812 protein-coding genes, 12 tRNA genes, 3 rRNA genes, 2 other RNA genes, 5 pseudogenes and 1 riboswitch (2 of these 835 running past the window's edge) are annotated in these 922,746 nt (G+C 43.6%); of the genes and pseudogenes, 552 read left to right on the forward strand and 282 right to left on the reverse strand.

Features of this window, described 5'->3' with window-relative positions; genetic code table 11:
• Both KKOR_RS02845 and KKOR_RS02850 read right to left on the reverse strand, forming a co-directional pair.
• A protein-coding gene (locus tag KKOR_RS02845; protein ID WP_012800501.1) for a type II secretion system F family protein crosses the window boundary here: on the reverse strand, nucleotides 1-888 show its 5' portion. 96 nt of this gene lie to the left of the window's left edge; the window shows 888 of its 984 coding nt (coding positions 1-888); it begins with the start codon at nucleotides 886-888; its stop codon lies beyond the left edge, outside the window.
• Nucleotides 875-1,384 carry a hypothetical protein gene (locus KKOR_RS02850; protein WP_012800502.1) on the reverse strand — a complete coding sequence of 170 codons (510 nt, stop codon included), beginning with the start codon at nucleotides 1,382-1,384 and terminating at the stop codon, nucleotides 875-877. Before KKOR_RS02850 ends, KKOR_RS02845 begins: the two co-directional genes overlap by 14 nt.
• A gap of 191 nt (nucleotides 1,385-1,575) precedes the next feature.
• Here KKOR_RS02850 and rpsF point away from each other — a divergent pair, with 191 nt between their 5' ends.
• The 3 genes from rpsF to rplI are packed head-to-tail and all read left to right on the forward strand — an operon-like array spanning nucleotide 1,576 to nucleotide 2,703.
• Nucleotides 1,576-1,980, forward strand: a complete 405-nt coding sequence (rpsF, locus tag KKOR_RS02855) for a 30S ribosomal protein S6 (protein WP_012800503.1) — start codon at nucleotides 1,576-1,578, stop codon at nucleotides 1,978-1,980.
• Between the two features lie 14 nt (nucleotides 1,981-1,994).
• Nucleotides 1,995-2,222, forward strand: coding sequence for a 30S ribosomal protein S18 (gene rpsR / locus KKOR_RS02860; RefSeq protein WP_012800504.1), 228 nt, complete (start codon nucleotides 1,995-1,997; stop codon nucleotides 2,220-2,222).
• Nucleotides 2,223-2,247: 25 nt separating this feature from the next.
• On the forward strand, nucleotides 2,248-2,703 hold the full coding sequence (rplI, locus tag KKOR_RS02865) for a 50S ribosomal protein L9 (protein WP_012800505.1): 456 nt from the start codon (nucleotides 2,248-2,250) through the stop codon (nucleotides 2,701-2,703).
• Between the two features lie 211 nt (nucleotides 2,704-2,914).
• On the opposite strand, the gene KKOR_RS02870 is transcribed toward rplI, so the two are convergent.
• From KKOR_RS02870 to KKOR_RS02895, 6 genes are all read right to left on the reverse strand, one after another.
• Nucleotides 2,915-3,313, reverse strand: coding sequence for a GFA family protein (locus KKOR_RS02870; RefSeq protein ID WP_012800506.1), 399 nt, complete (start codon nucleotides 3,311-3,313; stop codon nucleotides 2,915-2,917).
• 49 nt (nucleotides 3,314-3,362) lie between these two features.
• The gene (locus KKOR_RS02875) at nucleotides 3,363-3,785 is read right to left on the reverse strand and encodes a hypothetical protein (RefSeq protein ID WP_012800507.1); all 423 of its coding nucleotides are present in this window, start codon (nucleotides 3,783-3,785) and stop codon (nucleotides 3,363-3,365) included.
• Entirely contained in the window at nucleotides 3,782-4,180 is a 399-nt protein-coding gene (locus KKOR_RS02880) for a thiol-disulfide oxidoreductase DCC family protein (RefSeq protein ID WP_012800508.1), read from the reverse strand. The genes KKOR_RS02875 and KKOR_RS02880 overlap by 4 nt, the downstream gene beginning before the upstream one ends.
• 22 nt (nucleotides 4,181-4,202) lie before the next feature.
• Nucleotides 4,203-4,973: a hypothetical protein gene (locus KKOR_RS02885; RefSeq protein ID WP_012800509.1), complete on the reverse strand. Its 771-nt coding sequence runs from the start codon at nucleotides 4,971-4,973 to the stop codon at nucleotides 4,203-4,205.
• 77 nt (nucleotides 4,974-5,050) lie between these two features.
• On the reverse strand, nucleotides 5,051-5,299 hold the full coding sequence (locus KKOR_RS02890; RefSeq protein WP_012800510.1) for a hypothetical protein: 249 nt from the start codon (nucleotides 5,297-5,299) through the stop codon (nucleotides 5,051-5,053).
• A gap of 93 nt (nucleotides 5,300-5,392) precedes the next feature.
• Nucleotides 5,393-5,692 carry a 4-fold beta flower protein gene (locus KKOR_RS02895; protein ID WP_012800511.1) on the reverse strand — a complete coding sequence of 100 codons (300 nt, stop codon included), beginning with the start codon at nucleotides 5,690-5,692 and terminating at the stop codon, nucleotides 5,393-5,395.
• A gap of 444 nt (nucleotides 5,693-6,136) precedes the next feature.
• Here KKOR_RS02895 and dnaB point away from each other — a divergent pair, with 444 nt between their 5' ends.
• The 5 genes from dnaB to htpX all read left to right on the forward strand — a co-directional run bounded on the left by dnaB (nucleotide 6,137) and on the right by htpX (nucleotide 10,928).
• The gene (dnaB, locus tag KKOR_RS02900; protein WP_012800512.1) at nucleotides 6,137-7,522 is read left to right on the forward strand and encodes a replicative DNA helicase; all 1,386 of its coding nucleotides are present in this window, start codon (nucleotides 6,137-6,139) and stop codon (nucleotides 7,520-7,522) included.
• A gap of 15 nt (nucleotides 7,523-7,537) precedes the next feature.
• The gene (gene alr, locus KKOR_RS02905) at nucleotides 7,538-8,632 is read left to right on the forward strand and encodes an alanine racemase (RefSeq protein WP_012800513.1); all 1,095 of its coding nucleotides are present in this window, start codon (nucleotides 7,538-7,540) and stop codon (nucleotides 8,630-8,632) included.
• Between the two features lies 1 nt (nucleotide 8,633).
• On the forward strand, nucleotides 8,634-9,047 hold the full coding sequence (locus KKOR_RS02910) for a secondary thiamine-phosphate synthase enzyme YjbQ (protein ID WP_012800514.1): 414 nt from the start codon (nucleotides 8,634-8,636) through the stop codon (nucleotides 9,045-9,047).
• 25 nt (nucleotides 9,048-9,072) lie between these two features.
• Nucleotides 9,073-9,789 (forward strand): PepSY domain-containing protein, encoded by a 717-nt coding sequence (locus tag KKOR_RS02915; protein ID WP_012800515.1) that lies wholly within the window; start codon nucleotides 9,073-9,075, stop codon nucleotides 9,787-9,789.
• A gap of 242 nt (nucleotides 9,790-10,031) precedes the next feature.
• Entirely contained in the window at nucleotides 10,032-10,928 is an 897-nt protein-coding gene (gene htpX / locus KKOR_RS02920) for a protease HtpX (protein WP_012800516.1), read from the forward strand.
• A gap of 55 nt (nucleotides 10,929-10,983) precedes the next feature.
• Here the strand turns inward: htpX and KKOR_RS02925 are convergent, their stop codons facing one another.
• Entirely contained in the window at nucleotides 10,984-11,526 is a 543-nt protein-coding gene (locus KKOR_RS02925; RefSeq protein WP_012800517.1) for a DUF2799 domain-containing protein, read from the reverse strand.
• 196 nt (nucleotides 11,527-11,722) lie between these two features.
• Here KKOR_RS02925 and dusA point away from each other — a divergent pair, with 196 nt between their 5' ends.
• From dusA to KKOR_RS02950, 5 genes are all read left to right on the forward strand, one after another.
• Nucleotides 11,723-12,676: a tRNA dihydrouridine(20/20a) synthase DusA gene (gene dusA / locus KKOR_RS02930; RefSeq protein WP_041295995.1), complete on the forward strand. Its 954-nt coding sequence runs from the start codon at nucleotides 11,723-11,725 to the stop codon at nucleotides 12,674-12,676.
• On the forward strand, nucleotides 12,648-13,646 hold the full coding sequence (locus KKOR_RS02935) for a hypothetical protein (protein WP_012800519.1): 999 nt from the start codon (nucleotides 12,648-12,650) through the stop codon (nucleotides 13,644-13,646). The genes dusA and KKOR_RS02935 overlap by 29 nt, the downstream gene beginning before the upstream one ends.
• Before the next feature lie 63 nt (nucleotides 13,647-13,709).
• Nucleotides 13,710-14,657, forward strand: a complete 948-nt coding sequence (locus KKOR_RS02940) for a hypothetical protein (protein ID WP_228638729.1) — start codon at nucleotides 13,710-13,712, stop codon at nucleotides 14,655-14,657.
• Nucleotides 14,658-14,766: 109 nt separating this feature from the next.
• Entirely contained in the window at nucleotides 14,767-15,306 is a 540-nt protein-coding gene (locus KKOR_RS02945; RefSeq protein WP_012800521.1) for an SRPBCC family protein, read from the forward strand.
• A gap of 142 nt (nucleotides 15,307-15,448) precedes the next feature.
• On the forward strand, nucleotides 15,449-16,633 hold the full coding sequence (locus KKOR_RS02950; RefSeq protein WP_012800522.1) for a phospholipase A: 1,185 nt from the start codon (nucleotides 15,449-15,451) through the stop codon (nucleotides 16,631-16,633).
• A 44-nt stretch (nucleotides 16,634-16,677) separates the two neighbouring features.
• Here KKOR_RS02950 and KKOR_RS02955 read toward each other — a convergent pair whose 3' ends face one another.
• Nucleotides 16,678-18,105, reverse strand: coding sequence for a M20 family metallopeptidase (locus KKOR_RS02955; protein ID WP_012800523.1), 1,428 nt, complete (start codon nucleotides 18,103-18,105; stop codon nucleotides 16,678-16,680).
• 98 nt (nucleotides 18,106-18,203) lie between these two features.
• On the opposite strand from KKOR_RS02955, the gene KKOR_RS02960 reads away from it, so the two are divergent.
• A complete protein-coding gene (locus KKOR_RS02960; RefSeq protein WP_228638741.1) occupies nucleotides 18,204-19,112 on the forward strand; it encodes an MBL fold metallo-hydrolase in 909 nt (302 codons plus the stop codon).
• A gap of 337 nt (nucleotides 19,113-19,449) precedes the next feature.
• Here the strand turns inward: KKOR_RS02960 and KKOR_RS02965 are convergent, their stop codons facing one another.
• Nucleotides 19,450-20,184, reverse strand: coding sequence for a fumarylacetoacetate hydrolase family protein (locus KKOR_RS02965; RefSeq protein ID WP_012800525.1), 735 nt, complete (start codon nucleotides 20,182-20,184; stop codon nucleotides 19,450-19,452).
• A gap of 77 nt (nucleotides 20,185-20,261) precedes the next feature.
• Between KKOR_RS02965 and KKOR_RS02970 the strand changes: the two genes are divergently transcribed.
• The 4 genes from KKOR_RS02970 (at nucleotide 20,262) to KKOR_RS02985 (ending at nucleotide 23,489) form a co-directional block, all read left to right on the forward strand.
• Nucleotides 20,262-20,693 carry a copper chaperone PCu(A)C gene (locus KKOR_RS02970; protein WP_012800526.1) on the forward strand — a complete coding sequence of 144 codons (432 nt, stop codon included), beginning with the start codon at nucleotides 20,262-20,264 and terminating at the stop codon, nucleotides 20,691-20,693.
• A gap of 41 nt (nucleotides 20,694-20,734) precedes the next feature.
• Nucleotides 20,735-21,757 carry a DUF2333 family protein gene (locus KKOR_RS02975; RefSeq protein ID WP_012800527.1) on the forward strand — a complete coding sequence of 341 codons (1,023 nt, stop codon included), beginning with the start codon at nucleotides 20,735-20,737 and terminating at the stop codon, nucleotides 21,755-21,757.
• Nucleotides 21,758-22,337: 580 nt separating this feature from the next.
• Complete coding sequence (locus tag KKOR_RS02980) at nucleotides 22,338-22,886, forward strand: RNA polymerase sigma factor (protein WP_012800528.1); 549 nt, start codon at nucleotides 22,338-22,340, stop codon at nucleotides 22,884-22,886.
• A gap of 39 nt (nucleotides 22,887-22,925) precedes the next feature.
• On the forward strand, nucleotides 22,926-23,489 hold the full coding sequence (locus KKOR_RS02985) for a hypothetical protein (protein ID WP_012800529.1): 564 nt from the start codon (nucleotides 22,926-22,928) through the stop codon (nucleotides 23,487-23,489).
• A 63-nt stretch (nucleotides 23,490-23,552) separates the two neighbouring features.
• Here KKOR_RS02985 and ppa read toward each other — a convergent pair whose 3' ends face one another.
• Nucleotides 23,553-24,083, reverse strand: coding sequence for an inorganic diphosphatase (ppa, locus tag KKOR_RS02990; protein WP_012800530.1), 531 nt, complete (start codon nucleotides 24,081-24,083; stop codon nucleotides 23,553-23,555).
• A 248-nt stretch (nucleotides 24,084-24,331) separates the two neighbouring features.
• On the opposite strand from ppa, the gene KKOR_RS02995 reads away from it, so the two are divergent.
• Both KKOR_RS02995 and KKOR_RS03000 read left to right on the forward strand, forming a co-directional pair.
• Nucleotides 24,332-26,335 (forward strand): sodium-translocating pyrophosphatase, encoded by a 2,004-nt coding sequence (locus tag KKOR_RS02995; RefSeq protein WP_012800531.1) that lies wholly within the window; start codon nucleotides 24,332-24,334, stop codon nucleotides 26,333-26,335.
• 709 nt (nucleotides 26,336-27,044) lie between these two features.
• Nucleotides 27,045-28,490: a B-box zinc finger protein gene (locus tag KKOR_RS03000; protein WP_012800532.1), complete on the forward strand. Its 1,446-nt coding sequence runs from the start codon at nucleotides 27,045-27,047 to the stop codon at nucleotides 28,488-28,490.
• 28 nt (nucleotides 28,491-28,518) lie between these two features.
• Here KKOR_RS03000 and KKOR_RS03005 read toward each other — a convergent pair whose 3' ends face one another.
• Nucleotides 28,519-30,006 carry a rhomboid family intramembrane serine protease gene (locus KKOR_RS03005; protein ID WP_012800533.1) on the reverse strand — a complete coding sequence of 496 codons (1,488 nt, stop codon included), beginning with the start codon at nucleotides 30,004-30,006 and terminating at the stop codon, nucleotides 28,519-28,521.
• Nucleotides 30,007-30,145: 139 nt separating this feature from the next.
• Here KKOR_RS03005 and KKOR_RS03010 point away from each other — a divergent pair, with 139 nt between their 5' ends.
• Nucleotides 30,146-30,757 (forward strand): energy transducer TonB, encoded by a 612-nt coding sequence (locus tag KKOR_RS03010; RefSeq protein WP_012800534.1) that lies wholly within the window; start codon nucleotides 30,146-30,148, stop codon nucleotides 30,755-30,757.
• Nucleotides 30,758-31,188: 431 nt separating this feature from the next.
• On the opposite strand, the gene KKOR_RS03015 is transcribed toward KKOR_RS03010, so the two are convergent.
• A complete protein-coding gene (locus KKOR_RS03015) occupies nucleotides 31,189-32,454 on the reverse strand; it encodes a 6-phosphofructokinase (protein ID WP_012800535.1) in 1,266 nt (421 codons plus the stop codon).
• A 162-nt stretch (nucleotides 32,455-32,616) separates the two neighbouring features.
• On the opposite strand from KKOR_RS03015, the gene mpl reads away from it, so the two are divergent.
• The 6 genes from mpl to KKOR_RS03045 all read left to right on the forward strand — a co-directional run bounded on the left by mpl (nucleotide 32,617) and on the right by KKOR_RS03045 (nucleotide 37,600).
• On the forward strand, nucleotides 32,617-33,972 hold the full coding sequence (mpl, locus tag KKOR_RS03020) for a UDP-N-acetylmuramate:L-alanyl-gamma-D-glutamyl-meso-diaminopimelate ligase (protein ID WP_012800536.1): 1,356 nt from the start codon (nucleotides 32,617-32,619) through the stop codon (nucleotides 33,970-33,972).
• On the forward strand, nucleotides 33,969-34,619 hold the full coding sequence (locus KKOR_RS03025) for a flavin prenyltransferase UbiX (protein WP_012800537.1): 651 nt from the start codon (nucleotides 33,969-33,971) through the stop codon (nucleotides 34,617-34,619). The genes mpl and KKOR_RS03025 overlap by 4 nt, the downstream gene beginning before the upstream one ends.
• A gap of 87 nt (nucleotides 34,620-34,706) precedes the next feature.
• Nucleotides 34,707-35,639 carry an ABC transporter ATP-binding protein gene (locus KKOR_RS03030; RefSeq protein ID WP_012800538.1) on the forward strand — a complete coding sequence of 311 codons (933 nt, stop codon included), beginning with the start codon at nucleotides 34,707-34,709 and terminating at the stop codon, nucleotides 35,637-35,639.
• On the forward strand, nucleotides 35,636-36,397 hold the full coding sequence (locus tag KKOR_RS03035; RefSeq protein WP_012800539.1) for an ABC transporter permease: 762 nt from the start codon (nucleotides 35,636-35,638) through the stop codon (nucleotides 36,395-36,397). Before KKOR_RS03030 ends, KKOR_RS03035 begins: the two co-directional genes overlap by 4 nt.
• On the forward strand, nucleotides 36,390-36,983 hold the full coding sequence (locus KKOR_RS03040; protein ID WP_012800540.1) for an LON peptidase substrate-binding domain-containing protein: 594 nt from the start codon (nucleotides 36,390-36,392) through the stop codon (nucleotides 36,981-36,983). The genes KKOR_RS03035 and KKOR_RS03040 overlap by 8 nt, the downstream gene beginning before the upstream one ends.
• Before the next feature lie 68 nt (nucleotides 36,984-37,051).
• Nucleotides 37,052-37,600, forward strand: a complete 549-nt coding sequence (locus tag KKOR_RS03045; RefSeq protein ID WP_012800541.1) for a DUF3313 family protein — start codon at nucleotides 37,052-37,054, stop codon at nucleotides 37,598-37,600.
• 732 nt (nucleotides 37,601-38,332) lie between these two features.
• On the opposite strand, the gene KKOR_RS03055 is transcribed toward KKOR_RS03045, so the two are convergent.
• Both KKOR_RS03055 and fabV read right to left on the reverse strand, forming a co-directional pair.
• Nucleotides 38,333-38,863: a hypothetical protein gene (locus KKOR_RS03055; RefSeq protein WP_012800543.1), complete on the reverse strand. Its 531-nt coding sequence runs from the start codon at nucleotides 38,861-38,863 to the stop codon at nucleotides 38,333-38,335.
• A 270-nt stretch (nucleotides 38,864-39,133) separates the two neighbouring features.
• Entirely contained in the window at nucleotides 39,134-40,315 is a 1,182-nt protein-coding gene (gene fabV / locus KKOR_RS03060; RefSeq protein WP_012800544.1) for an enoyl-ACP reductase FabV, read from the reverse strand.
• A 174-nt stretch (nucleotides 40,316-40,489) separates the two neighbouring features.
• On the opposite strand from fabV, the gene KKOR_RS03065 reads away from it, so the two are divergent.
• Nucleotides 40,490-42,289: a DUF3592 domain-containing protein gene (locus KKOR_RS03065; RefSeq protein ID WP_012800545.1), complete on the forward strand. Its 1,800-nt coding sequence runs from the start codon at nucleotides 40,490-40,492 to the stop codon at nucleotides 42,287-42,289.
• Between the two features lie 63 nt (nucleotides 42,290-42,352).
• Here KKOR_RS03065 and KKOR_RS03070 read toward each other — a convergent pair whose 3' ends face one another.
• On the reverse strand, nucleotides 42,353-44,272 hold the full coding sequence (locus KKOR_RS03070) for an LTA synthase family protein (RefSeq protein ID WP_012800546.1): 1,920 nt from the start codon (nucleotides 44,270-44,272) through the stop codon (nucleotides 42,353-42,355).
• Nucleotides 44,273-44,438: 166 nt separating this feature from the next.
• Between KKOR_RS03070 and KKOR_RS03075 the strand changes: the two genes are divergently transcribed.
• Nucleotides 44,439-44,939, forward strand: coding sequence for a helix-turn-helix transcriptional regulator (locus KKOR_RS03075; protein WP_012800547.1), 501 nt, complete (start codon nucleotides 44,439-44,441; stop codon nucleotides 44,937-44,939).
• A 141-nt stretch (nucleotides 44,940-45,080) separates the two neighbouring features.
• Here the strand turns inward: KKOR_RS03075 and KKOR_RS03080 are convergent, their stop codons facing one another.
• Nucleotides 45,081-47,957, reverse strand: a complete 2,877-nt coding sequence (locus tag KKOR_RS03080) for a vWA domain-containing protein (RefSeq protein ID WP_012800548.1) — start codon at nucleotides 47,955-47,957, stop codon at nucleotides 45,081-45,083.
• A gap of 242 nt (nucleotides 47,958-48,199) precedes the next feature.
• On the reverse strand, nucleotides 48,200-49,366 hold the full coding sequence (cfa, locus tag KKOR_RS03085; RefSeq protein WP_012800549.1) for a cyclopropane fatty acyl phospholipid synthase: 1,167 nt from the start codon (nucleotides 49,364-49,366) through the stop codon (nucleotides 48,200-48,202).
• 515 nt (nucleotides 49,367-49,881) lie between these two features.
• Here cfa and KKOR_RS03090 point away from each other — a divergent pair.
• Together KKOR_RS03090 and dbpA are read left to right on the forward strand one after the other, a co-directional pair.
• Entirely contained in the window at nucleotides 49,882-50,928 is a 1,047-nt protein-coding gene (locus tag KKOR_RS03090) for an NAD(P)-dependent alcohol dehydrogenase (RefSeq protein ID WP_012800550.1), read from the forward strand.
• A 589-nt stretch (nucleotides 50,929-51,517) separates the two neighbouring features.
• Nucleotides 51,518-52,900: an ATP-dependent RNA helicase DbpA gene (gene dbpA, locus KKOR_RS03095; protein WP_012800551.1), complete on the forward strand. Its 1,383-nt coding sequence runs from the start codon at nucleotides 51,518-51,520 to the stop codon at nucleotides 52,898-52,900.
• A 204-nt stretch (nucleotides 52,901-53,104) separates the two neighbouring features.
• On the opposite strand, the gene KKOR_RS03100 is transcribed toward dbpA, so the two are convergent.
• Both KKOR_RS03100 and KKOR_RS03105 read right to left on the reverse strand, forming a co-directional pair.
• The gene (locus KKOR_RS03100) at nucleotides 53,105-53,515 is read right to left on the reverse strand and encodes a hypothetical protein (protein ID WP_012800552.1); all 411 of its coding nucleotides are present in this window, start codon (nucleotides 53,513-53,515) and stop codon (nucleotides 53,105-53,107) included.
• A gap of 18 nt (nucleotides 53,516-53,533) precedes the next feature.
• The gene (locus KKOR_RS03105) at nucleotides 53,534-54,244 is read right to left on the reverse strand and encodes a hypothetical protein (RefSeq protein ID WP_012800553.1); all 711 of its coding nucleotides are present in this window, start codon (nucleotides 54,242-54,244) and stop codon (nucleotides 53,534-53,536) included.
• 456 nt (nucleotides 54,245-54,700) lie between these two features.
• On the opposite strand from KKOR_RS03105, the gene KKOR_RS03110 reads away from it, so the two are divergent.
• Together KKOR_RS03110 and KKOR_RS03115 are read left to right on the forward strand one after the other, a co-directional pair.
• The gene (locus KKOR_RS03110; RefSeq protein ID WP_012800554.1) at nucleotides 54,701-55,969 is read left to right on the forward strand and encodes an AAA family ATPase; all 1,269 of its coding nucleotides are present in this window, start codon (nucleotides 54,701-54,703) and stop codon (nucleotides 55,967-55,969) included.
• A gap of 5 nt (nucleotides 55,970-55,974) precedes the next feature.
• Nucleotides 55,975-56,691, forward strand: a complete 717-nt coding sequence (locus KKOR_RS03115) for an RloB family protein (RefSeq protein WP_012800555.1) — start codon at nucleotides 55,975-55,977, stop codon at nucleotides 56,689-56,691.
• A 70-nt stretch (nucleotides 56,692-56,761) separates the two neighbouring features.
• Here the strand turns inward: KKOR_RS03115 and KKOR_RS13540 are convergent.
• The 11 genes from KKOR_RS13540 to KKOR_RS03165 form a co-directional block, all read right to left on the reverse strand.
• Nucleotides 56,762-56,860: transfer RNA gene (locus tag KKOR_RS13540), tRNA-Asn, on the reverse strand.
• Between the two features lie 281 nt (nucleotides 56,861-57,141).
• On the reverse strand, nucleotides 57,142-57,765 hold the full coding sequence (locus tag KKOR_RS03120; protein ID WP_012800556.1) for a hypothetical protein: 624 nt from the start codon (nucleotides 57,763-57,765) through the stop codon (nucleotides 57,142-57,144).
• 223 nt (nucleotides 57,766-57,988) lie between these two features.
• A tRNA-Met gene (locus tag KKOR_RS03125) sits at nucleotides 57,989-58,065 on the reverse strand.
• Between the two features lie 299 nt (nucleotides 58,066-58,364).
• Nucleotides 58,365-59,456 (reverse strand): redox-regulated ATPase YchF, encoded by a 1,092-nt coding sequence (ychF, locus tag KKOR_RS03130; protein WP_012800557.1) that lies wholly within the window; start codon nucleotides 59,454-59,456, stop codon nucleotides 58,365-58,367.
• Nucleotides 59,457-59,486: 30 nt separating this feature from the next.
• Nucleotides 59,487-60,080, reverse strand: a complete 594-nt coding sequence (gene pth, locus KKOR_RS03135; RefSeq protein WP_012800558.1) for an aminoacyl-tRNA hydrolase — start codon at nucleotides 60,078-60,080, stop codon at nucleotides 59,487-59,489.
• Between the two features lie 129 nt (nucleotides 60,081-60,209).
• Nucleotides 60,210-60,899, reverse strand: coding sequence for a 50S ribosomal protein L25/general stress protein Ctc (locus KKOR_RS03140; RefSeq protein ID WP_012800559.1), 690 nt, complete (start codon nucleotides 60,897-60,899; stop codon nucleotides 60,210-60,212).
• A 691-nt stretch (nucleotides 60,900-61,590) separates the two neighbouring features.
• Complete coding sequence (locus KKOR_RS03145) at nucleotides 61,591-62,541, reverse strand: ribose-phosphate pyrophosphokinase (RefSeq protein WP_012800560.1); 951 nt, start codon at nucleotides 62,539-62,541, stop codon at nucleotides 61,591-61,593.
• Nucleotides 62,542-62,605: 64 nt separating this feature from the next.
• Nucleotides 62,606-62,680, reverse strand: a tRNA-Gln gene (locus KKOR_RS03150).
• Nucleotides 62,681-62,688: 8 nt separating this feature from the next.
• Entirely contained in the window at nucleotides 62,689-63,576 is an 888-nt protein-coding gene (gene ispE / locus KKOR_RS03155; protein WP_012800561.1) for a 4-(cytidine 5'-diphospho)-2-C-methyl-D-erythritol kinase, read from the reverse strand.
• The gene (gene lolB / locus KKOR_RS03160) at nucleotides 63,573-64,199 is read right to left on the reverse strand and encodes a lipoprotein insertase outer membrane protein LolB (protein ID WP_012800562.1); all 627 of its coding nucleotides are present in this window, start codon (nucleotides 64,197-64,199) and stop codon (nucleotides 63,573-63,575) included. The genes ispE and lolB overlap by 4 nt, the downstream gene beginning before the upstream one ends.
• A 319-nt stretch (nucleotides 64,200-64,518) precedes the next feature.
• Complete coding sequence (locus KKOR_RS03165) at nucleotides 64,519-66,489, reverse strand: tetratricopeptide repeat protein (RefSeq protein WP_012800563.1); 1,971 nt, start codon at nucleotides 66,487-66,489, stop codon at nucleotides 64,519-64,521.
• Nucleotides 66,490-66,691: 202 nt separating this feature from the next.
• Between KKOR_RS03165 and hemA the strand changes: the two genes are divergently transcribed.
• From hemA to tldD, 11 genes are all read left to right on the forward strand, one after another.
• Nucleotides 66,692-67,954: a glutamyl-tRNA reductase gene (gene hemA, locus KKOR_RS03170; protein ID WP_012800564.1), complete on the forward strand. Its 1,263-nt coding sequence runs from the start codon at nucleotides 66,692-66,694 to the stop codon at nucleotides 67,952-67,954.
• A gap of 53 nt (nucleotides 67,955-68,007) precedes the next feature.
• Nucleotides 68,008-69,102: a peptide chain release factor 1 gene (prfA, locus tag KKOR_RS03175; RefSeq protein ID WP_012800565.1), complete on the forward strand. Its 1,095-nt coding sequence runs from the start codon at nucleotides 68,008-68,010 to the stop codon at nucleotides 69,100-69,102.
• A gap of 5 nt (nucleotides 69,103-69,107) precedes the next feature.
• Entirely contained in the window at nucleotides 69,108-69,968 is an 861-nt protein-coding gene (gene prmC, locus KKOR_RS03180) for a peptide chain release factor N(5)-glutamine methyltransferase (protein ID WP_012800566.1), read from the forward strand.
• Nucleotides 69,969-70,320: 352 nt separating this feature from the next.
• Nucleotides 70,321-71,364 (forward strand): rod shape-determining protein, encoded by a 1,044-nt coding sequence (locus KKOR_RS03185; protein WP_012800567.1) that lies wholly within the window; start codon nucleotides 70,321-70,323, stop codon nucleotides 71,362-71,364.
• A 72-nt stretch (nucleotides 71,365-71,436) separates the two neighbouring features.
• Nucleotides 71,437-72,300 carry a rod shape-determining protein MreC gene (mreC, locus tag KKOR_RS03190; RefSeq protein ID WP_041295997.1) on the forward strand — a complete coding sequence of 288 codons (864 nt, stop codon included), beginning with the start codon at nucleotides 71,437-71,439 and terminating at the stop codon, nucleotides 72,298-72,300.
• 4 nt (nucleotides 72,301-72,304) lie between these two features.
• The gene (gene mreD, locus KKOR_RS03195; RefSeq protein WP_012800569.1) at nucleotides 72,305-72,802 is read left to right on the forward strand and encodes a rod shape-determining protein MreD; all 498 of its coding nucleotides are present in this window, start codon (nucleotides 72,305-72,307) and stop codon (nucleotides 72,800-72,802) included.
• A 22-nt stretch (nucleotides 72,803-72,824) separates the two neighbouring features.
• Nucleotides 72,825-73,442: a Maf family protein gene (locus tag KKOR_RS03200; RefSeq protein WP_012800570.1), complete on the forward strand. Its 618-nt coding sequence runs from the start codon at nucleotides 72,825-72,827 to the stop codon at nucleotides 73,440-73,442.
• A gap of 15 nt (nucleotides 73,443-73,457) precedes the next feature.
• Nucleotides 73,458-74,954, forward strand: a complete 1,497-nt coding sequence (gene rng / locus KKOR_RS03205; RefSeq protein WP_012800571.1) for a ribonuclease G — start codon at nucleotides 73,458-73,460, stop codon at nucleotides 74,952-74,954.
• Nucleotides 74,955-74,966: 12 nt separating this feature from the next.
• On the forward strand, nucleotides 74,967-78,926 hold the full coding sequence (locus KKOR_RS03210) for a YhdP family protein (RefSeq protein WP_012800572.1): 3,960 nt from the start codon (nucleotides 74,967-74,969) through the stop codon (nucleotides 78,924-78,926).
• Nucleotides 78,916-79,737, forward strand: coding sequence for a carbon-nitrogen hydrolase family protein (locus KKOR_RS03215; protein ID WP_012800573.1), 822 nt, complete (start codon nucleotides 78,916-78,918; stop codon nucleotides 79,735-79,737). The genes KKOR_RS03210 and KKOR_RS03215 overlap by 11 nt, the downstream gene beginning before the upstream one ends.
• Before the next feature lie 4 nt (nucleotides 79,738-79,741).
• Nucleotides 79,742-81,178 (forward strand): metalloprotease TldD, encoded by a 1,437-nt coding sequence (tldD, locus tag KKOR_RS03220; RefSeq protein WP_012800574.1) that lies wholly within the window; start codon nucleotides 79,742-79,744, stop codon nucleotides 81,176-81,178.
• A gap of 3 nt (nucleotides 81,179-81,181) precedes the next feature.
• Here the strand turns inward: tldD and yjgA are convergent, their stop codons facing one another.
• Nucleotides 81,182-81,697, reverse strand: a complete 516-nt coding sequence (gene yjgA, locus KKOR_RS03225) for a ribosome biogenesis factor YjgA (protein ID WP_012800575.1) — start codon at nucleotides 81,695-81,697, stop codon at nucleotides 81,182-81,184.
• A gap of 53 nt (nucleotides 81,698-81,750) precedes the next feature.
• The gene (locus tag KKOR_RS03230; protein WP_012800576.1) at nucleotides 81,751-83,859 is read right to left on the reverse strand and encodes a TonB-dependent receptor plug domain-containing protein; all 2,109 of its coding nucleotides are present in this window, start codon (nucleotides 83,857-83,859) and stop codon (nucleotides 81,751-81,753) included.
• A gap of 121 nt (nucleotides 83,860-83,980) precedes the next feature.
• On the opposite strand from KKOR_RS03230, the gene pmbA reads away from it, so the two are divergent.
• Complete coding sequence (gene pmbA / locus KKOR_RS03235) at nucleotides 83,981-85,345, forward strand: metalloprotease PmbA (RefSeq protein ID WP_012800577.1); 1,365 nt, start codon at nucleotides 83,981-83,983, stop codon at nucleotides 85,343-85,345.
• Between the two features lie 29 nt (nucleotides 85,346-85,374).
• On the opposite strand, the gene mgtE is transcribed toward pmbA, so the two are convergent.
• The 11 genes from mgtE to KKOR_RS03290 all read right to left on the reverse strand — a co-directional run bounded on the left by mgtE (nucleotide 85,375) and on the right by KKOR_RS03290 (nucleotide 94,775).
• Nucleotides 85,375-86,754: a magnesium transporter gene (mgtE, locus tag KKOR_RS03240; protein ID WP_012800578.1), complete on the reverse strand. Its 1,380-nt coding sequence runs from the start codon at nucleotides 86,752-86,754 to the stop codon at nucleotides 85,375-85,377.
• 75 nt (nucleotides 86,755-86,829) lie between these two features.
• Nucleotides 86,830-87,681 (reverse strand): RNase adapter RapZ, encoded by an 852-nt coding sequence (rapZ, locus tag KKOR_RS03245; RefSeq protein ID WP_012800579.1) that lies wholly within the window; start codon nucleotides 87,679-87,681, stop codon nucleotides 86,830-86,832.
• Nucleotides 87,678-88,187, reverse strand: coding sequence for a PTS sugar transporter subunit IIA (locus tag KKOR_RS03250; RefSeq protein WP_012800580.1), 510 nt, complete (start codon nucleotides 88,185-88,187; stop codon nucleotides 87,678-87,680). The genes rapZ and KKOR_RS03250 overlap by 4 nt, the downstream gene beginning before the upstream one ends.
• A 4-nt stretch (nucleotides 88,188-88,191) precedes the next feature.
• Complete coding sequence (hpf, locus tag KKOR_RS03255) at nucleotides 88,192-88,479, reverse strand: ribosome hibernation promoting factor (protein ID WP_012800581.1); 288 nt, start codon at nucleotides 88,477-88,479, stop codon at nucleotides 88,192-88,194.
• A 26-nt stretch (nucleotides 88,480-88,505) separates the two neighbouring features.
• Nucleotides 88,506-89,993: an RNA polymerase factor sigma-54 gene (gene rpoN / locus KKOR_RS03260; RefSeq protein WP_012800582.1), complete on the reverse strand. Its 1,488-nt coding sequence runs from the start codon at nucleotides 89,991-89,993 to the stop codon at nucleotides 88,506-88,508.
• 144 nt (nucleotides 89,994-90,137) lie between these two features.
• Nucleotides 90,138-90,863 carry an LPS export ABC transporter ATP-binding protein gene (gene lptB, locus KKOR_RS03265; protein ID WP_012800583.1) on the reverse strand — a complete coding sequence of 242 codons (726 nt, stop codon included), beginning with the start codon at nucleotides 90,861-90,863 and terminating at the stop codon, nucleotides 90,138-90,140.
• Nucleotides 90,863-91,642, reverse strand: coding sequence for an LptA/OstA family protein (locus KKOR_RS03270; RefSeq protein ID WP_012800584.1), 780 nt, complete (start codon nucleotides 91,640-91,642; stop codon nucleotides 90,863-90,865). Before KKOR_RS03270 ends, lptB begins: the two co-directional genes overlap by 1 nt.
• Nucleotides 91,639-92,196 (reverse strand): LPS export ABC transporter periplasmic protein LptC, encoded by a 558-nt coding sequence (lptC, locus tag KKOR_RS03275; protein WP_012800585.1) that lies wholly within the window; start codon nucleotides 92,194-92,196, stop codon nucleotides 91,639-91,641. Before lptC ends, KKOR_RS03270 begins: the two co-directional genes overlap by 4 nt.
• Nucleotides 92,193-92,774, reverse strand: coding sequence for a 3-deoxy-manno-octulosonate-8-phosphatase KdsC (kdsC, locus tag KKOR_RS03280; protein WP_012800586.1), 582 nt, complete (start codon nucleotides 92,772-92,774; stop codon nucleotides 92,193-92,195). Before kdsC ends, lptC begins: the two co-directional genes overlap by 4 nt.
• On the reverse strand, nucleotides 92,774-93,754 hold the full coding sequence (locus KKOR_RS03285; RefSeq protein ID WP_012800587.1) for a KpsF/GutQ family sugar-phosphate isomerase: 981 nt from the start codon (nucleotides 93,752-93,754) through the stop codon (nucleotides 92,774-92,776). Before KKOR_RS03285 ends, kdsC begins: the two co-directional genes overlap by 1 nt.
• Before the next feature lie 37 nt (nucleotides 93,755-93,791).
• Nucleotides 93,792-94,775 (reverse strand): calcium/sodium antiporter, encoded by a 984-nt coding sequence (locus tag KKOR_RS03290; protein WP_012800588.1) that lies wholly within the window; start codon nucleotides 94,773-94,775, stop codon nucleotides 93,792-93,794.
• Nucleotides 94,776-95,089: 314 nt separating this feature from the next.
• Here KKOR_RS03290 and KKOR_RS03295 point away from each other — a divergent pair, with 314 nt between their 5' ends.
• Complete coding sequence (locus KKOR_RS03295) at nucleotides 95,090-95,335, forward strand: BolA family protein (RefSeq protein WP_012800589.1); 246 nt, start codon at nucleotides 95,090-95,092, stop codon at nucleotides 95,333-95,335.
• A gap of 17 nt (nucleotides 95,336-95,352) precedes the next feature.
• Nucleotides 95,353-96,612, forward strand: a complete 1,260-nt coding sequence (murA, locus tag KKOR_RS03300) for a UDP-N-acetylglucosamine 1-carboxyvinyltransferase (RefSeq protein ID WP_012800590.1) — start codon at nucleotides 95,353-95,355, stop codon at nucleotides 96,610-96,612.
• An 88-nt stretch (nucleotides 96,613-96,700) separates the two neighbouring features.
• Here the strand turns inward: murA and KKOR_RS03305 are convergent, their stop codons facing one another.
• Together KKOR_RS03305 and KKOR_RS03310 are read right to left on the reverse strand one after the other, a co-directional pair.
• Nucleotides 96,701-97,867 (reverse strand): S1C family serine protease, encoded by a 1,167-nt coding sequence (locus tag KKOR_RS03305; protein ID WP_012800591.1) that lies wholly within the window; start codon nucleotides 97,865-97,867, stop codon nucleotides 96,701-96,703.
• A 39-nt stretch (nucleotides 97,868-97,906) separates the two neighbouring features.
• Nucleotides 97,907-98,488: a ZapG family protein gene (locus KKOR_RS03310; RefSeq protein ID WP_012800592.1), complete on the reverse strand. Its 582-nt coding sequence runs from the start codon at nucleotides 98,486-98,488 to the stop codon at nucleotides 97,907-97,909.
• Nucleotides 98,489-98,594: 106 nt separating this feature from the next.
• On the opposite strand from KKOR_RS03310, the gene KKOR_RS03315 reads away from it, so the two are divergent.
• From KKOR_RS03315 to zapE, 4 genes are all read left to right on the forward strand, one after another.
• Nucleotides 98,595-99,281, forward strand: a complete 687-nt coding sequence (locus KKOR_RS03315) for a DUF2238 domain-containing protein (RefSeq protein ID WP_012800593.1) — start codon at nucleotides 98,595-98,597, stop codon at nucleotides 99,279-99,281.
• A 114-nt stretch (nucleotides 99,282-99,395) separates the two neighbouring features.
• Nucleotides 99,396-99,749 carry a hypothetical protein gene (locus KKOR_RS03320; protein ID WP_012800594.1) on the forward strand — a complete coding sequence of 118 codons (354 nt, stop codon included), beginning with the start codon at nucleotides 99,396-99,398 and terminating at the stop codon, nucleotides 99,747-99,749.
• 170 nt (nucleotides 99,750-99,919) lie between these two features.
• The gene (locus KKOR_RS03325; protein WP_012800595.1) at nucleotides 99,920-100,558 is read left to right on the forward strand and encodes an alpha/beta hydrolase; all 639 of its coding nucleotides are present in this window, start codon (nucleotides 99,920-99,922) and stop codon (nucleotides 100,556-100,558) included.
• Nucleotides 100,559-100,569: 11 nt separating this feature from the next.
• A complete protein-coding gene (gene zapE, locus KKOR_RS03330) occupies nucleotides 100,570-101,673 on the forward strand; it encodes a cell division protein ZapE (protein WP_012800596.1) in 1,104 nt (367 codons plus the stop codon).
• Between the two features lie 26 nt (nucleotides 101,674-101,699).
• On the opposite strand, the gene KKOR_RS03335 is transcribed toward zapE, so the two are convergent.
• Nucleotides 101,700-102,308: a hypothetical protein gene (locus KKOR_RS03335; RefSeq protein WP_012800597.1), complete on the reverse strand. Its 609-nt coding sequence runs from the start codon at nucleotides 102,306-102,308 to the stop codon at nucleotides 101,700-101,702.
• A gap of 69 nt (nucleotides 102,309-102,377) precedes the next feature.
• A complete protein-coding gene (locus KKOR_RS03340) occupies nucleotides 102,378-102,719 on the reverse strand; it encodes an HU family DNA-binding protein (RefSeq protein WP_012800598.1) in 342 nt (113 codons plus the stop codon).
• Nucleotides 102,720-103,015: 296 nt separating this feature from the next.
• Here KKOR_RS03340 and rplM point away from each other — a divergent pair, with 296 nt between their 5' ends.
• From rplM to KKOR_RS03375, 7 genes are all read left to right on the forward strand, one after another.
• Nucleotides 103,016-103,444, forward strand: coding sequence for a 50S ribosomal protein L13 (rplM, locus tag KKOR_RS03345; protein WP_012800599.1), 429 nt, complete (start codon nucleotides 103,016-103,018; stop codon nucleotides 103,442-103,444).
• A 10-nt stretch (nucleotides 103,445-103,454) separates the two neighbouring features.
• Nucleotides 103,455-103,844: a 30S ribosomal protein S9 gene (rpsI, locus tag KKOR_RS03350; RefSeq protein ID WP_012800600.1), complete on the forward strand. Its 390-nt coding sequence runs from the start codon at nucleotides 103,455-103,457 to the stop codon at nucleotides 103,842-103,844.
• A 311-nt stretch (nucleotides 103,845-104,155) separates the two neighbouring features.
• Nucleotides 104,156-104,743: a ubiquinol-cytochrome c reductase iron-sulfur subunit gene (petA, locus tag KKOR_RS03355; protein ID WP_012800601.1), complete on the forward strand. Its 588-nt coding sequence runs from the start codon at nucleotides 104,156-104,158 to the stop codon at nucleotides 104,741-104,743.
• Nucleotides 104,743-105,954, forward strand: coding sequence for a cytochrome b (locus tag KKOR_RS03360; RefSeq protein ID WP_012800602.1), 1,212 nt, complete (start codon nucleotides 104,743-104,745; stop codon nucleotides 105,952-105,954). The genes petA (KKOR_RS03355) and KKOR_RS03360 overlap by 1 nt, the downstream gene beginning before the upstream one ends.
• Nucleotides 105,951-106,796, forward strand: coding sequence for a cytochrome c1 (locus tag KKOR_RS03365; protein ID WP_012800603.1), 846 nt, complete (start codon nucleotides 105,951-105,953; stop codon nucleotides 106,794-106,796). Before KKOR_RS03360 ends, KKOR_RS03365 begins: the two co-directional genes overlap by 4 nt.
• 64 nt (nucleotides 106,797-106,860) lie before the next feature.
• Nucleotides 106,861-107,493: a stringent starvation protein SspA gene (gene sspA, locus KKOR_RS03370; RefSeq protein WP_012800604.1), complete on the forward strand. Its 633-nt coding sequence runs from the start codon at nucleotides 106,861-106,863 to the stop codon at nucleotides 107,491-107,493.
• Nucleotides 107,493-107,960 (forward strand): ClpXP protease specificity-enhancing factor, encoded by a 468-nt coding sequence (locus KKOR_RS03375; protein WP_012800605.1) that lies wholly within the window; start codon nucleotides 107,493-107,495, stop codon nucleotides 107,958-107,960. The genes sspA and KKOR_RS03375 overlap by 1 nt, the downstream gene beginning before the upstream one ends.
• A gap of 79 nt (nucleotides 107,961-108,039) precedes the next feature.
• Here KKOR_RS03375 and KKOR_RS03380 read toward each other — a convergent pair whose 3' ends face one another.
• Genes KKOR_RS03380 through KKOR_RS03395 form a run of 4 tightly spaced genes read right to left on the reverse strand, consistent with a single transcriptional unit; the run spans nucleotide 108,040 to nucleotide 111,431 of the window.
• Nucleotides 108,040-108,567, reverse strand: a complete 528-nt coding sequence (locus tag KKOR_RS03380; RefSeq protein WP_012800606.1) for a BON domain-containing protein — start codon at nucleotides 108,565-108,567, stop codon at nucleotides 108,040-108,042.
• A 2-nt stretch (nucleotides 108,568-108,569) separates the two neighbouring features.
• On the reverse strand, nucleotides 108,570-109,157 hold the full coding sequence (locus tag KKOR_RS03385) for a phosphoheptose isomerase (RefSeq protein ID WP_012800607.1): 588 nt from the start codon (nucleotides 109,155-109,157) through the stop codon (nucleotides 108,570-108,572).
• Between the two features lie 31 nt (nucleotides 109,158-109,188).
• Nucleotides 109,189-109,557, reverse strand: coding sequence for a YraN family protein (locus tag KKOR_RS03390; RefSeq protein WP_012800608.1), 369 nt, complete (start codon nucleotides 109,555-109,557; stop codon nucleotides 109,189-109,191).
• A gap of 35 nt (nucleotides 109,558-109,592) precedes the next feature.
• Nucleotides 109,593-111,431 carry a penicillin-binding protein activator gene (locus KKOR_RS03395; RefSeq protein ID WP_012800609.1) on the reverse strand — a complete coding sequence of 613 codons (1,839 nt, stop codon included), beginning with the start codon at nucleotides 111,429-111,431 and terminating at the stop codon, nucleotides 109,593-109,595.
• Nucleotides 111,432-111,496: 65 nt separating this feature from the next.
• Between KKOR_RS03395 and rsmI the strand changes: the two genes are divergently transcribed.
• The 4 genes from rsmI (at nucleotide 111,497) to KKOR_RS03410 (ending at nucleotide 114,190) form a co-directional block, all read left to right on the forward strand.
• A complete protein-coding gene (gene rsmI, locus KKOR_RS03400; RefSeq protein WP_012800610.1) occupies nucleotides 111,497-112,363 on the forward strand; it encodes a 16S rRNA (cytidine(1402)-2'-O)-methyltransferase in 867 nt (288 codons plus the stop codon).
• 92 nt (nucleotides 112,364-112,455) lie between these two features.
• A complete protein-coding gene (locus KKOR_RS03405) occupies nucleotides 112,456-112,950 on the forward strand; it encodes a DUF3016 domain-containing protein (RefSeq protein ID WP_012800611.1) in 495 nt (164 codons plus the stop codon).
• A 93-nt stretch (nucleotides 112,951-113,043) separates the two neighbouring features.
• Nucleotides 113,044-113,400, forward strand: an RNA gene (rnpB, locus tag KKOR_RS13380) — RNase P RNA component class A.
• 379 nt (nucleotides 113,401-113,779) lie between these two features.
• Nucleotides 113,780-114,190 (forward strand): DUF2784 domain-containing protein, encoded by a 411-nt coding sequence (locus tag KKOR_RS03410; protein ID WP_012800612.1) that lies wholly within the window; start codon nucleotides 113,780-113,782, stop codon nucleotides 114,188-114,190.
• Nucleotides 114,191-114,204: 14 nt separating this feature from the next.
• On the opposite strand, the gene KKOR_RS03415 is transcribed toward KKOR_RS03410, so the two are convergent.
• Nucleotides 114,205-115,155 (reverse strand): glutaminase, encoded by a 951-nt coding sequence (locus tag KKOR_RS03415; RefSeq protein WP_012800613.1) that lies wholly within the window; start codon nucleotides 115,153-115,155, stop codon nucleotides 114,205-114,207.
• 514 nt (nucleotides 115,156-115,669) lie between these two features.
• On the opposite strand from KKOR_RS03415, the gene mraZ reads away from it, so the two are divergent.
• From mraZ to lpxC, 16 genes are all read left to right on the forward strand, one after another.
• Entirely contained in the window at nucleotides 115,670-116,125 is a 456-nt protein-coding gene (gene mraZ / locus KKOR_RS03420; RefSeq protein WP_012800614.1) for a division/cell wall cluster transcriptional repressor MraZ, read from the forward strand.
• Nucleotides 116,126-116,127: 2 nt separating this feature from the next.
• Nucleotides 116,128-117,063 (forward strand): 16S rRNA (cytosine(1402)-N(4))-methyltransferase RsmH, encoded by a 936-nt coding sequence (gene rsmH, locus KKOR_RS03425; protein WP_012800615.1) that lies wholly within the window; start codon nucleotides 116,128-116,130, stop codon nucleotides 117,061-117,063.
• Nucleotides 117,060-117,419 carry a cell division protein FtsL gene (gene ftsL, locus KKOR_RS03430; protein ID WP_012800616.1) on the forward strand — a complete coding sequence of 120 codons (360 nt, stop codon included), beginning with the start codon at nucleotides 117,060-117,062 and terminating at the stop codon, nucleotides 117,417-117,419. Before rsmH ends, ftsL begins: the two co-directional genes overlap by 4 nt.
• Nucleotides 117,416-119,176 (forward strand): peptidoglycan glycosyltransferase FtsI, encoded by a 1,761-nt coding sequence (locus KKOR_RS03435; RefSeq protein ID WP_012800617.1) that lies wholly within the window; start codon nucleotides 117,416-117,418, stop codon nucleotides 119,174-119,176. Before ftsL ends, KKOR_RS03435 begins: the two co-directional genes overlap by 4 nt.
• A complete protein-coding gene (locus tag KKOR_RS03440) occupies nucleotides 119,169-120,770 on the forward strand; it encodes a UDP-N-acetylmuramoyl-L-alanyl-D-glutamate--2,6-diaminopimelate ligase (RefSeq protein WP_012800618.1) in 1,602 nt (533 codons plus the stop codon). The genes KKOR_RS03435 and KKOR_RS03440 overlap by 8 nt, the downstream gene beginning before the upstream one ends.
• Nucleotides 120,767-122,164: a UDP-N-acetylmuramoyl-tripeptide--D-alanyl-D-alanine ligase gene (locus KKOR_RS03445; RefSeq protein WP_012800619.1), complete on the forward strand. Its 1,398-nt coding sequence runs from the start codon at nucleotides 120,767-120,769 to the stop codon at nucleotides 122,162-122,164. The genes KKOR_RS03440 and KKOR_RS03445 overlap by 4 nt, the downstream gene beginning before the upstream one ends.
• Nucleotides 122,164-123,243, forward strand: coding sequence for a phospho-N-acetylmuramoyl-pentapeptide-transferase (gene mraY / locus KKOR_RS03450; protein ID WP_012800620.1), 1,080 nt, complete (start codon nucleotides 122,164-122,166; stop codon nucleotides 123,241-123,243). The genes KKOR_RS03445 and mraY overlap by 1 nt, the downstream gene beginning before the upstream one ends.
• A gap of 24 nt (nucleotides 123,244-123,267) precedes the next feature.
• On the forward strand, nucleotides 123,268-124,602 hold the full coding sequence (murD, locus tag KKOR_RS03455) for a UDP-N-acetylmuramoyl-L-alanine--D-glutamate ligase (RefSeq protein WP_012800621.1): 1,335 nt from the start codon (nucleotides 123,268-123,270) through the stop codon (nucleotides 124,600-124,602).
• Nucleotides 124,599-125,825: a putative lipid II flippase FtsW gene (gene ftsW, locus KKOR_RS03460; RefSeq protein WP_012800622.1), complete on the forward strand. Its 1,227-nt coding sequence runs from the start codon at nucleotides 124,599-124,601 to the stop codon at nucleotides 125,823-125,825. The genes murD and ftsW overlap by 4 nt, the downstream gene beginning before the upstream one ends.
• Complete coding sequence (gene murG, locus KKOR_RS03465) at nucleotides 125,818-126,936, forward strand: undecaprenyldiphospho-muramoylpentapeptide beta-N-acetylglucosaminyltransferase (protein ID WP_012800623.1); 1,119 nt, start codon at nucleotides 125,818-125,820, stop codon at nucleotides 126,934-126,936. Before ftsW ends, murG begins: the two co-directional genes overlap by 8 nt.
• Nucleotides 126,933-128,402 (forward strand): UDP-N-acetylmuramate--L-alanine ligase, encoded by a 1,470-nt coding sequence (gene murC / locus KKOR_RS03470; RefSeq protein ID WP_012800624.1) that lies wholly within the window; start codon nucleotides 126,933-126,935, stop codon nucleotides 128,400-128,402. The genes murG and murC overlap by 4 nt, the downstream gene beginning before the upstream one ends.
• A complete protein-coding gene (locus tag KKOR_RS03475) occupies nucleotides 128,399-129,337 on the forward strand; it encodes a D-alanine--D-alanine ligase (protein ID WP_012800625.1) in 939 nt (312 codons plus the stop codon). Before murC ends, KKOR_RS03475 begins: the two co-directional genes overlap by 4 nt.
• Nucleotides 129,338-129,358: 21 nt before the next feature.
• Nucleotides 129,359-130,147 carry a cell division protein FtsQ/DivIB gene (locus KKOR_RS03480; RefSeq protein WP_012800626.1) on the forward strand — a complete coding sequence of 263 codons (789 nt, stop codon included), beginning with the start codon at nucleotides 129,359-129,361 and terminating at the stop codon, nucleotides 130,145-130,147.
• 4 nt (nucleotides 130,148-130,151) lie between these two features.
• Nucleotides 130,152-131,378, forward strand: coding sequence for a cell division protein FtsA (gene ftsA / locus KKOR_RS03485; RefSeq protein WP_012800627.1), 1,227 nt, complete (start codon nucleotides 130,152-130,154; stop codon nucleotides 131,376-131,378).
• A gap of 110 nt (nucleotides 131,379-131,488) precedes the next feature.
• Complete coding sequence (ftsZ, locus tag KKOR_RS03490; protein WP_012800628.1) at nucleotides 131,489-132,664, forward strand: cell division protein FtsZ; 1,176 nt, start codon at nucleotides 131,489-131,491, stop codon at nucleotides 132,662-132,664.
• Between the two features lie 406 nt (nucleotides 132,665-133,070).
• Nucleotides 133,071-133,985, forward strand: a complete 915-nt coding sequence (gene lpxC, locus KKOR_RS03495; RefSeq protein WP_012800629.1) for a UDP-3-O-acyl-N-acetylglucosamine deacetylase — start codon at nucleotides 133,071-133,073, stop codon at nucleotides 133,983-133,985.
• A 159-nt stretch (nucleotides 133,986-134,144) separates the two neighbouring features.
• On the opposite strand, the gene KKOR_RS03500 is transcribed toward lpxC, so the two are convergent.
• Nucleotides 134,145-134,465, reverse strand: a complete 321-nt coding sequence (locus KKOR_RS03500; RefSeq protein WP_012800630.1) for a DUF721 domain-containing protein — start codon at nucleotides 134,463-134,465, stop codon at nucleotides 134,145-134,147.
• A gap of 112 nt (nucleotides 134,466-134,577) precedes the next feature.
• On the opposite strand from KKOR_RS03500, the gene KKOR_RS03505 reads away from it, so the two are divergent.
• The 3 genes from KKOR_RS03505 to mutT all read left to right on the forward strand — a co-directional run bounded on the left by KKOR_RS03505 (nucleotide 134,578) and on the right by mutT (nucleotide 138,912).
• Nucleotides 134,578-135,498: a M23 family metallopeptidase gene (locus KKOR_RS03505; protein ID WP_012800631.1), complete on the forward strand. Its 921-nt coding sequence runs from the start codon at nucleotides 134,578-134,580 to the stop codon at nucleotides 135,496-135,498.
• A gap of 263 nt (nucleotides 135,499-135,761) precedes the next feature.
• Nucleotides 135,762-138,473 (forward strand): preprotein translocase subunit SecA, encoded by a 2,712-nt coding sequence (gene secA / locus KKOR_RS03510; protein ID WP_012800632.1) that lies wholly within the window; start codon nucleotides 135,762-135,764, stop codon nucleotides 138,471-138,473.
• 37 nt (nucleotides 138,474-138,510) lie between these two features.
• A complete protein-coding gene (mutT, locus tag KKOR_RS03515; protein WP_012800633.1) occupies nucleotides 138,511-138,912 on the forward strand; it encodes an 8-oxo-dGTP diphosphatase MutT in 402 nt (133 codons plus the stop codon).
• A gap of 2 nt (nucleotides 138,913-138,914) precedes the next feature.
• On the opposite strand, the gene yacG is transcribed toward mutT, so the two are convergent.
• Nucleotides 138,915-139,112, reverse strand: a complete 198-nt coding sequence (gene yacG, locus KKOR_RS03520) for a DNA gyrase inhibitor YacG (protein WP_012800634.1) — start codon at nucleotides 139,110-139,112, stop codon at nucleotides 138,915-138,917.
• 163 nt (nucleotides 139,113-139,275) lie between these two features.
• Here yacG and ampD point away from each other — a divergent pair, with 163 nt between their 5' ends.
• From ampD to lpdA, 14 genes are all read left to right on the forward strand, one after another.
• A complete protein-coding gene (gene ampD, locus KKOR_RS03525; RefSeq protein WP_041296120.1) occupies nucleotides 139,276-139,821 on the forward strand; it encodes a 1,6-anhydro-N-acetylmuramyl-L-alanine amidase AmpD in 546 nt (181 codons plus the stop codon).
• 123 nt (nucleotides 139,822-139,944) lie between these two features.
• Complete coding sequence (nadC, locus tag KKOR_RS03530; protein ID WP_012800636.1) at nucleotides 139,945-140,820, forward strand: carboxylating nicotinate-nucleotide diphosphorylase; 876 nt, start codon at nucleotides 139,945-139,947, stop codon at nucleotides 140,818-140,820.
• Between the two features lie 126 nt (nucleotides 140,821-140,946).
• The gene (locus KKOR_RS03535) at nucleotides 140,947-141,252 is read left to right on the forward strand and encodes a GIY-YIG nuclease family protein (RefSeq protein ID WP_012800637.1); all 306 of its coding nucleotides are present in this window, start codon (nucleotides 140,947-140,949) and stop codon (nucleotides 141,250-141,252) included.
• Between the two features lie 446 nt (nucleotides 141,253-141,698).
• Nucleotides 141,699-142,145 (forward strand): pilin, encoded by a 447-nt coding sequence (locus KKOR_RS13710; protein ID WP_012800638.1) that lies wholly within the window; start codon nucleotides 141,699-141,701, stop codon nucleotides 142,143-142,145.
• Nucleotides 142,146-142,215: 70 nt separating this feature from the next.
• Nucleotides 142,216-143,925, forward strand: a complete 1,710-nt coding sequence (locus KKOR_RS03545; RefSeq protein ID WP_012800639.1) for a PglL family O-oligosaccharyltransferase — start codon at nucleotides 142,216-142,218, stop codon at nucleotides 143,923-143,925.
• A gap of 92 nt (nucleotides 143,926-144,017) precedes the next feature.
• A complete protein-coding gene (gene pilB, locus KKOR_RS03550) occupies nucleotides 144,018-145,730 on the forward strand; it encodes a type IV-A pilus assembly ATPase PilB (protein ID WP_012800640.1) in 1,713 nt (570 codons plus the stop codon).
• Between the two features lie 123 nt (nucleotides 145,731-145,853).
• Nucleotides 145,854-147,098, forward strand: a complete 1,245-nt coding sequence (locus KKOR_RS03555) for a type II secretion system F family protein (RefSeq protein WP_012800641.1) — start codon at nucleotides 145,854-145,856, stop codon at nucleotides 147,096-147,098.
• 42 nt (nucleotides 147,099-147,140) lie between these two features.
• Nucleotides 147,141-148,049, forward strand: coding sequence for a prepilin peptidase (locus tag KKOR_RS03560; RefSeq protein WP_012800642.1), 909 nt, complete (start codon nucleotides 147,141-147,143; stop codon nucleotides 148,047-148,049).
• A gap of 52 nt (nucleotides 148,050-148,101) precedes the next feature.
• Nucleotides 148,102-148,701: a dephospho-CoA kinase gene (gene coaE, locus KKOR_RS03565; RefSeq protein WP_012800643.1), complete on the forward strand. Its 600-nt coding sequence runs from the start codon at nucleotides 148,102-148,104 to the stop codon at nucleotides 148,699-148,701.
• Between the two features lie 7 nt (nucleotides 148,702-148,708).
• Nucleotides 148,709-149,476 (forward strand): cell division protein ZapD, encoded by a 768-nt coding sequence (zapD, locus tag KKOR_RS03570; RefSeq protein ID WP_012800644.1) that lies wholly within the window; start codon nucleotides 148,709-148,711, stop codon nucleotides 149,474-149,476.
• 103 nt (nucleotides 149,477-149,579) lie between these two features.
• A complete protein-coding gene (gene ampE / locus KKOR_RS03575; protein ID WP_012800645.1) occupies nucleotides 149,580-150,449 on the forward strand; it encodes a regulatory signaling modulator protein AmpE in 870 nt (289 codons plus the stop codon).
• A 233-nt stretch (nucleotides 150,450-150,682) separates the two neighbouring features.
• Complete coding sequence (gene aceE / locus KKOR_RS03580) at nucleotides 150,683-153,364, forward strand: pyruvate dehydrogenase (acetyl-transferring), homodimeric type (protein WP_049756751.1); 2,682 nt, start codon at nucleotides 150,683-150,685, stop codon at nucleotides 153,362-153,364.
• Between the two features lie 15 nt (nucleotides 153,365-153,379).
• On the forward strand, nucleotides 153,380-155,059 hold the full coding sequence (gene aceF, locus KKOR_RS03585; RefSeq protein WP_012800647.1) for a dihydrolipoyllysine-residue acetyltransferase: 1,680 nt from the start codon (nucleotides 153,380-153,382) through the stop codon (nucleotides 155,057-155,059).
• A 138-nt stretch (nucleotides 155,060-155,197) separates the two neighbouring features.
• Nucleotides 155,198-156,616 (forward strand): dihydrolipoyl dehydrogenase, encoded by a 1,419-nt coding sequence (gene lpdA / locus KKOR_RS03590; RefSeq protein WP_012800648.1) that lies wholly within the window; start codon nucleotides 155,198-155,200, stop codon nucleotides 156,614-156,616.
• A gap of 206 nt (nucleotides 156,617-156,822) precedes the next feature.
• On the opposite strand, the gene KKOR_RS03595 is transcribed toward lpdA, so the two are convergent.
• On the reverse strand, nucleotides 156,823-157,764 hold the full coding sequence (locus tag KKOR_RS03595; RefSeq protein WP_012800649.1) for a DMT family transporter: 942 nt from the start codon (nucleotides 157,762-157,764) through the stop codon (nucleotides 156,823-156,825).
• Between the two features lie 148 nt (nucleotides 157,765-157,912).
• On the opposite strand from KKOR_RS03595, the gene KKOR_RS03600 reads away from it, so the two are divergent.
• Both KKOR_RS03600 and KKOR_RS03605 read left to right on the forward strand, forming a co-directional pair.
• Nucleotides 157,913-160,171, forward strand: a complete 2,259-nt coding sequence (locus KKOR_RS03600) for a S9 family peptidase (RefSeq protein WP_083777368.1) — start codon at nucleotides 157,913-157,915, stop codon at nucleotides 160,169-160,171.
• 145 nt (nucleotides 160,172-160,316) lie between these two features.
• The gene (locus KKOR_RS03605; RefSeq protein ID WP_012800651.1) at nucleotides 160,317-161,411 is read left to right on the forward strand and encodes a PQQ-dependent sugar dehydrogenase; all 1,095 of its coding nucleotides are present in this window, start codon (nucleotides 160,317-160,319) and stop codon (nucleotides 161,409-161,411) included.
• A 133-nt stretch (nucleotides 161,412-161,544) separates the two neighbouring features.
• Here the strand turns inward: KKOR_RS03605 and KKOR_RS03610 are convergent, their stop codons facing one another.
• The 3 genes from KKOR_RS03610 to ttcA form a co-directional block, all read right to left on the reverse strand.
• Nucleotides 161,545-163,638: a M13 family metallopeptidase gene (locus KKOR_RS03610; protein ID WP_012800652.1), complete on the reverse strand. Its 2,094-nt coding sequence runs from the start codon at nucleotides 163,636-163,638 to the stop codon at nucleotides 161,545-161,547.
• Between the two features lie 255 nt (nucleotides 163,639-163,893).
• The gene (locus KKOR_RS03615) at nucleotides 163,894-164,349 is read right to left on the reverse strand and encodes an acyl-CoA thioesterase (RefSeq protein WP_012800653.1); all 456 of its coding nucleotides are present in this window, start codon (nucleotides 164,347-164,349) and stop codon (nucleotides 163,894-163,896) included.
• The gene (gene ttcA / locus KKOR_RS03620) at nucleotides 164,349-165,266 is read right to left on the reverse strand and encodes a tRNA 2-thiocytidine(32) synthetase TtcA (RefSeq protein ID WP_012800654.1); all 918 of its coding nucleotides are present in this window, start codon (nucleotides 165,264-165,266) and stop codon (nucleotides 164,349-164,351) included. The genes KKOR_RS03615 and ttcA overlap by 1 nt, the downstream gene beginning before the upstream one ends.
• 206 nt (nucleotides 165,267-165,472) lie before the next feature.
• Between ttcA and KKOR_RS03625 the strand changes: the two genes are divergently transcribed.
• Nucleotides 165,473-166,702 (forward strand): nucleoside recognition domain-containing protein, encoded by a 1,230-nt coding sequence (locus tag KKOR_RS03625; protein WP_012800655.1) that lies wholly within the window; start codon nucleotides 165,473-165,475, stop codon nucleotides 166,700-166,702.
• 455 nt (nucleotides 166,703-167,157) lie between these two features.
• Here the strand turns inward: KKOR_RS03625 and KKOR_RS03630 are convergent, their stop codons facing one another.
• Nucleotides 167,158-167,751, reverse strand: a complete 594-nt coding sequence (locus KKOR_RS03630; RefSeq protein ID WP_012800656.1) for a class I SAM-dependent methyltransferase — start codon at nucleotides 167,749-167,751, stop codon at nucleotides 167,158-167,160.
• A gap of 606 nt (nucleotides 167,752-168,357) precedes the next feature.
• Between KKOR_RS03630 and rlmM the strand changes: the two genes are divergently transcribed.
• The 6 genes from rlmM (at nucleotide 168,358) to cysG (ending at nucleotide 176,391) form a co-directional block, all read left to right on the forward strand.
• Complete coding sequence (gene rlmM / locus KKOR_RS03635) at nucleotides 168,358-169,434, forward strand: 23S rRNA (cytidine(2498)-2'-O)-methyltransferase RlmM (RefSeq protein ID WP_012800658.1); 1,077 nt, start codon at nucleotides 168,358-168,360, stop codon at nucleotides 169,432-169,434.
• Nucleotides 169,435-169,438: 4 nt separating this feature from the next.
• A complete protein-coding gene (gene queF / locus KKOR_RS03640) occupies nucleotides 169,439-170,275 on the forward strand; it encodes an NADPH-dependent 7-cyano-7-deazaguanine reductase QueF (protein WP_012800659.1) in 837 nt (278 codons plus the stop codon).
• A gap of 164 nt (nucleotides 170,276-170,439) precedes the next feature.
• Complete coding sequence (locus tag KKOR_RS03645) at nucleotides 170,440-172,314, forward strand: assimilatory sulfite reductase (NADPH) flavoprotein subunit (RefSeq protein WP_012800660.1); 1,875 nt, start codon at nucleotides 170,440-170,442, stop codon at nucleotides 172,312-172,314.
• A complete protein-coding gene (locus KKOR_RS03650; protein WP_012800661.1) occupies nucleotides 172,314-174,020 on the forward strand; it encodes an assimilatory sulfite reductase (NADPH) hemoprotein subunit in 1,707 nt (568 codons plus the stop codon). Before KKOR_RS03645 ends, KKOR_RS03650 begins: the two co-directional genes overlap by 1 nt.
• A 29-nt stretch (nucleotides 174,021-174,049) precedes the next feature.
• The gene (locus tag KKOR_RS03655; protein WP_012800662.1) at nucleotides 174,050-174,763 is read left to right on the forward strand and encodes a phosphoadenylyl-sulfate reductase; all 714 of its coding nucleotides are present in this window, start codon (nucleotides 174,050-174,052) and stop codon (nucleotides 174,761-174,763) included.
• Between the two features lie 173 nt (nucleotides 174,764-174,936).
• Complete coding sequence (gene cysG / locus KKOR_RS03660; protein ID WP_012800663.1) at nucleotides 174,937-176,391, forward strand: siroheme synthase CysG; 1,455 nt, start codon at nucleotides 174,937-174,939, stop codon at nucleotides 176,389-176,391.
• Between the two features lie 78 nt (nucleotides 176,392-176,469).
• Here cysG and KKOR_RS03665 read toward each other — a convergent pair whose 3' ends face one another.
• On the reverse strand, nucleotides 176,470-178,197 hold the full coding sequence (locus tag KKOR_RS03665) for a peptide MFS transporter (RefSeq protein ID WP_012800664.1): 1,728 nt from the start codon (nucleotides 178,195-178,197) through the stop codon (nucleotides 176,470-176,472).
• Nucleotides 178,198-178,384: 187 nt separating this feature from the next.
• Between KKOR_RS03665 and KKOR_RS03670 the strand changes: the two genes are divergently transcribed.
• Genes KKOR_RS03670 through KKOR_RS03690 form a run of 5 tightly spaced genes read left to right on the forward strand, consistent with a single transcriptional unit; the run spans nucleotide 178,385 to nucleotide 186,788 of the window.
• Nucleotides 178,385-179,008, forward strand: a complete 624-nt coding sequence (locus tag KKOR_RS03670; protein WP_012800665.1) for an alpha-ketoglutarate-dependent dioxygenase AlkB family protein — start codon at nucleotides 178,385-178,387, stop codon at nucleotides 179,006-179,008.
• 12 nt (nucleotides 179,009-179,020) lie between these two features.
• On the forward strand, nucleotides 179,021-180,055 hold the full coding sequence (locus KKOR_RS03675; RefSeq protein ID WP_012800666.1) for a YhdH/YhfP family quinone oxidoreductase: 1,035 nt from the start codon (nucleotides 179,021-179,023) through the stop codon (nucleotides 180,053-180,055).
• 34 nt (nucleotides 180,056-180,089) lie between these two features.
• On the forward strand, nucleotides 180,090-182,831 hold the full coding sequence (locus tag KKOR_RS03680) for a PD-(D/E)XK nuclease family protein (protein ID WP_012800667.1): 2,742 nt from the start codon (nucleotides 180,090-180,092) through the stop codon (nucleotides 182,829-182,831).
• Nucleotides 182,828-186,244 carry a UvrD-helicase domain-containing protein gene (locus KKOR_RS03685; protein WP_012800668.1) on the forward strand — a complete coding sequence of 1,139 codons (3,417 nt, stop codon included), beginning with the start codon at nucleotides 182,828-182,830 and terminating at the stop codon, nucleotides 186,242-186,244. Before KKOR_RS03680 ends, KKOR_RS03685 begins: the two co-directional genes overlap by 4 nt.
• Nucleotide 186,245: 1 nt before the next feature.
• Nucleotides 186,246-186,788, forward strand: a complete 543-nt coding sequence (locus tag KKOR_RS03690; RefSeq protein WP_012800669.1) for a GNAT family N-acetyltransferase — start codon at nucleotides 186,246-186,248, stop codon at nucleotides 186,786-186,788.
• Nucleotides 186,789-186,843: 55 nt separating this feature from the next.
• On the opposite strand, the gene KKOR_RS03695 is transcribed toward KKOR_RS03690, so the two are convergent.
• Nucleotides 186,844-188,694: a DUF885 domain-containing protein gene (locus tag KKOR_RS03695; protein WP_012800670.1), complete on the reverse strand. Its 1,851-nt coding sequence runs from the start codon at nucleotides 188,692-188,694 to the stop codon at nucleotides 186,844-186,846.
• A 146-nt stretch (nucleotides 188,695-188,840) separates the two neighbouring features.
• Between KKOR_RS03695 and KKOR_RS03700 the strand changes: the two genes are divergently transcribed.
• The 6 genes from KKOR_RS03700 to KKOR_RS03725 all read left to right on the forward strand — a co-directional run bounded on the left by KKOR_RS03700 (nucleotide 188,841) and on the right by KKOR_RS03725 (nucleotide 195,635).
• A complete protein-coding gene (locus KKOR_RS03700) occupies nucleotides 188,841-189,332 on the forward strand; it encodes a DUF4442 domain-containing protein (protein WP_041296124.1) in 492 nt (163 codons plus the stop codon).
• A 171-nt stretch (nucleotides 189,333-189,503) separates the two neighbouring features.
• A protein-coding gene (gene prfB / locus KKOR_RS03705) for a peptide chain release factor 2 (protein WP_012800672.1) occupies nucleotides 189,504-190,602 on the forward strand; the annotation gives its coding sequence in 2 pieces (ribosomal slippage) (nucleotides 189,504-189,578 and nucleotides 189,580-190,602; 1,098 coding nt in all).
• A gap of 397 nt (nucleotides 190,603-190,999) precedes the next feature.
• Nucleotides 191,000-192,499 (forward strand): lysine--tRNA ligase, encoded by a 1,500-nt coding sequence (gene lysS, locus KKOR_RS03710; RefSeq protein WP_012800673.1) that lies wholly within the window; start codon nucleotides 191,000-191,002, stop codon nucleotides 192,497-192,499.
• Nucleotides 192,500-192,611: 112 nt separating this feature from the next.
• A complete protein-coding gene (locus KKOR_RS03715) occupies nucleotides 192,612-192,887 on the forward strand; it encodes a DUF3081 family protein (RefSeq protein ID WP_012800674.1) in 276 nt (91 codons plus the stop codon).
• 120 nt (nucleotides 192,888-193,007) lie between these two features.
• Nucleotides 193,008-194,855 carry a DUF885 domain-containing protein gene (locus KKOR_RS03720; RefSeq protein WP_012800675.1) on the forward strand — a complete coding sequence of 616 codons (1,848 nt, stop codon included), beginning with the start codon at nucleotides 193,008-193,010 and terminating at the stop codon, nucleotides 194,853-194,855.
• Nucleotides 194,856-194,990: 135 nt separating this feature from the next.
• On the forward strand, nucleotides 194,991-195,635 hold the full coding sequence (locus KKOR_RS03725) for a peroxiredoxin-like family protein (RefSeq protein ID WP_012800676.1): 645 nt from the start codon (nucleotides 194,991-194,993) through the stop codon (nucleotides 195,633-195,635).
• A 45-nt stretch (nucleotides 195,636-195,680) separates the two neighbouring features.
• Here KKOR_RS03725 and ygfZ read toward each other — a convergent pair whose 3' ends face one another.
• Nucleotides 195,681-196,595 carry a CAF17-like 4Fe-4S cluster assembly/insertion protein YgfZ gene (gene ygfZ, locus KKOR_RS03730; RefSeq protein WP_228638750.1) on the reverse strand — a complete coding sequence of 305 codons (915 nt, stop codon included), beginning with the start codon at nucleotides 196,593-196,595 and terminating at the stop codon, nucleotides 195,681-195,683.
• A 107-nt stretch (nucleotides 196,596-196,702) separates the two neighbouring features.
• Here ygfZ and KKOR_RS03735 point away from each other — a divergent pair, with 107 nt between their 5' ends.
• Both KKOR_RS03735 and KKOR_RS03740 read left to right on the forward strand, forming a co-directional pair.
• On the forward strand, nucleotides 196,703-196,957 hold the full coding sequence (locus KKOR_RS03735) for an FAD assembly factor SdhE (protein WP_012800678.1): 255 nt from the start codon (nucleotides 196,703-196,705) through the stop codon (nucleotides 196,955-196,957).
• Between the two features lie 39 nt (nucleotides 196,958-196,996).
• The gene (locus KKOR_RS03740; protein ID WP_041296003.1) at nucleotides 196,997-197,512 is read left to right on the forward strand and encodes a protein YgfX; all 516 of its coding nucleotides are present in this window, start codon (nucleotides 196,997-196,999) and stop codon (nucleotides 197,510-197,512) included.
• Here KKOR_RS03740 and nadB read toward each other — a convergent pair.
• Entirely contained in the window at nucleotides 197,509-199,113 is a 1,605-nt protein-coding gene (nadB, locus tag KKOR_RS03745; RefSeq protein ID WP_041296125.1) for an L-aspartate oxidase, read from the reverse strand. The two genes, KKOR_RS03740 and nadB, sit on opposite strands and share 4 nt — an antisense overlap.
• 252 nt (nucleotides 199,114-199,365) lie before the next feature.
• On the opposite strand from nadB, the gene rpoE reads away from it, so the two are divergent.
• From rpoE to KKOR_RS03810, 13 genes are all read left to right on the forward strand, one after another.
• A complete protein-coding gene (gene rpoE, locus KKOR_RS03750; RefSeq protein WP_012800681.1) occupies nucleotides 199,366-199,956 on the forward strand; it encodes an RNA polymerase sigma factor RpoE in 591 nt (196 codons plus the stop codon).
• Between the two features lie 351 nt (nucleotides 199,957-200,307).
• Nucleotides 200,308-201,006, forward strand: coding sequence for a sigma-E factor negative regulatory protein (locus KKOR_RS03755; protein ID WP_012800682.1), 699 nt, complete (start codon nucleotides 200,308-200,310; stop codon nucleotides 201,004-201,006).
• A gap of 176 nt (nucleotides 201,007-201,182) precedes the next feature.
• The gene (locus KKOR_RS03760) at nucleotides 201,183-201,659 is read left to right on the forward strand and encodes a SoxR reducing system RseC family protein (protein ID WP_228638753.1); all 477 of its coding nucleotides are present in this window, start codon (nucleotides 201,183-201,185) and stop codon (nucleotides 201,657-201,659) included.
• A gap of 147 nt (nucleotides 201,660-201,806) precedes the next feature.
• Nucleotides 201,807-203,105 carry a trypsin-like peptidase domain-containing protein gene (locus KKOR_RS03765; RefSeq protein WP_012800685.1) on the forward strand — a complete coding sequence of 433 codons (1,299 nt, stop codon included), beginning with the start codon at nucleotides 201,807-201,809 and terminating at the stop codon, nucleotides 203,103-203,105.
• A 193-nt stretch (nucleotides 203,106-203,298) separates the two neighbouring features.
• Nucleotides 203,299-205,107, forward strand: coding sequence for a translation elongation factor 4 (lepA, locus tag KKOR_RS03770; RefSeq protein WP_012800686.1), 1,809 nt, complete (start codon nucleotides 203,299-203,301; stop codon nucleotides 205,105-205,107).
• Between the two features lie 15 nt (nucleotides 205,108-205,122).
• Nucleotides 205,123-205,995 (forward strand): signal peptidase I, encoded by an 873-nt coding sequence (lepB, locus tag KKOR_RS03775; protein ID WP_012800687.1) that lies wholly within the window; start codon nucleotides 205,123-205,125, stop codon nucleotides 205,993-205,995.
• A gap of 75 nt (nucleotides 205,996-206,070) precedes the next feature.
• Nucleotides 206,071-206,436: a DUF4845 domain-containing protein gene (locus KKOR_RS03780; protein WP_012800688.1), complete on the forward strand. Its 366-nt coding sequence runs from the start codon at nucleotides 206,071-206,073 to the stop codon at nucleotides 206,434-206,436.
• 47 nt (nucleotides 206,437-206,483) lie between these two features.
• Nucleotides 206,484-207,173: a ribonuclease III gene (rnc, locus tag KKOR_RS03785; RefSeq protein WP_012800689.1), complete on the forward strand. Its 690-nt coding sequence runs from the start codon at nucleotides 206,484-206,486 to the stop codon at nucleotides 207,171-207,173.
• 2 nt (nucleotides 207,174-207,175) lie between these two features.
• Entirely contained in the window at nucleotides 207,176-208,075 is a 900-nt protein-coding gene (gene era, locus KKOR_RS03790) for a GTPase Era (RefSeq protein WP_012800690.1), read from the forward strand.
• Complete coding sequence (gene recO / locus KKOR_RS03795; RefSeq protein ID WP_012800691.1) at nucleotides 208,075-208,794, forward strand: DNA repair protein RecO; 720 nt, start codon at nucleotides 208,075-208,077, stop codon at nucleotides 208,792-208,794. The genes era and recO overlap by 1 nt, the downstream gene beginning before the upstream one ends.
• Nucleotides 208,795-208,912: 118 nt before the next feature.
• Complete coding sequence (gene pdxJ, locus KKOR_RS03800; RefSeq protein ID WP_012800692.1) at nucleotides 208,913-209,662, forward strand: pyridoxine 5'-phosphate synthase; 750 nt, start codon at nucleotides 208,913-208,915, stop codon at nucleotides 209,660-209,662.
• A gap of 9 nt (nucleotides 209,663-209,671) precedes the next feature.
• Nucleotides 209,672-210,055: a holo-ACP synthase gene (acpS, locus tag KKOR_RS03805; protein ID WP_012800693.1), complete on the forward strand. Its 384-nt coding sequence runs from the start codon at nucleotides 209,672-209,674 to the stop codon at nucleotides 210,053-210,055.
• 119 nt (nucleotides 210,056-210,174) lie between these two features.
• Nucleotides 210,175-210,684, forward strand: coding sequence for a porin family protein (locus KKOR_RS03810; protein ID WP_012800694.1), 510 nt, complete (start codon nucleotides 210,175-210,177; stop codon nucleotides 210,682-210,684).
• Between the two features lie 59 nt (nucleotides 210,685-210,743).
• Here KKOR_RS03810 and KKOR_RS03815 read toward each other — a convergent pair whose 3' ends face one another.
• Nucleotides 210,744-211,574 (reverse strand): SDR family oxidoreductase, encoded by an 831-nt coding sequence (locus KKOR_RS03815; protein ID WP_012800695.1) that lies wholly within the window; start codon nucleotides 211,572-211,574, stop codon nucleotides 210,744-210,746.
• Entirely contained in the window at nucleotides 211,567-212,052 is a 486-nt protein-coding gene (locus KKOR_RS03820; protein ID WP_012800696.1) for a glutathione peroxidase, read from the reverse strand. The genes KKOR_RS03815 and KKOR_RS03820 overlap by 8 nt, the downstream gene beginning before the upstream one ends.
• Nucleotides 212,053-212,183: 131 nt before the next feature.
• Here KKOR_RS03820 and KKOR_RS03825 point away from each other — a divergent pair, with 131 nt between their 5' ends.
• The 10 genes from KKOR_RS03825 to KKOR_RS03870 all read left to right on the forward strand — a co-directional run bounded on the left by KKOR_RS03825 (nucleotide 212,184) and on the right by KKOR_RS03870 (nucleotide 221,374).
• Nucleotides 212,184-213,578 carry a M28 family peptidase gene (locus tag KKOR_RS03825; protein ID WP_012800697.1) on the forward strand — a complete coding sequence of 465 codons (1,395 nt, stop codon included), beginning with the start codon at nucleotides 212,184-212,186 and terminating at the stop codon, nucleotides 213,576-213,578.
• A 294-nt stretch (nucleotides 213,579-213,872) separates the two neighbouring features.
• On the forward strand, nucleotides 213,873-214,358 hold the full coding sequence (locus KKOR_RS03830; protein ID WP_012800698.1) for a Na+/H+ antiporter subunit E: 486 nt from the start codon (nucleotides 213,873-213,875) through the stop codon (nucleotides 214,356-214,358).
• A complete protein-coding gene (locus KKOR_RS03835) occupies nucleotides 214,358-214,633 on the forward strand; it encodes a monovalent cation/H+ antiporter complex subunit F (RefSeq protein WP_012800699.1) in 276 nt (91 codons plus the stop codon). Before KKOR_RS03830 ends, KKOR_RS03835 begins: the two co-directional genes overlap by 1 nt.
• A complete protein-coding gene (mnhG, locus tag KKOR_RS03840) occupies nucleotides 214,630-215,004 on the forward strand; it encodes a monovalent cation/H(+) antiporter subunit G (protein WP_012800700.1) in 375 nt (124 codons plus the stop codon). The genes KKOR_RS03835 and mnhG overlap by 4 nt, the downstream gene beginning before the upstream one ends.
• 44 nt (nucleotides 215,005-215,048) lie before the next feature.
• Complete coding sequence (locus KKOR_RS03845) at nucleotides 215,049-216,014, forward strand: DUF4040 domain-containing protein (protein ID WP_012800701.1); 966 nt, start codon at nucleotides 215,049-215,051, stop codon at nucleotides 216,012-216,014.
• Nucleotides 216,011-216,376 carry a cation:proton antiporter subunit C gene (locus tag KKOR_RS03850; RefSeq protein ID WP_012800702.1) on the forward strand — a complete coding sequence of 122 codons (366 nt, stop codon included), beginning with the start codon at nucleotides 216,011-216,013 and terminating at the stop codon, nucleotides 216,374-216,376. The genes KKOR_RS03845 and KKOR_RS03850 overlap by 4 nt, the downstream gene beginning before the upstream one ends.
• The gene (locus KKOR_RS03855) at nucleotides 216,376-217,854 is read left to right on the forward strand and encodes a monovalent cation/H+ antiporter subunit D family protein (protein WP_012800703.1); all 1,479 of its coding nucleotides are present in this window, start codon (nucleotides 216,376-216,378) and stop codon (nucleotides 217,852-217,854) included. Before KKOR_RS03850 ends, KKOR_RS03855 begins: the two co-directional genes overlap by 1 nt.
• A complete protein-coding gene (locus tag KKOR_RS03860) occupies nucleotides 217,851-219,371 on the forward strand; it encodes a monovalent cation/H+ antiporter subunit D family protein (RefSeq protein WP_012800704.1) in 1,521 nt (506 codons plus the stop codon). The genes KKOR_RS03855 and KKOR_RS03860 overlap by 4 nt, the downstream gene beginning before the upstream one ends.
• Nucleotides 219,364-219,696, forward strand: coding sequence for a hypothetical protein (locus KKOR_RS03865; RefSeq protein WP_012800705.1), 333 nt, complete (start codon nucleotides 219,364-219,366; stop codon nucleotides 219,694-219,696). The genes KKOR_RS03860 and KKOR_RS03865 overlap by 8 nt, the downstream gene beginning before the upstream one ends.
• The gene (locus tag KKOR_RS03870) at nucleotides 219,683-221,374 is read left to right on the forward strand and encodes a Na(+)/H(+) antiporter subunit D (protein ID WP_012800706.1); all 1,692 of its coding nucleotides are present in this window, start codon (nucleotides 219,683-219,685) and stop codon (nucleotides 221,372-221,374) included. The genes KKOR_RS03865 and KKOR_RS03870 overlap by 14 nt, the downstream gene beginning before the upstream one ends.
• Before the next feature lie 83 nt (nucleotides 221,375-221,457).
• Here KKOR_RS03870 and KKOR_RS03875 read toward each other — a convergent pair whose 3' ends face one another.
• Entirely contained in the window at nucleotides 221,458-223,539 is a 2,082-nt protein-coding gene (locus KKOR_RS03875; protein ID WP_012800707.1) for a hypothetical protein, read from the reverse strand.
• 201 nt (nucleotides 223,540-223,740) lie between these two features.
• On the opposite strand from KKOR_RS03875, the gene KKOR_RS03880 reads away from it, so the two are divergent.
• Nucleotides 223,741-225,966, forward strand: coding sequence for a winged helix-turn-helix domain-containing protein (locus KKOR_RS03880; protein ID WP_012800708.1), 2,226 nt, complete (start codon nucleotides 223,741-223,743; stop codon nucleotides 225,964-225,966).
• 32 nt (nucleotides 225,967-225,998) lie between these two features.
• Here the strand turns inward: KKOR_RS03880 and KKOR_RS03885 are convergent, their stop codons facing one another.
• Nucleotides 225,999-226,196 (reverse strand): hypothetical protein, encoded by a 198-nt coding sequence (locus KKOR_RS03885; RefSeq protein WP_012800709.1) that lies wholly within the window; start codon nucleotides 226,194-226,196, stop codon nucleotides 225,999-226,001.
• 395 nt (nucleotides 226,197-226,591) lie between these two features.
• Between KKOR_RS03885 and fadR the strand changes: the two genes are divergently transcribed.
• The 5 genes from fadR (at nucleotide 226,592) to KKOR_RS03910 (ending at nucleotide 233,503) form a co-directional block, all read left to right on the forward strand.
• The gene (gene fadR / locus KKOR_RS03890) at nucleotides 226,592-227,314 is read left to right on the forward strand and encodes a fatty acid metabolism transcriptional regulator FadR (RefSeq protein ID WP_012800710.1); all 723 of its coding nucleotides are present in this window, start codon (nucleotides 226,592-226,594) and stop codon (nucleotides 227,312-227,314) included.
• 118 nt (nucleotides 227,315-227,432) lie between these two features.
• Entirely contained in the window at nucleotides 227,433-229,577 is a 2,145-nt protein-coding gene (locus KKOR_RS03895; RefSeq protein WP_012800711.1) for a hypothetical protein, read from the forward strand.
• Between the two features lie 201 nt (nucleotides 229,578-229,778).
• Nucleotides 229,779-230,933 carry a protease SohB gene (gene sohB / locus KKOR_RS03900; RefSeq protein WP_012800712.1) on the forward strand — a complete coding sequence of 385 codons (1,155 nt, stop codon included), beginning with the start codon at nucleotides 229,779-229,781 and terminating at the stop codon, nucleotides 230,931-230,933.
• A 15-nt stretch (nucleotides 230,934-230,948) separates the two neighbouring features.
• Nucleotides 230,949-231,611 (forward strand): thiopurine S-methyltransferase, encoded by a 663-nt coding sequence (gene tmpT / locus KKOR_RS03905; protein ID WP_012800713.1) that lies wholly within the window; start codon nucleotides 230,949-230,951, stop codon nucleotides 231,609-231,611.
• A 2-nt stretch (nucleotides 231,612-231,613) separates the two neighbouring features.
• Nucleotides 231,614-233,503 carry a S9 family peptidase gene (locus KKOR_RS03910; protein ID WP_012800714.1) on the forward strand — a complete coding sequence of 630 codons (1,890 nt, stop codon included), beginning with the start codon at nucleotides 231,614-231,616 and terminating at the stop codon, nucleotides 233,501-233,503.
• Between the two features lie 8 nt (nucleotides 233,504-233,511).
• Here KKOR_RS03910 and KKOR_RS03915 read toward each other — a convergent pair whose 3' ends face one another.
• Both KKOR_RS03915 and KKOR_RS03920 read right to left on the reverse strand, forming a co-directional pair.
• Nucleotides 233,512-234,063, reverse strand: coding sequence for a hypothetical protein (locus tag KKOR_RS03915; protein ID WP_012800715.1), 552 nt, complete (start codon nucleotides 234,061-234,063; stop codon nucleotides 233,512-233,514).
• A gap of 83 nt (nucleotides 234,064-234,146) precedes the next feature.
• Nucleotides 234,147-235,457 (reverse strand): dicarboxylate/amino acid:cation symporter, encoded by a 1,311-nt coding sequence (locus KKOR_RS03920; protein ID WP_012800716.1) that lies wholly within the window; start codon nucleotides 235,455-235,457, stop codon nucleotides 234,147-234,149.
• Between the two features lie 165 nt (nucleotides 235,458-235,622).
• Here KKOR_RS03920 and KKOR_RS03925 point away from each other — a divergent pair, with 165 nt between their 5' ends.
• A complete protein-coding gene (locus KKOR_RS03925; protein ID WP_012800717.1) occupies nucleotides 235,623-236,000 on the forward strand; it encodes a BlaI/MecI/CopY family transcriptional regulator in 378 nt (125 codons plus the stop codon).
• Entirely contained in the window at nucleotides 235,990-238,005 is a 2,016-nt protein-coding gene (locus KKOR_RS03930; RefSeq protein ID WP_012800718.1) for a TonB family protein, read from the forward strand. The genes KKOR_RS03925 and KKOR_RS03930 overlap by 11 nt, the downstream gene beginning before the upstream one ends.
• 59 nt (nucleotides 238,006-238,064) lie before the next feature.
• Here the strand turns inward: KKOR_RS03930 and astB are convergent, their stop codons facing one another.
• From astB to astA, 3 genes are read right to left on the reverse strand one after another with little or no spacing between them, the layout of a single operon-like run.
• Nucleotides 238,065-239,435, reverse strand: coding sequence for an N-succinylarginine dihydrolase (gene astB, locus KKOR_RS03935; RefSeq protein ID WP_012800719.1), 1,371 nt, complete (start codon nucleotides 239,433-239,435; stop codon nucleotides 238,065-238,067).
• Complete coding sequence (astD, locus tag KKOR_RS03940; RefSeq protein WP_012800720.1) at nucleotides 239,435-240,910, reverse strand: succinylglutamate-semialdehyde dehydrogenase; 1,476 nt, start codon at nucleotides 240,908-240,910, stop codon at nucleotides 239,435-239,437. Before astD ends, astB begins: the two co-directional genes overlap by 1 nt.
• Before the next feature lie 26 nt (nucleotides 240,911-240,936).
• Nucleotides 240,937-241,959 carry an arginine N-succinyltransferase gene (gene astA / locus KKOR_RS03945; RefSeq protein WP_012800721.1) on the reverse strand — a complete coding sequence of 341 codons (1,023 nt, stop codon included), beginning with the start codon at nucleotides 241,957-241,959 and terminating at the stop codon, nucleotides 240,937-240,939.
• 260 nt (nucleotides 241,960-242,219) lie between these two features.
• Here astA and KKOR_RS03950 point away from each other — a divergent pair, with 260 nt between their 5' ends.
• Both KKOR_RS03950 and KKOR_RS03955 read left to right on the forward strand, forming a co-directional pair.
• Nucleotides 242,220-243,440, forward strand: coding sequence for an aspartate aminotransferase family protein (locus KKOR_RS03950; RefSeq protein WP_012800722.1), 1,221 nt, complete (start codon nucleotides 242,220-242,222; stop codon nucleotides 243,438-243,440).
• Between the two features lie 183 nt (nucleotides 243,441-243,623).
• A complete protein-coding gene (locus KKOR_RS03955) occupies nucleotides 243,624-244,298 on the forward strand; it encodes an OmpW/AlkL family protein (RefSeq protein ID WP_012800723.1) in 675 nt (224 codons plus the stop codon).
• 59 nt (nucleotides 244,299-244,357) lie between these two features.
• Here KKOR_RS03955 and KKOR_RS03960 read toward each other — a convergent pair whose 3' ends face one another.
• Nucleotides 244,358-244,993: an arylesterase gene (locus tag KKOR_RS03960; protein ID WP_012800724.1), complete on the reverse strand. Its 636-nt coding sequence runs from the start codon at nucleotides 244,991-244,993 to the stop codon at nucleotides 244,358-244,360.
• Between the two features lie 60 nt (nucleotides 244,994-245,053).
• Here KKOR_RS03960 and KKOR_RS03965 point away from each other — a divergent pair, with 60 nt between their 5' ends.
• The 5 genes from KKOR_RS03965 (at nucleotide 245,054) to rlmKL (ending at nucleotide 254,453) form a co-directional block, all read left to right on the forward strand.
• Complete coding sequence (locus KKOR_RS03965) at nucleotides 245,054-245,788, forward strand: ABC transporter ATP-binding protein (protein ID WP_012800725.1); 735 nt, start codon at nucleotides 245,054-245,056, stop codon at nucleotides 245,786-245,788.
• Nucleotides 245,789-245,796: 8 nt separating this feature from the next.
• Nucleotides 245,797-248,286, forward strand: coding sequence for an ABC transporter permease (locus KKOR_RS03970; protein WP_228638760.1), 2,490 nt, complete (start codon nucleotides 245,797-245,799; stop codon nucleotides 248,284-248,286).
• Nucleotides 248,287-248,450: 164 nt separating this feature from the next.
• Nucleotides 248,451-251,081 carry a type I DNA topoisomerase gene (gene topA, locus KKOR_RS03975; RefSeq protein ID WP_012800727.1) on the forward strand — a complete coding sequence of 877 codons (2,631 nt, stop codon included), beginning with the start codon at nucleotides 248,451-248,453 and terminating at the stop codon, nucleotides 251,079-251,081.
• 116 nt (nucleotides 251,082-251,197) lie between these two features.
• On the forward strand, nucleotides 251,198-252,226 hold the full coding sequence (locus tag KKOR_RS03980) for a quinone-dependent dihydroorotate dehydrogenase (protein WP_012800728.1): 1,029 nt from the start codon (nucleotides 251,198-251,200) through the stop codon (nucleotides 252,224-252,226).
• A gap of 70 nt (nucleotides 252,227-252,296) precedes the next feature.
• Nucleotides 252,297-254,453, forward strand: coding sequence for a bifunctional 23S rRNA (guanine(2069)-N(7))-methyltransferase RlmK/23S rRNA (guanine(2445)-N(2))-methyltransferase RlmL (rlmKL, locus tag KKOR_RS03985; protein WP_012800729.1), 2,157 nt, complete (start codon nucleotides 252,297-252,299; stop codon nucleotides 254,451-254,453).
• A gap of 77 nt (nucleotides 254,454-254,530) precedes the next feature.
• Here rlmKL and KKOR_RS03990 read toward each other — a convergent pair whose 3' ends face one another.
• Nucleotides 254,531-255,247 carry a hypothetical protein gene (locus tag KKOR_RS03990; protein WP_012800730.1) on the reverse strand — a complete coding sequence of 239 codons (717 nt, stop codon included), beginning with the start codon at nucleotides 255,245-255,247 and terminating at the stop codon, nucleotides 254,531-254,533.
• Nucleotides 255,248-255,380: 133 nt separating this feature from the next.
• On the opposite strand from KKOR_RS03990, the gene KKOR_RS03995 reads away from it, so the two are divergent.
• From KKOR_RS03995 to rimI, 6 genes and pseudogenes are all read left to right on the forward strand, one after another.
• The gene (locus KKOR_RS03995; protein WP_012800731.1) at nucleotides 255,381-255,647 is read left to right on the forward strand and encodes a glutaredoxin family protein; all 267 of its coding nucleotides are present in this window, start codon (nucleotides 255,381-255,383) and stop codon (nucleotides 255,645-255,647) included.
• A 296-nt stretch (nucleotides 255,648-255,943) separates the two neighbouring features.
• Nucleotides 255,944-256,573, forward strand: coding sequence for a TetR/AcrR family transcriptional regulator (locus tag KKOR_RS04000; RefSeq protein ID WP_012800732.1), 630 nt, complete (start codon nucleotides 255,944-255,946; stop codon nucleotides 256,571-256,573).
• 32 nt (nucleotides 256,574-256,605) lie between these two features.
• A complete protein-coding gene (locus tag KKOR_RS04005) occupies nucleotides 256,606-259,074 on the forward strand; it encodes an acyl-CoA dehydrogenase (protein WP_187287332.1) in 2,469 nt (822 codons plus the stop codon).
• A 211-nt stretch (nucleotides 259,075-259,285) separates the two neighbouring features.
• Nucleotides 259,286-260,431 (forward strand): annotated as a pseudogene (locus KKOR_RS04010) (2-isopropylmalate synthase); the annotation flags it as partial.
• 25 nt (nucleotides 260,432-260,456) lie between these two features.
• Complete coding sequence (locus KKOR_RS04015) at nucleotides 260,457-260,948, forward strand: hypothetical protein (protein WP_012800735.1); 492 nt, start codon at nucleotides 260,457-260,459, stop codon at nucleotides 260,946-260,948.
• A 53-nt stretch (nucleotides 260,949-261,001) separates the two neighbouring features.
• Nucleotides 261,002-261,460 carry a ribosomal protein S18-alanine N-acetyltransferase gene (gene rimI / locus KKOR_RS04020; RefSeq protein ID WP_012800736.1) on the forward strand — a complete coding sequence of 153 codons (459 nt, stop codon included), beginning with the start codon at nucleotides 261,002-261,004 and terminating at the stop codon, nucleotides 261,458-261,460.
• A gap of 5 nt (nucleotides 261,461-261,465) precedes the next feature.
• Here rimI and KKOR_RS04025 read toward each other — a convergent pair whose 3' ends face one another.
• Complete coding sequence (locus KKOR_RS04025) at nucleotides 261,466-264,852, reverse strand: EAL domain-containing protein (RefSeq protein ID WP_012800737.1); 3,387 nt, start codon at nucleotides 264,850-264,852, stop codon at nucleotides 261,466-261,468.
• Between the two features lie 283 nt (nucleotides 264,853-265,135).
• Between KKOR_RS04025 and KKOR_RS04030 the strand changes: the two genes are divergently transcribed.
• The 5 genes from KKOR_RS04030 to KKOR_RS04050 all read left to right on the forward strand — a co-directional run bounded on the left by KKOR_RS04030 (nucleotide 265,136) and on the right by KKOR_RS04050 (nucleotide 273,912).
• The gene (locus KKOR_RS04030; RefSeq protein WP_012800738.1) at nucleotides 265,136-266,440 is read left to right on the forward strand and encodes a mechanosensitive ion channel family protein; all 1,305 of its coding nucleotides are present in this window, start codon (nucleotides 265,136-265,138) and stop codon (nucleotides 266,438-266,440) included.
• Nucleotides 266,441-266,551: 111 nt separating this feature from the next.
• Nucleotides 266,552-268,120, forward strand: a complete 1,569-nt coding sequence (gene prfC / locus KKOR_RS04035) for a peptide chain release factor 3 (protein ID WP_187287333.1) — start codon at nucleotides 266,552-266,554, stop codon at nucleotides 268,118-268,120.
• 52 nt (nucleotides 268,121-268,172) lie between these two features.
• Nucleotides 268,173-268,970, forward strand: coding sequence for a TatD family hydrolase (locus KKOR_RS04040; RefSeq protein ID WP_012800740.1), 798 nt, complete (start codon nucleotides 268,173-268,175; stop codon nucleotides 268,968-268,970).
• Between the two features lie 153 nt (nucleotides 268,971-269,123).
• The gene (locus KKOR_RS04045; RefSeq protein ID WP_012800741.1) at nucleotides 269,124-272,021 is read left to right on the forward strand and encodes a TonB-dependent receptor domain-containing protein; all 2,898 of its coding nucleotides are present in this window, start codon (nucleotides 269,124-269,126) and stop codon (nucleotides 272,019-272,021) included.
• A gap of 127 nt (nucleotides 272,022-272,148) precedes the next feature.
• Nucleotides 272,149-273,912, forward strand: a complete 1,764-nt coding sequence (locus KKOR_RS04050) for a GspE/PulE family protein (protein WP_012800742.1) — start codon at nucleotides 272,149-272,151, stop codon at nucleotides 273,910-273,912.
• Between the two features lie 75 nt (nucleotides 273,913-273,987).
• Here KKOR_RS04050 and mltF read toward each other — a convergent pair whose 3' ends face one another.
• Complete coding sequence (gene mltF, locus KKOR_RS04055; protein WP_012800743.1) at nucleotides 273,988-275,478, reverse strand: membrane-bound lytic murein transglycosylase MltF; 1,491 nt, start codon at nucleotides 275,476-275,478, stop codon at nucleotides 273,988-273,990.
• A gap of 165 nt (nucleotides 275,479-275,643) precedes the next feature.
• Here mltF and purL point away from each other — a divergent pair, with 165 nt between their 5' ends.
• Complete coding sequence (gene purL / locus KKOR_RS04060; RefSeq protein ID WP_012800744.1) at nucleotides 275,644-279,540, forward strand: phosphoribosylformylglycinamidine synthase; 3,897 nt, start codon at nucleotides 275,644-275,646, stop codon at nucleotides 279,538-279,540.
• Between the two features lie 169 nt (nucleotides 279,541-279,709).
• On the opposite strand, the gene KKOR_RS04065 is transcribed toward purL, so the two are convergent.
• The 5 genes from KKOR_RS04065 to KKOR_RS04085 form a co-directional block, all read right to left on the reverse strand.
• Nucleotides 279,710-280,300, reverse strand: coding sequence for a hypothetical protein (locus tag KKOR_RS04065; protein WP_012800745.1), 591 nt, complete (start codon nucleotides 280,298-280,300; stop codon nucleotides 279,710-279,712).
• 127 nt (nucleotides 280,301-280,427) lie between these two features.
• A complete protein-coding gene (locus KKOR_RS04070; RefSeq protein ID WP_143715035.1) occupies nucleotides 280,428-281,162 on the reverse strand; it encodes a hypothetical protein in 735 nt (244 codons plus the stop codon).
• A 308-nt stretch (nucleotides 281,163-281,470) separates the two neighbouring features.
• Nucleotides 281,471-281,833 carry a hypothetical protein gene (locus KKOR_RS04075; RefSeq protein ID WP_012800747.1) on the reverse strand — a complete coding sequence of 121 codons (363 nt, stop codon included), beginning with the start codon at nucleotides 281,831-281,833 and terminating at the stop codon, nucleotides 281,471-281,473.
• A 65-nt stretch (nucleotides 281,834-281,898) separates the two neighbouring features.
• Nucleotides 281,899-282,228, reverse strand: coding sequence for a hypothetical protein (locus tag KKOR_RS04080; protein ID WP_012800748.1), 330 nt, complete (start codon nucleotides 282,226-282,228; stop codon nucleotides 281,899-281,901).
• Nucleotides 282,229-282,273: 45 nt separating this feature from the next.
• Entirely contained in the window at nucleotides 282,274-283,032 is a 759-nt protein-coding gene (locus tag KKOR_RS04085; RefSeq protein ID WP_012800749.1) for an EAL domain-containing protein, read from the reverse strand.
• A gap of 164 nt (nucleotides 283,033-283,196) precedes the next feature.
• Between KKOR_RS04085 and gshA the strand changes: the two genes are divergently transcribed.
• From gshA to purT, 4 genes are all read left to right on the forward strand, one after another.
• The gene (gshA, locus tag KKOR_RS04090) at nucleotides 283,197-284,765 is read left to right on the forward strand and encodes a glutamate--cysteine ligase (RefSeq protein ID WP_012800750.1); all 1,569 of its coding nucleotides are present in this window, start codon (nucleotides 283,197-283,199) and stop codon (nucleotides 284,763-284,765) included.
• Nucleotides 284,766-284,808: 43 nt separating this feature from the next.
• Nucleotides 284,809-286,398 (forward strand): sodium/proline symporter PutP, encoded by a 1,590-nt coding sequence (gene putP / locus KKOR_RS04095; RefSeq protein WP_012800751.1) that lies wholly within the window; start codon nucleotides 284,809-284,811, stop codon nucleotides 286,396-286,398.
• A complete protein-coding gene (locus KKOR_RS04100; RefSeq protein WP_041296005.1) occupies nucleotides 286,398-286,877 on the forward strand; it encodes a GNAT family N-acetyltransferase in 480 nt (159 codons plus the stop codon). The genes putP and KKOR_RS04100 overlap by 1 nt, the downstream gene beginning before the upstream one ends.
• Nucleotides 286,878-287,009: 132 nt before the next feature.
• Entirely contained in the window at nucleotides 287,010-288,191 is a 1,182-nt protein-coding gene (gene purT, locus KKOR_RS04105; protein ID WP_012800753.1) for a formate-dependent phosphoribosylglycinamide formyltransferase, read from the forward strand.
• Nucleotides 288,192-288,294: 103 nt separating this feature from the next.
• Here the strand turns inward: purT and KKOR_RS04110 are convergent, their stop codons facing one another.
• Nucleotides 288,295-288,717, reverse strand: coding sequence for an Hsp20/alpha crystallin family protein (locus tag KKOR_RS04110; protein ID WP_012800754.1), 423 nt, complete (start codon nucleotides 288,715-288,717; stop codon nucleotides 288,295-288,297).
• 146 nt (nucleotides 288,718-288,863) lie between these two features.
• On the opposite strand from KKOR_RS04110, the gene KKOR_RS04115 reads away from it, so the two are divergent.
• Nucleotides 288,864-289,319, forward strand: coding sequence for a universal stress protein (locus KKOR_RS04115; RefSeq protein ID WP_012800755.1), 456 nt, complete (start codon nucleotides 288,864-288,866; stop codon nucleotides 289,317-289,319).
• Nucleotides 289,320-289,389: 70 nt separating this feature from the next.
• Here KKOR_RS04115 and KKOR_RS04120 read toward each other — a convergent pair whose 3' ends face one another.
• From KKOR_RS04120 to KKOR_RS04130, 3 genes are read right to left on the reverse strand one after another with little or no spacing between them, the layout of a single operon-like run.
• The gene (locus KKOR_RS04120; protein WP_012800756.1) at nucleotides 289,390-291,882 is read right to left on the reverse strand and encodes an efflux RND transporter permease subunit; all 2,493 of its coding nucleotides are present in this window, start codon (nucleotides 291,880-291,882) and stop codon (nucleotides 289,390-289,392) included.
• 15 nt (nucleotides 291,883-291,897) lie between these two features.
• On the reverse strand, nucleotides 291,898-293,178 hold the full coding sequence (locus tag KKOR_RS04125; RefSeq protein WP_012800757.1) for an HlyC/CorC family transporter: 1,281 nt from the start codon (nucleotides 293,176-293,178) through the stop codon (nucleotides 291,898-291,900).
• Between the two features lie 3 nt (nucleotides 293,179-293,181).
• Entirely contained in the window at nucleotides 293,182-293,973 is a 792-nt protein-coding gene (locus tag KKOR_RS04130) for a cytochrome C assembly family protein (protein WP_012800758.1), read from the reverse strand.
• A gap of 163 nt (nucleotides 293,974-294,136) precedes the next feature.
• On the opposite strand from KKOR_RS04130, the gene ffh reads away from it, so the two are divergent.
• Nucleotides 294,137-295,537: a signal recognition particle protein gene (gene ffh / locus KKOR_RS04135; RefSeq protein WP_012800759.1), complete on the forward strand. Its 1,401-nt coding sequence runs from the start codon at nucleotides 294,137-294,139 to the stop codon at nucleotides 295,535-295,537.
• Nucleotides 295,538-295,796: 259 nt separating this feature from the next.
• On the opposite strand, the gene KKOR_RS04140 is transcribed toward ffh, so the two are convergent.
• Entirely contained in the window at nucleotides 295,797-296,495 is a 699-nt protein-coding gene (locus KKOR_RS04140; RefSeq protein ID WP_012800760.1) for a tetratricopeptide repeat protein, read from the reverse strand.
• Between the two features lie 193 nt (nucleotides 296,496-296,688).
• Nucleotides 296,689-297,006 (reverse strand): TFIIB-type zinc ribbon-containing protein, encoded by a 318-nt coding sequence (locus KKOR_RS04145; RefSeq protein WP_012800761.1) that lies wholly within the window; start codon nucleotides 297,004-297,006, stop codon nucleotides 296,689-296,691.
• 363 nt (nucleotides 297,007-297,369) lie between these two features.
• Here KKOR_RS04145 and rpsP point away from each other — a divergent pair, with 363 nt between their 5' ends.
• The 6 genes from rpsP to KKOR_RS04175 all read left to right on the forward strand — a co-directional run bounded on the left by rpsP (nucleotide 297,370) and on the right by KKOR_RS04175 (nucleotide 301,280).
• Nucleotides 297,370-297,615, forward strand: coding sequence for a 30S ribosomal protein S16 (gene rpsP, locus KKOR_RS04150; RefSeq protein ID WP_012800762.1), 246 nt, complete (start codon nucleotides 297,370-297,372; stop codon nucleotides 297,613-297,615).
• Nucleotides 297,616-297,653: 38 nt separating this feature from the next.
• Nucleotides 297,654-298,175: a ribosome maturation factor RimM gene (gene rimM / locus KKOR_RS04155; RefSeq protein WP_012800763.1), complete on the forward strand. Its 522-nt coding sequence runs from the start codon at nucleotides 297,654-297,656 to the stop codon at nucleotides 298,173-298,175.
• 19 nt (nucleotides 298,176-298,194) lie between these two features.
• Nucleotides 298,195-298,962, forward strand: coding sequence for a tRNA (guanosine(37)-N1)-methyltransferase TrmD (gene trmD / locus KKOR_RS04160; protein WP_012800764.1), 768 nt, complete (start codon nucleotides 298,195-298,197; stop codon nucleotides 298,960-298,962).
• Between the two features lie 54 nt (nucleotides 298,963-299,016).
• Nucleotides 299,017-299,373 (forward strand): 50S ribosomal protein L19, encoded by a 357-nt coding sequence (gene rplS, locus KKOR_RS04165; protein WP_012800765.1) that lies wholly within the window; start codon nucleotides 299,017-299,019, stop codon nucleotides 299,371-299,373.
• A 104-nt stretch (nucleotides 299,374-299,477) separates the two neighbouring features.
• Nucleotides 299,478-300,365: a site-specific tyrosine recombinase XerD gene (gene xerD / locus KKOR_RS04170; RefSeq protein WP_012800766.1), complete on the forward strand. Its 888-nt coding sequence runs from the start codon at nucleotides 299,478-299,480 to the stop codon at nucleotides 300,363-300,365.
• 156 nt (nucleotides 300,366-300,521) lie between these two features.
• A complete protein-coding gene (locus KKOR_RS04175) occupies nucleotides 300,522-301,280 on the forward strand; it encodes a thioredoxin fold domain-containing protein (protein WP_012800767.1) in 759 nt (252 codons plus the stop codon).
• Between the two features lie 73 nt (nucleotides 301,281-301,353).
• Here the strand turns inward: KKOR_RS04175 and KKOR_RS04180 are convergent, their stop codons facing one another.
• Nucleotides 301,354-301,722 carry an Mth938-like domain-containing protein gene (locus KKOR_RS04180; protein ID WP_041296006.1) on the reverse strand — a complete coding sequence of 123 codons (369 nt, stop codon included), beginning with the start codon at nucleotides 301,720-301,722 and terminating at the stop codon, nucleotides 301,354-301,356.
• A gap of 91 nt (nucleotides 301,723-301,813) precedes the next feature.
• Here KKOR_RS04180 and recJ point away from each other — a divergent pair, with 91 nt between their 5' ends.
• Entirely contained in the window at nucleotides 301,814-303,541 is a 1,728-nt protein-coding gene (recJ, locus tag KKOR_RS04185; protein ID WP_041296007.1) for a single-stranded-DNA-specific exonuclease RecJ, read from the forward strand.
• 34 nt (nucleotides 303,542-303,575) lie between these two features.
• On the opposite strand, the gene KKOR_RS04190 is transcribed toward recJ, so the two are convergent.
• The gene (locus tag KKOR_RS04190; RefSeq protein ID WP_012800770.1) at nucleotides 303,576-303,986 is read right to left on the reverse strand and encodes a hypothetical protein; all 411 of its coding nucleotides are present in this window, start codon (nucleotides 303,984-303,986) and stop codon (nucleotides 303,576-303,578) included.
• Between the two features lie 188 nt (nucleotides 303,987-304,174).
• On the opposite strand from KKOR_RS04190, the gene KKOR_RS04195 reads away from it, so the two are divergent.
• Both KKOR_RS04195 and mtaB read left to right on the forward strand, forming a co-directional pair.
• The gene (locus tag KKOR_RS04195) at nucleotides 304,175-305,014 is read left to right on the forward strand and encodes a mechanosensitive ion channel family protein (RefSeq protein WP_012800771.1); all 840 of its coding nucleotides are present in this window, start codon (nucleotides 304,175-304,177) and stop codon (nucleotides 305,012-305,014) included.
• 171 nt (nucleotides 305,015-305,185) lie between these two features.
• Nucleotides 305,186-306,529, forward strand: coding sequence for a tRNA (N(6)-L-threonylcarbamoyladenosine(37)-C(2))-methylthiotransferase MtaB (mtaB, locus tag KKOR_RS04200; protein WP_012800772.1), 1,344 nt, complete (start codon nucleotides 305,186-305,188; stop codon nucleotides 306,527-306,529).
• A 62-nt stretch (nucleotides 306,530-306,591) separates the two neighbouring features.
• Here the strand turns inward: mtaB and barA are convergent, their stop codons facing one another.
• Nucleotides 306,592-309,444: a two-component sensor histidine kinase BarA gene (barA, locus tag KKOR_RS04205; protein ID WP_012800773.1), complete on the reverse strand. Its 2,853-nt coding sequence runs from the start codon at nucleotides 309,442-309,444 to the stop codon at nucleotides 306,592-306,594.
• On the reverse strand, nucleotides 309,445-310,431 hold the full coding sequence (locus KKOR_RS04210; RefSeq protein ID WP_228638763.1) for a type 1 periplasmic-binding domain-containing protein: 987 nt from the start codon (nucleotides 310,429-310,431) through the stop codon (nucleotides 309,445-309,447).
• Nucleotides 310,432-310,576: 145 nt separating this feature from the next.
• Between KKOR_RS04210 and KKOR_RS04215 the strand changes: the two genes are divergently transcribed.
• Nucleotides 310,577-311,344 carry a 3'-5' exonuclease gene (locus KKOR_RS04215; RefSeq protein ID WP_012800775.1) on the forward strand — a complete coding sequence of 256 codons (768 nt, stop codon included), beginning with the start codon at nucleotides 310,577-310,579 and terminating at the stop codon, nucleotides 311,342-311,344.
• A gap of 65 nt (nucleotides 311,345-311,409) precedes the next feature.
• Nucleotides 311,410-312,756 (forward strand): 23S rRNA (uracil(1939)-C(5))-methyltransferase RlmD, encoded by a 1,347-nt coding sequence (rlmD, locus tag KKOR_RS04220; protein WP_012800776.1) that lies wholly within the window; start codon nucleotides 311,410-311,412, stop codon nucleotides 312,754-312,756.
• A 249-nt stretch (nucleotides 312,757-313,005) separates the two neighbouring features.
• On the opposite strand, the gene KKOR_RS04225 is transcribed toward rlmD, so the two are convergent.
• Together KKOR_RS04225 and KKOR_RS04230 are read right to left on the reverse strand one after the other, a co-directional pair.
• On the reverse strand, nucleotides 313,006-313,767 hold the full coding sequence (locus KKOR_RS04225; protein WP_012800777.1) for a hypothetical protein: 762 nt from the start codon (nucleotides 313,765-313,767) through the stop codon (nucleotides 313,006-313,008).
• Nucleotides 313,768-313,828: 61 nt separating this feature from the next.
• Entirely contained in the window at nucleotides 313,829-314,557 is a 729-nt protein-coding gene (locus tag KKOR_RS04230; protein ID WP_012800778.1) for a ZIP family metal transporter, read from the reverse strand.
• A 254-nt stretch (nucleotides 314,558-314,811) separates the two neighbouring features.
• Between KKOR_RS04230 and relA the strand changes: the two genes are divergently transcribed.
• From relA to KKOR_RS04245, 3 genes are all read left to right on the forward strand, one after another.
• A complete protein-coding gene (gene relA / locus KKOR_RS04235) occupies nucleotides 314,812-317,022 on the forward strand; it encodes a GTP diphosphokinase (RefSeq protein ID WP_012800779.1) in 2,211 nt (736 codons plus the stop codon).
• A gap of 9 nt (nucleotides 317,023-317,031) precedes the next feature.
• Nucleotides 317,032-317,832: a nucleoside triphosphate pyrophosphohydrolase gene (mazG, locus tag KKOR_RS04240; protein WP_012800780.1), complete on the forward strand. Its 801-nt coding sequence runs from the start codon at nucleotides 317,032-317,034 to the stop codon at nucleotides 317,830-317,832.
• Between the two features lie 108 nt (nucleotides 317,833-317,940).
• Nucleotides 317,941-318,282 (forward strand): DUF5362 family protein, encoded by a 342-nt coding sequence (locus tag KKOR_RS04245; RefSeq protein ID WP_012800781.1) that lies wholly within the window; start codon nucleotides 317,941-317,943, stop codon nucleotides 318,280-318,282.
• 113 nt (nucleotides 318,283-318,395) lie between these two features.
• On the opposite strand, the gene KKOR_RS04250 is transcribed toward KKOR_RS04245, so the two are convergent.
• Nucleotides 318,396-318,839 carry a YaiI/YqxD family protein gene (locus KKOR_RS04250; protein WP_012800782.1) on the reverse strand — a complete coding sequence of 148 codons (444 nt, stop codon included), beginning with the start codon at nucleotides 318,837-318,839 and terminating at the stop codon, nucleotides 318,396-318,398.
• A 346-nt stretch (nucleotides 318,840-319,185) separates the two neighbouring features.
• Here KKOR_RS04250 and KKOR_RS04260 point away from each other — a divergent pair, with 346 nt between their 5' ends.
• From KKOR_RS04260 to KKOR_RS04345, 18 genes are all read left to right on the forward strand, one after another.
• Nucleotides 319,186-320,823 (forward strand): CTP synthase, encoded by a 1,638-nt coding sequence (locus KKOR_RS04260; protein ID WP_012800783.1) that lies wholly within the window; start codon nucleotides 319,186-319,188, stop codon nucleotides 320,821-320,823.
• A 42-nt stretch (nucleotides 320,824-320,865) separates the two neighbouring features.
• Nucleotides 320,866-321,726: a 3-deoxy-8-phosphooctulonate synthase gene (kdsA, locus tag KKOR_RS04265; protein WP_012800784.1), complete on the forward strand. Its 861-nt coding sequence runs from the start codon at nucleotides 320,866-320,868 to the stop codon at nucleotides 321,724-321,726.
• Nucleotides 321,727-321,844: 118 nt separating this feature from the next.
• Nucleotides 321,845-323,119, forward strand: coding sequence for a phosphopyruvate hydratase (eno, locus tag KKOR_RS04270; protein WP_012800785.1), 1,275 nt, complete (start codon nucleotides 321,845-321,847; stop codon nucleotides 323,117-323,119).
• A gap of 70 nt (nucleotides 323,120-323,189) precedes the next feature.
• The gene (ftsB, locus tag KKOR_RS04275) at nucleotides 323,190-323,513 is read left to right on the forward strand and encodes a cell division protein FtsB (protein ID WP_012800786.1); all 324 of its coding nucleotides are present in this window, start codon (nucleotides 323,190-323,192) and stop codon (nucleotides 323,511-323,513) included.
• Between the two features lie 32 nt (nucleotides 323,514-323,545).
• Complete coding sequence (ispD, locus tag KKOR_RS04280) at nucleotides 323,546-324,244, forward strand: 2-C-methyl-D-erythritol 4-phosphate cytidylyltransferase (RefSeq protein ID WP_012800787.1); 699 nt, start codon at nucleotides 323,546-323,548, stop codon at nucleotides 324,242-324,244.
• 903 nt (nucleotides 324,245-325,147) lie between these two features.
• Nucleotides 325,148-325,996 (forward strand): ATP phosphoribosyltransferase, encoded by an 849-nt coding sequence (hisG, locus tag KKOR_RS04285; RefSeq protein ID WP_012800788.1) that lies wholly within the window; start codon nucleotides 325,148-325,150, stop codon nucleotides 325,994-325,996.
• A gap of 24 nt (nucleotides 325,997-326,020) precedes the next feature.
• Complete coding sequence (locus KKOR_RS04290; RefSeq protein ID WP_012800789.1) at nucleotides 326,021-327,703, forward strand: aminotransferase class I/II-fold pyridoxal phosphate-dependent enzyme; 1,683 nt, start codon at nucleotides 326,021-326,023, stop codon at nucleotides 327,701-327,703.
• Entirely contained in the window at nucleotides 327,700-328,296 is a 597-nt protein-coding gene (gene hisB / locus KKOR_RS04295; RefSeq protein WP_012800790.1) for an imidazoleglycerol-phosphate dehydratase HisB, read from the forward strand. The genes KKOR_RS04290 and hisB overlap by 4 nt, the downstream gene beginning before the upstream one ends.
• A complete protein-coding gene (hisH, locus tag KKOR_RS04300) occupies nucleotides 328,293-328,901 on the forward strand; it encodes an imidazole glycerol phosphate synthase subunit HisH (RefSeq protein ID WP_012800791.1) in 609 nt (202 codons plus the stop codon). The genes hisB and hisH overlap by 4 nt, the downstream gene beginning before the upstream one ends.
• The gene (hisF, locus tag KKOR_RS04305) at nucleotides 328,889-329,725 is read left to right on the forward strand and encodes an imidazole glycerol phosphate synthase subunit HisF (protein WP_143715036.1); all 837 of its coding nucleotides are present in this window, start codon (nucleotides 328,889-328,891) and stop codon (nucleotides 329,723-329,725) included. The genes hisH and hisF overlap by 13 nt, the downstream gene beginning before the upstream one ends.
• A gap of 12 nt (nucleotides 329,726-329,737) precedes the next feature.
• Nucleotides 329,738-330,976 (forward strand): phosphoribosyl-AMP cyclohydrolase, encoded by a 1,239-nt coding sequence (hisI, locus tag KKOR_RS04310; RefSeq protein WP_012800793.1) that lies wholly within the window; start codon nucleotides 329,738-329,740, stop codon nucleotides 330,974-330,976.
• Nucleotides 330,966-332,183 carry a histidinol dehydrogenase gene (gene hisD / locus KKOR_RS04315; RefSeq protein WP_012800794.1) on the forward strand — a complete coding sequence of 406 codons (1,218 nt, stop codon included), beginning with the start codon at nucleotides 330,966-330,968 and terminating at the stop codon, nucleotides 332,181-332,183. Before hisI ends, hisD begins: the two co-directional genes overlap by 11 nt.
• A gap of 39 nt (nucleotides 332,184-332,222) precedes the next feature.
• Complete coding sequence (gene ispF / locus KKOR_RS04320; protein ID WP_012800795.1) at nucleotides 332,223-332,711, forward strand: 2-C-methyl-D-erythritol 2,4-cyclodiphosphate synthase; 489 nt, start codon at nucleotides 332,223-332,225, stop codon at nucleotides 332,709-332,711.
• Between the two features lies 1 nt (nucleotide 332,712).
• Nucleotides 332,713-333,768 (forward strand): tRNA pseudouridine(13) synthase TruD, encoded by a 1,056-nt coding sequence (gene truD / locus KKOR_RS04325; RefSeq protein ID WP_012800796.1) that lies wholly within the window; start codon nucleotides 332,713-332,715, stop codon nucleotides 333,766-333,768.
• 22 nt (nucleotides 333,769-333,790) lie between these two features.
• The gene (gene surE, locus KKOR_RS04330) at nucleotides 333,791-334,561 is read left to right on the forward strand and encodes a 5'/3'-nucleotidase SurE (RefSeq protein WP_012800797.1); all 771 of its coding nucleotides are present in this window, start codon (nucleotides 333,791-333,793) and stop codon (nucleotides 334,559-334,561) included.
• Nucleotides 334,562-334,660: 99 nt separating this feature from the next.
• The gene (locus tag KKOR_RS04335) at nucleotides 334,661-335,329 is read left to right on the forward strand and encodes a protein-L-isoaspartate(D-aspartate) O-methyltransferase (protein WP_012800798.1); all 669 of its coding nucleotides are present in this window, start codon (nucleotides 334,661-334,663) and stop codon (nucleotides 335,327-335,329) included.
• Nucleotides 335,326-335,910, forward strand: a complete 585-nt coding sequence (locus KKOR_RS04340) for a YqaA family protein (RefSeq protein ID WP_012800799.1) — start codon at nucleotides 335,326-335,328, stop codon at nucleotides 335,908-335,910. Before KKOR_RS04335 ends, KKOR_RS04340 begins: the two co-directional genes overlap by 4 nt.
• 49 nt (nucleotides 335,911-335,959) lie before the next feature.
• Nucleotides 335,960-336,964 carry a peptidoglycan DD-metalloendopeptidase family protein gene (locus KKOR_RS04345; protein WP_012800800.1) on the forward strand — a complete coding sequence of 335 codons (1,005 nt, stop codon included), beginning with the start codon at nucleotides 335,960-335,962 and terminating at the stop codon, nucleotides 336,962-336,964.
• A 367-nt stretch (nucleotides 336,965-337,331) separates the two neighbouring features.
• On the opposite strand, the gene KKOR_RS04355 is transcribed toward KKOR_RS04345, so the two are convergent.
• The 3 genes from KKOR_RS04355 to KKOR_RS13325 are packed head-to-tail and all read right to left on the reverse strand — an operon-like array spanning nucleotide 337,332 to nucleotide 338,512.
• Entirely contained in the window at nucleotides 337,332-337,595 is a 264-nt protein-coding gene (locus KKOR_RS04355) for a BolA family protein (protein WP_012800802.1), read from the reverse strand.
• A gap of 26 nt (nucleotides 337,596-337,621) precedes the next feature.
• A complete protein-coding gene (locus KKOR_RS04360) occupies nucleotides 337,622-337,921 on the reverse strand; it encodes a YciI family protein (protein WP_012800803.1) in 300 nt (99 codons plus the stop codon).
• 3 nt (nucleotides 337,922-337,924) lie between these two features.
• Nucleotides 337,925-338,512, reverse strand: a complete 588-nt coding sequence (locus KKOR_RS13325; protein ID WP_187287326.1) for an inner membrane-spanning protein YciB — start codon at nucleotides 338,510-338,512, stop codon at nucleotides 337,925-337,927.
• Between the two features lie 100 nt (nucleotides 338,513-338,612).
• Here KKOR_RS13325 and KKOR_RS04370 point away from each other — a divergent pair, with 100 nt between their 5' ends.
• Together KKOR_RS04370 and KKOR_RS04375 are read left to right on the forward strand one after the other, a co-directional pair.
• Nucleotides 338,613-339,443 carry a PHP domain-containing protein gene (locus tag KKOR_RS04370; RefSeq protein WP_012800805.1) on the forward strand — a complete coding sequence of 277 codons (831 nt, stop codon included), beginning with the start codon at nucleotides 338,613-338,615 and terminating at the stop codon, nucleotides 339,441-339,443.
• Nucleotides 339,444-339,466: 23 nt separating this feature from the next.
• On the forward strand, nucleotides 339,467-340,090 hold the full coding sequence (locus KKOR_RS04375; protein WP_012800806.1) for an L-threonylcarbamoyladenylate synthase: 624 nt from the start codon (nucleotides 339,467-339,469) through the stop codon (nucleotides 340,088-340,090).
• A gap of 24 nt (nucleotides 340,091-340,114) precedes the next feature.
• On the opposite strand, the gene KKOR_RS04380 is transcribed toward KKOR_RS04375, so the two are convergent.
• Genes KKOR_RS04380 through KKOR_RS04400 form a run of 5 tightly spaced genes read right to left on the reverse strand, consistent with a single transcriptional unit; the run spans nucleotide 340,115 to nucleotide 342,410 of the window.
• Complete coding sequence (locus KKOR_RS04380) at nucleotides 340,115-340,489, reverse strand: VOC family protein (RefSeq protein WP_012800807.1); 375 nt, start codon at nucleotides 340,487-340,489, stop codon at nucleotides 340,115-340,117.
• Between the two features lie 3 nt (nucleotides 340,490-340,492).
• On the reverse strand, nucleotides 340,493-340,969 hold the full coding sequence (locus KKOR_RS04385; RefSeq protein WP_012800808.1) for a VOC family protein: 477 nt from the start codon (nucleotides 340,967-340,969) through the stop codon (nucleotides 340,493-340,495).
• Nucleotides 340,970-341,000: 31 nt separating this feature from the next.
• Nucleotides 341,001-341,360: a DUF1428 domain-containing protein gene (locus tag KKOR_RS04390; protein ID WP_012800809.1), complete on the reverse strand. Its 360-nt coding sequence runs from the start codon at nucleotides 341,358-341,360 to the stop codon at nucleotides 341,001-341,003.
• A 10-nt stretch (nucleotides 341,361-341,370) separates the two neighbouring features.
• Nucleotides 341,371-341,988, reverse strand: a complete 618-nt coding sequence (locus tag KKOR_RS04395; RefSeq protein WP_012800810.1) for a glutathione S-transferase family protein — start codon at nucleotides 341,986-341,988, stop codon at nucleotides 341,371-341,373.
• Between the two features lie 2 nt (nucleotides 341,989-341,990).
• Complete coding sequence (locus KKOR_RS04400; RefSeq protein WP_187287327.1) at nucleotides 341,991-342,410, reverse strand: MarR family winged helix-turn-helix transcriptional regulator; 420 nt, start codon at nucleotides 342,408-342,410, stop codon at nucleotides 341,991-341,993.
• A 158-nt stretch (nucleotides 342,411-342,568) separates the two neighbouring features.
• On the opposite strand from KKOR_RS04400, the gene KKOR_RS04405 reads away from it, so the two are divergent.
• The 6 genes from KKOR_RS04405 (at nucleotide 342,569) to ppk1 (ending at nucleotide 349,913) form a co-directional block, all read left to right on the forward strand.
• Entirely contained in the window at nucleotides 342,569-343,786 is a 1,218-nt protein-coding gene (locus KKOR_RS04405) for a tryptophan--tRNA ligase (protein WP_222831903.1), read from the forward strand.
• A gap of 31 nt (nucleotides 343,787-343,817) precedes the next feature.
• Nucleotides 343,818-344,735: a segregation and condensation protein A gene (locus KKOR_RS04410; protein WP_012800813.1), complete on the forward strand. Its 918-nt coding sequence runs from the start codon at nucleotides 343,818-343,820 to the stop codon at nucleotides 344,733-344,735.
• Between the two features lie 21 nt (nucleotides 344,736-344,756).
• Complete coding sequence (gene scpB, locus KKOR_RS04415; RefSeq protein ID WP_012800814.1) at nucleotides 344,757-345,695, forward strand: SMC-Scp complex subunit ScpB; 939 nt, start codon at nucleotides 344,757-344,759, stop codon at nucleotides 345,693-345,695.
• Between the two features lie 117 nt (nucleotides 345,696-345,812).
• Nucleotides 345,813-346,382, forward strand: a complete 570-nt coding sequence (locus tag KKOR_RS04420; RefSeq protein WP_012800815.1) for a response regulator — start codon at nucleotides 345,813-345,815, stop codon at nucleotides 346,380-346,382.
• Nucleotides 346,383-346,827: 445 nt separating this feature from the next.
• A complete protein-coding gene (gene rluB, locus KKOR_RS04425) occupies nucleotides 346,828-347,631 on the forward strand; it encodes a 23S rRNA pseudouridine(2605) synthase RluB (protein WP_012800816.1) in 804 nt (267 codons plus the stop codon).
• Nucleotides 347,632-347,777: 146 nt separating this feature from the next.
• Nucleotides 347,778-349,913, forward strand: coding sequence for a polyphosphate kinase 1 (ppk1, locus tag KKOR_RS04430; RefSeq protein WP_012800817.1), 2,136 nt, complete (start codon nucleotides 347,778-347,780; stop codon nucleotides 349,911-349,913).
• Nucleotides 349,914-349,920: 7 nt separating this feature from the next.
• Here the strand turns inward: ppk1 and KKOR_RS04435 are convergent, their stop codons facing one another.
• Nucleotides 349,921-351,477, reverse strand: a complete 1,557-nt coding sequence (locus KKOR_RS04435) for a Ppx/GppA phosphatase family protein (RefSeq protein ID WP_012800818.1) — start codon at nucleotides 351,475-351,477, stop codon at nucleotides 349,921-349,923.
• A 19-nt stretch (nucleotides 351,478-351,496) separates the two neighbouring features.
• Nucleotides 351,497-352,246: a YciK family oxidoreductase gene (locus KKOR_RS04440; protein ID WP_012800819.1), complete on the reverse strand. Its 750-nt coding sequence runs from the start codon at nucleotides 352,244-352,246 to the stop codon at nucleotides 351,497-351,499.
• A 105-nt stretch (nucleotides 352,247-352,351) separates the two neighbouring features.
• On the opposite strand from KKOR_RS04440, the gene pdsR reads away from it, so the two are divergent.
• Genes pdsR through KKOR_RS04455 form a run of 3 tightly spaced genes read left to right on the forward strand, consistent with a single transcriptional unit; the run spans nucleotide 352,352 to nucleotide 358,123 of the window.
• Nucleotides 352,352-353,044: a proteobacterial dedicated sortase system response regulator gene (gene pdsR / locus KKOR_RS04445; RefSeq protein WP_012800820.1), complete on the forward strand. Its 693-nt coding sequence runs from the start codon at nucleotides 352,352-352,354 to the stop codon at nucleotides 353,042-353,044.
• Complete coding sequence (locus tag KKOR_RS04450; RefSeq protein ID WP_012800821.1) at nucleotides 353,044-355,056, forward strand: ATP-binding protein; 2,013 nt, start codon at nucleotides 353,044-353,046, stop codon at nucleotides 355,054-355,056. The genes pdsR and KKOR_RS04450 overlap by 1 nt, the downstream gene beginning before the upstream one ends.
• Nucleotides 355,057-355,084: 28 nt before the next feature.
• The gene (locus KKOR_RS04455) at nucleotides 355,085-358,123 is read left to right on the forward strand and encodes an EAL domain-containing protein (RefSeq protein WP_012800822.1); all 3,039 of its coding nucleotides are present in this window, start codon (nucleotides 355,085-355,087) and stop codon (nucleotides 358,121-358,123) included.
• Here the strand turns inward: KKOR_RS04455 and KKOR_RS04460 are convergent.
• The 3 genes from KKOR_RS04460 to KKOR_RS04470 are packed head-to-tail and all read right to left on the reverse strand — an operon-like array spanning nucleotide 358,113 to nucleotide 360,849.
• On the reverse strand, nucleotides 358,113-358,778 hold the full coding sequence (locus tag KKOR_RS04460; RefSeq protein WP_012800823.1) for an HAD family hydrolase: 666 nt from the start codon (nucleotides 358,776-358,778) through the stop codon (nucleotides 358,113-358,115). The genes KKOR_RS04455 and KKOR_RS04460 overlap by 11 nt on opposite strands.
• A gap of 14 nt (nucleotides 358,779-358,792) precedes the next feature.
• A complete protein-coding gene (gene ubiG / locus KKOR_RS04465) occupies nucleotides 358,793-359,512 on the reverse strand; it encodes a bifunctional 2-polyprenyl-6-hydroxyphenol methylase/3-demethylubiquinol 3-O-methyltransferase UbiG (protein ID WP_012800824.1) in 720 nt (239 codons plus the stop codon).
• Nucleotides 359,513-359,514: 2 nt separating this feature from the next.
• A complete protein-coding gene (locus tag KKOR_RS04470) occupies nucleotides 359,515-360,849 on the reverse strand; it encodes a TRZ/ATZ family hydrolase (RefSeq protein WP_012800825.1) in 1,335 nt (444 codons plus the stop codon).
• A gap of 260 nt (nucleotides 360,850-361,109) precedes the next feature.
• Here KKOR_RS04470 and gyrA point away from each other — a divergent pair, with 260 nt between their 5' ends.
• Together gyrA and serC are read left to right on the forward strand one after the other, a co-directional pair.
• Nucleotides 361,110-363,749: a DNA gyrase subunit A gene (gene gyrA / locus KKOR_RS04475; RefSeq protein ID WP_012800826.1), complete on the forward strand. Its 2,640-nt coding sequence runs from the start codon at nucleotides 361,110-361,112 to the stop codon at nucleotides 363,747-363,749.
• Between the two features lie 66 nt (nucleotides 363,750-363,815).
• A complete protein-coding gene (serC, locus tag KKOR_RS04480) occupies nucleotides 363,816-364,901 on the forward strand; it encodes a 3-phosphoserine/phosphohydroxythreonine transaminase (RefSeq protein ID WP_012800827.1) in 1,086 nt (361 codons plus the stop codon).
• 71 nt (nucleotides 364,902-364,972) lie between these two features.
• Here serC and KKOR_RS13765 read toward each other — a convergent pair whose 3' ends face one another.
• Complete coding sequence (locus KKOR_RS13765) at nucleotides 364,973-365,281, reverse strand: DUF1272 domain-containing protein (protein ID WP_012800828.1); 309 nt, start codon at nucleotides 365,279-365,281, stop codon at nucleotides 364,973-364,975.
• 49 nt (nucleotides 365,282-365,330) lie between these two features.
• Nucleotides 365,331-367,526 (reverse strand): S9 family peptidase, encoded by a 2,196-nt coding sequence (locus KKOR_RS04485; RefSeq protein ID WP_012800829.1) that lies wholly within the window; start codon nucleotides 367,524-367,526, stop codon nucleotides 365,331-365,333.
• A gap of 219 nt (nucleotides 367,527-367,745) precedes the next feature.
• Here KKOR_RS04485 and hisC point away from each other — a divergent pair, with 219 nt between their 5' ends.
• The 8 genes from hisC to KKOR_RS04525 all read left to right on the forward strand — a co-directional run bounded on the left by hisC (nucleotide 367,746) and on the right by KKOR_RS04525 (nucleotide 374,438).
• A complete protein-coding gene (gene hisC / locus KKOR_RS04490; protein ID WP_012800830.1) occupies nucleotides 367,746-368,846 on the forward strand; it encodes a histidinol-phosphate transaminase in 1,101 nt (366 codons plus the stop codon).
• Nucleotides 368,847-368,852: 6 nt separating this feature from the next.
• Entirely contained in the window at nucleotides 368,853-369,539 is a 687-nt protein-coding gene (gene cmk, locus KKOR_RS04495) for a (d)CMP kinase (protein ID WP_012800831.1), read from the forward strand.
• Between the two features lie 144 nt (nucleotides 369,540-369,683).
• Nucleotides 369,684-371,351, forward strand: a complete 1,668-nt coding sequence (gene rpsA / locus KKOR_RS04500) for a 30S ribosomal protein S1 (protein ID WP_012800832.1) — start codon at nucleotides 369,684-369,686, stop codon at nucleotides 371,349-371,351.
• A 174-nt stretch (nucleotides 371,352-371,525) separates the two neighbouring features.
• A complete protein-coding gene (ihfB, locus tag KKOR_RS04505) occupies nucleotides 371,526-371,828 on the forward strand; it encodes an integration host factor subunit beta (RefSeq protein ID WP_012800833.1) in 303 nt (100 codons plus the stop codon).
• A 42-nt stretch (nucleotides 371,829-371,870) separates the two neighbouring features.
• Entirely contained in the window at nucleotides 371,871-372,164 is a 294-nt protein-coding gene (locus tag KKOR_RS04510; RefSeq protein ID WP_012800834.1) for a LapA family protein, read from the forward strand.
• 1 nt (nucleotide 372,165) lies between these two features.
• A complete protein-coding gene (gene lapB, locus KKOR_RS04515; RefSeq protein WP_012800835.1) occupies nucleotides 372,166-373,341 on the forward strand; it encodes a lipopolysaccharide assembly protein LapB in 1,176 nt (391 codons plus the stop codon).
• 4 nt (nucleotides 373,342-373,345) lie between these two features.
• Nucleotides 373,346-374,041: an orotidine-5'-phosphate decarboxylase gene (pyrF, locus tag KKOR_RS04520; protein ID WP_012800836.1), complete on the forward strand. Its 696-nt coding sequence runs from the start codon at nucleotides 373,346-373,348 to the stop codon at nucleotides 374,039-374,041.
• 82 nt (nucleotides 374,042-374,123) lie between these two features.
• The gene (locus tag KKOR_RS04525; protein WP_012800837.1) at nucleotides 374,124-374,438 is read left to right on the forward strand and encodes a ComEA family DNA-binding protein; all 315 of its coding nucleotides are present in this window, start codon (nucleotides 374,124-374,126) and stop codon (nucleotides 374,436-374,438) included.
• A gap of 123 nt (nucleotides 374,439-374,561) precedes the next feature.
• Here the strand turns inward: KKOR_RS04525 and rrtA are convergent, their stop codons facing one another.
• Entirely contained in the window at nucleotides 374,562-375,182 is a 621-nt protein-coding gene (gene rrtA, locus KKOR_RS04530; protein ID WP_012800838.1) for a rhombosortase, read from the reverse strand.
• A gap of 224 nt (nucleotides 375,183-375,406) precedes the next feature.
• Here rrtA and KKOR_RS13555 point away from each other — a divergent pair, with 224 nt between their 5' ends.
• Together KKOR_RS13555 and KKOR_RS04535 are read left to right on the forward strand one after the other, a co-directional pair.
• Complete coding sequence (locus KKOR_RS13555; RefSeq protein ID WP_012800839.1) at nucleotides 375,407-375,562, forward strand: hypothetical protein; 156 nt, start codon at nucleotides 375,407-375,409, stop codon at nucleotides 375,560-375,562.
• 486 nt (nucleotides 375,563-376,048) lie between these two features.
• Entirely contained in the window at nucleotides 376,049-376,441 is a 393-nt protein-coding gene (locus KKOR_RS04535; RefSeq protein WP_012800840.1) for a hypothetical protein, read from the forward strand.
• Between the two features lie 108 nt (nucleotides 376,442-376,549).
• Here KKOR_RS04535 and KKOR_RS04540 read toward each other — a convergent pair whose 3' ends face one another.
• Nucleotides 376,550-376,939, reverse strand: a complete 390-nt coding sequence (locus KKOR_RS04540; RefSeq protein ID WP_012800841.1) for a helix-turn-helix domain-containing protein — start codon at nucleotides 376,937-376,939, stop codon at nucleotides 376,550-376,552.
• Nucleotides 376,940-377,582: 643 nt separating this feature from the next.
• Between KKOR_RS04540 and KKOR_RS04545 the strand changes: the two genes are divergently transcribed.
• A complete protein-coding gene (locus KKOR_RS04545; protein ID WP_012800842.1) occupies nucleotides 377,583-379,073 on the forward strand; it encodes a SulP family inorganic anion transporter in 1,491 nt (496 codons plus the stop codon).
• Nucleotides 379,074-379,096: 23 nt separating this feature from the next.
• The gene (locus tag KKOR_RS04550; RefSeq protein ID WP_012800843.1) at nucleotides 379,097-379,948 is read left to right on the forward strand and encodes a universal stress protein; all 852 of its coding nucleotides are present in this window, start codon (nucleotides 379,097-379,099) and stop codon (nucleotides 379,946-379,948) included.
• 190 nt (nucleotides 379,949-380,138) lie between these two features.
• On the opposite strand, the gene KKOR_RS04555 is transcribed toward KKOR_RS04550, so the two are convergent.
• A tRNA-Asn gene (locus tag KKOR_RS04555) sits at nucleotides 380,139-380,214 on the reverse strand.
• Between the two features lie 92 nt (nucleotides 380,215-380,306).
• Complete coding sequence (locus KKOR_RS04560) at nucleotides 380,307-381,485, reverse strand: pyridoxal phosphate-dependent aminotransferase (protein WP_012800844.1); 1,179 nt, start codon at nucleotides 381,483-381,485, stop codon at nucleotides 380,307-380,309.
• Nucleotides 381,486-381,608: 123 nt separating this feature from the next.
• Between KKOR_RS04560 and uvrB the strand changes: the two genes are divergently transcribed.
• From uvrB to KKOR_RS04695, 27 genes are all read left to right on the forward strand, one after another.
• Nucleotides 381,609-383,597 (forward strand): excinuclease ABC subunit UvrB, encoded by a 1,989-nt coding sequence (gene uvrB / locus KKOR_RS04565; protein ID WP_012800845.1) that lies wholly within the window; start codon nucleotides 381,609-381,611, stop codon nucleotides 383,595-383,597.
• A 253-nt stretch (nucleotides 383,598-383,850) separates the two neighbouring features.
• Nucleotides 383,851-384,492 (forward strand): MlaC/ttg2D family ABC transporter substrate-binding protein, encoded by a 642-nt coding sequence (locus KKOR_RS04570; protein WP_012800846.1) that lies wholly within the window; start codon nucleotides 383,851-383,853, stop codon nucleotides 384,490-384,492.
• 23 nt (nucleotides 384,493-384,515) lie between these two features.
• On the forward strand, nucleotides 384,516-384,992 hold the full coding sequence (rfaH, locus tag KKOR_RS04575) for a transcription/translation regulatory transformer protein RfaH (protein ID WP_267195228.1): 477 nt from the start codon (nucleotides 384,516-384,518) through the stop codon (nucleotides 384,990-384,992).
• A gap of 216 nt (nucleotides 384,993-385,208) precedes the next feature.
• Nucleotides 385,209-386,012, forward strand: coding sequence for a 3'(2'),5'-bisphosphate nucleotidase CysQ (gene cysQ, locus KKOR_RS04580; RefSeq protein WP_012800848.1), 804 nt, complete (start codon nucleotides 385,209-385,211; stop codon nucleotides 386,010-386,012).
• Nucleotides 386,005-388,740: an SLBB domain-containing protein gene (locus tag KKOR_RS04585; protein ID WP_012800849.1), complete on the forward strand. Its 2,736-nt coding sequence runs from the start codon at nucleotides 386,005-386,007 to the stop codon at nucleotides 388,738-388,740. Before cysQ ends, KKOR_RS04585 begins: the two co-directional genes overlap by 8 nt.
• Nucleotides 388,741-388,867: 127 nt before the next feature.
• Nucleotides 388,868-390,322 (forward strand): capsule assembly Wzi family protein, encoded by a 1,455-nt coding sequence (locus KKOR_RS04590; protein WP_012800850.1) that lies wholly within the window; start codon nucleotides 388,868-388,870, stop codon nucleotides 390,320-390,322.
• A 97-nt stretch (nucleotides 390,323-390,419) separates the two neighbouring features.
• Nucleotides 390,420-391,406, forward strand: coding sequence for a Wzz/FepE/Etk N-terminal domain-containing protein (locus KKOR_RS04595; RefSeq protein WP_012800851.1), 987 nt, complete (start codon nucleotides 390,420-390,422; stop codon nucleotides 391,404-391,406).
• A 3-nt stretch (nucleotides 391,407-391,409) separates the two neighbouring features.
• Complete coding sequence (locus tag KKOR_RS04600) at nucleotides 391,410-392,426, forward strand: undecaprenyl-phosphate alpha-N-acetylglucosaminyl 1-phosphate transferase (protein ID WP_012800852.1); 1,017 nt, start codon at nucleotides 391,410-391,412, stop codon at nucleotides 392,424-392,426.
• Between the two features lie 8 nt (nucleotides 392,427-392,434).
• Nucleotides 392,435-393,550: a non-hydrolyzing UDP-N-acetylglucosamine 2-epimerase gene (wecB, locus tag KKOR_RS04605; protein WP_012800853.1), complete on the forward strand. Its 1,116-nt coding sequence runs from the start codon at nucleotides 392,435-392,437 to the stop codon at nucleotides 393,548-393,550.
• A 23-nt stretch (nucleotides 393,551-393,573) separates the two neighbouring features.
• A complete protein-coding gene (gene wecC, locus KKOR_RS04610; protein WP_012800854.1) occupies nucleotides 393,574-394,827 on the forward strand; it encodes a UDP-N-acetyl-D-mannosamine dehydrogenase in 1,254 nt (417 codons plus the stop codon).
• Nucleotides 394,828-395,097: 270 nt separating this feature from the next.
• Nucleotides 395,098-395,589: an acyltransferase gene (locus tag KKOR_RS04615; RefSeq protein ID WP_012800855.1), complete on the forward strand. Its 492-nt coding sequence runs from the start codon at nucleotides 395,098-395,100 to the stop codon at nucleotides 395,587-395,589.
• Nucleotides 395,590-395,777: 188 nt separating this feature from the next.
• Nucleotides 395,778-396,731 carry a sulfotransferase family protein gene (locus KKOR_RS04620; protein WP_012800856.1) on the forward strand — a complete coding sequence of 318 codons (954 nt, stop codon included), beginning with the start codon at nucleotides 395,778-395,780 and terminating at the stop codon, nucleotides 396,729-396,731.
• The gene (locus tag KKOR_RS04625) at nucleotides 396,731-398,029 is read left to right on the forward strand and encodes an oligosaccharide flippase family protein (RefSeq protein ID WP_012800857.1); all 1,299 of its coding nucleotides are present in this window, start codon (nucleotides 396,731-396,733) and stop codon (nucleotides 398,027-398,029) included. Before KKOR_RS04620 ends, KKOR_RS04625 begins: the two co-directional genes overlap by 1 nt.
• A complete protein-coding gene (locus KKOR_RS04630; RefSeq protein ID WP_012800858.1) occupies nucleotides 398,026-398,862 on the forward strand; it encodes a sulfotransferase domain-containing protein in 837 nt (278 codons plus the stop codon). Before KKOR_RS04625 ends, KKOR_RS04630 begins: the two co-directional genes overlap by 4 nt.
• Entirely contained in the window at nucleotides 398,837-399,580 is a 744-nt protein-coding gene (locus KKOR_RS04635) for a polysaccharide deacetylase family protein (RefSeq protein ID WP_083777355.1), read from the forward strand. Before KKOR_RS04630 ends, KKOR_RS04635 begins: the two co-directional genes overlap by 26 nt.
• A gap of 96 nt (nucleotides 399,581-399,676) precedes the next feature.
• Nucleotides 399,677-400,858 carry an O-antigen ligase family protein gene (locus KKOR_RS04640; RefSeq protein ID WP_187287328.1) on the forward strand — a complete coding sequence of 394 codons (1,182 nt, stop codon included), beginning with the start codon at nucleotides 399,677-399,679 and terminating at the stop codon, nucleotides 400,856-400,858.
• Complete coding sequence (locus tag KKOR_RS04645) at nucleotides 400,855-401,817, forward strand: sulfotransferase family protein (protein WP_012800861.1); 963 nt, start codon at nucleotides 400,855-400,857, stop codon at nucleotides 401,815-401,817. The genes KKOR_RS04640 and KKOR_RS04645 overlap by 4 nt, the downstream gene beginning before the upstream one ends.
• Nucleotide 401,818: 1 nt before the next feature.
• Nucleotides 401,819-402,877 (forward strand): glycosyltransferase family 4 protein, encoded by a 1,059-nt coding sequence (locus tag KKOR_RS04650; protein ID WP_012800862.1) that lies wholly within the window; start codon nucleotides 401,819-401,821, stop codon nucleotides 402,875-402,877.
• The gene (locus tag KKOR_RS04655) at nucleotides 402,861-403,379 is read left to right on the forward strand and encodes an acyltransferase (RefSeq protein ID WP_012800863.1); all 519 of its coding nucleotides are present in this window, start codon (nucleotides 402,861-402,863) and stop codon (nucleotides 403,377-403,379) included. Before KKOR_RS04650 ends, KKOR_RS04655 begins: the two co-directional genes overlap by 17 nt.
• Nucleotides 403,372-404,244: a sulfotransferase gene (locus KKOR_RS04660; protein WP_012800864.1), complete on the forward strand. Its 873-nt coding sequence runs from the start codon at nucleotides 403,372-403,374 to the stop codon at nucleotides 404,242-404,244. The genes KKOR_RS04655 and KKOR_RS04660 overlap by 8 nt, the downstream gene beginning before the upstream one ends.
• Complete coding sequence (locus tag KKOR_RS04665) at nucleotides 404,241-405,227, forward strand: polysaccharide deacetylase family protein (protein ID WP_012800865.1); 987 nt, start codon at nucleotides 404,241-404,243, stop codon at nucleotides 405,225-405,227. Before KKOR_RS04660 ends, KKOR_RS04665 begins: the two co-directional genes overlap by 4 nt.
• A complete protein-coding gene (locus tag KKOR_RS04670) occupies nucleotides 405,224-405,946 on the forward strand; it encodes a WecB/TagA/CpsF family glycosyltransferase (protein WP_012800866.1) in 723 nt (240 codons plus the stop codon). The genes KKOR_RS04665 and KKOR_RS04670 overlap by 4 nt, the downstream gene beginning before the upstream one ends.
• Nucleotides 405,947-406,023: 77 nt before the next feature.
• Nucleotides 406,024-406,932, forward strand: a complete 909-nt coding sequence (gene cysD / locus KKOR_RS04675; protein ID WP_012800867.1) for a sulfate adenylyltransferase subunit CysD — start codon at nucleotides 406,024-406,026, stop codon at nucleotides 406,930-406,932.
• Nucleotides 406,932-408,353: a sulfate adenylyltransferase subunit CysN gene (cysN, locus tag KKOR_RS04680; protein ID WP_012800868.1), complete on the forward strand. Its 1,422-nt coding sequence runs from the start codon at nucleotides 406,932-406,934 to the stop codon at nucleotides 408,351-408,353. The genes cysD and cysN overlap by 1 nt, the downstream gene beginning before the upstream one ends.
• Before the next feature lie 17 nt (nucleotides 408,354-408,370).
• Nucleotides 408,371-410,119 carry an SLC13 family permease gene (locus KKOR_RS04685; RefSeq protein ID WP_012800869.1) on the forward strand — a complete coding sequence of 583 codons (1,749 nt, stop codon included), beginning with the start codon at nucleotides 408,371-408,373 and terminating at the stop codon, nucleotides 410,117-410,119.
• A gap of 18 nt (nucleotides 410,120-410,137) precedes the next feature.
• Complete coding sequence (gene cysC / locus KKOR_RS04690) at nucleotides 410,138-410,734, forward strand: adenylyl-sulfate kinase (RefSeq protein ID WP_012800870.1); 597 nt, start codon at nucleotides 410,138-410,140, stop codon at nucleotides 410,732-410,734.
• A gap of 52 nt (nucleotides 410,735-410,786) precedes the next feature.
• Nucleotides 410,787-410,863 (forward strand) — tRNA-Val (locus KKOR_RS04695).
• Nucleotides 410,864-410,909: 46 nt separating this feature from the next.
• Here KKOR_RS04695 and nth read toward each other — a convergent pair.
• The 8 genes from nth to KKOR_RS04735 all read right to left on the reverse strand — a co-directional run bounded on the left by nth (nucleotide 410,910) and on the right by KKOR_RS04735 (nucleotide 417,525).
• Nucleotides 410,910-411,545, reverse strand: coding sequence for an endonuclease III (gene nth / locus KKOR_RS04700; protein ID WP_012800871.1), 636 nt, complete (start codon nucleotides 411,543-411,545; stop codon nucleotides 410,910-410,912).
• The gene (locus tag KKOR_RS04705; protein WP_012800872.1) at nucleotides 411,538-412,239 is read right to left on the reverse strand and encodes an electron transport complex subunit E; all 702 of its coding nucleotides are present in this window, start codon (nucleotides 412,237-412,239) and stop codon (nucleotides 411,538-411,540) included. The genes nth and KKOR_RS04705 overlap by 8 nt, the downstream gene beginning before the upstream one ends.
• Nucleotides 412,232-412,873: an electron transport complex subunit RsxG gene (gene rsxG, locus KKOR_RS04710; RefSeq protein ID WP_012800873.1), complete on the reverse strand. Its 642-nt coding sequence runs from the start codon at nucleotides 412,871-412,873 to the stop codon at nucleotides 412,232-412,234. Before rsxG ends, KKOR_RS04705 begins: the two co-directional genes overlap by 8 nt.
• The gene (gene rsxD, locus KKOR_RS04715) at nucleotides 412,863-413,939 is read right to left on the reverse strand and encodes an electron transport complex subunit RsxD (RefSeq protein WP_012800874.1); all 1,077 of its coding nucleotides are present in this window, start codon (nucleotides 413,937-413,939) and stop codon (nucleotides 412,863-412,865) included. The genes rsxG and rsxD overlap by 11 nt, the downstream gene beginning before the upstream one ends.
• Nucleotides 413,936-415,555 (reverse strand): electron transport complex subunit RsxC, encoded by a 1,620-nt coding sequence (rsxC, locus tag KKOR_RS04720; RefSeq protein WP_012800875.1) that lies wholly within the window; start codon nucleotides 415,553-415,555, stop codon nucleotides 413,936-413,938. The genes rsxD and rsxC overlap by 4 nt, the downstream gene beginning before the upstream one ends.
• Nucleotides 415,555-416,142 (reverse strand): electron transport complex subunit RsxB, encoded by a 588-nt coding sequence (gene rsxB / locus KKOR_RS04725; protein ID WP_012800876.1) that lies wholly within the window; start codon nucleotides 416,140-416,142, stop codon nucleotides 415,555-415,557. The genes rsxC and rsxB overlap by 1 nt, the downstream gene beginning before the upstream one ends.
• 8 nt (nucleotides 416,143-416,150) lie before the next feature.
• Nucleotides 416,151-416,732, reverse strand: coding sequence for an electron transport complex subunit RsxA (gene rsxA / locus KKOR_RS04730; RefSeq protein WP_012800877.1), 582 nt, complete (start codon nucleotides 416,730-416,732; stop codon nucleotides 416,151-416,153).
• Between the two features lie 256 nt (nucleotides 416,733-416,988).
• Nucleotides 416,989-417,525, reverse strand: a complete 537-nt coding sequence (locus KKOR_RS04735) for a hypothetical protein (protein WP_012800878.1) — start codon at nucleotides 417,523-417,525, stop codon at nucleotides 416,989-416,991.
• Nucleotides 417,526-417,630: 105 nt separating this feature from the next.
• On the opposite strand from KKOR_RS04735, the gene uvrY reads away from it, so the two are divergent.
• The 9 genes from uvrY to KKOR_RS04780 all read left to right on the forward strand — a co-directional run bounded on the left by uvrY (nucleotide 417,631) and on the right by KKOR_RS04780 (nucleotide 427,312).
• Entirely contained in the window at nucleotides 417,631-418,269 is a 639-nt protein-coding gene (gene uvrY / locus KKOR_RS04740; protein WP_012800879.1) for a UvrY/SirA/GacA family response regulator transcription factor, read from the forward strand.
• A gap of 22 nt (nucleotides 418,270-418,291) precedes the next feature.
• Complete coding sequence (gene uvrC / locus KKOR_RS04745) at nucleotides 418,292-420,130, forward strand: excinuclease ABC subunit UvrC (RefSeq protein ID WP_012800880.1); 1,839 nt, start codon at nucleotides 418,292-418,294, stop codon at nucleotides 420,128-420,130.
• A gap of 71 nt (nucleotides 420,131-420,201) precedes the next feature.
• Entirely contained in the window at nucleotides 420,202-420,768 is a 567-nt protein-coding gene (gene pgsA, locus KKOR_RS04750; RefSeq protein WP_012800881.1) for a CDP-diacylglycerol--glycerol-3-phosphate 3-phosphatidyltransferase, read from the forward strand.
• Nucleotides 420,769-420,917: 149 nt separating this feature from the next.
• Nucleotides 420,918-420,993: transfer RNA gene (locus KKOR_RS04755), tRNA-Gly, on the forward strand.
• Nucleotides 420,994-421,057: 64 nt separating this feature from the next.
• Nucleotides 421,058-421,131, forward strand: a tRNA-Cys gene (locus KKOR_RS04760).
• Nucleotides 421,132-421,175: 44 nt separating this feature from the next.
• Nucleotides 421,176-421,262: transfer RNA gene (locus KKOR_RS04765), tRNA-Leu, on the forward strand.
• A gap of 171 nt (nucleotides 421,263-421,433) precedes the next feature.
• The gene (locus tag KKOR_RS04770) at nucleotides 421,434-423,254 is read left to right on the forward strand and encodes a M61 family metallopeptidase (protein ID WP_012800882.1); all 1,821 of its coding nucleotides are present in this window, start codon (nucleotides 421,434-421,436) and stop codon (nucleotides 423,252-423,254) included.
• A 56-nt stretch (nucleotides 423,255-423,310) separates the two neighbouring features.
• The gene (gene xthA, locus KKOR_RS04775; RefSeq protein ID WP_012800883.1) at nucleotides 423,311-424,126 is read left to right on the forward strand and encodes an exodeoxyribonuclease III; all 816 of its coding nucleotides are present in this window, start codon (nucleotides 423,311-423,313) and stop codon (nucleotides 424,124-424,126) included.
• Nucleotides 424,127-424,174: 48 nt separating this feature from the next.
• On the forward strand, nucleotides 424,175-427,312 hold the full coding sequence (locus KKOR_RS04780; RefSeq protein ID WP_012800884.1) for an AsmA family protein: 3,138 nt from the start codon (nucleotides 424,175-424,177) through the stop codon (nucleotides 427,310-427,312).
• 18 nt (nucleotides 427,313-427,330) lie between these two features.
• Here the strand turns inward: KKOR_RS04780 and KKOR_RS04785 are convergent, their stop codons facing one another.
• Nucleotides 427,331-428,182: a 6-pyruvoyl trahydropterin synthase family protein gene (locus tag KKOR_RS04785; protein WP_012800885.1), complete on the reverse strand. Its 852-nt coding sequence runs from the start codon at nucleotides 428,180-428,182 to the stop codon at nucleotides 427,331-427,333.
• 94 nt (nucleotides 428,183-428,276) lie between these two features.
• Between KKOR_RS04785 and KKOR_RS04790 the strand changes: the two genes are divergently transcribed.
• From KKOR_RS04790 to KKOR_RS04835, 10 genes are all read left to right on the forward strand, one after another.
• Nucleotides 428,277-429,284: an adenosine kinase gene (locus tag KKOR_RS04790; protein WP_012800886.1), complete on the forward strand. Its 1,008-nt coding sequence runs from the start codon at nucleotides 428,277-428,279 to the stop codon at nucleotides 429,282-429,284.
• A gap of 10 nt (nucleotides 429,285-429,294) precedes the next feature.
• Nucleotides 429,295-429,753: a phosphohistidine phosphatase SixA gene (gene sixA / locus KKOR_RS04795; RefSeq protein WP_012800887.1), complete on the forward strand. Its 459-nt coding sequence runs from the start codon at nucleotides 429,295-429,297 to the stop codon at nucleotides 429,751-429,753.
• 255 nt (nucleotides 429,754-430,008) lie between these two features.
• Nucleotides 430,009-430,641, forward strand: a complete 633-nt coding sequence (locus KKOR_RS04800) for a lysophospholipid acyltransferase family protein (RefSeq protein WP_228638778.1) — start codon at nucleotides 430,009-430,011, stop codon at nucleotides 430,639-430,641.
• Complete coding sequence (gene prmB / locus KKOR_RS04805) at nucleotides 430,638-431,552, forward strand: 50S ribosomal protein L3 N(5)-glutamine methyltransferase (protein WP_012800889.1); 915 nt, start codon at nucleotides 430,638-430,640, stop codon at nucleotides 431,550-431,552. The genes KKOR_RS04800 and prmB overlap by 4 nt, the downstream gene beginning before the upstream one ends.
• A gap of 38 nt (nucleotides 431,553-431,590) precedes the next feature.
• Nucleotides 431,591-432,136 carry an elongation factor P hydroxylase gene (locus KKOR_RS04810; protein WP_012800890.1) on the forward strand — a complete coding sequence of 182 codons (546 nt, stop codon included), beginning with the start codon at nucleotides 431,591-431,593 and terminating at the stop codon, nucleotides 432,134-432,136.
• Nucleotides 432,124-433,245, forward strand: a complete 1,122-nt coding sequence (locus KKOR_RS04815; RefSeq protein ID WP_012800891.1) for an ATP-NAD kinase family protein — start codon at nucleotides 432,124-432,126, stop codon at nucleotides 433,243-433,245. The genes KKOR_RS04810 and KKOR_RS04815 overlap by 13 nt, the downstream gene beginning before the upstream one ends.
• 460 nt (nucleotides 433,246-433,705) lie before the next feature.
• On the forward strand, nucleotides 433,706-434,269 hold the full coding sequence (locus KKOR_RS04820; protein ID WP_012800892.1) for an NAD(P)H-dependent oxidoreductase: 564 nt from the start codon (nucleotides 433,706-433,708) through the stop codon (nucleotides 434,267-434,269).
• Nucleotides 434,269-436,161 (forward strand): monovalent cation:proton antiporter-2 (CPA2) family protein, encoded by a 1,893-nt coding sequence (locus KKOR_RS04825; RefSeq protein ID WP_012800893.1) that lies wholly within the window; start codon nucleotides 434,269-434,271, stop codon nucleotides 436,159-436,161. The genes KKOR_RS04820 and KKOR_RS04825 overlap by 1 nt, the downstream gene beginning before the upstream one ends.
• Before the next feature lie 2 nt (nucleotides 436,162-436,163).
• Nucleotides 436,164-436,880: an ABC transporter permease gene (locus tag KKOR_RS04830; protein ID WP_012800894.1), complete on the forward strand. Its 717-nt coding sequence runs from the start codon at nucleotides 436,164-436,166 to the stop codon at nucleotides 436,878-436,880.
• Nucleotides 436,881-436,974: 94 nt separating this feature from the next.
• Nucleotides 436,975-437,847 (forward strand): pirin family protein, encoded by an 873-nt coding sequence (locus KKOR_RS04835; protein ID WP_012800895.1) that lies wholly within the window; start codon nucleotides 436,975-436,977, stop codon nucleotides 437,845-437,847.
• 137 nt (nucleotides 437,848-437,984) lie between these two features.
• Here KKOR_RS04835 and KKOR_RS04840 read toward each other — a convergent pair whose 3' ends face one another.
• Nucleotides 437,985-438,239: a DUF5676 family membrane protein gene (locus KKOR_RS04840; RefSeq protein ID WP_012800896.1), complete on the reverse strand. Its 255-nt coding sequence runs from the start codon at nucleotides 438,237-438,239 to the stop codon at nucleotides 437,985-437,987.
• A gap of 310 nt (nucleotides 438,240-438,549) precedes the next feature.
• Here KKOR_RS04840 and KKOR_RS04845 point away from each other — a divergent pair, with 310 nt between their 5' ends.
• A complete protein-coding gene (locus KKOR_RS04845) occupies nucleotides 438,550-439,347 on the forward strand; it encodes a putative porin (protein ID WP_012800897.1) in 798 nt (265 codons plus the stop codon).
• Between the two features lie 70 nt (nucleotides 439,348-439,417).
• Here the strand turns inward: KKOR_RS04845 and mnmD are convergent, their stop codons facing one another.
• Nucleotides 439,418-441,325, reverse strand: a complete 1,908-nt coding sequence (mnmD, locus tag KKOR_RS04850) for a tRNA (5-methylaminomethyl-2-thiouridine)(34)-methyltransferase MnmD (protein ID WP_012800898.1) — start codon at nucleotides 441,323-441,325, stop codon at nucleotides 439,418-439,420.
• 9 nt (nucleotides 441,326-441,334) lie between these two features.
• Nucleotides 441,335-441,892 carry a GTP cyclohydrolase I FolE gene (gene folE, locus KKOR_RS04855; RefSeq protein WP_012800899.1) on the reverse strand — a complete coding sequence of 186 codons (558 nt, stop codon included), beginning with the start codon at nucleotides 441,890-441,892 and terminating at the stop codon, nucleotides 441,335-441,337.
• Nucleotides 441,893-441,989: 97 nt separating this feature from the next.
• On the opposite strand from folE, the gene KKOR_RS04860 reads away from it, so the two are divergent.
• The 3 genes from KKOR_RS04860 to KKOR_RS04870 all read left to right on the forward strand — a co-directional run bounded on the left by KKOR_RS04860 (nucleotide 441,990) and on the right by KKOR_RS04870 (nucleotide 443,748).
• Entirely contained in the window at nucleotides 441,990-443,075 is a 1,086-nt protein-coding gene (locus tag KKOR_RS04860; RefSeq protein WP_012800900.1) for a 4-phosphoerythronate dehydrogenase, read from the forward strand.
• Entirely contained in the window at nucleotides 443,072-443,308 is a 237-nt protein-coding gene (locus tag KKOR_RS04865; protein ID WP_012800901.1) for a hypothetical protein, read from the forward strand. The genes KKOR_RS04860 and KKOR_RS04865 overlap by 4 nt, the downstream gene beginning before the upstream one ends.
• Nucleotides 443,309-443,538: 230 nt before the next feature.
• Nucleotides 443,539-443,748, forward strand: a complete 210-nt coding sequence (locus KKOR_RS04870; protein WP_012800902.1) for a cold-shock protein — start codon at nucleotides 443,539-443,541, stop codon at nucleotides 443,746-443,748.
• An 82-nt stretch (nucleotides 443,749-443,830) separates the two neighbouring features.
• Here KKOR_RS04870 and KKOR_RS04875 read toward each other — a convergent pair whose 3' ends face one another.
• The gene (locus KKOR_RS04875) at nucleotides 443,831-445,207 is read right to left on the reverse strand and encodes a DEAD/DEAH box helicase (protein WP_012800903.1); all 1,377 of its coding nucleotides are present in this window, start codon (nucleotides 445,205-445,207) and stop codon (nucleotides 443,831-443,833) included.
• A 62-nt stretch (nucleotides 445,208-445,269) separates the two neighbouring features.
• Entirely contained in the window at nucleotides 445,270-445,521 is a 252-nt protein-coding gene (locus KKOR_RS04880; RefSeq protein WP_012800904.1) for a DUF3820 family protein, read from the reverse strand.
• 86 nt (nucleotides 445,522-445,607) lie between these two features.
• On the opposite strand from KKOR_RS04880, the gene KKOR_RS04885 reads away from it, so the two are divergent.
• Both KKOR_RS04885 and KKOR_RS04890 read left to right on the forward strand, forming a co-directional pair.
• A complete protein-coding gene (locus KKOR_RS04885) occupies nucleotides 445,608-446,876 on the forward strand; it encodes a dipeptidase (protein WP_012800905.1) in 1,269 nt (422 codons plus the stop codon).
• Between the two features lie 70 nt (nucleotides 446,877-446,946).
• A complete protein-coding gene (locus tag KKOR_RS04890; protein WP_012800906.1) occupies nucleotides 446,947-447,150 on the forward strand; it encodes a DUF3185 family protein in 204 nt (67 codons plus the stop codon).
• A gap of 40 nt (nucleotides 447,151-447,190) precedes the next feature.
• On the opposite strand, the gene KKOR_RS04895 is transcribed toward KKOR_RS04890, so the two are convergent.
• Nucleotides 447,191-447,706 carry an SRPBCC family protein gene (locus KKOR_RS04895; protein WP_012800907.1) on the reverse strand — a complete coding sequence of 172 codons (516 nt, stop codon included), beginning with the start codon at nucleotides 447,704-447,706 and terminating at the stop codon, nucleotides 447,191-447,193.
• A 30-nt stretch (nucleotides 447,707-447,736) separates the two neighbouring features.
• A complete protein-coding gene (locus KKOR_RS04900) occupies nucleotides 447,737-448,603 on the reverse strand; it encodes a LysR family transcriptional regulator (RefSeq protein ID WP_012800908.1) in 867 nt (288 codons plus the stop codon).
• Nucleotides 448,604-448,789: 186 nt separating this feature from the next.
• Here KKOR_RS04900 and leuC point away from each other — a divergent pair, with 186 nt between their 5' ends.
• The 18 genes from leuC to KKOR_RS04990 all read left to right on the forward strand — a co-directional run bounded on the left by leuC (nucleotide 448,790) and on the right by KKOR_RS04990 (nucleotide 464,609).
• Entirely contained in the window at nucleotides 448,790-450,223 is a 1,434-nt protein-coding gene (gene leuC, locus KKOR_RS04905) for a 3-isopropylmalate dehydratase large subunit (protein WP_012800909.1), read from the forward strand.
• Nucleotides 450,223-450,864 (forward strand): 3-isopropylmalate dehydratase small subunit, encoded by a 642-nt coding sequence (leuD, locus tag KKOR_RS04910; protein ID WP_012800910.1) that lies wholly within the window; start codon nucleotides 450,223-450,225, stop codon nucleotides 450,862-450,864. Before leuC ends, leuD begins: the two co-directional genes overlap by 1 nt.
• Before the next feature lie 82 nt (nucleotides 450,865-450,946).
• Nucleotides 450,947-452,023, forward strand: coding sequence for a 3-isopropylmalate dehydrogenase (gene leuB, locus KKOR_RS04915; protein ID WP_012800911.1), 1,077 nt, complete (start codon nucleotides 450,947-450,949; stop codon nucleotides 452,021-452,023).
• Between the two features lie 23 nt (nucleotides 452,024-452,046).
• Nucleotides 452,047-452,673: a heme ABC exporter ATP-binding protein CcmA gene (gene ccmA, locus KKOR_RS04920; RefSeq protein WP_012800912.1), complete on the forward strand. Its 627-nt coding sequence runs from the start codon at nucleotides 452,047-452,049 to the stop codon at nucleotides 452,671-452,673.
• Complete coding sequence (gene ccmB, locus KKOR_RS04925) at nucleotides 452,673-453,344, forward strand: heme exporter protein CcmB (protein WP_012800913.1); 672 nt, start codon at nucleotides 452,673-452,675, stop codon at nucleotides 453,342-453,344. The genes ccmA and ccmB overlap by 1 nt, the downstream gene beginning before the upstream one ends.
• A 59-nt stretch (nucleotides 453,345-453,403) precedes the next feature.
• Nucleotides 453,404-454,159 (forward strand): heme ABC transporter permease CcmC, encoded by a 756-nt coding sequence (ccmC, locus tag KKOR_RS04930; protein WP_012800914.1) that lies wholly within the window; start codon nucleotides 453,404-453,406, stop codon nucleotides 454,157-454,159.
• Nucleotides 454,160-454,168: 9 nt separating this feature from the next.
• Entirely contained in the window at nucleotides 454,169-454,393 is a 225-nt protein-coding gene (gene ccmD / locus KKOR_RS04935) for a heme exporter protein CcmD (RefSeq protein WP_012800915.1), read from the forward strand.
• A gap of 7 nt (nucleotides 454,394-454,400) precedes the next feature.
• Nucleotides 454,401-454,892 (forward strand): cytochrome c maturation protein CcmE, encoded by a 492-nt coding sequence (ccmE, locus tag KKOR_RS04940; protein WP_012800916.1) that lies wholly within the window; start codon nucleotides 454,401-454,403, stop codon nucleotides 454,890-454,892.
• Nucleotides 454,893-454,903: 11 nt separating this feature from the next.
• A complete protein-coding gene (locus KKOR_RS04945) occupies nucleotides 454,904-456,892 on the forward strand; it encodes a heme lyase CcmF/NrfE family subunit (protein WP_012800917.1) in 1,989 nt (662 codons plus the stop codon).
• Complete coding sequence (locus KKOR_RS04950) at nucleotides 456,882-457,448, forward strand: DsbE family thiol:disulfide interchange protein (protein ID WP_012800918.1); 567 nt, start codon at nucleotides 456,882-456,884, stop codon at nucleotides 457,446-457,448. The genes KKOR_RS04945 and KKOR_RS04950 overlap by 11 nt, the downstream gene beginning before the upstream one ends.
• Nucleotides 457,445-457,891 carry a cytochrome c-type biogenesis protein gene (locus tag KKOR_RS04955; RefSeq protein WP_012800919.1) on the forward strand — a complete coding sequence of 149 codons (447 nt, stop codon included), beginning with the start codon at nucleotides 457,445-457,447 and terminating at the stop codon, nucleotides 457,889-457,891. Before KKOR_RS04950 ends, KKOR_RS04955 begins: the two co-directional genes overlap by 4 nt.
• A gap of 3 nt (nucleotides 457,892-457,894) precedes the next feature.
• Nucleotides 457,895-458,920, forward strand: coding sequence for a tetratricopeptide repeat protein (locus tag KKOR_RS04960; protein ID WP_012800920.1), 1,026 nt, complete (start codon nucleotides 457,895-457,897; stop codon nucleotides 458,918-458,920).
• A gap of 152 nt (nucleotides 458,921-459,072) precedes the next feature.
• On the forward strand, nucleotides 459,073-459,453 hold the full coding sequence (locus tag KKOR_RS04965) for an HvfA family oxazolone/thioamide-modified RiPP metallophore (RefSeq protein WP_012800921.1): 381 nt from the start codon (nucleotides 459,073-459,075) through the stop codon (nucleotides 459,451-459,453).
• A 78-nt stretch (nucleotides 459,454-459,531) separates the two neighbouring features.
• On the forward strand, nucleotides 459,532-460,377 hold the full coding sequence (locus tag KKOR_RS04970) for an HvfB family MNIO-type RiPP peptide maturase (RefSeq protein ID WP_012800922.1): 846 nt from the start codon (nucleotides 459,532-459,534) through the stop codon (nucleotides 460,375-460,377).
• Between the two features lie 13 nt (nucleotides 460,378-460,390).
• Nucleotides 460,391-461,176 (forward strand): HvfC family RiPP maturation protein, encoded by a 786-nt coding sequence (locus tag KKOR_RS04975; protein ID WP_012800923.1) that lies wholly within the window; start codon nucleotides 460,391-460,393, stop codon nucleotides 461,174-461,176.
• Nucleotides 461,177-461,265: 89 nt separating this feature from the next.
• The gene (locus tag KKOR_RS04980; protein ID WP_012800924.1) at nucleotides 461,266-461,994 is read left to right on the forward strand and encodes an MlaA family lipoprotein; all 729 of its coding nucleotides are present in this window, start codon (nucleotides 461,266-461,268) and stop codon (nucleotides 461,992-461,994) included.
• 35 nt (nucleotides 461,995-462,029) lie between these two features.
• A complete protein-coding gene (locus KKOR_RS04985) occupies nucleotides 462,030-462,932 on the forward strand; it encodes a 5'-nucleotidase (RefSeq protein WP_012800925.1) in 903 nt (300 codons plus the stop codon).
• A 93-nt stretch (nucleotides 462,933-463,025) separates the two neighbouring features.
• Nucleotides 463,026-464,609, forward strand: coding sequence for an amidohydrolase family protein (locus tag KKOR_RS04990; RefSeq protein ID WP_012800926.1), 1,584 nt, complete (start codon nucleotides 463,026-463,028; stop codon nucleotides 464,607-464,609).
• Nucleotides 464,610-464,651: 42 nt separating this feature from the next.
• Here the strand turns inward: KKOR_RS04990 and KKOR_RS04995 are convergent, their stop codons facing one another.
• From KKOR_RS04995 to pabB, 4 genes are all read right to left on the reverse strand, one after another.
• Nucleotides 464,652-465,548, reverse strand: coding sequence for a TIGR01777 family oxidoreductase (locus KKOR_RS04995; RefSeq protein ID WP_012800927.1), 897 nt, complete (start codon nucleotides 465,546-465,548; stop codon nucleotides 464,652-464,654).
• A gap of 164 nt (nucleotides 465,549-465,712) precedes the next feature.
• Nucleotides 465,713-467,086: an L-serine ammonia-lyase gene (locus KKOR_RS05000; RefSeq protein WP_012800928.1), complete on the reverse strand. Its 1,374-nt coding sequence runs from the start codon at nucleotides 467,084-467,086 to the stop codon at nucleotides 465,713-465,715.
• A 144-nt stretch (nucleotides 467,087-467,230) separates the two neighbouring features.
• The gene (locus KKOR_RS05005; RefSeq protein WP_012800929.1) at nucleotides 467,231-467,794 is read right to left on the reverse strand and encodes a CoA pyrophosphatase; all 564 of its coding nucleotides are present in this window, start codon (nucleotides 467,792-467,794) and stop codon (nucleotides 467,231-467,233) included.
• Complete coding sequence (gene pabB, locus KKOR_RS05010; protein WP_012800930.1) at nucleotides 467,787-469,205, reverse strand: aminodeoxychorismate synthase component I; 1,419 nt, start codon at nucleotides 469,203-469,205, stop codon at nucleotides 467,787-467,789. The genes KKOR_RS05005 and pabB overlap by 8 nt, the downstream gene beginning before the upstream one ends.
• Nucleotides 469,206-469,380: 175 nt before the next feature.
• On the opposite strand from pabB, the gene KKOR_RS05015 reads away from it, so the two are divergent.
• From KKOR_RS05015 to KKOR_RS05065, 11 genes are all read left to right on the forward strand, one after another.
• Nucleotides 469,381-470,886 carry a fumarate hydratase gene (locus KKOR_RS05015; RefSeq protein ID WP_012800931.1) on the forward strand — a complete coding sequence of 502 codons (1,506 nt, stop codon included), beginning with the start codon at nucleotides 469,381-469,383 and terminating at the stop codon, nucleotides 470,884-470,886.
• A 183-nt stretch (nucleotides 470,887-471,069) separates the two neighbouring features.
• Nucleotides 471,070-471,954, forward strand: coding sequence for a methylisocitrate lyase (gene prpB / locus KKOR_RS05020; protein WP_012800932.1), 885 nt, complete (start codon nucleotides 471,070-471,072; stop codon nucleotides 471,952-471,954).
• A gap of 20 nt (nucleotides 471,955-471,974) precedes the next feature.
• Nucleotides 471,975-473,114, forward strand: coding sequence for a bifunctional 2-methylcitrate synthase/citrate synthase (gene prpC / locus KKOR_RS05025; RefSeq protein WP_012800933.1), 1,140 nt, complete (start codon nucleotides 471,975-471,977; stop codon nucleotides 473,112-473,114).
• 405 nt (nucleotides 473,115-473,519) lie between these two features.
• Nucleotides 473,520-476,111, forward strand: a complete 2,592-nt coding sequence (gene acnD / locus KKOR_RS05030) for a Fe/S-dependent 2-methylisocitrate dehydratase AcnD (protein ID WP_012800934.1) — start codon at nucleotides 473,520-473,522, stop codon at nucleotides 476,109-476,111.
• 309 nt (nucleotides 476,112-476,420) lie between these two features.
• Nucleotides 476,421-477,605 carry a 2-methylaconitate cis-trans isomerase PrpF gene (gene prpF / locus KKOR_RS05035; RefSeq protein ID WP_012800936.1) on the forward strand — a complete coding sequence of 395 codons (1,185 nt, stop codon included), beginning with the start codon at nucleotides 476,421-476,423 and terminating at the stop codon, nucleotides 477,603-477,605.
• Between the two features lie 33 nt (nucleotides 477,606-477,638).
• Entirely contained in the window at nucleotides 477,639-478,130 is a 492-nt protein-coding gene (locus KKOR_RS05040) for a DUF3592 domain-containing protein (protein ID WP_012800937.1), read from the forward strand.
• Nucleotides 478,131-478,304: 174 nt separating this feature from the next.
• On the forward strand, nucleotides 478,305-479,006 hold the full coding sequence (locus KKOR_RS05045; RefSeq protein ID WP_012800938.1) for a hypothetical protein: 702 nt from the start codon (nucleotides 478,305-478,307) through the stop codon (nucleotides 479,004-479,006).
• A 204-nt stretch (nucleotides 479,007-479,210) separates the two neighbouring features.
• Nucleotides 479,211-480,254, forward strand: a complete 1,044-nt coding sequence (locus KKOR_RS05050) for a Vgb family protein (protein WP_012800939.1) — start codon at nucleotides 479,211-479,213, stop codon at nucleotides 480,252-480,254.
• Nucleotides 480,255-480,780: 526 nt separating this feature from the next.
• Nucleotides 480,781-482,307 (forward strand): hypothetical protein, encoded by a 1,527-nt coding sequence (locus tag KKOR_RS05055; protein ID WP_012800940.1) that lies wholly within the window; start codon nucleotides 480,781-480,783, stop codon nucleotides 482,305-482,307.
• Nucleotides 482,308-482,485: 178 nt separating this feature from the next.
• The gene (locus KKOR_RS05060) at nucleotides 482,486-483,370 is read left to right on the forward strand and encodes a DUF5694 domain-containing protein (RefSeq protein WP_012800941.1); all 885 of its coding nucleotides are present in this window, start codon (nucleotides 482,486-482,488) and stop codon (nucleotides 483,368-483,370) included.
• A 339-nt stretch (nucleotides 483,371-483,709) separates the two neighbouring features.
• The gene (locus KKOR_RS05065) at nucleotides 483,710-486,208 is read left to right on the forward strand and encodes a multicopper oxidase family protein (protein WP_012800942.1); all 2,499 of its coding nucleotides are present in this window, start codon (nucleotides 483,710-483,712) and stop codon (nucleotides 486,206-486,208) included.
• 61 nt (nucleotides 486,209-486,269) lie between these two features.
• Here the strand turns inward: KKOR_RS05065 and KKOR_RS05070 are convergent, their stop codons facing one another.
• Nucleotides 486,270-487,553, reverse strand: coding sequence for an NAD(P)/FAD-dependent oxidoreductase (locus tag KKOR_RS05070; protein ID WP_012800943.1), 1,284 nt, complete (start codon nucleotides 487,551-487,553; stop codon nucleotides 486,270-486,272).
• A 195-nt stretch (nucleotides 487,554-487,748) separates the two neighbouring features.
• Here KKOR_RS05070 and KKOR_RS05075 point away from each other — a divergent pair, with 195 nt between their 5' ends.
• A complete protein-coding gene (locus KKOR_RS05075) occupies nucleotides 487,749-489,194 on the forward strand; it encodes a bifunctional 2-methylcitrate dehydratase/aconitate hydratase (protein WP_012800944.1) in 1,446 nt (481 codons plus the stop codon).
• Between the two features lie 83 nt (nucleotides 489,195-489,277).
• Here the strand turns inward: KKOR_RS05075 and KKOR_RS05080 are convergent, their stop codons facing one another.
• The gene (locus KKOR_RS05080; RefSeq protein WP_012800945.1) at nucleotides 489,278-489,736 is read right to left on the reverse strand and encodes a MarR family winged helix-turn-helix transcriptional regulator; all 459 of its coding nucleotides are present in this window, start codon (nucleotides 489,734-489,736) and stop codon (nucleotides 489,278-489,280) included.
• 135 nt (nucleotides 489,737-489,871) lie between these two features.
• Here KKOR_RS05080 and KKOR_RS05085 point away from each other — a divergent pair, with 135 nt between their 5' ends.
• Nucleotides 489,872-491,038, forward strand: coding sequence for a dipeptidase (locus KKOR_RS05085; RefSeq protein ID WP_012800946.1), 1,167 nt, complete (start codon nucleotides 489,872-489,874; stop codon nucleotides 491,036-491,038).
• Nucleotides 491,039-491,122: 84 nt separating this feature from the next.
• On the opposite strand, the gene KKOR_RS05090 is transcribed toward KKOR_RS05085, so the two are convergent.
• Together KKOR_RS05090 and KKOR_RS05095 are read right to left on the reverse strand one after the other, a co-directional pair.
• A complete protein-coding gene (locus tag KKOR_RS05090) occupies nucleotides 491,123-491,392 on the reverse strand; it encodes a DksA/TraR family C4-type zinc finger protein (RefSeq protein WP_012800947.1) in 270 nt (89 codons plus the stop codon).
• 50 nt (nucleotides 491,393-491,442) lie between these two features.
• Nucleotides 491,443-492,240, reverse strand: a complete 798-nt coding sequence (locus KKOR_RS05095) for a pseudouridine synthase (protein ID WP_049756753.1) — start codon at nucleotides 492,238-492,240, stop codon at nucleotides 491,443-491,445.
• A 468-nt stretch (nucleotides 492,241-492,708) separates the two neighbouring features.
• Here KKOR_RS05095 and KKOR_RS05100 point away from each other — a divergent pair, with 468 nt between their 5' ends.
• Nucleotides 492,709-495,201, forward strand: a complete 2,493-nt coding sequence (locus KKOR_RS05100) for an Ig-like domain-containing protein (protein WP_012800949.1) — start codon at nucleotides 492,709-492,711, stop codon at nucleotides 495,199-495,201.
• 180 nt (nucleotides 495,202-495,381) lie between these two features.
• On the opposite strand, the gene KKOR_RS05105 is transcribed toward KKOR_RS05100, so the two are convergent.
• Both KKOR_RS05105 and KKOR_RS05110 read right to left on the reverse strand, forming a co-directional pair.
• Nucleotides 495,382-495,918, reverse strand: coding sequence for a hypothetical protein (locus tag KKOR_RS05105; RefSeq protein ID WP_012800950.1), 537 nt, complete (start codon nucleotides 495,916-495,918; stop codon nucleotides 495,382-495,384).
• 68 nt (nucleotides 495,919-495,986) lie between these two features.
• The gene (locus KKOR_RS05110) at nucleotides 495,987-496,742 is read right to left on the reverse strand and encodes an SDR family NAD(P)-dependent oxidoreductase (protein ID WP_012800951.1); all 756 of its coding nucleotides are present in this window, start codon (nucleotides 496,740-496,742) and stop codon (nucleotides 495,987-495,989) included.
• A 65-nt stretch (nucleotides 496,743-496,807) separates the two neighbouring features.
• On the opposite strand from KKOR_RS05110, the gene KKOR_RS05115 reads away from it, so the two are divergent.
• Both KKOR_RS05115 and KKOR_RS05120 read left to right on the forward strand, forming a co-directional pair.
• Nucleotides 496,808-497,308, forward strand: a complete 501-nt coding sequence (locus KKOR_RS05115; protein WP_012800952.1) for a GNAT family N-acetyltransferase — start codon at nucleotides 496,808-496,810, stop codon at nucleotides 497,306-497,308.
• A 66-nt stretch (nucleotides 497,309-497,374) separates the two neighbouring features.
• Nucleotides 497,375-497,674: a DUF6694 family lipoprotein gene (locus tag KKOR_RS05120; RefSeq protein ID WP_012800953.1), complete on the forward strand. Its 300-nt coding sequence runs from the start codon at nucleotides 497,375-497,377 to the stop codon at nucleotides 497,672-497,674.
• A 102-nt stretch (nucleotides 497,675-497,776) separates the two neighbouring features.
• On the opposite strand, the gene KKOR_RS05125 is transcribed toward KKOR_RS05120, so the two are convergent.
• Together KKOR_RS05125 and rimK are read right to left on the reverse strand one after the other, a co-directional pair.
• Nucleotides 497,777-498,205, reverse strand: a complete 429-nt coding sequence (locus KKOR_RS05125) for an ATP-dependent zinc protease family protein (protein ID WP_012800954.1) — start codon at nucleotides 498,203-498,205, stop codon at nucleotides 497,777-497,779.
• Between the two features lie 14 nt (nucleotides 498,206-498,219).
• A complete protein-coding gene (gene rimK, locus KKOR_RS05130; RefSeq protein WP_012800955.1) occupies nucleotides 498,220-499,134 on the reverse strand; it encodes a 30S ribosomal protein S6--L-glutamate ligase in 915 nt (304 codons plus the stop codon).
• A gap of 222 nt (nucleotides 499,135-499,356) precedes the next feature.
• Between rimK and ffs the strand changes: the two genes are divergently transcribed.
• Nucleotides 499,357-499,453: signal recognition particle sRNA small type (ffs, locus tag KKOR_RS13370), an RNA gene on the forward strand.
• Between the two features lie 108 nt (nucleotides 499,454-499,561).
• On the opposite strand, the gene KKOR_RS05135 is transcribed toward ffs, so the two are convergent.
• The gene (locus KKOR_RS05135; protein WP_012800956.1) at nucleotides 499,562-500,053 is read right to left on the reverse strand and encodes a hypothetical protein; all 492 of its coding nucleotides are present in this window, start codon (nucleotides 500,051-500,053) and stop codon (nucleotides 499,562-499,564) included.
• A 291-nt stretch (nucleotides 500,054-500,344) separates the two neighbouring features.
• Between KKOR_RS05135 and dnaX the strand changes: the two genes are divergently transcribed.
• From dnaX to KKOR_RS05240, 20 genes are all read left to right on the forward strand, one after another.
• Nucleotides 500,345-502,666, forward strand: coding sequence for a DNA polymerase III subunit gamma/tau (dnaX, locus tag KKOR_RS05140; protein ID WP_012800957.1), 2,322 nt, complete (start codon nucleotides 500,345-500,347; stop codon nucleotides 502,664-502,666).
• 24 nt (nucleotides 502,667-502,690) lie between these two features.
• On the forward strand, nucleotides 502,691-503,020 hold the full coding sequence (locus KKOR_RS05145) for a YbaB/EbfC family nucleoid-associated protein (RefSeq protein WP_012800958.1): 330 nt from the start codon (nucleotides 502,691-502,693) through the stop codon (nucleotides 503,018-503,020).
• Nucleotides 503,021-503,242: 222 nt separating this feature from the next.
• Nucleotides 503,243-503,842 (forward strand): recombination mediator RecR, encoded by a 600-nt coding sequence (recR, locus tag KKOR_RS05150; protein WP_012800959.1) that lies wholly within the window; start codon nucleotides 503,243-503,245, stop codon nucleotides 503,840-503,842.
• A gap of 31 nt (nucleotides 503,843-503,873) precedes the next feature.
• The gene (locus KKOR_RS05155; protein WP_012800960.1) at nucleotides 503,874-504,506 is read left to right on the forward strand and encodes an O-methyltransferase; all 633 of its coding nucleotides are present in this window, start codon (nucleotides 503,874-503,876) and stop codon (nucleotides 504,504-504,506) included.
• 130 nt (nucleotides 504,507-504,636) lie between these two features.
• The gene (locus KKOR_RS05160) at nucleotides 504,637-506,247 is read left to right on the forward strand and encodes a S41 family peptidase (protein WP_012800961.1); all 1,611 of its coding nucleotides are present in this window, start codon (nucleotides 504,637-504,639) and stop codon (nucleotides 506,245-506,247) included.
• 2 nt (nucleotides 506,248-506,249) lie between these two features.
• Nucleotides 506,250-506,633 (forward strand): hypothetical protein, encoded by a 384-nt coding sequence (locus KKOR_RS05165; RefSeq protein ID WP_012800962.1) that lies wholly within the window; start codon nucleotides 506,250-506,252, stop codon nucleotides 506,631-506,633.
• A gap of 105 nt (nucleotides 506,634-506,738) precedes the next feature.
• Nucleotides 506,739-508,643, forward strand: a complete 1,905-nt coding sequence (gene htpG, locus KKOR_RS05170; RefSeq protein ID WP_012800963.1) for a molecular chaperone HtpG — start codon at nucleotides 506,739-506,741, stop codon at nucleotides 508,641-508,643.
• A gap of 320 nt (nucleotides 508,644-508,963) precedes the next feature.
• A complete protein-coding gene (locus KKOR_RS05180) occupies nucleotides 508,964-509,338 on the forward strand; it encodes a hypothetical protein (protein WP_012800964.1) in 375 nt (124 codons plus the stop codon).
• An 81-nt stretch (nucleotides 509,339-509,419) separates the two neighbouring features.
• Nucleotides 509,420-509,719 carry a hypothetical protein gene (locus tag KKOR_RS05185; RefSeq protein WP_012800965.1) on the forward strand — a complete coding sequence of 100 codons (300 nt, stop codon included), beginning with the start codon at nucleotides 509,420-509,422 and terminating at the stop codon, nucleotides 509,717-509,719.
• Nucleotides 509,720-509,808: 89 nt separating this feature from the next.
• Nucleotides 509,809-510,606, forward strand: a complete 798-nt coding sequence (locus KKOR_RS05190) for a trypsin-like serine protease (RefSeq protein ID WP_012800966.1) — start codon at nucleotides 509,809-509,811, stop codon at nucleotides 510,604-510,606.
• A gap of 468 nt (nucleotides 510,607-511,074) precedes the next feature.
• Nucleotides 511,075-511,854, forward strand: a complete 780-nt coding sequence (locus tag KKOR_RS05195) for a ceramidase domain-containing protein (RefSeq protein ID WP_012800967.1) — start codon at nucleotides 511,075-511,077, stop codon at nucleotides 511,852-511,854.
• A gap of 137 nt (nucleotides 511,855-511,991) precedes the next feature.
• Nucleotides 511,992-512,213, forward strand: coding sequence for a hypothetical protein (locus KKOR_RS05200; RefSeq protein WP_012800968.1), 222 nt, complete (start codon nucleotides 511,992-511,994; stop codon nucleotides 512,211-512,213).
• A gap of 69 nt (nucleotides 512,214-512,282) precedes the next feature.
• Nucleotides 512,283-512,843: a hypothetical protein gene (locus tag KKOR_RS05205; protein WP_012800969.1), complete on the forward strand. Its 561-nt coding sequence runs from the start codon at nucleotides 512,283-512,285 to the stop codon at nucleotides 512,841-512,843.
• 164 nt (nucleotides 512,844-513,007) lie between these two features.
• Nucleotides 513,008-513,382, forward strand: a complete 375-nt coding sequence (locus KKOR_RS05210; RefSeq protein WP_012800970.1) for a VanZ family protein — start codon at nucleotides 513,008-513,010, stop codon at nucleotides 513,380-513,382.
• Between the two features lie 142 nt (nucleotides 513,383-513,524).
• Nucleotides 513,525-515,735 (forward strand): hypothetical protein, encoded by a 2,211-nt coding sequence (locus KKOR_RS05215; protein ID WP_012800971.1) that lies wholly within the window; start codon nucleotides 513,525-513,527, stop codon nucleotides 515,733-515,735.
• A gap of 307 nt (nucleotides 515,736-516,042) precedes the next feature.
• Nucleotides 516,043-516,699 carry an adenylate kinase gene (gene adk / locus KKOR_RS05220; RefSeq protein ID WP_012800972.1) on the forward strand — a complete coding sequence of 219 codons (657 nt, stop codon included), beginning with the start codon at nucleotides 516,043-516,045 and terminating at the stop codon, nucleotides 516,697-516,699.
• A gap of 40 nt (nucleotides 516,700-516,739) precedes the next feature.
• Complete coding sequence (gene hemH / locus KKOR_RS05225; protein WP_012800973.1) at nucleotides 516,740-517,732, forward strand: ferrochelatase; 993 nt, start codon at nucleotides 516,740-516,742, stop codon at nucleotides 517,730-517,732.
• A gap of 39 nt (nucleotides 517,733-517,771) precedes the next feature.
• Complete coding sequence (locus KKOR_RS05230; protein WP_012800974.1) at nucleotides 517,772-519,733, forward strand: ATP-dependent DNA helicase; 1,962 nt, start codon at nucleotides 517,772-517,774, stop codon at nucleotides 519,731-519,733.
• 8 nt (nucleotides 519,734-519,741) lie between these two features.
• Nucleotides 519,742-520,449: a tRNA (adenosine(37)-N6)-threonylcarbamoyltransferase complex dimerization subunit type 1 TsaB gene (gene tsaB / locus KKOR_RS05235; protein WP_012800975.1), complete on the forward strand. Its 708-nt coding sequence runs from the start codon at nucleotides 519,742-519,744 to the stop codon at nucleotides 520,447-520,449.
• Between the two features lie 120 nt (nucleotides 520,450-520,569).
• On the forward strand, nucleotides 520,570-521,295 hold the full coding sequence (locus tag KKOR_RS05240) for a Slp family lipoprotein (protein WP_012800976.1): 726 nt from the start codon (nucleotides 520,570-520,572) through the stop codon (nucleotides 521,293-521,295).
• Between the two features lie 143 nt (nucleotides 521,296-521,438).
• On the opposite strand, the gene KKOR_RS05245 is transcribed toward KKOR_RS05240, so the two are convergent.
• The 3 genes from KKOR_RS05245 to purB form a co-directional block, all read right to left on the reverse strand.
• Nucleotides 521,439-522,842 (reverse strand): MATE family efflux transporter, encoded by a 1,404-nt coding sequence (locus KKOR_RS05245; protein ID WP_012800977.1) that lies wholly within the window; start codon nucleotides 522,840-522,842, stop codon nucleotides 521,439-521,441.
• Between the two features lie 74 nt (nucleotides 522,843-522,916).
• On the reverse strand, nucleotides 522,917-524,089 hold the full coding sequence (locus tag KKOR_RS05250; RefSeq protein WP_012800978.1) for a cupin domain-containing protein: 1,173 nt from the start codon (nucleotides 524,087-524,089) through the stop codon (nucleotides 522,917-522,919).
• A 17-nt stretch (nucleotides 524,090-524,106) separates the two neighbouring features.
• A complete protein-coding gene (gene purB / locus KKOR_RS05255; RefSeq protein ID WP_012800979.1) occupies nucleotides 524,107-525,471 on the reverse strand; it encodes an adenylosuccinate lyase in 1,365 nt (454 codons plus the stop codon).
• Between the two features lie 327 nt (nucleotides 525,472-525,798).
• On the opposite strand from purB, the gene KKOR_RS05260 reads away from it, so the two are divergent.
• The gene (locus KKOR_RS05260; RefSeq protein WP_012800980.1) at nucleotides 525,799-526,200 is read left to right on the forward strand and encodes a hypothetical protein; all 402 of its coding nucleotides are present in this window, start codon (nucleotides 525,799-525,801) and stop codon (nucleotides 526,198-526,200) included.
• A gap of 67 nt (nucleotides 526,201-526,267) precedes the next feature.
• Here the strand turns inward: KKOR_RS05260 and KKOR_RS05265 are convergent, their stop codons facing one another.
• Nucleotides 526,268-526,729, reverse strand: a complete 462-nt coding sequence (locus KKOR_RS05265; protein WP_228638781.1) for a hypothetical protein — start codon at nucleotides 526,727-526,729, stop codon at nucleotides 526,268-526,270.
• A 224-nt stretch (nucleotides 526,730-526,953) separates the two neighbouring features.
• On the opposite strand from KKOR_RS05265, the gene acnB reads away from it, so the two are divergent.
• On the forward strand, nucleotides 526,954-529,566 hold the full coding sequence (gene acnB, locus KKOR_RS05270; RefSeq protein WP_012800982.1) for a bifunctional aconitate hydratase 2/2-methylisocitrate dehydratase: 2,613 nt from the start codon (nucleotides 526,954-526,956) through the stop codon (nucleotides 529,564-529,566).
• A gap of 112 nt (nucleotides 529,567-529,678) precedes the next feature.
• Nucleotides 529,679-530,077, forward strand: a complete 399-nt coding sequence (locus tag KKOR_RS05275) for an MAPEG family protein (RefSeq protein ID WP_012800983.1) — start codon at nucleotides 529,679-529,681, stop codon at nucleotides 530,075-530,077.
• A 116-nt stretch (nucleotides 530,078-530,193) separates the two neighbouring features.
• On the opposite strand, the gene KKOR_RS05280 is transcribed toward KKOR_RS05275, so the two are convergent.
• From KKOR_RS05280 to KKOR_RS05335, 12 genes are all read right to left on the reverse strand, one after another.
• Complete coding sequence (locus KKOR_RS05280; protein WP_228638784.1) at nucleotides 530,194-532,833, reverse strand: EAL domain-containing protein; 2,640 nt, start codon at nucleotides 532,831-532,833, stop codon at nucleotides 530,194-530,196.
• Between the two features lie 111 nt (nucleotides 532,834-532,944).
• Entirely contained in the window at nucleotides 532,945-535,104 is a 2,160-nt protein-coding gene (locus KKOR_RS05285; protein ID WP_012800985.1) for a S46 family peptidase, read from the reverse strand.
• Between the two features lie 159 nt (nucleotides 535,105-535,263).
• Nucleotides 535,264-535,920: a CoA transferase subunit B gene (locus KKOR_RS05290; protein WP_012800986.1), complete on the reverse strand. Its 657-nt coding sequence runs from the start codon at nucleotides 535,918-535,920 to the stop codon at nucleotides 535,264-535,266.
• 10 nt (nucleotides 535,921-535,930) lie between these two features.
• Nucleotides 535,931-536,647 carry a CoA transferase subunit A gene (locus KKOR_RS05295; RefSeq protein ID WP_012800987.1) on the reverse strand — a complete coding sequence of 239 codons (717 nt, stop codon included), beginning with the start codon at nucleotides 536,645-536,647 and terminating at the stop codon, nucleotides 535,931-535,933.
• Nucleotides 536,648-536,684: 37 nt separating this feature from the next.
• A complete protein-coding gene (locus KKOR_RS05300; protein WP_012800988.1) occupies nucleotides 536,685-537,623 on the reverse strand; it encodes a hydroxymethylglutaryl-CoA lyase in 939 nt (312 codons plus the stop codon).
• On the reverse strand, nucleotides 537,623-539,632 hold the full coding sequence (locus KKOR_RS05305; protein WP_012800989.1) for an acetyl/propionyl/methylcrotonyl-CoA carboxylase subunit alpha: 2,010 nt from the start codon (nucleotides 539,630-539,632) through the stop codon (nucleotides 537,623-537,625). Before KKOR_RS05305 ends, KKOR_RS05300 begins: the two co-directional genes overlap by 1 nt.
• A gap of 21 nt (nucleotides 539,633-539,653) precedes the next feature.
• On the reverse strand, nucleotides 539,654-540,508 hold the full coding sequence (locus KKOR_RS05310) for an enoyl-CoA hydratase/isomerase family protein (RefSeq protein ID WP_012800990.1): 855 nt from the start codon (nucleotides 540,506-540,508) through the stop codon (nucleotides 539,654-539,656).
• Between the two features lie 15 nt (nucleotides 540,509-540,523).
• Nucleotides 540,524-542,134: a carboxyl transferase domain-containing protein gene (locus tag KKOR_RS05315; protein ID WP_012800991.1), complete on the reverse strand. Its 1,611-nt coding sequence runs from the start codon at nucleotides 542,132-542,134 to the stop codon at nucleotides 540,524-540,526.
• Between the two features lie 15 nt (nucleotides 542,135-542,149).
• Nucleotides 542,150-543,298: an acyl-CoA dehydrogenase family protein gene (locus KKOR_RS05320; protein ID WP_012800992.1), complete on the reverse strand. Its 1,149-nt coding sequence runs from the start codon at nucleotides 543,296-543,298 to the stop codon at nucleotides 542,150-542,152.
• A gap of 37 nt (nucleotides 543,299-543,335) precedes the next feature.
• Nucleotides 543,336-544,514 (reverse strand): thiolase family protein, encoded by a 1,179-nt coding sequence (locus KKOR_RS05325; protein WP_012800993.1) that lies wholly within the window; start codon nucleotides 544,512-544,514, stop codon nucleotides 543,336-543,338.
• Nucleotides 544,515-544,859: 345 nt separating this feature from the next.
• Nucleotides 544,860-546,020, reverse strand: a complete 1,161-nt coding sequence (locus tag KKOR_RS05330; RefSeq protein WP_012800994.1) for an isovaleryl-CoA dehydrogenase — start codon at nucleotides 546,018-546,020, stop codon at nucleotides 544,860-544,862.
• A 45-nt stretch (nucleotides 546,021-546,065) separates the two neighbouring features.
• Nucleotides 546,066-546,449, reverse strand: coding sequence for a MerR family transcriptional regulator (locus KKOR_RS05335; protein ID WP_012800995.1), 384 nt, complete (start codon nucleotides 546,447-546,449; stop codon nucleotides 546,066-546,068).
• A gap of 442 nt (nucleotides 546,450-546,891) precedes the next feature.
• On the opposite strand from KKOR_RS05335, the gene rmf reads away from it, so the two are divergent.
• From rmf to KKOR_RS05390, 11 genes are all read left to right on the forward strand, one after another.
• A complete protein-coding gene (gene rmf / locus KKOR_RS05340) occupies nucleotides 546,892-547,074 on the forward strand; it encodes a ribosome modulation factor (protein ID WP_012800996.1) in 183 nt (60 codons plus the stop codon).
• A gap of 150 nt (nucleotides 547,075-547,224) precedes the next feature.
• A complete protein-coding gene (locus KKOR_RS05345; RefSeq protein WP_012800997.1) occupies nucleotides 547,225-548,571 on the forward strand; it encodes a TonB family protein in 1,347 nt (448 codons plus the stop codon).
• A gap of 262 nt (nucleotides 548,572-548,833) precedes the next feature.
• Entirely contained in the window at nucleotides 548,834-553,771 is a 4,938-nt protein-coding gene (locus KKOR_RS05350; RefSeq protein WP_012800998.1) for an alpha-2-macroglobulin family protein, read from the forward strand.
• Between the two features lie 11 nt (nucleotides 553,772-553,782).
• Nucleotides 553,783-556,146, forward strand: a complete 2,364-nt coding sequence (gene pbpC, locus KKOR_RS05355) for a penicillin-binding protein 1C (protein ID WP_012800999.1) — start codon at nucleotides 553,783-553,785, stop codon at nucleotides 556,144-556,146.
• A 114-nt stretch (nucleotides 556,147-556,260) separates the two neighbouring features.
• Complete coding sequence (gene queA / locus KKOR_RS05360) at nucleotides 556,261-557,358, forward strand: tRNA preQ1(34) S-adenosylmethionine ribosyltransferase-isomerase QueA (protein ID WP_012801000.1); 1,098 nt, start codon at nucleotides 556,261-556,263, stop codon at nucleotides 557,356-557,358.
• Nucleotides 557,348-558,469, forward strand: a complete 1,122-nt coding sequence (gene tgt / locus KKOR_RS05365; RefSeq protein WP_012801001.1) for a tRNA guanosine(34) transglycosylase Tgt — start codon at nucleotides 557,348-557,350, stop codon at nucleotides 558,467-558,469. Before queA ends, tgt begins: the two co-directional genes overlap by 11 nt.
• A 40-nt stretch (nucleotides 558,470-558,509) precedes the next feature.
• Nucleotides 558,510-558,824, forward strand: a complete 315-nt coding sequence (gene yajC, locus KKOR_RS05370) for a preprotein translocase subunit YajC (RefSeq protein WP_012801002.1) — start codon at nucleotides 558,510-558,512, stop codon at nucleotides 558,822-558,824.
• Between the two features lie 65 nt (nucleotides 558,825-558,889).
• Nucleotides 558,890-560,809, forward strand: coding sequence for a protein translocase subunit SecD (gene secD, locus KKOR_RS05375; RefSeq protein WP_012801003.1), 1,920 nt, complete (start codon nucleotides 558,890-558,892; stop codon nucleotides 560,807-560,809).
• A 13-nt stretch (nucleotides 560,810-560,822) separates the two neighbouring features.
• The gene (gene secF / locus KKOR_RS05380; protein WP_012801004.1) at nucleotides 560,823-561,761 is read left to right on the forward strand and encodes a protein translocase subunit SecF; all 939 of its coding nucleotides are present in this window, start codon (nucleotides 560,823-560,825) and stop codon (nucleotides 561,759-561,761) included.
• 84 nt (nucleotides 561,762-561,845) lie between these two features.
• Complete coding sequence (locus KKOR_RS05385) at nucleotides 561,846-563,000, forward strand: mechanosensitive ion channel family protein (RefSeq protein WP_012801005.1); 1,155 nt, start codon at nucleotides 561,846-561,848, stop codon at nucleotides 562,998-563,000.
• A complete protein-coding gene (locus KKOR_RS05390; protein ID WP_012801006.1) occupies nucleotides 562,987-563,565 on the forward strand; it encodes a CAP domain-containing protein in 579 nt (192 codons plus the stop codon). The genes KKOR_RS05385 and KKOR_RS05390 overlap by 14 nt, the downstream gene beginning before the upstream one ends.
• A gap of 56 nt (nucleotides 563,566-563,621) precedes the next feature.
• Here KKOR_RS05390 and rimO read toward each other — a convergent pair whose 3' ends face one another.
• From rimO to KKOR_RS05415, 5 genes are all read right to left on the reverse strand, one after another.
• On the reverse strand, nucleotides 563,622-564,989 hold the full coding sequence (gene rimO / locus KKOR_RS05395) for a 30S ribosomal protein S12 methylthiotransferase RimO (RefSeq protein ID WP_012801007.1): 1,368 nt from the start codon (nucleotides 564,987-564,989) through the stop codon (nucleotides 563,622-563,624).
• A gap of 138 nt (nucleotides 564,990-565,127) precedes the next feature.
• Nucleotides 565,128-566,510, reverse strand: coding sequence for a nucleotide 5'-monophosphate nucleosidase PpnN (ppnN, locus tag KKOR_RS05400; protein ID WP_012801008.1), 1,383 nt, complete (start codon nucleotides 566,508-566,510; stop codon nucleotides 565,128-565,130).
• 115 nt (nucleotides 566,511-566,625) lie between these two features.
• A complete protein-coding gene (locus tag KKOR_RS05405; protein WP_012801009.1) occupies nucleotides 566,626-567,168 on the reverse strand; it encodes a GspH/FimT family pseudopilin in 543 nt (180 codons plus the stop codon).
• A gap of 115 nt (nucleotides 567,169-567,283) precedes the next feature.
• Nucleotides 567,284-568,612: a sigma-54-dependent transcriptional regulator gene (locus tag KKOR_RS05410; RefSeq protein WP_012801010.1), complete on the reverse strand. Its 1,329-nt coding sequence runs from the start codon at nucleotides 568,610-568,612 to the stop codon at nucleotides 567,284-567,286.
• Nucleotides 568,613-568,634: 22 nt separating this feature from the next.
• The gene (locus KKOR_RS05415; RefSeq protein ID WP_012801011.1) at nucleotides 568,635-570,296 is read right to left on the reverse strand and encodes a sensor histidine kinase; all 1,662 of its coding nucleotides are present in this window, start codon (nucleotides 570,294-570,296) and stop codon (nucleotides 568,635-568,637) included.
• Nucleotides 570,297-570,421: 125 nt separating this feature from the next.
• Between KKOR_RS05415 and KKOR_RS05420 the strand changes: the two genes are divergently transcribed.
• Together KKOR_RS05420 and KKOR_RS05425 are read left to right on the forward strand one after the other, a co-directional pair.
• Nucleotides 570,422-572,053, forward strand: a complete 1,632-nt coding sequence (locus KKOR_RS05420; protein ID WP_041296143.1) for an NAD+ synthase — start codon at nucleotides 570,422-570,424, stop codon at nucleotides 572,051-572,053.
• A gap of 29 nt (nucleotides 572,054-572,082) precedes the next feature.
• Nucleotides 572,083-572,421 (forward strand): P-II family nitrogen regulator, encoded by a 339-nt coding sequence (locus KKOR_RS05425; RefSeq protein WP_012801013.1) that lies wholly within the window; start codon nucleotides 572,083-572,085, stop codon nucleotides 572,419-572,421.
• Between the two features lie 77 nt (nucleotides 572,422-572,498).
• On the opposite strand, the gene KKOR_RS05430 is transcribed toward KKOR_RS05425, so the two are convergent.
• Nucleotides 572,499-573,269: an outer membrane protein assembly factor BamD gene (locus tag KKOR_RS05430; RefSeq protein WP_041296017.1), complete on the reverse strand. Its 771-nt coding sequence runs from the start codon at nucleotides 573,267-573,269 to the stop codon at nucleotides 572,499-572,501.
• 93 nt (nucleotides 573,270-573,362) lie between these two features.
• On the opposite strand from KKOR_RS05430, the gene rluD reads away from it, so the two are divergent.
• The 4 genes from rluD to clpB all read left to right on the forward strand — a co-directional run bounded on the left by rluD (nucleotide 573,363) and on the right by clpB (nucleotide 578,627).
• Entirely contained in the window at nucleotides 573,363-574,337 is a 975-nt protein-coding gene (gene rluD, locus KKOR_RS05435) for a 23S rRNA pseudouridine(1911/1915/1917) synthase RluD (RefSeq protein WP_012801015.1), read from the forward strand.
• On the forward strand, nucleotides 574,334-575,059 hold the full coding sequence (gene pgeF, locus KKOR_RS05440) for a peptidoglycan editing factor PgeF (protein ID WP_012801016.1): 726 nt from the start codon (nucleotides 574,334-574,336) through the stop codon (nucleotides 575,057-575,059). The genes rluD and pgeF overlap by 4 nt, the downstream gene beginning before the upstream one ends.
• Nucleotides 575,060-575,085: 26 nt before the next feature.
• The gene (locus KKOR_RS05445) at nucleotides 575,086-575,832 is read left to right on the forward strand and encodes a lysophospholipid acyltransferase family protein (RefSeq protein ID WP_012801017.1); all 747 of its coding nucleotides are present in this window, start codon (nucleotides 575,086-575,088) and stop codon (nucleotides 575,830-575,832) included.
• 206 nt (nucleotides 575,833-576,038) lie between these two features.
• Nucleotides 576,039-578,627, forward strand: coding sequence for an ATP-dependent chaperone ClpB (gene clpB, locus KKOR_RS05450; RefSeq protein WP_012801018.1), 2,589 nt, complete (start codon nucleotides 576,039-576,041; stop codon nucleotides 578,625-578,627).
• A gap of 65 nt (nucleotides 578,628-578,692) precedes the next feature.
• On the opposite strand, the gene KKOR_RS05455 is transcribed toward clpB, so the two are convergent.
• Nucleotides 578,693-579,892, reverse strand: a complete 1,200-nt coding sequence (locus tag KKOR_RS05455; protein WP_012801019.1) for an NnrS family protein — start codon at nucleotides 579,890-579,892, stop codon at nucleotides 578,693-578,695.
• Between the two features lie 144 nt (nucleotides 579,893-580,036).
• On the opposite strand from KKOR_RS05455, the gene KKOR_RS05460 reads away from it, so the two are divergent.
• From KKOR_RS05460 to KKOR_RS05470, 3 genes are all read left to right on the forward strand, one after another.
• Nucleotides 580,037-580,483 (forward strand): hypothetical protein, encoded by a 447-nt coding sequence (locus tag KKOR_RS05460; RefSeq protein ID WP_012801020.1) that lies wholly within the window; start codon nucleotides 580,037-580,039, stop codon nucleotides 580,481-580,483.
• Between the two features lie 108 nt (nucleotides 580,484-580,591).
• On the forward strand, nucleotides 580,592-581,281 hold the full coding sequence (locus tag KKOR_RS05465) for a hypothetical protein (protein WP_143715041.1): 690 nt from the start codon (nucleotides 580,592-580,594) through the stop codon (nucleotides 581,279-581,281).
• A 13-nt stretch (nucleotides 581,282-581,294) separates the two neighbouring features.
• Nucleotides 581,295-581,876: a hypothetical protein gene (locus tag KKOR_RS05470; RefSeq protein WP_012801022.1), complete on the forward strand. Its 582-nt coding sequence runs from the start codon at nucleotides 581,295-581,297 to the stop codon at nucleotides 581,874-581,876.
• An 80-nt stretch (nucleotides 581,877-581,956) separates the two neighbouring features.
• Here the strand turns inward: KKOR_RS05470 and KKOR_RS05475 are convergent, their stop codons facing one another.
• Both KKOR_RS05475 and KKOR_RS05480 read right to left on the reverse strand, forming a co-directional pair.
• Nucleotides 581,957-582,427: a DUF4124 domain-containing protein gene (locus tag KKOR_RS05475; protein WP_012801023.1), complete on the reverse strand. Its 471-nt coding sequence runs from the start codon at nucleotides 582,425-582,427 to the stop codon at nucleotides 581,957-581,959.
• A gap of 57 nt (nucleotides 582,428-582,484) precedes the next feature.
• On the reverse strand, nucleotides 582,485-582,766 hold the full coding sequence (locus KKOR_RS05480; RefSeq protein WP_012801024.1) for a DUF3579 domain-containing protein: 282 nt from the start codon (nucleotides 582,764-582,766) through the stop codon (nucleotides 582,485-582,487).
• A 183-nt stretch (nucleotides 582,767-582,949) separates the two neighbouring features.
• Between KKOR_RS05480 and pssA the strand changes: the two genes are divergently transcribed.
• The 9 genes from pssA (at nucleotide 582,950) to KKOR_RS05525 (ending at nucleotide 592,233) form a co-directional block, all read left to right on the forward strand.
• Nucleotides 582,950-583,750, forward strand: a complete 801-nt coding sequence (pssA, locus tag KKOR_RS05485; protein WP_012801025.1) for a CDP-diacylglycerol--serine O-phosphatidyltransferase — start codon at nucleotides 582,950-582,952, stop codon at nucleotides 583,748-583,750.
• Between the two features lie 678 nt (nucleotides 583,751-584,428).
• Nucleotides 584,429-585,967 (forward strand): 16S ribosomal RNA (locus KKOR_RS05490).
• Between the two features lie 105 nt (nucleotides 585,968-586,072).
• Nucleotides 586,073-586,149: transfer RNA gene (locus tag KKOR_RS05495), tRNA-Ile, on the forward strand.
• 88 nt (nucleotides 586,150-586,237) lie between these two features.
• Nucleotides 586,238-586,313 (forward strand) — tRNA-Ala (locus KKOR_RS05500).
• Nucleotides 586,314-586,538: 225 nt separating this feature from the next.
• A 23S ribosomal RNA gene (locus KKOR_RS05505) occupies nucleotides 586,539-589,432 on the forward strand.
• A 142-nt stretch (nucleotides 589,433-589,574) separates the two neighbouring features.
• Nucleotides 589,575-589,690, forward strand: a 5S ribosomal RNA gene (gene rrf, locus KKOR_RS05510).
• The 16S, 23S and 5S rRNA genes sit together here with 2 tRNA genes alongside, the layout of an rRNA operon.
• 570 nt (nucleotides 589,691-590,260) lie before the next feature.
• Complete coding sequence (locus KKOR_RS05515; protein WP_012801026.1) at nucleotides 590,261-590,827, forward strand: RNA polymerase sigma factor; 567 nt, start codon at nucleotides 590,261-590,263, stop codon at nucleotides 590,825-590,827.
• Nucleotides 590,820-591,356 carry a hypothetical protein gene (locus tag KKOR_RS05520; RefSeq protein WP_012801027.1) on the forward strand — a complete coding sequence of 179 codons (537 nt, stop codon included), beginning with the start codon at nucleotides 590,820-590,822 and terminating at the stop codon, nucleotides 591,354-591,356. The genes KKOR_RS05515 and KKOR_RS05520 overlap by 8 nt, the downstream gene beginning before the upstream one ends.
• Nucleotides 591,357-591,366: 10 nt before the next feature.
• Nucleotides 591,367-592,233: a PDZ domain-containing protein gene (locus KKOR_RS05525; protein WP_012801028.1), complete on the forward strand. Its 867-nt coding sequence runs from the start codon at nucleotides 591,367-591,369 to the stop codon at nucleotides 592,231-592,233.
• Nucleotides 592,234-592,267: 34 nt separating this feature from the next.
• On the opposite strand, the gene hflD is transcribed toward KKOR_RS05525, so the two are convergent.
• The 4 genes from hflD to KKOR_RS05545 are packed head-to-tail and all read right to left on the reverse strand — an operon-like array spanning nucleotide 592,268 to nucleotide 595,155.
• Nucleotides 592,268-592,882: a high frequency lysogenization protein HflD gene (gene hflD / locus KKOR_RS05530; RefSeq protein ID WP_012801029.1), complete on the reverse strand. Its 615-nt coding sequence runs from the start codon at nucleotides 592,880-592,882 to the stop codon at nucleotides 592,268-592,270.
• A 1-nt stretch (nucleotide 592,883) separates the two neighbouring features.
• Nucleotides 592,884-593,987 carry a tRNA 2-thiouridine(34) synthase MnmA gene (gene mnmA, locus KKOR_RS05535; protein WP_012801030.1) on the reverse strand — a complete coding sequence of 368 codons (1,104 nt, stop codon included), beginning with the start codon at nucleotides 593,985-593,987 and terminating at the stop codon, nucleotides 592,884-592,886.
• Nucleotides 593,988-593,994: 7 nt separating this feature from the next.
• The gene (locus KKOR_RS05540) at nucleotides 593,995-594,498 is read right to left on the reverse strand and encodes an NUDIX hydrolase (RefSeq protein ID WP_012801031.1); all 504 of its coding nucleotides are present in this window, start codon (nucleotides 594,496-594,498) and stop codon (nucleotides 593,995-593,997) included.
• Between the two features lie 45 nt (nucleotides 594,499-594,543).
• Entirely contained in the window at nucleotides 594,544-595,155 is a 612-nt protein-coding gene (locus KKOR_RS05545; protein WP_012801032.1) for a pseudouridine synthase, read from the reverse strand.
• Between the two features lie 262 nt (nucleotides 595,156-595,417).
• On the opposite strand from KKOR_RS05545, the gene KKOR_RS05550 reads away from it, so the two are divergent.
• The 5 genes from KKOR_RS05550 to KKOR_RS05570 all read left to right on the forward strand — a co-directional run bounded on the left by KKOR_RS05550 (nucleotide 595,418) and on the right by KKOR_RS05570 (nucleotide 605,049).
• Entirely contained in the window at nucleotides 595,418-597,640 is a 2,223-nt protein-coding gene (locus tag KKOR_RS05550) for an NADP-dependent isocitrate dehydrogenase (protein ID WP_012801033.1), read from the forward strand.
• Between the two features lie 311 nt (nucleotides 597,641-597,951).
• A complete protein-coding gene (locus KKOR_RS05555) occupies nucleotides 597,952-600,912 on the forward strand; it encodes a TonB-dependent receptor domain-containing protein (RefSeq protein WP_012801034.1) in 2,961 nt (986 codons plus the stop codon).
• Nucleotides 600,913-601,001: 89 nt separating this feature from the next.
• Entirely contained in the window at nucleotides 601,002-601,796 is a 795-nt protein-coding gene (locus tag KKOR_RS05560; RefSeq protein ID WP_012801035.1) for a hypothetical protein, read from the forward strand.
• Entirely contained in the window at nucleotides 601,797-603,428 is a 1,632-nt protein-coding gene (locus tag KKOR_RS05565) for a tryptophan halogenase family protein (protein ID WP_012801036.1), read from the forward strand.
• 4 nt (nucleotides 603,429-603,432) lie between these two features.
• Entirely contained in the window at nucleotides 603,433-605,049 is a 1,617-nt protein-coding gene (locus KKOR_RS05570) for a tryptophan halogenase family protein (protein ID WP_012801037.1), read from the forward strand.
• A gap of 24 nt (nucleotides 605,050-605,073) precedes the next feature.
• On the opposite strand, the gene KKOR_RS05575 is transcribed toward KKOR_RS05570, so the two are convergent.
• Both KKOR_RS05575 and KKOR_RS05580 read right to left on the reverse strand, forming a co-directional pair.
• Nucleotides 605,074-606,342, reverse strand: a complete 1,269-nt coding sequence (locus KKOR_RS05575) for a Y-family DNA polymerase (protein WP_012801038.1) — start codon at nucleotides 606,340-606,342, stop codon at nucleotides 605,074-605,076.
• Nucleotides 606,342-606,764, reverse strand: coding sequence for a LexA family protein (locus tag KKOR_RS05580; protein WP_012801039.1), 423 nt, complete (start codon nucleotides 606,762-606,764; stop codon nucleotides 606,342-606,344). The genes KKOR_RS05575 and KKOR_RS05580 overlap by 1 nt, the downstream gene beginning before the upstream one ends.
• A gap of 220 nt (nucleotides 606,765-606,984) precedes the next feature.
• Here KKOR_RS05580 and KKOR_RS05585 point away from each other — a divergent pair, with 220 nt between their 5' ends.
• Nucleotides 606,985-607,797: an oxygen-binding di-iron domain-containing protein gene (locus tag KKOR_RS05585; protein WP_012801040.1), complete on the forward strand. Its 813-nt coding sequence runs from the start codon at nucleotides 606,985-606,987 to the stop codon at nucleotides 607,795-607,797.
• 115 nt (nucleotides 607,798-607,912) lie between these two features.
• Nucleotides 607,913-608,920, forward strand: a complete 1,008-nt coding sequence (gene ltaE / locus KKOR_RS05590; RefSeq protein ID WP_012801041.1) for a low-specificity L-threonine aldolase — start codon at nucleotides 607,913-607,915, stop codon at nucleotides 608,918-608,920.
• A 38-nt stretch (nucleotides 608,921-608,958) separates the two neighbouring features.
• Here the strand turns inward: ltaE and fabR are convergent, their stop codons facing one another.
• Nucleotides 608,959-609,567, reverse strand: coding sequence for an HTH-type transcriptional repressor FabR (gene fabR, locus KKOR_RS05595; RefSeq protein WP_012801042.1), 609 nt, complete (start codon nucleotides 609,565-609,567; stop codon nucleotides 608,959-608,961).
• A gap of 148 nt (nucleotides 609,568-609,715) precedes the next feature.
• Here fabR and KKOR_RS05600 point away from each other — a divergent pair, with 148 nt between their 5' ends.
• Entirely contained in the window at nucleotides 609,716-610,852 is a 1,137-nt protein-coding gene (locus tag KKOR_RS05600; protein ID WP_012801043.1) for an acyl-CoA desaturase, read from the forward strand.
• Between the two features lie 89 nt (nucleotides 610,853-610,941).
• On the opposite strand, the gene trxB is transcribed toward KKOR_RS05600, so the two are convergent.
• Complete coding sequence (gene trxB, locus KKOR_RS05605) at nucleotides 610,942-611,889, reverse strand: thioredoxin-disulfide reductase (RefSeq protein WP_012801044.1); 948 nt, start codon at nucleotides 611,887-611,889, stop codon at nucleotides 610,942-610,944.
• A gap of 210 nt (nucleotides 611,890-612,099) precedes the next feature.
• Between trxB and KKOR_RS13560 the strand changes: the two genes are divergently transcribed.
• Nucleotides 612,100-612,270: a hypothetical protein gene (locus tag KKOR_RS13560; RefSeq protein WP_012801045.1), complete on the forward strand. Its 171-nt coding sequence runs from the start codon at nucleotides 612,100-612,102 to the stop codon at nucleotides 612,268-612,270.
• On the opposite strand, the gene KKOR_RS05610 is transcribed toward KKOR_RS13560, so the two are convergent.
• Nucleotides 612,267-612,695, reverse strand: coding sequence for a DUF1801 domain-containing protein (locus tag KKOR_RS05610; protein ID WP_012801046.1), 429 nt, complete (start codon nucleotides 612,693-612,695; stop codon nucleotides 612,267-612,269). The genes KKOR_RS13560 and KKOR_RS05610 overlap by 4 nt on opposite strands.
• 341 nt (nucleotides 612,696-613,036) lie before the next feature.
• Here KKOR_RS05610 and cspE point away from each other — a divergent pair, with 341 nt between their 5' ends.
• The 3 genes from cspE (at nucleotide 613,037) to KKOR_RS05625 (ending at nucleotide 615,470) form a co-directional block, all read left to right on the forward strand.
• A complete protein-coding gene (gene cspE / locus KKOR_RS05615; RefSeq protein ID WP_012801047.1) occupies nucleotides 613,037-613,243 on the forward strand; it encodes a transcription antiterminator/RNA stability regulator CspE in 207 nt (68 codons plus the stop codon).
• Nucleotides 613,244-613,347: 104 nt separating this feature from the next.
• Nucleotides 613,348-613,701 (forward strand): putative signal transducing protein, encoded by a 354-nt coding sequence (locus KKOR_RS05620; RefSeq protein WP_012801048.1) that lies wholly within the window; start codon nucleotides 613,348-613,350, stop codon nucleotides 613,699-613,701.
• 248 nt (nucleotides 613,702-613,949) lie between these two features.
• Nucleotides 613,950-615,470, forward strand: coding sequence for a M23 family metallopeptidase (locus tag KKOR_RS05625; protein WP_012801049.1), 1,521 nt, complete (start codon nucleotides 613,950-613,952; stop codon nucleotides 615,468-615,470).
• A 66-nt stretch (nucleotides 615,471-615,536) separates the two neighbouring features.
• Here KKOR_RS05625 and ald read toward each other — a convergent pair whose 3' ends face one another.
• Nucleotides 615,537-616,670 carry an alanine dehydrogenase gene (gene ald, locus KKOR_RS05630; RefSeq protein WP_012801050.1) on the reverse strand — a complete coding sequence of 378 codons (1,134 nt, stop codon included), beginning with the start codon at nucleotides 616,668-616,670 and terminating at the stop codon, nucleotides 615,537-615,539.
• Between the two features lie 140 nt (nucleotides 616,671-616,810).
• Between ald and lrp the strand changes: the two genes are divergently transcribed.
• From lrp to KKOR_RS05675, 9 genes are all read left to right on the forward strand, one after another.
• Nucleotides 616,811-617,308 carry a leucine-responsive transcriptional regulator Lrp gene (gene lrp, locus KKOR_RS05635; RefSeq protein ID WP_012801051.1) on the forward strand — a complete coding sequence of 166 codons (498 nt, stop codon included), beginning with the start codon at nucleotides 616,811-616,813 and terminating at the stop codon, nucleotides 617,306-617,308.
• A gap of 93 nt (nucleotides 617,309-617,401) precedes the next feature.
• Complete coding sequence (locus KKOR_RS13650; RefSeq protein ID WP_012801052.1) at nucleotides 617,402-619,738, forward strand: DNA translocase FtsK; 2,337 nt, start codon at nucleotides 617,402-617,404, stop codon at nucleotides 619,736-619,738.
• A gap of 338 nt (nucleotides 619,739-620,076) precedes the next feature.
• Nucleotides 620,077-620,760, forward strand: a complete 684-nt coding sequence (gene lolA / locus KKOR_RS05645) for an outer membrane lipoprotein chaperone LolA (protein ID WP_012801053.1) — start codon at nucleotides 620,077-620,079, stop codon at nucleotides 620,758-620,760.
• Between the two features lie 6 nt (nucleotides 620,761-620,766).
• Nucleotides 620,767-622,122 (forward strand): replication-associated recombination protein A, encoded by a 1,356-nt coding sequence (locus KKOR_RS05650; protein WP_012801054.1) that lies wholly within the window; start codon nucleotides 620,767-620,769, stop codon nucleotides 622,120-622,122.
• Nucleotides 622,119-622,502 (forward strand): fluoride efflux transporter CrcB, encoded by a 384-nt coding sequence (gene crcB / locus KKOR_RS05655; protein WP_012801055.1) that lies wholly within the window; start codon nucleotides 622,119-622,121, stop codon nucleotides 622,500-622,502. Before KKOR_RS05650 ends, crcB begins: the two co-directional genes overlap by 4 nt.
• A 37-nt stretch (nucleotides 622,503-622,539) precedes the next feature.
• Nucleotides 622,540-623,808 carry a serine--tRNA ligase gene (serS, locus tag KKOR_RS05660; RefSeq protein WP_012801056.1) on the forward strand — a complete coding sequence of 423 codons (1,269 nt, stop codon included), beginning with the start codon at nucleotides 622,540-622,542 and terminating at the stop codon, nucleotides 623,806-623,808.
• Nucleotides 623,809-623,823: 15 nt separating this feature from the next.
• Nucleotides 623,824-623,900 (forward strand) — tRNA-Arg (locus KKOR_RS05665).
• A 71-nt stretch (nucleotides 623,901-623,971) separates the two neighbouring features.
• Nucleotides 623,972-624,652 (forward strand): rhodanese-like domain-containing protein, encoded by a 681-nt coding sequence (locus KKOR_RS05670; protein WP_012801057.1) that lies wholly within the window; start codon nucleotides 623,972-623,974, stop codon nucleotides 624,650-624,652.
• A gap of 2 nt (nucleotides 624,653-624,654) precedes the next feature.
• A complete protein-coding gene (locus KKOR_RS05675; RefSeq protein ID WP_012801058.1) occupies nucleotides 624,655-625,038 on the forward strand; it encodes a VOC family protein in 384 nt (127 codons plus the stop codon).
• A gap of 90 nt (nucleotides 625,039-625,128) precedes the next feature.
• Here the strand turns inward: KKOR_RS05675 and aguB are convergent, their stop codons facing one another.
• The 5 genes from aguB to speD form a co-directional block, all read right to left on the reverse strand.
• Entirely contained in the window at nucleotides 625,129-625,986 is an 858-nt protein-coding gene (aguB, locus tag KKOR_RS05680) for an N-carbamoylputrescine amidase (RefSeq protein WP_012801059.1), read from the reverse strand.
• Nucleotides 625,987-626,024: 38 nt separating this feature from the next.
• On the reverse strand, nucleotides 626,025-627,008 hold the full coding sequence (locus KKOR_RS05685; protein ID WP_012801060.1) for an agmatine deiminase family protein: 984 nt from the start codon (nucleotides 627,006-627,008) through the stop codon (nucleotides 626,025-626,027).
• Nucleotides 627,009-627,015: 7 nt separating this feature from the next.
• Nucleotides 627,016-628,950: a biosynthetic arginine decarboxylase gene (gene speA / locus KKOR_RS05690; protein ID WP_012801061.1), complete on the reverse strand. Its 1,935-nt coding sequence runs from the start codon at nucleotides 628,948-628,950 to the stop codon at nucleotides 627,016-627,018.
• A 151-nt stretch (nucleotides 628,951-629,101) separates the two neighbouring features.
• Complete coding sequence (gene speE / locus KKOR_RS05695; protein WP_012801062.1) at nucleotides 629,102-629,965, reverse strand: polyamine aminopropyltransferase; 864 nt, start codon at nucleotides 629,963-629,965, stop codon at nucleotides 629,102-629,104.
• 21 nt (nucleotides 629,966-629,986) lie between these two features.
• The gene (gene speD, locus KKOR_RS05700; RefSeq protein WP_012801063.1) at nucleotides 629,987-630,460 is read right to left on the reverse strand and encodes an adenosylmethionine decarboxylase; all 474 of its coding nucleotides are present in this window, start codon (nucleotides 630,458-630,460) and stop codon (nucleotides 629,987-629,989) included.
• A gap of 325 nt (nucleotides 630,461-630,785) precedes the next feature.
• Here speD and KKOR_RS05705 point away from each other — a divergent pair, with 325 nt between their 5' ends.
• Entirely contained in the window at nucleotides 630,786-631,658 is an 873-nt protein-coding gene (locus tag KKOR_RS05705) for a DMT family transporter (RefSeq protein ID WP_012801064.1), read from the forward strand.
• 324 nt (nucleotides 631,659-631,982) lie between these two features.
• Nucleotides 631,983-633,209 (forward strand): hypothetical protein, encoded by a 1,227-nt coding sequence (locus KKOR_RS05710; RefSeq protein WP_012801065.1) that lies wholly within the window; start codon nucleotides 631,983-631,985, stop codon nucleotides 633,207-633,209.
• Nucleotides 633,210-633,305: 96 nt separating this feature from the next.
• Here the strand turns inward: KKOR_RS05710 and KKOR_RS05715 are convergent, their stop codons facing one another.
• The 7 genes from KKOR_RS05715 to mfd form a co-directional block, all read right to left on the reverse strand.
• Nucleotides 633,306-634,343, reverse strand: coding sequence for a Glu/Leu/Phe/Val family dehydrogenase (locus tag KKOR_RS05715; RefSeq protein ID WP_012801066.1), 1,038 nt, complete (start codon nucleotides 634,341-634,343; stop codon nucleotides 633,306-633,308).
• Nucleotides 634,344-634,411: 68 nt separating this feature from the next.
• Nucleotides 634,412-635,932, reverse strand: coding sequence for an L-piperidine-6-carboxylate dehydrogenase (gene amaB / locus KKOR_RS05720; protein WP_012801067.1), 1,521 nt, complete (start codon nucleotides 635,930-635,932; stop codon nucleotides 634,412-634,414).
• 286 nt (nucleotides 635,933-636,218) lie between these two features.
• Nucleotides 636,219-636,458 carry an EF-hand domain-containing protein gene (locus KKOR_RS05725; RefSeq protein WP_012801068.1) on the reverse strand — a complete coding sequence of 80 codons (240 nt, stop codon included), beginning with the start codon at nucleotides 636,456-636,458 and terminating at the stop codon, nucleotides 636,219-636,221.
• A 34-nt stretch (nucleotides 636,459-636,492) separates the two neighbouring features.
• A complete protein-coding gene (locus tag KKOR_RS05730) occupies nucleotides 636,493-637,068 on the reverse strand; it encodes a plasmid pRiA4b ORF-3 family protein (protein WP_012801069.1) in 576 nt (191 codons plus the stop codon).
• A gap of 33 nt (nucleotides 637,069-637,101) precedes the next feature.
• The gene (locus tag KKOR_RS05735) at nucleotides 637,102-638,244 is read right to left on the reverse strand and encodes a saccharopine dehydrogenase C-terminal domain-containing protein (protein ID WP_012801070.1); all 1,143 of its coding nucleotides are present in this window, start codon (nucleotides 638,242-638,244) and stop codon (nucleotides 637,102-637,104) included.
• 39 nt (nucleotides 638,245-638,283) lie between these two features.
• Nucleotides 638,284-639,021, reverse strand: coding sequence for a CsiV family protein (locus KKOR_RS05740; protein WP_012801071.1), 738 nt, complete (start codon nucleotides 639,019-639,021; stop codon nucleotides 638,284-638,286).
• 94 nt (nucleotides 639,022-639,115) lie between these two features.
• On the reverse strand, nucleotides 639,116-642,538 hold the full coding sequence (gene mfd, locus KKOR_RS05745; protein WP_012801072.1) for a transcription-repair coupling factor: 3,423 nt from the start codon (nucleotides 642,536-642,538) through the stop codon (nucleotides 639,116-639,118).
• A gap of 188 nt (nucleotides 642,539-642,726) precedes the next feature.
• On the opposite strand from mfd, the gene KKOR_RS05750 reads away from it, so the two are divergent.
• From KKOR_RS05750 to KKOR_RS05760, 3 genes are all read left to right on the forward strand, one after another.
• On the forward strand, nucleotides 642,727-644,055 hold the full coding sequence (locus KKOR_RS05750; RefSeq protein WP_012801073.1) for a hypothetical protein: 1,329 nt from the start codon (nucleotides 642,727-642,729) through the stop codon (nucleotides 644,053-644,055).
• Nucleotides 644,056-644,066: 11 nt separating this feature from the next.
• Nucleotides 644,067-644,471 (forward strand): hypothetical protein, encoded by a 405-nt coding sequence (locus KKOR_RS05755; protein ID WP_012801074.1) that lies wholly within the window; start codon nucleotides 644,067-644,069, stop codon nucleotides 644,469-644,471.
• Between the two features lie 120 nt (nucleotides 644,472-644,591).
• Nucleotides 644,592-646,565, forward strand: coding sequence for a tetratricopeptide repeat-containing diguanylate cyclase (locus tag KKOR_RS05760; RefSeq protein WP_012801075.1), 1,974 nt, complete (start codon nucleotides 644,592-644,594; stop codon nucleotides 646,563-646,565).
• Between the two features lie 98 nt (nucleotides 646,566-646,663).
• On the opposite strand, the gene KKOR_RS05765 is transcribed toward KKOR_RS05760, so the two are convergent.
• Nucleotides 646,664-648,535: a cation:proton antiporter gene (locus KKOR_RS05765; RefSeq protein WP_012801076.1), complete on the reverse strand. Its 1,872-nt coding sequence runs from the start codon at nucleotides 648,533-648,535 to the stop codon at nucleotides 646,664-646,666.
• 417 nt (nucleotides 648,536-648,952) lie between these two features.
• On the reverse strand, nucleotides 648,953-650,170 hold the full coding sequence (locus tag KKOR_RS05770; protein WP_012801077.1) for an HD-GYP domain-containing protein: 1,218 nt from the start codon (nucleotides 650,168-650,170) through the stop codon (nucleotides 648,953-648,955).
• Between the two features lie 278 nt (nucleotides 650,171-650,448).
• On the opposite strand from KKOR_RS05770, the gene KKOR_RS05775 reads away from it, so the two are divergent.
• The 3 genes from KKOR_RS05775 to KKOR_RS05785 all read left to right on the forward strand — a co-directional run bounded on the left by KKOR_RS05775 (nucleotide 650,449) and on the right by KKOR_RS05785 (nucleotide 653,063).
• Nucleotides 650,449-651,249 (forward strand): ion transporter, encoded by an 801-nt coding sequence (locus KKOR_RS05775; protein WP_012801078.1) that lies wholly within the window; start codon nucleotides 650,449-650,451, stop codon nucleotides 651,247-651,249.
• 144 nt (nucleotides 651,250-651,393) lie between these two features.
• Nucleotides 651,394-651,753 carry a YeaC family protein gene (locus KKOR_RS05780; protein WP_012801079.1) on the forward strand — a complete coding sequence of 120 codons (360 nt, stop codon included), beginning with the start codon at nucleotides 651,394-651,396 and terminating at the stop codon, nucleotides 651,751-651,753.
• Nucleotides 651,754-651,803: 50 nt separating this feature from the next.
• On the forward strand, nucleotides 651,804-653,063 hold the full coding sequence (locus KKOR_RS05785; protein ID WP_012801080.1) for a bifunctional lysine ketoglutarate reductase /saccharopine dehydrogenase family protein: 1,260 nt from the start codon (nucleotides 651,804-651,806) through the stop codon (nucleotides 653,061-653,063).
• A gap of 274 nt (nucleotides 653,064-653,337) precedes the next feature.
• Here KKOR_RS05785 and ansA read toward each other — a convergent pair whose 3' ends face one another.
• The gene (ansA, locus tag KKOR_RS05790; RefSeq protein WP_012801082.1) at nucleotides 653,338-654,357 is read right to left on the reverse strand and encodes an asparaginase; all 1,020 of its coding nucleotides are present in this window, start codon (nucleotides 654,355-654,357) and stop codon (nucleotides 653,338-653,340) included.
• Between the two features lie 264 nt (nucleotides 654,358-654,621).
• Between ansA and KKOR_RS13505 the strand changes: the two genes are divergently transcribed.
• The 8 genes from KKOR_RS13505 (at nucleotide 654,622) to KKOR_RS05825 (ending at nucleotide 661,884) form a co-directional block, all read left to right on the forward strand.
• Nucleotides 654,622-654,771, forward strand: a complete 150-nt coding sequence (locus KKOR_RS13505; protein WP_012801083.1) for a hypothetical protein — start codon at nucleotides 654,622-654,624, stop codon at nucleotides 654,769-654,771.
• A 106-nt stretch (nucleotides 654,772-654,877) separates the two neighbouring features.
• Nucleotides 654,878-655,498: a DUF5343 domain-containing protein gene (locus KKOR_RS05795; protein ID WP_012801084.1), complete on the forward strand. Its 621-nt coding sequence runs from the start codon at nucleotides 654,878-654,880 to the stop codon at nucleotides 655,496-655,498.
• Nucleotides 655,491-656,075, forward strand: a complete 585-nt coding sequence (locus KKOR_RS05800; RefSeq protein ID WP_222831904.1) for a Swt1 family HEPN domain-containing protein — start codon at nucleotides 655,491-655,493, stop codon at nucleotides 656,073-656,075. The genes KKOR_RS05795 and KKOR_RS05800 overlap by 8 nt, the downstream gene beginning before the upstream one ends.
• 58 nt (nucleotides 656,076-656,133) lie before the next feature.
• The gene (locus KKOR_RS05805) at nucleotides 656,134-657,537 is read left to right on the forward strand and encodes a PIN-like domain-containing protein (RefSeq protein WP_012801086.1); all 1,404 of its coding nucleotides are present in this window, start codon (nucleotides 656,134-656,136) and stop codon (nucleotides 657,535-657,537) included.
• A gap of 145 nt (nucleotides 657,538-657,682) precedes the next feature.
• Nucleotides 657,683-657,812, forward strand: a riboswitch (TPP riboswitch).
• Between the two features lie 158 nt (nucleotides 657,813-657,970).
• Nucleotides 657,971-660,163, forward strand: coding sequence for a TonB-dependent receptor (locus KKOR_RS05810; protein WP_012801087.1), 2,193 nt, complete (start codon nucleotides 657,971-657,973; stop codon nucleotides 660,161-660,163).
• Between the two features lie 16 nt (nucleotides 660,164-660,179).
• On the forward strand, nucleotides 660,180-660,434 hold the full coding sequence (locus KKOR_RS05815; protein ID WP_228638787.1) for a thiamine-binding protein: 255 nt from the start codon (nucleotides 660,180-660,182) through the stop codon (nucleotides 660,432-660,434).
• An 18-nt stretch (nucleotides 660,435-660,452) separates the two neighbouring features.
• Nucleotides 660,453-661,064, forward strand: a complete 612-nt coding sequence (pnuC, locus tag KKOR_RS05820; protein WP_012801089.1) for a nicotinamide riboside transporter PnuC — start codon at nucleotides 660,453-660,455, stop codon at nucleotides 661,062-661,064.
• Entirely contained in the window at nucleotides 661,042-661,884 is an 843-nt protein-coding gene (locus tag KKOR_RS05825) for a phosphotransferase (protein WP_012801090.1), read from the forward strand. The genes pnuC and KKOR_RS05825 overlap by 23 nt, the downstream gene beginning before the upstream one ends.
• A 294-nt stretch (nucleotides 661,885-662,178) precedes the next feature.
• Here the strand turns inward: KKOR_RS05825 and KKOR_RS05830 are convergent, their stop codons facing one another.
• Nucleotides 662,179-663,486 (reverse strand): amidohydrolase, encoded by a 1,308-nt coding sequence (locus KKOR_RS05830; RefSeq protein WP_041296020.1) that lies wholly within the window; start codon nucleotides 663,484-663,486, stop codon nucleotides 662,179-662,181.
• A 278-nt stretch (nucleotides 663,487-663,764) separates the two neighbouring features.
• Nucleotides 663,765-666,185 (reverse strand): acyl-CoA dehydrogenase, encoded by a 2,421-nt coding sequence (locus KKOR_RS05835; RefSeq protein ID WP_012801092.1) that lies wholly within the window; start codon nucleotides 666,183-666,185, stop codon nucleotides 663,765-663,767.
• Nucleotides 666,186-666,389: 204 nt separating this feature from the next.
• Here KKOR_RS05835 and KKOR_RS05840 point away from each other — a divergent pair, with 204 nt between their 5' ends.
• Complete coding sequence (locus KKOR_RS05840; protein WP_012801093.1) at nucleotides 666,390-667,226, forward strand: hypothetical protein; 837 nt, start codon at nucleotides 666,390-666,392, stop codon at nucleotides 667,224-667,226.
• A 127-nt stretch (nucleotides 667,227-667,353) separates the two neighbouring features.
• Nucleotides 667,354-671,289 (forward strand): ATP-dependent RNA helicase HrpA, encoded by a 3,936-nt coding sequence (gene hrpA / locus KKOR_RS05845; RefSeq protein WP_012801094.1) that lies wholly within the window; start codon nucleotides 667,354-667,356, stop codon nucleotides 671,287-671,289.
• A 42-nt stretch (nucleotides 671,290-671,331) separates the two neighbouring features.
• Here the strand turns inward: hrpA and KKOR_RS05850 are convergent, their stop codons facing one another.
• Nucleotides 671,332-672,612 (reverse strand): GGDEF domain-containing response regulator, encoded by a 1,281-nt coding sequence (locus KKOR_RS05850; RefSeq protein ID WP_012801095.1) that lies wholly within the window; start codon nucleotides 672,610-672,612, stop codon nucleotides 671,332-671,334.
• 664 nt (nucleotides 672,613-673,276) lie between these two features.
• Between KKOR_RS05850 and KKOR_RS13725 the strand changes: the two genes are divergently transcribed.
• Entirely contained in the window at nucleotides 673,277-675,220 is a 1,944-nt protein-coding gene (locus KKOR_RS13725; RefSeq protein WP_012801096.1) for a collagen-like protein, read from the forward strand.
• Nucleotides 675,221-675,300: 80 nt separating this feature from the next.
• Here the strand turns inward: KKOR_RS13725 and cysZ are convergent, their stop codons facing one another.
• Entirely contained in the window at nucleotides 675,301-676,104 is an 804-nt protein-coding gene (cysZ, locus tag KKOR_RS05860) for a sulfate transporter CysZ (RefSeq protein ID WP_012801097.1), read from the reverse strand.
• Between the two features lie 172 nt (nucleotides 676,105-676,276).
• On the opposite strand from cysZ, the gene smc reads away from it, so the two are divergent.
• The 4 genes from smc to KKOR_RS05880 are packed head-to-tail and all read left to right on the forward strand — an operon-like array spanning nucleotide 676,277 to nucleotide 683,417.
• Nucleotides 676,277-679,774 (forward strand): chromosome segregation protein SMC, encoded by a 3,498-nt coding sequence (gene smc, locus KKOR_RS05865; RefSeq protein WP_012801098.1) that lies wholly within the window; start codon nucleotides 676,277-676,279, stop codon nucleotides 679,772-679,774.
• A gap of 32 nt (nucleotides 679,775-679,806) precedes the next feature.
• Nucleotides 679,807-680,775 carry a cell division protein ZipA gene (gene zipA / locus KKOR_RS05870; RefSeq protein ID WP_012801099.1) on the forward strand — a complete coding sequence of 323 codons (969 nt, stop codon included), beginning with the start codon at nucleotides 679,807-679,809 and terminating at the stop codon, nucleotides 680,773-680,775.
• 57 nt (nucleotides 680,776-680,832) lie between these two features.
• The gene (gene ligA, locus KKOR_RS05875; RefSeq protein ID WP_012801100.1) at nucleotides 680,833-682,836 is read left to right on the forward strand and encodes an NAD-dependent DNA ligase LigA; all 2,004 of its coding nucleotides are present in this window, start codon (nucleotides 680,833-680,835) and stop codon (nucleotides 682,834-682,836) included.
• A gap of 8 nt (nucleotides 682,837-682,844) precedes the next feature.
• Nucleotides 682,845-683,417, forward strand: a complete 573-nt coding sequence (locus tag KKOR_RS05880) for a phosphoglycerate mutase family protein (protein ID WP_012801101.1) — start codon at nucleotides 682,845-682,847, stop codon at nucleotides 683,415-683,417.
• A gap of 97 nt (nucleotides 683,418-683,514) precedes the next feature.
• Here KKOR_RS05880 and rne read toward each other — a convergent pair whose 3' ends face one another.
• Nucleotides 683,515-686,370: a ribonuclease E gene (gene rne / locus KKOR_RS05885; protein ID WP_012801102.1), complete on the reverse strand. Its 2,856-nt coding sequence runs from the start codon at nucleotides 686,368-686,370 to the stop codon at nucleotides 683,515-683,517.
• Nucleotides 686,371-686,963: 593 nt separating this feature from the next.
• On the opposite strand from rne, the gene rluC reads away from it, so the two are divergent.
• The 6 genes from rluC (at nucleotide 686,964) to pgaD (ending at nucleotide 694,915) form a co-directional block, all read left to right on the forward strand.
• Nucleotides 686,964-687,914 carry a 23S rRNA pseudouridine(955/2504/2580) synthase RluC gene (rluC, locus tag KKOR_RS05890; RefSeq protein ID WP_012801103.1) on the forward strand — a complete coding sequence of 317 codons (951 nt, stop codon included), beginning with the start codon at nucleotides 686,964-686,966 and terminating at the stop codon, nucleotides 687,912-687,914.
• A complete protein-coding gene (locus KKOR_RS05895) occupies nucleotides 687,911-688,552 on the forward strand; it encodes an HAD-IA family hydrolase (protein ID WP_012801104.1) in 642 nt (213 codons plus the stop codon). Before rluC ends, KKOR_RS05895 begins: the two co-directional genes overlap by 4 nt.
• 146 nt (nucleotides 688,553-688,698) lie before the next feature.
• Complete coding sequence (gene pgaA, locus KKOR_RS05900) at nucleotides 688,699-691,245, forward strand: poly-beta-1,6 N-acetyl-D-glucosamine export porin PgaA (protein ID WP_012801105.1); 2,547 nt, start codon at nucleotides 688,699-688,701, stop codon at nucleotides 691,243-691,245.
• Nucleotides 691,242-693,212 carry a poly-beta-1,6-N-acetyl-D-glucosamine N-deacetylase PgaB gene (gene pgaB, locus KKOR_RS05905; protein ID WP_012801106.1) on the forward strand — a complete coding sequence of 657 codons (1,971 nt, stop codon included), beginning with the start codon at nucleotides 691,242-691,244 and terminating at the stop codon, nucleotides 693,210-693,212. The genes pgaA and pgaB overlap by 4 nt, the downstream gene beginning before the upstream one ends.
• Entirely contained in the window at nucleotides 693,205-694,458 is a 1,254-nt protein-coding gene (pgaC, locus tag KKOR_RS05910; protein ID WP_012801107.1) for a poly-beta-1,6-N-acetyl-D-glucosamine synthase, read from the forward strand. The genes pgaB and pgaC overlap by 8 nt, the downstream gene beginning before the upstream one ends.
• 1 nt (nucleotide 694,459) lies before the next feature.
• Nucleotides 694,460-694,915, forward strand: a complete 456-nt coding sequence (gene pgaD / locus KKOR_RS05915; protein ID WP_012801108.1) for a poly-beta-1,6-N-acetyl-D-glucosamine biosynthesis protein PgaD — start codon at nucleotides 694,460-694,462, stop codon at nucleotides 694,913-694,915.
• An 8-nt stretch (nucleotides 694,916-694,923) separates the two neighbouring features.
• Here pgaD and KKOR_RS05920 read toward each other — a convergent pair whose 3' ends face one another.
• Complete coding sequence (locus KKOR_RS05920; protein ID WP_228638790.1) at nucleotides 694,924-695,448, reverse strand: peroxiredoxin; 525 nt, start codon at nucleotides 695,446-695,448, stop codon at nucleotides 694,924-694,926.
• Between the two features lie 80 nt (nucleotides 695,449-695,528).
• Between KKOR_RS05920 and KKOR_RS05925 the strand changes: the two genes are divergently transcribed.
• From KKOR_RS05925 to KKOR_RS05945, 4 genes are all read left to right on the forward strand, one after another.
• Entirely contained in the window at nucleotides 695,529-696,083 is a 555-nt protein-coding gene (locus KKOR_RS05925; RefSeq protein ID WP_012801110.1) for a GNAT family N-acetyltransferase, read from the forward strand.
• A 31-nt stretch (nucleotides 696,084-696,114) separates the two neighbouring features.
• On the forward strand, nucleotides 696,115-696,633 hold the full coding sequence (locus tag KKOR_RS05930; RefSeq protein WP_012801111.1) for an O-acetyl-ADP-ribose deacetylase: 519 nt from the start codon (nucleotides 696,115-696,117) through the stop codon (nucleotides 696,631-696,633).
• 23 nt (nucleotides 696,634-696,656) lie between these two features.
• Entirely contained in the window at nucleotides 696,657-697,412 is a 756-nt protein-coding gene (locus KKOR_RS05935) for a fructosamine kinase family protein (protein WP_012801112.1), read from the forward strand.
• Between the two features lie 625 nt (nucleotides 697,413-698,037).
• Nucleotides 698,038-698,346, forward strand: a complete 309-nt coding sequence (locus KKOR_RS05945) for a hypothetical protein (RefSeq protein ID WP_012801114.1) — start codon at nucleotides 698,038-698,040, stop codon at nucleotides 698,344-698,346.
• A 60-nt stretch (nucleotides 698,347-698,406) separates the two neighbouring features.
• Here the strand turns inward: KKOR_RS05945 and KKOR_RS05950 are convergent, their stop codons facing one another.
• Complete coding sequence (locus KKOR_RS05950) at nucleotides 698,407-698,997, reverse strand: Maf family protein (RefSeq protein WP_187287335.1); 591 nt, start codon at nucleotides 698,995-698,997, stop codon at nucleotides 698,407-698,409.
• Between the two features lie 154 nt (nucleotides 698,998-699,151).
• On the opposite strand from KKOR_RS05950, the gene KKOR_RS05955 reads away from it, so the two are divergent.
• From KKOR_RS05955 to KKOR_RS06095, 29 genes are all read left to right on the forward strand, one after another.
• A complete protein-coding gene (locus KKOR_RS05955; RefSeq protein WP_012801116.1) occupies nucleotides 699,152-699,676 on the forward strand; it encodes a YceD family protein in 525 nt (174 codons plus the stop codon).
• A 14-nt stretch (nucleotides 699,677-699,690) separates the two neighbouring features.
• Nucleotides 699,691-699,855 (forward strand): 50S ribosomal protein L32, encoded by a 165-nt coding sequence (gene rpmF / locus KKOR_RS05960; RefSeq protein WP_012801117.1) that lies wholly within the window; start codon nucleotides 699,691-699,693, stop codon nucleotides 699,853-699,855.
• 143 nt (nucleotides 699,856-699,998) lie between these two features.
• The gene (gene plsX / locus KKOR_RS05965) at nucleotides 699,999-701,036 is read left to right on the forward strand and encodes a phosphate acyltransferase PlsX (RefSeq protein ID WP_012801118.1); all 1,038 of its coding nucleotides are present in this window, start codon (nucleotides 699,999-700,001) and stop codon (nucleotides 701,034-701,036) included.
• Nucleotides 701,037-701,157: 121 nt separating this feature from the next.
• Entirely contained in the window at nucleotides 701,158-702,120 is a 963-nt protein-coding gene (locus KKOR_RS05970) for a beta-ketoacyl-ACP synthase III (protein ID WP_012801119.1), read from the forward strand.
• 305 nt (nucleotides 702,121-702,425) lie between these two features.
• Nucleotides 702,426-703,355 (forward strand): ACP S-malonyltransferase, encoded by a 930-nt coding sequence (gene fabD, locus KKOR_RS05975; protein ID WP_012801120.1) that lies wholly within the window; start codon nucleotides 702,426-702,428, stop codon nucleotides 703,353-703,355.
• A gap of 53 nt (nucleotides 703,356-703,408) precedes the next feature.
• Nucleotides 703,409-704,155 carry a 3-oxoacyl-ACP reductase FabG gene (gene fabG / locus KKOR_RS05980; RefSeq protein ID WP_012801121.1) on the forward strand — a complete coding sequence of 249 codons (747 nt, stop codon included), beginning with the start codon at nucleotides 703,409-703,411 and terminating at the stop codon, nucleotides 704,153-704,155.
• Between the two features lie 221 nt (nucleotides 704,156-704,376).
• A complete protein-coding gene (gene acpP / locus KKOR_RS05985) occupies nucleotides 704,377-704,616 on the forward strand; it encodes an acyl carrier protein (protein WP_012801122.1) in 240 nt (79 codons plus the stop codon).
• A gap of 202 nt (nucleotides 704,617-704,818) precedes the next feature.
• Nucleotides 704,819-706,057, forward strand: coding sequence for a beta-ketoacyl-ACP synthase II (fabF, locus tag KKOR_RS05990; RefSeq protein WP_012801123.1), 1,239 nt, complete (start codon nucleotides 704,819-704,821; stop codon nucleotides 706,055-706,057).
• 116 nt (nucleotides 706,058-706,173) lie between these two features.
• Entirely contained in the window at nucleotides 706,174-707,019 is an 846-nt protein-coding gene (gene pabC / locus KKOR_RS05995; protein WP_012801124.1) for an aminodeoxychorismate lyase, read from the forward strand.
• 43 nt (nucleotides 707,020-707,062) lie between these two features.
• Nucleotides 707,063-708,067: an endolytic transglycosylase MltG gene (gene mltG / locus KKOR_RS06000; RefSeq protein WP_012801125.1), complete on the forward strand. Its 1,005-nt coding sequence runs from the start codon at nucleotides 707,063-707,065 to the stop codon at nucleotides 708,065-708,067.
• A gap of 12 nt (nucleotides 708,068-708,079) precedes the next feature.
• Nucleotides 708,080-708,730: a dTMP kinase gene (gene tmk, locus KKOR_RS06005; RefSeq protein WP_012801126.1), complete on the forward strand. Its 651-nt coding sequence runs from the start codon at nucleotides 708,080-708,082 to the stop codon at nucleotides 708,728-708,730.
• Complete coding sequence (holB, locus tag KKOR_RS06010) at nucleotides 708,727-709,725, forward strand: DNA polymerase III subunit delta' (protein ID WP_012801127.1); 999 nt, start codon at nucleotides 708,727-708,729, stop codon at nucleotides 709,723-709,725. The genes tmk and holB overlap by 4 nt, the downstream gene beginning before the upstream one ends.
• 57 nt (nucleotides 709,726-709,782) lie before the next feature.
• Nucleotides 709,783-710,133 (forward strand): PilZ domain-containing protein, encoded by a 351-nt coding sequence (locus KKOR_RS06015; RefSeq protein ID WP_012801128.1) that lies wholly within the window; start codon nucleotides 709,783-709,785, stop codon nucleotides 710,131-710,133.
• Nucleotides 710,134-710,156: 23 nt separating this feature from the next.
• Nucleotides 710,157-710,951: a TatD family hydrolase gene (locus KKOR_RS06020; protein WP_012801129.1), complete on the forward strand. Its 795-nt coding sequence runs from the start codon at nucleotides 710,157-710,159 to the stop codon at nucleotides 710,949-710,951.
• Between the two features lie 48 nt (nucleotides 710,952-710,999).
• Entirely contained in the window at nucleotides 711,000-713,852 is a 2,853-nt protein-coding gene (locus KKOR_RS06025; protein WP_012801130.1) for a M16 family metallopeptidase, read from the forward strand.
• Nucleotides 713,853-714,031: 179 nt separating this feature from the next.
• Entirely contained in the window at nucleotides 714,032-716,092 is a 2,061-nt protein-coding gene (locus KKOR_RS06030; RefSeq protein ID WP_012801131.1) for a S8 family serine peptidase, read from the forward strand.
• Nucleotides 716,093-716,291: 199 nt separating this feature from the next.
• The gene (locus tag KKOR_RS06035) at nucleotides 716,292-718,757 is read left to right on the forward strand and encodes a S8 family peptidase (protein ID WP_012801132.1); all 2,466 of its coding nucleotides are present in this window, start codon (nucleotides 716,292-716,294) and stop codon (nucleotides 718,755-718,757) included.
• Nucleotides 718,758-718,963: 206 nt separating this feature from the next.
• The gene (locus KKOR_RS06040; RefSeq protein WP_143715045.1) at nucleotides 718,964-719,797 is read left to right on the forward strand and encodes a DUF6689 family protein; all 834 of its coding nucleotides are present in this window, start codon (nucleotides 718,964-718,966) and stop codon (nucleotides 719,795-719,797) included.
• 14 nt (nucleotides 719,798-719,811) lie between these two features.
• Nucleotides 719,812-720,708 (forward strand): FHA domain-containing protein, encoded by an 897-nt coding sequence (locus tag KKOR_RS06045; protein WP_012801134.1) that lies wholly within the window; start codon nucleotides 719,812-719,814, stop codon nucleotides 720,706-720,708.
• A 20-nt stretch (nucleotides 720,709-720,728) separates the two neighbouring features.
• Nucleotides 720,729-724,094, forward strand: a complete 3,366-nt coding sequence (locus KKOR_RS06050) for a serine/threonine-protein kinase (RefSeq protein WP_012801135.1) — start codon at nucleotides 720,729-720,731, stop codon at nucleotides 724,092-724,094.
• Nucleotides 724,087-724,830 (forward strand): sensor histidine kinase, encoded by a 744-nt coding sequence (locus KKOR_RS06055; protein ID WP_012801136.1) that lies wholly within the window; start codon nucleotides 724,087-724,089, stop codon nucleotides 724,828-724,830. Before KKOR_RS06050 ends, KKOR_RS06055 begins: the two co-directional genes overlap by 8 nt.
• A complete protein-coding gene (locus KKOR_RS06060; protein ID WP_012801137.1) occupies nucleotides 724,827-725,465 on the forward strand; it encodes a response regulator transcription factor in 639 nt (212 codons plus the stop codon). Before KKOR_RS06055 ends, KKOR_RS06060 begins: the two co-directional genes overlap by 4 nt.
• Before the next feature lie 3 nt (nucleotides 725,466-725,468).
• A complete protein-coding gene (locus KKOR_RS06065; RefSeq protein WP_012801138.1) occupies nucleotides 725,469-725,867 on the forward strand; it encodes a hypothetical protein in 399 nt (132 codons plus the stop codon).
• Nucleotides 725,868-725,987: 120 nt separating this feature from the next.
• Nucleotides 725,988-728,468: a S8 family serine peptidase gene (locus KKOR_RS06070; RefSeq protein ID WP_012801139.1), complete on the forward strand. Its 2,481-nt coding sequence runs from the start codon at nucleotides 725,988-725,990 to the stop codon at nucleotides 728,466-728,468.
• A 156-nt stretch (nucleotides 728,469-728,624) separates the two neighbouring features.
• Entirely contained in the window at nucleotides 728,625-729,803 is a 1,179-nt protein-coding gene (locus KKOR_RS06075; protein WP_012801140.1) for an acyl-CoA dehydrogenase, read from the forward strand.
• A gap of 175 nt (nucleotides 729,804-729,978) precedes the next feature.
• Nucleotides 729,979-730,275: a hypothetical protein gene (locus tag KKOR_RS06080; protein WP_012801141.1), complete on the forward strand. Its 297-nt coding sequence runs from the start codon at nucleotides 729,979-729,981 to the stop codon at nucleotides 730,273-730,275.
• A gap of 129 nt (nucleotides 730,276-730,404) precedes the next feature.
• Nucleotides 730,405-732,588 (forward strand): carboxy terminal-processing peptidase, encoded by a 2,184-nt coding sequence (locus KKOR_RS06085; RefSeq protein WP_012801142.1) that lies wholly within the window; start codon nucleotides 730,405-730,407, stop codon nucleotides 732,586-732,588.
• A gap of 144 nt (nucleotides 732,589-732,732) precedes the next feature.
• On the forward strand, nucleotides 732,733-733,683 hold the full coding sequence (locus KKOR_RS06090) for a mechanosensitive ion channel family protein (protein ID WP_228638793.1): 951 nt from the start codon (nucleotides 732,733-732,735) through the stop codon (nucleotides 733,681-733,683).
• A gap of 13 nt (nucleotides 733,684-733,696) precedes the next feature.
• Entirely contained in the window at nucleotides 733,697-734,668 is a 972-nt protein-coding gene (locus tag KKOR_RS06095; RefSeq protein WP_012801144.1) for a zinc transporter ZntB, read from the forward strand.
• Nucleotides 734,669-734,817: 149 nt separating this feature from the next.
• Here the strand turns inward: KKOR_RS06095 and KKOR_RS06100 are convergent, their stop codons facing one another.
• The 3 genes from KKOR_RS06100 to KKOR_RS06110 form a co-directional block, all read right to left on the reverse strand.
• Nucleotides 734,818-736,797 carry a pyridoxal phosphate-dependent decarboxylase family protein gene (locus tag KKOR_RS06100; RefSeq protein WP_012801145.1) on the reverse strand — a complete coding sequence of 660 codons (1,980 nt, stop codon included), beginning with the start codon at nucleotides 736,795-736,797 and terminating at the stop codon, nucleotides 734,818-734,820.
• 144 nt (nucleotides 736,798-736,941) lie between these two features.
• Nucleotides 736,942-737,559 carry a TatD family nuclease-associated radical SAM protein gene (locus KKOR_RS06105; protein ID WP_012801146.1) on the reverse strand — a complete coding sequence of 206 codons (618 nt, stop codon included), beginning with the start codon at nucleotides 737,557-737,559 and terminating at the stop codon, nucleotides 736,942-736,944.
• Nucleotides 737,549-737,935 (reverse strand): putative zinc-binding protein, encoded by a 387-nt coding sequence (locus KKOR_RS06110; RefSeq protein ID WP_012801147.1) that lies wholly within the window; start codon nucleotides 737,933-737,935, stop codon nucleotides 737,549-737,551. The genes KKOR_RS06105 and KKOR_RS06110 overlap by 11 nt, the downstream gene beginning before the upstream one ends.
• A 227-nt stretch (nucleotides 737,936-738,162) precedes the next feature.
• Here KKOR_RS06110 and KKOR_RS06115 point away from each other — a divergent pair, with 227 nt between their 5' ends.
• From KKOR_RS06115 to KKOR_RS06125, 3 genes are all read left to right on the forward strand, one after another.
• Nucleotides 738,163-740,202 carry a ribonucleoside triphosphate reductase gene (locus KKOR_RS06115; RefSeq protein ID WP_012801148.1) on the forward strand — a complete coding sequence of 680 codons (2,040 nt, stop codon included), beginning with the start codon at nucleotides 738,163-738,165 and terminating at the stop codon, nucleotides 740,200-740,202.
• A 104-nt stretch (nucleotides 740,203-740,306) separates the two neighbouring features.
• Complete coding sequence (nrdD, locus tag KKOR_RS06120; RefSeq protein WP_041296156.1) at nucleotides 740,307-740,447, forward strand: anaerobic ribonucleoside-triphosphate reductase; 141 nt, start codon at nucleotides 740,307-740,309, stop codon at nucleotides 740,445-740,447.
• Nucleotides 740,447-741,196 carry an anaerobic ribonucleoside-triphosphate reductase activating protein gene (locus KKOR_RS06125; protein ID WP_012801150.1) on the forward strand — a complete coding sequence of 250 codons (750 nt, stop codon included), beginning with the start codon at nucleotides 740,447-740,449 and terminating at the stop codon, nucleotides 741,194-741,196. Before nrdD ends, KKOR_RS06125 begins: the two co-directional genes overlap by 1 nt.
• A gap of 420 nt (nucleotides 741,197-741,616) precedes the next feature.
• Here KKOR_RS06125 and KKOR_RS06130 read toward each other — a convergent pair whose 3' ends face one another.
• The 9 genes from KKOR_RS06130 to KKOR_RS06170 all read right to left on the reverse strand — a co-directional run bounded on the left by KKOR_RS06130 (nucleotide 741,617) and on the right by KKOR_RS06170 (nucleotide 749,996).
• Nucleotides 741,617-742,339 carry a Crp/Fnr family transcriptional regulator gene (locus KKOR_RS06130; RefSeq protein WP_012801151.1) on the reverse strand — a complete coding sequence of 241 codons (723 nt, stop codon included), beginning with the start codon at nucleotides 742,337-742,339 and terminating at the stop codon, nucleotides 741,617-741,619.
• Between the two features lie 56 nt (nucleotides 742,340-742,395).
• The gene (locus KKOR_RS06135; protein ID WP_012801152.1) at nucleotides 742,396-743,610 is read right to left on the reverse strand and encodes an alginate export family protein; all 1,215 of its coding nucleotides are present in this window, start codon (nucleotides 743,608-743,610) and stop codon (nucleotides 742,396-742,398) included.
• Nucleotides 743,611-743,745: 135 nt separating this feature from the next.
• A complete protein-coding gene (gene trhP, locus KKOR_RS06140) occupies nucleotides 743,746-745,062 on the reverse strand; it encodes a prephenate-dependent tRNA uridine(34) hydroxylase TrhP (protein ID WP_012801153.1) in 1,317 nt (438 codons plus the stop codon).
• A gap of 21 nt (nucleotides 745,063-745,083) precedes the next feature.
• Complete coding sequence (phhA, locus tag KKOR_RS06145; protein WP_012801154.1) at nucleotides 745,084-745,908, reverse strand: phenylalanine 4-monooxygenase; 825 nt, start codon at nucleotides 745,906-745,908, stop codon at nucleotides 745,084-745,086.
• 4 nt (nucleotides 745,909-745,912) lie between these two features.
• Nucleotides 745,913-746,458, reverse strand: a complete 546-nt coding sequence (locus KKOR_RS06150; RefSeq protein WP_012801155.1) for a VOC family protein — start codon at nucleotides 746,456-746,458, stop codon at nucleotides 745,913-745,915.
• Nucleotides 746,459-746,480: 22 nt separating this feature from the next.
• Nucleotides 746,481-747,551, reverse strand: coding sequence for a 4-hydroxyphenylpyruvate dioxygenase (gene hppD, locus KKOR_RS06155; RefSeq protein ID WP_012801156.1), 1,071 nt, complete (start codon nucleotides 747,549-747,551; stop codon nucleotides 746,481-746,483).
• Nucleotides 747,552-747,762: 211 nt separating this feature from the next.
• Nucleotides 747,763-748,506: a HesA/MoeB/ThiF family protein gene (locus tag KKOR_RS06160; RefSeq protein WP_012801157.1), complete on the reverse strand. Its 744-nt coding sequence runs from the start codon at nucleotides 748,504-748,506 to the stop codon at nucleotides 747,763-747,765.
• A gap of 83 nt (nucleotides 748,507-748,589) precedes the next feature.
• Complete coding sequence (locus KKOR_RS06165) at nucleotides 748,590-749,045, reverse strand: MgtC/SapB family protein (protein WP_012801158.1); 456 nt, start codon at nucleotides 749,043-749,045, stop codon at nucleotides 748,590-748,592.
• Between the two features lie 36 nt (nucleotides 749,046-749,081).
• The gene (locus KKOR_RS06170) at nucleotides 749,082-749,996 is read right to left on the reverse strand and encodes a pirin family protein (protein WP_012801159.1); all 915 of its coding nucleotides are present in this window, start codon (nucleotides 749,994-749,996) and stop codon (nucleotides 749,082-749,084) included.
• A gap of 155 nt (nucleotides 749,997-750,151) precedes the next feature.
• On the opposite strand from KKOR_RS06170, the gene KKOR_RS06175 reads away from it, so the two are divergent.
• The 11 genes from KKOR_RS06175 to KKOR_RS06225 all read left to right on the forward strand — a co-directional run bounded on the left by KKOR_RS06175 (nucleotide 750,152) and on the right by KKOR_RS06225 (nucleotide 759,658).
• On the forward strand, nucleotides 750,152-750,907 hold the full coding sequence (locus KKOR_RS06175; RefSeq protein WP_012801160.1) for an SDR family NAD(P)-dependent oxidoreductase: 756 nt from the start codon (nucleotides 750,152-750,154) through the stop codon (nucleotides 750,905-750,907).
• A gap of 194 nt (nucleotides 750,908-751,101) precedes the next feature.
• A complete protein-coding gene (locus KKOR_RS06180) occupies nucleotides 751,102-751,422 on the forward strand; it encodes a hypothetical protein (RefSeq protein WP_012801161.1) in 321 nt (106 codons plus the stop codon).
• A 72-nt stretch (nucleotides 751,423-751,494) separates the two neighbouring features.
• On the forward strand, nucleotides 751,495-752,487 hold the full coding sequence (locus KKOR_RS06185; protein WP_012801162.1) for a Kelch repeat-containing protein: 993 nt from the start codon (nucleotides 751,495-751,497) through the stop codon (nucleotides 752,485-752,487).
• 17 nt (nucleotides 752,488-752,504) lie between these two features.
• On the forward strand, nucleotides 752,505-752,885 hold the full coding sequence (locus tag KKOR_RS06190; RefSeq protein WP_012801163.1) for a VOC family protein: 381 nt from the start codon (nucleotides 752,505-752,507) through the stop codon (nucleotides 752,883-752,885).
• Between the two features lie 51 nt (nucleotides 752,886-752,936).
• A complete protein-coding gene (locus KKOR_RS06195) occupies nucleotides 752,937-754,262 on the forward strand; it encodes an APC family permease (protein ID WP_012801164.1) in 1,326 nt (441 codons plus the stop codon).
• A 68-nt stretch (nucleotides 754,263-754,330) separates the two neighbouring features.
• On the forward strand, nucleotides 754,331-755,140 hold the full coding sequence (locus KKOR_RS06200; RefSeq protein ID WP_012801165.1) for a PhzF family phenazine biosynthesis protein: 810 nt from the start codon (nucleotides 754,331-754,333) through the stop codon (nucleotides 755,138-755,140).
• A complete protein-coding gene (gene egtB, locus KKOR_RS06205) occupies nucleotides 755,133-756,458 on the forward strand; it encodes an ergothioneine biosynthesis protein EgtB (protein ID WP_012801166.1) in 1,326 nt (441 codons plus the stop codon). Before KKOR_RS06200 ends, egtB begins: the two co-directional genes overlap by 8 nt.
• Nucleotides 756,459-756,485: 27 nt before the next feature.
• Nucleotides 756,486-757,427 (forward strand): L-histidine N(alpha)-methyltransferase, encoded by a 942-nt coding sequence (gene egtD, locus KKOR_RS06210; protein WP_012801167.1) that lies wholly within the window; start codon nucleotides 756,486-756,488, stop codon nucleotides 757,425-757,427.
• A gap of 13 nt (nucleotides 757,428-757,440) precedes the next feature.
• The gene (locus tag KKOR_RS06215; protein WP_012801168.1) at nucleotides 757,441-757,731 is read left to right on the forward strand and encodes a hypothetical protein; all 291 of its coding nucleotides are present in this window, start codon (nucleotides 757,441-757,443) and stop codon (nucleotides 757,729-757,731) included.
• A gap of 6 nt (nucleotides 757,732-757,737) precedes the next feature.
• Nucleotides 757,738-758,172 carry a YqaA family protein gene (locus KKOR_RS06220; protein ID WP_012801169.1) on the forward strand — a complete coding sequence of 145 codons (435 nt, stop codon included), beginning with the start codon at nucleotides 757,738-757,740 and terminating at the stop codon, nucleotides 758,170-758,172.
• Nucleotides 758,173-758,251: 79 nt separating this feature from the next.
• Nucleotides 758,252-759,658 carry an amidohydrolase family protein gene (locus KKOR_RS06225; RefSeq protein WP_012801170.1) on the forward strand — a complete coding sequence of 469 codons (1,407 nt, stop codon included), beginning with the start codon at nucleotides 758,252-758,254 and terminating at the stop codon, nucleotides 759,656-759,658.
• 50 nt (nucleotides 759,659-759,708) lie between these two features.
• Here KKOR_RS06225 and KKOR_RS06230 read toward each other — a convergent pair whose 3' ends face one another.
• On the reverse strand, nucleotides 759,709-760,152 hold the full coding sequence (locus KKOR_RS06230; protein WP_012801171.1) for a DoxX family protein: 444 nt from the start codon (nucleotides 760,150-760,152) through the stop codon (nucleotides 759,709-759,711).
• Between the two features lie 123 nt (nucleotides 760,153-760,275).
• Between KKOR_RS06230 and KKOR_RS06235 the strand changes: the two genes are divergently transcribed.
• The 8 genes from KKOR_RS06235 to KKOR_RS06270 all read left to right on the forward strand — a co-directional run bounded on the left by KKOR_RS06235 (nucleotide 760,276) and on the right by KKOR_RS06270 (nucleotide 767,447).
• The gene (locus tag KKOR_RS06235; protein WP_012801172.1) at nucleotides 760,276-761,184 is read left to right on the forward strand and encodes a LysR family transcriptional regulator; all 909 of its coding nucleotides are present in this window, start codon (nucleotides 760,276-760,278) and stop codon (nucleotides 761,182-761,184) included.
• Between the two features lie 85 nt (nucleotides 761,185-761,269).
• The gene (locus KKOR_RS06240; protein WP_012801173.1) at nucleotides 761,270-762,709 is read left to right on the forward strand and encodes a serine hydrolase; all 1,440 of its coding nucleotides are present in this window, start codon (nucleotides 761,270-761,272) and stop codon (nucleotides 762,707-762,709) included.
• Between the two features lie 6 nt (nucleotides 762,710-762,715).
• The gene (locus KKOR_RS06245) at nucleotides 762,716-763,096 is read left to right on the forward strand and encodes a DUF6249 domain-containing protein (RefSeq protein ID WP_012801174.1); all 381 of its coding nucleotides are present in this window, start codon (nucleotides 762,716-762,718) and stop codon (nucleotides 763,094-763,096) included.
• A 5-nt stretch (nucleotides 763,097-763,101) separates the two neighbouring features.
• On the forward strand, nucleotides 763,102-763,629 hold the full coding sequence (locus KKOR_RS06250; protein ID WP_012801175.1) for an RNA polymerase sigma factor: 528 nt from the start codon (nucleotides 763,102-763,104) through the stop codon (nucleotides 763,627-763,629).
• A complete protein-coding gene (locus KKOR_RS06255) occupies nucleotides 763,619-763,846 on the forward strand; it encodes a hypothetical protein (RefSeq protein WP_012801176.1) in 228 nt (75 codons plus the stop codon). Before KKOR_RS06250 ends, KKOR_RS06255 begins: the two co-directional genes overlap by 11 nt.
• A gap of 149 nt (nucleotides 763,847-763,995) precedes the next feature.
• The gene (locus KKOR_RS06260) at nucleotides 763,996-764,271 is read left to right on the forward strand and encodes an OadG family protein (RefSeq protein WP_012801177.1); all 276 of its coding nucleotides are present in this window, start codon (nucleotides 763,996-763,998) and stop codon (nucleotides 764,269-764,271) included.
• Between the two features lie 38 nt (nucleotides 764,272-764,309).
• A complete protein-coding gene (oadA, locus tag KKOR_RS06265) occupies nucleotides 764,310-766,115 on the forward strand; it encodes a sodium-extruding oxaloacetate decarboxylase subunit alpha (RefSeq protein ID WP_012801178.1) in 1,806 nt (601 codons plus the stop codon).
• A gap of 33 nt (nucleotides 766,116-766,148) precedes the next feature.
• Nucleotides 766,149-767,447 carry a sodium ion-translocating decarboxylase subunit beta gene (locus KKOR_RS06270; RefSeq protein WP_012801179.1) on the forward strand — a complete coding sequence of 433 codons (1,299 nt, stop codon included), beginning with the start codon at nucleotides 766,149-766,151 and terminating at the stop codon, nucleotides 767,445-767,447.
• Nucleotides 767,448-767,462: 15 nt separating this feature from the next.
• On the opposite strand, the gene KKOR_RS06275 is transcribed toward KKOR_RS06270, so the two are convergent.
• The 3 genes from KKOR_RS06275 to KKOR_RS06285 form a co-directional block, all read right to left on the reverse strand.
• On the reverse strand, nucleotides 767,463-768,989 hold the full coding sequence (locus tag KKOR_RS06275; protein WP_012801180.1) for an amidohydrolase family protein: 1,527 nt from the start codon (nucleotides 768,987-768,989) through the stop codon (nucleotides 767,463-767,465).
• Nucleotides 768,990-769,119: 130 nt separating this feature from the next.
• Complete coding sequence (locus tag KKOR_RS06280; RefSeq protein WP_012801181.1) at nucleotides 769,120-770,232, reverse strand: helix-turn-helix domain-containing protein; 1,113 nt, start codon at nucleotides 770,230-770,232, stop codon at nucleotides 769,120-769,122.
• Between the two features lie 101 nt (nucleotides 770,233-770,333).
• Nucleotides 770,334-770,966: a LysE family translocator gene (locus KKOR_RS06285; RefSeq protein WP_041296023.1), complete on the reverse strand. Its 633-nt coding sequence runs from the start codon at nucleotides 770,964-770,966 to the stop codon at nucleotides 770,334-770,336.
• A gap of 474 nt (nucleotides 770,967-771,440) precedes the next feature.
• Here KKOR_RS06285 and KKOR_RS13330 point away from each other — a divergent pair, with 474 nt between their 5' ends.
• The 4 genes from KKOR_RS13330 to KKOR_RS06305 all read left to right on the forward strand — a co-directional run bounded on the left by KKOR_RS13330 (nucleotide 771,441) and on the right by KKOR_RS06305 (nucleotide 774,691).
• Nucleotides 771,441-772,286 carry a hypothetical protein gene (locus KKOR_RS13330; protein ID WP_012801183.1) on the forward strand — a complete coding sequence of 282 codons (846 nt, stop codon included), beginning with the start codon at nucleotides 771,441-771,443 and terminating at the stop codon, nucleotides 772,284-772,286.
• Nucleotides 772,287-772,365: 79 nt separating this feature from the next.
• On the forward strand, nucleotides 772,366-772,890 hold the full coding sequence (locus KKOR_RS06295; RefSeq protein ID WP_012801184.1) for a hypothetical protein: 525 nt from the start codon (nucleotides 772,366-772,368) through the stop codon (nucleotides 772,888-772,890).
• Nucleotides 772,891-773,086: 196 nt separating this feature from the next.
• Nucleotides 773,087-773,860, forward strand: coding sequence for a type IV toxin-antitoxin system AbiEi family antitoxin (locus tag KKOR_RS06300; RefSeq protein WP_012801185.1), 774 nt, complete (start codon nucleotides 773,087-773,089; stop codon nucleotides 773,858-773,860).
• 543 nt (nucleotides 773,861-774,403) lie between these two features.
• Entirely contained in the window at nucleotides 774,404-774,691 is a 288-nt protein-coding gene (locus tag KKOR_RS06305) for a cyclic-phosphate processing receiver domain-containing protein (RefSeq protein WP_012801186.1), read from the forward strand.
• 257 nt (nucleotides 774,692-774,948) lie between these two features.
• On the opposite strand, the gene KKOR_RS06310 is transcribed toward KKOR_RS06305, so the two are convergent.
• Genes KKOR_RS06310 through KKOR_RS06325 form a run of 4 tightly spaced genes read right to left on the reverse strand, consistent with a single transcriptional unit; the run spans nucleotide 774,949 to nucleotide 779,966 of the window.
• Nucleotides 774,949-776,385, reverse strand: coding sequence for a hypothetical protein (locus KKOR_RS06310; RefSeq protein ID WP_012801187.1), 1,437 nt, complete (start codon nucleotides 776,383-776,385; stop codon nucleotides 774,949-774,951).
• Nucleotide 776,386: 1 nt separating this feature from the next.
• The gene (locus tag KKOR_RS06315) at nucleotides 776,387-777,382 is read right to left on the reverse strand and encodes an ATP-binding protein (RefSeq protein ID WP_012801188.1); all 996 of its coding nucleotides are present in this window, start codon (nucleotides 777,380-777,382) and stop codon (nucleotides 776,387-776,389) included.
• Nucleotides 777,383-777,405: 23 nt separating this feature from the next.
• Nucleotides 777,406-779,286, reverse strand: coding sequence for a hypothetical protein (locus KKOR_RS06320; RefSeq protein WP_012801189.1), 1,881 nt, complete (start codon nucleotides 779,284-779,286; stop codon nucleotides 777,406-777,408).
• On the reverse strand, nucleotides 779,283-779,966 hold the full coding sequence (locus tag KKOR_RS06325; protein WP_012801190.1) for a hypothetical protein: 684 nt from the start codon (nucleotides 779,964-779,966) through the stop codon (nucleotides 779,283-779,285). The genes KKOR_RS06320 and KKOR_RS06325 overlap by 4 nt, the downstream gene beginning before the upstream one ends.
• Nucleotides 779,967-780,135: 169 nt before the next feature.
• Here KKOR_RS06325 and KKOR_RS06330 point away from each other — a divergent pair, with 169 nt between their 5' ends.
• Entirely contained in the window at nucleotides 780,136-780,564 is a 429-nt protein-coding gene (locus KKOR_RS06330; RefSeq protein WP_012801191.1) for a hypothetical protein, read from the forward strand.
• Nucleotides 780,565-780,601: 37 nt separating this feature from the next.
• Here the strand turns inward: KKOR_RS06330 and KKOR_RS06335 are convergent, their stop codons facing one another.
• Nucleotides 780,602-781,543: a site-specific integrase gene (locus KKOR_RS06335; RefSeq protein WP_012801192.1), complete on the reverse strand. Its 942-nt coding sequence runs from the start codon at nucleotides 781,541-781,543 to the stop codon at nucleotides 780,602-780,604.
• Nucleotides 781,544-781,719: 176 nt separating this feature from the next.
• Here KKOR_RS06335 and KKOR_RS06340 point away from each other — a divergent pair, with 176 nt between their 5' ends.
• The 5 genes from KKOR_RS06340 (at nucleotide 781,720) to KKOR_RS06355 (ending at nucleotide 789,024) form a co-directional block, all read left to right on the forward strand.
• Nucleotides 781,720-782,652, forward strand: a complete 933-nt coding sequence (locus KKOR_RS06340; RefSeq protein ID WP_012801193.1) for a DNA-binding protein — start codon at nucleotides 781,720-781,722, stop codon at nucleotides 782,650-782,652.
• 137 nt (nucleotides 782,653-782,789) lie between these two features.
• Nucleotides 782,790-783,155, forward strand: a complete 366-nt coding sequence (locus tag KKOR_RS13510; protein ID WP_012801194.1) for a hypothetical protein — start codon at nucleotides 782,790-782,792, stop codon at nucleotides 783,153-783,155.
• 98 nt (nucleotides 783,156-783,253) lie between these two features.
• A complete protein-coding gene (locus tag KKOR_RS06345; RefSeq protein WP_012801195.1) occupies nucleotides 783,254-784,486 on the forward strand; it encodes a TolC family protein in 1,233 nt (410 codons plus the stop codon).
• Between the two features lie 16 nt (nucleotides 784,487-784,502).
• Nucleotides 784,503-785,813 carry an efflux RND transporter periplasmic adaptor subunit gene (locus KKOR_RS06350; RefSeq protein ID WP_012801196.1) on the forward strand — a complete coding sequence of 437 codons (1,311 nt, stop codon included), beginning with the start codon at nucleotides 784,503-784,505 and terminating at the stop codon, nucleotides 785,811-785,813.
• 16 nt (nucleotides 785,814-785,829) lie between these two features.
• Nucleotides 785,830-789,024, forward strand: a complete 3,195-nt coding sequence (locus tag KKOR_RS06355; protein ID WP_012801197.1) for an efflux RND transporter permease subunit — start codon at nucleotides 785,830-785,832, stop codon at nucleotides 789,022-789,024.
• Between the two features lie 85 nt (nucleotides 789,025-789,109).
• Here the strand turns inward: KKOR_RS06355 and cadR are convergent, their stop codons facing one another.
• On the reverse strand, nucleotides 789,110-789,517 hold the full coding sequence (gene cadR, locus KKOR_RS13405) for a Cd(II)/Pb(II)-responsive transcriptional regulator (RefSeq protein WP_012801198.1): 408 nt from the start codon (nucleotides 789,515-789,517) through the stop codon (nucleotides 789,110-789,112).
• Between the two features lie 75 nt (nucleotides 789,518-789,592).
• On the opposite strand from cadR, the gene KKOR_RS06360 reads away from it, so the two are divergent.
• From KKOR_RS06360 to KKOR_RS13770, 3 genes are all read left to right on the forward strand, one after another.
• Entirely contained in the window at nucleotides 789,593-790,495 is a 903-nt protein-coding gene (locus tag KKOR_RS06360) for a cation transporter (RefSeq protein WP_012801199.1), read from the forward strand.
• Between the two features lie 34 nt (nucleotides 790,496-790,529).
• Entirely contained in the window at nucleotides 790,530-791,417 is an 888-nt protein-coding gene (locus tag KKOR_RS06365) for a cation diffusion facilitator family transporter (RefSeq protein WP_012801200.1), read from the forward strand.
• Between the two features lie 311 nt (nucleotides 791,418-791,728).
• Nucleotides 791,729-792,019, forward strand: a complete 291-nt coding sequence (locus tag KKOR_RS13770; RefSeq protein ID WP_197047990.1) for a bile acid:sodium symporter — start codon at nucleotides 791,729-791,731, stop codon at nucleotides 792,017-792,019.
• Nucleotides 792,020-792,397: 378 nt separating this feature from the next.
• Here KKOR_RS13770 and merA read toward each other — a convergent pair whose 3' ends face one another.
• The 5 genes and pseudogenes from merA to merR form a co-directional block, all read right to left on the reverse strand.
• A complete protein-coding gene (merA, locus tag KKOR_RS06370; protein WP_012801201.1) occupies nucleotides 792,398-794,035 on the reverse strand; it encodes a mercury(II) reductase in 1,638 nt (545 codons plus the stop codon).
• Nucleotides 794,036-794,045: 10 nt separating this feature from the next.
• Nucleotides 794,046-794,491, reverse strand: a pseudogene (gene merC / locus KKOR_RS06375) (organomercurial transporter MerC).
• 13 nt (nucleotides 794,492-794,504) lie between these two features.
• Nucleotides 794,505-794,780 (reverse strand): mercury resistance system periplasmic binding protein MerP, encoded by a 276-nt coding sequence (gene merP / locus KKOR_RS06380; protein WP_012801202.1) that lies wholly within the window; start codon nucleotides 794,778-794,780, stop codon nucleotides 794,505-794,507.
• A 34-nt stretch (nucleotides 794,781-794,814) separates the two neighbouring features.
• Nucleotides 794,815-795,162: a mercuric transporter MerT family protein gene (locus KKOR_RS06385; protein ID WP_012801203.1), complete on the reverse strand. Its 348-nt coding sequence runs from the start codon at nucleotides 795,160-795,162 to the stop codon at nucleotides 794,815-794,817.
• An 84-nt stretch (nucleotides 795,163-795,246) separates the two neighbouring features.
• Nucleotides 795,247-795,639: an Hg(II)-responsive transcriptional regulator gene (gene merR / locus KKOR_RS06390; RefSeq protein ID WP_012801204.1), complete on the reverse strand. Its 393-nt coding sequence runs from the start codon at nucleotides 795,637-795,639 to the stop codon at nucleotides 795,247-795,249.
• 395 nt (nucleotides 795,640-796,034) lie between these two features.
• On the opposite strand from merR, the gene KKOR_RS06395 reads away from it, so the two are divergent.
• The 15 genes from KKOR_RS06395 (at nucleotide 796,035) to KKOR_RS06460 (ending at nucleotide 812,363) form a co-directional block, all read left to right on the forward strand.
• A complete protein-coding gene (locus KKOR_RS06395; RefSeq protein WP_012801205.1) occupies nucleotides 796,035-796,412 on the forward strand; it encodes a BlaI/MecI/CopY family transcriptional regulator in 378 nt (125 codons plus the stop codon).
• Between the two features lie 8 nt (nucleotides 796,413-796,420).
• Nucleotides 796,421-797,398, forward strand: a complete 978-nt coding sequence (locus tag KKOR_RS06400) for a M56 family metallopeptidase (RefSeq protein ID WP_012801206.1) — start codon at nucleotides 796,421-796,423, stop codon at nucleotides 797,396-797,398.
• Between the two features lie 114 nt (nucleotides 797,399-797,512).
• A complete protein-coding gene (locus KKOR_RS06405) occupies nucleotides 797,513-798,733 on the forward strand; it encodes a TolC family protein (RefSeq protein ID WP_049756755.1) in 1,221 nt (406 codons plus the stop codon).
• A gap of 2 nt (nucleotides 798,734-798,735) precedes the next feature.
• On the forward strand, nucleotides 798,736-799,974 hold the full coding sequence (locus tag KKOR_RS06410; protein ID WP_012801208.1) for an efflux RND transporter periplasmic adaptor subunit: 1,239 nt from the start codon (nucleotides 798,736-798,738) through the stop codon (nucleotides 799,972-799,974).
• A 9-nt stretch (nucleotides 799,975-799,983) separates the two neighbouring features.
• Nucleotides 799,984-803,112 (forward strand): efflux RND transporter permease subunit, encoded by a 3,129-nt coding sequence (locus tag KKOR_RS06415; RefSeq protein ID WP_012801209.1) that lies wholly within the window; start codon nucleotides 799,984-799,986, stop codon nucleotides 803,110-803,112.
• A complete protein-coding gene (locus KKOR_RS06420) occupies nucleotides 803,105-803,800 on the forward strand; it encodes a HupE/UreJ family protein (RefSeq protein ID WP_012801210.1) in 696 nt (231 codons plus the stop codon). The genes KKOR_RS06415 and KKOR_RS06420 overlap by 8 nt, the downstream gene beginning before the upstream one ends.
• A gap of 18 nt (nucleotides 803,801-803,818) precedes the next feature.
• Nucleotides 803,819-804,352, forward strand: a complete 534-nt coding sequence (locus tag KKOR_RS06425; RefSeq protein WP_012801211.1) for a hypothetical protein — start codon at nucleotides 803,819-803,821, stop codon at nucleotides 804,350-804,352.
• Between the two features lie 13 nt (nucleotides 804,353-804,365).
• Nucleotides 804,366-804,707, forward strand: coding sequence for a DUF6488 family protein (locus tag KKOR_RS06430; RefSeq protein WP_012801212.1), 342 nt, complete (start codon nucleotides 804,366-804,368; stop codon nucleotides 804,705-804,707).
• Nucleotide 804,708: 1 nt separating this feature from the next.
• A complete protein-coding gene (locus KKOR_RS13470; protein WP_012801213.1) occupies nucleotides 804,709-805,764 on the forward strand; it encodes a DUF2231 domain-containing protein in 1,056 nt (351 codons plus the stop codon).
• A 128-nt stretch (nucleotides 805,765-805,892) separates the two neighbouring features.
• The gene (locus KKOR_RS13565) at nucleotides 805,893-806,039 is read left to right on the forward strand and encodes a hypothetical protein (RefSeq protein ID WP_012801214.1); all 147 of its coding nucleotides are present in this window, start codon (nucleotides 805,893-805,895) and stop codon (nucleotides 806,037-806,039) included.
• Between the two features lie 217 nt (nucleotides 806,040-806,256).
• Nucleotides 806,257-806,406: a transposase gene (locus KKOR_RS13415; RefSeq protein ID WP_083777357.1), complete on the forward strand. Its 150-nt coding sequence runs from the start codon at nucleotides 806,257-806,259 to the stop codon at nucleotides 806,404-806,406.
• Between the two features lie 1,949 nt (nucleotides 806,407-808,355).
• A complete protein-coding gene (locus KKOR_RS06445; RefSeq protein ID WP_012801217.1) occupies nucleotides 808,356-809,489 on the forward strand; it encodes a phosphate porin in 1,134 nt (377 codons plus the stop codon).
• Between the two features lie 11 nt (nucleotides 809,490-809,500).
• The gene (locus tag KKOR_RS06450) at nucleotides 809,501-810,025 is read left to right on the forward strand and encodes a c-type cytochrome (protein ID WP_012801218.1); all 525 of its coding nucleotides are present in this window, start codon (nucleotides 809,501-809,503) and stop codon (nucleotides 810,023-810,025) included.
• Between the two features lie 220 nt (nucleotides 810,026-810,245).
• Nucleotides 810,246-810,827: a ubiquinol-cytochrome c reductase iron-sulfur subunit gene (gene petA, locus KKOR_RS06455; RefSeq protein ID WP_012801219.1), complete on the forward strand. Its 582-nt coding sequence runs from the start codon at nucleotides 810,246-810,248 to the stop codon at nucleotides 810,825-810,827.
• A gap of 267 nt (nucleotides 810,828-811,094) precedes the next feature.
• Entirely contained in the window at nucleotides 811,095-812,363 is a 1,269-nt protein-coding gene (locus tag KKOR_RS06460) for a cation:proton antiporter (protein WP_012801220.1), read from the forward strand.
• Nucleotides 812,364-812,419: 56 nt separating this feature from the next.
• Here KKOR_RS06460 and KKOR_RS06465 read toward each other — a convergent pair whose 3' ends face one another.
• On the reverse strand, nucleotides 812,420-813,832 hold the full coding sequence (locus tag KKOR_RS06465) for a heavy metal sensor histidine kinase (RefSeq protein ID WP_228638797.1): 1,413 nt from the start codon (nucleotides 813,830-813,832) through the stop codon (nucleotides 812,420-812,422).
• Nucleotides 813,804-814,496, reverse strand: coding sequence for a heavy metal response regulator transcription factor (locus KKOR_RS06470; protein ID WP_012801222.1), 693 nt, complete (start codon nucleotides 814,494-814,496; stop codon nucleotides 813,804-813,806). Before KKOR_RS06470 ends, KKOR_RS06465 begins: the two co-directional genes overlap by 29 nt.
• Nucleotides 814,497-814,692: 196 nt before the next feature.
• Here KKOR_RS06470 and KKOR_RS06475 point away from each other — a divergent pair, with 196 nt between their 5' ends.
• From KKOR_RS06475 to KKOR_RS06590, 23 genes are all read left to right on the forward strand, one after another.
• Nucleotides 814,693-814,983, forward strand: coding sequence for a hypothetical protein (locus KKOR_RS06475; protein ID WP_012801223.1), 291 nt, complete (start codon nucleotides 814,693-814,695; stop codon nucleotides 814,981-814,983).
• Nucleotides 814,984-815,015: 32 nt separating this feature from the next.
• The gene (locus KKOR_RS06480) at nucleotides 815,016-815,564 is read left to right on the forward strand and encodes a c-type cytochrome (protein ID WP_012801224.1); all 549 of its coding nucleotides are present in this window, start codon (nucleotides 815,016-815,018) and stop codon (nucleotides 815,562-815,564) included.
• A gap of 77 nt (nucleotides 815,565-815,641) precedes the next feature.
• Nucleotides 815,642-817,417, forward strand: a complete 1,776-nt coding sequence (locus KKOR_RS06485) for a copper resistance system multicopper oxidase (protein ID WP_012801225.1) — start codon at nucleotides 815,642-815,644, stop codon at nucleotides 817,415-817,417.
• 9 nt (nucleotides 817,418-817,426) lie between these two features.
• The gene (locus tag KKOR_RS06490) at nucleotides 817,427-818,176 is read left to right on the forward strand and encodes a copper resistance protein B (RefSeq protein ID WP_012801226.1); all 750 of its coding nucleotides are present in this window, start codon (nucleotides 817,427-817,429) and stop codon (nucleotides 818,174-818,176) included.
• A gap of 45 nt (nucleotides 818,177-818,221) precedes the next feature.
• The gene (locus KKOR_RS06495) at nucleotides 818,222-819,553 is read left to right on the forward strand and encodes an APC family permease (protein ID WP_012801227.1); all 1,332 of its coding nucleotides are present in this window, start codon (nucleotides 818,222-818,224) and stop codon (nucleotides 819,551-819,553) included.
• A 680-nt stretch (nucleotides 819,554-820,233) separates the two neighbouring features.
• Nucleotides 820,234-820,776: a DUF411 domain-containing protein gene (locus tag KKOR_RS06500; RefSeq protein WP_012801229.1), complete on the forward strand. Its 543-nt coding sequence runs from the start codon at nucleotides 820,234-820,236 to the stop codon at nucleotides 820,774-820,776.
• Entirely contained in the window at nucleotides 820,773-822,095 is a 1,323-nt protein-coding gene (locus tag KKOR_RS06505) for a TolC family protein (protein ID WP_012801230.1), read from the forward strand. The genes KKOR_RS06500 and KKOR_RS06505 overlap by 4 nt, the downstream gene beginning before the upstream one ends.
• An 11-nt stretch (nucleotides 822,096-822,106) precedes the next feature.
• Nucleotides 822,107-823,726: an efflux RND transporter periplasmic adaptor subunit gene (locus KKOR_RS06510; RefSeq protein ID WP_012801231.1), complete on the forward strand. Its 1,620-nt coding sequence runs from the start codon at nucleotides 822,107-822,109 to the stop codon at nucleotides 823,724-823,726.
• Complete coding sequence (locus tag KKOR_RS06515; RefSeq protein WP_012801232.1) at nucleotides 823,719-826,841, forward strand: efflux RND transporter permease subunit; 3,123 nt, start codon at nucleotides 823,719-823,721, stop codon at nucleotides 826,839-826,841. Before KKOR_RS06510 ends, KKOR_RS06515 begins: the two co-directional genes overlap by 8 nt.
• Nucleotides 826,842-827,115: 274 nt before the next feature.
• Entirely contained in the window at nucleotides 827,116-827,544 is a 429-nt protein-coding gene (locus KKOR_RS06520; protein ID WP_012801233.1) for a MerR family transcriptional regulator, read from the forward strand.
• A 71-nt stretch (nucleotides 827,545-827,615) separates the two neighbouring features.
• Complete coding sequence (locus KKOR_RS06525; protein ID WP_407635485.1) at nucleotides 827,616-829,841, forward strand: heavy metal translocating P-type ATPase; 2,226 nt, start codon at nucleotides 827,616-827,618, stop codon at nucleotides 829,839-829,841.
• Nucleotides 829,842-829,865: 24 nt separating this feature from the next.
• The gene (locus KKOR_RS06530) at nucleotides 829,866-830,219 is read left to right on the forward strand and encodes a cupredoxin domain-containing protein (RefSeq protein WP_012801235.1); all 354 of its coding nucleotides are present in this window, start codon (nucleotides 829,866-829,868) and stop codon (nucleotides 830,217-830,219) included.
• 293 nt (nucleotides 830,220-830,512) lie between these two features.
• Nucleotides 830,513-830,797: a DUF2933 domain-containing protein gene (locus KKOR_RS06540; RefSeq protein ID WP_012801237.1), complete on the forward strand. Its 285-nt coding sequence runs from the start codon at nucleotides 830,513-830,515 to the stop codon at nucleotides 830,795-830,797.
• A 26-nt stretch (nucleotides 830,798-830,823) separates the two neighbouring features.
• Nucleotides 830,824-831,465 (forward strand): methyltransferase family protein, encoded by a 642-nt coding sequence (locus KKOR_RS06545; protein ID WP_012801238.1) that lies wholly within the window; start codon nucleotides 830,824-830,826, stop codon nucleotides 831,463-831,465.
• 93 nt (nucleotides 831,466-831,558) lie between these two features.
• The gene (locus KKOR_RS06550; RefSeq protein WP_012801239.1) at nucleotides 831,559-831,930 is read left to right on the forward strand and encodes a hypothetical protein; all 372 of its coding nucleotides are present in this window, start codon (nucleotides 831,559-831,561) and stop codon (nucleotides 831,928-831,930) included.
• A complete protein-coding gene (locus KKOR_RS06555; protein WP_012801240.1) occupies nucleotides 831,927-833,459 on the forward strand; it encodes a thymidine phosphorylase family protein in 1,533 nt (510 codons plus the stop codon). Before KKOR_RS06550 ends, KKOR_RS06555 begins: the two co-directional genes overlap by 4 nt.
• Nucleotides 833,456-834,367 carry a ribose-phosphate diphosphokinase gene (locus KKOR_RS06560; RefSeq protein ID WP_012801241.1) on the forward strand — a complete coding sequence of 304 codons (912 nt, stop codon included), beginning with the start codon at nucleotides 833,456-833,458 and terminating at the stop codon, nucleotides 834,365-834,367. Before KKOR_RS06555 ends, KKOR_RS06560 begins: the two co-directional genes overlap by 4 nt.
• Nucleotides 834,364-835,719: an MBL fold metallo-hydrolase RNA specificity domain-containing protein gene (locus KKOR_RS06565; RefSeq protein WP_012801242.1), complete on the forward strand. Its 1,356-nt coding sequence runs from the start codon at nucleotides 834,364-834,366 to the stop codon at nucleotides 835,717-835,719. The genes KKOR_RS06560 and KKOR_RS06565 overlap by 4 nt, the downstream gene beginning before the upstream one ends.
• Nucleotides 835,720-835,738: 19 nt before the next feature.
• Nucleotides 835,739-836,197, forward strand: coding sequence for a hypothetical protein (locus KKOR_RS06570; protein ID WP_012801243.1), 459 nt, complete (start codon nucleotides 835,739-835,741; stop codon nucleotides 836,195-836,197).
• 59 nt (nucleotides 836,198-836,256) lie between these two features.
• A complete protein-coding gene (locus KKOR_RS06575; protein ID WP_012801244.1) occupies nucleotides 836,257-836,511 on the forward strand; it encodes a DUF5676 family membrane protein in 255 nt (84 codons plus the stop codon).
• A 29-nt stretch (nucleotides 836,512-836,540) separates the two neighbouring features.
• Nucleotides 836,541-837,668: an acetate and butyrate kinase gene (locus KKOR_RS06580; RefSeq protein WP_012801245.1), complete on the forward strand. Its 1,128-nt coding sequence runs from the start codon at nucleotides 836,541-836,543 to the stop codon at nucleotides 837,666-837,668.
• 14 nt (nucleotides 837,669-837,682) lie between these two features.
• Complete coding sequence (locus KKOR_RS06585; protein ID WP_012801246.1) at nucleotides 837,683-840,049, forward strand: phosphoketolase family protein; 2,367 nt, start codon at nucleotides 837,683-837,685, stop codon at nucleotides 840,047-840,049.
• A gap of 78 nt (nucleotides 840,050-840,127) precedes the next feature.
• Complete coding sequence (locus KKOR_RS06590; RefSeq protein ID WP_012801247.1) at nucleotides 840,128-841,261, forward strand: phospholipase D-like domain-containing protein; 1,134 nt, start codon at nucleotides 840,128-840,130, stop codon at nucleotides 841,259-841,261.
• A 60-nt stretch (nucleotides 841,262-841,321) separates the two neighbouring features.
• Here KKOR_RS06590 and KKOR_RS06595 read toward each other — a convergent pair whose 3' ends face one another.
• The gene (locus KKOR_RS06595; RefSeq protein WP_323740319.1) at nucleotides 841,322-842,242 is read right to left on the reverse strand and encodes a DMT family transporter; all 921 of its coding nucleotides are present in this window, start codon (nucleotides 842,240-842,242) and stop codon (nucleotides 841,322-841,324) included.
• A gap of 740 nt (nucleotides 842,243-842,982) precedes the next feature.
• Between KKOR_RS06595 and KKOR_RS06600 the strand changes: the two genes are divergently transcribed.
• Nucleotides 842,983-843,300, forward strand: coding sequence for a hypothetical protein (locus tag KKOR_RS06600; protein ID WP_012801249.1), 318 nt, complete (start codon nucleotides 842,983-842,985; stop codon nucleotides 843,298-843,300).
• 123 nt (nucleotides 843,301-843,423) lie between these two features.
• Here KKOR_RS06600 and KKOR_RS13775 read toward each other — a convergent pair.
• The 5 genes and pseudogenes from KKOR_RS13775 to KKOR_RS06620 all read right to left on the reverse strand — a co-directional run.
• A pseudogene (locus KKOR_RS13775) lies at nucleotides 843,424-843,546 on the reverse strand (heavy metal-responsive transcriptional regulator); the annotation flags it as partial.
• Between the two features lie 119 nt (nucleotides 843,547-843,665).
• The gene (locus KKOR_RS06605) at nucleotides 843,666-843,941 is read right to left on the reverse strand and encodes a thioredoxin family protein (protein WP_012801250.1); all 276 of its coding nucleotides are present in this window, start codon (nucleotides 843,939-843,941) and stop codon (nucleotides 843,666-843,668) included.
• Between the two features lie 157 nt (nucleotides 843,942-844,098).
• A complete protein-coding gene (locus KKOR_RS06610) occupies nucleotides 844,099-844,497 on the reverse strand; it encodes a hypothetical protein (protein ID WP_012801251.1) in 399 nt (132 codons plus the stop codon).
• A gap of 58 nt (nucleotides 844,498-844,555) precedes the next feature.
• Nucleotides 844,556-844,855, reverse strand: coding sequence for a heavy-metal-associated domain-containing protein (locus tag KKOR_RS06615; protein WP_012801252.1), 300 nt, complete (start codon nucleotides 844,853-844,855; stop codon nucleotides 844,556-844,558).
• A 47-nt stretch (nucleotides 844,856-844,902) separates the two neighbouring features.
• Nucleotides 844,903-845,697 (reverse strand): transporter, encoded by a 795-nt coding sequence (locus KKOR_RS06620; protein ID WP_012801253.1) that lies wholly within the window; start codon nucleotides 845,695-845,697, stop codon nucleotides 844,903-844,905.
• Nucleotides 845,698-846,421: 724 nt separating this feature from the next.
• Here KKOR_RS06620 and KKOR_RS06630 point away from each other — a divergent pair.
• Both KKOR_RS06630 and KKOR_RS13780 read left to right on the forward strand, forming a co-directional pair.
• Entirely contained in the window at nucleotides 846,422-847,111 is a 690-nt protein-coding gene (locus KKOR_RS06630; RefSeq protein ID WP_012801255.1) for a replication initiation protein, read from the forward strand.
• Nucleotides 847,112-847,303: 192 nt separating this feature from the next.
• Nucleotides 847,304-847,456, forward strand: a pseudogene (locus KKOR_RS13780) (glutaredoxin); the annotation flags it as partial.
• 312 nt (nucleotides 847,457-847,768) lie between these two features.
• Here the strand turns inward: KKOR_RS13780 and KKOR_RS06635 are convergent.
• Nucleotides 847,769-848,272, reverse strand: coding sequence for a hypothetical protein (locus KKOR_RS06635; protein WP_012801256.1), 504 nt, complete (start codon nucleotides 848,270-848,272; stop codon nucleotides 847,769-847,771).
• Nucleotides 848,273-848,446: 174 nt separating this feature from the next.
• Complete coding sequence (locus KKOR_RS06640) at nucleotides 848,447-848,827, reverse strand: hypothetical protein (protein WP_012801257.1); 381 nt, start codon at nucleotides 848,825-848,827, stop codon at nucleotides 848,447-848,449.
• A gap of 172 nt (nucleotides 848,828-848,999) precedes the next feature.
• Here KKOR_RS06640 and moaC point away from each other — a divergent pair, with 172 nt between their 5' ends.
• The 3 genes from moaC to KKOR_RS06655 are packed head-to-tail and all read left to right on the forward strand — an operon-like array spanning nucleotide 849,000 to nucleotide 850,236.
• Entirely contained in the window at nucleotides 849,000-849,488 is a 489-nt protein-coding gene (gene moaC, locus KKOR_RS06645; RefSeq protein WP_012801258.1) for a cyclic pyranopterin monophosphate synthase MoaC, read from the forward strand.
• A 5-nt stretch (nucleotides 849,489-849,493) separates the two neighbouring features.
• Nucleotides 849,494-849,739, forward strand: coding sequence for a molybdopterin synthase sulfur carrier subunit (gene moaD, locus KKOR_RS06650; RefSeq protein ID WP_012801259.1), 246 nt, complete (start codon nucleotides 849,494-849,496; stop codon nucleotides 849,737-849,739).
• Between the two features lie 2 nt (nucleotides 849,740-849,741).
• Nucleotides 849,742-850,236 (forward strand): molybdenum cofactor biosynthesis protein MoaE, encoded by a 495-nt coding sequence (locus KKOR_RS06655; RefSeq protein ID WP_012801260.1) that lies wholly within the window; start codon nucleotides 849,742-849,744, stop codon nucleotides 850,234-850,236.
• On the opposite strand, the gene mobA is transcribed toward KKOR_RS06655, so the two are convergent.
• From mobA to KKOR_RS06715, 12 genes are all read right to left on the reverse strand, one after another.
• On the reverse strand, nucleotides 850,202-850,801 hold the full coding sequence (gene mobA, locus KKOR_RS06660) for a molybdenum cofactor guanylyltransferase MobA (RefSeq protein WP_012801261.1): 600 nt from the start codon (nucleotides 850,799-850,801) through the stop codon (nucleotides 850,202-850,204). The genes KKOR_RS06655 and mobA overlap by 35 nt on opposite strands.
• 16 nt (nucleotides 850,802-850,817) lie before the next feature.
• Nucleotides 850,818-851,900: a molybdenum ABC transporter ATP-binding protein gene (modC, locus tag KKOR_RS06665; RefSeq protein WP_012801262.1), complete on the reverse strand. Its 1,083-nt coding sequence runs from the start codon at nucleotides 851,898-851,900 to the stop codon at nucleotides 850,818-850,820.
• Nucleotides 851,897-852,577 carry a molybdate ABC transporter permease subunit gene (gene modB, locus KKOR_RS06670; RefSeq protein WP_012801263.1) on the reverse strand — a complete coding sequence of 227 codons (681 nt, stop codon included), beginning with the start codon at nucleotides 852,575-852,577 and terminating at the stop codon, nucleotides 851,897-851,899. Before modB ends, modC begins: the two co-directional genes overlap by 4 nt.
• A 12-nt stretch (nucleotides 852,578-852,589) precedes the next feature.
• The gene (modA, locus tag KKOR_RS06675) at nucleotides 852,590-853,309 is read right to left on the reverse strand and encodes a molybdate ABC transporter substrate-binding protein (RefSeq protein WP_012801264.1); all 720 of its coding nucleotides are present in this window, start codon (nucleotides 853,307-853,309) and stop codon (nucleotides 852,590-852,592) included.
• Nucleotides 853,310-854,308, reverse strand: a complete 999-nt coding sequence (gene moaA / locus KKOR_RS06680) for a GTP 3',8-cyclase MoaA (protein WP_012801265.1) — start codon at nucleotides 854,306-854,308, stop codon at nucleotides 853,310-853,312. It abuts the gene before it with no gap.
• A gap of 18 nt (nucleotides 854,309-854,326) precedes the next feature.
• A complete protein-coding gene (locus KKOR_RS06685) occupies nucleotides 854,327-855,145 on the reverse strand; it encodes a peptidylprolyl isomerase (RefSeq protein ID WP_012801266.1) in 819 nt (272 codons plus the stop codon).
• Nucleotides 855,146-855,219: 74 nt separating this feature from the next.
• Entirely contained in the window at nucleotides 855,220-855,897 is a 678-nt protein-coding gene (gene narI / locus KKOR_RS06690) for a respiratory nitrate reductase subunit gamma (protein WP_012801267.1), read from the reverse strand.
• A 16-nt stretch (nucleotides 855,898-855,913) separates the two neighbouring features.
• Nucleotides 855,914-856,645 (reverse strand): nitrate reductase molybdenum cofactor assembly chaperone, encoded by a 732-nt coding sequence (gene narJ / locus KKOR_RS06695; protein WP_012801268.1) that lies wholly within the window; start codon nucleotides 856,643-856,645, stop codon nucleotides 855,914-855,916.
• Nucleotides 856,642-858,198, reverse strand: a complete 1,557-nt coding sequence (gene narH, locus KKOR_RS06700) for a nitrate reductase subunit beta (protein WP_012801269.1) — start codon at nucleotides 858,196-858,198, stop codon at nucleotides 856,642-856,644. The genes narJ and narH overlap by 4 nt, the downstream gene beginning before the upstream one ends.
• Before the next feature lie 9 nt (nucleotides 858,199-858,207).
• Nucleotides 858,208-861,960 carry a nitrate reductase subunit alpha gene (locus tag KKOR_RS06705; protein ID WP_012801270.1) on the reverse strand — a complete coding sequence of 1,251 codons (3,753 nt, stop codon included), beginning with the start codon at nucleotides 861,958-861,960 and terminating at the stop codon, nucleotides 858,208-858,210.
• A gap of 68 nt (nucleotides 861,961-862,028) precedes the next feature.
• The gene (locus tag KKOR_RS06710) at nucleotides 862,029-863,642 is read right to left on the reverse strand and encodes an MFS transporter (protein WP_012801271.1); all 1,614 of its coding nucleotides are present in this window, start codon (nucleotides 863,640-863,642) and stop codon (nucleotides 862,029-862,031) included.
• 66 nt (nucleotides 863,643-863,708) lie between these two features.
• Nucleotides 863,709-864,956 carry an MFS transporter gene (locus tag KKOR_RS06715; RefSeq protein ID WP_012801272.1) on the reverse strand — a complete coding sequence of 416 codons (1,248 nt, stop codon included), beginning with the start codon at nucleotides 864,954-864,956 and terminating at the stop codon, nucleotides 863,709-863,711.
• A gap of 314 nt (nucleotides 864,957-865,270) precedes the next feature.
• Between KKOR_RS06715 and KKOR_RS06720 the strand changes: the two genes are divergently transcribed.
• On the forward strand, nucleotides 865,271-867,025 hold the full coding sequence (locus tag KKOR_RS06720; protein WP_012801273.1) for an ATP-binding protein: 1,755 nt from the start codon (nucleotides 865,271-865,273) through the stop codon (nucleotides 867,023-867,025).
• Nucleotides 867,022-867,666 (forward strand): two-component system response regulator NarL, encoded by a 645-nt coding sequence (narL, locus tag KKOR_RS06725; RefSeq protein ID WP_012801274.1) that lies wholly within the window; start codon nucleotides 867,022-867,024, stop codon nucleotides 867,664-867,666. Before KKOR_RS06720 ends, narL begins: the two co-directional genes overlap by 4 nt.
• A 69-nt stretch (nucleotides 867,667-867,735) precedes the next feature.
• Here narL and moeA read toward each other — a convergent pair whose 3' ends face one another.
• Together moeA and moaB are read right to left on the reverse strand one after the other, a co-directional pair.
• Nucleotides 867,736-868,962 carry a molybdopterin molybdotransferase MoeA gene (gene moeA / locus KKOR_RS06730; RefSeq protein WP_012801275.1) on the reverse strand — a complete coding sequence of 409 codons (1,227 nt, stop codon included), beginning with the start codon at nucleotides 868,960-868,962 and terminating at the stop codon, nucleotides 867,736-867,738.
• Nucleotides 868,959-869,528, reverse strand: coding sequence for a molybdenum cofactor biosynthesis protein B (moaB, locus tag KKOR_RS06735; protein WP_012801276.1), 570 nt, complete (start codon nucleotides 869,526-869,528; stop codon nucleotides 868,959-868,961). Before moaB ends, moeA begins: the two co-directional genes overlap by 4 nt.
• 185 nt (nucleotides 869,529-869,713) lie before the next feature.
• On the opposite strand from moaB, the gene KKOR_RS06740 reads away from it, so the two are divergent.
• Nucleotides 869,714-870,457: a HesA/MoeB/ThiF family protein gene (locus tag KKOR_RS06740; RefSeq protein WP_012801277.1), complete on the forward strand. Its 744-nt coding sequence runs from the start codon at nucleotides 869,714-869,716 to the stop codon at nucleotides 870,455-870,457.
• Between the two features lie 49 nt (nucleotides 870,458-870,506).
• Here KKOR_RS06740 and nhaD read toward each other — a convergent pair whose 3' ends face one another.
• Nucleotides 870,507-871,910 (reverse strand): sodium:proton antiporter NhaD, encoded by a 1,404-nt coding sequence (nhaD, locus tag KKOR_RS06745; RefSeq protein WP_012801278.1) that lies wholly within the window; start codon nucleotides 871,908-871,910, stop codon nucleotides 870,507-870,509.
• A gap of 229 nt (nucleotides 871,911-872,139) precedes the next feature.
• Between nhaD and KKOR_RS06750 the strand changes: the two genes are divergently transcribed.
• Nucleotides 872,140-873,246 carry a hypothetical protein gene (locus tag KKOR_RS06750; RefSeq protein WP_012801279.1) on the forward strand — a complete coding sequence of 369 codons (1,107 nt, stop codon included), beginning with the start codon at nucleotides 872,140-872,142 and terminating at the stop codon, nucleotides 873,244-873,246.
• Nucleotides 873,247-873,267: 21 nt separating this feature from the next.
• Entirely contained in the window at nucleotides 873,268-874,875 is a 1,608-nt protein-coding gene (locus tag KKOR_RS06755; RefSeq protein WP_012801280.1) for a BCCT family transporter, read from the forward strand.
• A 132-nt stretch (nucleotides 874,876-875,007) separates the two neighbouring features.
• Here KKOR_RS06755 and KKOR_RS06760 read toward each other — a convergent pair whose 3' ends face one another.
• Complete coding sequence (locus tag KKOR_RS06760) at nucleotides 875,008-875,370, reverse strand: cupredoxin domain-containing protein (RefSeq protein WP_012801282.1); 363 nt, start codon at nucleotides 875,368-875,370, stop codon at nucleotides 875,008-875,010.
• A 16-nt stretch (nucleotides 875,371-875,386) separates the two neighbouring features.
• On the reverse strand, nucleotides 875,387-877,639 hold the full coding sequence (locus KKOR_RS06765) for a heavy metal translocating P-type ATPase (protein WP_012801283.1): 2,253 nt from the start codon (nucleotides 877,637-877,639) through the stop codon (nucleotides 875,387-875,389).
• Nucleotides 877,640-877,942: 303 nt separating this feature from the next.
• Between KKOR_RS06765 and KKOR_RS06775 the strand changes: the two genes are divergently transcribed.
• The 10 genes from KKOR_RS06775 to KKOR_RS06820 all read left to right on the forward strand — a co-directional run bounded on the left by KKOR_RS06775 (nucleotide 877,943) and on the right by KKOR_RS06820 (nucleotide 887,337).
• Nucleotides 877,943-878,323 carry a MerR family transcriptional regulator gene (locus KKOR_RS06775; protein WP_012801285.1) on the forward strand — a complete coding sequence of 127 codons (381 nt, stop codon included), beginning with the start codon at nucleotides 877,943-877,945 and terminating at the stop codon, nucleotides 878,321-878,323.
• A 187-nt stretch (nucleotides 878,324-878,510) separates the two neighbouring features.
• Nucleotides 878,511-878,852, forward strand: coding sequence for a metalloregulator ArsR/SmtB family transcription factor (locus KKOR_RS06780; protein WP_012801286.1), 342 nt, complete (start codon nucleotides 878,511-878,513; stop codon nucleotides 878,850-878,852).
• Nucleotides 878,853-878,914: 62 nt separating this feature from the next.
• Entirely contained in the window at nucleotides 878,915-879,388 is a 474-nt protein-coding gene (locus KKOR_RS06785; protein WP_012801287.1) for an arsenate reductase ArsC, read from the forward strand.
• Nucleotides 879,388-880,407 carry an ACR3 family arsenite efflux transporter gene (gene arsB, locus KKOR_RS06790; RefSeq protein WP_012801288.1) on the forward strand — a complete coding sequence of 340 codons (1,020 nt, stop codon included), beginning with the start codon at nucleotides 879,388-879,390 and terminating at the stop codon, nucleotides 880,405-880,407. The genes KKOR_RS06785 and arsB overlap by 1 nt, the downstream gene beginning before the upstream one ends.
• A gap of 458 nt (nucleotides 880,408-880,865) precedes the next feature.
• Nucleotides 880,866-881,156, forward strand: a complete 291-nt coding sequence (locus KKOR_RS06795) for a hypothetical protein (RefSeq protein ID WP_012801289.1) — start codon at nucleotides 880,866-880,868, stop codon at nucleotides 881,154-881,156.
• Between the two features lie 27 nt (nucleotides 881,157-881,183).
• Complete coding sequence (locus tag KKOR_RS06800; RefSeq protein ID WP_012801290.1) at nucleotides 881,184-881,930, forward strand: endonuclease/exonuclease/phosphatase family protein; 747 nt, start codon at nucleotides 881,184-881,186, stop codon at nucleotides 881,928-881,930.
• Between the two features lie 19 nt (nucleotides 881,931-881,949).
• On the forward strand, nucleotides 881,950-883,464 hold the full coding sequence (locus KKOR_RS06805; RefSeq protein WP_012801291.1) for a thymidine phosphorylase family protein: 1,515 nt from the start codon (nucleotides 881,950-881,952) through the stop codon (nucleotides 883,462-883,464).
• Nucleotides 883,461-884,345, forward strand: coding sequence for a ribose-phosphate diphosphokinase (locus tag KKOR_RS06810; protein ID WP_012801292.1), 885 nt, complete (start codon nucleotides 883,461-883,463; stop codon nucleotides 884,343-884,345). Before KKOR_RS06805 ends, KKOR_RS06810 begins: the two co-directional genes overlap by 4 nt.
• 18 nt (nucleotides 884,346-884,363) lie before the next feature.
• Entirely contained in the window at nucleotides 884,364-885,959 is a 1,596-nt protein-coding gene (locus KKOR_RS06815) for a Na/Pi cotransporter family protein (RefSeq protein WP_012801293.1), read from the forward strand.
• Nucleotides 885,949-887,337 carry an MBL fold metallo-hydrolase RNA specificity domain-containing protein gene (locus KKOR_RS06820; RefSeq protein ID WP_012801294.1) on the forward strand — a complete coding sequence of 463 codons (1,389 nt, stop codon included), beginning with the start codon at nucleotides 885,949-885,951 and terminating at the stop codon, nucleotides 887,335-887,337. The genes KKOR_RS06815 and KKOR_RS06820 overlap by 11 nt, the downstream gene beginning before the upstream one ends.
• A 39-nt stretch (nucleotides 887,338-887,376) precedes the next feature.
• Here KKOR_RS06820 and KKOR_RS06825 read toward each other — a convergent pair whose 3' ends face one another.
• From KKOR_RS06825 to KKOR_RS06890, 14 genes are all read right to left on the reverse strand, one after another.
• Entirely contained in the window at nucleotides 887,377-888,159 is a 783-nt protein-coding gene (locus KKOR_RS06825; RefSeq protein WP_012801295.1) for a class I SAM-dependent methyltransferase, read from the reverse strand.
• Between the two features lie 115 nt (nucleotides 888,160-888,274).
• Nucleotides 888,275-889,708 (reverse strand): NAD-dependent succinate-semialdehyde dehydrogenase, encoded by a 1,434-nt coding sequence (locus KKOR_RS06830; protein ID WP_012801296.1) that lies wholly within the window; start codon nucleotides 889,706-889,708, stop codon nucleotides 888,275-888,277.
• Between the two features lie 133 nt (nucleotides 889,709-889,841).
• Nucleotides 889,842-891,608, reverse strand: coding sequence for an arginine--tRNA ligase (gene argS, locus KKOR_RS06835; protein ID WP_012801297.1), 1,767 nt, complete (start codon nucleotides 891,606-891,608; stop codon nucleotides 889,842-889,844).
• Nucleotides 891,609-891,703: 95 nt separating this feature from the next.
• Nucleotides 891,704-892,192 (reverse strand): low molecular weight protein-tyrosine-phosphatase, encoded by a 489-nt coding sequence (locus KKOR_RS06840; protein WP_012801298.1) that lies wholly within the window; start codon nucleotides 892,190-892,192, stop codon nucleotides 891,704-891,706.
• Between the two features lie 29 nt (nucleotides 892,193-892,221).
• Complete coding sequence (kdsB, locus tag KKOR_RS06845) at nucleotides 892,222-892,992, reverse strand: 3-deoxy-manno-octulosonate cytidylyltransferase (protein WP_012801299.1); 771 nt, start codon at nucleotides 892,990-892,992, stop codon at nucleotides 892,222-892,224.
• Nucleotides 892,982-893,167, reverse strand: coding sequence for a Trm112 family protein (locus tag KKOR_RS06850; RefSeq protein ID WP_012801300.1), 186 nt, complete (start codon nucleotides 893,165-893,167; stop codon nucleotides 892,982-892,984). Before KKOR_RS06850 ends, kdsB begins: the two co-directional genes overlap by 11 nt.
• Complete coding sequence (gene lpxK / locus KKOR_RS06855; RefSeq protein ID WP_012801301.1) at nucleotides 893,157-894,122, reverse strand: tetraacyldisaccharide 4'-kinase; 966 nt, start codon at nucleotides 894,120-894,122, stop codon at nucleotides 893,157-893,159. Before lpxK ends, KKOR_RS06850 begins: the two co-directional genes overlap by 11 nt.
• A 23-nt stretch (nucleotides 894,123-894,145) precedes the next feature.
• Nucleotides 894,146-895,894 (reverse strand): lipid A export permease/ATP-binding protein MsbA, encoded by a 1,749-nt coding sequence (gene msbA / locus KKOR_RS06860; protein WP_012801302.1) that lies wholly within the window; start codon nucleotides 895,892-895,894, stop codon nucleotides 894,146-894,148.
• Between the two features lie 7 nt (nucleotides 895,895-895,901).
• Entirely contained in the window at nucleotides 895,902-896,324 is a 423-nt protein-coding gene (locus tag KKOR_RS06865; protein WP_012801303.1) for an ExbD/TolR family protein, read from the reverse strand.
• A 30-nt stretch (nucleotides 896,325-896,354) separates the two neighbouring features.
• Nucleotides 896,355-897,008, reverse strand: coding sequence for a MotA/TolQ/ExbB proton channel family protein (locus KKOR_RS06870; RefSeq protein ID WP_012801304.1), 654 nt, complete (start codon nucleotides 897,006-897,008; stop codon nucleotides 896,355-896,357).
• A gap of 513 nt (nucleotides 897,009-897,521) precedes the next feature.
• Nucleotides 897,522-898,001: an Sbal_3080 family lipoprotein gene (locus tag KKOR_RS06875; RefSeq protein WP_012801305.1), complete on the reverse strand. Its 480-nt coding sequence runs from the start codon at nucleotides 897,999-898,001 to the stop codon at nucleotides 897,522-897,524.
• Nucleotides 898,002-898,156: 155 nt separating this feature from the next.
• A complete protein-coding gene (locus tag KKOR_RS06880) occupies nucleotides 898,157-898,570 on the reverse strand; it encodes a hypothetical protein (RefSeq protein WP_012801306.1) in 414 nt (137 codons plus the stop codon).
• Nucleotides 898,571-898,879: 309 nt separating this feature from the next.
• Complete coding sequence (locus KKOR_RS06885; RefSeq protein WP_012801307.1) at nucleotides 898,880-899,506, reverse strand: hypothetical protein; 627 nt, start codon at nucleotides 899,504-899,506, stop codon at nucleotides 898,880-898,882.
• 95 nt (nucleotides 899,507-899,601) lie between these two features.
• Nucleotides 899,602-901,944 (reverse strand): DNA internalization-related competence protein ComEC/Rec2, encoded by a 2,343-nt coding sequence (locus tag KKOR_RS06890; protein ID WP_012801308.1) that lies wholly within the window; start codon nucleotides 901,942-901,944, stop codon nucleotides 899,602-899,604.
• 50 nt (nucleotides 901,945-901,994) lie between these two features.
• Between KKOR_RS06890 and KKOR_RS06895 the strand changes: the two are divergent.
• Nucleotides 901,995-902,504: pseudogene (locus tag KKOR_RS06895) on the forward strand (DUF2062 domain-containing protein); the annotation flags it as partial.
• Between the two features lie 442 nt (nucleotides 902,505-902,946).
• Here KKOR_RS06895 and lolD read toward each other — a convergent pair.
• Both lolD and KKOR_RS06905 read right to left on the reverse strand, forming a co-directional pair.
• On the reverse strand, nucleotides 902,947-903,633 hold the full coding sequence (lolD, locus tag KKOR_RS06900; protein WP_012801310.1) for a lipoprotein-releasing ABC transporter ATP-binding protein LolD: 687 nt from the start codon (nucleotides 903,631-903,633) through the stop codon (nucleotides 902,947-902,949).
• Nucleotides 903,626-904,870 (reverse strand): lipoprotein-releasing ABC transporter permease subunit, encoded by a 1,245-nt coding sequence (locus KKOR_RS06905; RefSeq protein WP_012801311.1) that lies wholly within the window; start codon nucleotides 904,868-904,870, stop codon nucleotides 903,626-903,628. The genes lolD and KKOR_RS06905 overlap by 8 nt, the downstream gene beginning before the upstream one ends.
• Nucleotides 904,871-905,007: 137 nt before the next feature.
• Between KKOR_RS06905 and KKOR_RS06910 the strand changes: the two genes are divergently transcribed.
• On the forward strand, nucleotides 905,008-905,298 hold the full coding sequence (locus KKOR_RS06910) for a hypothetical protein (protein WP_012801312.1): 291 nt from the start codon (nucleotides 905,008-905,010) through the stop codon (nucleotides 905,296-905,298).
• Nucleotides 905,299-905,427: 129 nt separating this feature from the next.
• On the opposite strand, the gene KKOR_RS06915 is transcribed toward KKOR_RS06910, so the two are convergent.
• Together KKOR_RS06915 and nagZ are read right to left on the reverse strand one after the other, a co-directional pair.
• Nucleotides 905,428-905,787 (reverse strand): DUF2288 domain-containing protein, encoded by a 360-nt coding sequence (locus KKOR_RS06915; RefSeq protein WP_012801313.1) that lies wholly within the window; start codon nucleotides 905,785-905,787, stop codon nucleotides 905,428-905,430.
• Nucleotides 905,788-905,812: 25 nt separating this feature from the next.
• On the reverse strand, nucleotides 905,813-906,817 hold the full coding sequence (gene nagZ, locus KKOR_RS06920) for a beta-N-acetylhexosaminidase (RefSeq protein ID WP_407635486.1): 1,005 nt from the start codon (nucleotides 906,815-906,817) through the stop codon (nucleotides 905,813-905,815).
• A gap of 217 nt (nucleotides 906,818-907,034) precedes the next feature.
• Between nagZ and KKOR_RS06925 the strand changes: the two genes are divergently transcribed.
• A complete protein-coding gene (locus KKOR_RS06925) occupies nucleotides 907,035-908,909 on the forward strand; it encodes a M2 family metallopeptidase (protein WP_012801315.1) in 1,875 nt (624 codons plus the stop codon).
• Nucleotides 908,910-908,984: 75 nt separating this feature from the next.
• On the opposite strand, the gene KKOR_RS06930 is transcribed toward KKOR_RS06925, so the two are convergent.
• The 4 genes from KKOR_RS06930 to KKOR_RS06945 all read right to left on the reverse strand — a co-directional run bounded on the left by KKOR_RS06930 (nucleotide 908,985) and on the right by KKOR_RS06945 (nucleotide 915,576).
• On the reverse strand, nucleotides 908,985-910,445 hold the full coding sequence (locus KKOR_RS06930; protein ID WP_012801316.1) for a sensor domain-containing diguanylate cyclase: 1,461 nt from the start codon (nucleotides 910,443-910,445) through the stop codon (nucleotides 908,985-908,987).
• 92 nt (nucleotides 910,446-910,537) lie between these two features.
• The gene (gene trhA, locus KKOR_RS06935) at nucleotides 910,538-911,233 is read right to left on the reverse strand and encodes a PAQR family membrane homeostasis protein TrhA (protein ID WP_012801317.1); all 696 of its coding nucleotides are present in this window, start codon (nucleotides 911,231-911,233) and stop codon (nucleotides 910,538-910,540) included.
• A gap of 108 nt (nucleotides 911,234-911,341) precedes the next feature.
• Nucleotides 911,342-913,231 (reverse strand): putative bifunctional diguanylate cyclase/phosphodiesterase, encoded by a 1,890-nt coding sequence (locus KKOR_RS06940; protein ID WP_012801318.1) that lies wholly within the window; start codon nucleotides 913,229-913,231, stop codon nucleotides 911,342-911,344.
• 323 nt (nucleotides 913,232-913,554) lie between these two features.
• Nucleotides 913,555-915,576 (reverse strand): NADPH-dependent 2,4-dienoyl-CoA reductase, encoded by a 2,022-nt coding sequence (locus KKOR_RS06945; RefSeq protein ID WP_012801320.1) that lies wholly within the window; start codon nucleotides 915,574-915,576, stop codon nucleotides 913,555-913,557.
• A gap of 235 nt (nucleotides 915,577-915,811) precedes the next feature.
• Here KKOR_RS06945 and sppA point away from each other — a divergent pair, with 235 nt between their 5' ends.
• The 3 genes from sppA (at nucleotide 915,812) to KKOR_RS06955 (ending at nucleotide 918,306) form a co-directional block, all read left to right on the forward strand.
• Nucleotides 915,812-917,689: a signal peptide peptidase SppA gene (gene sppA / locus KKOR_RS06950; RefSeq protein ID WP_228638539.1), complete on the forward strand. Its 1,878-nt coding sequence runs from the start codon at nucleotides 915,812-915,814 to the stop codon at nucleotides 917,687-917,689.
• 172 nt (nucleotides 917,690-917,861) lie between these two features.
• Nucleotides 917,862-918,038, forward strand: a complete 177-nt coding sequence (locus KKOR_RS13570; protein ID WP_187287318.1) for a hypothetical protein — start codon at nucleotides 917,862-917,864, stop codon at nucleotides 918,036-918,038.
• Nucleotides 918,028-918,306, forward strand: a complete 279-nt coding sequence (locus KKOR_RS06955) for a DUF4440 domain-containing protein (RefSeq protein WP_041296026.1) — start codon at nucleotides 918,028-918,030, stop codon at nucleotides 918,304-918,306. Before KKOR_RS13570 ends, KKOR_RS06955 begins: the two co-directional genes overlap by 11 nt.
• A gap of 553 nt (nucleotides 918,307-918,859) precedes the next feature.
• Here KKOR_RS06955 and KKOR_RS06960 read toward each other — a convergent pair.
• The 5 genes from KKOR_RS06960 to fadD form a co-directional block, all read right to left on the reverse strand.
• Nucleotides 918,860-918,936, reverse strand: a tRNA-Asp gene (locus tag KKOR_RS06960).
• Between the two features lie 167 nt (nucleotides 918,937-919,103).
• Nucleotides 919,104-919,556: a YcgN family cysteine cluster protein gene (locus KKOR_RS06965; RefSeq protein WP_012801322.1), complete on the reverse strand. Its 453-nt coding sequence runs from the start codon at nucleotides 919,554-919,556 to the stop codon at nucleotides 919,104-919,106.
• Nucleotides 919,557-919,558: 2 nt separating this feature from the next.
• Nucleotides 919,559-919,825: a YcgL domain-containing protein gene (locus KKOR_RS06970; RefSeq protein ID WP_012801323.1), complete on the reverse strand. Its 267-nt coding sequence runs from the start codon at nucleotides 919,823-919,825 to the stop codon at nucleotides 919,559-919,561.
• 89 nt (nucleotides 919,826-919,914) lie between these two features.
• Complete coding sequence (gene rnd / locus KKOR_RS06975; RefSeq protein WP_012801324.1) at nucleotides 919,915-921,069, reverse strand: ribonuclease D; 1,155 nt, start codon at nucleotides 921,067-921,069, stop codon at nucleotides 919,915-919,917.
• 69 nt (nucleotides 921,070-921,138) lie between these two features.
• Nucleotides 921,139-922,746, reverse strand: the 3' portion of a protein-coding gene (gene fadD, locus KKOR_RS06980; RefSeq protein WP_012801325.1) for a long-chain-fatty-acid--CoA ligase FadD. The gene runs 51 nt beyond the window's last position; the window shows 1,608 of its 1,659 coding nt (coding positions 52-1,659); the start codon falls outside the window, past its right edge — the gene reads right to left on this strand; the stop codon is at nucleotides 921,139-921,141.

Raw genomic sequence — 922,746 nt, forward strand, 5'->3', positions numbered from 1 at the left:
GATCCCAGTCTTCTGATGAACCGACTCAATGGCCTGAGTTTCAACTGAGCTTAATAAGTTGGGGCTTTCCTGCTCAAAGGTTTGTAACGCAAACAGTGCAAGCAGTTGCTCTTTCTCTTGTGGGGTGAACAACTTGTCAAAAGTGAAACGCTCCGAGTTACTAAAGAAAGGCGAGTTTAGGGCACTTAATCGCTCAGCTTTATTTTCCGGTAATCCTTGGTGGAATGCTTTGAGATTATGGACAAAGTGAATACGGCTCAGTTGGAACATAATCCCTTTCATAATAGGGAGTTTCGTTAAGAACTTGCCCTGAGTGAAGGATTCCGCCGACTTGAAACTGGCTAGTGCAAACAGTGCAATAATTATGGCGGGAGGCAAATATAGTAGCAGTGACCACCAGGACTGCATGCGCAATACATCCATGCGAGCAACAAAACCACTGGAATGCAGCTGTCCATCGAGCAGCACAGAACTATAGATCGGTGATAGATAGAGATTGAAAGTAGTCAGAACCACTAAAGCAATAACACTCAACAAAGCGCAGTAACTCAGAATTCGCAGTAAGCGACTCTTGATGATTTGTGCAATTTGCAGTTCGCTGTTATTGGCATCGACACAATTTTGCAGCACCTCAACTTCAGGCAGTCCTAGTTCTTTTCCCCGCCTAAGTTGCTCGGTGATCGGCGAAGCACTTTTTATACTTAATTTTTCAAAGGCTCTTTCCAGACTTTGGGTCGCTTCGTAAATGGTATGCGCCTGTTGCCAGCTTTCCAGTTGGCTTTTGGGAACCTCGTTGACCAGAATATTAAAGGCTGTACGTGGCTCTTCGCCTTTTGCTAATAAATGCACAAACTGGCGTAAATAGAAAAGTTGATTATCGTTTTTCATAATAGTTTAACTTGCACATATAAGGCATGAGATGAAAAGTTTCATTGTGCTCTATCTGACAGATAGGGCGAATGACTGAATTATTAGTATCGTCCAGTGTAATGGTTAATTTGCTTTCGGGGTATTGATAAAATGGCTCCATCACCATCACCGTTTTACCTTGAGTGCTGATGAGCTCTTTAAATTTTGGGAGTTGCGCTGCGTTAACAAGGGGCTTATTGGTATATTGAGTATCTTCAAAGTGACCATGCCAGGCGTAATATTCTTGCTGACGCTCCCTCGATTCTAGTAAATGATTAGTGAGTCCCTCAACAAACGCTACTTTATAAAAGTAATCAGGTAAAGTCTTGAGTGACACAAAGGTCAAAATGCCAATAATAGCCAGCGCAGAGATAATATCCAAAGACAGCCAGGAATGGGTTCGGAAAAAGCTCTTGCCGAGCAGGAAAGGGTATTTGTTGCGCAAAGAATCCAAAGCGATTGTTCTAATCTCCATATTTCGGGTGATACTAATACAGTCGTCAGCTAAGGTCAATTTACCTTGACCAAAACCTCTAAAATCCTTAAAATACGCGCCCTTAGTGGCTATCCACTAATTTTTTGACAATCTGGTTTACTCCTTGTTGCCTTTAACTTCTTAAATAAATCAAAGAGTTATTGGTGGCTGGAAACCGAAAGGAGACTTTAATGAGACACTACGAAATCGTATTCCTAGTGCACCCTGACCAATCTGATCAGGTGCCTGGCATGATCGAACGTTACACAAAGATGATCACAGACGGCGCTGGCACAGTTCACCGCTTAGAAGACTGGGGTCGTCGTCAACTAGCCTACCCAATCAACAAACTTCATAAAGCGCACTACGTTTTAATGAACGTTGAAACTACTGGCGAAATTATCGAAGAGCTTGAAGATGCATTCCGCTTCAATGACGCAATCTTGCGTAACATGGTAATGCGTCGTAAAGAAGCTGTTACCGAAGCCTCTCCTATGGCTGCTGCTAAGAAAGACGAGAGAGATGAAAAACCTCGCCGTGAAGCAGAAGTTAAAGAAGAGAAATCTGAATCAACTGAAGAAGCTTCGGCTGAGTAATAAGGAGACATATCATGGCACGTTTTAATCGTCGTCGTAAGTTCTGCCGTTTCTCGGCTGAAGGTGTTGTTGAGATCGATTACAAAGATACCGCAACATTGAAAAACTACATCACTGAAACAGGCAAGATCGTACCTAGCCGTATCACAGGCACAAGCGCAAAATACCAACGTCAATTGGCGTCTGCTGTTAAACGCGCTCGTTTCTTGGCTTTATTGCCTTACACTGACAGCCACGAATAAGCGGCATTTTTAAGAGGAAATAACGATGAACGTCATTCTACTTGAAAAAATCCGCAATCTTGGTGACTTAGGTGATAGCGTATCCGTAGCAGCTGGCTATGGTCGTAACTTCCTGATTCCACAAGGTAAAGCGGTTCCTGCAACTAAGGATAACCTTAAACATTTCGAAGAGCGTCGTGCTGAACTACAAGCCGCTGCTGATGAGAAATTCGCTAAAGCACAAGCGCGTGCAGACCAACTAGCTGGCCTAACTGTGACTATCACAGCAAACGCTGGTGATGAAGGTAAATTGTTCGGTTCTGTTGGCACAGCTGACATCGCTGACGCAGTTACAGCACAAGGCGTTGAACTTCAGAAGAAAGAAGTTCGTATGCCAGAAGGCGCGATTCGTCAAACTGGCGAATTCACTTTTGAAGTGCACTTGCACCCAGAAGTTGAAGCTAACATCAAAGTTGTTGTTGTTGGTGAAGCGCAAGCTTAAGCTCGTAAGTAATATAAGAAAGGCACCTTCGGGTGCCTTTTCTTTTTCTGGCGTTTGATCGTCGCCAATGCTTTGTTAAAACTCTTCTCGAAATGCTCATGGACCCAAAAGTCCATTCCTCTTTCTCAAATCATTTTGCCTCGCCTTGGCTTAGCTCAAACGCCATAAAATACAATATAAACTTAGACTTATTATTCGTACTAAATCACTATTATTCAGGCAGACCAGGAAATCGTTTGATATTTTCTAACGCATCTTCCCAGCTTGCCCTGTCGTCACAAAAGATATGAGCAGTAGGATTAATAGTTGGAGAGGTATCCAAGCTTCCAGCTGGAACGATGACAAGCTTATCCTTGATTTCGGTGGGCACTGGTGAGCCGCACTCTGTGCAAAAGCTTTTGGTGAAACGAGTGTTTGGTAAATTAAATGTTTTTACCATCTCCTTCCCACTGAGCCAGTTTATAGTAGCATTGGTAGCGAATAGATTTGCCCCATGAACAGTTCCAGTTGCTTTTCGACATCTGGAGCAATGGCAAAGATAAAAGCTGTTAAAATTATCGCTGATATCAAATTGTACCTTGCCGCAAAGACATGAACCTGTAATTTGCATAGTAACCTCTAAAGCTGTTTAACCCAATTTAGTATCTGGCAATAAACCTCTAAGATGTTTTAGCACGAAAGTGATACTTTGCAAGAAACAAAGGAAGTAAAAATAGAATTAAAACTCCCCCATTCAGATACAGATGCGCAAAAACATTATTGGCGATGGAGAAGGCTGTGTCTAATACTGCCCAGACAAGAGCTGCAGAAACTAATAGCCACCAATCTTTTCGTGTCTGACTCTCAAAAGCCTTTCCGATAGCGTAGAAAAATAACAAACCCCAGCTGGCGACAGTTGGCCCGAAGACTCCAATTAAGAATCTTAGCGACTCTGGGTTGCTGTCAGGGAAAACGGTTTGAAGGTGATCGAAGTAGGGTGTAGCTAGCGGGGTATAAATCATGAGGGGTAACAGCAAGCCACCAACGATATGGATCATAGCTAAGATCTGTAACCAGCGTTTGGCCAGTGAAATACTCATCATAAAAATCGATCCATAATCTCTTTACTCGGAAGCATACAGTAGTTGTGTTTACCAAAAAGCTTGTAGCGATTAAGCGCAATGCGGTCGTAACACCAATCACGAAAGGCTAATGGGAATATACGCAATACACCAAGCCAGGGCCACGGCTTTTTGAGTCGACTTATAATCTTAAAGAAAGCTTCCGAACGGAAATAGGCTTTGTCATCCTCAATCAGAACCATTGTCTCAAAATTGTCGGTATCAAGACCTAGCTCAGTTAGAAGCTCCTGACCTTTGGGCGACTGAACCGAGCAGAATTTAAAAACAGCATCAGGATCACGCTTGATTACAAACGGCACCCAAGCAGAGCAGAGCTTGCATTCACCGTCGAAGAGTATGGTTGGGTGGGTTGGCATTAATTAATTTACTCTGACCTCATTAGTTCTCGTCATGCGGTACAGCCACATGGGCTTCAAAGTGCTTCATGGGCATTACCATGAGCTCTTCGGTTTTATATTTTTCTTTTAAAAAGCCAAGCACCGCATTCTTATCACGACGGTCGATAGGTGCATCAACGATAAAAGCGATACCGTCTTCTTCCTGAGCCAATGGATCGCATAATCCCTGCTTGAAGTTGACGGATAATGATGAGGACTTCAACGCTAGATACCTTGGAGAGTGGTTGTTTAGACACATTTGCACTTCTGAGTTACGACAAGACACAATTACTGCATCAATATCGTTTCTATACTTAAAGAACTGGCTTTCATTAAAATAATAACAAGTTCCCGAAAATGCTTCTTTATTGCCCCAATCAACGACTGTTTCTGAACCATAAATTCCGGATAGAATTTGGTCTTTGGTTGCGGAATAAGCCAAGCCAATACAATGTACCCAAACTATTCTGAAAGTATTATCATCTTCGACAAATGAATCAATTTGGCGCTTTCCCGAGCGAACGATATTAGCCAAAGTGGTTTTAGGTTCAATAGACTGGGCAATCTCGTAAAGCTCTCCGTTTGATAGAGCCTCCTCACACCCTTGGGCTATGTCAGGATTGCTTTCTTTTTCTTTAACTTCAATTAGATATTTTCCTTCCCCATCATGGGCAAAGAAGTCTGGTGTTTTTTGCTCACACTCAGGAATTTTTTCCACTTGAAGGCCAAAATTCTCCTCAAGAACTTTCTTGATTAGTTCTTCTGTGCTCATGGACTTTCCTCAAGAAATGTCACGCCTAACACAGCGGCGGCAGGTAAGCCGTAGCGACCGATGCTTCTTGTTATATTTTAATCGCACCAGCGCTCCCTAAGTATTACTTCTCCACTATTATCATATTTAATAACTTCATAGCTGGTATTATGTGGGGAATTTAAATCTGTGGTTTCATTGTATTGAACACGACCAACTTTATTTCCATCTTTATCCAAGATGTCATATCTATGCTTTTCTTTTTGCCCTAATGAACCAGCTGCAAAAGTTTCTACAAACTCTAACTCTTCACCTGGATTTAAGTTTATACGATTTTTGAACGACATTTTATCTCCTTATAAATATAATGCCCGCCACAAAAACGAGCAACTTGTAGCGAGTCGAGCCGCAAAGCGGCGTTTTGATGGCGATTGTTAGCTTTAACTACCAAATAGCACTCCTGATACATCGGGAAAACCGTAATTGCGCGAACCACGATTGCCTGGATTTCCCGGATTACCAGCATTCCCTGGATTTCCAGGGTTTCCGATATTTCCTAAGTTCCCCATCCGTTTATTCAGAATCATCTGCTCGTGAAGTTCGCCAACATATTGGCCAGACAATTTATGGACGTGAGTTCCATTGAGCTGACCAACTGCTTTGCCATTCATTGCATGGATGTACTTACCACGGATATAGCCCACAGCATTTCCGCGTGAGTTATATATGTAATCAGTCATTCCGTAACCTCGTAGTTGTAGTGAATGCTAACATTTTATTTTACGAATTGATTCGTAAGACTTTATTATCATTGGTCTATTGATACAAGTGTCGATTATGTGGGTGGTCATTAGTTATAAAGAGTAGAGCGGTGCGCCAAGGGGGGAGGCCCTGCCTAGGGTACGGAAGTTTATGTTTGGATAAATAGACTTCACCTTTTATTTAACGAGATTGCACCATGGGCATTTCCTACGGTCACCACGGCAAAGGCCTCGCAATGACAAGTTTTTCATCACAGCACTTATCCACAACTTATCCTCAAGTCATCCATAGGTTTATTGTATTGCTGTTGACTGCATAAGAGTTAAAATGGCTTACGTGGTAAACTCTTGTGGTTTATGAATGGGTTTGTGTTCAGTGTTTTGAATGCGACCGAAACTTATTGTTAACGCTAGAACCTAAAAATGCTTACAGCCAATCAATCAGATAATAAAATCAAAGACTTAAAGATTCCTCCGCATTCTATCGAGGCCGAGCAGTCGGTGCTGGGTGGTGTCATGCTGGATAATGAAGTGTGGGAGATGGTGTCTGAGATGCTCTTGTCCACTGACTTTTATGTGAAAAACCATCGTGAGATTTTCAAGGCGATGGAGGAGTTGGCCAATACGGCGAAGCCGATGGATGTGATTACGCTGTCGGAGCATCTGGAACATAAAGGCGACACTGATATTAGCATGGCATTTCTGGGTGATTTAGCTCAAAACACGCCAAGTATCGCTAATATTCGCGCTTATGCTGAGATCGTGCGTGAAAAAGCGATTATGCGCCAATTGATTTCGGCGTCGAATGAAATTGCTGATGCCAGCTTTAATCCAAAAGGGCGTGGCCTTGCTGAATTGATGGATATGGCTGAGCGCAAGGTATTCGCCATTTCGCAGGCTCGCGAAGCCAGCGGCGAAGGGCCGAGCAAAGTCGAAGACATTCTGAAAAGCACGATTCAACGGATTGAGACCATTCAAAAGACCAAGGGCGGTATTACCGGTCTGGCTACCGGGTTCTCTGATCTGGATAAGATGACCTCCGGTTTGCAGGCGGGTGATCTGGTGATTGTGGCGGCACGTCCGTCGATGGGTAAAACCACTTTTGCCATGAACATCGTTGAGAATGTGGCCTTGAATCAGGAAAAGCCGGTTTTAGTGTTTAGTCTTGAGATGCCGAGTGAGTCGATCATTATGCGTTCGATTTCATCGTTGGGTCGTCTTGAGCAGAATAAGATTCGTTCTGGTCAGATTCAATCGAGTGAAGACTGGGACAAATTTAATAGTGGCGTTTTACAGCTAAAAAACCATACTAAATTGTTAATTGATGACGCGGGTGGTTTGTCGCCGGCTGAGATGCGTTCACGTTCGCGTCGGGTGGCTCGCGAATACGGCAGCGTGGGCTTGATTATGGTCGACTATCTGCAGCTAATGACGGTGCCGGGCATGAGCGATAACCGTACCCTTGAGGTCAGTGAAATTTCTCGTTCATTGAAAGCGCTGGCTAAAGAACTGGAAGTTCCAGTGATTGCGTTATCACAGCTTAACCGCTCCCTGGAGCAGCGAAGCGACCGTCGCCCGGTGATGTCGGATTTGCGTGAGTCGGGCGCGATTGAGCAGGATGCGGATTTGATTCTGTTTATTTATCGAGATGAGGTTTACCATCCGGAAACCGAGCGCAAAGGTATTGCGGAAATTAAAATTGGTAAACAGCGTAACGGACCTATTGGAAGCGTTGAACTCAGTTTCCAGGGCCAATTCTGTCGATTTGATAACCTCGCGCATCAAGATTACGAAGCGCAAGGTTATTAGGAGATAGGCATATTTATGCGCTCAACCAAAGCGATTATCGATCTGGCGGCATTACGCCATAACCTGAATACGATTAAAACGATTGCTAATGGTAGTCGTGTGATGGCGGTGGTCAAAGCCGACGCTTATGGGCATGGCCTGGTACAAGTTGCTAAGGCACTTACTGATGGTGCTGACATGTTTGCGGTAGCAACCGTACAGGAAGCTCTGTCGCTGCGCAAAGCCGAGATTAAGACACCGATTCTGTTACTCGAAGGCATATTCAATGCTAAAGATTTAGAGTTGGTGGTGGAGCATGATTTACAAGTTGTGTTGCATCATTGGCCTCAAATAGAAGCGCTACAAAACTTCAACACTGACAAAAAAATTCAAGTCTGGGTCAAGCTGGATTCAGGCATGAATCGCCTGGGTTTTGCTTTGCAGGATTTGGCGTTAATTGAGTCAACTTTATCCAAGATTCCTTCACTCGCTAACCCGATTCGATTAATGTCGCATTTTGCTTCGGCGGACGATCCAGAAGATGAATTTTCGAGCACGCAGTTGGAAGCTTTTGATCAAGCCACTAAGAATATCACCACCGAAAAATCGATGGCCAATTCTGCCGGTATATTAACGCAGAAAGGCGCCCATTATGACTGGGTGCGTCCGGGCTTGTTGTTATACGGCTGTTCGCCCTTAGTTGGCAGCGAAGCATCCGATTATGATCTGAAGCCTGTCATGTCACTGGAGTCGCAAGTTCTCGCGATTAAGCCAATAAAGAAAGGTGAGTCCACAGGTTATGGCCGCCATTGGTTTGCAGATCGAGACACCAATTTAGGACTTGTAGCAATTGGCTACGGTGATGGTTATCCGCGTCATGCCAGAAACAGTACACCAGTTTGGTTAAATGGTCGTATTGTCCCTTTGGTGGGGCGAGTGTCGATGGATATGATGGCGGTGGATTTGGGGCCAGATTGTCAGGATGCTGTGGGTGATCGTGTTGTGCTTTGGGGTAAAGAATTACCCGCTGAAAGCGTTGCACCCTTTGCCGATACCATTCCCTATACTCTATTTTGCGGGGTAACGCGACGAGTGCGCTTTTACTACAAAAACAAATCAAACGAAATGTAATATGAGTTTTTCAGAAACCTTAATTGTTAAAACACAGGGGCAGGCTCTGCATGAGTTCACTTCTGAATTGGAGCAACTGGTTAGTAAATCCAGAAAGACAATTGGTATCTGCCATATTTTCGTGCGCCATACTTCATGCAGTTTGCTTATTCAGGAAAATGCTGACCCCAGTGCTAAGCGGGATTTAGAACAGTGGCTTAATCGATTGGTGCCTGAAAATGATCCACTTTATACTCACATCTACGAAGGCGCGGATGATATGCCTGCGCATATCAAAGCTGCACTGACAGCAACCACTCTAAGTATTCCGATTGTGGATGGGCGATTAGCGCTCGGCACCTGGCAAGGTACTTATCTTTGGGAACACAGACACGGTAGTCATAATCGACAGCTGGTTATCCATATCAGTGATTAAATTCCTTCTTTAAAAGTGATTCATTATGAAGCCGATTGTTTTCTTCCGTAAATTCCACAAATGGCTTGGCTTGATTATTGGTATCCAGGTGTTGTTCTGGGCCGCCGGCGGTTTCGTCATGACATTTTTCGATATCGAAGAAGTTCGTGGTGAACATACTATGGCTCAGCCGGTAGCTTTCAGTCTCGACGACGGACAAGTTTCAATTACTGCCAATCAGGCACTACAACAAATAGATTTTGCGCCTGAAAGTATCACTTTAAAAGGGTTGTTGGGGAAACCGGTGTGGGTTGCAACAAATAAAGAACAACAAGCTATTGTAGACGCAACCACGGGAAAGAAACTCTCGCCGCTGGATAAGTCTCTGGCACGACAGGTTGCTCTAGCTGACTTTAGCGGTCAGGGGGAATTGGCGGAGCTTACCTTATTATCTGAAGAGTTGGGTGAGGTTCGTGGTAAAGGCTTACCCATCTGGCAAGCGCAATTCAATGACAGCGACAATACCCGTGTTTATATTTCACCATACAATGGAGAAGTGGTTGCGCGACGTAACGATACCTGGCGTGTGTTTGATTTCTTCTGGATGCTGCACATTATGGATTACAAAAATCGCACTGACTTCAACCATCCGTTGGTAGTTTTTGCCGCATTTTTGGCGCTGTTTATGACCTTAAGCGGGCTGTATCTGGTCATTAAAGTAGTGTTTTTAAAGCGAAAACGAACCAGTACTCCCAAAACCTAAAGGAAAGCGTGGCAAAACTTAAACCAAACAGTAAACTGATTATGATAATTATTGTCATAGCTTTAGGCCTCTATTGGCTGATTAAGTTGTTGATATTTAATTACTTATTATAGGCTTATACTTGGTTACAAATTTAATGGTTTGCTGGCCCCAAATTGACTTGTAGATTGGCACATAACCCCAATATATTAGTCAGTAGTGTACGCTCATCGTGAGCGGTTATTTCTTTAACGGAGAAAGACATGTTAAGAATTGGTTTGTTTTTATTAACCAACGTAGCGATTTTAATCCTGGCTGGTACGGTTCTAAACCTTATCGGCTTTAATGGCATCATGGAAGAAAATGGCGTTGATTTAAATCTAAATGCCTTACTTATCTTCTGTGCCATTTTTGGTTTCGGCGGTTCATTTATTTCACTGTTGATTTCAAAATGGATGGCCAAGCGTTCCATGCATGTGCAGGTGATTGATAAGCCTCGCAATGAAACTGAACAGTGGCTGGTAAACACTGTGGCGGACTTGGCGCGTGACGCTAAAGTCGGTATGCCGGAAGTGGGTATTTTTCCGTCTCCGCAGTCAAATGCTTTTGCTACTGGTTGGAACAAAAATAAAGCCTTGGTTGCAGTCAGTCAGGGTTTGATGCAACGCATGAACCGTGATGAAGTGCGAGCGGTGTTAGCGCATGAGATTGGCCACGTAGCTAATGGTGACATGGTGACACTGACTCTGATTCAAGGTGTGGTGAATACCTTTGTTTTATTCTTCTCACGAGTGATTGGTCATTTTGTTGACCGCGTCATTCTTAAGAACGAACGTGGTTTTGGTATTGGCTATTTCGTATCGGTGATGGTGGCACAAATTATTCTGACCATTTTGGCCAGCACCATTGTGATGTGGTTCTCGCGCCGTCGGGAGTTTCGAGCGGATGAAGCTGGTGCGCAACTGGCAGGCTCAGGTGCTATGATTTCAGCGCTAGAAAAGCTTAAAGTTGAATATGATATGCCATCGGATATGGGTGAAACTTTCACTGCATTTGGTTTGAAGAATGGTCGTACCGGTTCGTTCCAGGAAAAGTTCGGTAGTTTATTTTTATCACACCCTCCATTGGATAAGCGAATCGAAGCATTACGTAACCGTTAATCATATGCGGTAAAAAAACGGGGCTTTTGCCCCGTTTTTTTATGACAAATTGGTCTTACCGATACATATCCAATAAGTAATTCACTCGGCTGATTTGACTCTTGGTGTCATTGATCTGTTCATCGATGTCATCCAACTCTAGATTCAAACGTTCTTTTTCTTTTTCATCTTCGATGCGACGAATGGCCTGGCGAAGTATTTCATGTTCGCGCATTAGTTCGTCAAGGTGAACTTGTAAGTTTTCGTGGCGTGAAAAGAGTCCATCTTTGTAGCTTGCTAAGTATTCTGGGAAGGCGACAGTGCAGTTCTGATTAGCTTGGCTGGCCTTAACGCCGTGCTGGAATCCATTATGTCCGGTGCAGTAAACTTCTAATCCTTTTTGGCGACCTTGCTCATACTGGTCACGATTAAGGCGAACGCCATACTCAATACAGGCTGATTCATGATTAAGCACATAGTCGGAATCACGGCCAAATTTACCGTCCTGATAGCCGACTTGATACCAGTTGCCTGAAGCGCACTCTGTTTCGGACAGTGTGGCACAGCCATTAAGAACGATGGCTAAAATGCCAAATGCTAGTAATCGAATTGTTGTCATCGTTTTATCTCCCGCACCCAAACTACTGAGCGCCTTCTCATTCAATAGTTAACCCCGATCCAATAAGCCCCAAGAAATGGCACTGAAAACTGGGGTCTTATCGCAAAGGATCATATAATAACGCCCCAAAGCACAAACGCCTAATAGTAATCGAATCGTGGAAAAAGCATTAGATCGAAAAATTTGTATCGCACCCATGCTGGACTGGACCGATCGTCATCAGCGACGATTTATGCGTCTGATCACAAAACATGCGGTGCTTTATACCGAAATGATTACTACAGGTGCCATTATTCATGGCGGGGCTGAACGTCACCTGAAATTTAATCAGGAAGAGCATCCGGTCGCCGTACAGTTGGGGGGTAGCGACCCAAAGGATTTAGCACATTGCGCGAAAATCTGCGAAGATTTTGGTTACGATGAAATTAATCTGAACGTCGGTTGCCCCAGTGACCGTGTGCAAAATGGTCGTTTTGGGGCCTGTCTTATGGCAGAACCGGAGCTGGTGGCTGAGTGCATGTCAGCGATGGCCAATGTCGTGGATGTGCCGGTAACGGTTAAAAGTCGCATCGGCATTGATGAACTGGATTCTTATGAACATCTGCATCATTTTATCAATACGGTACAATCTGCCGGAGTAAAAACCTTCATCATCCATGCTCGAAAAGCCTGGCTCAGCGGATTAAGTCCTAAACAAAATCGCGAAATCCCACCTCTAAGATATGACATCGCTTATCAAGTTAAAAAAGACTTCCCTGAGCTGGAAATCATCGTCAATGGTGGCGTCAATACACTCGACCAAGCTGAAGACCATATGAAGCACGCTGATGGTGTCATGATTGGCCGCGAGGCATACCATAACCCCTATTTCTTGGCAGAGGTCGACAATCGGTTTTATGGTAAGGATTATGATATCCCGTCACGTATTGAAATAGCCCGTGAATACATGGTCTATATACAAAGTCAGCTAGATCAAGATGTTTATCTAGGCCATATGACCCGCCATATCCTCGGCCTGTTTTTTGCCCAGCCTAAAGGAAAATTGTGGCGCCGATATCTTAGTGAAAACGCCTACCAAAAAGGCGCAGGATTAGAAGTGCTTGAAGGAGCTTTAGCAATTTATGAAGAAGATATTAATACTGTTAGTTAGTCTGCTAGTTATTGGTTCAATAATCTATTGGATGCAAGGATCTGAAACAGAGCAATCTCGAAAGAATGAAGAAACAAGTCAGGAGCCTGAACAAGAAATCACACAGGAAGTTGCAAGTACCAGTGATTTAACAGTCTCGGTAGAGAAAGGTACTGCTAAAAAAGAAGAGCCAGTAGCGGAGAAGAGTCAGGTGGCAAATATTTATCCAGCTTTCAGGGATTGCGCTGATAAGGTCGATCAAAAATATCCAGGAATGGATATTGAGTTATATAAAGTCACTTCTGAGCTTTATGCCGATGGCGAAATGGCTGCCGGTATTAGTCCCTATCAAACCATGCCAACAGCGAGTTTAAAGTCTCTGGCGGAAGCCGATGACGTTGATGCCTTGTTTGTACTTGGTATTGAAACAGTGTGGTTAGCGACAACCGGTTTAATGATTAACCAGCACAGCGACTTACCCAAGTTAAGTGGAGAAGAAAGAAGTGAGATAGCGAAAAGTCATAAGCTTGATCTCGAGCTTTTGGAACAAGGCGAAGAGTACTTATTTCGTGTCGCCACTCTTGGAAAAGTAGGAGGCTTGGGTGAGTATGCGTCCTTGGCCAGCTTAGGCATGAAGCGATTAAGTGAAGATACTGATGAACAGAAGGTACAGGAACTTATCGCAAAAATTCTGGCCTACTCTGAACTGGCTCACGAAGTTCACCGTGAAGATGGAATCATGCAAGAAATCATGAAAAGCCAACTGAAATCTGTGCAACGAAAAGCTTTTGAACCCTTTGTTGAAAGGGATGACTTCAAAACGTTTAAGGCCAATGTTCAGGAAAGAGCTGATTACGAGTTTGAAGAGTTATTTAGTCGCTGGAAAGAGCGACGTGAATATTATGGTTTACCAACCCATCCAAAATTCATCACGGATGATTTGGTTGAATATAGTGAAGCAATGGAAGCCTGTCATAAGCTATTGAATTAATGGGCAGGTAAAATAGCGAAAGTTAGAACTGTTATGAAGAAGACGTTGATATTCTCACTTGCTTTGTTAGTTGTTATTTTTATTTTGCTGTTCCAGGCGAAAGAAGACTCTGATATCCCAAAAGAGAATTTAATTGAAGCTTCTCAATACTCAAATGATCAATCATCTGAAGTTGTTGTAACTGAAGATAAGAGAAACGGAGAAGTTATTTCAGTTAAAGAAGAAAATGTGGTGTCTAAGGAGTCTAAAGAGCAGGTTCCTTCAAATCTATGTAAAGAGCAGCTCGCAGAACAGTATCCGGAGCTGGATAAGCAGTTTAATCAAACGATTCAGGTCTTTTACCTTAGTGAAGATGAGCTTGCAGGAGAGGGTGTGTACCAAGGAATGCCTTTTGAAACATTGAAATCTCTTGCTGATTCAAATGATGCCAAGGCTATGATCATTTATGGTTCAGAGAAAATTTGGTTTTCGGCTTTAGGGGTTAGACTCTCAGGACCTGACAGTCGCTATCGCAGTTCGGATCAAACCAAAGATATTGTGAATCACCATAAAGTTGATCTTGATGGTATTAATGAAGGTGAGAGTTACCTTTATAACGCTGCTATTTTTGGAAAGGTTGGGGCAATTTTTGAAATGACTTTGTTGCTTGATATGGCGGCAAAGAGATTAGATGCAAAGTCTGGTGACGAGGTTGTTATTCAAGAGCTGATTGCAAAAAGCTTAGCTTATGAAAAGTTGCAGGTTGATATTCATCAAAGTGATCCGGCTTTAAAAGGCATGTTTTTGGATTCTGTAGGTTGGAGAGATAGCATTCAAAGACTCTACGCTGACCGTGAAGATTATGCTGATATAAAAAACAGAATCGAGGCTGGTGCTGAGATCCTATATCAAGATCTCAAACAGCGCTGGGAGCATGATAGAGAGTATTATGGCTTCGATATTTATCCTGATTATTTACAGGGTGACTTGGAAGTGTATGGCAATGCTTATTTGGAGTGCCATCTGCCCTAACTCTAACTAGCGCACAGCTGTGCGCTAAAGCGTGAACCACGTCACTAAATTTGCATATTTGCATTAGTTTAAGCTAAAGTAGTAACTCTCCCTGAATGTTGGAGGTTCTATGAAGTTCCTTAAATGGTTACTAATCATTATCGCGGTTCTTGCCGCTGCTCTGGTTGTGGTTGGTTTCCTCTTACCTCAAACGCGACACATCGAGCGCTCTATTACTGTAGAAGCAACCAAAGATACGGTATTCAATCAAGTTAACAATCTGCAAAACTTCAATAACTGGTCTCCATGGGCTGAAATTGATCCCAACGCTACTTATACTTTCACTGGTCCGCAAAGCGGAATGGGCGCGACTATGGCCTGGGATAGTCAGATGAAAGAAGTGGGCTCTGGTACTTATAAGATTATAGAGAGTAACTATCCAAACATGGTTAAGTTCGAAATGAAGTTTGGCCAGGAGCAAATGCCAGCTGAAAGCTCATTTGTCCTTGATGAGGTTTCTTATGATCAGACTCGCGTGACATGGACCCTCGATGCTGACTTCGGAAATGATTTAATCGGTCGCTATATGGGCTTTTTCATGATGGAACGGGCGGTAGCTCCTCAGTATGAAAAAGGTCTGCAAAACCTCAAAGGGATTGTGGAGGGGTAGTCGGTGAGTTAGACAGGTAACCTCTTTTGAGGTTGCCTGTTTGGCTTATTGTCATTGTTCCCACTTATCACAACTATTCATGTCGGCTTCATTTTAATCTGCTACAATTTTCTGCAATCTAACTCTACTACATTGTGGTGCTATGAAGTCTAAGACTTTATTTTTAGTTTGCGCGATATTCTTAATATTAAGTCCTGTTGCTGGCTTTGCTGCAAATGAGCAAGAGCAGCAGGATCTCAATTCTGAAGAAAAAGAAGTGGCGGCTAAAGACAAAAAGGACATTTTCGATCATTCCAAAGAAACCTTGCAGGGTGTGAAAGAGGATTATGATCGATGTATCTTGCAAGAATTTGACAAGCGCGATAAAGAAACTCCGATATCGGAAATTCAGGCGTATTGTTCTAAAGACAGCAATTTAGCTATTTATCGTCCCAGCAAAGAGTTGCTTCCTGATGATAGTTTCACACAAGGAAGTCAAGACGACTCAGGAAAACCTGAAACAGAAGACTCTGATGTCATTAAGAAACGATTACGACTGGAGTACCGCGCCAGTGATAATCGTTTTGCAATCTTGCCCCATAAACCAAACTATTTGTTGCCAGTGACGTTTAATAATAGGCCTAACCAAGCCAGTTTGGATGCAATTGGGGAAGATCGAGAAGTCGATAATATCGAGGTGAAGTTTCAGGTAAGTTTTAAAACTCCTATTTGGGAAGAGGCATTTGGTGAGAATAGTGCACTCTTCTTTGCTTATACCGGCCAGTCTTACTGGCAAGCATACAATTCTGATGTGTCCAGCCCATTTCGCGAAACTAATCATGAGCCGGAAGTATTTGCTTCCTGGGCTACCGATTGGAAGGTTGGAGGCTGGCAAATTCCAATATTCTCAACAGGTGTCTCGCATCAGTCTAATGGTCAAAGCGGATTAAAATCACGTAGCTGGAATCGACTGTATGCGCGAATAGCTTTTGAAAAAGACCGCTGGGTTGTACTGTTTAATCCTTGGTGGCGAATTCCGGAAGAGCGTAAAGATGACCCCTTACAACCTGATGGCGATGACAACCCTGATATAGACGATTACATGGGCTACTTCGAGCTGTATACCGCTTATAAATGGGATGAGCAAAACTTTGGAGTTATGATTAGAAATAACCTGCGCAGTGATAACAAAGGTGCTGTACAGTTAGACTGGACTTTTCCGCTAGATGACGATGGTAAGCTGCGTGGTTACGTTCAGTATTTCAATGGGTATGGAGAGAGCTTGATCGATTACAACCGTCATGTGAACCGCTTGGGTGTTGGGTTTGTGCTGACGGATTGGCTGTAAATGCAGCAAAAAAAGGCGCTTTTAAGCGCCTTTTTTGGTAGGTTCTATTTGCGATTGAAGTGATCAACTATCACTTGCGAGACACAGGTGGTGAGCTTTTTGGCGAATGGTATGTGCAGAAACTCATTTGGACCATGGGCATTTGAATTTGGGCCTAATACTCCGGTAATCATGAATTGTGCTTCAGGGAATTTTTCGCCTAACATTCCCATGAAAGGAATGGTGCCGCCTTCGCCCATGTACATGGCTGGTTTGCCATAAACCTTTTCAGAACCGCGTTCTAGTGATTCCGCTAACCAGGGTGCAACATCTGGTGCGTTCCAACCATTGCCATCCTGATCCGATTCAAAGCTAACTTTGGCTCCGCTCGGTGGGTTCTCTGTTAAAATTTTGGTTAATGCTTCCGTGGCCTTTTTGCTGTTGGCTGTTGGTGGCAGACGCAACGATAGTTTTATCGAGGTGGTTGGACGCAAAACATTACCAGCATTTTCAATTTCTGGCATTCCTGCAATACCGGTATAAGACAGCGCTGGGCGCCAATTGCGGTTGAGTAAACGCTCAAAGTTATTCTCTGCCATGGGTTCAACGCCTTCGACAAAGGGGTAGGCTTCGACAATGCCATCACCTAACACTTCGGCAACTTTAAGGGTCTGCTCTAAACGTTGATGTGGGATATCCGCATAAAATTCTTTGGGCAAAAGACGGCCGCTTTTATCATCTTCCAGTCGGTTTAGAAGCTGGCGAATAATTCTAAACGAGGAAGGGACAACACCGCTGCCCATGCCTGAGTGAATGCCTTCTCTGAGTACATCGACTTTTAAAGTGCCGCTGGTCATGCCACGCAAACTCATGGTGCACCATAACTGCTCATAATTACCGGCGCCAGAATCCAGACAGATGACTAATGATGGTTCTCCAATTCGGTCACGAAGTTGATCGATGTAATAGGGCAAATCGTAACTTCCCGACTCTTCACAGGCTTCAATAATGACCACGGTTCGAGCGTGCGGTAGTCCCTGTTTCTGGATTGCCATCAAGGCGGTTAAGGATGCATAAGCAGCATAACCATCGTCCGCACCGCCACGACCATACAATTTGTCATCGCGTATAACCGGAATCCATGGGCCTAAACCTTCTTCCCAGCCAGACATCTCAGGTTGCTTATCCAAGTGGCCATACATCAGGATGGTGTCATCTTCTGGGTTATTAGTGCCATCGCTGGCAGCAATCTCCATAAAAATAATTGGGGTTCTGCCCTCTATACGCACAATTTCTAGTGTCTTGTTTGGAATATCCTGCGCATCGCACCATTTGGCGATCTGCTGCACCGCCTGCTCCATGTAACCGTGCTCATCCCATTTAGGATCAAAGTGAGGGGATTTGTTGGGGATTTTGATGTACTCAACCAATTCGGGAACAATCTCGTCGTCCCATTTTTTATCGATGAACTCTTGTGCCTGCTGGGTATTCATAAAAGTCTCTTAGTGTTTGTTGGGCCTATTCACAATTATTTTACATAAGTTTCGGTTAAACTGTAGCACTTCAATGCACACAAATATGGGGTAAGACTTTGTTTAAAAAAACATATGCAGCACTAACAGCCACCGCGTTGAGCTTAATGCTGGCGTTCAATGGTCAGGCTTTTGCACATGCTGACAGTCGTCCAGAAGTAGAAATCAAAGCGCAGAAGTTAACAGACGGTATTTATGTCCTATTTGGACAGGGTGGCAATATTGGCCTGTCGGTGGGTAACGATGGCGTCTATATGATTGATGATCAGTTCGCACCACTTTCAGACAAAATTAAAGCAACTGTTGCTGAGATTACCGACCAGCCTGTGAGCTATTTAATCAATACTCATTGGCACGGTGACCATGTAGGCGGCAATGAAAACTTCGCCAAAGGCGGTACGGTAATTGTTGCCCATGACAATGTCAGACAACGCATGAGTACAGGTCTGGAAATGTCATCGCTTGGTCGTAAAGTCGAACCATCTCCAGAAGCGGCTTTACCGGTGATTACTTTTGATAGCGAATTAAGCTTGCATCTAAATGGTGATGAGATGCGTGTTTATCACGTCGCTAAAGCACACACCGATGGGGATGCGATTATTTATTTTGCTAAAGACAATGTACTGCATATGGGCGACACCTATTTTAATATTGGTTATCCCTTTATCGATGTCAGCAGTGGCGGCACCGTGGACGGATACATTGCAGCGGTTGAAAAAGGATTGTCATTAGCCAATGACGACACGCAAATTATTCCTGGGCATGGACCCATGTCGAATAAGAAAGAACTTGCTGAATTTGGTGTCATGCTGAAAGACTTGCGTAGCTCTGTCGCAAAGTTGAAAGACAAAGGCATGAGCCTGGAAGATGTTCTCGCAGCCAAGCCAAGCGCCAAATATGATGAAGAAAATGGCAAGAACTTTATCAAACCCGATCAGATTGTGACCTTTATTTATAAGACGTTGTGAGTTGTAGGTTGGAAAAGGCTAAGTTTTGCTTAGCCGTCTTCCAACAACCATAAGATATATTTACCTTTCATTGAAGCATATTGCTAGATAGCTGGTGAATTTTAAGAGCAGATTCTGACTTTCGTCAGAATGACAAACCTCTGGGCTGGCGCCATATCTTTGGGTGTAAATCCAAATACCGTTCTTGCTTTGAAAGTACCCGGATAATTACAAGTTAGAAAACTATAAAAGACATGTCATTCTGACGAAAGTCAGAATCTGCTCTTAGTCTTTTCAGAAACAAAAAAGGGCGGTTCATGAACCGCCCTTACAAAAGAATCTGACTACTGTTAACTCATCAAACAATCGTAAATGCCAGTTTCAAGCGATTCAGCATTTCCGCTTGCACTAACTGACCTTTCTGGATTGGGCCAACGCCTTCGGGTGTTCCGGTAAATATCAAATCACCAGGTTGCAGTGCTATGTGTTTTGACAGTTCGCTGATGATTTCTGAAGCCGACCAAATCATATCGCTGATATCCGCAGACTGCTTCACTTCATTGTCAACGGATAAGGATATTTTGCCAGAGGTAATTAACCCTAACTCATCTTTTAGAATAATGGAGCTTATCGGAGCGCTGCGATCAAATCCTTTGGCTAACTCCCACGGAAGTCCTTTCTTCTTGGCTTCTGTCTGTAAATCACGTTTGGTCAGGTCAATGCCTAATGCATAACCCAAAATGCACTGTTCAGCCTGCTCGACGGTTACCGATTCTGCAGGCTCGCCAATGGCAACAACCAGTTCCACTTCGTGATGTAAATCATTGGTCATTTTAGGATAGGGCAGTCTTTTAGGATTCACTACAATCGAGTCTGCAGGTTTGCTGAAGAAAAAAGGTGGCTCTCTGTCATCAAAACCCATTTCGCGTGCATGAGCGGCGTAATTGCGGCCAACGCAATAGATTCGTCTTACAGGAAATTGACTGTCATAAATCGGCTCTGAACCAGTAGAGAAGCCCTCATCGTTGTCTGAATCAATAACATTGATCACTGGAATCATCGGAATTGGAGCGGGCTCGATAATGTTCTTCATAAGTTGGTCATAGAGTTAGAAAGAGTTTGTCAGTACAATACTCGTATCGCGTCAAATTTTCCAATTTAAGCAGCATTATGAATTCTTTAAAGATCCTATCGTTATTAGCATTGCTCACTCTCGCCATCTTATCTGGCTGTTCGCCTAAGCCTGATATAGAAATACAGGACCCATGGCTGCGCCTGATGCCGGAAGGTGTTAAAAGCACCGCTGGGTTTGTGACCATTAAAAACAATACGAACTCGCCGATTGTGTTAGAAGATGTGTCCTTAGACTGGGCCAGGCATGCCATGCTACACGAGTCTAAAGTGGTCGATGGTATGGCTAAAATGCAGCATCTGGACGAGCTAGTGATTGAGGATAAGCTGATTTTTCAGCCTGGCGCCAAACACATCATGATTATGGGTGTAAAAGAACCGCTGGTTGACGGCGAAAGCTATAATATTCGTTTACATTTTAAGGATAGGGAGCCTCTTGAGGTTGCCTTTAAAGTTCGTCAAGCTAATTAAATAAGCGGTAGCATCGATTAATTGATAGGGAAAGATTAAGCATGAGTGAATCTAATATTGAGCTGGATGAAGTAACGGGTAACGGGCGCGGTCGCAAAAAATGGTCGGCGGTTTTGGCCACCATTATCGTGCTACTTGTGCTGATGTTGGTGTTTATTTTTGTCTGGAGCTCTGAACCTGAGCCCGTAGATATTAATACTATACAGCAAAGTTACTCAGGAGAGGCTCCCCGTGGCTATGTGACGGTTGAAACGACTGCGCAAATTGTTGAAAATCTACTGAATAAAAGCGGTGGTTTTTTAAGTAATGACATCATGCCGCCGAGTGTCTTTATGGATAATATGCCAGCTTTTGAGTTTGGTGCTCTGGTACAGATTCGTGATATAGCTCAAGTGCTTCGCAACGATATTAGCCGCTCTCAATCACAGTCGCTAGAAGATGAAGCCCTAAAATTTGCCGAACCAGCTTTTAATATTGATCACAGAAAGTGGATGTTTCCCCGTGCGGAACGCGAATATCGCAAAGGTGTTAAGTTGTTAAGAGAGTACCGTGATCGTCTGGCTGATCCGCAGGACTCCAATACTCAGTTTTACGCTCGCTCTGATAACCTCCGCTCCTGGCTATATCTGGTCAGTAAAAGATTGGGTGGATTGTCGCAAAGACTGAGTGCCAGTGTAGGCCGTTCCAGAATCAATACCGATTTGGCCAATGATGCCTCAGCAGAGCAATCCACACCGTCCAGCTCGATTGTTACGGTGACAACGCCGTGGATGGAGATTGACGATGTGTTCTGGGAAGCGCGTGGTGCGACCTGGGCGCAGATTCAATTACTCAAAGCAATCGAGAAAGACTTTGCCCATGTACTGGAAGACAAGAATGCTCGCACTAGTTTCCAGCAAATCATCATGGAACTGGAAGCGACTCAGGAGCCTATCTGGAGCCCAATGATTCTGAATGGTGATGAGTTTGGCTTCTTTTCGAATCATTCACTGGTGATGTCTTCGTATATTTCTCGTGCTAATGCTGCAACCATCGATTTGATTGACCTATTGAAAGGTGGTTAGAGATAGGTTTAAGCTATAGATTATAGTTTAAACCTATTAGATGTATAAAGACTATCAATTTTATTAATTACCTCTAAAGCCGCATAATAACTCCTGAAACGAGCAAATACAGGTTGTTTCAGGAGTTACCCTCCTAACACTTCCGAATCTGTTTGTATTGCTCAGCTTTTACCCCTGTAGAAAGTAAGTCACTCTCTTATTTCTTCACTAATAAGAGAATATGACATCCCCATTTAGGCCCTTCCCCAAGGGCCTTTTTTTCTTTCAGCGCTTAGCTTTTCTTTATACTGTGTTGTACTTGCTTAGTGTAGACAAACTACACTTGGCGCAAGTACGCCTTGTCTAAAGGAAAGCTAAGCGGCTGAAAGCAGTATCATGACGGCTTAGACTGATGAGTTACACTGACGTTGCACCCAGAGGGCAGGCTCCGCTCGGTCTGTACTCTTGGGTGCCCCCATCCTATATTTGAAGCAATACGACTTAGATATCCTTCTAAATAGCGCAAAAGATTAATAGTCCATGACTAAACCCTTTTGCTAAACTGGGCGTCTAATGATTAAAGACAGCGATAATCATAACCTTGCAAGCACAACCTATAGAACAACAGGACGCAGATAACCAAGCTCAGCTGGTCGCTTTAGCGAAGCAGGGCGATATGCAGGCGTTTGAGAGTTTATATCGGTTGTTCAGTCATAAGATTTATTTGCTGTGTGTGCGGATGACGGGACGTCCGGCTTTAGCTGAAGAGCATATGCAAGATGCGTTTATCAAAGCCTGGCAGGCGCTGCCAAGTTTTGAAGGCAACAGTAAATTCAGCACCTGGGTTTACCGCATTGCCGTCAATGTGGTGCTAAACGAACAGCGCAAGAACCATATTGAGATATATGCGGACCAGGACTGGCAACAGGCTTTTGAAGATGAGCTGTCGCAAACGCATCATCCGCAACAGATTGATTTAGAAAAGGCGATTGTTAAATTGCCGGCGCAAGCCAGAAATGTGTTATTGCTGCATGATCTTATGGGCATGACCCACGAAGAAGTGGGGGACACATTAGGCATCGCCAGCGGAACCTGCAAGGCGCATTTAAGCCGTGCACGAGTATTGCTCAAAGAACAGTTAGAACGATAGTTAAACGTAATTGAAAAGGTAACCTGAATAGGTAATGGTATGACAGAGAAACAATTAACAGAGCAAGAGACTAAAGCGCTTGTAGAGCGCTTGCAGCAATTGCCTGATGCCATTAAAGCGCCTGATCGTTGGAGTCAGATCAGAGCAAAGCTAGAAGCAGAAGCTATTGAGCAGTCTTCAACAAATATCGACAATCATCAGGCAAAGCAAACAACGCATCGCAAGTTCTGGCAACCGATGGCGGTTGCGGCAGCTTTAGTGTTAGCAGTAACTTTCTATACCATTTCGCCATGGCAATCATCTAATACTTTATCCATTGAGCAAGGCGCGGTGGTGACGGCTGACAGCGCTAATAGCTTCAATATGACCATCGCTAGCCTGGAATTAGCCAGCAGCCAATATTACGCTAAATTGGGTTATCAATTAGACCAATCACAAGCTGGACTAAACCCAGGCGTGAGACAATCCTTAAAAGATTTGCGTAGTGCGCAAAATCAGTACGCAATGGCGCTTGAGCAACAACCGAATAATTTAAAACTGCAACAGCAACTCATCGAGATGTACCAGAAAGAAAGACAGCTACTGCAAAAAATCATTGTTTGATTAATTCCCCAGAAATAAAAAAGCCTGCATAAAGCAGGCTTTTTAATGGAACTTGAAAACGATTTAGCTGTTTTTATAAGCTTCAATCCCTTCAAGGATTTCTTGCTTGGCGGCTTCTGAACCTGCCCAGCCATCAATCTTGACCCATTTTCCTGGCTCAAGATCTTTGTAATGTTCGAAGAAGTGTTCTATCTGGTTGCGCAACAATTCTGGAATCTCTTCAATTTCATGAATGCCTTGATACATTGAGCTTAGCTTGCCCGTTGGAATTGCAACAAGTTTGGCATCTTCACCAGATTCGTCACTCATCTTCAAAACGCCTACTGGGCGACATGAGATCACACAACCTGGAAGCAATGGGAAAGGTGTTGGTACCAATACGTCAACTGGGTCGCCATCTTTAGATAATGTTTTGTTTACATAACCGTAGTTGGTCGGATAGTGCATACAAGTTGCCATGAAGCGGTCAACAAACAAAGCGCCGGTTTCTTTATCGACTTCGTATTTGATCGGGTCGCTGTGTGCTGGAATTTCGATAATGACGTTAATTTCATCCGGAGCGTTTTTACCCGGGCCTACATTGTCCAAGCTCATTGTATTACCTTTCAGTGTTAGGAGTTTTACCCAAAAGAACGATGCGCCAAAGTGGCATTCAGACCGTTCAATGTTCGAAGGGCGCGTATTATAACGGCCTTTGTTCACAAAATAAATTGAATAATCGGTGAACATTTTGCGTAAAAATTGTACAAACCGAAAAACTGCTATAGACTGAATTCGAGGTTTGTAAAAAACTGATAACAATCAAAGATATAAACAGCAATCAATACACGCATGGGGGATGTATGACAGACAACATGATATTGCCACCACTATTAGGCCTAATAGGTTTGGCTTTTGCTTTTATCATTTATTTCGTCGTTAAAAGATATCCAGAAGGTGACGACAAGATTAAGAAAATCGGTAACGCCATTCACTCTGGCGCCATGGTTTTCATGCACCGAGAATACCGAATGCTCGCACTGTTTGCGGGCATTTTGTTTATTATACTGTGGCTTTCTCCGCTAGGAGGTAATACTGCACTAGCCTTTGCCGTGGGTGCTGTATCATCGGCACTGGCAGGTTATATTGGTATGTATACCGCCACTAAAGCCAACGTTAGAACCACTACCGCGGCACACACCAAAGGCGCTGCTGAAGCATTAAGCGTAGCCTTCTTCGGTGGTTCCATTATGGGGCTGTGCGTAGCTTCGCTGGGTTTGATGGGCTTAGGTGGTCTTTACTGGTATTTCGGTGGCGATCCGGAAACTGCTCACTATATTCATGGCTTTGGTATGGGCGCTTCGTCCGTAGCGCTGTTTAGTCGTGTTGGTGGTGGTATCTTCACTAAGTCAGCCGATGTTGGCGCAGACCTGGTGGGAAAAATTGAAGCCGGTATCCCAGAGGATGACCCGCGTAATCCAGGTGTTATTGCTGACAATGTGGGTGATAACGTGGGTGATGTCGCCGGTATGGGCTCGGATATTTTCGAATCCTACTGTGGTGCTATGATCGCGTCGATCGCGATTGCAGCGACTATGGCGACTTCTGATCTGGGCGCGCAAAATGTGTTAATGGCAGCGCCGTTGGCATTAGCGTCAGTTGGTTTAATTTGTTCTATTTTAGGGATCATGTTAGTCAAGTTAATGTCCAGCAACAAACCTGAAGTAGCACTTCGAGTCGGTACGATAGGAGCCGCATTATTATTTGTTATCGCTGCCTATTTCCTACTGCACAACATGGAAATCTCGAATAATGTTTGGCTGGCAGTACTTTGTGGAGCCGTGGGCGGAATCATTATTGGTCTGGTCACCGAGTATTACACGTCAGGCGCACCAATTCGCCATATCGCTAAATCAGGCGAAACCGGCCCTGCTACTGTTATGATTTCAGGTCTAGCAGTAGGTATGCAGTCTGTCGTCATCCCTGTATTAACGTTGGCAGCCATCATTTTTATCTCCACTGAGCTGGCCGGTGTCTATGGTGTCGGTATTGCTGCAGTTGGTATGTTGGCAACGGTTGGGATTACCATGGCCATTGATGCCTACGGACCCGTAGCTGATAACGCAGGCGGTATTGCTGAAATGGGTGGCTTAGGTAAAGAAACCCGTGATATCACGGATTCTTTAGATGAGTTGGGTAACACCACAGCAGCAATCGGTAAAGGCTTTGCCATTGGCGCAGCAGCACTGGCGGCTCTGGCGATTATCGTAGCATTCGTTGAAACCGTGAACGCCAAATACGGTGCAGAAGACTTTGTCCTACACTTAGGTGATCCACAGGTTCTGATGGGCTTATTTATTGGTGGCTTGATACCATTCCTGATAGCGTCCATTACCATGACCGCAGTGGGTGATGCAGCCTTTGAGATGATTCATGAAATCCGCAGGCAGTTCAGAGAAATCACCGGTCTGCTGGAAGGCAAAGCAGAGCCAGACACCGAAAAATGTGTCGCCATCGCAACCGATGCCGCTCTCAAGAAAATGATTCTACCGGGTGTTATCGCCGTAGCAGCCCCGCCATTAGTAGGCTTTTTATTAGGTGCCGAAGCACTAGGCGGAATGTTGGGCGGAGCTTTGGTTAGTGCAGTCCTATTAGCATTAATGATGGCAAACGCCGGTGGTGCATGGGACAACGCCAAGAAATATGTGGAAAAAGGTAACCTTGGCGGCAAAGGATCAGATGTTCACTCAGCAACAGTGGTCGGTGATACCGTAGGCGATCCCTTCAAGGATACCTCAGGACCATCGATGAACATCCTTATTAATGTTATGGCGATCGTGTCTTTAGTCATCGCCCCATTGCTATAAACTAAAATGGTTAAATAGCCCAATTACTTTGTTAAAAACCTCAGCGAGCTTGGTCATTTAGTATTTCTAAACTCCCAAGCTCGCTTCACTTTTTGCCGCGTACTTGAGCTATTTCCCACATTTTAGGGTGAGTGCATAGCGCTCGCTAATTTTCGTCATTCACTACGTGTGAACTCCTTAATTAACCAGCCCATTTGCCGCGCCAGAGGACGAATTTATCTCACTTCTCCAGCTCGTGCTTTAACTTAAGAAGTTGTTAAAAACCTCAGCGAGCTTGGTCATTTAGTATTTCTAAAATCCCAAGCTCGCTTCATTTTTTGCCGCGTACTTGAGCTATTTCCCACATTTTAGGGTGAGTCTCTTGCTCGTAGTAAAAGGCTCGGTAGGAGCAGACCGATGTGTCTGCCCGATTCTATTTGAAATACTCAGAATCTTAATCCACAGATCCTCGAAGTCCCTTCTAGGCTACAGTTATTCTCCTCATGAAGGCTGGATCAGGCGAAGCCGCCATCCAACAAAAACAATGACTTGATATAAACGGTAAGGGCGAGTTGTGCCCGCCCCAATGTTGGAAGGCCCATTCTAACTACAATTAGATACACGCAGAAAATTCATATTTGGCTAAACCTTTGCTAAAGTGCTAAACGCTTCTCTAAAAATAATCATAAAAAACCAATTATTCTTATAAATTGATGTTCAAGGAATAGGTATGAACTGTAAATATCATCTACATAAAAAAGCTTTGTGGCATTGTAATCACTGCGATACTCCTTTCTGCATCGACTGTTGCGATGTTGAACCTGGCATGCATGCTCCACGCTGTTTATTGTGCCGCAACCACATGGATTCTTATGGAATTAGCGATCATGTCGAGCCGTTCTGGAATAAGTTAAGCCTATTTAATGGTTACCCATTCCAAAAAAATGCACTGAGTTTTCTAGGCATTTTTATGGCAATTGCCTTTGTTGTGGGGATTATTAATAGCTTTATTCCTGTCTGGTTAATCAATGTAATACTCAAGGTGATGTTGTTTTCTGTGGGTATTACTTATGTATTCAGTGTGTTAACTAAAGTGGCCAGAGGAGAGTTTGATGCACCGAGTAATGATGAGGTTGCACTTAATAATTCGAATGATATGACAGGAAAAGTCATAGGCCTTTATTTAGTGCTCATTGGTATGGGTTTTCTGATAACTCTTTCTGCAGGCGGTATGGGGCTGCTAATCTTTGGGTTAGCAATAGGTTTCTTCTTCCCGGCTATGATGATCAACCTGGGAATGATAAAAGATATTGGTGCGGCAATTAATCCATCCGATCTTCTTAGAACCGTCACTGGAATCGGCTGGCCCTATTTGTTGCTAGTCTTATTTGTGTATTTAATTGGTTTGGGTCTACAGTTTGCACAAAACACTATTTATTTCTGGCTTCCCGAATTCGTTTCATACCCACTTATATATGGTGCTTTGGCATTCTTTTATATCATGATGTTTAGTATGTTTGGTTATGTGGTTTACCAGTACCACGCAGAGCTTGGTTATGGTATTGATGCAGAACAAATTATGAATAATGAGAATGTACAGCAAGTTGAAGAGCTAAGAAAATTAGCCCATTCCGATGTTTATATACAGGAAGGGCGTTTTGAGGATGCTGAAGCTGTACTATATGAGACTGCCAAAAATCCTCAATACAGCTCATTGGCGCTAGAGCGCTTAATAAAATTGAATATGGCGCGTAATAACCCGGTGGCAACCGTTAAAGCTGCTCGTGCTTATTATGATCAGAAAGATTTGTTCAGGCATGCACCTAAGGCTTTGGCCTTGTATCAGGAAATTGATTCTTTTGAACCACGCTTCAAGCCGATGAATGCCAATGCCAGAGCGGTATTAATTGGAGCGATTCGTAATCCAAAGTTATTACCAGTGGTTGAAAAATTAACTACCGATATGCAGGATAAGCTTGAGCAGGATCCTGCTTTGGCTCAAGCGCTCTCAGCAGAAGCCAAGTTTTATGCCGAAGTGATGAATGATGATGATAAGGCGATTGATTTGCTGAAAAATTTACTGGCAAAATTCCCACACGGCAGTCATAAAATCGAAGCTGAAAGGTTATTAGGTATCTGCATGAATATGAAGCAGTCGTTTAAACCTAACGCATAGATTGCTAAACAGTGAAAGCGTTACAGGATTAACTCTCCTGTAGCGCTTTTTTTGCTTCTTGCCCGGCAAAAGTATCGGGGTATTTCTTACTTAAAAAACTGAGCACTTTTTGCTTACCTTGCCAGTCACCATTTTGACCTGATGCAAAAGCAAAATGCAGCAGAAGATCGGGCAACTTTTCCAAGTCACAATAGTGCTGAACCAACAAGGAGATAATGGGTTTAATTGGCTCAGTTTTTTTATGGCGAACCTGCTTGCGGGAAAAATCCAACAGTATATTGGCTGGGATGGGTTTAAAGCCGATACCATTATGTTTTAGGTCGTTTAAACATTGCTCGGCAAGTGGCATGAGTGAGTCGTTGTGCACCGAAGCTTGCAAAATATCAGCGCATAAAGTGGCATAGCGAGAAGACTCTGGAGATGCTTTCTCTAAATTATAAAGGCGGCCTAATACATCTTTGTTGTGCGGCTGTTCGTGCAAAATGGTATAGAAGTGAGTTTTAGCTAGTTCAAAGTTTAAGCCCTGTGTGGCAGCAAGCGCTTGTTTATAGTGATTATCCATTCGCGATGCTAAATCATCTTGTTTTGGCTCGTCACTATCCATATCCGGATTATCTTGAGTGCTTACTGCGGTAGTTGCCTGAGGATTTAGCTTGATTAGTTTCAATAACCAGACACATATAGCTCCGCCAAGTAACCCGCCAAAGTGAGCCATATAGGCAACATTGTCACTGCTCATACTATCTTGTACTAATTCTTTTGCCAGCCAATAAAACAACACTAATGCCGCAGGCAGGCGAACATAATTAAAGATCACAAAAACCCAGTAGAAATAGCGGATACTTCGCAATCCATACCAGGCAGCAAAGCCTCCCATCAGTCCAGCAATAGCACCGGAGGCACCCACCAATGGAACGAACTTGTCATCCGTGGTGATAGCGAAGAAGGTTACCGCTGCTAATCCTGACAGGATATAAGTGGTGAACATTTTTGTGCGACCCATTAATAATTCGAGGTTATAGCCGAACAAAAACAGGAAGATCATATTGCCAATCAGGTGGCCAATATCGCCATGCATAAACATATGGGTAAAGGCAGTAAATATGCTGGGATCGGAGGGGAAGAATGCGTATTGGAAAAGAGATGCTTCACTTAAAATGGATTCTAGTTTATCTCGCTTTTTACGCCATTCGACCGAGTAATCTGAACGAGACTTAACATATTTTGCAAATTTCTGATCGAGCAAAATATGCTGTACTAAATATTCATTAGGAATGTTTGGATTAGTCAAGGCGTCATACAAGTCACCTCGTTCTTCAAAAGAGTAGTCCTCGAGCGCTTTTTGCTCAAGGTTAAGCATGCCTTCCTCGATATAAAAATCTATACCTTGGTAAAAAATATCATCGTCATTCGACTGTAATGAAAAAAACGCAATAACGTTTGCGAGAATGATAAGTATCGTCAAAATCGGCGGATTTTGTTTAGAAATTCGATTTTCGGCTGGTATCAGTAGCATTGTTTATAATTATGTATATCCCTCAAAGGACTTACTCTAACTGATTTTGTAAACATTGTTAAAAATAAATTAACCCTTTTCCTCAAAACAGTCGTTTGTATTAGTGAACAATAAAGCTAAAAAGGTAAAGGAGAAGGGTATGAAAATATTAAGTTCCAGTTTCATAGGTTTGATTGTGACAGTGGTGCTTCTGCTGTTGATGAGTCAATTGATTCACAGTGAATATGAAGAACCGGAGAAGCAAGAGCTGATTAAGTTAGTTGATACGCCATTACCCCCTGAAAAACAAACAACTACTAAGAGGCCGCCTGAGCCACAACCACCAGCGGTTGCTCCATCTGCCGGTGATGCCGTTCCATTACGAGCTTCAATCATTGATACGCCAGATATTCCCACCGTGGACTTTGAGCCTGTGGATGTTTCTTTCCCAGCACAAGTTGTGGGTGCTCCTACTCCGCACGAGTTATTGGACAGTCGAAGTGCTTTACCGCTGTTTCAGGCGCAACCAAACTATCCGGTTATTGCGGCCAGTCAGGGCATTGAAGGTTGGGTCTTGTTGCAATATGACGTGGATACCAGTGGTACCTTATCCAATATTAAGGTGGTTGATGCTGAGCCACGGCGTACCTTTGACCGAGAAGCCGTTGCTGCATTAAGGAAATGGAAGTTCAGACCGGCGATGGATAATGGGCAACCGATGTCGGTTAAAGCCCAGACGGTTAAAATTGAGTTTAATTTAGAGCAGGAGTGAGGGTTTGGAGTGTTGGGTTACGAGGCTTCGCCTCTAACCCAACCTATAAGGACCTAACGGTTTGATTATGTCATAGAGGGATGTCATTCCCGCGAAGGCGGGAATCCATGGATTATATTAAACCATTCCTATAGTTAACTTTTCGCCACTCGGCGAGTCCCTTTTCTTTACTTGTCTAAAGAAAAGGGACGAAAAGAAAGGACACCCCGTGATTGAGGTTTCGCTACGCTCAACTCCCTTCGTCTCCGCCAAGCCACTTAACGCACCGTAAAATACGTTCCATCCCTGGCCCGAATTTTACTATTCAAAACGTCCTGTTTTGAATTGCTATGTCTTGACTACTACTCAGCTCAATCAAAGGGGGTATTGGAGCAAGATTGAAAGGTATGTACTTACTACTAAGCAACTTATAAACCTATTGAGCTGGAAACCTAAATCTTAAACTTGGTTTTAAGCTTCTTCTTCACCAATTCGTTTTTAAGTTCAACATACTGCGGCAGACCATTTTTGTATGGCGGGTATGATTCACCTTGAATCAATGGCTGCAGGTATTGGCGGCACTCTTCGGTGATACCAAAACCATCGCGTGTGATATAGCTGCGTGGCATCATCTTTTCCACATTGGCAACATCGGCTAGTTTAGCTTCACCAACTGTCCAGCTGTATTTTTTGGTGTTCTTGCGAACTATGGTAGGCATCACAGCATTCTTACCGGCATCGGCAAATTCAACGGCGGCTTTACCCATAGCATAGGCCTGGTCAACGTCCGTTGCTGAGGCGATATGACGCGCAGCGCGTTGCAAATAATCAGAAACGGCCCAGTGATATTTATAGCCAAGTTCATCTTTAATCATATTGGCGACTTCAGGTGCGACACCACCGAGTTGCTTATGACCAAAGGCGTCAACTGTGCCTGCATCGGCCAGGAAAGTTCCGTCTTTATAAGCTGTACCTTCTGAAACAACAATCGCACAATAGCCGAACTTCTTAACAGTGCGATCCACTTTCTTGAGGAATTTTTCTTTATTGAAAGCAATTTCCGGAAACAGGATGATATGTGGCGCGTCGCCTTCTTTTTCGCAAGCTAAACCACCAGCCGCTGCAATCCAGCCTGCGTGACGGCCCATCACTTCCATGACGAAGACTTTGGTTGATGTTTCTGCCATCGATTTAACATCGAAAGCTGCTTCGCGAATCGAAACTGCGACATACTTGGCTACTGAGCCAAAGCCTGGGCAGTTATCGGTAATGGGTAAATCGTTATCAACAGTTTTAGGAATACCGATACAGGTTATCGGATAACCCATGGTTTCACTTAATTGAGAAACTTTGTGTGCGGTATCCTGCGAATCACCGCCACCATTGTAGAAGAAATAACGAATATCATGCGCCTTGAACACTTCGATCAGACGCTCGTACTCAGCTTTGTTTTCTTCAATACTTTTTAACTTATGGCGACAGGAACCGAAAGCACCAGACGGCGTGAACTTAAGACCAGCAATATCTTTTTTTGATTCTTTGCTGGTATCAATCAACTCTTCGCGTAAAGCGCCGATAATACCGTTCTTACCAGCATACACCTTGCCAATGTTCTTTGACGCGCGCGCTGTTTCAATCACACCACACGCAGTTGCATTGATTACTGCCGTTACGCCACCGGATTGGGCATAAAAAGCGTTGTATTTTTTCTTAGCCATTGTGTTTCCTCGTAAAGCTTGTGCCATTGGGCTTCTAATTCGATATTGAGCCGCAAAATTGACGCGATTTTACCTTATTTCGAGAATTATCGCTTCAATAGATGACGGATTTTTCTGCTTCGCTTATGATTATCCCCACATCTTAGAAACAACATCGATAACATGCATATTCATATTCTTGGCATTTGCGGTACTTTCATGGGCGGGATTGCTCTGCTGGCCAAACAGCGCGGTATTTCAGTCAGTGGCAGCGATCAGAATGTCTATCCGCCGATGAGTACACAGCTGGAAGAGCAGGGGATTGAGCTAATTCAGGGTTTTGACCCGAAGCATATCCCCGAGCATACCGATTGTGTGGTGGTGGGTAATGCCATGTCGCGTGGCAATCCTTCGGTGGAATATGTGCTGGAGCAGGGCTTAACCTACCGCTCAGGTCCACAATGGCTGGCTGAGAATATTATCCACGATAAATGGGTATTGGCCGCCGCGGGTACTCATGGCAAAACCACTACGGCCAGTATGCTGGCCTGGATTTTGCAATATGCCAATCTTGAGCCGGGCTTCTTAATCGGTGGGGTGCCGGAAAACTTCGGTTTATCTGCGCGGGTCACCGAATCGCCATTCTTTGTGGTCGAGGCGGATGAATACGATACTGCCTTTTTCGACAAGCGCTCCAAGTTTGTTCACTATCGTCCGCGTACCCTGATCATGAACAATCTCGAATATGATCACGCCGATATCTTCCCCAATCTTGAAGCGATTAAAACTCAATTCCATCACCTGTTACGTATCGTACCGGGCAATGGTTTGGTTATTTACCCGAAAGACGATGCCAATTTACAGAATGTGGTTGAGCGCGGTTTGTGGTCGGACAAAGAGCTGATTGGTGATGAACACGGCTGGCAATATAAGTTGCTAGAAGAAGATGGTAGCCATTTTGAAGTCTTGTTTGCGGGGCAAAAACAGGGCGAAGTGAACTGGCCTTTGATTGGATTGCACAACGTGAACAACGCCTTGGCCGCGATTGCCGCAGCACGTCATGCGGGTGTTCCAGCCAGCCATTGCTGTGATGCGCTGGCCGAGTTTAAAAACGTTAAACGTCGTATGGAACTGAAAGGCGAGGCCAGTGGCGTTAAAGTCTATGATGACTTCGCCCATCATCCGACTGCGGTAAAGACGACACTTGATGGATTCCGCGCAAAAGTAGGTGAGCAGCGCGTGATTGCCATTGTCGACCTGCGCTCAGCAACCATGCGCTCTGGTATCCATAAAGATACTTTATTGGCGTCGCTGAAAGGTGCCGACTGTGTGATTATCCATAAGCCCGCCGAGTTTGACTGGCAATTTCCGATAGAGCAGGTCAATCAGTTTGATAATCTGAAAATATTACCGGATGTGGATTCCATACTGAATTCACTCAAGGAAATGGTACAATCGGGCGACAACATTCTCGTGATGAGCAATGGCGGTTTTGGTGCCATCCATCAGAAACTACTGCAACAACTGGCGGCTGAATGAGCGAAACTTCTCTGAAGAACACAGGTTTAAAGCAAACAGGTAAAACGATTACTCTGGCGGTGACCGGAGCTTCCGGCGCGCCCTATGCGTTGCGTTTGCTGGAACAATTGTCCCAGCATTATGACACTGTTTACTTGATGCTATCGAGCGCAGCCCGTGTGGTGTTTGCGACTGAGGTCGAGGTGCAGGTTAGCAAGGCACCAAGTGTTATTGAGAAAGAACTGTCTGAACATTTAGGCATTGCCGAAGGTAAAATTAAGGCATTTTCCAGCGATAACTGGATGGCGCCAGTGGCCAGTGGTTCCAGCGCACCTAAGCAAATGATTATTTGCCCTTGCAGCACCGGCACCTTGAGTGCGATTGCTCATGGCGCATCAGACAACTTGATTGAGCGTGCTGCTGACGTGGTGCTGAAAGAACGTGGACAATTGCTATTAGTGCCGCGCGAAATGCCATACAACACGATTCACTTGCAGAATATGACTAAGCTGTCGGAAATGGGCGTGACCATTATGCCGGCCTCGCCTGGTTTCTATAATGAGCCTAAGACTATTGATGACCTGGTCGACTTTGTGGTCGCGCGGATCCTTGATCATTTGGATATTGACCACACCTTAGGTCATAGATGGGGCTATTCTGGGAATTAGCTTTGAACAACTAATCAGGGCGGACAGTCTTCTATTCAATAAAAGGTGTGCCTGAGCGCACTGAACAAACAAAAATACGGTAATCAAATGACAAAAGCATTATCCATTTCGAATTTAAGCAAAACCTATAAAAACGGTGTGCAGGCCTTGAAGGGGATTGACCTGGAAGTTGAGAAGGGTGATTTCTTTGCTTTGCTTGGGCCGAACGGTGCCGGTAAATCCACCACTATCGGTATTATCAGCTCGCTGATCAATAAGACTGGCGGTAAGGTCGAAGTGTTTGGGCACGACATTGATAAAGACTTAACCAACGCTAAAAAAATGTTAGGTCTTGTTCCGCAGGAGTTTAACTTCAATATTTTTGAAGGTGTCGAGCAAATTATCTGGCAGCAAGCCGGTTATTACGGCATTGGTCGTAAAGAAGCGAAAAAGCGCGCCCAGCCTTTGCTTGAACAACTGGGTTTATGGGACAAGCGAAAAAGCCCGGCCAGAGAATTGTCGGGTGGTATGAAGCGCCGCTTGATGATTGCACGTGGTTTGATTCATGATCCTAAGCTGTTAATTCTTGATGAGCCAACTGCCGGCGTTGATATTGAGATTCGTCGCTCAATGTGGGACTTCATGCAGGACCTGAATGAAAAAGGCACGACCATTGTTTTGACTACTCACTATCTTGAAGAAGCAGAAAGTCTTTGCCGCAATATTGCGATTATTAATCATGGTGAGATCGTTGAAAACACCAATATGAAATCCCTGCTTGCTAAATTAGATATGGAAACTTTCGTATTGGACACCACAGGTTTACCAGAACAGTTGCCGCAAATTGATGGCTACGAAGTGCGCCGTCGCGACGATACGACCCTTGAAGTGGATGTACATAAAGGCGCTGGCGTGAATGGCGTTTTTTCAGCACTCAGCCAACAGGAAATTACCGTACTCAGTATGCGCAATAAAGCCAACCGCCTAGAGGAGTTGTTTGTGAGACTGACTGAAGATAAAGCGGGAGGGCAGCAGTCATGAATTTAGTAGCCTTCCAAACCATTGTCACCAAAGAGATTATCCGCTGGACTCGCATCTGGTCACAAACTTTGCTTCCACCAGCGATTACCATGACTCTTTATTTTGTCATTTTCGGAAACCTGATCGGCTCACGCGTCGGTGAAATGGGTGGTTTCGGTTATATGGAATATATTGTTCCTGGCCTGATTATGATGTCGGTCATTACCAGTTCATACGGCAACGTGGTGTCATCATTTTTTAGCGCTAAGTATCAGCGTTCGATCGAAGAGATGATGGTCTCGCCTGTATCTAATTGGGTGATTCTGTATGGCTTTGTCGGCGGCGGTGTTTTACGCGGTTTATTGACCGGTCTTATCGTCACCATCATTGCTTCATTCTTTGTGGAGTTAAAAGTCTATAATGCTTTTGTAGTCGTCAGCGTGGTCTTTTTGACTTCGGTCTTGTTCGCGATTGGTGGTTTTCTTAATGCACTATTTGCACGTAAGTTTGATGACGTTGCCATTGTTCCGACCTTTATTCTGACGCCATTAACTTATCTGGGTGGTGTATTTTACTCAATCAGTTTGTTGCCGGAGTTCTGGCAGGGCGTATCGAAAGCTAACCCGATAATTTATATGGTCAATGCTTTCCGTTATGGTTTCCTGGGCGCCTCGGATATTGATATCACCGTAGCCTTCGTTCTCATCCTGGCATTCATTGTCGCGCTGACCAGCCTATCGATCTATCTGCTGAATCGAGGTACTGGACTTCGTGCCTAAGTCGGAAGCCAATCAAGTCATTCCCATTTTCCCGCTGCAGCGGGTCGTTTTTCCGGACAGCGTGCTCAGATTACAAATATTTGAGCAACGCTATCTGGACATGATTGCCAAGCAACTATCGCAACAACAAGGCTTCGGCGTTACCTTGATAAAAAAAGGCAACGAAGCAGGCATTCCTGCAACCCCCTTTGAATTTGGTACCTATGTCGAAATCGTCGACTTCGACCAGAAAGATAACGGCTTATTGCTCATCACCTGCGTTGGCCAAAAGCGATTTCGTATCAATAGCCAAACCGTGATGCCCGACAAACTCATCACCGCCAACGTCTCCTGGCTAGACCCGTTAAAGCAACGGGCAATGACAGACGATCAATCAGAGCTACTTCATTTGCTCAGCGATCTATCCAAGCATCCGCAAGTGGATATTCTGGATGTGCCTGAGCGCTGGACCGAACTTGGCTTTGTTTTAGAGCGATTAACTGAATACATGCCCATTACCGAAAAACAAAAACAGGCGGTATTAGAGGAATCTGATCTGGATACCCGTATCGCAATGCTGTACCAGATGTTGGGTTGGTTATCTTAATATTGTCAAATTTCTAATATTCTGAGAGAATCCCAAGGTTTTTTATAACTAATAAACCGAGGGAACTTATGAAGACAATAAGAAATTTACTACTTATCTCAATGATAATTACGCTAAGCGCTTGTGCTACAAGGTTAACAAAACCAGAGGGCCCAGCAGAGGCACCTGAAACTGCATTTAGAGCCTACGAAAGAGTTATTCTAACTCCAATCACTATTGCTCCAGACTTTGCTGAACATAGCTCAAACCAATCAGCGAGAGATAAAATGGATAATTATTTGAAGCAATTAATGTCGTCTACATTTAAAGACGTAGAGTTTGAAATGGTGGATGATGCTTCTCAAGTTGTGCCAAATGGAAAAAGAACATTGGTTATCCAGCCGCACATAAAAGAAATCAAGTTCGTTAATACAGCAGCCAGAATTTTTGCTGGAGCAATGGCTGGTGGGTCGGCGGTTTTAATGGAAGTATCCATGAATGACATTAATGCTAGTAAGTCGATTGGCAATCCTGAGTTTTATGCTGATGCCAGTGCTTGGGCTGGTTGGGGTGCTGACAATCAGGTGCTCAATAAAGTGATTGAAGATATTAACTTTTACTTTAGAACCAATTATTAATAAGTACACAAGGAAGAGCCTGCATTATTATGCAGGCTTTTTTTTCTTGATGATTGGGACAAACATAAAACAATATAAGAAACCGTCAAAATCTTTTACAAAAAATGCTTTAACGATAAAAAAAACGGATCGACCAGTTAACATTTCTCAACTAAATCAAATAGATAAAAATTTTGGCACGGTTTATGCTTATTACATAGATGAACACAGCAATTGTGTTTTATCCCCAGCTAAATTCTATTGAGACTAGCATTCCGCTAGAAGCTGAATAGAAAGCAGCTTATCAATGCGCAAGCCATTAGCCCACCTCACGGTGGGCTCTTTTTTTGTCTGAAAGAAATCTTCTGATGCTGGAAAATCATTGTGATATTCATCTCGGTGGGCCAAGGTCAGGTCTAAAGGCGTCACCATCTATTGTACGGACAACTCATGAGTTGTCCCTACGCACAGGTTGTAACACATGCACTGTTCTTACCAATTATATCTGTCATCCGAGGTCACAGCCGCGGGATGACAGTACTTGAAGAAAGTGCACACCACAAAAGCATGTCATTCTGAATTGAATTCAGACGACCGGAGGAAGTACCTTTAGGTGATCTGCCTTTGATCTTTTGGGCAGGCACATGGGCACTGCTTCTACCAAGGGCTAATAAAGCTCCAACAAAAACAAAAAAAAGCCGCTCACGGGTAAGTGAGCGGCTTTGGTTTCTATCTAAAATAACCGCCAGGTTATTACTGAACGCCACCACGCATGCTATTCAATTCCTGAATCCATGTTTGAACTTTAGGTTCTTTTTCTGTCATCGCAGCGATTAAGCTTGATTGGTAGTCCTGCTGTTTTTTCTGTAATTCGGGATCATTCATGATCGCTGTGCGCGCTTGAATGAACTCTTTCTGGTATTGAGCTAACTGTTGTTGCATCTTCTTGGCTTCTTCTGAAGCTGGGTCAGTTTTTTGTAACTTCTGCTGAAGCGCAACAAACTTCTCTTCCTTTTCTTTAGGGAAGCCTGCTTCTGCGGCTGCATCGTTAAAGCTTGCCTGAAGTGCTTCTTGTTGTTGTTTAAGCTCTGAGTTTTCTTCAATAACCTGTTTTTGAACATTAGCTAGCTTGGTCTGTATCTCCATGACCTTTTGTTGTGACTGGACCTGTGCAGGCTGTGGGGTCGCTGGTGTTTGATTAGCAGGCGGCTGGTTCGCTTGAACCGATGCGACAGCAAATAGGGTAGCTAATGGCAGTACCAAAAGTTTTGTTTTAATACTCATAAATCTCCTCACGGTGTTAAAAATAATAATTAAAGCTTAATATTTTGGGCAAAACGCGCCCTCATCTTGTCCGACAGGTATGAGTTTAAGAGTTCAAACTTTCTTAAAAAAATGAGGGGCAGAACGAGCTTATTGATTAGGCTGAAAGCAACGCCTTTGCTATAGGCTACGCATGATGGGCGTTATAGAAGAGTATGCGTATATAGAATGAGGTATAAAAAAACCGGCAAGATTGCCGGTTTTTTAAACAGTAGAATTATAAAGGTCGTGTTAGATGCGAGGATCAACATCCGCATCATAATCTACGCCATCCACTTCAAACCCAAACAGTTTGAAGAATTCATGCTGATAGCCTTTATAGTCTGAAATCTCATCAATATTTTCAGTGTTGGCAATCTGCCATAACTCTTCAACTTTTTGCTGAATCGAATCATCCAGTTCTTTTAAGTCCAAACGATAGCGACGTGTATCATCATAAATCGCATCATCACCATACATCTGGTCCATGATTAAGCCTTTAATCTGATGAATCGGATCTTCGTGAACACCATTTTCCTTCATCACTTTATAGAGCAATGAAATGTATAAAGGCATCACAGGAATAGCAGAACTCGCTTGAGTGACAACCGCTTTTAGAACTGAAACATTCGCTGTGCCGTTGTATTTTTCTTGCAGTTTGCTGTGGATTGCATGAGACGCACGATCAAGATCTTCTTTGGCTTTACCAATAGTGGCATGACCATAGATAGGCCAGGTCAATTTCTTACCGATGTAAGTGTAAGCAACCGTCTTAACGCCATCGGCTAAAACGCCGGCTTCATCAAGAGCCTTCATCCATAGTTCCCAATCTTCGCCGCCCATCACTTTGATGGTGTTCTGAATATCATCTTCGGTGGCAGGGTCAATGCTGATGTCGTGAACAATACCTTTATCTGTGTTCAAGGTTTTTTCAGTAACCGCTTCGCCGATAGGCTTTAATACTGATTTATAGACCTCGCCCGTTTCTGGGTCCTGGCGACGAGGAGAAGCCAACGAGTAAACCACCATATCGATTTTACCCATTTCTTCTTTGATGATTTTGATGGCGTCTTCTTTGGCTTGATTCGAGAAAGCATCACCATTGATACTTTTGTTCCATAAGCCAGCCTTGTCGGCGGCGATTTCAAAACCACGATTGTTATACCAGCCTGCAGTACCTGTCTTAGACTCAGTAGGTTCTTTTTCGAAGAACAAACCTAAGGTTTTCGCGCCATAACCAAAGGCCGACACGATACGTGAAGCAAGGCCGTAACCCGTTGAAGAACCAATGACTAAAACGTTTTTCGGGCCAGTATCAGTATTGGCTGGCATATTATTCTTAACGTATTCAATTTGTTCATTAACATGGGCAACGCAGCCATACGGGTGTGCTGTGGTACAAACGAAACCACGAACTTTAGGCTTAATAACCATAAAAACTAATCTCCGGACAAAAATATGGCGGTATTGTACCGTTTTTTGCGGCCAAAGAGGTACTACCAAAGCGAACGGGATTTGCTTAATATAAGACAAAGTTCAAATCTATGCTATTCTTCGATAACTCATTGAATTCATGACTAAAAAATTATAAATAATTGGGGTTTCACAATGACAGATGGAAGACAAACGATAAAAAAGGGCGCCAATAAAGCTGGCGCAGGCTGTTTGACCGCTTTTGGGGCGATATTTTTCTTTGCTGGGGTGGGTATCTTCCTATGGGGCCTGGTCTCTATTTATGACGCTTATGAAGCCCGCGGTTGGCAACCAGTCGAAGCAACCATAACCCATGTTGAACAGGTCATCTCTCGTGGCGACGACAGTACCACTTATGGCGTCAACGGCAGCTTCCAATATCAATATCAAGGGCAGTCCTACACGTCGAGCCAACTCAATTTCTACACTGGCACCGATAATATAGGCAGTTATCAACAAGACTTTTATTACAAACTGTCTAGAGTCAAAGATAATCAAAAAACCATAACTGCCTATGTTAACCCCGATAACCCCAATGAAGCGGTCATCGACAAGTCTATCCGCTGGGGCATGCTGGGATTCCAGTCGATATTCCTGATCGTCTTTGGCGGAGTAGGGCTTGGCATTATGCTGTTCGGGCGATTCGCTAAAAAGAAAGCGGTAAAAGAACAGGAATTACAACAGCTATTCCCAGACGAACCCTGGAACTGGAAAGATGAATGGCAAACCAATCGATTCAAAGCTAATACAGGAACCGGCTTTAAAGTATTACTGGGCTTCGCTATCTTTTGGAATCTGATTGCCATACCCGCTTCGGTCATGGCTATGATTGAATTCTTTAAAACTTTCGATTACCCAATCCTGTTTGTTCTATTATTCCCGTTGGTGGGCATTGGTTTGATGATTGGAGCCTATGTCGCTTTCATGCGCCATAAAAAATATGGTCAGAGCGAACTGATTTTACAGCAAACGCCAATCGCTATTGGCGGAATTAACCGCGGTACCATCGAAGTACCTAACGATAGAACCAATGACCAAACTTTTGGTAAGCCGTTAGAGGCAGTCATAACCCTCACTTGCCAGCGAAAAACCACGACCGGCAGCGGAAAAAATCGTAGCACTAAAACATCCATTATCTGGCAGGATGACCGACGTGTTCGCTCCACTATAAAAGGGCATAATACTTCAAGCTATGCATTTGAATTTAAGGTTCCGGAAGGGCTTCCTCAATCCGATGAATCTAATCAGAATAACCGAGTAGAATGGGTGCTAGAGATCGAAAGGAAGCAGCCTGGAATCGATTTAAAATTACAATTTATGGTTCCTGGATATGTGGTAGCACATCGCGTTGCGCTTGAAGCAGCCGAAACGGATCTTTTCGCTGCAGACTTTAATAACTCAAACGAAGAAAGCTCTGGTGGTCAAAGTCATTTAGGCAGCTGGAAAAACTTAGGCCTCGAAGACTCAGTGACCTCGCAAGGCAATCGCTACTACTTCTCAGCGTTTCGTAATCTGAGCTTTGCCATCAGCATGATAGTCTTCGGTTTGATTTTCGCCTCAATCGGTATTGGCGTTAATGTATACGGTGATGCCCCGATTATTTTCTTAATCGCCTTTGGTGGTTTTGGCATTTTATTTTTGATGCTGGGTTTAAGACAATTAACCTATAAAAGTGAAGTGACTGTAAGAGGTGGGCAATTGCAAGTTGCGTCAGGTCATTTATTAATGTCTGCACCCAAAATCATTCAACGAAGTGAGATCGAAAGTATCACAGCAAACAGCAACATGAGCGTTGGCAATAAGCAGGTCTTTCACGTTAGTGCAAAGCTAACCGATGGCAGCAAAGTCGTGTTGGCCAAAAATTTGTTAATGCGTAGCGATGTGGAATCTTTTATCGAAAAAATTAAAAATGAGATAGGGATAAGGGAAAGTTGAATAGAAAGTCTGGTTTGTGTGGGCGATGCATAAATCGCGCGCACAAACCAACAAATCCCCTCATCAATTCAAACGATACTTCTGTTTATCATAAGCCCAGCTGGCAAATTGTGCGTAGGCCAGTGCCAGCAACTCTTGCTCAGTGTCATGAGCCGACTCTTTGCCAAAATGTCCTTCAAAGTATGGGTAAGTTATTGGTTGTTGATTAGGGCGCAGAATGACCACCTCCTGCCCATCCCAATACGCCTGATTGTCGCCATACTGCATAATTGCTCGACCCTGATAGTCTGCAGGGATTTGAGTTAAATCATGTCCCAGCATTGGTACTTGATGATCAATACCCAATAGCGAAAGCAAAGTAGGCGCCAGATCAATTTGACTGACCAAGGTCTTATCGACCTTTGGTTTAATGTCGGGGCTAATAATAAAACCAGGAATATGGAAATGCTCGATCGGGACCAAGGTATCACCCCATACTCTGGCATCATGATCAGCAACCACCATAACCACAGAGTTTTTCATCATGCCTTTCGCTTCGAGTTCATTCAGAAACTTACCCAGCGCATAATCGGCATACTTGACTGAGTTGTTGACGGTTTGTTTAGGCTCTTCATAAAGCTCAATTTTACCGTCCGGAAATTCAAACGGTGTGTGGTTAGTTGATGTAAAAATCAAACTGAATTTAGACTGCTCCGGATTCTTCTCGAGATAGACCAATGCCTGATTGAATAGGTCTTCATCACTCACGCCCCAGTTTCCAACAAAGGATGGGTTGGCATAATTATTTTGGTCAATGGTTAAGTCAAAACCGTTATTCAAGAAAAAGCCCTTCATATTATCGAAGTGACTTTCGCCGCCATAAATGAAACTACTTTCGTAACCGTAACTTGAAAGAAGGCCGGCGAGACTAAAAAAATTGCCCTGCGCTTTGGGAAGTTTCAAAACAGGACGAGCAGGCGAAGGCAAAAAGCCGGTTGTGATGGCTTCTAAACCACGCGCCGAACGAGTGCCGGTGGCGTAGAGGTTTTCGAAGAACCAGCTTTTGTCGCGCCATTGATCGATGCTGGGTGTTAAAGACTTACCGCCCAACGCACCGACAAATTGTGCGCCAAGACTTTCTTCGACCACAATAATCAGGTTGCGGTTTTGGAAGGGTTGGCTTGGCGTTAGTTGATGCAAACTTGGCATATCGGATGTTACCAGTTGCCCAAGTTCGGACACGTCACGCTGAATAATATCAAGCATGGTTGCTTCTGGAATTTCACCGTAAAGCTTAGCCGCAGAAGACTCATTGCCCATTTGATACAAGGCATACATGACACTGTAGGTTGAGTTCAGCGGCAAGGTATTAAGCATTCGGTCATTGGAAAAAGCTACCATTGCCGGATTGATGGGGCGGTGCTGTACTCCTGAGCGTGCGCCCAGCAACAGCAATACCAGCAATGGCAGAATCAATAAAGAGCTGGCTGGGCTGAAAACAGCAATCTCACCGCTATGGCGTTTTAGCCATTGACGAGTGAGCCAGCCAGTTGCGACTAACAGAAGCGTACCAATGACTAGCTCAAACAGATAGCCATTGAACAGCATCCCAAACACTTCATTAGGACTGCTGAGATATTCGAAGAATAAACGATTGGGGCGAGAGTCATACTCCATGATAAAGGTCGGCGTAGAGAGCTCCAGCAAAATAAGAACCAGCAATAACACCCAGCAATAGACTTTTATAGCCCGCGAAAGCCAGTGCCCCTTGAATGGAGTCAGAGCATGGATAGCTAACCCCAATAGCGGCAGGAATAGCAGCTGAGATAGCGTTGCCAGGTCAATTCGTAAACCGCCGACAAGAATGGCCTGAACATCCGTAAAACCGTCAATGCGTGGCCATTGCCATAGCACGATAGCCAAACGAGAAAGCGTCAATAGGATTAGAGCAAGCAAAAAGAACTGCCCTAAAAAGCCAAGTTGTTTACGAATAAATAGCGTCATGTGATTAAACCTGAATTGATATAGGTCAATCATGGGGCCTGCCAAGATTGCAACAATGGACAAAAGACCATAGCCCAGACAAGTGCTATTGGAGATAGGAACTTAAATAGGGTACATTTGTCTATACTGCGTCTTTTATGAAAATTAAACAAGCTAAGGTATCACATTGAAAAGTAGCAAGATTTGGTTCTTAATCGCGTTTTTGACGGTCATTATCGCGTTTGATATTTCTGACCTCTACACTGATGTGACATTGCATGCAGAAGTTGATCATTTGTATGTAGAAGCCTTCATGATTCTGGTTACAGCCCTGGTCATCATCTACCTTATCTTACAGGTGGTAAGCCAAAGAACTGCTGTAACAAGTCTTGAGAAAGAGCTTAAAGAGAGTCGCCAGCTTTTGCAGGAACAGAAATCGCAAATGCAGGAAGCGCGTAAAGAATACAGCGAAGTAATTCGCAAGCAGTTTGACGAATGGAGTCTGACTGGCAGTGAAATCGACACCGCTTATCTATTGCTCAAAGGCTTGAGCTTCAACGAAATTGCCGAAGTTCGTGGCATTAAAGAAAAGTCCGTTCGTCAGCAAGCCTCGCAAATATATCAAAAAGCCAATCTACCCGGTCGCCATGCATTCGCCGCCTGGTTCTTCGAAGATTTCATGGGGTAGTGTTTTACGGAGCTTGTGCAATAACAGCTCCTGTCAGAAAAAATTACTCTTTCTAAAACTCTCTTTTAATTTTCACCCTGGATAAAATAAAACTAGAGACAACAGCAAAATACTCTTGTCTCTAGTAGCTTATAAAGGCTGTTAAATAAGCAGAAGTATAATCACCAGAATTAACAGCAATATAATCAGCAACCATAACCACCAATCATTACTAGAGCCACTGCCATCGTCTGGTTTGGTGACTGGAACTGTTGGTCGACCAGGTTGAGTAATACCAATGCCAGGTTGATAACCACTGTCTTTATCGTGCTCAATGTTAACGCTGTAACTTCCATCGCCATTATCTTTTACCGGCTCAAGTACTTTGCTTCCAGGAACATCCGATAGGGTAAAGTTGTCGGCTTGGCCCGGACCGAGCAGATTGCCCAGTGAATCCTGAGGAGTGAAGATAATGTTAACTTTATTACCATCCAGTGCAGTAACGACAAGAGAGTCTAATGTGGCTGTTGAATCGACGCGGGTGCTGACGTAAGCCGACCATGAGGTTTCACGCATACCTTTGCAATCGTGACCATAGTGGCCGACGCAGCGGAAAGTGTAAGTACCGGGTCGTGTAAACAGATTGCTAAATTCGCGCCCCCAGGGGCCATTGTGCTCGAAGTTGCCATTGACCTCACGATCTTGAGTTAAGTCGTACCATTCCTCCTCATAGCTAATGACTGGCTTCCCAGCATCCTGCTCAAGTTGGAGTAGAGTCGCCTGCACCGGCGGTATGATATCACCTTGGATTTCCAGCGGCGCTTTTAAACCAGCTTTGCTGATTAAGTTACCAAATGACTGTTTGGGTTTGGTCACAGAAAGTTTTACTGAACCATGATGGATACTGCGTCCGTTAGGGTAGTTGAGTCTAACTAATGGAGTAAAGCTTTCGCCAGTATAATAATGACGTTTGATATTAAGCGGTCTTATCACTGGCCCACCAGAAGCAATAACATTCATAAAGTAACGTAGCGGAATTGCTGGAGGGGGGAATTCACCACTGCCTTTTGGGCGCTTAAAAGTAACCGACCAGGTGCCTTCGCGCTGCCCAGAAAACGGAAGTGGAATCTTAATGAACGACCAGGTACGCCCTGAGCTTGCTTCAATGCCAGCCGTTGAAGCGGTGATGGTATCGCCATTGGGTGCTCTGGCAGTAATATTTAAATGTCCCTCAGGCTTGTCCCAACCAGCGACAATGGTCAGCATTTCTTCATCGCAAACCTCAAAGCTCATAGCTTCAGTTTCTTCAACATCGCGAGGAAGCTCAAAGGTTGGATCGATTAAGGTGCCATCTTCAAAAATATCGCCAAAGGCCAAAGCAAAGAATTTTTTCAGCTCCAGGCCATCACCAGCTCGGGTGTAAGCGCCGCCAGTAGATTGAGTTAAATCGGATAAGAGGCCACCGTTGAGATTAGCCTCAGTGCCAAGCCCAATGGCATGAATGCGTGTATCGCCAATATCGTTGGTCGCTGTTTCGATCATTGGCGGTGTATTCTGCAAACCATCGGTGAGCAACAGAATGGTTTTAGGGTTAGCACCGCCGGTGAGTTCGCTTTGTGCTTTATCGATACCATCGCCAATGCTGGTCCAGCCGTCAGGAATCAGGCCTCCCACTGCGCCACCAGAATAAGGAGCAGGGCCAATCAATTGATTTTTCTTGCCGGGATTTAAATTACCAATTCCTTCGTCGATAGAAGCGCTAGTTGAAAACGATACCAGCCCCATCCTATGTCCTGCGCTCGCCTCGACAAGCTGGACGAATAAGGATGCTGAGTCTTTCGCTTCATCTATTTTTGACTGACCGGTTCCCGCGTCACCCGACATGGAGCCGGAACGATCAATAACAAGCATAATATCCTGATCCGGCACAGGCACAGGTGTGGTCGCAATATCGTTAAGCACTGAAGGGGAAGGGCAGTAATGCAGGTTACAATCAGTACCATAAGACAGTACGCCGAGATAGCGTCCCATCATATCGAACAGACCTGAACCAGAACTTCCGCCGCTAACGTCAATATCAACACCAATAGAGCTGCTGCTGGCACTGTTAACCGTTTCCATATCCGCGTGTTTCGGCGCTAATTTTTTGGTCGCGCCATTGGGGTGGTGAATGCCAAAAATTTGCTCTCCAACTGAAGGCAAACTGTTGCGCATCGGAATCACAGGAATACCGAGACCACCCGGCGGAATATCCAGTTTCAAGATCGCATAGTCTAATCCGGAACCATCAGCCCAGCGATATTTCAGGTAGCCGGTGACTTTATGGAATATCGGATTATAACTGCCCGAGACGTTACCCATGCAGTCCGTTTGATAATCAAAAGTTACGGAGCTGGTAGGCCATTCGTTATCGATATCACCTAAGCAGTGACCCGCAGTGATAACGGTATCAGGGCCGATTAAAGTGACGGAACAGGTTGATACTGCATTGCCATGAACCGTAACGATCATGCCGCAGCTTTTTGCAACCTCGCGCCTGATATCACCACCAGGAGTGCACTCGACGTTTTCCCATTCGGGAGGTGTGTTACAGAACCAGAATGGATCATAAGTAGGTTCAGAATAGCTACCGCTGAGAACGAATGGATCGCTGTTGGATAAGCCTGCCGAGTCACCCGGTAAGCTTTCGCCACGGCCATATTCGCTTAACTCGACGCTTCCGCTGGCGCTGCCGTCGGCAATATAGCGGATCGGAATTCCGCCCGGAAATTCGGTATGGTTGATAGGACGAGTCCAGAATTGGTCGCCTGAGCTCTGGTCAAATGTATCGGTGCCATAACCAAGATCAACTTCAAGACGATTGCCCGCAGGGATGTCAGCTGACGTAAAGTGCAGCATGACAAATTTAGTGCCGCCAGGGGCAGGGGTGTGAGAAAACTCATGAAGCCAGGTGGTGCCTGAGTCGGCGGGTTGCCCTGAATCTGGGCCTATTTCAATTGCAGGTGCAACAGACTGCACCGTTCCAGTGTTGTGTGACATGATAAACTCCTTTTATCATTGTGAAGGCCACAGCTTGGGATGCTATTGGTGGGTCTAACTGTAAGCTGTTGAGATCCTTCTGTTATTTATCAGTTTCCTAAAGGTTATTTAAATCTACTGGCTGAACAGCCCGAAAAGTTAACGAACCCTCATAAAAGGTTAGAGCGTTACCTATTACTTGTCCAGTACATTTTTTGTACAGTATGAAGCTGTCGATACGATTAGATTCGATCGATATGAACCTAGCGAATAGAATAATAGCGTCCCGGCCGATCACGTTTGGCTAGAACTAATTGCCACAACTGACCATTCTTGGAACGGAAAAATCCGGCACTGCAATGCAGGTAATATTTCCACATGCGATAAAACCGCTGATCATAATTTTGAAACAACTTGTTTTGAGAAAGCTTATCCCAGGCATCATCAAAACGCTTCCACCAGGCCATTACCGTTTTGTCGTAGTCAGGCCCAAAGTTATGCCAGTCCTCGATAATGAAGCGTCTATCCAAAGCTTTAGACAGCTGAGCCGCAGAAGGGATTTTACCGTTGGGGAAAATGTATTTGTCGATCCAGGGATCGCCGTTGGCAGTGGTGCGGTCAAGACCAATGGAGTGCAATAAAAAGAGACCATCATCTTTTAATAAACGTAACGCCGTATCAAAAAAGGTCGGGTAATTTTTCGGGCCGACATGTTCAAACATGCCAATCGACACAATCTTATCGTATTCACCCGACAGCTCGCGGTAATCCTGCAACTTGATGGTTACCGGAAAACCCTCGCAGCGTTTTTGGGCGAGTTGTTGTTGTTCTTTGGAAACCGTGATGCCATCAACTGAAACACCATATTGCTCGGCGGCGTAGCGAGCGAAACCGCCCCAACCACAACCAATGTCCAAAACTTTCTCGCCAGGTTTCAATTCCAGCTTGCGGCAAATCAGATCCAGTTTAGCGATTTGCGCTTCGATGAGATTGTCCGCATTCACCCAGTAACCACAGGAATAACTCATGGTCGGATCCAGCATCGCTGCAAAAATCTCATTGCCAATATCGTAATGCCTCTCGCCAACCTCATAGGCGCGAGCGCGCTTCTGGCGATTAACGATATTCTGACGAATCGCCTCAAACAGCAACTTCAAGCGCGCCATACCGCCCAGTTTCTGCTCGATATCAGCACTCAGCAACCGGGTAAACAATTCATCCAGCGCCGCGCATTCCCACAGACCATCCATATACGATTCGCCAAGTCCCAGCGAACCCTGCGATAGAATACGACGATAGACTGCAGCATCTAACACCTGAATATCCCAAGGGTTAGAACCGTTAAAACAAACCCCAGCCTTAGCCGCTAAATCCGCCAGAATCTCAGGCGGCGCGACCTGAGCGCGCGAATGATCCGACACATCGTTCACATTGACCTCCTATCAAGCTGAAACCCTTGGATACATTAACGTATGGCTAATCTAAGATGCAAGTGACCCGGTTATGAGCATCCCAGTGGTGTAGCAATTTCCAATCATTAAAAGTCACTGGATTATGAAATACATCTCCCTAAAGGGATTCCCTTCGGTCACTTTATTTCACCAAAGGCCAGCTTCGCTGTTCAAAATCGCTCCCTGCGATTTTGTCCGCGGTCACAGCCGCGGGCAAGCAATTCTCCAAGAATTGCTACTGCATTCCCCACATCCCTGTGGGTCAGATGACATCTCTTTGCAGGTTTGCACTATCTTTAAGGATTGTCATTCCGTGCTACGACACGGAATCTGCTCTTTTCTCTTGGGCAGGCACACAGGCGCTGCCCCTACCCCTACCAAGATAGGCTGGCCAAGGCACAACCCCTCAATCCTAACCCCAATCAATTTCACGCACCTTTCATACGAAAGTGTTATCCTCATAAACGTTAATAAATTACTCCAAGGAGACAGTCATGAAAGTAGCCGCTTATGCAGCTCCCTCAGCAACCGAAGATCTTGCTCCCTTAGACATCGAGCGCCGCGCCGTTGGCGACAATGATGTGCTGATCGATATTGAATACTGCGGCGTCTGCCACAGCGACATCCACACCGCGCGTAACGACTGGGGCGGCACACAATACCCCATCGTTCCCGGCCATGAAATCATCGGTCGCGTGCTCGAAGTGGGGCAGGACGTATCTGAATTCAAAGCAGGGCAGCTGGTCGGCGTCGGCTGCATGGTCGATTCTTGTCGCCATTGCCATTCCTGCGATGAAGGGCTTGAGCAATATTGCGAAGAAGGGATCGTTGCAACCTACAACAGCGAAGACCCTGTTTCCGGTGGCATCACCCAGGGCGGTTATTCTGACAAAATCGTAGTCGATAAAGACTTCGTCTTAAGCGTCTCGGAAAAGCTCGACACCAAAGCAGTCGCGCCGCTCTTGTGCGCTGGCATCACAACCTACTCACCGCTGCGCCAATGGAACGTCAAGAAAGGCGACAAAGTAGGCGTTATTGGTTTAGGCGGACTCGGCCACATGGGCGTCAAACTGGCCAAAGCCATGGGCGCGCACGTTGTCATGATCACAACCTCGCCCGACAAAGGCAAAGACGCCAAACGCCTCGGTGCCGATGAAGTCCTTATCTCCAAAGATAAAGAAGCTATGAAACAACAGGCCAACAGCTTCGACTTCCTGCTCAACACAGTGCCCGTACCGCACGACGTCAATCCGTACGTTGCACTCCTCAAACGAGACTCAACCATGGTCATCGTCGGCGCGATAGCACCACTGCCGGATATTCATGGCGGAGGCCTGATCATGCAACGCAAACGCATCGCCGGATCATTGATCGGCGGCATCAAAGAAACCCAGGAAATGCTCGACTTCTGCGCGGAGCACAACATCGTATCCGACGTCGAAATGATCGATATGCAAAACATCAACGACGCCTACGAAAGAGTTATCAACTCCGACGTTAAATACCGCTTCGTGATTGATATGAAATCGTTGGCGCAGTAGGACATAGTTTTAAAGTCATTGGATCCCGCGGTCACAGCCGCGGGATGACAGAGCTTATTGGTAATAACCTATCTTGGTAGGGGCAGTGCCTGTGTGCCTGCCCAAAAGATCAAAAGCAGATTCCCTAAAGGGATTCCCTTCGGTCGCCTGAATCTAGTTCAGGATGACATGCCTTAGGGAATTTGCACTCTCTTTAAGGTTTGTCATTCCGTGCTACGACACGGAATCTGCTCTTTCTATCAGGATAAAGTATGCAGGGGCGAGTGGCGCTCGCCCATTATCTAAAAGCAGATTCCAAATCCAGTTTGGAATGACAATACTCAAGGATATCTCACAATCAATAAGGGGTGTCATTCCCACGAAAGTGGGAATCCATTTCTTTTATCCCACATCCCGAAGATATCCCTTTATCATCCCCCTTGAGCTGTATATAATTCGCACAGCTTAAGAGCCTTGCTTCTCTCCCAAACTGCTTCATCCAAATTCAGTTCCGACAGATCACACAGCTCTATCATGTTAAAGTACATTCTCAGCGCTGCTGAATGTGTTCGCTTAACTATTACTATCTTCATTACTCTAGGATATACCCATGAGCCACGTTGCTTTTTCGACCCTTGCTTTACAACCAGCCTTAATCGCCAATCTTGCTGATCTTGGCTTTGAGCGGATGACGCCGATCCAGGCGGATGCCTTGCCACAGGTTCTTGAAGGCAAGGACGTTATCGCGCAGGCGAAAACCGGTTCGGGTAAAACAGCGGTTTTTGGTTTAGGTATTCTGGAAAAACTCGACCCGAAAAATTTCTCGGTGCAATCTATGGTGCTGTGCCCAACGCGCGAACTGGCCGAACAGGTTGCCGAAGAAATTCGTCGTCTGGCGCGTCCGATTGCCAACGTTAAAATATTAACCCTGTGCGGCGGCACGCCATTGCGTCCGCAAGCGGACTCGTTAAAACATGGCGCGCATATCGTCGTCGGCACGCCGGGCCGTATCGTCGATCATCTGGAAAAACAAACGCTGGATCTGGATGCCATATCAACCTTGGTATTAGACGAAGCAGACCGCATGCTAGACATGGGTTTCGAAGACTCCATGGACGCCATCGTTAATGAACTGCCAAGACAGCGCCAAACCTTACTCTTTAGCGCCACCTACCCGCCACAGATTCAAGCCATCGCTGAACGCGTTATGGTCAAGCCGGTATTGGTTCAAGCGCTCGAAAAGCACGACAGCTCCAGCATCAAACAAGACTTCTACAGAATCAGCGATGAAGGCGAACGCGATGTCGCAGTGCGTTTGTTGCTACTCAAATACCGTCCTGACTCAACCGTGATTTTCTGTAACACCAAACGCCACGTTAAAGACCTGACCCAGGAACTGAAACGCCACGGATTCAGCGTATTGGCACTGCACGGTGATCTGGAACAGAAAGAACGTGACCAGGCTCTAATTCGCTTTGCGAACAACAGCGTATCGATCATGGTCGCCACCGACGTCGCCGCCCGCGGACTCGATATCGACTCGCTCGATCTGGTCATCAACTACCACATCGCCAGCGACCCGGAAATCCACGTCCACCGCATCGGCAGAACAGGCCGCGCCGGCAACAAAGGCCACGCCTGCTCCATCGTCATCAGCAAAGAAAAACACAAAGTTGCGCGCCTCGCAGAATACCTCGGCCAGGAAATCGAGCCGATAGCACTGCCCGATACCCAACTATTAAAAGAACCGACCTTCAGACCACCGATGGCAACCATCCAGATAGACGGCGGCAAGAAACAGAAACTACGCCCTGGCGACATCCTCGGCGCACTAACCGCAGACTACCGAATCGAAGGCAACGACGTCGGCAAAATCCAGGTCGCCAACAGCTGGGCCTACGTCGCCGTAAAAACCGCCGTCCTCGAAACCGCCGTCCAGCTACTCAACAACGGCAAAATGAAAGGCAAAAAATTTAGAGCGAGAAAGATTTAGAGCTTTCCTCATAACGAAAAAGCCGTGCAAAGTACGGCTTTTTTATGTGTTGATTCCATAAATGTACTCTGACCCCATTAATTCACTGGGACAGATTTATGCATGAATAGATAATGGATGTCCCATAAGTCCCATATAAATAGTAGGAAAAGGTTAATGTGAAGAATATATTTAGCTTTTTGGGTAGAATTTATAAATTAATCGTTAAGCAGATTGGAAGTATTTGGGAAGCCACTTTGTGAATCTTAGCGCTTCATTAGATAAAGCTTTAGTATTTGGGATATAGTTGGCCAAAGCGCGTAATATTAGAGTGACTGCTTCTGCATAAAGATCTATATCAGCATGCCCATCTTCTTTATCACCCCAGTGTTTAAGCCAGTTGCGAGTGTAGTTTAGGTGCTTTTGTGAATAAGTTTTAGGATCCATATGTAACTTTTTTGGAACTGTTTCCATAACAATTCTGAAAGCGGCTTCAGCTTTTAGTGGTCGACCAAATAGTTCTTCGGCGGCTCCGGCTAGTGTTATTGCTGGCGCAGGTGCGTTATGGTCAAGCAGCAGCCGTATAGCCCAATCAAGCTGCTCTTCAGCTACTTCAAGTTTACTGACATTTTGCATAAATCTTTTAACTTATCACTATTCACTGTAGGATCTTTTTCTTGATTTAATGGTTCTGATAATCCAGTCATATTGTTCCTCATGGGTAATCTTATTTTTTTCTAAAGCCACTACTTCGTTGTCAAATTTTGATTCAAAGTGTTCTTTTGACGAAATTAGAGATTCCATAATATTAGTAAAGCGGAGAACGAAATTACGTATTTTAAGAACATCTTTTTTAGAAAGAGTCCAAATTTTTGATGTCACGTCTTGGTTTTTATCATTACCTTCAGCATTGAAAGCAATGGCCCATTGCCCATGAGCGAGTTTGTTTCGGATTTCAATTATAGCGCGGATATCATTGTCCAAGGTTTCCTTTAAGTAAATGTAGCGCTGATAGTTCGTATGATTTAGGTTAAGTATATTTAGTTCTTTTCTCCTTCCATTTAAATAATTTCTTCTAAATCCATACTCTAGAAATGAATTCCACTTATCATATTCGGAGGGCTTGTTAAGTATATAGTCGACACTGGTCATTTTTATTTGAGCACTGTAATTATAAAGCAAATAAGGCAAGGTGGATTCAAGGTAAGCTGCGTGCATAACAATTAAAAGTCTTGTATTAACCTCTTCAAGGTCACGTTTATTATCTTTTATTGCCTGGTTTAGACTACGATTTATCTGAATAATACCTTTTTTTAACTTTGTCCTATTTTTTGCGTGCGCCCTAGCAATCTCTAGTCGTTCCAATTCCTATCCCTCTTTTTGAAATTATACAGGTAAGTCGTACACTTGCCCTTTACTCTCTTCTAATTAATAGTAGCAAAGTCAATAAGCTAACTAAAGTACTAGGGGCAGTGAGTCACCGTATCACCAAACAAAAGGAGATACAGGTTGTGTTTGTCTCATTAAAACGAAAGAAGGCGTGGTAGGTACCGCATAGAGGTGCGGGGTGGTACCGCATAGGAGTATACGGGATGATATCTCGTAGAAGTTAAAGTGTATCTTCTTTTAACCATATACATTGCGATTCTGTGTATAAAAGAGCTAGCTTTCAGTCTACCTATGTCTAGGAGGAGAAATGTTCCAATTTCTTGGTTTGTCAACATCGAAGGTAGACAAAGCCGAAAAAATGTATAGAATTGCAATTAAATATCGGATTTTGACAATTTTGTGCAAAAAAAAGGATTTAATCGGGAGATCTACATGCTGATCGAATTTTCAGTATCAAATTTTAAAAGCTATAAAAACAAAGAAACCTTTTCAATGTTAGCCGAGTCAGGCACTGAGCTTTTTGACTCAAATGTTATAAAAACTCATTCTGTAGAAGACATTAATTTATTAAGCAGTGCTGTGATTTATGGGCCGAACGCTTCAGGTAAATCTAATTTATTTGAGGCTATGGATACTATGATTGATCTTATCATTGAAACTAGGCAGAGAGGAGATAAGCTCACTGTAAAACCCTATGCCTTTGATAAGAATTATACTAATAAGGGCACTGAGTTTGAAATAATCTTCCTTGTAGATAATGTTAGGTACCAATATGGTTTTGAAGTTACTAAAGAAAGAGTATTGACTGAATGGCTGTTATCTTACCCAAATAAGAGACCAGTAAACCTTTTTACTCGTGAGTTTATAAATGAGAAGAAAGGGTATGAATGGAATATCGGTCAAGCTTTAAAAGGGCAAAAGAAATTATGGCAGGAGTCTACTAGAAGTAATGCATTATTCTTATCGACTGCAACGATGCTTAATAGTGAACAGTTAAGTAAAGTTTTCGACTATTTTGATAAAAAAGTTCGTGTTATTGGTTCAGACGGTTTATCAAAAAATATTACAGATAAACTATTTTCTGGAGGGAACGATAAGTCTGTTCTAAGAGACTTTTTAAAGTCAGCTGATTTTAATATCGAAGATGTTAAGTATGAAAAGCATACTATCGAAGATGATGATTTTCCTGATGATATGCCTGAGTCAATGAAGGAAGAGATTATTTCTGACTTGAGAAAAATGGGGTTAATGGAAACTAAATTTGGACATTTGGATGAAGATGGTGGCGTTAAGTATTTAGACTTCGGAGAGGAGTCATCAGGGACGCAGAGGTATTATTCATTTATTGGGCCATGGTTTTATTCTTTACGAAATGGCTTTACTCTTTTTGTTGATGAGCTAAATGAAAACTTACACCCTCTGTTGGTCGAGTTCTTAGTAAAACTCTTCAACAACCCTAAAACAAACAAGAGTGGTGCTCAGTTGATTTTCTCAACTCATGAAACTGCAATTTTAAGTCAGGAGGTATTTAGGCGAGACCAGGTTTGGTTCTCTGAAAAGAGTTCAAAAGGGTTCTCAAAACTATACTCACTCTCTGAGTTCAGAGTAAGAAAAGGTGTCGAAAATGTCGAAAAAAACTACCTTTCAGGTAAATATGGAGCCTTACCTTACTTTAAAGATGTAATGAGCATTTGGGAGTAAGCTGTATGGGATCGGAAGACTTATTTCATAAAAGGAAAGCAAAAGCCAAGCAGCAATTAGAAAGAAAAAGTAAGCTCAGATCTCCATACGATAATGTTTTGATAGTAGTTGAAGGTGAGAAAACTGAAAAAGACTACTTAAATGCATTAATAGATAAGTACAAAATTAACACAGCTAATTTTGAAGTTGTCGGGAAGGGAGAGGGGCCAATGTCAATAGTTTCAACAGCAGTACAAAAGTATGATCAGGCTTATGCAAGCCCGAATAGGTTTGATCAAGTCTTTTGTGTTTTTGATCGGGACTCTTTTGGGGACTTTAATGATGCTGTTGACCTGTGTGCAAGCAAAAACTCCGACGTGATTAACAATATGGTTGATTCTGGCGAAAAACCTGAAGAGGGAAGGGAATATTTTAAAGCCATTACTTCAAACCCTTGCTTTGAGTATTGGGTTCTCCTTCATCTAAACTACACTGACAAAGGGTACTCTGCTACTGGTAACCGCTCTATATGCGGTAAAGTCGTTGATGATATCAAGGCGCTTATAGGGACTTATGAGAAGGGAAGCATCACCAATCTAGATTTTTTGTTTGAAGACGACTGCATAGCAGCTGCTATCAAAAATAGCGAGAGAGCTTTAAGTCAAACTCTTGAGTCTGGTTCTCAAACGTATACGTTGGTACATGAGGTAGTAATCTATATGCAAAGCCTTAGTAAGGACTAGGTATTGCCTACATTTGAATGTTCTACAGGCAATAAAAAAGGCCTCACATCGCTGCAAGGCCTTTAAAATATGGCTCCCCCTGCTGGACTCGAACCAGCGACATATGGATTAACAGTCCGCAAATAATTGGAGAAAAGTACTTTTTAAATTAATGGTAAATTAATGGGGTCAGAGTAAATATTATGAGTAGAGTACCCAGAGGTTTGAATTTTGCTTGATCTAATCTGGTCGATATTTGTCGATGGCTCTAAACCTATAGGAAATTGGTTTCTTCGTATCTCCAACAAGCTTCATAACATTGAAGAGGATAGCCTGGCTTCTCAGTGGGTAGGGTTTTCTCTTATTGTTCTTTTGGTTTCGCTGTTGATTACTTCTTTGGTTCTCTTCATCAAATAAGTTTGTTTTGATGGTGGCGAATCTTAAATTAATGGGGTCAGAGTAAATTAAAGTTTAGGTGCTTTGGTAAGGTGGTATTTTACAAATCTTAAATGCCAGTTTTATAGCTTCATTAAAGCCTTCCATTGGAATAATCTCCGTAACCTCCATTATCGATCTTTCAAACGGCGGATCTTTTAGGGTGTTAAACTTGCTAACCTGTAAGTTTATCTCTAGATGTTCTGCATTCTGAAGAACCTGCCAGAATGTAATGTCATGAACTATCAATTTATTGAACTTTTCATGACGAAACTCGTGAAAAGAGGTTGAAAGACTAGATCTAAACTTATTAGTCTTATATTCGGTGCTCACTGAATAAAAGACATATTTCTCGGTATTATCAAAAACATATTCTGGGAGTTTATTCTTTAGCTTTAGCTCTAGCTTTGATGTGAGTACGTTAAAAACAGACTCTATCCCTTCTGGAGTCTTAAGTTTATCTATATCAAAACATTGATATGATACTTGTATTTTATTCGTGTTGCTCGTTACCCATACATGATCCCTAGCTTGAAAAACCATCCAGTTATTAAAGCTTGTAGAGCTAGTTTCGATTTTTGAAGATGTACTTGCAAGTAACTCTGTTGTATATATTAAACAAAGTATCGTTAGTGTGATCCCACGTATAACTAGTTTCATTCTTCACTCTCAGTTTAACTCCTTGAACTACTCATATTAGTCACACATTATATTTAGTCAAACTTCATTTAAGTTGTATGTGGCTAGGCATTAGTAATTTTGAAAGCTTGAAGAATTGATGGGGGCCGAGCAATTAAACTCAAATCCTGGACTTACGGTGGACTTACAAATTATCGCCCAACAAAAAAGGCTTACAGATTTCTCTGTAAGCCTTTCTTTTATATGGTAGCTATGGGTGGACTTGAACCACCGACCCCAGCATTATGAATGCTGTGCTCTAACCAGCTGAGCTACATAGCCATAATTCAGTGGCGCGTATTTTCGTGATTTGGGGGCTTGTTGTCAAGCCTAAAGGCTGTAAATCAAACAGTTTTTTTAGCCATGCCTGTACGAGATTGCGCCAATGGTATTTTTCCTTAGGTACTTCCCTAGAAAGAGCAGATTCCCTAAAGGGATTCCCTCCGGTCGCCTGAATCTAGTTCAGGCAGGCAACTCTCCCTAAAGGAACTTCCTTAGAAAGAGCAGATCCTGAATCAAGTTCAGGATGACAGGGTAATAGGGCAGGCACATTGGCGCTGCCCCTACCAATCGATATAGGTTTAGACGTTGAAGCGGAAGTGCATGACGTCGCCGTCTTGCACGATGTATTCCTTGCCTTCTAAGCGCCATTTACCGGCTTCTTTAGCGCCCGCTTCGCCGTTGCCTGCGATGAAGTCGTCGTAGGCGATGACTTCGGCGCGGATGAAGCCTTTTTCGAAGTCGGTGTGGATGACGGCGGCGGCCTGTGGAGCTGTGGCGCCGATTTTAACCTGCCATGCGCGAACTTCTTTTACGCCTGCGGTGAAGTAGGTCTGTAGGTTGAGGAGGCTGTAACCGGCGCGGATAACGCGGTTGAGGCCTGGCTCGTCCTGTCCTAGGTCGGCGAGGAAGTCTGCTTTGTCTTCGTCGTCTAGTGCAGCGATTTCAGATTCGATAGAAGCGCAGATTGGCACCACTTCGGAGTTTTCGCTGGCGGCGAATTCGCGCACCTTGTCGAGCAATGGGTTGTTTTCGAAGCCGTCTTCGCTGACGTTGGCGATATACATGGTCGGTTTGTTGGTGATGAGCTGGAATTTGCGCATGATTTTCTGCTCATCTTTATCCAGATCCAAAGAGCGCAGGGCGTTACCTTCGTCGAGGCAGGCTTTGGCTTTTTCCAGAATGGCCAATTCTACTTTGGCGTCTTTGTCGCCGCTTTTGGCGATTTTAGCCGTTTTCAGAATACGTTTTTCAACGGCTTCAAGGTCAGCTAGCGCTAACTCGGTGTTGATGGTTTCGATATCGGCGATTGGATCGACTTTACCGGCAACGTGAACCACGTCGTCGTTGTCGAAGCAGCGAACCACGTGCGCAATGGCGTGAGTTTCGCGGATGTTGGCGAGGAATTTGTTGCCGAGGCCTTCGCCTTTCGAGGCGCCTGCGACTAATCCTGCGATATCGACGAATTCCATGGTTGCGGGTAAGACGCGCTGTGGATTGACGATTTTAGCCAGGGCATCAAGGCGCGGATCAGGAATCGGCACCACGCCAGTGTTCGGTTCGATGGTGCAGAATGGGTAGTTAGCTGCATCAATACCCGCATCGGTCAATGCGTTGAAGAGTGTTGATTTACCAACGTTAGGAAGTCCTACAATACCGCAATTTAATGCCATGACGTCAATCTCTTTGAGTTGTGGTGCTTGTTAACTGGCGGGCGGGGTGACGCTGTGCAGTCGATGCACGGCTTTATCCCAGTCGCCATTCAAAAGGGTGCCGGTTTCGCGTACCGCTTCATCAATCGCGAGGATGATGGCGTTGCGGTCGTCCGGACTGGGCTTACTGAGCACATAGCCTGTGACCTGGCTTTTATGGCCCGGATGGCCAATGCCGACTCGTAAGCGCATGAATTCTTTATTGTTGCCGAGGCTGCTGATGGTGTCGCGCAGGCCGTTATGACCGCCGTGACCACCGCCTTTTTTCAGCTTTAATGTGCCGGGATCGATATCCAGCTCATCGTGGGCAACTAAAATCTGTTCCGGTTCGACTTTATAGAAGTTGGCGACTGCCTGTATGGCTTTGCCGCTAAGGTTCATAAAGGTGGTTGGGATTAACAGCATGACTTCGTGGCCATCGATGAATCCTTTGCCGAACAAACCGTGGAACTTGCTTTCAGTTTTGAGCGGAATCGAATAGGCGCGCGCGAGTTCTTCCACATACCAGGCTCCGGCATTGTGGCGGGTGCCATCGTATTGTGTGCCTGGATTAGCCAGACCGACAATTAACTTGATGCTCGACACTGCGCAATTTCCCCAAAGTTAAATTTAAAAAGGGCTTTAAAGAAAAGACCCCGAAATGGTTGCCCTTAAAAAGGATTTCGAGGTCTTATCATAGCCAGAAAAGGCTGATTTCGCTAAGGAAGCAAAGAATTACTCTTTGTCTTCACCTGCTTCGTCGTCGCCTTTCTGTTCAGATGCTGGAACTTCTGCTGCTGCTTCATCAGCTGCTTCCGCTTCTGCTTCAGCTTCTTCATCTTCAGATGGGCCACTTGGACGTACGATGTTAGCTACTGACAAGTCATGCTCTTCGCCTTGAAGTGCTGTTAGTTCAACACCTTCTGGCAATTTAAGATCTGACAAGTGAATCGTTTCGCCAATTTCCAACGCGCCTAGGTCAACTTCGATGTACTCAGGTAGATTACGTGGACGACACGCTACTTCTACGCTAGTGACCTGGTGAGAAACGATGCCGCCAGCTTTAACGCCAGGAGCTGATTTCTCATTGATGAAGTGTAAAGCAACATTGGCGTTCATGATTTCGCCACGAACGATGCGCTTAAGGTCCATGTGTAGAACTTTTGGTTTGTATGCGTGACGCTGAATGTCTTTAATCACTACTTCTTCAACTTTACCAGCAATATCCAATTTGATGATTGAAGAATAAACAGCTTCTTCATCAAGCATATTGATGATTTGGTTGTGATTTAAAGAAATAGATTTAGGTTCTTCCTTACCACCGTACACGATAGCAGGAATTTGATCTGCTTCACGACGTAGGCGGCGGCTCGCACCTTTCCCCATATCGCTACGCAATTCAGCGTTAAAAGTATATTCGCTCATTGTGATACTCCACAAGTTGAGGGTTAGTATAAACCTGTACTTCGCGACCAAAGACAGGCATGAATTTTTGGTCTTCAGGTCAATTTGACCGTGCAGGCCCAAAAATGGTGCGAAATTATACAACAGCTAGGGCGGCAGAAGCTAGGGGAAATGTGGGTTTTTTGGACAATGGTGGTATTGGTAGGGGCAGTGCCTGTGTGTGTGCCCAAGAGAGAAGAGCAGATTCCGTGTCGTAGCACGGAATGACAAGCCTCTGGGCTGGTGCTTGCTCTTTGTTTGTGTAGGCTAGGTGTGGTTCGTAGGGGCGTCTCTTTAAAGTCACTGGATTATGAAATACATCCCTGTATTTCACCCTACGGGCCAGCTTCGCTGTTCAAAATCGCTCCATGCGATTTTGTCCGCGGTTAAACCGCGGGATGACAGAGTTTATTGGTAGCAACCTATCTTGGTAGGGGCAGTGCCTGTGTGCCTGCCCAAGAGAAAAGAGCAGATTATGAAATACCTTTAGGTAATTCAGAATCTGGGCGGGCACATTGGCCCGCCCCTACCTTTATCGATAGGGCATGGAAAGGGCGACCGCAAGGCCCACCCTACGAAATGGTTTGAATCTCAGGCATTAAAAAAGCAGGCGCGAGGCCTGCTTTTTTGTGGGTGCTTTAGAAACTACCCGAATCTCAATCGTTCAGGAGTATTAGTCTAGAAACATGGTTGAGATAGATTCTTCGGTATTAACGCGTCGAATTGATTCGCCCAATAGTGGTGCCAGGTCGAGGATTTCAATGCGATCGCATTTTTGGGCTTCTTCGGAAAGCGGGATGGTGTTGGCGACGACCAGACGGTCGAGGCTTGAGCCGCTGATGTTGCTGATGGCTTTGCCGGAGAGGACTGCATGGGTTGCGTAGGCGAATACGCTTTTGGCACCGTGGTCTTTAAGCGCCTGTGCTGCCTGGCAAAGTGTGCCGGCGGTGTCGACCATGTCATCGACAATCACACAATCACGTCCAGTGACATCACCAATGATGTTCATGACGCTGACTTCGTTGGCGCGTGGGCGACGTTTATCGATAATCGATAGGTCGGCGTCGTCGAGGCGCTTAGCGATTGCGCGTGCACGAACCACACCGCCAACGTCTGGCGAGACAACCATCAGGTTTTTGCCAGCGATATTGGATTGGATGTGTTCGAGAAGTACTGGAGTGGCGTAGACGTTGTCTACTGGAATATTGAAGAAGCCTTGAATCTGGTCTGCGTGTAGGTCAACCGTTAGAACTCGGTCAAAACCGACGCCGCTGATCATGTCGGCAACTACTTTGGCGCTGATTGGAACACGCGCTGAGCGTACGCGACGATCTTGACGTGCATAACCATAGTAAGGGATCACTGCGGTGATACGCTTGGCAGATGCACGCTTGAGTGCGTCGGCCATGATGATCAATTCCATCAGGTTATCGTTAGTTGGTGCGCAAGTAGATTGAATAATGAAAACGTCTTTACCACGAACGTTTTCTAGAATTTCGACGCTGCATTCGCCATCGCTAAAGCGTTCGGTATGCGCTTTACCAAGTGGCACGTTTAAGTAATCGGAAATTCGTTTAGCGAGATCAGGTGTGGCATTACCACTGAAAAGCATTAAATCAGACATCGAAAAGCCCTGTAACATTAGCCCCAAAAGTTACAGCAAGCAGAAAAAACTGGGAAGAGAAAGATGGCAGGGGTAGCTGGATTTGAACCAACGAATGGCGGCATCAAAAGCCGCTGCCTTACCGCTTGGCGATACCCCTGCAATTTTTTACTTTATCAGCGGGGAGGCGTTGATACCTCTAGCTTCTAAAGTTAGCCAGCGCTGCTTGCACAGAGCGGCTATTTTACGGACTTCTCGCTCGTTGTCAAAGGTTAAGAAGAGACAACTTCCGGTTCCGGTTAGCATCACTTTTCCGTATTGAGACAGATGCTCAAAGGCTTCTTTTATCTCCGGATAAAGTTCGAGAACCAGTGTTTGCATGGCGTTGTAACCAACTTCAGGCAAACTCCCTTCGCGAGTGGCGCGTAATTTAATGGGTTTGTCGTTTCTTGTCAACGCTGAATGTGAAAAAATTTTGCCGGTGTTCACATGAACGTTTGGATAGACAATGAGATACCACTTTTCGGGTATGTCGGTGTTGGTTAAAAGTTCGCCAATCCCTTCCGCCCAGGCGCTATGACCATTGACGAAAACTGGCACATCTGCACCCAATTGACGACCTAGATCGATTAATTGCTGCTGATCGAGATGCAGATTCCATAACTGATTAAGAGCAACTAAGGTGGTAGCGGCATTGGAACTGCCGCCGCCAAGGCCTGCACCGGAGGGCAATCGCTTGGTCAGTTTAATATCTGCGCCGTGGGGGCTTTTGGCTGAGTTTTTGCAAAAAGGCTGCAAGATTCGGGCAGCTTTTATGACCAGGTTCTGTTCGCTGGGGACTTCGTTGTATTCGCTGACCAGAGTCAGTTCGCCGGTATCGTTAGGTTTAATCCAGAGATCGTCGCCGAAATCTAATAATTGAAACAGGGTTTGCAGTTCGTGGTAACCGTCGGCGCGTTGACCTAACACTCGCAACTCTAAGTTGAGTTTGGCCGGCGAGGGCCAATAGCTGTAGCCCTGATCATTGAGGCTACCGGTTGCACGGGTGAAGCTCATAGGGTCAGATCCCAGCTGCGTAATGACAATATGATCTTGTTGTCGCCCTGTGTGATTCTAATTTTTTGCGGCAGGGAGATGCTGTGGCCATGCTGCCAGGGATGGGTGTCGTATTTTTGGAATAAGACCTGATAGTCCTGATAATTGATTTCCTGCAGGGTGCCGTCGGCGTTGATTTTCAGATCGTCGCGATGGATGCCGGTTGGTAAACCCAATACCCAGTCCTGCAAATAATGAATGGGCAGGTTCCAGCCCAATACATCGTATAAAAGCTGTTCGGCGCTATAGCCTTCGAAATGCTGTTCGTCACCGGTTTTGAGGACGGTTAATTCGGGCGTGATATCCAGTAGCGCGTAGGTGGTGCCGAAAGTACCGTACATGCGAATGGTCAAGGTGTCGCGCGATTGTTGTTTCCACATGATGCTGCTGGAGAAGCTGTCATCGGGCTGGGTAATGCCGATGCGGCCTTGAGTCGTAAAGCCTTTAATGGTTTTCAGCGCTTGATATTGTTTTTGCCATAGAGGGTCATTCCAGACAGTGGTGTCCTGCTTTTCGGGCAAGGTTTCGCAGGCGGTCAGTAATAATGCAAGACTGATGAATAGGGCGCGCGATAATAAACTCATCTAAAGATTCTCATTTTGTATAGTCGACATTTAATAGATAGTTAAACAGATAGGACTGAGGGAATGCTATTCAGTTCCAATGGGCGAGATTATGCCTGTTTTTAGGATGGCTTGCATCTTTGGGGGAATTTCATAGGGCAGGTTTTTGGAGATTCGCATTATCCGCAAGTTTGTCATTCCAAACTAGATTTGGAATCTGCTCTTATATTGTGAAGTAGCGCTAATTGCATATATATGCCTTATCCCTAAAGAAAGAGCAGATCCTGAATTAAATTCAGGATGACATGCCTGGAGGGATTTTAGCTATATTTAAGGCGTGTTATCCAGCGTCTTGGGCTTCAGGGAAGCGTTGTAGGACTTCCATTAAGTAACGATTGTTTGGATTCTGGCGCAGGGCTCTTTGCCACACTTCAGTGGCTTTTTCCTTTTCGTTCATGACCCATAGGACTTCGCCTAAATGGGCGGCAACTTCGGGTAAGGGTTGCTTTTGATAGGCCATCTGCAGAAATTCGAGTGCTTTTTTTAGATTGCCCAGGCGGTATTGCACCCAGCCCATGGAGTCGAGAACGGCGCTGTTTTCGGGATCATGCTGGTAAGCGGCTTCCACCAAACGTTGCGCTTCATCCAGAGAGCGGTTCATATCGGCCAGCGTATAGCCCAGAGCGTTCATGGCATCATGATGATCCGGCTTAATAGATAGAATGGTGCGCAGATCCTGCTCCATTTGTTGGAAATAACCCAAAGGCTCTCCTGCTAAAGCTTTGACGTACAACAGGTCAAGATCATTCGGGAATTGCTCGACTTCTTTTTCCAGCAACAGATAAGCAGACAGGTGGCTGTGGCGTGCTTGCAACATGCGTGCACCAATTATGGTGATTTCTTTGTGCAGTTGTTCGTCGCCTGCCTGGGCTCGAAGCTGGTTGATCGAGTCAATCATTTCATCGACTGACTGGATCTGATTGAGCAGTTGTAGTTTCTGGTAATAAAGAGAGGTTTTGTTGGGTTCGACCTGCAAAGCGCTTTCAATGCGTTGAGCTGCAAGTTCGTATTGCTGAATCTGAGTCAAAAAGCTGATCTCAAACTGTAGCAGACGTTGTTTTTCCTGCAGGCTGACCATCTGTTGAGCCTGTTGCAGGCTTTTCATGGCATATTGCCAATTGCCCTGTTCATGCAGCAGGTGCGCCAGGCGAGTACGGGCGGTATAAAAATAATTACCCGGAGGCACCATTTCGTAACAGCTAATGGCGCGAACCGGATCTTTGTTACGTAATGCTGAGTCGGCGCAATAATAGCTGGTTATGTCTTTTTTGAAGTTTTTACGCGCAAGTTGCCAGAAGTTATTCGAACTTTGTTCATAGGCTTCTATTGCATATTGGCTGCCAGCCATTAAGAATTGCGCCTGGTAATTTTTAGGCTCTTTGCTCAGTACTTGCTGAAAAGCCAGTATGGCACCGCTGTAATTTTTTTGGGTATACAGCAGTTCGCCCAGCTCAAAGGTTTGTTTGCTGTTGAGACGTTTACTTTCTACTACATTGATTAAATAGTCAGCGCGTTTCTCGCTCGATTCCAGCGCCAGGGCTTCGCCTTTCAATTCGATGGCTGACAGGAATTCATCATTTTCTGATAACACCTCATCCAGCAGTCGATGGATGCGAGCTTGATAAAACGATGGGTTGTGGCTGTTGAGTAAAAGATAGGCCTCAAGTGCTTTTAACACGGGATGGTTGAGACGTTCAGATTCCTGATTGAAATAGTGAATGAAGTCAGCATTGTCCTGATAGGTGGTAACCTGTGTCAGTTGGTAAAGCTGTTCATCTTGCGATGGCGGTAGAAGTTTCAGTAGCAGGTGTAATTCGTCATTAGCGGTGGCGTAATCTTCTGTGGCGACTGCGGTTAGCATTTTGACTTTATGAGCATCGGGATCTTCGGGCGAATGTTTAAGCCAGATACTCAACGCGTAATTGACTTGCTGATAGTTGTGTTTTTCCAGTGCGACGACTGCCGCGCGACGAGCTAAAGCAATACTGCCGGTGCGTTCGGCTGAGTCTAAAAAGTTGCTTTGCGCAATATCCTCAAGGTTCTGCTGAGAGGCAATATTAGCCAGCAGAATACTGAAATACAGTTGGCTGCGCTGATCCGCTGACATATGAGAAATATCAGGATAGGTCGCGTGGTCGTGGGCCGGTTCCGGATCTTTTTCCGCTACCATGGGCTGCTTGCTGGAACAGGCGGCTAACAGGAGCAGTGCGGCGAGCCATTGTAAAAGAAGGATATAAAAACGCTTATTCATCCTTCAATCCTACAATCTCTTTATGACAAGAGGTAGGAATAATTTGTCATAATAAGTAAATTGTTTCTGCGAGCAAAGGCCAACAGCCCCTATTTTCGATTAGCGGACATGACGGCTCAGTGTTATAATTCGCGCCAATTATAAGCCTTTGATTTCTCGTTATTTTTGGGCTGGGCTGCAACAAACCAACCGTTTCTTATCTATGTCATTGATTGCATTAGGAATTAACCATAAAACTGCCTCTTTAGCTGTGCGCGAAAAAGTTGCGTTCGCTGATCATGAGTTAGGCGAAATCATGGCTGAACTGGCGGAAGCTCTGCATCAGTGCGAAGTAGCGGTTTTATCGACCTGTAATCGAGTCGAATTTTATGTGTCGAGCGATAATCAAACTCCTGAACAGCTAAGAGAACAGCTGTTGCATTGGCTGCAAGTTAAAAAGCAGTTGCATGAAGATTTGCACTCGGCGGTTTATTGCCACGATGAAGAGAAGGCGGTGCTGCACCTGATGCGCGTTGCCAGTGGTCTGGATTCGATGGTGCTGGGCGAGCCGCAAATTTTGGGCCAGCTTAAAGCCAGTTATCAGAAAGCGCGTCGCGCTGGCACCATTAATCAGGTCATGGAGCGTTTATTCCAGAAGACTTTTTCGGCAGCCAAGCGAGTTCGTCATGAAACCGATATCGGAACCAATCCAGTGTCGGTTGCCTATGCGGCGGTCAGTTTAGCAAAGCATGTTTTTGCAGATTTTTCTAAGCTAACAGTGATGTATGTGGGCGCTGGTGAAACTATTGAATTAGCTGCTCGTCATTTGCAGCAGCAAGGCGTTGGTAAGATGATTATGGCTAACCGAACGCTGGCCAATGCACAAAAATTGGCGAAAGAGTTTGAAGGCAAGGCGATTGGCCTTGAGGCCATTCCTCATTATCTGTCACAAGCGGATATCGTAATTTCGTCAACCGGTAGCATGTTGCCTATTATTGGCAAAGGCATGGTTGAGCAGGCGGTTAAAGAACGTCGTCGCAGAAGTATGTTTATGGTCGATTTGGCGGTGCCACGCGATATTGAAAGCTCGGTTGGCAAGCTGGATGATGTTTACCTTTATACGGTCGATGATCTGGAAGGTGTGATTCAGGAAAATATGCAGGCGCGGCAAGAAGCGGCTGCAGAAGCTGAGCATATTTTGCGGCATTTCAGCGACGAGTTTCGTCAGTGGCAACTGGGTCGACAAAAACACGATACGGTTCGTGAGTTGCAACAGAAATATTCGGATGTTGCGCAGAATGAATTGCAACGTGCTAAAGCGCAACTTGCCAATGACGGCGATCCTGAGCAGGTTATGGAACAGTTAGCGCATCGCCTGACGAAAAAGTTTTTGCACCAGCCATTGGTCTGGTTACGTAATGAAGATGATGAAGTGGATACCCATGAGGTGCTCCGCAAGTTATTCGATTTAGAAGACGATAATTAACTATCGATTGAGCCTGATGGTTTCAGGTTACAGCATACAATAACAAGGTTTATATGTTACAAGATTCGATTATTGAAAAATTACAAGGTCTGGTCGATCGCCACGAAGAAATTAGTGCTTTGCTGGGCGATCCGGATGTGATCGGTGATCAAAATAAATTCCGCGACCTGTCAAAAGAGTATTCTCAGCTTGAAGAGGTGGTGAACACCTTTCAGCGCTATGAAGAAGCGGAAGAAAGCCTTAAAGCTGCTGAAGAGATGCTTAAGGATGAAGACCCGGATATGCGTGAAATGGCACAGGAAGAGTTGAAAGACGCAAAAGGCCAGATTGAACTGCTCGAAGTAGAGATGCAAAAACTTCTGCTACCGCGCGATCCCAATGATGACAAAAATACCTTCCTTGAAATTCGTGCCGGAACCGGTGGTGATGAAGCGGCGATATTCGCCGGTGATTTGTTCCGCATGTACAGCAAATATGCCGAGAAAAAACGCTGGCAGGTTGAAGTGATCAGCCAGAGTGACGGCGAACATGGTGGCTATAAAGAAATCATTGTGCGCATTAGTGGTGATAGCGTTTACTCGCATCTGAAATTCGAGTCGGGTGCTCATCGTGTGCAACGTGTTCCTGAAACCGAATCGCAAGGTCGTATTCACACTTCAGCTTGTACCGTGGCGGTAATGCCGGAAGCGGATGAATTGGACGCGATTGAAATTAATCCTGCTGATTTAAAAATTGATACCTTCCGTGCCTCAGGTGCGGGTGGTCAGCACGTCAACAAAACTGACTCGGCGATTCGTATTACCCACTTGCCAACAGGCGTTGTGGTCGAGTGTCAGGATGAGCGTTCTCAGCACAAAAACAAAGCCAAAGCGATGTCGGTATTGCAAGCTCGTTTGACCGCTGCGGAACAGGCCAAAGCTCAATCGGAACAAACCGAAATGCGTCGCAATCTGGTCGGAACGGGTGATCGTTCGGATCGCATTCGCACTTACAACTTCCCGCAAGGGCGCATGACTGACCACCGCATTAATCTGACGTTATATAAGCTGGATGAAATCATGGAAGGCGATATCGATCAGATTGTTGGCCCGCTTATTCAGGAGCATCAGGCCGATCAGTTGGCAGCATTGTCAGGACAAAGTTCATAACTGCAATGAAAGCGCTAAGCGTTGCCCAGGCCTTGCTTTGGGCAAAAGAGCAGCTCCGGGCCAGGCAGCAACTCGAAGCATATGATGAGGCTGCGTTAGATGCAGAAATTTTGTTGGCTTTTGCCATCGACAAAAATCGAACCTGGCTGAAAACATGGCCAGAGTATCTCCTTTCCGAAGACCAGAAATCCTGTTTTGAAGACTTTATCAGCCGGCGTCGCCAAGGTGAGCCAACGGCTTATATCATTGGTGAACAAGAGTTCTGGTCTCTGACTCTGAATGTGACTCGCGATACTTTGATTCCGCGCCCGGAAACTGAAATGCTGGTTGAGCAGGCGCTATTAAGAATTCCCTCTGACGAGAGTTATTCTATTGTTGATCTCGGCACCGGAAGCGGAGCAATAGCCTTGGCGATAGCCAGCGAACGACCGCAGGCGACTGTGTGGGCATTGGATATGAGTGAGCTTGCCTTAAAAGTTGCTCAAGCGAATGCTGAAAGTAATCAGATCGATAATGTTACCTTTGAACAGGGTAGTTGGTTAAGCAATTGGCTACATGGCAAGCTGGATATGATTGTCAGTAACCCTCCTTATGTTGCCCCTAACGATCCGCACTTGGCAGATTTAGTGTATGAGCCTGTGACCGCACTGGTTGCCGAAGATAAGGGTTTGTCAGATATTCGACAAATCACCCAGCAGGCAACCGAGCATTTAAAGCCTGATGGCTATTTATTGTTTGAGCATGGCTATGACCAGGGACAGGCCGTTCGCGAAATATTGCAGCAGACTGGATTTGAACAGATTGAGACCATTAAAGATTACGCTGGACTGGATCGAGTGACCTTAGGTTTATACTCAAAAGATTAAAAACTACAGCCAACAAAGATAAGAGCAACAGCTCAGTGTGGTTGAACCAAACTCCGGGGAAAGTGTCTTTGTATATGGGGATTTTATGCGCAACACTATCATTCCAGCGAAAAGCCATTACCGCTTCACAAAAATATGTGAAGCAATAGGTTTTTAGCTTGCTCACACAGGTCAGTATTGTTAGAGTAGCCCGATTGGGTAAAAAAGCATATAAGCCTTGCTATTACTGGCGTTTGAGCCGATTCGAATAGCACAGCTTGGCTCTATCTTGTTACGGTCTTGTAGTGGCAATAACCAGAGCCTGAATCCTATAATCATCCTTATATTTGAAATTAGCGAGAAATTTCCTTAGATGTTTAATAAATTACGTGGTTTATTTTCAACCGACCTGTCGATTGATTTGGGGACTGCCAACACTTTGATTTACGTTCGTGACCAGGGTATCGTTTTGAATGAGCCTTCTGTGGTTGCGATTCGTCAGGAACGTGCTGGCGGGGCAAAGTCAATTGCGGCAGTTGGTGAAGCTGCTAAGCGCATGTTGGGTCGTACACCGGGCAATATCGTTGCCATCCGTCCTTTGAAAGATGGTGTGATTGCGGATTTTGAAGTGACTGAAAAAATGCTTCAACATTTTATTCGCAAAGTTCATGACAACACCTTCTTCCGTCCAAGCCCTCGAGTTCTTATTTGTGTTCCTTGCGGTTCAACTCAAGTTGAGCGTCGTGCGATTAAAGAATCAGCGATCGGTGCTGGTGCGCGTGATGTGTTCTTGATTGAAGAACCAGTTGCGGCCGCAGTTGGTGCAGGTTTGCCAGTCGGCGAAGCACGCGGTTCGATGGTAGTGGATATTGGTGGTGGTACTACTGAGATTGCTATCCTGTCATTAAATGGTGTGGTTTATTCTGATTCGGTACGCATTGGTGGTGACCGTTTTGATGAAGCAATCATCGAATACATTCGTCGTAACTACGGCACCGTTATTGGTGAAGCTACCGCAGAGCGTATTAAGCATGAAATTGGTACTGCTTATCCAGGCACTGAAGTTCGCGAGTTGGACGTCCGTGGTCGAAACCTGGCAGAAGGTATTCCAAGAAGCTTTACCATCAATAGCAACGAAGTCTTAGAAGCATTACAGAATCCATTGCACGGCATCGTGCGAGCGGTAAAAGCAGTTCTCGAGCAGTCGCCTCCTGAGTTAGCTTCGGATATTTCTGAACGTGGTATGGTGTTAACTGGTGGTGGTGCATTGATTCGCGATATCGATCGCTTATTGATGGAAGAAACCGGTTTACCGGTCATTGTTGCTGAAGATCCATTGACCTGTGTTGCTCGTGGTGGTGGCAAAGTTCTTGAAACAATCGATGAGCATGGCGGCGATTTATTCTCATACGATTGATTTTTAAAGAAATATTGACGAAAATCGGGCACTTACAGGCCCGATTTTTGTATCTGCTTCAGGAGTCCAGTTATTAAGAATCTATTTACGCGAGGACCATCGTTAGTTTTGCAGCTGATTATTACGCTGTTGCTTGCGTGTGTCTTGATGGTTCTGGACTACCGTTATGGCTATTTAACTAGCGCGCGTAAAGCGAGCGCTACTTTTCTTTCGCCTTTGTATTATCTTGCTAATTTACCGAATGAGATTGCTGCTTGGGCAGATAACAATATTATCAGTCGAAATGATCTGATTGACCAAAACCGTCAGCTTAAAGATGAGGTTTTGATCCTGAAGGCACAAAACCAGCGCCTGATTGGTCTTGAATCTGAAAATGCACGTCTACGTTCATTATTAGGATCATCGCGTTCTTTTCGCGGTAAACGGTTAATTGCGGAAGTCTTGAATATTGATAGCCAGCGCTTCTCTAATGAACTGTTGTTAAACAAGGGATCTACAAACGAAGTTTTTGTGGGGCAGCCTGTGGTGGATTCCGAAGGGGTCATGGGGCAGATTGTAGAAGTTTCTTTGACTACCAGCCGAATGATTTTGTTAAATGATCAAAAGCATGCTATTCCGATTCGAAATGATCGCAATGGTGTTCGAGCCATCGCACAAGGCGACGGGCAATTATTATTCCTGCGACACCTGCCTAACACAACTGACATCCGTGAAGGTGATTTGTTATTAAGCTCAGGCTTGGGCGAGAAGTTTCCCGATGGTTACCCGGTTGCTAAAGTGATTTCAGTGACAAAACAATCTTCTCAACCTTATGCGCAGATTATTGCTGAACCGACGGCCAATATTAATACCGCTAATCATGTTCTATTGTTATGGCCTTACATGCCATCCATTGATGACCTTGACGAAAACCAAATAGAGTCATCGGAGAAATAATGGCATGAAAACGATGAAGAATGAAGTTAAACACGGAACCTGGGTCATTATACTGAGCCTGATCATTGGTATGATTCTGGATATCTTCCCGTTGCCAGAAACCTGGCAGCCATTTAGACCGAGCTTTACCTTTTTAATATTTAGTTATTGGGTTATTGCGCTTCCGCATCGAATTGGTTTGTTGTGGGCATTTATTACAGGTTTGGCGCTTGATGCCTTGCTAGGTACAACTTTGGGTTTACACTGTTTTTCGCTGGCCGTATTGACCTTTATTCTTCAACTGAATCATCAGCGCCTTCGCTTATTTCCATTATGGAAACAAGCATTGACCCTAATCTTTTTGAGCGTTATTTATTTTGCAATAGTTTTGTGGCTGGCTCGTCTTACTGGGAAACCAGAAAGTGATAGTTGGTACTGGATAGCAACTTTAACTAATGGCTTGTTGTGGCCATGGCTGTTTGTTCTATTGCGTGATATTCGTCGCTACTTCCATGTGGTATAAGCACACTGTTTAAGGGGGCTTGATGTTTGAGCAAATTTACCTGGCTTCTGCTTCGCCACGTCGTAAAGAATTATTAACCCAGTTGGGGGTGTCATTTATTCAAGTGGCTAACGATTTTGATGAAACGCCACTAGTGAATGAGTCTGCCGAAGATTATGTGACACGATTAGCCATCGGCAAAGCGCGCTCCGCGCAACCTTTTTGTGATCCTGATAATCCTCTACCTATTCTTGGTGCTGATACAATTGTGGTATTAAATGGCCAGTTTCTCGGCAAGCCTGCTGACCTAGATGAAGCAAAGTCGATGCTTAAACAACTGTCGGGCCGTACGCACCAGGTTTATAGTGGCGTTAGCCTTTGTTACCAAGATAAAACGATCTGGCAAGTGTCAAAAAGTGATGTCACTTTCAGTCAGTTGACCGAGCAAACGGTCGATGCTTATTGCGCGACAAAAGAGCCGTTAGGAAAAGCTGGTTCATACGCGATTCAGGGCATTGCTGGTAGCCTGGTTAATGGCATCAATGGTAGTTACAGCGGGATTGTTGGGTTACCATTGTATGAAACCAGAATTCTGTTAGAGCAGATGCAGATCAGACATCTTCTCTCACCTCAGCTATCACCTCAACAGTCACCAGGATAAGAGGTCGTTGAAATCATGCGTGATGAAATTTTAATTAATGTCACCCCACAGGAAACGCGCGTTGCGTTAGTCGAAAATGGTGTCTTGCAGGAAGTGCATCTTGAACGAACGACTAATCGTGGCATTGTCGGCAATATTTATAAAGGTATTGTCCGTCGAGTAATGCCAGGTATGCAGGCAGCCTTTGTCGATATCGGCCATGACCGTGCAGCTTTCTTACACGTCGCTGATATTGTTGCCATTAAAAATGATGAAGAAAAGCATGCGGTAGAAGGCTCGGAACTTCTGGATAAACAGGATGCGCACGAAGCCGATATCGCAACTTTGCTGCACGAAGGACAGAAAATTATTGTACAGGTCATCAAAGATCCGATTGGTAGTAAAGGCGCTCGTTTAACCACTCATATTACGATTCCTTCACGATTCCTGGTGTTAATGCCGGACAATCCTCATGTTGGCGTTTCACAACGGATTGAGGATTTAGATGAGCGTACACGATTAAAAGATTTATTAGCTGATACTGACTTTGGTGGTGACACGGGTTATATCATTCGCACCGCAGCAGAAGGGGCGAGTGATATTGAGCTCGATCGTGACGTAAAGTTTCTATCCAAACTGTGGAGTGGGATTAGTGAAAAAGCAAAGACAACCAAAGCCCCTCAATTAGTTCATGAAGATTTGGCGTTAGAACTGAGAATTATGCGTGACATTATTGAAGATGATATTGAGCGAGTGCGCATGGATAATTCACAAAGTTTTAAACGCATTCAAAATTTTGTCATGGAGTTCTTGCCTGAAATTAATAATCGGATAGAGCATTATGAGGGTGAGCGTCCGATTTTTGACCTTTACAATATTGAAGAAGAAATAAAAAAAGCACTGGAGCGGAAGGTTCCTTTGAAGTCAGGTGGGTATTTAATTATTGATCAAACTGAAGCGATGACTACAGTTGATGTCAACACCGGTGCTTTTATAGGCCATAAAAACCTGGAAGAAACAATCTTTCGCACTAACCTTGAAGCCGCAACGGCTTTAGCCCGTCAGTTACGATTGCGTAACCTTGGCGGCATTATTATTGTCGATTTTATTGATATGCAGGATGAGGAGCACAAACGGCATGTGCTGCGAACGCTGGAAAAAGCGGTAGAGCGTGACCATGTCAAAACATCTATTTCTGAGGTGTCAACGCTGGGACTTGTTGAAATGACACGTAAACGTTCACGAGAAAGTCTTGAGCGTTTGATGTGTGAACCTTGTCAGCAATGTAATGGACGAGGTTTTGTTAAAACACCGGTCACGATTTGTTACGAAATATTCCGAGAAATCAGTCGAGCATCGCGGGCTTATGATGTACAAAAGTTTTTAGTGCTTGCTAATCAAGAAGTGGTTGACTGTTTATTGGATGAGGAAGCGAGTAGTTTGGCTGAGCTTGAGGTTGATATTGATAAACCGATTCGCTTGCAAGTTGAAAGTTTATACTCGCCCGATCAATTTGATGTTGTATTGATGTAACCCGGAAATCAGATGGCAAAAGGCTTAATCACAATCGTTCGAAAATGGCTGACCAAGTTGCTTTGGTTAGTCTCGATCATTGTGATCTTATTTGTGCTATTAGTTTCGGTGGTAAAGCTGATTCTTCCCTATTGGCTAGATGATAAAGATAAAGTTATTGAATTGGTTGAAACCCAAATTGGAGGTGAATTTAATTATCAACAATTAGTAGTGGATTGGACTCGTTTTCGCCCCACCATCTATTTAGAAGAACTTAGCTGGGAAAATGACGACCATACCCTGCGTGTTGAAAGTTCACGTAACACTATTGAGCTCAATCTGTGGAAAAGTTTAATTGATGGCTATTTGAAAACGGAAAGTATTGAGATTAATGGCACTAATGTTACTTACACTTTACCTGATTCTAGTGCGGCATCTTCTACCGATTTTTCACTCGACTCCATTCGCCGCTCTTTAAGTATGAATCCAGAGATCTTGCAACAACGTAAGATCTCAATCCGAGACCTGGCTTTAACACTTCGTAATCAAGGAAATAGTCGCTCTTTAGTTGCTCCCATGATTCGCTATGAGCGAATGGGTCATGACCGACAATTAATTATTGATACACGAGGTGAATTATTCTCCAGTGGGCGATTCGTTATAGAAACAGAAGGGCAGCCATTTGAAGGTAGTAATGCGACTGACCTTTATGTGTCTTTAGAAGATACCGATATAAAGTCGTTAGCTCAATTTTTAAACCTCAAACAACAGTTTCCAGTCGATCTGATTAACCTCGAGTTATGGTTAAACTATGAAGGTGATAAACCGGTTTCTGGATATAGTCGTTTTATCGCTTCAGGTGATCAATCAAAAGTTGCAGAGCTGGAAGGCGCAATTCGATTTGATTCTGATAATGAATATTTCAAGCTTTTTAGCGATCGATTTAAATTAGTTCAAAGAGACGACGATAATAACTTGCGCAGCTTTGACAGTGATTTCCTGTTGCAAAAAAAGAAGCAGTCGCAAGGAGATGAATGGTCAGTTTCTGTTGATAATATTCCAATTAGTTACTTACTCACTGTGATAAAGCCTTTTTTATTGGTAGAGCATATTGAGTGGGCCAACGGCCTGGATCCGAAAGGGCATATAAATCATTTCGAACTGTTAGCATTACATAATGAAGAATCATTCAAAGCGCAAAAAGCCGATATTGAATTAAGCAATCTGGTTGTCAAAGAGTATCAGCAAATTCCAGCACTCGAAATTAATCAATTACAAATTGCGGATGAAAACGCTCAGTGGCGAGTTAAGCTTAACAGTTATGATTCACAGTTTGCTAAAAGTGATTGGTTAAAGGCACCTGTAGTTCTGGAGCAATTAGTCTTTGACGGGCTTGTTGAACTGGATGAAACGATCAATATCAACATTGATGAATTGATTATTAAAAACCAAGATCTTAATATTAAAGCACAGGGATTGGTTAGTCTGAATGAAGGTGATAGCGGTAAGATTGATACGGAAGTAGCGTTATACGCTGAAGCGAAAGATTTGAAAATTGCTGAGCTACATAAATATTGGCCTCGCCAGGGTATGAAAAAGAAGGCCGTTGACTATTTAGATATGAGCCTGAAAGGTGGCGTGGTAGAACGTGCGAAGTTAGTATGGCGTGGCGGAGTTGAGGCATTTCCATATCAGGATGAGAGCGGTCAGTTTTATGTTGAAGCTAAAGTTCGTGATGCGCTTTTTAAGTTTGATCCTGAATGGCCACAGGCTGAACAGCTCAATGCAACAGCAATTTTCGATAATGATGAAATGCGTATTGTGGCGGAAACAGGGCAGTTGCTAGGTAGCACAGTCAATAGCGCTTCGGCGACTATTGACTCTTTCAGTAACGATATTTCTATGCTGACTATTCATGTCGATGGGAATGTTAGTAGTCAATCGTATGCGCAACTCCATCAGAATTCTCCGCTAAAAGATAAACTGGGTGAGGCGGTAACGGACTTTGTTTTCGCCCAACCGATTAATCCCAAGTTGGAAATTACTATTCCGTTAGGAAACGATGTTCCAGCCAGTATTAAAGGTTCTATTCCACTGAATGGTCATACTATTAGCTATAAGGATTTCCCTGTAAAATTAAGACAGGTCGGTGGTTTTATTCATTTTACGGATGACGGTGCTTTTTCAGAAGCTCTTCATGCCAGCTTATGGGGTAACTCATTCGCAATTAACGTCAAGGTTGATGAGTTCACCAATGATTCCGACTTGGTAACAATTGATGCCAATTCTGATTTTGCCATCAATAACATATTTACATCACAAAAAATCGAATCACCCTTAACTATAAATGGGGCAAGTCAACTTATTGTTCGCTACCGAATCGATCAGGAAGAAAAACAATCTTTAATTGTACGTACTGATTTGAAGGGTACAGAAATCATTGGTCCTGATTGGTTGAGTAAGGAGAAAGCTGAAACTTCTGATGTGTTAATAACATTGTTTGAATCAGCAGGTAAAATCAATAGTAGGGCGATTTATCGAAATACTATTTCTTCTCGGTTAGCTTTCTCAACTGATTCCATGAATGATCTAAATGGCGTGATTGCTCTTGGCAATCTGGCGACGCAAAACATACAGGCACCTGAGCAAGGCGTGGCCATTCGAGGTCAGTTTAATGAGATCAAAAGTTATGACTGGATAAATAGTCTGCAGTTTAAAGGTGAGCAGTCCTTTAAGTGGCCGCGTTGGATTGATCACATTGATGTAAGAACACCGCTGTTTGATATAGCAGGGCAGAAGCTGCATGAAGTGCGTTTAACCGATGAAGTTCTGGCTGGCGAATATTTGCGCTTCAAGGTTACAGCCGAAGAAGGTCAGGGGAGTTTGACGCTTTACGAAGATGGCCGTAAGAGAGTTCAGATTGATGAGTTGGATATTAAGTTAGAGCCTTTTAGTAAATTATCTGAAAGCGAAATATCACTGGATAAAAAGGCTTTGTATGATTGGCAGCTAGAGTGTGCCTCCTGCCGTATTAATGGTATCGATACGGGCTTTTTGACCTTGGTTACACAAAAAGCTGAAGGCGGAGTGACCATTCAAGGCGACAGTAAAATAGAAGGCTTATTGTCAGCTTATCTTGAGGGCAGTTGGCTGGGTGACGTCAGTAACGTCAAAATAAATTTTTCCTCGCCAAATGCAGGACGACTATTGCAACGCTGGGGTTATGGTGATGGTATTCGAGATACCAGTACTAACGGTAGCCTTGATCTAAGCTGGTCTGGTGGATGGCATAAGTTTGAGCTTAATCAGAGTAATGGAACCTTTAATGTTAGTACTGGCCAAGGGGTTGTTCGTGAGTTGAGTGACAGGCAGGCCAGGGTATTCAGCTTGCTGTCTTTGCAAAGTTTACGTCGCCGTTTATCGCTTGATTTCAGTGATCTATTTGAGGATGGTTTCTTCTACGATTCAATCAATGGTCGCTTTACAATAAAAAAAGGCATCGTTTATAGTGAAAACGTTTCAATTAATGGTGCCACGGCGGAAGTTACTATTACCGGATATACCGATCTGGTTAATAATAAAGTTGATCAAAATGTTTTAGTTATTCCAAAGTTAGGATCCAGTTTACCAGTTTTAGCAGGTTGGGCAATCGAACCAACTACAGGTTTAATCATGCTGCTCATTAATAAAATTTTCGAGCCGGTGCTAGATGTTGTTGTGAGTATTGAGTATAAAATCAAGGGTGATCTTGATAATCCCGAAGTGATTGAGTTGGATAAAAAATCAAAAGAGATTGTAATTCCTGACGAAGAACTTTTAGAAGAGGCTGAGGATCAGCCAATCATGGATAGTGAACTTATTAATCAAGAGCAAAGTCCAGAGCAAGATAGCCAGAGTAGTGATAGTGAGCAATCAGCGATTGAAAAGGAAGTGCAAGCACTAGAAGATGATAGACCAAAACAAACTCGAGAGGAGGATGGAAATGACAAGTAGCGTTAAGGTTGCTTTAATTCAGATGACCTCATCCAGTGAGGTCGATGATAATCTTGCTAAAGCAGAGAAGCTGATAGAGTCTGCTGCGGCACAAGGTGCCCAATTCATTGTATTGCCCGAAAGCTTTGCTTTGATGGAAAAATATAATGGGCAAAAGCTCGAACATGTTGAACGCGATGGCCAGGGAAAAGTTCAAGACTGGATGTCTTCGCTGGCAAAGAAATTAAAGCTGGTATTGGTAGGCGGCACCATAGCCGTTGAGTCTGAGATTGAAAATAAACCCTATGCGCGTTGTTATGTTTATCAGGAAGACGGTAGCCTTCTAGCTCACTACGACAAAATACATTTATTTGATGTGTCGGTGAAAGAGGGAGAAAGTTACTCAGAGTCATCCAATACTCTCGCTGGATCTGAACCTGTGACGTTTAATTGGCAAGGTATTACCTTTGGCTGTTCCGTCTGTTATGACTTACGTTTTCCGGAGTTATATCGTTATTATCAGACCCACAATGTGGATGTCATTCTGGCACCTTCAGCATTTACTCTCGCCACAGGCAAGGTACATTGGAAGCTGTTGTTACAGGCGCGGGCGGTTGAGAATTTGGCTTTTGTAGTCGCCCCAAATCAAACCGGTACCCATGATAACCAAAGAAAAACTTTTGGTCATAGTATGGTGATTGATCCATGGGGTGAAGTCATTGATGAGTTGCAAGAAGATGAAGGTATATCGATCGCAACGTTAAATATCAATAAGATTGATATGATCAAAGAAAAATTCCCTGTGCACCTGCACCGCAAATTAATGAGTTAATTAAATGAATTCCCTAATCAAACAAGTTGAACAGCGTATATTTGAAGAGTCTGATCTAAGCATCGCAGTACTGGAAGATGCTATTCGAAAGCTACACCGATTTGATATTAGTTACTCAGACATTTTCATTCAAGAAGTTCAACATCAGTATTGGCAGCTCGAAGATGGGATCGTTAAAGATGCCAGCTTCAATTTAAATAAAGGTCTTGGCGTGCGTGCGATTGAAGGTGAGAAAACCAGCTTTGCCTATGCCAACCAGTTACAAACTACGGCACTTGATAATGCGATAAGTGCTGCCACCAGTATGAGCAGAGCCAGAAAACAAGGCGCTGTATCTTTTAATCGCTTAGATCCCAAGCAACTCTACACTAGTCAGCCTGTTTTGTTTGCTGTCGAGCAGCAACAGAAAATTGATTTATTACGTCAGCTTGATGCAAAGGCGCGTCACCTTGATGAGAAAGTTCAACAAGTAATTGTTAGCCTTTCAGCGGTTGATGAACAAATGATGGTGCTGGCAAGTGATGGCGTTATTGCTGCCGATATTCGGCCCATGATTCGGTTGAATGTTTCAGTCATTGTTGAACATCAGGGCCGCCGGGAGCGAGGTAGTGCAGGATTAGGTGGACGTTACGATTGGCAGACCTTGTTAGAAGCTAATCTGGATGATTTGGCACAAACTGCTGTAACACAGGCTTTAATTAACTTAGATGCTATTGAAGCACCTGCCGGGTTAATGCCCGTCGTGTTAGGTAATGGCTGGCCGGGTGTTTTGTTGCACGAAGCGGTGGGTCATGGATTGGAAGGGGACTTTAATCGCAAAGGCTCTTCTGCCTATGCGGGCAAGATTGGGCAAAAAGTTGCCTCTGATTTATGTACAGTGGTTGATGACGGAACATTGCCCAATCAACGTGGCTCTTTAAGCGTTGACGATGAGGGTACAGTAAGCCAGTCAACAGTGCTGATAGAGAATGGTGTGCTCAAAGGCTATATGCAAGATAAGCACAATGCACAACTTATGGGACAAAAGGCTACTGGCAACGGACGTCGAGAGTCTTATGCTCACTTGCCGATGCCACGAATGACCAATACCTATATGATGTCTGGCGAATCCGATCCGCAAGACATTATCAAAAGCGTTAAGAAAGGGATCTATGCGCCGAATTTTGCCGGCGGGCAAGTTGATATTACATCAGGGAATTTTGTGTTCAGTGCCAGCGAAGCTTACTTGATTGAAGATGGCAAAATCACCGCACCCATAAAAGGTGCCACATTAACGGGTAACGGCCCAGAAGTTTTAAAACGGGTCAGCATGGTCGGCAACGATAGCATGCTCGATCCAGGCATTGGCGTTTGTGGTAAAGATGGACAAAGTATCGCCGTCTGCGTAGGTCAACCTACTTTAAAAGTCGATCAAATGACGGTTGGTGGGACAAAGGTTTGATGTTTAGCCTTCTTCACTAAACTGCATATTATCGCGCAGGTAGCGAAACAGTTCGCGTTGGAATTTAGGGGCTTTATCAAGCTCCTTTTCTTTTTGCGCACTACGAACCATTTGACGTAGTTGTTGGCGGTCGAGGGTTGGCTCAAGTTGCAGTAGTTCGAAGGTGGCTGTGTCGCCTTCATTTATCAGACGGTCGCGCCATTGTTCTAGCAGGTGTTGTTTGCGTACTTCCAGTTGATGATACTGATCGGTTAATGCCAGCTCTGCTTTGATGCCATCTAAATCTTCGTCACGTAATACTTTACCAATGTACTTTATTTGGCGTTTTCTGCCCGTATGGTGACTGATTTTACGACCTTCTTTAATGGCTTTAAGACAGTTTTCCGACAAAGGTAACTTGTCCAGTAATGTCATGGGAATTTCCAATAGACGTTCACCAAGTTCGGTTATTTCAAGCAATTCTTTTTTGACTTGGGTTTTGGATTTTTCAGTGGATTCTTGATCGTCTTGGTGTGTCATAATTTTGTTATCGAGTGATTAGTTGCTGTTCGAATGGTTGCTTTAGGCTGTTGTCAAAATTGCAAACTTGCTTTGATGAAGGCTATGGTTTTTGGGTCCCAAATTGTGCTGCTATCAAAGTAGGAGCTATCATTGATATTGTGCTGCAATACCAGAGATAAAGATAGCTCTTTATCATCTATCGGGAAGCTATGGCTTATGCGAGCATCCCAGCGTTTGAAATCAGAGCGATTTTCCATATCTTGCAAATAATAAGCAGTGCTTACCTGAAGCTGCTCAGTTAGATGATGTTGGTACATCAAGGATAAGGTTTGCTTGGGCGCCTGATGGCGTAAGCTTCTTCCAGAGTCAACTTCAAGGTCCAGATAACTATAACTGAACCATAAACGGCTATCGCCGGTAAACTTATAATCAAGCTGTAAATCAAGCCCTTTGCTGGTATAGCTATTTGCATTTCTTGGGTCGTAACCATCTAATCCAAATAACCCATCAATGGTATGATTTAATGTGTCATGAAAAACTTTTATGTCGAAGTTAAGTTCATTGCCTGCTCGATAGAACCAGCCAATTTCCCGAGAAAGGATGGTTTCAGGTCTCAGGTTACCCATGGCTTGTGGGGTCTGGTAGAAGGTTGCAAAATTGTCGCTGCCATTAACTGGTGTAGATAAGTTGCGTAAAATGTACTGGCGATGACCGCTTTCTTCATAAAAATCTGGGTTGCGTGTACCCTTAGCTAAAATAAACCGCCAGGATGAATGCCTACTAGCTAGATAATTTAAAGCAATTCTTGGTGAAAATTCACCGCCTACAAAGTCATCATGTTCATACATGCTACCAATATTAAGCAAAGCATTTTCAGTAAAGCGCCATTCAAGATTCGCAAACAAGCGGTGAATATCGTTATGCAGTTTTCTATCAAAGAATGACTCACCCCGAATACTGTCCCGGCGCGAACTAAAGCCTGACACCAGGCGGGTCTCTGGGCTAAAGGTGTAAGTGTCCTGCAGCTCTATTTCCCACTTACTCTCATCAAAGTTCTGGTTTGCCGTACCGCAGGAAACGGTATTGCCGAGCTGCATAAATCGAGCAATAACTTGTTGAGTGAGTAGGGCCGCTTCGGGCGTACCTGGGTTGGGTAGCGGTGAGCCGCTTGAAATAGCGGCAATAAGCTGTTCGGTATAAAGTGGATCAGAGTTATATAAAGCACCCAGTTCATTGGTCAGAAATATGGCTGGTGGACAGGTTTGCCACTCTTCATTAACCGAATCCTGACTGTAATTAGCATTAAGTTTAATTTCATGTTCTTCAGTTAAATGGCGATCCCAAATTAGCTGAGCAAAACCATCATTAGTGGTTTTAGTATGAAATGGTTCTGTCTGATATACATCCAGTAGATCTTGATCCTCATCGGCCTGACTGTAGCCAAAGATAAATCGCCATTGCTCCTCGTGGGTTGGATTAAACACCATATCACCACGGAAATAATCGGTTGCGTGGTCGTCATAGCGCTCAGTGCCATTGCGCTGTAGATCGAATCCATCATCACTATGGTGGCCGACAGTCATGCGGTAGCTGAAATCTTCGGATTGGTTGGCTATTCGAACTGAACCATCGAGAATCCCCTTATTACCAACTGTGGCTGTGGCCTGGTTGCTGGCAACATCGGCCGGGTGTCGGCTGATGATGTTAATGACACCCAGGAACGAATTTGCTCCATAGGCGACAGTATTAGGTCCTCGAACCACTTCTATTCGTTCAACATCGTCAATGGAAAGCGACATGCTGCCCCACAAAACACGCGACAGGGCGGGTTTAAAAACAGAACGACCATCGACCAATACTTGAAGGCGTCGCGAAAAATCGGTGTGTAGGCCATGAATACTGACTTCGGGGGTATTACCACTCACATAGCCCACATTCATTCCAGGAACCAGGCGCAGCGCTTCGACGATGTTACGTGCACCAGAAGCCTCAATTAATTCACGGTCAATGATAGTGACGGATGCTGGGGTCTCAGCCTGGGGCTGCTCCAATCGAGTTGCGGAGAGAATTGTGGGTAACTGATCATCGAATAAATCAGTGTCGGTGGCAGGTTCAACGGCGTAACCATTTGCGGACAAGAGTAATGCGGAGATTGTCACTAGCAACTTCGATGGGGTCATGATTTAGCCATAAAAAAAACCAGTTCTCATTCTTTACAATCTAATATGTTAAGTCAAGTTTTGTCCTTACCCAACAAACACTTATAATAGCCTTCTTTTCGACTTATTAGTGGAGTGCCGAGTGGCTGCTGACAATCATTTAACTTTAAAACAAATTGCTGGGCAACAGACTATGACCGAGCAGCAATTCCGCCTGATGGTACAGGTTGCCTTACAGCAGGCCGCAGATGCTGGAGCAGACCAGTCCGAAATTTGGTGTTACAACACCATTGGTAACAGCATTGAGGTACGACAGGGAGAGCTCGAAACACTTGAGTTTAACCAGGATAGCCATTTCGGCATTAATGTGTATTTTGGCCAGCGCAAAGGTACTGTGTCAATTAACGACTTGACTGAAACGGCTGTACATAAAGGCGTGCAGGCGGCATGTGAGATTGCGGCATTTACTGAGCCGGATCCTTTTGCTGGGTTGGTTGATAAGGAGTTAATGGCCACTGAGTTTAAAGATTTGCAGTTGGATCACCCCAATGATCTGACTATTCCACAAATGGTTGAGTCGGCCAAAGCCTGCGAGGCTGTGGCCTTAAAGGACGCAAGAATCAAACAATCAGAAGGTGTCAGTAGCTATAACCATCGTTCGGTATCCTTATATGCTAATAGTTATGGGTTTATCGGGGCTAACCACACCACTCGATTTAGTTTGTCCAATTCTGTAATCGCTGAAACTGACAATGGCATGATTCGCGATGGTTATTACACCATTGGGCGTGATGTGGCTGATTTGTTGAGCCCCGAAAACGTCGGTGAGCTGGCAGCTGAGCGGGTTATCAATAAGCTTAAGCAGGGCAAAATCCCATCGGGTAATTATCCTGTTATTTTTAATGCGGAACTGGCTCGTGGACTTTGGTCTCACATGCTGTCTGCACTTAAAGGTGCGGCTTTATATCAAAGAGCATCTTTTTTACTGGATAAAAGAAATCAGCTAATCCTGCCTGAATTTGTTCAAATTGAAGAAGATCCATTTTTACTCAAGGGTTTCGGCAGTGGTAACTATGATAGCGATGGCGTCGCGACCAGGAAACGGGATATCGTGGTGGATGGTGTCTTAAAGGACTATTTCCTGAGTGGCTACTCAGCGCGCCGTTTAGGCTTACAGACCACAGGTAACGCAGGTGGTATTCACAATATTATTATCAAGTCTATGGATGTTTCCTTGCAGGACACGATGAAGCAACTGGGATCGGGATTATTGCTGACTGAAGTGATGGGGCAGGGCGTGAATACGGTCACCGGTAATTATTCTCGTGGAGCCAGCGGTTTTTGGTTTGAAAATGGTGAAATCCAGTTTTTTGCGCAAGAGTTAACTATTGCCGGTAACCTCGAGACAATGTTCAAAAATATTGTGGCGATTAGCAATGATGTAGATGACCGTTCGAGTATTTTGACTGGATCCGTTGCTATAGAAGGAATGATGGTTGCTAGCTAGTGACATGCTAGCCATCAGGAACAGAGCAGTTAAGCAAAAAACAGGGTCGCTAAACCGAGCAGGGCGAAGAAGCCGGCAACGTCAGTTACAGTGGTAAGTACCACCCCACCAGCAATGGCTGGGTCTATATTGATTTTCTTTAAAAACAGTGGCAATACAGCGCCACTGACTACACCGGTGACCAGATTGAACAGCATGGCGCCGCCAATGGTAATGGCTAAATGGAGGTGGTTAATTCCTGATTCTTTATAGTAGGAGTAGCCGTAAACTAAGGCAGCAATCACTAGCGCCCACAAGATGCCGTTGATAATACTGACCGCTAATTCTTTCTTTAACAGGTAGCCTTTATTGCCTTCTCCAATATGGCCCAGTGACATACCACGAATAACTAGAGTCAGGGTTTGAGTTCCTGCGATACCGCCCATGCTGGGAACGATGGGCAGGAGAACGGCCAATAGGGTTACCTGGGCAATGGTCTTTTCAAATAGACCAATCACCAACGCTGCGAGAATTACAGTGAGCAGGTTGATACCAAGCCAAATAGCACGTTTTTTTGCTGTGGCGGCGATTTTACCAAAGGTATCTTCTAGCTCATCCAGGCCCGCCATCGACATTAAGGAGTGATCGGCTTCTTCACGGATAACATCAACTACGTCATCAATGGTGATACGGCCCAGTAAACGGCCATTCTCATCCAGTACCGGTGCTGAAACCAAATCGTGACGCTCGAATATTTGAGCCACTTCAGTTTCAGGCATATCAACCGGAATGGTAAAGGTTTCGCGATCAACAATTTGAGTAATGGGTGTATCAGGATCACAGGTCAAAATAGCGCTGATCGGTACTGATCCAACTAACACATCGCGCGAGTCGACCACATACAAGTGGTCAGTATTGGGTGGCATGTTGCCACGAATTCTTAAATAGCGAAGCACTACTTCCACCGAAACCCGAGGTCGGATCATGATGGTGTCGATGTTCATTAAGCCACCAGCCGAATCCTCAGGATAGGAAAGGGCATGCTCAATCTGGGCTCGATTCTGCTCGTCCAAGAGACGAAGAACCTGGTTACTAATGTTCTGCGATAGGTCGCCGAGAATATCTACAACATCATCGGTATCCAGATCAGCCAGCGCATTAGCCAGCTCCTGTGGCTGCATCTGCTCAATGAAAGTCTGACGGATTTCATCATTAAGGTGTTGTAGAACGTCACCTTCGCGTTCTTTATCCAGCAATTGCCAGATAACATTACGAACGCGGGGCGGTGTTGATTCAAGAAGGTGTGCGATATCTGCTGAGCGTAATTCCTCAAGCAGATTTCTAACAGGAATAAGATGCCCACTGTCCAGCGCATTATTTAAGAGCTGAAGCTGTTCCTGACGTGTTTGAGTTGCTTGTGTCTCCGCCATAGGTGCATCTTACTGGTTGATTTTGCTAGTATTCTAACGCAGATTTACTATCGCTGGCTATGACACTTGTAGAATTTACAAATTTTTATCGAGCTGTCGGTGTTCGATTGAAATATTGGGGTAAAGAAGCTTCAGAGCCTTGGCTAGTGTTTCCACCATATAAACTGAACGGTGACGACCACCGGTGCAGCCAATCGCGCAGGTAAAGTAACTGCGGTCCTGTTTGCTGAACTCGGGAATCCAGGTGGAAAAGAAAACTTTTAGCTGCCAGGTGTATTCCATCACAATAGAGCTTTGCTCAAGAAACTGCTGGATAGGTTGGTCTTTGCCAGTGAAATCTCTCAGCTCTGGATCCCAATAGGGATTGGGTAAGCAGCGCACATCAAATACAAAGTCGGCATCTTTAGGCGCACCATGCTTAAACCCAAAAGAGACCAGACGGATATCCATCGATTGACCTTTGTCACCGCTAACCCTGTCACGCAATCGCTCACGTAATTCATGAGGTGAAAGTTCTGAAGTATTAATTACAAGATCAGCTGAGGCGCGTACTGGTTCAAGCAGTTTTCTTTCTTCTTTAATAGCATCACGAAGGGAAAGGCCACGACTGGTTAGTGGGTGGCGGCGACGTGTTTCGCTGAAGCGCTTCAATAATATACTTTCATCTGCATCAAGGAATAATGTTTTAGCCTGCGGTGCTTCTATTTTTATGTTGCTTATTTCTTCAGAAAAATGCTCAAGGTCATGGCGATTGCGAGCATCAACTCCAATCGCAATATCCTCATTGCGCAGAATATGATCATTAATGACGTTTAGAGTTAAGCTCAAGGGCAAGTTATCGATACAGTAATATCCCATATCCTCCAGTGCCTTTAGAGCAACAGACTTCCCCGAGCCTGAACGGCCGCTGACTATCAATAATTTCATGTGCTAACTTCTTTCTCTTTGTCTTTCTCTTTGTCTTTCTGTTTGGTGTTTTTGGCTATAGCAGACTCTATAATCTCATATAAAGCCTGATTATTGTGAGCATGGCGTATTTGAGCACATACCATATTATCTTTCAAAACTTCAATTAATCCATCTAGTCCCTCTAACTCCTGAAAGTTAAAATCTTTCGGAACAATTAAAGCAAAAATGATATCAACGGGTTCCTGATCGGGTGCGTCAAACACGGTTGCCTGATCGAGAGTGATAAAGGCTGCTACTGGAACTTCGCACTCTTTAAGTCGACCGTGCGGTAAGGCAACACCATTACCTATTGCCGTTGTGCCGAGTTGTTCTCTAGCAAACAGTGCTTTTAATAACAGGAATGGTTCGAATTGTGAGTTGTTCTCTGCAAAAAGGTTAGCGATAAATTGTAACGCTTTTTTTCGGCTTGTAGCTTGCGCCCCGAGCACACAAAGCTCGGGGGCAATAACATTTTCAATATGCATAAGGTTAATGACGCGTCATCTTTTCCTTATGTTTTATCACTTGTCTATCCAGTTTATCAATCAATAAATCAATCGCGGCATACATATCCTCTGACTCACTGTTGGCAAAAATCTCTCCTCCGTTTACATGTAAGGTCGCTTCAGCAATTTGGCGAACCTTTTCGACACTGAGTGTCACGTAAACATTATTAATATGATCAAAGTGACGCTCTAATTTTGCGAATTTTTCGTCTACGAAATCTCTTAAGGCATCAGTGATATCAAGGTGACGACCAGTTAGATTGATTTGCATAAGAATTATTCCTTCTATCGAATAGTTTAAGAATTTGTGAATAACTTGCGTTGACCTGAAGGTAGAATATTCAAGGCTTCGCGGTATTTTGCAACCGTTCTCCGCGCTATCGCAATTCCTTCTTCTTGTAACATCTTGGCAAGCTCTATATCACTCAAAGGTTTGCGGGAAGGTTCCGCTTTAACGTATTGTTTGATTTTGTTTTTTATTGCTTTCGATGACCATTCACCTCCTTGGGTTGATGGAACTGCATTAGAAAAGAAGTATTTCAACTCATAGATGCCATTCGGCGACTGTAGAAATTTATCGCTACAAGCGCGCGAAATGGTTGATTCATGCAACTTGAGATCCTCAGCCAGATCTTTTAATCGCATTGGTCTTAATGCTGACTCGCCGCAATCAAAAAAGTTCTGTTGGTGTTGCACAATCCAGTCAGCTACTCGTTTTAGGGTATCATTTCGTGCTTCGATACTTTGCATGAACCAGCGTGCCCGTTGAAGATTTTGCTGTAAATAGTGCTTATCGCAGGTTTTGTTAGACTGGCGAAGAGCCTGTGCATACTGATGATTAATATCCAGTTGTGGGGCATTGTTACTTGCTAATTGCGCAAGCCAGCTACCCTGAAGGTTGTAAACCAGAATATCAGGGCGAATATATTCAGTGACCTCACCAATGTACTGATGGTTAGGTTTGCTCCTGAGGCACTGAATCACTGATAAAGCATCATCCATTTCTTGCTGAGTAAGAGAAAGGCGTTTTATCAGTTTTGAGTAATGATGCTTGCACAAGTAGTCAAAATGATGATGAACCAATCTTTGAGCTAGCTCAAGAGCTGACTCAAGAGCTGACTGTTGCGGGTTGCTCGTATTGTTAATGGCTAATTGAAGCTGTAACAGTAAAAACTGTTGCAGGTTAGAGCTTGCGCATCCGAGTGGTTCGAGTTGTTGAACTTGATGGATGACCGCTTCAACTTCATCTGGATCAAACCGATGCTCAAAGTCTTGTTTGATCTGCTCTATAATTTCCTGATGGGAAACGGTTAAAAATCCAGCATCATCGATATTCTCAATGACGTAGTATGCAATCTCCATATCGGCTCGACTTAATGATGACATCTGTATTTGCCATTCAAGGTGTTCACGTAAACCAATGCTTTCCTGGAACTGGTTCTCAAGATTACTCTCACCATCATTATGGATTGAGTAAGTCGAGTGATGTTGACCTGAATCAATGTGCCGTAAGTTAGCCAGCGATCCAATATTGTTGGTGTCTCGGTTATTCGGAAATACTGTTGGCAAGGGAGAAACATCAAGCTCTGAATTCGAAACTGAGCTCGCAGCTTCCGGTTCACAGTAACTATCATCAAGGAGGGTCAAAAGTGGGTTATTATCGAGCTGATATTGGATCTCTTGCTGTAACGCCAACTGGGAGAGTTGTAACAGTTTAATGGACTGTTGTAACTGAGGATTCAGTTTCAGTTGTTGGCTAAGACTTAACTGGAGATTTGGATTCATTGAAGTAAGTTTACCAATCTTTGCCTTTTAAAATGTCCTTTAACTACAAATTACTCCTAGTGGACTTTTGTTGCAAGGGCTTATTAGTTTTCTGCGAATCGGTAAACGCTATTTCAAGAGGTTATGGAAGGTTAGCCATGAAAACTACATCTTGAAATGCTCTCCTAAATATCGCTTCTTGACCAGTTCATTGGTTAACACTTCGGCTGGGGTTCCAGAGGCAATGATGTTACCGCTATCAACGATGTAAGCCTGCTCACAAACATCCAGTGTTTCACGCACATTGTGGTCTGTGATTAACACGCCTATGCCACGTTCTTTAAGCTGAATGATGATGGTTTTGATATCCAGCACTGAAATAGGGTCGACACCAGCAAATGGCTCATCCAGCAAAATAAATTTAGGGTCGTTAGCTAAAGCTCTGGCGATTTCGACACGACGACGTTCACCGCCGGATAGGCTCATGCCATGACTTAAACGAATATGCTCAATATGGAATTCTGACAGTAACTGATCCAGCTTTTCTTCGCGTTGTTTGCTGTCCAAGTCTTTGCGCAGCTGTAAAATGGCCATGATATTGTCTTCTACTGACAACTTTCGGAAGATAGAAGCTTCCTGTGGTAAGTAGCCAAGACCTTTTTTGGCGCGGGTGTGCATAGGATCGGTAGTGATATTGTCTTCACCGAGAAAAATCTGCCCGCCATCAGATGGAACCAGACCAACGATCATGTAGAACGAGGTGGTTTTACCGGCGCCATTCGGACCCAGTAAGCCGACTATCTGCCCCTGATTCACTTCAAGCGACACATTTTCAACGACTTTTCGTTCTTTGTAGCTTTTGGCCAGGCGTCTGGCTTGTAGCGAAATCATTATTGCTTCTCTTGTTGGCTTTGTTCTGGCTCTGTTTCTGTTTCGTTCGATGGTTCAGAGTCATCAGAAGTTTGTTCTGTTGTGTTGTCCTGCGCCCAGAAGAATTCTGTTTCGACTCTCTGTTCGCCGCTATCATTTTTACCAGCGGATATCACTTTGCTGGCACCGTCATAGGTCAAAAAGGCCGCTTTCATGTTGGAGTCGCCTTGCTGCAACTTAACATTGCCAACCAGTTCAGTTTGTTTATCTTTACCATTTGAACGAAGCTGATCGGCGGTGGCAAAGATTGCCGGTTGGCTGGGTTGTTCTAACCTGAACTCAGTTGGGTTGCCGCTGAGCACAAATCCAAAGCCCTCAGTGACTCCCTGGTTGGCTGTTAGTTGCTGTCCGAGCAAAGTTAGAGCATCAATTCCGGATGACTGTACAATCTTTATATCACCACTGGCGGATAATTCACCGGTCTGTTGGCGATAGACTATTTTAGGCGCATCAATATCGGTGGTTTCACCGGTCACATCCACATAGTGAATTTTGACAGGATTACCCAGCGCAGTAATAGTGCCGGCATTTTCACCTTGCTTGGTTAATGAGTCGGCATGAATAGTCATATTGCCATGTTCATAAATTACATTATCACGATAAACAATAATATTATTTTGTACGTCAAGGTTGGATTTATCTGAACGCAAACGTGACTTTTCCAAAGTCGCAGCCTGGACAAATGACATGGTTAAAAGTGAGCTTAGCGACAAAGCACACATAAGAAGACGGGACTTCATAATTCTTCTGTAAAGACCTCGGATTTAAATTCTATATTATTGGTACGCAAATCAGCTTGCATGCCTTTTGCGGTCATTCTAAAACGTCCATCGATTAATTCAATCGGTGCATCAGTAAATGCAGTTTCCGATGCAAAGTCAATTTTTAAGACCGGCATCGTTAACAATACATTAGATTGAGCAGGTTGTCGTTCCAGTTCAACGGTAACATTTCCTTCAAGAATTAACTGCTCACTTAGCTCATTGCTGATCGCCTTTTTAGAACTCACTGTCCAGCTTGGATTTTGGTCATCATTAAATCGCATGACGGGTTGTTCCAGGTGGGTTTGCATAATGTCTTTGTAATGCAAAGTTTTGACAGTAGTAAAAGAACGTAGTGGCTGACCGGATTTGTCAAACTCAATAGTTTCAGTATTTGAAAGATAGTAATCTGGATTGCTGGAGATTTCGACAAAGTCTGGTTTGGGCTCAGTTGAGCGATCCCACCAGTAAGCAATAGCAAAAGTTGCCGGGACCAGAAGCCACAGCATGGAGCGACCTTTTAAAAAGGTCACTGCTTAACTCCAGATGGTTGAGCTTTGGTGAGATAGTCTTGGTGAATGGCTTCCAGCTTATTCTGGCTGTGAAGAATTAAATCACACACTTCGCGAACGGCACCGAAGCCACCATTGTTTTGCGTAATCCAGTCTGCGTGCTGTTGCATTAACCAGTGGCCGTCAGCAACAGTGACGCCCAGGCCCACCTGAACTAATAATGGAAGATCCGGTAAATCATCACCAATGTGGCAAATCTGCTCGGGTTGTACCGATAGATCTTTACACAAGGTATCAAACGCTTCCTGTTTGTTCGATTGACCTTGATAATAATGTTCAATGCCAAGTTCCTGACAGCGCTTTTCGACAATTTTAGAATTACGTCCGGTTATAATGGCAACTGCAATACCTGACTTTTGTAGACACTTGATGCCAAAGCCATCTTTGATGTTGAAGGTTTTTAATTCTTCGCTGTTGTTGCCGATAATAACTTGGCCATTACTGAGGACACCATCAACATCGCAAATCAATAATTTTATGTTGCTAGCTTTATTTAAAACCTGTTCTGGGTAATTTGGGTCTTGTATTAAAGTGCTCATTAAACCACCCCGGCTTTAAGTAAGTCGTGCATGTGAATAACACCCAGTGGCTTATCATTACTATCAACCACGATTAAAGAGGTAATACTGCTTTCTTCCATTAGATTGACTGCGTCTACCGCTAAGGTTTGAGTTTTAACCGTTTTGCACCCTTTAGTCATGACATCCCCAATTGGTGCATCAATATCCACGTCGCGTTCAAAAGCGCGACGCAAATCACCGTCGGTAAAAATCCCCAACAAATTTCCCTGCTTATCAGTCACCGTTGTCATACCCATGCGCTTATCGGTCATTTCAAACAGGGCGTTACGAATCGAAACGTCGGGTTTAACAGAGGGGAAACTGCTTCCACTATGCATCAAATCGTCGACCTGCAGAATGAGGCGTTTACCTAGGCTACCACCGGGATGGGACAGAGCAAAATCATCAGGGGTGAAACCTCTGGCTTCCAGCAAGCTCACTGCCATGGCATCGCCAAGCGCTAGCACAGCGGTGGTTGAGGCAGTTGGTGCGAGATTATGCGGGCAGGCTTCCTGTTCCACTTGAACTTTAATATGCAAGTCGCTGGCTTTGGCCAAGCTTGAACTATCGTTACTGGTGATTGATATGAGTTCAATGCCACGGCGCTTTATTACTGGAAGCAAGGCGGTTACTTCGTGGGTTTCGCCAGAATTAGACAGCGCGATAACCACATCAAGTTCACCAATCATTCCTAAGTCACCGTGGCTGGCTTCTGCAGGATGAACAAAAAATGCAGGTGTACCTGTGCTGGCCAATGTAGCAGCCATTTTGCTACCGATATGGCCTGACTTCCCCATACCAATAACCACTACTTTGCCTTGGCAGTTGAGTAGTTTATGACAGGCGGCAACAAAGGTTTTGTCCAGTTGTTGTTTTAGATTGGTGACAGCAAGAGTTTCTATATCAATAACGCGCTCGGCGCTTGCCAGAATTTGCTGTTCCAGATTTGAGTCATTCATTGACGGTACCGTTGTTGGTTTTAATATTTTCAACCAGTTAGAAGACGCGAACTATATAATACCCAATGAAGGCGGCAAGTAAAATAGAGCCTTCGATGCGATTAATTTTACCTGGACCTCGAATTCCGTATGCCATGACAGCTAAAGCGATACTCAAAGCCAACATAACCGGGTAATCGATGGTCAGTATTTCTCTTTCGACCATGGGCGCGGCGATAAGTGCAGGAATACCTAAAACACCCAGCAAGTTGAAGATATTGGAGCCGACCACATTACCAATCGCAATTTCGTGTTCATTTTTTAACACTGCAGAAATTGAAGCAGCCAGCTCGGGCAGGCTGGTACCTAGGGCAACAATGGTCAAGCCAATCAGGGTTTCCGAAACGCCCATCTGTAATGCAAAACCACTTGCGCCTACGATTAATATCTTGGAGCTGGCGACCAGCAGTAGTAACCCCAGTACTAACCAGAAGATAGCCTTGGGGCTCGACATCATTTCAGGCAATTCATCGACAATCTCTTCGAGCATGCGGTCTTTGCTTGAACGAGATTTTATACCCATATGTACCAGCCAGATAAAATAGCAGACCAAGGTGCTTAACAGGATAATGCCTTCAATGTGTGACAGACGAAGATCCCAGAAAAAGTAAAGTACTGCGAGCGATACGATAAATAGAATTGGGATTTCACGCTTAATCATCCCTGAATTAATCATTAAAGGTCTCACTAACGCCGTGATCCCCAGTACCAACGCCACATTAGTGATGTTCGAGCCAAGAGCATTACCAATTGCCACCTCAGGGCCACATTCATCAACACCTGGCGGGCAGGTTTTAAACGAATCAAGAATCGAGACAAAGATTTCAGGTGCAGAAGAACCTATTGCTACAATGGTTAAGCCCACGATCAGACGTGATACCCCGAAATTTTGCGCAACAGCTGCTGCACCGTCGGTAAAGCGGTCCGCGCTCCAAACTAACAGGGTGATACCAACCAGAATATAGGCAATGTGTTCTATCATGGAAACCTTAGAGACGTTGAGTTTTCAATAAACGGGCTTGGCTTATTATAAAATAAGTGTGGCTTTGACTGACAAATTGAAATTGTTTCAAAGCGTTGCCCAAAGATGATGTGCGTTTGCGACAAATAAACGCGTCATTGTACAGGCTCAAGCTTTTAATGTCATTCACAGGTGTTTATCAAAGGGAATTCGGGTAAAATCACGCCACTTTAGTGCCAACATTGCTAATGATTCATACTTTTGCGTCTGTATCGGCGCAGTTTTTGGCGTTATCATGCTTGGCCATAACCTCGATAAAAGTAAGCACATAACAGATGATTGAACAGATTAAGTCCCTGATTGAGAAAGAAATTGAGTGCGAAGAGTTGCGTGTGGATGGTGATGGTAGCCATTTTCAGGTGATTATCGTCAGTAAGGCCTTTGAAGGTTTACGTAGCGTAAAGAAGCAACAGATGGTGTATGCCACTGTAAATGAACATATCGCTAGCGGTGATATCCACGCTTTGACTATTAAGGCCTATACGCCTGAAGAGTGGTCCAAAGCTAAGCACTTCCTATAAGTACCGAGTCCCTAACCATGGATAAATTATTAATTAAAGATGCTGGCCCATTAGATGGCGCTATCAAAATTTCAGGTGCTAAAAATGCTGCCTTGCCTATTTTGATGGGAGCTTTGTTGGTGGACGGTGTCACTACGATTGGCAATCTGCCACATTTGAATGATGTCACTACCACGTTAGAGCTTATGGGGCGTTTAGGTGCCAAGCTGACTATTGATGACAAGTTCAATGTTGAAATTGATAGCCGCAAAATCCACAGCCATGAAGCGCCTTATGAACTAGTTAAGACCATGCGCGCCTCAATTCTGGTATTGGGGCCTCTGCTTGCGCGCTTCGGCGAAGCGGTGGTGTCGTTGCCGGGTGGTTGTGCGATTGGCTCGCGTCCTGTGAATCTGCATATTGAAGGTATGCGTGAGATGGGGGCGGATATTGAAGTTGAAGCTGGCTACGTTAAGGCTAAATCCAATGGTCGTTTGAAAGGCGCTAAAATCGTTATGGAAATGGTCAGTGTTGGTGCAACTGAGAATTTGATCATGGCGGCGGCGTTGGCGGATGGAACTTCGGTAATTGAAAATGCCGCTCGTGAACCAGAAGTCGTTGACCTGGCTAATTTCCTAAATAGCATGGGAGCTAAAATTAGCGGTGCCGGTACTTCTGTTATTACCATCGAAGGTGTTGAGCGTATGCATGGAGGCCATCACGATGTTTTGCCTGACCGTATTGAAACGGGGACGTACCTGGTTGCAGCGGCGATGACACGTGGTCGTATTCGTTGTCGTAACACCGATCCTGATATTCTGGATGCCGTTCTGGTTAAGTTACGAGAAGCGGGGGCAGAAGTTACCACAGGGGAAGGCTGGATTGAGCTTGATATGAAAGGCAATCGTCCCAAAGCTGTCAACATCAAGACTGCTCCATACCCTGGGTTCCCAACTGACATGCAGGCCCAGTTTTGTGCCATGAATGCGGTTGCTGATGGTACTGGTACCATTACAGAAACCATTTTCGAAAATCGTTTCATGCACGTACTCGAAATGCAGCGTATGGGTGCTGACATCGCCATTGAGGGCAATACAGCGATTTGTCGCGGTGTTGAAAAGTTATCGGGCGCGCAGGTGATGGCAACTGACTTACGTGCTTCTGCAAGCCTGGTTTTAGCAGGATTATGCGCAGAGGGTGAAACTTTAGTAGACAGGATCTATCACATTGACCGCGGTTACGAAACCATTGAAGAGAAACTACAAAATCTGGGTGCCTACATTAAACGTATAGCCTAGAGTTTTTTAGTTCAATGATTATTCTGTAATAAAGAAAAAAGGGCTGATCAGCCCTTTTTTCTTTTGTCTATGGTTTATGGGGAGTAGCTTAATCTCGATAACCTAGCACAACATTTGTTTCGGCTTTTTTGCCCTCTCGATAATACTCAATAATAATCTCTTGTTTAGGTGGCAGGTTCCAAATTGCCGCCATCATATCGGCTGTGCTATTGATAGGCTGATTATTAACTTGAGTAATAATATCCAGCGCTTGTAAGCCTGCTTTATCAGCCGGGCCATTTCCGTTAATGGCTGTGATAACGATACCTTGGCCATAGGGCAATTGTTCGATGTATTCGGCCAGAGTTTTTTGTTGCTGAGGGTCAAGGCTCATCTCCTGGACAATTGAGCGGAAGTTTATGGTCATATCACCATTTAGACCAAGCCAGCCTCGCTCTACTTTGCCATGCTCGAGTAGCTCCTGTACCACGTGCTGAACATCTGCAGCTACCACTGCGAAGTTCTGGTAAGTCTTTTCCCCTGATTCATCTCGCGTACTCAAAGAGGTGATGCCGACTAACTTTCCCTCCGAATTAACCAGGGCGCCACCGGAGTTGCCCGAGCGTAGGGCTGCATCAGTCTGGATATAGTGCGAAACTCGCGAGAAAAACTTGGCACTGATAATGCCTTGAGTCACCGTTTGCTCAAATGCCATATAAGGTGTGCCAATGGCGAACACGATATCACCCACTCTACTGGTATCTTCAGTGCTTAAGGGCAATATATACTCGGGAGTGTAATTTACTTTAAGAAGCGCCAGATCGGAATCCTGATCGATACCCACCAGCTGGGCAGTAAATTTACGACCATCAAGCAACTCGACAATAGCCGATTCAGCTTTAGCCAGGACATGGGCGTTGGTCACCAGGTGACCTTCTTTATCAATAAAAACCCCTGAGCCATTATTCAAAAATGCACAAGCATTGGTGCCAGCTGGAACGCTGCGCAGATTGTTTCGGCACTCAGGGTCATTCAGGGGTAGAAGCTTGGAGCGTGCGCGGATGCTGACGACTGCGGGACGAACCTTTTCCAACATATCGGCATAACCACTGAAGGGTTTGCTGGTTGCCACAACCTGATGTTGTGGTTGTGTTGCTTGTTGGTTAGCGTCTTGAAGTGAAAAGCGGCCGGGCATAAAAACAATAAAAAGTGCCGCGATCCCAAGACCGACCAATAGGTACTTTACGATATAGCCAACAAAGGTAATAAATTGCATGGAAGCCTCGAGTTTCAGTCAATGGACTGGATACGTAAATTAATGTGATGTTTTTTCTTTCTGTGATTTTTTGGTGTCATTATCATCGATGTTCTCTGATGCAGAATTTTGCTCGGAGTTCCCTGACTTGGCATTTTTGTCATCTTCAGGCAGCCCATCTTCATTAGCTGCTACATCATGATTAGGATGATAATCGTCATCCATATCGTCAGCAGCATAGTCTCTGGGTTGTTGTGGGCCGGAGTTGTAGTCAGATATTTCCCTGGCTTCGCTATCAATAACGCTGTCTTCAAATTCTTTACCTATGTTACTACTGAGCCCTGGCAGTCCCGAGTTATTACTGCTGAGTTTTAAGTCAAATTTTCGGTTGCTCAGCTTACTGGAACTGGTCGCCAGGTGTTGATAGAGCGCCTTATATTCTTCGGTGACATTACTGAATAGGCGGGCGGTTTCGTCAAAATGATTGTTCACTTCAGCTTTTAAGGTACTAAGCTCATCATCTTTGGCTTTCAACTCCTCTGATAATGCTTTGCTATGTTGTGATTTGCCATGCCAGCGGCCAAAAAAGAAAGCAGCAGCACCAACAATAAGAAGTAAGAAGATAACTAATGGACTGGACATGAATATATATTCCTCAATCTGCCAATGTCGTCTAGGCTAAAAATTGCCTGAATCCCTGATTTGATCTTATGATACACAATATTAAGCCGAAAGTTCGAGTGGATTAATGACCTATAACACAAAATTCTTACTGACTTTGACGGGTATCTTTCTGGTGGTGTTTGCTTTATGTGCGATCAATCCTGTTGATCGCTCGGCATGGCTACTTGAGAATGTCTTGATGTTTTTATTAATTATCGGTCTCTTCGCCAGTTATAAAAAATTCCGTTTATCAAGAACTTCTTACTTTTGTATTTTTCTGTTCTTATGTTTTCACGAAATTGGTTCCCACTACACTTACTCAAAAGTTCCTTATAACGAGTGGACCGAGGCGATATTTGGCACGCCATTAAACGACTGGTTTGGCTGGGAGCGAAATCATTATGACCGTTTTCTTCATTTAGCTTATGGCTTATTGTTTGCTTATCCTATCCGAGAGGTTTTCCTGCGCGTTGTCCGGGTTAAAGGTTTCTGGGGTTATTTCTTGCCTTTGGATTTAACTTTATCGACCTCTGTTATTTATGAGTTGATCGAATGGGGCGCAGCTATGTATTTTGGCGGTGACCTGGGAATGGCCTACCTGGGAACTCAGGGTGATGTATGGGATGCGCATAAAGATATGGCCTTAGCTGGTCTTGGAGCCTTGATCGCCATGTGTGTGGTGGCCTTTATTAATTGGCGTTGGCAGAGAGACTTTGCAAGAGAGTGGAATGATAGTTTGACTCCAAAGTCAGTTAACCCTGAAACCTTATAACCTAAAAAGCAAACCGCTTAACACTTCTTAGAGAAACTTGTAGCAATTACTGTTCAAGAGGGCAGAGATGCAAAATAATAGCTGCCACTATTGTGAGGTATAAAGGTGATTCTTATGAAATCAAAGCTAATGATTGCGTTATTTGTCCTTGTTGGTCTTATGAATCAAGCTGTCGCTTATGATGACGACAAGAAGCGTGAAGAGTTGTTGAAAGAGAAAGCTGAGCTACTCAAAGAGCGTGAAAAACTTCAAAAAGAGCGTGAGAAGGGTTTACGCGAACTAGAGCGCGAAGATCAAAAAGCCTTTAAGGAGTATCAACGCGAGCAAGGAAAAGGCGATGCAGAGTCTGAGCGTGAATGGGATAAGCAGAACAAATACACGCTAAAGGAAGAGCAGGAAGTTGAAAAAAAAGCTCAAAAAAAGCAAATGGAAGCCGATACAAAGCGCGACGGTTATAGCAAATACTAGACCGCGTTGCACAAAGGTTTAAATACAAAAGAGGCTAAGGCCTCTTTTTTTATGGGCTGATTCTAATTGATATCGAGTATTGTTTTGAATGTGTCGGGCTGGCATTGGTTTCCAACCAATCATAAAACGTGCGAAAATAGCGCGCAGTATCAATTAACTTCTGAGATCAAGTGAATAAAAATCATTTCTTGATAGAAGGTGATGCTGGTCCTATCGAAGCAACTCTTGATCAGCCTGAATCGCCTGAACGTAACGCAATTGCTGTGTGTTGCCATCCCCATCCTGTACATGGCGGTGCAATGACCAATAAAGTCATCTATACGGTATCACGCACTTTGGCTGGATTGGGTATCCCTTCTTTGCGCTTTAACTTTCGTGGTGTCGGAGAGTCTGCAGGTGATTACGATGAAGGAAAGGGTGAGCAGCAGGACTTAATTAAAGCTATCGAGTGGATGCGCGAGAAATATCCAAACCGCCCTTTATGGTTAGCAGGTTTCAGTTTTGGCTCATGGATTGCTGCGCTACAAGCGAAGAGGCAAGGGGCAAACCAGTTGATTAGTATTGCGCCTCCAGTCAATCGCTTCAGTTTTGATGAGTTTGAAATACCTGATTGTCCTTGGTTGGTGGTGCAGGGCGACGCTGATGAAGTGGTTGACCCTGATGCTGTTTTTAAATGGCTTGAGGATTTATCCGTGAAGCCTGATGTGATTCGGATGGAAGACGCAGGCCACTTTTTTCACAGCCGTCTCGTTGAGCTGCGTGAACAGATGGAAGAGAATCTTAAGCAACATTTGCCTGAAAACCTATAGAGTCCATAACGATGCGCTCAATTGATCTAACCCCTCAACAGAAGTATGAACAAGATTTAGCCAATGGCTTTTCCAGGGATCCAGCCCAGGCGGAAGCCGTTGCAGCATTGCAGCGAGTTTATGATGATCTGTTAAACAGCCGGCCCAGTGGTGGCTTTATGGATTTAGTTAAACGTTGGCTATCTTCTGATCTGGAACCAGTACAAGGGCTTTATATGTGGGGCGGTGTCGGGCGCGGTAAGACCTGGCTGATGGATACCTTTTTTAATTGCCTGCCGATTAAAGGCAAAATTCGGTTGCACTTCCATCGCTTTATGCACGAGGTTCATCATGAGCTGAAAATATTGGCTGGCGAGAAAAATCCGTTGGTCAAAATTGCTGATCAGTTGTCGCAACGGGCACGAGTGATCTGTTTTGACGAATTTTTCGTTACCGATATTACTGATGCCATGATTCTGGGTGGTTTATTCAAAGAACTGTTTCAGCGCAATATCGTGTTGGTGGCCACCTCAAACATTCCGCCAGACCGACTGTATTGGAACGGCTTGCAGCGTGAGCGTTTTTTGCCAGCGATAGAGTTGATTGAAAAGCATTGCCAGGTAATGAATGTGGATGGCGGGACTGACTACCGATTGCGGACTCTTGAGAAAGCAGAGATATATCACTACCCGCTGGATGAGTCTGCTGATAAAAATATGAAACACTATTTTTTCCAGCTATCCGGTGAAGAAGGGCAAGAGCATTGCAAACTGAAAGTCGAAGGACGGTTAATCGATGCGGTACGTTTATCCGACAATGTAGTTTGGTTTACTTTTGACGCTATCTGTAAAACGGAACGTTCCGCTAGTGACTATATTGAACTATCTCGTAACTATCATACGGTATTCATCAGTAAAATCCCGCAAATGACAGACGCGATAAACGACGCAGCTCGTCGCTTCATAGCCTTAGTTGATGAGTTTTATGAGCGGCATGTAAAGTTGATCCTATCCGCAGACGTGGCTTTAGAAGAGCTGTATGTCGGAAAGGGACTGGCTTTTGAGTTTAAAAGGACAGTCAGTCGGTTGCAGGAGATGCAAAGTAAAGAATATCTCGCGAAAGAGCATCTGGCCTAAAAGTCTTGGCATAATCAGTAATGTTATTACCAATAACCTCTCAGGAAGCTGCCAGGAGGGGATGTATAAGTCCTACATCCCACTAGCTCAGCTAATTCTTGCCCTCTCTTCTTTAACTTTTCCCAGACCTTGCTTTCTTGGAATAAAATGGGCTTGCCGCCATGAGGTTTCAGGTACAGATAATAGATAGGTGTTTTATTATGGCGACCACCGTAGGTGACATTGATAGCCACAAATTTATTAACATATTTTCTGTCTGAGGTAACAACGTACTGAATATCCCTAAAATGATAGACATTACTTTTTGCCCAAAGCAAGAAAGCCCTTTCATGGATTACTAAGTCAAACTGCTTGTCAATTGTCACAGTGTATTGATAAAAGGCTGCTTTAAGAGTTGAGATAACACTCCAGAACATCACTGTTGACAGAATGATTGAAAATAGAATTGCCTCATGTGGCAGGAACTCATCTACGGTTTGCCCTGTGAGCATCAGGTAGATCATGTAAGGGAAAAATATCAGTGAAAAGAAACCTATAATGGTAAAAATGGTTTTTCCTAAGGGACCATATTTGCTGGCAAACTGATGTTGCACTAGGCGGTGCTCTGGGGAGCCGGGTGTATTAATTTGAGACATTATTATTTTGTTATGTTAATAAAAAGCCGACATTGTCGTCGGCTTTTAAGATCAAAAAGTGGCTAGCAATTACTGAACCATATCCTTTAATTTCTTAAGTGGGCGCACCTTGACCGCTATGCTGGCTGGCTTGGCTTTGAACATAGTTTCTTCGCCAGTGAATGGGTTTATGCCTTTACGAGCTTTAACTGCTGGCTTTTTAACCGTACTGATCTTTAATAGGCCAGGTAGGGTGAATTCTCCAACAGCGCGCTTTTTAACATGACGCTCAATAACAACACCTAGCTCGTCTAATACTGCTGAAACGTCTTTCTTGGTTAGGCCGGTTTGTGCTGCGATTTCATTAAGAATTTGGGTTTTAGTGAACTTTTCTTTTACCGCTGTGGTTTTGCGGGCTTTATTATCTGCCATTTTTCCATTGCCTCTTATGTAAGTTGACTGTTAAAATATCGGTCGTCTTGGCGAGTATTGCAAATTGACTCCCCATCAGCGCTTTTTATAGCGCTAAAAGCCCCGTAAATAAAGTCTTTTTCGCAGGATTTTGCTTAAAATTCATAAATTTGGCCGAGACGTTTAATAATTTTTGAAAATCCTGGTGTCGCCTCTTGTGTTATAGAGGTGATTTCTGTAGAATTCGCGCTCTCTTTTTTAGGGCCGTGATCGGCTACCTATTGCGGGTGCAAATGGCTTTTTGGAGCTTAAAGAATATGAAAACATACAGTGCAAAGCCTGAAACTGTTAAGCGTGACTGGTTCGTAGTCGACGCTAGCGGCAAAACATTAGGCCGCCTGGCGACTGAAGTAGCTCGCCGTTTGAAAGGCAAACACAAAGCAGAATATACACCTCACGTTGATACTGGTGACTACATCATCGTTATTAATGCTGAGAAAGTAACTGTGACTGGCAACAAGGCGCAGGACAAAATGTATTACCGTCACTCTGGTTATCCAGGTGGCATTAAAGAAACCAACTTCGAGAAATTGCAGGCGACTAAACCTGAAATGATTATCGAGAAAGCGGTAAAAGGTATGCTTCCTAAGAATCCTTTGGGTCGTGCCATGTTCCGCAAGTTGAAAGTTTACGCTGGCACTGAGCACAACCATACTGCTCAGCAACCAATCCCATTAGAAATCTAAGGTGAGAACAATGGCTGAACAATATTACGGAACAGGTCGTCGTAAAAGCTCCACAGCTCGTGTTTTCCTACGTCCTGGGAATGGTGAGATTACCGTGAACCAGCGTAGTCTTGACGAGTATTTTGGTCGTGAAACATCGCGCATGGTGGTTCGTCAACCACTAGAGCTGACCGAAACATTAGAAAAGTTCGATGTGTACGTGACTGTTGCTGGTGGCGGCGGTACTGGTCAAGCCGGTGCAATTCGCCACGGTATTACACGTGCATTGATGGAGTATAACGAAGAATTACGTGCTCCATTGCGTAAAGCTGGCTTTGTTACCCGTGACGCTCGTGCAGTTGAGCGTAAGAAAGTGGGTCTTCATAAAGCACGTAAGCGCCCTCAATTCTCGAAACGTTAAGTTTCGAACAGTATTGCCGGAGAGGAACTCCGGCATTCTTTACACCCGCACTTTGCGGGTGTTTTTTTATCTATTACTTCTGATTTTTTCCGACTTTCAATAAGTTATATATCGCCAGCTGGTCTGACCACATTGTTATTGTGGGTATTTTCCTATATGATCCCTGCGCAGTATTCTGCCGTAGAAGTGTTAATAAATGTTTTATAGCATTCTTCATAAGACTCGCTTCATCGCAGAATCGTTTAAATCATGATTTTCCAACGCTATTCATTGGTGGGTGGCGTTATTTTCTTCGTGGGGAGACTAACCGAATGAGTAATCAGGGCGTCAACAAAGGACGCAGAAATCTGCTAATCGGTGCTACATCAGTAGTAGGCGCGGTTGGTGTGATTGGTGCGGCTGTACCTTTTGTTCGTTCCTGGGCACCAAGCGCTAAGGCGCAGTCTGCAGGTGCTCCAGTATCGTATGACTACACTAAACTTGAGGTAGGACAGCAAATTACTGTGGAGTGGCGAGGTAAACCAGTATGGGTTATGCGTCGTGATGACAATATGTTGCAAAGCATCACTAAGAGTGAAGAGTTTGTAGCCGATCCAGAATCAAACGAACCTCAGCAACCAGAGTATTGTAAGAACGAATACCGCTCTATTGAGCCAGACATTTTTGTAGCTGTTGGTATTTGTACACACTTAGGTTGCTCGCCTAAATTATTCGCTGATGCGGGTTCTTTAGAAGGTGGTTGGCTAGGCGGTTATTATTGCCCATGCCATGGTTCTAAGTTTGATTTGGCTGGCCGTGTTTATAGCGGTGTTCCAGCAAACGCTAACTTGGAGGTTCCTCCTTATACTATCGACACTGCAGCCAAAATGATTGTGATTGGTGAAGAGGGAGGTGCTTAATGTTTAAGAACTTCATGACTTGGTTTGATGCCCGTTTCCCAGCAACGAAAGTGTGGAATGAGCATTTAGCAGAATATTACGCACCAAAGAACTTCAATTTTTGGTATTTCTTTGGTTCTTTAGCCATGCTGGTATTAGTGAATCAGTTACTGACTGGTATTTGGCTAACCATGTTTTACAGCCCAAGCGAACCATTTGCATCGGTTGAATACATCATGCGTGATGTTGAAATGGGTTGGCTAATTCGTTATCTCCACTCAACTGGCGCCTCTGCTTTCTTTGTCGTCGTTTATCTTCACATGTTCCGTGGCATCATGTATGGCTCATATAAGAAGCCACGTGAGTTGATCTGGATCTTCGGTATGATCATTTTTGTTCTATTGATGGCAGAAGCCTTTATGGGCTACCTGCTACCATGGGGGCAGATGTCATTCTGGGGAGCTCAGGTGATTATCAACCTGTTCGGCACGGTTCCTGTTGTGGGGCCAGATCTAGTTGAATGGATTCGTGGTGACTTTACCCTGTCACTAGCGACTCTGAATCGATTCTTTGCATTGCACGTCGTTGCAGTTCCATTAGCATTGGTTGCTATGGTGTTCTTGCACATTGTTGCCTTGCACAAAGTTGGTTCAAATAACCCTGATGGCGTTGAAATCAAAGATAAGAAAGATGAGAACGGTATTCCTTTAGACGGCATTCCTTTCCACCCATACTACACAGTGAAAGATATTGTGGGTGTGGTTGTATTCCTGATGATCTTCTTGGGCGTGGTCTTCTTTGCACCAGACTTTGGAGGCTACTTCCTGGAGCGTCCGAACTTTGAGCCTGCAAATTCATTGAAGACACCAGACCACATTGCTCCAGTTTGGTATTTCACACCGTTTTACACTATGTTGCGTGCGGTACCGCATCCATTCATGGGCTTTATGGTGATGGCTTTAGCAATTGTAATTCTGTTCTTATTGCCTTGGCTTGATCGTCAAAAGGTTAAATCAATCCGTTACCGTGGTGCTTCTTATAAAATTCTATTAGCGTTGCTAGTTATCTCGTTCGTCATCTTAGGTGTTCTGGGTGTTGTTCCGGTAACAGACTTCACTAAATGGTTAGGAAGAATTTGCACTGTGTACTACTTCTTCTTCTTTATTGCCTTGTGGTTCTTGCCCAAGTTCGAGAAAACTAAACCAGTACCAGAGAGGGTAACAGACAAATGAAAAAGTTAATTACAGCTATTTTATTCCTGCTACCTGTATCTGCATTTGCTGCAGGCGGCGGAAACTTTTATCCAAATGAGCCAGCGAATATTGATCTGAGTGACAAAACATCATTGCAAAATGGCGCCAAATTGTATGTAAACTACTGTTTGGGCTGCCACTCAATGGAGTACGTTCGCTACTCGCGTATCGCACAGGATTTGGAACTTACTGAAGAGCAAACTGTAAACAACTTGATCCTTGGCGATCAAAGGTTTGGTGATACTTTAGATAAGTCCATGAATTCAGAACAAGCCCAAAAGAAATATTTTGGAGTTGATCCACTGGATCTGAGTCTGGTTGCTCGCGTTCGTGGTGAAGACTGGGTTTACAACTACTTACGTTCATTCTATGTAGACTCGTCTCGTCCATTCGGCGTCAACAATACTGTGTTCCCTCAAGTTGGTATGCCGCATATTTTGGCAGACCTACAAGGTTTACAGGCTAAAAGTGATGCCTTGTTGTCTGTTGAAGAGCAGATAGCCGAAGCGAAAGCCGTGCTAAATGACTCAGAAGCAAGCGATGAAGCGAAAGCTGAAGCCAAAGAAAAGCAGCATAGAGCGGAAGTTGAAATGGCCAAGCTCGCTGCCCAAGGTAATATGTTTGTCCAGATTGAAGAAGGACAAATGACGCCAGAAGAGTATGACGAAAGCATTCGTGATCTAACAGCGTTTATGGCTTACACAGCTAATCCAGTGAAACTGGAAAGTAAGCGTATGGGTGTCTGGGTTCTAATGTTCTTATTTGTGCTATTGATATTGGCGTACTTCTTGAAGAAAGAATTCTGGAAAGACGTACATTAATTAGCATCCTAAGCCTCAGCGTTTCCCCGCTGAGGCTTTCTTGTTGTTCGCAGGAGAAATCAGTATGGCAGTAGTTGCCAAACGTTCAGTTATGACTCTTTTTTCTGGCAACGATGTGTATAGCCACCAGGCACGCATTGTTTTAGCAGAAAAAGGTGTAAATTACGAAGTGGTAGAGGTTACCCCTGATAATGTTCCAGAGGATCTATTAGACTTAAATCCTTATGGCTCTGTACCAACCTTGATTGATCGTGATTTGGTTTTGTATGAAGCTAGTATCGTCATGGAATATTTAGATGAGCGTTTCCCTCATCCGCCGTTGATGCCGGTCTATCCGGTAACTCGTGGTCGTAGTCGCTTGATGATGCATCGTATTCAAAAAGAGTGGTATAGCCAATACGAAATTATCGTCAATGGTACTGAAGCAAAAGCAAAGAAAGCTCGTAAGGAATTACAGGAAAGTATTATGGCTTTAGCTCCAGTATTCGCCAGTAATCCGTACTTTATGAGCGAAGAGTTCTCATTAGTTGATTGTGTTATTGCCCCGTTATTATGGCGTGCTGACCAGTTAGGTATTGAGATTTCAGGCCGTGGCAGTAAAGCAATCCATGATTATATGGATCGCATTTTTGACCGTGACTCATTCAAAGTCAGCCTGACTGAGGAAGAGCGTGAAATCAAAATGGGTCTAATGTAATGGCGGGCAACTCGCCATTACAGCCCTATCTACTAATCGCTTATTATGAGTGGATACTTGATAATGAGTGGACCCCGCAAATATTAGTCGACACGTCTCATCCCGAAGTTGATGTTCCCTTGCAGTTTGCGAATGATGGAAAGATTGTTTTGAACATCGCACCCACAGCGGTTGCAAACTTTGAACTCAACCATGACTATATTAGCTTCAATGCTCGTTTTTCTGGGCAGTCGTTAAGTCTTTATATTCCATCCAGTGCCATTATTGCGATATACGCCAGAGAAAATGATCAAGGTATCATGTTCTCAGCTAATATGTATGGCGAGGATTCCTATTCGAGTGAAGACCACCAAAGTTCGACTGATTCGATTGGTCCAGCTGAATCTAAAGATAATAATGATGAGGGACCTGATGATGAGCCACCTAAGCCACCGAAAGGCAAGCCTAAATTAAAAGTGGTTAAGTAGTTACTTTTTAGGTTACCGGTAACACAGATAAAAAAAAGGCGAGTTTCAAACTCGCCTTTTTTACGCCTACTTGTTTATATTAGTCGATATATTCGAAAATCTTCACGACTCTATCGACACCTGAAATATTGCGGGCGACTAGAGCTGCTTTATCGCCTTCTTCGCGGGTAACCATACCCATTAAGAACACTTCCTTGTTTTCAGTAATAACTTTAATACGTTTAGAGTCTAATCCTTTTTCTGCAGCAAGACTGGATTTTACCTTGGTGGTTATCCATACATCAGAAACAGTACTAACATCTTCAGGATTGCCAGTGCGTAATTCATTAAAGGCTTTCTTCATTTCAGGAACGCCTTTAATGGTATTTGAAACTTGCGCAATTACATCTTCTGAGGGTACTTGGCCATAAATCAGGACATAAAGGTTATGACTGACCACATCAACAGCATTAGGCTGGTTCTTTTCTAGGATGGGGTAAAGTCTGTCCTTAACACGACCTTCAATACTGGAGTCTTCTGCTACGGTACCGAAAGTCGTACAAGCGGAAACCCCAAAAGAGAGAGCCAGGGTCAAAATAAGTAAGCGGAGTGATTTTATAGTTAGCATTTCTAAGCCTCTGTTCCAAACAAACTGTTGTCAATGAAGTCGCATAGCGCATGAATAATAACTAAGTGTACTTCTTGAATACGCGCGGTTGAATTAGATGGTACACGAATTTCAATATCATTAGGACCAATTAAACCGGCCATTTCGCCACCGTCTTTACCAGTTAATGATACGATTAGCATATCCTTGCTGAGTGCAGTTTCCATTGCATTAATCACATTTCTAGAATTGCCGCTGGTTGAGAATGCCAACAAAACGTCGCCTGGTTGTCCTAGAGCTCTTAATTGTTTGGCAAAAACGTCATTGTAGCTGTAGTCGTTAGAGATTGAGGTTAGCGTGCCGGTATCTGTGGTTAATGCTATGGCAGGCAAACTCGGGCGTTCACGCTCGAATCGATTAAGCATCTCGGACGAGAAGTGTTGTGCGTCTCCCGCTGAGCCACCATTTCCGCAGGTTAAAATCTTATGGCCATTGAGCAGGCTATTGACCATGATTTGCCCCGCTTTTTCAATCGACTCCGGAAGCGCATCTGCAGCAGCAATTTTGGTCTGAATACTTTCTGTAAAAATATCACGAATTCGTTCTATCATAATCTACCTAATCGAGTCGGTAATCGAACGCTTACCAGGACGGTGCCTGAAAAGCATTTTTGTGCCATTCTATCAATGGCTCCTGTGCAGACAATGTTACGGAAACCACATCAAAACGACAATCTCGTTGCTGCATTTTTTTATTAGCTTGCAAATACAGCTGTGCCGTTTTAATAATCTTTTGCTGCTTGCGAAAGTTTACGGTTTCAGCACCACTACCATAACTGGTGTTGGCTCGAAAGCGAACCTCAACAAATACCAATGCAGACTTGTCCAGCATAATTAAATCAATTTCGCCAAAACGGGAATTGAAGTTTTTCTCTACTAACGTGAGTCCTTGTTTTTTGAGATAACTTTCGGCAAAGAGTTCAACATGATCGCCACGCTGTCGCGTACTCATTATGATAACAATCCCTTGCTGGTGGTAAATAATGATTATTCAGTTAACGGTACCCAATGGCCATTACGGTACTTAGCCCAGGCCAGTTGGCGTACAATTCGTCCATAGTAATCCAAAGTCAACTCGCCAGAGAGGCCTTGAACGGAATAATCCGACAAAGCCGATAACTGAGGAATCTCAGGAATTAACAAGAAGGAATCGTAGCCCAGGGCAAAGAAACGACCTAGTGTGCCACCGGCATTGGGAAACATGCGAACAATCTTTTGTTTATTAGATGCCTGTTCCTCTGACTGTGGGATCATCCAAGGAGCATCGGTAAACTGGATACCATTGAGATCATTTTCACGTTCTTTGCCACCGTCGTAAAGGCTTGAAGTCGCATAGACCGGTAGGTTATAGGCGTAATAGTAATTCAAGTAAGGCTTAATGATCCGGGCATCTTTTGCTGCTGCGATCATAAAGATAAAGTCCGCAGTTGCCGAAATTTGTGCGGATGACTCAATCGGTAGGTTAAGAAGGTTTTGTAGCTCACGCTTTCTTCTTTCTGCTTGATCTGCACCGAGCATTTGCATGACTGCAATCTTCGGATCCGGAGTACGCGAAAGATCGGCAGTTCTAACAACGTCACCACCTAGCCGCTGAAAGGTATCGCTGAAACTCTCAACCGCACGTGCCCCAACGCTTTTGTCGGCATTAATAATAAAAGCACGAGTCTGTCCTTTATTGATGGCATACTCTGCAATCTGCTCAGCTTCATCTTCAACTGGCAATCCAAATTGAAACATCCCGCTTGGAGTATAAGCTTTGTCCAGGCGGTTTAAGACTAATGTCGGGATAGGTAACTTTTGATACTGCGCAATATCATCAGCTCTGTTTTTCAGTAGTGGGCCTATGACAAATTCAACACCATCTGCTAGAGCCTGTTGATACAGTAATTCGATAGGTTCGCTGGCTGTATCGTAGACCACCACTTCTGGTTTCTCGCTGCCCATCATCTGAGTATCGTAGAAAGATGTCATGAAACCATCGAGAATAACGTTGCCAACAGTTGCTAAACGGCCACTGGTCGGAAGGAAAAGGCCGATCTTAGTAGGGGCGCCAAAATCAACCACTACGGCTTCTCGCTCGACTTTGAGATTAATATAGAACAGGGCGGGATGGTTGGGATAAAGGACGTTCCACTCTTGCATGGCATTTGATAATGCAGCTTGGTCATTACTAAATTGTTGTTGGATAATTGCCATGTCCAGCCAGCCTAATTCGTTATGCTTATTAGCGCGATTCCGAGTAATTTCAAGCGCACCGGTCGGAGAAGTCATGAGTTCAAGCCAGGTTTTACGTTCCTGTTCTTCGCGAAGTTTTTCATCCTGGAATAAATGCATTGCTTCAATGCGTGTCATTGCCGCATCTGCATGACGCTGGTTAGCTGCTAAGCTGTCTGCCAGTAGGCGATAATATCGGGATTGCCACTTGGTATCGTATTTTTCAGGGTTGCGCACGGATTGGAGTGCACGTATGGAGTCGAAGGGCTGCTCTTGAATTAGTGCAACTTCACCGACTAATAAATACCAGTCAGCACGCAAATTGAGCGGTAGTTGAGTTGGATAAAAGCTATTCAATACTTCATAAGCTTCGGCATATTGCTCGCGTTGCATATGAGCTTTAGCAGCCTGTAATAAAAAAGGGGCTTTATCAGCTTCTTCGGCGGCTTCGGCTTGTTGCAGGTAAAATTCTGCCGGCTGCAAATCGTAATCAGCCGTAGTCGGAGATTCTGACTTGCGCGTGCCAGTCGTTGTACAAGCCGATATCATCAGTACGCTGAAAATTGCCGTGAATACTAATATGAGGTTCTTATGCATAAGCTTTTTTGTCATAATTCCATACTCATCAAATAATTATCGGTATTTTAGGCGCTTAGGCGCAGCAAGGCAAAAAAGCTATGGCAAATTTCCCACAAACTGATACCGCATCGGCACAATTAGGCACTTTATTTGTCGTTGCCACGCCGATTGGCAATATCGAAGATATTTCTGCACGGGCCATTCGCACTCTCAAGGATGTCGACTTGATCTGCGCTGAAGATACGCGTCATAGCCAGCGCTTGATGCATCACTACCAAATTGAAACCCCGATGATTTCATTACATGAGCACAACGAGGTTGCGCGCATAGAGCAGATCGCAGAGCGATTGCAACAGGGGCAGAGCATTGCCTTGATCTCTGATGCGGGAACTCCATTAATTAGTGATCCTGGATTTAAGTTAGTCAGAGAGTTGCGCCAAAAGGGGTGCCGTATTAGCCCTATACCAGGCCCGAGTGCCATCATTACGGCTTTGAGTGTTGCCGGTCTGGCTACTGACAGCTTTAGTTTTTGGGGCTTTCTACCGTCAAAATCATCCGGACGCAAGCAAGTTTTTAGCAACTTATCGCAACATGGCGAAACACTGGTTTTTTATGAATCGTCACACAGGATTTTGGATTGCCTTAAGGATTTGCTTGATTTGCTAGGTGATAGAGAGTTAGTAATTGCTCGCGAACTGACCAAAACCTTTGAAACTGTCCTATCGGGCAAAGCTTCTGATTTGGTTGACAAGGTTGAATTGGATCTCGACCAGCAGAAAGGCGAGTTTGTGTTAATGGTATCGGGAGCTGAAGACAAGGTCACTGAAATGGACCTGGCTACCGAAAAACTCATGGTTGCGCTCCTAGAAGAGTTGCCTCCGAATAAAGCCTCTAAAATTGCCGCACAAGTGTCAGGCTTGAAGAAAAAAGTGTTATACCAATGGGCGCTTGATCAAAAAGACTAAGAACGATTTCTGTCACCTTTTACCGTTGAACCGAGTCTTATTAAGTAATTGTAAAGTTATCTAATTGAGAACAAACCGAATTGGAGTTGGATATGAGATATCTAAAGTCAGCAGTCATCGCACTACTTATATCGCCACTTATGGCTGTAGCTGGTGAAGTGAAAGTTAGCTGGGCTGAGTTTGATGATTTTATTGACGTTAGACCTGCCAGTGAAACCAAGTCAGCCTTTTATAAGCGCGTCAAAACTAGCCTTGAAAAATCATTTATTGAGCTTGGAGAAAAGTTGCCAGATGGTACTGTGTTTGAGCTTCGAGTCTCAGATCTAGACCTGGCGGGTGATATTCGCTATGGAGGTACCAGAGAATATAGACTGGTAGAGAGACTTTATTACCCTAAAATGAAGTTTGATTATCAGCTGGTTAATGCAGAAGGTAAGATCCTGAAAGAAGGCTCAGAATCAATCAAGGATATGGGCTTTCTGGATCGACTTCGTAGGCCATCTCAGTATCGAAATGAAGGTTTCTTCTACGAAAAGTTGATGTTCGAAAACTGGTTTGAAGAAAATATCGAAGCACAGTTTAAATAATAAGAATTGGTCACAAAGCTGGAAAGGCAGACAGAACAGTCTGCCTTTTTTATTTTTGCTTGCTTTTTCACCTATGAAGACTAAACTTGCCCACAAGCTGGCCAGACAGTCGCTGCCTGCCATTTGGTAGGGAGAGGAAAGTCCGGACTTCACAGAGCAGGGTGCCAGGTAACGCCTGGGCGGCGCAAGCCGACGGCAAGTGCAACAGAAAGTATACCGCCGATGGAATCGCAAGATTCACAGGTAAGGTTGAAATGGTGCGGTAAGAGCGCACCGCACTGCTGGCAACAGTATGTGGCGAGGTAAACCCCACCCGAAGCAAGACCAAATAGGGTTCCGTATGGCGTGGCTCGCGTTGGAACCGGGTAGGTTGCTTGAGCCATGGAGTGATCCATGGCCTAGACGAATGACTGTCCTAGACAGAATCCGGCTTACCGGCCAGCTTATTTTTTCCTTTATCAATGTTTAAAATTTGAGTGCTAAGTCATTCGTATGATGACTGTCCAAGACATATTCTCTTTAAGAGAAGCGGCTTACCAGCCAGCTTTTTTTTTCTTCCGAATTAGTTTTAACTTGGGGTACTTTAGTCATTCATCCTAGATGACTGTCCAAGACACACTCTCCACAAGAGAATCGGCTTATCGGCCAGTTTGCTTTTTTATCATTCTGAACCTTCGGTTGGTGGTGAGCTTGCGAACCTCAACAGCTCATGAGTACGTATCCAATTAGGCAGGCTCTTGCCCTTAAAAAAAAACATCTTATCTTCGGTCGTAATGGCAACTTTCTCCAAAAGCTGATGTATCCAACCCGTTAGCGTTATACTGATTTCATGGACACTTCTGATTGTTACATTTTATTGGCTGATCTGATTCTTATCACCCACGCGTTATTCGTTGTGTTTGTTGTAGCAGGGTTGATATTGATTCTAATTGGTGGCGTTTGCTCATGGTCATGGGTTAGAAACCTCTGGTTTAGGTTGTCGCACTTAATAGCGATTGGCTTCGTGGTGATTCAATCGTGGCTTGGTGCCATCTGCCCTTTAACCATCTGGGAAAATGCGCTGCGTGAAAAGGCGGGTGAGCTTGGTTATCAGGACACCTTTATATCCTACTGGCTGGAAAAGCTGCTTTATTACCAGTTACCGCAATGGGTATTTGTCGTTGCGTACAGCATATTCGGTGCTTTGGTCTTGGTAAGCTGGTTTTGGGTCAGACCAAGGGCTTTTAGAAAACAGGATTAAGCTACGAGTCGTCCCTATTCATATTCCAGCTCATCAAAAATAGGCGAGGGTCCAAAAACGTTTGATTGAGTAATGGTCGTAAATAGTTCAAGTGCTTTGATCCCTTTACTTGAATTGCCCTTAGTGTTTAGTCCTGGGCTCCATACTGCGATGCTGTATTGGTCTGGGTAGATGGCTACGATTCCACCGCCGACACCACTTTTACCGGGTAACCCAACTCTAAAGGCAAACTCTCCTGCCTCATCATAGAAGCCACAAAGCAACATGATGGAGTTGATACGTTTGGTTTCCTGAGCGGTTATTATTCGTTTGTTGTTGACTGGGTTCTTGCCTCCACTTGCGAGGAACATAAAGGTCTGAGCCAAATCTTTGCATGACATTTCTATTGAGCAAAGATGGAAATAGAAGTCTAATACTTCTTCAGCGTCGTTTTCGATATTGCCATACGATTTCATTAGGTTGATATGGGCACTGTTTTTAAAACCACATTCTTTTTCTGATTCTGCAGTGGTTTTGCAGTAATCAATATTGGGGTTGCCTGCTAGCGAGCGCAGAAACTTGATGAAGTCCTGATATGGGTTTTTCAATTCGCTCATCAGAATATCGCAAATGACTATCGCACCAGCATTGATTAATGGGTTGCGAGGTATCCCTTGTTCGTATTCAAGCTGTACTAAAGAATTAAAAGGACTGCCCGAAGGTTCTACCCCAACGCGCTTCCACAAGTCAGTGCCCACTAGTTTGAATGCATAAACCAGTGACAGAACCTTGGATATACTCTGAATAGAAAATGTCTCGTCGGTATCGCCATGGAAGTAGCTGTGTCCTTCTCTGGTTACCAGGTACATACCAAATTTATTGGGATTAGCCTTGGCCAGAGCAGGAATATAGGTCGCTACCTGTCCAATTTGGTCATAGTCCTTGAGCTCTGCAGCGATTTTTTCGAATATTTCGTTGTATTTCATACCCGGTAAGATTTGATGTTTGTCTTGTCAGTCTATTGAACACTAGGCTCTATGGCTAGCCTGGATTACCAATATATCAATAGGTTATATCAATGAAGGGAGGGTGGGGGGTGGTAATTCTTCATGAAGCTATGACTCTTAAAGTAGTTGAATCTTGGTGATTTTAGCCTCGAAATCCTTGATTTAAGTAAAATATCGCTTCTAACTTAAAGTAAATTCTAACTTCCCTATCTAATTTTCTGATAAATAAGCAGTTTATTTTCGTCTGTTTGTTAGTGCTGACTAACTTCGCTAAGTGTTTGTCAAATAAGGACATTTTTCACATTTTCCATGCAAATTTGCCTTGCAAAACTCAAGCAAACTTCATATAGTGTAGAGAAGTGGAGAAAAGTGTCGCAAAGTGGATCGTAAGGGATCAGTGAAGATCAACGACCAATTTGCTTAAAACAGCTGAAAACCGGGTAGCACTTTCGGTTTTGGCATAACGAGTCAAAAGTGGGGTTTACATAGAGCCATGTTCCGTGGAGCAACTGCAATCAATATGGATGCGAAAGGCCGTATCGCCGTTCCGGCGAAGTACCGTTCGCGTTTTGAAGATGTTTGCTCCAATCAAATTGTGGTGACTATTGACCTGTTTGACCCGTGTTTATTACTTTTCCCGCTCCCCCACTGGGAACAACTCGAAGCAAAACTCGACACTTTTTCTAACACAGACCCAAACCAACGCCGTATTAAACGTATGTTACTCGGTCATGCATCAGAGCATGAAATCGATAGTAATGGACGTATTCTACTGCCTCCTGTCCTGCGTGAATACGCACAATTGGAAAAACAATTACTTCTTGCCGGCCAAGGCCAAACATTCCAGATCTGGAATGAAGAGAATTGGCACAAGAAAATTGAGCAGGATGTTGAAGCGTTGGCTGAAGGGCCACTGGATCCAGACAGTTTACCTGAATTGGCGTTCTAGTTATGAGCACCAAACAAGAACACGACGCAGTCCTGCTAGAAGAGGCAGTGGAGGCTTTAGTGATCGACCCTAACGGCATATATATCGATTGTACATTTGGTCGCGGCGGACACAGTCGCGCCATATTGTCGCATCTGTCGGAAGAGGGGCGTTTGATCGGATTTGATAAAGATTTACAGGCCATTGCAGTGGGCGAACAACTGCAACAGGAAGATGCTCGGTTCAACATTGTTCATGAAAGCTTTTCTCTTTTAGAACAAGAAGTTAGCAAGCGCGGCTGGGTAGGTGAAGTGACCGGTGTTTTGATGGACTTAGGAGTATCGTCACCACAACTTGACCAGGCGGAGCGTGGTTTCAGTTTTATGCAGGATGGACCATTGGATATGCGTATGGATACCACACGCGGGCAAACCGCTGAGCAATGGATCGCGAATACCGATGAAGAAGATATGGTCTGGGCCTTTAAGGCATTTGGCGAAGAGCGTTATGCGAAACGAATTGCTCGTGCCATCGTCGAGAAAAGGGCCAAAGCGCCCATCACGCGCACAAAGCAATTGGCGGACATTATTTCTGAAGCACATCCACGCTGGGAAAAGCACAAGCATCCAGCGACTCGTTGCTTCCAGGCCATACGCATTGCGGTTAATCGCGAGCTGGATGATTTAAAAGATACATTGGAACAGGTATTGAACGTACTAAAGGTTGGTGGTCGTTTGGTAGCGATCAGTTTCCACTCGCTGGAAGACCGCATTGTGAAGCAGTTTATCCAGAAGCAAGCGCAAGGTCAGAATTTTCCTGCGGGTTTGCCGATTACAGAAGACATGATTAATCGTCGTATGAAAAAAGTCGGCAAGTTTACCAAGGCAGGTGACAGTGAGCTGGAACGCAACATTAGAGCGCGCAGTGCTGTGATGCGGGTGGCGGAGAAGTTGTCATGAGCCCGACCAAAATTAAAGAAAAAATTAGAGAAACCAATAGCTTATGGCCTTTTTATAGCCTGTTGGCAACCGTGTTACGTCGATTTGGAGTGATTTTTCTAGGTGGGTTGGTTGTGATTTCAGGTGTTGTGATTGCTCACCAGACTCACCAGATGCGCCAGACAACCATTGCCCTGAAGCAACTGGAAGATGAGCAGACAGCATTAGAGCTTCAATGGCAAAAATTGAGTTTAGAGCAAAGCTCATTAGCAGAGCATAGTCGAGTAGAAACTTTGGCTGAAAAACGTTTACAAATGAAGCAGTTAGACTCAAGAAATGAAGTATTAATTACACCCTCGGTTAGAGGTAGAGAATGAAGAAAGTACAAAACCGTAAATTAAAAACAGTACCGCTTTGTACATGGCGTTATTACGCCATGATTGCGGTATTGTTGTGCGGTTTTGGTGCGCTGGTCACACGTGCAGCTTACTTACAAGTGGTGAGCTCTGATGAATTAGCGCAAGCAGGCGACTCTCGATCTGTACGCATAAAAGGTATTTCAAGCCACCGTGGTTTGATTGTGGATCGCAACGGTGTTGAGTTGGCGCGTTCGGTGCCTACCGAATCTGTATGGCTTGATCCTAAAACCCTTCTAGCGAGTGAAAACGTCTTACAGAGTAAAGAGTGGAAAGCATTTGCTGCGGCATTAAAGCGCAATGAAAAAGAATTAAATCAATGGGTTAAAAGTAAGTCAGATAAACGGTTTGTGTGGCTTGAGCGGCATGTGGATCCCAATGTGGGGCTCTACATTAAGCGACTCGATATTCCCGGGGTTGAATTTAAAACGGAATATCGTCGTTATTACCCAAGTGCTGAAGTTGCTGCCCACCTTGTGGGCTTTACTGGTATAGATGATAAAGGTTTAGAAGGTGTTGAACGCGCCTTTGATAGTTTCTTAACAGGCCAGCCAGGCAGCAAAAAAGTGGTTGTGGATTTATACCGCCGAGTAGTTGAAGAGCGTGGTGTATTAGCGAAGGCCGAACAAGGGAATGATTTACAGTTAAGCATCGATTCAAGAATTCAATCAACAGCCTATAAAGAACTGAAAAAAGCTGTGCTGCAAAATGGTGCTAAAGGTGGATCTGTTGTTGTGGTGGATGTAGAAACGGGTGAAGTTTTGGCGATGGCTAGTCAGCCTTCTTTCAATCCGAATCGGTCTGACAGTCGTTTTCCAGAGTTTACACGTAACCGTTCAATTACAGATTTATTTGAGCCAGGTTCGACGGTCAAGCCATTGACGGTTGTGAGTGCATTATCGAGTGGAAAATTTTCAACCAACTCAAAAGTCGACACATCACCAGGACGCATGAAGTTAGGTTATGCCTGGGTTCGTGACCCACGTAATTATGGTGTATTGGATTTAGATGGAATCATTAAAAAATCCAGCAATATGGGAGTTGCAAAAATTGCATTAGAACTCTCAGATGAAGAGTTTATGAGCACTTATTATAAAGTGGGTTTCGGCATGGAAACCGGGTTAGGAATTCAAGGTGAAGCAGACGGCATTTTATCTCCCCGCGCTAATTGGTCGGATCATGAAAAAGCTTCCATGTCATATGGCTATGGCTTCATGGTGAGCCCTATTCAATTAGCGCAAGCCTACGCCATTTTAGGTGCGGATGGTATTCGTAATCAACTGACCCTAATTAAGCGTGCCGAAGGGGTTGAATATCCTCAAGAACAAGTAGTCGAAGCTGAAGTAGCCCGCTCCGTGGTCCATATGATGGAAGAAGTTGTGGCAGAGGGCGGCACTGGTACACAAGCCAAAGTTGAAGGTTATCGTGTGGCCGGTAAGACTGGTACTTCGCGGAAAGCGATTCGTGGTGGCTATGGTGATGAATACGTAACCGTGTTTGCCGGTTTAGTGCCAGCAAGCAATCCAAAGTTTGCCATCGTGGTCATGGTTGATGAGCCTGCGGGCGACAGCTATTACGGCGGTACAGTTTCAGCACCAGTGTTTGCCAAAGTGGCAGACAAAGCATTACACCTTATGAATATAGCACCAGATGACAAGGTACAAAAAACTGCTGTAGCAACCGCAGTTAATGTTGTAGGAGGAGGTCAGCATGACTAACTCTCTACAACTCACAACAGCATTAAAGAAAATAATTAAGCCACTAGTTAATGAACAATTTTGGAAAGATAATCCACAGGCTGCAATGACCGAAGTTAGCGGCATTCAGCTGGATAGTCGCCAGATAAAGCCTGGTCAGTTGTTTGTTGCTTATCCTGGCCACGCCACAGATGGTCGCCAATATATCAAACAAGCGGTTGATGGCGGTGCTACTGTGGTGCTATTTGAACAAAATGACAGTGAAACGATTTTAGAAACCTTGCTCAATGACAACCAGCAAGTAGCAGCCTCCGCACAGACTCTCTCCGGGGTGGCTCCTTTGGGGCTTTATAATTATAAGGAGGCTGTTTTAATTCCCGTTAAAAACTTAAGCAGTCAAGTCAGCCATATCGCTGCACGTTTTTATGGTAACCCTACCAATAAAATGTCAGTGGTTGGTGTGACAGGAACAAACGGCAAAACCAGTTGTGCTTATCTGATGGCACAGGCACTTGAGTTTTTACAATATCCAACCTTGATGTTAAGCACCATTGGTAATGGGAATCCATCGAAGTTACAAGCAACAGAAAATACAACCCCAGATGCGATTGCTATTCAGCGTTTAGCAGCAGAGTATTTAGCGCGAAAGAATTACCATATGACCATGGAAGTTTCATCACATGGGTTAGTGCAATCTCGCGTGGCAGCGGTGCAATACAAAATTGCAGTGTTTACCAACCTTTCGCAAGACCACCTTGATTATCACAGTGATATGGAATCCTATTTCCAAGCTAAGAGACAGTTGTTTATAAGAGAAGAGTTAGAAGCTGCTGTCATTAATGCTGATGATGAATACGGTCGTCGATTGCTCACGGATGATGCCGTTGCATGCCGGAAGATTGCTTTTAGTTGTGAACAAAAAAATGAAGATCTAAATATTGAAAACTGGATTGTCGCGAAAAACCTGACATTTAATATGAGAGGTATTCAGGCAGAACTGCATACACCCTGGGGTGCAAGTAAATTACGCTCAGGTTTGTTAGGGCATTTCAATCTTTCAAACTTATTGGCTGTGGCAGCTTCATTAGGTGAAATGTTTGGTGATATCGATAAATGGATTGTGGCACTTAATGCCGCAAAAGCAGTACCTGGTCGCATGCAAAACTTTACCGCCAGCAGTAAAGCGACCGTGGTAGTCGATTATGCACACACACCTGATGCATTGGATAAAACCTTAACCAGTCTGAGAGAACATTGCGCCGGCGAATTATGGTGTATCTTTGGCTGCGGTGGTGATCGAGATAACACCAAGCGTCCGCTGATGGGCGCAGTAGCGGAACAAAAAGCTAACCGAGTAATTATTACCGATGATAACCCTCGTACTGAAAGCTCTGAAGAAATTGTGTCGATGATTCGTTCTGGTATGAAGGACCAATCAACTCAGTATATACAAAAAAGAAAAGAAGCAATCGAATTTGCCTTAAAACATAGTACACCGAACGATATTATTTTAGTCGCGGGAAAAGGTCACGAAGACTATCAGCAAATTGGTAATAAGAAGGTTCACTACTCAGATTTAGAAACGGTGGCTAGCTTAATGGAGGAGAATGCATGATCCCATTAAGTTTAACAACAATTGCTGAAGTAGCCAAAGGCACATTGCAAGGCAGCGATATCATTATTAATAAAGTTATTACTGATAGTCGTGTCGATTGTCGCGACGCTTTATTTATTGCCTTAAAAGGCGAAAATTTTGATGGTCATCAATTTGTCGAAAAAGCAAAACTTCAGGGTGCAAAAGCCTTATTAGTGGAACACTTAGTTGAATCGAATTTACCGCAAGTGATTGTTAGTGACACTGAAAAAGCATTAGGTCTTGTTGCAAAATACGTTCGTGATCAAGTCAACCCCTTAGTGATCGGAATTACTGGTAGTGCTGGTAAAACGACAGTCAAAGAAATGGTCGCTAGCATCCTGCGTCAAAAAGGGAATTTATTAGCGACTCAAGGTAATTTTAATAATCATATTGGGGTCCCGCTGACTTTATTGCGGTTAAAAGAGACAGATCAATATGCAGTCATCGAAATGGGCGCTAACCATATTGGTGAAATTGCTTATTGTGCATCGCTGGCTAAGCCAGATGTCAGTGTCATTAACAATGTTGAAGCGGCTCATATTGAAGGGTTTGGCTCGGTAGAGGGTGTTGCTAAGGCTAAATCAGAAATTTATCAGGCTTTAAGTGAAGAAGGCACTGCTGTAATCAATCTTGACAGTAACTTTGCTGATCAGTGGATAGAGCAATTTGCAGGGCTTCAGAAAATAACAGTTTCGCGCCATAAAGATGCCAACTTTGTTGCAGATAATTGTCAGACACAAGACAACGGCAATGTGATTTTTACTATGCAACATACCCAAGATGGCAACAGCCAAAGTATTAGTGTGCAGCTTCCGGTTCCCGGAATGCACAATGTTTCCAATGCCCTGGTCGCAGCTGCCCTAGCTTCGGCTGCAGGTGCAGATATGGAAATAATTAAAGTTGGCCTGGAAACCATGGTTTCCGTGAAAGGTCGTCTCAATCAGTTTAAAGCAGCCAATGGTGCCTTAATTATTGATGACACTTATAACGCAAGTGTAGCTTCAGTCAAAGCTGCAATCGATTATCTGACCAGCTTATCTGGTACTAAAGTTTTGGTACTTGGGGACATGGCTGAGCTAGGTGATGAAAGTGAGCAATATCACCGCGAAGTCGGCGAATACGCAAAAGAAAATAATATCAGTCAATTATTAGTAAGTGGCCATTGGGTCAAGTACAGCACTGAAGCTTTCGGCGATAAGGCGCAATGGTTTGAAAACAAGGAGCTTCTTGTTTCTCACTTAAACAGTGTTATTCAATCAGATTATAAAATACTAGTAAAAGGCTCACGTAGCGCCCAGATGGAGCAGGTCGTTGATGCATTGGTAGCAGTTACCGCTGATGAGTCCAATTTAAATTTGGGGGGGGATTCATAATGCTGACCTGGTTAGCAGATTATTTATCACAGTACTACTCAGGTTTTAACCTGTTTCAGTATTTAACATTTCGATCAATTGTCAGCGTTATTACTGCGTTAGGTATTTCATTGTTAGTAGGGCCAACAATGATCCGTCGTTTGAGTAAATACCAAATTGGACAAACTGTCCGCGACGATGGTCCGCAAACACATTTGGCCAAAGCAGGTACGCCTACTATGGGCGGCGCACTCATCATCTTCGCTATCGTATTTAGCTCATTAATGTGGGGCCAATTAGAGAACCGTTATTTGTGGGTGGCACTCATTGCTTTGGTTGGCTTTGGTTTAGTGGGTTTGGCGGATGACTACATCAAGTTAGTTCGGAAAGATCCTAAAGGACTAGTTGCGCGCTGGAAATATTTTTGGCAGTCATTAATCGGCGCTGGTATTGCACTGTATCTATTTTATAACGCATCGCCAGTTGAAACTCAGTTGCTGGTGCCATTCCTGAAAGATGTGATGCCGCAATTGGGTGTTATGTTTATCTTTATGGCGTATTTCGTGATTGTAGGCACCAGTAATGCCGTCAACTTAACCGATGGCTTAGATGGTTTGGCAATTTTGCCCACAGTCTTAGTAGCCAGCGGTCTTGGTATTTTTGCCTACGTTACCGGCAACCAGGTGTTCTCCGAATATTTAGGTATCCCTTTTATTCAGGGGGTTGGTGAACTGGTCATTTTCTGCGCTGCGATTATTGGTGCGGGCTTAGGGTTTTTATGGTTCAACACCTACCCAGCACAAGTATTTATGGGTGATGTGGGTGCGCTTGGGTTAGGTGCTGCATTAGGTGCCGTGGCCGTGATGGTTCGTCAAGAATTAGTGCTCTTCATTATGGGTGGGGTCTTTGTTATCGAAACCTTATCAGTAATATTGCAGGTCGGCTCATATAAGTTGACAGGAAAACGAATTTTTAGGATGGCACCTTTACATCACCACTACGAACTAAAAGGTTGGCCAGAGCCTCGCGTCATCGTGCGCTTCTGGATTATTTCGTTGATTTTAGTATTGATTGGTTTAGCAACCCTAAAAATACGCTAAACAAGGCTAAGGAAAATGATAGCAATGCAACAAAAAGATATCGCGTATAAAAATCGCTTGATACTCGGTCTGGGACAGACTGGGCTTGCGGTTGCGCGTTATTTATCTGCATTGCGCCAACCTTTTAATGTTATGGATACGCGTGACATTGCGCCAGGCCATGAAGAGTTGGAAAAACTCGCGCCAGGATCGTTACTGAAATGGAATGGTCAGCAGTTTACAGAATACGATGAGTTGGTAGTTAGCCCAGGTATTGCCATTGCTCGTGATGATATTCAGGCAGCACAAGAATCGGGCGTTAGTGTAATAGGTGATATCGAATTATTTGCTCAAGCCAATACATTACCGGTTATTGCTATCACCGGCTCTAATGGAAAAAGTACCGTCACTGACTTGGTGGGCGAGTTAATTAATGCCAGCGGAAAGAAAGCATTGGTGGGCGGTAATATTGGAGTTCCAGCCTTAGATCTTCTTAAGCTTGAAGGCGACTATGTGGCACTTGAATTGTCGAGTTTTCAATTAGAAAGTACACGCAGTTTAGAACCTGTAGCAGCGACCGTTTTGAATGTCAGTGAAGATCACTTAGATCGCTATAAAAATTATCAAGAATATATTGATGCCAAGCGAAGTATTTATGCGAAAGCTAGAACTTGTCTGGTCAATGCTGATGATGAAAATACTTGGATTAAGTCTGCAGAAAGTGGACAGAATATACTGCGCTTTGGTCTCAGTAATAATAGTGACAAGATTGATTGGGCAGTGGATTTCGAAACCTGCACAATCATGCATGATGGAAATGAAATCCTGAAATTAGATGAGTTGACATTACAGGGTATACATAATGCGCTAAATGTAGCCGTTGCATTAGCATTAGTAGATATCGCAGAAATCGAACTGACGCAGGCTGTTTTAGATGCAGCAAAATCCTATCAAGGTTTGCCACATCGTAGTCAGTTAGTGGCCATCAAAGATGGTATCACATTCATCAATGATTCAAAGGCAACCAATGTTGGTGCAACAGTTGCAGCTATTCATAGTTTCGAGCCGCAGTTTGGTAAAAATATCATCCTGATTGCTGGTGGCGATGCAAAAGGTGCTGACTTATCCAGTTTGCAAGAGATCATTAAAGAAACCGTCAAAGCTGTAGTATGTTTTGGTAAAGATGCACCAGCTATTGCAAAATTAGCACCAGCAAAAACACAGTTGGTCAGTAATTTAGAAGAAGCTGTACGCATTGCTTATGAACAAGCTCAGAAGGGCGACCTGGTTTTGTTGTCACCAGCTTGTGCCAGTTTGGATATGTTTGCCAACTATATGCAGCGAGGCGAACAGTTTGCTCACTTGGTGGAGGCGCTATGACTAGCATCCTTAAAACATTAAGAGTGAGCGACTTTATTGAGCAATTAAAACTGTCCGACCGACGTACCCGCCTGGATCCTTGGTTGCTTGGGCCAGTGATGATCTTATTAGCGATTGGCGTGATGATGGTTGCCTCAAGTTCAATGCCTTTTGCAGAAGATCATATGAATGGCAACGAATTTCACTTCCTTATTCGTCACATTATTTATTTATCCATTGCATTAGTGGCAGCAATGCTAGTGCTGCAACTGGATACACGTTTCTGGCAAGTGAATGGTATCTACATGCTGTTATTTGGCATCGTGTTGTTAATGCTGGTGTTGGTGATTGGCAGAGAAGTAAATGGTAGTAAGCGCTGGATTGGCATTGGCCCAATGACGGTGCAACCAGCCGAGCTGATGAAGTTTTTCATAGTGACCTATTTAGCTGGTTACCTGGTGCGTCGTAGTGATGAACTACAAACACAAATTAAAGGGTTTACCAAACCACTGTTAGTGATTGGATTAGTAGTCGCTTTCTTACTGTTGCAACCGGACTTTGGGTCATCGGCGGTGATTGTAGCAACTGCTCTTGCGATGCTGTTTTTAGCTGGTGCAAAACTTTGGCAATTTATTTCGCTAACTGCTTTTGTGGGTGTAGTGATGGCTTTAGTGGCTTGGAAAGAGCCTTATCGCATGAAGCGGTTGACCAGTTTCCTTGACCCATGGGCAGATCAATTCGGTAGTGGATATCAGTTAGTGCAGTCACTTATTGCTTTTGGCCGTGGTGACTGGTTTGGTGTCGGCCTTGGTAATAGTGTGCAAAAGTTGTCCTATCTACCGGAAGCACATACTGACTTTGTATTTGCAGTGTTTGCTGAAGAGTTTGGCTTTATAGGAGTACTGCTCGTTATAACTTTATTCGCCATCATTTTGTTGCGCAGCCTGAGTATCGGTCGACGTGCTTTAAAAATGGAACAGTATTTTGCTGCTTATGTGACCTACGGTTTTGGCTTTTGGTTAAGTCTACAAGCGTTAATCAATATTGGTGTTTCAAGCGGTAGTCTACCAACGAAAGGCTTAACGTTACCGTTTATAAGTTACGGTGGTAACTCGCTGATTGTTACTTGCATGGCAATAGCTATTATTTTGCGAGTCGACTTTGAAGTGCGTCGTCGTGAACATGAGTTCGCTAAAGTGAAGCGTGCGTATCGATCAGCAAAGGGAGGGCAGAATGATGAATAAGAGAATTCTGTTAATGGCTGGTGGAACGGGTGGCCATATATTCCCTGCATTGGCAGTTGGACATGCATTGGAGCAAGAAGGCTGGAGTTTGCATTGGTTAGGCTCAGTGGGGGGCATGGAGCAGGAACTGATTCCTCAACATGGTATCCCAATGACTTTGCTACCCGTAAAAGGGATTCGTAATAAAGGTTTGGTGTCTTTGATTAAGGCGCCATTCCAGTTGCTTAACAGTATTTTTTTAGCTCGTAAGGCAATCAAAAAATTTAAACCTGATGTGGTGCTTGGCATGGGCGGTTTTGCCAGCGGTCCGGGTGGAATCGCTGCCAAGCTGTGCGGAGTACCTTTGGTGATTCATGAGCAAAATGCAGTTGCCGGTATGACCAATAATCAGCTAAACCGTTTCAGCCGTTGGACGTTGCAGGCTTATCCGGGCGCTTTTCAGGAAAGCAATAAAGTGAAAACGGTTGGCAATCCTGTAAGACAGGATATTGGCAGTGATAAAGACCCTGCTCTGCGAATTGAGTCTGATGAGAAAAGTGTTCACATTTTAGTGATTGGTGGTAGCCGTGGTGCAGCGGTGTTTAATGAAGAGTTACCGGAAACATTTAGTCGTGTTAATAGTGGCTTAAAAGTTCAGGTACGACATCAATGTGGTAAAGGAAATTACGATGCCGTATTAGAGCGATATCAACAACACGGTACTAGCAAAGTAACCGTTGAAGTCAGCGAATTTATTACTGATATGGCACGAGCCTATGAGTGGGCTGATCTGGTTGTGTGTCGTGCAGGAGCGCTAACGGTGGCTGAGATTGCCATGGCAGGTTGCGTTGCAATATTTGTGCCTTATCCTCATGCGGTTGATGACCATCAAACTTATAACGCGCGGTATTTAGCTGACCAAGGTGCTGCATTAATTATTCAACAGCATGACTTAAGCAAAGAAAGATTGGCGCAAGAAATTACTGCGCTAGCAAATGATAAAGAGCACTTAATTGATATGGCACGAAAAGCACAAGCTTTAGCAAGGCCTGAAGCAACGCAAAAAGTTGCTGAATATTGCAAGAAAGCTGCTGAAGAGAAAGCAGCAAAGACAGCGAGAGAACAAGTATGAGTAATGGCATTAATCCTAACAGTCCTTTAATACAGCAAGTGCCAGAGATGCGTCGAATTCGCCGTGTCCACTTTATTGGTATTGGTGGTGCAGGGATGAGCGGAATTGCCGAAGTGTTGCTTAATCTGGGGTATGAAGTTTCAGGCTCGGATATGCGTGAGAGCAAAGTGACAGAGCGTCTCAAAAACTTAGGTGCCAAAATTTTCATTGGCCATCGAAGTGAAAACATAAATGAAGTCAATGTGGTGGTTGCTTCTACTGCAATTCCAAAAAATAACCCTGAATTAGAAGCGGCCCGTGAGCATCGCGTGCCAGTAGTTCCTCGTGCGGAGATGCTAGCAGAGTTAATGCGTTTCAGACACGGTGTGGCTGTTGCCGGTACTCATGGCAAAACTACAACCACCAGTTTAATCGCCAGTATTTTTGCCGAAGGTGGATTAGACCCAACTTTTGTTATCGGTGGCTTGCTTAATAGCGCTGGTAGTAATGCACGGCTGGGGACTAGCCGATTCTTTATTGCTGAAGCTGACGAAAGTGATGCTTCATTCTTGCATATCCAGCCAATGGTTGCTGTGGTCACTAATATCGAAGCTGATCACATGGATACTTACGGCGGTGACTTTAAAAATTTGGAAAACAACTTTATCGATTTCTTGCACAACCTACCTTTTTACGGATTGGCTGTGATGTGTATTGATGACAAAACGGTACAAGAAATCATGCCAAGAGTAACGCGACCAACAGTAACTTATGGTTTTAGTGAAGATGCTGATGTGCGCGCGGTTGATTTCACTCAGTCAGGTACCAAAAGCCACTTTAAGGTCATTCGTCGGGACTATGACGGAGAGTTAGAAATTACGTTAAATTTACCAGGTCGACACAATGTGCAAAATGCTTTAGCCGCAATTGCTGTTGCTACAGAAGATGGTGTATCAGACCAGGCCATTCAGAAAGCTTTGTCTGAATTTGGTGGTATTGGTCGCCGCTTCCAGATGTACGGTGATTTTAAAGTCGATGGTAAAACAATCACGCTAATGGATGACTACGGTCATCATCCGAGTGAAGTTATGGCGACTATTGAAGCCATGCGTCGTAGCTGGCCGGAGCGTCGCTTGGTCATGGTTTATCAACCTCATCGTTACAGCAGAACAAGAGATTTGTATGAAGACTTCAGTAAAGTGTTGTCTGAAGTGGATGCATTGTTGTTGCTTGAGGTTTACGCCGCAGGTGAAGAACCGATACCGGGTGCTGATAGCCGTTCATTGTGCCGTAGCATACGTCAGCGCGGGAAAATAGAACCGATTCATGTTGAAAAAATAGCACAGCTACCTGAGCTGTTAAGCAATATTTTACAGGATGGTGATGTGGTTGTGACTCAAGGAGCCGGTAATGTTGGAGCGTTGGCACCTGCATGGGCTGAAGTCAAAATGGACTTGAGACAATTAAAAGCGGAGGCCGAGTCATGAGTATCGATAAATTCGGCAAAGTCGTAGTTCTTTATGGTGGCAACTCTGCGGAAAAAGAAATTTCATTGCGCAGCGGAAAGGCAGTCTATAACGCTTTATTAAATGTGGGTATCGATGCAGTTCTGATTGACCCAGAAGCTGAAGGTCTGGCCGCAATTCAAGCTAGCAACTGCGACCGTGTCTGGAATGCTTTGCATGGTCGTGGTGGTGAAGATGGTGTCATTCAAGCGCATCTACAATTACTCGGCCTACCTTACACCGGAAGTGGTGTGATGGCTTCTGCGATTGCAATGGATAAATTACGAACCAAGTTGATTTGGCAAGCAATGAGTTACCCCGTTGCAAAGCATCGCATGCTTAATACTGGCGTATTAACTATCGAGCAGGCAGAAGATGTTCTTGCTGACATGAATGATTGCGTAATGGTTAAACCGATACGAGAGGGTTCCAGTGTCGGCATGGCAAAAGCGGATAATGCAAAAGCTTTAGTCGAAGCCGTAGAAAATGCTAAACAATATGATCGTGAAGTGATGCTAGAACAATGGATTGATGGCGAGGAATACACGGTTAGTATTTTGAATGGTAAAGCCTTACCAAGCATTCGCGTTAAAACACCGAATACCTTTTATGACTTTCAGGCGAAATATCAAAGTCAATCGACGGAATACGTATGCCCAAGTGGCTTGAATGATGAAGACGAAGCTGAGTTGGCAGAGTTATCACAAGCAGCATTTTATGCGCTGGGTTGCGAAGGCTGGGGGCGTGTAGATTTAATGCGCGAACGTAGCACTGGCAACTGGCTTTTATTGGAAGTGAATACGGTGCCAGGTATGACCGAAACCTCATTGGTACCAAAAGCTGCAAAGCAATCTGGCATGAGTTTTGACGAGTTAGTAGTTGCGGTATTAGAAACCAGTTTCGTTGAAAGACATTAGTAATCAAAGGAATTAACTGAAATGGCAAAGATGGCAACACGCGAAGAACGCAAACAAGCGAAAAACTTTAAAGGCTGGTTAAAGCCTTTGAAGTGGGTGCTTGTGATTGCGTCTGCCAGTGCTGTTGCGGTTGCATTCATCTTTGCTGGTGTCTGGGTATTTAGCATTAATACTGACAACGTATTTCCAATCAATCGTCTGGAAGTATTTGAACAACAATTTACTTCCGCAGGTGAAGTGACGATTGCCATGAAATCAATTGATGATCGTGGTTTTTTCACCATGGATATGGAAACAGCAGAAGATAAGTTTGTGTCATTACCTTGGGTCAAGTCGGTGCAATTGCGCAAAGTATGGCCAGACACCTTGCAAGTAACCGTAGAAGAATATGAGCCGCTAGCTTACTGGGGAATGCATGGTATGGTTTCCACTGAGGGAAAAGTTTTTTATCCGGAACAATTACCCGAGATGAATTGGGTGAAACTGCAAGGGCCGGATGAAATGGCTAAGGATTTAACAGTGTTATTGCAAACCTATCAGGAACAGTTGTTGAGAAAAGCATTATTTATTGAAGGTATGCAATTAAGCGAGCGTGGAGCTATTAGCTTAACACTGAATGACGGACTTAAAGTTCAATTAGGAAAGGTGCATGTTGAAGAAAGGCTGGAACGTCTTTTGAATCATATCGATGTGTTGAAAACGCATAAGTCAGAGGCATTGGCTTATGTTGATTTGAGATATCAAAACGGTTTTGCAGCTAAATGGGTTAGCAATACAACGCCGCTAGAAAACGGTGGGGGCAACAGGTAAAGCTATGTCGAAATCATCAGAGAAAAGATTAATTGTTGGGCTAGATATTGGTACGTCGAAAGTCGTAGCAATAGTTGGGGAAGTGGGAGCAGATAATGTCGTTGATATTATCGGTATTGGCTCACACCCTTCCCGAGGCATGAAAAAAGGTGTGGTGGTGAATATTGAGTCTACCGTGGCTTCAATTCAGCGTGCAATTGAGGAAGCGGAGTTGATGGCAGGTTGCCAGATCCACTCTGTCTATACCGGTATTGCTGGTAGTCACATCAAAAGCTTAAATTCGCATGGCATTGTGGCAATAAAAGATCATGAGGTGACACAAAGTGATGTGGATCGTGTGATTGATGCGGCCAAAGCTGTAGCCATTCCTGCAGACCAAAAAATTCTACATGTGTTGCCGCAAGAGTTTGTGATTGATAACCAGGAAGGCATTCGTGAACCAGTAGGGATGTCAGGTGTGCGCCTTGAGGCCAAGGTTCACATGGTAACGGGCGCTGTCAGTGCCGCGCAAAATATTACCAAGTGCGTAGCACGATGCGGACTTGAACCAGAAGATGTGATTCTCGAGCAATTGGCATCAAGTTATGCAGTGTTAACAGAAGACGAACGCGAGCTTGGTATCTGTTTAATTGATATCGGTGGCGGAACTACGGATATAGCCATCTTTACTGGCGGTGCCATTCGTCACACCGCAGTAATACCAATTGCTGGCGATCAGGTGACCAATGATATCGCCGTAGCTTTGCGAACACCGACTCAGTTTGCTGAAGAAATAAAAATTAAATATGCCTGCGCTTTGCGCCAGCTAACCAATTTAGATGAAACTATTGAAGTGCCAAGCGTCGGTGATAGACAGCCGCGTCGTTTGTCTCGTCAGATTTTAGCTGATGTGGTAGAGCCTCGTTACAGTGAATTATTTGAGTTGGTGCAAGCAGAAATTAGACGCAGCGGTTTTGAAAATTTAATTGCAGCGGGAATCGTTATCACCGGTGGTGGTTCTAAGATGGAAGGTTTGATGGAGCTTGCTGAAGAAGTGTTCCATATGCCAGTTCGTCAAGGTATGCCGCAACACATCAAAGGCTTGGTGGATGTGGTGAGAAACCCAATTTATGCGACGGGAGTTGGCTTGTTGATCTATGGAAAACAAGATCAAGGTCATCACCGTGAAAGAGATGTAACCGGTTTTTCAGGTCTATTTGACCGTATGAAAAAGTGGTTTAGTGGTTTTTAACAAAGCGCGGACCGCTTTGTTAAAAAAGTGGAAGTAACTGTTGTTAGAGCACGTGTGTTAAAGCACATTTAGTGTAAGCAATTTTAAAGTAAATCGAAGGGGAAATTATCATGGCTAACATGTTTGAATTAGTAGATAGCTGTCAGAACAGCGCGATCATTAAGGTGATCGGTGTTGGTGGTGGCGGTGGTAACGCCGTCGAACATATGGTTAAAGCCAATATAGATGGTGTTGAGTTTATCTGTGCCAATACAGATGCTCAGGCGTTGGAGTCTTCAACTGCTAAAACCACTATCCAGATTGGCCAAAATATTACACGTGGTCTTGGTGCTGGCGCTAACCCTGAAGTGGGTCGTCAGGCGGCACATGAAGACCGTGAGCGCATCATGGAAGTTCTGCAAGGATCTGACATGGTGTTCATCACTGCCGGTATGGGTGGTGGCACGGGGACCGGTGCTGCACCAGTTATTGCTGAGATTGCCAAAGAAATGGGCATTTTAACGGTTGCAGTAGTGACAAAACCGTTCAAGTTTGAACGTAAAAAACGTATGGCGCTTGCTGAAAAAGGTATTGATGAATTGCGTGCCTCAGTTGACTCATTAATCATCATTCCAAATGATAAGTTAGTGGCTCAGTTTGCAGGTTTACGTTTAACCGAAGCCTTTGCTTCAGCGAACTCTGTGCTACATGGCGCGGTGCAAGGTATTGCAGAACTGATCACTTGCCCTGGCTTGATTAACGTTGACTTCGCAGACGTTCGCACGGTCATGGCTGAACAAGGTCAGGCTATGATGGGTACAGGTATTGCTGCCGGTGAAGGTCGCGCACAGATTGCTGCTGATATGGCTGTTGCCAGTCCATTACTTGAAGATGTCGACTTGTCTGGTGCTCGTGGCATCCTGGTCAACATCACAGCGAATGAGGATTTCACCATTGATGAATTCTCAGAAGTGTGTGAAGTGATTGAAGATATCGCGCACGAAGACGCCACGGTGGTCGTTGGTACTGCCATTGATGCACAAATGGGCGATGAAATTCGCGTCACTGTTGTGGCTACGGGTCTTGGGCAGGAAGCTAACATGCGCTTAGTCAGCAATAGCAACGACAAAAAAGAAGTTCGTAAAGCCAATGGTGACCTAGATTATGGACAGTTGGACTTACCGCCATCAATCCGCAAACAAGCGGGTGCAAGTTCGGTTCCAGAGCAAAGCTCGAAAATGGCGGTTGGCAGTGATGTGGATAACTTCCTGGATATTCCAGCTTTCCTGAGAAAGCAGGCGGACTAATAAGTCGTCGAAACTGGCCACTGGGTTTGTCGTAATATCGATACTTTCGGTGACAAGGTGAAACTTATTGAATAAGTTGCTTTCATACTTAAACAGTACGAAGAGGCACTCCCTTCGAGCGTCTTCGTACTGTTTTGTCTTTATATTGTTCAGCTTTTATTCAACGCTGAGCGATTAGGCTAATTAGGGAAAACAGCCTCAGGCTGAAAGTGTGAGCTAGTGCATGTTTTGGCAATGTTTGTATCTGTTTGTACCTAAATAAATCAATGGTTAAACAGATATTTCAAACAACTGTCTAAAAAATGGTCAAATATTGTTCAAATAACTGACATATTGTGATAATATGCGCTAGAATTTGAGTAGATTACACCTAAGACCTTGATTTTCAAGGCGTTGGAGAAACTGAATGATAAGACAACGTACGTTGAAGACAACCATTCGCGCTACTGGCGTGGGGCTACACACAGGAGAAAAAGTGTATTTAACCCTACGACCAGCACCAGTGGATACAGGGATTGTGTTCCGTCGCGTTGATCTGGACCCGATTGTTGAGATTGAAGCAAAGCCAGAAAATGTGGGTGATACCACGCTGTCTACTTGCTTGGTTAAAGATGATGTTCGTATTTCTACGGTTGAGCATTTGCTATCTGCGATGGCAGGCTTAGGCCTTGATAATGCGTACATTGACGTATCGGCGCCAGAAGTACCTATTATGGATGGCAGTGCCAGTCCTTTCGTATTCCTTTTGCAGTCTGCGGGTATTACAGAGCAGAATGCACCGAAGAAATTCATCAAAATTAAAAAGCGGGTTGAAGTTGAAGATGAAGGTAAAACAGCTGTATTTGAACCATTTGATGGTTTCAAAGTAGCCTTTACGATTGATTTCGACCATCCAGTATTCAAGAAAAGTCGACAGACAGCAGTTATCGACTTCTCTAGTACCTCATTTGTAAAAGAAGTGAGTCGTGCTCGTACCTTCGGCTTCATGAAAGATATCGAGTATTTACGCGCTCACAACTTAGCGCTAGGCGGAAGCCAGGATAACGCTATTGTAATGGATGATTTCCGTGTTCTGAATGAAGACGGGCTTCGTTATGACGATGAGTTTGTAAAACACAAAATATTAGATGCAATTGGTGATTTATTCCTATTGGGCCATAGCCTGATTGGCGCCTTCTCCGGTTATAAGTCAGGTCATGCATTAAATAACCAATTAATTCGTACCTTAATGGCAGATGAAACTGCATGGGAACTAGCAACTTATGAAGATGCTAATGCAGCGCCAATTTCTTATATCATGAACCCAGCGTTATCTTTGTAACGTTGGTTTTTTGTGGTTTAGTAAAAATTAAGGATTGTATTAGGAATTAAATTTGTAGTACTTTTATCCGGTTCTTCAGACAAGAAAGTCACTTAAACCTAAACGCCAGGAATTTATCTGGCGTTTGCTGGTTTTGAAAGACTGGTAAAAGTGGGGTTTTTAAGGCGTCGATTTATTGGGATCAATTTTGATTTGAATATTGGCAAGACCTAAAAAGCCGGCTTGTCTGAGTTGAGTGAGTAACTCAGAAGATTGATACCGAAGGCGAGTTGCCCATACAGGGCTATCAGCAGTAATGACTAAACTGGTTTTATTGTATTCGGAAACCGTGCAATGTTTTTGTAAGTCTTCCGGTAAATGCTGATGAATACTATCGGTAATGGATTTGAGGGAATTTGCTTTATCGAGCAACCCTTTCAACACACTTTCGGGTGAGTTGAGAACATCAGCCACGGACTTGGCTCGGAAAGGACGCTTCATAAGCTCAATATTTCTGGGCTAGGTTTGGAGTTAGCATCTATTGTATGCTGACCGAGTAGAATTGTCATCTTGCAAGCTTGTTTGCGACTGACACTAATCAACGTGGGTGAATATGCGTATAACCATTATCAAAAGTGATCAAAAAGGGATTAAAGCATTGGAATTTGGACGTTCTAAATTATTGGTATTCAGCCTGTTAGGCGCTGCTGTCTTAACGGCGGTAGTGGCCTTGACGCATCTTGCAACTCGTTGGTCTTTGCAACAAGATTTAGTTAGTGAAGCTGCTATCAAAAAATGGCAACAAGAGCTGATCACACAGAAAGAGCAGTTGGAAGAAGCGAAACGTATTTCAGAAAGTCAGATTCAAGCCTTATCTACTCGATTAGCAACCATGCAAGCCTATTTATTGCGTTTGGATGCAGCAGGAGCGCGACTAGTCGCTTCGGCTGGTATCGAAGATGAGTTTGGCTTTGGTGAAGACCCTGCTATTGGTGGTCCAAGTGAAGACGTTTCAGCAACCACCTCTAGCTACAACGATGTAGTAGTGTTTCTTGATCAGTTAGAAAGCGATATCAATTCAAAAGAGCAAGAGTTGTCGGCTCTTGAGTCACTTATTCTGGATAAAGAAATTAGTGCTGAGCAACAAATATCTGGACGCCCGATCACTTCGGGTTGGTTATCGTCTCCTTATGGATATCGCGCGGATCCTTTCTCGGGCAAGCGTGCTTGGCATTCAGGCATCGACTTTTCTTCATTAGCTGGTTCTGACGTTATTGTTACCGCTGCCGGTGTGGTTACTACCGTTGATCGCAAGCCTGGTTATGGTATTTTCGTTGAAGTCAGTCATGGTGGTGGTTATACAACACGCTATGGACACAACAAAAGTGTTGTCGTTAAAAAGGGTGATATTGTCAAAAAAGGCCAAGTTATTGCCAAAGTCGGTAGTACTGGTCGCTCAACTGGGCCGCATGTGCATTATGAAATCACTAAGAACGGCAAAAAGCTCAACCCCTATAAATATTTAAAGAATTAAATAAACAAGCCCCAGCGATGGGGCTTTTGTTTATCTGGGCGTTAAAACATATCCTCAACATTGAAAAGCTATCATTGCGTCCCCATAAGTTGAAAATACCGCTCGAAAAGCCCGCTCAGACGTTTACAGCGACCAGAATATGAGTACAATCGAGTGCTTTAAAGATAAATTATCTGCTATGGCTAGGCATTTAAAGGGCACTAGTGCTTCAATTCATACCTGCAATCCATAGTTAATACAACATAGACACAAGAAAGAACAATATGAGTTTCTTAAATAAAATTTTCGGAAGTCGCAACGAGCGAACGCTTAAAAAACTACGTAAAACAGTCGATTTAATCAACCAGTTAGAACCTGAAATGGAGGCTCTTTCTGACGAACAGTTGAAAGCTAAAACGACTGAATATAAAGAGCGTGTCGAGAAGGGCGAAACACTGGATCAAATACTTCCGGAAGCGTTTGCGACGGTGCGTGAGGCCAGTAAGCGAGCTTTGGGTTTGCGCCACTTTGATGTGCAGTTAATTGGTGGCATGGTGCTGCACACCGGTAAAGTCGCTGAAATGCGTACCGGTGAAGGTAAAACATTAGTTGCGACTCTACCTGTTTATTTAAATGCTTTATCGGGTAAAGGCGTCCACGTCATTACTGTCAATGATTACCTTGCACAGCGTGACGCAGATTGGATGAAACCAGTTTACAACTTCCTGGGAATGGAAGTCGGTGTTATTTTGTCCGGCCAGTCCCACGAAGAAAAGCAAAAAGCTTATTCAGCGGACATTACCTACGGAACCAATAATGAATACGGTTTCGACTATTTGCGCGATAACATGGCGTTCCAAAAAGAACACCGAGTTCAACGTGAATTAAATTTTGCTGTTATCGATGAGGTGGACTCTATTCTTATCGATGAGGCGCGTACACCATTGATTATTTCTGGCCCAACTGATGACAGTTCAGAAATGTATCGTGCTATTGATAAGTTGATTCCTAAGTTAGTTGCACAGGAACATGAATCAAAAGAAGATGAAGAAGACACTGGCGATTACACGGTTGATGAGAAGGCTAAGCAGGCACACTTAACCGAGAAAGGTCAGGAACTCATCGAAGAATTACTGCGTCAAAATGGTCTGTTACCATACGAGCAAAGCCTTTATAGTCCAGCAAGTATCGCTCTTTTGCACCACGTTAATGCAGCATTGCGTGCTCATAAACTATTTAAGAAAGATGTTGATTATGTGGTTAAAGATGATCAGGTAGTCATCGTTGATGAGCATACTGGCCGAACCATGCCTGGTCGTCGTTGGTCAGATGGCTTGCATCAGGCGATTGAAGCCAAAGAGCGTGTGCAGATCCAGAATGAGAATCAAACTCTAGCATCTATCACCTTCCAGAATTACTTCCGTTTGTATAACAAGCTGTCTGGTATGACCGGTACCGCAGACACCGAAGCAACAGAATTGCATATGATTTATGGTTTGGATGTTGTGGTTATTCCAACTAACAAGCCAATGCTGCGTGATGATAAGGGTGATCTTATATTCCTGACCAAACAGGAAAAATACGATGCCATTATCGAACAAATCAAAGAGCTACAAGCTAAAGGCCAGCCCGTCCTAGTTGGTACCGTATCGATTGAATCATCTGAGCTAATTTCTAAAGAGCTCAAGAATGCCAAAATTAAACACCAGGTACTTAACGCTAAGTTCCACGCTAAAGAAGCGGATATTATTGCGCAAGCTGGTCGCCCGGGCTCGGTCACCATTGCTACCAACATGGCTGGTCGTGGTACCGATATCGTATTAGGTGGTAATTTACAGGCTGATATTGATGCATTGGGCGAAAATCCAACAGCAGAACAAATTGCCAAGGCAAAAGAAGAGTGGGATAAGCGCCATCAAGCAGTTATAGATGCCGGCGGCTTAGCAATTATTGGTACTGAGCGTCACGAATCTCGTCGTATTGATAATCAGCTTCGTGGCCGTTCAGGACGTCAAGGCGACCCTGGCTTGAGTCGTTTCTATTTATCATTAGAAGATGACCTGATGCGAATCTTTGCCTCAGAGCGTTTGGGTATGATGATGCAACGTCTTGGTTGGGATGAAGGTGAAGCACTTGAGCATAAAATGGTCTCGCGTGCGATCGAAAATGCTCAGCGTAAAGTTGAACAACGTAACTTTGATATCCGTAAGAACTTGCTTGAATACGATGACGTTGCTAACGATCAGCGTCGCGTTATTTATGAGCAACGCAACGAGTTGATGGAAGTGGATGATATTTCTGAAACTATCGACGACTTACGTGACGATGTGGTTTACAGCATAACTAGCGAATATATTCCGCCTCAATCGATTGAAGAAATGTGGGATGTAAAGAGTCTTGAGCAACGTTTAGAGCAGGATTTTGCTATTGAATTGCCGCTTCAGCAATGGTTGGACGAGGATGATAAGCTGGCTGAAGACGGATTGCGTCAACGAATACTTGAAGCAGTTATTAAAGCCTATCAAGAAAAAGAAGCCTTATTACCTGACCCTAAAATGATGCGTCAGCTTGAAAAGCAAGTCATGTTGCAAGAGCTTGACCGTCACTGGAAAGAACATCTGGCTAATATGGACCACCTGCGCCAAGGTATCTGGATGCGTAGTCATGCACAGAAAAACCCTAAGCAGGAATATAAGCGTGAAGCCTTCGACCTGTTCTCAGGTATGTTGGATAACCTTAAAGAGGATGTGATCACTTTATTGGCTAAAGTTCGTTTCCAAATGCCGGAAGAAGTGGAAGCTATGAAGCGTAATGAAGTGAACCAGGCTGGTATGACTGCGCAACATGACTCGACTTCTGCACTGCCACAACAAAGTGAGACGGCGCGTCAGGCAGACACCTTTGTCCGTGAGCAACCTAAAGTTGGGCGTAATGAACCTTGCCCATGTGGTTCAGGTAAGAAGTTCAAGCACTGCCATGGTAAAGTTGAGGTTTAACTCTCCCTTCAGCCTAAATAGCAGCGCTAACTTTATTATGGACAATATGATTCGGGTCGCGGTTGCAGTTATTCAGCTTCGCGACCGAATTCTCATCGCTAAGCGACCACAACATCTGCACAAGGGTGGCTATTGGGAGTTTCCCGGTGGTAAGCAAGAAGAGGGTGAGCATGCGGAGCATGCTTTGATTCGCGAGTGCTTTGAAGAGCTGGCTATTATCCCTGTAAAATATTCCCCGCTAATCCAGATAGAACATCATTATCCCGAGAAGTCGGTAATTTTAGATGTTTGGACCGTTACCGACTATTTGGGAGTTCCTCAGGGAATAGAAGGGCAGCCATTGCTCTGGTGCCCGATTAAGGATTTAGAGGATTACCAATTTCCGGAGGCTAACTTGGCCATTATTGAAGCTATACAAGCTGAAATGATAGAGGTTTGAAATTAATCCTTGTCACGACTGAGTTGCTCAACGATTTCAGGATCTAAAGGTTTGCCAGCAATTCGATGTCCTTCGCTTGCCCACTCACCCAGATCAATCAGCTTGCATCTCTTACTGCAAAAAGGCTTACATTCGTTATCATCTATCCAGGCCACTGCCTTCTCGCAAGTCGGACACTTAACAATTAACGCTTTACTCATACTTGATACATATTCAATGGTGTAAATTGACGGTATTATAACGAAAAACGAAGCTTATTTGCGATGTTAATGTGTTTTGACTAAATTACTACAGGCAGGCCTCAATAATAAAACCTGTAACAAACCATCAACAGAAGAGAATGCAGTGTCACAATCTTTTTACATCAATCTTTCCACTGGACTGATCCAGCCAGCCCGTTTTGTTCCAACTGAACACTGCGATGAACGGGAGTTTTCGGGAGATATTAGTCTGCTGGTTATTCATAACATCAGTCTACCGCCAAAACAGTTTGGAGGGCCTTATATTGATCAGCTCTTCACTGGCACATTAAACCCCAGTGATCATCCCTATTTTGAAGACATTGCTGCCTTACGTGTGTCTAGTCATTTATTAATAAGACGAAATGGGGATGTGGTGCAGTATGTACCCTTTCATAAGCGCGCATGGCATGCAGGGGTATCCAGTTTTGATGGTCGGGACAAGTGTAATGATTATTCAATTGGTATCGAGCTAGAAGGGGCCGATGATATCCCCTATGAAGAAATGCAGTATCAGACTTTAGCTAAAATAACTCGGGTGATTCTAAAAGCATATCCTCAGATTACAGCTGAGCGTATTGCGGGCCATTCCGACATAGCGCCAGGTCGTAAAACTGACCCCGGCCCGGCTTTTGACTGGGATAATTTTAGAACCTTGAACGAAGCCTGATAAAAATGAAAAAGGCTTTGAGTCAAACCTCTTAATCCGTAAAATACTGCCATTGATGAGTAACTACTCGGTGTGTGTAGACGCACTTTTTTGAAATCGGTAATAGCCGTACAGGATTCTCGCATGATCGAAACCCCATACCAGCAGCAATTAGAGACAGAAATTCCGCATCAGGTCAGTCTGGCTCTGCAAGAAGATCTCGGCGGTAGTCCTAATGAAGGAAGGGATGTGACTGCAGAGCTCATCAGTGAGGATAAAGTCGCCACCGGTAAGCTACTAACTCGCGAAGATGCTGTGATCTGCGGCATTGACTGGTTTAATGCGGTATTCCATAAGCTTGATCCCACAATAGAAATAAAATGGTTCTATCAGGACGGCGATAAAGTTCGAGCGCAGGACAAGTTATGCGAGCTTCGAGGTAATGCAAGAAAAATCCTGACCGGGGAGAGGACAGCCATGAATTTCTTGCAAACCCTATCCGGCACCGCAACTACAACTGCACGTTATGCTGCTGAGCTTAAAGGTACTTCATGCAAGTTGCTCGATACTCGGAAAACCATTCCAATGCTACGTCTAGCACAAAAATATGCGGTTTATTGTGGCGGTGGACGTAATCACAGAATAGGTTTGTTTGATGCCTTCCTGATTAAAGAAAATCACATTATTTCCGCGGGGTCTATTGAGCAAGCCGTTAAAAAAGCCCGCCAACTTAATCGTGACATCATGGTTGAAGTCGAAGTGGAAACTTTTGCTCAGTTAGATCAGGCCTTAGATGCCGCAGCCGACGTCATTATGCTCGACAATTTTTCTATAGATGACATGCGCACTGGCGTCGCCATTAATCAAGTTCACTCCCACACTGCCAAGATAGAAGCTTCTGGCAACGTTAGCATTGAAACCTTACGTGATATCGCCGACACAGGCGTTGATTTCATCTCGGTAGGGGCGCTGACCAAACATCTCCAAGCCGTCGACCTATCTCTAAGACTAGAGTTATAACTCACAGTTATTACAGGTCTTTTTCCGATTATGGTAGGCTTGTGGCTGTTTTTGTTGTTGATAACGAAAGCCCCCAATTTTAAAGTGAACAACAAATAAATCCACCAATCATATAGCAAACAGAGCATGACAAAAAAAGGGTATGTCTACATTTTGAGCAACCCAAGGAAAACGGTTCTCTATACAGGGGTAACTGGCAACTTAGGCAAACAGGTATTTGCTCATAAAAATAAAATCGCAGAAGGTTTTACCCGAAGTTACGACTGTAATGACCTTGTTTACTACGAAATTAAAGACTCGCTGGAAAAGGCTCAAGTACGGGAAAAAGAAATACAATCAGAGTGTCGATTAGGAAAAGAAGCCCTAATCAAACGGTTTAATCCGGAATGGAAAGATCTCTCAGATGAGTTATTGGCAATAAAAAAGCGATAGTTATTTTGTTATTTGATGAGCTTCAAAACGACGCTATCCTAGATCTTGGGCTATAAATTGGTTCAAATATCTAGGGGTCAGCCAAAAAAGTGGAATTATCCAATCTTTGGTATCACTACAAACAGTTACAAAGCTGACAATAATTGTCACTTTTTCCTTGGCTTGGTCAAAAAAAAAACAATTTGTACGCTTTTTGAAAAGCATATTCGCATATAACTGTGACGTAAGTCATTGTTTTTGCTCAGTGTCAGGAAATTTAACTATAAGCAGTTGCTATTGATGACACGCAAAGGATATATTTGTTAACAGATTTGTTCACACAGGGAAGCGCTACTTACAATTCGTAATGGCCCGTGTAGTTTTGATCAGATTATACGGAATTCTCTGTGAACAGATTTGAACTTAAACAATTTGCAAATTCTTTATAAAGAATAGGAGAGAGTCTTATGCAAACTAAAAAGCAAGCGGGTTTCACCCTTATCGAATTAATGATCGTTGTAGCGATCGTAGGTATCTTGGCAGCAGTAGCAATCCCTGCTTATCAGGATTACATCAAGCGTTCTAAAATTTCTGAGGCTATGGCAACAGCTGGTGCATGTAAAACTTCTGTAGCTGAGTTTGCAGCTGCCAATAATGCACTACCAGCTGATGCAACCGAAGCCGGCTGTAGTGGCGGTTCAACTTATGTTACATCTATTGAAGTAAGTGTTACCAATCCTGGTGATATTCAAGTTGTTATTAATGATGCTGAAGTTGGTGACGGTTCTGCGGGAAGAATTATTCTTTCTCCAGTTGACTCGGCAGGCGGTGCTGCTGCTGGTGCCAACATCTATGGTTGGGAGTGTACAAACTCTTTGGCTAACTCAGGTTTAGCTCCAGCTAGTTGTCGTTAATTTTTAATGACTGTTAAAAAGGCGAGCGAAAGCTCGCTTTTTTTATAAACAAGAAAAGAGATTAGAGTCTGTGTCAAAAGAAAACAAAATTGTGTTACTTACAGTTGCCTTATACTTTTTACTCATTTCACACGTTTGGTTTCCTAGTATTGGTATCACGGGGCTTGGCATACAGCAGAATAACCTTAGTTGGTTATGGGTTGTCGCGGTTTGTTGCTTATCTTTTTTTCTTATCAGTACTAGAGGGCTTAAAATCCCTTGTTTTTGGAAATGGGGCTCTATCGCCTTAGCCTGTTCTTTACTTCCTTTCGTTATTATTCATGATTTTGCAATTTTTAGAAGTGGCTTGTTACTTGTTGCAGGGTACTTAACGATATGGATATTTATTTTAGCTTTATATCAATTTGATGCACTGAAAGGTGAAGCAAATAAACTCATACTAATAATTCTCGGAGCTGTTTTTATACAGGTTATCTGGGGAGCTTATGAAATCATCAGTGCCTCTGTTATTAACTATCAAAGTGGGCAACTATTAATTGAACCGACACCTCTTGGAGTCTTCAATCAAAGAAATGCTTTCGCAAGCTTTGTTGCAACTGGAATAGTTCTTAGCTTTTATTATATTTTAAGCCCATTTAAAGAAGTCAGATACACAAAAGTCACTTATGCTATATTTTTTGTGTTTGTTTTCCTGGCAAGCTTTACGGTTGCATATACTGTATCAAGAGCTGGTATTATTGGCCTGATAATCGGTGTGGCACTGCTTATTCCTCTCATTCTCTCGAAAAAACAGTTTGGAGTCGCTATTGGGGTTGTGCTAGTAATTCTTGCTTCGGTCAGTGCTGATTACATATCAGGCTTGGCTGGTAATATTGATAAACAGATTGTCCATGGGGGCCCCCGCGTTGGGTATTACCTGACAAGTGTAATGGCTATTTTTGAAAAGCCAATTTTGGGGCATGGGCTTGGAAGTTTTGAGCATGTTTTTTTAGAAAAATTTGCTGAGTTATATGACGCGGGTAAAATTCCAGTGGATAATGACTACCATGGTAATTTAGTTCATCCTCATAATGAGTTATTACTTTGGGGGATACAAGGAGGTTTAATTACCATTGTTAGCCTTTTAGCTTTAGTATTTATACTCGCAAAGGCTCTCTGGACGCGTCTTACATACTTCTTGGCCAGCATCTCCCTGTTTGTGCCAATTTTAGTTCATTCAATGTTTGAGATGCCATTTTATCAATCTACCCTACACCTTATAGTACTTGGGGTTTTGTTTGTTATCGCTTATAAACAGGTTGCCACGTTAAAACAGGAAGAGTCAAAAGATAAGGAGTTTTCTTTAAAAGGTTTAAGCTCTGCTCTAAGAATGGCTTCAGTAATCTTCTTCGTTTTTTTCTTGGCGGTATTTACTCTGAATATCCTTTCACTAAATAAAGCAAAAGAATTTGTTTATGACGAACAGGATTTGCAGACAATCGAATCCGTATATATAAAGTTTGGGTGGCCTGATACCTATAATTATTTTTATAAGGCAAGCCTATCAAGATTTGGACGTTCGACTGGAAACACTTTCTTTTGTAATGATTATATAAACTGGGCAGAAAAAGTTCTTGAAGTTTCTCCCAGGCTCGACTACTACAGGGATTTGGCTCTCGCTTATGAATGCATTGGAGAATATGAACGAGCCCGTGAGACTGCTTTAAGATTAAAGTATTACTACCCAACTCATAGGAAAACACAAGATTGGGTTAATGGTTACTTGGGTGATAATCTTTAGGTTTCAATAAGGGTTTGAAGTTAGAACGATTGACTTTTAGCACTTTTTATTCAAGGATATAGATTCGACTTTTAAACTCTTTACTGAATATCATGACTTTAGCGGATACAGGCCTTTCCGGATTAGCTCATTTATTGGTAGCTGAAGGACTTTTAACGAAAGAAAAGGTCCAGCAGGCAGTCAAAAATGCCAAGGAAGAAAAAGTTGGTTTAATTGACTGGCTGGTAGCAGCAGGCTGGTTGGAGGGGAAGCAGGCAGCTAAAGCTCAAGCTCTCAATTTTGGTTATCCTTATTTCGACCTCTCCAGTATAGCCTTCGAAAATATTCCTAAAGATGTCATTGATCTTAAGCTTATGCAGGCACACAGGGCTGTTCCTCTCTACAAGCGAGGCACTCGTCTATTTGTCGCAGTATCTGACGCGACTAACCTGAAAAGTTTAGAAGAAATTCGATTCCAAACAGGCTGCTCGGTTGAAGCAGTCTTGGTGGAGCCGAATAAGCTTGAGTCGGTAGTCGGTAAGCTGATTGAAGAAAAAGAAAATGAAACCCTGTCTGATTTCGATGATTCCGACCTGGATAATATTGATTTAGATGCTGTAGACCCTGAAGCTGAGCAGGAAATGGATGATAAAGCTGCCGGTGAAGATGCGCCAGTAGTTAAGTTTGTTAAGCAAATGCTCATTTCAGCGATTCGTAAAGGTGCTTCCGATTTACACTTTGAGCCTTATGAAAAAAAATATCGTGTTCGTTTTCGGATTGATGGTATTTTGCATGAAATTGCATCACCACCTATACAGCTTGCCAGCCGTATATCTGCACGCTTAAAAGTTCTTTCTGGGCTGGATATTTCAGAACGTCGTGTTCCTCAAGATGGTCGTGTAAAACTAAAAATTTCAAAAACAAAAGCGATTGATTTTCGTGTTAATACGCTGCCTACTTTGTTTGGTGAGAAAATTGTAATGCGTATTCTAGATCCCGCGCAGGCAATGTTAGGTATTGACGCTTTAGGATTTGACCCAAAGCAGAAAAAAGATTTCATGGGTGCTATTGAAAAGCCTCAAGGAATGGTGTTGGTAACAGGCCCTACTGGCTCTGGTAAAACAGTAACTCTCTATACTGGTGTGAATATTCTTAACGATGAATATAAAAATATTTCTACCGCAGAAGACCCTGTAGAGATTAATTTACATGGTGTTAACCAGGTCAATGTTAATGTCAAAGCAGGTTTAACCTTTGCTTCGGCACTGAGGGCTTTTTTACGTCAGGATCCAGATATTGTGCTGGTGGGTGAGATTCGAGACCTTGAAACCGCTGAAATTGCCATTAAAGCCGCCCAGACCGGTCACTTGGTATTATCTACCCTGCATACTAATTCAGCACCAGAAACTTTGACTCGGTTAGTTAATATGGGGGTTGCACCATTTAATATTGCTACCACGGTAAACTTGGTGGTAGCTCAGCGTCTGACAAGGCGTCTCTGCGAACACTGCAAGAAACCATCAGATTTACCTAAAGAAGCATTGATTGAAGAGGGTTTTAGCGAAGAAGAGCTGAACGAACTCACAATTTATGAGCCCGTAGGTTGCGATAAATGCACAATGGGCTATAAAGGTCGTGTGGGCTTGTTCCAAGTTATGCCAGTTTCGGAAGAAAGTGGTCGCATTATTATGGAAGGAGGTAATGCAATCAATATTGCTGATCAAGCTAAAAAAGAGGGGATTCCAGACTTACGTAGAGCAGGCCTTAATAAGGTCAAAGCGGGACTGACCAGTTTGGCGGAAGTCAACCGTGTAACTCAAGAGTAGCACTGAACGTTATCAGCAAGATGAACAAGAGTAGAATTAATACTGTATCAGATTTTATGGGGTGAGATGTTCTTAATCAAACGAACGTTTTAGCCATATTAGAACATTAGAAAGGTAATCAAAATGGCAACAGCAGTTAAACGGAAATCAGCTAAATCAAAAAAGACTAAGTTGAAAAATTTCCAGTGGGTAGGTGTTAATAAGCAGGGTAATAAAATGAAAGGCAAGATGCCTGCTGAAAGCGCTGATGCTGTGAAGCAGCAACTTTTAAAGCAGGGAATTAAGCCTAAAACGGTTAACGCAGAGCTATTCTCTTTTGGTGCAAGTAAGAAGCCCATTAAACCGATTGATATTGCGGTATTCTTACGACAGCTAGCGATTATGATGAAAGCTGGTGTACCTTTAGTTCAGTCCTTTGACATTATCGGTAAAGGTCATGAAAATCCGAGTGTTCAAGACTTGGTCATGGATATTAAAACTGATGTCGAGTCAGGTAATCCTTTTGCTGACTCTTTACGCAATCACCCAAAATACTTCGATGATTTAGTGTGCGATTTAATTCATGCTGGTGAGCAGTCTGGTACTTTAGAGCAAATGCTGGATAGAATTGCGACCTATAAAGAAAAGACAGAAGCTCTGAAGTCAAAAATTAAATCAGCCATGATGTATCCTGCAGCAGTAATCACGGTATCTCTAGCCGTAACTGCTATTCTTCTTATTTACGTAGTTCCAATGTTTGAGGATTTATTTTCTAATGCTGGAGCAGACTTGCCTGCTCTTACGGCCATGGTTGTTTCAATGTCGGAGAACATGCAGGCTAATTGGTATATTTACCTAGGGTTGTTAATAGCTATTGTCGTTGGTTATGTTCAGTTAAATAATAAGTCTGAAAAATTTAGGGATTCAAAGGATGCGTTATTGCTTAAGTTTCCTATTTTCGGCCCATTAATTCAAAAAGCCGCTGTCGCACGTTATGCTCGTACACTAGCGACCACATTTGCCGCAGGTGTTCCTTTAGTTGATGCTTTAGATTCTGCCGCAGGAGCTTCTGGTAATGCGGTTTATCGTAAAGCCATCATGAAAATTAAAGAAGATGTTACTACGGGTTTGCAAATCAATCTGGCGATGATATCAACCGGGGTTTTCCCAAACATGGTGAATCAGATGGTTGCGATTGGTGAAGAGTCGGGTGCTGTTGATACCATGCTGGCGAAGGTAGCTGATATTTATGAGCAAGAGGTTGATGATGCGGTCGATGGCTTGAGTTCTTTGATTGAGCCGTTTGTTATCGTCTTTATTGGTGGCGTTGTTGGTACAATTATTGTTGCAATGTACTTGCCAATCTTCAAATTGGGCGATGCTTTCTAACGACGAGCTTATATAAATCACATAATTTAAAAGATAGACAACATGATTGAAATTCTTTCAACAAACCTGCCCGTGTTGGCAGGTTTGGTTTTTATACTGGGGCTATTAACGGGTAGTTTTTTGAACGTGGTCATTCATCGACTACCGTTAATTCTAAATCGTGAATGGCGTACTACTGCAACTGAAATTTTGACTGAAGCCAATTGCACCGTTTCTTGCCCTAAAGATGGTCTTCCTGAAAAATATAATCTGATGACTCCGGCTTCGGCATGTCCCAAGTGTCACCATAAGATCACTGCCTTGGAGAATATTCCGGTTTTTAGCTGGTTAGTTTTAAGAGGAAAGTGTTCCAACTGCAAAGCCAAAATCAGCGGTCGTTATCCTTTTGTTGAGCTCCTGACGGCTGTAACATTTATGGTGTGTGCCATTACCTTTGGTTGGTCCTGGTCACTGGCATTCGCCTTAATATTGACCTGTTTCTTGGTTGCTGGTAGCTATATCGATTATGACCATAAGATTCTGCCGGATCAATTAACCCTACCATTAGTCTGGATTGGTTTGGTGGCCGCACTTTGGCTGGCACCTGAGCTTGCTCAAACAGGCTTCGCTAAAGACTTACCATCGGCCGTTATTGGTGCCTTAGCGGGCTATTTGTCTCTTTGGTCGATCTATTGGCTATTTAAGCTACTGACCGGCAAAGAAGGCATGGGACATGGGGATTTTAAATTGCTTGCGGCGTTAGGAGCTTTCCTAGGATGGCAGATGCTGCCTTTAGTAATTTTATTATCCACGGTAACAGGTGCTGTTTTAGGTATTGTGGCGATGGTAGTTAGCAAGCAGGGGCGTGATTATAAAATCCCATTTGGCCCCTTTTTGGCTATTGCTGGCTGGATTGCCCTAATTTGGGGTGAGACGATTACCAATACCTATATTCAAATGTTGCAGCCTTAGTAATTCCCAAAATGAGTAGGGAGCTGAAGGAAATCATCTAAATAATTTAGCCATGACCTATAAAGTTGCTTTAACAGGTGGAATCGCTAGCGGTAAGACCGCTGTCAGTGATATGTTTGCGGAACTTGGAGTGACGGTCATTGATGCTGATGTGATTGCGCGTGAAGTTGTTGCCAAGGGATCTCAGGCTTTACAGGCTATAACAGAGTATTTTGGCACGCAGGTTTTAACTGAAATAGGTGAGCTAGACCGTCAAAAGCTCCGTAGCATGGTATTCTCCGATGAGCAACAAAGGCAATGGCTTAACAATCTGCTTCACCCGCTGATTCGAACGGAAATCAAGCAACGTCAAGAGTTAGCGCATTCAGCTTACTCGATCAGTGTAATTCCTTTATTGTTTGAAAGTGGTCAATATCGAAACTATGATCGGGTGTTAACGGTTGACTGTCCCACAGCAATTCAGCTCAAGCGTTTAATGGAGCGCGATCAGTCAACCCTTGAGCAGGCCCAGGCAATTCTGGACAAGCAGGCAACTCGAGAACAACGCTTGTCGATTGCTGACGATGTTATTGTGAATGACTCAGATTTGCATTCCCTTAAGCAAAGCGTTATAAAGCTTGATAACCAATACAGGCAATTAGCAAGGAATTAGGCAATTGATGCCCGAAGCTGCCAGTTATATCTTGTATGAGCATCCGCTCAATGAGCAGATACGCGCTTATCTGCGCTTAGAAAATCTTTTTAATATTCAGCAAGAACTCCAGTCTATTGATTCTGTTGCTTCGCACATTGCAGCGTTGCATAACTTGTGGGAGATTCTGGACTGCCTTGATCGAGGCGATCTTAAGGCCGAGCTTCTCAAAGAGCTTGAGCAACAAAAAAACCATTTTAAACAGCTGGAAGCCAGTCCCTATATAGATGACGTTAAACTCAAGCGCTTTTTAGAGCAACTCCAGCAGCTTTATCTCTGGGTGGCTAATTATCAGGGAAAATTCGGTGCAACATTACGCCAAGATCGTTTTATTGACTTGATTAAGCATCGAATTCGTATTCCAGGCGCTTCCTGTAGCTTTGACTTACCCGAGTTACACCAGTTTTTACAACAGCCCGTTAATTATCGGCAACAGAAGTTTACAGAATGGTTTGAACATTTTGATGGGCTGAATAAGTGTCTTAAGGTCTTATTACGGTTGTATCGTGAAAACGGTCAGTTTGTCGATGGCGAAACCAACAATGGTGCTTATCAGCATAATTTTGATAAAAAGCAAAACCCCCATCTAATTAGGGTAAAAATGCCTATTGCTACCAGTGTTTATCCTGAAATAAGCGGCTCGAAATATTGTTTTACGATTCGGTTTATTCAGCCGGGGGAGCAGGAACAGAAGGTACTGTCAGATGATACTAAATTCCAGGTGGCGATTTGCTGACTTGTAGGCCGTTTAAAACAGTAAACTGTTGCTACAACTAATTGGCGCATTCTGTATTTTCATTTGGTACTATAAACCTGAACGGATTTAATAAGGTTTCAACATGGCTCTTTTAACACTCATAATCGCTTTATTATTCGAACGTTATTTTCATACAGGTAATAGCGACGAACGCCAGAAGTACAGTAATGCTAACTGGTTTGTTGCTTATCAAAAACGATTGGGCGAGTCGTTTGGCGAGCAGTCATGGTTTAAAGGCTGGCTTGCGGAGGCTGCATTAATTCTACTTCCTGTTATATTGATTTTCTTATTGTTTGAAACCTTTGGTGATGGTTTCATCTCCTCTTTAATTATGCTTGCCTTGGCGGTCGTTATTCTGGTTCATTGCTTGGGCCCTGAGTCACCACGAAAGTCTCTACGAGAGTATTTTTCCGATATTGCTCAGGATGATGAGCAGGGTGCTTATGAACATGCTGTGAACTTTGCCGGTAAAGAAGCTGATGATTGGGCGCAAACCCAGCGTATGGTCAGCCAGGCCATCTTCACCGAAACTCAGCGTCGTTATGCTGCTGTGGTTATCTGGTTTGTGTTGCTAGGGCCTGCGGGGGCATTGCTATATCGCTTACTGGACTGGTATTTAGCTAATAATCCAGAAGGTAGTTTGTCTGCGCCACTTAAGTCGATAATGGACTGGGTTGCAGGTCGTATTTCAGTATTGGCCTATTTGCTTGCCGGTGATATGGCTTCGGGTGTTTCTAAGATTAAAAGGAAGTTCTTTGACTTTAATGTCGATGGTATGGAGCTGGTTGAGGAAACCGGGGTGGCAGCTATTGGCCCTGTTCTTGATTGTGAAACTGAGCAAAAACAGAAGGTTGCCGAGAATTTATGTGCTTTAAAGCTCACTGAGCGAACCGGCGTTATTCTATTTGCTTTCGTAGCAGTCATGTCATTATTGGGTTGGACCTGGGTTTGAATAATTAACAAGAGTTAAATATTGTCCCTGGTTTGGCCTAACTCAAATACTGGTCAAAAACCACCGCTGAAAGTATCTTTTTTCCTTCATTTTGTCTATGATGGGCACTTTGCGAATTTTAGTTAAGTTGATTAACAGTTGTTAATTATCTGTTGGCAACTCTCTTGTAAAGACCATCGGTACTGAAATTAGTATTGAATAAGCAGTACTGAGGCCAAATGAAAGGCAAGAATATGACACAAGATCAAAAAAATGATGCACCAATCGAAGACGTTGATCCGATTGAAACTCAGGAGTGGATCGATGCTCTAGATGCGGTAATGGCAGAAGAGGGCGTTGAGCGTGCTCATTACCTGCTTGAAAAATTAGTCGCTAAAGCACGTCGTGCTGGCGCAAATTTACCATTTGATTTAACCACTGCGTATTTAAATACGATTCCCCCCTCCCAAGAAGCACACATGCCTGGCGATCAGGAAATGGAGCGCCGCTTGCGTGCCATTATCCGCTGGAATGCGATTGCCATAGTGTTGCAGGCCTCTAAAAAAGATTTGGAACTTGGCGGGCATTTATCGAGTTTTGCTTCGAGCGCCACTCTTTATGATGTGGGCTTTAACCACTTCTTCCATGCTGCTGATGATGAGCACGGCGGTGATTTGATTTATTATCAAGGCCACTGCTCGCCAGGCATCTATGCTCGAGCTTTTCTCGAAGGCCGTTTAGATGAAGACCAATTGGCTAACTTCCGCCAGGAAGTCGATGGCAAAGGCCTTTCCTCTTATCCGCACCCTTGGCTAATGCCAGAGTTTTGGCAGTTCCCAACCGTTTCTATGGGCTTGGGTCCAATTCAGGCAATCTACCAGGCGCGTTTCTTAAAGTATCTTGAGGATCGTGGTTTAGCTAAAACCAAAGGCCGTAAAGTGTGGGCCTTCCTGGGTGACGGTGAAATGGATGAGCCTGAGTCAATGGGGGCGATCAGTCTTGCAGGTCGTGAGAAACTGGATAACTTGATCTTCGTGGTGAACTGTAACCTACAGCGTCTTGATGGCCCAGTTCGTGGTAATGGCAAAATTATCCAGGAGCTGGAAGGCGAGTTCCGTGGTGCGGGTTGGAGCGTACTCAAAGTCATTTGGGGCCGCTATTGGGATCCTCTGATTGCGCGTGATACCGAAGGTCGCTTGTTGAAAGTGATGAACGAAACGGTTGACGGCGAGTATCAAAATTGTAAGGCCAAAGGTGGTGCCTATACGCGCGAAAAATTCTTCGGTAAAGATCCCAAACTATTAGAAATGGTTGCTAATATGTCGGATGAAGACATTTGGCGTTTGAACCGTGGCGGTCATGATCCGCATAAAGTCTATGCCGCCTATCATCGTGCGGTCAATACTGAAGGCCAGCCAACTGTTATTCTAGCTAAAACCGTTAAAGGTTATGGCATGGGTTCATCGGGCGAAGGAAAAAATATTTCGCACCAGGTGAAGAAGATGAACCTTGAAGCGCTTAAGCATTTCCGCGACCGTTTTAATGTACCGATTCCTGATGATAAGTTGGAAGAGGTTCCTTTCTATCATCCAGGCGAAGACAGCGACGAAATCAAATATCTTCGTGAGCGCCGTGAAAAACTGGGTGGTTATCTTCCGGCACGTCGTCCTCAATCTGATTCTTTGGATATTCCACCTCTGTCGGATTTTGAGCCATTGCTTAAGGCAACCGGTGACCGCGAAATATCAACCACCATGGCATTTGTGCGTGCCTTGAATATATTATTGAAAAATAAAGGATTAAAAGACCGTATTGTGCCAATCATCCCTGATGAGGCACGTACCTTTGGGATGGAAGGTTTGTTCCGTCAAATCGGCATTTACTCTTCTTCAGGACAGTTGTATGAGCCAGTTGATTCCGATCAGATCATGTATTATCGCGAAGATAAGAAAGGTCAGATTTTGGAAGAGGGTATCAACGAAGCCGGAGCCATGTCATCGTGGATGGCTGCTGCGACCAGCTATTCGAGCAATAATCTGCCGATGATTCCTTTTTATGTCTATTACTCAATGTTTGGTTTCCAGCGCATTGGTGATCTGGCCTGGGCTGCTGGCGATATGCAGGCGCGAGGCTTCCTGATTGGTGCTACCTCTGGCCGCACAACCTTGAATGGCGAAGGCTTGCAGCATCAGGATGGTCACAGTCATATGATTTCAGCAACCATTCCAAATTGCATTAGTTATGACCCGACTTACGCACACGAGCTGGCAGTGATTGTTCGCGAGGGTATGCGTCGTATGTATCGCGATCAGGAAAATGTGTTCTATTACATCACGACTCTTAACGAAAACTATCCGCACCCTGAAATGCCTGAAGGTTCAGAAGAGGGCATTATTAAAGGAATGTACTTATTGCACGAAAACAAATCTCGCAAGAAAGCGCCGCGTGTTCAATTGATGGGCTCAGGTTCTATCTTGCGCGAAGTTGAATATGCAGCAGACCTGTTGGAAAAAGATTTTGGTGTCTTATCAGATGTATGGTCAGTAACCAGTTTCACTGAATTGCGTCGCGAAGGTATGGCCGTCGAGCGTGAAAACATGCTGAACCCCACCAAGAAGCCTAAACAGTCCTATGTTGAGCAGTGTTTGGCTAAGCAGAAAGGGCCAGTGATTGCATCGACAGATCACATGAAATCTTATGCTGATCAAATTCGAAACTTTGTACCGCAAAAATACGCGGTGCTGGGTACCGATGGGTTTGGTCGTTCAGACAGTCGCGAGAATTTACGTCGCTTCTTCGAGGTAGACCGTTATTACATTGTATTGGCAGCGCTTAAAACTTTGGCTGATGAAGGTGACATTGATGTTAAAGAAGTCACTAAGGCTATCAAGCGCTACAACATTGATACAGACAAAGCCGATCCGGCAACCCTATAAACTGGAGGAAACATCGTGGCAGATATTACACAAGTAAAAGTCCCCGATATTGGTGATGCCAGTGGGGTTGATGTTATTGAAGTATTGGTCAAGGTCGGTGACACCATCGAGCTTGAGGATGGTTTGATTGTTCTGGAAACTGATAAGGCTACTATGGAAGTGCCTTCGAGCCATGCTGGCGTGGTCAAATCCATTGAAATAAAGGTCGGTGATAAGGTTTCCGAAGGTGATGTCATCTTGTCCATTGAAGCTGCTGAAACTAGCGCAGAGGCTGATGATTCTGCAGGTGAAGAATCAGAGGAAAGACAGGCTGATGAAACTGAGGAGTCTCAAGACGACTCAAAACAGCAGACTTCTCCACAGGAGACTGAAGAGGATGATTCCTCCGATGACGAAGAACAAGCAGGCGAAGAAAAAGAAGAGCCTTTAATCATTCCCGACATTGGTGATGCCAGTGGCGTAGATGTGATTGAGGTTAGTGTTCAGGCGGGCGACAGCATCGAAAAAGACGATAGCTTGATTGTGCTTGAAACAGAAAAGGCAACCATGGAAGTGCCATCGCCGTCTGCAGGTACCATTGTCTCCATGAGCGTTAAAGCTGGTGATAAGGTGAGTCAGGGCGATCAAATTGGTGTCATTAAAACGGTTTCCAGCAAACCATCTAAAGCGAAGACAGCGGAACAGAAGTCGGAACAAAGTTCTGAACCCGCACAAGATTCACCAAAACAACCTGATACACCAAAACCAGCTCCGGTTTCTGACTACCCTGTACAGTCTCCGCAAGAAGGTAAGTTAGTACATGCTAGCCCGGCAGTGCGTCGTTTAGCACGTGAGTTCGGAGTTGACCTGAGCAAGGTAAAAGGCACTGGTCCTAAGTCGCGGGTCATGAAAGAGGATGTGCAATCCTTTATTAAGTTCGAATTGTCGCGTCCAAAAGCAACTGCAAGTTCAGGAGCTGTGGGCACTCCAGATCTTCCTGAAATCGATTTCTCGAAATTTGGTGAGGTGGAGCAAAAGCCTCTAAGCCGAATCCAGAAAATCAGCAGTGTGAATTTGCACCGTAACTGGACCATGATCCCCCATGTGACCCAGCACGAAGATGCCGACATTACCGAGCTGGATGCTTTCCGCAAAAGCATGAAAGATGAAGCAGCGAAGGAAGGCGTTCGTCTGACTCCGCTTGCTTTCATCATGAAAGCTTTGGTAGCGAGTTTGAAAGCATTTCCGAGCTTTAATGCATCACTCGCCAATGACGGTGAAAACCTGATCTTGAAGAAGTATTACAATATTGGCGTTGCCGTCGATACACCGGACGGCTTGGTAGTCCCTGTGATTCGCGATGTAGACAAAAAATCAGTCTATGAACTGGCCAATGAGCTGGGTGAAATGTCTGAGAAAGCCCGTAACAAGAAACTGGGCGCAGCCGATATGCAAGGTGGCTGTTTCACCATTTCGTCATTGGGTGGCATCGGTGGTACATCCTTTACGCCAATCGTGAACTGGCCAGATGTTGCCATTCTTGGCTTATCGCGTAATCAGATGAAACCGGTATGGAATGGCAAAGAGTTTGAGCCACGCATGATGTTGCCAATGTCGCTGTCCTATGACCACCGGGTGATTGACGGTGCGGTGGCGGCGCGCTTTATTGTTCATCTCAGTAAAATGTTAGGCGATATAAGACGAGTCATACTATAAAGGCGCTAGAAACAGCGAATTGATTGATGATTTTTCAGTCAGTTCAGGTAAAATACGCCACTCTTTTGGAGTGGCTAATAAATTTTAAGCAATTTTGCGAGCTGTTAGCTCCGAATTCAGATACAAAAAGAGGATCCTATGAGTAATTTACACGCTCAAGTCGTTGTTTTAGGTAGTGGCCCAGGCGGCTACAACGCTGCTTTCCGTGCTGCTGATTTAGGCATGGACGTTATTTTGATTGAAAAATATTCTGTGTTGGGTGGTGTTTGCTTAAATGTAGGTTGTATTCCTTCTAAAGCATTACTTCATACCGCTAAAGTAATCGATGAGGCTGAAGAAGTTTCAGCTCACGGTGTGAACTTTGGCAAGCCTAAGTTTGATATCGACAAAATTCGCGAATACAAAGATGGCGTAGTTAAGCAGTTGACTGGCGGCCTTGCGGGTATGGCGAAAGGTCGTAAAGTTAAAGTTGTTGAAGGTTACGGTAAATTTACCGGTGCTAACGAAATTGAAGTTGAGAATGACGGTAAAAAGCAAAAAGTCACTTTCGACAATGCGATTATCGCAGCTGGCTCGCGTGTTGTTCAACTACCTTTCCTTCCAGAAGATGACCGTATTGTTGACTCAACCGGTGCTCTAGAACTGCGTCAGGTTCCAAAGCATATGTTGGTGATCGGTGGCGGTATTATTGGTCTGGAAATGGCCACTGTCTATCGTGCACTGGGTGCAAAAATTACTGTAGTAGAAATGGCTGACCAGCTAGTTCCAGCAGCTGACAAAGACGTCGTTAAAGTCTTGGAAAAATACGTTTCTGCTAAATATGAAAATATCCTGCTTGAAACCAGCGTGACTAAAGTTGAAGCCAAAAAAGATGGCTTGTATGTCACCTTTGAAGGTAAAAACGCTCCTGAAAAGCCACAAAAATTCGATATGATTTTATCAGCAGTAGGTCGTCGTCCTAACGGTGACTTAATTGATGCTGATAAAGCTGGTGTAAAAGTTAGCGATCGTGGCTTCATCGAAGTCGACAAGCAAATGCGTACCAATGTACCTCACATCTACGCAATTGGTGACATCGTTGGTCAACCGATGTTGGCTCACAAAGCCTCCGCAGAATCACACGTTGCCGCTGAAGTGATTGCTGGCAAGAAACATTATTTCGACCCACTAACTATTCCATCAGTAGCTTATACCGATCCTGAATTGGCATGGGTAGGTCTAACTGAGAAAGAAGCCAAAGAACAAGGCATCGACTATGGCGTGGGTAAATTCCCATGGGCAGCTTCAGGTCGCGCCATCGGCGTAAACCGTAAAGAAGGTTTCACCAAGTTATTATTCGACAAGAAAAACAATCGTGTCATCGGTGGTGCTATTGTTGGTGTTAACGCCGGTGAGCTTATCGCAGAAGTTGGTTTGGCCATTGAAATGGGTTGTGATGCAGAAGATATCGGTTTAACGATTCATGCACACCCAACGCTTTCTGAGTCAGTGAGTTTTGCGGCTGAAGTTTATGAAGGTGTGTGTACTGATCTTCCTGCTCAGCGCAAGAAGAAATAAGAAAGCATCTTTTTTGCCCTGAGCATTGTTATAAACCTTTTCATCATCGGTCATTCACTTTATGTGAACTCCTTCTTCGAAAAGGTTTATGCCGCGCTCAGAGCAAAAAATCCAGCTTTCTTTGATTGATTGAAAAAGCTTCCTTCGGGAAGCTTTTTTTATGGGCTAAAGGCGAACGAAACTTTGCCCTTTATTGAATAAGAATCTTATTCCGCGATCGGTGCCACGGCTTTTCTGCCGGATAGGGCGGTAATCATTGAGCCGATGACAACTAATAAAGCCCCCGCAATACTGAACAAGTTGATTGGTTCAGACAATAGTGTATCTGGATAAAAGTATTCGAGGACTTTCATGCTGGCGATGGTAACCAGTGGTGTGATTGCCAAAATTGCACTAACGCGCGAGGCTTCCCAGTGCGCCAGTGCTTCGGCAAAAGCACCGTAGGCAATCAAGGTATTTAAACAACAGAAAATAAGAAGCCACCAGCCAGCCGTATCAAGTTCTAGTGCCTGTCCCGGTGATGACCAAGGGCTTAATAAAGGAATACAGGCCAGATATATCATGAACATAACCTGGTCAGAGCGATAGTTATTGAGGAGTTGCTTCTGGGCTAAGGCATAGGCGGCCCAGACAATCGCGGCTAAAAACATCCAGCCTAATCCAACCGCATAGTCGCCGGTTATTTGTTCAAATATTTCTTGAAAACGCAGGTTAAAAAACAAAATCAGGCCAATCACAAAACAGGCAAAACCAAGCCATTGTTGTTTGTTAAAAGATTCTTTAAAAATCAATAACCCGCCTAATAGCATAAACATGGGCGCGGTCTGAATCATAACTTGCGCACTACTGGGTGTGATCAGGTTGACCCCAAAAAGGTAGAACACGTAATTGAGGCATAAACCGATTACCGCAATTACCATCAGCCATAAGACATTACCTTTGATTAACTTGAAATTGGGTGATTTTCTTTTGTAGATCAGGAAGATAAAAAGAATCGCGGCAGCGCTGAAAAAGCGATACCAGGTCACGGTGACCGCATCCATCTGGTCGAGTAAAGTTTTTAATGCTATAGGCAACAGACCCCAAAGCAGGGCGGTAGTTAAAGATAATAATAAGCCTAGTTGCCAACGACCGGATACTGTATGCATGTTTTACCCGAATTTAGCGATAAAGATAAAGGACGGATTATGCAGTAATAGAGTCTAATTGACTAGCGGGCATATCGAATTAGTCAGGTGATTGATCATTAGAGTCTGAGTAACTATGATGCTGGTTCGTAAAAAATTAGTGATGGCTATGAAAAGTAATAATTTAATACCTTTATTTTCAGTGATTTCATTGATGGCAGGAACCTTTCTTACTATGCATACAGCGCAAGCAACCAGCAAAGATTTAGAATTAACCGTTGAGCGGATTTATGCCGATCCTTCTCTGGATGGCCCTGAAGTCAGCTCCGTTAAACTATCTCCAGATGGCAAGCGAGTCACTTTCCTCAAGGGCAAAGTAGAGGAACAGGAGCGTTTAGACTTGTGGGAATACAACCTTGCCGATGGCGAGTCCCGCCTGTTAGTTGATTCCAATGACTTGAGTCCTGGCGAAGAGCAGCTGTCGGACGAAGAGAAAGCGCGCCGTGAGCGTATGCGTTTATTCGCAAAGGGGATCATAGATTATTACTGGGGCGATGATAGCCAGACATTACTGTTTCCTCTGGCGGGCGATATCTTTGTTTATGACTTGAACAAAGCCCCTAAAAAGGCCACCAAACAGCTTACTGATACGGAAGCCTACGAGACCGATATTAAATTGTCACCCGACGGTAGGTTTGTCTCCTTTATTCGTGATCAGGACATCTTTAAGGTTGAGATAGCGACTGGGAAGGAAACCCAGCTGACCTTTGATGGTGAAGGCACTATCAAAAATGGTATGGCTGAGTTCGTGGCACAGGAAGAAATGGGGCGTCTGACAGGTTATTGGTGGTCACCAGATAGTAAAAAAATTGCTTACTTACAGATTGATGAGTCACCCGTTAATATCGAGAAACGTTATGAAATCAATGCTGAGGATTTCACCGTGTTCGAGCAACGCTATCCGAGTACCGGTACTGATAATGTATTAATTAAGCTCGCCGTATTGAATCTTGAAACCAGCAAAACCCAATGGATAGATACGGGTAAAGAAACGGATATTTATCTTCCACGCGTAAACTGGTTGTCTGATTCCTCACAAGTCTCTTATCAATGGCAGACTCGTGACCAGCAGACACTTGAACTGCGTTTTGCGGATATTAGCAATGGTCAGTCTAAAACTATTCTGACCGAAACCTCTGACACCTGGATTAATCTAACCAAAGATTTAATGTTCCTGAAAGACCAGGCTGCTTTTGTCTGGACTTCGGAACGTAGCGGTTTCCGTCATTTATATTTATACGATTTGAAGGGTAACTTGATTCATCAGTTGACTGATGGTGACTGGGTTATCGACAAGATTTACGGTGTTGATGAAGAGCAGGGCGTAGTTTATTTTGATGCCAATAAAGAGAGTCCTTTGCAGCAAGACCTCTATTCAGTAGCTTTAAGCGGCGATAGTTCAGCGAAAAAAATCACTGAAAAATCTGGTGTTCACGAAGTAAGTTTTGCAAAGAACATGAAGATTTTTGTCGACTATTTTTCATCCGTATCACAGCCTAAACAGGTCAGTTTACGTAATGCCGATGGTAGTCTGATTACCTGGTTAGAAGAAAACAAACTGGATAAAAACCATCCCTATTATCACTACTATCAAAAAGCCTCGAAGCCTGAGTTTGGCACGATAAAAGCCGAAGATGGGCAGGAGATGTATTACCGCCTTTATAAGCCGGTACCTTTTGACAGCTCTAAAAAATACCCGGTGATTGTCGATGTTTATGGCGGCCCTCACGCCCAGCGCGTACGTAATCAATGGGGTGCACGAAATACTTACTGGCATCACTTGATGGCAAGTAAGGGCTATATCATTTTCTCATTGGACAACCGTGGCTCCTGGAATCGTGGTAAAAAATTCGAAGACCCTATTTATAAAGAGCTCGGTGATGTGGAAGTAAAAGACCAGGTTGCTGGTGTCGAATTTCTTAAAAGCTTACCCTATGTGGATGGTGATAAAATTGGTATGTTTGGTTGGAGCTATGGCGGCTATATGACCATCATGAGCATGTTCAAGCAGCCTGATATATTCAAAGTAGGTGTATCAGTAGCGCCTGTGACTGACTGGTATTTATATGACACTCATTATACCGAACGCTACTTAGGTCATCCTGATTCAAACAAAGACGGTTATGAAGCGAGTAATGTCTTTCCATATTTAGAGGGACTAAAAGGTGACCTCATGATTATCCATGGCATGGCTGACGATAATGTATTGTTTACCAATAGCACCAAGCTATTTAAAGCCTTACAGGATGCCAATAAGCCGTTTGATATGATGAACTACCCGGGCAGCAAGCACTCAATCTGGGGACAAAAGGTACGTACCCACGTGTTTAATACCATTGGTAATTACTTTGATGAGAACTTGAAGTAGTTCGCTACGTAAGTTAACAAAGCGGCTTGCCGAAAGGTGGCCGCTTTTTTTGATCATAGATGTTTTCTATTTTGATGAGTTGTCTCTTGCAAATGACTGCATACAAATATTAGTCTTGAAGCATACCAATCAATAGGAAATCAACATGACCAAGTTTATTCCTGCTCTGTCGAGCATTGTTATGCTGTCATTGTCAGTCTTGAGTACAGAGGCCGCAGAAGTTCCTGAAGGATTCAAAATTGAACTATTTGCTGAAAATGTCGATGGTGCGCGGCAGATGGCTTTGTCTGATACAGGCATTGTTTATACTGGCTCTAGAAAGCCAGGCAAAGTCCACGCCATGATTGATAAGGATAATGACTTCAAAGTGGATGAAGTGGTGTTAGTGGCTGATGGTTTGTATATGCCCAGCGGGGTCGCGTACAAAGATGGTGATTTGTATGTGGCGGAAGTGGATAAGATTTTACGCTTCAAAGACATAGACAAAAATTATAATAAAAAGCCCGAGCCGGAAGTGGTTTTTGATCAGCTACCAGATGAAAGTCACCACGGCTGGAAATATATAAAATTCGGCCCTGATGGCCACCTGTACATTCCAATCGGTGTACCGTGCAATATTTGCAATGAAAAAGATGAGCGCTTTGGTACCATTGGTCGCCTCAATATTGAAACTAAAGAGTTTGAGTTGATCGCAACTGGCGTACGCAATAGTGTTGGTTTCGATTGGCACCCTGAAACCAAAGAACTGTGGTTTACCGATAATGGTCGTGATTGGATGGGTGACGATTTACCACCCTGTGAACTCAATCGTGTCACAGAAAAAGGGCAGTTTTTTGGCTTCCCCTATGTGCATGGTAACGATGTTATTGATCCCGAGTTTGGTGACGAATTAGGTGAGCGCGAATACCGAAAACCTGAATGGGAATATCAGGCGCATGTGGCCCCTCTAGGGATGATGTTTTACACTGGTGATATGTTCCCTTCAGAATATAAAAATACACCCTTAGTAACCCTGCACGGGTCATGGAATCGCAGTACGAAAGTGGGCTACAAAGTAGTGAATATGCCACTCGAAGCTAATCGGGTTTTATCCGAAGATGATTTTGTTACAGGCTGGTTAAAAGGTGATGAAGTTTTGGGTCGTCCTAATGACATCATAATGCTGACCGATGGTTCGATCCTTGTTTCTGATGATGGCTTCAGCAAAGTGTATCGAGTGTCCTATCAGAAGGGTAAATGAGGAGATTTAATCATTTTATTGTTTAAGGGTAGGGGCGGACCTGTGTGTCTGCCCCTAGCATGAATAACAAACACAAAAAAGCCGACTATAAAGTCGGCTTTTTCTTTCGTCGTAAAAGACTGGGTAAAAAGAATTACCAAATTTTTACACGATCTTCTGGCTCTAAATACATATCATCACCAGGTTTTACGTCAAATGCTTCATGGTACTCAGGCATATTCATAACGGTACCGTTAGCACGGAACTCGCTAGGCGAGTGTGGGTCGGTATCAATACGCTTGCGTAGCTCTTCGTCACGATACTTACGACGCCATACTTGTGCCCAACCGTAGAACACACGTTGGTCACCGGTCATGCCGTCAATCACTGGAGCTGGTTTGCCGTCTTTAGAAAGCTGATAGGCTTTATAGGCAATAGTTAGGCCGCCAAGGTCACCGATGTTTTCACCTTGAGTGAATTCACCATTAACATGTACTCCGTCAAGTACTGTGAAGTCGTTGTATTGAGCAACAAGTTTGTCAGTACGCTTGGTGAATTCAGCCAAATCTTCTTCAGTCCACCAGTTACGAAGTTTACCGTCACCGTCATATTGTGAACCTGAATCATCGAAACCGTGGCCCATTTCATGGCCAATTACCGCACCAATACCGCCATAGTTCACTGCATCGTCTGCTTCAAGATTGAAGAATGGAGGTTGCAAAATGGCCGCTGGGAATACGATTTCATTCATCACAGGGTTGTAATAAGCATTAACCGTTTGTGGTGTCATGAACCATTCTGTACGGTCGATTGGCTGACCTAACTTCTCACGGTTACGTTTGATTTCAACCATGGTGGCGCGTTTCATATTGCCTAATAAATCATCCGCTTTAATTTCAAGCTTAGAATAATCTTTCCACTTATCAGGGTAGCCAACTTTTGGAGTAAACTTAGCCAGTTTATCAAGTGCCTGTTCTTTGGTGTCTTCACCCATCCACTCTAGCTCTTTGATACCTTGGGCATAAGCTGTACGAAGATTTTCAACCAGTTCTTTCATGCGCTCTTTAGCTTCTGGTTTGAAGTGCTTTTCAACATAGATTTTACCAACAACTTCACCTAGTGAGCCGTTAATCACATTGACACCGCGCTTCCAACGAGGCTCTTGCTCTTCAACACCACTTAAAACGCCCTGGAAAAAACGGAAGTTTTCTTCTGCTAGAGCTTTATTCAAGAATGACGCTGAATCGCTAATAAGATGCCATTGATAGTAAGTTTTCCAATCATCAATTGAAATCTCTTTGAGCATATCGTTTACCGCGGCAAAGTAGTCGGGCTGACCAACGATAACGTTATCAATGCCTTCCAGCATTGCAGTCTTGCTCCAGCGATTCCAGTCAAGGTTTGGAATAGTATTTTGCAATTCTTCGAAGCTCATTTTGTTGTAACGAGCAACTGGGTTACGCAGCTTTTCTTTTGGCCAATGCTTTTCAGCAATTTGCATTTCAATGGCCATTACTGCCTTGGCTTTTTCTTCGCCATTTTCAACACCAGCAAGATCGAACATTTTGGCTACATGCTCAACATATTTCTGGCGAATTTCTTCGCTTTTCTCGTCGTCTTTTAGATAGAAGTCGCGGCTAGGTAACCCTAAACCGTTTTGACTCATTTGCGTGATATAAGTATCTGGCTGACGAGCATCAATATAAACGTAAGTACTGAACGGCGCTTCGCTAACCATTTGTGCATACGCGATATACTCTGAAAGATCAGACAGATCTTTAATAGCAGCAATTTTATCTAGTTCTGGTTGAAGAGGCTTAGTGCCGAGCTCTTCTAAAAGCTCTTCATTCATGTAGCTTTGATATAAGTCACCGACTTTTTGTGCATCAGAGCCTTTTTCAGCGTTGCTGTTGGCTGCATCTTCAATGATTGCTTGAACATCTTCGCGAGCCTGTTCAGCCAACATGGTGAATGCGCCATAGTTTGATTTGTCCGCAGGGATTTCAAATTCTTTTAGCCATTTACCGTTCACATGCAGGAATAAGTCATCTTGTGGGCGAACTGAATGGTCAAAATGTTGTTTATCGATACCTGATACGAGTTCTTGTTCTGCTTGAGTAGTGGTAGTTGAGGTTTGCTCGGTAACCTCCTGCTTAGCTGCTTCTTGGTTCGCTTTTTGTTCTTCCGTACCGGAATTACAAGCCGCTAACACAGCTAAACAAACGGAGCTAATGAGTAGTTTTTTCATTGGGACACCTTTGTTTAAGACTAAATAGTGTAAGACTGTTAATAATCTGTTTTTGAGCGCTCTGGGCGCTATTTAAAAATTTCCGCTCAACATACTACCCAGATCGGGGCCTAAAGAAAAGTTTTAGCAGGGGCTAAAAGTAACAGAGTGTGACAAGTGCAGGGAGTGTTTTGCAGGCTGTTGCTGTAGGCTGTGGCTGGGCGAGCGACTCTCGCCCTTACTTTCTTGCAGTAATTAGCCTAACTTTGGATTTAGTTATGACCCAAGTTCAGGCTGTAATTTCAAGATCTCGTCCAAAACGCAGTCTTTAAGGGCGACTTTCTGGTTGCTACTGTAATCTATCATCACTATGCGGCTTTTACCGAGTGTAGTAACGGTTTGCTGCTGTTCGCTAAATGCTTGATATTCCATGGTAAAACCGAACTCTTCCAACTCGGATATACGAGTGCCGACGATTAATGTATCAGGGTAAACCACCGGACGGCGGTAGCGCGTATAGATATCTGCCAATATTGGACCAACGGTATTGCTGGTGATTTTGGCTTCCTGGCCTAAAGCTTCCAGGTATGCGATACGGGCACTTTCAAAATAGCGTATGTAGCTAACATTGTTGACGTGCTGGAAAGCATCCATTTCGCCCCAGGCTACGGTAATCGGCAATAGTACGGGAAATTGTTGTTTAAATTCAGTTAACGCTTGAGTATCAGACATTAGCCTACCTTAATAATGTTAATGCTTTGGGTTTCATCATCTTCGTCATGCTCAATATCAGGAGTATGAATATCGGGCGCATCGAATAGTGTATCTTGCTCCGTTGACTCCTGACTTAAGCTGACAAAGTCGAATAAGTTGGTGTCGGTCAGATGGGATGGGGCTACATTACTGATCGATTTGAAGATGGTTTCAATCCGTCCAGGGTATTTGCGATCCCAGTCCTGTAACATCATTTTAATGTTTTTGCGTTGCAGGTTTTCCTGAGAACCACATAGGTTACAAGGAATGATTGGGAACTCTTTGAGTTTGGCAAACTTGGCAATATCTTTCTCTTTGCAGTAAGCCAGCGGACGAATCACGATATGCTTGCCATCATCACTTTTGAGCTTTGGCGGCATGGACTTCATCTTGCCACCAAAGAACATATTCAGGAACAATGTTTCAATGATGTCATCGCGGTGATGGCCGAGGGCAATTTTAGTGATGCCGTTTTGTTCTGCCCAGCTATAAATAATGCCACGACGCAGGCGCGAACATAAACTGCAGGTGGTTTTGCCTTCAGGGATGATGCTCTTAACAACGCTGTAGGTGTCTTCCTCTATGATTTCATAAGGCACGCCAACTGACTTGAGGTAGTTAGGTAAAACTTGCTCTGGAAAGCCCGGTTGTTTTTGGTCAAGATTTACAGCTATTAACTCAAAACTCACCGGCGCACTTTTCTGTAAGCCCATTAGAATATCAAGTAAAGTGTAGGAGTCTTTGCCGCCGGACAGACAAACCATAATTTTGTCGCCTTCTTCAATCATATTGAAATCGGCAATCGCCTGGCCGACGTGACGGCGCAAACGCTTTTGTAACTTGTTAAAGCTGGTTTTTGCTTCTTTCTCGGGAATCTCTGTATCAGCTGTGGTCATCTTTAAAACCGAATTAATATGTCTGTTCGCTTGAGCCGGCAGTCCAGCCGGAACGCTGGTCTGTAATAGCTGAGCGAAGAAAAGGCGCTCATTATACACTCTCAACCCTGATTTTGTGTATTATCTGTGGCAAGACATTATTTCAAGTCAACAGGCTCTAATAATAAGAGGACTATGAATAAGGGGACTATGGATAAGGAGACCGTGTGTTAAACATTCTTTGGTTATTCTTTTTTGTGCTTGCCTTTGTGTTAGCGCTTTTTCAATGGCTGGTGCAAGGCAATGCCGCGGCTTTTCCAGAGTTAGTTCAGTCGATCTTTGACATGGCTAAGCTCAGCGTCACTATCGCGATTGGCTTGATTGGTATATTGGCGTTTTGGTTGGGGTTGTTAAAAATCGCTGAGAAGAGCGGGCTGGTGAATTTGCTGGCTAAAGCGTTAGCGCCCTTATTCCGGAAGCTGATGCCTGAAGTGCCTTCTGGGCATCCAGCCCTGGGCAGTATCAGTATGAACATGGCTGCTAATATGCTGGGTTTAGATAATGCGGCAACTCCGATGGGTATTCGTGCCATGGAGCAATTGCAGGAGATAAACCCAAACAAAGAAGAAGCCAGTAATGCACAGATTCTGTTTCTGGTACTCAATACTTCTGCGGTCACTATTATCCCAATTACCATTTTGCTTTATCGCGCGCAGATGGGCGCCGCTGATCCGGCAGCCGTGTTTTTGCCGCTCCTGTTAGCGACCTGCGCTTCGACCTTTTTTGGCTTGTTAGCAGTGTCCATTGTGCAGAAGATTGATATTTTTAACCGCGTTATTGCGGCTTATTTTCTAGTCTTTGCTGGTTTGATCGGTGCTCTAGTATGGAGTCTGGTCAGCTTACCGACGGAAGAAATGGCCGAAGCAAGTTCGGCGCTGGGCAACTTTCTGCTGATGGCTGCAATCGTTACTATTCTGCTGTACGGTTGGCGTAAGAAGGTTGCTGTCTACGAGGACTTTGTTGAAGGTGCAAAGGAAGGCTTTAAAGTCGCAGTCAAAATCATCCCCTATCTGATCGCTATGTTAACCGCTATCGGCGCGCTACGAGCGTCTGGCGCGTTGGATGCTTTTGCTGATGGTCTTGGCTGGCTGTTCGGTAGTTTAGGCTTGGATACTCGATTTGTTGAAGCATTGCCAACTGCCCTAATGAAACCATTCAGTGGTAGCGGTTCGCGCGCCATGATGTTGGAAACGATGCAAAGCCAAGGGGTGGATTCATTTGTTGGATATATGGTGGCGACGATCCAAGGCAGCACCGAAACCACCTTCTATGTGTTAACCGTCTATTTTGGTGCCGTGGGCATTAAGCGGATCAGACACGCGTTAGCTTGTGGTCTGATTGCTGATCTGGCGGGTATTGTGGCGGCCATTTTATTAACTTACTGGTTCTTTGCATAAGCATACTTTGGGGTAAGCATTAAGTGGTTACTAACTGCCGAAAAATTATACAATTTCAGTTGTGTATCTTGAATATTTTTCAGAATATTTGAACCAAAAACTTCCAAAAATATGACAAATCATATATGAGAAATCCACAAGCTGGTGTAAAGCTAGATTTGACAAGGGTTTGCGCCTGTACAGAAAGTATTCAGAGTGGAAATAGACTATTGCAAACATGCTAACTAATTGATTTAATTGAAGAAAGATGCATGCTGTACAAAAAATGAACGATTTGTATGGGTGTCCAGTGTTTTCGGGCTTAGGCAAAGTTTCTTGCAACTTTTCCCCAAAGTTATCCACAGAAATTGTGAAAAAATGTTTACAGAATTTTGAAGCTGACATGACAATGTGACACTTCATTTATCTGAAAGCGCCACATCTTATATAAACAGGGGATTGCAGACCATTTATTGCTATTCTTTGGTGCCACTGGCAACCGTGTAAGCGGGACCTTGTTTGTGTTTTTTGTAGTTGCCGAAGATTTCCTTAAAAGCTTTTTTCATGAACTCTCGCAAACCAGTGATTGTTACAACATAGAAAGTGCCCCCTGGTTCGAGCCGATCCCAGGCATCTTGCAGGAAGATATAGAGCAGTTCATTGCCGACTTTGGCTGGGATGTTGGAGCAAATAACATTGAAGTTTTTTTCTGTAACTGCGCTAAAGCCATTACTCAGGCGAGCGGTTGCATTGGTCACTCCGTTTAACTCACAGTTTTTGTTGGCATAATCCACCGCCACAAAATCTTTATCCACCATCAGGGTTTGGCCTTGAGGAGCCTGTTTGGCCATGGTGATTCCTAAGGCACCATAACCGCAGCCCAGATCCAGACAGTTATCGGTGGTCTCAATATCCATGTACTTCAGCAACATGATAGTGCCGTCGTCGATATTACGTGGCGAGAACAAGCCCCAGGTAGTTTTGAACTGCAAAGGAAAATCACAGAGAGTATCTTCGAATTGAAGATCTTGTTTCAGTCCAGGAATATCAGATTTAGTGTAATGGGCCATGGTATTGAAGGTAAAAGTTTAAGATGGCGCGATTTTATCACTATGTAGTAAGAATCCCTAATGGGGAGGTTTTTATTTATGGGTGCACCGCTCTCAATATATCGGGTTGTTGGGGTTTCGCCCCTCGGCGACCTTCTTTTTCTTATTCGCGTAAGAAAAAGAAGGCAAAAAGAAGCGCGCCCCGAGATTGAGGTTTCACTTCGTTCAACTACCTTCGTCTCCGCCAAGCCACTTAACGCACCGTAAAATACGTTCCATCCCTGGCCCGAATTTTACTATTCAAAACATCCTGTTTTGAATTGCTATGTCTTGGCTACTACTCAGCTCAATCTAAGGGGGTAGTTGGAACATGAGATTGATACGTGTGCTTTAATTGGCAAAGAGCCTTTGAAGGTGATTTTCTGGGAAACTTACAGCTCATGGGAGAAAGTACGTTGGAAAAGATAATGTTTTGCATTGTCGCCTTCCAACAGATACTGATATGTTCTCGGGGAATCACTCTGGGTTGCCCTTACCCACCAAATAGTTATTCTGAAGATGTATTTAGTGGCTATATCACTGTGATAGAATGCGCTTCATATTTTCGCCTTAAAATAGTTAGGTTTCATGAATCAAACGCCTTTTGTCTTTTTCTGTCGTCCGGGTTTTGAATCGGATTGTGCCGCTGAGGTGCAGTCTTTTGCTAATGCCTGTGATCTGGCAGGTTATGCGAATACCACGCCGAATTCGGGTTACGTTCGTTTTTTCTTATTCGATGAGGCGAGTGAGCAGGCGTTTTTTGAAGAGTTAAATATCAATGAGCTGATCTTTGTGCGTCAGTGGTTCTGGGCCAAAGCCGAGCTAATTGAGCTTCCGCTTGAAGATCGTATTACGCCAATTCTTGAAGCCTGTAGCCAAATTGCTATGGCCAAAAGGGTATTGGTGGAGCATCTTGATAGCGATGAGGGTCGTGAGCTTTCTAAGTTCTGTAAAAAGTTTTCCACACCAGTCACGATTGCTCTTGAGAAACAGGGCTTGATTCATGATGACAGCGAGTTTCAATTACATTTGTTGTTTTTAGCAACCGACCATTGCCTGGTCGGCTTTTCGCCCGTTGGGCGTGCTTCCGAGCTTAAAGGCGGTATTTTACGTCTCAAGCTTCCAAAGGATGCGCCAAGCCGTTCGACCTTGAAACTGGAAGAAGCCATTCAAACGCTTATGTCCGGCAAACAGCAAAAGGCGGTTTTGCGTTTAGGCAATACCGCTGTTGATCTCGGTGCAGCGCCCGGCGGTTGGACTTATCAGCTGGTACAACATGGCTTGCAGGTGACGGCGATTGATAATGGCCCTATGGATAAGAAGCTGATGCAGACCGAGCATGTGATTCACCTTAAAGAAAACGCATTGGCCTGGATGCCTGAAAAGCCTGTAAAGATTCTGGTTTGCGATATGGTGGAGAAACCGTCGCTGGTGGCCAAGCTGATGGCTAAATGGTTAGTGGCAGGTAAAACCGAGCATGCCATCTTTAACTTGAAGCTACCGATGAAAAAGCGCTTTCAGGAAGTGAATGAATGCATTGGTATGATTTGTGATGATTTAGAAGAAGCGGATATTGACTACTTCTGGCAAGCTAAGCATTTGTACCATGATCGCGAAGAAATCACGGTCTATTTCCGACGTAAAATAAAAGGTCAGTCGCAGTAAAAACATGCAAAATAACGATACTACAAATCAAATCCCTTTAGGTAAGCAGGTTGAGTATCCTTCTCAATACCAGCCCGAATTATTGTTTCCGGTCGCGCGTCAGCTGAAGCGTGTTGAAATTGATATACAGGGGCAGCTACCTTTTCATGGCACGGATATCTGGAATGCTTATGAGCTGTCATGGCTCAATGCCAAAGGTAAACCGCAAGTTGCCATCGCTGTGTTTGAGTTTGATTGCACCAGTACCAACATCATCGAATCGAAATCTTTCAAGCTCTATCTCAACTCATTAAACCAAAGCCGGTTTGCTGACTGGCAAGCGGTTGAAAAGACTGTGACTAATGATTTATCTAAAGCCGCAGAGACCAGCGTTTCGGTAAGGCTATTCAAGGTTGAAGAGTACAACCTGAGTGTGCCTGTTAAAGAATGGCAAGGTATTTTGCTGGATGACCTGGATATTGAAATTAATGATTATCAGTATCAGCCAGAATTGCTTAAGCTCCAATCTGATGAAGTGGTTAGCGAATCTTTATACAGTCATTTGTTGAAAAGTAATTGTTTAATCACCTCCCAGCCGGATTGGGCCAGTATTCTAATAGAATATAAAGGCCCCAAAATCCATCAGGAATCACTGCTCAAGTATTTAATTTCATTCCGCAATCATAATGAATTTCATGAACAGTGCGTGGAACGTGTCTTCACCGATATCATGCGCTACTGCAAACCGTCTGAATTGACCGTATACGCGCGCTATACCCGTCGGGGTGGTTTGGATATCAATCCGTGGCGTTCTAATGTCAGCGGTAAAATCTGCCACAATCAGCGCCACGCTCGTCAATAACTAGCTCGTTAAAAGTTGCCTCGTCAAAATCTGGCTTGTGAAAAGAAAAGGCTCGGCGTCAACTTGATATAACTTTAGGTCATACAGTTATGGTTGATAATTCGTAGAGTATAGACGTCTATACGTCAATAATGTGTCTCCCAGTGACCTATTGATGTATCGACGTGACCGTAAAAGAACAGCAGTTAGGCAGCTTCAGAGGAAAACCTCTTAATGATGAGCTGCTTCATAAAATCCGCAATTTAAATGCCCATGAAATCAACTGGCTTAGCGGCTATTGTGCTGGGCTACTTGACTCTCAGTCTGAAAACCTTGCTGCACCGGTGGTGGATAACCTACCGGTTGCCAATTCTTTTGCGAATCAGGCTGCGAACCGCGTTTCAAAATCAGCCAAGCCAGTGCTGGTGTTATACGCATCGCAGACCGGCAATGCGCAATCTATCGCCGAACAGCTTATTGAACATTTACAGGCAAAGTCCGTGACTGCTCACTTAAAGTCGACACTCGAAGTTGCTGCAAAAGAGCTGGCGGATTACTCGACAATCTTGTTGGTGGCATCGACGCATGGCGAGGGTGAGCCACCAGATGATGCCATCGATTTGTATGAAGCCTTAACCAGCAAAAAACTATTGTCGAAAGGTTCTCTGTTAAAGGATACAAATTTCGCAGTGCTTGGCCTGGGAGATTCCAGTTACGAATTCTTCTGTCAGACAGCCAAAGATTTTGCTGAGAGTTTTAGTAAACTTGGAGCGCAGCAGTTAAGCGAGTTGGTGCTTTGTGATGTTGATTATCAGCAGCCAGCAACGCAATGGGTAGAGCAGGTTTCAACTGAAGTAGCAGCATTAATTGCGCAGTCTTCTACAGAGCTGGATTCATCAAACAGCGCCATAGCAGATGTGAATGTCTTGTCTGAACAAACAGCCTATAGCAAGGATAACCCCTTCAAAGCAACCGTTGCGACCATTCAGAAAATAACCGGTAGAGGCTCGCCTAAAGAAACCTATCACCTTGAGATTGATATAGAAGATTCGAATATAAGTTATGAGCCTGGTGATGCGCTAGGAATTGTTGTGCACAATCCGGAGTCATTAGTTGATGAGATCATCAGTCTCTTGGATCTAGATGCAGAAACATCAGTCAATTATCAGAATCAGAATTCAACGCTAAAAAAATATTTAACAGAATTTGCTGAGCTAACCTTGATCAGCAAATCAACCATTAAAGGATTGTTAGAACTAGAATCTAACGATGAGTTACAGACAATTTATGATCATGGCTACAGTGAATTTATAATAAATCACCAGTTTGTAGATTTATTGCATATTGCACAGCCAACAATCATCGGGCAGCAGTTGGTTGATATTTTAAAACCGATAAAACCTCGCCTATATTCAATCGCTTGCAGCCAGCAGGAGTTCGAAGATGAAGTCCATCTGACTTTAAATCATGTCTCCGTTAATAACACTTATGGCGAGCGTTATGGGCTGGCTAGTCATCATTTAACACAATTGATAAGCGAGGGTGAGACTGTCAGTGTTTTTGTTGAACACAATCCAAAATTCAAATTACCGACGGTCGATGCGCCGATCATTATGGTTGGCCCAGGCACTGGCGTTGCGCCTTTTCGGGCATTTCTTCAGGAGCGTGCGGCAAGCAACGGCTCTGCAAAAAACAGCACAGCAAAAAACTGGCTGATATTTGGTAATCCACATTTCGATACCGATTTTTTGTATCAGGTTGAAATTCAAAAATATGTCAGTTCTGGTTTATTGAACAAGCTGGATTTGGCTTTCTCTCGTGACAGCGAACAAAAAGTCTATGTGCAACATAAGCTCTTAGACAATGCACAAGAGTTGTGGCAGTGGCTGGAGCAGGGTGCATATTTTTATGTGTGTGGCGATATGCACAAAATGGCGAAAGATGTGGAGCAGACTCTGCTGACCATCATTCAAGAGCAGGGCCAACGTGACGAAGAAGAAGCCAAACAATATTTGAAAGCGTTAAAAGTCAATCAAAGATACCAGCGGGATGTGTACTGATGAGTAAAGTAAAGCCAACCATTTATGATCCAAAAAAGCACACAGTGGTCGAAACCATAAAAGTGAACAGCAATTACTTGCGTGGAACCTTAGAGCAGAGCTTAAAAAGTGAGCTGACCGGTGCAATTGCTGATGACGATCAGATGATCATTAAGTTTCATGGTTCTTATCAGCAGGATGACCGTGATTTACGTGCGGAACGACGCAAACAAAAATTGGAACCTTTATACTCATTTATGATTCGAGCACGTTTACCGGGCGGCATTGCTAGTGTTGAACAGTATAAAGTTCTGGCTAAGGTTGCTCAGGACTATGGGCATAGCAGTCTGCGCTTAACCACGCGACAAACCTATCAATGGCATGGCGTTGTTAAACGTCATTTAAAGCAAACAATTGCCGGTATTAATACAGCACTGGTCGATTCGATTGCAGCTTGTGGTGATGTTAATCGTAATGTAATGGCGAATCCTTTGTTTGAGCAATCAAAATTGCATGCAGAAGTGTATGAATGGTCAAAAAAGATCAGCGAACATTTGCTACCCAATACCAATGCTTATCATGAAATCTGGTTGGATGGTGAGAAAGTTGAAAGCACCGAAGAGCCGATTTATGGCAAAACATATTTGCCTCGGAAATTCAAAATCGCAATTGCGGTACCACCTAACAATGATGTGGATATTTATGCCAATGATATTGGCTTAATCGCCATCACTGAAAACGAAACCTTAATTGGTTTCAATGTGCTGGTGGGTGGTGGCATGGGCAGTTCACACAATGACCCAGAAACTTACCCGAGAGCGGCTAGCGTGATTGGTTTTTGTAAACCGGAAGAAACATTAAAGGTAGTTGAGTCGATATTGAAAGTGCAGCGCGATTACGGCAATCGTGAAGTGAGAAAGTTGGCGAGACTCAAGTACACCATTGATCGTTTGACGGTTGAAGGATTTAAAGAGACTTTATCTGATTATGTTGGGTGGTCGTTACAGCCAGCTCAACCTTTCAGTTTTGAGCATAATGGCGATCGCTATGGCTGGATAAAATCTGATGATGGAAAGTGGCATCTCACCCTCTATATCCATAGTGGCAGAATCAAGGATACTGAACAATCCCAAGTGTTTACTGGGCTGTTAAAAATTACCGACGTGCATGATGGGGAGTTCCGTTGTTCACCTAATCAAAACCTGATTATTAGTAATGTCAGGGAAGAAAACAAAGCAGCAGTAGAGCAGATTTTAGAGCAGCACAATATCAGCATAGGTCAAACGGAAACTCCAACCCGCTTGCATGCATTGGCTTGTGTGGCATTTCCTACCTGTGCATTAGCAATGGCTGAGGCGGAACGTTATTTGCCAACGCTTTTAGACAAAATCGAAGTGCAGCTTGAACGATATGGGATTGCAAACGTGCCGATTAATATTCGTATGACGGGTTGCCCTAATGGTTGTGCGCGACCTTATCTCGGGGAGATCGGTTTTGTCGGAAAAGCACCGGGCAAGTACAACTTGTATCTGGGGGCCAGCCATACCGGCGATAGAGTCAATAAACTGTATCGAGAAAATATCAACGAAGCAGAAATATTGAAAGAACTCGATCCGATTTTTGCCAGCTTTGCGCAACATCGTTCACCTGAAGAGTCTTTTGGTGATTTTGTGATTCGCCAGGGTTATGTTGCCGCAGTCCACAATGGAGATGATTTTCATGCTTAATTATAAAGAGACTGAAGGTTGTCATTAAGATGGGTTTAGCAAGTTCAAACTGGTTACAGCAGATTAACCAACAATTAGACAACAGCAGTGCCATTGAGCGCATTGAGTTTATGCTGGAGAAAGTACCCGGCAATGCTGCGTTGGCTTCCAGTTTTGGTGCTCAGTCTGCGGTCAGTTTGCATATGGTTACACAGGTTATGCCAGAAATCCCCGTGATTCTGATTGATACTGGCTATTTATTCCCTGAAACTTATCAGTTCATCGATGAGCTGCGATCTAAGCTTAATCTGAACCTGAAAGTGTATCGCAATGAACTCAGCCCAGCATGGCAGGAAGCGCGCTACGGTCAGCAGTGGCAACAGGGGAAGTCAGGCATCGAGGCCTATAATCTTCGCAATAAAGTGGAGCCGATGGATAGAGCCTTGGAGGAGTTACAGACAGAGGTTTGGTTTTCTGGATTGCGTCGTCAGCAGGCCAAAAGTCGCGAGCAACTTCCGGTGGTGCAGGCATTTAAGGGTCGACTTAAGGTTCATCCTATTATTGATTGGAACAATAAAACTATTCATAAGTATCTGAAAAAACACCAGCTGCCTTATCATCCTTTGTGGGAAAAAGGTTATGTTTCCATCGGTGATACCCACAGTACGAAGCCACTTAGCGGGGAGATGACTGAAGAGGAAACCCGTTTTGGCGGTGTAGTGCGTGAGTGTGGTTTACATGTTGATACCTTGTCAGGTTTATAATGTGCGTTCAATTGTCTAATAACCTTATGTTTTTCAAGTTCATTTCATAACTGTTGCCCTTCATTCAACCGTATATTCTATTTGGATATATAGGACTGCCTAAAGATTATTTTTGCTCCTGTTCGACAGGTGTTTAGATATAGCCATCTAAACGGTTAATCAAGTGTCATCTTATGGAATACTTTCCTATTACAGTGCGCCTCCAGGATCAGCAATGCATCATTGTTGGTGGTGGCGAGATCGCCCACCGAAAGCTAAAAAGTCTGCTCAAGGCCAAAGCCAAGGTCAGTTTAATTGCATTTGATTTTTCGTCAGATGTACGAGCTTTAGCAGAGCAATACCAGTTGCCATTATATCAACAGTCGTTCGATGAACAGCTTAGTGAAAGACTGCTTGATGAGGCTTATTTAATCGTTGCAGCTACTGACAACCGAGAGCTTAATGAGCAGGTTAGTTTCGCTGCACGCAAGCGCAGAATCTGGGTTAACGTGGTCGATGATTTGGAATTGAGCACTTTTATTATGCCTGCCATTATTGATCGTTCGCCACTTTTGGTGGCGGTATCGACTGGCGGTGTCTCACCGGTACTCGCACGCAAAATCCGAGAAAAAATTGAATGGCTATTGCCAACCAATTTAGGTGGGCTGCTTAGTAAGCTCAAAGCCTATCGGCCACGGATAAAAAAAAAGTTTCCCGACCTGAAAAGTAAGCGTGATTTCTCCGAATGGTATATTGAACAGGCTATTGCTGATCCAGCTGCCATCGAAAGTGACTTTAATGTAAATCTCGAAAACTATCAGGCACTCAATGCAGGCAAACAAAAGGGTAAAGTATATCTGGTTGGAGCGGGACCTGGCGATGCTGAGCTGTTAACCATCAAAGCGCTTAAAGTCTTGCAAACTGCTGATGTGGTTCTACACGATGCTTTGGTTTCTGAACAGATTCTTGAGCAGGTGCGACGGGATGCAACTTTAGTTCATGTGGGTAAAAGAGCACACAATCACAGCGTCACTCAGGATGAAACTAATCGTTTGCTGGTCCAATATGCGCAACAGGGATTATCGGTTGTCAGGCTTAAAGGTGGAGATCCTTTTATCTTTGGGCGTGGTGGTGAAGAGCTGGAAGTATTAGTCAGTGCTGGAATTAATTATGAAGTGGTGCCGGGAATAACGGCGGCTTCGGGCTGTGCCAGCTATGCGGGGATTCCGCTAACCCATCGCGACTATGCACAAACGGTTATGTTCATTACGGCACACTGCGCTAATTCTATTGATAAGCTCAATTGGCAAAGCCTGGCTAGAGAAAAACAGACCGTTGCTATCTACATGGGGCTACTTCGCAATGAAACCCTGGTCAGTAATTTGATTGAGCATGGGAGAGATGGAGCAACACCAATTGCCATTATTGAGAATGGCACTTTGCCGGAGCAAAGAGTTGTGATCGGTACATTGCGTCAACTGTCAGAACTTGTTGAGCAACATCAAGTAGTATCACCGGCACTTATTTTGATTGGAGAAGTAACTGGCTTAGCGGAAAAATTGGATTGGTTTCAACACAGCACTCTTCTTAGAGGCAACTCTGAAGTCAGTCAAAATGATGAAGACCTGGTCTTGCGAAAAGTCAGCTGAATTGAAATGCAGTAGCCATAAAAAAACCCGACTTAGAAGTCGGGTTTTTTGTGATGGTTGAATGATCTTATAAAGAGATTAATCGGCACCAGCCATCAGCTTTTTGATCAGTGGTGATATCAACAGCATAAATACTGCAATACCTATGGCAACGTAACCAACATTAGAATACACCTCGATGTAAGTGGCTTTTGCCGCTCCAACGTCAGTTAATTGACCACCGATAGTTTCAGCACCTGTGGTACGGGCGATGATACCAGCCAGGAAGTTTGATAGGCCGCTATATAGGAACCAGGCCCCCATACTCATACCCACTGCTTGTATTGGCGCTAACTTGGTCACAGCGGATAAGCCCACTGGAGAAACCATTAACTCACCCATGGTGTGGATGAAGTAAATCAGGAAGATAAAGATTACCGCAGTCATGCCTGCGCTTCCTGTTGCTTTCATACCCAGTACCAGTACCAGATAACCGGCACCCGCTAAAAATACGCCCATTGCGAATTTAACAGGCGTTGATGGGTTCATTTTCTTTTTTGCAAGCCAAATCCAGAGCCATGCCAGAAGTGGTGCAAAGGTGAAAATAAAGAAGGCATTAAGTGCCTGGAAAACTGGTGCAGGAACTGACCAGCCTAATAGCTCACGATCAACTAAGCGGTCTGTGAAGAGGTTCAACGATGAACCAGCTTGCTCGAACAACGCCCAGAATGGAATCTGTGCCAAGATGAAGTAGATGGCCGCAAACATACGTTTTTGCTCATCGCCGCTCAGCTTAATGAGGGCATAAGCAATCAAGTAGATAAACATCAACAAGCCGATTGGACCTAGAATGCCGCCCATAATGTCTGGGTTCATAACAAAGAACATGGACAAGGCAATGATGCCCACACCAATCAAGTAGCACATCCACTCGAAATTAACGAATGCAAAAGCTTTTTCTTTTAGCTTAGCAGGGTTTGGTGGATCAGCTTTACCTTGCAGCCAATCTTGTTTCCAAAGGAAGGTCACTAACCCCAGTAGCATACCAATGCCTGCAAGACCGAAGCCGTAAGCCCAGCCCCAGACGATACCGATGATACCGCAAGTTATTGAAGATAAGAATGAACCTAGGTTGATACCCATATAGAACAGAGTAAAACCTGAGTCACGGCGGGTATCACCGAAACCATATAAAGAACCGACAATGGTTGAGATGTTAGCTTTTAGGAAGCCTACACCAGCAATAATTAACGCTAGCGATAAGTAAAGAATGTTCAGATATAAAGGTTGGTGAACAATTCGGGTTTCATAATCGCTACCGCTGATGTTTGCCGGTAAACCAACTGCTTCAGGATTCTCAATAGTAAAGGAACGGTTTTCACCATAAGTTATTGGTGAGCGGCCATCTTCACTGACAATAATAGGCGTCGCATCTCCACCTCTGCCATCCAGAGTTAGTTGATACTCGGCATTATTGTAGGTCATGATTTCTTTTGAGCCGCTTCCTTCAAAAGCCATACCGGTATGGCCAAGCACAAGCAGAATAGCACCAAAAGTTACTGCTTTTCTTGCCCCTAAATACTTGTCAGCCAATGAACCACCGATAATGGTCATGACGTAAACTAGTGCAGTATAGGCACCATAAAGAACAGATGATCGTTCATCTGAAAATAGGAAGTGCTGCGTTAAGTAAATGATAAGAAGGGCGCGCATGCCATAATAAGAAAAGCGCTCCCACATTTCTGTAAAAAAGAGCACTACTAAACCACGAGGATGGCCTAATATGGTTTTTTCGCTTTCTGGTATTGGGTTTGTTTCGGCCGTCATTGTCGGCGGACTCCTATAAAAAATGGATTTGAACTTAGAATTAACTATTTATAGTTTTATATGTTTTTCGCTAGTATCAGCGATAAAACGATCACGTTAGTTTAGCTATGAGTCACCTGAAAGCAAGGGGAAATGGCCTTTTTAGTTTAAATTTGATTAAAAAATATACAGTTAGAGGTTGGTAAACATGCAGCAATCCAGTTTGTGCTTTGGTCAGTCCTCGGAAATTATTCAGCTCAAAGATGCTGAAATTGAGCTTTTGCCTCATTTTCTGCCTGCTGAGGAGGGGGGTAATCTGTTTGAGAACCTGCTTGAGGCGGTTGATTGGCAGTCGGAAACCATTCGAATTGCTGGTGTCGAGCGGTTAGTACCCAGATTGACCGCCTGGTATGGAGATAAAGGTGCCAGTTATACCTATTCTGGGGTTATTCACCATCCTATTCCTTGGAGTGAGCAGCTCCTGGCTTTGAAGAAGCGGATTGAGCAGGTTTGCCAGACATCCTTTAATAGTGCCTTGTTTAATCTGTACCGTGATGGCAGGGACAGCGTCGCCTGGCATAGCGATGATGAGCCGGAGCTGGGTGCCAAGCCAATTATTGCTTCCTTAAGTTTAGGCGCGCCGCGCAGCTTACAGCTCAAGCACAAAAAACACAAAGATTTACGTCACAAACTGACGTTAACTTCTGGTAGTCTATTGGTCATGCGTGGAGATACTCAGCGGTGTTGGCAGCATCAGGTTCCAAAAGAGCCGGCTATTACTGAGCCACGAATCAATATTACTTTTCGGAACATTGTCACTAACCACAAATAATAAGGAGCCACTGTGTCATTTCTTGCCTGTCGCGTCTTTGAAAAAACTGAGTCTGAAAAAACTGAGTCTGAGAAAACGAGTCCTAAAGTCCAAAAGACCACCATCTATCATCAGCTGGTACAAATGGAAACCGATGAGCTCACCGCCGGTGATGTTTTGATTCGTGTCGATTATTCCAGCATCAATTATAAGGATGCATTGGCGGCTTCAGGTCGCGGTAAAATCATGAAGCAGTTTCCGCTTAATGCCGGTATCGACTTAGCCGGTGTGATTGTCGAGTCGGATAATGATGCCTATCAGGCTGGGGATAAAGTGCTGGTCAATGGCTGCGGTATTGGCGAGCAGTATGATGGCGGTCTGGCGCAATATGCACGAGTGAAGTCGGATTGGGTAATCAAGATTCCTGAAGCTTATGACACACGCCAGGCGATGATTATTGGTACTGCCGGTTTTACAGCGGCACTTGCCATTCATCGAATGCAGGTTAATGATCAAAAACCTGAGATGGGGCCAATCGTAGTCACTGGCGCCAGCGGTGGAGTAGGAAGCATCGCGGTGAACCTGCTCAGCAAATTAGGCTATGAAGTGATTGCACTGACTAGCCGTAAAAGTATGCATGACTATTTATTCGAGTTAGGTGCAAATAAAGTCGTCAGCGAAGACAAACTTGGAATGTCAGATAAGCCACTGGGTAAAGCGCTGTTTGGTGGTGCCATCGATAACATAGGCGGAAAAACCTTAAGCAACATTATTGCCCATACTCAGTTATGGGGAAATGTAGCATCCATCGGATTAGCGCAAAGCCCGAATCTTGAAGCAAAAGTATTTCCTTTTATTTTGCGTGGCGTCAGTTTGCTCGGCATCAGTTCTACTAATTGTCCAATGCCTTTGCGTACCAAGTTATGGCATCAGTTTGGAAAAGAGCTGCCATTGCCAGACTTTGAAGCAATCGTCAGCAAAGAAATCGCACTTGAAGATGTCTCGCCGTATTTTGATGAACTAATCGACAAAAAACACCATGGCCGACTCATCGTGAACTGCCAATAATCAAGCAAATTTACTCATAAGAAAAAAGAACATTATGCAAACAGGATATCGCTTCGAAACTATCGATCCGGAACACAGCATTGTCATTACCGCAAGTCAGCGTTTAGCGCGTCATTTGCGCGAAGAATATAACCGCTGGCAAGCTGCTCAAGGGAAGACGGTATGGGCAACTTTACAGGTTATGCCTTGGGGAGCCTTTACTGCAACTTTGTGGGATCTACTGAGAGAGCAGTTGAAAAGTAGCTCTTCAGAAAAACTCCCGCACTTGTTATCCGATCAGCAGAGCCAGTTTATCTGGCAGGATATTATTGAGCGATCCGATTGGAATGACTTTCTATTAAATATAAATGCTACCAGCAGTAAAGCTTGGCAAGCCTGGCAGCAATATCAACAGTGGCAACTGGACATCACACAAAGTTTAACCTGGGATAAAGACACGCAGGCATTTAAAGACTGGGCAAGTGAATTTGTGCAGCGACTTGAAGAAAGCCATTGGATAGACAGTGCTTCGAGTATCAATCTTTTGCTAGAGTTGATGTCACAGCATCAGTTACCCGTTGCCGACACTATCTTCACTGCAGGTTTTGAACAGATTACTCCGCAACAACAGAAGCTGTTTGATCGACTCAGGCAAACTTCTAAACTTGAAGAGTTAGCCTCATCTAATACAACGGTGACTCCGCAAGTTCTCAGTTTTAACTCTATGCGGGAAGAGTTTAAGACTGCAATTCATCAGGCAAGAGACTCTGTCATCAAGGCGCTAAAGGATAATCCGGATCAACCCTTTCGCTGTGCCATTGTTGTACCAGAACTTGAAAAGCATAAAGCTCTGATTGAGCGACTGTTGTGGCAAGAATTAACTCCCAGCCTGGAGCCTGAGCAACAGCCAGTGGTAGGTATTTATGATATTTCTCTCGGTGAGTCATTAAACAGGCAGCCGTTAGTAGTAACCGCGCTTAATCTTTTAAAATTTCTCAATGGCAGTATCGAAGCTCAAGTGCTGCAACAGCTTTTGCTAAGCCCCTACTTTGGCAAACCAAAGGCAAGCGGTACTGGTCACGATCAGCTGCTCAGTGATAGAGCTAGACTGGAGAAATTTTTACGTAAAAGTCATAAGCAACGCTTTGCTATCAGTGAGCTTAGCGATTTGGCTCAACAGGCAAAGATCACCAGCTCATCTTTTGCGGACTTAATTGAAAGTTTGAGCTCTGCGCAGCAGCTGGTTAAAACCAAGTTAACGTTAGCAGACTGGGTAAAGCGACTCACTTCAATTTTAGATGCAGCCGAGTGGCCGGGGATGCGCACTCTGCAAAGTCGCGAATATCAGGTACAACAAACCTTGTATGATTGCTTTAATCAGCTACGTCAATTTCAGGTGTTTTATCCGGAAGTGATAAGTTTCTCCAGCTTGTTAGAGCTGCTGTCACAATTGATTGCTGAGAAGCAATTCCACCAAGAACTACCGAAAGCACCGATTCAAGTTATGGGCTTGCTGGAAACTTTAGGTCTGGAATTTGATCAACTCTGGTTAACGGGAGCAACCTATCAGGTGTTGCCAGCCCAACCTAATCCCAATCCGTTTATTGATAAGCAAACACTCAAACAGCATCAGATGCCGGGTAGCTCTGCACAGCGTGAGTATGAGTATGCACAACAGCTATTTAACAGTCTGTTAGCCAGCGGTGATGATGTCACTGTGTCTTATCCCCGTTTCGACGGTAGCAGTGAGCTACTACCCAGTCCTTTTATAGCAGAGTTTCCGGAGCAGACCATTGCTGCGAATGCTCGTTTAGCACCTGACTTTATCAATCAAATCGTTGAAAGCTCCAGACGGGAAGACTCTGTTGAGAGTTACCAGGATACACATGGTCAGCCTTTAGCCACGGGTGTGGTGAAAGGTGGGACAGGCTTCTTTAGAGATCAGATCAACTGTCCATTTAAAGCCTATATGAGTTATCGCCTGAAAGTTAAAGAGTTTGAAGAAGTCGAGCAGGGTTTAAATGCTATGGAGCGTGGAAGCCTGGTGCACACTGTTCTGGAAGCATTCTGGAAAGAGCATGATAGCAACGAGATCCTGACTGATAAAAGCGAATCGCAACTGTCATCATTGATTGAACCTTATCTGGCCAGTGTACTGGATGAATACAGCGAGCAGTTTTATTACCTGCAGCTTGCTGACTTTGCTGACAATGAATTTCAGCGGTTATTGAAACAATTAGTAGAGGCACTGCAAGTTGATGCCAAGCGTTTACCTTTCACATCGTTACCGCCAGAACAGGATCAGTCGATCACCATTGAAGGCTTAACTTTTAATTTAAAAGTCGATCGGATTGATGAAGTTGAAGATGGTCTTTTGATCATTGACTATAAGACCGGAACACCCACCCGCGCAAAGCTGTACCCAAAAAATAAAGAGTTAGCGCCTGAAGAGCCACAGCTAGCTTTGTATGCAATTAATCAAGGTGATAAGCCAATTGCAGGGGTAAGCTTTTTTAATATCAATGCCAAGGAAGTACGTTACCAGGGCGTTGCGGATACAATTGAGAATTTAGCGTTGGATAAACGTAGCGCGATTAAAGAACCCATGTCCGATATTATCGAACGTTGGCAATTACAAATGTCCGAAGTCGCGCGTGATATTAAAGCGGGTACTGCAATAGTCGATCCCAGAAATTGTGACTATTGTGATTTTGCATCTGCTTGCAGAATTAGCCAGCGCAAAAGCCAAGTCCTGCAGACAGGCGAGCATGCCAAACATAATGGAGGCGCTTTATGATTCAGGATCTAAAAGCACGTCAGGAAGCTATTGACCATACTCGCTCCTTTATCGTCCAGGCACCGGCAGGATCGGGAAAAACAGAATTGTTGACCCAGCGGGTACTTAAATTGTTAGCTGTGGTACAAAACCCAGAAGAAGTCGTGGCGATTACCTTCACTAATAAAGCTGCCCGTGAAATGCAGAACCGGATTATGCAATCACTGTATTCAGCGCAAGGACCTAAACCCGATCAGCCGCACAAAGTTCTTACCTGGGAATTGGCTAAAAGTGTATTGCAACGAGACCAGGAATTGGACTGGGGCCTCATGCACAGCCCGCATCGCTTGCGCATTAAAACCTTTGACTCATTGTGCGCCACTATCGCCAATCAGATGCCAGTTTTGGCAAAGTTTGGTGGTCAATTGAGTCCCACCGAAAACCCTTACGAACTTTATTATCAGGCCGCCAAGTCAGTGGTGGACGGAGTCAAGACACAGGAAGCTTGGGCTGGGCATGTTCATCGCGTTCTGGCGCATACCGATAATAAAGTCGAGCAGCTACAAGAGCTGCTGGCGCAACAGTTGGCAAAGCGTGATCAATGGTTGCGGTTGGAACAGGAAGGCACTGCAGAGCGTGACATATTGGAGCAGGGATTTATTGATGTGTTTGAAGCTGAGTTAAAGCAAGTCGACTCGTCAATTCCACAGCCATTAAAGCATCGTTTGCTTTCCTGCATTATTTTTGCAGCAAATTATTTTGAGGATAATCATCCACTGTTTGCGCTCAAAACTCTGGTTGAATGGCCAGAGGCGAAAGCTGGACATTTGGTTTATTGGCAGGCCATTGCCAATTTCTGCATGAGTAAAAACAAAGCTGAGCTATTAAAAACAGGACCCATGCCGCCACAAAAGCTGGGCGAAACCAAAGACGAAAAAGCCATCATCAAATTGAAAAAAGATGAGGCTGCAGAAGTTATGGCAGAACTGGCTGAATACTCAGCTTTTGTTGAGCACATGGCCATTGTTCGAAACTTCCCTAATATTCATTATCAGGATGATGAATGGGAAGTGATTGAATCATTAACTGAGCTGATGCGCATTGCGACCGCTCATTTAACCATAGAATTTAAACGACAAGGCGTTGTAGATTTTACTGAAATATCAATGGCTGCTGATCGCGCTTTAGGAAATATTGATGCCCCTTCTGAATTGGCGCTTAAGCTGGATTATGGTATTTCCCATATCTTGGTGGATGAATTTCAGGATACTTCGTATGGCCAGTATCAACTGATCGAAAAACTGACTGCAGGATGGCAAGCCGATGATGGACGCACCCTCTTTGTAGTTGGCGACCCCATGCAGTCTATTTATAGATTCCGTGAAGCCAACGTTGGCTTATTCATTCAGGCTCGCGATCATGGCATTGGTGATATAAGGCTGGAGTTCTTGCAGTTGACCAGCAACTTCCGGTCCAGTGAAACAGTGGTGAACTGGGTCAATAAAAGTTTTGCCAATATTTTTCCAAGCTACGATGATGCTGTATTAGGTGCGGTCAGTCTGGCAGAAGCAACCGCCACAAAAGATAGTTCAGATGAAGATAAGGTCGACTTTAAAATATTTTTTGGCGATGACTCTAATTCTCCCGGTTCGGATTATGATTCTGAAGAAACCATCACTGATGCCGCAACACAGGAAGCAAACTATATCGCTGAACAGATTGAGGTTTTATTAAAAGAGCAACCTGAACAGGATATAGCCGTTTTGGTCAGGGCGCGCAACCATGGTGTTGCCATCATAGAAGCCTTACAGCAGCGTGCTATTGCTTATGTAGCAGAAGAGTTCGAGGAGTTGGCCGAAAAGCAAAGTGTTCTTGATGTGCTGACATTATTGCGGGTACTCATTCACCCGCATGACAAAGTGGCCTGGATGGCTTTATTGAAGTCTCCCTGGTTTGGCTTGACCTTAACCGACATGAGTTTAATTGAGTCTGTGTTTGGAGATGAGGTTTATCGTGTTTTAACCGACTACCCAGCTGTTGATGGCTTGTCACTGCAGGCAGTCTCAGCTCTTGAAAAACAGGGCGCCATTCTTGAAAAGCATCGTTGGCAGTTATATCAGCAACCTTTAGCGATTCAGTTGGAAGCATTGTGGTTGCACTTGGGGGGCGCCCTGAGCTGTCAGCCTGGTGAGATTGAACAGGTGTACACTTTCCTCGACTTTGTCAGTGGTTATGAGCAGAACCAGATCATTACTGACTACAACCCCCTGCTATTGGCGATGAGTAAGTTGCATGCGCCACCGAGCCGTGAAGACCATTGTCGGGTGTCAATCATGACCATGCACAAATCGAAAGGTCTTGAGTTTGATACGGTATTTTTACCGCAGCTTAATAAAGGCAGTGGCAATAATGACAAGCAACTAATGGTGTGGGAAGAATTTCCAGCACAAGATGATTCCAGTCAGTATTTGATGGCGCCAGTTGATCAGGTAGGGGAAAGCAACTCGCTGTATAAATTTGTGAATGATTTTTCGCGACAAAAGAATCGCTTGGAAAGTGGCCGTTTATTGTATGTAGCCTCAACTCGTGCCAAGCGGCGACTCTTTTTAACCTGTTGTGGAGCCGTTTCCTATAACCAGAAGGAAGAACGATTGAAGGTGGGTTCGTTTGGTCATGATAGTTTGATGAATTTGTTAAGGCCGATTTATGAAACCTTTATTGAGTCAGAAGTATTGCGATTAGAATTGAATGAAGAAGCGGATCACAGTTCAGAGCAGATATTGGATCACAGTTGGCAACGGCTTAAAGCTGATTGGAGCTACCCGAAGTTGAGTGATTCATTTAAAGGAATTAAGTCATTGCTCGAGAAGAATTCCATCATTGCTGAACAGGCAACCATTGAGTTTGATTGGGCGACCGACGTTGCTAAAACGATTGGTGTATTGATGCACCGGCAGTTAGAACTAATAAGCAAAGGGCTGTGGCAACTTAACCAGCAATCGATTAGGGATTACGCGGCTGCAATGTACGAACAGTTATTGAGCTCTGGTTACAATGAAAAGAATGCTCGTTATGCTCAGCAACGAATTGAACAGGGTTTAACTAACGTATTAAATGATCCGAAAGCGCAATGGATTTTATCAGCGCAGCATCAGGACTCAGCTTGTGAATTAGCCTTAACGGGTGTTGTTGATGGAGAATACAAAGCTTTTGTGATTGACAGAACCTTTGTCGACGAAGAAGGCACTCGCTGGATAGTTGATTACAAAACTGGAAGTCATCTTGGTGATGATATCGCTGGATTTATTCAGTCCGAGAAAGAGCGCTACCAAGCTCAGTTAGAGCAATATAAAACATTAATGGCACAGATTGACCAAAGGCCTATTAAACTGGCCCTTTATTTTCCCATGATGAAACGATTTGAGGAATTGTAAGTTGAACAATAACCGCATAGAGACAGAGCGATTAGTATTAAGACCATTTCAAGAGTCTGATGTTGATGATTATCTTGAGTATGCTCTTGATCCGGAGGTGATGAAGTACATTCGTCCAATCGGCGACCCCAAAGCTGCCAAAGAAATGTTTCTTAGGCACGCCGGAGAGTGGGATGGTGAAGAAGGCAAGTGGATGGGCGCTGCTGTTGTTGTTAAAGACTCAGGGAAAATGATTGGCGATGTTGGCTTCCGTTATAAAAGTAAGCAGCACCAACAGATTGAAATCGGTTATAAATTTAACCGTCACTTTCAAGGACATGGTTATGGCTCAGAAGCTTTAATCACATTAGTAAAACTGATTGTTAGAGACTGGCCATTTCATAAACTCGTCGCCTATTGTGAACCGAGAAATATTGCTTCCTGGAAATTAATGGAAAAAATAGGCATGCAACGAGAAGGCTATTTTCAGGAAAACTTTAACTTTGATGGACGCTGGCAAAATGAAGTGGCTTACGGAGTTTTGAAAAGAAATTTAAAGCTCTGATGAGCCAAAATAAAAAAAGGAGCCGAAGCTCCTTTTTTTATAAGCACAGAACCTATCAGGCTTCATCTAACTGTGAATCAATCCACTCACGGATTTTAGTTTCCAGTACCGGCATTGGCACAGCACCATCTACTAACACTTCACGGTGGAAAGCTTTAATATCAAACTTATCACCAAGCTTACGTTCTGCTTCGGCTCTTAAGTTGCTAATCACTCGCTGGCCAACTTTGTAAGAAACCGCCTGACCTGGCCACGCGATGTAGCGTTCTACTTCGGAAACCACATCGGTATAAGCCATTGATGAGTTGGCTACCATGTAATCGATGGTTTCCTGGCGCGACCAACCTTTGGCGTGCAATCCGGTATCAACCACCAGGCGCATGGCGCGTAACATTTCATCACTCAGGCGACCATAGTATTGCATCGGGTCAGTAAACATCCCCATTTCTTTACCGATTGATTCAGCATACAACGCCCAACCTTCACTAAAGACACTTAAGCCACCAAAGCGGCGGAACATGGGCAATCCTTCAATTTCCTGTTGTAAGGAAATCTGGAAGTGGTGACCTGGTGCTGCCTCGTGAATGGAAAGAGTTTCCATGCCAAACTTTGGCTGGCCTTTCAGGTTGAAAGTATTAACGTAGAAAATACCAGGGCGAGAACCATCTGGTGAACCGGACATGTAAGATGCTCCGGCTGCAGACTCTGCTCGGAAAGCTTCAACAGCACGAACTTCATAATCTGTTTCAGGAGCAATATCGAACATGCTTGGCAGCAATTTGTTCACTTTAGCCTGCAGGTCACGATAGCCTTGCAACAAATCTTCTTCATTATCGTAATAGAACTCAGGATTGGTTTGCACATACTTGAACCATTCTTCCAGTGTGCCTTCAAAACCTACTTCTGCCATCACTTCCTTCATTTCAGAATGGATTCTTGCAACTTCGTCCAAACCAAACTGGTGAATTTCTTCGGCGGTCAGATCGGTGGTGGTGTAAGTTTTGAGCTGATAGTTATACCAGGCTTCGCCATTAGGTTGTTCGCTTAAGCCAAAGCTATCGCGAGCATGTTGCATGTAATCGTCTTTAATGTAGTCATGCAGTTTTTTATAAGCAGGAACCAGTTTTTCCACAATGGCTACTCGATAGGCATCTTCTAAGCGCTTTTTATCTTCTTCAGAAATATCTTCAGGCATATTCTTAATCGGCGTATAGAAAATACTTTGTGTTGGGTCGTCAACCACATGCGCAGCCAGCTGTGGAATCACTTTCTCCATCAGAGCTTTTGGCTGAACGACTTTCTTTTCTATCCCCTGATCCATATTAATGATTGCTTGCTCCATAATGGCAACACCGCCATCAACCCGTTTCAACCAGTTTTCATAGTCCTCAACCGTTTTGAATGGCTGGAAACTTTGGCCGGAACCAAGCTGGGCGAAGAAGTTAGCAATATTGCTGGATTGATTGATTGGAATCAGGTGGCCAGGGAACTGTTCGCCTTTAAGGCTGTGCTCTGATTGATAGACAAAAATATCATAACTTAAGCGGTCTTGACCGGATAATAAGCTACGGTCGATTTGTTTGACTTTATCAAGCCATTTCACTGTAAAGTCATGGCTCTTCTTGCGAAATTCTGGTGACAGCATGTTAGGTAGTTTGTCATTGTAACCCGGGATACCAATGGCGGTTGCCTGAATGGGGTTTAGTGCCAGACTTTCCTGAAACTGTTGTTCAAATAATTGATTCAAGGCTGTTGACGCCTCTTCTTTGGTCATGCCCTGCTGTTGCTGGTTTTGAGTCACTTCGGTTGTAGCTGCGTTAGTCGTTTGGTTGGCTTGCTCTTGATTATCGTTACAGCCATATAAAGCCAAGGCTAGACTAAGGCTTACTATCGTTATTTTGGTCATACTAATTTTCCTGAAAATTTCCTACCGAGCTAAGAACATTAGCACTAAATTATTGAAGAGGATATGATTTGAAATATCTGTTTACAAATAGGTCGCAGCCGACTCATAAAGGAATCAATATGAATGAAACAACCTCTGTAAGTGCTTTGCTTGAGAACAACCGACTAGCCAAAGTGGTTAAGTCCATCAAGGGTTATCCAAAATTTATGCAGAGCTTTTTGCTGAATTTTGTCATCCGAAGAACCGTAAAACTGGTGGGGACGGCCAAAGTTGATGTTTTAAAGCTGACCAAAGAAGAGTCACAGTTTCGCATTCAGAATCGTAAAAAAGTCCAGAACCATATTGGTACGATTCATGCAGCAGCCATGGCGCTCATCGCAGAAACCGCTACCGGCATGGTGGTAGGTATGAATGTGCCGGATGATAAGTATCTGGTGATCAAAACCCTTAAAGTCGACTTTCTGAAAAGAGCCGTGGGTAGCTTAACGGCCACCGCGAAGCTGAGTGAAGCGCAACGTCTGGCAATCCTCAATCAAGATAAAGGTGAGGTCGATGTTCCGGTGTCGGTTATCGATGATGAAGGTAAAGAGCCTATCGAATGCACCATGATCTGGGCCTGGACGCCAAAGCGGCGCTAATACTGCGGCAGATATAATGAGAAAGGTATAAGAAAAGGGGCCTGGCTCCATATTTAAGGTATGCAGTGAGCATCAGATTGGTTAAAATGTGTCCCTTTTGCGTGATGGGCTAATGGCCATAGGTAATGGTTTTTGGCGCAAAACCCACAAATAAGAAGTGACTGACGTACTATGTTGGAAGTAAACCCAATCCGTGAACAATTAAAAGATATGTCTGAGCGTGTCACAACGCTTAGGGGGTATCTTTGACTTTGATAGCAAACAAGAACGGCTGGTAGAAGTCGAGCGAGAACTTGAGCAGCCTGATGTCTGGAATGACCAGGAACGTGCACAGTCGCTTGGTCAGGAACGAGCCAAGCTTGAAACCGTTGTAAATACCATCAAAGACTTAGAAGCAGGTATCGACGATAATCAGGAATTATTAGAGCTATCAGTAGAGGAAGATGATGCTGAGAGCGTTGCCGAGATTGAAAACGAAGTAAAACAATTAAATACCAGTCTTGAAAAACTAGAGTTTCGTCGTATGTTTTCTGGCGAGATGGATGAGAACAATGCTTATCTGGATATTCAGGCTGGGTCAGGTGGCACAGAGGCTCAAGATTGGGCCAGCATATTATTAAGAATGTATCTTCGCTGGTGCGAAAGCAGAGGTTTTAAAGCCGAAGTTACAGAAGAGTCGGATGGTGATGTAGCGGGTATCAAAAGTGCTACTATCAGAGTTGAAGGTGAATATGCTTACGGCTGGCTGAGAACTGAAACCGGTGTTCATCGATTGGTGCGCAAATCCCCCTTTGATTCCGGTAATCGTCGCCATACATCATTTGCATCGGTGTTTGTGTATCCGGAAGTGGATGATAGTATCGATATTGAAGTGAACCCAGCAGACCTGCGCGTGGACACTTATCGCGCCAGTGGAGCTGGTGGTCAGCACGTCAACAAAACCGATTCAGCGATTCGTTTAACGCATATCCCGACCGGAATTGTGGTGCAATGTCAGAATGACCGCTCACAGCATAAAAATCGTGCGCAAGCGATGAGCATGATGAAAGCTAAGCTGTATGAGCTAGAAATGCAGAAGCAGCGAGAAGAGCAACAAGCCCTGGAGGACACTAAGTCAGATATTGGCTGGGGTAGCCAGATTCGATCTTATGTATTGGATCAGTCCCGAATTAAAGATTTGCGCACAGGGCATGAGTCGAGCAATACAACGGCTGTTTTGGATGGGGATTTGGACTCGTTTATCGAGGCGTCTCTCAAAGCAGGCGTTTAGGCCGCTTGTGCTTTGCAGCTACTGTGTTAAAACTTTTATGCAGGAATAGTCACTTACTTAAGTAAGCTCCTATCCTCTGCAAAAAGTTTTGCCTTGTATCTGCTGCCCACAAACGCCCTAAAGAGTGGTAACAGTAGGTAGCTGCACTCGCTAAAAGTTTTGCCGCGCACTTACTTAGCAAAAGCGCTGAGATAGGATGTAGGGGCGCGAGACTAGAATATTTTTAGACTCGAAAGAGCAAGGCATCTTCGAGCTTTGGTTCAATAAAGTATGACTTGTAAGATTGAAATGTACTTTGACATTTTTATCACAGCAACCATTCAATAGTAGCAACTGATAGTAACAATGTATTTTTTGTAATGGTAAATTTAACGGTAAATTGAGGTAATAAACGAAAATGAGCAATCAAGAAACCCCAGTAGTTGATGTCAACGAGCAGATTACTTTACGTAAGCAGAAGTTGGCAGATAAACGAAAACAGGGGATTGCCTTCCCGAACGACTTCCGTCGTGATTCTTTAGCAGCGAATATTGCCAATGAGTATGGCGATAAGGATAAGGCTGAACTAGAAGAATTGGGTAAACAGGTAAAGGTTGCTGGTCGTATCATGTTGTTCCGCAACATGGGTAAAGCGAGTTTTATTACTATCCAAGATATGTCAGGCCGCATCCAGTCCTATGTTCGTAAAGATGCGGTAGGCGATGACGTTTATGATGATTTTAAAACTTGGGATATTGGTGATATTGTCGGTATTGAAGGTACAGTTTTTAAAACCAATAAAGGCGAGCTATCGGTTAAAGCATCGAACATTCGTTTGCTGACTAAAGCCTTGCGCCCCCTCCCAGATAAATGGAGTGGCTTGTCGGATCAAGAAACACGTTATCGTCAGCGTTACGTTGACCTGATCGTTAATGAAGAGTCGCGCGAAACTTTTATCATTCGTTCAAAAGTGGTTAAGGCTATTCGTGACTTTTTAGAATCACGTGATTTTCTTGAAGTTGAAACGCCAATGATGCATGTGATTCCAGGCGGAGCATCGGCTCGTCCATTTGAAACGCACCATAATGCGCTGGACATGCCACTTTATTTGCGGGTTGCACCAGAATTATATTTAAAGCGATTGGTTGTAGGTGGCTTAGAAAAAGTTTACGAGATTAACCGCAACTTCCGTAATGAAGGCTTGTCAACGCGTCATAACCCAGAGTTCACCATGCTTGAATTCTACTGGGGTTACGCCGATTACAATGACCTGATGGACTTAACTGAAGCCATGTTACGCCATACCGTTGAAACGGTTCTAGGTAAAACCGTGTTTGAAAGCAGCGGTGAAACTTACGATTTTGGTAAGCCATTTGCGCGCATGACAGTGCTGGAAGCTATCACGAAATATCAGCCGGAGATCACTCTTGAACAGCTGAGCGATTTAGATAAAGCTCGTGATGTTGCTAAGCGTTTAAAAATCAAAACGGAAAAGTCATGGGGCCTGGGTAAAGTTCAAATTGAAATCTTCGAAGAAGTGGCTGAACACAAATTAATTCAACCAACCTTTATTACAGCTTACCCAGCAGAAGTATCACCGTTAGCGCGTCGTAATGATGAAGACCCATTTGTTACCGATCGTTTTGAGTTCTTTGCCGGTGGTCGTGAGTTAGCCAATGGTTTCTCGGAGCTTAATGACGCAGAAGATCAGGCGGAGCGTTTCAAAGCACAAGTTGAAGCAAAAGATGCCGGTGATGACGAAGCCATGCACTATGATGCTGACTACATTCGCGCATTAGAGTATGGCCTTCCACCAACCGCTGGTGAGGGTATTGGTATTGACCGTTTGGTGATGCTGTTGACGGATTCGCCAAGTATTCGTGATGTTCTATTGTTCCCTCACATGCGACCAGAGTAAACTTCCTGCGTTTATTTTTTACATTGTAAGGGCGACTCATAAGTCGCCCTTTTTTATTTAGAATTCACTCTACTTCCTTTATGATGATGCAAAATCATCATACTAAGTCATTATGTCCACTGATATTGATATTCGCCAAGCACTAAGAGTGTTCCAGATTATTGTTGAGCAAGGTGAGCGCCGAGGTAATCGTCATTACTTTAAAGGGATCTACGCCACTTCGGGTTTTGATGGTTATGATGTCGAGCTGACCGATGAGAAGGTGACTCTTAGCATCTATTTTCACAGCAGATTTGATTTAGGCTATAAAAATCAATTGGATAAAGAGGCTTTCTTAGACAGGATTGCTAAAATAGATGCGCTTAGAAAGTCGAAAGCAAGCGAGTAATCAGTTCATCTGTCCCCATTTGTTTACACTTTGTTACCAGTTACTTTTGAGTTGTGATTTGCCCACGGTTATAGTGATTTTCACTTAATCAGTCTAAATATAAAACAGTGGGAGTATTCAATGAGTAGTTCGAGAATCCACAAAGTTACCGCTTTATCTTTTTCAATCGCGATGGCATTTTCCAGTGCCACCGTTCTGGCAAGCCCAGCCACAGTTAGTTTCCTGAGCAGCGATAAAGCTGCTGCAGTCCAAAGTCAAACAGAAGCCGAAAAAGCTGCAGCGATATATGCCGAACATTGGGAACGTAGCCTTGAAATGAATCCATTAATGGCAACTTTCATGGGTGATAATCGTTTTAATGACCAATTAGGTGACTGGGGTACGGAAGAGGGTCTCGCTAAACAGTTAGCTTTCAGCAAAGAGTTCTTGAAAAAGATTAACACCATTGACTCTTCTAAGTTGCAAGGGCAAGACTTACTGAGTTACAAGATTTTTAAAGGTGAGCGTGAAGCAGAAATCGAAGGGGTAAAATTCCCCGATCACCTGCAACCGATCCAGCAGTTCTACAATCCGTTTAACTTCATCGCAATGCTAGGATCAGGCAATAGCGCGCAGCCATTCAACACAGTCAAAGATTATGAAAACTGGCTTAGTCGTCTTGAGCAGGCCGCCGGTGGTGTTGATGTCATAATTGGTAATATGCGAGAAGGGATGGAGCAGGGCGTGGTTCAACCTAAAGCCTTGATGGTCAAAGTATTGCCACAACTGAAAGCACATATTGTTGATGATGTTGAAACCAGTCTGTTCTATGGCCCGATTAAAAATATGCCTGAATCGTTCTCTGAGGAAGACAGAAAGCGTTTAACGCAGGAGTACGTCAAAGCAATTAAAGGGTGGGTTGTACCAACCTATCAAAAGATGCATGACTTCATTGAAAAAGAATACATTCCTGCGGCACGTGAAACCTCGGGCATGGTTGCTCTACCTAACGGTAAAGAGTGGTATGCCTTTAAAGTCAAAGAAACGACCAGCACCAATTTAACACCTGAGCAAATTCATCAGATTGGCCTTGATGAAGTGGCTCGCATTCATGAAGAAATGAAGGGGGTTATGAAAGAGGTTGGTTTTGAAGGCACTCTGCAAGAGTTCTTTGAATTTACTAAAACCGATCCTCAGTTCCAGTTTGATACTAAAGAAGACATGTTGCAGGCTTATGAGAATTTGAGAGGTAAGCTTGATAAAACTGCTCCTGATTTATTCAAAGTGATTCCAAAAGCTGAGTTTGAGATCCGCGCGGTTGAAGCCTATCGCGAACAGTCTTCATCAGCAGCTTCTTACCAAAGCCCAGCACCCGATGGTTCACGTCCGGGTATTTTCTACGTCAACACTTATGATTTAACTGCTCGTCCCACCTGGACCGTTGAATCATTATATTTACATGAAGCTGTGCCAGGACACCACTTCCAGCGTTCAACTCAGATTGAACTTAAAGATGTTCCGAATTTCCGTCGCTTTGGGGGCAACACGGCTTACACTGAAGGCTGGGGCTTGTATTCTGAGTCTTTAGGTAAAGAGATGGGTGTTTATACTGACCCATACCAGTACTTTGGAGCGTTGGGTGCTGAATTGTGGCGCGCGATTCGTTTAGTAACCGATACCGGCTTACACGCCAAAGGTTGGACTCGAGAAGAAGTACTAGCTTATATGGAGCAGAACTCTCCAGCAGCAGAAGCACGTATGGTGTCTGAAGCAGAGCGTTTCATGGCAATTCCAAGTCAGGCGCTGGCTTACAAAATTGGTCAAATGAAAATTCGCGAGCTACGTACTTTGGCTGAGAAAGAATTGGGCGATAAGTTTGATATTCGCGAATTCCACCATGAAGTACTAAAAGATGGTGCGATTCCTCTGAATATTTTGGAGGACAAAATCAATCGCTGGATAAAAGAACAGAAAAAGTCACAATCTTAATCTGCTTAATTTACTGTTTAAAAAGCCCTTAATTCGTTAAGGGCTTTTTTTTTAAGTGATGCTTTATGTGTAACAATTGGCAGGTTAAATGCTCTAATAGCTTGAACTAACGTCAAAACCATAAGGCAAATAATTATGAAGCAGATTAAAGCAGTACTGATACTGATTATTACCAGTTTAATCAGTGTCTCAGCCGTAGCTTTAGATCGAACTAAAATTGTTGATGATGCAAACCATGTCACTCCATTGCTGATCGGCCAACAAGTCCCAGATATTCACTTGTGGGACACAGAAGGTAAACCCTTTCGTTTATTAGAAAAAGTTAAGCAGAAGCCGACCATATTATTGTTCTACCGCGGTGGTTGGTGTCCATTTTGTAATGCGCAATTGAGTCAAATTCAGGAAATAGAAAGTGAGCTGGTTGAGATGGGGTATCAGCTATTAGCGGTTAGCCCTGATACACCTGATGAGTTGGTGCAAACCAGTGAAACACGTAATCTCTCTTATGAGCTTGTTTCGGACTTTCAGCTTGCAGCTACGCGTGGGTTTGGCTTGGCGTTTCATATTGATGATGGTTATGCAGGAAAAATAGAAGAGCTTGGTGGCAAGGCGGCAAAAGCAGAAGGCGACTCTCAAAGCACTCTGCCAGTACCAGCTGTATTCATATTGGATAAACAAGGAATGATTCAGTTTGAATATATTAACCCAAACTATAAGGTGAGAATTGAATCGGAGTTATTGCTTGCAGCGGCAAAAGTAGCGTTGGGCCAAAATAAGTAGATCTAGGAGAGAATAGGGCGGGAGCCCTATTCTTTGTGAATAAAATTAATCCAGAATTTCAAACTGGGCGGCATTGATAGTCAGTTCACTTTCCATTGCCTTATCTGCAAGGCTGATTAAGGCATAAGTTTTGCCATCAAAAACAGTTGAGCGAATGACATCGCCGACTGCTTTATCATTCTCATTGTGGACCTTGTCTCCTGGCGTTAAAGTTGTCGTATCTTTCGAGTAGGCAAGTAGGGCATGAGTTTTGAGTTTGCCGCGATAATGCATGCGGGCGACGATTTCCTGTCCAGTGTAACAGCCTTTATCGAAGCTGACGCCGCCTACTTGAGGCAAGCCAATGAAGTGTGGCAACAACTCTTCAAGAGTTTCCTCAAAAACCAGCGGAATATGAGCCTGAATCTCAATATAGTCCCAGGCATTTACATCAGCCAGCGTAGTACCTTCGAGCGCTTTGATAATGGCACTACCATCTTCCTTTTCTGCAATCATAAAGGATGCGTTAAAAAGGCTGTTAAGGTGAATTTCGGTGACGCCCTTATCGCGGGTGACCACCAGACTCATATCTTCAGCAAAGTTGGTAGTAGCTCCTTTTTGAGTATGCCCCCAAATTTGGAAGTCGAGGCTGGCATCCGTTAGCTCCACTTTGAAGAACACTGCATACATTTTGAGTTTGTTGAGTAAATGCTCAAGCCCTTCTTTGGGGACTAATAATAGATAGTCATCACCATATTTGATAGTGAAAAAGATGCCATGCAAGCGCCCCTGGACATTACAGAAACCACCAAGGCTCGCTTGCTGGTCTGTAACTTTATCCAGATCACAGGTTAACTGACCTTGTAGAAATTTGTGGGCATCTCCGCCATGCACTCGAATGATGCCGTAATGGCCGAGCTCGCAAGCAATATTTTGAAGTTGTGTAATGTGCTGCATTGCGTCTTGATTGGTAAAATTCATAGTTGAATGCTTATTTTGCTTCATAACGGGGATAATTTTACTCTGATTCTTAGCGGTTTTGCACCGTTACCGTTATAATTCTGCAAAACAATTTTAGGTTAGTTGCAATGACTGATGAACAGTTAAAGAAATTACATTGGGCGAGTCGCCGTGGCATGTTGGAACTGGACGTGGTCTTGATTCCTTATCTGGAAGAGGAAGCCTGCCAATTTGATGATGCGAAGTCTGCAGAATACGCAACTTTTTTAGAGCAGGATGATCCAGATCTTTATGCCTGGATTATGGGGTATGAAACGCCCAAACCCGAATTCGAGGGTTTTGTTATTGCCATCAAAGAGTTTATTAATAAGAAGATTAAGTGATTTCTTGAGCCTTATCTAATGTCAATGTCAGGGAGCGACATGAATTTATTTATCGACATTCAACCATCCAAAACACTGCCTCGAGTGTTTATAGGCCTTTGGGCCTTATTAATTCTCAGCTTTGCTCTATTCGTTATTCCACGATACGCTTTACTGACCAGCTTGCTCCTATTGTTAGGGGCCGCTTTGGTTTTTGCGCCTTGTGCGCTTTGGCAACAGAAAAGATTAAATAACCTGCTTCAAGGGGCACGACAGGTTCAGTTTATTGATGGCTGCTGGTATTTAGTCCTGCAAAATGGTGTCAGCATCGATAAGCACTCCATTGAGCTTGGCAGCGATAATGTGGTCTGGCCCTGGTGGATTAAGTTGAATTATAAGTTAGTGCAAGGTGAAGACGAGCCATTGTTCATGAGAAGGTTTTTTCAACACAAAAAGCAACGGCTAAGGCAGTTATTGATTTTCCGAGATGCAGTGAGCGGCGAAGACTTCAGGCATCTGTCTCGAGTGTTACGCTATTACCGCATCGATCATGATGAGGTGGGGAGTGGTAATTAATCCTGAACGGGTGGCTTCAAGCTAGAGTCTACAGCTTTGTCAGCAAGTTCTGGATAGTCTAAAGTGTAATGCAGGCCACGGCTTTCTTTGCGTTGCATGGCGCATCGTATGATGAGCTCGGCAACTACCACCAGATTGCGCAACTCAATCAGATCATTACTGACTTTGAAGTTGCTGTAGTATTCGTGGATTTCCTGCTTCAACAACTCTATGCGTCTAAGTGCTCTTTGCAGGCGCTTATCTGTTCGTACAATACCCACATAGTCCCACATCAATTGGCGTAGTTCGTGCCAGTTATGGCTGAGTACAACTTCCTCATCAGAATCAGTAACCTGGCTTTCATCCCAAGGAGGCAATTCTGGCGGTGACTGGCTGGGATCCCATTGTGATTCAATGTCATTGGCGGCTGACTGAGCAAACACCAGACACTCTAGTAAGGAGTTACTGGCCATGCGATTAGCCCCATGCAGGCCGGTACAGGCCACTTCACCGATTGCATACAAGCCATCCACATCGGTGCGGCTATTGAGATCGACGCGTACGCCACCGCAGGTGTAATGCGCTGCGGGAACCACAGGAATGGCATCTTTAGTAATATCAAGGCCAAACTCCAGGCAGCGCGAATAAATAGTCGGGAAATGGCTTTTGATAAAGTCTTCATCTTTGTGAGAGATATCGAGATAGACACACTCAATACCATGTTTTTTGATTTCATGGTCAATGGTGCGCGCGACAATGTCTCTAGGTGCCAGCTCTGCTCGCTCATCATATTCCGGCATAAAGCGTTCGCCATTAGGGCGCAGCAATACCGCTCCCTCACCGCGTAAGGCTTCGCTGATCAGAAAACTGCGAGCCTGAGGATGATAAAGGCAAGTTGGATGAAACTGGTTAAACTCCAGGTTGGCAACGCTACAGCCTGCACGCCAGGCCATGGCAATGCCATCGCCACTGGCGACATCAGGGTTGGAGGTATAAAGATAAACCTTGCTGGCTCCGCCTGTGGCCAATACCACAAAGCGCGCACTGATGGTTTCGACACGATCTTTTTTAAGATTGAGTACATAAGCGCCATGACAGCGATTATCGGTTTTCCCAAGCTTTTGACTGGTAATCATATCAACGGCGATATAATGTTCGAGGATATGGATATTGGGTTCGTTAAGCACTGCCGAAACTAATGTCGTTGAAACGGCTTTACCAGTAGCATCATCGGAATGGATAATGCGGCGTTTGCTATGGCCACCTTCGCGAGTGAGGTGGTATTGTTCAGCTTCTTTACTGAACATGACGCCGCGTTCAATCAGCCACTCAATGGCTTCGCGCGAATGTTCCACGGTATAGCGAACGGCTTTTTCATCACACAGACCTGCGCCAGCAATCAGGGTATCCTCAACATGAGAGTCAACACTATCGCTTTCATCCAGTACTGCGGCAATGCCGCCCTGGGCATAAAATGTTGAGCCCTCGGTGACTTCAGCTTTGCTGAGAACAGTGATTTTGCCCAAGTGAGCCAATCGTAAAGCGACTGACAAACCGGCAGCACCGCTACCAATAACCAATACATCTGTAGTGTGCTGAGTAGTATTAATTGTGTTTTTCATGATATCCATGATAAAAGTTGGGAACTTTTCTACTGTTAAGCGAGTCTGTGTTTGTCACTATCTGTTAGAAAGTCACTGGAAACTTTAGTTTTTTCCTAGCAGAATACCGTTTAATATTGGCGGACTTTATCATAACCGCACGATAGCCAGTTAGTTTTTTTGCTGGTTAGCGAAGGGTTGAATGACCCTGATCAATCAATGTTTGCCCTGCAAGCGACTTCGTAAAGAAGATAACAATTAAAAGGGGATTATATGTCTGGGCCTGATTTAGACTCAGAGTTAGTTAAGCGTGTTCAAGAAGGCGATAAGAGTGCTTTCGATATGCTGGTCAAGAAATACCAGCATAAAATCATGAATTTAATATCCCGCTATGTCAGAGACAGTCATGAGGTGGCGGATATTTCACAAGAGGCTTTTATTAAAGCTTACCGTGCCTTGCCTGGTTTTCGTGGCGATAGTGCTTTTTATACCTGGCTGTACCGGATTGCGATTAATACCGCAAAAAATCATCTGGTATCAAAAGGGCGTAGGCCTCCTGGCAGTGATATTGACTCGGTAGATGCCGAACAATACGAAGGTGGCGATGCTTTGCGCGACACTGGAAGTCCAGAGCGGATCATGTTCCGCGATGAGATTCAGACGATAATTTTCAAAACCATTGACGAATTACCGGAAGATTTGAAGGCCGCAATTACCCTTAGAGAGATGGATGGTTTGAGTTACGAGGAAATTGCTGAGGTAATGGATTGTCCGGTCGGTACTGTGCGTTCACGCATTTTCCGTGCTCGTGACGCGATTGACCAAAAAATTGCTCCGCTTCTGGAACAGAGTTGGCGTTCCTAGCACGATGAGGTTAACAGTAGAAATACAAACTTTTTTACATTTCTTCTGAACTTTTTACACAGAGCTCAGTCAATGTGTATAGGAATTGAGCTGATTATAGGAAAGCTTAATTATCGCTGAATCAATGCTTAATCAACTTTTGTTTTAAAATCAAGTGGTTAAGTTTCGCTTGATGTCTTGCAGAATTAGGATGGAAAGCAACTGCTAAATGCTTTTGTTAGAGAAAGATCATCTAATGCCTTCTGAAAAGGCATTTTGGCTTTATGGACAGTAAGTCGCGAGTTATGCCGGCGTTGGTATGTTTAGGCGCCATAATTTGGCTTGTGGTTGGAATTAAGAGGTTGGATGTTAATGTTGGATAAAAACGATTTAGATAAAGGCGCTGCCAAAAGCCTTGATAAGCAAAGCGTGTCCGCATGTGTGGATAGCGAGCTTGAAGCTTTTGCTACTGAAAGCAGCTTTGCCTTTGAGTCTGAAGAAATGCAGCTATGGAGCCGATATCATTTAATTGGCCAGGTAATGCGTGATGAGGCTCAGCATTTGGACATGGATATTTCCAGTCGAATTAATGAGCAAATTGATAAGGAACCAGTTTATACAGCAAGTCCGACTAAACCAAAGTCCAACGTTATTAGATTCCCAACCAATCCATTCAAGCAATTAGCAGGCTATGCTATCGCTGCCTCAGTGGCCTTGGTGGTACTTTTCAACGTGGGAACTCAATCGCAAGTCGATTCACAGGCAACGACTTTAGCAGCTGTCAGCAATACCAATTCTCAAGCTTCTGGTAACGCTATGACTACAAATACACAGGCTTCCAACTTGAGTATGGCTGAACGTCAAGAATTACAGACGATTCATGATATGTTTTTGAAGCATGAGTCTTTGTCACATTCTAGTTTGTTACCCAGCGTACAAGTGGTTAGTAACCAGAAAGTGATTCCGGTCAGTGTGCCTATGTTAGCTGAACAGACGTTGCCTCAAGAGTCTATGCTACAAGGCCAACCAGCGCCAGAAGTCAAAGAATCTGAGCAAGAGGGAGCTCAATAAAAATCCCCACTTCCAACCTATACAAAAAAGCCGGAGTTTGACTTCGGCTTTTTTGTTTTGAGCCAGTGAATGATGACTCTTTCATTTACCATGAATCCTTCACTGCTTTTCGTATCAGTTTGCAGTAAAATGAAAACCTCAGTCTAAAAGACGCATTTCTTATGACAGAAAGCAATATGTTGACAGAACTTGGTCACGTGGTGGCTAAAGAGAAGGATACTGTCTGGGTGCAAACACAGAGTAGAACTGGCTGTTCAAGCTGCCAGGTGAATTCGGTTTGTGGCAGTGGTATTGTTAGCAAAGCGTTTTCCCATAAAGTGTTTATCACCCCCTTGAAAAATCACATCAATGCCAATATAGATGATGAAGTAGAAGTTGGAATTCCTGAAGATTTGGTGGTTCGAGCTTCTTTTATGGTGTATCTGGTGCCGCTGATTAGCATGATCATTGCTTTGCTGGTTTGGCAGTTCTTGCTCACTAACCCTTCTGAGTTGAGCTCTATTCTCGCTGCCGTAGCTGGCCTGGCAATTGGTTTTGTGATTACTCACTTCTACAGTAGATCTGCGGCTGAAAAAGGTCAAACAGAGCCGGTTCTGTTAAGAATTGTAAAGAGACCGATTGCGGTGAAACAAATCGAAACAACCCTCGACTAACCACTGACGACTCTGTCGGAACTGTTTACCTTATTAATTTTCCAACCTATGTAGTCTGATTCAGCCATTGCGTTTTTCTGTGGCTGTTTTGTGGACATATTAATACTTTAAAACAAGTGCTGATATCACACGTTGCGGGAGTTGATAATGATGCTAAAGCGTTTTTATTCGAGTGGACTAATTCTTTTGTTGGTTTTTCTGGCTAGCTCATTGAGTGTACCGGCTAGAGCTTCCTTTCCTGAATTCACTGAGCTGGTTGAAAAAGTTCAGCCCAGCGTGGTCAGTATTCAGGTCGATGTTGTTCGATGGGGGCGAACGGCCGGACGTTCCGGTGGTTCCGGTTTTATTGTCGATGACGAAGGCTATATTCTGACTAATCATCATGTGATTGATAATGGTAGCAAGGTCACCGTTAAACTGTTTAATGGTCGCGAGTTCGAAGCTGAGGTGGTTGGTAGTGATGCCAATACCGATGTTGCCTTGTTGAAAATTGAGCCCGGCAAGCAAAAACTAAACCCCCTTAAATTGGGTACTTCAGAAGTACTCAAAGTAGGTGAGTGGGTGCTTGCATTTGGTGCGCCCTTTAACCTTGAACAGACAGTTACAGCAGGAATCGTTAGTGCGAAAGGTCGGGGCGAAGTAGGCTCTCAGTATGTGCCTTTTATTCAAACTGACGTTGCTATAAATCGTGGCAACTCAGGCGGACCATTGATCAACCTGGAGGGCGAGGTAGTCGGCATTAATTCAATGATTTTTAACCCTATGGTTAGTTCGGGCCTGTCTTTCTCAATCCCTATCGACTTAGTGAATAATGTACGTCAGCAATTGCTGGAAAGTGGGGTCGTTAACCGTGGTTACTTAGGTGTCCAGTTCGGTCCAGTCGACCAAGATAAAGCTGATGCTTTCGGTCTCAAAGAGGTGGGAGGTTCGTTAGTGACTCGCATTTACCCTGATTCAGCCGCAGAAAAGGCTAAACTGCAGGAAGGTGATGTGGTAGTTGCTGTCGATGGTAAACCGGTACGTAAAGCACAAGACTTGCCGTATTACATTGGACAGAAGATGCCGGGGGATAAAGCTCAGTTAAAGATAGTGCGTAACGGTAAAGAACGCGATGTTGAAGCAGTGCTTACTGACGGTGCTGGTCGTATCGTCAGTGTTGATAACGGAAGCAATCAGCTCGGTATTCGAGTGCAAGCGTTACGTGATGATTTGCAGGAAGCTTATGGCGTTCGTCATGGCGTGGTGGTTAGCGAAGTGATGGATAAGAGTCCGGCTGCAGAAGCAGGGATTCAGAACGGTGATATCATTCAGAAGCTGCATCGAACTCCTATTCGTTCAATGGATGATTATCAGGCCGCATTGGCAGATTTGCCGGAGCGAGGTAAAGTCGCTGTGCTGGTGGTCAGACCGGGGCGCGGCAGTGACTTCCTGGTGATTCAGTTATAAAAAAGAAACTCTTACGGGCCAGTGCTTCTAGTGCTGGCCTTTTCAGTTGTTTCAGCTACAATAGGCCGCTAAATTGCCAAGGGTAATTGTCCCTTATATACCAATGCATAGCCGGCTGTTTTGAGTCAAATGATAAAACAGCTATGTAAGGTAGCACATTCACCAACAATCGAAGGAATTCAGCGGAACATCTATGTCCTACACCGATTATATTCGTAACTTCTCTATTATTGCCCATATTGATCACGGTAAGTCGACTTTGTCGGATCGTTTGATCCATGCCTGTGGCGGTCTAACTGACAGGGAAATGGCGGAGCAAGTACTGGATTCCATGGATATCGAGCGTGAACGTGGTATTACCATTAAAGCGCAAAGTGTGACGTTGAATTACACCGCTAAAGACGGCCATACCTACCAATTGAACTTTATTGATACGCCTGGACACGTGGACTTCTCCTATGAAGTATCGCGCTCATTGGCGGCCTGTGAAGGTGCTTTGTTGGTGGTGGATGCCGCACAGGGTGTTGAGGCGCAAACACTGGCTAATTGCTACACCGCGATTGAGCAAGATTTGGAAGTAGTGCCTGTATTAAATAAAATTGATTTACCAGCCGCTGACTGTGATCGCGTGATTCAAGAGATTGAAGATATCGTGGGTATCGAAGCGATGGATGCAGTGCAATGCAGTGCTAAAACGGGTGTCGGTATTGAAGAACTGCTGGAACGTATTGTTCGCGATATTCCTCCAGCAGAAGGCGATCCAGATGCACCACTACAGGCTTTGATTGTTGATTCCTGGTTTGATAACTACCTTGGTGTCGTGTCGCTGGTTCGCGTGATGCAGGGTACCATTCGTAAAAATGACAAGATGCAGGTGATGTCGACAGGTAAATCGCATGTGGTTGATCACGTGGGCATATTTACCCCTAAACGCAACGATACCGAGATTTTACGTGCTGGAGAAGTGGGTTTTATTATTGCCGGTATCAAGGAAATCCAAGGGGCACCAGTGGGTGATACCATCACTCTGACCAAAGCCCCAGCTGAAAAACCACTACCAGGGTTTAAGAAAGTTAAACCGCAGGTTTATGCCGGTCTATTCCCCGTTAGTTCAGATGACTATGAGTCTTTCCGTGATGCCTTGGCCAAATTAAGTTTGAATGATGCCTCATTGTTTTATGAGCCAGAAAACTCGACTGCACTGGGTTTTGGTTTCCGTTGTGGCTTCTTGGGCATGCTGCACATGGAGATCGTTCAAGAGCGTTTAGAGCGCGAGTATAATCTTGATTTGATTACCACAGCGCCAACGGTAGTCTATGAAGTGACAACTACTGATGGCGAAACATTGTATGTGGATAATCCTTCCAAATTACCGCCGCTATCGAATATTGACGAAATTCGAGAACCTATTTGCGAAGCCAATATTTTAGTACCACAAGAGCATTTGGGCAGTGTCATAACCCTTTGTGTCGAAAAGCGTGGTGTGCAAACCAAAATGCATTATGCTGGAAACCAGGTTGCTCTAACTTATGAGATGCCGATGAATGAGGTGGTGCTCGACTTTTTCGACAGGCTAAAGTCGGTCAGCCGTGGTTATGCATCACTGGACTACAGCTTCAAAAGATTCCAGGCTGATAAGCTCGTACGTTTGGATATTCTCATTAATGGTGAAACGGTTGATGCCTTGGCATTGATCGTGCATAAGGACCAGGCTCCTTATAAAGGACGCGATCTAGTCGAGAAGATGAAGGAAATCATTCCTCGTCAAATGTTTGAAGTGGCCATTCAGGCTGCGATTGGAAATCATGTTATTGCACGCTCGACGGTCAAAGCTTTGCGTAAAAACGTATTGGCAAAGTGTTATGGTGGTGACGTGTCGCGTAAGCGTAAACTATTGGAAAAACAGAAGGCCGGTAAAAAACGCATGAAGCAGGTGGGTAAAGTAGAAATCCCACAAGAGGCTTTCCTTGCGGTTCTGCATGTCGGCAAAGACAACAAATAACAAAAGAAGGCCCTGATGATTTACTACGATTTCGGATTTTATCTGCTATTAGCAACCTTGGTAACAGGTGTTGTTACTTTGATTGATAAGCTTAAATGGCGCAAGGAGCGTGAAGCGAAAGGTATCGAGTATGATGAAAAAGGCAACGAAAAGATGCCAATGCTTATTGATATCAGCCGCTCGTTTTTTCCGATTATTTTGGTCGTATTCTTGCTAAGGTCTTTTCTGTTTGAGCCTTACCGTATCCCTTCGGGTAGTATGAATCCCGGACTCTATGACGGTGACTTTATTCTGGTCAATAAATTTTCTTATGGCATTCGTATGCCGGGCTTCAATACCACTATCATTCCTACAGGCTCACCAAAACGTGGTGAGGTGGTGGTATTTCATCCTCCACATGAACCACAAACAGCTTATATCAAGCGTGTTATTGGCGAACCGGGTGATCGGTTAGAGTGGGATCGCGGTGTTTTGACCATAACTCCAACTTGTGATGATGGAGAGGTATGCCAGCCTATTGTGATTCGTTCAGAGCTTGTATCGGATGAAGCGCCGGAGCTGGTTCCACAGGCCGAAGTTTTTGATTTGTATGACGAAAGCCTGGGCGACAATAGTTATCAGGTTCTTTATCTTGACCCGCGGGCACGTGCCAGACAAAGCCTCAAGCAGTCGTGGTCAACGGTAGTGCCTCAAAACAAGTATTTTGTTATGGGTGATAACCGAGACTCAAGTATGGACTCGCGATACTGGGAGTTTGTTGAGGAAGAAGCATTGATTGGTCGAGCAGCTTATAAATGGTTGTTTTTGGAGTTCACAGATGAGCCAGTAATATTTGGCAAAAAGTTACCAAAAGGCGTATCTTTTGCTAGAGTAGGTTCTATTGAATAAGCGACATCAGTGATTTAACGTGATTCTTGCTAAATAATAACTTATCAGGCAAGAAGGACAAAGGAGTATGGGGAAATGCTGAATAGAAGACATCAAGATGGTATGACAGGTGCAGGTTGGGTCATAGTATTGGCCATTGTCCTGTTTTTTATGTTTATGTTAATTAAATTAACGCCTGCTTATCTAGAGTATTTTAGCATCAAAAGTTCAATGGCATCAGTGGCAGAGCAGAATGTAGGTAACAGTTCTACTGGAGAAATTAGACGTTTACTTGCAGGGCGTTTAAATATTAATGAAGTAAAATCGATTAAAGCTTCAGATGCTCAGGTGAAAGATATTACTGGCGGCCGCGCACTCTATGTCAAGTATGAGCGCCGTATTCCTTTGTTTGGAAACATCAGTGCTTTGCTTGAGTTTGAAAATGAAGTGCCCCTCAATTAGAGGCCCTTTCAATTAACTGAGTAAATAGTAAGGTTTTTACTGCCAAGATGAGTCAAAAAAAACTGTTAATAGAACGCTTGTGTAATCGTCTTGGCTATCAATTCAGTGATCCCTCTCTTTTAAAGTTAGCGCTGACTCATCGAAGTGGCGCTAACAAACATAACGAACGGCTCGAGTTTCTTGGCGATGCTATTCTTGGCATGGTGATTGCCGAATATCTATTTACTCACTTGAAAAAAGCTGATGAAGGACAACTGACGCGTTTAAGAGCAAGTTTGGTTAAAGGTAAAACTTTGGCTGAAATAGCCAAAGAGATCGAGTTGGGTGAGTGTTTATATTTGGGTGAAGGCGAACTGAAGAGTGGGGGCTTTCGCCGAGCTTCGATCCTTGCTGATGCCTTGGAAGCGATTATTGGTGCGGTTTATCAAGACTCAGGATTTGAAGTTGCAAAGACGATTATTTTAACCCTCTATCAAAAAAGACTACAGAATATTGATCTGAAAGCGGTACACAAGGATCCAAAAACAGAATTACAAGAATGGCTCCAGTCTCGAAAGCTTCCTCTGCCTGACTACGAATTACTGAAGGTGACAGGTGACCCACATAAGCAAACATTTGATGTGGCCTGTATCTTAGCAGAGAAAAAAGTTAGAACTCATGGCTCGGGCTCGAGCCGTCGCAATGCCGAACAACAAGCGGCAGAAAAAGCGTTAGCAATCATATTAGATGGTAATTAGTTATGCATGAAAATTTTCGTTGTGGTTATGCCGCTGTTTTAGGACGGCCGAATGTCGGTAAGTCGACTTTGATGAACCATATTCTCGGTCAAAAAGTGAGCATTACTTCAAGAAAACCGCAAACCACTCGCCATCGAATTTTAGGTATATATACCGATGATGATGCGCAAATATTGTTCGTAGATACGCCTGGTATCCATAAGAATGAAGCGCGTTCTATCAACCGTTATATGAATCGAGCTGCTTCCAGTTCAATGGTCGATGTGGACGTGGTTATCTTTGTAATTGACGGCACTCAATGGACAGAAGATGATGAGCTGGTTTTAGAAAAACTTCAGAAGACTAATTGTAAAACTATTCTGTTCGTCAATAAGGTTGATAAAATTCAGGACAAAAATCAGTTATTACCACATCTGGCAAAAATTACAGAACGCTTTGACTTTGATGCCGTGTTTCCCGGATCAGCTTTACGAGGGGATAACCTTGAGCCATTAGTCAAACAAATTAAAGAATGGCTTCCAAAGGGCGACTTATTTTTCCCTGAAGATTATGTGACTGATCGCAGTCAACGATTTATGGCTGCAGAACTCATTCGTGAAAAATTGATGCGCTCTTTAGGAGAAGAAATTCCCTATTCATCTACTGTAGAAATTGAGCAGTTCAAAACTGATGAGAAAGGCATTTTGCACATCAATGGCTTAATTCTGGTTGAAAGAGCCGGGCAAAAAGCGATTATAATCGGCAAACAAGGTCAACGCTTGAAGCAAATCGGTCAAGATGCTCGGATTGATATGGAAGAGTTATTTGGTTCCAAGGTTTTTCTGCAGCTTTGGGTAAAAGTCAAAGACGGTTGGGCCGATGACGAGCGAGCCTTACGCTCTTTGGGTTATGATGAGAATTGATGGCAGATTCAAACCTTACTGCAGCGTTTGTTTTACATACCAGGCCATTTAAGGAAACTAGCCTGATTGTTGAGTTATTTACAGAAGAGAGTGGTCGGGTAAATGTTTTAGCAAAAGGTGTTCGTGGTAATCGAAAGAATTCAAACCGTGCTTTGCTGCAACCTTTTCAACCGATTAAAGTCAGTTGGTTCGGGCGAAGTGAACTTAAAACCTTAAAGCAGGTTGAAGCAGACGGTTTTTCTCATCGTTTAAATGGCATCGCCAGTCTCTCAGCCTTATACCTTAATGAACTTTTACTGCGCCTATTTATTCAATGGGATCCCCATCCAGATATTTTTCATTTCTATCAAACCAGCCTGCAGCACTTGCAACTGGGGGATAAACCCAATCTGATTTTACGTGAGTTTGAGCTGGAGTTACTGGATGTACTCGGCTACGCAATTGACTGGCAGCATGATATTTATGGTGATGCAATTGAAGAAAATATGACTTATGGGTTTATAGCAGAGCAGGGCTTTATTCCTCAGTTACAGGCTCCCAGCGAAACTTGGCTAGCTGAAGGCAATATTATATTAGCTGTTGCGGAACACCAATGGCATGTTAATGGTGCTCCAGCTTTAGCGCGAAAAGTATGTCGACTCAATATTGATCAGCTGCTAAATGGCAAAGAGCTGAATAGCCGAAAGCTGTTGCAACAAACTCTTGCCATGCAATCTTAGGTTTCATAGCATAGTCTAGGTCTCGTAGGATTAGTGACATAACCTTAATTCATTGTTGTCAGGACAATCCTTCTTTACAATCGTGATAAGTTAGACTTATTAAATCAATGGCAAAATTATGAAAAATCCAATTTTACTTGGGGTCAATATTGATCACATTGCTACGGTGCGTAATGCTCGTGGTACCGACTATCCTGATCCGGTTCAAGCAGCCTTTGTCGCCGAACAAAATGGTGCAGATGGCATTACTGTCCATCTGCGTGAAGACCGTCGCCATATAACTGACCGTGATGTGGAATTATTAGCTCGTACCATACAAACGCGTATGAATCTTGAAATGGCGGTGACTGAAGAAATGCTAGCCATAGCAGAGCGCATTAAGCCTCATTATGTTTGCCTGGTTCCTGAGAAGCGTGAAGAGTTGACTACCGAAGGCGGTTTGGACGTTAAAGGCCAGGAAAGTAAAATCAAAGATGCTTGTCATCGTATGGCGGAAGCTGGTATTCAAGTTTCCTTGTTTATCGATGCCGATGAGGAGCAAATTAATGCCGCTGCCAGAACTGGTGCGCCACTAATTGAAATCCACACAGGCGCTTACGCTGATGCAAAAAGCACCGAGCAACAACAGGTTGAATTAGTTAAAGTAAAACATGGTGTTGAGCATGCTGTTTCAGAAGGCTTGCAGGTCAATGCTGGCCATGGTCTTCAGTATCATAATGTACAGCCAATCGCGGCCATTCCTGAAATTGTTGAGCTGAATATTGGCCATGCAATTATCGGTAGGGCTGTTTTTAGTGGTCTGGATAAAGCAGTTTCTGATATGAAGAAACTGATATTAGAAGCGCGTCATTGGCCGTTTAACTCATAAGGATAGCTAATGATATTCGGGGTTGGAACTGACATTGTTGATATTGAGCGCATAGCGCGCTCAGTGGAGCGCAATGGAGATAAATTTGCTGAAAGGATTCTCGCTCCAGTTGAAATAGAGCTGTATCAAAAAACAAAGAATAAAATCAACTACTTGGCTAAAAGATTTGCAGCAAAGGAAGCTGTTAGCAAAGCGCTTGGAACCGGTATGCGCCAAGGAATAGACTTTGCACAACTGATCATCAGTAACGATGAAATCGGTAAGCCCCAAGTCAATCTGGAAAGTAAGGCGCTTGCTTGGGCTGAACAAAATAAGATTACAAAAATTCATTTATCAATTTCTGATGAAAAAAAACATGCAGTTGCCTTTGCTATCGCTGAGTCACATCTTTAATAGTGTGTGATTGCATTTTTTTTCAAATGAGCCATACAATTCAGATTGTGTTCAGTTTCAAAGTGCTTAACTAGCGCCTGAAAGAACCTTATATTTGAAGCAACAGAAGGAAATTTGTGATGAAAAAAACAATGATAGCCGGTGCAGTTATTGCATCTTTAACAATGGCGACAGCCGTATCTGCTAAAGAAGGTAATTATGTAGGCTTTGGTTTAAGCCAACAGGGCCTTGATACCGGATTTTTTGACGCTGACATGATGACTTTGGATGGAAAGGTCGGGACATATTTTAATGAAAACTTTTCAGGTGAATTGCGTCTAGGCTTAGGTGTCCAAGATGACACCGTGTTTGGCACAGACGTTGATATCGATAATTACTATGGTGCTTATGTTAGATTTGGTGCTCCAGTAACTGATGGTTTCTATCCTTATGCAATTGCCGGTTACACCAATACTAAAGTTGGATACTCTGGTGGTGGTAGTGAATCTGAGTCTGATTTTTCTTATGGATTAGGTGCAGACATGGCCATCACAAATGATGTGGATTTCACTGTTGAGTATATGCGCTATCTTGATAAAGATGCCGGTGAGCTTGATGGTATCGGAGTAGGCTTTAAATTTAAGTTCTAAGCTACTGTTTGAGAAAAAAGCGAGCCTGGTGCTCGCTTTTTTTGTGCCTGAGATTTTCTTTAATCCAAAAATAAATCTTTTTGGATCTGTTCTTCAAACTCAGGATTATAAGCATACTGACTAAAGTCTGTAACCTTGGCCGCTTTTAAAACTTGTTCGTCAATTAACCATAAACCTGTGTAGTTTTTGCTCGGATGAGTGAGAACAATATACGAAGCGTCAGCCATAATTTCCGGCTTACGAGCGTAGTTAAGTGTTTCCTTGTTACCCACTGCAAACTCGATGGCCGCTGTGGCAATATAAGTCTCTGGCCAGAGTGTATTCACTGCGATGCCATAAGGCTTAAGTTCTTCTGCCATACCACGGCTTAAAATACTCATGCCATATTTTGACAGGCTGTATGGACTATAATCTTTGAGCCATTTAACGTCTAAATTAACAGGTGGTGACAAGCTTAAAATATGTGGGTTGTCTGACTTTTTTAAGTAGGGCAGTGCGTAATGGGCGAAGCAATAAACAGCCCTCGAATTCACTTGTTGCATCAAGTCATAACGCTTGGGAGAAGTATCTTCGACAGTGGTTAAACTTATTGCACCAGCATTATTAACTACGGCATCGATGCGACCAAATTGCTCGCCAACTTGGTCGCACAGTTTCTTGATAGCGAGTTCTTTTCTGACATCCAGCTGCACAGCAATAGCTGTACCTCCAGCTTCTTCAACTTCTTTGGCTACTGTATGAATCGTGCCAGGCAGTTTGGGGTGGGGTTGTTCAGATTTGGCGGCAATAACGATGGTTGCACCTTCCTGAGCAAAGCGAATGGCCATGGCTCTACCGATGCCGCGGCTGGCTCCGGTTATGATAATAACTTTGTCTTTCAAACTAGGCATTAAGTGCATCCTTGATAGGTTCTGCTAATGCTTCCGGCTTGGTTGCAGTGGCAAATCGAGTAATTACTTGGCCGTCTTTGCTAATCAAAAATTTAGTGAAATTCCATTTGATAGCCTTGCTACCAAGTAGTCCTGGTGCTTTGCTTTTTAAGTATTGATACAGCGGGTGTGCGTCATCACCATTGACGTCAATTTTTTTAAACAATGGGAAGTTGATATGAAAATTCAGATCGCAAAAGTCTTTAATCTCTTCGTCGCTGCCTTTTTCCTGGTTGTTAAACTGATTGCACGGAAAGGCTAGTACTTCAAAGCCCTGCCCTTTGTATTCTTCATAGAGCTTTTGCAAACCCTCATATTGTGGCGTAAAGCCGCAGGCGCTGGCGGTATTTACAATCAGTAACACTTTTCCTTTGTATTGCTCCAGTGAAACTTCTTGGCCATTATTCAAAATGGCTGAGTATTCGTATATGGTAGACATCTTTTGTTCCTCGATTGGCTTGTTTTTGTTGTGCGGTAATCTTCAACAGAAACTATTACAACACTCTAGCTATGACTGGTCTGCTCTGTCAATCGAAACCCCTAAACCATTTGAATAAACAGGTAGATAGTATGAAAGCATTGATAGGTTTTTCTGCGTTCTTATTAGCGAGCGCATCGGCATTTGCACAGGTGCCAACTATCGCTGATAAGGACTTGAAAATAGCAGCTGAGCTACGCGATGAAGCTTTGAAAAGCTCAATTGGCTATAAAGTAGTTGAATCATTAACCACTGAAGTGGGGCCACGCATGGCGGGCACTCCGGGCGATGCTGCGGCAGTCAAATGGGGCGTTGCTAAGTTGGAAGAGCTTGGTTTTGACAAGGTATGGACCGAGCCAGTGACATTCCCAACCTGGAAGCGCGGCACTGAAAAAGCTGAAGTTATCGCTCCCTATCCACAACCTCTAGTGATTACGGCATTAGGTTTCAGTGTTGGCACACCAAAAGGAGGCCTAACGGCTGAAATCATTCAGTTTGATACTCTTGAAGACCTGGTCAAAGCACCCAAAGGCATCGCTGAGGGGAAAATTGTTTTCATTAAAAACCGCATGAAGCGTGCGCGAGACGGCTCTGGCTATGGTCCAGCGGTTTCTGCACGTGGTCGCGGCGCCGTTGAAGCGGCCAAACAAGGCGCTGAAGCGATCTTAATTCGTTCTATCGGTACTGACAGCCACCGCATGGCTCACACCGGCATGATGCGCTATGAGGAAGGTGTGAAGCGAATTCCGGCCGCAGCCTTGTCTGCGCCTGATGCCGATCTGCTTGAGAATATGACTCGTCGTGGCAAGCCGATAACGGTGAAGCTGGATATCGACGCGCAGGATGGCCCTGATTACACTTCGCATAATGTGATTGGTGAGATTCGTGGTTCAGAAAAGCCTGATGAATATGTCATTTTGGGCGCACATCTGGATTCATGGGATTTAGGAACCGGCGCTTTGGATGACGGTGCTGGTATTGGTATTACCGTTGCAGCTGCAGAATTGATTGCCCGCTTACCAGAGCGCCCGAAGCGCTCGATTCGTGTCATCATGTTCGCCAATGAAGAGCAGGGACTGGTCGGTGGAAAAGCCTATGCTGAAGCGCATAAAGATGAACTGAAGCATATTATTACCGCAGCTGAGTCCGATTTCGGAGCGGGTAAAATCTGGCGTCTCGATTCACGCGTCAAGCAGGATGCCATTCCAGTGGTTGAAAAGATGGTCAAAGTGATGGAGCCGTTAGGTATCACTTATGGTAACAATCGCGCAGGCGGTGGACCAGACCTTATTCCGTTGCGTGGTTACGGTATTTCAGTATTCTCATTGCGCCAGGATGGCACTGATTATTTTGATTATCATCACACGCCAGACGATACTTTTGACAAAGTAGACAAAGAGTCACTGGATCAAAATACAGCAGCTTACGTCGTGTTTGCTTATCTAACTGCACAGATGGAAGGTGACTTTGGTTTTGGTCTTGAGTGAACGATAAGATTTTTAACTGCATTAAAAGACGCGCCGAAGAGCGCGTCTTTTGTTATGTGCATTGTTTGTTTTTCATCCAATTTGTTAAAAAGTGTAAAAAAATAGCCTTTTCTTACTACTTATTTATGTAGTTAATCGAACGATAATTTCAGCTAATAGCACGCATGAGCTTTGCTTGCGCGGGTTTTTGGGGGTTGCTACAATCGATGGGATTTCTTGACTTGAGCCGATACTTTCATCGGTTATAGATTGGTTTGCTTGTGTTCTGATGGAGCACTTTGGTGTGAGTAATTAATGACCAAAAACAGTTTTCGATATACCTTAAGTCTTATTGTTGTTCTGGCGTTGATCTGGATCGGCAACTCGGGTTTTTATAATGGCCTTCTGTTGTCGTTAGGTGCGGTGTCAGTATTGTTTGTTGTGATTGTCGCTCATCGTCTGGATATTGTTGATGAAGAATCACAGCCTCTGAATCTTAGCGGTAGAATTTTTGGCTACTGGTTGTGGTTACTTAAAGAAATCGTTCAGTCAAACATTCATGTGATTAAGCGCATCTGGCTTGGCCCTAAATCTATTAGCCCTGTGGTTATGCAACTGCAAATGAGTCAAAAAACCGATATGGGCAAAACCATCTATGGTAACTCAGTCACTTTAACACCGGGAACGGTAACGCTGGATATCGAAGACAGCGTAATGACAGTTTATGCACTGACTTATGATTCGATTGAATATCTTCAGGGTGGAGAGATGAATCGAAGAGTTAAGCGACTGGAGGATTAATGTTTCTTGCTGCTGCAATTGCAATCATGGCTGCCATGATGCTCGCGATAGTGCGTGCATTTGTTGGCCCAACGATCTATGACCGTATCTTAGCGGTGAATATGTTCGGCACAAAAACCGTTTTATTCATTGCTGTATTAGGCTTTTTAATGGGGCGGCCTGAGTTTCTTGACGTCGCTCTAGTTTATGCACTGATCAACTTTATTGCCGTAATTGGTGTGTTACGCTTCTTCGAATATAAGCGTGTAGCAGACTCCAAGGAGGATGCGCAATGAGTATGTTTCTTGATGGCGTCAGTTGGGCGCTACTGATTACTGGCGGCTTTATGTGCTTCTCTGGTGGCATTGGCATCCACCGATTCCCTGATTTTTTCAGCCGTATGCATGCAGCAGGCGTAACCGATACCTTGGGTAGCGCCTTAATACTTGTTGGCTTAATGCTACAAACCGGTTGGGAAGTCACAGTGCTGGTTAAGCTGGTACTGATTTTATTATTTATCCTGTTGACCAGTCCCACATCAAGCCATGCTCTAGCAAAAGCTGCTTTGCATGGCGGCTTACGACCTTTGCTGGGTAAGTCATCTGATAACAGTGCTATTCCAGACAAGTTTGGAAAACCGCGCTCAGAAACCGATGGTCAATCTTGAGAAATTAAAGGAGCAGAGTCATCGAAATCACCATTAATGTCATATTGCTGGCACTGTTAACGTTAACGGCATTGTCCCTGGCGTTCACAAAAGACCTGTTTGCTTCGGTTATGTTGATGGGTGTTTATAGCCTGCTGACGGCGAGCTTCTTCGTGCTTATGGATGCGGTAGATGTTGCCTTTACCGAAGCTGCTGTGGGTGCTGGTATTTCAACCATCTTGATGGTGACCGTTTTATCTATGGCTGGGCGTTTTGAAAATAGGCAGCTCCATCACCCCCGGATTGCATTATTCGTCGTGTTGATAACCGGTGTTATGCTGGTTTACGGCACTTTTGATATGCCTGCTTTTGGTGACCTGAATGCACCAGTGCAGACGCATGTTGCTCCTTACTACCTACAACAGTCGGCTCAGGATATCGATATTCCAAATGTAGTCACTTCGGTATTAGCCAGCTATCGTGGATTTGATACCTTCGGGGAAGTGGTCGTTGTGTTCACGGCGGTGATTGGTGTTTTGGCAATGCTTGAGTTTTCAAAAAAGCCAGAAACTACGGGTGATGAACCTGCGCCAATGTACCAGCATAAAATTTTACGAATCGTTGGTAAGATTCTTATTCCGCCGATTATGTTGTTTGCACTGTATGTCCAATTCCATGGTGAATATGGTCCAGGCGGTGGCTTTCAGGCTGGTGTAATTTTTGCTGCAGCTATTATTTTGCATGCCATGCTGTTTGGCGTCGAATCAACGCGTAAAGCAGTTTCAATGCCTGTTGTTAAAGTGTTGGCTGCGGTTGGGGTTTTGATTTATGGCAGTGTCGGTGTGGTAGCCATGCTAAATGGTGGACGCTTCCTTGAGTATAACGCCTTGGCTGAAAATCCAATTACCGGTCAGCATGTGGGAATTATTATCATCGAGCTTGGGGTTGGCATTACCGTCGCTACCGCCATGATGTTAATCTTTTTAACCTTTGCCCGACGAGTTGGTAAAGCCAACGGAGAGAGTGCATGAATTTTCTGGAACAATACAATTACTGGATCGTCATTATTCTGATGATGAGCGGTTTTTATATTGTCATTGCCCATGGCAATCTAATTAAAAAACTGATCGGGCTAACTGTTTTCCAGACCTCGGTTTTTATTCTTTATATCAGTATGAGCAAAGTGACCGCTGGTACTGCGCCAATTTTAAACGAGGCCTACAAGGTTTATTCAAACCCATTGCCGCATGTATTAATTTTGACCGCGATTGTGGTCGGGATAGCAACCACAGCATTAGGTTTAGCATTGGTGGTTAGGATCAAAGAAGCTTACGGCTCAGTTGAAGAGGATATGATTCAGGAAAAAGACTTGCAGCAAGAGGGTTCTGAATAGTGATAGAGCATTTACCGATACTGCAAGTGATTGTTCCTTTGCTTGCAGCCCCTATTTGTTTGATTTTACGTGAAGCACGATTAGTTCGTTGGTTCACTTTTATTGCCAGCGCCTTAGCTTTTGTGATCAGCATTTTGTTGCTTCAACAAGTGCAGACTCAAGGAGCCATAAGCTATTCATTAGGCGGTTGGGATGCACCGATCGGCATTGAGTATCGCATCGATTTGCTGAATGCTTATCTTTTAATTTTGGTGACATCAATCAGCTCTTTAGCCTTATTGGCTGCCGGGCCAAGCCTGCGAAAAGAATTAACTGAACGTAAAGAAACCTACTTTTATGTAGCCTATCTTTTATGTCTAACCGGCTTGTTAGGCATTTTAGCTACCGGCGATGCTTTCAATGTTTTCGTCTTTTTAGAAATATCATCGCTTGCGTCTTACACCATGATTGCTATGGGGCGAGATCGCCGTGCACTATGGGCGTCTTATCAATATTTGATCATGGGCACCATCGGAGCGACCTTTATTCTGATTGGTATCGGTCTGATGTACATGATGACCGGCACCTTGAATATGTACGATCTGGCTGAGCGCCTGCCAGAAGTGCAGCAGACTAAAACAGTATTTACCGCCTTTGCATTTTTCGTGGTCGGTGTTTGCTTAAAGCTGGCGCTTTTTCCACTGCATTTATGGCTACCCAATGCGTACGCATATGCACCCTCAATTGCCACAGTTTTCCTGGCTGCAACGGCAACTAAAGTAGCCATCTATGTATTACTAAGATTTATTTTCACTGTTTATGGTTTTGAGTTTTCATTCTCACACTTGCCATTACAGGAAATCTTAGTTGCACTTGGTTTGATGGGGGTTTTTGCTGCTTCGATCGTGGCCATTTATCAAGATAACGTGAAGAGGCTGTTTGCCTATTCAAGTGTGGCTCAAATAGGTTACATGATTTTAGGTTTAGGCATTGGTTCGAAAACGGGCTTAACCGCAACTCTGCTGCATCTGTTTAACCATGCCTTGATGAAAGGTGCCATCTTCCTCGCGTTGGCGGGACTGGTTTATCGCGTGGGCAGTGTCAACCTCAAAGCATTTTCGGGTCTCGGTAAGCAAATGCCGTGGAGTATGGCTGCTATTGTGGTTGGTGGTTTGAGTTTAATTGGTGTGCCATTAACGGTCGGTTTTGTTAGTAAGTGGTACCTGGTTCTGGCTTTGTTAGAGTCGAACTGGTGGCCAATTGCTGTCTTGGTATTAATAGGTTCTTTGCTGGCAGTGATTTATGTCTGGCGAATCGTTGAGGTGGCTTATTTCCGCAAAGCAATGCAAGACAGCGCACCTTACAAAGAAGCACCGTTGATGATTCTGATTCCAACCTGGATTCTGGTGCTTGCCAATATTTACTTCGGTATTGACACAAGCTTTACCGTTGGCCTGTCCGAGCAAATTTCTGGAGTCTTGTTTGAGGGTGCGAAATGATTGAACAAAGTGTATTGATGCAACTAATCATCATTTTGCCGCTACTAGCAATTCCGGGCATTATTGCTTTTGGGAAGTGGCCTAACTTGCGCGAAGCAGTGACCTTGATCTCAGGCGGTTTATTGCTGATTGCAGTGATTGTGTTTTATCAGAATTTTGATGCGGGGCAAGCAGCTTATGTTCACTGGATTGAACTGCTTCCGGGTTTAGATATCGCCTTTAGAGCTGAACCGCTTGGTGTCTTATTCAGCATGGTGGCTGGTTCCTTGTGGCTTGTAACTTCGATTTATGCGATTGGATATATGCGCGGCCACGGCGAAGTCAATCAGACTCGATTCTATGCCTGTTTTGCTGTAGCTATTTCCGCCGTTATGGGCTTGGCTTTTGCCGATAACCTATTCACTTTATTTATCTTTTATGAAGTTTTGACCCTATCCACTTATCCATTGGTTACCCATGCTGGTACTGAAAAAGCCAAGCAGGGTGGGCGTACTTATTTGTCGATATTGTTGGCAACGTCTATCGGCTTCTTGCTGTTAGCGATCGTCGGCACCTGGTGGCAGGCAGGTACATTAACCTTTACTCAAGGTGGCGTATTTGACGACAGCACTTCTAAAGTTGCTGCCAGCGTATTGCTAGTGCTGTTTATTTTTGGCATTGGTAAAGCCGCCATTATGCCATTCCACCGTTGGTTACCAGCAGCAATGGTCGCGCCGACTCCTGTTAGTGCTTTGCTGCATGCGGTTGCGGTTGTGAAAGCCGGTGTCTTCACGGTGTTAAAAGTATGCGTGTATATCTTTGGCATTGATTTGCTGCGTGATATTCCTGCTACTCAATGGTTGCTTTATTTAGCGGCAGCTTCGGTGTTATTGGCTTCATTGGTTGCCATGCGCCAAGACAATCTTAAGAAACGGCTGGCTTACTCTACCGTCAGCCAATTAGGTTACATCACGATTGGTGCCTTGTTAGCTTCGCAGGCCGGTATTCTCGGCGGTGCCCTCCACATTGTGGCTCATGCTTTCGGTAAGATCACACTGTTCTTCTGCGCGGGTGCCATTATGGTGGCAGCCCATAAAACTGAGATCAGCGACATGAGAGGGCTGGGCAAAGCCATGCCGATTACCATGATTGCATTCTTTATTGGTAGCTTGAGCATTATTGGCCTGCCGCCAGCAGGCGGTGTCTGGAGCAAATGGTATTTATTGATGGGAACTTTAGACACGCATCAATGGGTTGTAATGAGTGTCTTGATGGTCAGTTCTTTGTTGAATATCGCCTATCTGTTACCGATTCCATTGCGTGCGTTCTTCCCGGGGGCTGGGCCTCAAGGGGCGGATTTCCGCGCGAATGAGAAAGTTATACGAATTGAGAGAGCTCAGATTAAAGAAGCACCCTGGCCATCATTAATCGCTTTGTCTTTGACAGCAATAATGACGATGGTGTTATTTTTCTGGCCTCATGTGTTTTACGAGCTGGCCGCTTCTCTAGCAGGTTTGTCCGGAGGTATTAATGGCTAAGCAGAATAATACTGAGAAACAGTATTTATTTGATAACCCGAAAAACGTTAAGCGCCTTCTTTATGTGGTGTACGCCATTTGTATTGTCCTGGTGCTATTAGACTTTGTCATTCATCGTCACATTTATCATTCATGGGAATCACTGTTCGGTTTTTATGCCATTTATGGATTCGTGGGCTGTGTAGTTCTAGTGTTGGTGGCAAAGTGGATGCGTACCTTTTTGATGCGCGATGAAGATTATTATGACCGTATTGAATTAAAACAGAATAAAACTCAAAACGAGACCCAAGAGAAGAAAGCAGGAGGCGAGCATGTGGATGATTGAGATGCCAGCTTTCGCTCCGTTCTTTATTGGTGCGCTGATAGCTTTGTTGACCCAGGGGCGCGTGCGTCAGGCTGTGTTGCTGATCACTCCGGTTTTAAGTGGTTTGCATTTATTAACAGTACCGGTCGGAACCAGTGTTGGTTTTGAGCTGGCAGGATTTTCGTTAGAAATCTATCGCGTTGACAAACTTAGCCTGTTGTTCGGGTATATTTTCCATATTGCTGCTTTCCTGGCTATTTTATTCTCCATTCACGTTAAAGACACTTTGCAACAAATCAGCGGACTTTTGTACGCTGGTAGTGCAATTGGTGCTGTATTTGCCGGCGATTTGCTGACGCTGTTTGTTTTCTGGGAACTGCTGGCCATAACCTCGGTGTTTTTGATTTGGGCCAGAGGTACTGAGCGCTCCTATGTTGCAGGTATGCGTTATCTGATCATTCAGGTGCTCTCCGGCGTGATTTTATTGGTGGGTATCATTTTTTACGCTTACCACAAGCAAAGCATCAGCTTTAGTTTGATTGGCCTGGAAGGTACTGCGGGCTGGCTGATTTTTATCGCTTTTGGCATCAAGTGTGCCTTCCCGATGTTGCACAACTGGTTAACCGATGCCTATCCGGAAGCAACGCCTACCGGAACCGTCTTTTTAAGTGCCTTTACTACGAAAGTTGCGGTGTATGCGTTGGCGCGTGCCTATCCTGGGACAGAGTTGCTCATATATATCGGTGTGACGATGGCCTGTTTCCCGATTTTCTTCGCCGTTATTGAAAATGATCTTCGTCGCGTACTGGCCTACAGTATGATCAACCAGATCGGCTTTATGGTGGTCGGTATTGGTATTGGTACAGCATTGGCAGTGAATGGTGCCGTATCACATGCCTTTAACGATATTCTGTTTAAAGGCCTGTTATTTATGTCGATGGGTGCGGTGTTGCACATGACTGGTAAAATCGATGGTTCTAGGCTGGGTGGTCTGTATAAGAGCATGCCCAAAACCGCTATTTTGTGTATGGTCGGTGCCGCTTCGATTTCTGCCTTCCCACTGTTCAGCGGCTTCGTCAGTAAATCAATGGTGATGTCAGCTGCAATTGAAAATGGTTATGGCTGGGCCTGGCTATTGTTGTTATTCTCTGCAGCAGGCGTATTCCACCATGCGGGCATCAAGATCCCATACTTTGCTTTCTTTGCGCATGATTCAGGCATTCGTACGACCGAGCCACCGAAGAACATGCTGATGGCAATGACTATTTCAGCGGTCTTGTGTATTGCGATTGGCGTCTATCCGAACGCTCTCTATCAATTGTTGCCGTTCGATACCGGCTACAATCCTTATGATGCAACACACGTGCTCACTCAGTTGCAGCTTCTGTTCTTCTCTGCATTGGCCTTCGTCTGGTTGAATTTGCGTGGCATGTATCCACCAGAGCTACCGTCTGTGAATCTGGATGCTGATTGGTTGTATCGTCGTTTATTCCCAGCAACCTTGAAGCCATTACTTAACGGCATGTGGCGTCTGGATGAAGCCTTCAGAGGCTGGTTTATGAACCGCTTAAATGGAGCGCTTGGTATGCTGTCGCGTCATGCTCCGGACGGTGTTTTATCAAGAACCCAGCTTTCAGGAAGTATGGTCATCTGGGTCACGATACTGTTGGCGACTTTTCTGATATTAAGTTTTTGGTAGCTAATAATTCAGTAATAAGCAGTAATAAACAGTGATAAAAAAAGCCGGCTTGCGCCGGCTTTTTTGTTTGGGCTATTGAAAGCCTATTGAACGATAACAAAGTCTTCTAACTCTGGGCATAAACCTTCCAGTTTTACTTTGTAATGCCAGTCCGCAGTCGTATCACCCATGAACCAGTTGCGTGTATCAAGATACGCGGTCGAGTTCACGCAGTGTTGTGGCGAAATTCTATAACTACGGCCACTGCCTTTAGGATTGTCATACTCATAAGTAATAACTTCAAACCCTTTACCGATACCAGGGCCAGTACCTCGGTAGGGGTTGGCAAAGCAGGAAGTAGCAGCTAAGCAAGTGTAATCATCAACTGCGATGGAACCCTTATAGACATGATGGTCGTAGGTGTCAGATACCGATGTCTTTTCAAGCTTTTTAACATTGGAGTTCAACCAGTTGTAAAGATTAACGCCTGGGTAAGCAGCACTTATTGCTCCAGTCGTGTAAGCCAAAGGATGCTCACAATCTGCCCATTGTCGTGTATTACGACAGGCATCCATAGCAGTGCTGATTTCTATCTGTGAGCTGCCACATTGGCCTGGAGTGCTTCTATCGTAATCACTCCATGGTGAACAGCGCTCGGTATGTTGAACACTGATGTTAGCCCAGCGGCGCATTTGAGCTAGTGGTCCTTGATTACCAGTAAAATCAGCAAAAATAGCAGAGTGAGGATAATTGCTATAAGCAGAAGGCCTAACATATTGGCGAGTGGAGAACTCAACCGCTGCCCAATTGCTGGAATTGGTACCTTGTAAGAACTGGTTATATTTGTCAACAACATTAGCGGGAGTCACGCTGGCAGATAAACCCTCTGGGCCACCGACTTGCGAAGCGCTAATGCTAACCTGTAGGTTTTCAAGAAGAATTTCCAACTCGCTATTTGATGAAGCTGCACCGTTAGCGTTGAATACATCACCTAGTTTTAAACCAAGCTGACCTTTCTTTTGTTCACGCTCTGTATAGCTGTATTTCTTGGAGTCAAAGGAGAACACTAGATAAAGTGCTGAACCAACGTTGGCACCATCAATAAAGGCATCGCCACAGAACTCTCTGAAGTCTGCTTTAGCATCGTCATCATTAGGTGACAACATATTGTTGGTGAAGTCTGGGTCGATTGGATCGGCAGAAGTTGTCAAGCGCCAGTTTTCCTCACGATTCACGATTTTTACGACAAAACGAATCGTGTCATGATCAGAAATAGACTCAACAAAGCGAGACTTCTCTCCAGACACGCCGAGACTCAGATCATCGCCTGTAAAACCAACTTTGGCCGAAGCTGACACATCAAGTAATTCTGCCAGGTGATCATTGTTTTCCACATAATCCACGTTAAATGTTACAGGCTCGTATGGAGTATTTTGAGTGATTTGAAAGTTTGCCTGATCAACATCGAGACAGGTTTGTTTCAAAGAACCTCGAATAAGATCATAGCCATCACCAAGGTAGAATCGTTCACCTGAACTGGTGGTAGAAAAAGTTGCACTGCTTGAGACATCATCTCTAATCAAAGCTGATTTGTAGCTATCAGCAGAAGATTTATAGGCCGTAGCTTTTTGATCAATATTGGAAAGGAAGCTGTATTCAGCATAAAGGTTTGGACGTGGTTGATAATTGACCATCATCTTGTCGCTATAACGATAGCTACTACAGCCTTTACTATTACATGATCTGACTCTGTAACGCTTCATCGCTTTACCAGAAGAAACAGAGAAATATTTACTTGTGCCGTAACCGTCATAAACTTTTGACCAGCTACCGTTATTGGTTTGTTGATAAAGTTCATTGCGTACAGAGTAACCATAGCCGTTACCGCTACTCCAGGTCACACGATAATTACTGTCATTGGTATACACAGGAGTTTTTATAGAGCCGGGTGTTCCTGGTGGGTAGTAAGGGCCTGTCGAGCCGCCACCGCCGCCATCACAATCATCAATCGGTTCAATACGATTGATGCTTGGGTTTTGAATACTGACAGGTTCTAAGCATGGTTCTATAAGCTGAGGGGAAGCTTTTTGGTTTAGTGCTTCTTTGTCTTTTGCATATAGTTCAGGTGAACCTGACCACAATATTGGCAATAGACACGCCATGGTGAGATATTTATAACTTTTCATGATTTAATGACCTTCCTCTGTTTGTGAATTAAGCTTCAAAACAGTGGCATAAATCAGCAAAAGAAGGTTGATGACGTTGTGATATTTAGTTGATTGTAATCTAATAGCAACCTAATAATATTATTAAAAAACTAGTAAATTCTTTATTTAACAATAACTTATTTTTAATCATCATATAGCAAAGAGAGCAGTCTAAGAGTCATGCCTAAAACCATAAAAATGGGAAGCTGGTTAGTCTTCCCCGATCGCAATTCGCTAATTTTTCAAGAAGAAGAACATAATATTGAGCCACTGGCTATGGATGTACTGGTTTACTTTACTCAGAATCCGCAAAAGGTAGTGAGTAGAAGTGAGCTAATTGAAGCTGTCTGGTCAGGAAGGGTTGTTGGTGATCACTCTGTATACAGAATCATTAATAAGCTTCGGCAAATATTGGCAAGAGATCCAAGTCGGGAATATATCAAAACCATCCGCAAGAAAGGTTATCAGCTAGTATGTGATGTCAGTGTCAGTGTCAGTGGATTGCTTAAGGAATCGTTCACAGAAGAGGTTAATGATAACGAGCATGAAAGATTGAGTGAGTCCGGCCTTTTGAGTTCTGACAAAAGCCAACATGGCGTAATGGTAAGTAAAGGCAAGCTTACCAAAAGGGGGCTTTGGCGGAGCAGTATTTTCTGGGGACTTATATTGTTGATTGTCAGTGTAGTAGGTTTTTTAACCGTAAAGCTTTATTTTTATTACTCGATGACCAGTTATTCTCGCTCCACCCCTTTGATTACTTTAGATGGAGCTATTAGAGATCCGAGTTTTTCTCCTGATGGTCAGTTTATAGCCTTTAGTTATCGAGGTGGTGTGCAAGACGACTGGGATATTTATGTGGAATCCCTGGTTGATGGCCGCTTATACCAGATTACGGACGATATTACTGATGAGCTTAGCCCTTCATGGTCACCCGATGGACGTAAAGTGGCTATTTTACGTTACGATAACCAGCGTTGCATGATTGACGCTATTGCTGTTCCAGTATCTGTTTCTTCGACTGCAAGTCCTCCTTCTTCTACTGAAGAGAGTGATGCAAGCACTCTGGTCAATTGCTCCGGTGTTTTACAACATAACTCGGTAGTTTGGGGTAAAGAGGGTAAATACCTCTACTACACCAGCGCTAGCACTAAAGTTTCTCCGCTACAGGTTTTTCGGCTGACGATAAAAACCGGTAAAACTGAGCAATTAACGAATTACACTCAAGGGGAAACTCGAGGAGCTCTTGGTATAAAACTATCTCCCGAGAATAATAAACTCGCCATTCTGAATGATGTTAATTGGCGTAATAGCCGAATTGACTTGTTGGATTTAGAGAGCAATAGCGTTAAGACGGTGCGACAGTTGGTGGGATGGAATCGTTACTTCGACTGGTCGAATAAAGGGGAAACCATCATTTACAATCGTAATTCAACTGAGATCGATGCCTATCATGTGGGGATGGGGGTTGAAAGAAATATTGTTAAAAATGTTGAGCCAATCTCTTTTCCGACCCATTCTCGTATAAAGGATGAGCTGGCGGTAGTTACTGGCCGTAAGGTGGTTAATATTGTTGCTGAGTCATTAGGGGAAGGTGTTGTGAGTGAACAAAAGCCACTTACCATTATCTCGTCCAGCTCGATTGATAATTATGCGGAGTATGCAAATACTTCTGACCGAATTGTTTTTGTTTCAAGAAGAACCGGTGAGCCACAAATATGGCTTAAAAATACCAATGGAACGGAGCAGCAGTTGACCAGCTTTGAAAGGAATTTCGATATTAGACGAATAAGATGGTCTCCAGATGATGAATCTTTATTATTTATACATAATAAATTTCTCTATCAATTATCACTGAATAACATGGAGCTAAAAGTCCTGTATGAAGCGCAAGGTGGAGAGTCTATAGAAGGGGAGTCATGGACCGTCAATGGTCGTTCAGTGTTATTTTCATCTGATCGTGATGGAGACTGGCAGGTTTATAAACTGTCTTTACAGTCCGAGAACGATAAGGCTATACCGAAACAACTAACTCAAAAGGGCGGTTATGCAGCTTTTGAGTCACCGGATCAAGCTGGGATTTTTTTCCTGAAGTATCACACCAAAGGATTATGGTTTAAAACTTATGGCATGGCTATGAGTGATTCTGACCAAGAGATTCGTATAGTTGACAACATTGATGTCTTTAGTTGGAACAGCATTTACCTTAGGCAAAATAATATTTATTACTTATCTAATGACTATCCTAAGATGAGTGTTTACCGTTATGACCTCGCTGAGCAGAAGCGTTTTTTTGTACAAAGCTACTATGGTTCCCCTTGGTTACTATCCGTGTCTCATCAAGCTGATAAGATTCTCTATCAGAGAAACACTCAAACTCAATCATCATTGGTGTTACTGAAGCCTTGAGTCGCTAAACTCAGGGCTTCAATACTGCTATATCAATTTACATTGCACCAAACACCAAACAATCGACACATCATGCCTCGCTCAGAGGTATCTTCGCCATCGTTGCCTGTTCCCGGCTCATCAGCTTGGAGCAGGAGAGGGCTGGCTGCGTTGTTCTGTATATTATTATGAGTTAAGCCGTAGCTAGAACCGATGATTAAAGCTACTAATAAAGCAAGTAGTACTTTCATTTAACTTCTCCTTCAGCATTATTTCAGTTATTCAACTTATGAGAGCCTCAGGATGAGGCGGGTTAAAGCTTAATTTGCCTTGTTGTTATTAGCTAGTGAGATTGGTTAATGTTTATTTAATGAAAAGTTAAGCAGATAAGATTCAGTCCGTTGCGGATGGATAGAGAGATAAATCCTTTGAAAGGCACAGGTTTATCTTTTAAAGCAATTAAGGTATTTTACGGCGCTGTATTGATAATACAAACAGTTGATTTGATTCTAAGTCTTGCTGAGAGCAGCGATATTTCCTGAGATGGCTGTCGTTACAGCTGGAAATGGCTGTTACTATGTGCTAAAAAGTCTGTGACAATCGACCTCTTACCAGTTACAAGAATTCTTAAATACGGGGATAGCTGATGGTTTCAACAGCTAAGGCGTTAACGCCAGCTGCTTTTGCAGAACAATATATCGTTGAATCAATCTGGAATGGCAAATTTGCCGCCGGAACAATTTTACCTGCCGAACGTGAACTGGCAGAGATAATTGGGGTAACGCGCACTACATTACGTGAAGTTTTACAACGTTTGGCTAGAGATGGCTGGTTAACGATCCAGCACGGCAAGCCAACCAAAGTGAATGACATTTGGCAGTCTGCGACACTGAATGTTCTGGATACTTTGATTACGCTAGATGATGAAGGATCAATGAAGTTGGCAGATGACCTGCTTCAGGCCAGAACCTCCATTGCTAGTATTTTCCTGCGTCAGGCCGTAAAAAATGACCCTCAGCAGCTTTTAGATGTTCTGAAAGAGCTGGATGATGTGGCAAACGATACTGATGGTTATATTGATTTTGACTGGCACTTTCACCATACCGCTACTCGAGCATCTGGAAATCCAATTTATACATTGATGCTAAACGGCTTTGAGGCGATTTATTATAAGCTCGGCCGTTTTTATTTTGGCTGGGAGCAGACGCGTAAGCTGGCATACCAATATTACAAAGACCTTGAAGAGGCCATTGGTAAAGGTGATGCCGACCAAGTAGTCAAAATCCTTTGGGATTACGGTCATGAGAGCGGTGAGCTGTGGAATAAAGCTAAATCAGAATTAAAAAGTTTTAGTGAGTTGGGCGCATAAATTACTGGTAAGTCCACTTGCATAAAACCACTGTTAAAGAGTAGGATTGGGGTAATTCTGCATATAAACATAACGAATAACGGCTTTTAAGTCGTTTATACCGAATGGGAGTTAAGAGATGAAAAAAGCTTTTTACGGAGTCGCGCTGTTGAGCAGCATGATTTTGACGGCTTGTACTGACGGTCCAGAAGAACCAAAGATTCCAGGTATTGGTGAGGGTAGCACAAAGCTAGTCGCGCCAGTATTTGCACCAGGCAATGGTGAGTTGCCAATTCCAAATGATGTGCTGTTCAGTGGCACAGCTGATTTAACTCTTAACATCCCAACGGATGACCCAACTGATATGTCTAATCCACAAAATGCGATCAGTGCATTAGATGGTTGGTCAACTCATGCTCCTTTTAGCATTGAGTTCCGAGGCGCAATTGATGGCTCAACTGTTGTACCCGGTCAGACTGTTCGGTTATTTAAAGTCTCGGTTAATCGCCCAGAAGCTATCCCGGGCACAGGTATCCCTGCACCAACAGGCCCTGTGACTGGTGTTGAAGCTGAGTTAGTGGCGGGTGTAGATTTCGTCGCTGTCCCTGCAAGTTCAACTTCTGTTGGCATTATACCGTTGAGGCCTCTAGAGCCGCAAGCCAGCTATATGGTTGTAGTAACCGATGGTATTTTGGATGCTAATGGTAATGCAGTGATTTCTGATGCACAGTTCTCAGTTGTTAAGTCTCCAGATCCAATTCCTGAAGGTAGCGCCACAGCAGGCTTAGAGCCGTTACGTCAATTAACGCAAGCGATGCTGGCAGCTTCATCAAGTGCTGGTATTGATAGTGATGACGTGGTTTTGACTTATCAGTTTACTGTTCAATCAGTTGCTAATGCATTAATTACAGCGAATAACGCTTATGTTCAAGTTGCAGCTGATGATTTCGGGGTACGACCTACTTCTAGCTTCTCTAGTCTGTTTACAGACACCACGCCATTTACTGGAATAGGTGCAGCTAACCTTTATAAAGGTGAGGTGACGCTTCCTTATTTGTTGTCTGCTCCAAGCGTAGAGAATCCAACTGCTGTATTAAATAGTCCATGGGTTGGTGCTGACCAGATTCCAACGGAACAAGGCCCTGTGCCAAATCCATTAGCAGGAGCCCCTATCACTTATGCGAACCCGCTAGCACAAAAAACGGGTGATGAGGTTGTTCCACTGCTAGTATCCTTGCCTAAGAATATTAACTGTCCAAAACCATATCCTGTGATGATTTTCCAACATGGTATCACCAGTAACCGTACCGCTATGCTGGGAATTGCAGATACTATGGCTGGTGCATGTACAGCAGTTGTAGCGATGGATCTACCATTGCATGGTATTGCGGCTGATAACCTAGTGCATTTAGGCCTGCAACAGGCTAGTGGTGGTGCAATCGGTATTTTTGAAGGTTATGCCGCTGGTGATGTGCGCGAACGTACTTTTGGTGTTGATTACATTGATAATGACACATCTGCACCTGGACCAGATACTATCCCTGATCCCTCTGGTGCTCATACTATTAATTTGACTAATTTAGTAGTTTCTCGTGATAATTTACGTCAGGCTGTACTAGATCTTCTAGTATTGGAAGAAGCAATTCCTGCAATGGATGTTGACGGTGATACGCAGCCAGACTTCGATGAGAATAACATTAGTTTCATGGGTCATTCTCTGGGAGGCATTGCGGGTTCCAAGTTTATTGGTCTGAGCGATAAGGTTAAAGTAAGCGTACAGGCAACAACTTCGGGCAGTATTGCTCAAATGCTTGATGGTTCAGCGTCATTCAGTCCACGTATTCGTGGTGGCTTAGCAGCAGCATCTGGTATTCCCGTGGATGATCCTGCTTTTGAGTCAGCAGTTTTGAAGCCGTTCTTGTTTGCAGCACAAACAGTTGTAGATTCTGGCGACCCTGTCAACTATGCAGCTTTGGCACAGATGCAGGCAACACCAATGTTGGCGTTACAGGTACAGAATGATCAGGTAGTACCTAATGCAGTTTCTGGGGCTCCTCTTGCAGGAAGCATTCCTCACGCTGCGTTATTTGCTTTACCGACTGTAACTGAATCTACAGCCACAGATCGTGCTTTCTTGAAGTATGTTTCAGGTGACCATGCTTCGCCACTAAGCCCATCTGCGGATGCGGCGGTAACAGTTTCAATGCAAACTGCTATCGCTAACTTCATTGCCTCCGGTGGCACACAAGTTGTTGTAAATGACCCTTCTTTGGTTGAAGAATAAGCCAAAAAGTCGATATTCATTAAAGCCCTCGATTGAGGGCTTTTTTGTGCCTGATATTTACCATAAGTGAGTAAAGAAGCTTATGGTGGTAACAGTTATACCTTTAGCTAAGTCGGTGTTAAAATAGCCAACTATTTTGTGCTCAAAGGCTTATTTGCCTGAGCAAAACAAGAATTGACAGTCTGACATTCGGAGAATGACTTGGAATTTTTAAGCGAATACGGTTTATTTTTATTGAAAACAGCCACCATTGCAGTGGTTGTCATCATTATTATCAGCATGCTGATTAGTGAGGGCCAAAGACAGCGCTCAACAAGCAAGGGTGATATTAAGGTAGTCAATCTTGGCGAGACAATTAAAGACAATAGCCAATCGATCAAAAATGAAATCCTGACTAATGCAGAGTATAAGCAGCTTCTTAAGGAAGAGAAGGAGCGTGATAAAAAGCAGGAAAAGGACGCTAAGCAAAAACTTAAGCATGCTAAAAAGTCTTCTAGTAAAGTATCAAATGAACCGGTTGTTGCCATTGAAACAACTGGTGATAAAACATCAGACGAAGAGGGCAATGTTGTTGCGGTTGAAGGCTCTAGCGATAGCCCTCAAAGAATGTATGTCATTGACTTTGAAGGTGATATTCATGCATCGGGAGTAGAGTCTTTACGCGAAGAAGTCACTGCTATTTTGGCAACCGCTAATAAAAGTGATCAGGTTATGATTCGTCTAGAGAGCCCTGGGGGGCTTGTTCACAGTTATGGTCTTGCTGCTTCGCAATTAAAAAGAATTCGTGACGCCGGTTTAAAGTTGACCATTTCCGTTGATGAAGTTGCAGCCAGTGGTGGATATATGATGGCCTGTGTTGCTGATGAATTGATTGCCGCACCATTTGCAATATTAGGTTCTATTGGCGTTGTTGCAGAGATTCCAAATTTTAACCGCTTGTTGCAAAAAGCCAATATTGATTATGAACAGCATACCGCAGGTCAACACAAACGCACTTTAACAATGTTCGGTCAAAATACCACCGCGTCACGCGAGAAATTTAAGCAAGAGCTAGAAGAAACGCATCAGTTATTTAAAGCTTTTATCCATGAGAATCGTCCAGCTTTGGATTTGAATAAAGTAGCAACTGGTGAACACTGGTATGGTCGACAAGCTTTAGAGCTTGGCTTGGTTGATAAGCTTCAAACCAGCGATGATGTTATTCTTGATGCCCTCAATACTATGGACGTGTATTCCATTAAATATGATATACGTAAACCATTAACTGAGCGCTTGTCGGTCAACTTATATCAGGCCATGGATAAGTTTGTTCTACGTTGGATACAACGTTCTTCACAAAGCAATATCTTTAAATAAAACACTCCTTATTTTATGGATTTTGAATTCTGGGATAATTGCTGGCAGCGTGAGTCTCAGCCATTTCATCTGGCTGAGGCGCATACATTTCTGGTTAAGTACGTCAATAAACTCTTTAATAAGAGTGAAAAAGTCTTGGTTCCCCTGTCCGGTAAATCTCTTGATTTGCTGTTCCTTGCTGAACAGGGCTATTATCCAGTCGGGGTTGAGTTTAATCCCAAAGCGGTCAATCGTTTTATACAAGAAAATCAACTGGAGTTTTCCTCACAAACGTTTCCCGTCGCTAATGGAAACGAGTTAATTCGTTATCATAATGACACTATGGAAGTGTGGTTGGCGGATTTTTTTGAGGTTACCGAAAATCACATTGGGACATTTGAGCAAGTCTATGACCGTGCGGCGTTCATTGCATTACCCGATCAAATGCGAACCTCTTATGCCAAACACTTGAAAAGCTTATTGGCGGACAATGCAACCATCCTTTTGGTGACCATGGATTATCTGCCGGATGAAATGTCTGGGCCTCCTTTTCACATCACTTTGGATGAAATCAAACAACAGTTTCCGGATGGGGAAGTTGAAGAGCTGTGTCGTTGCAGCTTGTTAGACAGTCACCCACGCTGGAAAGAACTCAATCTCAGTCGTCTGGACGAAGTCCTATACCAAATTACGTTTTAATTATGAATAAACAAATCACTCCTTACGGCCTTTGGTCGTCACCAATTACACCTCAAGTGTTGGCCAGCAAATCAACTCGCTATGGCCAAATACAATTTATCAATGATGCTATTTATTGGCTGGAATCTCGCCCGCACGAGCAAGGCCGAGGTGTTATTGTGCGTTCTCAAAATGAAGAGCGAGAGGATATCACACCAGAAGGTTTTAATGTGCGCACTCGTGTACATGAATATGCCGGTGGTGATTTTTGGGGGCGAGGTGAGTGGTTACTCTTTGCGGATGACACGGATCAGCGGTTATGCCTGCAAAACCTGGTGACCAACAGCGTAGAGTTTATAACACCTGAGCCGCCCGTAAAACGTAGCCTGCGTTATTGTGACGGTGAGGTTGCGCCCAATATGGCGTACACCGTTTGTGTTCATGAGCGACATGAAGCGGATGAAGTGATTAATGAGTTAATCGTTATATCGGTTACTGCACCTTACACCAAGCAGGTTATTGCACAGGGATATGATTTTTATTCGAGTCCGCGGATCAGTCCAGATGGCAAACAACTGTGCTGGATTAGCTGGAATCATCCAAACATGCCATGGGATGAAACTGAGCTGTGGCTTGCCGATATCTCTGAATCGGGAGTGGTTTCTAACCAGCGTAAAGTGGCTGGTGGTGACAATGTCTCGGTGTATCATCCTTTCTGGTCAGTTGATAACAAATTGTATTATGTTGCTGATTCCGATGGATGGTGGCACATTTATTCTTTAGAGCATCCTAGTGAGCCAGTCCATCAACTGCTTGAAATAGAGTTTGGTCTGCCGCAGTGGGTGTTTGGCTGTCGAACGGTGCAGTGGCTAGATGACAAGAAATTGATTGCAATCGGTACCAAACAAGGTCAACAGGCGCTGTATCAAATCAACCTTGAAAATGGTGACATTGAGCTGTGTAGTGGCCAGTGGACTGCCTTTAATGGACAGATGGTCAGTGATGGTGACGAGTTATACTTTATGGCTGCCAACCCGCAGACTGGAGAAGCTGTATACCAATTCAACTTCCAAAGCCGTAAAGCTCTCCAATTAACGGAGATCGAAGGTGACCAGCTTGCCGATTACATCTCAGTGCCACGTCATATTGAATTCCCTACGACTGGCGACCAGAAAGCCTTTGGCTATTTTTATCCGCCTAAGAACCCAGAGTACCAGGGATCGACAAACGAAAAGCCGCCATTAATTGTTATGAGTCATGGCGGGCCAACTGGCATGACCGATAACGGTTTAAACCTGACCATTCAATACTGGACCAGCCGTGGGTTTGCAGTTGCTGATGTTAATTATCGTGGCAGTACCGGCTACGGCCGCGCCTATCGAGATAGCCTGAAAGGTCAATGGGGCATTCTCGATGTCGATGACTGCATTGCCATGGGGCAGCATCTAGCCCAAGAAGGGGTGATCGATGGTTCAAGAATGGCCATAAGAGGCGGTTCTGCGGGCGGTTATACGACTTTATGTGCGCTAACCTTCCATGATGTATTTAAGGTCGGTATGAGCCGCTATGGCGTTGCAGAGCTGGTTTCATTATCTCAGGACAGTCATAAGTTTGAAATTCGTTATCTGGATTCAGTCGTCGGGCCTTATCCAGAGTGCGCTGAACTGTATCACCAACGTTCTCCAGTTAACCATACAGAATTACTTTCCTGCCCAATTCTGATCCTGCAGGGGCTGGAAGATAAAGTAGTTCCGCCCAATCAGGCCGAAGCCATGGTTAAGGCACTTAAAGAAAAAGGTCTGCCCTATGAATACATAACCTTTGAGGGTGAAGGGCATGGTTTCAGAAAACCCGAAACCATCATTAAAGCCTTCACCGCAGAGTTAGCGTTTTATCGGAAGTATTTGTTATAGAGAGAAAGCTACTTTTTTCTAGCTGCTTCCAGGTCAAACTCATGGTCATCAAGCAATGTAAAGAATCCGTCTTCTGGAGCTAACAATAGATCAACGCTTAATAACACCTGTTTAGGGGCCTGGTCGGTAAACTTGAAGGTAACAGTAACTTTGAACTTCCCTTCGCGATTCTTATTGTTGATTAAAGGGTGCTGTTGAAGTTTTTTAAACTTGGCGCGCCCGTCAGAATCTAACTGATAGACACTGGAATGCTCGAAGCTATCGTCAGAGAACCAGTGTTCAATCATTCTAACATCTTCCTCAATCAGCTCTAAAGAAAAGCTTTCATCAAGAACACCGTCTGATCCTTGGTATTGATAGCGGAGCACATTTTCTTTTAAGACATTATGCTGTGTATTGCTTCGGACTTTGACTCGAACTTCTTCAGCAGTTACTTCAGTGAAACTATTTTCATCAAACCCAGACATCTTCATCATGGTGGACAATGGGATACTAGAACAGCCCTGGAGTACCAAGATGAAAATAATAGCTTGTAAACTGATAGTGGTTACTTTCTTCATTATTATTCCTTTTCATTACTTGTGAAGTTTTTGTCTAAAAAAAGAGGCAGCATAGGCCGCCTCTTAATACTCTGTATTATGAGTTAATCATCAAACTCAGTGTGAATTTTGGGATGGTTATATACGTCCTTATCTAGCTCATTCTCGCTTTTGGCGACAATAACACTGACGGCGGCATCACCGGTAATGTTGACTGCAGTTCTCGTCATATCCAGTAATCGGTCAATACCTAGAATCATACCAATCGCTTCCACCGGTAGGTTTACCTGAGTCAATACGCCGGCTAATAGAATTAAGCCAACGCTAGGCACACCAGCTGTACCAATTGAGGCGAGTGTGGCGGTTAGTACCACAGTCAATAATTGCGCCATACTCAAATCAACGCTGTAGGCCTGGGCAATAAACAGAGTTGCGATACCCTGCATAATAGCGGTGCCATCCATATTGATGGTCGCACCAAGCGGTAGCGTAAAGGAGTAGGTGTTGCGATGAACCCCCAGATTTTTTTCAACACAACGCATGGTCACAGGTAGAGTTGCATTACTACTGGAAGTACCAAAGGCGGTTAGCATCGCCGGCCACATACCTTTGAAAAAGTTAATTGGGTTGAGGCGGGCGAGAAAAGTAATAAGAGCGCCGTATGTGATTAGGGCGTGAAGAATTAGCGCTACTATGACCAATAAGAAGTATGAGCCCAGTGACCCCGCCAAGTCCGAGAATGGAAACTCAGCAAAGGTTTTAGCAATCAGGAAGAAAACGCCATAAGGGGCAAAGCGCATGATGATATTAACCAATTCCATCACCACTTTATTGACATCGTTAAACCAGTTGCCGATTCGTTTGCCTTTTTCGCCGGCCATAGTAATGGCCAAACCAATTAAGATCGCAAACACGATGATTTGCAGCATATTGGCCGCAACCATGGCCTCAAAAGGGTTGGTTGGAATAATATCAATTAAGACTTTAGTTAATGGAGGCTTATCGCTGGCATCGAAGGTTGCTTCACCAACAGGCATGCCAACACCAGGCTTGAAGATAGACGCTAAAGTCAAAGCGCCAGTTAGCGCGATGGCTGTGGTTAATAAATAAAGACCTATAGACTTCAAACTAAGTTTTCCCAGTTTAGAAGGGTCGGCCAATGAACTGACACCGCAAACCAATGACACCAAGACCAATGGCACCATCAGCATTTTGAGTGCATTGATAAACCAGCTGCCGCCAACATCAAAGATGCCATTTACAAAGTAAGTGTAAGCCCAGCTATCGTCTTGAATCGCTGAACAAGCTTCTTTAGTGATTCCTTTTGCGCATTGATAGTCGCCAAACTGCAGGAAGAGTACGCCAACCAGCGCACCAGCAACCATAAAGATAAGGATTTTTAAACTTAGATTCATATTATTAGCCCCATTTTGAATAGATGAACTCTAAGCGATTGGCCGGAAAACTGCAAATATGCTGTGTTTGTAAATTTAGGGTTGACGACATTCGATTACAAGTGTAATCTTTGCTGTAGATTACATGTGTAATCATAAACGATACAAACTGATATGAGTCAAAGTATGTCAATCAGAGTGAGTGAAGCAGAAAAGAATGTAATGGATATTCTGTGGCAGGAATCTCCGTTAACCAGTACTGAGGTCGTGGAGCGACTCCAAACTCAGGACTGGAGTGAAAAGACTGTTAAAACCTTTCTTAATCGTCTGGTTAAGAAGAGGGTTGTGACTTTCCAGAAAGAGGGACGTCGTTATTTGTACTCTCCCGCCATAGAGCGAGATGAGTTCCTGGCAGACGAAAGCGAGAGCTTTCTGGATAAAGTGTTTAAGGGCAATATGAAAGAATTGCTTGCTACTTTCGTTGATAATAAACAGTTATCGAAAGATGAGTTAGATTATTTAAAGGGATTGCTTAGCGACAAGGAGAGTGGAAATGTTAAGTGATCTTAAAATGAACGGCTGGCTGGATGCTTTCTGGCATTTTAATCTTGATTTAAGTGTTATTGTTCTGACTGTTCTTATTGTTCGATTCTTTATTCGAAAAACCACTAAAAGTTATAACTCTTACCTACTTTGGCTAGCCATCCCACTTGGCTTCGTGGTCGCAAAAATTATTGCTTCCATTGATTTTAGCAGTGCGAATTCTGAATACATTGGGCAAGCGGTATCTGTGATGCTTGCAAAGCCAGTTGAGACGTTACAGAACTATTGGTGGCTAGGGACTTTATGGCTATCAGGTACAACATTATTGTTATTGAGGCTGATCATTCAGCACATTGAACTAAGAAAAGATTTAAAGAAAATTGAAAGGCCAATTAGTGAATTGCCGGGCTTTAATTTAATAACAAAGAGTCGATACCGCGTGATTGCCGTTGCTCATAAAGAGATGTCGCCGGCAGTCTATGGTTTTATCACCCCCACAATATATTTCCCGATTCATGTTGCACAGAAGCTTTCCGTGCAGCAAATTCAGCTCATTATTGAGCATGAAGAGCAGCATATTAAGCAGAAGCATTTATGGCTAAACCTGCTGTGGGATGTGTTGGTCTGCATTGGCTGGTTTAATCCGCTTATTTATATTGCTCGTAAAAATTTCAGGCATGATCAGGAGTTATTTTGTGACTATCTGGTGCTTAACAAAGGCAATCCGTCACGAACCAAAGATTATGGTCATGCGCTACTATCCACAGTTTCTGCCACTCACTCTGTAAGTCTACTTTGCTCATGGAAGGTTTTTAACCAACTTGAGGAAAGAATTATGAATATCACAGATCCGTTAAACAAAACCGGCAAGGTTATCATGACATTAGGCGCAGCCTTTGTCCTGAGCTGTTGTGCCGTCTATGCAGCCAATAAGGAGCCAAAAGAGGAGCGTATTGTAACCACTGAAAACATATCAATTGATGATGAAGGTAATAAGAAAGTTGTCGTTGAGTTTAGCGAGGGAGATGGTGTCACCTATATCCAGGAAAACGATCAATATTACATCCTTGAAGGTGGTGATAAACGTTCAATGACCGTTGCGGAACGCAAAGATTTTGAGAAAAAGCATGAAGAAGCTCAAAAGCACTTGCATATGACAGAGCAAGAGTTAGTACTGGTCGAAAAAGAGTTGGAAAATGCTCATCGCGTATTAGTACTTCATGAAAATGAACTCCAAGATGTTGAGATTGAAATAGAAAATGCCCATAAAGCTCTAGCCGAAGCTCAGCGTGAAATTGAGATAGATTATCAACAAGGAAACATCTCTAAAGAAGAAATGGAACAAGCTAGAGAAGCCATCCTGAAAGCCAAAGAAGAAATGTCTAGCGGCAAGATGAGAAATCGCATCCATGTTGATATGGAACGAGCTAGAGCAGATATGGAAAAAGCTCGTGCCGATATTGAAAATCAGCGTCGTGAAATTATCATTAAGCGCGAATCAGGCGACAGCACCAGTGGTTCCCATAGAGTACTCATGATTGACGATGAAGAAATCATTAATGGTGAGAATAAACGAACCCGTGTAATTAAATGGGAAGAAGATAATGGAAAAGTTTATTCTGTTGAAAATGGCAAGTATATGATTCTTGAAAATGGAACGAAACGCGAAATGACAGAAGAAGAAAAAGCTCTATTCGAAACGAAAATTCGCATGATTCCTAAGCCAGATATGCCTAGAATTCCGCCGCAACCTAAACAACCTGAATCTGTTAACGAAGTAGGTTTTACAAAAGCACCTAAGCCTCCACAATATCCTAAGGCTGCAGCGGAGAAAGGTATTGAAGGACATGTGATTTTTAACTTTGATGTCGACCATAATGGAAAGCCTTTAAACATTAAGGTTAGTGAATCGGTACCAGAGGGTGTTTTTGATGAAGTTGCTTTGAATGCATTCAAGGAGTGGGAGTTTGCACATAATAAGCAAACACAAAACCTAAAATACAAACTGGACTTCAAACTTCAATAGTTTGTTTTTCGAGCAATAAAAAAAAGCCCGCATCTGCGGGCTTTTTTTACTCATATATTTTAAACCATCTGGAAAGGATACACAGAACCAAGGTTTAAAATATGGGTTAGTTCATCCAGAGCCAAACGCGATTCATTTAACAGACTTGGATCGGCTAAGTCATCCTCGGTTAAAGTGTCACGATAGTGTTTCTCAACCCACGCATTCAGCGTCGCGAACAGATCATCATTCATAATGACATTCTGATTCATGGCGCTAACTTCAGTTTCGTTCAAAACGATGCGCTGACGGAGACAGGCTGGACCGCCGCCATTTTGCATGGATTGTTTCACATCAAAGATTTTAACTTCGGTAATCGGCGTATCCTGATCGACTAACCAATCCAGGTATTCTTTTACTGCTGGGACCGACTCACATTCGCCTGGTGCGATGATCGCCATCTTGCCATCAGGTAAAGTCACTAGCTGGCTGTTGAACAGATATGACTTAACAGCATCTTCAACTGACACATCATTGTTACCCACTTCAACCACATGGAACTCTTCACCATCAAAAGCACGCTCCAGATCAGTGTAAACCTGCATTTGATTCAGGAATGCCTTTTGGTGTGCAAATAGCACATTGCCATTACCTACAGAAATAACGTCATTGTGGAAAACACCTTTATCAATCACATGCGGGTTCTGTTGAGCGAATACCACATTATCGCTATCAAGCATGTGTAAACGTGCAACAGCTTGTGACGCTTCATAGGTTTGTCGTGCCGGGAACTTGTGAGGTGCTGGCTTGCTGTCATCAAATGCATATTTACCATAAACAAAGAAGTGTAAGCCTTTTTTGCCATAACCCTTATCGCTGTTCACATCGACAAAGCGTGTGTGGTTAGCCGCGCCTTCATCACCAAAATGATCGCCCATGGGTAGAGCAGGGTGATGAGCAAAATGATTCTCATCTTTGAACATGGCCTGCAAAATACGGCCAGTGGTATTGTGCTCAATTGAGCGGTGGAATTTATTGGCCAGGTTAGCTGGAGTGAAATGAACCTTTTCATCGGCGGTATCGCTGGATGGCGCCATGGTGCAGGCATTAGCGGTCCACATACTTGAAGCCGAGCTACAGGCTGCCAGCACTTTAGGAGCCTGCTTGGCGGCTTTAATGATGACTTGAGCATCAGAGCCAGTAAAACCTAAACGACGCAATGTCGCGACGTCTGGGCGCTCCATCGGCGCGATAACACCTTGTTTTAGACCTAAGTCATGCAGCGCCTTCATTTTCTGCAAACCTTGCTTGGCCGCTTCTTTCGGTTTTGCAATTGAATTAGCATTCGAAGTTGACGCAACATTACCTAATGACAGGCCTGCATAGTTATGAGTTGGGCCAACCAGCCCATCAAAATTAAACTCGTATGCCATATTTTTATTGGTGCTCATTATAGAGTTACTCCAGGCGTTAACGTTTCAGGCATGACACATGCAGGATTTTCAATTGAAGCGACCGGGAACGCACAGTAGTCCGCAGCATAGTAGGCGCTCGGGCGATGATTGCCCGAATTGCCAATGCCACCAAATGGGGCTGCACTGGAGGCGCCAGTTAATTGGTTGTTCCAGTTGACGATCCCGGCACGTATGCGGCGATAGAATGTGTCGTACTGTGCTTTATCATCACTGAATAATCCGGCTGATAGACCAAAGCGAGTATTATTGGCTTCGGCAATCGCACCTTCGAAATCATCGTAGCGATAGACTTGTAGAATCGGGCCAAAGAACTCTTCATCCTCATGCGTAATGCCAGTTACATCTAAAAGTGCAGGACTCACAAAGCCTGTGCCTGCTTTTAAGTGCTCCATTTTGACCAAGGCTTTAGCACCTTTGTCGAGCAAGTTCTGTTGGGCGCGAACCAAATCTTTGGCGGCTTTTTCAGATACTACTGGACCCATGAACGGCTTGTTATCATCGTTGTAATGACTAACGCGAATGCGGTTAACCGCTTCAGTGAGCATCTCGATAAATTGATCGCCTTGTCCAGTTTTTGGTACGAATAAACGACGGGCGCAAGTACAGCGTTGGCCAGCTGAAATGTAAGCCGATTGAATGGTGTGATAAACGGCAGCTTTTAAGTCTTTAACATCGCCAAGAATTAATGGATTGTTGCCACCCATCTCAAGGGCGAGCACTTTGCCCGGCTGGCCACCTAATTGTTTGTGCAATAAGTTGCCAACGGTTTCGCTACCGGTAAAGAGAAGGCCATCGATATGCTTGCTGCTGGCTAGTGCAATTCCAGTATTCACTTCACCCTGCACCAAGTTTAAAACGCCTTCAGACAAACCTGCTTTTTGCCACAGCTTGACGGTTAGTTCGGCAACTGCTGGCGTTAACTCGCTTGGCTTAAATACAATGGTGTTACCGGCAATTAGGGCAGGAACAATATGGCCATTAGGTAAATGGCCAGGGAAGTTATAAGGACCAAAAACCGCCAGAACGCCGTGTGGCTTGTGACGAGTGGCAGCAATGCCAGCACCCATTTCGGCTTCTTTAACACCGGTGCGTTCATGATAGGCACGAATGGAAATTTCGATCTTACCGGCCATAGCGCCAGCTTCAGTTAAAGTTTCCCAATAAGGTTTGCCCGTTTCTTTGGCAATCATCTCAGCCAGTTCTTCTTTATGGTCTTTTAGTTGCTGCTCAAAATTTTTCATGATGGCGATACGCTCATCAAGTGTTTTTTGACTCCAATCCCAGCCGGCTTTTTGTGCTGCTGCGATAGCTTCTTCAACCTGCTCTTCAGTAGCTGAATTACCTTGCCAAATTACCTCACCGCTGGCGGGATTAATGGAGCTAAAGCCGTCGCCTTGGCCTGCAAGCCACTGGTTGTTGATCATTAAATTTTTATGAGCATCTTGAGTCATATATAAAACACCTGTTGTAAATTCGTTTAACGTTTGTTGCGTAAGCTTGCTGCGCGTACTGTATCGCCTTCTTTGACCTGTAGCCGCTCGAGAACTTCTGCGCTAACAATGAGCTCGTCGGTATCAATTCGCGTTTCAAATACCGTCGTCTTGAATTCCTGTAGACGACGATTACTGATCATAATGGATTCAGTCTCACCTTCCGGTGTTCCAACACGAATAGGAAGCAGTCTACTGGCGCGATAGGTTTTGATTTGATCCTTAGGCACTTCAATCGTTGGGCCGGCATCAAAAATATCTACATAATTTTGATAGCGGAAACCTTCACGCTTTAACATGGCAAGTGCGGGGCGAGTATCGGGGTGAACTTGACCAATCACCTGTCTGGCATCACCTGATAGCATATCCACATAAATTGGATGTTGTGGCATAAGTTCCGCAATAAATTGATTGCTGCCTAAGCCACTGATGGCATCAGCTTTGGCAAAATCCATACTGAAAAAACGACGACCCAGAGATTCCCAAAAAGGCGAGCGCCCCTGCTCATCACTAAAGCCACGCATCTCCGCTATCACCTTATCGGCAAATCGTTGTGGGAAGTCGGCCATGAACAGGAAGCGTGATTTCGCCAGGAGGCGGCCGTTAATGCCACCACGGTAGTCTGGAGACAGATACAGTGTCGCAATTTCTGTGGTGCCAGTGTAATCGTTACACAGCACTAAAATTTTATGCTTGTTGTAGATTCCAAGATCATGGCTGGTATTGACCACGGTGCTGAGCTTATAGGTATAGAATGCCTCGTCCATGCCCACTGCAGCAACTAGCGCACAAGTGCCGACCACTTTGCCAGTTACATCATCTTCCAGCACAAAAAAGTAATATTCAGGTCCAGGCTCAACAATGTCACGGCTAAAAGCGTCGACCGAATTCTTGATCTTATCTTCGATACGAATAGGGTCATTGGGCAGCGTAGTCAGGCCGGTTCCGGCGCTGGCTGCTAATGCTAAAATATCTTGTAAATCAGTATGTTGAGCTGGTCTGATAACCATGATTGAAAGTCCTGAATTTCTGAAAATGTATCTTTATCAAGTGACACTAACGCCTAAGCGGTTGATGATAATAGGAAATCTCACCACAGAAAGGAAGTGCCAGTTTGTAATATAAGAGACTTGTACGACCTGTCAGCCCTTTAAAATTAAGCCAATCGTCGGTACAGGGGTGGAATTTTAGCAGAAAAAAGGACATGATACCGACCTATTTCAATGAACGGAAACACAGGGTAATCCCCTGTCACAAGCTAAGGTGTTTTATGTCTGATAAATCTGCACATTCAAATTATACTCGCGCAACCTTCGATGAGGTGATGGTGCCTAACTATAACCCTGCGACTATTATTCCGGAGCGTGGCGATGGTTCACGGGTCTGGGATCAGGACGGCAACGATTATGTGGATTTCGCGGGTGGTATTGCAGTAACAGCCTTGGGTCATAATCATCCGGCGTTGGTTAAAGCACTAAAAGACCAGGCCGACAAGATCTGGCATCTGAGTAACGTCTTCACCAACAAGCCAGCGTTGGAACTAGCAGACAAACTGACCAAAGCGACATTTGCCGATAAAGTCTTCTTTGCCAATTCTGGCGGCGAAGCAAACGAAGCAGCGTTCAAGTTAGTGCGTAAATATGCGCATGATAATTTTGGTCCTGAGAAAAGCGAAATCATTTCCTTTAAACAGTCTTTCCATGGTCGTACTCTATTTACCGTTTGTGTAGGCGGTCAACCGAAATACACCGAAGGTTTTGAGCCATTGCCGGGCGGCATTTCGCATGCAGAATACAATAACCTGCAATCCTTGGAAGCGATTATTTCAGACAAAACCTGCGCGGTGGTGATGGAGCCAGTGCAAGGCGAGGGCGGAATCGTGCCAGCCACCGAAGAATTTGTAAAAGGCGTGCGAGCGCTATGCGATAAGCACAATGCCTTATTGGTGTTTGATGAAGTGCAAACCGGCGTTGGCCGTACCGGTCATTTGTATGCCTATATGGGCATGGGTGTGACTCCTGACATTTTGACCACTGCAAAAGCAATGGGCGGCGGCTTCCCAATCGGTGCCATGCTCACTACCGATAAAATTGCAGCCAGCTTTGTTCCCGGAACACACGGTAGCACTTATGGCGGTAACCCATTAGGTTGCGCGGTATCCAATGCAGTCTTTGATACCATCAATACACCTGAAATGTTGCAATCAGTTCTGGATAAGTCAGCCAAAATCGTAGCTCGTCTTGAAGAAATCGGTAAGAAATACGACGTCTTCTCAAGCGTTCGTGGCCGTGGTCTATTGCTAGGCGCAGTGCTCAATGAAAAATGGCAAGGCAAAGCCCGCCAATTCATCGAAGCCGGCTGGCAACATGGAGTGATGGTTTTGGTTGCAGGTATGAACGTGGTTCGTTTAGCACCAGCATTAAACATCACAGACGAAGAAATTGAAGACGGTCTAAACCGCTTTGAAAAAGCAGTTGCTTCGATTGCCTAATTAAAAAGCTCTAAAGACAAAGCCCCGCACAAGTCGGGGCTTTTTTGTGTCTCAAATAACTTGATCCCGATCAACAAAAAGTCAACTCTTCAATCGCTGGGCTACAACTCTTGATCCAGGTCAATCTTTCAAATCTTGGGTGGATTATCTTTGTTGCGTCTAAAACAAAGAAGGAAATTCACCATGAAACAACTTATCAAATCAGCATCTGCTGTAGCGGTTGGCGCGGTATTATCTTTAACAGCGGTTGATGCATTTGCACATAAAGAAGGAGACTTCATTTTGCGCGTAGGTGCAGCACAGGTTAGTCCGAATGACGATAGCTCTAATGTGTTAGGTGCTAATGATGGCGTTACCGTTGATTCGGCAACAGGTGTAGGTTTTAGTGGCACCTGGATGTTAAGTGATAACTGGGGGCTCGAAGTATTGGCGGCATTACCATTCACGCATGACATTGATGGTTCCGGCGATTTGGCTGGTTTACCCATCGGTGAGACTAAACACTTACCACCAACGGTTTCATTCCAGTACTACCCAGAGTTTGGCACTGATGATTTTAGCCCTTACTTTGGTCTTGGCGTAAACTACACCAAGTTCTTCGAAGAAAAAGCCTCGCCAGAGCTTAAAGCCGCATTAAGCACCAATGATGTGAAACTTGAATTGGATGATTCATTTGGGCTGGCTGGACAAATTGGCGCCGATTGGAAAATCAGCGATGACTTCTACTTCAATACAGCGGTCTGGTATATCGATATTGATACTGAAGCAGCTGTTAAAGTTGATGGAATAACTGCAACTACCGTCGATGTACAAATCGATCCTTGGGTTGTGATGGTGGGTTTTGCCTGGCGATTCTAGTACCAAGGGGCAGACCCTTCGTCAATTGAATTGAGAGTGAAATGCCGGATTAATCTAGTTTAATCCGGCATTTTTATTTGTGTTTCTAACTGAGGCCAAACGTTCTTCAGTAGGGTTGGCTGTGCTTTTGCGTTGGGGTGAATACCGTCTTCCTGCATCAGTTCATTATTGCCGCCAACATTTTCCAGAAAGAATGGCACCAGTTTCACCTTTTTTTCATTGGCCAGCTGGGCATAATTGTCAAAGAATGCTTGTGCATAGCGTTGGCCATAGTTGGGTGGGATCTGGATTCCTAACAAGAGGACTTCCGCACCAGAACGTTTGCTGGTACTTATGAGATTACTAAGGTTGCGTTTAATTAAGGTGGGTGATGTACCGCGCAAGGCGTCATTACCGCCAAGCTCAATGATGACAACCTCGGGCTGATATTGTTCGAGTAGAGTAGGTAAGCGTAAAAGGCCTTGGGTGGTGGTGTCACCACTAATACTGCCATTGACTACGGTATGGGGGTAGCCTTCTCGTTGAAGCTTTTGGTTGAGTAATTCCACCCAGCCTTGTTCTAGTTCAATGTTGTAGCCTGCACTGAGGCTATCGCCAAGAACTAAAATGGTGGGTTTTTCTTCGGCTTTTGCAATTGTTGCAATATTAAAGATCGCAACAACTAGAAACAAAATCCACGCCAATTTTTTCTTCATAATGATATGCTTAGGTTAATTTTTGAATGAGTATATTTGACTCAATGGTATCAATTTAAGATGAATATGATGTTAACAACACGCAATTTAACGAAAACAGTCAAGCTGCCCGAACAATCTCTGACCATTTTATCGGAGGTAAGTTTAACCGTAAATGAACACGATAGTGTAGCGATTGTTGGCGCTTCCGGCTCGGGTAAGTCAACGTTGCTGTCTTTACTGGCTGGACTTGATACTCCATCGGAAGGCGAAGTCGAGCTTGCTGGTCACCCAATCCATAAGTTAAGCGAAGACGAGCGAGCAGCTGTTCGTGCTCAGTATGTGGGCTTTGTGTTCCAGTCATTTCATTTGCTTCCAGGCCTGACTGCGCTTGAGAACGTCATGCTGCCGATTGAACTCAAAGAAGACAAAAATGCTCACAAGAAAGCCAAAGAACTACTGGTGAAAGTCGGCCTGGCTGAGCGTCTTAATCACTATCCTCATCAGTTGTCCGGCGGTGAGCAGCAGCGTGTGGCGATTGCGCGTGCTTTTGCTTCGGAACCGAAAATCCTGTTTGCCGATGAGCCAACTGGTAATCTTGATACTGGTAATGGCGAAAAGGTTATTGATTTGATTTTTGAGTTAAACCAGCAGCTTGGAACCACTTTGGTGTTGGTAACTCATGATGATCGTTTGGCTGAGCGTTGTCAGCGTTTGGTGCGTCTCGAAGCGGGAAAAGTGGTTGAAGATTCCGTTAATTCGGCTCAAGTAGTCAAGACCAATACAGCCCAAGCAGATCAAGTGGAGACAGCCTGATGCGAGGTATGGCATGGCGTTTATTCCGACGAGATTGGCAGTCAGGCGAGGTTAAAGTTTTATTTTTTGCGCTGATGATTGCTGTAATGGCAATGGTGGCGATTGGCACTATTACCGACCGAACTCACCGTGCCATGGGCGAGCAAAGCAGTGAGTTTTTAGGTGCAGACTACACCTTAAGATCGCCGAGGGCTATCGAGCAAAGCTGGCTCGATAAAGGTCGCGCGGACGGTTTGCAACTGACGGAGTCTACTGGCTTCTCAACGGTCTTAGCTAAAGGTGATGAATTTCAGTTGGTCAGCGTGACCGCGCTAGGCGGCAAATTCCCGCTTAAAGGTGAGTTTGAAATTGCTGACAAACCTTTTACCCGTGGACAAAGTATGCAGGCTCAACCGGAAAATGGTTCGGCCTGGGTTGAACCCAGAGTGCTAGCAGCCTTAGACGCTGAAAAAGGCGATAAAGTCGACTTCGGTGCAATTCAATTAACCATCGCAGGAGTGATTGTGGGTGGTCCTGGCCAAGCCAGTGAAATGTTTAATGTCGCCCCCAAAGTTTATATCAATCAGAGCGATGTGGAACGCGCCAACATTATTCAGCCGGGTAGCCGAGTTTCGTATACTTTATTTATTGCCGGCGATATTCAGCCACGCGAAAACTTTATCGACTGGCTGAAACCACAGATGAACAAAACCCAGCGTTTAACGGGTGGAAAAGAGGGTACGCCAGCGTTACAGGCTTCTATTGAACGTGCCGAAACATTCCTGCGTTTGGCAAGCTTGATTTCGGTAGTTTTGGCCGGTGTTGCCATTGCTGTTGCTGCGGGGCGATTTAGCCGCCGTCATTATGATTATGCGGCAATTTATCGCTGCTTGGGCATGCAGATTGCGCAAGTTCACCGTCTCTATATATCGCAACTAATGATCATGGGATTGATTGGTTCTGCGATTGGCGTTGCCCTGGGTTTAGTCATTCAGCAAGCGATTATTGTGCAGTTTGCTGACTTCTTGCCAAAACCTATGGTGCCGATTAATTGGGCACCGGTTATCGCGGGTGGTTTAAGTGGTTTGGTGGTGCTGATTGGTTTTGCATTGCCGGCTTTTTTCCAGATTGCACGAGTGTCGCCATTGCGTGTTTTGCGTAAAGAAATGGTGCCGCAGCCTGTTTCGAGCTGGCTGATTTATTTATTAGCGATATTCACCATGGCGCTGCTGATGTGGTGGCAAAGTGGCTCGTTGAAATTGGTCGGTATTTTGTTGGGCGTGGCTCTGGTTGCCTTTATCGTTATCCGCCTAATGGCATGGCTCATTTTTAAAGTGGGAATTTGGCTTGGTAAACGAGGCTCTACAGCTGTTCGCTATGGGCTCGGCCAGCTAAAACGTTACCCCGCATTTACCATCAGTCAGATTACGGCATTCGGTTTAGCATTTATCATCATGTTGTCGACAGTACTGATTCGAAGTGAGTTGCTAAGCGAATGGCAAAGCCAATTACCGGAAGATGCACCCAATCACTTTTTGATTAATGTGCAACCAAGCGAAGTTCCGAATCTGGAAACTATTCTTGCCGAGCAGGATGTTGAAACTGCGGGTATTTATCCAATGGTTCGTGGCCGTGTTACGGGGCTTAACGGTAAGCCAATTGAAGAGGCGGTATCCGAAGAAGCGCAGACTGATGGCTCCCTGCGACGCGAGTTGAATTTGACCTGGGTTGAGGATGTGCCTAAGGCTAATGAGGTGGTTAAGGGAGAATGGTGGGATGATGCGGAGCATCAGCCGGATGAGAATGGTGTTTATCAATTATCGATCGATCAAAACCTGGCAGGTCGGTTAGGCGTAGATTTGGGTGATGTATTCGAATTTTCGATTGGTGGTGTTGATGTTAAAGGTAAAATCACCAGCTTCAGAGACATTCAGTGGGATTCATTCCAGCCTAACTTCTTTATGATTTTTGAACCGGGTGCACTGAATGAAAATATGGCGACCTATATTACCAGTTTTCATTTGCCGCTCGAAAAGAAAGCAGCTTTAAATACTATTTTGCGCGAGATGCCGACGGTAACCATTATTGAACTGGACGTGATCATGGAGCAGGTGCAGACCATTCTTGATCAGGTTACTACGGCGGTTGAGTTTATTATGCTGTTCGTACTTCTGGCTGGCGTTGCTGTTTTATACGCAGTGTTGCAGGCAAGCAAGGAAGAGCGCGTGTTATCGGCAACTTTATTGAAAACGTTGGGTGCGCAGAAAAAGTTCATTCGCATGACCCTACTCTCTGAGTTAGCTTTATTGGGGGTATTCTCAGGAATTCTTGGTGTGATTGGGGGGGAAGTGTTAGTCTCTGTTCTTTATAAGGAAGCGATGAATATTGAACCTGTGCTGCATCCATGGTTCTGGTTGTGGGTGCCATTAATGGCTGTCACATTTATCTGTATCGCTGGTTGGTGGGGCTTGAAGAGCCTTTTAAATCAGCCAGCGCATCAGGTGTTGAGGCAATTGTAAAATAACCCAAGAAAATCATCTTTTTAGGACCGTTGTATAAAAAAGTCTAGACAGCGACCATTAAAGATTGTTAATAATAAAAAAGGAAAGGGCAGGGATTATCTCTGCCTTTTGACCAATTAACACAAACAACTCATTGATAAAAAAAGAGTTATGGAACTTTTATGGGAAAATCTTTGGTTATAGTGGAGTCGCCAGCAAAGGCGAAAACCATTAATAAATACCTTGGAAAAGACTTTATCGTCAAATCGAGTATCGGTCATATTCGTGATTTACCGACCGGATCACAAAATAAGAAACCGGTGGATGCCAAAGAAAGAGCCCGAAAGGCCGCCGCGACGCGCAAGCTCTCTCCAGAACAAAAAGCTAAACAAAAAGCGCTTAAAGAAAAAACGGCGCTTTTTGCACGTATGGGTATTAATCCTGAACATGACTGGGAAGCCCGCTATGAAGTGTTGCCAGGCAAAGAAAAAGTATTAAATGAGTTAAAGAAGTTCGCAAAAGACGCCGATACTATCTACCTCGCAACGGATTTGGATAGAGAAGGAGAGGCTATTGCCTGGCACTTGCGTGAATTGTTAGACGGTAAAGAGACTCAATTTAAGCGAGTTGTGTTTAATGAAATCACCAAAAAGGCCATACAGCAGGCATTTGCTAAGCCTGGTGACTTAGACATGAACTATGTCAACGCACAGCAAGCGCGACGCTTTCTGGATCGTGTTGTAGGCTTTATGGTGTCACCATTGTTGTGGCGCAAGATTTCGCGCGGACTTTCTGCAGGTCGTGTGCAATCAGTTGCAGTTCGACTTCTTGTTGAGCGTGAGCGTGAAATACGAGCCTTTATTCCAGAAGAATATTGGGATATTCATGCCAATACCTTGACCCAATCGAAAGATGATTTGCGTTTGCAGGTCAATAAGTATCAGGGCAAAAACTTCCGCCCAAACAGTGAGCAAGAAACCAACAAAGCGCTAGAAGTCCTAAAGTCTTCAAGTTACAAAGTAGTCACTCGCGAAGACAAACCACAGAAAAGCAAAGCTCCGAAACCTTTTATCACTTCGACACTTCAGCAGGCAGCCAGTACCAGGCTTGGCTATGGTGTTAAGAAAACTATGATGATGGCGCAGCGCTTGTATGAAGCCGGTTATATTACTTACATGCGTACTGACTCAACCTACTTGAGTACTGATGCGGTTGACGCCTGTCGCGATTATATCAAGACTAATATTGGTGCTGAGTATTTACCCAAAGAAGCCAATAGTTACAGTAGCAAAGAAGGCGCGCAAGAGGCGCATGAAGCAATTCGTCCTTCTGATGTGACAAAAAAGGTTGGTCATTTAAGTGGTATGGAAAAAGATGCTGAGCGTCTGTATGACTTGATCTGGCGTCAGTTTGTGGCTTGCCAGATGTTGCCTGCAGAGTTTGATGTGACCAGTTTGAAGGTTCAAGCAGGCGATTATGAGCTAAAAGCTCGCGGTCGCGTGATGCGTTTTGATGGTTGGACGCAAGTGCTGCCGATGCAAAAGAAAAACGCAGAAGACGAAGAACTGCCCAATGTGAAAGAAGGCGAATTGCTTGAGCTGAAAAAGCTTGATCCTAAGCAGCATTTCACAAAACCACCAGCGCGTTTCTCTGAAGCTGCTCTGGTTAAAGAATTAGAAAAACGTGGTATTGGGCGCCCATCAACTTATGCCTCGATTATTTCAACCATTCAGGACCGCGGCTATGTGCGAATAGAAAACCGTCGTTTCTATGCCCAGAAGATTGGCGAGATTGTTACTGACCGACTGGTTGAAAGCTTTAGTGATTTACTGGATTTCTCATTTACCGCCACCATGGAAAAGCATCTGGATGATATCGCTTCCGGACGACAAAACTGGAAAGTGACGTTGGATGAATTTTATGATGAATTCTCACAACAGCTGAAAAAGGCTGATGAAGAGGAAGGCGAAGGCGGTATGCGCCGCAATGAAGCGGTAGAAACGGATATTCTATGCGACAAATGTAAGAAGAATCATATGGCGATTCGGAATGCCAGCACCGGGGTATTCCTTGGTTGCATGGGTTATTCATTGCCGCCTAAAGAGCGCTGTAAAAATACCGTCAATCTCATTCCGGGCGAAGAGTTTATCGCGGCTGATGAGGAAGAAGAAGCCCGTTACTTGCACGACAAGAAGCGGTGCACAAAATGTAATTCAACCATGGATGATTATCTGGTTGATGAAAATACCAAGCTGTATATCTGTGGCAATAACCCAGATTGTGATGGTTACGAAATTGAAAAGGGTGAGTTCAAGATCAAGGGTTACGATGGTCCGATTCTTGAATGTGACAAGTGTGGTAGCGAGATGCAGTTGAAAACAGGGCGTTTCGGCAAATACTTTGATTGCACCAATGATGATTGTAAGAATACTCGTAAACTTCTAAAGAGTGGCCAGCCTGCTCCGCCCAAAGCTGATCCCATTCCGATGCCAGAACTGCAGTGCGAAAAGGTCGATGACCATTATGTGTTACGTGATGGCGCTGCAGGTATTTTCCTGGCAGCAAGCAAGTTTCCACGCAATCGTGAAACTCGTGCTCCTGCGGTGGATGAATTAGTCACGGTTAAAGACAAGCTTGATCCAAAGTATAAGTTTTTAGGGGAAGCTCCTTTGAAAGATCCTGATGGCAATCGTACTTTCGTTAAATTTAGTCGTAAAACTGGCCAGCAGTATGTCGCTGGTGTGAAAGAAGACGGTAAAGCCAGTGGCTGGACTGCTTTTTACGAAAATGGTAAATGGGTTCCTCAAAAATAGCAGCTGCGAAAAATAAGCACGTTCTAGTGTTTTGTTTGTTAAAATACAGCCTGTCATCAAGTCGATGGCAGGCTTTTTTGTACCAAATCTTTTATTGAACCAGTTGGGGCAACTGTATGTACTCATTGTTACGATCAATTTTGTTTATGCTTGATGGCGAGCGTTCGCATCATTTGTCATTAAACAGTCTAAAAATGCTCAACAAATTAAAGCTATCAGGTTTAATGTCCCAACCTCAGGTCGATGATCCTGTAGAAGTCATGGGTATTAAGTTCCCAAATCGTGTTGGGCTTGCAGCTGGCTTGGATAAAAATGGCGAATACGTTGATGCCTTGAGTCATTTCGGTTTTGGTTTTATCGAAGTCGGTACCGTCACCCCACGCTCACAGCCCGGTAATCCTAAGCCTAGACTGTTCCGAATCAAAGACGCCGAAGCCATTATTAACCGCATGGGTTTTAACAACGATGGTGTAGACGCTTTGCTGAACAATATTGCAAAGACTCATTTTAATGGCGTATTGGGCATTAATATTGGCAAGAACTTTGATACGCCTGTAGAAAAAGCGGTAGATGATTATTTAATTGGTATGGAGAAGATTTATCAACGGGCCGATTACATGGTCGTTAATATTTCTTCACCAAATACTCCTGGCTTACGCGATCTACAATTTGGCGAAACCTTGAAGAGCTTATTGGACAACCTGAAAAAGAAACAACAGGCTTTGCACCAGGAGCACAAGGTTTATAAGCCATTAGCTATTAAAATCGCACCTGATTTATCTTCCAGTGATATTGAGGAATTGGCAGGCACCTTTAAGCAGTATGAGCTGGACGGTATTATTGCAACCAATACAACCTTTGATCGTAGCAAGGTTGAGGGTATGAAGCACGCTGAAGAACAGGGCGGATTAAGTGGTAAGCCGCTGGCCAGTCAATCGACTAAAGTGATCAAACGATTGGTAGAAGCTCTGGATGATTCGATCCCAGTGATTGGTGTTGGTGGTATCACCGATGAGCAAAGTGCAATTGATAAGATTGAAGCCGGTGCTAAGCTGGTTCAGATCTACTCTGGGTTTATTTATCATGGCCCGCAGCTTGTGTATGAGGTAGCGAAAGCTTTAAAAGAGCATCAACAGGCTCAATAGCAAAAACTTTCAAAGCAAAGCAAACTAATAGCCGTTATAATGGCGGCTATTTCATTTATCGTTCGTGATCATGCAATTTTATGCCAGTTGCCCAAAAGGCGTTGAGGCTCTCTTAATTGACGAGTTGACATCACTTGGCGCTACCAATCTTAAAGAACATCCTTCCCATATCGTTTTTGAGGGTGATTTAGAGCTCGCCTATAAAGCCTGCCTCCATTCCCGTTTAGCAAATCGCATTTATTTGTGCCTTCTTGATGAGGAGTTTACTTCTGTTGATGATATGTATCAGAAGGTTAATGGCATTGAGTGGAGCTGGCACTTTGATATGCAGCAAACCTTCGTGGTTGATGCTATAGCCCGTAAAAATGATGATGTTCGTCATTCGGGGTTTGCCGCACAAAAAGTCAAAGATGCGGTGGTCGATTATTATCAAGAACGATTTGAACAACGTCCTTCGATTGATAAAGACAATCCCGATTATCGAATCCATGCCATTATCAATGGCCGTCAGTTAAAAATTGGTATTGATTTAGCCGGACGCAGCTTGCATCAGCGTGGTTATCGACCGATTTCAGGTCGTGCACCGATCAAAGAGAATCTAGCTGCGGCGTTATTGATCCGTGCTGGATGGCCTGAGCTGTCTAAACAGGGCTACAGCTTCCACGATCCTATGTGTGGTACTGGTACTATATTAGTCGAAGCGGTCATGATTGCTTGCGATATGGCTCCTGGTTTGTTTAATCCAACTTATTCTTTTGAAAACTGGAAGCAGCACGATGCAGAGTTATGGCAAACCACCATCGCATCGGCACGTCGTCAGTTTAATAAGAACAAGTTAGCTCTTAACAACCGCTTTATTGGCTCAGACAGCCACCGTAAGAGCCTTGAGCTGGCGAAAGAAGTGATATTAAACGCTGGCTTTGATGAGTTAATTGAAGTCAGTCAGCAGGATATTAGACGCCCTAAGCTCGAAGCATTTAAAGAGCCAGGCTTATTGCTATCGAACCCTCCCTACGCGGAACGATTGGGCGAAGAGGATGAGGTCATTCAGTTATACCGTGACTTTGGCGATTACATTAAAAGTCATTGCATCGGTTGGCAGGCAGCTATTATTACTAATGAAGTATCGTTTGCTAAGGCAATGGGCATGCGTTCCCATAAGCAGTACAAATTCAAAAATGGGGCGATTGACTGCCAGTTATACCTGTTTGATGTTAAAGAAGAGAATTTCTACAAGCCTTTTGACCCAACCGTAGTTAATCCAGACTGGGATAAAAACCTGTCAGAAGGCGCGGTAATGTTAAAAAATCGCATGATAAAAAATCAGCAGCGACTTAAATCGTATCTCAAACAAAATGATGTAACCTGTTATCGACTCTATGACGCCGATCTACCAGAGTATTCTGCTGCTATTGATGTTTATGATGATATGGTCCATATCCAAGAGTATGCTCCGCCAAAAGATATTCCACCGAAAGTTGCGCAACGTCGATTGAACGAGATTGTTCGGGTTACATCGGGTCTTTTGCAGATCCCTGAGTCGGAAATAGCCTTAAAACAACGGCAACGTCAGAAAGGTGATTCGCAATATCAAAAGCACAGTGAAGAAGAACAGTTTCAGGTGGTGCATGAGCAAGGTTTACAATTTTATGTAAACTTAAACCGCTATTTAGATACCGGCTTGTTCCTCGATCACCGTAAAACTCGTAAAATGATCATGGCTGAAGCTAATGGTAAGCGATTCTTAAATTTGTTTGCTTATACGGGCTCGGTCAGCGTTTATGCGGCAAAAGGTGGGGCAAAAACTACAACGGTAGATATGTCCAGAACCTATTTGAACTGGGCAGTTAAGAACTTTGGGTTAAACAGTATTCCCATCTATGGACATGAGTTTGTTCAGTCAGACTGTTTGCAGTGGCTCGATGAGGCTCAGGGACAAAGAACCTATGATTTGATATTTCTTGATCCTCCCACCTTTTCCAACTCCAAGAGAATGGATGTGACTTTTGATGTTCAGCGTGATCAGGTGGAGTTAATCAATCAGACAATGAATCTGTTGGATAAAAAGGGAAAGTTATACTTCTCTAACAATTTTAAGAAATTCGAGATGGAAACGGAGCTTAAAGAGCACTTTGATGTTCAGGAGATTACAGCAAGAACCTTGCCAAGTGATTTTCAGAAGAGCCGAAATCATCACAGATGTTGGTTGATCCAGCATAAAAGTTGATATTTCATCTGTTCTGTAACCGTTGAGCAATAAAAAACCCAGCCTAAGCTGGGTTTTTTATTAATAAGCCCTAAGACTTACTTTTTCTTTTTAGCTACGCGCTTTTTAGCAGGAGCCTTTTTCTTGGCTGGTGCTTTCTTCTTAGCGGGTGCTTTCTTTTTAGCAGGAGCCTTTTTCTTGGCTGGTGCTTTCTTCTTAGCAGGAGCTTTTTTCTTGGCTGGTGCTTTCTTCTTAGCAGGTTTCTTTTTGGCTTTTGCCTTAGCTTTAGCAGCAGCGGCTCTAGCTTTAGCAGCAGCTTTCTTCTTATCTGCAGCGGCTTTCTTTTTAGCTTTAGCAGCAGCGGCTTTAGCTTTAGCAGCGGCTTTCTTCTTATCTGCAGCGGCTTTCTTCTTAGCTTTAGCAGCAGCTTTCTTATCTGCGGCGGCTTTCTTCTTAGCTTCTTTAGCAGCCCAGTCTTTCTCAAACTTGGCAACTGCTTTTTCTAAAGCAGCTTGTTTTGCAGCAGTAGCTTTAGCATCGGCTAGTTTAGATTTTGCAGAATCGTGAGACTTAACGGCTTGGTTAACAGCTGTTTTGGCTTTACGAACGGCTTCTTTAGCTTTCTTGGCAGTAGCTTTAGCAGCTTTTGTAGATTTGCCTTTAGCTTTTTCAGCAGCAGCCTTAGCTTTATCACCTGCTTTTTTTGCAGCGTCACGAGCTTTTTTAACAGCTGCTGCGGCTTTCTTTTCCGCTGCTTCGAGTTGCTTCAAAGTTGTACCTTTAGAAGCAGTTTTTTTTACTGGTTTTTTAGCCATGGTCATTTCCCCTGTGTTGCGAGATGTTTTGATTAAATTTCAATCAAAGTATACGTAAATAATTTTAGAAAGTTAATAATTAATTATGCTAAAGTTGCAAATAACGAACCTTTTTTAATGTTTTTTAACAAAAATGAATGATAAAGAGCAAAAAATATTTTTTTACACAACTTTTGGTTGTCATTTGTGTGAAAAAGTCGAAGCCATGTTAATTGAAGTTTCGCATCAGTTTAAGGATAAATTTCATTATCAAATTATTGCTTTTGACATCATCGATGACGACAAAATATTTGAACAATATCGCTACTCGATTCCTGTTTTGAAAAAAGAAAAAAACGATGATGAATTAGGTTGGCCATTTAACTATCAACAATTATGTGATTGGCTTGGTCTCAATTAACTTTTATTGATATTTTTGCATCGTTAATTCCCTTTTTATATTTTTACTACTCCTGTTAGTCGCTTTTCTTGCTCGCTCGATAATGATTCACAATCAGCTTTAATATCCTTTGATCGCCTTTATTAGTTTTTCATGCACATTTTTACCTCTCTGTTGTATTCTTGAATTTGCTTCTTACCTGTCTGCGATTGGTCCTGTTACTTTGAGTTCGATTGCTTTGTGTGCTTGACAAATTTTGATTTTGAACGTATGTTTCAAACAGTTGTTTGGAATTGATTGGGCAGGATAGTGTAAGCATGACTAAAACTGAATCGACCAAGAGTCGAATACTGGATGCCGCAGAGCAACTCTTTGCTGAAAGGGGCTTTGCCGAGACCAGCCTTAGAACCATTACTACACGGGCTAGAGTGAATTTAGCCAGTGTTAACTATCATTTTGGTTCAAAGAAGTCATTGATTCAGGCCGTATTTGACCGCTTCTTACAAGACTTTACCAAAGAGTTAAGTCTTGAGCTGATGACTTTAGAGCAGTTATCGTCAGATCAGCTTGAGGCTGAAAAGCTTTTGAATGCTTTGATAAGGCCTTTATTGAGTCTTAATAGTCGTCGTAATAATGCGATTTCCATTTTTATGCGTCTTCTAGGTCGCGCCTATGCAGAAACTCAAGGGCATTTACGTCGCTATGTCACGGACAAGTACGGTCATGTTTTAGTACGCTTTACTCATTTGTTCCAAAAAGGCTATCCCAACCTGACTATCGATCAAATTTTCTGGCGTTTGCATTACATGCTGGGAAGTATGATTTTTACTTTAGGTGGCAGCGACGCCTTGCGTCAGATTTCGCAAGCAGACTTTAATCGAGATTTGGATGTTGAGGATGTCATCAAAGAAATGTTGCCATTCCTTGCAGCCGGTATGAAAGCGTAAATAGTGAATAATTGTTGAGGTAATTTGAAATGATGGGTTTATTACAGATTGTTGTGATGTTGCTGGTAGTGGGCTTTTGTGCCTATCAACGTATGGCAATGAAGAAAGCAATGATCATTAATGCAGTTGCTTTAGTTGTTTTATGGATTCATGGTGGTTTTACCTGGGGATTATTCATTTCGCTACTGATTTTCGCTGTGGTAGCAACTTTCTACTTACTTCCTGATTTACGCATTGACTGGATTTCTCGTAAAGCCTATCTGTTTATGCAGAAAGTCTTGCCGCCAATGAATGAAACTGAAAAAACCGCTTTAGAAGCTGGTGATGTCTGGTGGGAGGGTGACTTGTTCCGTGGTAATCCTGACTGGAATAAGATGCTGAACATCACCAAACCGGTGTTAACAGAGGAAGAGCAATCATTCGTTGATAATGAAACAGAAGAATTATGTGGCATGTTGGATGATTGGGATATAGTGCATAAACGTAAAGATCTTCCTCCTGAAGTGTGGCAGTTCATTAAAGACAAAGGTTTCTTGGGAATGATTATTCCTAAGGAGTACGGTGGTAAAGGTTTTTCAGCGCTGGCCCATTCGACGGTTGTAACCAAAATTGCAACCCGTAGCGGCAGTGCGGCAGTAACAGTAATGGTGCCTAACTCACTAGGCCCTGGCGAGTTGTTGTTACATTACGGTACTCAAGAGCAAAAAGATCATTATTTGCCACGTCTAGCCAAAGGCGAAGAAATTCCCTGTTTTGCTTTGACTTCGCCAGTTGCGGGTTCCGATGCGGGAGCCATTCCTGATAAAGGTATCGTCTGCAAGGGCAAATACAATGGCAAAGAAGTTCTGGGTATCAAGCTGACCTGGAACAAGCGTTACATTACTTTAGCACCTGTTGCGACCATTGTTGGTTTGGCGTTTAAATTGTATGACCCTGATAACTTAATAGGTGATAAAGAAGATTACGGTATTACCTGTGCATTGATTCCAGCTGACCATCCCGGTGTTGAAATTGGGCAACGTCACTTACCAATGAATCAGGCCTTTATGAATGGCACGACCACTGGTAAAGATGTCTTCATTCCAATGGAGATGTTGATTGGTGGTCAGGAGTTCGCCGGTCAAGGCTGGAGAATGTTGATGGAAAGCCTGGCGGCAGGTCGTTCGATTTCGTTGCCAGCAATGGGCACTGCGGTAGCAAAATTATCCTATCGTATGACAGGTGCTTATTCTTTAGTGCGTGAACAGTTCAAAACACCTATCGGTCGTTTCGAAGGTGTTGAAGAAGCGATGGCTCGTATCGCAGGTCTTGCTTATCGAACTGAAGCAAGTCGCGTCATGACAGCTGGTGCGGTTGATTTAGGTATCAAGCCTTCGGTGGTGTCTGCGATTGCAAAATACCACATGACGGAAATGGGTCGTGAGATCATGAATCACTCGATGGATATTCATGGTGGTCGCGCCATTATTATGGGTGAGCGCAACTATCTGGCTAATGGCTACATGAGTCAGCCAATTGGTATTACCGTTGAAGGTGCCAATATTCTGACGCGTAATCTGATGATCTTTGGTCAGGGCGCGATTCGTTGCCATCCTTATGTATTGCGCGAAATGATGGCGGCACAATTAGAAGATACTGAAGAAGGCGTTAAACGTTTCGATAGTTTGCTGTTCCGTCATATTGGTTATGGCGTCAGTAATTTTGCGCGTACTTTTGCTTTAGGTTTAAGTGCTGCGAAATTTGCCAGTAAGCCAGTCGGTGGTCAAACTGGTAAATACTATCAGCACCTGACCCGTATGAGTTCTGCATTGGCGTTAACTTCTGATATCGCCATGGGTATTTTAGGTGGTGATTTAAAACGTAAAGAACGCTTATCCGCAAGACTGGCCGATGTGTTAAGCCACCTTTATATGTGTTCAGCAGTATTAAAGTACTATCAAGACAATGATCGTCCTCTAGCTGACCTGCCTTATGTAAAGTGGAATATGGAATATGGCTTGTATAAAACTCAGGAAGCTTTTTACGAGTTCTATGAAAACTTCCCGATTAAAGCCGTAGGAAAGGTTTTACGCTTTATTGCTTTCCCATATGGTAAAAGCTATCACATGCCATCGGATAAGTTAGAGCAGGAAATTGTTAAGCCGATGACTCAGAACTGCGAAATTCGTGACCGCATCACAGAGTATGCTTATGTGGGCAAAACAGCCGATGATGTCACTGGTCGAGTTGAGCTGGCATTTTTGAAAGTGTTAGCTGCTGATGAAGTACGTCGTAAGCTACGAAAAGCCATGAAGGCGGGTGATTTGGATAAAAACGCCACTAATATGGAGCGTATAGAACAAGCCATTGAGAAAGGTATTATTGACAAAGAAGAGCAGCAAATTCTGGTGGATGCCGAAGAGGCGCGGATGGATGTGATTCAGGTAGATGACTATTCACACGAAGAAATCTCTGGCGTGGTTGAAGATAAGCCTAAGAAGAAAAAGAGCAAATCTAGCTAGTTGGTAGGTTTATTCGAAGAAGCAGGGCATAGTCCCTGCTTTTTTTATGCTTGATGTTTATCAAGAATCTATTAACGGATAGAGAAAATGTTGGTCTAACCTGTCATCAAACCTTATCTTAGCCCCTGAATATTTGGTATCCTTAGGGGATGAATGAAGTTGGCCCGCCAGCCTGTGATGCTGATGTAGGCCTTATTGGAGTAGATATTATATGAGTCAGAAAGATAAATTAGTGATTTTCGATACCACCTTGCGTGATGGTGAGCAAAGCCCCGGTGCGTCAATGGACAAAGAAGAAAAACTGGAAATCGCTAAACAATTAGAATTAATGAAAGTTGATGTTATTGAAGCCGGTTTTGCGATTGCAAGCCCCGGCGACTTTGAGGCGGTTAAACTGGTTGCTGATAATATCAAAGACAGTACCATCTGTTCGCTTTCTCGCGCCATGGAAAAAGACATCCAGGCTGCGGGTGATGCACTTAAGGGGGCTAATTCTGGTCGTATTCATACCTTTATTGCTACTTCGCCATTGCATATGAAGCATAAGTTGCAAATGGAACCTGAGCAGGTGATTGAGCATGCAGTGAGATCGGTTAAGTTCGCGCGTGGCTTGTGTGATGACGTTGAGTTCTCGTGTGAAGATGCCGGTCGTTCAGATTTGGACTTTATGTGCAAAATCATAGAACAGGTGATAAACGCTGGTGCTCGCACGATTAATATCCCTGATACTGTAGGCTATAACCTACCCGATCAGTACGCTAATACCATTGAGCAATTAATTCAGCGCATTCCTAATTCTGACAAAGCCATTTTCTCCGTTCACTGTCATAACGATCTGGGGCTTGCTGTTGCGAACTCTCTGGCCGCGGTGCAAAAAGGTGCGCGTCAGGTTGAGTGTACGATTAATGGCCTGGGTGAGCGTGCTGGTAATGCTTCTTTAGAAGAAGTGGTTATGGCGATTAAGACGCGTCCTGATTACTTTGATGTTGAAGTGGATATTGATACCCGCCACATTGTGCCTACTTCACAATTAGTATCTAAAATTACCGGCTTTGCGGTGCAACCAAATAAGGCAATTGTCGGTGACAATGCTTTTGCACACGAATCAGGCATTCATCAGGATGGTGTTCTAAAGCATCGCGAAACTTATGAAATCATGCGCGCCGAAGATGTGGGCTGGGCCAATAACCGTATGGTTTTAGGCAAGCACTCTGGACGTAACGCGTTCAAAAGCCATTTAGCACAATTGGGTGTACAGTTTGATAACAGCGATGATTTACATGACGCCTTTGTTGCTTTCAAAAAGTTAGCCGATCAGAAGCATGACATTCTTGATGAAGATTTATTGTCACTGATTAAGCGATAAAAGGTATTCATTAGTGATGTCGAGCTGGAATCGTTCGTATCTTGAAGCAATGAGTGTTCCTGTCTGGGTTTCCAGGCAGGAAGCTATTGCTAATATTGTTACTGAGCCTGCGGAGGCAGAAGTCGCTACAAAGGCCGATGGACAGCTTGAACAAGAGACAACTCTTGGCTTTGTTTCGGTGGTCGGTGATATGCAGGCTAAAATCTGCATTCTGGTCACTGCGGACCAAGATTTACAGCAAGCAAAAAGTAATTTCCTATTATTGGCGCAAGCCTGGAAGCAATGGCAAGACACAGACTTACCATTAACTTTGCTGCAATTAGTCGAGCAAGATCATTCGACGGAAAATGCAGAGCCAATTAATGACCTCAAGGAAAAGCAATTACTGCTTGCTTCAAGTCAATCATTAGAATTACCCCATCTTACCGTTAAACCAGCTCCAACTTTAAACTGGCAGTCTGCCAGTGATAAGAAGGCCTGGTGGCAACTGATACAGCAGCTTGTTTAGTTGTCGCTGGTTTGCAACATTTCTATTGTCGATCTTAACTAAAGCATAGTTAGATGTTCTATCCTGATAATGAATACCATATTCGTCAGTTAACCGAAGCTGACCTGGCGCAAGTATGCTCGATTGAAAAAAGAGCCTATACCATTGCTTGGACTGATAAGGTTCATGCTGAGTGTGTTGAATCAGGCTATCCCAGCCTGATATTAAAGCAGGGAGGTGCAATAGTTGGTTATGCCATATTTAATTACCTGTATGACGAATGCCACCTGATGAATATTGTCACAGACCCCAACTTTCAGGGGTTGGGTGTTGCTACAAGGCTGATAAAAGCTATGTATGACAAGGCAAGAAAGTCAGGCATGGTTAAAGTAATTCTGGAAGTGCGGGAATCAAACACGATTGCCATTGAGTTTTATCATAAGCAAGGCTTTGCCGAGATTGGATTGCGCAAAAACTATTATAAAACGACGGATGGTCAGGAAGACGCTTTAGTGATGGAGCTTATTCTTTAAGGTTGCTAGGTTTCTTGCGTCTTTTGTAACTCATGACTTTTCAAAAACTGTTCAAATTGTTCAGTGACGAGTGGGCGACTGTACCAATAGCCCTGCATTTCTTCACAACCTTTTTTACGTAAAAAATCTAGCTGTTCTTGCGTTTCAACCCCTTCGGCAATCGTCGTTTTGTGCAGGCTATGCGCCATTTGAATAATGGCTGTAACAATCGCCTGGTCATCAATGTCAGTGACAATATCTTTAATAAAAGATTGATCGATTTTGAGTTTGTGTACGGCGAATTTTTTAAGATAGCTCATGGAGGAATAACCGGTTCCAAAATCATCAATTGAAACTTTAAAACCCGCGCGACTTAATGCGTCAATGGTGGTGCCTGCAACTTCAGGGTCCTTCAAAGCTACTGCCTCAGTTAACTCAACCTCGATATTTTCAGGTACAACTCCAGCTTTACGTACTAAGCTAGTGATTGTTTCGACAAGGTCAGGTTGATGAAATTGTAGTGCTGAAAGATTTACAGCGATGATCACTTCCGGTAATCCACGCTCTAACCAGCTTTTTTGTTGCTGCGCTACTTGCTGTATGACCCACTCCCCAATCTGAACTATCAGGCCACTTTGTTCGGCCAAAGGAATAAACTCGGCAGGTGAGACTGTGCCCCATTCAGGATGCTCCCAACGTAACAGTGCTTCAGCACCAACCATCGAGTTATTACTTAAACTCATTTGCGGTTGGTAGACTAAATGGAACTGATCATTGGTTAAGGCTTCTTTTAGCGCTATTGATAATTGCAAAGAACGAAGTGAGTGTTCCTGCATCTCTTGGGCGAAGAATCTGAATGTATTCCGGCCGTCATGTTTTGCACGATACATCGCGGTTTCTGCGCACATAATTAATTTGTCTGCGCTTTGTCCGTCATTTGGTGAAATCGCCAGTCCAATCGATGGGCTGATAGAGAGTATGTGTGAGTTGAACTTAATTTGTCGCTGGACGACTTCGAGAACATTTTTGGCTATTAATGCTGCTGAGTGCTCATTGGTCAGGGGAAGAACAGCGGCAAAAGTATCGCCTGCGATGCGTGAAATAATGGATTGTTTACCTAATTCAAATCGAAGGCGATTGGCGACCTCAATTAAAATCAAATCACCGACTTGATGGCCAAGGGAGTCATTGATGGTTTTGAAGTTATCCAGGTCAAGCCACATAACTGTCATGGCTTGCTTTTGTTTGAAGCTATCGTCCAGTAATTGCTGCAATCTTTCTTCGAGCATTTCACGCTTTAACAAGCCTGTCAGTTGGTCGTAGTTGGAAAGCTGGTGGATTTTTTCCTCGGCAATTTTCTTGAGAGTAATGTCTTCTTTGTGTGCTACATAATTAATGATTTTCCCCTTATTATTACGAACAGGGTAAATCATGGCGAATTCAGTGTAATGGGAACCATCTTTACGACGGCTTACTAATTCACCGCGCCAGGCATCACCACGTGCAAGTTGACGCCAGATCATTTTGAAAGTTTTATCGGGATCTTGTTCAGCACTAAACTCTATGGGGTTTTTGCCGATAGCTTCTGTTTCAGAGAAACCAGTGGTTTCTATAAAGGCTTTGTTGACATATTGAATATTACCATCAGTGTCAGTAATAAGAACAGGGTAAGGGTTCTGATCGATACCGGTTGATAAGCGGCGGATTGTCGCGTCTTGCCAGCTTTGTTTGGTAAGACTCCAGATGGTATTGGCCAGAATCTGTAAGGTCTCTACATCTTGAGCTGTGTAGTCTGACTCTTTGTTGCCTACACCGACCATCATAGTGACTTTGTCGTTATCAATTACCGGCAAACTAATCAGCCTTTTAAGATGGGCATGGCCTTCAGGCAGCCCTTTCTTATCGCTGGCAGTTTTATAATCATTGATGACAACTGGTCGTTTGTTGCGAATCGCATCAGCCCAAATTCCCGCCTGATCAATCGGATAATGGTTTTCAAAATTGGCAGTGCAGTGATGAGCCAGGGTGCTGGTTGACCAGGTGACGATCTTGATGGTTTTCTGTGAGTCATCAATAAAGTGAATGAACGCAATAGAACTATTTGTCAGGTTCTCTGCTATGTCTACACTATGCTGCATGAAGTAGCGCTCTCCACCAATGTGCAGATGGTTTTGCAATTCTAATAAGTGCTTATTAAGTTTTGCCTCATGAGCGATATGCTGTTCGATGTTTATAGTGCTTGTTATATCACGCGATAGAATTAGAAATGTTGACGGCTGGTCAAGATGACCTTTCTTACGTGAGATTGATAACTCAAATGTGCGCACCCCACTGGGAACCTGGAGCTCAATTCGTGTGCCTTGAGAGCGGCCAATTTGGCCAGCTGTTTCTATTGCTTGCATGCATCGCTTAGCATTCTCCTTATCCATAATTTCCTTGATGTTGCTACCGATTAATTTTTCTTCTCTCCTGAGAAGTAACTCAGGGTTTGCTGAGTGAATATCGAGATAGTTACCTTTCGCATCAACTTCAATTAACAGATCCGGTAGTGCATTCAGGGTCGCCGACAACTTGGACTGTAGTTGACTCATTTTCATAAAAGGGCTTTGGATTGCTTCGACAAATAATGCACGATATAAAAAGCTAAAGGCAAAGATTTTATAAATGTGCCCAATCAGGTTGTACAAGTCTGAAACGTTGGCATAGAGGGTAAAAAAGAATTCACTCATTGCCATAGTAATGGCCGCTGCAACTAGCCAGTTGGCGCCAAACTCACGGATATTGTTGAGCTGATTAATGAACAAGAATGCTGCTACCAGGTAAAGCCCAATCAGGAGGTACTCAGATATAACTTTAAACTGAGTTAAGCCTTCAACATTTGAGTATGTATCGGGAACAGAGTCTGGAAAATATAAAAACCAGAAGTGAAACAAACCGACAGTCATTAAAGTGAGTGCCAGCCAGAAGTATCTCGACAGTTTTGCTAGCTTACGCTCGAAGTTTAACGTGATAGTGGCGACTAATAGTATGGCAAAAGCTATGGTAAAACGGGCTGCTAACCAAAAGTTAATGGCCTTTTCAGGACCGCTTGGGGTGACAAAGTCAGGCATCCCCTGATAAGAGATAGTGTGGGTTAAATCCAAAAGTGCCACTCCAAGCGCTCCGCAGCCTAAAATGATGACTTTGGTGGTTGGCTGAAACTTCTGCGTGACCCAGGCTATACCAAACACCATAGATGCTACAGCAATAGATATGACTTCAAGGGCAGTATGAAGTGGCAGGTAAGAGGCGAGACCTTTACTAACATCGGGAGCTGGCAGGACGATAACAACGCCCAGCGAAATGACTAAAGCAATAACCCAAGTTGAGACCGCATGGTCAGAGTTTTGAAACTTTCTGTGTCTTGAAAGCATAAACTTTGGGCTATCCCCTTACTCGAAAGGTAGTCATGAGCGTAATTTCCTGTAGAGTTTGAACAGGAAGCGACCCCATATAATGTCTTTTATAGCAGTAAATTAGATAATGCTCAACTAAACTCATTGCTACAGAGTTTAAATAGTGAGCAGCCAGGTTAGTCTGGCGGTTTTTTAGAGCTATAACGGTGTCGTTCTCCGGTGGCTTATTTGGGGTTCTAACTTGACAGACGCGTGTAAATCACTAGCCTAAGGACTAATTTCCAGGCTTTATTGGCACAGTATGCAACAACAATTTACAGAATGGTTAAAAAAACATGGCGTTGAGTTTTCGGATGTAACGGGACTTATTTCGGTTTTAGGACTAATTGTTCTGATCTCGCTTGTCGTTCATGTGATCCTGCACAGGGTCGTTTTGCGGTTTATTGAGAACAGGGCGCGGAAATCGGAGAAGCTTTGGAAGCGTTCATTATTTGAAAACAAGCTATTTAACCGTTTTGCCTTAATGATTCAGGGCATCATCATTTATATCCAGGCGGGGCTTTGGTTAACGCCGGACTCTGTAGCGTTGAACTGGGTGCAAACCTTATCACTATTGTGGATTCAACTGTTCGCATTGTTGACCATTTTCTCTTTCCTTGATGCGCTCTATTTAATGGGGCAAAAGAAAACAGAAACCAGAGCCTTACCGCTTAAGGGTATTTTCCAAAGCATAAAAATTGTTGCTGTGCTTGTCATTGGCATCTTTGTGATATCTATCTTGGTGGGCAAATCTCCGTTATTAATTCTTAGTGGCCTGGGTGCCATGACTGCAGTGGTCATGTTGGTGTTTAAGGATCCTATTCTCGGTTTGGTTGCGGGCATTCAATTATCAGCGAACAATATGCTAGAAGTGGGTGATTGGTTGGAAATGCCTCAATACGGTGCGGATGGCGATGTAATTGAAATCGCTTTAACTACAGTAAAAGTTCGAAACTGGGATAAGACCATTACTACGGTCCCTACCTATGCGTTGATATCGAATTCGTTTAAGAATTGGCGCGGTATGATGGAGGCCGGTGGTCGCCGAATTAAACGTTCGGTGTTGATTGATTCTACCAGTGTTGAGTTTATGTCCGATGATGTCATTCAGCGATTGAATCACTCGAAACTGTTAGCGCCCTATCTGCAGCAGAAGCTGGAAGAGGTTAATCAATATAATCAAGAGAACGGCCTTGATATGTCTTTTCGGATAAATGGTCGACGTCTGACTAACCTAGGCACTTTTAGAGCCTATTTGCTGAGTTATTTAAAAAGTCATCCGCAAATTCATCAAGAACTTACCCTGATGGTTCGTCAGCTTGAAGCTTCTGCTAATGGTATTCCGTTAGAAGTTTATGCTTTCACCAAGACTACAGACTGGGCTGCTTACGAGGGCATCCAATCGGATATTTTTGACCATATTTTTGCGGTACTACCTGAGTTCGGATTAAGAGTTCATCAGTCACCGACCGGTTATGATGTACGCTCATTAGCTTTGCCCAAACAGGAGTCGAGCGAAAAGCAGCGAATGAGTGAGCCAGAATCTGGACAAAATAAATCCAGCTAGAACCTCTGGAAGCTATAACATCTGGCGGCAAAACAGCTTATAATTGCCGCCTTATTGCTTCCGACACACGTTTCAACTTAAGAGAGTCGCATGTCCAAAACTGATTCAAAAATGGTGTCTCAAATCGAGAATCGCCGTACATTTGCTATTATTTCGCACCCAGATGCGGGTAAAACCACCATTACCGAGAAGGTATTGTTATTCGGCAACCAGATCCAGGAAGCGGGTGTGGTGAAAGGTCGTGGTGGCAAGCATGCAACTTCGGACTGGATGGAGCTTGAAAAACAGCGTGGCATTTCGGTGACCACTTCAGTGATGCAGTTTCCTTATGGCGGTCGTACGGTAAATTTATTGGATACCCCAGGTCACGAAGATTTCTCTGAGGATACTTATCGTACATTGACCGCGGTGGACTCTGCGTTGATGGTTATTGACGCCGCAAAAGGTGTAGAAGCGAGAACCATTAAGTTAATGGAAGTGTGTCGTTTGCGTGATACGCCGATTATCACTTTTATGAATAAGATGGATCGCGATATTCGAGAGCCTATTGAATTGCTGGATGAAGTAGAGGATGTCTTAAAAATTAATTGTTCGCCAGTCACTTGGCCGATTGGTATGGGTAAGCAATTCAAGGGTGTTTACCATATCCTGGAAGATAAAACCTATCTCTATCAGTCTGGACTCGGTCATAAAATTCAGGATGTGCGTATTATCGAAGGATTGGATAACCCAGCGCTTGATGAAGCAGTGGGCTATCTGGCAAAGGATTTGCGCGAAGAGTTGGAGCTGGTGCAGGGCGCTAGTCATGAGTTCGATTTGCAGGAGTTTTTAGACGGTAAACTGACCCCAGTATTCTTTGGTACCGCATTGGGTAATTTCGGTGTGAATCATATGCTGGACGGCCTCGTGAAATGGGCGCCATCACCTTTGGCGCGTGAATCCGATGAGCGTCAGGTTGAAGCGACCGAACCCACATTTACTGCCTTCGTATTTAAAATCCAGGCGAATATGGATCCGCAACATCGTGACCGTATCGCTTTTGCTCGAATCTGTAGTGGTAAATACACCAAAGGCATGAAAATGCGTCATGTTCGTCTTAATCGTGATATGACCATCAGCAATGCGCTGACGTTTCTAGCGGGCGACCGTGAGCATCTTGAAGAAGCCTATGCAGGAGACATCATTGGTTTGCATAATCATGGCACTATCCAGATTGGTGATACTTTCACAGAAGGCGAAGCGATCAAATTTAAAGGTATTCCAAATTTCGCACCTGAGCTATTCCGTCGCGTACGTTTACGTGATCCATTGAAGAATAAGGCTCTATTGAAAGGGTTGGTACAGTTATCAGAAGAAGGTGCCACTCAGGTGTTCCGCCCACAAACTTCTAATGATTTAGTGCTTGGCGCAGTGGGTGTGTTACAGTTTGACGTGGTTGCACATCGCCTGAAAAACGAATATAAAGTGGAATGTATCTATGATCAGGTTAATGTTGCGACTGCCCGCTGGGTTGAGTGTGACGACGAAAAGAAGTTTGAAGAATTTAAACGTAAGAATGCTGATAACCTGGCATTAGATGGAGGGGACAACTGGACTTATTTAGCACCAACCATGGTTAATTTGAATTTAGCCATTGAGCGTTGGCCAGATGTTCGATTCTTTGAAACGCGCGAGCACTAAATCAGACACGCTCTAAATCAGTTGCTCCAACGGAAAGGGTAGAGAATATAGGATGTTCAAACCAAAGCACAAAGAACCGGAAATTAAACTTTTCGATAGTCATTGCCATCTCGACTTCCCGGTTTTTGATAAAGATCGGGAAGTCATTCTCAGTAATTTGCATAAAGTTGGAATTGAAGGTGTTTTGATTCCAGGTGTTACTCAAGATAAATGGCGGAACTTGCGTCAGCTTGCGGCATTGAGGCCAGACGTTCATGTGGCTCTAGGCTTGCATCCGATGTTTCTCAAAGAACACAAGAAACAGCATCTTCATGATCTTGAGTTAGCGGTTACTGTCAATAACCTTTCTGCCATTGGTGAGATTGGTCTTGATTATTATGAGAAAGAGGTGGATCGTAAAAACCAGATAGCGTTGTTCAAAGCGCAAGTTGAAATTGCTAAGTCTGCCAAATTACCTGTTATCCTCCACGTAAGGAAATCCCACGAAGATATTTTGCTATATCTCAAAACATTACACTTTGAGCATGGTGGGATTGTGCATGCGTTTAATGGCAGTTTGGAGCAGGCCAAGCGCTATCGAGACTTTGGCTTTAAGTTGGGGTTTGGCGGTGCTGTCACCTACCCGAGAGCGGTTAAATTACGGTCTCTAGCTGCAGAACTACCTTTATCTGATATAGTTCTGGAAACCGATGCGCCGGATATGAAGCCTTATAATTATAATAAAGATCATAATACACCTCTCAATATATTCCATAATTTCAATAGCTTAGTTGAATTAAGGGATGAGTCCGCCCATGAGATTGCTGAGACCACAACTCGCAATAGTAAGCAAGTACTGAGTATAAAGTAGTTAATATCTCATTATTTCACATTTATCTAAAGACCCTGTTGTTATTGGTTAAGTTTTAAGCTATAACAATTCGCGGTTTGGCTTCTAGAAGGCTAAACCGTCCTATAGCTGAGTTATAAATAAACATAAACTAACAATAACGGGGTTCAAAAAATGGATAAAAAATCTATTTTCCCGCCTGCCAAAAAGCTGATGATAGCCACTGCGATCCTTTCTGCGGTGAGCTTTAATAATGCTGTTTTGGCGGCAGAAGAGGAAGAAGCGGAGAGCATTGTCGTTACAGGTTCTCGTATTCGTCAGGCACAAGCTGAAGGTGCCAATCCAGTGAAAGTTTTGGATCGAGCCACGCTTGATCAGTCTGGACTAAAAACTATCGGTGATATTCTTGCCCAGTTGCCGGGTTCTGGCTCTGCACTTAATACTAGATTCAACAGTAGTGGGAACTTCGGTTTTCCACCAGATGGGGGCGGTGTTGGTGCGGGTGCCGCACAAGTTGCATTAAGGCATCTAGATGCAAAAAGAACTTTGGTATTGGTTGATGGCCAGCGATGGGTGAATGGTTCTTCAGCATCAGGTGTTTCAAACTCTGTAGACTTAAATACTATTCCAATTAGTATTATTGACCGTGTTGAAATTTTAGAAGACGGGGCATCTTCTATTTATGGTTCTGATGCGATTGCCGGCGTTGTAAATATAATTACTCGTAAAGATTTCGAGGGGCTGGAAATTAACGCCTATGGCGGTATGTTCGATGAAGGTGATGGTGAAACCGGTCAGTTTGATATTTCATTCGGTGCTAATTCTGATCGTTTAAATGTTTTTTTCAATGTTAGCCATTATGACCAACAAGCAGTAAATGCATATGATCGTGAGCTTTCAAAGTATCCAGTACCTAATACAGGTGTAACTCGTGGTAGTTCTGGTACTCCTCAGGGGCGTTTTTTGTTTGTTGATCCTAATGATGAAGTTAATGATCTAACAATTAACGACGGTGTTACTGGTATTCCTACCTATGATCTAAATAACCCTGGTGGTCCAAATGATGACTTCCATGCGTTTACAAACAATGATCGCTTCAACTTCTCTTCATACAATTTGTATGTAACGCCTAGTCAGCGTACCTCTATTTTTGGCCAGACAACATTTCAGGTTTCTGATAATGTAAGCTTCTATACTAAAGCTATGTTTAACAACCGAAAGTCAACGAATCAAGCCGCACCAGAGCCAATTTTCATTGGCCCAGATGCAGGTACAGGTGGGTTGGCGGATACGGTTATCATTCATGAAACTAATCCTTATAACCCATTTGGCTTTACACTGGATGAAGACAACCTAATATTTATTGGGCGTCGTCCACTAGAAGGTGGTCCCCGTGTGTTCAAGCAAAATGTTGATACTACATTGATTGCAATGGGCTTTAACGGCAGCTTCATGGCTGGTGATAATGACTACTATTGGGATGTCAATTACAGTCATGGTAAGAATGATGCACAACAAACCACTTACGGTAGTTACAATATTCAGCGTATCAAAAATGCTCTTGGCGCCTTAGCAGACTGTCAGGCGCTTGAAGGCTGTGTTCCGCTTAACTTAACCGGCGGTCAGGGTGATGGTTCGGGCACTATTACTCAGGAAATGTTGGACTATATCCAACCAGTAATGACTGACGTGAGTGATAATGTCATCGATACTTTCTCAGCAAATATCTCTGCGGATCTTTTTGAGATGCCTGCTGGTTATTTCTCTTTCGCAGCAGGTATTGAGTCGCGTGAATACCGAGGTTCATATCAACCTGATGGATTAGTGGTTGCGGGCGAAAGTAACGGTGTTCCATCAACCCCTACTCGTGGCGAATATGATGTTGACGAATACTACGCCGAGTTCAAGCTTCCATTGTTGAAAGATTTGGCCGCTGCCGAAGAATTGACCTTAACACTGGCAGCCCGTAATTCCGACTACAGTACTTTTGGTTCGGAAACTACTACTAAGTTCGGTGCCTTATGGCGTATAACGGATGAGTTCATGCTTCGTGGTGCTGTATCTGAAGGTTTTCGTGCGCCAAGTATTGGTGAGCTATATGCTGGAGCCTCACGCTATGATGCGCAACTGACAGATAGGTGCTCAAACTATGAAAATACTCAGTTTGAAACTAATTGTTCTAACCTGGGTATCCCTGTCAATTACTCACAAGCTAATCCACAAATCTCTATTACCACTGGTGGTAACCCCGATCTGGATGCGGAAAAATCTGATAGCACAACCTTTGGTTTTGTTTATAGTCCTGGTTGGGTAATGGACGTTGACTGGATCAATAGTCTTGATTTTAAAGGAACCTACTATGAGCATGAAATTAAAGATGCAATTCAGGCAATTGATGCACAGACTCAGTTAGACCGTTGTATCACGACGCTAGATCCTGAGTTCTGTAATGGCATCAGCCGTACCGCTGGTGGCGCTATCAATGGTTTCAATAACCGCCTGGTGAATATTGGTGTGATTGAAACTTCTGGTTATGATTTCAATATTAGCTATGTTAGCCCACAGTATGACTGGGGTACGTTGAATATTAACTGGACCAATACTTTTGTTAGTGAATATATCGAAGAAGCTCTTGGTGAGCGTGAAGATCTTGCTGGCATCGAGCGTAACGACTCAGGTATTCCAGAATGGAAATCTATGGTTAACACAACATGGAAACGTAATGACTGGAGCTTAGGCTGGACCATGCGTTATATAGACAGCTTAACTGAAGCTTGTTCGGATACTTTGGATAATTCTCCAAACAGCCTAACAGCTCTGGGTTTATGTTCAAACCCCGCTTCAGTTGACTCTGAGTCAACTAATGAGTTGGATTCACGCTTATATCATGACCTTCAGTTTACCTATTATCCAGATATTGATGGTATGGATATGGAGCTAACGGTTGGCATTAACAATGCACTTAACGAAGATCCACCGGCCTGTTATAGCTGCTCACTAAATGGTTATGACCCATCAGTTTATGACCCTGAAGGTAGCTTTAGCTATCTATCAGTTAGAATGAGGTTCTAATTGGGGAAGACGAGTTAAAGAATGGGGCTTCGGCCCCATTTTTTATGCTCGGTAGGGTGAGAACGTTTGGAAAATATAGCGGTTTGGTTTAACCTGATAGAATCTTACAGCAACAATTATTGGCACTATGTCAACAAGCCTATCTTCTTTTCAATTATTGGACTTATTAAAAAAAGCAAATTGGATCTCTGAAGAGCAGTTTCAGACCTCGAGAATTCATTTGCGTCAGGTTAATCCTAAGTTGCATCCGATTGAGCAAGTTGCTGACCTTTCTTTAATGCGTCACGATGATCATCGGACAATGATTGACGAAGAACTGCTAACGCAATTTGTGGCAAAGTTGTATAAATTGCCCTATGAAAAAATTGACCCATTAAAAATTGATGTTGACGGTGTCACTCGAGTCATGTCCATGGCATATGCACAACGGCATAACATTTTAGTGATTCACGTAGATAAACAAACTGAAGTGGTCAAAGTCGCGGTAATGAATCCCGAAGACTTGGCGTGGCGTGAAAGCCTTGAGCAGGTTTTACGCATGAAAATTGTGCCAGTCATGGGCAACCCAGCACTCATCAAGCGCTACCAAAAAGAATTCTATTTATTGTCAGCTTCGGTTAAAGGAGCTAATGAGGTTAAGTTACAAAAAGACAATTCAGTCACCAACCTTGAGCAATTGATTGAACTCAAAGGCGCAGAAGAGGCTGATGCCAATGACCAACACATTGTACAAATCGTCGATTGGTTATTGCAGTATGCTTTTAAAGAGCGCGCGAGTGATATTCATATTGAACCACGTCGTGAAGTCGGGCGGATTCGCTTCCGAATTGATGGGGTTTTGCATCCGGTTTATGAATTACCTATTTCGATTACCCATGCGGTTATTTCACGTTTAAAAATTCTAGGCCGAATGGATCTGGCAGAGCGACGCAAACCACTTGATGGTCGTGTTAAAACAAAAAGCCCAGACGGCTCTGAAATTGAGTTGCGACTATCAACGCTTCCGACTGCTTTTGGAGAAAAATTTGTTGGTCGTATTTTTGACCCAACCGTACTTACGCGTAACTTTGATGAACTGGGTTTGGAACCCGAAACGGAATCAACGTGGCGAGACTTGATAAGCCAACCCAATGGCATTGTCTTACTAACTGGACCAACTGGTTCCGGTAAAACAACAACCCTATATACCTCATTAAAATTATTAGCCACTCCCGATGTTAATATCTGTACTATTGAAGATCCTATCGAGATGGTGGATCCCAATCTTAATCAAATGCAGGTCCATCACGATATTGGTCTTGATTTCGCTGCAGGCGTACGAGCTTTGTTGCGTCAGGATCCGGACATCATCATGATTGGTGAGATTCGCGATAAAGAAACTGCACAAATGGCGGTGCAGGCTGCGCTGACGGGACACTTGGTAATATCAACCTTACATACTAATGATGCGCCTTCAGCGATGACGCGACTGATTGAAATTGGTATTGAGCCGTATTTACTGAATGCCACCATGTTGGGGGTTATGGCTCAACGATTGGTCAGAACCTTGTGCAAATTCTGCAAGCAAGAAAAGCCAACCGATCCAAAGGCTTGGGAAGCACTAGTCGGAGCCAATCAAAAAGTGCCAATGCCAGATAAAATTTTTCATCCGGTAGGCTGTGATCGCTGTCGTCATACCGGTTATCAGGGGCGCCAAGGTATCTACGAATTACTCAAAGTCACTGATGATTTGAAAACTCTCGTTTACGAAAATGGAGAAATACGCCAGTTAAGACGACAAGGGATTAAAGACGGTATGAACCTGTTACGAGTTAGCGGTGCTTATAAAGTTGTTGCTGGAATGACAACTATTGAAGAAGTGTTGCGCGTAGCACCGCGCGATACCAAATAAACACTCATAGTGAGCAGACAATAAAAAAAGCCTGATGAAAATCTCATCAGGCTTTTTTTGTGTTCTCATGCCAGTCTAGTTTTCAACGGGCTCTTCTGCTTCTTCACTGGTTCCCAGTACTTCGTCTTGTTCGGTACTCGTTTGTTCGATATCGACATCGGGAAGCGATTCTGTTTCTGTATCCAGTAATTCCGAACCTCCAGCTTTAGCCTCTGCTACTTGTTTTAAAACCTGATAATAGCGGCGAATATTATTCACATATTTAACCGGCTCATCACCTCTGGCATAACCATAACGGGTTCTTGAATACCACTTCTTCTGACGTAACAGTGGAAGGTATTCTTTAACCGATAACCATTTATCAGGATCAGCACCATCCGCTTCAGCCAGGCGACGAGCATCTTCTAAGTGGCCAAAACCAACATTATAAGCCGCCATTGCAAACCAGGTTCGGTCAGGTTCACCAATACGCTCAGGTATTTTCTTTTTCACCAGGCGTAAATAATCAGCACCGCCTAAAATACTTTGCTCTGCATCAAGACGGTTTTTTACGCCTAATTGTTTTGCAGTATTCAAGGTCAACATCATCAGCCCTCTAACACCGGTAGGGGAGCGTGCATGAGGTTCCCAATGTGACTCCTGATAGCCCATTGCCGCCAACAAGCGCCAGTCTAGATCATCACCTGCAGCTTCATAGAAATAGGGACGATACTTATCCAATTTATTATCAATGGCGCGTAAAAATTCACGGCTTCCGACATAATCAAATTTTGAGAGGTGACCATAGTATCGCTCGGTCAAGTAGCCCAAAGTGCCGTCCTCTCGAATTTTAGAGAAAAACTCAATCGCTTTAATATACAGGCTGTTATCATTTTCTTTGCGAAATGCCCAGGCTAACTGTTCGGGCTCAGATACGCTAAAAGCGACTGCTAGCTCGGGTTGAACCTGGCGAGCCAGCTGTAGTTCGTTGGAGTCAACAATAGTGTAATCAAACTGACCATCCAGTACGCCATCCAGCAGGTCTTGCGGTGTTAAATCAGAACGCTCTGTCCAACTTAACTCAGGGTAATCCTGCTGTGATTTCAACAACGCCTCGGAATGTGAGCTGTTCGCAACAACGGTCAGGTTTTTATCAACCTGGCTAAAATCACGCGGACGATCATTGCCTTGCTTGTACACCATCTTACTGGTGATTTCCTGATAAGGCGGGCCAAAACGTAAATACTCTTCACGTTGCCGAGTTATGGTTAACCCCGCAGCTGCAAAGTCAGCGCGTCCACTGGCAACTTCCCGCAGGATTTTCGCAATATCATTCTCGGTGACGATCTGCACTCGAACGCCAAGCTCGTCGGCAAATAGCTTGACCAGATCGTACTCAAATCCACTAAAACCATCTTCGCCGACATACATAGTAGTGGGTGAAATACGGGTATAGACTTTTATGTACCCCTGTTCCTGCACACGTTCGAGCTGGTTTTTGGGCTCTTTACCACAGCTTGTTAGCAACAAAAGTGAGGTTATCAGAAGCGCAAAACAAATTAAGCTTTTTCTAAGGCCTTGATTCATTTAAGAAATTATAATCTTAGCGGTTGTTTGCCAACATTATGACTGTATCCAACCAAAAAGTGCAAATTAAAGCATCCAATTTCCCGTTTAGGACTTATCAATAACAGCCAATTAGAGTAAAATTTGCGCTTTCGCAATTCCTCCAGATTTACAGTCGAGATCGGTATGCTCATATTACGCGGTAACCCTGCCTTTTCTAACTTTCAGAAGTCATTTTTACTCAAAGAAGCGTCAGCAATCAGTTCGCAAGTTGTTGATATTTATGGTGAGTATGTACATTACGTTGATACCAACAGTGAGTTGGGTGATGCCGAACTGAAAATTCTCGAAAGATTATTGGAATATGGCCCAAGTCGTCCCGCCAGCGAGCATTCTGGTCAACGGCTGATTGTCGTGCCACGTCCGGGCACCATTTCGCCCTGGTCTTCGAAAGCCACCAATATCGCGCAAAACTGTAGTCTAGATAAAATCGAACGCATTGAGCGAGCGGTTGCGGTTTATTTTAAAACCAGTGACGGGGCTGAGCTGAGTGCCGATGTGGTAGCTCAATTAAAGCCATTGATTCATGACCGCATGACTCAATCAGTATTCACTGAACACAGTCATGCGGAAGTCTTATTTGAGCAACACCAACCGAGGCCTCTTGCCCATGTGGATATTCTTGGCGGTGGTCGCGAAGCCTTAGTAACAGCCAACAGCGAAATTGGCTTGGCTTTAGCGGAAGATGAAATCGATTACTTAGTTGAAAGTTTTACTAAGCTTGGCCGTAACCCATCGGACGTTGAACTGATGATGTTTGCGCAGGCCAACTCAGAGCACTGTCGTCATAAGATCTTCAATGCCTCCTGGACCATTGATGGCATCGAAAAAGAAATGTCATTGTTTAAGATGATCAAAAATACCTATCAGGTGAATTCTGAAGGTGTGCTTTCTGCCTATAAAGATAACGCGGCGGTTTTCGAGGGCTTTACGGCTCATCGCTTTTTCGCCAACGCGGAAACTCATGAATACCAATATCATTTAGAGCCAGTACACGTTCTGTGTAAGGTCGAAACTCATAACCACCCAACCTGTATTTCACCATACCCTGGTGCTTCGACTGGCTCTGGTGGTGAAATTCGTGATGAAGGCGCGACCGGTATTGGCGGTAAACCAAAAGTTGGCTTGACTGGCTTTACGGTTTCGAACTTAAAAGTCCCAGGCTATGTTCAGCCTTGGGAAACGGATTATGGTAAACCAGAGCGCATCGTAACTGCGTTGGATATTATGCTGGAAGGCCCGATTGGCGGCGCCAGCTTCAATAACGAATTTGGGCGTCCAGCGGTAACTGGTTATTTCCGTACTTTTGAAGAAGAGTTCGACTTCGAGTATGGAAAGGAAGTACGCGGTTACCATAAGCCAATCATGATTGCTGGCGGTATGGGTAATATTCGCGAGCAGCATGTTGAGAAAAAAGAAATAAAACCGGGTTACAAAGTGATTGTGCTGGGTGGCCCTGCGATGTTGATTGGTCTGGGCGGTGGTGCTGCTTCATCCATGACCTCAGGAACCAGTCAGGAAGATTTAGATTTTGCTTCGGTTCAGCGTGATAACCCTGAAATGGAACGTCGCTGCCAGGAAGTGATTGACCGCTGTTGGGAGATGGGTGAGAAAAACCCCATTGAATTTATTCATGACGTTGGTGCTGGTGGTTTATCGAATGCGATTCCAGAGCTAGTGCATGATGGTGAGCGTGGCGGTAAGTTTGAATTACGCCGTGTACCCAATGCAGAAAAAGGCATGGCACCAGTTGAAATCTGGTGTAACGAAGCGCAGGAGCGTTATGTATTAGCGGTGTCTCCGGATAGCTTAGCCAAGTTCGAAGAAATCTGTGGTCGCGAGCGCTGCCCATTTGCGGTAGTTGGCGAAGCGACAGAAGAATTGCACCTTGAACTGGCCGACGAGCACTTTGATAACAAGCCAGTTGATTTACCAATGGATATCCTGTTTGGCAAGCCACCAAAAATGCATCGTGAAGCAGCTACATTGGCTACTCCATCAACCGCGCTTCCACAAGTTGATGATATCAACGAAGCGGTTGATCGTATTCTGGCATTACCCGCAGTAGCCGATAAAAGCTTCCTGATCACCATTGGTGATAGAACCGTTGGCGGTATGGTTTCTCGTGACCAAATGGTGGGACCTTGGCAGGTTCCGGTAGCCGATTGCGCGGTAACCACCTCGACTCATAACAGCTACACTGGCGAAGCCATGGCAATGGGTGAGCGTACTCCTGCAGCATTGCTTGATAGCGCCGCATCAGCGCGCATGGCGGTGGGTGAGGCAGTGACCAACATCGCAGCTGCTAAAATTGATGACATCAAAACAATTCGTTTGTCTGCAAACTGGATGGCCGCAGCCGGTGCACCAGGCGAAGACGTAAATTTATACAAAGCAGTCGAAGCCGTTGGTATGCAGTTATGCCCAGAGTTAGGCATCACTATCCCTGTTGGTAAAGACTCTATGTCGATGAAAACCGTATGGGAAGACAATGGCCAACAGAAAAGCGTTACTGCACCTCTATCATTAGTCATTACCGCGTTTGCGCCAGTAACCGATGTGCGCAAAAGTTTGACGCCTCAACTGCGCACAGATAAAGATTCGACAGAACTATTATTATTAGACTTGGGTCGTGGCAAAAATCGCCTTGGTGCAACAGCCTTCACTCAAGTGTATAAATTGCTCGGTACCGAGCCAGCCAACGTTGATTCAAGCGATGATCTGCGTAATTTCTTCAACGCCGTTCAGGCACTGAATCACAATGACTTGGTTCATGCTTATCACGACCGCTCTGACGGTGGCTTATTAACAACTTTGGTGGAAATGGGTTTTGCCGGAAACTGTGGCGTTAGCGTAGATTTGTCAGAGCTTAACGGTACAGCAGAAGAAAATCTGTTCAACGAAGAACTGGGTGCAGTGTTACAGGTTCCAGCTGATAAACGTGAGCAAGTTGAAGGCATTCTTTCACAACACAAGATCAGCGAGTTCGCGCACTTCATCGGCGAACCAGCAGAAACTAAAACCTTCAGCGTCACCAAAGATGGTAATGACATCCTTTCCCGTGACATGAAAGACTTGCGTGCCATCTGGTCAGAATTGACCTTCCGCATGCAAGCCATGCGCGATAACCCAGAGTGCGCGCAACAGGAATTTGATACCAAACTGGATTTAAACAATCCGGGAATCAAGCCACATGCCACCTATACCGTGGATGAAAATATTGCCAAGCCATTGATCGCAACTGGCGCGCGTCCACGCGTAGCCGTCTTAAGAGAGCAGGGCGTTAACAGCCAGCTCGAAATGGCCGCCGCACTAACCAAAGCAGGCTTTGAATGTATTGACGTTCACATGAGCGACATTCTTTCAGGACGCGTCAGCTTACAAGATTTCACCGGCGCAGTTGCCTGTGGTGGTTTCTCCTACGGTGACGTACTTGGTGCAGGTGAAGGTTGGGCAAAATCGATTCTCTTTAACTCACGAGCGCGTGATGAATTTGAAGCCTTCTTCAACCGCCAGGATACTTTCAGCTTAGGTATCTGCAACGGTTGCCAGATGATGTCGAACCTCAAAGAACTAATCCCAGGTGCCGACCACTGGCCACACTTCGTGCGCAACCAATCAGCGCAATTCGAAGCACGTTTTGCCATGGTAGAAGTTGCAAAATCACCATCACTATTCATGACCGGCATGGAAGGCTCACGCCTACCAATCGCTGTGTCGCATGGTGAAGGACGTGCAGAATTCAAATCCGAAGACTTAGCAAACCAAGTTAACGAATCAGGATTAGTCACAGCGCGCTACATCAACAACTATGGCGACATCGCAGATACCTATCCAGCCAATCCAAATGGCTCACCATTCGGCATAACCGGCCTCACCACAACCGACGGTCGCGTAACCATCATGATGCCGCACCCAGAGCGCGTAGCGCGAACCGTGCAGAATTCATGGAGACCGGATGAGTGGAGAGAGGATGGGGCTTGGCAGCGGATGTTCTACAACGCCCGTAAGCACATTGGCTAAATTTTAAATAGTCTTTTTCTTCCAATACTGCGTTATAAGACTTATTTGAGGTGCTCACGGACGGCTAGTCCGCTCCGCCGCCTCAAAAAGTCTTATGCCTTGTCCTGAAAGAAAAATCCTGCTTTAAAAAAGTGCTACTTTTTGAAAGTTAATTTGTATTAAAGCCTTGTTAGGCGACATTGTTAAAGTCCACACCCATGAAACAACCACCTATTTCGTACTTACCATGGAAGCCATGAGGACCTTTCCAGTATTTACGCAATAGTTTGACTAACCTTTTTGCGAAAGCGCCTATTAACCACAAGTAGCGCGACCAAAGCTTTGTAGTCATTTTCGAGGGGGCGACAGTTTTATCTTTGTTCAGACCACATGGATAACGTGCCCAGGATTCATTACCTTCATTAAATTCACGTAGTATTTTTAAACTTTTCTCTTTGTAGGGCAAAAACTTAGAGTGTTCAGCCAAAGCCGTAAGATCGTGAGTTCTTAACTTTTTTGATAGGTTACCATTTGATATCCAACCTGGATTTTCATAGATTAGAAAAGCTTTTAGGACATTTTCCAGTGCGAAAGATGCCAGTAAAAATGCCGACCGGCTTGTGTTATCCCAACTTTCAGTTTTTCCGGTGCGGTTATCTCTTCTCGTAAGGCTACCGTTCCCAAATGAATTCATTAATTTTTCAGCTTGTGAATGTAGGTCATCCGCAACTAAAAACCAGCTGTGCGGATTTGCATGATATACAAATTCCAAGTTATTCATTGATACATAGAACCGTTTCGTGGTTTAACATCCAGCTCCCCAGCGTAGTAAATTAGCGCGACTTTGTGTAGTACGCACAAAGCGTGACTGTTTACGGAGTCTGGTGCAGCTGCTGGTTATGTTCTTTTTAAACATTTAAGTAACGCTCTGACTCAATAACTTGTTCATATATCCAATGATCATCTAAAGCTCCTCTTGAATGAGGAAATACACCAAGGTAGTAAGTTTTTCCATTGGTTGTTCTTGTTACCATCCAATGCCCAGTCATTCTTCCAGGTTTAGATGCACCCTTGCTTTTCACTTCATTCTCAACTTTTTTTATGTTAACAGCCAAAGAGGTATCATCTATGTGATAGACAATTCTTTTTTGAGTTTGTAGTTTAGCCATCATCTCTAAATATGCATTTGGTAGCATTGGAACATGGCTATGCTCATAATTTTTTAGTATTCCATTATTGTTAAATGCAATCCTGTGCTTTGACAGCTCAGTGGATGGCGCAAAATTCTTGTCCCCTTCGAGCATTTTTATTACGTCAAACACAACTCCAGTGTTTAATTGACACTCACGTTTCATAGTCGCGTAGCTGAGAAAAGTTAATTGAGAAAGTAAAAAAGGAGATATTCTGTTAGTATAATTTGAGTTACTAATTTGGCAATTAAACTTCTTCGCCTCATTTATCCATTTTCCTTTACTCTCAATCCCTCTATAGATATTAAACTTCTTTCCACGTGGTAGTTTATTGCCAATTTTGTGTCGATACAGATATTCAACAACCCAAGTCCTATCATTAACTTTTGGAACGATTCTATCTAAAGTTGATTCCACAGATTGTGCTATATCTTGCTTGCTTAACTTACTCAAACTTATCTCTTTAGAGAACATAACATTTTATTATACGAATTGATTCCTATGACTTTATTATCATTGGACTTTTTATACAAGTGTCAATCTTATAGATATTTCAGGGATTAGCGCATGGAATTGTTCTTTAAGTTGTTGCAAAAGTGGATGAGTGGGCTAATAAGGAGTGTAGAGTTGTCAGATAATGATATTTGATTCCAAGCTTGCTCCAATTTCCCCCTTAGATTGAGCTGAGCAGTTGTTTGTAGGGGTGCGTCTAGACTCACCGAATTAGTATATCCTAATACTGGATCAGTAACTTTGCTGTATTATTTCTCCAACCATTCAACTGACTTAATAAACCATGTTGTTGGAATAAAACGAACTCTAAACTTTTTGCGCATTTTCTTATTTTCTTGAAGGTAAATAAGGGCAAAATGATTTTTATGCATCTCTACCTTTTTGAACTCTACATTTTGCTCTTCACACCAACTATGTCCGACAAGGTTGATAGCTCGATGTGTTAATTTAAAGTCTATTAAGGAATATATGACAATGGGTAGAACCAGTGCGCCGATGCCGACTAGTATGTTAATAATTAATCTGATTTCATTATTAAATTCAAAAGATGTTACTAGCTTTATTACTAGAAACATCAAGCCGTATAAGCCTGCAATGATAAGTGGAGCCATTTCTATCCCTTAAATAATGGTTTAATAATTATATATAGCTACGGAATATTGTAAGTTACGAAATATTATATCCCCGCCAACAAACCCGCCACCAATGCTGTCAGTAATACCATTAATATGACTTGAACGATTGCTATCAGCACCGCTTTTAAAAAGCTAGTGCCGAGTACCAGCATGTAGGCAAGGGCGGCTACGGGGACGGTGATGAGCCAGTCGTAGGTGTCGTCTAACCTGGGGAAGTAGTAATCTACGCCATATTGAAAGAGTGCTGATACGATTAAGGCGAACAGGCAGGCGAAGAAGCCTGTGTTTTTTGCGCCGATAAATTTGGCAGCAAATTTTAGTGGTAGGACTAATAATAGTACGACGATAAGTAAGCTAATTAAGGTTTCCATGGTGGTTGGTTCCTTGTTGTCATTTTATTCAAGTTGATTTGTGACTTATTTTGGGAAGTTTATTTCGGCAACACCTTCGAATTTCGGTTTTGCAAAGTAGTATCCCTGGAAAAGTTCAACGCCAAAATCTCTGAGGATGGCCCATTCTTCGTGGGATTCGATGCCTTCAGCGATGACTTCTGAACCCAGGTCTTTGCAGACTGTTAAAATTCCTTTGACGATGGCTTGTTTATTTTTGTTGCTGTCGATATTTCTAATTAACCCCATATCTAGTTTAACAATATCAGTTTGAATTTCGCTGATTAGAGTTAAACCTGCATAACCTGCGCCAAAGTCGTCGATTGCTGTTAGAAATCCTCTGGATTTATAGTAGTCCACAATTTCTTTTAGATGTTCAAGATCGTCAACTTTTTCGCCTTCCGTTATCTCAAAAATAATCCTATCAATGGGGAAGTTATATTTTTCTGCTGCGGCTAAGGTTGTCCGTAAGCACAACTCCGGTTGATAAATTGCATTGGGCATGAAGTTGATGCTTAACTTCTGTTCAAAGTTGAGGTTTGAGGCAAGCTCTATGGCTTTTGTTCGACAGGTTTGATCAAAAGGGTAAAGGTTGTCTGAGTTAACTTTTTTGAATACTTCATAAGCTGACTCTGCATTGGTGCCTCTGACAAGTGCTTCATGCGCGAATACTGTTTGGCTGGCTGTGTTGATGATGGGTTGAAAAGCCATTGAGATGTCAAAACTTAATGCCTCTTTGTCTTTGCAGCGAGAGCATCCAAAGTTGTTGTCCTGGCTTCTAGTCATAGTGCATTCCTTATGCTTTCTTGCCTGTGTTCAGTTCAGCTTGAGAGCTGCTTTATGGGTCATGAGGTTTTCCATCCTACTGACAAGATTATTTATTGTAAACTTTATAATGACTTAGCCCTGTGGCATAGTATTGGCTGCTCAATTCTTACTGAATCTATTATATGCGTGACCCGAAACTGGATCGTGACGCTTTGGCGTTTGTGGAAGGCGAGTTAGCGGAATGTTTGACTCGCTTAAACCGTGGCATTGAAAAAGAAAGTTTGCGTGTTACGGAGGATGGTTACCTTTCAACGAAACCTCATCCGAAGGCTTGGGGTTCTGCCCTGACCAATGAGTTTATTACGACGGATTATTCTGAAGCTCTTCCTGAGCTGATTACGCCGGTTTCGAGTGACCGCTTGAAGCCGCGGCAGTGGTTGCATGATATTCACCAATTTATTTACCAGCACATGGATGATGAGATCCTGTGGATTGGAAGCATGCCTTGTATTTTGACTAAGGAAGACGATGTTCCGTTGGCGAATTACGGTACTTCTAACGTCGGCATGATGAAGCATATCTATCGTCGCGGTCTGGGCTATCGCTATGGCCGCTATATGCAGGTGATTGCCGGGGTTCATTACAACTTTTCCCTTCCTGAGGATTTCTGGCCTAAATACCAGCAGTTCAAACAAGATAGCGGCAATTTAAAAGATTTTATCTCTAATCAATACCTGGGTCTGATTCGTAATTATCTGCGTTATTGCTGGTTATTGCCGTATTTGTATGGTGCTTCGCCAGCAATTTGCCGTTCATTTACAAAAGGCAAAGGTGGTTCGTTGCTGGAAGACCATGGTGACGGCAGTTTATACGGCAAATATTCGACTTCGCTGCGTATGAGTGACCTTGGGTATCAAAATAATGCACAGTCGAAATTCTCTATTCGTCACAATGACTTAGATGAGTATGTTAATGAACTTGAGCGTGCCATTCGAACCAAGGATGAGTTCTATGAGGAGCTGGGGGTTAAAGTGGATGGTGAATACCGTCAGCTGAATTCTAACCTCTTGCAAATCGAGAACGAATATTACGCCAAAATCCGTCCGAAACGGGTGATTAATTCAGGCGAAAGGCCGACTCAGGCATTGAAGAGGGGCGGAGTCCAATACGTGGAAGTTCGCTCACTTGACTTGAATCCTTTCGACCCAGTTGGTATAAGTCAGTCACAAATTGACTTTTTAGACGTCTTTTTGCTCTTTTGCCTGTTACAGGAGAGCTGCAATCAATCGGATCGTGAGAATGCTGAAAACGACGAAAACTTCCGTCGTACGGTCTATTACGGTCGAAAACCTGACTTGGGCCTGTTGAGATTTAACCGAGCAATCCCATTACAGGAGGCAGCATTAGCCATTTTTGAGGAAATGCGGCCAGTTGCAGTGTTACTCGATAAGAGCAACCAGACCAGGGCTTATACACAAGCACTTGGTGAGGCTATTGAAATGGCCAAAGAACCGGAGAAGACGTTGTCAGGTCAGTTTCTCAATAATATGTTGGCGTATGAGAAGGGTTATTTTGGTTACACCATGGACCTTTCCAAGAAAACGCGTCAGCAATTTCTATCTGAGCACATCAGCCCTGAGGTTGAGGCTCTGTTCGAGCGTGAAGCGGCTCAGTCTATTGAGAAGCAGAAGCAGATTGAGGAGAGCGACTCCTTATCTTTTGAAGAATATCTCAAGCAATATTTCGCCTAGGGCAACAGGCTCTGGACAAATTAATTTAACCTAGTGAGGTGTTATGAACTATACCAAGTTCGATTTTTTGGGGATGACCGTAGGGCCGGTTGAGATCGCGTTTCTGATCTATCTGGTGTTTATGATTGGTATCGGTATCTGGGCTTACATGCGCACTAATGATTCCAGCGATTATATGCTGGGTGGTCGCGGCCTTGGTGGTGCGGTAACAGCATTAAGTGCTGGCGCATCGGATATGAGCGGCTGGATCTTGATGGGTTTGCCAGGTGCCATTTATTTTTCAGGTTTATCTGATTCGTGGTTGGCGCTGTTCTTGATTATTGGTGCCTATCTGAACTGGAAATTTATTGCCGGAAGACTGCGTGCCTATACAGAAATTGCCGACAATGCTTTAACATTGCCGGACTATTTCGCAGGCCGTTTCCATGATGCAGGCAAAGCCTTACGTATCGTGGCTGTGCTAGTCATGATAATCTTTTTCGGTTATTACATCGGTTCTGGTCTTGTCGCGGGCAGTAAGCTGTTCGAGTCAAGCTTTGGCTATGATTACAACACCGCGCTACTAATCAGCTCAATTGTTATCATTTCTTATACCTTCCTCGGTGGCTTCCTGGCGGTTTCCTGGACTGACTTTTTCCAGGGGTTAATCATTATGACCGCTCTAATCGTAGCGCCAATCGTATTATTGGTTGAGTACAACGGTCTTAGCGGTATTGTTGATGCTACGCGTGAGATCAAGCCTGAAGCTGTGAGCTTTACCCAAGGCTTCTTTGATAATAACGACTCTTTTAAATGGATTGCCTTTTTATCACTAGCTGCCTGGGGTTTAGGTTATTTCGGTCAGCCTCATATTCTGGCACGTTTCATGGCGATCAAGAGTGTAAACACAGTACCTCAGGCTCGTCGCATTGGTATGAGCTGGATGATTGTCTGTGTGCTGGGTGCAGTATTTATTGGTTTCGCTGGTATTGCCTACTTCGGTGGAGACTTTAATGCCAAAGCCTATGTGTTGTTAAGTGCGGAAGATGTTGCAGTATTAAGCACAAAGCCTGGGAGCGAGAAAGTATTCCTGTTATTGACGCAAGCACTATTTAATCCATGGTTAGCGGGCTTCTTGTTAGCGGCAATTCTGGCAGCGGTTATGAGTACCATCGACTCGCAATTGTTAGCAGTTTCAAGCTCAGTTACCGAAGACGTTTATAAACCATACATGCGTCCAAACGCTTCTGAAAAAGAACTTGTTTGGGTCAATCGCTTTGTGGTTATCTTGGTTGCTGGAATTGGTATTGCAGTTGCTATGGGAGAATCAAGAAATGTCCTTAATTTAGTAGGTCAAGCTTGGGCAGGTTTTGGAGCCGCTTTTGGTCCGGTTATCATTTTATCACTGTTGTGGCAGCGTATGACTCGCCATGGTGCATTAGCCGGTATCGTAACCGGTGCAGTGACTGTTCTGGTTTGGGACTGGTTGGGTAGTAATACTGAAATTGCCTTGTTCGATTTATATGAAATGTTGCCAGGTTTTGTTTTCGCGACTCTGGCGATCATTATTGTGAGCAAGTTGACTCAGGTTGCTGAAACAACATACAACCAGTTTGACTGGTATCGTAATGAATTTAAGAAGTATAAAAGTTAATGAGTAGTTTGATGATACGAGAAGCGGTGCGTGCAGACGCACCGCAAATTCTTGGCTTTATCAAAGAGCTTGCGGAATATGAAAAGCTTTCCCATGAAGTGGTGGCAACGGTAGCAGATATTGAACAGACCGTGTTTGCTGATGATGCCAGGGCTCACTGTCTGATTGCCGACTACGAGGGGAAGCCAGCAGGCTTCGCCTTGTATTTTTTCAACTACTCAACCTTTTTAGGTAAGTACGGTATTTATCTGGAAGATCTTTATGTTAAGACAGAGTTCCGTAGCAAAAAAATTGGCTATAGCCTGTTGCAAAAGCTAGCCAAGATCGCTGTGGAGAAAGATTGCGCTCGTGTTGACTGGTCGGTATTAGACTGGAATCAACCCGCAATTGACTTCTACAACAGCATTGGTGCAAAACCAATGGATGAATGGACCGTGTTTCGTTTGACTGGCGATGCATTGGGTGATTTTGCAAAATAATATATAAGTCATTTCCTGTTAAAGCCTCCTAGTGAGGCTTTTTTTATGCCCATTCTTTATTGCCTGAACCTACCCCAATTGCTACTCTATCGGCACTTTATTGTTTCTATCAGTCATTTTGTGGAATTTGTTATGTCAAAGATCGGCACTCCTTTATCGAATACGGCTAAAAAGGTCATGATGCTTGGCTCGGGTGAGTTGGGCAAAGAGGTGGTTATCGAATTGCAACGCTTTGGGGTTGAGGTGATTGCAGTTGATCGTTACGCCAATGCTCCTGCGATGCAGGTGGCGCATCGTAGTCATGTAGTTAATATGCTCAATGGTGATGCGCTAAAGCGCGTTATTGTGGAAGAAAAGCCGGATTTAATTGTGCCCGAAATCGAGGCTATTGCGACGGAAACATTGTTAGATGTCGAGAAAGAGGGCTTTACAGTCATACCAACTGCTCGCGCAACTCGCCTGACCATGGATCGTGAAGGGATTCGTCGTTTGGCGGCAGAAGACTTAGGCCTGGAAACTTCTCCCTATCGTTTTGCCGATACCTATGAAGAATACAAGCAGGCAGTTGATGAGATTGGCTTACCTTTTGTCATTAAGCCAGTGATGAGTAGTTCTGGTAAAGGACAGTCAACGGTCAAAACTGAGGAGCAAATTGATGCGGCCTGGAAATACTCACAGGCGGGCGGGCGCACCGGTAAGGGACGAGTGATAGTCGAAGGCTTTGTTGATTTCGATTACGAGATTACTTTATTGACGGTTCGTTCAGTGAGTGGCACTCAGTTTTGTGCACCAATAGGTCACATTCAGGAAGACGGTGATTATCGAGAATCATGGCAGCCGCAGGCAATGTCTGAAAAAGCGCTGGCTGAAGCTCAACACATGGCCAAAGCTGTCACCGATGAACTGGGCGGTTATGGTCTTTTCGGTGTTGAGATCTTTATTAAAGGCGATAAAGCGATATTCAGCGAGGTATCACCACGGCCTCACGACACTGGCTTAGTTACATTGATTTCTCAGGATTTGTCTGAGTTTGCCCTGCATGCTCGCGCGATATTGGGTTTACCAATCCCAGCTATTCGTCAGCAAGGCCCTTCAGCTTCAGCTGTTATTTTAGTCGAAGGTGAGTCACAGCAGGTTGAGTTTGGTAATCTTGAGGCAGCTATGTTTGAGGCTGATACTCAATTACGTTTATTTGGTAAACCGGAAGTCAGCGGTAAGCGTCGCATGGGCGTTGCCCTGGCAAAAGCTGACTCGGTAGAGCAGGCCAGAGCTAAAGCTCGTAATAGTGCGGCCAAAGTAACCATCAAACTTTAAGATCCTTAACTAAAGTAAAAAGAACTCTCTTGGGCTTAAGTGTCATTACTCATAGAGTGTGATACCCAAGAGAGTTAAGTGTTACTTACCTATTCAGAAGCCACTAGTTGATTTGGACTGATTTTGTTGGCTTTTCACTACCTGCTTTTTTAGGTAAGTGAATGTTTAGCATGCCATCTTTAAACTCAGCCTTGCATTGATCCGTATCAACATTGTCAGGCAGGGTAAAACTACGAGTAAAGCTTCCGTAAAAGCGTTCCAATCTATGCTGCTTTTCATCCTTTTCTTCATAGCGGCGTTCACCCTGAACGCTCAAGATATTGTTTTCAATATTAATTTTGACATCTTCTTTCTTAACTTCCGGTAGCTCTGCTTTAACCAGAAATTCATCTGCTTTTTCGATAAAGTCGACAGCAGGGCGCCACTCGTTACCGAAGCCATTCGACATTTCGTCAAATAAGCCTGAAACTGGGAAGTTGATGAAAGATTCGATATTTGAGAAAGGTTTCCACTTTGATAGTTGCATAATACACCTCCAAATTATGTAGTTTGCTATGCTAGACTAAACCCACCAACCTCCTGTCACTTTGATCCAGATCAAAATAATGTTAGGTTGAAAGGGTATAACTAACTGTATCTATTAGAAACACCTGTTAGACAAAGGAGAGAGTTATGGGTTCATATAAGCAGGTCTTAGTGGCATTAGATCTTCGCAAAGAAGGCGAGGCCATTATCCAAAAAGCACAAAATATTCTAGCAAAAGGTGGCGACCTCCACCTAGTACATGTTGCAGAACCCATCGAAGCGGGATTATGGGCTGGTGCACCGTTCGGAGCTGTTATTGTCAATACTGATGATATTGAGCAGGAAGCGATTAAGGCTAAGACTAAGCGAATTAATGACTTCGCCAAGAAACATGGCGTAGCTGATGACCATTGCCATATCAAAATCGGTAAGCCGTCACGTGAAATCAAGAAGTATGCGGAAGAGCAGAATTGCGATGTAATTGTTATCGGTACACATGGTCAACATGGCTGGGAGCTTTTGCTTGGCTCAACGGCCAATGGCGTTTTACATGGCGCACCTTGTGATGTGTTATGTGTTCAGATGCGTAACCCGAAAGAGTAATGTGAGTATCGTTTAAAAAAAGGAGCTCATTGAGCTCCTTTTTTGGTAAAAATTTCTGCACTTTGAGCAGTTAATTTCTATTAGTCTTAAGTGGTTTAACCGTCACTAGCATCAGTGGCAATAAGGTTAAATTAAGGAATAGTGCTACCGCCATAGCAAAGCCTGTTAGTAAACCAAAGTAGATCGATGGAATAAACTCTGACAGTGCAAGAATGGCGAAGCCAACAATAATTGTTACACCAGTATAATAAATCGCCTTACCAATACTACCATGGCAACGCTCCATGGTTGCCAGATAATTATTATCTTTTTTGAACTCACTTTTAAAACGATGCACATAATGAATTGAGTTATCAACCGCTATACCAATTACGATCGCTGCAATAGTGATCGTCATCATATCCATTGGTACGCCCATCCAACCCATAATACCGAGTACCAATGCTGCGGAGAGTGCATTAGGAATAGTGGCCAGAATAGCGAGTACGAACGAACGGAACAGCACTAGGAACATGATAAGAATAGCAAGATAGACTACACCAATGGTCATAATCTGTGAGTCAAACAGGCTTTGAAGCATATTGTTATAGAGCACCAACATACCGGTAAAATGAACGTGCTCCGGTCTAATACTGGTTTCATTAACAATAAAAGTATTAATGGTATCAATTAGCTCAGAGCGTTTTAAATTAGGATTAGTTTCTTCTACTCTAATATTGATACGAACTTGATCACCATCATCAGATAGATAAGGATCGAGTAAGGTGGTGCGGACATCATCAGGCATCTTTTGATGCACCAAGGTTAAAGTAAGTTCATCAGGATATTCACCGTCGTTCATTTCCTTGAGAACTTTCGCTGTGGTAGCGAGTGACTGGACTTTGCCGGTAACTTCAAGACTATCGATGTAATCATGAATCTTTTCCAGCGTTTCTAGTTTACTGCGGGTAAACCAATAGCCGGCATCATAACTGCCGCTATCAAATTCATCAGAAAATTCGTCTTCAAACTCATCCTCGGCGAACAGTGATTCTTCATTTGGGTCAGCATCAATAACGATATCTAAAGGCGTTGTACCACCAAGCTGTTGGTCGATGACTGTCATACCACGATAAATTTCGGTGGTTGGCTTGAAGTAATCAATAAAACGGTTCTCGACTTTTAACTGAGAAATGCCATAAGCACTGAATAGCACCAGCAGTACTGCCAAAGTAAAGATGAAAGGCTTAAATTTCACACTGATGTTATAGATCCAGTGAGTGATTTTGTAAGTGATGCTGGAGCCGCTTTGATGCTTTTCAGTATTTAGAATCTGAATAAAACTTGGGAATACAATAAAGGTGATGATGAAGCCAAGTGCCAAGCCAATAGTCATAATCCAGCCAAAATCAATCACGGGACGGATGCCACTTATTAGTAATGAAATGAAGGCAACAATGGTGGTTAGTGCAGTGTATAAACAAGGCCAATACATGGTTCTTATAGTTGCCTTGACTCGCTCCATTTGTGTACTGCTGGGGTTGTCGGAAATAAAGTCTCGATAAAAAACAACTAGGTGCACATTTAATGCTAATACGGTTATCAGCAAAATTGACGGGAAGTTGGATGAAATGACGGTTATTCGCCAGTCTAGATAACTAAGTAGGCCTGCCAATATAAGCACTGTAACTAAGCAAGAGAAAAGTGGAACAACTACCCAGCGAAGTTTGCCAAAGAAAACAAATAACGCAACCATAATAAACAGTAAGATGCCGATACCAAATACGGTGATGTCATGCTGAATGAAATCAAGCATGTCATTGGTAATCATTGAAATGCCACCGAGGTACAATTCGGCTTCATCTCGGTAATCATCCATAATGATTCTAACGTCTTCTATGATCTGGCTGGTGCGTTCGGAAACTAGCTTGCTATAAGCATCAAACTCTTCTTCCAGTCGTTCAAGACGTTCTGATTCTTCAGCTGAGAGTTGCTGCTGGCTTCGCTTTAAACGTAGCTGGTCACGGGCATCAAGCAAGCTAAAGTAGCGTTCATCACGTTCAAAGTTAACTTGAAGGGCACTGGTTTCGCCATTTTCTCCAACCAGCAGGTTGGTATAAAGAGGACTGCTCGTGAATTCTTCAAGAGCTTTTTGCTTATCAACACCTTTATCCATCAGTGTTGGAATTTCAGCGGACAGGGCTTCTGCATCCAGTTTTATACCATCCAACAAAGGCACATTAAGTATACTGTTGATATTAGCAACGGTTGGGATCTGCTCTAAACGACTGACCAGGTCTTGTAATGACGCCAGTGCTTCTTGATCCATCAAACCAGCATTAGGCTTCCAGGTAATAATCAGGAAGTCATCAGAGCCGTAGCGCTCATTCACCTGACGATAAAAGTTTAATGATGTGTCGTTTTCTAGTGTGAGCGACTCACCTGAGGCATCCAGTCTAAACTTAGGCAGCTGTGTCGCTGCAACCACAGACAGTATGATCACCAAAGAGAGGGTGATGATCGGATGGTTTAAAATGAGTTTCTGATAAAGCCTGAAAAAGAAGTGCTCTTTATTGTGTGTCATGGATGAGTTCCAAGTTTAAATATCAGTTTCTGGTGCGCGGTAGAGTTTAGGCATAATACGCACAGTTTTAATAAGGTTGTCTTTGACCTGCAAAATTTCCATGGGGTAACCATGTAAACGTAATCCCGTGGATGCTTCAGGAATGGTTTCCAGATACTCTGTAATCAGGCCATTTAATGTTTTTGGACCATCAAGAGGTAGGTACCACTTCATGGCTCGATTCAATTCACGAATAGTAATGGTGCCGTCTACTAAATATGTCCCATCGTGTTGTGCTTGAATCTCTTTATTGATGTTCGACATCTCTGTGGTGAAGTCGCCGACAATTTCTTCAAGAATATCATCGAGTGTGACTAATCCTTCAATATCACCATACTCATCAACCACTAAACCGATACGATCACGTTTGCGCTGAAATTTCATTAGCTGCGTGTGTAGCGGTGTACCCTCAGGCACATAATAAATAGGATCCAGGAAATCAAGAATCGCTTCAGGTGTGGGCTCTTCCAGTTCTAAAATGCGGCCAAAATTACGGGCGTGTAAAAAGCCCTGCACTTGATCAATTTCTTCTTTAAAGACGAGTAGTCTGGTGTGGATACTGTTACGGATTTGTTCGAAGATATAATCCATATCATCCGTTAAATCGATACCCGCTATTTCGTTGCGAGGCACCATAATGTCGTCAACAGAGACGGTTTCCAGATCTAGAATACTCAGCAGCATTTTCTGGTGTCGACGCGGAATCATTGCACCAGCTTCATTAACTACTGTTCTTAACTCATCTTGACTGAGATGGTCCTCGCCTTCTTTGCCGGCATTGACGCCAAACAACTTCAATAAGCCATTGGCCAGAAAACTAATTAATTTAATGACCGGCGAAAAAATGGCGGAAAGAGGTTTTAGAATTGGTGCTGCAAAGAAAGCAATACGCTCAGGATAAAGAGCTGCTAGCGTTTTTGGGGTTACTTCCGCGAAGATTAGAACGACAACCGTTAACATTAAAGTCGCCGCAAATATACCGCCTTCACCCCAAAAGCGAATGGCGATGACTGTGGCAATTGCCGAAGCTAAAATATTAACAATGTTATTTCCGAGCAATATAAGCCCGAGAAGTTTGTCCGGACGCTTGAGCATGTTGTAGACCCGTTTGGCACTGTGGTCTCCATTTTTTGCTCGGTGTTTCAATCGATAACGATTGAGCGACATCATTCCCGTTTCTGAGCTTGAAAAAAAAGCCGAGAGAAGTATCAGTAAGCCAAGAATGATAAACAGGGTGCTGGTCGACAGGGTTTCCAAACACTAACCTCGCTGAAGAATGTAGTCTAGCACCAGCTTACTGCCAACGAATCCAATTGCCAGAATAATAAAGGCAATGATGCACAGCCGAGCAAAGCGAATACCACTTAAACGGGATAACTTATACCCGAGGTAAAATGTACAGAAGCTGAACCAAGCCAAAGCAGAAAGAATGATTTTATGCAGTGACTGAGCTTTTAATGCGCTATCCGGTTGCATAAAGCCGAGCACCAACGCAACACCCAAACTAATAATTCCCGAGAGTACCAAGGCCGATAGGAATTGCTCCATTTGCATCAAAGGTGGCAAAAGTGGGTGAATGGATGCTGGTTTACTGCGCAGTTTTTTGTGCAGGAACAAGACTAAAGCACTTTGAAAAGTTGCTACCAGAAGCAGGCTAAATCCAATGACCGAGAGCCAGATATGCCAAAAGGCTAATGTATTGCCTTTAAGCATTAAAATATTAGGCTTCTCTGGGAGAAGATTCAGTAATGAAACCACTCCGGCAAATAGACAGGCGTAAAGCATTAGGTGGGGTGTTTGATGACTTAATCGATAAACCGCTACCAATAACACCATGATTAGTGAAATCAGCGATAAGGTATTCAGTAGCGATAAATTTTGCCCGGCGCCAGTTTCTATCGCCAAATAAAGCGCGTACAGATGCAAAGCAATGGGTGCCAGCGGCAACCATTTTCCCCATTCTGGAACTTCTTTGGCCGGGTGGTTAAGGCGGAGAATAAAAAATACCGCCAATACAAGATAAGAAAGCCCGGTAATTATATCGATTAACACTGCCTTAAGGCCTTTAGTTTGTTAGAGTTTTCTTAATCCGCCATTTTAGAGCAAATTAACACTGAAACAAGCGCTATCTATGAGAAATACTACAACAAAGCCACTTGCTTTTCGTTATAATGCCCCTAATTTAATAAATGCCATTAATTTGAGATAAGCAACAATGTTTGACAGTTTAAGTGATCGTCTCTCCGGTGCCCTGAAAACGCTAAAAGGAAAGGGCAAAATCAGTGAAGACAATATTAAGGATACGTTACGCGAAGTGCGCATGGCCTTGTTGGAGGCTGATGTTGCATTGCCCGTAGTAAAAGCTTTTATTGGTGATGTCAAAGAGCGTGCCATGGGTGCTGAGGTCGGTAAAGCTCTCGATCCCGGTCAGGCTTTCATCAAAATTGTTAATGATGAGTTGGTCAAAGCGATGGGCGAGGCCAATGATGGCTTAAACCTAAGCGCTAAGCCACCAGTGGTAATTTTGATGGCAGGCTTGCAAGGTGCGGGTAAAACCACCAGTGCCGGTAAATTAGCTCATTTATTGCAGACTCGCGAAAAGAAATCGGTGATGGTTGCCAGTGCCGACGTTTATCGTCCAGCCGCAATCAAGCAGCTCGAAACGGTTGCTGGCGAAGTGGGCGCAACCTTCTTCCCAAGTTCAACCGACCAGAAGCCAATCGATATTGCCAATAACGCCATCAAAGAAGCGAAAAAGCAGTTTATTGATGTGGTCATAATCGATACGGCGGGTCGTTTGGCGATTGATGAAGCCATGATGGATGAAATCAAGGCGCTTCATGCTGCGATAGAGCCGACCGAAACTCTCTTTGTTGTTGACTCAATGACTGGTCAGGATGCCGCCAATACCGCGAAGGCGTTTAATGATGCCTTGCCGTTAACCGGTGTTATTCTGACCAAAGCCGATGGTGATGCGCGTGGCGGTGCGGCTCTGTCTATTCGTCATATCACGGGTAAACCAATTAAGTTTATTGGTATGGGCGAGAAAATCGATCAGCTGGAGCCATTCCATCCAGAGCGTGTTGCCTCTCGAATTTTAGGAATGGGCGATGTCTTAAGCTTGATTGAAGAAGTCGAGCGTAAGGTTGATAAGAAAAAAGCCGAGAAAGTCGCCAAGAAAATTATGAAAGGCAAAGGCTTTGATCTCGGTGATTTCCGCGATCAGCTTTTACAAATGAATAATATGGGTGGCATGGCAGGTTTAATGGATAAGCTGCCTGGCATGGGACAAATCCCCGAAGCGGCTAAGAAAAAAGCTCTTAATAACAAAATGACTGATCGCATGATCGCCATGATCAATTCAATGACGCCAAAAGAGCGCGCTCGACCAGAGCTGATAAAAGGTTCTCGTAAAAAGCGTATCGCCAATGGTTCCGGCACTCAGATTCAAGACGTCAATCGCCTGCTTAAGCAATTCAATCAGATGCAAAAAATGATGAAGAAGATGAAAGGACCAGGCGGCATGATGAAGATGATGCGCGGCATGAAAGGAATGATGCCTCCGGGAGGAGGTGGGCCGGGCGGACCTGGGGGGATGCCTCCTTTCGGCCGATAAAAGCTTCTAATAGCTTCGTTAAATATCCTTAACTTTTTGACTCGTTTACTTTTAGTAAACCACGGCAAAAAGTTAAGGTATTTGCCTTGCTCTAGAAGCTTTTAAAGTTCTTGTAATGGCTAAAATCACTGATTACTTTGTTAAAAATCCTTTTCTCACTAGTTACTTACTGAAGTAAGCGCCTGGCTTGAAAAGGATTTTAGCCTCGTACTAAGTGATGTTCTCTCCCTAAAAGCTTTCTGCCATTTTAGGTAAGCTTTTATTTTTCCTCTGAAATAATTACAGTACCTTTCTTTCTTTCCTCTTGGATGTATTCTTCCATAAGCTCGATACCAGCTTTCATTTTTTTGAGATTTTCGGGCTGAATTTTCGCTGCAAATTCAAGGCAGTCTTTACCGAAGCTGCTGACAATGTCTGGGATAGTATTAGCTCCCCAGACGCTATTTATATTACATGTAACCTGAATTCTTTCGCAGGCGTTCACATTAACCTGAAGTCTGCTTCCGGTACATTTTGGGAATTCATCTTTGAGATAAGATAGGAAATTCTCGGCTATGCCAAGGTTACTATATTGTCTGTATATATCGGAGGATGACTTTACAATCTGATCTTTTTGCTCAGGTGAGATAAGAGAATTGATATGATCAAAATGCTTTGAAAGCTCTTTATTTCCGTTCTCTTTGGCTACTCTGGCCCAGGCATATGCCTTTTGAAGGTCTTTTTCACCGGTCAGTCCGTTCAAATAGACGACCGATAATATATATTGTGCATACTTGTCGCCCGCCTTGGCTAACTTTGAGTATAGCTGTTGTGATTCTTGGTATTGTTCATTTTTGAATAACTCATCTGCCTTTGCTATATCCGACTCATTAATCACGTAAAACTCTTGGTTACTTCCAAAAACTATCGAAGAGCAAGATAGTAGAACGATAGTAAGTAGTAATTTCTTGATATGCATAATCCTTTTTTCCTTTGCTTATTAAGTGATTGTCGTTTTTAGGACGTTATTGAAATTAGAATGGTGACAACAATTAATATTCATCTACTAGACAATATAATCATCAGTAGATGAAAATATACTTTAGCTAGGAAATTAATTCAGGGCCAGGTATATAATTGGCTAACCCTGATTTATCGAGCTGTGTAACAGTTTAGAAATCGAACAACTCTCCGAGCAGGCTTTTTTTCTTTTTACGCTTGTAGTGATCGTTGTCACTATATCCATGATGTGCTCGGCTTTGCTCGCGATATTTAGATTCTTTATAGTGGTCATCACGATATCTTGGCTCTTGAGCGTGAGGTTGTGGGTTTGTAGCTTGAGGTGCTGCAGCTGGCGCTGAACGCTCAATAATTTTGTCCAACTCACCACGATCCAGCCAAACACCGCGGCACTTAGGACAGTAGTCAATTTCAATTCCTTCGCGCGAGGTCATTACTAAATCAGCACCATCACAGACAGGGCATTGCATAGGGGTAACTCCTTTAACTTGATGTTTAATATATGTCTTCTTGTTTATAGCAATATTTTGGATGTTTGAGTATCAATCAAGGATAAAGATTGGTCAGCAAATGTAACAACGCTTAGTGATAGAGCTGAATGGTGAATGGATAAGTGTGCGGACTATTTAGTGTGTTCGTAAATATAAATTGTAAGGTTTCACCGAATCAGGCGAATAAGGTAGTAAATATAAGGATTTTTTAGGTAAAATCGTTTCCAAATGCCGTGTATTTAATGTAAAATTCGCGCTCTTAAAATTTTGAAAGCCTTCAAAAGCCTCGATTTCTGGCGCTTTTGGGGCTGTTTTGTACTTAAAACAGAGGATTTGAACGATATGGTAACCATTCGTTTAGCTCGTGGTGGTTCTAAAAAACGCCCATTTTACCACGTTGTAGTTGCTGATGTTCGCGCTCGTCGCGACGGCCGTTTCATTGAGCGTGTAGGTTTCTTTAACCCGGTAGCTCGTGGTAATGAAGAGCGTTTACGCCTTGATAATGACCGTATTCAACACTGGATCGGTGAAGGCGCGCAAACATCTACCCGCGTAGCGACTTTAATGAAACAAGCTGCTAAAGCTTAATTAAATCGTTCTAACAAACTGATTTAATAGGGTTTTCTATGTCACAAGCTTTTAAGCCGCTAATTGTCGGCAAATTAAACGGAGCTTCTGGCATAAAAGGGTGGGTAAAGGTTTTTTCCTATACTGACCCGAAGGAGAATATCCTGAATTATAGTCCCTGGTATTTGAAACTGGATGGCCAATGGCAACAGGTTTTAATTATCAATGGACGTGAGCAGGGAAAGACTGTGGTGGCTCAGCTTGAAGGTTGTAATGACCGTAATACAGCTGAGAGTTACCGTGGCGTTGAGATTGCAATTGATGAGTCTCAACTGCCTCAGCTTGAGGAAGGTGAATATTACTGGCGTGACCTGGTTGGGTTAACGGTGGTTAATGTTGCCGGAGACGAGATGGGAACAGTCGAGAAAATGATGGAAACGGGTGCTAATGACGTATTAGTGGTTAAAACTGCTTCGAAAGAAGAGTTGCTAATACCTTATGTTCCCGAGTATAGCGTGATCAAGGTTGATCTGGAGTCTAAGCAGATTACGGTTGACTGGGAGTTTGACGACCAGCCATGAATCACATGAGGTTCAGCGCATGAACATTCATGTGATTTCTTTGTTTCCGACCATGTTTGATGGGGTTATGGAGCAAGGCGTAGTCGGCAGAGCGGTCAAGCAGGGCAAAGTACATTTTGCTGTGACTAATCCGCGAGACTTCACAACGGATAAACATAGAACCGTTGACGATAGACCTTACGGTGGTGGGCCAGGCATGTTAATGATGACTGAACCGCTAGCCGAAGCAATTCGTTATGCTGAGACTCGCATGAGTCTTGAGACACCATCAGAACCTGTTTACAAAGTGTATTTGTCCCCACAAGGACGCCGCCTGAACCATCAGGTGGTTAAAGAATTGGCCGGAAAGCCAAACCTGCTATTTGTAGCAGGGCGCTATGAAGGGATTGATGAGCGAGTGATTGAGTCAGAAATTGATGATGAAATCTCGCTAGGCGACTTTGTTCTTAGTGGTGGTGAGATTGCAGCTATGGCTGTAATCGATGCGGTGGTCAGAATGCAGCCGGGCGTGCTCGGACATGAAGACTCTGCAAGTGAAGACTCTTTTGCGGAAGGTTTATTGGATCATCCGCATTATACAAGGCCTGAGATTTTTGAGGGCCAGCAGGTCCCGCCCATATTGCTCAGTGGCGATCATGAGAACATTCGTCGCTGGAGGCTGAAGCAATCTCTGGGGAGAACCTGGTTGAGACGTAAGGATTTGTTGGACGACATTCAACTGAATGATGAGCAACAAAAACTCTTACAGGAATTTATTGAAGAATACCAAGCAAGCGCTAACAAGTAGTCTTCGACCGATTAATTTTGAACGAGCGAGAGCTCGAATGAGGAGCATACAGCCATGAGTAACATTATCCAGCAATTAGAAGCTGAGCAAATGAACAAAGAGATCCCGACCTTTGGTGCCGGTGATACAGTTATTGTTCAAGTTAAAGTTAAAGAAGGTAACCGTGAGCGTTTACAGGCTTTTGAAGGCGTTGTTATCGCAAAGCGTAACCGCGGTCTTAACTCTGCATTCACAGTGCGTAAGATTTCTTCTGGTGTAGGCGTTGAGCGTACATTCCAATCTTACAGCCCAATGATTGACAGCATCGAAGTTAAGCGTCGTGGTGATGTTCGTAAAGCGAAAATCTACTACTTGCGTGAGCGTTCAGGTAAATCTGCACGTATTAAAGAAAAACTGGTTCTTAAAAAGTAAGATCAGTTCTTCGCTAAAAAAAGCAGTCCATTGGGCTGCTTTTTTTATGCCTCAAACTTTTATTCTGGTAAAGTTGAAGTTTACCAAGTTTTAGTTGTGGCGAGATGAGCGAATCGATTATTGAACAGTTCTGTGATCAGGTCTGGATGGAGCAGGGGTTATCCGATGCTACCTTGTCCAGCTATCGTAGTGATCTCAAATTGTTCAATCAGTGGCTCCAAAAGCAAGGCAAGGATTTGCTTCGCAGTTCACCATTCGACATCCAGCAATATTTAGCCGAGCGATATACCAAGCAATACAGTAGCCGTTCTACGGCTCGTTTTTTATCATCTGCCCGTAAGTTTTACCGTTACTTAATACAGTCGAATCAGATCAAGGTCGACCCGACACAGCAAATCGACAGCCCCAAAATTCAACCGCCAGTACCCAAGTCCCTAAGTGAAGACGAGGTGGATAGCTTGCTCAGTCAGCCTGATTTGGAGACGGCACTCGGTTTACGTGACAAAGCCATGCTGGAGCTTTTATACAGTAGTGGCCTGCGTATTACTGAGCTGATTTCAGTAGAAGTCAACCAGATTGGTTTCCAGCAGGGTGTAATGCGAGTGATTGGTAAGGGCAACAAGGAGCGATTAGTTCCGATTGGCGAAGAAGCATTACAGGCAATATCGCTATATATCAGACATGGTCGAGCAGAGCTGGCAAACGAAAAAGTTTGCGACTGGTTGTTTTTGAGCACCAGAGGGCAGAGAATGACGCGCCAGACTTTCTGGCATCGAATTAAGCTTTATGCCAAAACTGCAGGAATCAGAAAGCATTTATCGCCGCATACCTTACGTCATGCTTTTGCCACACACCTACTGAATCATGGGGCTGATTTGCGTACACTGCAAATGTTGTTAGGGCACAGTGATTTGTCAACCACACAAATCTATACTCACGTCGCTAAGGAACGGCTCAAGCAGCTCCATAGCGAGCATCATCCACGAGGTTGATGGTTATTAAAACCCATGTTTAGGGTGTAAATGTTTGTAAATCGGCTTAAAAGTTAGCTAGCGACTGGCTAGAATGGCATTCTTAACAGGTGTCTATATTTCTTAAGTTCACCTTTCCATAAATTCATTACGCATCTGAGTGGAGTCCCTATCAAGATGAAAAATCTGTTAATTATATTGATGCTTAGCTTAACTATTCCTTTAGCCTCTGCAGCTACCAAGGCTCTGAGTGAAGAGGAAGTTAAAGTGATGTTAGAAGCGCGTTTCCCGGGTGCATCGATAGACCATGTTTCTCCCTCAGAGGTGGACTCTCTGTATTCCTTCATGTTGCAAGGTGATCTTTATTATGTATCAAATGATGGGAAGTACCTGATCGATGGCAAAATGCTTGATATTTCAACAGAGCAAATTCGAAATATCTCACAGGAACGAATTTCTCAGCTCGATCAAATGAAGTCACCGATGCGTAAACGTGAAATGGCTAAGCTGAAAGATGAAGATATGGTTATTTTCAAAGCACCAAATGAAGAGCATGTCATTAGTGTTTTCACCGATATAGATTGTGGCTATTGCCAAAAAATGCATCGTGAGCGTGATGATTATTTAAGCCGGGGCATTACCATTCGCTATTTAGCATTCCCGCGCGCTGGATTAAAATCAAAATCAGCGGACAAACTACAAGGGATATGGTGCGCTAAAGATCAGCAGACAGCCATGACTGAAGCCAAGCTAGAGCGAAAGTACCGTGAAGGTAGTTGTACGACACCATTTGCTGAGCATATGAGCTTAGTCAGAAAGTTTGGTATTCGAGGAACGCCTGGCATTATCCTCGAAAATGGCGACTTAGTGGGTGGTTACCTGCCAGCTGAAATCATGCGCCAGCGTTTGGATCAGCTTAAGAAAGACACCAAGTAATAGTATTTTAGAATTCGAATGCCTGTTTTGTCACTTGATGAAGCAGGTTTTTTTGTGCTTGCGGCAATTAAAATCAAGGATAAAGCAGGGCTAAAACCTTGCGCCCGTCGCTGGCTAGAATAGTGAATGTTCGACAGGCCGCATCAGTTGCCATCACTTCCAGCGGAGTTCCCATCATTTGCGCTTGCTCCAAAAGATCCCAAGATGGAAACTGCTGATTTTTGCCGGTGCCTAAAATTACCACTTCATAATCGCTAATCTTTAGCTCTTCCAGTAACTCTTTATTAAGTTCGCTTGAATCCACCGGTAGTACATTCTCACGCAACACATCGAGCCCTACAACAATTGGGTCCTGATATGTCGCATCATTGATCATAATAGAGCCTGGGCTATAAGAGCGTATCTTGTAGCTCCCAGTGTTATTATCCAGCGAAAGATCCATGGGTGGTTTTCATCTATTGGAAGGAATCCCTATAATAGCAACTCATTGAACGCTGGATCAAAGTGTGAATTCGACAATTAACGATGACTCTATGAAAAAAATAATTCGACAGCGGCAGCCACAAGAAAGCACTAGCCCTTTGACCACTAGTTCTGTCTTGAATCGAATCTATTCCAATCGCGGAATACAAGACGCTGCTGAGCTTGATTATAACCTGAGCCAACTCCTTCCTTATCATGATCTGAAGGGGATTGATGTGGCTGTGGAGCTATTAGTCGAAGCTATTACTGAGCAAAGGCGCATATTGATTGTCGGGGATTTTGATGCTGATGGTGCAACCAGCAGTGCTTTGACCAAACTGGTATTGACTGACTTCGGGGCAAAGTATGTGGAATTCCTGGTGCCGAACCGATTTGAGTTTGGTTATGGTCTATCGCCTGAGTTAGTTGAGGTCGCCAAGGAGTTAAATCCAGATTTGATTGTTACAGTAGATAATGGGATTTCCAGTATTGCTGGGGTGAAAGCGGCACAAGAGGCCGGCATTAAGGTACTTATTACAGATCATCACTTGGCAGGTGATGAATTGCCGCAAGCGGATGCCATTGTGAACCCCAATCAGCCGGGAGACACTTTTCCTAGCAAAAATATGGCCGGTGTAGGTGTTGTATTTTATGTCTTGCTGGCATTGCGTGCTCGTTTACGCGATATCAACTGGTTTACAACACAAGCTATCGAAGAACCGAATTTGGCGCACAACCTTGACATAGTGGCGCTGGGAACTGTTGCTGACGTGGTGCCACTTGATAGCAATAATCGTTTGCTGGTGCATCATGGCTTGCGATTAATTCGAGCTGGTCGCTGCCGACCTGGTATCAGTGCTTTATTGCAATTAGCAAAACGACAACTGCACAAAGTGACAGCCACCGATTTAGGGTTTGCGGTAGGCCCTCGGCTTAATGCAGCCGGAAGATTAGATGATATGTCGATTGGCATTGAGTGTTTGTTGGCAGACGACAGCAAAACAGCAAAAGAGTTAGCGGATACGTTGCATAGCTTAAACAGCGACAGGCAGCAAGTTGAACAGGAGATGCAGGATGAAGCGCTCTCTAAGTTGGAAGAGGTTGACTGGCATGCTGGAGAGTTTGCACATTCGGTATGTTTATATGAGCCACATTGGCATCAAGGTGTTGTGGGGTTGTTAGCCTCGCGAATTAAAGAGAAAGTGAACAAACCTTGTATCGTTTTTGCCAATGCTGATGAAACTAGCATTAAAGGTTCGGCCCGCTCGGTGAAGGAGGTTCACATACGTGATGCTTTAGCGCTGGTAGATAGTCGTCACCCCCAGTTAATAGAAAAGTTTGGCGGGCATGCTATGGCTGCAGGCTTATCATTGGCTCTGGATAAATTAGAACAGTTTCAGCAAGCTTTTGAGAAAGCGGTGACTGATGTGTTGGGAGGAAGAGCGATAGAGGATGTCATCGAGACCGATGGCGAGCTGATGCCACAAGAGCTGACCATCGAGACTGCCGTAGAGTTAACTCAGGCAGGTCCATTCGGACAAGGATTTCCAGAGCCAGCATTTGATGGTGAGTTTGAAGTCTTGAATCATCGGATTGTTGGTGAGAACCATTTGAAATTGACCTTGCAAAAATACGGCCAGCAAGATCCAATCCAAGCGATTGCTTTTAGAATCGATGTGGAAGACTGGTTGTCACAGCCCGCACAAAAAATACGAGCTGTGTATAAGCCTGACATTAATGATTATTATAATGTTCCCGAGTTGCAGCTCATGATTCAATATTTTGAGCGTTTAGCTTGAGTCTGATATGCCGCTAAATAGAAGCTGACTTTTATCAGGACTCTCGCTCAGGGATTGCTGCGTCGCAAGCTTCGGCATCTCCGGTCCAGTTAGACGCCACTACACGGCCTTCCTGGTTATAACCCACCTGCACCCGACAGTGAACTTCTTTACGACCGCCAAACAGAGTAGTGCCAATGCTGCCAAAGAAGTTACCACCAAAGCCACCCACTCCGACCCGCATAGAGGGCTTATTTTTGATATCTCTGGTATTCCATTCCGCATAAGTTAAATCATTAACTTGTTGCTCACCTGTTGGTAGTCCCCAGGTTTGAATAATCGTTTCAATATTTGCGCCTTGCCAGGCAGTTAGCTTGCTATCAACTTCTGCAGGTTGAACGGTACTACAGGCGGATAAACTTAACATGGCAAATCCTGCCAATACGAGTGAAGTTTGCTTATTCATATACTGTCCTTAATGGTTCGCAGTGTTGGTTAATTTTTGCACGTCACTAACAGTGATACTAGTAATAGTCTGAACTTTTGCTGAATTCGTGATACTTATGTAAAATTTTTACCTTAAGTTAGAATCTATTCATGGACTTCTATAGAATGTATCGCAGTCATTAATAATTTTGAAATCAAGAGGTTAACATGCAATTACCCGTGGACACAGAGCAGCTGACCAGTTTTGCTCAAAGCAGTTGGCAAGTGATGCTAGATTATGCACCTAAAGTGATATCAGCGCTGGTAGTGCTGGTCATTGGTTTGATCATTATTCGTATGATCGTCAATGCTGTTCGTAAAGGCTTTCAAAAGAAAAACTTCGATGTGACGTTGCAACGTTTCCTGGTTAGCTTGATAAGTATTTTGCTCAAAGCTGCGCTGGTCATCACTGTTATTGGTATGCTTGGCATACAAATGACGACCTTTGTAGCCATGTTAGGTGCAGCCGGTTTAGCGATTGGTTTGGCTCTGTCAGGAACCTTGCAGAACTTCGCCGGTGGTGTAATCCTTTTGATTTTACGTCCATACAGAGTGGGCGACTTTGTTGAAATGCAGGGGCACTCAGGAACAGTCAAAGAGATTCAGATTTTTAACACCATTTTGACTACTCCGGATAATAAAACCATTATTATCCCTAATTCACCAATTTCTACAGGCTCTATGATTAACTACAGCACGCAGCCGAAACGCCGTGTTGATTTCACCATTGGCATTGGCTATGACGATGATATTGATACTGCGCGTAATGTGATTCTTGCTGTTATTGATAAAGACGACCGCATTCATAAAGATCCCGAGCCATTTATAGCGGTATCTGCTCTAGCTGATAGCTCAGTTAATTTTGTATTAAGAGTTTGGGCTGATAGTGGCGATTACTGGGGCGTATATTTTGAAAACTTGGAAGCTATCAAAAAGGCGTTAGATGCCAATAACATCAGTATTCCCTATCCTCAGCGAGATGTGCACTTACATACTGTTGAAAAATAGACCATTTTTTGAATATCAAAGGCGTCTTAGGACGCCTTTTTTAATGCGATGAAGGTAATCTCATGGAAAAGAGGGTGCCAATAACGGCTAGAAACTGTACAATTAGCGCCCAATTTTTATCGGGTAGAGTTGTCTTTCTCTGCCGAAGTTTGTGATACGAGTCAGGTGGTTATGCAAGTACATTTAAGCGCGTTAGGGTGTCGATTGAATGAAGCGGAGCTTCAAAACTGGGCGAATTCTTTCCAGCGTTTGGGCTTGTCTTTGACCTCTGAGGTAGATGCTGCGGATTTGATTGTATTGAATACTTGCGCAGTAACTGCTGAGGCTGCCCGTAAATCTCGCCAAACAGTACGCCGTTTCCACCGCGCCAATCCACAAGCTCGTAAGGTTGTCACAGGTTGTTATGCTTCATTAGAACCTGAAGAAGTTGCTCAGATTATGGGTGTTGATCTGGTGGTTGTGAATGAAGACAAAGATGCCTTGGTAGAACAAGCTAAGCAACTTCTTGATATTCCTGCGATGCCAGAGTTTGCTACTGAGCCAGGCGAAAGTGCCTTATTTGCGCGTAATCGCGAGCGCGCCTTTATTAAAATTCAAGACGGCTGTCGCTATCGTTGCACCTACTGCATCGTGACAGTAGCGCGCGGTGAAGAGCGTAGTCGAACCATTCAAGATTTAGTAGATGAAGTGAATCAGTTGCACGCTGAAGGAGTGCAGGAAATTGTCCTAGCAGGTGTACACGTTGGTGGTTATGGCTCTGATATAGACTCAAGTTTATATGAATTAGTGGAAACCATATTGCGTGACACCGATATGCCACGCATTCGCTTTGCTTCGGTTGAGCCATGGGATTTAGGGGAGAACTTTTTTGAGTTGTTCGCTAACCCTCGATTAATGCCACACATGCACCTTCCCATTCAAAGTGGAGCCGACACCGTCTTAAGACGTATGTCTCGCCGTTGCAAAACCTCCTCTTTTAGCGAGCTTGTGAACCAAGCAAAAACGCAGGTTGCAGGATTTAACGTGACTACCGATGTGATTGTCGGCTTCCCCGGCGAAACTGACGAAGAGTTTGAGTTAACCATGCAGTATATCGAAGAGGTAGGCTTCGGGCATATTCACATTTTTACCTATTCCGACCGTGAAGGGACCAAAGCTGCCCGACTACCGGGAAAAATCACTAAGGAGATCAAGAAAGAACGTAGCCATCGACTGCATGAATTAGCGGCTAGACTAAAAGTTGCAGAGTTAGAGCGTCAGGTGGGTTTAATCGTTCCAGTGCTTTGGGAGAGCTCTAATCAATACACCGAAGAGGGCAATCAACGCTACTTTGGCTATACGCCTAACTATCATAAAATTGCCACAGAAATTCCTCCAGGTTTGAGTCCTGAAAGAACCATTCTTAATACAAAAATAGAAAGTGTTGATGCTGAACATGGCTATTTGAATGGGCTAATTATTGATGAGATTCCTCGGCAGGAGTCGCCGGTTATTCAAGTTAGAACGATCGGGTAGATTGTGTGGTTAATGGCATGAAAAAAGGGCTGGTTTCAGCCCTTTTTTTGTATCTGTTATGCTTAATTATCTGCTGTTTCGGGTTCTTCGGGGTTCAAAAAACGCTCTGCTTCTTTATTGATGATTTCTAGTTCGGCCAGTAGTTCCCCGTGTAACTCTTCCAGTTTGTTGTATTGCTGTTTCTTCAGTCGGGTTTCATAAACATTGCTGAGGTGTTTGAGTTTTGGGGTTCCAACATAACAGCTTGCTCCGTGTAGTTTATGAACATGTTGCAAGAGTTGATCAAAGTCTTGGGATTGGTAAGCAGCATGGATATTGCGACCAGTTTCAAAGTTTGAATCTACCAACATTTTTAGCATATCGATTGCCAGCTGCTCATTGTTGTTGGCCAATTTTAAACTTAAACTCCAATCCAATGTTTGGTCCTGTTCTGCTTCGTCTAGCTTCCTTTCTTCCGGCTCGGTTGGAGTGAGGTCGGAAGCAGCTTGAGTCCATTTGAGCAACAAGTTAATTAAAGCCTGCTCGGAAACGGGTTTGGTCATGTAGTCATCCATTCCAGCTTCAAGTAGTTGCTCGCGTTCGCTGGCCATTGCATGTGCAGTTAAAGCTATGATTGGAGTATTCAGGTTTGTGCGATTGGCTCGGATTGTGCGGGTGGCTTCAAGTCCGTCCATTTCCGGCATCTGAATATCCATTAAGATAGCGTCGTAAACTTTGTTTTTACTGAGTGATACTGCCTGCATACCACTTTCAGCAGCATCAACTTTAATATTTAGATCCTGGAGCAGAGTAGTCACCAGGCGCAAATTCGCAGGGTTATCATCAACTGCTAATACATAAATATTTTTCAGTAAGCTGGCATCGCCAATTACAGTTGGAGCAGGCTCTTTACCAGAAGCAGCAAGTGGTGTTTTCAGTAGTTCAATCAATGAATTATACAATGCGCGATGGGTGACCGGTTTGGTCATGGCACGACTGACGCCAATCGAGTGCAGGTGTTCAAGGAAGTCAGCGTTTCCAGCCGTGCTAAAGGTAATGACCGGGCAAAGTAGCTGAGTTTGAGCCTTATTACAGATGTACTCAAGTTGTTGTTGGCGACGGCGGAAGCGCTGACCACCAATGACTATAAGCTCAATACTTTTGCCACTTTGGCTGTATAGATCAATTTCTGTCATCAGGTCATCAATCTTATCGAAAGAGCGCACCAACATGCTCCAGTCTTCAAGAATTTGAGTGATCGACAATCGGGTCGAAGGATGAGGGTCGAATACCAGCACTGATTTGTTGGCCAGGAATTCACCTGTCAGGCCATCTTCTGGAAGTGAGTCTGTACGCTCACATTGCAAAGTAAACCAGAAAGTTGAGCCATCGCCAGCAGTGCTGTTTACACCAATGTTACCACCCATCTTTTCAACCAGTGATTTAGAGATCACCAATCCCAGACCAGTGCCACCAAACTCGCGCTTAGTTGAACTGTCGGCCTGACTGAATGCTTTAAACAGGTTGCGCTGTTGTTCTTGAGTTAAGCCAATGCCAGAATCTTTAACCTGAACTTTAAGTTTAAGCCCTTTTTGATTTTCTGACTCAACTTCGGCATACAGCTCAACACTTCCGGATTTAGTAAACTTAATGGCGTTATTAACGAGATTGGTAATGATCTGTTTGATTCGAATTGGGTCGCCCAGCAAAGCTTTGGGAACATCGGAGTAAATAAGCGAAACTAGCTCAATGCCTTTCTTATTGGCGTTGGGTCCTAACATCCTGAATATGTCATCAACACACTCACGAAGGTCAAAGGGGTAACGTTCAAAGGACATTTTACCGGCTTCAATTTTTGAGTAATCGAGAATGTCATCAATAATTGATAATAAGCTGGTGGCAGAGCGTTTAATATCAAACAGGAAGTCTTTTTGTTTATTGTTTAGTTCGGTTTTCAACAGCAGTTCAGTGAAGCCAATAACGCCATTCATTGGGGTGCGGATTTCATGGCTCATATTGGCCAAAAATTCAGTCTTGATACGACTGGCTTCTAGCGCCTGGCGACGTGCAATGTCCAGCTCGAGGTTATTTACTTCTAGGGTTTCTAAGGTTTCACGCAAATCTTCGGTTGCCTGGTCAACAGCCAATTGCATTTCTTCCTGATTGTGCTCCATATTCTCAGCCATCAGGTTGATACCTTCTTGCAGAGTTAATAGTTCAGCACTGGCTTCAGATTCAAGTCGAGTATCAAGGTGACCGTCTTTGATACGGTTAATCCCTTCGACCATCTTTTCAATTGGAGTCGTGACACTCATCGACATTCTGCGGGCGAGGAAGCCACCAATTAAGAGTCCAATGATGGTAATGAATAGGGTGGTTAAAATAGTGTTGTAACGACTAATGGCAGAGAACTCGTTGGTCATCATCACTGCAACATAACCTAACAGTTGGGCGTTGGCCTGGCTGTAATTCTGCCAGGACTCATAATTTTCTGGGAACTTGGAAATGATCGGGGCATAGAACAGTTTGCCATGTTCACTGTCAGAGGTGCGGGCAAATCGCATTAAGTTATTAGAAGAGCCGGATCTAGCAAGAGAGTAGGGATTGTCAAAACTCATTTCACTAAGCATTTCAGCGGAACCGACTGATGCTAGTACACGATTGTTTTGGTCATAAATGGCCACTGCCATTAAGTCTTTGTCATTATCGCGTGCTGCTTGCGCCATTTCAGCCAGATTCTTCTCATCCAGGGTGATCAGGCCGTACTCACTGGCCAGGGCCAGGTGAGTAGCGATGGTCTTTCCGCGAGCGGATAGGGAATATTTACTGTCGTTGATGTGATTGCTTATGAAGAGAGTTCCTAACAACAGGGCAACCAAAATAGTTGGCGTTAACGCCAACGTCATGATCCGTTTACTTATTCCCCACTCTTTCATCTATTGTTCCATCTCGTGATATACATTTTCTAATGTTTCGATCTGACCAATTAACTCACCTAAAGTCAATTCTGAAAAACCGAGTAACTTGGCAATCCGACGATTAGCATCTAACACGAACTTATCTGGATATTGATATCGCTCTTTAACTTGATTCTTCTCGATCTGATAAATTAAATCAGCCGTTTGCTCGCCTATTGTATAGGGCTTGCTAAATAATGCCAGCATCGCGCCTTCCTGCAACATATTCTGCGAGTTTCCTATCACTATCAATCGGTGGCGAAAGCTATTGACCAGCAGGGATTTTCGCGAGCGACCAGGCGGATAAATCCTATCAGTATCATGCAGCATAATACGGCAACAGCTGATCAATTGATTAATGGCATCCAGCGTTTTTAATTGCGGATTAACCACTAGTGGTTTGTAGGGTAAATTAAAGAAGCGAGATAATTGCTGGTAGCGTGTCTTCAGGTAGCTATTTTGGTCACTAAAAAAGGATGCCGTTTGTGCTTGATAAATGTTAAGGCTCTTAATTAAGGCAAAATAACGAACGAGTGGTTGTTCATGCGTTATGGCATAAAACCCATCATGCGGATTTTGGCGTAGTATTTCGATGCTATCCGCTGTATTCATCAGAGCAATAATCGGACGATCTGTTTGTACACTCATAACTCGGTCTAGGGCTTCCTGCCCAACAGTAATAATATAATCCGCCTCTGTATTACTTATGTAGCTCGCCCAATTAGGTTGCTTTTGCCAGAACAGCAGATTTTGCTTGAGTCCAATATCGTATTTATCAAGCAGGTTTTGCTTAAGGCTAAACAGTAGTTCTTGCTCTTGTGGGCTTGAGTAAGGGCCTAAAACATCCACTGAAATGACCTTGCGTGTAGGGTGTTCAGCCACAGCAAACGGCCCGAGCAATAGCAGGCCTATAATCAATGACACTGTGTAGAACCACGGCATGTCTTTCAAAGGTGATTTCTCCAAGCTTTTTCTGGCAAAGTCGTTATAATGTGGGGCTTTCGTTGCATAATCTACCTTGCCCTATGGATATAGGCAAGTAAAGGCCTTAGGCTCCTAATCCCGAGGTCAGAGAATGGCCAGACTAAGGCTAAATAAATAGATAGGCATTATGAATATATTTGTATTTGATATTGAAACGATTCCCGACATTGAAACAGGTCGTTTACTCAATGAGTTTGAGGGCTTGTCCGATGAAGATGTGGTCACTGCCATGGAGCATTTGCGCTATCAGCAAACCGGCAATACCTTCCAGCCTTTGTACTTGCAAAAAGTGGTTGCGATTTCAGCAGTATTTCGTCATGGCGATAAGCTAACGGTCTGGTCTCTGGGCGACGAGCAGGCGGATGAGAAAGAAATCATTCAACGCTTTTTCGATGGAATTGACCGTTTCACGCCAACCATCGTTTCATGGAACGGCTCAGGCTTCGATCTACCGGTTTTGCACTATCGCGCCATGAAACATAATATCGCCGCGCCAAAATACTGGGATACTGGCGAAATGGACAGTCAGTTCAAGTGGAACAACTATATTAGCCGTTACCATAGCCGCCATCTGGATTTAATGGATGTGATTGCCAGCTATAATCCACGCGCCAACGCACCCCTCGATAAAATCGCCAGCATGCTGGGCTATCCCGGCAAAATGGGCATGAGCGGCGCCAAAGTGTGGGAAACCTTCCATCAGGGCAATCTCAAGGCGATCCGCGATTACTGCGAAACTGATGTTCTCAATACTTATCTGGTGTATCTGCGCTTTGAAGTGATGCGCGGTAATTTAAGCCAGCAAGATCTGGAAGCAGAAGAGCAAAAGTTAAAAGAGTATTTAACCAGCGAAGACCAACCACACTTTAATGAATTCCTCGAAGCCTGGTCATAAGCCAGGCTTTTATATTTACCTATGGTCAACAGCACCGTATTTATCAATCTAATTGAGAGTTAATCATGGCAAGAAGACGTCGTAGAAAGCCGTTACCGACCGAACCCGTCAATGCAACCATACATGCGTTCTCGCACGAAGGCCGCGGGATTTGTAGTGTAGAAGGCAAAACGGTTTTTGTAGACAATGCCCTTAAGGGCGAAGAAGTGTCTTTTCAATACACCGAAAAGCGGGGCAAATTTGACGAAGGCGTTGCCATTGAAATTTATAAAGCTTCAGAAGACCGCGTAACCCCACCTTGTGAACATGCTGATATCTGTGGCGGCTGCAGCCTGCAACACATGAGTAATTCGGCGCAAATAGCGCATAAGCAAAATGTATTGGTTGAGCAGTTAGATCATTTCGGTGGTCATTCCTACAAAACAGACGATTATGAGCTGGTTGAACCGCTTCAGGCAGACGTACTTGGCTATCGTCGTAAAGCACGCTTAGGCGTTAAATTTGTACCCAAGAAAGGTGGTGCACTAGTGGGCTTTCGTGAAAAACGTAGCAGCTTCTTAGCCACTATCGATTCCTGTGTGGTGCTCGACCCGCGTGTGGGTCAATTAATCACGCCACTGAAAAATATGATCAGTGAACTCGACAGCAATGACAAAACTGCACAGCTTGAAGTCGCCATGGGTGATGACCAGGTGGCATTGGTTGTTCGTCATCTGGTGCCATTAACCGAAAAAGATCAAAACCTCTGGATCGAATTCGGTAAAGAGCATGGCCTCTATATTTATCTGCAACCCAAAGGTCCAGATACGGTTCACCTATTGTATGGGCCAGACACTCGCGACTGGCTGTCCTATCGACTCGAAGACTATGATGTGGAAATGTTGTTCCACCCCATGGACTTCACTCAGGTTAACGACAGCATCAACTCGAAAATGGTTAAACGCGCTATCGAGTGGTTAGAGCCAAAAGCAGACGACCGAATTCTAGATTTGTTCTGTGGCCTGGGAAACTTCACCATCCCGTTAGCGACTCAAGTGCAAAACGTGGTTGGCGTTGAAGGCAGCGAAGCCATGGTCAAAAGAGGGCAAATGAACGCCAAACACAACGGCCTCAGTAACGTAGAGTTCTATGCCACCAACCTACAAGATGACTTCACCCAGGAAGAATGGGCGCAACAAGGCTTCAATAAAATCCTCATCGACCCACCAAGAAGTGGTGCATTAGATGTGGTGCAAAACATCACCCGCTTTAACCCAGAGCGAATCGTCTATGTATCCTGTAACCCAGCAACACTAGCGCGCGATGCCGGTGAGTTAAAAGAGAAGGGTTATAAGTTGGTGAAGGCAGGGGTTATGGATATGTTTCCGCATACATCCCATACAGAATCCATCGCCCTATTTGAAAGGGGCTAAAATAACTTTATGCTTTGTTAGAGAGTTGCTCAAGATGCTCAATGACCTACTAGGTCACCTCCGCTCTTTCGCAACTCTTTGCCGCGAACTTAAGCATTTTAGTTCTTTCTTGCCTGTAAAGTTAATGGTAAATGTTCAGCTAAAACTTTTGTAATATCTCTATTATCTTGTCACCCCGTGGTTTAACCACGGGGTCCAGTGACTTTAATCAAAAGTTGGGATTTATTCCTTATACTAATTTTAAAACAACTACCAATATATTTTGTCGCAGTTTAGATAGTATTCATAGTTATCGAAGTCAAACTGGAATTCGTCGATAAAAATCACTGAATTCTCGGGTGTAATTTTAAAACTATGGTTGCCAGGGTGTTCTGCTGATAAGCCAAGGCCTATTTTAATTTTATTTCTGGTCATTTTCTTGAGAAGTATTTCGTCATCAACAAACTCATCGCCTTTTTTCACTACATCTATATAAAAATCGCACTTATCCATTAGGTACATTGGCTCTATCTCTTCAACGAATAACCCTATTGTATGGACCTTGTCCTGTACCTCGGCAGATAATTCGTTACATAACACATACATGTAAAAGTCAAAGCCAAATCTTAAACTAAATTTATTATTGATTTCTAATCTACAAGACAGAAAGTGCCTCAAGTTCATTCTTATAATAGTTTCTATTTCGGATAGCCCAACAGACTTATCCTCATACACTTCAACTTCCAAAAACTCATCCTCTCTAAGCCATGCATTATCACTTCGCGATAATGACCACTTTGTATAGCTATTATCAAGATCGACAACTCTTAGATGGTTAATCGATAAAGATTTAAGAACTTCAAGAATAGATAGGACATATTTCTCTTCAATTACAAAAAAGTCTGACTTTGTGGCTTTGACTCCATTAAAAGCTTTTCCTATTTGCTCAGGCTCAGTCCATTCGTCAATCAGAAAATGACCGTGTTCATTTCTATTTATAGGGTTATATTTAGTAATTCTGTAATCACGCATATTGAGCTTGGCTTCCTAATATTTTTATGAGGTAAGAGTTTAGTTTATTTGTTTTTACCCTTCACCCCAATGTCGCATCTAGATACATCATCAGGCCAAAGCCAATCAGTAGTGCGAAAGTCGCACGGCTGGCGAATTCTCCGCGGTGGGTTTCGGGGATGATTTCGTTGCTGATGATGAATAGCATAGCTCCTGCAGCGAAGGCGAGTGAGAAGGGTAGGAAGATGCCTGAGAAGGTTGAGGCGAGGGTGCCAATAAAACCGCCGATGGGTTCGGCAAGTCCTGTGACAAAGGCGATGAAGAAGCTGGTGTGTTTCGTGTAGCCGACGGATAGGAGTGATAGGGCGACGGCGAGTCCTTCGGGGATATTTTGTATGCCGATCCCAATGGCGAGGTTGTAGCCATTGTTAATATCTTCGCCGGCGAACCCTACGCCAACGGCCATTCCTTCTGGAAAGTTGTGTAGTGTGATGGCGATGATAAACAACCAGATGCGGCTTAGTTTTTCAGTGTCGGGGCCTTCATGACCGGCCTGAAAGTGTTCATGGGGAACGTATTGGTGAATCAAGTATAGGGCTATTGCGCCACACATAATGGCGAAAACCACCCAGGCGACCGCATAGTCTTTGCTGGAAAAATGGATTTCACCATAATTAATTGCAGGGATGATCAGTGAAAATATGGAGGCTGCCAGCATGATCCCTGCTGCAAAACTGAGCATGGAGTCTTCAACCTTCGGTGAGAGTGTCCGCACAAAGTAAACGCCTATAGCACCTACCGCGGTCATCATTCCCGCTATGAGGCTTGCTATGACTCCAGTTATGATTATATCCATTGTTTTGCCAGTTCTTATTTGTTGCCACTAAATTAACACAAGATTGGGCCTGGCTGAATTATTCCGGGAGCCAGTAAAAACCATCACACTTGCTTACACCCTGATGACTTTTTCTCCCTTCCAATAAAAACTAATACTGCTAATATAGCTCTTCACCATATTGTTCGTAACATGAAGGTTTAAAAACAAGGACATAACTAGAATCTGCTATGAAACGTAAAGATCACGATATATTTGAGCTGGTTGAGAGTTCTCAGTTTTCGTTTGAGCAATGGCTTGAGTTGAATCAGCTGACCCTTGACGGTAAGCCGAAGTCTAAGATGGCTAAGGCGGTGACGATGGCTGAGCAGAATGTATCGGTGACTCCTGTTTTAAAGCTCAATACGTTAGCTGCTGGTCTTGAACTGGCTGAGGTGTTGACGCATTTCAATGCGGACCCAGATACTTTGACTGCGGCGATTTTATTGCCGTCTGTGATTGCCGGTTCAGTCAAAATTGAGACTATTAAGGATAAAGTAGGCTCCACCATTGCTGGTCTTGTGGAAGGTGCTGGCCAGATGGAGGCTATGCGTAGTTTGCAACAGGAAACCGGGGCTGAGAATGACCAGCAGCAGGTAGAAAGTCTGCGTAAGATGCTGCTTGGAATGGTCAATGATGCGCGAGTAGTATTGTTAAAGCTGGCTGACCGGGTCGTCTCTCTTCGTCATATCAAAGATACTAATCGTGAAACGCAGCTGACCTTTGCTCGGGAAACTAAAAACATTTTTGCACCACTGGCCAATCGCTTGGGTATTGGTCAGCTTAAGTGGGAACTGGAGGATTTGTCTTTCCGTTATCTTGAGCCAGAAGCTTATTTATCGATAGCCAAAAACTTAAAAGAAAAACGGGTTGATCGCGAACGCTATATTGATGATGTCACTCAGTTGCTTGAGGAAAAACTTAAAGAAGAGAATATCAAAGGCGAAGTCAGTGGTCGTGTAAAACATATTTACAGCATCTGGAAGAAAATGACTCGAAAGAAGGTTGGCTTTGAGGAAATTTATGATGTGCGTGCGGTAAGAATTCTGGTTGAGCGCGTGCAGGACTGTTATGGCGCTCTCGGTATTGTGCATGGCGAATGGCAGCATATTCCGAAAGAGTTTGATGATTATGTTGCAACTCCAAAAGAAAATGGCTATCGCTCAATTCATACTGCGGTAGTTGGGCCTGAAGGTAAAATTTTAGAGATTCAGATTCGTACTTTCCAGATGCATGAGGAATCGGAAAAAGGCATTGCTGCGCACTGGGCTTATAAAGAAGGCGCCAATTTAGCTAAAGTGGGTGTGGACGATAAGATTGCCTGGATGCGTCAACTGTTAGAGTGGCAAAGTGAACTGGCGGACGTTAATGCCGATGAGTTGATGCATGAGTTCCAGAGTTCGGTGTCAGAAGATCGTGTGTTTGTATTTACGCCACAAGGAAAGGTGATCGATTTACCGGCAGGCAGCACGCCCATCGATTTTGCTTATCGCATTCATAGTTCGATAGGTCATCGATGCGTTGGCGCTAAAATTAATGGACGAATCGTACCATTAACCTATCAGGTGCAGACCGGCGAAGTGATTGACATCATGACGCAAAAAGAAGAGTCGCCCAGTCGCGACTGGTTGATCCCACACAATGGCTATATCAATAGCAGTCGTACACGACATAAAATTCAGCAGTTTTTTAACAAGCTGGATCAAGAAGATAATGCCAATGCGGGCCGTCTACTTTTGGAAAAAGAATTAGCGCGTAATCACTTGGCCAATGTGCCGCATCAAGAGCTGGCTCAAAAATTGCATTTAGCCAGTGATGTGGAAATGTACACTAAGATCGGCACAGGCAATATGGGTATTACGCAGGCTATCAATCGTGCTAAAGAGTTGCTTGAAGCAAAGCAACCGCAACGTGACATCAAGCCGGTTCTGCGCAAGAAATCAAAGCGTAAATCTTTCAGTGATGTGTCGGTGTCAGGGGTTGGTGACTTGCTGACCAGTATTGCCAAATGCTGTAAACCGGTGCCGGGTGAAGACATTATTGGTTATGTCACTCAAGGCCGCGGCATTGTGATTCACCTGAAAGACTGTACTCACGCCAAGAAAGCGCTGCGTGACAAACCTGAGCGAATTATTCCGGTCCAGTGGGAGGCTGAATCAACCAATGCTTATGCGGTGGATTTAGTGATCACCGCCATGGACCGAAAAAGCTTGCTCAAAGATATCACAACAATTCTTGCCAATGAGAACGCTGGTGTAACTGACTTATCCACCAGCAAGCGTGGAGAGCAGGTTCAGATCAACATCGAAGTTGAGCTATCACAGCTTGAAGATTTGCAGCGTGTCATTACACTGCTCAAGCAACTGCCCAATATTTTCAAAGTCGAACGCCGACGTGGATAAGCTATAACTATGAGTGATCCCCAAGTTTTAACTTCATTACCGCAGACCCACCGTTTAATGACCATTATGCAGGCTCTGCGTGATCCGATCTCAGGCTGCCCCTGGGATCGCAAGCAAACTTATGAAACCATTGTTCCCTACACGCTTGAAGAAGCCTACGAAGTAGCAGATGCCATTGAACGTGGTGACTTTGAGGAGCTTCATGGTGAATTGGGCGACTTGCTGTTTCAGGTCATCTTTTATGCCCAGATTGGACAAGAAGAGGGGCGCTTTGATTTTGAGTCGATTGCTGAAAAAGTGTCTAACAAGCTTGTTAGTCGTCACCCACACGTTTTTGGTGATAAAGACTTCTCAACCGATGAAGAATTAAAAAAGCACTGGGAACAACAGAAGCATCGTGAGCGCCAGGGAAAAGATGAGTCCAATACCAGTTTACTGGATGATCTCCCCAAACACTTTCCGGCTTTGTCACTGGCCCAGAAAATGCAAAAGCGTGTTGGTCGGCATGGTTTCGACTGGCCTGAAGTTAGTGGAGTGATTGAAAAAGTCGAAGAAGAAATAGCGGAACTCAAGCAAGCTATCGCCAATAATGACCAACAAAACATCGAAGAAGAGATTGGTGACCTGTTATTTTCCTGCGTGAACCTATCGCGCCACCTTAAAGTCGATGCCGAAGCCGCGCTACGCAAAAGCTCGCGTAAATTTGAAGGGCGCTTTAGAAAGCTCGAAGACTATTTGGCTAAGCAGGATTTAACTGTGGATAGCGCCACTCTGGAACAGCTGGACGAGGGGTGGCGACAGATAAAGTGAGCTTCACCACACTTGATCATTCAGCTGTTTTTCTATGTATCCATTATTGATAGCTTAATAAATGCTTGCTAATATCACTGGGATTTTAATAAACCAAAAGGAAGAAAAATGGATATAAGACAACTAAGTAGTAGTTTGTACTCAGCTAAAGGCTGGATGAAGTTGACAGCAGTATTGTTGTTCGTTCAGGGGGTTTTTACAGCATTGAGTATTATTGGCATAGTCGTGGCTTGGCTGCCTATTTGGATGGGGGTTCTTTTATTCCAGGCTGCTGGCGCAATTGAAAGAGCTTATAACTCAGAAGATGAAATGGCATTGGCAGAGTCTTTAGGAAAGCTTAAGACTTACTTCATTATTATGGGTGTTCTTTCTTTGATTGCTGTTATATTTGTTGTGCTTGCATTTATGCTTGGATTCTTGGGTGCCATTACAAGCAATATGGCATTCTAATAACTAGCTTGGCAATATCGAGCCTCGACCAGTGTTACTGCTCGGGGCTTTTTTAATATTACCTACTAAAGCCTGTGATACTCTATTTATTGCCCTTAGCGTTAAATCCATTTTTATTTCTTTGCTAATACCCTATCCAGATGATTGGCAAAATTCATACGATCAGTTTGACCGAGCGGAGGAGGTCCTCCGGTGTGAATGCCACTTGAGCGCATAGTGTCCATAAAGTCGCGCATATTCAGTCGCCCTCGTATATTTTCCTTTGTGAATAGCTCGCCGCGAGGACTTAACGCCTGGCAGCCTTTGTCGATGACTTCCGCTGCTAATGGAATATCCGACGTGATGACCAGATCGCCTGCTTCAGCACGTTGCACAATTTCATCATCAGCCACATCAAAACCGGAACTGACTTGAATCGCCTTAAGATAAGGCGAGGGTGGCGTGCGAATAAACTGGTTGGCAACCAGTGTTAAGGGTGTCTTGGTGCGCTCTGCTGCGCGAAACAGGATGTCTTTGATGACTACAGGGCAGGCATCTGCATCAACCCAGATTTTCATTTGGTGTCTCGATAATCACTATAAAAGATGCTTCATTTTATATCAGTTCCCCGAAGATTACTGCAGAAGTCTACGTTTCACTTTTTTATTGGTACCAGTTATTTTACAAAAACTCCTCGCCAATGCTCCGACCTTTTTGATATACTGCCTTCCCGTCTTGAGACCCTTTCTTCTCATCGACATTTGGCCGAGCTCCTTGGCCGATTTTAAGTGTGTCAGAATTCGAAAAGCTACGATATATAAGGCCTTCAGGCCGATTTTTGCATTGGCAAAATTTATATATTGTTGTTTATGGTGTTTTTGAGCAGAGCTAGCTGCTCGCAATTATTTAAGTTGGGTTAGGCTTATGACCAAGTACGTATTTGTTACCGGTGGTGTTGTTTCTTCTTTGGGTAAGGGTATTGCGGCTGCTTCGATTGCTGCATTGTTGGAGTCGCGTGGTCTGAAAGTGACCATGTTGAAACTGGACCCTTATATTAACGTTGACCCCGGCACTATGAGCCCATTCCAGCACGGTGAAGTGTTTGTGACTGAAGATGGCGCCGAAACCGACATGGATTTAGGCCATTATGAGCGTTTTGTGCGTACTCGCATGCACCAGCGCAACAACTTTACGACTGGCCGCGTTTATTCCGACGTCTTGAAAAAAGAACGTCGCGGCGATTATCTGGGCGGTACCGTTCAAGTTATTCCTCATATCACTGACGAAATTAAGCATAAAATCATCGAAGGCGCCAAAGGTGCTGATATTGCGATGGTTGAGATCGGCGGTACTGTGGGTGACATCGAGTCATTGCCTTTTATGGAAGCGATTCGTCAGTTACGTTTTGAAGTGGGTAAGGAAAATGCCATGTTTGTGCATCTGACCTTATTGCCTTATATCGCCACCGCCGGTGAACTGAAAACCAAGCCAACTCAGCACTCAGTAAAAGAATTACGTTCGATTGGTATTCAACCAGATATGCTGATTTGTCGTTCTGATCGCTCCATTCCAGCCAGTGAGCGCGGTAAGATTGCCTTGTTCACAAACGTTAAAGAGCGCGCGGTAATTTCTCTGCAAGACGTCGACAGCATTTACCGCATCCCTGCGATTTTATTGAATCAGCATGTTGATGACTTCATATGTGAACGTTTTGAAATTAAAGCTCCAGAAGCCAATTTATCGGAATGGGAAGAAGTTCTATACCGCGAAGCCAACCCAAAAGGTGAGGTTAATATTGCCATGGTTGGTAAGTACATGGATCTGACCGAAGCCTACAAGTCCCTGACCGAAGCTTTAAAGCACGCTGGTTTGCATACTCGCCAATCAGTAAAAATTCATTATATTGACTCCCAGGATATTGAAAAGAAAGGCACTGTCTTGCTGAAAGACATGGATGCCATCTTGATTCCGGGCGGGTTCGGTGAGCGTGGTGTTGAAGGGAAAATTGCTACTGCACAGTATGCTCGTGAAAATAAAATTCCTTACCTAGGTATCTGCTTAGGTATGCAGGTGGCTGTAATTGAGTATGCACGCCATAAAGCGGGCATGGAAAATGCTAACAGCTCAGAGTTTAATCCTGAAAGCCCACATCCTGTCATTGGTTTAATTACTGAATGGATTAATCGCGATGGCTCTAAAGAAGAGCGAGCGGATGATTCAGATTTGGGCGGCACTATGCGTCTCGGCGCACAGCCAGCAGATATCAAGAAGGGAACTAAAGCCTTTGATATCTACCAAAGTGAAGTAATAAACGAGCGTCATCGCCACCGTTACGAAGTTAACAATAACTTACTGCCAAAGCTTGAAGAAGCTGGCCTTGTGGTATCATGTACCTCTACTGAAAAGCATTTGGTGGAGATGGTCGAACTGAAAGATCACCCTTGGTATGTGGCCTGTCAGTTCCACCCAGAATTCACTTCGACGCCTCGCGATGGACATCCTTTGTTCAGTGCATTCGTGAATGCGGCGAAAGATTGCCATGAGAAGAAGATCTCTGGTTAATCAAATAGTTACTAAGGTAAGACTAGTTATTAAGGTGAGAGTATGAAACTACTGGATTGGGAAGTTGGTCTGGATAAACCGTTTTTCTTGATTTGTGGCCCCTGTGTTATTGAAAGCGAACAATTGGCGATTGATACTGCGGGCTTCATGAAGGAAATGACTGACAGACTGGGTATTCCCTATATTTACAAGTCGTCGTTTGATAAGGCGAACCGCTCTTCCAGTAAAAGTTTCCGTGGGCCTGGTTTGGAAGAAGGTTTGCGCATTCTGCAAAAAGTTAAAGATCAGGTGGGTGTTCCGGTCTTAACCGATGTCCACGAAGACACTCCGATGCAAGAAGTGGCAGATGTGGTTGATGTGATGCAAACACCAGCGTTTCTGTGCCGCCAGACTAACTTTATTCGTAAAGTGTGTGAGCCAGGAATTCCAGTTAACATCAAAAAAGGTCAGTTCTTGTCGCCATGGGATATGAAAAACGTGGTTGATAAGGCGCGCGAAACCGGTAATCAGAACATTATGGTCTGCGAGCGCGGTGTTTCCTTTGGTTACAATAATTTAGTATCGGATATGCGGTCGCTATCGATTATGCGCGAAACGGGTTGTCCCATCGTTTATGACGCGACCCATTCTGCGCAGCTGCCGGGTGGCCAAGGTTCAACATCAGGTGGTTTGCGTGATGTGATTCCAGTATTGGCGCGAGCAGCAATTGCCGCTGGTGTTTCCGGTGTATTCATGGAATCACACCCGAATCCTGAAGTGGCTAAGTGCGATGGTCCTAACTCTTTCCCTATGTACCGCATCGAAGAAATGCTGCGTGTCATGAAGGAACTGGATGATGTGGTCAAAAAGGCCGGCTACATTGAGGACTCGATCCACGAGTTTGGTAAGGGCGACTTGCTCTAAGTTTTTAACACTCCTGTTCTCAGGAGTGTTTTTTTATGTCTTTTCTATTTTTTTAGATATTAGTTTGGATGCTTATTCAAACCGGGTTTTGGTTGAAACAATTTAAGAGGGTATTGGCTTGAAAATTACAGACATCATCGGTCGCGAAGTACTGGACTCACGCGGCAATCCAACAGTTGAAGCAGAAGTGGTGTTAGAAAATGGCGTACGCGCTATGGCATGTTCACCATCAGGTGCATCAACCGGGTCACGCGAAGCATTGGAATTGCGTGATGGTGATCAATCTCGTTATCTGGGCAAGGGCGTATTGAAAGCCGTTGGCCACGTTAACAATGAAATCAAGTCAGCCTTAGTCGGCAAAGACGCTACTGATCAAGCAGCAATTGACCAAATCATGCTTGATTTAGATGGCACCGAAAATAAAGAAAAACTAGGCGCCAATTCAATTCTTGCAGTGTCTTTAGCAAACGCTAAAGCAGCCGCACAAGCATTGGGTAAGCCTTTGTATGAACACATCAATCGCGATGGTAAATTTTCCATGCCAGTACCGATGATGAATATCATTAATGGTGGTGAGCATGCTGATAATAACGTTGATATTCAAGAGTTTATGGTTATGCCAGTGGGCGCGCCGACATTCTCTGAAGCTTTACGTATGGGCGCTGAAATCTTCCATCACTTACGAAAAGTATTGCAAGAAAAAGGTTTGAACACTGCAGTGGGTGACGAAGGTGGTTTCGCACCAGATTTAGGCTCTAATGAAGAAGCGATTCAAGCCATTGTTGAAGCGGTTGATCGCGCTGGCTATACATTAGGTGATGACGTTGCTCTAGCCTTGGATATTGCTTCGAGTGAATTCTACAAAGACGGCAAATATCACTTATCTGGTGAAGGTAAGGTATTAAGCTCAGCTGAGTTTACCGATTATTTAGCAGACTGGGTTGAACGCTATCCCATCGTGTCTATCGAAGATGGTATGGATGAAAGTGACTGGGAAGGGTGGAAATTATTGACTGACAAGATCGGTAGCAAATGTCAGTTAGTTGGTGATGACTTGTTCGTTACTAATACTAAGATCTTGTCAAAAGGCATTGAGCAGGGCGTGGCTAACTCGATTTTGATCAAGGTAAACCAAATTGGTACCTTGACTGAAACTTTAGCGGCGATTGATATGGCGCACAAAGCAGGCTACACCGCTGTGATTTCTCACCGTTCAGGTGAAACTGAAGATACCACCATTGCGGATTTGGCGGTTGCTACCGCTGCTGGTCAGATAAAAACGGGTTCATTATGCCGCTCTGATCGTGTTGCCAAATACAATCAATTGTTGCGTATCGAGTCAGTTTTAGGTGAAAAAGCACCTTATCCTGGCAAGAAAGCCTTCAATTTTTAATCATTAGAGTCAACTGGGGCAAACAGCATATTGCTTTATTTGCCCCTTGTTTTCTGGCATTGTTACGATTATGAAATGGGTTGCCCTAACATTACTGGTCATTTTAACCAGTCTTCAGTACCGAATGTGGTTCGGGCAAACTTCTTTTCGTGAAATAAAGCAACAAGAAGCCAGAGCCGAATTAGTCAAATCCGAAAATGCTGAACTGGCGCTACGCAATCAAAAAATCCTCGCTGAAATTCATGACCTAAGAGAAGGCACCGACGCCATTGAAGAGCGTGCGCGATATCAATTAGGCATGATCAAAGAAGGCGAAACTTTCTTTCGCATTCTCGATTCGAGAGAGGGTTCTAGACAAGAGACTCGTCAAGGCTCTCCTCAAGAACAGCGTTAAGATAATCGTCAAGATTCTCCTAAGTAAATAATATGACTGAAAATAAAACGAAGATTTGGGCACTGATTCCAGCCGCAGGAATTGGCAGTCGCATGAAATCAGAACTACCAAAGCAGTATCTTGAAATCGACGGTAAAACCATTCTAGAGCATAGCCTATCCAGGTTTCTCGAACATCCTTCTATCGATAAAGTTGTTGTTGCCTTACATGCCAATGACAATTATTGGGTAAAACTTAAAATCGCCAACCACCCTAAAATCATTACCATTGAAGGTGGTGCGACTCGAGCAGAGTCAGTACTTAATGGTTTAAAAGCGATTCAGCAGCAACACGGACAAGATGATTGGGTGATGGTGCACGATGCAGCCAGGCCCTGCCTTGATAACGCTAGCATTGATGCGTTAATACAAGCCGGTAAAGATTCAGCGCACGGCGCCATTCTCGCCTACCCATCGGTCGATACTGTCAAACTGGCAAACGCCAATCAAACGATAGATAAAACAATCAACCGTGAACAGATCTGGCTGGCCCAAACTCCACAATACTTCCCAGTCAATGCTTTGGCAGAGGCCATTGAAGCAGGTTTTAAGCAAGGTATAACCATAACCGATGAAGCTTCCGCTATTGAAGCACAAGGTATGCACCCAGCTTTAGTCATAGGAACTCGCAAAAATATTAAAGTCACCGAGCCGGAAGACATGATGTTAGCATCGGTTTGGCTGGTAACTTAAAACTTGTAGGGGCAATTCATGAATTGCCCGTACGAAAGATATGCTATCGGATGGAGATATGCTTATCCGAACTACGGTGCTGATTTTAAGTTCACGTTTAAGCAAAGATCATCCTCTGTAGAATAGGTGTCAAAGTCTATCCCACAAGAAATGCAGGCTTGCTCCAATAACCCCCCTTAGATTGAGCTGAGTAGTAGCCAAGACATAGCAATTCAAATCTTGGATGATTTGAATAGTAAAATTCGGGCCAGGGATGGAACGTATTTTACGGTGCGTTAAGTGGCTTGGCGGAGACGAAGGAAGTTGAGCAAAGCGAGACCTCAATCTCGGGGCGCGTTTCTTTTTGCCTCCTTTTTCTTACGCGAATAAGAAAAAGGAGGTCGCTGAGAAGCGAAACACTCAATAAACCCTATAGTTTGTAACCCCCTGCAAATAACCATCAGTTCCACTATTAAATAGTAATGACGCTGTTGACTCTAATCACTGAATAGGTTTTAATCAGCCTCATGAATACAGTAATGACGCAAATTCACCACCATCACCACCATTCAGACCGATTGGCGGTGTTGCTTTATGTGTGAAATTTACTGTTAAGAATTTCTAAAAGCCCCGCCAACCAGCGGGGCTTTTTTTATGCCTACAATTTTTGAAACTGATAAATAAACTGATTAACTGAGATAAAAAGATGTTTTTAAACAAGAGCTTACATCATCACCATCATCATACACTGCGCGAGCGACGGTGGTGGTGCTTATGTTTAAGGCTTTTTTAAGATTCAGTTAAACAGCTAAGACACCCAGGTTTAGAAACCCCGTTGCTCCGAAAGGTCAACGGGGTTTTTTATTGGCTTTAATAAATGATGATTTTGAAACTTTAAAATTTTTAAACTTTAGGAGAAATGACATGGCTTTAAAAATGGTAATCCCAAAAGGGAAGTTGTATGACAAGGTTGCTGAGTTGCTTTCGGATATTGGTTTGACATTGGTTGGTGACAGTCGTAATTATCGCCCTCAGTTATTTGGCTGTGATATCGAAGTTAAGTTGCTGAAAAGTCAGAATATTCCAGAAATGGTGGCGCTAGGGCAACACGATATTGGTTTTGCGGGGATGGATTGGGTTCTGGAGCAGGAGGCTGATGTTGAGGTGCTTGAAGATTTAGGTTTTAACCCGGTCAGACTAGTGTCCTGTATTCCTGAGGAGTGGGATTGGAACGAGGTGCAGCAACGTAAAATCATTGTCGCTTCGGAGTATAAGAAAATCTCCGCTAAATATCTGGATAAATTAGGCGTCAAATACCAACTGCTTCGTGCCTATGGTGCGACTGAAGTTTTCCCGCCTGAAGATGCTGACATGGTCATCGACAATACCAGCACCGGTTCGACTATTCGCGCCAATCGATTGAAGATTGTAGATACGGTAATGGAGAGTTCAACACAGCTTATCGCTAATAAGGACATTATGAATGATCCCGCAAAGCGTCAACAGATTGACGACCTTTTGCTTTTGATGCGCGGTGTCCTTAATGGTCGTAAGCGTGTGTTACTGGAAATGAACTGTTCAGAAGAAAGCATCGATAGAGTTGTCGATTTGTTGCCTGCAATGCGAGCTCCAACCGTCAGCCAACTGTATAACGCCGATGGATTTGCTATTAAAGCAGCGATTGAACGCAAGCTGATTAAAGACTTATTACCAAAACTCATTACTGCGGGGGCGACCGATATCCTGGAAACGCCAATCCGCAAAGTGCTTTAACTCGCCGATTAAAGGATGAGAGTGATGAATATGAAAGAAATCAAAACTGAGCCATTAAAGCTCGATTTTAATGAGCGGGCGGATCGTTTTCCGTCCTGGCTTGATATGAGTAAGCTATCACCACAAAACTATTGGCGTTACCCGGATCAGACTGAACTGAAGTTAGAGATGAGCAATCAGCTTGGTCTTCAGCCTGAGCAGGTTATGGTCTCGAACGGCGGTGATGAAGCGATTGAGCTGATGTTTAAAGTCGCTTGCCTGGAGCAGAAAGAACTTATTATTCCTATGCCGGCATTCAGTCAATATCTATCAGGAATTAAGATTTGGAATAGTAAAGCACAATTAATTCCGGCTCAGGAAAACCAGTCAATTGATCTCGAAGCGAGCCTTAACGCTTTAACTGACAAATCAATCCTGGTTTTGACCAGTCCGAATAACCCAACCGGTGAAACACTTTCGTTGGATGTCATTAGAGATGTTTGTAAAAGGGCAAAGAAGAAAGGAGCAGAGGTTTTTCTCGATCAGGCCTATATTGAGTTTACAGGACAGGCTGAAGAGTCGCTTTCTTTGCTTGAAGAATTCGATAACCTGATTGTGCTGCGCACCTTGTCCAAAGCTTACGGGCTTGCAGGCATTCGTTGTGGCTATCTGTTAGGTAATCAATCTTTCATTAAGCGATTTACTGATCGCAAGATGCCATTCAATGTTCCTCAGCCAACATTGGAAATTGCACGTCAGGCATTCTCATCAGAAGCTCAAAATGATGTGGCTGACTTTTGCCAGCAGATTGCTAATAACCGCGACCAGTTAGTGCAATTTTTACGCCAAAGAGGTTTGAATGTATTAGACAGCGAAGCAAATTTCATTCTGATTGTGGATGCTCCGGAACGTCTGCAATTAATAAAAGCAGCCTGTGAACTGAATAATATTCAGATCAAAACCGATTTGGTTGGACTTGATTTACAGGACCAATCGGCTATTCGTATTGCCATTCCTTATGACTTTGAACCTTTACGACAAGCATTATTTTTAGCTCTTAAACCTGAACTGATATGCTTTGATATGGATGGTGTCCTGATTGATACCAGTAAGAGTTATGACGCTGCTATCAAGCAAACTGTAGAGTTCTTTATTGGCACACAACCACAACAACAAGCAATCGACACATTACGTTCACGTGGCGGATTTAATAATGACTGGGTGCTGACTTATGAGTTGATCAAGCAAAACATGGATGACTCTTTGCCAGATTATGAGCAGATAGTTGAACAGTTTCAGACTTTGTATTTAGGCAGCGATAATGATGAAGGCCTGAATCAGCTTGAAGAAGCAATTCTCACTTCTGAATTATGCACACAGATTTTTGTACAGAACAGCAAGCAATTTAAAACCGCGATAGTAACAGGGCGCCCGCGTGCTGAAGCGCAAATTGGCTTAGACCTGTTAGGGATTCGCAATACGTATTTGGTTAGTGATTGTGATGTTATTGAGTCTAAGCCTGCGCCAGAAGGGATCAATCAATGTAAAGCTTATTATGGCGCTACCTATTGTTGGATGCTCGGTGATACACCGGATGATATTCAGGCGGCTAAAGCAGCTGGCGCATTGGCTATTGGCGTTAGTAGCAAAGAAAACGAACAAAATTTATATCAAGCTGGTGCCGATCTGGTAGTGGCGTCGGTAAATGATTTAGAGAGGTTATTATGAGTCAAATAAAGAACCAAAGCTCGATAGTTTCCATTGTCCGCCAGACTAAAGAGACGGCCATTCGCCTGGATCTTAATATCTATGGTCAGCAGAAACTCAAGATCAATACTGGACTGCCATTCTTTGATCACATGCTCATTCAGTTAGCATTACATGCCGGTTGGGATCTGAATCTGGAAGCCAATGGTGATTTAGAAGTTGATGATCACCACTTAATCGAAGATGTGGCGATTTGCTTAGGGCAGGCTCTGCAGCAAGCATGGCGCGAACAAGAGTCGATCACCCGCTATGGACAACGACTGTTACCGATGGACGCCAGTTTGATCATGGTGGCGGTGGATGTGTGTGGACGTGGTTATGGCATCACGGATTTGCCTTTTACTCGTGAAATGATTGGCAATATTGCTACCGAAATGTGGAAACATTTTTTCTACACTTTTGCGATTAACGCACAAATTAGTCTGCACATTAAAGTGGAATATTTTGATAACAATCACCACTTAATTGAAGCCAGTTTCAAAGGGCTTGCTTTTGCGTTACGTGAAGCTTTGATTGCCAAAGAAGGTGCGAACAGTTCCAAGGGCAGTTTATGAGTGATTCAGTGATTAAAGAAGCCTCTAAAACAGTGGGTGTGATAAATACTGGAGCGGGCAACTTATATAGCTTAAATGGCTGCTTACGTCGTATGGGTTTTTATCCAGTCACTATCAATCAACCAAGCGATCTGGAGCGCTACGACATTTCGGCTTTGGTGATTCCTGGTCAGGGGCGATTTGGAACTGTGATGACTAACCTGAAAGCCTGCGCTCTAGATGAGGTGATTACGAACTGGTATCGCGATAACAAAAAACTGGTCGGCATCTGTGTCGGCTTGCAGATTATGTTTGAAGAGTCAGAAGAGGATCCTGGTATGGCTGGACTCGGGTTATTGCAGGGTAAAGTGACTAAGTTACAAAGCCCGAAACAACCAATGGTTGGTTGGGCTGATGTTCAATCGAGTGAAGATTGGCTCAACAATCAGACACTTTATTTCGTCAATAGCTATGGTGTTAGTGACAGTGATAAGTCGATTGCCACGGTAACTTATGGGCAAACGTTTGTTGCTGCTGTTGCCAGTAATAACATGATTGCATTTCAATGCCACCCTGAAAAATCCGGTGCAGCTGGTGAAGAGGTATTAAAGCAATGTCTGAGTTAATGAACAGCCCTCAATTAACCAAAAAAATGGAGCAGGGCCTTAAGTCGCGAGTAATTGTTTGTCTTGATGTGGCACACGGACGGGTGGTTAAAGGAGTTAATTTTAAAGGTCTGCAAGATATGGGCGATCCGGTTGAACTGGCTATCCGATATCAGGAGCAGGGCGCGGATGAGATTATTTTCCTCGATATTAAAGCAACTCTTGAACAGCGTGCTAATGCTTTAGAAGTTGTAACTCGAGTGGCAGAAAATCTATCGATTCCTTTTACGGTCGGCGGCGGACTGAATACTTACGCTGATGTGGCGCAGTTCTTGAATGCCGGTGCTGACAAAGTAGCGCTCAATAGTGCTGCAGTTAAGCACCCGGACTTGGTTGATGAAATTGCTAAAGGATTTGGTTCGCAATGTGTAGTGGTGGCGGTCGACTTAAATCAAGAGCAGGATCAGAAGACTCAAGGTTCAAGTGAGTATGAGGTCTATATCAATGGTGGTCATACCCTAACCGATCTGAATGCCATGCAATGGCTTACAGAAATAGAACAGCGTGGCGCGGGAGAAATTCTATTAACGGCTATGCACCGTGACGGAACTGGATTTGGTTTTGATAATGAACTGATGAGCCAGGTTAGTAAGAAGCTCGGTATTCAGGTTATTGCATCGGGCGGGGCCTCAAAGCCAGCACATTTTACTGACACATTTTTGGCTGGCAGCGATGCTGCATTAGCTGCGGGGATGTTCCATCGCGGTGAGTTCACTGTTGGTCAGGTTAAACAAGAATTGCTCAATAACGGCGTTGCCGTTCGTATTGAAAAGCTAAAATATTGAAGGATAAAAGTTATGTTGATTCCAAGTATTGATTTGTTAGATGGCAAAGCTGTGCAGTTACAGCAGGGGGATGCCAGCCGGAAAATTGTTGAGAAAGATAATCTGTTTGAACTGCTGGAAGAGTTTTCTTTGTTTGGTGAAGTGGCAATTATTGATCTGAATGCAGCTCTAGGTAAAGGCGATAATAAAGCGTTAATTAAGCAGCTGATTAAGAAGTTTTCCTGTCGTGTAGGTGGTGGAATCCGTAACTATGAAACTGCTCGCGAATATCTGTCCAGCGGTGCTAAAAAAATTATTTTGGGCACAAGCTGTCGCGAAGACTTTGTCAAAAAGCTCCCTCGTTCTCAATTGATATTCGCGATTGATGCTAAAGGAGATGATTGGGTCACGCACGGTTGGCAGTCTTCTTCTGACAATAAAGTGGCCGCCATGATTGATGAACTGCAGGACAACTGCTCAGAGTTTCTTTATACCCAGGTGGAGAAAGAAGGCATGATGCAGGGCATTGATCGTGAGCGTATTGAGCAGGTCATCAAACAATCAAAGATTCAAGTTACCGTTGCTGGTGGGATCACTGATCTGGATGACATCAAATTCATCAACAAACTGGGTGCGAACAGCCAGTTAGGCATGTCAATTTACACGGGTAAGCTAAAACTGGATGAGGCTGTGATGGCCTGTCTTGATTTTGATAAGGCGCCATTGATTCCAACCATTGTCCAGGACGTGGATACCGGCAGTGTGCTGATGCTGGCTTACTCAACACCAGAGTCATTACAGGCTGCCATGACGCAGAAGAAAGGAATTTATTTCAGCCGTTCGCGCAACGAGTTGTGGGAGAAAGGTTTAACCAGCGGCAATCAACAGCAGTTGATTAATATTGACTATGATTGTGATGGTGACACTTTGGTATTTAAAGTGAAGCAGAAGGGCAATGCCTGCCACTTTGATCGTTACAGCTGCTTTGCTGGCCAATCGGCCAATTTTGATCTGGATGTTTTGGATCGCGTTTTTGAGCAGCGAATGCAAAGTCAGGAAGTGACAAGTTTTAGTCAGAAACTTTTGGCTAGCGATGATTTGCAGCAGGAAAAATTACGCGAAGAGTGCGAAGAGTTAATTGAAGCGGATGATCAAGATGAGGTGCGTTGGGAAGCGGCTGATTTGATCTTCTTTGCCTTGGCACGAGCAAAGTCGAAGGGTGTGGCAGCCAGTGATATCATCAACGAATTAGGAGCGCGAAATGGCGGATAAATCTTACATAGAGTGCGCTTCTAACTGGAAGCGTCCTAATCTCACACAATCGCCTGAATTATTTCAACAGGTAGCTAAGCTATTAAAGGAAATTGAGACTGGTGGTGATCTAGCCATTGATAACCTCAGCAAGCGATTCGATGGCTTTCAACCGCGTAAAATCGAGTTGCGGCCTTATCGTGACTATGAGCTAGAGCCGCAATTATTAAACTCGATTGAACAGGCTGCTCAACGTATTGAAGCTTTTTGTCAGTTACAGAAAGGTTCTTTGCAACCGCAGCAGATTGAAGAAGCAAGCGGCGTGTTTGGCTTTCAGTATAGCCCGATAGAAGCGATTGGCGCCTATATTCCAGGTGGACGCTTTCCACTGATTTCAACCGCACTAATGACCTTGATTCCAGCGCGCGTTGCAGGTTGTCAGCGTCGAGTCGCTTGTTCCCCATCGGTACACCCAGCAATTTTAGCGGCAGCTTCGTTGGCGGGAGCGACAGAGTTCTGGCAAATTGGTGGTGCTCAGGCCGTCGCAGCAATGGCCTATGGTTATCAGACCATGTTGCCGGTACAGATGGTGGTGGGGCCGGGCAATCAATATGTGAACGTGGCAAAGCAATTATTGCAAAGCCGTATCAAAATTGATGTGGCTGCGGGACCAAGCGAGCTGCTCATTCTTGCTGATTCTAATGCTAACCAGGAATGGCTCATTGCAGACATGGCAGCGCAGGCTGAGCATGATCCGCAAGCGCAAAGTGTATTGGTTAGTGACGATATAGCTTTTCTGCAATCCATTGGGCAGCAGCTTACTGCTAATGATGAGCTCAATAATTTACTCAAAGGCGAGCAGATAGTTTTGTTGCAAGCGAATGATTGTGAGGCCATGATCCGGTTCAGCAATCGCTATGCGCCAGAACACCTGTTGCTGGCTGATGAGCGAATAGCGTCGCAAAGCCTGAAGCATTATGGCTCGCTCTTTATTGGACAGAATAGCGCAGTAGCTTTCGGGGATTATTGTGCCGGTCCAAACCACACATTACCTACTATGGGTAGCGCGAATCGTTCCAGCGGCTTATGCGTGCAAAGCTTTATGAATATCCAGTCCTATCAGCAGATTAACGATCAAGGTCGTATCCAATTGGCGGAGATTGGCCGACCGCTGGCTGAAGCTGAGCAATTGGTTTGGCATGAACGCAGTATGCAGGTAAGATCCTAACAACGAGTCTTTTCTTTAAGCGCGATTGTTGGGATGGTTATGTTTCGAATTGGTCATGGTTATGACGTTCATAAATTTGGTGGCGATAGCCCATTAATTTTGGGCGGTGTTGAATTTCCGGGTGAGCAGGGTTTGCTTGCTCATTCGGATGGCGATGTGGTGTTGCATGCTATCTGTGATGCGCTGTTAGGAGCTATTGCTAAAGGTGACATTGGTCATCACTTTCCCGATACCGATGAGACATTCGCTGGCGCCGATAGTCGTGGTTTGCTAGTGGCTGTGATGCAACAAGTTGAGGAAGAAGGTTATGAGCTTGGCAACCTTGATGTCACCATTGTGGCACAGGCCCCCAAAATGGCCGCTAAGATTCCTGACATGCGTAAGGTCATTGCGGATATTTGCAAGGTTGAGTTAAACCAGGTGAATGTTAAAGCCACCACTACCGAGCAACTGGGTTTCATCGGGCGCAAAGAAGGCATCGCTGTGCACTCGGTCTGTTTGCTGCAATCTTACAAGAGCGTAGCCTAAGGTGGAGATCCAAGTTCAGGATTGGCCAAGAGCCTTTGGCGCACCATTAGCCACAGCTACTTTTCGCCAGCAATTAAGTGACTTCTGCGTTGATGAAGATTTACGTTTCGAAGCTTCTGGTGAAGGTGCGCATCATTTGCTACTCATCGAAAAGCGGAATATCAATACTGACATTGTGTGTCATAAATTGCAGCGCTTCGCTGAAGTGAATCCAACCGATGTTGGTTATGCGGGAAAGAAAGATCGCTTTGCCATCGCCAAGCAATGGTTTAGCGTGCAGTTGCCATTGCTTAAAGAAATTGACTGGTCAGAATTTAATGATGATGAAGTAACGGTTCTGAAAGCGACACGCCATGATAAGAAATTACGTATTGGTGCAGTTAAGCAAAATCATTTCAAGATTAGGTTACGCGACCTGACTTTTTCAGCAGGGTTTGACAAAGATACTCTCGAACAACGACTGGCACAGATTCAGGAGCACGGTTTCCCCAATTACTTTGGTGAACAACGATTTGGTCATAATGGCGACAATTTAACTCGCGGCGCTGACTTGTTGCTGGTTAATAAACGTCTCAAAAACCGTAATTTACAGGGAATGCTATTTTCTGCTGTGCGCTCCTTTTTCTTTAATCAGGTTTTGGCTAAGCGTATTGAAGCAGGGAACTTCACAGAACTGCTGGATGGGGACTATGTGCAGCTTGATGGCTCCGAAAGTGGTTTCACAGTTCAGGAGATGGCGCAGGAGTTGCCACGCTTTGCAGCCAATGATATTCATCCTACCGCACCCATGCCAGGGCGCGGCCGCTCGCAGCTGTTAGCTGAAGCCGCTGAGTTTGAAACAACAGTTCTTGAGCCTTATCATGAGCTGATTGCTGCTTTGGAGCGCAAAGGCCTCAATGGCGAACGACGTGCCATTCGCGTATTCCCGCAAAATGTCATCTTGCAATGGCACAATGACAATACTCTGGAGCTGGCTTTCAGTCTGCCTAAAGGAGCCTTTGCCACCAGCTTGTTACGTGAATTGTTCGAGCTTAAAACAAACCATAAACCACAATAAAGAAACGTAAGAAAATGATCCTATGAAAATATTGTTAAGTAATGACGACGGCTTTTTTGCGCCAGGAATTAACGCCTTATATGACCATTTGCAACGCATTGCGCAGGTGACGGTGGTTGCACCTGACCGCAATCGAAGCGGTGCCAGCAATTCATTAACTTTGGAACATCCGATTCGCGCCTGGCAAACGGAGCGCGGATTTTTTGCCGTCACTGGTACGCCAACCGACTGTGTTCACCTAGGTACCCACCATTTAATGGGCGCTGCGCCTGATATGGTGGTGGCTGGCATTAATACTGGGGCTAACCTGGGTGATGACACGCTCTATTCCGGTACGGTTGCTGCTGCGATGGAAGGGCGTGCACTGGGTTATACCGCAGTGGCGGTGTCTTTAGTCGGGCACAATTGCCAGCATTATGATACAGCAGCTCGTGTCGCAACTGAGATTATCGAAGGGCTGCTTGAACACCCTTTGGGCAAAGATCGGGTCTTGAATATCAATGTTCCTGATCTTCCTTATGAAGAATTAAAGGGAATTAAGTTAACGCGCTTGGGAAATCGCCACCGTGCTGATACTATTATTCCCGATACAGATCCAAAAGGGCGCCAGGTTTATTGGTTGGGGCCTTTACCGAGCGGGCAAGATATTGGGGAAGGAACGGACTTTCATGCGGTTGAGCAGGGTTACGTTTCAATAACGCCAGTCAACGTGGATCTGACTGCGTATAACAGCTTTGATGAAGTGGAAGATTTTTTGGAGGCCTTTGATTCTCCTTTTACCACTAACAAATAATCAACTAAAAGCTGGCGCAGTACTATAACAACTTTAGCTGAAACAACTTTAGCTATAACTACTTTAGTAATAACAACAATACAGAACAGACAGACAACTATGAACGCAACTCATTTTTCTGGTATTGGCATGACTTCAGCGAGAACGCGTGGCCGTTTGGTTCAGCGCTTGATTGCCGAAGGTATTACCAATCAGCAGGTTTTGAAAGCAGTAGAAGACACGCCCCGTCATGTGTTTATTGATGAGGGTTTATCCCACCGCGCCTATGAAGACACTGCTTTGCCTATTGGCATGGGGCAGACCATCTCGCAACCTTATATTGTCGCCCGTATGACTCAGGCTTTGCTTGAATCAGGCTCGATGAATAAGGTACTAGAGATTGGAACAGGTTGCGGTTATCAAACAGCCATTTTGTCCAAGCTCTGCAAAACGGTATTTACTGTCGAGCGTATTCGAGCTTTGCACATGCAAGCTCGTAAGACGTTAGGGCAGCTGAATATTCATAATGTTCAATATCTCTTCGCGGATGGCTTTAATGGCTGGCAACAGAACGCGCCATTTGATGCGATTATCGTCACCGCTGCTCCGCCTTCAATTCCTGAAAAACTGATGGCGCAACTAGCTAATGGCGGGCGTATGGTTATCCCCGTTGGGCAAACCGAAACAGCTCAAGAGTTGATTCTGGTGGAGCGCCAGGGTGATGAGTTCAAAAAAACCGTTATTGAGAAAGTAAAATTCGTACCTTTAGTTAGTGGCGTTGCGCGATGAATATTTTTACCAAGATGTACGACGCTTGCATGCGTTGGGCTCGTCATAAGTACGCGGTTTATATTTTAGGCTTTATCAGTTTCATCGAATCCATCTTTTTCCCCATTCCAACTGCCGCCATGTTGGCACCAATGGCATTATCGACTCCGCACCGAGCTTTGAGATTAGCTGGCCTTGCGACAGTGACCTCTGTTTTAGGCGGTATCGTCGGTTATCTGGTCGGCGCTTTTGCCTTCGAATCCTGGGTGTTGCCAGCGATTGAACAGTTTGGCTACTTAGAGACCTACGAAAGAGCGGTGGTCTGGTTTGCTGATTTTGGCGTCTGGGTAGTACTGATTGCGGGCTTCTCTCCTGTTCCCTATAAAATATTCACATTAACCGCCGGCGCGCTGAGCATGGCCTTTTTGCCATTTGTGTTAGCCTCAATCGTAGCTCGTGCCGCACAATTTTATCTAATTGGCGGATTAGTGAAGTGGGGCGGGGAACCAATGCGGCATAAGTTGCGTCAATATGTAGACTGGATTGGCTGGGGCTTCTTAATCCTTGCGGTCACCGCTTATATTATTTATAAATACGTGTAAGCTAGCAAAATCAATAACTCATTGTAAAACAAGGATTTTTAACTAAGGCATGCGACAGGAAACTAAAGACATACTCAAGCGCTCGGCCATCCGCTCACTCTGGATCGTCGCTATCGTGCTAGTGGTCTTTTGGCTGCAGGGCTGCGGTAACGAGCGGTTAGCTCCTGTCGAAGAACGCGAAGCTAACAACTATAAAGCACAGTTGCACAGCTTCTACCCGCCTTCCGAAGTCGATAACAGCCAGCAGTTCTATCATGTGCGTCCTGGAGACACTCTATACTCCATCGCATTCCGTTATGGGCTTGACTACAACATTCTTGCCCAAGCCAATGATATCGACAGTAATTACACCATTCATGCCGGACAGCGTATCAATTTACAGAGAGCTCGAGATATTACTCCGGCAGACGAATATGAAGTTGCAGGTACTGAACCCCCTGGTGCGCAGCAATCCACTGATGCTTCTCGTCGTACCCCTGTCAGCGTTGCCAGAAGACCTGTGACTGAAGTTCCCAGAACGCCGGCCGCTAATCAAACCCAGCCAGGCACTCAAGCAAACACTCAGCCAGCGCAACCAGTGACGCGGCAAGAACCTAAAAAAGAACCCAAGAAGGAACCGACAGGCACTTCAAATACTACCGGTGGTAGCAAGGAGCCAATCGCCTACACACCTAATTCACCGGTCAAATACTGGATGTGGCCAACTATGGGCCAAATTCTTCAAGGCTTCTCTGGCGCCAGCAAAAGCTCCAAAGGGATTGATATTGCCGGAAACTTAGGCGACCCGGTGCGAGCCTCCGCCGCCGGAAGAGTAGTGTATGCTGGCCGTGGCCTGCGAGGTTATGGAAACCTGGTCATCATTAAACACAACAACGACTTCATCAGCGCTTACGCACACAATCGCATTTTGTTGGTCAAGGAAAACGAAATCATCAAAGCTGGCCAGAAAATTGCCGAAGTCGGCAACACCGACAGTGATGTTCCCAAACTGCACTTTGAAATCCGTTTCAAAGGCAAACCCGTCGATCCCATGCGTTATTTACCGAAGCGGTAGTTGTGACTTTGAAATATGCTCAGTGCCCAAGCTGTAATGAAGAGTTTACTCTGTTAGGCTTCTTGTGGGGATTATTTTGGGGCGAATTAAGCTGTTCAAATTGCAAGTCAATATATGCCTTAAAGGGAAAAGTGTTTACTTATTTCATGCTGATTGCTGAGTTTCTTATTTTGCCAATGGGACTTATAGCCATATTCCTTTTTGACCACTCTTATGTCTGGATTTATTTAGTATTTTTATTTTTATTCATTAGTATCGTTATCAATTATGTGGCTTTCAAAACTGAGAAATATGAGGCGTTTAAGAAGGATTCCTGACAAATCGTAGGGTGCGTCGAGACGCAGATCCTGCCCTAGGTGTACCGCTTTTATTTAATCACCTTAATCGCTAGCGCATGAATATCAGTTTCCATCATATCGCCTAGTGCATCATAAACAGCTCGATGCTGTTGCAGCATACGTTTTCCTTCTAAGGCTTCACTTTGAATAATAACGGTAAAGTGGCCTTTGCCATCTCTGGCTCCGGCGTGGCCGATGTGTTTGTGGCTGTCGTCGATGATTTCCAATTGCGTCGGTTTGAGCGCGTCTTGAATCAGTTGTTGCATGCGTTCAAGGCGTTGTGAGTTATTCATTATATTCTCCAAAATTCTTTAATGACTTAAGGCAAGACCTTCTTATAAGGTTTTACGATAACCGATTGGTAAACGCCCGCTTCGATATATGGATCGGTATCTGCCCATGCCTGGGCGTCTTTCAGTGAATCAAACTCGGCGACTATCATGCTACCGGTGAAGCCTGCTTCACCCGGATCTTCTGCGTCGATGGCAGGGCAGGGACCGGCCAGTATCAGGCGGCCTTGCTCTTTTAATGCTTGAAGTCTTTGGACATGTGCTGGACGTGCTTGAGAACGTAGCGCTAATGAGTTTTCAACGTCTTGAGAAAAGATGACATAAAGCATGATTTATTCCTGCGAGTCTTTTTTGTCGGGCCCATTCTTTTGTGGGTCGTCTAGGTTAACGTGTTCTTTCAACATAATGATGCTGATGATGAACAGCAGCATGGTTGACGCAAAGAGGCCGATAATTTTAAACCAGAACCAGACGTCGGTGCTAAAGGTATAAGCGACATAGAGATTCAAAAAGCCGAAGCCTGTTAAATACAGAATCCATAACCAGTTGATTTTAGCCAGTAGACTGTGTGGTGCGGTATCCTTCAGCACCTGATTGGCTTTGAGTAAATCTTGAATAATGTACTTTTTGCTGAAGATTTGGCGGAATAAGATAACCAATGAGCCGGCCCAAAGAATTATGCTGGTTTTCCACTTGATGAAGTTTTCGTCGTCGAAATAATAAGCCGAAACTACTAACAGAACACCAAGAACAAAGTAGGCGATGTGGCTTTTTTTAATCGGTTGCTTGGTCAATACGCTGGTCAAAATTTGCACCAAGGAGCCCGCGCTCCATACTGCCGCTGCAAGAATCAGGTTCTTGGTGATCAGGTATACCGCGATAAATGCGACTATCGGGTAGTTTTCTTTCAAAAAGGTCATATTAGACTCCAAAAAAGTGCCCGCCAAGTTTACCTGAATGCAAAAGATAGGCAAACTGGTAACCGTTTTCATTTGATACCTACAACCAAGCAGGATTAACGTGCTTAGAGATTTACACAATCATACTCATGCATCGGACGGTAGCCTGTCGCCACTGGAACTGGTTTCGTTGGCGGTAGAGCGTGGCGTGGACGAGCTGGCCATTACCGATCACGACTCTGTGGCTGGCGTTCTATCATTGCGCGAACAAACACATGATTTCGACATCAAGATCATTGAAGGTGTCGAGATTTCAGCAGGCTGGGGCAAGCATACCTTGCATATTGTCGGTCTAAACATTGATCCTGAGCATTCAGGCTTATCTTCTTTTTTAAAACTCCAGCAGCAAAAACGTCACACTCGAGCGTTAGAAATGGCGCATAAGATGCAAAAAGCCGGTTTAGAAGGAGCTGTTGCTGATGTAGAACTTATGTTGCAAGAGCAAAATATGGTCTGTCGCACTCATCTGGCGCAATATTTGCTTGATAAAGGCGTGGTCAACAATTTTGCCAATGCGTTTAAAAAGTATCTGGCTAAAGGTGGCAAGGCTTTTGTCAAAGACGATTGGTTTGAGCTGGAGGACGCTACAGCGATTATTAAGCAAGCTGGTGGTGTTCCAGTCTTAGCGCATCCCACACGCTACAAGATGGGCTCTAATCAACTGCATGAGCTGATACAGGCCTTTCAGCGGATGGGCGGTGAAGCGATTGAGGTGTGTTATCCTAATATACACCCAGGCAAGAAAAACCTATTGGCAAACTGGGTGCAAAAGTATAACCTGCTTGGCTCACAGGGCTCAGATTTCCATTCTCCGGATAAACCATGGGCCCTGCTCGGAAAGTTTCCACCTCTGCCTGATAATGTCACTCCGGTATGGACAGCCTGGCAGTAACTCGAAAAATTAAAAGATAACTTATGACTCAACTGATTGAAATACATCCCGAAAATCCACAGCCACGATTGGTCAGCCAGATCGTTGCCATTATTCGTAATGGTGGTGTTGTCGTTTATCCAACAGACTCCGGCTATGCGCTTGGTTGTCATATTGGTGATAAAAAAGCACTGGATCGTATTCGTCAGATACGTGATCTGGAAAAGGATCATAACTTTACATTAGTCTGTCGTGATTTATCCGAACTGGCCTTTTATGCACGTGTCGATAACACCGCATTTCGCCTGATTAAAAACAACACGCCGGGCCCCTATACCTTCATCTTACGCGCAACTGCTGAAGTGCCCAATCGGCTCAAGCATCCGAAAAAGAAAACCATTGGTATTCGCGTTCCGGATAACGCAATTTCACAAGCGATTTTAGAAGCGCTTGGCGAACCGATGATGAACACCAGTTTGATCTTGCCTGGTCAAGACGAAGGCGAAGTTTTGGCACCATACGAAATTTTTGATGAACTGAATGGCCGTGTTGATGCGGTAATTGACGGTGGCTATTGTGGCCATCAGGAAACTACCGTTGTTGACATGACTAGCGGTTATCCAGAAATTATTCGTTACGGTGCTGGTGATGCGACTGTTTTTGAGTAAATTGTTTTAGTAGGGTTTCAATAACTACTTAGCACTTTCATCTGGCTGGAAAATACCAAAGGTATTATTTTCAGTATCAACAAAATAACCTTGCCAACAGATGCCCGGAACTGCGAATTTTGGCAGCGCTACCTGACCACCTTCGGCTTTGATTACTTCCGCTACCTTATCAAAATCACTGACTTCAAAAGAGCACACGAAGGCATTGGTTCCACACTCTAGCGGAGGAAGCGGGGCGGGGCTTTGCATCAATCCTCCGCTAAGGTTGCTTCCTTCAATCCGCCAATAGTCGATAGGCAGCATATCCATTTTGGTAAATTTCCATCCTAAAGCTTTCTCATAAAAAGAAATCGCTCTGATTGGCTCGGTGGCTTGAATTTCGAAATAGATATTACTCATGTCTTAGCACTTCTCGGTAAATTCATTCTTCATAAATTTATCGATCTCATCTTCGCTAACGTCCCTTATATGGTGAGCGATTGACCAATGATGTCCGAATGGATCGATGAGCGCACCGTAGCGATCACCCCAGAAGGTATCTTCGGGCTCCATTCTAGCTTTGGCACCCGCATCAATAGCCTTTTTAAAAGCCACATCACAGTCTTCAACTTGACGATGGATGGTTACACAGCTTCCTCCTAGAGACTGAGGAGACAATGACTTACCATCTGGGTTGAACTCAGGAAAGTCATCGACCAGAAAGATAAAACCGCCATCTAGCTTCAAACATGCATGCATGACTTTTTTGCCATCTGGCGATGGAATTTTTTGTATTTCTTCTGCATTGAATGCTTTTTTATAGAACTCAATGGCTTCATTGCAAGGGCTGCATACAAGGTGTGCGATGGGTGCTTTGGGTTGATTATTGTTGTCACTCATAATTTACTCCTTTAATTAAAATCAATAGACCCTAAAGTTCGACGATAGGTTTGAATCCGCCCCAAAACATTCTCATCCCATCAAAGGGCATATTCTCAGGCTTCATATCGGCAAGACGTGGATCCTTCATAACTTTTTCATTGATTTCGTCACGAGCTTCGCGCGATTCATAAAGGATGTAAGAGAAAATAACGGTCTCGTTATCTTTAAGGTGGACACTTTGCGGGAAAGAAGTCACTTTGCCCGGTTGCACATCATCTGCAACAGCCTCGATGACCTTTAAGGCGCCATACTCTTTCCAGACGCTACCGGCCATTTTGGCCATTTCAATGTATTCATCAAGCTTGTCTTTTGGTACCGGTAGAACATATCCATCAATATAAAATGACATAATAAACTCCTTATTTATCTCTGGTGGGGAAGGGGGAGCGCCAGGCGGGAAGTTGCATAAGGTTGTTGTGCCAGCGCTGAATTTCAGGGAAATCATCAATTGGGATCTTTGCCTGCTCGGAATAGGGCAGCATGACGGCAAGAGAAAAGTCTGCTAGTGACAGGCTGTTGCCGACGACAAAATCTTTTCCGGCAAGGTGTGTGTTTAAAAGCTCGGCATGTTGCTTAAACTGTGGCTCAGCTTCGGCTAGCGCATCAGGATTAGGCTTGCCGATATTAAATTGTGGCTTAATGATATTTTCGTAATAGTAGACGCCTGCGCCAGGTAAGAAGCAGTCAAAGTCCCAGCTTATCCATCGTAATACTTCTACCTGTCTTTCATCATTGGGCCACAAGTCTGATTTGGCCTCACGTGCCAGGTGACACATGATGGCAACCGATTCCCAAAGATAGCCGTTACCGGTATCAAGCACAGGGACTTTGCCATTGGGATTCTTTGCCAGAAACTCTGGCTGCTTATGTTCAAGTTCGCCAAGGTTAACCCGAACAAATTCAACTGGGGATTTTAAATACTGTGCAACCGCACAGGTTTTGTAGCAATTTGCAGTTTCCGCATAATAAAGCTTCATTGTTACTCCTTATCGTTGTGTTTCGTCTCCATGTCTTTCTTAAGTTGATGCTGTACTTCCTGCCAGGCTGGAAATGCTTCTTTGAGTTTTTGAGAACCTGATGCAGTCAATCTCCATGCTTTAACCCGCTTATCTTCAGTTGGTGAAGGTTCAATCCAACCGTGTTTTGCCATCACAGCTGCTCCACGGGTCATGGTGGTTCGCTCAAGAACTAAAAAATCAGCCAGTTCTGTGGTCGATGTTGGCCCCTTTAACTTTAGGACAGCCAATACCGAAAACTGAGTGGCACGGAGACCGTGAGGTCTCAGCTTTTCTTCATAAAGCCTTGTGATGGCTCTGGCTTTACGCCGAGCCTCAAGACAGTAGCAGTCTTTTGCTTCAATAAATTCAGGTATCATCGTCATAATTAAGTGTATATGCACGTATTTGCCTATGTCAAGATTTATGCCAGTTTTTGCTGAAGAGTTCACGCAAGTTTGGATGACTGCACGGGACATAGAAAGATAGCGTTTTTAAATGTTGTCGTTATAATGGGCAGTCATATTTTTTACTATTTCGACATAATTATAAGGGTATTTCTTTGAGTTCTATTACTGTTGGCCAGAAGCGCGTTTTATCTGGAATGCGTCCTACCGGCCCTTTGCATTTGGGACATTACCACGGGGTTTTAAAAAATTGGGCACAAATGCAGCATGAGTATGAGTGCTTTTTTATGGTTGCCGATTGGCACGCTCTAACCACCAATTATGATGATACTGCGCGCATAGAAGAATATGTGTGGGATACGGTGTTGGATTGGTTGGCAGCAGGCATCAGCCCCACAGCAGCGACCATTTTTGTGCAATCTAAAGTTCCGGAACATGCTGAGTTACACTTATTATTGTCAATGGTGACGCCTTTGGGTTGGCTGGAACGTGTGCCGACCTACAAAGAGCAGCAAGAAAAGCTACAAAACAAAGACTTATCTACTTATGGCTTCCTCGGCTATCCATTGCTTCAGGCCGCTGATATTCTGGTCTACCGCGCTGGTAATGTGCCGGTCGGTGCTGATCAGGTGCCGCATGTTGAAATGACCCGTGAAGCGGCTCGTCGCTTTAATCATTTCTATGGTAAAGAGCCTGGGTTTGAAGAAAAAGTAACTGAAGCCATCAAGAAGATGGGTAAGAAAAACGCTAAGTTATACAATAGCTTGCGCAAAAAGTTCCAAGAAGAGGGCGAGCAGTCGGCCTTGGAAACGGCTCAGGCTTTAGTCGAATCGCAAGCTAACATCTCGATTAATGACCGAGAGCGTTTATACGGTTATTTGGATGGTGAAGGTAAGATTATTTTGCCAGAACCACAGGCGCTATTAACGCCTGTGTCCAAAATGCCAGGTCTGGATGGTCAAAAAATGTCGAAGTCTTATGGCAATGCCATTGCGATGCGCGAACCTCGCGAATCAGTGGAAAAGAAAATTAAGACTATGCCGACTGATCCAGCGCGTGTACGTCGTACTGACCCAGGTACTCCAGAAAAATGTCCGGTATGGGAATTCCACAAGATTTACTCTTCAGACGAAGTTAAAGATTGGGTGCAAAAAGGGTGTACAACAGCCGGAATTGGTTGTATTGATTGTAAAGGCCCAGTGATTGATTCTGTCTGTGCCGAGCAACAGATTTTTGTTGAACGCGCCAAGGAATACCAGGAAAGTCCTGAAATCGTACGTAATATTGTGTCTGAAGGTTCTGAGCGTGCGCGTGATGTGGCCCGAGAAACGATGGATGATGTGCGCCAGGCGATGGGTTTGTCCTATAAATAGTCTAACTAATTTGAGTACTTGAGAAATTGATATGAGCGAACCAACCAGCGAACAGCTTTCGGATGCCAAAGAGCATTCAGCAGAAGCAGGGCATCTTCAGGAAGAAATGCCTTTTGCGCTGATTGATGGTGAGCAAATGGCGGACTTTCCCAAGGATCTTTATATTCCGCCCGATGCACTCGAAGTATTTTTAGAAGCTTTCGAAGGCCCGCTTGATTTATTGCTTTATCTTATTAAGCGCCAGAACGTCGATATTCTTAATATTCCCATTGCTCATATTACCGAGCAGTATATGGAATATGTTGAGTTGATGAAGGTTCTGCATCTTGAGCTGGCAGCTGAATATCTGGTGATGGCTGCTATGCTGGCTGAAATCAAAAGTCGAGTTCTTTTGCCTCGCCCAAAAGATGCGGAGGAGGATGAAGACGATCCTAGAGCCGATTTAATTCGTCGTTTACAAGAGTATGAGCAGTTTAAGCAAGCCGCTGAAGATATTGACGAGTTACCACGGATGGGACGTGATAACTATGCGGTCAGTGCTAAAAAGCCAGAATTAAATATTGTCAGACCTGATCCCGATGTGGACATGAAAGAGCTTTTATTAGCTTTGCGTGATGTTTTGCGCCGTGCTGAGATGTTTACCAGTCACCATATTCAGTTTGAAGCCCTTTCGGTCAGAGAAAAAATGGGCTTTGTACTTGAGCGCTTATCGGCGCAGAGTTTCTGTGATTTCTCTCAGCTCTTTAATGTCGAAGAAGGGCGAATGGGTGTGGTGGTGACTTTCCTGGCGATTATGGAGCTGGCGAAAGAATCTCTATTAGAAATTATTCAAACCGAAGGTTACGGCCCCATTCACGTCAGAGCCAAAATCAGCTCTGGAGTAGAAGGGGAGGATGATTCGGTATCTGTTGAGGACAAGTTGGCTGATATTGAGCCAACGGTCGATTAATTGGATTGATTGGCAGTGAGTATGAATCAAGAAAAAATCGTTCGCATTATTGAGGCTTCACTTTTAGCTGCCGGTAGTACCTTGTCAAAAGATAGGATACTGGAGCTATTTGCTGAGGATGAAAATATTAAGCCAGAGCAAATTAAAACGGCTCTGGAACAATTAAAGCAGGAAGCGGAAGGCCGTGGTATTGAGCTGGTCGAAGTAGCCAGTGGTTTCCGTTATCAGGCACGCCAGGACTATGCTGAGTGGATTGCTCGTCTTTGGGAAGAGCGTCCAGCTCGCTATTCGCGTGCGCTCCTGGAAACCTTGTCATTGATAGCTTACCGCCAGCCTACTACACGAAGTGATATTGAGCAGGTTCGAGGTGTCAGTGTCAGTTCATCAATTGTTAAAACCCTGCTGGAGCGTGAGTGGATTCGGGTTGTTGGGCATCGTGATGTACCTGGAAAACCAGCGCTTTACGCTACCACTAAAGGTTTCCTGGATTACTTTAATCTGAAAAGTCTGGATGAGTTGCCTTCATTATCTGAGTTGCAAGATTTGGATAACTTGAACCCTGAGTTCAAGTTTGATGGCGATGATGAATCGGAGAAGGCATCTGAACATGCAAACGCAACAGAAGGGCTTGATGATAGCTCGTCTGAATCGGATATTGACGAACCAGATGCAAGCGCCCCAGAGAGTGCAGAGCCAGAAACTGTTGGGCATGAGACTATCGATCCAGAGACTATTGATCCTGATTCTGGCGAAGAAGGTTACGAAGGTATTGAGCAGGCTGATGAATCACTTGATTATGATAAACACCCAGAAGGGATTGAGACGCTAGAAGAGGATCAAACAGACTTTGACGGTACTGAACTGGATAGCACTGAGTTCGAAGACAATCATAATGATGACTTTGAAGATGAGAGCTCTGACACAGACTCGGAACAAAAAGCAAGTTATCCGATCCATTAATTAACCTAATTGATAATTGGATCTAGGTTTTTAATATTCCATAAAATTATAATAACCCCTGTTTTACAATCATTTTCATGAATGTAAGTGATGTTGTGAGTTAAGTCGGGGGAAGCATTGAATATTATAAACAGATTGCGCACTTTGGTTGACCATCGCCAGATTAGCGGCCTAGGTCATAGTGACGACTCTAATAGTCAGCAAGTATTAAAGCAGAGTGCTGACGGCAGTTTAACCGTTGAGCGTCGCACCAAACGCCGTCGCAGTGCCGCTCCCGGCAGTAAAATTCTGGTCATCGATGATTCCAAAACCATTCAAGTTGCTCTTCGTAAAATGCTTTTGCAAAACCATTATGACGTTCATCCTGCATTGGATGCCGAGAAAGGTTTAGAAGCTGCCTTTCGTGAAAAGCCCGACCTTATCTTTCTTGACATCGTTCTACCCGGCATGAATGGTTTTGCAGCACTACGCCAATTGCGTAAAGATCCGCGAACTCGTGATATCCCTGTAATAATGATCAGTGGAAACGTTCAGGCCACTGAAACATATTATGCAGAGCGTATCGGAGCTGATGATTTCATGCGGAAGCCATTTAATCGATTTGAAGTATTTAGACGAATAGACCGATTATTGGATGAAGACTGCGTGTTCAGACGCACAGGATTTAGAGCTAAAGCCGCTGTTTAAGTTTATAATTATTTTGATTTTCAAATTGTCATTCCCGCGAAGGCGGGAATCCATGTTATTTTAACGCATTCCTAATGCTCAAAGTTTCGCCACTTGGCGAGTTACTTTTCTTGCGTGGTCAAGAAAAGTAACCAAAAGAAGACCACCCCGATATTGAGGCCACACTTCGTGTGACTTCCTGCGCCACTCCCAAAATACTTAACGCACCAGAATTTACATCACATCCTTGTGCTGAAAATTCTTATCAAAATCATCCACGATTTTGATTGCTATATTTTGTACGTGTCTTAGCTCAATATAAAGGGGTAATTGGTGCTAAACGTCAGGCTTCTTAAGTTTATGGTTAGGCCATAACCACCTTTTAAGAACAATTGTTTCCTGATATTCCTCGACTGATCCCTTTCTAGACCTTAAAATGCGGCTATATTCTTGAAGTGGTAACATCATGTCTGAAAAATTACAGAAAATTCTTGCTAATGCCGGTCTTGGTTCTCGTCGTGAAATCGAGAAATGGATTGAGGGCGGGCGTGTCAGTGTTAATGGCTCGATTGCTAAGCTCGGTGAGAGGGCGACTGATAAAGACACTATTCGTGTGGATGGCCGTATTATTAGCATCATATCTGCAGAAGAAACCTATACTCGTGTCCTAGCCTACAACAAGCCTTTGGGTGAGGTTTCGACTAAGAAAGACCCGGAAGGAAGGGCGACTGTATTTGATAATTTACCGAACACGAGTTTCGGTCGTTGGATCAGTATTGGTCGTTTGGATATTAACACTACCGGGCTTTTGCTGTTCACCAATAATGGTGAACTTGCACATCGCTTGATGCATCCATCTTATCAGGTCGAGCGCAAATATGCGGTGCGTGTGCATGGCGAAGTAACTCCTGAAATGATTAGCAATCTGACAAAGGGTGTCCTGATCGAAGGTGATACGTGCCAATTTACTTATGTACAGGATAAAGGTGGAGAAGGTGCGAATCATTGGTATGAAGTTGGTTTAGCCGAAGGCAAAAATCGTGAGGTTCGTAAGTTGTGGGAATCTCAAGGTGTTGAAGTATCACGTTTGATGCGCGTCCAATATGGCCCAATTAGTTTACCGACACGTTTGAGTCGTGGTCGATGGGTTGATTTGGAAGAACAAGAAATCAATGATTTGGCTAAATTAGTTGAACTGGAAGTCACTCCTCGCCGTGCTCGTCCCGAAGTTCAAAAACGTCAGAAAAAAAACATCTGGAAGAAGCGTTAATTTATTCCCTTCATAGTATCATCGGTTGGACTTGTATCAGAACGAGTTCAACCGCCATCAAATTGTCATAGAGTCCCCTAGTTTTAATATCTGTTAAAGGCTATTATTGAGTGGTTACAGCTTATTTAAACCACTCAAGGAAAGCTATGGGATCCGCTGCTGATAAATCATCTACTGTTACCGTAGACGATAAGCCACTAAAGTCGGCTTTGTCGATGGATGATTTAAATAAAATAAATTTAAACCATCCCGAATATTATCTTAATCGCGAATTGAGCCTACTGGCTTTTAATTGGCGGGTTTTGCAGCAAGCGCTAGATCAATCGATCCCATTGCTTGAGCGTATGCGTTTTATATTTATCTGCAGTAACAATCTTGATGAATTTTTTGAAGTGCGGGTTGCTGGATTGCGTCATAGTTTGGCTCGTGGCGAGTCTCGTTATGGCCTCAATGGACTCTCGACGGAAGAAGTACTGCGTCAGGTAAACGAGCAGGCTCACAAGCTGGTGGAAGAGCAGTACCGAATTTTTAATCAAGAATTATTACCACGACTTGCTGAAGAAGATATTCATTTCTTATCGCCCAAGCATTGGGATGACGAGCAATACAAATGGCTTAAGAAATATTTTAAGCAACAAGTTACCCCGGTTATCAGTCCGATTAGCCTTGATCTGACACATCCTTTTCCTCGGTTGGTTAATAAAAGTTTGCATTTTTTACTACATCTTCATGGCAATGATGCATTTGGTCGCGACCTTGAATTTGCTGTATTGCACATGCCGCGTTCATTACCTCGAATTATTGAACTGCCTGAAAAGATAGGTGGTAGTGATGGGCATAACTTTGTGTACTTGTCCGCGATCATTTCTGAATTTGCAGAAGACTTATTTCCGGGCATGGAAATTAGCGGCTGTTATCAGTTTCGATTAACTCGCGATAGCGACTTGTTGCTAGAGGAGAAGGGCATAGAAGATTTAGCCAGCGCGCTCAAGCGTGAATTGCAGTCGCGTAATTTTGGCGCTGCGGTACGTTTGGAAGTGGGGGAGTCCTGCCCAAACAAGATCGTCAACTTTCTGTTGCAAAAATGTAATTTAACTCCCGATGATTTATATCGTGTTAACGGGCCGGTTAATCTAAATCGATTAATTTCACTCCCCGATCTGGTGGAACGACCTGATTTAAAGTTCAACGGATTTACACCGAAAGTGCCGGATGATATTCAGCGTCGTGGTGTTTTTGACGTGGTATCAGAACGCGATGTACTTCTGCATCATCCTTATCAAAGTTTTCAACCCGTAATCGATTTTGTGCGCCAGGCAGCCAGTGATCCAGAAGTTTTGGCTATCAAGCAAACCCTTTATCGAACAGGCAGCCAGTCAGCGATTGTTGAGGCTTTAATAGAAGCCGCCCAATCAGGTAAAGAAGTGACTGCAGTAGTTGAGCTCCGCGCTCGCTTTGATGAGGCTTCCAATATTGAGTTGGCCCAGAAGTTGCAAGAAGCCGGAGTATTGGTGGTTTATGGTGTTGTAGGGTATAAAACTCACGCCAAAATGACGTTGATTGTGAAGCGAGATAAGAAGCACCTAACTCGTTTTGTTCATCTTGGTACAGGCAACTATCATGCAGGCAATGCACGGCTTTATACAGATTACAGTTTGTTAACCAGTGATCCTGAAATCTGTGAAGATGTACATAAAGTGTTTCAACAGTTAACGGGCATGGGCAAGGTATATCAACTTCATAAATTATGGCATGCGCCTTTTACATTACACGACAATATAATGAAGTCGATTCAGGCCGAAACTGAGCATGCTCTGGCATGGAAAAAAGCGGCAATTATCATTAAAGTAAATTCATTAACTGACCAGTCATTAATCGAAGCACTTTATAGAGCATCAATTGCTGGTGTTAAAATTAAATTGATTGTACGAGGTGTTTGCTGTTTAAGGCCTGGTATTGAGGGTGTATCAGACAATATAGAAGTTATTTCTATCATTGGTCGTTTTCTTGAGCACTCTCGGGTTTATTATTTCTATGGCGATGGTGCTGAGCATGTATATGCTGCCTCTGCAGACTGGATGGAGCGTAATCTCTATTATCGTGTTGAAACTTGCTTCCCGATTTTGGCTTCACCAGCAAAGCAACAAATGATCAAAGAATTAAAGCTGATGACATCAGAAAAAATTCAGAGTTGGCACTTGCACGCTGATGGCGATTATTACTTTAATCATGTTAAGAATAGCAAGAAACTACACGATCTGTTATTGGCCAAATTGTCTTGAAAGCTGATTATTTAGTGCCTTCTACAATCCAATCCAATTGAATCTTGTGATATTCAAGATAGGCTTTTTCTTTGTTTAGCTCAGCTAATAGTAACTGATGTTTGTAGGCCCATCGCTGTGGTATTCGGATGGTTAATTGATTGTGGTTAGAAGCTTCAAAAGTTAAGCCAGAGATATCATCTTGATCGCGCTTTATATTGAGCAAGATTGCGATGCGTAAAATTTGTGTAATTGCGAGCAGGGCATGGGCTGGATCATACTTATTATCAAATTGTTCTGGGTAGAGTTTCTTGCGTTGGTTCGCGATGATGGCAGCCAAGGACTCCTTTGTTTGCTGGCTGAAACCAGGCATGTCGCCATACTGTACAATATAAGCACTATGCAGACGCAATTTCGAGAAGCTAATTGATAAGCCTATCTCATGCAATAAGCAGGCCCAGTCTAAATAGTTTTTATAAATAGGATGGTTAATTTTCCAGGTGTCAGCAACCTGCTCGAAAATATGCTGAGCAGCACTTTTGACTTGGATGGCATAATCCTGATCTACATTAAAGCGACTCATAAGTGATAGCGCAGTATGATGTCGGTTATCATTGCCTTTTAACTCTTCAGCGAGCTCAATTAAAATTCCTTCACGCAATGAGCCATTGGCCACATACATCTTGTCGATGTTGAGCTCTTGAAACAGAGCAATCAGTATCGCCAGTCCCACCGCAAAAGTATTTTGACGGCTGAGCGATAAGCCACTAAAAGTAATTTTTTCCAGATGACCCATCTGGATCAATTGATCTTTAAGAAGTTGTAAATGACTTGGTCGAATGAAGCCTTCGTCAAAGCCTAGCTCAACTAATACTTTATAGACTGCTTCGATACTTCCAGAAGAGCCGAGACAGTGTTGCCAACTTGAAAAGAGGTAGCGCTTTTCGATACGTGATATTTCGGCAGCTGCGGTTAGAATCGCATTCTCGAAATATTTGTCGTTAATGTCACCATTGGGAAAATAACGTTGATAGGTGACACAACCGATCGATAAACTATCCAGGTTTATCGGCTCAAATTTATCACCTAATATAATTTCGGTACTACCACCACCGATGTCTACTACCAAGGCAGTTTCAATATCGGGATGGTTATGTGACACCCCTTCATAAATTAATCGGGCTTCCTCTTTGCCGGGTAAAATCTCGATGGGGTTATTTAGTATGATTTCTGCGGGCTCAACAAATTCTTTAGCATTTTTAGCTTCGCGCAAAGTGTAGGTCGCGACAACTTTGGTGTATTTAGCAGGGATATTTTTGATTCGCTCCTGAAACAGTTTCAGGCAGTTCAAACCGCGCTCAATGGCATCTTGCGAAAGAATATCATTGTCATCAAGACCACTGGCAAGCTGAACTTTTTCTTTAAGGCGACCAATAACACGGAATGAATGGCCATCGTATTCTGCGATGGCCAAGTGGAAGCTGTTTGAGCCTAAATCGATTGCAGCATATTGAATTGGCTGTGCCTGCTCTGCCGCTTCAAACTGCTCCTTGATAGCATCCTCTGTTAATCCCGTGAAATTCAAATTAATGGTTCCTTGTGAATTACTTTATAAAATCTCTGGCATTGATTGCCTGACCAGTTTTGGGGCATGCCTCGCGATCCATTAGCCACAAATAAGCTGGCATCAGATCCGCTGGAGTGGGTAGTGTGTTTGGGTCTTCTCCAGGATAGGCATTGGCCCGCATTTTTGTGCGGGTTGCTCCAGGGTTGATACTGTTCACGCGAATGTTGGCACTTTCCAATTCATCCGCCAACACTTGCATCAAGCCTTCAGTTGCGAATTTAGATACTGCATAAGCTCCCCAATAGGCGCGACCTTGACGGCCTACTCCGGAAGAGGTGAATAGAATGGATGCATCGTCGGATTTGCGTAGCAATGGCATGCAGTATTTGGTTAATAAGAATTCTGCATTAACATTAATCTGCATGACTCGAAACCAGGTTTCTTCGTCAAAATGTTCAATCGGAGAAAGTAAGCCGAGATCACCTGCGTTATGCACTAAAGCATCAAGACGGCCGAATTCTTTTTCGATAACGTCAGCAACTTGCTGATATTGCTGTGGATCATTATTTTGTAGATTGACGGGCAGGAAAGCAGGTTGTGGGTAGCCAGCTGCTTCAATTTCATCGTAAACCTTCTCCAGCTTGCGCGTGTCGCGGGATAGGAGAATCACCGTTGCACCATGTTTGGCATAGGTCATGGCAATTTCTTTGCCAATGCCAGAAGTTGAGCCAGTGACTAAAATCACTTTATTCTTTAATAAATCGGGTGTGGCTTGATAATCTTGCATGGAAGCTTCTTACAATAGATTGGTTCAAGGAATTCAGGTATTCTACCTTACTTGAAGATTAACGAATAGTCCGCAGTGACTGGCGAAAATAAGGCTTAACGCATTATGGCAAAACGAATCGCTTTAGTTGAAGACGAACCCATTTTACAGCAGAACTACAGCATGGCTTTGAAAAAAGCTGGGTATGAAGTCATGATTTATGGCACAAAAAAAGAGGCTACAACTGCGTTCAGCACGCGCCTGCCAGATTTAGTCTTGCTGGATATTGGGTTGGGAGATGATTCTGAGGCTGGTTTTGAAGTTTGTCGTAACTTGCGACAACTGTCGTCACAGCTGCCGATCATTTTTCTGACTGCGCTAGACAGTGACTTCGATATTATTTCTGGTTTGCGCCTGGGAGCTGACGATTATTTAACCAAAGACATCAGTATGCCGCATTTACTGGCGAGAATTTCTGCTTTGTTTCGCCGTTTAGACAGTATTAATTCTCCTGGATCGGGCAACAGTGTACAAACGGTTGGTGACCTGGAAATTGATAATGAGCGCTTGGCGCTGACCTGGAAAGGAGCGCCGGTTGATCTAACAGTGAGTGAGTTCTGGATTGTTAATGCTTTGGCCCAAAAACCGGGACACGTTAAAAATCGTGACCAATTGATGCAAGCGGTTAAGGCTGTAGTCGACGACAGTACAATCACTTCACACATAAAGCGCATTCGCCAGAAATTCCAACGCATTGATCATGAGTTCGATTCCATCGAGACCGTTTATGGTATGGGGTATCGCTGGAATCATCGCTAATGAATTCATTGTCTTTAACAAGCCGCCTGCTGCTGCTGAGTCTGTTATTTGTTTTGATTCCGCTTATCAGCTGGTTGTTATTGGCAAAATTTGAGAAAGATATCGAGCGAAATGCTTTGGACCAGAGCAAAGAGCAGGCTCAAATTCTTGGTGGCTTTGTCAATCAGCTATTGCAAACTGATAGAACACTGAAGCAACAATTCCTCAATACTACTCAGCAAAAGCAATTCCCAATCGCACTCAAGGAAACAGCACTGTTGATCGATGGTTTTTCCGATGAGTGGTATCCCTACCAATCAGCCACTACCAGAATTCGTAATTTTGGCCAAGATGCCAAGTTGACGGTGATAGAAGATAAAGACTTTGTATACGGATTGTTTGAGGTAGAAGATAACTCTATCGTTTATCGAAAACGCCTCGATCTCACTGACTTATCCGATAAAATCACTTTAGTGCTTGGTTCCTACCAAATGCAATTTATGCCTATGGCTCCCGGTAAAGTACCGGCGCTGCGACAAACCGCTGACGGCTATCGGGAGGTCACGCCAATATATGCAGTATGGCAAGAGCGCACCGAAGGTTACCAGCTGGAATTTCGGGTGCCACAGAGCCTGGTGGGCAAGACCATTTCCGCTGAAATTACCGATATAGATCGTGCGCAAAGCGGAGTGGCTTTGCAGGGGATCTATTCTTTTACTGATTTTGAATCGCTAAGCTTGCACAGTAGGCTGCAAAGCGGTGTGTTAAGCTTGCTTGAGCCTGAGTTATATCGACTGACTTTGACCAATAATCAAGGTGAAGTTTTATATCAATTTGGACAATTGCATACCAATATTCGAGCTAATTGGCGCAATCGAATCTGGTCCTCGGCAATCGAAGAAGGTACCAGCGATAGCTTACTGGGGAAAAAGAGCATATCGAGTATTAACCTGGATTTGGCGCTGACTGGACGTACTCAGAGCGAATTAGTTAACGAGCCCCAACTATCTGCCTTCTCGCGTGTTTATAAGCCGCTTTATAGTAACCAGCAAGTCGTTGGCGCTATGATCCTTGAGTCTTCGCCTGTTAATGAAAAACTACTGCTACGCGACTTTTGGTTACGTTTTTTGCTGTTATTGGGACTTATCTGGGGCATATTCATCTGGTGGGTGGTGAAGCAAAGCCGTCGCTATAGTCAGCGCATTATGGAGCTTAGGGATTTAACTGAGGGGTCAATCAGCGAAGAAGGACAGATACGTTATGTGATTGATATGGATGAAGAGTATGATGATGAGGTTTCCGATCTGACTAATAGTTTTTCGCTTTTGACTAACCGTCTCAAGCAATATCACGACTATCAGGAGAAGTTGGCTTCCCGACTAAATCATGAGTTGAGAACACCGATCGCCATCATTCGAAGCTCACTAGACAATATTAATCGTGAAAGTTTATCGGCGGATGAGTTGCAGCTGATTGACAATGCACAGTCTGGGGCGGTGCGAATGAGTCAGACCATTAGCCGATTGAGTGAAGCCAATAGGCTCGAACAGGCCATTCGAAGTGCTGACAAGGAGCCTTTTGACATGATTCCTGTTTTGCAAGACTTGATTGTAGCTTATAGAACCAATTGGGCGGACCATGCATTCGAATTAATTCTTGGTGTGGAGGAGGCGCGGGTTCTCGGTTCCAAAGATCTGTTTGTCCAGATGCTGGATAAGTTGATTTCAAATGCGGTAGACTTTGATGATAAGTCAAAACCTATAAAGATTTCGCTGCGGCGTAAAGATCGACAGCTGGTGTTAAGTGTTAGCAATGCTGGCCCTAATATTGCTAAGAAAAACCTGCATGATGTGTTCAGTTTGATGCATTCAAGCCGCAAGCACAGTAATCAGCATTTAGGTTTAGGGTTATATGTTGCAAGACTGATAGCCAGTTTTCATGGCGCTAAGGTGAATGCTGAAAATGAGGTTGAAGTATCGGGAGTCTCCATCAATATTGTCTGGAGAAATAAACATTTTACCGCATCTCCTTAAGGTATTATGATGGGGATGAGGGTAGGTTATGGAATTTGAATCTATTAAGGCCAATCATTTAACGTCAATTCAACAACTTGCAGTGAGTATCGCCAAAGCCGATGACTTACAAGGCATGCTTGATCGTATTGTGGAGCATATATTCTCACAACTTGAGAGTTTTGATTGCGCACTATTTTTATATGAAGCTAGCCACCAGGACCTTATTTGCTATTCCTACCGTAAGCAAGGGATCAGTGAAAAAGAATCTTTCAAACTCAAACCCGTCAAACTTGGTTCAGGCATTATCGGCTATACAGCTAAAAATCGACAGACCATGCGCGTTGATGATACTGATCAAAGTAAAGTATTCGTTCAGGATTTACAAAAAAATTATTCCGAGCTGTGCGTTCCTATTGTGTTGAATGATGAGTTGATTGGGGTGATCGATATGGAGCACCCCGATAAGGCCTTTTTTACCAAGCAGGATGCGCGTTATGTCGAAACTATTGCTTCAATGGTTGCTTACCTTATTAAACAATACCAATCCAGCGAAAAGCTGAACCTAACCATTGAAAAATTAAAGTTCGATGAGAAAAAACTGCGCGATAAAGAAATTTTTTATCGAAATCTTATGGAACAAGCCAGTGATAGTATTTTCATCCATGATCAGGCGGGACGTTTCTTGGATGTGAATCAGCAGGCAGTTCTTAGTTTAGGTTACTCGCGTGAACAACTTTTGCAGATGCGAGTGAAAGACATCGATATAAACAGTGGGCAAAACATCACCAGCGGTACTGAGTTCTATAAAAGTTTACGGCCAGGTGAGCCGATCATTGTTGAGTGCAAACATCAACGAAAAGATGGCAGCGTTTTTCCTGTAGAGGTCAAAGTAGGACTGTTAAGCGATGATAATATTATTGCAGTAGCGCGTGATGTTTCAAAGCGCCAGAAAGTAATGGATGAGCTCGATACATCAAAGAGATTCATGCAGGATATTATCAATACCTCTCCGGATGTGATTTATGTGTTTGATTTTGAAAAAGGTTTGATCATCGATGGGGCGGATCGCTTTGCACGCTACCTTGGATATGGCGGTGATGAGTTTGAAAGTTGGGATTCAGTATTAAAAATCATCCACCCAGACGACTCTGATATTCTAAAAGAACGTGGTGCTAAAATTATGAACTCTAACTCTGATGAAGTCATCAAGTCAGAGGGGCGTTTTAAGAACGCCAAGGGTGAATGGGTTTGGTTAAAGAATCATTGCAAAATAGTAAAGAGAACCAGTCAGGGTGAGCCTTTAATTGAAGTTGGGACTATCAGCGATATCACGCATCGTAAAGTGATGGAGCGGGAACTCATTAACAAAGAAGAGTATTATCGGGCTCTGGTTGAAAATGCATTTGATGGCATAGTTCTTTACGATGAGAAGGGCCGCGTCCAATTCCTGTCTAAAAGTGTTGAAAAACTATTAGGCTATAAGGCTGAAGATGTAACCAATAAAACCGGTATAGACTTTATTTTCCCTAGCGATTTAGAACTGGTTCGCAAGGCATGGCACTGGGCTATGGCGCATCCCAATCAAATTTATCGAATTCCTGACTATCGCTTGGTAAAGAAAGATGGTGGTCTCATCTGGGTTGAAAATACCTTAATCAACCTACTGGATGACCCTGTAGTGAGTGGTATTATCAGTAATTTCAGAGATATCAGTCATAAGAAAAGTGCAGAGCAATCAATTTATAAAATCTCTAACTATGATGCCTTAACTGAGTTACCCAATAGACACTTCTTGCGCCAGCAAATTGAGCGGCAAATTAAACGCTACCAAAAAGAGCCTCAATCAATCAGCTTGGTTTACTTTGATATTGTTCAGTTAAATGGCATTAACAATGCAATGGGGCACTGGGTAGGTGATCAAGTTTTGCACTATGTTGCTAGAGTCATTCGTGAAAATTTGGACGAGTTCGATCTTATTGCTCGCTCGGGTAATGATGAATTTGCGGTAGTACTAACTGAGCAGGAGCCCTTTGAAGTATCACAGCTTGTCGAGCGAATATTGTCTTCTTTTGAAAATATCATTCGTATTGGTGAATTGGATTTAAAAGTATCCATTAGAGCGGGTATCGCTCGCTTTCCTGAAGATGCAGATAGTGCAGAGGATCTATTAAGCCGCGCAGAAATCGCGGTGGGGCGGGTTAAGAATCTCAGTACCCAATATACCTTCTTTCAGCCACAAGACAGCGAAAGTATAAGTTATAGAATTAACTTGGAGCGTGAGTTAGTACAAGCCATTGATGATCAGTCTTTGGAGTTGTTTTATCAGCCTAAGGTATGTCTAAGAACCGGTGTTATTGAATCAGTAGAAGCTTTGCTACGTTGGAATCATCCAGAAAGTGGTTATATTTCCCCTCAGACGATCGTTAATATTGCCGAAGCTAATAGCTTGATCTATAAGTTGACCAGCTGGGTGGTAGATAACGCGATTAAGCAGATTAAAGATTGGTCAGAAAAGGGATTGAACACACGAATTGCTGTTAATTTATCTGCTCGTGACATTCAACGCGCTGGCTTTGAAGCTGATATTCGGCAGTCGCTGGAAAAATACCAGGTCGATAGTACTTTACTTGACATTGAAATTACTGAGAGTGCTGCAATGGCTGACATGGAGCATTCAGTGCAAACGCTACGACAGCTTTCAGATTTAGGCATCGGTATTAGCTTGGACGATTTTGGCACTGGTTATTCATCAATTAGTTACTTGGCGAGTTTGCCTGTTGATTTAGTAAAAATCGATCAGACTTTTATTCAGGGTTTAAAGCAAGCATCCGAGCAGGCTGTAAAAGATAATCAGCTTATTATAAAAAATATTATTCGTCTGGCGGAGAGTTTTAAATTAGTTTCTTTAGTTGAAGGTATTGAAACTGTAGAGCAGTGCCGCTTGCTGCAAAAATATAATTGTGACTTAGGACAGGGATTTTTATTCAGTAGGCCGAAATCAGCAAAAGACATAGAGCCACTTTTGCGCAAAGGTTACATTGATATGGAGATGTTTAAAATCGCTAAACCTAGTGTTAACGATTAAGAAGCAGGGCTTTCAGATCTGTTGATTCTTTCGCAGTAGCATCCGCAAGCCATTCAAGAAGATTATCTTCCGGTTGAATATAACCATATTCAGCAATTACGGTTTTCATTCCAGCGGCACGGCCCGCAGCGATATCACGCCAGGCATCACCAACATACACCGATTGAACGGGTTTAACGCCAGCTTGCTGTGCAGCAGAGAAAAGTGGATTGGGGTGTGGCTTGGTCGGTTTGACGGTATCACCACAAACCAGCGCATTGCAAGAGCTGCGCAACTTCAAAGCTTCAAGTAGAGGTATAGTTAAAAACTCAGGTTTGTTGGTGGCAATCCCCCAGGCAATATTGGCTTTGTGCAACCCTTCGAGTAATTCTTGCAGGCCGTTAAAAAGCTCGGTGTGCACAGCGATATTATCAGCATAAATATTGAGATATTGCTTTCGAAACTCATCAAATTCTTTATGCTGCGGTTCTAAGCCAAATCCAATTCTTAACATGGCAGCAGCGCCATGCGAAACGTAGGGACGAACTTCGGAGAAAGGGAGTGGCTCTTTGCCATGGACTTCACGCTGTATATTTAAGGCTAAGGCCATGTCAGGCGCAGTATCCAACAAGGTACCATCTAAGTCGAAGAAAACTGCGCGCGGTTGAGTGCTCATTGATATGCTCAGTATTATTCAGGTCGAGTATGAACTAGATAGTTCACATCCACATTATGACTAAGCCAATACTTTTTAGTCAGCGGATTGTAATGCATACCAATAATACTCTGGAAAGGAAGTCCGGCAGGACGACTCCAGGCTTCTAGTTCCGATGGACGAATGAACTTCTTAAAGTCGTGCGTGCCTTTTGGTAGCATTTGTAAAAGATATTCGGCACCAACAATCGCAAACAGGAAGCTTTTTGGATTGCGATTAATGGTTGAGAAAAACACATGACCATCAGGCTTAACCAGCTTGCGACAGGCTTTTATAATGGAGGATGGGTCGGGAACATGTTCTAGCATTTCCAGGCACGTTACCACATCGAACTGCCCTGCATGTTGCTCTGCAAATTCCTCAGCTGTTATTTTTTGATAATCGATATCCAGTCCTGACTCAAGCATGTGCAGTTTGGCGACTTCGAGTGGCATGTCACCCATATCGATCCCGGTTGCCTGAGCACCTTCTTTGGCCATGGCTTCGGTTAAAATACCGCCACCACAACCAATGTCCAGCACCTTCTTTCCTTGCAAGCCATTCGCGTTGTCCAGAATAAATTGTAGACGTAGTGGGTTAATGTCGTGTAACGGTTTAAAATCACCTTCCTTATCCCACCAACGCGAAGCCATTTGTTCAAATTTGTTGATTTCGTGTTGATCAACGTTCGCTTGCTGTTCAGTTGTTTTACTCATGATTAGGCTTGACCTTGAATTGCGTTTTTCCAGTGATTGGCTCTTTGAATCACTTCATCAATATCGATTCCGACCAATTGCTGGTTATTAAGTTTAATATCACCATTAATCCACACATGGCTGACCTGTTCACGCCCCGCAGTATAAACGATTTGTGAGACCGGGTCATAAACCGGCTGCGACTCGATGGTGTTTAAGTTTATGGCCGTCAGGTCGGCGGCTTTGCCGATCTCAATGGAACCAATAGCGTCTTCCTGTCCTAGTGCTTTAGCGCCACCATAGGTTGCAGCATGCAGAATATCGTGCGCTGAGCAGGCCTGAGCTGATCCGGTAAAGACTTTGCCCAGCAAAGCAGCAGATTTCATCTCAGCGAGCATATTTAAGTCATTGTTGCTGGCGTTTCCATCGGTGCCGATCGCTATATTGACACCTGCAGTTATAAGCTCTTGTACTGGGCATATGCCGCTGGCGAGTTTCATATTTGACTGAGGACAGTGTGCAACAGATACGCCGTTTTGCATCAATAACTCTATTTCACCTCGTTGCAGCTGCGTCATATGGACAGCAATCAAGTTTGGAGTCATCAACCCAAGTTCCTGCAAACGCTTAATAGGGCGCTTTCCGGTGTTTTTTAAGCCTTCTTTTACTTCATGTGCCGTTTCATGAACATGCATGTGCACAGGAATACCCAGTTCGTTACTCAGGGTGGCGATTTTCTTGAGCGGTTCGTCAGAAACTGTGTAGGGTGCATGGGGCGCAAAAGCGAACTGAATCATCTCGTGATGCTTGTAATCATCACGCAGCTGCAGGCCTTTTTTAAGGTAGTCCTCAGGACCATTACCCCAGACCGATGGGAAGTCAAACATCAGCATGCCTACCGTTGCGCGCATTCCCAATGTGTGAGCAACCTTTGCGGTCATATTGGGTTGGAAGTACATATCATTAAAAGTCGTCGTACCGCAGCGAATCATTTCAGCAATCGCCAACTTGAGCCCATCTTCACAGAACTCATCGCTGACCCATTCGCGCTCTGCTGGCCAGATGTGATTTTCCAGCCAAATCATCAGTGGCAAGTCATCGGCCAAACCTTTGAACAAACTCATGGCTGCGTGTGTGTGGATATTGACTAAACCGGGGATGAGGGCGTGATCGTTCAGCTGAAAATGATGGTCGGTTTGGTATTTTGAGAGTACCTCAGGGGTTGGCATTAGCTCAAGAATGACGCCTTTGTCGACCACAACAGAATAATCGTTGAGAACCTTGTTCGATTTTTGACCATCGCCACTGACAGGAATAACCCATTTGGCGCTAATGATTTGTTCAACAGTTTGACTCACAGTCAGCTCTACAATATTTCAATGACTTAGGGTTGATGATTATACCTAACAAGTGGCAAAAGCTCACCTTTTAGTCAGTTTGTTTCATGCAGAGTGAATAGCACGTCAAAGTCCAGCCATGACGGGGCTTTTAGCTGGATATTTAGCGGAATAAAATTAGCTTGAAAGAGGGCGTTGTGTTACAATTTTGCGCTTAAAAACATAAACCATACCGTTTGTGATAATTAATTATAACTATCAGATTTTAAAGGGTTTTTACAATGGGTGAACTTGCCAAAGAGATCCTCCCGATCAATATTGAAGATGAACTAAAAACTTCCTACCTTGATTATGCAATGAGTGTTATCGTCGGACGTGCTTTACCGGACGTCCGAGATGGTTTGAAACCGGTTCACCGCCGTGTTTTATACGCCATGAACGTGCTTGGAAATGATTATAATAAAGCTTATAAAAAATCCGCTCGTGTAGTGGGTGACGTCATCGGTAAATATCACCCCCATGGTGATACCGCTGTTTACGACACTATCGTGCGTATGGCTCAGCCTTTCTCCTTACGTTATATGCTGGTCGATGGTCAGGGTAACTTCGGTTCGATTGACGGCGATTCAGCAGCTGCGATGCGTTATACCGAAGTCCGTATGGACAAATTGGCCCATCAGCTATTGGCCGATCTGGAAAAAGAAACCGTAGATTTCGAAGACAACTATGACGGCTCTGAATCAGAGCCCACGGTTCTTCCTACTCGTGTTCCTAACTTATTGATCAACGGTTCCTCTGGTATCGCTGTGGGTATGGCGACTAATATTCCACCTCATAACTTAACAGAAGTTATTGATGGTTGTTTGGCTTTGATCGATAACCCTGACATCACCATTCCTGAATTAATGGAATACATCAAAGGCCCTGATTTCCCAACTGCCGCTATCATCAATGGTCGTGCTGGCATCATAGATGCTTACCATACTGGGCGCGGTAAAATTTATCTACGCTCGCGTAGCCATGTCGAAACAGATGAAAAATCAGGCAAGCAATCGATCGTTGTCACTGAGTTGCCTTATCAGGTCAACAAAGCGCGTTTGATTGAAAAGATTGCTGAGCTGGTTAAAGATAAGAAGATAGAAGGTATTACCGGTCTGCGTGATGAGTCAGACAAAGACGGTATGCGTATGGTGATTGAATTGCGTAAAGGTGAAGTGCCTGAAGTGGTGCTTAATAACCTGTATGCGCAGTCTCAAATGCAGAATGTATTTGGCATTAACATGGTGGCTTTAGATAACAATCAGCCGCGCCTGTTTAACTTGAAAGATGCGATTGATGCTTTCGTCACGCACCGCCGTGAAGTAGTCACAAGACGTACCATTTTTGAATTACGTAAAGCGCGTGAAAAAGCTCACGTGTTGGAAGGTTTGGCAATTGCCTTAGCCAATATTGATGCAATCATTGAGCTGATTAAAGAGTCGCCGACTCCGAAGGAAGCGAAAGAAGGATTGATGGGCCGCGGCTGGGAACCTGGCCAGGTTAGCACCATGCTGGCGCGCGCAGGAACTGAAGCTTGTCGCCCAGAAGAGCTGGCTGCAGAGTTCGGTTTCCATGATGGCTTCTACAAACTTTCAGATGCGCAGGCGCAAGCCATTCTTGATTTGCGTTTACACAAGTTGACTGGTCTTGAGCACGACAAAATTCTAGGTGAATATAAAGACTTATTAGGTCTTATCGAAGAGTTGTTGCGCATTTTGATGAGCACTGAGCGTTTACTTGAAGTGATTCGCGAAGAGCTTGAAGAAGTTAGAGAAAACTTTGGTGATGAGCGTCGCTCAGAAATTCTTGATAGCAAATTAGATTTAACGATTGCTGACCTGATCACTGAAGAAGATGTAGTGGTGACTTTATCACACGAAGGCTATGTGAAATACCAGGCCTTGTCAGAATATAAAGCACAACGTCGCGGCGGTCGCGGCAAGTCTGCAACCAAGATGAAAGATGAAGATTTCATTGAAAAGTTATTGGTCGCTTCAACACACGATACGATTCTTTGTTTCTCCTCAACCGGTAAAGTTTATTGGTTGAAAGTGTTTGAATTACCGAATGCTGGTCGCGGCTCGCGTGGTAAGCCAATTGTTAACGTCTTACCATTGGAAAACGGTGAAAGAATTAACGCTATTTTACCTATTCGTGAGTTCTCGGAAGACAAGTTTGTCTTTATGGCAACCGCGAATGGTACCGTTAAGAAAACATCACTTGAACAATTCTCGCGTCCTCGTTCTAACGGCATTATTGCACTTACGATCGCTGATGATGATGAGTTGATCGGCGTAGTCGAAACCGATGGCAGCAACCACATCATGATGTTCAGTGATGCCGGTAAGGTCATTCGATTTGATGAAGCAAACGTGCGTGGCATGGGCCGTACAGCTCGTGGTGTTCGCGGTATGAAATTACCTGAAGGCGCTAAGGTCATTCAGATGATTGTTGCTGAAGAAGATGGTTCGGTTCTTACTGCAACTGAAAATGGTTATGGTAAACGTACTGCGATGGAAGACCATCCATTACGTGGTCGTGGTGGCCAAGGCGTGATCTCTATTCAGATGAGCGAGCGCAATGGCGCTGTTGTCAGTGCGGTTCCAGTCATTGATGGCGATGAAGTTATGCTAATCAGCAAAGGTGGGACCTTAATTCGAACAGGCGTTGATGATATTCGCATCATGGGTCGAAACACCCAAGGCGTTCGCTTAATCAAATTGGATGATGGTGAAACATTGGTCGGTCTGCAACGTATCGTTGAAATTGAAGATGATGAAGATGATGAAGATGAGCTTGAAGAAAGCGAAGTTGTTGAAACCTCCAACAATGAAGAATCGCTTGACGAAACTGATAGCCAAGAAGCAGGTGATGATGAGTAAGCTTTATCAGCTTACTCATATTTTGCCAAACTTTATATATAATAGAATTGAGATCTGAATAACGAAATGAATCGCGGTTATAATTTTAGCGCTGGCCCAGCCGCCATACCGACCGAAGTGCTTGAGCGAGCGCAAGAAGAGCTTTTAAACTGGAACGGGCAAGGGTGTTCAGTGATGGAGTTTGGGCACCGCACTCCTGAGTTTGGACAGCTCCTTGAGCAAACTGAAGCAGATCTTAGAAAACTACTTCATATACCAAATCACTACCGTGTATTATTTATGCACGGTAGTGCTTCTCACCAGTTCGCTATGGTGCCGATGAACTTCCTGGCTCCTGATGATACTGCCAATTATCTTGAGCAAGCTCATTGGTCAAAAAAAGCCATTCAAGAAGCTCAGAACTTTGGCAATATCCATGTTCAACAAGGTTTTCAGCAAACTGAAGAGGGGCTGGCAATTGTTCCTGAGTCGGACTGGCAACTGGATGAAGACGGAAAGTATCTACACTTCACTTCCAACGAAACCATTGTTGGAGTTCAGTTCAAAAAGGAACCTAAAGCCTTCGCTGGAAAGTTAGTGTGCGACATGTGTTCCGACATTTTGTCCCGCCCGATTGACATTGAACAGTACGCTTTAATTTATGCCGGCGCACAAAAAAATATTGGCCCATCAGGCATGACAGTGGTGATTGTTCGTGAAGATTTATTCGAACAAATGCAAACTCACCGTGTTCCATCGTTATTTCAATACCCATTGATGGCGCAGCATAAATCCTTGTTCAATACACCGCCAAGCTTTGGTATCTATCTCGCCAGTTTGGTGTTTGAGTGGTTGTTAGAGCGCGGTGGAGTTGAAACGATTGAACAATTGAATCAGCAAAAAGCTCAGCTACTATATGATGCGATTGATGCTTCCGATTTTTATCATTCTCCCGTTGCAAAAGACTCACGCTCGATGATGAATGTCGCCTTCACATTAAGTGATCCCAGCTTAGATAGCGCCTTTTTACTACAAGCAAAAGAACAAGGGCTTCTTGCCTTAAAAGGGCACCGTGATTTTGGTGGAATGCGAGCCAGTATCTACAACGCAATGCCATTAGAAGGAGCTCAGGCATTGGTAGATTTTATGAAGGAGTTTGAGCGTAGAGCTTAGTCGTGATCGGTACATATAGTAAATAAAAATGGCAGTCAAAGGACTGCCTTTTTTATACCTGCAGTTCAGGGTTAGCGTTGCTCTGGCGGTACATCAGCAAGCTGCTCTATAAGCTTGGAATGGGCTTCCTTACTAACGGGAGAGTAAACCTCTCTGTTTCCTGCGGGCTGGTGCTGCAATGATACATTTTCTAAGTAAGCTGTTTTAGGGCGTATTGGTCGGGGAACAAATCCGCCACCACAATTAGGGCAGACATTTTCTAATATGTTTTCAACGCAGTCTCGGCAGAAAGTGCACTCATAGGTGCAGATCATGGCGTCAGTTGAATCAGGCGGAAGAGACTTGCGGCAATTCTCACAGGTAGGTCTTAACTCCAGCACATATTACTCCTTGTAAGGTAAGACCGGCAGGTGCCGGTCTTGTATGTGTTTAATCATTAATCCCTAGCAAATCGAGGAAGAAAGCGTATTCCATAGCTGTTTGCTCAAGACGCTTAAATCTCCCTGAAGCACCACCATGACCAGCCTCCATATTGGTGTGGAATAGCAGTTTATTATCATCCGTTTTGAAGTCACGCAGTTTAGCGACCCACTTCATTGGCTCAAAATATTGAACCTGTGAATCATGCAATCCGGTGGTGACTAACATGTGAGGATAGTCTTGCGCTTTAACATTGTCATAAGGTGAATATGACAACATATATTCATAGGAGTCCTTATTATTGGGGTTGCCCCATTCGTCATACTCATTAGTAGTTAATGGGATGGACTCGTCTAGCATGGTCGTCACTACATCGACAAAGGGCACATGAGCTGCAACGCCTGCGTACTTTTCTGGTGCCATATTAATGACAGCGCCCATCAATAAGCCACCTGCGCTGCCGCCTGCAATAAAGACTTTATCTTTGGCAGCATATTGTTGTTCAACCAAACCGTCAGTGACATCAATGAAGTCAGTGAATGTATTGATTTTATTGAACATTTTTCCATCTTCATACCACTGGCGACCAAGCATCTGGCTGCCACGAATATGGGCAATCGCTACCACAAAACCACGATCAAGCAGTGATAACCAATTGGAACGGAAGTTCGCATCCATGGTTGCGCCATAGGAACCATAACCATATTGATAGAGCGGGTTGGTTCCATTCTTTTTAAACATATCTTTACGATAAACCAGAGACACAGGAACTTGTACACCGTCTCTGGCATCAATGAATAAACGCTCACTTTGATAGTCGTTGCTGTCGAAATCACCCAAGACTTTGTCTTGTTTAAGCAAAGTACTTTCTCCAGTGACCATATTAAAATCATAGATTGAGTCAGGAGTTGTTAGACTTGAGTAAGTATAACGCAACGTTTCGCTGTCAAAGTTTTTGTTAGTAGAAAAACGGGCTGCGTAGGCGGGGTCATCAAAGTTGACAGACTTAAAGCTGCCATCTTCAATATTCATGACACGAACGCTGGTTAAGCCGTTGCTCCGTTCGGTTAAAGCAATAAAATCATTGAAGGCTTTAACATCCGTGATTTGTGTGTTTTCTCGGTGTGGAATTACTTCTTCCCAAGCAGAAAAGTCATTATGTTTACTTTGATGCACTTTCATCAAACGAAAGTTTTTAGCTTCTTTATTGGTTTGTACATAAAAATATTCGCCTGATTTGTAGGTCGAGTATTCATGCCCTGTTTCTAAAGGGTAGAATTTTTTGAACTCACCGTCTGGCACGTTAGCATCAAGAATACTCTCGCCTTTGGTTTCAGTGCTGTAGTGCCCAATCTTGATGAAGCTGCCATCTAATGATTTGGTCAGTCCGGTATAATATGTGGTATCAGTTTCTTCATATACTAAAACATCGGCTTCTTGATCTGTACCGAGTTTATGGCGGAAAACTTGATAGCCCAGTAATGTTTGCGGATCTCTGCGGATATAAAATATGGTTTCATTATCATTGGCCCAAACCGCTCCACCATCAGTCTCTTCAAGTGTGTCCGGCAATAGTTGGCCAGTAGAGAGGTCTTTAAAGCGAAGGGTGTAAACACGACGACCAATACTGTCATCGGAGTAGGCTAGTATAGCGTGATTCGGGCTCACCTCAGTGGATGCTACATTAAAGTAATCATGTCCTTGAGCTAGTTCATTCACATTAAGTAAAATTTCTTCATCTGCTTCAAGCGAACCCTGTTTACGTGCATAAATAGGATATTCGCTGTCTTCCTGGAATCGAACATAGTAGAAATAGTCACCTAAACGATATGGAACTGTCGACTTATCTTTTTCAAGACGGCTCACCATTTCGTTGTAAAGCTTTTCCTGCAAGCTCTTGGTACCCGCCAGCATAGCTTCTTTATAATCATTTTCAGCTTCCAGATGAGCAAGTATCTCAGCATCTGTTCGGCTATCGTCACGCATCCAATAATAGTCATCAACACGGGTATCGTCATGAATGGTCATTTCATGAGGTACTTTCTTCGCTACTGGTGGCTTTAATGACTTGTCTTTTTGAGAGTCATTCATAGTGGTCTCAATAATTAAGGTCTGCTCTTCTTGAGAGGTCTCTTTGTCGCTGGTGGCAAAATATATGCCCACCCCAATTAAAGTAAGGCTAATTAATATAAGAAGATACTTCATTTTAAGTCTTCCTTGTAACGGGTAATAAACGTTTTTTAGAGGAACTAACTATATACCATTAAATTCACCAAAATCCAGCATAAGCTAATGTAGGTATGTTTTGAGGCTTAAGGGGTGAAATACTGGTGAGTTTGAAGGATAATGGCGGCCATTTCGAAGAATAGACATGAGCGCCGAAGGTTCGGGCCTAATGTAAAGTACAAGAAACTGGAGTAAGTTATGAGTTGTGATTTTATCGCTTTGGCCAATAAAGGGGTTCAGGAGTTGCACCCATACCAGCCGGGTAAGCCTATTTCTGAACTTGAAAGAGAGTTGGGTATTACCAATATCGTGAAGTTGGCTAGTAACGAAAACCCAATCGGATTAAGCGGCAAAGCGAAAGCAGCCATGGAGAAAGAGTTTGCCGATTTGGCTCGCTACCCTGATGCCAATGGCTATTATTTGAAAGCCAAGTTGTCTGAGCGCCTGGGCGTAGGGATTAATCAAATTACACTCGGTAATGGCTCTAACGATGTGCTTGAACTGATTGCACGTGTATTTGTAGCGCCTGAGCACGAGGTAATTTACTCGCAACATGCGTTTGTTGTCTATCCGATTGTGACCCAGGCCATTGGCGCTAAGAAGGTGATTATTCCAGCAAAAGATTGGGGGCATGATCTCGAAGCGACAGCTGCGGCAATCACACCGAATACACGCATGATTTTCATCGCTAACCCCAATAACCCTACCGGCACCTGGGTTAATAAAACTGACCTGAAAGCCTTTATGGACAAGGTTCCACAAGACGTGATCGTGGTCGTTGATGAAGCTTATTATGAGTATGTCGAAGATGCCGATTACCCGCAGACAGTTCCTTGGATAAAAGAATATCCAAACTTGATTGTGACTCGTACTTTCTCTAAAGCTTATGGCTTAGCAGGCGCACGTGCAGGTTATGCCGTCGCTAATGAAGAAATTACTGGCTTAATTAATCGTCCTCGCCAGCCTTTTAATATGAACTCGTTAGCGTTAGCAGCTGCAGTTGCTGTTCTTGATGATCACGAGTATCTGCAAAAAGCATTAGATGTTAATAAGTCTGGTATGCAGCAATTAATATCAGCGTTTGATGAGCTTGGCTACGACTATATCCCTTCAGTAACCAATTTTATTACGGTTGATATGAAACAGGCAGCCGGACCTTTGTATCAGCAGATGCTAGAGCAGGGTGTTATTGTTCGTCCAGTGGGCAATTATGAAATGCCAAATCACTTACGTATCAGTATTGGCCTTGAAGAGGAAAATGCTAAGTTTATTCGCGTCTTGCGCGAAATGACTAAGTAATTATCTATGAATGCAGACAATAAGCATGTGCCTGTCATTGCCGTTGATGGGCCAAGTGGTTCTGGAAAGGGCACTATTAGTCAAATTCTTGCAACAAAACTTGGCTACCATCTGCTGGATAGTGGCGCACTGTACCGTTTAACGGCTCTGTCAGTGATTGAGCAATCAATTAATCCTGAAGATAAAAAAGCTGTGGCTGAGGCTGCTTTGAATTTGGATGTTGTGTTTGAGCCGCAACCTGATGGCGAGCAAAAAGTTTTATTGGATGGAGAAGACGTTGGCGTCAAGCTACGATTGGATGAAACCAGTGCTATGGCCTCTAAGATTGCGGCAATACCAGAGCTCAGAGAAGCTTTGTTGACTCGTCAGCGGCAGTTTAGACAGGAACCCGGACTGGTGGCTGATGGAAGAGACATGGGAACGGTGGTTTTTACAGACGCCGACTTTAAGATTTTCTTGACCGCAAGCCCCGAAATACGGGCTGAAAGACGCTATAAACAGTTGATCGAAAAGGGCGTAGATGCTAACATTTCGCACCTTTTAAAAAGCATCATCGATAGAGATGAGCGTGATCGCACTCGAACTGTGGCTCCATTGGTGCCAGCAGAGGGTGCTTTTGTTATTGATAGCTCACAATTATCTATTGATGAAGTGGTTCAGCAAATCCTTGATTTTATGGGGTTTTCTGAATAATTTTTTATGCTGGCTCGCACGGATGAATGAGTTAGCTTAACTAACTGACCCGTCACTATAGGACCATAGTGTGGTGATTTAAACAAGCCTTTGTTCAGTTTTCCGATACTCGGTTTTCTGGCAAAGATTATCAGGTACTAACGAATGAGCGAAAATTTCGCACAACTTTTTGAAGAAAGTTTAGCAAACGTAGAAATGCGTCCAGGTGCAATCATCACTGGTGTGGTGGTTGATATTGATAACGAAGTGGTTGTTGTAAACGCTGGTTTGAAATCAGAAGGTGTTATCCCACGTAATCAGTTCTTAAGTGATTCGGGTGAGCTTGAAGTTTCTGTTGGCGATGAAGTACAAGTTGCTTTGGACGCGGTTGAAGATGGTTTTGGTGAAACACGCCTATCACGTGAGCGCGCCAAGCGTTTTGCGGCTTGGGGTGTTTTGGAAGCTGCCCATGAAGCGAATGAAACTGTTAAAGGTGTCATCACTGGTAAAGTTAAAGGTGGTTTCACAGTTGACGTTCAATCGATTCGTGCGTTCTTACCAGGTTCATTGGTAGACGTTCGTCCAGTACGTGATACAACTCACCTTGAAAGCATTGAGCTTGAATTTAAAGTTATCAAGCTTGATCAAAAACGTAACAACGTAGTGGTTTCTCGTCGTGCTGTTATCGAGTCTGAAAACAGTGCTGAGCGTGAAGAGCTTCTTGAGAACTTGGAAGAAGGTTCAGAGCTTAAAGGTATCGTTAAGAACCTTACTGATTACGGTGCGTTTGTTGACTTGGGTGGTATTGATGGCTTGCTACATATCACCGACATGGCTTGGAAACGCATTAAGCACCCAAGTGAAGTGGTACAAGTTGGTGACGAAATCGACGTTAAAGTTCTTAAATTTGACCGCGAGCGTAACCGTGTATCACTAGGTATCAAGCAGTTGGGTTCAGATCCATGGGTTGATATCAACGATCGTTACCCAGAAGGCGCACGTCTACAAGGTCGCGTAACTAACCTTACCGACTACGGTTGTTTCGTTGAAATCGAAGACGGTGTCGAAGGTTTGGTTCACGTATCTGAAATGGACTGGACTAACAAAAACATCCACCCATCTAAAGTGGTTAACTTGGGTGATGAAGTTGAAGTTATGGTTCTTGATATCGATGAAGAGCGTCGTCGTATATCACTAGGTATTAAGCAATGCGTACCAAATCCTTGGAACGAATTTGCTGCAACTCATAACAAAGGTGACAAAGTTTCAGGTAGCATCAAGTCTATTACTGACTTTGGTATTTTCATCGGTCTTGACGGTGGTATCGATGGTTTAGTTCACTTGTCTGACATTTCTTGGACTGTTGCTGGTGAAGAAGCTGTTCGTGACTACAAGAAAGGTGACGAAGTTGAAGCTGTTGTTCTAGCTGTTGATGCTGAGCGTGAGCGTATTTCTCTTGGTATCAAGCAAGTTGATTCAGACCCATTAGCTGAATACTTGTCAGAGCATCCAAAAGGTACACTTGTTAAAGGTAAGGTTAAAGAAGTTGATGCGAAAGGTGCATTGATTGAATTAGCTGACAACATTGACGGTTATGTACGCGCATCAGACATCAGCACAGACCGTGTTGAAGATGCAACTAAACACCTAAGCGTTGGTGACGAAATCGAAGCCAAGTTTATGGGCGTAGATAAGAAAAACCGCAACTTGAACCTTTCTATTAAGGCAAAAGATGCTGCTGAAGAAGCTGCTGCAATTAAAGAATTCAGCAATGATGCTTCTGCTCCGGCAACTCTAGGTGATTTGTTGAAAGAGCAATTAGGCGACGAATAATCGCTAGTTGATTGCTTTTAGCATCATGATCCAAATCAAGCCCGACCTTAGTCGGGCTTTTTTTTGCTTAGAAAAAGTGTAAAAAAGATCATATAATTAAAACAGTTAGGTGCATTTTCCGGCAAAATCCACCATACTGTAGGCATAAGGTAGAACGACGTAAGGATAATGACCATGACTAAATCGCAATTGATAGAGCGCTTAGTGGACAAAAATCCACAGCTATCAGTACGTGATGTCGAACTGGTAGTGAAATCCATGATTGATCAAATGTCGGAATCTCTGTCTGACGGAGACCGCATTGAAATCCGTGGTTTTGGTAGCTTTTCGCTTCACTACCGTGCGCCACGCGTAGGCCGTAACCCAAAAACAGGTGAGTCGGTTAAGCTAGACGGCAAATATGTCCCCCATTTTAAGCCAGGCAAAGAGTTGCGTGAGCGAGTGAATGACGGCCAGGATAAACCAATCAAACCATAACACCCTCTGAAATAATTATTTCTGACCAGAACGGAGAATACCTTGCGACAACTCTTCGCGATAATACTCTTCATTGCTTTACTGATTCTCAGTACTGTATTTGCCTTGAATAATAATCAGCCAATTGTGGTTGATTACTTGTTTGCTGAGTCTGAGTTAGCCCTTTCAACATTGATTTTCTGGGTTGCCTTAATTGGCTTGGTCCTGGGCGTTTTAGCGATGACAGTCGTAGTACTTAAGTTGCGCGTACAGCTCAAGCGTAGCCGAAATCGTCTCAGAAAAGCCGAATTAGAGTTAAATAATTTGAGGACTGCGCCGGTCAAGGATACGGTTTAGCATGAACGAATGGTTCTTATATGGGGTGTTGGCGCTACTACCCATCGCCGCATATTCTGGCTATCGCCTTGGCCGAAAGCAAAGAAAAGACTCTAAAAGCTCCGGCTCCGGTCTTTCCAGCAACTATATCAAGGGCCTTAACTACTTACTTAATGAGCAGCCCGATAAGGCCGTAGACACCTTTATTGACCTGTTAACGGTTGATACTGATACCGTTGAAACCCATTTAGCTCTGGGTAATCTATTCCGCAAACGTGGTGAGGTCGATCGTGCCATAAGGCTGCACCAAAACCTCATTGCTCGCCCACAGCTATCATCCGATGATCGTAATACTGCTCTTTACCAGCTTGGCCTGGATTATAATGCTGTAGGTATGTATGACCGAGCTGTCAGCCTGTTCACAGAGCTTTTGGAAGACCCTGAGCATAAATCCGAGTCTTTGCACCAGTTGCTGAATATTTACCAGTTAACCAAAGATTGGGATCAGGCGGCAAAAGTTGCCGAGCAACTTCAATCCAGTATGGGTGAAGAGCAGTCCAAACCATTGGCCCACTTTTACTGTGAACTAGCTGATCAAAAGCGCTCCGAAGGCGATATTAAAGCTGCATTGGCTAATCTAAAAAAAGGACTTTCCATTAACCCAGATTCTGTTCGGGCGAGTATTTTGCAGGGTGATATTTATCTTCAGCAAAAAAGCTTCAAACAGGCGATTAAGTCCTATCAGAGAATTCTTAAACAAGACATAGCGTTTTTACCTGAGGCACTGCCAAAAATTGCCGAAGCTTATAATGAGCAGCATGACCCAAAAGGCTATAAGCATTTCCTTAATGAAAGTTTAGAGCAGAATGCAGGGGTTTCGGTACTAATAGAACTTTCTAAGCTCATTCAAAAAGAGAAGGATGACAAAGCGGCAGCTTTCTTAATTGGCCATTATTTACAAGAAAAACCATCTTTGAAGGGGCTCCACCGGCTGATAGCTCTGCATATTGAGCACGCGCAGGACTCAGCTAAACCGAGTTTGCAGTTGCTCGATGATATTGTTAAGAAGCTGCTGCTCAGAAAACCGCGTTATGAATGTCAGAATTGTGGTTTCCAGACAAAAGCTATTTACTGGCAATGCCCGAGTTGTAAGGAGTGGAGTTCCGTTAAACCCATAAAAGGTATAGAAGGCGAGTAAGAGTATGTCAGATCCCAAAATTCTGGTTGCACTGGATTATGATAATCAGGCACAAGCACTGGAACTTGTAGATAAATTAAAGCCGGAACTATGTGGCTTAAAAGTAGGCAAGGAAATGTTCACTCTGTTTGGCCCTGAGTTTGTAAAGGTGCTAGTCAGTAAAGGTTTCAAAGTCTTCCTGGATCTTAAATTCCATGATATTCCGAATACGGTGGCAAAAGCGTGCAAAGCGGCTGCCGAGCTTGGTGTCTGGATGGTCAATGTCCATGCTTCGGGTGGCAGCAAGATGATGCATGCAGCCCGTCAGGCTATTGAAGAGTGTGATAATCGCCCGCTATTGATTGCAGTTACTTTGCTTACTAGCATGGACGAGGTCGCTTATAGTGAGATTGGCTTCAAACGCGATTTACCAGAGCAGGTTGAACATTTAGCCAGCATATCGAAATCAGCCGGTTTAGATGGTGTTGTCTGCTCTGCCTGGGAAGCTAAAAGACTAAAAGAGCAATTGGGTCAGGACTTTAAGCTGGTCACTCCCGGAATTCGCCCCCCTGGCAGTGATATAGGTGACCAAAGTCGCATCATGACCCCCGAACAAGCTGTTGTGGCGGGTTCTGACTACCTTGTTATAGGTAGGCCTATTACAAAGGCAAGCGATCCACTAAAGGCCCTGTACGACATTTCTGAAAGCATTGTGAGCTAGTTGTAAATAGTACCTCCTGAGATTATTCTCCTTTCTGTCGCACGATGACGACAAAAAGGATATTAAAAACAAGGAGATAATCATGAAAAAACTAGCTTTAATCCTATCATTAGTAATCGCTGCAAATACTCAAGTTTTGGCCGCCAAGGAACGAGGTGGCTTAGCTGCTGCAGGTAGCCAGGGAGCGGCACAAGAAGTTTCTAGCACCGTTAATATCAATTCAGCAGATGCAAAAGAGCTGTCTAGAGTGTTGGTTGGAGTGGGTGCTAAGAAAGCAGAGGCTATTATTGAATACCGACAAAAATTTGGTCCATTTAAATCAGCTAATGAATTAACTGCTGTAAAAGGGATTGGTCAGAAAACTGTCGATAAAAACAAAAGCAAGATTAAGCTGTAGCAGCCGACGATTAGTCCATCTAAAGCCCAAAGTCTCTTTGGGCTTTTTTGTATCAAACTCACTTGTTAAGTAGCTGGGCGTAAATTCAGGGCAAGCTCGGGTGTAACCCAGAGAATAATTGCACTAAGCTCTTTTTGATTGCTTAGATTTCAGTACTGATTGAAGGGCAGGGCCTTTAAGCAGACTTTTAGGCCAAACCAGACCTAATATCACGCCCTGTACGAAACCAATGATATGAGACTCTTCCACAACGGCACCGCCTAGCCAATTATCATACTCTGATTGAACCCCCATTATTTGAGGCAGAAATATTTTGACTGCGACAATAATCAACAATAAACCGCTGAGCTTAACTCCCAGTCGTAATTCAGCTGTGGCGCAAGCGGCAATCAGGCCATATAAAGCTCCCGACATTCCAACATAATGAACAATATGTGGAGTCCATAAATGCATCGCCAAGATATTGACGAAATACAGCAGAAGAACCCAGCTAATCCAGTAAGACATTTTCAGCAAAGGTTGGAAAATGAAACTGATCAGCCACAGGCTGGCAAGATTCATTAATGTATGCCAGCCGCCAAGGTGGACCAGATTGGCAGTGATTAGTCGCCACCATTGGCCCTCCTCAACTAAGACCCGGTCATAAGCCAACCATAAGTTAGATTTGGGCAAAAGCAAGTAGCTGATAATGCATATATGACTTATGGTCAATGCAAATGCGTATTTTCGTAGAAATTGGTTCATAAAATATTTTTATCAAATGTAAAATTTAGTTCACACTTTTAATAATCAACTGTGGCTAAAATTTGTACAGGTAAAATGGATTGCAAAAATGACACTTGTAAATAAATTCTTTTAAAAACAATCATTTACGTGGTACATGCTATGCAATTTGTTTTTCTTAATGCTATGTGAGTAAATTCTATAGGCTTTTTTTTACTAAATCACTCAATAAAGAGGAAAATATTATGTTTGAAACTATCGCTATGATCTGCTATTTATCTATCTCAGAGCCACAAACTTTTGAAGCTCCTGTGTTCGAGCAAGCACCAATCACCAGCGTATTCACTGGTGGACCTGGTGGTGAACCAGGTGATGACCCAACAAAAGAGAAAGAGAATTGATAGAAAGCATTATCAACAATTTTAGTATTAACAATCTAGTCAGCGACATTTTCATGATGTCGCTGCTGGGTTGTGTATTTTTGCACTTGCTGTTTACAAAGCAAAAAAGATTGGTTTCTTTTTCAATTGCGCTCCTGCTAATTCAGTTTATGAACTGGAATTTAGTGCCCTATTTATGGAATCACGAACACGGAATGTTTATGTGGTACATATCTTGGATGGTCACGGATATATTGATCTTGTTATATGTTGCCTACAAGGCAGTGGTAACTGGGAGAGTCTTAAAAGAAGAGTTTGCTGTAAGTGTCGTTACTTCAATAGCCATAACTGTGAATATATTGAGATTTATAGAAAGACACTACACCAGCTTCGATTTCATAAAAGAGCTACAGGTATACACTATGCCTGCCGTTAACATCTGCATCATATTAGCTTTATTAACACCAGTGGTTAAACAACTGGTGGTAACTTTAGGAAGAAAAATCAATGGCATTACTATTTTTGGCCTACGGTTTAGTGTTAGCAGCGTTCGCAGCAGCGCTGTTTTGGCTAATCCTGAGAGCTTATCGCGGACGAATAGACGTTCCTTATGATGAGTATTCGCTGGATAGCGAATATGAATCTGACGGCAACGTAATTGATCTATCGGCTTTTAAGCGAGCTGATATGATTGGTTTGCGCTTGCTTCAGGAATACTCACAGATAGAATCAAGCAACTTGCCTGAGAAGGACAAGCTGCGTGAGATTTTATTGTGGAACCAAAAACTACAAGAGTTTGAAAGAAATAATAGAAGAATTATTCAATCTCGTGGTTTCTTAAAGCCAATTCAATTACAGAGCACTAAAGCGCCAAGCCCAACTGAGTTCTCCAGAACTTAGTACCATCACAAAATATCAGAGCATAAAAAAGGCCTGCGAATGCAGGCCTTTGGTTTATCTATCTATTACTAAAATCACTAAGCACTTAGTCGAGCATCATAAATATGCTTACTTCAGGTTGGCGATCCGAACCCCGAGTTCTTCTTTGCTACTGTTAGCGCGGTAGTTAGAAAGAATCAGTTCAGCTTTTTCCTCTGGGGAGAGGTTAATGCCACGAGTAGTTGATAGAGACTCTACCAAGGCAATGATTTTTCCTAAAGTGTCGACTTCTGACCCATAGTCGACCTGAGTGTAATATTCACTCATCGGTACTAAAGACAGTCGATACCCTAATGCTCTAGCTAAACCATCGATTTTATGAACACCCGGATCGGACGTTTTACCCTCTAAAATACGATAAATGGTTGATTGGCTAATATGAGCCTTATGCTGCATGGAATAGTCTGTTTCACCCAGACTTTGCATGAGTTGTTTTAACTGATCAATTATTTCGCTCATTGAGATTTCCTAAAAAAGATGCAAATTCGGTTTGATTTGTATGCATATTTGCATTATTATTTAAACCAAGTTCTGAAATGCATTCGATAGCTATTTGTATCACAGAGTGAATCACAAATAAAGTAATGAATTGTATTGAGGCGAAAGTTTCTATTTCAGAAGAGCGGTAGTAACCGCAACCAGTTTTCCTTCAGCTATATGGTGGGATTTGGCCGAGACAAGTTCTCGGCTTTTTTTTGTCTGAAATTAATGAGTTACACTCTATTTAGTACTCAATATGTTTTGTTGATAGTCGGTGCTCTCTGGGAATGTCTTACTACTGCTTTGGCGGTGTTAGACGGTAGGAGTTAGGCTAACACAACATTTTTAAGTCGAATCTGCTTTATTATTTCCATTACAGAACTACGTATATTCATATTTGACTCAAATTAAGTCAATTTGTAATCAATGCATTGGGCTGGTAAACTCCGCGCTCTTTTTTGCCAGATACCGAGTTCCCATGCTCATTAGTCCGCCATAGCGCATACTTTGTCCTAAGGTAACAGCCCTTGTTACCGCTCCAACTCGCCGCTGGCTGCGAGTACTTCCTATTGAGTTTTTATAACAACTTAATTGTTGCTGTTCTTATTTTACGGTTATTACAATGTTACAAACTATCAAAAGAGACTGGTTCTCAAACATCAGAGGCGATCTGCTTGCCGGTTTAGTGGTAGCGCTGGCTTTAATTCCAGAAGCAATTGCCTTTTCAATTCTTGCCGAAGTAGACCCTAAAATTGGCTTATATGCCTCTTTCTGCATTGCAGTCATTATCGCCTTTGTCGGCGGTCGTCCGGGTATGATATCAGCAGCAACTGGCGCCATGGCCTTGCTAATGGTAACGCTAGTCAAAGAGCATGGCCTTCAATATTTGTTAGCTGCTACAGTGCTGACTGGTATTTTGCAGATATTAGCTGGCTATTTGCGCCTTGATGGATTGATGCGCTTTGTCTCTCGTTCAGTGGTGACTGGCTTTGTGAATGCCCTGGCCATATTGATTTTTATGGCTCAAGTTCCAGAGTTGATTGATGTAACCTGGCATGTTTACGCAGTGGCAGCTGTCGGTCTTGGCATAATCTATCTGTTTCCATTGATTCCAGTGATTGGAAAAATCATTCCTTCGCCTTTAATTTGTATTGTCGGGCTGACCATTGCGGTTGTGGCTTTAGGTTGGGAAATTCCTAACGTTGGTAGCAAAGGTGAGCTACCCGACACCCTGCCAATATTCTTATGGCCAGATGTCCCATTGAACCTTGAAACTTTGATGATTATCTTTCCAACATCTGCCGCATTAGCGGTAGTCGGTTTGCTGGAATCATTGATGACAGCGGGAATTGTTGATGATTTAACCGATACTCAAAGTAATAAAAACCGTGAGTGCAAAGGACAAGGCATAGCCAATATTGGTGCTGGCTTAATGGGTGGCATGGCAGGCTGCGCCATGATTGGCCAATCAGTGATTAATGTTAAGTCTGGCGGACGCGGTCGCTTGTCGACTTTTGTGGCTGGTGTGGTATTAATAATATTGGTCGTCTTTCTTGATGAATGGATCAGTTTAATCCCAATGGCAGCATTGGTTGCAGTTATGGTTATGGTCTCTATTGGTACCTTCTCTTGGTCTTCAATTAAGGACATGAAGAAACACCCAATGTCTACCAACCTGGTAATGGTCGCCACTGTTGTGGTAGTTGTTATTACGCATAATCTGGCAATTGGAGTATTTGTCGGAGTCTTGATGGCCTCTTTATTCTTTGCCAACAAGATTGCTCGCTTTATGGTCATCAAACGGGATAATGATAAAGATCTTAGCGCTCGCCATTACGAAGTTATCGGGCAAGTTTTCTTTGCATCCTCGGAAAAGTTCCTAGGATCATTTGATTTTAAAGAAGCCATTGAGGAAGTGACCATTGATTTAACGCACGCACACTTCTGGGATATCACTGCGGTTGGAGCATTGGATAATGTCGTCATCAAATTCCGTCGCGAAGGTACGCAGGTTAATGTCATAGGTTTGAACGAAGCTTCGAAAACGGTTGTCGATAAATTTAGTGTTTATGATGATCCTGAAGAAGTTGAAAAACTTATGTCTGGGCATTAGTCTGCATAGATGAGGAGAATGGAATGAAAAATATAATTGCCTGTATTGATGGTTCAGCCATGTCAGCTTCTGTGTGTGATGCAGCGGCTTGGGCGAGTAACAAACTTGAAGCACCCTTAAATTTGCTTCATGTGCTAGAAAAAACAGTCAGTCCCGAAAATGAAAACCTGTCAGGTTCAATTGGGTTGGGCGCAAGAGAGGCTTTGCTGGAGCAATTAACTGAGCTCGATGAGAAGCGAAGCCGTATAGCGCTAGAGCATGGTAAGCATATGCTTGAAGACGCGCGTCAGCGAGCTGTGGAGCAGGGTGCTGATGAGGTGTTTATGCAACAGCGTCATGGCAGCTTGCTTGAATCATTGACAGAACTTGAGTCTGATATGAGGCTATTGGTGTTAGGCCGCTTAGGTGAAGACCATGATGCCTCAGCGCATACCATTGGCTCACAACTGGAAAGTGTTATTCGTGCCATGCATGTTCCGATTCTGGTTGCGGTAGGCGAGTTTAAAGCACCCAAGAATTACATGATTGCCTACGACGGCAGTGACATTGCCAATAAAGCCATTGAGCGTGTTGCCGCCAGTCCTTTATTGAAAGGATTGGAAGGGCATATTGTTATGGTCGGTGATGATAACGACAAGAACAACCAAGCCCTAAATCAAGCTACTGATATTTTGAGAAAGCATGGCCACAATGTTCAGTCGGCACTAGTTCAAGGCGAGGTTATCGAAGGGTTAAAAGCCTATCGGCAAAAGGCTGGTATCGAAATGATGATCATGGGTGCTTACGGCCATTCACGCGTTCGCCAGTTCTTCCTCGGCAGCAACACCCAGACCATGATCAGCAACAGTAATATTCCACTTATCCTGTTGAGATAAAATCTACTGCGCTAAGTTGCCTTCTTAAAAACGCTACTTGCACAAGCCAGTAGCGTTATTCGTATTATTTTCCTGCATCACAATTTAGAAATCCCAACTACGCCTAACCAATTGTGCCTACATAGTGGCTACATGACTTTTATATCAGGCAATAAAAAAGGCCTTACATTGCTGTAAGGCCTTCAGAATTTGGCTCCCCCTGCTGGACTCGAACCAGCGACATATGGATTAACAGTCCACCGTTCTACCAACTGAACTAAGGGGGAATTATTCGCTCGTCACTTTGTGTGCTGAACGGGGCGAGATAATAGACATATTTCGCTTAACGGTCAACACCCAAGTGATGATTTTTTTAAATTTAGGCCATTTTTCTGAGTCTTACGATGGCTTCCTCTAGTGTGTCCATGCTGGCGGCATAGGATAAGCGCAAGTGGCCAGGGGCCCCGAACGCAGAGCCAGGCACTAGTGCCAAGTCAACTTTTTCGATAAGCAGTTCAGCAAAATCCAGATCAGATTCACAGCCGTGTTTATCTATCAAGCCCTGCATATTGGGGAAGGCATAAAAGGTACCGTCACTGGGTAAGCAGGTGACGCCTTCGATACTATTTAAAGCATCAACAAGGTAGTCATGACGTCTTTTGAAGGCTGCGAGCATTGGTTTAATACAGGATTGGTCGCCGGCCAATGCCGCGGTTGCTGCTGCCTGACTTGGGGCCGCTGGATTGGAAGTGCTTTGCGATTGAATCTTTTTCATAGCACCAATCAAATCTGCAGGGCCGCCCGCATAGCCAATCCGCCAGCCGGTCATGGCGTAGGCTTTGGAAACACCATTCAATACCACCGTTCTGTCGTACAGTTCTGGACAGACATTCAGAATGTTGACGAATGGTTGTTCGGTCCAAAGAATATGCTCATACATATCGTCAGTGGCTACTACAATATTAGGAAACTCAAGCAAAACGTCTGCCAAGGCTTTGAGTTCTTCTTTACTGTAGGCAACGCCCGTCGGATTGCTTGGGCTGTTGATAACAAACAATTTGGTTTTGTCGGTAATGGCGTTTCGCAACTGCTCTGGAGTAATTTTCAGGTGCTGCTCAATGGTGGTTTCGATAATAACGGGTTTACCACCTGCCAGAATTGCCATGTCAGGATAGGAAACCCAGTATGGGGCAGGGATAATGACCTCATCACCGTCATTAATGAGCGCCTGGCAAAGGTTGTAAAAACTCTGTTTGCCCCCACATGATACAAGGATCTGGTTGGCTTGATAATCAAGGTTATTATCGCGCTTGAACTTGTCGATAACGGCCTGTTTAAGCTCGGGTGTACCATCGACAGGCGTGTACTTGGTTGCGCCGCCTTTGATGGCCTCAATGGCAGCTTGCTTAATGTGCTCCGGTGTATCAAAGTCGGGTTCACCCGTACCCAAGCCCACGATCGGACGCCCCTGAGCTTTAAGCTCTTTGGCTTTTGCTGCCACCGCAAGCGTTGGTGATGGTTTAACCAGTTTTACACGTTCGGAAAGTTGAATAGCCACCGTATCCCCTTAATTTGTTTGATCGATGTTGAGTGTGCGAGAATATCTGGCAATGATACTCCAACTTTTTCGCCCACCCAAGTTTTACAAGCGTAGTTTTACAAGAGTGTATAAGTAACAGTCATGAGCCAACAATTTGATATCCATTCACCGTTTCCGCCAGCGGGCGACCAACCTAAAGCCATTAAGCAACTGCTGGAAGGGTTGGAAGACGGTTTGTCGCACCAGACGCTGCTTGGCGTAACTGGTTCAGGCAAAACTTATACTATGGCCAATGTGATTGCGCAAAGTGGGCGCCCAGCGATCATTATGGCACCCAATAAGACGCTGGCTGCGCAGTTGTATGGTGAGATGAAGGAGTTCTTTCCCAATAACGCGGTGGAATACTTCGTTTCCTACTATGATTATTATCAGCCGGAAGCTTATGTTGCGGCTTCGGATACCTTCATCGAAAAAGATTCGTCGATTAATGAGCACATCGAGCAGATGCGACTGTCGGCGACGCGCGCTTTATTAGAACGTCGTGACACCATTATCGTGGCTTCCGTGTCTGCAATTTATGGTCTGGGTGACCCAAAAGCCTTCCACAGTATGGTGATGCACCTGAAAGTAGGGGATGAGGTAGACCAGCGATTCATTCTTAGACGCCTGGCTGAGCTGCAATACACCCGTAATGAATTCGACCTGCAGCGTGCTACCTATCGTGTACGCGGTGATTTAATTGATATTTACCCAGCTGAATCAGAAAAACACGCGATACGGATTGAGTTGTTTGATGATGAAGTGGAAACCATTCAAACTTTTGACCCGTTGACTGGCGAAGTCTTGAAACGCTTGACTCGCGTAACGGTTTTCCCGAAAAGCCATTATGTCACCTCCCGCCAGACTATTCTTGATGCGATTGAACAGATTAAAGTGGATCTGAAAGAACGGCTGGCCCAGTTTTATGAACAGAACAAGTTAGTTGAAGCGCAGCGCCTTGAGCAACGCGTCAAGTTTGATATCGAAATGATGCAGGAACTTGGTTATTGCTCGGGTATTGAAAACTATTCGCGTTACTTGTCGGGGGCACAACCCGGCGAGCCGCCACCATGTCTATTGGACTATTTACCGCCTGATGCGCTGATGCTCATTGATGAGTCGCATGTGACTGTGTCGCAAATTGGCGCCATGTATAAAGGCGACCGCTCGCGTAAAGAAACACTGGTTAATTATGGTTTCCGGTTACCGGCAGCCTTGGACAACCGGCCATTGAAGTTCGAAGAGTTTGAGCGGATTACGCCGCAAACCGTATTTGTTTCAGCAACTCCCGGTAAGTATGAAGAAGAAAATACCGGACAAATTGTTGAGCAGGTGGTGCGTCCGACTGGTTTGATTGACCCCGAAGTCGAGATTCGTCCGGTTGGAACGCAGGTGGATGACTTATTGTCTGAAATCCATCTTCGCGTTGAGAAAAATGAGCGCGTGCTGGTGACTACATTAACCAAGAGAATGGCCGAAGATTTAACCGACTATTTATCTGAGCATGGTGCTCGAGTGCGTTACCTGCATTCGGATATCGACACCGTTGAGCGGATGGAGATAATCCGTGATTTACGTCTGGGCGAGTTCGATGTATTGGTCGGCATCAACCTGTTGCGGGAAGGCCTTGATATGCCGGAAGTATCATTGGTTGCGATCTTGGATGCGGATAAGGAGGGCTTCCTGCGCTCCGAACGTTCATTGATTCAGACCATCGGCCGTGCAGCTCGGAACCTTAGCGGTAAAGCGATACTTTACGCAGACAGAATCACAGGCTCAATGGAGCGAGCTATTGGCGAAACCAATCGTCGTCGCGCGATTCAGCAGGAATATAATGAAAAGCATGGAATAACGCCTATTGGTGTCAGCAAGAAAATTACCGATGTCATGGATACTGGACATAGCAAGAAAAGTCGCAAAGTGGCTGAAAAGCTCAGTCAGTATAAGGTGAAATCATTGGCTGATGCGGTTAAAGAAATTGCCCATATGGAAAAACAAATGCTCGAACATGCCAAAAACCTTGAATTTGAAAAAGCGGCCAAGATGCGAGACGAGATACAAAAGCTCCGAGAAGCCAGCTTAGCTTCTTAAAGTAACTTAACAAAGAGAGCTTCTTCACAAAAATTTACTTTTAGAATGAAGTCATTAATAAAATAAAAGGGTCTATTGAACCTTTGTTTCTCGAGCTACTCAGATGCTACAATACCGAAATTGGCCTCAGGTTGTATAGTCAACCTGGGGTAAAGCATTAAGCCGAGGTTCATCCAGACCGGCTATAGTTGTTTGAATTTCAATAATAGTGTTTAACTTGTTGATTTAATAAATGAAGAGACCTGGAATAAAAATGACAAAAACAGTGAAGTTTAGTCTGTTTATATGTTTATGGTTGTTCAGTCAGCTCGCAAGTGCGAGCCTTAACCAGCAGAACCTCAAACAGTTTTTCCAATATAAATTAGACACTATTAATCGCTTCATGCAGGACAATCACCAAAAGGCCCTGCAAGATCCTTCTATTCTGATGAAGTTTGTTGATAGCGACCTACTCACAGTTTGGTCGGCCAAGAATACCATTCGTGCCATGCTAGGGGCACAACGCTGGTCTCAGCTAACTGTTGAACAAGAATCCCAACTGATAAAAGCTTATGAGCAGACTATGCGTCGTTATCTATATGAAGTTATGAATCAGTACCAGGGACAGATCGCTGAAGTTGAGTCAATACGTCTGAATGACAAGCAGAATAAAGGCTGGTTAACCGTCGTGTTAGAAACTCAATCTCTCCCAGATATATCAATTGATTTAAAAATCTATAAAGAAGATACCGACTGGACTATTTATGATTTCAGCTTCCAAGGGATTAGCTTTGTTAAAATGAAGCAGAATTACTTCCAGACAACTTTTGATGCGAAAGGATTTGAGGGTGTATTGGCGGATCTAGATAGCAAAAATCAAAAATTTAATAAAAAGTTGAAGGTTGCAAGGAAGTGAGTGAGTGTGAGAAGAGTTGGTATTTGATCAATTCAAAGCCTAAGCAGGAATTAAGGGCTTTAGAACACCTTAAAAATCAAGAGATTAACTGCGTTTTACCAGTTTTAGAAGTTGAGAGAATTATTCGAGGCAAAAGACAAAAAGCCATAGAACCATTATTTCCTGGTTACTTGTTTGTCGAACTTCAGACTAATGGGCAGGGGTGGTCAAAAATCCGCTCCACACGTGGTGTGCGAGACTTTGTTCGCTTTGGAGGCGTACCGGGCAGGGTTCCTGATTCGGTGTTAGAGCATTTGCTGATACTGGATACCTCATTCACCCCCATAGAAACCAATGCACCAGGTGCGGGCGATAAAGTTATTATTACTGATGGCCCATTCAAAGATCTTGAGGGTGTTTTTAAAATCAGTAACGGAGAAAAGCGTTCAATCGTCTTACTGACGATATTAGGAAAAGTAACAGAGATGGAGCTAGAAAATAAGCAGCTTAGAAAAGCTTAAAATAAGCTTTTACAGTTAGTTAGATTTGGCGGTTACAATCAATCCCTAATTGACTATAATAGCGCGCGGTTGGAAGAAATTGTAAAAAAAGCGGACAAACGGCAAGCAATTTGCCCATTTTTAGCATTGTTATTGAAAGATATATATAAACTCTAAAAAGGCACTTTGGGAGCCTGAACCCACGGGCGGTAGCGTGTCTGAATCTGAGAGAAGGGTATGAATAAGAAAATTATAGAACAAAAATTTATCAATAAAATCAATAAAGTGGCCATTGATGCAGGTGCTAAGATAATGGCTATCTATGAAAAGGATTTTAATATTTACGAAAAAAAGGACGATTCTCCTCTCACAGAAGCTGATTTAGCTTCGCATCATCACATTGTAAACGAACTCACCGCATTAGATGTCGGATTTCCTATATTATCGGAGGAGTCTGCAGATATCGATTGGAGTGAACGTCACTCATGGCAAACTTATTGGTTGATAGACCCCCTTGATGGCACTAAGGAATTCATCAAGAAAAATGGTGAGTTTACAGTTAATATAGCCTTGATCCATAAGAACGAGCCAGTTCTTGGTGTTGTGTATGCACCGGCCATTGATACTCTTTACTATGCTTCTGAAGATATAGGTGCCTGGAAACAGGAATCAGGAGTGGCGCAGCAGATTAATATATCCGCTAAAGCTGAAAATCCGATACGAGTCGTGGGCAGTCGCTCACATCAATCTGATGCTATAGCTGGTTATTTAAAGAACTATCCAAATCATGAAATGATTCCAATGGGTAGTTCGCTAAAACTGTGCTTAGTTGCGGAAGGTAAAGCAGATTTGTATCCTCGCTTAGGACCCACTTGCGAGTGGGACACTGCAGCTGCTCACGCGATTGTTAAAGCTGCAGGCGGTCGTTGTGTAATTTTCGATGAAAAAACAAACTCCGAAACCGAAGACCTGAGCTATAACACAAAAGAGTCTTTGTTGAATCCGTATTTTATTGTTAAAGGGCCTGTTATCAATGAATAAGTTATTGGGTATATCGTTTCGTTTAGTGCTTTGTTTAGGGGCATTGCTGACTCAAGTTTCAATAGCAGCACAGGATTTATCACAAGCCAAGCAGTTATGCGAAAATGCTTCTGCGCAACAAAGAGAAATGGCGCGTGCTGCTGGCTATGATGTCGATGCGCTTTGCGCTTCTTTGAAAAGTCAATCTAGTCAGGATTCGAAAACAACTTCTTCTGCCAGCTCTATTCTTCCAAGAGAGCTTGATAATTTCCCAATTGGAGCAGAGCAGCATCATTTAGAGGATGAGATTGAAAGCAATAAACCTCGCATTGAGCAAAAGTTAGAGCCTTTTGGTTACGATATTTTTGCTGGGCTGCCAACCACCTATACTCCTGTGACCGACCTGCCTGTTCCTTCCAACTACGTTGTTGGGCCAGGAGACGTTATACAGGTTCAGCTTTATGGTAAAGAAAACAATAGTTATGAGCTTGTTGTGTCACGCAATGGTAGTATTCAATTTCCTCAGCTTGGCCCCATTAATGTCGCCGGACTCTCATATACAGAGCTAAAAGAATCTTTGACTCAACAAATAAATGAGCAGTTCATAGGTGTAAAATCGAATATAAGTTTGGGAGAGCTACGCTCAATTCAAGTTTTTGTATTAGGTGAGTCCTATAAACCAGGCGCTTATACCGTCTCTTCCTTATCTACTGTAATGAACGCTCTATATGTTAGTGGTGGCATTAAAGAAGTGGGCTCTTTGCGTAATATTCAGCTTAAGAGGAATGGTCAGCTTATAAGTAGCATTGACCTTTACGACTTCTTATTGAAAGGTGACATAAGAGCTGACCGACGCTTGCAATCTGGTGATGTTATTTTCATTCCATCAGTTAATAAGACCGCTTCAATTGCAGGAGAAGTTGTCCGCCCAGCAATTTATGAAATTAAAAATGAAAAAAGCATTTCCGAGCTAGTTGATTTAGCAGGTGGATTTTTACCTTCGGCCTATACACAGGATGTAAGAATTGAGCGCATTGATAATGAAAACCAGAAAACAGCATTGGACATTGATTTAACAACTAAAGCAGGTCGCTTGACAACATTAAAAGCAGGGGATTTTCTAAAGGTATACCCTGTGGCTGAGAAAAATGAGAATATTGTTGAATTAAGTGGGCATGTGGAAAGGCCTGGCACCCTTGCTTGGAAAAAAGGGTTAAGATTAGCTGATGTTATTTCTAATGCGAAGCAATTAAAATTAAATGCCAATATAGATGCTGTGATAATTGCTAGAGAAGTTACCCCGCTAGGCGAATTAAAAGTGCATCATGCCAGCTTAAGGGCTGCTTGGAAAAACTATGACAGTTTTGACAATATTCTATTAGAACCAAGAGATAGAATTATAATTCTAGCGAACTCAATTACAGAAAAAGAAGTTGATATATATAAGAAGGAGTCTCGGGAAAAGAAATATCTAGATGCTGTAGAGTCTCAAAAATTTGATGTGTCCCGTTTAAATGCAGGTCGCTCATTGACATACGAGACAGGCGTGCCTAGTAATAATATTGAGCCTCTAGATAATGAGGTAGGCAGTGAGTATCTTACGAAAGATAAAGCATTATTAAATGGAGAAAAGCAGCTGAAGCCAGAGATTGAAGAGTATGAATTGCTGGAGTTAGAAATACGCAATCAAGAAGTAGAGAAATTAGTAAAAGAGCTTAAATCCCAGTCAACCTATGAGAATCCGGCAAGAGTTGTCAGAGTTGATGGTGCTGTTAAGTTTCCTGGAGAATATCCATTAACTGAAACAATGTCGTCAGCTGATTTAATTAACATTGCAGGTGGGCTTTCTGAATCTGCATATATAGTAGAAGCTGAAATAACGCGTCAAGAAATCATTGGCAATGAGACTGCAAAGATTACCCACTTGCCAGTCGAGCTACAATCTGAATTCTTAGGTAATAGATCTTCAACACTTAAAGCCAAAGATCAGTTATCGGTGAAGATTACACCTGAATATAGAAATGAAACTTTTGTTGAGGTACAAGGCGAGGTTCGATTCCCTGGGCGTTATAAAGTTGCACGTGGCGAAACTTTAACGCAACTTATTGAGAGGGTTGGTGGCTTCAGTGACTTTGCACATATAAAGGCAACAGTGTTTTCTCGTAAAGAGCTAAGGGAACATGAGCAAAAGCAATTGGATCAGTTGCAAGATAAGTTAAGACAAAGCATTGCTACCATTGAGTTGGAGCAATCCAATATTGGTAAAACTGCAGATGTTAGCTCTGCCAAATCGTTAATTGATATTTTAGATACAACAGAAGCTACAGGTCGATTGGTCATCAATCTTGATGGGATTTTGGCTGGTAAGATTGAAGATGTAGTACTAAAAGATGGTGATATGTTAATTGTTCCTTCATATCGCCAAGAAGTTACTGTGGTTGGTGAAGTACAAGTGGCCACATCACATTTATACAATCCTAACTTTGACTTTGAAGATTATATCGACAGAAGTGGTGGCGAAAAAGACACAGCCAATTCTGACGCTATTTATATCGTAAAAGCTGATGGTTCTGTAATCCTACCTAACCGTTCATCCTGGCTGACGCATAGTGACGCAAAAATAGAATCAGGAGATACCATTGTAGTGCCTCTTGATACTACTCGTGTAGATAGTCTTGAATTGTGGTCAAGAGTTAGTCAGATCGTTTACCAATTGGCACTTGGTGCAGCAGCAGTGAACAGTTTTTAATATATGCAGCTAAATCTATGGGTGGCTTACAAGCCGCCCATAAATAGTTTTTAAGTGAATCTACACGGATTAAATAACAACAAGGATTATTATTCTGACTAATACTCAGAGTTTATTATTTAAAGCAATGAAAAAACTATCAATAATATTAATACTTATTAGTGCATCAATCACTAAAGCTGAACCCTGGCTAGATGCGAGAGATGAATGGCTTCGTGCTGATATTGAGTTATTGGCTAATGAGGGGATCATAAAGGCTCCTGTTACCACTTGGCCCGTACCGTGGGCTTCCATAATTCGAGACTTAGATGCAGCATCTGAAACCAAAGTTAGTGTTGAGTTATTACCGATACTTTTACGTGTGAAAAGGAAAGCACGTTTTGAAACTGAAAACGAGACACATAAGTTTCTATCAGTAAAAGGAGGTAACCAGTCTAAAATAATACGTCATTTTGGTGATGAGCGTCGTGAAAAGGCTGAAGTTTCCACTCGTTTTACTGGTGTATCTAAAAGCTTTGCGTGGAATGTAGAAGCAACCAAAGCGTTTGACCCTCTTGATGGGGAAGAGGAGCGTTTCGACCATTCATATATTGCAGCTATTTGGGGGAATTGGATTATATCTGCTGGTGCTCAAGAAAGGTGGTACGGACCAGGCTGGGATAGCTCCTTGATATTGAGTAACAATGCTCGTCCAATTCCTGGCATTTCAATTCAGCGAAATTATAGTGACCCTTTTGATAATCCATGGCTATCTTGGATTGGACCATGGACCATTAATGCATTTGCTGGACAACTAGAAAGTAACCGATTTATTCCTCATGCTAAGTTGTTAGGTATGAGTGTATCTTTTAAACCATTTAACTCATTGGAAATTGGCTTGCGTAGAACTGCACAATGGGGCGGTGAAGGTCGGCCAGAGTCACTATCAAGTTTAGTAGATCTGGCTATAGGAAGAACAAATTGTGACCAAATTGAAGATGGTTGTGACGATAGGCTAAACGGGAATGAGGCCGGCAACCAGCTGGCAGGAATCGATTTTAATTGGCGGCTCCCAACCAACAACTATATGGGAAGTTTATACGGTCAGCTGGTAGGGGAAGATGAAGCAGGTTATGCTCCTTCAAGAAAGTTTTATCAGTTAGGTTACAAGACCAACTTCTTAATAGGTGGTTTCGGCATAACAACCTACTTAGAATATGCTGATACAGAAAATGAGTTTAGACCGAATTTAACTTACGAACACGGTATTTATCAAACAGGTTATAGAGCAGAAGGAAGAAGCATAGGCTCAACTTATGATAATGATACCAAAAGTATGTCAGTCGGGTTCTTGGCAACACACAAATATGGCGATAGATATAAACTTCGCATTGCAAAAGTAGATTTAAACAAAGATGGAACTGGAAATCATACCGTTAGCCAAGCAGCGACTAGTTTCACCCAATTAGAGTTAAAATACCAGCATCCGACGAAATATGGTTTGCTGGGTATTGAACTAGATGTTAAGGATAAGTCGGTCGACACTCTCGGCTACCAACAGGATAAATACAACATCGGTATATCCTGGTCGATGGAGTTGTAGTTACAGTACACGGTAAGAGCAGAGCGATGCACTACCGGACCCCAGAAGTTAATGGATAGGCTATTTTAAAAGTTGCCAATAATCAAGAAAGCAAATTATGAATCAAGACAACAATCAACAGAACATACCAACACAAGGCTACTACCCGCCGCAATCGCGCTATCAAGAAGAGGAAATCGACCTTCGAGAGTTGTTCTCTATAATTTGGCAGGGTAAATGGTTGATAATCGCTATAACAATATTTTTTGCTATTGGCTCAGTAGCATTAGCCTTATGGCTCCCGAATGAATACAAAGCTACTGCAATTGTGCAACCAAACGACAGTGGTCGTGGTGGTAAACTAGCATCATTGAGTGGGCAATTTGGAGGGCTTGCATCACTTGCCGGCGTCAACTTGGGGGCGGCTGAATCTACGGACGCAGTAATAGCGATTGAAATAATGAACAGCTGGGGCTTTGCTGAACAATTCATTGACAAGCATGAACTTGATGTACCTCTCTTCGCAGCAGAAGGGTGGGAAGAGTCAACTGATCAATTACAGCTTGATGAAGATATTTATGACCCCCAACGAAACGAGTGGGTGCGGCAAGCACCAAAGGGGAAAACTGTTGAGCCAACAAGTTGGGAGTTGTACGAGCAACTCAGAAAGCGTCTTCTTATTAGTCAAGATGCAGAAAAAGGCTTGGTCAATATCTCAGTTACTCACTATTCCCCTCGTATTGCGAAGCAATGGACAGATTGGTTAGTACAAGATATTAACGAGCACATGAAAGAAAGAGCACTTAAAGAAGCCAATGAAAGCATAAAATATCTTGAGGAGCAGATAAACCAAACATCAGTTGCTGAAATTAGAGCAGTATTCAGTGAACTCATTCAAGAGCAACATAAAACGAAGATGCTAGCTCAAGTGTCAGATGAATATGTATTTAAAACAGTGAGTGAAGCAAAAGCTCCTGAGGAAAAAGACAAGCCTAAAAGGGCTTTAATTTGTATAATAGGGACTTTGTTGGGCGGCTTCTTGTCTTTATTCATAGTCTTAATGAGCGGTCTGTACAAAAGAGAAAAGCGGTTAGTTAAGGATTAACTTATGCATTTAAGTCTTGTTTTATCGGTTATTATTAGCTTTTCTGCGATACTTGTACTGCGCCCTTTGGCCGTAAACTGGGGGCTTGTAGATACACCTGATAATAGAAAGCAACATTCAGGAAATATTCCTTTAATCGGTGGGCTTGCTATCTACCTTTCAACACTATCGACAGTTAGTCTACATCTAGATAATAAACACATCAATTTGATTCTGATATCCATATCCTTAATGGTATTTATTGGGGCCTTGGATGATCGTTATGATTTAAATGCTAAACTACGATTAATTGCGCAGATACTCATTGCGTCAATATTAACGTTTGGCACAGATATTCAGATCTCAAGTTTTGGTGACCTTTTCGGCTTTGGAGAGATCTATACGGGGCCCCTCTCAGGGCTTGTGACTGTACTTGCAATTGTTGCCGGTATCAATGCGTTCAATATGACAGATGGTATTGATGGACTTGCTGGAACCTTAGCTTTAATTAGCCTGCTTGCTATAAGTTTTGTAATCAGTGATGTCAGTATTGAGCTTTTGATTGGAGCATTGACAGCCTCACTCATTGTTTTTTTATTATTCAACTTGGGACTTTTCTCTAAGAAAAATAAAATATTTATGGGGGATGCTGGAAGTATGATGCTTGGGTTGGTTGTATCATGGCTATTAATTGTGACGAGCCAATCAGAACAAGCAATTGTAGCTCCTGCACATGTATTATGGTTTATTGCCATTCCATTAATTGACATGATTGCTGTCATGTTTAGAAGGTTACGAAAAGGCAAGTCCCCTCTTGTGGCTGACAGAGAACACTTGCATCATGTCTTTATGGATATAGGATTAAATTCCCGCCAAGCGTTATTGTTCATTTCAAGTATCAGTTTAGTATTTGGATTAATAGGCTTTCTAATCATTTCTTATCAGCTACCTGAATATATAACGGTTATATCTTTTATCGTAACTTTCATTATTTATAATAAATTGCTATCACTTCGCCATAAATTTAAACTTCCAAAGTAACCTCAACTATGAAAGTCTTAGCTGTATTCGGAACGCGCCCCGAAGCAATAAAAATGGCGCCTCTTGTTCATGCATTATCTAATGACTCGCGCTTCGATGCTCGTGTATGTGTGACAGCCCAGCACCGAGAGATGCTGGATCAAGTTTTAGACCTTTTTGAGATAAAACCAAACTATGATTTAGATTTAATGAAAGCTGGGCAAACATTGCCTGAAGTTACTGGTCGAATTTTGTCTGACTTTACTCCCGTATTGAAAGAATTTAAACCCGATATCGTACTGGTGCATGGCGATACCGCAACGACATTTGCAGCGAGCCTGGCAGCATATTATGAACAAATTCCAGTAGGGCATGTTGAGGCTGGATTACGCACTGGTAACATTTATTCTCCTTGGCCTGAAGAAGCTAATAGAAAACTTACGGGAGCTCTCGCCAAACTTCATTTTGCTCCAACTGAAACCAGTAAGTTGAATCTGCTCAATGAGAACTGCCCGGAAGAAAGTGTATTTGTGACAGGCAATACTGTGATTGATGCATTGCTAATGATTAGTGGCAAGTTGGAAAAAGACTCGAAGTTGATGGCTTCTCTAGCTTCCGAATTTCCTTTTTTAGATGATGAGAAGAAACTTATTTTAGTTACAGGTCATCGTCGCGAAAGCTTTGGTGGAGGATTTGAAAGAATCTGTGAAGCCTTGGTTGAAATAGCTAAGTCAAATAAGCAGGCTCAAATTGTTTACCCTGTCCATTTAAATCCAAATGTTCAGGAGCCAGTTAATCGAATTTTAGCCGAAGTAGATAACATCAAGTTAATACCTCCACAACAATACCTCTCCTTTGTCTATCTGATGAATCGAGCCTACGTTATTTTAACAGACTCTGGAGGCATACAAGAAGAAGCACCGAGTCTAGGAAAGCCAGTTCTGGTTATGCGTGAAACTACTGAAAGGCCTGAAGCCGTCAGTGCCGGCACCGTAAAGTTGGTAGGCACAAATCAAAAGTTGATTGTGGATTCAGTTAACAAGCTACTCAATTCCGAAGAGGAGTATAATAAAATGAGCTTTGCGCATAACCCCTATGGCGATGGGAAGGCTTGTCAGCGAATTCTAGAAGCGCTTGTAAAATAAAATTATAATAAAAGAGAACAGTTATGCCATTTAATACAATTTCAGTAATCGGTTTAGGCTATATCGGCCTACCGACAGCAGCAATGTTTGCTTCACGCAAAAGACAAGTTATCGGCATCGATATTAATCAGCATGCGGTTAATACCATTAATCGTGGTGAAATTCATATCGTTGAACCTGACTTAGACACTATAGTACATGCCACGGTTACTGAAGGATATTTAAGAGCCAGCGTCTCAGCAGAGTCGGCCGATGCTTTCCTGATAGCAGTCCCCACTCCCTTTAAAGATAACCATCAGCCTGATTTAAGCTACATTGAAAGTGCTTGTGAAACCATAGCACCGGTTTTATGTAAAGGGAATCTGGTAATACTTGAGTCAACTTCGCCTGTCGGAGCAACTGAGAAAATGGCAGAATGGCTTGCAGAATTACGTCCTGACTTGTCATTCCCACAGGTAGCAGGAGAAGAGGCTGATATTAATATTGCCCACTGCCCGGAAAGAGTGCTTCCCGGACATGTAGTAAGAGAGTTAGTTGAAAACGATCGCGTCATAGGTGGTATGACATCTGCGTGCTCAAAAAGAGCTGTTGAACTCTATTCTTGTTTTGTTCAAGGTGAGTGTATTGTAACAAACGCAAGAACAGCGGAGATGGCTAAACTAACAGAAAATAGCTTTAGAGATGTTAATATCGCTTTTGCTAATGAGCTCTCTATTATTTGCGACAAGCTAGATATCAACGTATGGGAGCTCATACAGTTAGCTAATCGACATCCAAGGGTAAACATACTTCAGCCAGGCCCAGGCGTTGGCGGTCACTGTATAGCTGTCGATCCATGGTTCATCATTAGCAACACCCCAGAAGAAGCAAAGTTAATGAAAGCAGCAAGGGATGTGAACGACTCAAAACCAAAATGGGTAGTGGATAAAGTAAAAAAAGCAATTGCAGACTTTTTGCTGGATAACCCAGACAAAACAGCTAAAGACATAACTATTGCCTGTTATGGTATCACTTTTAAACCAGACATCGATGATCTAAGAGAAAGTCCGGCTTTAGATATAGCCAAGCAACTAGTTGAACTCAATAAAGGGCAAACTTATATTGCTGAACCCAATATTACAGTGCTGCCTAAACAATTGGTTAATGCTAGTCTGGTTGATTTTAATGAGGCTCTAGTTTGCGCTGATATTCATTTGATGCTTGTTGATCATAAGCAATTTAAAGTTATAACAAAAAAGCCAGCTAACTTAATCGATGCAAAGGGCATATGGTTGTGATGTAACAAGAGTGTTACTTTATTGTTAAGTTCATGGTTTTAGACTGGAGTTATATTGATGAGGTTAATAGGCAACATGATGTTATCAATTAATAGACATATTTTGAGTGTATGGGCTAAATCATGAATGTTCTTAATTTGATGTGTGGCCTTGGCTGTATTAGTTGTGCTTTTCTCGAGTCAATTTTAGTTTCCGAAATAGCCATAACGGTCATACTAGCATCGTTTGTTTTACCTAAAGTTAGTTGTGTTTTAGGCGTGAGTTTTGCTTATGTATAGTTTGTTATTAGTTTGGTTTGGAAATAAATTACCCAGACTGAAGCTTTGTAATAAGCTACGGTTTGTTTTTTACAAGTTGGCGGGAGTCAAAATTGAAGGAAGGATTACATGCTTAGGTTCAATGCAATTCCCTACCTCAAGTAGCGTGGGGAATATTAGCATTGGACAAAAATCATTCATTAATACAGACGTTAGGTTTGCTGCTCCCAAAGCTACAATTAAAATAGGAGCCTCTTGTCATATAGGCCCCCGGGTTTGTTTCGAAACTGTCTCTCACAAGATAAATTCAGATGGGGTAAGAGAAACATCACATCGGCCTATTGAAATTGGAAAGAACGTTTGGCTCGGAGCTGGGGTGATAATTTGCTCTGGAGTTAAAATTGGTGATGACAGTACGATTGCTGCAGGGGCTGTTGTGGTAAAAGATGTGCCAAAATCTGCAATGTATGGTGGAGTTCCAGCAAAAAACCTCATTAAAAACTAATCTGTAGGGTGGTTTTTAATACAATCTATATTTACCAATTGAGTAAAGGGTAAGCAACATTCTATTTGTTTAATTGGGATTGTCAGTTTAATAATTTAATAAATCAGATATAAAGAACAGTAAATGAAAGCAAACGTAAATTTATTAGCCTACATTAGTAGGTTAACACTCACTAAAGGTATCTGGAAATGAAACGAGCTGACCGAGCAATTTTACTTTCTCGGGTTCCCCTGTGGTTATTAAGCACAGTCGCTCGTTTGAAATCGTTGTTTAAACTTTCATTCTCACAGTATCCGCTTCATAAAAAAGGCTGTCTTAACCGTCAGCCTTTATTTATTTTAGGAGGTGGTCGTTCAGGTAATACACTATTGAGATCTATGTTGATGGCGGGGGGGGATATAGCCATCCCTCCTGAATCTTATGTTTTACCGAAAGCTATTCGGCTATTTCGATCATATAATTATTTACCATGGGATCAACTCAGCTCTCTGATTATTAGTGAGTTTCAGGCTTATAAAGAGTTTTATACCTGGCAGATAGACTTGTCTTTGTGTTATAGCGAGTGTCGCGAGTTACCAAAACATCACCAAACTTTAGCAAATATCATTGATGTTATTTATCGTCACTATGCACGTGAACAAGGTGTAGAGACAGAATTTTGGGGCGATAAGACTCCTATCAATGCATTATATGCACACCATATTGTTAAACTATTTCCGCAAGCACACTATATACATCTAATTCGTGATCCTCGTGCGGTTGTTGCGTCTTATCTAAAAACAGGAATGCATAATGATGTTGCATCCGTTTCCAGACTGTGGAAAACAGTTAACAATCGCTTGAATCGGTATCTGAAAAATAAATTGGTTGTTTCGTATGAGGATTTGGTTATAAGTCCAGAACAAACAATGCAAAAGACATCGGAATATTTGGGTATTCCATATACTGATAAGATGATTAACCATCACCTGTCAAACAAATCCTTAGGTGATGTTGTGGCGCATGAGCACCACAGCAATGTGAAGAAAGCATTAACAACCTCCTCACTTAAGAAATGGCAACAATCATTAACAGAAAATGATTTATCAACTATTAAGCACATTATTAATGGTTGTGCATGTTCTAATATGTATAAATTGTGATGAGAAAGTTAATAGGTAAGGGGTTAAGGGCGGTTGCCGGGCGAGGACTGATAGTCTTAGGTGGCTTTTTGGTCAGTAGCTTTGCTGCTCAACTGCTTCCCAAAGAGCAAGCCGGCTGGTTCTTTTTATTATTTAACATTGCTACTTTTGCTTCTTTAGTCGGACGCTTTGGGCTAGAAACCACTGCCTTAAGGTTTTTATCTGAAGATGTAGCAGATAAGAACTACTACCGGCTATCAGAGTCATTCAAGAAAATTAAACTATTACTCGTTATGCAATCATCACTGGTAGCAGGGGTAATTTCTATTGTTTTATCCTTGATGCCTTATGATATATCTACCGGTAGTATTATTTGGGTAGCTACTTATGCATTGCTTCTCAGCTTTCAATTTTTCTACTCAGAGGCACTCAGGTCACTCTCTATGTTGGTTGCCTCAGGGTTGTTTGGTGGCGCGCTAGTTAACCTAACTACAGCTTTTATAACTTTTTGGTGGATAGGCGAAACCGATAACTTTACTATCTTTTTTAAAGTATTAGTCGGACTCTCAGTATTAAATATTGCTATCTGTGAATGGTACTCTAAGGGTGTAATCAAAAAGCGAACGCCTCAATTTAGTACAAATAATAGAGAGCCCCTGAGTATCAAAGAGATTTATAAAGTATCTTCTCCCTTAGGTGTTCGTTCAGTTTTAGCATTTGTTTTAACTAATTCAGATCTATGGGTTATTTCTTTATTTCTTGAACCATCGTCGGTTGCAGTTTATGGCGCTGTTTCCAGACTTGCATTTTTAATCAACTTTGGTTTGCAGTTAGTAAATGTACTTGTTGCTCCAAAAGTTGCACGTATAAATTTTAAAGGTAATTTAGAACACTTGGAAAAAGTTGTCAGACAATCAACGACGCTAGCTACGGTGCCTACGTTATTTTTGTTTGCAGTTCTAGTGGTTTTCGGAGAGGCTACTCTAGGATTTGTATTTGGTGACTCTTATACAAACGGTTATCAAGTGATGGTAATTATTTTAGCCGGACGATGTTTCAATGCTGTCTCTGGCCCTTGTGGATATACTTTAATGATGACCGGACATCAAAAGTTTGTTAGGAAGTCGATATTCTGGGTGACGTTAACTACAGTAACTATCGCTGTGGTTTTGTCATTTATATGGCCCTCATTGACTTTGATTGCACTAATTTATGCTTTGGGAGCTATTGCGCAAGTGTTTAGCCTTATGTTTAAGGTGAAGAGGGAGTTTGGTTTTTATACTTTTGCCCACCCTAAGTATTTAAGGTGGAAAGCATGAGTAAGAAGTTAAACTTTATTGTTGTTGGTGGGGCCAAATGTGGAACAACTTCACTCCACGCAATGTTAAGTCAAGCTACGGGTATTAGTCTTCCTTTAGCAAAAGATTTTCATTTCTTCGATGATGATGAGAATTATTCTTTGGGTTGGCAGTGGTACTGGGATAAGTTTGATCATGCTGAACTCAACAATTCGAAATTGCTATTAGGTGAAGTGGCCGCGAATTATGTCTACAGCACTAAGGCGCTTGAGCGAATAAAAGCATCCAGTTCAGATGTAAAAGTCATTTATATAATACGGCACCCACTTGAGAGAGCCATATCCGAGTTACATCACCAGGCAAGAAGCTCACAGTCAGAAGTTGAGATGTTTCTGGAGCAATTAAAGAATGGTAATGGGCATGACAGTGTGTTATTTGAAAAAATAATTAGGCGGTCGATGCATAGCAAATGGGTTGACTCTTTATATACTGTATTTGATAAGGAAAATGTACTTGTACTACCTATGAATACATTGAACAATGTTGAGCAATTAAATGTGAGTTTAAGTATATTTCTAAACCATGAGGTAAGTCTTGTTAAGCCAGAAAATAAAAATACTCGTTCAGTTTCAAGAGTTCGCTGGTTTGATACTATTATTAAAGGCGATTCAAAGATTAAACGGTGTTTACGGCCCTTTATCCCAGGGGGTGAAATAAAGAGAAAAGTCCGCAAGCTACTGGTTAAGCTGAATAGTCAACCTGTTAAAACTAATGACTTAGAAGCAGAGAATCTTATACATCCCTATTTGAAAACTGAAATTGAATTCTATGAAACGATTAAAAAGAATGCTTAAACGGGGGCTCTTTGCCGCTTTAAGACACTCTGGTGTTGCAGGGTTATACCGCAGAATTATGCAGCGTAAAAAGGCAACAATAATTTTATTTCATGAAATGAACCATGAGCAGTCGCAAGTTGTTTATAGTGCTCTATATAAATACTACAACTTCATATCTCTTGAGAATCTTGTAGCTGCTATAGAATCTAATTCATGGGAACAAATACCCAATTATGCTTTGGTTGTAACGCTTGACGATGGAAGGCGCAGCAATTTATCTGCTTCGGCTTTTGCAGAAAATGGGGTAGAGGCTATTAATTTTGTTTCTTCGTCACCAGACCGACTAGATGGTCAAAAGTTTGTTACAGAGAGTGAACTGAGTGAATTGGGAAAGCTCTTTGATATTCAATCACATACACACTCCCACCCTAATTTAAGTCAGCTATCAAAGACAATGCAGCTTGAAGAGATTAGAAAGAATATAGATTTTTTGCATAGTAGGAAGGCGGGGATGATAAAGTATGTTGCATTTCCTTATGGGCAATATAATCAGGATTCTGTAGATGCTTGTAAGGAGTTGGGTGTTAGAGCAAGCTTAACGGTTGACTCTGGTTTTGTAGACGCAGACTCGGACCTATATCGACTGAAGCGACTTTGCTTACCGAACAGCTTCTCTGAGAGTGAACTATTGGTAAAGGTGAGCGGCTTGTGGAATTTTCTACAAAGAAAGCATTAATAATAGACAATGAACAATAATACAATAGTACCTTTAAAGCTCGTTATAGAGGTTTCACTATATCTATTATTAGCCGGAAGGATGCTAAGCACTTTTGTGCCTATTGCTGATTCAATTCTATCAAATCTCATTCTGCTCTTTTCTCTTATCATTCCATTCGTTTATATTGGTGAAAGGTACAGAATTAAGTATTTCTTCCTGTATACACTGCTTATATTTCTTTACCAGATTGGAGTTTCGGTAGCCCTTGGGGCAAATAGGGAACTGCTAGATGTTGTTTTTCAGTCAGTATTTAACCTTAAAATCTTTTTTATCCTATCAGCATTCTATTTAGCTCTTAGACCAAATGATCCATCAGCTCAAAGAGTGTTGTTTTTTTTATTCTGGTTTATGGTTGCTGGGGCTGCGCTGAATATTGCTTTAGGCTCTGTTTTTTTTAAGGTGTTTAATATTGAGGAAAACTATCGTGGAGAGGCTTTGCTTCCTCGCTTGGTTGGTTTCTTTATGCAGCCTAATAAACTTGCATATGTAGCTGGCTTTTTCTTTCTATATTTTTGGTTTATGAGAAATCACTCATTAACTCGAACCGTAGCCTTGGGTCTCACGTTTGTTCTCATTTTGCTCTCTGGTTCTAGAAGTACACTTATTGTAGTGCCAATTGTTATTTTCACCTCTATAGTATTTTCATCGAGAATATCAAGAGGTTTAAAAGTAGCCACACTGGCTACAACCATGATTGTTTTTGCTCTGGGAGTCTTTATTTTTAAAGACTCTTGGCTGGTGAGCTCTCTTGTTAAAAATGTAGAGTTAAGTGCAAGTGATGCTAACGATCATTATATTAGAGGCTTGATGTTATATAATTCGTTTGTTCTGGCTTATCAAAATTTCCCCTTTGGCTCAGGCGTGGCCACATTTGGTACTGTATTTTCAGAAGCTAGTCCAGTATATACATCTTTAGGTATGTCTCACTTACCTCATGTACGTGAAATGAGAGGGATTTTTGATAGTAATTTTGCCTCGGTGCTGGGTGAGCTTGGGTTAGTTGGTATTATTGTATTTTATGGACTCCTCTGGTATTTAGCTCTCAAGTTTTATCACAAATTTCAAAGTGCCAATAGCGCAAAACCTTACACCATGAGCTTATTCTGTTTTGTAGTTGTTATCTCGCTTAAAGGGGGAGTTTTCATGGATAGTTTCGTGTCAGCAATGCTAGCTTTATTTTTGGTGGGTCCGCCACATATTCAGTTTTTGAAAGCTAAGCAAAGAAGGGTTCAATGATTTTTATAGTCGGATATTCACGTTCAGGTACAAAAATGATGAATAAAGTGCTGACAAAACTAGGAATAACATCATTTATTCCTGAGCTGCACTTTTTCGAGCAACTGTATTCTTTTGGTAACTCGGAAGCTGAGAGAAATCAAGTCCTGTCTCAGTTTCAACGTAAGCAGTTAATAGAAAAGTTAACTGATATCGTCAAACGTGTGGGTGACAGGTTTGACGATGGTCGTTCTGTAGAGAAGGTCTTAAAAGAGTTTAGGGTTGAAGCAGAGGAGCTTGAACAACCAGATGCGTTACGTATTTATCGGGTCCTTACAGGAAAGCTGTCATCACCATTAGAGGTTGATCCTACACCTCGTAATGCTTACTACATGGTCGAAATTGCTGAAGAGATTCCAGATTCTCGCTTTATCTATATGATTCGAGATCCACGAGATTGTATATTATCTCAGCGTGATAAGTGGAAGAACTATTTTTATAATAAAAAAAGGTATTTTGAAGCCTTTCGTTTATGGGTCAATTATAATCCTTGGCTTATGAGCCGATTTTGGCGCTCCTCGTATCAGCAACTAGTAAAGAGTCGACAGAAACTGGAGTCCCGTTTGCTTTGCGTTCATTATGAAAGCATTACTGACGCTCCAGAGTCTTTAATTCCTCACCTGGAGCGATTTACTGGGCAAGAATCTATAAGTAAAGATATGAGCTTTATTCGACGAGGAAACTCTCAAAAGTGGAAAAAACAATTGTCGTCTTTGCAGGCATGTATGATACAGAGGCACCTTGGTAATGAAATCCAGAGTGAGGGATATGAAATGGTTGACTACTCATGGCCTATTCGTTTGTTATCATACGGGTTAACAGTATTCTATACAGTTAAATTACCCTTTGCTTTTTTAGTGAATATAAGTCGGCTTGGTAACTTGGGTTCAATGATCAAGCGCAGATTATTGGGGCGCTAAAATGACATATCAGGTTCTTTTGCTAAGCAACATGTATCCTTCTTCTGAAAAACCTTATGCAGGCGTATATGTTAAAAATCTTTACGAAGGTTTATGTAAGCTTAATGAGCCAGAAGTTCATTACCATCTATTAGCAATGCCGAGGCAATATACCTCTAAGATTGGTTCTGTTATTAAATACACGAAGTTCTTGTTCGGTTCATTAAAGTACTTATTTCGGAAATACCAAGTAGTTCATATTCATTTCTTTTATCCATTGATTATTTGGGGTGCCGTATATAAGTTATTTCACCCTCGGTCTAAGCTGGTGGTTACCTGTCATGGTACAGATATTAATGGGCATTTTTCAGGTGGTTTGAGCCAGTATTTTGCACGGAGTTTGAGTCGATCTCTTGATTACTTGATAGCTGTAGGTGAAGAGCTCAAGAAGACAGCTGAGCAAAAGCTAGCAAGGACGGTTGATTCGGTTTGGCCCGCTGGTATAGATGAGCGGACTTTTTATTCATCATCACAGCCTGAAGCAAAGCAATACGACTTTATTTTTGTCGGTTCATTTACAGTATTGAAAGGCGTATCTGAGTTAATTGCTGCTTTAAAGAACATAGAAGAACCGTTGAAGCTGTGTTTTGTGGGGTCGGGACCTTTGCTATCTGATATTATGACTTTATCAGATAAACATGACCTTACTATAAAAGAGAATCTACCACAAAGTGAGATTGCAGCTTTGTATAAACAAGCCAAGTTTTTAGTGCTGCCCTCTAAGTCAGAAGCATTCGGATTGGTGGTATCGGAAGCCATGTACTGTGGAGTCCCTGCTATCGTTTCAGCAGTTGGTGGGTTGAAGATGCAGGTAGAGGAGGGGCGGAATGGTTTTTTCTTTAAGGGAGTAACTGTATCTTCAATACAAGAGAGGTTAGAAGAAGCCATGTTGATATTTGAAGGGGATTATAAACGTTTAGCTGAGTGTGCTAGGCATTCGAATAAGCAATTTAGCTTGGCTAAAGTTGTGGCAGAACATAAACAACTATACCGGAGGCTTCTGGATGAGTCTAAAACGTAAGTTGGCTTACTTCTTTTATATAGCTTTTTTTCGTTTTACTCCAGAGGACTATCGACCTTACGGACTTTTCTTTCCCTGGATTAGAAGGAAACTTGCTGAGTCATTTTTGACTAAGTGTGGTAAGAACTTAAGGGTAAAGCACAATGCAGATGTATCCCCATTTGTTGAAGTGGGTGATAACTCCGAGCTTGGACAATTTAGTTTGATCCATGCGAACGTTAAAATAGGCTCGTATGTCATCATGGGTCCAAATGTAAAAATTTATACACGGAACCATAACTTTGAAAGCTTGGAAACTCCAATCGCTTTGCAGGGTAAAAGTAGCAAGCCAACGATCATTGGTGATGATGTATGGATAGGCGCAAACGTAGTGATTCTGCCCGGTGTCGAGGTGGGTAACCACGCCATTATAGCAGCCGGTTCTATTGTTACTAAGTCAGTCCCGGACTACGCGATTATCGGCGGCAATCCGGCCAAGGTCATTAAAATGCGTAATGAGTAAAGACGTGAAGATAATCTATTTACTTGGAGCAGGTAGAAGCGGCACCACAATTCTCTCTTTATTATTAGGCAATAATACGAATGCGCTGGCTCTCGGTGAATTACATCAGGCTCCAGAGCATTTCTCCCAAGAGAAGTCATGTAGCTGTGGAGAAACTCTAGTCAGTTGCCCATTTTGGAGCGAATACTTTCCCAAGCTCCATAAACTATTTGATAATGATACTTATAGACTGCAAGCACGTGAGCTAGAGTCGCATCGATACGTTGGTAAGTATTATTTTTCACCTAACAGGGCTCTAGGTTTTTCGGAATATATAAAAGCCAATAAATCATTGTTTGAGTCAGTATCAGCGCAACAGCCGGTGTTAATCGATTCGGCAAAGTATATTGGTCGAGCTCTAGCCCTAAATTCATTGTTAGGTAATGACATACATTACATCTATTTGGTTAGAGACCCGAGAGGGGTTGTGAATTCATTTGCAAAAAATGTACAAACATCTAGAGGCTGGATATCTGCAACAGTCTATTACTTCATCGTGAATTGCGTGGCCTGGGTTACGACAAAAACCCTTCTTAGAGGAAAGGTACAGAAAGTCAGGTATGAAGATTTGCTTTTAAAACCAGTTGAGACATTGACGGAGTTATCAGAAAGTTTAGGCGTTAACGTGGATAACGTAAAACAACTATTAGAGTCGGGAAGCACAATGCAAACAGGGCATGTCATTGGTGGCAATAGACTGGTAAGCAAAGATGAGGTTCTATTTAGGATAAGTGATAACTGGCGATCTAAGTTACCAGCATGGAAACGTTATACGATATGGTTCCTAACCTTACCTCTCAACTTGATAAATAAGTACAAGCCATGAAAACCTTTCTTACACTAGATTATGAGTTGTTTTTTGGCCGTGAATCAGGTTCAGCGGAAGCGTGTATTCTCAGCCCAACAAAACAATTACTTAAAGTCCTGGATAAAGTAGAGGCCAAAGCGGCTTTCTTTGTTGATGTAGGCTATATTTCTCGAGCTGATGAGCTGGACTGTGACCAAGACGCTGTCTCTAAAGTAAAGCTGCAAATACAAGAGCTTGAAGCAGCTGGACATGATATCCAGCTGCACATTCATCCACACTGGGAAAAGTCGCAGTGGCATGATGGGGCTTGGAAGTTTGAGCTTGATTTTTATAAACTGTCTGATTTCTCGAAGGAAGAAGCTCATAGCATAGTAAAAAAATACACTGATAAGTTAAATTCTATTACTAAGAGTAGAGCCATTGCCTATCGTGCGGGTGGATGGTGTATCCAACCGTTTGATCATTTTTCAGACGCGCTGTATGAGTCGGGCATTAGGATTGACAGCACTGTCTACAAAGATGGTTTAAATCTTTCTAAATTTCAGGGTTTCGATTTTAGGAATAGCCCCAATTTGGCTTGGTGGAGGTTTGGCGATGATCCCCTGACTCCTGAAGAGAATGGCCGCTTCATTGAATTACCTATAAGTAGTTCAAATGTCAGCCCATTATTTTTCTGGAAGTTTGCGCTGGTTAAAAAGTTAGGCGGAATAAAGCATCATAGTTTTGGTGATGGTAATGCTGCTCCAATGTCAAAATCGCAGTTAAAGCGACTTTTGACGCAGAAAAGTAGAACAGTTGCTTCTATTGATGGCTATAAATCAAGTATGTTGAATAAATTCCGAAACGAATGTGAGAAGCAGTATGGCTCTGAAGCAAATTTGGTTCTTATAGGACATCCTAAATCGTTAACTCCTTATAGCTTAAAGGCATTGGATAAATTCTTATCAAGCCATTCTAATGACAACTATATGACGATTAGTCAGTGGTATAACAGCTTATGATTCAACAAAGACAAGCCGTCGAGGTTGGCACTTTACCCATTACCCCTTTTAAGAGTATGCGCGAGGCCGTTGAGACTGTCTGTTCTGAAAGCGGCGTCTTACCCGGTTTCGCTGTTGCAGTTAATGCAGAAAAAGTGATATCTGCACGTGACGATGTCGCCATAAGAGAGAATTTGCTGTTAGGCACGATTCTCTATGCAGATGGAATCTCAGTGGTAAAGACAATCAAGAAGAAGGGTGTTGATAATGTGCGTATTCCGGGATGCGAGTTATGGCTTGAGCTGATGAAGAAAGCAGCGCAAACCGGCAAGCAGGTGTATCTTCTTGGTGCCAGCGAAGAAACCAATAAGTTGACTGCTTCGAAGTTGAGCGATTCATTTGGTTTGAACAATTTGACTCGGAGAAATGGTTATTTTGATGATGAGCAAGATGTCATTGCTGATATTCTTAGACTAAAGCCAGATATCGTCACTGTAGCCTTAGGGTCGCCCAAGCAGGAGCTTTTAATCACTAAACTCCGAGAAGTGCATCCGGATGCATTTTATATGGGAGTTGGTGGTAGTTATGATGTCTTTGTCGGAAAAGTGAAAAGAGCTCCCAAGTTATTTTGCGACTTACATCTCGAATGGTTTTACAGGTTAATTTCACAACCAAAACGTATTTTCAGACAAATGAACTTATTTCGATATTTCTATCTACACTTTGCAGGAAAGCTATAAATTCACTTGCATTTCCATTACAATTGCCAAGCTAAAAACAGGGCAGTAAACAAATTCAAATTAGGTCTTTTTTTGTAATGAACAATCAATCACTTACACATCTTAAACAGCTCGAGTATGAGTCAATCCAGATTATGCGAGAAGTAGTTGCTGAGTTTGATAAACCAGTAATGCTTTACTCGGTCGGTAAGGACTCTTCCGTTCTTCTTCATTTGGCACGTAAAGCTTTTGCGCCAGGCAAAATTCCGTTTCCATTGTTACATGTTGATACTACTTGGAAATTTCGTGAAATGATTGAATTTCGCGACCGCATGGCAAAGGAATATGACTTCGAGCTTTTGGTTCACCAAAATCCCGAAGGGCTAGCCATGAACGTTGGACCTTTCTCCCATGGCAGTGCTACCCATACCGATATCATGAAGACTCAGGGCTTAAAGCAGGCACTTGATCAGTATCAGTTTGATGCGGCCTTCGGTGGCGCTCGTCGTGACGAAGAAAAATCTCGTGCTAAAGAGCGTGTCTATTCGTTCCGTGATAAGAAGCATCGCTGGGATCCCAAGAATCAAAGACCTGAACTGTGGAATATCTATAACGGGAAAGTACACAAAGGTGAAAGTATTCGAGTATTCCCTTTGTCTAACTGGACTGAACTGGATATTTGGCAATATATCTATTTGGAGAATATCCAAATTCCTGATTTGTATTTCTCAAAAGAGCGTCCTGTAGTCGTGCGTGATGGTACTTTGATTATGGTCGACGACGAACGCATGCCGTTGGAAGAGGGCGAAAAGCCAATGATGAAAAAGGTGCGCTTCCGTACTTTAGGCTGTTACCCATTAACTGGTGCGGTTGAATCTGAAGCCGATACACTTCCAGCTATTATTCAAGAAATGCTATTAACTAAGACATCAGAGCGGCAGGGACGTGTAATTGATAACGACAGCTCTGGTTCAATGGAAAAGAAAAAAATTGAGGGGTACTTCTAATGTCGCATGCATCATCTTTAATTCAAGAGGATATCCTTAGTTATCTAGATCAGCATGAGAATAAAGAATTACTACGTTTTATTACCTGTGGAAGTGTTGACGATGGTAAGAGTACCTTAATTGGTCGCCTGTTACACGACAGCAAAATGATCTTTGAAGATCAGTTAGCAGCCATCACAGAAGACAGTAAAAAATCTGGAACGACTGGTGATAAGGTAGATTTGGCATTGTTGGTTGATGGTTTGCAATCTGAACGTGAGCAGGGCATTACCATTGATGTTGCCTATCGGTATTTTTCGACCGACAAACGCAAATTTATTATCGCGGACACTCCAGGGCATGAGCAGTATACGCGTAATATGGCAACTGGCGCTTCAACCTCGGATCTTGCGATTATCCTGATTGATGCTCGTTATGGCGTGCAAACACAAACTCGTCGCCATAGCTTTATCTGCTCTTTATTAGGCATTAAACATGTCATCGTAGCAGTGAATAAAATGGACTTGGTTGATTACTCCCAGGACGTTTATAAATCAATTCAGGCTGATTATTTAAAATTAGCCGGTACCTTGGATATTCCTGATATTCGCTTTGTGCCGATTTCTGCGCTGGATGGTGACAATGTGGTTAACCCAAGCGAGAACATGAAATGGTTCCGTGGTTCGCCTTTGATGCACTACCTTGAGATTACAGAAATAGCTCATGATATTAATTTGGAAGATTTCCGATTCCCCGTTCAGTATGTGAATCGCCCCAATCTGAATTTCCGTGGCTATGCCGGTAGCATTACATCGGGCACTATTAGTGTTGGTGATACGGTTCGAGCTTTGCCATCTGGAAAGCTATCTACGATTAAATCGATTGTAACCTTTGAGGGCGAGCTTGAAGAAGCGACTGCACCAATGGCTGTTACCCTAACACTGAACGATGAAATCGATATTAGTCGTGGTGATATGATTGTGAAGAAGGATAACTTGCCACACGTTTCTTCTCGGATGCGTGCAAAAGTTGTCTGGATGCATGAGCAACCAATGACGGAACATAAAGAATACTATATTAAGTTTAACAGCAAATTGACTTCAGGTGAGTTTGATAAAATACATCACCGTATTGACGTCAATACCATGGCTGAGCATCCAGCAGGTCAATTAGAGTTGAATGAAATTGGTTTGGTTGATCTTGAAGTGAGCGAAAAAGTGATGTTTGATGATTATCGCTCAAATCATAAAACCGGCGCCTTTATCATCATCGATCGATTGAGTAATGTGACAGTGGGCGCAGGTATGATTGAAGAACCTCTCTCGGATTCTGAAGAGCCAAGTGCGCCAGTCGATGTGAGTGCGTTTGAATTGGAACTAAATCAATTTGTCAGAAAGCACTTCCCACACTGGGGTGCCAAAGATATTTCGAATACTAAATAGCAACTGTTGAAAGCGGTATGCTACTAGAGCAAGCCTACGTTTTTAGCGTTATCATAGCCATGTTGGTTGGGCTGGTTTTTAACCTGGCCCGCCCCGCGTGGCTTTTTTCGTTAGCAGCATTGGCGCTTTATTTCCCGGGCTTCGTTCCTGCTGAGCGTTTCTTCAGTCATGCGGTTAATCCAGCGGTATTAACTTTAGTACTATTACTGGTTTGCTCTATCGCGCTGGAGCGAACTCGTGCGCTGGCCTGGGTTAGTAAACAATTATTCAGTAAAAGTCAGTTTGTCACCTTGACCAAGATGGGTGGCCTGGTGGCTGCCAGTTCAGCATTCTTAAATAACACCGCTATTGTTGCTTCTTTGATGGGAGCGGTGCGAAATAATTCCAGCCAATCTGCTAAGCGCCTGCTAATTCCTTTGTCCTATTTTGCCATTTTAGGTGGCACCTTAACCTTGATTGGTACTTCGACTAACCTGGTCGTTAACAGCTTTCTTGTTGATTATGGTAAAGCGGGCTTCAACTTCTTTGACTTTTTACCTGTAGGTTTGGCGATTCTGTTAGTCTGTGGCATCGCCGTTATTATTGTCAGTTATTGGCTGCCAAAGGATAACATTGCCGAAACGGTAACTCGCGAGTATTTCCTTGAGGCAAAAATTGATAGTGACAGTACGCTGATTGGCAAAAGTCTATATCAGGCTGGACTTATTACAATTACAGGACTCGATCTGGTTGAAATCGTTCGTAAAGACCAAGTGATTGCATCAGTTGAGCACGACCTTGAGTTGGCGGAGGGCGACCAACTTATCTACTGTGGTGATGTTAAGCTGGCAAAGCAACTCGCCAGCATAAAAGGCTTGAGTGTATTTGCTGAAGATTCAGGACTGTTAGATAAACACCTTAAAGAAGTCATCGTAAGTCCTATGTCAACTTTAATAGGGCGAACATTGAAACAAAGCAGTTTTCGCGCACATTTTGATGCCGCAGTGGTGGCTATTGGCCGCAATGGCGGGCGATTATCCGGTGCCCTGGGCGAAGTCGAAATTAGGGCGGGCGATAAACTGGTCATCGCAACAGGTCGTGACTTTTATAAGCGTCCCAATATTGATCGTAACTTTATCTTTTTGGATAAAGTACAGTTGCACCCACCCTTAAAAATTTCCCAGGAAATTATCACCTTTAGCGGATTCTTCTTGGCAATAGCTTTGGCAGCTCTTGGTTTTGTCGATTTACTTACCGCGCTTATAACATATCTGATATTAATATTCGCAACCAAAGTAATTAGCGCTACAGAAGTGCGTCGACGTTTGCCGCTTGATATTTGGCTGGTCATTGCTTCTGCACTTGCTATCGCAGATGTTTTTAATCAGGTGGGAGTGGCTAACTTGATAGCGAACGGTGTGACTGGTTTATTCCATATCGAAAGCAGTAACGACATCACCGGCATTTATCTATCATTCATTAGCATTTATTTGCTAACTTGGATTATCACAGAGATGGTAACCAATAACGCTGCTGCGGCCTTGATGTTCCCAATAGCATTTGGACTGGCTGAATCAATTGGCGTCAACTACATGCCATATGTGATGGCTGTGGCCTACGGTGCCTCGGCCAGTTTTATCAGTCCGTATGGCTATCAAACCAACCTGATGGTCATGAACGCCGGTGGCTACAGCTTTAAAGATTTTGCTAAGGTGGGGTGGTTGGTTTCCCTTTGCTTCACTATTGTTGCCTTGTTAATGATCCCTATTGTGTTTCCATTTTCGTAAAACCAGGAGTTAGCTTTCATGACAGAAAATATCGTGTGGCACCATCATAATGTGACTCATGAAGACCGTTGCCAGCAAAAGAACCAAAAGCCTTGTGTGCTTTGGTTTACTGGGCTTTCAGGTTCAGGTAAGTCGACAGTGGCCAATGCTGTAGAATCACTTCTTTTTCAGAATGGGAATCATAGTTACTTGCTTGATGGAGACAATGTTCGCCATGGGTTGAATCAGGACTTATCCTTTAGTGAAGAAGACCGAGTAGAGAACATCCGTCGCATTGGAGAGGTCACAAAGCTTTTTGCTGATTCTGGACTAATCGTTTTGTCAGCGTTCATTTCACCCTTTCAAGCTGATCGTCAACAGGTGCGTGACTTACATAATGAGGGTGATTTTATTGAGGTGTTTGTTGATACACCCTTAGAGGTGTGCGAGCAAAGAGATCCTAAAGGTTTGTACAAAAAGGCACGAGCCGGTGACATTAAGAACTTTACCGGACTGGACTCTCCTTATGAGGCACCGAATAATCCTGAGATCCAATTAAAATCGGATGAGCACACAATTGATGAGCTTGCTAATCAAGTTTTGGATTATTTACGAAATAATGGCTTCATCTCTTAAAATAATTGCTTGAACCGCAAAAAGATTATGGTAGAATTCCCGCTCTTAAAATAGTCGCGTAGCTCAGCTGGTTAGAGCACCACCTTGACATGGTGGGGGTCGGTGGTTCGAGTCCACTCGCGACTACCAAATTCAAAAGAATGCCGCTTAATGCGGCATTTTTTGTGTCTGTCTTTTAATCGCTGGTTTTATCTTTAAACTCACACAGGTCTTCGATGATGCAGCTACCGCAGCGCGGCTTTCTGGCGAGGCAGGTGTAGCGGCCATGCAGGATGAGCCAGTGGTGGGCGTCGAGCAGGAATTCTTTAGGAACAAATTTAAGCAGTTTTTCTTCGACCTGCCGGACGTTTTTACCAGGCGCTATTTTTGTGCGGTTGGACACGCGAAATATGTGGGTATCCACTGCCATGGCGGGTTGTCTGAAGGCTGTATTGAGCACTACGTTAGCCGTTTTTCGGCCAACTCCAGCCAGTGCCTCGAGGTCTTTTCGATTATCCGGGATCACTGAGTTATGCTTTTCAATCAGGTCTTTACAGCAGGAAATGACGTTTTTCGCTTTGCTGTTAAATAGGCCGATGGTTTTGATGTATTCTTTCAGCCCATCCTCACCTAGCGCATAAATCGCTTCAGGGGTATTCGCAACTGGGTAGAGTTTACGGGTTGCTTTGTTCACACCAACATCGGTAGCCTGCGCTGATAAAATGACGGCAATCAGCAATTCGAAGGTGGAGTTATATTCTAGCTCCGTTGTCGGGTTTGGATTATGAGCACGCAGTCGTTCAAAAATTTCCTGACGCTTTTCTTTATTCATGACTCAAAGCTTCTCCACTTTGCACGGGTGATGCTTTGCTCGCTTTAGCTTGTTCTGCGCGTTTGTGATCAATACCATTTTTGATCGCGATCAGAATCCCCAACCCAACGAAAGCACCTGGCGGTAATATGGCGAACAGGAAGGTTGAATCTGTCAGGTAGAAAGAAATGGTTAAATCGCTGGCCCATTCGCCAAACAGTTGCTCGGCACCTGAGAAGAGTGTGCCTTGGCCGATCATCTCGCGTAATGCTCCTAGCGTGCATAACACCGCCGTAAAACCAAACCCTTGCATGACGCCATCCAGTAGCGATGGGACAAATTTGTTCTTTGAAGCGAAGGCTTCGGCGCGTCCTATAATGGCACAGTTGGTGACGATCAGCGGAATGAAAATACCGAGCGTTAAATACAGGTCATAGGTATAAGCATTCATAATAAGACCAACATTTGTCACAAAGCTGGCGATCATCATTACGAAAATAGGAATGCGGATTTCTTTGGGAATATAGTTACGAACTAATGACACGGAGCCGTTTGAGCCTGCCAGAACCCAGGTTGTGGCGAGACCAAGTGCCAATCCGTTAATGAAGGTGTTACTGACGGCTAGCAGTGGACACAAACCCAGTAACTGAACCAGCGCTGGATTGTTATCCCATAGCCCGTTTTTGATAATCGTTTTGTGTTCGGAATTAATCATTCGTTCCTCCACAGTTTTGCGGTCCTTCGAACAGTTGCTGCTGGTTGCTTTCGAAGAAGGCGAGTGTTTTTGCGACTTGTTGGATGACTGCGCGAGGCGTTATGGTTGCGCCAGTGAAAGCGTCAAACTGACCACCGTCCTTGCTTACCGCCCACCCATCAGGTTCAGGATTGCGCAGCGATCTTCCTGCAAACGTTAATATCCAGTCACTTTTCTTGGCGTCTACTTTATCACCCAGTCCGGGAGTTTCTTTATGATCAGTTACTCGCACGCCAGCGATAGTGCCATCTGCATAAATACCAACCACCATAGCAATTTTACCGCTGTATCCGTTAGGAGCAATTGACTCCATGACAACCGCTACTGGCTCTCCATCTTGACGCATGCGGTAAGCTTTCAATGGTTTATTGGAGCCTAACGCAGCCGCATCTTCGATTAAAGTGCAGTCATGATAAACATCATTATTGTATTCACTCTGTTCGACCAGCTGATTTAAAGTGCGGGCTAGTGCAGCCTCCATCTCGCCAGCAATGGTGTCGCGGGTGATGTAATAGGTTATAGCAATCAGTCCCACACAAACGGCTGCAAAAATGGCTAAAATCAATCCGTTCTTTCCAATCATTTTAGTCAGCATTGGAATCTCCTGTGGCTCGTTTTGCTTTATGACCGTATGTTTTCGGCTTGGTGTAGTAATCGAGCATTGGCACTGTCATGTTCATGAGCAAAACGGCAAAAGCAATAGCGTCAGGATAGCCGCCAAAGGTTCTGATAAGAACGGTGATGATGCCAATGCCTAAACCAAATATCCAACGCCCTTTTGGTGTGGTGGAGGCAGTAACAGGGTCAGTAGCAATAAAGAAAGCACCGAGCATGGTCGCGCCAGCAAACAAATGAAAGCTGGGTGACAGATAGTGATCGCTGTTGCTGGCGAATAATACGAACGACATGGCGACCATACCTAACAAAAGGCCTGCCGGAATTTGCCAGCCGATGACTTTACGGAACATCAGTACCAGACCGCCCGCAAGGAAACCTAGATTAACCCACTGCCAGCCAGAACCGGATAAACCATTAATCACTGCGTGAGTTTCAATTTCAGCCAGGCGGTATCCTTGGGATAGTTCGGTTTTGACGTGATCCAGTGGCGTTGCCATGGTAAAGCCATCAAGTCCAATACGCGTTGAAGCAATTGACTGGTTATCAAAACCAGTACCGGTAAAGATATAAGAGAGTGCGTCCATAAAACCGACAGGGTTTTGCGCCAGTTCAGCAGGGGGAAGCCATGAGGTCATTTCCAGCGGAAAAGAGATCAGTAGCAGCACATAACCAACCATGGCCGGATTGAACAGGTTATTACCTAGGCCGCCATAGACATGTTTAGCAAACACAATGGCGAATGAAACACCGATAACCGTCATCCACCAGGGCAGTAGAGGCGGAATAGCCAATGCCAATAGCCAGGCGGTAACCAGCGCGCTGCCATCAAATAAGATCGGCAGTACAGGACGCTGGCGAGCTTTTAGAATAAGAGCTTCAGTAACCAGAGCGGTAACGCTAGCAAGAATGATATTGATAATAACGCCGAAGCCGAAGAAATAGACCAGCGCGAATAAGCCTGGCAATGTGGCACCAATAACCCATAACATCAGCGCACTGACTGAGGTGGGATTTTTAGTAAATGGTGACGATATTAGACTCATGCGTCATTCCCTTTGTTGTCTGTCTCTTGGTTTTCAGTCTCATTTGAAGAGCCAGTTGCAGAATCTTCATCTTGCTCTGCCTTTTTAGCTTTTACCCGAGCCAGCGCTGCGGCAACTGCTGACTTTTTGGTATCATCATCGCCGGCTGCTTCTGCCGCTTTGCGTCTTGCTTCTGCCGCTTTGCGGTGCTTCTCAGCTTTCTCACGCTTCACGCGTTCCAGTCGTTCCTGGCGAGCTTCATGACGAAGCCGAGCCTTATCGGCTTTGGTTTTTTCAACTTTCTGATTGCGGATCGTAGACTTGGCGTAGCGATAATATTGCACCAGCGGAATGTCGCTGGGGCAAACATAAGCACAGGCACCGCACTCGATGCAATCAAACAAATCGTATTCTTCGGCCTTTTCAAACTCATCAGACTTGGCGTGCCAATAGAGCTGTTGTGGTAGCAGAGATGCTGGACAGACATCCATACAGGCACCGCAACGGATACAGGGCAGGGCTAAATGGTCGTGTTTCAATTCTTTTGGCGCCGCCATGATGATGCAATTAGTGGATTTAACGATGCCGACCTTAGAGTTAGGCAATTCAAAGCCCATCATTGGGCCACCCATGACTAATACGCCGGGATTTGTGGCCTCACTTATCTTCATCAGATGTTCAACTGGAGTACCAAATGGTACCTGATAGTTACCGGCTTTCTGGCAGGCTTCACCGGTCAGCGTTACGACACGTGACACCAACGGCTTGCCGTACTCGAAGGCTTGGAAGATCGCGAAGCAGGTTGCAACATTGTGCATAACCAAACCTAAATCAGCAGGTAAGCCACCATGCGGAACTTCTTTTCCGGTGATCAGTTGGATGAGCTGCTTTTCGCCACCGCTTGGATACTTGGTTGGAATGACTGCAATTTTTACATCATCCATGGCGAGTTCTTTTCGAGCCGATACTAAAGCATCAATCGCATCAGGTTTATTGTCTTCAATTCCGATAATGATTTTTAAGTCTTGATACAGCTGGCTAATGATTTGCGCGCCTTTAAAGACTGACTGTGCATGCTCCTGTAGCAAACGGTCATCGCACGTTATATAGGGTTCGCACTCGGCAGCGTTGATAATCAGGGTATGGATTCCTGATTCGCGTTTCAGTTTGATATGAGTCGGGAAAGAAGCTCCGCCTAAGCCGACAATGCCACTTTCGCAGATGTGCGCGAGAATTTCAGCTCGCTCCAAATCTTCAACATTGGATTTTGGATTTAAATCACACCACTGATCTTTGCCGTCAGTTTCAATCACGACACATACATCATCAAGACCGGAAGGGTGTGCAATGGGACGTTTTTCAATCGCAATTACTGTGCCTGAACTTGGAGCATGCTGAAAGCTGCTAAAAACGCCATCACTCTCTGCAATGACCTGACCTTTCAACACCACATCGCCGACATTCACAACTGGTAACGAGCGATTGCCTGCCTGACCTTTAAGGTTGATGACTAATTGTTTGGGTAATGGAATATCCCGAATCGGTGTCTGATTCGACTCGACTTTATGTTCCTTGGGATGAATGCCACCGGGAAACTCGAAAATGGGGATTTCAGATTTATAGTTGGAGCGTTCCATTAATGGGTCTCCTTACTAAAAACCTGTTTGATAGGGATTTGGTTCAATTCCATCTGTTCAGGCTGTTGCCATTTCCAGGTTGCAACGGTCTGCGGAATTTCGAGCATGTCGATGCAGTCAACCGGGCAGGGCTCAACGCATAAATCGCAGCCTGTACATTCGTCAATAATGACGGTGTGCATCAGTTTTGGCGCGCCTAAAATGGCATCAACCGGGCAGGCCTGAATACATTTGGTGCAACCGATACATTCGTCTTCGCGGATATAGGCGACACGTGGAGGCTGTTCTTCACCGCGCTCTTCGTCTAATGGAATGACTTCCCGACCTAATAAATCAGCTAACGCCTTTACGCCAGCTTCGCCGCCTGGAGGGCACTTATTGATGGCATCGCCATTAGCAATGGCTTCGGCGTAGGGTTTACAACCCGGGTAACCACATTGGCCGCACTGGGTTTGCGGCAAAACCTCGTTGATTTGATCAACGATTGGATCGCCTTCGACTTTAAACTTCACCGAAGCAAAACCAAGGATGGCACCGAAAATCAGACCAAGCACAGCAAGAATAATAACTGCTACCAGTAAATCCATGGGCAACCTTATAGCTTAACGAGGCCGGAAAAGCCCATGAAGGCGAGCGACATCAGGCCAGCAGTAATCATTGCAATGGAAGCACCTTTGAACGGTAGTGGCACATCCGCCGCGGCTAAGCGTTCGCGCATCGCGGCAAATAAGACTAACACTAATGAAAAACCTACCGCAGCGCCGAAGCCATAAATCACCGACTGCACGAAGTTATGAGCCTCATTAACATTAAGCAATGCGACGCCAAGCACCGCGCAGTTGGTGGTGATTAGAGGCAGGAAAATGCCTAGCAAGCGATACAGAATAGGGCTGGTCTTATGAATAATCATTTCGGTTAATTGCACCATAACCGCAATCACCAAAATGAAGGAAAGGGTTTGCAAATACTCCATGCCCAATGGGGCGAGGATGAAGGTGTTGACGATGTAGCTCAGCGCAGAGGCTAAAGTCAAAACAAAGGTGGTTGCCACTGACATACCAATCGCTGTTTCGAGTTTTCCAGACACGCCCATAAATGGACAAAGCCCAAGGAACTTCACCAGAACAAAATTATTGACCAAAACGGTACCGATAAAGAGTAGCAGATACTCGCCCATCAGCTGATAACACCTTGTTTTTGCGCAATTTTCGCGACGGAGTGGATCGAAATAGACAATTCGTAAAAGTTGCCATCGAAAGACTGCATATTATGAGGGATAGCAGGTTTCTAAACAACCACAGAAAGTTTAGGGAATTGACTTGGATCAATCAGCGAGTTCATAACAAGGGCAAGTGTGGCTCATACATAAATGAAGTTCTATTGTCTGCACCGACAAATATTGCCGGTGCATCAGTGGAGTTATGTTTTCAAAATTATTTTACGCGTATCACACGGTAGGTTTTATTTCTTCCCTTGACGTTCATATTGTAGCTGCCCATGAAGCCTTTCTCGATCGTCACAGTAGGGTTTGTGATTTTATAGTAACCAGGGCGAAGATCGGTGATTTCCCAGACTTGACCATTATCTAGCTGAACTTTTAGGCCTTTTTTCCACTCACTGAATTCACCGAGGGCTGTAGCGGTGATTTTATCAAGCGTTTCCTCCTCTTTTTTAATGCGCTCTTGACCAAACTCCTCGATTTTATCTTTTTTGCCAGCAGCTTTGTTTTTTGTTTTTTGTTTCTGGGTTTGCTCCTGAATCTCTGGCTTAGCAGGTTGTACTGGTTTTTCAGGTTGTGCTGCCTGTTCTGGCTTTTGTGAGGCCGCTTTGTGTTTGAGGAATTGGTCATAGCAGGCCAGGCGCTTGGCGTCGTCTGTGATGGCCGCGCAATCTTCTGGAGTTGATGCCGCAACAGCGAAGTTTGCCCATGCGGTTATCCCAAATAAAATGCAGATGTGCTTTATATTCATATTAGTTCTCATTCCTGTTCTAACTGTGCTTGCTATATTAAAGCAATTTCATAATAATTGAACCGCTATTTTATTCAAAAATATAAATGAGTTATTGAGGTTTACATGATTAAAGTCTTGCTGGTGGATGATCACGATTTGGTACGCATGGGATTAGGTCGTCTACTTTCCGATGCTGATGGAATTGAGGTTGTGGGCGAGGCTGAGTCTGGGGAAGAAGCAATCAAGAAAGTTAAAGAGCTCAATCCTCATGTTGTGATGATGGATGCCAATATGCCGGGGATTGGTGGTTTAGAAGCTACCCGACGTATGTTGCGCTTCGAGCCAGACCTTAAGGTAATTGCTTTAACGGTGCATGGCTCTGAGCCTTATCCAACACAGTTTATTGCTGCAGGCGCGATGGGTTATTTGACTAAAGGTACCGATATTAATGAAATGGTTAAAGCCATTCACTCGGTTAATCGCGGTAAACTTTATCTGGCTGCAGAAGTGGCGCAGCAGATGGCACTCAGCCAGTTTAGCAAAACTGAAGATAATCCTTTTAGTACCTTGTCCGAGCGCGAAATGCAGATCATGTTGATGATCACGCGCGGAGAAAAAGTCCAGTCGATTTCCGATAAGTTGCATTTAAGCCCTAAGACGGTGAACAGTTATCGTTACCGTTTGTTTGAAAAGCTGGGTGTTGAGAATGATGTCAGCCTGACGCATATGGCGCTTCGTTACAAAGTGATCGAGTCCCAGTAGTCAATAAGCAACCGAGAGCCTCATGAGTCCTGCGGACGATAATTTACCTTCCACTAAACCTCAGATTAAAAAAATTCTTGCTCACCTGAGTCATAAGCCCGGCGTGTATCAGATGCTGGGCAAAGATGGCGAAACCCTTTATGTCGGCAAGGCCAAGAACCTCTCCAATCGCGTTAAAAGTTATTTCACCCGTCAATATCAATCGCCTAAAACTGAACTGCTGGTTACTTACATCGAAGACATCCACACCACGGTGACGGAAACTGAAACTGAAGCGCTGCTGCTCGAAAATAATCTGATCAAGAAATACAAACCGCGTTTCAATGTGCTGTTTCGTGACGATAAGTCGTATCCTTATGTCTTTTTGTCAGCGGGAGATTTTCCGCGACTGGCCTACCATCGTGGTGCCAAGAAAGAGAAGGGGGACTACTTTGGGCCTTTCCCCAGTTCCAGCGCAGTGCGCCAGAGCTTGTCGCTGATTCAAAAGACCTTCCAGATTCGGCAATGCGAAGACAGCTATTTTGCCAATCGCTCACGCCCCTGTTTGCAGTACCAGATTAAGCGCTGCACTGCGCCTTGTGTGGACTATATCTCGAAAGAAGATTACGCCAAGGATGTTGAGAACGTGAAGCTGTTTTACCAGGGCAAAAGCGAGCAGGTTATAAAGCGGCTACAGAAGAAGATGGATGTGGCGAGTCAGGAGCTGGATTTTGAGTTGGCCGCCCGTTATCGCGACCAGATTAAGCAGATGCGCCATGTCATGCAGCAACAGGTGATCAGCGGTACCGCGTCGGATCTGGATGTGATTGGCGTGGCTTATGCCTCCGGTGTTTGCTGTATTTTGTTGGTCTTTATTCGCCAGGGCATGATTGTCGGTAATAAAACCTATTTCCCGAAAGTGCCCAAGCACAGCGATTTGCAGGAAATTGTTTCGACCTTCCTCGGTTTTTATTATTTATCCGGTGCGGAAATTCCCAAGCAGGTGGTGATTGAAAGTCTGCCGGAGGATATCGAGGCGCTACAGGAGGCTTTTGGTGAACAGCGTGGCAACAAGGTAACGATTCGCCAGGCCAGCCGTGGACAGGTTAAGGAATGGCAGACCTTTGCCAATAAGAATGCTGAACATTCACTGCGCGCCAAGCTTAACAGCAAGTCCAATTTCACTCAGCGTTTGCTGGATCTGCAAAAAGCACTGCAGATGGAACATATGCCGAAACATGTGGAGTGCTTTGATATCAGCCATACGCAGGGCCAGCAAACAGTGGCGTCTTGTGTGGTGTTTGACGAAAACGGCCCCAAGAAAGCTGACTATCGCATATTTAATATCTCGGGGATTACTGGCGGTGATGATTATGCCGCCATGCAGCAAGCCTTGACACGTCGCTACAAGCGCCTTAAGGACGAACAGCAGGCATTGCCCGACCTGGTCATTGTCGATGGCGGGAAAGGGCAGCTGGCCAAGGCTGAAGAAGTCTTCAATGAGCTGGAGTTAAAGTCGAGCTATCTGATCGGCGTGTCGAAAGGTAGCGATCGTAAAGTCGGCATGGAGCAGATCTGGTTTCCGGGCCAGCATCAGCCGTTATTATTGGACGATGACTCCAAGGCGATGCACTTTATTCAGCATATTCGCGACGAAGCGCATCGCTTCGCGATTACGAAACACCGTCATCAACGTAAGAAGTCAGCGACCAAGTCTTTGCTGGAAGAAATTCCCGGAGTCGGCGCTAAGCGACGTCAGGCACTGTTGAGGCACTTCGGAGGCTGGCAAGAAGTTGAAAAAGCCAGCGTTAAAGATATTGCTGGTGCGCCGGGTGTCAGCATGTCTCTGGCGCAAAAAATTTATGATTATTTGCATAGTTAGCGGTATTTCTTAAAAACAATCCGCTACAATGATGCGGTCAATAACAATCAATTAGGAACAAGAAAGTCACCATGTGGAACTTACCCAACGTACTTACTGCTTTTCGAATTTTGCTGGTCCCGCTGTTTGTCATATTCTTTTATATCGATAGCTCAGTTGCACGCTGGATAACTTTAGGTATCTTCTGTTTTGCGGCTGCGACCGATTGGCTGGATGGCTTTTTAGCGCGTCGCATGAATATTGAGTCGCCATTCGGGGCATTTCTTGATCCTGTTGCTGATAAGTTGATGGTGGCAATAACCCTTATCCTGCTAGTTGAGAGAGAAGGGAGCCTATTACTGGCGATTCCTGCCATGGTCATCATCGGTCGTGAGATAACGATTTCGGCACTGCGCGAGTGGATGGCCGAAGTGGGTAATCGTGCGGTGGTTGGTGTGTCCGTGATTGGTAAGTTGAAAACGCTGAGTCAGATGTTTGCGATATTCTTGTTCCTGCTGGCGCCGCCAAGCGTATTCGGTCTGCCTAAGACCTTCGGCTTCGTCTTTATCTGGCTATCAGCGCTGCTGACATTATGGTCAATGTTTAGTTATTTAAAAGCTGCCTGGCCGTACTTGACAAGCTCGGAGAATGACGCATAATAACCAGCTTCTGACGCGGCACCAGGATTATAGGCTAAAAAAAGAACATATTGTTCAAGCCTTAATCAGCATCAGAAAGCGTGCTAAAAAATTGATTTTTTGTGTTGACACATAAAGATTTCACAGTAAAATGCACGCCATCAAATGACGCGGGAATAGCTCAGCTGGTAGAGCACAACCTTGCCAAGGTTGGGGTCGCGAGTTCGAATCTCGTTTCCCGCTCCAAATTCAAAACCTCGGTGCTTCTAGGCCGAGGTTTTTTATATCAGCACCAGCAAAACTGATTTATGGCTGAGTGGTAGAGTGGCTATACAGCGGATTGCAAATCCGTGGACGTCGGTTCGACTCCGGCCTCAGCCTCCATAATTACGGTTAGCTATAAACTGGTGTGATAGAGCAAGTCATCTGCCCAGGTGGCGAAATTGGTAGACGCAAGGGACTTAAAATCCCTCGGTGGCAACACCGTGCCGGTTCGATTCCGGCCCTGGGCACCATCTCTTTTTATATAAAATTCCCTACTTTTTTTGTTCGTTCAATCAGTCCACTTAAACCAAAAGCTAAGTAATTCTCGATTATTCAATTCTTTTGATAGATTCTCCTGAAAATTAGATTTCGATTGCCTATAATCATGCGAGAACTCATCGTTAGGATATTCATCGTCATTCATGACTCAATACCAGATTCTTCCCATAGATCCACACGCCCATCTTTTTGAAGTAACCCTGACTCTTGATAAACCATCCGGTTCAGAGATTGAGCTGTATTTGCCCAACTGGATTCCGGGCAGCTATATGATCCGTGATTTTGCCAAGCATGTTCAATGGTTAAAGGCTGAGTCACAGGGTAAAGCTTTGCCGGTTAGTAAGTTGGATAAAGCACGTTGGCTGGTGGGGGAGGTTGCCGGGCCGCTTGTGATTCGTTATCAGGTGTATGCCTGGGACTTGTCGGTGCGAGGAGCGCATCTCGATCAGACTCATGGTTTTTTCAATGGCACCAGCGTGTTCCTGGCGGTCAAAGGGCAGGAAGAGGCTGAGTGTCGTGTCAACATTGAGCAACCTAAGGGTGATGCTTATCAATCCTGGCGTGTCGCCACTGGCCTGAAGCCTGTTGATGGAACAAAAGAGTTTGAATTTGGCTGGTATGCTGCGGATAACTATGATGAGTTAATTGACTGTCCGGTTGAGATGTCAGACTTTCGCTTAATCAGTTTTGAAGCCTGCGGTGTTCCGCATCACATGGCGCTGACTGGCAAACATCAAGTTGACGAGACACGCCTGAAAAATGATCTGATTAAAATTTGCGAGCATCACATTCGCTTTTTTGGCGAGCCGGCTCCGGTCGATCGCTATATCTTTATGACCTATGTGCTGGGTAAAGGTTTTGGTGGTCTTGAGCATCGCAACTCAACCGCGCTGCATTGCAGTCGCGAAGATTTACCCTTGCCCAGCGATGATCCAGAGAAGGTGAAAGATTCGTATCTGACGTTTTTAGATTTGTGTTCGCATGAGTACTTTCATACCTGGAACGTGAAACGTATTAAACCTGCGGCGTTTTTACCTTACGACACACAGCAGGAATCCTATACTGAGTTGTTGTGGGCTTTTGAAGGTTTCACTTCCTACTATGACAATTTAGCCTTGGTACAGACTGGTATCATTCCGATTAAGCAATACCTGCTAAGTATTGCTAAAACCATTACTGTTTTAGAGCGAGCGCGAGGTCGTTTGATTCAGTCCATTGCGGATTCAAGCTTCGATGCTTGGACCAAGTTTTATAAGCAAGATGAGAATGCACCCAATTCAGTGGTCAGCTATTACGGTAAGGGTACTGTGATTGCGCTATGCATGGATTTGTTAATTCGACAGTTAACGGATAATCAAAAATCATTACGGGATGTGATGGTGCGTTTATGGCAGGATTTTGGTCAGAAGCAGATTGGCGTTAAAAATGACTCGATTCAGAATATCACGATTGAAATCTGCGGTGAGCAACATCAATCCGAGTTAGAGCAGTTTTTCCAGCAAGCACTTTATTCGACTGATGAATTACCCGTGGAGGAATTGCTGAAAACCGTTGATTTGGAACTTGTCTTCCAGCCAAAAAATGATCGCAATGATAAAGGCCAGGTTAAAGATGAAATGCCTCATAACAAACCAAAGCCCAGTTTAGGGATTGATTATCAGGCGGCCAGTCTTGGAATCATGGTTAAGTCGGTCTACTGGGATTCGGCGGCTTGCGAAGCTGGCATTTCTGCAGGCGATCAATTAATTAGCATGAACGATCTGAAAATAGATAATGATGAGTTCGCGAAACGTCTGGCCGAGTGTGAAATCGGCGAAACCGTTGTTATTCGTGGTTTTCGCCGCGATGAACTGATCCGTTTTGAAGCGACATTGCGAGCGAGTGTTGCCGATACTGCATACCTGGTTTACAGCAGTGAACAGAAAGATCAGTCAGATAAGCTGAAGCAGTGGCTGACTGTATAAATGATATCAAGAACGAATTTTATGTTTAAACATTGAGATAAAGAACGGGAAATACAATGAAAATAGTAACCTTTAATATTAATAGTGTCCGTACTCGACCCCATCAGATTGAAGCACTGGTAGAAAAACATGATCCGGATATTATTTGCTTACAGGAAACCAAAGTACATGACGATGCGTTCCCGTTTGAATTATATGCGGACCTTGGTTACCACATCGAAATTCATGGTGGCAAAGCCCATTATGGTGTCGCCACTTTCAGTAAACAAAAGCCATTAACGGTAGAGAAGGGGTTTGCGACGGATCCAGAAGATGCGCAGCGTCGGATGATTATCACTACTTATCAGTTTGGCAATGAAACAATTAAAGTTCTGAACGGTTATTTCCCGCAGGGCGAAAATCGAGAGCATCCTGTGAAGTTTCCTTATAAGCAAAAGTTCTACGCCGATTTGTTGTCTTATTTGCAAAATGATCAGGGCGATCATCGAACTATCGTGTTGGGTGATATCAATATTTCCCCAGAAGATATTGATATTGGGATCGGTGAGCCTAATCGAAAACGCTGGCTTCGTGAAGGCAAGTGTAGCTTTCTGCCGGAAGAGCGTGAATGGTTGCAGAAGATTTTAGCAACTGGGTTGTATGATACCTACCGTACCATTAATCCCGATGTTGACGATAAGTTCAGCTGGTTTGATTATCGTAGTCGTGGTTTCGAACGCGAACCAAGACGCGGTCTTCGTATTGATTCAGTATTTGCTTGCGATTGGTTAAACGAGAGAGCGGTTGCTTCGGATATTGATTACGAAATCCGGTCGATGGAACGTCCGTCAGACCATGCGCCAGTATGGACTGAGTTTGACTTAAATCGTTAGGAACTGTTTTAATTTATTAATCACCTTCTTAATCGGAACTGGAAGCGTATGACTAAACTATGGAAGTGGAGCAAGCGGCTCCTTTGGGTATTAGCGGGTTTACTGATCCTGTTGATGCTTTCTGTTTCGATTATTGTTTATCTGATTAATTCTGAGGCTTTTTTAGAAAAGCAGATTCAAGCACAGCTAGGCATGAGCTCACAAGTCGGTGAGCTCGATGTATCGCTATTTTCTGGCACCGTCAGTATCTCTGAGACGAGAATTGGGCCAGAGGACAGTCCTGCAATCAGCTTCGATAGGTTAACCGCAGAACTGTCTTACTCTGGGCTGTTCAGTAGCTTGCTGGTTGAAAGTATAGAGCTGGATAAAGCTACTATTCATTACCCCTTCGACTATCAGTTACCTGAAACTTCAGATGACAATAACAGCGACAGCGAACAACCTTTCTTTTTTGAGCGCTTAAACATTGGTGAAATTCGCATCAATGATTCTGATTTTATTTTTGATGATGAAGTGTCATTAGAAGCAACTGGTATTAATTTAGTCATTACGGATTTGCCGGTTGCCGAGCGCAGTATCTTTCTGTTTAGTCAGCTTAATGAGTTTTTTGTGGAGAGCAACACTCAGATTTCTGCTGACATTGCTCAGTTAAAAACCGATAAAAGCACTCTCACCAAGGTAAATCTAGAGGCCAGGGTGTCAGAGAAGAATGTTATTATTGAAAAGCTTTCATCCTCGTCGGCTGATATTAATATCAATTTACCGAATAATAGCTCCACTACAGTATCGGCTAACAGTAGTGCTAGCAGCACAGGGCAAAATTCGGAAAGCTTACAGCTGCCTTTCGATGATTTATTAGTTAAGACCATCGATATCGGAACCACACATTTCACATTGCAGGGTCGCTATCAACTATCAGCAAATGATATCCAAATGACCTTTTCTCAATTGATTCTGGTTAAGGCTCAAAAACCTTTATGGAGCGATTGGGAAGATTTTTACCAGCAACAAAACAGCCAGTACACTTTTTCTTCCGAACAGTTGAGTTCGGATTTTCTTGATTTCGACAAGCTTCGAATGAATGGTGATTTGGCCAACAGTGCTTTCAATATTGAAAAACTCTTAATCGATAGACCATTGCTTCATTATCAGGCTGAGAGTCTTGATACAAAAGAGGCGGCTAGTCAGTTAGACGTTACGTCAGATAAACAAGGTTCAGACATTAAACTGCCTTTCGCAGCTGTTCATTTAAATCAACTTACCATTACAAACGGAAGCCTTGAGTTTGCTGAACGCTACAAAGCTCAATCCATTAACCTGGAAGCTCAACAACTTCCTGTAATCGTTGAGCATGAGTTAGTTATAGCAACCCCTGATCTGTGGCAGCAAAAAGTTAGGGTAAAACTGGATGCCGCTGATATTAGCTTGCCACAAGTTGCAATTGACCAGCTTTCTTCAGACATTGAAGTCGAGGCTGGGAATATATTGATATCAGGCCCTAAGCTTGATGATGTGAGTCTAGAGCTTGATTTAGACAATACAGCGCAAGCTGCTGATGCTGTGCAATCGAGTGATAGCCGTTTACCTTTCAATCAAATATCAATCAGCAATACGCAGGTAAAGAATCTTAATATTAAGGCGAAATTGGCTGATGGTGACTTTACTGTAGGCAATGCGTCAATAGAGATTGACGACTTTCCTCTAATGACCGAACAGGCCTTTTTTAGTCTGGATGATGTTAACAAGCTTGATACTGGTTTTTCGGTCACAGCTGATAGTGTGCAAACTCAACAACTTGAAACTCTCTCTTTGTCGGCTGATGGCAAGCTATCTAATGGTCGTTTAGTATTAGATCATCTCACCAATCAATCAGGAAGATTAACGTTAGATTTAACCACTTCTCTTAAGCAAGAGAGTCAGTCTGAGACCAGTAAATCAGGCACAGATTTACCGCTGAAAACGGTAGTGATCAACAATCTTAAGTTACGTAATTTTGATGGTGACATTGTTCGTTTAGTGGAAGGGTTGGATGCGGATGGCAATAAGACCAGCACCAAAGAAACACTTAAAATCACTAACCTTGATTTGTTAGCCACTAATCTGTCGCTGGTTAAGAATAATCAATTAATTAGTGAATGGTTTGATTCGAAGCTTGAAAATGCATTCAAAACTATTGAGCTAAAAGTAGCTCAAATACAACAAGATGAAGATACCTATTCCAAACTTGATATTAAAGCTGTGCAATCGGCTCGAGCCGTTACGGTTAAGCCTTTAACCATCAGAGTCAATGATGCTGACCTCAGCGCGGAATGGTTGATTGATTTAACCCAGCCCGGTTATGCATCACATTTTGAATTTGATTTTCAGAACCTTGATCTTGAAAAGCTGGTTCGCCCTGACAATGAAAATTCTATTAGCCTGCGTGGCAAGCTTGATGGCTTGGCTGACTTGACTTTCACTGGCTTAAAAATGGATACCATCTTTCCTGGCTTGAATGGACAAATTCTGCTGACTAATAATCAGCCTGTGGAACTGGTTAACTTGAATGTTAATAAAGTACTGGAGCGTTTCCTTGAAAGCCAGGAGTTTGGTTTATTGGATATTGGTGGATTTGTATTAGCGGGTCCTGCTGGTTTGTTACTGTCGCAAGGTGTCAGTATGCAGGGTGTGCTGGGTAATCTGGGTGCTAACCAAGGCAACACCATGTTTGGTCAGGTTTATGTTGATATGACCATCGAAAATGGCGTCTTGAAAACGCGCGACGTAGCAGCCTCAACACAGCTTTATCGCTTTGCTTTTGATGGCAATATTGATTTATCAATTATGGCGTTTAATGATTTTGAATTCATGATTTTAAATGAGGAAGGCTGTAAAGAGTATAGCCAAACTTTAAATGGTAGTTTGAGTTCACCAGAGATTGAAACATTCCGTACTGCTTTTGATGCAGTGACCGGCTCTGTCGTTGGCCTGCTAAAATCAGGTGTTGGCTTACTAACGGGTGGTTATTGTGAGGGTGTTTATGATGGCAAGGTTGCTCACCCCGAAGAAGGCGTTGAAATACCACATCCAGAGCTGAAAAAGGAAGAGCCAGAGATTGAAGATGCACTTAGTCCAGAGAGTGAGATAGAGGCTGGCGCAGAAGCAGAAACTAAGGATGAAACTGAGTCGGCTGATCCGACTCAGTGAGTATCGATTTAACCAGCATTAAGCAAAGGCAATTGCGCCTTTATTGACACCTTCATAAGCTTTAACTTTAATGTCTGACTGTGGGTGCTTTGCTTTGAGTTGATCTGCGATGTGTTGGGCGATTAATTCAACCGTGGAGTCTTGTTGCATAATATGGCAACGTTCTGCTGGGATGATTAAGGAGAATTCACCTTGTTCACTTTGGTAGGAAAATTCAAAATACTGCACGCCATTGTCTTCGAAATCTTTCTGTAAATCCTCGGCGGTGCCAATATAAATATCTCTCCACAACTCACACCAATAGGTTTCTAAATCTGTATGGCGTTGGTTATTTTCAAAAATGTGTATTTGTGAGCGGTGGCCATGAGCAATACGCTGGCAGTCACCCAGGTGTTTTTTCAGCCCATGGGCATAATGGTAGTAGTCGCCACTAATGTTTTCAGTGCGCAGATTAAGATATATCTTTTTAACATTGTTCGGCACTACTTTTGAGCATGCTTCATGTAACATCGGAAGCACACTTTCGCGAGTGATGATTTCGGCCGGAACCAGTGCAACTGCCTGCTTTGGTGACTGATGGCGATAGAAGTGGCCTTGCTTGTCACGCATGTCGAGAGTCAAGGAATCGCTATCTTCTGCAATGGACATCTCAGAGTGCTGGCTCGGAACTGCTAACTTATGATCCAGAGTTGAATCAATTGCTTGCTTGATACGTTTTTTGACGTCACCAAAGTCAAACACCATACCTTGGTCATCGAGTTCTCCTTCCAGAACCAGATCCACAATCCAACTTTCACCCACAATTCCGCGGGCCGGATCAAAGAAGGCAAAATCAATTACAGTGAGTTGGTCAACAAATAATGCAGGCATAACGATTGGTTCTTTAAAAGCCATTCAATAATGAGCCAAATTATAGCATAATCCCTGCATCGCAAAATTAACTTTTATAAGCTATTAGAATTTTATGAAGCATTATGATTTGTATGCCTTAGGCAACGCACTGGTCGATATCGAAATTGAAGTCAATGAACAGGAATTAAGCCGTCTTGGCGTTGAAAAGGGTGTTATGACGCTTGTAGACGAGGAGCGTCATGATTATCTGTTGACTCATTTGCAGGGTAGTATTCACCAGCGCGCTTCAGGAGGCTCTGCTGCTAACAGTGTTATCGCCTTGGCTCAATTGGGCGGAAAAGCCTTCCACTCCTGTAAGGTGGGCAAGGATGAAGCTGGAGTTTTTTATGCTTCGGATTTAAATTCCGCAGGGGTAGATAATGGTTTACACGAGTTGGAAGATAATCATGGCACTACGGGTAAGTGTTTGGTGATGGTTACTCCTGACGCTGATCGTACTATGAATACCTTTCTTGGTATTAGCAGTGAGTTAAAGGAGCAGGATATCCATTTCGACGCACTAGCTGACAGTAAGTATCTGTATTTGGAAGGTTATCTGGTGAGTTCGCCCGAAGCCCACCAAGCTGCCTTAAGCGCTAAAAAACATGCTCAAGAGAATGGCGTAAAGGTCGCAACGACTTTGTCTGATCCGAATATGGTGCGCTTCTTTAAGCCACAGATTGAGAAGCTTTTGGAAGATGGCGTTGATTTGTTATTCTGTAACGCAGATGAAGCGCTTGAGTTCACTGACCAGTCTGATGTGAATGAGGCTTTAGAAATCTTGAAGCAGTCTGCAAAACAGGTGGCGATCACTCTTGGAAAGAAAGGCGCTGTTTTCTTTGATGGCGATAAAACCCATATTATTGAAGCGCACCCTGTAAAGGCGGTTGATACCAATGGTGCAGGCGATATGTTCGCAGGTGCTTTTTTGTATGGCTTAACTCAAGGCTACAGTTATGCCGATTGCGGTCAGTTAGCGAGCTTCGCGGCGGGGCATTTGGTTACTCAGTTTGGTCCGCGTTTGTATGGTAAAGCCATTGATGAGTTGAAAGCCTTTCATCAACAAAACCTGGCAAAGTAATTCACAGATTATGAAAGTATGGATTATGCGACACGGTGATGCTCCCTATATTGATGGGGAGCGCCAACTGTCCGAATTAGGCAAACAGGACGTAGCACTGATGGCGCAACGCCTTGCTACGGTACTCAAGGAGCAAGAGCTGGAACTTGAGGTTATGCTGGCCAGCCCATATTTGCGTGCCCAGCAAACTGCCGATATCGTCGAGCAGCAGTTAATGTCAGCTAAGGTTAGTCCGTTTTTAACTGAGCAAGAGCCTCTATTGCGTTCAGAGTCTGATCCTGAGATGACCGCTTCGTATATTGAAGCATTACCGCAGTCGACTATTTTGCTGGTCAGTCACATGCCATTGGTCGCCAATTTGTTAGCCACCTGGTTACCACAGCAGGGGCGCTACTTTCCCACCTCTGCTATTGCTGAGCTTGAAATTGTTGGTGACAAGCCGACATTTCGTAACTTTTATGAGCCATAATCGCCTTCACTGGCCACAAGGCGCTACAAGTTAATACTGGAAGTTAGGCTAAAAAATAGCTAGCATTGCCCCTTCATTGATGATTGACCTCCTAATACTTTGAATTCTTCGACTCAAACAGCAAATACTAAGAAACAGTCCCAGCCGAAAAAGGCGGGTTTGATACGAGCGCTATGGGTAATCTCCTATTCGATTGTGGTAACCGGCAAATATTGTCTTAAGACTCTGTATTTTGCGTTCTTTTCAAAAAAGAATATGCGCAGCAAAGTAGACAAGATCCTGTTTGACTGGTCGAGTCGACTGGTTCGTGCTGGACGCCTGGAGTGGGAAGTCGAAGGCGATTTAGAGGCACAAGTTGAAGAAGGGCGTCGTGTCATCATCATGTGTAACCATTCCAGCGCCTATGATATTCCGCTCGCTTTTACTGCACTACCCGGCAGTATCCGCATGATTTCTAAAAAAGAAATGTTCAGTATCCCGTTACTTTCCAGTGCAATGAAAGCGGCTGAAATTCTTTCTATTAATCGTCAAAATCGCCAGCAAGCCATTAAAGATTTGAAAATTGCTCGCGAAAAAATGGAAAGCGGTATTCGAATCTGGATGTTCCCAGAAGGTACTCGCTCTGCAAATGGTGAGGTTATACCTCTGAAAAAAGGCGGCATTCGCTTGGCGATTGACACTAATGCGTTGATCATCCCGGTCGTTATGCAGGATATTTATCAGGTTCTGCCCAACAAGAAATGGCTTAAAATGCGTCTGCATCAACCAGTAAAGGTTAAAGTTGGGCAGGCAATAGATTGCCGAGAGTTTGACGTAGAACATCGCCATGAGCTATCCGAACTGGTGTATAATTCGATGAAAAGGATGCTGGAAGAGAGAAACTCATGACTTTAAGCCCTACTTATCAGGAAGCGGAACAGTCGTTAGAGACGGTTGCTGACTTCATTCGATTTGCTGCCTCGCAATTCCATCAGTCTGATCTTTATTTTGGTCATGGCACCGATAACGCATGGGACGAAGCGGTAGCTATCGTTCTGCAAATGCTCGATCTTCCACAAGATTACCCGCAGGGGATGCTAACCGCTAAATTGTTAGCGGATGAAAAGAAGCATCTGATCCATGCTATTTTTGAGCGCGTTGAGAATCGTAAGCCTTTAGCCTATATCACCAATAAAGCGTATTTTGTCGGCCTTGAGTTCTACATTGATGAGCGTGTGCTTGTGCCACGTTCACCCATTGCCGAGCTTATCGAAAATGACTTTTATCCTTGGTTAGAAGCGGATAACCCACGTATTCTCGATTTGTGCTGTGGTAGTGGCTGTATTGGTTTAGCTATCGCTGCTTACATTGATGATGCTGAGGTTGTTCTTTCAGACATTTCGGATGATGCTATTACGGTTGCTGATATTAATAATGAACGCCTTGGCCTCTATCCAAAAGCGCAAACGGTTGTGTCTGATTTATTTGAATCCCTGTCTGACGAAAAGTTTGATTTAATTGTTTCCAATCCGCCCTATGTGGACTCGGAAGATTTGTCTGATATGCCTGCTGAATATCAGCATGAACCTGAAATTGGTTTAGGTTCTGGCGAAGATGGACTGGATATCACGCGCCGCATTTTAGAGCAGGCTGCTGAGCACCTAACCGAGCAGGGCTGCCTGATTGTCGAAGTGGGCAATAGCTGGCCGGCACTGGAAGAGGCATTTCCGAATGTGCCTTTTAGCTGGATAGAGTTTGAAAAAGGTGGTGACGGTGTTTTCCTACTGACTCGTCAGCAGCTACTTGAGCACTTTTCATAACCCGATTTTTGATCTCTTGAATATTCAATTGCACTTAAATGATTTATAACCAAGACTTTCATAAAGTTGAAGATCTTGTCGAACTCTTCAATCAAGAGTTTGCCGACCACAATACGCGCCTGCAAGCTGGCGCGGATGAACCTTTCTATCAAGCTCCAGAAGACAATAAACCAGCGATTATTTTTTCTTCTCATGATTATTTTGCCAGCGCCTTGCATGAGTGCGCGCATTGGTGCATCGCAGGGGAGAGACGCCGGCAGCTTGATGATTATGGTTATTGGTATGCGGCAGATGGTCGAACCCCTGAGCAGCAGCAAGAATTTTTCAGCGTCGAACAAAAGCCGCAAGCACTAGAATGGGCTTTTGCGCTGGCCGCTAACCTGCCGTTCCGACTCAGCCTTGATAACTTGAATAATCCTTCTGGCGATGCCGAAGCTTTTCGAGAGCAGGTTTATACCACCTTAGTCGAATATTTTGTTCGAGGTTTTCCGCCACGTGCGCTGCGTATGATTCAAATGCTTTGTCGCTACTATCGGCAAAGTCACCCCATTCAATTACCAGACATTTCAGCATGTTCCATTTAGGTTTTATCGTAAATCCGTTTGCCGGCATTGGAGGCAAAGTCGGGCTTAAAGGCAGTGATGGCAAAGCGATCCGTGAAGAAGCTTTTGCCCGTGGGGCTGTCAGTCAATCTATAAATCGGGCAAAGATCGCTCTGCAGGTTTTGCTGCCTTACAAGGACAAATTATTTTTCTATACCGCCTCAGGCGATATGGGCGAAGAGCTGCTTAAAGAGATGGGCTTCAGCTATGAATGCGTCTATTCGTACCAAGGGCAATCGAGAGCGCAGGATACGGTTGATGCGGCCAAAGTAATAGCCACTAAAAATGCCAATCTTTTGTTGTTCGCAGGGGGGGACGGAACAGCCAGAAATATTTATGAAGCGGTGGGCGAAGATTTACCCGTTTTGGGCATTCCGGCAGGAGTTAAAATTCATTCGGGCGTTTATGCGGTGACTCCTAAGGCAGCTGGATTGGTGATTGAGCAGATACTCAATAATGAGTTAGTAAGCTTGCTGGAAACATCAGTGATGGATATTGATGAGGGTGCTTTTCGTCGTGGTAATGTGCGGGCAAAAAAATATGGCGAAATGCAGGTACCTGCTGAGCATCGCTACGTGCAGTCCACCAAGTCTGGCGGGAAAGAAGTTGAAGCGCTGGTAGTGCAGGATATCGCTGAGTATGTCGTCGAGCAGATGGAGGACGACTGTCATTACTTTATCGGCTCGGGCACGACCTGCGCGACGATTATGGACGTTTTAAAATTGCCGAATACTTTGTTGGGTATCGACCATATCTTTCAAAGGGAGTTAATTCAGGCTGATGTTTACGAAAAACATTTGCTTGAAATTCTGGATGCTAATCCTGGCAAAGTTAAAGCCATCATCACTATTATCGGTGGACAAGGTCATATTATTGGCCGTGGTAATCAGCAGTTGAGCGCCCAAGTACTACGCAAGTTAGGACGCGATAACGTGATTGTTATCGCCACTAAGACCAAATTACAGCAACTTAATGGCAAACCTTTAATTATTGATAGTGATGATCCGACGCTCAATGAAGAGTTTTCTGGGCCGATCAAGGTCATAACAGGCTATGAAGATTCGGTTTTATATCCTATTGGCCGAATCTAAGTGTGAGGGCTTTAGGAGAATCGCCCTTATCTTTGTGCGAGATCTCTCACAAGCTGGTCGGATATCGCTGAAAAGGCCTGTGTAAAATAGCCTTTAAAATGCATGTTTGTCATATAAGCTATTGATTTATAACTGTATTCGTTAATTCTGATGTAAGTCTGCACTATGTTTTTTCATTTTTGACTTGTTGTTTAATGCAAAAGTTTTGCTAAAGTAGCCCGCGTAGTCAGGGAGATTACACAATCTACAAATCGAGTCTGGAAGAATATAGGAACATGGAAACGAGTATACGGATATACCAACCCAAGGTAGGGAATCAGGGGATCTAACGATTCACAGTTGAAAGCGGCTTCGGCCGCTTTTATTTTGTCTGTAAGTTTTAGTCATAATTTATATTTCCCCCAATCTTGTGTAGACTCAGAGCATAGTAAGCCTTTTCTGGCCAGTCTTAGGAAAAACTATGCAAAACAAGGTCTTAGTCTTATTCGCCCATCCCGCCTACGAGCAGTCTATTGCTAACCGCGCTATGGTCTCTGCTATTCGAGATCTTGAAGGCGTGACATTTAACGACCTTTATGAAAAGTACCCTGATTTCTTTATTGATGTTGAAGAAGAGCAACGACTTCTCAAGGAACATCAAATTGTCATTTTTCAACATCCCTTTTATTGGTACAGCTCTCCTTCTCTTTTGAAAGAGTGGCAGGACGTGGTATTGGATTATTCTTTTGCCTATGGCGAGGGTGGCTATCAGCTTTCTGGAAAATGCCTGCTCAATGCTGTGACTATTGGTGGCAGTGAGTCGAGTTATGGTTCTAGCGGTTTTAATCACTATCCAGTCGAAGAATTACTCAAGCCTTTTGAGCAAACCGCCATATTTTGTGGTATGCGTTATCTAAAACCGTTTGTTTTATATGATGCATTGGCTTTGTCCGACTCGGAACTGGCCGATGAGGCGCACCGCTATGCACAATTATTACGCTCATTAAGGGACGATGACTCACTAATACAGGAGGGTGGGTATTAATGGAAATGCAGGGCGTTTTATACCAGACCTTTATATTCCTGTTGGCAGCAGTCATAGGGGTAACGCTGGCTAAACGATTGGGGCTGGGTTCTGTGCTGGGTTACCTGGGAGCCGGAATTATCATTGGGCCATTTGCGCTGGGCCTGGTAGGTAATGACGTCAGTGATGTGATGCATTTTGCTGAGTTTGGCGTGGTCATGATGTTGTTCCTGATTGGCTTGGAACTTGAGCCTAAAAAGCTGTGGAAGCTACGAGTTCCCATTTTAGGATTGGGTGGGTTGCAGGTTCTGCTCACTACCTTATTAATTACTGCGATTGCTGTATCGATTCTAGGCTTGCATTGGAAAATGTCATTAGCCATTGGCATGATGCTGGCTTTGTCTTCAACGGCAATCGTTCTGCAAACTCTTTCTGAGAAGGGCTTGCTTAGGACGCATGCTGGCAAATCTTCTTTTGCGGTGCTGTTATTTCAGGACGTTATCGTTATCCCGATGATTGCGGTGATGCCACTACTGTCGACCTTGCAAGTTGATGCGGCGACTTCTGTTGGACATGTTAAAGAACTGGGTTTACAACAAACCTTTTTGATTTTGGGGTCGGTGCTAGGGATTATCCTGGTAGGGCGTTATCTAGTGTCTCCAATTTTCAACTGGATTGCTCGAACCGGACTACGAGAAATTTTTATTGCTACATCCTTGTTGCTGGTTATAACTATAACTCTTGTAATGCAGAAAGTTGGCCTGTCGCCAGCTCTTGGCGCGTTTCTGGCTGGCGTTGTGTTAGCCGAGAGCCAATATCGACATGAGTTGGAAGTAGGGTTAGATACCTTTAAGAGTTTATTGCTTGGTCTGTTCTTTATCACCGTTGGGGCCAGTATCAATCTAGAGCTTTTGGTTGATTCGGTATGGTTAATCGTCGGTCTATTAATTCTGTTGTTAATCGTTAAAATTGCGGTGCTGGGTGTGTTGGCCCGACAGTTTAAAATGCCTCTTCTGGAAAACTTGATATTTACTTTTTCACTTGCGCAAGGTGGTGAGTTTGCGTTTGTACTTTCAACCTATGCTGCCCAAAATGGGGTGCTGGATCAAAATACCATTTCAATATTAACCGTGGTTGTGACATTGAGCATGTTGCTGACGCCGCTGTTGATTATCTTTGCGGAACGTGTGTTGCAACCCATGCTGAAAAAAGACATTGAGCGTCGTGACTTTGATGAAATTGACGACGGGGAAACGCCGGTTATTATCGCTGGTTATGGTCGCTTCGGGCAGGTTGTTTCTCGATTGTTACGGTCACAAGGTTTTAATACAACTCTGCTAGAGTACGACGTGATGCAAATAGAGCTGGTTAAAAAGTTTGGCACTAAAGCTTTCTATGGTGATGTGACTAATGTGGATATCTTACGTGCAGCAGGGGCGGAAACAGCGAAGTTGATGATTATAGCAGTTGATAATCAGGATAAGTGTCTAAAAGTGACTAAGCTGTGCAAGGAACACTTTCCGCAACTCAAAGTGCTTGCCCGCGCGAAAGGTCGGCGCGAAGCGCATGAAACCAAGAAGGCGGGCGCTGATTACGTGATTCGAGAAACCTTGGGTTCAGCGCTGCTACTGGGGCAAGAGGCACTAAGTGCCTTGGGTTACAGACATTATCAGGCGCATCGTGCTGCGAAAACCTTCCTTCATTATGACAATAAGCATCTTGAAGAACTGTCTGACATATGGGGTGATGATAAGCAATATATTCTTGAAGCTGCAGAAAAAGCGGAGTTGTTGGAAACGGTTCTGCGTGCTGACCAAGAAGCTAACAAAGTTGAGCAGCGTGAACCTTGGATGGCCGACTGGACGTCAGAAGAGGGTGCTGAAGAGTCGCAAAGTAAGAAAGAAGAGTCATAGCTTTGACCTTGCCTGATATTGGTTATCTAGAACTTGTGTATGTCCTTCTACCGGTTGTGTTAGTTGGTGTGATTTTTTATCGTTGGTCGATTCCTCTATCTGACCTAGTAATTGCCACCGTACGAATGGTAGTCCAATTGATCGCTATTGGCTTTGTCCTGGTCTATCTTTTTACTACTGATAATTGGCTACTTGGTCTGGGTGTCTTAAGTTTCATGCTGGTTGTTACGGGTTGGATTGCTTTGCGACCTTTAAAACACAAAAATCGCCATCATTATATACAGTTAGTAGTGTCATTAATGTTCGGATGTGGATCGGTTCTCGCTCTGATTATTGTTGCTGTGCTACATTTAGAACCATGGTACCAGCCGCGTTATGTGATTCCTCTGGCGGGCATGTTATTGGCCAATACCATGAATAGTTTGAGCCTTGCAGGGGAGCGGTTAGACAGCGAGCTATTAATCTCACAGACTCAAGAACAGGCTCGAAACAAAGCTTTTAACACTGCAATGATACCGCAGATTAATAGCTTGCTTGCGGTAGGTTTGGTTGCTTTGCCCGGTATGATGACGGGGCAAATTTTATCCGGTGTGTCGCCCTTGTTGGCGGTTCGCTACCAAATAGTCATCATGGCAACTATTTTGTGCTCGGCAGCATTTTCAGTAGCACTGTATTTAACTTTACGACTCAAAGCTCGGTTAAATAGCCACCAGGATTAGGTAAGCAATTTAGCAAAGAGTTTAATGCTATCCGTGACATCAAATTCACGGGCAGTGTAGATAATAGATTGTGTAACTCTGATTTGGAGACCTTATGAATTTACGCGGCATTTTAATGAAAGTGCGAGCCGCAGAACTCATGGAAGGTGGCGGCTTTAAAGTTCGACGTCCGTTTCCCGGACAAATCCCCGATAGGATTGTTGATCCTTTCTTATTAATTGACGAGATGGGCCCCACCGAATATGAGCCAGGTGAAGCTGTAGGCGCTCCCGAACATCCGCACCGTGGATTTGAAACGGTAACCTACATGTTAGACGGTGTCTTTGAACATAAAGATTCAGCAGGTAACAGTGGGCGAATTGCCCCAGGCGACGTGCAGTGGATGACCGCCGGTAGCGGTGTTGTACATTCTGAAATGCCATCCAGTTTAATTATGGAAAAAGGCGGCAGAGTGCATGGCTTCCAGATCTGGATCAACTTACCGGCAAAAAATAAAATGGACTCGCCGCGTTATCAGGAAATCCCGGACGAATCGATTCCAACTGCTACCTCAGAAGATGGGCGCGTTTCAGTTAAAATTATTGCTGGCGAAGCCATGGGAAAAAAAGCAGTTATTGATACCCATACTCCGATCACTTTTCAACATTGGATCATCAACCCTGGAAGGTCATATACGCAAGAAGTTAAAGCTGGGCTGAATGGCATGATTTATGTATTTCATGGTAACGGACTAAAGATTGATGGCCTTAAGGTAGATGATGGGGAAATGATCATTCTGCATGATGGTGACGCAGTTAAGTTCTCGCTGGACGAAGATGCCGACAGTCATGTTGAATTCTTACTGCTTGCTGGCGAGCCTATTAAAGAACCTGTCGTCCGTCATGGCCCATTTGTCATGAACAAGCCTGAGGAAATCAAACAAGCTATCCTTGATTTTGAGAATGGAAAAATGGGAAAGATAGAGTAAAAGACTTATTATCAGACATTAGTCATTTCAGCCTGCTTTTGCAGGCTTTTTTTATCGAAATTTTAGCCATCACATTTAAATCAACGGGTTTCGCAGTGAGTTTTAAACGTCACTCTTGTGCTGTGCTGGCCAGTATTTCAAGATAGCTTATTGTAGAAAACCGCTATCAACCAAGCGGTAAATCCACCACAAATTGACCATGCAACCAGTCCTATTAAGAAGCTGGAAAAGCCAAAGTGCCACTGCATATTCATATCGCTACTATGCATCATATCGGCGAATAAGTTCATTGATAATGCCGGTAGTGCCCAAACAAAAATGAAACATAGTGTCCAGACCAAGGCAAAAGCGATTGCAGTCGCTACTCCGAATGTCATTGCTTGAAGTTTCATCGAACACCTCCTTGATGTTGACTGTGAAATATTAGACTACAACAACCTAGCAACTCTTGTATTGACTTGGCTCAAGAATACACGGCTTATTGTCTATGACTTTAATGTAAAACAATAGCGACAGACTGTTTTTAAGCACTGAAATGAGTGAAAAAATCTAACCTTAGTGATGAGTTATTCTAATCCTTTTGTCGATTAAATATCCTTTAATAACAAAAAGATATAAGATGTTAACTTTTCATTGACCAGCTTATTTTGTTCGCTTAGAATCCGCGCCGCACTTTAGATTAAACACACGGAGACTAACAAAGTGAAACTAAAATTAATTACTACAGCGGTTCTTTTTTCATCAGCTATTTCTGTTTCTGCAGAAGAGTACCAGGTCATATCTGACATTACCTGGAGTAATGTAGATGTTGCTGGCGACTCATATGACGTTCTAGGTTTGACTGGTACCTATTTCTTCGATAAGAAAGAATCATTGGGCCCATACAATGAATTCGAATACATCAATAAAGTAAGTAATGTTGGTGCCGGTTACACTAATTGGGAAACTGGTGAGTACTACACTGCTGAGGTTACTGGTGAGTTGTTCGTTGATAACTTCCTGATCGGTGCTGGCTACGCAGAAGATAAATTCGATAACGATGCGACTCTATTTTCTTTGGGCTACTTGTTCAATGAAGACTTTTTAGTTCGTGTGGATGCAATGGATACTGATGGTGCTGACACTGTTTACAATATCTCTGCTGCCTACAATCACCAAATCAATGATACTGATTATATCGGTTTCACTTTGGCGACTGACGACAACACTGATTATGTGACTTTGTCTTCTAAGTACTTTACTCACTTAGGTGATGATAAGTATTTCACAGCTAACGTTTCATTCACTGATACGGATTTCGGCAGTACTTGGGCAGTAGGTTCAAGCTACTACTTCAGTAAAGCAACTTCAGTTTCTGCAACTTTGGGTGATGATGACTTGTATGAAGTTGGCGCTCAACACTTCTTTAACGAAAACGTTGCGCTATATGCAAGCTTTGCTTCTCAAGATGAGCTAGTTGAGACTGAGACTTACACCATTGGTTTGCGCGCTCAGTTTTAATTGATTGCTTCAACAGAACAAAGAGTCTGTTAGTCATAAAAGCCGGGAAGTTGGTACTTCTCGGCTTTTTTTATGCTTTCTGTACACGATTGGGGCTGATTCTTTGCAGTAAAAACTTAGGTAATGGTAGAGACTCATGATTGATCGCGCTACTGATAATTTCCGCGCATAAAAGTGAAAGACATAAGCCACGTGTTCCGAAGCCGTAATTAGCCCATATCATTGGTGAGTTGCCAGACTGTCTCGTGAGAGGCCCACAATATGGGTAGCGGTCATAAGTTGCAGCACGGATACCAACATAATCGGTACAATGCTTATTCTCTCCTAGCTTTAACCCAAAGCGTTCGTTCGCTTGCTGTATATTCTTTTTCCTATCATCCGGATTAATACTTTCATCCAAACTCATGTCAAAAGTCGCACCGACAACTAAACTGTTATCACACTCGAATAGGTGGCCATCGTAATTAATCGGATAGTCTAACCCTAAACGCTGTTTAGGCTTTTGTGTCAGGGCGGTTAACTGACCTCTGAGAGGCGAAAGTGCAGGTTCATTGTCTGCCAACTTGTTTAATAGAGTATGGTGGCCAGTTGCCAAGATAATATGATCAAATTCTATTAGCTCTTCTAATGACTCAATGGCATGACTTAAGTGAATCTGTTTCTGTGGAATGGTGTTTATCAGTGATTTACAGAATACTGGACCATTAACTAAATAGCCTGGAATTAGTAGTCCTCGATGCTCTTTGCCATTAATAGAAGTTTTGTGCCATGTGAGGAGCTGAGGATCCCAGTAGCGCCCTTGATAGACCTTGATGTATTGGTCAAGTTGCCACTCAGAATATTTTTCACTGCCCAATTGCAAACAAGTCTCGCTGTAACTCATCTCAGGATGTTTTCGATGATGTTTGTGCAAATAGCTTTGTAAATGCGCCATGCCTAAAAAAGTCAGCTGGCTAAAGGCATTATGGTCTAGCGAGATATTAGGTGTTGCTAACAGGGCGGGCATCTTCGAGGCACCACTGGCCACCGTGCTTGCTTGATCAAACAGATGAACCTCAAATCCTCTTTTATGTAAAGCATAGGCCGAGGCGCAGCCAGCAAGCCCTGCTCCAACGATGGCAATTTTGGGTTTGTTGGCCGGTGCCGACAAGAAGTAATCATCGGCGATGGTTGGGTGTGGCGATGATATCTTCTTTTCTGTAAAGGTTCCGACCAACATATGACGCTTGCTGCCAAAGCCTGTTTGTTTCTTTACCGTAAAACCATAATGATGTAATTGTTTTCGGACAACTGATGCTGCTGTAAAGGTTGCAAAGGTCGTTCTTCTGACAGCTGTGTTAACGCCATGTAGTGCCATGAAATGCAGTAGACCTTTTGCCCACATGTCAGGATTCTTACTGGGTGCAAAACCATCTAAGTACCAGGCATCAACCTTAAAGTCTTCTCCTGCAGCGAATTCTTTTAGAGCTTTATCAATGGGATTGAGTATCAAGGTCAATTTAATATTGTGGGGCAATTCGATTGTATAAACACCTGGCATTGCAGGCGGGTATTGAGCTATGAGTTGTTCGGTAAACTCTGATTCAATATCAAGGGCCTGATACATCTTTTGCAAATCATCGGGTGCAAGGGGATATTGCTCTATGCTGATAAACGACAGTTGGGCATTAGGATTAGCTCTTTGATTTTTAAGCTCATGCCAAAGCTTGCAGGTACGAAGGAAGTTAAGTCCCGTACCAAAACCTGTTTCTACAATGACAAATTCACTTTGGTTGAGTGTTTTAAATCGTTTAGGTAGATGATTGCTTTCAAGAAATACATAGTCCGTTTCAGCGACACCGTCGCGTGTATCGAAATAAATATCATTAAATCGTGTGGAGTAGGGGATTAGTGGAGCTTGTTCTGTTGAGCCCTCACGAACTTTGGCAGGGCGCCATTCGATTCTAGCGGGCTCAACACCTAAAAATGCATTGTGCATCAGTAGCGATTATCGTTTCTCAATTAGAGTTAAGAATTCCTGGCGAGTATTTTGTGATGTGCGGAATTGGCCAAGCATGGTTGAACTCGTCATTACAGAGTTTTGCTTTTCCACACCACGCATCATCATGCACATGTGTTTGGCTTCCACAATCACGCCAACACCAGAAGCACCGGTGACATCTTGAACCGCGTGAGCGATTTGCTTGGTCAGGTTTTCCTGAATCTGCAAGCGGCGTGCAAACATATCAACGATGCGAGCAATTTTGGATAGGCCGATGACTTTGCCGGTTGGTAAGTAGCCAACATGCACTTTGCCGATAAAGGGCAAAATATGGTGCTCGCACATTGAATAAAGCTCGATGTCTTTAACAATAACCATGGCATCATTGTCAGAATCGAAAATTGCGCCATTGACGACTTCGTTCAAATCTTGCTCATAGCCGTGAGTCAGGAATTTCATCGCTTTTGCTGCGCGTTTGGGAGTATCTAAAATACCGTTGCGGGATATATCTTCACCGATCTCGACGAGGATTTCGCGGTACAGGTTTTCTAATTTGTCAGACATTTATCTTACTCTGCGGTCGTTTCAGTCGTAATTCTAATAGATATCGCTACAATACCCAAATAATTATGAGTTTTGTGTGAAAGCCTGACCGAAAAATATGAAGATTATTGCTGATGAAAATATGCCTTTGGTCAAAGAACTATTTGAGCCGTTTGCTGAAGTAGAGCTTTTGGCTGGTCGAAATATAACCACAGCACATCTGACTGATGCGGATGCTTTGTTGGTCCGTTCCGTGACTCAGGTTAACTCCAGCTTGTTACAAGGCAGCAATATCAAGTTTGTGGGTAGCGCTACCATTGGCACCGATCATATTGATCACCAGTATCTTGATCATAACGGCATTCAGTTTGCTTATGCCCCGGGCTGCAATGCTCAGGCGGTGGCTGAATATGTTTTGTCAGGGGTAGCCTACTGGGCCCAGCATCGACAGAAAGACTTAGCTGAATGCCGAGTGGGCATTATAGGAGCGGGGAATGTTGGTTCTAAAGTTGCGCAGGTCTTAGAGCTTTTAGGAATTAATTATTTACTGAATGACCCACCATTAGAATCGCAGGGCGATTCGCGGTCATTTGTGCCGCTGGCAGCGATTCAGCAATGTGACATCGTGACATGTCATGTGCCATTGGCAAAAGATGGACAGTATCCAACTTATCACTTAATAAATGAAGAATTCCTATCAGGAATGCTAAAAGGAAGTTTATTAATAAATAGTTCTCGAGGAGCGGTGCTGGATAATGAGGTGGCACTTCAAGCCAGTAAGTCTGAGCAGAGCATCGACTTTATTTTAGATGTCTGGGAAAACGAGCCAGAGTTAAATCTTGAGCTGTTGAATGAGACTTTGATAGCAACCCCTCATATTGCTGGTTATAGCCAGGAAGGAAAGATTCGCGGAACTTATCAGTTGTATCAAGCTTTTTGCCAGTGGCAAGGGATTGAGCCTAAAGTGACGTTAAAGGAATTATTGCCCCAAGCACCAAAGTGGAATGTACCCGCTCAGATAGACAGTCAATCAGGAATGCTTTATCAGAGCCTCCAACCTTTTTATGATATTAAACAAGATGATAGTCATATGAGACAGGTGATGAGCACTGTAATTAGAGAGGGAGGGGCGACTATTACAGAGGAGTTTGATAGTCTTCGAAAAAATTACCCGCAGCGATTAGAGTTTTTGGAGTTAGGGTGAACCCTATTGAATATATCATTACCAGCCGCATGCCACGAGGCTGGAAAATCATCAGCTTAAGTTTTGCAATGGCTTTGTTTATTGGTTTACCGCTATTGTGGGCTTCGGCTTTTTTACCAGAAGGTGGCTTTCAGGTGTTTGCCGGATTGGCGGCTCTCTTTATCGTAATTGCTGGATTAATCAGCATGATAGGTGGCTTTATTGTTTTGCTGGTGGATATTTATCGAAGTTGAGTTTTTGCATCGACTAAAATAAAAGTGTTATTTATACGATATATGTTGACAATAATTCAAACTACTATAAGCTGGCCACAGCTAGAAAGAATGACCTAAGTATTTATACACTCCAAATCGCAGTTTTATTCGTAGTACTCCGTTCTGTAGTTTCAAAATTCTCAGCCAGTATTTCACGCTATTCATGCCTCATGAAGGCACAACTATATTTAAATTACAGGATATTTATTATGTCTAAAACAGTTAAAGGAACCGTTAAATGGTTCAACGAAGCTAAAGGTTTTGGTTTTATCGAGCAAGAAAACGGTCCAGACGTTTTTGCTCATTTCAGCGCTATCGCTAGCTCTGGATTCAAAACATTAGCAGAAGGCCAACAAGTTGAGTTTACCTTGACTGACGGTCAAAAAGGCCCACAAGCCGAGAATATTACTGCTCTTTAATACTTCCAAAAGTATTAAATCGTAATACAAAAAAGCAAGCACCTAGTGCTTGCTTTTTTTGTTTCTGGATTTAATCTTTAAATTACTGCTTTTTCTTCATTGGCGAATCGCCAGAGTCAACCATGGTAGCACCAAACTTTTTCTTGGGCTTTTGCTTTTGTGATGAAGAAGTTGAGGAGCCAGAAGACGTCCCCGATTTTTTACTGTGTTTCTTCTCAAAACGTTTCTTCTCGCGAGCTGTTAATTTCTTCGCGCCGTCTTTTTTCTTTTTATGCCCCGCAGCTTTGCCACTGGCTTTCAGTTTTTTCGGACCTTTATAGTTTGCCGGAAGTTCTTTAATGCTTGTTAATTGGAAGCTGCCACTGATGGCTTTTTCAATCGTGACCATCAGATTCCATTCGCGATGACTGATCAGTGATACCGCCTTGCCTGTTTCACCAGCGCGTGCTGTTCGTCCAATTCGGTGGATATAGTCTTCGGCGTTATGCGCCATGTCAAAGTTGATCACCAGGTCAATGTCTTTGACATCAATACCGCGCGCTGCCACATCGGAGGCAATCAACACTTTTATTTTGCTATCGCGAAATTGAGTCATAACGTGGTTACGGACACTTTGTGATATATCACCATGCAAGGTACCGGCAGCAATTTTGTGGTAACGAATCAGGCCACCTAAACGATCAACCTGTTCTTTGGTGTTACAAAACACAATGGCTTTACGATACTCTTCATTAGTTAATAACCACTGAGTCAGCTTTTCTTTATGCACTAGATCATCAGCAGTGATAATAAATTGCTCAATGGAATCATTCTTGGCTTCGAAAGAGTTCAGAACGATGGCTTGCGGCTCATCCATTAGGTAGTCGGTTAAATGTTTGATGCCCTTGGTTTTCAAAGTGGCAGAAAATAAAAGCGTTTGGCGATCAGATTTACAGAAGCCAGCGATAGCTTGCACATCATCAGTAAAGCCCATTTCAAACATTTTGTCCGCTTCGTCAATCACCAAATACTCAAGATCATTCAGATCGGCGCCTTGTTTTTCGCAGTGTTCTAACATGCGACCAGGCGTTGCAATAATGATTTCAGGGTTGTCGCGGAAAATGGCCTGTTGGTATTTGTAATCTGCGCCGCCAATGATCAGGCCAGTTTTAATCTGTGTAAACTGAGTCAAATCCCTGGCGTGCTTATCAATTTGACGAGCAAGCTCACGAGTCGGTGCAAGGATCAAAACGCGAGTACTGGTGTGACGAGATGGGTTTTCCAATAAATTATGGATAATAGGCAACAAAAAGGCAGCGGTCTTGCCCGAACCTGTTTCAGCACTGACCATCACATCATGGCCATCGAGAATTGGCTCTATGGCCTTTTCCTGAACTTCAGAGGGAACCTCAAACTTTAATTTCTGAAACGCTTTTTGTAGTCCAGAATGAAGTTCCTGGAAAATAGAAGTATCTGACACGTGTATAACCTATTGAAAATAACTGCCGCCATTTTAGCACTAAATGTCAGGATTAGGGGTAACTATTTAGGGGCTTTTCTTTTAAGTAATGGCTTGAGCATGCCCTCAAGGCCATTGAGTTTCACCTCATAAATCAGCGCTAACTGGCGGCCAAGTTTATTGTTAGGAAATCCTTCCTTATGAAACCAGACCAGATAAGGTTCCGGTAGTTCTAATAGGCGTCGTCCCTGATATTTGCCAAAGGGCATGATCTGGTTAATAGCGTCGATAAGCTCTTGCTGTGGACTGGTTTGTTTGTCGGCAGTGTTGGGCATTTACAGGTTTGTCGATTGCAATCTGAATACGAGTGTTTATGATGCTATAGAGTTTTAAAGTCAAGCGAATAATCGAGAGAATCGTTATGAAGAACAAATTTATTAATACATTAGTGGTAGCGCTTTCATTCACAGCATTGGCTGCCTGCCAGCAGGAAGAGTCGGTTCCAGAGCCAGCTAAGACAGAGGTTGTGGCTGAAGTTGAAGTTTCAGATAAACCGGTAGATTTCAGTGCTAAAGCCGAAGAAATCAGTAAGAAATATATTATTGCCGATACCCACATTGATGTGCCGCATCGATTGTTAGAAAAGTATGATGATGTCAGCGAAGTAACAGAATCAGGTGACTTTGATTATCCGCGTGCGGTTAAGGGTGGTTTAGATGCACCATTCATGTCGATTTACACACCTGCTGATTTAGAAGAGAAGGGCGGCAGTAAAGAGCAGGCTGAGAAGTTAATAGATATGGTTGAAAAGATGGCCCAAGATGCGCCCGATAAATTTGCGCTAGCCATGTCGCCAGGCGATTTGTTGCGTAACTTCAGACAAGGACTTATTTCACTGCCAATGGGCATGGAAAATGGTTCGCCTTTAGAGGGTGAACTGAGCAATGTGGAATACTTTTTCGAACGTGGCATTCGTTACATTACTTTAGCTCACTCGCTGAGCAATCACTTATCAGACTCCTCTTATGACGAAGCGCGTCCTAATGATGGTCTAAGCGACTTTGGCCGTGAAGTGGTCAAGGAAATGAACCGTTTGGGTATGATGGTGGATGTATCACACCTGTCCGATAAAGCGTTTTATGATGTGCTTGAAGTATCTGAAGTGCCAGTCATCGCCAGTCATTCATCAGCCCGTCATTTCACGCCCGGTTTTGAGCGTAATATGAGTGATGAAATGATCAAAGCTTTGGCAGATAAAGGTGGCGTCATATTCATTAACTTTGGCTCCACTTTTGTTTCGCAAGCATCCCGTGATAACTATGATGCTTTTAAAGAAGCACGTCAGACATTTATGGATGAAAATGGCGTTTCTGTTGAGCATGAAAGTGTTATGAACTTTACCAAACAGTACCGTGAAGAGAAGCCGTTTGAGTTTGCCGATCTTAATATCGTTCTCGATCACTTTGATCATGTTATCAAGTTGGTTGGTGTAGAATATGTTGGAATTGGTTCGGACTACGATGGCGTTGGTGACAGCCTTCCAACAGGCCTTAAAGATGTTGCGACTTATCCTAATCTAATTGAAGGGTTGTTGGTTCGTGGCTACAGCGAAGAAGATATTGCCAAGATTCTATCGGGTAATTTACTGCGCGTATGGACTCAAGTTGAGAACCATGCCCAACAACAATAATTGCTAGAGCCCTTATATTCAGTATGATAGATACAGAATACATCAATATTCATCAATAAAGGGGAAAATAATGCAAAAGAAAATTATAGCGTTAGTTTTACTAGCTGTCGGTATTGCTCTATTTATCTGGGGCTACAATATGACTCAATCGATTGGAGAAGAAGTTAGAGAAACCCTTACCGGTACATTTTCTGATAAAGCCACCTGGTTAATGATTGGCGGTGGTGCTTTAGGATTAATTGGTATTTTGCAGTTAGCTTTTGGTAAGAAGTAAGTTTTGCAATTCGAAAAGGCCCGCATATTGCGGGCTTTTTTTATTCTGCCTGAAGTTTAGATTTTAAATTTTCGAGTTGCTGTTGCAAAACCCCATTGACTGCTTTTGCCCAGTCTTCTGTTTTCTGATTAACAAATCCTGTGACTCGATAGTTGAGTTTTAGGTTTGTAGTTTTATTGTCTGTTTCTTCGAAACTCCAGGTCATGTAACCATTTACCGCTAGTGAGCTTAGCGGGCCCAAGCCGCCGGTCATATGGAGGCTTTTACCGAGGTTGATCTGTGAGATGGTCATGTGCAGAGCCTGTTGCTCGTTATTTCGTTCACAGAAACAACCACCAGCTTCGGGTTCGATAGACATTTTTGAGGCGTCGCCGAACCAGGTGTGGCTGTCCTGCCACCAATCGCCGATCTGTATAAACTGGTCATAGACTTCGCCAATGGGTGCTTCAATGGCGGTGTTTATGTTGATGGTAAAGTGTTGCTCCGAAACTTCGCTAACTTCAGCTTTTGCAATGACTGTTGTAAAGATCAATAAGAACAAGCTTGTTATTTTCATTGTGACTCTCAAAGTTGAATTTTGATTAGATTACTGCGGTTGATGCAATAAATCTACTAGCGCCTGTGCGGCATTAGAAAGTGTTTTGTTGGTGCGGTAGATGATGCCCATGCTGCGAACTGAAAGTTGTCTGGAGTCACCAATCAAGGTTAAGGGTTCGCTGACCAGTCGCTCGGGTAACAAGGTCCAACCCATTTTACAGGCGACTAATTTGGCGATGACTTCGAGATAGTTGGCAGTTTTAACTTTACCCAGATGTACGCCCAGCGTTTCGAGTTGATGTTCAAACAACTCACGGGGAAAGGTGTGTGCAGGCGGTAAAATACAGGGATAGTTGCTGAGCTGATTCATTGGGTTGTCATGCGCCAGTAGCTCATAATCCTGGTGACACACCATTTGCAAAGCTTCCTGCCAAATCAGTTGGTGCTCTAATCGTGGATTAGCCTGGCTGGGGAAGGTCAGTAGCGCCAGTTCCAGGTCACCGCTTAGCACTCGGTCATAAGCGAGCTCAGAATCAATAAAGTCGATGTTAAGATCGACCTCAGGGTAGGTATCGATATATTGCTCAAGATAATCGGGCAGCAGGTGCAAGCCAATATAGTGACTGGTGCCGATATGCAGCTGACCGCTCACTCTTCCAGTGAGGTCCCTGATGTCCTGGAAAGTGTTATCAATGCTACCAAGTATGGCAGGGGCCTGTTCTCGTAATAGTCTGCCAGCTTCGGTTTCAATGACATGATTGCCCACGCGATCAAACAAATTGGTACCAACAATGGTTTCCAGTCTTTTAATGCGTTTGCTTAAAGCCGGCTGAGTCAACTGCAGTTTTTTGGCGGCCAGGGTAAAAGAACCAATGCTGGCAACGCTTAGAAAGGTTCTCAGTAAATCTGTATCCATGCCATTCCTTCTGGTTATCGATTTAATGAAAATAATGAATTTGAGTTATTATAAGCGAAGTTCTATCATGCTCAAGTGATAGTTGTTCTGTCAGGACACTCTCATGCCGGTGTTTGCGCAATAACAGCATTCAGTAGGCAAACCTGACAGCCGACATTAATCTTTTATACACACTAGAGGTGCCAAATGGCAGGAAAAACCCTTTTTGACAAGTTATGGGATGACCATCTTGTTGCCCAGAATGACGACGGTTCTGCGTTAATTTATATCGACCGTCAATTATTACACGAAGTAACTTCGCCACAGGCTTTTGAAGGCTTGAAACTGGCGGGGCGTAAACCGCGTCGCATCGAAGCCAATTTAGCGACCCCTGACCACAATGTACCGACCACTGACCGTACTAAAGGGATTGAAGACCCAATTTCACGCATTCAGGTGCAAACGCTGGATGATAACTGCGATGAGTATGGCGTGACTGAATTTAAGATGGATGATATCCGTCAGGGTATCGTTCATGTAATTGGCCCAGAGCAGGGCTATACGCTTCCGGGTTTAACCATGGTTTGTGGTGATTCGCACACTGCTACCCACGGTGCATTTGCAGCGATGGCGTTTGGTGTCGGTACTTCCGAAGTTGAGCATGTGTTGGCGACTCAATGTTTACGCCAGAAGAAAATGAAGAACATGCTGGTTAAGGTTGATGGCAAATTAGGTCACGGTGTTACCGCTAAGGATATCGTTTTGGCTGTCATTGGTGAAATCGGTACGGCGGGCGGTAATGGCCATGCCATCGAGTTCGCTGGTTCAGCTATTGAAGATTTATCGATGGAAGGTCGTATGACCATTTGTAATATGGCTATCGAAGCCGGTGCACGTATTGGCTTAGTCGCAGTGGATGATAAGACCATTGAGTATGTGAAAGGTCGTCCGTTTACACCAAAAGGCGAGCACTGGGATATGGCGGTTAAAGCCTGGAGAGATCTGAAAAGTGATGCTGATGCGCAGTTCGATAAAGTGGTTGAACTGAAAGCAGAAGATATTATTCCACAAGTAACCTGGGGTACTTCGCCAGAAATGGTTAAGCCCGTTACCGGCATGATTCCAAACCCAGCCAACGAAGCAAGCCCGGTTAAGAAAGAAGGTATTGAGCGCGCCTTGAAATATATGGATCTGAAAGCGGATACGCCGATAACCCAGATTCCAGTGGATAAAGTCTTTATCGGTTCTTGCACCAACTCGCGTATTGAAGATTTGCGCGAAGCAGCAGCGGTAGCTAAAGGTCGTAAAGTTGCAGCCAGCGTTAAGTTAGCGATGGTGGTTCCAGGCTCAGGTCTGGTTAAAGAGCAAGCCGAAGCAGAAGGCTTGGACAAAATTTTTGTCGAGGCAGGGTTTCAATGGCGTGAGCCGGGCTGCTCCATGTGTTTGGCGATGAACGCAGACCGTTTAGAGCCAGGTGAGCATTGTGCTTCAACTTCAAACCGTAACTTCGAAGGTCGTCAGGGGCAGGGTGGACGTACCCATTTGGTAAGCCCTGGAATGGCAGCGGCAGCTGCTGTTTATGGCCACTTCACCGACGTTCGTGAATTAGAACTGCAACCGATTTCTGGAGGTGCTCACTAATGGAAGCCTTTACTCAACACACGGGCTTAACGGTGCCTTTAGACCGTGCCAATGTCGATACAGATGCGATTATCCCAAAGCAGTTTTTGAAATCAATCAAGCGCAGTGGCTTTGGCCCGAACTTATTCGACGAATGGCGTTATCTGGATCATGGTGAGCCGGGTATGGACAATTCAAAGCGTCCGATTAACCCTGATTTTGTTTTGAACTTCCCGCGTTACAAAGGCGGTTCAATCCTGCTGGCGCGCGAAAACTTTGGTTGTGGCTCAAGTCGTGAGCATGCGCCATGGGCATTGGAAGATTACGGTTTCAAAGCGGTCATAGCACCAAGTTTTGCTGATATCTTCTTCAATAACTGCTTCAAAAACGGTATCTTACCGATAGTTTTAGATCACGATACGGTTGATTTGCTGTTTAAAGAATCCGAAGCCAACGAAGGCTATAAGCTGGATATTAATCTTGAACAACAGACTGTGACTCGTCCCAATGGCGAAGTGATTAAGTTTGAGGTTGAGCAAGATCGTAAGCACAGCCTGTTGAATGGTTTGGATGATATCGGTATTACCTTGCAGCAAGAAGCGGCGATAACCGAGTATGAAAATAAAAGACGCGAAAGAGCGCCTTGGCTTTTTCAATCGTAAAACGCGTTAAATTGAAAATGAATTGACAGTAGGGTGCGTCGTAACGCACCGAATTACAAAACTCAAAGAGTAGAGTAACAAGATGACTAAAAAAGTATTGGTATTACCGGGCGATGGTATTGGTCCGGAGATTGTGGGTCAGGCGACGCGTGTGTTGGATGCGTTGATTGCTGATCATGGTTTGGATATGGCTTATGAGTCTGCATTGGTGGGCGGTTCGTCTTTTGATGAACATGGTGTGCCTTTGACTGATGAGGTGCTTGAGAAGGCGCGTCAGGCGGATTCTGTGTTATTAGGCGCAGTTGGCGGTCCTAAGTGGGAACAGTTTGAAATTGCGGTTCGTCCTGAGAAGGCGTTATTAAAGCTGCGCTCTGAATTAGAGTTGTTCGGCAATTTGCGTCCGGCGATTTTGTATCCGCAACTGGCCAGTGCTTCGAGCTTGAAACCTGAATTGGTTTCTGGTCTGGATGTATTGATTGTTCGTGAATTAACAGGCGGCATTTATTTTGGTCAACCGCGTGGTATTCGCACTAAAGATAATGGCGAACGTGAAGGTTTCAATACTTACGTTTACAGCGAAAGCGAAATTGAACGCATTGCTCATGTCGCTTTCCGCGCGGCAATGCTACGCGACAAGCGTTTATGTTCAGTGGACAAAGCGAACGTACTTGAAGTAACTGAATTATGGCGTGAAGTCATGACTCGCATCGGTAAAGAATATCCTGAAGTTGAGTTGACACATATGTATGTGGATAACGCGGCCATGCAATTGGTACGCGCGCCTAAGCAGTTTGACGTGATGGTAACCGGCAATATGTTCGGTGATATTTTGTCAGATTGCGCAGCGATGCTGACTGGCTCAATTGGCATGTTGCCTTCAGCAAGCCTGGATGCTAATGGTAAAGGTATGTATGAGCCGATCCACGGTAGTGCGCCTGATATCGCTGGCCAGAATAAAGCGAATCCATTGGCCACTATTCTTTCGGTTTCAATGATGTTGCGTCATAGCTTTGGCGAAGAAGCCTTGGCCGATAAAATTGAAAATGCGGTTTCTACTGTCCTGGATCAAGGTTACCGCACTGGCGACATTTATACTGATGGCATGAAATTGGTATCGACCACAGAAATGGGCGATGCAGTATTAGCTGCTCTAAAATAAGGGTCACTAAAATAAGGGTTACCATGACAAACAAAGGCTTATTGGCCTCTGATTTGACCATATCGCGTGCTGAGCACGTTTTGTTGGAAGGCGCTGAACTTGAGTTGGCGCCTTCGACTATTACCTATCTTTATGGTGAAAATGGTGCTGGCAAAACCAGTTTGATGCGTTGCTTATCGGGTCTATTGCAGGCTGATAGCGGCAAAATCAACTGGAATGGCCAGTCTATCACCAGCCTGGACTCCGAATATTTTCAAGATCTGATCTTTCTCGCTCACGCCTTATCCATGAAGGCTGAGCTGACTATATTCGAAAACTTAAGCTTTTACGCGCGGCTGCGTGGCATCAAAGACCCCAAGTCACTCATTGATGACGCAACTTCGCAGCTGGGCATCGCTCAATTGCAAAAACGTCGTTTTGCAGAACTGTCTGCTGGCCAGCAACATAAGGTAGCTTTGTGCCGGTTGGTGATTGAGCCAGCGAAAATCTGGATTCTGGACGAGCCTTTCGTCAATCTGGACAAGGCGACGCGTCATTGGTTAGCTGCTTTGATTCAGGACTTTGCAAAACAGGGCGGGGTGGTGCTATTTACTTCGCATCACGAGATTGAAGAATTGGCGATTGATCAACGAATAGGGATTGAACACTGATGTTTGGCGCCTTGTTAAAAAAAGAACTAATGGTAGCCCGCCGTAACTGGATTGGCATTGTGATTCCGCTGTTTTTCTTTGTCATGGTAGTCAGCCTGTTTCCTTTTGGGGTGAGCCCTGAAGCGCCAACATTACAAAAGATTGCTCCGGGCATTATCTGGGTCGCTGCCTTGTTAGCAACCCTGTTATCGCTTGAGCAGTTTTATCGTAGCGATTATCAGGATGGCTCACTGGAGCAAACTCTGTTGATTGCTGGACCGACGCAGGTTGCCAGCGCCAAAATACTGGCCCATTGGTTGTTAACCGGTTTGCCTTTAGTGATTGTCTCGCCATTGCTTGGTATTTTGATGCAGATCAATCATGGCTTTGTCGATTCCAATCATACTTGGGTTCTGATGTTGAGCTTATTGCTGGGAACACCAACATTATGCTTGATCGGTGCGGTGGGCATGAGTTTAGCGCTAGCTGCTAATCGTAATGGCATGCTGGTTGCGGTTCTGGTGCTGCCTTTATACGTGCCGATTTTGATTTTTGGCACATCAACAGTTACAGCATCGCTGGAAAATTTCAGCTATAATGGCCAACTTGCGATTTTAGCTGCTTTATTATTGATTGCGCTGGTTATGAGTCCTTTTGCAGCAGGACGCGCATTGAAAATTTCGGTAAGTTAGCTTCACCATAAGCGACTGCTAATTCAATTAAAGACTGACTGACAATAGGTTTACAATTAATGGCTTCTCGTTGGCGTTGGTTTCATCAACTCGGCTCTCCTAAATGGTTCTTCGAAAAATCCGCTAAATGGCTTCCCTGGATTTGGGCTGGCACGCTGATTTTATTGGCAGTTGGTCTGTACTATTCGTTATGGGCTTCACCGATTGAGGCTCGCCAGGGGCAGGGCCATACTGTTCGTATTATGTATATTCATGTGCCAGCCGCAGCCTTGTCGATGATCGGTTATGTGGCTATGGCGATAGCATCCACTATAGGTTTAGTCTGGAAAATGAAGATGGCTTTTGCCGCCTCGCGCGCGATTGCGCCAATTGGTGCGGCCATGACCTTTATTGCACTATTCACTGGTGCGGTCTGGGGCAAGCCTACCTGGGGCACCTGGTGGGAATGGGATGCGCGTCTGACCTCTGAATTATTATTGCTCTTCTTATACTTAGGCTTTATTGCCTTACATTCGTCCTTTGCTGAGCGTGCTAAAGCGGATAAAGCGGCCGCGGTATTAGCGATTGTCGGCGTCATTAACGTGCCAATTATTTATTTCTCAGTAAAGTGGTGGAACACACTGCATCAGGGCTATTCGGTGACTCAAAAGGGTGCTCTGGCTCCTGAGTTTCAAGTACCACTGTTTACTATGATTGGCGCTTTCTATTTGTTATTTATTGGCCTGGTGATAATGCGTTTGCGAGTAGAAATTCTGATGCGTGAGCAAAAGTCGCGCTGGGTTGCCGATTGGACCGCTCAGAAAGAGCAGAAGTGAGGTTTATAAATGAATAGTTTTCATGAGTTTATCTTTATGGGCAAGCATGGTGCCTATGTCTGGTCCAGTTATCTAATGACCTTTATCGTGTTATTAGGCGTCTTCTATTGGTTCCGATATTTATTGAAATCTCTGCGTAGCCAAGTAAAATCTGAGCTCAATTCCAGTGATTCGAATGCTGCTCGGCCCAAAGCGCGCAAATTGAAAGTCGAAAAAAACGAATCGCGAGATTAAGAGATTTATGAAAGTACATCGTCGTAACAAACTCATCGCTATTATCTCTGGCCTGGTTTTATTGTCCGGTGCCGTTGCTCTGATCCTCTACGCCTTGACCGAAAATATTAATCATTTCTACGCTCCCACTGAAGTTAAAGAAGGTAATGCTCCTTTAAATAAAACCATTCGTGTTGGTGGTCTGGTGGTCCCGGGTTCCATTGAGCGCTCAGGTGAAAGACTCTATGTGGAGTTTAAAATCACCGACAATCAGAGCCAAATGGTGATTAGTTATGACAATATCTTGCCGGATATGTTTAAAGAAGGTCAGGGTGTAATTGCTGAAGGTCAATTGGTCGAAAAGAATAAACTGGTCGCAAGTAAAGTGTTGGCTAAACATGACGAGACTTATATGCCACCAGAAGTAGAAGCGTCGCTACAAAAATATGGCCATCCGATGCAACCAAGAGATGACACTGACTCAGGCAGCTCGTCAGACAAGCCCTCTGATAAATACTAGCAGGTTTAACCTTGATTCCAGAACTCGGTAACTTCTTTCTTATACTGGCGTTTATTAACGCCATTTTGTTAGGTACTTTGCCATTTTATGGTGCGCACACTAACCATAAGGGTTTGATTCAATTTGCGCATCGTGCATCGACCAGTATTTTCTTGCTAATACTGGTCAGTTTTGTCTGCCTGACTATTGCCTTTATTCAGAATGATTTTTCGGTAGCTTATGTCGCTAATCATTCCAATACCCAGCTCCCCATTTATTACCGAATTTCTGCGGTATGGGGGTCGCATGAAGGCTCCTTGTTACTGTGGGTGTTGATTTTAACAGGTTGGATATTTGCGGTTTCAAAGTTCAGTAAATCCTTGCCTGACGAGATGACGGCGCGGGTACTTGGAGTTATGGGACTGATTGCAGTTGGTTTTGTCTCCTTTACTTTATTCACTTCTAATCCTTTTGAGCGAGCTTTACCTTTCATTCCGATTGACGGTGCTGACCTCAATCCGCTATTGCAAGATTTTGGTCTGATAGTACACCCACCTATGCTGTATATGGGGTATGTGGGCTTTTCTGTCGTATTCGCTTTCGCTATCGCTGGATTGTTGCATGGTGAGCTTGATCATCATTGGGCCAAATGGTCACGCCCATGGACGGTGGTAGCCTGGATCTTTATGACGATAGGAATCGCGCTAGGCAGCTGGTGGGCTTATTATGAGCTTGGCTGGGGCGGCTGGTGGTTCTGGGATCCGGTTGAAAATGCTTCTTTCCTGCCTTGGTTAGCGGGTACTGCTTTGATCCATTCTTTGGCGGCTACTGAAAAACGTGGCGTATTCAAGTCCTGGACTGTGTTGCTGGCGATTTTAACTTTTTCCTTAAGTTTACTTGGAACCTTCCTGGTTCGTTCCGGTGTTTTAACGTCGGTTCATGCCTTTGCAAACGATCCAGTTCGCGGTAAATTTATTCTAGTATTCCTGGCGATTGTGGTTGGTGCTTCTTTACTGCTGTACGCCATTCAGTCGAGCAAAATTCGTTCGAAATCAAATTTCACCTTAGTGTCCAGAGAAGTTGCACTGTTGTTTAATAATGCACTGTTAGCAGTGTCAACTTTTGTCGTTTTATTAGGTACTTTGCATCCGCTGATGATTGAAGCTTTTACTGACGGCAAGTCGTCAGTTGGCCCTCCCTATTTTAATTTAATGTTTTCAGTCTTCTTTATCCCTATTTTGCTATTGATGCCATTTGGCCAGCAAATCAAATGGAAAAAAGATGATCTGCCTGCATTGTTGAAAAAATATATTTGGTGGTTCTCAAGCTGCATTATTCTGGCATTTATTTTAACCTTTGGTCTGAATGGATTCACTTTTGATGAACTAGAACCAATGGCTGTGATTGGAACTATTTTAGGACTGTGGGTGATTGCCGGTACGGTAAAGTATATTCAGCTGCAATCCGAAAAGGGGCAGACACGCTGGGCGGGCATGCGAAAAATTAGCCGTAGTTATTGGGGTATGATTTTCGCCCATATCGGTGTGGCAGTAACAACCTTGGGCGTGGTGCTAACGTCTTACTACAGTATTGAGAAAGATATCCGTATCGAGATTACTGAGACTGTCGAAGTGGAAGGTTTATCGGTTCAATTTAAAGACTTTAAGAATATCCAAGGACCCAATTACATTTCATCAAAAGCTATTTTTGAAGTGTCGAAATCAGGTGATTTTATCGCTGAGTTGAAGCCAGAGAAACGTCGTTATAATGCATCACAAATGGTTATGACTGAAGCAGCGATTGATCCAGGCTTGTTTAGAGACGTTTATATTGCCATGGGTGAACCGTTGGATAATGGTGCCTGGGCGATTCGAGTGTATTACAAACCATTTGTGCGTTGGATTTGGCTGGGTGCTATCTTTATGGCCTTGGGTGGTATTTTAGCGATGACCGATAAGCGCTATCGGGAAAAGAAATTTAGGAAAAAGGTTTCTAAAGAGGCTGTTTCCAATGGGCAATAAGAAAATCCTTATTACATCAATACCAATTATTATTTTCACAGCATTGGTTATTGTCTTCTGGTTTTCTTTGGGTTCCGACCCTACTGAATTACCATCGCAACGTATCGGTAAACAGGTTCCAGAGTTTCGCTTGAGTAATCTGCATAACCCTGAGGAAGCTTTTACCAATAAAGATTTGCCTAATAAGCCGTTTCTACTGAATGTCTGGGCAACCTGGTGTGTCTCATGCCATGTTGAACATCCATATTTAGTTAAGTTCGCAAATCAGTATCCGATTCCCATCATCGGCTTAAACTATAAAGATGTGCGGGTTGATGCATTGCAGTACTTGCAAAAAGGCGGTGATCCGTACCTGTTTTCGATTGCCGATGAAGACGGCACTATGGGTATAGACCTGGGGGTCTATGGTGCTCCGGAAACCTTTATTGTGGATGGTGATGGTGTCATTCATCATCGTTATGTGGGTGTGATAGACGAGCGCGTGTGGAACACAGTTATTTTGCCAAAAATGAAAGAGCTTGATCCATCATTAGCCAAGGTGGAGGTAACTCAATGAAGAAAATTGCATTACTCATTAGTATTTTGTTGTTTGCCCAGCTGGCTGAGGCGGTTATTGAAACTTATGATTTCGAAAATGAAGAACAAGAGCAGATGTATTATGACATTATTAATGAGCTTCGCTGCCCTAAATGTCAGAACCAGACCATTGCCGACTCTGATGCTCCTTTATCTCGAGATTTGCGCTTCATCGTTCAGCAAAAAATTAAAGCGGGTGAGACTAAGCCTCAAATATTAACCTACATGCAAGAGCGTTACGGTGATTTTGTTTTATATGACCCACCTGTTCAGCCTGCTAACTACATTCTCTGGTTTGCGCCGCTGGCGATATTCCTGATAATTCTGGTCGTTGTCATCAGCAGAGTAGGTCGTCGCAAAGTAAATCCCACAACAGGTAATGTTCAATCAAACGACACTCACTCAAACGAGAAGGGCGAATAATTCATGGTGGCTTGGATCACATTAACACTGATTGTTCTAGTTTGGGCTGCCTGGCTATTCGGTGGTGTCTTTAAAGGCTCAAACAGAAAGCTACTTTATGTCAGCATGTTATTAGTAAGCGGTGTACTGAGCTTGTTTATCTATTTCAAGATGGGTGCTCATGCTGAGCTAGAAGAGCTTTCAGAGAAGCACCAGTCATTCGCTGAACTTAACCTTGTACAGTTGGCGAATAAGGCACAAGAGAAAGAGATTACGGCTCTAGAATTTTTAACTGAACTACGTTTGCGTAGTGAGCTTGAACCTGACAATAAAGAAAAGTGGCTGCAACTTGGGCAGATTTTCTTACGGTTTGGGGAATATGATGAAGCCGATCAGGCATTTGTACGGGCTATTGATCTCGAGCCTACGGATGCCAGCCGTTTGCAGGTTGCGCAGTATTTTCTTGAGTCAAGTGATCAGGCATCCTACCAAAGAGCAGATCGCCATATTGGCTTGGTATTAATGGAGCAGCCCAACCATGAGGGCGCTTTACTGATGCAAGGGGTTAATCAGTTTAAACAGCAGAATTACCAAGCCGCTATCGATTATTGGCAGCGTCTTTTGGAGATGCGCGAGACAGGTAGTCAGTCTGCTCAGTTGATGGAGCAACAGATCGCTCGCGCTGAGCATCAGCTTAAACTACAACAAACTAATAACATTCGTGTATTTGTCGACAACTTATCAGACTTACCTTTAGAACAGTTTAGTAAAGCCTTTGTTATTGTTCGTTCCTATACAGGCGGTCCACCGGTTGCAGTGCGCTCAGTAGCGTTGGCACAACTTGAAGAGGGTGTATTACTTACGCCAAGTGATGTGATGCTACCGGACGTTGATTTATGGCAGGCTCAGGACGTGTTAATTGAAATCCGTTTATCTGTTGAAGGCATAGCACAACCTGGTTCCGGTGATGTTTATGGTAGGACAGAGGTTCTGGCTAATCTTACTCCTGGTGACCAATTTCACATTGAGCTCAATCAAACTGTGAATTAAGTTCGATCCTTTCTCGTTTTGACGTGACTTTCACAGGGAATAGTGGAAATTTGTTGTTAAGCTATGTAACAAATAGCGAATAGGTTACTCTAATGACCGAATGTTCGATATTAAGAACAATTTTTTAAACAACAAGTTAGGAGTTATGTCATATGTTAAACAAAGATAAAACCAAGTTAGCCCTAGTCGTTTCTGCTTCTTTAGCCGCTTCTGCAGCTGTAGGTACAGCCAGCGCTGGCGAAAACCCTTTCACTCTAAATGACCTACAATCAGGTTATAACCTTTCAATGTTTGATAACCATGGTAAAGATGGTGAAGGCAAATGTGGCGAAGGCAAGTGTGGAGAAGAAAAAGCCGAAAAAGCCGAAGAAGGCAAATGCGGTGAAGGCAAGTGCGGCGAAGGCAAATGTGGTGAAGATAAAGCCGAAAAAGCCGAAGAAGGTAAATGTGGTGAAGGTAAGTGCGGCGAAGGTAAGTGCGGTGAAGAAAAAGCCGAGAAAACCGAAGAAGGCAAATGTGGTGGCGCTAGCTAATTCCTTGTGCCAACCCAATGAAAGTGGCGCTTAGTCGCCACTTTCTATTTCTATTCATTATTTTCTTTGGGAGCGAATGTGAAACAGCAAAAGGTCATTACAGGAGCAGGCTTAGGACTTCGTCGAGATTTTCTCGATGAATATGAGGCCCTCGATCAATCTGATGTTGATTTTATGGAAGTTGCTCCTGAAAACTGGATTCCTTACGGTGGTCACTTAAAGGAACAGTTTAAGCGCTATGCTGATAGGTTCCCTTTTGTAATCCATGGATTATCGCTGTCGATAGGTGGTCCAACGCCATTGGATACTGATTTCGTCAAACAGGTTGCCGAGTTTATCAAAACCTATGATATTCAGTGTTACAGTGAACACTTAAGTTACTGTAGCGATGATGGTCATATGTATGACTTGATGCCAATTCCCTTTACTGAAGAAGCGGTTCATTACGTCGTAAACCGAATTAAACAGGTACAGGATATTATCGGGCAGCAAATTGCCATGGAGAACGTATCCTATTATGCAGCTCCAGGGCAGGAAATGTCTGAACTGGAATTTTTGTTAGCCGTTTTAGAAGAGGCTGACTGTAAGTTATTGTTAGACGTTAATAACATCTATGTGAACAGTATTAACCATCAATACGATCCTGAACAATTTTTGCAAGCTCTGCCAAAACATCGCATCGCTTATGGCCACATTGCAGGGCATTATGATGAAGCTGATGATCTCAAAGTGGATACCCATGGTTCAGATGTGAAGCCTGAGGTCTGGGACTTGCTGGATATGGCTTATGAGCAGTTTGGAGTGTTCCCGACTTTACTTGAGCGGGATTTTAATATCCCCAAAATGAGCCAGCTATTAAAAGAAGTTGAGCAGATCAAAGCTTTACAAAACAAGTATCAGCAAGTTCCGGCAGCCATAGCTTAGAGGTTTATGCGCAATGAACAAAAGCTCGGAACTCCCCAAATTTCAACAAATCCAATACGAATTCGCCAAAAACTTACGCAATCCAGCGAAGTATCAAGCTCCTGAAGGCATTGAAGCCAGGCGCATGAAAGTTTATCAGGACTTGTTTTATAACAATGTACAGAACTTCTGTGCGAGTAGCTTTCCAATCCTGCGTTCGCTGACGCCAGACGATAAATGGCATCGCATGGTGCGTGATTTTTTTACCGATTACCGCGCTCACTCGCCTTATTTTGCAGAGATTTCAGCCGAATTTTTAAACTATCTATCTGATCATCGCCAGCCCGAACAGGATGATTATCCGTTTATGTTGGAGCTTGCTCATTGGGAATGGCTGGAAGTAGCTCTATTAGCCAATAAAGACGATATTTTATCGATTCCCCATGATAGGAATGGTGATTTATTCGAGCAGAATATTGTGATATCGCCTTTATCGAATGCGGTCGCCTATGAATACCCGGTACATCGCATTGGCAGCGCTTATATACCCGAAGAAAAACCTGAACAACCAAGTTTTCTGATTATTTGCCGTGATCGTAAGCATAAGATTGAGTTCATGGAAACCAACCTTTTTACCTATCGCTTGTTGCAGATTTTTCAAGAGCATTTGGAACAGGAGCATCAAATTACTGGGCAACAGGCTTTGCAACAGCTGGCTGAAGAAACTCAGTTTCCCAATCCTCAACAGCTCATAGAAGGTGGCAAGCAAATGCTGGACAGTCTCTTACAGCGTGATGTTATTCTGGGCGTTAACTCATGAGCAAAGACCAACAGACCTAACAACAAGTCTGGCGCAAAACCACTGAAACCTTTATCATTGCGCCATTGAAATAGCAAAGGATTACAATAATGACGTTTTACCGATTGATATTGGTTATAGCTGTTTTAACCTTATCAGCTTGTGCAACAACCGACTCAACCAATCCAAAAGATCCCTATGAAGAGTACAATAGAGGTGTCTGGGAGTTTAACCGCGCCATTGATAAAGCTATTCTGAAGCCTACGGCTGAAGGCTATCAAGCCATTACGCCAGATCCTATAGAAAAAGGTATATCCAATTTTTTCAGTAACTTAGGTGAGATCGAAACCATTATTAATGACATCCTGCAAGCAAAATTCGGTAAGGCAGGTCGTGATACGGGTCGTTTCCTGATTAATAGTACTTTGGGCTTAGCTGGTTTTCTTGATCCAGCAGCTGAAATGGGTTTAGAGAAAGAAGAAGAAGACTTTGGTCAGACTCTTGCTGCCTGGGGTTTTGATTCGGGACCTTATTTAATGCTGCCTTTCATAGGACCTTCCACTGCTCGTGATGGTATTGGCTTTGCAGTAGACAAAGTCGCATTGTATAGCCCATATGATGAGATGAATGACACACAAACTGAGTGGAGTTTAAGAGCACTGGATCTGATTCAGACTCGCGCCCAGTTACTTCCGCTTGAAGAGCAATTAGAGCAAGCATTAGATGAGTATTCTTTAGTACGCGATGCTTACCTACAGCGTAGAGAATTCCTGATTTATGATGGTCGACCACCGATTGAAGATGATTGTGAGTTTGAAGAAGACTGCGAAGATTGGTAATTTACACTAAGCAGCAATAACAGGAATTTTGAATTATGCCGATGGATTTTAAAGACACTTTGGTTATAGCCATTTCGTCAACTGCCTTATTTGATCTGGCAGAAAGCCATCGCATTTACATGGAAAGTGGCGTCAACAGTTACGCCCAATATCAAATTGACCACGAAGATGAGCTGCTTAAACCTGGCGCTGCATTTGGTTTGGTTCGCAAGTTGTTAGCGCTCAATGAGGGTGCAGAAGACAAACCTCGAGTTGAAGTGATTCTACTATCGCGTAATAGCGCAGATACTGGACTTCGTGTTTTCAACTCCATCGAAAATCATAGACTGCATATAACCCGCGCGGCTTTTACATCCGGCAACAGTCCCTATCTTTATGCGGAAGCTTTTGGTGCTCATTTATTTTTATCCACCAACCCTGTAGACGTGACCCAAGCCATAGAGGCGGGTATTGCTGCAGCAACTATTGTGGCGCCCACTCAAGCGGGCAATGAAAGCGACATCATCAAATTTGCATTTGATGGGGATGCCGTTTTGTTTTCGGACGAATCCGAGCAGATTTTTCAAAGTGGTGGATTGGAAGAGTTTACCAAGCACGAAAAAGCGTCTGCTCAGAAACCTCTCGAAGGCGGTCCATTCAAGAACTTTCTTGCCGCGCTGCATAAGCTGCAAAAAGAATTTGGTACTGAAGACTGCCCCATTCGCACGGCATTGGTGACAGCTCGCTCAGCTCCCGCACATGAGCGCGTGATTCGTACGCTTCGCTACTGGGATATTCGTATTGATGAAGCCTTATTTCTCGGTGGAATGGATAAAACCAAGTTCCTTAAAGCCTTTGGTGCTGATGTGTTCTTCGATGACCAGGAAGGTCACATAGAACGTGCCCGAGAGCATATTGCCAGTGGACATGTACCCAATGGCGTCATAAACAAAAAATAGCTTCTTAAATTTCGTTACACCTCCTTCCTTGATATTTAACCCTGATTCGGGCATCTTGCTGATAACTTCTAGAATTACCAGAAAGGTATCAGTGTGAATATCAGTGTGAATATCGGTGTGAATATCAGTTTCAAATACTTCATCTCAGCACTTCTATTTCTAACCTGTTTCTCATCAATAGCAGAGACTCTTGATGCACCAGAACGTAGCGAGGGCGAAGGTCCATATAATCGCTTGATCTTGCGTGGCGGGATCATCATCAATGGTGAGGGCGCACCGCCAACAGGCCCTGTGGATATTATTATTGAAGGTAATACCATCAAAAGTATTCGCTCGGTAGGAGCTCCCGGTGTTGCGATTGATGAATCGAAACGACCCAAAGTAGGACCAAATGACAAGGTCCTGGATATCACTGGTCATTATGTCTTGCCTGGTTTTGTTGATATGCATGCCCACATTGCCGGTAGCGTTGATGGGTTGCCTGCAGAATATCCCTTTAAACTTTGGTTAGCTCACGGCATTACAACGATACGCGAACCGGGTAGCTTTAATGGTCTTGATTGGACGCTAACACATCAAAAGCTTAGTCAGCAGAATAAGATTACCGCACCTCGAATCGTCCCTTACATTGGCTTTGGCATGGGTTGGGATAAAGAAATAACGACACCTAAGGAAGCTCGCAAGTGGGTACGCCATGTTGCAAGCGAGGGTGCCGCCGGCATCAAGTTTTTTGGCTTGCCGAAAGACATGATGGCAGCAGCAATGGATGAAGCAGCTAAGCAAGGCTTAGGTACTATGATGCATCATGCACAACTCAACGTGTATGGCACTAACGCACTGGATTCTGCTCGTATGGGCTTAACCTCGATGGAGCATTGGTATGGCTTGCCGGAAGCTTTATTCACGGATAAAACGATTCAAGATTACCCATTAGATTACAACTACAACGATGAATCACACCGATTCACCGAAGCTGGTCGTTTATGGCAACAAGCTGCCGAAAAGGGAAGTGAGCGCTGGAATGCTGTTCGTGATGAGTTGATTGAGCTGGATTTTACTATCGATCCAACCCTGACCATCTATGAAGCTAGCCGTGATGTGATGCGAGAGCGCGAAGCAGAATGGCATGATGAATATACCCATCCGAAGCTACTCGGGTTTTTCGAACCTAACCGTCATTCGCACGGTTCCTATTTTTTCGATTGGACTACACAAAACGAAATCGACTGGAAGGAAAACTATCGTATCTGGATGAGCTTTCTGAATGATTATAAAAATCATGGCGGTCGTGTAACCACCGGCTCTGACACTGGCTATATCTACAAAATTTTTGGTTTTGGTCTGATTCGCGAATTTGAGTTGTTGCAAGAAGCTGGATTTCATCCGCTTGAGGTGATCCAATCTGCAACAATGAATGGTGCAGAAGCTTTGGGTATGGAAGACAAGGTTGGTTCATTGCGTCCAGGAAAATTAGCGGACCTGGTGATTGTGGATGAAAACCCAATAGCAAACTTTAAAGTACTTTATGGCACAGGCCATTACCGCTTAGGGCTTGATAATGTTCCGCAGCGAGTTGGTGGAGTGAAGTACACCATTAAAGACGGTATCGTTTTTGATGCTCGCCAGTTAAGAGAAGATGTTAAGGCTATCGTTGAGAAAGCAAAACAGACGAAGTGATTTTAATCTATTAAAAGCCTCTGCGTGATGCGGAGGCTTTTTTTATTTCAAAATTTGATGTAACGCTTGTTCCAGTTCTGGAAATTCAAAGTTAAAGCCTGATTCTTCCAGTTTGTGAGGCACGACTCTTTGCCCGGTTAATAGAATATGAGCCATTTCTCCCATAACAACTTTTAGAGCAAAACCTGGAACCGTCATGAAAGTAGGTCGGCCTAACACTTTGCCTAGTGTTTTGGTCAGGGTTTCGTTAGTAACAGGATTCGGTGCCGTTAAGTTGATGGAGCCTGACAAACTATTGTTGTCTATTATGTGCTTAATTGCTCGAACATGGTCAAGAATGTGGATCCAGGAAAAGTATTGATTACCAGAGCCCAGTTTGCCACCAAGACCAAATTTAAAGGGCAGTAGCATCTGTGAAAGGGCTCCCTGGTTGCCAAGTACGACGCCTGTACGAATGCAACATACACGAAGACCAAGACTCTCAGCTCGATAGGCTGTATCTTCCCATTTTGAGCATAGTCGAACCTGAAATTCTGAAGCGTTACCCGAGGTTGAGTTTTCATCCAGCGTTTCATTGCCGCGAGGGCCATAATAACCGATGGCAGAACCGCTTATTAGAGTATGTGGTTTGCGTTCTTGATGGGTCATCCAATCAATCAGATTCTCCGTTAAATCAAGTCGGCTGTTAACAATTTCCTGTTTATACTTATCGGTCCAGCGCTTGGCTGATAAGTTCGCCCCCGCCAAGTTAATCACAATATCCGCGTGCTTAACTTCACTGAGATTTTCTATCAGCTTCACATGCTTATAATAGAAATCATCCTCATATTTAGTCGGTGTTCGACTAAGCACCACAATATTGTAATTATCTTTTTGTAGCAGCGGTATTAAATTCCGGCCAATAAACCCGGTACCACCTGTAACTAAAATGGTTTCCATAAGATCCCTCAATTGCCATTAAGTCATAGAGTCAGTATAGCAAGCTAATTGTGCAAGTGAAGTGAAGGAGTTAGTGATTTGGGTTCGTTTGGGGAGGGTTGTAAATGGAATGGGTTAGAGACAACTCGTGAATTATCTCTAACCCCTTAATGCATAATGAAAGGCTAACACTCAATAATATGAACGGCCAAACCACCACGCGCTGTTTCTTTGTATTTATCACGCATATCCATACCGGTGTCCCACATGGTTTTAATGACTTTATCGAGAGATACTTTGTGTTCACCATCGCCGCGCAGAGCAAGGCGGGCAGCGTTAATGGCTTTGATGGAACCCATTGCATTACGCTCTATGCAGGGGACTTGAACCAGGCCACCAACCGGATCGCAGGTTAATCCAAGGTTATGTTCCATGCCAATTTCAGCGGCATTTTCAACCTGTAATGGACTGCCGCCCATAACTTCAGTTAATGCACCGGCAGCCATTGAGCAGGCCACGCCAACTTCGCCCTGACAACCAACTTCAGCGCCAGAAATCGAAGCATTCAATTTATATAAAATACCAATCGCACCAGCGGTTAATAAAAAGCGGATAACGGCTTTTTCATCAGCATTTTGATGGAAGCGCATAAAGTAGAATAGAACTGCAGGAATGATACCCGCTGCACCATTAGTTGGCGCTGTTACCACCTGGCCACCTGCTGCATTTTCTTCATTCACAGCAAGCGCATACAGATCAACCCAGTCCATGGCACGTAACACATCATTTTCATTCGAGTCAGATTTTAGTTTTCTGTAAATGCCCGGAGCGCGACGCTTAACTTTTAAGCCGCCAGGTAAAATGCCTTCACGGTTACAGCCACGCTTGATGCAGTCTTCCATTACTCGCCAGATTTCAAGTAACTTAGCTTTGACTTCTTCTTCGCTACGCCAAGACTTTTCGTTTTCCAGCATTAAAGTAGAAATGCAAATCCCTTCATCTTTACAGATTTGCAAAAGCTCAGCTGCACTGGTGAATGGGTATTTAACTTTGGTGTCATCTTCCATGATTGGTGTATCAGCGTCGATATCTTCGTTGACTACAAAGCCACCACCAACTGAGTAATAGGTTTTCTTTGCAATCTCATTACCGTCTTTATCGAAGGCTAAGAAAATCATACCATTGGAGTGGCGTGGTAATGATTTCCGACGATGCATAACCAAGTCTTTATCTTCGTTAAATTTTATGTCGGTATCACCGTTAAGTTTAATCTTTTTTTCGCCACGAATAGTTTCCAGGCGGGCAGGAATAATATCAGGGTCAACTTCTTCTGGCAGATGCCCTTCAAGACCAATCATAACCGCTTTATCAGAACCGTGACCTTTACCCGTTGCGCCGAGCGAGCCATAGAGTTCGGCTTTGACTCGAGCAACCGAATCTAACAGATTTTTGTCAGTCAAAAACTCAATAAAACGATGTGCTGCTCGCATCGGTCCTACGGTATGAGAACTCGAGGGGCCGATACCAATACTGAACATGTCAAAAACGCTAATTGCCAAGGTAAAACCTCAAAGATTTAATCAAAGTTAATACCCCCGATTGTACTCGCTATAACTAGCAGTTGCTATGGCTAGCTAATCAGACCAGCTACGGTAATGAACGAAAGTTTATAAGCGGTATTTATTGTTAAAAAATAACTGAAATTAGAAAGTGCGAATAAGTTTTGAAAACTCAACTATGATATTGGCGGTTGCGCCCCAGATATTGCGCTCCTGATAGGGAATCGAATAAACCGAATAGCGCTTGCCTCTATAGTCTCGGTAGGAGTGGTTTTGGTTGTCTGGATTTAACACAAAATCAAGCGGCACTTCGAATGCGTCGGCGACTTCATCTTCACACAGGCGCATTTCATAATGCTGCTGAATATGGGCCACGACAGGTTGAATCATAAAGCCGGAAATAGTTGGTTGTAGCGGAAGTTTGCCCAACACATTGATCAGTTGATCAGGAATACCGACTTCTTCATGAGTTTCGCGTAAAGCTGTATGGATCAGATCTTTATCGGTTCTATCCATGCGTCCACCGGGAAAACTGATTTGACCAGCGTGGTGGCGCAGATGATCAGTTCGCTGCGTCAGCAAAAGCTGCAGGCCTTGTTCGCGTTCCACCACTGGTACCAGAACCGCGCTTGGTCTGAGTGTGGTCTCCTTTGGTGTGATCTGGTTAGCACGCGCCAGAGCTTTTTCAATTTCAATCAGTTTAATCATCTTTAAGAACGGGTAAAATCTTACTCAGTTTATGCAACGTTTCCTGATATTCATTATCCGCCTCGGAATCTGCGACTAAGCCGCCGCCGCCCCATGCGTAAATCGTATCATTTTCAGTCACTAACGTGCGGATAGCGATGTTCGAATCCAACATGCCTCTAAAGTCATAATACAACACTGAGCCACAATAGATACTCCGTCGATGCGGTTCCAGCTCTTCGATGATTTGCATGGAACGAACTTTAGGCGCGCCAGTAATGGAGCCGCCAGGGAAACAATACTTCAATAATTCAATGGCATCTTTGTCTGGCGCCAGATCGGCTTCTATGGTGCTGACCAGATGGTGAACCGAAGTAAATGTTTGCAGCTCGAACAACTTGGTAACTTTGACGGAACCAATTGCTGCACTTCGTCCGATATCATTGCGTAGCAAATCAACAATCATCAAATTTTCAGCACGATCTTTAACGCTGTTCTGTAGCTCATCCGATAGACGTTCATCCTCAATCGGATCTTTTGAGCGGGGACGGGTGCCCTTTATCGGTTGCGTCACAACATGACTTTTGTGTTTTTGCTTCTTAACTTCAATAAAACGCTCTGGCGAAACGGAAAGAATCTGTTGTTGTTCGAGGTTCATATAAGCTGAGAAGGGCGCCTGATTGTGTTCGGCCAGTTTCAGATAGGCATTCCAGGGATGGCCTTGATAAGGCGCCTTGAAGCGTTGGGCCAGATTAACCTGATAGCAATCACCAGCATGAATATAATCATGCACTTTTTGGAATTTATCAGTGTAGCTTTGCTGGCTCATGTTAGATTGCCAGTTGTCTGCTAATTGAAAGTTTTCGAAACTCTTGTTTTCTGCCTGCTCGAAATAGCCTTCGAACTCACGAATAATATCTTCCCAATAGGTTTCGCAGTAATCGGAAAACTTTAGCAGGTAGCATTTTTGCTGTTGGTGGTCGCTGATAAAGCCCCACTCATACAAACCAAAAGCCATTTCCGGCAATTGAATATCTTTTTCAGCAATGCTTGGAATTTTTTCAACGTAGCGACCGAGGTCATAGCTGCAATAACCAGCAATACCACCGTGAAAGGGCAGACGCGATAATTGTTTGGGCAGTGGTAAATAGTCCTCAAGACCTGCCTGATAAAACTGACGTAAATCTTCGAAAGGCGTGTGGTTGAGCTTTAGATCAAGGCCGGTAACCTCAGTCTTCCCCTCGCTAAAGCGAATGGTTGCTCGTGGACGAGCTAAAATCAGATCAAATCTGGCTGCCTGATGGCTGGTTTTGCCGCTATCCAGCAATAAGGCCCATGGCTCGTTAGCGAACCAGGAGAAAAGGTTACGAAGGGCTGCTGGGTCTCGGTAAGGAAATTCAACAAATTGAGCTGTGTTTTGTGTGTTTTTCATGCAGATAGTTTAAAAAAGAGTCAATTTGATGGCTAAAGTCGAATAATTAGCGCCCAAAATTTGGGAAACGCCATTGCCAGCCTGTATAATGTTCTGCCGATTTTAGAGGTTTGTTTGCTTCTTGTATAGCGAAGCACAAATTTACTCATTCTGAGCCGTCCACGGGAGAGACTTAATGGCTGCCATTAAAGCAGAAGACTTTATTGCAAGTGTTGCTGATGCCTTTCAATATATTTCCTACTACCACCCTAAAGATTTTATCCAGGCGCTGACCGCAGCCTACGAAAAAGAAGAAAGCCCTGCGGCCAAAGATGCCATGAAACAGATCCTGGTTAATTCTCGTATGTCCGCGATGGGTCATCGTCCGGTGTGCCAGGATACGGGTATTGCCTGTGCTTTCGTCAAAATTGGGATGGATGCGCGCTTTGAAGGCGGCATGACCATTCAGGAGATGGTAGATGAAGGTGTTCGTCGTGCCTATTTAAATCCTGACAATCCTCTGCGCGCTTCGGTATTAATGGACCCAGCGGGCAAGCGTCTTAATTCAAAAGACAACACACCAGCTGTGGTGCACGTTGAAATGGTTAAAGGCGACAAGGTTGAAGTGACCTGTGCAGCGAAAGGCGGTGGTTCTGAGAACAAATCCAAATTTGTGATGCTTAACCCAAGTGACTCGATTGTTGACTGGGTGGTAGAGACAGTGCCGAAGATGGGCGCTGGTTGGTGTCCGCCGGGAATGCTCGGTATTGGTGTTGGTGGTACCGCTGAAAAAGCCATGGTATTGGCCAAAGAATCCTTGATGGACCCAATCGATATGCAGGAGCTGCTAAAACGCGGTCCAAGTAATCGTGTTGAAGAGTTGCGTATCGAGATTTACGAAGCGGTCAACAAGCTGGGTATTGGCGCACAAGGCTTGGGCGGTGTTACGACTGTCCTAGACGTCAAAATCAAAGACTGGCCAACTCACGCAGCCTCAAAGCCCGTTGCCATGATTCCGAACTGTGCCGCAACGCGTCATATTCATTTCACATTAGACGGTACCGGGCCTGCTATTCTTACTCCACCATCGATTGAAGATTGGCCGGATATGGAATACGAAGCCGCCGCAGATGCTAAACGTGTAGACATGAACAATATCACGCAGGAAGAAGTCAGTAGCTGGAAGCCTGGAGACGTCTTATTACTGAATGGTAAAATTCTCACCGGCCGTGATGCTGCGCATAAAAAGATTAAAGATTTACTCGATTCAGGCGAAGGCTTGCCAGAAGGGCTCGACTTCACCAATCGCTTCATCTACTACGTTGGCCCGGTTGATGCAGTCGGTGATGAAGCAGTAGGCCCAGCAGGCCCAACAACCGCAACCCGCATGGATAAATTCACCGACATGATGCTTGATAAAACAGGTCTACTTGGCATGATTGGCAAAGCAGAACGCGGTGATGAAGCTATTGAAGCCATCAAAAAGCACAAGTCAGTGTATTTGATGGCCGTCGGCGGCGCAGCTTACCTGGTCTCGAAAGCAATCAAACATTCAGAAGTCGTTGCCTTCCCAGAACTGGGAATGGAAGCGGTTTATGAATTCGACGTCAAAGATATGCCAGTGACGGTGGCTGTGGATTCTGAAGGCGAATCAGTGCATAAAACTGGACCGGCGGTGTGGAAGGTTAAGTTGGCAGGCTAACGGGTTTGGCTACTGCGCTTGAAAACACTGCGTTAGAAATAAAATTAAGAATGTAGGGTGCGTCGTGACGCACCGAAAAGTACGAATAAGTAGGTTGGCGATGAGCGTAGCGAATCCCAACAAAGCTCAGAAAGAAAGTACGGTGTTTGTTGAAGCACCACAAGAAACAATAAGGTTTATATTATGAGTGCAGGTTTAAAATTTCGTAAAGCGGTCGAAGAAAACCATCCGCTACAATTAATGGGAACCATCACAGCCTATACCGCGCGTATGGCTGAAAAAATTGGTCATAAAGCCATCTACCTTTCAGGTGGTGGCGTTGCAGCCAATTCATTAGGTATGCCAGACCTTGGTATCTCAACTGCTGAAGATTTGTTGGTTGATATTCGTCGTATCACTGACGTCTGTTCATTGCCATTAATGGTAGACATCGATACAGGTTTCGGTGGTGCATTCAATATTGCTCGCACAACTCGCGCTCTAATCAAAGCAGGCGCTGCCGGTTTCCACATGGAAGATCAGGTAGCAACTAAACGTTGTGGTCATCGTCCTAATAAAGAAGTTGTCAGCCTGCAGGAAATGGTCGACCGCGTTAAGTCAGCAGTCGATGCTCGTACCGATGAAAACTTTGTTATTATGGCGCGTACCGATGCGTTAGCCGTTGAAGGTATGCAGTCTGCCATTGACCGCGCTAATGCTTGTATCGAAGCGGGTGCCGATATGATTTTCCCAGAGGCGATGCGTTCACTGGAAGATTATGCCACTTTCCGCAAACACGTGAAGGCTCCGTTCCTGGCAAATATTACCGAATTCGGCGCCACACCTTTATTCTCATGTGAAGAGTTAGGTGAAGTCGGCGTTGATATTGTTTTATATTGTTGTGGTGCCTACCGTGCCATGAACAAAGGCGCCGAAACATACTATAAAGATGTATTGGCGAAAGGACATCAGCGCGACGTGATTGATATCATGCAAACACGCGAAGAATTATACGACTATCTTGGCTACCACGAATACGAGCAAAAGCTCGACGAATTATTCGCGCAAGAAAAAGCCAAAAAGAAATAAAATAGACTAGGAGTTAAACCATGTCAGATTTACCAAAACCAAAAAAATCCGTAGCACTGTCAGGCGTAGCGGCAGGAAATACTGCGCTGTGTACAGTAGGCCGCACCGGTAATGATTTACATTACCGTGGCTATGACATTTTAGACTTGGCAGAAAACTGCGAGTTTGAAGAAGTTGCCCATTTATTAGTTCATGGCAAGTTACCCAACAAAGCTGAGTTAGCCAATTACAAACGTAAATTAAAAGCACTTCGTGGTTTGCCAGCACTACTTCAAGATGCACTGGAACTCATTCCAGCTAGCGCTCACCCAATGGATGTTTTGCGCACCGGTTGTTCGATGCTCGGCACCGTATTGCCAGAGCGCGAAAGCCAGCCGATGAACGAAGCGAAAGACATTGCTGATCGTTTGTTAGCGTCTTTCCCATCCATGTTGTTGTACTGGTATCACTTTTCGCATAACGGTGTAGCCATTGATCTGGAAACTGATGAAGAGTCAATTGCCGGTCATTTCCTACACTTGTTGCATGGCGAGCCATGTCCGGATTCATGGGTTCGTGCCATGCAGATCTCATTGAATCTTTATGCAGAACACGAGTTCAACGCATCAACCTTCACCAGCCGCGTCATTACAGGTACCGGTTCAGACATGTACTCAGCGATTTGTGGCGGTATCGGCGCATTGCGTGGTCCGAAACACGGTGGTGCTAACGAAGTGGCGCTTGACATTCAAATGCGTTACGACAACGCAGACCAAGCCGAAGCAGATATCAAAGAACGCATTTCTCGCAAAGAAATCGTCATTGGTTTCGGTCACCCTGTTTATACCGTTTCTGATCCGCGCAACGAAGTGATCAAGAAAGTCGCTAAAGAATTGTCGGAAGAGCAGGGCGACATGAAATTGTATGACGTTGCCGAGCGCCTTGAGCAAGTGATGTGGGACGAAAAGAAAATGTTCCCGAATCTGGATTGGTTCTCAGCGGTTTCGTACAACAAAATGGGTATCCCAACAGCCATGTTCACACCAATTTTCGTAATCTCGCGTATAACCGGTTGGTCAGCGCACGTTATGGAACAGCGTGTTGATGGCAAGATTATTCGTCCAAGCGCGAATTATAATGGGCCAGAAAATAAGAAGTTCGTTCCAATCGACAAGCGTTAAAATATTTTTTAGCGCCAATAGCTGCGTTACGCAATCAATTTATTATCGTCGTTTACTCCGTGTAAACTTCCTCAAATAAATTAATTGCAAGCCTTGCTCTTGGTGCTAAAAATTAATTTTATAATTTAGCTATGAGTCTGCGAGCACTTAGCTTGCAGTATTATAAAATAACTAACAGGTTTGTCATCCTGAACTAGATTCAGGATCTGCTTTTCGCTTTTAAAGGAAACGTTGGGTGACGCCTTCGGCTAATTCCTAACATACAAAATTAACAGATATGTCATTCCCGCGAAGGCGGGAATCCATTTTTCTGCTTTATGGACTCCCGCCTTCGCGGGAGTGACAGCTATGATTAAGTAGTAGAGATTTCAACCAAATCCATCAAACACAATCGTGTGGAAACTTATGAACACAAATTACAGAAAGAAACTTGAAGGCACTAACTTAGATTACTTCGATACGCGTGAGGCGGTTGAAGCCATTCTACCGGGTGCCTACGATAAACTTCCTTACACCTCAAAAGTGCTTGCAGAAAATTTGGTGCGTCGCTGTGATCCTGAATCACTGACTGACTCACTGAAGCAAATCATTGAGCGTAAGCGTGATCTGGATTTTCCATGGTTTCCTGCACGCGTAGTGTGCCACGATATTCTAGGACAAACCGCGTTTGTGGATTTGGCGGGTTTACGCGATGCCATCGCGGAGAAGGGCGGTGATCCTTCGAAAGTAAATCCAGTTGTTCCAACGCAATTAATTGTCGATCACTCATTGGCGGTTGAACATGCCGGCTATGAGAAAGATGCATTCGAAAAGAACCGCGCCATTGAAGAACGCCGTAACGAAGATCGTTTCCACTTTATCAACTGGTGTAAGACTGCCTTTGAAAACGTTAACGTGGTACCGCCTGGTAACGGCATTATGCACCAGATCAATTTAGAGCGTATGTCGCCAGTGATTGAGTCGCGCAATGGTGTGGCTTTCCCGGATACTTTAGTTGGTACAGACAGCCACACACCAATGGTTGATGCCTTGGGTGTTATCGCTGTGGGTGTCGGCGGTCTCGAAGCCGAGAGCGTGATGTTAGGACGTGCCTCATACATGCGCCTACCCGACATTATTGGTGTTGAGTTAACCGGCAAGCCGCAACCCGGAATCACCAGTACCGATATCGTGCTGGCTATTACCGAATTTTTGCGTAATGAGCGCGTTGTATCTTCATACCTTGAGTTCTTCGGCGAAGGTGCTTCGCATCTGACGCTAGGCGACCGCGCAACCATTTCTAATATGACACCAGAATTTGGCGCAACCGCCGCTATGTTCTATATCGATCAACAAACCATTGATTACTTAACCTTAACCGGTCGTGATGATGAGAACGTTAAGCTGGTTGAAACCTACGCCAAGCAAACAGGCCTATGGGCAGATGGTTTAACCGGTGCCGAATATGAACGTGTGTTGACCTTTGATTTGTCTTCGGTTGGTCGCAACATTGCAGGCCCTTCGAATCCACATGCACGAGTTTCAACTGCAGACTTGGCCAGCAAAGGTATTGCGAAACATATAGAAACCGAAGAAGGCAAAATGCCTGATGGTGCCTGTATTATCGCTGCCATCACCAGCTGTACCAATACCAGTAATCCGCGCAACATGATTGCCGCTGGTTTGATCGCGCGTAACGCAAACAAACTAGGCTTAACGCGTAAGCCATGGGTTAAAACCTCATTAGCACCAGGCTCAAAAGCAGTAACCATGTATCTTGAAGAATCCAAATTGCTTCCTGAACTTGAGAATCTTGGTTTTGGTGTGGTTGGTTATGCCTGTACTTCTTGTAACGGCATGAGTGGCGCGCTTGATCCAAAAATTAAGCAAGAAATCGAAGAGCGTGATTTGTATTCGACCGCAGTATTGTCAGGTAACCGTAACTTTGATGGCCGTATTCATCCGCACGCCGATCAGGCCTTCCTCGCATCTCCGCCATTAGTCGTTGCTTATGCCATTGCCGGAACCATTCGCTTTGACATTGAAAAAGATGTTCTGGGAACTGACAAAGACGGCAACCCAGTTACATTGAAAGACATCTGGCCAACCGATGAAGAAATTGATTCAGTGATTGCCGCCAGTGTTAAACCTCAACAGTTCCGCGATGTTTACGAGCCAATGTTTAACGTGAAAGTAGACATGGGCGAGACAACCAATCCATTGTATGACTGGCGCGAAATGAGTACCTACATCCGTCGTCCTCCTTATTGGGAAGGCGCATTGGCGGGCGAGCGCACCATGAAAGATATGCGTGCTTTAGCGGTATTGGGCGATAACATCACAACCGATCACCTGTCACCGTCAAACGCAATTCAAAAATCCAGTGCAGCCGGTGCCTATCTCGACAAGATGGGGGTACCTGAAGAAGATTATAATTCTTATGCCACTCACCGAGGCGACCACCTCACCGCACAGCGCGCGACTTTCGCCAACCCGAAACTGTTGAACGAAATGGTTCGCAACGAAGATGGTTCCATCAAACAAGGTTCGCTGGCGCGTCTTGAACCAGAAGGTACAGAAATGCGCATGTGGGAAACCATAGAAACCTACATGGAACGCAAGCAGCCATTAATAATCGTCGCTGGCGCTGATTATGGCCAAGGCTCATCGCGCGACTGGGCAGCGAAAGGTGTTCGACTAGCAGGCGTTGAAGTGATTGCCGCCGAAGGCTTTGAACGAATTCACCGCACCAACTTAATCGGCATGGGCGTATTACCGCTTCAATTTGAACAAGGCACCACACGCAAAACCTTAAACATCGACGGTACAGAAACATTCGATGTTAAAGGTGATATTGCGCCAGGCGCGACCATGACCTTAGTGATTAAACGCAAAACCGGTGAAACCGTTGAAGTCCCCATGTTGTGTCGCCTGGATACTGCTGAAGAAGTGTCTATTTATGAGGCTGGTGGCGTATTGCAGCGATTCGCCCAAGATTTCCTGAGTGGCAATGCTTAAGCTCTGTCACCCCGCGGTTTAAAAATGTATCGGGCGCACACACAGGTGCGCCCCTACCATGTAGAGATGTAAAACCTTGAAGACGCTTTGCTCCTTCGAGGCTACGACAGAACCATTAAGCTTGTCATTCCCGCGTAGGCGGGAATCTACTATTTGCTCTGTCATCCCGTGGTGGCTTGCGTTGTCTCGGTAGTAAGACAAAACAAACAGGCATGTCATTCTGACGAAAGTCAGAATCTGCTCTTGGGAAAATAAATCGGGCGCACACATAGGTGCGCCCCTACCAAACTAATAAGATAAGGTGTCATGATGCCTAACAAGTTTCCTCCACAGATCAAAATCCCAGCCATCTACATGCGTGGTGGCACCAGTAAAGGTGTTTTCTTTAACCTGATCGACTTACCCGAAGCAGCGCAGGTTCCGGGCGAAGCACGCGACAAATTATTACTCCGCGTTGTCGGTAGTCCAGATCCATACGGCAAACATACCGATGGCATGGGTGGTGCAACATCCAGCACTAGTAAAACGGTCATTCTGTCGAAAAGCACTAAAGCTGATCACGATGTGGATTATCTATTCGGTCAGGTCTCAATCGACAAGCCATTCGTCGACTGGAGTGGCAACTGCGGAAACTTAACCGCGGCAGTTGGCTCATTCGCAATCAGCAGCGGACTGGTTGATTCAAGCCGTATTCCAGACAATGGCGTTGCGGTCGTTCGCATCTGGCAAGCCAATATCGAAAAGACGATTGTTGCTCATGTGCCAATCACCAATGGCGAAGTACAGGAAACGGGTGACTTTGAATTGGATGGCGTCACTTTCCCAGCAGCCGAAGTTAAAGTGGAATTCATGGATCCCGCTGATGGCGAAGGCTCCATGTTCCCGACGGGAAATTTAGTCGATGATTTAGAAGTACCTGGTATAGGCACCTTAAAAGCGACCATGATTAACGCCGGTATCCCAACCATCTTCCTTAACGCCAACGAAGTGAACTACAACGGTACAGAGCTACAAGAAGCGATCAATAACGATGGCAAAGCCTTACTGATGTTTGAACTCATTCGTGCCCATGGCGCAGTTAAGATGGGTTTAATCAAAGACATCGAAGAAGCCGCCAATCGTCAACACACGCCGAAAGTCGCTTTCGTTGCACCGCCAGCAGATTACGTATCTTCCAGCGGTAAGCAAATCAAAGCCAGCAACATTGACCTTAATGTTCGTGCCTTATCCATGGGTAAACTACACCACGCCATGATGGGCACCGCCGCCGTCGCCATCGCCACCGCAGCAACCATTCCAGGCACATTAGTCAATCTAGCCGCCGGCGGAGGAGATCGCCAAGGCGTCATCTTTGGACACCCATCAGGCACGCTTAAAGTTGGCGCAGAAACCCAAAAGCAAGGCAACGACTGGCTCGCCAAAAAAGTCATCATGAGCCGTAGTGCACGAGTCTTAATGGAAGGCTGGGTAAAAGTGCCAGGTGATTGTTTTTAGAAATAGAAATAGGAACAGAAACAGGGATGACATATGTCGATTGAAGAGTTAGCAGCAGTATTTGGAATAGGGATATTCCTACTGGTTTCTGTCTTTGCATTAAGACTGATGGCTAACTTTTTAAAAAAGCCAGCAAAAGCATTTAAAGAATATGCCGATGAAAGCTTAAACAACTACAAACATTGGCAACGAACGACAGGCTTCATTCAAAGCACAGAAGTTAAGACAGAGCATAGCCCTTCTAATACGATTAGTATCACATCTTACAAACCCCATATCGAATACACCTATGAGATTGATGGTAAAAGCTATCACGGCCAGCAATTGGCTCTGGTTCTGATAAACCAATCTACTCACAAAGAAGCTGAAGAGTTTCTACAGCAATATCAGGTGGGTAAGCCTGTGATAATCTACTACGATCCAGATGCACCTCATGCATCATCAATATTTATAAAGTTATCCATTCCTTTAAATAAACAAAAAAGGGGACCCTTATATTTTGATGGGGTTTTGAAGGATAAGTAATCTACAAGAAGGTCAGCCTGAAAGAAGCTATTAGGTTTTCCTTTAGGATACCTCGATTACGTTAAAGTTAATCGAGGCTACGGAACTGGAACCTCTTTGCTCCTGCATAATTTCCACTTATACTGCTGTTATTGAATAATTATAGGCAACGCAAACTTCTAATAAGGAAAACACATGAAGAATATTAAAAACCTAATCGTATTAATCTTTTTTTTCTTGACAATAGTGATTTCAGGCTCGCTGCGAGCCAATGACGTTGAAACTATTGTAGTTACAGGGTCAAGAATCGATTGGTATGACTCACCAGCTGTAACATTAGTTAAACCTGCTGATTATTTAGTGCAGCAAGTTAAGTTACTTAATGATTCCAGGGATCAAACGTTGCGTGAAAAGGAGCTTACCAGTACAGTAAAGGATATTCTTAAAAGTGCAAATAAAAGTAAGCTAATTGAGTTAGGTGTGGGTAAAGAAATCGTTTATCCAATTACGTTAGATGATTTGCAATTGGATTTTGAAAAGGGAGAGCGCACGGATACTTCTGTTGTTAACTTATACATTAAGACGCCAATCAATAATAAAAATCAAGTTGAAAAGTTAGTGACCCGTATCAATGATTTCATAGTTGATATTTCAGTGTCAGGACGTACCGAAGTTGAAAAAAATGGTGAGCTTGTTTTGAGTATTGTAAATCCTGAAAAGTATCGCCAAGAACTTTTAGCTGCAATTGCCAAAGATGTAAATTCAACCATTGAAATATTTGGTGATAATTATAAAGCAGACATTGATGGTTTAAGCCAATCATTAATGTGGGAGCGAGCTTCTGTATCTGAATTACGTCTTTATCTGGAATATGATTTTACTCTGATTGCTAAGTAGATAGATATCTATATAGCAATAACTGTAGGGTGCGTCGTGACGCACCGCTTGTTTCTAAAGTCACTGGATCCCGTGGTGAGCGACCGAGGGAAGTACCTTTAGGTACCACGGGATGACAATACTGGTAGTTTGACTACCACCTCTTTGCTCTTCTCTAAACTTCCTTCTATACTAAACTCCTGTGTCTAACTGCAGGAGTTCTTTATGTTTCACACCTCTTTGAAGTTTCTATTATCTTCTCTTTTCCTTTCAGGGCTTTTAGTCGTTTCCGCTGAGGCTGCTGATAATTCGTCTCCATCGGCTCAGTTACCTTCTTTGCTTGAAGTTAAGTCTTACGAGGTAGAGTGGGGCGGGCGTCCTCGTGATCCTGCGGTGGCTCCTGATGGGATGGTGTGGTTCTGTGGTCAGGCGGATAATTATATTGCGCGTTTAGATCCTGAGTCGGGTGAGATGACGAAGTTTGCGGTACCTGAGGGGAGTCATCCGCATAATTTAATTGTCGATAGTGATGGTTTTGTTTGGTACGCGGGAAACCGTAATAGGCATATTGGTCGTATTGATCCTGACACTGGTGATATTAAACAATACCCAATGCCGGAGGCTGTTAAGGATCCGCATACATTGGTATTTGATGCTGATGAAAACATCTGGTTTACCGCGCAGCATTCGAATGTGGTGGGGCATCTTGATGTAGACACTGGTGATGTTCGTTATGTCAGCATGACGCAGAAGCGTTCGCGTCCCTATGGCATTAAAACTGATGCTAAAGATAATGTCTGGTCTGTACTGCTTGGTACAAACAAACTGGCTTTTGTTGACAAGGAAAATTTAGAACTAACTGAAATTAAAATTCCTCGAGATAATGCACGTCCTCGTCGTTTAGAAATCACCGAAGATGGCAATATCTGGTACGTGGATTATATGGGCGGTTTTTTAGGCCGTTATAATCCAGAAAATAAAAAGTTTGAAGAGTGGTTGTTACCCGCAGGCGAGGGCAGTCGTCCTTACGGCACCGCTTTGGATGATGACGGAGTGATCTGGATTGCTCAGACTGGACCTTATCCGAATGAAATGGTGGGCTTTGATACCACTGCTGAAAAATTTATCAGCAGCACCGTGATTAAAGAAGGTGGTTCTATTCGTCACATGTATTATGACGCGAATGAAGATGCTTTCTGGTTTGGTATTGATACCGGATTTATTGCCAGGGGTGAGATGAAGGGTAAGGGAAAAGGAAGTAAGAAATAAAGTTAACTTTTTAAATTAATATTCAAAGAGCAAGAGCAGATCCTGAATCTAGTTCAGGATGACAAGACTTAAGAGTAGATTCCCTAAAGGGATTCCTTTCAGTCGCTATTCAGGCAGGCAATTCTCCAAGAATTGCTTGTGACTAAAAGGAATGCCTTTGGTACATTTCCTACCTCTGGCTGACAGGACGTCAGGAATGCAGGTTTTGCAGGAGCAAAAACCAGCCCTGTGGGTCAGATGACAAGATTTAAGAGCAGATTCCCTAAAGGGTTACGCCACCGTCACTCCCTATCGTGCAATACGTTCGCTCAAGACTTTCTCTCTGATGCAAATATGCATTTCTAAATCGTTTGTTTATTGTTTGGAATTATAGGACTATGATTTTCTGGTTGTTTGTTCAGCCAGTGTTGTTAGGAAAAATCGTAATGGAACTGCTATCAAGGAACTTAAAATATTTATAAGGACTTTCTGAGTATGACCATTCGAACAAAAACTAATTAATCATATAGCACAAAGGGGAAATCCAATGATTCTTATATATAGACTATTGGCGGTTTGGCTTTTCAGTACTTTTTTATTTGCATGTCAGCAAGAAGACTCATCACAGCCAAAGGGCACACCTGAAGAAGTTTCTGAAAAAGTTGAGGTGGTTGCTGAGGAGACTCTTGTTGAGATAGTCGACTGGAACTCTGACAGTTATGTACCATTTCCAGAAGGCTATGGCTACATGGAAAATCTTGAAGTCTTGCAGCAAGCGACGGATAAAGGTGACAGAAAAATTATTCGTGAGCATGCCTGGAGTTTATGGGCGGGCATTATGCAACCAGACGAAAGCCTGGGCTGGCCATTATGGTTCAGTTGGCCGAACACCAAGGGTGCTTTCGAAACATCAGGCCCGGGTCCAATTGGGACGGAACAGGAGAAACCTAAGCCTCAAGCTAAGAGAGCCCATTCAACAATCGTACAAAAGAACTTAGAAAATGCACCAGACGTCGATACCCCTGCGCCTATCTATGAGCTGCCTTCTGAAGTTGTAACGAGCTATCCAAAAGGTATTTGCAAAGATAAGCATGGTAATGATATTGCTTGCGATGGTAAGAATTTTGTTTCTAACGGCGATATTATGATTGCGACTGAGTCTCTAAGTCAGGCAGCCATGAATGATATTCGCGGACGTAAACTCTATTTACAGTCGACTTTAAATGATGAGCACGCTAAAGGCACCCACATGCTGGATCTGGATCAAAAGTGGATTGTTACTAAGCACATGTATTGGCCGGTTAAAGCGAAAGGAATTACTGGGATTCCGGTTTGGAAAAACAACTTTGAGCCAAGCTTCACCGGTTATGCGGGTTATGAAGTGTGGGACACATTAGTTGCCATTGACCCATCTGGATTGCAGGTAGGACAGATCGCCAATGCGGAGTTCTTATATGGTGTTAAAGACCATGAAGGCAATACGATGGATACCGTAAAAGCTAAAGCCAAAGTGTATGCCCTTGATGATTTTTACTTCCATAAAATTACTGACGAAGATTGGAAGCGTTTTGACGAAGCTGATAAAGCGATTCTTGATGCTGCCAGCCGATGGGCCAACGGTAAGCCAATTGAGGTTGGTGACTATTTAGTGACCGTCGCGATGCACGTGAATACCAAAGAGTTAGTCAGCTGGACTCTGCAAAGTGTCTGGTGGTCGGATGCGCCTAACGTAGGAATTTACTCTGCCCATCGTCCAGACTTGCCACAGGCGCAAGGTCCATGGGATCACTATTTATTAACGGATGCCTATGCGGTTCCTGCCAATCCTGACGGTAAATTGGATATTGCAGTAAATCCTTATATTGAAGGTGTTATTCATCCGATTGCAACTAACTGTCGTAACTGCCATGTTCGAGCAGGTTGGCCGACCGGTAAGGTTGCTGGTACTGCTAGCTATCAGAATCCAGACTGTCCTGGATTATTAGATGATCTAACTCCGAGCAGTGAATGTTTACAAGGTCTCACGCTGACTGATTACTTGTGGATTATTCCTGATCGTGCGGTTAAGGATTAAGTAAACCTAAACTTATACCGAAACCTATACCGAGAACAGGAAAGCTGGATTTATTCCAGCTTTTTAATGCTCACTCCGAAGGGGTTAACCAACATTTCGTTATTTTTTAGAGCTGACTAAACCATTCCAATCATCTGCGCATCTAACTCTTATTAACTATTATTTTTTGAGCGTACTAATGAGTAGGTTTGTTTATATATTTGGGGTGTTTTTCTTAGTTTTATTTGGCTGCGCTAGCCACCAGTCAGTTGGCGGCAATAATCAAATAAAGGAAAACCATGCCGATTCTAATGTTGTTCAAGTGATGGTTATTGGTAGCGAACACTTTGCTAGCCCTGGGTTGGATGTTATCAATATTGAGCCGATTGATGTCCTGACTCCGCAAAGACAGCAAGAGTTGCAAGCTATCGCTGAGTCATTGAGGCAGTTTGAACCGACAGTTGTTGCTGTTGAGCGAGTAACTAAAGCTCCTTATTATATTGATAATGGTTTTGTGGCATTCAAGGAATCTGATTTATTGAGCAAGCGCAATGAAACCATTCAGCTTGGTTATCGACTTGCAAAACTTGCTGGCTTGAAACAGGTTCATGGCATTGATGAGCAACCTTCAGAGGGTGAGCCTGATTATTTCCCGATGCAGAAGCTGATAGAGCAAATCAATAGGCAAAGTCGCATGGCGGAATTTCAAAGTATGATTGGTGATGTTACCGAGCGTTTAAATAGTTTCACTAAGGATAATTTACATCGTGATTTGGCTGAGTATTTGGCGCTGGCAAACACACCAGGCAGCCCTTTGATTGATGATGATATGTATTTTGATCTGATGAAATTTGACCAAGGCGAATCGCAACCTGGCGCAGAGTTGTTTGCTTTGTACATGATGCGTAATACTAAAATTATTTCAAAGCTGATTAATGTTACCAAGCCCGGCGACCGAGTGGTTATCATTTATGGAGCAGGTCATAAGCCTTGGTTTGAATATATTCTTAATGGACTAACAGATTATGAACTGGTTGATCCGGTTCCTTATTTGGAGAAAGCTTCTCAATCAATCAAACAATAGTTTTACCGCTTGCGGTGCAATTTTTGTAGATTAATCAACGTACAAGGTGGGCAAGGTCAAGAGCCTGCTTTGCTTCATAATTTTTGTTGTTATGATGTAAGAAAAACCGACAATTGTTAATGCCTGGCAAATTTGCTATAACGCTAAACCTGTTACAGGGAGTTATTATTTAGACATTATTCGTCTTTTCTATTTTTCTTCTCTCTCTTGGCTTGCCTAAACAACCTATCAAAAAATAAATAGTTATATAAAACTGTGCAATAGATAAACTCCTTGTGAAATGCCGTGAGCAGTTCTATTTTTAGAATGTAAGAACCAAGTTCTTACAAGGAGGTTAAAATGGATTTTTATCAAGTCTTTAAGAGGGTCTTTAAGCTTTTTATTTTAATTATCTTTAGCGTTAATTGTTACGCTGAAACAACTTTCTCCAAACCTGTCCTCGATGTCGTCGACCTTAATCCTGACGAGAATATCTTTGAAGCTGAACTATCCATTGGTGAGCAGGACGTTACGTTAGACTCACAAACGGTTCATACCATAATTTATAAAGATGACAACCGAGTAGGCGGCTATCCCGCGATTGAACCTGATGGTATTCCAGTACCGCAGATTGTCGTCACTGCCGGTGATACTGTGATTGTTAAGTTTACCAATACACTGCCAAGTGATTGCGCAGCTGTTGCCTGTAATTCAAGTATTCATTGGCATGGTATCGAGTTAGATAATGATAGCGATGGAACTGGAGTCACTCAGAATCGATTAACTGAGAATCAAGAGTATATTTATCGCTTTATTGCACCTCGGCCAGGAGTCTTTTGGTTTCATCCGCATATGATGCCTGGACCACAAACTTTTGCTGGCGCTTATGGCGCTTTGATTGTTAAAGATCCAAATGAACCCATGTTGCAGGCTAGTGGCGTTATCCCTTCGGAAGACAATACCCATACTTTGGTGTTAAGTGACATTGAATTCGATGCTGACGGTGATGTTGGTCTGCTCGATGGTGCGGAAGCTGTGCCTTGGACAACTTTAGCTGAAGAGTGTGGTAATACTGGTGCTGGATGCACAGGCGTTGCTAATGGTGTTTTGCCATTGGTTAATGGTCAGGAGGGGGGCGTTGAAACTCCGGTAATTACCGCAAAAGCAGGCTCAGGTGTTCGTTTGCGACTGATAAACACGTCGACCAATCGATACTTTAGGCTGGCGGTTACCAACAATGGTAGTGACAACAATATCTATCGTATCGGTGGCGAAGGCGGGTTTTTAGAGACGGTTCGACTTGAAGGTGGAACGCTTGGTTCTTGGGATACCAAGATCAACAAGGGTGAGGTTTTGATCAGTGCTTCGCAAAGAGCAGATGTGGTTGTCGTGCCACAGGGTAATGATGGCGATATTATCACTGTCAATGATGTCGCTTTTTCACGCGGCGGCCCACCACTGAATCACATATCACACGGTCCTCTTTTCTATATAAAAATTGATAACTCTTTATCCGATCCCGGTTATACCATTGCTGAAGATGATGAGATTCTTGGCAGTGATGGAATTGAAAACTTAAAAGATGAAGTTATTACAGATGTCTACTCAGACCCAACTGTAGTATTTGATAGTAATCCTGGAGCTGGCAAAGGATCCGATGATCCTATCATTCGTCTTGTGGGTATTTCGGCAGGGAAAATTGGTATCGATGATGTGATTGGACATTTTGAAACCAGTGGGCCTGACTATACTCAAGTGCCTTATCAAGACGCTACGCGTTATGCCAAAACGGGTGACACCATAGAGTTTACGATTTCCAATTTCACGCAACAACACCATCCATTCCATCATCATGGTTTTTCATTCCAGCCTGTTCGAGTAATTGACAATGGGGCAGATATGGATGACCTCGGTGATGATTCAGTTTTATATGAATTTGATTATGAAGAGTTTGTTGACGTTATTGATGTGTACATGGGACAAAGTGTCGTGTTACGGATGCGTCTGGAAGACAGGCCTCGTATTACTGATACGCGACAAGAGCTTGATGCTCCCGCACCAAACCAATACTTCGGTAGTGGCGGGGCAGCAGGGCGCTGGGTGTTCCATTGTCATTTATTCCTTCATGCAACTATCGGCATGATTTCAGAATTGGTGGTTTTAGATACTGATCGAGATGGTGATGGAGTTACTACTGAGTTTGATTGTGATGATTTTGATCCCAGTATCACTTTTTGTAATACGCCACCCACTGCCAATGCGGGTGTTGATCAAGTCGCTGAATGCTCTGCATTCGATGGATCATCCGTTATCTTAAATGGTAGTGCTTCTACCGATCCAGAAGGCGATACTTTGAGTTATTTCTGGACCGCTCCTGGAATCGTATTCGATGATCCTACTAGCGTTACCCCTAGCGCTGATTTCCCACTTGGCGATACCGTTGTGACATTAACGGTTTCGGATGGCGAGTTTTCAGATGCTGATGAAGTAACGGTTACTGTCGAAGACACAACTGACCCGAGCATTGTTGTCACTTTGGATAAAGAAACGTTATGGGCTCCTAACCATAAGTTGATTGATATCGAAACTACAGTTGAGGTCACCGATGTCTGTGATGCTAACCCTAGTTTTGAATTAACATCAATTACCAGCAATGAACCTGACGATGGAACTGGTGACGGTAGTTTTGAAGATGATATTGCCGGTGCTGATTATGGACTTGCTGATCTGATGTTCCAGCTAAGAGCTGAACGTGATGGTAGTGAAGACGGTAGGATTTATACTATTATCTATACAGCAACCGATGGCTCTGGAAATTCAGACACATCAGAGTCTTATGTTGTAGTTCCGCATAATTAAACGGCTAACCTACAAGCTAAATATTATCGTTTTAGCTTGTAGGTTTTTTTAGGTCGCTGCATTATTCCAGCTTTTCTTTCATCCAATCTTTAAGTTCATACCACCAGTAACTCGTCTGGGCAGCCATAGGTCCAAAAGGTCCTCCATTCCAGGGTAGGCCCCAAGGCTGAAAGTTCTTATAGGTTTCATTCTGTTTGGTGATGGCCGCAGCGAGGATTTCGCCTGCCGTAGTAGTTGGTGCAACGCCATGTCCACCAAAGCCGATACCAAACCAGACGCCAGGTGCCAGCTCGCCAATTTGCGCCATCTGATGGCGCGCATAGCCCATCCAACCCTGCCAATTGTAATCGACCTTAACGTCTTTTAGATCGGGGAATACTTTGGCCAGGTCGCGACGCAAAATATGATCCAAGTCTTTAGGTTTGCTGGTATTAGCGTTGATGCGCCCACCCCACAACAGACGGGTGTCTTTGAGCGGGCGATAATAATCAAAGGCGAAGCGGGTGTCGTAAACGGCTGCTTGGGTATTGATGTAGTTCTGTAATTCATCGCCCAGTGGTTCTGTGGTCATGACATAAGTGGCAATTGGGAGAATCGAACGCGCAACCGGTTTGCACAAGTCGCCAATATAGCCGCCGCCTGATAAAACAACATTCTTGGCTTTGACATTCCCATTAACCGTTTTAACAACCTTGGTAGCACTTTGGTAATCGATATCAAGTACCGGGCAGTCTTCGAATACCTGGCCGCCTTGGGATTGAATTTGTTTGGCTATGCCGCGTGCATAATTAAGTGGATGGAAGTGCATGGCATTTGGTTCAAACAGTGCGCCATGGTAACGGTCAGTTTTAAGCTGTTCGCGCAGTACTTCAGGTTCAATGTACTGCCAGTCAACATCCATCTTATCGCGCATGAAAGCTTGTTCATCCAGTAACAATGACTGGTCTTTAAACCAGTTCGCCCATAACACACCTTCATCAACCAGATCACAATCAATATTGTATTTTTTAACCCGCTCACGGATCAGGTTCACGCCATCCAGCGTTAATTGATAAAGCTCTTTAGCTTTTGCTTCACCCACCTGCTTGATGAGCTGTTTAGGCCCAAGAGAATAGCCGCCAAACACGAAGCCGCCATTACGACCTGAACAGCCCCAGCCAACCTTATGTTTCTCAATAACCGCGATATTGGTATGGCCTCGCTCAATTAAACTCAGAGCTGTCATCAGACCGGCATAACCACCGCCAATAATACAGGTCTCAACCTCAAGGTTCTGTGGAAGAGGGTTGGTTTCCAGTTTGGAGTTCAGCGTTGCCGCGTAATAACTGTTTGGATAATTGGCCATGATTAACTGATAGTCATTAGTGTTGTGAGAATCATAGAGAAAGCGTGTTAATAGTCAACTGGGCAGGTAGGCTATTTCATCAGGTAGGAGGAGAGTGGGGCGTACTTGCGTGATATTGGGAATCTGGTACATGACATCAAGCCCCGTGCAGCGTTAGTATAAGCTTATGAGTAATACATGGATTAAGGAATTGGTATGAGCACTAATGTTGAGTCGAATGTTCGTCAAGAGCCCGATCAGGCTTTGGTCGATATTGCTGAATATGTCGCTGATTATGTGGTGAGCAGTGATGAGGCGATGGAAACCGCACGTTACTGCCTGATGGATACTTTAGGGTGTGGTTTTCTTGCCTTGCGTTACCCAGAGTGTACCAAGCATCTTGGTCCCATAGTGCCAGGAACGGTTGTGCCCTTTGGTGCGCGAGTACCGGGTACTCAGTTCGAACTCGACCCAATCAAGGCTGCTTTTGATATCGGCTGTATGGTGCGTTGGCTTGATTTTAATGATACCTGGCTGGCGGCGGAGTGGGGGCATCCATCCGACAATCTCGGCGCCATTCTTGCCGTAGCTGATTTCTTGAGTCGGCAGGCAATAGCGGAAGGTTATTCGCCATTGACCATGAAAGAAGTGCTGGAAGCCATGGTCAAGGCTCATGAGATTCAAGGAGTTCTAGCGCTCGAAAACAGTTTTAATCGGGTCGGTCTGGATCATGTCATTCTAGTCAAGGTTGCTTCAACGGCTGTTATTGCACACATGCTTGGCGGCGAAAAAGAAGACATCATTGACGCTGTATCACAGGCCTTTGTTGACGGACAATCTTTACGCACCTATCGGCATTCTCCAAACACTGGTTCAAGAAAGTCCTGGGCAGCGGGTGACGCAACATCAAGAGCTGTACGCTTGGCCATGATCACCATGACAGGTGAAATGGGCTATCCCGGTGCGTTAACAGCAAAAGGCTGGGGCTTTTATGATGTGTCCTTCGGCGGCAAAGAATTTAAGTTTCAGCGCGACTATGGTTCCTATGTTATGGAAAATATCTTGTTCAAGATTTCCTACCCAGCAGAGTTTCACGCACAAACTGCAGTAGAAGCAGCGATTCAATTGCATGATGAAGTAAAAGGTCGGCTGGATGACATTGAACGCATCGAACTAACCACCCATGAATCCGCGATTCGAATCATTTCAAAAGAAGGACCGCTGCATAACCCAGCCGATAGGGATCACTGCTTACAGTACATGGTTACCTGTGGACTACTGTTTGGTGATCTGGTGGCAGAATATTATGAAGATGATATTGCAGACGACGAGCGAATTGATGCCTTACGTGAAAAGATACAGGTCACTGAAAATGAACAATGGTCTAAAGATTACCACGAGCCAGAAAAGCGAAGCATCGCCAACGCTATTCAAATCTTTTTTAAAGAGGGTAGCTCCACCGATAAAATTGAAGTGGAATATCCGCTAGGCCATCGCTTCCGTCGTGATGAAGGCATCCCGGTATTGGTCGACAAATTCAAAAAGAATGTATTCACACGCTTTCCTAAAAAACATGGTCAGGAAATTATTGATCTGTGTCTGGATGAAGAAGCTTTCCTGGAAACCCCCGTTAATGAGTTTATGAATTTATTGGTAATTTAAAAATATCTTTATGAGCGAAACGTAAGCGACGTTAGCCTTTGTCCACTCTAGCTTCAACAAAGAAATAGTAAGCTAAAGGTGTTCTAGGGTGCACCTTTATATCTCTCCCATAAGGTTTTTTCTTGCATGGTTTTGATGGCTTTATCAATGGCTTCAAAAACATCGATACCAACATCCTTCGAAATACTCTCCACCAATTGTTCTGACTGTGCAAGGTAAGTTTGTATTTTAGAGGTTTGGGATATCCCTTTCGTAGTTAAAGAGTAAAGCGTGCGTCTTTTATCTTCTTTGTCTGGTTGTTGCTTAATCAGCCCAAGTTTTATTAATTTGGGTAACTTTTGTTTTACTAGTTGGTGTGATTGTTCTAGCTTTCTGGCGATATCCGCTAATGAGGAATGAGCTACTTCTTGCAAACAAAGGAGGGTAGAACATGATTTAATTGGAACAATAATTCCCAGGCTGTCGAATATTGGCTGGGTTTGTTGTTCGATAAGATTACTGAGATCTTCTGCTCGTTTGCCTAACAACGCTTTGTTGCTCATGAATTTTATAACCTCAAATCTCAATGTAGAAAGTTTTATATTTGACTTATATTTAACAATGAATGTAACATGTTGCGCAATATGTTGCAAAAAAATGATTTTGCTCCACCAAGCCGATCGTAAGGAATAACGTCAATGAACAGAAGATCCTTTCTAACCAATTCAGCGCTAGCCACTGCTGCTGTCGGATTAAACTTAAGCTCTGGCGGCTTATTAGCTGCGTCAAATAAAGAGAACGTGATCAGCCGTGAACTATACAAGAGCTGGTTTGTGTTTGATGGTTTAGGAGTTCTATACGACATCAATGATCCGACTGGCGGTATTCAGGAAAACTGGCGAATGACGGATCGCTTAAGGCAGGATATCTTGGCGAGTGGTTTGGACTGCTATAGACAGACAACAGGCGCTCCGTTTCCTGCCTATCCGGGCGATGATGTTTTTGAAACCAGTGTCAGCATACTCAGTCAGCATCATAAATTAATTGATGCTAACTCGGACGTACTGACCTTAGTTCGAAGCTTCAGCGATATTGTTCAGGCGAAAATAGATAATAAACTTGCAGTAACGTTAGGTTTTCAAAATAGTCATGTGATTGGCAATAATCTTGAACACATAGAAACCTTTAAACATCTGGGCGTTTTAACCATGCAGCTGACCTACAATGGTCAAAATCAAATTGGTGGCGGCGCAAATGTCAGTCCACGTTTACCCCTTACCGAGTTTGGTCACGAAGCGGTAACAAAGATGAATGAGCAGAATATCCTTATTGATCTCAGTCACAGTGGAGTGCGAACCTGTCTTGAAGCGATTAAAGCCAGTAAAGCACCAATAACCATCAGCCATAGTGGCTGTCGTGCTCTTGCAGATTTTCCGCGTAATAAGACCGACAAAGAACTACGGAGAATGGCCGATAAAGGGGGGCTGTTCGGAGTATACTTTATGCCGTTCCTGGCGCCTGATAGCAAAGCTAATTCTGAGCATCTGGTGGCACACATTGAGCACGCGATAAATATATGTGGCGAAGATCATGTCTCGATTGGAACTGATGGTGGATACACTGGTATTGATGATATAAACAAGGTCAGGGAGAGCACTGATAAGATGACCCAACATCGTATTGATAATGGCGCAGCTGCAGCCGGTGAAAAAATTGGTAACCTGAACTTTATGCCTGATATCGTAGGTCAGAATCAATTCTACTTGCTCGCTAACAAGCTGGCTGAAAGAGGCCATACTAGTACTCGAATTGAAAAAATACTGGGGTTAAATGCTTACAATCTGATGCGAGAAGTTTGGAGCTAAACTAAAGTTTTTATGGGTTAGTGTGTGCTTTTAGGTTTTACCTTGAAGAGCTTTTGCGTTTTGAGTCGATCAAGTTAGCAATACTTATCGTAGTTGGCTGTCTTTGCTCCCACGACGATTCATACCAGCGGAAGCTTGCTTTTCTTGCTCATACTCTTCCTGGCATTTAATACAGAAACGTACGCCTTTTATCGCCTGTCTACGAGGCTCTGGTATCTTGGCATCGCACCATTCGCAGTGAGTCAGTGACTCTCCTGCGTGGTTCATTTCGCTACGCGCACGCTCAACGCCATCTTTGATGGTGCTTTCAATTTGTTCCTGTACCGCGCCTTCGCGCGCCCAACCTGAAGCCATAATATTAAGGGATAGTGGAATCTGTTACTGACTATTGTGAGGGTTTTCGGCTAAATTTCAAGCTGCACGGGGCTGGTGAAAGCACGGGGCTCTTTACTGACTGGATCAATGAAGCTGAGTTTGTGGGCCAATAATTGTAATGGCTGGCTGAAATTATCCGCTTGCTTCGGCTGCAGGGAAGGGTAGAAACGGTCATTCAGTATTGGAAAACCGAGGGACATCATGTGCAGGCGTAACTGATGGGTGCGCCCGGTTATTGGGGATAGCGTGAATAGTCCCAGTTGAAGGTTATCATCTTCACAATGGATAAGTGATTCTGCGTATTGAGCATCTTTATCATGTGGAGAAGTATCATCTGGAGACGTATCTAGGTTCTGGAAAATAAATTGAGGCTCTGAACGAGCTAAATAATTCTTAATATGCCAGCTTTTACCGCTAAGACTTTCGCCTGCTTGTGTTTTGGCGATTGCCTGATAGTGTTTTTTAATATTTTGCTGGGCAAACAGTTGATGATAGTCGCTTCGAGTGTGCGGATTGGTTGAAAACATAACAAGCCCAGCGGTGTCTCTGTCTAGGCGATGAACCGCCTGAAGGTTTGGGTTGCCAGTTTTATCGATTAATCTCTGTTGTAAACACTCGTTAACAAAAACGCCACCCGGCATAACGGGCAGGAAATGTGGCTTATAGGCAATTAAGAAATGCTCATTGTGTTCAATAATCATCTCCGCAAAAGGAATGGTCGGCTCTTGCTCCACCTCGCGGTGATAATATAAAACCCTGCCGGCCTGATAGTCTGCATCGACCGGAACTTTAACGCGATTTTCCCAATAGACTTTCCCTTCAGCCATTCGACTCATCCACTCAGATTCAGAGACATGAGGAAAGGTATCAACCAGGAATGACAAGACCGACTTACAACTGCTTTGAAGCGGAAGCGTCACTCTCGAGGGCTTATAGGCTTTGGACACAATAACGTTATGTGTGTTGATCAGGAGGCCATTGTATGGGTTTGCTGGGCAAAGGCAAAGTTTCGATGCGCAGGTGCTTAACCTCGAATGTGTATGGCGATAAGAATTAACACCTGTACCAAAGTGAGGCCTTCTTTGCTTCCCAATGGACGGATGCATTAATTTGTTGGCAGTAGATCTAACTAATTGATGTTAAGGGAAAGTTAAGTCATATTTGCATTGCCGCGTCAGAATATTTTACATTTTCTTTACAAAATACTTGCATTGCAGGCAATGCAAAAGTAAAGTTCTAGGCTGTTTTTTGGCCAGAAATGGTCTTTTGGATATAATATTAAATAGGACAAAACAATGAAAAAGGTTATTCCCTTTCTTGCTAGCGCATTAGCATTTTTACCTCAGTCAGTAATTTCTCAAGATACAATTCTAGTCGATACCGGTGAAGTTTATGGTCACGGTCCATACTATGGTGTGGAAGCATATGGCAATGCTTCATACGTAAACGACGGAAGTAAAGAGATTAAAGTATTTGATGTTTCTGACGCCTCTAATATAACTTTGTCGGGTGAAGTGGAAGTTGGCTGTACTGTCGATGATTTAGACTTAGATGGTGCGACACTCGTTGCAAAATGCCCCTTCGAAATTCATTTTTATGACTTAACAGATAGTTTAAATCCAGAATTAGTAGGGTCTTATGATTCAACTAGCTATGCAGTTAATAGTGTAGAGCTTTCCGGAGACCGCTTGTATATTGGTGGAGGAAATACTGACATTGTTATTTTTAATGCCTCTGACTTATCAAATATTCAGGAATTGAACTCACAAACATTCGATTCGATTAGTACTGGTGAATTAAAAAAATCTGCCAATTTTGTTTATTCAATATCAGATTTTGACACAGTTAAAATCTTTGATGTTTCTAATGAAGAAAACATTATTAAAACCTCGGAAATTAATGCGACTGCTACCCTATTTAAAGATGTTCTAATTATTGATAACACCTTATATATTGCCGCAACAGATGGCTTGAGGGTTTATGACGTTACTAATATGGCAAGTCCAAGTTATGTTAAAACGATTGACTCAGGAAGTTTTTTTAACACTATTGATTTGCTGAATGCTTTACACGTAGTCGGTGATACATTGTACGCTGGTAAATCTAACGCATGGATTTTTGAGTTTGATATTACAACCCCTCTAGACCCTGCTTTCTTAGGTCAGTTTAGATATTCCACTGGTACTACTAATCAAATTACTGATAACGGCACCAATATGTTTATAGCTTTTGGGATTGATGGGTTGGCAACTGCTGAAATGCAGCCTATGGATAAACTTGATCACTTTCTAGTGTCTATTTTGCCAAACGATTTAAGTATGGATAATGGACGATTGCTGGCTAGTGATGAAACAGGTCTTTTCCATGTTATTGATGTTGAAAATAGTTTTATTCCTAAAAGCCGTATACCTTACATTAGCAATACATTCTCAGGAGAAATTAAAAATAATACTGCATGGTTGGGTACAGGTATCTATTTGGAGACGATAGATCTTTCTACTCTCAACCCTTCTTCGCAGATCGATATTCAGACTCCTGACGCTTCAGCTGAGGTAACCTACCTTAATGAGATTGGTGATACTTTATATCTTGGTACAAGCTCGGGCATGGTTGCAATGTATGATGTATCCGGAAATGTTCCATCACTTATTGCGTCTATAACCTTCCCCGTTCATGCTGAAACTAATAGCCCTCAATACATAACTGATGTTGTCCCATACGGTGATTATTTACTTGCTTCAAGTATAGAGTCAGAACTTTTAATTGCTGACTTTAGTAATTTAGCATCTCCGGCCGTCGTGAATGTTCCTGAATTATCTGAGGTAGCAGAAGCAAATTTGTTTGTAACAGGTGATAAATTACTGTCTGCAAGTGACTGGGGTGCTTTCTTAATTGATATTTCTGATATTGAAAACCCTACTTACTATGGCACTCAATTAGTTGAACTTGGTTTAATAACATCTGCTACAAGGCTTGATGCGGATCAGGTTCTTTTAAGTTCGACAGAGGGTTTGTTAACTGTAAATATAGCTGATCCTGATAATATTACGATTGTCTCTAAAATAGAAAGTGCTCCTGAATTTTCAAGTGTAGCAACTGATGGTAGCCATGTTGTTGGTGCATTGCATTACGAAAGTGAACTTAAGCTTTATAAATTCAATAAGAGCCCAACAACGTCTGATTATGAATTTTCAGTAGATGAAGACAGCTCCATTGTAGAATATGTCGAAGCAACCGACCCAGATGGTGATGAAATTGTCTTCTCAATTGTCAGTCAGCCCGACAGTGGTTCTGTGAGCATCACTTCAGCTGGTCAGTTCACTTATGAGCCAAATGCTGACTTCAATGGCCAGGATACATTTACCTTCGAAGCTGAAGATACTTATGGCGGTAGTTCAGAAGGCTCTGTGAGTATTACTATTAATTCAGTAAACGATGCTCCAACTGCTTCAAGTGTTTCGTTAACGACTACTGTAGATAAAGCAGTTTCAGGTTCTTTCAATGCCTCAGATGTTGACGGTGATGAATTGACTTACGAAAATACTAACCCGTCCAATGGTTCACTGAGTGTATCGGGTTCAGGTTTCACTTATACACCTGCAGCAGGCTTTAGTGGCCAGGACAGTTTCCAATACACGGTCACTGACTCCGGTGGAGAGTCTGTAACGGCAAACGTAACTATTACCGTGAACAAGCCTGCCTCATCAGGTGGTGGAGGTGGCTCAAGTGACCTTTGGTTGCTAGCGCTACTACTTCTCGGGTTTACTTTTAGAAGACATATTAGATAAGTAATATTACAGTAAACAAGAAGCCACATTTCGATGTGGCTTTTTTATTGCAAAAAAAAGCTCCCGGTGAGGGAGCTAAAAAGCGATATAAGATATTTGGGTTAGGAGGGTATCTTATATCTTGGGTAAGAACCTTTCCTCTAAGGCCATGACTAATTCATCAGGTAATCCTGTAAATCTCTAGTGGCTTGTTTGCATGAAGTCGAAAGGAATGACGGTTTCGATTTCATCACTTAATAGCGTCAGTTGTGGATGATTCTGGTGAATCGATTGTACAACTGGTTTTAAATTTCTTTCTTTTACATCAATCAGCAATAAGTATTTGCCTTCTTCTACTAAGTTGTAATATTTACGAAGTTTATAGTTTTTACTTTCAAGGCCAAGCAGCCCACCTAGCCATGTACCAAATCCACTAAGCAAGATGGTGGTGGCAACAAAGCCAAAGGTACTGTAAAGACCGTTTAAGGCTTGCATGTTATACAGCGTGGTAGCTATTAGTAAACCGATAACAGTACCTACAATAAAGCCCTTAAAACTGCCATTCAGTACATTGGTTTTATACCAAAAATTCGCGGTGTTTAGTCCACGACGCATGACCTTGCCTTGTTTCTTAGCGATAACATGTAGATCGCTATCTTTAATTCCGTGTGCCTTTAAATCCTCATAAGTGGCTTGCACATGTTTGAGTTTGTCCGACTTATAGAGTAAACGACTCATACTGTAACTCCTGTAACACGAATGTAATTTAAACCTATCAGGCCCTGTGTGAAAAATATGTAAAGGCTTCACCATTCTATGGTGGAGCCGTCCCAGGCAAAGAACTTTCCATTATCTTCTAGAAATAAGTTATCGATTATTTCAAACAGCTTACGTACCGAGTATTCTGGTGAGAAGAGTTTTCCGGGTTTGACGTTTTGTTGAAAAGGCTTTGATAATTTGGTGTCGGTTGTGCCGGGATGTAGTGCTATAACCGCAGTGTTTTTATTGCGTCGTGCTACTTCAATCGATAATGTCTTGATGATCTGATTGAGCGCGGCTTTGCTGGCGCGATAGCTGTACCAGCCGCCCAGTCGATTATCACTAATGCTGCCTACTCGTGCCGACAGGCTGGCCAATATGGCGGGTTGCGCGTCAGACTGCTTCAATAGTTTGATGAAGTGCTTTGCTATTAAGGCTGTAGCTGAGGCGTTGACTGTCATCATCTCTATGAAATTATCGAGATTAAAGTCCTCAATTTTTTTCTCTGGTTGCAGTTCCTTTGAATCGTGCAATATGCCTATGGCGTTTATAATGAGGTCGACATGGCCATATTGTTCCCTCACATGCTGCGCAAAGCGCTGCAGTTGCTCTTCATCATGTGGATTTAATTCAACCTTGACCAAACCATTGTCCAATGTCTTAATATCGGGCAGTTTGGAGCTATCAGGTGTTGCTTTCTTAGGACGTGAGCAAGCAAAGACTACCGCATAGCGTTCGAGAGCCTGTTTGACAAACTCTTGTCCGATGCCACCATTGGCGCCAAATATAATCGCGATACCCATACTGTTATTATTCCGCTTTACTGTGAAGGCGAAGTGAAGACTTATTCGAGGAAATAAGAAGTTTTATGAAGACCATAACTATTCAGAAAACATCCGAAGCGGACTTGCCCTCCATTGCGCAACTGGCGGCTAGCATCTGGCGTGAGCATTACACGCCAATTATAGGCTCTGCTCAGGTTGAGTATATGTTGGACAAATACCAGTCTGTTTCGGCGATGGCAGAGCAGATTACTGATGGAGTCTTTTATTACAATGTTGTGCTTGATGATGAGCTCGTTGGCTACCTTTCATTTTACAGTAATGGCGAGGCGTTGTTCTTGAGCAAGATTTATGTTTCTTCCATGCATAGAGGAAAAGGGATAGGACGTCAGGCGATGGAGTTTGTCATCGAGCAAGCTAAATCAATGGACTTGCCAAAGGTACAACTGACCGTTAACAAATATAATACTGGCAGTATAGAGGCCTATAAACGAATGGGTTTTAAAATTGTAGATGAGGTTGTAGTAGATATCGGTAGAGGTTTTGTGATGGATGACTATGTGATGGAGATTTTTTTAAATGAGTAGAAATAAATATTAGAAGGCGAGTTTATTTTACAGTAAGATGAAGCCTCTTAATAAGAGGGAATCAGTATGACAATTTTAATCCGTTCAATTTTTGTTTTGTTTTTAGCGTTGGGTGTAGCGGCTTGTAGCAGCGAACCAACATTTGATGCAACGAATGACCAAACCATGGAAGCTTCGATGGAGGAAATGACGAAAGACATGACCGAAGAAGAAAAAATGGAATTAGGTCAAGCAGTAATGAGTATTGCAATGCAGGTTGGTTTTAGTTCTATGGGCGATGAAGAAAAAATCGAGAAAGAACTAAAAGAAAAGCTGCATGGAAAAACCGCAGAAGAGATTATTGAGCAGGCTAATGGCGCTAAATAATTAGCTTCGAGAATATTTAAAAACCCGGCCTAGGCCGGGTTTTTTTATGTCTGCTGTAAGTTACTTGGCATTGCTTGTAATAGGCTTACTATCACAAGTCATTTAATCTTTGGGACTCTGTAAATAAGCTTCTGTCGGTGATACGAGTATGTTTTCCATTGCTTCGCGACCAAGCAGCATCTTGTAGCGCATTTTTTCTCGATTAGCGAGGGTGATATCAATATCCCAGGTTTGGTCGCCAATAGTGATGGGGGTGCGAATTACGTAACGAGATTGGGTTTCGCCATTGGAGCTGGTGATCTTTCTGAAGTCGATCATTTCTGCTTCGCAGTTGAAAATTCGCTTAGGATGGCGGCGCAGAGGGCAGGTCTTGAATGAGACATAGGTGTTATCGTCTCTTTCTATGAGCTTGATATCAAAGGCGTGCAGGCTCGATGTTTTGGCGCCGGTATCGACTTTGACTTTAATGCTTGAAATGCCAAGCCCTGATAGCTTGGCTTTTTCTTTCCAGCCGACTCTAATCTTGTTCATAGTGCTGATCTCAATTAGCCTCGGCCTTTCGGCTTATTCGGGCCTTTCAAAGCGTCTTTTTCGATGAACTGGATAATAGCGCCGGCAACATCTTTACCGGTGGCTTTTTCAATACCTTCTAGACCTGGTGATGAATTCACTTCAATCACTAGCGGGCCGTGTGCAGAACGAATCAGATCAACACCAGCAACATCTAATCCCATAACTTTTGCTGCACGAACCGCAAGAGCGCGCTCTTCTGGTTTAAGTTTGATGACTTGAGCGCTTCCGCCACGATGAAGGTTGGAGCGGAATTCGCCTTCTTTGGCACTACGTTGCATGGCGGCAATCACTTTTTCACCAACCACAAAGCAACGGATATCCGATCCACCAGCTTCTTTGATGAATTCCTGCACCAGGAAGTCCGCATTCAAGCTGCGAAAAGCATTAATCAAACTTTCTGCGGCTTTATTGGTTTCAGCCAATACCACACCATTGCCATGCGTGCTCTCAATGACCTTAACAATTAATGGTGCGCCTCCAACTGATTCAATGAGTTCATCAGTAGCTTCTACTGAGTGTGCATAACTGGTGATGGGCATGCCAACACCTTTGCGTGCTAGTAACTGGTGCGCGCGCAGTTTGTCGCGCGAACGGGTAATGGCAATGGACTCATTGACTGAGTAAACGCCACCCACCTCAAATTGACGCAACACGGCGGTACCGTAGGCGGTAACCGAAGCTCCGATACGTGGAATCACCGCTTCAAACTCGAGCTGACGAACTTTGCCTTGAACTTTGCTGTGTACGGTAGGGCGATTGGATGTGATGTTCATGAAGCATTTGAGCACATCAACAACTTGCGCTTCATGGCCACGCTCCTCTGCTGCTTCAACCAGTCTCTTGGTCGAATAAAGGCGAGGATTGCGCGATAAAATACCTATTTTCATGTGTCTTCCAGATTGTACTTAGAGTGATATCAATAAATTGAATGGCCGATTGACCAATTGCTGGTCAATATACCATAGATCCATTTGACCACCACAGAATAAAATAAACTGTGTAGCGATTAAAAAATCTGTGAGTTCCTTCTTTAGAACCAATAATATAAGGAAATTTTTAAGATTAAGGGTTTATAATTTTTTTTAGTTGGGGGATAATGCGCCCGGCTCTGCTGGTCCCCTCGCAACGTAAGGTTGTGAATCCCGCCAGGCCCGGAAGGGAGCAACGGTAGCGACTGTCTCGTGTGCCGAGGTGTGGCTAGCAGAGTCTTTAATTTCTAACATCGGCCCCTGTTGATGTAGGAATAAAAAAACCGCCAACTTGGCGGTTTTTGTGTTTCATGACTTCGAAACTGTATGTTTCAAGCCGATCAAATCAGCGCTTCACATGGTTATCTTCATCTTCGTCATGGTTTGGGTCGGTGATTAAAACATGAAGCTGTGCTTCGTACTCTTCGACGTTATATACCTTACGAAGCTCAGCAATTTTGCTGATAACGGCTTCATCCACAATTACGCCTGGATTGTTCGGTTCACCACTGCTGCCATTCCAGTCGTCAATAATTTCTTCATGAACCTCATAGTCTGACTCATATATCAAAATACATTTAGGACTACCCTCATAAGGAAGCCAGCCGTCATTGTTGCCGTAGTCATTAAATACTGCCTGATTACATGTTTCTTCATCAGCAAATGGACCAACAGACATATACTGATAATTTGGAATACCGTAGTTATTGGTATAGGAGACAGCAGTATAAAAATAGCCTCCGCAGGTTGCGCAACCCTGGCCTGCATTTGATGAATGGGTTATACCAGCTGCTACTAGTAGCCCAGAGACAATGGCTATTTTGTTTAACGTTTTCATGATGCACCTCAAAAAATAAGTTTATGGATTAAACGAGCTTTGTGGCTCTGTCTAAATGACACGTTCACCATAGTGGACGATTGACGCTTTGTAGATCGAAACAGCAGGCAAAAGCGGGCAAGCTGGGGAGTTTTTGGTAAAAGGCGCACGTTAAGTAGCTGATATTGAATGAGTTGGTGCTTTTCATTACTGGTGCTGAGTGATAGATAAGGATTATTCTATTTTCTCGATAAGGCTAATTGTGCTATTGTTTGCCCACTTACCAATCACTCAAATATAATCGATTAAAAAATGAGCTATCAGGTGCTCGCCCGCAAATGGCGTCCAAAGAATTTCGATGAATTACAAGGTCAGGAGCACGTCAGCCGTGCACTGGTTAATGCTATTGAAAGTGGCCGTTTGCATCATGCTTATTTATTTACTGGCACTCGTGGGGTTGGTAAAACCACTATTGCGCGCATCCTCTCTAAATGTCTTAACTGTGAAACCAATGGCTTAACTTCAAAGCCCTGTGGTGAGTGCGGTAGTTGTGTTGAGATTGATGAAGGGCGTTTTGTTGATCTGATTGAAGTGGATGCGGCATCTCGAACCAAAGTCGACGATACCCGCGAGCTATTAGAGAATGTTCAATACAAGCCAACCCGTGGTCGTTATAAGGTTTACCTCATCGATGAGGTGCACATGCTCTCCAATAGCTCATTCAATGCGCTGTTAAAAACTCTCGAAGAGCCTCCTGAGCATGTTATCTTTTTATTGGCGACAACTGATCCGCAAAAACTTCCGGTCACAGTTCTGTCGCGGTGTTTGCAGTTCCATTTAAAGCACATGGAAGAGCAAACCATTTCTAAGCATCTTGCCTATATTCTTCAACAAGAATCCATCGATTTTGAAACGCCGGCGCTTGAGCTGATTTCGCGTTCAGCAGAAGGCAGCATGCGTGATGCGTTGAGCTTGCTTGATCAGGCGATTGCGTTTGGTCAGGGCAAGGTGCAGGAAGAAGATATTCGTACCATGCTTGGCACCATTGACCATCAGTTTATGGTTAAACTGCTCGAGGCATTGGCTAACAAAGATTCAGCAGAAGCTATTAAGGCGGTTGCTGAAATGAGTCATTACCCGGTAGATTTTGCCGATGCACTTAAAGAGCTGTTATCGCGTATTCACCAAGTCGCTATATTTCAAAGTACTGGTGTGTTACTTGATCAAGCCGCACCTTATGTCGAAGACTTTGCGAGTAAGATCGCCAGCGATGACTTGCAGCTTTATTACCAGATGGGCTTACATGCTCGTCGCGATCTGGAATGGGCGCCATCGCCAAGACAAGGCCTGGAAATGGCGTTGTTGCGAATGTTGGCATTTCGGCTTGAACCTTCCCAAGTCGTTCAAAACAACTCAAGCCAAACCTCATTAGATTCAGAGGCAAAAAAAAAAGCTAGCCTAAAACAACCAGAGTCTGCTGCTCAGCCAGCAACTGTTGAACCCGGGCTGATAGAAAACAGTGCTCTGGAAAACAATGCTGCTGAAAAATATTCTGCCCCAAAAACAGCGCCAGAGCAAAAACTAGAACAAGAACCAAAACAAGAACGAGAACAAAAGCCTGAACCAAGTACTGCTCATAAAACCGTAACTGAGGAAACTCAATCATTCAGTGATGCCCCTGAAGAGCCACCTTTTAATCCCGACGATTACGCCTCGTTCAGTGACGATGAAAAGACCGAAGAGTCGATAGTCGATCAATATCAAACTGCTTCATCTTCAAAACCTGAAGAGCAGGCGGCTCAAGCATCGTCTAACACCGTCATTGAAAATAAAACTGTCAAAGAAAACACTGCACAAGCTTCCAGTAATGAGCAAGCGGCATTGGCCAGCCTGCACTCTGCCTTGGGGCTCAATTTCTCGGATGACGCGGACAGTGATCGCGCACCATCTCAAAAAATTGAGCAACCTGTTCAAGAAGAAGTTGTTGAGACAGGACAAACTGAAACTGGAGAAAGTGAAAGTACTCAAAACGAACCTGAGCAATCGAACGATGATGAGTTCAGATTGCAGCCTGTTCAACCAATAGAGGAAGAGGCAGAAGCTGAATCCGAGCCAGCAACATCACCGAAATTAGCTCAGGAACAGGTGAGCAGTGTGGATGAAATCAGTCTGCAAGAGACCTCTTTGGAAAAAACAGTTCTAGTCGAGGCAGCCCTAGAGGAGAGTGGTCCACCCGCTACCGAAGAAGCGCTGCAGTGGGCACAACACGTTAAAAAGATGGATTTAACGGGTACTTATCATCAAATTGCACAATCCAGTACAGTCAAATGGTTAACTGATGATAAAATACAGCTCACTGTCGAGCCGACTCAGGATATTCTGAGTACCGATACCGCAAAGCAAGCGATAGAAGAAGCCTTGGCACAATATTTCAGCAAGTCTATTAAGATAGAATGGCAATTTGCTGAACCGGATGTGGCTACTCCAGCCATGATCTGGCAAAGAGCCGCTAAAGCGAAACATCGCAAAGCTTGTGAAATGATTACCCAGCATCCTTTTGCGCAGCAATTGGCGCAAAAGTTTGCAGCAACACTTGATAAAAACAGCATTCAATATCTGGATGCTCAGCAATAATTTAACTGATTAGTAGAGGTCACTATGTTTGGTAAAGGTGGTTTGGGCAACATGATGAAACAAGCCCAACAAATGCAGGAAAAAATGCAGCAAGCTCAGGAAGAAATTGGCAATCTTGAAGTAACTGCAGAAGCAGGCGCAGGCATGGTTAAAGTAACTATGACTGGGCGCCATGACGTTAAGCGCGTCGAAATTGACCCAAGCTTGATGGAAGATGATAAAGATCTTCTCGAAGATTTGGTTGCCGCAGCAGTCAATGCCGCAGTACGCAAAGTTGAAGAGACGACTAAAGCGCGTATGGCGGAGGTGACGAAGGGGATGAATCTTCCCCCTGGCATGAATCTCCCCTTTTAACTGGCTTTTTCTTCCTGTGCTTTGTCAGTGCTGTGCTCAAAAACCTCATGTACTTTGTGTACTATTCGGTTTTTTGCGCCCAGCACTTCCTCGCTCAGAAAGAAAAATCCTACGTTAAAATCTGAGGTATAGGTTTAATTCTTAGTCTTTTGTAGGTTGGTGATGAGCTTGCGAATCCCAACATAAGTTTGATGCATCATAAACCTTTTTACAGGCGCTTAAATGCAATCACCGTTGATTAAAAAATTGATCGAAGCTTTTACCTGTTTGCCGGGAGTTGGTAACAAATCGGCACAACGCATGGCGTATTTTTTGTTAGAGCGTAACCGCGAGGGTGGTGAGCAGCTAGCTGAAGCTTTGGTTGCTGCAATGAATGGTGTGAAGCACTGTTCGCGTTGTCGTGATTTCACCGAAGATGATTTATGCGGCATTTGTAATTCTCAGGCGCGTGACAATAGTTTGCTCTGTATAGTGGAAAGCCCTGCTGATGTGTTTGCCATTGAGTCTACCGCAAGCTTTAAAGGGAAATATTTTGTTTTAATGGGGCACTTATCACCACTCGACGGTATTGGGCCTGAAGATTTAGGTCTCGATCAATTGAAGCGTCTGGTTGATGAGGAAAAGCCTGTGGAAATTATTTTGGCAACTAACTCAACAGTTGAAGGTGAGGCCACAGCACACTTCATCTCCGAAATGTTAAAAAAGAATGAGGTTGTTTTATCGCGTATAGCATCGGGTGTTCCTCTTGGTGGTGAGCTTGAGTACATCGATGGCGGAACCTTGATGCACTCGCTGTCAGGGCGTCAACCCTATCGCCGTTAGTTTCAATTCTTAAATTTATTGAGGAGTTTTGATGGACTTTGTCAAAAAGGAAGTTGAAGAATACGCTAAACTCTACACCAGTAATGAACCTGAACTGTTAAAAGAACTGGCTGAGTTCACTGAAACCAATATGCCCATGGCGCAGATGCTTACTGGTAAAATAGAAGGGCGCTTGTTGAAGATGTTGGTAGCTTTAACGGGTGCGAAAACGGTCCTTGAAATTGGTATGTTCACCGGATACTCTGCTCTTTCTATGGCTGAAGCATTACCCGAGGATGGTCAGTTAATCACTTGCGACATTGATGAAGAAGTCGCTAAACTGGCTAAAGATTATTTCTCTCGGAGTCCTCATGGTTCAAAAATATCTATTGAGCTCGCCCCAGCTCTGGAAACTCTCTCCAATCTTAATCAAACCTTTGATCTGGCTTTCCTTGATGCCGATAAAGAAAACTATGTGGAATATTACCAAGCGATAATTCCAAAGTTAAAGTCTAATGGCTTGCTGGTGATTGATAACTGTCTTTGGTCTGGAAAGGTTTTGGAACCAAAAGCGGAATCGGATATCGCCATCCATAAGGTCAATCAATTAATTGTCACTGATTCTCGTGTTGAAAACGTCGTATTAACAGTCCGTGATGGAATTAACCTAGTTCGAAAGCATTGAGATCAATAAGTTAACTAATCTCTGTTTAAAAACTACACAGATTGAACCAAAACTGGTAATGTATTTTTTATCACTTGGAGACAGGTTATTTAGCTATCGTTTTTTATCACTTAAGCTAAGGTAGGTGCGCATGAACATACAAAATAGCAAATGGTCAAATCGACTCAAGCTTGTTGGCTTTGCTTCTCTTTCCTTTATTTTAATCAGTTGTAGTTCCGACTCTGATTCTGACCCTTCCCCGCCAACGGACGAGCAACTGTCCTGGACCCAAGGGGTATTCGAAGATGAAGATGCCTTTAAAGATTTTTGTGAAGTTCCTCGAACGGACACTGATATTGATGGCGATCCATGGCCTGATAAGCCTGGCTCAACTTTGCATGAAAACCACTGGCTTCGTTCATGGAGTAATAACACCTATCTGTGGTATGACGAAATTCAGGATCAAAATCCTGCAAACTTTAATGATCCGCTTGATTATTTTGCTGTACTGAAAACTGATGCTTTAACATCATCGGGCAACCCAAAAGATCGATTCCATTATACTTATGACACTGATGTTTATGAGCAGCTGGTGTCTTCTGGTGCTTCCGCCGGTTATGGAGCTGAATGGGTTTTGTTACAATCCGCACCTCCACGTGATGTTCGGGTCGCATTCACTGAGCCTAATTCTCCTGCGACAACCGCTAATTTAACGCGAGGCGTTAAGATTTTGGAGGTTGATGGCGTTGATATGATCAATGGGAATGATGTTGATACTTTAAATGCTGGCTTGTTCCCAGACAGTGCCGGTGAAAGTCACGAGTTTTTGATAGAAGAAATTGGAGGCGCTACGCGTACTGTAATAATGACTTCGGCCATTGTTACAACCGATCCGGTACAAAATGAAAAAATTATTGCGACAGCTAGTGGTGACGTGGGTTATTTAACCTTTAATACATTCGGTATTGTGGATGCAGAGGCTGAATTAATTGATGCTTTTACCAATTTCGAAAACCAAGGCATTAACGATCTGGTTATCGATCTTCGTTACAATGGCGGTGGCTTCCTCGCAATCTCCAGCCAGTTGGCTTATATGGTGGCCGGTAGTAGCGCAACTAGCGGTAGAACCTATAGTCAAACCGTCTTCAATGATAAGCATCCGACTATCAACCCAGTTACTGGGCAAACTCTTGCACCCACACCTTTTTACAATACTTCACTTGGATTTTCAGTGAGCGAAGGACAAGCCTTACCGCAACTGAATCTTTCGCGCATTTTTGTGCTATCCGATGGTGGCACTTGCTCAGCCAGTGAGGCATTTATCAATGGTCTTCGCGGTATTGATGTGGAGGTGATTTTAATCGGTGATGATACCTGTGGTAAGCCTTATGGTTTCTACGCGACAGATAACTGCGGTATTACTTACTTCACCATTCAGTTCCGTGGTGAGAATGATAAGGCGTTTGGTGACTATGCTGATGGCTTCGTGATTGCTGGCAGCGATAATGGGCAAGACGTAGTTCGTGGCTGTGTAGTTGCAGATGATTTTAATAATTCTTTAGGCGATGAACAAGAAGCCAGATTAGCGGCAGCTTTAGATTTCCGTGATACTGGTGCTTGTCCGGCTTCAACTGCAAAGTCATTACATCAGGCGCCTTACAAGCCGTCCGATGTGTATGATGAAAACTCGCTTTATAATTCGCAGATCTGGCGTGATCATATGTTCCTGAAACAGAACCTGATCCTGACAGAGCCTAAATAACGATGAGTTTTAAGACTTTATTAGCAATGGTTTCAACGGTCTTGTTGGCTTCGGCCTGCAAGACTATTGAGCCTGATCAAGCCAAACCAGCGGTCATAACCAATCCTTCAGCCGAAACCACTGCGGAATTAACCAAAGTGGTTTCCACTATTTATAACGGTCGGCCGGTAACCTTGGCGCAAGATGTGCTAACTGATACCAATATTCTGTCTATCCAAATTGCAGAGCATAAAAAAGATGGTCTGCCGGTTAGAGGCCGTATTGAGGAAATGCCGCGTCAGTTTCAGCTGCTAAAGCATGAAGACGATTGCTATCTGTATGATTCGCAAAATGATACCCTGTATCCACTGAGTACGGTTCAATGCGAGACGATCGAGTTACCTTAATTTATCCCTGTAAGCCTTGAAAATCTACTAACAGATCCCCACTTATTAGCCACGTTTCAACCCTTTCTTAATGAACTCATTACTGAAAAATAGCGGAGATTTGTTATGTCGGTAGCGGCTGAAAAACAAACACACTCATTTCAAACTGAAGTAAAACAACTATTGCACCTGATGGTGCATTCTTTGTATTCCAACAAAGAAATCTTCTTGCGTGAGCTGATTTCGAACGCAGCTGATGCCGCGGACAAGTTGCGTTTTAAAGCGCTGGATGATGATAGCTTGCTTGCAGATGATCCAGAGCTGCGCATTCGTATCACCACGGATAAAGATACCAAGACCCTGACCATTACTGATAATGGTATCGGCATGACAGAAGAAGAGGTGATTGCTCATCTTGGTACTATCGCCAAATCTGGCACCGCCGACTTCCTAAGCCAGCTCACTGGAGATAAGAAAAAAGACTCTAAACTGATTGGCCAGTTTGGTGTGGGTTTCTACTCAGCCTTTATCGTTGCCGATAAAGTAACCGTTACCACCCGCGGGGCAGGGCTGGCAGCAGACCAGGCAGTGATCTGGGAGTCAGCTGGCGATGGTCAATTCACCATCGAGCCAACCACAAAAGACGCTCGCGGCACGGATATTACTTTGCACCTTAAAGAAGGCGAGGAAGAGTTCCTCGAGGATTATCGTCTGCGTACCATTATTGGTAAATACTCTGACCATATTTCTTTGCCTGTAGAAATGCATAAAGTCTCTCAGGAAGATGATAAAGAGCAGCCTGAAAAGCCTGAGTTTGAAGTGGTCAACAAGGCCACTGCCTTATGGACTCGCCCCAAGTCTGAAATCACAGACGAAGAATATCAGGAGTTTTATAAGCACGTTGCCCATGACTTCCAGGACGCACTAAGCTGGAGCCATAATCAGGTCGAAGGCAAACAGGAATACACCAGCTTGTTGTACATTCCTGCCAAAGCCCCATTCGATATGTGGAACCGTGATCGCGTGCGCGGAGTAAAACTGTATGTGCAGCGCGTATTTATCATGGATGACGCTGAACAATTCCTGCCAATTTATTTGCGTTTCGTACGTGGCCTAATCGACTCTAACGATTTGCCCCTCAACGTATCACGCGAAATTCTACAGGACAGCTCAGTCACTCAGTCATTGCGCTCAGCGACCGTTAGCCGTGTCTTAAAAATGCTTGAGCAGTTGGCCAAGAAAGACAGCGAAAAGTATCAACAATTCTGGGACGAATTTGGGCAGGTGCTCAAAGAAGGCCCGGGCGAAGACTTTGCCAACAAAGAGAAAATTGCCAAACTATTCCGCTTTAGCTCAACCCATACCGATTCTAAAGAACAAACCGTCTCTTTGGATGACTACATCGAGCGCATGAAGCCAGAGCAAGACAAGATCTACTACATTGCAACCGACAGCTTCCTCGCCGCCAAGAACAGCCCGCACCTTGAAATCTTCCGTAAGAAAGGCATTGAAGTGCTATTGATGCATGACCGTATCGACGAATGGACAGTGTCACACTTACAGGAATACCAAGGTAAGCAATTTGTGTCAGTCACTCAAGGCTCGCTTGATTTAGGCAATTTAGAAGATGCTGACGATAAAAAAGCACAGGAAGAAGCTTCCAAGGAACATGAAGAGTTAGTTAAACGAGTAAAAGACGTGCTCGGCGATAAAGTCGGCGATGTTCGCATTACCTTGCGCCTCACCCACACACCAACCTGCATCGTAGCAGGCGAAGGCGACATGCCATTGCAAATCGTCAAGATGATGCAAGCCGCCGGGCAACCCGTGCCAGACGTTAAGCCAGTGTTCGAACTCAACCCCGAACACGCCTTGATTCAGTTGGTTGAAAAAGAACAGGATCAAGACCAGTTCAACGAATGGGTAGAAGTACTCTTCGACCAGGCACAGCTCGCCGAAGCAGGGCAACTGGAAGATCCCGCTAGCTTCGCAACGAAACTTAATAAGCTATTATTGAAGTTAGCCAATTAATTTAATCAGCTCAGTAAGATCAAAGCCCGCATATTGCGGGCTTTTTTTTGCAAATAAGAAAGTCATATGCAAGATATCATTATTGGCGAATATGTACTTTGTAATGCAAATTGTGTGGTATCTGCACCGCTATTGTTATTTGTCATAGCCTCTAACTTAATGATTTATACAGAGATACAGATAATGGTTGCGAGGATTAAGGGATCCGCTAATTCCCTAAATAACCATAAAATCGACACTTGTAATAAAAGCTTTTAGAAATTAGGATGTTACGAACGAATTCGTATAATAAAATGTTATGTTTATAAAAGGAGAATGATATGGCAATTAAAATAATAGATTGCCACATTGAGAACTGTGGAACAGGTATAAGCACAGATGGTAGTGTCCAAATTGATATTTCAGGCACAAAAATTATCGGTTGCAAAAAGGCAATTGAACATAGAGATCCACCGGGTGCATTACAGTCGCTTGGTTTGCCGGAAAATACGCCACCTAATCTATTGGTAGAAGCGCTTGAAGTTTTACTAAAAACACAAGAACAGGGCCCTGAAAAATCAGCAGAGGCAGTATCTAAAACACGTTTATTTGAATGGCTGGGCGGTATTTCAAATGCAACGAGTATATTGGCTAATCTCGTGGCGCTACAGCAAAGTGGCTTTGTGCAAAAATTACTTAGCATGCTGCCAAAATAGTAAAACATAACAAGCGTTTCAACCAGGACGCGCCTTGTCGGCGCGCCTGTTAAACTAAACGTTAAAGTGCAAAGGGATAGCATGCGTAAGATAATTGGCTTTTGTGGATTTGTTGGGTTTATCGTTATTTTTCTGGTGATGCATTTTTACCCTAAAATTTCACGTTCGATGTTAGGCTGGGTCGCATTATTCATGCTAGGTATTCCTGCTTGGCTCTTTCTTGAGTGGCTGGGAGAGATTACACTTAGTTCGACTTTTTTTCAGAATCGTTCAAGGTCAGTTCGTATTATGTTAGGTGTTCCAACAGTCATATTGCTCGGCGGAGTCGCACTTATAGTAATTTCGTTTGTGCGACACTTTATCAATTATGCGGGCGGATAATATGCACCTTAACCATTCATTGGAATCGACGTGAAAAACGCGCGTCTCAATTTTGCGTTAGTTGCCAATAATCATAACATCGAGAACAAATGAAACTTATAATATTTTTGATCTTCGTTTTGCTCACATCATCACAATACAGTTTTGCTGTGATCAAGCGACACGATATTCCAGCAAAAAATTATGAGGTTGCCAAGCCTCCAGAATATTTAGTGGATATGCCGCATGAAGGTCATGGTGTTCTAATTGCACCACGATGGATTGTTACCGTTGCACACACTATTTTTTATGATTACACAGGCAAGACCATCAAAGTCGGAAATAAAGATTACGAAATAGCCAAAGTAGTAATTCATTCTGGTTACACAAAACCAGATGAGTCTTTATTTAAAGGTGATTCTAAACCTTTGATGGATTTTTTCAAAAAAAGAGATGATATAGCTCTTATTAAATTGTCATCAAACGTTGATGATATAACACCAATAAAACTATACGAAGATACTAATGAGCAAGGAAAGACAATTACTGTTTATGGTAGAGGTGCTACTGGTAATGGACTTGTCGGTGAATTAGCGGAAACCAAAAAACTTAGATCTATGAATTCATTTCAAAATATCATAGAGGAATCAGAGGGTAACTGGTTATCGTATAAATTTGATAGCCCTCCGAACGCACTCGATTTGGAAGGAATGCATGGTTCAGGTGATAGTGGTGGTTCGTCTGTTATTATCAAGAAAAATAGAATATATTTAGTTGGCTTATCAAGTTGGCAGTCTTGGGATGGGGAGCTTTCTTTGTTTAAAGGTGGCTTGTATGAAAACAATGCCTATCAAGTCAGAATATCAAGTTACTATAAATGGATTCATAGTGTTATTAAGAGCAACTAACCAATCGTTGTTGCAGATCGCTAACACGCGCTTCGCTTGTGTCAGCTTCTGCAAAACTTGACGTTAACGCTAAAGGAATTTATGGGAACTTGTCCGAACTGTAGGCTAAAAACAATCAAGACTTGGAAGCTAATGTTTTCAAATACTCGTTGTAGAAATTGCGACGCTTTAATCGGTACTCATTGGCTAATAGGATTGATTTTTTACTGCGTTGGTTCTTTACTTGCTTTATGGCAACTTTTTTTCTCATGAATTTATGGGGTTTTTATTCAATCATACCTGTTATTGGTTTGTGGTGTGGCTTTGAGCTACTTCGTGAATTTGTTGTGCCACTAGAAGTCAAGACGACAAAGCACATCGACTAAAGAAAAACGTTTCGACACGCACAAACATGATAATCAGATCTAAATATTTGCGTGTATTACTCCCAACCTATCAACAGTTTCGTATTACAAAAATGGAGTTTTGATGTTCGACACCTTAAATAAGTCCTGGCTTTTAGTGGCAATCTCAATTCTGGCAATAGCTGGGATGTTTTTTGTCGGGCCTATTGCACAAGATAACCAATATCATCTGTTCGCTGATTCGCATCAGATTGTGGGTATTAGTAATTTCTGGAATGTGTTCTCCAACTTTTCTTTCGTATTGGTTGGTTTATTTGGGTTGTGGCGTTATCCGCGTCTGGCTGTCGCGGACAGTAAGGCCGGATATCTGTTTCTTTGTGTGGGTGTTTTACTGGTAGGTTTTGGCTCCGCTTATTATCATGCTGCGCCGTCGAATGCTTCATTGCTATGGGATCGTTTGCCAATGACAGTGGCGTTTATGGCTTTATTTGCGCTCTTGTTGAGTGAGCGAGTCATAAGCAGCTGTAGGAATCTTGTTCTTTGGGTGTTGGTGATCTTTGGAGTACTAGCTGCTTTATATTGGTCCTGGACAGAGTCACTGGGGCAGGGTGATCTCAGGCCCTATATGCTGGTTCAGTTCCTGCCTATTATCTTGATGCCGTTAATACTGTGGCTGTTTAAGGAAAGATATCTCAGTACCTCTTTATTGTTTTATGCTTTTATATTGTATTTTTTGGCCAAGGCCTGCGAGTACTTCGATCATGAGATTTATGAAATGACTCAATTAGTAAGTGGCCATACATTAAAGCATCTGGTAGCTTCACTTGCAGTGCTTTGCATTATTTGTGCCGTGCCTGCAAAGAGTGCGAACAAGTCAAAGAAACAAAGTTATGAGGATGCATAAAATTTACTATAAGCAGCTTGAGCAATCATTGTGTAGATAGATTTGTCTGATAGACAGTGCGGACAGACAATTTGGTTCAGCTCTCTTAGCTGGCTATAATGCAGGCACTAAATCATATATAAGGATAAATACAACTTATGGGTGCTGGTTTTTACATGATGATTGCTTTGTCTATTGTTATTTATACAATAGCTCTCGCTGATAAGAAGCAGGGTTGGATATGGTTTGGGGTCAACTTGTGCGTATCGATGGTTTTAGGAAAGTTTTATGGGCTAACCGTAGCTTTAGCCTTCATTGGTTTTGTTATTACGTTTTTAATTATGTTTGTAGTTAATATCTTTAAAGAAAATTCAAATTAGAATTAAATGGAAATTAAATAGGGGCAGAGTATGGTCCCTATTATTTTATAAACTTTCAAGGAGAACTCAATGATTAGATTATTTGCCCTGTTGACCGTCTTGCTATGTGCGCCGATCTTGAATGCCCAGGAAGAGCCAACTCCTTCGACTTTCCATCGGCTGCTGATTTTCAACGATAGCAATGAGATCTTGGTGGTGAAGATCAAGGATAGAGATCTCTGGGTCACCCCGGGTTGGTACCTGAATCAGGATTCAACAATCAGGGAAGGCCTGACAAATCTGGCGGATAGCTATGCTCTTAAAATTCACGAGTTACAACTTCGCGGTGTTTTCATCCTTAGAATGGGGCTCGATCAGAAAACCTCTACTCGATTGATCCACTCCGCTGTAGCTTTCAATGAAGACTATAAACTTCCCGATGGTATCGACCAGGTGAAATGGCTGCCGGTAAATCAGGTGCTTGAGGTGATCAACCTTCCCCATATCCAATATCAGATAAAGCAGATAGTGGCGCACCCTGAAACAGTCTGGGGCGGAACGCAGAAAATGCACTGGGAAGATGGAGTAAACAAGTTCGAGGTGCTAGAAGAGTTCTATCCGCTCTTTGTTGCCAGCAACGGTGGTGAGTAAAGACAAACTTCAGATGTGCACAAAATCATTTTGTTGCATTACGATTATGATCTGATAGATGAGGTGTTGCGCACTATATAAAAACATATTTCTAGTCAGCTAACTTCCTAATTGCTAGAATCTTGCTAACTTTATTTAGATTCACCGCCTTGGGCGGTTTTTTTATGGTTCAGTTTTTAAACAGTCGATTATTTAAAATCTTGTTTGTGATTGCTTGTTTGGCCATTTTCACCATGTCGCTAATGCCTGGTAAACAATTGCCTAAGGGCTTGCCTTGGGATAAAGCTTTACATTTTATTGGTTATGCGGGGTTGGCGTTTTTAGCGCGAATGGGCTCAAAGAAGCATCCGAGCTGGCAGATAGTTATTGGTTGTATCCTTTTCTCACTACTTATTGAGATTTTGCAACAGTTTATTCCGAAACGTGGTTTTGAATGGTGGGATATGATGGCAAATTCGGTCGGTGTTTTTTTTGGTGTATTTATTGCTATTCCAATAAAAGCTTTTCTCAAAAAGCGTAAGATTATGGCTACAGACTAGGTGAGATAATTCTTAACGTTTTGCACGCAATTCTCTTTTTCAACGAGTTAGATGCTGGTCTGATTACTCAGTAAACTTCTATTATGCTAGCTTTTTAATGTGGGCATGGAGCCCACATGGATAACTATACAAGGAGTTTATTATGAATAGTTCTACAAAACGCCCTCAGGGCAAGAGTATTGCATTGAATGTAAATACTCAATTTATCGAAGACACGGAAAGTTGCACATCAAAAGAACAAGATATCCCGCCTACAAAAATTTATGCTTTTTCAAGCCAAGGTCAATTGCTGGCTGAGTCTAAGGTTAAAGGTTCTGGAACGACGAAGTTATCGTTAAAAGCGCATTTGAATGATGCTGTTACGGTTGCAGTTGGTCCAGAAACCAAAGAGAAAATACGGTCATTAAGTGATTTAAAACGCTTTAGACCTAAAGTGTCAAGCTTGAAATTAACTGAGCAAGTTTTAGATTTAGATGTTTATTTACCCTCGAAACTTTGGCTCTGTTGGTTTTTAAGTCGTTGTGTGGTGCCCGGTGCTGTGTATAGAGATTATGGCATATCCGGACCAAGTGATAATTTCCCAATTGCTAACGCAACTGTCGAGGTTTATGAGGTTGATCCGTTTTGGTTGTGGATTCCTAAGCTGCCCGATAATATTATTGATAAGCTTAAGGACATTATTGTTGATGGCCCACATCCAATTGACCCACCCATTCCACCATTTCCCCCTATACTGCCAGACTTTCCAGAACCGCAACCTTCCTTTTTTGAACCTGCTCTAGAGCTGCGTTCTGATGAGGGTTATGCGAAGCTTAAAGCTTTGAGTCAGTTACCTGATTATCAAAATCTTAAAGTTATGGCGCAGACTCAAAACAACTTTGAATTTAGACAAACATTGCTAGAAATCCCTAAGTTGGTTTTGCCATTTATTTGTTTTTATTTCCCGCGTTGGGTAACCATGCAAAAGCTAACTGAAGCAATCACAGATGAGTGTGGTAGATTTACAGCTGTTTTCTTCCGTGGTTGTAACAATACCGATCAGCCTGACTTGTATTTTAAAGTTAAGCAGCAGGTTCCAGGCAAGGGTGAAGTAACTATCTATGAGAAAAAACCAATTCCTTGTTATACATATTGGAATTATCAGTGTGGTACGGAGGTAACTCTACGCTCTACACACCCTGATGCGATTGCCAGTAGTGGGTGTAAAGAATTGCCAGAAGGTAATTACGTTGTATTTAAAACCGTGGGTATTACAGGTATGCATCGTATTTATGGCTGTGGAGCTTCCGGTTCGAACTCTACGAACAAGGGGTTGTTAAACGCTAATAATCCAGGCTCTCCTTTTGGTAGTGGATTATATTTTTCTGCTGATTTTTCTCCTAGTCTTCGCAGTAATGGCATTCGATATTACAAGTTAAGCGTTAAAGGGCCTAGCACCGGTGGTGATTTCGTGCCAATGCGACATGAAATGTTCCGCTTCTATACTGATGACTCCGGTGGTACACCAATGTTTAAGAGTTATTCATTAGGGCCTGATAAAGATGGGCTTGCTGATTTATATGAAATACCAGATGTGGATGCGCCCAATAACACACCTTGGCAGAATGGTGCAGGCTCAATGTTCTACAACAGCTTGTCGATTGGTTATTGGGATAGTGTGGGTGATCAAAGTGATGCTGAACGACTAAATAATGCAGGTATGTATGAGATTCAGATGCAGCTATTTGATGCTTCGGGTAATGAGGTCAATATTGGCTCTGGTGATTTTTATTACCTATTGGCTACAGATGGCTCTGTTACAGACCCTGTAGAACATAATAATGCTAAAGACTTTAACTTGGTTAAAGCTGGTTCGGGAAGTCATCTAAGCCTTATTTTTGAGTTGCGAATTGATAATAATCAATGTGTAGGGCAACTACAGACTCCTCATGTTGGCGGAACTACAGCAGGGGCCTGCTGTGGAACTTTAGATTATGACGTCACAGGTTCAATTGTAAATATGCCTTTTGTTGCTGAACACCCCCACGGTTATGCAAATTACGCTTTTTCAATTAAGCGTGGTTCCATTCCACTAATTGGACTAACCGAAGCGGGAAAAGCTGACTTGGCGCCGCCAAATAAACAGCAATTGGCATCAGTAGCCACCTTGTTAAGCAATGCTACGACAAGCGAGGGTGGGGTGATTCAGCCTGCTCACTTGCCAGCAGGGTGTGCCGATAAAGTCTGTACTAATGCCGCTTTTGCTGAACATTTATATGTTAATGCGTGGGCGACTAACGGTATTAGTCAAATTAATGCATATGATGCTCATGATTTTAGAGCATTTGCCTTGATGGAGTCTGATGACTCATAGAGGAAGAAAAAAGGATACTAGGCGGGCAAGTCCCGCCTTTTTATCTTTGCAGTCTGTTTATGATTGGTTACGCAGGTATGATAACCCGAGCTTTGCGGGCGCGCCCCCTGGTTACCTATTGGGACTTATCTTGCGGGTACTATCAAGAGGTTCTGTTTGCCGTTTGGTTGCTTAATTATGAGAATTCCCTGCAATGGCTCGTAATTCGGGAAATTGGAGGATTTTTTACTTGAGATAGCCTGCCGATCCAAGTATCTTTAGCGCCTTATAACTCATACATTGCGACTACTTGTAGGAGATTCCGCAGATGCGCATTATTTTGCTTGGCGCGCCAGGTGCTGGTAAGGGTACACAGGCTCAATTCATTAAAGAAAAGTATGATATTCCTCAGATTTCGACCGGGGATATGTTACGTGCGGCGGTGAAAGCCGGCACTGAGCTTGGTATACAGGCCAAACAAAAGATGGATGCTGGTGAGTTGGTGTCAGACGACATCATCATCGGAATCGTCAAAGAGCGTGTAAAAGAGGCCGATTGTGCTAATGGCTACCTGTTAGACGGTTTTCCGCGCACCATTCCTCAAGCTGACGCTATGCGAGAGAACAATATTAACGTGGACTATGTTGTTGAAATCGACGTTGACCATGAAGAGATTGTTAAGCGTTTAAGCGGTCGTCGTGTTCATCCTGCTTCAGGACGTGTTTACCATGTGACCTATAATCCGCCTAAAGAGGCAGGAAAAGATGATGTGACTGGTGAGCCTTTGATTCAGCGTGATGATGATAAAGAAGATACTATTCGCCGTCGTTTAGCGGTTTATGTTGAACAAACCAAACCATTGATTGCGTACTATTCTGACTGGGCTGAGAAAGATGCGGAGGCCGCACCAGAATACGTTAGAGTTGAAGGTGTTGGCTCTGTTGAAGACATTCGTGACGCCATCTTCACAGGGTTAGATTCATAATCCGCGCACCTTTATTCATTGTTTAAAAGAGAGGCTGTTTTTGAAAAAACAAGGAGTTCTCCTCTGTAATCTTGGAACACCTGACGAACCGACTCCTAAAGCGGTTCGTCGCTATCTTGCCGAGTTTCTTCATGATTACCGTGTAGTGTCGCTAACCCGTTGGGTGTGGTGCTTAATACTACACGGTATTATTTTGCGTATTCGCCCTGCCAAAGTAGCTAAACTTTACAAGTCTATCTGGACGCGCGAAGGCTCGCCATTGCTGGCTATTACTCAGCGACAGCGTAAGAAGTTACAAATCATGATGAATGATCGCTTTGTTGAGCAGGAATATGGCAAACATATTCCAGTTGAAATCGCGATGGCTTATGGTAACCCCTCAATTCCAAAAGCGCTGAAAGCACTTAAAAATCAGGGGTGCGATCGTATTGTCGTTCTGCCTCTCTACCCTCAATACAGCTCCGCTTCAACTGCCTCGATTTTTGATCGGGTCGCAAAAGCGATGAAGCAGGAATTTTTTGTTCCTGAGTTTTCTTTCGTTGGCGATTATCACGATGATCCGCTTTATATCAAAGCTCTTGCTGATTCGATTAAGCGCCATTGGAATCAGAATGACAAAGCCGATAAGTTACTCTTTTCCTATCATGGTGTGCCGGAGCGTTTCAGCAAAGGTGGTGACCCCTATGAGAAGCAATGCCATAAAACCACTGAGTTAGTCGTTAAGGAATTGGGTCTACAAGAAGGCGATTATTTAACCTCATTCCAGTCGCGTTTTGGTAAAGAAGAGTGGATCAAGCCTTATACCGATGCCACCTTGGAGACTTGGGGTAAAGAGGGTGTTGAATCGGTGCAAGTTGTTTGCCCGGCTTTTAGCGCCGACTGTCTTGAAACGCTTGAGGAAATTGCCGAAGAAAATAAAGAAGTATTTGTTGAGAGCGGTGGCAAACGTTACGAATACATTCCTGCTTTGAATGATGATGATGCCCATGTTGAAATGATGCTCGCATTGCTTGAGCAGCGTTTGCTCAAGTAGCTGTTGTAAAAGCTTCTCTTGTATAAGTATTCCTGATTAATGGCAACTTTAGCGTCTTTAGAAGAACTCTTTTCTGCTGATGGTCTGTTGGCCGATTATTTCGAAGGCTTTGTTCGACGTTCTGAGCAGGAACAAATGGCGCAGTCGATTGAATCGGCCATCAAAGAAGAAGCCTCGATCTGTATAGAAGCAGGCACCGGAACCGGTAAAACTTTTGCTTATCTCGTGCCGGCATTAAAAAGTTGGTATGAACAGGACAGTAAAATCATTGTTTCAACTGGCACTAAAAACCTGCAAGACCAGCTCTATTTCCGAGACCTTCCTGATATCTGCAAAGCCCTTTCTATCTCGCCTAAAATTGCTTTACTTAAAGGGCGAAATAATTATTTGTGCCAGTATCGACTGCAACAAAGCCTAGAGAGTGGACGCTTCCAAAGTCGCTCCATGGTCGACACCTTAAGCCGAGTCAATGAATGGTCCGTGAAAACGACCAGTGGCGATCTGACGCAGTGTACTGACTTGGCGGACAATGACCCGCTTTGGTCTTATGTGACTTCGACAAACGAAAATTGTCTTGGAGCTGAGTGTCCTGATTATGCAGAATGTTTTGTTGCTAAGGCACGCCAGCGTGCTGTGACTGCCGATGTTGTGGTGGTCAACCATCACTTGCTACTCGCTGACATGGTGCTCAAAGAGGATGGTTTTGGCGAGCTATTACCCGATGCGGATATCGTGGTAGTTGATGAGGGCCATCAGTTAGCCGATATCGCACATAGCTTTTATGGTCGCCGATTGACCAGCAGACAGTTGATGGAAATCTGCAGAGATACTGAGCTTGAAGCATTGACCAATGCCAAAGACGATCGTCAGCTGTCAGTAGCGGTTCGTCGCGTTGAAGGTGCGGTCAATGAAATTCGTTTAAGTCTGGGTGAGTCGGGACAAAAGAAAAATTGGCAGCAGATTGTTAATCCTCAGCGAAAACAATTACTGGCCGAATTGAAAAAAGAGTTGGGCGCGTTACACAGTCGTCTGGAGCGTCATGCTTCACGCTCTAAAGGTTTAGACTCCTGTCATAAACGCGCAGAAGAGTGTTTGCATACTTTAGCCTTTTTTAGCGATAAGGATCAGGAGCTTACTGCAGTCCGCTGGGTGGAAACTTACCGTCAGGGTTTTGCCATGATGGAGACGCCACTTGATGTGTCCAAAGCTTTTGCGCAAAGCTGTCGCGAGCAGTCGACTCGGAGTTGGGTTTTTACATCAGCTACTATCACTCAAGCCAGCAGCAAGGGCACTAGTGACTTTAAGCATTTCAAGGAACGTCTTGGTTTGGATGAGGCTCGCGAGCTTGAGCTGCCAAGCCCCTTTGATTACGCCTCGCAAGCCATTTTACATATCCCACGCGGACTCGCTGATCCGCGTTCAAAAGACTTTATCAATAACTGGCAACAAGCCGTTTTGCCGATTGTTGAGGCAAACCCAGGCGGTACTTTCGTGCTGTTTACCAGCTATTCTGCGATGCACCAAGTGCAGGAGCTGTGGAAAGATAAGTTGCTGGATAAAACGGTGCTGATGCAGGGAGAGAAACCGAAGAATCAGCTGATTGAAGATTTTCGGGAAGAAGGGAACGCGGTGTTGCTGGCGACTTCCAGTTTCTGGGAGGGTGTTGACGTCAAAGGCTTAGCTTTGAGTTGCGTGATTATCGATAAGCTGCCTTTTGCTGCGCCAGATGAACCATTGATTGAAGCGAAAATTCAGGCAATGCGTAAGTCGGGTAAGAATCCGTTTTTTGACCTACAAATACCGGAAGCCATCATTGCCTTAAAACAGGGTGCAGGACGCTTGATTCGTGACCAAAAGGATCGTGGTGTTCTAGTGCTGTGTGATCCACGCTTGATAGCCAATGCCTATGGCAAACGATTCCTACGCAGTTTGCCGCCAATGCGTCGTACGCGTGAACAAAAGACTGTGATAGAATTTCTGCAAAACCTAAGCCAAGATTAATCGTTTTCATGTCCAATATTCTCGTCATTGATACTTCTACCGAAGCCTGTTCCGTTGCCTTGCAAGTTGGTGATGTGATCGTTAGCGACTATAAAGTTGCTCCTCGTCAGCATGGCGAACTAGTGTTGCCGATGGTTGATGGCTTATTAAAACAGGCACAAATCCAATTAACTGATCTGGATGTGATTGGTTATGGTCAGGGACCGGGCGCTTTTACCGGTTTACGGATATGTATCAGCATTGTGCAGGGTCTTGCCTATGGTGCAGACGTTCCTGTGGTTGGAGTCTCCAGTTTACAAGCGATGGCCCAAGCTGCTTATCAAATTACTGGTGAGGAGTATATCTTGAGCGCGATTGATGCACGAATGGGCGAAGTTTATTGGGGTGTTTATCAATGGCAGGATGGCCTGATGACACTTGTGGGTGAGGAAGAAGTTGCAGAGCCGGAGTCTGTCACCATTGGCCTGCTCGATTCGTCTATTATCTATAGAGCAGTTGGAAGTGGTTGGCAGACTTACCCAGAGAAACTGGCGCAACGAAGCAATGTCTCGCTGGTGATTGAAGAAGACGTTTCCTTCCCTAACGCGCAACACATGTTGCCGTGGGTTGCTAATCAGTTTTCCAATGGTTTGGCTATGGACGCAGAGCGGGCGCAACCTGTGTATTTGCGTAATAACGTAGCGAAAAAAGTCGCTGAGCAGGGCCAGCCTGGCTGAATATCTGAAATTCAGGAAGCGTTCATAGACTTTGTGTTACAAATGAAGCAGTATAGTTTAAGTGCTTGATTTTAATTGCTCCTGGCATGCAAAATCAGGACTAATAAAGGGAGGCATTTAATGCGACATTATTTAAAATTACTTTCAGTCAGTGCTATGGCTGGTTTATTGGCGGCGTGCGCAAATGTTCCGGAATCGGTTGAGTTTGAGCAACGAAGTGTAGATTTTGCACAGGTCGCACAAAGCCCGGCCAATTATTCCGGTCAGGAAGTTCGTTGGGGCGGTATTATTGCTCGAGTAGAGAACTTGGAAAAAGACACATTGATTGAGGTGGTTAATTTACCGCTTGATCGTCAAGCAAGGCCGCTAAAAGATAGCCAGACTGGTGGTCGCTTTATTGCCAGAGTCCCCGGCTTCCTTGATCCCATGATTTATCAGAACGGTAAAGAGATAACGTTTGTTGGTATGCTCGGTGAGCCCATGCCAGGTAAAGTGGGTAAGCATGAAATCAACTTTCCAGTAGTGGATACACGTAATCATTATTTATGGAAAGAGCGTCCAAAGCGCGAGTACGTTGAAGTTTATTCCATGTGGGATCCATACTGGTTCTATCACCGTCCTTATCATTGGCCATATTATTATCGATATCGTGTGATTCGTGACTATGAGCCTCGTGTTAATCCGAACCTGGATAAACAACCGAATGATCCTCCTATGCCTAAGCAACGGATTGAACCACGCAGCTCTGAGCCAGAAGTTAGAGTTAGACCTTCATCCAGCCCGAGGCCTGCTAGCAAACCAAGAGTCAGCCCTAAATTAGGTGATGGTTTTATAAAACAGAAATAATGTTACGGGTTTAGTAACTGAAAAGAAGGCCGCTCGCATGTCAATGTGAGCGGCTTTTTTTAGGCCCTGGTTTTGCAGGTTGGGATTCGTTTCGCTGGGCCTGCCTTTTGGGTGTATCACCAAGCTACCGAGAGTTTTAAAAGTTAACTCCGAGAAGCTTCAGCAAAGGCCAATGTTTGCTTTGAGCGATGGATGAAGCGGCCCAGCAATAGAATTGCAGCAACCGTTAGTCCAACGAGAATGCCAATCCAGAAACCTTTCACTTTGAGATCCATATAGTCAGCCAGATAAATACCTACAGGGAAACCTATAAACCAATAGGCTATGGCCATGTAAACGGTTGGTATCTTGGTGTCTTTCATTCCGCGCAGAGCTCCAGCACTATTAACCTGCAAACCATCGGAGAGCTGGAAGATAGCGGCTAAGAAAATCAGGGAGGCCGATATTTCGATGATCGCTTGGTCGTCGGTGTAGACGCCAACTAATTGGTAACGGAATAACAGCATAATCGCTACTGAGACAGCCTGGAAAAATAGGCTGGTACCAATCCCACAGAAACCCGATAAACGCATTTGGCGATAATCCTGCCGGCCCATCCAATAGCCCACACGTGCTGTAATCGCAATGGAAAGACCCCAGGGCACCATAAAGGCGACAGTGGCTATGTTCATGGCAATCTGGTGTGCGCCGGTTAGATCAACGCCGTAGCGCGCAACTAGAATGCCTATCATGCCAAACATACTGACTTCCATCAGCAAACCCAGTGACATAGGTGTGCCAATCGAGAAGAACTCTTTAATTAAGGCCCAGGTTGGCCAGCGAATTTTTTTGAAGATATTAAGACTGGCAAAAGAAGGATTACGCCATGTGAAAAACAGCAAAAAGAGAAAGAGTAACGTCCAGACCACGCTGGTAGCATAGCCAACACCGACAGCACCCATCGCAGGTACACCTAACCCACCATAAATAAACCAGGTGTTAAAAAGCAGGTTGAATGGAATGACCATGAAGGAGCAGAACATCACAATTTTAGTTGAGAACAAACCTTCATTACCAGAACGTAGGGCAATAAATAAAAATGCAAAGACGCAACCCCAGCTTAATGCTTTTAAGTAGCCGCTGGTGGTTTCGACAATCGCATCTTCGACACCAAGCAAATAAAGGATCGGGTCAACATTGCGTAGCAAAATAAAGGTGATGATGCCGAAAATAACCGCCAGAAACATGCCCATTTGAAATGTCTTACCAATACTGTCCATTTTACCCTGGCCGTTAAAATGCGCGACCATAGGGTTAATCGCCATCATGAGCCCCATGAACAGGGAAAATATAATCATAAAGGCATTAAAGCCGGTTCCGACCGCGGCCAGAGCGTTGCTGCTGTAGTTGCCCGCCATTAGAGTGTCAATAACGCCAAGCGACATCTGAGCCAGTTGCGCTAAGATTGCAGGTATGGCAATACGAATAATAGCAGTTGTTTCATGGCGGATGTCTTGCCATGAGTGGCCGCTGCTGGATGTAGAGTTGTTGTCAGCCGAGTGTGCCATTAGAAACCTGTTTATGGTCGAGTATGATAATAGTTATGCCAAATGCTTTTGGTGTTATAGACTAACTATAACGTCTAAATTTCAAATAATGATGGCTTTAATGCCCCTAAGCCTATCGAAAAGCTTAGGAATAAGTGAGCTACTTCATGAGCTAAAGTTGCCAACTCTTTTGCTGAACACTCATAGGTTAAGTTCAACTTTTCAATGAGAGGTTCAAGACTGATATGCATGGCTTGCCATTCACCATTGATAAATAACCAAAGTTCGTTGCTCTCTTTTCCGCCATGCTTAAAATAAGTCATACGCGCAAGTGGTTCAGCTTTGACACCTTGCTCCAGCGCTAGCTCAATCCAGTCAATCAGCTCGTCGTCGTCAGGAACTTCTAGCATATCCGGGTATTTTAGCTCGGTGACTTCTTTACCAAAGGCCATCAGGTAATCTTCTGATGTCCAAAGCTGCTTCAACTGTTGTTCTGCCCATCGGCTCATGTCTCGAGTCAATTCTCCGCGACTGGATTTCAGGCTTAGGCGAGCTTCATCACTCCATAATTGGTCTAACTCAGTTTGTGGTAGCTGCATCAGCTTTTGTACGATACCACCAATGTTCGGTGCTCTAAAACCCACCGAGTAGCAGATACTATTTCCGACTGACTCACCCCAGTGTGGCGTATTGGGCGGGATATAAAGCATATCGCCGGGATTGACGATAACATCCATGTCCGCATCAAATGGCTCTATTTGAGCTATTTGTGGGTGAGGGCAGATTGCCGTGGTTCCCTGGTTCTTATGACCCACACGCCAGCGCCTCTGACCCTCACCTTGAATTAAGAAGACATCGTATTTATCCAGGTGCGGCCCAACGCCGCCGCCATTGGTAGCGTAAGACACCATGACATCATCCAGTCGCCAGCGCGGAATAAAATTGCAGGCTTTTATTAATTCACAGAGTGGTGGGTGAAAATAATCCAATGACTGAACCAGTAAAGTCCAGTTTTGATCACCTAACTCAGCAAATTTGGATTCTGCAATAGGACCATGCTCAAGCTGCCAGTCGTCACCATCGCGCTCAATCAGGCGTGACTCAATATCATCTTCTAAGCTATAACCGGCCAATTCTTCTGCTGAAATAAGCGCATCTTCGCCAGACACCTGCGCAGAAGAAAACGCCCCTCGGATTAACAAGGGGCGCTTTTGCCAATATTCCTTGAGGAATTGCTCAGGACTGATGTCACCGAGAATATTGCTCATAAACTGCCTGACATCGCTTAGATGTTCTTGGCCTGACTTACAGCATTACCGATATAAGTTGCAGGCGTTAGTTGTTTAAGGCGTTCTTTTTCGTCTTCTGGCAGCTCCAGTGAATCAATAAAGACTTGCATGCCCTCGCGCGTAACACGCTTACCGCGAGTCAGTTCCTTCAACTTTTCATAAGGGTTAGGAATACCATAACGACGCATAACGGTTTGAATTGGCTCAGCCAATAATTCCCAATTACCATCCAGTTCATTAAGAAGTGCTTGCTCGTTAACTTCAAGTTTGGAAATACCTTTTAGTGTGGCTTGATAGGCGATCACGCTATGTGCATAACCGACACCTAAAACACGCTGTACTGTAGAGTCTGACAAGTCACGCTGCCAACGAGAAATCGGTAGCTTCATTGCCAAGTGATCGAATAAGGCATTGGCTATACCAAGGTTACCTTCTGAATTCTCAAAGTCGATTGGATTAACTTTGTGTGGCATCGTTGAAGAACCAATTTCGCCAGCAACAGTCTTTTGCTTGAAATGTCCAAGCGCAATATAGCCCCATACATCACGGTCAAAATCGATAATGACGGTATTGAAACGCGCTATGGCATCGAACAACTCTGCCATGTAATCGTGTGGCTCAATTTGAGTGGTGTAGGGGTTCCAGGTTAAACCTAAAGAGGTTACAAACTTTTCAGCGAAGGATTGCCAATCAAACTCAGGGTAGGCGGACAGGTGAGCATTGTAGTTACCCACAGCACCATTAATTTTGCCCAATATTTCTTGGTTCTGGATCTGTTTTAATTGGCGTTCTAAACGATAAACCACATTGGCCATTTCTTTGCCCATAGTCGAAGGCGAAGCAGGTTGGCCGTGGGTACGAGCCATCATTGGGATTTCTGCGAATTGCGCAGCTAAACTACGAATTGATTGGCAAACCTCCTGCTGATGCTTAGCGAGTGCTTCAGTGCCTTCTTTGAGCATCAAAGCATAAGACAGGTTATTGATGTCTTCAGAGGTACAGGCAAAATGAATGAACTCACTAACATTATCAAGTTCGTCACTGTGGCGGATTTTTTCTTTCAGAAAATACTCAACCGCTTTCACATCATGGTTAGTGGTGCGTTCTATTTCTTTAATTTTCTCAGCATCACTCTCAGCAAAATAGTCGACAATGCTATTTAATAGCTGGTTAGCCTCGTCAGAAAAAGCAGGGACTTCTTTTATGGCATCTGCTTGTGAAAGCGCTTGTAGCCAGCGGACTTCAACCGTAACACGGTATTTGAGTAAGCCATACTCGCTGAATATGCTTCTTAAATCAGTGACTTTTGAGCCATAGCGGCCATCGACAGGTGAAATTGCGGTAAGAGCTGAAAGTTGCATGAATTGTTTCCCGTTACTGGTTTTCAAACTATAAGAAAAACTATCTGAGTAGCGTGGCTCTCGTTTTAGGTTCTGTTACAAGAATAATACCGATTAGAGTTGCCACTTAAGCCTATTAACCAAAGGCATTTTTGAAACGCGGATCATACCTCAACTGGCGCTTTTTGGCATCTATAAAACAGGGTATGAGAGATTTTGATCGATGAATGCGACAATTCTTTACAAAAATATGTAAAAGATCGGTTTTAATCGATCAACATTTTTGTCATCATCCGCGCCATTGGATTTTTTTGAGCTTAGTAAAGCTAAGAGCTGAGTACGGTCACCATGAGTAAGTTTTTGATAGTTATAAGTATATTGATGTTTTCACTGGTTGGATGTGGTGACGGGCAATCAGTGAGTGGTGAAGGTAAGTCGACAAATAGTCAAACCAGAGAACTGATTCAGCAAATGGAATGGGTTGAAAATGCGAATGTTGAAGTCTTGGTTAAACAAAAATTGAAAGCCCCTCGTCGATTTTTAGCTGTTGAAGCTGATGGTGAAATCTTAATCCCAGGACTTCCGAAAGATGTGTGCGAATTAGTCGTCAATAATGGAGATTATGAAATACTACCGGGCATGTCTGAAATCGTCTATAACTCAAGGCATGCTGAGCTTAGAGTTAAGACTCGTGATTTCGCCACGACATATAATAAGAAACTCATAGATTTAATCAAATTGAATACATAATCATTTGATTTAAAAAGAAAAAGCCAGCATGTTGCTGGCTTTTTTGTGTCCAATATGAAATATCGAATTATAAGTTTAAAATATCAATAATCTCTCTTGTGTTTTCCATGACTCGGATAATTTTACCTTCAACTTCGATAATTTTGCTGCCTGTTGGACCTAGTGGCAGCCGTTGGCGTAGGTCATAGGGAAGAGGTTGTCCATAACGATACACATCTTCTGACAGCACCTCACCACGTTGTAGTTTCTTTTCCCAACCGGGAGGTAATTCACCTGTTCTTTCATATTTTTTCTTAAGACCTTTAGGTAGTTGTTTCTGCTTACCAGCATAGTCATGCTCATGATAGTATTCACGGATAATGCGAGTTTCATCATCGTGGAATAGGCCATCTCGACTTGGTTTGGCTACTACTTGCTCCTGATTCTTGGCCTGCTCACGCTTTGGTTCTCTGTCCATCGCGTAACCTGTTGAAAACAAAAAGCTTAAACCTAAAGTGGTTATGGTAAGTATTGATTGTTTATAGTTCATGTAATACCCCATTTATTACTTTGTAAGTGAATATAGCATAGGGTAATTGGCATGAATATACACTTAATGGAGCCCATAAATTAGTTAAATAAGATATGGCTCACATTCTATAAAGCCTGTGTTATAATCGGCCACCTTTTGAGAGAGCCCCCCTGAGTTATTTGCGTACTAATACGCGGGTGATGTCAGCGGTACAATAAACATCGAACGACGAGGAATCCTAAGTGTTAGAAGCTTACAGAAGTCATGTTGCAGAACGCGCCGAACAAGGCATTCCGCCTTTACCTTTAAATGCAGAACAAGTGAGTCAACTGGTAGAGTTATTAAAGAATCCTCCAGCTGGTGAAGAAGAGTTTCTAGTCGAATTGTTAACGCACCGTGTGCCACCGGGTGTTGATGAAGCTGCTTATGTGAAAGCAGCTTTCTTGGCAGCTATTGCTAAAGGAGAGGCTGAGTCTCCTCTGATTGATAAAGCTCACGCAACCAAGTTGTTGGGCACAATGTTGGGCGGTTACAACATTGCTACTTTAGTTGAATTACTAGACGATGCTGAGCTGGCTGAACTTGCTGGTGAAAAATTAAAGCATACCTTGTTGATGTTTGATGCCTTCCATGACGTTGCTGAAAAAGCTGATAAGGGTAATGCAGTTGCTAAAGCCGTTATCGAATCATGGGCAAACGCCGAATGGTTTAAAGAAAAGCCATCTTTAGCAGAAAAAATTACCTTAACCGTATTTAAAGTTCCTGGCGAAACTAATACTGATGATTTGTCACCAGCGCAAGATGCATGGTCACGTCCAGATATTCCTTTGCATGCCTTGGCGATGCTAAAAAATGAACGTGAAGGTATCAATCCAGATAAAGAAGGTGAAATTGGACCTATTTCTGTTATTGAAGAATTAAAGCAAAAAGGTCACCCATTAGCCTACGTAGGTGATGTTGTGGGTACTGGTTCTTCGCGTAAGTCTGCAACTAACTCTGTTTTATGGCATATGGGTGCAGACATTCCTCATGTTCCTAATAAGCGTGCTGGTGGCTTCTGTTTTGGTAGCAAAATTGCACCAATCTTCTACAACACCATGAAAGATGCTGGTGCATTACCGGTTGAGCTGGATGTGTCCAAAATGAACACGGGCGATGTTATCGATGTGTACCCATATGAAGGTAAAGTTGAGAAGGGTGGTGAAGTTATTGCTACTTTCGACTTTGGTTCTGGGGTTGTTCTGGATGAAGTTCAAGCTGGTGGCCGTATTCCATTGATTATTGGTCGTGGTTTAACAACTCGCGCTCGTGAATACATGGGTATGCCAGTTGCTGATTTCTTCCGTTCACCTGAAGATGTTGTTGAGTCAGACAAAGGCTTCACACTGGCTCAAAAAATGGTCGGTAAAGCTTGTGGTCTGGAAGGTGTCCGCCCTGGCCAATATTGTGAGCCACTAATGACTACTGTTGGTTCGCAAGATACTACCGGTCCTATGACTCGTGATGAATTGAAAGATTTAGCCTGTTTAGGTTTTCAGGCTGACTTGGTGATGCAATCTTTCTGTCACACCGCAGCTTATCCAAAGCCTGTTGACGTTGGTACTCAGCATACGCTTCCTGATTTCATTATGAACCGTGGTGGTGTTTCTTTACGCCCCGGTGACGGTATTATTCACAGCTGGTTAAACCGTATGTTGTTGCCTGATACCGTCGGTACTGGTGGCGATTCACATACTCGTTTCCCATTGGGTATTTCTTTCCCAGCAGGTTCGGGTCTGGTGGCTTTCGCAGCTGCAACAGGCGTTATGCCGTTAGATATGCCTGAATCAGTGTTGGTTCGTTTCAAGGGCAAAATGCAGCCAGGTATTACGTTACGTGATTTGGTTCATGCCATTCCTTATCAGGCGATTAAAGATGGTTTATTAACGGTAGAAAAAGCGGGTAAGAAAAATATCTTCTCGGGCCGTATTCTTGAAATTGAAGGTCTTGAGCATTTGACTGCTGAGCAGGCTTTTGAACTTTCGGATGCATCAGCAGAGCGTTCTGCTGCTGGTTGTACGATTAAGTTGAGCGAAGAGTCAGTTGCTGAATATTTGCAGTCAAACATCGTCTTGTTGAAATGGATGATTGGTAATGGTTATGGCGATGAGCGTACCATCGGACGTCGTATCGAGAAGATGGAAGAGTGGTTGGCTAACCCATCATTGATGGAAGCTGATAAAGATGCAGATTATTCGGCGGTTATCGAAATTGATATGGATAACCTGAAAGAACCTGTCTTGTGTGCACCGAACGATCCAGATGATGCCCGTTTACTAAGCGAAGTCGCTGGTGACAAGATTGATGAGGTGTTTATCGGTTCTTGTATGACTAACATTGGTCATTTCCGAGCTGCTTCTAAGTTACTGGAGAGCGTTGAAGCGGGTACCTTGGAAACCCGTCTATGGATTGCGCCACCGACACGTATGGATGAACATCAGCTGATGGAAGAAGGGCATTACAATATCTTTGGTCGCTCAGGTGCTCGTCTTGAAATGCCGGGCTGTTCATTGTGCATGGGTAACCAGGCGCGTGTGGCTCCTAAGTCAACAGTGGTGTCTACTTCAACTCGTAACTTCCCGAACCGCTTAGGCCAGGGCGCTAATGTTTATTTGGCCTCTGCTGAGCTTGCATCCGTTGCTGCTGTGATGGGGCGTTTACCAAGCGTTGAAGAGTATATGGGTTACGCAAGTAAACTGGACTCTTTGTCTAAAGACATATACAAATATATGAACTTCCACCAAATGGAAGAGTACAAAGAAAAAGCAGCCAAAGTGACTATTCCAGTTGCCAATAAAGTAACTGTTGGTGCTTAAAGCTAAACCTGTAAACTAGCTAAAAATTAAAGCCCACTTCGGTGGGCTTTTTTTATGCTTGACTGTCTGCTAGATTGTAGCCTTCTTAAACAACAATAATTGGGGCTAGTTTATGAGTATTGGAATCACGTCGATATACGCTTCGTTTCTCGCACTGCTAATTTTACTATTGTCGTACCGAGTGGTGATGTTACGCAGAAAATACCACGTTGGAATAGGGACTAATGGTGAGAAGGTATTGGCTCGTGCGATTCGCGTTCATGCTAATGCTGTTGAGTATATTCCGATCTGTCTTTTGTTGATGGCTTTTGCTGAAATGCAACAAGCTCCTAGTTGGCTATTGTACGGGGCGGGTACAGCACTTTTACTGGGACGCGTGTTGCATGCTTTGGGGTTATCTAAATCTGTGGGTAAATCATTTGGTCGATTTTATGGGGTAATACTGACTTGGAGCGTAATGTTATTGTTATCGGGTTACTTGATTGGCTACGCAATAGGCTTCAACTTTTAGTCATCTCTTTTCCTGCTAAAAAACCGTGATAAGAGTGTCCATTTGTCAGTTCTGATCAATCAATACAATATGCCGCTCCACTACTGATTGTTACATCAGTGGTGGGGTTATAGAAGTTATTTGAAGTACTTGTCCTGAATGACCATTGGACTTATTGGTCTGTCGAAATAATAGCCCTGGAACTGAGGGCATCGCTCGCCTTTTAAGAATTCGAGTTGCTCTTGGGTTTCGACGCCTTCTGCAGTGACTTCTAGCCCTAGCTCTTTACTCATTTTAATAATGGTTTTGATGATGGTCTCGCTATCAGGATCGCCGGGAATATCGCTGACAAAAGTTCGGTCAATTTTAAGCTTGTCTAAAGGGAGTTTCTTTAAATGGTTGAGTGAAGAGTAACCAGTACCAAAGTCATCGATAGAAATTCTAATACCCAATTTCTTAAGTGATTTAAGTAAATCTATAGAACGTTTTTCTTCATGCAAAATCAAAGTTTCTGTCACTTCAAGCTCAAGCAATTCTGCGGGTATTTTTTCTTGTTCCAATAGGCTTGAAATAGTGCTTACCAGGTCACCTTGACTTAATTGAATAGCAGATAAGTTAACTGATACGGCAGGAGAGTAGCCATATTCCTTTATCCATAACTTTATCTGTTGGCAGGCCTTTTCTAGAACCCAGTTGCCAATCTGTACAATGGTTCCATTATCTTCTGCAATGGGGATGAATTCGAGAGGCGAAATAATACCTTCCACTGGATGATTCCAACGAATTAAAGCTTCTACACAGAGTAGCTTTCCAGTATTGGCATCAATTTGAGGCTGGTAAAGTAAGAAAAACTCATGGTTATAAATGGCTCTGTGTAGATCGCTTTCGAGCGTTTGTCGCCGCATTATGACCGCTTCCATATCTGATTTGAATACAGCGTATCCATTACGGCCTTTGGCTTTAGCATGGTACATGGCAGTGTCTGCACGTTGCATGATCAGTTCGTGGCTGTCTGCATCGCGCGGATAAACTAGAACCCCAATACTGGCGGTAATATGCAGTGATTGACCATTAATCTGGAACTCTTGGGTCAGTGTTTGTATCAGTTTTTTTGCCACGGTAATGGCGTCTAGTTCGGCTTCTGCTTCGACATCACTCAATTCGCTTAGCTGAATAATAAACTCATCGCCACCAAGGCGGGCAACAGTATCACCTGAGCGAACATTATCTTCTAATCGCTTCGCGACTTCGATCAGCAATTTATCGCCCGTCATGTGGCCTAAGGAGTCATTAATATTCTTAAAGAAATCCAAATCAATGAACAGTAAAGCTCCGTTGTGATGATGTCGCAATGAGAGTGCTAAAGACTGATTTATTCGATCATTCAGTAATAAGCGGTTAGGCAAACCTGTTAACGAATCATGCTGTGCCATATGCTGAATTTGTTGCTCAAACTGCTTTGTTTCGGTGACATCTACACCAACGGTAACTACTGCTGGTAATCGACTATAGCGCCCTACAAAAGGCACTTTTGAGATGGTGAGATAGGTGGCTTTTCCGTTACTGTCGTTAAGCTTTAATTGCTTTTCGACAGCTACAGCATCTTTTCGCAATAAGTAATCTTCATCTTCAAATAAATCACTTGCAGTGGGCGCCTTTAATCTAAGTTGTTCAATATTGATGTTGTCCAGTTCTTTTAAGTGTAAACCAAAAAAGTCGGCAGCATAACGGTTTGCAAGAATCAGTTCGCCATTGGCATTAGTGGCATATATCATATGCGGGACCAAGTTTATTATTTGTTTGATTTGGTCGGTTTTATCGGCAAGGTCTGCCGTTTTCCTGCGAATTTGTTTACGTAAAATCAATAAAACCAATCCGCTCAGTAGTAACAAAATGCCTAAGGCTGCCAAACTATAGAGTAACCACCTTGGCATAAATTGGTTTTGAGCATCTTTACCCAGCCAGCGTTCATTAATTTCATAGTAAGGAGAGCCTGGATTTTCTTTCCATTGTCCAAGGTAATTGTCGATGGTTTGTAGTATCTCTGAGTTTTTATCTTTGGGGCTGGCAAACAGGACTTTGGATGGGTTGAACACAATCGGGGTGCGCTCAATATTGAACCGCTCCTCAAAGCTATAGCCAACAAGGTTTCCGCTAACAGCACCATCAACTAATCGCTTATCAAGCAGTGAGAATGCTGTTTGATAATCTTGTACCTCTTTGAGGTGGCAGATGATATCGAACTGTGCGCATAAATTAGCAAATTGAATGGCATAAATTTCATCCTTTACGACTGCAATCGTCTTGCCTTCAAAGTCGAAAATGTTTTCAAGGAACTGTTCGTCGGGATGGATGTAAACCTGCCCCCAGCCAGTAATATAACTAATCGAATTGTAATCAAGATATTCGGATCGCTCGCGCGAGTATGCTACGAAGGGGATTAGATCAAGTTCAGCTCGTTTGGCGCTATTGATAATTTCCGGCCACTTGAGGTAAAGCCATTGAATCCGCCAGTTCTCACGGCTGGCAACTTCTTCAATGTAGTCCACTAAAAACCCGGAGTGCTCGCCATTTTCATTTGGAATAAGTGCTGGGGGAGCATCGAATACGGCTACCCGTAGAGTTTTAATTTGCTGGTTTTCGGCTGCATAGAGGTGATTGCTTTGCAATGACAAAAGCACAAGTAGGAATATCGAAAAATGACAAAGCTTTTTAAGTAACAATGGGCACCCTCCTGCAAACTTCACCACCTTAGCTGTAATTATCTTTTGACGCAATATAGTTCCTTAATTATTTTCAATAACTCATTGAAATAGCTGGTTTTTGCTTGACTTTCGGATATAAAAAAACCGGCTGAGATAGCCGGCTTTTTATGAGCTTAATAATGACTAGTCAACAATTTTCATTTCGTTAATCAGTTTGTCTGCACTGTCCACATGCTCCATAACCCACAACATATATGCACTGCTAACATGGATCGAACGGTTTAATTCATCGTTATAATCCCAGTCAGCGATAATGGACTCATAAACACCATCGAAAATAAGACCAACGAACTCTGCATTGGCATTTAGGGTAGGGGAACCTGAGTTACCACCAGTGACATCCAGTGTTGTTAGGAAGTTAACCTGAACACTATTCAAGTCTTTATCCAGATAATCGCCATATTCTTTAGACTTGATTAAGTCCAGTTGCTTTTGTGGCGAGTTAAATGGCTCTTCCCCAGTATGTTTAGCTGCAATTCCTTCAAGTGTCGTGAAAGGAGTGGCATATAGGCCATCTTTTGGCGAGTAGCCTTTAACATTACCGTAAGTTACACGAAGCGTACTGTTGGCATCTGCATATATTGGCTTATCCATAGATTTATAATAATCAATGATGGCTGACATGTACTGAGGGCGTAGTTCCTGGAACTTACCACCGCGCTCTTTACTTTCAAGTTCACGCTCGAACTTTTCATCATAAGTTGCCACTGCAAGCTGAATGTAAGGGTCATTAGACTGTTTAAAGTCTTCAACTGACTTTTTCATCCATGCCAAGCGACTTTCAAGCTCGTTAAGCTTTGTTTTGGCGTACATTGAGTCAACTTTTTTGGCAAAGGCTTCTGCATCAAGTGTTTCACCAATCTTCATAAACTCATCATAAGACTTTAGACGCTGATCGGCCGGTAACTCGGCATATAAAGGTGCGAAATGCTTCAACAGAGCTTTTTCAACGTCTGCATCCCAGCGACGTTCCATGCTTTTTAGGCCTTCTTTGAAGCGGACCATATCGCGTTCTTGATACCCTGGCTCTCGCTCTGCGTCAGGCTTTTGTTTTTCAATCGCTAGACGATACAAGCGCGCAGCAGTACCTGTCAATGTATCGCGATTAATAGCCCATGAGCGAAGAGTGCGCTCCTGTTCAGCGATATTTTCAAGAATTAGGGCATTCAGCGCATCTAGTGCATCGCCATGTTTTGCCTGCATATTAGGGTTTGCTTTAAGCCATGCTTTAAGATCATTTTCGAGGGCAATTTTACGCTCAAAGAGATCGCCTTTAGCATAGCTTTCTATCATGCTACCCCAGTTCTTTTCAGCGTTGTTTAAACCAGCCAATGTACTCGCGTATTTCACGCGCGCATCAGTACCATCTGGTGCTGTTTCTTCAATTAAGCCGATGTATTCCTGTAACGTTGTGCGGAAAGTTGGATACCACCACTCAAACTGATTTTTTACTTCTGCGCTAGTGCGGTAACGATTAGTGCTGCCAGGGTAGCCTGCTACCATTACAAAGTCGCCTTTATCAACGCCTTCTTTATTCACTTTCAGGAAGTGCTCAGGCTCGTAAGGAACATTGTCCTCAGAGTATTCGGCTGGGTTACCGTCTTTATCGACATAGGCGCGGTAAAAGGCAAAGTCACCGGTATGGCGTGGCCACATCCAGTTGTCGACATCACCACCGTATTTACCGATATGAGAAGAAGGTGCATAAACCAGTCGCACATCCTTAATTTCCAATTGTTTAATCAGGTAATACTCTAAACCACCGTGGAAAGACACTACGTTGCAACGGTGTCCAGCGTCCTGTTCACAGTCCGCAACCAGTGCTTTTTCGGTATTCTCAATCGCTTTATAGCGATCAAGTCCCGAAAGCTCATCGCTGGCAGCGTTCACATTAGAAGTGACATCGCTAACATTAACCGTAACGTAAACACGAGAGCCGGGTGCTGCAGGCAGCTCCTTATCAAGCGAACCAGCCAGGAAGCCTTTGTCTAACAGGTTATTTTCAGCTGTTGAGTTAAATTGAATACTGCCGTACGCGCAGTGGTGATTCGTTGCAACTAGACCTTTAGGTGAAAGGAAAGAGGCTGTACAACCACCAAGGCTGATAACGGCTCCCATTGGAAACTCGGTTAACTCGGTTAGCTTATTTGGGTTAATCTTGATGCCAGCTTTTTTAAGCTGCTTTTTAATGGTAGGTAACTGGTGAGGCTGCCACATGCCTTCATCCGCCATCAGCGGAGAAACAGCAAGCGTTAAAGCCGCAGTGATTAATAGTTTTTTCATTGGACTCTCTACTTTGTTGTTAAAAGAATAACCGATTAATCCTAAAGCATTGGTGAAAGATTACTAATGCCAAATTTCGGAAAAGTGTTAATAAATATTACAAAAAAGCCGACACAAGGCCGGCTTTAAGGTTTAGCGCTCTCAAGTGAGGCTAATTGATTAGAACTTCATCTCTGGAACATTATCCGGTACTACCAGATCTGCTTCAGTTTTCTCTTGAATTTCTTCTACTGAAACACCAGGTGCACGCTCAAGTAAGTGGAAGGCACCGTCCTTAATTTCCATTAAGGCAAGCTCAGTAATAACGCGCTTGATACATTGTGCGCCAGTCAGTGGAAGCGTACATTTCTTGAGGATTTTTGAAACACCGTGTTTATTGGCATGCGTCATGGTAACGATGATGTTTTCAGCACCAGCAACCAGATCCATAGCACCGCCCATGCCTTTAACCAGCTTGCCAGGAATCATCCAAGATGCAATGTTGCCTTCCTGATCGACTTCGAATGCGCCAAGTACTGTTAAATCAACATGACCGCCACGGATCATGGCAAAGCTCTCTGCTGATGAGAAGTAGGCTGCGCCAGTTACCGCAGTTACGGTTTGTTTACCGGCGTTAATGAGATCAGGGTCGATAGTTTCTTCAGTAGGGAACTGGCCCATGCCAAGCAAACCATTTTCAGACTGAAGCATAACTTTGATGCCTTCAGGGATATAGTTTGCGACCAGGGTAGGAATACCGATACCCAAGTTTACGTAGAAACCGTCTTCGAGTTCTTGCGCCACTCGCATGGCGATTTGTTCACGAGATAATGCCATGATGCGCTCCTTATGCTTCTTTTGTAGAAGGTCTAACTGTGCGTTGTTCGATACGTTTCTCAAAGTTGTTGCCTTTGATCACGCGCTGGACATAAATGCCTGGAGTATGAATATAGTTAGGATCTAACTCGCCAGGTTCAACAATTTCTTCCACTTCAGCAACAGTGATTTTACCGGCTGTCGCCATCATTGGGTTAAAATTCATGGCAGTCTTGTTGAAAATCAAGTTACCCATGGTGTCTGCTTTCCAGGCTTTTATTAATGCAAAGTCAGCAGTCAACGAAGGTTCAAGCACATAGTCGCGTCCGTCGATGTTGCGCGTTTCTTTGCCTTCAGCAACCTGAGTACCAAAACCGGTTGCTGTGAAGAAAGCTGGGATACCAGCGCCGCCAGCGCGGATTTTTTCAGCCAGCGTGCCTTGAGGTGTCAAAATCACCTCCATTTCACCTGAAAGAAGCAATTTTTCGAACAGCTCATTCTCGCCAACATAAGAGCCGATCATGGTGCTGATCTGGCGCTTCTCTAGCCATTTGCCTAAACCAAAGCCATCTACGCCTGCGTTATTGGAAATTGCGGTCAATCCGCTACAGCCCATTTTGTAGACTTGCTCAATTAAACCTTCTGGAATTCCGCAAAGGCCAAAACCGCCGACCATTACGGTCATATTATCGGTAAAGCCTTCTAAAGCTTTTTCGTAGCTGTCTACGACTTTATCAAAACCTGACATTTTAATTCCTCGTCAAATCGAATGAATTGATTGTATATTATTTTTTAGCAAGCAACGCATTGGCTGCTCGTGATACGGGACGACGACCCAGTTGCTCGGAGATATAAGCACCAGCGTCGACCAGTTTAGTTAAATCAATACCGGTTTCAATACCTAAACCGTTGAGCATATAAACCACATCTTCAGTGGCAACATTGCCAGTAGCTCCCGGTGCGTAAGGGCAACCACCCAAACCTGCAACCGAACTATCAATGGTGGCAACGCCTAGCTCCAGGCAAGCGTAGATATTGGCTAATGCCTGACCATAGGTATCATGAAAGTGGCAGGCCAGTTTACTGGTAGGAACATACTCAGCAACCGCTGCTATCATAGCGCGGGCTTTGTTTGGTGTACCAACGCCTATGGTATCGCCCAGAGAAACTTCGTAGCAGCCAAGGTCATACAAAGCTTTGGCTACTTCGGCCACTTTTTCTGGTGCTATATTGCCTTCGAAAGGGCAGCCTAACACACAGGAAACATAGCCGCGAACTTTAACGCCTTGCGCCTTTGCCGCTTCGATTACTGGCTTGAAGCGTTCAATAGACTCAGCAATGGAGCAGTTAATATTCTTCTGCGAAAAGCTTTCTGAAGCGGCTGCAAACACGGCTACTTCTTTGGCACCGCCTGCTAACGCACCTTCAAACCCTTTCAGGTTCGGCGTTAACACTGGAAACCAGACACTGCCATCTTGAGCTTCGGGAAAGCTTTTAAGAGCAGCCATAATTTCATGATGGTCAGCCATTTGAGGAACCCACTTGGGAGACACAAATGCGGTTGCTTCGATATGTTTTTCACCTGCATCAATCAAGCGACGAATCAGCTCTAGCTTAACCTCGGTGGATACCGGCTGCTTTTCGTTTTGCAAACCATCCCTTGGCCCCATCTCGACGATTTTAACGTGAGTGGGCAGGGCGGGGTTGTCCGATACCATGACCATTATTCAGCCACCTCCAGGGAAAGCAGTTCAGCGCCATCATCCACCAGGTCGCCAGCGGCATAATGAATTTCACTGACCACACCTGCAGTAGGTGCGTTGATGGTGTGTTCCATTTTCATAGCTTCAAGAATCACTAATGGCTGACCTGATTCAACGTGATCGCCTTCACTGACTAATACTTCAATGACAGTGCCAGGCATTGGCGCCGTTAAGCTACCGCCTGCATCTTCGGAATCACCAGCCAAGCCACGCTCAACTTTCTCAAGTACTTTGTAGTGTCCGTGAATGAAGATATGCAAATTGGCACCATCATCAACAACGGTTGCATTAAAGCGTTTGCCATTGGCATCAAGACGTAGAATATGACCATTAAGAGTTGCGCTGTGAACCGGCAACTCGCCACTGGGTAGGTCAAGTAGATAGCCTTGGTCGCGGAAATGGACAATAACTTCCACGTCATTAGCAATGCCATCAACCTTGTCCAGATATTCAAAAGTATGATGGTTATCGGTATTTAAACGCCAGCCATTGACTGAGTGCCATGGCGAATAGGGGTCTTCACTATTCTTGGCATTTTCTGCTGCAGTTTGCTCACGTTTTAATAGCTGATAAACCGCTGCTGCAACCAGAGTGTCGTCGTCAGCGGCTTCTTCATCTAAAATCAAATCGTCTTTGTAACGTTCGATAAAGTTAGTGTCGAGGTCAAGGTCTTCAAAGCCCTGACTGTGAGCCAGTGCGGCAAGGAAAGGTACATTAGTGGTTAAACCAACAATCTGATACTGAGCTAAGGCGCCGCGCAAGCGAGCAAGTGCTGCGTTACGATCCTGATCCCACACAATCAATTTTGCAATCATCGGATCATAGTGAACAGACACAGAGTCACCCTGAGTGACTCCGGTATCAATACGAACATGCTCAGATTCCTCTGGCGTGTTCAGGTGTAACAAGGTACCGGTTGCTGGCAAGAAATCCTGATTCGGATCTTCAGCGTAGATACGCACCTCGAAAGCATGACCATTGATGCTCAATTCATCTTGCTGCATCGGTAACTTTTGATCGGCAGCGACTTTCAATTGCCACTCAACCAAGTCTTGGCCAGTGATTTTTTCAGTAACCGGATGCTCGACCTGCAAACGAGTATTCATTTCCATGAAGTAGAATGACTCGTCTTCATCGTATAAGAACTCAACCGTACCTGCGCCCACATAACCAATCGCCTGTGCTGCGCGAATCGCTACCTGGCCCATCTTGGAACGGGTTTCTTCGCTTAGACCTGGGGCAGGGGCTTCTTCAATCACTTTTTGATGGCGACGTTGCACTGAGCAGTCACGCTCAAATAAATGCACTGCGTTGCCGTGCTTATCTGCAAAGACCTGAATCTCAACGTGACGAGGTTTCGTGATGTATTTTTCGACGAGAACTTTATCGTCACTAAAAGAGGCCGCAGATTCACGCTTACAAGAAGCCAAGCTCGAAGCAAAGTCATCTTCTTTCCAGACAATGCGCATACCTTTACCGCCACCACCAGCCGTTGCTTTGATGATAACCGGGTAGCCAATCTCATCAGCTTGCGATTTCAGGAAGTCTCCATCCTGATTTTCACCATGATAGCCTTTAACTAAAGGTACATTGGCTTCTTCCATGATTTCTTTAGCGGCTGACTTTGAGCCCATTGCGATAATCGCGCCTTCTGGTGGTCCGATAAATTCAATATCGTTTTCGGCAAGAGCTTTAGCAAAGTCTGCATTTTCAGATAAGAAACCATAGCCAGGGTGTACTGCTTGAGCACCTGTCTTTTTACAGGCCTCAATAATTAGTTCACCTTTAAGATAAGATTCACGCGCTGGAGCAGGGCCTAAATAGACCGCTTCATCGGCCATCGCCACATGCATGGCGTCTTTATCGGCTTCTGAATAAACAGCAACGGTTTTGATGCCGAGTTTTTTAGCCGTTTTAATCACGCGGCAAGCAATCTCGCCACGGTTAGCAATCAATATTTTTGTAAACATGTTCGCTGTTTCCTTAACCAATTATTGTGAGCTGCTTTCAGACTGGCCTACTGACCAATCAGCAGTACGTTTTTCGAGGAAAGCGTTCAAACCTTCTTTGCCTTGTTCGCTGGCACGAATGTCTGCAATGCGACGTGCCGTTTCATCCATCAAGGATTGGTCAATGGTTTGATTCGCTACAGCTCTAATTAAACTTTTTGCCGCTTTAACTGCTTGTGGTCCATTACTTAAAAGAGTCGCAATGACTTCATTTGTTTTTTCAACCAATGAGTCTTCGGAAACCACTTCATGAACCAGACCATACTCAGCAGCCTTATCAGCTTTGAAGCGCTCAGCAGTGGTGAAATAGCGCTGCGCCTGACGTTCGCCCATCGCTTTAACCACATAAGGACTGATGACGGCAGGAATAAGACCAAGCTTCACTTCCGATAGACAGAAGCTGGCGCGTTCAGAGGCAATGACGATATCGCAACAGGCCACCAGACCAACGCCGCCCCCAAAGGCAGCACCTTGCACCTGACAGACAGTGGTTTTACTCATGCTGTAAATGGTATTCATCAAAGTCGCCAGAGCTTGCGAATCCTGATAATTTTCTTCCCAGGAATAATCAGCCATGCGACGCATCCAGTTTAAATCTGCGCCAGCAGAAAAACTTTTGCCTTCAGCACGAAGAACAACCACTTCAACCTCATCGTTGTTTTCCATTGCAACAAAAGCTTCGGTCAGCTCATTGATTAATTTGTCATCAAAGGCATTGTGTATTTCAGGGCGGGTGAGGGTGATATAACCAACCCCGCGTCCTGCTTTGCCCAGCTCGTTCGAATCAAGGGTAATGTTTAATGCTTCACTCTTGCTCATATTCATACCTATACTCATAAGAGACTCCCTGCCTTACATTCTGAAGACGCCGAACTTGGTTTCTTCGGCTTCTTTGTTCATGGCAACAGACAATCCCAGACCGAGCACCATACGAGTATCAGCTGGATCAATAATACCGTCGTCCCATAAGCGAGCGCTTGAATAGTAAGGGTGTCCTTGCTTTTCATATTGCTCTTCAATCGGACGCTTAAATTCTTTTTCTTCTTCTTCAGACCACATCGGCTGATCAGAACGTTCAAAATTATCACGCTTAATTTGTGCTAATACGTTGGCCGCCTGCTCGCCACCCATCACAGAGATGCGTGCGTTAGGCCACATCCATAAGAATTTTGGGCTGTATGCACGACCACACATACCATAGTTACCGGCACCAAAACTGCCGCCAACAATGATGGTGAACTTTGGTACTTTGGCACAGGCCACAGCTGTCACCATTTTCGCGCCGTTCTTAGCGATCCCTTCATTTTCGTATTTGCGACCAACCATGAAGCCCGTAATATTTTGCAGGAACACAAGAGGAATGCCACGCTGTGAACACAGTTCAATAAAGTGAGCACCTTTAAGCGCTGACTCAGAGAACAGAATACCGTTATTAGCAACGATGCCCACGGGGTAACCATGAATGCGGGCGAAACCACAGATCAATGTATTACCATATAAAGGTTTGAATTCATCCAGCTCTGAACCATCGACGATTCGCGCAATCAGTTCGCGAACATCGAAAGGTTTGCGAGGATCTTTGTTAATAACACCGTACAACTCTTCAGCAGGATAGAGTGGCTCAACCGGTTTTTTCAGAGTAACCGATGGCGTTTTCTTACGATTCAAATTTGATACAACCTGACGTGCTAATTTCAAAGCATGCTCATCATTCAGAGCATAATGGTCAGTTACGCCAGAGGTTTTACAGTGAACGTCTGCGCCGCCTAAATCTTCGCTGGAAACCACTTCGCCAGTTGCTGCTTTAACTAGCGGCGGACCACCTAAGAAAATGGTTCCTTGCTCTTTAACAATAATGGACTCATCAGCCATCGCAGGAACGTAAGCACCGCCAGCGGTACAAGAACCCATGACGACCGCAATTTGAGGAATGCCTTTAGCTGACATGTTGGCCTGGTTATAGAAAATACGACCAAAGTGTTCTTTATCAGGGAATACTTCATCCTGTTGTGGCAGGTTGGCACCGCCTGAATCGACCAGATAAATGCACGGCAGATTATTTTCTTCTGCAATTTCCTGAGCGCGTAAATGTTTTTTTACCGTCTCAGGAAAATAGGTTCCGCCTTTTACGGTGGCATCGTTGGCAACGATCATGCATTCAATGCCTGAAACGCGGCCGATACCGGCAATTAAACCCGCGGCTGGAACTTTGTTGTCATACAAATCCCAGGCTGCCATTTGTGAAATCTCAAGGAAGGGTGAGCCTACATCAAGCAGTTTGCGCACACGCTCACGAGGCAATAATTTGCCGCGTGATAAATGTTTTTCCTGATACTTTGGGCCACCACCTTGAGTGATGTATTCCATCTTGTCGCGTAAGTCGTCGACCAAAGCAGTCATCGCTTCGGCATTCTCGGTAAAACTTGCGCTACGAGGATTGAGTGAAGATTTAATTACAGGCATATGTCTGTCCTACTGTTATTCTGATGCGATTGCACGGCCAATCACCATGCGCTGAACTTCGCTAGTACCTTCGTAAATCTGTGCGATGCGAACGTCGCGATAAATTCTTTCAACGGGATAATCACGTAAATAACCGTAACCGCCTAAAATTTGAATCGCTTCTGAGCACACTTTTTCAGCGATCTCTGATGCGAATAATTTAGCCATACAGGCTTCTTTTAAGCAGGGTAAGTTATTATCGCGTAGTTGTGCCGCATGTAACACCATCTGGCGCGCCGCTTCAACCTGAGTTGCCATATCGGCCAGCTTGAATTGTACTGCTTGATGCTTGTTAATCGGTTTACCAAAAGAAGTTCTTTCTTTTGAGTATTGAAGCGCATACTCATAGGCTGCTCGGGCCATACCCACAGATTGAGCTGCGATACCGATACGGCCGCCTTCTAAACCGGAAAGGGCGATTTTGTAACCTTCACCTTCTTTACCGAGCAGGTTTTCGGCTGGAACACGGCAGTCTTCGAAAACGATTGAAGCTGTGTCCGAAGCATTTTGCCCCATCTTATCTTCAATGTTGGAAACGATGTAGCCCGGAGTGTCGGTTGGCACAATAAAGGCACTAATACCTTTCTTGCCAGCACTGGGGTCGGTTACTGCAAAGACAATCGCGGTATCGCCATTTTTGCCTGAAGTGATAAATTGTTTAGAGCCATTAATAATATAATGGTCTCCATCTGGACCCTTTTCTAGAACAGCTTTAGTCTTAAGGTCTGATGCATCACTGCCAGCATGTGGCTCGGTTAAACAAAAAGCGCCGAGCTTCTCACCAGAGGCTAATGGCTTTAAGAATTTCTCTTTCTGCTCATCAGTACCGAAATTCAAGATCGGCATACAACCAACTGAGTTGGTGACCGAAATAATGGTAGAACAGGCGCCGTCGCCCGCAGCGATTTCTTCCAATACCAAAGCCGCGGCCACATAACCAATCTCACAGCCACCCCATTGCTCAGGCACTAACATGCCATAAAAACCAAGCTCAGCAAGACCTTGCAAAGCCTCGGCCGGGAAGGTTTTGTTCTTGTCCCATTCTTCGGCGAAAGGGGCTATGCGCTCCTGCACATAGCCCCTGGCCATATCCTGAATCATTGTTTGTTCTTCAGTCAGAATCATAAGGTTACTTTTCCGAATCTGTTAATATTCAAATGCTTTAAATAAGCTCAATGGCCAGTGCTGTTGCTTCGCCACCACCAATGCATAAAGAGGCAACGCCTTTCGACTTACCATACTTACGCAAAGCTTCAATCAAGGTAACAACAATACGGGTACCAGAACAACCGATTGGGTGACCTAGTGCGCAGGCACCACCGTGAACATTCACTTTAGCGTGATCAAGTTCCAAATCTTTCATGGCAGCCATAGTTACTACCGCAAAAGCTTCGTTAATTTCGAATAAATCAACGTCATCTTTTGCCCAGCCGGCTTTATCCAATACTTTTTCAATCGCGCCGACGGGAGCAATGGTGAATTCAGCAGGAATACGAGCATTGGTTGATTGTGCAACAATTTTGGCAAGAGGTTTCAAGCCACGCTTTTCAGCTTCGGATTGACGCATCAAGACAACTGCCGCGGCACCATCAGAAATAGAGCTGGCATTAGCCGCAGTGACAGTACCGTCTTTTTTGAAAGCAGGGCGTAGTGCAGGGATCTTGTCAGGGCGAGCTTTTAATGGCTGCTCGTCAGTATCTACTTCAACATCACCTTTGCGAGATTTGACCGTGACCGGTGTGATTTCACTTTTGAATGAACCTTCTTCAATTGCTTTATTCGCGCGTGCCAAAGATTCAATGGCAAATGCATCCTGATCTTCGCGAGTAAAACCGTATTTCTCAACAGTTTGTTCTGCGTAAACACCCATCGCCTGACCTTCATAAGCATCTTCAAGACCGTCAAAAGCCATATGGTCTAAAGTTTTACCATGGCCAAAGCGCTGACCATAACGGCCAGTAGGAAGAAGGTAAGGAGCAAGACTCATGCTTTCCATACCACCAGCAACCATTACGTCATTAGTGCCAGCTGTTAATAAGTCATGGGCCAGCATGATAGTTTTCATACCAGAACCACACACTTTGTTTACTGTAGTGGCACCAGTTGATTGTGGTAGGCCTGCACCAAGCGAAGCCTGACGTGCTGGAGCCTGGCCAACGCCAGCCGGAAGTACACAGCCCATGATGACTTCTTGAACATCATCGGCTTTAATGCCTGCGCGCTCCACAGCAGCTTTGATAGCAGTAGCGCCAAGTTCAGTTGATTTTACAGTGGACAGTGCGCCACCGAAGCCACCCATTGGGGTTCTGGCAGCACTAACGATTACGATTGGATCTGACATAAAATTTTCCTCTTCCGAAGTGGCTGTGCTTGCTAATACTGCGTTAAAAAGTTTATCAAATGTGCTCATGGACCTAATGTCCACTCCGCATTTTCAAAACTTTTTGCCTTGTCTTAGCGTCGCTCGCTCACTTCTACTACATACGTGAATTTATTTATTGCTAGAAAAAGTCATTTGCCTCGTTCTAGCATCGCTCAATAACTTCTCTTGCATATTTTTTGATAAAAAGTTTGCTCACTTCTACTACAAAGTGAATTTAACTGTTCTTAGAGAAGCCATCATTTGCCGCGTTCTAGCGGTGCTCAATAACTTCTCTTACTTAATCTTTTGCTTTAATAGAGCAGCTTAGGCTGTTTCGTTAAACAACTCACGGCCAATCAACATACGACGAATTTCCGAGGTGCCCGCGCCGATTTCATACAATTTGGCGTCACGCAATAAACGGCCCGTAGAGTATTCGTTGATGTAACCATTACCGCCCAATACTTGAATCGCATCCAATGCCAGCTTTGTAGCATTTTCTGCTGCGAATAGAATTGCTGCAGCGGCGTCTTTACGGGTTGTTTCACCACGGTCACAGGATTTAGCTACAGCATAAACATAAGCACGGCTGGCGTTCATGGTAGTGTACATATCGGCTACTTTGCCTTGTATAAGCTGGAAGGAGCCGATTGGCTTGCCGAACTGTTTACGCTCATGAACGTATGGAACTACCACATCCATACAGGCACGCATGATGCCTAGTGGGCCCGCAGATAGCACTGCACGCTCGTAATCCAGGCCGCTCATCAGGATTTTAACACCTTCATTAATAGGGCCCATGACGTTTTCGGCAGGCACTTCACAGTCTTCGAAAACTAATTCACATGTGTTCGAGCCGCGCATACCCAATTTGTCGAGTTTCTGCGCTGTCGAGAAACCTTTGAAGCCTTTTTCGATAATAAAGGCGGTAATACCTTTTGAACCTGCGTCTGGCTCAGTTTTAGCATAAACAACCAACACATCGGCTTCTGGGCCATTGGTAATCCACATCTTGTTGCCGTTAAGAATGTACTTATCACCTTTAAGCTCAGCACGTAGCTTCATGCCAACAACGTCAGAACCGGCTCCTGGCTCAGACATCGCCAAGGCACCGACATGCTCGCCTGAGCATAGTTTTGGTAGGTATTTCTGCTTTTGCTCTTCTGAGCCATTGCGACGAATCTGGTTGACACACAAGTTAGAGTGGGCGCCGTAGCTTAAGCCGATAGAGGCACTGGCACGGCTGATTTCTTCCATCGCCACCACGTGCTCAAGATAGCCCATGCCAGAACCACCGTATTCTTCTTCGACTGTGATGCCTAAAAGACCCAGCTCACCAAATTTCTTCCACAAATGGTGCGGGAACAGGTTGTCGTGGTCTGTTTTTTCAGCAATCGGTGCAATTTCTTTTTCCGCAAACCCACGAACCATTTCGCGGATCATGTCGGCGGTTTCGCCTAAATCAAAGTTCAACGATGGATACATGCTTGTTCCTCTATCTTAAATATCAACAAATCAATAATAATCAGTTCAGTCCAGCTTCTGCTCGAGCATATCCAGCTCTTTCAGCATATGCTCAATGTCTTTACGCTGTTGGAGCAGGGCATCCCGACGTTTCTGGATGAGTTCTACGAGAAGTTTTGCCTGCTTTTGCTTACCTTCAGGCAAATCATATAAATCGATAATTTCGCGGATTTCGGCCAGTGAGAAGCCAAGACGTTTTCCGCGAAGAATAAGTTGTAAACGGACCCTGTCTCTGGCGCTGTAAATACGGTGAACACCGCGACGCTCAGGGCAAATCAGTTTTTCATCTTCATAATGGCGAATGGAGCGTGAAGTAATTTCGAACTCTTTGGCGAGATCGCTAATACTGTATTCTCGTTCGCTGATGGTTTTTGCTGTCTGGCCTGACATAAGCCTGCTTATTCTGACAAATAAGATAAAATGATACCTTACCTTTACGCAAACGTAAACTTGATGAAGTCTCGTCTCGCTCAGATCAGACCAGTCTTACTCGAGTTATTTACTAGTAAATTAGACTAACTAATTGATATTGGATGGCTGTGATTAAAAAACAATCAATTGAGCTAAGATCTTCAAACAAAAATAACTTGATAAGCTAACTAATTGATATGAAGAAAATATGATCAAAGTGTGAAACTTATCAATTGCCAAGCCCTCTAACTTAGGTGTAAGTTAAACCCATAGAGTAAAAAAATAGACAGTGACTAATACGTTTAATGACAGCAAACAACAGAATTTTAGAATAAAGCCGATCGCTCGCAAGAGCTGTCGGCTTTTTTTATGCGTTTAATACATCAAGTAAACATCGTTAACAGCAAAGGGGACGACATCTATGAAACGTCAGAAAAGAGATAAACTTCAAAGAGCCCACACCAAAGGTTTTAATGCCGCACTTCAAGGTCAGTCTAAAGAAAACTGTCCATTTGAAGAACTGAATGCGCGAGAGGAATGGCTAGGCGGCTGGCGAGAGGGCCGAGAGGCGTTTACCACCAATGGAATGAAAGCTTATATCTAAACCACTTAACAATATTATCAATACATCATACATTAAAATACAAGCCCGGCTCTGACCGGGCTTTTTTATGGGTTATTATTTATTATTGAATCAAAATTTCATTATCAATATACTTGCTCACGGATTATTACAGATACAAAAGGACTCATTATGAAAATAACTGCCAAGTTAGCTTCCTTATTAATTTTATTCACCGCATCAATTTCATCCCACGCAACCTTTGACAATGCTATAGAGCATTATGAAGAAGGAGCTTACAAGCAAGCCTTTATGTGGTTCCGGTCATTGGCCGAAATAGGCCACAAAGGCGCCCAGTTTAATCTGGGTGTGATGTACCTTGAGGGCACAGGAGTAGAAACCGATCCTGTTAAAGCTTATGCCTGGATCAAACTATCGGATAAGAAAGAAAAAAAAGAACGGGCATTTCTTAACGAAATCCGCCAGAAGCTTAACGCTGAACAGCAAAAAGAAGCAGATTTTTTTTTCAATAGCCTCGATAAATCTTTTAGTGAAGAAGCACTGAAGTTGGCCTTGGAACCTGTATATAAGCCAGTTGATACATCTTTGGATACTGAGAATGAGGCTAAGCCTCTTAAAACTATTGCTCCTGACTATCCTTATGAGGCAGCTATGAAAGGAGTAGAGGGCTGGGCGAAGTTTGCGTTTAAACTCGATCAGGAAGGTACTCCGACTGACATTCAGGTAATGGATTCATATCCCGGCGATGTGTTTGTCAAAGATTCAATTGCAGCAATTTCGAAATGGCAATTTGAAACTCCCAGTGACAAAAACCAATTCAATAAAGTCTATAAATATCGTTTAAGCTTTGAGCTTGATAAAAACAATAGAAAAAACAGGTCGATTATTTCAGAAGTTAAAGAAAAAGCAGAGGAAGGCGATCCTATAGCGCAATATTACTATGCAAAATATGCTCCTATGGTAGAGCGTGATCCAGAATTCAATACAACGTTGTGGCTATATAAGTCAGCACAGCAAGGAATTGCAGATGCGCAGTATGAGTTAGCAGAAAGGCTTCTTGCAGGTCAAGGATGTGAAAAAGACAAAGAAAAAGCAATCTCCTGGTTAATACAATCCGCATCAGGCAATCTTGGTCGTTCGCAATTCAAGCTGGCAAAGCTTTTCTTCAAAGTAGACGACAAAGAAAAAGCCTATTTCTGGCTGGATAAAGCCATCGAATCAAATGATTCAGAAATTGCTCTCGAATTAGCAGAATATTTATATGAATTAAAGGACTCCAAATATTCATTGGATTTAATCATCGACCAACTCAATGAAGCAGATCTAGAGAGAGTCGCCTACCCCGTCAAGCATCATGAGTTTGCAGCCAATCTTTACTTTTTAAATGGTCAATTCGAACTTGCTGTCGAAAGTCAGGAACAAGCTCATAAAGTGATGAGGAAAATTAAAAGAGTGCCTGACTATATGCAGAAAAAATTAGCTCGTTATGAAGAAGCCTTGGCAACCCCCAGTAGTTAGACCAACTCTGATCCTTGATTAAATGGTTTAAAGGAGTAGGCTCCTAAATGGCTTGGGAGCCTTTTAACTCAAATTAAGGCTGCAATTTCCTACTCAAAACTACTTGTCATTAAGTATCATCAATATTCTTAATAACTAGCCTATTTCCTTTCCCTTTGAAATAATAAAGCATAAATTATTCATGATTCGCCACAATTCTAACCCTTTTTGGTTATAGTGGCGTTTCTATAATAGTGATAATAAATCATTACAGGGGAGTATTATGTCTTATCGTTTGCGCTTATTGGTAGCCGGGGTTATTTTTTGTCTGGTTTTATTGTTAGCGGGGTGTGGTGATGACTCTGATGGCTCAAAGCCGACCGAGTCGAGTGTAGAGCAGAAAACTGGCCAGGTGTCTTCACAATCAACGGTTGTTTCTGAGCCCGATACACTGACGCCTTTTAAGGTGTTAAGTGTTTATCAGGGAACCTATGATAATGCGCCTGCTTTACAGATTAATTTCAGTCGACCGATTAAGCGTGATCAAGATTTAGAACGGTTAGTTCAAATATCTCTCAATAAAACTCCTCAGAAAGGCGGTTGGGTCATTAGCGATGACAACCGTCGTATTTATTATCCTTATATTGAGCCTGAGCAATATTATGAAATTAACGTTGCCAGTGAGCTAGAGGCCGGCAATGGTAGCTCATTAGGTGATTCATTTAAAAAGCAGGTCAAAACCAGTGCGATTGAGCGTCAATTACGCTTTTTGAGTCAGGGTTCCACCATTTTGCGCGATAGTGGCATCTTGCCGATTGAAGCGGTCAACGTGAAGGAACTCGACCTCAAGTTCTGGCGTGTAAAACCTCGTTATTACGATAACTTTTTTGCCAATGGTGATTATCGTCGCTATTACCAACTGCAGAACTTAAAAGAAATGGCTGAGTTGGTGCATACCGGTCGTTTTGAGCTAGAGGCTAAAGATAATCAACGTCTGACTCACCAGATACAATTAAAAGATATAGATGCACTTAAGGATAATGGGGTTTATGCGGTGACCATGCAGCCAGCCGATGACTATCCTTATCAATTCGAGTTTAGTTGGTTTGTGCTGAGTGACATAGGTCTCCATACCCGTCAATACGCAGATAGCCTGGTGGTCTTTGCTCATCAATTGCCCTCAACAAAATCTTACCAAGGCGTTGAACTAGCTCTGCTCAATAATAAAGGAGTGCGTTTAGCGGAACAGAAGACCAACTCAGCTGGCTTTGCAGAGTTTGATGCTTCCACCGTTGAAAATGCCCGTTTTTTAATTGCTTTGAAGGGGCAAAATACTAACTTGATTCGCCTAAACAGCCCGAAGCTGGACTTATCAGAGTTTAAGTTAACCAAGCGACAGCAATATCCTATTGAATTATTCTTGTATGGGCCTCGCGATTTGTATCGCCCCGGAGAAACCGTTCGTATGCAAGGGATCTTGCGCGACTATCAAGCAAACTGGTTGCAGCCAACGCCCATTTCTGTGCGTGTGTTACGGCCTGACAATAAAGTCTTTACTACATTGCAATGGAAAGGTGACGAGGTCGGTTATTACCAAACTGACTTTACTCTGCCAGAGGACGCCATGCGTGGCAGCTGGACCTTTGAAGCAACTCTTGCTAATAAAACGACTTTCAAATATGAGCTTGCCGTCGAGGATTTTTTGCCCGAACGTCTGAAGCTTGAATTGGATGCTGGAGAAGGTAAGTGGTTAGCGATTAATGATAAACCGGCTATTAGTATTCAGTCTGATTATCTTTATGGTGCGCCAGCCAGCGGCAATCGTTTTGATGCCACGGTGACGGTATCAAGCGCTAAAAATCCTTTTGAGAATTATGAAGGTTTTAATTTTGGTTCTAACAAATACCGTGATTTTAATCAGGTTATGGATGTTCCTGCTGGGACATTAGATGAAGAAGGGCATGCTACTTTAGAATTAAACAATCAATGGTCAGGAAGTCAGTTCCCGATTCGCTTACTGAGCAGCGTTAATGTGTATGAAAGCGGTGGTCGTCCGATTACTCGTCGAGTGACTCAATATGCGTTCCCGCATGAAGAGTTAGTGGGCGTCAGGCCATTATGGACTTCCGAGCGTGAATTCGCTGCACCGAATGAAAACAATCTGGTCGAGTTGGTCGCAGTGAATACGCAGGGTGAGTCATTAACTGGCGGTCAACAGTATCAGGTTACCCTGATTCGTGAAGACAGTCGTCTCTACTGGCAGTATGGCAACAGTGGCTGGGAGTACCGCTCATCTGAGGCCAATGTTCCGGTTTACACCAAGACCATTAAGTTTGAGTCAGCGCAACGACCACAACTATCTTTGCCTCTGGAGTATGGTAACTATCGGCTTGAAGTTCTCAATCAACAGAATCAGTTACTCACCAGTTATCACTTCTTCGCTGGTTGGTATTGGTCTAACAATAACGAACTGAATGGCGAACGACCCGATCAGGTTAAGTTGTCAATTGAGCAGGACTTTGTTGATTTGGGTAAAGATCTGGAAGTTAATATTACCGCGCCTTATTCGGGCCAGGCATTGGTTACCGTAGAAAGTGACCAGCTGCTATGGAAACGTGCGGTTGAGCTGGACTCGGCTGAGTCGAGCGTGACGATTCCTATGGACAAGAGCTGGAATACTCAGAACCTTTATGTGTCGGTGATGGTGCTTAAACCAGGTGACATCAAGCGTAAAAATTTACCCAATCGCGCTTTCGGGGTGATGCATTTACCCTTAAACCGTGATGCGAAAAAATTGGATATAGAACTGACGCATAATGACAAGCTTCGTCCGCTACAAACGGTTGAAGTGGATCTGAAAGTTAATAATCAGAACTCGGATGAAACAGTATTTGCCACCTTGGCCTTGGTTGATAGCGGGATTCTGAGCATCAGTAATTTTGAATCACCAAAACCGATTGACTGGTTCTTTGGCCAGCGCGCATATGAAGCGGCATTAAAAGACAATTACGGTAGCTTTGTTGAGTTGACTGAAGGAAGCTCGGCCAGACAACGCTTCGGCGGTGATGCGGATTTAAGCCGTGGTGGTGATGCACCGGTTTCTGATGTGCAAATCGTTTCCATAGTCAAAGACAAAGTACAGTTAGATCAGAATGGTCAGGCCAAGCTCAATGTACAACTGCCATACTTCAATGGCGAGTTACGATTGATGGCCGTAGCTTTCAGTAAGAACCGTTATGGTTCAGCTGAATCTAAAGCTAAGGTCGCGGCACCTTTAGTGGTCCAGGCTTCCATGCCACGCTTCTTGGCAAAAGGTGATCAGTCGCAAGTCATGTTCGATATCAAAAACATGGAGGAGACTGAGCAAACTATTACTGTGACACTTGAAGCTGACAAGGCGTTGGGTAGCGGCAGTGTTACCAAGACTTTAACGATTGAACCGAAAGGCAAGACTCTGCTAGCCCTTGATGTAAAAGCCTCTCAATTTACCGGCTCGGGCAAAGTATCGCTTACTGTCGAAAGTGACAATTCAGATTTAAAAATGAATCGTAGCTGGTTGCTGGGTTTACGTCCTGCCTATGCTGCTTCAATTATTAGTAAGCAAGCAGCTGTTAATACCGGTAGTCAATTTACCGTTAGCGATGATTTTGCCAGCCAATATGATAATTATGGTTTGAAGTCGGTGTTAAGGGTATCTAGCACGCCACCTCTCGATGCTGGGTCCTATATTGATGGCTTGTTGCAGTATCCTTATGGTTGCCTGGAGCAAACAACTTCACGTGCCTGGCCTTGGTTGAACATTGAAAGAGATGATTTGAATACGCTTGAATCTGAGCGCACAACTAAATTGTTTGAAGAGAGGCAACAGTTGATCGATGCTGCTATCAGTCGTGTGCTTTCGATGCAGCGTTATGACGGCAGTTTTGGACTATGGTCTAACAACTCTCCAGAAGAGCCCTGGATGACTGCTTATGTCACAGACTTTTTGATTGAAGCAAAGCAGTTGGGCTATCAGGTGCCGGAAGATAACCTGGATAGAGCTGTACGCCGCTTGCAACGTTATGTTCGTTCCAGCGCTTTCAGAACTGATAACTGGAGTTACTATGACGATAGGGAGCACTTTGAATTAGCGTACCGTGCTTATTCGGCTTTTGTGTTAACTAAAATTGGTAGCGCCAGTTTGCAAGATGTGCGTGCCCTTTATGATAAAAATGCAGCTGATGCTGAGCGAACATTACCGCTGGCTCATTTAGCCTTTGCCTTGGAAAAACTCGGCGATCAACGTCGTGCCAAACTGGCCTGGGGACAAGCCTTTACTACTAAATTTAAACATAAGCCTTATTGGTATTATGGGGATTACGGTTCGCCGATTCGCGATATGAGTCAGGTGGCAAGTCTGAGTTTGGGCAGTAAAGTTGTGGAAGCGCTAGACCTTAATGGACTGGATTTGGTTTATGATTTAAAGGGTGAGCTGGAGTCTCGTAGTTGGTTATCGACACAAGAAAAAGGTGCTTTAGCGCGCTTGGCAAAACAACTTAATGATATGAATTCTGAAAACTCTGAATTGAGTCTGGAAATAGTGCAGGGTGGTGAGTCTGAATCCTTTAAGCAAACTGCAGATTATATTGCGGTAGCTAAAAACAACGCCGTAAAGCAGCCTTTAACTTTAAACAATTTAGGCGAGAAAACTGTATTCGTAGATTACAAGGCTCAGGGCTATCCGAAAACTGCCCCTAAAGCCTTACATGATGATATTGCCATAAAGCGTCGCTATTTTAATCTTCAGGGTGAGCCGATTTCGATTCAGAACTTGACCGCTGGCGACAGAGTCATTGTCGGATTATCAATTGATCTGGCGCGGGAACATAATAAGTTACGTAATGCCATGCTCATCGATTTATTACCGGCTGGCTTTGAACTGGAAAATCAAAACCTTGAACACTCATTTAAAATTAATGAGATTAAGATTGATGGAAAGAGTATCCAGGAGCTGACACAAAATACGCAAATTGCTCACCAAGAGTTTTGGGATGATCGCTTCATGGCAGCACTCGAGTTAAGAAGTTATCAGACGACTCATTTGTTCTATATGGTGCGTGCGGTGACTCCCGGTACTTACACGGTACCATCGAGTTTCGTGGAAGATATGTATCGTCCTGAAATTCGCGGTATCAGTGAACCTGAAAAAGCCATTACCATTAGTAAGCCAGACGCTGACTAAAGGGGCTGCTTATGGCTCAATCTAAAGGTGTGTTCAGTAAACGCTTCTGGCTGAAAAGTCTAAAGCGTTTACTGATTGTTGTACTGCTATGTTTTATTTCTTTTTGGGTTTTAGACAAGCTCTTTCCTTTACCTATCGACGATTTTGAACAGAGAAACTTCGCGCAACTTGTAGTCGATTCGGAAGGTAAGCCTTTACGAGCTTTTCCTGATTCACAGGGTGTCTGGCGCTACCCGGTGACACTAGACGATGTCTCTCCGCTATACATTGAGGCATTGGTTAATTACGAAGACCGTTATTTTTATCAGCATCCGGGGGTTAATCCGTTTGCTTTGATGAGGGCCGCAGCGCAGGCCATTTATCATGGTGAAATCGTTTCGGGCGGGTCTACTTTGACGATGCAGGTTGCGCGAATCCTTGAGCCACATGAGAAAACGATTGGCGGTAAACTACATCAGATGTTTCGGGCCTTGCAGCTTGAATGGCACTACTCGAAAGATGACATTCTAACTTATTATCTGAACTATGCACCTTTTGGTGGCACTATCGAAGGCGTAGAAGCAGCAAGCTTTACCTATCTGGGCAAATCCTCTAAAGACATAACCGCCTCTGAGGCCGCAATGTTGGCGGTCCTTCCGCAAGCACCTTCCTGGAATCGGCCTGATTTATATCCTGAACGCGCCAAAGTACAGCGCAACAAACTGCTTGAGCGATTGGCTGAATTTGAAGTGTGGTCGGTAGATCTTATTGATGAGATCAAACAAGAAGATGTCTGGGCTGAATATAATACACAACCTGTTCTAGCCCCATTATTAAGCCGCGAATTAATGACTCGCTATCCGGATCAGCGATTAATTAAAACGGCGATTGATCGCAACCTGCAAACAGAGCTAGAGTTAAGTGTCTCTGATTATATTCGAGACAAAGAGGATGGTTTATCAGCCGCAGTGATTGTGATGGATAATGCTACTTCAATGCCTTTGGCCTACATTGGTAGCGCTGATTTTGCTAACCCGGATCGTGCTGGGTACGTTGACATGACCAAAGCTACTCGCTCGCCTGGTTCAACTCTTAAACCCTTTATTTATGGCCTGGCGTTGGATAAAGGTTTAATTCATTCTGAATCTTTATTGTTTGATGTGCCGCAATCATTCGAAGGTTACAAGCCTAAAAATTTCAGTGAACATTTTAATGGTGCTGTGAGTGTTTCTCAGGCTCTAGGACGATCGCTTAACATGCCTGCTGTGCAGGTTTTAAATGAAGTTACTCCCGAATATTTTTATACTCAACTGACTAATGCAGGTTTGAAATTATCATTACCTCAATCAGCATCTCCGAACTTGAGTTTGGCATTAGGCGGTGGTGGTGCCACTTTACAGCAGTTGGTCGGAACTTTTTCAGCGGTGGGCAATGGGGGGGAGGCAACCGAGCTTAGACTGCATAATGAGCAACCGCAAAAAAAATTACCTCTGTTGAGTCAGCAAGCCAGTTGGATCGTGCAGGATATTTTGAGGCAAATTCCGCTTAACAATCACCTGAGGAATCAGTACCTTCAACCCAGCAGACAAATCGCCTATAAAACCGGAACCAGTTATGGTTCACGCGACGCCTGGGTGCTAGCCTCTAATCAAAAGGTCACTATTGGAGTTTGGGTAGGTATGCCCGATGGTTCATTTAGTATTAATAACAGTGGCCGCACAACTGCAGTACCTTTGCTTGAACGAATTTTAAAGACTATGCCCAATGATTGGCTAAAACCCATCGAACGTCCTGCTAAAGTAACAATGGCTGATATTTGTTGGCCATTAGGTACGCTAGCTTCGTTGCAGTCCGATGAAAACTGTCATAAAAAGCGTTCGGCCTATTTAATTGATGATACTGCTCCTGCGACTTTTTCCGATCCATTGAGTAGTGATTGGCATAATGGCTTGGTAAAGGTGCAGCTTGATGCTGCAACAGGCAAGAGGGTCAATAATCAATGTTTTGATGGCTCTGTGGATATAAAAGAAGTTGCTCTATGGCCAAAAAGCCTGGAACCGTGGATAGCTAAGCCATTCCGGAGCGATAGTTTATTGCCAGAATATGCTGAAAGCTGCCAAGTAAACGTAAGCTCAAACAAACTTAGAATTGTTGGGCTCGATCCTGAAGCGGTTATTTATGCAGAACCACAAAAACAAAAGCTACCTGAAGTTCAGTTACGGGCAGAGGGTATTAGCGGTGAGCCTTATTGGTTTTTAAATGGGCGCTTACTGGAGTCTCAATTAGAATCAGAGCATCAGATTGCATTAAAAGACTTAACGCGTGGTCGTTACGAAGTGATCGTGGTGGATGAAACAGGAGCCTTTTCCGAGCTGAATTTTAGTGTGGAGCATTGAGCTCTCTGAGCCCAATTTTAAAGGCTTTGTGCCTGTTTAACTTGTCTTTTCTCTGTCAGTAGTTAAACTATGCGCACTTTTACTTATGACCCCGTAAGGTCAGAGTTACTTTTTATGCGTTTAGAAGATTTTCATTTCGATTTACCCGATGAGCTGATTGCTCGTTATCCTACCGAACAACGTTCTGCCAGTCGTTTACTGTGCCTTGATGGTCAAAGTGGTGCTGTTGAGCATAAGCATTTCTATGAGCTGGTCGATCTGCTTAATCCTAATGACTTATTGGTTTTCAATGATACTCGCGTCATTCCGGCTCGCTTGTTTGGCCAGAAGGTCACGGGTGGCAAATTAGAGATTTTGATTGAGCGTCTGGACTCGGATGTTGAGGCGATTGCTCATGTCCGCTCTAATCGTACACCAAAACCAGGTTCAGAATTTGTCTTAGAAAACGGCTTTAAAGTGTTGATTACAGGGCGTAAAGAGGCTCTTTTTGCTTTGCAGCTACAAGAGGGCGATTGGCAAACGGTGATGACCGCTGTGGGCCATATGCCATTGCCACCTTATATTGACCGAGCGGATGAACTATCCGACAAAGAGCGCTATCAGACGGTTTACAGCAAGGTTGATGGCGCTGTTGCGGCGCCTACTGCAGGTTTGCACTTTGATGATGCACTGCTTGAGAAAATTGGTAACAAGGGTATTGATTCGACTTTTGTTACTTTGCATGTTGGCGCTGGTACTTTTAGCCCTGTTCGGGTTGAGAACATCACTGAACATAAGATGCACTCGGAATGGTTCGAAGTTTCGCAAGAGGTGTGTGATAAGGTCAATGCGGCGCGGGCAAAAGGCGGGCGAGTGATAGCGGTTGGCACTACTTCCGTGCGCTGTTTAGAGTCAGCTTCGGCCAACGGTTATATACAGCCACATATGGGTGAAACGGATATATTTATTTATCCTGGCTATCAGTTCCGTTCAGTCGATGCGTTGATTACTAACTTTCACTTGCCGGAATCCACGCTAATGATGCTTGTCAGCGCTTTTGCCGGCAAAGATCATATTATGAATGCTTATAACGAAGCGGTGAAAGAAGCTTACCGTTTTTTCAGTTATGGCGACTCAATGTTTATTCACCAGATCAACACTGAATCAAGACTAGTCGAAACAAGCGGAACTGCTGGTTCTGACAGTTTAAGAGAGACTCACGATGCAATTTAAATTAAACACAACGGATGGAATGGCACGTCGCGGTGAAATCACCTTTGAGCGTGGCACTATTCAAACCCCAGCCTTTATGCCTGTTGGCACCTATGGCACCGTCAAGTCGATGACTCCCGAAGAGATAAAAGAGATTGGTGCGGAAATTATTTTAGGCAACACTTTCCACCTTATGCTTCGTCCGGGCACCGACATTATTGAGATGCATGGTGATCTACATGACTTTATGCACTGGGATAAGCCAATCCTGACTGACTCTGGTGGTTTTCAGGTATTTAGTCTTGGCAAGTTACGTAAAATTACTGAGCAGGGCGTAGAATTCAGATCGCCTGTCAATGGCTCTAAAGTTTTTTTAAGTCCTGAAGAAGCTATGGAAGTACAGCGTAAACTGGGGTCGGATATTGTTATGATTTTCGACGAGTGTACGCCTTATCCGGCAACTGAATCTGAAGCTCGTGAATCAATGGAGCTTTCGATGCGTTGGGCCAAACGCAGTAAAGTTGCTCATGAAGCCAAGAATAAAGCAGCGCTGTTTGGGATCGTGCAGGGCGGTATGTACCCACATTTACGTAAAGAATCACTAGCAGGACTTACTGAGATTGGTTTTGATGGTTATGCCATAGGTGGTTTGTCGGTAGGCGAGCCGAAAGATGAAATGCTTAATGTGCTTGATAACCTAACTGGTGAGATGCCACAGGACAAGCCTCGTTACTTGATGGGCGTTGGCAAACCCGAAGATATTGTTGAAGCAGTACGTCGCGGTGTCGACATGTTCGATTGTGTGATGCCAACTCGTAATGCTCGAAATGGCCATCTTTTCACCAGTACAGGGGTTGTAAAACTGCGTAATAGCCACAATAAAACGGATACTGGCCCGCTGGATGAGGCCTGTGATTGCTATACCTGTACAAACTATAGCCGTGCATACCTACATCACCTGGATAAGTGTAATGAGATATTGGGCGCTAAGCTCAATACCATTCACAATTTACGCTACTATCAAAATCTGATGAGCGGATTGCGAAAGGCGATTGAAACAGGTACATTGTGCGACTTTGTTGAAGATTTTTATACGAAACAGGGCAAGCCTGTTCCGTCATTAAATAAATAATTAACTAATTGATAATATTAAACTATAGAGGTAATTCCAGATGTTTCTAGCAACTGCTGCACCACAAGGTGGTGGTTTAATGAGCTTCCTTGTGATGTTCGTCCCTTTGATTCTTATTATGTATTTTATGATGATTCGTCCTCAGCAAAAAAAGATGAAGCAGCATAAAGAAATGGTTTCTAGCCTGGAAAAAGGCGATGAAGTCATGACCACTGGCGGTATTTTAGGCCGCATAAGCAAGATTAAAGATGATTTCATTGTTGTAAGCATTTCTGATGGTATCGAAATCAAGTTTCAAAAAGCAGCCATCGCACAAACTTTGCCAAAAGGCACAATAAAGTCAATCGACGAATAATATTTAACCGCCCAACTAGTTTTCAGCTTGTTTGGGCGGTTTGTTTTTATACCCGGACATAAATTATGTTTACTGATCAATCCAATCAAAGATTGCTACCTATCAATACCTACCCTAAGTGGAAGTATGTACTGATACTTTTCGTTGTCGCAATTTCTCTTCTTTATGCAGCCCCCAATATTTACGGTGAAGACCCAGCTGTTCAATTATCGGCTCTTCGTGACGCTACAATCTCTGAACAGCAGGTTGAGCAAATTGAAGCCGCTTGGCAGCAAGAGGGCTTGGCATCAAAGGCAATCGAACGTGATGGTGAAAAGCTGGTAATTGCTCGATTCCAGTCCAACGAAGAGCAGTTACAAGCCCAAGAAATCGCAAATAAGATTCTGAATCCATCTCTTGAAAATCAGAGCTATGTTGTGGCCCTTAATTTAGCCCCAGCGACACCAGACTGGTTATCCTCTCTTGGCGGCAAGCCAATGAAACTTGGTCTTGACTTGCGCGGCGGTATCCATTTCCTGATGCAGGTGGATATGGAACAGGCTATGGCTCGTCAGCAAGAGCAGTTACGACGTGACTTTATTGAGTCATTAACTGCTGAGAAGCCTTCGATTCGCGGTCGAGTTGAAACGATTGATAACGGTTTGGTGATCAGTTTCCGCAATCAAGATGATGCTGAGCGTGCATTTTCAGTTTTATACCAAAATTACATCGATCGTATTGACATTAATTTAGCAGAGCAAAATAATCGTCCGGTTGTTCGAGCTACTTTTAATCAAACTAAACTACAAGCCATTCAAGATAACGCGATTGACCAGAACCGTTTGATTTTAAGTAACCGTGTAAACTCTTTAGGTGTTGCTGAACCCTTAATTCAGCGCCAGGGCAGTGACCGAATAGTAGTTCAACTACCTGGTGTTCAGGATTCAGCCTTAGCAAAACGAATTCTCGGCGCAACGGCAACACTTGAATTCCGTTTGGTTAATCATGAAGCGGACATCGTTGCTGCACAACAAGGTCGTGTTCCAGCTGGCAGTAAGCTTTTCGAATCCGAGCGTGGGCCGATCGTTGTGTTTGATGAAGTTCAAGTTTCTGGTGACCACCTAACTGATGCTTTTTCAAGCTTTCACCCACAAACTAATCAACCAATCGTTTCAGTACGCCTTGACGGTGAAGGTGGGGCGAGAATGTTACGTACCACTACAGCTAATCGTGGCAATTCTCTTGCCATGATTTTAAAAGAGTCAGTACCTGTTTTTGAGATCAAAGACGGTAAACGAGAGTTAGTTAAATCCAGTGTAGTAGAAACTCTAGTTAGTGCGCCTCGTATAAACGGAGCATTTGGTACGGACTTCTTTATCGAAGGGCCAGACTTCACTCCTGCAAATACCAAAGATTTAGCCACTCAACTCCGCTCAGGCGCCTTAATTGCTCCGACCTTTATTGTTGAAGAGCGTACTATTGGGGCATCGCTGGGTGCGGAAAATATTGAAAAGGGTATTAACTCGGTCATTATCGGTTTTTCGCTAGTAGTCCTGTTTATGCTGTTGTATTACAAAGCATTTGGTGTGGTTGCCAATATCGCGCTGATATTTAATGTAGTCACCATTGTCGCTGTAATGTCGATTATGGGAGCAACCCTAACTCTACCAGGTATCGCAGGTATCGTGTTAACAGTCGGCATGGCGGTTGATGCAAATGTCATTATCTTTGAGCGTATTCGTGAAGAGCTTCGTCATGGTACAGGTGTTGCTCAGGCCATTGATAAAGGTTATTCACAAGCCTTATCAACCATTGCAGACGCCAATATTACTACTGCCATTGCTGCCATCATTCTCTATGCGGTTGGTACAGGTCCTATTAAAGGTTTCGCAATTACCTTGTTTATAGGTATCTTGACCTCAATGTTTACCGCAATCCTGGTCAGCCGAGGAATCATAAATCTGATTTATGGTCGCGGCAAAAAGCCAAGCAAATTGTGGATATAAAGGGAGTATTAGAATGAGTTTTTTAAATGAAGATACTAATTATGATTTCCTCAAAGTCCGCAAGTTCGCGTTTGCGCTTTCTGCAATTTTAATTATTGCTTCGATAGTGTCCTTTTTTACCAAAGGGTTGAACTACGGGTTGGACTTTACTGGTGGTACTTTGGTAGAAGTCAGCTATGAGCAAGACGCAGATTTGCAAAAAGTTCGCCAACAACTAACTGAGATTGATATCAATGGTGCTGTAGTACAGAATTTTGGTTCAGCCAAAGTTGTACAAATTAGAATGCCTCAGCAGGATCACATTGAAAATGCGCAAGTTAGTGACGTGGTTCTTGCCACGCTTGCCAGTGATGGTTCAAAAGTAACTAAGCGTGATCAGTCATTTGTTGGTCCGGTTGTTGGTGAAGAGCTAAAAGAGCAGGGCGGACTAGCCATGATAGTGGCTCTTATCTGTATTATGATTTATGTCGCGCTGCGCTTTGAGTGGAAGTTCTCAGTCGGTTCTGTAGCTGCATTAGCGCACGATGTTATTATCGTGGTGGGCTTCTTCTCAATTACTTCGGTTGAGTTTGACCTGACAGTTTTGGCGGCATTGTTGGCGGTAATTGGTTATTCGCTGAATGATACCATTGTTGTGTTTGACCGGATTCGAGAAAATTTTCTCTTGATGCGCAAGGCAACGCCTGAAGAAGTAATCAATAATTCTATTAACTTAACCTTGTCACGTACTGTTATGACCTCGTTAACGACGATGTTGGTGTTGTTAGCCTTGTTCTTTTTTGGTGGCCAAACCATACATTCATTTGCAGAGGCCCTTATTGTAGGTATTTTGGTGGGTACCTATTCTTCGGTATTCATAGCAAGTCCAACGACTCTTGCATTAGGTATTACTAAAGAAGACTTAATGCCTCCTGAAATAGAGAAAGAAGGTGAAGAGTTTGACGCTCCCTAATTGTTATTAGTAACACTTTCTTTTATATTAAAATGGCTTAGTGTGAAACTAAGCCGTTTTTTTATATAAGGACAATGCATTGTGATGGCTGAACAGTCGAACAAACCTCAAGAAACTGATACTTCAAGCTCTCTTGCGGAGCAAACGCTGGGCAATATAGAGGCCTACCTGCCCGATTTTATCATCCCCTTATGGGAAAAGTTGCAGACCAACCCTTGGATTTTATCGATCATAGTATTGGTACTTGGCTTTTTTGTTGCCAAGGGTGTGCAGTGGTTTATTCGATCGCTAATAATGAAAATTGCTGAAAAAACCCCCGGTGATTTTGATGATAAGCTGGCTCCGCTTCTTAGCAAGACTGCCTTTAGCTTTATTTTCTTTTTAACCCTTATTATTGCAATAGAAGCTCTGGACTTATCTGAGTCAATTGACACTTTCCTGAAGCGTTTTGTTGTTTCAATTTTGATCTTGTCTTTGATGTCTAAATTACTCAAAGCTACAAAATTAGTACTCAATGCTCTAGCTAATAGTAAAAACAGGTTTAAATTCGTCGAAGAAAGAACTATTCCAATTCTCGATATATCATCGAAGATTTTAATAGTCGGTGCTGCGTTATACTTCTTGATTCTTTCCTGGGGAATTGATCCAACAGCTTGGTTAGCCTCTGCTGGTATCATTGGTATTGCCGTCGGTTTTGCGGCTAAGGATACTCTGGCTAATCTCTTTTCGGGCTTCTTTATTGTTGCTGACTCGCCCTATAAATTAGGAGACTACATCATTCTAGACGCCGCTGAACGGGGTAGAGTCACCCATGTGGGCATTCGTAGTACACGATTACTGACGCGTGATGATGTTGAGATTACTATTCCAAATTCAGTTATTGGTAACGCAAAAATTGTCAACGAAAGCGGAGGCCCTTGGGAAAAAACTCGTATTCGTGTTGATGTTGGTGTTTCATACGACTCCGATCTTGAATTTGTTCACGATGTATTGATGGAGCTAGTTGATGACCGAGATGATATTGCTAATAACCCTGCACCTAGAGTTCGTTATCGTGCTTTCGGTGCTTCAAGTATTGATCTTCAATTGATGGCTTGGATTAATTATCCTGAGCAGAAAGGTATGATTACGCATAAATTGATTATGGATATTCATAAAACCTTTAGAGAGAAGGGGATCGAGATTCCGTATTCAAAGCACGATTTGTATGTGAAGGAGTTTCCGATTGCTAAGGATTAGTCTTTTAGTTTTACTACTATTGTCTATTCATCTAGAGGCGAAAGAGGATTCTTATAAGTCCTGTGGGCTTAATGATAAAGCGAGAGAACTGGCTAAACTGATAGTAACCAATAAAGATCAAAAGCGTCCAATTTTACAATGTAGTGCATTATTAGCGGAGGTGGCTGATAAAAAAGCTAAGGAAATGGCTAAAGAAGGAAAAGTTTCACATGATGGTCCAGGTGGCACTCCCGATGTTCGGTTAATGCGAGCTGGCTATCCATTATCCTTGCCGAGGTCTGTAGTTGGTAATAATCATGTTGAATCGGTAATGGGTGGGGCAACATATGCTGAGGAAGTGCTGGATTATTTTGCGAACTCTTATGCCCACCGTATACATATATTTGGTGAGCATCCGTTTTATCTGGAGCAATTTGAGATTGGTGTAGGTCATGCTGAAGAGTGGTATAGTCCGCATATTGACTATTGGGTGGTATACATTGCAAAAGCAGAAAGACTAACCATTGAGTATGGTGATCGAGAGCCACTCAAAGAAACTAAATATCTTGGTGTATATAAAAAATAGTATCTATTTAGTAGTAAAAAAGGAGGTCAACGCCTCCTCTTTTACATTGTATAGACTTATGAATTCACTGACGCAAACAGATCGTGCTGATCTGCTGCTTCGATAGTCACCTCAACAAATTGTCCTTCTTTAAGATTTTCAAATCCTTCATCAATGATAACTTTTCCATCGATCTCTGGAGCATCGGCGCTCGAGCGTGCCAACGCACAATCTTCATATAGCTCGTCGACCAGAACCGTCATAATCTTTCCAACCTTTTGTTGTAGTTTCTTAGCACTAATGGCTTCCTGAACAGCCATGAAGCGAGCTAGGCGTTCTTCCTTAACCTTTTCAGGAACAGGAGCAGGTAATTCGTTAGCTGATGCCCCTTCCACTGGCGAGTATTTAAAACAACCAACACGATCCAATTGCGCAACTTCAAGGAAGTCTAATAACTCCTGGAACTCTTCCTCGGTTTCACCCGGGAAGCCCACAATGAAGGTACTACGAATGGTTATGTCAGGGCAAATATCACGCCACTTCTGAATTCTCTCCAATACATTATTAATATCGCCAGGACGTTTCATTAGTTTAAGAATTCTTGGGCTGGCATGTTGGAAAGGAATATCCAGATAAGGAAGAATTTTTCCTTCTGCCATCAATGGAATAATGTCATCGACATGTGGATAAGGGTAAACATAGTGCAAGCGCACCCAAACATTTTCTAATTGGCCCAGTGCTTCGCACATGTCTTTCATGCGTGTTTTGACCGGCTGACCTTGCCAAAAGTCCATGGCATACTTTTTGTCAACACCATAAGCGCTGGTGTCTTGAGATACTACCAATAACTCTTTAGTACCAGCTTTAACTAACCTTTCTGCCTCATCTAGTACTTGCCCGACTGGACGGCTAACTAACTTGCCACGCATTGATGGAATGATACAGAAGCTGCACTTGTGGTTACATCCTTCGGAAATCTTCAGATAAGCATAATGGCGAGGCGTTAACTTTATACCTTGTGGTGGTACCAGATCGACAAAAGGATCGTGCTCGCTTTTTGGTGGTAAGTGTTCGTGTACTGCAGTTAAAACCTGTTCGTATTGCGCTGGACCGCTGACACTCAATACGCCTGGGTGAATTTCGCGGATATCATTTTCTTGAGCTCCTAGGCAGCCAGTAACAATCACCTTGCCGTTTTCATTCAAGGCTTCACCAATAGCTTCTAATGACTCCTGTTTGGCGGCATCAATAAAACCACAGGTGTTGACCACGACAATATCGGCATCTTCATAGGTTGGAACAATATCATAACCTTCAGTTCTTAATTGGGTTAGGATTCGTTCTGAGTCGACCAAAGCCTTTGGACAGCCTAGGCTGATAAAGCCTACTTTGTTAGCGGTTTTATTGAGATGGGACTGGGTGTTAGAAACAGGGTTTGTAGCCATAACTGACAAAATGCTCGAATGAATGCTCAAAAAAGGGGCTGTATTCTATCGCAGCCCCTGAAATTGATACAAGTTATCAAATGATTATTTTGTCTAAAAAACAACCTTAGAATGGCTATAAGCTGCCAACTCATTGAGTTACTTTTTCAACTCATAACAAGGAGTATAACGCTCATAATCGAGTTTCATGCGTTTTTGTGCGACGAAAGCTTTTAATAATTCATCCAACTCTCGCATGATGTCTTTGTTACCATCTAATTGATAGGGGCCATGTTTCTTAACTTCAGCAATACCTTTTTCTTTGACATTGCCGGCAACGATACCTGAGAAGGCTTTGCGTAAATTGGCAGCCAACAGATGTAAGGGTTGTTCAGGATGGAGGTTCAGGCTAGCCATGTTCTGGTGGGTTGGGTCGAAGCTCTCCTGGAAGTCCCAGTCAATGTGTAATTGCCAGTTAAAGTGATAGGCATCCTGCACTTTCTTTCGGTACTCTCTTACTTCAGTAACACCAGCCTGTACGCTTCGTGCTACTTTGACAGGATCATCGACGATGATTTGATATTTGGCCTGAGCTTCTGACCCTAGTGTGTTGCCTATAAACCTGTCAATTTGGGTAAAGTAGTCTGCTGATTCAGCCGGCCCAGTAAAAATTAACGGGAAAGGGATGTGATGATTTTCAGGGTGAAGCAAGATTCCCAAAATATACAAAATCTCCTCGGCCGTTCCAACGCCACCTGGAAACACCACAAAACTATGACCCATACGCACGAATGTCTCAAGTCTCTTTTCAATATCGGGCATGATAATCAGTTCGTTGACGATAGGGTTTGGAGATTCCGCAGCTATGATCCCCGGCTCTGTAATACCTATGTATCGCCCTCGTGTGATCCGTTGTTTTGAATGCCCAACCAGAGCGCCCTTCATTGGGCCTTTCATTGCGCCAATACCACAACCTGTAATAATGTTCTGCTCTCGCAAGCCAAGTCGATAACCAACCTCTTTGGTGTACTCATACTCATGGTGGGGGATAGCGTGACCTCCCCAGCAAACCACCATATTTGGATCTATACCTGGTTTTAATGCTTTTGCGTTACGCAAAATATGAAAGATTGCATTAGTACAGCCAGAGCTTGAGTTAAAGTCGATTCGCGAATTATTCTCCAGTTCCTGCTTTAAAAAGACAATATCTCTAAGGACACTAAAAACCTGTTCTTTCAATCCTTGAATCATTACTCCATCAACAAAAGCACCAGATGGTGCATTTTTAATTTTTAACTTAACGCCCTTATTGAGTTGCATGACTTCAATATTGAAGTGATCAAGTTGTTCTTGAATAACGCTAATATCGTCAGTGATATTGGTGCTATTAAGGACTGCTAGGGTGCATTTCTTAAAGAGTTCGTAATCGTTGCCTGTGGTGTGTTCACTGAGTCTTTGAATTTCGTCATTAGTTAATAATTCTAGTCCTGACTCTGCGGTAATTTCAGTGTCTATATATTGTGATTGTGCGATTTGATTCATAAGCTTGATGGTTGACCTGAACGGTTGATTATTGCGCTAATCTAAAATTTTTTTAATAGACTTCAGCATACAATAAGTCGTTGCAAGATAGAAATAGCAAATAATGAATAGTGATTTAATTGTCGCACTTTTGGATAATTGAGTCTGTAGCATCATGTATTGTTACACGCCCACTCTTGCTAATGGAAAGCGCTCTGTGCAGTGATTGATGCCGATTATGGCAAAGATAAAGTGTTCCATTTTGATGATTGGTAAAACCATTAGGCTGAAGTTGCAAATAGGCCTTTCTTTGAAAAGAGGACCATAGTATCTGCTCATAGTTTCCGTCTAAGTGATGAGTATGGATAAGCTCTGGCTTTTTAGACCTTTCAAGCGTGAAAACATTGAGCCTAGTCCAGTCCCTTTGACAATCAATATCATTTTGTTCAGGTTTTATAGGGATATTTTCTAGACCACAAATACGGATGGGACTGTTATTTGAAATTGCATGGTTGCGGGCAGTTTCTATAATACTTTTAACTTTCAATAAATCTGAACTTACTTTCTGCTTTTCTATAAACTTGAGCATAGAAGGAGCTGCTATGAAACTAACGAGGGTAGCGATTGAAAGAGTGACTATGAGTTCTATTAAAGTTAGTCCTTTAACTTTGATAGGCATTTTGTAGGTTCCTGCTAAAATTAAGGATGCCTATATTAATTTTATGGGAACTGTGTGACCAGATTTTATGGCTTTGAATGCTGTGCGACTTTTCTCAAGTGGCTGTCCGAAATTGTCACTCAATCCCTAGCTTCTTCATCTTATAACGAATGGTTCTAAAGCTGATGCCCAGGAGTTTAGCTGCTTCTGTGCGGTTCCATCTGGTTTCATTCAGTGCTTTTTCGATCTCAGCTTTTTCAACTTTTTCAATAAATTGATCAAGAGGGAGGTTGCCACGCGTAAATCCTTTATCAGAGGATTGCGGTTGTAGTTTTTTGGCATCTAGATCCTCGCTCTGAGCAAGCAATAAATCTGATTCCTCAATAGTGTCGCTTTCAGCTAAGGCGCAGGCTTTTTCAAGAATGTTCTCAAGTTCACGGTAATTAAATGGAAATTCGTAATTATGCAGCGTTTGTCTTGCTTTCGGGCTCAGTTCCTTGTTCTCAGCTAACTCTTCCAGATAACTGTCTATAAGGGTATCCAAATCTGATAAGCGTTGAGTAATTGATGGGATTTTAAGCTGAATGACATTTAACCTGAAGTAGAGGTCATCTCGTAATTGTTGAGAGTGCACATAGTCGATAAGGGGTTTTTCTGTGCAGACGATGATACGAAGATCTAATGATTCGTCGCTTTGCTCAGACTCTATGGGGAATTTTTTTTGCTCAATAGCATGCAATAATTTCTTTTGAGTAATGATTGACAGAGTATGGATATTGCTAAGTATTAAAGTGCTGTTGTTGGCTTGATATAATAAGCATTCGTTATCATTATTTTTGCTAAAAAGCATATGTTCAAGTTCTTCGGGGCTTTGGCTGGAGCAATCTAAAAACACTTCAGCTTGATCCGAGCGTGAACTTTGTTCATGTAAAATTTGTGCTAATCGTTCTTTTTCTGTGCCTCTTTCACCCTCTATTACTATCGGTGCTTGAGAGCCACGTATCTTGACCATTTTCTCACGAAGCTTGTCGATCACTTCACTACTACCTGCCAAGAATGTAAAAGGTGCTTGTGGCTCAACTTGTTTGCCCCCCACGTATTTAAAGGCATGCTTGAGTAGTTGCCGTAAGTGCGCAAGGTCAATTGGTTTAGCCAGAAAATCAAAGGCACCCAACTTCATTGCTTCGATTGCGTTGTCTGTACTACCGAAGGCTGTGATAACTGCGATCGGCATGTGAGGGTATTGTTTTCGAACATACTTCACAAAGTCGAGGCCATTACCATCAGGTAGCTTCAGATCAGTTAAACAAAAGTGGAATTTTTCTTCTGTTAGCTGTTTCTTGGCATCGGTCAGATCTTTACTGCTTGAAACATCTAGGCCCATCTGAATTAAGGTCATGGTGAGCAGGTGTCTGATATCCGCTTCATCATCAATAACAAGGATTCTGGGTTTGTTGTCGCTCATAATGCTTTTTATATTCCTTGTACTATCGTCTACGATCTTCATGGAGCCGGGTGTCTGCTGCCTGTGAAGACTCTTCATCTTCGAGCTCAGCTAACTGTTCAGCGAGTTCGGAATCTATCGAAAAACTTGTGGTGTCAAAGCTAATCCTGAAGCATGCTCCACCAAAAGCCACAGGAATGCAGTCCAGTCTAGCTTGGTTGGCATCGCAAAGTTCTTTTGAAATATATAAGCCCAAACCCGTTCCATTATGGTTGGTGGTATAGAAAGGCTCAAAAATTTTATCTTTTTCTTCCAGTGATACGCCAGAACCTTCATCAATCACATCAAGAAATAAGTCTCCGCTTAAAGGGTCACGCCCAGCGGTAAGGTGCAACTGGTATTTATTCGTGTTGAGGAAACTATATTTCAGAGCATTATCGAAAAGATTAGATAAAACCTGTTTTAACTGCGACTGGTCAAAGGCCACTTTTAATCCCGGCGCCACACCTTCGGTTGTTATGACTGCTTTTTCTTGTAGTCCTTGCTGATACTCATTAATAAAGCTTGGCAGGAAGCGATCCAATAGCAACACTTGGCGTTCGGGTGGTTTGCGTTTGGAAACTTTCTGAATGTTATCAATGATTTCATTAATACGTTTTGATTGACGCTCAATAATCTCCATCAGTTGTTGATCTTGCTCGTTCTCACTTGCACTTTCTAAAAGTAACTGAATGGATTGGTTTATCGCGCTGAGTGGATTACGTATTTCGTGTGCAATACTGGCGGTCAATTGGCCTAGTGAAGCGAGTTTTAACTGTTGTGCTTTTTTGATCACATCAGAGTAATTATCCAGCAAAATCAGTGTCATATTGTTAGCATTTAACGAAACAAAGCGAGGTAGGAGCTGTGGCCCTGTATTGGTAGCTCTGAAAGGTAGTCCCTCATGTGATGAGCGGAATGCGCGTTTTAACTGATAATCCAGGTCATCAGTAATGGCCGCCAGCGGCTTGCCAATTGGAGTGTCGGGTAAACCTAACCCATACCAAGCCGTTTGATTGATATGTCGAATTCGGTGTTGCTCGTCAACCACGATGATGCCCCGATTCATTTTTTCGATGATTTGACTGTTAAGCCGGTGCATGTGTGCAATTGAGCGCTGCTGTTCAGCGGTTTCTTCTTCATAATAGGTCAGGCGTCTGGCAAGAATATTCCCCAACAGGGTCACGACCAGGATTCCAGCTATTTGTAGACTGACCTCGGAGTAGAATGTTTGGTCAAACGAGCCTTCACGAAAACGGTAGATAAGAACTAAGCCAATACTGACAAAGATACCATAAAGCATTCCAAGCCGATTTCGAACAAGAAGCAGGGCAAAAATGGCGACTAAAGCCATCAGTACAATGTAGCCTGCACTGTCTGTTTGTCCTGCATAGGCAAGCAAACTAAGAAGTAATATATCGGTAAAGGGTTGAGTGTAAGCCTGAATATGAAACTGGTGTTCAACAAAGGACAAGAATAGTAATAGGCTAGCTAGAATGACGTAACTGATGGCTGCAGTAGTGTAAAGGTCTTGATCATATAAGCCGGACTGCGACTTGGCGATGAAAGGCAGTAAAAAGAGTAGTAATGCAATAATCAATCTCGCTACAGAATAATAGCGTAAAAATTGCCATCCGAAATCTATTTTTTTATTGTTATCAAACACTAAGCGTCCTGAACTATTGATGTGTGTCACTTAGATTAGGTTGAGTTTGCATTGATTTCAAGCATTCGCTGCATAACTCATTGAAAAAAATTGAAATTGTTGGAAAATATAGGGCAAATTATAACTTGAGCCTGGCGATGCGAATTGCAATTGCACAAAATAACTATACCGTTGGTGATATTCAGCGGAATCTTGAGCTTATCAAGTCATCGGTTAAACAAGCAGAATTAGATAATGCCGATATTGTGGTTTTCTCAGAACTCTCCCTATGCGGCTACCCCCCTGAAGATCTCCTGTTGCGGCCTGACCTCTATACGATCATAGATAATGCCGTTGAGGATTTACTTGCTCTTGATTCGCAAGTGGCTATGGTCATAGGACATCCAATCAAAGAAGCTGAAGGGCTCTTTAATGTTGCAACCGTGATTCATCGCGGGCAGTTGTTGGTTCAATACAAAAAACAATTGTTGCCGAATTACTCCGTTTTTGATGAAAAACGCTATTTTGAATCAGGCTCTGAAGATTGTGTGTTTGAATTTAAAGGCCTTAAGTTAGGTTTGTTGGTGTGTGAGGACCTTTGGTATCCAGAGCCAACCGCTCGAGTAAAAGCTCTTGGTGCGGACATCTTATTAAGTCCGAATGCATCACCTTATTGCTATGGAAAAGGAACCTTACGCAGTGCTGAGATGGGTTCTCGAGCTCGTGAAAACGAACTGCCCATTGTTTATGTCAATCAAATTGGCGGTCAGGATGAGTTGATCTTTGATGGTTGCTCGGCTGTGTACAATGAAGAAGGGCAACGTATTTTCCAAATGGCGGAAATGGCGGAAGATTTTGCCTATATCGATTTTGATCCCAAAACAGGCGCTATCAAGCCGAGCAAGCCCTATCTCAATCAGTTTCATGGTGAAGAAGAAATCTGGCAGGCACTGGTACTAGGCGTGCGAGATTATGCTCATAAGAATGGTTTCAAAGGGGCACTGCTAGGTTTATCCGGTGGAATTGATTCAGCTGTGACATTGGCGGTTGCAGTGGATGCATTGGGTAAAGAGAATGTTAACGCTGTCATGATGCCATTTCGCTATACCGCCAGCATGAGTATCGAAGATGCTGAGGAGGAGGCTAAGGCACTAGGAATTGAGTTCGATGTGATATCTATTGAACCAATGTACGAAGCATTTATGAGTCAGCTTTCGCATCAATTTAAAGATACTGAAGCTGACTTAACAGAGCAGAATATTCAAGCACGTTGTCGTGGTACTTTGCTGATGGCACTGTCCAATAAGTTTGGTCGACTGGTACTGACTACGGGTAATAAATCGGAAGTGGCTGTCGGGTACTGTACTTTATACGGTGATATGGCTGGAGGACTGGATGTGCTGAAAGACGTGTCAAAAACTATGGTTTATCGTCTGGCTCGATATAGAAATACGGTCTCACAAGTGATTCCTGAGCGAGTTATCACGCGTCCACCCTCGGCCGAGTTGGCACCTGACCAAAAGGATGAAGACAATTTACCACCGTATGATATCCTTGACGCCATATTGGAAGCTTATGTCGAACAAGATAAAAGTCTCGATGATATTATTGCGTTGGGTCACGATGAGGAGGTTGTTCGTAGAGTGATTCGATTGGTTGATATCAATGAACATAAGCGTCGCCAAGCTCCTCCTGGGATTCGAATTACCCAGAGAGCGTTTGGTCGTGATCGTCGTTATCCCATAACCTCAGGGTTTGGGCGACAATTTAAATCTTGATTGATTAAGGTTTTATAAAGGATAAACAAATGAAGAAAATAGAAGCCATCATCAAACCATTCAAACTTGATGATATTCGTGAAGCTTTAACCGACTTGGGAGTTAACGGAATGACGGTTACCGAAGTGAAAGGCTTTGGTCGTCAAAAAGGTCACACGGAATTATATCGCGGTGCTGAATATATGGTGGATTTTCTACCAAAAGCAAAAATTGAAGTGGTTATTAATGATGAGCTGGTTGATAAATGTGTGGAAACTATCATCGAAGTGGCGCGTACGGGTAAAATTGGTGATGGCAAAATCTTTGTGACTAATGTTGAGCGTACAGTACGTATTCGTACGGGTGAAGAAGGCGAGGACGCTATATAAGGGCTTTTAATATGACTTAAAGTTATCACCTGGTTTATTAGTAAAAAGACGGGCTCTTATTGAGCCCGTCTTTGATTTTAGAATTCAGCCAGTTTGTAATCAGGATAATTCAATAATAGTACTTTGCGATATTCTTCAGAAATCTCAGGCAACTCAAGTATTTTGTAGGAATTGATTAATATTTCAAGTGCGCTCGGAACCGCAGGTGTCTTTGGGAAGTTTTCAACAATGTATTTGGCTCGATTGGCTGCGCCAATATAGCTGTCTCTTTGCATATAGTACCGAGCAACATGTAATTCGTAATCAGCTAAAAGGTTGCGGATTTGAATCATGCGCTTTCTTGCATCTGGTGCGTATTCACTTTCAGGGTACACTTCAACCAGAGCTTTAAAGTTGTCAAACGCAGCTTTAATATTGCTAGTGTCACGTTTTTCAATGTCAGCAGAAAAAACTTCTTTGAATGTGCCGACTTCCTGTTCATAGTGCATAACACCTTTCATGTAGTATACATAATCAGCATTTTCATGTTGGGGATGTTGGCGCAAAAAGCGATCAGCAAGGGCTTGGCCCGACTCATAATCTGCTCTTTTGAAGTATGCGTAGATCAGTTCAAGTTTTGCTTGTTCAGAAATTCTACCAAAAGGGTAGCGGGTGTCGATTTCTTCTAAAAGCTCAGTTGCTCTGACGTAGTTCCCATTTCTCATTGACCGTTTTGCGCCGTCAAATAACTCTTGCGCCGCCATTGATTCAACTTTGGTTTTGTTTAAGTCAGGTTCTTTAGGAGTGCTGGAACAACCAGCAAATGAAAATACCAATAGCGCGAGGACGATAATACTGTGTTTTTGCATATTTAATTCTTTCTGTTTGTGTTCAGCCTGATACAATGTGGCTCATTCTAACTGACCATCAGTTATAGGCCAATCTTTTTACGTGATTTTACAATGACCACCCAATCTATTGCACTCAGACATATATTCGACGAAAAAGTTTACGGAAAAAGACTGGATGCTGCTTTATCTCAGCAATTTAGTGAATATTCCCGCTCTCGAATACAAGAATGGATCCAAAATGGCTTCGTTAAAGTTAATGACGAAGTGATAACCTCCAACAAATATAAAATGGCGGGTTTCGAAGATATCGAAATTAATGCCGAGATCGAAGTTGCAGGCGAATGGAAGCCTGAAGCAATTGATCTTGATATTGTTTATGAGGATGACGCTCTATTAGTCATCAATAAGCCTGCAGGCCTTGTGGTTCATCCTGGTGCCGGAAATCAGGATGGTACTATGGTCAATGCTTTGCTGCATCATTGTCCAGACCTTGCCAACTTACCCAGAGCTGGAATTATTCATCGGATTGACAAAGAAACGACGGGTTTGCTGGTAGTGGCTAAAACTATTGCAGCTCATACCAGTCTGGTTGAACAGCTACAAAATCGTGCTTTCACCCGTGAATATGATGCAGTGGTCAATCGTGTCATGGTCTCCGGCGGGACAATTGATAAGCCGATTGGCCGTCACCCTACCAAGCGCACCTCAATGGCGGTTGTTGCCGATGGCAAGAGAGCCATCACTCATTATCGAGTGGTGGAAAAGTTCTTGGACCATACTCACTTAAAGCTTCGACTTGAAACGGGCCGTACTCACCAGATTCGTGTGCATATGGCTTATTTGAAGTTCCCACTAATTGGCGATCCTTTATACAGCGGTCGTTATCGAGTGCCAACGCGTATCACACCAGAATTGCGTAATACCGTGGATAACTTTAAGCGTCAGGCGTTGCATGCCAGTTTGCTGGGACTACAACACCCTGAAACAGACGAATATATTGAATGGCGCGCACCAATGCCGCAAGACATGGCTCGACTGCTTGATGATCTACGTGTGAACAGAGATACTTTCGAAGCAGAAGAATGATCGAGTTCATCAGGCCAAACTGGCCGGCGCCAAGTCATATCAAAGCCCTGTCAACCACGCGTACAGGCGGTGTAAGTGAGGTTCCCTTTGATAGTTTGAATCTTGGGCTGCATGTTGGTGATGATAAATCGAAGGTATTTGTTAACCGAAAGCAGTTGCAGAGCGCGTCTGAACACCCTCCGGTACAATGGCTGAATCAGGTTCACAGCAACAGAGTTGTGGAATACTCGGGTGTAGATACTTTGCTGGATGCTGATGCCATCACAACACAAAAGCCAGCAGCAGCTTGTGCTGTGATGACAGCCGATTGTTTGCCAGTCCTCTTTACCAACAGCAGGGGAAACTGGGTTGCAGCTGCTCATGCCGGCTGGCGTGGTTTGGCTGATGGGATTCTTTTAAATACCGTCAGTCAATACGCCCAAGCTGAGTCATTGATGGCATGGATTGGCCCAGCCATTAGTCAGGATTGCTTTGAGGTGGGTGATGAGGTTAGACAAGCCTTTATTGATCTGAATGATGGTAATCAAGCCCAGTTTGTGCAAAATAGCCGAGGACGTTGGCAGGCAGACTTGGTGGGCTTGGCGAAAAGGCAGTTAGAAAACCTGGGTGTGGATGTTTACTTAAGTCAGCTGTGCACTTTTAAAAACGAACATCAATTTTATTCGTACCGCAGAGATGGTCAAACTGGGCGAATGGCCAGCATGATTTGGATAGCAGAATAATTGAGAGATAGGTTAGTGAGAAGAGAATGACGACATTTTGGTGGATAATGCTGGCTGTGGTATTAATGGTAGCTTTTGTTGTCATTAAACTAATCAAAGGGGCCAAAAAGTATAATCACATTGACTGGGGTTCGCCATTCTTAAACCTTATTGATGGTTTAAGCCGATATTACTGTATGCGTTTCCATCGTTTGGATTTTGAGCGTTTTTCCTTGCCGACTGAAGGCGGCGCGATTCTAATTTCAAATCATATTTCCGGTCTTGACCCTCTTTTATTGATTGCCGCCAGTAACCGCCCGATTCGTTTCATGATCGCCACTGAAGAATATAATCGCTTTGGCTTAACCTGGCTGTTTAAGCGTGCAGGATGTATTCCGGTCAATCGTAGTGGCCGTGCTGATATTGCTTTTCGTCAAGCTCGAAGGGCGTTAGATCAGGGTGAAATTATAGCGCTGTTTCCACATGGAAAAATCCATCTCGATCATGAAGAACCTTACCGCGTTAAACCTGGTATCAGAAAGCTAGCAGAATTAAGCAAGCATTCTATTTTTGTCTGTCGTATTGTTGGGGTTCGTGGGCAGGGGAGCGTTTTTACTTCATTGCTGCTTCGTTCTCAATCAAAAATCATTCAATTTCCTACGATTAATCACCATTACTTCAGTCACAATGATAGCTTGCACCATTTGGGCGAGGTTCTTCTGGGCCATCGAAATCCATTCTCAACAGATGTTAGCTATAAGCATGACCATACAGAATCATCAACTTCCGGCTAGTCAGCTCTCAACCTCAGTACTTTTTACATTTCACTTTCTCTTTTCTTATAAAAAACTGATTAAAGTCAATTCATTAGACTAATTATTAAACAAAATGCTCTATAAGCTCTTGAAAATGGTCTAAAAACCCACATTTTGTAAAGCATATAGAGTTTTATTTTGAGTTTGCGTACTTAATGTGACAATGACTCCAGAGAGGTTTTTGCATGAGAATGGATAAATTTACCAGTAAGTTTCAATCAGCTTTAGCCGACGCACAGTCGCTGGCGCTGGGTAAGGATCACCAATACATTGAGCCGCTACATTTGATGTTGGCCATGCTCCAGCAGCAGGGCAACAGTGTTGCGGCCATTCTGAATCAGATTGGCGCCCCAGCCGGGCAGCTGATGAATGCCATGGATTCTGAATTGGCAAAACTGCCACAAGTCAGCGGTACCGGTGGTGAAGTTCATATTTCTCCCGACTTAGGTAAGTTGCTTAACGTTTGTGACAAGATTTCACAACAACGCCAAGATCAATACATTTCATCTGAACTCTTTTTATTGGCTGCTCTTGAAGATAAAGGCGCTTTAGGTAAATTACTTAAGGCACAAGGTGTCACGTCTAAGATGGTGGAAGATGCAATTGCCCAGATCCGCGGGGGGCAAAACGTCAATGATCCGAATGCAGAAGATAATCGCCAAGCCTTGGAAAAATACACCATTGATCTGAACGCTCGTGCTGAAAGTGGCAAGCTGGATCCGGTCATTGGTCGCGACGATGAGATCCGTCGCTGTATTCAGGTCCTACAGCGTCGGAGCAAAAATAATCCGGTACTAATTGGTGCGCCCGGTGTCGGTAAAACCGCTATTGTCGAAGGATTGGCGCAGCGAATCGTTAACGGTGAAGTACCTGAAGGGCTGAAAAACAAACGTGTTTTGTCGTTAGATATGGGCTCCTTGATTGCCGGCGCAAAATTTCGCGGTGAATTCGAAGAGCGCCTGAAAGCTGTTCTTAATGATTTGGCCAAAGAAGAAGGGCGAGTCATTCTGTTCATTGATGAACTGCATACCATGGTTGGTGCCGGTAAGGCAGAAGGCGCTATGGATGCGGGTAATATGCTCAAGCCAGCACTGGCCCGTGGTGAACTACACTGTGTAGGCGCTACCACTTTGGATGAGTATCGCCAGTATGTTGAAAAGGATGCGGCACTGGAACGTCGCTTCCAGAAAGTGTTGGTGGATGAGCCTTCCACCGAAGACACTATTGCCATTTTGCGCGGTTTAAAAGAGCGTTACGAAGTGCATCATGGGGTTGAAATTACCGATCCTGCGATTGTTGCCGCGACGACTTTATCCCAACGTTACATTACTGATCGTCAATTACCGGATAAGGCAATTGATTTGGTTGATGAAGCGGCGAGTCGAATTCGTATGGAAATAGACTCAAAGCCTGAGGTAATGGATAAGCTTGAACGTCGTCTGATTCAGTTAAAAATTCAACGTGAAGCTTTAAAGAAAGAAGAGGACGAAAGTTCTAAGAAACGTCTATTGGATTTAGAGCAACAAATTGCTGAGCTGGAGAAAGAGTTTGCTGAACTTGACGAGATTTGGTCATCCGAAAAAGCTTCAGTACACGGCGCGCAAAACATCAAGGCTGACCTAGATAAAGCTCGTGTGGAGCTTGAGGCTGCTCAGCGCGCTGGCGACTTAACTCGTATGTCAGAGTTGCAATATGGCACTATCCCTGAGCTTGAAGCAAAACTGGCTAAAGTTTCAGAGCAGGATACGGTTGAGATGCAGTTGTTGCGCAATAAAGTGACTGACGTTGAAATTGCTGAAGTTGTCTCTAAGTGGACCGGAATTCCAGTATCCAAAATGCTCGAAGGCGAACGGGAAAAGTTATTACGCATGGAAGATGTCTTGCATAACAATGTGATTGGGCAGGATGAGGCGGTTACGGCTGTATCAAATGCCATTCGTCGTTCTCGTGCTGGCTTATCAGATCCTAATCGTCCCAATGGCTCCTTTCTGTTCCTTGGACCAACGGGTGTTGGTAAAACAGAGCTGTGTAAAACGCTGGCCAAGTTCCTATTTGACAGCGAAGACAATATGGTGCGTATCGACATGTCTGAGTTTATGGAAAAGCATGCGGTTGCTCGCTTAATCGGTGCACCTCCCGGCTACGTGGGCTATGAGCAGGGCGGTTATCTGACCGAAGCAGTTCGCCGCAAACCTTATTCTGTGATTCTGTTTGATGAGGTTGAGAAAGCGCATCCCGATGTATTCAATGTCTTGCTGCAAGTGCTGGAGGATGGGCGTTTAACGGATAGTCAGGGGCGCACGGTAGACTTTAAAAATACCGTCATTGTTATGACTTCGAATATGGGCTCAGATTTGATCCAGGCGCATAGTGCCAACACTGAAGGTGGTGACAAAGACTATGAGGACATGAAGTCGATGCTGATGGATGTTATTGGCAAGCACTTCCGTCCAGAGTTTATCAATAGGATTGATGAAATTGTGGTATTCCACCCATTGGCCAAAGAGCAAATCAAGTCGATTGCCGCAATTCAGATGGAGCGTTTGCTACAAAGGCTGCGCGAGCAAGGTTTTGAGGTTAAGGTTACTGATGGTTTACTTGAACTGCTTTCTGAGTCAGGATTTGACCCAGTGTTCGGAGCCCGTCCGTTAAAACGTGCGATTCAACATAAGGTTGAAGATCCATTAGCTCAAGCCATATTGGCGGGCACAGTGGATGTGGGTAAAACGCTAACACTGGATGTTGAGGGCGATAAGCTGTCTATAAAGCAATAACTTATCAGCAACAAAAAAGCTCTGGAGCCTTAACACTCTAGAGCTTTTTTTATTAACGCTGAGTTTTAGCCAGGTCGCCCGTCAATTCGAGGCTTGGTTAATACAGGCCAATAGAAGATCACGAATAGCCCGTAAGCAAGAATCCACAAAACACCACTGACCTGGTAGCTATCAGCTAAATAGGCTGGTGCAACCAAAGCGGTAAAGCCGCGAATAACCCCAGCCAAAAGCACCATAACAAAGGCTACCGTCATCCATTTACTCGGTTGTAATGGCCGCCCTGAGTGTCCCAATGAAACTCGAGCAATCATGCCCAAAACTACTGAGCCTAGTGCTCCGGCAGTTAAAAAGTGTGAGGCATTTGAATAGGTTGTAGTCTGCTCCAATAGGGCGCTGGCGAATACTAGCAAGCCCACAGGAATAAACCAGTAGCCAAGATGCAATATCCATAGTAGTGGTACCTTCAACGCTGGAACGGTTTTCCAGCGTAAAATTCGCACTATGTTCGCAACTGCCGCCAGAATCATCAGGGCCGCAACAATCATATTCATGCTTTCGCCTCTTGGTAATAATAACCAGGCAAAAGTAGCCAGCCAGATAGAGCCTAAACAAACCCATTCGAGTGCAAGAATCGGCATAGGTTTATCAGTATTGGTAGCTCTTGAAGTGAAGAACGGGATGACTCGGCCACCCATGACGGTGATCAATGATGTGATAGCCAGCACTGCAGTAATGAAAATACGTTCTGCGGACAACCAGTCATCAGTATAGGCTGCGTAATAGCTAAGCGCATTTAGAATAGTAAACAGTAACATTAAAGGAACAAAGAACAGATTACGCCATTGTTTCACCTGTATTACTGGGAGTGCCAAAAAGATGGCGACCAGTGGAAGCCAGGAAACATCTAAAGCAATCACCAGCCAGTTTTTCTCTCCCAGAAAGGGCAGTAAAACTCTGGGTAAAAACCATAGAGTCGATGCTATTGCGAGTGGCCAACCACGAACTCCGGGAATACCGGTCCAGTTTTGCATGGCGGTTAATACAAATCCCGCAATGATGGCCAGCGTAAACCCAAACAACATTTCATGGGCGTGCCACCAGATCGAATTGTCGATACCAGGTAGCAAGTTATGACCGGCTAAAAATGTCAGCCAGAGAACCATTGATAATGTGGCAACTAAGGCACCGCCCAGGAAAAAAACTCTAAAGCCCAATCGAAACAATGGCCAGATAGCATTCTCTTTTTTTGAGTCTAAGATTTGCATGGTTTTCTCAGTACAAGTTTATTAAAAGTATGGAGACATTATAAAATAAAGATGCATTAAAAATACATCTTTATTTGGTTAAAAATTATCTACCTTGTAGCAGCATAATAGATACAATGAAAAAAAATTAATAAATCCATAAATATGCACATTCGTTACATTCTCTGGCTGTTATTTATTGGGGTGCAAGTCGCAATAGGTATCATTATTTACGCTCAATCCGGCGAAGACGTGGCGGGCTTCGTATGGTTCGCTCGGCAGTTTCCGAGCTTATCCGCTTGGCTATTTGAGTTGATCAGTCATTTTCCACTATTGTATCGAGAAGGGTGGATAGCCAACCATCTTCCCGACATATTATGGTCAAGTGCCTGCGCCTCATTTTTAGTAGGCTTATGGGTGACCCAGTTAACACTTTCAAAATTATTGCCACTTGGTATGGGCTGTGCTATTTTTTATGAAACGCTTCAGGGGCTTGGATTCGCGGGCGGTACGTTTGACTGGCTTGATTGGATATATTCGTTGTGCGCTGGGGTTTTAAGCACACTGTTAACGTACCTGCTACTCAATAAATCGACAATTAACGATACATAGCTTGTCTGAATATCTAATCGCTTGTGACATTAAGGGAAGGTAATGAAAAAACAATTGCTAGTAGGGAGCTGCGCGGGGTTCATATTACTCACGTCTGGGTGTATGCCTGTGTATACAGCTGCAACTACGCCTCAAAAAACCGAATATAAAGGCGTTCATCCACTTATCTTGACAGAGCAGAAACCAGCAGACAGTGCAGCCTACCTGACCATTAATGGTTCCTACTACCAACTTCCGGAAGAATGTCTGTTAACTCGCTCTTATGGAGACTTGGCGGAATCTCGTAACTTCGGTGATGATGCAGAGAGTCGTCAGTTTGGTGATGATGCGGAATCGCGTAATTATGGCGATATGGCCGATAATCGGAAATTTGGTGACGATGCTGAGTCACGTAATTTCGGTGATGATGCTGAGAGTCGCCAGTTTGGAGATGATGCGGAATCGCGTAATTATGGCGATATGGCTGATAATCGGAAATTTGGTGACGATGCTGAGTCACGTAATTTCGGTGATGATGCTGAGAGTCGCCAGTTTGGAGATGATGCGGAATCGCGTAATTATGGCGATATGGCCGATAATCGGAAATTTGGTGACGATGCTGAGTCTCGTAATTTCGGTGATGATGCAGAGAGTCGTCAGTTTGGTGAGTTAGCTACTCAATTTCGTTGTTTAAAAATTCAAAATATAAAAAGTGTGGTTGTGTCTGGCTTTATCGGTCAGGAAACCATTTTGGTGAACAACGGAACCAGCTTTGCGGGTTACGAAAGAGACGGCAAAACAATTTTATTAAAATTCTAAAGAGGAGTGAGTCATGAAAATTTGGGCAAAGACTATGACAAGTGTAGGTGCCTTAGCAGTTATGCTATTACTTGCCATGGGTTCAGAAGATCCGCCTGCGCGTTTGATGGATCAAACAAATAAATCGAAAGTACCAATCCAGTATGGCGTTGTGCAAGAAGGTATGCGAATTGTTGCAGAAGACGGCTCTTTCGAACTGAAGGGCGGACAGCGATTTACTTCACCTTTCCAGTCCGATTTGTGGGGCTATGGCTGTAATAACTTTAGTAATAAAGACGTGTTAACTAAAGCTAACGATGTTCTTCTCTGCGGCGCTAAAAAAGTTAAAGTTTACTATGGCAATAACCCAGAGCCTTTGTACGGGGTACTAGCTTTAAATCAAGCTATCCAGGCAGCACATGGCCCGGCCTCTCGTTCATATATGATTAAGATTGCAGAAGATAAAATCCAGCATGCCCGTGCAGGTAATACATCGGTTTCTTTTGAATATATGAATTGGACAGAATCAAAACGCTGGTCACATACTTACAGACAGCAAACGAATGAAAAAACTTGGTATAGTTGGATTCTTTGGGTTTCAGCCTATCCCATGTGATTTTTGTAACCTAATAAAAAAGCCCTCATACTTGAGGGCTTTTTTATTGATCAGTTAAGAGGTTAAAGCAAAATTGGCAATTACTTTTCACAGTACTTTTTGACATTCTCACGAGCCTGCTTTAATCGCTCTGCACGCTCAGTATCAGTTAACATTCTGCGTTCACCATTTTCTTCAATTTGTATACGAGTTCTATTTTCCAAAACTTCCAAGTTGTTTTTTGCAATGGTGCAGTTTTTACGTGCTATCTCTTTATTCTGTTGTTCAATGTTTTTCTTCTGAGCTTCTTGCTTGGCAATGACTTCGTCTTGCGCATCAGTCATATTGCTTGACTCCTGGCTTTGCTCATTTCCTAGTTCAGTTACGGGCTTTGAATCACTGACGCGTTGATTGATTGTTTCATAACTAACGCCGTGAGGTGGCTTGGTTTGGGTATATTTAATGTTTCCCTTATCATCCTTCCACTTATATATAGGCTGAGCTGCGCTGACTATTGTAGCAGTCCCCAGCCCGAAAATGGTGGCCAAAATAATGAGTTTGATATTTACCATAACTTTCCGTTCTCTCGATTGTTTGGTTAATAAGGGTTGAATCATAAGAGATTCGACTCAAGCACCTTCTTCAATAAGCTCTAATTTATTCGTTTTGGCAAAATCTAGCAACTGTTTGAATAGATTGGGGTGTTCTAATGATAACTGGTTTGAAATTATGACACACTTTACACCCTCTATGACGGCGGGCCTTAAGAGGGGAGAGTAAACCATTCTTCGGTTGCGGAAAGTACATAAGTTTCCGCACATGCGCTCTGCCCAGTCACTGGGTCTGAAGGTTTCACCAGTATCTGTTTTGCCTTTAATAATAAAGCGCTTGCTGGTTTGCGTTTCGCTCATGTTTGGCTTTTACTTGATAAGTTGCGCGTATATTGACAGAATCCTCGTCGCTGTCAATATACCCATATGCGTACAATGGGTTTGAAGCTATAAAGTAACACTCTATAAAACACTTCTCCAGCTGTTCTTGAGTGTGTTAATGTAATTACATCAATGATTTAGATTCATCAGGTAACAATTTTAATGAAAGCCAATAAGCAAGTAGCACAAAAACGCGGAATTTACCTTCTCCCTAATTTATTGACGACGGCAGGCCTGTTTGCGGGTTTTTATGCCGTTGTGGCATCAATGCAAGGTGCCTTTGTAAGTGCTGCAATCGCCATCTTTATAGCTATGATCATGGATGGTCTGGATGGTCGAATTGCTCGTATGACAAACACCCAAAGTGACTTTGGTGCTGAGTATGACTCAATGGCGGACATGATTTCTTTTGGTATAGCCCCAGCCCTCGTTATTTACAATTGGGCTTTGTACGATACTGGGAAGATCGGTTGGTTAGCTGCTTTTGTCTATGTTGTTGGTGCGGCTTTACGCCTGGCCCGCTTTAATACTCAGGTGGGGACTGCTGATAAGCGATATTTTCAAGGTTTAGCTAGCCCATCGGCAGCCGCGATTATTGCTGGTTTGGTCTGGCTTGGTGCAGAGTATCAGTGGGACTCAAAGCCTTGGGGCATTTACATTGCCGTAATGACAATGGTTGCTGGCTTGTTGATGGTGAGTAATTTCCGATACTCAAGCTTTAAAGAAGTAGACTGGAAAGGCAAGATCCCATTTATTGGGGTTTTGATTATTGTCCTTGTGTTCGTTTTAATTGCTTCCGAACCCCCATTGGTTTTATTTAGTGGCTTCGCCATCTATGCATTATCAGGCCCAGTTATGACTTTATGGCGTATCAAAGATATAAAGGAAGAAAGAATACTACGAAAATCACAAGAAGCTCAGCCATCAGAAGAACATGTTGAAAGCGAAGATAAGGAAAAATGACAATAGCTACTTACAATTAAGCCACTTCCACTAGTGGCTTAATTGCAGCAAATGTAAAAGCTAATACAGTTTTATCCTATCTATTAGCAATATTAATCTAAATAAGTAGATTCCTGTTTAAATTTTACCCGTTTTGGCGTTATAATGACCAGCTCGCAAAAATCTTTTGAAAACCTTCAAAAAGAGCTTGCGAAGTGCGAAATGGTGCTTATAATGCGCACCACTTTCGAGGCATAAGTCGCGGAAGGCAAGTCCAGGAAGGGCGGTTTCAAAAGCGATAAAAAAATGTTTTTGAAAAGGTGTTGACAGGAAGTTGAGGCGCACTATAATGCGCGCCGGCTCTGAGGAAACTCGGAGGCATTTCGAAGGAGCGAAATGGTTGATAATTGTTTGTTTAACAGAAAGTTAAAAAAGATTATCAAAAGATGTTGACAGGAGGTTGGGGCGATATATAATGTGCGCCCACTTGAGCGGAGCTGGTTCTTCGTCAAGACGTTCTTTAACAGATAGATAAGACAATTTGTGTGGGCACTTATGTCGATGATGTAATCCATTTATCGATTGAGTGACCAACACCCTGAAAGACAATTCGTTCTATTTATAGGACAAAGATGTAATTCAAAGTTGGTGATTCGTCGAGTCAAGATATACCGAAGGTTTCGGCCTTCAAGAAAACTTAAACTGAAGAGTTTGATCATGGCTCAGATTGAACGCTGGCGGTATGCTTAACACATGCAAGTCGAACGGTAACATGAAAAAGCTTGCTTTTTTGATGACGAGTGGCGGACGGGTGAGTAACACGTAGGAATCTACCGAGTAGCGGGGGATAGCCCGGAGAAATCCGGATTAATACCGCATGTGCACTTCGGTGTAAAGAGGGCCTCTTCTTGAAAGCTCTCACTATTCGATGAGCCTGCGTCAGATTAGCTTGTTGGTGGGGTAATGGCCTACCAAGGCGACGATCTGTAGCTGGTCTGAGAGGATGATCAGCCACACTGGGACTGAGACACGGCCCAGACTCCTACGGGAGGCAGCAGTGGGGAATATTGGACAATGGGCGCAAGCCTGATCCAGCAATACCGCGTGTGTGAAGAAGGCCTTCGGGTTGTAAAGCACTTTCAATAGGGAGGAAGGCTTGATGGTTAATACCCATTGAGATTGACGTTACCTATAGAAGAAGCACCGGCTAACTCCGTGCCAGCAGCCGCGGTAATACGGAGGGTGCAAGCGTTAATCGGAATTACTGGGCGTAAAGCGCGCGTAGGCGGATGATTAAGTCAGATGTGAAAGCCCCGGGCTCAACCTGGGAACTGCATTTGAGACTGGTCGTCTAGAGTACAGAAGAGGGGGGTGGAATTCCAGGTGTAGCGGTGAAATGCGTAGATATCTGGAGGAACATCAGTGGCGAAGGCGACCCCCTGGTCTGATACTGACGCTGAGGTGCGAAAGCGTGGGTAGCGAACAGGATTAGATACCCTGGTAGTCCACGCCGTAAACGATGTCTATTAGCTGTTGGGTATATTAAAATACTTAGTGGCGCAGCTAACGCGATAAATAGACCGCCTGGGGAGTACGGCCGCAAGGTTAAAACTCAAATGAATTGACGGGGGCCCGCACAAGCGGTGGAGCATGTGGTTTAATTCGATGCAACGCGAAGAACCTTACCAGGTCTTGACATCCAGAGAACTTTCCAGAGATGGATTGGTGCCTTCGGGAACTCTGAGACAGGTGCTGCATGGCTGTCGTCAGCTCGTGTCGTGAGATGTTGGGTTAAGTCCCGTAACGAGCGCAACCCTTGTCCTTAGTTGCTAACATTAAGTTGAGAACTCTAAGGAGACTGCCGGTGACAAACCGGAGGAAGGTGGGGACGACGTCAAGTCATCATGGCCCTTACGACCTGGGCTACACACGTGCTACAATGGGCAGTACAGAGGGTTGCCAACCCGCGAGGGGGAGCTAATCTCATAAAGCTGTTCGTAGTCCGGATTGTTCTCTGCAACTCGAGAACATGAAGTCGGAATCGCTAGTAATCGTGGATCAGAATGCCACGGTGAATACGTTCCCGGGCCTTGTACACACCGCCCGTCACACCATGGGAGTTGTTTGCACCAGAAGTAGCTAGCTTAACATTGGGCGGTTACCACGGTGTGGTCAATGACTGGGGTGAAGTCGTAACAAGGTAGCCGTAGGGGAACCTGCGGCTGGATCACCTCCTTACAGACTAAGATTACGTAAATCTCATAAGTGTTCACACAAATTGTCTTATCCACTGAACTTGATCGGTTGTGCAGGCCATATAGTGTCTGTAACAAGACAGATAATAGGTCTGTAGCTCAGCTGGTTAGAGCGCACCCCTGATAAGGGTGAGGTCGGCAGTTCAAGTCTGCCCAGACCTACCAAATTACGTTGTTGCTTAATGGTGACGATGGCGTTTGCATTTTGCGTTTAAGGTATTGACCTAAAACACAAGATTGACCGATATCAAATGGGGCTATAGCTCAGCTGGGAGAGCGCCTGCCTTGCACGCAGGAGGTCAGCGGTTCGATCCCGCTTAGCTCCACCATTTCCGATCAAGGGTTCTGAAGTATCAAGATGAATAGGAAGACTTATTCATCTGGGTATTTATGACCAGAACAAGTTCTTTAACAATTTGGTAGAAGCTAGTAAAAAAATTTGTAAGTAAAATTTGTATTCATCATGTTAGCGATATTTATCATAAGTCGGATAGATATCGAAGTAATAACTAGGTTGTTTGCATTATGTGATCTCAAACTATTTGGGGTTATATAGTCAAGTGACTAAGAGCATGCGGTGGATGCCTAGGCGACAGAAGGCGATGAAGGACGTGGTAGTCTGCGATAAGCCTCGGGGAGTTGACAACAAACGTTATATCCGAGGATTTCCGAATGGGGAAACCCAGCCAGTATAAGCTGGTTATCAATAACTGAATACATAGGTTATTGAGGCGAACGCGGGGAACTGAAACATCTAAGTACCCGTAGGAACAGAAATCAACCGAGATTCCGTCAGTAGCGGCGAGCGAACGCGGATTAGCCCTTAAGCTTCTAATGAGTTAGTGGAACAGTCTGGAAAGTCTGGCGATACAGGGTGATAGCCCCGTACACGAAAGCGAATTGGAAGTGAAAACGAGTAGGTCGGGACACGTGTTATCTTGACTGAACATGGGGGGACCATCCTCCAAGGCTAAATACTCTCTGTCGACCGATAGTGAACCAGTACCGTGAGGGAAAGGCGAAAAGAACCCCAGTGAGGGGAGTGAAATAGACCCTGAAACCGCATGCTTACAAGCAGTGGAAGCACGATTTAGTCGTGTGACTGCGTACCTTTTGTATAATGGGTCAGCGACTTACTCTTCAGTAGCGAGGTTAACCGAATAGGGGAGCCGTAGGGAAACCGAGTCTTAATAGGGCGCTCAGTTGCTGGAGGTAGACCCGAAACCCGGTGATCTATCCATGGTCAGGTTGAAGGTTGGGTAACACCAACTGGAGGACCGAACCCACTTATGTTGCAAAATGAGGGGATGAACTGTGGATCGGAGTGAAAGGCTAATCAAACCGGGAGATAGCTGGTTCTCCTCGAAATCTATTTAGGTAGAGCCTCACGTATTACCCTAGGGGGTAGAGCACTGTTTCGGCTAGGGGGTCATCCCGACTTACCAACCCGATGCAAACTCCGAATACCTAGGAGTACAGCGTGGGAGACACACGGCGGGTGCTAACGTCCGTCGTGGAAAGGGAAACAACCCAGACCGCCAGCTAAGGTCCCAAAGTTATCGCTAAGTGGGAAACGATGTGGGAAGGCTTAGACAGCTAGGAGGTTGGCTTAGAAGCAGCCACCCTTTAAAGAAAGCGTAATAGCTCACTAGTCGAGTCGGCCTGCGCGGAAGATGTAACGGGGCTAAGCGATACACCGAAGCTGCGGAATATACTTTTAGTATATTGGTAGAGGAGCGTTCTGTAAGCCGTTGAAGGTGACTTGAGAAGGTTGCTGGAGGTATCAGAAGTGCGAATGCTGACATGAGTAACGTTAATGCGGGTGAAAAACCCGCACGCCGGAAGACCAAGGGTTCCTGTTCGACGTTAATCGGAGCAGGGTGAGTCGACCCCTAAGGCGAGGCAGAGATGCGTAGTCGATGGGAAACAGGTTAATATTCCTGTACCGGTGTATATTGTGATGGAGAGACGGAGAAGGCTAGGCCAGCGCGGCGACGGTTGTCCGCGTTTAAGGTGGTAGGCTTGTGACTTAGGTAAATCCGGGTTGCTTTAAGGCCGAGAGCTGATGACGAGGTCCCACGGGACTGAAGTGGTTGATGCCAGGCTTCCAGGAAAATCTTCTAAACTTCAGATATACACCGATCGTACCCCAAACCAACACTGGTGGTCAGGTAGAGAATACTAAGGCGCTTGAGAGAACTCGGGTGAAGGAACTAGGCAAAATGGCACCGTAACTTCGGGAGAAGGTGCGCCGGTTTTGGTGATAGGACTTGCTCCTTGAGCTGAGACCGGTCGAAGATACCAGGTGGCTGCGACTGTTTATCAAAAACACAGCACTCTGCAAACACGAAAGTGGACGTATAGGGTGTGACGCCTGCCCGGTGCCGGAAGGTTAATTGATGGGGTTATTCTTCGGAAGAAGCTCTTGATCGAAGCCCCGGTAAACGGCGGCCGTAACTATAACGGTCCTAAGGTAGCGAAATTCCTTGTCGGGTAAGTTCCGACCTGCACGAATGGCGTAACGACGGCCACACTGTCTCCACCCGAGACTCAGTGAAATTGAAATCGCAGTGAAGATGCTGTGTACCCGCGGCTAGACGGAAAGACCCCGTGAACCTTTACTACAGCTTCACACTGGACTTAGAACCTGCTTGTGTAGGATAGCTGGGAGACTTTGAAGCATGCACGCCAGTGTGTGTGGAGTCGACCTTGAAATACCAGCCTGGTATGTTTTGAGTTCTAACTCAGGTCCGTTATCCGGATCGAGGACAGTGTGTGGTGGGTAGTTTGACTGGGGCGGTCTCCTCCCAAAGAGTAACGGAGGAGCACGAAGGTTGGCTAATCATGGTCGGAAATCATGAGGTTAGTGTAATGGCACAAGCCAGCTTAACTGCGAGACTGACACGTCGAGCAGGTACGAAAGTAGGTCATAGTGATCCGGTGGTTCTGTATGGAAGGGCCATCGCTCAACGGATAAAAGGTACTCCGGGGATAACAGGCTGATACTACCCAAGAGTTCATATCGACGGTAGTGTTTGGCACCTCGATGTCGGCTCATCTCATCCTGGGGCTGTAGCCGGTCCCAAGGGTATGGCTGTTCGCCATTTAAAGAGGTACGCGAGCTGGGTTCAGAACGTCGTGAGACAGTTCGGTCCCTATCTGCCGTGGGCGTTGGAGATTTGAGAGGAGCTGCTCCTAGTACGAGAGGACCGGAGTGGACGAACCTCTGGTGTTCCGGTTGTCACGCCAGTGGCATTGCCGGGTAGCTATGTTCGGACAGGATAACCGCTGAAAGCATCTAAGCGGGAAGCCCCCCTCAAGATGAGATCTCCCTGAGACTTTAAGTCTCCTGAAGAGCCGTTGTAGACTACGACGTTGATAGGTCAGGTGTGGAAGCGTTGTGAGACGTTAAGCTAACTGATACTAATTGCTCGAGAGGCTTGACTATATAACACCCAAGTGGTTTGTTATGTAGGCAATAACTTAGACATAATTATTAACACCCGACGTGGTGAATACTGCATACAGATTGCATACGGCTTCTACCGAATTGAAAGACTTGTCCGAGCATAGATACTCAATTTTTTATGCTTGGCGACAATAGAGAGTTGGAACCACCTGATCCCATCCCGAACTCAGAAGTGAAACGACTCATCGCCGATGGTAGTGTGGGGCTTCCCCATGTGAGAGTAGGTCATCGCCAAGCGCTTATACTGAAAAGCCCCAGCAGCAATGCTGGGGCTTTTTTATTACCCCATCGAAAAGCTAATGTTATATTACCTGGGCTCCACCCCTAAAGGGACTTCCTTCGGTCGTGGGACAAACTTGCTTGGGGTAAAGTAGAGTAGGTGACTGACAGCCTTGATATGCAAGGCTGGAGGAAATACCTTTAGGTATCACCAAAAACCGCTCCAGACGTTTCACCAAGGGCACTTCCAAAGGTCGTTGGCATTCACGACATCCCTGTCGATTATCGCCATACCCTAAGGGGCACGTGAGCGCTTATACTGAAAAGCCCCATCTAGTTTGGTCAACCGTGGACTGTGACGGTTAAATATTTGATAGATGGATTATTATATGGGCTTATTGTAGGCGCTACTTTTATGTGGCTCTGGCCAAGCGCCATTTAAAACTGATACAGGGCCTCAATGAGGCCATTTTCGTTACTATCTAATTACTAGTGCTTGTTTATTCACTGCTATACTAAACAAAGAGTTGTCACTTTTATTGATACTTAATCGTCTTAGGTATTAATCTGATTAAGGGTTTATTCTTTGTGTCTTTTGCAACACCTTGTTCAAAAAAACTTATAAAACAAGCTCTGGCTGGTGACAGAACTGCTTATGGTCAAATTTATAACATCTATAAGCAGCCGGTATACAGCTTGGCTTACAGGATGTTGCAAAATCCAGATGCGGCATTAGACATATTACAGCAGGTATTCTTAAAATTAATGACTCGTTTAAGCGACGTTAAAGATCCTTCAAAGCTTGGCTCTTGGCTAAAGCGAGTAACTTACAACTGTGTAATCGATCATATTAGAGGCAATGGGCGTGAGGTTGTTGGTTTTGAAGATGACCATTTTGTAAATGATACCTTCTCAGCGCAACATCAATCTTTCGCTGATTACGATTTAGACACGCTTTTACAAGCATTATCGGTAAGAGAGAGAGCGGTACTGATTTTATTTTCGATTGAAGAGTATACACACCAAGAGATTGCTTCAGAAATGGGCATTAGCGAAAGCAACTCTAAGCAAATTTATAGCCGTTCTTTAAAGAAACTATCCCAACTTGCTCGGTTGGAACGCTACAGTGGTAAAGAGGTTAATTCTTATGAGTAAACAATCATTGATAGAGCACCAATTGTTCAGTAGCTGGCAGGAAGCTAAAGAGCTAACTATTCCTGAAAAAGTTGACCAAGCTGCTGAATCCGCTGTTATGGACGCTTTTGATAAACGCTATTCCAAAACTGGCCCCAGCATAAGTAAATCAGGTTACGTTTGGTTTTATGCTATGGCGGCGAGCTTTTTACTGGCCATTGTTTCTTGGCAGTCTTTGTTTCAGGAGCAGTTGTCTAATGATGAATTTTCACAACCAACAAAAATGTTGCTATTGGCCATCAATGAATCCAAGAAGCTTGAAGCGGCATTTGAGCAGTTAAAGCACGAGCCTCTTAGTGAGTTTGTTTATGTTGAAAAATTTCAATTAGAAAAGGAGCTATTGCTAATTAATAGCAAACTTGCTGAAGCCTATCATAATCGAGATAACCTGCATGATAAGTTGCAACTCTGGCATCAGAAAAACCAAACATTGTCTCAATTAAATGCACTGATGAAAAATGGAGGTAACGCTCATGCAACCCATATATAGGAGTCCACTTATGGTGATCAAAGCTATTTTGTTATTTGCCTTTTTGATAGGTCCTGTGGGTGTGTTAGGCAAAACTCAAGAGTTAAGAAGCGCAGAAGCACAAATTCTTGCTGAAAATCTAAAGCGAGAAATTAGCAGTACCCTTGCAGAAATTAACCGTCTAGAGAAGAAAGAAAATACAGATTCAAGCTCTTTATCATTTGTTTTATCTCAACCTGCTTATAGTTTTATAAATTTTGGTGTAGTGATTGATCCAGAAGCAAGTGCAGTCCTTTCTGTTTCGCCCCGCTCAAATGCCGAGGCTTTAGGTCTTAAGTCGGGTGATGTTATAGAACGATTGAGTGTTGATGGGGAGATTATCACCAATATATCTGATGGCCTTAAATTGAAACCAGGTAGTACTATTGAAGCCCAAGTTCAAAGAGGGAGTGGTGTAGTAACACTTAATACCGTCGCTCAAAGTTATATGACTCCTGCTTGGAGCTTACAGGTTTCTGCAAATGATTCAGTCCAGAATGAATCTGAACTAACGGGGTGTGGGTACCTTTCGGTCTTTTTTACTCCGCCCGGAACAAAGTATCAATACCCTGCTAAAGTATTTGAAATTGATGGAGAAAGCGGATTTCATTTCAGAGATACTATAAAGCTGCCCGCCGGACTACATACTTTAAAGGTACATGAATATATTCCGGATAATAGGATGTCCCGACGGAAACCGGGTATAGAAAGGGCTAAAACTTTGCAGTTAACTGTTGAGCCGAATAAGACCTACCATATTGCAGCACAATTCGAACCCCAAAAGCGTTTGACTATTGTAGATGAGACATATTGGGAGCCAGTTGTATGGAAGGTTTCAGAATCTAAATGTAGGCCCTAGTAGGCTTTATCTTCAAGAGTAATGCAAATGCCTACTAAGCCAAGTAGGCATTTGCGGTTTGTAATATCTTATTTTTACTAAAGATGAACTGTCGTTTTTTACCACCAACCTGATCCCAAAGGACAGCGCTCCGTATTGCAGCGAGTAATAAAGCACGGATCTTTGCTTGATTAGCAGACTGTTCAAGGTAGCGGCCATTGCCGGTTACTTGAATCTTAGCCGAGTAGGTTGAAATCGTGTCCTTATAAATATTAGCTAATTGCTCAATGAGATCGTGATTTATACCTTCGTGATACTCATGGAGTCGATTGGCTTGCTTAACTCTGGAGGCCATCACCTCTTGCATTTTGCTATCGGATAAAAATCGTTTTGCTAAGTTAAGCACGCCTACCAAATAACGGCCAAAGTCCGCATCCGCTTTGTTGCCTGATAACTGCTCGCTAAGCACTTTGAATCCAGTGTGTAAATATTTATGGTTCTTATAAATATCTTCTGCTTTGTTTGCATTCGTTTTTAAAACACTTTCAAGCATAATCTCAACGTCGGTTGGATCTGCTTCTCCGGTTCTTGCAATAGCGCGGACACACTCTAAAGCTTGGCAAATACCAGCCAAAGCTAGAACAATATTGGGGTAATTCGGTTGATTCATATTATCGTCTTATTTCTTTAATTATGCCGCCACCGAGGCAGACTTCGCCCTGATAGAAGACTACTGATTGTCCTGGCGTAACTGCTCGCTGTTTGTCATCGAATTCTACCAGCCATTGGGTGTCATTCAAGCGTTTAACCTGACATGGTACATCGTCTTGGCGATAGCGAGTTTTTGCTGTACATCTAAACTCATCAGAAGGCGGTTCTGTTGCAATCCAATCTAATTTGTCCGCAATTAAGCCGTGACTCATTAATAGAGGGTGTTCATGACCTTGGCCGACAATTAACACGTTACGTTTAAGATCTTTATTCAAGGTAAACCAAGGTTCCTCAGATGAGTCCTGTCTGCCACCAATCCCTAAGCCTTTACGTTGACCAAGAGTGTGATACATCAGGCCATTATGCTTTCCAATAACTTCACCTTCAGGCGTTTCTATGTTACCTGGTTGGGCGGGCAGGTATTGTTGTAAAAAGTCAGTGAATTTTCGCTCGCCAATGAAACATATTCCGGTGCTGTCTTTTTTCTTGGCGGTCACCAGACCTTGCTCTTCGGCAATTTTTCTGACTTCCGGTTTTTCAATACAACCTACTGGGAACAGCGTCTTTGCTATTTTTTCATGGCTAACACCGTACAAGAAATAGGACTGATCTTTATTGAGATCAAGACCTCTTAATAGCGTTGCCTTTCCGTCAGCCTCACCACGACGAACATAATGCCCAGTCGCAATATAATCAGCGCCTAGTAACTGTGCGTAATCAAGGAAGGCTTTAAATTTAATTTCTTTGTTGCACATGATGTCAGGGTTTGGAGTGCGCCCAGCTTTATATTCTTCTAAGAAATATTCGAAGACTCTATCCCAATATTCTGCTGCAAAGTTGACTGTTCGTAACTTGATACCAAGCTTATCGCACACTGCTTGCGCATCGGCTAGGTCTTCTGCTGCGGAGCAATACTCATCGGTGTCATCCTCTTCCCAGTTTTTCATGAACAGGCCTTCAACCTGATAGCCTTGTTTTTTTAGTAGGTAAGCGGAAACAGAAGAGTCGACACCGCCGGACATGCCAACGATAACGTGAGTGTTTTCAGGTGCTTTATCAGTCATTATAAAATTACTTAGCTTGAAGCTGTTTTAAAAAGTTAATGCCTTCTCGCTGTAAGGCAAGCTCATCCTGAGTGCATAGTAGCGATTCAAGTGAGAATCTTTGGCCTTTGAGATAGTCCTTAAGACATTGCACAATCAAGCCGGTTCTGTGCTGTGGCAAAACGGCCAAAATCTCATCAATAGTCATCCAATGGGCTGCGATAATATCACTATCTTCTGGCGCTAGCTTTAGCGGCTGCTGAACGTTACCGGTAAAACAGAACCGTTGGTAATATTGATTATTAGCAGCTGGGTTCAAAGTATAGGTGCCGACTAACTCATTCGGTTTGAAAATCAACCCAGTCTCTTCTTTAACTTCTCGAATAATAGCGTCTACCAGGCTTTCATCGGATTCCAAGTGTCCTGCAGGTTGATTAAAGACGATTTCGCCCCTAGACGTTTTCTCTTCGACCATAAGAAAGCGGTCATTATGCTCGATAATTGCCGCGACAGTGACATGAACAGGTAGCATGCAGGCCTATGTATTTACAGGATTGAAATGAGCGCGTATTTTAGCTTATTTATGGCGTTGGCTAAACCTTTTTGATTGGGTGCTTTTGTTTCTTGGGCCTGCCATCGCTTTGGGAGTCGACACCTCAATGACTTTATATTCTCCAACCTTTAAGTCATCTAGCTGCCATTGACCAATTTGTGCACGTATAAGCCGTAATGTTGGGAAGCCAACAGCGGCAGTCATACGTCGAACCTGGCGGTTTTTGCCTTCGCTGATAGTTATTTCTAGCCATGATGTGGGGATATTCTTGCGTTCGCGTATTGGTGGGTTTCTAGGCCATACCTCAGGTGTTTCAAGTAAGCGCACCTTCGCTGGTTTAGTTTTATAATTCTGAATGATTACTCCTAGCCTGAGTGGCTCAAGCTCATTATCTTCTGGTACACCTTCAACCTGTACCCAATAAGTCTTTTCCATTTTGTGCTTCGGGCTGGCAATTTGATTCTGCAGTTGACCATCATCTGTCAGCAGCAATAGCCCCTCGGAGTCTTTATCAAGTCTACCGGCGGGGTAGACCTCCGGGATATCAATGTAGTCAGCCAAGGTACTGTCACCATTTTCACCAGTAAACTGGCAAAGGGTATTGAAGGGTTTGTTGAATAGAACCAGTTTGCTCATAAATAGTATTGTTACTGTTTATATTTTGTTCAGAATTGAGGCCGCTGAATCAAGCCTTGCTTGAATATCAACCGATTGTACCCATTATCTTGACCAATATCAGTATTGGTGTGGTTAAGTTTATCGCCACCACATGCAGGCAATGAAATTTTCGCGTATAATTTGCGCCACCAACAGTTAGGGTGCACAGCGAAATAGCGCCCAGGACTTTAATTCATCACGTGCTAGCTCTTGATTCGCGGCACATAAATTAGGATGCATCATGACAAGTTCAAAGATTATTTATACAAAAACTGATGAGGCCCCAGCTCTAGCAACCTATTCTTTGCTACCAATTGTTGAGGCGTTTGCTAAAGCTGCTGGCATCGAAGTAGAAACCAGTGACATTTCCCTGGCAGGACGTGTAATAGCCAGTTTCCCTGAATATCTTAAAGAAGAACAACGTATTCCTGATGCTTTAGCTGAATTAGGCGAATTAGTTAAAAAGCCTGAAGCTAACATTATTAAATTGCCGAATATCAGTGCTTCGATTCCGCAGTTGAAAGCTACGATCAAAGAATTACAGGACAAGGGCTACGCACTTCCTGATTATCCCGATAATGCATCTAGTGATGAAGAAAAAGATATCCGTAACCGTTATGACAAAATCAAGGGTAGTGCAGTAAACCCAGTATTGCGCGAAGGTAACTCTGACCGTCGCGCACCGAATGCGGTTAAAAATTACGCGAAAAAGAACCCTCACTCAATGGGTGAATGGTCCAAAGATTCTAAGTCACACGTTGCCAGCATGCAGTCTGGTGATTTCTTCTCCAACGAAAAATCAATTACTGTTGATGGTAACAATGACGTAAAAATTGAATTCGTTGGTAATGACGGTAGCAAGCAAGTTCTAAAGGAATCCACTCCTTTGCTAGCAGGTGAAGTGATTGATGCGACTGTGTTGAATAAGAATGCATTGGTTAAGTTTCTGGAAGAGCAAGTTGAAGACGCGAAGAAGCAGGATGTTCTTTTCTCTTTGCATATGAAAGCGACCATGATGAAGGTTTCTGACCCGATTATTTTTGGTCATGGTGTAAAGGTATTCTTCAAAGACGTATTTGAAAAGCATGCCGATGCATTGGCGCAGGTTGGTGCTAATCCTAATAATGGCTTTGGTAATGTCTTATCTGCCATAGAGTCTCTACCAGCAGAAAAACGCGATGAAATTAAAGCAGATATTGAAGCGGTTTATGCTAAGAATCCAGAGCTGGCGATGGTCAACTCAGACAAAGGCATTACTAACCTGCATGTTCCAAGCGACGTGATTATTGACGCCTCCATGCCGGCAATGATTCGTACTTCTGGCATGATGTGGGGTCCTGATGGCCAGCCTAAAGACACTAAGGCAGTTATTCCCGACAGCAGCTATTCAGGTGTTTACAGCGCCACTATCGATTTCTGTAGAGAACATGGCGCTTTTGACCCACGTACTATGGGTACGGTACCAAACGTTGGCTTGATGGCGCAGAAAGCGGAAGAATACGGCTCGCACGATAAGACTTTTGAAATGACTGGCAATGGTCATGTTCGCGTTACTGATAAAGACGGTAATGTGGTTCTTGAACACGCCGTGGAAGAAGGTGATATCTGGCGCATGTGTCAGGTTAAAGACGCACCAATCCGTGATTGGGTCAAACTAGCGGTAACTCGCTCACGCTTAAGTGGCATGCCTGCAGTCTTCTGGTTAGACAAAAATCGTGCTCATGACGCGCAATTGATTCAGAAAGTAGAAACTTATCTGAAAGATCATGATACGAGTGGTCTTGAAATCCATATCATGTCACCAGTTGATGCGACCAAGTTTACGCTACAACGCATGAAAGACGGTAAAGACACTATTTCAGTGACTGGTAACGTATTACGTGACTACTTAACTGATTTGTTCCCTATTCTTGAGCTAGGCACCAGCGCGAAAATGCTTTCAATTGTGCCATTGATGAATGGTGGCGGTCTGTTTGAAACTGGTGCCGGTGGTTCTGCTCCTAAGCATGTACAGCAGTTTATGGAAGAAAACCACTTACGTTGGGATTCATTAGGCGAATTCTTGGCATTGGCAGTTTCTTTCGAGCATATGGCTCAGACAACCAACAATAAGAAGGCTCAGGTCTTAGCTGATACTCTTGATCGTGCAACAGGTAAGTTCCTTGATAACGGTAAGTCGCCATCACGCAAAGTTAACGAGCTTGATAATCGCGGAAGCCACTTCTATTTGGCAATGTACTGGGCTCAAGAGCTTGCTAGCCAAACTGATGATGCTGAGCTAAAAGGGCTTTTTGCCAAAGTTTCTGAGGCATTGACCAGCAATGAGGCAAAAATCGTAGATGAGCTTAATGCAGTTCAGGGGCAAGCAATGGATATCGGTGGTTATTATAAGCCTGATGATAACCTTGGTTTTAAAGCAATGCGTCCAAGCACAACTTTAAACACCGCTTTAGAACTGATTTAATTTCTTAGGTGTAGCAACACACAAAAAAGGCGCCAACAGGCGCCTTTTTTGTGCAGATAAATTACTTCAGCGTGTTTGTTTTATTGTTGCTACTGTCCTGTGAGGGAGAAATTTCAGCATATTATTTGGTTCATTAGAAATATTATCTCTATCTATTAGCAATTTTATTGTTCATGTTTGTCAATAATGGTAAAGTTTGTTAGGAAATTTTGGCCTCGTTGGCAAAAAAGAAAAAAACAATTATTTCAAAGAGATGTATCTTTCTGTACTAATGTAATCACATTTTACTACGTAAAAAGGGGAGTAATAAAATGACAAATGAAGTGAAGGCGGGGTTGAAATTAAAGCCCTTATGTAAAGCCGTGAGCTGTGCTTTAGCTTTATCTACGCTGGCAATGCCTGTTTATTCGGCAGAGCAAGAGTCAGAAACTGAGGAAACTGAGGCGGAACGAATAGTCGTCACAGGGTCCAGAATTCGAGTTGATGAAGCTAATGATACTGTTCCTATTGAGGTCATTTTGGCTGAAGATGCCATTGATCGGGGCTTAACTGATATAGGATCTCTCTTAAGAGAGTCGACTCTGGCTTCTGGCTCTCCTCAGGTAACCGCAGCTACTTCTACAGAATTTGTACAAAGCGGTGGTACTGGGGCTGAAACATTATCATTGCGGGGGCTAGGTGCAAATAGAACTCTTGTTCTGTTAAATGGTCGTCGTGCTGGTCCTGCAGGTACACGCGGTGAAGTATCTTCATTTGACTTTAACACTATTCCTTTGTCTGCTGTCCATCGAATTGAAATTCTTAAAGATGGTGCGTCTTCTTTATACGGCTCCGATGCGGTAGCAGGTGTGGTTAACATCATTACGAAACAGGGCGATGGCGGTACTATTGAAGGCTTTACCTCGCAACCTGCTGATTCTGGCGGTGAGCGCTCACGGTTTAGTGCTACTTGGGGCGATAGCAGTGACAGTGGAAACTTCCGACTTGTATTCGACCATGATCGCCAATCAAAGTTAGCTCGTGGTGACCGCGATTATTTTGCATGCGGTGAGAGATATTACTTTGATGCCGCAACAGGCGGACGAGCGGATATCATTGATCCAAGAACAGGCGCTTATCATTGTAATGACTTAGCATGGGGTCATGTTTGGTTATATGATTATGCGGAAGATTTCTATGGAAGCACCAATGTTACCGGTAACTTGGCGCAATATGATTATGATGGTGACTTAGGTAACTATATTAATCCACCCGCGCCACCAAGTCATGCTGGTGATATTGTAATGCCGGAGGGATGGTTTCTTGTAAACGGTTTATCTCCAGTGTTAAACGCAGATCATCCGTTCCAAGATAGAGAAAGTCTTATTCCAGAGTCTGAGCGTACTACGTTTATGGCACTTGGGGAGTATTACTTCTCTGATACCACAACCGGTTATGCGGAAGTATTATTGAACCGACGTGAGACGCAAACTCAGGGTTATCGCCAATTCTGGGGCTATATTTACAATGAGAACTTTTTTGCTGGAAACTCACTCAGCGAAGGGTGGACTGGTGCGCAGTGGCTAAGCCCGACCCCTATTACCGATCATAGCTTCTCTGATATCAGTGTAGATTACAGCCGTTTTGTTACTGGGTTAAATGGTGAACTTGGAGAGTGGTATTGGGATATGTCATTACAAGCCAGCCGCTCTGATGGTACCTACAGTAACGCTATTATTTATAATGATTCAATTGTAGATCAAAACTGGCTTACTGGTTCTTGCCAAGGTATGACTACCTCCGTACGTGGAGTTGACTGTGTAGATATTCCATGGTTAGACCCACAATTTTTGGCTGGGAATATTTCACCAGAAGTTAGTGATTTCCTATTTGGAGTCGATACGGGGAATACAATTTACAATCAAAGAACATTTGAAGCCACTATTACCGGTGATGCGTTCGAAATGCCCAGTGGTAAATACAGCGGCGTAGCCTTTGGTATTCAGTATCAGCATGATGAAATTGAAGACACTCCTGGAGAGCAGACCTTATTAAGAAACGTTTGGGGTTCAAGCGCTGCGGGAGTTACCGCTGGAGCTGTAGAAACTTACGCTGTCTTTGGTGAGATTCAATTGCCATTATTAGCTGATGTGGCGGGTGCAGAACGACTAGACCTTTCGGTTTCTGCAAGATACACAGATGTGCCTGATGCAGGCTCAGATACCACTTATAAAGCTGGCTTAGCTTGGGAAATTGTTGATGGGTTTACAATACGTGGCTCACATGGCACCTCCTTCAGAGCACCAGCACTATATGAGCTATTCTTAGCCGATCAAACATCTTTTATAGGTCAACGTAGCATTGACCCTTGTATTAACTGGCAACAGAATCTAGATGATAATGCAATTTCGCAACGTCTTGCAGATAACTGTGCGGCAGATGGTATTCCTGGTGATTTTGCTGGCGCAGCTATCTCGGCAACGGTATCAACTGGTGGCGGCTACGGTGTATTAGAGTCAGAAACCTCTGAGTCAAATACATGGGGTATCATTTGGAGACCAGATTTTGCAGATTTAAGTATATCTATCGATTACTTTGACTTCTTAATTGAGGGTGAAGTAACTCAACTTGGTGCAGGGAACATTGTATTCCAATGTTACGACTCTGAGTTTTTTGCCACAGATCCTCTATGCGCACAGTTTGAACGCGATCCAATTGATAACCGAATTTCAATTGTAAGAGATCAGTTCATCAATATTGCCAAGCAAGAAAATAGTGGTTATGACTTTAAAATTCAGTATAGAACTGAGCTGCCATTCGGTGAGTTACTTCTTTCTACTGAGCATACTTACCAAAAAGAGTCTAAACGTGGTTTATTTGTTGATACTGTTGAAGACTTTAACGGCACGCTGGGAGATCCTAAACATACAGGTAATGGCTTAGTGCGATTCTCTAGGGATAACTGGTATGTTAGTTGGTTTACCAACTTTATCGGCAAAGCTGATAACTATGACTTCGCTAATGAGTTCATCACTTTTTCACCCGCCGGACCCGGGACTGATAATGTAAGACGAGTAGGTCACGCTCCAGGTACTGCTTACCATTCACTATCCTTTGGTTATGACTTTGAAGATAGCGGTATCTCAACTGTATTCGGTGTGAGAAACCTTACTGATAAAGAGCCACCACGGATTAGTACTGGTATGGGAAGTAAGATTGGTAACTCAGCTTTTTATAGTCAATATGACTTTATTGGGCGTAGTTACTTCTTGAACCTTAAATACGATTTCTAATAGAAGGTAGTGAAAAAAAGCCGACGAAAGTCGGCTTTTTTATAGTAATATTATGCTATCAAGCAAGCTTAAAGAAAAAGATAAATACTATGCCAAGAATTATTGCTAAACCCGATAACCTAAACGAACTAAATAAAAATTTTGCGCAGAGCAAATTAACTCAGCCCATTTTCTTAAACTCTGTACCCAAGTGCGGGACACACTTAATTAGAAATATCTTTAGGATGTTCGTTCCTGTAGAGCAGCAGTATCACAAAGCATTTATACAAATCCCATTATTAAATCAGCATAAATCTGAGGCATACAATATAAATGATCCAAAACTCAGCTGGGGACATTTACTGTTCTCAGATGAATCAGCCATGGCTTTGCACGGAGTGAAGCACATTGTTGTTGTAAGAGACCCTTATGATTGGGTGCTCGCAAGAGCTCGATTCTTTTTATCGGACTCATTTCAGGGTAATTTAGAACACTTGAGAAATGGTAAGTTTACGATAGAACAAATACTCAACATGATGATATTTGGCATTTATCAAAAAGCACCTACATTATACGAGATTTATACGCATAACGCTGTTTCATGGATGACTTCAGAGATTGAGATAGTACGCTACGAAGATATTGTGGCACACTTGAAGAATATCGATACTAATGAGGCCCAAACATTTTTTTCCGGCCTGTTATCTACTGTTTGTGAAGGTGGCAAACTCCCATCTGATTGGCGAGATAGAATTAAAGTCGGCTCTGATAGAAAACAAAGTGGTACTGCACGAGAGAACCTCTATGGAAGTAAGTTTAAAGTCCCAAATGAGCTGCCAGATAGACAAAAAGAATTAGTTGACTACGCTGCACCAGGTTTAAGACGAATTTTGGGCTATGAGTAAATGAATAAAAGAAGAAGGCTTTTAATCGTAGGTGGAGGCTCTTCGGGTTGGATAGTGGCTGCTTATTTAAATTCAGCTCTTAAAGCTTTAAAAGCACCAATTGATGTGGAAATTACTTTAGTTGAGTCACCTGATATCCCTAGAATCTCTGTAGGCGAAGCTACCATTCCTTCGATACGACATTTGCTAGCAACGATTGGTATTAATGAAACTGATTTTATGGTTGCTACGGATGCAACCTTCAAGCAGTCAATACGATATGTTAACTGGGAAAAGCTCAATTCATTTTACCATCATCCGTTTACCAGAGTCAGAAAGCAACCCTTAGATGATTTAGCTGAAAACTGGCTAAAAAGCGATAGAAGTATTCCATTTATGGAAACTTGTTCAGAGCAACCCATTATTTGTGAAATGGGACTCGCTCCGGTTATGTATTCACCATGGGACATGGGGACTCCACTGTCTTATGCATATCATATGAATGCTCAGAAATTTGCAGATTACCTTCGTGATATATCAGTTTCTCGAGGAGTGAATCATGTTTTAGCCAATGTCACTGACATTGAGATGAAGAGTGACAAGCAAATCAAAGCTGTGAATACAGATAATGCTGGGCGTTTGGAAGCTGATTTATTTATTGACTGCACCGGTTTTCGAGCAAAACTGATTGAGGAAAAACTGGGTGTAGGTTTTGAGGATTGCTCACAATGGTTACTGTGCGATCGCGCGGTAGCGATGCATGTTCCTTATGATAAATATTATCCCGGGATGGTAAGGCCCTATACCACAGCGACCGCGCTATCAAATGGTTGGGTGTGGGACATTCCAATGCAAAGTCAACGCTCATTAGGCTATGTGCATTCTAGCGCTTTTATTAGCAAAGAAGCGGCTGAGCGAGAGCTGAGGGCGTATCAAGGAGGAAGCTGTGATGAACTTCCCGCCCGGTTTGTGGATTTTAAAGTGGGTCGGCGTCATAAAGCCTGGGAAGGTAACTGTATAGCGATAGGTTTATCAGGTGGCTTCATTGAGCCACTTGAATCGACCGGGCTTTATTTGAGTGACTTAGGCGCTGTGGCGCTTGCAGAGTACTTTCCTTATAGGGATGAAGATATAGAGGCTTTGTCTTTCCGCTACAACCGGATACTCAGTAATCGTTTTTATGAGATTTTAGATTTTATTAATATGCATTACTGCTTAACGCGCAGAGCGGATACTGAGTTTTGGCGCACGGTACAGAAACCTGAGCATATTACTGATAGGCTTAAGACAAAGCTAGAGTTCTGGGAAAGAAAAATACCGAGTATGTCAGATTTTGATGACCAGTTTTTCCTAAACCAGAATACTGGCTCGTTGGGTAATTTGGGTGCTAATTTTGACTCTAGAGCTCCTGTTGATACTGCGGGGTTATGGAATCATGAAAGTTATCAATGCATTTTATATGGGATGCATTTTAAGTCAAAAATCCCAAGCATTGATATAAGTACAGCATCGCAACTTAATGTGCATCCCTATATATTAAATCGCCTGCAACAGGCAAAGAATAAACTTCCAAAGCATGCTGACTGGTTACAAAGAACCCTTGGAATGAGGCAATACAGGTATTCTTCAAAGCCTGCTGGATGGGTGGTATAGACCTATGATAAAAAAAGTATTGATTGTTGGTGGGGGCTCTTCAGGCTGGATGACCGCAGCATATCTAGATGCTGCCATTAATAAGAAAGGTACTCAAAAAAAAATTAGTATTGAGTTAGTCGAATCTCCAGACATTCCCAGAATATCTGTAGGCGAAGCTACCGTTCCCTCAATTAGACACCTACTAGCTACTATTGGCGTTACAGAAGTGGACTTTATGAAGTCCACTGACGCAACTTTTAAACAGGCAATTAAGTACGTGAACTGGGTTGATAATGATAACTCTTTTTACTATCACCCCTTTAATCGATTCAGTCCAAAGCCCTTAGATACATTAGCTCATCACTGGATATTGAGCGATAAGAGTATCCCATTTGGCGATATTTGTTCTGCGCAGCCTCAAATATGTGAATTAGCTTTATCTCCTAAAACATTATCTGAGTCAGGGTGGGGTAGTCCTTTTTCTCATGCATATCATATGAATGCTCAGAAATTTGCAGATTACCTTCGTGATATATCAGTTTCTCGAGGAGTAAATCATGTTTTAGCCAATGTCACTGACGTTGAGATGAAGAGTGACAAGCAAATCAAAGCTGTGAATACAGATAATGCTGGGCGTTTGGAAGCTGATTTGTTTATTGACTGCACCGGTTTTCGAGCAAAACTGATTGAGGAAAAACTGGGTGTAGGTTTTGAGGATTGCTCTCAATGGTTACTGTGCGATCGCGCGGTAGCGATGCATGTTCCTTATGATAAATATTATCCCGGGATGGTAAGGCCCTATACCACAGCGACCGCGCTATCAAATGGTTGGGTGTGGGACATTCCAATGCAAAGTCAACGCTCATTAGGCTATGTGCATTCGAGCGCTTTTATTAGCAAAGAAGCGGCTGAGCGAGAGCTGAGGGCGTATCAAGGAGGAAGCTGTGATGAACTTCCCGCCCGGTTTGTGGATTTTAAAGTGGGTCGGCGTCATAAAGCCTGGGAAGGTAACTGTATAGCGATAGGTTTATCAGGTGGCTTCATTGAGCCACTTGAATCGACCGGGCTTTATTTGAGTGACACTGGCGTGGTAATGCTAGCTGAGCACTTTCCATTTGATGAGTCCACCATTGATGATATGTCCTTCCGCTACAACCGGATACTCAGTAATCGTTTTTATGAGATTTTAGATTTTATTAATATGCATTACTGCTTAACGCGCAGAGTGGATACTGAGTTTTGGCGCACGGTACAGAAACCTGAACATATTACTGATAGGCTTAAGGCAAAGCTAGAGTTCTGGAAAATAAAGCCACCATCACCACTTGATTTCGAAGACCAAAGTTTTATGGGTTATGATAGCAAGCATCTTTTGCAAGGGGGGGATAATCGCTCACCTATTGATAACGCTGGTCTTTGGAGCCATTTAAGTTATCAAAATATATTGTTTGGCATGAAGTTCGAAGAGCAAATGCACCAAGCAAACAGTCATTCATCAATACCTTCAGTTATTCATCCCATGGTAAGACGAAGGCTGGAAGTTGCAAAAAGTATGCTTCCTACTCATGAACACTGGCTGAGACATTCTCTAGATATGCCTGAATATTCTGTATCGAGCTTTCCCGATGGTTGGGTATAAACTTAAAGTTTCTTAAATTTATACCTAACTGAGTTTTAAGATATCCTGCCAGCGTGAGGTGTAGTGGGGGGAGCAGGAATTGGCGCGCATAGCCCAGTTTTTGGCAAAACCCAAACTTCCAAATTTCACGGTGTCCTGGCCGTAGCGTCGATTGATTTTGTCGAGACTTTCCATCAGCTCTGGCCGTTGCGGCACGCCTTCAAAAATATCAGGCTGATAACCATGACTATCGACTATTCCATTGAGCATGATTCCTGCCTTTTTATAAGATTCACCTGCTTTCACAATATGTCTTAATCCTTGCTCAACGGCTTGCAGAAAAATACTGGTATCATCTGTTGGTTCAGGCAGTTGAAGAGTGACACTTGGCCGATTGTGGTAAACCAGCTCCTTGCGTTGCCCGTAAAGAAATACGGTAATTGATGAAGCGAGAGAGGATTGATTGCGCAGTTTTTCGCAGCAACGACTGGTGTGGTGTGCAACAGCTTCTTTTAAATCAGAATAGATACTAAGAGGTTTGCCAAAAGAGCGTGAATTTAGAATCGATTTCTTAGGCTCAGGCAATTCAGAAAACTTCAGACAAGGCTGACCACGCAGTTCTAAAATGGTGCGTTCCATATTGACGGAAAACATCCGTTGCAAGGTTTTGTAATCAGCGTTATGCAGATCCCAGGCGGTGTGAATATCCTGCAGGATCAGTTTCTTGGAAAGCTGGCGCCCAATCCCCCATATTTTAGCTACAGCAATTTGCTTTAACGCCCATTTTCGAGTCGCCGGGTTGCTCAGATCGACTACACCATGAGTTGTTGTTTTATGCTTTTTAGCAAAATGATTGGCGACTTTTGCGAGTGTCTTTGTTGGGCCTAACCCTATACAAACGGGCAGAGACAAACAACGCCAAAGTTCTGAGCGAATAGCTTGAGCGCGTTGAGTTAGATCATTCTGAAACCCTTCAAATCGCATAAAAGACTCATCCACCGAATAAGGTGCAACCTGATCGCAGTGTTGCTCCAGTATCCAATTAAAGCGTTTGGAGATATCACCATACAAACCATAGTTCGATGAAAAGCAGGTGACTTTATGTTTCTGAATAATTGGGCGAGCTTCGTGATAGGGTGCTGCCATGGGGATGCCAAGCGCTTTGGCTTCATCGGACAGCGCAATGATGCAGCCATCATTGTTGCTTAGCACAATCACCGGCTTGCCGTATAAATCCGGACGAAACATGCGCTCGCAGGACACATAAAAACTGTTCACATCGCATAACGCATAGGTAGCTTGCGGTTTGTTCATTAACGCAAGCTCCGTGCTAAACCAGTGACTACGCCCCAGATCACCAGCTCGCTTTCACCAGTGATTAGAATATCCTGATAAGCCGGGTTTTCAGCTTGTAGCCGTAAGGCACCGCTAGTACACAAGCGCTTAACGGTGAACTCATTATCGAGCATGGCTACAACCACATCTTTGTCCTTGGCGGTCAAAGAGCGATCAACCACTAGAATATCATTCTGAAAAATTCCAGCCCCGATCATTGAGTCGCCTTCAACCTTGGCGAAAAAAGTCGTCGCTGGGTTTTGAATCAGTAGCTGATCAAGGCTGAGCGTATCTTCCATGTGCTCGTCAACGACACCCGGAAAGCCAGCAGAAATCTTGCCCGAATATAAAGGGATATCAGAGTATTGACCGCTTGGTTTAAGGATGGAAACTTTGCTCATAATGACTCGTAGTGTTGATAGTGATTGTGCTGAAAAATACTGCTGGTAACCCAATTAGATTAGCACACCAGGCCGACCTGAGTCAGCAGTAAATGGCCGTACAAAATCCATACAAAAGATTACTTTAGTTATCATGGGCTTGATTCAGATCAAGTTTAAAAATCTGCGCTCGATTATATTAAACCCACTTAAAGTATCGGGCAGAAGCAAGGTTGTTATCATGTTCAAGAGTAAGGCGATAGAGTTATACAATGACGGGCATCATAAGTGTTATGCCTTCAATAATCTGGTCACTGGTGAAGCGGTCCAGGCTAACCAGTTTTTAATTATCGATGGCGACAAAACAGCCTTGCTCGATCCCGGTGGCGACCTGACTTATGCCAAGTTAAAGCTGGAAATTGAAAAACTATCGCCAACTCATCAATTAAACTACATCATCGCGTCACATCAAGACCCGGACATTATCGCTTCAATTGGTCGCTGGATGATGCAAACGCCTGCAAAAGTCATCTGTTCAAAGCTGTGGGAGCGCTTTTTGCCACACTTTGCGTCGTCATTTTATAACCAGGTGAACGAAACAGAATTATCCAAGCGAATTATTGGCCTCGACGACGAGGGTGGAGCGATACGTTTAGGCGATAACCATCTATACGCAGTACCTGCACACTTTCTGCACTCTGTTGGTAACTTTCAGGTGTATGACCCTGTCAGCAAGATTTTATTTACGGGTGATATGGGCGCTTCTATTGTTGATGATGATGACTTTAGCGGCGTCAAAGATTTTGCGGAACACATCAAGTATATGAAAGGATTTCACCAACGCTATATGGTCGCCAATAAGGCCTGTCGTCTTTGGGCCAATATGGTTGCAGATCTGGATGTCGAAATGATCGTACCGCAGCATGGTGCACCCTTCAAAGGTGTTTTAAGTGTGCGACAGTTTCTCGACTGGATATCGAAACTGGAGTGTGGACTGGACTTATTTACTCAGAGAGATTACAGCGTCCGCATGAATAAGAGGGAAGTGGCTTAGCTACTGACTAAGGTTTGTAAGTTTGAGAGTGATTGGCGCCTGCGGGCGCCTTTTTTGTTGCTAGAAAAAACTATTTATCTACAATGAATAAATCTTAACTAAACATAATAATCCTATGATTGATTTACGAAGTGATACGGTAACTGTGCCATCCGAGGATATGCGTCGCGCCATGTCGACGGCTGCGGTGGGTGATGATGTGTTTCATGATGATCCGACGGTCAATCGCTTGGAAGCTATGATGGCCGAGATGGCGGGTAAAGAGGCTGCACTGTTTGTTCCTTCGGGAACCATGTCGAATCTGGTTGCACTGCTTGCGCATTGCCAGCGTGGCGAGGAGTATATCGTTGGACAGGGTTATCATACCTATCTGTACGAAGCGGGTGGCGCGCCCGTTTTGGGCAGTATCATTCCCCAGCCGATTGCGGTTGAGCCGAATGGTACTTTGGATTTTTCTAAGATCGAGGCGGTGATTAAAAAAGATGATTACCACTTTGCGCGTAGCAAGCTACTGTGCCTGGAAAACACCCATAATGGCAAAGTAATCAGTCTTGAATATATGAAGTCGGCTTATGAGTTTGCTCAGTCTAAGAATTTATCGGTGCACCTTGATGGTGCGCGTGCATTTAATGCAATCACAGAGTTGGGTTGTGAGCTTAAAGATCTGGCTCAATATGCAGATTCTATTTCCATCTGTTTGTCTAAAGGGCTGGGGGCACCGGTTGGCTCAGTTCTATGTGGCAGTGAGGAGCTGATTAAATGGGCGCGTCGTTGGCGCAAGATGGTAGGCGGCGGTATGCGTCAGGCCGGTATCTTAGCGGCAGCTGGTATCTATGCCTTAGAGAACAATGTTAAGCGTTTAGCGGAAGACCATCGTCATGCCAGGCAGCTTGCGCAACGATTACAGGATATTGAAGAGTTATCGATTAATCAGGACTTGGTACAAACCAATATGTTGTTTGTAAAAACGACAATGGCAACTGCTGAGGCCCTAGCCAACTATCTCAAAGATAAGGGTATCACTGTTATTCCAGCAGAAACCATGCGTTGGGTGATGCATTTAAATATTAGTGATGCGGATGTGGATTATATTGAAGAGCAGGTGAAGGCATTTTTTGCTTAATCGTTATTCCAGAACGAAAAGCCTGACGATAAAAACTCTCAGGCTTGTTCTTTTACACCAGCCGCACCAAAAGTGATAAAGCGTAATTGCAGAATAGTTCTTTCTTTGAGCTTTTCACGCTCTATGGGATTCAGATCCAAGGCTTCAGCACCTGCGTTAAACACCAGTGTGACCAAACCTTCTGCTAAAGTATAAGCAAATTCTTGCGTATATTCGGACTCGGTCATTAAATATTCGGTGAGCTCATCTTTGAAATGGTTCACTTCACGAGCTACAGCTTCACGAAATTTTAGTGAGGTGCCGCTACGCTCCCGCAATAACAGGCGGAAAATATTAGGGTTTCGTTCAACGAACTCCATGAAAGTTTCCACCGAGGTATTGATAACGCTACCATTCTTCTCGATTCGTTGACGTGCCTTGCGCATAAGCTCGCGTAGGGTTAGGCCGGACTCATCAACTAAAGTCAGACCCAGTTCGTCCATGTCATTGAAATGTCGGTAAAAAGAAGTGGGGGCTATGCCGGCTTCACGAGCCACTTCGCGCAGGCTCAGACTGGCAAAGCTGTGTTCTGCCGACAAATGCATCAATGCCGCGTCAATTATGGCCTGACGGGTTTTTTCTTTCTGTAACGCACGCGCTCCGGCCATGCTGTTCTCCTCAGTAATTATCCCTAGTATAGAAAACAATGGCTTAAGAGTACAGGTGTACGCTGGATTGCAATTGTCATATTCCGTGGTTATACTAGCCCAAGACTTAGCGTACAAGTGTACGCTAATTTATAGTTAGAGGCACTACATGACAGATTCTACCCAAACACATTCAAGACCCATCTGGACCAACATCATCTTTTTTGGATTAAGTTTCCTTGCTGCCATTACCTTAGTTCCTTGGTATGGCATTCAATACGGCTTCCATTTCTCAAGCTGGGCTTGGGGAGTAGGGCTATGGTTATTCTCAAGCACTGCCATTTCAATGGGCTACCACCGTTTGTGGTCGCACCGTGCTTATGAAGCCAACCCTGTTTTACGCGTTATTCTTGCAATCGGCGGTTGCTTATCATTGCAGAACAGCGCCTTGCATTGGTCTTCTGATCACCGCATACACCATAAGCATGTTGACCATGAGGAAAAAGATCCTTATTCGGCCAGCTTAGGTTTTTGGCACTCACATATTGGTTGGCTGTTAGTACGCCGCGATAATGGTCGTTACGACGAGCAGTATGACCGTTGCAAAGACTTGCAGCGCGACCCGATTGTGATGTTCCAGCACAAGCACTATTGGAAATTAAGCGTTGGTTTGAATGTTCTGGTTCCGGTTGTTTTAGGTTTGGCTTATGGCATCTTCTGGGAAATGATTTTGGTTGCCGGCGTTCTGCGTCTGGTTTGGTCACACCATTTAACTTTCTTCATTAATTCGCTAGCCCATATGTGGGGCACGCGTCCTTATACCGAAGAAAACTCAGCGCGTGACAACCTGGTATTAGCGGTCTTGACGGGCGGCGAAGGCTATCATAACTATCACCATAAATTTCAATATGACTATCGTAATGGCGTTCGCTGGTGGCACTTTGATCCTTCAAAATGGTGGATTAAGTCATTAAGCTGGGTTGGTATTACCTCTAATTTGAAAAAAGTACCGGTCGAGAAGATCGAAAAAGCCAAGGCCGAGACTTTATTATTAAAGGCAAAAAGCAAAGTTGCTCATTTGCCTAACGCAGAAGAAGTGATGCAAATGCTGCATGATGAGTATGAAAAGCTTGTTCAGCACTTAGCCGAAGTTTATGAAGCTCAAAAGCGGTGGGTGGAAGCAAAGAAAAACAAGTTAATCGAAAGTTATGAACATTCAGCCTTGATGGATAATTACCATCAACTTCGCAAGCGTTTTGAAGAGCAGAGAGCATCCTGGATGACTTTAGCAAAGCAATACGCTTAACAGGCTTAAAGAGTTACAGCTATAAAAAAAGGCCGTTCGATTGAACGGCCTTTTTTTGTTTATCATAGAAAGCACACTACATGGCAGAGTTATTGATCAAGGTATTTCTCAGCATCCAGAGCTGCCATACAGCCTGTACCAGCAGAAGTAACAGCTTGACGATAAACATGGTCACAGACGTCGCCAGCGGCAAACACGCCTTCAACTGAAGTTGCTGTCGCATTCCCGGCGAGGCCACTTTTAACAACGATATAACCATCTTTCATTTCGAGCTGTCCCTCAAAGATATCAGTATTAGGCTTGTGGCCAATTGCAATAAAGACACCTTGTAACTCTAATTCTTCTATTGAATCGTCCTGAGTACTCTTAATACGGATACCAGTTACGCCCATATCGTCACCAACGATTTCTTCAAGGGTGCGATGCCAATGGAGCACGACATTACCATTTTTAGCTTTCTCAAAAAGCTTGTCCTGAAGAATCTTTTCAGAGCGTAGCTCGTCGCGACGATGGACCAAATGAACTTCGCTAGCGATGTTTGATAAATATAGCGCTTCTTCAACCGCAGTATTACCACCACCAATAACTGCAACTTTTTGTTGGCGATAGAAAAATCCATCGCAAGTTGCACAAGCCGAAACACCTTTACCCATGAAAGCTTCTTCAGATGGTAAGCCAAGGTATTTAGCTGAAGCGCCAGTACAGATAATTAAAGCGTCACAAGTGTAAGTACCACTATCGCCAGTAAGTGTGAAAGGGCGGTTTTTCAATTCAACGGTATGGATATGGTCGAAGATCATCTCAGTACCAAATCGTTCAGCATGTTTTTGCATGCGGACCATCAGCTCTGGTCCTTGAACACCTTCGTTATCACCGGGCCAGTTGTCAACGTCAGTGGTGGTGGTTAATTGGCCGCCTTGTTGGATACCGGTAATAATAGCCGGGTTCAAGTTAGCACGTGCCGCATAAACAGCAGCGCTATATCCGGCTGGTCCAGAGCCCAAAATCAGGCACTTAAAATGGCGAGTTTCGCTCATTAGTAATCTCCGCTAAATTCTTGTCTATTAATAATTTTTAAGGGCAAATTGTAGGGATTTAAAGGCTAAAAATAAACCTTTATTCGATAATCTTCATCTATGGTTTTCATAGAAATTGCAGTTGATGAGTATCTGCAGATGCAGATTTGCATTGATATTAAGGCGAATTAGCATTAATCTGCTTAGTAGGCTAACGCATGGGAGATTCTTATGACTACTGAGCATTCTAATGAAGAAAAAGAGATTGACGTTGCGATTCAACAAATCGCTAGAGATGTTAATCTATATGGCTTAGACGCTGAGAAAGTAAAGAAAATCTGGTTTTCAGCACTGTTGCAACAAGTTGCCGATAATGAGCTAGACAACCAGCAGGCTCACTAGCAGCCTGACTGGTTTTCTTCTACATAGCGAGCCGAAAGCTTGATTAACTCCTCAAGAACAGCCTTATCAACATCTTCTAACTTATTGATATAAAGACAGGACTTGCCTGTTTTATATTTCCCCAATTGAGCCATTAGCTCCTCGTACCGCTTAAATCCAGCCATAATATAAACGCTGATGTTTTGTTTTCGTGGTGAAAAGCCCGTTAAGAACCAATCGCCTTCGTGGCCACTGGCATATTGGTAATGATATTCACCAAAGCCAATGATGCTGCCACCCCACATTTTAGGCTCAGCCCCAGTAGCTTTTTTCATCATGTTAAGAATTTGCTGGCAGTCTTCTAGTTTTTGAGCAGGCTCTACCTGCTGCAAGAAGCTCGCTACGTCTTGCTCGGTTGGCTGGGTTTTGTTTTCAGTTTTGGCCATGCTTTATTCCTTGCTTGACTTAATAAGTGGTGGCTAGGTTTCTGAAACTATTGCATATTTCCGACTATGACAAAAGTGTGACTTTTCGGTTAAATGCTAAAAAAAATCTTTACTTCTGCGGTGTATATAGTATTCTTTTCATCGCTGGTTAAAATAACAGCTATCGAATGGATACATTTTCGATGATACACCGAGTAAATCAGTGGGCCTTAGCTTCATAGATTCACTTCAAGTCGTACCTCGCTATTTGTTACCTAAGTTAGTGTCAATTTTATCTCAGTAAGACCGCCGTTTTTGGCAACAACTTTATTTTTTTAAGCAATTAGCTTTGGAGTTTTATTATGTCTAAGATCACTGGTACCGTTAAGTGGTTCAACGAATCTAAAGGTTTTGGTTTCATCGAGCAAGAGCAAGGCGAAGATGTGTTTGTACACTTCCGTGCTATTCAAGGTGACGGTTTCAAAACTTTAGCAGAAGGCCAACGTGTTGAGTTCGATATCGAGCAAGGCCCTAAAGGCGCTCAAGCTGCTAACGTAACTAAAGTATAATTTTATAAAATTGTATATTTAGATCTAAAAAACCGCGTCAAATGGCGCGGTTTTTTTATGCTTAAAATTTGATCGATCTAAATAAGAAATCACGGAAAGCGACTATGAAAATTGTATATCACGCAGAAAACGCTATGGATGCAAACATCTTGGTGGGAGTCTTAGCTTCGGCTGATATTTATGCGCAAGTACGCGGTGCCGGTATGCAGGGAGCGGTTGGCGAAGCCGCCGCCATGAACAATGTCAAAGTCTGGGTTCACGATGAAGACTATACAGAAGCTCGTGATATTGTTGATGGTTGGCAAGCTGCTGAATTCACAGCCGACGATGCAGACTTGTTTGACGCAGCCGATGACTATCATCAAGAGCCTGCACCAACAGAGAGCCACCTGGTAAGAGATGTTTGCATTGCCGTAGCCATTGTTTTGTTGTTTGTGGCAGCGACGATCGAGTTTTAGCGTTAGGCTCTATTAATGGGCTAATAACAAACTCGCCTTTGATGCGTTAGTTTATTCCCTTTAAGTTAGCATCTATTTTTATCTCAGCTGTATCAAAAAGTACATTTTTGACGTGCTGCCTGTTTCAGCAATAAAAACAACCTGCTACTGTCTCTCTTTCCTTCAATTTCGATTAAACTTCTCAACTCTAAGATTTAATTAAAATAAAGCGTATTCATGCTTTATATCCAGGGGAATGAGGGGATATTATGAAATTGTTCAATAGCAGGCTTGCGGGAAAGTCTTGTGTACTGGCTTGCTTAATGGCATTAGGTGTTTATGCAACACCAATACTCGCAGAAGAAGCAGATGACCAGTCGCAGGGCACTCACTCACAAGGCATTTCGAAACACGAATTCATTTATAGTTATGACGAAATGCTCAACTTTGATGTTGAGGAATATCTGCAAGTTCATGCACCTCATTTGGTGCCGTATGCAGAAGAAATTTCTCACTACGCCGGATATTCATCCGTTAGTCCAAAAGTGCTGATTGCACTGATGGAGCATCAAACTGGTATTGTCACCCGAGCCAGTACAGCCTCAAAAATAGAACGACCTTTTGGCAACTTATCAAAGAAAGTCGGTTTTAGAGAGCAACTTGAAGATATCAGTAGTCGTTTAGCCAAAGAGTTTTATCGAGGCCACGCCTACGGCCAGACAGGGCGCAACGACAAGTTAACCAGCGATAAAGACGCGCAAAATGCGATTATGGTAATTCTCTCCAAACAGGGCGATGATGCCATGGGGATCTTAAGAAGACGCGGTGGCAAAGGCGATACAACATCATCTAAAGAGGTTGGGAAAGCTTATCGAAAATTATTTGAAGGCAAGAAAAAAGAAGAAGAAGAATCAAAAGCGCAGCTAGTGACAGTTGCTGATATTAATGACTATTTTCAACTACCTTTCCCAGCAGGTGAGTCATGGCGTAATGGTGGTAGTCACACCAATCATGGTAGTGGTACTTATCCTCAGTCATCCCTGGACTTTAATGCAGGCGGTTATTGGGGTGATAATTTAAGCCATATCTGGGTCTCATCCTCAGCACCAGGAACCATAAAAAATCACTCGCCATGCTTTTCGGAAATCATCCATGAGGATGGTTGGTCAACCACTTATTATCATATTGAAAACATTCAGTATGCCACTGGCTCAAGGGTAGGCCGTAACGTCCGAGTCGCCAACTACGCCAATGATAAGCCACAAGCCTTGTGTAATGGAGGCCAGTCAAGCGGTCCTCATTTGCACTTTTCAATGAAGAAGAATGGCCAATTTTATCATCTCAATGGCATGAAGTTTTCTGGTTACGAAGTGCGAACCGGTCGCGACAGCTATGACTCTAATTGCAGCTATTTTTGGTTAGCTCGGAGTGGTTATAAATATTGCGCCTGGACCAACGTGTATAACTACGGCGTGACAGATTCAGAACCGCCAGAGCAAGGTGATGCATACAGCGGTTATTTGAGCCATCAGGGATCTCAAATACAGCCTGATGGCAGCTGGTTCTATTATTCGGGTGGCAATATTGCTGCCGATTTGACAGGACCTGCTAATGCAGACTTTGATTTAAAGCTCGAACGATGGAATGGCTATAACTGGTATCAGGTAGCTATTTCAGAAACACCAGAGTCTGATGAAACTATTAGTTATGCCGCTAACTCAGGCTATTACAGGTTGATCGTTTATTCTTACTCAGGCTCAGGAAACTATAGCTTGAGAGTTGTGAAATAATATACTTCTCATAAAAAAAGCCACTCATTATAGAGTGGCTTTTTTTTGTTACAGCAGTACTACTACTTACATCGTATCGGTACTAATACCTAATGCAGTAGTTGGCTCAACATAGTCGAAGCCTAAATTTTCGGCTACTGAACGCTCAGTAACTTTTCCACGGTAGACGTTCAAACCGTTCAACAGGTGTGGATCGTTTGCTAAAGCTTTCTTATAGCCTTTGTTAGCAATATTAATGATGAATGGTAATGTTGCGTTGTTTAATGCGAAGGTTGAAGTGCGCGGCACAGCTCCCGGCATGTTGGCAACACAATAATGAACCACATCATGAAGGATATAAGTTGGATCAGCATGGGTTGTCGCTTTAGATGTTTCGAAGCAGCCGCCCTGATCAATGGCAACGTCAACTAATACAGCACCGGGCTGCATACGCTTTACCATATCTTCTGTCACTAACTTAGGAGCAGCGGCACCTGGAATCAAAACACCACCAATTACTAGATCTGCCGAAATAACGTGTTTCTCAAGTGAGTCATGGCTTGAGTAAACCGTTTCCACTTGTGAGCCAAATTCTGCATCAATACGACGTAATGCATTGACGTTGCGGTCAAGAACAATGACGCGTGCGCCCATGCCGACCGCCATTTTGATTGCGTTAGTACCGACAACACCGCCACCAATGACTACGACTTTGGCAGGTTGGACACCTGGTACGCCGCCTAATAACATGCCACGGCCGCCGTTAGATTTCTCTAAGCATTCGGCACCGGCTTGAATTGACATACGCCCAGCAACTTCTGACATCGGAGCCAGTAGCGGAAGGCCACCAGCTGCGCCAGTTACTGTTTCATAAGCAATGCACACGGCACCAGACTTAACCAAGTCTTCTGTCTGTGGCATATCTGGAGCCAAATGTAAGTAAGTAAATAGAATTTGTCCTTCGCGTAAACGCTTACGCTCATCTGCCAGAGGTTCTTTTACTTTGACGATCATGTCCGCTTGAGCAAACACTTCTTCAGCTGAGGGTGCAATAGTTGCGCCAACAGCTTGATAATCTTCATCAGTAAAACCGATACCAATACCAGCATTGGTTTCAACGATAACTTGATGCCCATGAGCTATCACTTCACGAACACTAGCTGGCACCATTCCCACGCGATATTCGTGGTTTTTAATTTCTTTTGGGACCCCAATCAACATATTTTCAGCTCCAATAAATCAAGGTTTACCTCAAAGAGGGATGCGCTATTATAGTGATGAATATAAAGAATTGTTTGCTGTTATTGGCTGTTTTGTAGTATAAAACACTAAATAAGCGTTATTTTGGCAAGGAAAATACTTTGAAAGTTCAGAGTGACAGCAAGCAGATATTGGACAGAATTGACCTGCGGATTCTGAATGAGTTGCAGCAAAATGGTCGGATCTCTAACGTTGAATTAGCAAAGCGCGTTGGGCTAAGTGCAACCCCCTGTCTGGAGCGAGTCAAAAGGCTTGAGACTAATGGATTTATTGAAGGCTATTCGGCCAAGTTAAACCCCATGAAACTGGCAGCTTCTTTGCTGGTGTTTGTTGAGATTCGTCTATCCAGAACTTCCCCTGATGTATTCGAAGAATTTAAGCAAGCTGTGACCATGTTACCAACGATTCTAGAGTGCCATCTGGTGTCCGGTGATTTCGACTATTTATTGAAAGCCCGTGTTGCAGATATGAAGGCCTATCGTAAGCTATTGGGTGAAACCTTGCTCATGTTGCCCGGTGTTAGCGCATCACGTTCCTATATGGTGATGGAAGAGGTTAAGGAAACCAGCCTGTTGCCTATCAATCCCGATAAGCGTTAGGGATTGCTCACAGTTCAGAATTCGCCACAATTAACTGCTTGAGATAGCTGAAACATGCTTTAGAATAACTGCAAATTATGAAAGGAAAGTATTTTGAGTAAAACAAAAACTAAACAATCTGCTACTCGAAAGTCTCCGCAAGCGTTGGAGTCCAAGGCGATCCTGCGTAAACGCCTTAGTGAAGGCGGTATGATCCTGTTGGTCACTTTAGCATTATTCTTTTTATTAGCGTTACTGACTTACAGCCATAATGACCCAGGCTCATTTACCAATGGTAATGGTGGTCCAATTCAGAATTCTGCTGGTAAGGGTGGGGCTTGGTTTGCGGACTTCTTTTTACATTTATTTGGCTATTTAGCTTATTTAATCCCGATTATATTCGCCTACTTAGGCTATATACTGTACACCGAAAGGAATATTGAACACGAACACCCCAATGCGTTCTGGGCCGTCAAAGGACTCGGATTGCTGATGGCGGTAATCGGTGGTGCGGGTTTATGTAGCTTGCACTTCTTTGACCCTCAAATTCAGCCAAGCTACACCTCGGGCGGTATTTTGGGCGAGTTTATTATCAGTTTGACGATAGATGGACTTGGCCTATATGGCACCACACTCATTCTATTGGCGCTGTTTTTGTCTGGTTTAACTCTATTCACTGGGATTTCATGGCTAAGCATCATGGACAGAGTTGGCGTATGGTTTGTGCAAAGCTGGAGTAAGCTGGTTGAATGGTACGAAAATTTCAGAGACCGTAAGCAAGAACAAAAGTCGGTAAAAGAATCAGTTGTTAAGCGTCAGGAAGCGCTTAAACAGGAAAAAGTGAAACGTGAGACTCGTAGCCCGGTCAGGGTTGAACCTCGCGTTGTACCATCACCCGCACCAGCAAAAGTTGCGGCGAAAGCCAAACAAAAGCGTTTGTTCGATGATGTTCCCGTTGGGCCAATGCCGGCCATGGAATTGTTGGACGAGCCGGAACCTCCTAAGAATCATTTCTCGGAGGAGGCGCTTGAAGCTATGTCGCGCCTGGTTGAGTTAAAGCTGAAAGACTTCGGTGTCGAGGCGCAGGTCATGGAAGTTCATCCAGGACCTGTGATTACCCGATTCGAGCTTGAGTTAGCACCGGGCGTTAAGGTTAGTAAAATTTCGAATTTAGCTAAAGATTTAGCTCGTTCACTATCGACTATTTCGGTTCGTGTGGTTGAAGTGATTCCTGGCAAAACTTATGTCGGGATTGAAATCCCCAATGAGTCGCGGGAAATTGTACGTTTACGCGAAGTATTGGCCTGTGATGAATTTGAGAAAGTGAAATCACCGTTAAGTATGGCGTTGGGTAAAGATATTGCCGGCAATCCAATTGTCGTAAATATGGCCAAAATGCCACACTTGTTGGTGGCGGGTACTACCGGCTCCGGTAAATCGGTTGGTGTTAACGCCATGATTATCAGCATGCTGTACAAGTCTGCTCCTGATGATTTGCGACTCATTATGATTGACCCGAAAATGCTTGAGTTAAGTGTGTACGAAGGTATCCCACATCTCTTGTGTGAAGTGGTAACCGATATGAAAGATGCCGCTAACGCATTGCGTTGGTCGGTGGGTGAAATGGAGCGTCGTTACCGCTTAATGTCTGCGCTAGGCGTCAGAAATCTGGCTGGCTACAATAAAAAAGTGTTAGATGCGATTAAAGCAGGCGAGCCGATTAAAGATCCAATTTGGCAGCCTACGGATGGCCTGGAAGAAGAGCCACCAACACTCGAGAAGTTACCCTCGATTGTGATTGTTATTGATGAGCTTGCTGACATGATGATGATTGTCGGCAAAAAAGTCGAAGAGCTTATTGCCCGTATTGCACAAAAAGCGCGTGCGGCAGGTATACACCTGATTTTAGCAACACAAAGACCGTCGGTTGATGTGATTACAGGTTTGATCAAAGCGAATATTCCGTCGCGGATTGCCTTCCAGGTTTCCTCTAAAATCGACTCCCGAACCATTCTCGATCAAATGGGAGCGGAGCAGTTACTGGGAATGGGGGATATGTTGTATCTGCCCGGAGGCTCTAATATTCCAACTCGGATTCATGGTGCCTTTGTTGATGATGATGAAGTACATCGTGTGGTTGAAGATTGGAAACAGCGTGGGGAGCCGGACTATATAGAAGAGGTTATTAACGGAACCAGTGAAGTACCCATCCCAGGTATGCCGGGTATGGATGGTGATGAAGACAGTGAGCAAGATGAGTTATTTGATCAAGCGGTAGCCATTGTGACAGAAACACGTCGCGCTTCAATTTCAGGTATTCAGCGTCGCTTAAAGATTGGTTACAACCGAGCCGCACGAATGGTGGAAGCGATGGAGGCTGCTGGTATTGTGTCGGAGATGGGTTCGAACGGGGGGAGGGAGGTGTTGGCTCCGCCTCCTCCAAAAGACTGATCCAGCTAGCTTGCTTGCCAATACTTTGTTGTTCTTTATTATTAAGCATAGTCATTTACAAGAGCGTAAACTCCTCGCTCAATAATAAAGAACGCCGCGTCTTGGCTGCACCGCTGACGCTGGATTTATACAAGAGTTAGGTGTGTTGTCACTACGAGGTTATGGAATGTTTAAATTTTATGCCTTGTCTTAACTTCACCGTTGACGCTCAAAGTATTTGATTCAGAACTGACGCTGGATGTCGCATAGACCCTTTACCATCGAGAATGATGTTAAGGCCTAATTCAGTATAACTAGGCTATAAACTAGTTAACGTTGACCATATTATGGTATCTATAATGATTAAAAGTATTAAAAATCGATTAACCCAATTTGTTTCTGCCAGTGCTTTATTATGTTTTAGTACTTTGGTAGCTGCTGATGCGCCTCAGGACTTAGAAAAAAAGCTGACTGCGATTGATAGTTTTAAAGCTAACTTTAGTCAGGTCATTACAGATGAGTTCGGTACTTTGATCGATGAGTCTTCCGGTTATTTCGAACTGCAAAGACCCCAGTTGTTTCGTTGGGTGGTGAGCGAGCCATTTGAGCAGGAAATTATCGCAGATGGTGTTAACTTGTGGCAGTTTGATATTGATATTGAACAAATCAATGTCTCGAGCCTTGATCAAACGTTAGCTAACTCACCAGCTGCATTATTGAGCCAGGCGCAACTGGATGTAGCAACCAATTATGAAGTGGCTGCGGTACAAGGCCAGCAAGAAGGTGTGATGATTTATCACCTGATGCCTCGCGATCCTGATGCTTTATATGAAGTGTTAATCATTGAGTTTAATGGTGATGATCTGGTTGCTCTACAGGTAAAAGATAACCTGGGGCAGTCGACCTTAGTCGATTTCACCAATGTGGTTATGAATCCACCGTTTGATGAAGACCACTTTGAATTTACCGTTCCTGAGGGAGTTGATGTTATAGATAGTCGTGAAGTGGTGGAGCAGGAACCACTTGAGGCCGAGCGTCCTTAATTCCTTATGAGCGGGCAATCGAACTTATTTTCAAATTCACCACTCAATGCTCCATTGGCTGACAGGCTACGCCCAACATCTTTGAACGATTATGTTGGGCAGGAGCATCTTCTAGCCGCTGGAAAACCGCTGCGCCAAGCAATTGAAACACAGCGTCCGTTTTCTTTGATTTTCTGGGGGCCTCCCGGTACAGGAAAAACAACCTTAGCTCGCTTAATTGCACAAAGCTCCAATGCCCATTTTATTACCATTTCTGCAGTCCTTGCCGGGGTTAAAGATATACGCGCAGCGGTGGATGAAGCGCGCCAATATCAATCGCAAGGCAAACCAACTATATTATTTGTCGATGAGGTGCATCGTTTTAATAAGGCTCAGCAAGATGCATTTTTACCTTATGTTGAAGATGGCACGCTGACCTTTATTGGTGCAACTACTGAGAACCCATCCTTTGAATTAAACAACGCCTTGCTTTCCAGAGCCCGTGTATTTGTATTAAAAGATTTGTCAGAAACAGCCTTAGACAAATTGATCAGTCGCGCTTTGACTGATGAGGAGCTTGGGCTTGGTAAATATCATTTATCAATTGCCGATGACAGCCGGAAACATTTAGTTGATGCAGCTGATGGTGACGGACGTCGCCTGCTCAATTTTCTAGAGCTGGCCAGCGAACTTGCCTTAGCTAAAAACGAAAGCTCACCCGTAATTGATGATGAAGTTTTAGAAGAAACTCTGACCCAATCCTTGCGTCGTTTTGATAAAGGTGGTGAACACTTTTATGATCAAATATCGGCGCTACATAAATCAGTAAGGGGAAGCAATCCCGACGGGGCTCTGTATTGGTTTTGTCGTATGATTGATGGTGGTTGTGAGCCTTTGTATGTGGCGCGCCGTGTTGTGCGAATGGCCAGTGAAGATATCGGCAATGCGGATCCGCGTGGTTTAACCTTAGCGCTGAATGCCTGGGATGTGCAGGAGCGCTTAGGAAGTCCTGAAGGGGAGTTAGCGATTGCCCAGGCGATTATTTATCTGGCATGTGCGCCAAAAAGTAACGCAGTCTACAAGGCTTATAACAATGCGCTGCGTGATGTCAGAAACGAACCGACCTACGAAGTACCGCTACATATTCGCAATGCTCCGACAAAGTTGATGAAAGAATTGGATTATGGCACTGAATATCGCTACGACCATGATGAGCCCGATGCTTTCTCTGCCGGACAAACCTATTTACCAGATGAAAAGGGCGATACTCGATATTATTATCCCGTGGACAGAGGGCTGGAGAAAAAGATCGCTGAAAAACTGGCCTGGCTCAAAACTAAAAGCGCTCAATATAGCTCTCAATACAACAAGGGGAACTCATGAATATAGCCGTTATTGCCAGCATCGGTCTTGGAGGTGCTCTTGGTGCCGTTGCCCGGTTTAAGTGTCGCGATCTGGCCGAGTGGCTCCTTGGTGAACATTATCTATGGGGAACTTTGCTAGCCAATGTGATTGGCTGTTTTATTGCTGGTTTCCTATTAATCTTCTGGCAAGCGGCTCAAGTGTCCAATAGTGTACGTTTTGGCGTTGTTATTGGCTTTCTTGGGGCGTTGACCACTTTCTCGACCTTTTCAGTCGAAACCTTTCAACTGATGCAGCAGCACTTGTGGCTCAAGGCAGGCATCAATATTAGCGCCAATTTACTACTTTGCATGCTTTTCGTGTTTTTTGGGGCTTGGCTTGGTGGTAGAATGGCCGCCTGAAATTTACGGCAAACCTATAACGGATTCAAAAAAGACGATGCTTGACCCTAAATTATTACGTACTGACATTGATGCTGTTGCTAAGAATCTGGCAAAGCGCGGCTTTGAGCTTGATGTAGAGCAATACAATAAACTTGAAGAAGAGCGTAAAGCTATTCAGGTTGAAACGCAGGAGTTGCAGAATGAGCGTAACTCCAGCTCTAAGTCGATAGGGCAGGCCAAAGCTCGTGGTGAAGATATTCAGCCGTTATTAGATCAGGTTGCCAATTTAGGCAGTAAGCTTGATGCTGCTAAAGAACGCCTTAATCAAGTTATGACTCAATTGGATGAGATTCATTACGGAATTCCAAACCTATTGGATGAGTCAGTCCCAGAAGGAAAAGACGAAAATGATAATGTTGAAATTCGTCGTTGGGGTGAGCCGCGTCAATTCGATTTTGAGCCAAAAGATCATGTCGAAGTGGGTGAAGGTTTAAGTGGTCTGGATTTTGCCAGCGCCGCAAAAATAGCCGCTAGCCGCTTTATCGTAAAAAAAGGCCTAGTTGCCAAACTGCATCGAGCCTTGATTCAGTTCATGCTCGATTTGCACAGCAAAGAACACGGCTATGAAGAAGTGTACGTTCCTTATATGGTCAATGCTGAAAGCTTAACTGGTACCGGTCAGTTGCCCAAGTTCGAAGAAGACCTATTTAAAGCGCAAGGTAAAAATCAGGATGACCGTCCTTTATATCTGATCCCAACGGCTGAAGTTCCAGTAACCAACTTGGTTCGTGACGAAATTATTGAAGCCGATCAGTTACCTTTACAGTTCGTGGCACATACTCCCTGTTTCCGCAGTGAAGCAGGTTCATATGGTCGCGATGTTCGTGGGCTTATCCGCCTTCACCAGTTTGAAAAAGTCGAATTGGTGCATATTGCTAAGCCAGAAGATTCAATGGAGGCGCTTGAACGTCTAATTGGTCATGCTGAGAAAGTCTTGCAGCTACTTGAGCTTCCTTACCGAGTCGTCACGCTTTGCTCTGGAGATATCGGCTTTGGTGCAACCAAAACCTACGATATTGAAGTATGGTTGCCAAGCCAGGATACTTATCGCGAGATTTCTTCTTGCAGTAACACCGGTGACTTCCAGGCTCGACGCATGCAAGCACGCTGGCGCAACCCAGAAACCGGCAAACCCGAGTTGTTGCATACCCTAAATGGCTCAGGATTGGCAGTAGGCCGTACTTTAGTGGCTATTTTAGAAAATTATCAAAATGCCGATGGCAGTATTAATATCCCTGAAGTATTAAAGCCCTATATTAAATAACTATCGCACTTCTGCACCCCCGTAGCTCATCTGGATAGAGCGTCCCCCTCCTAAGGGGAAGGTAACAGGTTCGAATCCTGTCGGGGGTGCCATTCCTTTCTTGATTCTCTTCTTATCTCGTATAACAATGGGCTTGTATTCTTTTTATACCTGCGGGGGATTTATGAAAGCTTTTAGACTAGTTTGTTTACTATCAATCACATATTTTATTGCATCTTGTGCATCTACGCCTACTGTTGAAAGCGGGGACTCAACGACTGATAAGCTTCTGGCTAAAGAGTATCTGGTTTCAGTGGGTGATAAGGTTTCATTTAAGGATTCTACTATAGAATTTCTCGATATTGTGAATGATTCAAGGTGTCCTAAAGGCGTTCAATGTGTTGCTGAGGGTGATGCGACATTAAGCTTTATTTATTCGACTCCAAGCTCTGCGGAGTCTTTTAATTTAAATACCTCTGATTCATCGATAGGTGATTTTAATGGTATGAAAATTGGTTTAATGTCATTTGATCCTCTGCCTTCTGAGGGAAATATATTAAGTCCAAAAGAATTCAAAGCACGACTTGTCGTTACTGAAGAAGGTGCTTTGGATGATGTCACAATAATTGATGTCAGAACTGATGGCGAGTATAACAATAGCCATTATTCTGGTGCCGTAAATATACCTGTAGATGAGATCGGTAGCCGTATTAGTCAGCTGAATCTTGCTAATGAACAAACTTTTGTTGTCTACTGTCGAAGTGGAAATCGAGCTGCTAAGGCTAAGGATGAGCTCGAGGCTATGGGGTATACTAGCGTCATTAATGGTGTTAATGAAGATAGTCTTGATAAGCTTCTGGACTGAATATGAGTGGAAAGGTATTAGGTATCGGTGGTGTCTTCTTTAAGTGCAAAGATAGAGATGCTCTAGGAGAATGGTATGAAAAAGCTTTGGGTTTTAAAATCGATCCAAGCTATGGCGGTACCAGTTTTCCTGTAGCAAATATTCCGAAAGAGGGCTATACCGTTTGGGGCGCCTTTAAGGAAGATACTGATTATTTCGCACCATCAGATAAAGACTTCATGATTAACCTGATGGTTGATGATGTGGAAGCCTGTATTAAGCAAGTTGTAGCCAATGGTGGTAAGCAGGTCGGCGACATTGTCGTTGAAGATGGTTTTGGTAAGTTTGCCTGGTTTATGGACCTGGAAGGAAACAAGATCGAATTATGGCAATTGCCAGACCAATAAAAAGTGTTAATCTAAATTTTGGTGAGAATAAAAAAGCCCAGCTATTTGCTGGGCTTTTTGTTATGCGTTGCCTGTTATTTGTGAGCGGCTTTAGAACTGATTGATACGGTTATAATATTCCGGACGGCGATCTCTAAATAAGCCCCAGCTAGCGCGCTGTTTCGCTACCTGGTCTAAATCAAATTCCTGGCAAATCACACCTTCGCTGGTTTTATCCATCTCTTGGATTTTGGCACCAAATGGATCTGTTATAAACGAAGAGCCATAGAAGGTAATGCCGCAGGTGTCGCCTTGTTCGGTACCAACGCGGTTTGAAGCCACTACTGGAACCATGTTTGCCCCACTGTGGCCCTGCATGACACGTTGCCAGTGCTCACGCGAATCCCAGTTTGGATCTTGTGGCTCTGATCCAATGGCTGTAGGGTAATAAATCACTTCAGCACCTTGCAGCGCTAGAATGCGTGCAGCTTCAGGGAACCATTGATCCCAACAAATGGCTGCGCCCATACGGCCAAATTTGGTGTCCCAAACTTTAAACCCTGTGTCGCCTGGTGAGAAGTAAAACTTCTCTTGATAACCGTGCCCATCTGGGATGTGCATCTTGCGGTAGTTGTCCATGATGGTGCCGTCGGCATCAATCATTGCCAGAGAATTAAAGTGTGCATTGCCAGCTTTTTCGAAATAGCTGATGGGCAAAACTACGCCTAACTGTTTCGCAACTGTTGAGAAGTGCTGTAATACACGGCTGCTTGGATAAGGCTCAGCCCAATCAAAATATTTAGGATCCTGATCTTTGCACCAGTAATAGCCAGCAAATAATTCCTGTAAAAGAATAGCGTTCGCGCCTTGTTCAGCAGCTTGTTTAACTAAAGCTTCACCTTTAGCGATGTTCTCATCAAAGTTTGCACTAACCGCAAACTGGGTTGCTGCAAATGTTACGTTTCTCATAGTGTTATCACCTATTAAGACTCAAATGTATGAGCTCATTAAATTTGGGGTTGCTGCATGGTTATGCAGTGAATGCCGCCGCCGCCGACTAAAATTTCATTGGCATTAATTTGATGGATAGTGCGATGGGGGAAGAGGTCAGTCAGAACTGATTTTGCTTCATCATCTTGCTTGCAGTCGAAAGACGGCATAATGATCGCATCATTGGCAATATAAAAATTAATATACGAAAGAGGCACACGAAGTTCGCCCTCATAACGTGCTTCAGGCTCGGAGACCTCAACCAGTTTCAAATTGTTTTCACGAAGAATTTGGCGATTTTCCTCATATATAGCAAAGTTCTCGCTCTGCTTGTCACAGTTTTGGCTAATCACTAAATCCTCTTCAACGAAGCAGGCAATATTGTCGATATGTCCATCGGTATCCACATCGCCAGCAACGCCTTTCTCTAACCATACAACTTGCTCAGCACCAAATTGCTCCAGCAAAACCTGTTCGATCTGTTGCTGGTTCATTGAGGGGTTACGGTTTGCATTAAGCAAGCATTCTTTAGTGGTTAAAATAGTACCTTGTCCGTTAGAGTGAACCGCGCCACCTTCTAATACCATGTCGATCTGACGCGACTGTATACCACTATAGTTTATGATGTTATCAGCAACTTTGGCATCATTATCAAAAGGTGAGAACTTATTGCCCCAGGCGTTAAATTGGAAATCTAAAGCCAGTGGTTTGCCATCTTCTGCGATCCAGATTGGCGCTGTATCACGCGTCCAACTATCATCAATAGTCATTTCTACCAAAGTAATAGAGCTGCTGAGCTTCTTGGTGGCAAAAGCTTTATGTTCAGGCTTTACCAGCATAAAAAGTGGCTCATAGTCAGCAATGGTATTGGCTACTTCGGCAAAAGCTAGCTGGGCCTTCTCAAGTCCATTGGTCCAGATTTCAGTACGACACGGCCATGCCATCCAGGTCGCTGCATGAGCTTCCCATTCGGCTGGCCAGCGTCTTTTCAACTGAGTCATTTTCAGTCTAATCCTCTAAATAACTGTAGCCATAAATACCTTCGCGTAATTCGGCCAGGTATTGGCGTTGTTGCGTTTGCTCAAGGTCGCTTGCTTTGAGCTGGCGACGATAAGACTCCAAAATGGATTTAGCATCAAAATCCACGTATTCAAGCATTTCGTCAACACCTGAGCCGTAGTCAGTCCCTGTGATTTTAATTTCTCCATTCTCGGCTAGTACCAGGTCGATAGTATGCGTGTCGCCAAACAGGTTGTGCATATCGCCCAATATTTCCTGATAAGCGCCCACCATAAAGAAGCCAAGCAAATATTCATCGCCTGGCGTATAAGTAGGGAGCATCAAAGTAGGGGTAATGCTTTGTGCATTAACATATTGCTCTAACACGCCATCACTATCGCAGGTAATATCTTGAATAATGACGCTTTCCATAGGCTCATCTTTCAGCCCGACTAAAGGCATCACCGGGAAGATCTGGTCAATCGCCCAAGCATCCGGCAATGACTGGAAAATAGAGAAGTTAACGAAGTATTTGCTGGCCAGTTTTTCATTTAAATTGTCTAGCGTATTTTGATGCTCTTGAATTTCAGGAATTAACTTCTCTTTGACCAACATCAAAATCATGCGGTGCAGACGCTCAGCCATCGCTCGCTCAGCAAGTGACAAGACCTGGTGGCTGAACATTCCTTGAGCTTCTGTCAGCAAGTAACCGGCATCATGGAAAGTCTCCATAAGTTTACGGTTATCTTTAGTGTTCATGGCTTCCTGATAGCTTTCCCAAAGGTTGTGTAACACCAGTGGCGCTTCTTCGGAAGGCGCTTCTAGCTCAACTTTTTCAGGAGCTTCTGAATCAATAACATTGGCAATTAATACCGCGTGGTGAGCAGTCAGTGCTCGACCTGATTCTGTAATGATATTCGGATGAGGTAAATCATTCTCGTTGGCAACATCATAAAATGCCCACACTACGTTATTGGCGTATTCCGACAAGCTATAGTTGATTGAGCAATGGCTCTGGCTACGAGTTCCTTCATAATCCACGCCAAGACCGCCACCCACGTCCACGGTTTCTACTGGCACGCCAAGCGCATGCAGTTCCGCATAAAAGCGAGCGCATTCTTTGAGTGCATTCTGGATGTCACGAATCGAGGTAATCTGTGAACCCAAGTGGAAGTGTAGTAGTTTAAATATATCCACCTGGTCGCTGGCTTGCAGCGTTTCAACCAAACGCAAAATCTGGCTGGCAGACAAGCCAAATTTGGAATGATCACCACCAGAGGTTTGCCATTTAGACTCACCTTTTGAAGCTAGTCGAGCTCGAACGCCAATAGTTGGCTTTACGCCCATGCTTTCAGCTTCTTCAAGCACTAATTGAAGCTCTGTCAGCTTTTCTACGACAATGTAGACCTTGTGACCAAGTTGCGTACCAATTAAGGCGGTACGAATGTACTCACGGTCTTTATAGCCGTTGCAGACGATAGTTGAATTGGTATGCTCGGATAAAGCAAGCACAGCCATTAATTCTGGCTTGCTGCCAGCTTCGAGACCAATCTGTTTATCGTTGTTGTTGTTAATGGCAGCCTGGCTTTGCACAATTTCTTCGACCACACGACGCTGCTGATTGACTTTGATCGGATAGCAGATCGTATAGCGGCCTTGAAACTCGTATTCTTTAATCGCCTGATTAAATGCTTCGCACAAACTATTGACGCGATTATGCAGAATATCGCCAAAGCGAAGCAGAGCAGGCATCTGAAATCCTTTCTTTTGTAGCTCCTTGCAGATTTCTGAAAGTTCAAAGTTAAACTCTGGGCGGCTACGATCAGGCTTCACCACCAGGTTACCTTGCTCATTCAAGTCGAAATAGCCTTCGCTCCAGTAAGGAAGGTTGTAGTGGGCGCGGGCTTTTTCGATGCTCCAAGCTTCATTTTGATCAACGACCATTGTGCTGGTTTCTCCAATTCGATCTTCAGGTTATGAAGATGCTTAATGATTAAACTTTATATACCTAATGCGTTTATAAAACTATCATTTCTAAACGCGGGATACAAAAAAGGCGAACTCTTGAGTTCGCCTTTGTGTTCTCTTGCACGCTTTACTTGAGCGCCTCAATCACGTACTGGGGCAGGGCAAAGCTGGCGACATGCAGTTCAGGGTTATAGTACCTGGTACTAAAATTAGCCTTACTAAATCGCTCTCGTATGGTTTCAACTGAGTGCTGGCGCAAAGTCGCATCATCACTACCCCAGGAAAGGGTCATATTGCCACCGATATAAGTTGGCACAGCCGTTACATAAAACCAGCGATCGTCAAAAATACCTTTGAAGCGGTTATAAGTGGTTTTCACTTCATCAATCTGCATGAAGCTAACACCGTTTTGCGTTGCTAATATGCCGCCTTCATTAAGACTGTTTTTGCAGCCTTGATAAAAGCGTGAAGTAAAGAGCACTTCGGCTGGGCCTTCCGGATCAGTTGAGTCAGAAATAATGACATCAAACCTGTCACCGTTCTCAGCATTAGCATTATGAACAATGAAATCAACGCCATCAGCAATCACAAGATTAACTCGTGGATCGTCAAAAGCACCGTCAGAGTGCTTCGGGAAGTATTGTTTGCACATATCCACTACGGCAGCATCAATCTCCACCATGGTGACCTGTTCGACTTCAGGGTGACGCAATACTTCACGCAAAATACCGCCATCGCCACCACCAATAATCAAAACCCGTTTTGCATTACCATGTGCAAATAACGGCACATGTGTCAGCATCTCGTGGTAAATGAACTCGTCTTTTTCGGTGGTTTGGATAACCCCGTCCAACGCCATAACATGACCAAACTGCTCATTCTTAAAAATGATCAGATGCTGATGTTCGGTTTTACTCTCGAACAAAACTTCATCAACAATGAAGCTTTGCCCGTAAGTGCTGTATAGGGTTTCGATAAATCTTTTTGCCATGTCGATTAAATGCCTTCGGCTTTATTTCTCAACTTGTCCACGCAAAATTTCACTCACTTCAATTTTTGAAGGGTGGAATGCTTTGCGCAGGATTTCTACCGCTTTATGAGGTTCAGCGTCGCCACACATAAAGACATCAAACGCAGCATAGTCGCGCTCTGGCCAGGTGTGCACACTGATATGGGATTCTGCTAAAACGGCAACACCTGAAATTCCACCGTTAGGTGTAAAGTGGTGCATATGAATGTGCAACAAAGTTGCGCCACACTCAACTACAGACTCACGGAAAGCTTGCTCCATCAGTTGTAGGTTATCAAGCTTTGATGCGCCCCATAGATCAATGATCAAATGAGTGCCCGCAAAGATTTTGCCGTTTCTGTGTATGAAATGATCGTTTCGCTCATCGTTCTCGTTGACGTTCTTAAAAGAAGGCCACTGAGTTTCTGTTGCGCCAGTAGGATCAATCTCTTGGTTATAGTCGAAGTCTTTATACACTTCTTTAATCTCCTGTACAGGGAAGCCATAAACAAGCTTATTTACAAATTTCTGGGGGCGTAACGATAGAAACTTCCCAGACCTACCAGGCGTGCTGACAAACTCACCATTCACTTAATCAGTGACCGTGAGCAAAAAATAGCCAATCAGCACAAAATGGAATGTGCTTTATACTTTGTTTAGCGAAAAATGCAAGAAAATTCGGGTGGAAATAAGGAAAAAACTACCCGTTAGAAATTGGGTGTGAAAGAATGCGTCCTTCGTATAGTGATAAATTCTAAACAAATTTATTAATAAGTGTTTTTAACTGATTGATTTTTAAAGTATGAATCCAGGTTATTGGCGTTTAGTTTTGCTGGCTGTTTTAGCTGTCTTTTTGATGGCAATGGTGCCGGTTATTATCAAGTATATTGAGGTCGATCCGTGGCTGATCGGTGCCTTTAGATTGGCGGTCAGTGTGGTAGGCCTGGTACTGCTGGCAGGCATGACGCGAAAGCCATTAATTGCGCGCCGAGAAAACTGGATATTCATTTTTTTGCTGGGTTTAGTGTTTGCTACACACTGGCTCACTTATTTCTACAGCATTCAACTTTCAACAGCTTCAATTGCTGCTATTGGGGTTTCAACCTTTGGCGCGCATTTGCTTTTGCTTGGCTGGTTTGTGCATAAACAACCACCACATTGGCTTGAACTTTTTTGCGTGCTGTTGGCTTTCGCCGGTGTTTATATGGTGGTGCCGGAGTTCGACCTTAATGATGGCATGACGATTGGTCTTATCCTTGCGGTGATATCCGGTTTCTTATATGCCTTGTTGCCCTTGATGCATCAGAAGTATCGTCATATCAATGGTGAGCGTCGAACGTTTGGTCAGTTTTTTGTGGCTATGGTTATTTTCAGCTTTGGTCTACCTCAGGCGGAATGGTCGATTCCTAAAGAAAGCTGGATAGGGTTGATTGTGTTGGGTGTGGTCTGCACTCTGGTTGCTCATAGTCTCTGGATAAAGGTTAGTACCGAATTAAATCATGTAGTCACTTCGGTGGTTTATTATCTCTATGTACCCATCGCCATGCTGTTCAGTTTTGTCTTTTTAGATGAAACTCTATCCTCACAACAACTAGTTGGAGCTGGTTTGATTATCTTTGCCAATGTTCTCGGTATTTGGTTCCGCTCAATTCGCAAGCATCGGCCTGTTATTTAGGCAAAAACCTCAAGCTATCCGAGATGCATCATATTTGTATCCAATACTGTATCTTTTTGTATTTTATTGATATTCTTCACAAGTCTAAAATGCATTGTTCCTTGCTAAACAAGGAGATATAGTGCATTTGGCCATTACAGGCTGTAATGGCTTGGGCCTGGTTAGCTCAGGATAGATAATGGAATGATGCATTTATGACTCGCAACATCAGTTTCTGATGCAAATTTGCCATTAGGTTATCTTATTGTATATGAGATAAATGGTTGCTTGTGTCATAATGTATCTAATTAATATACCAATGTATCACAACAAGAAGGCAGTACAGTGAGTAAGACATTATCCCGCTCAGAATTAGCGCTTATTGATCGAGAGGGTGAGCGCATTAAAAACGGCCTATCGAACCTCGTCGATGATTTCCCGAATCATGCTAAAACCATTACCGGTATGGCAAATTGGCTCAATGCTAATAAGTCTACCTGTCAGCGTATGGTTGAAACTATCAATAAAGCGGTGGATGGCCTGCAAGTTATTCACTCACTACCTGGACCTGCTGGTTTACGTGGATTTATTGATTTGGCCGAACAACACAAAATGAATGCCAAGCTGGTTGAAGAAGCCAGAGCTATGGTCGTTCGTTTTGAGAACTTGATTTATGAGTATTCACGAAGTCACTCAGCCCTTAAAGCGCTTATCAAATCTTCAGATAAGAGTACCCAAACTCAGGGCAATAAGTCCGATCAGCGAAAATCACTTTTTGAAGCTTCTCGAACGGTTACCGGTGAACAGATGGAAAATCTGTTTTTCGCCTGTATTCTTAAAGAGAATGAGCAGGACCATAAATTCCTTCAGCAATATACGCTGACCTTTTTTGACAATTGCATCAAAACAGAAACTGCCCGTCCTTTGGTGATTCCAGTTGGTCCTTCAGAACAAAAGCTTGAGTTAGAAAAACCAGAATTAATCTCTCAGGATGAGGAGGTTGCTGACAAACTTGCAAACGTCTCATTAATAGAAGAACTTACTAGCGCAAGTGTTGTTAAAAGCATTAATGAATTTACTCGCGGAGAAAACTCCATCATTATCCCAGCGATACCGGATCAGGCTAATGGCTTTAATATTGCTGCCATGAAAAATTATCCGGAAGAGCAGTTGGGACCTTTTTATGGTGGAAAAAAAGCCAGCTGTGTCAGCGTGCAGGTGAGAACACCAATTAAAAGCTTATATATGGTGTGTTTCCTTGAGCGCAGTTATGCCATGCGTAGTGTTGCTAATGCAGGTATTTATTCGATGAATACTCAATTAGCAACCATGATTACCAGTCCTGACGCACTCTGGTATGACCGTTTCCATGATGAGGCAGATTTGGTGCTATCAAGCCATGATGCTAACTTCTCAGAGAAACTTAAATACCCAATGGCTAACGAGTTAGTAGATACATTGTTTACCGTGACAGGGTGTGATCGTAAAGAATATGCGGCATACCTGGTTCGAGTGGACTATCCTATCTGGTCGACTGCTTACCGCATTTACTTCCAGTATGCTATCGATTAGTGTGAGTTGACTCATCTCGATAGAGTCTTTTGAGCATACATAAAAAAAACGGGCTAAACGCCCGTTTTTTTATTCAAACTTATTTAAGAGTTTGAATTATTTCTTTTTTGCATCGGCTACACGTTGACGTGCCAATTCATCAGCAATCACGTTAGTAGGGCGTCCGCTAAGTTTAGAGGCTTCGAACACTTCAGTTAAAGTGCCATAAATCTCATCAACTTTGGTCAACGCAGCATCACGATTATAATTTTCTTCGAATGATACGTTAATGATACCACCAGCATTGATGACATAATCAGGTGCATACAAGATACCTTTGCTAAGAAGAATGTCGCCATGACGATCTTCGGCTAGCTGGTTATTTGCGGCACCGGCAATGACTGATGCTTTAATCTGTGGAAGAGTGTTGTCATTAATGACTGCACCTAAAGCGCAGGGTGCATAAATATCAACATCTAAACCATAGATATCATCAATACCCACTGCAGTCGCATTAAATTCGTTTACAACGCGTTCAATGCTTTCTTTACTGATATCGGTTACAAATAACTTAGCACCTTCTTCATGCAAGTGTCTGCACAGGTAATAACCTACATGACCTAAACCCTGGACGGAAATTTTACGACCGTTTAAATCATCGCTACCAAATTTATGTTTGGCTGCTGCTTTAATACCTTTATATACGCCGTAGGCAGTTACCGGAGAAGGGTCACCAGATTTGCCTTCCAAGCCTAAAACGTAATTGGTTTCTTTATTGACGATGGCCATATCGTTTGGATTGATACCGACATCTTCCGCAGTAATGTACTTACCGCTTAACTTTTCAACAAAGCGACCGAATGCACGGAATAGCTCTTCAGATTTCATGGTCTTAGAGTTACCGATAATTACAGATTTGCCGCCACCCATTTTCAGGCCAGCCATAGCATTTTTGTAAGTCATGCCGCGCGATAGGCGTAAAGCATCAATCAGTGCGCCTTCGTCAGAGTTATAATCCCACATACGACAACCGCCAACCGCTGGACCTAAGTTAGTGTTGTGAACACAGATAATGGCCTTCAAGCCAGAGTCAACATCACGACAAAAAACGATTTGTTCGTGATCGTCGTATGCACGTAGATTAAAAACTGCCATAAAGAACTCCTTTAATAAGGATATAAACAAGGGAAGCCGCAAAATGCGGCTTCAATTAAATACAATGATTAACCCAGGTCGAACTTGATGCCCTGAGCCAAAGTAGGTTGGTCACCCCAGAAAATGGTGTTGGTTTGACGACGCATGTAAGCTTTCCATGCATCAGAGCCAGCTTCACGACCACCGCCTGTTTCTTTTTCACCGCCGAAGGCGCCACCAATTTCAGCACCCGAAGTACCGATATTGACGTTTGCGATACCGCAGTCAGAACCTAGTGCAGAAAGGAACTTCTCAGCAACTTTCATATCGCGAGTGAAGATAGCTGATGAAAGACCCGCTTTAGACTGATTTTGCATGGCAATCGCTTCTTCAGTCGTTTCGTAAGTCATAACATACAAAATTGAAGCGAACGTTTCAGTTTGCACAACATCCCAGTGGTTTTCTGCGCGAATAACCGTCGGCTCGATGAAGAAGCCAGGACCATCAATTGCTTTACCACCAGCTAGAACTTCACCGCCAGCTTCTTTGGCTTTAGCGACTGCGTTCTCGAAATTCTTAACAGCGTTAGCGTCAACTAACGGGCCCATCAAAGTATCAGTGTCTAATGGGTTGCCAATTTTAACTTGCTTGTAAGCATTGACGATTGATGGGATGACTTGATCGGCCACATCTTTGTGTACGATTAGGCGACGCGTTGAAGTACAACGTTGGCCGGCAGTACCTACAGCACCGAAGACGATTGCTGGAACTGCAATGTCCATATCGGCTGTTTTATCAAGGATAAGTGCGTTGTTACCTGAAAGCTCAAGCAAGCTTTTACCCATACGCTCAGCAACTTTAACGCCAACCATACGACCAACTTCGCTTGAACCAGTGAAAGACATTTTCTTAACACGTGCGTCTTCTATGAAACGCTGTGATAATTTATTCTCTTCAGTATCGATGAACAAACAGAAGATACCTTTAAGACCAGCTTCTTCTAAAACCTTGTTACAGATGTTTTGTACAGCAATTCCTGTTAGAGGAGTCTTTGGAGATGGTTTCCAAACCACTGTGTTACCACAGATAGCTGCGATGAACGCATTCCATGACCAAACAGCAACCGGGAAGTTGAACGCTGACATAACACCAGTGATACCTAGTGGATGCCATTGTTCATACATGCGGTGCTCAGGACGCTCAGAGTGCATGGTTTTACCATACAACATACGAGATTGACCTACAGCGAAATCCGCCATATCAATCATTTCCTGAACTTCGCCATCACCTTCGGCCTTGATTTTGCCCATTTCGGCAGAAACCAGACTACCTAAAGCATCTTTGTGATCGCGTAAGGCATTACCAATTTTACGAACAAGCTCACCGCGTAGAGGAGCTGGAACTTTACGCCACTCTTCAAAAGCAGCTTCGGCTTCCTGCATAACTTTGTCGTAATCTGTTGCAGAACTGGCGTTAACTTTGGCAATAACTTCGCCAGTTGCAGGATTGATCGATTCAATTACCCCTGCGTCTTGAGTGTCGGTGTAACCTTGGCCCCAACTAGCTGACTGGTTGACGGCTTCGATACCTAGCTCTTTCAAAAAATCCATAAATACCTCTAAATTCAGTTAAAACTACACTAAAGTAACTAAGATTAGACTACTTTAGCGATAAATAATTTTGCGGCGCTACCATACCACCAGAGGGCAATTTTCGCCAGTTAATTTTGGATATGCTGGTTAAAGATTAGTCAATGATTGCGCTGGTCAGAGCTGTTGTATGGGCTGGGGTTATGAGGGGGAGGGGATTGATTAGAAATATTAATGAAAAGGCGCATTTCAGTTGAAATACGCCTTTATAGCTCAATAGCTTAGCTGAATGAGTTCATTCGATGTATTAGAACTCCCACCAGCAAGTTTCCCACCATTCTAGAAACTCATCAAATTCAATATGAGTGCTGTGGTTTTTGTCCACTAAATCAAAACCACGTTTAACTTGCTCTGCAGTTGCATCAGGTGACAGCACCTTTAACAAGCGCTCGAATTCTTTAATGTCGATTTGGCCATTATTGTCTGTATCGAAATAATCAAAATGCTCTTTAACGTCTTGAATATGCTGATCCGTTAATGGCTTCATTGAACCTCCGCTGGGTTTGTTTGTTATAAGTTGGTCATTCATCCTCGTAGCTAAAGCTGTCTTGGAGGCTGGTGTTGGCTTCGGCAATACTGAAACGATTGGGTGAGAATCCCTCACCAAACCACGTACTGACTTCATCATGTTCAAAGTGATTCGGGGAGCGTAAGACGTTAAGTAAATGCTCGTAACCCGCTACTCCGCCTGCATCCTCAGGGGGGCAGGCGTTTTTACCATCAATACACTCTACATAGCTATCTGATTGAGTATCGGAAAAACCAACAAAAGTAATTTTATGATGCCAATGGTCAGCAAAGTCATAAGTGTATTCAATGCTATCGTCTTTGTTTTTTAATACATCGGTGATAGCAATGTTTGCCTCATTCAGCCACTTCTCATCACCGTCACCTTCTGGGTCAATGTAGCCATAACGCTTTCCATTTATCTGGAATTCGTGCTGCTGGTAATCTTCCCAGCCAAAAATGGCTTGAATGGAATAGTGGAGGTCCTCGAGATTAGCGTTTGGGTCAATGAGAATATCGCGCCAAACAGGAAGGTTAAGGTGTTCCAGTTCGATATGCAGGTGAAGCATGTGTTGCGTTTTAGTTGACATGGTGTCGTCTCACAAATGAGGCCTTCAATGGCTTCAGGTTGATAAAACATTTTCCTCTAAACGGTAGCGTACTTTTCGTTCTTCTAGATAGTCTAAAACCGTTTTACAGCAATCAGTGTGACCACCAATATGCTCAGGTGCAAACACACCTTTTTTATCAAATTTTCCTTTCAGTAGCAATTGGCAAATAGCATTAGCTGTGAACCCAGTAGTTCGTGCCATCGAAGTTTCATGCTTCACCTTGTCATATTCATCATACATGGTGTAAACATATTCCTTATGCTTTTCGCCTTCTTGACCATGAATCGTCACTCGCATAATGGTGAATTCTTCTTCTTTCGGTTTCAGTTTCCATTCATTAATTAAGATCTCAGAAGTAACTTCTAATGGAGTAACTTCAAGACCACGAACGGACACTTTATCTTTACTGAAAAAGCCACTGGCTTTCAAGGTTCTAATGGCATCAACATGACCTGGATAACGAAGTGTTTTTTCTTTCATGTTAGGGACATTATTCATGGTGAACATTAGCGAGCGTAAACCATCGGTGTTAAAAGCTTCAAGCGTTCCAATCTTCTCGAATTCCACCAACTCACGATCACTGAGGGCCTCTCTTGTCATCATGCGGCCTTGCTCAAAAAAGCGGGCAGGGCGGGTGTACTCTGCAATGACGTCAATCGGTGAGAATGCTGCTTTATATTCAAAGGGCTTTTTGCGGATTTTAGGCAAGCCGCCGACTAAGCACTCGAAATGACTGACTTCCATTCTGGTATTATGAAAACCTAATAGCAGGTTATCCATGCCTGGAGCAACACCTGCATCGATTACCGCGGTAACCTTGTGTTTCTTAGCCAGATAATCCAGCTCTAAAGAGTTCTCAGGAGCAAAAGAAATATCGACAACGTTTTTACCAGACTCAATGATATTCTTTAACGCTTGAAAACCAAGATGGCCAGGCACGCCACAGACCACAAGATCAAAAGCTTTAACCGCACTTTTTACACTATCGAGATCCATAACATCGAGTTCAATCGTGGTGAACGAAGGGTGACGTTTTTTTAAGAGTTTTAAGCGCGTATTGCTAACATCAGCAACGGTGACGTCATATTTTTCCGATAGGTCGCGTGCAATGACGCTGCCGACCATACCACCACCGATGACTAAAATATTGCTCATGGATCTTCCTGATTAAGTTATTGTTCTAAATTTAAAAGCTTATGGGTTCTCAAGCGCTTCCTGTTCTTCCAGGCTGGCTTTATGAGGGGTCACTTTGAGTAGTATCCCCATGTTAGGATGGTCAAAATAATGAAGTTCGTCCAGTTTGACCTTGCGATTTTCAGATAGGACAAAATAACCATGTAATTGATCGGGCATTTGCTGATCGACAACTATCTGATCATTTAAGGCTTCTGCGTCAACAAAGATGGCATTCATATCTTCATCTGAGTTTTCGTTCGATGAGTTTTGAGGTTCTGACGAAAGAAATTGTTGAGGAATGCGCATGGGCTTAAAGCCAATAACCTTATGCTCTACTAACAAGCCCTGATTTCGGCTAAAGCGAATAACCCCTTCGAACTGTTCAAGGCCTTCAGTTTCAGCCTCGTCTGAAAGATTGTAATGGAGCCAGGGAGTATCTGCTTTATCCATCAAAGGTTGGCGCCAACCGAAGTGTAACAATGGTCTGATATTCGGACTGGTTCTCAAGCGATTATAAACGCCCTCAAGTTTGAACTGACTTGCTAAAAGCTGGCTGTAACCCTCAGGAAGCTCATTCAAAGATATTTCATCGTTCAATTCGGGTAAATTGGTTTCTTTAACCTGAGCGGCATTGTCTTGCTGATCAATGCGCTTGAAGACAATAAATTCAACATCAAAAACACTTTGTGCGAGAGCAGAGTTTGTGCTGAAAGCGAGCATCAAACAAGCTGCCAAGATAATGATTCTTTTACTCATAAGTCTATTGGTTAACGCGTTTAGTGGTTAGAGTTTACCATGAATGAAGGGAAAGCCCAGTCATAATTGTGTCGACTGGGCAGAGTGTCAAATTTTATGAAATCTTCTCGATGACAGTGTCAATTTCTTTGAGTAATGGTGCTATGTCTTCCTCTTCAGTCAGAATCTTCAGAATGACATTTTGCTCAAAGCGATAGCGCGTAGGGTTAAGCTGTATTAAGCGAATAAGCTTTGCCGGATCTACCTTGGCATCTTGTGCAAAGCGTATGCGAATACCACTACGCACCAAGTCAATTTTACTGATGCCGAGTGGTTGAACCTTCAAGGCTAGCTCGGTGATAGTGAACAGGTTTTTCAGCGGCTCTGGCAGCAAGCCAAAGCGATCAATAAACTCGACCTGTAAACCATCCAGTTGTTCTTTGTTTTTAGCGCTGGCTATTCTTTTGTAGAGGGATAGGCGCGTGGCGACATCACCAATATAGTCATCCGGGATCAGGGCCGGCACACTAAGGTCAATTTCGGTTTTTTGTTTTAGGCTTTGTTGCAACGATGGCTCTTTTCCTTCTTTAAGTGCTTTAACGGCATCTTCGAGCATGTCCATATACAGGTTAAAGCCGACAGCCTGCATTTGACCTGATTGTTCATCACCCAATAACTCACCTGCACCGCGGATCTCTAAATCGTGTGTTGCCAGCGTGAAACCAGCGCCCAAGTCTTCCAAGGAAGCGATGGCATCCAGACGCTTCTCAGCATCTTTGGTAATTTTCCGTCCGGCTGGGGTAAGCAGATAGGCGTAAGCCTGGTGATGTGAACGTCCCACACGGCCGCGAAGCTGATGCAACTGTGCTAAACCAAATTTATCTGCACGATCGATAATCATGGTATTGGCATTCGGATTATCAATGCCGGTTTCGACAATGGTGGTACAAACTAGTACGTTAAAGCGTTGGTGATAAAAATCACGCATCACCTGTTCCAGTTCACGCTCGCGCATTTGGCCATGTGCTAATTGAATGCGCGCTTCGGGTAATAATTCCTGAAGCTCCTCTACGGTGCGTTGGATGGTGTCAACCGCATTGTGCAGGAAGTAAACCTGACCACCGCGTAAAACCTCACGTAATATGGCTTCGCGGATTAGAGGCTTGTGATATTCTCGAACAAAAGTCTTTACCGAAAGTCGTCGTGCAGGCGGGGTAGCGATAATAGATAGGTCGCGCATTCCTGACATCGACATATTCAGGGTTCGAGGAATTGGAGTAGCGGTTAAGGTCAAAATATCCACTTCGGTGCGGAATTTCTTCAACTGCTCTTTTTGGCGCACACCAAAGCGATGTTCTTCATCAATGATCAGCAGGCCTAAGCGCTTAAACTTAACATCTTGCTGAATCAGTTTATGAGTGCCGACCACGATATCAACGGTACCATCCTCTAGACCTTTTAAGGTGGCTTGCACCTCCTTGCTGGTGGCAAAGCGCGACAAACTGGCCACTTTCATCGGCCAGTCCGCAAATCGATCACTGAAAGTCTCGAAGTGTTGCTGAGCAAGCAGGGTGGTTGGAACTAACACTGCAACCTGCTTGCCTGATTGTGCTGCGATGAAAGCGGCGCGTAATGCAACCTCGGTTTTACCAAAGCCCACGTCCCCACAGACCAGGCGATCCATGGGAAGGTGCGAGGTCATATCACGAATCACAGCATTAATTGATGTGGTTTGATCGACGGTTTCTTCAAAAGCAAACTCTGCGCAGAATCTGCGGTATTCGGTTTCATCGAGTTGATATTGAATACCTTCTTTGGCTGCTCGACGCGCATAAATATCGAGTAATTCAGCGGCCACATCACGCGCTTTTTCTGCGGCTTTCTGGCGGGCTTTATCCCATTGCTCAGTGCCTAATTTATGCCAGGGAGCTAGCTCAGGGTTGGTGCCTGAATAACGGCCAATCAAGTGCAATGACTGAACCGGCATATAAAGCTTATCGCCACCGGAATACTCAATCATCAGATATTCAGCTTCAATGTCTCCGCTTTCTAATTTAACCAGTCCACGATAGCGACCAATACCTTGCTCGATATGCACTACAGGATCGCCTTCTTTAAGTTCCGCCAGATTGCGGATCATATCTTCGGCTTGGTCTGCGCCTTTACTGTCGCGTCGGCGAGTCTTAATGACGTGTTCGCCAAATAGTTCTGTTTCGGTAACAACGGCCAGATCAGATAGGGCAAAACCTTTGCTTAGCGGTGCAACGCCGATGACTAAACCCTTAGCATCAGAGGCTTCGTGCCATTGTTCAATAACAGAGGATTGGATGTCATTACGCGCCAACAAATCCTTTAAAGCTTCGCGGCGCCCCGGCGATTCGGTGGCAATAAAGCACTGCCCAGCCCATTGCTGTAAAAACCCTCGAAACTGGTTCACCGGATCTTTGGCTTTATGATCAATCGCCATCATTGGCATTGGGCTGGCTTGATACTCGGCATCAGGGCGTTCTTGTTTGATATGAACCCTGATATGTTGTTTTAACTCGGAATTCAGTTCGTCAGCGGCAAGATACAGCTTATGGGGTTCTATAATCGGACGCTCAATGTCATGGCGACGTTGCTCGTAGCGCTCGGTGATTTCGTCCCAGTAGTGCTCGGCATGCAATTGGTGATCGCCCAGCGTGCAAATCAGGGATTGCTGCGGTAGGTAATCGAAGAAAGTATCCAGCTTCTCAAAAAACAATGGCAGATAGTATTCAATACCGGCTGGCGAGTTACCATTGCTGACTTCCTGATAAAGCCAGACACGTTGTAGATTGACTTCAAATTCAGCGCGGAAATTCTGTCTGAAACTGCCGACACCTTCTTCATCCAATGGAAACTCTTTGGCTGGAAGCAACTCGAACTTATTAATCTTTTCATCAGAGAGCTGACTTTCAGGATCAAAGTAGCGAATGCTATCGATTTCATCGTCAAAAAAGTCTAACCGCAGAGGCTGCTCTGAACCCATTGGGAACACATCAAGAATCGAACCTCTGACTGCATACTCGCCATGCGAAAAGACTTGGTTGACCGCATGGTAACCGCTTTCTTCAAATAATCTGCGTACTTCGTGCATATCCAGCTTTTGCCCGGTATGGACAATCAGACTGTTTTGTTCGATGTATTGCTGTGGTGGTAAGCGTTGCAGGAGCGTGTTGACAGCAATTAATACAATGCCGTGCTTTAATCGTGGCAGCTTATAAAGTGTCAGTAACCGCTCTGAAACAATGTCCTGATGGGGTGAAAAGTTGTCATAAGGAAGGGTCTCCCAGTCCGGGAACACTAAAACCGGAATATCCGAGTCTTTGCCCAGAAAATACCGAATTTCCTTTTGCAATTGCCACAATGCAGGCGTGTCATCGCTGATGACCACAATTGGTTGCTCGCGGGTTTCAGCCAGCTTAGCGAAGGCCAGAGCGCGACTGGAGCCAGCCAGGCCATCCAGATAATGGACAAAATTGGTTTTATCGGTGATCTGCGGTAAATCGAGCTTCATGCCAAATGACTAGTAATTGTTAGAATTGCCGCGGAATTATAGCGATCTTGGTCGGATCTTGATAGTGGGCATGAATAACTCCAAATAGTTAGTGGTATATGCAATATGGTTAGCACCTTTATATTTGCAGTGGAGCGGCAATACCGCTATCTTATTTGTTACTTAAAAAGTAATCACTTAGGGAAAATATGAGAGTCACATTCAAGCAGGCCGAAGACTTCGAAATCAGTGCTGGATTCTTTATTGCAGCCTGGAAAGTGTGGTTTAAAAGGTTCTCGCCAGCTCATGATGCGCAGCGTCATGCCTGGAAATACGGCAAAATGCCGATAGGTTTAAGTGATAGCAGCCTGAGTGATCTTATCCGCCAGGATAGGCGTTTTACCTTAGAAGTACTCGCCCGCATGATGGTGCCCTGGGCCTACCGCAACAACGCACAAGTTGACGATACCTTCTTACGTGATCATATCGACTTTCTGCAACAAACCACGATTGGCTATGACTCTGGAAGTGAGGAGCCTGCTGCTTGCCTGAGTGACCATGCGCTTGCCTTTTGGGACAGCATGAGTTTTGCCGAGCAAGATACCTACATGAATTACGCGGAAGCGCGTGTACAGGCGGATATCGAAGTCAAATCTGATGACCCTGTGGTACTTGATGATCAGGGTATTGAGCTGATTGGTGAAGACACTTATCCGCCTTACGTACCTGAAAAAGGTGCGGATGATTTAGAGTTTGTTCGTGCGCTGGTGCGCTGGATTGAAGATGCACCGTACCAAGCCTACTATCTCAAAAAGCCAGCAGGTGAAGCGGTTGCCGGATGGCACGATCGCCTGCTTGCTTTCTTTTGGCCCAAGCCGAGGATTGGATACGCGTTGCATTATGCCGCGGTTGAGCCTTTATACTATCGAGCCAACGAGCTAGCCAAAACACTGGAGCGGGGTGGTGATTGGGACGATGAATGGCGCGATATGGCTGTTAAAACGGTTACTGAATTATTTAATGTCAGCGGCACACCGCAAAAAGAAGTTACTGTCGACAACATCAAAAAAGTAATTAAAGCAGCGATCAATGCTGATGAAAACGCAGATGCAAAAATGAACAGTGGCTGGACCTATCTAGCAGCACTTTGTACCGCACACCTGGAAGGTGAGCAGGGTCGCTTGCCATTGCTAAGCTGGAACAGTCGTGTTGCAAGTTCTTTAATATCTCGACTTGATTTTTTACTTGCAGAAGCTGGCATCACAGAGCTGGGTAATCGTTTTCCGAATATCGGTACAGTCCCTGGTTGGGGCGGCACTCGTCCACGCCAATATACTCTCGAATGGCCAAAAGGTTATCGTTCATGGAAAACCCAGATAGCCGCCAGCAAATTGGCGAATCAAATTGTCCATATTCTCAATAGCGAAACCAAGCCCAATGGCGAAAAACGTTACCGTTTAATGCCACTTGCCGGTGGTGGCAAAGGTCCCTGGACCGTTCGTGGTGTGCAGCGTGTATTGTTCTCGGATGGGTATTAAGAATATCCTTTATGTATAAAATAACAGCGCTGATGCTTACATTTGTCATATATGTGTTGTTTTTTATTAATCTTGAGCCAGCGTACGAGACATGGAATCAGGCCCAATCTTTAAATACTGCTATTGAAAAAGCTATTGGTTTCTATTCAATTGTATTGGCAAGCTCAGGACTAAATCTAGCAATCTATTTTTCATATGTATCTTTTAGGGCTGTAGATAAATTTGTTAGAGAAGGGCTCTTAATCGCGGTCGGACTTGGGTTGTTGCATTACTTTGCGCTGGTTTCCATGCATTTTGACCTGTACCAATATGCTTCTATGTTTGTGGCAGAGTTATTATTTTGTCTGGGCCTAATATTTTATTATGAAATAAGCCGAGATAAGGACTTAGTTATACATAATCAAAAATTACCTTAAAACCTTTTCATAACTGTTTCAAAAATAGACAAATCGGTTGATATTGATACAATCAAAGAACAGCTTAGAGAATTGATTTCAAATATGCGGTTAATGATAAAGACAATCCATAAAATATTAATGGCAGCGTTGTTAATCGCTTATTTCAATCCAGCTGTTGCTGCCGAAGAGGAAAGGATTTCTCGACAGGAGCTTGAGCAGCTCGCCCCCTTTCCTGAATTCTATGAGCAGATGTCACCTGAAGGGCGGCTTGATTGGTTAAACTCCCAAATTGATCAGACCACAACTCCCGCACAGAATTATAACTTCCAAAGAGCGCTGGCTTTCGAGCATTTCTTTAATTATAGAAACTCGAAAGCTCAGGACGTCTGCGATAATAATCCTCCTTTATCATTTGATATTCGATATCGTTTTGCCTGCATACAGGTGAGTGATCTCAGTTATGAAAAACGAATCGATAACTTTCTGGAACTGTATGAAACAGCTATTGAGGAAGATGATACGCCAATGGCTGCCAGAGTCTTGACTTCGATGGGCTGGTATCAGTCTGGTAAAGGCGATATTGCTGCAGCTTTTAAAAGTTATGAGGAAGCATTATCGATGGGCGAGAGCCTTGACTTTTTTACCCTAAATGACGCAATGGTTAATACAGCTAGCCTGTATATTATTCATGGTGATAAGGACTATATAAGAAAAGGGATTGAGCTGCACAAGCAATCGATTGAAAGAATCAGGCAGAGAGCAAGTGAAGACCCTGAGTTTGCTGAAACTTCTCGCACAGCCATGATTATCCCACAGTTTAATATTGGCATAGCCTACGCTTTACACACTTTTGAATATGAGAAAGCCTTGGAATGGTTTGAAATTATAAACGCCAGCAACACTGAGATACCTCATTTAAAATTCTCTTCTTTAATCTTCTCTGCATTGTCTGCTATAGAAATCGGTCGCACTCAGTTGGCGGAACAGTACCTTGCTCGCACCTATGACGAGCCAGCGGTTAATAACACCGAATTTTCTTATCTCTACTGTTACAGAGAGCTGGTTAAGTTTAAGTTGGGCCAGGAAGCTGATTTGGATGTTTGTCTACCGTTACATGAGAACGTGCCGCTAGAGGTTAAAATTGACGTTTATAAACGCATATCAGAGTTAAATGATGATGCTATCAAATATGCGGGTATGGAGCAGTTTTATAAGTTGTTTGATGAGAAGCTGGAAAGTCAGTTAAAACAGAGCTCGACGTCAGTGGCTTCAACCGCTGAGCTTCATCGACTACAACAGGAATCTCGATTACGTAATGAATTGCTGGAAAAAGAAATTGCACTGAAAGAAGCCCAGCAGGAAAGACGCGAGGATCAGATTCGCTTAGTGGTGGCGATTGCTTTTATTTTACTGCTATTGGTAGTCATAACCGTTATTCGATTAAATCAGAAAAGGCGTCTAGCAGAACAGTATGAAGAGTTAAGTGTATTAGATGTTTTAACAGGCTTGAAAAACCGTCGCTTCCTTGAGCAGAACATTGGCCGCGAGATGAGTTTTGTAAAACGCTCGCAGGCTAATCAGGATGGCCATGCACTGGGTATCTATTTATTGGATATTGACCATTTCAAGTATATTAATGATACCTACGGACATGAAGCAGGCGACCAGATTTTAATCGAGTTTACTCAACGGATTAATGACACTATTCGAGACACTGATCTATTTGTGCGTTGGGGAGGAGAGGAGTTTTTATTAGTTGCTCGACTCGATAATGCTGATGGTTTGCAAGTGTTGGCGGAACGCGTCATTCAAGCCATTAAGCAGGATTCGTATGCTGCTGGGCAGGGTAAAACTGTTGATATCACTTGTACCGTTGGCTCAGTGGTATATCCATGTGTTGAAAATCCTGAGAAACATATTTCATGGAACAAGCTAGTGCAACTTGCCGATTTGGCGCTTTATTATGGCAAGGAAAAACAGCGAGATTGCTGGGTCTGTATCGAGAAGATTTCAAACTATGAAAGTAGAAACACTGTTCTTGAGCTGGGCTTTGAAGAGTCTTTAAGACAAGGCTTGTTAACGTTCAGTACTTCAATTTCAAAGCCCGAATAAGTAGGTTAGAAAACGCTAAAAGAGTGCTAGCCGTAGTCTAAACTTGTGTGGCTAACACCCTTTGTTTTTAGTTGTTTGCTTGTCTCTGGCTAACCAACCTAACTGACTCCTTTTTCTTTCTGTGCCAATTTCTGGAACTGTTCTTTTTGTGCGCCAGCTGGTGTCGGGCGCTCACCTTTTGGATCCTCTGTATCCATAACGATGGAAATTATTTTAGTACCTTCCTTGATGTTCTTGCCCTCAGTTTCTGACGAAAAAACTTTCATGGTGTCATTTTTATCAATCATAAACAGGGCAACATAATTTTGGTTATCCGTCTGGTATTGCTCAAAATTATAGTTCTCAGTGATATTGGTTACTTTAATCTTGGCATTTTTAGCGATCATACTGGCAAGCTGCCCGTAAGTGACCGACTCGCCAAACAGCCAGGGTGACTGATAGTACTCATCTTTTTCCTGGCGGTCGTTCTTGCTTTTATCTTTGCTCGAACGCAAGCGATAAATGTTCTGTTTGCCAAATGTATGCCTGAAATTTAACTCACTGAGGCTGTTCAGCTCCTGGTCCATGCTCATGGCAAACACATGACCATAGCCAATTAAATCGAGGTTTCGGTCAGCATGTTCCGAAATCGGGTTGCCGAAGTAAACACGAATGCCTTCCATACGAGCTTTAGCAATATTGGTGTAATTGTTGTGTGCCATAAGAACATCAATATTGTGATCCTTCAGTGCTTTAGCCACAGTAAGTGCTACAGGGTTGCTACCAATAATTAATACGCCATTGTTTGATCGCTCTCGCACGCCCAATAAGTTGCCGACAAATGCACCACTTAAGCTTTGAATTAACACCGTGCCTATAATAATAATGAACACTAAAGGTACTAAAAACTCAGTTCCTGCCAGGCCATATTCTTCCAGCCGAATAGCGAATAAAGATGAGATGGCAGCTGCAACAATACCGCGTGGACCAATCCAGCTAATCATTAATTTCTCATTAGTTCTTAGCTTGGAACCGATGCTGGAAGCCCATACGCCAAGTGGACGTGCCACAAACATGATGATTGCCAGCAGAATTAAACTGGTGTAGCCAATTTGTTGTACGCTCGCTAAATCCAGTCTTGCTGCTAGCACGATAAAAAGTACTGAGATAAGAAGAATCGACAATGACTCTTTGAAATCAAGAATGTCGTCCTTGGGGAATTTGGGCCAGTTAGCTAGCGCTACACCAAGAATAGTGACCGTTAATAGCCCTGACTCATGTTCAATATGGTTTGAGACAGAAAATACGAGCAGAACAAATGCCAGCGTGAAAATATTTCGCAAATACTCAGGAACCCAGTGCTTTTTCAGGAGGGTTGCTAAAACTGCCGCACCGACAAGACCTAATACCGCACCGATCAATATAATCCTACCGAATAGTAGCAATGCGCCTTCGCCTGAACCTCCAGATATAATGTATTCATAGACTAATACCACAGCGATTGCACCAATGGGATCGATGATAATACCTTCCCAGCGCAGAACGTTGCTGATATTTTTATTGGCACGTAAATTGCGCAGAATCGGAATGATAACGGTAGGTCCGGTGACGCACACCAGTGCGCCAAAAAGCAGAGCAATAAGCGGGTGCATATCAAACAGGTAGTAAGCAGCAACGCCCGCAATGGCGATAGTGATCAGCACGCCAACCGATACGAGAAGTTGTACCACGCGACCATGACTTTTTACTTCATGAAATTCTAGCGTCAAAGAGCCTTCAAAAAGAATCACCGCAACGCCAAGCGATATAAAGGGGAATAACAAATCACCCAGTGCTTGATCAGGATTAAACCATCCAAGGACAGGGCCGATAATAATGCCAATCAATAATAAAAACAGAATAGAAGGTTGCTTTAAATACCAGGCTAGCCATTGCGCACCGATCCCGATGGCTAAAACTGCGGATAGAGTTAATGCTAAATCTGGTGTCATGAAAATTCCCGTTGCATTCCGTTTAAGCGTTATCGTTATGAAGGCTCATTGTCTTGCGCTGAGATTTATAAATCAAGCGCTTAGGCGTCATTTTGTAGAGTGAGTAAAGTGATACCGATAACTGAGTCTTAACACTTACATTGGTTTATTTAAAAGCAGATCCTGAATCAAGTTCAGGATGACAAATTTTTTAGCGCTGTTTGTTAGGTTTTCTTGGGAGTGCTTTTGTAAACTGCGTTCGGTATCTCAAAGATAAGCTTTTAAACTAGAATCGCATAAGACACATTCCAATAGTATCGCCTCAACAAGCTTGTCATCCTGAACTTGATTCAGGATCTGCTTTTTTGCTTTAAAAATATGCAGGGGAGTGTATTCGGCCGAACGTCAATATTATGTGGAGAAGTAGAGCTCTAACAATTAACGTTGGTTATTTGATTCAATATGGTGAGTCTGCTGAATATAACTTCTCATATCGAAGCCCATGGCGCCATCAGCCAATGGACGTTTGATCGCGTAACGCATACCGGACTTGTCAGAAGGACTCTTGCTAAGGTCGATGATCAGAGACTTGCGTAGTTTTCCTTCGCTGTCACGAACCAGTTCAACCTTAGGTTTCAATTTCTTTTCCGGATGTGTGGAAATGACAATGCCAACTTCACCATTGTTCATTTCTACCAAAGTGCCCGGTGGATAAATACCTAGCATGCGAATAAATGCTTCGACCAAGTCACCGTCAAACTGCTTATTACGCTGATTGAATAGTTCTTTGAGTGAATCGCGAGCAGAGCGGCTACGGCTATAGCAAGTATCGCTCGTCATGGTGTCATACGCATCAACAATACTGATAATGCGGCAGTAGAGGCTTATTTGCTCAGTGGGCAGGCTGGGATAGCCTGTACCGTCAATGTGCGCATGATGATTCTTAATAACGTCTTTAACCGTGTGGTTAATGGCTGGATCTGAATTGACCAATTCATAGCCTAAAATGGTGTGCTTTTGCATCACTCGCATTTCAATGTCAGTTAAAAGACCTGGCTTATCCAGAATGTCTTCAGGGATTTGTGTTTTACCCAAATCGTGCAACATGCCACATAAGCCCAGCAATTCAAGCTGCTGTTGGTCTAGCTTAAGATATTTGCCTAATGCAATGGCAAGTACTGCCACTCGTACACTGTGCTCAGCAGTAAATTGGTGCTTGTCTTTAATGCGGGTTAACCAGAACAGGGCATTAGCGTTCGACATAATGCTAATCATGCAGCTTTGAATGACGCGGCGGGTATGAGCGATATCAATCGACATGCCCATTTTTGCCATTTCGAATAAGTTGATAGCTTCTTCGCGCGCGGCTTCGTAAGTACCTTGAGCACGCTTTAGCTCATGATGTAGTGGAGTATTTTCAGGAAGCGGGGCGGTTTTTGCTTTTGCTTTGAGCTTGTCTTTTTGTAACGACCAGAATTGCTCATCAACTTCGATATAGACGTATTTGCAGTATTCTTTAAGGGTTTTAAGCTCGAGTTCGCGTTTGACTACTAGCTTTTGGAACATCAAAGGCACATCAAGCCAAGGCCTGTCGAGTTCTACGACATACATGCCTAGCTGTAATGAGTCAGCCGGAATTTTTACCTTAAGCGACATAAGTGCCCTGTGATACGTGTCTAGCCCCAAACGTGAACCAAATGGTTCGCAATTGGTTAACTCTATCACATTTATACAAAAGGTCTATAAATTTTGTATAAAAGACTGACAGTTTCAGAGCTTTATAGTTTTTATTTATTAACTATTCCTCATTGATAGCCAGATAGGTTGCAAAATAGTATTGATTGACGACTGTGGTTACATTTTTATGATTGCTTGAAGCCTTGAATGCTGGTAATTTTCGGCTCTCAGTCAGGTTGCCCAAAAGACAAATTACTATGCAAGCAAAGGTTAATGCTTTAGTTCACAACCAGTGGTTCGAGCGATTCATCATCTCAGTTATCGTATTAAGCGGTATTTTGATCGGCATAGAAACCAGTCGAAGCCTATCGCAGGGCCAATTGCACTGGATTGAAACTATTCATGCCATAATCTTAGGCATCTTTGTCATTGAGGTGATTTTAAAGCTCTACGCCTGCGCGCCGGATGTAAAAAAATACTTTAAGGATGGTTGGAATGTCTTTGATTTCTCGATTGTTGTCGTCGCTTTAATTCCTTTTACTGGCCAATTCGCGGTGATTGGTCGTTTGCTGCGCCTGTTGCGCGTTGCGCGTCTGATTTCAGTATTGCCTGAGCTGCGTCTTATTGTAACCACCTTAATCAAAACCATTCCCTCCATGTTCCATGTGGTGGTTCTGATGCTGGTATTGTTTTATATCTATGCAGTCGCGGGCTTCAACCTCTTTCATGAAAGCAATCCGCAATATTGGGGCGATCTGGGCACCTCAATGCTGACCCTGTTCCGTATTGTCACACTGGAAAGCTGGACGCAGATTATGTATATCGATCTAGCCGTACATGATTGGGCTTGGATATTTTATGTCAGCTTTATCGTTATCGGCACCTTTATCATCATTAACCTGTTTATTGCCCTGGTGCTTAATAATCTGGACGAAGTCAAAGAACAAAAGAAAGCGTTGGAACGTACTCAAAATACCGAAGCTCATATTTTGAACAATATCGTTCTGATTCGTAAGCAGTTACAGGAAATCGAAAAGGATATGCATCAAAAACAATAGGTTAGTCCTGATACTTTTTGATACTGGCAACTGATAACAAAATCGAGGATAATTGCGCCCACTTTCGTTCTGGGAAGCTAGTTCTTCGGAAACAGCCTCTCGTATCAGTTGTCCCAGAAAGCCGTTGTTGTGGAGATCATAATCGTGTCAACAGATTACGCCAAGCTAGTCGATTCTTTAACGCCTGACATCGTCGAACGTTTCACTGAAGCGGTCGAAACGGGTAAATGGCCGGACGGCAGTGCTTTAACCGAAGCGCAGCGCGAGAACTGTATGCAGGCGATTATGTTGTACAACGCACGACACAATAGCAGCGACGAGCCGTTCACCATTTCAGCGCAAGGTGAAATTCAGACCGGCAAAAAAATGCGTAACGACTTTGAAGGCCAGTCGAGCAATGACCGGCTCCGCCAGCAAGGTCACACTATTGATTCGAAAACCATTGACTTGAAAACAATCGAGTCAACCATTGATTCTAAAACAGTCGACAATTCTGACGAATAACAATTATTCCAGTCAGCTATATCTAAAAAATTCAGCAAAATAGGGTAGTTATGCTTAAAACGATTATTCGAAAAGAACATAAGAATAAGTGGGAAAAACGAGCCCCATTAACACCAAAGGCCGTTAAGACCTTAACCGAACAAGGCCTTTCCATTGAACTAGAACCCTGCGATATCCGCATCTTTCCAGACCAAGATTACCAAGCCGCCGGCGCCATTTATCCTTCCTCTCCAGACCAAGCAGAATTCGTATTAGGCATTAAAGAACCGCCCGTTGGTTCCATCAAACATGGACAGGTTCATTTAGCGTTTTCGCACACTATTAAAGGTCAGGAATACAACATGCCGTTGCTGCAGAAATTTCTGGATGAAGATGCAACGCTTTTAGATTATGAACCGATCGTAGATCCCGCCACGGGGCAAAGAACTATCGCCTTCGGACGTTATGCCGGTATTGCTGGCGCAGTCGATAGCTTTGCTGTGCTTGGCGAAAAGCTGGCACAAAAAGAATTAGCCACGCCATTATCAGAACTGAAAATGACCCACACCTACGGCACGGTTGAAAACCTTAAGCAATCGCTCGAGCAGTTTGACCTGTCGCAAGGCGAACCAATCCGCGCGTTAGTGGTTGGTACCGGTAAAGTCGGTAAAGGATCGATCGAAGTATGCGAATGGTTAGGACTTCCGAAAGTCAGCGCCAAAGACTTCCTGGCCGGTAACTTGCCAGAAGGTAGCTTCTACGCAGTCTTGAGCAGTCGCCACATCAACCGCCGCAAAGACGGTGGTGAATTCAGCATGAAAGAATTCGTCGCAAAAGGCAGTGAGTTGTACGAAAGCACCTTCGATCAAGTGCTCGGAAAATTCAACATCCTGCTGCAAACCCCATACTGGGAAGAGATGTACCCGAAACACCTGACAAAAGAACGCATGCAGCAATTCAAAGACAAACTGCCACTAGTCATCGGCGACATCAGCTGCGACATCAACGGCAGCCTCGAATGCACCACCAAAGCATCCGACAGCGACAACCCAGCCTTCACCTACAACGTCGACACCGGCGACAGTCAAGACGGCATCAGCTGGCAAGGTGTCACCGTCATGTCCATCGACAACCTGCCATGCGAGTTGCCGATCGACGCCTCAAACGACTTCTCCAAAGCGTTAACCACCTACGCACCACAAATCATGCAAATGGATCTTAGCAAACCATTCGCAGAATGCGGCTTGCCAAAAGACCTCGCCGACGCAGTCATCGTCTACAAAGGACAGTTAACGCCAAACTATGAGTATTTAAAAGAGTATTTGTCCTAGCTCGTCATAGCGTGACTTAAACAAGTTTAGGTAGGGGCGGGCCATGGCCCACCAAAAGACAAAGGCACTGGATACCGCGGTCTAGCCGCGGTATGACAAGCATAAGGAATAGTGCCCAACTCCACAGGCTTGTCATCCTGAACTTGATTCAGGATCTGCTCTTGGCTCTTAGATGGTAGGGGCGGACCAATGTGTCCGCCCAAATCTTTCATGGATTACATACAAAAAGGGCAGACACACCGGTCTGCCCTTATCAATACGAAACAAAAACCAATCACTCCGGTTCCGTCAGTTCTCCTCGCAAATTCTCACTCATCTTCTGACGAATAGTCTGCCTGTCTAATCCGCGGCTAAACAAATAATACAATTTGGCCAATGCCGCTTCGGTGGTCATGTCATACCCAGAAATCACGCCTGCATCCATCAATACTTTGCCCGTTTCATAGGTCGCCATATTGACGCTGCCTTTCAAGCACTGGGTGCAGTTCACAATAACCTGGCCATTGGCGCAGGCTTCGCGAATGGCGTCCATCAAAGCCTGGTTCTTTATCGGCGCATTGCCTGCACCATAAGACTGCAACACAACACCATCCAGTGGCTGGCTCAAAAAGCCTTTAACCAGATCGGCAGAAATACCGGGGAATAGGGTCAGAATCGCAATCTTCGGCGAACTAAACTTCTGTACATTCAACGCAGGCTTGTTCTGCTTAAACACTAAATGGTCGCGCACTTTAATGGTGCTGCCGATACTGGCCAGCGGTGGCATGTTGGGTGAAGAAAACGCTGCGAAACCATCGGCATCCGTTTTAGTGCAACGATTACCGCGATGCAAATGGTCATGGAAAAACAGACAGACCTCAGGAATAGGGTGGTTAGCCGCCAGATACACTGCATTAATCAGGTTATCGCGCGCATCGGTGCGTAGCTGAGTCAATGGGATCTGCGACCCGGTCAGAATCACAGGCTTCTGCAAGCCCTCAAGCATAAACGACAAAGCCGACGCCGTATAAGCCATCGTATCGGTGCCATGCAACACCACAAAACCATCGTAATCGTCGTAATTGTTCTGAATATCCTGCGCAATCAGATACCAATCCTCCGGCGTCATATTCGCCGAGTCAATTGGCTCCGCATAATCACGAATCGTAATCTCCGGCATATCCGGATGCTTAAACTCATGAAAGCTCGCCAGAGTATTCTCCAGAAAACCCTCCTGCGGCACAAAACCCTTATCACTCGGCTTCATCCCAATCGTACCGCCGGTATAAGCGATATAAACTTTTTTCTTCTTCATAGATTGCTCAATCTTTTTGTTATTCCCGTGTAAGGAGATCGATATTCGACTATTCAACAAGTTGGCAGAAGTATAACTTTTATTACGGGGATAAAGAAGTCAGGCCTGAGAAGACAGTAAATTACTGAACTCTCATGATCGGGCAGGAAAATGAATTGTAAAATCTTTTGACAATTAAATTGCATTATTAGAAAAGCTAATTAGTATGGGGGGCTGTCCATCATCACAAAGTAATGTTAATTAATCTATAAGGAGGGATTTAAGATGGCTGTAAAACATACACCTACGGGAATTATCCACCAAGGTTCTAAAGGTGGTAAAACCGGCTGTGGAGTTGATACTAAAAATCATTTAGATCATTGGGTTACCACTCATCAGAAGATAACCTGTGATAAGAATGGTTGTAAGAATTAATGATAACTAAACAATCATTAGCAGGAGTTTGACAATTGGTAGGGTCAAAGTAAAAGTATTTTCTTAAAATACTGTGATCTAACATTTCTAAAATAAGGATAATGATATGGGGTTGCCAACGAGTTATACACAAGCATTTGGAGCTTTTGAGGAATTTTTTGCGAGGATTAGAGATGCGCAAGCACCAGTTAAATTTACTCAGCAAATATTAAAAGATTGGGGTTATAAATCCAACAATCACAGGCCATTTATTCCCTTGCTTAAGTCTTTGGGTTTTCTTTCGCCAGACGGAACCCCCACGCAGCGGTACCATGAGTATAGAAACCATGCCAAGTCAAAAGAAATAATGGGACAAGCACTAAAAGAGGCGTATAGCGATATTTTCCTAATTAAAGCGCATCCAACCTCTGCAGATAAAGATTTAATTCAGGGTAAATTTAAGAGTTATCACAATGCTAGCGATAATGTAGCAAGATTACATACAAATACGTTTTACTCTTTATTAGAATTAGCTGATCTATCTTCAAAGTCAGAAAAAGCTACCCATATAGATGAGAGTAAGAACCAAGAAAAGTCCATTAATACAGATAACCAAAAAACATTGCCTCAGTTACCTGCTGGGAAGGTGGGACTTCATTACAATATTCAAATCCATTTGCCTGCTACAAAGGATGTTGAAGTTTACAACGCTATATTCAAATCTTTAAAAGAGCACTTAATTGACTAGTAAAAAAGATATTCGTGACTTCTTTTTTAGAGGTCTAATGTTTGAATCTGAGGCGTCCAGCTTTCAAAGTGCAGGCATTGAAATCGGCGCGGATTCGCAATATACAGAAAAAGAGTTATTAGCTGAAGCATTATCACCATTCGGTCTTACAAGAAGAAATAATGCATTAGAAATGGCTAGAGTGTATGCGATTCTTAATTGTTTTGAGAATGAATTGCGTACATTCATAAGGGAAACACTTGAAGAGAAGAAGGGGCTAGATTGGTGGGACCAGCTACCTTCACGAATAAAAAGTCACGCAGAAGGAAGGCAAGAAAGCGCATTAAAAGACTCTTGGTTGGAGGGAGAGAAAAGTGATCTGCTAGGATTTGTTGATTTCGGAATGTTAGCTAAAATTATTATTGAGGAATGGGAACTCTTTAATAATCTGATCCCATCTCAACACTGGTTAAAGCAACGAATGGAAGAGTTAGAAAGAGCAAGAAATTTTATTGCTCATAACCGTATGCTGCTTCCCTCTGAGTTTCAAAGAATCTATATGTATGTATCTGACTGGAACCGAGTTATTGGACTGTAATAAGTTATTCATTCAGATGAGCTTAGGCATGTTTTACAAATAATATAGAATATATGGCATGATAGAAAAATTAATAAAACTACATAGAAATAGTGATCAGATAGACTTTGAAAAGATTTGGAGCGAAGGGCTGTTTACTTTTGATTCAAATGTGATATTGGATCTTTATAGATTACCAAAATCTGCGCGTAATGATCTGATGAGTGTGTTTGAAAATGATCAGTTTAACAAGCGCATATGGATTGGTTTTCAAGTAGCATTAGAGTTCCTTAATAATAGATACGATGCTATTAGTGATCAAAAAAACAAGTTTAATACTGTTCGTACACTTCTTGAAGATTCAAAAGAACAATATGAAGAGCTGGTTACTTCTTTAAGGTCTGGACTCAATAATCTAAAGCTTAAGCAAAGGCACTCTCTTATAAATCCTGACGCTTTTATAACGCCAGAAAATGTCGAAAATGGTATTAAGTACATAAATGATTTCATTGAGGAACTTGAGCGTTTAGAAAAAGAACAGTCTGATGTTAGTGATCACGATGAAATAAAAGATTTTGTGTTCAAAACATTTGAAGGAAAAATTGGTAAAGGCTTTGATAAAAAAGAGCTATCATCAATATATAAAGAAGGTGAGAAACGTTACGAGTTTCAGTTCCCCCCTGGTTATAAAGACAAAGGTAAGGAAGGTTCCTATCATTTTGAAGATAAAGAGTACATCAGAAAGTATGGTGATTTAATACTTTGGAAAGAAATTATTCAAAAAGCAAAGTCAGAGAACTATAAATATATTGTTTTAGTTACCGGAGATATAAAAGAAGATTGGTGGTTTGAAAAAAGAGGGAAAAAGCTTGGGCCAAGAAAAGAGCTTATAAATGAAATATATACGGAGGCTACAGAACTAGATACTTTTTATATGTATGACACTTCGACATTTCTTCAATATGCTAGAAACGAGTTAAACCTAAAAATTCAGGACTCATCTATAAACGAAGCAAAGGACTTAATTGATTTAAGTAGACAAGAGAGGATAGATGATGAAGAAGGACTGGTTTCTTTGGCTGAACTTCTTAAGTTTGCCTCTAGCCAGTTTAAAAATCTAAAGGTTGGGATCGGTAGATCTGTTAAAAATATTGACCCCATCAAGATTAACAGCAGAGCAATATTTACGGCTCTTATGGAGATATATTCTAACGTATTACATCATGGACGCGATAACTATGTTGGTATCCAAGCCAAAGAGGAAAAAAATTATGTTTTGCTAAGGTTCAAGAACTTAAGAAACGATATGACTGGTTCAGAAATTCCTAGAGTGCCGAACTCTCCAGATAGTGCACGTGGTTATGGCTTGCAGTTTGTAAGAGAATCTCTTGCGAAAGAAGGCATAGATGTACATATAGAGAATGAAGGTAAAAGATTTGTTTTAGAAATGTTTATACCTAAAACATACTATGAAGTGGCTTGAACTATGACTATATAGTCCCAAAGAGTGGCACCTCTATGGTTGGATCTGCGTTACGACGCACCCTACATATCCACCTCATTCAACCCCCGCAATAATCCCCCCATCTTTCCATTCGCTGTTTATTTTTAAGGCGTGTATAATGCCGAGCATTCCCGAGGGGCGGCTTTTGCCTGAGAATTGGCTCATTGCGGTTACTGTTTGTAATTGCTTGAGCGCCAGACCCTTTGAACCTGATCCGGGTTATACCGGCGTAGGGACAGGGAGTGCAGACGATTTGCTTTGCCGTTTATGGAATGACCTTTAGCTTTTTTGTTTTAACTAGCTTCAGGTCGATTGTTTTACAGGGATTGGTTGGCGCTTTTGAGCTTGTATCTCTGCCTTTTCTGTTGTTACTCCGCATAGCCCAAACATAAGTTATATGTGGAGTTGTCTTTTGAAACACGCAATCCGTTCTTTTAAACCTCTTGTTTTGACCAGTCTGTTGGCGATATCGCTTGGTTTGCTTGCTGATGAGCAGGCGGATGACGACATTGAGACTTTGGTAATTAATGCTGAGCATCTGTCTGAGAGTCCTTTGACTTTGCCGTCGAGTGTGACGGTGGTTGATAGCGAGACGGCTCGTAAGAACAATGCTTATCATCTTGATGATATTTTCAATCTGGCGCCGAATGTGAATTTCGCCACTGGCGCGGCGCGCGGTCGTTTTATTCAGATCCGTGGCGTAGGCGAGCGTAGCGAGTTTGTTGAGCCGGTCAATTACTCGGTAGGTCTGATTGTCGATGGCATTGATATGACGGGGATTGCTGGCGGCGCTTTAATGCTGGATACGCAGCAGGTTGAGATTTTGCGTGGGCCACAGGGAACTCTGTATGGCGCCAATGCGTTGGCGGGTTTGGTCAATATGGTATCGGCTGCTCCTGAAGCAGATTTGTTGAAGGTTGCTGCTTCGTTTGAATCCTACAATGGTCGTAGCGCTTCTTTGATCAGCAGTGATCAGTTATCGGAAGCCTGGGGCTATCGTTTTGCGGTGGGTCAGTATCGTAGCGATGGCTACACTGACAATATTTTCCTCGGACGCGACGATACCCAGAACTTTGATGAATCAAGCATCAAAGGGCGTCTGGTCTATCAGCCGGATGACAGCTTTTCACTAACTTCTAATCTGATTGTGGTGGATGTGGACAATGGCTACGATGCCTTTAGTCTCGATAATACGCGCCAGACCTATTCTGATGAGCCGGGTCATGATCGCCAGGAAACGATTGGCGCTTCCTTTATCGCGGAATGGGCATGGGATTCTACCAAGCTGCAAAGCACCTTGTCTTTTGCCGATAGCGAACTGGATTATGCGTATGACGAAGATTGGAGCCATACGGGTATTTGCGAAGGCACGCCGTGCGATAGTGATGACTGGGGTTTTGATTGGTGGTATTCGTCGTTTGATCGTTTCTTAAGAGACAATCGTAACCTGAGTTTAGACGTGAAGCTGATAGGTGGGCAGGGCTCTTTATCAGAGTCATCATCTGAAACCTTATCGAATCAGTGGGTGGTCGGCGCTTATTTCCGTGACCAGTCGGTTGATCTGTTACGTCAATATACTTTCAATCCTGTGGATTTCACCAACCAGTACGATACGCGAAATGCGGCGCTTTATGGTCAGCTGGATATTCCGTTGAATGAAGCCTGGACTTTGGCGAGCGGGTTGCGTTATGAGCGTCAGGCAGCTGATTACAGAGATAACCAGCCGTTTGTCGACGATCGTTCTGAAAATTTCTGGGGTGGTAAGGTTTCGCTGGAGTATCAGGCCAATGAACAGACCATGCTTTATGTCTTGCTATCGCGCGGCTACAAAGCAGGAGGCTTTAATACCGCGCAGGAGCTGCCCGAATCGCAGCGCGAATATGATTCAGAATACATGCTCAACCATGAGCTGGGTGTTAAAGGAATGTGGCCTGATGCTGGATTAACTTTGCAGGCCTCAGTGTTCTATCAAGACCGCGATGATATTCAGTCCAAGCAATCTTACGTCACCTCGCAGGCAGATGGCCGTACCTTGCAGGAAGGCGGCGAGTGTCCCTGTAATTTCACTGATTACAACATCAATGCCGGTGGCGCTCAAAGCTATGGCGCTGAAATTGAATGGAACTGGCGTTCGCTGGATTGGATTCACCTCTATGGTTCATTAGGTCTGCTTAAAACTGAGTTTGAAAACTTGCAGAGCTTTACCCATGTTCTAGCCGATTTGACCGCTAATCCTCCGGTGCCTTATGATTTGAGCGGTCGCGAGCTGGCGCACTCGCCAGAGTTACAGTGGGTGGCTGGCGCTGATTTTTACTTGAACGACTACTGGAGTCTGAATCTGCAAACTGAATTCAAAGATGAGTTTTATTTGTCGGACCGTCATCAGGTTAAAGCCGATGATTATCAGTTGTGGCATCTGGCACTTACTTATGAAGATGCTAATTGGCTGTTAGAATTCTATGGGCGCAACCTGACTGACGAGACAATTGTTAACCGTGGCTTTGGCAGCTTCGGTAATGACCCACGTAAGTTTTATGAAACCGAGCCTTATTTCCAATATGGCACACCAAGAATCGTTGGTGTTCGAGCCGCCTATCAATTTTAAGGAATAGAAGGAAAGCATGATGAAGATTTCAGTTGAATTAAGTTTGTATCCGCTGGACGATCAGTTCCTGCCGATTATTCAGGACATCGTCGAGCGTTTGATGGGCGATAAGCGCGTTGAAGCTATCGTTAACACCATGAGCACGCAGATTTTTGGTGACTTTGAGTCGGTCATGGCGGTGGTCAATGAAACCATCGAGTATTCGTTTAAGACTTATGGCAAACAGGTGTTCGTTGCTAAGTTTTTAAACAGCGACGTTAAGCCGGATTAAAAAGCCATAAGGAACAGGATGAGCGACTTCTTAGAAACTTTTGGTCAGCAGGTTGCTGCTACTTCCGTTTGGGAATGGCTGGCAGTTGCTTTGGCCATTGCCTACATTTTATTGGCGATTAAAGAAAATATCTGGTGTTGGGTTGCGGCATTTTTTAGTACAGCGATTTACACGGTTTTGTTCTTTGACGTTAATCTTTTTATGGAGTCGCTGCTTAATGTTTACTATTTATTGATGGCGGTTTATGGCTTTTATCTATGGCGTTTTACCGGGCGCAAAGGTAATGACAAGCCGATTAGTCGCTGGTCAATAAAAACACACTTGTGGTGGATTGTTGGATTGTCAGTTATTGTCGCTGTTAGCGGTTATCTGCTCGATAAGTACACCACACAGGATTTTGCTTACATCGATTCCTTTACGACCTGGTTTGCGGTGTTTACAACCTATTTATTGGCGCAGAAAGTTCTGGAGAACTGGTTGTATTGGGTGGTGATTGATTTTGTATCTGTGTTTTTGTATTGGGAAAAAGGGCTGCTTATAACAGCGATTCTATTTGCTGGTTATACGGTGATGGCGATTATTGGTTGGCTGGAGTGGAAAAAACATTATGAACAACAAACAACAGCCTGATTGGTGGCGCTATTCAACAAGAAGTTGGCAGCAGTTGCTTGAATTGTTGGCTGAATTACAGCCCACAACAGTCGACCAATGTGCCAATCAAGCTAGCTGGCAGTTGCTTAGAGTAGGTGATACCAATACTAACTTTAAATTGAGCCTTTCTCATCAGGACTATTTTGTCCAGTTGGTCGATCAGGCAAAACTTGATCAGCTTCCAAGCGGAGCATATCGCTCTCAGACTCGTTTAGTCAGCGAGAATCCTGCTTTATCAAAATGGTTACCTAAGTGCTTATTGGACAGCGAAGATATTCGTGTTTCGATTTGGCTTTATGCCAGCCCGACAGTAAATCAACACTTCAATAACCCTGATCTAATTGTTGAGTTGAGTCGTTTACTAAGTGAGCTTCATCAATCGGAATTATCATTGCCAGAGCTTGATATGAAAAAGCATCTAGCAAAATATTATGAAATCGCAGGAGCCAATAAAAGTGCAGATCCCTTACGTTCAGAAGTTTTGTATGAACAGGGACAGAAGTTAGTCGATTATTTTGAGGCTTCCCATAGTTGCCACAATGATATTTCGCCAGGCAATTTGCTTTCGGGCCATCAAGTATTTTTGGTGGACTGGGAGTACGCAGCTTTAAGCGATCCGCTGTTTGAGTTGGCGGGAATCATATTTAACTTCGATCTTTCCGACCAGCAGGAACAAGAGTTGGTTACAGAATACTGTAAGCAGTCACAAATGGAGGTTGATATCGACAAGCTTGAAGCGATGAAAGACTTGTACAGAATTATCACTGAGCTTTGGTATATGGGGAATGAGCATAGCTGAGAGCGAGCTAAGAGCAGATCCTGAATCAAGTTCAGGATGACAAAAGTTTGGGTTTGTTTAATCAAATTTGAGTTATTCAGTTACTTCATATTTCATTTTTATTAGGCAATCGGAAACATAGAGTAAGGGTATATTGCTTGACTGAATTCGATCATAAAAGGTGTGTCATCCTGAACTTGATTCAGGATCTGCTCTTTTACTTTAGGGTTAGCTAGCTATTACCCCAAACTTTAAGAACAAAGTAATAAAAAAGGTGCGTCTCAACGCACCTTTTTTTATTGAAGTTGTTAACGGTTAATGTGCATCTTGATATTTGTTCAGATAATCAAGCGCTAGTTGTGATAATGCTTTAACGCCAGTTTTCATGCCTGCCTCATCTACATAGAAATCTGCGGTGTGATGCGGTCCCACTTCACTGAGTGGTGTATCAATTGGTTTGCCACCAAGGAAGAAGAACATGCCGGGTACTTCATTAGCGAAGATGGAAAAGTCTTCAGCACCGGTGACTGGATTGACGATGTGGATCTTGTCTTTGCCAATAACGTTTTCAAGAGTGGGCATCATGGCTGCTGTTAAGCCAGGGTCATTGTAAGTAACTGGCAGTGAGCTAGAGTAGGGAACTTCAACCACTGCGGTGGCGCCCATGCTTTTAGCAATTAATTCTGCTTTTTCGCGAACTTGCTTAGCGATATTTTTACGATCATTTTCATCAAGCGCGCGTATGGTGCCAAGCATTTCCACTTCTTCAGGAATGATGTTGGAGCGAACGCCACCATGAATAGCGCCAACGCTGACGACTGAAGCTTGCTGGGTAAGTGGCATGCTGCGACTTACGATAGTTTGCAGGCTATTAACGATTTGCGCGGCGGTGACTACTGGGTCGACGGATAACCAAGGTGTCGAGCCGTGAGCCCCTTTACCTTTGATGGTAATTTTAAAGTCGTCGACGCTGGCCATTAAACCTTCGGATTTAATACCGATTTCACCAATATTAATTCCGGCCCAGATGTGCAGACCAAAGATAACGTCTACATCTGGATTTTTCAGCGCATTTTCTTTAACCATCAATTCCGCGCCACCTTCTTCACCGGGAGGCGAGCCTTCTTCTGCTGGTTGGAATAAGAATTTTACGGTGCCGGGAATCTCGTCTTTCATGCCTGTTAGAATTTCAGCGACGCCCATCAACATAGCGACATGAGTATCATGGCCACAGGCGTGCATTACAGGGACTTCATTACCCATGTATTCGCCAATGGCGGTAGATTTAAAGGGTAAGTCGTTGCGCTCTTTAATGGGAAGGGCGTCCATATCGGCGCGCAAAGCGACTACCGGGCCAGGCTTGCCACCTTTGAGTATGGCTACGATGCCGGTGTGGGCTACGCCGGTCTGAATCTCAAGGCCTAGATCACGTAAATGCTGTTCAATATATTTGCTGGTTTCGAATTCACGATTGCTAAGTTCTGGATTCTGGTGAAGGTGACGACGCCATTCGATGACTTTTGGCTCGATGGCATCAGCCTTATCAGAAATAACCTGTTGGGCGTCCTGCGCGAAAAGAGATAGTGAAAATCCTGCTAGTAATAGACTGACAATAAACTTCATAAAGACCCCCTCAAAATTTAAGCGCATTCAGTTTGGCCTTTTTTGGGCTTTAATGCAAATGGGTGTTGGTGGTTTGTTAAGGAGGGGCAGACCTGCGTGTCTGCCCGTTTGTATATGATGGTTAAAGCCATTGGGCTCACACACAGGCACCCAACGGGGCAGACCCTGCGCCCCTACTTAAGAGAATTTTCTATTTGCTACAAAAGGTTTGATTTTTATGTACAAAAAAAAGGCGTCCTACTGGACGCCTTTGGGGTATTGCAAGGGGTGTTACAGGTTTAAACTTTCTCGTGCACCATTTCTTCTGGTTCGAAGTCGTCAACGTTGATGATGTCGAGGCGCGCTTTCTCAGCCTCAATGATCAAGTTGTACTCATCGTCGGTAATGAGGTCATCGTTTTTGGCTTGTTCAGCGAAGATAACAACCTGGTGATTTTCCGGTTTGACCGATAATGCGGAGGCGATTTTCTTCACTAATGGTTCAATCTGAAGCTGTAGGCGCAGCGCACGATCAACTTTGGCTGCGTTGTTGAACTCAGACTCTGTTTTGAACATACCGTGGGTCAGTTCTTCGCGCATTGGGCCTGCTTCTTGCAGTTGACGCGCGACTTTGCGTTGCAGTTTGTCGGATGGTGCCGATACTGGCATGCCTAATGGGAATACCACCAAGCGCAAGGCTTTGCCTAACCAGCCGATTGGGAAGTTTCGCAGAACACCATCAGCTGCCATTTGAGTTTGATGCAGACAGAAGTCGAGTGACCATTGCACGATCTCACGGTCATGGGCAGGGCGGCCTTTGTCTTCATAGAACTTCAGGACCGAGGAGGCGATGTACATGTAACTCAACATATCGCCTAGGCGACCTGAGATCATTTCACGACGTTTGAGTTCACCGCCGAGCACACCCATAGTGACGTCAGACAAAAATGCCAGGGTACTGGAGAAGCGAGTCAGCTGTTGGTAATAACGTCCAGTAAAGTCCGATTTCGGTTTGAATACCAGACGACTGCTGGTTAAGCCAAGCCAGAAAGTTCGAATCTTATTACTGGCGGCAAAACCTACGTGAGCAAATAAGGCTTTATCAAAATCTTTAATGGCCTGCTTGGTGTTTGGGTTTTGCGTGGCAGCAATTTCTTTTAATACATAAGGATGGCAGCGGATCGAGCCTTGGCCATAAATGATCAGGCTACGAGTCAGGATGTTCGCACCTTCAACGGTGATCGAAATGGGAGCGCTTTGATACGCTTTGGCCATGTAGTTTTTCGGTCCCATGATGATGGCTTTACCGCCATGCACGTCCATGCCGTCTGTGGCAATTTCACGTGACATGTTGGTGGTGTGGCATTTTACGATGGCTGAAGCTACCGATGGCTTTTCGCCGGTATCAATGCCAGCTGCAGTGAAGGTACGTACCGCATCGATCAGATAGGTCTTACCGGCAATGCGTGCTAGCGCTTCCATCACGCCTTCCATGTAACCAACGGGAACTTTAAATTGCTTACGGATGCGGGCATAAGCGCCAGTGGTATAGGCAACTGCCTTAGAGCCACCGGTTGCGCCAGATGGCAATGAGATCGCACGACCAGCTGACAGGCAATCAACCAGCATGCGCCAGCCGATACCAGCATTCTTCGCGCCACCAATAATATAGTCTAGCGGTACAAACACATCGTTACCGGTTGTTGGGCCATTTTGGAATGGCGTGCTGATAGGATGATGGCGACGGCCAAAGTTTACCCCTGGGGTGTCAGTTGGAATCAGGGCGCAGGTAATGCCTAAATCTTCTTCTTCACCGAGCAGACCATCAGGATCATAGAGTTTAAAAGCCAGGCCGAGCAGGGTAGCGACAGGTGCAAGCGTAATGTAACGCTTGTTCCAGGTCAGGCGCATGCCTAATACTTCTTCCCCGTTCCAGTCGCCTTTGCAGATGATGCCTTTATCAGGAATCGCACCGGCATCGGAGCCTGCTTCTACTGCGGTCAATGCAAAGCAGGGCACTTCTTCGCCACTGGCCAGGCGTGGTAAATAATGTTTCTTTTGCTCATCGGTACCGTAATGCAGCAATAATTCAGCAGGGCCCAATGAATTAGGCACTGAAACGATACTGCCGACAGTGGCACTACAGGAATTGATCTTGGTTAAGACTTGCGACTGGGCATAAGACGAGAAACCCAAGCCACCATATTCTTTAGGGATGATAAAGCTGAAGAAGCCGTTCTTTTTGATGTATTCCCACATTTTAGGTGGCATATCACGGTCATATTCAGAAATGGTCCAGTCATCAATCATTTTGCACAGTTCTTCAACTGGGCCATTAAGATAGGCTTGCTCTTCCTCAGATAACTTGGCCGGGGGCACATCGTGCAGGCGCTTCCAGTTTGGCTTTCCACCAAAAACCTCCGCTTCCCACCACACAGTACCAGCGTCCAGCGCTTCTTGCTCGGTGTCGGAAATAGTTGGCATGATGCCTTTGAACACTTTCAACAACTTGCTGGAAATGATTTTGCGAATTGGCTTGAGGTTCAAAGGGATAGTGATGGCAAGGAAGATAACCCAATGTACATAAGGAATTGAAACTTGAAGGCTATAAAGCACCAATATGGCTGCCAGAGTTAACGTTGTTACCAGCAGGCTTAATCGGTGGTATAGCGTGATGGCCAGTGCGACAATCAGGACTAACGTGAGGATAAGCAAATTCATGGAAAAACCTACCTTTTTGACTTGTTTATTTCGATACCAGAATCGGCATCGATTAATGGCAATTTATTGCAACTAGAATAACACATCGTACCAGTTTTACTAGTGTGATTTTTTTGTTTCAAAGTTTGTAACTACTTGAACTGAAAGAGCAGTTGTAACAATATAGGCGTGAACAAAATATAAAGATAAATCGAGGAGCGGGAAATGAAGCGTTTAGCTGTAGCTATTATCCACGGGATTGGTTCTGAGAAGGAATTTTTCTCTATTGAATTGAAACACCGAATTGTTCAGGAATATCTGAAGGGTGATCCTGAAAACCGTATGGAAGACGATTTGTTATTCCATGAGATTTACTGGGGCGATTTGGTTAAAGACGAGCACGGTGAACTACTTAAGCAGTTAGATTATCGCGATGAGCTGACCTACAAGGGTGTTCGCAACATGTTTGTGGACTTTATGCGTCTTGGCCTGAGTTATCGCAAAGGTAGCGACAGCGGTCTTTACGAAGCGATCCATGGTCGAATTAAAGAGAGCATGGCCAAGTTTGCGACTCATCGCCATGTCGACACCGATTCAACGCCTTTAGTGCTTATGGCTCACTCGTTTGGTTCAGTGATGATGTCTGACTATATTCACGATTTAGCAAACGATGGTGCAGATTTGAGTCCTTTTGAGAGCTTCCAGACGTTAGCCGGAATTGTTACTTTTGCTAGTCCGCTAGGTGTTTACTCTGCGCATCATGATGATTTCCATGGTCCAATGCCGAAAGTAGGCAAGGCTCTAGAAGAAGGTCTGCAAGATCGCGCTAAGTGGCTTAACTTCTATGACAAAGATGACGTAGTGGCCTATCCACTGAAAAACGTCAGCGAAGACTATAACCAGGCGGTTGATGAAGATATTGAAATCAACGTCGGTAGCGCCGCAACTTCCTGGAATCCAGCCTGTCACACCGGTTACTGGGAAGATAAAGACTTCTATAAGCCTGTCGCAAAATATCTCGGTGAAGTTCGCGCGCCACATGAGTTCTGGAAATTGTCATAGTCTGTAATTTAAGCGACAATAGCGACATCGTTTATTCAAGCTCCTGTTAGTTATCGATATCATTCGGTCATTAGCAGGAGCCTGTTTATTTAAGCTATGACTGTTTGCTGAGTGTTTATCGTCGTTTATGCCAAAACAACCAACTGTTTCTAAAAAGCCTGCCTCTGATAAGTCTTCTACTAACAAGCCTTCGATTCAAACTCTGATCACTGAACAGGTGACTCAATGTCAGCTTGTGGATCAATTTGAGTTGAATAAACTAAAGTCCATTATCACCAAGCGACAAAAAAGTAATCAGCCCGTCAGTAAGCTGATCAGCAAAGCCGAACAAATTCTTCAAGACTCTAAAAAGATTGTCGAGCAACGCAAGAAGCTAATCCCAGGCGATATTGAGTTCGATATGGCCTTGCCTGTGTGTCAGGCACGCGATGATGTTCGAAAAGCGATCGAAGAGAATCAGGTGGTGGTAATTGCGGGTGAAACCGGTTCGGGCAAAACCACACAGTTACCGAAAATCTGTCTGCAGCTAGGTTTAGGTGTTTATGGCAAAATTGGCCACACCCAGCCGAGACGTGTGGCTGCCACCAGCGTCGCACGACGAATTGCCGAAGAGTTGAAATCTGAGCTGGGAGAACTCGTCGGCTATAGCATTCGCTTTAATGATCAATCCAGTGCAGTAACACCTGTGCGGGTCATGACCGATGGTATTCTGCTTAATGAAATCACTCATGATCCCTTGTTGCGCCAATACGATACGATAATTATTGATGAGGCTCATGAACGAAGTCTAAACATTGATTTTTTGCTCGGTTACATCAGAAACATTTTACCTAAGCGGCCCGATCTTAAAGTCATCATTACTTCGGCAACCATTGATGTGGAGCGATTTTCCAAACACTTTGCTATTGACGGCAAGCCTGCGCCGATTCTAGAAATTAGCGGGAGAACCTATCCGGTTGATGTCTGGTACCGCCCTGATGATGAAGAAAATCCCAGCCCACAAGTTGAGCGCATTGGGCATGCTCTCGATGAATTGATGAGCTTTGCTCCCGGCGATATTCTGATCTTCTTGTCTGGAGAGGCAGAAATTCGGGAAACCGCAAAGTTCCTGCGTAAGGAGCGCTTTGAGGGCTGTGAAGTGTTGCCGCTTTATGCGCGCTTATCCATGCGCGAGCAGGAAAAGATATTTCATCCGTCTGGCGGCAAGCGACGAATTATTTTGTCCACCAATGTTGCCGAGACTTCGGTAACGGTTCCGGGCATACGATTTGTTATTGATCCGGGCTTTGCGCGTATAAGTCGTTATTCGGTACGCAATAAAATTCAACGCTTGCCGATTGAGAAAATTTCTCAGGCTAGTGCTAATCAACGAAAGGGTCGCTGTGGTCGTGTTGCTGACGGTGTTTGCATTCGTCTCTATGAAGAGGAAGATTTTTTAAATCGTCCAGAGTTTACCGATGCGGAAATTCTGCGCACCAATCTTGCTGCGGTTATTTTGCAGATGAAACAGTTGGGCTTAGGTGATATCGAAGCCTTTCCGTTTATTGATGAGCCAGCGGCAAAGCAAATTAGCGATGGTTTGAATTTGCTGTCTGAGCTACAAGCAGTTGACGGCAAAAAGCAGCTGACAAATATCGGGCGCAAGATGGCGCGACTGCCCATTGAACCGCGACTGGCCCGTATATTACTGGCCGCAGAAGATGAGTCCTGTATTCGAGAAGCCTTGATTCTGGCTGCTTTCCTATCAGTTAAAGACCCTCGCGAGTGGCCATTCGAGAAAAGAGAATTAGCTCAACAGAAACATGCTAAATACAAACATCCACAATCTGATTTTATTGCGATTATTAACCTGTGGGATCATCTGCACAAGCAGCAGGAAGATTTGTCGAATAATGCCTTTCGTCGTTACTGTCAGGAAGAGTTGGTTAACTTCAATGCCTATCGAGAATGGCGCAGCACCTTTCGCCAGCTAAAGAGCTTAGTTAAATCAGCACATCATCAGACACAAAAACAGTCTGAGCCTATTAATCCGGACGACAAAGTCTATTACGCCAAGCTGCATTCTATCTTGTTGACGGGCTTATTGAGCTTTATTGGTCAAAAAGATATTGAAAAAGGCTATTTAGGAACTCGCCAGACACGATTTATGATTCATCCTCAGTCTGCGAATTTTAAAAAGCAGCCGCCGTGGGTAATGGCTTTTGAGATTGTGGAAACCACGCAAAATTATGCACGATTAACCGCCATGATTGAAACGCCATGGATTGAGACAATTGGTAAGCATCTGATCAAGAGTCACTACTTTGATGCTCATTGGGAGAAAAAGCGTGGTGCAGTAGTTGCCTCATTGCAGCAAACTTTATTGGGTTTAAAGATTGTTTCTAATCGGACGGTTGATTATTCGTCTATTGAGCCCGAGCTGTGTCGAGAGTTATTTATTCTGCATGGCCTGGTTCGTAGAGAGCTTGAGCCAAGGCATTCGTTTCAACAGGACAATGAGCAGTTATGGCTTGATGTTGAGCAGGAAATTGCCAAAGCCAGACAGGCTGACATGCGCACGGACGAGCGCGATCTTATTGCATGGTTTGATAAGCGCTTACCTGAGTCGATTTGCAATGTTAAACAGCTTAACCAATGGCTTAAGAAAAATGCCAAACAGAATAACCAGCTACTGACTCTGAATAAAGATGTCTTATTCAAAGCAGAGGAGCAGGACGCCAGTCTCTATCCTGAAACCATTCAAGTAAAATCGATTGAGTTACCCTTGTCGTATCATTTCGAGCCAGGACATCCGCAAGATGGTGTGACGGTTAAGATTCCACAGTCGCTGAGTCAACAATTTAAGGACTCAGATTTTGAGCGTCTGGTGCCTGGTTTGCTGGAAGAAAAAATAGAGTTTATGTTGCGTTCCCTGCCGAAACGTTTCCGCAAAAATTTTGTGCCGATTCCGCAGTTTTCTCAAGCCTGTTATGAACAGGTGTTAGAGCAACAAGGTAGCTTGATCGATATTATCAGTAAGCATCTATTTAAAATGACAGGCGTAATCTTGCCCAAAGAGGCATGGCAGGAGCTGAGTTTACCAGAGCATTATTTAATGCGTTTTGAAATCGTTGGTGATAAAGGTAAGATTTTGACTAGCGGCAGAACTCTTGAGCAGTCACAAGAGTTGAAACAAGTTAAGGTAAAATCAAAAAGTAGCCATAAGAAGAAAGAAGAAACATTTACTCATTGGCCCGCTTCTTTTATTAAAGAGGGCATGTTCGAGGAAGCCGGCACTAAAATCCCTGTCACTTATGCGCTGGAAGATGGTGGCGATAAGGTCAGAATACTTGCAGTGGTTAATAAGCGCCAAGCAGAGAACGTCCATGTCCGAGGTGTTTGCCGCTTATTAGCGCTTGAGAAATCACAGTTGCTCAGTTACCTCAAAAAGAAGTATCACAATAAACAGAAATTGACTTTGTCGGTTAGTACCTTAGCCAGTGTCGACGAAATAATCGATGATGCAGCTATGGCTTCCTTGAAGGATCTGGTCCAAACAAATATTCCTTATGACAAAACCTCTTTTGCTGAACTGTCCAAAAAAATGGAAAAAGAATTGGTTCCAGCAACCACAGAGTTATTAGATGATCTCGTTCAGGTATTGCAATTAAGATCCAGAATATTGGCCCAGGCTAAAGGTTTGGGCAAAACTCTTGCCAGCACGCGCAAAGACATTGGTAATCAATGCGACTATTTATTCCAGCCTGGTTTTTGTTTTAGATTCGGCGCAGATAAAATTAAAGACTTTAAACGTTATCTATCTGCGATAGAAAAGCGCATAGAGCGAGCAAAGCTAAATCCTCTCAAAGAAGCTGAATCACTGATTGTTATTTCTGACTGGGTCGATGTGCGCGAAAGTTTAGCGCAAGATCAAGCAATTCCAACGTTTGAAGTGGATGAGTTTAACTGGATGCTTGAGGAGTTCAGGATTTCCTTATTTGCTCAAGGGCAGAAAACACGTTTTCCCATTTCTGCAAAGCGATTACAGAAGTTTGTTGATGACCTGGAGAAACAATACTATTAGTTAGTTTGAAAGTGAGCACGACAAGGAAGGCTACTGGAAAGGTTATTCTTTTGCAGGTTTAGGCTCTTCGGGTGTAATAACCACCTTGTTACGACCAGTTTCTTTAGCTTCATAGAGACACTGATCGGCAATTTCAATCATACTGTCTAAAACATGATGGTGATTAATGTTAACTCCAATACTGATAGTAACTTTTACTTCTAAACCATCAATATCAATCGCTGTGTTTTCAACTCTCTTGAGAAGTTTGTCAAAGAATATTTCCGAGTTTTCACGGTTAATACCTACCATATACATACAGAATTCTTCGCCACCGAAACGAGCAACCACGTCGGATTTTCGTACAGAGCTTTCCAGAATCTTAGCAATTTCTGTAAGCACAGCATCACCAACCTGATGCCCATAAGTATCGTTAACCTGTTTAAAGTGATCGATATCTACTAATGCACAGGCTATAGGTGTGGAGTGTCGAACTGCCGAGTTATGCATCACCTCAACTAATTCGTAGAAGTGGCGGCGATTGTTAAGGCCTGTTAGATAATCTTTGGTTGCGGCAGTAGTCAGCTTTTCATACTCAATGACTCGGCTGGTATTAACAGCCACCCGCAAATAGAACTCTTCCGCTAAAAATGATTGCTTAATGATGAAATCGTCAGCGCCAAACTTTAGAAAGTTAGCAGACATTAACACGTCATCTCGTGCAGACATGCCAATAATCGCTAATTCCTGCTTGCTATAGAGGCGGCGAATGCTTTTGGTTAGATCGTAACCATTCATGGCTTCCATATCATAATCAGTGATTACCATTTTAATATCATGGTGCTGCTTTAAGTGTTCAAGGAGTTTCAGAGGGTCATTAAATTGTAGGGTTTGGTATTTATGAACGCTGAGCAGGGTGCTCATAATGCGCAGGCTGGTCTTTGAATCATCAGCTAGTGCAATTTTAATGCTGGGATTGATTTGTAGACGTTGCAAAGTCTCGATAATGTACTCGGTGACGTAATTATCGCTCTTGATAACATAGTCCACGATACGAAATTTCCAGATATAGTTACGAATCTCAGCGGTGATATCGCTGATCAGAACAATCGTCGGGATGCGCTTTTTGGCCATTAATTGGACAATTTCACCTTCAGGGGCATCGGGCAAACGAAAATCTACCAGACAGGCATCAATCTGTTCAATATCCAGGACATCCAGTAAAGCTTCTGCACTAGCATAGGTACCAACAGATATAACCTGGTAGTCCAGGCTTTCCGTGATTTTCTTTTCAATTAATGCGCAGAAAAATTTACTGTCGTCTACAACGAGTATGTTTTTCAAAGTGTTAGTATCTTTATTCCAATGGCCCGATTGTATAGGAGCTTATCTTTAAATGCACAGAAAGTTACATGACTCCTCTTTCATACACTCCGTCCCCAGCTTCTACAAAGCCACTGTAAAAGGTTTTATGCTGTTGGTTAAAAACTAAATGTAAAATTTGCTGGGGTAATTCTCAAAATATGATCCAATTCACTGTATTGATATTCGACATTTTGGCAATCGACTGTCAATCACCCATTACCACTCATGAAGTCACTGCACCTTTTTTCGAAGTTTTTTGATTTGGTCATAAAAACAAACACTTAATGCATATTTGCATTGCTAAGCTTCCAGTTTTGCTGAAGCCATGTTGTCAATATTCAGTGGTGTAAAAAAAATATAAAAAAGTCAAAAAATTTAACATTAGAAGCTGCTAAATCGCCACAATTTGTATCAAATATGGACATTCGACACTTCAAACATTCCTAAATATATTGCACAACAGAGTCCTAGATTTGTAACACCGCCTTAAATTCTCAAGTACGTCAATTCTTGGTATTCGAAGACGCTTTACTAACTTTGGGTTCACTGAGTTCTTAAAACTGTTGATTGATAAGCTGAGCTTGTCTGTCATTCGGGTTTTGGGAGGTTATTCAACAATGGATGTTCAATGGAGGGAAAATTCATGAACACTAATCTTAAGGCATTTGGCAAGCCCTTAGTGGGTCTCAGTTTGCTAGTGTCAGCTCAATTAATCTATGCCGCACCGAAAATTCATGAGGTGCAACCTTATCCACACGATGCCCCGACAAACCTGGTCATTTGGGGTACTGGTTTTGAAGACCCTCAGGTTTATTTTGGGACATATCCCAATCCCTTGGTGATCAGTGCTGATCAATCTACGTGTGATGCTATGGCTTTTAATCCCGCACCACCACTAGAACCCACTGACTTCCAGTGTCTAGTTGTTGAGCTGCCTTATGTAAACAATGGAACCCCAGCAGTACCATCCGGTGATTACTTATTGAAGTTGGTTGCTGTTGGCGGCTTGAATATATGTGGTACTAAGCCAAGTTCGTTAACTTTTGAATATAATCCATCTGATTGTAGTGGCTCTAATTCTCAAGAAACTGCAACCTGTTCTGGTGACATGACTGGTGCAGTGGGCGCGACAAATATTAATGTTTTTGATCGTGATGCAGAAAAATGGAGTTATCCATCAATGATTTACCCAGGAGAAAATGTGACATTCGTTGCTGCTGGAAGTAAATGGGGCAATCAGTTAAATGTTCACTTTAGCGAGGGGGGCTTAGCCCAGGATATTGGACTCCATACCTCTTGTTCTGAACCGTTAGTGCTTGGAGATTCTTACGGTAGCTTCACGCTTGTAGATTTTGTTGGCGAGGCTAGAGGAGCTGCCGAAGAACACGATCTTTATGATCTTACATTGGGTGCAGTTGGCCCAGCAGGTCCACAAGGTGACACCGGTCCAGCAGGTCCTCAAGGTGACGCCGGCCCAGCAGGTCCTCAAGGTGACGCCGGCCCAGCAGGTCCTCAAGGTGATACCGGTCCAGCAGGTCCTCAAGGTGATACCGGTCCAGCAGGTCCTCAAGGTGATACCGGTCCAGCAGGTCCTCAAGGTGATACCGGTCCAGCAGGTCCTCAAGGTGATACCGGTCCAGCAGGTCCTCAAGGTGATACCGGTGCTACAGGCCCACAAGGTCCAGCAGGGCCACAGGGTGAAACTGGTGCCACAGGTCCACAAGGCCCTAAAGGTGATACCGGCGATACCGGAGCCACAGGTCCACAAGGCCCTAAAGGTGATACCGGCGATACCGGAGCCACAGGCCCACAAGGCCCTAAAGGTGACACCGGCGATACTGGTGCTACAGGTCCGCAAGGTCCTAAAGGTGACACGGGTGATACTGGTGCTACAGGTCCGCAAGGCCCTAAAGGTGACACCGGCGATACTGGTGCTACAGGTCCGCAAGGCCCTAAAGGCGACACGGGTGATACCGGAGCCACAGGCCCACAAGGTCCAATGGGCCCTCAAGGAGCTAAAGGTGACACAGGTGATACTGGTGCTACAGGTCCGCAAGGCCCGTCTGGTCCAATGGGTCCTCAAGGTCCACAGGGTGAAAAAGGCGATACCGGTGACACTGGCGCTACCGGCCCAATGGGTCCTCAAGGTCCTCAGGGTGAGAAAGGTGACACGGGTGATACTGGCCCAGCGGGCGGTGGCTCTAACTTGCTCTGCTTTGCTACTGACCAAACGATCGGTACCCAGGGTAAATACATGGGTTTAGGCCAGCAAGGTGGTTCGCACCAAGAGGTTGCTGTAATCACACCATTTGAAGCTGGAGCCTTTATCAAGCGTTTCGTGATTAAAGCGGCGCAAGGTAATAACCCTGTCAGTGGTATTGCAACGGTTTACCATGATAATGGTCCATTAGGTACTTGTAATTTAGTTGCTAATGACCCAGATGCAGCAAAATCAGTTTGCTCTGGAATCACAAATGGCGTTTTAGGTGAGTTTGATAGTCTAAGTGTATTTGTGAAAACCGATGGGGGTAGCTTCAACGGTGCCACAGCGTGCTTGTTAATTGATACTCAGCCGCAAGAGCAATAAGGGTTCTTAACACCCAAGTGGCAGTCTCCTAGCCACTTAACCCGTAAACGCGTCACATGTCAGTGTGGCGCGTTTTTTTATCAGTTGGTTTTGTTTGGAGGTGAATTGCCCAACATGTCTTGCCGATAATGCTCATACCACATCTTGGTTGCACCGCAGACGGCGGCCGGCATGACCAGAAGATTGATAAATGGAATCATGGTCATCAACATCACCATTGCACCAAAACCGAAAGTGCCACTACGTCGTTGTTGAAGGGCGCTGAGCATATCCTGAAAAGGCACTTTATGGTTGTCCATTGGGTAGTCGACGTATTGCACTGACATCATCCAGGCATTGAAAATGAACCAGATAACAGGGAAGGCAAGCGCGCCGATCAATGGCACAAACAGTATCAGCAAGCAGATCAATGCTCGGGGGATATAGTATTTTAGCTTAGTCCATTCACGACCAAATAACCTGGGAATATCTTTAACTAAAGTCCAGAAGCCTTGCTCTGGTAGTACCTTTTCCTCATTTCCAGCCGCCACATGCAGCCTGTTTTCAACCGCTTCGGCCAACAGCCCATTGAATGGAGCCGCAATCCAGTTTGCCAGCATGGCAAAGAAGAAGAAAACGAACAAAATTCCACCAATAATGACTACAGGCCACATCAGCCAGGCGAGGGCAGTACCGAGCCATTCCCAGGCTCCCCAGCTAGCGATGGTCTGCTCAACCCATTGTGACCAGTCGGAAACCTGTGAAATCAATAAAATCAATGCAGTAGAGAGTAATACTAAATTAATTACTAAAGGGATCAGAACATATCGCTTGAGCCCTTTTTGGGTTAACATGCGGAATCCGTCGGCGAGATAGTGGGCACCATGAAAAGTGTTTTGTGCCATGTCGATTTTTTTACTTTTACTGTGTGCTTATTGGATTAAAATAATTTACACTTAAACGCTTTAGATTATAACCCTGTAAATGTAACAGGGCCTTTCATACAATTAAAATCTTGCCAAGTTGACTAGCATGCTCAGCTTGAGCTTTTGACTAAAAAATAGACGAATAAAATAGATGCGATTAAAACAAATTAAATTAGCAGGTTTTAAATCATTCGTAGATCCAACCACGGTTTCCTTGCCGAGTAACCTGACCGCGATTGTCGGGCCTAACGGTTGTGGTAAGTCAAACCTTATTGACGCGGTGCGTTGGGTAATGGGGGAGTCATCCGCTAAGAACCTTCGTGGTGATGCGATGACAGACGTTATTTTCAACGGTTCTACAGGCCGTAAACCGGTCGGCCAGGCCAGTATTGAGCTGGTGTTTGATAATTCAGACGGCACGGTACAAGGCGAGTTTGCCAACTATAACGAAATTTCCGTCAAGCGCATGGTTAACCGTGAGGCTCAATCAAGTTATTTCTTAAACGGAACGCGCTGTCGTCGTAAAGATATTACTGATATTTTCCTTGGAACCGGTCTTGGCCCACGCAGCTATGCGATTATTGAACAGGGCATGATCTCGCGCCTCATCGAGTCTAAACCGCATGAGTTGCGAATTTTCCTCGAAGAAGCCGCAGGAATTTCTAAATATAAAGAGCGCCGCAAAGAGACTGAAAACCGAATTCGCCATACCCGGGACAATCTTGACCGGTTAACTGACTTGCGTGATGAGTTAGGCAAGCAGTTGTCACATCTCAAACGTCAGGCAACCTCTGCTCAGCGCTATAAAGAATATAAGGCCGAAGAGCGTGAGCTTAAAGCTCAGCTAGCTGCGATCCGTTGGCAGACTTTTAACAGCAAAATTGAAGCTTTGGACGATGCTATCCAAAAGATGGAAACTGAAGTCGAAGCAAAAATTGCTGACCAGCGAAATTCCGATAGTGAAATTGAAAAGTCGCGGGAATTGCACATTGAATTAACCGATGCGCATAGCGAAGTGCAGGGGCGCTTTTATGGTATCGGTGCCGATATTGCACGCTTAGAGCAAGCTATCGAGCATGCACGTCAGCAAAAGTCACAATTATTGGAAGATAAAGCACAAGTTCAAAGTTCACTGGACAAATTGCGCGAACAACTACGTTTTGATGAATCAAAACTAGAAGAGCTTATGACCGAACTGTTGCAAACGGAACCAGATTTAGAGCTTAAAACTGAGCAGGTCGAAGAACAGCAACAACAGTTGCAGGACATGGAAGAAGACATGCGTTTGTGGCAGCAAGATTGGGATGTCTTTAACCAACAAGCCCACGCCAACGCACAGAAAACCGAAGTCGAAAAAACGCGCATTCAGCATCTAGAATCACACATCGCTCGCTACACTAAACGTCTTGAAGATATTCGCGCTGAAATCAATCAGCAAGAATCCAGCCCAATGGAAAATGACCTGGTAGAAATTGCCAAAGAATTGAGTTTGGCAGAAGAACAATCAGAGCGATTGGAAGAAGAAGTTTCCAATGCAGTTGAGCAAATCAATCAGATTCGCCAGCAGCAACGTGAACATAACCAAAAGCTGGAAGTTTCTCGAAAAGAATTGCGTGGTCTTGAGTCGCGTAAAATTTCCTTAGAAGCTTTGCAGAGTGCAGCGTTGGGCGGACAAAGCGAGGAATCGGTCAGCTGGTTAAAGCAGCAGGGTCTCGACAGTAAATCTCGCCTCGCACAAAATATTTCGGTAGATTCTGGCTGGGAATTGGCTGCTGAAACGGTACTGGGAGAATACCTTGAAGCTGTTGTTGTAGATGATAATCATGAATATGCTAATACCCTGACTGAGCTAGCCAGCGGTAAACTGATTCTGATTTCAGGCAATGGTTCAGGTGGCAGTCATCCTAATACCTTGCACAGTAAAATTAAAAATGCGGATGCATTAGCCGGCCAGTTAAGCAAGGTTAAAGTTGCTGATTCGCTAGAGCAGGCTATGGATATTCGCGGCCAGCTTGCTGAGGATGAATCGGTTATTACGCAAGATGGCTTATGGTTAGGTAAAAACTGGCTTCGAGTGTCGAAGCAGTCCGAGCAGGGCGCTGGAATTCTTGAGCGAGAAGCTGAACTTAATGAGTTGGCAGGAAAAATTGAGCAGCAAGAAGCTTTGATGGAAGAGTTGGAGCAAACCAAAGAGCGTTTGGCCGAGCAGCTTTCTGAGCAGGAACAATTATGGCAATCCAAGCAATCTCAATTAGCACAAGCTAGCCGTACTTATAGCGAATTACGCGCAAAAGTAGGTTCCCAACAGGCTAAGTTAGAGCAAGCTAAAAGTCGTTTGGAGCGTTTGCAGAAAGAGCAACGCGATGTCCTGCAACAGTTGCAAGATGATGAGGAATTGTTAGCCAAAAGCCGTCAACAGATTGAGTTGATGGTGGATAGCATGGCGGATGACACTCAACGTCGCGAACAGATGACCACTGAGCGAGAAGAAAAGCGTGCGCAGCTTGAAGCCAAGCGTCAACAAGCTCGCCAGGTTAAAGATGAGCAACATCAGTTAGCAATTCGTGTCAGTGCCGTCAAAGCCGAAGTAAACTCAACCCGAGCTGGTTTTGAACGTGTTAACTCACAAATTGGTGAGCTAACATCACGTAAAGTTGAACTGGAAAATCGCTTAAGTTCAGAACAAGATCCAACTGAAGATTATCAAATTGAACTTGAGCAGGCTTTAGAAAAGCGCCTGTTAGTCGAAGAAGAACTGAAACAGGCTCGTAATAAATTGTCAGAGATTGACGATAAGATGCGTTCACTCGAGCGTCGTCGTCATGAATCTGAGCAGCAGGCTCAGGGTGTCCGTTCCCGCCTGGAAAAATTACGTATGGACTGGCAAGAAGCTAAAACTCGTCAAAATACACAAGCTGAAATTTTGGCAGATGCTAAAGCTAATGTTGAAACACTTCTCGAAGAGTTACCGGAAGAGGCTAACGAGCAGCAGTGGATTAGCGACATTGAAGATATTACTGGCAAGATTCAACGTCTTGGAGCGATTAACTTAGCCGCTATTGAAGAGTTCAAAGCTGCAGAAGAGCGTAAAACCTATCTGGATGCGCAGCATGAAGATCTGAACGAAGCACTGGAGACTCTGGAAAGTGCTATTCGTAAAATCGATCATGAAACTCGTACTCGCTTCAAAGAGACTTTCGATAAAGTTAATAAAGGTGTGCAGGAGTTATTCCCAAAAGTGTTTGGCGGGGGGCATGCCTATCTTGAACTTACGGGTGATAACCTACTCGATACAGGTGTTACAGTTATGGCACGCCCACCGGGTAAGCGTAACTCAACCATTCACTTGTTGTCGGGTGGTGAAAAAGCTTTGACTGCGATTTCACTGGTATTCTCGATCTTCCGCCTGAATCCAGCGCCTTTCTGTATGCTGGATGAGGTTGATGCGCCGCTAGATGATGCCAACGTAGGACGTTATGCTAATCTAGTTAAAGAGATGAGTGAACAGTTGCAGTTTATTGCTATTACGCACAATAAAATTGCGATGGAAATGGCACATAATTTATTAGGTGTTACTATGAGTGAGCCAGGCGTTTCGCGCGTGGTTTCAGTGGACGTAGAAGAAGCTGCAGCATTAGCAGCTTCATAACAAAACAATACAATTAACCAAAAGGTGAAGTGATGGACTGGCAGTTCACTTTATTACTGATAATCGTAGGCTTGATTATTATTGGCTTTATTTATTTTGATGCAAAGCGTCGCAGTAAAGTCAGACGAGAAAAGGTAGAGCGTGATCTGTATGAGCAGCGCTTAGAAAAGCACCGAGATGGCACTGGGTATGACCCCGATGGTATTGGGCAAGTACGCGTCATTGGCAAGAATGAAAAGTCTGAGCAGGATTCTGTTCGAGCAGAGCCTGTTGCTCAAAGTAAAACTGAAGCCATGTCTCAGCCGCTTTCAGAAGAGCAGGTCGAGCAAACCCAAGCAAAGAAACCTCTCAACCAGCAACAAGAGCATAAAGACCCTATCATTGATGAAGAGAGTGTCCCAGTATTAGATGATGCACTGTTTGAGTTCACTAGTGAGCATTTCAAGCGTGAGCCGGCAAAAGAATCCGAGCAAAAAGCCGCCGTTAAAAACGAACCTCAATTAGATAATCCTCAGCAGACCTCGCTATTCGAAGAGCCTGAAGAGGAATCGGCAGTTGTCGAAGCAGAACCTGATTTAATATTTTCACTGTATGTCGTTGCCTCACAAGATAAACCCTATCATGGCCCTGAATTAGTGCAGACCCTTGTTGAGCAAGGCATGCGTCATGGCGATATGGATATTTTCCATCGTCACGCACAAGCTAATGGGCGTGGTGCTGTTCAATTCAGTTTGGCTAACGCTTTCGAACCGGGCATTTTTGATTTAGATGATATTGATAATTTATCATCTAAAGGTTTGGCATTATTCATGACCTTGCCGGGTCCATCAAAACCGATGAAAGCTTATGAGTTAATGGTTAAAACTGCTCAGGCGATAACACAACAATTAGGTGGTCGTATTTTAGACGGTAGCCGTAGTAACTTTAGCCGTCAGATTGAAACCCACCATAAAGAACAAATTAGTGAGTTTGAACGTCGCCAGTTATTGAACAAACAATAACAACGCAACAATCATTTCCCCAAGAATTCTGCATAGACGAGAGTCATGAGTCACAAGATGTCCGAATTAGAAAAACGCGTAGCCGAGCTACGCGTTACCCTTGATAATTATAACCATCAATATTACGTATTAGACGATCCTTCTGTTCCTGATGCTGAGTACGACCGATTGTTACGCGAGCTTCAGCAGATAGAATCTGAGCATCCAGAGTTGATTTCTTCTGATTCACCAACACAGCGTGTTGGCGCTAAACCTGATAATGGCTTTCAGGAAGTCACTCATGAACTGCCAATGTTGTCGCTTGATAACGCAATGAGTGACGATGAGTTGGTGAGTTTCAATAAGCGTGTTCAGGACCGTTTAAACACAACCGAGAATATCGAGTATGTGTGCGAGCCAAAATTAGATGGTTTAGCCGTTAGTTTGTTGTATGAAAATGGGCAGCTTGTTCGCGGTGCTACTCGAGGTGATGGGACAACGGGTGAGAACATTACCCTTAATGTTAGAACCATTCGTGCCATTCCTTTAAAACTTCGTGGTACAGAGACTCCTGAGCGAATCGAAATTCGTGGCGAAGTGTTTATGCCAAAGGCAGTGTTTGAATCCTTGAACGAAGAAGCACGAGAGCAGGGCGCTAAAAGCTTTGCTAATCCTCGCAATGCTGCCGCTGGAAGTTTACGTCAACTTGATCCCTCTATTACTGCAAAACGCCAACTGTCTTTTTATGCCTATTCAATGGGTTTAGTGTCTGATGATTTTAAACTTGCCAATACTCACTTCGACCGATTGGAACAGATTAAAACTTTTGGATTACCTGTTAGTAGTGAAATTAAGCTAGTGAAAGGTGCCGAAGGATGCTTAGCTTACCATCAGTCAATATCGGAAAAGCGTGACTCGCTGGGTTATGAAATTGATGGCGTAGTTAATAAGGTTAACTCGATTGAGCTACAGGAAGAGCTTGGTTTCGTGGCTCGCGCACCGCGTTGGGCAATTGCTCATAAGTTTCCTGCGCAAGAAGAAATGACTCAGCTAATTGGCGTAGATTTCCAGGTCGGTCGTACCGGTGCTTTGACGCCGGTGGCTCGATTAGAGCCAGTTTCTGTTGGTGGGGTTACAGTCAGTAATGCTACTTTACATAACATGGATGAAATTAAACGTTTGGATGCACGGATTGGTGATACTGTCATTATTCGTCGTGCCGGTGACGTTATTCCTCAAGTCGTTAGTATCATTCTCGAAAAACGACCGTCTAATGCCGAAATTATTTTAACACCAGAACAGTGTCCGGTGTGCAATTCGCCCGTTGAAAGAACAGAAGGAGAGGCCGCTATTCGTTGTACCGGAGGCCTTATATGTTCAGCACAGCGCAAAGAGGCAATAAAGCATTTTGCTTCACGCAAAGCCATGGATATTGACGGTCTAGGCGATAAGTTGGTTGAGATTTTTGCTGAGAAAGGCATGGTTCAAAGTATCAGTGACCTTTATCGAATTAAGGCCGGCGATATTGCAGCTCTTGATCGGATGGGGGAGAAATCAGCCGAGAATTTAATTGGTGCTTTAGAGCACAGTAAAAATACCACTCTCCCCAAATTTTTGTATTCACTAGGCATTCGAGAAGTCGGCGAAGTCACCGCAAAAAATATAGCGCATCATTTTTTAACTCTAGATGGCATTATAAAAGCCAGTCAGGAGGAGCTGGAATCGGTTCCAGATGTTGGTCCGATTGTCGCACACCATATTCGAGCTTTCTTTGATAATGTAGAGAACCTCGAGCAGATTGAAGAGTTGAAGGATTTAGGCGTAAACTGGCCTGATATCAAAAAGAAATCCGATGATGAATTACCATTGAAAGGTAAGACTTATGTTATCACTGGCACTTTAGAGGGTATAAGTCGACCCGAAGCCAAGGCGAAACTGGAAGCTTTAGGGGCAAAAGTTTCAGGTTCAGTTTCTAGTAAAACAACTGCTTTGATTGCTGGCGCAAGCGCAGGAAGTAAATTAAAGAAAGCGCAGGAGTTGGGCGTCGAAGTATTGGACCAATCGTTCCTGGATAACTTGTAGAGGTCTGTATGAAAAGATTTGTTATAACCACTCTTGCTTCGAGCTTGTTGTTTAGTGCTTCGCTCTATGCAAGCGAACCTGCTACTGAGACTGAAGGTGGGCAATGTGATCATTATAATGTCTTTGTTATGCGTCATCTACAGAAAGCAGAGGTAGCGCACAAAGATCCTGATCTGAGCGAACTCGGTCATAAGATGGCGCTAGCATTAGCTGACACAGACTTTATGGCTCACGTTGACGTTGGTTTTAGTACGGACTATAAACGTACTAAGCAAACTATAAAGCCATCCGCAGCACGTTATGATTTTGATATTCATCTTTACGACCCACGCGATAATCAGGCTTTGCTTGAGCTTATTAATACTCAATATTGTGGTAAGACTGTTGCCATCGTTGGTCATTCGAATACAACTCCTGCAATTGTTACGGCGTTTGGCGGTACTTTTGAAGTGTCTTTTGCCGGTCAGTCTCTACCAGCCAATACCCAAGTGCAATTAGATGAGTCAGACTATGGGGCGGTTTTCTACATCAAGAAAGGAAAAGGTGTCATAGAGCAGGATATGCTCCGATTGAAACCTTAATGGATAAGTATCTCAATAGATAACTATACAGATTGAAATAAAAAAGGAGGCAATTAAGCCTCCTTTTTTGATTAGCAATTGCAATCAAGCAACAGGTTTAGTTCAGTGAACTTGTCTTTGCTGCTGGGCTATTACTGTGTTTGTCACTAGTGTCCTTAATATCAGTAGTAATCACATCAGTTTCAGAGAACTGATAAGGTTTCGGTGCAAAGTCTGCTGATACTACTGAGTCATGATTAACTGCTTTTGCCATTGGCGCTGAAGCGTGAGTTGCTTCATGTGGCTTAGCCGGTTTTTTAGCAACTTCAGTTTTAGCTACTGGCTCCTTGGCTTGCTCAGCTTCTTTGGCAGGCTCTTCTGTTTTAGTGCTGGCAGCTGTTTTTGGCTCAGATTTTACTTCCGGGTTTACAAATGGCTCAACAGTTTCGGCATCAAGCTTGGTTGCAACTGACTCATCCTGAGTTTGTGTCGCTTGAGGCTCATGCCGTTCAGTTGAAGTTTCTGCTTTTGCCGGAGAAGCACTTTCCGGTGCCTGTTTAACTTGAGCGTCATTGGCTGCCTGTTGAGTTGCCTTGATTACTTCAGGCTTCTCGTCTTTCTTATCTTTGCTGTAGCCCATGACATCAGAAACACTGCGCTCTAAAGACTTGTGAGCTTTATAGACCATAATATCTTCAGCCTGAGCTTTGCTCTTTGGGGCGCGCTCTTTAGCTGTTTTTGTCTGGTCTTGGCCTTTAGTTGGCTTATCGGTACCTGCTTTATCTTTCTTAGCAACTGGCTTAGCCTCAACAGAATCTTCTTGAGCTTTTTTACCTTTAATAGCTGAGCGTACAGAAGGTTTCTTAGCTTGCTGAGGTTGCTGCTCCTGTTTTGCAGCTGGCTGTTGGCCTTGTTCTGGCTGCTGAGGTTGTTTAGCTTCAGCCATACGCTCTGCACGTGTTTTACGTGGAGGACGTTTAGTTTTCGGCTGCTCTACAACATTTTGCTGCTCTTGTTTTTGCTCCGGCTTTTGCTCGTGCTTTGGACCAGTCTGCTTTCTTTGTGGCTTGTCGTTTTGTTTCTTCTGCGGACGGCCACCAGTCTTTTGCTGAACCTTATTGTCTTTACCATCACGCTGCTCTTGTGGCTGGTTTTTGTTTTGAGCCTGGGTTTGGTTACGACCTTTCTGGTTGGTACGTTTTTTGCCTTGATGGCGAGTATTACGACCGCGAGTATTACGGTCATACTTGCCGCGATTGTTTTTCGATTGCTTGTCTTTCTTTTTCTTGTCTTCGTCATCACCAAACAAGGAAGTCCAAAGACGTGCGAATAGCCCCGGCTTTTTCTTCTTTACTGCTTTACTAGGTGCAGGTGGCGGCGAAGTTGGTTTTACACCTTTTAGCGCTGGTTGATCGCTGACAGGGGCTGGTTGTTTACTACTTCTAACCAGTTCAATTTCAGGAGCATCACCAATTAAACTATAACTGCTATCTTCAAGCGTTTCGCCAGCCTTAACTCGAAGCACTTCATAATGAGGTGTCTCAAGGTATGGGTTTGGTACCACTACTAAACGAACTTTTTGACGCTTTTCAATCTGTTCGATTTTGCGTCGTTTTTCGTTCAATAGGAATGTGGCCACTTCCACTGGGACTACTGCTTGAACTTCAGCAGTTGACTCTTTCATAGCTTCGTCTTCCATCAATCGTAGGATCGAGAGAGCGAGTGAGTCAGTACCACGAATAACACCTGAACCAGTACAGCGAGGACAAACGTGCTGGCTCGACTCTTCTAGTGACGGACGTAATCGTTGGCGAGACATCTCAAGAAGACCGAAGCGTGAGATACGGCCAATTTGAATGCGGGCACGATCGCGTGCAACAGAATCTTTAAGAACGCGCTCAACTTCACGTTGATTGCGAGGAGGACCCATATCGATAAAGTCAATTACAATCAGGCCACCGATATCACGTAAACGCAATTGACGAGCGATTTCTTCTGCTGCTTCGACATTCGTATGCAAAGCAGTTTCTTCGATGTCACCGCCTTTGGTAGCACGTGCCGAGTTAATATCGATAGATAATAGTGCTTCTGTCTGGTCAAACACTACAGAGCCGCCTGACGGCAAGCGAACTTCACGTTGGAAGGCGCTTTCGATCTGGCTTTCAACCTGATAACGATTGAATAAAGGAATCTCATCCCGATACAGTTTAACTTTGCTGACAAAGTCTGGGCGCTGATACTGTAGCTCACTTTTGACGCGTTCATATATTTCAGGACGGTCAATAATGATTTCACCGATATCTGGACGTAAATAATCACGAATGGCGCGAGTGATAACGTCAGACTCCTGGGTTATCAGGAATGGAGCAGGGCGAGTTCCAGCTACTTGCTTGATACCATTCCAGGTATCAATCAGGTAATTAAAATCATACTGAATTTCTTCAAGGCTTTTGCCAATTCCTGCAGTACGAACGATGCAGCCCATACCATTAGGTACAGGAAGCTGGCTCATAACTTGCTTAAGTTCGGTGCGCTCATCGCCTTCGATGCGACGAGAAATACCACCGGCACGAGGGTTGTTTGGCATAAGAACCAGGTAGCTACCGGCCAAACTGATCGAAGTGGTTAAGGCCGCGCCTTTATTACCACGTTCTTCTTTATCAATCTGGACAATGATTTCCTGGCCTTCTTTTAAGGCTTCTTTGATAGTAGGGCGGCCGCGCGATGGGGCATTTTGCATGTATTCGCGGGCAACTTCTTTTAGCGGAAGGAAACCATGGCGTTCTGCACCATAGTCAACAAAAGCGGCTTCAAGGCTTGGCTCGATACGAGTGACCTTGCCTTTGTAAATGTTACCTTTTTTCTGTTCTCTTCCTGCTAGTTCGATATCTAAATCATACAAACGCTGGCCATCTACCAGCGCAACACGCAACTCTTCATGATGATTGGTTGCGTTAATCAACATACGTCTCATTTGTTATTAACTCTCAATTTCTGCGGACACAGGAAGAGCTAGCAAGAATATTAGGAATAGGGTCTAAAAACCCGACAAGCCTTTTAAGGGCAAGGGGTTTTGGTTGTGAATTTCTCTAAGTTTAGTTTCTTAAACTGTTTTTTCATCACTAAGTTGACTGTTAAACCTGTTTATTTCCTGTTTGGCTATTTCACGTCTTACCGCTTGTTGTGCGCGAAAGAAGCCAAACTAACCGAGTAACGTTAACGTTTATCGTGTAAACGTATCAATCAGCTACTCTACAATTCTGCTATTTTCCGGTGACCGGCTTTAAAAAATCATTTCTGCTGTTATGGTATCTCAGCTTTGCATAGTATTTTTACTCTATGTGCTGGTTTCATACCTTCATATTGAGGTGTTGTTTGCTTCCGTTGGCCTCAATTTTTGCCTGCTTTACTATAAAGCGGCTGCTAGTTGAGGTGGAAGGAGCGACACCAGGCGCTCTTTTTGAGCATGTAGCTCTGTTGCGCATTATAGACTGCTTATATAGACAGGGCAATCTTTTGTTTTTTTAAGCTATTGATTTGGAATGTTTTCAGGTATAGTTGCGCCCGATGAATAGTGAATCCCGTCCAAAAGTCCAATTTGTTGAAGTGCATGCCGAAGAAGCCGGTCAGCGCATCGATAATTTTTTGCTCAAAAAACTCAAAGGCGTTCCTAAATCTCACATTTATAAAATGCTGAGGAAGGGTGAAGTACGCGTCAATAAAGGCCGAATTAAAGCAGAGTACAAAATTAAAGAAGGCGATTCGGTTCGACTTCCCCCCGTTAAAACGACCAATACGGCAACTGAAGTTCCAGTAAAGCTAAACATTGTTCAAGAGCTCGAAAGCGCTATCTTGTATGAAGATAAGCGTTTAATCGTCTTGAATAAGCCGCATGGCATGGCGGTACACGGTGGTAGCGGAATGAGCTTTGGCGTGATTGAAGCCCTCCGAGCTTTAAGACCTGAAGCACCATTTTTAGAGCTGGTTCATAGACTTGACCGTGACACTTCAGGTTGTTTGTTAATCGCGAAAAAGCGCAGCACGCTGCGTTTTCTGCATGAACAGCTGCAGAAAAAGTTGATGAGTAAGCAATATTGGGCGCTTGTGGAAGGGAAATGGCCGGCTAAACTAAAACACATTGATTTTCCGCTTGCTAAGAACCATTTAAAGTCAGGTGAACGAGTGGTCAGAGTCACAGAGAACGGCAAGCCATCTTTAACCTCCTTTAATGTTGTTGAGGTTTTCAAAAACTTCAGCTTGGTGTCAGCCGAGCCTGTAACTGGCAGGACTCACCAAATTCGAGTCCATGCACAACAGGCAGGACATCCACTGGTTGGTGATCCCAAGTATGGCAACGATGATGTGACTGAGCAATTTAAGCGTCAGGGCTTATCTGGTCGTTTATTCTTACATGCATATTCGTTAACCTTTAAAGTGACCCCGGAAGATAAGGCCATTAGGGTCGAGGCACCGCTTCCCGCAGATTTACAGAAAACCCTGGAGTATTTACGTCGATGATAGCAAAGCAGACCCGATTAATCGTTTTTGACTGGGATGGCACTTTGATGGATTCAACAGGACGTATCGTTTCAGCCATGCAAACCACCGCCACCAATTTAAAATTGCCTATCCCATCGGTGGACGATGTGCGTGGCATTATTGGTTTAAGCTTAACTGAATGCTATTACCGACTGTTTCCAGAAGTTGATGATCATGACTGGATCACTGAAGAGTACCGCTATCAATACGTTGAAGGTGATCAAACACCCAGTCCTTTGTTTGAAGGTACCGAAGAGACCCTTGAGCATCTGAAAAGCCAAGGTTACCTGCTGGCAGTCGCGACCGGTAAAGCGCGTCATGGCCTTGACCGAGTTTTGAACGAATCAGGTTTAATGTCTATGTTTGACGTCACTATTGCCAGTGATGAAGCGCAAAGCAAGCCACATCCAGAAATGCTGCATAAACTGTTAGCCCATACACAATCAAAGCCAGATCAGGCGATTATGGTGGGTGACACCACTTTTGACTTGGAAATGGCACAACGTGCGGGAATAGGGGGCATTGGAGTGAGCTTTGGTGCTCATACCGTCGAAATGATAAAGACCTGCAACCCGCAAGCCATCATTGATGATATTCGAGAATTAAAGAGCTTTTAAACTTGTCAGCTTGCTTTACAGAAAGATACATTCGACCCACAAATAAACATAAAAATCCTTGATCTAGCTCACATTTCTATAGTGATGCGCTTGGGAATTTATTAAAATGCAAGCTTGCATTAAATAATAATATTTCGGATAGCGCATTGTTTATAAAGCTAGTGTTTACGCTGGCAGTAAGTTCCTTTACTTCACATTCTGTCTTAGCTTATCAGAGCCAAAGCTCACTAGAAGGTGATGGCAGCCCTATAAAGGAAAGTTCTACTGACCAGGAAAGTCGTAATAATTCAAATAACTCTTGGGTAAAAGATAAAGATTTAGAGTTTGATCTTCTACAGTCTAATTATGAGCTGTGGGTTAAACGCATTAAGTCTAATTACCCGTCTTTGTTTCAGCAGATTGAGATCTATGAGCTGGCGCTTGCAAGCAAAATTCAGCAGCCAAGACTTTTAGCTGACTATGTTACTTTGCTGGGGTGGAGTGGGCGTTATATCCAGGCCGTTAGTTTCTATCAGTCTAATCTGCAAAATCAGGAGTTGCCAACTTACGCGCTCAATGTCGTTGCGTTATCCGCACGTGAGATACAAAACTATTCATTGTCCAGAGAGCTCTATTCACAGGCGCTTGCTCAAGATCCCAATTTCACCAATGCTCAATTAGGATTAGCAGCTTTAGATATTAGGGAAGGACAGTGGAGCATTGCAGAGTTGAGCATACAAAAGGTTCTTGAAGCAGATCCTGAACATCAAGAAGCTTTGTCTTTGCTGGCCTATCTTTATAACCAGCAACAGAGCAGGGCCGTTGAAAAAGTCAGTACCTACGATAAGATTCTCGCTCTTGATTCTAGTGAAGCTGATGTTGCCAGGCTCAGGACTCTTAACTTGCTTGAACTAGGAATCATTGATCCTGCTGAGCGAGCTATGAAGCAACGTCCTGAGATATACCAAGATGATGATTGGCTTAAGCTGGCTTCGATAAAAAACACAAAAGCAGTCAGACGAATAGCCAGAGACCCACGTGCTCAGCGAAATTCTAAATTTATCAATGAGGCCCTTAAGGCTAACTCAGATTATTTAACGCAATTAGAAGCCGACTCTTCAAGTGAGAAGAAAGTCATAGCAACGGCCTATGCTGATCGCTTATTAGTGTTGAATAAGGCTGGCCTGCACGATCAGGTACTACAACTAGCTCAAAGCACGCAAGACTATCAGTCAACTATGCCAGACTATGGCATTGTTGCTTTAGCTGACTCTTATCAAGCTCAATATCAGGCATTGAAATCCTTTGAGCTACTAGACACGGCTTTCACCAATAAACAGGTAGCTTTGGATAATAATGATGCTTTGAAGGCGGGTTATTATGCAGCCCTTGATAGTGGTTATATCGAACCTGCGCAGATGTATTTGCAACACATTGAGGCTAATAACCAGCAATGGATTTACAGTCCTGACAAGTCGCGCCGAAGCTCCAACCCAGACTTTCCGTCGGCGCGTTTGATGGAAGCAATGCACTTTGCTTATATTAATCAGTTAGGAAAAGCACAATCTCAACTTGAGAGTCTACTTAATACTGCACCGGGCAATAATGAGTATCGAAAAAACTATGCTGATGTCTTGCGTTGGCGTGGATTTGTTGAGGCGTCTAATCAGCAGATTGATATTATTCAAGCCACTGATGGCGATTACCAGCCCGCCGAAATATCGAGAATTTATAATGACCTTGCTGACCGTGAGTTTCAACAAGCTCGTGAAGCAATCGACAATTTAAACACTTCTGAAACACTTCCGGTCGTTCGCTTAAAAGACGATTATGATATTGCTACGTCACCACAATTATATTTCTCGACTACTTTAGCCAATAGTAGTGGGTCGAATTTTTCGAGCAAAGACCGTAACTATAATTTTTCTGCTTACAGCTCACAATTTAATGACCACTGGCGATTGTTCGCTCAGTCGCAAGTGAATCACTCCAGCTTTTTTGCACAGAGCGAAAGTGTTAGTGCATTTGGCTTTGGGGCTAAATATCAGAGCAAGCTCCATACTACTGAGTTAGAACTTTATCAGGTTGAAGAGTTGAATGGGCTCGAAGCAGGGCTCAGTAGCAGTGTTTTTTTTGATGACTACTTTAGCTTTAACGTTGAGCATCAAACTTATAACAAGCAGATTCCAGTCAGAGCTTTCTTTAGTAATGTCAGTGCAGATTTGAGTGCGCTCTCACTTTCCTATCGACAAGACGAACGAAACAATTATTCGTTGGGTTGGCAAGGCTCAGATTTCTCGGACGGTAATCAACGCCAAGCTTATAGCCTTTCTGGCTCACATATATTGGTGCATGATTTTGAGCAACGCTTAACCCTGTCTGAGTTCTTATATAGTGAAACTAATAGCGCCGACACTAATCGTTTGTACTTTAATCCTAACTCTGCACTAAGTCTTTCGTTAGATATTTCTTATTTCAGAATGCTCTATAAACATGCACCAACCAGTTTGTGGCATGGGCTTAATTTTCAAGTGGGTAGTTATCAGCAACAAGGGTTCTCATCAGATGCCACGTGGGGAATCTCTTATGAGCATCAATGGCAACTCAATAAGCGTTCATTCCTTAACTACTCGATTGGCTATAGCGAGCAAGTTTATGACGGACAAATTGAAAATGGCCCAGTGTTTAATTTGAGCTATGGAGTAATCTTATGAGTGTTATAAAAAAGTTACTTCTAAGTTGTATTCTGTGTGTGTCGCATTTCGCGTCAGCAAGCCCGCAGTCTGACTTTTTTGCGTTGTGCTATCACGATGTCACCCCAAACCCCATTAAGAGCCTACATCAAGATAGCGGGATGGTTACTACTGAAAACTTGATCCAGCATTTCGAGTGGCTGAAAGACAATGGATACACAGTGGTGAGCCTGGATGACATTATCGCAGCCAGGAGCGGCAAAGCTCCCTTACCTGAAAAAGCTGTGTACCTGACTTTTGATGATGGCTATCGCAGCTTTTACACGCAAATTTATCTGCTGCTTAAACTCTATAACTATCCAGCGACGTTTGCTTTGGTAACCAGCTGGATAGAAAGTCCTGAGTCTGTGCAGTACGGCAGGATATTGAAGTCTTCCAATGAGTTCTTAACTTGGGAACAAATAATTGAGATGCAAGATTCTGGACTGATCGAAATTGCATCACACAGCCATAACCTTCATCAAGGCGTGATTGGTAACCCACAAGGCAATTCACAACCTGCGGCAATGACACGTATCTTTGATGGAACTGACTATGAGTCAGAAGAAGCCTATCAGGAGCGCATCAGGCATGATCTTAAAATCAGTTACGATCTAATAAATAAGCATACCGGTGTTGCCCCAAGAGCGATCGTCTGGCCTTATGGTAGTTATAGCGGACAGACCTGGGAAATCGCTCAAGAGGTTGGTTTTAAACAGTCACTGGTTTTGGGGACGGGTGCCAATAACCTTATCGATGCAACTGTAAATAATAAGATCAATAAAAGTGAACATATTAGTCGCTACCTGATCAGTGATAATCCCATTGATGCAGATATCAGTACCGCTATTGAACCTTACGATTATAAAGCTCCACATAGAGCGGTACATATCGATCTGGACTATGTGTACGATCCCGATCCCGAGCAACAGCATCGCAATTTAAGTGCACTTTTAGATCGCATTCGTACCCTTAAGGTTTCGCATGTCTATCTGCAGGCTTTTGCTGATGAAGATGGCGACGGCAATGCTTCTGCACTTTATTTTCCCAATCGCATGATGCCGGTTAAAGCCGACTTGTTTAATCGAGTTGCCTGGCAGTTGAAAACTCGTGCCGAGGTTAAGGTTTTTGCCTGGATGCCTGTTTCAGCTTTTAATCTGGGGGATGAGTTTTACTTGCAGCATGGGGTTAAAGAATGGCGAGATGGTCAGATAGTACCCTCAACAAATAACTATCGTCGCTTATCCATTTTCTCTCCAGAAGCACAAGAATCCATCAAGAGTATCTACGCGGATTTGGCTCGTTACAGTTATGTTGCAGGTGTGTTATTTCACGATGACGCTTTTCTGACTGACTTTGAAGATGTTAGCCCTGAAGCGCTTAATTATTATCGAAGCCATGGTTTAGTTTTTGATTCAATAGATGATTTGCGCTCTCCCTCAATAATTGATGAGTGGACTCGAATCAAAACAAACGCATTAATTGATTTTACTCATGAATTAGCAACTATTCTGGAGCGTTATAACGGTTCAGTCGTTACGGCGCGTAACCTGTACTCTCAGCCAATTATCAATCGGCAGGCAGCTCGCTGGTATGCCCAGGACCTGTCTAGCTTTTCTGATAATTATGACATTACTGCAGTCATGGCGATGCCGTTTATGGAGCAGGCAAAAGAGCCGATGCAGTGGCTGAAGCAACTACTTCAGCATATGGAGAAATTACCCAATAAGAACAAAGTGGTACTTGAACTTCAGACGGTTGATTGGCGCACCCAATCAAAAATCAAAGAGAAGATTCTACTAGAACAAATGGAACTGTTTATGCGACAAGGATTTATTCATTTTGGTTACTATCCTGATGACTTCATCAACGATCACCCAAGACTCAATACCATCATCAAAGGTATCTCACTGAGTAGCGTCCCATCAGAGGAGACTTCCGATGAATAATTTTATGGAATTCTTATTTTCCTTTGCATTTTATTATCCCTTATTTATGGCATATGTCTGGATGATTGGTGCCATTTACTATCGCTTTCATTGGGAGCATGCGGGTGGAAGGTCCTATTCAGAACCCCCAGAACTTAAAAGTTATCCTGGCGTCAGTGTTTTATTACCCTGTTTTAATGAGGGAGAGTTAGCGAGAGAAACCATAGAGCGTTTGTTCCAGCAGACTTATCCTAATTTCGAAGTCATCGCCGTGAATGATGGGAGCACCGATAATACTCGGGAAGTTCTTGATGAATTGAGTGAAGAGTTTGAAAACCTGAGAGTAGTGCATCTTGAATCTAATCAAGGCAAAGCCATGGCCATGAATATGGCAGCGATGCTGTCAAAACATGAGTACCTGGTGGGAATTGATGGTGATGCCATTCTAGAAGAGCACGCAGTGCATTGGTTAGTTAGCCACTTCATTAATGATGGCGGAACACGCGTAGGGGCCGTTACTGGTAACCCAAGAGTTCGGAATCGAACAACGTTATTAGGCAAAATCCAGGTCGGTGAGTTCTCCTCAATAATTGGTTTGATAAAGCGTGCGCAAAGAATTTATGGCCGAATTTTTACGGTTTCTGGTGTTGTATCGGCATTTAGAAAATCAGCCATGCATCGTATTGGTTATTGGACCACCGACATGATTACTGAAGATATTGATGTCAGTTGGCGTTTACAGTTAAACCATTGGGAAGTGCGCTATGAGCCCAATGCTTTGTGCTGGATTTTAATGCCTGAAACTTTCGCTGGTTTATGGAAGCAAAGATTGCGCTGGGCTCAGGGCGGCATGGAAGTTTTTAAGCGATATTTTAAGCAGCTATTTAAATGGCGCAGTCGCCGCATGTGGATAGTCGCCGCTGAGTATATCATCAGTGCCGTCTGGAGTTATGTTGCCGCAGGAATCATTGTCCTTTGGACCCTTGGCCTGGTCATTAATATCCCTGAGCCATTTCATATCGGCACCATCATTCCTGGTTGGAACGGCGTTATGTTGGCCATGACTTGCTTGCTCCAGTTTGCGGTCAGTCTGGTTATTGATAGTTCTTACGATAAGGGACTTGGTAGATACTATTATTGGATGATCTGGTATCCGCTGGCTTACTGGTTGATTAACGTTATTACCGTCATCGTAGGAGTCCCCAAAGCTTTGCTTCGCCAGGAAGGGATTCGTGCGACCTGGAAAAGTCCTGACCGAGGAATTTAGAATGAAAAACTTAATCATTGATAAGCCCGAGGCACTTAAGACCCACCATAAAATCACCTATCTCAGTGTGACTTTTATTTTCTGGGCAATAACTTTTTATCTTTGGCAACCACTGATTAGTCTGATTGCCTGGTACTTTGGTTTTGAGTTGTTTTATAACCATATGATCGAGCTCGGTGGATATAAAGAGTTTGCCGATATTTTGCTCATTTATCTTCAGGTCATTGTACTGCTTGGAGCCATATTTTTGGCATGGGCAAAAATCAATGAGCGTAGATTTAGGGGTAAAAATCGTCGCAAGTTAGTTTCAGTGGCGACTGATAGTGATGTAGCTTCCTACTTCAAAGTAGAAGGGAAGCTATTAAAAGAAATGATGGAAAAGAAAGTCTTATCTCTGGATATTTCTGATGATCGAGTTATTAAGTTTGAGCCAGAGGCTAAAACTAAGGTAGCTTAGGCCGGCTGTTATTCAGCCAGGCCTTTTTGCAATTCCTTTAATTTTGCGACCACATCAGTCATGTGTGTGTCTGGTTCAACATCATCATAGTGATAAACGATGTTGCCATTTGGATCAATCACGAAAGTTTGGCGTTTGGCATATTCTACTGGACCGAAACCACCTAAAACGTCATAAGCGGTGGCGGCTTCTTTATCCACATCCGCCAGCAGGCTAAATGGTAAATCATGAATCTCCGCGAAAGATTTGTGTGACTCCACATCATCCAGCGAGATTCCAACCACTTCAGCATTGAGGGCTTTAATGTCTTTATAGCCATCGCGGAAGTTTTTCGCCTCGGTAGTACAGCCTGGTGTGTCATCTTTAGGGTAGAAATACAGCACCAGCCATTGGCCTTTGTAATCTTCCAGGCTGCGCCATTCTTCATTTTGGTCTTGGAGTTTAAAGTCCGGCGCTAAAGCACCAACCCAGCCAGATTCAGCGGTTGCTGAAAAACTAAAAGTTACCAGTAAAGCTAATAGAAACTGTTTCATAAGAGTGTTCATTCCAGTCGACCTTTTGTAAGATTGTAGAACTTATCGATGCAACTTAATACCTGAGAGCTCAATTTTCTGTGAAGACTTCCCAAGAAACTGTCATTAAAGTACCTGTTCTTGAAACAGAGCGTCTTATTTTGCGCCATTACCAACAATCTGACTTGCCTGCATATTATGAAATGATGGCCGATCCGGATATTACCCGCTATTTATTTTCTGGCAAGCCCATGTCTAAACATGATGCCTGGCGCAGTATGGCTACCATGGCGGGGCATTGGATGCTCAATGGCTATGGTCAGTGGGCGTTGGAAGAAAAGAGTACAGGGCGGTTTGTTGGCCGAGCAGGACTTATTCAACCTGAGGGATGGCCGGCGATTGAGGCCGGCTGGGTACTACACAAAAGTGCCTGGGGTAAAGGTTATGCCACCGAAGCGGGTCAAGCTGCCATTGGCTATGGTTTCGAAGTCCTGAATCAGGAGCGAATTATCAGCATGATACAACCCGATAATGTTCCTTCAATCAAAGTCGCAGAGCGGCTGGGTGAGTCATTGAGCAAAAAGATAACTCTGTTTGGTATTGATGCGCTCGAATATGCTATAGATAGGGAGGCTTATCAAAAGTTATACAAGTAAAAGGTTATACAAGTAACGGCAAGGAGTCAGGATGAAGCTAAGACTGGATGCGGGCGATATTACTCAGCTTTATGTGGATGCGATAGTTAATGCCGCCAAGAAAAGCTTGCTTGGAGGCGGTGGAGTGGATGGCGCCATTCATCGTGCGGCTGGACCTGAGTTGCTGGAAGAGTGCAAAACTTTAGGTGGCTGCGAGACTGGTGAAGCCAAGATTACTAAAGGCTACGACCTTCCTGCCAAGTATGTCATTCACACGGTGGGACCCATTTGGTCTGGTAAAGAGGGGTATGGCGGCGATAATAATGAAGCAGAGCTACTAGCCAGTTGTTACATCAACAGCCTGCAACTGGCTGAGAAAAAAGAACTGAGAAGCATCGCTTTTCCTTGTATTAGTACAGGAGCCTATGGCTACCCGAAACAACAGGCGGCCATGATTGCGGTCAATGCCTGCAAAGTGTTTTCCAATAGGGCGGAATCGTTAAGAGAAATTATTTTCTGTTGCTATGATGATGAAAGCCTAGCCATTTATCGACAGCTGTTAACGGATTGATAAATTACGGATGCCACGATCAAATGTTCAATAAAAGTAACAGTTCCCAGTTTAATGACCACCTTGTTCAAGAGGCTAAAGGTCTGGACTTGTTGCGCCAAACCATTCAAGACCACCAAGTTCCTCATTTAAACATTCCCAAAATCCAATCGGTTTCTGATGAACAGTTAGTACTGCAAAAAGTGAACAGCTCAAGCTGGAATCCACAGTTAATGGAGCAGCTAGGTGAGGGCCTGGCTCATTTACATAAAGTTAAAGCAGACTATTATGGATTCGACGAGGATAACTATATTGGTCTTAATCCACAGATTAATGGCAAGTTCGATCACTGGGGGCAATTTTTCGTCAAACAAAGACTGCTCTATCAAACCAACTTAATCAAAGACCCCAAAGTGAAAAAATTACTGGAAGAGCCTATACTTGAGCGAAAGGATTTACTGGAAACCTGGCTCAACCGCCATTGCATTCACCCCAGTTTGGTACACGGCGATCTATGGTCTGGCAACGTCCTGTTTGATGAGCAAGGCCCTTGGTTGATAGATCCAGCGGTCTATTATGGCGACCGCGAAGTGGATTTAGCCATGACCGAAATGTTCGGCGGCTTTAATGATGGCTTTTATGAAGCCTATGATGCGGTTTATTCGAGAACCAGTGTTTACCCACAGAAAAAGGTCATCTACAATCTTTACCACTACCTCAACCACTACAACTTATTTGGAAATTCGTATTTACAGTCCTGTCGCAACCTGGTTGATCAGATTCAATATTATTTTGGTTAGTTGGAAAGATAGATTAATTAGTAACTGCTTTTCTTGAGCCAAAACCATTAATATCCAAGACATATTTGTACATTGACGTAGGGTGAGGTTTGATGATTTCCATATACAAAAGGCTATATTATGGATATTACATATATTTAAAAGAGAAAGGGAAGACTGTTAACAATGCAGATATCGGGATATTTGTAGGACTGTCTCACTTAGTGTTGTATGCGCTATTACTATTGATACTCAACTTCTTGGATATATTTGTTCTAAACAAAGAAAACCATATCTACGTGTTAATAGCAGTTGTGTGTTTCGAATCAATTCTGATGAAGGTATTATTTGGTAAGGACAATTTAGCCAGAATAAAAGAAGATTATGACTCATTGACAGAAAGGAAAAAGAATTTCTATAAAAAGGCGATACTATTTTTGACTCCTATCTCTGTTCTTCTGACAACTCTAATCATATTTTTTACTTACAGGTAAAGGTTTATCTGTATACACTACTGGTAGTAAAGTATCAAAGTTAGTAGGGTACCCCTATGGCAGGATCTGCGTCCTGACGCGGCGGAAAAATTATAAGGCCCCAGTAGGCTAATTGAGATGAGCTTTAACAGCAAAAATAAAAGGACATTTAAGTGGAAAGACGACACCTGATTTTGACTTTTCTTGTGCTCCATATTGTCTTTTATGGCATCGGTTTTTATATGGCAATTTTTCTCAGCAAGTACAGTTGGCAGATACTTCTAGTAAGTTTTGTGGTGATTGCTTTAAGCTATAAATATAACTTTATATTTCAATGGTTAAGGGATAAGCCAGAACCAACCTTTGAAGTTATAGATCCGAACGAACATATCAATGTTAATGATGCGATTGACCGATATAAGGCAGCTGAGCGTATCAGACGTCAAAACAGTAAGTGGTATGAATTTTGGAGCTGGAGCTAGTCATCATGTTTTAACGGTGCGTCGCGACGCAGATCCTGCCCTAGGGGTACCCTACGTATCTTAAATAAGCTGCACACCTAACTCTCTAAGCTTGGTTGCCAAAGCTATTAACGGTAACCCAATCAAGGCGGTTGGATCTTTCGATTCAATCGCTTCAAATAAGACAATTCCTAATCCTTCACATTTGAAAGAGCCAGCACAATCGAACGGTTGTTCTTTTTCAAGGTAGCTGATGATCTCTTTATCACTTAGCTGTCTAAATCTTACTTTGGTGGCGACGACTGTGGTGTTCTGGGCTGTTTCATTTGCATTGGTGACGCATAAGGAGGTGTAGAAGGTGACCGTTTGGCCTGAACAGGCTTTAAGCTGCTCAATGGCTTTATCCATAGTGCCTGGCTTGCCCAGTATCTGATTATTAAGGACGCAGACCTGATCCGAGCCTATGACCAGTGCTTCGGGATGGCTGACCGCGATTGCGAGGGCTTTCTGTTGAGCCAGACGCGCCACCAGCTCTATGGGCTCTTCGTCGGGGAAGGGTGTTTCGTCGATATCGGGCGATATTGCCTCGAAATTCTCAAGAATTCGACTCAGGAGCTCTTTTCGATACGGCGAAGAAGAGGCGAGTATAATGTGTGGTTGCGGCATATTAATCAGCCCTTTTTATCCCAGTTTTTATTAGAGAATCAGTTGCTTAGGCTCAATTGTGTAAGAATTAGCTAAAAAAGCAATCAAATAGGCATAATTTGCTTAAAAATAGCGGGTTTGCTTTGACTAGACCACAAGATATATGTATTATTGCGCGCCTATGTCAAGTCGCAGGTTCCCGGCATCGCTCAGTCCCAATAAATTCGTGGACCAGGGCAAAGAAATTGATGCCACCCTTGAGATTGATTATTTCGAGCGTTTTCGCCAGTTGCTGAATTCATCAAAAGGCGAAATTCACTGTAAAATCAATGGTGAGAGGGTTAAAGACACTCGTACAACTTCACTGCATGTGGCTCTCACTGGTGAAGTCGAATTAGTATGTCAGGGCTGTACTGAACCTTTTATGTTCAAACTTGACCGCCAAGCAGTTTTGCGTCCGGTGTATTCGGAAGAGCAAATGAACAACGCCCCAGATGATGTGGAGCCTGTGCTTGTTGGCGAAGACGGATTAGATATAAAATCAGCAGTAGAAGATGAGCTGATTTTAACACTACCACTCATACCTTTATTTGGTGAGTGTAAAGAGCTGGAGACCTACCAATCAGGTGAGCTTCCAGAAGAAACAATTGAGCAGGCAGAAAAGGATAACCCTTTTAATGCCTTAAAAGATTTAAAGTTTGATTAAGCAGGAGAAACCTCATGGCTGTACAAAAGAATCGTAAAACTCGCTCTACGCGTGGCATGCGTCGTTCACACGACTCTTTGAGCGCACCAACATTATCAGTTGAAAGTGAAACTGGTGAACTCCATCGTCGTCACCACGTGACTAAAGATGGTTTTTATAAAGGTCGCAAAGTCGTTTAATTCTTTTATAGAGGTTCTTTGCAGAACCTTTAAAGAAGATCAGAGTTAAGTCCGAAACACTTTATTATTAAATGCTGGTTTCAATGCTGGCTAAAACAATGATAAGTTTACTGTTAACAACCGATTTATGTTGACCTGTTACCGTGACTAAAACTCTAGCAATAGATTGTATGGGGGGCGATTATGGCCCCTCAGTTATTATTCCAGCGGCTTTAAAAGCGCTGGAAATTCATTCCGATATCACTATTTACCTGGTTGGCCATCAAGAACAGGTCAAACAACAGGTTTCTCAACTCAATCCTCAAGCCTTTGATATTTTCGGTAACCGTTTGCGTATTCAGCATGCGTCCGAAGTTATTGCTATGGATGAAAAGCCATCTCAGGCCATTCGAAATAAATCCGATTCCAGCATGCGCGTCAGCTTGCAGCTTGTTTGCGATAATGTGGCCGATGCCTGCGTGAGTGCCGGTAACACAGGCGCTTTGATGGCTTTGGCGACTATTTTGATTGGCACTTTGCCTGGCGTCGATCGGCCAGCGATTGTTGTAGAGCTTCCAAATAAGAAAGGCACTGTGAGTCATATGCTGGATCTTGGCGCTAATATTGATGCCAGCGCGGAGCAGTTGACGGGTTTTGCCATGATGGGCCATGTTTTGTGCCAGGCGGTTGATGGTATCGACAATCCTAAAGTAGCTTTACTGAATATTGGCGAAGAGCAATCCAAAGGCCGCGACAGTATCAAACTGGCCGGTGATATCTTGAGCAAACAAACTGAAATTAATTATGTCGGTTACATCGAAGCCAATCAGATTTTTGACGGCGATGTTGATGTTATAGTTTGTGATGGCTTTACCGGTAATAATGTTTTGAAAGCCTGTGAAGGCATTACCCGTTTCCTGTATGATCAGCTGAAGGTTGAATTTACTCGCAATTGGCGGAGCAAGCTGATTGCGGCGATGGTTAAACCCGTCTTAAAAAGTTTCCAAAAGCGCATCAACCCCGACCAGTATAATGGGGCAAGTCTGTTAGGATTACGCGAAATTGTGATCAAGAGTCACGGTTCTGCTGATATCAAAGCGACGTTGTGCGCGATAAATAAAGCGATTTCTGAGATTGAGCGTCAAGTTCCTCAGGAAATCCAAAATAAAGTAAGCCACCTGGTGTTACCCATAGAGCGTTAATTTATTGAAGTGTGTGGGTGGTTAATAAAATTTGTAGATACTCAGTGGATTTTTTCTCACAAAGTCAGTAAATGAGTCGTTTGTAGATAAATATCCGGTGAATGATTAAAGGGTAGTAAGTGTGAAATATTCAAAAATTCTTGGTATGGGCAGCTACTTGCCGGAAAAGGTTTTAACGAACGCCGATCTAGAGAAAATGGTTGATACTACTGATGCGTGGATCACAGAGCGTACCGGTATTAAAAAACGCCATATTGCTGCCGATGATCAGTCAGCCTCTGATTTAGGATTTGAAGCGGCAAAGAAAGCCATTGCCAATTCAGGTCTCGAAGCAAAAGATATCGATATGATTGTTGTCGGTACTGCTACGCCAGACAAAATGTTTCCCAGTGTCGCCTGTTATATTGGTCATGCATTAGGCATTGGTGGCGTACCAGCATTTGATATCACAACCGCCTGCCCAGGTTTTGTTTATGGCTTAAGCATCGCCGACCAATTTATTAAAACTGGCCACCGCAAGAACGTCTTGGTAGTTGGTACAGAAGTGTTATCGCGTCTGGTGAACTGGGATGATCGTTCAACCTGTGTCATTTTCGGTGATGGTGCTGGCGCAGCTGTAGTAACTGGCAGCGATGAGCCCGGTATCTTGTCGACCCATATCCATGCAGATGGTGGCTATGGTGATCTCTTATACTGCAACAATGGTCTAAGAGGGCAGCTAGGCGAATTCCCAGAGCCACAAATTGTTATGCGCGGCAATGAAGTGTTTAAAGTTGCCGTCAAAACATTAAGTCAGATTGTTGATGAAACCCTCGCAGCTAACAATATGCAGAAAAAAGATATTGATTGGCTGATTCCGCATCAAGCAAATATCCGTATTATCCAGGCGACAGCTAAAAAGCTCGGCGCTTCAATGGATAAAGTTGTGGTGGCAGTTGATCGTCACGGCAATACATCCAGCGCTTCGATTCCACTGGCTATGTGTGAAGCGATTGAAGATGGTCGCATTAAGCGTGGCGATGTTTGCTTGTTGGAGAGTTTTGGGGGTGGGTTTACGTGGGGCTCCGCTCTAATTAAATATTAGGTTTGAAGCCATTATCGTCGATGATACTGCGTTATTTGCTGATTTAAAGTTCGTCAATTAAGAGTACTAAACTCCTCACTTTATATCATCAAATGCCTTGTCTCATCTTAGCTACTGGCTTCAAAGTTTGGTAAATACCTCAAATGGAGCGGTAGGGTGCGTCGTGACGCAGATTCTGCCATAGGGGTACCGCTCTTGATCTTAAAGCGGTGCTTTAAATCATTTAAACACATGATTCGCTGCTGATTCTAATCAGAATCAGCTTTAAATAAATCAGATAACCAATTGAATAAAAAGATTTAATTATGAGTAAAACAGCATTTATCTTTCCAGGTCAGGGTTCGCAGGCGGTGGGTATGCTTGCCGATATCGCTGACAAATACCCAGTCATTGAACACACTTTCGCTGAGGCTTCGGAAGCTTTGGGTTACGACCTTTGGCAGCTGGTACAAAAGGATGAAGAGGGTAAGTTGAACCAGACTGAGTTCACTCAGCCAGCTTTATTAACGGCCAGCGTTGCTTTATGGCGTTTGTGGCAGCAGGAAGGCGGCACTAAGCCTGCATTCCTGGCGGGTCATAGCTTGGGCGAGTACAGTGCTTTAGTCGCTGCTGGCGTTATCGAGCTAGCGGATGCCGTAAAATTGGTAGAAGCACGTGGTCAGTTTATGCAGTTAGCCGTTCCGGCCGGTACTGGCAAGATGGCCGCTATCATTGGACTGGATGATGAAAAAGTTCGTGATGCTTGCGCTTTGGCAGCACAAGACGAAGTGGTTGAAGCTGTTAATTATAATTCTCCAGGTCAGGTTGTGATTGCTGGTAGCGCTGATGCTGTTGAGCGTGCTATGGAAGCCTGCAAAACTGCTGGTGCTAAGCGTGCCTTGCCACTTCCTGTCAGCGTTCCTTCGCATTGTGCGTTAATGCGTCCTGCGGCCGATAAGCTTGCTCACATGCTTGAAAGCATTAATATCAGTGCGCCGACCATTCCTGTGATCAATAACGTGGATGTAGCGATTGAAACCGAACCAAAAGCGATCAAGGATGCCTTGATTCGTCAGCTGTACAATCCTGTGCGCTGGACAGAGACCGTTCAGAAATTAAAGGCGGAAGATGCAATCAACTTGCTAGAATGTGGACCCGGCAATGTGTTGTGTGGTTTAGCCAAGCGTATTGATCGCGAGCTAAACGCTGCGCCATTAGCCAGCTTGGATAAATTTGAAGCAGCACTTTCAGCCTGATTGTAGAATGAAGTTCTGCTGACAAAATAGAATACATTAGAAAGGAAATACACATGAGTTTGAATGACAAAATTGCTTTAGTAACAGGCGCCAGTCGTGGTATTGGCCAAGCTATTGCTCACCGTTTAGCCCAATCGGGCGCAACGGTTATTGGTACTGCAACCTCCGAAAGCGGTGCTGAAAAAATTACTGAAAACTTTAAAGCTGCTGGTCTGAATGGCACTGGTATGGCGCTTAACGTGACCGATCCAGAAAGCATCGAAAGCGTTCTAGACGCCATTAAGGGTGAATATGGTCGTACTCCAGATATTCTAGTCAATAATGCCGGTATCACGCGTGACAACCTTCTAATGCGCATGAAGGATGAGGAGTGGGAAAGTATTCTCAACACCAACCTGACCTCAATTTTCCGTCTGTCAAAAGCCTGTTTGCGTAGCATGATGAAATCAAGGTGGGGCCGTATTATTACTATCGGTTCTGTGGTCGGTACTATGGGCAATGCCGGACAAGCAAACTATTCAGCGGCTAAAGCTGGATTGATTGGTTTCTCTAAATCATTGGCCCGCGAAGTAGGTTCACGTGGCATCACAGTCAATGTGGTGGCACCAGGCTTTATTGATACTGACATGACCAAAGCGCTTAATGACGACCAAAAGCAGGCCATGTTTGACCAGATTCCGATGGCGCGTCTGGGCCAGCCAGAAGAGATTGCCAGTGCTGTATACTTCCTGGCTTCTGACGATGCTGGATACATTACGGGCGAAACGATTAACGTCAATGGTGGCATGCATATGATTTAAACGGTTGTTCTATTCAGTGGCCTATATTGGCCGACTGGGTCGATAACCGCTTTAAATTCATGGTTTGTCATATTAAAATGCCGGCCAATTCTGCTATTATGCAAAACTTGATGCAGGTCTGACCTTTGCTAAAAAAGTGAATTTAAACTTGCAAGTTTGCTGGAGTTAACTAAACTACCGTCGCAGTATAATACTGTGATATACAAGAGGATTTAAAACAGATGAGTACTATCGAAGAGCGTGTAAAAAACATCGTTGTTGAGCAATTAGGTGTTAAAGAAGAAGAAGTTACTGCTGAAGCTTCTTTTGTTGATGATTTAGGTGCGGATTCATTGGATACCGTTGAATTGGTAATGGCTCTTGAAGAAGAGTTTGATACTGAGATTCCAGACGAAGAAGCTGAGAAAATCAACACAGTTCAAGCCGCTATTGACTACATTAAGGCGAATGTTGACGCGTAATTTAACTCGTCTGCAATTTATTCGTAATAGTTAGCGAATACAAAATGGGTAAAATACGAAAGTATTTTACCCATTTGTGTTTTTATAAGATAAGAAATTGGGTACAAACCCAGACAGTGGCTGAAGAAATGCTCTGATAAGTTTTCGAACTAGATGGCTTATGGAGAGCTGATAACTGAATACTGAACGAGAGGTAATTTCCTTGAGTAAACGTAGAGTTGTAGTTACCGGCTTAGGCATGCTAAGCCCGCTTGGTAACAACATTAAAGATTCATGGGACGGCATTTTGGCATCGAAAAGTGGTGCTAATATGATCGAGGACTTTGATGCTAGCAATTTAAGCACCCGATTTGTCTGCTCGGTTAAAAACTTTGATGCTGAGCCAATATTGGCCAAAAAAGATGCTCGCAAAATGGATATTTTTATCCAATACGGTATTGTCGCTGGTGCGCAAGCCTGGGAAGATTCTGGTTTAGAAATCACTGAGCAGAATGCTAGTCGTATTGGTGCCTGTGTCGGTGCGGGTATTGGTGGCATGACAACCATTGAAGAAACCACTATTTTGAATCATGAGCGTGGGCCACGTCGGATATCTCCTTTCTTCATTCCTGGTTCCATTATCAATATGATTTCAGGCCATTTGTCGATTAAATATGGTTTGAAAGGCCCTAATATTTCTATCGTCACTGCTTGTACGACGGGTGTGCACTCTATCGGTCACGCAGCGCGTATGATTGCCTATGGTGATGCTGATGCAATGTTAGCCGGTGGCGCAGAAAAAGGTTCAACCCCAGTCTCTCTTGGCGGCTTTGCTGCGGCCAAAGCACTTTCTACTCGTAATGATGACCCTCATGCGGCTTCGCGCCCCTGGGACAAAGACCGTGACGGTTTTGTGATGGGTGATGGTGCTGGCGTTATGGTGGTTGAAGAATATGAGCATGCCAAAGCGCGGGGTGCCAAGATATATGCGGAGCTTACTGGTTTTGGAATGAGTGGCGATGCCTTCCATATTACTTCGCCACCAGCAGATGGCGAAGGTGCGGCTAGCTCGATGCAAAATGCACTGAATGATGCAGGTCTAAACCCAGAAGACATTCAGTACATTAATGCGCACGGTACTTCTACTCCTGCTGGTGACTTAGCAGAGACTAATGCTGTTAAAACAGTATTTGGTGATGCGGCGCGTAAAGTTATGGTCAGTTCAACTAAATCCATGACTGGACACTTATTAGGAGCTGCTGGCGCTGTTGAAGCGATCTTCAGCATACTGGCGATTCAAGATCAGGTGGCACCGCCAACTGTGAATCTTGATAACCCAAGCGAAGGTTGTGATTTGGATTATGTACCGCATACTGCACGTCAGGCTAACATTGAACATACCTTGTGTAATTCATTTGGTTTTGGCGGCACTAATGGTTCATTGGTGTTTAGTAAGATATAGAAGTTTATTAGACTTACCCAAAGGCTCTCACTCGAGAGCCTTTTTGCTTTCTGGCTTTTAAATAAATGCTATTAATTTGCGCTGTAACTTGTTTATTTTTGCATTAGAATGCTGTGATGAATTCTAAACATAATATCCAACAGACTGAGCATACCTGGGTGAATGGCGTGCCCTGTGGGGAGCTTGCCGTATCTGATCGTGGCTTGCTGTATGGTGATGCATTTTTCACGACGATTAAAGTAACTGATCGCCGAGTCGAGCATTGGGCTTTGCATAGTGAACGGTTGGTGTTTAGTACAGAAAGGCTTGGTTTCCCGTCGCTAGACTTAAAAACGATTAAAGCGGAGTTGTTGGCTTTCGTTAAAGAGCAATCGGCAGTTTCGCAATCTGCCGACGGTGTTGTGCGGCTGACGATTAGCCGCGGCTCGGGCGTTCGAGGTTATAAAGTTCCTGCCTCTCCAGAGCTTCAACGTATCATGAGCTGGTCTGCAATTAAGGCAGCTAATGCCTACGATGCGGGAGTCCATTTATCTATTTGCTCAACTCCTCCCATGATTCATCCTGCTTTGGCGGGTGTTAAGCATTGCAATCGTTTGGCTGAAGTGCTGGCTGCTCAGGAGGTCCCGCAGGACTGTTTCGATGGTATTATGAGTCTGGATGACAAGGTTATCTGTGGTACTAAATCTAATATCTATTTTTATATTAATGAGCAGTGGAAGACACCGAAACTGAGTCAGGCTGGGGTTAATGGTACGGTAAGGCGCTGGTTATTAAATGAACAGTCTAACTTTGTAGAGGCGGATATAAGCCACAAAGATATGGCTTCAGCTAGCTACTGCTTGGTATCTAATGCAATAGTCGGTATTATTCCCGTAGTTGTCGTTGGCTCAACCAAGTTTGAGCTTTATCCTGACTGGCAGGAGCTGGCTCAAAGCTATCGGCAGGCTGCGTTCAGAGAGTGATGCATAATAATTCTTACTACAATAATTGATCTAAAGAGTATTAATGAAAAAACCAATATTGACCTTCTTTATTCTGATTGTTCTTATCTTTTCAGGTGTCACCTGGTATTTATGGAATGGCTTTCAGGAGTTTATTCAGCAGCCGCTAGGGATTGAGCAAGAACTTGATGTTGAAAAGGGCACCAGTGCCTATAGTCTGGGGCGTCAGTGGCAACAAGACGGCAATATCCAGCAGTTCTATTACTACCAGCTGCTACTTAAACTTAAACCTGAGTTACGCCCAATAAAAGCAGGCAACTATGCGATCACATCGGATATGACGGCAGTGGATGTGTTGCAAAAGCTGGTTGCGGGCGATGTTATCAAGTATCAGTTTTCGGTTATTGAAGGATCTAATATTTATGAGTTGTTAATCGCATTAGAGCTCAACACAGATTTAACTCATGAAATAGATTACAGTCAGGAATACGATGCTATTTTTGACACAATGCAGTTTGTTGGACAGCAACATCCAGAAGGCATGTTTTACGCGGATACTTATCAATTTATTAAAGGCGATTCGGATTTAGATGTTCTTAGACGTGCGCATAGTCGTCTGCAAACAGTACTGGATGAAGAATGGTCAAAGAGAGCTGATAGCCTGCCTTATGAAGCCCAGTATGAAGCGTTAATCATGGCCTCTATTATCGAAAAAGAAACCGCTGTACCGGCGGAGCGACCCGAAATATCGGGCGTCTTTGTGCGTCGGCTGGCAAAGAATATGCGACTGCAAACCGATCCAACAATAATCTATGGCTTACTACCGGAGTTTGACGGCAATATTCGTCGCGAAGATATTCGCAGTCCGCACCCTTGGAATACTTATGTGCATCGTGGCTTGCCACCAACCCCGATTGCGATGGTTGGCCGCGAAGCGATTCATGCGGCAATGAATCCTAAGCCTGGCGATACTTTATATTTTGTTGCCAAAGGCGATGGTAGCCACCATTTCAGTAAAACGTTGGAAGAGCACAATCGTGCTGTTCGTAAATATCAATTGAATCGATAGCGGTTGGTTAGGATGACGACTCAGAGCAGAGGAAAATTTATAACCATTGAAGGCACTGAAGGTGTCGGTAAGTCGACCAACATTGCCTTTATCAAAGCGTGGTTTGAAGCGAAGAACATTTCGCTACTGCATACGCGTGAGCCAGGCGGCACACCTTTCGCGGAAGAGATCCGCGAGCTGCTTCTATCCCAACGGGAAGAGCAGGTTGATGCGAAAAGCGAGCTCTTGTTGATGTATGCAGCGCGGGCTCAGCATGTCAGCCAAAAAATCAAACCAGCGCTTGAGCAGAGGCAGTGGGTACTATGCGACCGCTTTAGTGATGCCAGTTTTGCCTATCAAGGTGCGGGCAGAGCGCTTGGCTTAAATAAACTGTCAGAACTTGATCAATGGGTGCTGGAAGGTTTTAAACCTGATTTAACGATACTGTTGGACTTACCCGTTGAAGTTGGCTTATCGCGTGCGCAAGAGCGTGGTCCAATTGACCGCTTTGAAGAAGAAAAAGTCGAGTTCTTTGAGCAGGTGCGCCAAGGCTATTTACAGATTGCACAACAAGAGCCTGAACGAATGAAGATTGTTGATGCGCGCGGTAGTCTTGAAAAGGTTCAACAGCAGATCGAGCAAGTACTTATCCATTTCTACCAGCAGCAGGTTACTGGCTCATGACATCCATTGAAGTATGGAACCAAGGTCGTTTTAAGCGTGTACAGGATCAGTTCCAGCAGGGTTCATTACCACATGCAATTTTGTTAATGGGCCCAGAAGGCATTGGGCGCGAAAACTTTGCGCAGTCATTAGCCGAGTGGTTGTTATGCCTTAATCGGCAGGATGAAGCCTGTGGTGAGTGTAAAAGCTGCTTCTTGTTCGAGGCTGGTCACCATCCCGATTACCATTTGCTGGATATTGAGCAGGACAAAACACAAATTTCGGTAGGTCAGGTGCGTGAATTGATAACCGCAATGCAGGAATCATCGCATCAGGGTGGTTGGAAAGTGGCCAATATCACTAATGTTCAGGCCATGAATGCTAGCTCATTCAATGCATTGCTTAAAACTCTGGAAGAGCCGCAAGATAATACTTTACTCATTCTGCAAACCTCGCAACTGCAAGGTGTTCCACTGACTATTCGCAGTCGTGCTCAGTTATTATCACTGAGTGTTGATGGCTCGGAAGAGGTCAAAGCATGGTTGATTGAGCGGCAGGGCAATATGACCCAAGCTCTTGAGGCTGCAATAAACCTGTTTCCGCAAGCACCATATAAAGCTGAAGACTTTGGGGTTAATGGTGATACACTGAAATATGCCGAGTTCATCGTTCAAATCAATGATTTAGTGGCCGGCAAGGGTAGTCCAATAGAAATGGCCCAGTTTTGGCATGAAGAATTAGCGGACGCAGTGTTTTGGATGCAACTGATGGTGCGTGATATTCTACTGCTTCAGCAAGCTAACAAAGAGGCTGATTTGCTGTTTATGCAGCAAAAACAGGAGCTCGAAGGGCTTGCAAAGGCCATTAATGGTCAGGGTTGGTTGTTGTTGTTGGAGAAAATAAATGAGCTTCAACGGTTGATTAAGCAAAAAAGTCCCGTTAATCTAATGGCATCGTGGCAAAGCTTGTTGATTTTTGTCACCCAAATTGCCAGTAAATACAAACCGTTAGATTAATAATTTTAGAAACTGGTTAATGGTTATTAAGACTTTCACGATTAAGGCAGTTACCCGATGCGGATAGAAAGAACAGGTCCCGGCATATTAACCATTCATGTCGAAGACAAAGAAGATCTCTACAAAGCCTATATGCCGTTCCTGGAGAATGGCGGTATCTTTATTCAAACCAATAAAGAATATAACTTGGGCGACGATGTCTTTATGCTTCTTGCCATTATTGATGAGCCAGAAAAATTACCAATTGCTGGTAAAGTTGTTTGGATCACGCCAATTGGCTCGCAAGGTAACAAGCGCGCCGGTATTGGAATTCAATTCAGCGATCAAGATAATGGTCAAACAAAAAACAAAATTGAAAACTTGCTAGCTGGTCGTCTAGACTCCGAAAAACCTACTCACACGATGTAACCCATCTCACCTATAAATTTCTTATGCTAATAGATTCACACTGCCACCTGGATCGACTTGATCTGGGTGCATACGATAATGACCTCAATAAAGCTTTAGACTTCGCGCGCGAGCGTGGCGTTAAGCATATGCTATGCGTTGGCATCACCATTGATAAGTTCGATGATGTTCGAGTGATTGCAGAAGCAAACGAAGATATTTCTTGCTCAGTTGGCATTCATCCACTTTATGATGCTGTATCCGAAGCTGATGTTGATTTGCTGGTGGAAAAGTCGAAACATCCTAAAGTGGTTGCTATCGGTGAAACTGGGTTGGATTATTTCTATAATAAAGATCCAGAGAATCATAAGTTACAACAAGAAAGTTTTCGAAAGCACATTCGGGCCGCTCGACAAGCCCGTTTGCCAGTCATTGTTCACACGCGAGATGCTCGCCAGGATACGATTGATATTTTGCGCGAAGAAAGAGCGCAGGAGTGCGGCGGAGTTCTCCATTGTTTTACTGAAAGTCTTGAAATGGCTGAAGCAGCATTAGAACTGGATTTCTATATCTCATTCTCGGGTATTGTGACTTTTAAAAATGCTGAAGAGTTAAGAGAGGTCTGCCGTCAGATCCCACTGGATAGGCTTTTAATTGAGACAGACTCGCCTTATTTAGCGCCAGTGCCTTATCGTGGCAAAACCAATCAACCTGCTTATGTTAAAGAAGTAGGGCAGTTTGTCGCTGATTTACACCATATCTCCTATGAAGAGTTATGTGAAATAACTGCTAACAATTACCAATCGTTATTTAATAAAAGTGAGATTACAATCGGTTAGATTTAACCAGCTGTATCTAATCTCCGATCTGACAATCAGGATGTGCTAATGAAAAAAATACTACTCATACTATCACTATCTTTTGCTCTTTTATCCTGTCAGCACAGTGGCACAGGTAGCGAGCAACAGAGTGAGAAAACTCAATCCAATCAAGAAGCCGAATTTAAAATCCCATTTGAAAAATATCAATTGGAAAATGGTTTAACAGTTATCCTGCATCAGGATAAGTCTGATCCAATTGTTGCGATGGCTACCATCGTGCATGTGGGTTCTAATCGAGAAAAACCTGGACGTACCGGTTTTGCGCACTTCTTTGAGCATATGGCTTTTAACGATTCAGAAAATGTTCCTCAAGGTACAAACCGAACATTGGTCGAAGAGTTAGGTGGCACGCGCAATGGTGGCACCTGGACAGATGGCACTATGTATTATGAAGTTGTTCCAAAAGATGCACTAGAGAAGTTGATGTGGATCGATTCAGACCGTCTTGGCTTTATGATTAATACTGTAACTGAAGGCGCCTTGGAAAGGGAAAAGCAGGTTGTTAAGAATGAAAAAAGACAACGAGTTGACAATCAGGCCTACGGTCATACACAGCATGTCATTCTAAAGAATCTTTACCCAGAAGGGCATCCGTACAACTGGACGGTAATCGGAGATCTGGACGACTTACAGGCAGCGACACTTACCGATGTTAAAGAATTCCATAGTGAATATTATGGCCCATCGAATGCCACTTTGGTTATTGCTGGTGATATCGATTTTGAAGAAACCAAAAAGATGGTTAGTAAATGGTTTGGTGAAATAAAATCCTCTGCCCCTGTAAAAGACCCTGAGCCGATTTCGGTAGAGCTGGAAGAAAGCAAAAAGTTATACCATTTAGATAATTTCGCTAAAGTACCTGAAATTCGATTAACTCTTCCTACGGTTGAAGAATATCACAAGGATTCATACGCACTGGACGCTTTAGGAGAAATCTTGAGCCGTGGTAAAAGAGCTCATCTTTACAAGGTACTTGTTGAGGAGCAAAAGTTAGCGCCTTCAGTCGCAGCCTACAATAGCTCCAATGAAATTGCAGGTACTTTCACTATCCGCGTTCGAGCTAATGAAGGCGTTGATTTGGATGAGGTTTACAAAGGTATCCAAGAAGCTCTTGCTAGTTTTGAAAAGGAAGGCTTCAGTGATAATGATTTACAACGCATCAAAGCCAGACAGGAAACTTCTTTTTATAATGGTATTTCAAGTGTTCTCAGTAAGGCATTCCAATTAGGAATCTATAATGAGTATGCAGGTGATCCTGCTTATGCTGCAAAAGATATTGAAAATATCAAAAGCGTGACTCGCAAAGATATTATGCGTGTCTATGATGAGTACATTAAAGGTCAGAACTTCATCATGACCAGCTTTGTTCCTGAAGATCAGCCAAGCTTGATTGTCGAAGGTTCAACAAAAGCGAATGTGGTAGAGGAACAGATTGTTCAGGGTGCAGAAAAAGAGTTTGATGCTGATGCATTAGCGGATTATGAAAAGACACCAACTAAATATGATCGCTCGGAACCGCCTTTAGGTGAAACGCCTACAGTATCTGTTCCTGAAATTTCTAAGTCAGTCGCTGATAATGGATTGGAAATTTACACCATGGAACATAATGAGCTTCCAATTGTGAGTTTTGCCATGCGCATCGATGGAGGCGCCTGGCTGGAAACAGAAGGTCAGTATGGTGTTGCAAACTTATTAGCTGAGCTGATGAATGAAGGTACGGCTAATAAAACTCCAGAAGAACTGGAAGATGCGATTGGCTTATTAGGCGCAAATATCAGTTTTGATGCGAGTATTGACTCAATTTCTGTGGTTGGAACTACTTTAGCAAGGAACTATCAACCAACTATGGAATTGCTAACTGAAATGTTGCTAGAGCCTCGCTTTGATCCTAAAGAATTTGAGCGCTTGAAGGCCAAGCAACTGAACGACATTAAGCAGAGCGAAGCGAGCCCTTTTTCAGTTGCCAGCAGAGCATTCTATAGCCAGATTTATGGCAAGGAGCATCGTGCAGGTATACCTAGTGGCGGCACTTCTGAATCTGTTGCAGCTATAACTTTGGATGAGGTGAAAGCTTTTTATGATAAAGCTCTGTCACCAAAGAATGCTGCGATTCATGTAGTAGGACAAATCAATAATGAGCAAGTTAAGACGGGCATAAAGAAGCTTTCCAAGGCGTGGAAAGGCGAATCTATCGCACTGCCGGAATATAAAGAGCCTAAGTCATTTGACTCACCTAAGGTCTTTTTCGTCGATATTCCTGATGCAAAGCAATCCGTCATTATCGTTGGTAAGAGCGGCTTGAAAGGTGATGCTCCGGATTATTATCCGTTCACCGTAGCTCAAAACCGTTTAGGAGCGGGTGGCAGTGCACGATTGTTCCAGACCTTACGCATTGAAAAAGGCTACACCTACGGTGCTTATACCAATATTGCTAAAGCTCGTTATATTGCGCCATTTATGGCTTATTCGCAGGTTCGAGCGAACGTCACGTTAGAGTCTCTGGAGATTTTCAAAGACTTGATTGCCAATTACGATGAAACCTTTACTCAGCAGGATTTGGAAACCACCAAGAACCTGCTTATTAAACGAAGTACTCGAGAGTATGAGACTATCAATAATCTACTGGTCATGCTGAATGAGGTCAGTAAGTTTGATTTGCCTTTTAACTTTGTTGAAAAAGAGCAGGCTCAGCTAGAAGCTATGACTGTTGAAGAAGCGAAAAACATCTATCAAAAACATGCTAATGAGCAGGAAATGATCTACGTTATCGTTGGTGATGCCGCAACTCAGCTGGAAAGAGTCAAAGCCTTTGGTTATGGCGAACCGATAATGTTAGATAGGAAAGGAAATCCTTTATAAATAAGGAATTTAATGCCAATAAAGCCACCTCATGCAGGTGGCTTTTTTCATTGTGGTTTAGAAACTAGGGGAAAACCCCTTCATGATCTAGGGGCTTTACCCAATACCTGATTTCAATGGCTTTGTGCATAGTCGTAGTCGAGACAAATAATTATTATTTTGACTACGAGGACCAAACCATGAAACCAACTGTATCAATTATCACAGCCAGTGTTTTGGCAGCCGTAGCAGGGACCGCTCACGCAGACGCTATTATCGGACCTGAGTTAACTGAAATGTTACCTACAGCGTTAACGCCAACCAAAGTTATTGTGACTACCCATGACCGCTCAGAATTAGATGATGTCATGCTAAATTTAGGTCAGCCCTATTTGGCTATGGAAACACTTCCAATGGCCGGTACTTCTCTGACTAAAGCACAGATCAATGCCTTATCAAAAGATGAGCGTGTTAAAAGTATCTACTACGATGCGCCTTTAAAGTATTACAACTACAACTCCGGTGAAATCACTGGCGGCCATTATGTGCATGATGTTGAAAACGTTACAGGACGCGGTGCGACCATTGCTGTACTTGATTCAGGTGTTGATGCGACGCATCCTGATTTACAGCTTGGTTCTAAAGTGGTTCAAAACGTTAAGATTGTCGGCGATCTGGATTTAGCCGGCGGTTTAAACCTTTTCCTTGAAGGTGTTCCGAACAGTGATACCAGCTCGGGTCACGGTTCTCATGTGGCCGGTACTGTTGCAGGTACTGGCGCAGCTTCTGCCAATGATACACGCCGCGCTAATTACCATGACGGTATCGCTCCTGATGCGAAATTAGTAGGCCTCGGTGCTGGTGACGCAATCTCAATTCTTTATGCCTTAGCTGGATTTGATTATGCGATTGGCAATAAAGATAAATACGGTATCGATGTCATCACCAATAGTTGGGGTAGTGCAGGCGGCGCCAACTTTGATCCAAACAGCCCAACTAACCAGGCATCATATGAAGCTTATAAGCAGGGTATTATTGTAACCTTTGCTGCGGGTAATGATGGCCCTGGAGACAACACCTTGAACCCTTATGGTGTTGCACCATGGACAATTAATGTTGCTGCAGGTACTGAAGATCGTGATTTAGCAGGTTTCTCAAGTCGCGGTGTTGCAGGTGATGAGTTCAAAGCTCCCGATGTAACTGCTCCTGGTAGCAACATCATTTCAACTAAAGCATTGAATACAGCTCTGCCTCTATTAGGTCCAGTGCTTGACCCTGAATATCCTGAATATGACGTTTACTACGCGGGTATGAGCGGTACTTCGATGGCTACACCATTCGTAGCAGGTGTTGCGGGCTTGCTGCTTGAGGTTAACCCAGATCTTTCACCTGACCAGATTGAAGATATCATCCGTGATACTGCTGACCCAATGGAAGGATATGAATTTCATCAGGTAGGTGGCGGCTATATCAATGTTAAAGCTGCGGTAGAGCTCGCTCGTGTGACTGAAGGTAAGCGTGCTGAGTTCATGGCCGGTAACACCAAATGGTCAAGCCAGGGCAACTGGAAAGTGGTTTCTGAGAATGACTCCATGATTGACTATGTGTCTCGCTGGAGTACTAAGTCAGATGCTGATAGTACTGATGGTACTTTCCAAGAAAGCCGTCGTAACAATGCCCAGGTTATGTTCAACTTTATCGGCGATAGCATTCAAGTGCTTTATACCGCTAATAAAAAAGGTGGCCATGGCGAGCTATTCCTGAATGGTCAAAGCAAAGGCATTATTGATTTTTACGCTCCTGAATCAACTACAAAAGCATTTGTACTACGCGACTTAGATTCGTCTCAGATACACAGTCTGTCTATCCAAAATGTTGAAGGAACCATTAATTTTGATGGCCTAAAACTGGACGGTCAACTGGTTGATAATGGCACTTCAATCACTACTGAGCAACAGACTATTGAAGGTAATATTGGCCCTTCTGCAGAAAACTTGCAGGTCAATGACCATGTCATTTCTATCGGCGCAGATACTGTTGCAGTAGATGCAGTACTAAGCTGGGGTGGAGTAGCCGATTTAGACTTCGAAATGTTGGATGCAAGCGGTACGGTAGTAGCCAGCAGCGCTTCCTTAGAAAATCCAGAAATCATTTCTTTCAGACCAGAACAGGCGGGCGACTATACGCTTAGAGTTAACGGATATATCAGCGTTTCGACTGACTACACTATAGATGTAGAGGTTTCGAACCTGAACCAGTAACTGCTCGTGAGAGGCGTTGGGGGCCTTCGGGCCCTCTTTTTTAATTTCTCTATTTATATCAAACACCATATTCCTATTTCATAGTTAGGGGTTTTCCCTCTGCTTAACTGGGTAATTACGCGGATGGCTAATAAGTCAAAAATGACTTGCAATGGTGCTTCATAGAAATAGATTTAATCACCAAAGGGGTAGTGTATTAATGAACACGCAATTTAAAAGACTGGCATGTGCTGCGGCACTAGCTGGATTCAGTATGAACGCAGCCGCTGAAGCTGTTATTGGCAGCGAGTTGCAACAGAATCTGCAAACCATGTCTGTCACCGAAAGCACAATGGCCGTGGTAACTTTTGATCAACTTGATCAGTTGGCACCAGAACAGATTCAATCTTTGATTGATTTAGGTATAACTGATGGCGTTCAGTTTCAATCGTTACCGATTATTGGTGTTGTAGCAACACCGCTGCAAATTGAGAAAATCAGCAAAATAAATGGTGTTCGCTCTGTTTTTGCCAATCGCAGCTTAAGCTATTTTAATGCTGATTCGCGTGAGCTAACCGGTGCGGAAAAGTTACAGACTAACGAATTTGCTCAAACTAATGGCATCAGTTTCACCGGTAAAGGTGTCACGGTTATGGTCAATGATTCGGGCATTGATGCGACTCTGGCCGACCTCGAGTATGGTTCAAAAGTAGTCGAGAACGTTCAGGCACTTACTCACGCTGACGCATTATCTCTAACACCTGTAAGTGGCGTTTGGATTGAAGGCCAGTTGAACACAGATTTGAATGTTGGCCACGGTACTCATTGTGCAGGCACGGTTGCAGGTTGGGGAATCAGCTCGGATGGCAAATACAAAGGTGCAGCTCCTGATGCGGAGTTGGTTGGTTACGGTTCTGGGGCTGGCTTATCAATACTTGATGCCTTAGGCGGTTATGATTATGCCATTACGCATATCTATGACTTCAATTCTCCGATACGTGTCATGAGCAACTCTTGGGGCTCTAGCGGTAAATATGAACCCAATGGTCCTATATCGGTTGCTTCTTACAAAGCATACAAGCTAGGGATGATTTCTGTATTTGCTGCCGGCAATAGTGGTGCGGGCGAAGATACGCATAACCCTTATGCGCAAATTCCTTGGGGTATGTCGGTTGGCGCTGGTACTAAGCAAGGTACTTTAATCGATTTTTCTTCGCGCGGTAAGCGTGATGAAAGCGGTACATTTACTATGCCTGATGGCGTTGAATGGACTTATCACAATGAAATTACTGTGGTAGCTCCGGGCGTGGATATTATTTCAACACGTGCGACAACCAATCTGGTTTCTAATGGTGGCGATGCGGATCTTGATGCCATTGAAACTGAATATCTTCCTTACTACACCATGATTTCAGGTACCTCAATGGCAACACCTCATGTAGCAGGTGTTATTGCCTTAATGCTTGAAGCTAATCCTAGTTTAACGCCGCTTGAGACCAAGCGCTTGATTCAGGAAACGGCAACGAATATGCCAGGCTATGAAAAATGGGAAGTCGGCGCAGGTTATGTTAACGCTTATGCTGCTGTTGCTGCCGCGCTTAATTATAATCCTGAGCATAGCGTAACTGTTAATAATCTGAATACTTTCAATGGTAACGCGATTGTTCTTCCACCAGAGTCACCAGAAGCTTTTGAGGTACTTTACTCGCCAGTAGGCGAACCTGAAGTGCATGAGTTTACTGTGGGTTCGGATGCTGTTTGGGTTTCTGCCTCTGCCGAATCTTTAGCTAACACCATTAAACTTAAACTGGAAGCACCAGATGGTACTGAATATTTTGGCAACTTAACCTTGCCAGTGTTAACCACGTCTATGCGTGTTTCTGCACCAGCGCAAGAGGGCACCTGGAAATTATCAGCCTATGGCTTAACTTCGCTTTCAGGTGTAGAAGCTGATCCAACGGGAACTACCAATGGCCCAGGCGTTCCAGAAATTGTAAGTGGTGAGATTGGTATATTCACATCTGGTGGTTATCAAGGCCTTGATGATATTGCAGGACATCCCGCAGAAAACGCTATCCAATTCGCAATCAGTGAGCGTTTAGCGGATAGCTTTAATGACAAGTTCTTCCGCCCTGATCGTGCTCTTAAGCGTAAGGAGCTCGCTCAGTATCTGGTGATGGGGGCAGCAGTACGCCAATATCGCGACTTATTGAACCAGCCAGCTGTGAACTTTAGTGACGTTGGTGTTGAGCAGGCTGCATTCGCTGAATCTGCCAGTGCTACAGGCGGTGCCCTAAAAGACCGAGTGCAAGTGCAGGGGGCTGTTATGTTAACTAAAGGTAGCAAATTCCGTCCAAATGACAATGTCAGTAGAGCTGAGTTAGCTTACTCATTGGTACAAAGCTTGGGATTGCAAGAGGAAGCTCAAGGTTTCAGTGGCGATATTACTGTTAGTTACAACGGACAAACGATAGAAGTTCGTGACCAAGGTGAAATTCCTGAAGAGTTGCGTGGGTATGTTCAATTAGCCCTCGACTTATCAATTGTAGGCGTTAGATTCCATATTGAGCAGGGGCCTTTTGATTTAGAGCCTAAGCTAATAGGTTACTTTGAGCCAGCTGAGACTATCACTCGAGCGGAGTATGCGGTGTTAATCGGACGTTTCTACGATTCGTATTATCAATAAGTTAGCTTGATTTATGCATAATATACTTTCAGTATTTTGTTAACTGTTATTGAAAATAACGAGAAAAGTAGGCAAGGATGCCTGCTTTTTAATCAATTTGTTGTAATGCATTCTTGCTTTAATGCATAAACTTAAGTATTTTGAAGTAGTGTGTTGCATTAGTTTTATCTAATGAAATATTTCTCTCACGTTGCGAGGTAATGATGATGTCAGCTTTTAAAGCTCTAGCCTTTAGCGTAACCGTTCTATTGTTGAGCTTAGGCTCACCTGCCAGTAAGGCGGATCCTGTAGAATTGACGGTACAAGGCAATAAAGTTGAAGCGGTAATCAATCTTACAGGGAACGTATCAGCCGATTTAACTTTAACATTTGAAAATTCTGTCGGCCTTACAGCTGACAATATTGGTATCACGTCCGAGTTAATTAACATAACTGACCTCAGTTTGCTTAATCGACTCCCTGATACTTTAAATATTAATTTGCTAGCAGCATTTCCAATGCTGATTACTATTGAGCCGCCTTCAAATAAAGGTTTCGCTTTTTCAGGTTTAGCTACAGTTGATATTCACACACATAATTTAGAATATTTGCCAGGTACACCACTACGCTTCTTCAAAGCACCCTTGAATGGTCAGTTTGAAGATATTACTGCGACTATGGGCTCAGGTAGTTATCGTGCGCGCGGTACAACCGGTAAGTTTTCGCAGTTCCTGATTGTTGCCGATCTTAGGCCGGTACTTACCGTTGTTAACACTAAATACAACCGCTTGAGCAATAAACTATCAGCATTTTCAACTCAAATTGATCCGATTCTTTACACTGACCTCAGCAGTAAGTTGACTGAAGTACAACAATTAATCACACAACAGAACTACATTCAGGCCAGTAATAAAGTAGATGACTTTAGTCGAATTATTGAACAGGCGGATCCAGCTGATATTCCGAATGTTTGGCGTTCCAGTCGTGATATAGATAATGTTGCGGGAGAGCTTGTTGCTTACGCCAACACGCTACGCTTTAGTTTGCGTCTTGCAAACTAGCATTAGTGACGATTATGCCAGCTAAAATCACCGTTTGCTATTCAGACAAACCTGCGAGTGAAGCTTATTTATATGAGCAGTCCGACTATCGAATTGGTCGGGCTAGCTCCTGTGATTTGGTCTTAAAACATCCAACGGTTTCCAGACAGCATGCGCTGATGTCACATCTTGCTGATGGCTGGCATTTAAATGATCAGTCTAGCCAGAATGGTACCAAGGTTAACGGTGTTAAAGTTGAAGCCAGTTTATTGAATGGTAACGAACTGATTTCCGTAGGTGATGTTGATTGCCTGTTTGAAGCTAAGACAGTGCAACAGCTTAAAGCCATTGAATCGCATAATCATTGGCGACTGGAGCAAAGTAAAGCTATCAGTTACGTTGCTGATAATATGCTTGTAGATACTCTCCAGGAGCAACTTAATTCAGTCATTAGTCTCATGGGAACACAACGTGGCCTGGTCATGCTTGGTAACGACTTTCAAAGTCTAAAGGTTGGAGCTGTACTCGGTATGTCCACTGCAGATTTTGATAATCGTTCTTTTGAAGGCAGTGTTGGTGCTATGATGAAGGCAATCAATAATACCAACCCTGTGGTAGCCATGGATGTCAGTCAGGATGCGATGCTCGCTAAACGTGAGAGTGTTCAGCGGAAACAGATTGCTGCATTGGCCTGTGTGCCTTTATTTTCAGATAACCAATTAATTGGTGTGGTCTATACGGACAGTAAGGAGTCCACCAAAGTGTTAACTGAATTAGATTTGGATATTCTCTCCATAATAAGTCAGCAAATAACATTAAGTTCCGAGGCGATTGTTTTACAAAATCAGATATCCAATCTCATGAATCGGGTGCCAGAATCAAGAAGTTATGATAGCCTGTTAAATAAACCGATATTACAACTCGTGCATTAACACTATAAGGTTAAGCTTCAATGGTGAATGATGACCCGAAGCAAAGCCAAAATGATTCTGGGGACTTATCAAAGACTCAAGTAATTGAGGATTTTGAAATTCTTGAAACTGGAACCCTTCTGGCTGGACGTTTCCAAGTTGAAAAGTTACAGGGTGTAGGTCGATTTGGTGCCGTCTATAAAGTAAAAGACTTGCAGCTCGATGTTATCGTTGCGCTGAAAGTATTGCATCCAGTAATCTCAAAAAATCAGCAAGCCCTTGCTGACTTCAAAAAAGAAATTCTCCTTCTCAGGCAGCTCTCTCATCCAAATATCGTTAGGGTTCATGAATACTATACGGATAAAGAACTGCACTTTTTTACCATGGACTGGATAGAAGGAGAAAGCTTAGAGCAAAAAATACAGCACAATAAAAAAATGGAGCAGGTTTTTACAGATGCCCAGGTTGGGCTCTATATCAATCAGGCTGTAAACGCTCTGAGTTTTGCCGAGAGTCATAATATTTACCACCGTGATATTAAGCCAGAGAATATTCTCATTGATCACAATGACCAGTTGTATCTCGCAGATTTCGGCTTAGCTGTTTTATCAGAATCAAAAGAGCAGGGTGTTATTAGTGGAACACCACAATACTTGCCACCAGAATATCTACAGAAGAGTGAAATAAGTAGTAGTATCGATCTCTATGCCGTCGGAGTCATTCTCTATCAGCTCTTGTGTGGCGCTTTACCTTTTGAAGCAAATTCTCTCGATAAACTCATTGAACAAAAACAGAAAGGTACCAATAACTTTCCAGTATCTTGTCAGGAGTTTAAAAAGCTTAAATCAGTAGTATTAAAGCTGATTTCCCCATACAGTAATTCTCGCTATCACTCCGCTGAAGATTTGCAGCTAGCAATAGATTATGCGCTGATAAAACAGCCTCCTAAGGCTAGAGCAAACAAGACCTTTGGTTTGGTTGCTGCAATTGCCCTTGTTGTACTGGCTGTTGTTTTCTGGTGGCGTTATCAAACTCAACCGATAGCTTCATCTCAATATACCTCGCTTGCTATATTGCCTTTCGAAAGCGAGACGCGAGGACAGTCAATTGATAACTGGGTTAAATACGGCATTCCAGACTATCTTAATTATCAGCTAACTCAATACCCAGAGTTAAGGCTGGTAAATAATGACCGTGTGTTAGAAACTCTTGATTTGCTAGGCTACCAATCCACATTAAATGATAACCAGATACTTCTGTTAGCTGATTTACTTAAAGTAAACAAAATTGTTAATGCAAGGGTGATAGCTTCCAACAAAGACGAAAATACCTTGACTGTTGAAGTGTTATCAATATCGGGTAATACCGTTAATAAGCAGCAAGTTTCGGAAGTTTTCATGCAATCAGATTCTGCCGACTCAATAGTTAGACAGCTAGTATCTGATCTCAATCGGACTTTGAAGATTAACCAACAGGCTTCAATAGAAAGCAGTGAAGCATTTATTCTACAAACTGCAGTACAGGAATTAATCAAGAAAGGTGAATGGCAACAGGCAGCAATAAAACTTAAAGAGTTAATTACTCAACAACCCGACTCTGAGCACCTGTGGTTTGAACTTGGTCAGGTGTACTTAAACACAGGAGAAGTTTCACAGGCAGAAAGTGCATTTGCTAAAGCCCAATCTTTAAGTCCAGGTCAAAGTTTTATTCATATTCATTCAACCGCTATATTGAATGAGCTCGCTGAAAAATTTGAGCAGGCTGAGATGGATTATCTTAGCCTTATTGAGCAATACCCGTTAAACATTGATATTAAATTTTCACTTGCGGAACTCTATGTCACCACTCAACAATTCCCCAAAGCTGAGCAAGTACTGCAAGAAGTGGTTGGACTTGATCCTAACCACCCGAGTGCATGGTTTGAACTAGCAAAGGTATCCATCTGGTCAGGCGATGCCCAAACCGCTGTTGATGATTACTTGATTAAAGCTTTGGTCATTGCTAAAAAGTTGCAGGACATTAATTTGGAAGGCGATGTACTAAATGCAATGGGGGTTGCATATCAGCGTCTTGGCAATTTGGAACTTGCACAGGATTATTATCAACAGGGTTTATACAAGCGTAAAACTGCCAATGATCAAAATGGTATGGCAACCAGTATGTCCAACCTTGCATCTGTCCATTCCATTCAGGGACAACATGAAGAAGCTATTGATTATCTCGAACAGAGTTTAGCAGTTTATGAAACGCTCAATGACATGGAAGGAAAAGCCAATGCCTATAATGAGATGGGTATCATAGATGAGGAGCAGGGACTTTATGAAAAAGCACTGGAGAATTATCGACAGGCATTATCCTTGCGCATCAATCTTGGAGATGAGTGGCTTAAAGCTGAAAGCATGAACAATATCGGCTTCATTTATTACTTACTGTCAAATTCAGAAAATGCTTTAGTTTATTGGCAACAGGCTGAGCAAGCTTACCAGAAAGTTCAGGATCCTGTAGGTGTTATCAGGGTTCGCGAAAACCTCGGGCAAATGGAGTTGGCCATGGGGAATTGGCGTAGCGCTTATTTTATCTTTGAGAAGGCTCTACAAGACTCGAGGGAGTTGGGATTATTAGAAGAGTCTCTTGTTGCAGAAGCTTACCTTGCAAAACTCAGCTTTTTGCAGGGCAACTTTGAACAAAGTGTTCCTAAGTTAGAATCTCTTTATCAGCAATTACAGGAACGTAACGATATCCGCGGGGTTGTAGAGTTTGGCTTATGGCTGGCTGACTGGCATTCTCTTACTGGTAATCAGGGCGCTTTACAGGTGCAGCTGGAGGCATTAAATGATCTGGTGATTGATAAGGGAAGTGTTGAGCAACAGTTTTACTATAAGACTCTGCTGTTGCGCACTGAAGAGAAAACCCTTCAGTCTGAACAGTTCCTGGTTGATATGTTTGACAAAACTAACATACCTGAGGCTACCAAACTACGATACTTACTGGATCAGGCCAGGCGTTCTTTAAAGTACAATATTGAAGCCTTTCCCGAGCTGGCCAAAAGGATACGCTTGTATGACATGGCACTTCATCAATACGAATATATTCACCTGCTAGAGTTAGAAGGCGCTTATTTCTATATTAATAATGAGTGGGAACAGTTAGAACAATCTTTGAACCAGGCTGATCAGCTTATGCGTAGAATGGGCGATTACTGGAGAAGCTTCCAGTTGAATCGACTGCGCGCTTTGCTGGTCGAGCACTCGGGTAATTCGCCAACACTATATCGCCAACGAGCACAACAACAACTCAATCATCTGTTAAAGCAACTACCGGAAGACTCACGTTCGGTATTTATAGAACAACAAGACATTGTTGCTTTCGATGATGGACTTATGGAGCTCAGTGTGAACGATGAATAGCGAAAAAGATATTTCAGAACTGGTTAACGAACTTAGCCAGAAACAGCAAAAGATTGCACAGGAACTTCTCAGTGGCAATCAGCAAATGCGTACTCTGGCGAAAAGAGTGTGGCGAGTGCAGGAAGATGAAAGAAAGCATATCGCTCGAGAATTGCATGATGGGGTTGGGCAGTTATTAACAGCATTAATCAACCAGTTGCAGCAAATGCATAAAGAGGGTGAGCCTGATCCTAAAGAGCTTGAGGAAGCTTTGACTCTGGCCAGACAGGCGTTAAGCGATACTCGCGAAATATCGCGCTTGATGCGGCCAAGAATTCTCGATGATTTGGGGCTGATACCTGCGTTGCAATGGCTGTCGCGCGTGATGGGAGAAAAAAATTCAATCAAGATCGATTTACATGAGCAGTTATCAGTCAACCTCGATGACGAAACTCAGACGCTTGTTTTCAGAGTTGTTCAGGAAGCGATCACCAATGCCATTAAGCATGCTGATGCTACTCATATCGACATAACTGTTATTGCCACCGAAAGGATGCTGGTACTCAAAATTAGGGATAATGGAGTGGGTATGACCAAAGAAACTTCAGAGTCAGTGGAAGGATTTGGACTATCAGCCATGCGTGATCGAGTTGCAGCTTTTGGAGGTCAATTAATGGTTGAGTCTCAACCAGGCGACGGCTGTGAAATCAAAGTGGTTATCACTGGTTCTATAGGTGAAGGAGGCGCATTAACATGATTCGAGTAATGCTGGCGGATGATCATACAATCCTTAGGCAAGGACTAGTCAGTTTATTAAGTAAAGACGCTGATTGCACCGTAGTTGCTGAGGCATCCAATGGTCTTGAAGCCGTCGAGAAAGCTCTCGAAACAAGACCTCAGGTAGCGGTTATCGATATTTCAATGCCTGAACTCAATGGCATGGAAGTTGTTAAGCGAATTCATGACAAATTACCCGAATGCAAAATTCTGGTATTGACCATGCATGAAGAGCAGGAGTATGTCATTCATATGGTTAGAGCGGGGGCATCGGGTTACTTGTTAAAAGACAGCGCCAGTGAAGAATTGATCGATGCGGTTAAAGCTCTGGCGACTGGCAAAACCTATTACAGCCAATACGCAGCCAGTGTTTTAGCAACTCAGTATTCTCAGCCTGACAAAGAATGGCAGGATCCCTATAAGAACTTAACCCAACGGGAGCGCGAAGTGTTCCACCTGGTGGTTGATGGCAAAACCACAAAAGATATCGCACGAACGCTGGATATCAGTGTTAAAACAGCTGAAAATCATCGCGGTAAGGTGTTGGACAAGCTGGGTGTTTCCAATACTGCAGAATTAGTTCGCTATGCTGCTAAGCATAATTTATTGGTTTGATTGATGATAACTAAAGCAAATACTACAAGTTCGAAGGAGAGGCTAGCTCTAGTTGTATCGCCTTTAATTACCTGTCTTATACTTTGGATAGCTGTTTTAATATTTTCACCTGGAGACTGGATTGCGAACATTATTATCATTGTGACATTAATCATACTCTATCCAGCAATGCTATTAACGTTTTTTGCAATTATTAAACCAATCAAAAAAATATTTATCCTGAATCAAGTTACTCTGATATTCATTAGTGTAATTGTTGGATTTACTCTTTCAATGATAATAGGCTTTTTATACTTTAACGCTAGTCGAAGTGAAATATTTGGTTTTGGAATCTATGGCTTGATTATAGCTTTAATAACCTCAGTTCCTTTTGGCTTAATTGCTGGCTATAAATTTATTTAGATTCAGCAAGCTGACCATCCGAGGGTACTATCACTACCTCCCAATAGGGGATTTCCCCAATTATCCTTTCTGCCATTTCATGCGATGCTCGAGCTCTCAATCCAATGGGGGTTTCCTAACATGAGTAAATTTAACTTAAAAACAAAGCCTATTTACGGTGCCATTCTGGCGGCCGGTCTAGGTTTATCTGCAATGACGGGGCACGCAAAGTCGCTCGGTCCTCAATTAACTGATTTGTTATCTGATGCAACTGAGCAAGAAGCGTTTGAGGTGATTGTCACTTTTGAAGGCTATGAGTCTGCTTCTTTGTCACAGCTACAGGCTTTAGAAAGTTTAGGTGTTAATAGTGGAGTCAGTTTTAACAGTTTGCCAATGGTTGGTATCACGGCAACCAAGCAACAGATTGATGCTATCTATGCGCGAGATGATGTGCGATCAGTCTGGTACAACGCACCTTTGACGTTGGAAAATGACGGCTCTACAGAACTGACTGGCGTTGATCGTTTACGCGATGATCAGTCAATGCGTAATATGGGTATGCCATACTCTGGTCGTGGTATCGGTGTTGTTATCAATGACTCTGGTGTAGATGGTACCCATAGCGATATCAAGTATCCGAATCATGTGACACAAAATGTTTTGGCTCAGGTCAATTTAAATTCTCTTTCAGGAATTTTGCCAATTACCTATCAAGAAGATGTTGCTAACACTGATATTGGTGGCGGTCATGGTTCACACGTTGCCGGCATTATTGGCGGTAATGGTGCCATGTCGAGTGGTCTGTATCAGGGTGTTGCTCCGGGCGCAAAACTAATTGGTTATGGCTCAGGTGCTGGTTTATTCATTCTGGATACTATAGGTGGTTTTGATTACGCTTTAACACACCAGCATGACTACAACATACGTGTAATTTCTAATTCATTTGGTAATACAGGTGATACAGGTACTGATTTCAATCCTGACGATCCTACAAACGTTGCGACTAAAGCCTTGAGTGACAATGGGGTTATTGTGGTGTTCTCTGCGGGTAACTCAGGTTCCGGCGAAGCGACCATTACCGGTAACTTTAAAAAAGCTCCATGGGTTATTACCGTGGCTGCGGGCGACAAGCAGGGCAACTTGGCTGACTTCAGTTCGCGTGGCGTTAAAGGCAAAACAGGCCAAGCAGTAGTGGATGGTGAAACATTCACTTGGGAAGACCGTCCTACCATCACCGCGCCTGGTGTTGATGTGATTTCTGCTCGCGCATCTTTATCAAGTCTTAGTGCTTTGAGCATTACTTCTGATAGTGAAGTAATGGATGCCAATCATGTGCCTTACTATACCGTAATGAGTGGTACTTCGATGGCAGCACCTCATGCTTCAGGTATCGTTGCTTTGATGTTAGAGGCTAACCCGAATCTAACGTGGCGCGAAGTGAAGCGCATCATGCAAGATACTGCGACCAACATGCCTGGTCTTGAGCCATGGGAAAGTGGGGCAGGTTACGCAAATGCTTACGCTGCGGTTAAGGCGGTGCTTGATGAGACTAAAAGTTTTGGCGAAACCACCAAGATCCAGCGCGAATTTAATGCCGCTGCACAGACATCTATTGCCGGCGAGTTCGAAATAACAGTTCCATTCAGCCCTGTTGGTGAGAATGAGGGCGTGACCTTCGAAGTAAATGATGAAGCTTCATTGCTAATGGTTCGTGCCAATGTTGCCGATAACACTGTTGGTATGTCTTTAACCAGCCCCAGTGGTAAACGTTATGGCTCAAGCATTGCATTGCCTGTCTTAGGTCAGAACATTGCTGTAACAGCTCCTGCGGAAGCTGGTACCTGGACTTTGCGTGCCAATGGTATTGGCGGTGTTTCAGGTGTTGATGTGGATCCGGCTAATGTGACTAATGGCTATGCCTTACCGGGCGAGATAGACGCTGTGGTTAAAATTACCCGTACCGATGGATTCGTTGGCTTAAATGATGTAGTTGGTCACCCTGCACAGGCCTTCATTGAAACTGCAGTGAGCGAGCAACTTGTCGATGCATTACTTGGTGGCTATGCACCTGACGAAGCTATTAGCCGTTCGCAAATGGCTGATTATCTGACACTTGGTGCCGGTATTCGCCAGTCAAATGCTGCAGATAGCAAGCAGTTCTTGGATGTAGCAGATGATTTGGATGTGGTCGTTAATGGATCAGCTATTAATGCTGTTACTCAAGTAGGTGGACCATTACGAGACAGAGCGCAAGTCACTTCTCCGGTTATGTTTGCTGACGGTAATATGTTTAACCCCGAACAGAACGTTAGTAAACTGGATGTTGCTTATTCATTAGTTCAGTCGCTTGGTCTTGAAGAACTTGCCAATAGTTTCTCGGGTGATATTACTGCAATTTTTGGTGCCGACAGAGTGGTTGTGGAGGATCAAAATATGATTCCTCAAGAATTAAGAGGCTATGTTCAATTGGCTCTTGATTTAGGCATCTTGAATGCACGTTTTTCTGTAACGCAAGGTATGTTTGATCTGGAACCAACTATCAAAGCCCATTTTGAACCTGGTCAAGTCATGACTCGCGCAGCTTTTGCTGTAGCCATCACTCGATTCTATAACGCACTGTAATTTCTATCCCTCCTGAAAAAGGATTGATTTAGCCCAAGGATTGGGCACTTTTCTCATATTTTCTGGTCAGACGTGTATATAACCACTGGTTAATTATGGCCAGATTGCGTATATTCGGTGCTTCAATTTTTACCTATAACCATACAGATTTTTATCATGTCTAAAGCATTACTTGACCACTGGGACGATATCCTTTTACTTGATGAGCAGTTAACGGAAGAAGAACGTATGATCCGTGATGCTGCCCGTGACTATTGTCAGGAAAGGCTGATGCCTCGCGTATTAGAAGCCAACCGCCACGAAATCTTTGATCGTGAAATTATGACTGAGCTGGGTGAGCTAGGCTTACTTGGTTCAACTATTGATGGTTACGGTTGTGCTGGTGCATCCTATGTGGCCTATGGCTTAGTAGCGCGTGAAGTTGAGCGCGTAGATTCTGGTTATCGTTCTGCTCTGTCGGTACAGTCCAGTCTGGTGATGCATCCGATTAATGCTTACGGAACAGAAGCTCAAAAAGAAAAGTTTTTACCAAAACTGGCAACAGGTGAGTGGGTTGGTTGTTTTGGTTTAACTGAACCAGATTCTGGTTCTGATCCCGCGAGCATGAAAACCCGCGCAAAGAAAGTAGATGGTGGTTACCGTTTAACCGGTAACAAAATGTGGATCACTAATTCCCCTATCGCTGATGTCTTTATTGTTTGGGGAAAAGATGATGAAGGCGAAATTCGTGGCTTTATTTTAGAAAAGGGCATGGAAGGACTTTCTGCTCCTAAGATTGAAGGTAAGTTCGCATTACGCGCCTCAATCACCGGTGAAATTGTGATGGACAATGTCTTTGTTCCTGAAGAAAACAAGTTCCCGGAAATCAAAGGACTTAAAGGTCCATTTGGTTGCTTGAACGTAGCTCGCTATGGTATTTCGTGGGGCGCATTAGGCGCCGCAGAGTTTTGCTGGCACGCAGCGCGTCAATACGGACTTGATCGTAAACAGTTCAACAAGCCATTAGCTTCCATGCAGTTGTTCCAGAAAAAACTGGCTGATATGCAAACTGAAATTTCTCTTGGCTTACAAGGCGCACTAAGAGTCGGGCGTTTGATTGATGAGAAGCGCTTCAAGCCTGAAATGATTTCACTGGTTAAGCGTAACTCTTGTGGCAAAGCACTCGATATTGCCCGCATGGCTCGTGATATGCATGGCGGTAATGGTATCGCTGATGAGTTCCATGTGATTCGTCATGCTATGAACTTGGAAGCGGTTAATACCTACGAAGGTACGCATGATATTCATGCCCTGATTCTTGGTCGTGCACAAACTGGATTACAGGCATTCATGTAAATCAGCTTGAACTGTAAAAAGGGCCTCAGGGCCCTTTTTTTATGATTCAAAGAGTTGTACTGCGTCATTTTAGCCAAATTTTGAGACATTTAACGGACTTATTCATGCTTAACTTGTGAGATACAAGTCAGAGCGCTACACTAAAACTAGGTAGTCAAAAGTCCAAGGAGGTCTTATGAAAGTTTATGTTATTGAAACTCATTTACTGGATGGTGACCAAGATATTGCTATTTTTGACCAGAAGCCCAAAGCTGAACGTTATATTGAAAGTCACGAGTTACATGGCAACCCCGAAATAGTCGAAGTGGCAGTTAGAGGGTTTCAGACAAACTCGGATGAAGTATTTACAGCATCTAATTACGATGCGGCCAGGGATATTCAATTTTTTGAAGGTGCATACGGTAATCAAAAAGATGCCGAAATTGCGGCAGGTCCAAATGGTCTGGTTTTACATAGATCCATTAGGCATTGATATTAAAAGATTTTTTAGATAATTACATACTTTTACACACTCTATGGCTTGTAATTTACGTAAATATACGCAACCTTTAGTCTAGAGAAGAGTCATTACTGGAAAGCTTTCCCCATTAAAGGTATTTAGATGAACAAAAATAAGTGGTTAATAACATTACTGGCTTTAACCTTACCGCTAACCATGTATGCGGAAGAGGTTAAAAATGAGCCTGTTGTAGAGGAAGAAGCCTTTGTAGTTCCTGAGCCAGCCAGCCTAAATTTAAAACCAGAAAACAAATTCCGAGAAACTGGACGTATTGTTTCTTTTTTATTGATGCAAAGCCATTACGAACATCCAGATTTTGACGACGAGTTATCAAAAGAAGCCTTCGATCAATTCCTCAAAGCACTTGACCCCAATCGCAGTTATTTCTATCAAAAAGACATTGCGCAGCTTGATGACTATGAAAGTCTATTTGATGATGCGTTGAGAACAGGACGTATTGAGCTTGCTTACGATTTCTTTGCATTATTTGAAGATCGTTTCCGTGAGCGCTACTTGTTTGCCTTAGAGCAGCTTGAAAAGCCACTAGATTTCAATAGTGATGGTGAGTTCGAATATGATCGTCGGGAAGCTGAATGGCCGAAAGACGAAAAAGAAATGAATGCCATTTGGAAGAAGCGTGTATTAAATGATGCCTTAAATTTAAAACTTGCTGAGCAAACTGATGAGCAAATTAAAGAAAAACTGGCGAAACGCTATCAGTCAGCAATCCGTCGCTTGTCTCAAACCAAAAGTGAAGACGTATTTGGTTACTTTATGAATTCTATCAGTGCGGCGATCGATCCCCATACCAGTTATTACACACCAAGGCAGTTTGAAAATTTCGCTATCAATATGAGTCTAAAACTACAGGGTATTGGCGCAGTTTTGACTCAAGAAGATATGTTTACGAAAATTGTGTCTATTGTGAATAAAGGACCCGCTGATAAGTCAGGTCAAGTTCATCCGAATGATAAAATTATTGGTGTTGGACAAGGCGAAAAAGGTGAGATGGTTGATGTTATTGGCTGGCGCAATGATGATGTGGTAGATTTGATTCGCGGCGAAGCAGGAACGATTGTTCGTCTACAAATTATTCCATACACCAAAGCCGGTGATGGCATGCCAAAAACTGTTGAGCTGGTTCGTGAAGAAATCAAGCTTGAAGATCAGGCTGCCAAATCTAAAGTGTTAGAAGTTGAGCAGTATGATAAAAACTTCAAAATGGGTGTTATTGAACTTCCGTCTTTCTACTCTGAAACAGTCGCTTCCAATGGCAACAGTAAAGATGTCACAAGTACCACAAAAGATGTTGCCCGTTTGATTAAAGAGTTTAACAAGCAGAACATTGATGGGCTTGTGGTTGATCTTAGAAACAATGGCGGCGGTTCACTATCAGAAGTTGTCAATTTGGTGGGCTTATTTATTGATAAAGGTCCAGTTGTACAAGGACGCGATAGTGGTGGTCGTCTTCGAGTGTTAAAAGATACTGATGCAGACATTCTCTACAAAGGGCCGCTGGCTGTTTTAGTAAATGGCGGATCAGCCAGTGCCAGTGAGATTTTTGCAGGAGCGATTCAAGACTACGGCAGAGGCATAGTTTTAGGTGAAAACACCTTTGGTAAAGGTACCGTGCAAAGTGTCGCGGACCTGAATCAATATATCCGAAATCCTGAAACTCAGGTTGGTGCGTTAAAACTTACCGTGGAAAAATTCTATCGAGTGACCGGTGAGAGTACCCAAAATAAAGGTGTTAAGCCCGATATTGAGTTCCCAACCATTTTTGATAGTAGTGAATATGGTGAAGGCTCCTACGATAATGCTTTAGTCTGGGATACTATAAAATCGACTAAATTCAATAAAACTGATGGATTGACAGAAGTTATTCCTTTCCTGCGCTCAAAGCATGAAGAGCGTAAAACATCCAGCCAGGAGTTTTCGTTTCTAGAGGAAGATATTGGTAGAATGGCCGAGCAGCGCGATAACAAAGTGGTTTCATTGAATTATGAGAAGCGTTTGGCAGAGCGTAAGCGTAATGACCAGATTCGATTAGAGCGTGAAAATCTTCGCCGCAAAATTGAGGGACTAGAACCTCTTAAAGAATTAGCTAGCGAGGAAGATTCTGCTGAGGATGATAATTCTGGAGATGCAACAGAAATTGTTGATGAGGATCAAAAAGATCTGTTTCTGAAAGAGGCGGGAAATATCTTATCTGACCTTATCATGATTCGTGAGAAGCCTGAGATTGCAGCCAATTTTTTAGCAGAGCAACAATCTAGAAATAACTAAAGATACTTTTCTAAGAAAGCCAGCTTTATGCTGGCTTTTTTGTATCAGATATAATAAAAAGGACGAAGCTAATATGAGTTTCAGGATTACTAGATGCCACTAATACCAGTTTTAATGAGTACGTTTTCAAAATTTGAAGACATCATGAATAAGCCCCTAATTAGTTTGAAAGAGGGCAGTAGCATTACTTTATGGCAATTATTGTTAGCACTGGTTTTTGTGATTGTTGCCTGGTTAGTCAGTCGCTATGTGGCGAAATTCATTGGTCGTAAAATTCTCAAGATGATGAATGTTAGCGATGATAATGTGGTTATCATTCAACGGCTGGTGTTTTTTGTCATGTTGGGCATTATTGTGGTTACGATCCTTTCATTTTTAAAGGTACCCTTAACTGCTTTTGCCTTTATTTCTGGCGCAGTAGCAATTGGTATAGGTTTTGGTGCCAAGAATGTTATGGATAACTTTATCAGCGGCTGGATATTGATGTCTGAAAGACCAGTCCATATCAATGATGTGGTTGAGCTGGATGGTCAGCTAGGTCGAATAGTTCAGGTTGGGAATCGCTCAACCATTATTCGAAGAATCGATGGCGCTCATATGGTTATACCCAACAGTACCTTGCTGCAATCCAATTTAGTTAACTGGACATTATTAGATCAGAACATTCGAAACTCGGTTAAAGTCGGTGTTGCCTACGGTAGTGATGTGCAAAAAGTGAGGGAGATTCTTTTTGCGATAATGAAGGATAATAAAAGTGTTCTTGAAGATCCCGAACCTTCGGTTATCTTTGAAGACTTTGGGGATAGCTCTTTAGTCTTTGAAATGTGGTATTGGGCAAAAATAAGTACTATTCGAGAGTTAAGAGCAATTCGCAGCGACCTCCGCTTTGAAATAGACAAGCGCTTCAGCGAGAGCAATATAGTGATAGCCTTCCCGCAAAGAGATGTTCATCTTCATTTTGCCGATGATGTTGCCAAACAGCTAGCACAGAAGTTACAGACATCTGAGCAATTGAAATCGCTAGAAGATCGCTCTAAAGAAAGTAATCAGACAGCTAGTTCAAAAAATCAAAAGTCAACTTCGCAAAAGGATTAGGGAGGGCACTGCTATGACAGAAACTGTTCACGCACCAATCACCAGCTTGCATCTGACTCGAAAAGGTGGGCTACTGAAAAATGTGTCGCTTGATGAAGAGCAGTCTGGCCAACCACTAATCTGGCATCACATTAACTATACATCTCCAATTGCCAAAGATTGGTTAGATCAGGAGCCTAGAGTTAATGAAGTAGCACAGGATATCTTGTTGCGAGCGGAAACTCGTCCTCGTTTTTATATGGAAGACAACACAATCTTGATGTGTTTACGAGGGGTAAATTTAAACCCTGATGCTCAGCCTGAAGATATGATCTCGATCCGGTTATGGGTTACAGAAGACATGATCATTACCAGCTGCAATCGTCACAGTTGGTCGATTACAGATATCACAAAAGCTTTGGAGCAGGGCACAGGACCTAAAACTAGTGGTGAATTTATGTCACTGCTCATAGAGCGCCTAGCCATTCGAGTAGAAGAGTTTTTTGAAGAGCTTGATATTAGTCTTGATCAACAAGAAGATACATTGGCCGGGGTTGGATTTGATGAATTCTATGCTCAAATTAGTCACTTACGTCGTCAAAGCGCTACGATTAAACGTTATCTGACACCGCAAAAAGATGCACTCGAAAAACTCTATCGCAGTCAAAGCCCAATAATCACCAAGCTGGATTTAGATAATATTCGGGACGATCTGGATAAATTTACCCGCTTGCTGGAAGATATTGAGCTAACGCGAGAGCGAACCATTGTTTTGCAGGAAGAATATCTGGCAAGAATAGCTCACCAACAAAATAGTCGTTTATACGTACTGGCAATTATTTCGGCAATATTTTTACCCTTAACCTTTCTAACCGGAGTGTTTGGCATGAATGTGGCGGGACTACCGGGTCTTGAGCATGAAAATGCTTTTTTGTATGTGGCAAGCTTCTGTTTTGGTTTAGCAGTAGCGCTATTGATTTGGTTTAAGTTCAAGAAGTGGTATTAAAAGGGTAATCTTGCTTATTATTTGTCGTCAGTTGCTATGATGTGAAATTGTGAGATTATTAACTTCCTTGCTAACAATCTCACAATAGGGGAAACCGATTCAACAGCTATAAACTAAGCTTCTCGATATTAAGCCATTCGATATCTAAGCTACTCGATATCTAAGTAGCGGAGAATCAAGGATTCAAGATAGTCACAATATTTCACTACATAATCGTTGCCATTGGTATCATTCGCCAACCAAGGATTCATAATAGTGTGGCGAAGCAACATGATGCGATCGCTCTCTAACGTTCTATTCTGAACGTCTTTAACAAAGTATTGTTCCTGCAGACCCAACATCTCACATAATTCTTTTGCATGGTTTTCGCTGATGTTTTTGCGCATAATCTGCGTGCTGGAACCTATGAATTCACGATCTTTTGGCGAGCTGTCTCGTGATATTTTTAAATGCTGATATATTTGCTTGGTAAAATCATTCAGATAAGTAATCGATTTATTACCCACCGGATTAATGACGATGCAGATCAAATTAGTATCTGGTGTATAAGGCAAGCACAGATTGGCTCGTCCTTTAATTTTGTCTTTAAGCTCTAGCAATTTGTCAAAAAAGTATTCTGATGTTTTTAGACTTTGTCTGATCACACGACCAAAATTTTTGTAGTTTAGTGGTAATACTTGATTCGTGACATAGCTGGCTGCTGCGACCGAACCCGGTTTTGATCCCTCCAAAATATACTGGCCAAGCTTTTCAAATTGCTTGGTGGCTGGTGTTTCGACTGATTTGTCCATTTCTTCGAACACATAGGGTGCTTCCTGTGTCAGCAAATCGGTAATATCCTGATTACGACTGATAAAACCACCTGCACCAAAAGGTAAGTATCCCAGCTTGTGAGGATCGATGGTCACTGAATCAACGTCTTTAACGCTGGTTATAGAGTTAAAAACTTCTTTAGAAGGGAAGTACTTAAACATCTTCTTAGCTTTACCGTGGCTCATGGTAGAACCATCTTCCTCACGGAACATGCTGGCTAGATAACCACCCCATGCTGCATCGACATGGACGTAAAAGTCTAATCCTTTAGCGCTGAATTCGTTGCGTAACTCAAGAATCTTATGGATAGGATCAACTGTTCCAAATTCAGTTGTGCCTAAAATTCCAACACAGGCAAGGATGGGGATGTTTTTACTCAGTGCATTGTCTAGTATTTTCCGTAATGCATCTATGTCTAAACGCATATTGGAATGCACGGGAATTTTTATCAATTGGTCTGAACCAAAGCCCATGACGCGCATCCCTTTTTGCCAACTGTAATGCGCCGAGCCAGGTACCAATACCAAGGGTTGCTTCAAGCCTAAATGATTCGAATAAAAGTAAGCGGGCCCAACCGTTTCGATACGATGTTGTTCTACACATTCATTAAACTTATCTCCGAGATCGGGATAGGCTGTAGCGATTGCTTTCTCTGTTTCGTGTTTGAGGCTTAAAACATTATCAATAGAAAGATTGGTTAGTTGCCATAAATTAGCATCCACCAGTTTGCCATTGAGAATGATACTGTTTGGCAGTTTAAGCTCCAATGACTTTACTGCTTCCACAAGGGCTACAGGGTAATATTTCGCAGCTCTAAAATTCCACAAGCTTTCATAATTGGCAACCGTACCACCGGAAGTTAAATGTCCCCAGGCACAGGGTGATTTCGTTGGATCGGTGTTAAAGCCAAACATTTCGGCAAACTGTTTACCGACTTTCAATTCTAAGTCCACAGTAACCGTAGCTGCTTCAAATGACACATTATTCGGGTTGTACAAAGTCGTGACCATTTGTGCTATCAAGCCAGGCATCATTAAGTCGGAACACATATGGCCAATGTAGCGAGGGCTAAAGAAGGGAACCGACTGTTTTAGTGATGCGGTGAGTTTGTGTAACTCGGTGCGCATTTTAGCAATCGCTTGTTGGTACTCAGGTGATTGCGAGGCGAAAGTAGATATCGCCGGCAAGTCTTCCGGGTGTATGTTTCTACGCCAATAAATATGATCGCGTAATAGCTCTGTTAGAACCTTTTCGAAAACATCATTGTTTTCACCGTAAGGCCCTAAAAAATAAGGGGCTAAAAATTCTAGATTCATAATCTTTTATCCTAAGATGTTTTAAACAGAGTAGAGGCATTCGGGATAGAGCGTATTGATCATAATCAACAAGAAGTGTTTCTGTTGTTCGGGTAACTTTAATAAGAGAACTTTAATAAGAGAACTTTAAAAAGCGAACCTTAATCAGCCAACTTTATCGAGATATCGGCAAACAAATTCAGCACCAAGGTTTTCAGCAATTTTTTTACATTCTTTGATATCGACACCTGCCAAACCGTCAATAGCAGTGACCCTAACCGCTTTAAAGGCTCCTACACTGTGTTTTATAAACTCTTTAACCGCTGAATAGGCATTGGATAGTTGCGGATGACAGTGCCGCTTATAAATGGCTTCGTTCTGTGCATTGAGTGAAACGGACACGGTATCAATGACTTCGCTAAGCTCAGGGATAATATTTCTCTTGTGAACAAGACAACCTAAGCCGTCGGTGTTGAGACGTGTTTTAACGCCTTGTTCTTTGCAATAGCGAGCAATTTCTATAAGTGGTTTGAGCCGCAGGGTCGGCTCGCCAAATCCACAAAAAACCACTTCTTGATACTGTGATAAGTCAGGCAGGCTAGCTATAACTTCTTGAGATTTAGGTTGTTTTTGTAATGCCAGGTTGTATTGGTGAACTTGTGGATCACCATGGGTTTTAGGGCAAAACTGACACACCAAAGTGCAGCGATCACTAATATTTAAATATAGACTGCCCCGAATTTCATACCATAGCACTGGCTGCTTCATGGTTTCAGACTTCATCAGCTAATTCCTCAGACATCTCTCTAGCTATCACACGAACCTCAATTAATAAGTTGTTCACTGTTTCTTCTGACACTGCCTCGTTATAGCGTTTTTTGTAGCCATAGGTTGTTAATACCAAGTGTTCATCTGGAATAACGTCATGATTACCCAGGCAAGCTTTGGCACATGCTAAGTGGCAGCCATCAATTGCAATAATCTTGCGGCTTGATTTGGCTTTTTTAACCAAAGAGGGGACATTGCCTCCAACACCGGCAATGCACGACATTTCGGCCAATTGCTCTTTGTTAAGGGTCACTGCAAGGTGATTGGCGGTTTGTGCCAAGTTGGAACAACCCGAGCAAGAATATACAAGAGGTTTGTCATTAGTAGCCATAAGCTTCACATTCAAAATGACTCTGATATCAGACGGACAATGTAACGTTTATGGGAGGGTTAGCTAATTGATCTGCATCAAGTTGCATGGAGAAAAAATATAACAACAAGTTGAGCTAGATCAAGGATAGAGATACCACATATTGATTAAATCGATCTCGAAAACACAATATATTGAATCTGTGGTGGTTTGAATACCAATTTGCAGAGAGCAATGGAGATAACGATATGGGTATTGAAATAGAAAAGGCACCGATGCCACTCAAGATTGTAAAGAGGGATTTAACGGAAGCCAAGTTCGAACGTGCGAAAATTTATGAAGCAGTAATGAAAGCTGGCAAGGCTTCAGGAGAGTTTGATGCCGATGAGGCAGAAAAACTCACCCGCCAGGTGATTGATGTTTTGAGTTTCAGGTTCACCGATTTAACGGTGCCAACGGTAGAGCAGGTACAAGATATTGTTGAGCATTGTCTGGCTGTAAATCAGTATTTTGCTACCGCTAAAGCTTATATTTTATACCGCGAAAAACACAAAATAATTCGTGAAAACAAGAAGACTTTTCTCGATATCACTTCATCAGTTGAGGAGTATTTATCAGGCTCGGACTGGCGTGTAAAAGCCAATGCTAACCAGGGCTATTCATTGGGTGGACTAATCCTTAATGTTTCAGGAAAGGTTATTGCCAACTACTGGCTCAATCATATTTACGAGCCTGAAATTGGTGAAGCGCATCGTAATGCTGACTTGCATATTCATGACCTGGATATGTTGGCAGGTTATTGCGCAGGCTGGTCTTTAAGAACCTTGTTGCATGAAGGTTTAAATGGTGTGCCAGGAAAAATTGACTCTGGTCCGCCAAAACATTTGTCCAGTGCCATTGGCCAAATGGTTAACTTCCTCGGTACTTTACAAAATGAATGGGCAGGCGCACAGGCCTTCAGTTCTTTTGATACTTATTTAGCGCCATATATCCGTAAAGACGCAATGAAATATGAGGATATTAAACAGTGTATACAGGAATTTATTTACAACCTGAATGTGCCTTCACGTTGGGGCACGCAAACACCGTTCACTAATATCACTTTGGATTGGGTTTGCCCAGAAGACTTGCGTGAGCAGATCCCAATTATTGCTGGGGAAGAGATGCCTTTTGCCTATGGTGATTTGCAAAAGGAAATGGACCTGATCAATCGTGCCTATATTGAGGTCATGATAGAAGGGGATGCTAAAAAACGGGTCTTTACCTTCCCCATACCAACCTACAACATCACGCCTGATTTTGATTGGGAGTCTGAAAACTCTGACCTGTTGTTTGAGATGACTGCAAAGTATGGCTTGCCGTATTTTCAGAACTTCGTTAACTCTGAGTTATCACCCAATATGGTTCGCTCGATGTGTTGTCGCTTGCAGTTGGACTTACGCGAGCTTCTTAAGCGTGGTAATGGTTTGTTTGGCTCTGCTGAACAAACAGGATCATTGGGTGTTGTAACCATTAATTGCGCCCGCTTAGGTTATCTCTATAAAGGTGACAAAAAGGCGCTGCTGGATCGTATTGATGAGTTAATGATTATGGCCAAAGATTCATTAGAGGTGAAGCGTAAAGTCATTCAGCATTATATCGACAGTGATTTGTTCCCTTACACCAAGCGCTATTTAGGCACACTGCGCAATCACTTCTCGACTATTGGCGTAAATGGTATCAATGAGATGGTGCGTAACTTCACCAATGATGAACATGATATTACCTCAGAAGAAGGTCATGCATTGGCTATCGAACTACTTGATCATGTTCGTGCACGCATGGTGCAGTATCAGGAAGAAACGGGGCATCTTTATAATCTGGAAGCAACTCCGGCAGAAGGCACCACTTATCGCTTTGCAAAAGAAGATAAGAAGCGTTACTCAGACATCATTCAGGCTGGTTACGAAGATGCACCTTACTACACTAATTCATCGCAGTTGCCTGTAGGTCATACCGATGATGCCTTTGAGGCGTTAGAGCTGCAAGATGAGCTACAGAGTAAATATACCGGCGGTACAGTTCTGCACCTTTACATGGGCGAGCGCATATCCAGCGCTGAAGCTTGTAAAAAAATGGTGCGCAAGACCTTAACCAATTTCCGTTTGCCTTATATCACCATCACACCAACTTTCTCGATTTGTCCTGTGCATGGCTATCTGCAAGGTGAGCATGAATATTGCCCACGCTGTGATGAAACTCTGGTACAGAAATCGGGTGGTAAAAATAACGAAAAGGTGTGCTGCTAATGTTTGAATTTTATCTACAAGATGCAGAGCTGGTGAATCTGTTTCACGCAAAAAAGTACGATTTAAATAGTTCAACTACTCTTTCAACAACAAAGGAGAAAACAATGACTCAACTTAACAATCAAGATCGCCAAAAGTGCGAAGTCTGGACTCGCGTTATGGGCTACCATAGACCAGTATCAGCTTTTAACAAAGGCAAGCAATCTGAGCACAAAGAACGTCAACATTTTAAAGAGCGTGCCTAATGTTCAAAGTGGCTCAACCAATCAGTAACATCGATCGTGATGTTACTTTGCGAGTAGGGGGCATTACGCCCCTTACTACCATCGATTATCCAAATCATTTGTCCTGCGTTGTATATTGCCAAGGTTGCGCCTGGCGTTGCCGTTATTGTCATAATCCTGAGCTGATACCGACGAAAGCCGATCAGTCTTACGATTGGCAGGAGCTGGTAAACTTTTTAACAAAAAGACAAGGCTTGTTAGAGGCAGTGGTTTTCAGTGGTGGCGAGCCTTTGCTGCAATCGGCGTTAGTTCCAGCTATTGAAACCGTTAAAGCAATGGGGTTCAAAGTTGGTCTGCATACTGGAGGCTCTGCGCCAAAACGCTTTAAAGCGCTGCTTTCTAATGTTGACTGGGTTGGGTTTGATGTCAAAGATCTACCAGAGTTTGGTGATGCGATTATTCGAGTGGATGGCGCAGCTCAGGCAAACTGGCAAAGCTTAGACCTGTTGCTAGACAGTGGCGTTGATTACGAGTGTCGTACTACCGTGCACTGGAACTTAACCAATCCCGATAGAGTCTTAAAGCTTGCTAAAACCTTAGCTGAGAAGGGCGTAAAGAGATATAACCTACAAATTGCCCGCAACAAAAACACTCTCGACGAAACACTACGAAGCGATGAATTCGCCTACTCAATGATTGATAAAGAAACCCGCCAGCAACTCTGTGCCGCGATAGAACCAATGTTTGATAGCTTCAAATGGGTGGAGTAATTCTAGTTCCACTTTTCAGCTCTAACCTCTAACTGAAAACATCTACTATTTTGGTTCTTCAAAAAGAAAATGCCCAAATGGTAATTCCAATTTCCCATTTATATTGAGCTGAGACACGTACAAAATATAGCAATCAAAATCGTGGATAATTTTGATAAGAATTTTCAGCACAGGGATGTGATGTAAATTCTGGTGCGTTAAGTATTTTGGGAGTGACGAAGGGAGTCACGCTTCACGTGACCTCAATATACGGGTGGTCTTCTTTTGGTTACTTTTCTTGACCACGCAAGAAAAGTAACTCGCTGAGTAGCGAAAACAGAGTTAGGTAAAAGCTATAAAGAATATGTGTTCACACATTCTCGAGCTACCGAAGGAAAGTGCACGTGGTAAATGATGAGATAAAATCAGAGCCAGCGACACCTACAAGCTGGCCACTCCATCGCTAGACTCTAAGTAATATTGAGATAGTCTCTCACGCTGCAAAACAATAACCTTGCCATTACTGAACGAAAACACATTTTCATCTTCAAACTTCTTCAATAAACGTGAGAATGTTTCAGGCCTGATAGATAATTTCCCTGCAATAGATTTTTTTGAAATATTTATAGGGAAGGTGCCACCATCTTCAATATCATGCGGCATCATGTCATAGACAAATCGCGCAACACGCTGGGAAGCATCGAGAACGGTTAGCATCTCAATCTCATTTACATGGCCACGCATCTTCAAGGAGATATTACCGAGCATTTTCAAAGCCAGATCACTGTTGTTGTGTAGTAGGTTATAAAAATACTCACTGGGAACCGCCAAAATTTGTGTGCGTTTAGTGCTTGTAGCATTAATGGGATAGAACTTTTTTTGCAAAAACATGAGTGCTTCTGCAAAAGTGTCATTGCCATTAACGAACTTAATGATTTTCTCTTTGCCTTCTGTGGAAATCAGGTGCAATTTGACTTGCCCGTCAAGTACCAAGAAGAAGTACTTGGCGGGCTGTCCTTGACTGATAACAGGCTTGTTTGGTTTAAAATAGGTGAGTTTACTGATGGCCAACAGTTTCTGAAGCTGTTCATCACTGAGGCAGTTGAACATCGCATTACGGCGCAGTGTTGGTGCCAAACTGGTTAGTTGCATTGCTTCCATCATAATTTCTCTCTCTATCTACTTTAGCCAAACATTAGGCTAATCATTGGTAAGTGTGACTAGAAATTAGCCACTAGCATTAGCCATATTTTGCGAGTATCAACGGAATGACTATCCGATGAATAATCAGCGAGCTTCGCTACAAATGTTAAGTTTTTGTCAATTTTGGTTGAGTAGTTAAGTCCAAGCTCTGAGCCATAATCTTGATTAGTCGCATCAGCCTGATAATCATGATAAACAACGCTGATTTTTGACATAACAAAACTAGTACCAATCGTAAGGTAAGTGTCTTCTATACCTGCATCAGGTGTTACTAGGAACTGATCTGCCCAGCCTTGAAACTTATGCTTTGTGGCTAGTGGAGTTTGAAATGCCTGACCTGCAACATTGGCATCACCGCCCAGTACTTCCTGACCCGCCGCAAACGTCCAGTTTTGTAGCTTGTACCCAACTTCTAGTAATTGATAGTCAGTGCTTAGGTCAGCAGGGTTGTCTTCATACTCAGACTGCTTGGCGTATTCTGCATTGAAAAATAGTGGTAATTCAGATGTTCCACCATATGAGAAACGGGCACCTAACGTTTTAGTCGAACTTAAAGGCGCTTCTTTAAAATCCAGGAAGTAACCATAAAAGTTTAAATCCATTGTGTCAGACAAAGCCCAGTCATAATTTAGGAAATGACTTCGAGTATCGGTATTACCATCAAAAATAGTATTGATGTTATTGACGTAGGCATACGTAATGTTGGCATTGTCAAACGAACGATTGTTGATTAGTAGGCCATCATAAGTCTGTTCATTCTGACGCCAGCCAACGCCACCGACGAAGCGTTGGGTGCCTAAGTTGATACGTTGACGGCCAGCAATCACTTTGGTGTTATCAAAGCCGCTGTAGGTCAGTGCAGCCTGATTTATTTCTGTCGCTTCCGGATCGGCTACAACAGAATAATCAGTGTTACCATTTAAGGTACTGTTGTAGTCATCACGGTTAGTGACAGCGCTGACGTTATCTACTTCAAACTTAAAGCTGAAATCATTATAAGTTTGTGTATCTAGCGTTACCCGCGTCAACAGGGTAGAGGCAATAGCATCTTCTAGCGCGTTATCCTGATCAACATCTTCAAGACGGTAGCGTAAGTGCCACTTAACATCGGTATTTTCCAATGATTCGGCAAAACTATTGGCTTGTTCTTGAGATTCATCCGCTTGCACGATGGCAGAACCTAGCAACAGGACACTAGCAACAGCGATCGATATTTTTGTTAAATGGGTCATTATCAGCTCCAATATGCTTTTTATTTGGCACTTGATACCATACCGCATTAAATCAGCCCGACTTTGACATATGTCAATAAAAGCATTCTTAATGCATCTTTAGGTGTAAACCAATATCCACAGCTTCTTATCGGTTTACAAATTTTTCATCAGCAATGACATAGAATCAATATTAGCCGTTTTGACACTCTCAGGCAGTCTCAAAACCACTCTATGACCGGAGCCTGGGGCCACATCCATAGACTGTCCCTTGATGTTTTCCATATCATTGAGTTGGAAATACTGATTGCCATTGGGAGTCATCAATTCAAGCGTATCGCCAATTTCAAAACGGTTTTTGACTTCTACGGTTATCGAGTCGTCCGATTTTTCACTGATTTCACCCACGAAGAGTTGTCGGTCGCGTAGGGAGTTTCCGGTTTCGTAATTCTGATACTCATCATGCACATGACGACGATAGAAACCTTCGGTGTAACCGCGGTGGGCCAGTTTTTCCAGCTCATCCATCAGTTGCATATTGAATGGTTTTCCTGCGACTGCATCATCAATGGCTTGTCGATAGACTTGGGCGGTTCGAGCCACATAATAGTGTGATTTGGTGCGGCCTTCGATTTTAAGTGAGTCGATGCCCATACGGGTAAATTGGTCCACATGCTGTACCGCACGCAAATCTTTGGAGTTCATGATGTAGGTGCCATGCTCATCTTCAAATACTGGCATGTATTCGCCCGGACGTTCTTTCTCCTGTAGTAAAAAGACTGACTGTTGATCGACGGTTTGTACCGCTGGTTCTGGTTGGCTAACGGCGATAATATCGCCGGAGTCAGTTTCAGTTGCTTCATGAAGGTCATATTTCCAGCGACAAGCATTAGTACAAGTGCCCTGATTGGGATCGCGATGGTTAAAATAACCTGATAATAAACAACGTCCGGAATAAGCCATACATAAAGCGCCATGGACAAATACTTCAAGCTCCATTTCAGGGCAGTGAGTTTTGATTTCTCCTATTTCTTTAATAGACAATTCACGAGATAAAATGACGCGCTTGATGCCTTGCTGATACCAGAATTTAACCGTCGCATAGTTGGTGGCGTTGGCTTGAACCGACAGATGCACTTCTTGTTCCGGATAAGCCTCGCGAACCATCATAATCAGACCCGGATCGGACATAATTAATGCATCCGGCTTTAAGGCTATGACTTCCTTAATGTCATTCATGAAGGTTTTGATTTTGCTGTTATGAGGGGCGATATTACTGGCTATGTAGAATTTCTTGCCTTGCGTATGCGCTTCTTCAATACCAATCGCAATATTGTCCAGTCCAAAATCATTATTGCGAACGCGCAAACTGTAGCGAGGCTGCCCGGCATAAACCGCATCTGCGCCATAGGCAAATGCATAACGCATATTTCTTAATGTCCCGGCAGGGGACAGTAGTTCAGGTATTTTCATAGTGTGTTAGTTATAGAGTGATTAGCAGTCGTGTTCGTTTCTAGGAAGTTCAGCCTTTGCCGTAATCTCTTTTGGTGGAAAGTTCGGCTCAAAATCACCGAGCTCAATGGCCTGATGAATATGCTCGATAATATTGCTATCCATGATTTTATAGATATCTTCAAATTGCTTAATAATGAAATAAGTGGTTTGCAGAATATCAATTCGATAGGGAGTTCTAAGCGCTGTCATAAGCTCAAATGGTTTGCGCACTGGCTTGTCACTTTCCAAGCTGTAAACCGTTTCTTCAGTAGAAGACAAAATACCGGCACCATAGATTTTTAAATCATCGCTTGCTTGCTGAATTAAGCCAAACTCAACCGTAAACCAAAACACACGAGCGAGATAGACTCTCTCTTGCTTGGATGCAGCCAGACCAAGCTTGCCATAGTTCTCAACAAAGCTGGCAAACACAGGATTGGTCAGAAGAGGGCAGTGACCATAGATTTCATGGAAAATATCCGGCTCCTGCAAGTAATCAATTTCTTCGCGAGTACGAATAAAGATTGCAGCAGGGAATTGCTTATTGGCTAATAGCTCAAAGAATTTACCAAAAGGAATCAATGCTGGCACTGCAGCCACTTCCCAGCCAGTTTCTTTGCGTAGAACACGGTTAATATCCGGTAACTGCGGAATACTGTTGCTGGACATTTTTAGCCGCTCGAAGCCTTCCAAATAAGCATCGCAAGCACGGCCTTTGATAAGCTCCATCTGTCGCTTATAAAGTATTTCCCAGGTGCCGTTCTCTTCTTCGGTATAGGCAACAAAGCCATTCTGGTCAGGAGTTTTTGCTTGATAGGCGGTCATAAAACTAAACCTCTACCTCTTCGAACTCGCTACTGTGTAACCAGTCTGCATGTTTAGGCGCTTGCTTGGTGCGACTCCATTCTTCCAGCATGTCCCACTTCACTGCGTCCAGTTTTTTCATCATGTCATCAGTGGCAGTAATGCAGGTCAGTTCTAATCGGTGACCATTAGGATCGAAGAAATAAATCGACTTGATGATCTCATGGTTGGTTGGACCGAGAACCTCAACACCATGTGCTTCAATTTCCTTCTTTGCTTCCATCAGGGCATTTTCGTCTTTAACCCGCAAAGCAATATGTTGTACCCATTCTGGTGTGTTCGGGTCTTTGCCCATCTCTGGTGAGTTAGGTAATTCAAAGAAGGCCAGGATATTGCCATTACCCGCATCCATAAACAAATGCATGTAAGGATCGGGTTCTTTGGTGGAAGGAACTCGATCTTCGGCAATCGCCAGAATAAAATCCATGTTCAAGACTTTGGTGTAAAACTCGACCGTTTCTTTAGCATCTTTGCAGCGGTAGGCTACGTGGTGAATTTGTTCTATTTTCATTATCAGTTCCTCAGCTCTCAGTTTAAAGCACGCCACGCTTCTGTTGATCACGTTCAATTGACTCAAAGAGTGCCTTGAAATTGCCTTCGCCAAAACCAAGATTATTGGCACGCTGGATGATCTCAATAAAGATTGGACCAAACAGGTTCTTAGTGAATATTTGTAAAAGATAGGAATCCGCATCACCATCTACCAATACTTGATGATCCTGAATTCGTTGATGGTCTTCACGAACATTAGGCACTCGATCGAAAACGGTTTTGTAGTAGTCTTCGTGGATATCCAGTGTATCAATCACCGAATGATCCAGTTTGTCCAGTGAAGCTAAAATATCATTGGTTTCAAAAGCAATGTGCTGCACACCAGGGCCATTATATTCGCGCAGGTATTCGTCAATCTGATTGCGGTCGTCGCCTTTGCCTTCATTGATGGGGATGCAGAAACTTCCATCGGGTGAACGCAGTGCATAGGAAATCAAAGCGGTTTCTTTGCCTTTGATATCGAAGTAACGAACTTCGGTAAAGCCAAAAACATTTTTATAAAAGTCTGCCCACTCTTGCATGGTCCCTTTATAAACATTGTTAGTCAGATGATCGATACGCAAGAAGCCTTTGTTTTCAACGATGACAGGCTCTTTTAAATCTTCAAAGTCCTGCTCGTAAATAGAACCTGGCTTATTCTTTGAAGCAGCGAAAGTATCAATGAAATAAATCAGGCTATCACCAATACCGTAAATAGCAGGGTAGGGAAGATCTGTGTCTTCAGGTTTGGCAGCTGTAGCGCCGCGGTCAACCGCAATCGACAAAGCCTGTTCGGCATCATCAACACGCCAACCCATCGAAGCAATTGCAGGGCCATGGCTTTTAGCAAACTCGCGAGAGAAGCCAGAACGCTCCTGATTAATCAAAAAGTGGATATCATTTTGATTATAATAATAGATATCTTTTCCCTTAAGTTTCTTAACCTTAGAAAAACCAAAAGCCTCGAAAACTTTTTCCATATAATCGCTATCAGGACTCGCAAACTCGGTAAATTCAATACCGCGCAGTCCTAAATAATTCTGGTTGTCAGAATGCTCAGTCATATCTGCCATAACAAAGGCCCCATTAATTCAGCTATAAGAATGTGAGCGTAAGAGTAACGGCAAGCGAGCGAAAAGCTCTTGACCTGGATCAAGCTGTAGTTAGAAAAGAAGATAATGAAGAGGAGGTAAGACCTGAGATGAAGTTTCTAGTGAGTGCTCTGCTTTAGGGACAACTCATGAGTCCCTTATGGGGCAGACCCTTGTCCCTACTATCAATAACCTATAAGCCACAAACCTCACATGCAGGGTCTTTTGTAATTTTCATGTCCTTAAAGCTGGCATTTAATCCATCATAAACCAGTAGGCGACTATCCAGAGTCTTGCCAATGCCCATTAAAGTTTTCAAGACCTCTGTTGCTTGTAAGGAACCTATAACACCAACCACTGGCGCTAATATTCCCTGGTCCTCGCAGCTTTCATCATTGAATTGGTCAGCCTGATATAAGCAGTGATAACAGGCAGAACCTGGTGTTTGATTAAATACAGCAACTTGCCCTTTAAAACGAATCGCTGTGCCTGACACTAAAGTTTTACTATGCTGTACGCAGGATTCATTCAGAGCAAAACGAGTGGCGTAATTATCAGAACAATCCACAACCAAGTTAGCATTGGCAACCGCATCATCCAGCACTTTTCCATCCAAGTGCTGCTCAATGGTTGTGATTTTTATCCAGGGATTTAAGTTTTCCAAGGTAGTTTTAGCGGACGATACTTTCGGGTCACCAATTGATTCGAGACTGTGCACAATCTGTCGCTGTAAGTTCGATTGCTCGACGGCGTCATGATCGGAAAGGATAAGGTTTCCAACGCCTGCGGCAGCGAGATACATGGCAACGGGCGAGCCTAATCCCCCCATGCCAACAATCAATACAGTGCTTTCTTTCAGTTTGCTCTGACCTACCTCGTCAACCTCAGGAAGGATGATATGGCGGCTGTAGTGGATAAGTTCTTTTTGAGTAAGCATGGAGGTTTTAAATCAAACCAGAAATCAAAGTGGCGACATTATCACATATATCCGAGTGCTTTTTTATCATCAAATATTAATCGTTAAGATTGTTCTTCGGGTTCTGTATCGCCATTTTTAACCACTTTTTTGGCGTTGTAACCAAAGTGTAGGGTGAGGTATGTAATAATACTAATCAGTAGAGCTACTTCATAACGATTATAAGCCACCGCGATACCAATGGCGCCTGTAGCCCAAATGCTAGCTGCAGTAGCTGTACCGCTTACATGGTCGTCATTTTTTAAAATAGCGCCGCCGCCAATAAAGCCGATACCGGTAATTATGCCCGCCACCACGCGCGCTTCGGGTTCAGCACCATTGAATATATCCATACCTATCAGCACGAAGCCACAGGCTGCGATGCTCACCAGCGGAAAAGTACGTAAACCAGCACCGCGAGCCTTGGCTTCGCGATTCAGTGCAATCGGCAATGCAAGGATATACGCAGCAGCCAGGGTAATACTGTGCATGCCTACTAAAGTCCAATTAATATCAATCATTTAAGACTCCTTTTTAAAGCTTTTACTTAATTATTTTCATTCTGGTAGCGGGATAAACTCTAACTCATCACCCGGTACTTTGGGGTATTTACCATCTTTCCAGTCTTGCTTAGCTTGCTCGATACGCTCCTTGCGGCTGGAAACGAAGTTCCACTCAATGTAGCGCTTACCCAAATGTTCGCCGCCAACCAGCGCCACGCGGCTGGATTTGATAGCCGTCACCGTTAAATCTTGCTTACCACTTAAAATGGCCATGGAATGTTCTTCAATGGTTACACCATCAATTTCCACTTCACCCTCAACTACATACAGGCCCCGTTCTTCAGTGTTGGGTAGTTTCAGGCTTTGTTCGTGATCCATTCTGGCTTCGAGGTAAATGGTCTTGGCAAATGTTTTTACTGGCGAGGTTTTGCCATAAGCGCTGCCCATCATAACTTTAACAGTGACACCATCCACCTCAAGCTCAGGAATATCTGCGCTAGGGTAATGATAAAAAGCGGGATCGATTTCTTCATCTTTTTCAGGCAATGCCAACCATAACTGTAATCCGTGCAATTGATGCATTGAATCAGTGAGCTCGCGGCGCTCTCGCTCTGAATGAACAATACCTTTACCGGCCACCATCAAATTAATATCACCCGGACGAATGGCCTGTTCGCTACCTAAAGAATCACGATGCAGGATTTCGCCAGCAAATAAGTAGGTAACGGTAGCAAGGTTGATGTGAGGATGAGGGCGGACATTGACACCCTGACCGGGCTGGAACACAGCAGGGCCCATGTGGTCAAAGAAAACCCAGGGGCCAATCTGCTTCTGCTCTGTTGTGGGAATCGAACGACGTACCGTAAATTCGCCTAAATCCTTGTCTCGCGGTTTGATAACTCGCTCAATTGCTGAGCATGGCTTTTCCTGGCATTGAGTCTCTAATTCGTTCTTAGCAAGATTACTCATATTCTTCTCTCCTTAAGCATTTGCAATGAATCAATCCTATCGGATCAGCATACCCTTTACTATATCGTAAAATCGGTTCATAAGTTGATATATGTCAATATTGCGATATCGAGTGGTGTTATTGTTAACCAAAGCAATATCAGGAGAAAAGGAATATGAATGCACCATCAAAAGTGGCCCTGGTTACAGGCGGTAGCGCAGGAATTGGCAAAGCAATCGTAGAGTCATTCGCGGCGCGTGGCGACACCGTTGTGATCAGCGATGTTGATCAGGATAGAGGTGAAAAACTGGTGGACAGTATTCGCCAGAAAGGTGGCGATGCTTTGTTTGTTAAAAATGATGTGTCAGATCTTGAATCAGTTAAACAGCTTTTCGAAACCATTAAAGACCGTTACGGACGACTGGATTATGCGATCAACAACGCAGGTATTGAGGGCGAGCAAAACGAAACCGCCGACTGCACCTTTGAAAACTTCGACCGCACCATAAAAGTGAATCTCTATGGCGTTTTCTATGGCATGAAACATGAATTGGACATTATGCGTGAGCAGGGCAGTGGTGTTATTGTTAATATATCCTCAATTGCCGGTGAAGTAGGTTTCATGAACCTTCCTGCCTATTGCGCCTCAAAAGGCGGCGTTATTCAGCTCACCAAAACCGCAGCCCTCGAATACGCAGCGCGTAACATTCGCGTTAACGCAATCTGCCCCGCAGTTATCATGACCGAAATGGTTGAACGTATCACCAACCACGACCCAGCAGTTCAGGCAGAATTTGCCAAACTACAACCCATGGAACGTACCGGCACACCACAAGAAATCGCCGACAGCGTCATGTGGCTCTGCTCAGACAAATCCAGCTTCGTCACCGGCCAAGCCATTAATATCGACGGCGGTTATCTGGCACGGTGAATAACCGAATCAACACCCCTAAGCGTTAGTCGCAATTATGCCTGTTTGCTGAAAAGCTCACAGGCATTTTTTTATTGCAATTCATAATAAGCAGTCTAGTATTTGCTTTTGTGGGGTGCCTAAAAAAGATCTTTCGTAGGGTGCGTCGCGACGCACCATGATAGGTATAACTTAATAACGACTCGAGAATAATTATGAATAGAAAAGTCATTGTGTTGTTAGTTGTATTGTTGACGGCTTGTTCGATTGATAAAGAAATTGTGTTGACGCCTAATGACTGTGGCCCGCTAGCTAGAGGTGAGCTTGGGGTGGTTTTTAGCGCTCAAAACAGCAATGGCCAACAAATGTACTTTGTAGAAGGTGCTGCTGGGGATATTTGCCCACGGCTAATGTCAGCTGGCTCAGTCACTGGTTTTGAGTCGAACTACTGCGATAACTACGAGCCATTAAGTAAAAATGAGTGCGACTCTATAAAAGTATTTACGATTACTAGCTTAAACTCACTGCAAGAATAATAGTTAAACGGTACCCTTAGGGCAGGATCTGCGTCACGACGCACCGTACATAACACGTAGGAGAAATTTACCATGCTCTCACGCCGTACTTTTTTAAAAGGTTCTTTGCTTTCAGCAACTGCTTTAAGCTTACCTGCTTTTGCTAAGTGGGAAACTAAGGCTTCGCTGCCGTTTAATGTGCAGGAGATCTATCCAGCTGTGCACAAAGGTAAGATTTATGTGGCGGGCGGTTTGACAGTAAAGAACAATGAACTTGAAGTACTGTCAGATGTGGTCGCTTATGACCCTGCCGCGGATACATGGGAACAGTCGATTGCTTTACCCGAACCAAGGCATCATCCTTTTCTGATTTCTCATAATGACAAACTATTCGCATTTAGCGGTTTTACAGTTTCCGAGCGCGGCAGCTGGACGGGTAGTCGAGATTTATTGGTTCTTGATGAAGACAACAATCGTTGGCGCGAATATCCTAATCATATGAGCTATCCGCTGTGCGAAACAGTCGGGGCATCTATCAACGGACGCATCCATTTAGCCAGCGGTAGACGACCCAAGGGTTCTAGCAACGGCAATTGGGGCGATCATGCTGACGCCAGTAGCCACAAAGTGCTTGATCCTTCTAGCATGACCTGGGATTGCGCGCATCCAATTCCTACTGCACGTAACAGCGCGGCAGGAGCATATATCAACGACCTTTGGCACGTCATTGGCGGACGCACCGTAGAGGGCGGTAATCTTGCTACTCACGAAGTTTATGATTACAAAGCTGACAAATGGCACAGTCGTGCACCATTGCCACAAGCGCAAGGTGGACTCGCCGCGGCAGTTCTGGGAGAGCACATTTACGTATTCGGCGGTGAGTATTTCGATAATGGTGGAGGCGTCTATAAAAAAGTCTGGCAATATTCACCACAAGAAGACAAGTGGCAACACATAGACGACATGCCAGTACCGCGACACGGTTTAGGAGCAGTAACACTCGAAGAGAGTATCTTCGTTGTTGCAGGGGCAACTCAGGCAGGCGCTAAAGGTACCAGCAATCGTTTGTCAGTATTTAAATTATAATTTCGAAAGGATTTATCATGACTTCACAAGTTTCGACTATTAAACAAATCGCAATAACAGTAAGCGATGTTGATAAGGCTCTAGCTTTTTACCGTGACATTTTAGGTTTGGATTTTTTGTTTAGTGCAGGCCCTAATCTTGCTTTTCTTAATGCCGATGGTATTCGAATCATGTTAAGCACACCGCAAGGTGCAGGAGCCGTTGGTGCCAATTCCATTCTTTATTTTAATGTTAAAGATATTGAGACAGTTTACAGAGAATTTGTAGAGCAGGGTGCTAAAAGTGAGCGTGAGCCACAACTTGCTGCCAATATGGAAGACCATGATCTATGGACGGGTTTTCTGCGAGATCCGGATGATAATTTAGTTGGGCTTATGGAGGAAAAGGCTCGAGGTTGAAAATTTATCTCATTCACGTAGGCTGTTTGAAAACAGATTGTTGGAGTCTGCATGAGTGATTCTAAAAAGTCGCTAACGTTACTAGGCGCTGTTTCGATGGGTACGGGTGTCATGATTGGCGCCGGTATTTTTGCGTTAACGGGGCAAATCGCTGAGTTAGCTAACGCTCTGTTCCCGCTGGCCTTTCTTGCTGGCATGATGGTCACCAGTATTTGCGCCTATTCCTATATCAAGCTCTCACAAAACTATCCTTCTTCCGGCGGCATCGCCATGTTTCTGCAAAAGGCTTACGGAAAGGGTGCTACCACAGCAATTTTTGCGTTATTGATGTTCTTTTCCATGATCATCAATCAAAGCCTGGTTGCTAGAACATTCGGTACTTACACATTACAACTCTTTGAGATTGAACAATTGGGGCAATGGGCGGTTCCTTCGCTGGGTGCTGCGTTACTGGTATTCGCCTTTCTGATTAACATTGTCGGTAATAAATATATAGAAAGGCTATCGGTGGTAATGGCTTTTATTAAGGCTGTTGGACTTTTTCTTTTAGCACTTGGAGGTTTATGGGCGGCAGGGTTTGATTTTAATAGTCTGTTTGATACCGCTAATCGTTCTCAGCTGACAGACAAGTTAGATATTGATCCGTCTTGGGGTTTCATCTCTGCGGTTGCTTTGAGTGTTTTAGCCTATAAAGGTTTTACCACAATCACTAATAGTGGTGATGAGCTTGAGGAACCTAAAAAGAATATTCCCAGAGCTATCGCCATTGCAATAGGGATCTGTACCTTCGTTTATTTGCTGGTGGCAGTTTCAGTTAGCAGCAACCTCAGTATTCCAGAGATTGTTTCCGCTCGTGATTACTCCCTTGCAGAAGCTGCCAAACCAGCGTTTGGCGAATGGGGCTTAACCATTACCGTTTTGTTTGCAATAGTCGCAACGGTGTCCGGAGTTATTGCTAGTATCTTTGCGGTATCTCGAATGCTGACCATGCTCACTAAGATGAAACTGGTGCCTCATAGCCACTTAGGTATGCCTGGCAGTATTCAAAAGCATAATGTGGTTTACACTGTCGTTATTGCGATATTTCTGACTTTGTTTTTTGACCTGAGTCGGATTGCTTCGATGGGGGTGATTTTTTATATCATCATGGATATTGCCATTCATTGGGGAGTGTTGGTTAAGCTGCGAAAAGATGTTGGTGCAAATCCATTAATTGTTTTAACCGCCATTGCGCTGGATGCCCTTATCCTTTCTGTATTTCTTTGGATTAAATGGCAAATGGATCCCTTTGTCATCTGGGCCAGTTTGATTGGACTTAGTTTAATTATCATTGGCGAGCTGTTTTTTCTACGAGTTCATAGAAATAAAAACCAATAAAATCATAGTCTTGAATAATACCTATAATCCAGTAGGCTAGGAGTTGTATTTAATAGCTGAGGGAGTTTATGCAGGAATTAGAGGGTAAAAGGGTTTTTCATATATCTGTTTTCAGTGGTGACTTTCATGGCAAACTGTTTGCAGGTACTGAGGCTTTAGTTTTTTTAGAGGACGAAGCGCTATCGAGCGAAGAAATGCAATCTATCGCCAAGCGCAAGGATATTCCGGCTACCTGTTTTGTGTGGCCATCTGATAATAGTTCAAGATTTCATATCCGTTTTTATAATCCCCAAACCGAAATTCAGTTGTGTGGGCATGGCTTGTTGGCGGCTGCACAAGTTGTTAATGATACAGCTGATGTCGAGCAGCCAATCGAATTTATCACCCAATCTTCACAAATCAAAACTAAAATAGATGATGAGCAGAAACTTTGGATCGGCTTTGATGTGATTGAGTCTGAGCCAGTCGATATTCCGGTATGGGCTGAAGATTTTTGTAACATTAAACCGGTTAGTGCATCTAAAGTTGGTCCCAGCAATGGTTACTGGATCTTTGAGTGGCCACAGGACTTTGATTTAACCGAGCTTGCAATCAACTTTGATAAGCTGACATTCGCTACAGAGCGAGCCTTGATAGCAACCACTCAATCGCAAGCTAAGGGTTTTGATTATGATCTTCGCTATTTCGCACCACAGCACGGGGTTAATGAAGATAAGGCCACCGGCTCAGCTAACCGAGTGTTAGCCAGTTATTGGAAAAGTAAGCTGAATCAACGTAAATTTAAGGCTAGGCAGCTTTCAGCAGAGGGCGCTGTTATTGAAGTGGAGTGCGAGAACGGCGTTGTATGGATTTCAGGAAAGGTCACTATTAATGCTTGATCAGGTCAAAGAAGAATCGTCAACTGAGCTTGTTGAACAAGTTCTTTCTGATTTTGTTGCCATTCGGTTTTTTACCGAGCAGCTGTGTGAGCTATTAAAACCTGAAGATTACAATCTACAAGCCATTGCTGAAACCAGTCCTGCAAAATGGCACCTTGCCCATACCAGCTGGTTTTTCGAAACCTTTATCCTCAAGAAATTTGATTCAGACTTCAGTCCCTTTAATGAGCGCTACGAATATCTGTTCAACTCCTATTACAACGCCATTGGAGAGCAGTTTCCGCGCCCACAGCGAGGTCTTTTGTCGCGTCCTTCCGTAGAAGAAATCTATGAATATCGAAAGCATGTTACCGAACAGGTAAAAGACTTTGTTAAATCCTTGGCTCAAGCTCAAGATAAGCGACTTAACGAAGTGTTGAGTTTGATCGTCCTAGGTAACAACCATGAGCAGCAGCATCAGGAGCTATTATTAACTGACCTGAAATACAACTTGTTTCAGAATCCGTTGTTGCCAGCTTATCGTACTAGTGACCAGCTTGTTGCTCAAAATGAGCAAGTCTTGCCGATTGAATGGATTCGATTTGATGAAGAACTTGTGTCTGTCGGTACTGATATTAACAATGAGCCAGTTACACAAACTGACTTCGCCTATGATAATGAAACCCCACAGCATAAATTCTATCGTCATCAGTTTTCAGCTGCTAATCGTCTAACAACTAATGGCGAATATTTGGAGTTTATAGAGCAGGGAGGTTATCAAGATTCTCAGTATTGGTTGAGCGATGGTTGGGATACAGTCAGAGAGCACCAATGGCTAGCACCGCTCTATTGGTTTAAAAAAAATGATGATTGGTTTGTATATACCCTGGATGGAGTAAAACCGCTCAATCTTAACGAGCCTGTTGCGCATGTCAGTTATTATGAAGCTGATGCCTTTGCGCGCTGGAGCGAAGCGCGCCTACTGACAGAGCAAGAGTGGGAATCGATTGCTGGAGAACCTCAACTTGACTCAAACTCGTTTAACCTGGTCGATAATGAACTGCTACATCCTGTTGCCGCAACTGGAAACAGTGGCTTGCAACAGTTGTTTGGTGATGTGTGGGAATGGACCTCAAGTTCTTATTCCGCTTACCCTAGATTTAAGCCAGCCTCAGGAGCGGTTGGCGAATACAATGGCAAGTTTATGTGTAACCAATATGTATTGAGAGGCGGTTCATGCGTCACCAGTCGCAACCATATTCGCAAAACATACCGTAATTTTTTCTATCCCGAGGCGCGTTGGCAGTTTAGTGGTATTCGATTAGCTCGTGACTTATAAATAATCATTTCAAATTAGGGCAGAACAATGAACGTAAAAGAAGCGTCCATAAGCAAAGAACAACAAGATATTCTTGACGGTCTGAGCGCTGAACAAAAATTCATTAATCCAAAATACTTCTATAATCATCGCGGCTCAAAACTATTTGAAAAGATAACCCAGCTTGAAGAGTATTACCCTACGCGAACGGAACTTGGAATTTTGCAGAGTAAGTCGAAAGAGATTGCCGAACTTATTAGTCCAGACTCAATTATCATCGAACCTGGCGCAGGAAACTGCACTAAGATCGAATACCTACTGACGGATATCCATCCTAATGTGTATGTGCCACAAGATGTTTCAGAAGAGTTTTTACAAAAATCTGCCGAACGATTATCAGAGCGCTATCCATGGTTAGAGGTTTATCCAATCGCCAGCGACTTCTCAGATCCGATTGAACTACCTGAAGTCTATCAACACTTCGCCAAGCATGTGTTTTATCCCGGCTCAACCATCGGTAACTTTGAGCCAGAAGACGCAATCGCTTTTTTAAAGGAAATGCATAAGCTTGTTGGAAGCAATGGCGGTATCCTGCTCGGTGTGGACTTACACAAAGATAATGAAACACTTCATGCCGCCTATAATGACGAGCAAGGTGTTACCGCGGAATTCAACCTCAACACTTTACGACACATTAACCAAATTCTTGAAGCTGATATCAACATCAATCAGTTTGAACATCACGCCCTTTATAATTCTGAACAGCAACGAATAGAAATGTACCTGCGAAGTAAATCAGGCCAAGGATACAACATACTTGGTCAGAGCATAGAAGTCGCAAAGGGAGAGCTGATACACACCGAGCACTCCTATAAATACACACTGGACGGTATCGAAGAACTTGCCGAAAAATCTGGCTTTGAATTACAAAAAAACTGGCTTGATGAAGAAGAATTGTTTAGTGTTAGCTACCTTTCAAGTAAAAACTAAAAAAGACTATTAAATGAAAAAGTTGCTGCTAATAATTATCGCGATATTTTTTTTAGTTGGATGTTCAGAATCATACGAGTCAAATGGCTTATTTATAGAGGTGGCTCAAGAAGGGTGCTTCGTTAATAAAGAAAAAGTTGATGATATTGAAGCTTTTCTTCTGGATGTTTCTAACCCAGAAGCTGTCGAAATCTACCTCCATGCTGAAACTGGTGTCAGCGCAGCAAAGGTACTTCATGTTCTTGATTTAGCCAAAGAACTGGGCTTTAAGGAAATTAGTGTTTTTACTCCAATCATTCAGTAGTATCTAATGGAATACTTCGCCGAACTTGGCTATGTCGGGCTTTTTATTGCCGCATTTCTTGCCGCCACTATCCTGCCACTCAGCTCTGAGCTTGTTTTAACGGCTTTACTTTTCAAAGGCTTATCCCCAGAACTTCTTGTTCTCGTTGCTACAATCGGTAATGTTCTCGGTTCTTTAACCAATTATGGGCTAGGTTACTGGGCGAGTAAGACGGTAATCCAGAAGTGGTTAAGGATGTCAGAAAGTGAGTTTGTGCGTGCCGAGGAACGATTTAAGAAATACGGCATAGTCGCTTTGCTATTTGCCTGGGTTCCTGTTATTGGCGATCCACTCACAGTGATGGCCGGTATTTTACGCATTCGATTACTATGGTTTCTGATACTGGTAACCCTTGGTAAGTTCCTGCGCTATTACTTTCTGGCTACTTTGATATTGTCCTAATCACAGTTGGCCCACTTCGCTTGCTTCAATGAATTAATAGGGATAAGGTAAATCGTCTAATAAATACGTGGGGGTAATAATGATACGTTCTCGATTCCTTTCTGTATTACTGGTTCTGCTCCTGGGACCGTTTTTTTCTTTCAATGCTACAGCAGAAAAATATGCCTTAAAAGGCGGGCGCTTAATTGATGGTTATGGCGGACCCCCCTTAGCCAATAGCATCATTCTTGTTGAAAACGACACTATTAAAGCGGTTGGCCAAGTAGGGCAATTGGAAATACCAGAAGGCTACAAAATAGTATCAACCGAGGGCATGGATGTATTGCCCGGACTATGGGAAAGCCATGCTCACCTGATGTTGAACGGGCATGCTGATTATAGTCATTGGCAACCAACCTATCGTGAGCGCCAGGTTGATGAGATTATGCCAGCCAGTGCTGTGCAATTATTGCTTGCAGGTGTTACTAGCGCACGTGACTTAGGTGCAAATCTTGAGGATTCAATTGAAGTTAAACGACAGATAGAGAAAGGTGAGATTGCAGGTCCTAATTTATTTGTTTCAGGACCATTTTTACAGTACGAACCTTACCCAGGATCTGAGCACTACCGCTGGGGAGTCAAAACAGTCCGTGAAGCCAAACAGAAAGTACGCCAACTAGCTAAGGCTGGCGTTGATATGATTAAGCTGGTGGATCAGGATCAAATGGAGCTGGAAGTGGCTCAAGCCATAGTCGACACAGCTCATGAAAATAACTTAAAAGTTATTGGTCATTCACATCGACCTGAAGAAATCCGAGTAGGCTTAAAAATTGGTGTCGATAATTTCGAGCATACCGGCCTAACGACAGCGCCAGAATACCCCGAAGATGTCATGAAGCTTTTAAAAGAACGTACCGCGACCGGACGAGTTGCAGGTGGCCCTTTATTCTGGACACCAACCGTTGAAGGTCTTTATCAATATCCAGAACTCATAAAAAATCCAGAGCGCTTAGATAATACTTGTTGGCATCGAGGCTTAAAGCCTGACACTATCAAAGACATCAAAGCATCATTAACCGATCCTGGCAAACTGGATTACATGCAGCTAACACCATTACGTCAACCGACATTGAAAAGAAAAATTGCTCAGTTAAATGAAGCCGGGGTTGTGTTTTTGGTTGGTACTGATAGTGGCATCCCAACAAAATTTCATTGCCAAAGTACCTGGAATGAAATGGCGGTATTAACTAACGATATGAATATGCCTGCGATGAATATCATTCGTTCAGCAACCTACTGGCCAGCAGTCATGATGGGTGTTCAAGATCGCTTAGGCAGTATCACAGCTGGCAAACAAGCCGACATTATAGCTGTAGAAGGCGATGTTTTACGTTATATGAATCTAATATCAGACGTAGATTTTGTCATGAAAGACGGAGTGATTTATCGACAGGATGGACAGGTTAATGAGGAAAAACTAGCACCGAAACAACGTTTGAAACCTTAATTAACTTTTGACAATACACCTACTCAATTGAGTTGAGTAGGTGCTTATTTTTACTGATTTTTTACCTTAACAATAGAATCGACAGACAGCTTGCCTGCACCAGAAATGACCAACGATATAGATGCTGCTAGCAAGATTAAGGCAAATTCATAGCCGTTATTGCTGACAAATAGGCCATTACCAATGTGAACGGTCATGGCCATCAGCATAGTAAAAGCTGTTACAACTGCTGCAGGTCGTGTTAATAGTCCAAGGATCAAGGCTAAGCCGCCAAAAAACTCCGCACTACCTGCTAAAAGCGCCATCCAATAGCCAGGTTCAAAACCAACACTGGCCAGCCATTGGCCAGTGCCTTCCAGACCATAACCGCCAAACCAGCCGAACAGTTTTTGCGCACCATGAGCTAATAGAATAATACCAAGTGGCACTCGAAGAACTAGCGGGGCCCAACTTGGATTCTTGACAAATAAATGTGTTAATAATGTGTTTTTCATACTCACTCTCCAGTAAATAGCTATAAATTAAGTTGACGAGTTAATATTACTCTTAACTATATTGGTGATAAATGCTATTTTTATTGAATTATTGTAAACAGCATGTTGATAAAGAGAAGCGTTATGGACAAGCTAGATTTAATGCAGGCGTTTATTTCGGTAGTCCAGCAGGGTTCCTTTACCTCCGCGGCTGAACAACTGGGAACATCAACTCAGCTCGTCAGTAAGTATGTGTCACAGCTTGAATCGGATCTAAAAGTTCGATTACTGCATCGAACCACTAGGAGCGTAACTGTAACTGAAGCCGGACAGGCATATCTCGAGAGAGCCCAACAAATACTATCAGATATAGAAACTCTTGAAGGCTCTATAAAAGAAGAAGGTGATGAACCAAGAGGCCGCCTGAGAATTAGTGCACCCATGTCATTCTCTACACTCCATCTAGGAAAGCTTCTCGCGGAGTACCAGCAGCAATACCCAGAAGTTACCATCGACCTTCAGCTGAATGACCGTAAAGTTGATATCGTTGAAGAAGGGTTTGATCTGGCAATTCGTATTGGTGATCTCGAAAGCTCATCACTAATAGCTCGAAAAATTGCACCCATACAATTGGTTATGTGTGCTTCGCCTGACTATTTACACCAACATGGAGAACCACAATCCTTAGAGGAACTGAAAGGGCATCGTTATCTGCATTACAGTTACAGGAATGAGGATTTGCCAGCACTAGTATCAACCCAATCAGCAAGCATGGTTCTTAACAGGCAAAAAGGAAGCATCGCTGCAAACAATGGAGAAGTACTGGCTAAGGCTGCCGTAGCAGGCGCTGGAATTGTTTTGCAACCCACATTTATAGTCGGCCCTTATATTGCACAGGGAAAGCTGAAACCAATTCTTAAACAACACCAACAGGAGCCGCTGGGATTATATGCAGTCTATCCACACCGAAAATACTTATCAGGCAAGGTTCAAAGTTTTATCGATTATTTACAATCCTGTTTTGGTGACAAACCGTATTGGGATAATTATTAGTCTTATTCATATTAATTTTCATGTCTCAAATCCAAACTAAGACTCCAGTGCATCTAATAGGTACAACACTTAGGAGTTTTAATTCATGAAATTGATAATCTATAAAATGTTATGTGGTCTTATGCTTGTTGCATCGATGCATCAAACGAGCGCCTTAAGTTTAGCTGAGGAGCTTACACAGCAAGACGCGGAGTTCTTCCAAAGAGGCTTTAATGAATGTGATATTGACTATCTGCAGCAGCATGTCAGTAAGGATTTAGTGTTCTATCATGACCAGGGAGGCATCCAACACAAATCTAATTTTATGAGCAGTGTGCTTAACAATATCTGTTCAAACCATGATGAAAAACCTATTAGAAAGCTTGTTGAAGGTTCTATTGAAACATTCCCTCTGTATAAAAATGGCAAACTTTATGGCGCTATCCAGCAGGGTGAACATGAATTTTATATTAGAAAAGTAGGCTACACAGATAGGCTAACCAGTACCGCTAAGTTCACGCACGTCTGGTTAAAAGACAATGACCAATGGCTGCTATCGAATGTTTTAAGCTATGACCATGTGTCCCCCGATACTGATGGGTTTATAGAAACGCTATTAGTTGATAGTAAGGTCCCAGCTTTAGGGATAGGCGTCATTGAGGCTGGCAAGATTAAAAGCATCAAAGCCTATGGTGAGCGTAAAAAAGGTGAGCCAGCCACTGAAGATACAATCTTCAAAGTCGCATCACTGACAAAACCCATCGTAGCCTTTGTTGCTTTAAAACTAGTGGGCGAGGGTAAATTAGAACTTGATGAGCCACTGCATCCTTATTGGGTTGACCCTGATCTGGTGGACGATAATCGTCACAAGCTGTTAACGGTTAGACATGTTCTAACCCATCAAACCGGTTTTGATAATTGGCGCTGGATGAATACAGAAAAAACGCTTAAATTTAACTTCACTCCAGGCACTCAGCATCAGTATTCAGGAGAAGGCTTTGAGTATTTACGCAAAGCACTAGAGAGTAAGTTTGATACGACAATTGAAGAGTTGGCACAACAATACTTATTTACCCCTGCAGGAATGACGGATACTCACTTTTGGTGGGATGACAGTGTGGACGAGGAGCGCTATGCATATAATCATGATGAAAATGGGCAGCAAATAAAGCTGGAAAAATATTACACAGCCAATGCTGCAGCAAACTTATTGACTACCGTGGGTGATTACACAAGATTCTTAATTTATATGATGGAGCAGTCTTCTAAAAATCCAGAGCTATACAACAACATTATTTCTAAACAGATCGACATAGGGGAAAATCATCACTTTGGTCTGGGCTGGGAAATGTTTACCGGCTTTTCTAATGATGAGTTTGCTCTATTACATACAGGCAGGGATCCCGGGGTAAATACTCTGGCAATGTTCTTTCCAAACAGTAACAATGGCTATGTGATTTTTATGAATGGTGATAATAGTATGCCTATCTTAGAGCATATATTAACCACTCTATACTTAGGACACGAACTCTGGCAAAGGCGTTAATGAATTATGAATAATGATATTGTAGAAATAATGGTTCCAGCAATAGTCTTTTCGACTATTGCTATCCTGGCGATTTCATTGTTGCTGTATAAATATAAAATTAAAAGACTGTTCCTGAACACAACTCAGGATAGTCTCCAGCACAATCCTGACATCACTCCAGAAGTGATAAGAGAGATCGCTAATCAAGTATTACGACCAAGCAGCGATATTAAGAAAGGGCTGCTACTCATCGGTTTTTCAGCAGCAATATTAGTGGGCTCATTCATTGCAGACTTTCCTGACAACGGAAATATGGACTTAAATGATCTGATTAATGGTATTGCGGCATTTCCTGGTGTAATGGGAATAGTGTTTCTATTATTAGCCAAGTTTGATAAAAACTAAATCATATGAAGAATGCTTCTACAGAGCATCTGATAGTGATCTGCCAAACCACCGGTGACCAACACGCTTTCAATGAATTGTTCGCACGGCACGATCAGGCCCTGAAATTATTTCTGTATCATCGTCTTGGTAGCGATAATATTGATGATATTGTTCAGGAGACTTACGTCAAAGCCTTTCTCAAGATCAAGCAGTTCGATGGCAAATCGAAGTTTACCACCTGGTTATATCGGATTGCTTTTAACGAGTTCTTGCAGTTAAAACGCAAGACTTCGATATTCACGCGCTTAAAAGAAAGATGGCAGTCCGACAGTGAGAGGCTTTTAAGCAGCAAGGACAGCTCATCCATATACATAGACGCTCAAAGAGAAATAGAACGATTAAGCAGCATCCAGCAACAGGTGTTTGTCTACGCGGAGTTATACGAACATTCGCACACAGAAATATCCGAACTGCTAAAGATTCCGCTAGGAAGCGTTAAAACTTATCTCAAACAGGCCAGAGAACAGATCAGAGTACAGGATGATGTATAAACTAAAATTCAGACATAAGCTAAAGCTAGCACTGCATCAGTATAAACGAGCAATCATACTGTTAGTTGCATTCTTAGTAACATCAGCGATCATGTTAGCGGTATTCAGCAGTAGCGAATTTATGGCCATACCAGGCCTATACGGTATCGACTCAGCAAGTCTGGTTATCGGACTCGGGGGCCTAGCGGTTATTTGCTTACTGGTGTATTTGGATTAAATTCAATACGCCTGCAATTGATTAATTCTATAACCCTTGCTTATTTGACAAAAGTATCCGCGCTTGATTAACTGCATTCCACTTGAATGCGTACTAAACTAGTAAAACTATAGTTGTATTAATTGTATTGTGTTAATAAAGAGGCTCTCATGAATGAACTAATAAGCGGTTTATCGTTAATGCTGGTTGGCATGACAACGGTATTTTGTTTTTTAACATTGCTGGTTATTTGTATCCATATTTCCTCAAAAGTCATTAACCGCTTTTGGCCTGAAGCATTGCCCTCAACAACAGGTTCAACAGGGCCTTCAACACAGCGAAATACATCTACTGATGATGAAATCGTAGCGGCAATCACCTCAGCCGTTCATCAATACCGTAATAGAGAATATCGTAAAAAAGATAGTCGTAAAAAACATCAATAAATCGTACGCTCAGCTAATTCGAAAGGATAAATATTGCAATGAACGATAAACCCTTAAAAGTTACCGATGTTGTTCTAAGAGACGCACATCAGTCGTTATTTGCCACCAGAATGCGCCTGGATGACATGCTTCCCATAGCAGAAAAGCTTGATCAGGTTGGCTTTTGGTCATTAGAAACCTGGGGCGGAGCGACCTTTGATTCATGCATCCGTTATCTTGGCGAGGATCCTTGGGAACGCTTAAGACAGCTAAAAAAAGCGATGCCCAACACGCCGATGCAAATGCTGTTCCGTGCGCAAAACATACTGGGTTACCGACATTACGCAGATGATGTGGTCACAGCCTTCGTTGAGCGAGCCGCCGCTAATGGTATGGATGTGTTTCGCATATTCGACGCAATGAATGATACCCGAAATTTAAAAACCGCCATTAAAGCCGCGGTTGATTGCGACAAACATGCTCAAGGGACTTTATCCTATACCGTCAGCCCTGTGCATAATATCGACAAATGGCTTGATATGGCCAAGCAAATTGAAGACATGGGCGCCCACTCAATTTGTATTAAAGATATGGCTGGTTTATTAAAGCCTTATGTAGCAGAGGAGCTGGTCAGCCGTTTAAAAGAAACGGTCAATTTACCTATTGCTCTGCATTGTCATGCAACGACCGGTTTAAGCACCGCCACCATAATGAAAGCTGCGGAAGCCGGTGTAGATATGGTGGATAGTAGTATTTCATCCATGAGCATGACTTACGGCCACTCGCCAACCGAGTCCATCGTATCTATTTTTGAAGAAACCTCACGCAGCACAGGTCTAGACCTGGCATTGCTTGAAGAGATTGCGGCTTACTTCCGTAGTGTGCGTACAAAATATGCCCAGTGGGAGGGCAGTTTAAAAGGTGTCGACTCTCGTATTTTACGATCGCAGGTTCCTGGAGGCATGTTGACGAATATGGAAAGTCAGCTAAAGGAGCAGGGCGCAGAAGATAAGTTTGATGCCGTATTGGCCGAAATTCCTAAAGTACGCAAAGACTTGGGGTATTTACCACTGGTTACACCAACCTCGCAAATTGTTGGAACACAGGCGGTACTGAATGTATTAACAGGTGAACGTTATAAAAGTATCAGCAAAGAAACATCTGCTGTATTAAAAGGGGAGTATGGCAAGCCTCCGGCCCCCGTTAATGAAGAACTGCAGCATCGAGTGCTTGATGGTAAAGAGGTTATCACTCAACGACCTGCTGATTTGTTAGAGCCTGAGCTTGAACGATTGAGCGATGAGTTGGTTGAAATCGCCGAAAAAGAGAACATTAGCCTGGAAGGCGAGTTGATTGAAAATGTTCTGACTTATGCCTTGTTTCCGCAGATTGGTCTTAAGTTTCTTAAAAACAAAGGCAATCCAGATGCCTTTGAGCCAGCGCCTTGTAGTGAGGCGGGCAGTCAGACCGATAGTGGACAAGAATCAAGTTCCAATCAGTCATCAACATCTGCTACCACCATGTCAGGGCCTGAGTCTTATCAGGTGTCTGTTAATGGTAAAAACTATTCCGTAACGGTTGCACCGGATGGACAGATAGCTGATATCAAGTCTGCGTCTCAACCCACACAAACAGAGGCACCAGCACAGTCGAATGGTGAAACAGTCGAAGCTCCTATGGCGGGAAATATTTTCAAAGTAGAAACTAAAGTTGGTGAGCAGGTTGAAGCCGGTCAAACTCTGATTATTTTAGAAGCCATGAAAATGGAAACGGAAGTGAAAGCAGTCAACTCCGGTGTGGTGTCTGAAATACTGGTCGCAGAGGGCGACTCAGTAAAAGTTGGCACACCTTTAGTGATTTTGTAAGTAGCACCCTGTAAATAACAAACGAGTATATTAATGGACGGCTTATTAAAACTTTGGCAAGACACCGGTATTGCAAATTTCACCTGGGGTCAATTGGTCATGATTGGCATCGGTTTTTTATTGCTTTATCTGGCGATTTCGAAAAAATTCGAACCATTATTATTGGTCCCCATCGGCTTTGGAGGCATTCTGGCAAATATCCCTAACGCAGGCCTTGCGTTAGACGCCGTCGAGAATGCTATTTACGTGGCGCAACCGGAAGTTATGCAAGCCATAGCTGGTGCGCTCAGTGTAGAGTTTCAAAATACTGCTCAATTGCTTAACGATTATCATCAGGCAAATCAAGCCGGTGTTTTGGCCAGTATGCAGGTAGCAAGAGACGCTGGTTTCGCTAATGGCATGCTCTATAACTTTTATACAATCTCCGTTGCTAGTGGCGCTGCTCCTTTGCTTATCTTTATGGGGGTAGGGGCCATGACCGACTTTGGTGCCCTGATTGCAAATCCCCGTACACTATTCTTAGGTGCAGCCGCACAGTTTGGTATTTTTGCAACTCTGATTGGTGCTATCGCTCTTAACTCTGTACCAGGTTTTGAATTTACCTTACAAGACGCCTCGGCCATTGCAATTATCGGCGGGGCAGATGGACCTACGGCAATCTTTTTAGCGTCAAAACTAGCGCCAGAGCTACTCGGAGCCATTGCCGTTGCTGCATATTCTTACATGGCTCTGGTCCCCATTATTCAGCCACCCATCATGAAACTCTTCACTAACGTTGAAGAACGTAAAATAGAAATGAAGCAGCTGCGTCACGTCAGTAAGACCGAGAAAATAGTTTTCCCGCTTATTGTTCTTGCGCTTTGCGTCATATTTTTACCATCCGCCTCACCCTTGATTGGGATGTTCTGCCTAGGTAATTTAATGCGCGAGTGTGGGGTGGTTGAACGCCTCAGTAACACTGCACAAAACTCTTTGATCAACATAGTCACCATATTTCTAGGCTTAAGCGTGGGCTCAAAGTTAGTGGCTGAAAAGTTCCTGGCTTTGGAAACCTTGGGGATTTTAGGGTTGGGAGCCATCGCTTTTTCAATCGGAACTGCCTGTGGTGTATTAATGGCCAAGTTGCTGGGTAAGTTCAGCAAAAATCCTATCAACCCATTGATCGGTGCAGCTGGTGTTTCAGCAGTACCCATGGCGGCTCGCGTCGTCAACAAAGTAGGGTTAGAGGCCAATCAGCATAACTTCTTACTGATGCATGCAATGGGCCCCAATGTGGCTGGCGTTATCGGCTCGGCTGTCGCTGCTGGTGTTCTGTTGGCACTTGCTGGTTAACTCAATAATGGCCTTTTAACGGTACTCGTCAATATTGAGCTTGCGGCTTCTCTCATTGGCGTCTTTAACGGCTGCTAGCATGGCATCAAGTTGCCCTCGCTCAAACACACGCCCATTAAGAACCACTGTATCGATACTGCGAGTATGGTTAATATCGATGAGTGGGTTTTGATTGAGTATTAAAAAGTCAGCTCGTCTACCGGCCTCAATAACACCTGCGTTGCTATTCATAACTTTTGCAGGATTACTGGTAGCGCTGGCGAGTGCTTGCGACGTACTCATGCCGGCCGCGTTCAATGAACTTAATTCATCATGTATTGAGAAACCAGGAACGACCAAGTTTCCTCCTGAATCTGTGCCTGCGATAAGTCTCACACCCCGACGAGCCATTTCCTTCAGAAGGATATGATGTGCTTTTTCACGGGCTTCCCAGAAAACCTTAGACTTTCTTTGCTCTTCCTCAGTGATATCAGCCACGGGCTCGAATTGATTGTATCCAGGCAACCAACCGACTTTAAAGTCATCAGAGTCTTTTGTACCCTCAACAAGGCCTGGATTCGCGTATTCAATGGGGACAGCCTTTAGAGCCGACTCGAGATCGTTGAATTGATCGGTCACGCTTTCCATGTACCACAACACCGTATTAACGGTAATATCATTGGCCAAAAGATCGTCAATAATATCATTGCTTCGAGCTTCAACGTGCTGATAGAACGCATCGCTGCCTTTTTCATTGATCGAACCAAATTCTCGAATGAGTACACGCACGATTTCTTCAATATGTGCAACTTCTTGTTGTTGCGTTAGGGCAAGCTCCGATAACTCCAAAGTTAATGGGAAATGACCAGTAGTCGGTATTCCCAATTCAGCGGCATATTGATTCACGGCTCGATAGCTAGGCATATCAAGGTGGTAGATTTTAATGGCATCATAACCTTGCTCTACATACTCTTTAACCATGCCTTTGGCATGCTCGACGCTGCGGGTAGTTTTATGGAAAGTTATCAGCTCATAAAAAGTACCTTCTAATAAGCCCATCGAATCAATAGGGGGTGAGGCAACAAACATCCTCGGGCCTACACGACCTTGCTCGATCTCATCACGCAATTCTAAGCGCTCAGCTGGGCCACCTAAGTCACGGATATGGGTTACACCGTTAGCAACATACAGCAATAGGTCATTCGGACTTTGTAATAAATGTGCATGAGAATCCACTAAGCCTGGGATGATGTATTTGCCTTGCCCATCAATAGTCACAGCGTTTGCAGGTATTTGGCCATCGTCTTCCACTGAAATAATTCGTCCATCGTCTATTACCACCGTACGATTAGGTAGCATGGTTTGGCCGTCGGGCGAGAGGACATTCACATTAGTAATTGCGGTGAGCTCAACTGGTGTTGTAAAGACTGTGTGATCCACCACTTCAGTATGTGCGCCATAGATAAAGCTAACGCCGTTTTTAAACCACAATAGAAATGCGGTTGCAAAAATGATTGCGCAAATCAGTAAACCAATAAACCATTTAGAAAATGTCTTAAGCATGAAAATACTCCATTCGTTGTTGATGTTTAAATTTCAACACTACAACGAAGGAGCTGCGTCTAGATTTATAACATTAGACGTCCAGAATGATAGTTTTAGTGCGTTTCAGGGCAAAGCTGGTGACTTTCGGTTAACGGTCAGCCTGTTGCTGGCGATATAGAGTAGGGGGTTTCCCCGTCACTTTCTTAAAAATAGCATTAAAGCTGCTTTTGGATGAAAAGCCCGCATCCATAGCCATATCAATAAGCTTGCGATCACTGTTTTCATCAAGTTGCTTGCAGACTTCAGCCACACGGTATTCGTTGATAAATTGATTAAAGTTTTTCCCACCGTGTTGATTAAGGGTCTCTGATAAGTGATGCAGACTGATACCAACTTGTTCTGCTAGGGAAGCCAGTGTGAGCTTGTTATTACGGTATAAACGGTGTTCTTCAACTTCTTTTTTCACCAAACTTAATACGCTTGAGCGCATGTTCTCATCTAATAAGCCGTCAGTTAGTGTTTTTTTACTGGGCACATCTGGTTTTGATAATTCTGCTTGAAGCTGTTGAACATGGAATAAACTCGGTTTACGCCATTGGGCAATAGCAAAGAAATAGATCAAGATAACCAGCAAACAATCGGCAATGAAATTGACCATGGGTGCCGCTAAGTTGGTGACACTCGACAGGGCTTTTAGACTCCAAATCAAAACAATAAAAACCACCAAGCACCAATGCCACTTAAAGGTGTCTGGATTATAAGATGAAAGGTTTTGTTTGGCCTTCTTTTGGAAACGATAGATCATCATTATTAGCAGCACGCCATAAAGCAGTGCTTGGCCGTAGGAAACGGTAAGCGTCAGCTTAAGCGCCAATGTATCTTGAGGCGCACTAACAAAATCCAATGCCTTCTCTGCAGAGAATAGAATCTCATAATTAAGTATATAACAGATGAGGAGGGGGGACAGGTGCACAATGTCGCGGAGCCTTAATGATGAACCCGTCATAGCTGTTCGGCAATATAAGTAGCTAAGAGCACCATAACTGGCCGGAAGAAAGACTAACCAGCCAATAAGCCAGGAAAAGTTACTGTTGGCTGCAGAAACTATTAACGGTAACAACAAAGTAGCTGCTAGCAACAAACAGTAAACACCGAGCAGTTTGCTGGCGTAGTTGACTCGTTTATCGCTAATAAGAAGCGTAAATAATAGAAAGCCCTGAAAACCGCCAATAGCTAAAATAAAAGCCTGGATTTGCGACATGTCGTTTTTGTTATGTCCCTGAATATAAGGATAGGTAGATTACCAACTACCAGGTTTAAAGTCGACTTATGTCATTGGTAGCGCTTCGGTGCAAGGTGCCTTTAACCGAATGCCAACCAGATGCCGACTGCCATCATCAAGCTACCGGAGAGCCGGTTGATCAGTCGAACATTGTCGCTGCGCTGCAATACTCGTCTTAAAGTCTTTCCGCCGGTGGCATAGAGCATCAAAAACATAAATTCACTTAACAGTATGATTGCAACCAGAGCAGCGAGTTGTGGTGGCATAGGCAAGTCAGGATTGATAAATGACGGTAATAAAGACACGGTAAAAGCCCATCCTTTAGGGTTAGCGATCGCAGTGACAAAGCCTTGCATCGCCAGCTGTCGTCCAGACACAGTTTTGGGGGTGTTATCATTCAGCTCAATAACCATTTTGCCCCGTGAACGCCACATCTGGATCCCAAGATAAATCAGGTAAGCACCGCCACCATATTTGAGAATCATAAATGCCATGGGGTAATTCAGCATGATGCTGGCAACGCCAACCACAGCCAACACTGATACCAGGGCCACACCAATCAACTCACCCCACATCATATACATGGTACGTCGAACACCAATACTCATACCAAGCGTAAGTGACAGGGTCATACACATCCCAGGAGTGGCAGAAATCACCAGAAACGTTGGGATGAAAAGTAAAATTAAAGTGGTATCTAACATGCTATCCAAATTGTTTGATAAGTGAAGCAACAAGTAGGGCCGCGAAGTTTATCATAGAATAAATGAGCGGATATAATTTCGGGGATATCCCTCGTTTACATATAGGCTTGTAATTTTTTTCACAGAAATTCAGTATCTTATAAAGTGTTTTTTACACATACCTTTGTAAATTACAATGACACCAAACAATTTATTTTCATAAAACACATTCACTTGTAAAAAGTGTGACCAAATTTAGACTTCGTCTAATTTACGACTAATTAAAGTGCGTCATCTTTTGTTGTGCTGGATGAATGAGGGGGGGGGTAGAAATTAGTTTTCCTAAGGCATTGATTTTGCTACTATCCATTGGGGAAAAGAGAATTTAATGTCCGATGTTATATGGTATTAGCCTTAAAAGTGGACATTAAAAACAAGCTACCTTAAATCGAGAGGTTATCGGCGTTGTCCGGTAATATAATGTTAGGATGCAAAGGAGGCATAATGCCTAAACCGATATCGACAATAAAAAATCCACTTACGGTTATAGCGATTTTTGCTGGAATTGCTGAAGTTTCAGGGAGCGCAGTGCTTCCCTTTATTAGTGAGGCGAATCAGCAAACCTATATCTGGTTTTTAATGCTGTTCCCGTTTGCACTTGTTTTACTCTTCTTCATTACATTAAACTGGAATTACAAAGTGCTTTATGCTCCATCAGATTTTGAGAATGAAGATAACTTCCTAAATCTACTGCATAAAAGGGAGTCTTTAGTTGTAGAGCAAACTGTAGATGATGTAGATGAAGAAATAAACCCCGGGGTTTTGGACTTTGACGCAAACGAAATATTCAAATCTCATGATGTTTTAGACTTCAACAAGACAGATCGAGAGCGAAGAATGAGAGTTGAAAGTATGCTTTTCAGAGCTAGAAGAGATGAAGCCCGAATGGCTGAAGATCTTGTTTTCAAAAAACTCTCTCGAGACCTAGGTCAGAATTTTCAGCGAGAATTAAGCTTATCTTTGGATGGTATGGACTTCAGGCTTGATGCTGCTATCGCTACCGAGAATAGTTTGAATGCATTTGATATTAAATATCATCGTAGAATATCGAGTGGATTCTTTAATTCTCGTAGGTTTGAAGATCAAATATCTCGCTATAGACACATATATGAGCGATTATCCGACTCAAAAAAACTTGGTTTTAAAGTTACATTTGTTTTAGTAAGCGATGAAATAAATAACGAAGCTATGCAGCGACTTGAAGACCTTCTTTCTAACATGCCATTTAAAACTGATATTATTAGTTTTGAGTTTGATGAATTGATAAATGATTGCAGAAAAGCATCCTAACAAGCCACTGCACTCGGATATTTTACTCGCTACGCTCCTAAAATTCCGGTGAGTGGAGCGTTTATGGTATAGGAAAATTATGCAAGAAATAACAAGTATGTTGGCATCAAAGTTTAAGGTCAAAGATATTGATTTTGATAACTCACAATGGCATCTGGCCATCCCAAGCAGCTCAGGTTGGTACTTTATTGAAACCAATACTCCAATCGAAGTTCTAGTAAATTTATCGTCTCCACCATCCAAATATACGAATAATGATGGAGATCAGAAGAAATGTCGTAATTACAACATTAGTTCACGCGCTGGCTCATTACTAAGCTGCGTGGGAAGTGATGGTGTAATTGGCGGCCAATCCTTTAGAGTCGTCTATTCAGGGATGGCAAAAAATTTACTTAATAGGGCCAGAGAGCATACTTTTGCGCACTTGGGCACCGCAGGTTTGGCCTTGGCAAATTACCAAGAAATAAAGGACTACGATTGGAAGTTCCATTACCTAATCAACACTATAGTACCCGCTTCAAAAGCACACCGAAATGTTATTCTAAAGCTCGGTGAGCAAATTTGGCGTGCAAGCAATGGGTGGCCGATTCTATGTGCTGGGTAAGCCATAACAAGGCAATGTTGCGGATTCGCTACGCTCAGCAAAAAGGGTTTATGAAAACCACCATCCAGAACTAATTAATAATGGTAGAATGAAATTAGTTTGATAATTGTTAGATAAAGGTACTCAGAGTATACCAGTTTGCCATTAAAAAAACTTAAAGCACGAAAAATTTTAAATAAGTGCTATTATAGGTACCATGAGTACCTTAAATGATTCAAAATTAAACCGGCTTCTTCGTAGTCAGCCAGAAGATGTTGTTTTGACATCCTCATGGCTTGCTAAAGAGGGTTATAGCTACGATTTGCAAAAGCGCTATAGAAAAAGCAAGTGGTTTGACTCCATAGGCACTGGCGCACTAGTGCGCCATGGTAAGAAAGTAGACTATCTTGCTGGAATATGCGCATTGCAATCACAGCTTGGCCTGTCTGTTCACCCTGGAGGGAAGACGGCCTTATCACTTCAGGGTAAATCTCATTATTTAGAAGTATCTACCAAACGAGCTCAACTCTTTGGAAGTGAACATGAAAACCTGCCTAGTTGGTTTAGAAAATACGATTGGGGGTTAGAGCTAAAAACCACGCTTTCTTCATTTTTGCCTCCAGATATAGGCCTAATAGACTTTGAGTATAAAGGGTTTACAGTGAAAGTCTCTAGTCCAGCTAGAGCTATACTTGAGTGTTTATATCAGGCTCCCCAGAAGCAGCCTTTATTAGAAGTGTATGAACTAATGGAGGGATTGAATAATTTAAGACCAGCTAACGTAAACAAGTTACTAATAAATTGCACCTCAGTAAAAGCGAAGCGTTTATTCTTGTATATGGCTGAAAAAGCTGAACATGCCTGGTTTAATCATATAAAAATAGATGAGCTGGATTTAGGGTGCGGTAAACGTAGCATCGTTAAGAATGGTGTCTATGTGCCAAAATATAAAATAACCGTCCCCAAGGAACTCGAAGACAATAATGGATAGTAGGAGTAAAACTACTCTAGGATGTTATACCAGAGGATTACTAGCCAAAACTCAAGCTAGCATTGCCCAGACAAAAGCGGCTTTTTTGTTTTGCTAGTCAGATTCCTGGTCACTTCGGCAGTTATCATAGCTATGTTCAGTAGTGATTATGATTCAACAATAACTACATTGGGTACTTTTAATATGCAACCTGCTAGCTTAATAATCGTAATAGGTGGCTTGACTGTTATATTCGTACTTATAGTTATAGATTGAAATCGGTTGATTAAAGGCCCTAACAATCATTAGCATTCTGATTGATTATTCAAGTGCTTATTAAGCTCAACGAACTGGTTTTAGATAACTGGTCGTTTTTACGACCAACTAAATTAATTCAACTTTCATAGGGTCAGTGAATTGCTTAGTAGTATTCTGCACTAAATACGAAGAGTTTGGTTTTCAGAAAATAGTTTTTCCAAAGACATTGACTTTGCTATTATCCATTGAGGTAAAGTAAGTTTAAAATGTGGTAAATAATATTATGTGCAAAAACGGTATCTGTCAGTGAAAATTTACCTTGATGATGAGAGAGAAACCCCTGATGGGTGGACAAGAGTCTACTGGCCAGAAGAAGCTATAGAGTTGCTGAAAACTGGTAATGTAGAAGAGATAAGTTTAGATCATGATCTTGGAGATGATGATCACGGAACGGGATACGACGTAGTACTGTGGATAGAAGAACAGGTTATTTTAAACCAATTTTCGCCACCGATAATCAAAGTACATTCTGCGAATTCTTCTGCTCGCAAAAAAATGGAGTTGGGTATAAACAATATTTATGCAAAAAAGTAAAAACAAATAACCAAGGACTCAAGCCCACTAGTACTTAACTGCGCTCTGTACCAGTAGCTTAGTCAAAGCGTCAGTAATCAATATGACAATTATAATAATGAGAGAGGGTGTTTGCTCGCAGATGAATTGCACGAATACGAAAAATGTCCTTCGCAAAGTCATGGAGGCGCAAGGCATTTTCAGCTACCGGTTCAATGTAACAATTATCAGTTTTAAATTTTCACGAGACCTATAATTGAAGGTCTCTCGAGTAGCGCTCAACTAAAAAAATCTTTTAAAACCTTTAGTTCTTCCTCAAATCCTTTGCGCATAATCTTTTTATCTTTCTTAAATCGACAATTAACTTTTAGCATTTCAGAATGATCTTTATTTGATATCGTGTGCTTCCATTTCGGAAGAGATATCTTATTACAAATTTGCTTTGGATATAACAGTGCAGTAGTGTTTTCGTTGGTGTCGAGTATTAGCTCAAGTGGGAAAGAAACCTTGTATCTGGAGTAGCGCATACATTCATCGATTTCATAGATAAAAATCAAGTCTGAATTTTTATTATAGTACAGATCGAATGCAGACAAGAACATACAGTGAATTTTGACGTAAGCATACAAAAGGGTGACATACGATAATTCTTCAATTAGTGTGGCGGTTTTATCTGTTGGCTTTATGTAGGTAGCGAGTGTAAATGGGTTCTTAAGTTTTTGTTCAGAAAACACATATGCGGCAATACTATGGATAATAACGCTCTTGTCAATTTGTTTAATACTTGATTCTATTAAATGCATCCAACAAGAATAAGCCATACAGTAAGGGCAGCAAAACCTCACTTTGGCATGAGTTATGAATGGCAGTAGAGTAAGCGATGGATCAAGGGTTTCCAGTGATTGCCTGATTACTTTGTTGGCTCTGGTTGTTGCTTTTATTATAGAATCCTTAAGCTTTGGTATTTTTTTTAAGTCATCGTACGTTATTGGTTCTGCTAGTATTATATTATTATCAAGCTGGAACGATTGCTTATGTAATGCGTAGGTTTTAGACGCTACAGCAGATATTGATTTGCTAGAAGTAAGGTCTTCCTTGATTAGGTAGGAAGGAAACAGCTTGCTCTGTGTGATATCTATAAAGTGGGATAATTCACTATCCAGCTCATCCGAATAGACTAATCGATTTTTACTGTTGTCTTTACATTTCTGTATGAGTTCATATATTCGCACCAGTGTGACCTTTGAAGCATTTTTCGCAATTACTCTAGCTTCTAAATAGTTATAGTACTGTTCATCGACTTGACACTTTGTGCACTTATTGTCTTTACTTAGAGAATCCAGCCATCCTTTTTTGCATGCTTGACAGTATTTGGTAAGTCGTTTGTTATGAATCGGACATCGCTTCATCCACACATAATTGTAGAAATGGCTATAGAAGCCAATCTTTGCGCAATCAGGACAGCTTTTAGGTTTCAGCCTGGTAGGAAAGCGCCTATATTCTTCCGGCCTTAGTACACCTGTATATTTTGATTTTTCGCACCATTGCATGTATTTAGTGATTAATTTAGCTTGTCCTTTGTGATGATTCAGCTGCTCTGCTTCGGTGAGTAAATTCAATTGTGGATTACTGTATAGAGGGTTACATTTGATTAAATGATGTCGCAGTGATACATCTGATTCAAAAGGGCATATAAAATCAAAGCCAAAATTCATTTTAAAGCTCCTCAAGTTTAACTTGATCTACAATTAAGTCGCTGTTATTAATGCAATGCTCAATTAATTCGAAACTAATATCTGTGACATCAGGTTGAGGTAAATAATGGGTTATAAACAGGTTGACAAAACAGAAAAAACTTTCTGTGGACCAGTGCTTGAGTTTATACGGAGTTTTAAATTTTTCGAAAAACACTTGCCAGATTAGGCTTGCGTACTTTTGGAGTTTAAATGTTTCGTACTCTTTGCCACTTTTTTTTAAAAAATATTGTGAGTAACTCACATCAGAAGTAGTCGGGAATGTGAGTCGGTCGTACTCACTAAGAATATGACTGACAGACTCAAGCTTAGTAATAGGTTGATAAAAGTAAGCTCTTTTGAAAAATCGCTCGTATATGTGGGTGTCTTCCCGTTCCTGTAAAAGCCGATATGTATCCTTAAAATTATCTAGGTTGGCAATGAAAAAAATATGACAAAGGGTTCCAAAGGAATCTTTTAATCGATCATAAATCTCAGCATATATAGAAAACTGTCGGATCGACAGCCGTTGTGCCTCATCCACCATAAGCACTAGTCGTTTACTTTGTGACTCATAGCACCTGTCGAGTAGATATGTAATATAGTGTTGCGATATTTCATCGCTAGTGGCTCTGCTTTTTAAAGGAAAATCATAATTGAATGCAAGTTGTCGCCAAGCACCTCTACTGGTTTTGCGATCTCTTGAAGCAATATAAATAATTTCGTACGGGATCGATTGATTATCTGCATCTTTTAGAAAAGGTGTAATAATCTTAGTGCTGGTAGATTTGCCACTTCGGCTGTATCCATAAATGAGCGCACCAGGCAATCCACGTCTAATAATACTGGAACAAAACTGAAGTAATCCCTCATTCTCCAAAGTGTGGATCTGCAATAACTCAGGGTGTTTTAAAGGGTGTTCGATTTTAGATGCGTCGTCGTTCATAGCGAGTTCTTTAAAGTGTTCCATCCATTGCATAAAGCTTACCTCTGCGATGTATCTCAGGAGATTTTCACTTGTTCCCAGGGCATCCTGATTTGGGAACTAATGTAGTTTGCTGACTGTTCATACGAATTAGAGCTGAACCCAACCTCACTCAAGTCGTCTGTTTTTACCATGTCCAACACTAACTCTCTACTTTGTGAATTTTCGAAGCCAAGCCGTACCATTTCTAGCTGGACGCTGGGTTTATGAAAGTTTTTTTGTAAGATAGTAAAGTACTCCGTAAAAGCATCGCCTGATGCGAACAGCAAATTTTTGGTCGTCTTTATGATACGTTTACGTGTGACGATACCGTGTGCATAGCGTCTCCACATTCGTGGAACGATCAGCTCCGCTATGAAATCACCATTTGGGAGGTAAGCTTTGATTTTTCGGATATCCTGCGGATCAAACTCTATCGAAACGGTAGTGGTCGTATTTACAGATTTTGACCAGTCCATAACGGTGTATCTTACGCCATAAAAGTTAACCCAAGGATGCTGCTTTTTTGTTTTGCTAAAGTGAAGCTTTCGTAGTTTTGGATCTTTTACCAGCTGGCTTTGTGGTGCTTGCGGTGGTCTCATACAATAGTATTGGTGTTGAATTAATTCCTTCAGCTTTTCAACGGGGCAGATGCCTCCTAGCCTTGCCTGAGGTTTTTGATTGTATTCTGCAATCTGAATGCTCATCATTTCCAGTAACGTTTGAACATTGACCTTGGGCGGTTTTTTCTTAAGACGCTTGCTTTCTTTTATAGGGTCATGTGAATGAGAACCAGTTGTTGAACGATGTCTATGAGTCACAGTGTTGATCATGAGAAAGAGTCGCTCGATCTGCTCTCTTGCATTAGGGTTTTCTGGATGACCATAATGTAAGCATGCCTGTTGATCGTGAGCGTATTGGATACAGTTGTTTCCGAAATGCGCCATGTCATTATCAAGACTGATCACACCTATCTGAACTCTGGGCAACCATGCTTTTAAATCGTTAAGATTTGGTCCTTCGGGGTAAGAAAGGGATGGCGTTTGGATGGTCAGTTTCGGCTTCGGATAATGAATTTGCTTCAAAACGTTCATGATGTCCCACTGACTGCACCGAAGGTTGATGCTGAAATGAAATGCCAAAATACAGCCAGTAGAACAGTCAGTGGCCATAACAATCCAGAACCGCTTCACTCTAACAAGCGTTCGACGACCAAAAATCTCGAATTCTATGGCTGTCTCACAATCGAAATGTTGCTCGTCTATTTGGATTTCTTCGAAAGCCATGTCCGAACGTTTACTGATACTCTCGCGCCAGGGCCTACTTTCGGGGCATCTCAGCTCAGATAGGTAATCATGAAAATAACGTCGAACACTTTGGTATGCTAGGGATTGGGTGGTGTAGGGGTAATGATCTTTGGGAACACCAAATTGAATTAACAGCGATAAAAAAGTTTTATGTAGAATGTTCGGTGTAAGATTCTCACTGGTAGCAGTCCCACGGTAGCTGGCTTTTATTTTAGCCTGCAATTCAACTTCGATATCTGGATACTTTTTTAGCAGAGCTTTAAAGGCAAAGACGGAACCACGGCCATCCGCCAAGGTCGGCATTGGTGACTGGCGTTGTTTTTCATGTTGGATAAGATTGGGGATCAACCCTTTATACAAAGCAGGGGGCTCACCATCATAGGTTCCCAGGGCTCGATTGAGCAAATAATAGACCATGCTAGGCGAGACATTGTGAGTCATGGCCGTTTTTTTTACGCTCACTCCTTGTTGAAAGTATTTTATTATTTCAACATTTCTGATGAACTTAGCACGGTTTTTAGAAGACATCGTGGCTGTATCCACATGCATCGGCCAATTGTTGAGATCATTCAACTCAGGTTTTTCGATCAAAGTAGAGCGGAATCCATTCATAAGCTCAAAACCGTATCAAAGCCCAAGTCAGACTGCTCCAGAGCCAGGCTGATGAGCCCGGCATGAGCTAAGCGAAAGACAGCGACTTCCGTTGCATAAGTTCTTTGCCTATCACCACTATCTATAAAATCGCCTAACTCAATTCCTTCATCTGACATTAACAGCTTCGACATGATCTCATCTTGTAACTGGGTGGTTCTGATCCGGGATTTATTTGCCGCGACAAGCACTTGAACGATTTTAAGCCAGTTCACGGCTTTTTGCTCTTGCGCTAAAATGGATTCGTTGGTTATCACCTCAAATCGTATTTGGTATTTGTGTAAAAATGGCTCCAAATATTGCTCGTAGTGAAATGGGGTTTGGGCTTCTGGTTTAATTTCCATCACTATCTTTTGATTGCCTCGAATCACGAAAACATCCGGAATGTACCGCTTACCATTAATTTTAAATTGATACGGCTGTGGGACATAACTTTGCACAGAGGGATCCGCTTCAAGCAGACCGCCATGCAGATATTCTGCTAAGGAATGAAACGGCGATGGAAGAGGGTGCTTAAGCATGATTTGTTCATAGTAATTGGTTTTGCGACGAAAACTTAGTGGTGTATGATGGCATACTGGATGTCTCAGAAAGTCTACCGACTTATCTGTCATAACCTCTAGGAGCTTATTCTTTGTCATTCATTTGACCTTGTTCAACTGCAGGAAATCGTTTCCCGCCCAATGCTAATGCGTATTGTATTAGCAGATCACATCCTGAAAACTAAGTCTCAATTGCATGTAGGGCATGCCCCTAGTGTCTGCTCGACCTGCACATTAATTTGTGTGAGAAACTGAATAAGGGGTTACGATGAGTAAGACAACCAAGCTCGTCCTCAAACGTTTTCAAGTGTGTGAATTACTTGGGATCACTAGAGGGGAATTCGAATACTGGTTTCCTGTATTTACACCGAGTGAATTTGATCGAAAAGGGCTGGATATAATTCAAGTATTTGCCTTTTCTTTGATTGTCCACCTAATTAAAGAAGTTAATCTGAAACCAGCCAACCTACCGCAACAAAGGCTGCGAAATACTCTTGAGGAAATCGTGGATCTGTTAAAAAGAGACAACGAGCTTAATTATATTTGGATACTAAGTTATGACTCAAAAGCCGACAAGCTGCTTCATGTAGAAGATACTAGCTTTTATCAATTTGTCCTGAACAGCAAAACCACAACTATCATTAATCTAAAATTACTATGGAGTCATTTCAAAACAAAATTTTGTTCAATAATCTGAAAGATGAATTTGACACTTTAAATCAATAATACTTCGTTTAATGGTGCAGCTCAATGAACCGTTGTTGCGTTATATGGGATGACTCGATATAGCGCATTGCTGTTTTAGGATCTTTCCAACCTACATATTCCATAAGCTCTTTAAGGCTCCAGCCATTACTGTCGGCCCAGGATGCGAACCCCCGTCGTAACGAATGACTACTAAAGGCATCAGGGTGTAATAGTCCAGCACCACTTGCACACTCTCGAACAATATTAATGATTGTATTGGATGTCATGCTCTTATGATTAAAATGTCCCCAGCGGTCGATCCCTACAAATAGCGGTCCTTTGCTTAATTCAGCGGCCGTAACCCAGTCCTGATAAGCAGTGACAGGGCAGAGTTTTTGCAAAGCTGGAACTTTATAGGTCACCCCTTTATTATCCCTATCGCCTTTCGTAGTAGGAAAATACAGTGACATTCCCTTGTTGGGGATCACGGTCACGTACTCAACATCTATATTAGTGAGTTCATCTGCTCGAAAAGCACGCCAGAACCCGAGTAGCAGAATGGCTTTATTTCGGATGAGTCTCAAGCCTTTCCTATAATCCTTTGACTCCTTTATCGACTCCTCAAGCCACTGAATAATGATTTTCAATTCTTCTAATTGGAGAGGACGAGCCTGCTTGGTTTGGTATGTATGCGTTGCTCGGATACCTTTCATTACTTTTTTTACTAATGGTGCTTTCGTAGGATCTGGAAAACCGTATTCATGATGCCATTTTGCAAGTACGGCCAACCGGTGCGCTAAGGTGCTTGAAGTCAGCTTATCAGCGTAGTGACTGAGATACTGTGCAATCGCAGTTGGAGTGGCTGGTAAGAGTCCACCCCAGTGACGCTCATAGTGTTCAATGGCGGTACGGTAACTGCGTACCGTATTTTCGCGAGTGGCTGCGTTGACGTAAAAACTCACTAAATCAATATTTTTAGAATCGGGCATATATGCGTGTTATGTACGACTTTATCTAATCATATCGTCCCAAAATGTCTATCACAATAGATAATCTATTATTATCCAAAATGAAACATCGAAAGCTATAGACATGTAAAGAGTATAGAAATAGTATGTATATACATATTACACCATGCAGTACAAAATAATCAGAGGTTTCAAAAATGGCGCGCATCGGTATTTCTCAATATGACGTTGAAAAAGCATATAAGTCATTGACTTCACAGGGTGTTAATAACCCATCAATTGATGCAATACGAGCTGAGCTGGGTAACACAGGCTCCAAAACCACCATCTCAAAATACCTCAAAGATATTAAAAAGACCCGTACTAACGGTACACTCACCGAGGTCAAAGTCTCCGACGCCATTGGGCACCTGGTAAGCCAGCTTGCTGCCAGGCTCAACGCTGAAGCGAATAAAACCATTGAAGACATGGAGCAAGCTTTTGAGAATGAGCGTCAGGCCTGGAATCAAGAAAAGTCAGGACTTGAGGAGTCGTTAAGCCAAGCCACAGAGCAAAATAAAGCTCTAAGTGAGAACATTCACTCACTACAGGCGAAGCTCAATACTGCCAGCCGTGAGAGTGAGCAACTGAACATTGAGTTGCAAGGTATTCAAAGTGACTTGAAAGAACTTACAGCCGTTTGTCGACAAAAAGATGAACGAATTATCGATCTGGAGAAGAGTCTGCAACACAGTTATGACAACTTGAGCCACTTCCGCGAATCCGCCAAAGAACAACGTGATCAACAAGAGCGCAAGCACGCTGAAGAAGTGTCGGGATTGCGAGCAGAGCAGCGAAAGCTGGGGCAAACCATTGCCTCTCAACAGTCAGAACTCACGCAGTTGAACCGTCAGAACGCTGAGCTAATCACCGAAAAGCGGTTGTTGGCCAAGTCACAGCGCGAACTTCAAAACTCATTAAAAACGTTAACTGAAAAGGTGCAGTCAGCCAGTACTGACAGAGAGGAGCTACTAGCGCAACTTGATGCTATAACCAAAGAAAACAATGAGCTAAACACTTCCGTTGTGCAGCTAGAGCATGAGATTGAGGAATTGAAATCGCCCAAGAAACTCGCAAAAAACAGGAAGTAGCCAAGTCTGAAAGCTAGCGTTTAACCACAAAGCTGTGTAATAGTTGGTTAGTATCCACTTATCTTTTGTGAACTAACTGATAATCTGCTAGTCTACTGCCCTGCATTTATGAGAACGAGTAGAGACTCTTTTTTACCGTGAACCGTCAACTTTTAACTTTCGCTCTAGCCATATTGATTGCCCTGCAATCGGTAGTTGCTGTGGCGGACGTCCATCAGTTTCATCAATCCGGTTCTGAGCATCTTACTTTTGATCACGAGCATCAAAAAGCTCACTCCTCTCCAATACCAGATGATGACAAGCGTTGGTTAGAATCAGAAAAGAGCAAAAGCTACCAGCTTGATTGCCACCATTGTTGTCACTGTCATGGCTCATCACACCCTTTCTTTCTGGGTCGCCAAGATATCTCTGCTTCTCTTTATCAAAAGGGGGCTATTTTAGGCAACCCTTCCCATTACAGTTCCCATATAGCATTCCCTGATAATCCCCCTCCGATCAGTTAAATACAGTACAAATAAACTTTTATTCTGAGGTATAGCGTTGTGCAAATGCCAACCCAGCTGTGCCTGATGTACTTTGATTTTAATTGTGAGGAAATTTCATGAAGAAACTATCCGTTTCTTATGCGATGTGTGCCGTTATTTATTTGCTGTCGGCTTCGGCGCAAGCGCAACCCGTTGATTGGGAGCGCTGGCTGGCATCACAGATAAAGCAGCACCCAGACATCATCGCGGCCCGCGAGCAACTGCAAGGCTCGGAAGCTACTGCGGACGCAGCGGAACAGCCACTTTACAACCCGGAGTTATCTTCTGAGCTGGAACAGATTGGTGAAGAAAATAACTACCGTGTAGGTGTTTCTCAAACGGTTGACTGGTGGGATAGACGAAGTGCTAAACAGCAGCAAGCGGCTTTTATCCGACAAGCAGCTAAAGCCCAGTATCAGCAACAGGTTATGAGCAAGACTGCTGAGGCTCTATCAGCATTGGTTGAGTGGCGTGCCAGTAATCAAGCCGCCATTATTGCTCAGGCTCAAAAAGAGCAGCTTAATGCATTATTGCTAGTGGCTGAAAAGCGCCAAAAAGCAGGAGATATAGGCGCTATTGATGCTGAGCTCACCTTTCTATCTTTATCAAAACAGCTGGCACAGGTCGCTGAGCTTGAAGTCGCTTTGCAAAAAGCCGAAAGCAGAGTGCGCGAACTTTTGCCACAGTGGACTCCTGAAAAAGGAGGCATTCCCGAAGATTTCTGGCCTTCGGAGCCGGTGTCCATTACTGACCAGGAGTTGTTACAACATCCCTATGTTGCCAGCGCTCAGGCTCGCTGGAAGTCCATCAAGGAAGAAGCGGAAGTAACCCGCCGTGCAGCCAAAGCAGAGCCGACCTTTGGAGTCAATGCTGGTCGCGACGGTGGAGAAAATAGTGTCGGCCTGACCTTCTCAATTCCTTTGAATGTACGTAATGACTACAGTGCCGAAACTCGTGTGGCTAATCGTGCAGCACTAGAAGCAGAGGCCCGATTCTTGGCCGTTTATCGCAATCTGCGCTTCGACTGGCAGGCAGCACAAGCTGCCTGGAAACGTTATGACGAGCAATACCTACGCTGGCTCGAGCTGGCTCGTGGCAGAGTTGAAAATAGTGCTGACTTGTTGGAACGCCAGTGGCGAAGCGGTGATCTATCAACAACTGACTACCTGCTCGCTCTTAACCAGCGTTCGGAGAGCCTGCTGGCAGGAATCTCACTCGAAAAGCACACACAGCTTGCGTTAACCGAAGTGTTGCTGCACTCCGGCCAGCTCAGAGCTGTTGCACCAACTGCGACTAAGCCACTGAATTAAAGATAGGATAATGAACATGAATAAATTATTGATAGCGATGCTAAGCACCGCAATGACTGCACCAAGCATAGGGCTTGCAGAAACAATGAGTAGTGAGGCGCACAAACATGATAAGAGCAAGACTGCTCAAGAGGTTATTGAGCATAAGGATGATGCGTCTCACAAGGAGCACCCATCAAATGCCACGGATGAACATGAGCGTCATGGTGATACAGAACATGAGTCTAGCGATAGTTCCCACAATGAAAGTCATGATGAGGCTGGACACAGCGAAAGTAATACTGAAGAAGATGGACATGGACATCAAGAAGAAGCTTCTGCCACTACGGCACTAAATGCTACTCAAATGATTATTGCTGATATCCAGGTTGCTCCTCTCACTGCCGAGCGGGTTGATTATGAGTTCTACGCACCGGGGGAAGTTCTTTCTAATGGATACACTAGCTACATAGTGTCACCGCGAGTAGCTTCCGTTGTATTACGTCGTCACGTAGCATTGGGCGCTCATGTTGAACAAGGTCAGCCACTGGTAACCCTGTTCAGTGAGGATGTGGCGCAGGCCCAGGCAAACTATCGCACCGCCTGGCCTGAATGGGAAAGAGTCCGCAAGCTCGGCCGCAAAACCGTTGGAGAGCAGCGTTATATCCAGGCCAAAACCAGCTGGGAAGCGGCTCGGGCAACGTTGCAGGCCTATGGGTTAGCTGAGTCAGATTTGGAGTCCCTGGCATCGCAAGATATTAAGGCATTGGGCGAATATACCCTACGTGCCGAAACCGATGGTTCTGTGTTATCCGACGACTTCGAGCAAGGGCAGCGCGTCGAAGCTGGTTCTTCTCTGATCAAGCTGGCCAATGAGAAGCAGCTCTGGGTCGAAGCACACCTTCCAGCAGATCAGTCTATATCACTTCCACTCGGTACATTGGCTGACATTGTGGCTGGTGATATCCGAATTCAAGGCAAAGTATCCCAAGAAGCACATACCATAAACCCCGTTACACGAACCCGAACAGTGCGCTTATTGGTGGACAACCTGGAGCATAGGCTGCATCCGGGACAGTTTGCAGAGGTCTTCTTTCGTTTTCGTACAGAAGAGCCGGTATTGGCTGTGCCAGAGTCAGCGCTCATGCGGAATCCCGATGGAGACTGGGCAGTTTTTGTAGAAGAGAGTCCAGGGCAGTTTCGCTCTCAAGAAGTTGAACTAAAGCGAGCACTAGGTTCGTTACGTGAAATTAACGGCATTGTTCCCGGAACACGTATCGTTATCGACGGTGCATTTTTTGTTGCTTCACAAATCGCCAAAGGCGGTTTTGATCCGCATAACCACTAAGCACTAAGGAGACTCTATGTTTAATCGAATTGTCGATTGGGCGGTCACTAACCGTTTGCTGGTGGCGATTGCGCTTATTACTCTAACGGTCAGTGCCTTTTTTATTATTCCAAGGCTGAATCTTGATGCATTTCCAGATGTTACCAACGTTCAGGTCTCGGTCAACACCGAAGCTCCTGGCTTGGCTGCTGAGGAAGTTGAGCAGCTGATAACCTATCCGATTGAAGCGGTCATGTACGCTTTGCCTGACGTAGAAGAAGTCAGGTCTATTTCAAAGACTGGCTTGTCTGGCGTAACTGTTGTGTTTAAGGAAGACACTGATATTTACTTTGCCCGACAACTGGTATTCGAGCGACTTCAAGCTGCTAAAGAGCTGATTCCTGAAGGCGTTGGTACACCAGAAATGGGCCCAAATACTTCGGGGCTGGGGCAAGTCTATCAGTATTTACTGGTTGCCGAACCCGGTTCGGGTTTCGATGCCATGGAGCTACGCAGTTTAAATGACTGGGTGGTCAAGTTGTTGCTTATCCCGGCCGAAGGCGTGACTGATGTGCTGTCTTTCGGCGGTGAGGTGCGTCAGTATCAGGTCGATCTGAATCCGTCAAAGCTGTTATCTTACGGTCTGACCCAGGACGATATCATGGCGGCTCTTGAGCGTAACAACACCAATGTTGGCGGCTGGTATATGAACCGTGGTCAGGAGCAATTGGTGATCCGAGGTACCGGCTGGCTCGAGCATGGCAAGCAAGGGCTGGAGCAGATCCGTCAAGTTCCCCTGAAAACGGTGGATGGCACCACTATCACCGTATCGGATGTAGCCAAAGTGAATCTGGGTAGCGAAATCCGCCAGGGCGCAGTGACCATGACACGCCGAACTTCGGATGGGAAAGTTGAGGCACTAGGCGAAGTCGTCTCAGGCATTGTATTAAAACGTTTAGGCGCCAATACCAAAAGCACCATTGATGGGGTTAATGCCCGTATCGAGCGTATTAATCAGGCGTTACCGGAAGGAGTTAAGTTCGAGGCTTACTATGATCAGGCCGATCTGGTGACGCAAGCGGTTGATACCGTTGTCAATGCTCTGTTACTGGCGTTTGTCTTCATTGTGGTCATTCTGGCGCTGTTCCTAATGAATTTGCGTGCTACCTTACTGGTACTGATCTCAATTCCAATTTCCATCGGTATTGCTTTAATGGTGATGGCGTGGTTTGGTCTTTCGGCAAACTTAATGTCTCTGGGCGGTATTGCCGTGGCCATTGGCATGCTCGTGGATGGCTCTGTAGTGATGGTCGAAAACATGTTCAAACATTTGACCCATCCCGATGCTACCCATGACAAAGATAGACAGACAATGGTTCAGGATGATCCAGATCCTGTTGATGCAGCTCATGATAGCCATGGGATTGCTTTACGCTTGCAAGAAGCTGGCAGAGAGGTAGCAAGACCTATATTTTTTGCTACAGGAATTATTTTAGTTGTCTTCATGCCGCTATTCAGTTTCGAAGGGGTCGAAGCCAAACTGTTCCAGCCGATGGCTATCAGTATCATGCTGTCTATGCTGTCCGCGCTGATTGTAGCTTTAATCATAGTCCCAGCATTAGCCACCTACCTGTTTCGCAAAGGGATACGCCCGCGGGAGAGTTTCGTCTTGAAACCACTTGATAAACTCTACCGCAAGGGTTTGTCGTGGGCTATGAGCCACAGTAAGGTCGTCGTTGGTATTGCTGTAACGCTCGTGGTTGCGGCAGCTTTAGTAATACCGCGTCTGGGTACCGAGTTTGTGCCTGAACTCGAAGAAGGAACGGTCAACCTCCGGGTAACACTCGCTCCGTCCTCCAGCCTGGATACTGCGCTTGAAGTCGCTCCAAAACTTGAAGCAATGCTGATGGAATTCCCGGAAGTCACCTATGCGTTATCACGCATTGGACGTGCCGAAATTGGCGGTGATCCAGAGCCAGTGAATAACATTGAGATCTATATTGGTCTTAAGCCAGTGCCAGAATGGACCAGCGCCGATAATCGTTATGAATTTCAATCCCTGATGGAGCAAAAGCTGGAACAACATCCAGGATTGCTGTTCAATTTTTCACAACCGATTGCCACCCGTGTGGATGAGCTGTTATCGGGGGTTAAAGCGCAACTAGCGATAAAGCTCTTTGGTAAAGATCTTGATGTGCTGGCTGAAAAAGGGCAGGCAATTGAGGCAGTGGTCAAAAAGATCGACGGTACGCGTGATGTTGCCATGGAGCAAATTGTCGGTGAAGCTCAATTGGTCGTAAAGCCCAATCGCCGCGCATTGTCTCGTTATGGACTCGACGTAGCGGATGTCATGGAAGTGGTTCGAAATGGGCTTGGCGGTGCCAGCGCTGGACAAATCATCAATGGTAACGAACGTTATGATATCTATGTTCGGTTGGATGAACGTTTTCGCCAAGATCGCGAAACTATTGCTGACCTTCGTTTGCAGGCACCTTCAGGAGCCTGGGTTCGCCTTGGTGATGTAGCCTCTGTAAATATTGCTTCCGGCCCGCCGCAGGTTCGCCGTGATGATGTTCAGCGCAGAGTAGTCGTTCAGGCTAATGTGCAAGGGCGTGATATGGGCAGCGTGGTAGCAGATATTCGCGCAGCGATTGCTGAACAAGTTGATTTGCCAACGGGTTACTCCGTGGATATAGGTGGACAATTCGAAAATCAACAGCGAGCACAAAAGCGTCTGTCGCTGGTCGTGCCATTATCGCTGGCGCTTATCGCCTTGTTGCTTTATTTTGCCTTTGCTTCGGTTGGTCAGGCTATGCTGATTCTGGTAAATGTACCTCTAGCCGTTATTGGTGGGGTATTCTCACTCTGGCTGTCAGGGCAGTATTTATCAGTGCCCAGCTCGGTCGGATTTATTACCCTGTTTGGCGTCGCGGTACTTAACGGTGTAGTGATGGTTGAAAGTATCAATCAGCGTATCAAGGATGGCCTACCTGTCAGTGAAGCCGCTTTTGATGGTGCCGTATCCAGGCTTAGACCGGTATTGATGACAGCGGTGACATCTGCGTTAGGCTTAATACCGATGTTGCTATCAAATGGTGTTGGCGCAGAGATACAAAAACCGCTTGCCAGTGTTATCGTAGGCGGGCTGATAACAGCCACATTTTTAACACTGTTTGTGTTGCCCGTTCTGTTTGCCTGGTTTTCAAAAGGTAAGTTGAAGGAGAAACACTAACGACTTAACTAACTCTCTGCCGGTTCCCTTTAGGAGCCGGCAACCTTCTATATTGGAATAGGTTCTACCGCGTTAAAAAGTGCTATTAACTCATGATTTTTTGTGTCGCGATTAAATTTTTTAGGATTTCGCATTTTTTCACAGTTCCCTGACTGGGACAGCTGTGTAGAAGTGAAGCCAGTTGATTTTCCAGATTGATTAATTCTTCAATCCGTGCCCGGACATGATTTATATGGGACGAAAGCATATGGCTGACTTCATCGCAGGGAGCATTAGGCGAGTACCTTAACTCTAATAACTGCCGGATCTCAGATAAACTAAGGTCAAGGCTTCTACAACGCTTAATAAACAATAGATGTTCGACTGATGCATCATCGTACAGCCTGAAGTTGCCCTCACTCCGCTGAGTTTTTGGAAGTAGGTGTTCTTTTTCATAATAACGTATCGTTTGAACCGAACACCCGGTTAATGTTGAAAGTTCACCAATTTTCATATCTGAGCTTCGCCCTTGACTCTATAGTGACTAGAGAGTTTAAACTACTAGTGTCCATTAATACAAGGTATACCTATGAGCCAGAAATGTAACCGTGACGGCAAAGCCGGTGCTACAGATAAAACACAAGATATTACTAACGACGATAAGTTATTTGAAGGGGCACATGTAAGCGAATACCACGTTCCTAAAATGGACTGCCCATCAGAGGAAGGCATGATCCGAATGGCACTGGACAGTCTTGAGCCAAGTGTAATCCTTGAGTTTGATACACCTAAACGCATAGTTAGAGTGTTTCATCACCTTGAACTCAGGGACATGGTAGAAGACCGGATAACGTCTCTTGGACTTGGGGCTAGATTGGAATCAACCAACGCTGTGGACAGCGAGATTATCCACAAAGCAAGGTTGACGGCACAAAATGAAGAAGCAGAGGAAGCTGGGATACTTAAAATGCTATTAGCTATTAATGCAGTGATGTTTATTACAGAACTTGTTATCGGCTGGTGGGCACAATCGACTGGATTGATAGCTGATTCATTGGATATGTTTGCCGATGCAGCAGTGTATGGGGTGGCACTATACGCCGTTGGGCATGGCGTCCGAAAAAAACTCCGTGCAGCGCATATATCAGGGTGGATACAGGTTATTTTAGCTCTGGGTGTATTAACCGAAGTTGTGAGGAGACTGGTTCAAGGGAGTGAGCCTGAGTCAAACCTTATGATGGTGTTTGGCTTAATTGCCTTGGTAGCAAATGTCTGGTGCTTAATCTTAATTGCCAAAAAGCGAAATGGCGGCGCTCACATGAGAGCAAGTTGGATTTTTTCTGCTAACGACGTCATCGCCAACCTTGGTGTTATTATTGCTGGGGGGTTGGTAGCATGGACGGGGTCGCAATACCCAGACTTAATCATTGGGTTTATCATTGGATTAATTGTTTTAGTTGGCGGTTTTCGTATATTGAAGATCAAATCCTAAAGTAGGAATAGAGTTCCACAAAAGGTAATCTTAAATGCATGATCATTCGCACTCACATGGTTCAAATAATCGTATAGGTTGGGCATTTTTTCTGAATGTCACCTTTACCATTATCGAGTTTATAGGAGGCATCTTAACTAATAGTACCGCCATCATGGCCGACGCCGTTCATGATCTTGGCGACAGTTTATCCATCGGATTTGCTTGGTTCCTTAGTAAAGTTAGTGAAAAAGGTTCAAATTCAGAGTTCACCTATGGTTACCGCCGGTTATCATTGTTCGGTGCACTTATTAATGGTCTAGTTCTGATTATTGGTTCCGTCTGGGTTCTGACAGAAGCTATCCCTAAACTCCTGCAACCAGAAATGCCTATGGTTGAGGGCATGATCGCGTTAGCCGTGTTTGGGGTGCTAGTTAATGGTTTTGCGGCTTATAAATTAAGTAAAGGTAAAACTCTTAATGAGCGTATACTCAACTGGCATTTACTGGAAGATGTACTTGGTTGGGTTGCAGTTTTAATCGTTTCCATCGTACTTCTTTTTGTTGACTGGCCCATTCTTGACCCAGCTTTGTCGTTTCTTTTCACTCTCTATATTTTAATTAATGTTGCTAAAAACCTTTGGCACACTATAAGGTTATTTTTACAGGCAATCCCTGACAAAGAACTGTCAAAATCAGTATACAAAACCTTAATAGAACTTGAAGAAGTGGACAGTATCCATCACCTGCACTTGTGGTCATTGGATGGAGAGCATCACGTACTTACTGCTCATCTAGCTCTACAGGATGCACTATCTATGCAGCAACAGCTGGAGTTAAAAAAATCTATAGCAGAACGATTGAGTAAATTTAATTTAGAGCATACGACTATTGAGCTTGAAATGACTGACGAGCAATGCCGCGATGCTTCTGAAGCTTTGTAATTGGGAGAGTACAGCTATAATTTATATTGTGGCCGCACAGTAACTGGTACCCTTGACTTATGCGTCGATTAATTTATTTCGTTGAATCAAATCTTGTTTGGTTTGTGATTATTGTAGCTGGAGTTGGCCTGATATTGCCCGAATCCGGGAAGTACCTCGACTCCTCAATAGCCCCTTTACTTGTGATTCTGATGTTTGTGATCAGCCTTACATTTGATGCACATGCCGTACGAATAGTCTTTCGCAAACCGTCAAGACAGTTTTTGGCAATGGGGCTCGTCTATGGCCCGATTCAATTGCAGGCTTCTTGACTGGTCGCCTTTTTCAATGCGGTCAATACAGCCTTTTCTCCTTTCGTAGTTCCGCTCCTTTTTCTATGGCTGACAGGGATACAGCTAGAAGTCCCTCTCGTTTCCATCATCCTGGAGTTAGCTCTAGTTGTTTTAGTGCCTACAATTCTCGGTGTAACCTTACGCACCAACTTTCCGACGATTATTTCAAAGCATGATTCGACTTACGCAGGAATTGGGTCAGTCTTCTATCTTGTAATATTACTTGCGGTAGTGGCTTCCAATGCAGAAACCATCATTGGTTATGGATAGTATGCTTTTGTAATTGCTGGAGCAGCTTTAAGTCTAAATCTTTGTGGCTACTTAATTGGAATGGTTTCACGGTTTATAACGACAGACCGACCGGAAGTCATCGCATACCTATTTACTGTCAGCAAAAAAGAATTTAGCATTGCAGCGGCTTTTGTGGCTGCATCCCGGTTGCCATCAGAAATAGTAATACCAGCCACATTCTTTGCAGTAATTCAGATGATCACATCTCCTATTGTGGCCAAATATCTTGCTTGAGGCTAGCTCTCAAACAGTTACTGAAGAAACTTTCCACGAAGAAATATGCAGTAAATTGGTAGTACCGTATCACTGGAAACCAAAAGCAGACTCATAAATATCTTTTCTGACGAAAGATAAAGCTTACCCAGCACAGCAAGACAGTTCTTTAATATCTTTACTGAAAGTTTGTGCACAAAGCTTCAGGCCTTCCACCATAGTTAAATAAGGAAACAATTGATCCGCTAAGTCATCCACTGTCATGTGGTTGTGAATCGCCAGTGCCGCGCTCTGGATAATCTCGCCGCCATCATGAGCTAATACTTGGGCTCCGATCAGGCGTTGGGAGCCAGCTTCAACCACCAGTTTGATGAAACCCTGAGAGTCGAAGTTAGCCAGTGCTCGAGGCACGTTTTCCAGTGGCAATACTCGACTTTCGGTCTCAATATTCTGTGCATGAGCTTCTTGTTCTGACAACCCTACCGTTGCTACCTGCGGTTCGGTAAAGATCACGGCTGGCATCGCGGATAGATTCAACCGAGCTTCACCCCCTGTCATGTTAATCCCTGCACGACTGCCTGCCGCTGCCGCGACATAAACCAGTTGCGGCATGTTACTACAATCACCTGCTGCGTAAATATGTGACTGTGATGTGCGCATCTGATCACCTACAGTGACCGCTCCATTGGCCTCTTTTTCTACACCGGCAGCGGCAAGATTAAGCTTACCGGTATTAGGTGCACGGCCGGTGGCGACCAGCAATTTATCGCCACGAATTTCTCCTTGCTCGGTATCAAGGATAAACTTATTATCTTCATAAGACACCTGACTGGCTTGGGTATGTTCCAGTACGCGAATGCCTTCCTGTTCAAAAGCTACGGTTAAGCCTTCTCCCAACAGTGGGTCTTCACGGAGCAATAAAGTACTGCGAGCCAAGATAGTGACCTCTGCACCCAGCCGACGATAAGCTTGAGCAAGTTCGACAGCCACAACTGAAGAGCCTATCACTAACAAGTGCTCAGGTAGCTCAGTTTCGAATAAAGCTTCCGTCGAAGTCCAATAAGGGGTATCAACCAGGCCTGGAATAGGAGGAATAGATGGCTGACTGCCGCTGGCAATCAAAAAGCGATCTGCAACCAGCTCTTGCTCGTAACCATCTTTGTTGCGAATAGTTAAGGTATGAGTATCTTTAAAAGATGCATAACCTTGTACCAATGACAATGCTGGATTGGTATCCAGAATATGCTGATATTTGGCGGCACGTAACTCTTCCACGCGTGCAGTTTGTTGTTTCGCTAACAAGCTACGATCCAAAGAAGGTTCATGATTTTCTAGACCGTCGAAAGGATTGTTACGCTGCTGTTCAGCCAGCTGGGCAGCCCGGAGCAGAATTTTCGAAGGTACACAACCGACATTAACACAACAACCTCCGATCACATCTCCAGCTTCAACGAGTGTGACTTGTGCTCCATTTTCCACTGCCTTGATAGCACAAGCAAAAGCAGCCGAGCCAGTACCGATGATAGCGACATGCAGCGACTTTTTGTCAGTCACATCTTCACTATCGCAGCCATCTAACGCGACAGGTTGAGCCGTGTAGCCAAGAGCTTTGATGGTATTGATTAGCGTCTGTTCATTGACATCAGATTCTGCTTCGACGACTGCACTGGATTTCGTATAAAAAACGGTGGCATTTCTGACGCCAGGCATGACGATCAAGGCATCTTCGATCTGCTGAGGGCATCTTTCACAAGTCATTCCAGAGATGGAGAATTTACGCATAAAGACCTCCTTATGGATTTGAGTGAGTGTTGTCGGCAGGAAGCACACAACTTTCATTGTCACAGCGTTTATTCGCTGGCGAAAAAATATCCCAGATTGATACCGCTACCATCAGTGCCAAGGCTGAGTACGTCACATAAGTGCTCCAGGCATATTGAAAGAACGGATAAAGTGATAGCAACAACAGAATAGGCCCTAGCATACCAAGCAGGTTACGATGCCACTGCTTGTGACCAATCCAGCCAAGTCCGTTAACTATTAGGCTAACCCAAGCCAATATAGGCAAGAGTGTATTGATAAAGAACCACTACCACTGACTGAGGAACCCTGCCCGATGGCTGCCCCCAAGCTGGCGATGGCCGGAAAGCACATGGCACAACCCATGGCAGACACCACGGCACCTAATGAGCTGGCTTTGTCGCCAATGCGGGTAAAAAGACTCAGCAGGTTCTTCATTAGTATTCGTCCTTTATTGCTTTACCACAGATGGATAGCCGGCATTTTTTGTGGCCTCGGTCAGCTTTTCCACCGTAGTTTTTTCATCATCAAAAGTGACCACGGCTAACTTATCTTCGAAGGTCACTTCAGCTTTGGTAACTCCCTCAACCTGTTGCAATGCTTTTTCCACCGTAATCGGACAAGTTACGCAGGTCATCGTGGGAACTTCAAGCATGACTGTTTGCTGCTTGGCAAACGCACCCAAGCTAAGTATTGATAGTAGGGATAATAGTGCAATTTTTTTCATCTTCTTCTCCAAGGGTTATTTCTCAACGATATAATTAAGCAAACCAGATAATCCAGTAATTGCTAGTGACTAATATTAATGCAATGAAGGCGGTTACCCAGAAAATGATCTGCCGGCGCTTACGTACTTGTGGCATTGCACAAGCGGTTCCAGGCTCACACTCTTCTATAGGTCGATAAACTTTCCAACCGGCAAAACTAAATAAAACCAGTACCAGCAAGATAAAAATAGGGCGGTATGGCTCCAATACGGTCAGATTGCCAATCCAAGAACCACTAACGCCTAGTAGTAACAAGACTAAGGGCCCAGCACAACAAAGCCCAGCACCAATAGCAGCAGCAATACCACCAACTAGCGGTAAACTGGTATCGTTTTTTGCCATGGCTTACTCCACTTCAAATGTTCTGATAGAAAACAGTATAAACTCCGTATCCAAGTACGGAGTCAAGGGATTTAGCGATTGTTATTAGTTGTTTTCTGGGAGAAGGGAAGTAATAATCGGGCAATGTGCCTGTTCAGTGTTGCTTGCACATTGTTTCAGTAAATCATTAAGACTGGTTTCTAAGCGGCGTAGATCAGCCATTTTTGCACGAACACTGGCAAGTTTGTGGTTTGCTATACTTTGTACTTCTTGGCAAGAAGTCTCTTCCAGCATCAGCAAGTTAGCGATCTCATCCAAGGAAAACCCTAACTCTTGAGCACGTTTGATAAACCGAATGCGATTCAAAGTCGTCTCAGGATAACGACGATAACCTTTAACGGGTTTTTGGGGCTGTTCAATTAAGCCGCACCGTTCATAATATCTAACGGTCTCAACGTTTACGCTTGCCAATTTGGCAAGTTGACCAATTACATACATAATTTAACCGTATTGTCGGTACTGAAGTGGGTAGTAAAATTCTAAGTTGAAAGTACGAATATAACAAACAGTGTATCAATAGCGCAAAGTCTGCTGTTAGTTCGTTGAGATATTCAATATATTTCATATGGTTAAACTATTTTTTGGTCGATTTATCACGAATCGTGGCCGTACCTCAATGAAATACCAGCATTGATTTCATCGTGGAAGACATTGAAGTAAAACAGCCTAACTTTGATTCAAAAAAATCCTGAAGTCCTCTTGTGAAGAGTTAGTATATGCTTCAGTTTAATACCTCATGAATCAACATAGAGGTCATTAATTATCAAAACCGATTGACAGTCGGTTTTATCCTGTGCGAGGATGCCAACACATCAAATTGAACTGATATTTCAATGGTTTTAGGCGAACTCGAAAAACAGGTGCTGCAATATTTATGGGCCCACCCAGACTCGGATGTAAAGCAGGTTCACTCTGTGCTGGCTACTCAGCGTGGTGGGGGAACACTGAATACTATCCAAAGCACCCTCGATCGTCTCTTTAAGAAAGGTGTGTTGTCGCGCCATAAAAAAGGGCTGGCTTATTATTACCAGGCTAAACTCGATCGTGAACATCTAATTGCCAAGCTGATTGATAATGTCACCAGCGATTTCATTTCTGAAGGTGAAAACAGTCTAATTGCAGCTTTCTCTTCAATTTCCTCAGATCTTGATGACTCCCAACTTGAAGAGCTTGAAAATCTCATCAAGCAACAAAGAAAATCGAGGGGTTAATAAGCAATATGGTAGTTGGTGATTGGGCTTTAATTCTAAATTTAGTCAGTATCGGGTTGCTGGGGTTGTTTATTATCCACGCACTACAATCGATATTTTGGCTTTTTATTTCTGAAAAGCTAGCGGACTTCAGCCCAAAGCATAGAAAGAGCTTACTACTGGTGTGGGTTGCATGCCCTTATGTGCTAAGTACAGTCATTACACTATTTTTCTACCTCTCTATCACAGGCCCTTTTGAACTACTCGATGAAGTAGCTCATTGGCATCATGCTTACGTTTTCCACTTTGATAGCTGGCATGGATTCTTATTATTGGGCTTCATTGCTTACATAGTCTGGCAGTTGTCTAAAGTCATTAGACGCTGGATGATTCACAGCTCTGACATAAATAGTCTCAATTTATTGAGCAGAGTTATTAGCAGCACAAGCAATAGTAACTCAAGTCCAGAAGTACCCAATTACTATTTGCTGGATAGCGCTAAGCCTGCTGCTTTTGTTGCTGGGATCATTAAACCAAGATGCTATCTTACAAACGGTTTAAAGCGGCAGTTGACTGAAGAAGAGTTAAATATCGTATTACAGCATGAACAGGCGCACTTAACTTCCAATGATGCGTTATCTAAAGGTCTATTTAATTTACTTTGTATTTTCTATCCAGGTTTTATTAAAAAGCCAATCAAGCAGAGTTACGCTTTAGCACTTGAGCAAATTGCTGATCAGAAGGTACTGAAGTCGCATACAGGATTAGATGTCGCAGCAACTTTGGTAAAAGTTGCCAAGCTTCAAAGCTCATACAAAACTAATTTTAGCTACTGCTATTTCGGTTCAGAGCACATAGCCCTGCGGGTTAATGAGTTAATTACACCCGGCCATAAAAAGAGTTTTCCTATAATAATCAGCCTAATCAGTTTTGCGTTATTGTTGTTCTCAACGCTGTCAGTTATTGACGCTTCGCATCATCTTATCGAATCTTTATTTACACACTAATCAGGTTCCTTTATGACGTTTAATTCCTCATCAAACAGGTCTTGTAAACCGATTACCAGTCGGTTTTATCAACGAACACATTTTTGGTGTTCGCGATATCTATTAGCTTGTTTAATGCTCTTTAGTATCAGTGCAGTAGCAGAAACTACTGATAGCACCTACCCAGTTACTTTAGACGAAGCTATTCAAATGACTTTGCAAAACCATCCCGAGATGTCTCGATACCAATACCAAAAGCAACGCTTTGATGGTCTGGTAAAACAGGCGAGTGTGGGTCAAAAGCCAAAACTTGACGTCACTATAGAAGATGCTTTTGGTTCAGGTGATTACAGTGGGTTTGATATAGCCCAAACAACGATTGGAATTACCTGGATATTAGATGGTGATTTGATTGATGGGCGGGTTAAAGCATCAAAGCAAGCTGCATCACAAGTAAATTTTGAAAGAGATATTCAAGCCTTAGATTTATCGGCTAACACAGCTAAGATATTTATCGAGCATGTAGCTTTGCAGGAACAAATCAAGTTAGCTCGATTGAATCTCAAACAAACAGAGGAAGCTTATCAATCCATTGTGAGCCGAAACCAAAAAGGTAAAGGCTCAACAATTGACACTATTCAGATGAAAGCCAATGTGGCGCGTGCAGAATTGATGATTGAGGATTTAGAGCATGAGCTGAAAGCCAGTCAGCGACGCTTCCTGAACCAGGTTGGAGAGCAAAGCAGGTTGCTGACTCCGAAAGGCAACCTTTTTTCAATTCCAGACATAAACTCTTTTGATGAGTCATTGGTTAAACTTAAGCAGCACCCAAGATTATCATCCTTTGCCAATAAAAGCCGTGTTCTTGAATCTCAAATCGAATTGGCTCGAATTGAAGCAGAACCCAAGTGGGAAATATCTACTGGCGTGAGGCGTTATGAAAGAACCAGTGATGTCGGTATCGTTGCAGGTTTTTCCGTGCCACTTGGCAGCAGTAGTAGCAATGCTGGCAAAATTCAATCTTTACGTGCAGAGCAATCTATTTATCAAGTCGAAGCAGAAGTTCTTAAGCGAGAACTCAACACCCAACTGTATGTCTTGTTGCAGGAAATTGAGCACAGCAAACATGTAATCGATGTTAATCAGGAAACCATTATTCCGCTTTTAAAAGAAGCCAAAGAAGAAGTTAATAAAGCCTATGAAATAGGCCGAACAAGTTACCTTCAATGGTTCAACATCCATCAAGACTACCTGGCCGCACATTTAAATTTAATCAGTACCTATAAAACGCTGCATCTGCAAAATATTGAGCTACAGCGACTGACCGGTACTTCATTAGAAACTTTAGAGAACTAATTATGCATAAGTTTACTATCAAAGCGATTTTAATCAGTTTGTTAATGTTGGTTTCAGTTGGTTTTACGTCTGAAGTCGCTGCATTTTCTGGTTCTTCAGAAGTGGAAGAAGAAGTCGTAGAGAAAGGTCCACACAATGGACGCATGCTACGCCAGGATGGTTTTGCGATTGAACTGTCAATCTTTGAAACAGGTGTGCCACCAGAGTTTCGTGTATGGGTAACTAAAGATGGCGACTCCGTTGCGCCAGAGCAGGTTGATTTGAACGTTAAGCTGACACGTCTGGGGGGAGTCGTTGATGATATCAACTTTCAGCCAGAAAATGATTACCTCAGAGGCGATATGGTGATCTATGAACCACACTCATTTTTGGTAACGGTTACGGCCAATCATCAAGGGACGTCCTATAGTTGGGAGTACGATAACTTTGAGGGTAGAACTGAAATCGCCGATAAGGTCGCGCAAGCAATGGGCATTGAAACTGGCATTGCCGGTCCAGCTACCTTGCACCAGACTATCGAGGTTTATGGTGAACTGAAATGGCCACCCGGAGCACAGCGCCAAATTAAAGCTCGTTTTGCAGGTGAAATTCGTAAGGTCTATGTTGACCTGGGTTCATCAGTAAAAAAAGGGGAGGTTTTAATGACCATTGAAAGTAATGAGAGTCTAAAACCTTATTCTATCCGTTCACCGATTACTGGTGTAGTAACTGATTTATTCTCCAATGAAGGAGAGCAGGCCAACGCTCAAGTTTTACTGGAGGTTACAACAACCGATAAGCTGGTTGCAGAGTTAGCTATTTACCCAACAGACAGGGCAAAGGTGAAACTTAATGCACCTGTTGAATTGATGATTAGCGGGTTTGATACTCCAGTTCGCTCAACCATTGATAGCAGCCTGCCTCAGACTCGCTCTGACCAGGCGAAGCTTTACCGCGTTAAAGTCGATAACACTGAACTCGGGCTTAGTGAAGGACAGTTTGTCACCGCTAAAATTGAAGTGAATACTCTGGAAGTTCCCTTGGCTGTAAAAAGAACTGGATTACAGGCATTCAGAGATTTTACGGTCGTCTATGCCAAAGTAGGCGAGCAGTACGAAGTGAGAATGCTTGAGCTTGGTGAACAAGATAGCGAGTGGGTTGAAGTTCTGGGAGGACTTGAACCTGGCACCGAATACGTTACTGAAAACAGTTTTATTATCAAAGCCGATATCGAAAAATCCGGCGCGTCGCACGACCATTAGGAGTGAGCAATGCTGGATAAAATTTTACGATTTTCGATACATCGAAATTTTTTAATACTGATTGCAGTTCTCGCTTTAGCGGGGCTTGGGCTTTGGAATTTTAAAAAGCTGCCGATTGATGCGGTACCTGATATCACTAATGTGCAGGTTATGATCAATACGGAAGCGCCCGGTTATACGCCACTTGAGGTTGAGCAGCGTGTCACCTATCCATTAGAAACCGCATTAGCTGGCCTGCCTGGTTTAGCCAACACGCGCTCAGTTTCACGTTATGGCCTGTCACAGGTTATCGCTATATTTGACGACGAAACTGATGTCTATTTTGCAAGACAACTGGTCAATGAGCGACTTGTTTCTGCTAAATCAGAATTGCCATCGGGCCTTGAGCCAGAGCTTGGTCCTATAGCAACTGGCCTGGGTGAAATTTTCATGTTCACCGTTGATGCTGAACCTGGAGCGGTTAACGAAGAAGGTGAACCCATTACCCCAATGGATTTACGGACGGTCCATGACTGGATCATTCGACCGCAGTTAATGCGCGTTCCGGGTGTAGTCGAAGTTAACCCGATCGGCGGTTATGAGCGTGAAATTCTAGTCGCTTTTGAGCCGAAAAAACTGCTTGCGTTTAAATTAACTCAGGCTGATGTTATTTCAGCGATTCAACAGAACAATGCCAATCAGGGCGCCGGTTTCATTGAGCAAAGTGGTGCTCAATGGCTGATACGTATTCCCGGTCAGGCTGAAAACCTGGAGGCTATTGAATCTATTCCATTAAGCACTCAAAACGGTTCAAGCATCAGAGTATCGGATGTGGCTACAGTGAGCGAAGGCCACGGCTTGAGAACTGGCGCAGCCACACAAAATGGGCGTGAAGTTGTCATGAGCACCGTCTTCATGTTGATTGGCGAGAACAGCCGCACCGTTGCGCATGCGGTTGGCGAAAAACTCAAAGAAATTAACGATACTCTTCCCGAAGGAGTGGTTGCGACTGCCGTTTACGACAGAACCAAGCTGGTTGACGAAACCCTGAAAACGGTAACCACAAATCTCACAGAAGGTGCCTTATTGGTCATCGTCATTCTGTTCCTGTTGTTAGGCAATATTCGTGCAGCTTTCTTGACCGCATTAGTTATTCCTTTTGCAATGCTGATGACTATTACCGGCATGGTGCAAACACGAGTCAGTGCCAATTTAATGAGTCTCGGTGCTTTAGATTTTGGTTTGTTAGTTGATGGAGCAATTATTATTGTTGAGAACTGTCTGCGGCGACTCAGTCAAAATAGTCATCAACAAGGTCAGCTAGCATTAAGAGAGCGTCTCGACATAGTCTTTAACGCTACGCGTGAAGTCATTCGTCCGGCCATGTTTGGTGTTTTTATCATCACTGCGGTATACCTTCCGATATTTGCGCTGGAAGGCGTCGAAGGCAAAATGTTCCACCCAATGGCCATCACTGTAGTCATAGCACTTTTAAGCGCTATGCTGCTGTCGATCACGTTCGTTCCTGCGGCTACTGCATTGCTGTTTAAAAAGCCTGTTCAGGAAAAGCACAATTACATAATGAAAGGCGCCGCGAAGATCTATCAACCAGCTCTTAGTTGGGTGTTAAAAGCTAGATGGATTGTGGTTTCAGTTGCTGCTTTGTTAGTGGTTATCAGTGGTTATCAGGCAACAAGATTAGGTAGCGAGTTTGTACCCAATCTTGATGAAGGTGATATTGCTATGCATGCGCTACGCATTCCTGGGACATCCTTGAGTCAGGCCATTGCATTGCAAGAAAGTCTTGAAGACAAAATTAAGGAAATGCCAGAAGTCGAGAGGGTCTTCGCTAAAATTGGTACTGCTGATGTCGCTACTGACGCTGTTCCTCCAAGCGTTGCAGATAATTTTATTATTTTAAAACCTCGCAGCGAATGGCCTGATCCCGACAAAACTAAAAATCAGGTGGTTCAGGAGTTGTCGGATCTAGTCAATCAAATACCCGGCAATCGCTATGAATTCTTACAACCGATTCAAATGCGCTTCAATGAACTTTTAGCTGGTGTCAGAGCAGAGCTTGCGATTAAAGTTTTTGGTGACGATTTAGAGCAACTGGCTGCGCTGGGAGATGAGATTGAAGGAGCGATAAGTTCCGTTGAAGGTATAGCTGATCTACAGGTTGAGCAAATCACTGGGCTACCAATGTTAGTCATTGAACCAGATGCAAAGAAACTGGCTCAATATGGCATCTCCAAAGCATTGTTACAGCAGCAACTTGCTACTGCCATGAGAGGAACTGTTGCCGGGAAATATTACGAAGGTGATATTCGTTCAGACATAGTTGTTCGACTGAATGAAACCAGTCGTTCCAATATGGATAACCTTAATCGCTTACCCATACAAATTAATGGCGATACGGCAGTTCCTTTACAGGAATTAGCAACGGTGAAACAAGTTATTGGCGCTAACCAGGTCAACCGTGAGAATGGTAAGAGGAGGGTGGTTGTAACTGCTAATGTCAGAGGTCGAGATCTCGGTTCATTCGTTGAAGATATTCAAACAGCTATCAATAGTAATGTTGATATCCCTGCTGGATATTGGGTCGAATACGGTGGTACCTACCAGAAACTTCAATCAGCATCTGACCGGTTAAGCCTTGTGGTACCCTTGACGTTGCTGATGATCATTGGTTTGCTAATTTTAGCGCTGGGCTCAATTAAAGATGCACTGATAATCTTCTCAGGAGTACCACTGGCTTTAACCGGTGGCGTTGCCGCTTTGATGTTGCGTGACATTCCATTTTCAATTTCAGCAGCAGTTGGCTTTATTGCTCTATCCGGTATTGCAATTTTAAATGGACTGGTTATGGTGTCCTTCATCAGAGAGCTAATCAAAGATCGTATCACTCTGGATAAAGCTATTTTCCAAGGCGCATTAACCCGTTTAAGACCTGTGTTAACAACCGCTTTGGTTGCCTCTCTAGGTTTTGTTCCGATGGCGTTAAATACTGGCATTGGTTCTGAAGTACAGCGTCCATTGGCAACCGTTGTGATTGGTGGCATTATCTCTTCCACCTTGCTAACCCTGTTCGTAATTCCGGCACTGTATAAATTACTACACAAAGAAAATACTCCCAATAAGGAGCAAGTAAGTGAATAACAAAGCGATTAATATCTGCTTAAAAATTATTGTGGCTTTGCTGGCATTGGTTTCTGCTAATGCCTTTGCACACGGCGTTGATGACAGCACGCGAAGCTTTCTCGAAAATAATACTGGTGTGCAGTTCATTCCCTTTCTATACATTGGCGCTAAGCATATGGTGACCGGTTATGATCATTTACTGTTCCTAGCCGGTGTTATTTTCTTTCTATACAAAAGCAAAGACGTACTGTTGTATGTCACCATGTTCACCATTGGCCATAGCATCACGCTGCTGTATGGCGTGCTCAATGATATTAACGTTAATGCCTATCTGATTGATGCCATTATCGGCTTGTCCGTCGTCTATAAAGGCTTCGACAATCTTGGTGGCTTTAAGCGTTTATTTGGCCGACAACCCAACACGCAGTTAGCCGTTTTGATATTTGGCTTATTCCATGGCTTTGGCCTGGCGACCAAATTGCAAGAATTTCAATTACCTGAAGATGGCTTGTTGAGCAATCTGATCGGATTCAATATTGGCGTAGAAATAGGGCAGTTTGCAGCTTTAGGCATCATCTTGTTGCTCATCAATGCCTGGCGGAAACTACCATCCTATGAAAGGTTTTCCGTTACTACCAATACACTATTGATGAGCGCTGGCTTTATGCTGATGGGCTTCCAGCTCACAGGCTACTTCTTAAACTAATAAGACAAGAGATTAACTATGCAACCAACAGTTAGTAATAAAAGTTTACTCAAAGCGAGCATTATCGCTTTAGTGATTGCGGCAATCGCCTTAGTAACCATTATTTTGCCGTCAGAGTACAACGTTGACCCAACGGGCATTGGCCAGAAGCTTGGGCTAACAGTTTTAGCCACCGGCAAGACTGAAGAAAACAAAGTAACGCCTGTTGAAAATGATGCGCAACTTGAGTCAGCCACCAAGACTATCGAGGTGACAGTTCCGGCTGGACGTGGTATCGAATATAAGTTCGCCATGGAACAATTCTCAAAGATGGAATACGAATGGATGACTGATGGTCAGCCGCTCTATTTTGATCTGCATGGGGAACCTGAAGGTGATACTACCGGTTATTTTGAAAGTTATGTCATAGCAACCAATGCCGAAATGAAAGGATCATTTACAGCACCTTTCGCGGGTTCGCATGGTTGGTATTGGAAAAACAACTCAGATCAGGACGTTGCGATACAGTTAATCGTCGAAGGCGAATTTGAAGTTATTGGTTTAAAACAGTAAATTGGAGACAGTTATGAAAAAAATATTAAGCATTTTAGCGTTGGTAATTGTGTTTGCATCGGGCAGTGTATTTGCACACGGTTCGCACGGTAAAATCAGCGGCCAGGACGCAAAGAGCATTGCCTATAAGTCAGTTAAGCAAATGACTTTTAAAGACTTAGGTTTTGAGCCAGGGAAGCTCAATGAAAGCTGGAAGAAAATCACTGATGCTGACATTTCAGTAGTCGAAGTCGGAACAGGTTATTTCGTCGTGAGTGCAAAAAACACATCGGAAGAAGCAACTATTTATTTCAAGATAGCCACTAATGGTCAGGTACTGGCTGCAAGCGAAACGAATAATTTCTTAGAGGAATAACATGATCGAAATCATTCCAAATTGGCACCCAATATTTGTTCACTTTACCGTAGCATTACTTGTTATCTGCGGTATTTTTCAGCTCGTGCTTTGGGTTTTCCCCAGAAAAGCAACTACTACGGCAATGAGTGCCCTGGGTTGGCTTGTCATACTTGGCGCTGTTGCTGTTCTTGCAACTGTTGGTACAGGCTTACAAGCTTATTATAGCGTTGCTCACGATACACCATCTCATTTAGCGATGACCGATCATCGCAATTGGGCGTTGGCGACAAGTGCTGTTTTTCTGATTGGCGCGGCTTTATTTTATCTCTTTCCAAGAAAACACCAGTATCTTGCAGGCCTCTTTTTCGTTGCAGCTTTAATCTTAGTGTCGATCACAGCTTATAAAGGCGGCGATCTTGTATATCGCCATGGGTTAGGGGTGATGTCACTTCCAGAGGTGTCTGGTGAAGGACATGATCACGACCATGGTGACGGCAAAGGGCACGATGAGCAAAGCAATCACCACGGTGATACAGAAGAAAGCACTGCAAAAGCTAGTGTTGCTCATGCTCACGATGACACGCATGCACATCAGGGTGATAGCCAAGCTCATCATGCAAATGAAGATGATAGAGCATACATCAACCAAATAATCGCTGATGTTAAATACGGTTGGGAAAATGGTGATGGAGCTCCGTTCCGGAAGCATTTCCTTGATTTTGAAGGTGCCCGATATGTAGAGTCAGGTGGTCAGAACGAAGGCCTTAACGATCTGGTGACTCATCATGTAGAACCAGAAAAAGATACTCTTGAATATCTTTCTTTGGAATTCTCAAATATAGAAATACACTTTGAGAACGGCTTTGCCTGGGCAGTAGCCGATACCCGAGTTAAAGGTAAAGTTAACAAAACGGGATATGAGTTTGATAAATCAGGCTACCAGACATTCCTGTTCCGCAAAGTAAACGACCAATGGAAAGTGATACATACTCACTCATCATCGCGCGATTATCGTGGCGATGAGGTAAAAGACGATCCCAAAGAAGACACCAATGAAGAACCTCATGAGCATTAAGTGTCATTTCTGAATATTAGCAGCACGTATAAAAGCCCCTAATAAAAAAACGGGGCTTTTTTTTATTATTCAATCCCAAACCAAGACTCCAGTGCATCAAATAAGTACAACACTTTGGAGTTTTAATAATGACATCGATCTTTTCCAAGATACTGTACGGTATCACGTTAGCTATAGTGACTCAGCAAGTCAGCGCCCTTAGTTTAGCTGAAGAGCTTGCACAGCAAGATGCTGGGGTCTTTGAAAGAGGTTGTAATGCGTTTGATTCTGACTAGTTAAAACATCATGTTGGTGAAGATTTGTTGTAGTGGTCATTGGGTTAATCATTGATGTGATTGTATAAAGTGGCACTCGTCATATTTCACATTTGAAATCCTGAGGAAAAACTCGAACGATGAAATCTTATAAGCCACAATATTATATACCAGTTTTGAAATATTATGTGTAGTGGGAAAACAAACCCGAACACCATTTTAGGTAAATAGGTGTTCAATGAAAAGAAAACAAACCCGAACGTTCACAGAGTTTAAATATGACACAGCGAGCTTAGTGCTTGATCAAGGTTATAGTTTTACAGAAGCCTGTCGAGTTCTTGATGTGCATGACAATACTTTGCGTAACTGGGTAAAGCGCTTGAGTTAGAACGTGGTGGGCACACATCAAACAGTCAGGCCCTATCACCAGAGCAACAGCGGCTCCAGGAGCTTGAAACTCGAGTAATCCCACACGAGCGTGAAAAAGCCATTTTAAAACAGGCTACAGCTCTCTTGATGTCCGACGACCTGAAAACTACGCGCTGACAGACCGGTTGAGGGAGCATGAAACAATAGCATTGATCTGTTCAGATTTAGGTGTTGGTTTAAGCAGTTACTATGAGTGCCGTAAGTGGCACCCTCAGATAGAGGCAAAGCGACGATTGCTTCGCACAAGAGTGAAGCGTTTGTTCGTCAAGTCACGTAACTCAGCCAGTACTTACACACTGGTCGACATGCTCAAAGATGAAGGCATTGTCATGGGGCGGTTCAAGGCGGGCCGCCTAATGAAGGAGCGAGGGCTGACAAGCAAGTACCCAGGGCCTAACCATCAGTAGGTTTTACAATGAGAGTAAGCGTGTTTAAAACCGAGTTGATCAAGCCGTCAGCATCCGAGCCCGGAGAATGTTTGTTTGCTGTGTGACTGAAATCTTTAGTAAAATGATGAGAGTAAGCAAGCCAGAACTTCAGATAGGGGGACTTGATGCTGAACCGGAAACGCTTGAACAAGCCAAAAAACAGCCTTTTAGGAAGCGCGGCTTAAGTTACTACAAGGTTTTGCAAAATGGCTGCCATTCGATGAAGGCTCATTTGACCTAGTGGTATCAAGCTTGTTTTCCATCGTCTAAATACTGAGCAAAAAACAGGAGACTTTGAAGAGATAATTCATTTTTTAAAACGGGGAGGACACCTTTACGTTACTGACCGGGCGCATCTCCTTATGCTTAACGCGTCTTAGTTTGCATCATTCATATGCTAGATGACCTTGATACCACTTCAAACAGCGTTAAGAATGTTTTGCCTATTTTAATTAAAGACTCAGGACTGTGCGCTATCAAAAAATTTTATATTTCGCGACTCCTTTAGGTATTATTCGATTGTGTCAAATTAAGCTCAGTGAGCTAATGTCTAGAAGTTTTAATGATGAGAGATATCCTTAAGGATAGGTTGCTACTGGAGGCTGACATCTTCAGTGACCAAGCATCTCAATCATCAGAGCTGGATGCAAATAGCTGAACTCGTATTTATTAGCGATGATTTTAGATCACTGGGAGGCCTTTTCCAATATCTACTTAGAAAAGATATTCCGATGGCCTTGTTAGTTAACCTTGTACCGTCGTCTAACTATTAAACGTAGCTATGGTTTGTTACTTGCCGAACTTCTATAAGACTATATCGCTAGCATATCTGTCGTTAGGTTTTAGTCTGTAACTATAAGTTCTTACTGATTAATTGACAATTTTTCTATTTATTTGATTTCGATCAATATGCGCACATTTCTAATCGGTAAGATTAATAGGCAGATATTTATATTGGGGAGAGTATAATGCTACATGTCTTTAAACTACTGTTGGCACTTATAGCTTTAGTGATATCAAGTAGTGTCTTGGCATGTGAATCGTATACAGATAGCAAATCTAAGGTATTACAAATTTCAAAGCTCGTTATTGAACCTCACTCCGATACACAAAAGCTTAAAAAGTTATCATCACATCATTTTCAGCAAGAGACTGAGCGAGAAGAATTGCACCAATGTCGTTGTTGTGACCTAGGTTGCAATGGTAGTTGTGCAGATTGTATAACTTGTGTTGTTGCTTATCCAGCGATGGACAATTTGCCTGACAAAGCACTTGGAATTGTTAACCTTCGTGTAAATGTTTATCAAAAGTGTGACGTTACCCCCCCTTTTTTTTCCATAGAACACCCGCCTCAATAAAAATCTACTAACCACATATTTTTTAATCTATGGCTGGCAGTAAGAGAATACCTGCTCCAGAATAAGCAAGGTAAACGACGTCAGCGTAGCACCTTTAGAATTAATGATAACGGAGATGTACCATGAAACTTGGTAGACTAACCTTATTTTTTGGGGCCGGCTTAACTATCCTTTCGGCAAACGCACAAACCAATGATGATGAAGATGGTCGCTTTGCATTTGGAGGGTATGGTGAGACGACTTACACTCGTACTGAAGATGTAGTTGATAGCTTTAAGACTAAATTTGTTCCAATTTTTCTAGTAAAAGTATCCGATAAACTTCATGTTGAAGCTGAATTAGAGTTTTCGATAGGTGAAGACGGTGAAACGGAAACAGAACTAGAATACGGTGATATTCATTATTTCATCAATGATCAATGGACTTTTACCGCAGGGAAGTTTTTACTCCCTTTTGGGCAGTTCGGTGCAAACCTACATCCTAGCTGGATAAATAAATTGCCCTCTGTACCCGGAACCTATGGTGGACACGGTGGCAATGGACTAATGTCGGGTGTTATACCAGTGCTCAGTGATACGGGGGTTGCAATCCAGTTTACCCAACCTATCGGCAAGCATAGTAAATGGTTTATTGATCTTTATTTGGTGAATGGAGCTAGAGAAGAGGTTGAAGAACACTCTGAAGAAGCGGAGGTGGGTGAAATTGATGGGCATGGGGAAAATCTATTTCCAGAAATTGAGTTTGAAGGTGGTAGTTCAGACAACAATGATAACAAAGCGCTTGGTGGACGAGTTGGTTTAGCCTTCCTTCCTGAGTGGGAAGTAGGGTATTCGTTCTATCGGAGTAAATACGATGCATCGGGAGATTTAAGCTATAACGCATCGGCATTTGATATCAACTGGATTAGTGATTATGTTTCGGTTCGCGGAGAATATATTCGAAGCGAGGCTGACGCCTTAGTTGAAGAATTGCACGAAGGCGAATACGTAGATGAGCTGTATCGTATTGACCGCTCCGGTTGGTATATTCAAGGAACTTATAGTCTGCGCCAGCTAAATATTGAGTCATTAAATACTGTAGAGGCTGTGGTGAGGCACAGTCGATTAAAGGGTATAGACGAAGGTGAGCGCTGGACCTATGGAGTTAACTATTGGCTTTCGCCTAGTACAGCTCTGAAATTTGCCTTTGAAGACACCAAGATGTTCAACGGTGATAAAGATACTCGTGTCTTTGCACAATTTGCTTACGGTTTTTGAGGAGAATATCAATGAATTTCGCTAAATTATTTTTTACAGTCACTTTTGCTGTTATCTCTATTCAGGCTCATGGAGTAGAAGTAGGTAGTGGCGCAGAAATATATAATGACAATTGTGCTCGTTGCCACAATCCACGTCCTATTCAGGAGTTTACAGGAGCGGACTGGTCGGTGATAGTTCCTCATATGCGAGAGAAAGGGCACCTTACAGGCGAAGAAGCACGTGTTTTAGAAAAATACATTCAGGACATGTTGGAACCGTCAGAAAGCGCTAGTCAAAAATCTGAATCTGCTTTGGATGAATTACCCGATGGACGAACTCTTGTTTCCCGATTTGGGTGTATGGGCTGTCATAGCTTCGATGGTTCTGGTGGGAGCATAGGTCCCGCTCTCGATAATATTGTTGCTCAAAGAGGAAAGGATTTTGTTAAAGCTAAGTTAAAAAACCCACAGTTTAATAATCCTGCTTCAGCAATGCCAAGAATATCACTGAGTGAGGAACAAATTGAATCGATTATAGAATATCTTGAAAAGTAAACACAGAGCCACAGGTCAAGTTATTGTATCAGCTTGACCTGTGTGTAGAGTAAAGCATGTATTCGATTAATGCTTGGTTTTGAAACACGAAGAGTTTGACGAGTGTGAAAAGTTACACTATTAAGTGTATAAAAAAAATTAACATTACAAACACAATAGTTGTTGTGATGCATAGATATGGAACACATCAGTCTATTTAAAGTCTATTAGGTGAAATACTATGAATTCAGCTAACCATGGTAAGCGACGATTTCTTACCATAGCAACTTCTTTTATAGCAGGGGCCGGATTGGTGGGTCTTTCTATACCTTTTATTAAGTCTTGGAATCCGAGTGCGCAGACTAGGGCTGAAGGAGCGCCTGTAAAGGTTGATGTATCAAAAATTGATCCGGGGTTTATGGTGACCGTAAAATGGCGAAGCAAACCTGTTTGGGTTCTAAGAAGAACGGAAGAGCAAGTCAAAGGCTTAAGTAATACTAATCATATTACCCGATTGCGTGACCCTGACTCAATTATTGAACATCAACCCGAGTATGCGCGAAATTCATTGCGTAGTATTCGAGATGAAATCTTAGTTGTAGTTGGCATATGCACTCATCTTGGTTGTGTGCCTAAATATCAACCTTTTGGGGTTCAGGATGACTACCACGCAATGTACTTTTGTCCTTGCCATGGTTCCAAATTCGATTTGGCAGGGCGAGTTTATAAAAGTGTACCCGCACCATCAAATTTGATTATTCCACCTCACCGTTATGTAGACGAAAACCTGTTGGAGATTGGCGTTCATCAGAGACCAGTTTGAAAATGAGAACGAAACATGAATAGATGAGAACCAGTTAGCTCAGAAACTTAACTGACGTTTATAAGGAGAGTTCTCCTTGGATTATTTGCTCGCTAACAACTTTCAGATATACCCTCTCGATTAACACCTTTTGTTTGCTCTGGCGAACCATCAGGCTATTTAACTAGGCAATAGTTTCCGTTGTATATTATGTTGCTGGTCAACTATATTTGGTATCGACATGGAGAACATTGATTAACTAACTAATAATCACAGGAATAATTATTGATGGAAACGCTATGGATTATTTTTATATTGCTTGTTATTACCCGGCTATGTGGTGCGATAGCGGCACGACTCAGTTTGCCTGTACTAGCCGGTGAAATTATTGCAGGTGTCATGCTTGGGGTGTTGATTGGCTGGATTGGTAAGGACTGGGAATTATTTAATCTTAACGATAGTCATCACTTTATGACTTTAGCCGACTTAGGGATTTTCTTTCTCATGCTTCTAGGTGGTCTTGAAATGCAACCTCAAGAATTGCTGGAGTCTCGCTTTACTGCTTTGTCAGTTGCAATTTTGGCCATGCTTATTCCTTTGGTGTCAGGGTTTGGTATAGCCTGGCTATGGCTTCCCAGTTCGGAGTTCCAATTTGCACAATCCTTTTTTGTCGGAACAGCACTCGCAATAACCGCAGTTCCAGTTACAATTAAAGTTCTTATTGATATGAAGATGTTAAAGACTGCTATAGGAAAACTGATTGTCTCAGCAGCAGTTATTGATGATCTTCTTAGTTTGATTTTACTAAGTATACTTACAGCAATTTTAAATACAGGGAGACTACCTAGTGCTAATGACATTATAATTATATTTGGTCAAACGTTTTTATTTGTCTCTCTCGTATATTTCTTGGGACGATGGCTAGTAAAGCCAACAGCACGTTATATTAACCGTCTCGGGATTGAAGAGATGGTTTTCAGTTTCCTCTTAATCCTTGGTACTATATTTGCTATGATCGCCGAAGTACTGGGGCTACATTTTATTCTGGGCGCGTTTGCAGCAGGACTTTCTTTTGGACGGAATACCATTAATCAAAAAGTTTTTAACGACGTAAAAAAGAAAGTTTCTGCGATCACTACAGGTTTTTTAGCTCCAATATTTTTTGCATCGATTGGGATGGAAATAGAATTGTCAGCGATTACAGAAACACCTTTATTTTTGATTACTTTAATTACTATCGCGTTTCTCGGTAAAATCTTAGGTGCAGCCATTCCATGTTATCTTTTTGGCTATTCAATAAGGCAGTCAGTCTCGGTGGGGGTTGCAATGAGTTCGCGTGGTGTAGTGGAATTAATTATTGCTGGTATTGCATTGCGAGCTGGCTTATTTGAAGTGAGTGACACTAGTAGCTCTCAGATTGTGGAAAACTTATTCTCAACCATTGTCCTTGTGGCGATTATTACTACCTTAGTAGCTCCCATAGGTTTTAGACTTCTCCTTTCTCAACAAGCAAAGAAAAACAGAGTAAATGATGGTGGTGGGAATAATCTTGAGTGAGTTTTATGGAAGTTATTAAGTCTTTGCCAGTAGGGGCGAGGAGCGATTCACTAAGTTCACTTTGATTTTGGTAAAAAAAGTGTAAAGGTGGTTGTATTCTGGTTCGAAACTGCCTCGACATATCCTCTGTGCGCATCAACAATAGAGCGTACTATTGCTAACCCCAATCCTACCCCTTCACTTTGTCGCGTTCTTGATGGATCTGCACGATAAAAACGATCGAACACTCTTGGAAGGTGTTCCGTGGAGATTGGGGAGGCTGGGTTAATCACACTAAGAGATACTTCGCCTTTCGTTGGTGTGTCAAGCCGAATTTTGATCCATTGACCTTCAGGAGTATGACGAATAGCATTTGATAAAAGATTTGATATAGCTCTACGAATCATGGAACGATCACAATGAATAGATGAAGCTTGGCCCTCTAGAGACAGACTAATATTTTTTTCATCTGCTAATGCTTCAAAGAATTCAAACAAGTCTTCTATTTCACCAGCTAGATCTAAGTTCACTAGAGTGGGTTTGAGAAAGCCATGGTCACTTTTTGCTAGCCAAAGCATGTCGTTGACCATCTTGGCTAGGCGTTCTTGCTCCTCTAAATTTGAGTAGAGTAATTCACGGTATTCGTTGAGGGTTCTAGCCTTTCCTAATACTACCTGAGTTTGGGTGATTAGATTAGTCAGAGGGGTTCTCAATTCGTGTGCTATATCTGCAGAAAAATGTGATAGACGAGCAAAACTTTCTTCTAATCTCTCCATCATCTGATTAAATGCGGTAGCAAGGTCCTGCAACTCTAAGGGTAACGTATTGATGTTTAGTCGCACATGGAGGCGATCAACTTGAATTTTACGCATGTTCTCGGAAAGCCCACGTAAAGGAGCATGTCCCTGATGAACTCCTAACCAGGTGGCAAGGAGAGTAATACCGCCAGTGAATAACATAATTAGCCACAAACTACGACGAAATCCTGACAAAAACTGTATGTGAAAGCTCATGTCGATTCCCGTTACAACTCTGTACTCTTTGCCATTACTGATAAGGCTTGTGACAACACCACGATAGGTTTTTCCATTTCTCTTCCAAGTACTTAAGCCTTCTGCTTGAATAGGGTTTACTGGTGGTAATGTTGAAATAATCTCTGAGAAATCGACATCGGGTGTATTAAATATTGGCTGGGTGCCATCGTCACCCCAGACCTCAAAGTATACACCATGATGTCCGGATACTGCATTAGATAAGGTATTCTGTTGCTGGTATAACTCTTCTGCGCTTTGTATGGCTTCAAATATTGCACTGTTTATTACCGTTAACTCTTCTGCGTCCTGCTCAGCAAAATGCCGCTCTACTGTACTTAAAACTAAACTGCCGATCAGTAGCAAGCTGACGCCAATAGCCAGTGCAACAAAGACCATGACTCTTGTAGTTAACGATAGAGGTCTTCGTTCAGGCAAGATCATTATCTGATTCAGCATCTAGCATGTAACCCATACCTCGCACGGTATGAATTAGTTTTGTTTCAAAGTTGTCGTCGATTTTGGCTCTTAATCGTCGAATGGCTACATCAATGACATTAGTGTCCGAATCAAAGTTCATGTCCCATACCTGCGAAGCAATAAGTGAGCGTGGTAACACCTCACCTTGGCGCCTTACTAACAATTCCAAAAGGCAGAATTCCTTGTGACTTAGGTTGATTTTGTAGCCTGACCGTTCGACTCGATGCTTGATTAGGTCAAGGGTAAGATCGGAGATCTTGAGTTGATTTGAGCTCGGCGGAGAGGCTCCTCTTCGTAATAATGTACGTACACGAGCTAGAAGCTCAGCAAATGCAAAAGGTTTCACTAAATAGTCATCTGCGCCAAGCTCCAGCCCTTTGACGCGGTCATCTACACTATCACGAGCAGTAAGAAACAATACTGGTGTTCGGCATCCGATTTGGCGCAGTGCTTTTACTATTTGCCAACCGTCTACGTCAGGAAGCATTACATCAAGAATTATCAGGTCAAAGGATTCGGTCATAGCTAAATGGTGACCATCAAGCCCATTTCGTACAAGGACAACCACGAAGCCAGCTTCACCTAAGCCTTGTCGCAAGTAATCCCCTGTTTTCGGTTCGTCCTCAACCAGTAGTAGCTTCATAAATACTCTCGTTATATATCTCGTCAATATTTTAAACAAACTGATCCAACCACAAGATTACCTAAAGATTACATTTTTGTAATCATGGAGTCATCTAACTGTTACTGATATTTGATATATTACTACGAAAGTAGTTAGCACGCTAAAGAATAACTGGTGTGCATAAAATATTAAGATACGACCAAGGAGTCATTTAATGAAACATCAATTGTTTAATATCGTTTTAACTATATCTGTTCTAGTATTCACATCATCTGTTCAAGCTCACGATCCGAAAGAGCATATGAAAGAAGTTGAAAAACCTAACTGTGAGAGCATGAAAGCTGATGAACACTCAAAAATGGATATGAAAGATCCCGTAATTCAAGCCATGATGAAAAAGTGTCAACAGGAAATGAAGCATGACCAAGAAGACATAGGCTCAGAATATAATGAGCATGGTAGTAAAACTGAGGGAACAGAATCTTCAAAAAAACATCAGCATTAAGTCTAGCATATGTGTCTTACTAAGGAGGCAACATGGCTGTTTCGTGCGTTAAGTGTATAGTTATTACTATTGGTGTAGCTGTTGTGGGTGGCATAGGCTTCTTGTATTCTGGGTTCTACCAAGTTGGTGCTGACAATCAACATAATGGCTTCACTTACTGGGCTTTAGAAACTTTACGTGAGCGCTCAATTTCACGAGCTTCCTCTAATATTAAGGTACCGCCCGATCTTGATAATCCTAACCGTTTATTGGTAGGTGGAGCAGATTATAATGATATGTGCTCAGGCTGCCACCTAAAACCAGGTAAAGTTGAGAGCGATCTTGCCTTAGGGCTTTACCCGGCACCTCCAAACCTAACCGATACCGTGCAGCAAATTGTTGCATCGGATGAACAGGCTCGGCGGCGTTTTTGGATCATTAAACATGGTATCAAGGCTTCAGGTATGCCTGCCTGGGGTGTAGGGCATGACGATGAACGGATCTGGAATATGGTGGCTTTCTTACAACGTCTTCCAGACTTGTCGCCTGAGCAATACCAAATTTTGACTGCTCGCGGAACTGCGAGTCAAGATGTTCATTAACAGAAGAATATCTAATATTACTACAAATAAAATGCCGGAGTTAAATACAAGACTGTAAATGATGAGGACATGATGCGATGGACAAGCCAATCAAACAAGACCGTAGACGGTTTATCAAGTCCGTTGTTGGAGCAGGGGCTGTGTTTGCCTTAGCTAGAATAGTACCCACCTGGGCCAATCCAACTGGGCGAAGCTATGGTGATAAGATCAAGTTAGATAGCGTTGTAGATCTGCATATTCATCAAGAAGAAATGAGTATCGGTGGCCAAGTTGGTAGACCAATAACCATTAACGGAAGTATGCCCGGTCCCCTAATAAGATTGAAAGAAGGGCAAAGAGCCCGGCTGAATGTCACCAACGCTCTTGATGAGGATACATCAATTCACTGGCATGGCATTATTCTCCCAGAGAACATGGATGGTGTTCCTGGAGTTAGCTTTCCCGGTATAAAGCCGGGAGAGACCTTCCACTACGAGTTCGATGTTAAGCAAAATGGAACATATTGGTATCACAGTCACTCAGGACTGCAGGAACAGCTAGGCCACCTGGGCCCTCTTGTGATTGACCCAGCCGATGAGGATTTAGGTGCGGATAGAGAACACGTTATTATTCTAAGTGATTGGACATTTGAAGACCCTTATGAGGTATTCCGCAACCTGAAAGTGGCTGAAGGATATTATAATTACCAGCAACGAACATTAAGTGACACTCTAAACGATATCCGTCGTCAGGGGCTAGGAAAAACTTGGGAAGAGCGAGCCATGTGGAACAGAATGCGTATGAGCTCGCGGGATCTTTTGGATGTAACTGCCTCCTCCTATACCTATCTTATGAATGGTCTTGATAACGAATCTAACTGGACGGCTCTATATAAACCTGGTGAAAAAATTAGGCTAAGAGTTATTAACGGCTCTGCCATGTCTTTTTTTGACTTTCGAATTCCTGGCTTGGAAATGACTGTGGTTTCTGCAGATGGTCAGCCTGTAAAGCCAGTCACAATAGATGAGTTTCGAATCGGTGTGGCGGAAACCTATGATGTTATTGTGCAACCGAAAGGTGGTAAAGCTTATACTTTATTTGCAGAAAGCATGGATCGTAGTGGCTATGTGCGTGGCACGTTAGCAACAGAATTAGGCCTAGAGGCGGCAGTTCCCGAATTGCGGCCAGTGCCAGAACGAGATATGGCAGCTATGGGGATGTCGCATGAAAAGGATGATATAAATATGGATTTTTCTGAAAGAAGTCAATCCAGCATGACGTCCCATCATCAGAAGCATGAGGACCATGGTAAAAAAATGGCTAAGAGAGCATCTCCACCATCAGCTCCCGACTTGGATTTCAAGCATGCAGAGGATGAACATGGCTCGGGTGCAGCTATGATTGCCAGAAATCCTGTCAGTCGGTTGAACGAAGCAGGTGTGGGTCTTGACGGTGTAAGTCATCGAGTTTTGGTTTATGGTGATCTTATTGGTGCCCATTCTTGGCCTGATGAAAGGGAACCGGCGCGTGAAATCGAGCTCCACCTTACAGGCAATATGGAAAGGTACATGTGGTCTTTTGATGGTGTGAAGTTTACCGAAGTCGATGGGCCAGTAAAGTTTAGCTATGGTGAGCGTCTGCGTTTGATCATGGTAAATGATACTATGATGGAGCATCCAATTCATTTGCATGGTATGTGGATGGAACTTGAGAATGGGCAGTATCCTCGACCAAGAAAACATACTATGAGTCTCAAACCCAGCGAGATTGTCTCATTACTAATTAGTGCTGACTCACGTGGTAGTTGGGCCTTTCATTGTCATCTCCTTTATCACATGAAGGCGGGAATGTTCCGAGTTGTCAATGTTAGCTGAGAAAATGCCATGAAAGTACTAAATAATTTTATAATCCTTGGGCTGGCAGGAATGTGCGCTTCCGCATTCGCCAATCATGCTGAAGATAATTGGCCAGAGCCTATAAAAGAGTATAGAACTGGGCAAGTTCTATTTGATCGACTCGAAGTTATTCGCACGAATAATGATGATGATCAGTTGGTATGGGATATGCTAGCTTGGTATGGTGGTGATGAGAATCGCATATATTTCAAAAGTGAAGGAGAAAGTACATGGGATGATGGCGAGCCTGTATATCTAGAGAGTACAGAGTTGCTAGCTAGTCATTTAATTTCTCCATTCTGGGAATTACAAGGAGGTGTTGGTACTCGCGGAACAGTAGGTTCGGATGCCAATCGTGAAAACTACTTGGTGTTTAGTTTATTCGGGTTAGCACCTTATCAGTTTGAAATGGATAACTCCATTACGATAAATGAAGATGGTGATATTTCTATGAGTCTAGAGGCTGAATATGATGTACGTTTGTCTCAAGTGTCGTATATACAGCCACGTATAGAAATGGCTGCATCATTAAGTGACGCTGAAGAGTACAAGCGCCCTAAAGGTTTAAACAACATTCGTCTCGGATTGCGTTATCGCTATGAACTGTCCAGAGAATTCGCACCTTACATAGGCGTTTACTGGAGTCGAGCATTGGGAGATATGGCCGAACAAATAAAGGCTGAAGGAAAAAACGTATCAGAAACTGGTATCATGATAGGGGTTCGACTGTGGTTTTAGCCAATACTTTAATTATTGATATAATTCAAATCTAGGGGGACGGTTGTGGAAAAAAACCGAACAACAGAATATCAAAAAGAAAGCTTAACGTTATCCGGAACTGTGATGCTTGGAACTGGAGTCATGATTGGTGCGGGTATATTTGCGCTTACGGGGCAGATGGCTCAGATGACAGGGGTTCTTTTTCCACTTGCGTTTCTCGCCGCTGCCGTGATTATAAGTTTCAGCGCGTATTCCTATATAAAGATTTCTAATACCTGGCCTTCCGCTGGTGGCATCGGTATGTATCTACATAAAGCTTATGGTAACCGTCTGCCCACCGCATTTAATGCTCTACTAATGTATTTTTCGATGGTAATTGCTCAGAGCTTTTTGGCTCGTACTTTCGGAGCCTATACGATGCAGCTTTTTGGGGGGGATGAGACTGGTCGCATGGTACCCATTCTGGGTGTATCGCTAATACTGGCAGCTTTTTTACTCAATCTGCTTGGCAATCGGATGATACAAGGTACTGCATCATTCATCGGGTTTCTGAAAATTGGAGGGATATTGATTTTCGGACTGGCGGGGGTTTGGATTGCTGATAGCCTGTCAGTTGACTTCTCAACCTCGGGAGAAACAGGAAGCATTGGTAACTTCCTTGGAGCAACCGCTCTCGGCATACTGGCTTTTAAAGGCTTCACAACTATCACAAACAGTGGCTCTGAAGTGAAAGAGCCTCATCGGAATATCAGCCGTGCAATTGTAATCTCTATTGTGATCTGTGTGGTCATTTACACACTAGTTGGTTTTGCCGTAGCTAGCAATTTATCATTAGCAGAAATCATTGAAACACAAGATTACTCCCTTGCAGCGGCAGCACGCCCAGCACTGGGCGATTACGGTGTCTGGTTTACGGTCGCTATAGCCATGACGGCAACGGCAGGCGGCATTCTCGCCAGTATTTTTGCAGTATCACGTATGTTGGCCATGCTGACCGAGATGAAATTGGTTCCCCATAGTCACCTTGGTATGCCTGGCAATATCCAAAAGCATACCTTGGTCTATACAGTAGCTCTTGGACTATTCCTGACAGCCTTTTTTGATCTTTCACGGATTGCTGCTTTGGGTATTGTATTCTACCTAATTATGGATGTTGCTATTCATTGGGGGATTCTTCGTTATTTACGGGAGGACGTGAAAGCTAAAGCGTGGGTCCCAGCCACGGCCATTCTACTGGATTTACTCGCGCTTGGTGGTTTTGTTTGGGTCAAAATTAACACCGATCCGTTTGTAATTGGGGTTGCGGTAGCAACAATGCTTGTCATTGCCATTGCCGAGCTATTTTTTCTGAGACATTCTACAGCAAGCACAGGTAGCAAACAGCATGATCACTAGGTCTGTACTTACTGTTTATTCCCGAATGGCTGTAGGTAATAACTTAAGATTACACAAATGTAACCTTGGGGTAATAATTGAGTAAGTTGTAATCTGTTATAGTACTTACGTGTTTTTACTAGCGTATCTGTCTTTTTAGTAAAGATTATCGTATTTATGCTAGTTTCTATTATAGATAATATTTAGGTGACTTGGTTGACGATAGATGTACGTGGATTCTGCTTTACACTATTCATAATTTTCGTTGTGAATAATGTTTCAGCTACTTCCGACTATTGTAATGTGTCTCTTGACTCAACATATACTGTTGATTCTTTGAATAGCCAAGCACACTTAGCTCATACTTATTCAGAGGCAGAAAAGAATACTCATATATGTTGTTCTGGGGATCAAATAGAAGGTGATTGCTTTATGGGTGGTTGTTTGCCCATCATACAATATGTAGAAAATTTACAGTTAGATACTATGAGTTATTCTGACGCTGCTTGTTCGCAAATCTTTTTATTCTCACCCCCTCCTTATTTCCCTCTTATAAAACCTCCTATTTAATCGAATATAAATTACTTTCATTCTATTCTTTATATAAACAACACTCTTACTATTAATCATAGATTGGTTTAAATGATTAGTTACATATTAATGTATGTGCCATTAGAAATGGCATTGAAACAGGAGGCAGTATGCTTCGATTTATTTTGAAAGGTTTGATGATATGGCTACCAATATTCGTTTTTCTTGTAGGCTGCAATCAGGAGTCCAGTAACTCACACACTTCTGAACAAACTACCACAGATATTGAAACGGTAACGGTTTATAAAAGTCAATCGTGCGGTTGCTGTAAAAAATGGATCGATCACCTTGAAGTGGGTGGGTATAAAGTCATGACCCAACATCCAAATGATTTATTAGCTGTAAAAGAGCGATTTGGAATAGCACCCAATTTACGCTCGTGCCATACAGCTGTATCTTCAGATGGTTACGTCTTTGAGGGCCACATTTCCATTCGTTATATTCAGCAATTTTTGGCCAATCCACCAAGTGATTCTATAGGGCTGTCTGTGCCTGCTATGCCAGTAGGTAGTCCAGGAATGGAGTTTGGCAATAAGTTTATGCCTTATCAGATATTGCTTATGAAAAAAGACGGCACTTCTGAGGTATTTATGCAAGTTGATAGCAAACACCAGCAATATCAGTTAGAAGAAAAACAGGAAATGAACCCATGAAAATACTTACTACAATTCTTATCGCACTACTTGGCATTGGAGTAGAGAGAGCTGTCGCTGAATTTGTTCCAGAAAGCCTAACGTTAGAAGATACGGTGAGAATTGCTATTGAAACTGATCCTTGGCTCCGCAGCAGTAAATATACCGAAGAAGCACTAAATAACGAAGCTATTGCCTCATCAAGTTTACCAGATCCGCGCATGAGCCTTATGGCGGGAAACTTTCCTGTAGATAGCTTTGATACTAACCAAGAAGCTATGACCCAATTGTCGGTGGGTATTAGCCAAATGTTTCCACGTGGAGATAGTCTCGTATTAGCTAAGAAGCAGAAAAAGCAGCTTGCAATGCAGCATCCGTTCTTACGACTTGATCGACGAGCTAAAGTAACCGCCATGGTAACTCAACTATGGCTTGAAGTGTTCAAGGCACAGGAGAGTATTCGATTGATCGAACTAGACCGCGCATTGTTTGAGCAATTAGCAGATGCAGCTGAATCCAGTTACTCCTCAGCTCTAGGGCGGGCACACCAGCAGGATATTATTCGTGCGCAACTGGAGCTGACACAATTATCTGATCGGCTAACAGTGCTCAAGCAACAACAGGAGAGTGCACAGAAGCGACTGTCCGAATGGATTGGTGTATATGCTACGGTACGCTTGAGCTCGTCATTGCCATCAAACTCCATCTCGAAGTCGCTGGTAGTTCCCACCAATGCGCAGGACAGTGAGAATATGCAGTACAAATTGATTAGCCATCATCCAGCATTGAAAGCGTTGGGACAAAGAATCAACGCAACACAAACGAGTATTGAGCTTGCTAAACAGAAATACAAACCTGAGTGGGGGGTTACAGCCCAATATGGCTATAGGGCCAGCGATCCACTCGGGCGTGATAGAGCAGATTTGTTCTCTATTGGCGTTAGTTTCGATCTGCCTATTTTTACAGATAACCGGCAGGATCAGGAGGTTAGCGCAGCGGTAAACCGGACTGAGGCTATTAAAGCTGAGAAGTACATGCTAGGCCGTAGACTGATGGCGGAGTTGGAGACTGCAAGTGCAGAACTGAAACATCTTGATGAACGCCACGCGCTTTATACTGAACAATTACTGCCCCAAATGGCAGAGCAGGCTGAGGCTTCGCTGAGTAGCTACAAAAATGACGATGGTGACTTTGCCGAAGCTGTGCGAGCCAGAATCGCTGAGCTAAATGCCAAGATTGACGCGCTAACCATTGCAGTTGAACGTCAAAAAACTATCGCCCAAATTAATTACTTACTTACTCAAGAGTCAGATGATGCTCGGTCAGTAATATCGTTTTAAAGGAGTTTAACATGAAAGCAGTACAGAAAACCCTACTGGTCGCGTTAGTTAGTGCCTTACTTGGTGCATCTGCCGTTTGGCTACTGAGTAGCAATAATGAGACGATCGCAACAGCTTCAAACGATGAGCGCAAACCTATTTACTGGGTGGCTCCGATGGATGCGAATTATAAGCGTGACAAACCTGGAAAATCACCGATGGGGATGGACTTAATCCCTGTGTATGAGAGTGGTAGCGATAATGGTGAAGTCGGCACCGTCTTAATCTCCCCAGAGGTAATCAACAATCTTGGGGTACGCACTGCGATAGTGCAACGCGGGCGACTGAGTCTTAATATTAAAACTGTCGGTTATGTTCAGTACGACGAGAACAAACTGGTTCATATCAGTCCACGAGTGGAAGGCTGGGTCGAAAAACTCTATGTTCGGGCGATTGGTGATCCGGTTAAGGCGGGTGAGCCTTTATATAGCCTATATTCACCCACACTTGTTAACGCTCAGGAAGAGTTACTCTTGGCATCGAAACGAGGTAATCAGGTATTAATAAATGCAGCTGTTCAAAGGTTGTTAGCGCTTCAGGTAGCGCAGGCTGACATTGATAGGCTGCGAAAAACTCGAAGGGTTACTCAGACTATTACCATTACCGCGCCACAATCTGGGGTATTGGATAGCCTCGCGGTGCGAGAAGGTATGTTTATTAATCCTGGTATGAGCTTGATGAGTATCGGCCAGCTTGAGCATCTTTGGGTCATTGGAGAGGTATTTGAACGTCAGGCAAGTATGGTCCAAGAGGGCGATCAGGTAAGTCTGTGGTTGGACTATCTGCCTGGTCGTGAATGGACAGGCCAGGTTGATTATGTTTATCCCTCTTTAAACAAAAAGACTCGAACCGCACAAGTTCGGGTGCAGGTCAATAATTCTGATACCTTACTAAAACCTGGTATGTTTGCACAGATGGAGATTAACACTCGGAAGGGATCGGAAGCACTGCTAATTCCGCGTGAAGCCCTGATTCGAACTGGGGGGCAAGCTAGAGTAGTGTTAGCGCTCGGCGATGGCAAGTTTAAATCAGTGGCCGTAGATGTGGGTCGAGAAGGCGTTCGAAAGCTAGAGATTACTAGTGGTCTAAATGCCGGTGAGCGCATCGTCACCTCTGCACAATTCCTGATAGACTCGGAATCAAGTAAAACCTCTGATTTCATGCGTATGACTCAGCAGGACAGTGGGGCAAACAAAGAAGCTAATACCGAGGTCAATTCGGTCTGGACTGAAGCGCAAGTTGAGAGTCTCATGCCTGGTCATCGTATGATAACCTTAAAGCATGAGGCAATTCCCGACTGGAAATGGCCTGCGATGACCATGGACTTTAACATTGCTACAGGGGTAGATATTGATACTCTCAAACAGGGAATGCGCTTGCATGTGCAGCTCACCAAATACAGTAGTGATGATTACCGCTTGACCGAGATACAGATCCCAGAGCAAGAGGCAACAGAGGACTCTAACCCTATTGAAATGAATCATAGCCAACACAAGGGTATGAATCACGGTGAAACACCAACACTAGAATCCAATCAGCATGAAAATATGAATCACGACAATCACGAACAAAAGGGGCAATATCATGATTGAGTCAGTGATCCGTTGGTCCATCCGCAACCGTTTCTTTGTGCTATTGGCCACTTTAATGCTTGTAGGCATTGGCCTGTATTCCCTTAAGAATACGCCAGTGGACGCTCTCCCTGATTTGTCGGATGTACAGGTCATCATCAAAACCAGCTATCCCGGCCAAGCACCACAGGTAGTGGAGGATCAGGTAACTTACCCTCTTACCACCTCTATGCTTTCAGTCCCCGGTGCTGTGACTGTACGTGGATATTCTTTCTTTGGTGATTCATATGTGTACGTTATCTTCGATGAAGACACAGATGCTTATTGGGCGCGCTCACGAGTCCTGGAGTATCTGTCACAAGTTGCACCAACATTACCAACCAGCGCCCGCCCACAATTGGGCCCGGATGCTACCGGTGTTGGCTGGGTTTACTTATACGCTTTGGTTGACCGCACCGGTAAACACGATCTTAGCCAGTTACGTAGTCTGCAGGACTGGTTTTTGAAGTACGAGTTACAAACCGTTCCAGGTGTTTCAGAAGTCTCTTCACTTGGCGGTATGGTCAAGCAGTATCAGGTAAAAGTAAACCCTGAGAAATTACGTGCTTTCGGTATCCCTCTATCTCATATTCAAACAGCAATTAAACGTGGTAATCAGGAAGTGGGGGCCTCAGTGATAGAGATGGCAGAAGCCGAATATATGATACGTGCAAGTGGTTATATTCAAGGAATTGAAGATTTGGCAACCATTCCGCTTGGGGTTGACAGCAATGGTACGCCTTTACTACTAAGGGACGTAGCAGAAATTGAAGTAGGACCACAGATTCGCCGTGGTATAGCGGAACTCAACGGTGAGGGTGAAACCGTTGGTGGCATCGTTGTGATGCGTATCGGTGAAAACGCGCAGAAAACTATCAATGGTGTTAAAGCTAAACTTGAGAAACTTAAGGCTGGGTTGCCCGAGGGCGTGGAAGTGGTTACCGTTTATGACCGCTCAGGACTAATAGAACGAGCAGTCGAAAATCTTTGGCATAAGTTACTCGAGGAGTTTTTAGTAGTAGCTTTAGTATGCATGATCTTTCTATTTCATATTCGTTCTTCTTTGGTTGCGATAATTAGCTTACCGGTCGGAATTCTGACAGCTTTTATCGTTATGCATTGGCAGGGGTTAAATGCCAATATCATGTCATTGGGAGGCATTGCTATTGCCATTGGGGCTATGATCGACGGTGCTATTGTGATGATTGAGAACATGCACAAACACATGGAGCGTACTCCGCTAACAGACAAAAACCGTTGGCAAATAGTAACAGAATCGGCTGCTGAAGTGGGGCCTGCATTATTCTTTAGTTTGTTGATTATCACAGTGAGTTTTGTTCCGGTCTTTACCTTGGAAGCTCAAGAGGGGCGAATGTTTAGCCCTTTGGCATTTACCAAGACTTATGCGATGGCAGCCAGTGCTGCGCTTGCAGTAACGCTGGTTCCTGTACTGATGGGGTACTTTATCCGCGGAAAGATATTACCTGAAAACAAAAACCCCATTAACCGGGTTCTCACGGGGCTCTATATGCCCGCATTAAAAACAGTCCTACGCTTTCCTAAAGTAACATTAGCCCTAGCTTTATTATTAACTTTAGTAGGGTTCTGGCCAGTCAATAAAATTGGGAGCGAATTTATCCCTAACTTGGACGAAGGAGACTTAATGTATATGCCTACTACCTATCCAGGTTTGTCGATTGGTAAGGCTCGTGAAGTTCTGCAACAAACAGATAAGTTGATTGCCACTATCCCTGAAGTTAAAACAGTCTTTGGAAAGATTGGCCGTGCTGAAACAGCTACTGACCCTGCACCGCTAACTATGATTGAAACGTTCATACAACTGAAACCCAAAAACGAATGGCGAGAGGGTATGACTACCGATAAGCTCAAAAAGGAAATGGATGCGCTGATAAAATTTCCTGGTTTAACTAACGCTTGGGTAATGCCAATCAAGACCCGCATCGATATGCTTGCTACCGGTATCAAAACACCAGTAGGTATAAAGGTCGCGGGTGAGGAACTAAAAGAAATTCAACAAATTGGCCAGCAACTGGAGCAGATTCTAAAGGATGTACCCGGTACCGCCTCTGTCTATTCTGAGCGAGTAGCTGGCGGACGCTACATTAAGGTAGACATTCAGCGCGAGAAAGCAGCCAGATATGGACTCAATATTGCTGATGTACAACAAGTAGTTGCAACCGCTATAGGTGGCATGAATGTGACACAGACAGTAGAAGGTTTGGAGCGGTATCCAGTGAACCTGCGCTATCCACAAGACTATCGCAACTCACCGGAGCAGATCGGATTATTACCGATAGTTACATCTAGCGGTCAACGTATCGCGTTAGCAGATGTGGCGAAAATTTACGTTGAGGACGGTCCTCCAGCCATTAAAAGTGAAAACGCACGGCTTAATGGCTGGACCTTTGTGGATATTGAGAATGTGGACGTAGGAACGTACGTGAAAGCTGCAATGGAAACTGTTCAGCAACGGCTAGATTTGCCGGCAGGTTACTCTGTGACCTGGTCTGGTCAGTACGAATACATGCTTCGGGCCAAAGAAAAGCTAACCTATGTTGTGCCTTTGACTTTACTCATCATTATAGTATTGCTGTATATGAACTTCCGAAGTTTTGCTGAAGTAGCCATTATTATGGGTACTTTACCGTTGGCCATGATTGGCTCTTTCTGGCTTATGTATCTACTTGGCTATAACTTTTCAGTGGCCGTGGGAGTAGGCTTTATTGCTCTCGCTGGGGTTGCGGTGGAGATTGGTGTCATTATGCTGGTATATCTTAATCAGGCTTATGTCCGCATGCAGATAGAATGTGAAGCTGAAGGTACTACACCAAAACGAGATGAGTTGCATCATGCAGTGTTGCATGGTGCAGGGCAACGTGTACGACCAGTGATGATGACAGCGGCGGCAATTGTTGTTGGCTTATTACCGATCATGTACGGTAGTGGTACTGGCTCAGAAGTAATGAGTCGTATTGCAGCACCTATGGTTGGTGGCATGCTTAGTGCGGTTCTTTTGACTTTGCTGGTATTACCAGCAGTTTACTTTTTGTGGCGTGAACGTGTGTTACGTGATTAGTGCTTTTATTCAGGTGCAAGGACGCACCATCAGGAAAGCATGTGTTGTCAATCTTAAGAATTGTATCAGGAGCAATGATCTAGATCAAAAGGAAGGTGTTGCTTACACGTTACTATAAGAGGCAGAAGATTAGAGTCAGGTGCTGTTTATTTCTATCGTGTATGTCTTCTGAGTTATTGCAGTTGACCTATGTGCTGCACGCAGGTAGTAGACTGTCAAGCGACACTTAATTTCAGGGATTTAAAAATATAAGTCCTGTTTTAGAGGAATAGTTATGCGAGTAAGAGAGCTAGCCACCAGCCTTGATATAACACCGGACACGGTACGTTATTACACTCGGATTGGGTATTTGAAACCCATCAAAAACCCAAGAAATGGGTATAAAGAGTTTTGCAAGAAAGACTGGCAAAGGCTTCGCTTTATTCTGAGCGCCAGACAGATAGGTTTTTCGGTTAACGATATTGGTCAGATTCTTAAGGAGGCCGATATGCAAAAAACTCCTTGCCCAACAACAAGGAGGATAATGGAACTTAGATTACGTGGAACCGAGCAGAGATTTCGTGAAACTGCTTTACTCAGAACAAAGATAAAAACTGCACTAAAGATTTGGAAAGATAAACCAGATCAAGCTCCTACAGGAAAAATGATCTGTTATTTAATTGAGGAGTTTAGTGCTCGACAAGTGGAGAATGCATCAGTATGAAAGAACATAGGCAAGAAAATATCAGTTCCTTTGTGACTGTGAAAAGCGAAGAGCAGGGTGCTCAGGTCGGTATGTTGGAACTGTTGGTTGAAGGAGCGAGTTGTGGTAGCTGCGTCAGAAAAATTGAAAGGGCATTGTTGGCTATTCCTGGAGTTGAGAGTGCTGAGATGAATTTTGCTCAGCGTACAGTAAGCGTGACTGGCAATGTAGAGGCATCTGCTTTAATTAAGGCGGTAGAAAAGGCCGGTTATAATGCCAAACTTACCGCTATTGAGAGCGAAGATGATGCATTAAAGGAAAAAGAAAAAGCCGATCAAGTTTATTATAAGCGTTTGGTGAAGGAAACTTGGATTGCCCTCTCACTGGGTATCCCCTTAATGGCCTACGCACTAATTACTGGTGAAGTTAACGTTAACACTACAACAGAGCGTATAGCGTGGCTAATAGTGGGCATATTGACATTTGGTGTTCTCTACTTTTCTGGTAAACATTTTTTTGTCGGTGCCTGGAAGTCCTTTCTTAATCATTCCGCCAATATGGATACGCTGATAGCGCTTGGAACCGGCACTGCATGGTTGTACTCAATGGTAGTGGTATTTTTTCCAGGCAGTGTACCCGATCAGGCACGCCATGTTTACTTCGAGGCTACTGCGATAATTATAGGCTTGATTGACCTTGGTCTAGCGCTGGAAATTAAAGCACGTGGTCGGACTTCGGATGCTATCAAGAGACTGATCGGACTGCAGGCAAAAACGGCTCGAGTGGTCCGTGATGGCAAAGAGTTGGATATCGCCATTGACCAGGTCTTAATAGATGATGTAGTGAGGGTACGTCCGGGTGAAAAAATTCCTGTTGATGGAGAGGTGATTGAAGGGCATACAGCAATTGACGAATCAATGCTAACTGGCGAGCCAATGCCGGTTGAAAAGAGCCAGGGTGATACCATAGCAGCGGGCACCATTAATAAATCTGGTTCGATTCTTTTTAAAGCTACGCGGGTTGGCAAAGACACTGCATTAGCGCAGATTATCAATATGGTAAAGCGCGCGCAAAATTCTAAACCTCCTATTGGCCGCCTAGCTGATGTGATTTCAGCATATTTTGTACCGGTGGTTATGATTATTGCTGTAATAAGCGCCTTGACTTGGCTTAATTTTGGACCTGAACCGGCAGTAGCTTTCGCCATTGTATCAGCTACTACGGTCTTGATTATCGCTTGCCCCTGCGCGCTGGGACTGGCAACACCAATGTCGGTGATGGTGGGTGTAGGTAAGGCAGCGGAGGCAGGTGTATTAATTCGTAACGGAGAAGCCTTGCAAATGGCATCGAAGATATCGGCAATGGTTCTTGATAAAACCGGTACCATTACCTTGGGAGCTCCCAAGGTCACCGATGTGCTGGTGGCCGGTGAGCATGATCAGCAGTCCGTTTTACGGTTGGCTGCAACGCTTGAGTCAGGCTCTGAGCATCCTTTAGCTATGGCTATTGTAGAGAGTGCTAAGGATAGAGGTATCGAAACTGGCAAGGTATCCAATTTTAACGCCATTGCCGGACATGGGGTGCAGGCCGAAGTGGAGGGTAAAACTCTGTTGTTTGGCAATGAAAAACTCATGCACGAACGAAATATTTATCTTGGAACCTTCATTGAAAAAGCTCAATCATTGGCTTCCGATGCAAAAACACCAATGTATTTTGCGGTAGATAATCAATTAGCAGCCATTATTGCCGTGGCCGATCCTATCAAAGAAGACTCAATTGCTGCCATTAAGCGCCTCCAGCATAACGGCATCCGGGTGGTTATGCTTACTGGTGATAATCGAGCCACAGCCAAAGCCGTAGCGGAAAAAGCGGGTATAAAAGAATTTTTTGCCGAAGTATTGCCCGAAGAAAAATCCAAGAAGGTGCAAGAGTTGCAAATGGAAGGCGAAGTAGTAGGTATGACAGGTGACGGCATCAATGATGCCCCTGCTTTAGCGATTGCTAATGTCGGTTTTGCCATCGGTACGGGTACTGATGTGGCCATTGAAAGTGCGGACATCACTTTGATGCGCGGTTCGCTGCACGGCCTTGCCGATGCCATAGCTGTTAGCAAGGCGACATTGCGCAATATTAAACAGAATTTATTCGGTGCCTTTATCTATAACGTGGCTGGTGTGCCCTTCGCGGCTGGAGTTTTGTATCCGTTTTTGGGCATGTTACTAAACCCTGTTATCGCAGGAGCTGCGATGGCATTTTCATCACTAACCGTCGTGACTAATGCCAACCGACTGCGTTTATTTAAAGCGCAGGAACACTAATTTCAAGAGTAGAAGGAAAGCAACATGTTATTGATCAATATTACAGGTTTGGTGTTAATTGCCCTGATTATGTGGTGGTTCTGGCTTTACAAGCCAAAAGAAGCCGTGCTAGGTGACAACGATCTGCTTATTACCGTGGAAAACGGTACCTACTCACCGTCGCGCATTAAAGTTCCAGCTGGTTCTGTGGTTGAAATCAAGTTTATCCGCAAGGATCAATCACCATGCTCTGAAACTTTGTTGATTCCTAAGCTGCAAATCAGCGAGACTTTGCCGCTGAATAAGATAAAAACAATCCAATTGTCCAGCTTGAAAGCGGGCGAATACGACTTTCATTGTCAGATGCAGATGTACCGCGGACAAATTGTAGCGCAATAACATAATGAGGAAAGTAGCAGAAAAAGCCTTGATAATAAACGGGATAAGACGATGTACCCTACACCCGGTCCGTAGTCGAGGCTATTATTTAAATAGCTTTTTCGAAGACCACTTGATCAGGCGTATTCAAAAGGAGATATACACTGAGGAAGAGCAGGTAGTGCAGCTGTTTGTCGATACAGGGTATGTAAATACTGATAGCGAAGAATTGTACCGAACAATGATTTACCGCGGGTTCATGAGAAAAACAGAGCAACGGACAACGATTTTTAGTAACACAACTGAGGTGTGATATGGCAATACAAAAATCATTCTGGTTTACCCCAAAAGGCTTAGCCGCCCTAGGGCTAATAGCTGCAGCAACCTACTTTTTACTAGTCGAGCACAGACAACATGTCTGGCAGTATTCACCCTTCCTGATTCTTTTGGCTTGTCTATTTATGCATTTGTTTATGCATGGTGGACACGGAGGGCACGATAACCGCCATGACCAGTATAAGGACGAGTCCAAGCAAGATGCCAATCAATGTGGCTTAGAAAAGGGTCGCCGAGAGCAAGAACATCCTCATCATGATTAACCCCAACAGAGAATAGGAGAAAAATAATGCACGGAGAGTCAGGTTATGGCCTATGGACACTAGTAATACTCAATTCAGCAATATTTATTTTCTTTGCATTTAGTTTTACCAAGCCGAAAACAAAAACTGATTGGCGTAGCTTTGGTGCCTTCTCTGCATTTGTTATTGCCTTGTTTACCGAGATGTACGGATTCCCACTAACTATTTATTTTCTCTCAGGCTGGTTAACTGAAAAGTATCCTGATATTGATTTCCTTTCCCATGAGAACGGCCATCTACTGCATACCCTTTTAGGTATTGAAGGCAATCCCCATTGGGATCCATTGCATATTGCCAGTAATATCCTGATTATACTCGGTTTCTTCTTATTGGCCTCGGCATGGAACGTTCTACACAAGGCACAACAAACCCGCTCATTGGCCACCACTGGCTGGTATGCGCGTTGCCGCCACCCACAATATCTTGCATTCATTATGATTATGTTCGGATTTCTATTGCAATGGCCAACGTTACCAACCTTGATCATGTTTCCGGTTCTGGTTTTGGTTTATGTTCACCTCGCAAAACGTGAAGAGAGGGTGGCACAACAGGAGTTTGGCGCAGATTATATAGAGTACAAGCGACGGACGCCTAGCTGGATTCCGTTATTTACATCTCATCAAACTTGATTATGGTAGTGGACTGTTGCAAAGAGGTAAGTGGCTCAGAGTAACTGGTTAGATCAAGTGATGCGGTATTCGCAAACCTTAAGGAGCTAAAGTATGAAACATCAAGAACATCGACTCGGCGTTTCAGAAATCAACTTAGTCGCTAGACATCTGAAACTTGAACCCTGTGCTGAGCAATGCATAGAGGCAGCTATTCAAACGATAGACCAGTTGTACGGATTGGATCATATATCCTTTGATGAAGCATCTCAGGTACTGAGCCTCGCTTATGATGCTTCGCGGCTAAGCCTTGATCTTATTGAAGAGATAATGGAGAAAAATGGTGTTGAAGTGAGTCATGGATGGTGGACACATTTCAAAGAAGATTATTACAAGTTTGTCGACCAAAATGTTAAAGACAATGCTAATCATAAACCGTGGAGTTGCCATAGTTCACCTCGGATACCAAGGAAAAAGCAAAAATGATTCGTCAGGTGAATAAAGGAAGTCATAACCAGCTGAAAGTTGTCGACATTGGAATTAACACTCATCAGGAGCCAGTGATTTATATGCGTGAGGATTGCCATATTTGTCGCTCAGAAGGTTTCACATCTAGTTCGCGAATAACTGTTAGTTCTTCAACCCTCTCAATAGTGGCAAGCCTCAACGTTGTTGATAACCATGTATTGGAACAAGGGTATGTAGGCTTGTCGAAGGTTGCCATGCAACGACTTAAACCGGATTTGAATGAGATGGTAACAGTGGGGCATGCTGATGTGGTCAGCTCGTTGACAGCTCTACGCAAAAAGGTTTTTGGTAACACGCTTAACTATACGGAACTACAGGCGATTATTACTGATATCAGTGAGCACCTATATAGTGATATCGAGATCTCAAGCTTTTTGACTGTGTGCGCTGGTGGTCGGTTGCTACCCGATGAAATCATTGACTTGACCAAGGCTATGGTAAATGCTGGTAAAAGTTTACGTTGGCCCAAATACGATCAGGTTTTAGACAAACACTGTATCGGGGGTATTCCGGGTAATCGAACGACCCCTCTCGTTGTTTCTATTGTTAGTGCCGCAGGCCATATCATGCCAAAAACTTCATCAAGAGCTATCACTTCTCCAGCTGGCACAGCTGACACCATGGAAACCCTAACCGAAGTAAATCTCGATCTTTCCGCTATTCAACGTGTAGTTCAGGAAACGGGCGCTTGCCTGTGCTGGGGTGGTGCAGTCAATTTAAGTCCTGCCGACGATCTGTTAATCAGAATTGAACGTGCTCTAGACTTGGATGGTGAAGGTCAGCTGATTGCTTCAGTTCTATCTAAAAAGATTGCTGCTGGCTCTACACATACCATTATTGACATACCCGTAGGTGACACAGCCAAAGTTCGAAACCGTGAATCGGCTGAGCGATTAGCTAATTTATTTACCAAGGTCGGAGCTGCGTGTGGTATCCACGTTCGTTGCATTATTACTGATGGAAGCAAGCCCATTGGTTCTGGTATCGGCCCCGTTGAAGAAGCTCGTGATCTACTTGCCATCTTCAAACGTCAACAGGACGCCTCCCAGGAACTACGTGAACGAGCTTTATTATTAGCTTCTCACTTACTTGATCTGGCCGAAAACTGTGGCCTTGCTTCTGGACTAGAAAGAGCTACGTCGATACTGGAAAGTGGCAAAGCTTATGAACAATTCAAACGTATTCTTAGCGCACAAGGCGGGGGAAAGTCACTTCCCTCTTCACGGTTTCAGCATGTTCAACCCTCAAGTAAAAGTGGCACTATTGTGGCTATTGACAATCGGAAACTGGCACGACTTGCTAAACTAGCTGGAGCACCATTTACTCCAGTGTCCGGCCTTAGACTCCATTCCAATGTTGGCGATAGTGTTACCTCCCAAACACCTTTATTTACTTTGTTTAGCGACAGTCAAGGTGAGCTCGAATATGCGATGTCGTATTACAATGATAATACTGATATATTCTCAATTAGCGGGAGGTTACAATGAAAGGAAAAACGAACCCGATATTATTTTCACTTGAGGAACACCCTCTTGCAAATTCGCTTTGCCGTGAATTAAATTTAATCAAAGGACAATATACAAAACGACTCTTTCCTGATGGAGAGTCTTATCTGAAAATCGACTCAACCGTAACAGATACTCCTTGCATATTGTTAGCAGACTTATCGCGGCCAAACGCGAAATATCTTCCACTCATTTTTTTGCTGGACACGTTACGCGAACTGGGTGCCAAATCTATAGGACTGGTTACACCGTATCTACCATACATGCGGCAGGATCGTCGGTTTGTTGAAGGCGAAGCAGTGACATCACGACTGTTTGCTCGGACACTCTCACAACATATCGACTGGTTAGTGACTGTTGATCCACACTTACACCGTTATTACTCACTGAATGAAATATACAATGTTCCAACTCAAGTGGTTCAAGGGGCTCCAGCCCTAGCCGATTGGCTACAACAAAAACATGATGTACTACTGGTGGGGCCTGATACAGAAAGCGAGCAGTGGGTTTCTGAGATTTCTCGGTACAGCGGTCATCCTTATGTCATTGGTGAAAAGCATCGCTATGGTGATTTCGAAGTCGAAGTAACCTTACCCGATATAGCTCTGCACAAGCATCGAACGGCAGTCATCATAGATGATGTTATTTCAAGTGGAGAGACCATTTTAAAATGTGTTGAAGCATTACAAAAGCAAAATATAAAGGACATTCAATGTGCTGCCATTCATGGTTTGTTTGCTGATGACAGCGATATACGGCTATTACAATCGGGATTGCAGAAACTCTTTACTAGCAACACACTTCCTCACACATCTAATGTGTTTGACGTGACACTGTTACTGATAGAGCCCATCCTAAGCAGCTTGCAAATACAGGAGCTCAATAAATGAAAATCACTTTCCTCGGCGGCACTGAAACAGTTACCGGCTCAAAATTTTTGGTAGAAACCACTACTAGTCGTGTACTGGTTGATTGTGGATTATTTCAAGGCTATAAATGGTTGCGTGAACGTAACTGGCAGGAGCCTCTTTTTGATATTAAATCATTGGATGCCGTAATTTTAACTCATGCACACCTGGATCATTCTGGCTATATCCCAGCATTATACAAGCAAGGATACAGAGGACCAGTTTATACACACCATGCTACTAAAGATTTATGCGCCATACTGCTTGCTGATAGTGGGCACATACAGGAAGAGGATGCAAAATATTATTCAAAACATAAATTAGGCAAACACGCTCATCCACAACCGCTTTATGACAGAGCTACAGCCGAAGAGTCTATGACCTTATTTCAATCGTTGGAATTTGGTGAAATTATAGTGGTTGGCGACTTGTCGTTTCATCTACAATCAGCCGGCCATATTTTAGGTGCAGGTAGCGTGATTCTTGAGGCCGAAGGAAAGCGAATAGGTTTTTCCGGCGATGTTGGGCGTCCAGATGATATATTGACACTTCCTCCCAAACCACTTCCAGATCTAGATCTATTGCTCCTTGAATCAACCTACGGTAATAGACGTCATGATACCGAAAATCCTTATAAACAGCTTGCAAAAATAGTTAATGAAGCAGCGCAAAGAGGAGGCGCTGTGCTGATCCCTAGCTTTGCCGTGGGTCGGGCTCAAACATTACAACATATGCTCACTACACTGATGAAATCGGGTGATATTCCAAAATTACCAATCTATCTTGATAGTCCCATGGCAATCAATGTCTCTGATATCTATTGCCATTATAGCAAACTGCATCGATTGACTGATGAGGAATGCCACCGTATGTGTCAAACGACAACTTATACCCGAAGTGTAGAGGATTCCAAAGCGTTAGCTCAACAGCATTATCCCCATATCATTATTGCAGGTAGCGGCATGGCTAGTGGCGGTAGGATATTACATCACTTTAAACGATTGCTGGGAGATCCAAAAACAACCGTTCTTTTCAGTGGTTATCAAGCTGGCGGTACACGAGGCGCTAAAATGTTAGATGGAGCAGAAACGGTAAAAATTCATGGTAAATGGATACCAATAAAGGCGAGGGTGGAAGTGTTACAGCACCTCTCTGGACATGGAGATTATGTTGAAATCGAACAGTGGCTAAAAAGCTCAGACCTTAAAAAACAATTATCTATCCAGTTAATCCACGGTGATCCAGAGGCGTTAGAGTCTATGCAAAATTACTTGCAGAGCGAGACCAATTTTGAGGTAGATGTCGCAAGTTATCACAGAACATTACATGTTTAGAAATTTAGGAGATCAAAGGATGAATATTAAAACCTTAAAAGATGTACTGCACTGGACCAGTGAGTTTCACCAGCACCTTTCTAATTGCTTAAGCCATTGTGCCAAAAATAATAAGAATATTCGAGCAAAGCTGTACCTAGACTATTTAGCTATGCACGAGATGTCCTTATCGAAGGCGCTGAATAGATCTGAAATAGACAGTGACATTAAAGCACTTGATACTTGGTGTTATGAATATTTAGAAAACCACCCAATTCATAGATATAGCAACTGTGACCGCCCCTTTGCTGAGCTAGATATTGATGAGATCATTACTGAAATTCTGCACATCAATAAACAATTAATTGAGCTATACAAGAACCTATCCGCGCGTACTGTCGCGCCAAGCGCCCAAGAGTTGCTACAAAATATTTTGGAGCTAGAAGAGCATGATGCTATGTTTATGACGAAGGGATTTAATCGATTAAATGACTTGTAAATAGTGCTTAATCAGTTTGGCAAGCAAGAAGGTTGTAAGATAACCTAAGGAGAAAGATCATGAAAATCAATGAACTGAAATTTGGTTTGGCTACGGCTATTTCATTTGGGTTGGTGTGGCTGATTTGTAGTCTGTTAGTCTGGCTTATGCCGTCTCTGATGTTGGGTATTACTGGTCACATGATACATGGTGATTGGTCACAGATGGGATGGCAACTTACACTAAAAGGAGTTGTTTACGGGTTGGTTGGCTGGATGCTTCTGGCTGGATTTTCCGGTTGGCTACTGGCAGTATGTTACAACAAACTTCGCTGATGCAAAATTGATTCGATTGAATAAACCCCATGAAAACTTCGGCTATAGGCATTATTAATCCAGGAAGTGCCACGCTTAAATGGGCAATATACGACTCTATAACAACAGTTGATGTCAGCGCAGAGGGGCAGTGTAAAGCCGATGAGATATCATCGCTATTACAATCTCTAAATACAGCAGGCATCTCAATTTATATTGTCCGTTTTGTTCATGGTGGCCCCAGTTTATTCAAGCCAACTTTGATCACTGAAAGTACTTTAAGGTCTCTGGAGTCGTTAGCTGATCTGGCACCTCTTCATAACAAACTAAGCTTGAAATGTATTGTTCAACTGTTGCAATTAGATTCTCAAGCAAAAATTATCACCGTTTTTGATACCGAGTTTTTCCATGAGTTGCCGCTAACGGCACAGCTGCTTGGATTGCCAATGTCCTTGCAGAATAAATATTCATTACGGCGCTACGGCTTCCACGGTTTTGCACATGCTGGCATGTTGGATTTCTGGCAATCGACTACGTCTGAATTTTCGCTAAAAGTTAACTCTCGTCGCTTAGTGACCATGCAGTTAGGTAGTGGTTGTTCTATGGCCGCGATACTCGATAACCGACCAATTGAGACAACCATGGGATTTACTCCGAGTGAAGGATTGCTTATGAGTACCCGCTGTGGTGACTTAGATCCCGGCCTTCTGACATGGCTACAGAAGCGTGAAGGTTGGACTCCCTTTGAAACTGAAGAGATCTTAAATAATCAGTCTGGGTGGTTTGGGGTATCAGGTGAGAGTGGGAATATGGCAGATTTATTGAGTAGCACATCGCCACAAGCTCTATTAGCTGTTGAGCTCTTCCTCCACCGAATCCGAAAAACCTTAGGTAGTTATATTGCTTTGCTGGGTGGGCTTGATGGCATTGTCCTCAGCGGTGGTATTGCTGAGAATGCAGTATCACTTTGTTTGCGCATACTGCGAGAACTCGAATTTTTCAACATTCACGTCATAGAGCCGCAGACTGAGAAGTTTCCAACAACTCTTGGTAATCGCCAAGCCTTGTGCTTGTCCGTAGATAATAACCAAGGTGTCCAATGTTGGATCATGAAAGGTAACGAACATCAAACCATGTTGCAGTCTGTTGCTCGCTGCAAGTGGTTTTACAAACTCTAATAAAGGGGAAGTTGATGTACCCAATTAATGAACAAGACCTACATCGCATTCAACAGCGTGCGAACTTGTATCGTTCACATTATCCAGCTTTTGCGCGCTGGGCCAAAGGATACGGTGTTATCCGACATACCGACGAAACCCAGGTACGAGTTTTCGACTTATGCCAGCAGTTACTATGTCATGGACGATATGCAAGATTTGAGGATATTGTAGCTATATTGTGTGCCGCTGATCGACTGGCGAGTGCTTCCATGTGGCTGGTTACACATATGACTTATGCTAGAAATGTATATCTGGATGGACATGAGCTTAACAACGAAGATTTCAAAGAGAACCCTCAGGGACACACTGGGGGATCGCTTAATATGGTTCCTGGTTATGTGGGATACCTTGCAGCTAACGTGCTAGCCGGCCATACCAGAAGCTGGTTGATGGGACAGGGGCACTGTGTGGCTGCAATTGACGCAGTCAATGTTTTGCTAGGCAATGTGTATAAAGAGCAAGAGGAGCGCTATTCACTTAACGAGCAAGGGTTATCTCGTTTGGTGCGAGACTTTTATGGCTATGCTACTGATGAAGATGGACGTCCTGAGGCGCCTTTAGGCAGTCATGTGAGCCCACACACAGCAGGCGGGTTGATCGAAGGTGGATATCTTGGGTTTGCTGAGCTGCAGTATGTTCATATGCCGTTACCAGGTGAGCGGTTAGTTGCCTTTATTAGTGATGGAGCGTTTGAGGAGCAGCGAGGCAGTGACTGGGCTCCTCGCTGGTGGAGAGCGGAGGACTGTGGTTTGGTTACGCCTGTGATGATTGCCAATGGTCGCCGGATTGATCAACGCTCCATCATGTACCAACAAGGGGGGCTCGAGTGGTTCTACAATCATTTACAGCATAATGGTTTTAGCCCAATAACAATTGATGGTAGGGATCCTGCAGCATTTATTTGGGGAATCTTTGAATCAGAAAATAGACTCTCGGCTTGTGCAGAACAGATTGCTTCTGATCAAATGCATTACCCAGTAAGGCTACCTTATCTGATCGCGGAAACAGTAAAAGGATACGGGTTTTATGGTGCAGGAACCAATGCCTCTCATGGTACACCTTTGCCTGCAAACCCTAGATACGATGCTAAGTCCCGGACATACTTCAACCAGTATGCGCAACAGTTATATGTACCCAAAATTGAACTTGACTTAGCAATTAGTGCATTCCTCACTCATGATATTGATCTGCGGGTCAGGGAAAAAGATCATGCCCTGACACAACGTAATCCGCATATTAATGAGGTACCGAAGGCTGGCTGGCTGCAAGTCGGAAAGCTCGAATCACCTATGATTGCAGTGGATCGTGAGGTACGCGCTCTTCTGGAAGCTAATCCTGAGCTCAGGCCTCGTTTGGGCAATCCAGATGAGCTACGGAGCAACCTTATGAACCTAACACTAGACTACTTGAATCATCGGGTATTAACACCAGAAAAAGGGGTTGCAGAGTCGATACATGGTGGGGTGATTACCGCCCTGAATGAAGAGGCGGTTGTCAGTGCTGCTTTAGCAAATAAGGGGGGAATCAATCTGGTTGTATCTTATGAAGCTTTCGCCGTGAAAATGCTGGGCGCTTTACGGCAGGAGATTATTTTTGTTCGTCATCAAAAGGTATTGAACCGACAGCCGCAATGGCTTTCTGTGCCCGTTATTGTAACATCTCACCTTTGGGAAAATGGTAAAAACGAACAATCCCATCAGGATCCAACTTTTGGCGAAGCTTTTTTAGGTGAAATGAGTGATACTTCCCGGGCTATATATCCTGGTGACAGCAATACAGCGATTGCTTGTATTCGTGAGTGTTATAGAACTAGGGGGCAGATCTGGGCGCTCACTATACCCAAACAGTCGCTGGAAACATTTTTTACTCCTGAACAGACCAAAATGCTGTTGCAGTATGGTGCATTCACCCTATTTGGGGAAGGTGATATACAGCTGGTTGCTGTTGGTGCCTACCAATTGCGCGTTTGCTTCGAGGTGCATCAGCGGCTTAGTGCGGCAGGAGTCAAAAGTTGTGTCACCTATATGATCGAGCCAGGACGTTTCCGCAATGCAAGAGATTCGCTGGAAAGTTCTTTCATAGTCGACGATGTTACTCGAGAAAATTTGTTTCCACCAGATATAGCATTACGTGTATTCGTCGCTCACATGCGACCTGAAACTCTGGCAGGCATTTGTCGGCCTTTAGATCTCGGGATCAGCAAAACTCTCTATTTTGGATTCATTAATCACGGTGGTACATTGGACACACAGGGGCTGTTAAAAGCAAATCACTCGGATACCGACAGCGTTCATACAGCGATTTGTCAAAGACTCTTAAGAAATGAACCTAGACAGTGAAAATGGTCATAGACTGTCCCACTGATTTCTTTTTCGTGAGCGAGCTGAATGCTTCAGGGTGATAACATAGGTCTATAAATGAAAAGTACTAGCTGTGAAAAAAAATGCGCCCCCAATAAAGGTGAGATATCGACTTCACCCTCTGTTAATAGCTTTCAGTTATTTACAGAAGGTGATGATCTATACTCATCCATGTTGACCGCAATAACTGGAGCCAAAGAAGCTATAAGGCTTGAAAGCTATATCTTTTCTGATGACTCGATAGGGAGCCAATTTTGCGAGGCACTTGCTGAACGGGCTAGGGCTGGTATCAAGGTAAGGGTTCATATAGACGCGGCAGGTTCATTATTTTGGTTTTCGCGTAAAATGCAACACCAACTACGTAGCAACTATGTTGAGCTTCATTGGTTTCACCGTTGGAGTTGGCACAAACCTTGGCGCTATAATCGACGAAATCATCGCAAGTTACTTGTAGTAGATAACCATGTTGCCTTTCTTGGTGGATTCAATATTCATAAAGAAAACTCTCAAGCTATGTATGGAGATTTGCGTTGGCGAGATACTCATATAAGCATCAGAGGACCACTTGTTGAGGTGGCTTCACAGTTGTTTGACTCATTTTGGCAACGTCGCCTGTATTGGTTACCCGAGCAGGAGCAGGAGCAGCAGGGCGGTAGACTGCTACACAATCATACTCGGACCTGTCGTCACCGTCTTCGATGCATATATAGTGGTGCGTTTGCGAATGCCAAAAAGTATATTTATCTTACAACACCATATTTTGTCCCCGACAGTTATACGCTTGAACAATTACGCAAGGCCGCAGAGCGCGGTGTGGACGTCAGATTATTACTCCCTCGTAAGAGTGATGTGCGTATTACAAGCTGGGCCGCTCACCATGTTTACGCTTCTTTATTTGCGTTCGGAGTAAGGGTTTATGAGTACCTTCCAAGAGTGCTACATGCAAAAACTGTTGTTATTGATGATGACTGGATTATAGTGGGAACTGCTAACCTTGACTATCGTAGTTTATTTATTAATTACGAAATTAATCTAGAAGCTACAGATCGGAAATTGGCGGCAGAACTAAAAGAGCAGTTCTTACAAGATTTATCACAGTCGGAGTTCATATTATCTAGAAATTGGGAGCGGCGTGGGTTAAAGTCGCGTTGTTTGGAGCTGCTTGCAATAATCTTAAAACGATGGCTGTAAGCATATTCTTTTTTAGTATGAGTTGATTTGAGCGTTAGCCATAGCTGGCTTCCTATATCCTCAAACTATCCGGTTTCTGGATGATAATATTACAAGCGGTATTGTGCCTATGATCATAAGTATACCCAACCATTGTACTAAAGATAGGGATTCGGAAAAATATACTAAGCCAAAATAAAGCCCAAAAACTGGAGTTAAAAAACTATAAATATTCAGTTTATAGAGTGGAGCCTTGTCCATCAACCAGAACCACAGAATAAATGGCAGGGCAGTTCCCGGTAGCGCTAATGCGAGCAATATCCAAGTATAGTCCCAATTAAAAGAAAAGGGTAACAAGGGAACTTGAAATACCGTGATCAACCCTAAAGGAATTGACCCCAGCAATAGTTGAAAACCCATGGCATAGAGAATGTTGATACTATTGGCCATTTTTTTTAGTAGAACGTTACTGATTGCAATACCTAAAGCTGCAATAAGAACAAATAAAATACCACTTACAGGTTGGCTCCCAACTGTCAAAAAACTTTCTACGCTAATGATAATAACACCTGTAAATCCGAGTATTGTACCAAATAAAGCCAACTTTCCTATGCGCTCCTTCAGAAAGAACCATCCAAGAATGCCAGCTATCAATGGCTGCGTATTCGTAATCACGGTAGCCAAGCCCGGTGTTATTAAGCTCCCTGCGTAAAACATTCCCCAAAAACCGATACTGGTTGCAGTGATGCCAATGGCTATGATGTAACCGTATTCTTTTATTCCTTTGGGCACGGGGCGATTCAGAAGTCTAGCAATACAAAGCAGAGTAATTCCTGCTATCACGGATCTAAGGAATGCGGTTAGCATTATAGGAGCATATGGCAGACTGAGTCGAATAAGTGGATAACAAATTGACCAAAGTGCCATGACCAGAACAGCTATTAAAGTGGTGGAGTTTAGAAAAGGATTTGTCTTATTAATAATAGCAATGCTCCAATCTATGCGTAGCGTGCTTAGATAAAAAAATTAGCTAATGACTGCCAATACCTAAAGTTGTGTCTGGCGCTATACTAGCACGCCACCAAGCTTTCCGTGTACTAATGCTTATGCAAATAAGGCCAAAGATGTCAGAGCGTTGATTGTTACATCAATAAAAAGAGGACCTTTGCCACTAGGAGATTACAGATTTGTAATTTTTTGGTCATCTGCATGACAGCTAAAATTGGTTACTGTAATTGTATCATATGATTGTTTAATGACTATCTTTAGTTAGTCCCTAGTCATCAAGATAGGCGTAACTAATTGCTCACGCATTAACCCCAAACAATAATCAGCGAGGTCTCTACTTATTCATGCTGATTGCCAAGGAGAAAAAATGTACTTAATTATATGCACAACAACAACAAATTTAATTAAAAAAAAAGTCTTGGCAAGCTCTGATATTATTGACGGCGTCATATATATCATCACCAAGTTTGATGGCAGGAGTTGCTCCTGGTTCACATGAGGTAATACAGTCTGGCCCTTATTCGCAAGCTGGCCAAATTGTCGTTGATTCCACAAGGCACTCCGCTGTGGGGGTACCAAAGCTTCACTCAAATCATTATCAGATGATGTGTATATTTATGAGGGAAAAAGTGTCGAGACGTTGGAACTAATTAAGCAAGATGGTAATTGGAAAGTTGTGCATGTTCACTGGTCCCAGAGGTGAATTTTAGAAACTTGAATAAAAGGTAAGGCTTATGAAGAAAAGTGTAAAAGTAGTAGCAATTTTTCCAGAGTTGTTATGGGTAAAGTTGGAAAAATTATTAGTTCAATTTCCTATCAAGGGACTAACCCTGATATCAGTTAGTGGGTTTGGTAGTTATCGAAATTATTTTCGTGAGGATATGCTCTCTAGAGGTTTGAAGCTAGAGATATATACAACCACAGAATACGCCAAAATCTTAGTCCCAAAGTTGGAGTCATTTATCAATACTCATACTGATGCTTCAGAGCATGGTTTGGTTGCAGTGGAGCCTGTCAATCATATTAATCTGGAGCTTAATGATGAGGTTTAATGAGGAAGAGACTTTTTAATAATATATTGTGAATGAAGTATTTGAAATATAATAACGGCTATTCTGAAATAGCTCATTGAGCTTTCCAGACAAACAATAAACTAGCGGATGAAACTACATGCGTTATGCGTGTTTGATAAATTTGAGCCGAGATAAGTCTTTGTCGCAGTACGTCCGTAAACTAGGGGAGCTCGGTGAGATCGCTGGAAGTAAGTGAAATTTTTTATAGTAGCGAAAGGTATCGGCACTGACGTTAAACTGCTAAGTGACTTCACCTATCTGATACATTCAAGAACTCCTCATATAAGAAAGAGTCTTTAGGTAGATATTAGCGGTTCTAAGGTTTATTTTTAGCATGAGTTCGTTCATATCTCATCCAAACGTTGTTGTACATGATTTCGAAGTTGCTCCATGGATGGCATTGCAGTAAAAACCAGTTTACCATCAATGGCGATAGCCGGTGTGATCAAGATTCCCAATGACACCGTATAATCCAATTCATCAAGCACATCGATTTCTCGATAATGAATGGCATCATATTCACCAAGCCCATCTACGATAGCCTGAACGCGCTGTTTAGCTGCGCTACAGCGATTAAAACTGGATGCTGAAAACAGTTCTATCGTGATTGATATGACCATAACCAGTGTTACCTCCTTTATTCGACTCGCTCTTTGTCAAAATAGACGTTTGATGTCCACTTAACAATCCCTTCGTACAGTGATGTAAGCCAGTGAAACCGTAAAGCTGGTATAAATTTTTCCTCTTTGTAATCATCAGCACCTTTTAAAATGAGTTTTATCTTTCTAACCAAATTTGTAGTGGTAACGCCAAAAATGCGGCCAAAAAGCCAGCACACCATAAAATGATGGATAGCCAAAAAATTCGACGGTTCCACCGCTGACTTTTATTGCACAATACGCCAAGTTCCGGATCAGTCGAGCAATTGCGTCTAGGCCGATAAATCATCCAAGCAGAAAACGCCAGCAGTGCTCCGGATATAACAAAGACCCAAATTTTGTGTTCACTTAATGTCACCAAAAAAGGCATACTGCTGACTAAAGAAGCCACAGTAGCCCCCATGCCCAGAGTTACGAGAGCAATGGGTAGCGCACAGCAGACAAGAGTGCCCATGGTGCTAAATAATGCAAACCAAGTCAGCCTCGTTTCTTTGTTTTCGGTTGTATTCTTAGTCATCGAGTCATCCTATACTTCACTTTTGTTAAGCTGTGAATCTTTCTTGCCGTAGAAACGATTATTGATTATTGATTAATTCAACCTTTTCTATTTTACGGAAGGTAAATCCTGCATCGTTAAACAGCGTTTTTAACTGTGAGTCTTTTAATACCAGTGTTTCATTCCCAACCACTATCACTAGGCCTTTTTTTAAGTCAATATCTACGTGGGTTACACCGTCAATTTTCATCAGTTTTTTCTCAATACCATACGCGCAATAGGGGCACGCTAATCCATCTACTCTTATTTGATAGTGTTTGGAGGCAGAAAAAGCGGACGCACTCCATACCAGCGCAGAAAATACCACCAGAAAACTCATTAATGCCTTTAATAGATTACTAATAAGTCACTACACCTCTTGTTAATTTATAGATGCCACTCAAATTCCTGACGCGCCCGATAATCTGCGCGGGGCTGATCACCGTTAAGATTTGATAGCACAGGGAGCTGAATCCCTGCTTTAACGGCAAAATTTCTGTACGTCAACATGATCCCAGGAGAAACGAACCACTGATTGCCACCAGTATTGTTAAGATCAAGACCGTTGAAGGCGTTGCGCTTTATAAACTCACCATTCAGTTCAAGCAACCATACAGTATCAGCTTCTCGATAATCGTTTAGTTGAGAGCGATATCCGCCAGCAAGATCGACAAACAACCGATCACCTCGTTGTAGTTGGTCATTGTTTTGATTAAATCGATACCATGTCAGACTTTCATAGCCGTAGGTAAAGCCCAACACTGGGTCCACTGTATCGGTTGTTAATGCATCATTAGATGAATCCAGTTTTACTTTTACTAAAACCGCTGCCGATTCCTGAACACCAGGAGTATCTTCACGCCAAAAGCGATACTTTGTTGATAAAAGAATATCACCAACACCGCTCTGGGAACCAAATTCATCTTTAATGATCTGATAGGGCTGTTCAATTCCGATCACCCAATCACCAGTTATTCCATACTTTAGTGCAATGGCTTGCTCGCTATCGGATTCATCTCCTTGCTCGGAACGGACAAATTCAGTGTGGATTTCAAATCCATCCTTAAACAGAACATGAGGGCCAGGGCTAAAGATCGGATCATGTGCGAATAAGCTAACAGGCAAGAAAAGCCAACAACCCATCGCCGTGATGGTTTGTTTTAATGATTGCTTGTAAAGCATTTTTTTCCCTGTCTAAGTCATAAATAAGTTAAACGATAACGTATGGAGTTAACTCCATGTCAATCCTTATTTTAACTTATCCTTATGAGAAATGATCGTTAAATGACTTAAAATGAGGTTGCAGATAGTGCGCTTTAAGGATGTTTCAAAAGTAAAGGTGCGCTATAACCACCGTTATTAGAGGGCTACAGACATAGCCCCAGAACCCCAAACAACTTAGTATTGTACTAACATTGGAGGCACAGAATTCTAAGCGCTGATGAGGGCGGGGCGGCTATTTGCACTTAGCGGGGTCAATATAAAGTCCGTAAAATGGTATTTTTACGGATTTTCTGTCTGAGGGGGCCGTTTAAGCTATTTCATACAGGGTGCATTCACACCCATTTTCTACAGCGTATACATCCTTAATCTTACGAAGTAAATTCTGATTAAAGTAATACTCGGCTGACTTCAAGACTTCCTGGTTCTTGATTTCATGAAATACATATCTACCCATACCATCATAACCGTACCAACCCCAGCAATTATCATAGTTGTTATATGCAAGTGTTAATTTTGGAGATTGGCCTTCAATTATCTCGATAAATAAGTCATGATTCATGATACGAAGCTACTTGATTGATGTACCATATGTCCGTATTACACATCCTTTATTCGAGTAAGACAAGGCTTCTTTAAACCTGTGCCTTTGTTATCGCAGTATATAAGAAGGATTTTAATTATTATGGAAAAATACGTGATCCATATTGATGATGTGATAAGTGAATTCAGTCCAGTTCTTAGACTTTGGCTAAACAATGGATTAAGTAAATACAGTTACAGACTAGCTGCGTTTGTAATTCTACAAATTGCAGAAAATTCTATTGATAATTTTCCCATAACTATAGCACCAATGGAATTTAATACTGAATATTACAAAAACGACCTAGTTAACATTTCCAGCAGAGTTAACGTTGGTATCGACGAAATAAAAGCATTCTATTGTAGCAGTGAAAGTTGTTATATAGATTTTGACATAAAAAAAGTGGGGCGGACAAAAACTATTCTTGTTAACTCATATTCCAACCAATACTCTGAAATATCGCTGGATAATAAATCAATACTAAAAAATATTCTGGGACTAAAAAGCCTCTATGCAACAAGATTGTATCTACTCATCAATCATATCTTGGAGTGTAGTGAAAAACAGTTAGGCTTTTACTCGTTTCATATGGATGAAATTCTGAGCTATTTAGCTCAAAGCAACCAATCTAAATATCAGAATAGATTTACTGATATATGCAGAAGGCTTCTGGATCCATCAATCGAGCAAATTAACGAGGTCACCAATATTCAATTAACCCTAGATCAAATGCATGGCGATTTCTGTCGAGAAAAAAAGGGGATGATAGGTCTATTCGCTTATAAAACCTAATCAATATATCGAGCACTATAACTCATTGATTTTTTTGTATACTTTTTTTACAAAGGTTTGTGTCATTTTATAAACGTTTATGTCATAAAATTACAAACCTATATGTTCACGAGGGGATATATATATAGGGCAATCTAATTACAAATACTCAATTTAACATAATATAAGTTATGCGAATATATAGGTATGGTTAGTCTATACATTGATAAGCGGGAATTGAAGTGCGCTTGCGTTGGCGGTTCCAGCAATGTTCCACTTGGATTCATATCATTGACCGAAAACTTAATCATGATCGGCATGGGAATCTGGGTAGGTTTAAGTGCTCTGGGAGTTGCTTTGAGTTAGTAGCTATAACAGAAATGTCAATTATCGACTGCGTAAACAATTGCAGAAACATGGTTGGCATTTGTTCTTTTACAAAGCAAAAGTATCAAATTAATTTAACCTGACCCCATTATTTCAGTAAAGCTAACTCAAAACTCGCAAAGATTCCTGAGCATTCATCTGGGCTACTCGCGCATTCCGAGAAATCATAAAGTGCATAAGCAACGCCACCAAGGCAACGGATGCCACTACGGTCATGGCTACTGGTGCAGCTCCAACGGTAAAAAAATCAGCGTTTGATGCAAAAACTTAAATGAACCCTTTACATGAAATTCAAGAAGCTAAGTAAATCATAGAAATAATTAGCCCAATAAATCCAATCAATATTGTAAAACTTCTCCACTTTGCATAACCTTCAACCCTGTCATGCAGTTTCATATAATCTTTTTGATGCGTTTTTTCACCTTCTCCTAACTCGCTAATAATATAGTTCGCTTCCTCTCTATTAATTGGCAAATCCATCCAAATCATACTTGATGCCCCATCTCTAAATTGTTGAATAATTCCCTCTTTATTATCCTTGCTTTCCAAAAAACAATAGTTCTTCCAATAGAGTTTTGCATTTCCCAATAGCTTAAGAAACCCTAAAATAAGCCCGGCAAGTACAAGGCCTGTCGAAAGCTCAAATATAAACTCTCCAGCTTTACTATAATTTTCGCTTGAATAGCTGTTGCTAATATACCCTAAAATCCCAGCACTTATCGCTACTACCCATCTGTCTGTTTTTTCTACACTGTCTCTGTAAGCACTTGCTAAACTAGCTTTTATTTCTTTCATTTTCTTATCCTTAAATATACTTGTGTAAAGGCCTAGTCCCATACCTATACACTTTACTCGATCCTCTTAAATACAATCAAATCTACATAAAAAAGCCGTCTTTCGACGGCCATCAGTTATGAGCTAGTAAGCGAATAAAGACCAGGGCGAAGCCCTACTCATGCTAAACATCTTTTAGCCAATATCTTTAAACTTTTCAGCTAGTCTTATAATCTTTCCTTTTATTGCAAACGCTTTTCGATTACTAGATTCAAAAAGTTTATCCAGTTCTTCTAATTTCTCATCTTTGTTATCTATTTCAGCTACGCCGTAGCTCATAAGTTCAATATCATGTATTTTTAAATTAATCTTCCTCAGTTCATCTAATTCATCTCTTAATTCATGAAAGTATAACTCAATCATCATTTTAAGCTTTCTTTCGCAATCATCATTGATCTCTATTCCAAATATGTCCTCAAAATACCACATTGCTTTGCAGATTTTCTTTAATATCCGTTTATCAACAAATGCACCCAGATGCTGGCTGCGTAGCCTAGTGCGATGACTGGTGTCCATTTGAGGTGCGTCATGAAGATGTTAGTGGCTTGTTCCTAGCTAAGGCTGGAAAGGCTTCCATATCTACTGTTATTCGCTGCTCTAACGAGTTAGCAAACACTTGATCTAGATTAAGTTCCTGGCTTTTTATTACTGTATTATTGTGAAATCGAACCTCTATGTGAACTAGATTATGCTGACACACCTGGATGATAAAGGGCATGCCCATATGGTTGATGTTACAGACAAAAACAACAGCTCACGCGTTGCTGTGGCTGAGTCTGTGGTGAGTTTTAACGCTGATACCTATCGGTTGTTGCTGGATGATGCTTTGCCGAAGGGCGATGTGTTCGCTACGGCGAGGATTGCGGGGATTCAGGCTGCTAAGAAATGCAGCGATTTGATTCCTTTATGTCATCCTTTGATGCTAACGTCGGTTAAAATTGCTTTTGCTTTCAACGATGAGAATCATCAGGTGACGATTGAGGCGATGTGCAAGGTGTCTGGCCAGACGGGAGTTGAGATGGAGGCGTTAACTGCGGCCTCGGTTGCTGCTTTAACACTGTACGATATGTGTAAAGCGGTAGATAAAGGAATTGTTATTGGCCCTACTCGTCTGCTGGAAAAATCAGGCGGTAAGTCAGGCCATTGGGTCGCGGACCAATCTGAATCGGGTGAGTGATTATTATGATTAATGTTTTATTCTTTGCTAAATATCGCGAGCAGCTAAACATGGATTCCCTGCAGCTTGATGCTGATTTCAGCTCGGTGCAGTCAGTTATTGAAGCCTTGAAAAATAAAGGCGACACCTGGCATCAGGTGTTTACCCAGTCCGGCTTAATGATTGCCGTAAACCAGCAGATGGCTAAACTGAACAGTCCTCTGAAAGATGGTGATGAAGTGGCCTTTTTCCCTCCTGTTACGGGTGGTTAACCATGTTAGTTAAAGTACAGCATGAAGACTTTGATCTGGCGTTGGTGCGCGACTATTTTAAGCAGTACGGAGCGGAAGTTGGCGCTGTGGTTACCTTCACCGGTTTGGTCAGAGATTTTCAGCATCAGCCTGGTGATAAGGAGCGCGTAGAAGCGTTAACCTTGGAGCATTATCCGGGGATGACCGAGTCGGTTTTAACCCAGCTGGCTGAAGACGCCAAGTCGCGATGGAATCTTACCGGAGTGGTTATTATTCACCGGGTTGGCACTTTGCATCCTGGAGATAACATTGTTTTAGTGGCTACCGCGAGCGCGCATCGACAAGATGCATTTAACAGCTGTCAGTACATTATGGATACGCTAAAAACTACGGCGCCTTTCTGGAAAAAAGAAGAAACCGATCATGGTGCTCGATGGGTTGAGGCTAAACAAAGTGATCACGGTGAAATGGATAAGTGGCAGGCTAGCGCGGCTCCAGAAGATCAGAAGGCGAATTAATATTCGCCAGTTTGTCCGCTTGGTTAGAGCAATCAATGGTATTGGGATTCTGCAACATCACCCACTCCTGCGCCCTCCTATTCCCACTCTTTAAATAATCAAATAGCGAGTCTTTTAATTGACTGCTTAGCACGCAATGCAATGGTTGTATCCGTTCACCAATGCTGAGGCAGCTGATCAAAGATGAGCCGTTTTTATAATCATCAATAAGCTTCGTTATTAAAGCTATGTTGAGCTGTGGTGTATCGCATGGCAGAACAAGCCAGGCATCGGCTGGGTACGTTTCCATAGCGGACAGAACACCGAGCAATGGCCCCGCAAATGCTTCTATTTCTTCATAACTTTTATCGCTAACCAGATGTTCACTGTAGTGGCTGTATTGCTCATGGTTTCGATTACAACTGATCACCAGCTGATGGATGTCCGACATAGGCAATTGCTCAATAAGGTGCTCTATCATCGGTTTGCCTTGATACTCAATCAGCGCCTTATCTTCGCCGCCCATGCGCGACGACTTGCCGCCTGCGAGTAGTAATACATTGAGCTGTGCGTGATTATTGGTCATTGGCAAATAGTACCTGTTAGGCCTTAATTGAAACGGCTTTAATTTGTGCAATCACGTTTTGGCCTTGATGAATATTGAGCTCTGCCGCCGACTTTTTGGTGATTAAAGAAAACAAAGTTTGCTGGCCCAGTTTTAACTGTAATAAGTTGCTGGTGCTTGAGTAATCGATAATCTGTTCAATGGTGACTTCAAGCAGATTTAAAATACTGCTTTGGGTTACTTTGGTCAGGCTGATAGAAACGTCTTTGGCATAGATAATAATTTTCATTGGCTCGTTTGTGGCCAGGGCTCGCGGGATATACAAATCCTGATGCTCACAGCTTAAGCGACAGAGACCGTATTCTTGCTCGCGATCTCTGGTTGGTTCTATTTGGCCTAGCAACACAGAGCATAACTGTTCGGCGGGAAGTGCCTGATTGTTGTAATTGGAGCAATAATCCTCAAGTGGGTAGCAACCTGTAACTCTGCCTTTTTTAACCGGCACAACATGGTCGGCCAATTTCAACAGCTCTTCATATGAATGGGTGACATAAACAATCGGTACATTAAACAATCTTGGGATTTGCACTAAATAGCTGATGATTGATTGCCGGGCCTGATCATCCAGTGCTGACAAGGGCTCGTCCATCAACAGCAATTTTGGGTAAGACAGGAGTGCCTGAGCAATTGCACAGCGTTGCTTTTGTCCCCCTGATAAGGTGGCAGGTTTCTTGCTTAAGAATTCCGCCAGCCCTAAAGCTGTGACTACTTCATTAAAAGAGTATGCACGTGGTTCTGACTCGCCTCTTCGCTTGTACCCATATTCCAGATTCTGCTTGACCGTTAAATGGGCAAACAACTCGGGTTGCTGGGCGACATAGGCAATGTGTCTCTGGTAAGGCTGTATGAACACTGAAGTTTGACTACTCAGCAGCGTCATGCCATCAAGCATTAATGTACCCTGCGGCTGCTCGAAGCCAGCAATGGATCGCAGAAGAAGACTTTTTCCGCTGCCGCTTTGCCCCCAGATAACAGTAATACCCTGCAAGGATAGGTTTTGTCTGGCAGTCACCTGAAAGCCTGCCTTTTGCAATTTTAGATCGAGGGCTAGTTCACTCATGACTCGGCCCTTTTGCGATGATTTAATCGGTATGAAATCAGCATTAATAGAACGGAAATAATCACAATAATAATGGCTAGCTTATGAGCATCTGCGTAGTTCAGCATTTCAACCTGTTCATAGATGGCCACCGATGCCACTTTAGTTTCGCCGGGAATGCTGCCACCAATCATTAAGATAACGCCGAATTCGCCCATGGTATGCGCGAAGCCTAAAATTGAAGCGGTAATAAAACTATTACGACATAAAGGAACCACTACTGAGAAAAACGTATCCAGTGGTTTTGCACCCAGGCTATAAGCGGTTTCAATCGGTTTGCGTCCGAGCGCTTCGAAAGCGTTATGGAGTGGCTGAACAACGAAGGGTAATGAGTAAATGATTGAGCCAATCACCAGACCACTAAAACTAAACAACAGACTGCCAATGCCTAATGCTTCGGTTAACTGCCCTATCCAGCCATTTGGAGACAGCAGGATCAATAAATAGAAACCGATAACGGTTGGCGGCAATACTAATGGCAGTGCAACAATGATGGACACGATGTGCTTAATCCAGCCTGTGCTTTGCGATAATTTCCAGGCAATTGGGGTACCAATTAACAACAGGAAAATGGTGGTCACGAAAGCCAGTTTGAGCGATAAAAGAATCGGCTGCCAATCAATGATAAAGAAGTCCATAGACAAATTAACTTAGCAATCTTTTATGTGAGTATAGCCCATTTCGCTAATCAGTGATTGAATTTCATCTGACAAGATATAGCGATACAGGTATTGTGCGCTGTGCTGTTTTTTGCTGGATGTTAAGACTGCCATTTTCTGCTTAATCGGCGCATACAACTCTTTGGGTACTAACCATACGTATCCAGAATCCGGCTTGAGTACGTTTGAATAAGCGACGAAGCTACCATCCACTGCGTTATGCATGGCGTATTGATAAGTTGCCACCACATTTTGGCCGTAGATCAATTTTGCTGAAAAATCTTGCTGGATATGGCTAAGCGTCGATTCGGCTGCTTTACCATAAGGGGCAAGGTTTGGTTTAGCTATGGCTATCCTGGTTAATTGATTCAGCTCCTGGATATTAGTGATTTGATGCTGCTGAGAATAAAATGCGAGTTTGCCGCAGGTATAGAGTTCCGCCTGTTCCGCTCGATTGTCTTTCAATAAAGCATCGACACGCTCTTCATCCGCCGATAAGAACACATCAAAAGGAGCACCATTAATGGCCTGCGCGTACAGTTGCCCGGAAGAACCTGAGTGCAAAATGATTGAGTTACCTGATTTTAATTCATAGCGCTCTGCAATGACCTGCATCGGCTTTAAGAAATTAGCGGGAACAGCAACGCTAATCGTTTCTGCCTGCGCAGCAGCTGTATTTAAGGCCAGGAAAATAGTAGCAAGCCGAATCATTTAGCCACCGGTCATATTCATAAAGCGAAGTATTTGTACATCTCCGTCATTGCTAAAGTGATGTTCCTTCGGCTTCAGTTTAATCGCTTCGATAATCCTCTCTTTTAACACTTCCGGTTGGTTTGGGTAGCGTCGAACAATGGCTCTTAGATCTAATGAGTCTTCATTACCCAGACACAACAACAGTTGACCCTCTGCAGTTAAACGAATGCGATTACAGCTACCGCAGAAATTGTTGCTGTGTGGTGAAATAAAGCCAATATTACTGCGATGACCCGGTATTGAAAAGTAACGTGACGGGCCGCCGGTATTCAAGGTTGAAGGTAGCAGCTGGTAATGATCTTTGATAATGGCTTTAACGTCTTCGCTGGAGCAGAAGGTTTTAGCTCGGTCATGAGAAGAAATATGGCCCAAAGGCATCTCTTCAATGAAGCTGATATCCAGTTCATTCTCCAACACATAATTCAGCAACGCGGGTATTTGCTGATCATTCTGCCCTTTCATAATGACCGCATTGAGTTTGATTTTTTCAAAACCAGCCTCTTTAGCAGCCTGAATGCCATCAAGCACTTTAGACAGCTTTCCGGTACGCGTAACTGAGTGAAACTGCTCTTCATCCAATGTATCGAGGCTGATGTTCAAACTGCGAACGCCGCTTTGATAGAGCGGCTTAGCCAATTTAGTTAACATCGAACCGTTGGTTGTAATGGCCAGGTTTTTTAAGCCATCCAATTGACCCAGATTGGACGTCAGTTTAATGATGTCGTGGCGAACCAATGGCTCGCCACCGGTGAGGCGTATTTTGTTAACGCCAAGTTCCGTGAAGGCCTGGCTGATTTGTGTGAGCTCTTCATAACAGAGTAACCTTTGTTTGGGCAAAAAAGTCATGTCTTCAGCCATGCAATACACACACCTGAAATTACAACGATCAGTTACGGACAATCGTAGATAGGTGATCTGGCGACCAAAGGGGTCAATTAACTTTGTTTGCTCATTCATAAGGCACTTCTTGTGTTATTAACCAAAGAATATATTGTCTTGTTCCAGCTTGAGTTCTAATCCTTCAATCGTCGAATCTTCAACAAGCTGGTACAGATAATCACTGACGGCCTGACGATGACGGCGAACATTCAGATAGTCATGAATCTTTTCGCTAACCATCGAGTACTCAAGCTGATTGCCATCGATTTTTTTATTGATAAACACAATGTGGTAGCCATAGCGGCTTTCAATGGGCTTATCATAAATCCCTTCATCAAGCGGGAATAATTGACGTTCAAACTCAGGAACCGTTTGTCCTTTACTGATTTGACCGAGCGAGCCACCGGTTTTGTTTGAAGGACAGCCCGAATACTCAATCACCATATCCGTAAATAATGAGCTGTCTTTGAGAAGCTTGCTGATTAATTTTTCAGCCACTGTTTTCTTTTCAATGCGTCCCTCGATATCATCCGGAGCGACAGCCAGTAAAATATGGCTAACCTCCATAATGGGCGCGGTCATAAACTTTGCCTGGTTCTGCTCATAATATCGCTGACAGTCTTCATCAGACACTTCCTGGTAGTTGATATTATTCTCAATCAGATCCTGAAATGCCTGTTCTTCATCATCTATTTCCGTCGCGCTCTCTTTTAACTGTTGCTTGAGCAGTTGACGAATCACCAAAGCTTGGCCTGCTTTCTGGATCGCTGACTCAGCATCTTGGGCAGGATGATACTGAAGCTCCTCAGACAAAAGCTTTTCATCAATAAGCTCACCATTAACTGAGATAACCGGCACCTCAAAGGGTGCTTTTTGATCCTGCTTGGTGGGCTTGTAAGTTGCCGCTGTTGACATATAAATCTCCTACCGAATAACGTTTAACTGTATTTCGTTTCTAAGCAGGGGCAGTGATTCCCCTGCTCCATGGCTTATCGCTGTCTAACAACCTGGTATTTACGTCCAAAGTACCAAATTGGCATGCTGATAATGTGTACCAGACGTGTGAACGGGAATACCAGAATCATGGTCATACCAACAAACACATGCAGTTTGTAGATGATATGGACGTTAGCAATATAAGCTGCTGCTTCGAAACCCTGGAAGGTAACGATGGACTGTGCCCAGTTCGCCAATTGCACCATGACTGAACCATCCATGTGTTGGCTTGAAACAGCAATGGTCATCAAGCCTAGTACCAACTGAACCAGCAACAGGAACAGAATAAAAATATCAGACTTGCTGCTGTTGGCTCTAACACGGTCATTGGTTAAGCGACGATGAATCAACATCACCAGACCAATCAGACAGATGATGCCAAAGAAACCACCGGATACCATTGCCAGCAATTGCTTATCAGCCGTGCTGATAAAATAATGATAAATTGCCTCGGGTAGAAGCAAGCCAACAAAGTGACCCAGCAGAATAAAGATCACACCGACGTGGAAAAATATACTGGCCATCCGCATCCCTTTATTGCTGAGCATCTGGCTGGAATGTGCTTTCCAGGTATAAGGCTCGCGATCGAAACGGATCCAGCAGCCTACAATGCATATAGCTATTGCAATGTAAGGATAGATCCCAAAAAGTAGCGTGTTGAAATTTGACATAACTATACTCCTGGACCTAACGTTGTATTGAGTCTGATTTGTTATTAACTGAGGCTTCATGCCAGTTGATTGGCACTTCTTTATTAGCACTCAATTGTGGCGCCGGACGATTCGATGGGCACGACTGTCCATCAATCGGATCATCAAAACGAATCTCTTTGTCCTCCCACTCTTTATCAATCGCTTCTAAAGTGTCCTCGGCTTGTTCCTTGGCCACGGTTTCCTGAATCTCTTTGCGATCCACCTGGGCACCTGAAATGATCAGTAAGCTTCTTAATAGAACTGCAAACTCTGATTCACGCTTATCCAATCGTTCTTCAAGTAAGGCAAAAATGTGCGCAACGTCAGCCAGCCATTCGCGTGCATAGAGTTCATCCTGTTCGGATAAAAACTCCAGGAACAAAGGGATGTAATCAGGCATTTGACGGGAATCCAGCTCGAACCCTTTGGATTTATACATTTCCAAAAGATCGACCATGGCCTGACCGCGATCACGTGACTCACCATGAACATGTTCGAAAATCAAAAGTGAAACGTAACGTCCACGTTCGAACAAACCATCGTAGTTGGCTTGAAGATCGTAGATGTCGGCAACTCTTTGTTGCTCGATTAAGGCAATGATTTTTTCGCGTACTTCAGGTGGCAGATGCTTGGTTGAAGCAGTTGCTTCAACCAGTGCATCAGTGTTATCCAGCAAGCTTTGGGTTGGGTAGTCCAATAAGCGAGAAATAACTTTCAAAATTTTCATTGGTCATTCTCCCAGATTTGTACGGTTTTAATGATGTCACGCTGGGTGATTTTCTTAGCACCAAACATGTTGACGTCGTTATTACCGGAACTACAGCCGTTACCAAAGCTAAAGCCACAACCATTTTGCTCTTCGTAGGCTTCAGGAATGTTTAACTCTCGGTGGCCGGTTGGAATCACGAAGCGATCTTCGTAATTAGCAATGGCCAGGTAGCGATACATTTCTTCGACCTGTTTCTTAGTCAGCGAAACATCTTCCAGCACATCCAGATCCTCGACCCCTTCTACCTGTTGCGAGCGTTTGTATGCGCGCATTGCCAGGAGACGTTTAAGAGCTAGAATCACAGGTTTTTCATCACCAGCAGTTAGCAGATTAGCCAGATATTTCACTGGAATGCGTAAAGATTCAACATCAGGAATCACGCCAGATTTGCCGACATAACCGATATGCCCTGCTTCAGCCGCAGACTGAATCGGACTCAAGGATGGTACATACCAAACCATTGGCAAGGTTCTGTATTCTGGGTGCAATGGCAGCGCCAATTTCCACTCAACCGCCATTTTGTAAACTGGCGATGCCTGAGCAGCTTTGATCACTGAATCAGCGACACCGTCTTTACGAGCCTGCTTGATAACTTCGGGATCATTCGGATCGAGGAAGATTTCGAGCTGCTTTTGATACAGATCGGTTTCAGAAGCGGTTGATGCAGCTTCTTCAATCTTGTCTGCGTCATAAAGCAACACACCCAAATAACGGATTCGGCCCACACAGGTTTCAGAACATACCGTTGGCATACCCGCTTCAATCCGTGGGTAACAGAAAATACATTTTTCTGATTTGCCTGTTTTCCAATTGTAGTAAATCTTTTTGTATGGACAGCCACTGATACACATTCTCCAGCCACGACATTTTTCCTGATCAATCAGAACAATGCCGTCTTCTTCACGCTTATAGATAGCGCCTGAAGGACATGAAGCGACACAGGTTGGATTCAAGCAATGCTCACAAAGACGTGGCAAATACATCATGAATGTATTTTCATACTGGCCGTAGATTTCTTTTTGAACATTGTCGAAGTTTTTATCTTTACTGCGTTTTTCAAACTCAGTACCAAGAATTTCTTCCCAGTTCGGACCCCATTCGATTTTCTCCATGCGCTTGCCGGAAATAAGCGAACGTGGTCTTGCTGTTGGCTGGTGCTCAGACTCTTTGGCGGTATGCAAATGTTGATAATCGAAATCAAACGGTTCGTAGTAATCGTCGATTTCTGGCAAGTCCGGGTTAGCAAATATGTTGGCTAAAATACGGAACTTACCACCGATTTTTGGACGAATGCTGCCGTTGGATTTACGCACCCAGCCGCCATTCCATTTATCCTGGTTTTCCCACTCTTTCGGATAACCAATGCCCGGTTTGGTTTCAACATTATTAAACCAGGCATACTCCATCCCTTCGCGAGAAGTCCAAACATTTTTACAGGTTATCGAACAAGTATGGCAACCAATACACTTATCAAGATTCAGGACCATACCCACTTGTGCACGAATTTTCATTATTGGCTCCTATACTTCATCAGGTAGTGGTTGAGGATGAACATCGCCATCTGGCCCATCGAGCCAGTCAACTTTGTCCATTTTTCTAACGACAACAAACTCATCACGGTTACAACCCACAGTACCGTAATAGTTGAAGCCATAGGATTGTTGTGCATAACCACCAATCATATGAGTTGGTTTCAAGACAACGCGCGTTACTGAGTTATGGTGACCGCCTCTTGTGCCGGTCATTTCTGAACCGGGTACATTAACGATGCGCTCCTGTGCGTGATACATCATCACCATGCCTTGCTTGACCCTTTGACTGACCACCGCACGACAAGCAATAGCACCATTAGCATTGAAAACTTCAACCCAGTCGTTGTCTTCAATGCCGGCTTCTTTGGCATCAAGTTCACTCAGCCAGATGATTGGGCCGCCACGAGACAGAGTCAGCATCAACAGGTTGTCAGAGTAAGTACTGTGAATACCCCATTTCTGGTGAGGCGTAATCCAGTTAAGGACAATTTCTTTATTGCCATTTGGCTTCTTGTCTTTAACGTACTCAATGGTTTTAGTATTGATAGGCGGACGATACGAAACCATCTGCTCACCAAAGGCCTGCATCCATAGATGATCTTGATAGAACTGTTGTCGGCCAGTGATGGTTCTCCAAGGAATAAACTCATGAACATTGGTGTAGCCAGCGTTATAACTGACATGCTCATCTTCCAGTCCAGACCATGTTGGTGAAGAAATAATCTTACGAGGCTGTGCCTGAATATCACGGAAGCGAATTTTTTCTTCGTGTTTTGGCAAAGCTAAGTGAGTGTGATCCAGACCGGTAAACTCACCTAATGCAGACCAAGCTTTAACCGCAACATTGCCGTTTGTTTCTGGCGCGAGAGATAGCACAACTTCAGCAGCATCAATCGCTGTTTCGATCTGAGGTTGACCTTCGCTAACACCCTCATCCAGAACCGTGTGATTTAATTTGCGCAGGAACTCAACTTCTTCGTCAGTGTTCCAGCCAATACCTTTACCGCCATTACCCAATTTTTCAAGCAATGGTCCCAACGAAGTAAATTTCTTGTAGGTGTTCGGATAATCACGTTCAACCACCATCATGTTGGGAGCTGTTTTACCAGGAATAAGTTCGCACTCGCCCTTCTTCCAGTCTTTAACATCTGATTGTGCGAGCTCACCTGCAGTATCATGAAGGATCGGTACTGTGACTAAATCTTTTTCAATACCTAATTCACCTTCTGCCACTTCAGAGAATTTTTTAGCAATACCTTTGTAAATATCCCAATCAGAGCGAGCCTCCCAAGCTGGGTCAACTGCGGTTGATAATGGGTGTATGAAAGGATGCATATCGGAAGTATTCAAATCATCTTTTTCATACCAGCAAGCGGTCGGTAAAACGATATCCGAATACAAACACGTCGATGACATTCTGAAATCTAGCGTGACCACAAGATCCAGTTTTCCTTCAGGACCTTTTTCAACCCAGTCTGCCTCATCGGGTTTGAAACCTCCGCGCGTACCAAGATCGTCATTCATTAAGCCGTTTTTAGTGCCTAATAAATACTTGAGCATGTACTCGTGACCTTTACCTGATGAGCCCAATAAATTTGAGCGCCAGACAAATAGATTGCGTGGGAAGTTTTTAGGGTCGTCGGGAGCTTCACTGGCAAAACGTAAATTACCATTTTTCAGTTCCTGCACCACATAGTCTTTCGGATCCATGCCCGCAGCTTCCGCATCACGCGTAATCTGCAATGGATTACGATCCAGTTGCGGCGCCGATGGCAACCAGCCCATACGCTCAGCTTTAATGTTGTAGTCCAACATATGCTCAGGGTATTGAGATTTATCAGCCAGTGGCGATAGAACTTCGTGAATGCTGACCTTCTCATGACGCCACTGCGAACTATGGTTATAGAAGAACGACGTGGAGTTCATTTGACGTGGTGGACGACTCCAGTCAAGACCGAAAGCCAGAGGCAACCAGCCTGTTTGTGGACGCAGTTTTTCTTGTCCTACATAGTGAGCCCAACCACCGCCTGATTGACCTACGCAGCCGCACATCATCAGCATGTTGATTAAGCCACGATAGTTCATGTCCATGTGATACCAGTGATTCATTGCCGCACCGACAATAATCATGGCCTTACCTTTAGTCTTATGAGCTGTGTCAGCAAATTCACGCGCAATACGAATTACCTTATCGCGTTTAACACCGGTAATTTTTTCTTGCCAGGCTGGTGTGAACGGAATGTCATCGTCATAGCTGGAAGCAACGTTTTCGCCACCAAGCCCGCGATCGATACCATAGTTAGCAATCATCAAATCATAAACGGTTGCAACTTTGACGGTTCTACCATCGGCAAGCGTTATAGTTTTACAAGGAACATTACGATTCAGCACTTCATTGTGCTCGCAGGATACCCAGTGCTGATTGCTTTTATCAGAAGCGAAATGTGGGAAAGACACGGATGCAACGTCATCACCGATCAGTGATAACTGAAGCTTAACGTCTTTACCCTCTTTGCCTTCTTTATCCTGAATATTCCACTTACCTTTTTCTCCCCAACGGTAACCAATGGAACCCAGCGGGGAAACAAGCTCATTGGTGTTTTCATCATAAGCAATGGTTTTCCATTCAGGATTATTGTCTTGACCTAAACTATCAACCAGATCAGAGGATCGTAAGAATTTACCGGCTGTATAACCGCCTTTTTCATAATCCTCTAACACAACCAGCATCGGCATGTCAGTGTAGCGACGAACATAATCAGTGAAGTATTCACTTGGGTTTTCCAAGTGGAATTCTTTCAGGATGACATGACCAAATGCCATGCCTAAAGCAGCGTCAGTACCCTGCTTTGGATTGAGCCATTCATCAGTAAGCTTGGACACTTCTGCATAATCAGGCGTGATTGAAACCGTCTTGGCACCTTTATAACGAACCTCAGTAAAGAAGTGCGCATCGGGTGTCCGTGTTTGAGGCACATTAGAGCCCCAGGCAATGATGTAATTAGAGTTATACCAGTCAGCTGATTCAGGAACGTCTGTCTGCTCACCCCAGGTCATTGGAGATGCAGGAGGAAGATCGCAGTACCAGTCATAGAAGCTCATACAGACGCCACCAATTAAAGACAGGTAGCGCGAACCCGCAGCATAAGAAACCATCGACATCGCTGGGATTGGTGAGAAGCCAACGATTCGGTCAGGCCCATATTGCTTTGCAGTATAAACATTCGAAGCTGCGATGATTTCATTGACTTCATCCCAACTTGAACGAATGAAACCACCTAGACCGCGTTTTGTTTTATAGCTATTCGCCTTTTCAGGATCTTCAACAATCGACTGCCAGGCTTCAACCGGAGATCTGGTTAATCGCGCTTCACGCCACAGTTTCAATAATGGCTTACGAACCTTAGGATACTTTAAGCGGTTCGCGCTATAAAGATACCAGGAATAGCTGGCACCACGTGGGCAGCCGCGGGGTTCGTGATTAGGAAGATCGGGACGGGTTCTTGGGTAATCCGTTTGCTGGGTTTCCCAGGTCACCAGACCATTCTTCACATAAATTTTCCAGCTACATGAACCAGTACAGTTAACGCCATGAGTTGAGCGAACAATTTTGTCATGCTGCCAACGTTGTCGATAACTGTTTTCCCAAGCGCGGCTTTCGTTGGTCACTTCGCCGTGACCATTAGAAAACTCGCTTTGTTTTTTCTTAAAAAACTGTAAGCGATCAAGGAACTGACTCATATTACTCTCCCATCTGATCTGTTATTTAAATTCATAAATGTCGTCATAATTAAATTCTTTACTACCAATTAAGGGTTATAAAATTCACCATTTTTTCTCAGGTAAAACCACCAGTTAACGAATAAGCAGACCGCATAAAATATGGAAAAACCAATCAATGCATATTCAGGTGTAGTGGCTTGGATCTGTTCGCCAAAGACTTTTGGGATGTAGAAAGCGCCATAAGCTGCAACGGCTGAGGTCCAGCCAAGTACAGGACCGGCCTGTTCTTTTGGGAAGACCATTGCGATGGTACGGAAGGTTGAACCATTACCAATACCGGTTGCCGCAAACAGCACCAGGAACAATATAAAGAACGGAATGAAATACTCTTCAGGGCTAGCTGAACCATAAGCAGCTTTCATGTAATAGGCGACGCCGAGTGCGCTGGCAACCATGATTAGCGAACAAATTTGAGTGACTAAAGCGCCACCAACTTTGTCAGAAATCCAACCGCCTACTGGACGAATCAAAGCACCAATAAAAGGTCCCATCCAGGCATACATCAAAGCACTAGGACCATTAGTATTAATCGTATCGTGAGTCATGACACCATCGACCATGATATGGCTGTAGCCGAAGATGACCTTGATAGCGAGCGGGAATGCTGCTGCAAAACCAATGAAGGAGCCGAAAGTCATGGTGTAAATAACACTCATCACCCAGGTATGCTTGTTATTGAAAATCTTGTATTGACGGTTAAGACTGGTACGAATCTGTCCAGGCAATGCCTTAAGCAGAAATACTGTCGCTGTAATAACCAATACCAGAACAATTTCTTTAGGCACGCCAAAACCAGAACCGTTAGCACTTTCGGGCAACATCAACCACAAACCAGCCATTGCAGTGATAAAGCCAATTAATAGCATGAAAGTTATTTTCCCAAAGGCCGACAAAGGATTACCTATGTCCGGTGATACTTCTTGCGTCTTAATGTTGTTCATGCCAAACCAAGCTGCGAAAGCAAGCGGAACAAGCAGTAGTAACCAAACAAAGCCGGCATTTTGAATCCAGGTTTCTGAACCTGCTTCAATTTTTCCAATAAGGGTTCCGCTTGAACTGACCAAAGTCATTGGGTCGCCACCCATGGCTCCGAATGCTCCGATAGTCATGAATAAAGGAACCAAAATCTGCATCGAGGTTACGCCAAAATTGCCCAGTCCTGCATTCAAACCCAAGGCTAAACCCTGTTGTTTTTTAGGAAAGAAAAAGCTGATGTTAGACATTGATGAAGCAAAGTTGCCGCCACCCAGGCCCGATAACAAAGCCAACAGCTGGAACATCCACAATGGCGTGTCTTTATCCTGTAGCGCAATACCGGTTCCAACGGCTGGAATCATCAATAACGCTGTGGTAAAGAAAATGGTATTACGGCCACCACACAGGCGAATGAAGAAGCTACTAGGGATACGTAATGTTGCTCCGGTTAAGCCAGAAATAGCCATCAGAGTGAACAACTCTGATTTTTCAAATGGGAAGCCGAGGTTCAACATCTGAACCGTGATAATTCCCCAATACAGCCAGACTGCAAAACCACACAGTAGACTTGGAATTGAAATCCAAAGGTTTCGGTTAGCAACCTTCTTACCTTCGGACTCCCAAAACTTAGGATCTTCTACATCCCATTTTTTTAAGTCAGCCATTGCTTTCTCCAATAAGTAATCATTAAATTCGATATAGCGTTATGCCTCGTTGCCAAGGCATAACGTTTACAATATTTCGCTTTCTTTTTTCTGCTGAACAATCGCGTAGTTCATCCATACCATGCAGATAGCAACCAGAATGAATAGCAGCATGAAACAAGAACTACGAACGTTGGTATAGTCTGATAAAAGACCGAAAAAGATGGGTAGTGTAAATCCGCCTAAACCACCTAGAACGCCTACCATGCCGCCAACCGACCCCATGTTATTGGGGTAATAGTCGTGAATAATTCGATAGACACTGGCTTTACCGAACCCCTGCGCAATCCCCACCACAAAAACTAATGCTGTGAAGATCCAAATGTTCAAACCAATGTCGAAACTGAAATCACCTTCAATACCTTTAACCAGCAAAGTTGTTTGTGGATAGGACAGGAAGAAGAGACATGCGATTGAAATCCAGAATACCCACCAGTTGACTTTACGAGCGCCAACTTTATCGGAAGCATAGCCACCAGCAGCACGAATCAAGCCAGAGGGTAAGGTAAATAGCATGGTAATAAAGGATGCCGTTTTAAGGTCTAAACCATATTCACCGACATAGTATTTTGGCAGCCACAAGGCCAATGCGACAAAACCACCAAACACAAAGTAATAGTAGAGTCCAAATCGCCAAACACGGAGTTCTTTTAATGGCGCCAATTGATCTTTGATTGAAATGTGCTTGCCAGTTCTGGCTCGCTCGACTTGTTTTGGATCGTTAAAAGTGAAGAACCAGAACACAATTGCCATTACCAGCATTGCAATTGAGTAAACCTTGGGCACCATTTGCCATCCGGCAGCAACTACAATCATTGGAGCAACTAAGTTGGTGATAGCAGCACCAGCATTACCGGCACCAAAGATGCCCATTGCAGTGCCCTGCTTCTCTTTTTCGAACCAGGCAGAGGTATAGGCAATACCAATGGCAAAAGAGCCACCAGCCAAACCTACAAATAAACCTGCTACCAGGTATTGCCAATATTCATGAGCAAATGCCAGCCCGTAGGTAGCACCGGCAACTAACAGCATTTGAATAAAAAAGACAATACGCCCACCATAACGATCGGTTAAAATACCCAACGGCAATCGTGTAATGGAGCCTGTTAAAATTGGTGTAGCGACCAGAATGCCGAACTCGGTATCCGTCAATCCAAGCTCTTGCTTAATCTTAATGCCGATAATCGAGAACATGGTCCACACTGCAAAGTTAAATGCGAATGCGACCGTACTCATGGACAAAACAGAATATTGTTTTTGTTTGTGCGTTAGCATTGAGAGCCTCCTCATCTTTATCTCAAAGTGAAGATACTCCCCCTCTTTGACCATCTATTTGATCGAGATCAATAAGTCACTCCCGCTAACAATTACTATATTTAAAAACTACCACCAAAGTGGTATGCAACAGTTCTAGCTAACCTGTTGATAAGTATGAAAAAGCTCTTTTCGTACTCGTGTAAGGTAGGATAATTTAGACTCTCAGGTTCTTTGGTAGTACTACCCAACAATAGGTTTAAACATTGCTCAAAAAGTCCGTTAAAGACAGCAAAGTCAATTACACCTCTTTAGTGACTAGAGCGGGATTGGTAATGGCTATTATTGTCGCCCTGGCATTGGCCAGCTTAATTACTTCTATGTTTGTCTCGGAGAGTCTTGATGGTGACGCTGCTCAGATTAACGTTGCAGGTTCACTACGAATGCAGTCTATTCGCTTATCCAGGGCACTCACCGCTGAGCAAAATAATTTAGACATCTTGAATGCAACTACGGCAACCGATGAGATCCGTGAGTTTGAACGAAGGCTCAGCATCTTGCTAAGCCATGGTTTAATTGCAAATAGTGGAAACCAAAAAATTGTTGATATTCATAAAGTCTTGGAGCAGCAGTGGTTTGAGATTAAAACACAGGTGAACACCAATCCTGCCAGATTTGAAACTGATTACAGTTTGATCGATCAATTTGTCGGTACTATCGATCGGCTGGTATCTATTCTGCAAAGTGAGTCTGAGAAAAAGATACGTGTCCTTAGAATGATTCAAGGCAGCGCCCTCTTCTTGACACTTTTAACTGCCTTTATAGCGCTTTACCGTATTAATCGAAGCATTGTTCAACCCATGAATAACCTGGTTGCAGCAGCGAAAGAGGCTTCCAAAGGAAACTTTAATGTAAGAGTCAGCGACATTTCTAATGACGAAATTGGTCTGCTAGGAACTACCTTTAATGAAATGTCTACGCGATTACAAATTATTCATAACCACCTCGAGGAAAAAGTACAAGAAAAAACAACTAAGCTGGAGCGAAGCAACAAGTCACTGGAATTGCTTTACCAAACCTCTCATAACCTAGTTCGAGCTAACAGCAGGCGTGACTTTGAAAATTTACTGGCTCAAGTTGAGCAAACGATAGGCGATGGACAGGTCATATTGTGCCTTGATCAAAAAGTGCAAAATAGTCATCAGAGAATTCCTATCAGTCAACACGAACTGCCTAAAAATTGTGACCAGATTCATTGTAGCCAATGTAAAATATCAAACAATATCAGGCACTCTTTCCACATCCATAAGCAAGATAAAGATTATGGCTCCCTGCAGTATTTCTCAAATAAAGGAAAGCCAGAGCAATGGGTTCATAACTTGCTGCAGGCTATTGCGGATAATATAGCTGTTGCTATAAGTCTTGATCAGAAAAGAGCGCAAGAAAACCTACTGCTTTTAATGGAGGAGCGTGCTGTCATTGCAAGAGAGCTGCATGACTCTCTCGCACAATCACTGTCCTTTTTAAAGCTTCAAACGTCATTGCTCAGCAGACAGCTGGATAAAAATCTTGAGCGAAACACGATCGAAAATACAATTGGTGATTTGAAAGATGGTTTGAATAATGCTTATAGACAATTAAGAGAATTGCTAACAACTTTCCGTCTGCAAATTGAAGAGCCCTCTTTAGAAAGTGCACTCAAAGGTACCGTTGCTGAATTTAGTACTAAGTGTGGTTATGAGGTAGAGCTTGATTACTCGATAACGAATCAAACCTTAACTTCCAATCAACAAATTCATGCACTGCAGATAATCCGCGAAGCATTATCCAACGTCCAGCGGCATTCGCAGGCGAGTAAAGCCTGGGTGAAATTATCCATCCAAGGTGGAAAGGTACATGTCGAAGTTATTGATAATGGTATTGGCATCCCCGATGAAATGCCCGAAGGCACCCACTATGGTCTATCCATCATGAACGAACGCGCTGCGTCCTTGAATGCCAATATTGATATCCGCAAAGCTCCCCCCCAAGGCACCATCGTTGAGATGACTTTAGAGCCACAAACAAACACCATAGAAGGGATACGATGAAACAGAACAATATTTCTATCATGTTAGTTGATGATCACCCTCTGCTTCGCAAAGGCGTGGTGCAACTGATCGAGTTAGAGGATAACCTGGAAGTAGTTGCTGAAGCGAACAATGGTGAAGACGCCGTCAAGCGTGCGCTTGAGTTAGATCCCGATCTAATCATGCTTGATCTTAATATGAAAGGATTGAATGGTGTTGAAACTTTAAAAGCCATCAAACAGACGGGCGTTAAAGCAAAAGTTATTATGTTTACAGTATCCGACGCCGAAGCCGATGTTCTACAGGCCCTCAAGGCTGGCGTTGATGGCTATGTCCTGAAAGATTCCGAACCTGAAGAACTGATTCAATATATTAATAAATCCATGCAGGGTGAGCTTGTGATAAGCGCCCCACTCACCCAGATTCTGGCCAAGTCATTTCGCCCTAAAGCTGAAAAAGAAGAGTTCCTTGAGGCACTTACCAATCGGGAAACACAAATTTTACGCTACATTTCGCAAGGTGATAGCAACAAGGTTATTGCCCGAAAATTAGAAATTGCAGAGAGTACGGTTAAAGTGCATGTCAAACACCTACTAAAAAAAATCAACCTTAAATCTCGTATTGAAGCGGCATTGTTTGCGGTTGAGAATAAATTATTTTAGTGCAATCACATGCTCACAAAAAAGCGCTTCATGATAAAGCGCTTTTTTTTTCAATCATTCAGTGAAGTGCTAATCGAAAGGAATGAACTCGATTGAATCCCCTATGCTCACACTGGTATTAATAGGAATACGAGCAAAGCCATTACTCCAGCTGCTTGATGATAATACTCCAGAGCTTTGATTCGGAAATTTATCCAACCAAATCTGCCCTTCTTTCTCGACGGTCCTAACATACAGGTATTGCTCACGGGGAGCTTCTTTACTGATCGAGAATGAAGCCTTAGCAGTCAGATTATTCGGGTGCAGTTCACCGCATCCCTGAAAGACTTTAAGGTATGGCTTGGCAATCACATTAAAGGTTACAAACACTGCAGAAGGGTTACCGGGCAGACCTATAAAGGGGGTGTTTTTAACATAACCAAATGCAAATGGCTTGCCTGGCTTTATGGCAATTTTCCACAGCTCCAGACGCCCAAGTTGTTCAACACTGGTTTTGACATAATCCTCTTCGCCCACTGAAACTCCACCACTGGTAATAATACAATCAGCGTTCTCGGCAGCATCGCTAAGTGCTTGCTGTATTTTAGCCTCATTATCTTCAATGGTGCCGCAATCATAAATAGTGCAGCCAAGTGACTGTAATAAGCCAATTAGAGTAAAGTGATTGGAGTTATAAATTTGTCCATCTTCAATCGGATTGCCAGGTTCAACTAATTCATTACCGGTGGAGATCACAGCGACTATTAGTTTGCGATACACAGGAACTTGCTGAATGCCAACCGAAGCCAACAGACCCAGTTCTTGCGCTCGTAATGGTTTGCCAGCCTTAATAATGACTGAATCAGCTGCAATATCCTGCCCCTTTGGGCGAATATTTTGCTGATCACTGACCGACTCAGGAAAAGACACCCAAATGCCAGCGTCAGTTTCAGATACTTCACATTGCTCCTGCATAATCACAGCGTTGCATTGTGGCGGTACAGGTGCACCGGTAAAAATCCGCGCGCAGGTTTCTGCTTCTAAGGGTTTATCAGCTGGATCGCCGGCAATAATTCTTTGGCTAACTCGTAATGGCTGACCAGATTTTAAAGAATCAGTATGAATCGCATAACCATCCATCGCACTATTATCAAAACCAGGGACATTAATACGTGACAATTGTTCTTTGGCTAAAACTCGCCCCATTGCTTCATATAAGTTTACCGTTTCGTGCTCTTGTACTGGCTTAACGCTTTCAAGCAAGGTTTCAATTGCCTGTTTAACCGGCATCAGACCGGGAGCATCACAACAACTCATAAACGTGTCTCGCACACCTGCAAGCGCCCTGTTTCATCGGCTTGCTGAATTTCCAGATGTTCAACAAAATTGCAGGGGCGATGGCTGTTATCAAGTTGCTCTTCTAAAATCTGATACCAGGCTGTTCGACAGGCATTAGGAGAGCCTGGCATGCAAACAATTAGTGTCCGATTGGCTAAACCTGCCAATGCTCGAGACTGGACAGTTGATGTTCCAATATCACCATAAGATATGTGTCTGAATAACTCTCCAAAACCATCAACAATTTTGTCCAATAATGGACTAATTGCTTGTGGCGTATTATCTCGTGCGGTAAACCCTGTGCCGCCTGTGATCAATATGACCTGTACTTTTTCATCCGCTATCCATTGTGATACAACAGCACGCAATTGATATATATCATCCTTTACAATATTTTTACCGGCTAATTGATGTCCTGCATCAGTTAACCCCTTTATCAAAGTCTTACCAGATGTATCGGTTTCTTCAGTGCGAGTGTCACTGACGGTCAGCACAGAAATGTTCAAAGGAATAAAGGGTTTCGGCTGTTTATTGTGAGAATTCATGAGAAATTACCTATTAAAATTTGTTACATCATAGAAGAAAGTCATTCTGCCGAACTTGATAAAGATCAATAAATCCACCTTTACAAACCCTCAAATTCATTTAGCATTCAATAGGAAGTTAGGTGATTGGGTTGCAGGAATATTTATGCGATACTTTCATCACTTGCAACATACAAGATGCAGCCATGCTTACCGAACAAGAACTCATTCACTATAGTCGCCACATTATTTTGCCGCAGATTGATGAAGCCGGTCAGGAAAAAATCAAGCAATCAAAGGTGCTTGTGGTTGGCATGGGTGGACTTGGTGCGCCAGTAGCAATGTACTTGGCCGCGGCAGGTGTGGGACATCTCTATATTGCGGATCATGATCAAGTTGAGCGCTCCAATCTACAGCGACAAATTATTCATAACCTCAATAGTATTGGTCAGAATAAAGTTGATTCTGCTCAGTCCACTCTGAAGGCTTTAAATCCCTGGATTCAAGTAACCAGTATCAAGCAGAAACTGGGAGACCAGGAGCTGGATGATTTGCTCAGTAAGGTCGATGCGGTGATTGATTGCTGTGATAATTTCAAAACACGTTTTGCGATCAATCGTGCTGCTGTTAAACATCAAAAACCACTGGTGTCCGGCGCAGCAATTCGCTTTGAAGGACAGCTGGCCGTTTTCAATTATACCGACCAATCACCTTGCTATCAGTGCCTTTATCAGCCAGATATTCAGCTTGATGAAAACTGCTTTGACCAAGGGGTACTGTCACCGGTCGTGGGTACTATTGGAACTCTGCAAGCTACAGAAGCGCTCAAAATAATCACTGCTGCAGGTCAAGTCGCCGATGGCCGATTGCTTATTTACGATGCACTCAATGGTGACTTTAGAAAGATCAAAGTCACCAAAGATGCTAACTGTGCTATTTGTGGTGCGTAAAACAATAACTACAAAAATAGATCGTGCAGGCAATTCTAATTAGAATCAATCACCCTCCATTAATCAGCAAGTGCACCCAGATACTGGCCGCGTAGCCGAGTGCGATGACGGGTGTCCATTTGAGGTGTGTCATGAAGGTGTAGTGGCCGCGTGCCTGGCCCATGAGTGCGATACCTGCTGCTGAACCGACAGACAGTAAGCTGCCGCCGACGCCTGCAGTTAATGTGACCAGTAGCCATTGGGCGTGTGACATTTCAGGATTCATGGTGAGCACTGCGAACATGACTGGGATATTATCCACGATGGATGACAGGATGCCGACTAGGACGTTGGCTGGTGTTGCGCCGAGTTCGCCATACATGTAGCTTGATGCCATGCCAAGGTAGCCTAAGAATCCTAAACCGCCTACAGCGAGGATAACGCCGTAGAAGAAGAATAAGGTGTCCCATTCTGCTTGCGCGATGCGGTCGAAAATATCGTAAGGTTTTTTTGTCGATACGCTGGTTGGGTTTTCTTCGGTGTCTTTTTTGTGCCCTTTGCGTAAGAAAAAGCCATAGAATTTCAGGAAGCCAAGACCAAGCATCATGCCGATTGCCGGTGGCAAGTGTAGGAAGTTGTGGAATGAAATGGCTGTGATGATGGTGACCAGGAAGAGGCCGACTATAACTAAACCGCCCTGCTTTATCTGCGCATGACTGCCCTCTTCGATTGCTTTAGGTTTTCCCTTCATAATAGCGAATTGCATGATCAATGCCGGTACCAGGAAGTTGACTACTGAAGGAATGAATAATGCGAAGAACTCAGAGAATTCAACCATGCCTTTTTGCCAAACCATCAGTGTTGTGATGTCACCGAAAGGGCTAAATGCACCGCCGGCATTGGCTGCTATAACGATATTAATACAGCTGACGCCGATAAATTTAGCATGGCCATTACCGACCGCTAACACCACAGAACACATGATCAATGCTGTGGTCAGGTTATCCGCAATTGGTGAGATGAAGAAGGCAAGAATACCGGTCATCCAGAACAACTGTTTATAGCTAAAACCTTTATTAACCAGCCAATCTCTAAGAGCATCAAAGACATCTCGCTCAATCATGGCGTTGATGTAGGTCATAGCGACTAACAGGAAGAAGAACAGTTCAGCGTACTCAAGGAAGTTGTGGCGAACAGCCTCTTCGGCTAGTTGTGACAAACCATGCTGGTGATAAACAATTCCAATCACCAGCCAGATCAAACCCGCGGCAAGTAGAATTGGCTTAGATTTTCTTAAGTGGATTTTTTCTTCAAATATGACCAGAGAATAAGCCAGGACAAAGATGCCGATGGCCACAAAACCAACCCAATGGTGGGTTAAATCTAATAAAGCTCCAGATGAGTTTTCTGACGCAAGCACTTGAAAAGGAAGGAATAAACTAATAATTATTACTAATAAGGCTGATGTTTTCACGGTATTTACTTCATCTGCGCAAATGAAAAGTGCCGCAATTATAGTGAGCTTTTGTGGATCGACATAGATTTAAATCAATGTTTTTCAATATTTATTGTATGAGCCGTAATTAGTTTTATTGATAGTATTAGTCCAGACTGCTCTATGCGTGCGAAGGATTGGGTGCGTTTGATTTATCAAATCACGTGGGTATAGTGGTTATTAGGCACAGCTTAACTAAGGGAAGAATATGTCAAAAACTCTGTCTGGGGGCTTAGTTTTATTTCTCGGTGTACTTCTGGTATCGCCTGGTGAAGCAAGTGCGGATGACGAAGAAGTCGATGTAAAGTTAGGCGGTGCTATCAGGCTCAACTACGGCTGGAAAGATTACGATGATGATAGTGATGGCCAGTTTGATTTTGAGCTATTTGCTGTTGACGTTGATATCACCAAGGGCAACTGGTTCGTCGATTCTCAATTCCGTTTTTACCAAAGTTTTAACGCCATTCACCATGCCGAAGTTGGTTATCATTTCGATGATTCCAATCGATTAGCAGTGGGCGTCTCGCAGGTACCTTTCGGTATTAGTCCTTATGCATCTCACGGTTTCTGGTTCGGTGGCACTTATTATCTGGGCTTCGAAGATGATTACGATTCAGGAATCAAGTGGACTCACACATCGGGCGATTGGACATTTGATAGCGCCTACTTCTTTAATAGTGAATATGACAACTCTGCTCGCTATGGGCGTTACTCTTTTGATGTTGCCAGCACCGACACTCGCGATAATAAAGAGGATGGCCAGGCTAACTTTAGAGCGCAATATCAATTAGGACCCCATGTTATTGGCGGGTCTTTGCAAGCGGGTAAAATTCGTAATCGGACGACGAATGACACCGGCAACCACGTAGCTGCCGCAGTGCATTTTGATGGTCACTTTGATAGCTGGAATTTGCAGCTACAGCATATTTATTATGACTTCGACACAGCTCCTGGATTGCAAAATACTGATCACCGGATTGCTATGTCTGCTTTTGATTTTCCATTCGAAATAGCTACAGAAGCTAACGTCACCAGCTTTAATCTCGCGAAAACATTCACTGTCGGCAATCAGTTCGTTGACAAGGTTGTTTGCTATAACGACTTCACTTACACCGCGACCAGTAACAAGCCTGGGCTGACTGACTCGATTCAAAACGTCACAGGCTGCACCTTAATTAAAGATGGTCTTTACACCTATATTGACTGGATAGCCGGTAAGAATATGTGGTTTGCTGGCGGGCCAGGGATTGGAGTCTTTGATGGGCCTGAAAAATGGCATTCACGATTAAATATTAACATCGGTTATTACTTTTAATGCTTATCCATAGGGGGATTCATGAGCGACTCTGTAAAAGAGCCAAAATCATCAGTTAACCCACTTCACAAAAAATACGATACAGATCATGAGTTAGGCGAAAACAATGTTGAAGTTCTCGGTATGGACTTACACAACCCTGTATTTTTCACCTCAACGTTCTTAATCGTATTTTTTGTCATACTGACCTTATTGTTTCCGGAAAAATCAGAAGATGCTTATAAAGCAGCTAAGGCATGGTCGACTGGTAACTTCGACTGGCTATTTATGATTAGCGGCAACATTTTCGTTTTATTCTGCTTATTCTTATTGTTTTCGCCTTATGGAAGAATCCGGATTGGCGGCAGAGAAGCAAAACCCGACTTTAGTCTTCTTTCCTGGTTTGCCATGCTGTTCGCAGCAGGCATGGGAATTGGCCTGATGTTCTGGAGTGTTGCCGAGCCCGTTGGTTATTTCACTAGTGTGCCTGCCAAAACTCCTTTTAATGTTCCTACAGGTTCACAAGAAATGGCAATGGGCGCAACCATGTTCCACTGGGGCTTACACCCGTGGGGAATATATGCCGTTGTCGCACTATCATTGGCTTTCTTTGCCTATAACTGCAACCTACCGCTAACCATACGCTCGAGTTTTTACCCGTTGTTTGGGGAGCGTGTATGGGGAACAACCGGTAACATTATTGACACAGTCGCAGTACTGGCGACAATTTTTGGTCTGGCTACTTCTCTAGGCTTTGGCGCTCAGCAGGCTGCAGGTGGTTTGCATTACCTTTACAATGATATTCCTAATAATATTACCACTCAGCTTGCGATTATTTTCGGTGTGACCGTAGTCGCCATTTTTTCTGTTGTAAGAGGTCTTGAGGGCGGCGTTAAGGTCTTAAGTAATATCAACATGTCATTAGCTGCGTTATTGATGCTTTTTGTCATTATCTCGGGCTCTACGGTAATGATTCTAGGTGGAGTTGGTGAAACATTAGTGTCTTATGCAAAAAATGTGATTCCTCTTAGTAACTGGATTGGTCGTGAAGATAAAAGCTTCTATGAAGGTTGGACGATATTCTACTGGGCCTGGTGGATTTCATGGTCTCCATTTGTGGGGATGTTTATTGCTCGAGTATCGAAAGGACGAACAGTAAGACAGTTTATCGCAGCGGTTTTAGTCATCCCTACTCTATTAAGTGCGGTATGGATGACTACCTTTGGCCGAACAGGTATCGAACAGGTCAAAAATGAAGTAGGAAAGCTTGCCGATGGGATCGCTGATGAGTCATTGGCTTTATTTCAAATGCTTGAAAACTTGCCGCTCGCATCGGTAACGTCAATTATAGCTATTGTACTTGTATTAGTATTTTTTATTACCTCATCAGACTCTGGCTCATTAGTTATTGATAGCATTACCGCTGGCGGCAAAGTAGATGCTCCTGTAACACAAAGGGTCTTCTGGGCTGTTATGGAAGGTGTTATCGCAGCCGTACTATTATTTGCTGGTGGTGATAAAGCGTTAGATGCACTGCAAGCAGCAGCGATAACAGTTGGCCTGCCCTTCACTATTGTATTATTGCTGATGTGCGTCAGTTTATTTATGGGGCTAAGAGCAGCTTATAAATTAAACTACAAAGGAAAATGAGCTGATTAAAGCTTTTTTGGTAGGGGCAGACCTGTGTGTCTGCCCTTTTTTTTGTAGAGTAAGGACGATCAGTTCGGAGTCTTGCTCAATCACTACCATCTTGTCATTCCGGCCTACGAGCCGGAATCTAACTCACTCCACATGCAACTCGCCTTTATACATCTGCATCTGGCAGTGGAATTGGTAGTTACCCTTTTCGAGCTTTTTTAGCTTGATGATTTTGGCTTTATTGATAGGCAGACTTTCACTAATGTAGAGCTCAGGGAAGATGACCATTTCTGCGCAGGGTGTTTCATCTTTGCGTTTAAATTCAAGGCTAATTTCAGTATCAGCTGGCACACTGATACGCGATGGTTGATAGACGCCATCTTCGACCATGATGGTGATAGTGTCCTGGTCTTTTGCCTGCACGTCTTTGGGTTTATAGATCCAGAACCAGTAGATGATCAGGGCAATAACGGCTAAGCCAGCAATATTAATGATAAGTAAATTCATTGTTTTTCCTTTTGGCTTAATGTTCTTTCGGTTTAAAGAAACGCAAACGGTTAGCGTTAGTGACCACGGTTACCGAGGAAAATGCCATGGCTGCGCCTGCTATGACAGGGCTTAATAAAATACCGAAGAATGGATACAACAAACCTGCAGCAATAGGTATGCCCGCAACGTTATAGATGAATGCACCAAACAGGTTTTGTTTGATATTGCGCAGCGTTGCTTTACTGGTGGCAACTGCGTCTGCAAGGCCATGCAATGAGCCACGCATTAAAGTAATATCCGCGCTTTCAATGGCGACGTCAGTTCCGGTACCGATGGCAAAACCAACATCAGCTTGAGCCAGCGCTGGCGCATCGTTAATGCCATCGCCAGTCATACCGACTAACTCACCCTCTTGCTGCAATTCCTTCACTTTATTGACTTTGTCTTCCGGTAAAACTTCAGCAAAAAACTCTTCAATGCCGACTTTGTTGGCCACAGCTTTTGCGGTAGCTTTGTTATCGCCCGTTAGCATGACAACGCGGATACCAGATTTCTGTAAACGCTTAATGGCTTCGATAGAGTCATCCTTAATCGGATCAGCAACGGCAATAATGGCAGCGAGTTTTTTATCAATCGCGAAGTACATCGGAGTTTTAGCTTCACCGGCTAACTCCTGGGCTTTATCAACTGCATGGTCAATGTCGATACCTTGATCGCGCATCAACTTTTCATTACCAAAATAAAGATGTTTGCCGTCGACATTGCCTTCGACTCCATGACCAGCTATAGCATTAAAATCGGAGCTTTTACTAAGTTCGATATCTTTTTCTTTCGCAGATTCGACAATCGACTGAGCGAGCGGATGTTCTGAGCCGGTTTCGAGGCTTGCCGCCAGCTTCAAGTTCTCATCATCAGACAAATCATTGAATGACACTATGTCGGTGACTTTAGGCGAACCTTCGGTAATGGTGCCAGTTTTATCGAGCACCATAGCGGTGATTTTTGAAGCGGTCTGCAGCGATTCGCCATTACGAATCAGTACGCCAGCTTCGGCGGCCTTACCAACACCAACCATCACCGACATCGGCGTTGCCAACCCTAATGCACAGGGACAGGCAATAATTAAAACTGTGGTCGCGGAAACGACAGCGAAAGCCAGTCCATTTTGTGCGCCCAGATTGAGCCAGACCAGCGCACTGATAACCGCAATTATCATGACGGTCGGCACAAAGTAAGCGGCGATAACATCAGCTAAACGACCAATCGGCGGCTTGGAATTTTGCGCTTGTTTAACCATCTTGATAATTTGCGCCAGTGCAGTGTCTTTGCCGACGCGAGTGGCTTTGAAAATAATCGAGCCACTTTTATTGATAGTTCCGGCAGAGACATCATCGCCCTCTCCTTTTTCCACCGGCATTGGTTCACCAGTCAGCATCGATTCGTCTATGCTCGACTTGCCTTCAGTAACAACGCCATCCACTGGAATTTTTTCACCGGGACGAACCCGCACTAAATCATCTTTCTGCACATCTTCAATCGGAATGTCTAGTTCATCGCCATCGCGAATCACTCGGGCTGTTTTAGCCTGCAAACCAATTAAACGTTTAATCGCTTCTGAAGTTCTGCCACGGGCTCGAACTTCCAGCGCAAGACCTAAGTTGATAAGGCCGATAATCATGGCTGTGGCTTCGAAATAAACGTGGCGCGCCATTTCGGGTATTGAGTCTGGGAAGAAAACCACAACCATCGAATAGACCCAGGCAGTACCAGTACCGAGCGCAATCAGGGTGTCCATGTTGGCGGAGTGATTCTTAAAGGATTTCCAGGCACCGGTATAGAAGTGCTTACCGGAAAAGTACATGATGGCGAGCGTGATTAGTCCGACGATTGACCAGACGATTCGCTCGTTTGTGGTGTGCACAGTCATAGCACCGCCAAGCAAGCCATAGGCCATAAGTGGTACACCGACTAATAACGCAATCCACATCTGCGTCATGAGGCGCTTGTAATATGCTTTACTAGCCTGCTCTTTTTCTTCCAGAGCATCACTTTCAGATTCGTTTTCGATAACTGATGCTTTATAGCCAGCATTATCGACCGCTTGAAGCATGCTGTCGGTTGAAGCTGAGCCCTTAATCATTACTGTGCGATCAGCAAAATTCATTTCAGCACTTTCAACGCCGGATACGTTTTTCAAAGCACCTTCAATTTTACCGACACAACTGGCGCAACCAGCACCTTCAATGGTCAGCTCTACGGTTTTGTGGTTGGAAGAATTATTACTCATGCAGCTTAACCTTTAGCCAAACTTTTGACTGAATTAATAGACATTACTTTAGCACTGATTGTTGAAAGAAATAACCATAAGCTTCTGGGGATTTTCTGACTTTGAGTCTTGAAGGATTTATAGGATGGGTTAGCATTTATATATAACCCATCAGTTAGGAGTTCGTATGGGCACACCTGTTTATCCGTTACCATTCGATACAGTACAGCTTTCTTTTCTTGCTTAGGAGTCATAAGTTATCCTAGTACGTGTTTAGACATGGTGATAGTATAAAGACAGTACTATAGTACGGAGTCAAGACACATGTTACCAATTGGCAAATTTGCAAAGGCAGGCGGAGTTGGAGTTGAAACCATCAGGTTTTATCAGCGTAAAGGTCTGCTCAGGATTCCCAAACAAGAAGGCGGAATTCGTCGTTATGATGATCGAGACATCAGACAACTTAAATTTATATTAAAAGCTAAAGCCGCAGGATTCACGCTGGCGGAGATAAAAGAGTTAATCGTACTCGACTCAAGTAACGACCGACATAAAGCGTACGAGCTCGCAACGTCAAGGGTCAGTGAACTCGATAAGAAAATTGCCGAACTGCAACAGGCAAGAAACGCTTTGCAGAAACTTGCGACAGAATGTCGCGGCAGCAAAACAGGCCCATGCCCAATAATCGAAGCATTTGATGATTAATATAGAACCACAGTAACTCGATAAAGAGCGTCACAGTTACAGGAATACGAAGGAATCGATGCATTCCCTCCAGGTTGAATACTTCCGACCTCCCTTAATGCTCATCATAATAAATCTATTCATTTGACATATATGATTTTTCATATATATATGCCAGCCATATATATTCATCTCTGAGGTGTTCTTAATGAAGCCCGTTGAGTTATTTAAATGTCTAGCTGATGAAACGCGTTTGCGTTGCTTGTTATTGATCCAGCGAGAATCTGAGCTTTGCGTCTGCGAGCTGATGGAAGCTCTTGATGAAAGCCAGCCGAAGATTTCGCGCCATCTGGCCCAATTGCGTCAATGTGGCCTGCTATTGGATCGACGTGATAGCAAGTGGGTTTATTACCGTTTGAATTCCGAACAGCCCTCCTGGATTGGAAAAATCTTAGCTGAAACTGCTCAAAGCAATGAAGCCTTTATTAATAACAACATCAAGCGGCTACAGAAAATGTCTAATCGTCCTGAGCGCTCATCTTGCTGCTGATTCCCTATGATTATTAATAAGTTATCTAACCATCTTGAATCTATTTCTATAAGGTTATGGCCATGAAACTACTCTTTATTTGTACCCATAACGCCTGTCGAAGCGTGCTTGGGGAAGTCATTGCTCGAACTGTGGGCGAAGGTCGACTTGAGACAGCCAGCGCCGGAAGCGCCCCGCGCGGTGTTGTCCACCCTCTTACCTTGAAATACCTGGCCAAACATGGCTACAGCACTGACGGATTAACCAGCCAGAGCTGGGATGAGTTGAGCGATTTTGAACCGGATGTGGTGATTACTGTGTGTGACAGTGCTGCTGGCGAGTCCTGTCCGGTGTGGATGGGGAAAACCCTGAAAGTGCACTGGGGATTGCCCGATCCATCAAAAGGTCATAGCTCCGAAGATGATGAAGCCAAAGCTTTTGCGCATGTGATCAACGTCATCGAAAAACGCATTGCTGCGCTTCTGGAGAAAGATTTTGAGCAGATGGATGCTGACCAACTTAAAACTGAACTGCAACAACTTGGGGAGTTATTTTAATGGGTGTTTTTGAACGATTTTTATCGCTATGGGTAGCCTTATGTATTGTCGTTGGTGTGGTGTTAGGTAATGTATTGCCTGACGTGTTTAGCTACATCGCTAAACTGGAATATGCCCACGTCAATTTATTGGTGGCAGTACTCATCTGGTTGATGATTTTCCCGATGATGGTTCAAGTTGATTTTAAGTCGATTAAAGATGTCGGTAAAAAGCCTAAGGGTTTGGTTTTAACCCTGGTTATCAACTGGTTGATTAAGCCTTTCACCATGGCGGCACTTGGTGTCCTGTTCTTTAAATTCTTTTTTGCTGACTTAGTTGATCCACAAACCGCCAATGAGTATATCGCAGGTATGATTTTGTTGGGTGTTGCGCCCTGTACCGCGATGGTGTTTGTGTGGAGTCACTTAACCAAAGGAGATGCTAATTACACTTTAGTACAAGTCTCCATCAATGACGTCATCATGGTTTTTGCCTTTGCGCCTTTAGCGGCCTTTTTACTGGGCATAACCGATATTACCGTGCCATGGGAAACCTTATTATTGTCAGTTGTTCTGTATGTACTGTTACCACTGATCGCTGGCGCTATTACACGCAATGCTTTAGACAAAAAAGATGATCATCATCGCCTTAACGCCTTTCTTGCCAAGTCAAAACCATGGTCAATATTAGGTCTGTTGCTAACGATTATTTTACTGTTCGCATTTCAGGCCGAAAAAATTCTCGAAAAGCCTCTGGACATTGGTTTAATTGCGATACCATTACTGATACAGACTTACGGTATTTTCATCATCGCTTATGCGGCAGCTAAATTTATGAAGTTACCGCATAATGTGGCTGCTCCAGCATGCATGATTGGCACCTCAAATTTCTTTGAGCTGGCTGTTGCTGTAGCCATTTCATTATTTGGTTTGCATTCCGGTGCTGCCCTGGCAACCGTAGTTGGTGTTTTAGTTGAAGTTCCAGTGATGTTATCGCTGGTCGCTTTTGCCAATAGAACCAAGCACTGGTTTAAGGGTTAGATTATTACCTTGGGGACAACTCATGAGTTGTCCCAGCTTTATTCATAAATATGTCCATTCTTGCCGTAGACAGGTCCTTTTGCTTGCCCTTTTGAATAAAGATCTTTAAGAGCAGATCCTGAATCAAGTTCAGGATGACAATCCTCTGGTTAGGAGTTCCTGTTTTAAGTAAATCTTATTAATTTCGTAGGTGCAGACTTAACTTTACCGTAAAGCCCCCTTAATTAGCACCACACCAGATCCCATGTCACCTAAACTGTGACCAAAGGGAATACCTTTAGGTAATTCAGGATCTGCTCTTAGCTCTTGTTAACCTGCTATAAGCTCCCTCCCGCCCCGATCAAATACCTGAATTTCCTCTCCATTCCTTGACAAAAATCAAGCAGTTAAACTTTTAATATGATATACCTAGTATGTGTTTAAAACCCTTAACTTATGGAAATAAAGGAGTTTGCATCATGAATGAAGAAGAATTGAAATCTGAAGCCAAAAAACTGTATGAGAAGCTTAAAACTCAACGTGACGAACTGAAAGTGCAGGCACATCTTGCTAAGGCTGAGCTTAGAGATAAGTGGAATAAAACTGAGCATGACTGGGAGCGTTTTGAAGCCAAAGCTAAGACTATTGGTAAGGGTGCTCAGAAGGCTTCTGAGGATGTAGGCAAGGGTTTTACTTTATTGGGACATCAGTTACAAGAAGCCTACAAGGATTTAAAACAAGGATTCAAATCCAGCGATCTTACAGATTAATCTTATCCCTAAGCTGGAAGCCTCAGGATGAAACTTAAGGTCATTACCTACAACATTCATCGCGCGATTGGCGTTGACCGCAGGTTTCGTCCTGAGCGTATTGTTGAGATTCTAGAGAGCTACGATGCGGACATTATCGCTTTGCAGGAAGTGGATGATGGAGTGCCCCGCTCTCGCGAATTGAATTTAGCGAAAGAGCTGGCTGAAGCACTTGATTTCCCCTACTACGTTTTAGGAAAAAATGTCAGCTTGAAAAAAGGCCATTATGGTAATGCTACCTTGAGTCGTTATCCGATTGTTCGAGAACGCAATATAGATCTAACGATTGATAATAAAAAACGGCGTGGCTGTCAGCATACCACTATTGATATTCCTTCAAGTCCTTCTAAAGAGGTTCACCTTGAGGTTTTTAATCTGCATTTAGGGCTGTCCGCTAAAGAGCGTGATAAGCAAATTCAAAAGCTGCTTCATTCGTCTGAATATAACAAACTGAACGAAGACAGTAATAAATTAATTATTGGTGATTTTAATGACTGGCGTTCTTTGTTGCGTAAGCCTTTGACCGAAGAAGCGGGTTTTCTATGCGCTACAGATAGACGTTATAAAAATAAAGTGTCCGCACTTAAAACCTACCCTTCTTTTTCGCCTCGCGGCGGGCTTGATCGCATTTTTTATCAGGGTGATTTAAAACTTAAAAATGTTTTCTTATGCCGAAAAAAATTATCCAAAGTGGCTAGCGATCATAAGCCAGTCATTGCAGAGTTTAAGTTATAACAATTGAGAACAAACTGGTATGGATAAAACTGAATCAATACTTCCTGTGGCTTTGCGGCTAGGGATCAACTCACGTCACGAACCATTAATTTTCTTGCGTTCTGACTCTCCTGTTGCCCGCTCAGAAGGCTTTGAAAGCATGTCTCGAGTGAAAGTTGAAGTCAATAATAAAACTATAATTGCAACCTTATTAATCGTCTATAGCGATCTCATTAAACCCGGATTTGCAGGTCTTTCTGAAACTGCTTGGAAGCGCTTAAACATTACCGAGGGTCAACGAATAAAACTTTCTCATGCCCCTCAAGTTGACTCGCTTGCCTATATTCGTGCTAAAGCTTTTGGTCATGAATTGAACAAGCATCAGTTACAGGAAATCATGCGCGATATCGTTGAGGGTCATTACATGGATGTGCATTTAGCGGCATTCATTACTGCCTGCGCTAATAACAATATGAGCCACGAGGAAATTCTCTATTTAACTGAGGCAATGGTTGACGCTGGCGAAACTCTGACCTGGCCGGGAGATAAAATCGTTGATAAACATTGTGTAGGAGGTTTGCCGGGAAATCGCACCTCTCCTATCGTAGTATCTATTCTGGCGGCAAAAGGTTTGACGATTCCTAAAACGTCTTCGCGCGCGATCACTTCACCAGCTGGTACTGCGGATGTCATGGAGACCATGACGAAAGTTGATTTAACTTTTGAACAATTGAAACAAGTTGTTGAGCAACATAACGGCTGTCTTGCCTGGGGCGGTTCAGTAAGTTTAAGTCCTGCTGATGATATTTTGATCAGTGTTGAAAAAGCATTGGATATAGATTTTGAAGGACAACTTATTGCTTCTATTTTATCGAAAAAAATTGCTGCCGGATCAAAGTATGTACTGATTGATATTCCTGTCGGTCCAACTGCAAAGCTGCGCAGCAAAGAGAGTGCTCAGGCACTTGCCAAACAGTTAAAAGCCACTGGCGATGAGATGGGCTTAAAAGTTAAAGTGGTGTTAACCGACGGCTCACAACCTGTAGGTTACGGTATTGGTCCAGCGCTAGAAGCATGGGATGTTATTGGTGTATTGAAGAATTTAAACTCCGCCCCGCAAGACTTAAAAGAACGTTCGGTACTTCTTGCCGGAGAGTTGCTGGAACATGCTGAAGTGGTTAAACCGGGCGAAGGACTAAAGGAAGCGCAGCGCGTTATAGAGTCAGGTGAGGCCTGGGATAAGTTTACGCAAATCTGTGAAGCTCAAGGAGGCTTTACAGAGCCACCTGTTGGCTGTTGCAAGATGAATGTAAATGCATATAAAACCGGTTATATTCGACGTATTAACAATCGGCTACTGGGTCGTCTTGCGAAGCTTGCAGGGGCACCGGCAGATCATGCATCCGGAGTCTATATGGAAGCCAAAGTTGGCGACTTTATAACCGAGGGCTCGACATTACTGGCCATTCATTCTGAGGCACCCGGTGAGCTGGAATATGCGCTAGAATTTTATAACACACACAAAGAAATGATTATCATCGAGGAAGAATTATGAGCACGCTATTTTTTGACCTCTCACAAAACTTGAATTTATCAGCCCCTGTATGTGAGAAAATCGGTGCCACAATGGGTAAGCTGACTATGCATTATTTCCCCGATGGAGAGAGCAACGTTCAGTTACTTAGTCCCTGTAAGGATCAGACAGTAGTAGTATTAGCCGATTTATCGCATCCGAACAGTAAAGTATTACCGTTGCTATTTGTGCTTCGGATGATTAAGGAGCAGTCGCCAAAGAAGATTGTGCTCATTGCACCCTATCTTCCCTATATGCGCCAAGATGCAGTGTTCCATGAAGGGGAATCGATTCTTGCGCGCCATTTTGCAGAGATTCTTTCAGAAAACCTCGATGCATTGATTACTGTTGACCCACATTTGCACCGCTTCTTCAGTCTGGATCAATTTTATCCTATTCGCACTTATCTTGCTCATACCACCAGTCCAATTGCGCAATGGATTAAAACTCATGTGAGCGAGCCTGTTATAGTCGGTCCTGACAGCGAAAGCCGTCAATGGGTTGAAGCAATCGCCGGCGAAATTCATGTTCCATTTTTAGTTGCTAACAAAGTACGTCATGGTGATAAGGATGTAGAAATCACTGTTAAAGGGTTAGAGGAGTTCAAGGATAAAACAGTAGTAATCGTTGACGATATAGTGTCAACCGGACATACCATTCTCGAAATTACGAAACACCTTGAAGACTCTGGCGTTAACAATATAGTTTGCGTCGCAACGCATGCCATATTTAATGAAAACGCTTACGGAAAGCTGGCTCATTCACACATAAGCCAGATTGTAAGTTGCAACACGATTCCTCACGTCAGTAATGCCGTCGATGTTTCAGATAGCATCGCCGAAAGCTTTAAGCTGGTGAAGTAATAGTTTAGGACACAGTTAATGAATTTAGATTGGCTGAACTTTTTAGCGGGCGTTGGTATCTTCCTATGGGGGATGTCACTGATTGAGTCCAGCCTTTCTAAATTAGCCTCTGGTAAACTTAATCACTACCTCTCCTCCTGGACTAAAAGCACTTTTTCAGCCATTTTAGTCGGTGCAGCCTGTACCACCGTAGTCCAAAGTAGTTCACTGGTAACTTTAATCGTGCTCGCCTTAGCAAGCTCTAAGCTACTTAATTTAAAGCAGGCTGTTGGGGTTATTTTTGGTGCAAATTTAGGTACAACCGCAACAGGCTGGCTGGTCACATTCCTTGGATTCAAATTCAATCTCGGAGAATTTGCTATCTATTTGATTGGTATTGCTGCGCTTGGTCGGGTATTCCTGGCAAAGAGAACCAATCAGATTGCTCTGTATTCACTCTTTATAAGCATAGGGTTAATTTTATTCAGTTTCGATATTATAAAAACTGGAACCATTGGATTAAGTCAGAATTTCGATATTACTGAAATTCAAAGTCAGTCAACCTTACTTTTTGTTTTAATAGGCCTTATTTTAGCAGCACTGGTTCAATCAAGTTCGGCTGTTATGATGATGACACTGGGTGCTGCTAATGCTGGCCTACTTGACCTGCAAAGCTCTATAGCGGTTGTGATTGGTGCTGATATTGGCACAACCAGTACTGCGATTCTAGGCAGTGTTAAAGGCGCTAAGATAAAAAAACAACTTGCTCTTGCTCACCTGCTCTTTAATTTTGCCATAGCGATTATTGGCTTCTTTATGTTACTTCCCTTTATAGAAGCTATTTTCAAATTCCTTAAGATCCACGACCTGCTGATAAGTATCGTTACTTTCCATAGCTTGTTAAAACTTATTGGGATTATCCTTTTCTACCCATTCATCAATCGATTTGTTCAGTTCTTATCAACCAAGTTTGAAGATAAGTTGAGTCCAGTTGAAACAAGACTTTCATTAATTCCAACTGATATGCCTCCGGTTGCAATCGAGAGATTTCGCTCAGAAACCATTTCATTTATCAATAGAGTAAGCCAGTTTAATCAGAAGTGTCTGTCAACCGACGTAGTAACCCCAGAGCACTACTCTGAACTAAAAAAGATGGAAGGGTTATTCATTAAACTTTCTCGTCAATTGTCAGAACGCCCATTAACCCAGGAACAAACACAGTCATTGTATAACCTACTGACGGCTATCAGGCATGGTATTTATTCAGCAAAACTGTTGAAAGACTTACTGTTTGATTTAGAGCAACCTGATTTAGCAGAGTCATATCATGACAAGTCAACTTTCCCTATTTTCAACCAGTCTAAAGCATTTTATGAAGACTCTAGAAACCTATTTGATCAGAAAGTTGATCTCAGCTTTGAAGATTTCAACAAGAACTGGTACGAGCAACTCTTCCATGAATTTAAAACAAGTGAAGCGAATTTATTGACCTCACAAATTAGTCATAATATTTCAGTCGATATCATTTCTACATTGTTAAATCTTAACAAATCGCTCTATAAGTCCTGCAAATATTATATGCAGGCGTTAGAATCAATTGATAAAACTATTAAGGAAACCAACCATGAAAATTAAAGTCCATGGCGCAGCGGAAGAAGTAACCGGTTCCTGCATACAGATTACTACTGAACACAGTAATATTATTGTTGATTGCGGCCTTATTCAGGGTGCGCCAAAGCGGGAGGAAAGAAATCGCTCCCCTTTTCCTTTTTCTTTGCGTGAAATTGATGCCGTTATTTTAACTCACGCCCACATCGATCATAGTGGCCGATTACCAGTTCTGGTCAGTCAGGGGTACCAGGGACCGATACACACGCATCAAGCAAACGCTGATTTGCTCGATATTTTGCTCATGGATAGTGCTTATTTACAGGAGAAAGAAGCCGAATGGGCGAACAAGAAACGTGATCGCAAAGGCTTAAAGCTAGTCGATGCGCTTTATACTCAGGATGATGTACCACCAGTTTTATCGCTGTTAAATTTACACCCTTATAACCAATCTGTTGAGATCACAGAAGACATAACCATGATCTTGCACAATGCGGGACACATTCTAGGCTCCGCCCACGTTGAATTATTAGTTAAAGAGAATAGTCATACCAAGCGTATTATTTTAAGTGGCGATATCGGTAATCCAGGTTCACCGATCCAGCGCGATTCGAATATTTTTGGCAAGGCCGATCTAGTTCTCATGGAATCAACCTATGGTAATCGGAATCATCAAAGCTGGGAACAATCTGTCGTTGAACTTAAAGAAGCACTTGAAAAAGCACGGCACGAAGGTGGCAACGTTCTGATCCCCTCTTTTGCGGTAGGTAGAACTCAAGTTTTGCTCTATTATTTTGCAAAATATTATAAGGAATGGCACCTGAACGAGTGGGATATTTACTTAGACTCTCCCATGGCTATTAGGGTAACCAACACTTATGGGAAATACTGGCAACTGTATAAAGAAGAAAGCCAACACCTGTGGTCAGGTGAAACGCTTCACCAGAAACTACCGAATTTAAAATTCACACCAGATACCGAGCAATCTATTGAATTGAACAGTGTAAGAAAAGGCGCCATTATCATTGCTGGTAGTGGCATGATGAATGGTGGTCGAATCAAGCAACACCTCAAGCACAATCTGTGGCGCCCCGAGTGCACTCTGATAGTTGCAGGCTTCCAGCCAGAAGGCACATTGGGCAATCGTATTGTTGAAGGTGCGCCTTACATCAAGTTATGGGGAGAAACAGTCAAGGTTGCGGCAAGCGTCCACACTATTGGTGGCTTCTCTGCTCATGCGGGACAGAAAGATTTACTCAAGTGGTATCAGAAATTCGAAAATTCACCTAGGCTAGTGTTGATACATGGAGCAAAAACAACTATCGAAGAGTTCCATGATTTCATAACGCAGAATGTCGATAGTGAAGTCACCATTGCTAAGCAAGGTGAAGTGATACGAGTTTAGGTTTGAAACTGATTTTTAAGCCAGTCAGCACCCAAGCCTTTAGAAGGCCTGCTTTGAGAGCAACCAACTAGCGCGTGCGACTTCGTTATCCATGTAATGTTGCAAATGCTCATTACGTTGTTCGATAAACTGTTCGAGCTCTCGCTTTATTTCGGGTTGTTTTACTTTCAGCTCATTAACTCTAGTGGTTAATCGTTGAGTATCACGACGATAAATATCAATCAGGATTTTCTGCTCCCAAATTATTTTCCGAGTTGATTGGAGCTTGGACTCTGCAATCACATCATCCATATTTTTGGTAAGCTCTACACCACTGCCAATATTGAAAGAATGACTTTTATAGTCACTTTCAACCAATATAAAACCGTCATCATTAATATGTTTGGACAGGATATCTAGACTTTCAACCCTATCGCCTAAAACATCGGTACAGGCTGGAAAAACGATTACATCGAATAGTTCGGTGTTCTGTTTTAAAAAATCAGCCATATTCTGACGAACAAATTCCGCCTGGCTCTTTACCCGCTGGCTTATTGCATCAATTTTAGCTTGCTGAATAAAATCTTCTACAACATCGACACCAATACCGTGCCAGCCGTAATGTTTAGCAAGGCTAATCAAGGTTACGCCTTTACCACAACATAAATCTAATACTCTTTTGCCGAGCTCGTCTTTTTGCAGCTCATCAATTAGCTGCATCATATAGCCAGTGTTACTGCCTAACTCCGAAAAGTCTTGGTATAAATACGGTAGGAAATCGATCAGCCTATGACTGCCCAATTCTAGAGATTGTTTTACGGATTCAACTTCTTGAAAATTCATAGCTGACTCCTTTTCTTGGAATAATAAGGTACGAACCTAAACCTTTTAACCAGGCTCGCACCTTCTTTGTACTACATTTTCAATGAGTTAGCTAGTACTCTTAACCCATTTTTGGTTATTTTATGCACAAATACTTGATATCCAAATAATCACTAATACCATATTTTGAGCCTTCACGCCCCATTCCGGATTCTTTCACTCCTCCAAATGGCGCCATATGATTGGAAATAATGCCTTCATTAAAGCCTATCATTCCAGATTCAATTTGTTCGCTTAGTCGCTTAATGCGATGCCTGTCATCGGTGTAAACATAAGCCGCCAAACCAGCTTTGGTGGCATTGGCCTGCTCAACCACAGACGCTTCATTGCTGAATGCAATAAATGACAACACTGGGCCAAATATTTCTTCGCAGGCGATATCCATATCAAAGTTTACATTCGTCATAATTGTTGGCTCGAAAATCTGATTATGTTTTTCAGACACCTCGCCACCGACGATAACTTTTGCGCCATCATCTTGTGCAGATTTGACCAGACGTTTCACTTTATCAATGCCCGCTTGATTAATTAATGGCGTGATCGAAACATCCCGCTCAAGACCTGAACCAGTTTTAAGCGCTTCAACTTTCTTAACCAGCTTATCGATCACTTCTTGATAAATGTTCTCATGAATAAAGATTCGGTTTGCACAGACGCAGGTTTGTCCTGAGTTTCTAAACTTACTGGCCATTATGCCATCAACTGCAGCATCAATATCGGCATCATCGAACACAATAAATGGCGCATTACCACCAAGCTCCATAGTCACGCGCTGAACATTTTGCGCAGCCTGACTCATGAGAATCTTGCCGACTTTGGTCGAGCCAGTAAAAGAAATTTTACGCACGTTAAAACTTGAAGTTAAGGCTTCACCAATCACGCTGGCTTCACTGGTAGGAACTAGATTAATAACACCGTCAGGAATTCCCGCCTGTTGTGCTAACTCTGCCATAGCAAGCGCCGATAACGGTGTTTCAGCCGCCGGCTTGATGACCACAGTACAACCGGCAGCCAAAGCAGGTGCCACTTTGCGTGCGATCATAGCTTGGGGGAAATTCCAGGGAGTGATAATACCGACAACGCCAACCGGTTGCTTTATGGCATGGATCTGTTTGTTGCCATCAGGGGAAGGAATGATATCGCCATTAATACGAAGCGCCTCTTCAGCAAACCACTTAATATAATTGGCACCGTACTGAATTTCGCCTTTGGCTTCTTGAAGTGGCTTACCCTGCTCAGTAGTTAGTATCTCAGCAAGGTCATCAAGATGCTCAACAATCAGTTGATACCAGGTGAGGAGTTTATCAGAGCGTTCTTGAGCGGGAGTTTTGCTCCATGATTTGAAGGCTTGGTGTGCGGCATTAATGGCTTCGTGAGCTTCTTTTTCGCCGCAATCAGATACTTCGACAATCAGCTCTTGCGCAAAAGGGTCATCAACACGAAATCGTTTGTCGGTTTTAACCCATTGTCCATTAATAAAGGCACGAGATTTTAATAATGATTCGTTCATAACACTCCAAAAAAAATGGCTCCATATGGAGCCATATTAACGAAGCTTTATGATTAATCAAAGTGGCACTGTATAACAGCGTGAAGAGTTCGAGGTTTAAACTCCATCAAGACTTAGACCCGAACGATTATCGCTACATACGCTCTAGCGTTTCGATGCCTAGTAGATTTAACCCCATCTCAAGTTGAGCCAAGCAAATCTGACTTAAACGTAATAAACTGGCCTGACGTGCTTTGTCGGGTTCATTCATAATATGCTGCTTCTGATAGAAGGAGCTGAACTGCTGCGCTAAATTATATAGGTGTTCACATAAATAATGCGGCGCACGCTTATCAACGGTCTTATCAAGCGCCACAGGAAAATCAAGCAAACCAAAGGTTAAGTCGTATTCGTTTTCGCTGGTTGGCATCAGTTCACCAGGCTTAGCACCCGCCTCTTCTGCTTTGCGTAGAATAGATTTAATACGCGCAACCTGCATTAAAAGATAAGGGCCTGTTTTACCTTCGAACTCGCTGAATTTTTCTAAATCGAAAATATAATCTTTAATACGGAAGTTTCTTAAGTCCGCAAACTTCAAAGTAGAAATCGCTACTTTATGGGCAATTTCTTCTTTTTCATCTTCATCAAACTCTGTACCGAAGTTACTGGCCGCTAATTTTTTGCGCGCTTCTTCTTTAGCCATTTGAATCAGATCATGTAGCTTCATTACGCCACCGGAACGAGTCTTAAATGGCTTTCCATCCTTGCCATTAACCGTTCCAAAATAAGTATGCTCGTAAGCCGTATTCGCATTCATGCCCATTAAATCTGCGGCAGCAAATACTTGCTTGAAATGCTGTTGTTGACGACCGTCGACAACGTATAAAACCAAGTTGGCATGATCGTTGTACACACGCTCATACAAAGTTGCTAAGTCGGTTGTACCATACATCACTGCGCCATCAGATTTACGCAAAATCAGCGGCGGCATAATGGCTTCATCTTGATCATCTTTAAACGGCACAATTAATGCACCCTGATCACGAACGGCTAAACCTTTGTCTTCGAGTTGTTGAATGACTTTGGCAATAAATGGATCAGCATCACTTTCACCTTTCCATAAATCAAAGCTCACACCCAGCTCGCCATAGTCACGCTTAAGCGTTGCCACAGAGACATCGACGAAATGTTTCCATAAAGCACGATAGCCAGCTCGACCATTTTGAAGTTCAAGCGTTGCCTGACGTGCTTTTTCAGCTACAGCTTCATCTGATTTACATAAACCAGACTCTTGCGGATAAATTTCTTCTAAATCTTGAATAGTAACCGGAGATTCTTCAGGGTATGGGCCACTAAAATCAGCATCAAAATAAACCAGATCAGTTTGACGCTTTTTCAGGCCTTCGATCAACATGCCCATTTGCGTGCCCCAATCGCCTAAATGCGCATCGGAGACGACCTGATAGCCTTTAAAGCGGAAAATACGCTGTAATGAGTCGCCAATAATTGCGGTACGCAAATGTCCTACGTGCATCGACTTAGCAACGTTTGGGCCACCAAAGTCGATCATTACCTTGCAGTCAGACTTATCTTCATAACTGCCGAAGGTTTCATCAGAACCGTATGACTCGAGTGTTTGTGCTAATGACTCAGCATTAACGAAGACGTTAATAAAGCCCGGACGAACAACGTCTAGCTTTTCAATCAGAGAATTGTCCGATAAGGCTGCAACCACTTTTTCAGCCGTCACAAACGGATTACCTGCACCTAACTTTGCAGCGGCCATTGCACCGTTACATTGATAATGGCCCAGATCAGGGCGATTCGAGCGCTGAACATTACCCAGCTCTCGCGGCAGTTCAAGGCTTTCAAATGCGTCAGCAAATAATTGGCTTAGTTGGTGTTCGATAGATACAAGCATGTCGGTTACAGATCGTTGAAAAATTGGCGCTATTATACCTGCTTGAGCAGTGTATGCCACGGTTTAGGGTAAGAAACTTGGCGGATAAAAAAAGTCTACTTGTTGTGTATGCGTCGCAACTCTTCAATCAAGCCATCGCTAGCGGCTTCAATAAGCTGGATAACCTCAACAAAGCCTTGCTTGCCACCATAGTATGGATCGGGAACTTCTCGCTTAGGCAGATCAGGCGCATAGTCAGCCAGAAACAGCTTAATCTTGTCATGATATTCAGGATCTGGTGCAAGATCTTTCAAGTTGTAATAATTGGAGTCATCCATCGCTACTATCAGGTCAAACTCATGAAAATCCACATCTCGAACCTGACGTGAGCGAATAAAGGACAGATCATAACCGGCCTTCTTTGCTTCTTCCTGAGCTCTTGGGTCGGGAGTTTCGTCCACATGATGAGCACTGGTTCCGGCCGAATCGACAAATACCAGCTCTCCTAATTCGGTTTGGCTAAGCTTATGTTTGAAAATGCCTTCTGCGGTTGGGGAACGACAAATATTACCTAAACACACGAATAACACTGAAAATCTTGGCATGAAAAATTGTTTTCCCTTAAAAGAAATGATTATAGGCGATGCTTACGATAGAACTGCTCAGCAGCTTCCAAGTCTGCTTGGGTATCAACCCCAAGTCCTGGCGCTTCACTGGCCTGCTCCACATGAATTGAATAGCCATGAGCTAAGACACGAAGCTGCTCTAAAGATTCCATCCGCTCAATCATGGCTGGTGACATTTTGACATACTCTGCCAAAAAGCCAGCACGATAAGCGTAAATGCCGATGTGGCGCTGACAGTGCTCAATGTCTTGGACACGCTGTTCTTCGAAAGCTCCTCGCTGCCATGGAATCGGCGCACGGGAGAAATACAGTGCTTTGCCCTGCTCATCCGCAACCACTTTGACTACATTGGAATTGAAAACCTCTCCTGACTCGGTGATAGGAGTGGAGAGTGTCGCCATTGGAAAGGCTGTGTGTTGATGAAGGTTTTCTGCAACCTGGCGAATATTTTCTGGCGAAATAAAAGGCTCATCACCCTGCACGTTCACCACAATCATTTCTGGCTTGAGCAGTAATTTTTCGCACACTTCAGCCAGGCGATCACTACCAGAAACATGATCCTCGCGAGTCATGCACACATCGCCACCAAATAACTTTACGGCTTCTTCAACACGTTCGTCATCGGTTGCCACAACCACCTGTTTGGCATCAGCCATCAACGCCCTTTCGTAGACATGCTGAATCATTGGCTTGCCGCCAATCATTGCCAATGGCTTACCTGGCAGTCGAGTTGATGCGTAACGCGCCGGTATGACGACGATAAAATCCTTAAAGTGCATCGAGTTCCTCGCTTGAGACCGTGCGTGCTTCCTCTTCCAGCATCACTGGAATATCGTCTCTGATCGGGTACGCCAGTTTGTCGAATCGACAAATAAGCTCGTTGTTGTCTTTCTTGTACACCAGATCACCCTTGCAAACTGGGCAAACTAAAACATCTAAAAGTTTATGATTCATGCGTTATGGCCTTAATTTGTTCCATTAGCGACTGCAAAAACGGTTTAGACAGTTTAGCGCTAACCGGTAAAAAATAAAAACGCTCATCCGCGAAAGATAGGCATTTCACAGCATCCTTTTCAGTCATCAGGATGCTGCCTGAAAAAGACTCAAAGTCCTGCTTCAAGAACTGATAATGGTCGGGGAAAGATTGGCGCTTGAACTGATAGCCTAAGCCATCAAGAGTCTTGAAGAATCGTTCAGGGTTACCAATGGCTGCAACAGCAGTTATTGGTTCTTTAATGGCATCCTGGTGATGATTAATCGCTTGAATCGGATCCGGCTCTAACACCATGTCTTGACCATTAACAATAATATGATCAGCCTGCTTCAGGCGAGATTTTGGTTCGCGCAAGGGCCCAAAGGGCATCAGCCAACCATTACCTAATTGCCTGTTTCCATCAACCACCACAATTTCAATGTCACGTTGCAATGCGTAGTGCTGCAGCCCATCGTCACAAATAATAATATCGCAACCCATTGCCTCAAGCTCTTTCGCACCGCGTGCGCGGACTGGATCAACCACAACAGGAGTCTTTGTTCTACGATAGATTAGAAAAGGTTCATCGCCAGACTCAGAAGCAGACGTCGATTGGGTTAGGCTTAATGGGTAGTGTTCGGAGTGACCGCCATAACCACGGCTGATTAACCCTGGTTTGTAGCCCTGACTTGTAAGCAGTTCAATCAGGTAAATCGCTAAAGGAGTTTTGCCAGTGCCACCAACCGAAATATTACCGATAACAATAACTGGGGTTTTAAGCTTGGTCGATTTGAAAATACCAATGCGGTAAAAGGAACGGCGCAACCAAACGATTAGTTTTAACAATAAATGAAATGGCCAGAACACCCAAAGCCACCAGACAGTTTTGCGGTACCACAATGACTCAAAAAACTGTTGGCTTTTTGAAATGGCCATGCCCTATCCTATTTAGTCACTACTTATTCGCTGAATTGCATTTGATACAGGCGAGTGTATTCACCATTTTTATCCAGCAATTCCTGATGACTTCCTGACTCAATAATAACACCGTCTTTGAGCACTAAAATTCGATCAGCACTTTCAATGGTGGATAATCGGTGCGCTACGACCACAGTGGTGCGATCTTTCATCAGCTCTTCAAGCGCTTCTTGGATATAACGCTCAGACTCAGTATCAAGTGCTGAGGTCGCCTCGTCGAGAATTAAAATCGGTGCATCTTTAAGCATGGCTCTAGCAATTGCAATGCGCTGACGCTGACCACCTGATAACATGACACCATTGTCACCAACCGTGGTATCCAAGCCTTCCGGCAGCTTTTCGATAAACTCCCACGCATGAGCATTTTTAGCGGCTTTAATGATGTCTTCATCGGACACTTCATCCATACGACCATAAGCAATGTTATGGCGAATAGTATCGTTAAACAGCACTACACTTTGTGACACGATGGCGATCTGTTTGCGTAACGAATCCAACGTCAGTTCTTTAACCGGAACACCATCAACTAATAACTCACCGTCATTAATGTTATAAAGACGCTGTATCAAACTAGCAATAGTGCTTTTACCACTACCCGACTTACCGACTAAGGCAATCGATTGTCCTGCCGGTACGCTGAATGAAATATTATTGAGAACGGGCTCATTGGGTTTATAACCAAAGGTAACGTCTTTAAATTCAATTGAGCCGTCTGCATCTTCAATCACTCGGGTGCCTTCGTCAGGCTCATTAGGCAAGTCTAAAATATCAAACACACTTTGTGCACCAGCGATGCCGCGTTGCAAATGGGTGTTAACGTTGCTGACTTCTTTTAACGGTCGCAGAATCATCGCCATCAAAGTAATAAAAGAAATCAACTCGCCTTCTGAAATACGCTTATCAAGCATTTCAAGACTGCCGAAATACATAATGGCGGCGAAGCCAATACCAGCGATAACTTGTATGACTGGCGAAGCAATGCCCTTAGTTGCAATCAGTTTCATATCCTGCTGGCGATTGCGGTTGGCCTGCTTATTAAAGTTCTTAATTTCGCGCTCAGTACCACCGAAAATCTTAATAACCTGATTGGCTTTAATAGACTCTTCCGCCGCGCGAGTGACGTCGCCCACAACATTCTGAATGCTACTACTGACCTTCTTCAATCGACGCGCACTGACTTTGATAACCCAGCCAACGACTGGCACCAGAATGAACAAGAATAACGTCAGACGCCAACTGGTCAGTGCCATAAAGGTGATGATAAAGATGATGGTGCCGCCAGCACGCAACGCTGAAGTAATTGCATCAGAACTGGCTACAGCAACCTGCTCGGTATTAAAGGTCAGGGTTGATAATAAATTGCCAGGCGCGCGCTTAGAAAAGAATTCAGTTGGCTGACGCACAAAGTGCTCATAAAGCTGTTCGCGCAGAGTTTGTACTACTTTGCGACCGACCCAGCCCATGCAGTAGACGGAAACGAAGTTGAAAATCCCGCGCAAGACAATCGCGCCCATAATAAACAGCGGGGTTTTGACCAGAAGGAAATAGCTGTCGCGTGCTCGAATACCATCATCAATCAGGTATTTAATCGAGTTAACAAAATAGGTTTCAACCAGCGCAAAGAGAATGTTCGCGACCACACCAACGATAAATACCGTTTTGTATTTTTTGGTGAAGCCTAACAGGCGTTTATAAATTTCCCAGCCTGTGTAATTTTTTGGTTCAGTCATGAGTCGACTAGTCTTGAATATCCGATTTAGGTTGTTGCGTAGCCAGTGTCAGGTTATTAAAACCTACTTGCCCTGCTGCGTCCATAACGCTGACCACCGCCTGATAAGGCGCTTGGGCGTCTGCGTTAATGACTAACGGCGTTGCAGGATCACTGGCTACCTGCTTAATGGCGTCCTTTATAGTCGCTAGCTGTCGATTAATCAAGCCCTCTCCATTAACAAAAACCTCGCCATCTTTATTGATGCTGATTTCGATGGACTCAGGCAGCTTTTCAGCCATTTCGCCATTGGCTTCCGGTAAATCCAGAGTGATTTTGGTTTCTTTCTTGAAGCTGGTCGAGATCATAAAGAAAATCAGCAACAAAAACACCACATCAATCAGCGGTGTCAGGTTCAGTTGCAACTCTTCTTTTTTCTTGTTTCGCCACATATCAGTTATAAAGCCTGTTCGTTACTAGAGTTAGTTACCGGTGAAGATTTCACGTTCGCCATGAAGCACATCAACCATCTTCAAAGCCTCCTGCTCCATCTCACTGACCAACTCTTCAACCCGGCGGCTAAAATGACGGTGCATAACCAAGGTAGGAATCGCCACAGCCATACCCGCAGCAGTCGTGATCAGAGCTTCCGAGATACCGCCCGCCAAAGCATCAGCATTACCAACACCTTCTACGCGAATCACCGTAAACACCCGAATCATACCGATAACAGTACCTAACAAACCCAACAGAGGAGTGACCAGAGCAATCGAGCCCAAAGTATTAAGGAAACGCTCAAGACGCACCACAACCGCGCGCCCTGCTTCATTAATACTCGCTTTCATCGCCGCACGACCGTGTTGATGGTTCAACAGACCCGCCGTTAAAACCTCACCCAACACCGAACTGTTCTTAAGATCGCGCATCTTGGTCTTATCAAACTGACCATTCTTAATCCAGGTCCAAACCTGCGCAACCAAATGCTTCGGCAAAATACGGCTACGTTGCAAGCTCCAAAAACGCTCAACAATGATACCCATAGCAATCAAAGAACACAGCGTAATTGGCACCATCGTCCAACCACCGGTTTTAAGCAGATCAAACAACATGCCGCTTGAGGTAGCAAATAAAGGCATATCTCCCCTCTATATTTGAAAAAGTCTGATAAATCACTGGCTTATCATCATATTATTGCCAGCTTATAGTTTACTTTGGCCAACCGGCCTAATTGATTGAAAAACAAACAATTCTAAAATTAGGAACCGAACCATTTTGCAGTAGACGCCCAGTAAGAGCAAGAGCTAATTAAACCCAACTGTGACGTGGTTAGGGGGAAATGGAAAGCGTGGATTTGTTAAAGGGTTTGTCATTTGACCCACAAGGATGTGGGGAATGCAGTAGCAATTCCTGGAGAATTGCCTGCCTGAATAGTGACCGGAGGAAATACCTTTAGGTAATTCAGGATCTGCTCTTAGGCTTTTCAAGCGGTGCGTCACGACGCACCCTACAAGGTATTACTAACTATCAGACTTGTCATTCTGACGAAAGTCAGAATCTGCTCTTTTCTTTGTAGCCTCGAACAGCGAAAGTGTGTTCGAGGATCTCTATCAAAACCTCTAGTTAGCTAATGCTCGTCGAGGCTTCGCTTGCTATTTTGGCGAGGTCGATGAAGACGAGTTTGCGGCTTTAGTTGCTTGCTCCGGTGTCATTAGACCGAAAAGTGTATCCATCATAAAACCAATTCTCTTGCTTGCGTCACCAAATTTGTTCGGATTAGCGGTGTAAGGTACTTTAAATTTTACTTCACCAACTCTTTGCCCACCTTGATAAGCAGTTATCTCCGCACTCTTTAGATACAATGCCAGATCCCACCCCCAATGACCTTCATATTCGAGGGTTAATTTACTCAGGTCGTGCTTAGACTGATCTGGTACAACAATATAGGAGTAGCTGTGTTCTTGTAACCAAGACTCAATTGTATCTTGGAATCCTGAACGAGTTTCATTGTCCTTAATGACAACTATTTCTGGCTTAATATTGGTCTCGGGTACGGCATTACCCATGTATCTAGGTGCTCCACAACCAACCAATGAAAGAGAAGCTAAAGACAACAGTATAATTTTTTTCATTTTTATGAACTCATAATATTAGTTGGATGCATCATATCAACTTATAAAATGCCACGCTATTATTTAAGGCTTTCTGTGTTGCGCTATAACGCCCGCCATAAAAGGCCGAATGAAACGAGGTCCTGCGACCGAAGGGAGCGTATTTAATGGCTTGGTTATGCATCATTGTTCGAACCATTATCCAAAGTCTCTGCCTGTTGAATTACCTTGTTCAGCTCATCTTCGAAATCACCGCCTCCTTTGATCGTAATACGTTTACCATGTATATCCACAGTAATTTCTTTTGCAGACCTAGACCTCATGTACTCAATCAGTAAAGGGGATAGGTGCTTAAGAAGATAGCCAGCTGAGGTCAACAGCGCAGGAATCGACAGACCTGAAAGTAAGGCATTAGCAAAATCTGCCCCAGCATTATTTGGAACAAACCCAGACCGAACCTTTTTAACCTCTCCGGCTTCGATTTTAGAAACCTCACTGATAAGTCGCTCGACCAAACGCTGCTGTGACTCAGTGTCAGTTTTCTTCCACCGATTCTGGTCATTTATAGATAAAAGGAAATCAGTGTTCATTGTTCATCCTGTATGCATAACATTATTTACCGAGCATCGCCGATAACTTATTAATTTAAATTAGTTATTTTCAATGTCCTTTTTTGGCTAATACCCTATAAAACAGGACATTCTTGTTCTGGTATCTCTTTACCGATAATTGCTATGAGCTTTATAGTTAAAAAGGTAATACCCTATAATAGTTAGGTTTCTGGGTGTTGCAATGACTTTATTGATTGAGTTAGCAGTTCGGTAATAAGCGACAGGTTTGTATTGGTTTGCGATTTAGAATTAAAACCTCGAGTTCGCTAACGCTCGTCGAGGCTACGTTTAATACTTTAAAGCTTCCCTAAATATCCTCCCGAATTGTGAGTCCTCGAAATATGTTATATCGAGTTCACTACTATCATACCCCATCCTAATCAGCTCATTTTGCTTAATGTATTGCTCTTTGATTAATTGGCTTCCAACAAGCATATCTACTTTACGAGATTCCAAGTCATAAAAAGTGAACAAATGTATGTTATCAATACTTATAAAATTATTAATATCATCGAGAAAGTAATGTTGTACTGTATCTACAGCCCTTAAAAAGCTGGGTTTATCAATGGACCTTTTACAATATGCAGCAAATAATTTTCCAATCAATTCAGTCTTTTCGACATCTGTTACATTATCGATAACTTGAATAATCTTATTAGCAACTTTCTCACTATCATCAGTTTTTGAAAATGATAATACAGCGTCCTTATCTTTTTTGGATAATTCATCTAATTGATATATAAAACAACCAAGCTTCTTGAGGAAAAAGCGATCACGAATAGACATTGTTAACTCTGCAACCTTTACAGCAGAACCAAATATTGGAATATCCCTCAAAATACCACTGCCAAGATTACTATCCAATGCAACCTCCAGGGCATCTGAAGATAGTTCCTTTATTGCACTTTTATTCACTGATAACTCCTAAACATATCATGTACGGATAACGACAGGATTAACCGATAATTGAAGTCAGACTACATTTTTATCAGCTTCCAGTCCACTTTCCCTCAAACCTCACAAGGCTCTTTCCTCCAAACTTTCTGCTCTTCCCGCCAGCGCTTTAGGGTTCTGTCATAAGGGTTGATGGTGATCTGGCCTGCGCAGCCTGAGTGTTGGCCTTTGATGTTGAATTCTTGATAGCGTTTGTAGACGCTGGGGTGTGGGATTGGGTAGCGGCTGTGGAGTTCGCTGGTGTAGATGACGATGCCGGGGTCGACGCGTTTGATGAAGGGATAGGTTGAGGAGGTTTTGCTGCCGTGGTGCGGTGCGATCAGTATGTCGGATTTGAGTTTTCCAAAGCCTTCGCTACTGGCTAGAAGGTATTCTGCGTCTTTTTCGATGTCACCGGGGATCAGGATACTGAAGTCATTAATGGTGATTTTCACGACACAGGATTGGTTGTTGGGTTTGTCGGATACGGCGTTTTGTTCGCCATAAAAAAATTCAAGTTTAGCTCCTTCTAGCTCTATGACCTGCCCTACTTCGCAAGGCTCACTGGATTTATCGAACCATGAATCTGCGATGATTTGATCAACTTTAAAATTCTGCAACAGCTCATAAACTCCTCCGGCGTGGTCGTTGTCTTGATGGCTTAAGATTAAGGTATCTATGTGGCTGATGCCTAATGTCCTTAAGCTTGGGATAATGTAGCTGGATACGGCACTGGAGCCTGGGCTGGCATATCCTGTGTCGTATAAAATGGTGTGATTATTGTTGTGCAATAAAACAGATAGTCCGTGCCCGACATCAAAGATTTCTATGGACCATTTATTGTCTGATAATTCTCGATCGAGTTTTGTACCGATGAGCATCAATGAAACCATCAATGCTGCAAAACTGATCAGTGGCATTCGAATCTTGGATAAGGGCAAGCAACACAGCAATAGCACCAGGAAGATTAATATGCCTAAGAAGATTGGGATCTGGGCATCGATGAACAACACTGAAAGACTTTCTAGAGCCTTACTGTGGATGAGTTGCTCTGCGTATTGAAAGAAGTCACTCACTAATGCATCGATTTGCGACAGTGGCCATGCGACACCGAATAGACTCAAGAGAAAACTCAAGAATATGGCGGGCAAGATAATCAGGCTGAACACAGGAATGACTATGATGTTTACAAACATTCCCAGAAAGCTGGCTTGCTGAAAATAAAGTAACGACGGAATGGCTAGGGTCAGGGTAATGCCAAGCTGTAGTTTGATCAGCAGCTTGAGTTTTTGTTTCCAGCCGGTTTTCTGCTGAGTCCTGCCCATCAGAATTAAACTGATGATCAGCACCGCGATAAAGGTCATCCAGAAGCTTGCGGAGAGAACGCTCAGAGGGAATATCAGCAGTACCAGCAACAAGGATATCATCAGCCCATCATAAATAGCTGCCCGCCTTTGTAGTAAGAATGCAGAGGCTACCGCACACCACATGATTAAGGCGCGAATGGTTGGAATAGAAAAGTCTGCCATGGCGCTATACAGAAACGCAACCAGACAACTGCCTATTAAACCAACCTGAAGTGGCGACCATTTTCGACCTATCGCTAAGCCCGCTACCCTTCCCCACAAAAAGTTTATCAGCCAGTAGCTGACGCCGGCGATGATTGAGATGTGAAGTCCTGAAATAGCGATGAGATGACTTAAGCCGAGCTTTTGCAGCAACTCTCTTTGCTCACTGCCGATGGATGATTTTTCACCGATTAATAGCGCCTGGAAAATACCGGCATTGTCTAGCTCGCTTAAATGGTCGAGGGAGTTTTGCCTGAATTGATGGATTGGATTGAGTGTTTCGGACTTTAATTCCAGCGACTCTGTTCGAATGTAACCACGGCCATCAAGACCATTTTCAAAGTAGAACCGCTCCAGATCGAAGCCTGCCATATTGACCGGCCCATGAATCGGTTTGAGCTTAACCTGCATTTGCCATACTTGACCTAATCTGAAAGGACATTCAGATTGATAGAACTTTAATCGAATCATCTTGCCTAACAGACTGTCGTGCTCGGCTTGCTTGATATGAGCCTCGAACTGACAGTACTCAGGATAAATAGCTGGTAATTCAATAACCTCGGCATCTATAATGTGCGCCTGATTGTTTAAGGGCTCCGGTATTTGGCGTTCTAATTGCCAATAAGCGTTGCTGCAAATCCAAACAATTCCAAGGCAAAAGCCTCCAATTGATAACAGGAACGTTTTAACACCTGTTGGTAGATTTGTTAGGATGGCTTTAGCAGTTACCGACATACCGATAACTGTGAGTGTCAATAAAAGCGTTGATAAGACTGTGGCGTTAAACGATAAACTTGGAATGAACAGTATAGAGCAACAACCTGCCAAGAATGCCAGTGTCCATGTCAACATGAGGGATAGTCCTTATCCTGATTGTTATAAAAAGTGTTAAGTGGTAATTAATGCCCCGCAAAATTTTTAAAAAATATTTGCCTGATCATAAAAAGATTAAAGAAAACCGCTACATGAAAGTATTCGGTAATTTTATTCATGATCCGGGTTTATGGCACCTCAACCGCTACAGTGCGTCCGGGGCTTTTGCGGTGGGCCTATTTTGTGGCTTCCTGCCTATTCCGTTCCAGATGGTTGTTGCAGCAGCATTAGCTATTTACTTTAGAGTTAATTTACCCATTTCTGTTGTGCTCTGCTGGATAACCAATCCAATCACTATTGTGCCGATGTTTTATTTTGCCTATAAAGTTGGTGCCTGGATTCTCGGCGTTCCACCCAATGATTTTTCTTTTGAGCTAAGCTTTGCATGGCTTCAATCTGAATTGATTCATATCTGGAAGCCATTCCTGCTCGGCTGCCTTATCTGTGGTGGTACTCTCTCATTAATTGGTTATCACACTATAAGCCTGCTCTGGCGGCTGCATGTGGTCCGCGCATGGCGAGCTCGTCAAGCGCGCTGGAAAGAGAGATTACTTCATACTCTGCATCTTGATCAGCTGGGTAAAAAAGATGACGACGATGAAGAAGATAAAACTTCTGATTCAACCGAAGAAACCTATCGCGAGAAACATAACGAACATCGCAACGATTAACCCCACTTTACCCGCGCCTCAGCACGACAGGAATTATGACAAACATGATGGGTAAACTCTGTACGAGATTAGCTCCGTGTAAGTTGAGAGATATCGGATAGTGCCGCAAAAGCTCTCCATGCAGTCCATTAAATAAAAGTTTTTTTATTACCAAGACCAACAGGCTATTTCTGGCACTGAATCACGATAAAATAAGTCACTGGATCCCGCGGTCACAGCCGCGGGATGACAAGAATTGGTTTTAGGAAAGCCTGTCTGAGCAGGAGTATTAGATTTAGCGTCTTTTATTGATAATGAAGCTGGGGATTACTTATTCAATCGCCATCAAGTGGCCATCTTCCAGCTTTAACTGACGTTGCATTTTTGAGGCTAATTCCAAGTCATGGGTTACAGTAATAAAAGTCGTGCCCATTTCCTGATTAATTTCGCACATCAAGTCATAAACTCGTAACGCTGTGGCATGATCCAAATTACCAGTTGGCTCATCTGCTAAAACACAGACTGGCTCATTGGCTAACGCCCGTGCAAAAGCAATTCGTTGACGCTCACCGCCCGATAGCTCGGATGGTTTGTGTTTCTCACGATTGGTGAGACCGACTCTCTCGATTAAAGCTGCAGCTTTGCGGTAGGCCTGATCGCGATTAATACCACGAATGACCAGCGGCATCGCAACATTTTCCAGCGCTGTAAACTCAGGCAACAAATGATGGAATTGATACACAAAGCCAATATTCATATTGCGGAATTCACCTTGCGCCTTTGGTTTTAGCTTATGAACGTCCTGTCCATTAATCAGTATCTCGCCTTGGGTTGGTTTGTCTAATGCCCCAATAAGATGCAATAGCGTGCTTTTGCCTGATCCAGAAGCGCCAACAATAGCTAGTTGCTCACCATGCTCGACGGTCATGTTTAGTGATTCAAGAACGGTGACTTTGCTTGCGCCATCCTCATAAACACGACTTAAATTCGTTATTTCAATTAAACGTTCACTATTCATAACGAAGAGCCTCCGCCGGTTGTGTTTTGGATGCTTTCCAGGAAGGATACAGGGTCGCTAAAATACTAATAGCAAAGGCTGAAAGGCCAATTTTAATCACGTCATCAACAATCAGTTCTGTTGGTAAGAAATTAACGAAGTAAACATCTTGCGGGAAGACGCTGATACCAAAGGCTGTTTCTACCCAGTTAACAATATCTGGTAAGTTTAATGCCAATAGCACGCCAAGAATAACCCCGGCCAAAGTTCCGATTAAACCGTTAATAATACCACTAGTCATGAAGATACGTAATATAGAACCGGGGCTTGCACCGAGCGTTCTAAGGATAGCAATGTCGGCTTGCTTTTCTGTCACCAGCATGACTAATGAGGTGACAATATTAAATGCAGCAACAGCGATAATGAAAGTCAGAAGAATAAACATGATCTTCTTTTCCATATCAATCGCGTTGAAAAGAGTTTCGTGCTGACGCGTCCAATCGGTTACAAAGTATTGGTGATTCAACAGCTCACTAACCTGATAATTAATGTCGTAAACATTCATCACATTGTTCGTTTTCAGTTGCAGCGCTGTTACACCCTCTTGACGCAATAATTGCGCCGCATCATCCATGTGAATAAAGGCAAGACTTTTATCTGCTTCCGAGCGGGTTTCAAAAATACCTGTCACGGTAAAGCGTTTAGCACGCATACTTAGGCCTGCCATGGAAACGCGGGTTTCCTTGAGGATCAGTAATGAAACTTTATCGCCTAAATTGAGCCCCAAACTTCTGGCTATGGATGCACCGAGAATAATGTTGTATTCGCCCGGTTTAATTTCATCAAATGAGCCTGTGAGCATATTGTCTTTTACGATAGACACTTCACCGATTTTATTGGGTAAAACGCCCTGCACCATGCCAAAACGCTCACGGCCTTGAAAACGGAACATGCTTTCGGTCTGGACATAAGGCGAGGCACCAATTACTTCGGGGTGCTCTTTGACCTTTTGCTCAAGAGCCTGCCAATCTTCAATCGGCGTACCTAAACCCTGAACCAAAACATGGGGCGCCATACCTAGGATGCGATCTCTGAGTTCACGTTCAAAGCCGTTCATGACAGACATTACCGTGATCAAAACCATTACCCCAAGGGCAATACCAATCATGGAAATTAATGATATGAAGGAAATGAAGTGGTTACGGCGTTTCGCTCTGGTGTAGCGCAACCCTACAAATAACGAGAATGGCAGTCGCATTAGCTTATCTGGTCAAACAAAGTTGGCGTCATATTGAATGGTTCACAATTTGGAGTCAAGTTATCGGTTAAAATTATTAGCAATGTTACCTAATTTTTTGATATTCTAGAGAAAATAACGATTAAAGGGGTCGTAAGATGAAAGCATTAAAAGGGTTGGCTATTAGCTTATCAGTAGTTTTAGCTACTTTTGTTGGGACAGTTCAAGCTGACGAAGTTAGAGTTCCTATTTCAGAGCAAGGCAGCGGTGCTGGTATTGAAACGCCCAAAAGTGGCATTACTCAAGCATCCGTCGAGCAAAAATTCGGTTCACCACAAGCTATTCATGGTCCAGTAGGCGATCCGCCAATTACTAAATGGGTTTACTCAGGTTTCACTGTTTACTTTGAATATGACCGTGTTATCCACACAGTGATTCATCATCAGTAAGAATTAGGTAAGGTGTCAATCAATACGACTCCTACTCAGTAAGTAACTAAAAAGCCACTCAATCGAGTGGCTTTTTTTATTTCATCGATGGATTACACTCAAAGAGCTAACCCAGCTTTTAAATCTTGATTACTTATTTAACTGTGCCAAAACGTAAGGGGCAACAACCACTGACCAGAATTCAGTCTCGGGCTGACAGTTTTCTTTAACAAATTCTATCGGCATGCGCTGGATTTTTTCTGAGTCAATTAACGGTTTTATAGCTTGTGCGTTGTCTAATGATAGATCTGCTGCACAGTTGATAAGGTCCACGCCCTGCTCTATCAGCAACAAATTGCCTTTGGCGAAGAAGCGTTCAATCTCTTTCCAGGCGACAATGGCAGTTTCGCCATTCAGTTTCATGATCAGTTCTTCTTTAGGCGTGAGCTGGGTGAAACTGTCTGTCTTTTGTTCATTTTTCAGTTCTTCAATTTTGCTGTCTTTAGTCATATCGTCTTGTCTTCGGTCTTTGTCATTATGCTAATAAATTATCGTTCAGCGTTAACCATTTATCGCTGTCCTGCACTCGTGTCAGCGAGTAGTTGAGTGACTTGCCTTTCATCGCCAACAGTCGCTCGGCGGATTTGGGATCACAGTCAAAATCAAATTGTTCAGCAAGTTCCTGACCTTCTTTCGGATGGTTACACACTAACACCATGTCGCACCCTGCCTGAATCGCTGCTTCAGCGCGTTGATAGTAGCCACCGACTACTTCTGCGCCTTTCATGCTTAAGTCGTCACTGAATATGACACCATCAAAACCAAGCTGGCTGCGCAAAATGTCTTGTAGCCAGATACTAGAAAAGCCAGCTGGCTGCTTATCAAAGGCTGGATAAATCACATGCGCTGGCATAACCGCTTGATAGTTTTGGGCTAATTCTGCAAAAACACGCATGTCTTCGCCAATAATCTGCTCACGTGGCCGCTCGTCCACCGGAATATCGATGTGAGAATCAGCTTCAACAGAACCGTGTCCCGGAAAATGCTTAGCCGTGGCGGCCATACCGTAATCGTTCATGCCCCGAATAAACTCGCGGCCTAACTCGATCACGTCATCCACTTTGCCTGAGAAGGCGCGGTCACCGATGACCTGGCTAATATTCTTGTTCAGGTCGAGTACCGGCGCAAAACTAAAGTCGATACCAACAGCCTGCACCTCAATCGCTATCATGGCGCCCCACTGATACGCTTTTCGCTTTGCCACTTCATGATCTGAGTTTTCCAGTAAAATAGTGCCCATCGCTGGTACGGCGGTAAAGCCTTCACGAAAACGCTGAACCCGTCCTCCTTCATGATCCACTGCAATCAGAATATCTCTGGCTGCGATTTCACGGATTGACTGACTCAACTCAGCAACCTGTTGGGGTGAGGCATAGTTACGACTGAAGAAAATAATGCCTCCTAACAAAGGGTTTTGTAGCAAATCACGCTCACGCGCATTCACTTCCAATCCTTCGATATCAAGCATCAATGGGCCAATACTCATTAATTCGAGCTCCTAAGCAGCTAGTTATTGGGTTCAATTGTGTGCAATGGTAACCGATCAGAGGCTTTAAGATAACTGCTTGCTTCTAAAATTAGCCAAAACCGATATAATGTTGCGCTGGAAGAAGTCATTGAGCTAGCCTTTACAGGCTAAGCTCTACAACATAATAAAGATATCAAACATTCACACTTTGGAGTTAAAGGTATAGTTTATGATGAAAATTAAAAGTGCCGTCAGCAGTGCTGTTCTATTCAGTGCGCTGCTTGGTTTGTCGGCTTGTAGCGATGATGCTGACAAGCAACAAACCAACGAAGCACAGCAGACTGAAGCTCAGGTAACAGTTGCTGATGCTGAAAAATTTGTTGCGGACGCGGAAAAGCGTCTTTCTGAAATCTCTGAGTATGGCGCAAGAATAGCATGGGTTAATGCTAATTTCGTGACCCACGATACCACTCAGTTAAACGCTAAAGTTGGCGAAGAATACACCAAGCTAGGTGTTGAATTGGCCAATGGCGCGAAGCAATTTAATGATCTTGAGCTGCCTTATGACTTAAACCGTAAACTTGAAATGATCAAGCTAGGTTTAACACTTCCAGCTCCCTCTGATGCTGACAAAACCAAGAAGCTTGCTGAAATCACTTCTAAGCTAGACAGCATTTACGCCACAGGCAAGAGCCCAGATGGCCGCAACCTTGGTCAGTTGAGTGAAGTTCTGCGTACTTCTCGTGATCCACAAGAGCAACTTGAAGCATGGCTAGGCTGGCGTACAGTCTCTCCTGAAATGCGCCCGTTGTATCAAGAGATGGTAGAAATTGCCAACGAAGGTTCAAAAGAGCTTGGTTATAAAGATACAGGCGCTATGTGGCGTTCTAAGTACGACATGCCAGCAGATGATTTCGCCAATGAAATGGATCGTCTATGGGGTCAGGTTGAGCCGCTTTATGAAGCACTACACTGCCACGTTCGCGCCGAGCTTAACGAAGAGTATGGCGATGAAGTCGTTGCTTTGGATAAACCTATCCCAGCACATTTGCTAGGTAATATGTGGGCTCAGCAATGGGGCAATATCTACGACCTGGTTGCTCCGGAAGGCGCCACTAAAGGCGTTGACCTGGATCCAATTCTTCGCAAGCACTATGGTGTTGACCACGAAGTCGTAACCTATAATGAGAAAGAAAAAGCCGTTAAAAAGATGGTGAAAACTGCTGAAAACTTCTTCTCTTCTTTAGGTTTCGCTCCGCTACCTGACACTTTCTGGGAACGTTCATTATTCGTCAAGCCACGTGACCGTGATGTGCAATGTCATGCTAGCGCGTGGGATATTGATAACCAGGAAGATATCCGCATCAAGATGTGTACCGAAATCAATGCTGAAGATTTCCAAACCGTTCACCATGAGCTTGGTCACAACTACTATCAACGTGCTTATAAAGATCAACCGATTCTTTATAAAGGCAGTGCCAACGATGGCTTCCACGAAGCGATTGGTGACACCGTTGCCCTTTCCATCACACCGGCTTACTTGAAGCAAATTGGTTTGATTGAAGAAGAGCCTGACGCCGATGCAGATATCGCATTGTTGATGCGCTCAGCAATGGATAAAGTGGCATTCTTACCTTTCGGTTTGATGGTTGATAAATGGCGCTGGCAGGTATTCAACGGTGAAGTTTCCGCTGCTGACTACAATAAGGGCTGGTGGAATCTACGCACTGAATATCAAGGTATCGCTCCTGCGGTAGAGCGCAGCGAAGTTGACTTTGATCCAGGTGCTAAGTATCACATTCCAGGCAACACGCCTTATTCACGTTACTTCTTAGCACACATTCTTCAGTTCCAGTTCTTCCGCGATATGTGTGAAATGGCTGGCAACGAAGGTCCACTTCACCGCTGTTCGTTCTACGGCAATAAAGAAGTCGGTGCTAAGTTAAATGCAATGTTGGAAATGGGTTCGAGCCGTCCGTGGCAAGATGCTTTAGAAGCCATGACTGGTCAGCGTGAAATGGATGCAACAGCGGTACTTGAGTACTATGCACCATTGAAAACCTGGTTAGATGAGCAAAATAAAGATCGTAACTGTGGCTGGTAAGACCGCCCCGGTTATAAGAAAAGGCGCCTTCTGGCGCCTTTTTACTTTTCAGATTTTATATTTTGTAGTAAATGATTAATGCTCATATGAGTTGGTCTGGTTTTTGCCTTGTGCCTTTGATTGATATAAAGCTTTATCGGCTTCTGCTAACAATTCTGACTCATCAACCACACGCGCATCTAAAGACGCCAAGCCAATACTAATAGTGACAGAGTGAATGGTTCCGTCTGGAGCTGCAAAGGTTTCGTCTGCAACTTCCTGTCTGAATCGCTCCATTGCCTTTTCACCTGATTCACGATCAGTTTCCGGTAATAGAACCGCAAACTCCTCGCCTCCAATTCGTGCGTAATAATCAATATCGCGACAACTTATTCTCATAATTTGCGCTAACCTAACTAAAACGCGATCACCAAAGTCGTGCCCATAAGAATCATTAATCCTCTTAAAGTCATCAATATCCCAGATGATAACGCAATAATTATGGCCCAATCTGACAGAGCGATGGTGCTCTTTAGTCAGAGCTGGCATGAATGCACGACGGTTCGGCAACCCCGTTAAGACATCATGCTCTGCAGCTAGCTTCCAGCGCTCTCCAGATTCTTTAGCCAGGCGCATTTGATATTGCTGCAATGCCAAGCCAAACACTGTAATAGCGCAAGCAAAGGTAAAAGCCATCAACTCAAAAGCTGTAGCTTGATCAGTTAAAGATACGAATGGACCCAAATTAAAGTGAGTAGCGCTGATTAGCCCAATAAAAGCCAGGGTACTAATGCTGGCAACCGTTAACAGTCGTAATTCGAAACTCATAATGACTAAGACAGGTAGTATCAAATAAATAATGGCTGGATAACGCCACGTACCCAGAACAAAGATTAGCCCTACTAAAGCAATCGACAGACACAAATTAATTGAAGGCTTTTTAAATTGTATCGGGTCAAGTTTAAGACTGTTATAGACTTGATAAACCATCAGCATGCCTAGCGAATTCGCCAGCAATATACTGATGAAAAACATCTCAAGTTGATGGGAAGCAAGATAGCCGCCCACCCACAGGTTGCTAGTGATGATAATTGCCGTTATTACTGGAGGGATAATGCATACCCACCAGATAAACTTGGACAAGCTTTTGGCGTTTATAACACCTTTAGGGAGATAATTGCTGAACAATAGCATTGCTATAAAGCTTTCTGCTCCATCAGCTAATGCAGAAACTAAGGTATGCAGTTTAGGGTTTGTTACCGTACTGATGTCCATACCAGGCAGGTTAGCGTAATAAGCAGCGATGATGATAAGTGGAACCGCTTTCCAGCCCCAATGTAAACACATCAAAAAGCCGATACCAGACGGTAGCCATAGAAGACTAATATTGCTTGGGAATAAGGTAAACAGGCTCATGCCAAAGCGTGCGCTGACATAATAAGCCAAGGCTGATAGAAGAAGAAAAAGAAATGAATAGAGACTGGTACTGCGCTTCCCTACCCCAAATTCCTTACGACCTTTTTGATGTATCTGTGTTAAGTATGATCTTATTAACATAATTCCCCATCCATGCCCTGCTCAATGTACTTGATCAGGCATGGATAGACAATAAGAAATTGTATGTTTATTGGACAGTTCTGATTGGCGCCTTAGATTACATAAAGATATACAGCCAGAAAATGACAGACGGCTCCACCTAATACAAACAGGTGCCAAATAGCGTGGTTATAAGGAATTTTCTTATCCGCGGCATAGAATATCGTTCCCAAGGTATACGACAAGCCTCCAGCGAATAAAAGCCAAAGTGCCGGGGCCGGTACTTTTTCCAACATTTCTTCTGCGGCAACGACGATCACCCAACCCATTAAAATATAGGTGATCAGAGATACCCTTGGGAAACGTTGCTTAAACATGACTTTAAAAATCACACCGAACAACGCCAATCCCCAAATTACGCCAAATAATACCCAGCCCCATACACCATTCAAACTGACCAGAACAAAGGGCGTGTATGTGCCAGCAATTAGAAAATAAATAGCGCAATGATCACAGGTTTGAAATATTTTTTTAACAGATTCCGGTTGAAAGCTATGATAAAGCGTTGATGAAGTGAAAAGAATCACCAGGCTAATACCGTAGACAATGGAGCTGGCAAGCTTCCAACCGTCATCAAGCTGCACTGACGTCATGATCATCATGGTCATTGCAGCCACGCTCAGTAGAGCGCCAATACCATGCGTTAAGGCATTGGCGACTTCTTCACCGATGCTGTAAGTGTGTTCAGTTAACTCAACGTCTAGATGGGCAAAATTGTGCTCTTTGGAATGCTCTAGATTATTTGACATGTAGTGCCTATATTCAGATCCGACCAGATGCCGCTATCTTCGCTGACATTGAGCTTGAGGTCAATAGTTCAGCGTACACTTGTGAGTTGAAATGTGAAAAACGAAGAATCAGGCAACGAGGAATTGCTTGTAGAATTGGTTAGCGGGAATAGGAGAGCCAAGCCAAAACCCTTGTGCCAAATCGCAATCATAAGACATGAGCAAATCAGCGATATGCTCATGTTCTACCCCTTCGGCAACTACCGACAATCCAAATAAGTGGGCAATTTTGATAATTTCAGCGACTAAAGAATGCTGTATTTCTGACTCTTCAAGGGAGCGAATAAAACTGGTATCAATTTTAAGCTGCTGTACAGGCAACTTCATCAAATAATTAAATGAAGAGTAGCCAGTTCCAAAGTCATCTATCGAAATTTTAACGCCAATGTCGTTGAGCTCGTGCATTCGCTTAATGGCATTTTCAATGTCCGGTATAAAAGCTTGTTCTGTGATTTCAATTTCAATACAACTGGCATCAATCTTAAATCGGTTAACACAAGCTTTTAAGTCATCAACCAAACAACCATGCTGAAAATAGCGTGGTGAAATATTAATGCTCACAGGACAACAGGCTTTACTATCCCCTTTCCAGTGAGCAATATCTCGACAAGCTTGTTCGATAACCCACTGACTGATTGGAATAATCATGCCATTCGACTCTGCTTCATTAAGAAATTCATTCGGACTCATCAAGGTTTCTTTATTGTTCCACCGAATTAATGCTTCAACACCCATCATGCGCTTGTCTGAAAGTGAGAATTTTGGCTGATACTCCAAGAAGAACTCACTATTTCTCAACGCACGACGCAAAGCAGTACGCATTGATAATCGGTACGTGGAATATTGCTCAAGGTGATTGGAATAAAAGCTATAAGTGTTCTTGCCATGCTTTTTAGAGTTATACATTGCCATGTCGGCTTTTTTAAGCAGATCTTGAGCATCGTCTCCATCCTCTGGATAAATAGCCACTCCCAGAGAAGGGGTAATATAAACCTGATTGGTACCTAACGTTATCGGAGTGTCTAGTGCATGTTTCACCCTATCAAGCACATTCACAATGGCTTCTCTATCCTCAACATCCTCAAGCATAATCACGAACTCATCGCCACCCAGTCTTGCGAAAGTGTCATGCTCGCGCAGAGCAACCAGTATTCTTTTCGCTACCTTCTGCAGCAATAAGTCACCTTGAGCATGGCCAAAGGTATCGTTAACGGTTTTAAACTCATCTAAATCAAGAAAAATCACTGCGAGCAATTCTTCTTTTCTCTTCGCCAAATCCAAAGCATGTTCTAACCGCTCGAAGAACAATGTGCGATTAGGCAGGTTGGTCAACTCATCATGATAAGCCAGATAACGCGCTTCTCGTTCCTTAAGTTTAAGATCAGTAATATCTTTAATCGTCCAAACCAATCCTTGAGTTTGCCCATCCAATTCCAAGGCTTTGGCTTTGCACTCAAAAAAACGACCGTCATTATGCTCTACGAGAATATTGCCACTGTCATCTTGTTTCATCAGAGCCTTGCGCAGCTGATTAATAACAACTTCTGGGTTTTTAATATTCTTAAAGAGGTGTTGACAGATTTTGCGGTAGCTTAAAGACTGGAGTTCTCTTGCTGTCAGATTGAGCATTTTAAGTACGGTATCATTATAGGCCGTCGGAATGCCGTCGGAATTGACTTGCACTATACCATCATAACCGGCATCCATGGTGACTCTCAGCTTACGAATACTCTGCTCAAGTTCGCTTTTTACTTCCTCAAGCTCAGTCAATTTGCTTTGTAACTGATTAAAGCGTTGACGCGACTCGCCAGAATTTAATGATAAAGAACGCTCATACCAAAGACGTTCTTCTTCAGCCCTGTTATAAGCTTCATCAATCGCCTTTAGAAAACTTTTTGGCAGAAGGTTATGATCACCATTTAAATAATGTTGAATTTGACGATTTAATAATTTATGCATGCCTACCTCTAAAGATATCGTTTGTAGGTAGAGCTTGCTTGACGCTTTACTTTACAAAAATCAGGAGGGGCATGGTCACGACTATGACGAACATAACTGTGTTGTGATAATAAACGGGAACTAAAAGGGATTAAGGCAAGCAGTATTGCAAGCCCCACAAAGAATGGCGATAACTCCGTCATCCAAGCCATAGAAATAACCCCATAAAACTCCATCTATAGGTTATTTCTACCACTTCACATTTGCATTGTCAATTTAATGAGACACTGCAAACCCCTTTATTTTAACAGGATTTGACAATGCAAATTTGCATTGTCAGAGTCTTAGATGTCGAAAGCCAGTTCTGTACCTTGTCTAATCGCTCTCTTTGCATCAAGCTCAGCTGCCACATCGGCGCCACCAATTAGATGCACAGGAACACCTTTCTCATACAGCTCATCGTGCATGGCTCTTAATGGCACCTGGCCGGCACAAATGATGACATGATCGACCGCTAATAATTCTTCCTTGCCATCTTCATATTCAATTACCAGTCCCTTATCATTAATTTGCTTGTACTGAGCACCTGTTACCATGCGCACATTCTTGTGTTTCAAACTAGCTCGATGGATCCAGCCTGTGGTTTTACCCAAGCCCTTTCCCATCTTGGTGGCTTTACGTTGCAACATCACCACTTCACGAGCAGCAGGATCAAACTCAGGGGATTTCAATAAACCGCCAGGTAGCTGATACAGAGCATCAATGCCCCACTCTTTCAACCACTCGTCCAGATTTAATGTCGGTGACTCACCTTCGTGAACTAAAAACTCGGAAACATCAAAACCAATACCGCCGGCGCCAATCACCGCAACTTTTTGCCCGACTGGCTTTTTATGCCACAGAACGTCGATGTAGTTCATCACTTTCGAGTGCTCGATGCCAGGAATGTTCGGTGTTCTTGGCACAACACCACTGGCTAAGACTACCTCGTCATACTGACCAATCAAGTCCTCAACGGAAATCTCTGTATCCAGATGTAGATTGACCTTGGTTAATTCCAGCTGTTTCTTAAAGTAACGCAAGGTTTCATAAAATTCTTCTTTGCCTGGTATTTGTTTAGCAATGTTTAACTGACCACCAATTTCAGTGCGTTTATCAAATAAATGCACTTCATGACCCCGCTTACTCGCTTCAGTTGAAAATGCTAGACCAGCAGGACCGGCACCAACCACTGCGATGCGTTTCTTTTTTGTTAGTGGCTTGGCGACTAATTCGGTTTCGTAGCAAGCACGCGGATTGACTAAACAGGTAGCACGCTTGTTCTTGAAAACATGATCGAGACAGGCCTGATTACAGGCGATGCAGGTATTAATTTCATCCGCGCGGTCTTGCTCAGCTTTAATGACAAATTCAGCGTCTGCAAGCAATGGGCGAGCCATCGAAACCATATCTGCTGTGCCGCTACTCAATATTTCTTCTGCGACATGCGGCATATTAATTCGATTCGAAGTAATAAGAGGTACTGACACTTCATTGCGCAATTTTTTGGTCACCCAGGCAAAAGCTGCTCGAGGAACTGAAGTAGAGATAGTGGGAATTCTTGCTTCATGCCAGCCAATCCCCGTATTAATAATAGTAGCTCCAGCTTGTTCCACTTTCTTCGCCAGTTGAACAACTTCCTGCCAGGAACTTCCACCCTCAACCAGATCCAACATTGATAAGCGGTAAATCACGATAAAGTCATCGCCAACAGCTTCTTTCACTGCTTTGATAGTTTCGAGTGGGAAGCGAATTCGATTTTCATAAGCCCCACCCCATTCATCGGTTCGATGATTGGTGCGTTTGACAATAAATTGGTTAATCAAATAACCTTCCGAACCCATGATTTCAACACCGTCGTAACCAGCTTTCTTGGCCAAACGTGCACAGTTTGCATATTGTTTAATGGTTTGCTTTATGCCGCGGCTAGAAAGTGCTTTTGGGGTGAAGGGACTAATCGGTGCTTTAAACTTTGAAGCTGATACAGAAAAAGGATGATAGGCGTATCGACCCGCATGAAGAATTTGCAGTGCAATTTTTCCACCTGCTTCATGCACAGCATCAGTGACTATTTTGTGTTTCTTAACCTGCCAGCCAAAACTGAGCTGGGAAGAGTGTGGAGCAAGGCGTCCTCGAAAGTTTGGCGAAATACCACCGGTGACCATTAAGGCGACACCGCCGCGCGCCCGCTCCGCATAAAATGCAGCCATCTTTTCAAAACCACCCTTCTCTTCTTCAAGCCCAGTGTGCATTGAGCCCATCAACACGCGGTTTTTCAATGTGGTAAAGCCTAAGTCCAATGGTTCGAGTAGTTTTGAATAGGTCACGTTGCTGTCTTTGTTCTGGTTTAGAATGATCTCAAGTCTACTGGTATAACCAGATCAAGGCAATCCCCTGCAATAATCCTAAAGTACATATTTGATTACAAATTGAAAGAATAGCGAAGCCCTTGTAATACAAGAGGTTATAAAAACTAATTAAATTCAACACTAGTCATAAAACAAACAATTTGTATAGAATGTCGCCAGGTAAAACTATTTTAACTAGAAAAGGTACTTTCACGTGTCACAACCTAACTCAATGATCGGTAAATTCTTTTATCGTGTATGGAAAACAGTCGATGTAGCTGGCCGTTTAATGATCGGTCTTATTGCTCTGACAATTTTTATCTTATTTGTTCGTGGTTGCGCAAGTGGCCCTGACCTACCCAAGGTAGACGATGGCGCTGCGCTGATTCTTGCTCCCAAAGGCATTATCGTTGAACAAGAAACTTACCTCGACCCAGTGGCACGAGCCATGCAGGAAGCGCAAGGCACTGCTCCCAATGAGACCTCGATTTATGACTTGCTTGATGCTATTGAGTACGCCAAAAATGATGACCGCATCAGTGTTATGGTTATCAACGTCAATAGCCTACAAGGCGTTTACGCAGGTATCAGTAAATATCAGGACCTTCGCAGAGCAATCGACGACTTTAAAGAAAGCGGTAAAAAAGTAATCGCGGTTGGTGACTATTATATGCAAGGTCAATACTACCTCGCCTCTTCTGCCGATGAAGTTTACATGAATCCATTTGGCATGTTGATGTTTGAAGGTCTTGGCCGCAACGGCACCTACTTTAAATCAGCGTTAGATAACCTTGGTGTTAAAGTTCATGTTTTCCGCGTGGGTACCTTCAAATCAGCCGTAGAGCCATTCATTCGTGACGACATGTCTGAAGCTGCTAAAGAAGCTAACTTAGAATGGTTAGGCGACTTGTGGACACATATGAAGCAAGATCTTGCTGCATCACGCAATATGTCAGTTGAAGAGTTTGATTCGTTCATTGAGAACTATCTGGTCAAATTCGAAGCAGCCAATGGCGATAGCGGTGAACTTGCCGTGCAAGAAGGTTTCGTCGACAAATTAATGACCCGCGGTGAATTCCGTCAATACATGATTGATATGGTTGGTCTTAATGAGAAGAAAGATTCTTATAAAGCCATCAGTCACAAAAACTATTTAAAATCTGTTAGACCACTGGTTGAGCTTCCAAGCAACAAAGACACGGTCGCTGTTATTGTTGCCAAAGGTGAAATTGTCGATGGTAGTCGTAAAGAAGGTGTTATAGGTGGCGACAGTACAGCTCGCTTAATCCAAAAAGCCCGTCTTGATGACAAAGTAAAAGCGATTGTGTTGCGTGTCGATAGCCCAGGAGGCAGCGCCTTTGCTTCTGAAGTGATTCGCAGTGAACTAGAACGAGCTCAGAACGAAGGTAAAATTGTTGTTGCTTCTATGGGCGGTGTCGCTGCATCTGGTGGTTACTGGATTTCAGCAACTTCTGACGAAATTTGGGCGCACCCAACTACCATTACTGGCTCAATTGGTATCTTCGGTATGATTCCAACTTTTGAAGAGCCTCTGAATAAACTAGGGGTTTATCGTGATGGTGTAGGCACTACTAAGTGGACATTAGCCTTCGATCCAATGGATGGTATCTCACCTGAAATTGCTCAGCTCATTCAACGCAGCATCGAACGTGGCTATGAGCGTTTCTTATCACTTGTTGGTGAAGGTCGTAACATGACCATAGAAGAGGTGGATCAAATCGCACAGGGCCGAGTATGGTCGGGCGAAGATGCGCACCGTTTAGGTTTAGTTGACCAACTGGGTGATCTGGAAGATGCAATTGAATCAGCCGCCAAACTTGCCAACATTGGTGATGACTATGCGGTTAAATTCATCAAGCGCGAACTTAGTGCTGAAGAAATTTTCATCCGCAACCTGCTTGATCAAGCAAAAGCGGAAGGCAAGCTTGATGCTGTGATTGCACAACTTAAAGATAGCGAAACTGATGTTATTGGCCACGTTTTAGGACGCGCTAAAGGCATCGTTAATATCTTTAACAACTTCAACGATCCAAGCCATGTCTATGCACACTGTATGTGTGTTGACCTATAACTGACAAGGCTAGCAAATAAAAGGCGCTATTCATTAGCGCCTTTTTTATGCCTGCTATCAATTTATTTAACCCCTCCTAAAGCTCTTCCAACGTCTGCTTACAAATTGTAAACACAGTTCATAAATACCTCATTTAAAATAAAAACTATACAAATACATTTCAAGGCTCTCTATGAAATCTTTAATAACTACTCTAGCAGTTTGTTTTATATCAACGACATCTTATGGTAATGCTTTGCAAACAGCTGATGAAGCGTTTAACAAAGAAATCCAGGCCATGGATAAGCAGCTATTTGATATAGCATTCAATCAATGCAACATTAAGCTTTGGAAAGATATTGTTTTATGACGACAGAACAGGCCTTAATACCTCTTTTGAAAAAGAAGTCAGATCTTTCGAAGATAAATGCTCAAAACCTTTTGATGTTACCCGGCAGTTGGTCTCATCTGAAGTCCATCAGCTGGGTGATTACGGCGCGTTACAAACTGGGAAACACAACTTCTATGTCGATGGTAACTTAGTCGAGAAAGCAGAGTTTATTGTAATTTGGGAACGCACAGCCGACAGCTGGATGGTTAAGAGAGTCGTTAGTTATGACCATCAAGCTGTGGAGTAGTGAAGCACATGTCGGTTCTGATATAAGATGGGTTAGCATTTATGCGTAACCCATCGTTTAATTGATTGATGGGTTACGACTATGCCTACCCCACTCTATGACTTTTAATCAACTGCAAAAAGCGCTGGGATTCATGACATTCATCCCAGCCTACAAATTGCGTTAACTTAATTCTTAACGCTTCTGAGAAAGTAGGGCCTGCCCCAAGGAAGGTCCCCCTTAAGTAATAACTCCTACCAAAAGGGCTGTCATCCTGAATTTAATTCAGGATCTGCTCTTAGCTCTGTCAGACTCCTCGAAGATTATATTCTTCAATGCCAGAAACTACAGGCACAAAAAAAGCCTGCTCGAGGCAGGCTTTTTAAATAGTGGCGGAGCGGACGGGACTATCAATTACATCCCTGTAATTGACCACTTCGTGGCCATCGTCACTTCGTTCCGATGTTCAAAATCGTTCCAGACGATTTTGTCGAACACCGCTCTCGCGGGTTCTTCGTCCCTATAAAATTGGGGGATAAAAAAAAGCCTGCTCGAAAGCAGGCTTTTAGGATAGTGGCGGAGCGGACGGGACTCGAACCCGCGACCCCCGGCGTGACAGGCCGGTATTCTAACCAGCTGAACTACCGCTCCGCAGTATTTGTTAGGTCTCTTGCGAGTCTTAACAGGTGTTTCGCTGGTGACCTCATCGGTCGACGGAGCGCATATTACTTTCGTTCATAGGGTAGGTCAACAACTTTTTTAGAAAAACATTTAACTTTTTAAAAATACGCTTAAATGCTATCCAATTTGGTTATATTTCAGTCGGATAGAGGTATCCAGGAGATGATCCGGTCTTCAACTTCTTCAGCGGTAAGCTTTGTTTCGGAAATAACTTTACCTTTAATGCTGTGCCCTTTCTTATGCACTAACTGTTTGTCACCAGAAATTAAATAATGCCAATCAGGAAGATCTTTACCCTCTGCTACCAGCCGATAAGCACAGGTATCTGGCAACCAAAAGTATTCTTCGATGGTGTCTGCAGTCAGTTGAACACAGTCAGGGACTTTTGAAGTACGATGCTCATAGTCAGTACAAGCTAAACTTTTAGTGTCGAGTAAGCGACAGGAAACATCGGTTTGCATCAAAAGGTCATCATCGTCGTCGATAAACTGCACACAGCAGCATTTGGCGCACCCGTCGCACAGTGATTCCCACTGCTCATGCGTCATGTCTTTTAACGCTGTGGTGAGCCAAAATTTATCGACACTCATAGTTATTTTTTACCAGCGATAAGTTGTGCAATTTCTTCTTCACTTGGTGGCATTTGCAGGAAGTAGCCCTCTTCTTCCAGTTTAGCTTTAACTTCGGCTATATCACATAGCGCCAGACTCTGGCGTTCATTCAAATCCAAATGCATAACAAGTTCAGGCTCGCCCCAAACCTGGATCAAGCCTTCTGGCAAATCTTCGAAATCTGTCTCATAAGGAACATAAAGATAAGTATCTGGTTTCTTGGCGCTTTTATAAATACTGCACATCATAATAAGGTTTCTCGCAAAACTTTGGGTTGAAACAAAAAATGGTTAGGCTCTAAGCTTTGAACTCTAAGTTCTGAATTCTAAGTAAAAAGCTAGATAAATTCTTGCATGGCCTGTTTAAATGGCTCTTCAAGCAGGCGCTGGCGCCAGCTGTTCCAGAATCGATTAGGACGTCCCTTAAAGCCTAACGTCATCTTTATATAGTACTCGATCAGACGTCGATTACATAAAGCCTCTGCCGGAATACTGTTCAGGTTTGCTACTTTTTCAACCTCAGCTTTCAAGGCATTGAACATGGCTTTACTTTTGGGGATCTTATGGAAAGGCTGTAGTGGCTCTGGCCACTGCTCTTTATCCACCTGGTCAGCCAGTTCAATTTGATGAATCATCTCGGCCCCATACTTTCGTATACTGCCACGATGACAGCCCATAGAAAGCAAATCACCAATACTTGTTTTTTCTTTCTGACTAACCTCAATTAGATGATGGTCACGAAATACAAAGGTCTTAGGAATGTTGTTATCGCGTGCAAGTGTTTCGCGCCATTGCGCTAGTTTTTGCAAACGATTGAGCTGGAATTGATTTAAACGAAAAGCGCCTTTAACTTTAAGATAAGCTTCAGCATAATCATCCGCTTGAATAATGGCTGCGAAAATACTGTTCACATCTTCAATGACACATTCAAACAAGCCTTTTTCTAACAAGCTATCGCGCAGTCGATAATAGACCGGCATCAGGTATTGAACATCCTGCGCGGCATACACCCTCTGCTCTTGACTTAATGGGCGTTGCAGCCAGTCGGTTTTGGTATGTTCTTTATCTAACACAACACTGAGGAAGTGCTCAACAATATTGCCATAACCTACACTTAAACCTATACCATCAAGTGATGCTGCAATTTGCGTATCGAACACCTGGTTAAACTCAAAGCCATACTGATGGTAAAGTGCTTCCAGATCCTCACTACAACTATGCAGAGCCTTGACTACCGATGTTGAAGCAAACAACTCGGTTAATGCTGATAAATCATCAAATGCTAAAGGATCAATCAGGTAAATTTCCTTGCCATCGTAAATCTGGATCAGCGCAAGACGGTGAAAATAGGTATTAGTTCTATCAAACTCAGTATCGACGGCCAGCTCTTTAAGGGCCAACCACGACTGACAAAGCTCTTGTAAACGTTCAGGATCAGACACAGTTTCAACATGAACTGAGTCTTGGTGTTGCTCTAAATGAAATCGTGCCAATGTTATGCTCCTGACGCTCGTCTATGAGCGTCATGGGATGAAAGATTATTTGCGCAATTATTCGCGTAACTATTTACGCAATTCTTTGCGAAGGATTTTACCGACATTGCTCTTAGGAAGTTCATCTCTGAATTCAACAACTTTAGGGATCTTGTATCCGGTCAAGTGCTCGCGAGCATGTTTGATAACATCCTCTTCGGTTAAAGTGCTGTCCTTTTTAACTACAACCACTTTAACCACCTCTCCTTTTACTTCGTCCGGCTCACCAATTGCAGCAACCTCAAGCACACTTGGATGCAAAGCAACGACATCTTCAATCTCGTTCGGATAAACGTTAAAGCCAGAGACAAGAATCATGTCTTTCTTACGATCAACAATTCGTAGATAGCCTTTGTCATCAATAGTCGCCATGTCGCCCGTGGCTAGCCAGCCATCCTCTTTTAGAACCTCTGCGGTTTCTTGTGGACGATTCAAATAACCTTTCATAATCTGTGGGCCTTTGACCCAAAGCTCGCCAGGTTGACCAATATCAACTTCGTTACCCTCTTCGTCTCGAACCTCGACATCCGTAGACGGAATCGGCAAACCAATTGTACCGTTATAGGATTCTAAATCGAGCGGGTTCATGCTAACTACGGGTGAAGTTTCGGTTAGCCCATAGCCTTCAAGTAAAGGTGTTTTAGTTAGTTCTTGCCATCTTTCGGCAACTGACTTTTGCACAGCCATACCGCCGCCGACAGAAAGTTTTAATTGACTGAAATCTAGCTCGCGAAATGCTGGCGTATTGAGCAAACCATTAAATAAGGTATTAACTCCAGTTAATGCCGTAAATGGAAACTTTCTCAAGGTTTTACAGAAGTCTTTCATGTCGCGCGGATTAGTAATATAAATATTATGCCCACCCGCCTTGGTAAAGAGCAGACAGTTCACGCATAGAGAAAAAATATGGTAAAGAGGAAGCGCTGTAATAATTGTTTCTTGTCCTTCATCAAGGAATGGCCCCATCCAGGCATGAGTTTGTAACACGTTGGCAACCATATTGCGATGCGTCAGCACTGCCCCTTTTGAGACACCGGTTGTTCCTCCGGTATATTGCAAAAAGGCGGTATCCTCAGCGGTAAGCTCAACAGGCTTAACTTCTTTAGCAGCTCCTTTTGTCATGGCATCAACAAAGCTATGAGCCTGCTCTAGATTAAAGTTCGGTACCATTTTTTTAAGATACTTAACCACAAAATTAACAATAAATCGTTTGGGCTGCGGACACATATCGCCAACCTGAGTGACAATAATATGTTTCAAATTAGTTTTCTCGACAACGCTCTGCAAAGTATCGCCAAAGTTGGCCAATATAACGATAGCGTTTGCTTCACTGTCATTGAGTTGATGCTCAAGCTCACGCGGCGTATATAAAGGATTAACGTTAACCACAGCCAGCCCAGCACGGAAAGCGCCGAACAAACACACAGGATATTGCAATAAATTCGGCATCATCAAAGCAAGCTTGTCGCCTTTTTGGAGCCCTAATTCATTTTGCAGGTAGGAAGCAAAATCTCGAGCCTTCTGATCAAGCTCTCGGTAGGTTAAGGTGACGCCCAAATTAGTGACGGCCGGTCTATCACCGAATTTTTCGACACTTTCATCGAAAATGGCCATCAGGCTTGAATATTGTTCAGGATC

The organism is Kangiella koreensis DSM 16069, assembly GCF_000024085.1.
In the GTDB taxonomy this organism is placed as follows: Bacteria; Pseudomonadota; Gammaproteobacteria; order Enterobacterales; family Kangiellaceae; genus Kangiella; species Kangiella koreensis.

Coding starts and splice junctions, on each gene's coding strand:
- coaE (WP_012800643.1), top strand. CDS start 148,102: ATGACCTATAAAGTTGCTTTAACAGGTGGAATCGCTAGCGGTAAGACC.
- rpoN (WP_012800582.1), bottom strand. CDS start 89,993: ATGAATCCAAATCTCCAGTTAAGTCTTAGCCAACAACTGAAACTGAAT.
- KKOR_RS04545 (WP_012800842.1), top strand. CDS start 377,583: ATGTTACAAACTATCAAAAGAGACTGGTTCTCAAACATCAGAGGCGAT.
- gshA (WP_012800750.1), top strand. CDS start 283,197: ATGCGTGACCCGAAACTGGATCGTGACGCTTTGGCGTTTGTGGAAGGC.
- xerD (WP_012800766.1), top strand. CDS start 299,478: ATGAGCGAATCGATTATTGAACAGTTCTGTGATCAGGTCTGGATGGAG.
- KKOR_RS04460 (WP_012800823.1), bottom strand. CDS start 358,778: ATGAGCACTCAACCGCGCGCAGTTTTCTTCGACTTAGATGGTACCTTG.
- speE (WP_012801062.1), bottom strand. CDS start 629,965: ATGGCAAAAAGATTTATCGAAACCCTATACAGCACTTACGGGCAAAGC.
- KKOR_RS05570 (WP_012801037.1), top strand. CDS start 603,433: ATGATAAAAAAAGTATTGATTGTTGGTGGGGGCTCTTCAGGCTGGATG.
- KKOR_RS04885 (WP_012800905.1), top strand. CDS start 445,608: ATGAAGAACAAATTTATTAATACATTAGTGGTAGCGCTTTCATTCACA.
- KKOR_RS05935 (WP_012801112.1), top strand. CDS start 696,657: ATGTTCAATAAAAGTAACAGTTCCCAGTTTAATGACCACCTTGTTCAA.
- mraZ (WP_012800614.1), top strand. CDS start 115,670: ATGTTCCGTGGAGCAACTGCAATCAATATGGATGCGAAAGGCCGTATC.
- KKOR_RS06815 (WP_012801293.1), top strand. CDS start 884,364: ATGAATTTAGATTGGCTGAACTTTTTAGCGGGCGTTGGTATCTTCCTA.
- KKOR_RS05765 (WP_012801076.1), bottom strand. CDS start 648,535: ATGACACCAGATTTAGCATTAACTCTATCCGCAGTTTTAGCCATCGGG.
- smc (WP_012801098.1), top strand. CDS start 676,277: ATGCGATTAAAACAAATTAAATTAGCAGGTTTTAAATCATTCGTAGAT.
- rimM (WP_012800763.1), top strand. CDS start 297,654: ATGTCACAAGCTTTTAAGCCGCTAATTGTCGGCAAATTAAACGGAGCT.
- KKOR_RS03145 (WP_012800560.1), bottom strand. CDS start 62,541: ATGTCTGATTTAATGCTTTTCAGTGGTAATGCCACACCTGATCTCGCT.
- modB (WP_012801263.1), bottom strand. CDS start 852,577: ATGGACTTCTTTATCATTGATTGGCAGCCGATTCTTTTATCGCTCAAA.
- KKOR_RS05200 (WP_012800968.1), top strand. CDS start 511,992: ATGGGTGCTGGTTTTTACATGATGATTGCTTTGTCTATTGTTATTTAT.
- KKOR_RS05045 (WP_012800938.1), top strand. CDS start 478,305: ATGAAGAATATTAAAAACCTAATCGTATTAATCTTTTTTTTCTTGACA.
- narI (WP_012801267.1), bottom strand. CDS start 855,897: ATGTCAAATTTCAACACGCTACTTTTTGGGATCTATCCTTACATTGCA.
- KKOR_RS03555 (WP_012800641.1), top strand. CDS start 145,854: ATGGCAACAGCAGTTAAACGGAAATCAGCTAAATCAAAAAAGACTAAG.
- KKOR_RS06465 (WP_228638797.1), bottom strand. CDS start 813,832: ATGCTGAATCAGATAATGATCTTGCCTGAACGAAGACCTCTATCGTTA.
- KKOR_RS06175 (WP_012801160.1), top strand. CDS start 750,152: ATGAATGCACCATCAAAAGTGGCCCTGGTTACAGGCGGTAGCGCAGGA.
- speA (WP_012801061.1), bottom strand. CDS start 628,950: ATGGTCGTTGATCAAAATGAAGCTTGGAGCATCGAAAAAGCCCGCGCC.
- mobA (WP_012801261.1), bottom strand. CDS start 850,801: ATGACCAATAATCACGCACAGCTCAATGTATTACTACTCGCAGGCGGC.
- recO (WP_012800691.1), top strand. CDS start 208,075: ATGGCAGATTCAAACCTTACTGCAGCGTTTGTTTTACATACCAGGCCA.
- astB (WP_012800719.1), bottom strand. CDS start 239,435: ATGAGCACCAATAAAAATATGGCATACGAGTTTAATTTTGATGGGCTG.
- KKOR_RS03685 (WP_012800668.1), top strand. CDS start 182,828: ATGATTCAGGATCTAAAAGCACGTCAGGAAGCTATTGACCATACTCGC.
- purL (WP_012800744.1), top strand. CDS start 275,644: ATGCTCATATTACGCGGTAACCCTGCCTTTTCTAACTTTCAGAAGTCA.
- KKOR_RS05685 (WP_012801060.1), bottom strand. CDS start 627,008: ATGACTCAGTTGAAAAGACGCTGGCCAGCCGAATGGGAAGCTCATGCA.
- KKOR_RS04800 (WP_228638778.1), top strand. CDS start 430,009: ATGCGCAGCAAAGTAGACAAGATCCTGTTTGACTGGTCGAGTCGACTG.
- KKOR_RS06235 (WP_012801172.1), top strand. CDS start 760,276: ATGGACAAGCTAGATTTAATGCAGGCGTTTATTTCGGTAGTCCAGCAG.
- KKOR_RS04005 (WP_187287332.1), top strand. CDS start 256,606: ATGGGTTTATTACAGATTGTTGTGATGTTGCTGGTAGTGGGCTTTTGT.
- secD (WP_012801003.1), top strand. CDS start 558,890: ATGTTTACTGATCAATCCAATCAAAGATTGCTACCTATCAATACCTAC.
- ltaE (WP_012801041.1), top strand. CDS start 607,913: ATGATTGATTTACGAAGTGATACGGTAACTGTGCCATCCGAGGATATG.
- tmpT (WP_012800713.1), top strand. CDS start 230,949: ATGGATTTTGAATTCTGGGATAATTGCTGGCAGCGTGAGTCTCAGCCA.
- KKOR_RS06330 (WP_012801191.1), top strand. CDS start 780,136: ATGAGTAAGACAACCAAGCTCGTCCTCAAACGTTTTCAAGTGTGTGAA.
- KKOR_RS05735 (WP_012801070.1), bottom strand. CDS start 638,244: ATGAGCAATATTTTAGTCATCGGTGGTGGTATGGTCGGCAGCGTCATT.
- lpxK (WP_012801301.1), bottom strand. CDS start 894,122: ATGGCCATTTCAAAAAGCCAACAGTTTTTTGAGTCATTGTGGTACCGC.
- KKOR_RS03295 (WP_012800589.1), top strand. CDS start 95,090: ATGATTGAACAGATTAAGTCCCTGATTGAGAAAGAAATTGAGTGCGAA.
- uvrC (WP_012800880.1), top strand. CDS start 418,292: ATGAGTCCTGCGGACGATAATTTACCTTCCACTAAACCTCAGATTAAA.
- cysC (WP_012800870.1), top strand. CDS start 410,138: ATGACAGAAAATATCGTGTGGCACCATCATAATGTGACTCATGAAGAC.
- KKOR_RS03390 (WP_012800608.1), bottom strand. CDS start 109,557: ATGAGTACGCGACAGCGTGGCGATCATGTTGAACTCTTTGCCGAAAGT.
- KKOR_RS03560 (WP_012800642.1), top strand. CDS start 147,141: ATGATTGAAATTCTTTCAACAAACCTGCCCGTGTTGGCAGGTTTGGTT.
- KKOR_RS05725 (WP_012801068.1), bottom strand. CDS start 636,458: ATGAAGCCATTAACGGATCAGCATATTCAAGACGTTAAAGAGCATTTT.
- KKOR_RS04810 (WP_012800890.1), top strand. CDS start 431,591: ATGATTTATAACCAAGACTTTCATAAAGTTGAAGATCTTGTCGAACTC.
- KKOR_RS03335 (WP_012800597.1), bottom strand. CDS start 102,308: ATGTCTCAAATTAATACACCCGGCTCCCCAGAGCACCGCCTAGTGCAA.
- KKOR_RS06100 (WP_012801145.1), bottom strand. CDS start 736,797: ATGAATCTAGAATTTTTAGCCCCTTATTTTTTAGGGCCTTACGGTGAA.
- merP (WP_012801202.1), bottom strand. CDS start 794,780: ATGAAAAAAATTGCACTATTATCCCTACTATCAATACTTAGCTTGGGT.
- mltF (WP_012800743.1), bottom strand. CDS start 275,478: ATGAATCAAGGCCTTAGAAAAAGCTTAATTTGTTTTGCGCTTCTGATA.
- KKOR_RS06300 (WP_012801185.1), top strand. CDS start 773,087: ATGAGTACCTTAAATGATTCAAAATTAAACCGGCTTCTTCGTAGTCAG.
- KKOR_RS06030 (WP_012801131.1), top strand. CDS start 714,032: ATGAAACCAACTGTATCAATTATCACAGCCAGTGTTTTGGCAGCCGTA.
- prmC (WP_012800566.1), top strand. CDS start 69,108: ATGAAAGCGCTAAGCGTTGCCCAGGCCTTGCTTTGGGCAAAAGAGCAG.
- KKOR_RS06335 (WP_012801192.1), bottom strand. CDS start 781,543: ATGCCCGATTCTAAAAATATTGATTTAGTGAGTTTTTACGTCAACGCA.
- KKOR_RS03925 (WP_012800717.1), top strand. CDS start 235,623: ATGTCAATCAGAGTGAGTGAAGCAGAAAAGAATGTAATGGATATTCTG.
- KKOR_RS06600 (WP_012801249.1), top strand. CDS start 842,983: ATGAAGAAAAGTGTAAAAGTAGTAGCAATTTTTCCAGAGTTGTTATGG.
- KKOR_RS06760 (WP_012801282.1), bottom strand. CDS start 875,370: ATGAATTTACTTATCATTAATATTGCTGGCTTAGCCGTTATTGCCCTG.
- KKOR_RS06080 (WP_012801141.1), top strand. CDS start 729,979: ATGAAAGTTTATGTTATTGAAACTCATTTACTGGATGGTGACCAAGAT.
- KKOR_RS03950 (WP_012800722.1), top strand. CDS start 242,220: ATGTCTGATAAATCTGCACATTCAAATTATACTCGCGCAACCTTCGAT.
- KKOR_RS04660 (WP_012800864.1), top strand. CDS start 403,372: ATGAGTAAAGACGTGAAGATAATCTATTTACTTGGAGCAGGTAGAAGC.
- KKOR_RS04015 (WP_012800735.1), top strand. CDS start 260,457: ATGTCGAGCTGGAATCGTTCGTATCTTGAAGCAATGAGTGTTCCTGTC.
- KKOR_RS03865 (WP_012800705.1), top strand. CDS start 219,364: ATGGCTAAGCAGAATAATACTGAGAAACAGTATTTATTTGATAACCCG.
- KKOR_RS03310 (WP_012800592.1), bottom strand. CDS start 98,488: ATGTCCAGTCCATTAGTTATCTTCTTACTTCTTATTGTTGGTGCTGCT.
- KKOR_RS04145 (WP_012800761.1), bottom strand. CDS start 297,006: ATGCAATGCCCTGTCTGTGATGGTGCTGATTTAGTAATGACCTCGCGC.
- mazG (WP_012800780.1), top strand. CDS start 317,032: ATGAGTGATCCCCAAGTTTTAACTTCATTACCGCAGACCCACCGTTTA.
- KKOR_RS06035 (WP_012801132.1), top strand. CDS start 716,292: ATGAACACGCAATTTAAAAGACTGGCATGTGCTGCGGCACTAGCTGGA.
- KKOR_RS05305 (WP_012800989.1), bottom strand. CDS start 539,632: ATGTTTACAAAAATATTGATTGCTAACCGTGGCGAGATTGCTTGCCGC.
- mraY (WP_012800620.1), top strand. CDS start 122,164: ATGCTGACCTGGTTAGCAGATTATTTATCACAGTACTACTCAGGTTTT.
- mfd (WP_012801072.1), bottom strand. CDS start 642,538: ATGAAGCTCGATTTACCGCAGATCACCGATAAAACCAATTTTGTCCAT.
- KKOR_RS02850 (WP_012800502.1), bottom strand. CDS start 1,384: ATGGAGATTAGAACAATCGCTTTGGATTCTTTGCGCAACAAATACCCT.
- mutT (WP_012800633.1), top strand. CDS start 138,511: ATGGACAATATGATTCGGGTCGCGGTTGCAGTTATTCAGCTTCGCGAC.
- KKOR_RS03315 (WP_012800593.1), top strand. CDS start 98,595: ATGACCTATAACACAAAATTCTTACTGACTTTGACGGGTATCTTTCTG.
- KKOR_RS04975 (WP_012800923.1), top strand. CDS start 460,391: ATGAACAAAAGCTCGGAACTCCCCAAATTTCAACAAATCCAATACGAA.
- KKOR_RS06490 (WP_012801226.1), top strand. CDS start 817,427: ATGAAAGTACTAAATAATTTTATAATCCTTGGGCTGGCAGGAATGTGC.
- KKOR_RS06395 (WP_012801205.1), top strand. CDS start 796,035: ATGGTTTTAGGCGAACTCGAAAAACAGGTGCTGCAATATTTATGGGCC.
- trhP (WP_012801153.1), bottom strand. CDS start 745,062: ATGAAAATACCTGAACTACTGTCCCCTGCCGGGACATTAAGAAATATG.
- KKOR_RS05555 (WP_012801034.1), top strand. CDS start 597,952: ATGACAAATGAAGTGAAGGCGGGGTTGAAATTAAAGCCCTTATGTAAA.
- KKOR_RS04880 (WP_012800904.1), bottom strand. CDS start 445,521: ATGCCCAACACTGCCGACAAACAAACCAGTCCACAGCAAGAGCTTATC.
- KKOR_RS05600 (WP_012801043.1), top strand. CDS start 609,716: ATGACAGATTCTACCCAAACACATTCAAGACCCATCTGGACCAACATC.
- KKOR_RS05825 (WP_012801090.1), top strand. CDS start 661,042: ATGAACAACAAACAACAGCCTGATTGGTGGCGCTATTCAACAAGAAGT.
- KKOR_RS06640 (WP_012801257.1), bottom strand. CDS start 848,827: ATGGACACCAGTCATCGCACTAGGCTACGCAGCCAGCATCTGGGTGCA.
- KKOR_RS06775 (WP_012801285.1), top strand. CDS start 877,943: ATGTTACCAATTGGCAAATTTGCAAAGGCAGGCGGAGTTGGAGTTGAA.
- KKOR_RS02985 (WP_012800529.1), top strand. CDS start 22,926: ATGACAGAGAAACAATTAACAGAGCAAGAGACTAAAGCGCTTGTAGAG.
- narH (WP_012801269.1), bottom strand. CDS start 858,198: ATGAAAATTCGTGCACAAGTGGGTATGGTCCTGAATCTTGATAAGTGT.
- KKOR_RS03920 (WP_012800716.1), bottom strand. CDS start 235,457: ATGAATCTAAGTTTAAAAATCCTTATCTTTATGGTTGCTGGTGCGCTG.
- KKOR_RS04395 (WP_012800810.1), bottom strand. CDS start 341,988: ATGAAGCTTTATTATGCGGAAACTGCAAATTGCTACAAAACCTGTGCG.
- KKOR_RS03880 (WP_012800708.1), top strand. CDS start 223,741: ATGCCTAAAACCATAAAAATGGGAAGCTGGTTAGTCTTCCCCGATCGC.
- KKOR_RS06470 (WP_012801222.1), bottom strand. CDS start 814,496: ATGAAGCTACTACTGGTTGAGGACGAACCGAAAACAGGGGATTACTTG.
- KKOR_RS05540 (WP_012801031.1), bottom strand. CDS start 594,498: ATGCTACCTGTTCATGTCACTGTCGCGGCAATTATCGAGCATAATGAC.
- KKOR_RS06460 (WP_012801220.1), top strand. CDS start 811,095: ATGGAAACGCTATGGATTATTTTTATATTGCTTGTTATTACCCGGCTA.
- wecB (WP_012800853.1), top strand. CDS start 392,435: ATGAAAGTCTTAGCTGTATTCGGAACGCGCCCCGAAGCAATAAAAATG.
- rpmF (WP_012801117.1), top strand. CDS start 699,691: ATGGCTGTACAAAAGAATCGTAAAACTCGCTCTACGCGTGGCATGCGT.
- ispF (WP_012800795.1), top strand. CDS start 332,223: ATGTTTCGAATTGGTCATGGTTATGACGTTCATAAATTTGGTGGCGAT.
- amaB (WP_012801067.1), bottom strand. CDS start 635,932: ATGGATTTTTTGAAAGAGCTAGGTATCGAAGCCGTCAACCAGTCAGCT.
- KKOR_RS05475 (WP_012801023.1), bottom strand. CDS start 582,427: ATGGTAAATATCAAACTCATTATTTTGGCCACCATTTTCGGGCTGGGG.
- KKOR_RS05385 (WP_012801005.1), top strand. CDS start 561,846: ATGGCTGAACAGTCGAACAAACCTCAAGAAACTGATACTTCAAGCTCT.
- pabB (WP_012800930.1), bottom strand. CDS start 469,205: ATGAAAAACACACAAAACACAGCTCAATTTGTTGAATTTCCTTACCGA.
- KKOR_RS06125 (WP_012801150.1), top strand. CDS start 740,447: ATGTTCAAAGTGGCTCAACCAATCAGTAACATCGATCGTGATGTTACT.
- KKOR_RS05210 (WP_012800970.1), top strand. CDS start 513,008: ATGGTTCAGTTTTTAAACAGTCGATTATTTAAAATCTTGTTTGTGATT.
- ccmB (WP_012800913.1), top strand. CDS start 452,673: ATGTTTGGCGCCTTGTTAAAAAAAGAACTAATGGTAGCCCGCCGTAAC.
- KKOR_RS06560 (WP_012801241.1), top strand. CDS start 833,456: ATGAAAGGAAAAACGAACCCGATATTATTTTCACTTGAGGAACACCCT.
- hrpA (WP_012801094.1), top strand. CDS start 667,354: ATGCCAAAACAACCAACTGTTTCTAAAAAGCCTGCCTCTGATAAGTCT.
- egtD (WP_012801167.1), top strand. CDS start 756,486: ATGAACGTAAAAGAAGCGTCCATAAGCAAAGAACAACAAGATATTCTT.
- KKOR_RS06685 (WP_012801266.1), bottom strand. CDS start 855,145: ATGTCAACAGCGGCAACTTACAAGCCCACCAAGCAGGATCAAAAAGCA.
- KKOR_RS05240 (WP_012800976.1), top strand. CDS start 520,570: ATGCGACATTATTTAAAATTACTTTCAGTCAGTGCTATGGCTGGTTTA.
- KKOR_RS02890 (WP_012800510.1), bottom strand. CDS start 5,299: ATGTCGTTCAAAAATCGTATAAACTTAAATCCAGGTGAAGAGTTAGAG.
- KKOR_RS06515 (WP_012801232.1), top strand. CDS start 823,719: ATGATTGAGTCAGTGATCCGTTGGTCCATCCGCAACCGTTTCTTTGTG.
- petA (WP_012801219.1), top strand. CDS start 810,246: ATGAATTCAGCTAACCATGGTAAGCGACGATTTCTTACCATAGCAACT.
- KKOR_RS03600 (WP_083777368.1), top strand. CDS start 157,913: ATGAAAAGTAATAATTTAATACCTTTATTTTCAGTGATTTCATTGATG.
- KKOR_RS06615 (WP_012801252.1), bottom strand. CDS start 844,855: ATGAGTTTTCTGGTGGTATTTTCTGCGCTGGTATGGAGTGCGTCCGCT.
- recJ (WP_041296007.1), top strand. CDS start 301,814: ATGAAAAAAATAATTCGACAGCGGCAGCCACAAGAAAGCACTAGCCCT.
- era (WP_012800690.1), top strand. CDS start 207,176: ATGCATGAAAATTTTCGTTGTGGTTATGCCGCTGTTTTAGGACGGCCG.
- KKOR_RS06530 (WP_012801235.1), top strand. CDS start 829,866: ATGTTATTGATCAATATTACAGGTTTGGTGTTAATTGCCCTGATTATG.
- KKOR_RS05840 (WP_012801093.1), top strand. CDS start 666,390: ATGAAGCGTTTAGCTGTAGCTATTATCCACGGGATTGGTTCTGAGAAG.
- KKOR_RS06940 (WP_012801318.1), bottom strand. CDS start 913,231: ATGCATAAATTATTAAATCGTCAAATTCAACATTATTTAAATGGTGAT.
- lolB (WP_012800562.1), bottom strand. CDS start 64,199: ATGAGTTTATTATCGCGCGCCCTATTCATCAGTCTTGCATTATTACTG.
- ftsW (WP_012800622.1), top strand. CDS start 124,599: ATGACTAGCATCCTTAAAACATTAAGAGTGAGCGACTTTATTGAGCAA.
- prpC (WP_012800933.1), top strand. CDS start 471,975: ATGTCAGATTTACCAAAACCAAAAAAATCCGTAGCACTGTCAGGCGTA.
- dnaB (WP_012800512.1), top strand. CDS start 6,137: ATGCTTACAGCCAATCAATCAGATAATAAAATCAAAGACTTAAAGATT.
- KKOR_RS05310 (WP_012800990.1), bottom strand. CDS start 540,508: ATGAGTATAGGTATGAATATGAGCAAGAGTGAAGCATTAAACATTACC.
- rsxB (WP_012800876.1), bottom strand. CDS start 416,142: ATGGATTTACTGGTAGCAGTTATTATTCTTGCTGTGCTTGGTCTGATT.
- ppk1 (WP_012800817.1), top strand. CDS start 347,778: ATGGGATCCGCTGCTGATAAATCATCTACTGTTACCGTAGACGATAAG.
- kdsC (WP_012800586.1), bottom strand. CDS start 92,774: ATGAGCACTTTAATACAAGACCCAAATTACCCAGAACAGGTTTTAAAT.
- phhA (WP_012801154.1), bottom strand. CDS start 745,908: ATGACCGCCTATCAAGCAAAAACTCCTGACCAGAATGGCTTTGTTGCC.
- cysZ (WP_012801097.1), bottom strand. CDS start 676,104: ATGGCACAAAACACTTTTCATGGTGCCCACTATCTCGCCGACGGATTC.
- ccmE (WP_012800916.1), top strand. CDS start 454,401: ATGAAAGTACATCGTCGTAACAAACTCATCGCTATTATCTCTGGCCTG.
- KKOR_RS04890 (WP_012800906.1), top strand. CDS start 446,947: ATGCAAAAGAAAATTATAGCGTTAGTTTTACTAGCTGTCGGTATTGCT.
- KKOR_RS04140 (WP_012800760.1), bottom strand. CDS start 296,495: ATGCATATCAAGAAATTACTACTTACTATCGTTCTACTATCTTGCTCT.
- KKOR_RS06195 (WP_012801164.1), top strand. CDS start 752,937: ATGAGTGATTCTAAAAAGTCGCTAACGTTACTAGGCGCTGTTTCGATG.
- KKOR_RS06350 (WP_012801196.1), top strand. CDS start 784,503: ATGAATAAATTATTGATAGCGATGCTAAGCACCGCAATGACTGCACCA.
- KKOR_RS06075 (WP_012801140.1), top strand. CDS start 728,625: ATGTCTAAAGCATTACTTGACCACTGGGACGATATCCTTTTACTTGAT.
- fadR (WP_012800710.1), top strand. CDS start 226,592: ATGGTTTCAACAGCTAAGGCGTTAACGCCAGCTGCTTTTGCAGAACAA.
- KKOR_RS03340 (WP_012800598.1), bottom strand. CDS start 102,719: ATGGCAGATAATAAAGCCCGCAAAACCACAGCGGTAAAAGAAAAGTTC.
- KKOR_RS13330 (WP_012801183.1), top strand. CDS start 771,441: ATGCCTAAACCGATATCGACAATAAAAAATCCACTTACGGTTATAGCG.
- KKOR_RS05880 (WP_012801101.1), top strand. CDS start 682,845: ATGAAAAGATTTGTTATAACCACTCTTGCTTCGAGCTTGTTGTTTAGT.
- KKOR_RS06255 (WP_012801176.1), top strand. CDS start 763,619: ATGATGTATAAACTAAAATTCAGACATAAGCTAAAGCTAGCACTGCAT.
- prpB (WP_012800932.1), top strand. CDS start 471,070: ATGAGTGCAGGTTTAAAATTTCGTAAAGCGGTCGAAGAAAACCATCCG.
- KKOR_RS06115 (WP_012801148.1), top strand. CDS start 738,163: ATGGGTATTGAAATAGAAAAGGCACCGATGCCACTCAAGATTGTAAAG.
- KKOR_RS05670 (WP_012801057.1), top strand. CDS start 623,972: ATGAAAGCTTTTAGACTAGTTTGTTTACTATCAATCACATATTTTATT.
- KKOR_RS04065 (WP_012800745.1), bottom strand. CDS start 280,300: ATGAATAACTTGGAATTTGTATATCATGCAAATCCGCACAGCTGGTTT.
- KKOR_RS06965 (WP_012801322.1), bottom strand. CDS start 919,556: ATGAGTGTCGATAAATTTTGGCTCACCACAGCGTTAAAAGACATGACG.
- KKOR_RS05455 (WP_012801019.1), bottom strand. CDS start 579,892: ATGCAAATCTTAGACTCAAAAAAAGAGAATGCTATCTGGCCATTGTTT.
- hpf (WP_012800581.1), bottom strand. CDS start 88,479: ATGCAAATCAATCTAACTGGTCGTCACCTTGATATCACTGATGCCTTA.
- KKOR_RS05120 (WP_012800953.1), top strand. CDS start 497,375: ATGACAATTTTAATCCGTTCAATTTTTGTTTTGTTTTTAGCGTTGGGT.
- KKOR_RS04965 (WP_012800921.1), top strand. CDS start 459,073: ATGTTAAACAAAGATAAAACCAAGTTAGCCCTAGTCGTTTCTGCTTCT.
- KKOR_RS06425 (WP_012801211.1), top strand. CDS start 803,819: ATGCAACCAACAGTTAGTAATAAAAGTTTACTCAAAGCGAGCATTATC.
- KKOR_RS04550 (WP_012800843.1), top strand. CDS start 379,097: ATGAAAAATATAATTGCCTGTATTGATGGTTCAGCCATGTCAGCTTCT.
- KKOR_RS02950 (WP_012800522.1), top strand. CDS start 15,449: ATGAAGTCTAAGACTTTATTTTTAGTTTGCGCGATATTCTTAATATTA.
- KKOR_RS04180 (WP_041296006.1), bottom strand. CDS start 301,722: ATGGATCTTTCGCTGGATAATAACACTGGGAGCTACAAGATACGCTCT.
- narJ (WP_012801268.1), bottom strand. CDS start 856,645: ATGAAAATTTTGAAAGTTATTTCTCGCTTATTGGACTACCCAACCCAA.
- KKOR_RS04030 (WP_012800738.1), top strand. CDS start 265,136: ATGCAACAACAATTTACAGAATGGTTAAAAAAACATGGCGTTGAGTTT.
- pgeF (WP_012801016.1), top strand. CDS start 574,334: ATGATCGAGTTCATCAGGCCAAACTGGCCGGCGCCAAGTCATATCAAA.
- KKOR_RS06015 (WP_012801128.1), top strand. CDS start 709,783: ATGCGGATAGAAAGAACAGGTCCCGGCATATTAACCATTCATGTCGAA.
- KKOR_RS04985 (WP_012800925.1), top strand. CDS start 462,030: ATGCCGATGGATTTTAAAGACACTTTGGTTATAGCCATTTCGTCAACT.
- KKOR_RS03970 (WP_228638760.1), top strand. CDS start 245,797: ATGGCATGGCGTTTATTCCGACGAGATTGGCAGTCAGGCGAGGTTAAA.
- KKOR_RS03930 (WP_012800718.1), top strand. CDS start 235,990: ATGTTAAGTGATCTTAAAATGAACGGCTGGCTGGATGCTTTCTGGCAT.
- KKOR_RS03045 (WP_012800541.1), top strand. CDS start 37,052: ATGAAGACAATAAGAAATTTACTACTTATCTCAATGATAATTACGCTA.
- KKOR_RS05320 (WP_012800992.1), bottom strand. CDS start 543,298: ATGATTCTGACTGAAGAACAAACAATGATTCAGGATATGGCCAGGGGC.
- KKOR_RS06875 (WP_012801305.1), bottom strand. CDS start 898,001: ATGAAAAAAATTATACTGTTGTCTTTAGCTTCTCTTTCATTGGTTGGT.
- KKOR_RS06400 (WP_012801206.1), top strand. CDS start 796,421: ATGGTAGTTGGTGATTGGGCTTTAATTCTAAATTTAGTCAGTATCGGG.
- KKOR_RS06720 (WP_012801273.1), top strand. CDS start 865,271: ATGGCTATTATTGTCGCCCTGGCATTGGCCAGCTTAATTACTTCTATG.
- KKOR_RS03110 (WP_012800554.1), top strand. CDS start 54,701: ATGCTGATCGAATTTTCAGTATCAAATTTTAAAAGCTATAAAAACAAA.
- prpF (WP_012800936.1), top strand. CDS start 476,421: ATGCCTAACAAGTTTCCTCCACAGATCAAAATCCCAGCCATCTACATG.
- KKOR_RS04785 (WP_012800885.1), bottom strand. CDS start 428,182: ATGCCTGCATTATTTGTTGACCAACTCACTGTAATTGATTTTGCCTTC.
- KKOR_RS05065 (WP_012800942.1), top strand. CDS start 483,710: ATGGATTTTTATCAAGTCTTTAAGAGGGTCTTTAAGCTTTTTATTTTA.
- tgt (WP_012801001.1), top strand. CDS start 557,348: ATGCAATTTAAATTAAACACAACGGATGGAATGGCACGTCGCGGTGAA.
- KKOR_RS06045 (WP_012801134.1), top strand. CDS start 719,812: ATGCCAGCTAAAATCACCGTTTGCTATTCAGACAAACCTGCGAGTGAA.
- KKOR_RS05345 (WP_012800997.1), top strand. CDS start 547,225: ATGAAAATAACTGCCAAGTTAGCTTCCTTATTAATTTTATTCACCGCA.
- KKOR_RS02910 (WP_012800514.1), top strand. CDS start 8,634: ATGAGTTTTTCAGAAACCTTAATTGTTAAAACACAGGGGCAGGCTCTG.
- KKOR_RS06485 (WP_012801225.1), top strand. CDS start 815,642: ATGGACAAGCCAATCAAACAAGACCGTAGACGGTTTATCAAGTCCGTT.
- KKOR_RS06230 (WP_012801171.1), bottom strand. CDS start 760,152: ATGAAAAACACATTATTAACACATTTATTTGTCAAGAATCCAAGTTGG.
- KKOR_RS03435 (WP_012800617.1), top strand. CDS start 117,416: ATGAAGAAAGTACAAAACCGTAAATTAAAAACAGTACCGCTTTGTACA.
- KKOR_RS02875 (WP_012800507.1), bottom strand. CDS start 3,785: ATGATGAGTATTTCACTGGCCAAACGCTGGTTACAGATCTTAGCTATG.
- cysD (WP_012800867.1), top strand. CDS start 406,024: ATGAACAATCAATCACTTACACATCTTAAACAGCTCGAGTATGAGTCA.
- KKOR_RS06385 (WP_012801203.1), bottom strand. CDS start 795,162: ATGGCAAAAAACGATACCAGTTTACCGCTAGTTGGTGGTATTGCTGCT.
- KKOR_RS05805 (WP_012801086.1), top strand. CDS start 656,134: ATGATAGAAAAATTAATAAAACTACATAGAAATAGTGATCAGATAGAC.
- nth (WP_012800871.1), bottom strand. CDS start 411,545: ATGAATAAAGAAAAGCGTCAGGAAATTTTTGAACGACTGCGTGCTCAT.
- KKOR_RS03140 (WP_012800559.1), bottom strand. CDS start 60,899: ATGAGCGAATATACTTTTAACGCTGAATTGCGTAGCGATATGGGGAAA.
- leuC (WP_012800909.1), top strand. CDS start 448,790: ATGGCAGGAAAAACCCTTTTTGACAAGTTATGGGATGACCATCTTGTT.
- KKOR_RS04645 (WP_012800861.1), top strand. CDS start 400,855: ATGATTTTTATAGTCGGATATTCACGTTCAGGTACAAAAATGATGAAT.
- KKOR_RS06910 (WP_012801312.1), top strand. CDS start 905,008: ATGAAAGCATTAAAAGGGTTGGCTATTAGCTTATCAGTAGTTTTAGCT.
- ppa (WP_012800530.1), bottom strand. CDS start 24,083: ATGAGCTTGGACAATGTAGGCCCGGGTAAAAACGCTCCGGATGAAATT.
- hisF (WP_143715036.1), top strand. CDS start 328,889: ATGTCTGAGTTAATGAACAGCCCTCAATTAACCAAAAAAATGGAGCAG.
- egtB (WP_012801166.1), top strand. CDS start 755,133: ATGCTTGATCAGGTCAAAGAAGAATCGTCAACTGAGCTTGTTGAACAA.
- KKOR_RS05145 (WP_012800958.1), top strand. CDS start 502,691: ATGTTTGGTAAAGGTGGTTTGGGCAACATGATGAAACAAGCCCAACAA.
- KKOR_RS06915 (WP_012801313.1), bottom strand. CDS start 905,787: ATGACTAAAGACAGCAAAATTGAAGAACTGAAAAATGAACAAAAGACA.
- KKOR_RS03990 (WP_012800730.1), bottom strand. CDS start 255,247: ATGGCTAAAAAACCAGTAAAAAAAACTGCTTCTAAAGGTACAACTTTG.
- KKOR_RS05770 (WP_012801077.1), bottom strand. CDS start 650,170: ATGTCGCTTAAGGTAAAAATTCCGGCTGACTCATTACAGCTAGGCATG.
- KKOR_RS04665 (WP_012800865.1), top strand. CDS start 404,241: ATGAAAACCTTTCTTACACTAGATTATGAGTTGTTTTTTGGCCGTGAA.
- dnaX (WP_012800957.1), top strand. CDS start 500,345: ATGAGCTATCAGGTGCTCGCCCGCAAATGGCGTCCAAAGAATTTCGAT.
- KKOR_RS04050 (WP_012800742.1), top strand. CDS start 272,149: ATGTCAACAAGCCTATCTTCTTTTCAATTATTGGACTTATTAAAAAAA.
- lpxC (WP_012800629.1), top strand. CDS start 133,071: ATGATAAGACAACGTACGTTGAAGACAACCATTCGCGCTACTGGCGTG.
- zipA (WP_012801099.1), top strand. CDS start 679,807: ATGGACTGGCAGTTCACTTTATTACTGATAATCGTAGGCTTGATTATT.
- KKOR_RS13555 (WP_012800839.1), top strand. CDS start 375,407: ATGTTTGAAACTATCGCTATGATCTGCTATTTATCTATCTCAGAGCCA.
- KKOR_RS06840 (WP_012801298.1), bottom strand. CDS start 892,192: ATGCCAAGATTTTCAGTGTTATTCGTGTGTTTAGGTAATATTTGTCGT.
- KKOR_RS02880 (WP_012800508.1), bottom strand. CDS start 4,180: ATGCCAACCCACCCAACCATACTCTTCGACGGTGAATGCAAGCTCTGC.
- rplI (WP_012800505.1), top strand. CDS start 2,248: ATGAACGTCATTCTACTTGAAAAAATCCGCAATCTTGGTGACTTAGGT.
- KKOR_RS06585 (WP_012801246.1), top strand. CDS start 837,683: ATGTACCCAATTAATGAACAAGACCTACATCGCATTCAACAGCGTGCG.
- KKOR_RS04955 (WP_012800919.1), top strand. CDS start 457,445: ATGAAGAAAATTGCATTACTCATTAGTATTTTGTTGTTTGCCCAGCTG.
- KKOR_RS06805 (WP_012801291.1), top strand. CDS start 881,950: ATGGATAAAACTGAATCAATACTTCCTGTGGCTTTGCGGCTAGGGATC.
- KKOR_RS03210 (WP_012800572.1), top strand. CDS start 74,967: ATGGCAAAAGGCTTAATCACAATCGTTCGAAAATGGCTGACCAAGTTG.
- ispD (WP_012800787.1), top strand. CDS start 323,546: ATGACTGAAAATAAAACGAAGATTTGGGCACTGATTCCAGCCGCAGGA.
- KKOR_RS05160 (WP_012800961.1), top strand. CDS start 504,637: ATGAACATACAAAATAGCAAATGGTCAAATCGACTCAAGCTTGTTGGC.
- KKOR_RS03680 (WP_012800667.1), top strand. CDS start 180,090: ATGCAAACAGGATATCGCTTCGAAACTATCGATCCGGAACACAGCATT.
- KKOR_RS05080 (WP_012800945.1), bottom strand. CDS start 489,736: ATGAGCAACAAAGCGTTGTTAGGCAAACGAGCAGAAGATCTCAGTAAT.
- KKOR_RS04655 (WP_012800863.1), top strand. CDS start 402,861: ATGAGTCTAAAACGTAAGTTGGCTTACTTCTTTTATATAGCTTTTTTT.
- KKOR_RS03030 (WP_012800538.1), top strand. CDS start 34,707: ATGACAAAAGCATTATCCATTTCGAATTTAAGCAAAACCTATAAAAAC.
- KKOR_RS02965 (WP_012800525.1), bottom strand. CDS start 20,184: ATGAAGAACATTATCGAGCCCGCTCCAATTCCGATGATTCCAGTGATC.
- KKOR_RS03715 (WP_012800674.1), top strand. CDS start 192,612: ATGTCCACTGATATTGATATTCGCCAAGCACTAAGAGTGTTCCAGATT.
- rrtA (WP_012800838.1), bottom strand. CDS start 375,182: ATGAACCAATTTCTACGAAAATACGCATTTGCATTGACCATAAGTCAT.
- merR (WP_012801204.1), bottom strand. CDS start 795,639: ATGTATGTAATTGGTCAACTTGCCAAATTGGCAAGCGTAAACGTTGAG.
- KKOR_RS06320 (WP_012801189.1), bottom strand. CDS start 779,286: ATGAATGGATTCCGCTCTACTTTGATCGAAAAACCTGAGTTGAATGAT.
- KKOR_RS05185 (WP_012800965.1), top strand. CDS start 509,420: ATGCGTAAGATAATTGGCTTTTGTGGATTTGTTGGGTTTATCGTTATT.
- KKOR_RS06925 (WP_012801315.1), top strand. CDS start 907,035: ATGATGAAAATTAAAAGTGCCGTCAGCAGTGCTGTTCTATTCAGTGCG.
- moaC (WP_012801258.1), top strand. CDS start 849,000: ATGCTGACACACCTGGATGATAAAGGGCATGCCCATATGGTTGATGTT.
- KKOR_RS06710 (WP_012801271.1), bottom strand. CDS start 863,642: ATGGCTGACTTAAAAAAATGGGATGTAGAAGATCCTAAGTTTTGGGAG.
- KKOR_RS06185 (WP_012801162.1), top strand. CDS start 751,495: ATGCTCTCACGCCGTACTTTTTTAAAAGGTTCTTTGCTTTCAGCAACT.
- KKOR_RS13710 (WP_012800638.1), top strand. CDS start 141,699: ATGCAAACTAAAAAGCAAGCGGGTTTCACCCTTATCGAATTAATGATC.
- KKOR_RS04250 (WP_012800782.1), bottom strand. CDS start 318,839: ATGAAAATCTGGGTTGATGCAGATGCCTGCCCTGTAGTCATCAAAGAC.
- KKOR_RS05165 (WP_012800962.1), top strand. CDS start 506,250: ATGAGTTTTAAGACTTTATTAGCAATGGTTTCAACGGTCTTGTTGGCT.
- KKOR_RS06605 (WP_012801250.1), bottom strand. CDS start 843,941: ATGGTCATATCAATCACGATAGAACTGTTTTCAGCATCCAGTTTTAAT.
- kdsB (WP_012801299.1), bottom strand. CDS start 892,992: ATGCACTTTAAGGATTTTATCGTCGTCATACCGGCGCGTTACGCATCA.
- KKOR_RS06085 (WP_012801142.1), top strand. CDS start 730,405: ATGAACAAAAATAAGTGGTTAATAACATTACTGGCTTTAACCTTACCG.
- KKOR_RS06715 (WP_012801272.1), bottom strand. CDS start 864,956: ATGCTAACGCACAAACAAAAACAATATTCTGTTTTGTCCATGAGTACG.
- lysS (WP_012800673.1), top strand. CDS start 191,000: ATGAGCAATCAAGAAACCCCAGTAGTTGATGTCAACGAGCAGATTACT.
- KKOR_RS06890 (WP_012801308.1), bottom strand. CDS start 901,944: ATGTTGACATGGACACTGGCATTCTTGGCAGGTTGTTGCTCTATACTG.
- KKOR_RS04525 (WP_012800837.1), top strand. CDS start 374,124: ATGAAAAAACTAGCTTTAATCCTATCATTAGTAATCGCTGCAAATACT.
- KKOR_RS05060 (WP_012800941.1), top strand. CDS start 482,486: ATGAGTAGGTTTGTTTATATATTTGGGGTGTTTTTCTTAGTTTTATTT.
- KKOR_RS06225 (WP_012801170.1), top strand. CDS start 758,252: ATGATACGTTCTCGATTCCTTTCTGTATTACTGGTTCTGCTCCTGGGA.
- KKOR_RS03695 (WP_012800670.1), bottom strand. CDS start 188,694: ATGACCAAAATAACGATAGTAAGCCTTAGTCTAGCCTTGGCTTTATAT.
- KKOR_RS05075 (WP_012800944.1), top strand. CDS start 487,749: ATGAGCACTAATGTTGAGTCGAATGTTCGTCAAGAGCCCGATCAGGCT.
- KKOR_RS03505 (WP_012800631.1), top strand. CDS start 134,578: ATGCGTATAACCATTATCAAAAGTGATCAAAAAGGGATTAAAGCATTG.
- KKOR_RS06095 (WP_012801144.1), top strand. CDS start 733,697: ATGACAGAAACTGTTCACGCACCAATCACCAGCTTGCATCTGACTCGA.
- KKOR_RS04000 (WP_012800732.1), top strand. CDS start 255,944: ATGACTAAAACTGAATCGACCAAGAGTCGAATACTGGATGCCGCAGAG.
- KKOR_RS05425 (WP_012801013.1), top strand. CDS start 572,083: ATGAAGAAAATAGAAGCCATCATCAAACCATTCAAACTTGATGATATT.
- KKOR_RS04790 (WP_012800886.1), top strand. CDS start 428,277: ATGAAGCATTATGATTTGTATGCCTTAGGCAACGCACTGGTCGATATC.
- KKOR_RS03850 (WP_012800702.1), top strand. CDS start 216,011: ATGAATTTTCTGGAACAATACAATTACTGGATCGTCATTATTCTGATG.
- KKOR_RS04735 (WP_012800878.1), bottom strand. CDS start 417,525: ATGAATATAAAGCACATCTGCATTTTATTTGGGATAACCGCATGGGCA.
- KKOR_RS05755 (WP_012801074.1), top strand. CDS start 644,067: ATGTATAAAATAACAGCGCTGATGCTTACATTTGTCATATATGTGTTG.
- KKOR_RS04045 (WP_012800741.1), top strand. CDS start 269,124: ATGGATAAAAAATCTATTTTCCCGCCTGCCAAAAAGCTGATGATAGCC.
- acpP (WP_012801122.1), top strand. CDS start 704,377: ATGAGTACTATCGAAGAGCGTGTAAAAAACATCGTTGTTGAGCAATTA.
- mnmD (WP_012800898.1), bottom strand. CDS start 441,325: ATGCACAATGCATTTTTAGGTGTTGAGCCCGCTAGAATCGAATGGCGC.
- KKOR_RS13560 (WP_012801045.1), top strand. CDS start 612,100: ATGACTACTGAGCATTCTAATGAAGAAAAAGAGATTGACGTTGCGATT.
- KKOR_RS13505 (WP_012801083.1), top strand. CDS start 654,622: ATGGCTGTAAAACATACACCTACGGGAATTATCCACCAAGGTTCTAAA.
- KKOR_RS03440 (WP_012800618.1), top strand. CDS start 119,169: ATGACTAACTCTCTACAACTCACAACAGCATTAAAGAAAATAATTAAG.
- KKOR_RS03115 (WP_012800555.1), top strand. CDS start 55,975: ATGGGATCGGAAGACTTATTTCATAAAAGGAAAGCAAAAGCCAAGCAG.
- sspA (WP_012800604.1), top strand. CDS start 106,861: ATGGCAGTAGTTGCCAAACGTTCAGTTATGACTCTTTTTTCTGGCAAC.
- hisC (WP_012800830.1), top strand. CDS start 367,746: ATGAGTTGTGATTTTATCGCTTTGGCCAATAAAGGGGTTCAGGAGTTG.
- pabC (WP_012801124.1), top strand. CDS start 706,174: ATGAATTCTAAACATAATATCCAACAGACTGAGCATACCTGGGTGAAT.
- rpsR (WP_012800504.1), top strand. CDS start 1,995: ATGGCACGTTTTAATCGTCGTCGTAAGTTCTGCCGTTTCTCGGCTGAA.
- acpS (WP_012800693.1), top strand. CDS start 209,672: ATGATATTCGGGGTTGGAACTGACATTGTTGATATTGAGCGCATAGCG.
- KKOR_RS04825 (WP_012800893.1), top strand. CDS start 434,269: ATGGAAATGCAGGGCGTTTTATACCAGACCTTTATATTCCTGTTGGCA.
- KKOR_RS06870 (WP_012801304.1), bottom strand. CDS start 897,008: ATGCCTTTATTTGCTACCTCAAGCGGCATGTTGTTTGATCTGCTTAAA.
- mtaB (WP_012800772.1), top strand. CDS start 305,186: ATGCAAGTACATTTAAGCGCGTTAGGGTGTCGATTGAATGAAGCGGAG.
- KKOR_RS03910 (WP_012800714.1), top strand. CDS start 231,614: ATGAATAAACAAATCACTCCTTACGGCCTTTGGTCGTCACCAATTACA.
- KKOR_RS06170 (WP_012801159.1), bottom strand. CDS start 749,996: ATGAGTAATCTTGCTAAGAACGAATTAGAGACTCAATGCCAGGAAAAG.
- KKOR_RS03410 (WP_012800612.1), top strand. CDS start 113,780: ATGGACACTTCTGATTGTTACATTTTATTGGCTGATCTGATTCTTATC.
- ftsA (WP_012800627.1), top strand. CDS start 130,152: ATGTCGAAATCATCAGAGAAAAGATTAATTGTTGGGCTAGATATTGGT.
- tmk (WP_012801126.1), top strand. CDS start 708,080: ATGACGACTCAGAGCAGAGGAAAATTTATAACCATTGAAGGCACTGAA.
- KKOR_RS03725 (WP_012800676.1), top strand. CDS start 194,991: ATGAAGCAGATTAAAGCAGTACTGATACTGATTATTACCAGTTTAATC.
- KKOR_RS06450 (WP_012801218.1), top strand. CDS start 809,501: ATGAATTTCGCTAAATTATTTTTTACAGTCACTTTTGCTGTTATCTCT.
- KKOR_RS06820 (WP_012801294.1), top strand. CDS start 885,949: ATGAAAATTAAAGTCCATGGCGCAGCGGAAGAAGTAACCGGTTCCTGC.
- KKOR_RS05405 (WP_012801009.1), bottom strand. CDS start 567,168: ATGCCTATCAAAGTTAAAGGACTAACTTTAATAGAACTCATAGTCACT.
- KKOR_RS03610 (WP_012800652.1), bottom strand. CDS start 163,638: ATGAAAAAACTACTCATTAGCTCCGTTTGTTTAGCTGTGTTAGCGGCT.
- cadR (WP_012801198.1), bottom strand. CDS start 789,517: ATGAAAATTGGTGAACTTTCAACATTAACCGGGTGTTCGGTTCAAACG.
- cmk (WP_012800831.1), top strand. CDS start 368,853: ATGAATGCAGACAATAAGCATGTGCCTGTCATTGCCGTTGATGGGCCA.
- KKOR_RS03965 (WP_012800725.1), top strand. CDS start 245,054: ATGAATATGATGTTAACAACACGCAATTTAACGAAAACAGTCAAGCTG.
- KKOR_RS03055 (WP_012800543.1), bottom strand. CDS start 38,863: ATGAGTATTAAAACAAAACTTTTGGTACTGCCATTAGCTACCCTATTT.
- KKOR_RS03270 (WP_012800584.1), bottom strand. CDS start 91,642: ATGAAGTCCCGTCTTCTTATGTGTGCTTTGTCGCTAAGCTCACTTTTA.
- KKOR_RS06365 (WP_012801200.1), top strand. CDS start 790,530: ATGCATGATCATTCGCACTCACATGGTTCAAATAATCGTATAGGTTGG.
- KKOR_RS04230 (WP_012800778.1), bottom strand. CDS start 314,557: ATGATGACCGCGGTAGGTGCTATAGGCGTTTACTTTGTGCGGACACTC.
- KKOR_RS04410 (WP_012800813.1), top strand. CDS start 343,818: ATGAGCGAACCAACCAGCGAACAGCTTTCGGATGCCAAAGAGCATTCA.
- KKOR_RS13415 (WP_083777357.1), top strand. CDS start 806,257: ATGAAAAGAAAACAAACCCGAACGTTCACAGAGTTTAAATATGACACA.
- KKOR_RS03875 (WP_012800707.1), bottom strand. CDS start 223,539: ATGAAAAGTTATAAATATCTCACCATGGCGTGTCTATTGCCAATATTG.
- ppnN (WP_012801008.1), bottom strand. CDS start 566,510: ATGAATCAAATCGCACAATCACAATATATAGACACTGAAATTACCGCA.
- mreD (WP_012800569.1), top strand. CDS start 72,305: ATGAAAACGATGAAGAATGAAGTTAAACACGGAACCTGGGTCATTATA.
- KKOR_RS06610 (WP_012801251.1), bottom strand. CDS start 844,497: ATGACTAAGAATACAACCGAAAACAAAGAAACGAGGCTGACTTGGTTT.
- KKOR_RS06070 (WP_012801139.1), top strand. CDS start 725,988: ATGAGTAAATTTAACTTAAAAACAAAGCCTATTTACGGTGCCATTCTG.
- KKOR_RS04450 (WP_012800821.1), top strand. CDS start 353,044: ATGAATTCATTGTCTTTAACAAGCCGCCTGCTGCTGCTGAGTCTGTTA.
- nrdD (WP_041296156.1), top strand. CDS start 740,307: ATGACTCAACTTAACAATCAAGATCGCCAAAAGTGCGAAGTCTGGACT.
- nadC (WP_012800636.1), top strand. CDS start 139,945: ATGATCGAAACCCCATACCAGCAGCAATTAGAGACAGAAATTCCGCAT.
- KKOR_RS06325 (WP_012801190.1), bottom strand. CDS start 779,966: ATGACAAAGAATAAGCTCCTAGAGGTTATGACAGATAAGTCGGTAGAC.
- alr (WP_012800513.1), top strand. CDS start 7,538: ATGCGCTCAACCAAAGCGATTATCGATCTGGCGGCATTACGCCATAAC.
- argS (WP_012801297.1), bottom strand. CDS start 891,608: ATGCTTGTATCTATCGAACACCAACTAAGCCAATTATTTGCTGACGCA.
- KKOR_RS04670 (WP_012800866.1), top strand. CDS start 405,224: ATGATTCAACAAAGACAAGCCGTCGAGGTTGGCACTTTACCCATTACC.
- rplM (WP_012800599.1), top strand. CDS start 103,016: ATGAAAACATACAGTGCAAAGCCTGAAACTGTTAAGCGTGACTGGTTC.
- KKOR_RS04815 (WP_012800891.1), top strand. CDS start 432,124: ATGTTCCATTTAGGTTTTATCGTAAATCCGTTTGCCGGCATTGGAGGC.
- KKOR_RS05115 (WP_012800952.1), top strand. CDS start 496,808: ATGAAGACCATAACTATTCAGAAAACATCCGAAGCGGACTTGCCCTCC.
- KKOR_RS04390 (WP_012800809.1), bottom strand. CDS start 341,360: ATGTCATTTTATATTGATGGATATGTTCTACCGGTACCAAAAGACAAG.
- KKOR_RS06060 (WP_012801137.1), top strand. CDS start 724,827: ATGATTCGAGTAATGCTGGCGGATGATCATACAATCCTTAGGCAAGGA.
- ftsL (WP_012800616.1), top strand. CDS start 117,060: ATGAGCCCGACCAAAATTAAAGAAAAAATTAGAGAAACCAATAGCTTA.
- KKOR_RS04025 (WP_012800737.1), bottom strand. CDS start 264,852: ATGCTTTCAAGACACAGAAAGTTTCAAAACTCTGACCATGCGGTCTCA.
- KKOR_RS06050 (WP_012801135.1), top strand. CDS start 720,729: ATGGTGAATGATGACCCGAAGCAAAGCCAAAATGATTCTGGGGACTTA.
- KKOR_RS05335 (WP_012800995.1), bottom strand. CDS start 546,449: ATGTCAGGCCAGACAGCAAAAACCATCAGCGAACGAGAATACAGTATT.
- trmD (WP_012800764.1), top strand. CDS start 298,195: ATGAACATTCATGTGATTTCTTTGTTTCCGACCATGTTTGATGGGGTT.
- KKOR_RS04375 (WP_012800806.1), top strand. CDS start 339,467: ATGACTCAACTGATTGAAATACATCCCGAAAATCCACAGCCACGATTG.
- cysG (WP_012800663.1), top strand. CDS start 174,937: ATGGAATACTTTCCTATTACAGTGCGCCTCCAGGATCAGCAATGCATC.
- wecC (WP_012800854.1), top strand. CDS start 393,574: ATGCCATTTAATACAATTTCAGTAATCGGTTTAGGCTATATCGGCCTA.
- KKOR_RS06065 (WP_012801138.1), top strand. CDS start 725,469: ATGATAACTAAAGCAAATACTACAAGTTCGAAGGAGAGGCTAGCTCTA.
- KKOR_RS03870 (WP_012800706.1), top strand. CDS start 219,683: ATGTGGATGATTGAGATGCCAGCTTTCGCTCCGTTCTTTATTGGTGCG.
- surE (WP_012800797.1), top strand. CDS start 333,791: ATGAAAATATTGTTAAGTAATGACGACGGCTTTTTTGCGCCAGGAATT.
- recR (WP_012800959.1), top strand. CDS start 503,243: ATGCAATCACCGTTGATTAAAAAATTGATCGAAGCTTTTACCTGTTTG.
- KKOR_RS06765 (WP_012801283.1), bottom strand. CDS start 877,639: ATGAGTAATAATTCTTCCAACCACAAAACCGTAGAGCTGACCATTGAA.
- rimI (WP_012800736.1), top strand. CDS start 261,002: ATGTTCTATCCTGATAATGAATACCATATTCGTCAGTTAACCGAAGCT.
- KKOR_RS03740 (WP_041296003.1), top strand. CDS start 196,997: ATGAATTTATTTATCGACATTCAACCATCCAAAACACTGCCTCGAGTG.
- moaA (WP_012801265.1), bottom strand. CDS start 854,308: ATGAATGAGCAAACAAAGTTAATTGACCCCTTTGGTCGCCAGATCACC.
- KKOR_RS05040 (WP_012800937.1), top strand. CDS start 477,639: ATGTCGATTGAAGAGTTAGCAGCAGTATTTGGAATAGGGATATTCCTA.
- KKOR_RS06510 (WP_012801231.1), top strand. CDS start 822,107: ATGAAAGCAGTACAGAAAACCCTACTGGTCGCGTTAGTTAGTGCCTTA.
- KKOR_RS05110 (WP_012800951.1), bottom strand. CDS start 496,742: ATGGGTATCGCGATTATATTTGGCGCCAATGGTGGCATCGGACAAGAG.
- KKOR_RS04260 (WP_012800783.1), top strand. CDS start 319,186: ATGACCAAGTACGTATTTGTTACCGGTGGTGTTGTTTCTTCTTTGGGT.
- KKOR_RS06200 (WP_012801165.1), top strand. CDS start 754,331: ATGCAGGAATTAGAGGGTAAAAGGGTTTTTCATATATCTGTTTTCAGT.
- KKOR_RS03830 (WP_012800698.1), top strand. CDS start 213,873: ATGACCAAAAACAGTTTTCGATATACCTTAAGTCTTATTGTTGTTCTG.
- KKOR_RS13570 (WP_187287318.1), top strand. CDS start 917,862: ATGAAATCTTTAATAACTACTCTAGCAGTTTGTTTTATATCAACGACA.
- KKOR_RS06795 (WP_012801289.1), top strand. CDS start 880,866: ATGAATGAAGAAGAATTGAAATCTGAAGCCAAAAAACTGTATGAGAAG.
- modC (WP_012801262.1), bottom strand. CDS start 851,900: ATGAGTGAACTAGCCCTCGATCTAAAATTGCAAAAGGCAGGCTTTCAG.
- KKOR_RS03070 (WP_012800546.1), bottom strand. CDS start 44,272: ATGACGCTATTTATTCGTAAACAACTTGGCTTTTTAGGGCAGTTCTTT.
- KKOR_RS06415 (WP_012801209.1), top strand. CDS start 799,984: ATGCTGGATAAAATTTTACGATTTTCGATACATCGAAATTTTTTAATA.
- KKOR_RS04215 (WP_012800775.1), top strand. CDS start 310,577: ATGAATATATTTGTATTTGATATTGAAACGATTCCCGACATTGAAACA.
- KKOR_RS06275 (WP_012801180.1), bottom strand. CDS start 768,989: ATGCTTAAGACATTTTCTAAATGGTTTATTGGTTTACTGATTTGCGCA.
- ampE (WP_012800645.1), top strand. CDS start 149,580: ATGGCTCTTTTAACACTCATAATCGCTTTATTATTCGAACGTTATTTT.
- ffh (WP_012800759.1), top strand. CDS start 294,137: ATGTTTGACAGTTTAAGTGATCGTCTCTCCGGTGCCCTGAAAACGCTA.
- queF (WP_012800659.1), top strand. CDS start 169,439: ATGCAAAATAACGATACTACAAATCAAATCCCTTTAGGTAAGCAGGTT.
- KKOR_RS06295 (WP_012801184.1), top strand. CDS start 772,366: ATGCAAGAAATAACAAGTATGTTGGCATCAAAGTTTAAGGTCAAAGAT.
- zapE (WP_012800596.1), top strand. CDS start 100,570: ATGCGCTCAATTGATCTAACCCCTCAACAGAAGTATGAACAAGATTTA.
- KKOR_RS05580 (WP_012801039.1), bottom strand. CDS start 606,764: ATGAGCAAAGTTTCCATCCTTAAACCAAGCGGTCAATACTCTGATATC.
- KKOR_RS06345 (WP_012801195.1), top strand. CDS start 783,254: ATGAAGAAACTATCCGTTTCTTATGCGATGTGTGCCGTTATTTATTTG.
- KKOR_RS04080 (WP_012800748.1), bottom strand. CDS start 282,228: ATGGAAACCTTAATTAGCTTACTTATCGTCGTACTATTATTAGTCCTA.
- KKOR_RS03290 (WP_012800588.1), bottom strand. CDS start 94,775: ATGATAGAACACATTGCCTATATTCTGGTTGGTATCACCCTGTTAGTT.
- ald (WP_012801050.1), bottom strand. CDS start 616,670: ATGTTGATTGGGGTCCCAAAAGAAATTAAAAACCACGAATATCGCGTG.
- KKOR_RS06405 (WP_049756755.1), top strand. CDS start 797,513: ATGCTCTTTAGTATCAGTGCAGTAGCAGAAACTACTGATAGCACCTAC.
- KKOR_RS04995 (WP_012800927.1), bottom strand. CDS start 465,548: ATGGAAACCATTTTAGTTACAGGTGGTACCGGGTTTATTGGCCGGAAT.
- mpl (WP_012800536.1), top strand. CDS start 32,617: ATGCATATTCATATTCTTGGCATTTGCGGTACTTTCATGGGCGGGATT.
- zapD (WP_012800644.1), top strand. CDS start 148,709: ATGCCCGAAGCTGCCAGTTATATCTTGTATGAGCATCCGCTCAATGAG.
- KKOR_RS03835 (WP_012800699.1), top strand. CDS start 214,358: ATGTTTCTTGCTGCTGCAATTGCAATCATGGCTGCCATGATGCTCGCG.
- aguB (WP_012801059.1), bottom strand. CDS start 625,986: ATGAGAAACGTAACATTTGCAGCAACCCAGTTTGCGGTTAGTGCAAAC.
- KKOR_RS06830 (WP_012801296.1), bottom strand. CDS start 889,708: ATGAACGAATCATTATTAAAATCTCGTGCCTTTATTAATGGACAATGG.
- KKOR_RS03230 (WP_012800576.1), bottom strand. CDS start 83,859: ATGACCCCATCGAAGTTGCTAGTGACAATCTCCGCATTACTCTTGTCC.
- nadB (WP_041296125.1), bottom strand. CDS start 199,113: ATGAAAAACACAATTAATACTACTCAGCACACTACAGATGTATTGGTT.
- KKOR_RS06810 (WP_012801292.1), top strand. CDS start 883,461: ATGAGCACGCTATTTTTTGACCTCTCACAAAACTTGAATTTATCAGCC.
- KKOR_RS04540 (WP_012800841.1), bottom strand. CDS start 376,939: ATGAGCGAAATAATTGATCAGTTAAAACAACTCATGCAAAGTCTGGGT.
- KKOR_RS06525 (WP_407635485.1), top strand. CDS start 827,616: ATGTTGGAACTGTTGGTTGAAGGAGCGAGTTGTGGTAGCTGCGTCAGA.
- KKOR_RS06355 (WP_012801197.1), top strand. CDS start 785,830: ATGTTTAATCGAATTGTCGATTGGGCGGTCACTAACCGTTTGCTGGTG.
- KKOR_RS06905 (WP_012801311.1), bottom strand. CDS start 904,870: ATGCGACTGCCATTCTCGTTATTTGTAGGGTTGCGCTACACCAGAGCG.
- KKOR_RS04630 (WP_012800858.1), top strand. CDS start 398,026: ATGAGTAAGAAGTTAAACTTTATTGTTGTTGGTGGGGCCAAATGTGGA.
- KKOR_RS04290 (WP_012800789.1), top strand. CDS start 326,021: ATGAATATGAAAGAAATCAAAACTGAGCCATTAAAGCTCGATTTTAAT.
- KKOR_RS03665 (WP_012800664.1), bottom strand. CDS start 178,197: ATGACGGCCGAAACAAACCCAATACCAGAAAGCGAAAAAACCATATTA.
- KKOR_RS04075 (WP_012800747.1), bottom strand. CDS start 281,833: ATGGCTCCACTTATCATTGCAGGCTTATACGGCTTGATGTTTCTAGTA.
- rnc (WP_012800689.1), top strand. CDS start 206,484: ATGAGTCAAAAAAAACTGTTAATAGAACGCTTGTGTAATCGTCTTGGC.
- KKOR_RS06245 (WP_012801174.1), top strand. CDS start 762,716: ATGAATAATGATATTGTAGAAATAATGGTTCCAGCAATAGTCTTTTCG.
- KKOR_RS06090 (WP_228638793.1), top strand. CDS start 732,733: ATGAATAAGCCCCTAATTAGTTTGAAAGAGGGCAGTAGCATTACTTTA.
- KKOR_RS05815 (WP_228638787.1), top strand. CDS start 660,180: ATGATGAAGATTTCAGTTGAATTAAGTTTGTATCCGCTGGACGATCAG.
- KKOR_RS05135 (WP_012800956.1), bottom strand. CDS start 500,053: ATGAAAACGTTAAACAAAATAGCCATTGTCTCTGGGCTACTAGTAGCA.
- KKOR_RS06635 (WP_012801256.1), bottom strand. CDS start 848,272: ATGAAAGAAATAAAAGCTAGTTTAGCAAGTGCTTACAGAGACAGTGTA.
- clpB (WP_012801018.1), top strand. CDS start 576,039: ATGAGAATGGATAAATTTACCAGTAAGTTTCAATCAGCTTTAGCCGAC.
- ligA (WP_012801100.1), top strand. CDS start 680,833: ATGTCCGAATTAGAAAAACGCGTAGCCGAGCTACGCGTTACCCTTGAT.
- KKOR_RS04650 (WP_012800862.1), top strand. CDS start 401,819: ATGACATATCAGGTTCTTTTGCTAAGCAACATGTATCCTTCTTCTGAA.
- KKOR_RS05125 (WP_012800954.1), bottom strand. CDS start 498,205: ATGAACAAGATTAGAGTCGGCTGGAAAGAAAAAGCCAAGCTATCAGGG.
- rluB (WP_012800816.1), top strand. CDS start 346,828: ATGTCTGAAAAATTACAGAAAATTCTTGCTAATGCCGGTCTTGGTTCT.
- KKOR_RS06705 (WP_012801270.1), bottom strand. CDS start 861,960: ATGAGTCAGTTCCTTGATCGCTTACAGTTTTTTAAGAAAAAACAAAGC.
- KKOR_RS03995 (WP_012800731.1), top strand. CDS start 255,381: ATGAATGATAAAGAGCAAAAAATATTTTTTTACACAACTTTTGGTTGT.
- astA (WP_012800721.1), bottom strand. CDS start 241,959: ATGGTTATCAGACCAGCTCAACATACTGATTTACAAGATATTTTAGCA.
- KKOR_RS05050 (WP_012800939.1), top strand. CDS start 479,211: ATGTTTCACACCTCTTTGAAGTTTCTATTATCTTCTCTTTTCCTTTCA.
- aceE (WP_049756751.1), top strand. CDS start 150,683: ATGACACAAGATCAAAAAAATGATGCACCAATCGAAGACGTTGATCCG.
- ubiG (WP_012800824.1), bottom strand. CDS start 359,512: ATGAGTAAAACAACTGAACAGCAAGCGAACGTTGATCAACACGAAATC.
- leuD (WP_012800910.1), top strand. CDS start 450,223: ATGGAAGCCTTTACTCAACACACGGGCTTAACGGTGCCTTTAGACCGT.
- uvrB (WP_012800845.1), top strand. CDS start 381,609: ATGAGCCAACAATTTGATATCCATTCACCGTTTCCGCCAGCGGGCGAC.
- KKOR_RS05895 (WP_012801104.1), top strand. CDS start 687,911: ATGATAGCAAAGCAGACCCGATTAATCGTTTTTGACTGGGATGGCACT.
- KKOR_RS05620 (WP_012801048.1), top strand. CDS start 613,348: ATGAAAATTGTATATCACGCAGAAAACGCTATGGATGCAAACATCTTG.
- KKOR_RS03200 (WP_012800570.1), top strand. CDS start 72,825: ATGTTTGAGCAAATTTACCTGGCTTCTGCTTCGCCACGTCGTAAAGAA.
- barA (WP_012800773.1), bottom strand. CDS start 309,444: ATGAAAGAGTGGGGAATAAGTAAACGGATCATGACGTTGGCGTTAACG.
- KKOR_RS05775 (WP_012801078.1), top strand. CDS start 650,449: ATGCAAGCAAAGGTTAATGCTTTAGTTCACAACCAGTGGTTCGAGCGA.
- KKOR_RS03825 (WP_012800697.1), top strand. CDS start 212,184: ATGAAAGCATTGATAGGTTTTTCTGCGTTCTTATTAGCGAGCGCATCG.
- KKOR_RS05835 (WP_012801092.1), bottom strand. CDS start 666,185: ATGAATTTGCTTATCCTCACGTTAGTCCTGATTGTCGCACTGGCCATC.
- rng (WP_012800571.1), top strand. CDS start 73,458: ATGCGTGATGAAATTTTAATTAATGTCACCCCACAGGAAACGCGCGTT.
- KKOR_RS03535 (WP_012800637.1), top strand. CDS start 140,947: ATGACAAAAAAAGGGTATGTCTACATTTTGAGCAACCCAAGGAAAACG.
- KKOR_RS06315 (WP_012801188.1), bottom strand. CDS start 777,382: ATGCAATGGATGGAACACTTTAAAGAACTCGCTATGAACGACGACGCA.
- hisB (WP_012800790.1), top strand. CDS start 327,700: ATGAGTCAAATAAAGAACCAAAGCTCGATAGTTTCCATTGTCCGCCAG.
- ftsB (WP_012800786.1), top strand. CDS start 323,190: ATGAAATGGGTTGCCCTAACATTACTGGTCATTTTAACCAGTCTTCAG.
- ftsZ (WP_012800628.1), top strand. CDS start 131,489: ATGGCTAACATGTTTGAATTAGTAGATAGCTGTCAGAACAGCGCGATC.
- KKOR_RS04950 (WP_012800918.1), top strand. CDS start 456,882: ATGGGCAATAAGAAAATCCTTATTACATCAATACCAATTATTATTTTC.
- lapB (WP_012800835.1), top strand. CDS start 372,166: ATGAACGAATGGTTCTTATATGGGGTGTTGGCGCTACTACCCATCGCC.
- KKOR_RS05180 (WP_012800964.1), top strand. CDS start 508,964: ATGGCAATTAAAATAATAGATTGCCACATTGAGAACTGTGGAACAGGT.
- KKOR_RS06655 (WP_012801260.1), top strand. CDS start 849,742: ATGTTAGTTAAAGTACAGCATGAAGACTTTGATCTGGCGTTGGTGCGC.
- htpG (WP_012800963.1), top strand. CDS start 506,739: ATGTCGGTAGCGGCTGAAAAACAAACACACTCATTTCAAACTGAAGTA.
- KKOR_RS05715 (WP_012801066.1), bottom strand. CDS start 634,343: ATGGCAGTTTTTAATCTACGTGCATACGACGATCACGAACAAATCGTT.
- KKOR_RS04110 (WP_012800754.1), bottom strand. CDS start 288,717: ATGCAACTATCAAAGTGGAAACCTTTCTCAAATATCGAATCTTTCATC.
- KKOR_RS04600 (WP_012800852.1), top strand. CDS start 391,410: ATGCATTTAAGTCTTGTTTTATCGGTTATTATTAGCTTTTCTGCGATA.
- lolD (WP_012801310.1), bottom strand. CDS start 903,633: ATGAATAGTGAACGTTTAATTGAAATAACGAATTTAAGTCGTGTTTAT.
- KKOR_RS06270 (WP_012801179.1), top strand. CDS start 766,149: ATGGACGGCTTATTAAAACTTTGGCAAGACACCGGTATTGCAAATTTC.
- KKOR_RS05625 (WP_012801049.1), top strand. CDS start 613,950: ATGAAATTGTTCAATAGCAGGCTTGCGGGAAAGTCTTGTGTACTGGCT.
- KKOR_RS04685 (WP_012800869.1), top strand. CDS start 408,371: ATGCTACTAGAGCAAGCCTACGTTTTTAGCGTTATCATAGCCATGTTG.
- KKOR_RS03405 (WP_012800611.1), top strand. CDS start 112,456: ATGAGATATCTAAAGTCAGCAGTCATCGCACTACTTATATCGCCACTT.
- purT (WP_012800753.1), top strand. CDS start 287,010: ATGTCAAAGATCGGCACTCCTTTATCGAATACGGCTAAAAAGGTCATG.
- leuB (WP_012800911.1), top strand. CDS start 450,947: ATGACTAAAAAAGTATTGGTATTACCGGGCGATGGTATTGGTCCGGAG.
- KKOR_RS04385 (WP_012800808.1), bottom strand. CDS start 340,969: ATGAGTGACAACAATAATCAACCCAAAGCACCCATCGCACACCTTGTA.
- KKOR_RS02970 (WP_012800526.1), top strand. CDS start 20,262: ATGAATTCTTTAAAGATCCTATCGTTATTAGCATTGCTCACTCTCGCC.
- KKOR_RS03385 (WP_012800607.1), bottom strand. CDS start 109,157: ATGATAGAACGAATTCGTGATATTTTTACAGAAAGTATTCAGACCAAA.
- KKOR_RS02870 (WP_012800506.1), bottom strand. CDS start 3,313: ATGCAAATTACAGGTTCATGTCTTTGCGGCAAGGTACAATTTGATATC.
- KKOR_RS03380 (WP_012800606.1), bottom strand. CDS start 108,567: ATGCTAACTATAAAATCACTCCGCTTACTTATTTTGACCCTGGCTCTC.
- KKOR_RS04175 (WP_012800767.1), top strand. CDS start 300,522: ATGAAAAATCTGTTAATTATATTGATGCTTAGCTTAACTATTCCTTTA.
- KKOR_RS05190 (WP_012800966.1), top strand. CDS start 509,809: ATGAAACTTATAATATTTTTGATCTTCGTTTTGCTCACATCATCACAA.
- xthA (WP_012800883.1), top strand. CDS start 423,311: ATGAAAATAGTAACCTTTAATATTAATAGTGTCCGTACTCGACCCCAT.
- KKOR_RS04780 (WP_012800884.1), top strand. CDS start 424,175: ATGACTAAACTATGGAAGTGGAGCAAGCGGCTCCTTTGGGTATTAGCG.
- KKOR_RS03500 (WP_012800630.1), bottom strand. CDS start 134,465: ATGAAGCGTCCTTTCCGAGCCAAGTCCGTGGCTGATGTTCTCAACTCA.
- tldD (WP_012800574.1), top strand. CDS start 79,742: ATGAATTCCCTAATCAAACAAGTTGAACAGCGTATATTTGAAGAGTCT.
- KKOR_RS04705 (WP_012800872.1), bottom strand. CDS start 412,239: ATGATTAATTCCGAACACAAAACGATTATCAAAAACGGGCTATGGGAT.
- KKOR_RS03720 (WP_012800675.1), top strand. CDS start 193,008: ATGAGTAGTTCGAGAATCCACAAAGTTACCGCTTTATCTTTTTCAATC.
- rimO (WP_012801007.1), bottom strand. CDS start 564,989: ATGGCTACAAACCCTGTTTCTAACACCCAGTCCCATCTCAATAAAACC.
- ttcA (WP_012800654.1), bottom strand. CDS start 165,266: ATGACCACAGCTGATACAGAGATTCCCGAGAAAGAAGCAAAAACCAGC.
- KKOR_RS06260 (WP_012801177.1), top strand. CDS start 763,996: ATGAATGAACTAATAAGCGGTTTATCGTTAATGCTGGTTGGCATGACA.
- KKOR_RS03165 (WP_012800563.1), bottom strand. CDS start 66,489: ATGAATAAGCGTTTTTATATCCTTCTTTTACAATGGCTCGCCGCACTG.
- moaB (WP_012801276.1), bottom strand. CDS start 869,528: ATGAATTCTCACAATAAACAGCCGAAACCCTTTATTCCTTTGAACATT.
- KKOR_RS02955 (WP_012800523.1), bottom strand. CDS start 18,105: ATGAATACCCAGCAGGCACAAGAGTTCATCGATAAAAAATGGGACGAC.
- htpX (WP_012800516.1), top strand. CDS start 10,032: ATGTTAAGAATTGGTTTGTTTTTATTAACCAACGTAGCGATTTTAATC.
- KKOR_RS05560 (WP_012801035.1), top strand. CDS start 601,002: ATGCCAAGAATTATTGCTAAACCCGATAACCTAAACGAACTAAATAAA.
- rne (WP_012801102.1), bottom strand. CDS start 686,370: ATGAGACGTATGTTGATTAACGCAACCAATCATCATGAAGAGTTGCGT.
- KKOR_RS06620 (WP_012801253.1), bottom strand. CDS start 845,697: ATGCTTTACAAGCAATCATTAAAACAAACCATCACGGCGATGGGTTGT.
- rmf (WP_012800996.1), top strand. CDS start 546,892: ATGAAACGTCAGAAAAGAGATAAACTTCAAAGAGCCCACACCAAAGGT.
- pssA (WP_012801025.1), top strand. CDS start 582,950: ATGAAAGCCAATAAGCAAGTAGCACAAAAACGCGGAATTTACCTTCTC.
- KKOR_RS05930 (WP_012801111.1), top strand. CDS start 696,115: ATGAAGCTAAGACTGGATGCGGGCGATATTACTCAGCTTTATGTGGAT.
- KKOR_RS05245 (WP_012800977.1), bottom strand. CDS start 522,842: ATGGCACACTCGGCTGACAACAACTCTACATCCAGCAGCGGCCACTCA.
- KKOR_RS06970 (WP_012801323.1), bottom strand. CDS start 919,825: ATGATGTGCAGTATTTATAAAAGCGCCAAGAAACCAGATACTTATCTT.
- moaD (WP_012801259.1), top strand. CDS start 849,494: ATGATTAATGTTTTATTCTTTGCTAAATATCGCGAGCAGCTAAACATG.
- KKOR_RS06505 (WP_012801230.1), top strand. CDS start 820,773: ATGAAAATACTTACTACAATTCTTATCGCACTACTTGGCATTGGAGTA.
- KKOR_RS06445 (WP_012801217.1), top strand. CDS start 808,356: ATGAAACTTGGTAGACTAACCTTATTTTTTGGGGCCGGCTTAACTATC.
- KKOR_RS06430 (WP_012801212.1), top strand. CDS start 804,366: ATGAAAAAAATATTAAGCATTTTAGCGTTGGTAATTGTGTTTGCATCG.
- prmB (WP_012800889.1), top strand. CDS start 430,638: ATGACTTTAAGCCCTACTTATCAGGAAGCGGAACAGTCGTTAGAGACG.
- rpsP (WP_012800762.1), top strand. CDS start 297,370: ATGGTAACCATTCGTTTAGCTCGTGGTGGTTCTAAAAAACGCCCATTT.
- hisD (WP_012800794.1), top strand. CDS start 330,966: ATGGCGGATAAATCTTACATAGAGTGCGCTTCTAACTGGAAGCGTCCT.
- KKOR_RS06280 (WP_012801181.1), bottom strand. CDS start 770,232: ATGTCGCAAATCCAGGCTTTTATTTTAGCTATTGGCGGTTTTCAGGGC.
- KKOR_RS05480 (WP_012801024.1), bottom strand. CDS start 582,766: ATGAGCGAAACGCAAACCAGCAAGCGCTTTATTATTAAAGGCAAAACA.
- KKOR_RS05760 (WP_012801075.1), top strand. CDS start 644,592: ATGGCAGCGTTGTTAATCGCTTATTTCAATCCAGCTGTTGCTGCCGAA.
- trxB (WP_012801044.1), bottom strand. CDS start 611,889: ATGAGCGAAACTCGCCATTTTAAGTGCCTGATTTTGGGCTCTGGACCA.
- KKOR_RS06550 (WP_012801239.1), top strand. CDS start 831,559: ATGAAACATCAAGAACATCGACTCGGCGTTTCAGAAATCAACTTAGTC.
- KKOR_RS06475 (WP_012801223.1), top strand. CDS start 814,693: ATGAAACATCAATTGTTTAATATCGTTTTAACTATATCTGTTCTAGTA.
- KKOR_RS06180 (WP_012801161.1), top strand. CDS start 751,102: ATGAATAGAAAAGTCATTGTGTTGTTAGTTGTATTGTTGACGGCTTGT.
- KKOR_RS03755 (WP_012800682.1), top strand. CDS start 200,308: ATGTTGGATAAAAACGATTTAGATAAAGGCGCTGCCAAAAGCCTTGAT.
- KKOR_RS06500 (WP_012801229.1), top strand. CDS start 820,234: ATGCTTCGATTTATTTTGAAAGGTTTGATGATATGGCTACCAATATTC.
- KKOR_RS05550 (WP_012801033.1), top strand. CDS start 595,418: ATGACAAGTTCAAAGATTATTTATACAAAAACTGATGAGGCCCCAGCT.
- KKOR_RS03000 (WP_012800532.1), top strand. CDS start 27,045: ATGAACTGTAAATATCATCTACATAAAAAAGCTTTGTGGCATTGTAAT.
- rluD (WP_012801015.1), top strand. CDS start 573,363: ATGACCACCCAATCTATTGCACTCAGACATATATTCGACGAAAAAGTT.
- KKOR_RS06055 (WP_012801136.1), top strand. CDS start 724,087: ATGAATAGCGAAAAAGATATTTCAGAACTGGTTAACGAACTTAGCCAG.
- KKOR_RS13325 (WP_187287326.1), bottom strand. CDS start 338,512: ATGACCTTTTTGAAAGAAAACTACCCGATAGTCGCATTTATCGCGGTA.
- KKOR_RS06750 (WP_012801279.1), top strand. CDS start 872,140: ATGTCAAAAACTCTGTCTGGGGGCTTAGTTTTATTTCTCGGTGTACTT.
- mnmA (WP_012801030.1), bottom strand. CDS start 593,987: ATGACTGATAAAGCACCTGAAAACACTCACGTTATCGTTGGCATGTCC.
- KKOR_RS04620 (WP_012800856.1), top strand. CDS start 395,778: ATGAAACGAGCTGACCGAGCAATTTTACTTTCTCGGGTTCCCCTGTGG.
- KKOR_RS03650 (WP_012800661.1), top strand. CDS start 172,314: ATGAGTAAAGTAAAGCCAACCATTTATGATCCAAAAAAGCACACAGTG.
- KKOR_RS06020 (WP_012801129.1), top strand. CDS start 710,157: ATGCTAATAGATTCACACTGCCACCTGGATCGACTTGATCTGGGTGCA.
- pgaB (WP_012801106.1), top strand. CDS start 691,242: ATGAGTGTTATAAAAAAGTTACTTCTAAGTTGTATTCTGTGTGTGTCG.
- KKOR_RS05265 (WP_228638781.1), bottom strand. CDS start 526,729: ATGAACTATAAACAATCAATACTTACCATAACCACTTTAGGTTTAAGC.
- KKOR_RS04570 (WP_012800846.1), top strand. CDS start 383,851: ATGACAAAAACAGTGAAGTTTAGTCTGTTTATATGTTTATGGTTGTTC.
- KKOR_RS03605 (WP_012800651.1), top strand. CDS start 160,317: ATGACCAAGTTTATTCCTGCTCTGTCGAGCATTGTTATGCTGTCATTG.
- arsB (WP_012801288.1), top strand. CDS start 879,388: ATGGGTGTTTTTGAACGATTTTTATCGCTATGGGTAGCCTTATGTATT.
- KKOR_RS04245 (WP_012800781.1), top strand. CDS start 317,941: ATGGATATAAGACAACTAAGTAGTAGTTTGTACTCAGCTAAAGGCTGG.
- KKOR_RS03375 (WP_012800605.1), top strand. CDS start 107,493: ATGGCGGGCAACTCGCCATTACAGCCCTATCTACTAATCGCTTATTAT.
- KKOR_RS06565 (WP_012801242.1), top strand. CDS start 834,364: ATGAAAATCACTTTCCTCGGCGGCACTGAAACAGTTACCGGCTCAAAA.
- KKOR_RS05410 (WP_012801010.1), bottom strand. CDS start 568,612: ATGAGCGACAACAAACCCAGAATCCTTGTTATTGATGATGAAGCGGAT.
- holB (WP_012801127.1), top strand. CDS start 708,727: ATGACATCCATTGAAGTATGGAACCAAGGTCGTTTTAAGCGTGTACAG.
- scpB (WP_012800814.1), top strand. CDS start 344,757: ATGAATCAAGAAAAAATCGTTCGCATTATTGAGGCTTCACTTTTAGCT.
- folE (WP_012800899.1), bottom strand. CDS start 441,892: ATGTCTGACAAATTAGAAAACCTGTACCGCGAAATCCTCGTCGAGATC.
- murG (WP_012800623.1), top strand. CDS start 125,818: ATGAATAAGAGAATTCTGTTAATGGCTGGTGGAACGGGTGGCCATATA.
- KKOR_RS03365 (WP_012800603.1), top strand. CDS start 105,951: ATGAAAAAGTTAATTACAGCTATTTTATTCCTGCTACCTGTATCTGCA.
- KKOR_RS13725 (WP_012801096.1), top strand. CDS start 673,277: ATGAACACTAATCTTAAGGCATTTGGCAAGCCCTTAGTGGGTCTCAGT.
- ansA (WP_012801082.1), bottom strand. CDS start 654,357: ATGAAGAAGAAAAAAGTTTATATCGCTTATACCGGCGGTACGATTGGG.
- secF (WP_012801004.1), top strand. CDS start 560,823: ATGAGTTTTTTAAATGAAGATACTAATTATGATTTCCTCAAAGTCCGC.
- KKOR_RS05155 (WP_012800960.1), top strand. CDS start 503,874: ATGGACTTTGTCAAAAAGGAAGTTGAAGAATACGCTAAACTCTACACC.
- KKOR_RS02925 (WP_012800517.1), bottom strand. CDS start 11,526: ATGACAACAATTCGATTACTAGCATTTGGCATTTTAGCCATCGTTCTT.
- KKOR_RS05920 (WP_228638790.1), bottom strand. CDS start 695,448: ATGAAACAGTTTCTATTAGCTTTACTGGTAACTTTTAGTTTTTCAGCA.
- KKOR_RS03670 (WP_012800665.1), top strand. CDS start 178,385: ATGCAGCAATCCAGTTTGTGCTTTGGTCAGTCCTCGGAAATTATTCAG.
- KKOR_RS04485 (WP_012800829.1), bottom strand. CDS start 367,526: ATGAAGTATCTTCTTATATTAATTAGCCTTACTTTAATTGGGGTGGGC.
- KKOR_RS06540 (WP_012801237.1), top strand. CDS start 830,513: ATGGCAATACAAAAATCATTCTGGTTTACCCCAAAAGGCTTAGCCGCC.
- hisG (WP_012800788.1), top strand. CDS start 325,148: ATGGCTTTAAAAATGGTAATCCCAAAAGGGAAGTTGTATGACAAGGTT.
- crcB (WP_012801055.1), top strand. CDS start 622,119: ATGAATATAGCCGTTATTGCCAGCATCGGTCTTGGAGGTGCTCTTGGT.
- petA (WP_012800601.1), top strand. CDS start 104,156: ATGAGTAATCAGGGCGTCAACAAAGGACGCAGAAATCTGCTAATCGGT.
- KKOR_RS04870 (WP_012800902.1), top strand. CDS start 443,539: ATGTCTAAAACAGTTAAAGGAACCGTTAAATGGTTCAACGAAGCTAAA.
- KKOR_RS03815 (WP_012800695.1), bottom strand. CDS start 211,574: ATGCCTAGTTTGAAAGACAAAGTTATTATCATAACCGGAGCCAGCCGC.
- KKOR_RS04625 (WP_012800857.1), top strand. CDS start 396,731: ATGAGAAAGTTAATAGGTAAGGGGTTAAGGGCGGTTGCCGGGCGAGGA.
- KKOR_RS06040 (WP_143715045.1), top strand. CDS start 718,964: ATGTCAGCTTTTAAAGCTCTAGCCTTTAGCGTAACCGTTCTATTGTTG.
- KKOR_RS06570 (WP_012801243.1), top strand. CDS start 835,739: ATGAATATTAAAACCTTAAAAGATGTACTGCACTGGACCAGTGAGTTT.
- KKOR_RS03215 (WP_012800573.1), top strand. CDS start 78,916: ATGACAAGTAGCGTTAAGGTTGCTTTAATTCAGATGACCTCATCCAGT.
- KKOR_RS03475 (WP_012800625.1), top strand. CDS start 128,399: ATGAGTATCGATAAATTCGGCAAAGTCGTAGTTCTTTATGGTGGCAAC.
- KKOR_RS03185 (WP_012800567.1), top strand. CDS start 70,321: ATGTTTAATAAATTACGTGGTTTATTTTCAACCGACCTGTCGATTGAT.
- KKOR_RS04980 (WP_012800924.1), top strand. CDS start 461,266: ATGACGTTTTACCGATTGATATTGGTTATAGCTGTTTTAACCTTATCA.
- KKOR_RS05005 (WP_012800929.1), bottom strand. CDS start 467,794: ATGATTAAACTGATTGAAATTGAAAAAGCTCTGGCGCGTGCTAACCAG.
- KKOR_RS03250 (WP_012800580.1), bottom strand. CDS start 88,187: ATGCATATTGAAAATGTTATTGCCCCCGAGCTTTGTGTGCTCGGGGCG.
- KKOR_RS06135 (WP_012801152.1), bottom strand. CDS start 743,610: ATGACCCATTTAACAAAAATATCGATCGCTGTTGCTAGTGTCCTGTTG.
- KKOR_RS06360 (WP_012801199.1), top strand. CDS start 789,593: ATGAGCCAGAAATGTAACCGTGACGGCAAAGCCGGTGCTACAGATAAA.
- pgaC (WP_012801107.1), top strand. CDS start 693,205: ATGAATAATTTTATGGAATTCTTATTTTCCTTTGCATTTTATTATCCC.
- ccmD (WP_012800915.1), top strand. CDS start 454,169: ATGAATAGTTTTCATGAGTTTATCTTTATGGGCAAGCATGGTGCCTAT.
- KKOR_RS04040 (WP_012800740.1), top strand. CDS start 268,173: ATGTTCAAACCAAAGCACAAAGAACCGGAAATTAAACTTTTCGATAGT.
- KKOR_RS06105 (WP_012801146.1), bottom strand. CDS start 737,559: ATGAAGTCTGAAACCATGAAGCAGCCAGTGCTATGGTATGAAATTCGG.
- lepB (WP_012800687.1), top strand. CDS start 205,123: ATGATTTACTACGATTTCGGATTTTATCTGCTATTAGCAACCTTGGTA.
- lpdA (WP_012800648.1), top strand. CDS start 155,198: ATGAGTAATTTACACGCTCAAGTCGTTGTTTTAGGTAGTGGCCCAGGC.
- KKOR_RS03285 (WP_012800587.1), bottom strand. CDS start 93,754: ATGAATGACTCAAATCTGGAACAGCAAATTCTGGCAAGCGCCGAGCGC.
- gyrA (WP_012800826.1), top strand. CDS start 361,110: ATGGGTGAACTTGCCAAAGAGATCCTCCCGATCAATATTGAAGATGAA.
- mltG (WP_012801125.1), top strand. CDS start 707,063: ATGAAAAAACCAATATTGACCTTCTTTATTCTGATTGTTCTTATCTTT.
- KKOR_RS03090 (WP_012800550.1), top strand. CDS start 49,882: ATGAAAGTAGCCGCTTATGCAGCTCCCTCAGCAACCGAAGATCTTGCT.
- KKOR_RS04590 (WP_012800850.1), top strand. CDS start 388,868: ATGAAAAAACTATCAATAATATTAATACTTATTAGTGCATCAATCACT.
- KKOR_RS06545 (WP_012801238.1), top strand. CDS start 830,824: ATGCACGGAGAGTCAGGTTATGGCCTATGGACACTAGTAATACTCAAT.
- KKOR_RS02975 (WP_012800527.1), top strand. CDS start 20,735: ATGAGTGAATCTAATATTGAGCTGGATGAAGTAACGGGTAACGGGCGC.
- KKOR_RS03630 (WP_012800656.1), bottom strand. CDS start 167,751: ATGGCCCATTACACTAAATCTGATATTCCTGGACTGAAACAAGATCTT.
- rplS (WP_012800765.1), top strand. CDS start 299,017: ATGAGTAACATTATCCAGCAATTAGAAGCTGAGCAAATGAACAAAGAG.
- secA (WP_012800632.1), top strand. CDS start 135,762: ATGAGTTTCTTAAATAAAATTTTCGGAAGTCGCAACGAGCGAACGCTT.
- merA (WP_012801201.1), bottom strand. CDS start 794,035: ATGCGTAAATTCTCCATCTCTGGAATGACTTGTGAAAGATGCCCTCAG.
- KKOR_RS05350 (WP_012800998.1), top strand. CDS start 548,834: ATGTCTTATCGTTTGCGCTTATTGGTAGCCGGGGTTATTTTTTGTCTG.
- KKOR_RS03765 (WP_012800685.1), top strand. CDS start 201,807: ATGATGCTAAAGCGTTTTTATTCGAGTGGACTAATTCTTTTGTTGGTT.
- KKOR_RS03885 (WP_012800709.1), bottom strand. CDS start 226,196: ATGAAAGTACTACTTGCTTTATTAGTAGCTTTAATCATCGGTTCTAGC.
- KKOR_RS04860 (WP_012800900.1), top strand. CDS start 441,990: ATGAAGATTATTGCTGATGAAAATATGCCTTTGGTCAAAGAACTATTT.
- msbA (WP_012801302.1), bottom strand. CDS start 895,894: ATGACTGAACCAAAAAATTACACAGGCTGGGAAATTTATAAACGCCTG.
- KKOR_RS03015 (WP_012800535.1), bottom strand. CDS start 32,454: ATGGCTAAGAAAAAATACAACGCTTTTTATGCCCAATCCGGTGGCGTA.
- KKOR_RS05565 (WP_012801036.1), top strand. CDS start 601,797: ATGAATAAAAGAAGAAGGCTTTTAATCGTAGGTGGAGGCTCTTCGGGT.
- rpsI (WP_012800600.1), top strand. CDS start 103,455: ATGGCTGAACAATATTACGGAACAGGTCGTCGTAAAAGCTCCACAGCT.
- hppD (WP_012801156.1), bottom strand. CDS start 747,551: ATGGCAGATATGACTGAGCATTCTGACAACCAGAATTATTTAGGACTG.
- fabD (WP_012801120.1), top strand. CDS start 702,426: ATGAGTAAAACAGCATTTATCTTTCCAGGTCAGGGTTCGCAGGCGGTG.
- KKOR_RS04900 (WP_012800908.1), bottom strand. CDS start 448,603: ATGGATACAGATTTACTGAGAACCTTTCTAAGCGTTGCCAGCATTGGT.
- hisH (WP_012800791.1), top strand. CDS start 328,293: ATGAGTGATTCAGTGATTAAAGAAGCCTCTAAAACAGTGGGTGTGATA.
- pdxJ (WP_012800692.1), top strand. CDS start 208,913: ATGAAAAATCCAATTTTACTTGGGGTCAATATTGATCACATTGCTACG.
- astD (WP_012800720.1), bottom strand. CDS start 240,910: ATGACTCAAGATGCTCATAAAAATTTAATGATCAACAACCAGTGGCTT.
- ccmA (WP_012800912.1), top strand. CDS start 452,047: ATGACAAACAAAGGCTTATTGGCCTCTGATTTGACCATATCGCGTGCT.
- KKOR_RS06555 (WP_012801240.1), top strand. CDS start 831,927: ATGATTCGTCAGGTGAATAAAGGAAGTCATAACCAGCTGAAAGTTGTC.
- KKOR_RS06160 (WP_012801157.1), bottom strand. CDS start 748,506: ATGCTTACTCAAAAAGAACTTATCCACTACAGCCGCCATATCATCCTT.
- hemA (WP_012800564.1), top strand. CDS start 66,692: ATGTCATTGATTGCATTAGGAATTAACCATAAAACTGCCTCTTTAGCT.
- KKOR_RS06880 (WP_012801306.1), bottom strand. CDS start 898,570: ATGAACACTGATTTCCTTTTATCTATAAATGACCAGAATCGGTGGAAG.
- KKOR_RS05090 (WP_012800947.1), bottom strand. CDS start 491,392: ATGGCTTCAGGTTGGGCGCGCGAAGGCGCGGTACAGGAACAAATTGAA.
- sixA (WP_012800887.1), top strand. CDS start 429,295: ATGAAAGTATGGATTATGCGACACGGTGATGCTCCCTATATTGATGGG.
- ihfB (WP_012800833.1), top strand. CDS start 371,526: ATGACTAAATCGCAATTGATAGAGCGCTTAGTGGACAAAAATCCACAG.
- rsmH (WP_012800615.1), top strand. CDS start 116,128: ATGAGCACCAAACAAGAACACGACGCAGTCCTGCTAGAAGAGGCAGTG.
- rapZ (WP_012800579.1), bottom strand. CDS start 87,681: ATGAAATTATTGATAGTCAGCGGCCGTTCAGGCTCGGGGAAGTCTGTT.
- KKOR_RS05205 (WP_012800969.1), top strand. CDS start 512,283: ATGATTAGATTATTTGCCCTGTTGACCGTCTTGCTATGTGCGCCGATC.
- rpoE (WP_012800681.1), top strand. CDS start 199,366: ATGTCTGGGCCTGATTTAGACTCAGAGTTAGTTAAGCGTGTTCAAGAA.
- KKOR_RS05430 (WP_041296017.1), bottom strand. CDS start 573,269: ATGCAAAAACACAGTATTATCGTCCTCGCGCTATTGGTATTTTCATTT.
- KKOR_RS06130 (WP_012801151.1), bottom strand. CDS start 742,339: ATGATGGAAGCAATGCAACTAACCAGTTTGGCACCAACACTGCGCCGT.
- KKOR_RS05105 (WP_012800950.1), bottom strand. CDS start 495,918: ATGAGTCGTTTACTCTATAAGTCGGACAAACTCAAACATGTGCAAGCC.
- KKOR_RS04195 (WP_012800771.1), top strand. CDS start 304,175: ATGCAATTACCCGTGGACACAGAGCAGCTGACCAGTTTTGCTCAAAGC.
- KKOR_RS04840 (WP_012800896.1), bottom strand. CDS start 438,239: ATGAAACTTCAAGCAATGACATTCGGAGTAGCGACTGCAATCGCTTTT.
- KKOR_RS04360 (WP_012800803.1), bottom strand. CDS start 337,921: ATGCTTTATGTCATCTTTTCTCAAGACGTTGAAAACTCATTAGCGCTA.
- KKOR_RS04895 (WP_012800907.1), bottom strand. CDS start 447,706: ATGAAAATAACAAGCTTGTTCTTATTGATCTTTACAACAGTCATTGCA.
- KKOR_RS02915 (WP_012800515.1), top strand. CDS start 9,073: ATGAAGCCGATTGTTTTCTTCCGTAAATTCCACAAATGGCTTGGCTTG.
- KKOR_RS03065 (WP_012800545.1), top strand. CDS start 40,490: ATGACAGATGGAAGACAAACGATAAAAAAGGGCGCCAATAAAGCTGGC.
- KKOR_RS03035 (WP_012800539.1), top strand. CDS start 35,636: ATGAATTTAGTAGCCTTCCAAACCATTGTCACCAAAGAGATTATCCGC.
- KKOR_RS05095 (WP_049756753.1), bottom strand. CDS start 492,240: ATGGCTGAAGGGAAAGTCTATTGGGAAAATCGCGTTAAAGTTCCGGTC.
- KKOR_RS05215 (WP_012800971.1), top strand. CDS start 513,525: ATGAATAGTTCTACAAAACGCCCTCAGGGCAAGAGTATTGCATTGAAT.
- KKOR_RS03320 (WP_012800594.1), top strand. CDS start 99,396: ATGAAATCAAAGCTAATGATTGCGTTATTTGTCCTTGTTGGTCTTATG.
- KKOR_RS05195 (WP_012800967.1), top strand. CDS start 511,075: ATGTTCGACACCTTAAATAAGTCCTGGCTTTTAGTGGCAATCTCAATT.
- KKOR_RS06025 (WP_012801130.1), top strand. CDS start 711,000: ATGAAAAAAATACTACTCATACTATCACTATCTTTTGCTCTTTTATCC.
- KKOR_RS03445 (WP_012800619.1), top strand. CDS start 120,767: ATGATCCCATTAAGTTTAACAACAATTGCTGAAGTAGCCAAAGGCACA.
- KKOR_RS03955 (WP_012800723.1), top strand. CDS start 243,624: ATGAAACAACTTATCAAATCAGCATCTGCTGTAGCGGTTGGCGCGGTA.
- KKOR_RS06800 (WP_012801290.1), top strand. CDS start 881,184: ATGAAACTTAAGGTCATTACCTACAACATTCATCGCGCGATTGGCGTT.
- fabV (WP_012800544.1), bottom strand. CDS start 40,315: ATGGTTATTAAGCCTAAAGTTCGTGGTTTCGTTTGTACCACAGCACAC.
- KKOR_RS05230 (WP_012800974.1), top strand. CDS start 517,772: ATGGCAACTTTAGCGTCTTTAGAAGAACTCTTTTCTGCTGATGGTCTG.
- KKOR_RS03895 (WP_012800711.1), top strand. CDS start 227,433: ATGAAAAAAGCTTTTTACGGAGTCGCGCTGTTGAGCAGCATGATTTTG.
- ispE (WP_012800561.1), bottom strand. CDS start 63,576: ATGAGCTTCACCCGTGCAACCGGTAGCCTCAATGATCAGGGCTACAGC.
- KKOR_RS03810 (WP_012800694.1), top strand. CDS start 210,175: ATGAAAAAAACAATGATAGCCGGTGCAGTTATTGCATCTTTAACAATG.
- KKOR_RS06850 (WP_012801300.1), bottom strand. CDS start 893,167: ATGAATCATAAACTTTTAGATGTTTTAGTTTGCCCAGTTTGCAAGGGT.
- KKOR_RS03080 (WP_012800548.1), bottom strand. CDS start 47,957: ATGTCACACAACACTGGAACGGTGCAGTCTGTTGCACCTGCAATTGAA.
- queA (WP_012801000.1), top strand. CDS start 556,261: ATGCGTTTAGAAGATTTTCATTTCGATTTACCCGATGAGCTGATTGCT.
- rsmI (WP_012800610.1), top strand. CDS start 111,497: ATGGCAAATTTCCCACAAACTGATACCGCATCGGCACAATTAGGCACT.
- KKOR_RS04820 (WP_012800892.1), top strand. CDS start 433,706: ATGCAAAACAAGGTCTTAGTCTTATTCGCCCATCCCGCCTACGAGCAG.
- KKOR_RS04835 (WP_012800895.1), top strand. CDS start 436,975: ATGAATTTACGCGGCATTTTAATGAAAGTGCGAGCCGCAGAACTCATG.
- KKOR_RS03100 (WP_012800552.1), bottom strand. CDS start 53,515: ATGCAAAATGTCAGTAAACTTGAAGTAGCTGAAGAGCAGCTTGATTGG.
- pbpC (WP_012800999.1), top strand. CDS start 553,783: ATGGCTCAATCTAAAGGTGTGTTCAGTAAACGCTTCTGGCTGAAAAGT.
- KKOR_RS04960 (WP_012800920.1), top strand. CDS start 457,895: ATGGTGGCTTGGATCACATTAACACTGATTGTTCTAGTTTGGGCTGCC.
- KKOR_RS05070 (WP_012800943.1), bottom strand. CDS start 487,553: ATGGCCAATTATCCAAACAGTTATTACGCGGCAACGCTGAACTCCAAA.
- KKOR_RS04535 (WP_012800840.1), top strand. CDS start 376,049: ATGGCATTACTATTTTTGGCCTACGGTTTAGTGTTAGCAGCGTTCGCA.
- KKOR_RS06780 (WP_012801286.1), top strand. CDS start 878,511: ATGAAGCCCGTTGAGTTATTTAAATGTCTAGCTGATGAAACGCGTTTG.
- KKOR_RS02895 (WP_012800511.1), bottom strand. CDS start 5,692: ATGACTGATTACATATATAACTCACGCGGAAATGCTGTGGGCTATATC.
- fabR (WP_012801042.1), bottom strand. CDS start 609,567: ATGGCCGGAGCGCGTGCGTTACAGAAAGAAAAAACCCGTCAGGCCATA.
- KKOR_RS04440 (WP_012800819.1), bottom strand. CDS start 352,246: ATGCAAGATTATCAAGCCACACCCGATTTATTAAAGAATAAAGTGATT.
- uvrY (WP_012800879.1), top strand. CDS start 417,631: ATGATTAAAGTCTTGCTGGTGGATGATCACGATTTGGTACGCATGGGA.
- KKOR_RS04100 (WP_041296005.1), top strand. CDS start 286,398: ATGAGTAGTTTGATGATACGAGAAGCGGTGCGTGCAGACGCACCGCAA.
- KKOR_RS06165 (WP_012801158.1), bottom strand. CDS start 749,045: ATGATTGATATTAATTGGACTTTAGTAGGCATGCACAGTATTACCCTG.
- KKOR_RS06740 (WP_012801277.1), top strand. CDS start 869,714: ATGCTTACCGAACAAGAACTCATTCACTATAGTCGCCACATTATTTTG.
- KKOR_RS03860 (WP_012800704.1), top strand. CDS start 217,851: ATGATTGAACAAAGTGTATTGATGCAACTAATCATCATTTTGCCGCTA.
- serS (WP_012801056.1), top strand. CDS start 622,540: ATGCTTGACCCTAAATTATTACGTACTGACATTGATGCTGTTGCTAAG.
- KKOR_RS04085 (WP_012800749.1), bottom strand. CDS start 283,032: ATGACTAGAAGCCAGGACAACAACTTTGGATGCTCTCGCTGCAAAGAC.
- KKOR_RS06110 (WP_012801147.1), bottom strand. CDS start 737,935: ATGGCTACTAATGACAAACCTCTTGTATATTCTTGCTCGGGTTGTTCC.
- KKOR_RS05470 (WP_012801022.1), top strand. CDS start 581,295: ATGAAAATTTGGGCAAAGACTATGACAAGTGTAGGTGCCTTAGCAGTT.
- KKOR_RS03005 (WP_012800533.1), bottom strand. CDS start 30,006: ATGCTACTGATACCAGCCGAAAATCGAATTTCTAAACAAAATCCGCCG.
- KKOR_RS06215 (WP_012801168.1), top strand. CDS start 757,441: ATGAAAAAGTTGCTGCTAATAATTATCGCGATATTTTTTTTAGTTGGA.
- KKOR_RS03655 (WP_012800662.1), top strand. CDS start 174,050: ATGGGTTTAGCAAGTTCAAACTGGTTACAGCAGATTAACCAACAATTA.
- KKOR_RS05610 (WP_012801046.1), bottom strand. CDS start 612,695: ATGGCCAAAACTGAAAACAAAACCCAGCCAACCGAGCAAGACGTAGCG.
- pgsA (WP_012800881.1), top strand. CDS start 420,202: ATGTGGAACTTACCCAACGTACTTACTGCTTTTCGAATTTTGCTGGTC.
- dbpA (WP_012800551.1), top strand. CDS start 51,518: ATGAGCCACGTTGCTTTTTCGACCCTTGCTTTACAACCAGCCTTAATC.
- KKOR_RS13470 (WP_012801213.1), top strand. CDS start 804,709: ATGATCGAAATCATTCCAAATTGGCACCCAATATTTGTTCACTTTACC.
- pdsR (WP_012800820.1), top strand. CDS start 352,352: ATGGCAAAACGAATCGCTTTAGTTGAAGACGAACCCATTTTACAGCAG.
- KKOR_RS05545 (WP_012801032.1), bottom strand. CDS start 595,155: ATGAGCAAACTGGTTCTATTCAACAAACCCTTCAATACCCTTTGCCAG.
- KKOR_RS04335 (WP_012800798.1), top strand. CDS start 334,661: ATGAACGCAACTCATTTTTCTGGTATTGGCATGACTTCAGCGAGAACG.
- KKOR_RS05955 (WP_012801116.1), top strand. CDS start 699,152: ATGTCAAGTCGCAGGTTCCCGGCATCGCTCAGTCCCAATAAATTCGTG.
- KKOR_RS03615 (WP_012800653.1), bottom strand. CDS start 164,349: ATGTCTGATACTCAAGCGTTAACTGAATTTAAACAACAATTTCCCGTA.
- KKOR_RS04345 (WP_012800800.1), top strand. CDS start 335,960: ATGCGACAGGAAACTAAAGACATACTCAAGCGCTCGGCCATCCGCTCA.
- KKOR_RS03120 (WP_012800556.1), bottom strand. CDS start 57,765: ATGAAACTAGTTATACGTGGGATCACACTAACGATACTTTGTTTAATA.
- ccmC (WP_012800914.1), top strand. CDS start 453,404: ATGGCTTCTCGTTGGCGTTGGTTTCATCAACTCGGCTCTCCTAAATGG.
- KKOR_RS06410 (WP_012801208.1), top strand. CDS start 798,736: ATGCATAAGTTTACTATCAAAGCGATTTTAATCAGTTTGTTAATGTTG.
- KKOR_RS05460 (WP_012801020.1), top strand. CDS start 580,037: ATGCACATTCGTTACATTCTCTGGCTGTTATTTATTGGGGTGCAAGTC.
- ychF (WP_012800557.1), bottom strand. CDS start 59,456: ATGGCATTAAATTGCGGTATTGTAGGACTTCCTAACGTTGGTAAATCA.
- KKOR_RS04225 (WP_012800777.1), bottom strand. CDS start 313,767: ATGCGTGATTACAGAATTACTAAATATAACCCTATAAATAGAAATGAA.
- KKOR_RS06785 (WP_012801287.1), top strand. CDS start 878,915: ATGAAACTACTCTTTATTTGTACCCATAACGCCTGTCGAAGCGTGCTT.
- prfC (WP_187287333.1), top strand. CDS start 266,552: ATGGTGTCTCAAATCGAGAATCGCCGTACATTTGCTATTATTTCGCAC.
- murC (WP_012800624.1), top strand. CDS start 126,933: ATGAGTAATGGCATTAATCCTAACAGTCCTTTAATACAGCAAGTGCCA.
- relA (WP_012800779.1), top strand. CDS start 314,812: ATGAAACGTAAAGATCACGATATATTTGAGCTGGTTGAGAGTTCTCAG.
- KKOR_RS05445 (WP_012801017.1), top strand. CDS start 575,086: ATGACGACATTTTGGTGGATAATGCTGGCTGTGGTATTAATGGTAGCT.
- KKOR_RS06190 (WP_012801163.1), top strand. CDS start 752,505: ATGACTTCACAAGTTTCGACTATTAAACAAATCGCAATAACAGTAAGC.
- KKOR_RS05750 (WP_012801073.1), top strand. CDS start 642,727: ATGAGAGTCACATTCAAGCAGGCCGAAGACTTCGAAATCAGTGCTGGA.
- KKOR_RS03760 (WP_228638753.1), top strand. CDS start 201,183: ATGTTGACAGAACTTGGTCACGTGGTGGCTAAAGAGAAGGATACTGTC.
- fabG (WP_012801121.1), top strand. CDS start 703,409: ATGAGTTTGAATGACAAAATTGCTTTAGTAACAGGCGCCAGTCGTGGT.
- KKOR_RS04585 (WP_012800849.1), top strand. CDS start 386,005: ATGAATAAGTTATTGGGTATATCGTTTCGTTTAGTGCTTTGTTTAGGG.
- murA (WP_012800590.1), top strand. CDS start 95,353: ATGGATAAATTATTAATTAAAGATGCTGGCCCATTAGATGGCGCTATC.
- KKOR_RS05295 (WP_012800987.1), bottom strand. CDS start 536,647: ATGTCAGGTTTTGATAAAGTCGTAGACAGCTACGAAAAAGCTTTAGAA.
- KKOR_RS06825 (WP_012801295.1), bottom strand. CDS start 888,159: ATGAATTTTCAAGAAGTTGAATCCGTAAAACAATCTCTAGAATTGGGC.
- KKOR_RS03735 (WP_012800678.1), top strand. CDS start 196,703: ATGACTGATGAACAGTTAAAGAAATTACATTGGGCGAGTCGCCGTGGC.
- pgaD (WP_012801108.1), top strand. CDS start 694,460: ATGAAAAACTTAATCATTGATAAGCCCGAGGCACTTAAGACCCACCAT.
- KKOR_RS05705 (WP_012801064.1), top strand. CDS start 630,786: ATGAATCCAGGTTATTGGCGTTTAGTTTTGCTGGCTGTTTTAGCTGTC.
- KKOR_RS02935 (WP_012800519.1), top strand. CDS start 12,648: ATGAAGAAGATATTAATACTGTTAGTTAGTCTGCTAGTTATTGGTTCA.
- KKOR_RS05575 (WP_012801038.1), bottom strand. CDS start 606,342: ATGAACAAACCGCAAGCTACCTATGCGTTATGCGATGTGAACAGTTTT.
- KKOR_RS02885 (WP_012800509.1), bottom strand. CDS start 4,973: ATGAGCACAGAAGAACTAATCAAGAAAGTTCTTGAGGAGAATTTTGGC.
- lolA (WP_012801053.1), top strand. CDS start 620,077: ATGATTAAAAGTATTAAAAATCGATTAACCCAATTTGTTTCTGCCAGT.
- KKOR_RS05275 (WP_012800983.1), top strand. CDS start 529,679: ATGAGTATTGGAATCACGTCGATATACGCTTCGTTTCTCGCACTGCTA.
- rimK (WP_012800955.1), bottom strand. CDS start 499,134: ATGAAAATAGGTATTTTATCGCGCAATCCTCGCCTTTATTCGACCAAG.
- KKOR_RS03595 (WP_012800649.1), bottom strand. CDS start 157,764: ATGCATACAGTATCCGGTCGTTGGCAACTAGGCTTATTATTATCTTTA.
- KKOR_RS04770 (WP_012800882.1), top strand. CDS start 421,434: ATGACTCAATACCAGATTCTTCCCATAGATCCACACGCCCATCTTTTT.
- kdsA (WP_012800784.1), top strand. CDS start 320,866: ATGAAACTACTGGATTGGGAAGTTGGTCTGGATAAACCGTTTTTCTTG.
- KKOR_RS06575 (WP_012801244.1), top strand. CDS start 836,257: ATGAAAATCAATGAACTGAAATTTGGTTTGGCTACGGCTATTTCATTT.
- KKOR_RS03415 (WP_012800613.1), bottom strand. CDS start 115,155: ATGAAATACAACGAAATATTCGAAAAAATCGCTGCAGAGCTCAAGGAC.
- KKOR_RS05055 (WP_012800940.1), top strand. CDS start 480,781: ATGATTCTTATATATAGACTATTGGCGGTTTGGCTTTTCAGTACTTTT.
- KKOR_RS06930 (WP_012801316.1), bottom strand. CDS start 910,445: ATGTTAATAAGATCATACTTAACACAGATACATCAAAAAGGTCGTAAG.
- rsxG (WP_012800873.1), bottom strand. CDS start 412,873: ATGCTGACTAAAATGATTGGAAAGAACGGATTGATTTTAGCCATTTTT.
- rluC (WP_012801103.1), top strand. CDS start 686,964: ATGAATAGTGAATCCCGTCCAAAAGTCCAATTTGTTGAAGTGCATGCC.
- KKOR_RS06250 (WP_012801175.1), top strand. CDS start 763,102: ATGAAGAATGCTTCTACAGAGCATCTGATAGTGATCTGCCAAACCACC.
- KKOR_RS05260 (WP_012800980.1), top strand. CDS start 525,799: ATGAGTAAGTTTTTGATAGTTATAAGTATATTGATGTTTTCACTGGTT.
- rpsA (WP_012800832.1), top strand. CDS start 369,684: ATGAGCGAAAATTTCGCACAACTTTTTGAAGAAAGTTTAGCAAACGTA.
- KKOR_RS06310 (WP_012801187.1), bottom strand. CDS start 776,385: ATGAATTTTGGCTTTGATTTTATATGCCCTTTTGAATCAGATGTATCA.
- KKOR_RS04635 (WP_083777355.1), top strand. CDS start 398,837: ATGAAACGATTAAAAAGAATGCTTAAACGGGGGCTCTTTGCCGCTTTA.
- KKOR_RS06480 (WP_012801224.1), top strand. CDS start 815,016: ATGGCTGTTTCGTGCGTTAAGTGTATAGTTATTACTATTGGTGTAGCT.
- serC (WP_012800827.1), top strand. CDS start 363,816: ATGAATCGCGGTTATAATTTTAGCGCTGGCCCAGCCGCCATACCGACC.
- KKOR_RS05315 (WP_012800991.1), bottom strand. CDS start 542,134: ATGCCTGTAATTAAATCTTCACTCAATCCTCGTAGCGCAAGTTTTACC.
- rlmM (WP_012800658.1), top strand. CDS start 168,358: ATGAATCAAACGCCTTTTGTCTTTTTCTGTCGTCCGGGTTTTGAATCG.
- dusA (WP_041295995.1), top strand. CDS start 11,723: ATGCTGGACTGGACCGATCGTCATCAGCGACGATTTATGCGTCTGATC.
- KKOR_RS05250 (WP_012800978.1), bottom strand. CDS start 524,089: ATGAGCAATATTCTCGGTGACATCAGTCCTGAGCAATTCCTCAAGGAA.
- hisI (WP_012800793.1), top strand. CDS start 329,738: ATGTTGATTCCAAGTATTGATTTGTTAGATGGCAAAGCTGTGCAGTTA.
- lepA (WP_012800686.1), top strand. CDS start 203,299: ATGTCCTACACCGATTATATTCGTAACTTCTCTATTATTGCCCATATT.
- KKOR_RS05525 (WP_012801028.1), top strand. CDS start 591,367: ATGGTGATCAAAGCTATTTTGTTATTTGCCTTTTTGATAGGTCCTGTG.
- KKOR_RS03915 (WP_012800715.1), bottom strand. CDS start 234,063: ATGAAGAAAGTAACCACTATCAGTTTACAAGCTATTATTTTCATCTTG.
- KKOR_RS03025 (WP_012800537.1), top strand. CDS start 33,969: ATGAGCGAAACTTCTCTGAAGAACACAGGTTTAAAGCAAACAGGTAAA.
- KKOR_RS04595 (WP_012800851.1), top strand. CDS start 390,420: ATGAATCAAGACAACAATCAACAGAACATACCAACACAAGGCTACTAC.
- KKOR_RS05740 (WP_012801071.1), bottom strand. CDS start 639,021: ATGAGTAAAAGAATCATTATCTTGGCAGCTTGTTTGATGCTCGCTTTC.
- KKOR_RS03780 (WP_012800688.1), top strand. CDS start 206,071: ATGCTGAATAGAAGACATCAAGATGGTATGACAGGTGCAGGTTGGGTC.
- adk (WP_012800972.1), top strand. CDS start 516,043: ATGCGCATTATTTTGCTTGGCGCGCCAGGTGCTGGTAAGGGTACACAG.
- KKOR_RS05015 (WP_012800931.1), top strand. CDS start 469,381: ATGGCTGCCATTAAAGCAGAAGACTTTATTGCAAGTGTTGCTGATGCC.
- mnhG (WP_012800700.1), top strand. CDS start 214,630: ATGAGTATGTTTCTTGATGGCGTCAGTTGGGCGCTACTGATTACTGGC.
- lptB (WP_012800583.1), bottom strand. CDS start 90,863: ATGATTTCGCTACAAGCCAGACGCCTGGCCAAAAGCTACAAAGAACGA.
- mgtE (WP_012800578.1), bottom strand. CDS start 86,754: ATGGCGGAGACACAAGCAACTCAAACACGTCAGGAACAGCTTCAGCTC.
- pilB (WP_012800640.1), top strand. CDS start 144,018: ATGACTTTAGCGGATACAGGCCTTTCCGGATTAGCTCATTTATTGGTA.
- KKOR_RS05100 (WP_012800949.1), top strand. CDS start 492,709: ATGAAAAAGGTTATTCCCTTTCTTGCTAGCGCATTAGCATTTTTACCT.
- KKOR_RS03305 (WP_012800591.1), bottom strand. CDS start 97,867: ATGCAATTTATTACCTTTGTTGGCTATATCGTAAAGTACCTATTGGTC.
- yajC (WP_012801002.1), top strand. CDS start 558,510: ATGTTTCTAGCAACTGCTGCACCACAAGGTGGTGGTTTAATGAGCTTC.
- KKOR_RS05785 (WP_012801080.1), top strand. CDS start 651,804: ATGCTTAAAACGATTATTCGAAAAGAACATAAGAATAAGTGGGAAAAA.
- moeA (WP_012801275.1), bottom strand. CDS start 868,962: ATGAGTTGTTGTGATGCTCCCGGTCTGATGCCGGTTAAACAGGCAATT.
- KKOR_RS03980 (WP_012800728.1), top strand. CDS start 251,198: ATGTACTCATTGTTACGATCAATTTTGTTTATGCTTGATGGCGAGCGT.
- KKOR_RS04190 (WP_012800770.1), bottom strand. CDS start 303,986: ATGAATAAGCAAACTTCACTCGTATTGGCAGGATTTGCCATGTTAAGT.
- KKOR_RS05300 (WP_012800988.1), bottom strand. CDS start 537,623: ATGGTCATGGTATCGGACAACCCCGCCCTGCCCACTCACGTTAAAATC.
- tsaB (WP_012800975.1), top strand. CDS start 519,742: ATGTCCAATATTCTCGTCATTGATACTTCTACCGAAGCCTGTTCCGTT.
- KKOR_RS04455 (WP_012800822.1), top strand. CDS start 355,085: ATGGAATTTGAATCTATTAAGGCCAATCATTTAACGTCAATTCAACAA.
- narL (WP_012801274.1), top strand. CDS start 867,022: ATGAAACAGAACAATATTTCTATCATGTTAGTTGATGATCACCCTCTG.
- pyrF (WP_012800836.1), top strand. CDS start 373,346: ATGTCAGATCCCAAAATTCTGGTTGCACTGGATTATGATAATCAGGCA.
- KKOR_RS05330 (WP_012800994.1), bottom strand. CDS start 546,020: ATGTATCCATCGTTGAACTTTGATTTAGGCGAAACCGCCGACATGATC.
- rlmKL (WP_012800729.1), top strand. CDS start 252,297: ATGCAATTTTATGCCAGTTGCCCAAAAGGCGTTGAGGCTCTCTTAATT.
- rpsF (WP_012800503.1), top strand. CDS start 1,576: ATGAGACACTACGAAATCGTATTCCTAGTGCACCCTGACCAATCTGAT.
- KKOR_RS05325 (WP_012800993.1), bottom strand. CDS start 544,514: ATGTCAGATCCAATCGTAATCGTTAGTGCTGCCAGAACCCCAATGGGT.
- KKOR_RS13565 (WP_012801214.1), top strand. CDS start 805,893: ATGACATCGATCTTTTCCAAGATACTGTACGGTATCACGTTAGCTATA.
- ygfZ (WP_228638750.1), bottom strand. CDS start 196,595: ATGAATTTTACCAATCAAGACGCAATGCAGCACATTACACAACTTCAA.
- KKOR_RS05830 (WP_041296020.1), bottom strand. CDS start 663,486: ATGAAGTTTATTGTCAGTCTATTACTAGCAGGATTTTCACTATCTCTT.
- yjgA (WP_012800575.1), bottom strand. CDS start 81,697: ATGACACACCAAGACGATCAAGAATCCACTGAAAAATCCAAAACCCAA.
- KKOR_RS06865 (WP_012801303.1), bottom strand. CDS start 896,324: ATGTGGCGAAACAAGAAAAAAGAAGAGTTGCAACTGAACCTGACACCG.
- KKOR_RS06755 (WP_012801280.1), top strand. CDS start 873,268: ATGAGCGACTCTGTAAAAGAGCCAAAATCATCAGTTAACCCACTTCAC.
- KKOR_RS04120 (WP_012800756.1), bottom strand. CDS start 291,882: ATGACACACAATAAAGAGCACTTCTTTTTCAGGCTTTATCAGAAACTC.
- acnD (WP_012800934.1), top strand. CDS start 473,520: ATGAACACAAATTACAGAAAGAAACTTGAAGGCACTAACTTAGATTAC.
- rsxA (WP_012800877.1), bottom strand. CDS start 416,732: ATGGGCGAGTATCTGCTACTCTTTATCGGTACCGTTTTGGTCAATAAT.
- KKOR_RS05650 (WP_012801054.1), top strand. CDS start 620,767: ATGAGCGGGCAATCGAACTTATTTTCAAATTCACCACTCAATGCTCCA.
- rsxD (WP_012800874.1), bottom strand. CDS start 413,939: ATGAGTCTAATATCGTCACCATTTACTAAAAATCCCACCTCAGTCAGT.
- putP (WP_012800751.1), top strand. CDS start 284,809: ATGAACTATACCAAGTTCGATTTTTTGGGGATGACCGTAGGGCCGGTT.
- KKOR_RS06340 (WP_012801193.1), top strand. CDS start 781,720: ATGGCGCGCATCGGTATTTCTCAATATGACGTTGAAAAAGCATATAAG.
- rlmD (WP_012800776.1), top strand. CDS start 311,410: ATGGCAAGAAGACGTCGTAGAAAGCCGTTACCGACCGAACCCGTCAAT.
- KKOR_RS03960 (WP_012800724.1), bottom strand. CDS start 244,993: ATGAAGAAAAAATTGGCGTGGATTTTGTTTCTAGTTGTTGCGATCTTT.
- KKOR_RS05285 (WP_012800985.1), bottom strand. CDS start 535,104: ATGAAAAAACTATTAATCACTGCGGCTTTAACGCTTGCTGTTTCTCCG.
- purB (WP_012800979.1), bottom strand. CDS start 525,471: ATGCAACTTTCAGCTCTTACCGCAATTTCACCTGTCGATGGCCGCTAT.
- cysN (WP_012800868.1), top strand. CDS start 406,932: ATGTCGCATGCATCATCTTTAATTCAAGAGGATATCCTTAGTTATCTA.
- KKOR_RS04115 (WP_012800755.1), top strand. CDS start 288,864: ATGGGTTCATATAAGCAGGTCTTAGTGGCATTAGATCTTCGCAAAGAA.
- modA (WP_012801264.1), bottom strand. CDS start 853,309: ATGATTCGGCTTGCTACTATTTTCCTGGCCTTAAATACAGCTGCTGCG.
- KKOR_RS06240 (WP_012801173.1), top strand. CDS start 761,270: ATGAAATTGATAATCTATAAAATGTTATGTGGTCTTATGCTTGTTGCA.
- KKOR_RS03360 (WP_012800602.1), top strand. CDS start 104,743: ATGTTTAAGAACTTCATGACTTGGTTTGATGCCCGTTTCCCAGCAACG.
- KKOR_RS03395 (WP_012800609.1), bottom strand. CDS start 111,431: ATGACAAAAAAGCTTATGCATAAGAACCTCATATTAGTATTCACGGCA.
- KKOR_RS06220 (WP_012801169.1), top strand. CDS start 757,738: ATGGAATACTTCGCCGAACTTGGCTATGTCGGGCTTTTTATTGCCGCA.
- KKOR_RS06590 (WP_012801247.1), top strand. CDS start 840,128: ATGAAAAGTACTAGCTGTGAAAAAAAATGCGCCCCCAATAAAGGTGAG.
- KKOR_RS05730 (WP_012801069.1), bottom strand. CDS start 637,068: ATGTCAACTAAAACGCAACACATGCTTCACCTGCATATCGAACTGGAA.
- rsxC (WP_012800875.1), bottom strand. CDS start 415,555: ATGGAACGCTCCAACTATAAATCTGAAATCCCCATTTTCGAGTTTCCC.
- topA (WP_012800727.1), top strand. CDS start 248,451: ATGGGAAAATCTTTGGTTATAGTGGAGTCGCCAGCAAAGGCGAAAACC.
- cysQ (WP_012800848.1), top strand. CDS start 385,209: ATGAATAAGAAAATTATAGAACAAAAATTTATCAATAAAATCAATAAA.
- KKOR_RS05585 (WP_012801040.1), top strand. CDS start 606,985: ATGTTCAAGAGTAAGGCGATAGAGTTATACAATGACGGGCATCATAAG.
- oadA (WP_012801178.1), top strand. CDS start 764,310: ATGAACGATAAACCCTTAAAAGTTACCGATGTTGTTCTAAGAGACGCA.
- KKOR_RS06630 (WP_012801255.1), top strand. CDS start 846,422: ATGGAAAAATACGTGATCCATATTGATGATGTGATAAGTGAATTCAGT.
- hflD (WP_012801029.1), bottom strand. CDS start 592,882: ATGAATCAACCGAATTACCCCAATATTGTTCTAGCTTTGGCTGGTATT.
- KKOR_RS05675 (WP_012801058.1), top strand. CDS start 624,655: ATGAGTGGAAAGGTATTAGGTATCGGTGGTGTCTTCTTTAAGTGCAAA.
- KKOR_RS05520 (WP_012801027.1), top strand. CDS start 590,820: ATGAGTAAACAATCATTGATAGAGCACCAATTGTTCAGTAGCTGGCAG.
- pnuC (WP_012801089.1), top strand. CDS start 660,453: ATGAGCGACTTCTTAGAAACTTTTGGTCAGCAGGTTGCTGCTACTTCC.
- cspE (WP_012801047.1), top strand. CDS start 613,037: ATGTCTAAGATCACTGGTACCGTTAAGTGGTTCAACGAATCTAAAGGT.
- KKOR_RS04355 (WP_012800802.1), bottom strand. CDS start 337,595: ATGAATAACTCACAACGCCTTGAACGCATGCAACAACTGATTCAAGAC.
- KKOR_RS05290 (WP_012800986.1), bottom strand. CDS start 535,920: ATGGCATTATCTCGTGAACAAATCGCCATGCGAGTGGCGCAAGAACTC.
- KKOR_RS03820 (WP_012800696.1), bottom strand. CDS start 212,052: ATGTCTACCATATACGAATACTCAGCCATTTTGAATAATGGCCAAGAA.
- trhA (WP_012801317.1), bottom strand. CDS start 911,233: ATGTCAAATAATCTAGAGCATTCCAAAGAGCACAATTTTGCCCATCTA.
- KKOR_RS05085 (WP_012800946.1), top strand. CDS start 489,872: ATGAACAGAAGATCCTTTCTAACCAATTCAGCGCTAGCCACTGCTGCT.
- prfA (WP_012800565.1), top strand. CDS start 68,008: ATGTTACAAGATTCGATTATTGAAAAATTACAAGGTCTGGTCGATCGC.
- KKOR_RS04615 (WP_012800855.1), top strand. CDS start 395,098: ATGTATAGTTTGTTATTAGTTTGGTTTGGAAATAAATTACCCAGACTG.
- KKOR_RS03480 (WP_012800626.1), top strand. CDS start 129,359: ATGGCAAAGATGGCAACACGCGAAGAACGCAAACAAGCGAAAAACTTT.
- KKOR_RS06580 (WP_012801245.1), top strand. CDS start 836,541: ATGAAAACTTCGGCTATAGGCATTATTAATCCAGGAAGTGCCACGCTT.
- murD (WP_012800621.1), top strand. CDS start 123,268: ATGCAACAAAAAGATATCGCGTATAAAAATCGCTTGATACTCGGTCTG.
- KKOR_RS04340 (WP_012800799.1), top strand. CDS start 335,326: ATGAATATTTTTACCAAGATGTACGACGCTTGCATGCGTTGGGCTCGT.
- KKOR_RS02995 (WP_012800531.1), top strand. CDS start 24,332: ATGACAGACAACATGATATTGCCACCACTATTAGGCCTAATAGGTTTG.
- yacG (WP_012800634.1), bottom strand. CDS start 139,112: ATGAGTAAAGCGTTAATTGTTAAGTGTCCGACTTGCGAGAAGGCAGTG.
- KKOR_RS02945 (WP_012800521.1), top strand. CDS start 14,767: ATGAAGTTCCTTAAATGGTTACTAATCATTATCGCGGTTCTTGCCGCT.
- KKOR_RS04380 (WP_012800807.1), bottom strand. CDS start 340,489: ATGAGTAATATCTATTTCGAAATTCAAGCCACCGAGCCAATCAGAGCG.
- KKOR_RS05795 (WP_012801084.1), top strand. CDS start 654,878: ATGGGGTTGCCAACGAGTTATACACAAGCATTTGGAGCTTTTGAGGAA.
- KKOR_RS06520 (WP_012801233.1), top strand. CDS start 827,116: ATGCGAGTAAGAGAGCTAGCCACCAGCCTTGATATAACACCGGACACG.
- KKOR_RS03010 (WP_012800534.1), top strand. CDS start 30,146: ATGAAAATATTAAGTTCCAGTTTCATAGGTTTGATTGTGACAGTGGTG.
- KKOR_RS06150 (WP_012801155.1), bottom strand. CDS start 746,458: ATGAAAATAGAACAAATTCACCACGTAGCCTACCGCTGCAAAGATGCT.